The sequence below is a fragment of the Natrinema amylolyticum genome (genome assembly GCF_020515625.1).
In the GTDB taxonomy this organism is placed as follows: Archaea; Halobacteriota; Halobacteria; order Halobacteriales; family Natrialbaceae; genus Natrinema; species Natrinema amylolyticum.
Genome location: NZ_JAIWPJ010000002.1, coordinates 442,922 through 1,111,384, shown reverse-complemented (window position 1 = coordinate 1,111,384; position 668,463 = coordinate 442,922). Strand labels below are relative to the sequence as shown.

Here is a 668,463-nt window from a genome sequence, read left to right as displayed (position 1 = left end):
CCCGCGAGAGCGGCATGGTCAATCTGCATATGGAACTCGGCGGGAACGCCCCCGCGGTCGTCTTCGACGACGCCGACCTCACTGACGTCGCCGGCAACTGCGCCAAAGGATCGTTCAAGTACGCCGGACAGCGCTGCTCGGCGATCTCGCGCGTGCTGGCCCACGAGTCGGTCCACGACGAACTCGTCGATCTGATCGACGGGCAGATGGACGCCTGGACTGCCGGCGACCTCTTCGACGAGGACACCGCCTTCGGCCCGCTCATCAGCGAGGACCAGGCCGATTGGGTCGAGACGCTCGTCGAGGACGCCGTCGACAAGGGCGCGGAGATCGTCCGCGGCGGGAGCCGTCGCGCCCCCGAGGGCGTGCCAGACGAACTCGCCGATCAGTTCTTCGAGCCGACGCTGCTCGCGAACGTCCCGCGCGACGCCCGCATCGTCGACGAGGAGCAGTTCGGTCCCATCGCTGCGATCACGACCTTCGAGGACGAGGACGAAGCTCTCGAGATCGCGAACGGCTCCGATCTCGCGCTCGACGCGGCGGTCTTCACGAGCGACTACAAGCGTGCGATGCGGATGGCCAACCGTATCGACGCCGGCGCGGTCCGGATCAACGGCGCGCCGAGCCACGGGCTGGGCGACGTCCCGTTCGGCGGCAACAAGGACTCGGGTATCGGCCGCGAGGGCCTCGACGCCTCGATCCACGCGATGATGCGCGAGAAGAGCATTATCCTGTAACGTAGCCGGTTCAGTTTACTTCCGTCGAAACACCGATGGATCAAAACGAGAACGACTCGGAGGCGATTAGCGTCTCGGTTTCACCGATGACGGCGACGGCCTGAACGGACCCTGATTCTCCGGCATCGTACTCGAGCGTCGCTTTCTGACCGACTTCAGTCAGGGTTTCGCGTTTCTCGGCACCCTCGTGCACTTCGAGTCGGTCGGCGTTACCGCTAGCAGTGTACGTTACGGTGATGGTCCTCGATGACTGATCGACTTCGATGGTCGTCCCGGCCATCGCCTCCGATCCGCGTTCGGCGAACAGATCCTGATACTCGTACTCCTCAGTCGGAACGGTTCGCGTCGCCACGCCGACGTTGCCGTCGACCTCGACCGTCACGTCGTCGAACCGGTCCGACATCGTCTCCTCGAATTCTTTCGTCCGATCAGCGTTGGCGTAGACGGCGACCCCCGAGTAGGCCGACGTGTCGGATCCGAGTGACCACGAGAAGGCGGCACCGCTCCCCGCTGTCTCGCCCTCGTATTCACCCCAGAGGACCGTGCCGTCGCCGACGCGCTCGAGCAACTGCGCGAAGTGGTCGTGTCCGTCGACGCGCCGATCCGTTCCCTCGACGCCCGCCGCGAGGATCGCATCGAGGGCCGCGCCGTCGGCAGGGCTCACGACGACCGTCTCCGCGGAGACGGCGACCGAGACGCCGTCGCGCTCGCGGACCGCGAACTCGCCGACCGACGACTCGCTCTCGGCGTCGACCGCGGTGGGGTCGAACGAGCCGGCGACGACGTTCCCGGCGACACCCTCGGACCCGAATCTGAGCACTGACTCCACTGCCGACTCGCCATCGGCGACCCGCTCGACGACCTCGCTGCCGTCGCCGTCCGGCACCGTCGGCACGTCCTCGACGACGCCCGCCCGCAGGTCGTCCTCGAGCCGTCGGACCGTGGCGAGGTCGCGGTAGTGAAAGAGGAGTTCGGCGCTGCTCGAGGCCGGAACCCAGCGCTCGAGGGGCGTCACGTCGCTCGGACTGCTATCGTCCGATTCGTCCGATTCGTCCGATTCGTTCGATTCGTCGGGTTCGTCGGATTCGTCGGTCCCGGTTTCGGGGAGTCGCTCGAGACAGCCCGCACTGAGGGTGGTGAGGCCCGTCCCGAACCCCGCGGCCGCGAGTAGTCGCCGGCGAGAAGTGTCTTTCATACGAATACTATCGGCTCGGAACGGGGGCCGGATATAGATTCCCGATTCGGCCGGCTCCGCCCGAATTCGACGACCGCGCTCGCCGTCGCGTCGATAGAACTACCGCCGTCGACGACGCACACACGAGCATGTCTCGCGAGGTGCTCGTCGCCGGCGAAACGCTGATCGACTGGGTCCCCGAGCGACCCGGACCGCTCGAGGCGGTCGCGGAGTTCGAGCGCCGTCCGGGCGGTGCACCGGCGAACGTCGCCGTCGGACTCGCTCGCCTCGAGGGGCCGCCGCTGTTCTGGACCCGCGTCGGTGCGGACCCGTTCGGCCGATACCTCGAGCGGGCCCTCGTCGATCACGGCCTTCCCGACCGATTCGTCGAACGTGATGGGGACGCGAAGACGACGCTCGCGTTCGTCGCTCACGACGAGAGCGGCGACCGCGAGTTCACCTTCTACCGGGACGGGACCGCCGACACGCGCCTCGAGCCCGGACGGATCGACGACGAGACGCTGGCCGACTGCGAGTGGGTCCACGCGGGCGGCGTGACGCTGTCGAGTGGGCCGGCGCGCGCGGCGACGCTAGACCTGCTCGAGCGGGCCGCAGCCGCGGACTGTACGGTCTCGTTCGATCCGAACTTCCGGCCCGAACTGTGGGCCGACGTCGAGGCGTTCGCGAGCGTGGTCGGCGACGCGCTCGGAGCCGTCGACGTCTGTTTCGCGACGGTCGCGGAACTCGAGGCGCTCGGGTTCAGCGGCGAGACCCCGACGGCGATCGCCCGATCGACGATCGACGCGAGCGGGGCTCACACCGTCTTCGTCACGCGCGGCGGGGAGGGTGCCGTCGCGGTTGCGGCCGACGACGCGTCGTGGCCCGCGGCCGCGGTCGACCATTCCGGCTTCGCAGTCGAGACCGTCGATACGACGGGCGCCGGTGACGCCTTCGTCGCCGGCGCGATCACCGCCCTCCGAGAGGGGAAGGGACTCGAGGACTCGGTGGCCGTCGCGAACGCGGTCGCGGCGACGGCGACGACAGACGCGGGCGCGATGGCGGCGCTCCCGACTCGCGAGGCGGTGGCCGAACTGCTCGAGCGGGAGTCGGACTGACGGCAGCGGTGCGGGCCGTGTGGTTGCAAGCCGGAGCGCTATCCGGGCCTGTGACGGACTGCGAGTATGGGTCTCAACGTTCGCGGGGCGGCCCCCTTCGCAAAATCGGTGGTGGCGGGGATTCAGGAGAAGAACGTGACGTTCATGGCGGCCAGTATCGCGTATCAGGCCTTCATCTCGTTGATTCCCTTGCTCGTGCTCGTCTTCTTTCTCGTCTCGTTCCTCGGCGGCGAGGGGCTCGCCCAACAGGTGTCGTCGGCGACCGAAGGCTTCCTCCCGGAGAGCGGCCAGATCATCCTCGAGGACGGGATCGAAGGTTCGACCGGGAGCGCGGGAACGTCGATCATCGGCCTCCTCGTCCTCCTGTGGGGGTCGCTGAAGATCTTTCGGGGGCTGGACACCGCGTTCTCGGAGATCTACGCCTCGACCGAGGACAACTCGCTGGTCGACCAGTTGCGAGACGGGGCCGTCGTCTTCGGGACGATCGGGGTCGCGCTCGCGGCGGCCGGGGCGACCAGCATCGTCTTCGCGTTCTTCCCTAACAGCCTCTTCATCGGACTGTTGAACCCGCTGTTGCTCGTCGTCGGGCTGACGATCGCCTTCGTCCCGATGTACTACCTCTTCCCCGACGTTGACGTCTCCGCCCGTGAGGTGTTGCCGGGCGTCCTCGTCGCCGCCGTCGGCTGGGCGGTGCTGCAGTCGCTCTTTCAGGTCTACGTCGCCGTCTCGAGCAGTTCCGACTCGGCGGGACCGATCGGTGCCATCCTCCTCCTGTTGACCTGGCTGTACTTCGGCGGGCTGATACTGCTCGTCGGAGCCGTCGTCAACGCCACCCACTCGGGACACATCGATATCGAACCCGACGCGACGGACGACGGAGCCGACGCGCTCGAGGGCATCCCCGAGGACGCGGAGCGGGACTCGTTCGTCGACGCGGACCGGCGCGAACGCGAGCGCCTCGAGGCGCGACTCACGGAACTCCGGCGCGAACGCGATCAGTTACGGAACGATCGCGAATCCCAGCGGACGCGCCGCTACCGGCTCGAGGACCGGGTCGACGACCTCGAAGAACAGATCGGGGACCTCGAGACGACGAACGGAGAACTCGAGGCGGAAAACGAGCGACTCCGCCGCGAACTCGCGGCCCGTCAGGGATCGTCGTGGCGACGGCGGTTGCGCGGCGTGCTGACGCGGGTTCGGACGCTGAACGTCGGCGTCGTCGAGAATCGAAACGAGTAGCGTCCGACCGTCGGTAGCGCGAACGGCGGCTCTCAGTGACCGATTCCGTTCCGCCGGTCGGCCCGGACGCACCGACGGATCGACGATTGGGAGACGGCTGGCGACCTCGGCGACCGCCGGTTATCGCTTGCAGATGACACGTTTACTATTATACACTCGCTTCGAGCCAACTAGCGGTACCGAACGTGGAGAGAGGCGATCATGGGTATCAGAAACGTGTTGTCAGACGGCGATCCGTCGAGCGGAACCGACCGGCGACCGATCGAGTACGTGACGGACCGTCTCGAGACCGGCGCGGAGACCGTCTCCGACCTCTCGCGGAGCGTCCGTCGCACCGCCGGCGAGCGAGTCGTCGATGCGATCAGTCGGCGCGGAGACGAACGACGAACGGGGCCCGGAACGGGAACCTGGAACGAGAGACGCGACCGACTCGTCGAGCGGGCCGTCACCGAACTGTCCGACCGACTCCTCGATCACCCTCTCGAGGAACGCCGTGAGGGAACCGAACTCGAGCCGGAGATCGAGGAGTCGCTCGACCGCGCGCTCGAGTCGTTCGTGCGGCGATACGAGCTGGACGAGTCCCGACTCGACGACGACGCGCTGACGGGGATCCGAGACCGGTTGGCCGCGGAGACCAGCGCGGACGCGCGCGAGTCGCTCGAGGACGCGCTCGACGAGGCGTACGAACGGTTCTGCGCGGAACTGGACGTGGAGACGGATCGGTCCCTCGACCGGGTTCTCTCAGACGTCTGCCGGCGGGACGCCGTCCGCGTCGGCCACGCGCTCGAACGAGTGCTGACCGAGGAAGTGCCGGAACTCGTCGACGAACGATCGGTCGACGCGACCGTGGCTGGGGAGCGCTCCGGGAGAGCGCGTGCGCAGTCACCCGGCCCGGCCGAGAGCCGGACGGGCTCGAGCACCGGTCAGCCCGCGGCTGCGAGTACCGGTCGGTCGGCGGCCGCGATAGCGCTCGCGGCGGCGATCCTCCGCTCTGCCACTGCCGCCGGCGATCGGTCCCTCGTCGAGCTGCTCCCGATCTCGGCGTCGACCCCGTCCGACGGGGGGAGCGGGAACGCCGCGCTCGGCTGGCTCCTCCTCGACTCCCTCTCGAGTCTGGTCCTCGAGACCGGGGGCGGGGACGGGGGCGTCGATCTCGACGCGCTTCGATCCGGCTCGAGAGGCTCGCGGGCGCTCGTTGCGCTGTTCGTCGCCAATCTCATCGCGATGGGGGTCGGTGCGTGGCTGTCCCGCGAGCGCGCACCGCCGATCCCCGACGAGATTCGCGGTCCGGACGGGGACGTGGTCGTCACGAACGACCACGTGCGACTCGGCAAGAAGCTGTTTCAGGCCAACGGGCTGATGAACCTGGGCTCGATTCTGGGCAACGGCTCGTACTTCGGGGTCGATCTCACCGCGGACGCGCTGGAGCTCAAAGCCGAGTTCATGCGCGAGTACTACGCCCGGCAGCGAGGCGAGGACTCGTTCGAGGCGCTCGACGACGACGAGCGGGCGGCGGTCGCGGACCGCGTCGAACGGGAACTCGACGCGGACGCGCCGGCGGGACCGGTCGCGCGGTACTCGGCGGCGGAGGCCTATGCGCACCGGCGGATTCGAGAACGGTACGTCGACCGATACTACCGCGGCTCGCCCGAGCGCGGGATTCCGTCGGAGTTCGTCGGCTCGGCCGACCACGCCGAGCGGATCGCCGACTTCGCGTGCTGGACGGCGTGGCTGGCCCACACCGACCGGCCCGGCTCGGATCACTCCTATACGAACGACTGGCCGTACGTGCCGGGGACCGGAAACCGGCCCACTGGGCAGGTGCTGGTCTGGAGCACGATCAGCGTCGTATTGCTCATCGCCGGCGGCGGGGTCGGCGTCTGGGCCTACCACGCGTTCGATTTCGCCGAGCCGACGACCGACGTCGTCGACGTGCCCACCCCCGACGCGGTCTCGATCACGCCGACGCAGTACGCCGCGGCGTGGTACGTCCCCGTCGCCGGAGCGCTGTTCGTCGCGCAGACGCTCGTCGGCGCGCTGTTAGCCCACTACTACGTCGAGCGCACCGGCTTCTACGGCATCGAGGAAGTCCTCGGAATCGATGTCGTCTCGCTGCTCCCGTTCTCGGTCGGCCGCGCCTGGCACGTCAACCTCGGCATCCTCTGGATCACGACGCTGTGGCTCGGTGGCGGCCTCTTCCTCCCGGGACTGTTCAGCGACCGCGACCCGCCCCGGCAGGCCGCGGGCGCGACCGCACTGCTCGGCGTGCTCGTCCTCGCGACGCTCGGCGCGTTCGCGGGCGTCTGGCTCGGCACGCGCGGCGCGTTCGGCTCGCCCGAGGACGGCGAGCGCTGGTGGTGGCTCGGCTCCGAGGGCCTCGAGTACCTCGAGGTCGGCCGCGTCTGGAAGTTGGGACTGCTCGGCGGCTTCGCCGGCTGGACGTGGCTGGTGCTGCGGGGCGTCCGCCAACTCGACGAACCGGCGACCGGGCTGGGTCACTTCATGACCTATGCGGGCGGCTCGATCGCGCTCATGTTCGCCGCGAGCATGCTCTACACGCCCGAGACGAATATGGCGGTCACGGAGTTCTGGCGCTGGTGGGTCGTCCACATGTGGGTCGAAGGCGTCTTCGAGTTCTTCGTCACCGCCGTCATCTCCGCCGCGATGGTCTCGATGGACCTCCTCGAGAAAGGCGACGCCGAAACGGCGATCCTCTTCGAAGTGTTCGCGATCATGGCGGCGGGGATCGTCGGCGTCTCCCACCACTACTGGTGGGTCGGCCTCCCCGACTTCTGGGTCCCGCTCGGGACGACGTTCTCGACGCTCGAGTTCGTCCCGCTGGTGTTCGTGCTCTATCGCAGCCTCGGCGAGTACCGGTCGCTGAGAGCGCAGGGCGAATCCTTCCCCTACGCGCTGCCGCTCCTGTTCATCCTCGGCAGCAGCGTCTGGAACTTCGTCGGCGGCGGCGTCCTCGGGTTCTTCATCAACCTGCCGGTCATCAACTACTACGAACACGGGACCTACCTGACCGTCGCCCACGCCCACACGTCGCTGTTCGGTGCCTTCGGCCTCCTCGCGCTCGGTCTCGGTACGTATATCCTGCGCGTCGTCACGCCCGAAGCAGCGTGGGACCCGCGGTGGTTCCGGGGCGCGTTCTGGCTGACGAACGTCGGACTCGTGATCATGACCGTCGCGTCGTTGCTCCCCGTGGGATTCGTCCAACTCCGGACCGCCTATCGGGACGGGTACGCCGCCGCGCGCAGTCTCGAGTTCTACGAGCGAGACCGCATCCAGACGTTGCTGTGGGCGCGAACCCTGGGCGACGCGCCGATGATTCTCGGCGCGCTCGCCTTTACCGTCGGAGCGGTTCGGCACCTCGCTGCGGCACGGCAGCATCTGGATCGGGACGGCAGACTGCTCGGCGGTTGATCCACTCGATGGGACTGAGCGACGGGACTCGAGCGACGGCGGAGCCAGGATATTCAACTGCGTGACCGACGTCCGTTCGCACGTGACTCACGACCGAATTCACGCCCGGAAGCCGACGCACGACGTCGAACGGTGGTCCGTTGGGACTATCGAACGCGTCACCGAGCGAGACGGCCACTGCGTCTTCGACGTGCGGACCGACGCGGGCGAGACGGTCGAACTCGTCGTCACGGTCGCAATCCGGGACTTAGTCCTGCGCAGACTGGACCTCGAGGACGAGGAGTCACCGATCGGTACGCGCGTCTGGTATCGAAAGCACGGCGGGTAGCGTGCGACTGACGGGAGCGGTACGCGGACATATCGCACCGAGAGCGATGCCGGCCGCTTACCGACCGTCGCCGGCGACACCGTCTCCGTTCGCTCGGCGGTGCTATCCCTGTGCGAGCGGATTGAAACTGTCGACCGGAATGACCGAGTAGTCGACGGTCAGCGCGTCCTTGGTCGCCCTGATCTTGCCGACGAACGTCGAGATGTCCTTGAGTTCGCCCTCGAGGACGAACAGCTCCATGCAGTAGTGGTCGCCGACGTGACTGTGGAAGTTCGAGGCGACGAGGGCCTCGTGTTCGTGGCGCAAGTGCATCATCCGCTCTTCGACGCTCGTGGTCTCGTAGTCGAACAGCACGGTGACGATGCCCATCAGGTCCCGCTCCTCGAGCCGCGTGTCCTCGAACTCCCCGAGCAGGTTCCGCGAGGCTTCCCTGACGACTTCGCTCCGACCGGTGTAGCCGTGCTCCTCGGCGAACTGGTCGAGTCGCTCGAGGAGTTCGTCCGGCATCGAGACGCTGACGACTGCCATGTAATAAAACAACCGCGGTAATCTATTAAGGATTATCATCAGCGGCGCTCGCTGATACTGCGAAACGCACGCGGCCGCAGCCGACGTCACGACTGCGGCTGCGTGCGGCGTCTCCGGTCGATATGGCCCCGACCGACTCGACTCGAGTCGGCCCCCGAATTCAGACGTGCTCCTCGGGGAGCAGGTCCGCGAACTCCTGAGCGGCGAGCCACTCGCAGAGGCGGACGAGTTGGTCGCTCGCCGCTTCAAACAGTTGCTCGCCCTTCTCGGCGGAGGCGTCCGTCTGGTCCCCCAGGACGCCGTTGTCGGTGTTGTCGGCCGCGTCGAAGAACGTCCGCGAGCCGTGTCTGACCGTCTCTGCCGCCTCGACGCTCGGGATTCCGGTGTCCCTTGCCTCCTCGAGGCGGTCGTCGTGAACCAGGTCCGGTTCGAGGTATTGGATCATCGAGGTCTCCTTGGGCCCGCCGTGGGGCCCGTTCTGTTCGAAGAGGTCGTCGACCAGTTCCGGGATCGACTCGTCCCACATCCACTCGATGGCGTACGCGACCTCGTCCTGTCGGAGTCGTCCGCCGACTTCCCGCAGATGCGGAACGTTCCCGCCATGGGCGTTGACGTAGATCACGCGATCGATCCCGTGCGCCGTGAGATTTCGCGTCAGCGATTCCATGTAGGACCGGAACGCCGGCGGTTCGACCCACATCGTCCCGTGGAACTGTCGGTGGTGGCCGCTGACGCCGATATTCACCGTCGGCGTACAGAGATATCCGGTCCGGTCGGCGACCTCGCGCGCGAACGCTTCCGCGATCAGGTGGTCGGTCGCTTCGGGGAGGTGCGGCCCGTGCTGTTCCGTCGAACCGAGCGGCACGAGCGCGAGCGATTCCGATTCGAAGTACGTCTCGAGGTCCGGCCATGCCTCGTCGCCGAGATACATGGTACTCCCTCGTGTGCGGATCACCAATAGCGTAGTGCCGCGACGCGACGCCGCACGTGTCGAGACGCGGACGCGGCGACGAGCCGGTTATCGGCCCGCCAGTCGCGCGAGGTGGATCGCGTCAATAAAACGCCATCGGTAAATATTGATTACCGGTCTCGAGTTACTCGGAGCGATTTCCGGGATTCCGCTCGCCGCCGCGCCAACGAAACGAACATACTGGCGTGAGAGGTGACAAATAGTCCGATAAATCAGCATGAAGTTGGCCGTCCGTTCACAATACCGCGACACCGGATTACAACGGAAACTACCGCGATCGGTGCGCTGGTTCGCGCGTTCTGCGGCGAGGTCGACCGCGCGAATCCGACGTGGTGTCGGTCACGACCTATGAGTGAAATTGGACACGTTCGGTGGCCCCAGAACGGCGGTGGTTCGCGGCCGGCCCCCGAGCGTCGCTATCGGCGTTTCGAACCCGGTCACAATACGCGTTTATCGCCCGACGGCTCGAGGGTCATCCCGGGCGAGACACCGATCCCGGTCGTCGCTTCGTCCGGAACCCCTATCGATCGGTCACGGTACGGCCGCCACACAATTCGCCGTAACGGACACTTCAATAGCGGCCGCGGGGCCACTCGAGAACGGTTAGTTTCGTGACTTATTGATACGCACTCAATTACAAAGGACGGTCGACACCAACCGGAGTCGTACATGGTACCACCGTACCCTGCCCAAGCACAGGTTCCCGACTGGCTGCAAGATCCCGTCGCGGAACTGGTCACGTTCCTGCCACGGCTGATCGGCGCGCTGATCATCCTCGCGATCGGATGGATCCTCGGTCGCGTCGCGGCGGGCGTCGTCCGACGGCTCGCCGACGGCGTCGAACTCGATCGAATGGTCCTCGAAACGCCGCTCGGACGCATCCTGGGCGGCACGGAACAGGCGGTCTCGAGCGCGTTCGGGACGCTCGCGAAGTGGTTCGTCTACGCCCTCGCGATCCTCGCGGCGGCGAACGCGCTCGCGATCGCGACGCTGTCGCAGTGGATCTCGACGGCGGTCTCGTACCTGCCGGCGTTCATCGCGGGGCTGCTCGTCATCACCCTCGGGTTCGTCGTCGCCGACTTCATCGGCGACGCCATCGAACGGACCCGGGCGGCGACCCAGACGGCCTATGCGAGCTGGTTCGCGACCGGAACGCGGATGTTCCTCTACTTCACGGCGATCGTCATCGGCCTCGACACGATGGGGATCGACGTCGGCATCCTCTACGTGTTCGCACGAGCGCTCGCGTGGGGCCTCGGTGCGGCCATCGCCATCGGCGCAGGCGTCGCGTTCGGCTGGGGCGGCAAAGACTATGTCGCCGATAACATCGACAGCTGGATGAATCGGACGGGGAACGTCGCGCCGAGCGAGGGAGAGACCGCCGGCGACCGGTCGCGAAGCAGTGAACGGACCGGAAGTAGTCCGGGTACCGATCGCGATCGCGGAAGCAGTCCGAGTACTGATCGCGAACCCGGACCCGGGCCGAGCGATGATGACTAACCACGGTAGCTGAGTGCAGTCACGACTGACCGCGACACCGGACGGTCGATACGGACGGCGCGACGATCAGTCGGCTTCGATCTCGGCCGCGGCTCGCTCCGTATCCGGCCCGTCGGTTTCGCTGCGCGGAAACAGCGGTTTGACCGGAACGAGCACGTGGGCCCGTACGAGCCGCCCGTCGTTCCGTCGCCACTTCTTCAAGTGCGCGATCGAGTGCGAGCCGTCGTAGCCGTCCTCGATCCGCTCGCAGATGTCGTCGAACTCGTCCTGATCGAACAGTTCGGCCGAGATCGGATCCGTCTCGACTGCGACGCTTCCGCGCCGGGCGTAGACGTCGAGGCGGCCCTCGAACGCGTACTCGAGGGCCTCGATCCAGCCGTGGACCTCGCCGACCGTCGGCCGCTCCGGTGCCGTCGGAAAGGTGATCGACGCCTGATACTGATCGGGGCGCTCCCGAACGTGTCGCTGCCAGAGTCGTCCCAGTCGCCGTGCAGTCCCGCTACCGGGTACGCCCGATGCGATGTGGGCCGCTCGGTCGGCCGCGGCCGCGGCTCGCCGTCGGAGGGTCGTCACGGAGACAGGTCGATCGCGTTCCCTCATTCGTTCTCACGTTCGAGTTACGGGCACCGGTAATACGTCCTTTGTTGTGCGGCCGCGGTCGACCGGTGATCGAGACGTGCGACGCTGGCCGTCGACGGTTCGCGAGAGTTTTGTGCAATGAGTTGCTACCGGTGGGCAGAATGCCTCGTACAGGGCCCAGTCCCTCGCGTCCGCTCCTCGCCGGTTCCGTCGCGGTCGTCGCCGCCGGCGTCGCGGTTAATCTCGGCTTTGATTCCCCGCTTCGAACGCTCCCCGCTCTCCTCTTGATCGCGCTCGGTGTCGCCGGCGTCACGAGCACTGCCAGAGAGCACGGGACGGCACGGCTCCGCCGCACCGCGAAACGATGGTGGCTGCTCGCGTTCGCCACCTTCCTCCCCTACGCGCTGGCGACGGCCCCCGACAGCGAATCGGCGGCCGCCGTCGGCGACGCGTTCGCCGGCCCGGTCGCCTCCCTCGCGCTCGAGTCGGTCGCCGGCGCGACCGTTCTCTGTGCGGTCTCGATGACGGTCCTCTACGGGTTCGCCTGGTACGGCATCCATCCGGGACAGCCGACGCCCGAAGAGCGCGTTCTCGCGGACGGCGGCGACGAGTAACCCGCTCGAGACGGCCAGCGGCGCTGGACTTATCCGTTCGAACGGCCTCCTACTCGCAATGACTGAACGGGCGGAGCCGGCGGCGCCAGCCCCCTGGAGCGACGGTGACGATCGGGCGGCACTCCAGTGGTACCGGACGCTCGTCGATACGGTCGCGGACGGCGTCTTCCAACTGGACGCCGACGATCGGATCGTCGCGGTCGACGATACCCTCCTCGAGCTGACCGGCCACGCACGCGAGACGCTCCGCGGTGAGCACGTCGCGGCGCTCTTCAGCGAGCCCAGTATCGAACCGGCCGAAGTGGAGTCCGCCGGCGTCTCCGAACTCGAACGATCGATCAGGACGGTCGACGACGCCGCAATTCCCTGCGAGCTACGGCTCGGAACGGTCCCCGGTCCCGACGGCCGTCAGGGGTCGATCGGCGTCGTCACAGAACTCGACCGCGACACTCGAGCGCCGGCGGAATCCGAGTCGACCCGGCCTGAGCCGTTCGAATCGATCACCGCGGTGCTCGAGAGAGCCGACGTGGGCGTCTTCGTGCTCGACGACTCGTTCGACGTCGCGTGGATCAACGACGCCACCGAGCGGTACTTCGGACTCGACGCGACGGACGTGATCGGCCGGGACAAAATGAGTGTGATCGACGAGACGATTCGCGACCGGGTCGGCGATCCGGACGAGTTCGTCGACATCCTCGGAGCGACCTACGACGACAACAGCCACACTGAGCGCTTCGAATGTCACATTACGCCGGGCGACGGCCGCGAGGAGCGCTGGCTCGAACATCGGAGCAAGCCGATCGAAACCGGGCCCTACGCGGGCGGCCGGGTCGAGCTCTACTACGACGTGACCGAACAGCACCGGCGCGCCTCCCAGCTCCGGCGGCTGAACGAGGCCGTCCGCGAGTGGCTCGGTGCCGAGACGCGAGAGACGGTCGCCGAACGGGCCTGCCGGCAGCTCTTCGATATCCTCGATCTCGAGATCAACGGCGTCTTCCTCCACGACCCGGAGACGGCAGCGCTCGAGCCGGTCGCCCGGTCCGAGCCCGCGGCGGCCCTGTTCGACGAGATCCCGACGTTCGCAGCGGGGGAGGGGATCGCCTGGCGCGTCTTCGAGACCGGTGAGCCGGTCATCTACGACGACGTGACCGCCGATTCAGACGTCTACAACCCCGAGACGCCGATCCGAAGCGAGATCTGTCTCCCGATCGGGGACCACGGCGTCGTCATCATCGGCTCCGAAGCGCCCGGCGCGTTCGACGAGGGCGACCTCTCGCTCGCGAAAATCGCGACGTCGAGTCTCGAGGCGACCTTCGACAGAATCAGTCACGAACGGAGCCTCGAGCGCGAGCGGGCCCAGACCGAGACGCTGCTCCAGACGGCACCGGTCGCGATCTCCGTCGAGGACGCCGACGGTGAGACCGTGCTGGCGAATCGACACGCACAGACGGCGCTCGGCCTCGACGATCGGGAACCGCTCGGCGAGACGGAACTGCTCGCCGAACGGACCGTCGTCGACGCTGACGGCGACCCAATTGCGCCCGACGACGGGCCGTCGGCGCGCGTCAGGGACACCGGCGAACCGGTCTCCGACGAGGTGCTCGCGATCGAGGGGCCGTCGGGCGAACGGACGTGGTTCTCCGTCACCGCCGTCCCCGTGTTCGGTGCCGATGGCGAGCTCGAGCGGGTCATCTCGGCCGGCGAGGACATCACGGCGCTCAAGGAACACGAGCGTCGCCTCGAGCGCCGTAAGCGCGAGCTCGAGACCGAACTGAGCGAGATCTTCGGTCGCATCTCGGACGCGTTCTACGCGCTCGACGACGACTGGGAGTTCACGCACGTCAACGACCGCGCGAACGAGCTGCTCGGGTACGCGGACGAGGAGCTCGTCGGCGAGAACATTTGGGAGACGTTCCCCAGCGGAACGCGATCCGATCTCATCGAGCGCTACCGGGAGGCCATGGAGACCCAACAGTCCGTTTCGTGGGAGCGCTATTCGGACTCGCTGGGCATCTGGATGGAGATTCAGGCGTACCCCTCCGAGACGGGACTGTCAGTGTACTTCCGCGATATCAGCGACCGGAAGCAGCGCGAACGCCACCTCGAGCAGTACGAGCGGATCATCGAGACCATCGAGGACGGTATCTACGTCCTCGACGAGGAGGGCCGGTTCACGATGGTTAACGACGCGTACGCGGCTCTCACTGGCTACGATCGCGACGAGTTGCTCGGAAGCCACGGCTCGCTCGTCGTCGACGAACGGGTGATGGAGACCGCCCAGCGGATCGCCGCCAACGAGAGCGACGAGCCGGCGATAGAGACAGTACTCGAGACGAAATCCGGCGAGCAGGTCCCGATAGAGGCGACGGTGACATCGATCACGACCGCGGACACCGGTCGCGAACGGATCGGCGTCGTTCGGGACGTCACCGAGCGACAGGAACGACAGCGCCGGCTCGAGGAGAGCGAGCAGCGCTATCGCACCCTCGCGGAGAACTTTCCGAACGGCGTCGTCGCCCTCTTCGACGACGAACTTCGGTACACCGCTGCCGGCGGCCAACTCCTCGGCGAAATCGGGATCGATCGCGAGGTCGCGATCGGCCAATCGATCCACGAGCGGTATTCCGACGAGCTGCTCGCCGACATCGAACCCCACTTCCGGGCCGCTCTCGACGGTGACGAGCGTACCTTCGAGGTGACCTACCGCGGCCGGGAACTCCGTGCCACCACCCTTCCCGTCCGGACCGGCGGCGAGGTCTCCGGCGGGATGCTCGTCATTCAGGATATCACCGAACGAACGGAGTACCGGCGCAAACTCGAGGAGTCGAACGAACGCTTAGAGCAGTTCGCCTACGCCGCCTCGCACGACTTACAGGAGCCCCTGCGGATGATCACCAGCTACCTCCAGTTGATCGAGGGCCGATACGCCGACGACCTCGACGCGGACGGCAGAGAGTTCATCGACTACGCCGTCGACGGGGCCGAGCGCATGCGCGAGATGATCGACGGCCTCCTCGAGTACTCCCGCGTCGAGACGCAGGGCGATCCCTTCGAGCCGGTCGCCCTCGATGTGGTCCTCGCGGACGTTCGCGAGGACCTCCAGTTACGTATCGACGACCGCGACGCCGAGATCACGGCGGACGACCTGCCCCGCGTCGCGGGCGATGCGAGCCAACTCCGGCAGGTATTCCAGAACCTGCTCTCGAACGCGATCGAGTACAGCGGCGACGAGCCGCCGCGGATTCACGTCAGCGCCGAGCGCACCGGTCAGATGTGGGAGATTTCGGTCCGCGACGAAGGGATCGGGATCGACCCCGCGGAGCAAGATCGGATCTTCGAGGTGTTCCAGCGCCTCCACAGCCGCGACGAACACGCCGGAACGGGAATCGGGCTCGCGCTCTGTCATCGAATCGTCGAGCGCCACGGCGGCGAGATCCGAGTCGACTCCGACCCCGGCGAGGGGTCGACGTTCTCGTTCACCCTCCCGACCGTCGACGCCGCGGCGGACTGAACACCCGCCAGTCGTCGGTGCAGCGGACTGAACACCCGCCAGTCGTCGGTGCAGCGGACTGAACACCCGCCGGCCGTCGGTGCAGCGGACCGAGATCCCGTCGCCGTCGGCGCAGCCCGGACCGAGACCCCGTCATCGCCCGTGCGGCCGCGGACCGGCCCCGACTCGAGCGGGCGGTCCGAAACGCCTGCAGTCAGCCAACAGCTATATATCCGGCCGCCTACTCAACCCGCCAAAGCGGTGCACGACGTGATTCCGACAACACGCGGTTCGGATCGATCCCTGCTCGCCGCCTCGCTCGTCTGTTTCGCCGTCGCCGGCGTCGCGACCGTCGCCGCCGACGGAATCGGTCTCACCCTCGGAGCGACGGGACTCGCTGTCGGCGGCGTCTACTGCCTCGCTCGCTACGCTCGATCGGTCACGCGGGAGCACCTCGCGTACGCCGCGCTGGGACTGTGGCTCTCGTTTCTGGGGGTCGCCGGGGCTCACGCCGTCGGCCTCGAGACCGTCGGCTCGATCGCGCCGGGACCTGCGTGGGTGACGGTCGTCGGACTCGCTGCGATCACGCGGGCGACGCTGCTCGCCGCCGCCGGGACGACGATCTTCCTCGGCTTCCGGGAGTACGGCTCCCCGGCGCCCGCTGAGGAGCCCGAAGAGGTGTTCGACGGCGAGACGACCGACTACCCGACGCGGTAACTCACTGCGATCCCCTCGCCGAGCGGGACGGGGACCGTCTCGAAGTCCGGATCGTCGCGGACCGTCTCGAGGTAGTCGATGACCCCCTGCGTGTGTTCGTTCGCGTCCGTCGGGGAGCCGCCCTCGGCCCACTCGAGCAGGTCATCGAACTCGACGACGCTGGCCGTGATCGCGTTGTCGGCGACGACGACGCCGCCGACGGGAATTTTCGATCGAACGGCCTCGAACGCGTCCGCGTACCGGCTCTTCTGGTGGTCGATCAGGACGACGTCGAACGGGCCGTCGTAGCGGTCGATCGTCGCCATCGCGTCACCGAGTTCGTACCGCGTGATATCGTCGTAGCCGCCCGCGGCCATGTACTCGCGGGCAAGCTCGAGTTCGTCCTCGTCGACCTCCGTGAGAACGATCTCGCCGTCGTCGGGGAGCGCGTCGGCGAACCAGTAGGCCGAGTAGCCGTAGCCGGACCCGAACTCGAAGATCCGCTCGGCGTCGTTCAGGCGGGCGATGAAGCGGAGGAACGCACCGACATCGGGGCCGACGTGGGGGAACCCCTCGGCGGCGGCGTACTCGTCCATCTCGATCAGCGTCTCGTCGGGATCCGGACCGACCGCGCGAACGAAGCGAGCGATCTCGTCGGTGAGGACGTCGGTCATACCCGGGGATACGGTCGCCAGTACATATAGTAGCCACTGGAAGTCAGTGCACATCTGACGCACGACAGCGTCGCGATCAGTATGTAAATCGTTTCAGTGGCTACTATAGGGTTCGGGGAGTCCGGTGCGGGCTCCCCGCGCCAGCGGTCGTTACCGGTTCCGGCTCACCGGGAACGACACGCGGTCGGGGTGCTCGTTGAACCGCTCGAGGACCCGCTCGTAGAGGTCGTTTTTCACCCGCTGGCCGCGTCGCGGATGGACAAGATAGCGGAGCCGGAGTTCGACCCACGACTCCTGTTGCACGACGTTGACCGACGGTCCGTCCCGGACCTCGAGTTCGACCGGCGTCTCGGCGAGGAGTTCGCGGTAGCGGGCGATGTTCTGGGCCATGCGCTCGCCCAGGTAGTCGTCCGCGACGTCGGTCAGTTCCTGTTGTGCGAACGCGAGGTCGGTCTCGTAGGAGAGCTGAATCGAGATCTCGTTCCAGACGTAGGGGAACTTCTCCCACGAGAAGTTGTACACCTCCGAGGAGAGGACGGTGCTGTTGGGCAGGGTGACGACGCGGCCGGAGGGCTGGTTCGAGGAGACGAGTTCGCCGTTGATCTCCCAGAGGGTGGTGACGAGGAAGTCGACCTCGATCACGTCGCCCTTGGCGTCGCCGATCCGGACGCGGTCGCCGACCTGATAGGGTCGTTTGATCATGATGTAGAACCATCCCATCAGCGAGAACAGCGGCTGCTGGAGCGCGAAGGTGACCGCGAAACCGACCACGCCGAGCGAAAAGAGCACGCCGAGCCACTGCTCGGTGAGGACGCCGAGCAGTCCGATGACGGTGACCGCACCGAGGCCAAATCGGAGGACGTTCCGCGCGTCGTGAGCCCGCCGTTTGCTCGCGATCCGTCGGACCAGCAGGTGCCGAGCCAGATGATAGATCCCGTAGGTTCCGGCGACGACGGCGATCGCCAAGAGGGCCTTCGTCGCGATGACGTCCCCTGGGACGCCCCCAGTGGGCAACCACGTGGGGTCCAGCGCCGGCACGGCGTTCGCGGCGACGGTGGCGACGACGGCGACGGCCAGCGAGCACAGCCCGAGGAACCTGTTCACTCGAGCGAATTTCTACGCAGCGGTGAAAACGATTGCGCTCGGCCCCGTCGGCGAACCGGTGACGGACGGCGTCGTCCACGCTCGCTGACAGTATCATTTTTTACGCTCGGAACCGTCGTATCGCCCGATATGTCCGCCGACCATCCCCTCGCCGAATTCGTCGATAACAAGGTGTACGAACCGGTACAGGTCACCGACCGCGGCGTCGACCTGACGGTCAGCGCCGTCTACGAGGTGGCCGCTCCCGGCCGCCTCGACTTCGGCGGCGATGAACTCACGGACGCCGACCTCGAGCCCGTCCCGACGGAACTCGAGTCCCCTCACGACGAGTTCGGCTGGTGGCACCTCGACGGCGGCCAGTACGTCGTCCAGCACAACGAGTTCCTGACCGACCTCGAGGAGCCGGTCCAGCTCCAGCCCCGCAACGAACTGCTGGCTCGCGGCGGCTCCCATCCGTCGATGCAGGTGCGAGACCACCTGCCCTTAATCCCGCTGACGGTGGCCGACGGCGGGCTCAAAATCAAGGAGAACGCGCGGGTATCGACGCTGGTTCCCGTCGGAGAGACCATGCAGTAACGGCGGTCGTGTCGCCACCGGATCGTCACCGGTTCTCGAGCGGGCGCCGCTACGGTTCGTAGGCGAGGTGCTCGACGGCCACGACCAGCCGGTAGAACAGTTGAAGGAGGAACACGGACGCGATGAGGGCGAGCGGGAGGATCGACGACAGGAAGATACTCAAGGGACTGAGGATTCCATATATCGAACTCGCGAGCCATAGGATCCCGATCGCAACGCCGGTAGGGGACCGTATCTGATCCCGAAGTGAGGCTGGCGGCATACCTATACGTTCTAACAGCTTTGTAGGAATAATTTCTGATAGGAGGGTAACTGAAAAGCCAATGCGAAATCTCGACTGCGAGCGCGCCTACCGACCCTCGTATTCGGGATCGCGGTCCTCGAAGAAGGCGTTGACCCCCTCCTCGTGGTCCGCGGTCTCGAAGACGATCCCCTGGGCCGTCGCCTCGTCGGTCAGGGCCTGCTCGAGCGATTTCTCTAAGCCCTCGCCGAGGAGGCGGTTGGCGTGACGCAACGCGATCGGCGGGCCGGAGACGATCTTCGCGGTGAATTCCTCGACCTGCTCGTCGAACTCGTCGGCCGCGTAGACGTGGTTGACCAGTCCGAGCTCGTCAGCGCGATCCGCACCGATGATATCGCCCGTGAGCACGAGTTCCTTCGCGACGTTCTCACCGACGACGCGGGGGAGCAGATAGGAGGTACCTGCGTCGACGCTCAGCCCGACCTGCCGGAAGACGAAGCCGAAGACGGCGTCTTCGGTCGCGAGTTGCATGTCGCAGGCCAGCGCCAGGTTCGCGCCGGCGCCGACGGCTGGGCCGTCGATGGCCGCCACCGTCGGGACCGGGAAGTCGATCAGCCGCCGCATCAGTTCGTTGGTCGACCGCTCGAGCGTCCGAACCCGCTCGTCGGCCGGTACCTCGTTCTCGATCCCCTCGACCATCGACTCGATGTCGCCGCCAGCCGAGAACGCGCCGCCCGATCCCTCGAGGACGACACAGCGGGCGTCGCTGTCCTCGATCTCGTCCAGGGCCTCGGTGAGGCCGGCGCTGATCCCCTCCGAGAGGGGATTTCGTTTGTCGGGCTGGTTGAGCGTGATCGTCGCGACCCCCTCATCCTCGATCTCGAGGAGGACGTCGTCGCCGAGGGCCATTATTCGGCCACCTCCTCTCCGTCCTCCTGCTCGCGGAGCTTGAACTTCTGGACCTTCCCGGTAGTCGTCCGCGGGAGTTCCTGGACGAACTCGACCTCGCGCGGGTGTTTGTACTCCGCCATGTTGGTCAGGCAGTACTCCTTGATTTCCTCCTCGGTCACGTCGCCCTCGGGCGTGCGGACGATGAAGGCCTTGACGGTCTCCCCGCGGCGTTCGTCGGGAATGCCGGCCACGGCGGCGTCGGCGACGTCGGGGTGCTCGAAGAGGAGCTCCTCGACCTCGCGCGGATAGACGTTGTAGCCGCCGGTGACGATCATGTGCTTCTCGCGGTCGACGACGTAGAAGAAGCCGTCCTCGTCCTCGTAGCCGATGTCACCGGTGTGGAACCAGCGCCGCCCGCCCTCTTCGGTGAAGGCCTCCTCGTTGGCCTCTGGCAGGCCGTAGTAGCCCTTCATCACGTTCGGCCCGGCGACGACGATTTCGCCGGTGATCTCCCGGAGGTCGGCCTCCTCCTCGTCGATCGGTCCCTCCTCGACCGGCGGGACCTCCTCGAACTCCTCGTCGACGACTTTCGAGTCGACGCCGGGGACGGTCTTACCGACGCTGCCGACGCGGCGACCGTCGATCGGGCTGTTGAAGTGGGTGATCGGGCTGGTCTCGGTCAGGCCGTACCCCTCGTAGATCTTCGGCTCGTAGAGCTCCTCGAACTGACGGAGGACTTCGACCGGAATGCCGGAGCCGCCGACACCGCAGAGCCGCAGTGACGACATGTCGAACTCCTCGGCGTTCGGCTGGTTGATGACGTCGTTGTACATCGCCGGCACGCCGTGCATGATCGTCAGCTCCTCGTCCTCGATGAGCGAGACGGCGTCCTGTGCGTCCCACGAGGCCATCGGGTAGTACGCGGCGCCGTTGAACAGCGCCGTGTTCATCACGACGGTCATCCCGTAGATGTGAAACAGCGGGAGGACGCCGAGCTGCTTGTCGTCCGGCCGGATCCCGTCGGGAACGAGCTCCGACGCCGCGTTCGCGTTCGACGCGAGGTTCTCGTGGGTGAGCTGGACGCCTTTCGGCTGGCCGGTTGTCCCCGAGGTGTAGGGCTGGACCGCGTCGTCGTCGCCGTCGCGCTCGGCGACACCGGGATCGCCGGGCTCGAGGAACTCCTCGAACGCGGTCGCGCCCTCGGCGTCGCCGCCGACGCTGACGACGTGTTCGACGTCGGTCTCGTCCTGTACTTCCGTGACGAAGGGAACGAGATCGGCGAGCGCGACGACCACCTTCGCTCCGCTGTCGGCGAGCAGATGACCGATCTCGCGGGCCTTGTATTGGGGGTTCATCGGGACGACGACCCCGCCGGCGCGGAGCGCCCCGTGGAAGGAGATCAGAAACGGCGGCACGTTCGGCAGATAGAGCGCGATACGGTCGTCCTCGCCGATCCCCCGTTCCTCGAGTGCGGTCGCGAAGGCGCCGGTCTGGCCCCAGAACTCCTCGTAGCTCGTTTCCGAGCCCTGAAACCCGATCGCGGTATTGTCGCCGTGTTCCTCGACGGCCTCCGCGACATTAGTGACAAGATTTGTCATAGTCCGTGCGGTACGTTCGCGCGTATCGTAAAAAAGATTTACATCGTTCGGGGAGGACGGCGGAATTACTTTCCATCGATAAGAGGGCTGATAACTCATTGTGCGCCGACGGCCGCGGCGCACCGCTCACCGGACGGGGCGCGACTCGAGGGTATTTACGACCGTATTCCCAACTGTGGCGTATCATGTATCAGGATATCCTCGTTCCGACGGACGGGAGCGACGGGACCCGTCGATCGATCACGCACGGGTTGACCATCGCGGATCGCTTCGGTGCGACGATTCACGCGCTGTCGATCGTCCCGGAGGGGCCGCTGGGAACGCTCCAGACCGACGAAGCGATTCCGGCCGCCGAGCGGGCGGTCGAGCGCGTCGAAGCCGAAGCGACGCGGGAGGGCGTCGACGCCGTGACGGCCGTCGAACGGGGCGTCCCCCACGAGGAGATCCTCGAGTACGCCGACGAACACGACATCGACATGATCGTCATGGGAACGCAGGGCCGGACCGGGCTCGATCGGGTGCTCGTCGGCAGCGTCACCGAGCGGATCGTCCGGATGGCCGACGTGCCGGTCGTGACCGTCCGCCTGAACGACGAACTTCGGATCGAAGACGCGGACGAGGCCGCACGGATCGCCCGAAAGACGGCCGAACGGGAGGGGTACGACGACGTGACCGTCCGCGAGGAGCCACACAGAACCAGCGCCTCGTGGATCGTTCCGCTCGAGACCGATTCGGGACCGCTTCACGTCCACGTCGACGCCCTGACGAGCGAGGCTCGCGTCGCGAAGGGCTCCGAAACCGAATAGGGATCGACGGCACTCGAGCGCGTCGGCGGAACCGCGGTCCGTTCCGGGGAGTAAGCGGGGCCAACAGCCGAGTACGGACCGCCGTCGCCGTTTCGGGAGCGCCTACACGGGACGAACGGTCTCGTTTCCCCGCGAAACGGTAGCGCTCCTTTTTGCTCCACATTCCGGGTTTCGAACACGAATGAGGGACACACTGTGAACCGGCGGACGCTACTGCGAGGGAGTGCGGTAAGTGGTATCGTACCGTTCACGTACGGCCGCGTCCGATCCCAGCCCGACGAATCGGCCGCGGACGCCGACGGGGCGGTAGCCGTTCGGATCGCGGACGCGTCCGACCCCGTCGAGGGCGGCGGACTGCTCGAGTGGACCGCCGAGGTCGAGAACGCGACCGACCGGACGGTTCGCCCAACCCTCGAGTACCTCGTCGGCGGCGAGCCGGCCGGCACCGTCACGTTGACGCTCGAGCCGGGAGAGATCCGGCGGCCGTTCCCCCGCAGCTACCGGGTCGAACCCGCCGCCCGAGATCGCGAGCTGTCGGTCGGGGTCCGGACGAACGGCGATTCGGACCGGCGAACGGTCACCGTACTCGGCGTCGAGGAACTCGACGACGGGCTCACCAGTCCGAGCGAGGAGATCGCCGTCCAGCCAGGGACGACGGTCTTCTTCGAGGCCGGAGCCGTCGATCCGGACGCCGACACGTCGCAGTTCACCGGCTGGTGGGTCAACGGAGAGCCCGTCGGCGACTCGATGGTCGGCCCCGCCTGGCAGTCCGTCTACTACGCGGAGCGAAACGCCCACTACTGGCAGTACACCGCCGAGTCCGAGGGCACCGATCGGGTCACCGCCGGAATCGACACCGACGACGGAAACTACCGAGCCGACTGGACGGTCACCGTGACGCCCGACGGCCACGCGTCACCGACGATCGAAGACGCGCGCCCGGACCGGGGGACGCTCCCGGTCGACCGCGACGAACCGACCGATCTCGAGATCGACGTCGCCGACCCGGACGGCGCGCTCGAGCGCGTCGTCTGGTGGATCGGCCAGTCAGACCTCATCCTCGGCACGTCCGACGTCAGCGGGGCCGCGGACACGGCGTCCCTGACCGTCGACGGCGGGCTCTGTCACACGTGCCCGATCATCGCGTGGGTGATCTCCGCGGACGGCACGTTCACCTCGGAATCCCTCTGGGAAGTCGACGATACCGGTCCCGGGACCGAAACCGGACTGAGCGTCTCGATCACCGGGACGAACGACCCCGTCGAGGCCGGCGGCGTCCTCGACGTGACCGCCGCCCTCGAGAACGCCGGCACCGAACCGGTGAGTCGAGACGTCGACCTCGTGGTCGGCCACGATCCGCAGCGAGTCGCGACCCGATCCGTCTCCGTCGCCGGCGGGGTGACCGAGACGGTCTCCCTCGAGTTCGAGACCGCGGTCGTCGACCGAACGCAGGCGTTCCCCGTCCGCGTCGAGACCGACGACGCCGTCGCCGAACGAACCGTCGAAGTGATCGGTACGGCCGACGCGAGCGGTCGGGTCGCGATCACGAACACGAACGATCCCGTCGACGCCGGTGACGTCCTCGAGGTGACCGCTACCCTGGAGAATACGAGCGACCGAGCCGTCACCCGGACCGCCGAACTGATCGTCGGCCACGATCCGACGATCGTCGACACGCGTCGCGTCTCGATCGACGGCGGAACGACGGAACCGATCGACCTCGAGTTCGAGACGGCCGTCGTCGCGAACGATCAGTCGTTCCCGGTCCGAGTCGCGACTGACGGGTGCGTGGCCGTGCGGACGGTCGAGGTCCGCGGCCGAAACTGACGCGGTCGGCGGCCGGCGAGAGTTGGCCGGTCGAACCCGCGTCGCCGTGGCCGTCACTCTGCACCGGCCGTTCGGCGTCGCGATCGATGAGAGGTAAATACCGTCCGGTGCCGCAGTAGAGGAGTTTCGATGCTGATCGACTGCCTTTCCATATCGAATCCGGATCCTCGTCTCCCGTCGATCTATCGTGGCTTTTCCGCGCACTGCTATCGCCGCCGCCCCTCTGTGGGAATCGATGCGCCGTCCGGACGAGCAGCGTTCGTTCGGTCACCGACGGGGTATCGGATCAACCTATCGTTCACAGAGAAGGACGTTCGCGGCTCGGAAATCGACGTCCGCGGGGGCGGTAGGTGGTGGTTTCGAGACTTCCCCGCGGACAATTACACGGGAACGGTCCATAATCATAAACCTACCCACATCGGATCTCGATTCCGTTCCGACGCGGTTTCGCCGATTCGGTTCCGCCGGCGTGTCCGGTCGGGAACAGCCGACTCTATCGCCATACTCGTACTTCGTCGCGCGGAACGGTCGAATCGGGTTCTGCGTCAAGCGCGGCCGTCGTGCGATCGGCGTCCGCTGATGCTTTCGGCGGCGACGGTCGCGTCGATCGGGACGGCTATTCTGCTCTCGCTCCGTATGACAATTCAGCTATAAACACCTTTTAGTGGGTGCTATCATATGGTAACGTATGGCAAGCAAGGAGGGTGAACGCTTGATCATCAGCGGAGATGGGAGGGGGACGGGACGACTCACGCGCTTTTTGCACTCGTTCGACTCGCCCGAACCGGTGGCGCTGGTGTTGATCGCACTGCTGCTGTTCGTCGTCGTCGTCACGGGGAACCTGCTCGGGCTCTGGTGAGAACGCGGCGGCCGGATCGCGAGCGATCCGCCGAGAACGGGTGCTCGAGTTCGCCAGCGTCTCGGTCGGACTGCACCGAAACAGTCGGTAATGGACCGTCTCAGTCCTGACCCCGCGGTACTCGGACTACTCCGTCTGTAGAGTCGAGAACGGTTCTGTGGAGAGCGTGTCTCTTCGGGAATCTCCGAGATTCGGTCCGAGTGCGAAACCACGACCAGTTCGTCTGATCTCGAAGTGGAGTTAGCGACGGCAATCGGCCCAATTATGGGACTATTGATAGTAGCCGATTCGAGACGGCGGACTCTCGCCTTTCTGATAGTGACCTGATTTTATAAGAGTTACAGTCATTACTAGTTATAATGTTGTCTGATAAGAACCATGACAATCTCTTGACCGCCGTCGCCTTAGCCGAATTTTCGTACCGGCACCAGCAATCGAACCCCGAGTTGGCTGCACGATCGTGGCGACTCGCGGTCACCCATCTCGCCGAGTACGATATCGATCCCTACGAGGCCGTCGACGCGCTCAGAGCCGCCGGCCGACTCACCGATCGCGACCTCGAGCCCGTCGAGACCGTCGTTGCACTCGAGACGGACCACTGACGAACGTCGCCTCGACACGAGATGCCTCGAGCCCGCTGTGGCCCTCTCGTATTCGTATCCGGTATACGGTCGGAATGAGGAATCGAAGCGTTTGGAAATTGCCTGAGTTCTAATATCTACAACAGGAATTAATTTATATTGGTATATCGTAATATCTTCGCATGGGGGGGGTATCCGAATGACTGATCGATATGGGGACGGGAGACGGTATCCGAACGGCCACTGTCAACAGTGTGGCGAGCCGTTACGGTTCAGTCCGTGTCTCAACTGCAGCTGGTCGAAACGCATGGACCGCGATCGGTAACCGGAGTCTGCCGTCCGCGACAGCGTCGTCCACAGCCGTTTCCGAGTCCGAACGCCGTCGGGACTGCAGTGGAATCGCGTCTCACAGCCCGTGATTTCGGCACGCCGAGCACGTGCTGGTCCGCCGATCACGACGGCGGCAAGATCGGTCCAGCCGACCCGTACCACGACGGGCCGAATTCGTCAATCGCGACTTTCGTTATCCGTTCCGGAACGTTCACGGTTTCCTACTGGAATGGACGCCGTATGAGTACGGTGAGGTATACGAGCATCAGACGCCAGATCTTCGAGTTATTCGAACCGGATCTGGGTGGGACGATCGGCTATTACACCGACTGGTTCATCATGACACTGATCGCCGCGAACGTGGCGGCGGTCATACTCGGGACGGTCGACGCTCTCGCGACATCGTTCAGCGCGTTCTTCTACTACTTCGAACTCTTCTCGGTCGTCGTCTTCACGATCGAGTACGTCGCGCGCGTGTGGTCCTCGATCGATAACCCGCAGTTCAACGGGCCGATCAGTGGTCGATTCGAGTTCGCGTCGCGGCCGCTCCTGCTCGTCGATCTGCTGGCGATCCTGCCGTTCTATCTGACGCTCGGCGGGGTCCAAGCCGACCTCCGATTTCTCCGTGCACTCCGGTTGGTCCGACTGTTTCGCCTGCTCAAATTGGCGCGATACTCCACGGCCATGCAGTCGTTCGCGCTGGTCATCCACGAGAAACGAGAGAAGCTGATCCTCGCGTTCTCGGCGAACGGCCTGTTACTCGTGATCGCCTCGAGCGTGATGTACTATCTCGAGAACCCACACCAGCCGGAGGCCTTCTCATCGATACCGCAGGCGTTCTGGTGGGGGGTCGCGACGCTGACGACGGTCGGCTACGGGGACGTCCACCCGATCACGCCGATGGGACAGTTCGTCGGTTCGATCGTTGCGATGCTCGGAATTGGGTTGTTCGCGCTGCCGGCGTCGATTTTGGCCTCCGGATTTATCGAACAGGCCGAAGACGAGAACTCACTGGCGTACTGTCCCCACTGCGGCGAAAAATCGACTAGTGACGCGGCGATCGCGCGCTGTGTTCGGCGACAGCGTCTCGCCGAGCACGGGAGTGTGTCGTCTGTCGTCGATACGCTCGAGGCTCTGCAGTCGCCGAAACGATGACCGCTTCGCTGCCAGCCACAGGCGTGACGGTCTCGGTACCTCGAAAGTCCGGATGGCGTACCGAACGCCGGTTAATCTCGTCAAAGTCGTCGCCCGTCAGAAGGCGATAGACGGTCACCCGACAGTGATCAGCCAGAAATCGAGGCGGCCTGCGACGAATTACTCGAGACGGGGTCCGATCCCTCGAACGACGTCCGAACCTGACCCCGCGACTGCGACTTCACGGCTGCTGGCGCGGCCGAACGGGCTGAACACGTCACCACGGATCCGGCCGTGAGTACCAGCGTGAGGACTGGCAGGACACGCCGACCAGCCAGTCAGCAGGTGGATCGGACGGTGACGATGAAACGGCTGGCGAATAGTGAATTCCCGCAGATAGGAGGGTCGGTCTGAGTATAATCGATATAGCACAAAATAGTCTTCTTTCTCGAGTCTGGATATCGAAGAAGTAACTCGAAAGCTTATTTCCACAGTTCGTTATATCACATATATGGATGAGACAAAACGCATGGGGGTCCTTGCCGCAGTTGGAACTACTATCGGTTTTCTCGCATTCATGCCGATTTTTTCTGCAGAACCTTTCGGGGTCGGTATGTATCTCAGACCCAGTCTCATTGTGATCCTTCCTATTATAATAATTACACTATATATTAATATCAGAATTAATACTTAGAATAATATCATATCACTTGTCGGTTCTAATTCTGGTTCTATAATTGAACGTCAGAAGAGTTCCGAATGTGGTATCGAGGTATCCAACGATACTTCGACACGGAATCCGTCGATGGCGGTGCTCAAGCGCTGACATCTCCGGGCTAGTTGCAGGTAGAAGGGCTTCGAATCGTAGATCCGACTTATTGATATCCTCTCGACACCGTCACCTGTCGATACCTGTCGGTAAGGGATTTGAATCTGCGGATTTAAGCCAGGGCGGGGATTTGAACCCCGGAAGTCTCGATTACAAGTCGAGTGCATGAACCGCCCATGCTCCCCTGGCGCAGGCCGAAGGTTAGCCGTCCTCCTTTGAGTGTGTATCGTTTTCTTTTCGGTCTGCGAGTGACCGTTCCATCGTCACGCGGAACTCGTCGTACCCCTTGCGACGGTAGAACCGCCGGGCGGACTCGTTGTCGGCCATCACCTCGAGCAACATCGCGTCAGCGCCCCGCTGGACGAGCGACTCCTCGGCCGCCTCGAGCAGTGCGGTGCCGATCCCGCGGTTCCGATAGGCGGGTTCGACGTAGATGTTCGAGAGCAGGCCGCGGGTGGTGTCGAGTTCGAGGGTGCCGCGTTCGATCGACACCGAGGCGAAGCCGACGATCGCGTCGTCGAGGCGGGCGACGAGCAGGCCGTCGTTGACCAAGTAGGCCCCGAGCGTCTCCCGCATGGCCTCGCGGTTCGACTCCGGGCGGACGGCCGAATCGTGTCGGCGCTGATCGGCGGCGAGACGGACCCAGAGCTCGGCGAGGGCGTCGAGGTCGTCCCGGGAGGCGAGTTCAATCGTCGGCTGCGGGTCGTTGTGGGGCATTCTCGAGTGCGGTCACGGCGGGAAGCGATTCGGCGGTGAGCATTCGCAACGCGGCCCCGCCGCCGGTACTGATGTGTGAGAACCCCTCGATGCCGAGCTTGCGCAGTGCGGAGGCGGTGTCGCCGCCGCCGACGATACTCGTCGGAATGTCGGTGGCGGCGCCGTAGAGCTGTCGAGTGCCGGTCTGGAAGCGGTCGTCCTCGAAGACGCCGGCCGGGCCGTTGAGGATGACCGTCTCCGCGTCCGTGAGGATGCGCCGGTAATAGTCGAGCGTCGATTCGCCGATGTCCATGGCGGACTCCTCGTCTCCGGGCGGTAAGGCGTTGATCCCGAGTTCATGGCGGTCGCCGTTCCGGGCGACGGCGACGTCTCGTGGGAGCGCGATCTGGTCACCGTGAGCGTCGAGCAGGTCCGCAGCGCGGTCGATCTCGTCCCAGTAGCCCTGGTCGTAGATGAAATCGGAACTGGCGTCGCCGAGATCGACGCCGTCCGCGATGAGGAAGACGTTGCCGACGACGCCCGCGGTGAGGACGTGATCGGCCAGACCGTTCTCGAGAACGGACCAGGCGACGTCGATCGAGTCGGGCACTTTCGCGCCGCCGAGGACGTAGACGCGGGGGTGGTCGGTCTCCTCGATCGAACCCAGCACGTCGAGTTCGGACTCCATCACGCGGCCGGCGTAGCTTGGAAGCACCGTCGGGAGCCCGACGAGCGACGGCTGTGAGCGATGGGCCGCGGCGAAGGCGTCGTTGACGTAGGCGTCGAGTACCGGCTCGAGGCCCTCGACGAGGTGGGTCCGAGCGGCCCGTTCGGGGTCGAACTCCATGTACTCCTCGCTGTAGAAGCGGGTGTTCTCGAGGACGACGCAGTCACCGTCCGAGAGGTCCCTGACGGCCTCGCGGGCGGCCTCGGTGAAGGTCGCATCGACGTAGTCGACGGGCTGACCGAGCAGTTCGGAGAGCCGATCGGCGTGGGACGCGAGCGAGACGAAGTCGTCGCCACCGGGCCGACCCTGGTGGGCGAGGACGGCGACCTGACCGCCGCGCTCGAGGAGTTCCGAGAGGGTGTCGACGTGTGCGCGCAGTCGGGCGTCGTCTGCGAGCGTGTCATCGTCGTCGATCGGACTATTGACGTCGACGCGAACACCGACGGTAGTCCCTTCGACGTCCAGGTCGTCGAGGGTCTCGATCATTATCGACCTGTCCACCGCGACACCCGAAAGGTCTTTCTATCGGAGAGATACGGATCGGGAGCCGCTGACGCGGGCAGACCGGTTAGGGGCAGACTACCGATCACACCGTCCGACAGTCCGCACAGACGAGTTGGCCGTTGGCGTCCCAGAGCGCGTCCGCGAGCGAGCCACAGGCCTCGCAGACGCCCTGGGTCGTGTACTCGTCGCCGCCGTTGGGACGCAGCGTCGCGTCGCTCTCCTCGGCCGCGCGTGCGGGTCCGGGTTCGACGACCGCGCGATCACGGTCGACCGGCGGCTCGCTCGAGCGGGCAGGCGTCATCGTCGCCTGGAACGAGCCCGCGGCGGCGATGACGTCTCGCTGGGTAACCAGGCCGGCGACGCCGTCGTCGGTTTCGACGACGACGTTGCGGATGTTCTGGCGGGCCATCGTGGTCGCGACGTCGGTGAGCGATCGATCGGGGCCGACCGTGATGACCGGCGTCGTCATCACGTCGCCGACGGTGGTCTCGGCCGCATCGCGATCGTCGGCGACGAGTCCGAGCACGTCCCACTCGGTCACGATGCCGACCGGCTCCGCGCCGCGGACGACCAGCGCGCAACTCGTCCGTTCCTCGCGCATGAGTCGAACGACCTCGCGGATGGTATCGGACTCGCTGACGCCGACGTAGTCGGACGTCAGGACGTCCCTGACGGACAGTTCTGATTCCATGTGTGAATGAATCCCACGAACAGGCTAAAAGCTACCCCCGTCACACTTAAGCAAACCGGCGGCGAAGTTCTCTCTCTTCGGGTTTCAGACCGTCTCCCACTCGAGTTCGACGCGGGTCCCGTCGGCGCGGCAGGTCTCGAGCGCGTGTTTCGCCTCGAAGCCGGCCTCGTGAGCACTCTTCCCGCGGCCGACGCCGACCTGCATCTCGACGTCGACGGCCGATTCGACGTGGGCGATGGCCTCCTCGTAGTCGCCGTCCGCGAGGTCGGGGCAGACGACGATGACGTTGTCGCCGCCGACGAAAAAGGAGAGGCTGTCGTGGGCGTAGCGCATGTGTCGCATGAGTTCGGCGTAGCCCTGCTCGATCTCGATGAAGGTGTCGAAGGCGTTGAGTTCGTCCGTGTAGTTGCCGGTCGCGTCGATCACGTCGAAGTGGGCGATTTGGACGTCGTCGGCCATTCGGTAGCCGTCCTCGATGACCCGGCCCTCGAGACACTCGCGTCGGTTCTCGTCCTGTGCGCTGCCGGCCGCCTGCAGGCGTTCGGTCGCGTCGGACAGCGCCTGGACCGGACTCGTGCCGGTCGCGACGCCGAGGCTCAGGCTGACGGGATAGCGGTTGCCGACCGATTCCTGCAACAGCGCGTGGTCCTCGAGCGAGCAGCCGTTCGTCACCGCGATCATGTTGTCGAAGCGAGTGAAGAAGACGTAGCCGCCGCGATTGCCCACGAACTGCGAGATATCGGCGAACAGTCGGGACTGCATGGTCTGGAGGTCAGCCTCCCGACGCGGCTCCGGCGTCACGGTCCACGGCCCGTAGTTGTCGATCTGAACCAGCGTTACCTGCGTGTTAGTCACTGTGGACGATCATTTCGAACGCCATCGTATAAGTGATACGTAATCCAGATTCGTGATGGGGAGTCGCCCCAGCTTCAGGCGTGTTTCTTCTCGGGGTTTTCGCCCTGCGGATGGTACTTCCAGAAGTTACCCGCGCGCATCGCATCGCCGACGGCCTTGTGCATGTCGAGCATCGTCTCGAACTCCGCGGGTTCGACGTACTCGAAGATCTCGCTCATCGGGACGACCGTCTCGTAGTTGATCCGGATCGGGTAGTCGCCGTACTCTGCGACGAACTCGTCGCGGTCCATCGGGAAGTCCTCCTCCTCGTCGACCTTGTCCGCGATGATCCGCATGTCGAACTTGCGCATCCCCTCGCTGCCCTCCTCGCCGTCGGGATCGACCGGCCAGTTGCTGCTCATACCCGGACGTGTGTAGGGGTCCCGCAAAAGGATTACTCCTCGTCGCCGTCGGTCCGCGGTCGATCGACCAGATCGACGCCGGTCAGTTCGAACCGCGCTCCGCCGTCGTCCCCCTCGGTGACGGTCACCGTCCAGCCGTGCGTGTCGGCGATCCGCTCGACGATCGCGAGTCCGAGACCGGTCCCGGCCCCGTCACCCGAGTAGCCGCTCTCGAACACCTCGTCGCGCTCGTCGGCCGGAATGCCGGAGCCGTCGTCCGCGACGAAGAAGCCGTCGCCGTCCGTGTCATCGAGTTCGCCGACGGTGAGCGTGATGTCGGCACCGCCGTGTTCCACAGAGTTACTGATGAGGTTCTCGAGGAGTTGCGTGAGCCGCGCCCGGTCGACTCGGACGACGGCGTCCGTCTCGGCGTCCAGTTCGGCGGCGTCCGTCTCGACGTGTCGCCAGCAGTCCTCGGCGAGGGCCGCGAGATCGACGGGTTCGGTATCGGGGTCCGGATCCCGCTCGCGCGCGACCGTCAAGAGGTTCTCGATCAGGACCGCCATCCGGTCGTGGGCCCACGCGACGGCCTCGAGATCCTCGTCGGCACAGTCGCAGGTCTCGCGGGCCCGCTCGAGGTGGCCCTGCGCGACGTTCAGCGGGTTCCGGAGGTCGTGGGAGACGATCCCGGCGAACCGATCGAGGCGTTCGTTCTGCGCTTTCAGTTCCCGCTCGCGGGCTTTGCGGTCGGAAATGTTGCGCAGGACGCCGACGGTCCCGCGGAAGCGGCCGTCCTCGTCCGTCGGCAGCGCCGCGATGTGGTTCTCGTTGGGGTGGCGCTCGCCGTCCCTCGCGATCGTCGCCATTTCGAACGACGCGTGATCGTGGTCGTCGTCGCCCAACAGCGCCCTGATTTCCGTCTCGGCGGTGGCGATATCCTCGTCGTCCATGATGATCGAGATGTGTTCGCCCACCAGTTCCTCGGGATCGTACCCCGTCGTCGTCTCCTCGGCGTTGATCGGGGGAACGATCTCGGTGATGATCCCCGTGTCGTCCAGCGTGTACACCTCGTCCGGAATCGTCTCGAGGATGGTCTCGTAGCGCTCGAGTTCGCGCTCGCGCGCCTTGCGCTCGGTGATGTCTCGAACGACGCCGGCGACGCCCCGGTATCGGCCGTCCTCGAGGGGCAACAGCGAGAGGTGGTCCTCGCAGCGGATCCGCTCGCCGTCGCTCGTTTCGACGGTGATCTCGTAGGTCCGCTGGCGCTCGCTGTCGTCCGAGAGCAGTGATCTGACGCACGCTTCCCCGGCGGCCACGGACGGGTCGTCGAGCAGAAACGAGACGTGGCGGCCGACGATCTCGCGCTTCTCGTAGCCGGTCATCGCGGCGTAGGCGTCGTTGACGAACGCGTAGTGGCCCGTCGAATCGACTGTGTAGACGGGATCGCCGAGGGCGTCGATGATCGTCTCGTAGCGCTCGAGGTCGCGCTCGCGCTCCTTGCGATCCGTCACGTCCCGAACCGTACAGATGAGGTCGCCGTCGTCGGTCGTCGACAGCGAGTGGGCCTCGACGAAGGTGCTGCCGTCCGCCCGCAGGCCGGTCGTTTCGCCGCGCCAGCTCCCCTCGGCCATCACCATCGGCAGGATCTCGTCGCGGACGGTCTCGATATGTTCGTCCGGATAGAGCCGTCGCCAGTGCTCGCCGAGGAGGTCCGCCGGCTCGTAGCCGTAGAGGTCGGCGTAGGCTCGATTCACGTAGACGAACCGGCCCTCATCGTCGAGCATGCCGATGCCCTCCCGTGCGGTTTCGACGGCCCGGAGCTTGCGCTCGCGTCGCGAGCGATCGCGGGCCGCCTCGACGGCCTCGAGGATCCGATCTCTCAGCGTCTCGTCCGCGCCGGTCCCGTCGCCTTTCGGCACGTAGTCCGTCACTCCGGCTCCGATCGCCTCGCTCGCGAGGGCCTCCGAGCCCGAATCGGTGTACAGGACGAACGGCACCGCCTCGTGGGTCGCTCGGACGGCGTCGAAAAACGCCAGTCCGTCCGTCTCGGGGAGTGCGTACTCCGAGACGAGACAGTCGATCTCGGTGTGCTCGAGGCGATCGAGCGCCTCGTCGGCACTAGTCACACTCAGCGTTTCGATGGGGACCGCCGCTCGCTCGAGGCACTCGGCGGTCGCGGCCGTCGACACCGGATCGGCGTCCACGTGGAGGACGCGGATCGGGTCCATCGAGACGCCCCCGGGTCGGGATTCGTCTCGAATGCTCATGGACTGTCTCTCGGGACGACGGAGATATAGATTGGGGCCAACCACGAACCGCTTTTCAAGGGCCTCGCGTCCCGTTCCGTCGAAATTCCTGGCTATCGGCCGTGGATATTTGCGGTGGAAAACGGCGCTCGAGCGGGCGGTGATCGCGCGCTGCGGCGGGGTCGCTCGTTCTCGCCCGGTCTCTTTCACGAAATTTGCAATAGATATAAGTCCTAATAGCTAAACGAATATATTGGAAGCCGATCTCCAGAAACAGGGGACGTTACTGAAACGTCCCGGGTGGAACCAGCACCCGAGACTTGGCTTCCAAGCCGAGAGGCTCGAAGCCATGATTGCGTACATTCTAGCGGGATATAAACGTCCCGCACGACCGCCGAATCGCCCGACGCGACCAGTCTCGACGTTGTCACGGAGCGCGAGCAGTGGTCGCGATGCGTAGCGATCAGGAGACGAGTGACGACACCGACTCGTCGTCACCACCCGACTGTCCGCGCTGTGGCGCGCGAGTCGCCTTCGTCACCGCCACCGGTCCCATGACGGCGTCGGCCAGTCCCTGCGGCTGTTCGGTGCCGCCGAATCTGGTCCGGCGCGAGGAGTAGGGGCTCGGACTCGAGCCCCGACGATCAGCCGGTCGTTCGGCGGTGCCGATCGAAACCACCACCCCGCCGAAAACCACCACCCCGCCGACATCGTTCGTCGGACGGCCGGTTCGGAACCGGGGCCTCGAGTATAGCTTTTCTGAACGCCATGACGGTGTCAAGGGCCTTAATTCAAGTACTAAGATCGGTGATGGCGTGACAGGGTTTATAGGTAGATACTGTCTCGATTTAGAAAATAATGGGAACGGGACAATCAACGGATGATGGGGAAAGTGGCGGTCCACCGACTGTCTATCAGGTTCCGATAAAGACGGAAGACGGACCAATTCGGACTAATTTCGAGCGAACTGTCGTCGAGGGAGTTCACCGAGACCAACTCGAAGATTTCTGTGAAATCCCGCTCGAGCACGAGACGCTCCGAGTGTGGGGTAATCGAGAGGATACACCAGCCGATACCGGAGACTATCTCTTATTCGCTGATCGCGATGGCCGCCATGACGGCGACTATACGCTTCTTGCCCGTGTGGGTTCTGCAACGATTCTAGACGAGGAGACTGCAGCGGCGTTTACGGATGCAATTGGGTGGGGAGAGGTGACGGATGTCTCGTATCCGCACGTGATGTTTCTCGACCCTGTGTACGAGACGACCCTCGATCGGGAGGACTTCTGGGAGACACTCGGCTTTCGAGGGTGGCCGAATGACACGTTCAGCGGCATCAACTTCGAGCGCGCCGAGTCGACATTCTTCTCAGAGTATAATTCGATCGACGGATTCATCGAGGAAATCCAGGGTACCAAGATCTATCCGACCGAATCGGCCAGCGAATACGAAACGCTCGAGGCTGCGATAACCGACGTTCGCACCCGGATCGAAGAGTCCTCGAAAGAGACGTCGTGGCTCAAAACTCGCCTCGGAGAGGCACTCGTCGCCGAGTGGTCGGCTGCGCTCTCCGGTTTCAAGCCGTCCGACACTGTGTCCCCGAGCACTGCCGCTACGTTCGATCAACTGCGAGGGATCTACGAGTCGATCGAGCCCGAACTCGAAGCCACTGCCGACGAACTCGGCGTAGGGTCTCACCTCTCGTTCTCATCATCGAAGGTTCTCTTTCTCTGCTGGGTACGCATTCTTCAGGAGGAGATCGACGGAGGGGCTCCGTTGAGCCAACCGCGACTGAACAGTATTCTCCGCGACACCTACACCGTGGAGGACGAGGCGACAACTTCAGTATCCTCGTCGACGGATGGCGGCCATCCAGTAGTCTCTCATATTCGGACGGCATCGCCGACTGTGTACAAGTTCACGGCTCCGTGTGACTACTGGCTAACGAGTATCGAATATGGCTCAGTGTCGTTCGGAGAAGAACATCGTGACCGGTGGGAAACCCTCTCGGAAGGTGACGTCGCTATTCTCCATTCTCGTGCGGAGCCATCGGACGAGGACCTCAGCCAACAGCCGAACGGCATACTCGGAGTCGGAATTCTTGGAAGTACGTTCGAGAAAGACGAACCGTGGTGGCGGGACGAACACGAACGTGGAGAGTCGTATCCACTGATCGCGACGTTCGATCGGCTCTTCCTCACCGGTTCAATCGACGATATCGATACGTCTCGATCAATCACTGAAAAAACGCCGGCGGAAATCGATCGAGAGTCTGCTGCACTGACCACAGATCTCCTGCCGATCACGCGAGCCAACAGTATCTGTAGCGATGTAGCCGATACCGAATTCCCGGTCCAGTCACTGTACGCGACCTTTCGAACTGACGACGGTGCGATCGATTACGAACGACCAGTGGCACTCATCGATGCGATTGCGGACGAATTGAACGAAGTTCCGACGGTCAACGTTCACAAATCGTATCAAGGATCGATTCAGTCCGACCCGTTGGATGGCCTCTACTTCCCGGGTGATCAGGGTGACCGGATTCTCGAGCAGATCACGACGGCCCTGCAATCCGGCAAACACGTCCTCCTGACTGGACCACCAGGAACCGGGAAGACGGAGATCGCTCGTCGAGTCTGCACCTCACTCGCGAAGAGCCATCCGTATCTCTACTCTGATTTCGAAATGACGACAGCGACTGCCGACTGGTCGACGTTCGATACGGTCGGCGGATACATGCCGAACGAATCCGAAACCAGCGGTGACGACCTCGCGTTCACCCCGGGGATCGTCCTCAATCGCCTCAAAAACAACCAGACGGATTCTCAGTCGAACGAGCTACTCATCATCGACGAACTGAATCGTGCCGACATCGACAAAGCGTTCGGCCAGCTTTTCACGGTCCTCTCGGGGCAGTCGGTTCAGCTTCCGTATACGAAAAACGGCCGCGAGATCGAAGTGACGACCATCAACGACATTTCCGGTCACCCGGCGGACCACCAGTACCTCGTTCCGAATTCGTGGCGGATCTTCGCGACGATGAACACCTACGACAAGACGTCGCTCTACGAGATGAGCTACGCGTTCATGCGTCGATTCGCATTTATCCGCGTTCCTGCCCCTGAACTTCCCGAGGATCGAGCAGACGAAGACCAGTTAGAGGAGATGGTCTACGACTACGCGGATGCGTGGGGCCTCGACCTCAATCGCCCCGAAGCGATGGCCATCGGTCGCGTCTGGCGGGAGACGAACAACGCAGTGGAGGAACGGGCGATCGGCCCTGCGATCATCGAGGATATCCTCCGATACGTCAATCAGCATCCCGAGGACGAACTCGAGTACCATCTCACGCAAGCAGTCATCAGCTACGTTTTCCCGCAACTCGAGGGCGTCCCGAAGCGTCGAAAGATCGTCCAAGAGATAGCCGCTGTCGGAGAAATCGACGAAGCGCTGCTCGAACGTGCGGCGCGAGAGATGCTTCAGGTGAGCGTTGTAGAGAATGAATAGGAACGAACTCCTCGATCAGCTTACCGAGGATATCCTCGCTCACGTGATGCGAGGGTCATTCCCGGAGCGCGAACTGGCGCAATCAATCAAACCGGACCAACTGGACGACCGGTTCGAGGAGTACGAACTGCTCCTCGATCTCCACTTCGTTCTCAAATCGGATGTCGTCTCGTTCGTCAGAGAGCTTTCGAAACGTCTGCGGAACATCCGAACGGAAACGCAAACGGTGTCACGGACACGGCGTGGTTCCGTCGACGGACGAATCAACTGGGGAGCGACCATCAAAAAACGCTATTCCGAACATCCTCGGGACAGGTCCATCTTCGTCTGTGACAACCGGTCGATAGACTACGATATTCCCGAAAATATCGTCCTCAAACGGTTGATATCGATCATTCACACGACGATCCGAGAGGCCGAAGAATACCTCCGGGGCGAGTACGAGTGGGTTCAGGAGACCTGGAAAGGAAACGAGAACCTCATCGACGAGTTGCAACGAATCGTCGAGCGAAACGTCCACGTTCGTCGGATTCGGGATCCAGATGCGTACGAGCCGACCGAGCGGATGCTTACGACTGCCGCTAATTCGCGACAAGAGGTATACCGCGAGGCCGCATCCCTTCTCAAATCTCGGGAGCGATTGTTCGAGGGAGACGCAGACGAAATTAGGACGTTACTCGAGGAAACGGCGATCGCACCTGATGACCAAGACTCGCTCTTCGAACTCTTCGTCCTCTTTCGATTCGTCGCGACGCTCGAGCGGCTACAGGAGAGTCAGCCGGAATTCAAAACGATCGCGACTGGTCGGCAAGAGGTGGCTCGATTCGATGGTGACAAGCAGATCGCACTCTATCACGATAATTCCGCGTCTGATCGGAACCTCTCGTTCGTCGCAGTTCCCGACGAAGAGCAAGAGCAGCTCTCACGGACCGACGAAGTTCAGCTCACGGCACAAGATATCGCGAGCGATTACTTCGGTCAGGACTTTCGGAATCATACGGGTCGTCCCGACGTAATCGTCCTCGAGATCATCTCCGAATCCGAGGATCAGCACGAGTATCTAATCGTAGAAGTGAAGAACAGTACCAACACGGACACGATCCGCCGTGGAATCAAGGAAACGCTGGAATATCTCGCGTTTCTCCGGGTCAATGGGGACTACGTCTTCGGTCGTGACGATGAGGACTATTTCGGATCCGGGTGGAACGGACTGCTGGTCGTTCAGGATCTCGACGACGAGACTGCCTCGTTCGAGACGCAATCCGACAATCCGGTCACGATCCTCCAAGCAGCGGAGTTAGAAGAGCAGTTAGCCGCCGTGCTGCGCGAAATTCTGTAGGCTCTCTTGAGGTTCTGAATGCGTCCGTTCGACGTAGTGTACCGTCGTCGAACGCGAACGGTAGGTGAACGCGGAAATATAGTTCTCAGTCGTCGGCCGTCTTCTCTGCCTGCTCGCCCAACACTTCCTCGCGGTGCTCGTCCAGCAGCGGCGCGCGACCGCGGGGCTTCGGTTCGGTCTCGCTCATCTTGATCGGGTTGCCCGCGATCTCGACGTCGCGGTCGGCACCGGGCTGTTCGACGGGGACGAGCATGTCTCGAGCGTGGACGTGCTCGTCGTCAAAGATCTCTTCGGTGGTCTGGACGGGCGCGGCCGGGACCCGGCCCTCGAGGCTGCCGACGAGTTCGTCGTTGGTCTGCTCGAGGGCCCAGTCGGCGATTTCGTCCCGGAGGGCCGCGCGGTGCTCGAGGCGTTCCGCGGTCGTGGGATACTCTTCGGCGAGGTCCTCGCGGTCCATCACGGCACAGAGTTCGGCCCAGTGGTTGTCGTTGAACGCGGCGATGACGGCGTAGCCGTCGGCGGTCTCGAAGGCGTTGTAGGGGAACAGCGTCGGGTGGGAGTTGCCCCGACGGGTGGGGGCCTCGCCGGTGTAGGACTGCTGGTAGACGGCCCGTTCGGTGAAGCTGAGCATCGAGTCGTACATGGCGGTGTCGACGTACTGGCCCTCGCCGGTCTGTTCGCGGTGGTTGACCGCCGCGAGAATGCCGATGCAGTTCAGCGTCGCGGTGAAGAGGTCACCGACGCCGGGGCCGGTCTTGGTCGGCGGGCCGTCGGGCTGGCCGGTGGTCTCCATGACGCCGCCCAGCGCCTGCGCGATGAGGTCGAAGGAGGGCTGGCCCTGCCGGTGGGTCTCGCCCGTGCGCGGGTCGCCGAAGCCGCGGATCGAGGAGTAGATGATCTCCTCGTTGTACTCCGTGAGGGTCTCGTAGCCCAGATCGTACTTCTCCATCGTCCCGGAGCGGTAGTTCTCGACGACGATGTCGGCCTCTTCGACCAGCGAGAGGAAGTCCGCGCGGTCCTCGTCGTCGCCGAGGTTCAGCTCGATGCTGCGCTTGCCGCGGTTGACGCTCTGGAAGTAGCCGCCGTAGGCCTCCTCGTCGGGATCGTCGACGAACGGCGGGTTCGACCGGATCATGTCGCCGCCCGGCCGCTCGATTTTGACCACGTCCGCGCCCATGTCCGCGAGCAACATCGTGCAGTACGGCCCAGCCAGCACCTGGGTCAGATCCAGCACGCGAAGGTTCGAGAGTGCTCCCATCTGTACGACCTCCTTCCCAAACCAGTACCAAAACCCTTACCATCGATCATGAAGTTGATTCCGAGTACCACAGTCCGTGTGAACACCCGACATAGGAACGCTGTTAGGGTCCTTAAGGAGTATTATCATGGAAGATCATTAGGTTTATAGGGTGGTTCCTCATGGTTTTGCATACGATGTCCCAAACGGTCGTCCTCGGCGTGATCGGCTCGGATGCCCACGTCGTTGGCATCACAATCTTAGAGCAAGCCTTCAGTGCAGCCGGCTTCGATGTCGTGAACCTCGGCGTCCAGACCTCCCAGGAGGACTTCGCCGAAGCCGCCAAAGCCCACGACGCGAGCGCTGTACTTGTCTCCTCGCTCTACGGTCATGCCGAGCAGGACTGCCAGGGATTCCACGGCGTCCTCGAGGACGCGGGCGTCGACGCGGTCAGCTACATCGGCGGCAACCTCGCCGTCGGCCAGGACGACTTCGAGCAGACCCGGCGGACGTTCCGGGAGCTCGGGTTCGACCGCGTCTTCGATTCCGAGACCGATCCCGAGGACGCGATTGCTGCGCTCCGCGAGGATCTCCAGATCTCACCGACGGAGTCGGAACGGGCGACTATCAGTTCGTAGATGCCCAGATGATACGAGACGAACGCATTCCATCCGACGAGCTACGGCGTATCGACGAGGAAATTCGGTCGAATTGGCCGACGGGCGCGGACGTCGACTTCGAGGACGCCATCGAGTACCACGAATCGCTGCCGGACCACAAGCGATTCGCGGACGTCCTCGAGTCGGCCGACAAGCCCCTCCTCCAGCCCCGGGCCGGCGTGCCCCGGCTCGACGACCAGATCGAGCTTCTGCAGTACCTCCTCGAGGAGGGACAGGCGGACCTCCTCCCGACGACGATCGACTCGTACACGCGCGACAACGAGTACGAGAAGGCCCAGCAGGGCCTCGACAAGGCCCTCGAGACGGGCGACGACACCCTGAACGGCTTTCCGGCCGTCAACCACGGGGTCGACGGCTGCCGGGAACTGATCGACGCGGTCGATGCGCCGATCGAGGTCCGCCACGGCACACCGGACGCTCGGCTGCTCGCGGCGATCACCTTCGCCGGCGGCTTCCAGAGCTTCGAGGGCGGCCCGATCTCCTACAACATTCCGTACACGAAGCGCCACGGCCTCGAGGAGACCATCGAGAAGTGGCAGTTCGTCGACCGCCTCGCGGGGGCGTACACCGAACGCGGCGTGCGGATCAACCGCGAGCCGTTCGGCCCGCTGACCGGCACCCTCGTCCCGCCGTCGATCGCGATCGCGATCATGATCGTCGAGGGCCAGTTAGCGGCGACGCAGGGCGTGCGCTCGATCACGCTCGGCTACGGCCAGGTCGGCAACATTGTGCAGGATGTCGCCGCGCTGAACGCGCTCAAGAAGTTGGGCAACGAATATCTGCCCGACGAGGTCGTCGTCACCACCGTCTTCCACGAGTGGATGGGCGGCTTCCCGCCGGACGAGGCGCGGGCCAACGGCGTCATCAGCCTCGGCGGCATGACCGCTGCCATCGCACAGCCGGACAAGGTCATCACCAAGTCGCCCCAGGAGTTCCAGGGGGTGCCGACCATGGAGGCCAACTCGGCCGGTCTGCGCACGACGCGGCAGGTCATCGACATGGCCATCGAACAGAAGATTGACATCGACGGCATCGAGGAGGAACAGGACCTCATCGAGCGCGAGACCCGGTGTCTGATGGACACTATCTTCGAGCACGGCGACGGCGACGTCGTCCAGGGGACGCTCAAGGCCTTCGACTCGGGGGCGCTCGACGTGCCGTTCGCACCCAGCGACAGCGCGGCGGGTGCCGTCCTGCCCGCCCGAGACGACGACGGCCGCGTCCGCATCTTCGAGTGGGCCGACCTCGAGATGGACGACGACATCAAGGAGATTCACAAGGCTCGACTCTCGCAGCGCGCCACGACCGAGGGCCGCGACCAGTCGTTCCGGATGGTCGCGGACGACGTCGACGCGATCAGCGACGGAAAGCTCATCGGCCGACCACAGGGGGACGTCTAACATGGAGATTACAGGAATACATGCCACGCCCGGCTACTCCGGGTTCTTCTTCGACGACCAGCGCGCGATCAAGCAGGGGGCAGAGCACGACGGGTTCACCTACGAGGGCGAGCCCGTCACCGACGGCTTCGACGAGATTCGACAGGCCGGCGAGACGATCATCGTCGACGTCGAACTCGCCGACGGTACCGTGGTGCGGGGCGACTGCGCTGCGGTCCAGTACTCCGGTGCCGGCGGGCGCGACCCGCTCTTTCAGGCCGAGGAGTACGCCCCCGTCATCGAGGGCCCCGTCGCCGACGCGCTCGAGGGCCGCGACGCGACCGACTTCCTCGCGAACGCCGAACTGCTCGAAGAGATGGAAGTTGCGGGCGATCGGCTCCACACGGCGATCCGCTACGGCGTCTCGCAGGCGCTGCTCGCCGCCGCCGCAGAAGCCGAGAACACGACGCGCACGGACGTGATGGCCGACGCGCTCGGCACCGAGCCCGCGACGGAGCCGGTGCCCGTCTTCGGGCAGTCCGGCGACGACCGCTACAACAACACGGAAAAGATGTTCGTCAAGGGCGTCCCGGTCCTGCCCCACGCGCTCATCAACAGCGTCGAGAAGATCGGCGAAAACGGGGAAACGCTGCTCGAGTACGTCGAGTGGCTCACCCAGCGCTCCCAGGAACTCGGACCGGACGGCTACGAACCCCGCTTCCACATCGACGTCTACGGGATGATCGGGGAGATCTTCGGCGCGCCCTACGATCGCGACGAGGTCGTCGATTACTTCGCCGCGCTCGAGGCGGCCGCGGCCCCCTACCCGATCCAGATCGAGGGGCCGATGGACGTCGGGAATCGTGCGGACCAGATCGACGCGATGGTCGAACTCCGGGAGGGGCTCGCCGACGCCAACGTTGGCGTCGACATCGTCGCCGACGAGTGGTGTAACACCTTCGAGGACGTCCAAGCGTTCGTCGACGCGGGCGCGGCCGACCTCGTGCAGGTGAAGACGCCCGATCTGGGCGGCATCCACCGGAGCGGACAGGCCGTCCGCTACTGCGAGGGGACCGACACCCGCGCCTACCTCGGCGGCACCTGCAACGAGACGGAAACCTCCGCGCGGGCCTGCGCCCACGTCGCGCTCGCGACGAATGCCGCGCAGGTGCTCGCAAAGCCCGGCATGGGCTTCGACGAGGGCTACATGATCGTCGAGAACGAGATGCGACGGACGATCGCCCGACGGAACCGCGAACAGCAGCAGACCGACACCGACGAGATTACCGCAGATGACTGATTGGACCGATCCCGACACGTTCGCACAGGCGCTCGAGCAAGTCGAGACCAAGGAGAAGGGCAACTGCTTCGAGGACTTCGAGGAAGGGGACGTCATCGAGCACGACCCCGGACTCACGCTCACGGAGTGGGGCAACGAACAGTGGATGAGCCAGACGCTCAATCACGACCCCGCCTACTGGCGGACCGACGCCGCCGAGGAACGCGGGTTCGACGAACCGCCGATCCACCCGGACTACCTCACCGCCGCGACGCTGGGCATCACCGTCGAGGATCTGAGCGAGAAGGGTGGCTACTTCCTCGGGCGGACCGACGTTCGCTTCCCCGAAGCGCCGGTCCACGCCGGTACCGAACTCCACGTCGAGAGCGAGGTCGTCAACTGCGCGACCTCGAGTTCCCGACCCGAGTACGGTATCGTCTCGTGGCGAACCCGCGGGAGGGACGCCGAGACCGGTGACGTGCTCTGTTCCTACGAACGCACGAACATGATTCCGCGCCGCGAGCCCGTCGCGACGGACGGCGGCGGTGCTGCAGCGGCCGAAGGGGACGGCGACGACGGCCCCGAACTCCCCGAGGAGTTCATCGCACCCGAGGGCGGCTACTACGAGGACTTCGTCGCGGCGCTCGAGGAAGCCGAGGACGAGAACGCCGCCGTCGCCTACCGGCACGAGCGCGGCCGGACCCAGGACGACGTCACCGTCGCCTCGCTACCGCTGGCGACGCTCAACACGGCGAAACAGCACCACAACGTCGACGTGATGTCCGACTCGCCGTCGGGCGACATCGTCACCTACGGCGACGTGACCCGATCGACCGCGCTGGGCCACGCCCGTTCGGACGAGGAGACCTGGCGCGAGGTCGGCTTCGACGACGAATCGTTCCACACGTTCGTCGCGGTTGGTGACACCGTCTACGCCTTCACGCGCGTGCTCGAGGCCGAGGAGGACGCTTCGAGCGAGCAGGCTGGCACCGTCACTTTCGAGCACATCGCGTTCAACCAGGACGACGAACCCGTCTACTCGGGGACGCGAACCGCGGAGATTCGAAAGCGTTCTAACTAACACGATCGATCATAATAAACGACCGCAGACAATCACGAACTCAGACACTGACACATGACTGACGACATTCGACTCTGCCGCACGTTCCAGACCGCACCGGCCGCCGTCCCGAAAGACGACTCGGCGAAGTATCTGACCTCCGCGCTCGAGGCGGAGGGGTTCCAGGCACCCGACTGGCTCGTCCCCGACATGGAAGACGGGACGGCACCGGACATGAAAGCCGAGGGGCTCGAGAACACCATCGAAAAGGTTCCCGAGTACGACTTCCCCGGCGAAATCTGGCCCCGCGTCGAGTGGAGCTACGAGGACGAGGAGTACTGCGAGAAGGGGCGCGACCAGATCGACCGGCTCGTGGGCGAGATCGGCGACGAGATCGACGGCGTCGTCGTCCCCAAGGTCGGCCGCCTCGAAGACGTGAAACGCGCCGCCGAGGTCGTCGCCGAGGCAGAGGCCGAACACGGCTACGACGACGGCTCGATCGGCCTCTCGATCATCATCGAGACCGGCCGCGCCCGCTCTGACCTGCGCGAAATATCCAAGTTCGGCGAGGACTCTCGCCTCACCGCGCTCGTCTTCGGCCCCGTCGACTACGCCGCAGAACTCGGTGGCCGCGACCTCGGCGACGGCATGCCCCGTTGGGACGGTCTCCTCGAGGCACTCTCGAACGAAGCCAGCGCCGGCGGCCTGCTCTCGATCGGCGGTCCCTTCGACGACCTGTTCAAGGAACGCGCCGGCCTGACCTACTACAACGCTGATGAGTACGCCGACCAGGTCGAACACGAAGCACAACTCGGCCTCGACGGCTCCTGGTCGCTCTACCCCAAGCAGACGATCCAGGCCAACACCGTTCACATGCCCACGCCCGAGGAACTCGAGCGCGACGTCCACAAGATCGAGCGCTTCAACGAGGCCAAACGCGAGGGCACTGGCGCGGTCACCATCGACGGCCAGATGGTCGACGAGGCCACCTTCAAGAACTTCCGCAACACTGTCCAGCAGGTCCGTGCGATCGACGACATCCGCCCCGCACAGACCGAGGACTACTACGACGCGGACCTGCTCTCTCGAGCGCGCGAGCTCGAGCTGTCCTACCGCTGACGGCTCGGGCCGGCCCTGGACTCGTCGGCTGACCGTTCTCGTATTTTCGCTTCGGCATCGGTTTTCAGTCGATGAGCTGTCGGTCTCGACTCTGTGACGCTCCGGCTCGATGAACAAGACTGCGGTGGCGTGCGCTGGCTACCGCCCGAGCGATAGCGAGGGCGGTCGGTGACGCCGCACGAGGGACGAGCGAGTGAACGACGTGAACGAGTGAGTCGGCTGGGGAGGGCGTGGTGATTCCCCGTTGCCACGATAGCAGAACGCTCCTCTTCCCAGTGCGACGAAACTGCTTCGTTTTCGTCTTCGTGACTTCAGTCGTCGTATGCTCTCGCGGAAAACGGTGGAGATGGGATTTGAACCACGGTCGGAGCGAAACTCCCCCCTGATTCAAATCCCACCATTTCCGCTTCGCTCCTCACGTCCGTTCGTCGCAAAAGCGGTGGGGATGGGATTTGAACCCATGAGGCTTGACAGCCACCTGCTCTCAAGGCAGGCGCGTTGGGCCGCTCTGCCACCCCACCGCGAAGTTCCACTTCGCCCCGACCACGTCTTGCGATTTCGTGGCTTCAATCCACGAAACCATGACGGACCACTCGGACCATCGAGGCTAAACTGAACCGACCCTCAGAGGCCCAAATCGCCGTCAACGGGGCGTGTTACTATGTCTACGCCCGAGAAAGTTGAAGGTATCGTTCTTATTCCCGGTCCCTCTCGGGATTACCTCAATGAACGGCAATTAATCGCCTACACTGGGCACCGGAAAAAGTACATCAAGTGGCTCGCTCGCATGGGCAAAGCTCTCGACAAGCTCGAGTGTCGCCTGTTCAGTTGAGGCGAGAATTACATCTCCCGACTCAGCTATCTGTTTTCGACTTCGTATGCGTTCACGAACCTATCCAATGCCTCTCGGTAATTCTGCCGTTCGAACATATAATTTTGATAGATTATTTGACTTGAATGCCAGTTATGATTGGCATATTGAAGGCTATTTAGGTCCGCATGTAATGCTATCTCGTACCATGGGGCAGAAAACACGCCGGGGATTGCTAACAGCAATTGGCACAGGAATCACCACAACGGGAATCGTAGTCGCTGGTGACCACCAACAGGTTGAGGCGAAGAAAGGAGTCGTCATCCGACTGCAGTGTAATCGTGTTCGAGTAACAGGGAACCCCAATCGAATCGATCGGATCGAAGTTTTCGCGCGGGGACCGCAGGAGGGCGGTAATTTCTCTCAGCCAGCTCTGCCATTCGACGAACGGTTCGAGCATACAGTCACAGCTGTCGTGGTGTACAATAAGGGAGGAAAAATAGTTAACTCAGTATCAAGCCAGCTCGATTGCTAAAATCACCACCTGAGTAGCGATTTTTCGAAGTCACTCGAGTTTAGGACCGTGCTGCTTCCGTCGCCCTTTCGCCGGAAAAACGCTCGAAGCGGAACCGGTTCCTCGCTTGTCGCTCCGGGAAGCCAGTGACCGAGGCCTCACAAGTGGATCGGGGCCGTGCTAACGGGTTCAAGTGTCCGAATATCGTCCATATCTCACTCAATGCTTGGCTTCGATCCACGGGGGTCGGACGTACTAAGATTCAATTATTCATACATGTTAGATTCAACTAATTGTGTATGGGTGATGATGAGAACCATGATGCGCAGGCCGATGTTAATTCCGCTCAAAGGGAGTCGTCTGAGAAGGGACCCTGTACTAATGGTTCAAAATCAGTATCAATTTGAAAAGGTCACTGAATATTATAATTCGGAGGGAATCTACGAGAGATACGTACAGGATGCGACGAAAGGGCTGACCGACAAAGAGCGACAAGCTATCGGTCAATACTTCGCCGTCGATGGGGGGATGGTACTGGATCTCGGATGCGGAACTGGCAGGACGACGGCGGTGCTTGATGAAATGGGATTTGACGTGATCGGAGCCGACCTCACCGAATCCTATCTCGAGGTCGCACGCGAAGTGACTTCGGATGTAGAATTCTGCGTCAGCGAGGCGATGTCGTTACCGTTTGACGACGAGACGTTCGACTATGTCCTGTTCTCATATAACGGAATCGACCATATTATCCCGGAAGGAAAGCGGTACATGACATTACTGGAGATTCGACGAGTGCTGAAGCCAGAGGGGATATTCCTATTCAGCACACATAACTTCTGGAGTTTGGTAGGATTCAATCCGTTGAACACGCAACAGATACTACGAACTCTCGCCTTTTGGCTGGTAAACATCCATCCCCGATGGCTATTGACGAGGTACAAGATGGACAACGCCGTGCAACAGGGTCCGCTACCGAATTATTATATCAGGCCCACAGCGCAACGGCGACAATTGAAAGCCTGCGGATTCGAAGTGATTGAGACGGTTGGAACGAACAGGTCTCTCCGGCAGAAATTCCATCGGTGGCACTATTATGTCGCACGGAAAATACGGAACGGACGCTAACCCCGTTTGTATGGTACTCGAATCCAAACCCGTAGATCACCCGGATTGTCTCCGCAGTTCTCGTTATTGGTCGTTACTTGCACTCCGCCAACTCCAGTCACTTGCTGCCGAAGGCGGCCCTGCTCTCGAGGCAGGCGCGTCGGGCCGCTCTGCCGTCATATCTCACTCTCCGTTTTGCCGCACGTTCCGAACGGATCGTCAGTCTATTCGCGCTCGAGGCCGCCGCCCTCTCCCACTGTGATTCCCAGCTCGTCGACCAGCGCCGCCGTCGCCTCAGCTCCCGGCCGCTCGGCCGCCCGTCGGGCCTCGAGTCCAGCGGTGGTCGCTCGCAGTCCGGCCGGCGTTGCGACGGTCGGAAGCATGGGCGCGAAGCCGACGCCGAGGCCGGCGTCCGACGTTCGCCGGGCGAGCGTCGACAGTTCGGGCGTCGCGTACGCGTCGGTGAAATCGATCGGCTCCGCGAAGCCCGCGAAGTAGACGCTGCCCTCCGTGGACGGTCCGAGCACGACCTCGTGACGGCGAAGCGACATCGCCGCCCCGTCGATTTCGGTCCGGTCGACCAGCGGGACCGTCGGCTCGAGCACCCCCACGCTCTGGGCCCCCTCCCGCTCGAGCAGGTGCGTGACGGTGTTGCCGACGCGAGCGGCGCGGCTCGAGCCAACCTGTCGTTCGAATCGGATCTCGGCGTCCTCGCCGAGCGCGTCGAGGGCGAGCGCCCGGACCTCGGCCTCGGGATCACCGTCCGTGTGGTCCTCGGGCAGTGTCTCCGCGTCGCGGTAGTTGAGCAGGAGGTCGCCGCCGCTCTGTGCGACGGCCCAGCAGACGTCGGCGACGGCGGCCTCGTAGAGCGACACGGCTTCGGCTTCGGTCAGTGGCGATCCGTCGGCGAGCGACGAGAGGACGAGTCCGTCGCGCGGCGGATCGACCGGAACGACGACGATCATGCACCCTACTCCGAGCGCGCGGTCCTTGAACGCGGCGCTTCCGGGGGTCGAGGGACCGAACCCGACGAGAAATGAAGATGAATTATAACGGTGTAGCGCCTCCGGATCGATATGGACGAACGGTCGATCGCCGGACTGCTCGCGACGCTCGTGATCGCCGCGCTGGCAGTTCTGGGCGTCTACGGGTTCAGTACTGGGTATCTGATCAACTCTCCCGGCGACTTCTTCGCGCCGACGATCGGCGTGCTCGCCGTCGCGGTCATCGCAGTCGGGGCGTTGATCGCCTCGGGCGTCGGCTCGAAACGCTGGCGCGAGAATCCGTACTGGTGAACTACCCCACCCTACTCAGCCGCTGGTGCGGCTTCGTTGAGGGTGGGGATTCCTGTTTCTATGACGCGCTTTGCAGACACCGAATGGGTGTCCGTAGGGAGCGCAGTCTCCACAGGCGTGTCTTCGGGCCATCCCAGCCCTAGTTCAGAAAAGCCGCGCTTGAGGACGTTCATCGCCGCGTTCGCGTCCCGATCACACTCGAACCCACACGACGGACAAGAGTGTTCTCGAACCCAGATGGGTTTCGCCGTCTCCACAGTACACTTCGCGCACTCCTTCGTCGTTCCTGCTGCTTCCACCTGAACGACGTGACAGCCGTACAAGTCTGCCTTGTATTCGAGGAGAGTGATAAACTGACGCCACGCCGCGTCCTGCGTGTTGCGAGCGTTCTGTGACTGCTCCAACATCCCCTTCACGTCCAAGTCCTCGACGAACACAGCATCGTACTCGCAGACGAGCCACGTCGTGATTTTGTGCTGGTAGTCCAGCACCTTTCGACGGATGTGTCGCTTGACCGTCGCCACTTCTCGGCGTTGCTTCTCGTAGTTGTTCGACCCCTTCTCCTTCCGCGACAACTTCCGTTGCTCGTGGCGGAGACGGTCGTATTCATCTTCGAGGTCAAGCCAGTCCACGGTCTTGCCGTCGCTAGTGTGAATGTAGTTCTGGATGCCGAGGTCAACGCCGACGCTGTTGCTCGCGTCGAGCGAATCAACCGGGGATTTCTCGGGAAGGTCGGCCTCGTCGGTTTCGAGGGCGAAGGAGACGAACCAGTCGCTAGTTGACTCTTTCTTGACCGTGACTTCTTTGATGTCGGCTTCGTCGGGGATTTCGCGGTGGTAGCGGATCGGGATGTCGCCGATTTTAGAGAGCCAGAGCGTCGCGCGTCGGCCACTCGTGTTTTTGAGTTCGAAGCCAGACTGCGAGTACGTCATACTCTGGAACTCCTGTGGTGACTTCCACTTGAGCTTCCCGACCTTGCGTCCGTTTTGCTTCTGCTCGGAGAGTCCGTTGAGGTTCTGGTAGAACCGAGTGACAGTTCGTTGCAGTGCTTTGGAGTTAACTTCCGCGAAGACGGGGAATTCGTCTTTCCAGTCGGTGAGTCGGTAGTGGTGTTTGTACGCGGAACCGATGTCGTCGACGTCCACGTTCTCGTATTCGTAGAGAGTGTAGTTGTACGCTTGGCGATGAATGTCGATGTGAGAGTCCAGTGCAGCCGCTACCTGTTGTCTCGGGTATGCGGGGTAGCGGTGACTGTACTCCATCGCTATCCCTTGATTAGAGATGTGTTAACTTAATGGCTTGTACTGTCGTGCGGCGATTCATCCCCTCCCTACTCGCTCCTTGAGGAAGGGGCATTCTCGCATCAATTCTGGTAATCGACCGCGGCTGCCGCCGACGCCTCACCGTTCCCGCCGTCCCTTCGTCTGCCGATAGTCCGACGCCATCAGTTCCGCGAACGCCTCGAGCCACGCCTGCGTCTGTGCGTCCGTCTGCTCGCGCGGGTCGATCATGGGAACGAGTTCGAACCCGCGGCCCCGAATCCGCGTCGCGTGATCGTCGGGGAGCGCGAGGTCCTCGGCCGGCGTCGTCGTGTACTCGAGGCCGAGTTCGGTCAGCGCGCGCTCGCCGACGGGGACGAGAATTTCGGGGTTGATCATCCGGATCTCGGCGTTGAGATAGGGCTCGCAGTTGCCCACCTCCTCGTCGGACGGCCGCCGGTCGGGATCGCGACAGCGCGTGAGGTTCGTCAGGTAGACGTTCTCGAGTGCGGGCTCCCCGATCGGCGAGGTCACGTCACAGAGACCGAGGCGCTCGAGCATGCGTCGCAGTCCGCCGTCGCCGTCGCTACCGCCCGCGCCGGCGAAGGGGACGCCGGTCTCGTCCGCCCGCGCCGTCGGTCGCTCGCCGACGAACAGGAAGTCCGCGCCGACATCGCCGTAGCCGTGGACGACTCGCGTGCGCGTCTCACAGAGCGCCGGACAGTTCCGACACTCCTCGTCCATGCCGTAGGGGTTCGCTCGAGACCGTTGATTCGCGTCCACAGTCGCATCTCGAGGGGCAGACCCAAAAGCGACGCGCCCGAGCAGGATCGATCGAGCGTCGGTCGAGATCGGTCCGCCTCGAGACGGCGTCAACGCCGACGAGGACCGTTCGCGAAAAGTGTCGTATCGTGCTGTAGGGCCGATCCACCGGCGGCGTGGTTACTTCTTGGACTGGGCGGCCTCGATCCAGTCGTTCGCTCGGTCGTCCGAGATGTCCGCCGCCTCGGCGACGGTCCCCGGCTCTGCATCGGCGAGATCGGCGACGGTCTCGATGCCCGCGTCGGCGAGTCGATCGGCGTACGTCTGGCCGACGCCCTCGAGAGTCTGGAGGTTCTGCTGGACCGCGTCGACGTCCCGGTCGGTGGCCGTTTCGATCGCGCTCGCCGTTTCGTCGGCGATGTCTTCGGTCGCTTCGGCGGCCTCACCGACCAGATCCTGTGCACCTCGCTGGGTCGTTTCGGCGACCGCTTCGGTCTGGCTCTGGGACGTCTGGACGGCGGATTCGGTCCGCTGCTGGACGGTTTCGGCCACGTCTTCGGTCTGCTGTTGGACGGTTTCGGCCGCGTCCTCAGCGCGGCGGACGCCTTCGACGGTCTGCTGTTCGGTCTCTCGCTGTGCCTCGAGCATCGATTCGGTCGAGTCTACGAGCAGCTGCCGTTGTTGGTCGGTTAGCTCGCCGACCGCTTCGATGAACTCCGCTTCGAACTCGTTCCAGGCTTCGGTCTGGGCTCGTTCGAACTCCCCGAACTGCTCGTCGACGGTCGATCGGACGTCGAATCCGTCCCCGTCGAGCGCCGACTCGAGGGCGTCGAACTGCGCGCGGAGTAGCTGCTGAAACAGATCCGTCGACTGTTCGAACTGTTCGTTCAGCAGGTGTTGGGTCTGTGCCGCCCCGTCCTCGAACTGTTCGTCGACCGTCGACCGGACGTCGTACTCGTCCTCGTCGAGCGCCGACTCGAACGCGTCGAATTGTGCGTCGAGGAACTCGCGGACGAGTTCGGTTCCCTGCCGCTGAGCGCTTCGCTGGGCCGCGAACCCGTTCCGAAGGAACGTCTCGGTGGCGTTCTCCTGTAGTTCGAGACCTTGCTCGAACAGTTTTCGGCTCTGCGTGATCGACTGGCGTTGCAGCTCGAACGTCGCTTCGATGGGGGTCGTCGCGTCAGTCATGGGTTGATGAGTGCAGTGACGAGCGTCGGGTCCCGTCTCCGCCACTCGGACGAACAGTGACCAGCGGGATATGTTCTGACCCTAAATGGTTTTAGATGGTCTCTGATACCGCTCTACGGTTCGACGCTGATCGCAGATCGGAGCTGCTTCTCGAGGACCGGGAACACAGATGAGGTCGCTCGCCCGGCCCGACGCGTGTCGGGACCGGAAAATACCAGTTCAGCGATCGAGTCCGCCGCGCTCGGTGACCTCGAGAATGAACTTCACGTTGCGGACGATCTCCTCGGGCGAGGTGTCTTCGCCCTCGTCGTAGAGGTCGCTGGTCCGGTAGAGAATGTTCGCGAGCTGTTTGCTCTCGCTCGTGTCCCCGCGAACGTCGTCGGCGATCTCGCGGAGACGTTCGACCCGCTCTGGGTCCGGATCGAACCCGGCGTCCGGATCGGTGCCGCCGTCCGCCACGGTTCCGTTCTCCTCCCCGTTTCTGCCATCTCCGCCGTCACCGCCGCTGCTCATCGATCGGGCGAGGCGGCCTCGTTACGGCGGCTCTGGGAGATCCCCTGCCGGTGGACGATCCCGGTGTTGTTGGCGACGTTCTCGGTGATCGTTCGCAGGGCGTCGCTGGTGCCGTCATCGTCTTTGAGGACCGTCGGCTTGCCGCCGTCGCCGCCCTCCCGGACGGCCGGATCGAGCGGGATCGAGCCGAGGAATGGGAGTTCGTGTTCCTCGGCGAACGCCTCGCCACCGCCGGAGCCGAAGATGTCGTGTTCGCCGCCGCAGTCGGGGCAGGCGAACGTCGACATGTTCTCGGCGATGCCCAGCACGACGGTGTCGTGTTTGGCGAACATCTCGAGGCCCTTGCGGGCGTCGTCCAGCGCGACGTCCTGTGGCGTCGTGACGATGACCGCGCCGGTGACGGGCATTGTCTGGAGCATCGTCAGCTGGGTGTCGCCGGTCCCCGGCGGGAGGTCGACGACGAGGTAGTCGAGGTGGCCCCACTCGACGTCCTCGGTGAGTTGCGTGATGACCTTGTGGACCATCGGACCGCGCCAGATGACGGGGTCGTCCTCGCCGGTGAGGAAGGCCATGCTCATGAGTTTCACGCCGTACTTCTCGGGCGGAACGAGGGTCTCGTCCTCGGTGGCCATCGGCGGCTCGTCGGCGTCGACCATCCGCGGGACGTTCGGCCCGTAGACGTCGGCGTCGAACAGGCCGACGCGAGCCCCGAGTTGCGAGAGGCCGGCGGCGAGGTTGACCGCGACGGTCGACTTGCCGACGCCGCCCTTCCCGGAGGCGACGGCGATGACGTTCTTGACGTTCGGCAGTACCTGTTCTTCGCTGGTGAGATCGTCGCGATCGGGCACGCTCGCGGTCAGGTCCGGTTCGAGGCCCTCGGCGGTGAGCACCTCGCGGACTTCGGCGGCGATGTCGCTCTCGCTCGGCGAGTAGGGGGCACCCAGGGCGAGATCGATATCGACCTGATCGCCATCGACGGTGATGTCGTTGACGAGTCCGAGCGAAACGATATCGTCGCCGAGTTCCGGATCCTCGACCGTGCGGAGGCGGTCGCGAACGGCGGCTTCGTCCATGTCACTAGCTACTTCCGGGCGTCGAAAAGGGTTGTGTTCGAATCCGTTCGGGTGAGACGCAGATGCTCGTGGCTCGAGCGGCGAGCCGACGATCAGTCCCGCGTGACGGGCTCGTCCCTGTCCTGCCAGATGCTCTCGCCGTCGGGAGCGCGTTGCAGGCCGATGAGACCACCGACGACGCTCGGCTCGTCGGGGCTCTCCATACGGTACAGATCGAGTGCCGTGGGGTCCTCGTACTCGGTCGCGACCACGAGCGAGATCATCTCCCGGTGGTCCGGCACGCCGTCGGGCATTTCTCCGATGGGACGGCCGTCCGCGTCGACCAACCGGCGAACGAACTCGCCGCTGTTCCCCTCCCAGAGCTTGTCGCCGTCGCGGCGAACACAGAGCACGTGACATCGATCGCTCCTGTCGAGATCGTCGGGGAACGACGTGTAGTCCATCCCCTCGAACTCGACGGGGGCGTGGTCTTCGCACATCACGATGTCGCTGGCCAGTTCGCCCTCCTCGAGGTCGCGAAACGGGTCGACGTACGTACTCCGCTGGCGTTCGATCTCGGTCCACAGGTCCGCGAGGGACTCGCCCTCGAAGAGGTAGTCGTCCGTCGACGGGGCGGGACCGGGGTCCACGTCGCTGCGGCCGCTTCCCGGTATTTCCTGTTCGCGGACGAGGACGGCTCCGTTCTCGAGGTCGCGGACGTTCCACGCTGGCGCCTCGAGTAGCCGCTCACGACCGCCAAACTGCTCGTGAAATAGCTCGCCGAACACCGTTACCCAGCCCAGCCGCTCCAGGCCGGTCTCCGGCGGGTGTCCCTCCGGATACGGATGGACGTCCCGATAGGGATAGGGTATCCATCCGACGACGAGCCACGGGTCGGTCTCGACTGTAAGGTCCGCGATCGCGTCGGCGAGCCGATCCGCACGGTTGCGGGCTGTGTCCAGCGGGATGTCGTGCTCCTCGAATGCGGATTCGTCCGGCCCGTCCAGCCAGAGTACCGTGTCCGGCTCCTCGGCTGGTGCCTCGAGATCGAACCGAACCTCGATGGGGTAGCCGTCGAGCCGGACTTCGATCCTCCCGCCGTTCCCCGTCGTGATGTCGGCGACAGCGTCGTCGAGCGCGGTGTCTGTATCGAGGCCGTTCTCGCGAAGTCGCTCGACGGTCCGGCGGACGAACGGCTCGCCGTCCGACATCTCGTCGGCGAAAAATAGCGTCCTCATCGAGTAGCTCTCTCCCATACGCCGACCTGAAGTAGTATCCTAATGACTGTTCCTCTCCCTCGGTGCTCGCGGTCCAGTCAACTTCGGTGATCCGGCGGACCGAACGCAGAGCTACGCGTTGAAATCGAACCGCGGGCCGCCGTAGGTCGGCGGATCGGGCTCGAGTTCGACCCCCTGCTCATAGCGCACGAAATTCAGATAGAACGGACGGCCGCACCCTTCGACGGGATCGCCCTCGAGGTCGGTAACTTGGCCGTCCTCGCCGCAGACGAACTCGATACCGTCCGCGGATTCGCGGTCGGGGTCGTCCGGGGCGACGTACTCCCACCCCGGCTGTTTGACCTTCGTGACCGACCGGTCCGCCAGATCCGGCGGCCGCTCGAGGCTGACCACGGCGTTGCAGTGGGGACAGGTGTACCGAACGGTGACGGTCATCGGCGGCCCTAGGGGACTCGTGGACGTAAGCCTGCGGGCAGCGGTGGGACTGTCGGTTACTCGACGCCTGGGCCGACCCCGGTACCGAGGTCCCGAACCGTTTACCCGATGGCGTCCGCACGGACGGCTATGACCGAGTTCGACCCCGAGAAGTTCGAGGAGAAGTACGTCCATTACTTCGAGGAGCTCGAAGAGGCCTACTCCGCGGCCTACCAGCAGTTACACGGCCGGTACGATTCGGACGTGCTCCGGGCCATCGATCGGCAGGTGCTGAGTGAGAGCGAACCGTTTTACGAGGGAGACGGCGAGTTCCGCGTGGCCCTCCCCGAGAACCCGCGGGAACGAGCGGGGGCAGTGGCCGACCGCGAGCAGTTCGAGCCCGTCCTCGAGGCGTTCGTCGACCGAATCGAGGGGGAGTTACGGCGGATTTTCGAGTTCGACGAGACCGCGTGACGGCGACCCAGTGAACGGCGTGCGGCGGACCGACTGAGAGCACCCGGAACACCTTTTGCGCTGACCGAAAACCATCAGAGTATGATCGACGAGACGGCCGAGGAAATCCGTGAGATGCAGACGCACAGTTCCTCGGTGGTCGCGGTCCACGCGGCCCAGGCACTCGAGGAACTGGTCGAGCGGGAGTTCGCGACCGTCGAGGAGTACACGCGCGCTCTCGAGCGCAACGGCTCCGTCCTGCGGCGGGCGAACCCGTCCCACGCCTCGCTGCAGAACGCCGTTCGGGAGGTCGTCGACGACGTGACCGACGCCGATCCCGACAGCGTCGAGGAGGCCCGACGACTCACCAGCGAGAAGATCGACGCGGTCGTCTCGCGGATCGAGTCCGGCAAGCGGCTGGCGGCCGAAAACGCCGCGGCGGTTCTCGACGACGGCGCGACCATTCTGACGCACGACTACTCCTCGACGGTGATGCAGACGCTCGAGCAGGCGACCGAGGCCGGCAAGACGTTCGACGTCTACGTCACCGAGGCGCGGCCGCGGTATATCGGGCGCAAGACCGCACGAACCCTCGCCGACCTCGACGGGGTCGACACGACGCTGATCACCGACAGTGCACACGGGATCACCCTCGAGAAGTGCGATCGGGTCGTCGTCGGTATGGACTGTATCGTCGACGAGACGCTGTACAACCGCGTCGGAACCTTTCCGATCGCGGCGACGGCAGCCCAGCGAGACGTGCCGGTTACCGTCCTCGGATCGGCCTCGAAGATCATCACCGAGGGGTTCGTCTTCGAGAACGAGTACCGGCCGGGCAGCGAGGTGCTGCCCGAGCCCGCCGACGGGTTCGACGTCGAGAACCCCGGCTACGACGCGACGCCCGTCGAGTTACTCGAGAGCGTCATCACGGACGAAGGCCGACAGGAGTTGTAGGGGCGGTCACCGACTGTCGGATCGTCACCCGCGTTCACTGAACGCGGGAACGGTTACTCGCGTTCGCCGAACGTCCGCGACGAGCCCTCGGTCGGAGCGGCCCAGTCGACCGCGTTACGGAGCACCCGCCGAATCGCCTCGTTCTCGTAGATCGGATACGTCTCGTGACCCGGTCGGAAGTAGAAGATTCGACCCTTTCCGCGCCGGTAACAGCAGCCGCTGCGAAACACCTCGCCGCCCTCGAACCAGCTGACGAACACCTGGCGGTCGGGTTCGGGGACATCGAACGGCTCGCCGTACATCTCCGACTCGGGGAGTTCGATCGACTCCTCGAGCCCGTCGACGATCGGGTGGCCGGGGTCGACGACCCAGAGTCGTTCGGTCTCGCCGTCTTCGCGATACTGGAGGCTACAGGACGTCCCCATGAGTCGCTTGAAGATCTTCGCGTAGTGAGCCGAGTGAAGCGGAATCAGGCCCATCCCCTCGAGAACGCGCTCGTGAACCCGGTCGACGACCTCGTCTCGTACCTCGTCGTGGGCCTCGTGACCCCACCACAGCAGGACGTCAGTCGATGCGAGGACGTCCTCGGTGAGCCCGTGCTCGGGGTCGTCGAGCGTCGCGGTCCGGACCGCGTGGTCGTCGGCGAGCGCGTCCGCGAGTGTCTCGTGGATGCCGTCCGGGTAGACGGCCGCGACCGCGTCGTCCTCGCGTTCGTGGCGGAACTCGTTCCAGATCGTGACGTCGACCATGGCAAATCTCTCCACCCTCCGGCGTCTTATACTGTCGGCCGGAACGGTCTGATTCGTTGTGATCGGTCCGACCGATCGGTCGCTGACCGTCGACCGGCGGTCTCGCTCGAGCGATCCGCGCGGAGACCGTTATAGTAGGATACCGGATTTTACTGATATCCACTGACCACTCTGTGGTAATAGTATAGTAATACGTGAAAGACAGGCTGATCGGACGGATTAATCGGTCACAACCCTTATTTCGATAGCCGACTGCCTCTCTCTATGGAACGGAACCGGACGCAAACGACAGCGAAATGGCTTGTTTCTCACTCTCCTGCCATCGCTACCGTGACGAAATCGGGGGGTTGGACATGATCGGCGACGGTATCGGGATCGGCATCGTCGGTCTCGGCGGAATGGGAAACCTCCACGCGAAGAGTGTTCGGGCACAGGGTGCCGACGTCGTCGCCGGCGCGGACCTCGTCCCTGAGAAACGCGACCAGTTCGCCAACGAGTTCGGCGCGCGGACCTACGAGACCCACGACGACCTCGTCGAAGACGACGCGGTCGACGCCGTCATCGTGACGACGCCCAACCGGTTCCACGAACCGATCGCCGTCGCCGCCCTCGAGGCGGGCCTGCACGTCCTCGTCGAAAAACCCCTCGCACACACTCTCGAGAGTGCGGAACGGGTCGCCGAGGCGGCGGCCCGTTCGGACGGCATCTGTATGGTCGGCTTTCACAACCGTCACGCCGCGTCGATGGCCATGTTCGACGAACAGCACGCGCGCGGCCGCTTCGGCGACCTGACCCACGTCGAGGCGAACTACGTTCGCCGTCGCGGGGTCCCCGGCCCCGGCTCGTGGTTCACCGATCCCGAGCTCGCGGGCGGCGGTGCCTTGCTCGACATCGGCGTTCACGCGCTCGACCTCGCCCTTTACGCGCTCGACTTCCCCGAGATCGTCGAAGTGAGCGGCGTCACGCGAACCACGTTCGGCACCAGCGAGGAGTACGCCGACCCCGAGGGCTTCGGCGACAACTGGGACGCCGAGGCCGAGACCTACGAGGTCGACGACTCAGTTAGCGCCTTCATCCGCTGTGCGGACGGCCAGACGGTCTCGCTCGAGGCCGCGTGGGCGACCAACCGCGAGGAGAGCATGGACTTCCGCGTGCGCGGCACGCGGTCCGGTGCCCAGTTCGACATCGGAGACACCGATCTCCGCATTCTCGAGGCCGGAACCGCCGGCTGCGACCACTACGCCGACGTCAATATGACCGGCGACTCGTCGGTGACCGGCTACGGGGAACAGGACGAACAGTTCCTCGAGGCCATCTCGACGGCGGGCGTCCCGGAGACGAACACGGTCGAGGAGGCCCTGACCGTCCAGCGCGTGATCGACGCGATCTACCGCTCGAGCGAGACTGGACGTGCGGTCCAACTCGAGGAGTCCCCGCTAGCGGAGCCCCGACTCGAGCAGTCGACGCGACTCGACTAGTCGGAATCGGTTTTCTGTGGTCTGTTTCTGACAGTTCATGTCGATCGATCACGCACCTGACGAAACGGAGAGCGGCCCGTTCGTGCCGTCACGATAGTGAGAACTGAAACTCACGCCGATCGGCGTGGCCTTCGTGCGATCGATTGCGTACTGACTTCGATGCGAACCGAGTCGACAGTGCCACCGCTTCGCATCTAAGAAAACCGGAAAATCCGCCCGTCTCGGCCGGTTTAGAGGACTTCGTCGAAGTCGTGGTGGCCGTGGATGTCGACGCCGTCGCCGGTGATTTCTGCGAGGAAGACACCGTTCCCGGAGCCGGTGTCGCGCTCGACGGCGGACTTGATGCCGCGGGCGGCGACGGTCTTTGCTTCCTCGTTGGACATGTCCGGTTCGTAGGCCTGCTCTAAGTGACCGTAAGCGAGTTGCATCCCGCTACCGGTGACGGTGTAGTCGTCTTCCATGACGCCGCCGGCGGGGTCGATGCTGTAGACGTGGCTGCCTTCATCGTCGACGCCGCCCAGAATTGGGTGGATAGCGAAGAACGGGCCGCCGCGGGCGAAGTTGCCTGCGAGCGTCGCCAGCGCGTCGATGCTCATCCCCTCGCCGCGTCGGGCTTCGTAGAGATTGACCTCGGCACGGAGCGTCGAGATGAACGACTGGGCACCGCCGACGCTGCCGACGAGCGTGAGTGCGGCGGTCGGATGAATCTGTTCGACCTTCTGGACGTTCTTGTTCGAGACGAACCGGCCGCCGAGGCTGGCGCGCATGTCCGTCGCGATGATGACGCCGTCAGCGGTGGAGATGCCGATCGTCGTCGTCCCGGTCTTGTTGACGTTGTCCAGATCGGCCTTCGTCAGGTCGTTCTGGGGCATCGATCCGACCTCCGGCTCGTAGGGGTTCGGATCGTCGGCCAACTGGTCGACCGTCCGAGAGAAGTCGGAGTCGTGTGTGGGCGTACGCATTGATCGAACCCTACGACCGGGACGGTATAAAACACCGGCGGTCACCACTGCGGTTTCCGCTTTCACCGGCCGCGAGAACGGACGGCTTGAGCGACGAACCGGGCCGCGATTTCGGGTCCTGCAGCTCGGTGATCGGCGGGCAGGAAAATCAGTCAGCGTCGGTCAGTCGATCAGTGCTGTGCGGCTTCGTAGGCGTCCTCGACGTTTTCGAGGATGCGGTGGACCGGCAGGGTGAATCCGGCCTGGCGGGCGGCGATCGCGAGCGGCATCGCGACGATACCGATCATGATGCACAGTTGGTACAGGGCGAACAGGGTCGCGTGGTACGCGCGGGATATCATCAGCGTTCATCGATCCCCAGACGGAGGGTGTATATAAGCCTTCTTGAAAAACGAGATTTATAATGGTAGTTAATACACTATTGGGTCGACGCCTGCTTGCGATTAAACCGTGCTTGTTGGAGGGACAACTCGAGGCGTACTCGAGTCGATCCACGGGTATGTCGAGGGCAATGGATCGGGGGATTTCTCATAAGTTATGGGAATCATCCGATTGACGTGCGCGCTGTGGCAGCGGCGGCGCGTCGCGGGCGAGTGACGGCGCGGACGAACCGCAAAGCAGGAAACCCCCCGGACCGACCACTCCATATGGGAAATTATCTCGTCGCGATGGAAGCGGCATGGCTCGTTCGTGACGTCGATGCGATCGACGACGCGATCGGCGTCGCCGTCAGTGAAGCCGGGAAGCGACTCAACAGCGAAGACATGGACTACGTCGAGGTCGAGGTCGGCGCGACGGGCTGTCCGGCCTGTGGCGAGCCGTTCGACTCCGCCTTTATCGCGGCCGACACCGCGCTGGTCGGTCTCGCGCTCGAGATGGAGGTCTTCAACGCCGACAGCGAGGAACACGCCTCGCGGATCGCGAAGAGCGAAATCGGTGGAGCGCTACGCGACGTGCCGCTGTCGGTCGTCGACATCGTCGAGACCGAAGCGGACGACGAATAGCGACGACCGAGACACACCGCGAACCGTCAACTTCGTTCTCCGTTTCGTCCGGACCGGTAGACTGACTCGAGCGGATGCTCTCGAGTGCAACGTCCTCGAGTCGCGGACGACGTGGCCGATCGGTTCCCGATCAGTCAGTCGGAGCGAAACCAACCCAAAGTACTTTCTATAACCCGTAGTTATTGTTTCGTATGGAACTCCCGACGCCCGCGGATCTTCGACAGCGCCGTACCGAACTCGGGCTCACCCAGAGCGAACTCGCGGATACGGCCGACGTCTCCCAGCCGCTGATCGCGCGGATCGAGGGCGGCGACGTGGACCCGCGCCTGTCGACGCTCCGCCGGATCGTCAACGCCCTGGAGAAGGCCGAGAGCGACGTCATCCGCGCGGCGGATCTGATGAACGAGGCCGTCGTCAGCGTCGCGCCAGACGATCCCGTCAGCGAGGCCGCCCAGCGGATGGAGGAGGAGGCGTACTCGCAGTTAGCGGTCATTCAGGACGGTATTCCGGTGGGCTCGATCAGCCAGAGCGATCTCGTCCATCTCGATTCCGAGGACCGCGACGAGCCCATCGAGGAACACATGAGCGAGAGCTTCCCGACCGTCTCGAAGGACGCCACCCTGGACGAGATCAGCAACCTGCTCGAGCACTACAAGGCCGTGATGATCACCGAAGCCGGCGAAACCGTCGGCATCATCACCGAGGCAGACATCGCCGCGCGGCTCTCCTGACGCCGCCCGGACGGCATCCGATTCGATTTCGGTCCGGCTCGAGGCGAACCGACTCACGGGCCGATTATCCGATTGTATCAGCTAGTAATATTAGTATCGCGTCCGTACTTCCGAGCGATAATGGCGACCAGCGATCGACTCCTCGAGGCGGGCACGGACGTCTGGGACGCACAGAAGCGCCACCCATTCGTGACGGAACTGGCTGACGGAACGCTCGACGAAGACGCCTTCCTGACCTGGGTGCGCCAGGATTACCGATACCTGCTCGATTACGCGCGCGTGTTCGCGATCGCGGGATCGAAAGCCCGAGACGAGGAAACGATGACTCGCCTGTTCGGCATCGCTCACACGACGCTCGCCGACGAGATGGACCTTCACCGCGCGTTCGCCGCCGATTACGGGCTCTCTCGGGGGGATCTCGAGTCCGTGCGAAAAGCGCCGACCTGCGTCGCCTACACCAACTTCCTGTTGCGAACCGCCTACGAGGGGACGCTCCCGGAAATCGCGGCCGCGATCTACCCCTGCGGACAGGGCTATCTCGATATCGCCGACCACATGGCCGACCTGGCACCCGAGGAGGACCACCGGTACACGCCCTTCATCGAGAAGTACACGAGCGACGAGTTCCGGGAGGTCGTCGACTGGTTGCGGACGTTCGTCGACCGGTGCGGAGAACGCCATCCCGAACAGTACCCGGCGATGGAGGAGGCCTTTCTCACGAGCGCGCGCCTCGAGTACCGGTTCTGGGAAATGGCCTACCGACGAGAGGGGTGGGGAATCTCGGCGTCGGCGGAGTAGGCGATCGGGGACGGCGTCGGCCGTTTAAGCGGCGCGAACACGAACTGTGATGTGGGGTCACACATGTACAACACGATCCTCGTCCCGACCGACGGAAGCGACCACGCGGTCCGGGCCGCCGAACACGGACTGGCGCTCGCACGCTGGTTCGACGCGACGGTCCACGTGATCTCCGTCGTCGACGTGGCCGCCGCGGGCGGACTGTTCAGCGCCGGCGGCGTCAGCGACGAGTTCGTCGAGCGACTCGAGGCCGACGCCGAAGACGCGATCGCGGACATCGAATCGATCGCGGACGATCCGGAGCGGATCCGAACGGCGGTGCGGCGAGGCTACCCGCCGGCGGAGATCCTCGAGTACGCCGCCGAGCACGACGTCGAGTTGCTTTCGATGGGGACGCACGGCCGAACAGGCGTCACCCGGTACGTCGCCGGGAGCGTCACCGAACGCGTCGTCCGCCGGTCGGACGTGCCGGTACTGACGGCTCGGGCAACCGACCGAATCGCGCGGGGCGGGAGCTACGACGAGATACTCCTGCCGACCGACGGGAGCGACGCCGCGGCAGCCGCGATCGATCACGGACTCGCGATAGCCCGAGAGAGGGACGCACGGATCCACGCCGTCAACGTCGTTACCGTCAGCACGATCACGGCCGACCCGACCGTCACCGCTCGGAGCGAGACTCTCGCCGAATTCGAATCCGAGGGGAACGCAGCGACCGAGACCGTCGCGGAGCGCGCTCGAGCGGCCGATATCGACGCCGTTACCGCCGTTCGAGAGGGAGTTCCGTCTACCGGGCTCCTGGCGTACGCCGACGAGAACGACATCGATCTGATCGCGATGGCGACGGTCGGCAGAACCGGGCTCGAACGGTATCTGCTGGGGAGCACGACCGAACGAGTCGTCAGACGCGCGGACGTCCCGGTACTCAGCGTCAACGCGAGCGCCGTCGAACGGAATTCGGGGCAGACGGAACCGACGTGACGCGGGCGGCTCACTCCGCGTCGGGACGCGGCGCGTTCTCGTATCTGACCATCTTCTCGGGTTTATCGGAAATCGTCTCGTAGATCCGCTGGAGGGTCTCCTCGGCCGCGAGCAGGTCGTGATTCTCGAGGAGTTCGCGGCCCTCGTCGGTCAGTCGATAGAACTTCCAGGGGTAGCCCTGCTGCCGTTCGTCGTCCGGAAGCGCGACTTCTTCGACGATTCCGGCGTCGATCAGCTTCTGGACGTGTTTGTAGACCGTCGCCTCGCTCACGCTCGGGTTGAGCCGCTCGAGTTCGTAGATCGACGGCAGTCCATCGGGGTGTTGGAGGATATTGGAAACCAGTGCGAACCGCGTTTCCTGCGTCACGAAGCGGACGAGTTCGCGGGCGGTCGCCCCCTCGAGAGACCCACCGTCGGTGCTCATACGGCCGGTTACGGGGCATGGCAGCAAGTAGTTTACTCCGGAGTAAATCACTCTGGCAGAAATCGCTGGCGGCAAATTGGCTATCGGAAACGGAACTCGGACGGCAACTACTATCCGCAATTCGCGATACTCACCGAGTATGACGGACGGTGATCCCCCGGTCCCGGAAGTAGTCCTCACGAGCGTGACGGAACGACTCGAGGCCGAGGAGTGCTCGCTGTCGGACAACGAGGAACTCCTCCGCGCGCTGAGCGAACTCCGGCCGGTCTACGAGCACGAGCGGTCGTACTTCGTCCTCGGGAACTACGACCGCGAGTCGATCCGGCGGCTGAACCTCGTCATCGATCGGCTCAATCGGCGGTCGGACGCCTACGCGTTCCGGATGGTCGACGTCCGGGGCGACTGGGACAATGGGATCCAGAAGTTCTGCCTGCTTGCGGATCTGGTCACTCACATCGTCGGCGTCGCCGAAACGGATCCGAGCGGCTTCCTCGTCGAACAGGGGCTGCTCGCGGGCACCGCGGAGTACTTCGAGAAGACACACGTTCTCAAGCGGGAGTACGAGGACGAGGACCGCCCGTTCGGCTGGATGGCGGACGGCGTCTTCGACCTGCTCGAGGACGGAGGCCGACTCTACCGGTGGGACACCGAGGCGGCTCTCGTCGACGCCGCGGAGCGGCTCCCGTGATTTTGGTCGGGACCGCCACAGAGCGTCCCGGTCACTGCTCGAGCAGGGATCCCATCACCGTCGACTCGGCCTTCTGGAGGTGCTCCGCTGCGGTCGCGGTCGCACACCCTAACTCGCGGGCGACATCTTCACTGGTCGCATCGCGCGGAACGTCGTAATAGCCGAGTTCGAGGGCGGTTTCGACCGCTTCGCGCTGGCGGGCTGGCAGTCGGCCGACGACGCTGTCGGCGGCGACCCGTTTTCCGCCGACCCGCTCGACGGTGACGCCGACCGCGTCGGGAACCCCCTCGACCGCGGCCTGCACGTCGGCCGCCGTCCCGATGACGGTGAACGTGTTCGTCCCGTCCGCGTTGCATTCGATCGGTGGCACCGTCATGAGGCCCCCGCGGGTGAAGCTCTCGAACAGCGAGCGCGCGGCCCGCGAGACCTCGCCCTCGACGAAACAGTAACACTCCCGATCGGTGATCGGGAGCACCTCGTACTCGGTGACCGTCTCACTCTCCGCCAGCACGCCTTCGAAGCGGCGGTACTCGCCCTCGAGGCGGAACAGGAACGCCGTCGGCGGGGTCGCGACGTTCCAGTTGACGATCAGCGCTCGCTCGAGATAGCTCGCCCCGCCCGCGAGGCGGTCGTATATCGGCGGTGCGTAGCTCCCCTGCGGATCCAGAGTGATGCGGACGCGCTTCATAGTTCACCGTACGAATGTCTGATCGAAAACGATTTTCCCGGAGGTGCGCCGAGTTTGAACGAACAGCAGGGGTAGTGACATAAACCCGACCGAAATCTTCGGCCGTATCGATTACTGCCGGGAGCCCGTTCGATCGGGTATGCAGCGAAACGTCGGCGGACTGGATCGAATCGTCAGGGGAACGCTCGGAGTCTGGTTGCTCGCGGTCGCCGTCGCGGCGGCGATCGCGGATCGTCGCCTCACCGCGGTGACGGCCGGGATCGCGGCGTCCGGTCTACTGTTCAACGTCGCGACGCGGTTCTGCGGCGGGAACTACCTGCTGGGAATCGACACGACCGACGCCGCGTCCTGTTCACGGGAGTGAGATCGGGACGCGACCGATCGTCACGACGGAACCGCCACGACGGCTCACTGGTGTCCAGACACCGGGACCGGCTCGTACGGCTCCTCGAGGTACTCCATATCCGCGTCCGAGAGCTCGATCTCGAGGGCTTCGACGGCCTGTTCCAAGTGTTCGACGCTGGTCGTGCCGACGATCGGCGCGTCGACCCAGTCCTTGTGGAGCAGCCACGAGAGGGCGATCTGGGCCATCGTCGCGCCCCTGTCGTCGGCCAGATCGGCGACACGCTCGTTGATCGCCTGACCGCCGCCCTCGCGGTAGGGGTGGTCGTACATGTACTCCTCGGTCTCGCCGCGGGTCGTGGCGTCGATCTCCTCGTGTGGCCGCGTGAGATAGCCCCGAGCCATGGGCGACCACGGAATCACGCCGACGTCTTCCTTGGTACACAGCGGCAGCATCTCCCGTTCCTCCTCGCGATAGACGAGGTTGTAGTGGTTCTGCATCGTCTGGAACCGCTCGAGGCCGAGCCGGTCGCTCGTCTGCAGTGACTCGGCGAACTGGTGGGCCCACATCGAGGAGGCACCGATGTAGCGGACGTGGCCCCGCCGGACGGCGTCGTCGAGCGCCCGCAGCGTCGTCTCGACGGGCGTGTTGTGGTCCCAGCGATGGGGCTGATAGAGGTCGATCGTATCCATTCCGAGCCGCTCGCGGCTGGCCGCCAGTTCCTGTTCGATCGCCTTCCGAGAGAGACCGCCCGAGTTCGGATCGTCGTCGCGCATCCGGAAGAAGCCCTTCGTGGCGACGACCGACTCCTCGCGGTGGCCCTCGAGCGCCTCGCCCAGGATCCGCTCGGACTCGCCTCGCGAGTACATGTTCGCGGTGTCGAAGAAGTTGATCCCGAGGTCGAGCGCGCGGTCGATAATCTCCTTACTTTCCTCGTCTTCGAGGACCCACTCGCGCCAGTCGCTCGAGCCGAAGCTCATACAGCCCAGACAGATGCGGCTGACCTGCATACCGGTCGATCCGAGGGTGGTATATTCCATACCGGCCGTACGGAAACCGGCCGGAAAACAGTACGTGGAGCGGCAAACGGTACCACGTCACGCAGCGTCAGTATTCGTAGCGACGAGCGCGGCTGTGGTCGAATGCGTATCGGTGGGTTTCGCGAGCCGCCGTCGACTACCAGTGACCGAACAGCCGCTGGATGACGGTGCGTTCGCTCGGCCGTTCGGCCAGCAGTACCGAGCTGTCGACCTCATTGACGACGTCCATGTGGAGTGAGTCGCTCACCAGCCGCGAGATCACGCCCTCCTCGGTCGCGCCGATGAGAACGAGCGAGTGATCCCTGGACTGCCGGCAGATCGCACGTTCGACGTCGCCGGAGTCGTCGACGACGATCTCGGCGTCCTCGAGGCCGTGTTCGGCGGCCCACTCCTCGAGGAACTGCTCGCCGCGCTCCCGGTCCTCCGGGCTGGCGACGACGTGTTGCAGCGTGATTTCGGCTCCGGAACGATCCCGAAGCGTGCGCGCGACCTCGGCACTCAGATCCGAGTCCGGGCCGCCGGCGGTCGGGAGCAGAATCCGCGAGGTGTCCAGGTCCCGATCCTTGAGGATGAGGAAGTCACAGGGGAGGTTGCTGGTCAGTTCACTCATCCGGCCTTCGGCGCGTCCCTGGCCCCACGGCCGGTCCTCTCCCCAGCCGAGCACCACGAGGTCGGCGCGTTCGCGTTCCGCGGTGTCGAAGACGTCCTCGAACGAGCGGTGAGAAACGACGGTCGACGTCTCGCAGTCGACGTCGTAGGAGTCCGCCCGGTTCCGGATGCTCTCCATCCGCTGTTCGGACTCGGAGACGATCCGTTCGGTCTGGCCGGCACCGTACCGCATGGACGCACGGCCGGGCATCTGGACGATGTGAACGGCGTGCACTGTCGCGTTCTCGTGGCCGCTGGCCAACCTGCAGGCGAGGTCGACGATCGTCGACTCGGTCCGGGGGTTGGCAATCGGCACGAGGACCCGATAGTCGCCGTTCTCGCTCGCGTGGGCCTCCGCGGTGTCGATCAGCGGCACGTAAGAACGGCCGGCGTAGCTGCCCAGCAGCCACTCCCGGATCGAGAGCTGGCGGTCGGCCCCTTCGAATCGGGCCGACTCGAGGCGGTGTTCGCTGGTCTGGAAGTAATTGACGACCGTCACGAGAACGATCCCGCCGATGGTGTTACCCAGCAGGACCGGGAGAACGAACTCAGTCATGCCGACGAAGATGGCCAGTTCCCCGGCGAAGACCATGTACAGCATCTCGGTAAAGGAGACGACGACGTGGAACAGGTCCCCGAGCGGGATCGCGAGGAAGGCCATGTAGACGACGACCAGCCGCGAGATCGTGTCCCGGGAGGCGTAGACGATCCAGACGACGCCGGCGACGATCAGACCGGCGAAGGCCGCCTTCGAGAACAGCGTCCACCACGGCGTCTCGACGCCGTGTCGCGCGAGGTCCATCGCTGCGGCCGCCGAGTCGTCGTCGAAGACGCCGCCGTAGGACAGCGCGAGCGCGCCGAGCGCGCCGCCGGCGAAGTTGCCAGCGAGGACGATCGTCCAGTGGCGCAACAGTGCGGGGACGCTGGCCAGCCGCTCTAAGGTCAGCGCGACCGGCGGCAGCGTGTTCTCCGTGTAGAGCTGGTAGCCGCCGATGATGATGTAGATGAAGCCCAGCGGATACAATAGCTTGCTCAGGATCGGATGGCCGTCCGTCGAGGCCGTCAGCGTGGCGTACAGCAGGAACGTGATCGTGATCGCGAACCCGGCGGCGAGTCCGCTGAAGAACAGTTCGCGACCCCCCGACGTGACCTCCTCGTCAGCGGCGGCGACGATCCGCTGGAAGATCTCGTCGGAGGAGAACCGGTCACGCACGACCGCGCCGACCGCCGGAGCTCCGCTTCTGGACCGCTCGACCGCCTCGCGGACCTGTTCCTGCTCCGACGAGTCATCAGTCCGATGGCCCCTACCGGGCGGCTCTCGGTTCGTCCGCTCCTGATCGGGAGAATCCGAATCGCTCATTACCGCATACGCATTCGGGAAGCGACTAATCGTTTCGGATCTGTGACCGGCTCTCCCTCTGGGAGCGAGCCCGGTGAACGACCGCCGCGAAGTCAGAGCGACTCTGACTCGAGGCGGTCGATACCGCGCCTGAGCGCGACGAACGCGGCGACTGCGAACAGACAGTAGCCGGCGAGCAGCCCCCAGGTCGTCGCCGTCGGATTGCCGATCGCGAACTTCGCGACGGTGTTCGCGGGATGCTCCGGCAGCACCGCCGCGACGACCAACGCGCCGACGATCGCCGTGGAGTAAAGCAACTGGGCCTGCCGCCGATCGGGAGCCCACAGCGCGACCGCGACGCCGACGGTGACGACGAGCAGTGAGAGCGCGCCTACCAGCGCGACCAGTGCCGCGGGGCCCGCGATCGTCGTCCCGTTGGCCGCGAGCAAGAGGAGCCAGGCGATCGCCTGGACCGGTGCCAGCGCCGCGATCGCCAGCAGCTTCGCGTCGATCACGTCCGCCAGTGAGAGCGGTGCGACCCGGAGCAGTTCGAGCGTGCCCCGCTGGCGCTCCTCGATCAGCGAGTCGACGGCGATCGAACCGCTGATGAACACCGGCAGGAAGCACAACAGCGGCAACAAGATCGTATAGGTGAAGCCGACGTACGGACTGGCCTGAACCGACGACGGAACCGGAAGGGGCGACCGATCGAGCCGGCCGGCGTCGGCGTTTCGCTGGCGCTCGACGCGTTCGACGTGCTCGAGGGTGTCCCGAAGCTGGACGACGAGCACGCTCGTCCGGACGTTCCCCTCGGGCGCGGTGACCCTGACGCTGAGCCGGCCGTCGTCGTTCCTGTTCGCGTCGAGGACGGCGGACACCGACCGGCGATCGAACGCCTCGTGAGCCCGCTGGCGCTCCTCGTAGTACGTGGCAGTGACGCCGTCTCGTTCGTTTGCGATCTCGAGGAGCGTCTCGGTGTCGTCGCCGGTGACGGCGACCTCCGTCTGATAGCCGTCGACCGAGCCGGGATCGTACAGCGAGACGAGTCCGACGACCAGAAACGAGGAAAACGCCGCGATGAACAGCTGGATGGCGAGCGCTAGGAGGATCGTCTTCTCGGATCGCAGCGACTGCAACTCGCGGCGGGCGATCGCCCACCGCGCACCCCAGGTCGAACTCGAGTCGGTGCCGCCGTCCGATCGGGTCGGCGGGTTCGGCCCTCGCTGGATCGACCGCTCTTCGCGGTCGCGATCGCGATCACGCGACAAGGACGATCACCCCCAGATTGTAGGCCACGTGAACGAGCACCGCCGTGAGGAGGCCGAGGACGTAGCCGTTCCGACCGCGGCTCGCGCCGATCGCCGAGCAGACGGCCGTCGCGACGTGCAAGGCCAGCGGCGCGAGGAAGACTGCGACGAGTATCAGCGGATCGCTCGAGACGGCCGGGCCGAAGGCGGCGGTGCCGACGGGCAGGTCCGGAAGCCCGACGAACTGGACGACGTGGGTGAGCTTCTCGCCGACGAAGAAGCCGGCCCCCGAGAGCGCGCCCACTACGACGGCCATCCGCAGCGTCGCGTCGAACCGCGAGCGGGTGACGCCGGCGTAGACGTGGACGCTCTTCGCGATCTCTTCGACCGTCGCGGCGGCGACGACGACCAGCGGGACGGCGATCGACTGCGGAACGGCAAACAGCAGCGCGACGGAGAGGAGTTGACTGGCGAAAACGAAGGGGATGAAGAGGATCGACAGCAGCGGGATACTCCGCCGGCCGCGGACGCGATTCGCGATCGCATCGAGGACTTTCGTTGGAATCGGTTTCTGGGCGAACATGTCCTCCTCGCGGTAGACGCCGATTCCCAACAGGAAGCAGACGGCCGCGCTGAGATAGAACGGACCGGTCGAGAACAGGTACTCCCCTAGCCGAACCGACTCGCCCTGGAGGTCCATCACGATCAGCGTCAGCGGCGATATCAGCGCGATCGGGGTCACGTCGGTGAAGACCGCCGGAACGAACGTGTACGTCGTCAGCGCGACGCTGATCGTGACCGTCACGAACGTGAGTTCCTTGAACGAGCGGGCGAACATCGCACCGACGAACGTCGCCGCCAGGAAGAGCAGGGCGATCGGCAGCGCCGCGGCGACCGCGATCGGACCGCCGCCGATCACTCGCGCGATCGCGACGACGACGCCCACGAGCCCGAGCAAGTACGGCAGCGTCTTCCCCGCGACGATCTCGTGGCGCGACGCCGGCGAGACGAGCAAGAGTTCGCCTCGCCGCTTGACTCGCTCGTCCATGATCGTGCTCCCGTAGGCCTGAATGACGAAGTTCATCGGCACGACGAACAGGAACGCGAGGACGAGCGACTCGAAGGGGAACGGCGGCGCGATCGAACCGGGCGTTCCGGCCGTCGTCGACGCCGTCGACCCGCCGCCGCCGGTCGGTACCTGCAGGGGGTCGTCCCCGCCGGTCCCGTCGGCAGTGCTCTCACTGTCTCCGGGACCGGCCGATCCGCCGACGTCGCCCGTGTCCTCCTCGGTCCCGTCACCGCCGACATCGTCCGTGCCCCCCTCGGTTCCCTCACCGTCGCCCGTCCCCGACGCCGACGACCGGGCGTGATCTCGGTCCCGGTACTCGAGGGAGACGTGTACCGGATACGCGGCCGCCTGATCGCTCTCCTCGTCCATCAGCTTCGCGTTGTACTCCGCGACGGCGTCCCGAAAGGTATCGTAAGCTGCCTCCCCGTTCTCGCCGACGTGTCCGATCCGGCCGTCCCGCATGACGACGACGTCTACGTTCGCCTCGTCCTCGCTCTCGATCTCGATGTCCGCGAGCGGGACCGGCCGGAACTGCTCGCTGTCGACGGCGACGTCGTAGTACCGGCTGTCCTCGTCGACGCCGACGACGTAGATCTCCCGCTCGAGGCCGAGTCCGTCATCACTCACCGAGAATCCGGCGGTTCCGATCGCCAGCCCCATCACCACGAGGACCGCTACCGTCTTCCGGTCGACGGTGCCCGCGCTCCGGACGACTTCCCAGCGGGCGATCCGGGCCGTTCGGCGGAGAATTCCGCGGAGACGGCCGTCGCTCACGCCTCGGCCTCCCCGTCCGGTTCGCTCGCGACTTCGAGGAAGATCTCCTCGAGGCTCGGCGTCTGCGTCTGGATGTCGGTCACGCGGCCGCCGGCCGCCTCGACGCTCTCCCGGAGGGCGTCGACGGCGGTCATATCGGCGACGACGTGGCGGACCTGTCCGTTCTCGCGCGTGACCTCGACGCGACCGTGGGCGGCCGCGAGCCCGTCGCTGCCGTCGGCGGTCGCGTAGACGTGGTACTCGGTGCCGCCGTGGGCGTCCCGGATCGCCTCGAGCGTGCCGCGGGCGACGATCCGGCCGTCGTTCATGATGACGATCCGGTCGCAGATGCTCTCGACGTGAAAGAGGTTGTGCGCGCTGAAGACGATCGTCTTCCCCTCGTCGCTCAGCTCGCGGGTGAACTCGATGATGTAGTTGGTCGTCAGGGGGTCCAGCCCCGACGCCGGCTCGTCGAAGATCAGCACGTCGGGATCGTTCACCAGGGCTCGAGCGATCGCGACCTTTCGCTGCATCCCCTTCGACATGTTGCCGATCCGCCGCTTTCGGTGCTCGAGATCGAGCCGGTCCAGCGAGTCGCGGATCCGCTCGCGGGCAACGTCTCCGGGAACGTCGTAGAGATCGGCGAAGAACTCGAGGTAGCCGATCGCGGTCATCTCCTCGTAGAGCGGGGACTCCTCGGGGAGGAAGCCGAGTCGCCGTTGCATCTCGGCGTCACCGGGCGTGTGGCCGGCGACGACGGCGGTGCCGTCGGTGGGTTCGATCAGCCCGGCCAGCATCTTCAGCGTCGTCGTCTTGCCCGCGCCGTTGGGGCCGACGACGCCGAAGACCTCGCCGCGCTCGATCTCGAAGGAACTGCCCTCGACCGCGGTGAACCCGCCGTACTCCTTCCGGAGATCGTCGACATCGAGTATCGCCATTCGATAGCCCGACGGAGGGAGTCACTCGAGTAAAATCTAGCGAATCGTGAATGTACGCACAGTCGACGAGAGCGAGACGGCGTCAGGTATCGGCGGTCAGTGTCAGATACCGGCAGTCAGTGTAGACGGAAGGGGCCCAGTGTCAGGCGTAGGTCTCGTTGAACTCGCGCTCGCGTCGCATCAGCTCGTCGACGCCGTGCTCGAGGATTCCGCGTCCCATCGCAGTGGGCCGATAGTACGTGTAGAAGCCGCTGCTGTCGGGGGTCCGCCGCTGTCGTTTGTCGATCAGCCCGACGTCGACCAGTTCGTCGAGATGGTAGTGGAAGTTGTGGGACGCGACGTCGACGGCGTCGTTGAACGCCGAGGCGCTCAGTTCGTCGTTCGCGACGAGCGTCCGTAGCAACTGATAGCGGATCGGATGCCCAATCGCCCGCTGCATGTCGAGATACTCCTCGAGCGTCAGCCCGCTGTTCTCCGGCAGCGGCGGCTCCGGCCGCCGGACGCCCTCGCCCGCGTTCCGATCGGTTGCGTCTGCCATGGGTCTCGTCTCTGTGAGTCGATTGTCGGCCGAGCGACTTAGGCATTGTCTACTAGGGAACTCTCTATAACGGTCGGTTTTATATGCGATCCGTCGGTATCCCGAGGTAATGCGGCAGCGCATTATCGAGAACCTCCCGCGGGACGTCGGCGATTCCGACGCGCTTTCGCCCGTCGATCGGGAGCGGTTTCTGGTGTACGTGATGGGCCCGTACCGGACGTTCGACGTCGAAGCGCTCCTCCCGGACGACGCCGAACCCACCGACGACGCCCTCCCATCGTTCGCGACGTGGAACGAACGGAGCGGTGCGTACGCGGAAGACGACGTCCTTCGATTACTTCAGGAGACACGTGACTGTCTCCGAGATCGAGGGTTCAACGCGTTCCTCGCGATCGACGTCGGTATCGAGTTGGACGCGATGGACGCGGCGACGCAGAGCATCGAGTTCGCCAGAGCGAGCAACGCGACCGCGTTCGTCGCACCGGCCGTCGGCGACAACCTCGGCGTCGGAATCGAAATCGGAAGCGTCCTTGAGGACATGCTCGGTGGCCGCGAGCGGGACGGCGATCCAGCCGAGACGGCGTCGGCACGACGCGCCGAACGGTTCATGGTCGCGACGGAACCGGACGTCCGAAGCGCGATGCTCGGCGCCGTCCAGACGCGATGGGATGGGAGCGTCCGGACGTTTGACGATGCCGACGATCTGTGTCGGGTGTGCGCGCAGTTCTGCACGCATATCCAGAACGAAGAGGTGTACGGCGACCTCCCGCGGCGAAAGTGACGCGGACCGTCGGTCGCAACCCGATCGGCCTTCTTCTGCGTCGGTTCGCGAGCGGCCGTCGTCGGTCGTCACGAGAAACATCGCTCGGTGCCAACTCCCTTTGTCGAGGACCCCGTCGTACCGCCCATGACTCGAGTCCGGACCGCGACGACGCCGGACGGCCGCCGCCTCGAGGTCTCGCACGTCCTGTCCGTCCCCGCGGCCGACGCCTGGGATGCCCTCGTCGACACGACCCAGTGGCCCGAGTGGTCGCCCCTCGTCAACGGCGTCGAGGCGACGGACCGCCGAATTCGGACGGACACGACTGGCCGGATTCGAATCCCCGGAGCCTGGCTGCCGTTCCGGATCACCGCGTGTACGGCGCGCCGGTGGACCTGGCGCGTGACGGGGATTCCGGCCGCGGCTCATCGCGTCGACGACCTCGGCTCCGATCAGTGCCGGATCGCCTTCGAACTCCCGCTTCACGGGACGGGATACGTCCCCGTCTGTCTGCGGGCGCTGGAGAACCTCGAGTCGCTGCTCGAGGGCGATAGCACGGTTCAGTAGCCGTCGATCGGACGGTGTTTTCACTACGTTTGCTATAGAAATATTCGAAATGGTAATGACAGCCGGGTAGAATGTAGTGAGTATGCCCTCCGAGAGACGTACTGAAGCCAAACGCGTAATAGTCGCTGTACTCGGCGTTTTCACGACTATCGGCATCGTCGGTGCCGGTCAGGAAGCCGACCTGGGAATCGCCGTGACGTGGGTTTGGATGGGTATCGGACTATCCGTAACGTATCTTCTCTACAGAGTCGTTCTCACACTGGAGCAGTTCGTCGATTCCCCCTAATCGGCCGGAACCGCCGGAGCCCGTTCGTAGACCTGCGCGAGTCGCACGTTCCGTCGCTCGATTCGAGTCCCATCCAAGTCGAGCAACCCGACCCGTGCCGGCCTACGGCGGCCGCTCGAGCGAGAACCGATCCTCGGTCCGCGCGTACAGACTCCCCGCGAGCCGGCCGACGGCCTCGATTTCGTCCACGTCGATCTTTCCGTCGGAGGTCACCGATTCCTCGAGGTGGACGTGGCGGACCTCGCCGAGCACGAGCGTCGAGCCGCCGACGTCGACGAGGTCGTGGAGGGTGCACTCGAAGGCTACCTTCGCACCCGCGACCCGCGGCGGGTCGACCGCGCTCGAGTCGGCCCGCTCGAGGTCGGCGCGATCGAACTCGCTCTCGCCGGCGGGCAGCGTGGCGCTGGTCTCGTTCATCGCGTCGGCGAACTCCTCGGTGACGAGGTTGACGACGAACTCGCCGGTGTCGCGGGCGTTTCGCGGGGTGTCCTTGAGCCCGTCCGCACCGTCGACGGGTGCGAACAACAGGACCGGCGGCTCGACCGACGCGACGGTGAAGAAACTGTACGGCGCGAGGTTATCGATCCCGTCCTCGCTGCGCGTGCTCACCCACGCGATCGGCCGGGGGACGACCGCGCTCGAGAGCACCCGATACAGCGATCCGTCCCGGTCGTCGACGTCGATCTCGAGGCTCCCGGCCCGCTCGCCGTTCTCGGAATCGGTCTCCGTCATCGGGGTTCCCCCAGCGATCGGTCCGCGACCGGTGCCGTCTCGAGCGGACATCCGTAGTCTACTAACACGATGTTACCCGGTTCGGATCCGAACTACTAAAGCGGTTCGCGACGTAGGTCGGCGTAGAGACCACCGATGTCATCCCCGCAAACGAAATCCCGCGAGCAACACGACGACGCCTGCCCCGTCATCGCCTCCCTCGAGCAGATCGGCTCCCAGTGGCGGCTGGCGGTGCTCCACGAACTGCTGGACGGCGAACAGCGGTTCAACGAACTGAAGCGATCGACCGGCGCGAACGCCCGAACTCTCTCGCGCGTGCTCGACGACCTCGGCGAGATGGGCTTCGTCGAACGCCGCATCGAGGAGGACGCCCCCGTCGCGACCTACTACAGCCTCACCGACAAGGGCGAGTCCTTAGAGCCGGTCTTCGGCGAGATCGAGTGCTGGGCCGGCTCCTGGCTCGAGGACAGCGCGCTCGAGGCCGAGTAACGGCTCTCCCGGCACGAATGCGGTTCCGTTCCCTTCTCTTCTCTCCGAACTGGCCAGTGACCGGTCTCGGACCGCCGAGACGGCGTCCCGCGCCGATCAGTACGGCAGCAGGAGCAAGACGACGGCCAGGAACGGAATCAGCGCGAGCAGCATCGTGACGGCGTAGCCGAACATCTCTCGCGCCCGGATCTTTGTGATCGCGAGCAGCGGCAGCGCCCAGAACGGGTTCAGCAGGTTGGTGTGGGCGTCCCCGACCGCGTAGGCGATCGTCGCCTGGCCGACCGGCACCCCGACCTCCTGTGCGGCCTCGAGGACGGGCGGCCCGAGGACGATCCACTCGCCGCCGCCGGAGGGGACGAAGAGGTTGACGACCGCGGCCGTGAGCCACGCGATGACCGGGAACGTCTCGGGGGTCGAAATCGCGAGGAGGCCCTCGGCCATCGTTTCCGCCAGCCCGGAGCCGCTCATCATTCCCTGAATCCCCGCGAAGAACGGGAACAGGAGGATGATCCCCGCGGCGGCGTCCGCGGCGTCGCCGAACCGGTCGCGGTAGAGCGCCGGGCGGGTGTAGATCGCGAGCCCGGCGAACAGGAACCCGAAGTTCAGGACGTTCAGATCCAGCGCGTCTAGCCCTCTGGTCGCGAACTCCCAGACGATCACCGCGACGCCGGTCAGCGCGATGACGCCGCCCAGAAGCCGACTGTTGTCGATCCGCTCGGCGGGAACGCGGTCGTCGCGTCGCTGATCCGTTGCGATCATCTCGTCCGACGCAGTGTCGTCGACGCCGCCGTCGGTCGCCGACTCGAACAACTCGTCTTCGGGAATGTACTCGGTGATCTCCCGCGAGCGCTCCGCCGAGGGGGTCAGCAGGTAGAGCACGGTCGCCGCGAAGAGGATCGACAGCGCGGTGAGCGCGAGCGCGTAGCCGCTGAAGACCGTCGCGGCGGTGCTGACGGGTTCGTCGATGACGCCGAGTTCGATGAACTCGTTGCCCGACGTCGCGAGCAGGAGGGGCGCCGAGCCGGAGAGTCCCCAGTGCCACGTGAGTCCCAGCCCCATGTAGCCCGCCACGCAGAGCAGCGGGTAGTGGACCGTGATCCCCTCTCGGTAGGCGGCCTTGCCCATCTCCCGCGCGAAGATCGCGCCGACGACCAGGCTCAGTCCCCAGTGAACCCAGGCAAGCACCATCGAAACCACGCCGACCAGAACGACGGCCTGTTTACTGGAGTTCGGAATGGCCGCCAGCCGCTGGAGTCCGTCGTTGACCCGCGGATGATAGGCGATCACGAATCCGGTCATGATGATCAACACCATCTGCATCGCGAAGGTCAGAAACGCCCAGAACCCGTCGTACCAGTGTTGGACCATCTCCGTCGGTCCCTGTCCCTCGACGAGCATCCCGACCACGAACACGACGTAGGACAGGATGATCGCGAACAGGAACGGACTCGGCATCCACCGCTCGACCACGTTCGCGATTCGGTTCCCCAACCGTTCGATGACGTTACCGGTCGCCGCCGTTCTGTTTGCAGACCCCATACGTTGGACGATATCGAATACCGTGTTAAACGTTATGTGGCCGGACCGGGGAGTACGACCGAATGCGTCCCGACGGTGGCCCGGATCGATCCTACGACGCGACCGGGTCGATCGACGGACCGGACTCGACCCCCAGCGGCCGCGTCTACCGCGGCTGGTACGTCGTCGCCGGGGGGTTCGTCGGCGCGTTCGTCGTCTTCGGCCTCTCCTACGCCTTCGGCGTCTTCCTCGAGCCGATTCAGCGGGACCTCGGGCTCTCCCGCTCGGCCGTCTCCCTGGTCTTCTCCCTGCAGACGGTCGTCATCTACCTCGCCGCGGCGGTTCTGGGCGTGCTCGCCGACCGGTTCGGCGTGCGGCGACTGCTGGCCGTCGGCGCGGCGACGCTCGCGATCGGCGGCCTCTGGACGAGCCGAACGGACTCGTACGCCGGGCTCCTAGTCGCCTACGGGGTCCTCACGGCGGTCGGTCTCGGTGCGATCTACGTCGTCTCCTACGCCACCGTCCCGCGGTGGTTCCAGCGTCGCCGCGGCCTCGCGACCGGCGTCGCGACCGCCGGGCTCGGCATCGGGATGGTCGCGATGTCGCCCGCCGCGAGCGCGCTCGTCGGCGTCCTCGAGTGGCGACTCGCCCTGCTCGCGCTCGTCCTCGCCGCGACGGCGGCCGTCGCGGTCGTGACGCCGCTGTTCGCCGACGATCCGGCCTCGAGCGGGACCGAGACGGGCGAGGAGTTTCCGGACGGCGTTCCGGAGCGCGAGCCGCCCGACTGGGCGACGTATCGACGAGAGCTGGCAGCGATCGCGACCTCGCGGACGTTCCTGCTGGTGTTTTCGGGCTGGGTCCTCGTCTACGCGACGCTGTACGCCGTGCTCGTTCACATCGTTCCCTACGCCGGCGACGCGGGCCTCGGCGGGGGAACGGGCGCGTTCGCGCTCGCGGCGATCGGTGCGACCACGGCCGTCGCCCGGGTCGGGATCGGCGGACTCGCCGACCGGTTCGGGCGCGTTCGGACGTTCGTCGCGTGTTCGGCCGTCATGGGAGCGTCGACGCTGTGTCTCCCGGTCGTCGACTCCGCGGCGGGCCTGTACGGCTTCGCCGTCGTCTTCGGGATCGCCTACGGGGGAAACGGGGCCCTGCTCTCGCCGCTGACGGTCGATCTGTTCGGGACGGCGAACCCGAACGCCATCTTCGGGCTCGTCTCGATTTCCTTCGCCGTCTCGGGGCTGGTCGCTCCGTGGGCCGCCGGCCTCACCTACGACCTCGCGGGGACGTACGCACCGGCGTTCGTCGGTGCAGGAATTGTCGGTCTCCTCGGTGCGGGATTCGTCGCAGCCGCTGGAACTGAGACGTAACGATCACTCGAGACGGTCGGGTCAGGTCGGGTCGACGGAATCGCCCCTCACGGTGCGGTAGCGACGGAGAACGGCGCGGTCAGTCGTCGGTCTCGAGTTCGACTAACTCGAGCGAGCGGTCGAGGTGACAGACGTCGTGAGGCGGATCGCCGATGATCTCCCGAATGCGGTACTCCTCGTCGAACTCGACGCCGTCGGGTTCGCAGTACTCGTGGCTGGGACACTCGACGTACGGACAGGTGCCGGGGAGGCTCGTCTTGCTGCCGGCGAAGGCTCCCTTGGACGTGATGTTCGCGCGCGTCGCGGCGGGTTCGACCTCGACGGCGCGGACGCCGCCGTCGTGCATGGCGCACTCGAGGGTCTGGGCGTTCTCACGGATGGACGTGACGCGGTACTTCGTGCCGGGCTGGAGGTTGAGACACTGACTGCGATAGGGACAGCCGGTACAGGCGTCGGCTTCGCCCTCGTAGACGAACTCGGTTCCCGGCTCGGCCAGCCGGGAGCCGATGAGCGTGACGGTCGACATGGGACGTGGTAGTCGCCACTGGCGGTTAAGCGTCACGTCCCGTCGGGCGAGCGCGAGAGGGGGCCGAAAGCAGGAGGAGGCGCGGACGGACCGGCTCAGCCGTCGGTATCGTCGCCGGTGAGTTCGTCGAGTCGCTCGAAGTACGTCTTCCGGGGGACCTGGTACAGGTCCCGGTAGTCGATCTCGCCGTCGTCGAACTGTCGAGCGAGGTCGACGGTCCGCTCGAGGGCCTCGTCTCGAGACGGGAATCGCAGGGTCTCGTTCAGCGAGACGTCCGGCTCGAGGTAGAGGGTGACGAACCAGTCCGCGGAATCGGCGGTGTCGGCGGGGTTGATTCCGGGGCGACGGGTCCGCTTGCCGTGGGTGAGATACAGCGTCGGCAGACAGGGCGCGGGGAAGTCATCGGCGTTGAACACGTCCGGTCGGTACGCGAGGACGAGCCGCCCCCTCTCTCCCAGACTCCAGACGGTCCACGCGTCCGGCAGCCGCGAGCGGTCCACCTCGCTATCCGCGTCCGTATCCGACATGAGCGGCGATAGGACCCCGCTCCGTAAATTCTCGTCGTCACTGCGGCCGCTCGTCGGTCGCTCGGTTCCACTGGTCCGGCGACGGTGGGTCACCGTATCTCGAATCAGCGCGCGCGAGCCGACGTGGACGCTGCAGGCCGACAACTTATGCCGAAGAGCCCCGAATGTGGGGTGTGATACCGAACATCAACAAAGTGTGCTGGCAATATTCTCCTGCAATAAAGTCCTGACAAATACCTTTTGGGGCTAAGGCTAAGTACCTGGATTACTCACTCATTAAATACTATCGGTATCCGTTCGCCGGACCGATCCACTCCGCGCCCGTCCCCGGCGCACCGTTGCCCGAGCCCCTGACGAGGCATCGCGCAACGTTGAGTGGTGATAGATGACATATGACACGGCAGATCGACGCCGCCCACGAACGGGTCGCGCTCCCCGAGAACCACCTCGAGGAGTCGGACGAGTACGACGCACTCACGTCGGGTGAGGCGAGGCGACGGATTCCGACGGTTCGGCCACGAGACGCCGCGGTCGGTCGAACGACGTCCACTCAGGTAGTCCGCGTGACCGCGGACGACTGCACTGCAGACGGGGGAACCCCGCAACTGGCAATGATACCATGACCGGTGACATCGAAACACTCGAGCAGCTCAGTACGGATTACAAGGAATCGATGCCCGCAGACCTGCGGGAGACCAAGTCCTTCGACTGGTACCTAGAGGAGGTGTACGAGGACCCGAAGGTGGCCCGCAACGCCCACCAGCGCGTCGCGGACATGTTCGACTACTACGGCACTACCTACGACGAGACCGAGGGAATGGTCGAGTACCAGCTCGCCAGCGAGGATCCGTTGGGTGACGGCGAGAACACCTTCTACGGGAAGGTGATCCACCAGTCGATCCACGAGTTCGTCAACAAGGTCAAGTCGGGTGCCCGTCGGCTCGGCCCCGAGCGGCGAATCAAGCTCCTGCTCGGACCCGTCGGCTCCGGGAAGTCCCACTTCGACAAGCAGGTCCGCAAGTACTTCGAGGACTACACGCTCCGGGACGACGGCCGGATGTACACCTTCCGCTGGACGAACCTCTGTGACGTCATTCAGGACCAGGACCCGGCCGACGACACGGTCCGCTCCCCGATGAACCAGGACCCGCTCGTCCTGCTTCCCCTCGAGCAGCGCCAGCGAGTCATCGACGATCTCAACGAGAACCTCGACGCGCCGTACACGATCCAGAACGAGCAGGCGCTCGATCCCGAGAGCGAGTTCTACATGGACAAGCTGCTGGCCCACTACGACGACGACCTCCAGCAGGTCTTGGAGAACCACGTCGAGATCGTCCGATTCGTCGCCGACGAGAACAAGCGCCAGGGCCTCGAGACGTTCGAGCCCAAGGACAAGAAGAACCAGGACGAGACCGAACTCACCGGCGACGTCAACTACTCCAAGATCGCGATCTACGGCGAGAGCGACCCGCGCGCGTTCGATTATTCGGGTGCCTTCTGTAACGCCAACCGTGGGATCTTCTCCGGCGAGGAGCTGCTCAAGCTCCAGCGGGAGTTCCTCTACGACTTCCTGCACGCGACCCAGGAGCAGACGATCAAACCCAAGAACAATCCGCGGATCGACATTGATCAGGTGATCGTCGGGCGGACGAACATGCCCGAGTACAAGGACAAGAAGGGCGACGAGAAGATGGAGGCGTTCAACGACCGCACCAAGCGGATCGACTTCCCGTACGTCCTCAGCTACGAGGACGAGGCCAGCATCTACGAAAAGATGCTGCAGAACGCCGACGTCCCCGACATCAACGTCGAGCCACACACCCTCGAGATGGCGGGGCTGTTCGGCGTCCTGACCCGCATCGAAGAACCCGACACCGAGACCGTGGGGCTGCTCTCCAAGGCCAAGGCCTACAACGGCGAGATCGACGAGGGCGACGACATCGACACGAAGAAGCTTCGTGAAGAGGCCGAACAGAAGGCCGAGATCGGCGAGGGCATGGTCGGCGTCTCGCCGCGCTTTATCGGCGACGAGATCGCCGAGGCGATCATGGACTCCAAACACCGCCAGCGCGGGTTCCTCTCGCCGCTGACGGTGTTCAACTTCTTCGAGGAGAACTTAGAGCACCACGGCTCGATTCCGGAGGACAACTTCGAGACGTACTACCGCTACCTCGAGACGGTCCGCGAGGAGTACAAGGAGCGAGCCATCGAGGACGTCCGCCACGCGCTGGCCTACGACATCGACGAGATCCAGCGCCAGGGCGAGAAGTACATGGACCACGTGATGGCCTACATCGACGACGACACCATCGAGGACGAACTCACGGGCCGCGAGCAAGAGCCCGACGAGACGTTCCTGCGCAGCGTCGAGGAGAAACTCGACATCCCAGAGGACCGTAAGGAGGACTTCCGCCAGGAGGTCTCGAACTGGGTCTCCCGACGCGCCCGCGAGGGCGAGGCGTTCAACCCGCAGGACAACGAGCGCCTGCGCCGCGCCTTAGAGCGCAAGCTCTGGGAGGACAAGAAGCACAACATCAACTTCTCCGCGCTGGTCAGCGCCAACGAGTTCGACGACGACGAGCGCTCCGCGTGGATCGACGCGCTGATGGAACAGGGCTACTCCGAAGGTGGAGCGAAGGAGGTGCTCGAGTTCGCCGGCGCGGAGGTTGCCAAGGCCGAGATGGACGACTAACATGACCGGACACGAGGTCGACTAACATGACCGGCAACGACTACGTCACCGAGGCAGACCGCGCCCTCGAGGAGACCTACGAGGAGCCGATGAGCCTCGCCGACTACGTCGATCGGATCTTCGAGAACCCGTCGATCGCCTCCCACGCCTCGAAGTACCTGCTCGAGGCGATCGAAGCCGCCGGGACGCGCACGGTCGTCGAGGAAGGCGAGGAGAAGGAGCGCTACCGCTTCTTCGACGATCCGCACAACGACGGCGAGCACGCGATCCTCGGCAACACCGAGGTGTTGAACGGGTTCGTCGACGACCTGCGGTCGATCGCCGCGGGTCGGGCGAAAGACGAGAAGATCATCTGGTTCGAGGGCCCGACCGCGACCGGCAAATCCGAGCTCAAACGCTGCCTGGTCAACGGACTCCGCGAGTACTCGAAAACGCCCGACGGTCGCCGGTACACGGTCGAGTGGAACATCTCGACCGCCGAGGGCAGCGATCGCGGACTGAGCTACGGCGACGACGTCAGCGCCCCCGACGACCAGGACTGGTACGAGAGCCCGGTCCAGGCCCACCCGCTGTCGGTGTTCCCCGAGACCGTCCGCGAGGGTCTACTCGAGCAACTCAACGGGGAGCTCGACGATCACGTCCCGATTCAGGTCGACGCACAGCTCGATCCGTTCTCCCGGGAGGCCTACGACTTCCTGGAGGAGCGCTACCGCCGGGAGGGCGAAGAGGAGCTGTTCTCGGCGATCACGGACGAGAGCCACCTCCGCGTGAAGAACTACGTCGTCGACATGGGACAGGGCGTCGGCGTCCTCCACTCCGAGGACGACGGCCCGCCCAAGGAACGGCTCGTCGGCTCATGGATGCACGGCATGCTGCAGGAACTGGACTCGCGGGGCCGGAAGAACCCGCAGGCCTTCAGTTACGACGGCGTGCTCTCGCAGGGCAACGGCGTCCTCACCATCGTCGAGGACGCCGCCCAGCACGCCGACCTGCTCCAGAAGCTGCTGAACGTCCCCGACGAGCAGTCGGTGAAGCTGGACAAGGGGATCGGGATGGACGTCGACTCCCAGCTGCTGATCATCTCCAACCCCGACCTCGAGGCCCAGCTCAACCAGCACGCCGATCGCAACGGGATGGACCCGCTGAAGGCGCTCAAGCGCCGGCTGGACAAACACCGCTTCGGCTACCTGACGAACCTGAGCCTCGAGACGGAGCTCATCCGGCGCGAGCTGACCAACGAGACGAACGTCTGGGAGGCCGAGAGCTACGACGAACTCGCGGACCGGATCCGCGCGCCGGTGACGGTAACGGTCAAGGACCGCGACGGCGAGACGCGGGTTCAGGAGTTCGCCCCCCACGCGATCGAGGCGGCCGCGCTGTACGCGGTCGTCACGCGGTTGGACGAGGAGAACCTCCCGAACGGGCTGGACCTGGTGGATAAGGCGCTGATCTACGATCAGGGCTACCTACAGGAGGGCGACAGCCGCCGCGAAAAGGACGAGTTCGACTTCGACGACGACGGCGACGACGGCGATCACGGGATCCCGGTCACGTACACGCGAGACACGCTCGCGGAGCTGATCCAGACCGATCGGGATCGCCACCACCCCGAGCTGTCGGTCGAGGACGTCGTCATGCCCCGGGACGTGCTCAACGCCATGGTCGAGGGGCTGATCGACGCGCCGGTCTTCTCGACGGGCGAGCGCTCCGAGTTCGAGAACCGCGTCGTTCCCGTGAAGAACTACATCTACGACCAGCAGGAGTCAGACGTTATCGAGGCAATCATGCACGACAAACGCGTCGACGAGGAGACCGTCGCCGAGTACGTCGAACACGTCTACGCCTGGGAGACCGACGAACCGCTGTACAACGACCGCGGCGAGCGCGTCGAGCCCGATCCGCTGACGATGAAGCTGTTCGAGATCGAGCACCTGGGCCGGTTCTCCGAGGCCGAGTACGATGGCAACCAACCCCGCGAGAGCGTCCGGAACTTCCGGCGCGAGAAGGTCATCACGTCGCTGAACCGTCACGCCTGGGAGCACCGCGACGAGGACTTCTCCGTCGAGGACGTGGACCTCACGGCGATCCCTGTGATCAAGACCGTCCTCGAGAGCCACGACTGGGACGACGTCGAGCGGACCTTCGAGGACTTCGATCCGCGACAGTGGAGCGACCCGCCGAGCGGGACCGAGACGGCCGCGGTCAAGGAGAACACCATCGAGACGATGGTCGACCTCTTCGGCTACTCCGAGGCCTCGGCCGAACTGACCAGCAGACACGTCATGGGACAGGTGAGCTACAGATGGGACTGAGAGACGACCTCGAGCGATTCCGTGAAGTCGGCGAAGAGCGCCGCGAGGACCTGGCCGACTTCATCCAGTACGGCGACCTCGGACAGAGCCGGCCGGGCGAGATCAACATTCCGGTCAAGATCGTCTCGCTGCCGGAGTTCGAGTACGATCAGCGCGATCAGGGCGGCGTCGGACAGGGCGAGGACGGGACGCCGGACGCCGGCCAACCGGTCGGCCAGCCCCAGCCACAGCCGGGCGACGACGACGGCGAGGACGGCGAGCCCGGCGAGGAGGGCGGTGAGCACGAGTACTACGAGATGGACCCCGAGGAGTTCGCCCAGGAGCTCGACGAGGAACTCGGGCTCGACCTCGATCCCAAGGGGAAGAAAGTCGTCGAGGAGAAGGAGGGACCGTTCACGGATCTCACCCGCTCCGGCCCCAACAGCACGCTCGACTTCGAGCGGATGTTCAAGGAGGGACTCAAGCGCAAGCTCGCGATGGACTTCGACGAGGAGTTCCTGCGCGAACTCTGCAAGGTCGAGGGGATCGAGCCCCGCGAGGTCTTCGAGTGGGCCCGCGGCGAGAGCCTCCCGGTGTCGATGGCCTGGATCCAAGAGGCCTACGACGACGTTCCGGACGAGGAACGCGGGAAATGGGATTCCATCGAGGACGTCGAGGAGAACGTCGAGCGCGAGAGCGTCCAGCAGAAGATCCGCCGCGAGGGGGTCAAACACGTCCCCTTCCGCCGCGAGGACGAGCGCTACCGCCACCCCGAGATTATCGAGGAGAAGGAGAAGAACGTCGTCGTCGTCAACATCCGCGACGTCTCCGGCTCGATGCGAGAGAAGAAGCGCGAACTCGTCGAGCGGACCTTCACTCCACTGGACTGGTACCTCCAGGGCAAGTACGACAACGCCGAGTTCGTCTACATCGCCCACGACGCCGACGCCTGGCAGGTCGATCGAGACGAGTTCTTCGGCATCCGCAGCGGCGGCGGCACCAAGATCTCGAGCGCGTACGAACTCGCCCAAGAACTGTTAGAGGAGTATCCCTGGACCGACTGGAACCGGTACGTCTTCGCCGCGGGCGACTCCGAGAACTCGAGCAACGACACCGAAGAGCGCGTGATCCCGATGATGGAGCAGATCCCGGCGAACCTCCACGCCTACGTGGAGACCCAGCCCAGCGGCAACGCGATCAACGCCACTCACGCCGAGGAGTTAGAGCGCCACTTCGGGACCGACGCCGAGGACGTCGCGGTGGCGTACGTCAACGACGAATCGGACGTGACCGACGCGATCTACGATATCCTCAGTACGGAAGGTGAGCGAGATGAGTAAGTCAAATTCCAACGCGGATCGATTCCGCAAACAGGCGATCGCTAGCGAGCTCGAGGAGCCGGTCGAAGAGGCCCGGAACCTCGCGGAGAAGCTCGGCCTCGAGCCCTATCCGGTGAAGTACTGGATCATCGACTACGACGAGATGAACGAGCTCATCGCCTACGGCGGGTTCCAGTCGCGGTACCCGCACTGGCGGTGGGGAATGCAGTACGACAAACAGCAAAAGCAGGGCCAGTACGGCGGCGGGAAGGCCTTCGAGATCGTCAACAACGACAACCCGGCCCACGCGTTCTTACAGGAGTCGAACACGGTGGCCGACCAGAAGGCGGTCATCACGCACGTCGAGGCCCACTCGGACTTCTTTGCAAACAACGACTGGTTCGGCATGTTCACCAGCGGGCGCGCGGACGAGGATCAGGTCAACGCCGCGGCCATGCTCGAGCGCCACGCCCGCGCCATCAACGAGTACATGTCCGATCCCGACATCGACCGCGCTGAGGTCGAGAAGTGGATCGACCACTGTCTGAGTCTCGAGGACAATATCGACCAGCATCAGGTGTTCAGCCGCCGGCTCGACGTCGACGGCCCCGCGATCGAGGAGATCGACGAGGACCTCGCCGAGAAGTTAGACGAACTCGAGCTCTCCGACGAGATCAAAGGCGAGGTGTTCAACGAGGAGTGGGTCGAGAAACTCGAGGGCGAAGAGGGCGGCGCGACCTTCCCCGAGGAGCCACAGAAGGACCTGCTGGCGTTCGTCCGCGAGCACGGCAAGCAGTACGACGACGAGGCCGATCGGGGCGTCGAGATGGAGGAGTGGCAACGCGACATCCTCGACATGATGCGGGCGGAGGCCTACTACTTCGCCGCCCAGAAGATGACGAAGGTGATGAACGAGGGGTGGGCCGCCTACTGGGAATCGACGATGATGACCGACGAGGCGTTCGCCGGCGACGACGAGTTCCTCAACTACGCCGATCACATGGCGAAGGTCCTGGCGTCGGGCGGGCTCAACCCCTACAGCCTCGGGATGGAGCTCTGGGAGTACGTCGAGAACACGACCAACCGCCAGGAGGTCCTCGAGGCCCTGCTGCGCGTCGAGGGGATCTCCTGGCGCAACCTCGTCGACGTCGTCGACTTCGACGAGGTCCTCGCGGCGCTCGAGCCGCCGGAAGCGATCGAGACGATCACGCCCGAGACGCTCGATCAGCTCGAGGCGGTCTCTGACGAGTGGGTCGACCGCGAGGCGCTCGAGCGGGCCAAGGAGGGCGAGATCGACGTCGAGAAGTACCCCTGGAAGGTGCTGACCGAAGCGGGACTGGCGCGGCGACACTACTCGCTGGTCAAGCGTCAGCACCGCGGCTTCCTCAAGCGGATCAACCAGAACGAACTCGAGCGGATCGGCCGCTACCTGTTCGACGACGCGCGGTACGACTCGATCGAGGAGGCGCTCGAGGACGTCGACTTCACGGCGGGTTGGGACCGGATGTTCGACGTCCGGGAGAGTCACAACGACGTGACCTTCCTGGACGAGTTCCTGACCCAGGAGTTCATCACGGAGAACAACTACTTCACCTACGAACACTCGCAGGCGACGGGGCAGTTCCACGTCGCCAGCGACGCGGCCGAGGACGTCAAGAAGAAGCTCCTGCTGCAGTTCACCAACTTCGGGAAGCCGACCATCGCGGTCTACGACGGCAACTACAACAACGCGAACGAGCTGCTGCTCGGCCACCAGTACAACGGCGTCATGCTCGATCTGGGGCAGGCGAAGGAGACGCTCAAGCGGATCTTCGAGCTGTGGGGCCGGCCGGTGAACCTGCTGACGATCGTCAAGGAGGTCGACGAACACGATATCGAGGTGGCGAAGCGCCGCAACCGCGAGCCGGAACCCGAGGAGCAGGGGAAGCTGATCCGGTACAACGGCGAGACGGTGACGACCGAGGACGTGCCCTGGGAGGAGGTCGAGCACCTCGCGGCCGACGACGTCGACTACGACACGAAACCCGACGAGTGGCTCGCGTGAGGCCGCTCGGTTCGGGTTCTCCGTCCGACTTTCGGGAGTAGCAACTCGAGGGTCGTCGGCCAGAACCCTTACGTCGCCGTTCCCCAATGCAGGGGACACGATGGATGGGGACGGGGGCGAGGCCATCGAATCCCGGGGTCGGGGGGCCGCCGGGGTCGATTTGCCGTCGATACTCACACGACTCGACGATCCGGATCCGGCCGAGCAACGCGGTGCCGTCCGCCGGATTCGGACCGCGATCGACGACCAGGGGCAGGGAGCGGTCTGTGCACCGACGGTGCCGAAGTTACGGACGCTGCTCGAGCGGCCCGACGGGGATTTTCACGGTGAGGTCGCCGCCTGTCTCGCCGATCTGGCGGCCGAGGCACCCACCGACGTCGCGCCGTCGACCGGCGCGATCGTGACCGTCGCCCGCGAGCGCGCCGATCAACCGCTAACGCGAGAGCTCCTCCGCTGTCTCGCCGCCGTCGCGGCCGAACGGCCGGACGTCGTCGTCGAGCACGTCGAGGCGATCGCCGACGTGCTCGACCGGCGACGCGGCTACGACCACTGGGGGCTTCGAGCGCTGGCTCACGTTTCGAGGGAGGAGCCGACGGCGATCGAACCGGTGGCTCCGGTGCTCACCGATGCGCTGGCGGCGAACCCGGTCGAAAACGGGGAGCCGGCGCTTCGAGCGCTCGGTCGACTGGCGCGATCCGAGGGAGAGCTCCCCTCCCTCGAGCTCGTCGCGCACGCCGCCGCGCTCGTCGATCACGACGATCGATCCCTGCGACACGACGCGATCGGCTGTCTCGGCGACGTGGCCCACCGCGATCCCGCGGCGGTCGAACCGGTCTGTGCCGATCTCGAGGCGGCGCTTTCGTTTCCCGAGCCGGACACGCGGGCCGTCGCCGCGGTCACGGTCGCTCGCGTCGCCGCCGAGATCGATGACGCGGTCGACACGGTTCGCGGGCAGTTGCTCGAACTCCTCGCGGACGACCAGCCGCACGTCCGGGCGAACGCATGCGTCGCGCTCGGTCACGGCGGCGTCGACGCGGCCGCGCCGCGGCTGCGAGAACTCGCGAGCGAGGATCCGGCACCGAACGTCCGCGACCGCGCCTCGTGGGCCGTGAGACGCCTTTCAACGAGCCAGTAGCCGCGACCGCGACGCGGACCGGAACGCAGACGATAGTAGCCACTGAAAGTCACTACACACCTGATCGCATGACGGCTGTTCGATCGGCGTGTAACTCGTTTCAGTGGCTACTATATTCTCGCTGCCGTTTCGCCGACCATGGCGTTTTCAGTCGAGACCGAGTCCCGATCGACGACCGTCGACGTGACCGATCGCATCGCTGCGGCCGTTCCGGACGACCTCGAGTCGGGGACTTGCACCGCCTTCGTTCAGCATACGACGGCAGGGCTCGTCGTCCAAGAGGACGAGCCGCGACTTCGCGGCGACCTCGAGTCGTTCCTGCGCGACCTCGTGCCCGACGAGGGGCACGCACACGACGAGCTGGACGGCAATGCGGACGCCCATCTGCGAGCGGCGCTGATCGGGCCGGACGTGACGATACCGGTCGAGAACGGGGAGTTGGCACTGGGGACGTGGCAGTCGGTGTTGCTCGTCGAGTGTGACGGGCCGCGAACCCGGACCGTGACCGTGACGACCGTCGGCGAGTAGACCCGCGCTCGATTTCCGACGAGTCAGTCGTCCGAGAGCCGTGAGAATCGACCGGAAATCGATTCACCCGGATAATCAGAACAAATCTTTCATCCCTCGTTAGGACGGAAGTATATACGTGGGGACGTCGTCTCTTCGCTCGTATATGAGTCACCTCCGAGACGAATTGTACGATGCGTTGTCGAACCCGCACCGACGTCGACTGCTATTTGACCTCTTGGAGGACGCTCCGCGGACGGATTCGCCGAGATCACTCGAGACGTTACCGCCCGATTCGAGAGGCGGGAAGTCGACGAGGATCGAATATCACCACGTTCACCTGCCGAAACTGGAACAGTACGGGTTTATCGACTGGAGTTCCGACATCAGTTGCGTCGAGCGGGGACCCCGATTCGAGGACGTCAGCGCGACCCTGGAACTGCTTGCGACGTGTCGGGAGTTCGCTCCGGCGAGCGAGTGAAGTCACACGGCGATCGGCCGATCCGCCGAGACGCAGTCGACGCCGCGACGACCGAGCAGGGTCGCCATCGATCGCCGTTCGACCGTCCACGCGTGGACCTCGAGCCCCACCGCTTTCGCCCGCGGGACGATTCCGGTCGCCAGACAGCGCCAGCGACTCGCGCCGAGGACGTCACAGTCGAGTTCGACCGCCGTGGTGACCGGCGTCTCGAGGTGACGACTCGCCAGTAATCCGATCGGCCGGTCCGGATCGCGCTCGCGGATCGCCCGCAGTTCGTCGACCAGAAAGGACGTCGCGACGACGCGGTTGTCGACGGCCGCGTCCTCGAGGACCGCGAGGACGTCCGCGGCGATGCCCGGCTCCTTGAGTTCGAGATTGACCTCGACGGACGGCGGCAGGGCCGCGAGCATGTCCGCGAGGGTCGGAATCCGCTCGTCGGACTCGAGCACCGGGTAGTCGGTGAGCTCCGCGAGGGTAACCCCTGCGACGGGGCCCGAGCCGTCGGTGACGCGGTCGATCGTCTCGTCGTGGACGACCACGAGTTCGCCGGAGCCACAGCGGCGCACGTCGAACTCGACGGCGTCGGCGCGCTCGGCGGCGGCCCGGACGGCACCGATCGTGTTCTCGGGAGCGGTCGCGGCGAAGCCGCGATGTGCGATGAGTCGCATTTACCGGCCAATCGGAAGCCGCGGATTTCAGTGCCGCGCTCGGTCGCAGGGACTGTTTTCGAACGCAACTTTCGGGGACCTCCAAATTACTTAGCAAGCAATCTTAAAGCGATACCCTGACTAGATGGGGACGATTACTGGATTGGATGACCCACAGACTCGCTCAGCAATCGTGATCCGGCTATGAGCGGCCGCGATCGCGATTCGGTCGACGTGTTGCTCGTCGAGGACGAGACCGAGGACGTTCGGCTCATCCGCGAGGCGTTCGACGGGGTAGACGTCGAAACGTCGGTCCACGTCGCCACCGACGGTGACGAGGCGCTGACGATGCTGACTGACCGCGGCGACGAGCCGCCGTCGGTCCCGATCCCGGATCTCGTCTTGCTGGATCTGGATCTGCCGCGAATGAGCGGTCTCGAGCTCCTCGAGGCGATCACGGACGAGCCGGCGCTCGCGCGACTTCCCGTGCTCGTCTTGACGCGATCGGCGACGGTCGAAGACGTTCACGCGAGTTACGAGCTCGCGGCAAACGCCTATCTCATGAAACCGACCGATCCCGAGGAGTACGACGAGATGGTCGAGGCGGTCGCGGACTTCTGGTTCAGGCGGGCCGCCCTGCCGACGAACGGCTCGTAGCGCCGATCCGACGCTCGGCGACGCTTCCCCGCCCCTCCCTTTGATACGAACGGCCCACGCACCGTACGGTATGGCAGTCACGACCGAGTTCGACGTCGATTTCGACGGGACCGTCGCGGTGATCACCGGAGCCAGCGGCGCGCTCGGCAGCGCGGCCGTCGACCGCTTCCGCGAGGCGGGCGCGACGGTCTGTGCCGTCGACGTGATCGCCCCGGACGAGGAGGACAGTCTGCTCGAGGCCGACCCCGCCGACGAGTCCGACCTCGCGTTCTACGAGGCCGATCTGACCGACGAGGGCGACGTCGCGGCCCTGATGGAGTCCGTCGTCGACGATCACGGCCGGATCGACCACCTGCTGAACATCGCCGGGACGTGGCGCGGCGGCGACCACGTCGAAGACACCGATCTCGAGGAATTCGAGATGCTCGTCGACGTCAACCTGAAGACCGCGTTTCTGGCGTCCAAACACGCCCTCCCGACCCTGCAGGAAACGGACGGATCGATCGTCAGTATCAGCGCGCGCTCCTCGCTCGAGGGCGGCGAGGGCGACGGCCCCTACCGGATCACGAAGGCCGGTATCCGGCTACTGACGGAGACGCTGGCCGAGGAGAACCGCGGGACCGTCCGCGCGAACTGCGTCATGCCGAGCGTGATCGACACGCCGATGAACCGAGAGATGATGCCCGACGCCGATCACGACGAGTGGGTCGATCCGCTCGAGATCGCGGACGTGATGGCCTTCCTCTGTAGCGACGGGGCCGCGGTGACGAGCGGCGCTGCCGTGCCGGTGTACGGCGAGGCCTGAGAAGAGACGGCGAACGGCTGGTTACAGGTTTTGGCTGACCCAGTCCGAGAAGGGCCCGGTGAGGAAGTCGATATAGTCCACGAGACCCAGGTACAGGGAGACGGCGAGGACGACGATAATCGGAACGCGGACCGCCCAGATCCACGCCTGTCCCAGCGCGCCGAGATCGCCGATCCCCTTCGAGAGTTCGTCGACGGCGAACCGCGGTGCGACCCAGCCGACGAGCAACATGAGTACGAGCGCGCCGAACACCAGCAGAATCCCGTCGGCGAACAGGTCGAGCAGGTCGAGGAAGATCAGGTCGTACGTGACCGGAATCCCGAGCAGGTAGATGACCGTGCCCATTCCCAGCGCCGCCTTCCATCGGTCTACCCCCTTTTCGTCGATCACGTACGCGGTCACGACCTCGAGCAGAGAGATTGCACTCGAGAGGGCCGCGATCGCGACGGTCCCGAAGAACAGGAGGCCGAGGATGCGGCCGCCGGAGAGGGTCGCGAACGCGTCCGTCATCGACACGAAAATCGCGCCGGCACCGCCCTCGCCGGGTTCAGTGATCCCACCCGCGAAGAAGATCGGGAAGACGACCAGGCCAGTTAGGAACGCGATACCGGTGTCGAACCCGATGATCGTGAGGGCGTCTCTGGTCAGGTTTCGGTCCTCGCCGAGGTAGGACGCATAGGTAATCATCACGCCCATCCCGAGCGAGAGCGTGAAGAACGCCTGTCCGGCCGCTGCGGGCAGGAGTTCGGTCCAGTTCTCGAGGATGACGCCGAAGTCCGGGGAGAGATAGTACGAGTAGCCCGCCCCGGAATCGGGGAGGGTGAACGCCCAGACCGCCATTCCGACGAGCAAGAGCACGATCGCGGGAACCATCAGCTTCGTCGCGGCTTCGATGCCGCGGCGGATACCGAGGGCGACGATTCCGATCGTCAACGCCATGAAGATCGTGTGTAACACGAACGCGTCGAGTCCGGTCGACAGTTCACCGAACATGATCGCTGTCGCCGGCACGCCGGCTTCGGCCGCGGCGCTCTCGTAGCTCGCGAGGTGACTCGCATAGCTCCCGCGGAACCCCTCGAGGAAGTACCGAATGAACCAGCCGGCGACGACGCTGTAGTACGACAGAATCACGAATCCGGTGACGATGAACACGCCACCGACGTACTTCCAGGCGTTCCCCCCCAGTTCCATCAGTGCGCCGACCGGATTCCGCTCCGTCCGTCGGCCGACGACGAACTCGACCAGAATAGCCGGGAACCCGATGAGTCCGACGAACAGCAGGTACACGACCAGAAACGCCGCCCCACCGCCTTCACCCGCGACGAACGGGAACCGCCAGATGTTTCCTAACCCCACCGCGCTGCCGACTGCAGCGAGGATGAATCCTGTTCTCGTCGCCCACGTTTCACGCTGCGCCATAGCGGAGACGACAGTTTCCGCACCCTAAAACCTTACATTTGAATACTATATTCATCATTTTTCGATTTCGATCTTCATTGACAGCATATAGTTTAGATATTTATAACCATAGCTTTAGTTACGTTTTTAGGCGGCCGCTCGAGGGAGGAATACCGCCGACATCGGTAGAGCGATCGGCGCTCGCTGCGACGGCGGGCGAGCAGTCCCGTCGCCGGCCGTCGGTTCGACTCGCTGCTCGCGTTCACCCGCCACGGTCGGTCTGTCGTGAAGTATTTCAACTCCCGGGGTAACACTCGGACAAGTATGAGTACAGGTAACGTAAGGGGGAGACTCTCAGGCCTAACGGGACAGGACCTGGTAGGGGTGATACTGCTCCTCGGGATCGTCGTTTTGGCGGGGGATCTCGTCCGTCAGGTCGTGACCGGCGAGTTACCGATCGGCCGGCTGCGGTCGTATCTCTGGACCGGAATTGTCGACTCGTTGTACATCGGTCTGGCGGCCATCGGACTCTCGATGACGTACAGTATTCTCCGATTCGCGAACTTCTCGCACGGCGATCTGATCACGACCGGCGCGTTCTCAGGGTGGACGGTCGCCTATCTCGTCGGCGGCCTCGGCGTCGCCGACCTGAGTAGTCGACTGCTGCTTCGAGCGGGCGGCGGCGCACAGCCCGGTCGGATCGGAATGGACGTCCTCGCGTCGCCGATCGCGATCGTTCTCGGCCTCGTCACGGCCGTGATCGTGACGATTCTCGTCGCACTGGCGATCGATCGATACGTCTATCGGAACTTGCGCGACGAGGACGGCATCGCGCTGCTGATCGCCAGCGTCGGCGTCGCGCTCGCGTTACGATATCTCCTCGCGGTATTCTACACGCCGGAGACGCGCGGCGTCGTGGCCTCGGCTCCGGAGGTCGCCGGCGTCGATATCCATCAGCTGACGCTCGTCGTCTCGGCGGTCTCCCTGATGGCCGGCGTCCACCTGCTCTTGCAGTACACGAAACTCGGCAAGTCGATGCGAGCGATGTCCGACAACAAGGACCTCGCGCTCATCACGGGTATCCCGACCGAGCGCGTGATCTTCGCGACCTGGGTGATCGGGGCCGGGCTGGCCGGTGCCGCCGGCTACCTCATCGTCCTCGATCGCGGTCAGGTCTCGATCAACCTCGGCTGGTTCCTCCTCCTGTTGATCTTCGCGGCCGTCATCCTCGGCGGCATCGGCTCGATCTACGGGGCGATCGCGGGCTCGCTCGTCATCGGTATCACGATTAATCTCTCGCTCGTCTGGATTCCTTCTGACATGAACGAGATCGCGGCGTTCACGCTGATGATCCTCGTGTTGATCTTCCGACCCGACGGGCTATTCAGCGGGGTGGAAACGGCATGACGTCGATTCTCGACAGAGTTCTCGAGACGGTCTCCGAAGGGGTCGCCGCGCTCAGAAGTAAGCTGACCGACTCGAGGCGGCCCCAGTGGCAGAACGATCTGCTGCTGATCGGCGGCGTCATGCTGGCGACGTACGCCTTCTTCATCGCGATCGGACTGTTGTTCGGCGTCAGTACCAACCTGATCGTCGGGCAGCTCCAGCAGATCACATTCTTCGCGGCCGTTTACGCGCTCGCCGCGCTCGCGTTGAACCTCCACTGGGGGTACACCGGCCTGTTCAACATCGGCGTCGCCGGGTTCATGGCCGTCGGTGCGTACACCATGGGGATGTTGACTGCCGCACCGGACGGCTCGCCGCCCGGCCTGGGCCTTCCGCTGATCGTCGGCGTCGTCGGCGGCATGATCGCCGCCGCCCTCGTCGGCTTTATCGCGGCCCTGCCGGCCCTGCGGGTGCGAGCGGACTACTTCGCGATCGTCACGCTCGGGCTCTCCGAGATTATCCGTCGCGCCCTGCTCTCGCGGTCGCTACAGGAGTTCGAGATCGCCGGCTATACGCTCGGAACCGGCGGCGGCAGCGGGATCCGCGCTCCCTCGACCGACGTCGTCGCCGACTATCTGCTGTACGTCGGCGCTGACCGGACGGGCGTTCCGACGGCCCTCGGAGCCGTGTTGTTCGAGAGTGCTGAATCGCTGGGAATCCAGTCGTCGATCGTCAGAAACGCCGTCTACACGCTCGTGTTGATCGCGTTCGTCGTCGCCTTCTACCTGCTGTTGACTCGGATCGCATACTCCCCGTTCGGTCGGATCCTGAAAGCGATCCGGGAGGACGAACTCGCGGCCCGCTCGCTCGGCAAGGACACGAACCGCGCGAAGATCAAGGTCTTCATGCTCGGCTGTGCGCTGATGGGACTCGCCGGAATCCTCTGGCAGGGCAGCCGCTCCAACATCAGCCCGAACAGCTTCATGCCGATCGTGACGTTCTACATCTTCGTCGCGCTCATCGTCGGCGGCTCCGGATCGAACACCGGCAGCGTCGTCGGCGGCTTCGCGTTCGCCGCGTTCCTCTACCAGGGGCCCCGGTTCATCCGGACAATCGTTCGGGCGCTCTTCGACGTCCGCGCGCCGCCGACGATTTACGACGCGTTCGTCGCACTGGGCTCGGGCGATCCCCTGCCGATGCTCGGCTACTTCATCGGTAGCCTCGATGAGATACGATACATTTTCATCGGAATCGTGCTAATTACACTCATGATTTGGCGTCCCGACGGGCTGCTCGGCCATCGCAAGGAGATCGCGGCCGCGACCGACCTCTCGCGTCGGTCCGTCGCGACCGACGGAGGTGAGGAGACCGATGAGTGACGTCGAAACCGAATCCCAGTCCACGAACGACGAACAGGCCCTCGAGGAACCGAGGCGGCGAGCGACCGACGCGTCGATCCTCGAACTCCGCGATCTCGAGAAGCACTTCGGGGGGATCACCGCCGTCGACGGCGCGAGCTTCCACGTCGACCGCGGCACGATCACGGGGTTGATCGGCCCGAACGGGGCCGGGAAGTCGACGACATTCAACTGTATCACCGGCGTTCACGCGCCGGACGCGGGCGCGGTCATCTTCGACGGCGAGGAGATCACGGGGCAGGAACCCCACCAGATCGCCAACCGAGGACTCGTCCGGACGTTCCAGATCGCCCGCGAGTTCCCCGAGATGACCGTCCTCGAGAACATGATGCTCGCGCCGAAGGGGCAACTCGGCGAATCGCTGTGGCGGTCGGTGATGCCGATCGCCAGACGCGAGGTCGTCGAACAGGAAGGGGAAATGCGCGAGCGCGCCTGGGAGATGCTCGAGTTCTTCGAGATCGATCACCTCGCCCACGACTACGCCGGCAACCTCTCGGGCGGCCAGCGGAAGCTGCTCGAACTGGCGCGGGCGCTGCTGACCGAGCCGGAGATGCTCCTGCTGGACGAGCCGATGGCCGGCGTCAACCCCTCGCTCGAGAAGAAGCTCCTCGAGCACATTCACGAGCTCCAAGAGCAGGGATACACGTTCCTGCTGGTCGAGCACGATATGGACGTCATTATGAACCACTGCGAACACGTCATCGTCATGCATCAGGGGTCGGTCCTCGCCGAGGGGACGGCCGAGGAGATCCAGGCCGACGAGGACGTCGTCGAGGCCTATCTCGGAGGTGACGTCTGATGGCGCTGCTCGAGGTTTCCGATCTCGACGCAGGGTACGGCGATCTCCAGATCCTCGAGGGCGTCGACATGACCGTCGACGACAGTGAGTACGTCACCATCGTCGGCCCGAACGGGGCCGGAAAGTCGACCGTGATGAAGTCGATCTTCGGCCTGACGAGTTACATGGGCGGCTCGATCGACTTCGCCGGCGAGGAGATCAGTACCTACCGACCTGAGGACATCATCTCGACGGGGATCGGCTACGTGCCACAGAACGACAACGTCTTCCCGTCGCTGTCGGTCAGAGAGAACCTCGAGATGGGGGCCTACATCCTCGACGAGGTCCCCGAGCAGCGCCTCCGGGAAATCTACGATCGGTTCCCCATCCTTGAGGAGCGCGAGTCCCAGAAGGCGGGGACGATGAGCGGCGGGCAACAGCAGATGCTCGCGATGGGACGGGCGCTGATGCTCGATCCCGATCTGCTCATGCTCGACGAACCGAGCGCCGGGCTCGCGCCCGATCTGGTCGACGACATGTTCGACCGGATCGACGAGATCAACGACGACGGAACGGCGATTCTGCTCGTCGAACAGAACGCGAAAGAGGCGTTGCGCCGGTGTGATCGGGGCTACGTCCTCGTACAGGGCCAGAACAGATACGTCGACAGCGGCGACGCGCTGCTCGGCGACGAGCAGGTCCGACAGGACTTCCTCGGCGGCTAACGGGTCCGCGCGACCCTCGACGCTCGTTTACGATCGAGAGATCGAGAGACCGGGCCGACCACTCTTTGCCGAAATCCCGTCCGCGCGACCGCTCGGACGACCGCGAAAAAACATCGAGAATTCGGACCGACCGATTACGCCTCGAAGTCGATCTCCTCGACCGTCTCGACGCCGTCCTCGCCGAATTCGAAGATTTCGTAGGTGACCGCCTGCATGTCGCCGTTGTCGTCGAAGTTGACGCTGCTCGAGGCGCCCTGATAGTTGACCGAGTCACCGTTGTCGACCATTTCGACGGCCTCCTCGAGATTGCTCGGCCCGACTTCCTCGCCGTCGGGGTTCGCGACGTCGCGAATGCTGTCGCGGATCGCGGGGCCGTCCGTCTCGCCGGCGGCGACGCTCGCGAGGATGTTGACGGCCGTCGCGTCGTAGGCCTGTGCCGTGAACACGCCGGGTTCGGCGTCGTATTCGTCCTGATAGAGTTCGGTGAACGCGTCCTGTTCGGGACCGGCGGCCAGCGGGGCCGTCCCCACGACGTTGTCCATCGGGTTGTCGACGTTGCCGGGGAGTTCGTCGTCGCGGAGGCCGTCGGTCACCATGATCGTCTGTCCGGAATCGAAGTCGGAGTAGTAATCCCGGAAGATCTGCTCGCCGCTCGCCGGGTAGCCGATGACGATCATCATATCCGGATCGTCCGCCAGCGCGCTCTCGAGCGCGGAGGTGTACGACGGCTGCTCGGCCTCGAACGAGACGGTGTTCGAGACGGTGCCGCCGAGTTCCTCGAAGGCGCTGACGAACGAGTCGGACAGCTGCTGGCCGTAGTCGTTGTTGAGGTAGAACGACGCGGCGGACTCGAGCCCGCGTTCCTCGTAGGCGACCTCTGCCATGACCTCGCCCTGCAGCGCATCGCTTGGCGCGGTCCTGAAGATGAAGTCGTTGTCCTCGAGGTCCGTGATCGTCGGTGCGGTACTCGCCGGCGAGATCGCGACGACCTCGTTCGGAATCAGGATGTCCTGTGCGACCGTGATCGTCACCTGCGAGGACGCCGCACCGGTGATCGCCGGATAGCCGGCGTCGACCAGCGACTGTGCACCGCTCGAGCCGGCGTCGGCCGTCGATTCGGTGTCCTCCTCGCGGATGTCGATCGTGTAGTCGCTGTCCTCGAGTTGCGCCCCGGGCAGGATCGCGGCGTCCCGGATCGGCGAGCCGAGGTTCCCCAGATCGCCCGTGACCGGCTGGAGGACGCCCACCATCGCGTCCGCGTCGTCGCCCCCGCCGACGCCGTCACCGATACATCCCGCGACGCCTGCGATACCTGCAGCACCCAGCCCCTTGAGTACGTGTCGTCGATCGAATCCCATTGCTATAGAGTTACAAGGTCATTTCTGATATAAGTCTCTTTGGTGCCGTGCAAATTCCAGTGAGACCGTCGACGGAACGACGGCCGCGCGGACCCGTTCAGTCGGTCACCTGTCGGCAGACGGACATCGATCGTGTCCATGAGAACATCCAAACCCTCATGGGAAATAATACGAGTTACAGAACGTTTTTTATCCAGGTGACCGTTGCCACGGGCAATGAGTTGGCACGGGAGGGTTTCCCTATGACGATGGAAGACCGCATCGACGAACTCGAGGAGCTTCGCGAAGAAGCGCGGCGGGGTGGCGGTGAGGCGCGCATCGAGAAGCAACACGACAAGGGGAAGATGACCGCCCGCGAGCGGATCGATTACTTCCTCGACGACGACACCTTCACGGAGTTCGACCAGCTCCGGACCCACCAGACGAGCCAGTTCGGGATGGAAGAGAAGAAGATTCCCGGCGACGGCGTCGTCACGGGCTACGGCGAGGTCAACGGGCGGAAAGTCTTCGTCTTCGCTCACGACTTCACCGTCTTCGGCGGCTCGCTCGGCGAGGTCTTCGCCGAGAAGGTCTGCAAGGTCATGGACATGGCGATGGAAGTCGGCGCGCCCGTCATCGGGCTCAACGATTCCGCCGGCGCTCGGATTCAGGAGGGAGTCAAGAGTCTCGCCGGCTTCACGGAAATCTTCCGGCGAAATCAGGAGGCCAGCGGCGTCGTCCCCCAGATATCGGGAATCATGGGCCCGTGTGCGGGCGGCGCAGTCTACTCCCCGTCGATCACCGACTTCATTTTCATGGTGAAAGACACGAGCCACATGTACATCACCGGTCCCGGCGTCACTAAGACCGTCACCGGTGAGGACGTCACCCACGAGGAACTCGGCGGCGCGATGACCCACGCCGACAAGACCGGCGTCGCCCAGTTCGCCTGCGAGAGCGAGGAGCAGGCCTTAGACGACATCAAGCGGCTCCTCTCCTATCTGCCCCAGAACAACGTCGAGGATCCGCCCCGCGTCGAGCCCTGGGACGATCCCGACCGCCGCGACGAGGAACTCAAGAGTATCGTCCCTCCGAGTCCGCAGAAGCCCTACGATATGACCAACGTCATCGACTCGGTCGTCGACGAGGGCTCGTTCTTCGAAGTCGCGGACAACTTCGCCAAGAACATCGTCGTCGGCTTCGGCCGCCTCGACGGGCGCTCGGTCGGCCTCGTCGCCAACCAGCCCCGCGTCAACGCCGGGACGCTGACCGTCGACGCCTCGATGAAGGCCTCGCGGTTCGTCCGCTTCTGTGACTCGTTTAACATCCCGATCGTCACCTTCGTCGACGTCCCCGGCTACATGCCTGGGACCGATCAGGAACACCGCGGGATCATCCGCCACGGCGCGAAACTGCTCTACGCCTACGCCGAGGCGACCGTTCCCCTCCTCACGGTCATCACGCGCAAGGCCTACGGCGGTGCCTACTGCGTCATGGCCTCGAAGAACCTCGGCGCGGACGTCAACTACGCCTGGCCGACCGCCGAGATCGCCGTCATGGGCCCACAGGGCGCGGTCAACATCCTCTACCGCGAGGAACTCGAGCAGGCCGACAACCCCGACGAGCTCCGGGACGAACTCATCGAGGAGTACCGCGAGGAGTTCGCCAATCCCTACACCGCGACGGACAAAGGCTTCCTCGACGACGTCATCGTCCCGACCGAGACCCGGCCGCGGCTGATCCGCGACCTCGAGATGCTCGAGACCAAGCGCGAACAGAACCCGGACAAGAAACACGGCAACATTCCGCTGTAATATGACCCCCCGACAGACTACCGCCGACGGCGCGGCTCCGTCGACGGACGACGAGACTGCCGGCGGCGAATCGGCCGGCCTCGAGGCGGCCCTTCCCGGGGACGTCGCCCTCGACCTGCCCGACGACGCGGACGACGAGGAGGCCGCGGCGATCGCGGCCGCGATCGGGGCCCATCTCCACGATCAGACGCTGGCGGCCGCCGCAGCGGCGGCCGAGGGCGAAGAGACGTGGGACGACGATCGCTGGGCCTTCGCCGGACGCGTTCGCGCACAGCAACACCGGACCGTTCGCGTCCCCCGCGACGCACCGACCGACGCGTGGTCGGCCGCGGGGCGGACGAAGCGGTTCTGACGACGGCCACAGAGAGCGTTTTTATCGACTCGTGGAGGGTCCGCTACTCAACGACAACGATAGCGACCGTATCGCCGTCTCTCACCACCTGACAGGCACCGGTTCTGCTCGGCGAGCACGATAATACGCTCGAGGGGAACGATAAACGCCCGAGGGAGAACTGACGCTCGACGGCGATCGGCAGTTCGTCACGGCGGAGTTCTCGTCGGAACTCACGGCCGTCGAACCGACCGAACCGGAGTGGCTTCGAGGACGGCCGCGAGGCGATCGAAGAGCGGGCGAATTCGAGCGTCGACGAGTGACAGGAGCGGCAAGCGAAAACGGACGCCGCCCGCTCGAGACGGGCCGCGTTACTCCGAGTCGGGTTCCAGGTCGTGCTCGTCGTCGGTCTCCGACATGGTGATCGGGTCTTCGGCCTCCATCCCGACGTCTTCGCCCTGTTTGATCGCCTGAGCCTGCTGTTCCATCGCTTCGACGTCCATCTCCGCTTGCTCGTCGATTTCGCCGATGATATCCGCGATGTCGTCCAGCCCGATCAGTTCGCGCGTCTCCTCGTCGAACTCGAGGCTCTCGAGGTCCGCCCCGTTGCCTTTCACGTCGCTGCCCGAGAGGTGCTTGCCGTAGCGGCCGACCAGCGAGGTGAGTTCCTGGGGCATGACGAACGTCGTCGACTCGCCCTGGCCGATCTCGGCGAGCGTCTCCATTCCCTTGTCGATGACCGCGCGTTCGCCCATCGACTCCGCGGAGCGCGCGCGCAGGACGGTCGAGATGGCGTCACCTTGGGACTCGAGGATCTGGCTCTGTTTCTCCCCCTGGGCGCGGATGATGTTCGACTGCTTGTCACCCTCCGCTTTCTCGACGGCGCTGCGGCGTTCGCCCTGCGCCTCGAGGATCATCGCGCGCCGGCGGCGCTCGGCGGAGGTCTGTTCCTCCATCGCGCCCTTGACGCCCGCGGAGGGCGTGACCTCGCGGACCTCGACGGACTCGACGCGGATGCCCCACTCGTCGGTGGGTTCGTCCAGTTCCTGCCGGATGCGCTCGTTGATCATCTCGCGCCGGCTGAGCGTATCGTCGAGTTCCATGTCGCCGATCACGGCGCGCAGCGTGGTCTGTGCGAGATTCGAGACCGCCCGCTGGTAGTCGTCGACTTCGAGAAACGCGCGTTTGGCGTTCATGACCCGAATGTAGACGACCGCGTCGGCCGTGACGGGAGAGTTGTCCCGCGTGATCGCTTCCTGCTGTGGGACGTCTAGCGTCTGTGTTCGCATGTCGAACGTGTAGATCCGGGAGACGAACGGCGGTACGATGTTCAGCCCCGGCTCGAGCAGTTTCCGATACTCGCCGAAGACGGTCAGTGCGGCCCTGTCGTAGGCGTCGACGATCTCGACCATCTGCCAGACCGTGATTGCGACGAGGAGGAGTACGACGGCTCCGACGAGGAGTAACGGATCCTCGAGTACCGACTGCGTCTGCAGCGGGCTGCGTGTCAACTCGAACATGTCTCCGCTACGGACTGGAATCGGATAACGATTGCCCACAACTAGCACGGGTGGGCCCTCGTGCGACAATCGGGTGCTCGAGTCGTCGTTGGATCGTCGCCGTCCGTCGTTTGTCCGGGGCCATCCGCATCGGCAAAACCTGTCGCGTTATCGGACCGGTTGCGAAAAAGTAAGGTAGGGCCCTCACGACGGTTTCCACAGGAATGTTCAGGAAGGTTCTCGTGGCGAACCGCGGGGAGATCGCCGTTCGCGTCATGCGAGCGTGCGAAGAGTTGAATATCGGGACCGTCGCCGTCTACTCCGAGGCCGACTCGGACTCGGGGCACGTGCGCTACGCCGACGAGGCGTACAACGTGGGGCCGGCGCGTGCGGCCGACTCCTACCTCGATCACGAGGCCGTCATCGAGGCCGCGCGGAAGGCCGACGCCGACGCCATCCATCCCGGATATGGGTTCCTCGCGGAGAACGCCGAGTTCGCGGGCAAGGTCGAGGAGGTCGAGGGGATCACCTGGATCGGCCCGTCCAGCGACGCGATGGAGTCCCTCGGTGAGAAGACCAAAGCGCGGAAGATCATGAGCGAGGCCGACGTGCCGATCGTTCCCGGGACCACCGACCCCGTCACCGATCCCGAGGAGGTCAAAGCGTTCGGCGAGGAACACGGCTATCCCATCGCCATCAAGGCCGAGGGCGGCGGCGGCGGCCGCGGGATGAAGGTCGTCTGGGACGAGAGCGAAGTCGAGGACCAACTCGAGAGCGCCAAGCGCGAGGGCGAGGCCTACTTCGACAACGATTCGGTCTACCTCGAGCGCTACCTCGAGCAGCCCCGCCACATCGAGGTCCAGATTCTGGCCGACGAACACGGGAACGTCCGCCATCTGGGCGAACGCGACTGCTCGCTGCAGCGCCGCCACCAGAAGGTCATCGAGGAGGGACCCTCCGCGGCCCTCTCGGACGAACTGCGCGAGAAGATCGGCGAGTCCGCCCGTCGAGGCGTCGCCGCCGCGGACTACACTAACGCCGGCACCGTCGAGTTCCTCGTCGAGGAGGAGGACCGCGAGGCGGGCGAACTGCTCGGCCCCGACGCGAACTTCTTCTTCCTCGAGGTCAACACGCGGATCCAGGTCGAACACACGGTCACCGAGCAGATCACCGGGATCGACATCGTCAAGCGCCAGATCCAGGTCGCCGCCGGCGAGGAGGTCGACTTCGATCAGGACGACGTCGATATCGACGGCCACGCGATGGAGTTCCGAATCAACGCCGAGAACGCGGCCAACGACTTCGCGCCCGCGACCGGCGGCACACTCGAAACGTACGACCCGCCGGGCGGGATCGGCGTCCGACTCGACGACGCGCTTCGACAGGGCGACGAACTCGTCACCGACTACGACTCCATGATCGCGAAGCTGGTCGTCTGGGGCGAGGATCGCGACGAGTGTATCGAGCGTTCGCTCCGCGCGCTCCGCGAGTACCAGATCGAGGGCATCCCGACGATCATCCCGTTCCACCGGCTGATGCTCACCGACGAGGAGTTCGTCCGGAGCACGCACACGACGAAGTACCTCGACGAAGAGCTGGACGAGAGCCGCATCGAGGAGGCCCAGGAGCAGTGGGGCGGTGACACCGGCGACGGCGGCGCGAGCGACGACGAGGACGAGGCCGTCGAGCGCGAGTTCACCGTCGAGGTCAACGGCAAGCGGTTCGAGGTCGAACTCGAGGAACACGGCGCGCCCGCCATCCCGACCGGCAACGTCGAGGCCGGCGGCGGCCAGGCGAGTCGGCCCGAGCCCGCGGGTGGCTCGAGCAGCGGCGGCGCCGAACTCGAGGGCGAGGGCGAGACCGTCGACGCCGAGATGCAGGGGACGATTCTCGACATCGAAGTCGCGGAGGGCGACGAGGTCGCGGCCGGCGACGTGCTGGTCGTCCTCGAAGCCATGAAGATGGAGAACGACATCGTGGCCTCCCGCGGCGGGACAGTCACGCAGATCGCCGTCGAGGAGGGCGACAGCGTCGACATGGGCGACACGCTGGTCATTCTCGAGTAACGTCGTCGTCCGCGTCGCACGGTCGGGAGCGGACGCGTCCGCTTTCGAACGTGTTCGCCGGAATTTCGAAGGGGACTCTCGCGCATCGAAGAGATGCACGCGCCATCCGAGACCCTGCGGGCGATCGACGGGACGACGGTTGTCTGCGCCGCTCCTCGTCGATCCACCGTCCATACATCCCTGACGGGTGTCGCGTGCACTCGACCGCGACCGGTCGAGACGATCGGTGCGTCGATCCGGCGGCTTCACCGAGCCATCGTCTGTGACGGTCGATACCGCGTCGATCGACGGGCGTTCGCCTCAGTGGTGGTCGTTCGATCAGCCCTGCAGTATCGACCGTCGCTCTGACTCACTTCTCTCGATCCCCATCGAAAAGCGCCGCCCGACCGTCTCTCAGTCACCGGTCGAGGCGCTGCGGGGCTCGCCGTCGGCGTCGTCCCACGGGAGCGGTCCGTCGTACCCCTCGGGAACGAACGGACAGAGCGGATCGCTCGCCAGCGGGTCGCCGGTGTGAGCGAACGCGCGCGAGCGGCTCCCGCCACAGACGTTGCGATACGGACAGGCCCCGCACTTGCCCGAGAGCTCGTCGCGGTCGCGCAGCGACCGGAAGAGGTCCGACTCGCGGTAGAGCTCGGTGACCGGCCGGTCGCGGACGTTGCCGGCCGATTCGGGCAGGAAGCCGGAGGGGAAGACCTCACCGGTGTGACTGACGAACGCGAAGCCGTCGCCCGCGACGATGCCGGTCCGTCGCTCGATACCGGCCCCCGGACCGCCCGCACCGTCCTCCGCGTCGTCACCGTTCGCCCGTCGCTGCATCGCGACCCGCCGGTACTGCGGGGCCTCAGTGGTCTTGACGCCGAAAGGCTCCGTCTCGCTGACCTCGTGGAGCCACTCCATTACCGCGTCGGCCCGCTCGGGCGCGACCGGCTCGAGGATCTTCCCCCTCCCGACGGGCACGAGGAAGAAGACGCTCCACATGACGGCCCCGATCTCGGTCAGCAGCTCCCGGATCGCGGGGAGTTCCTCGACGGTCTGTCGACAGACCGTGGTGTTGACCTGGACCGGCAGGCCGGCCGCTCGAGCGTCCTCGACGGCTCGGATGGTCTCCTCGAAACTGCCGTCCTCGCCGCGGAAGGCGTCGTGGCTCTCCGGCGAGGCCCCGTCGAGGCTGACCGCCATTCGCTTGAGTCCGGCGTCGGCCATCGACTCGATGCGATCGGCGGTCAGCGAGCCCGTCCCGCTCGGGGTGATCGTCATCCGCAGCCCGAGGTCATCGCCGTGGGCGATCAGTTCCGCGACGTCGTCGCGGACGAGCGGATCGCCGCCCGAGAGCACGACCAGTTGGCCGTCGCCGAACTCGGCGGCCTGCTCGAGCAGGTCCTTCCCCTCTGCGGTCGAGAGTTCGTCGGGGTGGCGCTGGGGTTTCGCGTCGGCCCGACAGTGATCGCAAGCGAGGCCGCAGGCCTGGGTGAGCTCCCAGATGAGGACGAACGGTCGCTCGGACGTGTCGAGAGTGCCAGGGCGCATAGCGGGGACTGAGCATCGGACGACCGAAAACGCCCCCGTCGTTCCCGCCGCTCGGGAAGACGGGAAGATGTTCGATTTCTCGAGAAAGTATTCCCGCGCATTGGGAGGTCGCACAACGACCTTCGGTATCGTCTCGAAGGTGTCGATATGGTCGAGAAAGCGCGCCGGTCGGCGGTCGAGAGCGACGAGCGAGGAAATCCGACTCGGCAGTGGGAGGTCTTCGTCCGGAACGAGGAGGGAGATCCGATGCGCCACGTCGGGAGCGTCGCCGCCGCGAGCGGGAGCGAAGCGCACGAACACGCGTCCCGGCTGTTCGGCTGGTACGCCGCCGACGTCTGGCTCTGTCCGGCCGACGCGGTCGAGCGGTACTCGACGCGCGGACTCGCGGAGACGGCGGAGGAACGGCCAGACGAGAGCGCTGGCGACGACGATGCCGACGATGCCGACAGTGACGACGAGAGCGACGAGCCGCGCGTCTACAAGGAGACCGCGGGCGCTTCGGAGGTGAACAGCCTGTGATCTCGATCAGTAAGCTGCTCTGCGACCTCGACGCAGAGGGCGACGGTCTGCGCTACGACGCGGCGGACGACTCCGAAAAGCCACAGATCACCGAGGAGAAACAGCGACGACCCGTGGTCGTCTGGAACACGACTCGCCGGTGTAACCTCTACTGTTCGCACTGCTACGCCGGTGCCGAGACCGAGGCCGCGACCGGCGAGTTCACGACGGCCGAGGCGAAGTCGTTCCTCGATCAGCTCGCGGCGTTCGGCGCGCCCGTTATCCTCTTCTCCGGCGGCGAGCCGCTCGTCCGCGACGATCTGGTCGAACTGGTCTCCTACGCGGCGGATCGCGGGCTCCGGCCCGTGCTGTCCTCGAACGGTACCCTGCTCACCCATGAGAAGGCCGATGCGCTCCGGGACGCCGGACTCCGGTACGCCGGCATCTCCGTCGACGGCCTCCCCGAACGCAACGACCGGTTCCGCGGCGAGGAGGGCGCGTTCGACGCCGCCGTCCGCGGCATCGAGAACTGTCTCGAGGCCGGGCTCAAGACCGGCCTGCGGTACACGATCACCGAGGCCAACGCGCCCGACCTCGAGGGGGTCGTCGACCTGCTCGTCGAGAAGGGCCTCGACCGGTTCTGTTTCTACCACCTCGATTACGGCGGCCGGGGAGCCGAAATCGTCGACGCCGACCTCTCTCCCCGAGAGAAACGCGAGGCGATCGAGCAAGTCGCCGACCTCACGCTCGAGTATCACGACCGCGGCGAGGAGATCGAGACCCTGCTGGTCGGCAACTACGCCGACGCCGCCTTCCTCGTGGAGTACGCCCGGGAGACCTTCGGCGAGGCGAAGGCGCGGGCGGTCTACGAGCACCTCGAGCGAAACGGCGGCGACCCGACGGGCGAGCGGATCGCGGACGTCGATTATCAGGGCAACGTCCACCTCACCCAGTTCTGGCAGGGGTACAGCCTCGGCAACGTTCGCGACCGCCCCTTCGGAGAGATCTGGGAGGACGAGTCGAACCCGCTGCTCGCGGCGCTCCGAAACCGCAAGGAGCACCTGAACGGCAAGTGCGCGGACTGTCAGTATCAGTCGATCTGTCGCGGCGGCTCGCGGCTGCGGGCGCTGGCGACGACGGGCGACCTGTTCGCGCCCGATCCGCAGTGTTACCTCCGCGACGACGAGGTGAGCGGCGAGGGAAATGGACCGATCGTCGGCGGTGCCGCGGACTGATTCGTGGTGTCTGACCGCGGTCACCGACGATACCGGAGATTCGATCGGATCGCCCTTCGACCAGGCGACTCGCTCAGCGACGGGAGTCGGGTCTCGCGGGAAGCTGTCCGAGACAGTGACGGCAGTAGGTGTAGCTGTGTTCGTTCTCCGTGCCACACACGCGGCAGGTGACCGGTTCGTCGAACGTCTGCGTTCGGGAACTCATCGTCGGTGCTAACGACCTGGGTCAGATAGCCCCCAGCCTGACGATTGCAAGGGATCGAGCGCCGTCGTTCGATTCGTCCGGTACGTGCGGTCGCCGCGCTCAGTCGCCGCCCACGTGGACCCGAGTCACGTGTCCGCCACAGCCGCACCGATCGACGTACTCGAGCCGAATATCGTCGAACGTCGCCTCGAGTTCGTCCCAGAGATACGTCTCGGGATGGCCGTGGTCGCCGTGCGTGACGAGGTTGACGTGGTAGCCGGCGGCGGTCTCCGCGACCGCGTCTTTCGACTGCTCGACGATCAGGTCCCGATCCATCGCGTGCTCGGGGCCCTCGAGGTTCGCCGACCACGACGCGTCGTGCTCGCTGCGCGTGACGGGGTCGACGCCGGAGACGTCTTCGGTCATAGTCGTCACTCGGACCGCGACGGGCCTAAGACCTGAGCCGAACTCGTTCGGCCCCGCGGTCATCGGGGCTACCACTGGGGACCACCGGCGACGGGCGGCGGGGCGGTCAGCAGCAGAACATGAACGGATAGATCAGCGCGACGCGATCACCGTCGGTGAGTTCCGTCTCGAACCCGCCGAGGTGTTCGTTGAACCGGCCGTTGACGCAGACGCGCGCGTACGGCCGGGTCTGCTCGCCCTCCGGATTCTTGCGCCAGGTGCCGGGCAGGTCGTCGGGGACCGGTGCCCAGCCGCTGTGGGTCGCGTCCGCTTCGGTCTCGGCGATGAGCATGTCCTCGAGATCGTACTCCTCGAAGAAGGCCTCGAGGAAGTCCCGGAGTCGATCGCCCTCGAAGGTGAACTCGAGTTCGTAGCTCCCGATTTCGGTGCGGACGTGCCCGGTACAGCGGACGGTCACGGTCGTCGTCTCGGTCTCTCGGTCGCTCGTCGCGGCGGAATACTGGTCCGGGCCGGTCGCGGTCGAGCGGTCGTCGGCGGTGGTCGTCGCTTGGTCGGGCCTCATGGATCACTCGGTGATACGACGCGAACCGGCAAACGCTATCTTCCGAACGTGTTCGGGATGAAGGGGACGACCGTACGGGTCGAACCCGCAACCATGAACGGAATACCGGGCGGGTTACGGACCGACCAGCAACCGCCGATGGTGATCCCGCTGCGACACTTCCTGCTCGCGCTGGGATTCCTCGCGGTCGGTATCGGTGGTGGAACCGTCCTGGCCGTCGCGACGCTGCCCGGACTCGCCGGGCTGGCACACCTCCACGTCCTGCTCGTGGGCTGGGTCGCGGTGACGATCATGGGCGCGATGACCCAGTTCGTCCCCGTCTGGTCCGGCGTGTCGATCCGCTCTCGACGGCTGGCGATCGCCCAACTGTGGCTCGTCACGATCGGACTGGCCGGGTTCGGAGCGGCGCTGCTCGCGGGCGCGTTCGCCTGGCTCCCGGTCGCCGGCGCGCTCATGCTCGCGGGGATCTGGACGTTCGTCTACAACGTCGGGCGCACGCTCGTCCGTGCGCGCCCGTTCGATTTCACGGAGCGACACTTCGCGCTCGCGCTCGCGTGTTTCGGCTTAGTCGCGCCCCTCGGCCTGCTGCTGGCCGTCGATTTCACCACACCGGTGTTCGATTCGGTCGCGGTGAGCCGCGTCGAGATTCACCGCTCTCACGCGACGCTGGCGCTGTTCGGCGCGCTGCTCGCGACGGTCGTCGGTGCGCTGTTCCAACTGACGAAGATGTTCACGCAGGCGGAGCCCGATCGGCTTAGCGATCGCCTGCTCGCCCTCGAGCAACTGTGCTTCCCGGTCGGGCTCGCGGCCCTCGCGGTCGGACGCGGGCTCACTATCGAGGTGCTCGCTCGAGCCGGGGGGATCGCGCTCCTCGTCGGACTCGCCGCGTTCGCGGTCGTCGTCGCCCGATTGCTGGCGGGCGCGACGGTCGAGCGCTCTCCGATGCTCGCTCGCTACTGGGTCGTCGTAGCGGCGCTGGTCGGGTGGATCACCCTCACCGCGCCGACGTGGTGGACCGACCCGCTCGCGCCCGAGTCGCTCTTCGGTCACCCCGACGCCCGGAATCTCCTGCTGTTCGGCGTCTTCGGGTTCGTCGTCGTCGGCTCGCTGTACCACATCGTTCCCTTCATCATCTGGATCGAGCGCTACAGCGATCGCCTCGGCTTCGAGCAGGTGCCGATGATCGACGACCTCTACGACGACCGCCTCGAGCGCGCGGACTTCTGGCTGCTGCTCGTCGGATTCGGCGGCCTCGCCGCGGCGCCGCTGGTCGGGCTCCCGGCCGTCGCGACCACCGCGAGCGACCTGCTCGCGACGGTCGGCGTCGGGCTGTTCGTCGCGAACATGTTGCTGACGATCCACCGTCACGGACCCGACGGGATCGCCGGCGTCCTCGCGAGCGCGTTCGAGTCGAGTGAGGACGCCCCTGCAGCGGGCGGGGAGCCCGACGTGGACGCGTCGCCCGATCGGTGACCGAACGGAGACGATCCGTTGGAGAACGGCTCGAGCCTATTCATCGGGCGAGACGTCGACTCCAGGTTCGTACCGCTGTGATTCGATCGTCGAGACGACCAGTTCGCCGTACTCGGCGGCCGTCAGTTCGCCCGCGTTGTACTCCTCCGCGTGGGGCGTCTCGACCGTCGCCGAGCCGTACGAGGCGGGCGCGTCGTCGAGGATCGTCGCCCCCAGCGCGACGGCATCGTAGCCCGTTTCGACCAGCGACGCGTAGCCGCCCGCGATCAGGGCGACGTCGTGAACGTTTCCCTCGTCGTATCGATCGGTGTTGACGTACTCGAGCGTCAGCACGTCCCGCTCGCGTTCGACCGACTCGACGACCATGTCGTACTCCTCGAGCGTCGACGCGAGCCCCTCGAGGTCAGTGATATCGGCGCTCGCGAGTTCCGGAATCCGCTCCTCGAGGATCGCGCTTCGCTCCTCGACGGGGAGGTCGGGGACGTACTCCGAGACCGGCCACTCCGTGTTCTGGGGGAACTCCGTTCCCATCTCCTCGATACAGCCGGCAAGGGAGGCGATCGCGGCGACTGCCCCCGCCTGCAGGAACCGCCGCCGCGTCGGCCGCTCGCTCTCGCCCCCCGGCGCGTTCCGATCCATACCCGTGGCCACGCCGCCTCAGGGCAAATGAATTCGTTCTGCAAACGCCGGCACGGGGATCAAGGATCGGTTTCTCGTAGGGAGTATCGCCCAGATGGCCCTCGAGCTGTACAACGTCGGCCTGGTCGTGATCGGTATCGGACTGTTCGGCGTCGCCGTCCTCCCGCGGTTCGTCTCCGACCGCGCAATCTCGCTGCCGATCTTCTTCGTCGCCTTCGGCATGCTCGTCTTCGGGCTGCCGATCGGGCTCCCCGCGCCGGATCCCTTGGAGCAGGGGACGACGACGGAGCACCTCGCGGAACTGGGCGTCATCATCGCGCTGATGGGCGTCGGGCTGAAGATCGACCGCTTCCCCGGGCTGCGCGCGTGGGCGTCGACCTGGCGATTGCTCGCGATCACGATGCCGCTGTCGATCGCCGGCGCGGCGCTGCTCGGCCGGTGGCTCGGCCTCGTGATTCCGACCGCGGTCCTGCTGGGCGCGTGTATCGCGCCGACCGACCCGGTGCTAGCGTCGGAGGTCCAGGTCGGCGGGCCGGGGATGGGCAGCGAAGAAGAAGGGCTCGAGGAGGCGGCCGGCGGCGAAGACGAGGTCCGGTTCGCGCTCACCTCCGAGGCCGGACTGAACGACGGGCTCGCCTTTCCGTTCACGAACATGGCGATCGCGATCGCCCTCGTCGGAATCGCGCCCGGAAACTGGGTCGGCGAGTGGCTCCTCGTCGATGTCGGCTACCGGATCGTCGTCGGCGTGCTATTCGGCGTCGTCCTCGGCTATCTGACCGCGCGGCTCGTCTTCGCCACGGAACCCGACACCCCCGTCGCGGAGTCGGTCCAGGGACTCGAGGCGATCGCCGGCACCCTGTTCGTCTACGGGGCGACCGAACTCGCGAGCGGCTACGGCTTCATCGCGGTCTTCGTCGCCGCGCTGACGGTCCGCCACTACGAGCGATCCCACGATTACAACCGATCGCTCCACGAGGTCAGCGAGTTCGCCGAGCAGGTGATGATGGCCTTCATCATGCTCTTCTTCGGCGGCGCGATCGTCGGGGGACTCCTCCAGCCGCTGACCCTCGAAGCGATCGCGGCGGCGGTCGCGATCGTCTTCCTCGTTCGCCCAGTCGCCGGGCTGGTGGGGTTTCTCGGGTTCGATCGCGACCCCGCCGAACGGGCGACGATCGCCTTCTTCGGCGTGCGGGGGATCGGCTCGTTCTACTACCTCGCACACGGGCTGAACGAGGCCGCGTTCCCCGACGCCGACGTGTTGTGGGCCGTCGTCGGCGCGGTCGTCCTCATCTCGATCGTCGTCCACGGGGTCACCGCCACCCCGGCGGTCCGCTGGCTCGAGGCGCGGGCGGAGTAGCGGGCGGCTCACCCCGTCCAGTCGGCGCGCTCGAGGAAGACCGTCCAGAGAACGGCGGCGTAGAGGGCCGCACCCAGCGCCGAGAGCCAGCGACCCGGTCCGACCAGCGGCGGGACCGACGCGAGCAGGCCCGCGACCTCGAGACCCAGACCGGCGACGAGTGCCGCGACCGACGCGCTCGCGGTTCGGTCGCCGATCCCGCGGGCGGACGCGACTGCGGGCGGATAGAAGCGGTAGGTGACGCCGACGATCATCAGCCCGAGGAAGCCGCCGACGGCGAGCCGGTAGTGGGCGTCGAACGCGGTCGCCGGCAGCGTCGCGGCGGGTGCGAAGGCGAAGAGCAGACCCAGAACGGCGACCAGCGCGCCGCAGCCGGCGGCGGCGATGACGGCTCGGCCGCCGACGCGTCGGCGCTCGCTCTGCCGAGACAGGTCGAGAACGGCGACGGCGAAGCTGACGAGCGCGGTCGCCTGGAGCGCGGCACCGATGCGAAACAGCGTCCCGCCGCGGAAGTCGACCGCGAGCAGTGCGGGACCGGCGATGCCGGCGGCCACGACCAGCGAGACCAGCAGCGGGTTCACCGAGGCGACCAGCAGTCGGGGCAACAGCCGGAATCCGACCGCGAACACGAGCAGCGCGACCGTGCCGGCGGCGAGTAGGTGAGTCGTCGCCGGCCCGTTCGCCGGGAATGCGGCCGGCTCGAGGCCGAGTGCGGCCGCCAGCGGTAGCGCCGAACCGACGAGCAGGTACGCGAGCACGACGGGGACGGCGGCGTTCGCGACCCGGTCGGCTCGCCTGCGATGGGCATCGGTCTCGCCGGTCCCGGTCTCGCGTCCCGTCGGGTTGTCGCGAACGGTCCAGAACAGCGTTCCGATGAAGACGAGGCCGCCGACGAGCCAGCTAGCCGCGCCCGCGAGTGCGACGGTCGAGGAGCCGATTCCGGCCCCGGCCGCGAACGCACCGATCGCGCCGAGCGAGGCGAACGGGAGATGAATCGCCGGCGCGCGCGGAACCGCGAGTTCGCGCGCGAAGTACGACGGCACGAGGGTGTAGGCCTTCCCGAAGACGACGTGGAAGACGAATCCGAACACGCCGAGCGGGACGGTCGCGGCTCTCCCCGCGCCCGCGGCGACGGCGACCTGCCACGCGACGAAGAAGCCGATGCCGACCGCGACGAACGCGCGCGACCATCGCGTGACGGTGGCGGTCGCGTTCCCGGTCCCGGTCGCCATCGCGCGATCAGAACGGCGACTGGACGGTCGTGTCGTCTCCCTCGCGTCCCCGCGCTCCCCTCCCCGGTCCGCCCCCGACCGACTCGCTCGGGACCTCGCCGGACTCTCGATACTGCGCCTCGAGGGACTCGAGCGTTTCGTTGAGCGACTCGGACTGGTGGTGGGACGGACGGATGCGGACGCGCACGAGGTCGTACTCGTGGCGATCGCTCAGGCCGTTCCAGGCGCGGAACGAGCCCTTGACGAGCGCGTCGGCCTGCGGACAGAACTCCGTCGTGGGGCTGAACTCCGCCCGGAGGACGGTCGAGTCGTCGGCGTCGACCGCGTACCGGTAGCCCGCCTCGGGATGTCGTCGGTCGAGGTTGAGCCGCGCCAGGTTGTAGCCGAAGGTGGCGTCGTAGACGCCGCGCTCCTCGAACAGTTCCCGAGTCACGTCGTGGAACGCGACGTGGGCCTCACCCTCGAGGACGTCGTGGCCCTCGAGGAAGTCCCCCGGCTCGGGAATGTGATCGGGGACGAACGATCCCGGATCGTCGAAGCTCCCCTCGCCGTCGGCCTCGTCCGTCGATCGCCCGCTCGAAAAGGGATTCATTGTGATACCGGCTACGTTCCGCATCGCCCAGTAGGTCTTCCCGAACATGTGACGCCCTCCGTCGATCGCTCCCAGTTTTCGTGAATTCCACGGCGATTCCGCCGACAATCGGTGATTGTGGCGTGACTGTCACTCCCTGAAGAGTTTTAGAAGGTATGAATGAAATAAAAGTAGTAACTATTCTGTGCCAAATTAGGTCGTCAATGATCAGGCATAGTCATCTATGTTCACATCTGGTGCCCAACTTCGGCTTGGGGCCAGAGGATTTATACCTGATCGAAGAAAGAATCCGGCCAATGCTACTCTCAGTCGATCGGTCGGACGCGACAGCCGAGAAATCTCTCAGTTTCGCCGTCGTTGCTGCCGTCGCCGAGCGGGAAGGCGTCGATCCCGTCGACCTCGAGCCCCCCGAATACGAAGCGCTCTACGATGTCATCAATCCCGAAGCGCTGGACGCGCTCTTCGCGACCCGAGAGAACGGCCGCGAGCGACCGACCGGCCGCGTCGAATTCCCCTTCTGTGGCTATCAGGTCGCCGTCACGAGCGACGGCGATGTCGAGGTGTCCGATCCCGAGTCGACGTTCGAGTGAGATCGTTCGCCGGTGACCGGCTACTCGCCGCGCTCGATCCGTTTCCGCCACTCGGACGGAAGCGGCTGTGAGGAGCCAGAATTCGGCTCAGTGAGGACCTGAACAGTGCGTGCCGTCGCGGCACGCTCACCGTTCGCGCGGATCTCGTACTCCATGGGGAGACTCGAGTCGCCGAGCTCCGGCACGCGGAGCGCGACGGTGACGGCGTCGTCGGCCTCGATCGGGCTCGCGTACTCGAGTTCGAGGCTCACGAGGACGGTGTTCGTCTCGGTCAACGAGACGTCGAGCACGTCTCGAAAGTAGTCTTCTCGGGCCTGCTCGAGGTACGTGGCGTAGGTTGCATTGTTGACGTGGCCCATGAAATCGATGTCCCGGAGCCGGACGTCGACGGCGGTCTCGTAGCTGTAATCGCCCATACGGCGTGTACAGCAGTGGCCGCCGTATAGCTATTACTCGTCGGTCGGCGCCGAGAGAAGCGCCGCGTCGGTCAGTCGTCGGCAGTCGCCGCCTCGAAGACGGTCTCGTGGAGGCGATCCGCGACGATCTCCATCAGCGGTTCCATGTTCCGGGTGTCGGCCCGGTTGTACTCGACGAGCGTCTCGAGGGCCCCCTCGTCGCCGGATTCGTACTCGTGCCAGAGGCGCACCGCGTCGCGACCGCTGATTTCGGGCATGTCCCGGTCGATACCGAGGTCCTTCTCGATCGCTTTCAGGCCGCCGTCCAGTCCCAGCTTCTTGCAGGGATACATGAGGTCGACGTGGGGCACGTCGACGTCGACGTCGAAACACGTCTCGAGGAAGGGCACGTCGAAGCGCTGGCCGTTGAACGTGACCAGCATCGCCGAGTCGGCGAGCTCGCGCTCGAGGCGGTCGGCCGTGAGGTCGCGGTCCTTGACGAAGGTCTTCGTCTCGCCGCCCCGGTGGAGGCTGACGGTCGTCACGTCGTTACATGACGCGTCGAGTCCGGTCGTCTCGATGTCCAGAAAACACGTCTCGTCGCTGACGTTCTCGTAACACCGCCAGCGACTCGACGCTGGCAGCGCCTCCGCGAAGACGGAAACGTCACCGCGCTCTAAGTGGGTCCGTCCCTCGTCGATGAACGTCTCGATCCGATCGGTCAGGGTCGACCCGACGACGCTGCCGTCGAACTCGTCCCAGTGGGTGATCCCGTTCTCCCAGAGTCGTCGTTCGGTCGTCTCCCCGACGCCGCGGACGGGGATGAAACTGTTCTCGATTCGCACACCAGTTGCAGGGCGCGGGGCGGGTAAAAGCGCTTGGATCGGTTGCGAGGCGGTGGCCGGTTTCGACCGGGACGGATTACAGCTCGAGCCAGTCGGTGGTCGCGTCCTCCTCGCGGAGGTGCCACTGTTGTTCGTCGGTCCCGTCCCGAGAGCGGACCGTGACGACCGCATCGAACATCGGCTCGAGGAGATTGACGGCGTCGTGGTCGGACGCGAGCGGCAGGTGATAGTGGCCCATGCCGCGAGCCTGATCGACTCGCGAGGTCGTCAGATGCAACAGTCGGAACACCGTTTCCGTGTCGTACTCCCGGAGCAGCGGGACGAGCGAGTCGACGCAGACGCGGAGTTCCGACGGGTCGAACTCGTCGGCGGCGTCGGCGAGTTCGTCGATGGTCTCGACGATTTCGATCCCGAGCGTTCCCAGCGACGGCCGCCCGTTCTCGCCGTCCGAGTCCACGTCCGTCTCGAGTCCCGACCGCGAGTAATCGATCGTCCGAACTCGGTCGGTCTCGGCGTCGGCCGTTCGGTCGCACGCGACGCGGTCGTCCGCGTTCGTAACGAACAGTCGGTACCGAGAGTCGCGTTCCCCTGCGCCGAGCAGTTGCTGACAGACCGTCTCATGTGTACTCGCCGCCGCACCGACGAGCAAAACGTTGCTCCCCTCCCGCTTGAGCGTCCCGAGCGTCCGTGCGAACGTCGCACGGTCGGGCACGGCTCCCCCTCGCTCGTCTTCCATTCCGTTCGATCAGTCAGAGGGTATCGAGATAAAAATTGTGGCTTCCTACGGATCCGAAAAGGGTCCTACGGTAGGGAAATTCTCCCCGGTCCCACTGATCGGCCGGTTTTTTACATCGGCTCCCGTAGGTGGCATATGGCCGATTCCGACGACGAACTCGCCGACGCGGTTCGCGAACTCGCGCGGACGATCGATGCGCTCCGAGACGAACTCGAGGGCCCGCGCTCGCGTCGCCGGCCACCGCTGCGCCCGCCGACGCCGCGCGAACTCCTGCGATTCACTGACGAAGTCGCGCTCCCCGCCGTCCTGGCCGTCCTCGAGACCAGCGTCCGCGCGCTCGAGGCGTTCCAGCGGAGCCTGAAAGTCGTTCGAACCGGGCAAGAGGCTCGCGACCGAACGTCTGCGGCCACCGAAGCGACGAGCGAGCGCGCGAGCGAACTCCGCCGCACGACGCTCTCCCAACTCGACTCCGTGCTCTCGGAACTCCAGCGAGCCGCTTCCGAGGGCGGGCTCCCCGCCGACGAGGAGGCCCGCGACCTCCTCACGGAAGCCCGGGAACTGCGCGACGACGTCGACAGCCGCCTCCGGGACGCCGCCGAGCGTGAATCGCGAATCGAGTCGACCGATTCCGACCTCGATCGACCGGCGTCCGAAAGCGGGGTGACGATCGATATCGAGGACGGACCGCTGACCGACGACGGGACGGAGACGGACCGCGCCGACGACGACCCCGACCGCGACTCCGCCGTCGACGTCGACGCCGAACTCGAGACGCTGCGAGACCAGTACGCCGACGGGAACGGCGACTCGAGCGAGGACGACTCGAAGGCGGGCGACTCGAGCGAGGGCGATACCGACGGATCGGACGGAGGCGGCTCCGACGGCGGCGCTGGGGCTGACGGCACGGAAGACGACAGCGACGAAACCTGACTCCGCTGTGGCAGGCGCGTCGGTCCGTCGGGTGTCAGACGGGCTCGAACCGGTAGCCGTCCCACGCCTGACTCTCGGGCTCTCTGATGCCCGCGCCGGGTTCGCGGAGTTCGTCGACGGAGACCGGTCGGACCTCGTCGCCGGTTTCGACGTCGCCGGTGGTCAACTGGCCGATCGCTCGGACCGACTCGCCCTCACCGTCGGACTCCGTCCGGCTCTCCGAGGCTCCCCGTGCCTCGGTCACCTCGAACTCGACGATCGCGAGGTGGTTGGGTTCGCGGACGCCGGGCGGCGTCGCGGTACTGGTCGTCCAGGTCACGATTTCGGCGGTGTGCTCGCTGAGATCGATCGTTTCGACCGGTTCCGATCCGTCCGGCCCGCGCGGGTGTCCGGGGTAGGTGATGGAGCCGTCCTCGTATCGCGTCGCTTCCATGGTCATTGTGCGGTCTCCATGATGGTCGTGATCACGCAGTTGCCGAAGCCGCCGACGTTACAGCACAGGCCCGCGTCCGCGTCGACCTGTCGCGGGCCGGCCTCGCCCACGAGTTGTTCGTAGATCTCGACGCCCTGAGCGACACCGCTCGCACCGAGCGGATGCCCCTTCGATTTGAGTCCGCCCGAGGTGTTGGTCGGCAACTGGCCAGTGTCTCGCTCGGTGTACCCCTCCTCGACGAGTTTCCAGGCCTCGCCCTGCTCGGCGAAGCCCAGCCCCTCCATCTGCAGGAACTCGAGAATCGTGAACATGTCGTGGAGTTCGGCCACGTCGATATCCTCCGGTTTGGTATTGCTCATCTCGTAGGCCCCCTTCCCGCTCTCGACGACGCCGCCCATCACGGTCGGGTCCTCGCGTTCGTGGACGACCTGCGTGTCGGTCGCCCCGTCGATGCCCGAGACGACGGCGTAGTCGTCGGTGTACTCTCGCGCGACGGATTCCGGGCAGAACAGGAGGGCCGCCGAACCGTCCGTGATCGGACAGAAATCGTACAGCCGCAGCGGATCGGCCACGATCGGCGACTCGAGGATCGTCTCGAGGTCGACCTCGCGCTGGAACTGCGCGTTCGGGTTGTCGACGCCGTTCTGGTGATTCTTGACCGCGACCCTCCCGAGGCTCTCACGCGGCGCGTCGAACCGCTCGAGATAGCGGCGTGCGGTGAGGCCGGCGAACGACGGCAGCGTGACGCCGGCTTTGTACTCGACCGGATGCGTCACCGAGGCGATGATGTCGGTCGTCTCGGGCGTCGACCGATGGGTCATCTTCTCGCCGCCGACGAGCAGGGTCATGTCGCTGGCCCCGCTTTCGATCGACTGCCAAGCGGCGTAGATCCCCGCACCGCCGCTCGCACTCGTCTGGTCGACGCGCTGCTGTACGCCGGGATGGCACCGATATCGTGTACCAGCGCGTTCATCACGCCCGTCTGTCCTTCGAACTCGCCGCTCGTCATGTTCGAGACATAGAGGTGCTCGACGTCGCTCGCGTCGACACCCGCGTCCTCGAGACACTCGATGCCGGCCTCCGCGAGGAGGTCCTGAATCCACTCGCCCTCCCGTTGCCCGAACTGAGTCATCGACGCACCGATGATCGCGACACGTTCCATATCTGGTGATTCCTCTGCCGATTTCTGACTACGAGTTGTCGGTTAAAACTACGGACGAGAACCACTCAATGAACTCGGTGTGCGGAACTACGGGTCTCCGTGAGAAACGGCTCGAGAGGTGGCACAAGCGGCTGCCGGCGACGATCAGAGGTGTGCAACGGTAGTCAGCGATGGCCGGAAGCCGGATCTCTCGCGGTCAGCGGTCCTGTACCCTCCCCCGGACTCGAGGAACCCGCATTCAACTCATCGACGGCTTACACCGGCTCGAACCGGTAGCCGTCCCACGCTTGACTCTCCGGTTCCCGAATGCCTGCGCCGGGTTCGCGGAGTTCGTCGACGTAGACCGGCCGAACTTCGTCACCGGTTTCGACGTCGCCGGTGGTCAGTTGACCGATCGCGCGGACGGACTCACCGTCTATCTCGAACTCGACGATCGCGAGGTGGTTCGGTTCGCGGACGCCGGGCGGCGTCGCGGTACTGGTCGTCCAGGTCACGACTTCGGCGGTGTACTCGCTGAGGTCGATCGTCTCGACCGGCTCCGAACCGCCGGGGCCGCGCGGATGGCCGGGGTAGGTGATCGAGCCGTCGTCGTAGCGCGTCGCTTCCATGGTCATTGTGCAGCCTCCATGATGGTCGTAATCACGCAGTTGCCGAAGCCGCCGACGTTACAGCACAGGCCCACGTCCGCGTCGACCTGCCGCGGGCCGGCCTCGCCCACGAGTTGTTCGTAGATCTCGACGCCCTGAGCGACACCGCTCGCACCGAGCGGATGCCCCTTCGATTTGAGTCCGCCCGAGGTGTTGATCGGTAACTCGCCGTCGCGCTCCGTGTAGCCGTCCTCGACGAGTTTCCAGGCCTCGCCCTGCTCGGCGAAGCCCAGCCCCTCCATCTGCAGGAACTCGAGGATCGTGAACATGTCGTGGAGTTCGGCCACGTCGATATCCTCCGGTTTGGTATTGCTCATTTCGTAGGCCCCCCTCCCGCTCTCGACGACGCCGCCCATCACGGTCGGGTCCTCGCGCTCGTGGACGACGTGGGTGTCCGTCGCGCCGTCGATCCCCGAGATGACGACGTAGTCGTCCGCGTAGTTCTCGGCCATCGACTCCGGACAGAGCATGAGCGCCGCCGAACCGTCCGTGATCGGACAGAAATCGTACAGCCGCAGCGGATCGGCCACGATCGGCGACTCCAGCACCGTCTCGAGATCGACTTCCTTCTGGAACTGGGCGTGGGGATTGTCGACGCCGTTCTTGTGATTCTTGACGGCGACCTTGCCGAGGCTCTCGCGCGGCGCGTCGAACCGCTCTAAGTAGTGGCGCGCGGTGAGGCCGGCGAACGACGGCAGGGTGACGCCGGTCTTGTACTCGACGGGGTGGGTCAGCGACGCGATCACGTCGGTGGCCTCCCCGGTCGTCCTGTGGGTCATCTTCTCACCGCCGACGAGCAGCGTCATGTCGCTGGCCCCGCTGGCGACCGACTGCCAGGCGGCGAAGATCCCCGCGCCGCCGCTGGAACTCGTCTGATCGACGCGCTGCGTGTACGCCGGCATCGCGTCGAGGTCGTGAGCTAGCGCGTTGGGAGCGCCCGTCTGCCCTTCGAACTCGCCGCTGGCCATGTTCGAGACGTACAGGTGCTCGACGTCGCTCGCGTCGACACCCGCGTCCTCGAGACACTCGATGCCGGCCTCCGCGAGGAGGTCCTGTATCCACTCCCCCTCCCGTTGCCCGAACTGGGTCATTGAGGCTCCGATGATTGCAACACGTTCCATAACCTATCAGACTCGAGGTATTGATTTATAAGTGAGGGTCGTGGCAGCGGTCGGACTCACCGCGAGAGACGGAATCGGACCGACGTGCTGTGTCTCGAAAACGCGAGTAATAGCTCGAACCGGCGATTGATATCCTTACGACGCCGATTCCGCTGCCGTCGTCCGCAACTCGCTCGCTCGCGAGCGCGCCTGCGAGATGACCGCGGGTCGGGCCTCGAAGGAGACGATGACGTCCTCGTCGCCGTAGGTGACGTCGTCGACGTTCGCGTTGTCGTGGAGCCACGAGACGACGCTCATCGTGTCGTCGGTCATCGGCAACATAAGGCGCTCTTCCTCCCAGTCCGGCAGTTCGTGATCGATCCGCTCGAGGAGGCCGTCGACGTTGAGTCCCTCCTTGGCGCTGACGGTGACCGGGTTCGGCGCGAGCGACGAGAGCGCCTCGCGTTTCTCCGCGAGTTCCTCGTCGCTCACCTGATCGACCTTGTTCAGGACGGTCACGATCGGCGCTTCGTTGCGCTCGTAGAGGGTGTCGTGGGAGGTGACCAGCTTCTCGTGGATCTCGTCGATCGGTTCGCTGACGTCGACGACGAGCAAGACCAGGTCGGCCCGGTAGACCGAGTCCAGCGTCGACTTGAACGACTCGACCAGCCAGTGGGGCAGATCGCTGATGAACCCGACGGTGTCGGTCACCAGCACGTCCCGCCGATCGATCGCCGCGCGTCGAGTCGTCGTCCCCAGCGTCGTGAACAGCTTGTCCTGGGACTCGGCCGTCGGGTCCAGATCGGGGTGGAGCTCCTCGTTTTCCTCGACCTCGAGATCGGTCGCGATCTGGCGCAACAGGGTCGACTTGCCCGCGTTGGTGTAGCCCGCGAGCGCGACCAGATCGAACCCGGAGTCGCGACGGCGCTCCCGGCGTTGCTGTTCGGTCTGCTCGATCCGCTCGAGCTCGTCCTTGATCCGGCTGATCTGGGCCTTGATGTCCCGTTCGCGGCTCTCGTCGTACTCACCGAGGCCCATGAAGCCCGGATGTTCCTCCCGCTTGGCGAGGCTCGTCTTCGCCTCTGCGCGGGGTAGTTCGTATCGGAGTTCGGCCAGTTCGACCTGGAGCTGGGCCTTCCGGGTCTGGGCGCGCTGACCGAAGATCTCGAGGATCAGCGTGAACCGGTCGATGACCTCGACGCCGTCGGGCAGAAGTTGTCCGAGGTTGTACGTCTGATAGGGGCCGAGCCGATTGTCGAAGACGACGGTCGTCGCGTCGGTCTCCGCGACGAGCGCGGCCAGTTCCTCGGCTTTTCCCTCACCGATCTGAAGGGCCGGGTCGGCCCGTCTGGACTGCGTGACCTCGCCGACGACGGTGTACCCCGCCGCGCGGGCCAGGTCGCGAATCTCGCTCGTGTCGGCCGTGCCGGAATCGACGCGTTTTGCGATGATCGTGTTCATACGGGTGGCTGTGTGTCTGCCGGGCGTGGTCGGTCGTGCTCGCTCAAGCGCCGTCGCTCGACGCTCCTGCGATCCGTCGCTCGCACGCGCCGGCCGCGTCGACGGTGCGGGCACTGCCGCGTGGACCCGGAGACGCTAACGATGCCGGTCGCACACCTCCGTTGGACGCACGTGAGTCATACCCGCCCGTACGCGACGAACCGTCTTGAATCCCGCGCCCACCGCGGTCATTCGATTCGCTCGCAGATCGGCTCGATGTCGTCTCGGCAGGGTATCGTCCCTCGATCGGATCGCTCACGCGCTCCTCGAACGGAGCCGACCACAACAGTCATAGGAACCGACTCGAATTGAGGTGCATAATGCTAGATCTCGATCCGACGGCGCTCGGCCTCGAGTTCGGGGGCGGCGCGGTCATCGGCGGCCTCATCGGGTTCGCAGCGAAGAAGATCGCGAAACTCCTCGCGATCATCGTCGGCGTCCAACTGATGGCCTTTCGCTACCTCGAGTCCCAGGGGATCATCATCGTCGACTGGAACCGGCTCTCGGCCGGGATCCTGAAGACACAGGAACGAGCGGGGGATGCGGCGGACATTCACTGGCTCCAGTCGATGATCTCGACGCTGTCGATCGGCGCGGGCTTTACCGGCGGCTTTCTGGTCGGCTTTCGACGCGGATAACGCGGCGTCGAACGGACACTCGGCTCGCGTCGTCCTTATCGCGTTCGAAGATCGTCTTTGTCTTTGACGATCTCCGTCTCCGCGTTGCCGCTGGTGTGTTCGTTGACGGTGTCGTAGAACTCGTTTTGCAGGCCGGCCGGGAACGTGAGCACGCCGATCCACGAGCCGTCGCCCTGCCACTCCTCGCGCTCGAGATCGCCGAACTGGCGGATCTTCGCCTGCGCGCTGCCGGCGTGGTCGGCCGGCACCTGCACGGCGACGGTGACCTCCTCGAACCGGATCGGGATGATCGGCCGCAGCGCGTCTAAGGCGTCGTCGACCTGCTCCTGAACCGGCTCCATCGGATCGACGGTGAAGCCGGCCTCCTCTAAGGCGTTCTCGATCCGTTCGGGCGGATGGGGCGCGTTGTCCATCTGCGGGTTGACCGCGTTGCGCGTGATCGTGTCGATCAACTGCTTTCGCTTCTGTTCTTGCATCTCGCGGCGCTGATCGGCCGTGATCTGGATCTCTCCCTGCTTGATCACCTGGGGGATGATCTCCAGCGGCTCCGTGGTATCGAAGACCTTCTCAAGGTCGGCCTCGGCGGGCCGATCACCGCGGGAGGCGTCCTCGAAGACGTCCTCGGCGGCGATCACGTCTTCGAGATCCCCCTCGAACTCGTCGCGTTTGATTTCGAGCGCCGCGTCCGGGTCGACTAACACTTCGAAGCGCGCCCCGTGGGACTCGAGTCGCGCCGTCACTGCCTCGTCAAGCGAAATCATACCTGACGGTTCCCCCGCCAATGAAAAGAGTGTTTCCCGAACTGATCCGGTATCGCGGTCGAAACGCACCGGGCCGTATCGGGTCGGTGCGGTCGCCGTCTCGATGCGATCGAGCCCCTGATCGTCTCCCTCGCCGATCACGACCGTCGAGCGGGGCGCTCCTCGCGCAGTGACTGCGGAAAACGGCGTCGGAAACCGCACGTGGCGTCTCGATTACTCGGCAGGTTCGTCGTCTGCGTCCTCGTCCTCGCTCTCGCCCGTATCGAGGAGGTCGTTCTCCTCGAGGTAGGTCTGGAGTTCGCCGCGGTCGGAACCGACGGCCAGCGCCTTCCACTCGTAGGGGGTCCCCGAGGGGTCGGTCTCGAACAGGCGCGGTTCGCCGTTGTCGATGCCGCCGACGATCAGCGCGACACCGAACGGTCGGGCACCGCCGACCTGGGTGTACTGCTGGATGTGGTCGGTGACTTCCTTGGTCAGCGTCTCGACGCCAATGGGCTCGCCGTAGCGCAGCTGGTTGACCTGCGTCTGGCGGCGTGCGAAGTCGATCAGCTGGCGGGCGTCGGCCACGTGGCCCGCGCTGGCGATACCGACGTGGTCGTCGGCCTTGTGAATCTTCTCGACGCTCGAGTCCTCGAGCAGCGGGGAGGGAACTCGTTTGTCGACCGCGAGGACGACGCCGTCGTTCGTTCGGACTCCGATACTCGCCGTGCCTCGTTTGACCGCCTCACGAGCGTACTCGACCTGGTAGAGTCGGCCGTCGGGCGAGAAGATCGTGATGCCGCGGTCGTACGCCTGCTGTTGTTGTTGTCCCTGCATAGTATCACACTAAATGGTAATCGAGGTCTGTCGCGCCCACGAACGCCTCATCGAGTCGCACGTCCCCAACGCCGTCCCGCAGGACGGCGACTCGCTCTTCGTTCCCGAACACGACGTTTCTCTCTCCCGAATCTTGCCCGGCGCGTCCTAAATAGTTTTCTTCAGCGGCACGGATCGTGCCACTGATACCGCGGACCCGAATCCCGAGGGGAGCGCCGTCGATTCCATCGATACAGGCCAGCGCCGCTCGAGCGGGTTCGGTCTCCCCGCGGCGGACTTTAACGATCGCTTCGCCGGTTCCGTCGGCGAACTCGAACCTGACGACCGACAGATCGGCGTCGGCGCTGCCCGGATCGCCCAGCAGGTTCTGGCCCGCATACCACAGTTCCCGCTGGAACGATCGCCTACCGATCCGCTCGTCCGGCCACGTCTCGAGTTCGACCGCGAGGTATCGCCAGCGCGGGCGGAGGTGCTTCGGGAGGTGTTTCATTCGTCGGTCGTTGCGTCGACCGCGGTCGGGCTCCGTTCGGCGACCAGTACGCCCACCTGATCGTGGACGCGCTCGACGGCCGTCAGCGAGAAGCCGGCGTCTGTGAAGGCGTCCGCGAGCACGCCGACGGTCGCCGGATCGTCGACCTCGGGCGAGTAGAAGGGCGCGTCCGGATCCGGCTCGCCGAAGAACATCACGTCCCCGAGCACGAATTTGCGCGGCTCCAGGTCGGCGATGACCGCGATCGCCTCGCGCTTTTCCTCGTCCGAGAGGTGGTGCAGAGCGAAGTTCGAGGTGACGATATCGACCGGGCCGTCGTAGTTCGGTTCCCGAAAGCTCCCGTGATCGAACGCGAGGTTCTCGAGGCCTTCGTCGTCGGCCTTCTCCTCGGCTTCGGCCATCATCTCCTCGCTGATGTCGCGGCCCACGACCCGCTTCGCGTCGGGGGCCAGCGCGAGCGCGATCGCGCCGGTCCCGGTCGCCAGATCGAGGACGACGTCGTCGGCCGCGGGAGCGGCGTGCTCGACGACGAGGTTCGCACAGGCGTGGTACTCCTTGGACTTCGAGTCGTCGTACTCGCCGGCCTTCTCGTCGAACCGCGCGGCGTGCTCCTCAAGACTCTTCTTCATACCTGCCACGTTCGACCCCCGGCTCAATGAACGACTCGGAGTCGACGTGGCGGTTGCGCTCGGCCAGCCGGCCCCACTCCGCGAGCCCGTCCTCGATGAATTCGGGAGCGAAGCCGATCTGCTCGCCGAGGGCTTTCAGTTCGCGGGGTACCCGCAGCTCGAGGTGCGAGGTCGGATCGGCGCTCACGACGTAGGGCGCGTCGTAGTGGTCGACGATCTCCTGAAGCTTTCGCAGCGACTGTACGACCCGGACGCGGTGGCCGCCGCTCTCTCGCAGGACTCCGGAGAGATTGAATTCGATCCGAACACCGTTCTCGACGGCGGCTTTCGCCAGCACGTGATTGATGTCGCCGCCATCGGTCATCGGGTGTGCGAGCACGTCGACCTTCGGCTGTTCGACGGCGAAGCGGTTCAGCCCGTTCGTCCCGCCGTGGATGCCGACGATCGTCTCCGACGTCCGATAGTTCCCTACCGACCCGCTCGCCTGCTGCGGGTCGTCGGCCCGAATCTCGACGCCCTCGACGACGTCGATCCCGTACTCCTCGCGGATCGCTTCGGGATCGTACGCCGCTCGAGCGTCGCCGTGATTGCGCACGACCACGCCCTCGTAGCCGTAGTCGGCCGCCGTCTTCGCGAACCTGGCGACCGTGCTCTGTCCGTCGGGATGGGCGTGGACGGCCTCGTACATACGCGAACCGTCGCACGGCGAGGACTTGGGGTTTGCGCCATAGAAACCGTAGAAAACCAACTGGAGAACGCCGTGGCCGGGAGCGGGCCCGAACGAACGTGAGGGCACGCGACTCGGGGGAGGGCAGGCGCTTACCTGTAATCCACCGCGAGCGAACGAAGTGAGCGAGCGGGCCGACGACCGACCCGTAGGGGAGGGAGGAGTGCTTTTGATCAACCTTTTACCGAGGGACGTTGCGCTGTGCGGCGAAGCCGCCAGCGCAACAGACTGCAGAGTAAAAGGTTGTTAGTTGAGAATCGACTGCGCCACCGTCGCGAGCTGGCCGTTGTCGGCCTCGCTGAGGCGCTCGTCGCCGATCTTGAGGCGCAGGCGCGGGCGGCCGACGTCGATCGGGACCTTCTCGGTGTCGATTAGACCCATGTCCTCGAGCTTGGTCTTCGTTCGGGAGAACGTCGCCTTGGAGGCGATCCCGACGTCCTCGCCCCACTTGCTGATGTCGTACAGCAGGGCCTCGTTCTTGGCGGCCACGAGCAGGGAAATGGTGACCTCGTCGAGCCCGTCGCCGTCGCCGCGAGCGGTCTCGAGCGAGTTCAGGATCGCGGTGAAGTCGGCCTCGGCCTCGGGACTGATCTCGTCGGAGAGCGTTTCGCGGACGTCCGTGATCGGCGGGGTCCGGAGGTTGAAGTCGGTGGCGTCCTCCCAGCGACCCGCGTAGGTGGCGTAGGTATCGTCGACGAAGCTCTCGTCGTCGGTGGTGAGCCCGCCGACGCGGTCGCCGGCGTGGACCAGCGCGACGACGCGGTCCTCGCTGACCAGCAGCGAGTTCTCGGGGGCCTCCTCGAGCGTTCGCAGCGACAGCGCGCCCTCGCTGATGAGGTCGGCGGCGTTCGAGGCGACGATGAAGTCGTCCATGACGTCTTTCAGCGTTCGTTCGTCGGCGAGCATGTGTACCGACGGCAGGTCGCCGTCGAACGCGGTCGCGACGGAAACGAACTCTTCGATGGCGTCCCGCGACGGGTTGACCATGTAGATATCGCCGCTCGCGTCCTCGAGCACGGACTCGAGGATATCGTCAATCTGGTGGTTAAGTAAATTCGAGGTCATGCCTATACAGAAGTAATCGAGAGCAGCGTACTTAATTTTGGTGGCCGTTTGCACACCAGAACTTCTCCCCTGAGGCCTGTACCGGTAATTTTTGTCCTATAATTCGTTAGTTCGCCGATGAATGAGTGATATCACTTACGGTAGTAGCGAGACGAAAACCCCTCCCCCCTCTTCCTCGCTCTCGGTCGTTGAGGTGGGTCCCATCGACGACCGGTGGCGAACGGACATCTGTAGTCGAGCGTACAATAACTATATACCGAAAACATGTTATTACGATATCGTATGGGCGTTCGACGCAACCGACTGTGGTGGGTCGTACAGGAGTTAGTCGAGAGCGCAGTGAACGGGCGAAGAACGGACCGGACGTCGCGACGGTTAACAGCGCGGGCGAAGCGAGTCAGTACCTACGGCGGGCCGTAGCCGCTCACTGATCGAACCGCTTGCTGAGTTCTTTCGACCAGTAGATATCGCCGTCGTATATCACCGACGCCTCCGTCTCTTCGAGCATGGTCGCCAGCTCTGGCTCCGACAGCGTAAAGCTCGACTCGTTCCCACAGAGGTAGGCGTACTCGTTGGTTTCGGTGTGCGGGAAGTAGTACGAGCCGGTCACCCGCGTCGAGTAGCAATCGAGCGTCAGCAGGTACCGCCGGTCGCTCCCGCTCGCCTCGAGTTCCTCGAGTCGCGCGGTCGTCGGATTGCGGCTTTCGCCTTGGGTGAGCGAGTGGGTGCCGTCGCCGACGACGGCGTAGTCCTTGCCCATCATGATCCGCCTGCGGGCGAGCCCCATCGCGCGTTCGATGCTGAAGCCGTGGACCAGTAGCTTGGCGAACGTCGACCCGACCTTGACGGCGTGGTCGTTCAACACCTTGGTGAACGTGACGGCACCGGCGACGCTCCCCTTCTCGATCAGGCTCATGCCCTCGTAGAAGGAGCCACACGCGTTCAGGAAGAACGTCTGTGCGTTACAGCGATCGAGACTCGAGGTCGCGAGCGTCCCGTCGGGACAGCACAGCCCGCCGGTTTCGCAGTGGCCGATGTAGTGGACGAAGTCGTTGTCGTCCTCTAAGATGCGGGCGAGGTCGGCCGTCTCGAGGGACTCCGCAACGGTGAGATCCATCGTGAGTTCCTCGGAGCGCTGGCGATAGATCTCGGCGACGTCGTCGTGTTCGCCGGCCATCTCCGGATCGTTGAGGACGACACAGATCGAGGTCGAATCGCTCGTCCGCTCGAGGAAGTCCAGGCGGTTGTGGTAGGCCGCGGGCGTCGATTTGAAGACGTCGATCGGAACGCCGTCCGCGAGCCAGCCGTGGGTACGGCCGCTCCGGAGGTCGGGTTTGACGATGTCGACCGAGGCGACCTGCCCAGTGGTGGCTCTACCGGCACCGGGATCGCCGCCGCGCTCGGCCGCGCGTCCGGCCTCGATACCGGACGCGAGTTCGGCGGGCCCGCCCTCACCCCGATAGAAGTCCTCGAGCGAGCGTTCGACCAGCTCTTGGCCCTCGAGTTCGGAGGTTCGGGGCGTGTAGATCATGCTCAGCCGGTCGAGCAGGAAGGGCAGCGTCTCGACGCTGTCGTAGGCCGGGGCGACGTACGTCGAGAGGTGCCACTCCGGGAGGCGGTGTTTGATCGCCGCATACGGGACGTCGAGATACGTCGCGAGTCGATCCTGCGGTGAGGCGTGATACAGCACGTCGGCGTCGAGGCCGAGCGCTGCGAGCAGGCTGTGCTCCGAGAGGGTCGTTCCGTAGGGACCGGCGTTGCGCACCAGGCAGTCGAGGAAGAACGTCTTTCGGAGCAGTCGCTCGACGTCGCGCTCCAAGTCTGGCATCGGCGAGAGTTCCTCCTCGATGGCGTGATCGCGGAGTCGGAGCCGCGGCCGCTCGAGGTCGGCCCCGGATCGGTTTCCGAGCCCCTCGTCGGTCGTCCGGACAGTTGCCTGCAGGTAGTACGCCAGCGGTGCGGTCACGAACAGGGATTCGTAGTCCGGTGGAACGACCAGTTCGATCCCGTGATCCGGAGTGTCGGACCGAATGCAGTCGGAAATCTCGAGTTCGTTACCGCGTTCGATCAGCGACGGGTGGCCGCGGAGGGTGGGGTACGACCGGTCCGGACGGTCGGTCTTGTGCGAGGCGGCCATGTGAGTGATGGCCTCGGCGATCGCGGACGGGGAGTCCGGCACGGTGATCGTACCGGCGGGGAACTCGTGGCGACAGCGGACGCCGAGGATGACGCGCGTTCGCTCCGGAAAGGAGACGACGATCTCCTCGTAGTCGTCGGTTTTTTCGATCGTCGCCCCACCGGCGAACCGAAGGTACGCCTTGATCTCCGTATCGATGTCGACGATGTACTCGCCGGGTGACAGCGCGAGCGGCTCTCCGCTGGGGTCGAGTTCGTACTGCTCCTCGAGTCCGAGAGAGAACGCGTAGACGACCGCGTGGGGGAACCGGAGTTCGTCCGTCGTCAGGGCGACCGTCTCGTCGACCGGGCGCGAGACGCCGACGTCGGAAGCGCTGACGTCGAGTTCGTCACCGTTGACCGCCAACTCGGCGTTGTCAGCGTCGGTGACGTGGAGGGTGTCGCCGTCTACCGCCCACTCGATCATTCGGTTGGGAGAATGTCACTGCGACAAGTTAGTTGTATCGGGCTGTGAGAGAGTGGCAAATGGTGCCGTAATCGGCACGCTCGGTTATAATATCTACCAGTTATTTCGGGAAGATACTTCCATTAGAGAGTCGATCGGTATCAAACGAGCCGTTGCGTTCATCGATGAGGGCGGACGGTGAGCGAACGTTCACTGGCCACCGGCCAGCATAGTGGCCTCACTTGCCGGGGAAGGGTACACTTATGCGGCCGCCAGACTGCAGTTCGGATATGAACCACGATCAGGTTCGGGACGTCGATCCCGCCGTCGCCGATGCGCTCGAGGGCGAGGTAGACCGCCAGCGAGAGACGTTACAGATGATCGCCAGCGAGAACCACGTCAGCGAGGCCGTCATCGACGCGCAGGGCAGCGCGCTGACGAACAAGTACGCCGAGGGCTACCCCGGCGAGCGCTACTACGGCGGTTGCGAGTACGCTGACGAGGTCGAACAGCTCGCGATCGACCGCGCGACGGAGCTGTTCGGTGCCGAGCACGTCAACGTCCAGCCCCACTCGGGCACGCAGGCCAACCAGTCGGTCTACTTCGCGATGCTCGAGCCGGGCGACAAGATCCTGTCGCTGGATCTGAACCACGGCGGCCACCTCAGCCACGGCCACCCGGCGAACTTCACGGGCCAGCTCTACGAGGTCGAGCAGTACGAGGTCGACCCCGAGACGGGCTACATCGACTACGACGACCTCGCCGACCACGCCGCCGAGTTCGATCCCGACATCATCGTCTCGGGCTACTCCGCGTACCCGCGCGAGATCGAGTGGGAGCGCATTCAGGACGCCGCCGACGACGTCGACGCGCTTCACCTCGCGGATATCGCCCACATTACGGGTCTCGTCGCCGCCGGCGTCCACCCCTCGCCGGTCGGCGTCGCCGACTTCGTCACCGGCTCGACGCACAAGACCATCCGCTCCGGTCGCGGCGGCATCGTCATGTGCGACGAGGAGTACGCCGACGATATCGACGCTGCCGTCTTCCCCGGCGGACAGGGCGGCCCCCTCATGCACAACGTCGCCGGCAAGGCCGTCGGCTTCAAAGAGGCGCTCGAGCCCGAGTTCGAGGACTACGCCGAGCAGACGGTCGCGAACGCGAAGGCACTGGGCGAGTCCCTCTCCGAGAACGGCCTCTCGCTGGTCTCCGAGGGCACGGACAACCACCTCGTGCTCGTCGACCTGCGGGACAGCCACCCCGACACCTCCGGCGGCGACGCCGAGGAGGCCTTAGAGGACGCCGGCATCGTCCTCAACGGCAACACGGTGCCCGGCGAGACGCGCTCGCCGTTCAACCCGAGCGGAATCCGCGCCGGCACGCCGGCGCTGACCACGCGCGGCTTCGACGAGGACGACTGTCGCGAGGTCGGCGACCTGATCGCTCGCGTCGTCGACGCCCCCGAGGACAAGGACGTTATCGAGGAGGTTCGCGCCGAAGTCGCGACGCTGTGCGACGAGAACCCACTGTACGAGTGAGATAGCGGCGATCGGCCCGACGGATTCTATCGGATCCGATCACGCACCCACACTTCTTAGCCGACTATAATTATCGCAAGTACGCCGATAGCGATCGCCGCGGCCAACGTGATCGCCACGGTGAGACCGAACCCGACGACCGGCGATAGCGAGCGCACCGATTCGCGCGTCGTCGATCTCGAGGCCATAGGTAGCCTCTCGAACCCCGAGGGGAAGAACGTACGCTTCGACTCAGTGCTCGAGTCGCCCGTGACCGCTCGCAACGGCCCCTGTCACTCGCCGGCACGCGGCTTTTCCGCCGGCTCGTCGTACCGCCGCCAATGTCCACGCGCCCGACCGGAACCATCCTCGACGACGATCGGTTGCTCGCGCTCCGGGAGACCGACGAGACGGCGGCCTCCGAGCTGGCCGTCGAAGTGACGCCGGTGGCCGATCGCATGGGTGCCGCGAGCGGCGACCACATCGATTGGGACGTCGACGACTACGAGGATCAGGTCATGCTCGTGTGCAGCGGGATCGACGAGGCGGCCACCGCCGACGCGCCGTACCCGCGACGACTCCGCGAGGAGGGTGGAGAGGTCGTCGCACCCGTTCCCGACCCGCTGGTACGGGCCGAGCCGCCGGAGGGACTCGGCCTCGAGATCGAGACCTACGACACCGACGACCCGTTGCTGTTCGACGCCGTCACGACCGGGGAGACGATCGGTCTCGTTCCGGTCCGGTTCGATAACGGGGAAACCTACCGCGCCGACCCGCTGCCGGGCGTCGCGGACGACAGCGACCCCGTCGCGGAGGAGGTCATCGAACACGAGGACCGCGGGGATCCGACGCCCCGTCCCGAGACGATGAGTGCGCCGATCGACGCCGACGTGTTCGAGTCGACCCTGGCCGAGACCGAGCGCGACGTCTCCGAGACCGACGTGATCGGGATCCTCGAGGCGGTCGAGCGCCTCGACCTCGTCGGCACGGGGGATCACGTCGCCGGCGTCCCGCCGCTGTCGGCCGACGAGCGGGCCGTCTGTCTGCTCCCCGAAAACGTCTGGACGGAGCGACTCGGACCCGAACTCGAGGCCGAGGGCGTCGACGTGGATCCGGACGCGCTGGCGGTCGCTCGCGCCGTCCACGAACGCCAGGCCCGCGAGCTGATCGACGCGGCCGGAACGACCGAGTACGAGGGTCTCGAGGACGAATACGCGATGGTCGTGACCGACGCACGCGACACCGCGGAGTGGGAGGTTTCGGAACCGGGAACCGCCGATCGAAGCGGCACGAACTGATCGGTTCGCGACCTGCACGCCGTCGGGTCGATCTCTGGGACGGCCGGTCCGGTTTCTCTACCCCGTTCCGTAACGAACTCACCGCAGAAACGACGGTGTACACCGCTGTCAGTGCGGCGTACGATTCATCGTGATCGCGTACGATCCGCCGTGACAGCGTACGTTAACATTAGTCATACGCCAGCGCGTTGGCGGTCCCTCTCCATGTCACGAACTGACAGTTCAGTGGATCGGCGAACGGTGTTGTCGGCAGTGGGTGCCGTGAGCGCCGCCGCCCTCGCCGGCTGTGCATCGCAGACCGGCGGCGAAAAGCAGTGACATGGCTCGCTTCTACGCCTGCCTCCTGAACGGCGGGGAACTCGAGGGGACGCGGCTGTTCAGTCCGGAGACCGTTCGGGAGTGGACCTCGCTCGAGGCGGAGACCGAGTCGGATCCGGTCCGCGGCGGTTCGCCGGGTCGGTTCTCGCTCGGCTTCTTCCTCGGCGGGCTGGTCCACGACTCCTACGGCGTGACCGCCCCGCCGAGTACGTTCGGCCACGGCGGCCTCGGGAGCATTATGGGCTGGGCCGATCCCGAAAACGACCTCGCGTTCGCCTACGTGACCAACGGCATCCGCGACGGGTACGAACACGGGGTCCGCGCGACCGTCATGAGCGATACGGTGCGCCACGAACTCGGTTAGTCGGCACCGACCGGTTCGCCGCGGCCCGTCTGTGTCGTGTGCTTCCGCATACCACATCCTTTTCCGACTGATTTACGTAAGGTAGTTCACATGACGGACGATTCCGCAACGGAGATGTATCGATCGCGGACCGACGCGCTGACGACCGACGTCGGCGATGGACGACCGATCGTCTTCGCCCACGGGACGCTGATGGATCGGACGATGTTCGCGCCGCAACTCGAGGCCCTGCGCGGCGAGTATCGGGCCGTCGCCTACGACCTGCGGGCGCGAACGGACCGGTACGCGCCGGGCTACGACCTGTGGGATCTGGCCGACGACTGCGCGGCGGTACTCGACGGGATCGGCGAGGACAGCGCCGTCATCGCCGGTATGTCGCTTGGCGGGTTCATGGCGCTTCGCTTCGCGCTCGCGTATCCGGAGCGCGTCGACGGCCTCGTCCTGATCGACTCGATGGCCGCGCCCCATCCCGAAGACGAACGGGCGGCGTTCAGCGACCTCGTCGAGCCCTACGAAGACGTCCTCGAGCCGATGCCTCGAGCGATCGCCGAGGGGTCGGCGGCCGAGCTGTTCGGCGAGACGACTCGCGAGGAGAACCCCGAACTGGTCGAAGCGTGGGTCGATCGCTGGGCGACCTATCCCGGGAAAGCGGTCTACCACGAACTCAATTCGTGGCTCGGCCGCCCGGACGTGACCGATCGCCTCTCGGAGATCGACGTCCCGGTCCTAATCGTCCACGGCGAGGAGGACCCGTCGCTTCCCCCGTCGCGGGCCGAACCGATGCTCGAGGAGCTGCCCGACGCCGAGATGGAACTGATTCTGGACGCGGGCCACACCGCGAACCTCGAGCGGCCGGAGCCGACCACCGACGCGATTCGCTCGTTCCTCGACGAGCGGTTCTGAGCGATAGTATACACGAACGTGTTTATTTGAGCCGACTCTGGCGACGTTCTGCGCACGAATCCGGGGATTAATGAGCCTCGCGGTCGCCCACTCAGGTAATGACCGAAATCATCGACGGTAACGCCGTCGCGAGCGAGATTCGGGACGACCTGACGGACGCAATCGAGCGGTTGGCCGACGCGGGTTCGCGGCCGGGACTGGCGACCGTGCTCATGGGCGACGACCCCGCGAGCCAGACCTACGTGAACATGAAACAGCGCGACTGCGAGGAGGTCGGCATCGAGAGCCACCACGTCGACGTCGACGGCGACGCGCCCCCCGAGGAGCTGTTCGACACCATCGCCGATCTCAACGAGAACGACGACGTCCACGGCTACATCGTCCAGGCCCCCGTGCCGGACCACGTCGACTACCGCGACGTGATCCGCCGCGTCGACCCGATCAAGGACGTCGACGGCTTCCACCCCGAGAACGTCGGTCGACTCGTCGCCGGCGACGCCCGCTTCCGTCCCTGCACGCCCCACGGCGTCCAGAAACTGCTCGAGTCCGCCGATATCGACACCGAGGGCAAGGACGTGACCATCGTCGGCCGCTCGGACATCGTCGGCAAACCCCTCGCGAACCTGCTGATCCAGAAGGCCGACGACGGTAACGCGACGGTGACGGTCTGTCACTCCCGCACGGACGACCTCGCCGCGAAGACCCGCAGCGCGGATATCGTCGTCGCCGCCGCCGGCGTCCCGGAACTCGTCGACGGCTCCATGCTCGAGGACGGCACGGTCGTCATCGACGTGGGCGTCAACCGCGTCGACGCAGATACGGAGAAAGGGTACGAACTCGTCGGCGACGTCGAGTTCGAGAGCGCGAAGGAGAAGGCCAGCGCGATCACGCCCGTCCCCGGCGGCGTCGGGCCGATGACCCGCGCGATGTTGCTCTACAACACGGTCAAAGCCGCCAGCCTGCAGGAAGATATCGACATCGACCTGCCCTGAATCACCGCCGTATCGACGGTCCGCAGTTCGTTTTTGACGGCGATTTCGCCGGTCGTCGCTCGGGTCGGGTTCGTCTCCGTCAATCGATCGGATCGAACTCGAGGGCGTCCAGTCGCTCCTGTGCCTGCGAGAACGCGAACTCGTCGCCGCGCAGGCCGTTGGCCAGATCGCGGGTCGCCTCGACGAGCCGTTCGGCGGTCCCCGGCTCGACGTCGCCGTCGAGCATCCGGATGCGCTTGACGTGTTCGCCGAGCGTCTCGAGGGCGCTTCGTTCGCTGGCGGTCAGATCGCGGTCGTCGGCCCAGGTCCGAACGTCGCGGCGGTACTCGCGAACCGCGTTCGCGTACGCGAGCCCGCGGGCCGCCCGCAGCGATCGGGGGACTTCCTCGACGGGTGGGCGCTCGCCCCGATCGGCGTCGCGGAGCAGCGAGAGGAAGTACAGCTCTTCGCGGTCCTCGAGGTGGATCTCTCGGGCAACGATATCGGCGACGTGGAGCAGTTCGGTCGCGGCGAGGTAGGTGTCGTCGAGCTCGCGGAGGGTGCCGGCGTTGACGAACCCGCGCCGGCGAACGTACTCGCGACAGCGGTCGCGGGCCTGATCGGCGATATCGTCGGTCGCGGCGTCGTCGATCGCGTTCCGAACGGGGGTGAGATCGAACGCGACCTGCAGATCGGTGTGTTCGGTGCGCTCGTCGACGCCGACGCTTCGGAGGCTCCCACAGGCCGGACAGCCGACGCTGCCGGTTTCGTAGTACGACCAGCGGGTCCCACACTCCTTGCACTCGCGCTCACCCCGGATTTTCATGAGCGAGGGTACGGTCGGGACACCAAAAGTCCCACCGACCCGCCGCGACCGGGCGTCGCCGGTCAGTCGGTTCGAAACGCCGGTCGAAATCGGCAGCGAGGCCACGTCCGGACCCGATTGAGTGTCGCTTCTCGTGATACTTTGGGTCCGTTGATGGTGCGGAACCGATGACGGTCACCGGTCGCTTGGCGTCGTTCAATAGGTGATTAACAGACTGCAGGTGCAGGCCACATCGAAACCAGCCGGAACGTCCAACCCGAATATATGTCCCGTAGACTGAACCGGCGGACGTTCGTGACCGCGGCAGGAACAGCAAGTGCGCTCGCGCTCGCCGGCTGTGCCGACAGCGGCCCCGGCGGCAACGAGACCGAGGACGAGAACGATACGACCGGCGAGGACGAGACGACCGGTGACGAAAACGAGACCGAAGACGAAGAGAGCGGCGAGGACGAGACGTACATGCTGACCGTCACGGTCGAAGACGACGAGGGACCGGTCGAAGGCGCGTCCGTCACCCTCGAGGAAGCGGGCATGGGCGGTGTGACCGACGACGAGGAGATGGGCAACGAGTCCGAGAACGCGTCGGACAACGAGACGATGACCGAGGACGGGATGGACAACGAGTCCGAGAACGCGTCCGACGAGACGACGGTCGACGACGATGGGATGGGCAACATAACTGAAAACGAGACGGACAACGAGTCCGACAACGAATCGGGCAACGAGTCCGACAACGAGACCACGTCCGACGTCGGCGGTCAGAGCTTCCCCATAGAAGACGAGACCGACCAGGACGGCGAGGTCGAGTTCGAGGATCTCGAGGACGGAGAGTACACCGTCAGCGCCGAATACGAGGGCGAGCAAACCGAAGACGACGTCGAAATCGACGGCGGCGACGAGGACGTCACGCTGACGTTCGGCGAGGGCGGAACCGAGGGCAACGAGACGGAGAGCGGTAACGAGACGGAAAGTGACAACGAGAGCGACGACGAGAACAGTTCGTAATCGGTTCCATCGGGCCCACCGCGGGCCGTGTCCCATCGATTTCGATCGTATCGACTCGAGCATCGATGTGCAGTCCTTTTTCGACGCGAGCGTCAGCGGATCGACGCCGAGCATCGAGTGTCACAGCGAACCGACCGTTCGAGATCGTTTCAGGCCGGAAACCCTATCCTTCCGACCCGAAACGACGACGCTCGGCGCGCAGTGATGACCCCTATCGACAGCGGCAGTTGGTTCCCGTTACTGTCGAGTCGAGCATCTCGTTCGCGCACGTGTGGCCAGTCGGCACTGTCTCCTCGCCCGCTCGAGTGTGACTCCGGGCCGAGGGAATCGATGCTGCCCCGCTCCGCGTGGCGGCTTTTTTCCCCGTCCGGTCGGTAGTCACGGGTATGCGTGACGAAGACGAAATCCGCGAGCAGTACGAGTTTCTCAAAGAGCACCTCGAGAGCGACGAAATGCGCCACGACGGCGTCGAGGAGATGTTCACCTACTACAAGCGCGCGCTCGGCTGGGTACTCGAGGAAGAGCACATCTGATCGCGACCGCGTGCGCCGAGACGGCATCGTCGTCCCCGACCCTGGACCGTGTCGTTACATTTAAGTACACACGGCAGAACGTTTCACGTGACGCTTCGCTTGGAGGGCCGAAGCGTCAGCGGGGACCAATTCAGGGCGGCAAGCGATCGCGTGACTTTTTCCGTCACGCGATCTGCTTTCCTGTTTCGATATCCATTCACTCAGTGGCACTGCTGCCGTTATTATCTCCCGATATGAGTCGGCAATAATGCGTTTATCCAATATAATTGTACCGAAACGTAATCCCTGAACTGTAAACATGAACTGCGCGTTATGTGTGGTTCGCCGTGCGATCCATCACGGGTGTTATGGATCGTTGACGCTGAAAACGAGAGCCCTCACTGGTAATAGCCCCCTTTCGATCGAAACGACCCGATAGCCTTATTAAAATTCGACAGTAAGTACGATTGGTACTTTCCCAATGTACGACCTGACAGGATTCCAGCGTGACCTGCTCTACGTCATCGCTGGCGAGGACGAACCCCACGGACTGGCGATCAAGGAGGAACTCGAACAGTACTACGAAAAAGAGATCCACCACGGACGGCTCTATCCCAATCTCGATACGCTCGTCGACAAGGGCCTCGTCGAAAAGGGCCGCCGAGATCGTCGAACGAACTTCTACACGCTCACCCGCCGCGGCCGCCGCGAACTCGAGGCGCGCCGCGACTGGGAATCGCAGTACGTCGACCTGTAACGCGATCCGGAAGCCGTTCGGTTCCATCGGTATCGTCGGACATCATCAGGAGTCGCGACGCTCGTTCTCCGTTCGCTCCCGGCACGTCGCTTATGTGTGATCGCGGCGAACGATCAGCAGTGAACGAGGTAGCGCTGCAGATCGCTGACGCACCCCTCGAGGAGACGGTCGTCCGGATGGCCCTCGCGGGCGCGCTGGGGATGTTCCTCGGACTCGAACGCGAGTGGTCCCAGAAGTCGGCGGGTATCCGAACCTTCTCGCTGATCAGTCTGCTCGGTGCGGTCTTTACCGTGCTCGTGCGCGAGGGCGGCGTCGGCGAGAGTCTGCTCCCGTTGGGCGGGTTCCTGGTGATCGTCCAGGGCGTCTTGCTCGCCGTCCAGGGGCTCATGGAGGACGATCCCGAGGAGACGGGACTGTCGCTGACGACCTCAGTCTCGATGCTCGTCGCCTACGGCGTCGGCGTCCTGGTCGCCGCCGGCTTCATCCTCGAGGGCGTCACCGTCGCCGTTCTCTCGTCGCTCCTGTTGGTGTTAAAGCGGGAGCTCCACGAGTTCGCCTGGGGCCTCTCTCGCGAGGAGATGCGCTCGACGACGGAGTTCGCCATCCTCGCGTTCGTCATCTACCCGGTGCTCCCGGCCACCTACGAGCCCGAAATCGCGGGGATCACGATCCCGCTCGAGCCGCAGGTCATCTGGCTGATGGTCGTCGCCGTCGCGGGGATCGGTATCGCTAACTACGCGATCGTCTCGACCTACGGCGGGCGCGGCATCGCGATCACCGGCTTCTTCGGCGGCCTGGCCTCCTCGACGGCCGTCGTCGGGACGATGCTCGATCACGTCAACCAGCGGCCCGAAGCGTCCTCCTACGCCGTCGCGGCGATCTTGCTCGCGAACGCTGCCATGGCGGCCCGGAATCTGGCGATCGCGGTCGGCTTCACGGCGGGCGGCGGCACCGATATCCTCATCGAGGCGATCGTCCCGCTGGGTGCCGTCATCCTGCTGGCCTTCGCCGTCGCCGCGCTCACCGCTGACTGGAGCGAGTCCGGGCCGATGGAACTCGAGAGCCCGTTCTCGCTGAAGAACGCCCTCGGGTTCGGGGCCGTCTTTCTCGTCGTGCTCGTGTTCGGATCGCTGGCCGAGACGTGGTTCGGAACGCTCGGCTTCTACGCGACGGCGGTCGCCAGTGGCTTCGTCTCGAGCGCCGGTGCGACCACCTCGGCGGTCGTCCTCTACCGCGGCGGCCAACTGGGGCCGGCGGAGGCGACGATCGCGATCCTGCTCGCGACGGTCTCGAGCATCGTGGTCAAGGCCCTACTGGCGGCGACGTCGGCGAACGACGGCTTCCGGAACCGGGTCGCGGCCTACAGCACGATTTTGCTGCTGGGCGGGGCGATCGCGTCGGTACTGCTCGTCGTCTAGAACGCAGGTACTGTACCGACGGGCAGTATTTACCGGCGGGCGGACGAAGGGAGTACCATGGACCGAGCAACGGTCGAACCGCAGGTCGATACGATCCCCGGCGAACGGGCCAGCGAGTGGGTCGATTACCACCACGAGTTCGCCGCCCCGAGTACGTACGTCTACGAGTTCGTCTGGGACACGACCGCCGAGGCCGTCGGCCCCTTCTGTACCGACGTCGACGGCAACGTCCTGCTGGACTTTACGAGTCACGTCGCGGCCGCGCCGCTGGGGTACAACAACCCGACGATTCGCGAGAAACTCCGCTCGTTCGACCTCGTCGATCCGCTGAAGATCGCGGGGCAAGATTTCTACGTCAGCGGCGGCGGCCGGCCGGACGACCCCGACTTTCCCGGTCCGACGCAGCTGATGGACCGGCTGATCGCGATGACCGACCACTACGATATGGATCGGGTCTTCCTCTCGAACTCCGGCGCGGAGGCCGTCGAGAACGCGATCAAGATCTGCTACGCCGCGGGCGGCCACCGCGCGTTCACGTTCGACGGGGCGTTCCACGGCCGCACGCTCGGCGCGCTCTCGCTCAACCGCTCGAAGGCCGTCCACCGCAGCGGCTTTCCGGAAATTCCGGGCGTCGTCAGCGTCCCCTATCCCGCGACCGACGAGGAGTACGAAACCCGCTGGCGAACCGACGGTCCCGGCGGCAACGTCGTCGCCGACGCCCTCCACCCCGAGCGCGGCGTCGTCGATCCCGAGGAAGTCGCCTATCTCATCCTCGAGCCGATCCAGGGCGAGGGCGGCTACCGGGTCGCTCACCCCGAGTTCGCCCGCGACCTCGAAGCGCTCCGCGATCGGTACGGGCTCAAGATAATCGCCGACGAGATCCAGTCCGGAGTGGGCCGGACCGGCGAACTGTGGGCCGTCGACCACCTCGATCTCACACCGGACGTCATCACGAGCGGGAAGGGGCTGCGCGTGGGCGCAACGATCTCGCGGTCGGACGTCTTCCCCCGGGAGAAGAGCCGGCTCTCCTCGACGTGGGGCGCGGGCGATCTCGTTGCCGCGATGCAGGGGGTTCTCACGATCGACACCATCCACGAGGAGGATCTGCTCGCGAACGTCCGCGAGCGAGGCGAGCAGTTCCGGACGATCCTCGAGGACGCCGTCGCGGACGGCGACGCGCCCGGCGCGATCGACGTCCGCGGCCGCGGGCTCATGCTCGCCGTGGAGTTCGATACGAAAGACCGCCGCGACGCGGTCCTCGAGTCGGCGTTCCGACGGGGCCTGTTGACCCTCGGCTGCGGCTACAAGACGCTGCGATTGCTGCCGCCGCTCGACGTCACCGAACGAGAGATCGAACTGGGTGCGAGGCTGTTGCTCGAGACGATCGACGACGTCGCCGACGAGACGGACGTCGAAAAACGGTAACGCGACTCGGACGGGAGTCGAGTGGAACTGGGAAGTCGTGAACGGACGGGGACGATCGACCGTTACTCGCCGCGAAGCTCGTTCATGTGATCGATCCGGCGCTGAATGAGATCCGCTTTACCGATGTCGTGGCGCACGCGCAGTCCCTCTTCGCCGGCGACCGCGAGCGCGTCTTCGGCGATCTCCTCGGCCTCGGCGATCGAGTCGGCGACGCCGACCAGCGCGAACGATCGGGAGGTCGTCGTGTAGATGCCGTCGTCGCGTTCGTCGACGTCATCAGAACTCGAAGAGTTCTGATTGCCCGAAGAGCTTCGCTCTTCGACGCTGGCGTAGTAGAGCAACGCGTCGCCCGCACTCTCCTCGTCGACTCGAACCTTCGCGCCGGACTCGGGATCCGTCGGGTAGCCCTCGGGCACGGCGTACTTGCAGACCGTCGCCTGCTCGGCGAACGAGAGTGCTGGCAGCGGATCGTCGTCTCGAGCCGCGGTGAGCACGTCGAGGAAATCGGTCTCGAGGACGGGCAGCGTGTTCATCGCTTCGGGGTCGCCGAAGCGGGCGTTGAACTCGACGACGCGGGGACCGGTGGTGGTCAGCATGAACTGACCGTAGAGGATGCCCCGATAGTCGTCGAGGGCGTCGACGGTGGCCTCGATGATCGAGACGGCGTCCTCGTAGTCCGACTCGGTCATGAACGGCAGTTCGTCGGTCGCGTCGGAGTAGCTCCCCATCCCGCCCGTGTTCGGTCCCTCGTCGCCCTCGTAGGCGCGCTTGTGGTCCTGGACCGCGGGCGCGGTGCGGAACTCGCCGTTGGCGACGAACGCCTGTACGGTGAACTCCTCGCCGATAAGCCGCTCCTCCAAGACGATCCGGTCGTAGTCGGACTCTCGAATGTACTCCTTGCCCTCCTCGGCGGTGACCTGATCGCCGATGACTTTGACCCCCTTCCCGCCGGTCAGTCCGGCGGGCTTGATCGCGAGGTCGCCGTCGTACTCGTCGATGAAGTCGCAGGCGGCCTCCATGTCGTCGAACGTCTCGAAGTCCGGACAGCCCGGGATGTTGTTCTCCGCCATGAACCGCCGCTGGAACGCCTTGTCCGTCTCGATGCGGGCGTCCTCTTCCTTCGGCCCGAAGGCGTAGATGCCGGCGGCCTCGAGTTCGTCCGCGACGCCGGCCTCGAGCGGCGCTTCCGGGCCGATGACGGCGATCGTCGCGTCGACGTCCTCGGCGTAGTCGACCACGGCTTTCGGGTTCGTCGTCTCGAGCGTGTCGAACCCGGCCGCGATGCGGGCGATACCGGGATTCTTGTTGCCGGCACAGGCGTACAGGTCGGCCTCGCTGTCCGCTAACGCGCGGGCGATGGCGTGCTCGCGGCCGCCGCCCCCGATCAGCAGCACGTTCTCTCGCATGGTCGATAGCGGAACGCACGAACCTGTAAGCGTTGCTCTTTCCTCGAGGTGAAAGTATGCACGGACGTGGTATATTTCGTCGGCGAACGTGGCGGCGTCTTCGAGGACGACGCGCCGTCCCAATCCGACGAACGCGACACGAATGCGTCGATGAAAGGATAGGAATCTATACTTATCAATTGGTTTAATATGCGTGCACATGAACCGCCGCCCGTTCCTCCAGACGCTCGCAACCGGTGGAATCGTCCTCTCGGCCGGCTGCGTAAGTTCGATATCGTTCTCGAATACCGGTCCCGATGCCGACGACGTGTTCGCGGACTACCGGTACGAGGGAACGGAGCTCGTCGTCCGGTTTCGCGACGACCGCGACGTTCAGCGGGTCGTCCTGTTCGACGGCGTCGCGGACGAGGAGTACGAGACGGTCGAGCGGCCGTCGAACCCCGTCCGATTCCCCGTCGTCTTCCCGGACCGACTCGAGACGTACGTCTCTCAGTCGCTCCGCGTGAAGGCTGAGACGCCGGACGGCTCGGCCCAGCAGCGGATTTGGGGATTGGCTCACGCATACGTGAGCACCGTGGAACCCCTCCCAGACGGTCGCGCGCGCCTCGAGATCGAGAATCAGGGTGACGGACCACTGCTCGTCAGGTTCGTTGCAATCCATGGTGACGTTCCGAACCCGACGATCGACCCGCAGAGCGACTCGTTCGATCAGTCGTCGTTCGAGCTCGGATCGGGCGTCGTCGGCGTCGACGAGAACCGTCCGCTATCCCCCTCGAGAACGGATCTCGTCGTGCAACCGGGGGAGACGAAATCGTTCGAGACGACGTACGCGCCGTTTGCGTTCCTCGATGAGACCGCCGCGGACGGCTGTACCGGCGACGAGGGCACCGGCAGAATCGCCGTCGTTCACGGCTCCGGCGGCAGCGCCGCCTACGACTTCGCGTACCGTCTCGAGGGCAGCCCGACCAAACTCGAGGGACGAGCGGCGGCGGTCTGTCCCGATTTGGTCGTCGAGCCCTGACCGGACCACGCGTTCCCGCTTCACCCCAGCCGCTCGACTTTTATGCCGCCGCAGTTGCGGCAGCTACTGATTTCGCTGTCCGGGGCGTAGTACTTCTCGCCACACGACTGGCATCGATGGCTGATCTTCGCCGTTCCGCGGGCCGGTTCGGTCCGTGTTCGAGACCGCTCGGACCCGCCGTCCCGTCCGAGAAGCACGTAGAGGAGTATCCCGAGAATCCCACCGAGGAACGCGACGAGCCCCCAGAGCACCGCGCTCTGCGAGCTGTTTTCGGACGCGTCGATGAACACCCAGAGCGTTCCGACGATCCCTACGAACAGCCAGACGAACCCGACGAATACTGCGCCGCTCATAGTTCGACAAAGTACAGCGAGTTGAAATATCTTCCGAGAGCGCCACCGGCGATAGAATCCGCCGTAGCTGTCCGGGATCGATCCGTTTGTGCGATTCCGGACGCTGACGGCCGTCCGTCACGCGTAGAACAGCGGCGGCCGCCGATCTCCGCCGTGTTCCTCGTCCGGCAAATACGCCTCGAGCGCTCCCTCGCCCTCGTTCTCGAGCAACTGATCCAGCACGTCCACGGCCGCGTCGCGGTGCAGCGGCTGGTTATCGTTGCCACACTGGTCGTCCATCACACAGGCCGGACAGCCGTCGACGTTCCCGCAGTCGCAGTCCGCGATGAGTTCGCGGGCGCGCTCGGCGACGGCCTCGTAGTTCTCGTAGATCGCCCGCGCGAATCCCAGGCCACCCTCGATACCGTCGTAGATGAACCAGCCGCTGGCTGGCGTCCGGTCAAGGCCGTTCGCGATCTCCCGCACCGCGGCCTCGGCGGCGGCGATGTTTCGCGGTGCGGCGTCGCCGCCCGCCCCGTCGGGACCGGGGCCTGTCCCTGGCCCCATCCCGTTCCCGTCGTCTCCGCCCTGCTCCTGAGCGAGGTGCGAGTCGATCGTCAGCGTCGCCAGTCCGCCCAGATCGCGCTTGTCGACCATCAACTCGAGCGGGGCGACCCCGATCGTCGCGTGCTCGGCGGCGTGAAGCCCGCCCGCGTAGCCCAGATGGGCCGTCCCCGCCAGCCCGTCCTCGAGTTCGGGCACTTCGAAGTCGCGGTATTTCTCGATCAGCGCCCGCTCGACGCGCTGGGGCACCTCGAGCCAGCACAGTTGGGTCTCCATCTCGAGCGGCGGATTCTCGGTGGGGATCCCCTGCTCCTTGCGTTTCCCGCCGTGGACGGCGACCTTGTCGTAGGTACCGTGATAGACCAGCACCCGGCCGCGGCCGAAGTGCAACGTGAAGCCGCCGACGTCGCGGGACTCCTCTGAGACGGCGTCGAGGACCGTCACGTCGGTCCGCGTCCGCGTGTAGTAGTCGACGTCCGTCGGTCGGACCGTCACCGAGGGCCGGGGCGCGTCGTGGTCGACGTCCGTCACCTCGTACTGCTGGCCCTGATGCAGCCGAACCGCGCCCTCGTGGAAGTCCCGCAGTACTCGCTCCTTCGCGAGCGGCTCCATCCCCGGATCGCGGCGCTCGTCGACGCCGTCGGCGAGATCGACCTCGTACTCCTGACCAGTCGTCGCGTACAGCGAAATCGTCTGCTGGGGACGGGGCGGACCCACGTAGGAGACGCCGGTCTCGAGGTTCCCCCGAAGCTGACCCGCGCGGCGCCACATCTCGATCGCCCGCTCGAGGCGCTCGCGGTCGGCGAGGTCCCCCGCGTCGGTCTCGTCGATCGCCAGTTCGTCGGCCGCACAGCGCAGGTGCTGGGCGAACACCGCGTCGTTGTCCACGTCGACGACCGCGTCCTCGACGTCGGACTCAAGGAGGTAGTCCGGGTTCGAGACGACGTACTGGTCGAGCGTGCGGTGTTCGGCGACGAGCACCGAGAGCGCGCGTTTGGTTCCCCGTCCTGCGCGGCCGATCTGCTGCCAGAACGACTGACGCTGGCCCGGATAGCCCAACTGGACGGTGGCGTCCATCTCGCCGATGTTGATCCCCAACTCGAGAGCGTTGGTCGAGGCGACGCCGTCTAACACGCCGGTCTTGAGCTGGTGTTCGGTCCCGTGGCGCTTCTTCCGCGAGTGACCCGCGTGGTAGGGTTCGATGGCGCTCCCGCGGTCGGGGTTCGTATAGTAGCGGCGGTTGTCGTGGCGGTGTTTCGACGCCCGCTTGACCGAGAGTTCGGCGAGCTTCCTCGAGGGGGTAAAGAGCAGCGTCTGGGCGTCGTGGTAGGTCAGATGGGAAAGCATCCGCGGGGCCTCGACGGTGGCGGGGACGCGCTCGAGGATGGCGTCCTCGGCCGCGTCGGACGGTCCGTTCCGTACTGGCTCTTCGTCGCTTCCGCTCCGCTCGTTGCGTTCGTCAACCGCGTCCTCGCGACTCGCGCGTCGCTCCTCGCGGCCCTCGCCGCGCTCGGCCCGCGTCGCTCCCGGTCGCGTCTCCGAGGACTCGCTTCGCCCGTCCTCGCGAGCCCGCGGCGGCGGGTTCCAGAGCACCAGATCCCGCGGTCCCGTGGGAGAGCCGTCCTCGTCGACCACGGACACGGGTTCGTCGATCAGCGCTGCGGAGTGCTCGCCGGGGTTCCCGATCGTCGCGCTCGTGAGGACGAACTGCGGATCGGCGTCGTAGTAGCCGAGGACGCGTTTCAGCCGGCGGACGATCCAGGCGACGTGCATCCCGTGGACGCCCGTGTAGGTGTGCGATTCGTCGATCACGACCAGATCGCAGGCCGAGAGGAACCGCGCCCAGCGGTCGTGGTCGTGGAGGTAGGTGTTCACGCCCGCGAAGTTCGAGATGATGACGTCGGCCTCCTCGCGGATCCGCTTGCGATTGCTCCCGCGCTCGGTGTCGCCGTCGTAAACTCGCACCGTGATCTCGAGTCCCAGATCGTCGAAGAGGTCGTTCAGCTCCCGCTCCTGGTCCCGCGAGAGCGCCTTCGTCGGGTAGAGGACGTATGCTGTGGCGTCCTCGTTCCGGGCACGGGCCTCGAGATAGTTTCTGGCGATCTGGAGGGCGTAGATCCGGGTCTTCCCGGAAGAGGTGCTCGTCGCGACGCAGACGTTCTCGTCGCGTCCCAGCGCCTCGAGGGCCTCGGCCTGATGCGAGTAGAGGTCGTTCTCGAGCGGATCGGCCAGTTCGGGTCGCAGAACGCGCTCGTTGGGGACCGTCGACGCCTCGCGGCCGGGGCGCTCGAGGACGGTGATGTCATCTTCGGCCCGGTAGCCAGGGAAGGTGTCGACCAGTTCGTCGCCGGTGACCGGGACGTCCGCCTGTTCCTGTCGGTCCGTCTGTGAGTCGCTCATCGTCAGAAATCACTCAGTCCGGTTTGCTCGCTGTCGGTCTCGCTACTCGCGTCGCGTCGCGTCGCCGTTCGCCCCGTCGTGCCGGAGTCGCCCGTCTCGGACTCCAGCGTGCTCGCGCTCGAGCGATCGGACGCCGCGGACGAGTCGCTCGAATCGGACTGACTCGAGAACGAGGCGCTCTCGATCGACGCCGACGCCGTCGGCGCCTCCCGCAGGCGCTCGTAGACGTGCCAGAGCGCCCGGCAGTCGTCCTCGCAGTAGGCCTCGTGGCGGTCCCACTCGAGTGCCGCGCCCGTGCGCATGAACCGTTGGTAGGCCGCTGCGGTCGCCGCACCGTCGAGACCCGTCGCCGCGTCCTCGTACCCGAGCGCGTCGGCGACGGCCTCGAGTTTGTTCGTCCGCCCCGGAAGCAGGGCGTGCTCGTTTTCGACGGCCCAGAGGTAGAGATCGAACTTCGGGATCGACTCCCACTCGTCGACGTAGTAGGGGACGTGTTTGGCGATAAACGAGCCGAGATGGCGGTAGTCGAACCGCCAGCCGTTCCACGTGAGCAGGGCTCGATTGGGGTGCATTCCCAGCAGCCAGTCGCAGAAGGCCTCGAGCACCGACGCCGGATCGCTCGGATCGTCCGTCTCGACGAACGCCCGATAGGTGTCCGTCACGGGATCGTAGACGCCGATCTGCCAGATGATCGTCGGCGAGAGGCCGTCGGTCTCGATGTCGAGACACAGCGGCGGCGTCGACCAGCCCGCGCCCGGCAGCGACTCGTCGGTGAGCCGGCGGGGCTCGCCGGTCTCGAGCACCGTCGCGTGATCGTGCATTTTGCGGGCGCGGTCGCGACCGACGTTCGGCAGCGCCGCGAGCATCTCGAGCGGCGTCTCGAGCAGTTCCGCGCGGGTCGTCACGCCGCGATCGGCCAGTCGCTCGGCGGTCTTCGGGCCGATTCCGGTGACCGCCTCGAGGCCGAAGTCGGTCACGTCGTGCGTTTCGATGCGCTCGATGCCGTCGGGCGTGAGCGTCAGCATCGCGATCGATCGGGAGCGGCCGTACCCTTCGACGGGACCGGCACCGCGCACGCGGACGGAGACGCAGTTCTCGTCGAGCGGTTCGACGCCGGCGCGGAGTTCGTGGTCGACGCCGCGAACGGCGCCGCTCTCGGGCTCGAGGTGCCATAACTCGTCGTACTCTGCGGGTTCGGCACCCGTCAGGACAGTCGTAACCTGTCCCACCGGGAGCGCGCTCGCGAGCGTCGCCGCGCCCTCGAGGTACGTCTCGAGGGCCGTCGGCCGAACGGTCGTCGAGACGTCATCGCAGACGAGCGCGGCCACGTCGGCGGTCGCATCGGAAAGCGCGCTCGAGACTGCCTCGGGCGATACCTGAAGCGCGCGCGTGCGCTGGGCGACGGCGAGCTCGAGTTCGGTTCCGTCGCTGGCGGCCACCACCTGACGGTGAATCGGTTCGTCCCCGGCGGTCTCGAGCGGCGGATGGAACGCCGGCGCGTCGAACGCTCCGCGAGCCCGGGCGAACGCCTGCGGCTCGCGGCCCGGACCGAGCACCCAGACCGCGTCCGGCTCGAGGGTCCGATCGATGTCCTCGAGGGTCGCGACGGGGCGGTCGGCCAGCGCCGACGGCGGGAGGGCGAGGAGGCGGACGCCGGCTCGAGCGGTCATTGGTCGTCGGGAGGCGGGCGGCGACAAAGAGGGTTTGGACACCGGAGTGAAAGTGATGATGGGATGTAGATGGCCTGGTAGTTCCTACTAACACCACGAAAGCCCCTGCCGGCTCCGGGAAGACGGGCGAAGTAAGCACCAGAGGCCGAAGGCCGAGGAGCGCAGCGAGCCCATCGACCGGAGCCGGCAGCCCCTTTCATTCCCGCCCGCAGTGGCATGATCGGCCAGCCGATACGGGTGGGAATGAAAGGGGCTGCCTCGCTCGACCCGGTGAGACGACGTAAGGACCGCAGGCCGAAGGCCGAGGACCGCAACGAGTCGCAACCGGTCGAGCGAGGCAGGGGCTTTCGTAGTGTTCTCGATCGTTACAGATACCTGAACATCACGAGCGGCGAGCGATCAATGTTTTAGTCAGGGACTTCGAATGGCGCGACAATGCAACAGTACCTCGAGTTAGTCGACGCGGTCCTCTCGGAGGGCACCTACAAGCCCAACCGAACCGGCGTCGACACGATTTCGTCGTTCAGCGAGCACTACGAGGTCGACCTTCAGGAGGGGTATCCGCTGCTGACGACCAAGGAGATGGACGGCTACCGCTGGAACTCGATGCTCCACGAGGTCTGCTGGTATCTCTCCGGCGAGGAGCACATCCGCGATCTCCGCGAGGAGACCAAGATCTGGGACGCCTGGGCCGACGAGGACGGAAAGCTGGATACGGCCTACGGTCGCTTCTGGCGGCGGTTTCCGGTCCCCGAGGACGACGCGCGACTCGAGGGCGAGTCCTGGCCCGACGAGACCCAGCAGTGGGTCACCGAGGAGGCCGACGGCCGGAAGACGTTCGATCAATTGCAGTACGTCATCGACACGCTCTCCGACTCGCCCAACTCCCGTCGACTCGTGGTCAACGCGTGGCACCCGGCTAACGCGGCCGTCTCGACGCTGCCGCCCTGTCACTACTCGTTCGTCTTCAACGTGCAGGGCGACCGGCTGAACTGTCACCTGACCCAGCGCTCGGGCGACACCGCGCTGGGCATTCCGTTCAACATCGCGGCCTACGCGCTGCTGACCAAAGTCATCGCGCAACAGACCGGCTTCGAACCGGGCACGTTCGCTCACACCGTCGTCGACACGCACGTCTACTGCGGCCGCGGCGACCGCGGCGAGTGGTACGCGGACAACCTCGAGGTCCTCCAGTCGCGGCTGGCCGGGGTCGACACTCGCGAGGACTACCTCGAGGTCAAGGCGTGGCTCGAGTCCGAGGCCCCCGCTGAGGCCGAGGGCGACGAACGGCTCGATCACGTGCCGGGCCTGCTCGAGCAACTGTCCCGGGAACCGCTCGAGCGCCCGACGCTCGAGGTGGCGGACGTCTCGATCGACGAGCTATCGTACGAGGACGTCGCGCTTCGAGACTACGAGTCCCACGACGGCCTCGAGTTCTCGGTGGCCGAATGAGCGAGGACGGTGCGTCCGGGGGCGCGAACGCGACGCCGGACCTCGAGACCGACCGCGAACTCGTCGCGATTGCCGCCGTCGCCGACAACGGCGTCATCGGCAAGGACGGCGACATGCCCTGGCACATTCCCGCCGACCTCGAGCACTTCAAGGAGACGACGATGGATCACCCGGTCATCATGGGTCGGGTGACGTACGAGGGGATCCTCGAGGCGCTGGGCGAACCGCTCCCCGGTCGGACGACGATCGTGTTGACGAGTCGGGGCCTCGAGACGCCCGAGAACGCGGTAGTCGCGAACGGGCTGGCGGACGCGCTCGAGGAGGCGGAGTCGGCCGCCCGCGAACGCCACGACGACGCCGAGCGAATCTTTGTCGCCGGCGGTGCGACCGTCTACGAGCAGTTCCTCTCCGCGCTCGATCGGTTAACCGTCACCGAAGTCCACCGCGAACCCGACGGAGACACGCGGTTCCCCGACTGGAACCGCGAGGACTGGCGGGTCGTCGACCGCGACGAACGCGACGGGTTCGACTTCGTCGAGTACGCTCGATCGGGTTGACTGGCGACTCTCTCCCGGTGTATAAAATTCAGATTCACTGTTGTGTTCGGCAAATATTGCGCGCTTTCTACAACCCGTCCAGAATAGCGCCTCGTGAGAATAGATTCACAACCCGAGAAACCGCTATACCGTCAAATGTCGGGTGTATATGGCCTCTAACTCGAAATCTCGGCAGTTTCAAATGTGCTCGTCCCCAAGTGGTGATAATGTCAACCGAACCGTTCTCGGACGCTATCCGAGAATTCGAACACGACGGCGAGACGTACAAGATGGCCGACCTCACGGTTCTCGAGGAGCAGGGACTCTGCGACCTCGAGAAACTGCCCGTGAGCATCCGCATCCTGCTCGAGTCGGTACTGCGAAACGCTGACGGCGGTCAGATCGACGCGGACTCGGTTCGCGCTGCGGCCTCGTGGGAGCCCGACGTGCCGGACGCCGAGGTGCCGTTCACGGTCTCGCGGGTCGTTCTGCAGGACCTGACCGGCGTTCCAGCAGTGGTAGACCTCGCGGCGCTTCGCTCGGCCGCGGACCGGAAGGGCGTCGATCCGACGGTCGTCGAGCCCGAAGTCCCCTGTGATCTCGTGATCGACCACAGCGTCCAGGTCGACCACTTCGGCAGCGCGGACGCCTACGAGCAGAACGTCGAACTCGAGTACGAGCGCAACGCGGAGCGCTACCGCGCGATCAAGTGGGCCGAGCAGGCGTTCGAGGACTTCAACGTCGTCCCGCCGGGGACGGGCATCGTCCACCAGGTCAACTTGGAGCACCTCGGGCGCGTAGTCGACGTCCGCGAGGTTGACGGCGTCTCCGCGAGCGAAGCGAGCGGAGGCTCGTCGGACGAGTCCGACGTTGAACAGTGGCTCGTCCCCGACACGCTCGTCGGCACCGACAGCCACACGCCCATGATCGGCGGTATCGGCGTCGTCGGCTGGGGCGTCGGCGGCATCGAGGCCGAAGCGGCGCTGCTCGGCCAGCCGATCAACATGTCGCTGCCGGAGGTCGTCGGCGTCCGCCTGTCGGGCGAGCTCCCCGAGGGGGCCACGGCGACGGACCTCGTGCTCCACATCACCGAACGACTGCGCGAGGTCGGCGTCGTCGACAAGTTCGTCGAGTTCTACGGTCCCGGCGTCTCGCAACTCTCGGTGGCGGATCGGGCGACCATCTCGAACATGGCCCCCGAACAGGGCTCGACTATCAGCATGTTTCCCGTCGACGAGAAGACTCTCGAGTACCTCGAACTCACGGGCCGCGACGAGGACCACATCGAACTCGTCCGCGAGTACCTCGAGGCGCAGGGCCTCTTCGGCGAACAGGAACCCGAGTACACCGAGACCGTCGAGTTCGATCTGAGCGACGTCGAGCCCAGCCTCGCGGGCCACAAGAAGCCCCACTCGCGCATCCCGATGGGCGATCTCGACGAGCACTTCCCGCGTCTGCTCGAGGAGCAGGGCGTGATTGGCCCCGGCGGCGAGCCCGCCATAGGAGACGGCAGTGGTGCGGCCGCGAGCGACTCGACCGCGTCCGGCCCCGGCCTCGCGTTAGACGAGAAGATCCCCGTCGAACTCGAGGACGGCACGGAGATCGAGATCGGCCACGGCGACGTGCTCGTCAGCGCGATCACGAGCTGTACGAACACCTCGAACCCATCCGTTATGGTCGCTGCCGGCCTGCTCGCGCGCAACGCGGCCGAGCAGGGGCTCGAGGTGCCCGAGTACGTCAAGACGAGCCTCGCACCCGGCAGCCGGGTCGTCACGGAGTATCTCGAGCAGGCCGAACTGCTCGACGACCTCGAGGAACTGGGCTACCACGTCGTCGGCTACGGCTGTACGACCTGTATCGGGAATTCCGGCCCGCTCCCGGAGCCGATCGAGAACGCCATCGACGAACACGACCTCTGGACGACGAGCGTTCTCTCGGGCAACCGGAACTTCGAGGCCCGCATCCACCCGAAGATCAAAGCCAACTACCTCGCCAGCCCGCCGCTGGTCGTCGCCTACGGCCTCGCGGGCCGGATGGATATCGACCTCGAGGAGGAACCGATCGGTACGAACGACGACGGCGAAGAAGTATACCTCGAGGACGTCTGGCCGGACCCGGAGGAGGTCCGCCGGACGATCCACGAGAGCGTCTCCCCAGAGATGTTCGAGGAGAAGTATGCGAGCGTCTACGAAGGCGACGAGCGCTGGGAGGCCCTCGACGCGCCCGCGGGAGACGTCTATGACTGGGACGACGAATCGACCTACATCCGTGAGCCACCGTTCTTCCAGGACTTCCCGCTCGAGAAGCCCGGCGTCGAGAACGTCGAGGACGCGCGCTGTCTGCTGACCCTCGGTGATACGGTCACGACCGACCACATTAGCCCGGCCGGTCAATTCAGCGAGGAGCTGCCCGCCGGCCAGTGGCTGAAGGAGCACGGCGTCGAACCCTACGAGTTCAACACCTATGGCTCCCGCCGAGGGAACCACGAGGTCATGATGCGCGGGACCTTCGCGAACATCCGCATCGAAAACCAGCTGCTGGATGGGAAGGAGGGTGGCTACACTATCCATCATCCGACGGGTGACGAAACGACCGTCTTCGAGGCCAGCGAGCGCTACCGCGAGGAGGACACCCCGCTCATCGTCATGGCCGGCGAGGAACTCGGCACCGGCTCGAGCCGCGACTGGGCCGCCAAGGGGACCGACCTGCTCGGCATCCGCGCGACCATCGGGAAGAGCTACGAGCGCATCTACCGCGACAACCTGATCGGCATGGGCGTCCTGCCCCTGCAGTTCGAAGACGGCGAGGGCTGGGAAGAACTCGGCCTCGAGGGCGACGAGTACTACACGATCGAAGGGCTCGAGGACGGCCTCGAGCCGAACGCTGAAGTGACCGTCACCGCCGAGGACGACGACGGTACCGTGACCGAGTTCGACGTAACCGCACAGGTCGACACGCCGATGGCGGTCGAGTACGTCGAGCACGGCGGCGTCCTCCATCTCGTGCTCCGCCGACTGCTGCAGGAAGAGCTGGAGTAGGGTAGCGGACTCGAAGTAGTTTCTTTCTCCGGTGTTCTCGTTCTATTCCGGTATTTCGGCGGCCAAACAGACCACTCGCGGTGGCGCGCGCTGAGCCGCGGTGAGCAACAGCGAACCGTGGCTCGACTATGCGCGAGGGATGAGCGAGCGGAGCGCGGCGCGACGCGCCGCGGTGAAGCGAACGGCGCGAGCCGTGAGCCTCGGAGCGAGCGAATCGGTTGGGGAGGACGAGGAGTCCCTAGTTGCCACGGTAGCGTCGCCTGCTGTTGGGCAGCCGGAATGCAGCGAACGAACCCGTCTCTGTCCGTCGTACGCCGACCTTTTACAACGTCCTCACGTATGCGAAGACATGACCGACCCGACCGAGCGCAATCGGCTCGAGGACGAGGAGAGCCCGTATCTGCGCCAGCACGCGGACAACCCCGTCAACTGGCAGCCCTGGGACGAGCAGGCCCTCGAGGCCGCGAGGGAACGCGACGTCCCGATCTTCCTCTCGATCGGCTACTCGGCGTGTCACTGGTGTCACGTCATGGAAGACGAGAGCTTCGAGGACGAGGCGGTCGCCGAGGTACTCAATCAGAACTTCGTCCCGATCAAGGTCGACCGCGAGGAGCGACCGGACGTCGACAGCATCTATATGACCGTCTGCCAGCTCGTGACCGGACGGGGCGGCTGGCCGCTCTCGGCGTGGCTCACTCCCGAGGGGAAGCCCTTCTTCGTCGGGACCTACTTCCCCAAAGAGGGACAGCAGGGCCAGCCCGGCTTTCTCGATCTCTGCGAGCGCATCAGCGACTCCTGGGAGAGCGAGGACGACCGCGAGGAGATGGAACATCGTGCCCAGCAGTGGACCGACGCCGCAAAGGACCGACTCGAGGAGACGCCGGACTCCGCGGGGGTCGACGCCGGCGGAGCCGCGGAGCCCCCCTCGAGCGACGTGCTCGAGACGGCAGCGGACGCGACGCTCCGGAGCGCTGACCGCCAGTTCGGCGGCTTCGGCTCCGGTGGGCCGAAGTTCCCCCAGCCGTCACGGCTGCGCGTGCTCGCCCGGGCGTACGACCGAACCGGTCGGGAGGAGTACCGCGAGGTCTTCGTAGAGGCCCTCGACGCGATGGCTGCGGGCGGGCTCTACGACCACGTCGGCGGCGGCTTCCACCGCTACTGCGTCGATCGGGACTGGACGGTCCCCCACTTCGAGAAGATGCTGTACGACAACGCCGAGATTCCGCGGGCGTTTCTCTCGGGCTACCAGCTCACTGGCGAGGATCGCTACGCCGAGATCGTCGCGGACACGCTGACGTTCGTCGATCGGGAACTGACCCACGACGAGGGCGGCTTCTTCAGCACCCTCGACGCCCAGAGCGAGTCCCCCGAGACCGGCGAGCGCGAGGAGGGCGCGTTCTACGTCTGGACGCCCGACGAAGTGCACGACGTACTCGAGGACGAGACCGACGCCGCCCTCTTCTGTGCGCGTTACGACATCACGGAGTCGGGCAACTTCGAGGGGCGGAACCAGCCGAATCGCGTGGCCAGGGTGTCGGAGCTCGCCGGCCAGTTCGATCTCGCGGAGCACGAAATCCTGAAGCGCCTCGAGTCGGCCCGCCAGCGGCTGTTCGAGGCCCGCGAGGAGCGACCGCGACCGAACCGCGACGAGAAAGTCCTCGCGGGCTGGAACGGGCTGATGATCTCGACCTACGCCGAAGCGGCGTTGGCGCTCGGCGAGGACGACTACGCCGACACCGCCGTCGACGCCCTCGAGTTCGTCCGCGATCGGCTCTGGGACGAGGACGAGCAGCGACTCTCGCGGCGCTACAAAGATGGAAACGTCAAGGTCGACGGCTATCTCGAGGACTACGCCTTCCTCGCGCGGGGCGCACTGGACTGCTATCAGGCCACCGGCGAGGTCGACCACCTCGAGTTCGCGCTCGAACTGGCCCGCGTCATCGAGGTCGAGTTCTGGGACGCCGATCAGGGCACCCTCTACTTCACGCCCGAGAGCGGCGAGTCGCTGGTCACGCGACCGCAGGAACTGGGCGACCAGTCGACCCCCTCCGCGACCGGCGTCGCGGTCGAGGCCCTGCTCGCGCTCGACGAGTTCGCCGACGAGGACTTCGAGGAGATTGCCGCCACCGTCCTCGAGACCCACGCCGACACGCTCGAGGCGAACGCGCTCGAGCACGCGACGCTCTGTCTCGCCGCCGACCGGCTCAAGGCGGGCGCGCTCGAGGTGACGATCGCCGCCGAGGAACTCCCCGAAGCGTGGCGCGACGCGTTCGCGTCGCGGTACTTCCCGGACCGACTCTTCGCGCGACGGCCGCCGACCGAGGCGGGACTCGAGGCGTGGCTCGAGACGCTCGGGCTCGAAGATGCGCCCCCGATCTGGGCGGGCCGCGAGGCGCGCGACGGCGAACCGACGCTGTACGTCTGCCGCGACCGGACGTGCTCGCCGCCGACGCACGTCGTCGAGGAGGCGCTCGAGTGGCTCGGCGATTCGGGCGAGAACACGGAAGGGGAGTCGGACGCGCCGTTCTGAACCTGCCGCAGAACTACCCCGGTCCGCGGAGCCGCCGGCGTTCGTCTCGAGACGGAACGTTCGAGCTGCCACGTAATGGGGCGGTCTCACGCGTTCTCGACGCGCCACGTCTATTGTTAGCGCTCGTCCCGCCGTTCGAGAACAATGTTACCGCATGTCGGAGATTCTTGTACGTAGTTAGCCAAATCCGAGAGAGACAATGGCAACCACGTTCGACGATCGGCCGATCGAGGAGAGCGCGACGGACAATCACTTCCCGATTCGACTCCCCGGCTTCGGACAAGCCGACGAGATGCGCAGTAGAGACGGATTACAGACGGGAACGAACGAGATGCGGACGTTCGAACTCCGGGAGGCGTGTCTCGAATGAGCGACGATCCGTTCGAGGAAGTCGCCGACGCGAAGCGATCGCTCTCCGACGAGGCGCGCGAGGAGGCCGCCGCGCGCCAGCGCGACCTCGGTAAGCTAACCGCCAGAGAGCGCGTCGATTACCTGCTCGACGAGGGGACGTTCGAGGAGATCGGCCGCCTCGCGTCGCCGATGCCGACGACGCCCGAGACGACCGACTGGGTGCGCGAGGACGCCCCCGCTGACGGCGTCGTCACGGGTTACGGAGAGATCGACGGCCGCTCGGTCGCGCTAATCGCCACCGACTTCACGGTCAAAGGCGGTTCGATCGGCCACGCCGGTGGCCGAAAGATGTCGCGGGTCGCCGAGCGCGCCCTCGACCGCGGACTGCCGCTGCTCATGCTCCACGACGGCGGCGGCCACCGCATCCAGGAGGGACTCGACGCCGCGCCGTTCGCCCGGGGCGACAACGGCTTCTCGAAGCTCCAGACCGCTCTCTCCGGCTGGGTTCCCGTCGTCTCGGCGATGATGGGGCCGGCTTTCGCTGCGCCGACAAACTTCGCGGCGCTGTCGGACTTCGTACCGATCGTCGAGGGAACGGGAACGATGGGGGTCGCCGGACCGTCGCTGGTCGAAGCCGCGCTCGGCGTCGACGGCACCAAGGAGGAACTCGGTAGCGCGCGGTTTCAGACGACCGAGACCGGGATGGCCGACCTCGCCTGCGAGGACGACGAGGCCTGCCTCGACGCGATCCGGACGTTCCTCTCGTACCTGCCGCGAAACGCTCGCCGGGAGCCACCGACGGCCGACCCGCGACCGCCGGCCGTCGACGGCGAGCGGTTGCGAGAGATCATCCCCTCGAGCCCGCGCAAGGGGTACGACATCGACGCGATCGTCGAGGGGATCGTCGACCGGGACTCGGTGTTCGAACTGAAGCCGACCTACGCGCGAAACATCGTCACTGCCTTCGCTCGCCTCGAGGGGGAGCCGATCGGCGTCATCGCCAACAACCCCCGGATCAAAGCCGGAACCATCGATACCGGCGCATCGGAGAAGGCGGCCCATTTCGCGGCGATCTGCGACGCCTACGGGCTCCCGGTCCTCACGCTTGCCGACGTACCCGGAATCCTTCCCGGCCCGGACTCGGAGCGCGAGGGGATCGCTCGCCACTCCGCGAAGCTCCCGTTCGAACTCGCGCGTGCGACGGTCCCGATCGCTAACGTCGTCCTCAGACGCGGCTACGGCTTCGGCTACGTGGCGATGGGCGGCGGTCGCTCGATCGACTCGGAGCTAACGGTGCTGTGGCCCACGGCCGAAGTCGCCGCCATGGGCATCGAGGGAGCCGTGGACATCGCGTACCGCCGAGAGATCGAGTCCGCAGACGACCCCGAGGCCCGACGTTCGGAACTAATCGAGAAGTTCAAGGACAGAACCGACGCCGTCCGAGCGGCCTCCCGCGTCGGAACCGACGGCGTCGTCCAGCCCGAAGACACCCGCGACCGGGTCCTGCGCGCGTTCGCTCGAGCGGACGAACCGCACGAGGACGACTGGCCGCCGAAGAAACGGCCGATCAACCCGATCTGAACGCCTCGGGTTGCCTGCTGGCCGTCTTCGTCGGTCAGTCCGATCGAACTGAAACTACGCTGACTCGAGTGCGGTTTCGATCTCGTTGGCCAGCCAGACCGCCGGCGGCACGTCCTCTTCCTCGACGAACCGGACGACTTCCTCGCCCGCGTCGTTCTCGACCACGATCGTCGGGATGTACTCGATGCCGTACTCCTCGACGCCCGGCCCCTGCTTGTCCTGATCGACGTTGACTTCCTCGATGCGGTCGTCGGGGACCTCCGCGGCCTCGAGCGCCGCGCCGAAGTCGGGCAGCAGGGCGCGACAGTCCTTACACCAGTCGCCGCCCCAGATCTTGTACACCAGCTCGTCGTTGTGCGCTTCCAGCGTCTCGACCGCCTCCTCGTAGGACGCCGCGTCCCACGTCGGGTTCGGCCGCATGGTCTCGAGACTCATACACACGACTTGTCGGTCGGTGGGCTTAACGGCGGTGTTTCCGACGGGCCCCTTCACTCGAGTGGCGTCCTCCGTTTCTCGTACCTGATTGGCCAACCACCGCTGGGCGGGACTGAAAGGGGCCGACCGGGTCGGGGAGCGTGACGGCCGTAGCACCGGAGGCGAGCGAAGCGAGCCGAGGAGCGCACGTCGTCAGGCGACTCGAGCCGGTCGGGGGCTTTCGAGGTGGTCGCGGTACGTGACTCGGTCTAGAATACTAGCCGGCACGTCCTGCCGAGGTCCAGCACGGGTTTACGTCTCGAATACCTATTGCAGGCCAATGAAAGGGAGCATCCTGGACACGATCGGCTCGCCGCTGGTCCAGGTCGACTCGCCGGAGGGCGCGACGGTCGCGGCCAAGATCGAATCGTTCAACCCCGGCGGATCGGCCAAGGACCGGCCGGCCCGCGAGATGGTTCGGGCCGCCGAACGCGACGGGCTGATCGAGCCCGGCGACTGGCTCGTCGAACCCACCAGCGGTAACACCGGCATCGGCCTCGCGCTCGTCGCGGCCGCCCGCGACTACGACCTGACGATCGTCATGCCGGCGGACAAGTCGAAGGAACGCCAGCAGATCATGTCGGCCTACGGGGCCGACCTCGAACTCGTCGAGGGCGAAATGGCCGACGCCCGCGCTCGCGCCGAGGAACTCGAGGAGGAGGGCGCGATCCAGCTCGGGCAGTTCGAGAACCCCGCGAACCCCGAGGCCCACTACCGGACGACCGGCGAGGAGATCGTTGAGCAGGTCGGCGACCGCGAGGTCGACGCCTTCGTCGCCGGCGTCGGGACCGGGGGCACCATCTCGGGCATCGGCCGCCGGCTCCGCGAGGAGTTTCCCGACGTCGAAATCGTCGCGGTCGAACCGGCTCGAAACGCCGTCCTCTCGACCGGCGAAGCCGGGAAAGACGAGTTCCAGGGAATGGGTCCCGGTTTCATCAGCGACAACCTCGACCTCGATCTGTTAGACCGGGTCGAGACCGTGAAACTCGAGGACGCCGAGGAGGAGTGTCGCCGCCTCGCTCGCGAGGAAGGCGTCCTCGTGGGGCAGTCAAGCGGTGCGACGAGTCTCGTCTCCCAGCGCGTCGCACGGGAGATCGCCGAGCCGGACCTCGAGTGTCCGGAGGTGCCGACGGCGTTCGACGAGGGACAGCGGCCGGCCTCGCCCGAGACGGACGGCGGACAGGCGGCCGACGACTGCCCGCTCGTCGTCACCGTCTTCTGGGACAGCGGCGAACGGTATCTCTCGACCGGCCTCTTCGACTGACACGCGCGGTCCGATTCGGTCCGGCCGCGGGCGCTCGATCCGCTTGCGGTGCTCGGTCTACTCGATCTGCCGATGGCGCTCCGTCTACTCGAGCCGGTGGCGGCGCTTCCGACCGCCGGCCGACCGGTCGAACCGCGATCGGCGGCACAAAAAGAGCTCTTTCAGCTAGCCGAATCACCTTTAGTACCCCTCGCGTACGTTCGGGTACGATGACACGCCCCTCGAGACGCGCCCTGCTCTGTGGAACCGCTTCTGCGATCGCGCTCTCCGCCGGTTGTATCGCCGACGGCGGTGACGCCGCGCCGTCGAACGATACCGAGACCGACGGCGGCGATCCCGGAGCCCCATCGAGCGGTGACGACGGCGGCAACGGCGAGACCGACGACGGCAGTACTGACGACGGTGAACCCGACGACGACGGCAATGACGGCGACGATCAGTCGAACGAGTTAGTCGACTCCCAGTCCCGGCCGTACCAGTACTCGACGCGATCGACGTCGCCGGAGGTGACCGTGCTGTCCGATCGCGACCGCGCGGAGCGGTGGCTCGACGACCACGAATCGCTGCCCGAGACGGTCGTCGACCTCGTCGACGAGACTGATTTCGAGACGTCGACCTTCGTCCGACTCGAGGCCGGCGCTCCCAATCCCTGCCACGAGATGACGCTCGAATCGATCGCCGTCGAGGACGGCCGGCTCGCTCTCGAGGGGGCGGTCCGCGAGACGAGCGACGACGACGAGGCCTGTATCGCCCGGGAGACGACCGTCGGACGCCTCGTTCGGGCGACGTTCGACGGCGAGCCCCTGACGGACATCTCGGCGAGCATCGTGGACCGAAACGGAGACGAATACTCGATGGCGAGCGAGAGCGAATCCGGCAGCGCGAGCGCCGAGCAGTCGAGTAGCCCGGACGAGACGTCCGACGGCGAGTAGGGCCGTCAACTCGGCGGGAGAATCAGTGGACCGACTGTCGAGATCGGCCTCGGGAATCGCCTCACGAGTACTCGGCTTCGGTCAGCCGGACGACGAGGGTGTCCTCGACGTCCCGGAGATCGTACTCGGGAAGATCGCCGCCGGTCCGACGGACGTACAGCGGTTCGACGAGTCGATACGTCGGCTCGGCGACGCCCGCTCGGCCGGCCCCGCTCGAGTCGTCCGTCTCTGTATCCGATTCGCTCTCGGTCCCGCTCTCGGAGCCGGGGGGCGTCTTCGATCCGCCGTCGGCGTCCGCCTCGCTCGAGTCGGCGTTCTCAGCGGCGCCGGCGTCTTCAGCGGCCGGCTCGGGACTCGAGTCCACTCGCTCGAGGCCGTAGATCTTGCAGAACTCGGCCGTTTCCGCGGGCTCGATATCGCCGTTTCGGAGCCGCTCGGCCAGCGGCCGCGAGAGCCACTCCTCGTCGCTGATGCTCGGCTCCTGGACGAGCGCCTCGTCGACGAACCGAGTGAGATACCAGTTCAGGTCGTTCAGCAGCGAGACGGCGGCGCCGACGCTGACCGTCCGGACGGCCAGCGAGTTCTCGAAGGGACGCTCCAAATCGTAGGTCGCCAGCGCCTCTCGAGCCGTTTCGCGGGAGAGGAGTTCGTACTGGAGGTTGGTCCCGGCCTCGCCGATGAGACAGACGCGGGTCACTATATCGAGGTGGGAGCGGCGGTCTAATGTCGGTTTCGGCTTCTAGATGCCGACTCCGCTACTCGGTATCGATCGAGCTAGAATGCTGGTCTTCACGCGGACACTACTCCGATGAAAGCCCCTGATCCGGTCGACTCGATGGACTCGCTGTGCGCTTCGAGGTTCGCTTCGCTCACCTCTGCAGTGCTTACGTCGTCCGTCTTCGTCGACTGGATCAGCCCCTTTCAGTCCCACCCAGCGGTGGCTCGCCGGGCTGTCTACGAGCGGAGAGAAAACGAATGTCGTTCGGACGGTTCAGGGTTCGACCAGATCCGCGTTCTTCGCGGCCGCTTCGGCGCGCTCGAGCAGGTCATCCGGCTCGGCCCGCAGCAACGGTTTCAGTCGAGCGTTGGTCTCGACCTGGTCGGGAGTGACGCGGTTGCAGCCGGCGTCCATCGTCGAGTCGGTGAACGTACCGATCTCGCGGGCCTGGGCGACGATGTACTGTTTGTCTCGGGTCAGCAGCGGGCGGTGGATCGGCAGTCGCGTAGCGCGGCTGGTGACGCCGAGATTTCGGATCGTCTGGCTCGACTTCTGGCCGGCGGCCTCGCCGGTGACGATGCCGTTCGCGTCGACGCGTTCGGCCAGGGTCTCCGCGGCGCGGTAGAAGAACCGGCGCAGGGAGAGCATGCGTCCCTGTTCCATCTCTCGGACGAGGAGATCGACGGTCTCGCCGCCCGGAATCCGGTAGATCTGCATGTCGAAGTTCGGCGCGTACTCGGAGAGGAGCCGCACCGTCTCCATCGCGCGGGCCTCGTGGTCGATCCCGCCGTAGTCGCCGAGGTCGACGTAGGCCGGGACGACCGGGCTGCCGCGTTTCATCATCTCGTAGGCCGCGACCGGCGAGTCGATCCCGCCGCTGACAAGCGCGATGACCGGCTCCTGCGAGCCGAGCGGGAGTCCACCCGGTCCGTCGACCTGCTCGAGATAGACGAAGGCCACGTCCTCGCGCACCTCGACGCCGAAGGTGAGGTCGGGCTCGTCGAGGTCGACTTCGGGATCGAACTCGTCCTCGACGGCCTCCCAGATCGCCGTGCCTGCCTCGCGGGCCAGGTCCTCGCTGTCGTAGGGCAGACTCTTGTCCGATCGGCGGGCGTCGACCGCGAAGGTCCCGCCGTCGTAGTGCTCGCGGGCCGTTTCCTCGACAGCCTCGAGAATGCGCGCTTTCTCCGTGCTGACGGTCAGGGCGGGGCTCGCGGAAACGACGCCGAAGGTGTCCGTCGCGGCGTCGGTCGCGGCCTCGACGGCGTCCTCGCTCGTGTGGATCAGCGGGCGGTTCCACCGGCGCTCGACCTCGCCGGGAATCGACCGGTCCGCCAGCAGGGCCTCCGCGTTCTCCGCGAGGAGGTCCTCCATGTACCGCTTGACCGTGTTGCTCTTTGTGTTGAGGTCCCCGTGACGGACGAGGACGGTGTCGGCTCCCGGAGGGTGCATGGGCTGTGATAGACGGTCGCGGCTATAAGGGGGTTACGAGGGGCGTCTCCGCCTCGAGCGGTCGCGGGTCGCGTCTCAGACGATCGATTCCTCGACCGTCGGACTCAGACTGCCGGTATAGGAGTAGATGCCGGCGACGAGAACGGCTCCAGCCACTAGCGGAATGACCGCGCTGAGCGCGTACAGCGCGTCGTAGCCGACCGCGTTGGCGAAGGGCAGCGATATCAGCGGGCCGATGCCGCCACCGACGTCGCCGAAGATATTGTTCGTCCCCATCGCCCTGCCCATCCGATCCTCGGGCGTGAGGTCCGCGAGCAGGGCCGTCAGCGGACCGCCGACGCCGCCCTGTCCTGCGCCGATCAGTGCACACGCGAAGACGACGGCTCCGAACGAGGGCGCGACCGTGAGCACGACGAAGCCGGCACAACTGATCGTCAGAAAGGCGATCAGGACGGGCATGCGAGCGCCGACCGAATCGCTGATCTTGCCCCCCGAGATGGTGAAGACCGCTCCCGAGAGGGCCGACACTGCCATCAACAGCCCGGACGTCCCCTGTTCGCCGTAGTCGATGCCGTAGCCCGCGACCTCGAGCGAGAGCGTCAGCGACTCGACCTCGAGGTAGAGGACGAGCGTCGAGAAGAGGACGCCGATATAGGCGAAGTAGAGCCCGAAGTTGACCAGGCCGACGGTGAGCGCGGGCAGGGTCGTCTCGAGGTCCCAGGGACTGATCGACGAACCGGGGGTCTCGACGTGGGTCTCGGGGACGATGAAGAAGGCGATGACGCTCGCGAGGCCGGCGAAGGAGGCCGCGAGGACGAACGCCGTCGCGTTGCTGTACACCTCGCTGACGATCCCGCCGAGCACCATGCCGGCGGGGAAGCCGAACGTGATCCCAGCCCGGACGATGCCCATGCTCGTCCCCCGCGAGCTGGCCTCGCTGACGTCGGCAGTGATCGTGTACGCCGTCGCGAACACGAGCGCGCTGCCGATCCCCCACGTGACCCGCGCGAGAATGAACCAGACCTCCGGCATCGCAGAGCGGATCGCGATCACGTAGCCGACCGTCGCGAGGCCCTCGATCGCCAGCCCGACGACGAACGGTTTCCGGGTGCCGATCCGGTCGACGAGCACCCCCGCCGGCCCGTTCGCCACCAGCCGCGTCCAGCGGTTGGCCGAGAGGATGACCCCGACCATGAACGCCGAGATCCCCAGTACTTCGCCGAGGTTCGGCAGGATCGGAAAGACGACGCCACCGCCGAAGCCGACGAAGAAGGTACTCGCGACGACGGCGTAGACGACGGGACGTGCGTTCGATCGCTCGCTCGAGTCGGCCATGCGAAGTCACTGCGGGTTTCGATTCGTAACGCCGTACACCGGGCCAGTCCTTGACTATTCCGACGGCAGACGCGGATGCCGGTTTCGGCTCACCGCGATGAACGACTCGACCGGCACGAGAAAGTCCGCTGGCCGCTCAGAACGTCGAGAGTTCGCCGTCGATCACGCTTCGTGTGATCTCGGTCACGTCCGCGAGTTCGTCGTCGACGATCGCCTCGACCTCGTCATCGACGTCCGACACTGCGATGCCCTCGTCGGTGACGACCTGCACGTCGGCGACGTGGGGCTGATCGATCGGCCGGCCGATCTGGGAGAGGAGGCGGACGCGAAGGTCGCGGATGCCGTCGACCTCGCCGACGACCTCCTCGGCGATCTCCGTCGAGAGCAGGTTGTAGATCTTCCCGATGTGGTTGACCGGATTCTTGCCGCTCGTCGCTTCCATCGACATCGAGCGGTTGGGCGTGATGAGTCCGTTCGCGCGGTTCCCGCGGCCGACGGAGCCGTCGTCGCCCTGCTCGGCGGAGGTCCCCGTCACCGTGAGATAGATCGAGCCCTCGTCGTAGTCGTCGGCCGTGTTGACGTGAACGTCGACCTCGCGATCGGTGTGCTCGCGCGCGACGTCATCGACGAACTCGCGGACGGACTCGACGGCCTCGACGTAGCCGTCCATATTCGGGATATACTCGTCGACCATCGCCGCCGCGACGGTGACGTCGATCTCGTTGCCCTCGCGCTTGCCCATGATCTTCACGTCCGGGCCGAGTGCTGGGTTCTCCTCGGCGTACTCCCCGTTCAGTCGCCGCTCGGCCTCGAGAACGATCTGCTCGGTCTCGGTCAGCGGCGCGTGGCCGACGCCGAAGCTCGTGTCGTTGGCCATCGGGACGCTCACTTCGTCTTCCCCGAAGACTTCCTGCAGATCGCCACTGCCCTCGCCGAGCTTGACGTCGACGACGATGTCCTCGCCGACGGTCAGCTGCGGGATGTTCTCCTCGAGGTACTCCCGCGCCGCTCGCAGGGCGATGGTCTCGGCGGGGATGGTCTGGCCCTCGTAGTGTTTGGTCGCGCGGCCGACGATCAGCAGATAGATGGGGTCGATGACTTCGCCGCCGCCGAAGGCGGGTGCCGCCTCGCCGGCGACGAGTTGCGTTTCGTCGGTGTTGAAGTGGAGGACCTCGCCGACGCGATCCAAGTACTCGCGTGCGAGCGCCCCGGCGACGCTCTCGGCGATCCCGTCACAGATGGAGTCGGGGTGTCCGATCCCCTTTCGTTCGACGATTTCGACCTCCTGATCCTCGACCGCTTGCCGATCGATAGACTCGATTCGGATGTTCCGCTCACTCATTGGCGGAACTTGTCGGAGCGAGTTCGTATAACTTGCGGAAACAGACACGGGTCAGAAAATTCCCGTGGGTTATGCCGCCGGGCGATGTAGGTTATGCCGCTGGGAGGGGGCAGCCGATCAGGACTCGAGCAACAATCCGAGATACGAGGTCCTAAGCTGGTCGTCCGGGTCGAGGTGCAGTCGCTCGAGGACGTCGTACGCCCCCTCTCGAGCCGCCTCAAGGGCCGCCTTGTCCTCGACGTCGGTCTCGACTTCGACGTACTCGCCGACGTCGTCGACCGAATCGAGGGTGACGGTGTACCCGTCGAGTGCGAACCGTTCGCGCTCCTTGCGGACCGTCGCGGCGGCCTCGAAGCCGAGGTTCGTCAGGATCGCGTCCGTCTTGTCGTGATCCGCGACGGCGGTCTCGACCTCCTCGCGGGTCTTGGACTCGTCGTCGACGAGCGGCCCCTTGTAGGTGACGCGGGTCTCGTCGGCCCCGTCCTCGGGCCGCTCCGAGCGGATCCGCAACGCCTCGTCGGTTTCGGCGAACTCGCGGTGGGGCGCGTCGTAGTAGGTGTCGACCTGCACGACGGTTCCCAGGGGCCGGGCTTCGAGTGCGTCGAGGCGTTCGCGGACGGCCGCGAGATCGGCGGGGACCTTCACTTCGACCTCGTACATGCCCGGGGGGACGGCCGGCGGTCGTAAGTATCGGTCGCTCTCGCACGAAAACGTCGTACTTAAATGTCGACGGCGGGACGTACAACGTATGACTGAGGATCAAGAGGCCGAGCTCGAGGAGCAGGCCGATGACGTCGACGAAGAAGTCGCCGAAGACGCCGACGGACTGCAGGAAGGCGACTTCGTCGAACTCGAATACACGGCGTACACCACCGAGGACGAACAGCTGGTCGACACGACCGACCCCGAAGTCGCCGAGGACGAGGGCGTCGATCAAGAGGGCCAGGAGTTCAAGCCGCGAACGATCGTGGTCGGCGAGGGCCACATCTTCGAGGCCGTCGAGAACGACATCATCGGCGCCGAGCCCGGTGACTCCGGTACCGTGACCGTCCCCGCCGAGGACGCCTTCGGCGAGTACGATCCGGACGACGTCCAGACCGTCAGCGCCGAGAAGATCGACGAGGACGACCGCTACCCCGGTGCGAACGTCACGATCGAGGGCGAGCAGGGCTACATTAGCACGATCATCGGCGGCCGCGCCCGCGTCGACTTCAACCACCCGCTCGCCGGTGAAGACGTCGAATACGAGTACACGATCGCCGACGAGGTCGACGACCGCGAGCAGCAGGCCGCCGGTCTCTTCGAGATGTACCTCGGGATGGAGCCCGAACTCTGGATCGAGACGGACGAGGTCGAGGAGGAGGTTCCCGTCGAACCCGACGAGGACGACGAGGACGCAGAGCCCGAGTTCGAGACGGAGACCGTCGAGAAGGAGACGCTCTACCTCGAGGCCACGCCCCAGATGACCATGAACCAGCAGTGGATGATGGGCAAACAGCAGATCGGACAGGACATCATCGACAAGATCGGCGTCGACCGCGTCATCGTCCAGGAAGTCATCGACGGCATGGGCGGCATGGGCATGGGCGGTATGATGGGCGGCATGGGCGGCGGAATGGGCGGCGGCGACATCGAGGAGGCCCTCGAGGATGCCGACGTCGATGCCGACGAGATCGTCGAAGAACTCGAAGGCGCAGAGGAATAAGTACCGTCGCGATCGCCGGCCGTTTTCGACTCGCTGACGACGACCACGAACGTGCGTGGCTCGACTTTTTCGCGGACGGGACCGTAGGCTCGAGCGGCGACGATGGTCGGTTCGATGAGCGACGGCCCGGGGCCGGAGTCGGACACTGAGACCGGCAGGCTCGAACAGTGGCTCCTCCTCGACGGGAATCGGTTCGTAATCGCTGCCGTTCTCGCGGCCGCCTTCGGGATCGTGTATCTCGTGCTCTCGGTCAACGGCGTCGCCCCGATCGCGGACGCACAGCCGCTGTTCTACGCGTTCAGTGGACTGATCTCGGGAAACTTCACGCTGATCACGGTCGTCGTCTCGATCAATCAGCTGCTGCTCTCACAGGAGTTGCAGTCACCGGGCGAACTCGAGTCGGAGATCGAGGAGACCGTCGACTACCGCGAGGAGGTCGAAGCGGTATCGAACCGGACCGCACCGGCGGAGCCGTCGGGCTTTCTCCGGCTCGTCGTCGAGAGCGCGCGCCGAGACGCCCAGCGACTCGGCGGCACCACCGCCGGATCGCTGCCCCCGGACGCCCGCGACGAGATCGACGAGATCGTCACGGAGCTCACCGACGAGTTCGATCGGATCGACGGGCTCGTCGAGGAGTCCGACGCCGGTATCTTCAACACGCTCTCGACGACGCTCGAGACGAACTTCGCCAACGAGATACAGCGCCTCGAGGAGTGTCGTCGGGAGTACGGGGCGGACATCCCCGGAGACACGGACGCGGCGATCGACGATCTGCTCGATCGGCTACGGGAGATGGACATCGCTCGGCAGTACTTCAAATCGGTCTACCTGCAGGTCGAACTCTCTCGACTCTCGCGGTATCTGTTCTACACCGGGGTTCCAGCGGTCGGCACCGCGATCGCCGCGCTGTTCGTGATGACCGTGGCGTCGGGGCCGCCGTTCGGACGACTCGTCCGTGCGGTCGTCTTTCCGGTAGCCGTCGCGGTCGGCGTGTGCCCGCTTACGGTGCTCTTCTCGTTTATCCTTCGGACGGCGACGGTCACCGAACGGACCGCCGCGATCACGCCGTTTACGACGCCCGAACAGGAGGTATGATGAGAGCAGTATACGTGTCTGATGGAACCAGTATGACGTTGACGGAACCAGCATGGACGGGTCGGCGTCGGCACTCACGCGATGTCGCGGCTCGTGTCGATCGCGACTTCCTCCGTGAGCTCGAGTTTGATCGCGTCGGTCGGCTGACTGCCGCCGCGGAACTTGGGAATCGTCAGATGGCTCTCGAGTTCAGAGCCGGCGATCTTGGTTCGGAGATCGAAGACGGCGTCGGCGGCGTGGACGGTCCGCGCTCGGTTCGCAGGTTTGGTCTCGCCTTTCAGGCAGTGTAACACGGCGATCCCCCCCGTCTCGAGCATCTTGGTCTTGAGTTCGTTGAGAAAAGTGACGTACTCGCCGGTGTCACACCGCTCTAAGACGTCCATCGTGTCGATGATGAGGTTGGCCCCGTCGGGGAGGGCCCCGATGAGCCGGGTCGCCTCCTCGAGCGGTGTCTCGCTGGCGACGTGTCTGACTGTCGGGTTGCCGACCGAGGACGGTGAGGCCTCGATGGCGTGGCGGACGGCGTCGTCGGAGCGTTCCGTCGAGAGGTATAACGTCCCGCGGGCAGCCGTGAGTTCGTAGAGGAGGAGTTCGGATTGGCTGGCCGGGTCGGCGGTGTACGCGACGATACACCCCGGTGGGAGCCCACCGTCGAGCTTCCGATCGAGCACGTCGATTCCAGTGTCGAGCCGGCCGACCATACAGTTGTTCTCAATTGCTGCAGTGTCTGTATAACTCTTTGCCTTATATTTTCGTTCCCTGACAGTCAGGGATCGGCGACCGCCTCGTCCGAGCGCGCTCGGACGGCGAGAGTTCTCGCATCGAATGGAGAGATTCAAGGGGCACGCCACAGCCTACACGAACGAATGCGCCACGATCACCTCATCACGAGCAAACAACTCTCTCGGGGGGACATCGAGACCGTTCTCGACTACGCGGCCGAGATCGACGCCGATCCGTCGGCCGTCGCCGACCGCCACGCCGGCACCCTGCTCGGACTGCTCTTCTTCGAACCGAGTACGCGGACGAAGATGAGCTTCGAGACCGCGATGAAACGACTCGGCGGCGACGTCGTCGACATGGGTCCGGTCGAATCCTCGAGCGTGAAGAAGGGAGAGACGCTCGCCGACACCGTCCGCGTCATCGAGGGCTATGCCGACGCACTCGTCCTGCGCCATCCCAAACAGGGCGCGGCGACGATGGCCAGCGAGTTCGTCGACGTCCCGCTGTTGAACGCGGGGGACGGCGCAGGCCATCACCCGACCCAGACGATGCTCGATCTCTACACGATCCGAGAGAATGCCGGCCTCGATGACCTGACTATCGGTATCATGGGCGACCTGAAGTACGGCCGAACCGTCCACTCGCTGGCCCACGCGCTGACGAACTTCGATACCCAACAGCACTTCATCAGCCCTGAGAGCCTCCAACTCCCGCGAGAGGTCGTTTACGACCTCCACCAGCGACAGAACGGGACAGGGATCAAGGAACACGACGCGCTCGAGGACGTCCTGCCCTCGCTCGACGTCCTCTACGTCACGCGGATCCAGCGCGAGCGGTTCCCCGACGAGAACGAGTACCAGAAAATTGCCGGCGAGTACCAGATCGACGCCGACACGCTCGCGGCCGCGAGCGACGATCTGACGGTGATGCACCCGCTGCCCCGCGTCGACGAGATCGCGCCCGAGATCGACGATACCGACTACGCGGCGTACTTCGAACAGGCGCACAACGGCGTTCCGGTCCGGATGGCGCTGCTCGACCTCCTCTTGAGCGAGGACGAGTCCATCGGAGGTGAGGACGATGAGTAGCGATCACGATCACCACGACGGCAACGACGACCACGAGCTGCGGGTGAGCAAGATCCGCGACGGCACCGTCATCGATCACGTCCACGGCGGGCAGGCGCTGAACGTCCTCGCGATTCTGGGCATCGACGGGACCAAGGGCGAGGAGGTCTCCGTCGGGATGAACGTCCCCTCCGATCGGCTCGCTCGCAAGGACATCGTCAAGGTCGAAGGCCGGGAGCTGAGCCAGGACGAGGTCGACGTCCTCTCCCTGATCGCGCCCGACGCGACGATCAACATCGTCCGGGACTACGACGTCGTCGAGAAACACCGCGTCGAACGTCCCAACGTCGTCGAGGGCGTGCTCTCCTGTCCCAACGCCGGCTGTATCACGACCGGCGACGAGCCCGTCACCTCGCGGTTTTCGGTGCTCGAGGACGGCGTTCGGTGTTCGTACTGCGAGACGATCGTTCGCGACGAGATCGCGTCGCTGATCGACACCTGAAGGCGAGTCGATGCGGTGGTCGGCACGATTTTCTCGCTGAGATTACTATCCAGAATACCTAAGTATTTGCCGGCCGATTCTTCGGACGTACATGTCACGTACCGTCAAGATTGCGCTCGCCCTGTTCGTCATCGCCGTCCTCTACAAGGTCGCGTTTAGCGGCTCGTCGGACGTCGAAGTCGACTACGAACCGACCGAAGAATAGCGCCCGATTCCGAACGGCTTACGGGGACGGCGGCGTACACTGAGCTATGTACGGCGTCGTCACCCGGAACGCCGAGGAAGTACGGTGGCCGGAGTTCGACCGCGGCTTCTACGAAGTCAAGGACGTGACCGGCCGGTCCGCCGAACCGATCGCCGACGGGGTGAACATGGTCTCCTGTTTCGGCGACAACGCCGCCGCCGACGCCGACCCGTCGCTGATTCCCGTCGACGACATGGGACGGCCGGCCGACCGTGAACGGTCCTACTTCGACTGGGCCTACATCTGTCCCTCCCGCGAGGACTATCGACAGGGGCTGCTCGACGTCATCGACGACTGCGTTGCCGAAAACGAGGACGTCCGCCTCGACGATATCGGCTTCCCTCGCGCGGAGTACTGTCGCTGCGGCGTCTGCGAGCAGGCGTTCGAAGCGAGCGAGTACGACGAGCGCATGGCGTGGCGGGCGAGCGTCATCACCGATTTCGTCGCGGAGGCGGTCGAGCACATCCCCGGGACGGTCTACATGACGCTCTATCCCGACCCCTACCCGGGCCATCTCTACGAGCGCGCCGGCATCGATCTCGAGGCGATCGCGGAGTACGTCGACGAGTTCGTCGTCCCGCTGTACGACACGGCCTATGGGACGACCTACTGGCTCGAGACGATCGCGAAGGGGTTCGAGAGCGCGCTCGAGACGCCGTTTAATATCGAGTTGTACGCTGTAAACATTGACGTCGACAACCTGATCCACGCGACCGAGGTCGCCGAGGAGTACGCCGAGGGGGTCTTCTTCGGCTACGAGGCGAGCAAGGGGCGCGCGGCCCTGCGCCGGATGCAGGCCGACGAGCGCGAGGGCGTGACGCACGGCGAGCCGGGTGGCGATTCGGAGTCCTGACGGGGCGGTATACCGACGCGGCTCGCGGGGTTCGATCCCGCCGTTCGTAAGAGACTATTACGTACCAGTATAGCGCGCTTATCCCTGAACACCGCGACATGACGCGGTAGTTATCGCCGCGCCGGACGCCCGGTCTGGAGCCGGTCGTTCACGAGTGATTGGGCCGCGCGACCGACTGGAACCGACGACGCCCTTTATTTGCGTCTCGGTTGCCTGCAGTCGTGACCGAGGATCGACGACCGCGGATCCTCAGGTGATGATTATGAGAGAGCAACAGACCCAGCAGTCCACCGAGACGAACACGGAGCAGATGGCGGAGTCCACGATGAATCAGAGCCGGCAGGCCATGGAACAGCTGATCGACCTCCAGCGGAACGTGGCTCGGATGACACTGAGCGCGCTCGAGTGGCAGGAGACCGCTCAGCAACAGGGCCTCGAGATGACGAAATCGATGCTCGAGAACGTGCCGGGCCCGCAGTTCACGGAGTCGATGATGCGGAGCTATCTGCAGGGGATGGAAGCCGTCATGCCGGAGATAGAACAGGTGATGGAACGAGGCATGCAGGCCGCTACCCAGCCGCAGATGGCCCAGATGGAGCAGATGGGGGACCAGATGCAGGGGATGGGAGACCAGATGCAAGGGATGGGAACCCGAAACCAGATGACCGGTCAGGGCCGGATGACCGAGCAGGGAATGAGCCAGCGCGGGACGAGCGGCGGGATGGAGGGCCAACAGATGGGCGGCCAGCGAACCGGGAGTCAACAGATGGGCGGCCCGATGCGAAGTCAGCAAGGAATGAGCCGACAGGGGATGACCGGCCAGCGAACCGAGCAACAACAGACCGGTGGAGAGATGCGGTCACAACAGGGAATGGGCGGCCAGCCGCAAATGCAGACACGGGCTCAGATGGGGGGACAGCAGGGCCAGAGCGGTCGCTCGCAGTCCAACCAGTATCCACAGACCGGCGAGTGGGTTACGCCACAGGAGTACGGCGGCGAATCGACCAGTGCGTCGGGCTCCCAACAACGGCCGATGACGGCATCGCCCACCCACTCGAGCGGAGCCGAGTCCGGGCAGTTCGGCGGCCAGTCACAGGGGGGCGGCCCTGACCGATCGCAGCGGGGATCCGAAGGAGGTCCCGCATCCGGACGGGACCAGTTCGAGCAGGGGCACCAGGGGGAACGGCAGTCCCAGTCACAGGGGTCACAGCCGCGAACTGGGGCGCGACAAGGTCCCGGACAGCACGGCAGTCAGCCCCAAAGTGACCGGGCTCGGCGCGGGAGGGCGTACGACCAGCCGACGCAGCGCCAGCAGTCGTCCCCGGAACGGACCGAACAGGGCCGCTTGCGAGACCAGTACTCACAGCGGATCGACACCGACCGCCGCGAGGGCGGAGAGCGGGGACGACAACGACGCGGCGACCAGTCGACCATGCGCGACCGACCCGATCCGCGGTCGGATGCGGACACCGGCCGCGATCAGGACCGCGATGAAATGAACCGGTCTCCCGAGCGACGGGCGATGGAGGAAACGGACGTGACGTCGGAGCAACCCCAGCGGCCGACCGAGGAGAGTCGCGGCAACGAGGAGCGAGGCTCGAACCAGGAGTAAGCCGCGGTCCCACGCGCTTCGTCTCTCGACTTCCCGCTCGAGGTCCGTCCTGCCACCGATCACGGTGGTTCGAGCGGCGGTCAGCGTCGCCGAAACAAAAACGGAATTCGGGATGGGGGTCGCGACCGTCGGCTGGTGGGGTCGGAAGAACCGAAATTATCGCGTATTGTCGTCGTCGCCGATGAGGTCGTCGTCGTCATCGTCGCTCATCAGGCCGTCATCGTCGTTGTCGTCACCCATTAGGCCGTCATCGTCATTGTCGTCGCCGATTAAGCCGTCGTCGTCGTTGTCGTCGCCGATCAAGCCGTCGTCATCGTTCGTTCCCCGCCTATCGTTGTCGTCGCCCATCAGGCCGTCGTCATCGTCGTCTCCGATGAGTTGATCGTCGTCATCGTCGCGGATCACGCCCTCGTCGTCCCGGCCGCTGATATCGTCTTCGTTCCGGTCGATCCCGCGGTTCTCGGTTCCGGTTCCTGCTCCAGTCCCGGTTCCAGTGTCAGTCATTCCGGTATCGCTACCCGCACCTGCACCGCCACCGGTCGCTCCCGTATTGCGACCGGAGAGGTCGCTCTCGAGGTGGATTTCGTCGTCAGTTACGCGACTGACTGCCTCCTCCTGGAGCGGATATGTGCTCTCGCCGCTATCGCTCCAACCGAGCGTCGCTTTGATCGAGTCAGTGATTCCCGGATCCGGTTCGACGTGGGCCGTGCCGTGTTCGACGTCGGCGACCATTCCGACCTCGTCACCATTGGCGTTGACGACGCGCTTGCCGACATCGTCGTCGGTAAACTGTGGGGACATTGCACTCTAATTAACGGTCGATTCGCGCAAGGCCGTGGTGCTTGCGGGTGCTTGCGAACGTGTCTGATCGAGTGACGGATCGAGAAACGAACCGAGCGACGAACGCGAGGGGGTTACTCGAACTCGGGGTCTCGATCCTCGAGGAAGGCGGCGACGCCCTCCTCGTGGGCGTCGGACGTCCGAGCCTGTGCCTGGAGCAGGTTCTCGTAATCCAGCGCCTCGTCCCAGGAGCGACCCAGGTTCTCGTTCATGGCCCGTTTCATCATCCCGATCGTGGCCGTGGGGCCGTCGGCGAGTCGCTCGACGGTCTCGGCGACGCGGTCGTCGAGTTCCGCCGCGGGGACCGCCTCGTTGACCAGTTCGAGGTCGGCCGCCCGCTCGGCGTCGAAGAACTCGCCGGTGAAAGCCAACCGTTTCGCGGCCCGCAGCCCGACGATGTGGGGAAGCATGACGGTCCCGCCGGTGTCAGGGATCAGCCCGACCCTGACGAACGCACAGGAAAACGTCGCGTCGGCGGCGGCGTAGGCGATATCGGCGAGCGCGACGAGCGAGAGCCCCGCGCCGATGGCGTCGCCGTTGACCTTCGCGACGATCGGTACTGGACACTCGAGCATCGCCTCGACGACGCGACCGAAGGTCTCTGTGACCTCCTCGTAGGCCGCCCGCGACGAGTCGGGAGTCTCGGCCAGCGACTCGAGGTCGCCGCCGGCGCTGAAGGCCGCTCCCCGACCGGTGAGGACGATCACGTCGTTCTCCTCGGGAGTGGTGGCTTCGATCGCGTCGGCCAGTTCGTCGGCCGTCTCCGTCGTCATCGCGTTGAGCGCGTCCGGCCGATCGAACGTCAGCCGGAGAACGCCGTCGTCGCTGTCGATCTCCATGTCGCAAGCGTCGGACGCCCGGCTCTTAACTCTTCGAGCACCGTCCCGTCTCCGCGAGCCCGTTCCGTCTTCGCGAGCCTCGTTCCGCCTCCGACGGCGTCGCCACTGTCCGAGGTCGGGCGGTCGGCGAAAAGCATCGAGTCAGGCCGTCAGGCTGATCTCCGGATGCTCGACTGACTCAGTTCGTCGGCATCGGCGGTGCGGCGGTGTTCTCTTCGGTCACGTTGAGTTCGGAGGTGACCAGCGCGCGGTAGGCTCGGCGGAGGCGTTCGGAGAGCGCTTGATGGGAGATGCCCAGTTCCTCGGAGAGCTCCTGCATCGAGACTTCGCGGGGGATCTCGAAGTAGCCGTGATCGATCGCCGCGACCAGCGTCTCATACTGGCGGGTCGTCAGCCCGCACTGGGAGTGGGTCTCTTCGGCGAGATCGAAGAGGCGGACGATCGTCGGCGTCACGTCGTTGCCGTCGAGCCGGTCGTACAGCGAACTCACGCTCTCGCGGTTGACGACGCGGATGCTGAGCAGCCACGTGCCGTTCGACGCCGAGGCGCTCAGTACCGTCCCGTTCTCTTCGAGAATGATCTCGAACGGGTCGACCGTGTCGGGCTCGAACTCGATGTCGTAGAGCCAGCGGTCCTCGTCGCTGCTGATCTGGGAGTAGTTGCCGATCGCCGAGGCCTCGTCGAGCGCCGATTCGATCTCCGGTTGGGAGGGGCCCGACAGCCAGAGTCCGTGGCCGCTCGAGGCGATCACCCGCTCCATTTCACACGTCAGCGAGGGGACGGCCTCGAACAGCTCGCCGGTACCGGTTCCGTCGGCCGGAATCTCGATGTCTGCGATGGATGTCATGAGTCTCACCCGTGGATAGAACGACGACATCCATAACCCCACTTCCAAACCACTTAGAGGCGGTTAGAGCGAATTACACGCGATCTGATCGGTTCGAGAGCCAGCGTCTCGACAGCGCCGCGAACGCGGCAGTTCAGCGACGGCGAGGGGTGCCGACCAGCAACTGGACGGCGACGACGACGATCACGGCGACGGCGAGCAGGGCGAGCGCGACCGGTACGATGGCGTCGATTCCGCGGGCGATGAACGAGACGCGGATCTGGGTCGGCATGGTCCGCGGCGTGTACGCGACCATCATCGTCGCGCCGAACTCGCCGATCGCCCGGACGAACGTCAGGACGATCCCCGCAGCGATGGCGTTTCGCGCGAGCGGCAGCGAGACCAGCCGTACCGTCCGGAGTCGACCGTACCCCATCGTCCGCGCGGCCTCCTCGAGGCGGGGATCGACGCCGTCGAAGCCCGCGCGGGCGGTGACGACGAGAAACGGCGCGGCGACGAACGTCTGGGCGAGGACGACGCCGGCGCGACTGTCCGTCAGTGGCACTCCGAGCGCGGCGGCGGCCGCGCCGATCGGCGTGTATCGGCCGACGACGGTCAGCAGCATCACGCCGCCGACGATCGGGGGGACGACGAGCGGGAGCAAGACGAGGGCTTCGACCAGGCGCTTGCCGCGAAACGAGGCCCGCGAGAGGACGTACGCCAGCGGCACGCCGAAGACGGTCGCGATGGTCGTCGAAATCGGGGCCGTGACCAGCGAGGTCCAGATCGCGTCCCGGACCGTCGGATCCGCGAGCCCGGCGACGACGTCGACGTCCCGCATTCGGGACAGAAAGACCGCGAACGGGACGACGAAGTAGGCGAGCAACACCGCACCGAGCAGCGCCGGCACGGCGAGTCCGTCCGGGAGCCACTCACGACCCGCGTCGAACCGAGCGATATCCGTATCGGCCTCGGGCGAACCTGCCTCCCGTCCTGACCCACCGTTCCGACTCCGTTCGACGCGGCTCACGGCTCGATCGCCTCCGGTGGCTCCCCGTGAAATCGGGGCAGCGAATCGTCGACGCGCAGGCCGTGCTCGGCGAGCAGCGCGTCGTTTTCGAGCAGGAAGGAGACGAACGCCCGGCCCGCGTCGGGGGTGTCCGCGTCGGTTCGAACCGTCGCGTTGTAGACGACTGGCGATCCCTCGACCGTGTGGCCGCTGTCAGTGGTGTAGCTCGCCCGCGCATACCGGTCGGCGAACGCCGGATCGCCGAAGTTGTAGGCGTCGTCCAGCCGTCGGACGCCGACGTCGCGCTCGGCCGCCATGTTGCCGTAGGCGACCGCACAGGCCCGGTTGCCGTTCTCGAGGCCGGCGAGCAGTTGGGGTTCGTCGGGGACCGTCGCGACTCTCTCGGCCATCGCGTCGCGAAAGCCCTCGAGGCCGTGTTCTCGCTCGGCGAGTTCGAAGAGGAGGAGCGCACGGTAGCCCAGCGGATCGAGGTCCGGATCGCTGATCGCGATCGCGTCCTCGTCGGCGTCCGCGAAGACCTCGTACCACGGCTCGCCGGCCGCGAGCCGTTCGCCGAGGGCCGTCTCGGGCGCGTAGGCGATCACGACCTCGTTGGCCGCGAACTCGGCGTCCCAGTCGGTGTGAGCGGGATAGAGTCGGTCCCGAAGGAGTTCGGCGTCGGCACCGATCACGACGTCCGGATACTTCGTCCCGTCCTCAACTAGTCGCAACACGGCGTTGGTCCCGTAGTACTCGCCAGCGTACTGCAGCCCCGTCTCGGATTCGAACGCCGGGCCGACACCGTTCTCGAGGGCGACGGCCAGACTGCCCGCGGCGAGCACGCGAACGCCGGCAGTACCGCCGAGACAGCCCGCGGTCCCGACCAGCCCCGCAGCGAGCCCGCCCGTTGTGGCGAGGACGTGTCGGCGGCTCCCCGAGACGGATCCGGTGCAGCCGTCGCGACTGTGCATACGTCCCGTTGGATCTCCGGCATAAATACAACTGGTTTCGGTTCCTATATTGTGGGAAAACAACCGAAAGTGGTTACGCTCGCCGATCGTCGTCGCACGAAATCGACGCTCAGCTATCGCCGCCACCGGCCGTTTAATCGACTCAGGCGTCAGGGTCCGGGTCCGAGTCCGGATCCGGTCCGTCAGTCGACCGGTCATCGGTCGGTCGCTCGAGCCCCTCGAGCGAGCGGATCGTTTCGACGAGGTCGTCGATCGAGTCCTCGCCGCGTCCGATGACGGGGCCGCTGACCGCGGAGGAGTCTCGATCTCCGACGAGGATCGTCGGCAGCGGCGACTCGGCGAACCCTTCGACCAGGACGGTGTCGTACCCGCGTCGGGCGAGGCGCTCGAGGGTGCTCGCGAGCGCCCGAACCTCGGGGTCGTCGGACTCGAGGAGCGACTCGTCGCCGTCGGGCCCGGGCGGGTCGCGCTTTCCGCGCGTCGTGATGTCGAATGTGAGTTCGGGCGTCACGCCGACGACCGTCTCGGCACCCGCGGTCCGGTGGCGGTGAGTGTCGGTCCCCGGCGTATCGATCTCGACGTCGTGATGAATCGACTTGACGGTCGCGACGCGGCCGTCCGCGGCCAGCCGGTCGACCAGCGCCTCGACGAGCGACGTCTTGCCCGCGTCGCTCGGTCCCGCCAGACAGACGACCCGTAGCCTCGAGTCCTGACTCATACGTGTGCATCGTCGGTTGTCGGTTCGCGGGGAAGACCCGTTCGGATGGCATGTCGCGGCGTTCCGATCGCGGCACGCCGCGTCGCCGATTCCGGTCGATTACGGTCCGCCACTACCGCGCGACGGCCATCACCCACTCGTCGGGGGCCCGCCTGTAGACCTCGTATTCCTCGAAGGCGTCGCCGGGCGCGCCCTCCCGATCGACCGCCGAGACAATTTCGTTCGCGAGCGGCGACGGGTCGTGGTCGTTGATCAGGTAGAACGTCTCGCCGGGCTCGGTCGCGCGGAACTCCTCGGTGGCCTGCTCGTGGCGGATCGGCTTCGGCAGCCCGCGCAGGTCGAGCGCGTGGTCGGGCACCGAGCGGTCGCCGATCGACTCGAGCCGCTCGCGGACGGCCGCTGCCAGCTCGAGCGTTTCCGGCGGCACGCCGTCGCCGAAGTCCCGGACCCGCTCGTCGAAGGGGAGTTCGCACAGCACCGGTTGGTCGAGTTCGGCCTCGACGTCCGCGTCCGGAAAGAGGTCGTGTTCGCGGCCGCACTCGCAGGTGAAGCCGCGCATGTTGACGACCGTCCCCAGCAGCGGGACGCCGTTCTCCTCGAACAGCGTGGCGCTGCGGGCCGTGTCGTCGACGCTCGTCGGGTGGGGCGTACTGACCAGCACCGCGCCGTCGATCGGCAGCGACTGCAGCGCCGTCAGGACGATGTCGCCGGTCCCCGGCGGCAGGTCGATCACGAGCGTATCGAGGTCGCCCCATGCGGTGTCCTCGAACAGTTCGCTGACGGCCTCGTGGGCCATCGCGCCCCGCCAGGCCAGCGGCTCGTCGTTCGCGATGAGCCCGACGCTCATCGCGGTGAGATCGCCAGTATCGATCGGCTCGGCGTCGCCCTCCGCGTTGGCCGAGACCGGTCCCTCGAGGTCCAGCAGTTCGGGCACGTTCGGTCCGTAGAGGTCGGCGTCGAAGATGCCGACGTCGCGGTCGGAATCGGCGGCCAGCGCGCGGGCGAGTTGCGTCGAGACCGTCGTCTTCCCGACGCCGCCCTTGGCGCTGGCGACGGCGATCACGGTGTCGACGCCCGCCGGGCCGTCGATGCCGTCGTCCGCGGCCGTCTCGGGCGTCTCGCTCTCGACCGTCGCCCGTTCGACGCCGGGGGTCGAAAGCGCCCGTCGGCGGAGCGCCTCGGTGACGTCCTCCGCCGTCGGCTCGTCGAACCCGGTGAGATCCGCGCCGATCCGCACGGCCCGCTCGTCGACCGAGACGTCGGTCACCAGCCCGGACTCGAGTACGCTACTCCCCAGATCGGGGTCGTCGACGGCGTGCAGGCCGTCTCGAACGCGCTCTCCGAGGTCGTCGGTCGGGACGTCGTCGGGAACGATATCGTGTTTCGCCATGTTACCAGGCCTCGAATTCGTCGGCGTCTTCGTCGGGTTCGCGCTCGGTCATCAGCGTCCCGCCGTAGGGGCGGAAGTCGAGGTCGTACGCGTTGGCGACCGAGTCCAATTCGTCTTCGCGTTCGGCGATCACCGCGGTGTCGAACTCGAAGGCCTCGACGGCGGCGACCAGTTCCTCGTCGCTCACGCGTCCCTCGGCGTACCCCGCCGCGATTCCGTCGCGGAGGATGTCGGCGTTGCGACGCAGCCGCTTCGCCTCGTCGAACCGCTCGCGCAGGTCGTCGTCGAGACCGCCCCGGTCGAGCGGAATCGCCTCGAGCGACTCGGTGGCCCGCCGATCGAACTCGTCGGCCATCTCCAGCAGTTCGACGACCTGGTCCCGCGCCGAGAGCGACCGCCAGGCGTCGCGGGCGTCGTCGGGGACGACGGCGTCGACGGCTTCGGTCCACTCCGTCGAGCGCTCGACGTCCTCGAACGCCTGCGCGACGAACGCGCCGACGTGGTCGTCCGGAATCGTGACGCCGAGCGACTCCTCGAGGCCCGATCCCGCGGCGCTGCTCTCGGTCGTACAGCCCTCGTCCGGGTCTCGGTCGTGGTTCGCGTGCGATTCGTCCGTCGCGTGTGGCTCGTCCGCGGGTGTGCTGTCGAGTTCGTAGGTCATCGTCGATCACGCTGTCCCTGGGTCAGCCCGTCGATCGAGCCGGCCGGCCCCTGCCGGCGTCCCGGACCGGGACCCTGCCGTTCTCGCTCCCGCCGCGATCCCGGTCCGCCGCCGGGCGCGGCGTCGCCGTCCAGTCCGGCGTCGATCTGCTCGGGGTCGACGCCGCGGGCCGTCGCGAGCGCCCGCTTCGCCGACCGTCGCACGTCGTCGCTGCGGTCGTTCAGGCCGTGGCGCTCGAGGACCTCCTCGGCCCGATCGGTTCCGAGGTCGCCGAGGCTGGTCGCGGCCTTCGCCCGGACGAACGCCTCCGGATCGCGGGCCAGCACCGCGGCGAGGATCCGAACGGTCTCGCCGACGTCGTCGGCGTACTCGCGCAGGTAGTCGGCCGCGTACTCCCGAACGCCGGAGTGGGGGTCTGTCTTGATCCGTTCGATCAGTAGCTCCTGCGACGCTGCGCCCGTTTTCGACAGGGCGATGACGGCGTTGCGCCGCACCCAGCCGCTGTCGTCCTCGAGGGCCGCGCGGAGGGGCTCCTCGGTCCCGGGCGCGGCCCGCGATTGCGCGACGACGGCCTCGGCGCGGACCCACTCGTGATCGTCGGCCAGCGCCGGTCGGATCGCCTCGGCGGCCGCGTCCGCCCCGCTCGAGTCGGCGGCGCTGGCGGCGAGCCCAAGCGCCTCGACGGCGAACTGTCTCACGTCCGCCGAGTCGTCCTCGCGGACCACCTCGGCGAGTCCCGCGATCGTCGCCGGTGTCAGGCCGCCGTCGTCGGCCAGATCGACCAGCCCGAGCGCGCCGCGTCGGCGATCGCGTTCGCGATCGGACTCGAGTCGCGATCGGAGCGTTGCCTCGTCGTCGTCGGGTGCCCGGCCGCGGGCACTTCGGTTGGCGTAGTCGGTCATTCTTTGAGCCTCCAGTAGCTGACGAGCCACGCCGCGACCGTCGCGATGACGAGCGCGGCGGGCCAGTTCGTCGCGGCCCCGGCCAGCCAGAGCGCCGAGTCGGTCGCGCTGGTCGCGGCACCGCCGTCGTCACCGTTCGTCTCGTTGCCGTCACCGCCGTCGTCATCATCTGCCGCGCTGAGCGTCCCGTCGTCGGTGTCGAGGGTGAGGAACTGGTACGACAGCGACTTCTCGCCGTTGGCTTCGTCTGCGTTCCCGTCCCAGACGGCGTACGTGAGATACATCTGCTCGCCGTCCTCGAAGGCGGCGTCGTGTTCGCCGCTGGCCTCGTGCTCGCGCTGGAACACGACCGCCCAGCCGTCGTCGGTCCGCTCGCCGTTCGCCGCGACGGGCTGAGTCTCCGCGTTGGTCAGCGAGCCGTAGCCGGTGGCGTAGTAGTTCTGCCCGTACCGGTTGTAGCTCGACTGCGAGAGCGGGTTTCCGGCCGCCTGTCCCGGCTTCGTCTGATTGTCCGGGTGCGGGTACGAGTACATGTCACCGCCCGGATCGGACTCCGAGTGCTGCCAGCTCGAGCGCCAGTACCAGATGTTGACCGGATCCCCGTTCGCGCCCATGGTGATCGGCGGCTCGCTCCCGCTCCGGAGCATGATCGCCGCGGCGTCGCTGTAGGCGTTGGGCTCGTTGATCTCCGTGTCCGCGGTCGGGTCCTCCCACTCCATGCGGAAGGCGACGTGCGTGTCGTTGGTCACCGCCTGCACCGTCACGTTGTCGACGCTCCCGCCGCCGTACGGGGGCACCATCTGTTGGTTGTCGAGCGCTACCGTTTCGGTCGGCGCGTCCTCCCACGCGGCGGCGTTCGGCTCCGAGGGCACCTCGTTGACGGAGCTCAGCGGCTGCGGGCCGACGGTGAGGACGGTGACCACTGCGACTTGGAGCATCATCATCAGGCACAGCACGATCGCGGCCAGCTGCGTCGCGCGCCGCGCCGCGTTGCGGTCGATCGAGACCGGTCCGATCTCGACGGACCGCGAGCTCACGGGGCCTCACCTCCGTTCGCTGCGTCCGCCGAGACGGTCGGATCGGGATGCTTCCCGTTATCGTAGCTCACCAGCGCTTCGACGAGGTTCGCCGCGGCGACGTACGCGTCTTCGTCCGTCGCCCGTCGCAGGTCGTGGGCCAGCGCCGGCACGAACTCGACGAGGTGATCGGCCAGCACCGTCGCCTCGGCCTTCTCGACGCGCTCGGCCGCGACGGGCTCGCCCGACTCGAGCGCGACGGCCCGCTGGCCGGCGAGCACCTGCGCCAGCTCGAGTTCGGCGGCGACGTGATCCTGACGCTCGGCGAAGTCGTCGCTGGGCTCGAGGCCGAACTCCTCCATGAGCCCGACGACGGTCGCGATCCGGCGCTGCTCGCTGCTGATCTCGTCGCGGGTCGTGTAGTGGGCCTCGTAGGGGATCACCGCGTAGGTGCCGTCGTCGCTGGGGAGGCCGAACAGCTCGTTGTAGGCCGACTCGAGGTCCGCGACGGGCGTCTCCTCGAAGGCCTCGAGCAGCGCGGTCGCCTCGTCGGCGACGGTGAGCCGTTCGGCGGCGCGTTCGATCCCCTCACGGGCCTCGGGGTCGAGCAGTTCGCGAACGGTATCGTTGGTCGGGTAGGTGAACACCGCGGCGGCGGCGCAGTACAGCGTGGCCCGCGCGGCGTGGTACTCGGACTCCGTTGTGGTGTTCGGTGTCATTGTCCTATGGCTGATTGGTCCACATCTCGCCCTCGCGGACCTCCATCTCCTCCTCGAAGGGCATGTCGACGACCTTGTTCCCCTTGCGGTCCCACCCCTTCACGCGGTGTTCTTTGACGGTGTAGGTCTCGATGAGGCGGGTGGTCGCGCCGAACAACTGGAGGATGCCGAGCACGTGGTGGCTCGGGTTCCGGACGCGGTCCTGGACGATCTTGATCGACTCCTCGAAGGTGCTGCCGGGCCAGTCGTTGCGCTTCTCCTCGGTGTTCGGCGTGAACATCTGGGTGAGGAACTCCGGCGGCACGTGGTACGGCGGCATGTAGAACACCTGCGGCCGGGTCCCGAACTGCGGGTACAGCGGGAGCGCGATCTTCTCGTCGCTCTTGGCGAGGTAGTTGACCGGGCTCCGACCGGCCGCCGCGGACGTGTTCCCGTTGGGGTGGCCGGCGTCGGGACCGCGATTGATGTTCCCGTGGAGGCGCGTCTTCCCGATACAGGAGGAGACACACCGCGGAACGTTCCCCTCCTCGATGCGCGGGAAGCAGCCGACCGGCTTCTCCGAGACGCCCGTCTCGGGGTTGTACATCGGCTTGTGGTACGGACACGACTTCACGCACTTGCGGTAACCCCGACACCGCTCCTGGTCGAGCAGGACGATGCCGTCCTCCTCTCGCTTGTAGATCGCCTTCCGCGGACACGCCGCCAGACAGGCGGGGTTCTTGCAGTGGTTACAGAGCCGCGGCAGGTAGAACTGCCACATGTCGTGGTACTCGTCTTCCTCGAGGTCGCTCTCGACGACGTCGCCGGTGGGGTACTCGCCGTGGACCTGATCGTCGCCCAGCGCGGGGTACTCCCACTCCTCTTTCTGCGCGACGTACCCTTTGACTCGCTCGCCGTCCTCGGCGGCCTCGAAGATCGTCTCGTCTTTCCCCAAGTCGTCGAGCAGGCGCATGTCCCAGCCCATCGGGTAGCCGCCGTAGGGCTCGGTCTCGACGTTCATCCACCACATGTACTCCTCGCCCTCCCCGCTCGTCCACGTGGACTTACAGGCAAAGGAGCAGGTGTTGCAGTTGATACACCGGTTGATGTTGATGATCATCCCCCAGTGCCAGTCGCGCTCCTCCTCGCGGTGTTCGTACGGATAGCTGTGCTCGCGCCCGAGTTGTGGATTGTATGTTTCCGGCATCAGCTGTCACCTCCCTGCAGCGAACCGCCGATGTAGTCCTGCACTAACTCGTCTTTCCGCGCGTCGCCCGGCCACCAGTCCGCCTCCTCGTACTTCTCGACTTCCACGAGGTCGTCCCGGTTCGTGCCGGTCGGTGCCCAGACGGTCTCTTCGTACCCGTGCTCGAGTTCGGCCCCCTTCCACGCGATGTCGTCCTCGACGTGTTCGGAAATGTTCGGATCCCCGAAGACGGCCTTGTGAACGAGGTCGTCGGTCTCTTGGGCCGGATCGAGCCAGATGTTCGTCGTGACGTTGTACCCCTTCACGCCGTCCTCGTTCTCCTCGTCGTCGGGGAACTGCTGGGGCCACCAGCCGTGCCAGAGGGTCAGTTGGCCCATGTCGCCGGCCGAGCGCGGCCGCTGGCGCTCGCTGACCATCACGCGGACGACGAGGTCGCCCCGTTTACCGCTGATGCGAACGTAGTCGCCGTTCTCGACGTCGATATTCGCGGCGTCTTCGGGGTGCATCTCGACGAACGCCTCGCCGAGCGGCGGCGTCTCCTCCGTCTCGCCCTCGCCCTGCGGGAACGAGAAGTCGTCGACCAGCCGCTCGGTCCCCTCAGGGTCGGCGTTGGTCGACCCGAAGTCCCGCGACGACCAGATCAGGTTCCAGTCGGTCATCCCCCACGAGGAGTGGGTCCGGTACTTCGGATGGGGCGTGTTGTAGTAGAACTGATACTCCTCGTCGTGATACAGCGGGTTCTCCTCGTCTTTCGCCTCGTCCCACTTCTTGTTCACCCCGTAGGGCGTCCCCTCGGGGCTCTCGATGTGATCCAGATCGGCCCGGCCCAACTCGAGGAAGCGGTCTTCCTCCTTGTGGAACTCCATGCGGCCGGTTTTGGTGTAGAACGGCCGGTCTTCGTTGATCTGGGAGTAGAAGGGAATCCGCGGATACGTCTTCAGCTGGAGCCGTTCCGGGCCGTCCTCGATGTCCTCCACGTCGATGTCGCGGGTCGTCATCCCCGCGTCCAGCGTCTGCTGGATGTAGTCGCGGACGTCCTCGTCGTCGTCGAGGAACTTCTCGAAGTACGCCCGGTAGGAGTCGACGTTGCGCTCCTCGGGTGGGATCTTCTCGTCGAGTTTCTCCGCGACCATCGCGATGGCTTCCCCGTCCTGTTTCGTGTCGTAGATCGGGTCCATGACGCCGTGGTCCATGTGGATGAAGGGGTTCTCCGGCCCGACGGTGATGTCGGGGTAGTCGCACTCGAGCCAGGAGGGGACCGGGAGCACGATGTCCGCGTGGCGCGCGGAGTAGGTCATGTGCATGTCCGAGACGATCGAGAGCTCGTTGCTCGTGTCGGGATGCTTGACGAAGTTCTCGATGACGTGCTCCTGATGTTTGGTCTGGTTCAGGAGGTTGCAGTTCATCGTCCACAGGATCGTCGGCTTCGACATCGTGTACGACTCGGCGTTCGTCGGCACCACCGGCTCCTCGGCGTCGCCCTGTGGCACGAGATCGAGTTCGCGGTCGAAGTCCCCGCGGATCTCGTGGGCGTCTAGCTTCTCGCCGCCGAAGAAGGCGAACGCGTAGCCGGGATACATCCCGTGGGCCGAGTTCCCGTCGGGGTTGACGTAGGAGGGGTAGCCGTCCAGCAGTTCGATCTTGTACTGGCCGGAGTAGTTGTAGTAGCCGGCCCCTCGCTCGCCGATGTTGCCGAGCATCGACTGGACGAAGAAGATCGTCCGCTGGAGCGAGTCGTTCGAGTGGAACCAGTGGTTGATCCCCTCGCCGGTGAACCACTGCCCCTTGTCGGCAGCCGCGAACTCCCGGGCGGTCGTCCGGAGCGCGTCGGCCGGGATCGTCGTGATGTCCTCGACCGTCTCCGGATCGTAGTTTTCCAGGATGTTCGCCTTCTGGCGGACGAAGTCGGTGTGGACGCCCACCGACTCCCCGTCGGCCAGCCTGAGGTCAGTGTCGACCTCGAGCTGAGGCGTCGCCGGCATCTCGTCGCCCACTTCTTCGCGGGTGACGGGGACCGGGTCGCCGTTCTGATCGAGAGCGACGAAGTCGCCCCAGTCGTTCTCCTCGTGGCGTTCCTCGCTGTCCTCGGCGGGCGGCTCGTGGTCCGGGAAGACCTCGTGTGCGCGGAGGTACTTCCCGTCGTCCTGCCGGATCAACAGCGGCAGGGTCGTGAACTTCCGCATGAACTCCGCGTCGTACAGCTCCTCGTCGATGATGACGTGAGCCACGCCCAGCGCGAACGCGGGGTCGCTGCCCGGCCGAACGGGCAGCCAGCGGTCGCACTTCTGGACCGTCGGCGAGTAGTCGGGGTAGACGCCGACCATCTTCCCGCCGCGCTCGCGGGTCTCCTGGAGGAAGTGGTTGTCCGCGAGCTTGTTGTGGATCAGGTTCTTCCCCTGAATGATGGTGTAGTCAGCGGCCCGCCAGGCCGACGCGTCGGCGTCGCTGGTCTGATAGCCCGTCGTGATGACGTGGCCCGGCGGCAGGTCGGCGTACCAGTCGTACTCCGTCCACTCGCAGCCGCCGAAGATCGAGGCCAGCCGTCGCCCGGCACCGTGGCGCGTGATCAGTCCGTCCGACTTGATCGCGTTGAAGATGTGGAACCGCTTCTCGTCCTCGAGACTCGCCATCTTCTCGGCGATCAGGTCGATCGCCTCGTCCCAGGAGACGCGTTCGAACTCGTCCTCGCCGCGCCCCTCCGGGTTGGGGTCGTCGGGATCCCAGCCCTTACGGACCATGGGATACTTGATCCGGCTCGGTTCGAACGTCCGGCGGTGGAGCGTCAGCCCCTTCATGCACCCGCGCGGGTTCCAGTGGCGACTGACGCCCGCTTCCTCGTAGCCGCCGGGACTCCCCGGACCGGGGCTTCCCTCCTCTTCGTGGTAGATCTGCTCGGCCCTGATCGGCACCCCGTTTTTCATGTAGAAGTTCAGCGCACACGACTGCGTACAGTTGGGGTGACAGACCGTCCAGTCGACCCTGTCGTACGAGTAGATGTCGTGATAGACCTGTTCCCAATCCCGGTTGGGATAGGATTTGAGGGGGTTGTCGACCTGCGTGATGGTGTCGACCGATTGCGTCGCTCCCCACGCGGAGCCGAGCAGGGCACCGACCGACCCCGTCCCGGCGGCCGCCAGGAAATCGCGTCGCGAGAGACTCATCGCCGACCACCTCGTGTGGCGGAGCGTTTCGGTAGCATGCAGGACGACCTTGCCGCTACACTCTTTAACCGAGCCCGCACGTTCCCACGCGTTGAGCACGCTACCGCTGAAATCCTGCTAATAGGGGGTCTTTATATGGGAACCGAACCCGACGACGGACGGCAGTCGCTCGGCGATCGATCAGACGCCTCCGTCTCGAGAAAGAGCGGACGAGTATCGTCGGCCCCGGTGGTACCTCAGCTGCTCGAGGATCCCATTCAGAACAGTTCGACCCGAATCCCATCGGCCTCAAGGTCGTCGGCGAACGCCTCGGCGTCGGTCTCGATCGGGTCGAACGTGTCGTAGTGCTCGGGCAGGACCAGTTCGGGCTCGACGCTACGGGCGAACGCCGCAGCCTCGCTGCGATCCATCGTGAAGTGGCCGCCGATCGGCGGGACGAAGACGTCCGCGGTGATCGACTCGTGATGCTCGAGGAAGACCGTCGTCCCGTCGATCGTCAGCAGGAGGCCGATCACCTCGCCGTCGGCGTGGAACGGCATGCCGTCGTCGTCGAGATGGTCCCCGTCGGGGTCGTTGTACGCCGGAACCGTCTCGACGTTGATTCCGTCGACCGTCGTCTCGCCCGAGTACGGGAGGTCCACGACGTCGCGGTCGAGGTCGCTCGTGTCGACGGCCTCGTATATCGCGACGGTCGCGTCCGGCCCCGCGACGGCTTCGATCGCTGCCGGATCGTAGTGGTCCATATCGTCGTGCGTGACGAAGACGATATCGCCGTCGCCGGATTCGTCCTCGAGTTGCTCGCCCCACGGATCGACGTAGATGACGGTCCCGTCGGGGGTTTCGAGACGTTTGCTAGCGTGGCCCGGTCGCTCGAACGTGATTCCCTCGTAGGTGGTAGACATGATCGTCTCGGATTCTATGGGAAGATCGCTCTTATAGCTCGGCGTCGTCGCCGACCGCGACGGCAGTAGGAGTCCGTTTAGTCGGCGACTGCGAGCGCGTCCCGCCGGAGATTCCGGACGAGTAGTGGACGTTCGTCGCCTTGCGGTCGTACCCTTCGGGTCAGTGCAACTGTTGCACGCCTCGCCGCCGCCGCGGTGCTCGATTAATTCACTGCTAAGTCTCGAGCGATCGGCGCCAGACCACCCCTGAGCGGGCGCTCCACGCCGATATCGGTGCACGAATCGGCCGGATACTGCGACGGTTTCGGGAGGAATTACGCCGCGTATACGTAAGACCGATCGTCGGCGACGGAGAGCCGTGACTTCAGACGATTCACGCAGTCGGCAGATCGGGCGCAGATCGTATCTGAGCGGTCTCGCCGGACTCGGGGTACTTTCGATCGCGGGCGTGGCGTCCGCACACCCGCTCGAGGAGCATTACCGGACCGTCGTCGACGTGGTCGAGGAAGGGGCGGACAACGAGGGGAACGAGTCCGTCACGCCCGTCCTGCGGGACCTCGTGGACGACGACACGCTCCTCGAGTTCCCGGCGGGGCGGTACTACATGGACGAACAACTGCGGTTCACCGACTTCGAGAACGTCGGGTTCGTCGGCGAGGACGCGACGCTGGTCCCGGCGAGCTACCACGAGTTCGACGGGCCGCAGTATCGACTGTTCCGGCTGGGGACGAGCGATAGGCCCGGCCGCGACCTCCGGTTCGAGAACTTCGACGTCGATCAGACCGCCGACGACACGGGGATTCGAGTCATCAGCGCCGAGGTCGAGGACGGGCTCTCCGTGCGGCGGGTCACGATCCGCGGCGTCCACGACAGCGGGACGTGGGGGCCGGGCCTGTTCAACGTCCTCGACTCCGACGGCGAGGGGCACGTCTACTCTTTCCGCGCGTCGGACGGCGGCGTCCACGTCGACGAGACCCCCAACGAGGAGAACATGTGGCGCGGCCCGACCGGCATCATGGTCAACGGAACCCATCGCGGAACGCTCGTCTTCGAGAACTGTAGCCTCGGCGGCTTCCCGGACAACGGGCTGTACGCGTCGAACGAGACCGGACGAATCGACGTCGACGGCGGCTGGTTCGAGAACAGCGCCACCGCGTCGATCCGCCTCGCCGGTTCGGTCGGTGTGATCAGGGACGCGGTCGCCGCCGTCACCGAGAACCCGCACGGTGCGAACGGGCAGCACGCGATCCGGCTCGACGGCGGAGCGCGATTCGAACTCAAGGGCGTCACCGTCGACGTCCCGCGGCCGAACGGCGACGCGATACGAGTCATGAACGACGTCGAGGAAGCGACGATTTCGGACTCGGAGATCACGGTCGGGCACCGACCGAACACCGGTATCCGGCTCGATCCCGCTGCCGGACCGCTGACCGTCGAGAACACCGACATCGAGATTCACGGCAGCGCCAACGCGGTCCGGCTACTTGGCGGGGACGGCCCCGGTGCCGATATCGAGGACGTTCGCATCACCGGCGACGCACCGGGGACCAGAAACCGCCACGCGATCTACTGCGAGCGCGACGACTGTCGGTTCGTGAACCTCTCGGTCAACCAGCCGGGGGACGACAAGCGGCGCGGACTCGAACTTCGGGGCGAGGACTATCTCGTCGCCGACAGCGAGTTCGAGACGACCCACACGCCGATCGTCGTTAACGGCGGGAGCGGGGTCCGGATCGAGAACTGTTCTGGCCGGTCGCTCGAGGCCGGCAACTCCCTCCGCATCACGAGCGACTCGGGGTCCGTGTCGCTCGCGAACAACGAGTTCCCGGACGGTGTGCGCGACGATCGGTAACTGCGCTGGTCGCTTCGCTCGTTACGGTGTCCCTCATAGAGGCGGGCCGGGTGTGATTTGAACTACGCCGAGACGTTCCTGCTCGCTCGTTACACTCGCTCGCGGGCTTCGACTCGTCTATTTCAAATCCCTTCGGATCCGTGACCTGCTGCTCACGATATTGTTCGCAGCAGGAAATCGGGCCGGGCGCGATTTGAACACATGGTCACACGGTCGCTCACTTCGCTCGCGCTGCGTGTTCCCTGCGATTCAAATCGCGATGACCGTTTTGCCACTCGCGAATTTGCTCGTGGCAAAAGCGGGCCGGGCGCGATTTGAACACGCGACCGTCTGATTAAGAGTCAGACGCTCTGCCGGACTGAGCTACCGGCCCTGTACCTCCGACTTTCCCTCGGTCGTTCAAATACGTTTCCCTTGGCAGGCAGCGTGGCAGTGATCCACGCGGGACAGTCATCGCCCTCGAGTCGTCCGATCGGGACTCTCACAGCGTAGTAGGCTTCGGGACCGTTAAGTGCGACCGGTCCGACCACTCGGGCATATGAGCACGGGGGTTACGATTTCGTCCATTTCTGACTACGCTATCTTGGGCTGTGGGAGCGTGGGGTACGCGGTCGCGGAGGAGCTCGTCGAACAGGGGAAAGACGTCTCCATCATCGACCGCGACGAGAGCCGCGTCGAATCGCTCCGAGATCAGGATCTGGACGCCCAGACGGCCGACATCCGCGAGTCCGAGATCGCCGACCTAGTCGTCGACCGCGACGTCGTCCTCATCCTCGCCTCGGACGTCGAATCGAACAAACGCGCCGTCGAGCACATCCGCAACGCCGGTGACGACCAGTTCATCGTCGCCCGCGCGAGCGATCCCGTCTCCGGTGACGAACTCTCGGAACTCGGGGCCGACATCGTCATCAACCCCTCCTCAGTCATCGCCGAATCCGCCCTGCGGGCCCTCGAGTCCGGCGAACTCGAGTACAATGCAGGCAAACTCGCCGAACTGGTCGAGGAGACGACGACGCGGCTGGCGATCATCACTCAGGACAGTCCGGATCCGGACTCGATCGCCAGCGCGGCGGCGTTGCAGGCGATCGCGACCCACCTCGGCATCGACTCCGACATCATCTATCTCGGCGACGTCGGGCATCAGGAGAACCGCGCGTTCGTCAACCTGCTCGGCATCGACCTCGTCCAGTGGGACGAGATCGAGGATCACTCCATCTACGACACCGTTGCCCTCGTCGATCACACGACCTCGGGCGAGATGGAGCTCCCGGTCGACATCGTCATCGATCATCACGAGGCGGAGACCGAGGACGGCGTCGAACCCGAGTTCGTCGACATCCGACCGAACATGTCCTCGACGTCGACGATCATGACGAAGTACATCCAGGAGTTCGATATGAACGTCTCCGAGGAGGTCGCCACCGCCCTGCTCTACGGCATCCGCGCGGAGACCCTGGATTTCAAACGCGACACGACTCCCGCAGACCTGACCGCCGCGGCCTACCTCTACCCGTTCGCGAACCACGATACCCTAGAGCAAGTGGAGTCGCCGTCGATGTCCCCCGAGACCCTGGACGTGCTCGCGGAGGCGATCACGAACCGCGACGTACAGGGCAGCCACCTCGTCTCCAACGCCGGCTTCGTCCGCGACCGCGAGGCGCTGACCCAAGCCGCCAGCCACCTCCTGAACCTCGAGGGCGTCACCACGACCGCCGTCTTCGGGATCGCCGACGAGACGATCTTCCTCGCCGGGCGCTCGAAGGACATCCGCATCAATATCGGCAAGGTCCTCGCCGACGCCTACGGCGAGATGGGCGAGACCGCCGGCCACTCGACGCAGGCCAGCGCGGAGATCCCGCTCGGCATCTTCACCGGGATCGAGATCTCGGAGGACACGCGAGATACGCTGCTCGAGCTGACCGAAGAAGCGGTCAAGCGGACGCTGTTCGATGCGATGGGCGTCGAAGGCGGCGGCAGCGACGGGTCGAACGGGAGCTAGCGCGGCCTACGCGAGCAGTTCGTCTTCTTCTTCGTCGGGATCGCGAACGCGCTCGACGACGTCGTTGATGAGGATGACGTCGCCGACGGCGCGAACCCAGCGGTAGGGAACGATGAGGCCCTTCCCGCTGCGGGCTTCCTCCGCGAACAGCTCGGCGTTCAAGTTCGCCAGTGCCAGTCCGGTGACTGATTGGCCGTCGACGTTCAGTCGGAGATCCTCGACTTCGCCGACGAAGACGCCGTTGTTCGAGTACACCTCGCGGCCGACGAGGGACGTGATTTCTTGGGGTGTGTCGTCCATAACTGGCCTCATGCGTGGCGGACTCTTAACTTTTGGTCAGACGCGACAGTCACCGGACCGAATACGACGCGTCCGATTCGCTCGAGTGCCGGGCTGAACCGGGGCGGGTCCCGACCCGGTCGGTACTCGAGCCCTACCCGAGAATCGAGTCGACGGCCGCGTGATCGGATAACAGCCGCTCCATCCGGTCGACGGTCTCTTCGTCTCGAGTTCGCCCGCTCCGGACGATGTCCTCGGCGCGCTCGACGGTCGTGAGGGTGTCCGTCTGGACCGACAGGATCGGGACGCCCTTCTCGCTGGCCTGGCCGAGGATCGCCCCCGAGGGACGGTGGCCGCCGGTGAGGATGAGACACCGGACGCCGGGTGCCTCGAGCGCAGCGGTGTGAATCTCGGCTCGGTCGCCGCCGGTGATGACGGCGGCGTCTTTCGTCCGCCGGAAGTGGCGCAGCGCGCTGTCGGGTCCCATCGCGCCGACGCTGAACCGTTCGACGTAGTTGTCCCGCCCCTCGTCGACGAGCGTCGAGGCCCCGAGCTCGTCGGCGAGTTCGGCGACCGTCACGCCCGACAGCTCCCGCTCGCTCGGCAGAATCCCGTGGACCGGAATTCCGCGGCCCTCGAGGAACGGGACCACGTCCGTCTCGAGCTGGTCGTAGGCCGCGTCGGGGACGTCGTTGAAGACGACGCCGGCGAGCCGATCGCCGAAGGTCTCGGCGGCGGCGATGACGTCGTCGACGTCCGCCGGAATCTCGTACGGTGCGATCAGGAGGACGCGCGCGTCGAGCAGGGCCGCGATATCGGCGTCCGCGAGTTCCACGATTCCGCCGACGTCGTACCGGCCGCCGCCCTCGACGAACAGCCGGTCGCGGTCGGCCGCGAGCGTGTCGAACGCCTCCGCGACGCGCTCGCGCAGTTCGGCGGGATCCTCGCGGCCGCGGATCGCCTGCTCGACGAACGTCGGCGAGTAGACGATCGGCTCGAGGTCGTGCATCTCGGCCTCGAGGTCGAGCAGCTCGCGGGCGAGCAGCGGGTCCTCGTCTACGGTCTTCCCCACGTTGCTCTGCAGTCTGGTCCCCTTCGGTTTCATGTAGCCGACGCTGTCGCCCTCGGCCGCCGCGAGTCGGGCGAGCGCCAGCGTGATCGCCGTCTTGCCGGTGCTCTCCTCGAGCGAGCTGACGAGCAGCGCGTCGGTATCGCCGCCGGAAGCGGTGGATCCGGTGTGGGTGTCGGTCTCGGGTTCGGTGTCCGTCGGGTCGTGGTCTGAATCGGTGTCGGTCATGGTTCCTCCGTGTCGAGTTCGTCCGTGTCGACGGTGAGTCGCAGGTCGATCGCCCGGACGCCGTCGGGGCCCGCCACGAGCGGGTTGATGTCGAGTTCGAGAATCGACGGGAAGTCGGTCACGAGCTGCGAGAGCCGCTGAATCGTCTCGACGACGCGGTCGACGTCCGCTGGCTCGCGGCCGCGGGCCCCGCGTAACAGCGGTGCCGCCTGAATCTCGTCGACCATCTCGCGGGCCTCGCCCTCGCCGATCGGGGCCACGCGAACTGACGTGTCCTCTAAGATCTCGACGAAGATGCCGCCGAGCCCGAACAACAGCAGCGGGCCGAACTGCGGGTCGCGGTTCATGCCGACGATGGTCTCGGTGGAGGCCTCGAGGTCGAGCAGTTCCTGGACCTGCACGCCGATGATCGTCGCGTCGGGCTGGTAGTTGCGCGCTCGAGCGACGACGTCCTCGTAGGCGTCGTAGACGTCCTCGTCGGCCACGCCGACCTTGACGCCGCCGATGTCGGACTTGTGGGAGATGTCGGGGCTGACGATCTTCAGGACGACGTCGCCCTCGATCTCCTCGGCGACCTCGCGAGCGCGGTCGGGATCGTCGACGATCTCTCCCTGCGGGGTCGGGATGCCGTAGGCCTCGAGCAGTTTCATCGACTCGACGCCGAGCCGGTTGTCGCTCCGTCGCCGGGCGCGCTCGAGCACCTCGCGAGCGCGTTCGCGGTCGACGTCGAACGCCTCGGGTTCTTCGACCGTCCGCTCGCTGATATCCCGGTAGCGGGCGAGCGCGTCCAGCCCCGATACGGCCCGCGAGGGATCGAAGTAGTTCGGGATGCCGGATTCCCGCATCGTCTCCTCGGCGTCGCGGGCCCGCTCGCCGCCCATCAGGCAGGTGACGACCGGCGTGTCGTGGGCCTCGAGCTTCTCGATCACCGTCTCGGCGAGGTCGTCGTAGGACAGCACCGCGGTCGGCGCGGCGACGACGACCGCGCTGCCGACGTTCGGGTCCTCGAGCGCGATCTCGAGGGCCTCGCCGAAGCGTTCGACGTCGGCGTCGCCGATCGCGTCGATCGGGTTGTAGACGTTGGCTTCGTCGGGCATCGCCTCGGCGAGCCGGTCGATCGTCTCGTCGGTGAAGCCGGCCATCTCGAGGCTCGAGTCGCCGACGGCGTCCGTCGTCAGGACCCCGGGGCCGCCCGCGTTCGTGACGACGGCGACGCCGTCCGATTCAGGCTCGGGCAGTCCCGCCAACGCTCGCGCGTAGTCGAACAGTTCCTGAACGGAGCGAGCGCGGAGCACGCCGGCCTGCTCGAGGCCCGCCTCGTAGGCCCGTTCGCTGCCGGCGATCGCGCCGGTGTGGGACGACGCGGCCTGCGCGCCGGCGTCCGTTCGACCGGACTTGACGAGTACGATCGGAGTGTCGGCAGTCACCTCGCGGGCCGCCTCGATGAACCCCTGCCCGTCGTCGATGTCCTCTAAGTAGCCGATGATGACGTCGGTATCGGGGTCGTCGCCCCACTCGCGGACGAAGTCCGTCTCGTCGAGGACGGTCTTGTTGCCCAGCGAGACGATGTCTTGAAAGCCGATCCCCTGTTCGTTGGCCCAGTCCAGCACGGCGGTGATGAACGCGCCCGACTGGCTCATGAAGGAGATCGAGCCCTCGAGAGCGTCTTCGGGGCCGAACGTGGCGTTCATTCCGTTCGGCGTCGACATGATCCCGAGGCTGTTCGGGCCGACGACGTTGAGGTCGTTCTCGGCGGCGATCTCGCGCAGTCGTCGCTCGCGCTCGGCGCCCTCGCCGCCCGTCTCGGCGAAACCGGCCGTGATGACGACGACGTTCTCGGTGCCCGCGTCGGCGAGTTCTCGGATCGACTCGAGCACGATATCGGGCGGTACGACGACCACCGCCAGATCGATCGGCGGCGCGCGCTGCGCGTCCTCGTAACACTCGAGCCCGAGCACCTCGTCGCGCGAGGGGTTGATCGGCACGACCTCGCCGGCGAACCCGTCCCGAAGGTTCTCGAGGATCGCCCGGCCGACCGCGCCCTCGCGGTCGGTCGCGCCGACCACGGCGACGGTCTCGGGATCGAAGAGTGCGGATAACCGTCCCATCGCTCCGGAGTTGGCCGAGTAGGCCGTTAAGGATGTGGCATGTTCCCGCCGTCGGGGAACCGAGTCGGTGGTCACGCGATGGCAGCGGTTCGCCGGCGGCCACCCGACGACGTCACGCGATGACAGCGGTTCGTTGGCGACCGCTGACCGGTCGAGAGCGCCGCGCTCGAGTCCCGATCGGTCGCCGCGGTCGATACCGTTATCTGGCTATCATGTCAATCGAACCGGTGTCCCCTATGGATCGCCCTCGTCCCCGCCCCATCGCTGGCGCGACCGCACTACTCGGTGTCCTCAGTCTGGTAACTGCGGTGCTGTACTTCGTAACGATCCCGGAAGACCCGCCCGGAGACGGGTTCGCGGCCGGTCTCGTCGGCCTCTTCGTGATCCTGTGTCTGATCGTGGGCGTCCTCGCACTCGTGGAAGCGGGGCTACTGTTCCTCGTCACTCGTCGCTGGGACCCGGCGGAACGGCCGCGACGGTTACTCACCGCAGGGGCCGTCGCCGGTGGTCTCTCGGTTCTCCTCCTGGTCGTCCCCATGCTGGTCGCGCGGGTGTTCGAGGTGTTCGTTCCCAGTCCCGTCGCGTACGGAACCGGTCTCGGACTCCTGCTCGTCCCGATCGGTATCGTCTGTTCCGGACTCGGTGCGATCATCCAGCTCGTCGACGCGGTGCGGACCGACGCTCGCGCGTGACGAGTCAGTGCGTCGAGATCGCCGCCGTCGACCGGCTCGAGGCGAGGATCGCGAGCAGGTAACAGGCGATGGCGACAACGACGATCGAGCCGCCGGTGGGCAGCCCCTGGGAGATCGAGAACGCGAAGCCACCGATGACCGACACCTGTCCGAAGAGAATCGAGAGCGAGAGCGTCTCCCGGAAGCTGTTGGCGATCTGGGTGGCGGCCGCGACGGGAACGACGAGCATCGCGGCGACGAGGATGACGCCGAGGATCTGCATCGCGCCGACGACGACGACCGCCGTCATCACGATCAGCAGGGTGTTGTACCAAGTCACGTTGAGCCGCGCGACGCGGGCGGCCTGTTCGTCGAAGGTGATGAAGAGCAGTTGCTTGTACGTCGCCACGATGACGACGACGACGAGCACGCTGATGACCGCCATCAGCCGCGCTCCGGACGGCGTGACCACGGAGATGCTCCCGAAGAGGTAGTCTCGGATGTTAATTCCGGTTGTTCGGCCATGACTGATAAGGAGCGTGCCGACGGCGAAGCTGCCGGTCAGCATGATCGCGATCGGCACGTCGCCGTAGGTGTCGGTCCGCTCGATCAGCCACTGCACGCCGAGCGCGCCGAGAATCCCCACGATCAGCGCGACGACCATCAACGAGCCGTCCCAGCCCGTTACCGAATTGACGAGGAGGCCGACCGCGACCCCCGCGAAGGCCGTGTGAGCCAGCGTCTCGCCGATCAGGGCCATCTCGCGGTGGACGAGATAGGTACCGACCAGCGGCGCGACGACCCCGATCAGGACCCCAGTCGCGATCGATCGCCACATGAACGGATGGGAGAAGACGTTCGTCCCGAGGAGGGAGTCCAGCAACCGGCCCGCGATCCGGGCCTGATCGTAAATGCCGCCCGCGACGGGGTACGCTCGCAGCGCGTCGACGGTCAGCAGGCCGATCATCGCGACCGCGAGGACCGCGGTCAGTCCGATACCGATCTGCTCGAGCCGTCGCCGAACGGAGCCGGTCCGACTCATCAGTGGTGATGGTGGAGGACCTGACCCGTCGCGCCGTAGGCCTCGGTCAGGGCGTCGCTTTCGACGAACGATTCGGTGTCTCCGTGGTGGTAGAGCTCCGTGTTGATGCAGGCGATCCGGTTCGCACGGTCCGTGACGACGCCGATGTCGTGTTCGATCAGGATGATCGTGATCCCCGACGCGTTGAGCGACTCGAGCAACTGGTAGAACGCGTCGCGCGATTCGGCGTCAACGCCGACGGTCGGCTCGTCTAACGCCAGTAGGTCGGCCTCGGAGGCCAGCGCGCGTGCGATGTAGGCCCGCTGGCGCTGGCCGCCCGAGAGCTGATTGACCCGGCGGTCGGCCAGTTCGGAAATGCCGACCGTCTCGAGGGCGTCGTCGACGCTCGCGTGGTCCGCATCGGTCAGCCGGCCGTGGCCCGCGTGGGCGAACCGACCCATGGTGACGGCCTCGCGGACGGTGACCGGCATCGAGCCGCCGCGGCTGGTCGCCTGCTGCGAGACGTAACCGATCCGCTCGCCGTCCTCGAAGGCGGAGACCGGTTCGCCAAAGAGTTCGATCGAGCCGCTGTCGGGGCTGTACAGGCCGAGCATGAGCTGTAGGAGGGTCGTCTTCCCCGACCCGTTGGGGCCGACCAGGCCCAGAAAGTCCCCCTCCTCGACCGTCAGCGAGACGTCTTTGACGGCCGGCTGCTCGCCGTATGCGAACGTCACGTTTTCGAGAGTTACGACGGTCACTGTGCGCCTAGTGCTTCTCTGAACGCGGGGACGTTTATTTCTTCCATTTGTTCCCGGTAGCCCCAGCCCTGCTCGTCCCACTTCGCGAGGGTGCCCGAGAGGTGGGTCAACGGCATCGCGTCGGTTGCGTCGCTGCCCTCGAGGATCGTGTCGACGAGTTGAGGGTACTGTCCTTCGGGCGCTTCGAAGGGGTCGTAGAGGACGGTGTCGATCCCCTCCTCGTCAATGAGCGCGATCGTCTCGGAGATCGCCTCGGAGGAGGGACTCTCCTGCGGTGAGACCCCGACGGGGGTATGGATTTCGAACCCGTACCGCTCCTGAAGATACGTAAAGGAGTCGTGGCCGGCGAGGACGGCAGTCCCTCTGTCGGCCGACGCGATCAGCTCCTCGAACGTCTCGTCGAGTGACTCGAGCTCGTCGGTGTACGCTGCGGCGTTGTCCTCGTAGGTCTCGGCGTTGTCCGGATCGGCGTCGGCGAGGCCCGTCGTGATGGTATCGACCATGTCCTGTGCGAGTACGGGGTCGAGCCAGGCGTGGGGATCGACCGATGAGTCGTCGTGGTCGTGGCCATCGTGAGACTCGTCGTGGTCGTCGTGATCGTCATCGTGACCGCCGTCGTGGGAGTCATTGTGCTCGTCGTGATCGTCATGGTCCGCTTCGTGACCGCCGGCGTCGACCTCGTGATCCCAGCCGAGGAGTCGGTCGTCGAGCCCCGCGAGCCCGTCGATCACCGTGACGGTGTCGTAGTCGTCCTCGAGCGTCGTCGCGATGTCCTGTGCCCAGGAGAACTCGGGCGTGTCGAGGTAGACGAACGCACCGCCGTCGGCGATCTCTCGGGTGAGGTCGCCGCTGGGCGACCAGCCGTGTCCGGCCTCGCCGGTTCCCACGGGGTTCTCGAAGTCGATCGCGTCGCCGCTGATCTGCTCGGTCCAGTCCCACAGGGTAAAGAACGCGGCGTGGCCGGTGTCGAACTCCGCGGTCGCGCTACCGACGTCGTCGAGACAGCCGGCGATGGTGCCGGCGGTGACCGCGCCGGCACCCGCTCTCACCAGCGCGCGTCGTGTCAGGTTCATAATCGAGGCTAGTCTCACCGGAGTATAAGAGTTATTATCCTAGTCCAGAATGTTGTTAATAGAGGCGACTGGAGACGCCGTCTGTTAACAACTACTGGCCATATATCGGTCCGAGTTATTACCGGCGTCGAGCGCGACCGCGGCGATGCGATCGCGGCGACGCGCTCCCATTGCCCTCATTCGATGACCGAGGCCGGCGTCGCGTCGGCATAGGTCTGCAGCTCCCGCGGATCGATGGGAAAGACGGCGTCCGGCGTTCCGGCGGCCGCCCAGACGGTCTCGAACTCGAGGAGCGTTTCGTCGACGACGACCGGAACCGACCGGTCGTGACAGAACGGTGGGACGCCACCGATCGACCAGCCGAGCGTCGTCCTGATTCGATCGGGATCCGCCATCGAAACGGCCGTCGCCGGCGCGTCGAAGTGCTCGCCGAGCGCCGCCTCGCTCACGCGGTTCGCGCCGCTGGTGACGGAGACGGCGAGCGACCCGTCGACGTCGAAGACCAGTGAGCTCGCGATCTGGGCGACGTCACAGCCGACCGCTGCGGCGGCGTCCGCGGCGGTCTTCGTTCCCTCGGGGAACTCTTCGACGTCGGGATCGAAGCCGTACCGCTCGCGAGCTCGCTCTGCGAACGCAGTTGCGCGCGGGTGCATGGACCGGTTTCCGAACCCGGCTGAGAAAAACCAGTCGCTTCAGCGACACGGTCGTGAGAGTTCCGCGCCGACTACTCGAGGGACACCACGAGTTCGATCCCGTCGAGTCGGCGATACGCCGGTTTCCGCCCGGGCTCGGCGTCGCGAACGACGTCGAACGCGTCGAACCGGACGACGAGCCGCCCCGGATCGATCGTCGCTCGGAGTACGGGACCGCGACTCGTCACGACGACGTAGGGCGGTCCGGGGACGGGACGGGCCTGAAGGTCGTAGCCGGTCGCCTCGACTACGTCGGCGAGTACGTCGGGCAAAAGTCGGAGAATGCCAGCCTCCTCGAGAGCCCGGCGGAGTCCGTCGGCGACCGCGTCGCCGTCGGTCGTTCGGGAGGTATCCCAGGGGTCGGCGATGGCGTCGGCACAGGCGTCGATCCCGTCGACGATCGAGACGTGTTCGGCCTGAATTCGACGTCGAGCGGCCCGGACTGGTTGGGACACGGTATTCGGTCGAACGGCGACTCACTAAGATGTCTCGACTCGAGCGTGCGTGTCAGCGAGATCCACCGCCAGCCTCGGCGACTCTCCGAGTAATCGGAGCCGATAGTATAGTTTTACTGTCGCCCTCGTGAATGAGGCCATATGACATACCGGAAGGTCAACTACGAGGAGGTCGAGCAGGTCTCGAGCGCGATGCACGTTCTCAGCGACCCGCTCGAGACCGAGCAGGTGGGGGTCACGGTGGCCCGTTGCGATCCGGGCTGGAACAGCAAGCCGCACGACCACACGGACAACGACCACGAGGAGGTGTACGTCCTCATCGAGGGGACGGCGACGGTCGTCGTCGACGACGAACCGGTCGCGATGGAAACCGGTGACGCGCTGTGGATCTCGCCCGAATCGACGCGCCAGATCCGCAACGGCGACCGCGAGAGCGCGTTCGTCCTCGTGAGCGCGCCGAGTATCGCGGACGAGGACGGCGGCGACGAGTGGTCGCTCTCCGGGTTCGCGGGCTAGTCTCGAGTCGCCATCGGGCTGGTCGCAGACCACCAGACCGCCGGTCGGCGGGACGGTTTAGTGGCCCCGCGTGGTCGTCGGCGGTGGGTGACTCTCCATTTACTCGAAACACCACGCGGTCGTATCGCTCGTCGTCGCCGGGGTCCTGACCTATCTACTGCCACCGATTTCCCTGTTCGGCGACACTGTTCCGACCGCGGCCGTCGTGGCGTACGGCACCGCCGTCGGCGTCTTCATCGATCTCGATCACTTCCTCATCGCCCGGTTCAAGACCGGGCGCTGGGACGCCGTCCGATTCTGTCTGTCGAATCCGCGTGCAGCGGTCGCTGATCAGTCGGAGATCTTCGAGCCCGGCGACGTCGGCGTCCTCTCGCGGCTGTTGAGCCACGTGGTGATCGGCGGCGTCGTCGTTCCGGCGATCGCCGCCCTCAGCGTCCCCCTCGCTATCGTGACCGGCGTCGTCCTCTATGCCCACCTGCTGGCCGATCTCGTCTGGGACATCTATCTGCTCGAGCGACATGCGGACGCGGCCGTCTCGATCGACGAACTCGTCCGGATGGTCCGGTAGCGGATGATCGCCGCGATATCCCCGTTCCGGGTTGCACTATTTGCCCCCGGTTATTTCCACCGCGCGTCCGTCTTGCGGGTATGGAACTACTCGATGACAGCATCGTCCCGGAGCACGCACGCGACGTCAAGGCCGAGGCTCGCGAGTTCGCACGGGAACACATTCGACCCAACGCTCAAGAATACTTCCAGTCGGGCGAGTATCCCGAGGAGATCCTCGAGGCGGGTCGGGAAGCGAACCTCGTGGCACAGGACATCCCGGAGGAGTGGGGCGGTCGGGGACTCGATCTGGCGCAGTTGCTCGCGCTCACGGAGGAGTTCTACCGGGCCGATGCGGGGATCGCGCTGACGCTGCAGTTGGCGAGTTTCGGCTGCGAGATCACCTACGAGCACGGGACGGACGAGCAGTGCGAGGAGTACGTTCGGCCGGTCGCCGAGGGCGAGCAGCGCTCGGGACTCGCGGTGTCGGAGCCGGAGACGGGCAGCGACCTCGCGGGGATGCAGACCACGGCCGAAAAGGACGGCGACGAGTACGTCATCAACGGCGAGAAGTACTGGATCGGCAACGGCGTCGAGGCGGACTGGATCACCCTCTACGCGCGCACCGGCGACGACGAGGACAACCGCTACGGCAACCACTCGATGTTCATCGTCCCGACGGATACCGACGGCTACGACGCCGAACACATCCCCGAGAAGATGGCGATGCGCGCCTCGAAGCAGGCCCACATCGAGTTCGACGACTGCCGGATCCCCGAGGAGAACCTGATCGGCTCGGAGGGTGACGGCTTCATGCTGCTCGCGGACTTCTTCAATCACGGTCGCGTCGCCGTCGCCGGCCACGGCCTCGGCATCGCCGCCGCCGCCATCGAGGAGGCCTGGGAGTTCACCCACGACCGCGAGGAGTTCGGGCGGACGATCAGCGATTTCCAGTCCGTCCAACACGGCCTCGCGGACATGCTGGTGGAGTTCGAGAGCGCCCGGACGCTCGTCTGGCGCGCCCGCGAGAAGGTCGCGACCGAGGACAACGCCGGGTACTGGGCCGCGATGGCGAAGACGAAGGCGACCGAAACGGCCGTCGACGTCGCCGAACAGGGCATGCAGTTCCACGGCGGCCGCTCGATTCTCGACGAGCGCCGGATCGCCCGCGTCTACCGTGACGCCCGGATTCCGGTTATCTACGAGGGCGCGAACGAAATCCAGCGCAACCTGATTTACGGCCAGGCGCCCTGAGCGGACATCCCCCGGCTCGAGCTCCCGTCAGTTTCTCCGAGGGACCCGCCCAAACTGATCAGTCGAAAGAACAATCCCGTTCGGGATCATGTATCCGGCAAACCGGGTACCGTCGTGCCAGCAATGTTTCCAGTCAGCGTTCCACCGATATGAGCCGGCCGCGCGTGCTCTGTGTGAGCAGCGATCGCTCGACGCGAGCGTCGATCACGCTGTCGCTGACGGACGCTCCTGTTAACGTCATCATCGCACACCGATTCGTCGATGCGGTCGACCGACTCAATCACGAGCCGATCGACGCGGTCGTCATCGACGCGCGAACGATCGCGAACGTCGCGGCGCTCGTCGACACCGTCGACGCAGCGACGCCGACGTTCGTCTACCAGGAAACCGACGGCGAGACCGGTGCCGTGCTGACGCGCGTCAACACTCGAGCAGCCGACAGCGATTCCGAGACGGAACTGGCGACCACGATCACCGAGGGCATCGCGGCGGGAACGGGCGCCGAAATGCCGACCCCGATCGAGGACGACGCCGACGGGACCGCCGCCGGCGACGGGACCGTCGCGGCCGATCGAGAGCTTCCCGACGACCTCGAGCGACTCGTGAGTCGGGTTCGGAGCCGGCTGATCGACGCCACGTCGCCGCTGACCGTCGAGCGGGTGCTCCGCGAGGAACTGACTGGCGGCGATCGGTTCGCGGTCGCCTGGATCGGCGAGTACGACCGCGGCGAACGGGCGGTCATTCCGTGGCTGTCCGATCCCGAGGCCACGGAGTGGCCGCTCCAGCGACCGTTCGGTATCGGCACCGGCGACCACCCGCTGCTCGAGCGAGCGATCCGGACCCGAACGCTCCAGGTCCGTCAGTGTGACGAGGGCGACGGCGCTGCCGTCCCGTTCGGCGAGCGCGCGATCGAACAGGGCGTCCGGTCGATCGCCGTCGTCCCGCTCGCCGCGAACGGCGACCTGTACGGCGTCGCCGTCATCTACGCGAGGGACCCGCTCTCCGAGCACGAACGAGAGGCGGTCCGGGCGGTCGCCGAAGCCGCGTCCCACGTCCTCGAGACGATCGCCGTCCGAGGCCGACTCGAGCAGCGGGAACGGACGCTCCATCGGTACGAGCGCCTCGTCGAGACGGCCGGTGACGGGATGTACGTGCTCGACGACGCGGGTCACATCATGACCGTCAACGACGCCCTCGTCGAGATGACCGGCTACAGCCGCGAGGGGCTGCTCGGCGAGCACGCGTCGATCCTGTTCAATCGCGAGGACATCGAGGCCGGCGAGGTGATCATCCGGTCGCTCCTCGAGAGCGGCGAGCGTACCGACACCCTCGAAATGACCGTCGAGACGAAAGCCGGAGAGACGATCCCGTTCGAGGCCCAGATCGCCGTCCTGGTTCCCGACGGGGAGTTCCTCGGCTCGGTCGGGGTGCTTCGGGACGTCACCGAACGGAAACGGCAGCAGCGGAAACTCCGCGAACGCAACGAACGACTCGACGCCTTCGCCCGGATCGTCAGCCACGACCTCCGGAATCCGCTCGGCGTCGCACAGGGCTATCTGGACCTGCTCGAGGAGACCGGCGACGCCAAATACGCCGAGAAGACTCGCAACGGGCTCGAGCGGATGGAGTCGATCATCGAGGACGTCTTGGCCATCGCCCGCGAGGGCGAATGGGCGGCCGACACCGACCCCGTCGACCTCGAGTCGATCGCTCGCGAGGCGTGGGATCACGTCTCGACGGCGGAGGCGACGCTGTCGGTCGCGGAGACGATGACGATCGCAGCCGACCGCTCGCGACTCCTGCGGCTCCTCGAGAACTGTTTCCGGAATAGTATCGAACACGGCGAGACGACCGAGACCGTTCGCATCGGTCCCCTGAAAGGTGACGAACGTGCGGAGGCGACGCGAGGGTTCTTCGTCGAGGACGACGGCGAGGGGCTCCCCGCGGAAATCCGGGACGAAATCTTCGATCCGTCAGCGTCCACGTCGACGGAAGGGTTAGGAATCGGCCTCTGGATCGTCAGAGAGGTCGCTACCGGACACGGATGGTCGGTCGTCGCGACGGAGAGCGATACCGGAGGGGCACGCTTCGAGTTCGAAATCGACGCTCAGTTCTCCGATTGAAGGTCCTGAAACGCGCCGACGAAGTCGTCGTGAGAGGACATGCCGGAGACCGTCTCGTCGACCCGCTTCGCGAGCGTTTCGACCCGGTCACAGAGTTCCCGGTACTCCTCGTTGTCCGCGAGTTCGCGGTCGGCTTTCTCGGACTCCAGTAACGCCTTCTTCGAGACGAGGGCGTAGTACTCCTGAATCTCGGATTCGTAGTCCGAACGATCGGTGACGTCCGCGACCATCTCGACGAGTTCGTCCTTCGAGACCGGTTTGACGAGATAGTCGTCGAAGCCCATCTCGATGATATCGAAATCGGGATCGACGGCCGTCACCATGACGACCCGCGAATCGTATCCGTGCTCGCGGATCCGCTCGAGTACTTCGTCCCCGGAGAGTCCCGGCATCCGCCGGTCTAACAGGACGACCTCGACGGAGTCGGCCATGCTCTCGAGCGCTTCCTCCCCGTCGTACGCTGTCTCGACGGCCCACTCGTCCTGTAACCACGCGGCGAACAGGTCCGCGAGTCGAGCTTCGTCGTCGACGACGAGCACCTCGGGCCCGTCACTCATCGGGTAACCCCTCCGTTCTCTTCATCGATTACAGCCACGCGTCACCAATGGTACCTCTGGGTGATAAATCTCGCGACCAAACATCATATTTCGTAAACATACATCGTTCAAATACGGTCAGTAGTTCGGGTACGTATCGCATTTGAGCGCAAAGGATATCATTTCGTCGACTTGATATCGCAGCCGAGAGTCCTCGAACCGGTGGACGCGACGATCGAGAAAGACTCGCTACGTCACGGCTCCCTCACGGTCGCCGTTCGCGTCGAGATCCACCCCTCGGTCGGATCTCGCACCGCTCGTCGGTCGACGGTCGCCTCACTTCCCTTCGAACTCCGGTTCTTCGTCACCCATGAAGGCCATAATACCCTCCATCAGATCGTCGGTCGCCATTAGGTGGCCGAACGCGGAGGCCTCGTACTCGAGGCCGGCCTCCGTGTCGTCGCGGCCGGCGAGCATCGCGCGCTTGGTGAACTTCTGGGCGATCGGCGGGCCCCCGGCGAGGTCGGTCGCCAACTCAAGGGCGCGGTCCTCGAGCTCGTCGTTATCGACGAGTTCGTTGACGAAGCCGTAGTCGGCCATCGTCTCGGCGTCGTAACGCTCGGCAGTGAGGATGATCTCCTTCGCGCGGCCCTCGCCGAGGACGTGCTTGAGCCGCTGGGTACCGCCCCAGCCGGGAATGAGTCCGAGATCGAGTTCGGGCTGGCCGAACTCGGAGCGCTCGCTCGCGACGCGCAGGTCGGCGCAGGTAGCGAGTTCCATCCCACCACCGAGGCAGAAGCCGTCGATCCCCGCGACGACGGGCATGTCGCAGGCCTCGAGTTCGCCGAACGTGGACTGTCCCAGCCGCGAGAGCTCCTGGCCCTCGATCGGGTCGGCACCGTCGCCGGCCATGCTCTGGACGTCCGCCCCCGCCGAAAAGGCCTTCTCGCCCTCGCCGGTGACGAGGAGCGTCCGAACCTCGTCGTCGGCCTCCAAGTGTTCGATCGCCGTCGACAGCTCCTCGAGGAGGTCGTCACTGATGGTGTTCATCCGGTGGGGTCGGTCGAGAACGATGTGGCCGACCATGTCGCCGGGGTGCTCGATGCGGATCGTCTCGAAGTCCGTCGCCTCCGCATCCGCGTCCGCCTCGGCCTCGTAGAAGCCGCCCGCTTCGGCCCGTTCCGTGAGGTACTCCGCGGGCGCGTACCGCTCGTGACCGGTCTCCTCGTAGGCCGCCGCGAGCGTCTCGCGGAGCGCCTCGAGGCCGTAGTCGTCGACCAGCTTGACGGGACCGTCGGGGAAGCCGGCCCCGAGCTTGACGGCCTCGTCGATCGACTCCGGCGGGGCGACGTCGCCGCCGATCAGCTTCGCGGCCTCGTTGGCCATCGTCGCGAGGAGCCGTTCCTTGACGAATTCCGACTGCTGGTCGGTCGGAATCTGGACGCCCTCGCCGTCTTCGTAGTCGTAGAACCCCTTGCCCGTCTTCTTGCCGAACTCCTCGTTTTCGACCTTCTCCGCCAGAAGCGGAGCCGGCTCGTAGGCCTCGCCCAGCACCTCGTGCATGTACTCGAGGACGTGATAGCTGACGTCGTTGCCGACCTGATCGCCGAGTTCGAAGCTGCCCATCGGGAGTCCCATGTCGTACTTCGTCGTCGAGTCGACCTCGGCGATGGTCGCCTCGTCGTTGCTGACGAGCCACGCGGCCTCGTTCATCAGGGGCACGAGGATGCGGTTGACGATGAAGCCGGGCGAGTCCTTGTGTACTCTCACCGGCGTCTTGCCGAGGTCCTCGGCGAGTTCTGCCGTCACCTCGAGGGTCTCCTCGGCGCTCTCGGCGCCCGAAATCACTTCAACGAGCTGCATCCGCACCGGCGGATTGAAGAAGTGCATCCCACAGAACTGCTCGGGCCGGTCGGTGAACTCGGCGAGATCCGTGATCGAGAGGCTCGAGGTGTTCGTCGCGAAGATCGCGCGATCGGGCGCGGCCTCCTCGAGTTCGGTGTAGACGTCCTTCTTGATCTCCATCTGTTCGGGGACCGCTTCGATGACGAAATCGGTGTCGGCGACGGCCTCCCCCATATCGACCAGCGGCGTCACCCGATCGAGGGCGGCGTCGGCCTCTTCTTCGGTGAGCTGATCGTTCTCGGCGAGCTTGCCCAGCGACCACTCGATCTGCTCGTAGCCGTTCTGGACGAACTCCTCTTTGATATCGCGCATGTTCACGTCGTAGCCCGCCATCGCGGCGACCTCCGCGATACCGTGGCCCATGTTGCCCGCACCCAGAACTGTGATGGTGTTGATATCCTCGAGTTCCATGGTCCAGAATCCCATTCGGACCCGTTTCAACGTTTCCCTCTCCTTTAGTAGAAACTATATTTCTGTTTACTCCCGGTTACAAAGCTCTTTATCACTCGGATAGTAACGATCGTCCATGGAATTCGGACTCAGTGACGAACAAGAGCAGATCCGCGACGAGGTCCGCCGGTTCGCTGAAAACGAGATCGTCCCCAACGCCGAGGAGTACGACACCGAAGAGAAGTTCCCCCACGATATCGTCGACGAGGCCGCCGAGATGGGCCTGGTCGGCTCCTCGATTCCCATCGAGTACGGCGGTGCCGGCTACTCGACGCTCGAGTCGGCCATCATCGCCGAGGAACTGTTCTCGCACGACCCCGGCATCGCGCTCTCGATCATGGCCTGTTCGTTCGGGACCGAGGCCATCCGCGAGTTCGGGACCGAAGACCAGAAGGAGCGCTACTTGGAGCCCGTCGCGCTGGGCGAGAAGATCTCCGGCGCTGCGATTTCGGAGCCGGACACCGGCTCGGACGTCTCCTCGGTGTCGACCCGCGCCGAGAAGGACGGCGACGAGTGGGTGATCAACGGCAACAAGATGTGGATCACCAACGGGACCGTCGGCGACTTCTTCGTCGTCCTCTGTAAGACCGACCCCGACGCCGACAGCCGCTACGGCGGCTTCAGCCAGATCATCGTCGAGTCCGACCGCGACGGCTTCAGTTCCGACAAGATCACCGGGAAGCTCGGCATCCGCGCCTCCGACACCGCCGAACTCATCCTCGACGACGTTCGCGTCCCCGAGGAGAACCTCGTCGGCGACCGAGACGCCGCCTTCCTCCAGCAGATGCAGTTCTTCGACGCCACCCGAACCGGCGTCGCCGCGCAGGGACTCGGGATCGCCAAGGGCGCGCTTGAGGCCGCGCTGGACTACGCACAGGACCGCGAGCAGTTCGGCCAGTCCATCTCGGAGTTCCAGGCCATCCAGCACAAGCTCTCGGAGATGGCCACCGAGACCGAGGCCGCGCGCAACCTGACCTACAAGGCCGCCTGGAACGTCGACCAGGGCAACGACATCACCAAACTCGCCTCGATGGCCAAGGAGTACGCCTCCCGCGTCGCCGTCGAGGTCTCCAACGAAGCCGTCCAGATCCACGGCGGTGCCGGCTACGTCAACGACTTCCCCGTCGAACGGTTCTACCGCGACTCGAAGATCACCCAGATCTACGAGGGCACCACCGAGATCCAGAAGAACGTGATCGCGCGGGAACTGCTCGAGGACTAGAACCGAACTTTTGCTCTGCGGGCCGGCGAAGCCGGCCCTCGGCAAAATCTCGAGAGAGCTTTGCTCTCTCGGACCTCGCGGGAGCTTCGCTCCCGCTTAGCTTCGATGAAAAGCACTCCTCCCTCCCCTACGGGTCGGTTGTCGGCCCGCTCGCTCACTGGCTCACGGCTACGCCGTTCGCCTGTCCGCGGCGCTTCGCGCCGCACACCCGTTCGCTCGCGGTCGTAATCAGACAGCGGCCTGCCCTCCCCTGGAGAGCGCGGCTCTCGCAGTCGCTCGAGCCGCGCTCTCGGCCATCAGCTTCCCCTGATCCGTCGGGTCAAACGACCGCGAGCGCCAGCGACAGCGCGACGAAGGCCACGTGCGCTGAAATGTATACGGCCTCGAGACTCTGTCGCCAGAACAGCTACCAGAAGACGAGGCCATCGATCGCGTTGCCGGCGGCCCAGATATCGAGGACTGCACGAGGACCGCGACCACGGGAAGAGGTCGGAACCGTCTCGGGGACATTCAAAGTCACAATATGGCACTAGGAACGTTTCTACCGCCAGTTCTGCATCGTTCGGGGTGGGACCTAAACCCGGTCGGCACTACTATTACAGTGATGACAGAAACAGCCGACGATAGTCACGAACGACGGGCCGATGACCACCGAGGAGCGGGCCGAGCGGGGGCTGCGGCCGGCGTCGAGAACCGTATCGAGACCGAGGGCGACCCCGAGGCGAGCGGCGGGTTCGAGTACGAGGTAGTGACGACACCGGTGCTCGTCGTCGGGGCGGGCGCGGCGGGCGCTCGCGTCGCCATCGAACTCGCCGAGTCGGGCGTCGACCCGCTCGTGATCGGCAAACGCGACCACGGCGACGCTCACACGACGTGGGCGGCCGGCGGCGTCAACGCCGCGCTCGGCTCGCTCGACCCCGAGGACGACTGGACGATCCACGCGGCGGACACGTTCAACGAGGGCCACCACCTGAACGATCCCGAGGCCGTCGAACTGACGGCGCGGGAGATGCCCGACCGCATCCGCGAACTCGCCGAGTGGGGAATGCCCTTCGACCGAACCGACGACGGCGAGATCAACCAGCGGTACTTCGGCGCGCAGTCCTATCGCCGCACCTGCTTCGTCGGCGACCGGACCGGCGAGGCCATGCTCGAGACGCTGATCGGTCGCGCTCGCGACCTCGAGATTCCCTACCGCGAGAACGTGATGATCACGCGCTTGCTCTCGGACGGCGAGCGCGTCGACGGTGCAGTCGGTTTCGACATGGAGACCGGGGAGGGGCTGCTCTTCCGAACGAATCACGTCGTGCTCGCGGCGGGCGGGTTCTCGGCGTTCTACCACCGCCACTCCTCGCGGGACGACGAGAACAACGGCGATGGACAGGCGCTGGCGCTCGAGGCGGGGGCCCGACTCATGGATCTCGAGTTCGTCCAGTTCCACCCAACCGGAATGGTCGGTGACCGCTACGGCGAAGAGTGGGACGGCCGCCTCGTTACCGAAGCGGTTCGTGGCGAAGGCGGCCGGCTCTATAACGCGGAGGGAGAGCGGTTCATGGAGCGCTACTCGCCCGACCAGATGGAACTCGACGCCCGCGACGTCGTCGCGCGAGCCATCGCACAGGAGGTCCGCGAGGGGCGCGGTACCGACGACGGCGGCGTCTACTTGGACATCTCGCACCGGGATGACGAATACGTCCGCGAGCGGTTGCCGTCGATGGTCGAACGCTTCGAGTCGCTTGGAGTCGACATCACCGAGGAACCGATGGTGGTCGCGCCGACGGCCCATTACACGATGGGCGGCGTCGACATCGACTTTCACACGGGCGAGACCGGCGTCGACGGCCTCTACGCCGTCGGCGAAACGGTCGCCGGCGTCCACGGCGCGAACCGCCTCGGCGGAAACTCGCTGGCCGAGACCGTCGCGATCGGGAAACTCGTCGGCGACCACGTCGCGGGTGCCGTAACCGACGGCGACGACGACCCCACCGTCACCGACGGCCAGCGAGCGCTGGCCGAACGGGAGTTCCGGGCCCTCACCGAACTCGCCGCGTCTGATGGAACCGTCACACCGACGGAATTCCTCGAGGAACTCGGCGATCTGCTGTGGGACCACGCCGGCATCCTCCGCGACGAGGCGGGAATCCGGGAGGGGCTCGCGAAACTCGAGGATCTCCGGGCCCGAACCGCCGATCTCCGCGTCGACGGCGGACTCACCTCGAAATCCTTTGAGTACGCCGTGGACCTCTCGGCGAGCCTCACCGTCGCCGAGGCGATGCTCCGGGCGGCCCTCGAGCGGACCGAGTCCCGCGGTGCCCACTACCGAACGGACTACCCCGAGACGGAGTCCGATTGGCGGGTCAACCTCGTCCACGCTGCCGACGAGAACGGGCTCTCGATCAACCGCCGCGGCGTCGGTGAACCCAGTCCGCCGGTTCGGGAGGCGCTCGCGGAGGGGTACGAACTCGACTACCATCACCTCGAGTGAGCGACACCGTTCCGACCGGGACGCATATGCGTTCTCGGCCCCCTACTCTCGCATCCACACTACCGTATGAACGAAGAGGCACACGCCGTCCTCCGCGACGATCCCGTGATGGCGGCGCTCGTCGATCGACACGATCCCTACGTCGAACCGGACTGGAACGAGTACGAGCGGCTCTGTATCTCGATCATCAACCAACAGCTCTCGACGGCGAGCGCGGCGGCCGTCCGGGAGCGCGTCTTCGATCTCCTCGAGGGAGACGTGACGCCCGCGACCGTCCTGGCCGCGGACGAGGCAGCGCTCCGAGAGGCGGGGCTCTCCCGAAGCAAGGTCGAGTACGTTCGGAACGCCGCGCGAGCGTTTCAGGAAAACGACTACACGCGAGCGGGACTGGCCTCGTACTCCGACGACGAGGTCATCGACCTGTTGACCGAGATCACGGGGATCGGTGCGTGGACCGCGCGCATGTACCTCCTGTTCGTCCTCGAGCGACCGGACGTACTCCCCCTCGGCGATCTCGCCGTTCGCCGCGGAATCGAGGAGCTGTACGCCGACGGCGAGGATCTGACCCGCGCGGAGATGCGCGAGATCGCCGAGCCGTGGCGACCGTATCGGAGCGTCGCGACGCGGTACATCTGGGCCGAATACGAGTCCGATTGAAGGGGTCGGGAACGCGTCTCGCTCACTGCGCGGGGTCACGAACCGATTCTCTCGAGCGGTAAGCACGTGCTACACGCTGTCCGGGCCGCGAAACGGTCGCCGTCGGACGCGATAACGATGGATTACGCCCCGGCCCATGCCGGCCGGAGTAGGGGTCTCGAGAAACGAGACACTGTCCCGACGGGATGGTCCCGGTGACTGAAGTACAGATCGGTCCCAATGCTTGGCGAGATGGCAAACGATACATCCCCGAGCGACACGAACGAGCCCGACCAGCGCCGGATGACGACCGATCCCGAGCGTATCAGGGAGTGGGCCGAGGCCCGCGACGCCGTTCCGGTCCGGGTCCAGGACAGCGAGGATCACGGTCACTCCTTCGCCCGCCGCGACGAGATGGGCGAGCATCACGAGGAGTACACCTGGGACGAGTTCGAGGAGCGGTTCGAAGACGATGACCTCGTGTTCGTCTATCACGAGGAGGAACCGGCCGGCGAGGGGATGGGCTTCTTCGAGATCGTCAAGCGCGAACATGCCTTCGAACGAGCCGACCTCGGCCGGGACGAACTCGAGGAGTCGCTCAAGGAAGGCGAAACGGTGACGACGGAGATCGTCGAGACGCAGGTCGTCGAGACGGAGGTCGTCGAGACGGACACCATCGAGAGCGAGGTCGTCGACACGGACCTGGTCGAACGCGAGATCGTCGACTCCGAACTGATCGATCGGACGATCGTCGAGACCGAGTTCATCTCCGACGACATGATCGAGGTGACCGTCGACCAGACCCGCCTCGACACCATCGAAGAAGTCGAACGTTACGTCGTCGAGAGCGAGGTCGTCGACATCGATATCGAGCAAGATCAGGAGATGGAAAGCGACGTCGTCGAGACGAACATCGAACTCGAGAGCGTCCAGCGATCGATCCTCGATAGCGACGTCGTCCGCTCGAGCGTGACGACCGACGAGGTGATCGAGCGAGAGGTCATCCAGAGCCAGCGCACCGAGGGCGCTACCGTCCAGAGCGAACTCATCGAGCGGCGGCTGATCGAGGAAGAGCTGGACGAGCAACTGCTGTTGACCTACGTCCTCGAGGAGTCCGAACTGATCGAGTCCGAAGTGGTTCGCAGCGACGTGCTCGAAGGCGATATCATCGACGTCGAGGAGTACGAGTCCATGGAAGTCGGCGAGATGGAAAGCGAGTCCGTCGGTGTTGGCGGCGGCGAAGCGACGACGAGTACCGAAGCCGGCACGGACAGGACCGAGGAGCCGATGGACGCGGCGGCGGTCGAACTTTCGCCGGACGATCAGGGGAAAGACGTCGTCGACGAGTCGGGCCAGCAGATCGGCATGGTCGCCGAAGTCGAGGGCCAGACCGCCTACGTCGACCCCGAACCCGGGCTGACGGATCGGCTCAAAGCGCGGCTGGATTGGGGTGGCCACGGTGACGACGACTACCCGGTCGATTCGGCACAGATCACCGAGATCACGGACGACGAAGTCGTCATCCGCAGCGAGTAACGAGAGAATCCGGTCGGCGAAAATCACCGATCGGGGAGGGGTGTCCCAGCGAAATCGGTCGCTATCGCGATTCGAACGGTCCGTCGTGCGCCTCGAGAGCGATCACTCGAGGTCGAAGCGGTCGTTACTCATCACCTTGTGCCACGCGTCCACGAAGTCCTGTACGAACTTCTCCTCCTCGCTCGCGTAGACTTCTGCGATGGCCCGAAGCCGGGAGTTCGAACCGAAGATGAGGTCCACACGGGAGCCCGTCCACTCGACCTCACCCGTTTCGCGGTCGCGCAGTTCGTAGATCTCCTCGCCCTCCGAGGCCTGCTCCCACTCGTAGCCCATGTCGAGCAGGTTCACGAAGAAGTCGTTGGTCAGCGTCTCCGGCTCGTCGGTGAAGACGCCGAGGTCGGAACCCTGGTAGTTCGCGTCCAGCGCGCGCAGGCCGCCGACCAGAACGGTCATCTCCGAGGCCGTCAGATCCAGCAGGTCGGCGTGGTCGACCAGCAGGTCCTCGGCCGGCTGGTTGTACTCGCCGCCGAAGTAGTTGCGGAACCCGTCGACTTTCAGTTTGAGCGCCTCGAACGACTCCTCGTCGGTCTGTTCCTGCGAGGCGTCCGTCCGTCCCGGTTCGAACGGGACGTCCACGTCGTATCCGGCGTCCGCCGCGGCCTGCTCGACGGCCGCGTTGCCGCCCAGCACGATGAGGTCGGCGAGCGAGACCCGTACGTCGTCGGATCGCGAGCCGTTGAAGTCCTCCTGAATCGCTTCGTAGGTCTCGAGCACGGTCTCGAGCTCCGCCGGCTCGTTGACCTCCCAGCTCCGCTGGGGCTCGAGGCGGATGCGAGCGCCGTTCGCGCCGCCGCGCTTGTCGCTGTCGCGGTACGTCGAGGCCGCCGCCCAGGCGGTCTTGACCAGCTGGGAGACGGTCAGTTCTGAGTCGAGGATTTCGTCCTCGAGCTCGGCGGCTTCCTCCTCGCCGATCAGGTCGTAGTCAGCGTCGGGGAGCGGGTCCTGCCAGAGCATCGTCTCCTCGGGAACGTCCGGACCGAGGAACCGCTCCGGTGGGCCCATGTCGCGGTGGATCAGCTTGTACCACGCGCTCGCGAAGGCTTCCAGGAACTCCGGGGGGTTGTCGCGGAAGTTCTCGATGATCTCCTGGAACTCCGGATCCCGCTTGAGGGCGACGTCCGTCGTCATCATCATGGGGGCGTGCTTCTCCGACGGATCGTGGGCGTCCGGCACGGTGTCGTACGCCTCCTCCTCTTTCGGCTGCCACTGCTTCGCGCCGGCGGGGCTCTCCGTTAGCTCCCACTCGTAGTCGAGCAGGTTATCGAGATAGGAGGTGTCCCACATGGTCGGCCACGCGTTCCACGCGCCCTCGATGCCGCTGGTGGTCGTCTCGGAGCCCGTACCGGAGTCCATCCAGCCGAGACCCTGCGCCTCGATGGGGGCTGCCTCGGGCTCGGGACCCATGTCGTCGTCGGTGGCGCCGTGGGACTTGCCGAACGTGTGTCCGCCGGCGATGAGGGCGGCCGTCTCCTTGTCGTTCATCGCCATGCGACCGAACGCCTGGCGGATCCGCTCCGCCGACTCGAGCGGCTCGGGATTGCCGTCCGGTCCCTCGGGGTCCACGTAGATGAGCCCCATCACGGTGGCACCGAGGGGCTCGTCGAGTTCGTCGTTCTCGTCGAAGCGCTCGTCCTGAGGCGCTTCCCACTCGTTCTCGGGGCCCCAGTAGACGGCTTCGTCCGGCTCGAACTCGTCCTCGCGTCCGCCGGCCCAGCCGAGCGTCTGCATGCCCATCGACTCGAGGGCGGTGTTTCCGGCGAGGACGATCAGGTCGGCCCACGAGAGCTTACGGCCGTACTTCTGCTTGATCGGCTCGAGCAGCCGGCGCGCCTTGTCGAGGTTCCCGTTGTCGGGCCAGCTGTTGAGCGGCGCGAAGCGCTGCGTCCCGCCGGATGCACCGCCGCGGCCGTCGACGGTGCGGTAGGTGCCGGCACTGTGCCAGGCCATCCGAATGAACAGCGGTCCGTAGTGGCCGTAGTCGGCCGGCCACCAGTCCTGCGACGACGTCATCAGATCCTTGAGGTCCGCCTTTACCTCTTCGAGGTCGAGTTTCTGGAACTCCTCGGCGTAATCGAAGTCCTCGCCGTACGGACTGACGTCGCTCGCGTTCTGGTCGAGAACGTCCAGGTTCAACTGGTTCGGCCACCACTCGTGGTTCCGCTTCCGTTTGTTGTCGCTCATAGATAGCTCGTACGAGTGGGAAAACGGATTGGGTAATAATATATGTACCGATCACAACTTCAGCTTCAGGTTTCGGACACTATATTTTCGATAGCGGAAAACAGAATGGTGGGTCGCGAGAGGTTCGACGACGGCAGGGAGCCGATACCGTGCGGTATCGGTCGTCTGAGAGCGGCGAGCGATACGCTCCCATCCGCCAAACCAGTTCAATCGAGACGGCTATCGATCTCGAGCATCGGCGTACTCGGTCGATATCGGACGGAGACGGAGGGCAACCGGCCGTAATGGTCGACTACGTGCCCGATCAGCGGCTCGGCAGATCGACGATCAGGTAGTCGTCGATGTCGCTCATGCGGCCGGCCGAGATGACGATCTTTCCGTCGTCGTTCGTCTCGAACCCGCGAAGATCGTTGATCGTCGGGGTGACGAGCAATCGTCGGAGCTCGCCGGTCTCGACGTTCATCGTGATGTTGTGAACCGTGCCGATCTCCGTCCCGTCGGAGCCCATCACCGGCGTGTCGGAGAGCGTGGAAGCGAGGACCGTTGTCATGCGAGTCACTATTCGCGAAACAAATCAATAAAGTAACCGGAAGCGGAGACGCCGGACGACGGATCGCGACTCCGAGAGCCGCCACAGGGTCCTCCTTCCCTATTCGATTACTCTTCCTCTTCCGGCGTATCGGCCGCCTCGCTGTCGATCCGTCGGCTCACGTCGACCTGATAGTTCTCGAGGATGTCCCGGCCGAGCAGGACGGGGTAATCCATGTGACTGCGGTCCTCGACGCTGGCCGTGACGGTGTGCTGGTTGCCGCCGACGCCGACGACGACGTCGACGACGGGGCGGCTCTTGGACTGTTTGCTGCTGCCCGACCGAATGCGGGTGATGGACTTGATCGGGCCGGCACCGATATCGGCCGCGAGACCGGTATCGATGCTCGTCCGCGTCGCGCCCGTGTCGGACTTCGCGAGGACCGACTTCGACCCGCTCGTTCCGGAGAGGACGACCTCCTCGGTGTAGCCGATGATAGCGGGCTCCGTGTCCGCCGTGATCGATTCCGGGGGCTGGGCCGCCGGTCGCGAGTCGTCGAGGACGTTCGAGATGTCGCGCACCCGATCGTCATCGACCTCGCCGCCCGCGCGTTCGATCGCCAGTTTCGCGATGTAAGGCGCTGGGCTCACCTGCGTCGCTTCGTAGAGCCCCTTGAACCCCGCCGTCGGGTTGACCTCGAGGACGAACCAGCCCTCGTCGCCCTCGACGAGGTCGACGCCGGCGTAGTCGAGGCCGACGACGTCGGCCGCGCGTTGGGCCATCTCGCTGGCCTCCGCGGGGAGGTCCTCGGTCGCGTCCTCGACGGAGCCTCCGAGGGCGACGTTGGTTCGCCAGTCGTTGTCCGGCGCGTAGCGGTACATCGCGGCGATGACCTCGCCGCCGACGACGTAGACGCGCAGGTCGCGGTGGCGGACGTCCTCCTGATCGACGAGTTCCTGCAGGAAGGCGTAGCGGTTGCCGACCTTCGCGTTGATCGGATCGTCGGGGCCGACCTTCCACGTCCCGCCGCCGTGCGTGCCGATCGCCGTCTTGTACACCGCCTCGTCGCCGTACCGTTCCCGCGCGGCGTTGAGCGTATCGCCGCTGAGCGCGAGCGTCACGTCCGGCGTCCGAACGTCGTTCGACGCGAGCGCGGTCGCCGTCGAGAGCTTGTGAATCGCCGTCATCACCGCGCTCGGCCCGTTGAGCGTCGGAACCAGCTGCGAAAACGCGTTCACCAGCCCGAGTTCCTCCGCGGGCTGTTCGGTGTTCGACAGCAGCATTCGGTTCGCGATCACGTCGACATCGGGCTCGAGGACGGGGCTGCCGTCCACGACGCTGATAGACGTGTTCTCCGTTCGCAACCACTCGGAATCGTGTCCGAGATCCTCGACGGCGTTGAGAATCGCCTTGGTTTCCTTGCTCGTATGAAGACTCAATACCCCGACAGTCACGGGATCGGCACCGACCATACGGCCTAGACGCTGAGCCGTCGGATAAGTATTGGCAGTTCGTTCAGTTTCAGTTGAACGAACGATAGGACTACGGCCGGAACGGACCGCTCATCCGATGACCGACCGCACCTGCCCCGGATCGACCAGCCCGCTCAGCACTGCCAGCGCGCCCCACGTGATCGCACCCACCGCGATCGCTCCGAACAGCATGACCAGGCTCGAGACCATCGGCGTCACCAGCAACACGGAGACCGCCATCACGCCCGTGATCGCACAGATCAGTCCCGTCGTCCGCGCGAGCCGTCCGACGTGCAGGCCGAGTTCGGTGTGGACGATGTAGAGGTTCACGGCGACGTACACCGAGTGGGTCGCCACCGTCGCGATCGCGGCACCGACGACCCCGATCGTCGGAATCAGCAGGACGTTCAGACCGAAGTTGGCGACGGCGGTCCCGCCCTTCGCGACGGCGCGCGCTCGAGCACGTCCGAGGTAATCCAGGCTGTCGCTGGTCAGGTTCGTGATCGCTTGCAACACGACGAAGCCGGCGAGGACCTGCAGAATGGGGACCGCGTCCGCGTACTCGTTCCCGATCACCATCGTCAGGAACGGCTCCGCGACGATCGCGAGGCCGACCGCGGCCGGGATGTAGAGCAATAGAATGTTGGTCAGCGAGGTCTGGTAGATTCGTCTGGCCTCCTCGAGTTCGCCGGCCGCCTTCTGTTCGCCGAAGTTCGGCGAGATGGTAAAGCCGAGCGACTCCGCGGGCGCGAGCACGAAGTCAGTGATCTGCTTGGCGAGGGTATAGAACGCGACCGCGGCGGGGTTGAGGAAGAAGCCGACCAGCACGATGTCGATCTGTTTATCGATGACGTTCGCGCTCCGGGTCGCCGTCAGCGGGACGCTGTACTCCAACAGTCGGCGCGAGAGCCCCTCTTCGTACTCCTCAGCGGTCTCGTATCGCCTGTAGAAGCCGTAGTAGAGAATGCCCATTCCGACGGCGGCGGCGATCGCGTAGCCGACGATGTAGCCGAAGAACGCGCCGAGCGCACCGAGTCCCGCGAGCACGAACGCGACAGAGAAAACGAACCGACCGGCCCCGCTGATCGCCTGGACGATCGCGCTGTAGCCGAGGTGATTGAACCCCTGCAGCGCCACCTGTGCGAAGGTGCTCCCGGAGAAGACGACGAGATAGAGCACGCCCGCGGCGAGAAACGGGGCCGCTCCGGGATCGCCGAGTGTAGTCGCGATCCGCTCGTGAAAGAGCAACAGGACGTAGCCGACGACCGTCAGCAGGACGATCTTGGCCGTGATCACCGATCTGAGGAGGTGCGGAATCTGGCCCGGATCCGTTTCGCGGTACTCCGAAATATACCGTGCGACGGACTTGCTGAGCCCGAGATCCGCGAACAGCTGGACGATGGTCAGGATACCGATCGCCCAGTACAGCGCGCCGTACCCGTCAGGGTCGAGCAGGTACCGCGCCAGCACGAACATTAACAGCGCACTCGAAAGCATGTAGATCGCACGCGCGACGAGCGTTGCCTTGAAGCCGTGGACGATGTGGTCTTCCCTGTTCATAGTAGAGACGGGCGATGAGACACTCGTGACCGACCGACGCGGAAGTCGAGAGCGACCAACGTACTCGATGGCTCGAGGGATCAGTCAATTGTAATGGGGAGACAACAGCCCGAAAGCGACGATGACAGCGCCGACGACACCGAAACTCCCGGCACACGGTTCCGAGGCGGGCGGGATTCCGATGCCACCCGGCAGTACCGCACCTGTAATGCCACTCAAACGGCCGAAATACACCCGTACAGATAACTGAGACTGGTACTCAGTCTCGCGGACAGATAGGATAGTCGAACGGATCGGTGGAGACGTTCCCTAGAGGTACGAGGCGTCCCACCGCGTCGCTTTCCGCCGGTTACCGCATCTGTTGCACTCGATCCGTCCCATCGCGTCCATCGCGTTGTCGACCGAATCGCACGCGCCACAGAACCAGGCGTACTGATCGCGTCGGTCCGGACTCTTGTAGGCCGTGTAAAACGGCGACCGCGTCCCGCGGGCGGCCTCGCCGTAGCTCACGTAGATCGTCTCGCCGTCGGCCTCGACTTCGTCGATCGCACCCCACTCGCCGTCGTCCTCGAGATCGCACTCGACGTAGACGTTCTCGGTGAACGTCTCGTCGCCGATTTCGACCTCGCGCTGGCCGGCCTGCTCGAAGCCGTGGCTCCGGTAGAACTCGTTGCCGCCCTCGTTGTCCGCGAGGACGAAACAGCGGATCTGGTCTGCACCCATCTCGAGGAGTTCCTCGCGAGTGCGGACGAGCAGTCGCACGCCCGTGGCGTCGCCGCGGTGGTTCGGGTGGACATGTAGCCAGAGGAGCCGTCCCGTCTTCGACTGCTGGCCGACCAGTTCGCTCTGGGAGAAACCGACGATCTCGCCGTTGCGTTCGACGACCAGGAAGAGCGCACGGTCGTCCGAGAGTTCGTCGGTAAGCGAGTCGCCGTACCACTGCTCGATCGCATTGTCGATCGTCTCCGCCTCGAGGAAGGACGTGTACGTGGAGTCGAGCGAGTCGCGGGCGATCGAGCGAATCGCGTCGGCGTCCGATCGGGTAGCGTCACGAATCTCCATGTGTACCCATACCATGGCCAGATACAAAACGTATGCCCACGGTCCCAGATTCTGATCGCCGTTGTTCGAGGGAAACCGCGTTTCTCCGGAAAAGGGACAGGAACTGCTCGAGCACGCGCAATGAGTGGTCGCCGGGACGTCGAAGGGAGAAGATTCACGGTGGTGCCGCCGGAGAACGTCATATGAGCGACGACGCAGCGACCGAACCGCCCGACCAGTCAGCGGGATCCGAACCGATGACCGAGGCGTTCACGTACAACGGCGGCCGAGTCGATCCGGGCGAATCGGCGAACATTCGCTACGGTATCAGCGAAACGTATCTCGGGGATCCGGTCAGGATCCCGGTCACGGTGATCAACGGCGAGCAGCCGGGGCCGACGGTCTTTCTCTCCGCGGCGGCCCACGGCGACGAACTCAACGGGATCGAGGTCGTCCGGGAGGTGGCCCACGACTGGGATCACTCCGTGCTCCACGGGACGCTGGTCTGTCTGCCGGTCATGAACGTCCCCGGCTTCCTCGCACAGGAGCGGTATCTCCCGATCTACGATCGGGACCTGAACCGCTCGTTCCCCGGTCGCGAGGGATCGACCAGCGCCAGGCGGATGGCCCACCAGATCTATACGAATTTTATCGAGCCCTGCGACCTCGGGGTCGACTTCCACACGTCGACGCGCGGGCGAACGAACATGCTTCACGTTCGCGCGAACATGGAGCAGTCGGGCGTCTCTCGACTCGCCAAGGCGTTCAGCTCCAACGTCATCATCGCCGGCGAGGGGCCCTCGGGCACGCTCCGTCGCGAGGCGACCGAAGCCGGGATTCCGACGATCACCGTCGAAATGGGCGAGGCCCACCGGTTCCAGCGGCGACTGATCGACCGCGCGCTCACCGGCGTCGCGAGCGTCCTCGCCGAGTTCGGCCTCCATCAGGAGTCGTCGGTCCACTGGCCCGGGTGGCGAACTATCATCGACGACGACAACGAGAAGACCTGGCTCCGCGCCGACGCGGGCGGTATCGTCGACATGAAACGCGGTCGCGGCGCGCTCGTCGAGGAGGGCGAGGTCATCTGTACAATCACGAACCCGTTCAAGGAAGAGGAGGACATCGTCACCGTCGAGGCCCCCTTCACCGGCCTCATCGTCGGCGTCCTCGAGAACCCCGTGGTCTACCCGGGGAACCCGCTCTGTCACCTCGTCGGGCTCTCGCCGGACACGCTCACCGCCCTCGAGCGCGAGCGAACGACGGAGAGTTCGCGGTCCGAACTCCGACAGAACGACTGATCGATTCGGTAGTCGAACGTTCGGGAGCCGACTCCCGAACGAATTCGGGGATCCGTCGACGGAACTGATTTATTTCTGTATTTATTGGATCGGATAGAAAACGAGAAAGGAGAGATAAAAGTAACTTCTATACCCCCGCGGTCAAACGGTCCACATGAGCGCATGAGTCAGTCTTACAATCGCGGTCTCATCGAGGACTTCGGTCGCTGGAAGGAGTTCTCGGCCGGCATGTGGGCGTGGATTTTCCACAAGTTCACCGGGTGGGTCTTGATCGGCTACCTGTTCACCCACATCGCCGTGCTGAGTACCTCTATCGGTGGCGCACAGGGCGAAACGACGATGGTCGACGGAGAAGCGGTCAACGTCTACACGGCGACGCTGCAGGGGCTCGAGGGCCTGTTTCTCATCCGGCTACTCGAGGTCGGCCTGCTCGCGGTGGCCGTCTTCCACATCCTGAACGGCCTCCGCCTGCTGATGGTCGACCTCGGCGTCGGGCTCGAGGCACAGGACAAGAGTTTCTACGCCTCGCTGGTGTTGACGGGTGCAATCACCGTCGCGAGCGTCCCGACCTTCCTGACGGAGGTGACCATCTGATGGCCGAACGGTACTCTTCCTTTACCCCCGGCGGCACCGGCTGGTTCCTCCAGCGGATCACGGCGGCGTTTCTCGTCGTCGTTCTCGCCTTCCACTTCTTCCTCTTACACTTCGTCAACCACGCGTACGAGGTAACCTTCATGGGCACTCAGGCCCGAATGCAGAACATCGGTTACTTCCTCACGATGGTCCTGTTCCTGGTCACCGCCACGTTCCACGGCGTCAACGGCGTCTACAACGCGCTGATCAACCAGGGCCTCGAGGGGACCCAGAAGAAGGTCGTGCTGGCAGTGCTGGTCCTCGCCAGCGTCGGACTCGTCGCACAGGGCACCTACGTCGCACTCGCGATGCGAGGAATGATCTAATATGAGCACGCAACAAGCCGAACCCGAGAGTCAGGAAGCACCGGAAGACCCGGAGATGAAAGGCGCGGAGTCGCCGGCGGCCGAAGAGCAGAAAGGCGGCGGCATGGTCGACGAACACGCCGAGAAACGAGCGGAACTCGAGGGGGAGACCGTTCACATCAAGGTGTTCCGGTACGACCCCGAGGTCGAGGGGAAACAGGAACCGCGATTCGACGACTTCCACGTCCCCTTCGAGAAGGGGATGACCGTCCTCGACTCGGTCATGTACGCCCGCGACGAGTACGATTCGTCGCTGACCTTCCGACACTCCTGTCGGCAGGCCGTCTGTGGCTCCGACGCGTTCTTCGTCAACGGCAAGCAGCGACTCGGCTGTAAGACCCAGATCTCCGACTTAGAGCAGCCGGTTCGCATCGAGCCGCTGCCCCATCAGGAGGTCGTCAAGGACCTGGTCGTCGACATGGATCACTTCTACGACCAGATGCATACGGTCGAGCCGTACTTCCAGGACGAGGACACGCCCGCGACCGACGACTTGGAAGAGCAGCGCCAGAGCCCGGAAAACCGCGAGAAGATCAAGATGTCATCGCGGTGTATCTGGTGTGGCGCGTGTATGTCCTCGTGTAACATCGCGGCCGGCGACAACGAGTATCTGGGCCCCGCAGCGATCAACAAGGCCTACAAGTTCGCGATGGACGACCGCGAGGACGAGCAGATCAAGGAGCACCGACTCCGCATTCTCGAGCAGGAACACGGCGTCTGGCGGTGCCAGACCCAGTTCTCCTGTACCGAGGTGTGTCCGAAGGACATTCCGCTCACCGAGCACATTCAGGAGCTCAAGCGGGAAGCAGTCAAGAAGAACCTGAAATTCTGGTAAACATGTACGAACACGACGTTATCGTGGTCGGCGCCGGCGGCGCCGGCCTCCGGGCCGCGATCGCAGCGCACGAAGCAGGGGCGGACGTAGCGATGGTCTCGAAGCTCCACCCGGTCCGCAGCCACACCGGTGCGGCCGAAGGTGGCATCAACGCCGCCCTTCAGGAGGGCGACGACTGGGAGCTCCACGCCTACGACACGATGAAGGGGTCGGACTACCTCGGCGACGCGCCGGCGGTCGAGACCCTCGCCAAGAACTCACCCGAGGAGACCATCAATCTGGAACACTGGGGAATGCCCTTCTCCCGCGAGGAGGACGGCCGCGTCTCCCAGCGACCGTTCGGTGGCCTCTCGTACCCGCGGACCACCTACGCCGGCGCGGAGACCGGCCACCACCTGCTGCACACGATGTACGAGCAGGTCGTCAAACGGGGCATCCAGGTCTACGACGAGTGGTACGTGATGAACCTCGCGACGACCGACGAGGCCGACCCTAACGACCGCGAGTGTCACGGCGTCGTCGCATACGACGTCCAGTCCGGCAACATTGAAGGCTTCAAGGCCAATCAGGGCGTCGTCCTCGCGACCGGCGGCCCCGGCCAGGCCTTCGACCACACCACCAACGCCGTCTCCTGTACCGGCGACGGCCACGCGATGGCCTACCGCGCGGGCGCACCCCTCGAGGACATGGAGTTCATCCAGTTCCACCCCACGTCGCTGCCGTCGACGGGCGTCCTCATTTCCGAGGGTGTCCGCGGAGAAGGTGGCATCCTCTACAACAGCGAAGGCGAACGGTTCATGTTCGAGCACGGCTACGCGAACAACTCCGGCGAACTCGCCTCGCGTGACGTCGTCGCCCGCGCCGAACTGACCGAGGTCCAGGAAGGCCGCGGCGTCGAGGACGAGTACGTCCACCTCGATATGCGCCACCTCGGCGAGGAGCGCATCATGGACCGCCTCGAGAACATTCTGCACCTGGCGGAGGACTTCGAGGGCGTCGACGGGCTCGTCGAGCCGATGCCGGTCAAGCCCGGCCAGCACTACGCCATGGGCGGTATCGAGGTCGACGAGAACGGACAGACCTGCGTCAACGGCCTCTACGCCGCCGGCGAGTGTGCCTGCGTCTCGGTCCACGGCGGCAACCGACTCGGCGGGAACGCCCTGCCGGAACTGATCGTCTTCGGCAAGCGCGCCGGCCGCCACGCCGCTGGCGAGGATCTGGGCGAGCCCGAGATCCGGACCGGCTACGGCGACGACGTCGAGGACGAGACCGACGCCGACCTCCCGGTCCAGCCCGGCGAAGCGGGACTCGACACGGCCGGCGGCGTCGCCGCGGACGGCGGCGTCACGGCGGACGCCGAGGGGATCCTCGAGCGGACCGTCGAGACGGCCCGCCAGCGCGTCGACCGCCTGATGGACAAAGAGGACGGCGTCCAGCACGCCGAGATCCGCGCGAAGCTCCAGAAGGCGATGACCGACTACGTCAACGTCTTCCGGACCGAGGAGGGCGTCAAGAAGGCGCTGCGGCTCATCCGCGAGTGCCGCCAGGAGTACCAGGACGTCTACGTCGACGACCCCTCGCGGACGTTCAACACTGACCTCCAGCAGACCATCGAGACGCGGAACCTGATCGACGTCGCCGAAACGATCGCGCTCGGTGCGCTCGTGCGCAACGAGTTCCGCGGCGCTCACTGGCGACAGGAGAACCAGATCCGCGACGACGAGAACTGGCTCAAGCACACCCTCATCTCCTGGGACGAGGGCGAGCCCTCGATCTTCTACCGACCGGTCATTCTCGAGGGCGAGAACAAGACCTATGAGCCGAAAGAGCGCAGTTACTGACGCCACACCGGCGTTTCTCTGACCGCCGTTCTCCGTCCCGTCCGGTTCGATCGCTGTCGAAGCATTTCATATTTTCACCCTCGAAGCGACGCCGCGTTCGCTCGCGCCGCTAGACGCCGAGTACCTCGAGGAGATCGACGCCGATATCGAGATACTCGATCACCTTGTAGCCGACGTAAATTCCGACGATGCCCATGATTCCGGGGAGTTCCGGCGGTGCGGGGATCGGAACGTTGAGAAATCGGAACAGGGCACCCGTCAGCAACCCGGTCAGCAGTGCGAGGATAGTGATTTGCGTCGACATTGCGTCCCCTAACACTCGGGAGTGAGCCCACAAAAGCGGTCCGTCCGAATTCACGGGCCGCAGGACCCCCGTCAACAGCTATCACGGAACACTGATACGACGATCGACTATATGTCAAATCGGGTTCTCGAGCGCCTAGAACGCGGTTTCAACGCCATTCAACGAACGACGTATCACACATCGACGGGACAGGGAGTCGAGACGACTCCATGATTTCGACGATCGTTGTAGATGACATTTATTATCGTCGAAATACAGGCTATCGAGTATGACTCAGACAGCGGCGACGGGCCTCGATGTCTCGATTCCGACCGATCTCGACTCCGCTCGCGCGAAACTGGTGTATCTGTATCTGGCCGCCAGCGACGGTGCGACCGCCGACGACCTCTGTGACGATCTCGCGGTCACGAAGGGGACCGTCCTCTCGATTACCGGAACGCTTCGGGACCGTGGTCACCTCGAGCAGCGGGACGGACGGTACGAACTCGCCTAAGGAGCGATCGGCTGACTCGAACGGCCGGGAGCGAGGTCCGAGCGCTGCGAGGAACTCGCGACTCGAGGGAAGAACAAGCGCTTCCGAGCGGCGAGGGACCGCTGGTCCCTCGAGCAGTCGGCGTGCTCACAAATCGCATAGTTGTGGCATCACGAAACGGCGAAGTCGGCCCGCAGAGCAGAAGTTCGGTTCTTAGAGCTCGATTCGTTCCACTAACTGCTCGCGGTTCTCGTTCGTGTTGAGTGCGACGATCCGGATCTGGTCTTCGAGTCCGGAGTCCTCGAGTTTGGCCTTGAGCAGGTTGTCGACCTGGTAGACGCCGGCGGCGTTGGTCATCGCGATCTCGACCATGACGGGGGTGGTGTCGCCCCGCTGGAGCGAGACGCGGCTGATGGCCTGGCTCGAGAGGGTGTTGATGCCCCGGCCGCCGGACTCGTAGGGGATCCGGGAGCGGCCCCGTTCCATGTCGAGGGCGTCGGCGACGCGGATGACGCCGGCTTCGGTGGTCAGCGGCGTTTCGGCGGTGTGATGACAGAGGATCGCGTGGAGAGTCTCGCCTTTCATCCGGACGGTATCGGCGACGTCGTAGAACTCGGGGAGGATCCGCTCTAAGATGTCGGCGGCCAGCGGGATCGAGTAGTAAGCGTGGCTGTCGCGGTGGACGACGTGGCCGACGTCGTGCAGCGTCGCCGCGAGCGCGATGATGACCGACTCGTCCTCCTCGTCGAGGTTCTGCTGGCGCGCGCCGTTGAAGTCGACGTCGCCGGCCTTGAGGAGGTCGTACAGACACAGCGCCCGGTTGCGGACGATTTCGATGTGTTTCGTCCCGTGGTCGTTGTACCGCATCCGGTCGACCGCGTTGACGTTCTGTGCCTCGAGATAGGTCGTGATCTCCTCGTCGTTTTGGACGTACTCGAGGACGGCGTTTAATTTCTCGTCGGGAAAGTTGTGGTCGTCGTCCGGAGAGTAGACGCGGCGGGAGTCCTCGTCGGCGGCGGAGTCGCTCATACCTGAACGTCGGTTGCGGACTAAAAAAGCCCTGCGACGGTCGCGTATCGGCGGTCCCGGTGCGAGTTAGGAGAGGTCTTCGACCGCGGCCTCGACCTCGTCGTAGTCGGGTTCGACGCCGGGGTCGTCGCTGACCCACGAGTAAGCGATCTCGCCGTCGCCGTCGATGACGAACACCGAGCGCTTGGCGACGCCGTGGACGCCCAGGTCGGCGAAGTCCATCGACAGCCCGTAGTCGTCGATGATCTCCTTGTTGTAGTCGCTGATGAGGCCGAACTCGAGGCCGTTCTGCTCGCGGAACTCGTTCAGGGTAAACGGCGAGTCGCGGCTGACGCCGTAGACGGTGGCGTCGAGGTCGTTGAACGCGGCGAGGCGGTCCTGGAACGTACACATTTCGGTCGTACAGACGCCGGTGAAGGCACCGGGGAAGAACGCGAGGACGACCGGTGCCTCGTCCGCGAGGCGCTCGGAGAGCGTGAACTCCTCGATATCGCCGTTTGCGAGCGGTGCGGTGAAGTCGGGTGCGGCATCTCCAGTTGTTACCATCGTCTCATCATTGCGTGTAACCCCGAAAGACAGTTTCGTTATCGGAAGCGAAGCGCGGCGTGCGTACGCAGGCACCTCGAGACGGTCAGGGTCGACGACCGCGCGGCCGCGTTCGCAGTCAGATATACGCCCGTCGGATCACTAAAATCAGCCGTAGTCATCGGATAGCAAACAGTACACTGTCCCTTTGGGCGAATTTCGTCCGCAAACGGACTGTCGCGGCCGCTTGCTTACCTTAGTGGTCCAAAAAGGTTATAATTGCCAGCGGATAAGCCACGTATAGAGATGGTAGTCGAAACCGCACCGCTGTTCATCCCCGGCGGCATGGGGCCGCCCGAACTCGCGATCATTCTCATCATCGCGATCCTGCTTTTCGGAGCCAACAAGATTCCGAAACTGGCACGGTCGACCGGTGAGGCGATGGGCGAGTTCCAGAAGGGCCGCGAGAAAGTCGAAACGGAACTCGAAGAAATGCGTGACGGGAGCGGAAACGTCAGCGAGAGCGACCTCGAGGACGACGAGGAGTTCGTCGACACGGAACCCGTCACCACCGAGGAGGAGACGAGCACCGAGACCGGAACCGAGACGGAAACCAACTAAGTTCTTTTTGCGCCGGGGCGTGTGGCCTAGCGGACAGGGCAGGAGGTTCCTAACCTTCTGATCGTGGGTTCGAATCCCGCCACGCCCGTTCTGCGAGGAGCGGACGCGACGAGCGAACGGGCACGGAGATTCGAAGCACGGAACGAGCGAACGAAGTGAGCGACGTTCAGGCGGTTCGAATCCCGCCACGCCCGTTTTCTCGAAGCCCACCGGTGCCGAAGCGACGGCGCGCTCGAGGAGCTACCAGCGGTTCATCTCGAGTGATTTCGACCCGTCGGGATCTAGACGATCGTTCCATGCGATCGAGAGACACGCATCGGGAACGCCGACGGACGCGAGAAAACGAGTGCCGAGAGCGTGTCGTCAGTGGCCGCCGCGTCGTTCCCGGTTCGGGTTCCCGAATCGGGTCAGCGGCTCGAGTTCTTCCTCGGGGACGTCCTCGAAGGCGGCGCGGGCAATGACGCGGCGGTGGACTTCGTCCGCACCGTCGACGATGCGGAACTGGCGGACCGACTCGTAGAAGTCCGACAGCGGGAGGTCCTTCCCGATGCCGTTGGCACCGCAACACTGGACGGCCAGATCGATCGCGTCCTGCGTGACGTTGGCGGTGAACACCTTGCACATCGAGACGGGGACGCGGGCCTCGTCGCCGGCGGCAATCCGGTCTGCTGCGTCGCGGATGCCGGTGCGGGCCATGTGGAGTCTCGTCTCGGCGTCGGCGATCCGATGGCGGAGCGACTGCTTGTCCGAGAGGGTGGAGTCGAACCCCTCGCGCTCGCTGATGTAGGCCTTCGCGATGTCGAGCGAGCGCTGGGCCATTCCGGAGTAGCGCATGCAGTGAGTCAGGCGCGCGGGGCCGAGCCGCTCCTGGGCGTGGGTAAAGCCCTCGTTCAGTTCACCGAGCAGGTGTTCCTCGGGGACGCGGACGTTCTCGTACCGGATTTCGGCGTGAGAGGCACCGCGATTTCCGCCGCCCATATGGGGGACGTCGCGGATGACCTCGACGCCGTCGGCGTCGGCGGGAACGAGGAAGAGCGAACAGCCCTCGTAGGGATGGGCCTCCGGATCGGTTCGGGCGAGGACGATCAGCACGTCCGCCTCGACGCCCTGCGTCGTCCACCACTTGTGGCCGTCGATGACCCACTCGTCGCCGTCCCGTTCCGCCGTGGTCTGGATCATCTTCGGATCCGAGCCGGCCCCCTGCATCGGCTCGGTCATCGAGAAACCGGACTTGATCTCTCCCTGAACGAGCGGCTCGAGGTAGGTCTCCTTTTGCAGGTCGTCGCCGGCCAGTTCGAGCAGGTGCATGTTCCCCTCGTCGGGCGCGTCGACGCGCATCGCGACCTGCCCGAGGAGGCTACGGCCCGCCTCCTCGAACGCGGGAAGTGAATCGCGGAAGGAAAGTCCCATCCCGCCGTACTCCTCGGGGATCTGCGGAGCGTAGACGTCGTATTCCCGGGCCGCCTCCCGCAGCTCTGTAATGGTACCGCTCGAGACGGCCATCCCGCCGGCTCGCTCGCGTTCGATCGGCAGGACGACTTCCTCCATCAAGGCGTTGGCGCGCTCGGCAACCTCGCGCGCCCGTTCACTGTCATCGTAGCGCATAGCGGGTGTACTCCCGACCGACGGCTAAGCGTTCGGAGAACCCCCACGCGGTCGCAACTATCCCCGTGATTTTTGATGAGGAACGAATCGTGCCGAACGTGATCGGTGCGAATCGGTCGCACGTCGGTCAGGGAACGGGGAGCGGCGGCAAAAAATCGAAATCGGGACTACCGCGCCGTCCAACCGCCGTCGGCCGCGAGCACGGAGCCGGTCACGTAGTTCGCGGCGTCGCTCGCGAGGAAGACGACGGGGCCGGCGATCTCCTCGGGGTCGGCGAAGCGCTCCAACGGCGTGCGGTCGATAATCGACTGGCGAAGCTGTTCGTTGCTCTCGAGGTCCTCCGTCAGTTCCGTCGAGACGTAGCCCGGCGCGACGGCGTTGACCCGAACCTCCGGAGCCCAGTCCAGCGACATGCTCTTCGTCAGTCCGACCAGCCCGTGCTTCGAGGCGACGTAGGGGTGCTGGCGCGGCAGGCCGACCAGGCCGCCGACGCTGGCGACGTTGATGACCGACCCCCCGTCGCTCTCGAGGAGGTGGTCCGCCGCGGCGCGCGTGACCTCGTAGGCACCGTTCAGGTTGACGTCCAGCACGCGGTCGAGGCTCTCGGTCTCGACGTCTTCCGGCCGGCCGAGCGCGTCGTCGGGGTTGAAGCCGGCGTTGTTGACGACGATGTCGACGCCGCCGAACTCGTCGGCGGCGCGGTCGATGACCTCGGTGACGGCGTCGCCGTCCGTCACGTCCGCGGGAACGGCGAGTGCGTCACCGCCCGCGTCCTCGATGTCTGCGGCGACGGCCTCGATTTCGTCCGTCGATCGGGCGCTCGGAACGACCGCGGCCCCCGCGTTCGCCAGTTCGACGGCGATCGCGCGGCCGATGCCGCGACCGCCGCCCGTTACCACTGCGACTCGTCCGTCGAGATCGAATAACTCGCTCATTGATCCTCCGTTTCGGCGTCGCCTACGTCAAGCTTTTCGCGTAGCCCCTGCTTGTCGAACTTTCCGGTCGCGGTCTTGGGGATCCGCTCAACGACGCGGATCTCGTCGGGGAGCCACCAGTCGGGCTGCTCGAGCGTCTCCTGCAGGTGCTCGTACAACTCGTCCTCGTCGGGGTCGGCGTCCTCGGCCGTGACGACGGTCGCGAGCGGCCGTTCCTGCCACTTCTCGTGTGGAACGCCGACGACCGCCGACTCGACGACGTCCGGATTGGCCATCAGGGCGTTCTCGAGCGCGATTGAGGAGATCCACTCGCCGCCGCTCTTGATGACGTCCTTCGCGCGATCGACGACCTCGATGTAGCCGTCCTCGTCGACCGAGACGATGTCGCCCGTCTTCAGCCACTTTCCGGAGGACGAAACGTCCTCCGACGTCCCGCTCGCATCGCTCGCGGGACCCCCCTCGAAATCCTCCTCGTTGGCCTCGGGGCGGTTGTAGTACTCCGTGATCACCGTCGGCCCGCGGACCCACAGTTCGCCAGCGGACTCGCCGTCCCAGGGAACCTCCTCGCCGTCGTCGTTTACGACGCGCATCTCGAGTCCGGGCGAGAGAAGACCCTGTTTCCGGCGCTTCTCGTACTTCCGGCTCGGATCCCAGTCGGCCATGCGGGACTTCGGTCGGGAGACCGAGCCGATGCTCATCGTCTCGGTCATCCCCCAGGCGTGTTCGACGGTGACGTCGAACTCCTCGTCGTACCGGCGCATCATCTCCTCGGGCGCGGCGCTGCCGCCGACGACGATTCGCTCGAGAGAGGAGAGGTCGCCGCCGTGCTCGTCGACGTGCTCGAGCAAGTTGATCCAGACCGTCGGCACCCCGGCGGTCATGGTGACGCCCTCGCGTTCGATCAGCTCGAGCAGATCGGCCGCGCTCGGCGAGGGGCCGGGATAGACCTGCGTCGCGCCGGCCATCGTCGCGGCGTAGGGGAACTCCCAGGAGTTGACGTGGAACATCGGCACGACTGGCATGACCACGTCGCGCTCCTCGATACCGAGGCCGGCGGGGGTCATCACCATCATCGCGTGGGCGTAGATCATCTTGTGGGTGTACTCCACGCCCTTCGGCCGGCCCGTCGTGCCGGAGGTATAGCACATCCCCGCGGGGTACTCCTCTTCCAGGTCGGGCATCTCGCTCTCCGGAATCGGGTCGTACTCCGCGACGAGGTCCTCGTAGGCGACGGCATCGATGGAGGTCTCGGGAACAGTCTCATCCATCACGACGACCTGCTCGACGGAGAGCTCCGACCACAGTCGCTCGATGGTCTCGAACGGCTCGCCCGGATCGACGAACAGGATATCGTCGTCGGCGTCCTCGACGATGTAGACGACGTCGTCGTCACCGAGCTGAACGTTGATCGTGTGCAACTGCGCGCCCGAGAGGGGCGCGGCGTAGTACGTCTCGAGGTGGCGGTGATGGTTCCACCCGAACGTGCCGATCCGGTCACCGTGGCCGAAGCCGCGGTCGGAGAGCGCGGCCAGCAGCGCCCTGACGCGCTCGCCGAACTCGCCGTAGGAGGTGTCGACGATGCCGTCATGGGTCCGGGAGACGAGTCGCGTCTCCGGGAAGAGGTTCGTCGGCCGCCAGAAGAACGGCCGGATCGTCAGGTCGGACATCTCAGGCCACCTCCTCCGGGGAGACGGCGAGGTACTTCTCGAGCAGGTCGTCGCGCTCGCGGATCTCCTCGATGGAGCCCTCGAACACGATCGAGCCGGTATCGATGACGTAGCCCCGCGTCGCGAGTTCGAACGCGAAGTTGACGTTCTGCTCGGAGAGCAGGACGGTCACGTCCCGGTCGACGACGTCCTGGAGCATCTCCCGGAGGTCGTCGACGATGACGGGTGCCAGTCCCTCGGTCGGCTCGTCGAGCAATAGCGTCGACGGCTGCTGGACGAGCGCGCGAGCGACGGCGAGCATCTGCTGTTCGCCGCCGCTCAGGTTCTGGCCGTTGTTCGTCCGCAGGTCGTCGAGGATCGGGAACAGCTCGTACATCTCCTCGACGGGGCGCGGATCCGCCGCGAGCTTGTGCGCGAGGACGATGTTCTCGTGGACGGTCAGCGTCGGGAACACCCGGCGGTCCTCGGGGACCAGATTGATCCCGAGTTCGTTGATCTCGTCGGGCGATTTCCCCACGATGTCCTCGCCGCGGTATCTGATACGCCCGCGTCGGGGCGGAGTCACGCCCATGATCGAGCGCATCGTCGTCGTCTTTCCGGCCCCGTTGCGACCGAGCAGTGCGACGACTTCGCCTTCCGCCAGATCCAGCGAAACGTCGTGGAGGATGTGGCTGTTTCCGTAGTAGGTGTCGATCTCGTCGATGTCCAGAACGGTCATACGGTCTCACTTCCGAGGTAGGCTTCGGTCACTCGTTCGTCGTTCAGTACCGCCTGCGGTTCGCCGTCGGCGAGCACCGCACCGTCGGCGAGGACGACGATCCGATCGGAGATGTCGGTGACGACGTCCATGTCGTGTTCGGTGACGATGAACGTCGCCTCGATGTCCCGATTCAGCTCCTGAATGAGCGAGACGATCTCCTCCGTCTCGGTCGGGTTCATCCCCGCGGTCGGCTCGTCCAAGAGGAACACCGTCGGCTCGATCGCCAGCGCCAGCGCGATCTCGACGTTGCGCTTCTCGCCGTGGCTCAGCGTATCACACTGGGTCTCGGCGATGCTCGTCAGGTTGGTGAGCTCCATGAGCTCGTCGATTTCCCGGTTGAGTTCCTCGTCGACCTCTGGACGCGAGCGCATGTCGAATGTCCGCCCCTCGTGGGTGATCCGCGCGACCTGTAGGTTCTCGCGGACCGTCAGCCCCTCGAAGATGTTCGTGATCTGGTAGGACCGCGAGAGGCCGTTGCGCGCGACCTCGTGGGGTTCCGCGTCGGTGATCTCGCGCATGTCGCCGTCCTTGCGGAGCCAGATCTCGCCGCTGGTCGGCTGCAAGACGCCCGTCAGCAGGTTGTAGAACGTGGTCTTCCCGGCCCCGTTGGGACCGATGATACTGGTGACCTCCTCGTCGTCGAACGCGAGGCTGACGTCATCGGTGGCGATCAGATCGCCGAACTGCTTGCGCAGTTCCTCGGTGCGGAGGACGGTCGTCATCGGTCGACACCCCCGTCGTCGGATCGCCCAGTGAGCTGTGACGTCGCGTTCGCGAACTTCTCGCTGATCGACTCGCCGACGAACGACGCCGCTTCGCCCGCGCCGCCGCGGTCGTAAGCTGCCTGGACGTCCTGGAGCCACGCACCGATCATGGCCAATCCGCCGGCGGCCCCCTGCTTGAAGTAGAGGACGACGACGATGAGCATGATTCCGAAGAACAGCTCCCAGTAGGCCTCGAGCGCCGGGAAGCGGCTGATCCCCCACCGGACGTAGTGGTAGAGGAACGCGCCGACGATCGGCCCGCCGAAGTATCCGGCACCGCCGATGACGGTCGCGACGACTGGCGTCGCGCTCATCGTCCAGTGGGCTTCGTTGGGCGTGGCGACGCTCGCGAAGCCGGCGATCAGGACGCCGGCGATGCCGACGAACAGCGCCGAGACGATGAAAGTCATCCAACGATGGACGGTGACGTTGACCCCGAGCGCTGCGGCCCGATCGGGGCTCTCGCGGAGCGCCTTGCAGATCGTGCCGAACGGCGAGTTGACGATCCGCCAGATGGCGTAGATCGACGCCACGACGATCGTCGCCGTGAGGTAGTAGTACGTCCGCCGTTCGCCGAGTCTGAACTCCGTCCCACCGAGTTCGACGGTCCCGAGCAGGACGAAGATGCCGTCGGTCCCGTTGGTGAGCCCGTAGGGATCCTGGAGCAACAGCGAGTAGAACAGCATCCCGAAGGCGAGGGTGATCAGCGCGAAGTAGATCTCCTCGAGGCGGACGCTGAGGTAGCCGACGGGAATCGCGAGCACGAGCGCCAGCAGGACGCCGACGAGCCCGCCGACGACGAACGTAGCAAGCGGCGCGAGGCCGGTACCGACGACGTCGGCGATCGGCGACTGGTAATCGCGTATCACGATCGCGAGCCCGTACGCGCCCGCACCGAAGAACATCGCGTGCCCGAACGAGAGTAACCCGGTGTAGCCGTACAGCAGGTTGAAGGCGACGGCGAACAGCGCGATGATCAGGAACTCGGTGAACAGGTACACCTGAAACCGGGGACCGAAGGAGACGAGTACCAGAGCGAGCAGACCGAGCAGCACGAACCGCTCGCTGGTCCAGCCGTTACCGACCGCTCGGTATCCGAACGCACCGATCCGACCGATGAGTCCGTCCTCTTGCGTGCTCATTCACCGATCCCTCCGAACAGTCCTTCCGGTTTGAACAGTAATACGATGACCATAGCGAGGAACGGGACTGCGATGCTGCCGGCGGCGAAGAACTGGGGGACGATGCTCTGCATCATGCCGACGAACATCGCGCCGACGAACGCGCCAGACAGCGAACCGAGACCGCCGATGACGACGATGATGAACGCGTCGATGATCACCGACTCGCCCAGGCTCGGGCCGATCGATTGCATCGGAGCCGCGAGGGCACCGCCGAGGCCCGCGAGGAGACTCCCCGCGAAGAACACCGCGGTGTACAGCCGTGGCACGTCGACGCCGAGCATCGACGCCATCTCCCGGTCCGAGGAGGTCCCCCGGACGAGCGATCCGAAGTAGGTCTTCTTGATGAACAGCCAGAGGCCGACCATCACAGCGAGCGCCGCGACGATGACGAACAGCCGGTAGGCGGTGAACCGACTGCCCCCGATCGACACGGAAAAGTCGAGCAGTCCCGGGACCGGCGTCGGATACGGTTGCGACCCCCAGACGAAGCGAACCGCCTCGTGAATGATGAGGACGAACCCGAACGTGACGATCAACTGATCGAGGTCGCTGTCGGCGCGGTCGTACAACGGCCGAATCGTCACCACTTCGATGAGCGCGCCGACGAGACCGACCGCGATCGCGCCGACGACCATCCCCAGCCAGAAGTTTCCGACCAGGTTCGTCGTGACGGTCAGGGCGAAGTACGCGCCGAGCATGTAGAACGCTCCGTGTGCGAAATTGAGCACGCCGAGCACGCCGAAGATCAGGCTCAACCCGACGGCGATCAGGAACAACCGACTTCCGAGGCTTAGCCCGATAACGACGTCACCGAGCCCGACGAGTGGAAATATGTTTATCGGATTCATGGCAGTAATCGTGATGGTTGATCCTACAGGCCCGCGGGCAGGTCCGAGCCCTCGAGCGCGCCCCGAACGTCTGCCGGTGCGGCGTCGTACCGTTCGACCGGGTCCAGCACGTTGCTTTCCCACTCCTCGTCGTAACTGACTTGGCCCCAGATAGAGGCGACCGAAGCCTGGTTCGTCTCGGTGAACTCGTACTCACCGACCGGACCGGTGTGTTGCATCCCGGAGAACTGACCGATCAGATCGTCAGCGCTCGTGCCGCCGCCCTCTTCGATCGCCATCTTATACAGGTATACCGCTCGGTAGGCACCTTCGGCGTTGTACGTCGGCAGCGTGTCGTACTCCTCGACGTACGTCTCTCGGAAGGTGTTGTTCTCCTCGCTGTCGGGAACGAAGGGGTCGTACCGGGTGGACGCCCACGTTCCCTCCGGGATTGGGTTTCCGTCGGACGGCAGGTCCGTCCCCATCCCGACGCTGATCAACGTGTGATCGATCTGATCGAACCAGCCGGAGTCTTCCGCTTGACCGAGGAACGTCGTCAGGTCGGAACCCCACAGCGGCGTGATAACGGCGTCCGGGTCCGCGTCGAGGATCGAACTGATGAACGGCGAGTAGTCGTTCGTCTCGAGAGCGGGGAACTGCTCGGCCGTGAACTCGGCGTCGACGCCGATCCCCTCCGCGAAGGCCTGGAAATAGGCCCACGTGTCGTACCCGAACGCGTAGTCGGGACCGATCGTCGCCCACTCGGTCGCGTCGAGCTCCGAGGCGACCTGTGCGGCACCGAACATGTCGTGGGCGACGGTGTTAGAACACCGAAAGACGTAGTCGTTACCGACCGAATCTTCCGTTTCGCCCTCGGGTGAAGTGACGTACGGCGTCGCCGCGTGCGTGATCATGAGCGGCATCTGGTTTTGCTTGATTTGGGGAGCGATGTTCTGTGCGACACCGCTGCTGTCGAGTCCCATCAAGCCGTCGACGCCCTCTTCCTCGATCAGGCTGGTCATCTGCTGGGTTGCCGTGTTGGAGTCGGCCTCCGTGTCGCGGAGGATCACCTCGACGTCGTCACCGTCGATACCGCCGTCGTCATTGATCTCTTGGACCGCGAGATCGTATCCTCGCTCGGCTTCCTCGCCGTACAGCGAGGCGAAGCCGGACATGATGTTCAGCGCACCCAGCGTGACGCCGCTGCCACCCCCACCGCCGAGACAGCCGGCGATCGATGCGAGCCCCGCGCCGGCCGTCGCCGTCTTCAGAAACGTCCGACGATCGTATCCAGCGCTGCTACTTGGTGACGCAATACTTCGTGACCCTTGCGCTACGTTATTATCTCCCACTGTCAACCACGTCCTGACGTGGGCAATGAGTATATATAAACATGATGTATAGATTCAAACATGAGGTGTTCTGAGTTACCCAAATTGGTGCCAGGTATCATACTGCCATCCCCGATTTTGCGGTTATTATAGAAGTGTCTGAGTTATCATATTTCTAATTACACTACGGCCGTATTGCCATCGATTACTCGGTCAAATACCAGCGTATTACTATCATTTATATGTCTTATATCCTCAGTGACCGCGGTGAATCGATCGAACACGGGTGGATTTTGGATTATCAGAAATGGTAATGGGCGGATGAATTTTTTGAGGGGTGAACGTCAGCGTGGATGCAATGGCTATTGACGAGGCCGACCAATCGGATGCCGGGGACTATTCTGAGGGGGAGGCATCCGACTCTGCGTCGGAAGGCGAGCGGTCTCAAACCGCTGATCTGACGTCGAATTCGGCGATCAGCGTCGGCGAGTACACGTGGGAAGAATTCATGAAGGAGTACGGGTACGGCGACGAAGTGGCTGACCTGTATCCCGACGACGGTGCCGAGACAGACCAGCTCGGACTCGATACCGGCGCGAACGTCGGGCCGATCCCGAGCGGGGACGACTGGGACCGAGTCGAGTTCGATCCGACGTCCTACCTCGGCTACCACCCCGACGACCTCGAGGAACAGATCCTGCCGATCGCCGGCGACAACGCTGCCACGCTCCAGCCGATCGTCCAGAAGTACACCGACCCGGAGACGACACCGGTCATCAAGGACATCTGGACCTGGGAACACTACAAGCTGGCGTACGATCACGACGAATCGTCACCGCTCGACAAATCGGACGCGCTCGGCTTCGATCCCGATACGATAGAGGGACGTCTGGCCGCTGCCAACGACGCCGCCTTGGACCTCGACGACGTCGTCGAGGAACGCACCGTCAACGTCGAAGAGGATCTCGACGAGGACGAGTTCTTCACGACGCCCGCGGGGAACACCACCGTCTCCAATCGCTACGATCTCGAGAAAGCGGTTCCCTTCGAGAAGAAGACCCACTTTCGGGAGGTCGAGCGCTACTGGGTGAACAAACCCTACGCCTACGTCGTCATCTTCCATTCGGAGAAGGAAAACGAGAAGAAGTACTACATGATCGAGCCCTACCAGAACGAGATCGAGATGGAACTCAAAGAGTTCCTCTCGGGCAAACTCAGGAAGGCGATCAAGTACTCCGAGGACGGCATCAAGGAGAAGGCGACCGAGGGCGGCCGCCGAACGGTGATCGAGGACGAAACCCGACGGTTGCTGAAACGGTACGACCTCTTCGAGGCGACCTCGGGCAGCACGTCCGAAGGGATGGTTCAGGTGCTTCGAGGACTGCTCGACGGCGACGAGGAGGCCGTGGCCGAGGCCGAGGACACCGGCCCGAGCCAACTCGGCGGGATCGAGGTCCGACCCGAACCGGCCATTCTCGCGGACGACCCGGACACGCTGAGCGAGTATCAGGTCGAGAAGCTCCTCTATGAGCTCACGCGGGACTTCATCGGCTACGAGCGTATCGACGGGATCAAACACGACATCAACGTCGAGGACATCTCCGTCGACGGCTACAACTCGCCCGTCTTCGTCTATCACTCCGAGTACGAACAGATCATCTCGAACATCTACCACGGTGAGGAGGAACTCGACGATTTCGTCGTCAAACTCGCCCAGCGGTCGGGCAAAGGGATCAGTAAACGACTACCACAGGTCGACGCGACGCTCCCCGACGGCTCGCGTGCCCAGCTCACCCTCGGAAAGGAAGTCTCCGACCACGGGACTAACTACACCATCCGTCAGTTCAAGGACGTTCCGTTCACCCCGATCGACCTCATCAACTGGAACACCTTCAGCCTAGACGAGATGGCCTTCCTCTGGCTCGCCATCGAGAACCACAAGAGCCTGATCTTCGCCGGCGGTACTGCGTCCGGGAAGACTACCTCGCTGAACGCCGTCTCGCTCTTTATCCCCTCGAGCGCCAAGATCGTCTCCATCGAGGACACCCGCGAGGTCGAACTCCCGCAGCGAAACTGGATCGCCAGCGTCACTCGTCCCTCGTTCTCCGACGACGAACAGGGCGACGTCGACGAGTTCGACCTGCTCGAGGCCGCACTGCGCCAGCGGCCCGACTACATCGTCATGGGTGAGATCCGTGGCGAGGAGGGGCGGACGCTCTTCCAGGTCATGTCGACGGGTCACACCACTTACACCACCTTCCACGCCGACTCCGTCGACGAGGTGCTCAAGCGGTTCACGACTGATCCGATCAACGTCTCGAAGACGATGTTCACCGCGCTGGACCTCGTCTCGATTCAGACGCAGACCCGCGTCCAAGGCCGGAAGGTCCGCCGGAACAAGTCGCTGACCGAGATCAACCACTACGAGGCCGAACACGACGAGATCAACGTTCAAGACGTCTACCAGTGGCAGGCGGAGACCGACGAGTACCTCAAGATGGGGGACTCGAACACTTTACAGGAGATCCAGTTCGATCGCGGGTGGAGCAAGGAGAAACTCGAGGAGGAACTGTTCAAGCGCGAGGTCATCCTCGCGTACCTCATCAAGAACGAACTGAACACGTACGCACAGGTCGCGGCGACCGTGCAGGCGTTCATCAACGATCCCGAGACCATCCTCACGCTCATCGCGAACGGGCAACTCGAGGACAGCCTCGAGGACCTCCGCGAGATGGAGAGCGTCCTGATCGACGTTGATCCCGAAAAGGAGGAGCTCGTTCCGCGGCCCGAGGCGACCAGCGAGACGTACAACCTCTCGATGGACATCTTGGAACGGGCCGAGGAGTCACTATTCGAGGAGTTCCGCGGGGAAGTCCCCAGCGGACTCGCGAATTCGCTGGGCGACATCGAAGCAGAGAGCACGATCGAGGTCGACCGCGCCGACAGCGACGAGTTCGAGTTCGGCGGCGACGTCGACGGGACTGTCGACGAAGAGGAGTGGGAACTGGGCGACAGTTCGACCGAATTCGCCATCGAAGGCGAGGACGGCGGCGACGAGCCGGCGTGGCTGAGCGACGGGGACGGGGCCGATGCAGATAGCGACACCGGAGCGCCCGCGGTCACCGGGAACACCGTCTCCGATGGCGCGGCCACCGACGAAACGGCTACCGATGCCGATTCCGGCCCGGTATCGGGAACGGCCGATGAAACCGCGATATCCGGCGATTCCGGCAGTGCCATCGATTCTCCTGCAGCGAGTGACACACCGGAAGAGACCCCAACTACCCAAGCCGAAACGTCGACCGCTGGCGGCGGGGACGCTGGGCGACCGGCCGAGTCGGACGCGGACGAGCGCGGCCCAGCCGACAGCACGACCGAATCGGGCGGTACCGAGGCGAGTGACGCCGCGGGATCGACAGCGAACGATTCGACGGTGTTCCCCTCCGACGATCCCGATGATAGCGATCTGGGCGGACTGTTCGACGATATGGGCGAGACGATCGACGATCCCGAGTCGGGACAGACGACTGGCGACCACGAGTCGCCGACACACGGTCGACCGGACACCTCCGGATTCGACTCGATGTTCCCGGAAGACGATCTCGATTCGATCTTCGATCCGGACTCGAGCGACGGTACGCCGGCAGACGATCTCAGTGAGCAACTCGCTGCCGGGATGGACTCGGCCTCAAGCGACGAACCGGAGCCACCGACGATCGACATCGACAGCGGAGCAACGAAGTCGGACGAGACCAATCGCGACGAGGGTGGCGATGACACCGGTACGGGGAGCGACGACCAGTCAACGACGGAAGCCACCGACGGTGAGCCGCCGACTATCGATATCGACGACGGAGGTGGGGACTCGTCGGCCGATGTCACCTCCGATGACGGGCCGATCGATGGGAGCGAACCGACGACCGCCGAACCGAACGCGGAGCCGGACGAGTCCGCGACGGACGACTCGATATTCGGTGGCGAGTCGGAGTCGATCTTCACCGACGATGACGGGGAGACGGTCGACGATGACGGGTCACTGTTCGACGACGCCGACTCGAACGACGATGCCGATTCGAACGACGAGTCGATTTTCAAGGACGACGATGACGAAAAATCGACTGACGGCAACGGCGGCATCTTCGACGCTGACGGAAGTAACGAGGAGAGCGACTCATGAGCCTCCAAACGACGGACAGTGGCGGATCGGGTATGTCGGGCAGTTCCGACGCACTCGGTGATCGGTTCTATCCCCTCTACGACCGGTTATTCGGGGACGACAGCGAGTTCGTCGCGGATGTCGAGACGAAACTCGCGCAGGCCCGGATGACGGACACGGTCGAACTCTATCTCTCGCGAGCGCTCGGAATCGGGTTCATCAGCGGTCTCACCCTCTGGCTGATCGGGCTGCTGCTCGGCTACGGGATCTTCGCCATCGGCCTTCTCTCGAACGAGACACTCATCGGCATTCCGGTCGGTAACGGGCTCCTCCTCGAGATCATCGAGCTACTTCGCGTCCCGGCTATCGTCTTCTTCACTGGCCTCATACTCGGCACGATCGGGTTCGGGATCGGCTTCGGATCGATGGTCGCGATCCCCTACTCGCGTGCGTCCTCCCGCAAGCGCGAGATCAACATGCTCCTGACCGACTCGGTCTCGTTCATGTACGCCCTGTCGGTCGGTGGCCTGAACCAACTCGAGATCATCGAGGCGATGGCCCAGGCCGACGACACCTACGGCGAGGTCGCAAAGGAGTTCCAGAGCATCGTCAAGGAGACCGAATACTTCGACATCGACTACCGGACGGCCATCCGGAAACAGGCACTGGAGACCCCGAGCGACGACCTCTCACAGTTCCTGACCGACATGCTCTCGATCGTCAACAGCGGTGGTGACATGGAGAGCTTCCTCGAAGACAAGAAGGAAAAGCACCTGCGCACGGCAAAGCAGGAACAGGAACTCACCCTCGAAACGCTCGAGCTGTTCGGGGAGATGTACATGACGCTGTCGCTGTTTCCGCTCCTCCTGATCATCATCATGGTTATTATGCAAATGATCCCGGGTGCAGGCGTCTCCAACCAGATGCTCTACATGACCGTCTACGGGTTGATTCCGATGATCGGCGTCGCCTTCATCGTCCTCGTCTCGACGGTCAAACACGACGAACCCGGTGACGGCTTCCTCTCGATGGAGGATACCGGCCAGCGGACCGAAACCGGTCAGGACGACGGCCTACTGGGCCTCGGACTCATCGAACAGTTCACGGGCGATCACCGCGTCTTCGATCGAATCAAGAACCGCGAGGGGACCTACGAGACGATCGAAGTCCTGCGGAAGCCGCATCTCTTCTTCAGGGACAATCCGCTGATCACTCTCGCATTGACCGTGCCGACGGCACTCGTCATCGTCGTCACGGCCATGGTAAACGGGGCGACGCCGATGTCGTGGGAGGAACTCCTCGAGAAACCGATCTGGGGAACGGTCATCTACCTCTACGTGCCGTTGTACATCGTCGCGCTTCCGTTAGCTATCTTCCGCGAGTGGAACGCTCGCCACAGAACCGCCGTCGTCAACAAACTCTCCGAAGACCTCCGCAAACTCTCGAGTTCGAACGATACCGGACTGACACTCCTCGAGTCCTTCAAGGCCGTCTCCGACACGACGAACGGTAAACTCGCAAGCGAGTTCGAGATCGTGCATACGAAGGTCAACTACGGAACGAGCATGAAAGAGGCGCTCATCGAGTTCAACAACAAGTACCACATTCCGCGACTCGCCAGAACGATGCGCCTGATCACTGAAGCCCAGGAGGCGTCGAACGAAATTTCGGACGTCCTCCGGACGGCCGCGACTGCGAGCGAGAACCACGACGACATCCAGCGGGAACGCAAGTCCCGGACTCGCATGCAAATCGTGATCATCATCATGACGTTCATGACGGTGCTTGCGGTGATCGCGATTCTCAAGACACAGTTTATCGACACGATGGCCGGTCTCGAGAGCAGTAGTGGCGGTGGTGGATCCGGCGGTGGCGGCGGCGCAATGAGTGAGGCCAACCTGAGCGAAAACATCAACGTCGACATGCTGTCGGTGTTGTTCTTCCACGCGGTGACCCTTCAGGCGCTTATCTCCGGATTTATCTGTGGATATATGCGGGATGCCAGCATATTGAGCGGGTTGAAATACGCGGTCGGACTGTCAGCAATCGCACTCATCGGCTGGACACTGGTGGCCTGAGATGAGCCGAAAACGAACAGCCGACCGAACGCGGGACCGAACTCGACGACCCCGAACGATTTCCATCTCACTCGCGGATCGGGGCCAGACCACACAGGATTTCGCCGTCGGAATCGGCGTCTTCCTGCTGGCGATCGCCTTCGTCTTCTCGTTTCTCCCGTCGCTCGTGACGCCGTACGAATCGTCGGGCGGTGCGAAGACGGCACAGGCAGATCGGATTGCGGACCGGATCGTCGACGACCTCCGAACGGGATCGGGCAACGAGATCAACTTCACTGACTACGCCGGGGAAGAGAACCTGACCCACCAGGTCGGACTTCGGGCGAACAGTGATGAGGACATCACGTACGACAGCCTGAATATAACCATCAAATACGTGAATAATAGTACGACTATCAAGAGCGCTGGGACGTGGACCGCCGGAGAATTATACACCAACCAATCGGCGGCCAGTTCGGCACGGATCGTTACGCTCGAAGGCGATGTCGACGAGTGTGACCCCGCCTGTCGTCTCGTCGTGAGGGTCTGGTGATATCATGGTCGGAACCGACATCCCGTCCAGCGACGATCGCGGACAGGCCTATACGCTCGAGGGGTTCATCGGCGCGATGGTTGTGTTGATGGCGACCCTATTCGCACTGCAGTCGGTCGTGATCATGCCGTCGACCGGTGGTGTCGATCGGTCGGATCAGGCACAGATGCAACAGGAAGCGCTGGACGCACTGGTCGTCGCAGCCGAGGAGGAAAACCTCTCGGAGACGATCCGACGCTGGGACGGTGACGGCGGATTCGAAGGGGCTGACGGACAACTGGAACCGAACGACGACGAGTATCGGACATATAGCCCCGAAACATTCGCCAATAAATCGACGCTCGGGACCGTATTGAACGAGCGATTCAACGATCGTGGCGGGGGATACAACGTCGAACTCCATCCGAAAGACGGAGACAAGAAAACGGTCGTCTTCCAGTCCGCACCGCCGCCGTCAAGCGTCACGGCCAGTTATACCGTGACGCTGTACGACGACCAGTACGTGGTTCCGGACCGAGAGCGAACGCTGAGCGATCTCAACGAGAGCGGGTCCGACGAACCGACGGTTCAGGGGCTGGATAACAACGAGGCGAATCGCGTCTACAACGTCGTCGAAGTTCGGGTGATCGTATGGTGACCGTCTCCGATCGCAACCGCGATCGCGGTCAGTTGCTCCTCGTCGGCGCGATTACTCTCGCGTTCATCATTCTGGGGGCCGTCGTCGTCTACAACGGCGTGCTCGCGACCGAAACGCTCTCTTCCGGCCCGACGGGACAGAGCGGATCCGATGCCAAAGTTACGAACGAGGAACTCGAGCGCGGGATTCAGGGCGTCACCCATCGCGGAAACGTCAACTGGGATGAGAATTCTGCCAGTCAGTATAACAGCACGTTCGAGGACGTAGTCGAGGGGACCGTCGACGATCCCGGATATTCGGAGACGTATCACAATAGGACGGCGAACAGTCAGCCATCGATCACGACGGTCGAACGGGTCGCCGTCGTGCGAGACGCGCGGATCTCGACCGGCAGCTTCTCGGAGTTGACTGGCGCCTCACCGATCGATCTCGAGGACAACGAGTCGGCGACGAACGATAGCCGGCGGATCGGTCACCTCGTTCTCGAGATCGACGAGGGCAGTGACGGAGACGTGACTGCATCTGCAGACACCGACGTCACGGCACTGGTTTACGATGGCTCTGGTGAATATACCACGCCAACTGGTTGCCGGTTCGAAACGCCCGCTCGTGTGGATCTCGTTAACGGGGAGATCAATGGCACGAACCGAGACTGTGGGCTCTCGCTGATCGATCCGGATGAGTCATACGAGGGACTCACGGTCACGGAGGCTGGGGGTACTGTAAGCGGTTCGTACGAACTCGTCGCCAGAGGGAGCGGCTCAATAGACGGCACCGGAACTGACACCCACGGTGCGTGGGACGTCGCCGTCAACGTCACGTATACCTCGAACGAGGTGTCCTACACGCGGACCCAGCGAGTGCCGGTCTATGACGACGGAATGCCGAATCCACTCGGAGTCCTCCCGGACGGCACCTGCACGGACCTCGATATCGATAGCGGATCACCGGCGGTTACCGGCGGGGCCATAATCGAATGTGAGATGAGTAAAACCAGCGGGAGCGGCTTTACCATCGACGTTCAGGACGGGATTCTGGTTGGAGATCAGCAAATCGACGGCGATCTCGACGTTACCGGTGGCAGTGCGCTCTACGGTCAAGTGACGCAAACTGAGAACATCGATATCGACGACGGGAAAATTCAGGGCGACATTCAGAACACGAACGACATCACGATGGATAACGGGGCGATGGTGGATGGAGTAATCATCATCCAAGGCGATATTACTATGGGAACGAACAGCGTCGTCCGCGGAGATGTGTTCTCTGAAGGGAACGTCGATATAGACGGTGACAGCGTCGTCTACGGCGATGTAGTCGCCGAAGGGACCGTTACCGTCAGCGACGGAACCGTCCACGGAACGATCAACGATGGGGTATCCGATATTGATAATCACAGATAACACCATGTCCGCACACACCCGTCCGTTCGTTCGAGACACCGGAAGCGAATCCGGATCAATTCGATCCACCGAAAGGAACCCGAACGGAACCACGTGCCAGGAAATGCCGTCAGTCGGTCGATCCCGGCGTATTGATCCGCATCGACCGGAGGTGACGGTCGATGCGTGACCGGTTCCATCGGGCCGACCGCGGCGTTTCGATCACGGTCACACACGCATTGACCATCGCTATCACGACGGTGCTCATCGCGATGCTATTGATGGCCGGCGGCACGCTCCTCGAGAACGAGAAGGAAAACAGTGCGCGAACGTCGCTCGAGACGGTTGGCGAGCGCCTGAGCGACGAAATTTCGAACACCGACCGAGCCGCGGCTGGGACCAACGATAAAGTGACCGCCACTGCCGATCATCCGCGAACGGTTGCAGGATCGTCGTACAGGGTCGAATTGCTCCCTGCGAGCGATTGTCAGGACAACGTATTTCTCGATGGGTCGACCGATTGTCTAAAGTTGACGGCGACCGACACCGATCCGGTCGTCTACGTGCCCGTCAAAATCGACGCGGAGATCAGCGATGACTCGAATGCGGTAGCAGGTGGCACGATCGAAATTCGCCATCGCCCTGCGAACGGCGATCCGACTACCGGTGAAATATCGATCCACGGAGGTAACTAATGAGGAGAAATCGAACGTCAGAGACGAGCGCTGGACGTGGCAGAAACGATCGTGCGGTGTCGGATGTCCTCGCGTTCACTCTCGTGTTCGCGACGATAATCGGTTCAGTCATGCTGCTGTCCATGACCGGCTTTCAGGCGATGGCCGATTACAGTGACAACGAGCAGCTACGGAACTCCGAACGAGCGATGGAGGCACTCACCGAGAACTTCAACGACATTATGCGGCATGACGGAATCGATAAGCGACGCGGTGAGCTGTCGCTTCAGGAGGGAACGTTCTCGACCGGTTCCGACGGGACGGAACTCACGATCGAGATCGATTCCAATAGCGCCGATGCCAGTCCCACGACTCTCGGCGAACTCACGTACACGACCGGCTCCGATACCATCGCGTACGAGGGCGGAGGCATCGTCCGCTCGGCCGAAAACGGCGGCAGCGTCGTTCTCAAACGCCCGCAACTGACGTGTGACCCAACAAACGAAACGGCCATGATTACGCTCACCTCGATCGAGACGGACAGCAGGTCGATACAGAGTAGCGGGACGCTCGAAGTGACGATGAACGAATTGAACCGCGAAACACAGATCGAGAGCGATGTAAATGAAGTCACTATAACCGCGGACACGGACTACGACAACGCATGGAACACGACACTCGATCGATCCGGGTGGGAGACGGAGTCCTATCCGGACGCGACTTGTACGTCCGACGCGGGTAATCAATTACGTGTTGTCATAACGGTCGTCGAAGCCGATATCGAGTACTGACATAGCTACGATTTCCCCGAGAGACTGTCAGCGGTCGTCGTCGGAACGCTATTCCCAGTCACCTACCAGCATCGCTCGCAATCCCGCTCGAGCGGCGAGCGCTTCGACTCGAGTCGCCTGCTCGTCGAGCTCACCTTCCGTCGCGAGATAGAGACCGTTCGAGAGCTGTGTCGATTCGGCCATCGGCGAGCCGTCGGCGTGGGTGGGGGCGGCGTTCAGCACCGTGCCGTCGGCGTCGTCGGGACTCCAAGGGACTTCGACGCCGGAGAGGCCTCGGTCGAACAGGTACTCGGCGGTCTCGACGAGCGCGCCCGCCGCCGTCGAGTGGCCGATCGCGCCGATCGAACCGCGCTCGTTAAAGAATCGGACGACGTATTCGCCGCCGTCGGAACCCCCTTCGGAGCCGGGATCGGCGTCAGCGGTCGGTCGGTCCGATCCGTCGTCAGGGGCGGACTCCGGTCGGCCGTCCGATTCGGTCGCCGCCGCATCGTCTGTTCCGGTTTCGCCGGCAGCGTCCGAGTTCGAGTCCGGTGCACTCTCGCTTCCAACCCGAGTCGCGTTCGGTTCCGGGTCGGTGGCATCGGTCCCGCCTGATCCGGGCATCGACCCGGATCGGGAGCCGAGCTCGCGGTCGACATCAGTCTCCGCGTCACCGGTGACCGTCGATTCACTGAATCGAATCGAGACGTCCGTTCCGGCATCCGCCGGGTCCGGCCTGCCCTCGGCGAACGCGACGACGAGCCGGTCGAGGAATCGATCGGCCGCGGATTCGAACTCGTCGGCGTAGGCGTCGCCCTGAACGGCGGCCGTCGTCAGTCGGTCGGCGATCGAGTCGACGAGCTGCGGCCGCTCGAGGGCGAGTCGCCGGGCGACGTGGTCCCGAGAGTGGTGCTCGAGGCGGCGGGCGAGGGTCCGCTCAGCGTAGTTTTCCAGTGCCGACTCGGAATCTACGAGTTCGGAGAGCCTGAGCGCGTGATAGTCGACGTCCGACGTGCCCGCGAGCAGGAGGTATTCGCGGCCGTTCGTGTAGATTGCGCGGTCGACGCCCGTCCAGGCCATCGCTCCCCGAAGCGCGTTGGCGCGTGACTCCTCGAGTGACGCGTCGTAGCTCTCGACGGCGACGAACAGCGCCGGCACCGAATCGATCGTCGGCACGTACTCGACCCGGGTACCGTCGACGATCCGATCCGTCACGTACGAGTCGGTACGGCAGTTCCAGCCGAGCATCTCGAGGAAGGGTTCGACGAGCCACGTACGGGTTTCCTGACGGGAGGTCGGCGGCGAGGAGTCGATCAGCGCCCCAATGCGGGCGACGAACGATCGGAGGTCGAGCGGAGGCATTCGTCGGGAGTATTCGGCGAACCATCATGTAACAACTGGTTGCTTTCCGAGCCGTGAACCGCATCGAACAGCGCTCGATCGGTGGGTCTCGGCTATCGTCGTCGACTACGCCCCGTCCGACCTACGATTCGGAGTTCGAGTTGGCGCGGCGGTCGATCGTCCCGCCGTTCGTGCCGCGCACTTCTCGCTGATAGATCCGCAAGCGAGCCTCGCGGACGGCGAAGGCCGACTTGAGCGTCGGCGGAATCGTCTCGGCCTTACCGATGACGAGGTAGCCGTCCGTCCGAAGCGACCGGGCGATCGTCTCGAGCATTGGCCGTTTATAGGCATTGTCGATGTATATGAAGAGATTTCGGCAGGTAACGAGATCGAATCCCGACTTCGGATCGTCGTTGATCAGATCGTGGCGCTGGAAGCGAACGTTTCGCTTGACCGCATCGTTGATGCGGTAGGTTCGGTCGTCGACGTCGACGTACCGTCGATAGTCGTCGAGAAAGGAGAGCTGATCGTCGAGGTCGACGGTTCGAGACTCCTCGTAGACGCCTTCCCGGGCCGTCTCGAGCGCCGGGGCGCTGATGTCGGTCCCGAGGATATAGACGTTGGACTCGTCGATCCGTGGATCGTCGTGTGCGAGCATCGCGAGCGAGTACGGCTCTCGACCGTCGGCACACGCGGCACTCCAGACGCGAACGGTCGTGTCTTTCGCGGACAGCGTCCGGAGGACGGTCCGAATCCCCGACCAGACATCGGGATTCCGAAAGAAACCCGTGACGTTGATGCTCATCGCCTCGAGCAGCGCTTCCTGCTCGTCGGAATCGCGCCGTAGTTGCTCGAAGTAGGTCTCGTAGGTCTCGTTTCTCGTGCGCCGCATCCGCGAGGAGATGCGTCGGTCGAGGTAGCTGTCGTTGTAGTGACTCGTTGCAAACGACAGTTCGTCTTCGACGAACGCGAGGAGATCGGCGAACACCTCGTCGTCCCGGTCATCGTCGGGATCAGTACCGGCGTCGCCAGCCCCGTCGCCGATCACAACTCCGTCACTCCGTTATCGCCGTCGGACGTCTTCACGACGAGCGTGCCCGTTCCCGGGGTGAACTCGACGGTCCGCCCGTACTCGCCGCCGACGTCTTCGGCCTCGAGGGGAACGCCGAGTTTCTCGAGTTCCGTCTTCGCGGCGGCGATATTTCGCTGTCCGACGCCGTCGCCGAAACTCTCGAACTCGAACATGTCGCTGCCGCCGGCGATTTTCGCTTCGACGGCGGTGTAGTTGGCCCCCTGCTCGACCATACGACGGAGGAGCGCCCGGATCGCCGTATCGGCGTACTTGCCGGGTTTGCGGTCGCTGTTGTCCGCGGCGTCGCCGTCGGGCAACATGACGTGTGCCAGCCCGCCGATCTGGGAGTTCGGATCGTACAGTGCGATGGCCAGACACGACCCCAGCCCGTAGGATTTGAGCGTATCGTCGCCGTCGCTGACGACGAGTTCGGAGATGCCGACCTGGACCGGCGTCGGTGCGCCCGGTTCGGTACCGTATGTTTTCATGCGTTATCGACTTCCTGGAACTCCGCCGTCGTCTTGGCGTCTTCGATCCGATCGACGTCTAAGTTGTTCAGCGCCCGCTCGAGATCCGACTCGTCGGGGATCGCGTACACTTCGCAGTCGAACTCCCGGCCGTCGGCCATGACGACCGTGTCGAAGACGAACGCGAAGTCCTGATTCTCGCCGAGTTGGATGATGACCGGGTCGACGGCCGCAGCGCCGATGTCGTGGATGAACTCCGGCGTCGAGTGGTCGATCGTCGTATCGAGGACGTTCGCCCAGCCGTCGAGAAACCCGCTGGCCATGATATTCCCGAGTTCTTTGATCGCGCTGGTTCCCATCTCGCCGAACCCGTCCTCGTCGACCTCCATGGGAACCATCGCGTCGACGATCTCGTGGGCCGACTCCTCGTCGAACAGGAAGAGCAGATAGCCACTCGGCATGCCGTCGAACTCGAAGGCGACCCCGACGAGTTTCTCCTCGGCCACCTGTTCCGGGATCGCCTCGAGCGAGACGAAGTTCAGCCGGCGGATGTCGACGCTCGTGTCGATGCCGGTCAGCGTGGTCGCCGTCTTGGCGATCTCTTCGGCACCGCGCTCGGCCATCCGGTCGAAGCCGTCGAGCTTGTCGTACTCGATACCCTCGCTGGTGCGCAGTCGCTCCAAGAGCTTCGACATCGACTCGCGTTTCGGGAAGAGGTAGTGACTGAAACCGACCTCGGTGCCGACGGTCTCGATCTGGCTCTGGAAGAGCAAGGCGAGGTCGTCGTCGGCCGGAGCCTCGTCGATATCGCCGAAAAAGGGCTCGGCGGTCTGGCCCTCGACGAACTCCGGTGTCGAGACGTCGATGACGGTCTCCAAGACGTCGGCCCAGCCGTCGATGAAGCCGCTGTTCATGATGTGGCCGACCTCGGTGGCCGCGCTCTCGGTCATCTCGTCGAAGCCGTCGAGCTCGCCGACGTCGGCATCGACGTCCGCGTCGGGGCCGGCCTCGGCGAGCAGGGTTTCGACGATTCGGAGCGCGTTCTCGCGCTCGAAGACGACGACCGAGTATCCCTCGATCCCGCCGGTCAGCTTGACGCGAACGCCGACCTTCTCGGTCGAGTCCTCGAAGTCGCGCCGAATTTCCTGGCCGCGCATGAAGTTGAGCTTCGTCACGCCGACCTTCGTCTCGACGCCCAGCATGTGTGTGAGTCGACCCGCCGCCAGTCCGGCTCCCTCTCGAGCCATCCGGTAGAACGTGCCGAGTGCGTTGACGTCGAGTTTCATGCGGATTGGACTTCGATGCCGTTGACCATTTCCACGAACTCTTCGAGGTCGGGGAACGCGTAAATCTCTGCTTCGATCTGGTAGCTGGGAACCGACAGATCGGAGTCGAAGAACAGGGCCAGATCGTCACCACCGAGACTGGCCGTCCGGGTGACGATATCCCCCGTCGGCGCGTAGACGAGTTGTGGCGCAGCGATGTCGATCGCACGCCCGAGCACGTCCGCCCAGCCGTCGATGAAGCCACTGGCCATCATGTTGCCCATCTCCTCGACGGCGCTGCGGGCCATCTTTCCGGAGACGTCGCCCATATCGTCGACGACGTCGCGGAGCATGATCGCCGTGATCTTCTTCGCGCTCGCCTCGGGAAAGAGGATGAGGATGTGCCCATGCGGGGGATCCAGTAGTCGGACGCGGACGCCGACCCGCTTCCCGCCGTCGAGTTGTGACTCGATGTCGTCGACGTCGATGAAGTTGGTCTTCGTCACCTCCATCTGGGCGTCCTCGCCGGTCAGTTTACTCATGTTGTCGGCGACGCCGTTCGTCCCGACCTTCGCCATCTCGTTTATGAAGCTCAGCTTTCGTATATCGACCATCATCGTCATGGATTCCTCCGTAGGTGTGGGTGTTCGCGTTCGTTCATAGTGTCGTCACATCCAGAATGTTGACTACTTCCCCTCGCCCCCGCACCGTTGCACCGCTGAGCCCCGGGATACCGCTCATAACGCCCTCAAAGGGCTTGACGACGACTTCCTGTTGGCCCTGCACGTGATCGCAGTGCAGCGCTACCTCGCGAACCTCGTCGCGAATGCGGACGACCATCCCGTCGCCGTTCGCACCGGGGACCGGCGTCTCGAGGACGTCGGTCAGTCGGATAACTGGATAGTCGCCGTCGTCGTCGCGGAGTACGGATTCACCGGCGGTCGTCTCGACCGCGGCCGCGGGTTCGATGTCCCGAACGGCCTTGGTCGGGATACCGAACTCCTCGCCGCCGCTCTCGACGAACAGGATTTCGTCGATCGCGACCGTTACCGGGAGCGTCATCGTGACGGTCGTCCCTTCGCCCTCGTCGCTGTCGATCGAGACCGTTCCCTCTAAATCCTCGATCGTCCGTTTGACGACGTCCATGCCGACGCCGCGGCCACTCACGTCCGTCACCTCCTCGGCCGTCGAGAGGCCGGGATGGAAGATGAGGTCGTAGGCCTCCTCGTCGGAGAGGTCGGCGGCCTCGTCCGCGTCGAGAACGCCGGCTTCGACGGCCTCGTCGCGAAGTCGATCGGGATCGAGTCCGCTTCCGTCGTCTTCGACCGTGATCGTCACGCGGTCGCGCGAGCGGTCGGCGTGGACCTCGACGGCCCCTTCGCGCGATTTACCGACCTCTTCGCGCCGTTCCGGCAGTTCGATCCCGTGGTCGACGGCGTTGCGAACCAGATGAATGAGCGGATCGCCGATTCGATCGAGGATACTTCGATCCAGTTCGACGTTCTCGCCGCTCATCTCGAAAGCGACCTCCTTGTTCTGATCGCGGGCGATGTCGCGGACGACCCGCGGCAGGCGGTTCGTCACCGTCTGGAGCGGCACCAGTCGGATATCCATCACCGTCTCCTGCAGGTCAGTCGTCAGATCCGACAGCGCGTCGAGTTCCTTGTCGAGGGCCGTGCCGCCGTCGTCCGTATCGGCCGCGTGGCGGAGGCGGACGCGACTCGTCACCAGCCCTTCGACGAGCGTGAGCAGGGAGTCGACCTGCTCGACGTCGACGCGAACGGACTGGATCTCGTCGGTTTCGTCGTCGGCGTCCGGTCGGTCACCCGTCTCCGGGAGCGAGATATCCGGAATCTCCATCTTGGGTTCGTCGACGATCCGCACGACGTCGTCATCAGTGTCCGAATCGCTCCCATCGTCGCCGAACGACGCAGCGCCCGGGAGACTCGAGTCCGAATCGGTGTCGGCGTCCGACGCCGACGACTCGAAGCCGGCGTCACCGGTATCGAAGCCGGTGGATCCGGCGACCGCCTCGTCGTCGGACTGGTCGTCCAGTTGCTCGTCGAACTCGCCCTCGAAGTCGTCGTCCGACTCCGTCGTCTCCGCGGTCTCGGCGGCGTCGGCCGAGAAGTCCGCGAACGAATCGTCGGCGTCCGTCGCGAAGCTGTCGTCATCGAAAGGATCCGACTCGTCGTCGGCCGTCTCGAAGTCGTCGTCGAAGGCCGCCGTCGGTTCGAAGCCGTCCCCGGCGGTGTCGCCGAACGAGTCGGCCGGTGCCCTGTCGTCTGCCGCACCCTCCGCAGCGTCGTCCGTCTCTTCAGCAACAGTAGTCTCGTCAGCCTCCTCGGCCGTCGCATCGTCGGTCTCGAGATCGGTCGCGTCGAGGGACTCGGTGGTCTCGTCGGCCGCGAGCGCAGTTGCATCATCGAACGGATCGGCCTCGTCCGCGTCGGCGAACGACTCCGTATCAGCAGTGTCGGCCGCGACCGCGTCGCCGTCATCGGCGGTCGAAGCGCTATCGACTGGCTCCGGTTCGTCGGCGGGGACCGCGTCGGCCGGGCCCTCCGCGACAACTGTGTCATCTCCGTCCTCGGCAGCGACGTCTCCGGCGATGTCGTCAGCACTACCTTCGGCGACTACGTCCTCGGCAGCGACGTCTTCAGCAGCGACATCTTCGACGGCGACCCCCGAGTCGGAACGCTCGTCGATAGCGTCCGTCTCGTCGGGAACGTCCGTCTCGGTGGTCGTCTCGTCGATCGGGTCCTCATCATCGACCGTCTCCTCGATAATCTCTTCGTCAACGGCCGCCTCCGCAGCGACATCGTCGTCAGTGGCCGTCTCATCAGCATCCGCTTCGCCAGCGACCACTTCAGCACTCTCCGCATCGGCTACCACCGACTCGGCGGCCGCGTCTTCGCCGACCGTCTCGTCCTCGAGGCCGGTCGCGTCGACCGCGTCGGCCGCCCCGTCGCTCGGTGCGTCGAGTTCCGACTCGGCCGATATGGAGTCGTCCGTCGATTCGGTCGCGGCTGGCGTTTCGACGGGCTCGTCGTCCGGGGCCGACTCGTCGACATCCGTCGCTGCCGCGATATCGTCGTCACCGAACTCGAGGTCGTCGACGGTATCATCGAGATCGTCTTCGGTCGACGAGAACGCGTCGTCACCGCCGACGGCAGCGCTCGACTCGTCCGCGACGACGGATCGGTCCTCGGCGGTGTCGTCCGGACTCGAAGCGTCATCCGACTCCGAATCGACCAGGATATCGTCGACCGCGTCGTCGGGACTCGAACCATCGTCCGGACTTGGACCGTCATCCGGCTCCGAATCGACCAGAATGTCGTCGACCGTGTCGTCCGCAACCGACGTATCGTTCGGCTCCGAATCGACCAGAAGGTCGTCGACCGCGTCCGCCGACGGTTCCTCGTCGTCGAGGAACGAATCGTCATCGGCGTCGTCGCCGAGGAGTTCGTCCATATCGACTTCCTCTTCGTCGTCGAACTCGTCGAACTCGAGTTCCTCGAGTTCGTCCTGTAACTCGTCGAAGCCGACCATCTCGACCTCGTCTTTGAGTTCGTTGAAGACCGCGCCGGCATCATCGACTTCGTCGTCGTCGGATTCTGACCCCGACGCGGCGTCAGCTCCGGTCGCGTCGTCGGCCGCCGGCTCCGCCGTCTCCGCGGTCTCGGCGGTCGGGCCGTCGTCCGCATCGATGGCATCGGCCGGCGGTTCGCCAGGCTCGGCGTCGAGTTCGGCGACGTCCTCTTCGTCGAGCAGGTCGTCGAACGACCCCGCTTCGCCCATGTCCTCGAACGCGTCGAGTTCCTCGTCCTCGACGTCGTCGACCATCTCGTCCAAGTTGTCGAACTCGTTGAACTCGTCGAGGAGGTCGTCGACCTCGAGGTCTTGGGCTTCGTCGGACGAGATATCGTCGCCCGGTTCGGCGTCGGACGCCTGCTCCGACGCGCCCGCGGCCGCGTTCGTCCCCTCGAATCGATCGGAGACGTCGACGATTTCGAACTCGTCGACCTCCTCGACCGGTTCGAGCCCGGAGGCGATAGCGGCCTCGCCGACCGCGGTCCCGAAGATTGCGTCGAAGCTCCCGCCGTAGTCCCCGGTCCCGATCGTTTCGCGGGGTGGATCGGTTCCGATCAGATCGAACGCGTCGATCAGTGCGTCGACGACCAGTTCCCCGTTGTTAACGCCGTCTTCCGCTGCGATCGCGAGGCGGGCGAGATAGACGTCGTGGCCCTCGTCGGCCGGCGGCTCGAATCGGGAGCAGACGTCGTCGATCTTCGCGGCTGTGGGTGGTTCGATACCCGCCGCGCCGTCCGCATCGGTCAGATGACTCCGAAGCGCTTCGATCGTCGCCGACGGATCGGTCCGGATCTCGCCGGTCTCGGCGACCTCGTCGATCATCGTCTCGAGTTCGTCGACGGCGTCGAAGACGACGTCCATCAGTGACGCGGTCACCTCGAGGTCGTCGCGACGGACGGCGTCGAGCAGGTCCTCGAGCGCGTGGGCGAGATCGCTCGCCGACTCCAAGCCCATCGCCCCGCAGTTCCCCTTGAGGGTGTGTGCGATCCGGAAGATGTTCTCCATCGCCTCCTCGTCGTCGGGCTCGCGCTCGAGGGTGAGCAAGGCGTTGTTCAGTTCCGTAATTCGTTCTTCGCTCTCCTGAACGAAGTCTGTCAGATAATCACTCATCGTTCTCACCGTCCGTGGTAAAGGCGTCGACGATCGCATCGGCGATGCCCTCGGCGGGCGCGATCGTATCGACACGGCCCGTCTCGATTGCCTGACAGGGGATGCCAAAGACCGGACTCGTCGCCTCGTCCTGTGCGATGGTCCGACCGCCCGCGGCCTTGATCGCCTCGATTCCGGCCGCACCGTCACGACCCATTCCGGTCAGGACGACACCACAGAGCGCGTCGGAGACCCGTTCGGCGGCGCTCTCCATCGTCACGTCGATTGCTGGTCGCACGCCGTGGACCCGTTCGCCGTCGTCGAGTCGCAGACGGAGCGCGTTGTTGACGTTGCTCGCTACCTCGAGATGCTGGTTACCCGGTGCGACCGCGGCCTCACCGGGCCGGATCCGGTCCCCATCTGTCGCCTCGCTGATGTCGTACGCGCTTCGTGCATCGAGTCGATCGGCGAACCGCTCGGTGAACCCGGGCGGCATGTGCTGGACGACAAGCACTTTCGCCTCGAGGTCGCCTGGGAGTCGTTCGAACAGCCGTTCGACGATCTTCGGTCCGCCGGTCGACGCGCCGAGGACGATCGTCGGCGCGTCGGCCCGGTCGCCGTCGACGGCGATCGGGGCCGCGTCCTCGTCGACGTCACCGGTGGAGCCGATTTCGGGGGCTGTGTCCGGCCCAGTCGTCCCCCGATCGGGATTCAGACGGCTCTCGGTGCCGCCACCGGCGACGGCGTTGCCGGTGGTGGTTCCCCGTCCCGCACTGTCGGTACGTCTCTCGCGGGTCGCGTAGGCCGTCGCGGAGGCCCGCGCGAGCGCCACTGACGAGATGTCGGCCTCGGCGAGGTCGTCGACCGCTTCGACGACTTCGTCAGTGAGATGGGCGATGTTTCGCGAATCGGAGCCGTCGGGCTTGTGTAGGAAGTCCGCGGCTCCCCGTTCCAAGGCGTCGAGCGTCGCCTCCGTGCCGCGTTCGGTGTGAACGCTGAGCATGAGAATGGGAGTCGGATTCGTCGTCATGATCCGCTCGACGGCGTCGATACCGCCCATCTCGGGCATTTCGACGTCCATCGTCACGACGTCCGGATCGAACTCGGCGACCGTCTCGACGGCCTCGGTGCCGTTCGCGGCCGTTTCGATATCGTAGCCGGCCGACTCGAGCGCGTTGCCGATGACTGTCCGCATAAACTTCGAGTCGTCGACAACGAGTACTCGCGTCATGCAGCGACGACGTCTGAAAGGGCCTTTCTGACGCTGGGTTCTTCGAACGGTTTCGTGACGTAGCCGTCCGCGCCAGCTTTCACGGCGAGTTTCATTTTCTCACGCTGTCCGACGCTCGTACACATGATGACGCGGGCGTCCGGGTCGATTTTCTTGATCGCCGCAGTCGCCTTGATGCCGTTGCATTTGGGCATCACGATATCCATCATGACGATGTCGGGGTCGTGTTCTTTGTACAGTTTGACGGCCTCAGCGCCGTTGGACGCCTCTCCGAGGATGCGGTAATCTTGTTCCAAGATCTGTCGCAATAGATTCCGCATAAAATGAGAGTCGTCCACGATGAGCACCCCTGTCGACATTCAGTAGTACACCAAATTCCCGTAGAGATACAACTACCATAAATGCTGTCTCTCGATTATCAGTCGTGATAAGCGCCGATTACGCCCCGGAGAGCCCATTCACGGTGGGAATCCCGAACGGTCGTTTGCGGCAATTATTGCGGCTGTCCGGACGCTACCAACAGTTTGTCGACGTCGATCAGCGCGGTCGCCTCGACGACGACTTCCCGCGTCGAATCGGCCTCGTCCCCTTCCTCGTCCGGTTCGGCGGTCGCCTCCTCGGTCGGTTCGACCTCGAAGGCTTCCCCCACCGACTCGCCGATTCCACCGCTCGTCCCGCCCGTCGACGACAGTGCCGCCGACCCGCCAGTCCCCAATGGACCGCCGGTTTCGGGGCTCGCCGTCACACCGGCAGCGTCGTCGGTCACCATGCTTCCGACGTCGGCGTGCGGGTCCCGCTCCTGCGTGACGAGCGCGGCGATCAGGGGATGCTCGAGGACGTCGCCGGAGAGTTCGCTGGCCTCGACGGTATCCTCGTCGAAGACGTCGCTCTCGGGGATCGTCTCGACGCCGATGACGTCGTCGACCCGGATCGCGACCGACTGTTGGTCGCTCGCACGGTCGAGAACGAGCAAGCGCTCGCGTCCCGTTCGCGATTCGGAGACGGGGAAGTGAACGCGAGGGTCGATGACCGCAGTGATCTCCCCTCGGAGGTCCATCAGTCCCTCGATAGCCGGGGGCGAGCGTGGGACTCGAGTGAGTTCCGCCGGTGGTTCGGTGATCGTTCTGACTGCGTCGACCGGAAGCGCGAGTCGGTGTTCGCCGAGGCCGACGAAGAGGAACTGGAGGAGGACTTCCTCCTCCCCGTCTCCGGTGTCCGAATCGCCGGTTCGATCGGCGTCGTCGCTATCGATTCCGAGAAGCGTTTCCGAGAGGTCCGGGGCCATGGTCCTGTTCGTGTATCAGGTTCCACCAATAAAACGTTGACTCCACCGTGATTGTTCCGATAGCTGATGACTACCGTTCGGGACGGGTGCGATCGTGCGCGCCTCGTCACAAGCGGCGACCGATCGCGATTCCCGTCCGAGTGATCGTCGAGCCGTCCGCTCCCGTATTCGACACTGCGATAATATTTACTGTATCAGAAGGTTTATTTTCCGAACAACCGTCCGTCAGATGGAATGACATCGGCTTCGAACGGGGACCCCGGATCCGACGACCCCATCACAGTACTCACGTTCGACCTGGAAGAAAAACGGTACTGCGTCAGGGCCGCGTCGGTCGCCTCCGTTCTCGGCGTCACGGACGACGAACCCCTCGTGGATGCCGACGATCCGTGGGACGCGGGGACGCTCAGCGCCGCCGGCGAACGGATCAGGGTCGTCGATCTGCCGCGAGTGTTCGGATCCTCGTTCGAGACGGCGGCTCGCGTCGACGATCCGAGACTGCTCGTCTTTTCGGCCACCGACGGCGATGATCGGTACTACGGCTGGCTCGTCGACGACGTCGACGTGACCAGAACCGTCAGAACGGCCTCGCTCGAGGCGCCGCGAACGAACACGACTCACATCAGGGGACGACTCGAAATCGAGGATAGCGACGTCGTCTGGCTCGACGAACGGGCGATTCACGGATAACGGCCGCCTCGCGGAGCCGGTGGCCGAAATCGAGAGCGATCGGCCGCTGTCTTATAAGAGTCCGGGCGGTCCGCCGTCCGAATCGTCGTCGGTATCGATATCGAGGCCGAACTCCTCGCGTTCCTTCCGAAGTCGTTTGACCTGTCGGTAGTAGTATCCGATCCCGATTCCACCGAGCAGGACGGCCGCCCCGACGAGACCCAGGAACAGCGGAATATCCCGCGTGAGGTAGTATCGGAGCGAGATCGTGCTGTCGAGGTCGTCCCAGTAGAGTCGCTCCCGGTCGTCGACGACCTCGCGGTCGTACCCGTTCGGCGAGACGTCTCCGAACAGGAAGTTCGACGTCCGATGGCCCTCGGGGACCGTCACTTCGTAGGACCCATCGACGTAGGCCGGCAGCTGGAACGTCTTCCGGCCGGCGTCACCGGAGAACGCGAGCGTGCCGTTCTCGTCGGGCACCTGCACAGACGTCTCCGACTGTCCCTGCTCGACCTCGAGCTCCGAGCCCGTGAGCTCGGTGCCGTTGGGGTACCAGTAGCGGACGCTGTTGATCTCTAAGGGTTCGTCGCGATAGAGCGTCGATCGGTACAGCGACAGTTCCTCAGTCCCGTTGAGATCGTAGACCGCTCGGAACTCGCCGTCGTCGATCAGGCTGCCGTCTTCGAGATCGATGGCGACGTCGGCCTCGCTGTCACGCAGATCGCTGTAGTTCCCTTCCTGATCGAGCTGTTCGTCCGAAATACCGCCCGTCAGCGCCGAACAGCCCGCTAGCGTCGCGAGCAGTGCGACCGCAATCGCCGCGAGAACGAGCCGTCGATTCATGCTAGGGGACGACGCAGCGGAGTTCGGCCGGGAGGTACTCGCCGACGCTGGCGAGCAGCCCCGGCGGATCGGTATTCTCCGTGCAGATGACGCTCTGCTCGAGCAGGCCGAGTCGCTCGACGGTGACGTAGTCCTGTGCGTGGCCCGCGCGGTTGAGCGTGGCTCGAACTTCCGCCCGCGTCGCGCTGTTGACGTTGAGCCGGCCGTCGCCGCGGGTCCACTCGTAGAGGCGGTCCTGTTCGGCATCAGCGAGACGAGACGGATCGCCGTCCGTTCCGCCGTACACGAACTGGAGGGGGAGATGCTGGACCAGTCCGTACCGTTCGCGGATCTGCGTCGCCGATCCCGGGCCGAGCCCGAGTTCGTCGGTCGGAATCCGCACGCCTTCGCCCTGTCCGGCGTCGAGGACGAACCCGTCGTCGTCCCAGGACTCGAGCGTCCCGATATACGTCTCGCCGGCCTGGAGATCGGGGACGATCTCGCCGAACTCCTCGCGGAGGACGTTCCGCGCGACGGTGGCGTCGTCGCCCTCGATCGTTACGGAGGGGAAATCGTCGTGGCGGATGCCGATTTCGAACTCGACATCGAGTTCGCCGATCTCGTTGTTCACCAGCGAGCGCAGGGAATCCAGCGATCGTTCGCGAGCGTCGCCTTCGACGTAGAGTTTGGTTGCGAGTACGACCATTTAGGCGTCCGCGTCGATGTTGAGTTCGTCCTCGAGGGAATCGAGGCGGTCGTCCATCGCGTCGACCAGTCGGTTGTTGTCCATCGATTCGAGCGGCGAGCCACACTCGGGGCACTCGAAGTTGAAGTCCATCGCCTCGCCGAACTCGAATCGAATGGAGCAGATCTCACAGAGGTAGAACTCGTGGTTGCGCTCGTACTCCCGGCGCTCGTCTAAGGCCTCGTGGAGCCGATACATCTCTTCCTCGAGGTTCTCCGGAATGTTATCGTACTCGAACGTCCAGAGGTAGGTCAGCCACCCCGAGTCCTCGTCGCGCAGTCGCCGATACGTGGCGAGATCGTTCTCGTAGAGAATGAACAGCGCGCGCCGGACGTCGTTCAACTCGAGGTCCAGTTCCTCCGCGAGCTCCTCGTCGGTCACCTCGCCGTCCGGGGGTGCCGCCGCGACGGGCATCCCCTTGGGACCGACCAGCTCGTGCAAATATTTCTGGATCACCGGGTCCTCGAGCAGGTCCTCAAAAGCCATTACCTACGTGTAACGGCATGAGGCCATTAAGTCTTATCAAGTGCCCCGCACGCGGTAACGCGTGGCCAGTTTCGACGCGGGTGGACCGAGCGACGCGACGAAATCGTCGTCTCGCGTCGGCCGATCGACCACGTCCGTTCGTACCGCCCGTCGAGCGCGGTCTCCGGAACGACCGGCGACGAATTCGGAAACGGACGCAACGAGTTCGTGATGCTGCGGGCGCGACGTTTATGTCGCTGGATGGCACTTCTCGAGACGATGACTCCCGACACGTCTTGCGGTACCGTCCGGGCCGACCGCGCTCTCTCGCGGATCCATCGCCTCGAGTTCGACGTCCCCTGGCCGCCCAAACACGTCGCCGCCTATCTGCTCGAAGGGCCCGAACCGATTCTGATCGACGCGGGCGCGCCCGAGAAGGCGGGCGAGTCGGAACTCCGCGAGGGACTCGCCGAGTTCGACTACGAACCGACCGATATCGAGCACGTCCTGGTGACCCACATCCACAGCGATCACATCGGCCAGCTTCCCGCGCTGCGGGAGGCCGGCGCGACAGTCCACGCACCACGGGCGGGACTCGACCGACTCGAGCGCGACCTTGAGGCAGTCCGAGCCGGACTCCGCGAGACGGCGAAATCGGCGGGCTACCGGGGCGACGACCGCGACGAAATCGTCGCGGAGGAACTCGAATCCCGACGCCGGGACCGACGGTTAGTCGACCCCGAGACCGCTCGAGCGGTCGATCCGACGGGGCCGGTCACCGTCGGCGACCGCGAGTTCGGGGTCTTCGAGACGCCGGGCCACGAGATCGATCACCTGTGCTACGAGACGACGATCGAGGGAACAACGGTCCTCTTCGCGGGCGACGCGCTCATCGAATCGTTTCGCGCCGGGGCCTTTCACGTCGGGTTCGACCGCGGTGCCTACGAGGGGGTCGAGCGCTATTACGAGGCGATGGAGCGACTGAGCGAGACGGCCGCGACGCACGCCTTCCCTGGCCACGGGCCCGTCTTCGAGAACCCCCGGCGAGTCGTCGACATGACGCGGGAACGGTTGGACGCGTTGCTCGAGGAGACGGTGACGGCGCTCGAGGCGATCGAACCGGCGACGCCGGTGGCGATCGCCGAGGAGCGCGTCGGGGACATCCGGTACCACGCACCGGTGCTCGACACGCTTGGGGCACTGGGGACGCTCGAGAAGCAGTGCAGCGCATCCTACGAGGTCGACGACGGCGTCCGATACTACGAGACAGAGTGAGAGCGCTCGCGGGCCGCCACTATGACCGGGGGTAGCGGTCAGTCGGCAGCGGGCTCGAGGGGCACATCACAGTGTTTACACTGATCCCGGTCGGGTTCGTTCGGTGCGCCACACTCCGAACAGTTGATCCGAGCCGGCGGCTCGCCGTCCGTTTTCAACGAATCGACTGCGAGCGCGACGAGGAGGAGGAAAATCCCGAGCGTCAAAAATCCGAACAAGTTGAACGCCAACAGGACGACCATCACGTATCCGAGGACCGCGAGTAACGGAATGCCGACGATCACGTAGAATACCTCTCGTGATACCTCGTACATGACCCCTAATCATCAACTCGGGAACAAAATAGTTCTGGATATCACGTTCACTTTCTACTCGATAGGGGGCGATTCGGCGGCTCCGACCGGTCCGTGGTCACGACTGCACACGTCCGGCCGATCACCGATTATGAGGGTGTATTTCGGTTGTCGGTCAGCGGTCGTCTCTCCGCCCGTCTTGGTCGTCGACCGAACACACTGGCGGGGTTGCCGGTCTACTCCTCGTCCTCGAGCTTGTACTTCTGGATCTTCCCGCTGGTCGTCCGGGGCAGTTCCTCGATGAACTCGATCTCGCGGGGGTGTTTGTAGCTGGCCACCTCCTCGAGACAGAACTCTCTGATCTCCTCGGCGGTCACGTCGCTGCCGGGCTCGACGCCCGACGCGGGAACGACGAACGCCTTCGGCACCTCGTTGCGTCGTTCGTCCGGAATCCCGACGACGGCGACGTCCGCGACGGCCTCGTGCTCCAAGAGCAGGTTCTCGAGTTCGCTGGGATAGACGTTGTAGCCGGCGGTGTTGATCATGTGTTTCTTCCGGTCGACGATCTCGTAGTAGTTGTTCCCGTCTCGGCGGGCGATATCGCCGGTCCGAAAGTAGCCGTTCTCGGTGAAGGCCGCCGCGGTCGCGTCGGGGAGGTTGAGATACCCTTTCATCACCTGCGGGCCGCGGACGACGAGTTCCCCTTCCTCGCCCGGTGGGACCTCGTCGCCCGACTCGTCGACGATCTTGCAGTCGGTCATCCGGAGCGGCTGGCCGATCGTTCCGTGTTTCAGGCCGAAGGTCGAGCCGCTCTGCGTGTGGGTCGCGCCGTGGGTCTCGGTGAGGCCGTAGCCCTCCGAGATGTCGACGCCGGCGGTCTCCTCAAACCGCTCTTGAACCGCCGTCGAGAGCTTCGCGCCGCCCTCGGAGGCCGACTCGAGGCTGGTGAGATCGTACTCGCCGAAGTCGTCAGCGTCGACCATGTCGGCGTACATCGTCGTTACGCCGACGAAGTGGGTGATCCCCTCGTCCTCGATGAGCTGCATGCACTCCCGGGCGTCCCACTCGAGCGCGCTGCGGAAGTAGAGTCGGCCGCCGCCGACCAGCGGCTGGAGGGCAGTGTGAGTGAAGCCGGTGATGTGGTAGAGCGGGAGCCACGTGAGGCTCCGGACGTCTTCGGGTTCGACGTCGACGTTGGAGGCCGTCAGCGGCCACATGAGTTGTGCCCGAGTGTTTTCGTGGGTGAGCTGGACGCCCTTCGGATCGCCGGTCGTACCGGAGGTGTAGGGCAGCAGGGCGACGTCGTCGTCCGCGCGGTCGACCAGCGTCGGCTCGCCACGCAGTTCCTCGAAGGCGTGGTCGTCGGGATCCCGGGGCCAGTCCTCGCTCTGGATCGTGACGATCTCCGGCTCCATCCCGGCGTCTTCGGTCGCCTGATCGACGGTCTCCCGCAGCGCCGGATGCGTGACGATCGCACTCGCATCCGTGTCCTCGAGCTGATAGGCGACCTCGCGGCGCTTGTACTGCGGATTGACCGGCGAGATCTCGACGCCAGCCTTGAACGCGCCGATCGAGGCGACGAGGTACTGCGGGCAGTTCGGCAAGAAGAGTAGCATCCGATCGCCGGGCTCGAGGCCGATATCGTGGAGGCCGCCGGCGAGTTCGGCGGTCCAGTCGCGGACCTCCGCGTGGGTCCAGCGCCGCCCGTGGTGTTCCATCGCCTGTGCGTCCCCGTGATGGGCCGCCGTCTGATCGAATAGCTTCGCGACGTTCCCCGTTCGCGCGGATTCGTCGACTGCGTCGATATCCATGAGTTATGATACCAAGAGACGCGTTTAAAATCTTGTCTCTCAACACGTGCTCGAACCGACCGCTGGAGCGGTACGTTTAGGATCCATACTGTCGTATGGACAACAAATGATTCTCGAGTCCGTCACTCAACTTCGCGACCGAATCGATCGTTCCGATATCGTCGCGATAGTCGTCCTGATCGGTGTTCTCTCTGTTCTCGGCGTCGACGTGAACGAGATCACGATGGTCCTCGGTGTCGTCGTCGCTGCACCGCTCGGTGAGGCCGCCCTCGATAGGGCCGATATCGATCCGGCCCTCGCCTGGCTCTGCTTTGGGCTGTTCGCCGTCGCCGGCGGCGTCGTGCAGCTACGAGCGAGCAGCTACTGGTTCGGCGGCTCGCTGTTCGCGATCGGCTGCTGGATCTGCCTCGACGGCATCGACGCGTGGCGGAACGGACCGGCAGCGGAGACGGCAGGTAACACCACCGCAGGCGACGATCTGACGAGAGACGAAGCACTCCTCGTCAGCCACCACAACCGGTGGCTCGTCGAAGAACTCCGCGAGGCCGACCGGCCGCTCACGAAACGGGAGCTCTGTGACCGAACTGGCCTCACGGACGACGATTTCGAGTGCCTTCTCGAGGTACACGACGAGTCGAGCCCGATCGAACGGATCGGAAACGGATACGTCCTCGACGAAGACGCAATGGGACCCGCCGCGGCCGTCCGGAGTCTCGTCGGTTCGATCGGAGGCCGACTCCTGCGGCCGTTTCGGCTGCTCCGCCCGAACGGATAGCGAACCGGGCGGACATCCGGGACCGCGGTGTCTCATACCGTCGGCGGCAGTTCGATCGTACTCCCGACGCCGACCGACCGGAACGCCTCGGGGAGCCGGTCCGCGAGGATCCGTTGCGCCTGAAATCCGGTACAGTGGGTCCCGGCGAATAGTTCGAGTTTCCCCTCGAGCCAGTCGGCGAGTTCGTGGACCGTATCGGCGTCAACGCCGACCAGATGCGTTCCGCCGATGACGTAGCGGACCGCCTCACCGGTCACCGCCTCGGCGTATTCGATGGAGTTGCGCAGGCCGGCGTGACAACACCCGAGGACGAGCGCCGTGCCGTTGGTCGTTCGGACCGCGATCGCTTGGTCGTCGTCGACCGTATCGTCGACGAGTTCTCCGTCGACCCGGCGTTTGCCGTTCGTCGTCGTCCGGTGTTCGCGGGGAATCTCGCCCAGCGCGAAGATCCCCTCGGCGACCTCGACCGGCTCCCGGTGTTCGACGAACGCGGCTCCGCTCTCGACTTCGGTCCGGGAAAAGGGAATCCCGAGGTGGATCGGATCGGGGAACTCGCCCCCGTCGGGCGGGCCGGTCGAGTAACGGGATTCCCACAGGTCGGGATGGCAGTAGACCGTCGGCTTGTCCAGCGGATCGAGGAACTGATCCAGGCCGCCGGTGTGGTCGAAGTGGGTGTGGCTCAAGACGATGGTTTCGAACGATGCGGGGACGTCCAGGAGCCGCGCGTTGTGTACGACGCTCGAGGACTGGCCGGTGTCGAACAGGACGTCGTCGACGGCCGCCGCGAACCCCCACTCGCCGCGCAGCCCCTTCGGAATCGGCGTCGCGACCGTGTTATCGACGAGGATCGTTACGTCAACCATGATCCCCGTCCGATTCGATGGCGTCGGCGGTTACGACGGCGCGCTGGCCGTTCGATTCGGCTCTCGACGGCTGATGTCTCGATCGTGGCACTCGGTTTATACATCAGGAGAGAATACGGCGGGATATTTCAATGCGTTTTCCCTTCAGATATCGATGAATTGTCGAGCGAAAATTTCGGTATCCAAGGCGTCGTCGCGCGACCGGCGTTACTCCCGCTCCGAGTCGGCGGCCGAATCCGACGGTTCGACGCGCTTGCCCGTCTCTTTCGGAATGACCTGCCGGTCGGCGTCCTCCCACTCCCGCTCGAGTTCCCGCCCCTCGAAGAGGTGGTCGAGGAAGACCGCCAGCCCAGCCACTTCGGAATGGGGCTGGTTGGTGACGCCGACGTTCCAGTCAGCTTCCTCGTAGACGTCGAAAGGGACCTTCTCGGAGCCGACGACGAGCAAGAGCGGGTCGCCCTCGTCGGCGTGGGCCGCTCGGATGTCGTCCTCGACGTCCTGGATGCGCTCGCCGTACATCGTGAGGTGGACGACCCGTCCCTCCCAGTTGCGGATGACCCCCTGTGGTCCCTCGGTGAGTTCAGCCTCGAAGGGGCCGCCGAAGCGGTCGGTGATGTCCGCGACGGTCTCGAGCGACTGGCCGGCGTTGTCGGGAAAGAGCACGCGGTCGGCCCCCAGCGCCCGCGCGGTCAGTCCGACGTGGGTCGTCATCCGGTCGTCCCGGCCGGGGCGATGGCCGAGCCGAAGGACGGCGACCTCGCTGTCGTCGTGCATGCCCGTATCCACTCTCGGACGAGATTAGGGGGTTTCGCTTTCGGCCTGCCACTGGTCAGTCGAACTCGATGCCGTGCTATATCCAGTTCAGACGATTCGCGTCTCGATCGAGACCGGTCAGTCGGCATGCAGTGGCGCGTACTGTCGGCTGGCCGAGCGACAGTGAGGCCAGCGGACGAAACTGCGCGAGGGATGAGTGAGGGAACGAAGTGACCGAGCGAATCGGCTGGGGAGGGCGTGGCGATTCCCTGTCGCCACGGTAGCAGGACACCGGTTCTCATTCATTTCATCCGAATCTGCTATTCCATTCACACGTCTCCCGAAGGCTCGAGACGGAATCAGTCACGAAATCTTCACTACTTGAGGCGACGTGCGCTCACAGTATGAACAAGACCAACAAGGCCGACATCGAGTGGAAAGAGTACGACCGCAAGGAGACCGCGTTCCGCCGGAAGGAGTTCTCGACCGCCGTCGATGCCGATGATCTCGGCTGTAGCCTCTACGAGCTCCCGCCCGGAATGCGATCGTGGCCCTACCACTACCACACGGCCAACGAGGAGGCGATCTACGTGCTGGCGGGCGACGGCCAACTGAAAACCGAGGACGGCCTCGAGCCGCTGACAGCTGGCGACTACGTCACGCTCCCGGCGGACGAGCGCGGCGGCCACAGGGTCGTCAACGACGGCGACGAGCCGCTCCGATACCTGGCGATGTCGACGATGAACGAGCCAGACGTGACGGTCTACCCCGAGATGAACAAGTTCGGCGTCTTCGTCGGCTCGCCGCCAGGCGGCCGCGACGAGCGGTCGCTCGAGGGCTACTATCGGATCGACGACGAGACGGATTACTGGAATAAGTGACCGGTTGACAGGGGAATAATTATGTATTCGAAATATGTACTAATGCTATGCGTTTGATGAACAAAGGTGACGCACCGGCGCTCACTCGAGGCGACGGCCTCGTTTCCCATATCCTCCACTCGCAGCGAGACGTCTCAGAGACCGACCTCACGATCACCTGGGTCGACGTCGAACCGGGTGCGCGACAGGTCCGCCACGAACACGACCCCGAACAGGTCTACGTCGTCGTCGCCGGCGAGGGCGTGATGTCCGTCGGCGAGGACGAGCGCGCGGTCGAGGCCGGCGATCTCGTTCACATCCCGGCGAACACCGAACACGGCCTCGAGAACACCGGCGACACGACTCTCGAGTACGTCTCCGCGGCGACGCCGGTGTTTCCCGAACGCGAAGTCGACGAGTTCTACGGCGAGTAGGTCGGCCCGGTCGCCGATAGGCTTTTTCCGACCCCTGCGAAACACTCGCGTGATGAACCGATCCGAGAGCGCGGTGATTGTCCGATGACGGACGTTCGCGAGTGGATCGCGACCGCCCGCGAGGAACGGTGGGGGATACTGACCGACTTGGCGTTTGCAGTCGTATGGGTGACGCTCGTCGAAATCCTCTTCTACGTCGCCGGTGGCGGGCCGGCGTGGGCGTACTACGGGTGTATGCTCGCCGGGATCGTCGCGTACTTCGGGTTCCTCTGGAACTTCGATCTCGCGACTAGCCAGCAACAGCAATAGGGGGACGGCCCTGCGTCGAGAACCGCCTCGTCGAGGGATCGATTTCTGCCGAACGTGCTCCCGTCGACGCCGCCGCTGATCGACGGAGCCTCACAAAAAACGAGCCGCAGTCCGTCGGTCGCTACTTCTGTCCGTCGACGTCGACAACGAGGACCGGTACGTGCGTCGACCGGAGCGTCCGCTCGGTGACGCTGCCGAGCAGCGCCCGTCGGACGCCCGATCGGCCGTGCGATCCCATGACGACGAGATCGATTCCGTTGGTCTCGACGTAGTCCGCGATCATCGAGTGGGGTTTCCCCGCCGAGACGTGCTCGACGGTCTCGAGCCCGCGCTCCTGGGCGCGATCGACCACGTAGCCGGTCGCTCGCTCGGCGCGCTCTCGCACCTCTTCCATCTCGCCGTACTGGCCTTGCTCGATTCGATCGAGCTGTTCGGCTCCGAGGCTCAGACTCATCGAGTCGGTGTCGATCACGTACAGTGCGTGGAGTCCGGCTTCGTACTTCTCGGCGAGATCGACCGCGTGCTCGACGGCCGCCTCTGATGTCTCGCTACCGTCCGTCGGAACGAGGATTTTTTCGTACATTATCAGTCATCCGCGGGGGTCTCGCCCCCGTCGGTAACGACGTCTTCCGCGGTCTGTTGCTGGCTCATCGGTTCGGGGCTGTGACACTGTCGGACGACCCGCTTGGTCTCCATCGGTGGCTCGTCGGTCACCATCGAGACGACGATGGTGACGGCGAACACGATCGGGACTGCGATCAGCGCCGAGCCGATCGCGGGCATCCACTGCGCGAGCGCCGGGACGAACGCGCCCTCGACGCTGCCGATGTACGTCGGCACGACTTCGTTGATCATCGAGATGCTCCAGATGCTCAGTCCGGTGAGCATGCCGGCGAGCGCTCCCTGTCGGTTGGTGTTCTCCCACCACATACCGAGGAAGAACATCGGGAACAGCACCGAGCCGGCGAGCGAGAACGCGTATGACACCAGCGCGGCGATGGGTGCCGCGGGATCGAGTGCAGCCAGCGTCGTCAGCACGCCCAGCGCGACGATGCTCAGGCGACCGACGAGAATCTGCTGGCGCTGCGTGGCGTCGGGGTTGATGATGTTCGTGTAGATGTCGTGGCTGATGGCCGAGGAGCCGGCGATGAACAGTCCGGCGACCGTCGCGATCGCCGCGGCGATGCCGCCCGCTGCGATAAGGCCGACGAACCACTGAGGCAGCTCCGCCAGCTGTGCGGCCAGCACGACGATGACGTCACCCGCAGCACTACTCATGCCGGGATCACCGTACACCGCGCCGACGTTCTCGCCGTAGAGGTCGGTCCCGAAGGCCGCGAACGCGGGCGCGCTCCAGTACAGCAGGCAGATGAAGAACAGGCCCCACACGGTCGACCAGCGAGCGGTTCGCTCGCTCTCGACCGTATAGAACCGCACTAGCACGTGCGGTAGTCCACAGGTCCCGACGATCAATGAGAAACACGTCGCGATCCACAGGTAGTAGCTCCCGCTCGAGAAGGGTTCGCTGAACTCGGCACCGAGTTCGCTGATCAGCATCCCGTACTCGATCTGGGGCAGCACCGTCGAGTACCCCTGGGTGAAGCCGACGACGTAGAGGCCGGCGATGAACGCGATGATGAGGATGGTATACTGGACGGCCATGTTCTTGGTCGCGCCCAGCATGCCCGAGAGGGTCAGGTAGCCGACCGTAATGGCCATCATGAAGACGACCATCGACTGGTAGCCGGACAGTCCCGGGAGGCCGATGTCACCGAAGATGTAGAGGCCGACCAGCCCCATCCCGCGAGCCTGGCCGATGGCGTAGACGAACCCGATGAGGAACGTCGTGATCGCCGCGATCGCGCGTGCAGCATCGGAGTTGAAGCGATCGCCGACGAAGTCCGGTGCGGTGTACTTCCCGAACCGTCGCAGCTGTGCGGCCATGAAGATCAGCAGGATGAAGTAGCCCGTCGTCCAGCCGACGACGAACGCCAGGCCGTAGAAGCCCGACAACGCGATCAGAGCCGCCATTCCGAGGTAGGACGCGGCGGACATCCAGTTGGCACCGATCGCCATCCCGTTCTCGACGTTCCCGATGGATCGTCCCGCGACCCACATGTTCTCGGTGTCGGCGACGCGGAAGACGAAGCCGATCGCGAGGAACAGGAACAGCATCGAGAGGACTAGGATGGCCGGGACGAGCTTGAACGAGACGTTCAAGCCCTCCGGAAGGAGTCCGCTCTGCAGAACGACGTTCGCAGTGCCCGTCATTCGTCCACACCCCCGTCAGTCGCCGCAGCGTCTCCGCCGCCGCGACCGGTCTCCTCGACGGTCTGATGCTCGATGCCGTACTTCTGGTCGAGCGCGTCGCGCTTGCGGGAGTACCAGAACGAGAGGATCAGCGCGCTGGTCGGCGCAACGGTGGCGACCAGGAAGTAGTGCAGCGGGAACCCGATGACGGGCAGCTGCGTCGTCATCACGTCCGGAGCGAGCCGGGTCAGCGTCACGGGTCCGAAGACGATGACGAACCAGATCGCGAACCCGGTCCAGACGATACGGAGGTGATCGCGCATGAACTGCGTACTCGGGTTCAGCAGGTTCACCTCCGCGCTGAGATAGTCGGTATTTCGGTGAGCCTGACCGGGCTGTCCGGCCACGCCGCCGTCCGTTTCGGCTCGTCTGTCAGTCGAGTCATGAGTGTTATTATCTGGCATATGTGTTCGAATCTCGTGATTGTGTTGTTTTCGATTTCAAAAATCGAATGGGAATCGATCAGTCGCTCGATACCTGTTCCGCGATATCGTCGACGACCTCGGGGTTGCGCAGCGTCGAGGTGTTCCCGAGGTCGTTCCCGCTCGCGATGTCCTCTAACAGCCGGCGCATGATCTTGCCCGAGCGCGTCTTGGGCAGTTCGTGCGTGAAGACGATCTCTTCGGGCTTGGCGATCGGGCCGATCGAGTCGAGGACGGCCTCCATGGCCTTCTCCTCGAGTTCGTCTTCCCGGTCCTCGTAGCCGTCTTCGGGGATGGCGTAGACGTAGACCGCCTCGCCTTTGACCTCGTGGTCGCCGCCGACGACGGCGGCCTCGGCGATCCCTTCGACGCCGACGACGGCCGACTCGATCTCCATGGTCCCCAGCCGGTGGCCGGAGACGTTGATCACGTCGTCGACCCGGCCGAGGATGGTGATGTAATCGTCCTCGTCGATCTTCGCGCCGTCTTCGGGGAAGTAGACCCACTCGTCGGCGTCTTCGTCGGAGTACTCGTCCCAGTACTCCTCGATGAACCGCTCGTCGTTGTCGTACAGCGTGCGGAGCATGCCGGGCCACGGGTTGTTGACCGTGACGTAGCCGGCCTGACCGGCGTCGACTTCGTCGCCGTCAGCGTCGACGACGCGGGCGTCGATCCCCGGCAGCGGCGGCCCCGCGGAGCCGGGCTTCATGGTGTTGATCCCCGGCAGTGTCGTGATCATCATGCCCCCGGTCTCCGTCTGCCACCAGGTGTCGACGATCGGGCACTCCTCGTTGCCGATGTGCTTGTAGTACCACTTCCACGCCCGCGGATTGATCGGCTCACCGACGGTGCCGAGCAAGCGAAGCGAGGAGAGGTCGTGGTTCTCCGTGTACTCCTCGCCCCACTTCATGAACGCCCGAATCGCCGTCGGCGCGGTGTAGAAGATGTCGACTTCGTTCTTCTCGACGATATCCCACAGCCGGTCCTTGTCCGGGTAGTCGGGCGTCCCCTCGTACATCACGCTCGTCGTCCCCAGCGCGAGCGGGCCGTAGACGATGTAGGAGTGGCCGGTAATCCAGCCGATGTCGGCCGAGCACCAGTAGGTGTCGTCGGCCTCGATGTCGAGGACGGCGTGGCTCGTCCAGGCGCTGTACGCGAGATAGCCGCCGGTGGTGTGTTTGACCCCCTTCGGCTTGCCGGTCGTCCCCGAGGTATACATCAGGAACAGCATGTCCTCGGCGTCCCGCTGGACCGGCTCGACCGTCGATCCCTCGTGGTCGGCCACCAGCTCGTCGTAGTCGTGCTGGTTGTCCCCGAGGTCGTGATCGAGATCGTCGCCCAGTCGGTCGACGACCACGACGTCGGAGACCTCGTGCTCGACGCCCTCGAGGCCCTCGTTGGTCTTCGAGATGTGATCGAGCGCGTCGCCCCGACGGTAGTAACCGTCACAGGTGACGAGATACTCGCTGTCGGCGGAGTTCATCCGCGTCGCGAGCGCGTCGGCCGAGAAGCCGGCGAAGACGACGCTGTGTGGTGCGCCGATGCGAGCACAGGCCAGCATCGCGATCGGCAGCTCTGGAACCATCGGCATGTACAGCGTGACGATGTCGTCTTCCTCGACGCCGAGATCCCGCAGCGTCGCCGCGAAGTCCTCGACCTCGTCCAAGAGCTCGTCGTAGGTGTAGGTGCGTTCCTCCCCGAGTTCGCCTTCCCACTCGATCGCGACGCTGTCGCCGCGACCCTCCTCTACGTGTCGGTCGAGGCAGTTGTACGACGCGTTGAGTTCACCGCCGGTGAACCACTCGTAGAACGGGGCGTTCCCGTCCTCGAGAACGGTATCGTACTCCTCGTCCCACGAGAGGAGGTCGGCCGCTCGCTCCCAGCACTCCGGCCAGTTCTCCTCGAACTCCTCGTAGATCCCCTGATCAGTGACGTTTGCCTGCTCGACGAACGACTCGGGCGGCTCGAACGCCTCCTGCTCCGCGAGTCGTGCCTCGAGATTGGCATTGTCCTGTGACATGGTACAACCACTCAATCACGTACCCACTTAGTAAAGACGGCCTCTAGTTGTGCAAAATCGACCCGACACTCCCGGGGTAACCTAGCATATATAGACTATATTAGGAGGTGACAGGGGGTCGTCGGGCGGTCGTTCCCTTCGTTCATCGGGGCGCGCCGAGTCACGAGTCGACGAATCGTGACAGCTCGCAGACCGATGCGGCGAGCGAGGCGGCCGGCTCGAGCGGACCCTCTAGAGACTTAGTACCGGTCCGTCCGGGTCGCCCCGGTGATCGTCCGCTGTACCGTCGTCCGCTATTCGTCCGGATCGTCGAGGAACGTTCGGAGCAGTTCGTGTTGGCCCTTCCGGAGGTGGTTGTGCAGCGTCGGCGAGGAGACGCCCATCGCGTCGGCGACCTCCTCGGCGGTGCTCTCCCGGGGCCAGTCGTAGTAGCCGCCGAAGTAGGCCGCTCGAAGGGCAGCCTCCTGGCGGTCGGTCAGGCGGTCCTCGAGCCCCTCGCGGAACTCGCGGGCGGTCTGGACGGTCCGCTCGGCCTCGCGTTTCCCGACCAGTTCGGAGTCAGGGAACGCAGACCGGAGGCCGTCGAGGATCGTCCGGAGGTCGGCATCGGCCGCGCAGTCGCCAGTGATCGTCGCCGACCCGCCCTCGAAGACCGCCTCGTGAACGGTCACACCGTACTCGGTCAGCGTGACGATCGGGCAGGAGCCGTCGACGACGAACTCGACGCGCCAGCCGTCCTCGTCGGTTTCGACCAGCCGGCAGTCCTCGATCCCGGTGGCGGTGTCGGCCAGGTCGAAGACGTCGGCCGGCGACGCCCCCTCGAGTCGAACGTAGTAGAGGTGGGTCGACTCGTCGATCGGGACCAGCGAATCGAGTTCCAACCGGCAGCCGAGCCGGCGCGAGACGTCGACGAAAAAGGAGCGATCGTCCCGACAGGTGACCTCGAGTTCGATTACCCGATCGGATAGCAGGAGATTCCGCCGGCGAATGGCGGCGATCGCGTAGCCGACCTGCCGTCCGATCGTCGCGAGCCACGCCCGCTCGTCGTCCTCGAACGCGCTCGTGCGCTCGGTCGCGACCGACAGCGTCCCATAGACGGTATCGCCGTAGGCGAGTTGAACTCTCGCGACGGCCCCGTCGAACGAATCCTCGCCCTCGATCGTCGCCGTGACGTCGTCCGCGACCAGCACCGCCCCGTCCCCGGAGTAGGCGTCGACCGCCGATTCCGAGCGCTCGAGGGGAGCCGCCGGATCGTCCGCTCGCCACTCGTCGGGGACGATCCGCTCGATAGCGTCGGGAGCGATCCCGCTGGAGGCGCGCCACTCCTGACGGCGCTCGGAAATAGTCGCCCGGTCGATCCAGGCGAAGTCGTAGGCCTGCCCGTCGGTGAGCGCAGCGCACGTCCGCGTCTCGACTTCCTCGTGGTCCGTCGACTCGAGCAGCGCCGTGGTCACGTCCCGGTGTCGTCGGGCGACGGCGTACAACCGGTCGAGCTCGTCGCGGCGCTGGCGGACGGCCTCGAGCTCCTCGTGTGCGGCCGTTCCGTCGCGGACGAAGACGGCGAAGCCGCGGTGGCGGCCCTGGTCGTCCCGGAGCGGCGAGACGACCTCCGTCGCGCGAAACCGCGACCCGTCCTCGTGGACGCGCCAGCCCTCGGTCTCGCAGCCGGACTCGTCGAGTGCCGTCGAGAGCGTCCGTTCGGGAGCGCCCTCCTCGACGGCGTCGTCGGTGTAGAACGCGGAGACGTGGGTGCCGACGATTTCGCCGGCCCGGTAGCCGAACATCGCGGCCGCGCTGCGGTTCCAGCGCTCGACGTAGCCGTCCGCGTCGAGTCGGACGAGCGCGTACCGGTCGCTGGCGGCCAACAAGAGCCGGACGACGCTGTCGTCGCTCACCGCGGGCCCGGACTGGGGGTCACCGGAGCGAGGGCCGGACGGCCCCTCGACGGCATCGAAAGCGTCGACGATCTCGGTGTCGGTGGGCTCGGGCAGGTAGGACTCGAGGGCTTCGAAGCTGCGCCAGCCGCCCGCCGTCTTGACGACGCGAGGGTTGACGTCGTGATCGACCAGGGCGGTGTGGGCGAAGTACTGCCGGAGATCGCTCGTCGAAACGTCGGCGAGTGCGTGGTCGTCGAACAGATCGCTCGCCCGATCGGCGACGTCCGAGACCAGCATCTGGAGTCGGCGCGGCGTGACGGTGAAGATTCGATCGGCGGTCGAGAGATCGTTGCTGCGGGCGTATCGCCGGAGCTCCCGTTCGACGCGGGTCGGCAGATACGCGGTTCGAGTGCCCCGGTCGTCGTCGGTCGGGACCCGAATCAGGTACCGCGGCGGATCGATCCGCACCTGCTCGATGTCGTCGATCGCGAGCCGCGTCAGTTCCGCCGGCCGAAGCCCGACGTCCCCGCAGAGTCGAATCACCAGCGCCTCGCGATACGTTTCGGCCGAATCGAGCAATGACTCGTACTCCCGCCGTGTGAGCACTGCCCCCACAGTCCCCTCGAGGCTCATCGGTCTGATTCGCTCATTCTGGCGACGCGAACATAACTGTATCGGCTTTCGACGGCGTTTACGGTAGATATTCGAGTAAAGCGGCGGTCAGCGGCGGAGAGGTAGTTTCGCGATCGTAGGATGGGCGAAACGCTATCGGCTCGGTTCCTCGCGTTCGCCCTCATCGCCGATCTCGGCCTGAATCTCGCCGACGATCTCGGGGTTGCGAAGCGCCGAGGTATCGCCCAGATCCTCGCCGTTGGCGACGTCCTCGAGCAGGCGGCGCATGATTTTGCCCGAGCGCGTCTTGGGGAGTTCCGGGGTGAAAACCACCGCTTCGGGTCGGGCCATCGGCCCGATCGCGGATTCGATGTTGTCGCGGATCGCTTGTCGGATCGCCCGCTCGGAGCCGTGCCCGCTCTCGGTGCTGACGTAGGCGTAGATTTCGGTGTCGCCGGTCTCGCTCGAGCGGCCGACGACGGCGGCCTCGGCGACGCCGTCGACGTCGGCGATCGCGCTCTCGATCTCCATGGTCCCCAGCCGGTGGCCGGAGACTGAGATCACGTCGTCGACCCGGCCGAGGACGGTGATGTAGCCGTCGTCGTCGACTCGGGCCGTATCGCCGCTGAAGTAGCGCCAGTCGTCGGACGCGGGCTCGGAGAACCGCTGCCAGTACTCCGTGACGAACCGATCGTCGTTATCGTACAGCGTGCGGGCCATCCCGGGCCAGGGCCGACCGATCGTGAGATAGCCAGTTTCGCCGGGTTCGACGTCCTCGCCGGCCTCGTCGACGATTCGGGCGTCGATCCCCGGAAGCGGGGGGCCGGCCGAACCGGGCTTCATTTCGTCGATTCCGGGGAGTGTGGAGACGGTCACTGCGCCGGTCTCGGTCTGCCACCAGGTATCGACGACCGGACAGTCGCCGCCGCCGATGTGTTCGCGATACCAGTTCCAGGGGCGAGGACTGATCGGCTCGCCGACGGTTCCGAGCAGGCGCAGCGAGGAGAGATCGTGGTCCGCGGGGTAGTCCGAGCCCCACTTCATGAACGCGCGGATGGCCGTCGGTGCGGTGTAGAAGACGTCGACGGCGTTGCGGTCGACGATCTCCCAGAGCCGGTCTCGGTCGGGGTAGTCCGGCGTACCCTCGTACATTACCGTCGTCGTCCCCAGCGCGAGCGGACCGTAGACGATGTAGGAGTGACCGGTGATCCAGCCGATGTCGGCCGCACACCAGTAGGTGTCCTCCGGTTTGACGTCGAGGACGGCGTGGCTCGTCCACGCGACGTGGGCGAGATAGCCGCCCGTGGAGTGGACGACGCCCTTCGGTTCGCCGGTCGTCCCCGACGTGTACATCAGGAACAGCATGTCCTCGGCGCTTCGGGAGACCGGCTCGACGGTCTCGCCCGCGAACTCCTCGCGGAGCTCGTGATAGTCCCACTCGTCGTCGCCGAGAACGTGGGGCAGGTCGTCGCCGAGCCGATCGACGACGACGGTTCGAACGTCCTGCTCGAGGCCGATGCGGGCGTTGTCGGCCTTGCTCTTCTGGTTGAACGCGTCGCCCCGCCGGTAGTAGCCGTCACAGGTGACCAGATACTCGCTGTCGGCGGCGTCCATCCGCGTGGCGAGCGCGTCCGCGGAGAGCCCGGCGAAGACGACGCTGTGGGGCGCGCCGATCCGGGCGCAGGCGAGCATCGCGATCGGCAGCTCCGGGATCATCGGCAGGTAGATCGTCACGACGTCGTCTTCCTCGACGCCGCGATCCCGTAACGCCGCCGCGAACTCGTTCACTTCGACGTAGAGGTCCCGATAGGTGTAGGTCCGGCGCTCACCTTGTTTGCCCTCCCAGCGGATTGCGGCGTGGTTCTTCCGCCCCGACTCGAGGTGTCGGTCGAGACAGTTGTAGGAGGCGTTGAGGCGGCCGTCCGCGAACCACCGATAGAAGGGCGCGTCCTCGTCCTCGAGAGTCGTGTCGTAGGGCTCGTCCCACGAGAGGAGGGCGGCCGCACGCTCCCAACACTCCGGCCAGTTCGCCTCGAATTCGTCGTAGATCCCCGGATCCGAGACGTTCGCCTGCTCGACGAACGACTGGGGCGGGGCGTGGGTGGACCCGATAGATGCGGACGCGTCACGGCCCCACCCGTTCCGATCGACCATATCTCGTCCGAATCGTGGGTGGTCAGAGAAATAAACGTTCCTCCGAATCGCCGTCCAGTGGGCAGTTCGAGAGCCGGTCGCCCCGAGCACGGGTTCCGCAAGTCGCTCAGAGACCGTCCTGCGTCGAATCGATATCGGAGATGTCCTCGGGGTCGACCTCGTGAGCGGGCGCGCGAACGACGTAGACGTCGTAGCGGTGATCGCTCGCGACCGGACTGCCGACGCTCGACTGGGGCGCGATGACCGAACCCGCGTTCTCCGAGCCGATGAACACGACCGACGCCTCGATATCGGCGGCGACGCGCCGTATCTCGCGGACGACGTTCGTCGTCGACGTCGCGGTCGGTTCGTCGGAACTGACTCGCTCGGTCCGGAACGTCGCCTCCGGCGCGACCTCGTCGGCGCGGGTCTGCATCCCCGCGGCAATCGCCTCCGTGTTGAACGGCTCGCCCTGCGTGATCCAGCCTCGATCCCGCGCGTAGTCGGCGTCGTCCGGAATCACCGTCAGCACGACGACTTCCTCGTCGAGCAAGTCCCCGAACGTCGACGCCCGCTCGAGCGCTTGCGTCGCCAACTCCGACCCATCGAAGGGAACGAGTAATGACATACGACTACGTCACACGACAGGCGAGGTAAATGTTCGGCCTCAAACGCCCGGCTAGCCGACAATCAGCACCGGCCGATCCACCGTCCTGACGACTCTGTCGACCGTACTGCCGAGCAACGCTCCCTTGAACGACGAGCGGCCGCGAGAGCCGAGCACGATCGCGCCCGCGTCCCGCTCGGCCGCGTACTCGAGGATCTCCTCGTGGGGGACGCCCGACCGAACCGCCGTCTCGACGGTCACGTCGGCCGCCGCCGCCGTCGCCTCGAGGTCCTCGAGCCGGCCCGCCGCGCGCTCCTCGAGGTGCCGTCTGGCCTCGTCCGGATCGACGATGCCGGTATCGTACTCGGTTCGCTCGTCGACGACGGCGATGCCGTACAGCGGCGCGTCGAACCGCTCTGCGAGCGCAACCGCGTGATCGACCGCCGTCGCCGCGGCCTCGCTGCCGTCGGTCGCGACCAGAATCGAGTCGTACATGCGCACCGATACGAGCCCCCTCGAGAAAGGGTTGGGGCTCGTAGCGGGGCGGAACCGGACCCGGCTGCGGTGGCGTGCGCTATGGCGCAGTGAACTGCGCCATGAAACGATGTTCAGCGCTCGTTCCGTTCGTCCCTCGCGACGCCGCGCGCCGCCGTCGCCTTCACCGAGGCGACGATCGACCGACCCGGCTCGAGCCCCAGCGCCTCGACGCTCCGCCGAGTGACCAGCGCCACGAGTTCGGTGCCGTCGTCACTGCCGTCTCCGCCGTCCCCGTCCTCGAGTTCGACCCCCACTCTCGCGACCGCATCGCCGGCCTCGAGCCACGAGACGGTCCCCGGAAACCGGTTCCGAACGCTCGTCCCCTCGGCTCGCGGCACGTCTGCCGGCGCGTGCAGACTGACCGCGTCCGACCGAATCGTCACGGACGCGGTCGCGGCGTCGGGCGGGACGACCGCCAGGATGTCGCCGGCACCGGTCTCGACGGTCGCGAGCTCGCCGTCGCGGTCGACGACAGTCCCCGTCAGCACCGTCTCGTCGACGCGGGCGACGCCCTCGTAGGCCGCGACCAGCCGATCGAACCGCGCCAGCAGGTCCCGCGCGGTCTCCGTCAGGGAACTGCCGCCGCCGTCGGCCCCGCCGCGGGTCCGCTCGACTAACGGGCCGACGGCCGCCTCGAGTTCGACCACGCGCTGCTGGAGGCGCGGGTACGAGCGCTCGAGGGCCGCCGCCGCGCCCGACAGCGAGCCGCAGTCGTCGATCGCGCGCAACATCGCGACGTCGCTGCGGTCGACGCTCACGTCGTCGATCCGCAGGTAGGGGTCGAACTCCTTTTCCATTGTCATCGGTGGATCATGCGGTGTCCCGACGGGTGCGATGGGGTCCGCTCGAATCCCCGTTCGCGGTCAGGCGAGAAGTTCGTTTTCATCGTACAGCAGGTCGCCGCGAACGAACCGCGCGGTCCGGTCGTCCCGCGGGTTCTCGAACACCCGTTCCGGCGGGCCGATCTCGACCAGTTCGCCCTCGAGCAGGAAGGCGACGCGATCCGAGATCCGCTCGGCCTGGTGCATGTCGTGGGTCGCGAGCAAGACGCCGTGATCGCGGTCGCGCGCCCGCTCGATCGCCCGCTCGAGGATGGCCGTGTTCCGCGGGTCGAGGTCGGAGGTCGGCTCGTCGAGGACGAGCAGCTCGGGCTGCGGCGCGAGCGCGCGGGCGAACGACACTCGCTGGGCCTCCCCGCCTGACAGCGATCCCGCGTCTCGATCCCACGCCTCGCGAAGCCCGACGAGGTCGAGCGCCTCGAGCGTCCGATCGTCGACCGTCGGCGACCCGCGAATCCAGCGGGCCGCGAGCCGCTCGGCGAACGCCCGGACACGTCCCGACCACGGCCGACGAATCCGCCTGCCGGCGTCGACGTTGCGCGCCACCGAGGTCTCGAACAGGCTCGCCCGCTGGAAGACGACGCCGATCCGCCGCCGGAGCGCGAGGCGCTCGGCTCGAGACAGCGACCACGGATCCGTCCCGTCACAGCGGACTGAACCGTCAGTCGGCTGCTCGAACAAGGCGGCCAGCCGCAATAGCGTCGACTTGCCGGCCCCCGAGGGACCGATGATCGTCACGACCTCGCCGGACTCGACGGCCAGCGAGATATCGGTCAGAATGTCCGTGCCATCGACGCCGTAGGACGCGCGCTCGAGTTCGAAGTTCATGGCTGTCTCATTGCGATCGTGATCGGACTGCTCGTGACCGCGACGACGGGGATCGCTCGCATCGTCATCGCCCTCCGAGTCGCAGGACGACCCCGTTGACGAGCAAGACGAGGACGAGCAACACGGCACCGAGGATCAGCGCCGTCTCGAACTCGCCCCGCCGCGTCTCGAAGGTGATCGCGGTCGTGATCGTTCGCGTCTTCGAGGTGCCGTCGGCGTAGGCGATGTTGCCGCCGACGATGAGGACGGAGCCGACCTCGCTGATCGCGCGACCGAACCCGGCGAGGATTCCCGTAAGGACCCCGTACCGAGCCTCCTTGAGCGTGATCAGGGCGACGTCCGCGCGAGTCCCGCCGATCCCGTAGGCCGCGTCCCGAACGCTCTCGTCGACGCTCTCGATCGCCGAGAGGGCGACGCCAGTGATCACCGGCGCGGCGAGGACGCACTGCGAGATGATCATCGCCTCGGGCGTGTAGACGAGATCGAGCGAGCCGAGTGGCCCGCTGTTCGAGATCACCATGAGAACGAGCAGGCCGACGACGACGCTCGGAAACCCCATCCCCGTGTTGATGACGGCCGTGACGAGTCGCTTGCCGCGGAACTCCGCGAAGCCGACGGCGAACGCGATCGGCAGGCTCAGCAGCGTACTCAGGACCACGGCCGTCAGGCTCACCGTCAGCGATAGCCGGACGATGCTCCGGAGGTAGTTCGGTTCGGCGATCGGTTCGAATGGCATCAGTTATGGATCAGTCGTATGCGGGGGTTGTGAGCGCGGCGATCACTCGCTGCCCGACTCCGGTCGCCAGCCCTCCGGCACGTACTGCTGGAAGTTCGGGTCCGCCGACAATGCCTCGGGATAGAACAACTGCTGGCCGTCGTCGGTGTAGTCTCCAATGACTGTCTGCCCCTCAGGGCTCGTGAGGAAGCCGATATAGGCCATCGCGAGCTGATAGTTGACGTTCGAGTGGCGCTCGGGGTTGACCGCCATGATCCCGTAGGGGTTCGCGAGCAGTTCCGGCCCGCCCTCGATCGGCCCCTGCAGCAGGATCTCGAGGTCGACGGAGTCCCGCCTCGAGAGGAAGGTTCCGCGGTCGGCCAGCGTGTAGGCGCTCGACTCGTTCGCGATCGTCAGCGTGTCACCCATTCCGCTGCCGGTCTCCTGATACCAGTCGCCGCCGGGCTCGAGGCCGGCCGCCGACCAGATCGCTCGCTCCTTGGAGTGGGTTCCGGAATTATCGCCGCGGGAGACGAACGTCGCTCGCGCGCCCGCAATGGCCTCGAAGGCGGCCGTCGCCCGCTCGGTATCGCTCACGCCCGCCGGGTCGTCGCTCGGGCCGACGACCACGAAGTCGTTGAACATCAGGCCCCGCCGGTTGACGCCGTAGCCGTCCCGCATGAACTCGTCTTCCTGCGATCGGGCGTGGACCAGGATCACGTCGGCGTTCCCGTCGCGTGCGGACCTGATCGCCTGTCCCGTTCCCTGTGCGTTGGCCGCGACGGGCGTTCCGAACCGCTCCTGAAACGCGGCGTTGACCTCGTCCAGAAGCCCCGTATCGTACGTGCTGGTCGTCGTCGAAAGCGCGAGTTCCTCACCGGCGATCGATCCCCCGTTTCCGTCGCCGTCGCCGTTCGACCCGAGACAGCCCCCGACGGCCGCGGCGATCCCCGCCGCACCCGCCCCGAGTAGCGCTCTCCGTCGATATTCCATGTTGGGAACAACGATGGGAGACGAGAGTATAAACGTACCGCTCGCCGTGCCCATCGTCGGTTACGGATTCCGCTCGAGCGTTCAGTGGGAGCCGATATGTAACTGTATTCGGTTACGCCGTCGGGAGCCGCTACGCGGAGTCATCGGTCCCGTCATCCGGACTCCGCGACCGCTACCACGGCGTTCCGGACGTACCGCATACTCGTCGCGATTGCCATGATGCCGTCCATCAGCGCCTGCTGGGAGGCTTCGTCGGGGTAGATCCGATACTCTACCTGTACCGTCTCGGCCTCGCGCAATTGGCAGGAGACGCCCTCTTCGTCGAGAAACGTGTAAAATCCCGGCGTCGCCGCCAGCATCGGCCCGACGTACTCGAGCAACTCGCCGCGTCGCTGATCGTCCCGAAGCAGGTTCTTCGCCCGCTCGGTGTCGAACCCGCTGCGGCCGACGATTCGGACCGGACCGAACTCGTCTTCCTTGATGACGTGGACCGGCAACTGCGAGAGTTCGACCTGGAAATTGAACGCCGTCTCCTCGTCGGTATGGGGCGTCACGTTCCGAATCGCCGTGTCGTCGAGCCAGTGTCGGACCTGTTCCTCGCTCACGTGTCTCGTCATATACGGTCGATCGACGAGGAACAGAATAAGGCTTCAGCGGGAACTAGCCTGTTCGCGGTTCCGATACATGCGTTCGACTGTCCGGCCGACCGTTCGACTCGACTCGACCGGAACCAAAGGGCGCGCTACCCGTGCTTGTCCGGCATCGTCGAGTGCCGCGTCCCCTTCCGCATGTCCGCCCGCTGTGACGGCGGCGGTGCCATCGTCGAATGGCGGCTGGGGCCTCCCGAGGCCGTTCCGCGCTCCCGATCGCCGCCGAGCCCCGATCCGAGGAGTCCCTCCTCGTCGTCCTCGTCTGTGTCCGCCTCTTCATCCTCGTCCGCCTCTTCGACCTCATCCGCGGCCGCATCGGCGGACTCGGCGTCGGCGGCCGTCTCGTCGACGCCCTCCGCGCCGTCTCCCGCATCGTCGGCGGTTCCGGCGCTCGCTGACTCGAGTCGCTCTTTGAGCTGAGAGACCTCGTCGCCGAAGTCCGCGAACGAGTCGCTCATCGCCGAGCGGAGGCGGTCACCGACGTCGCTTTCGGCGCTCGAGTCGTCTTCGTCGCCCGCGGTCGCGTCCGATTCGCCCTCGGCCGCCGCCGAGTCGCTGCCGTCGGCCTCGACTGACTCGCTCTCCGCGCCTTCGGGGGTGGACTCGGTCCCGTCGCCCATCGCCGCTCGGAGGTCACCGACGGCTCCCTCGAGACTGCCGTCGTCCGCTCTGTCGGCGAGTTTCGAGAGGTGAAGCAACCGCTGGAGGTCCTCGAGGTTCTCTTGCTCGCCTCGGGCGATGGCCTCCGGAATCGAGTCCGGTTCGGTCCCGTCTTCGAGGGTGTCCAGCCCCACCGCCGCGAGCAGTTCCTCGGGATCGGCCGACTCGAGGAGGTCGCTCGCCTCGGTGGCGGTCTCGAGCAGGTCCGTCTCGGCGGAGCCGTCCGCCTCCTCGGCGTCGGTCCCGCCGACGATCGACCCGCTCGAGGCGTCAGCCTCGTTCAGTATCTCGTGCACTCGGTCGCGTAGTTGTGAGTCGCTCATGGGTAGCTCTCAGATATCACCGCGCCGCTGGTCGCGTCGTTCGGCGCTCGGTCGACCGAGAACGGTGGACGTCAGTCGGTCACTCGGCTTCCGCCTCCGTTTCCGACTCCTCGTCCGAGTCGGCGTCCGACTCGTCGTCCGTCACCGTCTTGATGATCTCGTCGGTCATTTCCTCGCGACTGAGGTTCGCTTTCACGCCGACGTCCTTCGCGACCGACTGCAGGTCGCTGTAGGACATCACCCCGAGGAAGTCCTCGAGCGTGTCCCTCCGGAGGTCCTCGAGGTCCTCTACGGACGTTTCGTCCTCGTCCTCGTCGGTTCCGCTCACCGTCTCTTTGGCTTTGCCGGCGGCTCCCTCGACCGATTCCTTGGCCTTGCCGGCGGCCTCCTTGACCGATTCTCTGGCGCCCGACTCGTCGGCTTCGTCTCCTTCGGACTCCTCTTCTTCGGCTTCGGCCTCGGTTTCCTCGTCTTCGGGTTCCGCGCTCTCCTCGTCTTCCGTCGGCTCCTCCTCCGCTGTTTCTTCGTCTTCGTCCGTTTCCTCGCTCTCGTCGCTGCCGATCCCGTCCAGGAGACCTTCGACGCTGCTCCCGTCGGTAACGCCTTTGGCCATCGACTCGAGGGACTCGCGGCCCTCCATCTCCGAGATCGATTCGCGGAACGCGTCGCGAATCGCCGTCGGGAGTTCCGAACCCAGTTCGCCGAGTTCCTTCCCCTCCTCGACGCCCTCGTCGATCGTCTCGTGAATCTCGCGGCCGATCTCGGTGCCGAGTCGGCGGCCGAACTGCTCACCGAATTGGCGACCGACGGCGGCCCCGAGTTCGCCGCCGTCGATGCTGTCCTCGATGTTGCCGTCGCCGAGCATATCGGCCACGTCGACCTGGTTACTGACCTCTTCCGCGACCATGCTCTTCAGTCCCGACTCGTCACTCACGGCGATCACCTCGCCTGCGACTCGGTTCGGTGGTATGGTGTATCCGAATCACGATCTTACTCCTCCTCGGCTTCGGCTTCCATCTCCTCTTCGTCGCCCTCCGCGTCCTCGTCGGAAGCGTCCTCGTCACCCTGGTCGGCCGACGCGTCCTCGTCGCCCGATTCAGCGTCGCTCTCTTCGTCACTCTCGTCCTCGCTCTCCGCCTCGGCGTCGTCACCCTCGCTTTCCTCGTCTTCGGATTCCGCGCTTTCCTCGTCGGCCGACTCTTCATCTTCGGACTCCTCGCTTTCCTCGTCCGCCGTTTCTTCGCCCTCGTCTTCGTCTGCCGTTTCTTCGTCCTCATCCTCGTCCGCCTCGCTCTCTTCTTCGTCCGCCGACTCGGCCTCGTCGCTGCTGAGCAGTTCTTCGACGACCATGTTCCCGATCGTCCGACCCAGCGACTCGCCGACCTTGCGACCGACGAGCGCGCCGACCTGGCCGCCCAGCGCCGCGCCGAGCGGCATGTCCTCGTCGATCTCGTCTTCCCACTGGGTTCCCTCGACCAGTTGATCGACGTCGATGTTCTCGGTGATCTTCTCCGTGTCAATCCGCTGTGTCAGTGATTCGGATTCGTCGCTCATGATGAGGCCTCCGTCTGTGACGCCGCTTCCGGCTGTCCGCCGGACGCTTCCTCGTCGCTATCGGGCTCGAGTTGTTCGACCAGTTGTTCGATCACCTGCGAGACGATGGTCGCCACGATTTCCTCGACCGGGAGGCTCGGGACGAGTCCGGACAGCTTCTCCTTCACCCAGCCGGCCGCTCTGGCGAGGGGGCCCGGCGATTCCTCTTCCGCCTCTTCTTCGCCTTCTTCCGCGGGTTCCTCGTCCGCTGGCTCTGCAGACTCTGTCTCGTCTGCTGCCTCCTCACCCTCGACTGCCTCGTCTTCGCCGGCACCCCCACCGAAGAGCCCGCGGAGCCACTCCACGGGCTTGGTGAGGATCCCCTTCAGCCAGCCGGCGGCCGACGAGAGCACCCCGCCCGATTCGCCTTCCTCACCCTCGGTTTCCTCGTCCGCTCCCTCGCCACCGATGCCGAAGAGTTTACTGAGCAGTTCCTTCGGCTTGCTAAGCAACCCGCTGAGGAACTCCTTTGGCTTCTCGAGGAGCCCACTGAGGGCCTCTTTCGCCTTCCCCGGAACCTGCTTCAGCAGCTCCACCGGCTTGCTCAGGAGCGACTTTACTTTGTCAAGCATGGCACCGGGACCGTCCAGCAGTCCCGTCACCGCCGACAGCAGGTTCCCGAGCAGGTTGTTCCCGCCCGGCCGCGCCGACACGTCGAGCTGGACCGGGTTCAGGTTGACCTCGAGACCGAGCACGTCCAAGAAGAGCCCGTCGAGATCGAGGTGGAGGACGCCGGAAGCGTCGTCGCCCTCGTAGACCTCCTCGGCGTCCTCGGCGTGACCCTCCTCGCGGTCGTCTTCGACGAGGTCGCCGGTATCCTCTCGTTCCTCCTCGTCTTCGGCTTCCGCCTCGTCTTCGTCGCCTTCCGCAGCTTCCTCGTCTTCGCTCTCTTCCTCAACCGCTTCCTCGGCTTCGCCTTCTTCGTCGGCTTCCTCAGCCTCCTCTTCTTCGGCTTCCTCTTCGTCGGCTTCCTCAGCCTCCTCTTCTTCGGCTTCCTCTTCGTCGGCTTCCTCAGCCTCCTCTTCTTCGGCTTCCTCTTCGTCGGCTTCTTCAGCCTCCTCTTCTTCGGCTTCCTCTTCGTCGGCTTCTTCAGCCTCCTCTTCTTCGGCTTCCTCTTCGTCGGCTTCTTCAGCCTCCTCTTCTTCGGCTTCCTCTTCGTCGACTTCTTCAGCCTCCCCTTCGGCGTCTGCTTCCGCAGCTTCAGCCTCGTCCGCCTCTTCGGATTCCGATTCGTCTTCGGCCGCTTCCTCGGCTTCGCCTTCCGCTTCGTCCGCCGATTCGTCCTCATCCGCTCCTGCAGCGTCTTCGTCACCCTCGGACTCATTTTCGTCGTCTCCCGATTCTTCCATCTCCGCTTGCCCGCCGTCGGTCATCACCCGGCGTGGCGGTCCCGCCGGACGTTCGACTGCATCGGGACGGCCCGCGGAGCGCTCAACCCTCTCGGAATCCGAACGCTCCGCGGTGCCGTCATGTTCTACGTACTCGGTCATTATACGAGAACACGGACGAGAGTGAGCGTTGTGGTGGTTGGCCTTGCGTATGCGACTGGCCGACAGGTTGTGACAGAAAGCGCACTGCGGAAAACGGACCGAACCGAACGAACCGCTTATTCGAGCGAGCCGACGCGAAGCGCGTACTCGCCGCGGGTCGTCCCCTCGTCGTGGTACGCGACGGGCTCCTCGATGGCTGCGACCGTTCCGCCATCGACGGCGGCCGCCGTCGCGATTCCGTCGAGTCGCTCGCACCCGCCCGCGCCGGACTCACGGTCGAACCAGCGGACGGCGTGGGTGTCGGGATCGCGGACCCGGAAGTTCTGCGCACAGGGAGCGACCAGCCGGTCGCCGTCGGCGGCCAGCCCGTGGACGAAGCCGCGGACCTCGTCGTCCCAGACGAGGGCCCCGTCGGCGTCGAACGTAGCGACCCGATGTTCGTTCGGGTGCCGACTCTCAGTCTCGCGGCTCTCCACCGCGTAGGTGTTGCCAGTTACGAACGCCACCCGGCCGTCGTCGGCAGTGACGTGGTTCGGGTAGGCGTACAGTGTCTCGCCGTCGATCTTTGTCTCGACGGCGAGATCGACGCGCCAGCGCTCGGCACCGCCGGGCCCCAGCAGGTAGCCGCGTTTGTCGCCGTGACTCGAGACGGCGATCGAGTCCCCGTCGAACGACACGTCGCCGACGCGGCGGTCGCCCTCGGTGCCGGGATCCCAGGTCCACGCGAGGTCGCCGCCTTCGGCGGTTTCACCGCCTCCGTTTCGCGACGACTCAGTCGTCGCGCTCCCCGCCTCGAGGACGACCAGACCGGTGTCGTGGTCGCCCATACAACGGTTGTAGCCGACCGCGAGGCGCTCGCCGTCGGCGTCGAGATCGAGCGCGATGGGCGAAGCGTCGGTCTCGTAGCTCCAACGCACTGTCCCGTCGGGATCGAAGGCGTAGACCGTGCTGTGCCACTGTCGGGTCTCGCCGTCGCGTTCGTAGCGCCGGGCAGCGGCGTAGAGCCGCTCGTTGCCGTCGGCGTCGACTCCCGTCTCGAGCGCGACGACATAGGGCAGGTAGAAGACGGTGTCCTTGACCGCCTCGCCGACGTCCTCGACGGTGTCGTAGCGCCAGCGCCGGTCACCCGTCTCGGCGTCGTAGGCCGCAATCGTCCCCGTTTCGCCGCGTCCGGCGACGACGATCGTTTCACTCCCCTCGAGCGATTCGATCCCGACCGCGTGGTCCGGATGGTCGGCCGTCCACCGCGTCTCGAGCGAGTCGGCGTCCCGGGCGGTGACGGTGCCGTCCCAGGTCCCCGTAACGACGAGGGACCCGGACTCGGCGACGTGGACGGCGGATCGGGTCCACATGTGTCGACTCCGCGCCGTCTCGATCTCGCCGAGCGGGACCGAGCGGAACTCGAGGGCGCCCTCGCGTTCGGTATCGACAGGTTCGGCCATCGATCACTCCTCGACCGGGAAGGTCTCGTGGAGCGTATCGTGAGCGTCGCCGAGCCCGTCGACGATGCTCTCGCCCTGCACGCTCAGTCGCTGGACCGCCCGCTCGGCGTCGCGAACCGCGAGCAGCCGCCCTCGGGTATAGTCGTACTCGGGGTCGTCGTTGTCCATCGAGGCGACTTCCTCCTCGAGATCGACCAGCGCCGCGTCGAGGTGGCGCTCGATCTCCGCGAGGCTGTCGGCCTCCGCGAGTCCCTGAATCGGGCCTTCCAAGTGGCCCTCGAGTTCTTTCTCCGCGTGATCGCGGGTGCTGTCGTCCCCGACGCCGAGGACGTTCATCAGTCCGAGTCGTAGCGCTTCGATTTCGTAGCAGCTCATGAGTGTACGTAATGACGTATCGGATTCGTGTGTTTCGAATCGGCGTTACAGCGTCTGGTCGACGAGGTCGCTCACGATGCGGTCCCGATCGAGGTGGTCGCCGACGATCCGCTCGGCGTCGTCGTCCTCGACGCCGCCGTACCAGATCCCGTCGGGGTAGACGGCGATCATCGGCCCGTCGCCGCAGCGTCCCAGACAGGACGACCGCGTGATGCGGGCGTCGCAGTGCTCCGAGTCCCGCACCTCCTGACGGAGGCGCTCGAGGACCGCCGGCGACCCCATCTTGGCACACGTCTGGTTGGTACAGACAGCGACGTGCTTCTCGGGCGCGTCGTGGCTGTCGGGCTCCTCGTCGATGTCGTCGCGGTCGGCGTGGGCCTCCTGATGGGCCAGCGCGCGGAGCATGGCCCGCGCGCCGCCGACGTCCTCCTCGTAGCCCTCGAGGTCGACCTTGTACTTGCACGTGTCACAGGACATGGAGACGCTGTCGGTACGCGCCTCCTGCCAGCGGTCGGCGAAGACGTCGAGCAGTCTGGAGTCGGTCCCGAGCGGGTCGCCGGCCAGGGCCTCGACGTAGGGGTAGTCCTCGTCGAATTCGGCCGTCCAGTCGCGGACCCGCTGGGTGAGGACGCCGTCGCCGAGCATGTACGGCAGGACGACGACCGCGTCGGGGCGGTGCTTCGAGAGTCCGTGCAGACTCTCCTCGAGCGTCGGCTCCGTGACGCCGATGAAGCTGGCATCGACGCGGTCGAACTCGCGGCCCTCGTACAGCAGTCGGGCCAGCTTGTGGACGTCGCCGTTGGCGTCCGGGTCGCTCGAGCCGCGGCCGCAGACAACGACCGCGACGTCGTCGTCCTCGCGGTCGACGCCGAGTTCGCGTTCGACGGTCGCGGCGCGGTCGTCAAGCAGGTCCAAGATCGCAGGGTGGACCCCCAGGTGCGCCCCGTTGTTGATCTCGAGGTCGTGTTCGGCGCGGGCCTGCTCGATCGCCAGCGGCACGTCGTTCTTGACGTGGCTCGCGGCGAAGAGCGCGCAGTGGACGACCGTCACCTGCGACGCGACGGGTGCGAGCTGAGCGAATGCCTCGTCGATCGCCGGCTCCGCGAGCTCGAGGAATGCGGCGTCGACCGGGATCCCGAGTCGGGACTCGAGGGCGGCGGCCAGTTCGCGGACCTGTTCGTTGGACTTCTCGCGTCTGGAGCCGTGGCCGATCAGGAGGACGGCCTCGTCGTCGAACCCGGCTGTGGATCCGGGCGTGGTCTGGTCGGGTGTACTCATCGATTTCGATGTGGAAAGTGCGAATGCGGTTTGCAGTCCGAACGGCCGTCGCTAGTCGTCGCCGTCGTAGGCCGACGCCTGCTCGAGGCTCTGCTCGAGTTTGCGGCGGCGACTCGGCGCGAACAGGCCGGTCTCCTCGCAGTTCTCGTAGAGCCACGTGCCGAACTCGGGCGCGGCGTCGTCGTCGACGCCGAACCAGTAGCCGCCCGACGACGTCTCCGAGAGGTCGCCGTAAGGTGCGTCGACCGGACACTCGGCGATCAGTTCCTGCGCGAACTCGAGCAGCGCCCCGTCGTCGTGGACGAACGAGATGCCGACGGTGCCGCTCGAGGACTTGAAGCAGATCGTACCACAGCCCTCGAGGAGGCCCCGGAGCAGTTCCCGGTCGTAGTTCGAGAACGCGCCGAAGCGGTAGTTCCCGCGGCCGTCGACGGGGAGACCGAGCGCGCCGCTACGACCCAGCAGCCCCGCACCGTCGCTGCCGGCTCCCTCGTCGCCGCCGATCGAGAGCGTGTACTCGTCTTCGGTCCGCGTGATCGAGGTGTCGTGGGCGTAGTCGCGCGTCGTCGTATCGTGCTCGAGGTCGCCGCCAGCGATCGCGGCGAGCACCTGTGCGGATTCCTCGTCGTTGGTCACGACCTCGATACCGCTATCCGAGACGTCGCCGCTGCCGGCGAGGTGGCCCCAGAAGTACGCGGTCGCGGGGTGGCCCGCGAGCGGGTCCGACGGGACGGCGATCTCGAGGCGGTCGTCGTCCGCGTCTCGGCCGTCGGCCGTCGGCTCCGTCTCGCTCATTCGCCCACCTCCTCGACGATGATCGCGTCCGTCGGGCAGGCCGCGGCGGCCTGCTGTGCTTCGTCGATGCGGTCGTCGTCGAACGTCGCGACGACGCGGTCCTCGGTATCGGTGACCTCGCCCTCGCAGTCGTAGACCGGGTCCGCGCCGGGGTCGATGGTCGCGAGGCCGTCCTCGCCCTCGACGAAGCGCGGATCGCGCGTCAGGCAGGCGAAGATGCCGTCGCAGGCGTCTTTCTCGATGGTGACTTCGTATCGTGACATTGGTGAATTTCGTCTGGTCGGAGTTCGGTCGTGCTGCTCAGTAGTCGTACTTCGTCTCGTAGCCGCGCGGGGTGACCATCCGGTCGTCCCAGACGTAGGTGTCCTCGTTGCCGACGACGATCGTCGTCGTCATGTCGATGATCTCGTCTTCGCCTAACGCCTCGAGTTCGCCGAGTTCGGTGATCATCACCTGCTCGTCGTCGCGGCCGGCACCGTGGACGATGCCGACCGGCGTGTCCTCGTCGCGGTGTGCGAGGAGGATCTCGCAGGCCTTCTCGAAGTTCTCCCGGCGCTTGCGGCTCCAGGGGTTGTAGATCGTGATCGTGAAGGACTCCTTGGCCGCGGAGTGGAGTCGGGACTCGATCTCGGGCATCGGCACGAGGTGGTCCGACAGCGAGATCGAGACGGTGTCGTTCACCAGCGGCGCGCCCAGCCGGGCCGCACAGGACTGGGCCGCCGGGACGCCCGGCACGGCCTCGAAGTCGACCATCGACGCCGTCGCGCCCTTGGACTCGAGGATCTCGAGTGCGAGCCCGCCGAGCGCGTAGACGTTGGGGTCGCCGCTGCCGACGATGGCGACGTCGTGGCCCGCCAGCGCGCGGTCGATGGCCTCCTCGGTCCGGGAGACTTCGCCGCACATCGGCGTGTCGTACAGCTCGTCGGCCTCCTCGGTGATCTCGTCCGGAATGAGATCGATGTAGGTCGTGTAGCCGACGATGTGGTCGGCCTCGAGCAGCGTGGTCTTCGCGCGATCGGTCATCCCTTCCGGGTGGCCGGGACCGAGACCGACGGCGCTCAGCTGGCCCGGTTCGGCGTCGAAGTCCTCGACCGTGGAGCCGACCTCCTTCTCGTTCGAACTCTCGTCGTCGGAACTCGAGGCACCGCAGCTCGAGGACGAGGAGGAACTGGAACTTGATGCACCGCATTTGGAGGTGCTCGAGTCGTCGGTACTGCTCGAGGCTCCGCAGCCGCTCGAGCTTGAGCTATCGGTGCTCGCCTCGCTGCTGGCGTTCTCGCTGCTCGAGGCTCCGCATTTGGAAGTCGGTTCGTCGTCGGCGTCCGCGTTAGTATCCGTACTCATGTGTGTGGTATCGGGTTCAGAAGTCGTCGACGTCACGCCCGCCGCGCGGGGTGACGAGGTACGTTCGGTCGTCGTTGCGCCAGGTCTCGGTCTCGTGGTTGCCGATGATCAGCGAGGTGCCCATTCCGGACACCTTGTCGTCGTGGTCGGCGGCCTCGCCGAGGGTAGTGATGAACTGGCTCTCGCCGTTGCGGCCGGCGTCCGCCCGGCCGGCGTCGTTGACGATGGCCACGGCGGCGTCGTCGGTCCGCTCCTCGCGGACGATCTCGACGGCCTGCTCGTAGTTTCGCCAGCAGTTGTAGAGGACGATCACGAAGTCCGAGATCGCCGCTGCGCGCAGTTTCTCCTCGATTTCGTCCCAGCCGCGCCACTTGTCCGACAGCGAGACCGTACAGAAGTCGTTGCACAGCGGCGCGCCGACGTTCGCCGACCCGCCCAGTGCCGCGGTGATTCCGGGGACGATCTCGATCGGGATGTCGGTGGCATCGTCCTCGTCGGCCATCTTGAAGATGAGGTCGGACTTGCCGTAGACCGACGGATCGCCGCCCGAGACGTGGGCGACGTCCTTCCCCTCGCGGACGTGGTCGAACGCCGCGCGAGCGAGTTCGATCTGCCGACCCATCGTCGAGCGGATGATCTCCTGCTCGAAGCCATCGTCGCGGACCGCGATTCCGTCATCGTCCGTCTCCTCCTCCGGTAGCAGGGTGCCGTCGTCGCGCAGGAACTCCTGATAGAGGCTCGAGGCGATGACGACGTCCGCGGACTCGATGACCTCCTTGGCCCGCTTGGTCATGTGATCCGGCAGTCCGGGGCCGATGCCGACGACGTAGAGCGTGCCGTGGTCGTCGGGTGTGCCGCCGGCCGTGCCATCGGCCGATTCGCTCTCGGTCCCGCTCATTCGCCGATCGCCACCGTGACCTCGTTCTCGTAACTGATCTTCTCGAGAACGAGTTCCTGTTCGGCCCCGCCCGCGATCGCGGAGGCCTCGGAGACGCCGGGCCAGCCGATCAGCTCTTTCGACTTCGAGGGCGTCGGCCCCTCGTGCTCGAGCAGGGTCTCCTTGTCGAAGGCGACCACGCCGAGATCGAGTTCCTGTGCGGCCTCGAGCAGCCCTTCCTCGTCTTCCTTCCGCGTCGCGGTCCCGACGAACTCGACGTCGTCGACGTCGTAGTCGGTCCGCTCGAGGGCTTCCTCCCACGCGGCGAGGAACGACTCCTTGCTCGCCCCCGAAACGCTGCCGGTGCCGAGGACGCAGCCGTCGTCCTTGTTGCGCTTGAGCACCGTCACGTCGTCACCGACGAGGACGGCCTTCGGGCCCTCGAGTCGCTCGACGGGACCGAGGTTCTCGTCGAGAACGGCGAGATTGGTCTTGACCGTCGAGTCACCGTTGACGACGTGGGTGTCCATCGCCTTCGCGCGGGACTCGACGCCCTGTTTGCCGGCCGCCTCCGAGGCGGTGGTCATCGCCGGGATCGCGCCCATCGTCGCGAGGTCCTGTGCGACCTGATTCGCGCCGTGGTGGCCGCCCGTGATCGGGATGGCCCACGTCAGTTCCTCGTCGACGACGCAGATCGCGGGATCCTCCCACTTGTCGTCGAGCAGGTGGGCCGTCTTCCGCATCGCGATCCCGGAGGCCATCAGGCCGATGAAGCAGTCGTACTCGCCCCAGTGCTCCTCGAAGACGTCGCCGTGGTACTCGATGATGTCGATCGCCTCGTAGCGATCGCCGATCTCCGATTTGATCTCCTCGGCGGTGTCCATCTTCCGGCCGAAGGAGATGATCGCGATTTCCTCGGCGACTTCGCCGTCCGAATCCGCCGTCGAACAGTGTCCGCCGCCGGAGTCCGATCCCGAATCGTCCGTCGTCTCCGCGTTCTCAGTTCCTGAACTCATTGTGTAACCTCCGTCGTATCGAAATTGTCCGTTCCACGTCCAATCGACCCGTCCAGTCCACCGCTCTGGTGGGACTGAAAGGGGCCAGTTCCCTCGGCGAAGGCGGACGAAGCAAGCACCGCAGGGAGGGAGCCCTGCGACCGACCGAGACGCGCAGCGAGGCCCCCGAGTCGAGGGAACTGGGGGCTTTCACCGTGGTTGCGGTCTCGAGTCCGAATCATCTCAGTCATCACTCGCCTCCGTTTCAGCCGAATTTTCCGAAGAACCGCGATTGGCCCAATCACCGTAGAGGAAGGATCGTTCGTAGCCCGCGCCGGTCACGGCGTCGCCGATGACGACCAGCGCCGAAGCCCGATACCCCGCCTCCTCGACCTTGTCCGCGATCGTCCCGATATCGCCGATGATCACGTCCTCGTCCGGCCACGAGGCGTGGTAGATCACCGCGACCGGCGTCTCGGGGTCGTGATCGTCCTCGAGCAGGCGGTCCATCGTATCCCGAACCGCGTGGGTGCCGAGGTAGATGCAGGTCGTCACGTCGCCCATCTCCACGAAGTCGGAGATGTGGTCTTCCTCCGGCATCAGGGTCTTGCCCTGCGGCCGGGTGAACGCGACGTGGTTCGACACTTCATTGAGCGTCAGTTGCGTCCGCAGCGTCGCGCTGGCCGCGAACGCCGACGTGACGCCGGGCACGAAGTGAGTCGGCACGCCCTCGTGTTCCAGGGCGTCCATCTGCTCGAGCGCGGCCCCGTAAATCGCGGGATCGCCGCTGTGGAGACGGACGACGTTCCGTCCCTCTTCGTAGGCGTCCCGCATCAGTGGGATCAGTTCCTCGAGGTCCTTCCCGACTGAGTTCACGAGTTCGGCGTGACCACAGTACTCGTCGAGGAGTTCGCTGTTGACCAGCGAGCCCGCGTGAACGACGAGGTCTGCCTCCTCGAGCAGTTCCTTACCCGCGACGGTCAGCAAGCGCGGGTTGCCGGGGCCGGCACCGACGAAGGGAATCCCCTCCTGTTCGTCGCCGGCGCTGTGCTCGAAGATCCGGTCGTCCAGTTCCTCGCGGCGGGCTTCGCCTTGCGAGTCGATCGCGTCCTGCGGGTCGTTCGGTGTATCGTCCTCAGTCATCGGTTTCCTCCGCGGTGTCCGCCACAGTCGCCGCCCTCGCAGCCCTCGGCGCGCTCGAGGTCGGCTCGTTTTCCTCCGTCGGTCACCGGCTCACCGCTCGCCGTCGAGTCGTCCTCGCCCGAGGCCTCGGAGTCGTCGGTCTGGAACGCGGCCGTCGCCTGCTCGACCTCGAGGTCTTCCTTCTCGGCGTAGGCGAGCGTGTAGTAGTCGCGCTCGTCGATCTCCGCGGGATCGTCGGTAACGAGGGTCTCGCCCTGTTCCATGAACAGCCGCCGGCCGTAGGTCACGTCGTAGCCGGCCTCGACGAGCCCCTCGTGGGTCGCCGGCGCGTCGGTGACCTTGAAGAGGATCATCCGGTCCGGGCCCGTCGGGCTGTGGCCGGACGCAGCCTCGCGCAGAGAGAGCCCCGCGCCGGCCTCGATCTCGACCCCCATCGCGGTCGCGAAGGCCGTCACCGCGCTCACGCCGGGGACGATCTCCAACTCGACGTCCGGATGAAAGGCGTCAATCGTCCGACGCAGGTGGCCGAACGTCGAGTAGACGTTCGGATCGCCCAGCGTGACGAAGGCGACGTTGCCGTCGCGGGCGTTGGGCGCGATCTCCGCCGCGGCCTCCTTCCAGGCCGTTCGCAGCTTCTCCTCGTCTTTCGTCATCGGGAAGTCCAGATCCCCGATCTTCGACTCGTCGACGTGCTTCAGTGCGACCGTCCGCGACAGGCGGCCCGGGGAGTAGACCACGTCAGCGTTCTCGAGAACTTCTTTCCCGCGGACCGTGACGAGGTCGGCCTCGCCGGGACCGAGCCCGACGCCGTACAGCGTCATTGGCCGTTCCCTCCGCTTTTCGAATCGCCGCGGGCGATTCGACCTACGTCGGAGCGTTGCTCCGACGAGGATCGCGATCCGGTGGATCGCTCACCCCCGTCGGCGGCGACTCTCTCGCCGTCGTCTTCGTCAGTCTCCTCGTCGGGGGTCGCGCTCCCGACCAGCATGTACACCGGGTTATCCGAATTGAAACTCGTCGCCCCGGCGAGTTCGTAGCCGTGGCTCACTTGAAACTGAACGACCTCCTCGAGCAGGTCGCGCTCGCGGAAGGCTTCCGTCGCCTTCCCAGCGACCTCGAGCCGCGAGACGTTCATCACGACGCGGTCAATCTCGGTCTCGACGGCGTGATCGAGGACGGCTTCGAAGTTCCGACTCCCGCCCAGAAAGAGGGCGTCGGCGTCGTCCGGCAGTCCCTCGGGCGCTTCCGCGTTCCGCAGTTCGACGTCGGCGCGTACCGACTCTTCGTTGGCCGCGAGGTTCCGCTCCGTCGTCTCGAGTCGCTCGGGTTTCCGCTCAAGAGCGGTCACCCGCCCGGCTCGCTGTGCGGCTTCGATCGTGACGGCTCCCGTACAGGAGCCGACCTCCGCGAAGTGATCGTCCGGCTCGAGCGCGAGCTTCGAACCGACGACGGCCCGGACCTCCGACTTCGTCGGTCCGGCCTTCGCATCGTGTGGAAGCGCGATGGGTGGCATCATCCGTTGGAACAGAGTCCGTCCCTAAAACAATTTTGTTTGGGGTAGAACAACTGCGATTGCCCAGATGGAGTTGGAGTAGGACAACGAGAGTTGTCGAATTCGATCGGACTGTCAGGTCGAACCGAAATGGGCGCTCGAGCGACCGTCGGATCGATTCGACCCGACGCGCTCACTGCGACCCTACCACTCCATCCCGCCGTTGATCCCGAGTACCTGCCCGGTCATGTACTCTGCCTGATCGCCGGCGAGGAATCGGACCATGCCGACGATGTCCGCGGGTTCGGCGAACCGATCCAGCGGGATGTCCTCGCGGATCTTGTCCTGGACGCGTTCGGGGACCTTCTCGAGCATGTCCGTCTCCGTGAAGCCGGGCGCGACGCAGTTGGCCGTCGAGCCGTGACTGGCCAGTTCCAGCGCCAGCGTCCGCGTGAAGGCGAACAGACCGCCCTTCGAGGTCGCGTAGTTGGCCTGCCCGTAGTTGCCCTGTTGGCCGACGACGCTCGAGATGTTGATCAGTCGGCCGTGATCGGAGGCCTTGATGTCGTCGTAGAACGCCTTCGTACAGTTGAACGTCCCGTTCAGGTTGACGTCGATGACGGTCTGCCAGTCCTCGTAGGTCATGTCCTCGAACGTCCGGTCGATCGTGATCCCCGCGTTATTGACGAGGACGTCGATTTCGCCGAATTCCTCGCGGATCTCCGCGGCCATCCGCTCGACCTGTGCCGGCTCCGAGACGTCCGCCTGCACGGGGACGGCCGTCTCGCCGTTCTCTTCGATCGTCTCGGTCACCTCGCGTGCCAATTCCTCGGACGATCGGTAGTTCACCGCCACGTCGGCACCGCAACGAGCGAGTTCGAACGCGATCTCGCGACCGATTCCGCGAGAGGATCCCGTTACGAGGCAGGTTCGATCGGTCAGTGGGCGACGCGACGGGGGCTCGAGTCGGGAGACGGTTTCGGACATCCGGCCGGCACTACACCCCCATTCGTGTTAACTGCTTGACTGTCTATCAGCAGGCGTGAATACCACTCCGTAATTCGTCTCCGACTGGGAGGGAGGAACGAGGTCTCTCGATGCGACCGTGGCACGCCGTCCCGACCGAGACGTCGAACTCGCCGTGCTACCGGTAACGCCGCCCGCTCGGACGAACGTCCGTCGAACCGGACTGGAAACGAGCAGCGGGATCGCCGCACCGGTCCGACGACGAACTGTAGCGATCGGAGACGACCGCGCGGTTAACGGCAGATCTCCTCGAGGAACCGATCGAATGCCCCGCTCTCGGGATGGACGTGGACGTACGTCCCGAGCGATTCGTACTCGGTCAGGCCGTCGCGGTCGCCGTCGATGCCGTCGCCGCGGACCGTCTCGAAGGCGAACCGGGCGTCGCCGTCGACCGCGGCGCTCGAGTAGTGGAACTCGTGGCCCCGAATCGTCTCGCCGGCGTCGGCGGTGAGCGTTCCCTCCATGGCCTCGAGTTCGACGTGATCCAGCGCCTGATACCGGTCGTGCATGGTCACGTCGGCGGGGAGGATGCCGGCCATCTCGCTACGGTCGCCCTCGGCCGTCGTCAGCGACTGACTCATGGCCATCAGGCCGCCACACTCGCCGAGCACCGGCAGGCCGTCGGCGGCGCGGTCGCCGAGTTCCGAGAGGGTCCCGGCCGACTCGAGTGCGTCGGCGTGGAGTTCGGGGTAGCCGCCGGGCAAGTAAACCCCGTCGCAGTCCGGGACGGGATCGCCGGCGATCGGCGAGAACGTGACCAGTTCGGCCCGCTCGCGGAACCGCTCGATAGTCGCCGGATACCGGAAGCAAAACGCCGCGTCGCTGGCGACGGCGACGGTAGCGTCGACCGGCTCGGCGGCACCGTCGACCGGTGACGACGTCTCGGGTGCGGGCGGTTCGCTCGCGACGTCGGCCAGTCGTTTGGCGTTGAGCGACTCAGCGGCCTCCCGCAGCGCGTCCCGCGGCAGGGCGGCCTCCTCACCCATCTCGAGTCCGAGGTGCCGATCCGGAATCTCGAGGTCGTCGTTCGGCGGAATCCGACCGAAGTACTCGAGGTCGTCGGGCAGGGCGTCGCGGATCCCCTGCTCGTGGCGACCCCCGTGAGCGCGCTGGGCGATGACGCCGGCGACCTCGATATCGCGGCCGATGGTGGCGGCGTACTCGCGGAAGCCGAGCGCGGTCGCTGCGACGCTCTCCATCCCGGCCTTCGCGTCGACGACGAGAACGACGGGGAGGTCCAGCGCTTCGGCCACCATGGCCGTGCTCGATCCGTCGCCGTCATAGAGGCCCATCACGCCCTCGACGACGCAGACATCGGGGGACGTCGTCCCCCGGGCAGACGAGTGTGACCCGTCGATATCGCCCTCGCCGCGGCGGTAATTCCGCCGGAGGCCGTCCTCGCCGCAGAGCCACAGATCGAGGGTTCGGGACGGGCGACCGGCGACCGCCTCGTGGTGGCTCGGATCGATGAAGTCCGGCCCCGCCTTGGCGGGCTGGACCTCGTGGCCGGCGTCCTCGAGCGCCTGTACGATCGACAGCGTCGCGACCGTCTTTCCGACGCCGGAGCTGACGCCGCCGAGGACGAATCCCTTCATCGCTGCCCCTCCGAGACGCAATCGGCCGTCTCGACGATCCGTTCGGCCGCGATATCCGCGGTACGCACGACGTTCATTGTCGTTGGGTTAGTACAACTGGACTTGAATCCGTCGGTGGCCGCGATTGCGCTCGCGACGGTCGTCACCGAATCGCCTCGAGTCGAGGCCGGTGACCGGACAGTCGAAATACAGTTGAAACTGCCCTGCATTGGCCCGGGATATGAGCAGCCCCGAATCCGCAACAGTACCGATCCCCGCGCTGAAAGAACGCGCCGGCGTCGTCAACGCCCTGCTCGATGGCGCGCAGACGGTGCTCGTTCGCCATCCGACCCTCGATCCGGGAACGATCGACGATCAGTTCGTCCTCTATCCGGCCTACACGCATCAGGAGCCGGATCGCTATCAGTCCGGATACGAGGACTACTACCACCGGGCGAGCGCCAAACCCGACGCGGGCGTGCCGATCCGAGCCGTCGCCGACGTCCGCGCGGAGTACGCCGTCTCGAGCGACGATCTCGAGGCCCTCGCGCGCCACTACGTCTACACGCCCGACGGCCTGCGCGACAAGTACGATCCCGAGGACGACCTGTGGGTGCTGTTGCTCCGCGTGTCGGCGCTCGAGTCGCCGCGGCTCATCGAGGAGCGCGGCAGCTATCGAGGCTGTCGCGCCTGGATCGAACTCGAAGATGACGTCGACATCGACCTCGCATCGACCGCTCCCGTACTGGACGACGCGACGTTCGCCGAACGGCGGGCAGCGGTTCGGGACGCGCTCGAGTGAGAGATTTGAACCACCGACGAACTTAACCGCTCGAATCGGTTACGATTCGCCGCTCGAACTATGAACGAAGAAACAGGAACCGACACCGAACGACACCTCCGCGAGGCGCTCAGACACTTGGGCGAGGCACAGGACGACGATGACCTCAGGAAGACCCACTCCGTCGCGCTCGAGGAAGTGTCGAACACCGTGTCGTCAGTACTTCGCGAATACGAGGGCGACGAGTAGCAATCGGACGATTTTTCGGTAGGCAATCTTCCGTGACGGAGAGCAGGCCGGATCGCGTTCGACGGCCCGACGAGACCGTCCGTAGCGCATCCTCCGGTTTTATGAGCGACTGTCGAATAGTATCGTCTACCTAAATGACAATCAAAAAACCAGTGTGGTCGACAAGATCTGACACACGGGAACCGTTTCTACGGCTCGTAAGCCGATGGCTCGTACTCCTGGGAACACCGATTCTCCTCGCAATCGTGCTGTGGTTCCATCCGGCAGCCGGTGACGACCCGTTTATCACCCTCGCACCGATCGCGGACACGTGGTTCATCGTTCACGCCCTGTTGCTTCCACTGTTCGGTTTGCTCGGCGTCGCCCTGTACGTGCTACTGATCGGCTATCAGGGACTGATCGCGACGATCGGGCGAATCGGGATCGGGATCTATCTCGTCTGTTATCTCGCGTTCGAAGCGATCGCCGGCATCGCGACGGCCGTCCTGCTCCGCGAGTCACGTGGTCTCTCTACCGACCAACAAGAGGGCGTTGCAACGGTCGTCGAGGTGATTTTCATGAATCCGATCGATGGCGTCGCCGGCATCCTGGCACTCCTTGGAACCGTCGGCAACCTCGTCGCAGTTCTCGCGATCGCCGTCCTCCTGCGTCGATCGGGAGCACCCGCGATCCCGCTCGTCCTCCTTTTCGGTTCGCCGATCAGTATCGTCGCCCACGGAAGCACTCCCACGGACGCGATTGGCATGTTACTGTTCGGTCTCGGCATCGCATGGCTCGAGTTCGGTTGGGCGGCCCCGGAATAACAGCGCTCCACCGCGTGACCGATCCGGTCGGACGGCAGTCAATGGACGACAGTCGCCGGAGACCGCGACGAATTCCGGAACCGGAAACGGAACCGATGATGCTACGTCGAGGACGTCGGCGCGACCAGCCGTCGAACCGCGAGCACGACCAGATCGGAGAACGGCGTGTCGTTCTTTCCGCTCCCGCCAGCGTGTTCCGCCAGTTCCTCGAGCGTGAACCGGTGGATCTGCTCGTCGTCGTGGGTCAGCTTCTCGAGCACCAGCGCCTCGAGATCGGGATCAGCCCCCGCCTCGAGCAGGAAGTCGGCGATATCGCCGGGCATCCGGTCGTACGGCCGCGGGAGCACGAGCAGGTGTCGGTCGTCGACCGCGGCCGCGAGGCGGTCCATGTCCGACTCGAGGTCGCCGCTCTTGTGGAGCGTGACGAACTCGGTGTCCTCCATCGGCGTCCGGGCGCGGCTGGCGGCCATCTGGATCGAGGAGATGCCAGGGATCACGCGGACCGGGACATCGGGGTCCGAACGCTCGACGGTATCCTGGACCTTCCCGACGAACTGGTAGCCCGAGTGGTTCGGGTCGCCCATTGCGACCGCAGTCCCCGACTCACCGGCGGCGACGCGCTCGCCGAACGCCTCGAGAGCCTCGGCCTCGTCCTTGTAGCCGCAGGTCAGCAGGTCGGCGTCGGTCAGGTCTTCGACGAACTCGACGACCGTCGTGAAACCGACAACGACGTCGGCCTCGCGGATCGCGCGCTCGCCGCGGGGCGTGAGATACTCTTGGTTGCCAGGGCCGACGCCGACGGCGTAGACAGGGTCGTCTGCCCTCTCGTCGAGATCGGGTTCCGCCGCTCCCGCGGCGAACGTCGCCGGATCCGGTCCCGCGTCGAGGTCGTACTCGCCGCTCATCGGTTCCGGCCGTCCGCGGCCCGCGTCTCGGCGTCGAGCTCGAGGTCGATCTCGTCGGTTCGGACGTCCTTCGCGACGTGGATCAGTTCGTTCGTCAGCGCGGCCGCCAGTCCGCTCCCGCCGCGGCGGCCGACGTTGGTGATCGCCGGGACGTCGTACTCCTCGCTGACCTCGCGGATGCGCTGGCGGCTCTCCTCGGCCTTGACGAAACCAACGGGAGTCGCGACGATGGCCGCCGGTCGGGTACCGTCCTCGATGCAGTCCGCCAGCGCGAAGGCGGCCGTCGGCGCGTTGCCGATCGTCGCGATCGCGCCGTCGTAGACGCCCTGCTTGTCGAGTTCGAGCACCGAGGCCGCGGTGCGGGTCATCCCGGTCTCTTTCGCCAGCTCCGCGCCGTTGCCGATCGCCTTCCGCTTCTCGCAGTTGTGGCCGCGGCCGGTGATCCCGGCTTTCGACATCGTGATATCGGTCACGATGGTGGCCTCGTCGAGCACTGCTCGAGCGCCGGCGCGGACCGGCGCGTCCTCGTCATCACCGATCTCGTCCCCGCCGGTGAACTCGATCAGGTGCTGGAATTCGATGTCGCCCATCGAGTGGACCGACTTCTGCCGAACGCGGTCGGCCAGCGTCTCGTCCGGCACGAACTGCCGGACGATGTCCATGCTCGTTTCCGCGATGTCCATCGCGTTCTGCGTCGTCGCGCCCAGATCGGCGTACTCCTCCTCGAACTCCTGACTATCGGTCATTTGGTATCACACTCCGGACCTCGAGTATCGGTACTCGGCCGAACGGGTTCGCTTCCGTCGTCAGTCATCGGTCGACACCTCCGCACCGACGCCCTCGTTGGTCGTCCGCGCCTCGAGGTCGCCCTCGACCTCGAGGTTCAGATCGCGCAGTCGGTCGATCGTCTCGTCGTCTGCGTCCCACAGATCGCGCTCGATCGCCTCGAGCAGCGTGTCCGTGATGGACTCGAGCGCCCACGGGTTCACGTCGCGCATCCATTCTTGACGAGCGTCGTCGAAGGCGAACTTCTCGGCGACTTCTTCCCACAGCGTATCGCTCACGACGCCGGTGGTCGCGTCCCAGCCGAGCGTCACGTCGACCGTCGTCGAGAGGTCGCCCGCGCCCTTGTAGCCGTGTTCCTCCATCGACTCGAGCCAGTCGGGATTCAGAACGCGCGAGCGCATCGCCTTACGGACCTTCTCCTCGTTGGTGTAGACGTCGACATTATCCGGGTCCGAGGAGTCGCCGACGTAGGAGGCGGGCTCCGTGCCGGAGATCTCGCTCACGGCGGAGATGAAGCCGCCGTGGAAGGCGTACCAGTCCGAGGAGTCGAACTCGTCTTGCTCCATCGTGTCCTCGATCTTGACCGTCGCGTCGACGGAAGAGAGGCGGCGCTCGAAGGCGTCGTGGGCGTCCGAAACGCGGCCGCGCGATCCCATCGCGTAGCCGCCCCACTGGACGTACACCTCGGCCAGATCGGAGCGGTCGTCCCAGTTGCCCTCGTCGACGGCCTTGTTCGTCCCGGCACCGTAGCCGCCGGGCCGGGTCGTGAAGACGCGGTGTTTGGCCGCCTTGCGGGCGTCGGATTCGTCGAGGCCCTCTTCCTCCTCGAGTTCCGCCTGCTCTTCCTCGACGTGTTTCTTCACGTAGTTCATCTCGAGGGGTTCGTCGAGGTCGACGACGGCGTCGACGGCGTCGTGGATGACGCCCGCCGCGGCCGGGAAGGCGTCGCGGAACAGTCCCGAGACGCGGGTTGTCACGTCGACTCGCGGGCGATTGAGGTCCTCGAGCGGGATCGGCTCGACGTCGTCGATCCGGCCGGCGTCGGTCCACTGGGGCTCGACGCCCATCATCGCGAGCACCTGGGCGATGGTCTCGCCACGAGTGCGCACGGTCGGCGTCCCCCAGGCAACCACGCCGATCTCCTCGGGGTACTCATCGTTTTCGTCGTGGTGGCGCTCGAGGACGCCCTCCGCGACCTCGCTCCCGACCTGCCAGGCGGCCTTCGCGGGCACCTTGCGCGGGTCGAGCGTGTAGAAGTTCCGCGCGGTCGGCAGCAGGTCGACGCCGCCGCGGGTCGGTGCGCCGGAGCCCCCGGGCGGGACGTATTCGCCCGAGAGGGCGTCCGCGGTTCGCGGAATCTCGTCTTCGGCCCCCTGCACGCGGGGCTGGGCCTCCTCGCAGATGTACGCGAGTGCCTTCCGAAGATCGTTGTGAGCGCCCGATTTCGCGCGCCCGTCGCCGATCGTCTCGAGGTCGACGATCAGGAGGTTGACGTTCACCTCGTCGTCCGGCCCCGCTTCGCGCTCCGAGACCGGGATGTCGAAGTCGTGTTCGGCGAGCGTCTCGATCAGGTCGACGCTGGTCTCGTAGACGACGTCCGCGGCCTCGGCGTAGGTCATCCCGAGGTCCTCGGCGTACTCGCCGGGCGAGTCGAGCATCGTCTGGTAGTCGACGCCCAGCGCGCCGGCGACGCTCTCGCGCAGGCTCGGCGCGCCGGGGTTCTCGAGTCGCGTCAGGGCGACCAGATACTCCGTCAGGCGCTCGCCCTCCGGCGGCTCGGACATGGTGTGCAGTCCGAGCCGAATCTGGGTCGTCTTCACGTCCGTGAGGTACTCGTGGATCCGTTCGACGAGTTCGTCGATATCGACCTCGTCGCCGTCGACGTCGCCTTCAGCCAGCGTCGAGCCGGCCTCGTCGGGCCCGCGAACGTCGGCCTTCTCGTCGATCGTGCCGGCGATACCCAACTCGACGGCGAGGTCGAGTTCCTCGACTTTCTCCCGCATGAGGTCCGCGAGGTGTTCGCCGTCGTCGCTCCGAGCGTCCTCCATCCCGGCCTCGCGGTACTGGTTCGCGAGTTCCTCGAGTTCAGAGAGTTCGTCGTAGGTGCCCGCGTTTCGCATCACGGGCGTCAGATAATCGACGATGGCGGCGTAGGAGCGCCGCTTGGCCTGGGTCCCCTCGCCAGGGTTATTGACGATGTAGGGGTAGACGTTCGGGATATCGTCGATCAGTTGGTCGGGCGCGCTCTCGCCGTTCAGCCCGACGGTCTTCCCGGGGAGCCACTCGAGGCTGCCGTGGGTTCCCAGATGGACGACCGCGTCGGTCTCGAACGTGTTGCGCAGCCAGCCGTAGAAAGCGAAGTAATCGTGTGGCGGCTGGAGGTTCGAGTCGTGGTAGACCTTCGAGGGGTCCATCCCAAATCCGCGCGGTGGTTGGACGGTAACCAGCACGTTGCCGAACTCGACGCCCGGAATTGCGAACGGGCGGTCGGGGACCTCGCCCCATTCCTCGATGATGTTCTCCTGGAAGCGTTCGTCGGTGTCAGTGAACCACTCCTCGTAGGTGTCCGGTGAGACGACATCCACGGAAAGATCGCGGACGTCCTCCGGCGCGACCCACCGGTCCTCGAGCGTGAGCTGTGCGGTCAGTTTCTCGACCAGCGTCTGGCCGTCCTCGGGCATTTCGTCGCCCAGATCGTAGCCGCGGGCGTCGAGTTCCTCGAGCAGGTTGACCGTCGACTCGGGGCTGTCGAGGCCGAACGCGGTCCCGATCCCGTCGTCGCTCGGCGGGTAGTTGTGGAGGACGACGGCGACCTGCTTCTCCTCATTGGGCGTGTGTCTGAGTTCGGCCCAGTTGACCGCGAGGCGCGTCGCGTGGTCGATCCGGTCCTCGATCGGGAAGTGGTGTTTCGGCGCGGAGCCGATGCCGGCCTCGTCGTCGGTGCGCTCCTTGCCGGAGATCGGGTGTGTGATCACGTTCCCGTCGAACTCCGGCAGCGCCACGGAGAGGGCGAGTTCGAAGCCCATCACGCCCGTGTCGCTGGATTCGTACCGCGAGCGCGAGCGCATCGTGGTGACCGTCTGCAGGACCGGTACGCCGAGGCGGTCGAGGAAAACGTCCTCCGCACTGCTGCCTTCGTCGTCGGCGCTACGGCCGCGCTCGTCCATCGAGAGAGAGAACATGAACGAGGAGAGCACGGCGTCGACGATGGACTGTCCGTCGCTGTCAATAAGCCAGTTGTCCGTCACCCACTCGGCGTCTTCCTGCTCGTCGGTGTCCGTGGCGGGGTTACAGAAAATAGGCAGGGCGTTGGCCCCCTGCTCCTCGAGCGCTCGGACCTGCGCGTCCACGTACCGGGTGTTCTCGTGAGTCCAGTGGGACTCGTAGAACCAGACCGCGACCGTCGGCTTGTCGGGGTCGTGCGTCTCGAGTAACTCCTCGTACTCGATCCCCGGATGGTCGGGGTGGTAGACGCCCTCCGTCGGTAGTTCGGTCGGGTCGTCGTACTCGACGTCCCGGCCCTCGTACTCGGCGGCGAGGAACCGACACAGGTTCGCGACGTTGATCGTCCCGCCCTTCTCCAGATAGTCGTAGACGAGATCGCGGTGTGCCTCCGAGACCGTCGTGTCCTCGAAGGCGAAGGCGTCGCCGGTCGCCTTGACGATCAGCGGCACGCTCGCCTCCTCGAGTGCCCCCGTCGCGTAGTCGTAGCCCGGCATGCTGTCTTCGGCCCCGTGCAGCCAGAAGATCGCCGCCGCGGCGTCGTGCAATTCCTCGACGAACTCCTCGACGTCGGCCTCGTCCTCGAGGTCGCTCTCCGAGCGGACGACCAGCTCGACGTCCTCGAGGCGCTGGGCGGCCCGGCCGATCGAGCCGAGTTCGTTCTCCGTCGCGGTATAGATCCCGATCCGTGTCATCGTACTTTTAAACCTCTGTTGTATTAGCTCAAGTATGGTTGCAAACGCCGGGGGCAAAAAGCTGTCGTCACTCCCCTTTCCGGCGATCGTCGGACAGGACGATCTGAAGCGCGTGCTGCTCGCCGTCGCGGCCGACGACGGCCTCGATGGGGCCCTGATCGTCGGCGAGAAGGGGACCGCGAAGTCGACCGCCGTTCGGGCGCTCGTCGATCTCCTGCCCGACCAGCGGGCCGTCGCGGACTGTCCGTACGGCTGTTCGCCCGACGACCCCGACCTGCAGTGTGCGGACTGCCGCGACCGCGACCCCGACGACCTGCCGGTCGAGACGCGACCGGTTCCGCTCGTCACCCTGCCGCTGGGCGCGACCCGCGACCGGGTCGTCGGCACCCTCTCAGTCGAGGACGCGCTGGCCGGCGAGGCCGACTTCGATCCCGGCCTGCTGGCCCGCGCGAACCGCGGCATCCTCTACGTCGACGAGGTCAACCTGCTGGACGACCACCTCGTGGACGTCATCCTCGACTCGGCCGCCAGCGGCGTCAACACCGTCGAGCGCGACGGAGTCAGCGTCTCCCATCCCGCGAACTTCACCCTGATCGGGACGATGAACCCGGAGGAGGGCGACCTGCGACCTCAGTTGCGGGATCGCTTCGCCCTCCAGGCCAGCGTCGAGGGCTGCCGGGAGATCGACGACCGCGTCGAGATCATCGATCGCGCGCTCGAGGCCGACGGCGGTACCGGTCCCGACCCGAGAACGGAGTACGCCGACGAAGTCGAGACCGTGCGGGACGACCTCGCCGCGGCCCGAGACCGCCGCTCGAGCGTCGACCTTCCCTCCGAGTTCAAAGCGGAGATCGCCGAACTCTGTCTCGAGGCCGGCGTCGACGGCCACCGCGGCGACGTGGCGATGGCTCGGACGGCGATGACGCTGGCCGCGCTCGAGGGCCGCGAGACGGTCATCGAGTCCGACATTCACGAGGCCGCGACCTACGCCCTCCCCCACCGGCTCCGGAGCACGCCCTTCGAGGACGAACCCGATCTCGACGACCTGCTCGAGGACCGGTTCGACGAGGAGTCGCCGGACGACGGGGACGGAGACGACGAGAGCGATGCGGACGAGGGCGACGGCGACGAGGCCGAAGACGGCGACTCCGAACCCGAACAGGGGGACGGCGACGAACGCGGCGATCGCGACCAGGGAAACGGAGACGAGGGAGGCGACGACGCGGACGATGACGAGGCCAGCGACGGCAGTGATTCCGAATCCGACGGTGGCGACGGCGACGACTCCGGATCCGAGCGCCGTCCGGAAGGCGGCGAGGAGCCGGGGTCGCCGAATCAGTCGCCCGCCGAGGCCGGTGAGGGAAGCCCGGACGACGACTCGAGCGACCGAGACTCTGAGTCGGACTCGGAGGAGTCGCCGGACGACGACGAAGCGGACGAAACCGCCCAGCCGCTGGTTCCCGGCCAGCGACGGGCCGAGGTCGGCGAGGCGCGGGCTCCTGACCTCGAGACGCCGACCGCCAAAAGCGACGAGAGCGCGGCCGGAGCGGGATCGCGGGCGAGCACGGCCCCGAGCACGGACAACCGGGGCGCTCGCGTCCGCACTGAACCCGCCTCGGGCGAGGGGTCGATCGACGCCGCGGCGTCGGTCCGGTCGGCCGCGTCCCGCGGTGAGTCGCGGGTCGGGGAACGGGACCTCCGGCAGTCGGTCCGCACCGGCGACACCTCGGTGACGATCGTCTTCGCCGTCGACGCCAGCGCCTCGATGCGACCGGCGATGCAGACCGCGAAAGGCGTCGTCCTCGAACTCCTGCGAGACAGCTACGAACACCGCGATCAGGTCTCCTTCGTCGCCTTCGCCGGCGAGGACGCCGACGTCTTGCTCCCGCCGACCGACAGCGTCTCGCTGGCCGCCCGCCACCTGAAGGACCTCCCCTCGGGCGACCGGACGCCGCTTCCCGCGGGACTCGAGACCTCGAGGCGAGTGCTCGAGCGCGCCGATACCGACGCCTCGGTCGTCGTCCTCGTCACCGACGGACGGGCGAACGTCGCCGATGGCAGTCCGACGGACGCGACGCGGACGGCGGCTCGAGCGCTCGCGACCACTGACGCTCGAGTGATCGTGGTCGACGCCGGCGACGACTCCCGCGCCGGCCTCTCGGAACTGGTCGCGAGCGAGACCGAGGGCGAACTGGTCGATCTCGACTCGCTCTCAGTCGAGACTGTCCGAGCCGCCGCCGAGACCGCGGCGGACGGGGCCCAGCGGTAGACGAGCCCCAGCGGTAGGCCCCGCGGGGAGACGTGTGGCGTGCTCGAGTCGATCCTGACTCCGCGCGTTCGGAGAGACACACTGCTGAATTGGGACGGTACGACGGCCCACGGACGGGGCCGGCGGGGGCGGACCAACACCCCTTTGAACACCCTCCGTCGTTATCCGACGAGAATCGATGACGGGGGACGAGCCAGTCGCCGACGAGTCCGTCGGTGACGATATCGAGTACGGAATCGACGAACAGCCGCCGCTCGGCGAATCGATGGTGCTGGGGATCCAGCACTATTTGACGATGGTCGGCGCGAACATCGCGGTCCCGTTGATACTGGCGGGGGCGATGGGGATGCCGAACGGCGTTACCGCCCGATTCGTCGGCACGTTCTTCGTCGTCTCGGGGATCGCGACGCTCGCCCAGACGACGTTCGGGAACCGATACCCGATCGTCCAGGGCGCGCCGTTCTCGATGCTCGCACCCGCGCTAGCGATCGTCGGCGTCGTCACCGCCGGCGGCGTTTCCGGCGGCGCGGGCTGGGAGACCGCGTTGCTGCAGTTACAGGGGGCAATCATTGTCGCTGCGGTCGTCGAGGTCGCGATGGGGTACTTCGGACTGGTCGGGAAACTCCGTCGGTTCCTCTCGCCGGTCGTCATCGCGCCGACGATCGCACTGATCGGGCTATCGCTGTTCAGCGCACCGCAGATCACGACGCCGGACCAGAGCTGGTGGCTGCTCGGCCTCACGCTCGGCCTCATTCTGTTGTTTTCGCAGTATCTCGACGTCAGACACAAGGCGTTCCGTCTGTACCCGGTCATTCTCGCGCTCGTCATCGCCTGGGTCGTCGCCGCCGCACTGTCGGTGGCGGGCGTCATCGGGGGGAGTCATCCGGGATTCGTCGATTTCGAGCAGGTCGCGGACACCCGGATGCTGTTGCCGATCTACCCCTTCCAGTGGGGCGTGCCGCAGGTGACGACCGCCTTCGTCGTCGGGATGTTCGCCGGCGTGCTGGCCTCGATCGTCGAGAGCATCGGTGACTACTACGCGGTGGCGAACATCACGGGCTCGGGCGCCCCGAGCGGAAAGCGGATCAACCACGGCATCGGGATGGAGGGGCTGATGAACGTCTTCTCCGGCGTGATGGGGACCGCCGGATCGACCTCCTACTCCGAGAACATCGGTGCGATCGGACTGACCGGCGTCGCCTCGCGGTACGTCGTCCAGATCGGAGCCGTCGTCATGTTATTCGTCGGCTTCATCGGCTACTTCGGCCAACTGATCGCGACGATCCCCGACCCGATCGTCGGCGGCCTCTTCATCGCCATGTTCGGCCAGATCGTCGCCGTCGGTATCTCGAACCTGCGCCACGTCGATCTCGACTCCTCGCGCAACACCTTCATCATCGGCTTCGCCCTCTTCGTTGGGCTGGCGATTCCGGCGTACATGGGCAACTTCGAGAGCACGCTCGCGTTCCGCGAGGCCGTCGGGCTTGAGGCGACGGTCGACTCGCTGGGCGGCGCGAGCGGGCCCGGTTCGATCTGGATCGAAGCCGTTGCACAGGCCGTCGTCGACACCGTCTTCATCATCGGCTCGACCGGGATGGCCGTCGGCGGCCTCGCCGCGCTCGTCCTCGACAACACGGTTCCGGGCTCTCGAGAGGAGCGCGGGCTGGCGGCGTGGGACCGGATCACCGAAGACGAGGCCGACTTCGACTCGTTCTGGGACCGCTGGGTTCGGCCCGAGACGCGCACTGACGACTGACCGCGAGGCCGGCCGCGAGTCAACGGTCGTTTTGACAGTCTCGCAATACGTCAAACGCAACCCGGCATTGTAAGAGCGAGCGAGCCGCAGGGAGTGTATGGCAGAACTCGAACTCGCGGACGGGACCATCTGGTACGAGACGAGCGGTGACGGCCCGCCGCTGGTGTTCGTCCACGGCGGCTGGATGAACGGCCAGGCCTGGGAACCGCAGGTCGAACGCTTCGCGGAGGAGTATCGGGTCGTCACGCTCGACGTTCGAGGTCACGGCAAGACCGGCGTGACCGACCCGGACGAGTACTCGATCGGCCTCTTCACCGACGACCTCGAGGCCCTGCTCTCGAAGCTCGAGATCGAGCGGCCAGTCCTCTGTGGGCTCTCGCTGGGGTCGATGGTCGTCCAGGAGTACATAGATCGCCATCCCGACGATGCGACGGGCGCGATTCTGGGCGGCGCAGTGCGATCGATGCCCCCGATCGAGATGCCGACGGGCGTCAAATCGTTCTGGTCGCCGCTGCCGGCGCTGTCCACGTCGCTGTCGCTCTCGGGCTCGGCGGGAACGTTCCGGTCGATGCTGTGTTCGATTCAGGCGACGACCGGCCAGCGGTGGTTATCGGTCGACCCCCAGACCAGGGCCGAGGCGATCGAGGACGTCGGCGACATCTCCGCGACCGAGTTTCGGAAGATCTTCGACGCGCTCTATCGCTACGATCCGCCCGAACTGACCGGTGTCGAAACGCCGACGATGGTAATACACGGCGAGCAGGAGGCCCCGCTGGTCAAGCGACAGGGCCGACAGATCGCGTCGGCGGTCGCGACCGGCGACCAGCTCGAACTCGCCGACTCCGGCCATCTCGTCAATCAGGACCGCCCGCAGGCGTTCAACGAGATCGCGGCCGACTTTCTCGCGGACCTCCCCGCAGCCTAGGCCTCGGGGTGGGCGTCTGCGGGGCATACTGGTCTTTCGGCCGAATATCGCTCGAGCAGTCACGCTGGCCGTCGAGCGGTCACAGTCCCCTCGAGCGCTTCCGTGTGTCCATCGATCGGTCTCGAGTCTCCATCGACTGAAACGCCCGAGCGCCTCGAGTCGCCGTTCCACCGCCGCGATCGGCTGCGCAGTGGCATGGGTCGGGTACGCACGCCGTTTTCAGACTAAATGGATAGGGCGTAGCGGCGAGAGAATCGATCAGCGCTCGGGACAGTTATCGTCAGTCGCCCAATATACTTTGGCGATACCACAAAGGCAGCGACCGTACTAGCCCAATCCGGAATCGCAACTCCCGTCGAACGGTTCGTTGCCACATCCAAACCTATGAGTAGTCAATGTCCGGACACCGACAGCGCCGACGCGACCCCGGCGACCGACCAGTGGACCAGCATCTCGAAACACGTCGTCAATAGCTACGTCGAGGCCAACAACGCGCTCCTCGCCGCGATGGGCTTCAGTTCCGCGGCGGGAGACGAGTCCGCGACGGAGCCGCCGGTCGATACGACGACGCCGTCACCGACGGCCGAAGTCGCGTTCGGTGACGAACACTGGGTCATGGAACGCTCGACGGACGACTACGACTCGCTCGGCGTCGGCGATTACGTCCGCTTCAGTAAGCCGATCGCGGACACCGACGTGAGCGCGTTCGCGCGCGTCTCCGGCGACACGAACCGACTTCATCTCGAGTCCGACTTCGCCGAGGGCACCCAGTTCGGAGGACAGATCGCCCACGGCACGCTCGTGGCCGGGACGATCAGCGCCGCGCTGGCCCGACTCCCCGGCGTGACGGTCTACCTCTCACAGGACCTCGAGTTCACGGGCCCGGTCCGGATCGGCGAGACGGTCACCGCGGAGTGCGAGATCGTCGAGGACCTCGGCGGCGACCGATACCGGTTGCACACGACGGTCGTCGGCGAGGACGACGAGACGGTCATCGACGGCGAGGCCGTCGTTATCATCAACGAACTGCCGGACGAGTAACGGTCGACCGTTCGAACCGGAGAGCGTCTGCACGCGGCGTCTCGTCTCGCGAGACGATAGGAGAGATTGGCGGCTGTTTCTCACGCCGACAACACAAAACAGGTACCGCTCGAGCGAGACGGTCCTCGCAATGACAGACGATTCACACGCGTCGGGGGCGCTCGAGCGGACCCACGGTCGGCGACGGGTCCTCCGAGCGGCCGTCGGCGCAGTCACCGCGACCGCCGGACTGGCGGGCTGTCTCGGCCGAATCGAACGAGACGCCATTCCGCGCGTCGACACCGGGCTCGAACAGACGGTTCCGGACGGCGTCGTCCAGTTCAGGCGCTCCCTCGAGCGCTGGGGGTACTACCCCGAGGCCACGGTTCCCGACGACGTAACGCGGGACTGGCGGCTCGACCGACTCAACACGGGATCGCACACCGCCGCGAAGGCGAGCGCCGTCCCCCTGCCCGACGGCGGACTCGTCTTTCCGGGCGACACCGGTCATCTCGTCGCCCTCGACGCCGACGGCGAGGAGCGCTGGCGGACCGGAACGGACACCGACGGGCGGGGAATCCACGGCACGCCGGCCGTCGCCGACGGCCGGGTCTACGTCGGCGCGTACGACGGCGTGCTCTACGCCGTCGACGCCGAGTCGGGCGATATCGACTGGGAGACGAAACTCGGCGGCTCTATCGGCTCGAGTCCGCTCTACCACGACGGGCACCTCGTCATGGCGGTCGAATACCCTGACCCCGAAGGGAGCACGTTCATCGTTGACGCGAGCGACGGGGCCGTCGTCTGGGAGGATCCGCAGCATCGGCCGACCGACCACCCCCACTCGACGCCGGCGCTCGACCTCGAGAGCGGGCGGCTGGTCTGCGGGTCGAACGACGGCATCCTCTACGGCTGGTCCTATCCCGACCCCGAGTTCGAGTGGTCGTTCGAGACCGACGACAGCGGGAGCAACCAGATCAAGGGCCCCATCGCGACCTACGACGGCGGAGCCTACTTCGGCTCGTGGGACCATCGCGTCTACCGGGTGAACCTCGCGGACGGCACCGAGGACTGGTCGTTCCAGACGGGCGATCTGGTGATGTCGGGACCGGCGCTCGATCCCGTCCTGGACACAGTCTTCATCGGGAGCCACGACGGCAACCTGTACGCGCTCGACGCGCAGTCCGGCGAGCGACACTGGTCGTTCGAGACCGACGGGGCGCTTATCGGCTGTCCGACCGTCACCGACGAGCGGGTGCTCGTCGGATCGAAGGACACCGGCCTCTACGCGCTCGAGAAACGGACCGGCGACCTCGTCTGGGCGGTCGACGGCGGCGGCAACGTGACGAGCACGCCGCGCGTGATCGACGGCGCGATCTATTACGCCGAACGCGCCCCGAACCCGCCCGAGGACGGCGAGGACGCGTCCGACGAGGGGATCGACGACGACGGCGGCGGCTACAAGCTCGTGGCCGCGGAGTGAGTCCGTCCGAGGGACTATCGTTCGTCTCTCGTCCGAGTCGGTGACAGTCCGTTCCCTCCGACCATCGCTCGTCGGCGACTACCATCAGAACTATTACGACACAGGCGGCAACCAGTGGTCGACCATGACCGATCGGCCGCCCTCCCCGCCGACACCGACGACCGGCCCCGCGACCGTCGATAGCAGCCTCGAGAACGGGCTCGTCGCGACCACGCCCCAGCTCGCCGAATCGATCGAAGGCGCGCTCGACTGTCGGCTCGACGAATCAGTGTTCGAAGACCTCCTGGTCGAACTCGATCGCCGCGGCTACGTCGACTGGGTGACCGTCACGCAGCGCGGCGACTACGTCTGGGACCTCTCTGACTCACCCGACCGCATCGGCGAGGCCGTCGCCGCGGCCGTCGTCGATCGCCTCGAGTCGTGGCTCGCGAGCGACGCGGCCGGCGACTAGACGGAACGCCAGGCGGGCGTCCCGTCCCGAACCGAGCCCTTTCGGCTCTCGAGCGGCGAGATCCATCCGTGTCTCAGCGCCGCTCCGATCAGACGACGGACTCGCTCGAGGTGGCCGTCTCCGGCGGCTCGATGGGTGGTCTCTTCACCGGGATCGCACTCGGGCGGGCCGGCCACGACGTGACGATCTACGAGCAATCGACGGGCGAACTCCGCGGTCGCGGAGCCGGAATCGTCGCCCAAGGGACCGTCCGTCGGTTCCTCGAGCGCCGCGACGTCGCCGAGCCGGCCGAGATGACGACGACCGCGAGCGAACGGCGGTTCCTCGCGCGCGACGGGAGCGTCGACACCACGAGCCCCGATTCGATGGTCTTCACGTCGTGGGACGCGATCTACCGACGGCTTCGCGACGCCGTTCCGGATGAACGGTACCAGACGGGAACGGAGGTGAGCGCGGTCGACCCAGAGACGGCGACTGCGGCGTTCGCGGACGGCGGGGAGCGAACCGCTGACCTGCTGGTCGCCGCCGAGGGTGGCCAGTCCGCTACGCGCGAACAGTTGTTCCCCGGTGTCGAACCCGAGTTCGCGGAGTACGTCGCCTGGCGCGGCGTGGTCCCGGAGGACGAGCTTCCGGCGGACGCCGTCGACTCGTTCGACGACACCTTCACCTTCTACCAGGGGCCGAATATGCTGATTCTGGCGTACTTCATTCCCGGCGACGACGGCAGCGTCGCGCCCGGCGAACGGCGGCTCAACTGGGTCTGGTACGACACGCTCGAGGATCGGAACCGGACTGCGGTTTTCACGGGCGCCGATGGAGTCGAGCGGACGGTTACCGTTCCGCCCGGAACCCTCCGCGATTCGGTCGCGGATCGGCAGCGCGCTCGAGCGGCGGCGCTGCTCCCGCCAGTGTTTACGACCGTCGTGGAGGCGACGAGAGCGCCCTTCGTGCAGGCGATTTACGATCTTACCGTTCCCGAGATGACCGTCGATCGAGTGTGCCTGCTCGGCGATGCCGCGTTCGTTGCCCGGCCGCACACCGCGGCCGGAACCGCGAAGGCCGCCGGGGATTCCGTCCGGCTCGCGGAGGCGCTCGAGCGTCGCGACTCGCTCGATTCGGCGCTGTCGACGTGGAACGACGATCGGACCGATTACGGGACCCGACTCGTCCATCGCGGGAAACGGATGGGGGACGAGCGGTTAGATCTCGGCTCCTGAATAGCCCGAGAGCAGTCACAGCAGTTCTCGAGGCTGATCGAATCAAGCCGAGAGACGGGACGACGATCGCTCTGAAAGGAACACTTTCGGTTTCGGGAATCCCCGCTTCCCTCGAGCGGCATTGCGAAACCGCTCCAAAAAAGACGTGATAAAATTCGCGTCGCGGCGCGACTAGTCGTCGCCGGCGATGCGCGGACCGCTACTCGAGCCGACGTCCGGCGTTTGCAACACCGTCTCGTCGGTCTCCGCGCCGAGCGCCTCGAGCCGGACGCTCGAGATCTTGTACTCGGGGATGCCGGCCTGCGGATCGAACGTCTCCTGGGTGAGTTTGTTGACCGCGCCGGTCGCGAAGTGCATCGGGATGAACAGCGTTCCCTCGCCGACGCGCTCGGTGACCTGGGCCTTGACAACGATCTCGCCGCGCCGGGATTCGACGCGGACGTACTCGCCGTCTTCGACGCCGAGGTCGGCGGCCGTCTGGGGGTGGATCTCGACGAAGCTCTCGCCGACGTGGCTCATCAGTCCCTCGACGCGGCGGGTGATCTGGCCGGTGTGCCAGTGATAGAGTACTCGGCCGGACGTGAGCGTGAGCGGGAACTCCTCGTCCGGAAGCTCGCCGGGGTGGCCGCCGTCGGCGGGGACGAACCGCGCCTTCCCGTCGTCGAAGTTGAAGTTACCCTCCTCGTAGTCGTAGAGGTAGGGCGTTCCGGGGTGGTCCTCGTCGGGAACGGGCCACTGGAGGCCGTGTTCCTCGCCCTCCTCGAGACGGTCGTAGCTCACGCCGCCGTAGATGGGCGCGAGGTCGCTGATCTCGTCCATGATCTCGCTCGGGTGGTCGTAGTCCCAGTCGTAGCCGAGCCGGCGGGCCAGCGCCTGGGTGATCTCCCAGTCCTGCTTCGCCTTCCCCGGCGGCTCGGTGCTGGGCCGGACCCGCTGGATCCGGCGCTCGGTGTTGGTGAACGTGCCGTGTTTCTCCGGCGAGGTCGCCGCCGGCAAGATTACGTCGGCGTGCTCGGCGGTCTCGGTCATGAAGATGTCCTGGACGACGAGGAACTCGAGGTCAGCGAGCGCCTCGCCGGCGTGATCGACGTCGGGTTCGGAGAGGGCGGGGTTCTCGCCAACGACGTACATGGCCTGCAGGTTGCCCTCGTGGGCCTCCGCGAGCATCTCCGGCACTTTGAGGCCGGGCTCTTCAGGCGGGCGCTCGCCCCAAGCCGCGGCGAACTTCTCGCCGACGTCGTCGTCGGCCGGGTCCTGATAGCCGGGGAGACTGCCGGGGAGCGTCCCCATGTCTCCGCCGCCGCCCTGAACGTTGTTCTGGCCGCGGAACGGCGAGAGGCCGGCGCCCGGCTTGCCGAGCTGGCCGAGCACGAGCGCGAGGTCGGCCATCGCGAGCAAGTTGTCCGTCCCGGTGCTCTGCTGGGTCATCCCCATCGCCCAACCGAACACGACGGAGTCGGCCTCGGCGAGCGTCTCGGCGGCCGAGGCGAGTTCCTCGGGTGAGACGCCGGCGAGTTCCTCGACCTTCTCGGGCGTAAAGGCCTGCACCTTCTCCTTCAGGTCCTCGAAGTTCTTCGTGTTGCGTTCGATGAACGCCTCGTCGTGGAGGTCGTTCTCGATGATGTACCGGATCATCCCGTTGAGCCACGTCACGTCGTAGCCGGGAGTGGTCCGAGTGTACTGGTCGGCGTGCTCGGCGATGCCGACCTTCCGCGGATCGAAGACGACGAGGTCTGCGCCGTCCCTGACGTTCTGCTTGATGCGCGTCGCCAGCACCGGATGGGACTCCGTGGTGTTCGAGCCGCTGATGAGGTAGGCGTCGGCCTCGCCGACGTCCTCGTTGATGCGGTTGGTCATCGCGCCGAAGCCGATCGTCTGCTGGAGCGCCGCGACCGTCGAGGAGTGACAGAGTCGCGCGCAGTTGTCGACGTTCTTGGAGCCGAGCACCTGTCGGGCGAACTTCTGGACGAGGTAGGCCTCCTCGTTGCTCCCCTTCGAGGACGCGAGACTGCCGACGGCGTCGACGCCGTGTTCGTCCCGAATCTCGGTGAGTCGGTCCGCGACGAGGTCCAGCGCTTCGTCCCACGTGGCCTCCTCGAGCTCGCCGGCGTCGTTGCGGACGAGCGGCGTCGTGAGCCGGTTCTCGCTGTTGGCGAACTCGTGACCGAACTTCCCCTTGACGCAGGTCGAGAAGTTGTTCGCGGGCGCGTCGTCGGGGTCGTCGACGGGCACGACGCCGAGGGACTCGTCGTCTTTGCCCCACATCTCGAAGCGACAGCCGACGGCGCAGAACCCGCAGGTCGTCTCCGCCTTATCGACCTTGCTCAGCCGGTAGTCGCTGACCGCGTCGGCGATGTCGAACAGGTAGCCTTCGGGGAGGGTGTTCGCCGCGATCGATTCGGCAGTGTGCTCGCCGGCGAGGAACGCCTTCCGTCCGTAGTCGCCGGCCGCTTTGCCGAGCTTCCGTTTCGCTTGCTCCATGAAGCCGGCGACGCCGCGCTGCCCGCCGTTCATGGTCGCGCCGGTCCCGACCGTGAGGTCACCGCCCGGCGCGGGCGATCGGTTGGGCGACGTCGTGTCGTCGAGCGTCTCCGCGTCTTCGTGTTCGATCACGTTCCCGATCGAGTTGCGCTGGGTGAAGCCGGGCAGCGGGAGGGTCGCGGCACCGCCGATCCCCTTCTCCGTCAGCGCGCCCGTCGGACAGACCGTCGAACAGTGGCCACAGGAGACGCAGTCGGAGTCGGCCATCGTCTCGGCGTCGGACTGGAAGCCGATGCGCGTGTCCTCGCCGTGGCCCTCGATGCGGAGGACGCCCTCGGCCTGCACGTCGTTACAGCCGTCGACGCAGCGGTTACAGAGGATGCACTTGTTGCGGTCGATCTGGATGAACGACGAGGTGTCGTCGAGCGGTTCGTACTGGTCGCGCTCGTCGAAGACGCCGTAGCGCGGGTGGTCGACGTCCTCGCTGATCGCCGCGCTCTGGAGTTCACAGCGACCGTTGCCGTTGCAGGTCGTACACCGGAGGTTGTGATTCGAGAGGACCAGATCGAGGTTGACGCTGCGGCTCTCCTCGGCGTCGGGCGTGTCCGTCTCGACGGTGAGCCCGTCTTCCGCCGGGAACGAACAGGACGGGACCATCCCGTGCTCCTCGGTCTCGACCATACAGGTCCGACACTCGCTGCGGGGCCCGATCTCGTCGCTGCAGTCGCCGTCTCGGTCGTAGTAACAGAGCGCGGGCACATCGGCGTCGTCTTCGACGCCGTCCGCACCGGGGTCGACGCTGACGACGTCGTCGTCGAGCGATTGCATCGCGTCGATGACCGTCGAGCCCGGCGGGACGGTCACCGGCTCGCCGTTGACCGTCACGGTCGTCGGCTCGGCGTCGCGAGTGCCGACGTCCGGATCGTTCGCGGTCCCGGTCTCGAATTCGGCCGTGACCGGCGTCTCTTCTTGCGGATCGGTGAGGTCTGGAACGCCTGGAAGCGTCTCGTTCGCGTTCGTGTTCGTACTCATAGTTTCTCGGAACAGGTGCCGCTCGGACAGCGGCCGTCGGCGTGCGCGCGGAACTCCGGCTCGAACTCGTCCATCGCCGTCGTCACCGGACGCGGCGCGTGCGCGCCGATCCGGCAGTTGCTCGACCGCTCCATCGTGCGACCGAGTTCGCGGATCTTCTCGAGGTCGAGCGATCCCCGATAGACGTCGCGCAGGAGTTCGGTGAGCTGTTTCGTCCCCTCGCGGCCGGGGACGCAGCGGCCGCTGTTCTCGGTGGCGGCGAACCGCGCCCGCTCGCCGGCGGTCGCGACCGCACAGCGGTCGTCGTTCAGCAACTCGACCACGCCCTCCGTCCCGAGGCCGGCGCCGGCCAGCCCGCTCCGGGTCGCGTCAACGTCGAGCGTCCGGGTGATTCCGCCGAAGACGTCGCCCACGCAGGCCATCTTGACCGACCCGTCGACCGCGACGGCGTCGAGGACGGTCTCGAGCGCGTCGTCGGACGCGAGTTCGACGGTCGCCGGTGCCGCCACGTCGCCGGTGACGGTGAACAGGCGAGTACCGGGGTCGCGCTCGCCCGCGTCGGTCGGCGTCTCGTCCCGCAGCGCCCGCCGGACCTGCAGCACCGTCCGCACGGAGTGGACCGCCGTCGGTCGGCCGTACAGTCCGTGAACTGACGGTGACGGCGGCTGGATTCGCGGCTCGATCCGGTCGTTTCCTTCCAGTGCCTCGAGCGCCGCGGTCGGCGCGCCGGCGCGGTACTCGTCCGGACCGGCGACCAGTTGGGGGACGACCGGGAGGTCGTCGGCGGCCGCGTCGACGGCCGCGTCGAGGTGGCGGTGGAGATCCGTCTCGATCTCGTTGACGTAGAGGACCGCGTCCGCTGCACCGACGTGGTCGGCGATCGCCGCGATTCCGTCGAGGACGGCGATCGGGGCGCTCTCGAGCAGCGTCCGGTCGATACGCTGTCTGTCGTCGGTGTCGTTGGCATTGACGACGACGACTGGGTCGCCGTCGGTCTCGCGGATCTCGGCCCACGTCTTGCCGACGGCCTCGTCCGCGGCCGCGTCGCCGCGACCGCGTCCGAGCAGGCCGCTATCGCTGACTGCGCTCGCGTCACGCTCGGGCGAGACGAGATCATAGTCGCTCGGTGCCAGCGGGTTGACCCACCCGCACGGCCCAAGGACGTCGCGCCGTCCGGCGGCCAGCGGGCCGGTTTCGGGGACGGGAAGCGAACGCGTTTCCGGCTCGTGTTCGACGACCGCGGCGGCGTCGTCGGACAGTAGTTCGCCCGTCTCGAGCGCACTGACGATGTTCGCGATCGCCTCGCGGTCCGGATCGGGGTGGAAGGCCGTTCGCCCGTCGACGGTAGCGAGTACTAGCGGGTCGAACGCGGTGGTTCCGGTCGGTCCAGTCCGGACGACTGGAACGGAGTCGGCTATGCTACGTGCTGTTTCGTATGCGGTTTCGCGGCCGGTTGTAGTCGGATCGGTCGCGATCCTGAGGACCGGTGACCGCTCGACCGCGGGTGTGATATCAGTCATCGATGCCGTCTCGTATTCGAGGTATTTCAGTGTACGTCTCTGCTGGAGACCGCAATGCGATCGCCGGCCCGTACTGCCGACGATGTTTTCGACGCGACAACGGACGTGGTCGCGTTTCAGGGCTGAGAGTGCGTCTCGACTGACGCACGCAATCCGAAACAGATCCGGCCGTTACGAGCGCCCGTATCGTCTCTCAGTCCAGTGCCGGCTGTCCGGCGGTGTCCTGGTTTTCCGTTTTGATGCTGTTGATGTCGAAGCGCAGGAGGAGCATGCATCCGACGCCGACGAGGAGCGTAGCGGCGACGATGTAGAACGACAGCGAGTAGCTCCCAGTCCGCTCGACGATCTCCGAGACGAGCGTCGGGCCGGCGACGCCGGCAAGCGCCCACGCGGTGAGCGAGTAGCCGTGAATGGCGCCGAGTTCCTTCGTTCCGAACAGGTCACCGAGATACGCGGGCAGGCAAGCGAAGCCGCCGCCGTAACAGGTGACGATAGCGAACATGAACGCTGCGAAGACCCAGACGTTGGAGATGTTCGGCATCAGCGCGAACGCCACGACCTGAATGCCGAAGAACGTCCCGTAGGTCGCTGTCCGACCGAGGTAATCCGAGGCGCTCGCCCAGAGGATGCGACCGGCACCGTTGAATACGCCGATGACTCCGACGATCGAGGCGGCGAGTGCCGCCGACGCACCCGTGATCTCCTGGGTCATGTTCGAGGCGACCGAGAGGAGCATGATCCCGGCGGAGACGTTGATGAACAGCGCAAGCCAGACGAGCCAGAACCGCTTGGTCTTGATCGCCTCGTTGGCCGTCAGCTGTGCTAGGTCAGTGGAAACAGTGACGCCCTTGCTGTTGGTGTCCTCGAGTTCGTCGGGATCCATCCCCTCGGGAACCCAGCCGGCCGGCGGCTTCTGGATGTAGCTCGCGCCGAGGGCCATCGCCAAGAAGTAACCCGCACCGAGGATGTAGAAGTTCATGGGAATGCTCAGCGACGTCATCAACCCCTGTGCAACCGGGCCGGTGATCAGCGCGCCGGCACCGAATCCCATGACCGCCATCCCGGTCGCCATGCCGCGGCGGTCCGGGAACCACTCGACGAGCGTCGAGACGGGTGCGATATAGCCGAGACCGAGTCCGGCACCACCCAGTACCCCGTAGGTGACGAGGAAGCCGATGTAACTCCCGGCCTGTATCGCGACGCCTGCGAGTATCGTCCCCCCGCCGAACATCACTGCCGCGGCGAGTCCGGCCTTCCGCGGGCCGTACTTCTCGACGTACTTCCCGAGGAACGCCGCCGAAATACCGAGGACGAAGATCGCAACGGTAAACGCGAACGTCACGTCGGAGATGCTCCACCCGTTGAGATCCTGCAGCGGATTCTGATAGACACTGTACGCGTAGATCGATCCGATCGACAGATGGATCGCGATGGCGGAGAGAGCGATGAGCCATCGGTTCTTCTCTGCGTCTGCCTCTGACATACACCGATCATGTGCGAACGCCCCATTTTAACACTTTATAAATTTTGCCGGCAAGCGATTAAGTTCTCACATTTTGAAGCACCAAGCAAGAGCATTTGTATATATTTTCACAAAATTACTAAGTCCGTATGACATTTCGTCTCGAGATAGCGGTGCCAAACGGAGGTCACCGCATGTGTGAGCGGGAATCGCTCACTCGACCAACCGAGAGCGACACCGGTCGAATCGCGGGCGGGATCCCATCGGTTTAGTCCCTCGGGAACGGCGGTCGGTGTATGGCGAACCCGCAATTCGAGGAAGTCAAGACGGAAGCCGCCGCAGCGATCACGGAGCAGGATCTCCGCTCCGTGTACGCCGGCCTCGTCCACGAGGACGGCCGCCACGAGTATTACCTGGGCAACGACACCGAAGAGGCGGCCGAACTCCGCGAGGCCGCGGCGATCCAGCTCGGGATGTTGACGCGCGTCCTCGCGGACCGCTCCGACAGCAGCGTCGAGGAGATCGCGGAACTCGCCGCCGAACGCGCCGAAGAGATGGAACTCCGGTGAATCGGTTCGGCGGTGCGGCCGTCCCTCGCTCGGCCGGCGACTGGACGTAAACCGTTATGACCGGCGGTCCGTTGCCATCAGTATGGACGTCGTCGAGGCACTCGAGGCCCAGCGCGGAACGACCTGCGTCGTCGGGGCGGGCGGGAAGAAAACGACGATGGCGACGCTCGCGGCGGCGCTGGAGCGCACGGTCGTCACCGCCACCGTTCGCATTCCCATCTTCGACGACTGGGTCGATCGAGTCGTCGTCACGGAAAACCCGGTTGCTGCGGTCGAAGCGGCCGCTGACTGGCCCCTCGGTGTCGTTCCGGAACGGGAACGGGAGGACCGCTACCTCGGATACGACAGAGAGACAGTCGCCGAGCTCTCGGACCTCGACGTACCTGTGCTCGTCAAAGCGGATGGCGCAAGAATGCGCCGGTTCAAGGCCCCGAACGAGCGGGAGCCACAGCTTCCCGAGAGCGCTTCGACGATCGTTTCGATCGCGAGCGCGCACGTGGTCGGACAGCCGCTCACCGAGGATCGCGTTCACCGGGTCCAGCGGGTAGCGGCGCTGACCGGCCTGGACCCTGGCGACGAGATCCGACCGGCCGACGTCGCGACCGTCCTGGCCAGTGATCAGGGCGGCTGCAAGGACGTTCCGGACGACGCGACGGTAATTCCGCTCATCAATATGGTAGACGACGAGGAACTCGAGGAAACCGGACGCCGCGTCGCTGCGGAGATCCACGAGCGAGCGGACGTCCCGCGGGTCGTCCTCGCCGAGATGCGTGCCGAACGGCCGCTCGTGGCCGTCGTGTAGGATCGCCCCCGGCCCCGGTCCCCGGTTCCCAGTTCCCAGTTCCCGGTACCCCAGCCCTCCGGCCTGCCGTGCGGTCGCGTTCTCGGGCGCGGCCGGTCGCGGTCGGTGCCGTCCTCGCAGTGATCGAGAACGGCGGTCCGGCATCTCGTCGCGTGTCGACAGACCGCCGACAGGTGCTGTGATAACGCTTTTTCCCGTCGACGGCGTTCCCTGTGCTAGTGCCACTCGCTACACCCGACCGGCTCCTTCGCGTCGATCTCTCGACGCGATCGGTCGACAGCGTCCCAGTCCCGGAACCGTGGCTCCGCCGGTACGTCGGCGGGAAGGGCCTGGGCGCTCGCTATCTCTACGAGCAACTCGAGGCCGGGACCGACCCGCTCGGCCCGGCGAACGTTCTCCTGTTCATGCTCGGCCCGCTCTCGGGCTATCTGCCCGGGGAGTCGCGGTACGCTGCCATTACGAAATCGCCGCTGACCGGCGGCTTTCTCGACTCCTACGCCGGCGGTACGTTTCCGGACGCGCTCGTGGGGTCGCTCGGACCACATATCGGTCTGCTCGTCACCGGGACGGCGACGGAACCCGTCCGTCTCGTCATCGAGGACGGCACGGCAACCGTCGAGCCGACCGACTCGTGGGGCGACGACACGGTCGAGACGGCCGCGAGCTTCCCCGACGCGTCGGTCGCCTGTATCGGCCCGGCGGGCGAACGGCAGGTAGCCTACGCGACGATCGCGTCCGACGAGGGAGATCACCACGCGGGCAGAGGCGGCGCCGGTGCCGTAATGGGGTCGAAACGACTGAAGGCCGTCGTCGCGAGGGGGGAGCCGCCAGCGGGATTGGCGGACCTGCGCGAGGCGTACGCCGAGCGATACCGCGAGGACGAGACCGGGCAGTGGCTGCGGGCGAGCGAAACGGTCGAAACCGTCGACTTCGCGAACGAGGTCGGCGCGCTCTCGACCCGCGGCTGGGAGGACGGCACGTTCGAGGGAGCCGACGCGATCGGTGCCGCTGCGGTCAAGGAACTGACGAGCGAGCGAGAGTATGAGGACGGCAACGACGACAGCGACACCGACTCCGGCGGGTTCCGGGTCGAGACGGCAGACGGTGACTACGTCCCGCGCGGCGCCACCGCGATGACGCTGGGGGCCGGTCTCGGGATCGACGAGTTCGACGCCGTCGCGGAACTGGGCCAGATCTGCGACCGATTCGGAATGGACCTCATCAGCGCCGGTAGTGCGGTCGCATGGGCCGTCAAGGCCGCCGACGCGGGCCTGCTCGAGCGATCGTTCTCCTTCGGCGATCCCGACGGCGCTCGACGCATGCTTGAGGAGATCGCCGCGCGAGACACGTCGCTCGGCGACGCGCTCGCGGACGGCGTCACCGCGGCGGCGGCGCAGTTCGGCGGGGACGAACTCGTCCCGACCGTCAAGGCGATGGAGCTCCCGGCGTACGACCCGCGCGGCGCACCGAGTATGGCGCTCGCGTACGCGACCAGCGACCGCGGGGCCTGTCACCGACGAGCCCGTCCGATCGAACGGGAAGTCTTCGACGAGCAGTGGAGTCCCGAGCGCACGGCACGCGCCGTCGTCGAGGAGCAGAACCGGCGATCGATCCTCTGGTGTCTCATTGTCGACGACTTCGTCGGGGACGTCTTCGACGACCTCGGCGCGGAGTGGCTGGACGCCGTCCGGCTCGAGACGACTGGCGATCTGCTGACCGTCGGCGAGCGAGTCTGGACCCTGACCCGCCTGTTCAACGTCCGCGAGGGCGTGAGACGCGCCGACGACGAACTGCCGGCACCCCTGCGAGAGCCCCTCGAGTCGGGACCGAACGCGGGACAGGTCGTCGACGACGATTGGTTCGAAACCGCCCTCGACCACTATTATCAGGTACGAGGCTGGGGCCCCGACGGTCGACCGACTCGATCGACCGTCGACCGCCTCGCGCTGACCGACGCGGTCGACGACGACTCGCTGCTCGCAGAGACGCCGTATCGCTCGAGTGACGAGTGACGACTAGTCTTGGATGAATCTGTAGGTAATTCTCGAGGTCGACGAGCGGCATTCAAGTATCGATCAGAACGGTGTATCCGCACGGAGTGAAGCCACAGCAGCTTCCATTATGCAGACGCGTTCACTCCCGTACCGTACTCACTCGAGACGGCGTCGAAGCCCCATGAGGCCAACCGCGAGGAGAATCGCGACGAGAGTAACAGGAATACCAGCGAACCCTTGGGAGTCATCTCGTGGTTCCGTCGGTGACTCGAACTCGAGGAGTAGGTCGGGATCGTCACCGGAGAGCCACCATACGTAACGCAGCCTCGTATGTCCGGTTCCTCGAACGACTGGATCACCGTTGAGAGTCGTTGGTTCCCACGATTCAGGGGTTATTACATGAAGTTCCCCGCTCTCGTTGAGCGCCTGCGTATGAGCACGACCGATAGAGACGTTCTCGTCAGTTTCGACGTAATTGTCCCACCAGATTCGTTGTTGAATCATGACCCACCCGTGTTCAGCATCAGGCAGGGATCCGGTATCCGGGCTTCCCGGTGTAGTATGCACAGACGATGTATGATATACGAGGAGAGAACCTGTTGTGAGATTATCTGTATCATCTGCTGTCTCATTGAAGATCCGCTGGACTCGTTCAGGACCGGCAAACCACTCTGGGTCAAGCGTTTCGTGCGGCCTCGGCTTCACTCGAGGACCGAGCAGGATATGCGATGAAAAACCTGGAAACGAGCATTAACAGAGTTATCCTCTAGACTTATTATCATACGTTGAGTGACGTTTTCAACTGGCCGTTCCGTCTCTACTGAGTGATTCTCAGCGGACATGCCAAACGCGCCCGGATGTCCCATAGTCACGGCTGGTCCTGCAGCGACGAGTAAGAGTCCAAGAACAACCGCAAGGAGGTTAAATCGCATTAGTTATTCATCCTTTATTTTTCTCTTTGTTCTTGGACTTTTTGTTACCACTGTTCTTGTGACTCGACCGCCCACGTTTGCGGTGGGAGTCGCACGACGTGACGGGTCCACACCCTATTCCGAACTGGTATCAAATTTCGATCCCTTCGTCCGAACGTCAAAACCGCGGAAAATACAGATAGTGGTAACTCTACGGGAAGTTAGTATTAGTCGAGAAGCGGGCCGTTTGCGAGTGGGCGCTACAGGATTTGAACCCGTGACAGCTTGGTCCGAAGCCAAGTACTCTGTCCAGACTGAGCTAAGCGCCCGCATGGAGTTATTCCGGGTGGTTCCGTATAAGTCACTCGATTTTCACCGATTCCGTCAGGGAACGACATGCACAGCGACCGGGAATTTTCAGTCGATGACAATCGCCGCCGGGGGTCTTTGTTATGTAGTTCCAACGTCTAGGTACGTCATGACGGAAACCGAGGCCCCCATTCCAGACGAGGCGCAGTCCGGTGCGACACCGCTCGAGTTACTCTCGGACGACGAGGGGAGCTGGACCGCCGTTCCCGCGGACGCGAGCGGCGACGAGCGGGTGAGCAAGTGGCTCGAGATCGAGGGCGACGCGCTCTGTGATCTCGAGGAGTGGTGCTGAGACGCCGGCCGAATGCGGTGACCGATCGAGACGGGCGGCTCGCGCTCGGTTCCCACTCGACTCTCGTTCTCGCTCCCGTTCGCTCGAGTCCTGAATACCGAACAGACCAACGGCCGGACCGAGCGACCAATGCTCCTGACGGCGGACCGTACCGTTTAACCGGGCCGCATGACCACTCTCGCGTATGACAGTCGGGGAGACGGGTCGCGGGTTGCTCGAGTTGACGCGACCGGTGAACGTGATCGCGGCGAGCGTGTTGACGTTCATCGGCGCGTTCGTTGCGGGCGGCGTTGGCGAGGAGCCGGTCGCGGTCGCCGCGGCGGTGGGGGCCACGGCGCTGGCGGTCGGTGCGGGCAACGCGATCAACGACTACTTCGATCGAGAGATCGACCGGATCAACCAGCCCGGCCGGGCGATCCCCCGCGGCGCGGTGAGTCCGCGCGGTGCGCTCGCGTTCAGCATCGTCCTCTTTGTCGGCGCGGTCGCATTCGCACTCACGTTGCCCCCGCTGGCGATCGCCATCGCGGGCGTCAATCTCCTCGCGCTGATCGCGTACACCGAGGTCTTCAAGGGGCTTCCCGGCCTCGGAAACGCGCTCGTCGCCTACCTCGTGGGCAGCACGTTCCTCTTCGGAGCCGCGGCGGTCGGCGAGATCGGTCCGGCGATCGTCCTCTTCGTCCTCGCCGCGATCGCGACGCTGACCCGGGAGATCATCAAGGACGTCGAGGACATCGAGGGCGACCGCGAGGAGGGCCTGCACACGCTTCCGATCGCGATCGGGGAACGTCGGGCGCTCGCCGTCGCCGCCGTCCTCCTCGTCCTCGCGGTCGTCGCGAGCCCGATCCCGTTCCTCCGTGGGGAGTTCGGCGTCGCCTACCTGCTGGTCGTCGTCCCGGCCGACGCCGTCATGCTCGCCGCGGCCTACGAGAGCTTCGAGGATCCGACCGTCGGTCAGTCACGTCTCAAATACGGGATGTTTCTCGCCTCGCTGGCGTTCATCGTCGGGCGCGCCGCCCTCGAGCTCTCGCTGCCACTCTAACGCGCGGGAACGACGGTGGCGGCGGATCGAGTGTCTGTTCCGATCGTCCACGTAACCGGCGGGTTTATAATCAAAAGTACTATAAACCGCTTCGCGTATTTTCATACAACACGCCGGCCTTCGGAGTGGGCTGTGGTACCAGCTCGTTACCATGGCGATGGATGTGAGTATCCCGTATGTATGACCTCGCAGATGTCCTTCCGGACGTCGAACTCGATCCGGGGACGAACGTACTCGTCGCGGGCCCGCCACTGACAGGGAAACGACGGATCGCCTTCAATATCCTCGGGAGCGGCGCAAACCGCGGTGACGGTTCGATCGTCATCACCACGAAAGACAGCGCCGACAAGGTTCTCGAGAGTTTCGACGACCACGTCGACGAGGGAGTCGAGCCGGACATCGGCGTCGTCGACTGCGTCACGAAACAGCGCGGCATCGGGACGATCGACGACGATCCGCGGATCAAGTACGCCTCTTCGCCCGTCGACATGACCGGGATCGGCATCAAGCTCTCGGAGTTCCTCCAGGAGTTCTACGAGACTCGTGGCCTCACCGAGAACCGAGTCCTCCTCCACTCCGTCTCGACACTGTTGATGTACTCCGATCTGCAGACCGTCTTCCGGTTCCTCCACGTCTTCACGGGTCGAATTCAGAGCGCCGACGCGCTGGGCGTCTACGTTATCGACTCGACGGCCCACGACGACCAGACGATGAATACGCTCAAGCAGCTCTTCGACGCCGTCGTCGAACTCGAGGAGACGACCGACGACGAAGAACCCGAGATCCGGACGGCCGGGCTGTCGACGTAGACTCCGCTCACAACGTTTCGTATCCGTGCTGGACTGGTATTCCTGCATCGACGCACGGACACAGCCACGTGAAGGCGTCCGTTTGTCACCGCGACCCCGAGACGTTTTGCCCTCGAGCCCGTACGCTCGCGTATGCCAGTCGAATCCGCGGACGAACTCGAGGAGATCCTCGGGTACGAGACGATCGCCGTCGTCGGCTGCTCGAGCACGCCCGGGAAGGCGGCCCACGACGTGCCGAAGTACCTGCTCGATCACGGCTACGACGTGATTCCGGTCAACCCCTTTGCGGACGAGATTTTCGGCCGGGAGGTCTACGATTCTCTCGCGGACGTCGAGGCGGAGATCGACGTCGTCTGTATCTTCCGGCCCAGCGAGGAGGTCAGCGAGATCGTCGACGCGGCCCTCGAGCGCGACGACGTCGACGTCATCTGGACCCAACAGGGGATCCGCGACGACGAGGCGGCGGCTCGAGCGGAGACTGCGAACCGAACCGTCGTTCAGGACCGGTGTATGAAAGTCCAGCATCGACGGCTCGTCGCCTGACGAGGCGGCGACGAGGGCTCCGGTCGTCTCGATTACGAGGCCGGTGCCGACTCGGCTCGAAGCGCTGCGAGGGCGTCTTCGATCGTCGTGTGCATCACGCCGTCGGCGATCGCCTGGAGGTGCCGGATCCGGATCACCGTTCGAACGAGCGGTCGCCCGGGGAGTTCGGTCACGGTCGAACTGAGTTCGTCGGCGTCGATCTCGGCCGGGTACGCCGCGGCGCGCTCAGCGACGTACTGACGCGTCGCCACCTCGTCGCTGGTCAACCGGTCACGGATCTCTCGTTGCTCGGCGGGCGAGACGGTTTCGGCGATCGGCACCGAGCAGACCGACTCGCAGTACCACTCCAGTGCGCACACGGCGGCCTCGAGGATCGCCTCGTTCGAGTGCTCGAGCGACGCGTATAGCTCGGACGCGGCAGCGTCGATCGCGGCCCGTCGCTGGGCGACGAGATCCTCGAGTCGGTCGGGAACGTCCGAAGCGAGGACGGCGTCGATCAGGGCGTCGGTCGATCGATACGCGTCGGGATCCCCGTCGAAACAGACGAGCGGAAGCGTCGCGACGTCGTTCTCGAGATCTTCCGGGAGGTCCGCGAGATCGTCGATGACGGTCAGGACGAACAGGCCGTTCGTCGCGATCGTTCGGAGGTGGTCGAGTTGGACGTTGGAATAGCGGCCGCTGGTCGCGACGAGCGCGACCGCGAGTTCGCCCCAGACGCCGCCGCGTGCCTCGACGCGAGCGATGGCGTCGTCGACGGTCGCCGTCGCGGCATCGAACTCCGCTTCCGCGAGTTGGCCCGCACCGATCTCGCGGACGGTCTCGAGCACTGGGTCCAGATCACTGTCTTCGGGGGCGTCGGCGACGGCTTCGACGACGTTCGTAAAGGCGATGTCACCGACCGAAACGTGCTCGTTCAGTCGTCGCTTGCGATCCGTGTCCCACTCGTCGGAATCGTCGATCGCGTCGTCGTGGAGCGCGCTCGTCACGAAGAGATCGGTCGGGATCGACGCGAGCGTTTCGGCGAGGGCCTCGTCGTCGGTTTCGAGGAATACGAAGAAGTTCGTAAACGCGCCTAACAGACCGCCCTGTTCGGCGTACGCGTCGACTGTCTCCCGGAGAGCAGGTGGGAGTTCCTCGTTGGACGGAAGGGTATCTGACAACCAGCGCATATCTCCCTCTCTCGAGGGAATCTAATGAGTGTACTGATGGCCGAACCGCCGGCCGATCTTAGGACGTCCACTCCTCGAACGAGCGGTAGATCCCCTTCGAGAGGTAGCGCTCGCTCGAGTCCGGGAAGAGCGTCACGACCGTCTCGTGGGGAACGTCGAGATCGCCGTCGGCGATCTCGCGGGCGACTCGCTTCGCGGCCACGCTCGCGGCACCCGCGCTCGAGGCGACCAGATGGCCCTCCTCGCGAGCGAGGCGTTTGAGTTCGTCGTGGGCGTCGCGATCCGAAACGGCGTCGACGTCGTCGACCAGGTCGGGCTCGAACAGTTCGTTGGTCGCGGTGTCGTGGGTACCGATCCCTTCGGTCTTGTACTCGTCTTCCGCGCGGTCCTCGCCGACGAGTTCGCCGTAGACGGAGCCCTCGGGTTCGACGGCGACGATGTGGGTTTCGGGATCCCGCTCGAGCGCGTAGCGGGCGATTCCCATGAGGGTTCCGGCGGTCCCGCAGCCGGCGACGACCGCGCCGACTTCCCCGTCGAGCGCCCCGAAGATCTCGGGTGCAGTCGTCTCGTAGTGGGCTTCGGTGTTAAGCGGATTCGAGAACTGCTGCGGGACGGCTGCGTTGTCGAGTTCCGCGGCGAGTTCGTGAGCGCGGTCGATCGCCCGCTCCATGCCCTCGTCCGTCGGCGTGTTAATGACCTCCGCGCCCAGCGCGGCCATCAACTGCTGTTTCTCGACGCTGAACCGCTCGGGGACGACGAAGACGGCGTCCAATTCGAGTTGCTCGGCCGCGATCGCCAGTCCGATACCCGTGTTGCCGGCCGTCGGCTCGATGATCGTCCCGCCCGTCGAGACGTCGCCGCGTTCGAGCATCCGCTCGAGCATGTAGCGACCGATCCGGTCCTTGATACTCGCACCGGGATTGAACGTCTCGAGTTTCGCGTAGATCGGGACCGCGTCGGGACCGTCCTGGAGCCGAACGAGCGGCGTTCGACCGATCGTCTCGAGTACCGAATCCACCGGCTCCTCGTGGGTCGTCATCGGTTCGGCAAAAGTTGCCCGCGTTGTTAGCTCTTGTCCCGTCGCGGAAACGTGACGTCCCGCGATCGACGGCGCTCGGTGCGGTAGAGACGCTATTCGGCCGTCGTCTCCCCGGTTACTGCGTCGGTCGCTTCCTCTTCGTTCGCCCCGTCCTCGTTCGCTACCGACTCGTCGCCGTCGGCCGCGCTCTCGTCCTCGAGTTCGACTTCGTCGATCGCGGCGTCGGCCAAGATCTGTTCGCCGTCGAGGCCCTGTTCGTCGGCGATCGCGAGCAGGAGTGCGCGCTGCTCAGTGAGCTGGTGGTCCAGGCGCGTGACCGTGTCGTGGGTTTCGTCCATCTCCTCTTCCAGTCCGGTGATGCGCTGCTGGAGTTTCTTTACTTGCTTGTACATCGCCTCGGCCCGATCCGAGAGAGTCTGAATCTTCTTTGCGGTGCTGCCGAGTCCCATACGTACTCGATGTGTCGACGTACTAATGGGCCTTTTCCTCCCGCAGACGTCAGACGTGCTCGAGCTGTGACGATCCGCTCGATCGGTCGTACTCGTTTGGTATACTATCGCACGGTTCGACAGATTTATTACGAACCGCGGACAATCTCCTACTGAAATCGAGGTGATCAGCCATGGTGCGAGCGAGCCCACCCAGCACCTGGATGCAAGGCCTCGACCTCCCGTCCCAGCTGTTCGGTGACACCGGAGGCAGCGATTACGAACTGTACGAGGAGGACGACGAGTTCGTCCTCACGATCGACATGCCGGGCTTCGAGACCGACGAGATCGATCTAGCGTGGGACGACGGGATCCTGAACGTCGCCGCCGAGCACTCCGACGAGAGCCGCGGCCGCAAGAAGACCTACCACCGTCGGTTCCGGTTCCCCAAGATGATCGACGACGAGGAGATCGCCGCCGAGTACACCAACGGCGTTCTCGAAGTCCGGCTGCCGACGGCCGACTCGACCGCCCAGGGCAAGGAGATCCCGCTCGAGGGCTAACCGCTCCCTGAGTCGGCACTCCCGAATCCCAACATCGTCACCGAAGACGAATCGATCCCCGGCTCTGTCCGGTGAACTACCTCCCCGTCGACCGTTCGACTCACGCGCGTCGACCGGTCGGCTCCTGTCCTGAGTTCGTCGTTCCTACAGTCGAACGCGTCGACGAACGGTCTCGATCACACGACGCACAATACAGTGGCCATGCGACTTCGAGTAAAACCACTCAAACGGAAGGACGCAGGTAGTGGCCTGGCCGCGATCGACCGCGAAACGATGGCCGAACTCGGCGTCTCGAGCGGCGAGTTCGTCGCGATCGAGGGTCCGGAGGGTCGCGTCGTCGCGCGCGTCTGGCCGGGCCGCAGCGAGGACGCGGGGATCGTTCGCATCGACGGCCAGCTCCGGCAGGCCGCCGGCGTTCGGATCGACGACGCGGTCGACGTCAAGGCGGCCGACGTCGAACCCGCCGAGCGAGTCACGCTCGCGCTGCCGGAGAACGTCCGCATTCAGGGCGACGTCGGCTCCTACCTGAAGGATAAGCTCTCCGAACGGGCCGTCAGCCCCGGCGATACGTTCTCGCTGTCGCTCGGCTTCGGCCTCCTCTCGACGCGCTCCGGTCGGCGGCTCCCGGTCACCGTCGTCGACACCGAGCCGAGCGGCTCCGTCGTCGTCGGCGGCGACACCGACGTCGAGGTGACCGAACGCGGCGGCGAGGAGCTCTCGGTCGAAGCGACCGGCCCGCTCGAGGGCGAAGGAGAGGCCGACGGCCAACCGCCGGACGTCACCTACGAGGACGTGGGCGGCTTAGACGACGAACTCGAGCAGGTCCGCGAGATGATCGAACTGCCGATGCGCCACCCCGAACTCTTCAGAGCGCTCGGCATCGAGCCGCCAAAGGGCGTCCTGCTCCACGGTCCGCCGGGCACCGGCAAGACGCTGATCGCCCGCGCCGTGGCCAACGAGATCGACGCCCACTTCCAGACGATCTCCGGCCCGGAGATCATGTCGAAGTACTACGGCGAGAGCGAAGAGCAACTCCGCGAAGTGTTCGAGGAGGCGGCCGAGAACGAGCCGTCGATCGTCTTCATCGACGAACTCGACTCCATCGCGCCCAAGCGCGAGGACGTCCAGGGCGACGTCGAGCGCCGCGTCGTCGCCCAACTCCTCTCGCTGATGGACGGCTTGGAGCAGCGCGGCGAGATCACCGTCATCGGGACGACGAACCGCGTCGACGCCATCGACCCCGCGCTGCGCCGTCCCGGCCGGTTCGACCGCGAGATCGAGATCGGCGTCCCCGACGCCGCGGGCCGCGAGGAGATCCTCCAGATCCACACCCGCGGCATGCCCCTCGCCGAGGACGTCGACCTCGAGCGCTACGCCGAGAACACCCACGGCTTCGTTGGCGCGGACCTCGAGAACCTCGCGAAGGAGGCCGCGATGACCGCGATGCGGCGAGTGCGGCCCGAACTCGACCTCGAGGAGGACGAGATCGACGCCGAGGCGCTCGAGGCGATCGAGATCGGAGAGGCCGACTTCAAGAGCGCCCTCCGCGGCATCGAGCCCTCTGCGATGCGCGAGGTCTTCGTCGAAGTTCCCGACGTGAGCTGGGACGACGTCGGCGGCCTCGAGGACGCCAAGGAGCGCCTGCGCGAGAGCGTCCAGTGGCCGATGGAACACGCCGACGCCTACGAGCGAGTCGCGCTCGAGCCAGCCAAAGGCGTCCTGCTGCACGGCCCGCCGGGCACTGGCAAGACGCTGCTCGCCAAGGCCGTCGCTAACGAGTCCCAGTCGAACTTCATCTCGGTCAAGGGACCCGAGCTCTTCGACAAGTACGTCGGCGAATCGGAGAAGGGCGTCCGCGAGGTCTTCAGCAAGGCCCGCGAGAACGCGCCGACGATCGTCTTCTTCGACGAGATCGACGCCATCGCGAGCGAGCGTGGGAGCGGCGTCGGCGACTCCAACGTCGGCGAGCGTGTCGTCTCCCAGCTGCTGACCGAACTCGACGGGCTCGAGGAGCTCGAGGACGTCGTCGTCATCGCGGCCTCGAACCGGCCCGAACTGATCGACGACGCGCTCCTCCGGCCGGGTCGGCTCGATCGCCACGTCTCCGTCGACGAACCCGACGAGACTGCTCGCCGCGAGATCTTCGAGATTCACACCCAGGGTCGACCGCTGGCTGACGACGTCGATCTCGACGACCTCGCGGCCGAGACGGAGGGCTACACCGGCGCGGACGTCGAGGCCGTCTGCCGCGAGGCCGCGACGATCGCCGTCCGCGAACACGTCCGCGCCGCGGCGACCGGCGAAGCGCGCGACGTCGACGAAATCGAACTGACGGCCGACCACTTCGAGCGAGCGCTCGAGGAGATCTCGCCCGAATCGGCCGCCGAGTTCGAACCCGGCCCGCGGGCCGGCGACTTCGACGAGGTCCTCGAGGGCGCCGAGACCGAAACCGAGGCGGAGTAACCGATCGGTCCCGCGCCCGACGCGTCGCCGCTTCGCGGTCACCGTCGCCGGGTCCGTCGGCGTCGTCGATCCGCACAGTCCGTCGCTCCCTCGTTCCCGTCCGACCCGTATGCCGTCCGGCGATCCGAGAGGCGAAAGGTCCTTAAGTTCCCTCTCCCTACTATGGGATGGACTAGGTCGGGCAGTTTGGCCCTGCTCGTTACCCGCGCTATGGTCATTAGCGGGGACCGAACACCGCGGGCGTCCGGTCAGACCGACCGGGGCCTCGGGAGCCAACAGAGAAGCCTCGTCCGTCGGGGACAGCGGTCCGTGATGGCCGTCCGCAGGGACGCCCCATCGCGGTTAGTCGGCGACAGCCCATCAGGCGCGGAAGCGAGCAGTGGACCGCCGGACACCTGTCGCTCGACGGGTTGCGGGGTGGAGAAGGCAACCGAGATTCCCCCGGCCGGAACGCCGGGCAACCGCGGTCGTCCGCATTCATACCGCACGAAGTTGTTCTGCGCGAGCGGCGGCGCTGCGCGCCTTGCTCGTTCGACAAAATTTCGATTGAAAACGTTCCTCCCTCCGTTCGTTCCTTTCAGTACTCACGTCGGTCGTCAGCCCGCTCGCTCGGCCGGTAACTGAGTGACCGCCTGCCCTTCTCCGCTGAGCGGACGCTCTGCGTCCGCGAGGGTGTCGGCATGCTCACAAATCGAAGGTTTACGGCATCACGAAACGGCTTCGCCGTCTCGAAGGACTTCGCGCCGACTGCTCGAGGGACCAGCGGTCCCTCACCGCCCGGAGGAGCACGCTCTTCCGGAGAGTCGTGCAGCTCGAAGGTAGTGAGAGGCGCGCTCCCGGCTGCCGGATCGGTCGAACCGGGATCGCGATCGGGAACGATGAAACGGAAAAGACGACCGCTGGGCGCGTTATTCGGCCGGTTGGACGACGCTCTGACCGTCGCCGCTCTCGAGGTTGAGACCGCCCTCGAGGGTTCGGACGGGGTAGGGGATGTCGATTCCTTCCTCGTCGAAGCGCTGTTTGACTGCGGTGACGTACTCTCCGCGGGTTCGAACGAAGTCGGCGCGGGACGGGTTCGCGATCCAGAACCGCGACTGGAGGCCGACGTCGGAGTTCCCGAGTTCCGTCAGTCGAACCGAGGGCGCGGGGTCGTCCATGATGTCGGGGTGGCGCTCGGCTTCCTCGACGATGATTTCCGTCGCGCGTTCGATGTCGTCGTCGTAGCCGATTCCGAAGACGAACTTCAGTCGGAGTTTGTTGGCGTCGACGGGGTTCTTGAGAACGCCGTCGGTGAGCGCCGAGTTGGGAACGGTGAGCAGTTCGTTGTCGAACGTTCGGACTCGAGTCACACGGAGGCTGATGTCCTCGACGACGCCGGCGTAGTCGCCGTTGTCCCACTCGATCCAGTCACCGATTCGGAACGGTTTGTCGGTGTAGATGAAGACGCCCGCGACGAAGTTCGAGATCACGTCCTGCATCGCGAACCCGATAGCGAGCGCCCCGGCCGCCGCGATGCCGGCCATCGAGACGAGGAAGTTCCCGTAGTCGGCGAACCCGAAGGCGATCGCGACGGCACCGAATCCGATGCCGAACCGCGTCAGCATCAACAGCGGGTTCTGGGCGTGTTCGTCGATCTCTCGTCGGTCGAACGCTCGTTTGATGAGCGGTAAGACGACTATTCGGCCGACGAGCCAGATCGCGACGAGCGCGATGACGAACTTGATCGCACTCTCCGCGGCAGCGGCCTGTGCGACAGTGAACCCGAACTCGTCGAGGCCACGACCGATCGGACCGAGGGCCTGTATCGGGGCCAACTCGATCCCACCGCTCATCGATGGACCACTGCCGTATGGCCGCGCGTATCGATCAATTCAGCATTGACACGCTCGGCGAGATCTGCCGCCTTTTCCTCAGTCGAACTCCCCGCGCGGGCTGCGCGGAGGAATTTTACTTTCACGAGGTCCCGATCCGAGAGCTGGTCGTCGAGTTCGTCGACGACTGCGTCGACGCCGCTCTTCCCGACCCAGACGGTGACGTCGAGATCGTGCGCTCGCTGCTTGAGTTCCTGTTTATCCATGGCCCCGAATAACGAACCGAGGCGCTTCAATCTTCTCGATTCCGACGCCGGCGGAAACCGGTCGCAAATACCGATTTGATGACGGACCGACGGTCACTCCTCGTAGGGATAGCGCGCGTGTGCACCGCAGTCACAGGTGATCACGACGTGGCCGTCCCGCAATCTCACGCGGGCGTTCTTTCCCGGACGGAGGTACGCATCACACCGATCACAGGTGAACCGTCGAAACTCCCGCGGCAGCGTCAGGCGGTTTCGCTCCGCGACCCGCCGGGCGAGCCGAACGTAGTATCGAGCACGGTCGTCCGCACCGTTCGCTGCCGCCGCTCGAGCGTGGTCGTGCAGGCGCTCGATCCGTTCGGCAGCGACGTCCATACCCCCCTTTTCGTCGGTCGACCTATTGATGTTGCGCTCCCGCGGCGTACTGGAGTCGATCGCGTTCGTTGAACCATCTGTTAGCTAATCCCACGCCATCGACGGGTTGAGACGACTGTTTCCCTGATTGAAAAGATTCTTTACTCCGCCACGCGTTCGACGTAGTACGCAATATTGTTATATATCAGATGAGAATGGGTGTTACATAACGGTATGAATTGGAACCCCTCCCCGCCTGACGACGACGGCGTGAGCAGACGCTCGTTTCTGGCCGCCGGTGTGACCGGCGCGGCCCTCACGACGAGCGGCTGTATCGACCGCGTTCAGAGCGTCGTCGATCAGGGCGAAGACGAGCAATTCTCGCTGTCCATCACGACGGTCCCCGCGGATGCCGATCGACAGAACGTCCGGATCGCCCGCCGGCTCGAGGCGAACCTCGAGAAAGTCGGTGTCGACGTCTCGTTGGATATGCGGTCGCGATCGGAGTTACTGGAGGCCGTTCTGATCGACCACAACTTCGACTGTTACGTCGGGCTCCATCCCGCCGGCTACGATCCCGACTTCCTCTACGAGGCTCTCCACTCCACGTACGCGAACGAGGCCGGCTGGCAGAACCCCTTCGGGTTCACCAACATGGCCTTCGATACGCATCTCGAGAATCAGCGGCGAACCGACGGCGACGAACGCGAGCGACACGTCCGGGCCGTCCTGACCGGACTGGCACGGGCGAAACCGTTCGACCCGATCTGTATTCCCGAGGAGCATCGCGTCGCCCGCGCGAATCGGTTCGACGGCTGGAGCGGGGGGAACCTCGCGACCCGCCACGGTTATCTCGGTCTCGAACCGGCCGACGGTGTCGACCGGCTGCACGCACTCGTGACCGATAGCCGAATGACTCGGAACCTCAACCCGCTCTCGGCGACGCTCCGGAACCGCGGGACGACGATCGATCTGCTCTACGACTCCTTGGGGACCGAACACGAGGGCGACGTCAAACCGTGGCTCGCCGAGTCGTGGGAGTTCGCCGAAGTGACATCGGATTCGGACTCCGAGACAGCAGATGGAGTGCCGATGCGGACGGCAACGATCACGCTTCGAGAGGCGTGTCAGTTCCACGACGGCGAACCCGTGACCGCCGAGGACGTCGCCTTCACCTATAAGTTCCTCAGCGACACGTCGTGGGGACGGGCCCCGGTCCCGTCACCGGCACCGCGGTATCGGGGCCACGCCGACGTAATCGAGGAAGTGACGGTCGACGACGACCGCGAGCTCACGGTCACCGTGACGGGCGGTCGAGAGACCGTCGAGCGGGCGTTTACTGTGCCGATTCTGCCCAGACACGTCTGGCTCGAACTGATCGATCAGTACGCGACGGGCGGCGATTTCACTGCACCGCAGGGGCGGTGGTCCGTCGTCTCCGGAAACAACATCCCGCCCGTCGGTAGCGGCCCGTTCCAGTTCGATAGTCGCTCTGAAGACGAGTCCCTCGTCCTCCAGCGCTTCGAGGAGCACTTTACGCTTCGGGACGACGTCGAACTCCCCGAACCGACGGTCGAGGAAGTGCAGTTCTCCGTCGATCCCGCGAGCAACTCGTCGATCACTCGCGTCGAGGACGGCGGGGCAGACGTCACGGCGACGATGCTCAATGCCCACTCGGTGCCCACGATTCCCGACTCGCCGGACCTCGAGCATCTCCGGTCCCCGTCGCGAGCGTTCTATCATCTCGGATTCAACGTCCGAAATGCGCCCTTCAGCAACCCCCACGTTCGCAGGGCGGTCACGCAGTTACTCGACAAGGAGGCGATCGCGACGGACGTGTTCTACGAGAAGGCGACGCCCGTCGCAACGCCGGTGACCGACGAGTGGGTCCCCGGGAGCCTCGAGTGGAGCGGTGACGATCCAGTGACGCCGTTCGCCGGCACTGATGGCGATCTCAACGTCGAAGCCGCGAAAGTGGCGTTCGAGCGAGCCGGGTTCCGATACGATGATAACGGGCGACTGCTTGGGGGCTATTAGGAGCGATGCTCGCCGACGTGCTGATTCAACTCGTCGTCGTGACCGGGATCCTCCTCCCGATCTCGGTAGTTCTCTTTATCGGCCGAGAGCGCCTCGTACAGACGCGATCGGAGTGGCGAGCCCGACTCAAAACGTCAGCACCCGCTATCGCCGTCTTGCTCGTCGTCTTGCTGATCAATCGGTTCGCCAGACAGCGCGCACCGCGGCTCTCCCGAGATATCGGATTTCATCTCACCTCGAGTTTCTACAATATCGAGGGGGAGTTCATCCTGCTCTTTCAGTCGATCGCGACCCCGGAGACGACGGCGTACTTCTCGTCGGTCTACGTCTACGGCTACGTCTTTTTGCTCATCTTTCCGGTTATCGCGTACTTTACGCTGGCCGATACGCGAATGTTCCGTCGGTTACTGACCGCGTACGCGCTCAACTACGTAATCGGACTCGTCCTTTACATCTTCGTCATCGCGTACGGCCCCCGAAACGTGATGCCCGCCGAAGTCGCGGAAACGATGCTGTTCGATACCAATCCACAGTATCAATACCTCACCCGCGAGGTCAACAGCAACACCAACGTCTTCCCGTCGCTTCACACCTCGCTCTCGGCGACCGTCGCGACGTTCGCAGCGATAACGCGCTCGACGTTTCCGAAGTGGTTCCCCGTCGCGGTCGTGCTGGCGGCCAGCGTCGCGATTTCGACGATGTTTCTCGGAATCCACTGGGGGATCGACGTCATCGCCGGAATGCTTCTCGCGGCCCTCTGTGTCGTTCTCTCGGACAGACTCGTCGGTCGCTGGCCAGTCTCCGACCTACTCGACGAACGGCTCCGAGAGGTCGAGGACCGGATACCGTGGTTGGATCGAAGTGAGTAGTTGCGATCGAGTCAGGAATACCGGTGGTAGTGACCACCGGACTCGGAGATACGGCCCAGAACACCCGTCTCACACAGTGTTGTGGAGCAATCCTGCCAGCTAGGAAGAGCACAATACTGTTATATCGTGGCTCTTCAAGTATGATAAGCGAACGAAATGAACAGGAGACGGGCCGCCCCAAACGGAGAGAGTCGTGGTGACCGCGGGTCCCTCGGTCGCCGTGCCATGTTGGCAGCGACAGCCGGACTGACGGTCTCGAGCAGCGGCTGTCTTCGCCAGGTCCGGAATATCGTCAGGTCGGACGACATCCAACAGCTCTCCGTGACGATCACGACGGTCCCGGCGGACGCGGACAGACAGTCCGTCCGAATCGCACGTCATCTCGAGGAGAACCTCACGGCCGTCGGGGTCGACGTTTCCATCGACCTTCGGTCCGACATCGAGTTCCGTCGAGCGGTACTGTACGACCACGATTTCGAGATCTGTATCGGACGCCATCCGGGCGGGGCCGATCCCGACTTCCTCTACGAGGCGTTGTACTCGCGGTATATCGACGAATCTGGCTGGCAGAACCCCTTCGGGTTCAGCAACCAGAACATCGATGCACTCCTCGAGGACCAGCGCAACGCCGAGGGTGACGATAGACGGAAAGCCGTCACGGCGATGCTCGAGGCGATCGCGACCGAGCAGCCGTTCGTTCCGATCTGCGTCCCCGAGGAGCACCGGGTCGCCAGGACGGACCGGTTCGACGGCTGGAGCGAGGGCCATCTCGCGACGCGCCACGGCTATCTCGGTCTCGACCCGGCCGACGGCGTCGATGCGCTCCGAGTCGCCCACACTGACGCCAGGCCGACGGAGAATCTCAATCCGATCGCGACCGACTACCGTCATCGCGGAACGATCACCGATCTCCTGTACGACTCGCTGGCGACGCAGAACGGTGACGAGGCGATCGAGCCGTGGCTCGCGGAGTCGTGGGAATGGGACGGCCGAACGGTCGACATCTCTCTCCGGGACGGTTGTGAGTTCCACGACGGCGAGCCGTTGAGCGCCGAAGACGTCAAGTTCACGTATCAGTTCCTCCAGGATACCTCGCTGGGCGATCACGATACGGCCTCGCCAGCACCGCTGTATCGGGGACAGGTCGACGCCGTCAAATCGGTCGATATCCGCCACGGCCACCGCGTCGAACTCACGGTCGAAACGTCGCCGGCGGTCGGCGAGCGTGCGCTTCTCGTACCGATACTTCCCGCTCATATCTGGCGTGATCGGGCGACCGACGTCATGGGACCCGGCGGCCCCAGCATCGCCCAGGGAACCACGGAGGCCGTCGTCACGAACAACGTTCCGCCGATCGGGAGCGGCCCCTTCCAGTTCGCCGGTCGGACCGAGGGGACCCAGCTGACGCTCGAGCGGTTCGACGACCACTTCACGCGTCGCCCGACCGTCGATCTCCCGGCACCGACCGTCGACGAGTGTCCTATCGAGATCCATCCGAGCGGCGACACGGCGGCACAGGTCGTCGCGAACGACGACGCCGACGTGACGAGCCTCCCGCTCGGCCCCTCCGATATCGGCGGTGTCGACACGTCCAACGACGTACAGTTGCTCGAGTCGTCGTCGTGGTCGTTTTACTGTCTGGGATTCAACACCCGCGACGCACCGTTTAGCAACTACCGGTTCCGGCGGGTACTCGCGCAGTTACTCGACAAAGAGTGGTTGGTCGACGAGATATTCCACGGTCACGCCCGTCCCGTCGCGACTGCAGTCACCGACGAATGGGTGCCCGAAAGTCTCGAGTGGGACGGGAGAGATCCCGAAACGCCGTTCCTGGGCTCGGAGGGCGAGGTCGACGTCCGCGCGGCGAAGGGAGCGTTCGAAGCCGCCGGGTTCCGATACGACGATCACGGCCGGCTTCGGGTCAGACAGTAACCGACCGATTCGCCGCTCTCGAGACGCGAGATATCGCCGCAGCTAGTCGATTCGACATGGAAACGGCAAAAACGGGACGAACGGCCGTTAGTCCTCGAGCGCGTCGGCGATCCGCTTGAGCGCGCGGGTCTGGTCGCGGAGCTCGTCGCGCATCTGTCGGACCTCGCGAACGAGTTCCTCGTTGCTCTCGTCTTGTCCGCCAGCGCCCGGACCGCCCGCACCGGGGCCACCCGGGCCGGCACCGGGGCCGCCACCGCCGCCCATCATGCCGCCCATCATTTGAGCGAACGGGTTGCCGCCCATGCCACCCGGACCGCCGGGGCCGCCACCGCCGCCGCCGAACGGACTCTCCGGGGGCTCACCCTCGCCCTCGCCTTCCTCGGCTCGCTTCTCTCGGATTTCCTCGACGCGCTCGCGGAAGGATTTCTCCTCGCTTTCCTCGCCTGCGTCTCCGTCGGGGGAGTCGTTTTCGTCCGTCATACCATCGGATTCCGTTGCGTCGGGGAAAAGGGTTGCCATGTTTCGGATGCTCGTACCGATCGTCTCACCGACTCGATCGGCGATCAATGCTTGCACAAAACCGACCCGAGCGGAGCCGAAACCCATCGTATGGACGACCAATCCGACCGAGACCCGATCGTCAGCGAGGGACCGTACGCGATTGTCGACGCGAGCGACGGCGACCGAGCGGACTATCGGCTCGTCTCGACGGACGATGACGGGGGCGCCGACGCGGCCGACCGGCAGCGCGGCGTCCCGATCGACGACGCGTCTATCGCCGACCTCGAGGCCATCGTCTCGCGACTTCGAGGGCTGAAAACCGACGTCGAGGACGCACCGGAGTCGATCGAGCTGACCTGCCACGAGTGCGGCAAGACGTGGACCTACACCGGGTCGGACGAGCACGCGTCGTGTCCGAACTGCGAGACGGAGGTTCCCGTCGAGGGAATCGGTCCGTGAGTACGGGACCACAGAACGACGACCGATACCGAAGGCGCTACTACCACGAGCACGAAGGCCGAACGATTGTGAGCGGCGTCGTCGAATCGAGACACCTGGGACAGCATGGATCAGTGGACGCAAGAACGCGACCGTCGGTCGGTCTCCGAACGCCAGCGGGGTGACCGATGACGCGGGCGACGAGACGGGAGGCGATCGCGGGGATCGGAACGTCGCTGGCGACCGTCGGCGGGGCGGGCGTCGTCGCCGGACCGGCAGACTCGGCGTCCGTTCCCGAGGCGGATCGAGAGACCGACTACCCCCGCTGCGTGTATCAGCCGGACGGTGACGGCGGGTGGGACGTCACGATGCCGATCAGCACGCACGTCGTCGTACCGGGCGAGCGACGGGCGCTCGCTGCGATCAAAGCCGAGTTTACGGGCCTCGAGAACCTCCGCTGGACACGAGCGTTTCCCGACGCGGAGACCGCGGCGTGGGACAGCGACGGCAAGGAACTCGTCGCCCCGGACTACTCGGTTCGCCGGCCGCGGCTGGGCGACGAGTGGAATCACGTCCACGTTTGGGAACTCGATGCGGACCGGGTGGCGATCCACGCGCATCTGGACGTCGTCGACCTCGAGTACGAGTACCTCCACCGCGGCGCTCACTACGACGTCGCCGCGCGGCAGGTCCGCGAGCACCTCCCCGCGAACGACTGGCGGCGAGAAACGTCCTACAGTATCGAATACGGCGTCGACGAAGAGAAACGAGCGAACTGGGGTGCGACCGGCGATACGAAACTCGAGTACGTCCCCGACTGATGAAATGCCCCCTGAACGCTATCCGAACGACCCGAGCGACGACTGGAGATTCCGCTCCGACGCGCCCGCCTCGAGGTCGTAGCCGACCAGATCGCGCATGTCGACGGCGTAGGTCGTCCCGCCGTTCGCGAGGACCAGCAGTCGGCCTTTGACGCCGACGACGGTCCCCGAGGCGATCGTCTCGCGGACCGGGCGGGCCTCGAGGTCCATCCCGTAGTCGAACTCGAACCGGTCGATGACGTCGAACTCCGCGAGAGCTGACCCCCAGGCGGCCTCGTCGACATCGGCCGCGAGCGCGGCGACTTTCGGGCCGGTTCGAACGCGGTCGACGAGCCGGGTCGCGATTTCGGCCTCGAGTTCGCGGGCGACGCGGCCGTTCGAAACGGTGTGAACGTGGGCCGCGCGGTCGGCCCCCTGCTCGCGCAGGCGGGTCTCGAGTCGCCGGTGTTTCGTGACACCGACCTTGAACGTGTCCGGGGCGAAGGCCGCGATGTAGACCGCGTGTTCCTCGTAACAGTCCATCTCGTCTTTCAGGCAGGTTCCGGTACAGCGCGCACAGACCCACGTGTTCGTGTGATAGTCACAGTAGGGGGTCGACGGCCGGTCACAGGAAACGTGCTCGTCGTCGTGGACGGTGCCGGCACAGTGGCGGTCGCCGAGCGCGTACGCGAGGTCGTCGCCGGCCTCGAGCGGGCGGGAGTCGACATCGCCGCTGCCGTCGCTTATCAGCAGCGCCGACCCTCGCCCGCTCGGTTCGTAGCCGACCAGTTGCACGGACTCGAGTTGGAACCGGGTGCAAATAGACGTCACGCTCTCGCCGGCGATGGGCGGACAGCGGACGACGACGTGGCCCGTGGCTATATACCACGGCGGCACAGTCGGCCCGTATGGACAGTTCGGAACTGCGGCGGCGGGATCTCCTCGCCGCGGCATCGGGCGGCTGTGTCGCGCTCGCAGGCTGTACGGACCCGAGAGTTCTCGGTGCGTACAGAGCGTCATACGGACGGAACTACGGAGGCGAGTGAGCGTGGCCGATCAGACGCCACGACTCGGACTGGGAACGTACGAACCCGGCGACGAGTGGGATCACACCGACACGGTCGAGGCGGTCGATCGACACGCGATCGTCCGCGGCCCCATCGCCGACCGTCCGATGACGGGCGAGTACGACGACGAACTCTACCACGCTACCGATCAGGGGATCACGTGGCGCTGGGACGGGGACAGCGATGATTGGGTCTACTTCGGCGGCCGGGGAAGCCCCGATCGGCCGGTCCCCGGGACGAGCCACTTCGAGGCGACGACGACCACCCATGCCCGCACCGCGGAGTCGCCCGTCTGGAACGTCGAGGCCCACGGGATCGAAGGCGACGGAGAAACCGCGGTCGGAGCGGCCGTCCACGACCTCCTCGAGACCGTCGCCGACGCGGGCGGCGGAATCGTCTACTTCCCGCCCGGGAGGTACCTGCTCGAGCGGACGCCGCTGATCGGGGACGACACGGTCCTGCAGGGCGCGGGTCGGGCGACGGTCCTCGAGGGGCCCCGACCCGACGGCGAGGAAGGGCGGGCACTGCTCTCGAACAGGAGGTTCGACGCGACCGGGTACGACGGCGCGTCGAACTGGACGGTTCGCGACGTCCGGATCGACGCGCCGGACGCGACCGGTATCATGCCCGCCCACGCCGAAAACGTCCGTCTGGAGCGGATCTACGGTGACCGCATCTACTATCACCACGTCGACGTCGTCTCCGCGAAGAACGTCACCGTGGACGGCTACTGGGCGACTCGCGGCGGGGAGGGCGGCTCCGACGCGCCGGTGCAGTTCGACAATCAGAACGCGGGGACCGGGACGAACGGCGTGTGGGACGGGAAACGGGAGACGCTCGTCGCCGACGACGGGACGCCGACTCGGAACTGCACCCTCACGAACTTCGAGATCGATCCGACCAACGACCCCGAGTACGGCGTCCACCTCCACCGGGACGGCAACGAGTCGATCACGATCAGCGACGGGTACATCACCGGCTGCCGGCATTCGGCCATCAGGGCCGACACCGGCGGACTGGTCGCAGACCTGACGATCGACGCCGTCTCGTGCATCGAGAACGCGCGCGGGATCTCGCTGGGCCATATCGAGGACGGCCGGCGGGAACTGACGATCAGCAATGTCACGATCAGGACCGACAGCGACGCCACGGCCGCCGGATCGGGACTGTACGCGGGTGGGTTCGACGGCGCGGCGATCTCGAACATCGTCGTCGACGGGGAGTTCACGAACGCGATCATCTTCGACGACATGGCCGATCTGAAGCTCAACGGAATCACCGCGAAGGGGGCCAGAGACCAGGCGTTCCGGTTCAGGGACGGCGTCGATGCGACGCTGACGACTGCCCGCGCGGCCGACTGTGGCGACGCGGGCGTCTACGTGGGGTCGGGCAGTAGCGTCGACTACGGCGGCGTCACGTTCGACGGCGTCGGGCAACGCGTCAAGGTCGACGGCGAACTCCGGGAGTGGACGTCGTCGTGATTGCGAGCGACCGGACGGCCAAGACCTATCCGCGACGGGGTCGAACCCACCGGCAATGAGCCTCGAGGGATCGCTCGAGACGCCGGCGGACGGGTCCAGAGACGCCGTCATGTTCGTGTTCACCGTCACCAATACGAGCGACGAGTCCGTCGAGCTCGAGTTCTCGGACGCCTGCAAGGCGGAGTTCGTGCTCGTCGACGACGGCAGCGAGGTCTGGCGGTTCAGCGAGGGCCGCATGTTCGCCCAGGTACTGAGTTCGGAACGACTCGATCCCGGCGAGTCGACGACCTACGAGGCGGAGTGGTCCGACCCCGAGCCGGGCGAGTACACTGCGATCGCGGAGTTGCGGGCTCGAGAGACGGACTGCGAGGCGACAACGACGGTCACCGTTCCACGATGAGCGGGGAGGAGACGCCGTCGGGACCGGAGACGCCTGCCCGAACCGATTCGTATTAGCTGAACCAGTTTTAGCTAAATAGAAAGTCTATTTCGATTGTCGAAGAGGAACTATTGTGCTTCTCCATAGGGTATATACCGGCTGCGTCCGAACGGACGACCATGCAAGCGCTGGTCATCGCGGCACACGGATCGCACCTGAATCCGGACGCCTCGGATCCGACCTACGCCCACGCGGACACGATTCGCGAGACGGGCGCGTTCGACGAGGTCCGCGAGGCGTTCTGGAAGGAAGAGCCGCACTTCCGCGAGGTGATCCGCACCCTCGAGTCCGACGAGGTGTTCGTCGTCCCCCTGTTCATCAGCGAGGGCTACTTCACCGAGCAGGTCATCCCGCGGGAACTGCGACTCGACGATTGGGACCCCGATCAGTGGGAGTCCGACGGCACCAGCGCCTCACAGGCCACGCTCGAGGCCGAGGACGTCGGCAAGACGATCCACTACTGCGGGCCGGTCGGGACCCACGACGCGATGACGGACGTGATCGTCCAGCGAGCCGAGACCGCGACGGAGGACCCGGACGTCGGGGAGGGGTTCGGCCTCTCAGTCGTCGGCCACGGTACCGACCGGAACGAGAACTCCGCGAAGGCAATCGAGTACCACAGCGACCGCATCGCCGAGCGCGACCGCTTCGACGAGGTGAAGGCGCTATTCATGGACGAAGAGCCGGAGGTCGACGACGTCACCGACTACTTCGAGAGCGATGACATCGTCGTCGTCCCGCTTTTCATCGCCGACGGCTACCACACGCAGGAGGACATTCCCGAGGACATGGGACTGACCGATGACTACCGTCTCGGGTGGGACGTACCGGCCGAGGTCGACGGCCACCGGATCTGGTACACGGGCGCGGTCGGGACCGAGGACCTGATGGCGGACGTCGTCCTCGAGCGAGCGGCCGACGCCGGGGCCGACATCGGCGACGCCCGGGATGCGGTCCGCGAACTGGCCGCGTCGGTCGCAGAGACCGGGGCCGACGCCGGCCCCGAACCGGGTGCGGGAGCGGGTGCGGGGGACTGACGAGTGACGGTGGCGACGGACGATCTCGAAACGTTGCTCGAACGCGCGTCCGCCGGCGTCGCGTTCGACGGCCTGCGCGTCGCGGAAACGGACGGCGAGTACGTCCTCGAGACGGCCGAAAACGAGTGGGCCGGCCTCGACGAGACCGAACTCCGTCGAGCGCTCGAATCCGCCGAGGAGTACGTCACGAACTGGTACTACTGGCAGGAGACCGTCGGCGGCGAGGGGACCGCTCGTCGGGCCTTCCTCCGGTGGTGCGAGCGCGCGCCGCTCGTGGACGCCGACCCGGACGACGCGACGACCGGTCCCTGGAGCGACGGCGGCGGAGACGACGACGCGACCGGTCGCCCGGCGACGCTCGGAGTCACGGAACGGTACGACGCGCTCCGCGGCGGCATCGACCGCGAGTGGGGCCAGCTCTCGATCACCGTCCGCTTCGTGGATATCGACGATCCTGACGGCGAGCGCGTCTACGATCTCTGGCACGTCGACGACGCCGACAGCGATATCAGCGATCTCGAGATCTACGACGACCCGCGCGACGCGCGGGAACTCGCGACTTACGACGAGGACGGCCGCTACCGGCCGCTGAAGACCGCGCCGACGCTGCCCGGCGGCTGGGCGTTTACCGGTCTCTCGGGCGACGAACTCGTCGAAACGGTCGAGTTCTTCTATCCCGCGACGGTCGCCAACTGGCACCGCGAACTGCGCGGGAACTTGGACGTCGACCACTGGCTCGAGACCGCCGAGCGACAGACGGGCATCTACGACGTGATCGACGAACTCCCCCGCGAGGCCGTCGAGTGGATGGCCGAGGCCTGCTGCGTCGACTCCCAGTGTCTCCGCCGCCGCGAGTGGCAGTACGAGGACGGCGACGATCTCGACGTGGACGGCGGCGACGGGCCGTTCCCCTGCCGCGAGCCGTGCTCGCTCGTGATCGCCGCCGCCCGCAAGTGGGCCATCCTCGAGTCCGAAGACGAACACACCTACGAACTCGAGTTGACGACGAGCGAACTCAATCAGCTCGAGGAACTGATCGACGCGGTCGCGGAAGACCGAACCGACGAGATCCGCGAGGCGGACGTCAACGACGGTGCGAACCGCTACCGGGCGCGATACCTCCGAGCCAAGCGATTCGACGACGAGGGCGACCTCGAGGCGACCCGGGTCGACGACTGACTTTCTGACGGCGATGGCCCGACCGCTCGATTTCGACACGGCGGGACGGACTCCCGGTCGAGCGGATATCGTCGCCGCCGCGTGAATTACCCGAGACCTGAGCTAGCGGTGCTACTGGAGCAACAAGAGCAGCGCCACGAGAACGCCGGCGACGACGATACCCATCCCGGCCGTGGCGACGGGGCCACCGATCGTCGCCGCCGTCAGCGCCGCGACGCTGACCGCGACCGCGCCGAGCGCGAGCACGACGAGCGTCGCCGGCTCGAGTCCACTCAGGGCGGTGAAGCGATCGATAGCGCGCTCGAGCGCCGTCGGGTCGGGCTCCGGTCGAGCGGGTTCGGCGAGCGATTCGTCGACGTCGACGTCCGGCGGCCCGGGAATGACGGTGACGTCGATCGTGACCGATTCGGAGCCGTAGCCGGCCAGCACCTCGAGACGGCCGTCGACGGGTCGGTCGATGACGTCGGCATTGACGGCGACCGGGACTGCGGTCACGGTATCCGGTTCGATGTAGTAGTTGGTCTCACTGAGCGATGCGATCCGGTCGAGGTCATCGTCGAGACGGCAGTGAACGTGCGCGGGCGTCTCGTGGCCGTGTAACAGGACCCCGAACGACTCGCTGGTCTCGAGCGTCTCGCTCGCCGCCTCGAGCGCGTTGGCGGCCCCGCGGTTGACGTGGACGGTGACCTCGGTTCCGGACATGATCTGTGGAACCTTACGCCGGCGTCTCCTCGCGCATATCCGGCGGCAGCAGGTTCGGAATACCGTCTTCGATCGGGTACGCCTCACCACACTCGGTACAGACGAGTTCGCCGCCGACGACCTCCTCGTCGTCGTACTCGGCGTCCTCGAGTTCCAGTTCGTGTTTGTCGAGCGGGCAGCAGAGAATGTCCAGCAACGACTCCTTCATACTACGTAGGCTTGCCGCCTGAAGCAAAAGGTTTCGGGAACGTCGCGAGCGAGTCGTCCGCGACGGCCCCTCGCGGCTTACTCGTAGGGGTTCTCGACGACGACGGTCTCCCCGCGACCGGGGCCGACGCCGACGGCGTAGATGGGGGCGTCGAGCTCGTCGCTGATGTACTCGAGGTAGGTGCGCGCGTTCTCGGGGATGGCTTCGTAGCCCTCCTCGGCGACCGCGGCCCAGTCGACCTCTGGCCAGCCATCGAAGGATTTGAACGTGGCTTCACAGCGCCCCCACTGTTCGGTGGTCGGTGGCATCGTGAAGATCTCCTCGCCGTCGAACTCGTAGCTGTGGCCGACCTCGACCGTGTCGAGGCCGGAGAGGACGTCGATGTGATTGACCGCGAGCCCGGTGAAGCCGTTCGCGCGGGCCGCGTGGCGGAGCATCGGCATGTCGAGCCAGCCGACCCGCCGCGGGCGGCCGGTGACGGTACCGTACTCCCCGCCCTCGTCGCGAATGTAGGTCGCGAGCTCCTCTTCGTCCTCACTGGATCCCTGATCCGCGTCGTAGTCGGGCGTCTGATCCTCGACGCCGCCGAGTTCGGTCGGCAGCGGTCCGGTCCCCACCCGCGAGAGGTAGGCCTTGACGATCCCGATGACCTCGCCGTCGCCGATGACGGTCGGCCCGAGTCCGGTGCCGACGGTCGCGCCGCCCGCGGTCGGGTTCGAGGAAGTGACGTAGGGGTAGACCCCGTGGTCGATGTCGAGGGAGGTTCCCTGCGCGCCCTCGAGCATGACGTTCTCCCCGGCGTCGATCCGGTCCTGGAGGAAGGTGCCGCAGTCGACGGTCATCTCCTCTTCGGCGAGGCGCTCGCCGTACTCGCGGTAGGTCTCGTAGAGATGGTCGATATCGAACGCCTCGCCGGTCTCCTTGTCGAATACCTCCTCGGCGAGGGCCTTCTTCTGAGGGACGACGTACTCGAGCCGTTCGCGGAGCGTATCGGGGTCGAGTAAGTCGCCGACGCGGACGCCGCGGCGGCCGGCCTTGTCCTCGTAGGTCGGGCCGATGCCGCGCTTGGTCGTGCCGGCGGCGAGGTCCTCCTTTTCCTCCTCCTCGATGCCGTCGAGCGCGCGGTGATAGGGGAGAATAACGTGTGCGCGCTCGGCGACGCGAACGTCGGGCTCGAGCCCGCGGTCGCGGAGGGTATCGATCTCGTCGAACAGCGTCTCGGGGTTGACGACGCAGCCGTTGCCGAGGACGCCGACCTTCCCTCGGACGGCTCCCGACGGCACCAGCGACAGTTTGTACTTCGTACCGTCGTGGACGACGGTATGTCCAGCGTTGTCGCCGCCCTGATAGCGGGCCACGACGTCGGCGGCGTCGCCGTAGAGATCGACGACCCCACCCTTGCCTTCGTCGCCGAGTTGCGACCCGACGATAGTGACGGTCATAACAGCGGCGGATTCTTGCCGGGCCGATAAACAGATTTCGGTATACGGGTGGCTCTCGGTCACGGAACGAGTTCGACGGACCATCGACCGACGTCTCGCGATCCGATAGCTACCAGTATATATGGGAGTAGTTCCAACGGTCGATACACGACGCGGACGGCCGTCGTTTCCGAGTGCGAGAACAGTCGGCTACCGGCGGCGATCGGCCCCGTTAGCGTTCCATTTCGTGGCCATGCGTTGAGGAGCGCGCACCGGCGGCCGCGAAACCACTACCGGTTCTCGGAAACGTCCGAGATCGGAAACGTTAACTACTGACAGGAACGAACACCTAGTTGAGAGTGGTCCTTTCAGTCGCCGAGAGTAACTTTTAAAAGGCCCAAAGACAAGTTAACAAATGCCATGATAGATAGACTCGAGAAGGAAGTCGATATGCTGGAACGTCATCTCCAGGTCCTGAAGATGGTCATCGAGAACGAACCGATCGGGATCGTCAAAATGTCCAACGAGACGGGCTACCCCCACCACAAGGTTCGCTACTCGCTTCGGGTCCTCGAAGAGGAGAACCTGATCGAGCCCTCGAGTCAGGGCGCGATCAAGACCGAGCGCACCGCCGAGTTCGTCGACGAACTCGACGGCAAGATCGACGACATCGTCGACAAGCTCGACGGCATGAAGATCGAAGACGTCGCGGAGATCGAAGGGTAGTCTCTATCCGGTTCGGGCGTTGCCGCCCGTCCCCGCGATCGACAGCCGGTGCGGCACCGACTACTCATCTTATCGCCGTTTTCGGAGCCTCGAGCGCTTCGCTTCGCCGTCGTTATCGATCACGTGTTGGGCGCAGTGTAAACCGCTCGCGCGAGTCGAAACCGGAAAATCAGTCGCCCGTTCGACGGCCTACAGCTCCGGCACGTTCATGTGGAACCCGTCGGAGCGCGACTCGACCAGACAGAGGTGGTAGCCGTCCTTTCGCGAGAGGTTGACGTAACTCAGTTTCGAGCCGCGGCTGAGGAACCCGCCGGCGGTCGCCTGCTCGGCGACCTCGAGCGCGCCGGGCTCGAAGTAACTCGAGGTGACGGCGAACGCGGCCGCGAGATCCGGATAGTTCGCCTTGACCGCGGAGGCGGCCTCCTCTAACCCCTCGAGCATGCCCTTCGTGGCCGGCTCCCGGGAGTCGTTGAGGGTGACGAGGACTAACGGGTTCCCCATCTTGTCGAACGCGACGATGTCGAAGGTCACCTGATCGGGAACGTCCTCGGTGTCGTCGTCCTCGAGCGAGATGGTCGCGTCGAGTTCGGCCCGGTCGATGCGAGGAATGGCGTCGTAGAGGTCGGCCAGGCCGTTGGCGTTACCGGTGTCGCGGATCTCGTAGAGGACGACCGCGGTGAGCCAGTCGACGAACCGGAACTCCATCGACGACGGGAGGAAGTCCGCGTACGGCTCCCCGTCGACCGCGGCGTCGGCCGAGTCGAACTGGGTATGGTGTTCGAGCTGGAGGTTCGACGCGACCTCGCTGCGGTCGGCGTCGCCGTCGTGGGCCGTCTCGAGGGTCGGTTGACTCTTCGAAGCGTACCGCACGAAGAGGTTCGTCCCCGAGAGCGCCTGCTGGGCCGAGAGCCGAGTCCCGGCGTTCACCTCGGAGCCCGCGGCGTCGGCGTCGGATTCGCCGGTCCGCTCCCGTTCGCGTTCCAGTTCCGCCTCGAGCTCTTCGATTCGGGACTGGAGCCGTTCGACCGTCGAGGACAGTTCGTCGTTCGTCGACCGCAGCCGGTCGCGCTCGGCCTCGAGTTCCTCGGCCTTCGTCGCGAGGGCGTCGCGTTGCTCCCGTAGCTTCTCTATTTTCTCGGTGAGCGCGTCGATCCGTTGTCGCTTCTCCTCGGCGGCCTGCCCGTCGCCGGACGACTCCGACTGGGCCGCGGCCGCCTTCTGTTTGCGGGTTTCCGTCTGGGACCGCTCTTCGCGAGTCTCGGTCGATGCCGCGGTCGACGTCGTCGACTCCGCTGGCCGTTCCCCGTCGTTCGAGGCGGTCCGCGTCCCGTCCGATGTGGCGGCGGTCGCGGCGTCGGCCTTCGATGACGATGGGGACGATCGACTCGTCCGCGTGCGACGACCGCCTTCTCTCGAGTCCGTCTCGGCCGCCGGTTCGCTGTCGTCGGGATCGATCGACGGAATGCGTCGCGTCTCCCGCCACGCCTCCTCGCGCTCGAGTTGTTCGTCGAGATACCCCTCCTCGCCGTCAGCGGGAGCGTCCCCGGATTCGGCGGCGGGTTCCTCGGCCGTCGGCCGGTCCGCTGGATCGGTTTCTCCCTCCTCGTCGACCCAGGAGATATCGTTGCGCTCTAACTCCTCGGCCGCCGCCTCGACCTCTGCGAGGTTCGGACTCGACTCCGACGCCGCCCCGGTATCTGCGTCGGTCTCGGTTTCGGCCTCGGTCGCCGGTTCGTCGGCAGGGGTGACGTCGATACTCACTTCGGCCCCGCCGTCGGCCGAACTCGAAGCGGTGGTCGTCGCATCGCTCTCGTCGCCGGCTCCCGGCTCGACGTCGGTCTCGCCGGACTCGTCGGCCGGCGAGTCGCCGTCGGCGAGGCCATCAGTCGACGGCGCTGGCGCGTCGTCGGTCGCAGGTGCGGTCGTTCCGTCAGCGGTCGCTCGATCCTGCTGCACTCGCTCGATACTGTCCCGTTCTCGGTCGTCGACGTCTCCGTCGGACGGGGCCGACCCCGGAGAGGGATCGGAGTCAGTGGCCGGACCGGTATCGGGGGTCGGATCGGTATCGGAAGACGGGCTGGAATCGTCAGCGGGCGGATCGGTATCGGAAACCGAGCCGGAATCAGTAACAGACGGATCCGTATCGGTGATTCCGGCCGTGGTCGATTCCGGCTCCGTCGCAGCGTCGTCGGTGGTGGTGATCCCTGTTACTTCGCCCGTCAGATCGATTTCCCCCGTCAGCGACGACGGGTCGTCCGCAGCTTCGTCCTCGATCGGATCGGCCCCCGCTGCGTCCACGGCCTCGGTCGACTCAGTGCTCGAGACGTCGATGGGGTCGATCGCCGAACCCGACGTATCGACGACCGGTTCAGACCCGCTCTCGTCCCGATCAGACGCGTCCGAACCGATTGCGGACGCCGCCGGATCGGTCTCGGAGACGGATCCGGCCGCCGGACTCGAGTCAGGCTCGGCGGTCGTCTCGTCGGCGGGCCCGGTGTCACCGTCAGCGTCGGCCGTCCCCGGAACGTCGGTGACGTCGATCTCGACGTCCGTCACCTCGTAGATGCCGACTTCGTCGGCCGCTCGTTCGAAGGCCTCGTCGCCGGTGAGTAGCCGTTCGGCGTTGCCGATGTAGGCGGCGGCCATGCGGCGGCCGCCGTAGTAAACGGCGTAGTAGTCGCCGCTAAGTACGTTCTCGCTCAGTTCGATGTAGCCGGTGAACGAGCCGCTCTGGAGGGTGTCGTCGACCTCCCGGAGCGGCGTCTCGTTGGTGTAGTATTTCGCTCGCGTCTCGCCGCCGCGTTCCTCCATTGCACAGAGCAGGGGAAGCGACGGGTGGGGTGCCTCGTACTGCGTGCCCGAGGCGGTTTCGAAGTCTTCGATATCGCCGTCGACGATGCCGATAATACGGCCGTTGAGCATGAATAACCACGTGCCAACTGCCGACACGGCACCGGAGAAATCAGCGACAGCGAGATCGGAGAGACCATCGAACCCACCGTTGAACGGGCGGGAGTCCCACTCCTCGACGCGCTCTTGCGTGCGCGGGTCCATAGTTCAACAAGCGAGAACCACACTAAATACGTTTCGCCTAGATACTGTCTATATTTTTGACTCTGCGTCCTCGGCGAGTTCCTTCATTCGCTTGCCGATCCGACCGGCGCTCGAGAACTCGTCTTCGCTCATCGCGCTCGCGAGGGCGTTCCCGAGGACGAAGACGGCGTGTTTGTGTTCGCTCTTCGACTTGTGGACGTGCGAGGGATCGACGTCGAGTTGGCGGTAGGGGTCGAACAGCGTTTCGTCGACCTCCTCGCGGTCCGAGAAGTACTCCATGATGACGACGAGTTCTTCGTGGAGCTCGAGGAGTTCGTCTTTATGCATACACCCCGTTAGGGACGGTTTCGATTTAAGCGTTGTGTGGCCGACAGTCACAAAACGGAACTGGAGCGCTCAGCGGTTCGGTACGTCACGTTCGCTGTCGTTCCGACGGAGGAAGGTGATCGCGAGAACGAGGATCCAACCGCCGAACGCGACAGCAGCGACGAATTCGGGGACGGCGAACCAGGTGCCGGTGTCTGCCTCGCCGCCGAGCGACAGCAGCCACCCCAGCCAGGCGACGAGATGGACGTTCCCGAGCCAGAACGACGCGACCGCGAGCCGGCCGTCGCCGGCCAGCGCTGCCCCGGAGCCGTAGAGCCATCCCGCAAACGGAGCCACGCCGAAGACCGTCAGCGCCGCGAGCCCGTGCAGGCTCGTCTCGAGGTAGACCGCTGTGTGCTCGAGGAAGAAGATCCCGACGCCGATCTGTCCGACGACCGCCGTCGCGAGGAGGGCGATGCCGAGGCGCTCGAAGAGGTTGCGAGTCGCGAGCCAGCACCGCCAGGCGAAGGGCAGCCCCATTAGGCCGCCGACGATCAGCCCGCCGTTGAAGAGCGGAAAGGTCGGCGCACCGTAGCGGCCCATGTCCGAGAGAGCGCGGTCCTGCCAAGTGAACGTCTCGGGCGAGGCGACGATCGTCGCGAGCGTGATCGCGCCCAACGACACGATCGCACCGGCGATGCCGCAGTACGTCGCGATCCGTTTCGCATCGGTCATGGAACCGGTAGGGCCGACGTGTTGATTAACTTGACTGTATGGGCTGCGGGAACAAGAGGACGGATCTGCTTTCGACGAGACTGAACGAGTAGGGAGTCGAGGATCAGTCGGATATCCGGTCCCACCGCGCCGGTTCAGTCCGCGCCGGCGGGGACCGCGTCGCCGTCCGCATCCGCGTCCTCGCGGTGGTCGGCGGGGAACCACGCGAGTTCGTGGTCGGCGGTGACGCGGACGGCGACGCGCTCGTCAAGGTCGATCCGGTCGGAGTGGTTGTGCATGCACTCGATGGTTTCGCCGCCGTCGAGTTCCACCCGATAGAGGACCGTCGGGCCGAGATAGCGTCGGTAGACGACGCGGCCGTCGGCTTCCGACCCCTCGGCGGGAGCGGCCGTTACGTCGTCCGGGCGCACTAGCAGGTCGACGACGCTCCCGTCGTACTGGTGGGCCAGTCCGTGGACGTCGTCGCGGAGCACGCGACCGAGCGCAGTGTCGACGTGATCGCCGTGGACCTCGCCCGAGAGGAAACTGGCGTGACCGAGGAAGCCAGCGACGAACCGCGACTCGGGCTGCTGAAAGACCTGCTGGGGGGTGTCGATCTGTTCGATATCGCCGTCGTTCATCACGGCGACCCGGTCGGAGATCGACAGCGCCTCCTCCTGATCGTGCGTGACGGAAATCGCGGTGACGCCCGTCTCCTTGATGATCCGTCGGACCTCCTCGCGCATCTCGACGCGCAGATCCACGTCGAGGTTCGAGAACGGCTCGTCGAGCAACAGCATCTCCGGTTCGGGAGCCAGCGAACGCGCGAGCGCGATTCGCTGTTGTTGTCCGCCCGAGAGCTCGTCCGGGTAGTCCTCACCGTGGTCCGCGAGCCCGACGAGCTCGAGGAGTTCGCCGACGCGGGCGTCCCGATCGGCTTGGTCCCACTCTTGCAGGCCGAAGGCGACGTTCTCGTGAGCGGTCAGATGGGGAAAGAGCGCGAAGTCCTGAAACACGACGCCGACGCCGCGTTCCTCCGGCGGGACGAACCGACCGTCACCGGCGACGGTCTCGGCTTGAAGCCGAACCCGTCCGGCGTCGGGCTTCTCGAGGCCGGCGATCAGACGCAGCGTCGTGGTCTTCCCACAGCCGGACGGACCGAGCAGCGTCAGGATCTCACCGTCGCGGACGGACAGCGAGAGGTCGCCGATGACGTCCTCGCTGCCGAAGCGTTTCGCGATTCCGTCGAGTTCCAGGACCGTCTCCGTGGCCGTCGGTTCCCGGGCTTCGTCCTCGACCGTCGTGGTGAGTAGATCTCCGTTCGCCATGAATCGACTCCGGCGTCTGCCGGCGTACGTTCCCTTTAGGCGGGCCTAAAATACTTATAGCTGCCGGTCCGTTTCTGTCAGTAGGAGAAACTATCGAACGGAGACGGTTACAGCTCGACGCCGCTGGGGATCAAGCTGTGTTGGCGGAGCAGGCTTCCCTCGTCGTCGTAGACGAGAAACGTCCGCTTATCGTAGCTGACGAACTGGTCGCCATCGAGCGTGATCACGACCTCGTAGCGGCCCTCGTCGTCGGCGGCGTCCTCGCCGTAGCCCCGCGCCGCTCGGATGAACTGGAGGACGTCGTCGGCGTCCTCGTTGAGTTCGAGGATGAACTCGCCGGTGACGCGGTTGGTCACGCTCACTACCCCCGTGGTGTCGTCCCCGAGCGGTCCCTGCAAGCGAAGGGCCGCGTCCGTTTCACTCGCCTCGAGAACGTCTCCGTCGGGACCAGTGAGGCGCTCGCGAAGCATGGTCGCCGGGCCGGTGAAATCGATCGATACCGAGGGCTTCGCTGGCTCGCCGCCGGTTTCGACCCAGTCGATGTTGTTGACGTCTAACGTGAAGTGCTCGCGCCTCATTCCGTACCCGTCACTTCGGACTCCCGCGGTATGAACGTAACGCACGAAAAATCCGGCGAACGGACAGTTCGTCGGACGGACGGTTGCGATCGGTCGGGTCCGACTCCTCGAGCAGCCACCTCACCTCTGCGAACGCCGTCCGAACGCGCGGCGTCGATGGCAATGTAGAAACCCTTTAGTCCCCGACGCGGGAAGTGGAGTTGGGAAGCGCACGGCCGCAAATCTGACTGCGCCACCCCTCTCTTTCGGGTGGCTTGGGATTGCGGAAGTGCAGAGAGCCGATACTGTCGTTCGACAGTATACGAGCGGTCAGTGCGATTCCTATCCTCAACAATGGCACGAATGCACACCCGCCGTCGCGGCTCGTCCGGTTCGGACAAGCCGACGGCAGACGAACCGCCGGAGTGGAGCGACGTCGACCCCGAAGACATCGAAGACCGGGTCGTCGAACTAGCAGAGCAGGGCCACGAACCCAGCCAGATCGGAATGAAGCTGCGTGACGAAGGCGTCACCGGCACGCCCGTCCCGGACGTCAAGCTGGCGACCGGCAAGAAGATCACCGAGATCCTCGAGGAGAACGACGCGCGAGCGGACATCCCCGAGGACCTCTGGAACCTGATGGAACGCGCCGTGCGCCTGCGCGAGCACGTCCAACAGAACCAGCAGGACTACCAGAACAAGCGCGCCCTGCAGAACACCGAAGCGAAGGTCCGTCGCCTGGTCAAGTACTACCGCGGCGACGAGCTCGAGCCGGACTTCACGTACAATCCCGAGTTCGCGAAGGAACTCATCGAAGACGCCGAGTAACGTCAGATGTCCACCGAGGGTCGATCCGCCGAGCCGGCGTCCGCCACGAGCGCACTCGAGAGCGCCGGCTTCGTCCGCCTGATCGCCCGCGCTGACGGCGACGGGCTCGCTGCGAGCGGCCTCCTCGCGACGGCGCTTGCCGACCGCGAGACGCCGTTTCAGGTGACCGTCGGACGGACGGTCGCGGAGCGATCCGAACGCGCCCGTACACCGACGAACGAGGGCGACGTGACGGTCGTCATCGGCACCGCCGACGCGGCCGCCGATACCGACGAGACGATCCGACTCGCGGGGACCGACCGACCGGCGACCCTCGAGGCCGTCGACCTCGTCCGCGAACTCGGTGCGACGCCGGATCCGGTGCTCGCGATCGCCGGCGTCGTCGCCGGCGGGAGCGACCCCGGAGCGGGCGAGACCGAGTGGCTTCTCGAGAGCGCGCTCGAACGCGACCTCGTCGAGCAGCGGCCCGGCGTCGCGGTGCCGACCGCTGATCCGGTCGACGGGCTCGCGCATTCGACGCGAGTCCGCGCGCCGTGGTCGGGCGACCCCAACGCGACGCGCGAGGCACTTTCGGACGCCGTCGGGAGCGACCCCGACACGCTCGATGCGGACGACCGTCGCGCGATCGGCTCGCTGGTCGCACTCGATGTCGTCGGTGCCGAGGCGGCGACCGACGCCGCCGCAGAGACGGTTGGTCGGGTACTCCGACCGTACGCCACGCCCGAGCATGCCTTCGCGACGCTCGGTGGCATCGCCGACGTCCTCGAGGCGCTGGCCCGAACCCAGCCCGGCACGGGAACGGCACTCGCGATGGGACACGACGTCCGCGACCCCGCGCTCGAGGCGTGGCGTGAGCGCGGCCGCCGTGCCCACGCGGCGCTCGAGGCGGCGTCGACCGGCCGCTACGACGGGCTGTACGTCGTTGGCATCGACGACGGCCCTGTCGAGGCGGTCGCGGCGATCGCAGCGGCCTACCGGTCGCCGGAGCCGGCCGTCCTCGTCGTTTCCGACGGCGAGGCGGCGATCGCGACACGCGAGGCCGACCCCCTCGGTGCGACCGTCGAGGGCGTCGCTCGCGAACTCGAGGGTTCGGGGACGGACGCGGACGCAGACTCGGACTCGGAGACAGAGACGGATTCCGAGGCGACCGGCATCGAGTACGATGTCGGCCACCGGCGAGGCTACCTTCGATACGACCCTGACGTGGACGACTCGACAATCATCGCTGCAGCGAGGGACTTGCTATGAGCCGGCGAGCGACGATTCGGACGGACCACGAGGACGCAACGCTCGTCGCGCGGGCGCTCAGCCCGGACAACACCGACGAGATGACGACGACCGTCGAGCGCGACGGCGCTGGCGGCACAGCCGACGGCGACGACGACGACCGCTCAGGGACGGTCGTCACGCGGATCGACCGCGAGACGACCACTGGCCTGCAGTCGACGGTCGACGACTACGTCGTCAACCTCGCGGTCGCGATCGACGTCGCGTCGCAGGCGCGACCCGTACAGGACGACCGACCGACGGACACGGGACCTGTGTCCGATCACGATACCGACTCAGACACAACATACAATGAGTGAACGATCAGTTTCACGTGCGAAACAGGAAAAGCGGTGGTACACCGTTCTGGCACCCGAGCAGTTCGACCGCCAGGAACTCGGCGAAACCCCCGCTGACGAACCGGACAAAGTCTACGGCCGAACGCTCGAAACGACGCTCGGCGAACTCAACAACAACGCCAGCGAGAACAACACCAAGCTGACCTTCAAGATCACCGACGTCGGCAGCGACAGCGCGTACACGGAGTTCGTCGAACACTCCCTGACGCGGGACTACCTGCGCTCGCTGGTCCGCCGCGGTGCCTCGAAGATCGAGGCCTACGTCACCGTCCTCACGACGGACGACTACCGCGTCCAGATCCAGCCCGTCGCCTTTACGACCAAGAAGGCCGACGCGAGCCAGGAGAAGGCCATCCGCGAACGAATGGTCCAGATGATCGAGGAGGCCGCCGAGGAGCGGTCCTTCGAGGAACTCATCGACAGCGTCGTCGAAGGTCGTCTCTCCTCCGGCATTTACGGCGAGGCCAAGACGATCTACCCGCTTCGCCGAGTCGAGATCCAGAAGGCAACTCTCGAGGCCCACCCCGAGGAAGTCGCCGAAGAGGAAGCGACCGCGGTCGACGTCGACGAAGAGGACGTCTCCGCGGACTGATCGCAGTCGGCGATTCGATTCTCGCTGGACGCGATTCGTTCTTTTGCAGTACTAGTACTACAGACCCCGCTCGAACGAGCCGGTAGCGCGACGAGCCTCCGGTAGTTGGGGACAGATCGTTCGATCGGTGGTCGATCGTTCAGAGTTCGACGTCTTCCGCCGACTCGACGTCGAACCGAGTGACGTCCGGGTCCCCGGCGAGCAGGTCCGGTAGCGCCGCCGAGAACTCCTGAAAGTGGTCCGATTGCGCGTGCGCGCCGAACGCCGCCTCGTCCTCGTACTGCTCGAAGAAGCGCACGACGTTCGGATCGGCGACGTCCGTCGCGGCCCGATAGTCGAGTACGCCCGCTTCTTGCTGTGATTCGGCGACGAGGTCGTCGATCAGCTCGAGCCCCTCCTCGCGGCGGTCGGGATCGATCGGAAAACTCGCGTGGATGACGATCATTGCGCCGGAACCATTCGGCCGTCCGGGGATAAAACTGGCCCCGTAGCGGTCGAGCCGGCCGACGACCTACTCGACGACAATTTCGCCGACCATCTCGGCACCTTCGTGAGGGATACAGAAATACGCATAGGTGCCCGGCACCTCGAAGGTATGCTCGAACGTATCGCGTGTCCCGAGTCGGCCGCCGCGATCCTCCCAGGCCTCGTACGCGGCCGTCTGGCTCTCGTAGCCGCCGGACGCGAAGTACGCGGCCTCGTCCGGAATCATGCCCTCGTAGGCCGTGACGGTGTGGTCGGCCTCGCTCGTGTTCTTCCAGACGACCGTGTCGCCGACGGCGATCTCGTAGACGTCGGGCGTGAACTCGGTGCGGCTCATCCCGATGTGACAGTCCTCGCCGCGACAGGGATCGTCGTCGAACGCACTGAGCACGGACGAACACCCGGCCAAGCTCGCTGTGACGGCTGTTCCGACGGCGGCGAGACAGGCGCGCCGTTGCATACCGAATCCTACGCAGAGTCGCGGTATAACCGCCTCGGTTCAGTTCTCGAAAACCCGCCTGCGGAAACGAAAACACGTAAGGTAACTCCCCGTCGAATCCGGGCATATGCTTCCCCGGTTCGTCGGTCGGCTGGGCGTCGCCGACGCGGTGACGATCGCTAACGCCGCTCTGGGGTTCGTCGCGGTCGTCGTCGCGGTCGCCGACATCGATCTGGCCGCCCGCCTCATCCTCCTGGCGGCGATCGCGGACGGCCTCGACGGCATCCTCGCGCGCCGCTACGGCGGCACCGACGCCGGCCCCTATCTCGACTCGCTCGCCGACGTCGCCTCCTTCGCCGTCGCCCCCGCCGTCCTCTCGTTCGTCGTCGTCACCGACGGCCTCGAGATCGGGTTCGAATCGATCACGCCCCAACTCCTGCTCGTGACGGCGGTCTGTGCGCTATTCGTCGCCATGGCCGTCACTCGCCTGGGAATGTACACCGCCTACGATGTCGCCGGGAGCCATACCGAGGGGGTCCAGACGACGCTGGCCGCGACGGTACTCGGCGCGGCGATCCTCGCGGGCGAACCGAAGCCGTGGCTCGTCCTCGCTGTCACCGGCGCGTTCTGTTACCTGATGGTCTCGCGGATCCGGTACCCCGATCTGCTGGCTCGAGACGCCGCGATCATGGGCGTCGTCCACGCGCTCGCGATCCTCGTTCCCGATTTCGCCGGTCGGACGTTTCCCTACGCCCTCCTGACGCTCGGCCTGGCGTACATGACGTGCAGTCCCTGGTTGTACTGGGGCGACGCCGAACGAACCGGCGAGGTCGACGCGCATGGAAACGCTTAGGGCCGTGCTGACACGACCGTAGAGTATGTACACTGTCACGCGTCGGCGTCGTCCCGAGGTGGGACCATGAGCGAGGACGAGGCGAACGGTGACGACGCGGCCGCCGAAGAGGAAGCGGACGAGACGGAGTCCGTCGACCTCGAGGCCGTCCGTGAGCGACTCGAGGCCCTGGCAGCCGACCTCGAGGAGCTCGACTCGACCCTCGCGGCCGCCGAGACCGAAGACGACCTGGACGTCGTCGAGGCCGATCTCGAGTCGTTCCGGACCGAACTCGAGAGCGTCGAGGTGCCGGAGCCGCCCGAAACCGACGACGAGGACGAAGAAGACGAGGAACCCGCCCCCGAAGAGGAACTCCAGGAGGAGTACGACGAGATAGAGAGCGATCTCTCGGATCTGGAGTCCGATCTGGAGGACCAGCGCGGCCCCTACGGCGAGGACGTCGTGAGCGAGATCGACGACGCGAGCGGGACGATCACGAGCACCCGCTGGACCGAGGAGGGCAACGCCGAACTGATCGAGGCGATCGACGGCTTCCTCGACGAACTCAACGGTCTACTCGGAACGTCCGTCGCGCTGGTCGACGAGGGTGACGAGGTCGACGAGCAACTCGATGCGACCCTCGACGACGCGGCCGACGCCGTCGCGGACGCCGACCTCGACGCGGACGACGACGCCGAGACCATCGCCGGCCTGCTCGAGGCGACCGACGACCTCCAGAGCGAGATCGACGACGCGACCGAGTGGACGGACCTCGAGATCCGCGAACAGCTCCGCCGCGAGGGTTACTACGACGTGCTCGACCACGTCAAGGACTTCCCGCCGGAGTGGCACGCGCTCAAGGTCCACGAGAAGCAGGGCAACGTCGACCAGATCCTGCTCGCGCTCGAGACCTTCGACTCCGATTTCATGGAGGACCACTGCATGGAGGCCTTAGAGCGGATGGGCCCAGAGGAGGCCATCGATCCGATGCTCCAGAAGGCCAACCGCCGCGATCAGGCCGCCATGCGGATCCTCGGCAAAATCGGCGTCGACGACGAGGAGGTCGTCGACACGCTGGTCGATTACGTCGATTCCAACCCGAACCTCCAGCAGCCCGCGTTCCGGGCACTCGGCGAAATCGGTACCGCGGACGCGGTTGAACCGATCGCCCAGCAACTCGTCGCCGACGAGGCCGACGTCCGTAGCTGGGCCGCCCGCGCGCTCGGCCTCATCGGGGACACCCGCGCCATCGAGCCGCTCGCGGACGTCCTCGAGAACGACGACGCCGACCGCGTTCGCGCCAGCGCCGCGTGGGCGCTCAACCGCATCGGCACGCAGGAGGCCCTCGAGATCGTCGCCGACTACGACGACGACCGCGCCTACCTCGTCCAGGCCGAGGCCGAGAGCGTGGATCTCGAGCCCGCGGCCTGAGGATTGCGGTCAGGGATCCGTTCTCGCGAGTATTTTCCGCTCGGACGACGAGAGCGATACGGTCGGTGACGGGGTGAGATCCCTCGCTTCCAGTGTGTGCAGCACACGTTCCGTATCGTCGGAACGCCCGACCGACCGGTTCCGATATTTTAAGTACGGAAAGGCGGCCAGACGGAGCGATGAATACTCGGCGAGCCGTCCTCGTCGCCGCGTTCGGCTGTGGTCTCGTCGTCAGCGCGACGATGCTCGGGGGCTTTCCGATCGCCAACGGAACGGCAGTGACCGATCGGCCCGCCGCTCGAGCACCTGCCGACCTGGACGCCAACGCGACCGCCCTCGCCTGTCCACCTCGAGCGGCCGACACGAGTGGAAACACCGGCAGTGATGTCCCGACCCAACCGCGGATCGTCGGCCTCGCCCCGAATCCCGCGACCGACGGCGACGGCGGCGAGTTCGTCGTCCTCGAGACGCCGCCCGAAACCCGACTCGAGAACGTCACGCTCACCGACGGCCACACGACGGCACGCCTCCCGAACGAGACGGTTTCGGGACGCGTCGCACTGAGTACCGCGCCGAACGTCGCGGCGACGATGACCGAGAGACCGGTCCTCGCACTCGAGGGCCGTCTCCAGCTCGCGAACGACGGTGACGACCTCCGCCTTCGGAACGCGACGACCGGGATCGATTCGGTGTCCTACGACCGCGCACCGACGGCGGAGCGATGGTATCGGACGGACCCGGCTACCGATGGTGAGAACGGAGCGAATGGCGACAACGGAAGGAACAGCGACAACGACGATACCGGCGGCCAGTGGTGGCCCACTGGCGCGACCTGTCTCCCCGTCTCGAGTACTGCGGTCGACGAGGCGACGGCGTTCGTCCTCCCCGACGGTCCCGAGGTTCCGCGAGAGACGATCCGAAACGCCGACGACCGCCTGCTGCTGGCGGGCTACACCGTCACTTCCGACGCGATCGCCGCCGCCCTCGTTGATGCGTCCGAGCGCGGCGTCGACGTCGCAGTCCTCCTCGAGGCGAGCCCGGTCGGCGGCACGCCGGCACCGACCGAGGCCGTCCTCGAGACGCTCGAGGCGGGCGGCGTCGATGTTCGGGTCATCGGCGGCGAGAACGCGCGCTATCGGTATCATCACCCGAAATACGCCGTCGCCGACGACCGCGTGCTGGTCACGACCGAGAACTGGAAGCCCGCGGGCGTCGGCGGCGAGAGCAGCCGCGGCTGGGGCGTCCGCCTCGAGAACGAGGCGCTCGCGGCCGATCTCGCGACGGTTTTCCGAGCCGACTTCGAGGGGCGGGACACGACGACCGGGGCGGCATACCGCGCGAACGCCTCGTTCGTCGAGGACGAGAATCGGGGCGTCTCGCCCGACTCTGGGTCCGAGTATCCGACGAACCACGAGCCGGCGACGGTGCCCGTCGAGTCGGCCGAACTCCTGATCGCACCGGACAACGCCGACCTCCGGATGCGGGAGCTACTGGCCGCGGCCGACGACGAAATCCTCGTCGTCCAGCCCAGCGTCGCCGCCGACGTCTCGCTGCTCGAGTCGACCCTCGAGGCGGCCCGCCGCGGCGTCGACGTCAAACTCCTGCTCGGTTCGACGTGGTACAACGCCGACGGAAACGAGGCGCTGGTCGCCGACCTCGAGCGGATCGCCGATCGGGAGGACCTCTCGCTCGAGGTCCGCCTCGTCGAGGACACCGATCGGTTCGCGAAGATTCACGCCAAGGGCGTGGTGATCGATCGGGAAACGGCGATCGTGGGCAGTGCGAACTGGAATTCGAACTCGCTCGAGAACAACCGCGAGGTGCTCGTCGCGCTCCACGGCGAGGCGGCCGCGAACTACTACGCCGACGTGTTCGAAGCGGACTGGGCGGGCGGCTCGCAGTCGTTCCCGGTCGGCCTCGGTGTCGCGGTCATCGTCGCTCTCGCGGCCGCTGCGATCGTCGGCCGACGATACGTCCGGTTCGGCGATCGGGACGCAGCCGATCACACCTGAAGCGCGTCTGAAGAGGCGTGACGGCGGCGAAGAGCGGGACGGTCATCGATGGTACCCTCCAATATAGTTCACTGGCCAGTCTCGACGTAGTGCTGCAGGAAGTGTGTCTCTCTCCGTCGACGTCTCCCAGAAACCGCGATAGCAACCGCTCGAGAGTGTTGAAGTGACGGGGTAGGTCAGTCAGGTGAACACACCCGTGGAAACCACGCGTGCTGAAAGGTAACTGTCTGACCGTGCCGTCTACCCATTCGTCTCTTCTCGCACTATAAAACGCCTCCGGTACACGACCCGATGAGCGGCGGATCCGTCGAGGGCGATCGCTCTGGAAGCAACCATGGAGTAAGCGATTCACGGCTTCCCGTCCGCCCCGTTGGTCGAACACAATGAGTACGCAAACCGAGTCCGCAAACGCTCCGATGTGACGCGAGAAACGGGGAATTCAGTCCGCCCGCCCGCTGGCCTCGAGCTCGAGCAGTTCACAGCAGTCCTGCTCGGCGTCGAAACAGTCGGGGCACTGGTCGGGTCGGTCGATGATCGTATCGAGGCGCTCCGCGACCGTATCGTCGATAACGCTCTCCAAGGCGTGGGCCTCATCGCGAAACTCCTCGACCTCGAGGACGTTCGCGAGGAATCGCTCGATGATACAGTAGGTCTGGAGGGCATTGTGGGCGCGTTCGAGCCCCTCGTCGGTCAGGCTGGCCCCCTTGTACTTCTCGTGGTCGACGAGTTCGCGCTCCTCGAGTTTCCCGATCATCTCGTTGACGCTGGCCGGACTCACCTCGAGCAGGTCCGCGAGCGTCCCGGTCGATGCGGGACCGTCCTCGATACGCTGTGCCAGGTAGATCGCCTTGAGATATTGATCGGCAGTGTTCATAGCGTCCCTCCGTCAGTAGTAGTGCGCGTCGCGTCAGTCGTTCGTGGGTATAACCGAACTCGGGGATCGATGCGCGTCGCGGACGGCATCTCAGCGGCGCTGACGGCCGCCGTTCGTGGCGCGCTCGTCGTCCCAATCATGCTCTGTGCTCCATGATCTCGGTCACTTCTTCGACGCCCTCTTTTTCCTCCTCGCGGATGGCGTACAGCGTCTCGAGCAGCCGGTCGCGGTCGACCGCGAACTCGGCGTCGGAGGCCTCGATCGCTTCGATGAGGTCGTCGTAGAACTTGTAGGCCGTCTCCTCGTTGGCCAACTGATCGTAGAGGACACCGTCCGTGTCCTCCGGGGGACCGTACTGTGCGTCGACCAGTGCATTGATCTCCTCGTATCCGACCGTTTCCGCCTCGAGATCGTCGATCAGCGCCTCGAGTCGCTCGCGGTGCTCGGCCGACTCCGTCGCGGCCTCCGCGAGCAACTCTTCCACCTCCTCGTCGAATTCCGCCCGCTCTTCGGGGGGCAGGGACTCGATGTGGTGGGCGGCGCGTGACTCGACGAGTTCCTCCAGCACGACCCCGATCTGCAGCAATCGGGTCAGCTGGTGGTCGCTCGAGACACGCTGTCCCAGACTCATGGTTCGACAAGGGAGCCGCTGTTACTTAGTCGTCTCGGAGCGCGGGCGGTGAAAACGGGCAGCCGAAAGGGGGAGAACGCAAATCGAAACGAATCGGGGCGACGGTGGTTACTCTCGCTGGCGCAGACGCGCACCGATCAGCTCCGAGAGATCGTCGCGGAGCTCGTCGACGTCGATCTCCTCGAGGACCGGGACGAAGAAGCCCTCGACGAGCATGTTGCGGGCGGAGCGCGGGTCGACACCGCGGGAGGTCATGTAGAACAGGTCCTCCTCGTCGATCTGGCCGACCGTCGCGGAGTGGCTGGCCTCGGTGTCGTGGTTGTTGATGATCAGCTGGGGAGAGGCGTCAGCCTCGCTCTCGTCGCTTAGCATCAGCGTATTCTCGCGCTGGTACGAACTCGTGTCCCAGGCGTCGGCACCGACGTCCTGGACGCCCTCGTAGACCGAGCGGGAGATGTCGTCGATGACGCCGCGGGTGATCAGGTCTGCAGTCGTGTGCTCCGCACGATGCCAGACCTTCGCATCGAGGTCGAAGTGCTGATCGTTGTGGCCGTAGAAGGCCCCGACGATCTGCGTCTCCGAAGAGTCGCCGCGAAGCTCCGTCGAGACCTCGGTCTTGGTCAGCTGCGTGCCGAGGTTGCCCTCGATCCAGTCGATCGTGGCGTAGGTGTCGGTGACGCCGCGCTTGACGGTGAAGTTGTAGGCCTCCTCCGAGAGGTTCTGGAGGCTGCCGTACTGCACGTAGCTGTTCTCGCCGGCGGCGACTTCGACGACGCCGCTGTAGTACTGCTCGTCCTGTTCTGCGCCGGTCGATTGGCGCTCGAGGATCGTGACCGAAGAGGACTCTTCGGTGACGACGAGCGTGTAATTGAACAGCGAGCGGGAGTTCTGCTCGGTTCGGATGGCGACGTCCTCGGCGTCGACGCCTTCGGGCACGTAGATGACCGTCCCGGTACTGAAGAGGGCGGTCGAGAGTGCCGTCAGGTAGTTCTCCTTCGGGTCGACGATGCTGCCGAAGTGCTCCTTCAGGAGATCCTCGTGCTCCTGGACGGCGTCGCTCCAGGATAGGACCTCGGCCTCCTCAGGACCAACCTGGTCCTTGTCCTCGGCCGCGTTCAGCGGGTCCACGAGGGACTCGAAGTCCAGGTCGTGGAGGTTCGTCCAGTCCCGACCCGGCGTCCGGATGACGTCCGGCATGTCGAGCTCCTCGAGTGCTTCGAGGGCCTCGAGACGGGTCTCGAGGAGCCACTCGGGCTCGTCGAGGTCGCCGCTGATTTCGCGTACCTGTTCTTCGGTCAGATTGGCGTGTACCTGTGTTCCTGCGCTCATATTATCCGAGGCTCCCCTCCATCTCGAGTTCGATGAGGCGGTTGAGTTCGACCGCGTACTCGATCGGCAGTTCCTCCGTGATCGGCTCGATGAAGCCGGCGACGATCATCTTCTTGGCGTCGTCGTCGTCCAGTCCGCGCGACTGGAGGTAGAAGATGTCCTCGTCGCCGATCTTGCCGACGGTCGCCTCGTGAGCGACGTCGACCTTCGACTCCTCGATTTCCATGTACGGCATGGTGTCCGACGTGGACTCGTTGTCGAACATCAGCGCGTCACACTCGACGGCGGTGCTCGAACCCTCGGCACCGTCGGCGATGTGGACGAGGCCGCGGTAGTTGGTACGGCCGCCGTCCTTGGCGATCGACTTGGACTCGATGGTCGAACTCGTATCGGGCGCGTTGTGGTAGACCTTCGCACCGGTGTCGATGTCCTGGCCCTCGCCCGCCAGGGCGATGGTGATGTGGGTGTCAGTCGAGCCGCGACCCTTGAGGATCGTACACGGGTAGAGCATGGTCACTTTCGAGCCCATACTGCCCGAGACCCACTCCATCGTGCCGTTCTCCTCGCAGATGGCGCGCTTGGTGTTCAGGTTGAACGTGTTCTTCGACCAGTTCTGGACGGTCGAGTACTGAACGTGGGCGTCTTCGCCGACGAAGACTTCGACACCGCCGGAGTGGAGGTTGTGGGTGCCGTACTTGGGTGCGGAACAGCCCTCGATGTAGTGGACTTCCGACCCTTCCTCGGCGATGATGAGCGTGTGCTCGAACTGGCCCATCCCTTCCGAGTTCATCCGGAAGTAGGCCTGAACGGGCATCTCGACGGTGACGTCTTCCGGAACGTAGACGAACGACCCACCGGACCAGACGGCCCCGTGCAGCGCGGCGAACTTGTTGTCGCTCGGCGGCACGCAGGTCGTCATGAAGTGCTCTTTGACGAGCTCGGGGTGTTCGCGGACGGCCTCATCCATGTTACAGAAGATGACGCCTTTCTCCTCCCACTGCTCCTGCATGTTCTGGTAGACGACCTCGGACTCGTACTGGGCACCGACGCCCGAGAGGGCGTTCTTCTCCGCTTCCGGGATGCCGAGCTTGTCGAACGTGTCCTGGATCTCGTCGGGCAGCTCCGTCCAGTCGTCGACGCCTTCGCGCTTGTCGACGTCCGGTCGGATGTACGGAATGATCTCCTCGACGTCCAGTTCGGAGAGGTCGGGCATGCCGGGCCAGTCGGACGGCATCGGCATGTTGTGATACTGCTCGAGCGCGCGGAGACGCCGCTCGAGCATCCAGTCGGGCTCGTCCTTGTCGTCGGAGATCATTCGGATGACCTCTTCGGTCAGGCCCTTGCCGGATCGGACGGCGGAGTTCTCCTCCTTCTTGAACTCGAACCGGGCTTCAGTATCTGTCTCTTGTAGGTGGTCTTGATCGGAACTCATGATTGATGTAGTTGTGTTTACGGCTGTAGCGTTATTACGGTTGTTCTAGCTGAATCCGGTTACGCGGTGCCGTAGACTTCTTCGCGGACCCAGTCGTACCCCTTGTCCTCGAGCTTCTCGGCGAGCTCGGGACCGCCGCTCTTGGCGATCTGGCCGTCGAGCATCACGTGGACGTGATCGGGCTCGACGTAGTCGAGGATGCGCTGGTAGTGGGTGATCTGGAGGATCCCGGTGCCCTGCTCGTCGCGCAGCGCGTTGATCCCGTTCGACACGTCCTGCAGTCGGTCGATGTCGAGCCCGGAGTCGATCTCGTCGAGGACGGCGATCGAGGGCTCGAGGATGGCGGCCTGCAGTACTTCGTTCTGCTTCTTCTCCCCGCCGGAGAAGCCGGCGTTGAGGTAGCGCTGGGCGAACTTCTCGTCCATCTCCAGCTGCTCCATCTTCTCCTGGAGGATCCCTTGGAACTCGGCGACGCCGACCTCGCCCTCGTCCGCGGGGCCTTCCATCGGCGAGTTCTCGAAGCCTTCGTCTTCCTCCGCTTCGTCGGCCTCCTCTTCCTCGTCCTCGAAGAGCTCCTCGCGCTCCTCGATCTTGGCGTTCAGCGCCGTTCGGAGGAAGTTCGTCATCGTGACGCCCTCGATCTCGGCGGGATACTGGAAACCGAGGAAGATGCCGAGCGCGGCGCGTTCGTTGGGCTCGAGGTCGAGGAGGTTCCAGGTACGCAGATCCTCGTCGATATCGATGTCCTCACCGAACTCGCCCTCCTCTAAGTGGAGGAGGACCTCGCCCTCGGTGACCTCGTAGGCCGGGTGGCCGGCGATGACCTTCGCGGTCGTCGACTTCCCGGAGCCGTTCGGTCCCATCAGGGCGTGGATCTCGCCCGACTGGACCTCGAGGTTGACGCCCTCGAGGATGGTCTCGTCGCCCTCCGCCACTTCCGCATGCAGATTGGTTAGTTCGAGGCGTGCCATAGTATTCTGTCGTCTGAACAGTGGGTCGTATGACTGATAACGGTTTCGTATCCAATTGGATACAGTCTCTCAGAGTCAAAATAAGTTTCTGATTCGGAAACCACTGTTCAGGTTATCCGACACTGAGCCGCGATACGGCCCGTCTATTTCAGTTCAACTGTCTCTCAAACGAGGACCGAATGTGACCAGCGAGATCCGACTGGAGAGCCGTTACACGGCTCCAGTCGCTGTGACGGGACGGATGAGGAAAGGGGCTGAAGTCGTCGATATTGCCGGTTCCGACGAACGAATTCGGGCGCCACTGGGCGCCCAGCTCACATGAACGAGTCGAGTCCTTTCTGCTCTTGCCCGCTTTTCACTTCGTCCCACGAGATATCCAGCGCCTCGAGGATTCGTTCGATCGGCCCCTGGAGCGTCTTCTCGAGCATCTTGTCGTAGTCGACCGCGAACTCCTCGGGGATCTGGTCCTCGTACTCGAAACAGATAACGTCCGGATCGCGCTTGAACGCGCCGTAGAGGGGATCGGTGCGGGCGTCGAACCCCTCCTCTTCCTCGAGACGCTCGAAGAAGGAGGGATCGACGCGGTCGAGGTAGAGCCGCTTGGGTTTGCTCCCGCGCTGGAAGTTGGTGCCGAGCAGCAGGTTGGCGTACTTCGCTCCCCTGACCTGTGCCGTATCGGTGTCGTAGTTGTCCAGTCGCTTGCCGATCCCGCCCGGAATCGCGATGTTCTCGAGGGAGATCTCGCCGGCCAGCACGTCCTCGATGACGCCGTTGACATACTCCTTCGCCCCCTCGATGTCGCCCTCGCGGACGATCATCTCGATGACTCGGTGCTGGACCTCCTTGGTGATCGGCGCGATGTCCGAGCGCTGGTACTCGAAGCCGACGATGTCGACGTCGTTGACGTCCTTCCCCTCTTTCCAGGTGATGTGGCCCGCGTAGCGTTTCTTCTTCCCGGCCTGGAAGAATCGTCGATAGAGCTTCTCGAACTCGATCTGGAAGCGGTGTTCCTCGGCGTTCAGATCGTCGCGCGCGAAGTCGTCGTAGCGGCCGTTGATGTACTCCTCAATCTCGAAAGACTGCTCGAGCGCGTCCTCTTTCGAGACGTCGGGGCCGAGCTCGAGCATGACGCTGTCCGTGTCCCCGTACGTGACCTGATAGTCCAGCTCCTGTGCGGCCGCGTCGGTGAACTCGATCACTTCGCGGCCGGTCGCGGTGATCGCGGACGCCGCCTCCTTGTCGTAGAGTCTGAACTGCTCCCAGCCCGAGACCCCATACAGCGAGTTCATGATGACCTTGACCGCGCCCTGCTGGCGGTCGTACTGCTCGTACTCGAGGCTCCCGGGTTCGTGCTCGTTTCGCAGCTCCTTCTTCTCCTCACGCTCGGCCAGCAGTTCGGTGATCATCTCGCGCATGACGCCGTCCGGTTCCTTGCGGAAGTGAATCTCGTCGTCGCCGATCGGCGCGACGTAGGTCTCCCCGTCGTACTCGTCGGGATCGACCTTGGTCTCCGGCGAGGCGTTGATCGTCGTCATGCACATCGGGTACAGCGACTTCAGGTCGAGCACGGTGACGTTCTCCTTGACACCCGTGATCGGCTCGAACACCGCTCCGCCCTCGTACTCTTCACCGGCCTCCTGTTGGCCCTTCGAGGGAAGGGCGAACCGCCCGTAGGCCTCGTGGAGGACGTACATGTCGACCGCGTCGCCCGGCGTCGGCGCGTCCTCGAGTTTGCAGCCGACGAACGACCGCACTTCGTCCCAGAACGCGATGATCTCCTGCTGGCGGTCGAGTTCGACGCAGAGCTCGACGTCCCGCAAGTTATACTCGAGCAACTGGGTGGGATCGCCCTCCCAGAGGTCGCCGATGTCGCCGGCGTACCGTTCCTTGCCGACGCCCAGCTCTTCCTCCCCGACGGCGTCGAGCCGGTAGGAGTCCAGTTCGGAGAAGACCATCCGCTGGTAGCCGTACAGCAGGTCGAAGACGATCCGTCCCTTGATGTCGGGACCGCCCCAGTTGCTGCGCCAGACCTCGTCGACCCGCGAGAGCCGGTCGATCGAGAGGTCGTACTCGTGGTGGGGCCCCGCGAGTTCCTCGAGACGGTCGAGGAAGTACGGCGCGTCGAAGTCCTCGAAGTTCCAACCCGTGAGCACGTCGGGATCGGTGGTCTCGACGTACTCGATGAAGGCCTCGAGCATGGCTTCTTCCTCCTCGAAGCATCGTACTTCGTGGTCGATCTCGTTCTCGATCGGCTCGTACTCCGTGATCTCGGTCGGAATCTCGCCGTCGCCGATCGGGGCCTCGTAGAGCCACATGAGGTACTCGTCCCGGTAGGAGTCGTGGCTGGTGAGGCAGACGATCGGTTCCTCGCCGTCCTCGGGGAATCCCGAGCGGTCGTCGACCTCAATGTCGAACGTGTTGATCCGCGGGTCGGCCTGCACGTCGGTCGCCTCGACCTCGTCGTGGGGGACGACCAGCGAGTCGTCGTCGGCGCGCCGTTTCGGCACCCGGATACCGCTCCGGACGTCCTTGTCGATCAGAAACCGGTTGGGGAACAGGATGTCGGCCTCGTAGTGCTCGAAGTCGTCACGGATCTGCCCGACGTCTCGCGGCGTCTGGCCGAAGATCTTGGTGAGTTTCTCGCCGCGAATGCTCTCGTAGGGTTCGCCGTCCTCGCCGTACTCTCGACTGCCGGTCAACCGGTCGTACTGCTCTTCGGGCGGCCGCTCGAGCGTCTCCGTCGGCGCGTAGAAGTACGGTTTGAAGCCGACGACCTGCACGTGCTCGAGTTCGCCCTCGGGCGTGCGCCCGAAAACGTGCATGATCGGTCGTTCCTCGTCGCCGTAGCCGGCGATCGTGTAGTCGACCTGCATCACGGCGAGTTCGAGGTCGCCCTCGGGTTCGGGGAGGGTCTCCTCGACGACGTCGATCACCTCCGCAGCGTCGGACCCGCCGTTGCCGGCGATGGCAACCGCCTCTTCGTCCGGCCGGTCGTCGGTCTCCTCGGAGTCGCCGCCGAACTCCGCGAGTCCGGTCTGGCCCGCCTCAGTCATGATACCGAGATTTGCAGTCGGCGGATAAAAACCCCTGCAATCCCCGCCTCCGATACCCCTGTGGGAGTCCGTCGCCGAACGCTTGCGGGAGCAACAAGACATATAATGTGGTAACACATAGCATGAGATCAGGTGATCGATGTGTCCACCCATGTGAACGACGACGCGACGGATCGGAGCGAGCCGAGTAGCGAACCCGCGGGGACCGCAACGATCGAATCCTACGAGACCGAAGACGGTATCGTCTTCTACGACGCCCAGAACCCGCTCGCGTGGGTCGAGACCTCCCGAACGCTCACGCTCGAGGACCTGGCCTGAGGGCACTCGCGAAGCGAACGTTTTTCCGCTCGCTGAGCATCGTCCCGCATGTGGTATTCGACCGGACCGAGAACGAACCCGAGGAGTGGGACCCCGAAGAGGACCTCTACGATGCCGAGAGCGACGGGCTCACGGTCCCGCAGGTGTCGACGGGGGACGACGGTCCGGACGACGATCTGAGCGACTTGGCGGACGCGATCGATCCGCCCACCGTTTCCACCGCCGAGACAGACGTTCCCAGCGACGTTCTCCAGACCTTCTGGGCGCTGGTATTGGTCCTCAACGCCGCCGTGCTGGTCGCGTCACTCGGGCTGTTACTGATCGTATTCGAGGGGGAACTGCTCCGCGGCGGCGTCCTCGTCGCCGCCGGAGTCGTCCTGTTCGGATTCGCCGGTCGACGATACGGGCAGTTCCAGCGGGACGGCGGCGCTGACACGGCGGACGAGCCCGATACCGGCGACGGCACCGACACTGCGATCGATACCGGCACCGACGGCGGGACAGAGGCCGACGCGGGACCGACCGAATCGCGGTCGGCCGATGCAGCCGAAACTACTTCAGGGGGCGTTCCCCAAGACCGGTCACCGGACCCGAACGACAGCCCATGAAAACAGTCGAGGACGACACCGGCAAACGGTACCTGCTTCTCAAGCAATCGGATAGCGCGAGTCTCGTACGCGACCCCAAAAACGGCAACGAGTGTTACATCCAGAACGACCGTCTCGAGGCCGTCGGCGAGGAATCCGCCCTCGAGACGGCCGCGCGAAGCGTCAGTGACCCCGTTCTGACGCTGTTGACGAACGTCCACGATGAAGAGACGCTCGGACTACTAGTCGAGCTCTCGGAGCGAGGCGCGCTCGGCGTTCGCACCCTGCTCGACGGCTACGACTTCTGTGAGAGCGACCTGCACGGTCGGCTCACGGTTCTCTCTGCCGCCGGGCTGCTCGAGGAAACCGAGGTCACCGGCGAACGCGGCTATCGGCTCACCGAGGACTGTGAGACGGCGCTCGAGACGATCCGACCGAGCATCGGATCGGGAACCGAGACGACGGGAGACGGTTCCTGAACTCGAACCGGCCACCCTAACCGTGGACGTACTCGCGCCGTTAGTCGGACGCGAGTAGTTCCGCCTCCGGCGGCTCGCCGCGCTCGAGTCGCGAGCGGTTCGAGGTGGCGTCTTTCTCGACGCGGACGAGCGAGTCGGCCGCGCCGACGAGTTCCTCGTCGTGACTGACGACGACGATCTGTTCGACGCCCAGATCGCGCATCGACTCGACCAGCGAGACGAGCTGGGTGACGTGGCCCGAGTCGAGGAAGACCGTCGGCTCGTCGAGAATGAGCGGCGGCATCGGAGCCGTTCCCTCGACGCCCTCGGCGAGCAGCCGGTAGATCGCACACCGCAGGCTGAGGTTGAACAGCGCCCGTTCCCCGCCGGACAGCTGCTCGGGCTCGAGGGCTTCGCCGTCCTTCTGGTAGACGGTCAATCGGTAGTCGCCGTCGAGATCGATCGCCGCGTAGGAGTCGTTCTGATAGACCAGATCGAACGTCTCGTTCAGCAGTCGCTCTAAGGTCTCGACGTTGCGCTGGCGCAGTTCCGCACGCAACTCCCCGTACGTCGTCTGCAGCGTCTCGGCCTCCTCGTAGAGCGACTCGAGTCGGTCGCACCGATCTTCGACGGTCTCGAGGCGGTCGCGGAGGCGCTCGAGTTCTGCGAGTTCGTTCTCGACCGCGCCGATAGCGTTCTGAATCTCGGTCCGCTGGTCCTCGAGCTCGTCGAGTTTGTCGTCGACCTGCTCGATGTAGGTCTCGGCGTTCGCCTTGTCCTCGCGAGCGGTGTCGACGCGGTCCTCGTCGAACTCCGACTCGAGGTCGCGCTTGCGGTCTCGCTTCGCCGAGAGCGTCTCGCGGCGCTCGTCGTTCATCTCCTGCCAGTCACGTCGTCGTTCGCGAAGCGTTTCGATCTCGCTCTCGAGGCTCGCCCGCTCGTCGGCGATCGCCGAGACGCGTTCGAGGGACTCGAGCGTCTCCGAGAGCTCCCCGCGCTCGGTGTTGATCTCGCCGAGTTCGGCCCGCGCGTCGGCCACCTCGTCTTCGCGTTCGGCCGCCGCGGATCGCTTTTCCTCGGCGTCGGCCGCGTACTCCTCGGCGTCGGCTCGCAGCTGGTCGCACTGATCGCGCCGGTCCGCGAGGGTCTCGCGTTTCTCGGCGAGCAACTGTTCGATGTTGTCGCGGTTCTCCTCGAGCCGGTCGACCCGCCGTTCGGCCTCTCGGAGGCCCTCGGCGCGGTCGATTCGGTCGTCGATATCGTCACGCTCCGCCTCGAGCCCCTCGCGCTCGGACTCGAGATCGGCGAGTTCCTCCCGGCGCTCGTCCAGCACGTCGACGTGGGGCGAATCCTCGACCGGCTGGCCGCACTCGGGACACTTGCCCTCCTCGAGCAGGCGTTCGCCCTCTTCGATCGCGTTCTCGGCGGTCCGGATGTCGGCAGTGACGTCGTTGATCTCCGACACCAGCTCCTCGCGTTCGGTCTCGAGGTCGTCGAGGTGAGACGCTGCCGCGCCGAATTCTACGGGCGCGTCGTCGAACGTCGCCCGTGCGGCCTCGATCTCCTCGTCGAGTTCCTCGAGTTTCGCCTCGCGGTCCGCGATCGTCTCCTCGTCGGCCTCGATTCGCTCGTCGAGTTCGTCGGCCTCCTCGCGAGCGCTCTCGGCCTGCGCCTCGAGATCGTCTGCCTCTTCGCGGAGTCGCTCGATTTCGTTGGTCCCTTCGGTGATCGTCACGCGAACGTCCTCGAGCTCGTCCCGGAGCTCCTCGTCGCGAGCCTCCAGGTCCGCGATGCGGCTCTGCACCGCTTCTCCGTCGGGATCGTCCCCGAGGTCGACGGTTTCGAGCAGCTCGGCGCGTTCGTCCGCGAGTGCCTCGCGTCGCTCTCGGAGTTCGCTGAGTTCGTCGCTCGCGTCCTCGCGCTTGCGCTCGGTCTCGCTGATCTTCGACCGTAACTCCTCGATCTCGTCCGCCAGATCCGCGATCTCCTCGCGGGTCTCCTCGTGGCGCTCGAGGACGTCCGCGGCCGTCTCGAGGGTCTCCCGGGCCTGCTCGCGCTGCGTTTCGTAGTGCTCGATCTCGTCCGCGACGTCGGTACGCCGGGACTCGAGGCTATTCAGTCGCTCGTGGAGGTCCTTCTCCTCCTTTTGCTGGACTTGGTTGCGGACGTCCTCGAGGACCTCTCGCTGGCCGTTGAGGACCGTTTTGACGCCGAGTCGGGCCTCGCTGGCGCGCTCGCGGTAGTCCTCGAGCGCGCCGAGCTGGAGCAGGTCGTCGATCATGTCCTGGCGGTCGCTCGGCGAGGCGTGGATGAGCTTGTTGACCTCGCCCTGGCGGACGTACGCGCAGTTGACGAACGCCTCGGCGTCCATCCGCAGGAGTTCGGTCACCTCTCGGCGAACGTCGCGAGCCCCCTCGATCGTCTCGGTCGGCGTCTCGAGGACGCACTTCGTCGTCGTCGCGCGGTCGCCGCGCAGTTTGAGCCGGCGCTCGACGCGGTACTCGCGACCGTCGTGAGTGAACCAGAGTTCGACCTCGGCCTCCTCCTCGCCGGTCGTGATCACGTCGTCCAGCGTGCGCTCGTCCAAGGCCTTCGAGCCGTAGAGCGCGAAGAAGACGGCCTCGAGCAGCGACGACTTCCCGCTGCCGTTGACGCCGTGGACGACGGTGACGCCGCGCTCGAGCGTGAGGTCGGCGTCGCCGTAGCACTTGAAGTTCAGCAGGCGAACGCGGTCGACTCTCACGCGAAATCACCCAGCGAGGCGGTGTCGGCGTCCGCATCGTCGGCGTCGTCGGCCGACCCGGTAGCTGCGTCGTCCTCGGTCGGGTCCGCGGGATCGTCGGCGTCCGCCGGCTCTTCGCTGTCAGCGTCGGCCGCTGCCCGCTCGGTGTCGGCGACATCCGCCGGGTCCGCGCCGCCGTTGGCCGCAGTCTCAGCGGGTTCCGCTGCCCCGTTCGGCTCGGTGTCGGCCGCCGAATCGGCCGCGGAATCCGTCCCCTCGGCGAGTTGGTCGGCGACCGTCGTCACGTCCTCGTCGCTCGGTTCGCGCTCCGGTGCGGGCTCGAACGCCGACTCGTCGTCCTCGAGGAGGTCCCGAACCCGCCGCTCGACGGAGTCGCGGACGTTCGAATCGGCGAGGTCTCCGCTCCGGACGGTCTCGTCGATCTCGAGGGCAGCGTTGCTGAGTCCCATCTCGCGCACTCGCTCGCGGACGGCGTCGTCCGGGTTGGCGAAACTGACCGACACGTCCTCGTCCTCGTCGGGGAGCTCCCGGCGGTCGTTGACGCGGGCGACGAGCGCACCGCGGTCGATCGCGAGTTCCTCGATGGCCGCCGGGGCGATCGGACGGCCCTCGCCCTCGACGGTGACGATGACGACCGCGTCCGCGAGCTCGTGCTGGCGGACCCGCTCCTGAACGCGGTCGATCCCCTCGTCTTCCTCGAGTTCGACGTCGACGAAGACGAACTCGCGGGTCGAGGAGAGGCCGCGGCGGCTGATGCCGACCGCGCCGTCGGCCTCGAAGTCGACGAGGTTGTACCCCCTGTCCTCGCGTTCGCTGGCGCTCGCGCGCTCGGTCGACCCGCAGTAGGTGACCCAGGTGTCGAGCACCTCCACGGTGTCCGGTTTGTGGTTGTCCCCCAACAGGACGGCGTCGAAGTCGACCGTCGACTCCGCGAGGACGGTCTCGGTGTCCCAGTCGGCGTGTGCGAAGGGCTCGAAGAGGCCGTGGCTCACCAGACTCGCGTGATCGGCGTCGGCGGGCACCGCGTCGAAGTCGTAAGTGAGATCCTCCCGGCGCGAGCGGGGGACGAAGTCGAGTCCATAGAAGGCGACGTCGTCGACGACGATCGGATCGGCGCCCAGTCGCGTCGCCAGTCCGAGATCCGCGAAGAGGTCGAGCCACTGGGCGTCGCGTTTCGATTCGTGGTTGCCGACGACGGCGAGAAAGGGGATGTCGGCGTCGGAGAGCGTCCGGAGGATGTCGACGGTTCCCTGCAGATCGACCAAATCCGGCCGCCGATCGTGAAAGAGGTCGCCGGCGTGGATCACCGCGTCGACGTCGTCGGCGACCGCGTCCTCGACGACCGATCGGAAGGCCTCGAGGAAGTCCCGTCGCCGCTCGGGCGAGTTGTACTGCTGGTACCCGATGTGGGTATCGCCCGTATGGATAACCCGCGTCATTGGCCAGTCGTTGGCGAGCCCGCCCTAAAGGGGTTCCGTCACCGGAGTGAAAGTAAAGGCGATAATTCACGCGGAACTGAGGGCACGCCGTTGCACACTGACGACGGGCCGCGAGCCGGCCGTATTGGTCCGTCGATGGGACCGTGCCACTGCAGAAAAACGGACAGCAGTATCGAGACGAAATCTCGAGACGACACGGAGAAGACTCGAAGCGAGAGTCAGTAACCAGTCGGCAGCGGTCGCGATCCGATCGTCAGTTACGATTGAATGTCGAGACTGTAGAGGCGCTTTCGGGCGTCGGAGAACGAAAAGCGCGAATCGATGACGTTCTCCTCGTCGAGACGGTTCAGCGCGTATCGGACCGTTCGGGAGGGCAGCAGCGTCTCGTCGGCGATCTGTTGTTGGGTCATCGTCTCGTTGTACTCGAGGACCTTCGCGACGAGTTTCGCGCTCGGGGGCAGGTCCCGGACATCGTCCCACGTTCCGCGCTCGCTGGTCTCCTGTCGAAGCGGCTCTGAAGTACTCATCCTACCTCCCCATTCCGAATACGAGGTGATAATATTTACTATTCCATTTAATGCTCTACAGTTATACACCGAGCGCGAATGCACCTACCCGAAGTCTCTTATGAACCAGCACCCAAAGAACGGGTGATGAGCGACACCGTGGACGACGTCGACCTCCCATACGACGAGGACGAGGCGTCCCAACAGGAGAAAATACAGTCACTCGAGGAACGGCTGGAGATCCTCGAGGCGCAAAACGAGGAGATGCGCGACAAGCTCCTCGACGCCAACGCCGAGAACAACAAGTACCAGCAGAAACTCGAGCGGCTCACGCACGAGAACAAGAAGCTCAAGCAGTCCCCGCTGTTCGTCGCCACCGTCCAGGAAGTCACGGACGAGGGCGTCATCATCAAACAACACGGGAACAATCAGGAGGCCCTGACCGAGGTCACCGACGAGATGCGCGAGGACATCGAGCCCGACGCCCGGGTCGCGGTCAACAACTCGCTGTCCATCGTCAAGCCGCTCTCGAACGAGACCGACGTCCGCGCCCGCGTGATGGAAGTCACCGAGAGCCCCGACGTCAGCTACGAGGACATCGGCGGTCTCGAGGAGCAGATGCAGGAGGTCCGCGAGACCGTCGAGATGCCCCTCGAGAAGCCAGAGATGTTCGACGACGTCGGCATCGACCCGCCGAGCGGCGTTCTCCTCTACGGGCCGCCGGGCACGGGGAAGACGATGCTCGCTAAGGCCGTCGCAAACCAGACCGACGCCACCTTCATCAAGATGGCCGGCTCGGAACTGGTCCACAAGTTCATCGGCGAGGGCGCAAAGCTCGTCCGCGACCTCTTCGACGTCGCCCGCGAGCACGAGCCCGCCGTCATCTTCATCGACGAGATCGACGCCATCGCCGCCAAGCGGACCGAGTCCAAGACCTCGGGCGACGCCGAGGTCCAGCGGACCATGATGCAGCTGCTCTCCGAGATGGACGGCTTCGAGGAGCGCGGCGAGATCCGCATCATCGCCGCCACCAACCGCTTCGACATGCTCGACCGCGCCATCCTGCGTCCCGGCCGGTTCGACCGCCTCATCGAGGTGCCCAAGCCGAACGCGGAGGGTCGCGAGATCATCTTCGAGATCCACACCCGCGGGATGAACGTCGCCGACGACGTCGACTTCGCCGAACTGGCGGTCGACGCCGAGGAGGCGTCGGGTGCCGACATCAAGGCCGTCTGTACCGAGGCCGGCATGTTCGCCATCCGCGACGACCGCACCGAGATCCGGATGGAGGACTTCCGCAGCGCCTGGGACAAGGTCCAAGCCGAGTCCGACGAGGGCGAAGAGGTCTCGAAAACCTTCGCCTGAACGGCTGACTCGAGGTCGACGACGATTTCTCTCTCTTCGTTTTTCGTTCGCTCGAGCGACTGCGACTTTGTACCACCGAACGCTCGAGGGACTCGACCCCGCTCGTATTGATTCCACGGGATCGGGCATAGACCTCTCTGCAGTGGGTGTGCGTGCCGACGATCGGAATCATTATTCTATTCGACACGGCCGCTAATTTATGGGTAAGGAGATTTCCCTGGACGGGCGGATACTCGCCGGAGTCGCAAACGACGAGGATGGAGAAGTCGGTGCAGACACCGTATTCGAGTTCGAACAGGACGGGAATCGAATCTACGCGAACTACTCCGGTGGTGCGATCGTCGATGGACACCTGGTCGGGACCTTCGATGGGGAGCAATGGGATATTCGGTACGTTCAGATAAACGAGAACAACGAGACGGCTACTGGACACTCTATCGGGGATGTCGAACTGCTCGATGATGGACGCATCAGAGTCGAGGACGAATGGGAGTGGGAGTCAAAAGAGGGGGACGGCGAGTCGATTCACGAAGAGATCGACAGTCGATAGCTGTCTCGGCGGTGGATTCGATCCGTCGATGATCCGCCGGTGATGAGTGTTGCCGTCCAGGGTGGATCTGCTCGACGACTCGCTACTCGAGACCAGGGACTCGACGGAGCTACAACAGTATACCGTCCGTTACAGGGCGGAAAAGACGAGCCACGGCACGATGAACATGGCCAGCGTTAGCACTGCGAGAATCAGTGCGTACCCGATGCCCGTTCCTGCCGCAGTGAGCCACGAGGGATGGTCGAATTCACTGAGATCGACTGGCATGTGTCTGTCATCCGGTGACGAACGCATAAACGTACCGGAACCCCGTCTCTGGAATAGCTGTTTTTCCGATTCGAGCCGCACTTAGCGGTAGATGTTTCGATACCGTTCGCGATACTCCCGGAGGGCGAGTCGGGCCCTGCGCCGCGAGCTAAAGCCGAATCCGATCGCGTCGCACGCCCCGTTGTCACACTCCCATCGGAAGGTCCCGGAACCGGGATCTCTCGAGACCGATACGTCCGTCTCGCACAGCGGGCAGGTCCACCCCCACCGCATATCGCCTGCGTCCACACTCGTGCGACCCATACTCTACGCCGGGATTAGTGTGGATAATCAAAAGCCCGCCCATCGATTTGTGCAGCAGTTATGAGTGACCGGCAGCGTCGACCGACACTGACGCCGGAATCGGGATCGGTTTTCGGACCGCTTTTACCGGGTGACCCGCTACGAGCACCCAATGACGAAGATCGTCGTGGTGGACAATCACGGACAGTTCACCCACTTAGAGCGCCGGGCGCTTCGCGACCTCGGCGTCGACACGGAGCTGATCGACAACGACACGCCGCCCGAAGCCGTCGACGCCGACGGCGTCGTCCTCTCCGGCGGTCCGGACATGGATCGAATCGGAAACTCCGCCGACTATCTCGAGGCGGACATCCCGGTGCTGGGCATCTGCCTGGGAATGCAACTGATCGCCGCGGAACTCGGCGGCAGCGTCGGAAGCGGTGAGTACGGCGGCTACGCGGACGTGACCGTCGACATCGTCGACGACGACGACCCGCTGACCGGCTCGCTGCATCCCGAGACCCGCGTCTGGGCGAGCCACGCCGACGAGGTCACGGAACTGCCGGAAGGCTTCGAACTGACCGCGAGAAGCGACGTCTGCGACGTCGAGGCGATGAGCGACACCGACCGCGATCTCTACGGCGTTCAGTGGCACCCCGAGGTCGCCCACACCGAGGAGGGCGACGAGATCTTCGAGAACTTCCTGGCGATCTGCGAATCCAACTAGTCTCGCAGTCCTCTCCGGTCGCCGTACAGCGCCTGAACGGGCCACTATCGGCCGCCTCAGACGCAAGCCGCCCGCTTATTGAACTCAGCGCTGTCCACTCGGACGAGCGCTTATGACTATAGACTCAACCGAAGACCTCTTCGTAGACGGACTCAAGCACGCGTACCACACCGAACAGCGCCTCGTCGACGCGCTCGAGGAACTCGAGCAGACCTCCTCGAACGAGGAACTCACGTCGGGATTCGCGGAACACCGCGAGGAGACCCAGAATCACATCGACCGTCTCGAGGAGGTATTCGAGCAGGTCGACGCCTCCGCGGAAGGTGAAGAAGACCCGGTCGTCGAGGGGATGATCGAGGCCCACGAGGAGTTCATGGACAAAGATCCCAGTCAGGAGGCCATCGACCGGTTCAACATCGCCGCCGGGCAGAAGTCCGAACACTACGAGATCGCCGTCTACGGGAACCTGATCCCGATGGCCGACCAGCTCGGCATGGACGACGCCGCCGACACCTTAGAGCAGACCCTCCGCGAGGAACAAGACGAGCTCGAGACCCTCTCCGAGATGGGCGAGGAGTTCGATTACGGCGAACTGACGGTCTCGGAGTAAGTCGCTCTATCCTCTTGTTTCTTTCCGGACCGCGTCGACCGGTAGACCGACGCTCGAGTGGTGAGATCCGGAGCCGCGAGTAGCGATCAGTCGCCGCGGCGTTGCACCACGAGATCGGTCACCATCGTCATCACCGCTTGGTCGTCGACACGGGCCGTGAGTTCGTAGTCGAGGTAGCCGTGGCCGTCCGTGTGTTCCGGAATCGTCTCGTCCAGCACTTCGCCGCTGACGGCGAGGGTGTCGCCGGGACGAACGGGTTCGTGCCAAGCGAGCTCGGAGAGGTAGCGTGCACCCATGTTCGCCACGTCGTCCAGATACTCGTCGACCCAGAGGCGCATCGCGACCGCGACCGTGTGGAAGCCGCTGGCAATGAGGCCGCCGTGGACCGATTTCTTCGCGGCCTCGGGATCGACGTGAAACCGCTGTGGATCCCATTTCCGAGCGAACGAGACGATCTCGTCTCTCGTCACTGTCCACCGGCCGAAGGTCTCCTCGTCGCCGATGGCTATGTCCTCGAAGTAGCGCATGAGGAGTCGTTCGGACGCGAGCCGGAAAATCCCACAGTCCGTTCGGTAGTTCGCGGCCGCGGAGTTCGGAGCCGTCGTTTCTGCCGCGAGAGATGGTGACATCAGTGTTAGGTGGTATCCTTCGCGTCCAAAACGCTATATGACCGTTCGGACCGAATCCCCGTACGTGATGAACCCGGCTGATGACACCGCTCGAACTGCAGCCGTATCGCACGCGACCGACGAAGCGCCGGCGACGGAGGTGAGCTGAGATGACGACGAGCGTCCTCGTCACCGGCGCGACCGGCAATCAGGGCGGCGCGGTCGTCGAACACCTGCTCGAGGCCGACGCCGACTTCGACGTCTCCGGCCTGACCCGCGACACCTCCGGCGATCGAGCGCGAGAACTGGCCGACCGCGGCGTGACGATGGTCGAAGGCGACCTGAACGAGACGGAGTCGCTGACGCCCCACGTCGCCGAGGTCGACGCCGTCTTCGCCGTCACGAACTTCTGGACGCAGGGGTACGACGCGCAGGTCCAGCAGGGGAAGAACATCGCCGAGGTCGCCGCCGAAGAGGGTGTCGACCAGTTCGTCCTCAGCGGCGTCGGCAGCCACGAGCGAGACACGGGGATTCCCCACTTCGATTCCGCGTGGGAGATCGATCAGCACGCTCAGGAACTCGACCTGCCGCTGACCGTTCTCCAGCCCGTGTTCTTCTTCCAGAACTTCGAGGCCTTCGCGGAGGACGTCGTCGAGGACGGCCAAATCGCGCTCCCCCTCGAGGAGGGCGTCTCCCTCCAGATGATCGACGTGGACGACGTCGGCCGCGCCGCCGCGGTCGCCTTCGCCAACCCCGACGAGTTCGTCGGCGAGCGCGTCGAACTCGCGGGCGATGACAAGACGCTGGCCGAGACCGCGGAGATCCTCTCCGAGGTCACCGGACGGGACGTCGACCCCGTCCACGTCCCGATCGAGGACGCCTACGACTCCTTCGGCGAGGAGTTCACCGTCATGTGCGAGTGGTTCAACGAGGTCGGCTACGACGCCGACATCGACGCCCTCGAGGAACGGTTCGGCTTCGCATTCACTGACCTCGAGAGCTACTTCCGTGAGAACGGCTGGGAGGACAAAGAGGGGATGGCGTCGGTTCCCGGTTGGGTCAAGGCGATGCAGTAGCCCCTCGGATCGACCATCGATGGAAACGGTCGGGGTGTATCGACTCCGACCGTCGATTCTCCGATTGAGTCGCGAGGCAGCGTCGATTTCCGACCGCTCACGACGGCGGATTCGTTCCGGTCAGGTCTGCCAGGCGATCGAGAGCGACGTGTCCGACTCGATCCAAGCGGCATCGTTCGTCGTATCGAAGATGCGGAGGGTCCCGTCGTCCGCCTCTCGCTCGGCGTATCGGTGGGGTCCGGACGTCGTATCTGACATAGTGAGTGTCAGGTGAGAACTAGACACATACGATATAGCTCTTGTGTATTGCCCGAGAGACAACACGGCCTCGAGGCGGCAAGACCGACGGTCGGCGGGTCGACCCGATAAAAGAAAGCGACACGGAGTCGTGACCGGATCCGACGGAGCGGCGGTCGACCGATGACGGACGATTACTCGGCCGGTTTCTCGCGGGCCGGCCCCTGTTGGTGGAGTTCGATGCCGACGTCATCGGGCTCAAGGACGTCCGGAAGCTCCTCGTCTCGATCGCCGGTGACGTCGGCGAGCACCTCCGTGATGTAGGCGTTGAACAGCTCTGGATGTTCGCTCATCGGGAAGTGGCCGATCTCGGCGAACTCGACGGCGGTCGCCCCCTCGCCGATCCCCTCGGCGGTCTGGCGGCCGTCCTCGGGCGTGGTCAGGTAGTCGTACTCGCCGTTGGCGATGTAGAGGGGGCACTCGTCGGCGTTGACCTGATCGAGTTTGTCTCGGTAGTCGTGATCGACGGAGTAGTAGTAGAGGTCGCCCTTGAACACGCCCGTCGCGCCCTGTTCGTAGAGATACATCGTCTCTCGTCGCGTCTGCTCTGGACTCTGGGGTGCCATCAGCCCCCAACAGGAGTAGGCGTTGACCTCCGTCGTGTTCACTTCGGGGTGGTCGAGCCAGTCGATGTAGAAGCCCGGGCTGTGAGCGCCGCACTCGAGGCCGATCAGCGCCCGAAATCGCTCGGGATACCAGTCGGCCAGCTCGAGCGCGATGTTGCCGCCCATGCTCGAGCCCATGTAGATCGGGTCCTCGAGCTCGAGGGCGTCGGCGAGGTTCACGAGCGTCTCGGTGAACTTCTCGGCCGTCATGGTGTAGTCCTCGGTCCACCACTCCTGCGAGGTCGGGGGGACCGACTTCCCGTGATAGGGCAGATCGTGGGCGATGACGCGGAATTCCTCGGTGATCTCCTCGTCGGTCAGGAGGTGGCGCCACTCCTGACAGTTGTTGCCGGCCGTGTGCTGGCAGAGCAGCGGGATCCCGTCTTCGGGACCGTTCTCCTCGAAGTAGATCCGGTGGTCGACCCCTTCTACTTCGACGTGGACGTACGACCCGCTGATCGGTTCGACGTCGCCCGGCTGGTAGGATTCGGTCATCTCAGCTCCCTCCGTCGTTGTGGGCGACCCGCATCAGATCGAGCGTTCGCTGGAACGCGCGCAGATGCTGGAAGATCCGCTTGTTGTCGCCGGTCAACTGCAGGTGGCCGTCCTCGTTGCGGACCGCGGTCCGATAGTGTGACGCGATGATCTCGTGGTTGAACGCGGGCGGGGTCTCCCGAACGAACTCCTCCCAGGTCTCGCGGTCGCCCTCGACGCCGAACGACCACTGGTGGTTCATCGTCGGATTCGGGACGAGGTTCTCGATCTCGCCGCCGTCCATTTCGAGGAGGACGCGCTCGTCCCCGATCTCGACGTAGAAGTTCTCGGAGAACTTATCGTGGCCCCTGACGTCCATTTCCGGATCGCTGTTCACCGTCTCCTTGTACGACTCCCACCACTCGTGGGTGCCGAGTTCAGTGTCAGCCATTGAAACCACACCGCACGTTTTCCGAACGGCTCAAAGTACCTCACACATTGGAATCCGACACCTCGAGTGCGAATACAACGCCGAAAGCGTGACCGGACGCGTCGACGCTGAGCCCGGTCAGCAGGTCGGTCGTGATTCGATCGCGAGGCGATCGGTCAGACGTCCGCGCGAAGTGACACTGAATCGACCATCAGTCTCTTGATCGTCCGCCCGGATATGGGAGTCAATGACTGTCGATACTGTCGGTCGGTTCGAACGTGCGCTCGAGGGACTCGAGGTGGGACTCGAACGCGTCGCGGCCGCCGATGCGAGCGAGCGGATCGAGCGGATCGTCGAGGAGCCAGCGGTCGGTGCCCCGCTGCCCTTCGAGGGGGTCTCGCTTCCGGATTCGGTGACGACCCACCCGACGACCGCCGAGGTGGCGGCCGCTCGGACCGGCGTCACTCCGGTGGGCTTCGCGATCGCGGAGTACGGCACCGTCGCCGTCGAATCGACGGCCGACGGGGCGGAGCCGATCAGTCTCTACCCGGAGCGACACGTCGCGGTCGTCGCGGAGAGCGACGTCGTGCCGGACATCAGCGCCGGCTTCGACCGACTCGAAGCGGGGTTCGACGCGGGCCGGGACAGCGTCGTCTTCGCGACCGGTCGGAGCGCGACCGCGGACATGGGCGACCTCGTCCACGGCGTGCACGGGCCCGGCGACGTCCACGTGATCGTCCTGGAGGACCGATAGGATGGCCCAACGCACGCGATCGGAGCAGGCCGACCGGATTCGACACCTGCTCGAGACCGAGGGGCCGGCGATCCACGCCCACGCGAGCGCCTCGAACGCCCGTCGAAAGGAGACCTACGGCGGAACCGACGACCTCGAGGCCCTCCGGACCGACGCGCGGGCGATCAAGGAGGACGCCATCGATCGGCTCCCCGAGTTGATCGAGACGGTCCGCGAGGCAGTCGAGGCGAACGGGGGCACCGTCTACGTCGCCGACGACGCCGCGGACGCGAACGCCTACGTGTCCGACGTGGTCCGGAGCGAGGCCGCGGACGGAGCCGACGACGGCGCAGCCGCTGCGGAGCCGTCGGTCGTCAAATCGAAGTCGATGACGACCGAGGAGATCGACCTGAACGACGCGCTCGAGGCCGACGGGATCGACGTCACCGAGACCGACCTCGGCGAGTGGGTGCTGCAGGTGGCCGACGACACGCCCTCCCACATCGTCGGTCCGGCGATGCACATCTCTCGCGAGGAGATCGCCGAGCTGTTCAACGAGCGGTTCGACCCCGACGACCCCTTCGAGACGGCCGAGGAGCTGACTCGGTTCGCCCGGGATCACCTCGGCGAGCTCATCACGGACGCCGACGTGGGGATCACCGGCGCGAACTTCGTCGTCGCTGACAGCGGGACGATCGCGCTGGTCACGAACGAGGGCAACGCCCGCAAGTGCGCGGTCACGCCCGACACGCACGTCGCGGTCGCGGGCGTCGAGAAACTGATTCCGACGCTGTCTGACCTCGAGCCGTTCGTCGATATCATCGCCAAGAGCGCGACGGGCCAGCCGATCTCTCAGTACGTGACGATGCTCTCGCCGCCGACCGACTCGCCGACGCTGGATTTCGACTCGCCCGACGAGCCGATCACGACCGGTAACGACGCGGCGGACGATATCGCGGAGACGGCGGACGACACCGGAGACCCGAACCGGGACTTCCACCTCGTCCTGCTCGATAACGGCCGCACGGACATGCGCGAGGACGACCAGCTTCGGGAGACGCTGTACTGCATCCGCTGTGGGGCCTGCTCGAACTCCTGTGCGAACTTCCAGTCCGTCGGCGGCCACGGCTTCGGCGGCGAAACCTACTCGGGCGGCATCGCGACCGGCTGGGAGGCCGGCGTTCACGGCCAGGAATCGGCCGCTGAGTTCAACGACCTCTGTACCGGCTGTACGAACTGCGTCGACGCCTGTCCGGTGAAAATCGATATCCCGTGGATCAACACCGTCGTCCGAGACCGCGTCAACCGGAGCGGCGAGCCCGAATCCTACGACTTCCTCGTCGACGGACTCACCCCCGACGAGGAGGGCAGTGGCCTCGACCCCGGCAAGCGCTTTTTCGGGAACATCGGCACCGTCGCGAAAGCCGCCAGCGCGACCGCGCCGGTCTCGAACTGGCTCGCCGACGCCGGTCCCGTCCGCGGGCTCCTCGAGCACACCATCGGCATCGACCGGCGGCGCGACCTGCCGACGTTCCGGCGGGAATCGCTCGTCGACTGGTTCGAGGGGCGAGGCGGCTTCGCCGCTTCGAAAAAGCACGCGATGCGGGCCGACTCACGGGATGTCGGGGCCGACGTCGACCGCGAGGTCGTCCTCTACCCCGACGTCTACACGAACTACGTCGATGTCGACCGCGGGAAGGCTGCCGTCCGGACCCTCGAGGCGCTCGGCGTCCCGGTACGGGTTCCCGACCTGCCGGAGAGCGGGCGCGCGGCGCTCTCCCAGGGAATGATCGCGACGGCGGACCGACAGGCCAGCCGGCTCTACGCCGCGCTGGCGGAGGACCTCGACGCCGGCCGGGACGTGGTCGTCATCGAACCCTCCGATCTGGCGGCGATGCACCGCGAGTACGAGCGCCTGCTGCCCGAGTCGTCCTTCGAGCGGCTCCGGGACGGCAGCTACGAGATCTGCGAGTACGTCTACGGCCTGCTCGAGAACGGGGCCGACCCCTCGGTCCTGTCGACCGGAGACGGTGCGGAGCCGGTCGCCTACCACTCCCACTGCCAGCAGCGCACGCTCGACCTCGAGGCACCGACCGTGGCCGTCCTCGAGCGCGCTGGCTACGCGCCCGAGACCTCGAGCGCCGAGTGCTGCGGGATGGCCGGCTCCTTCGGCTACAAGCGGGAATACTACGAGCTCAGTATGGACGTCGGCGAGCGGCTGGCGACGCAGGTCGAGGATGCAGAGACCGTCGTCGCGTCGGGCACCTCGTGTGGCGACCAGCTCGAGGCGCTGCTCGAGCGGGACGTGCCGCATCCGATCGAGTTACTCGCGCCCGGTGAGTATCGGGCGTAGCGGGCGCTCGGTAGTCTCCCGCGGCGATAGCGGCCGTTCGCAGACGTCGTCGAGACGGGGCTATCGATGCTGTCCGCCGAACCGAGCGGCCGCGGTATCGCGTGCCGCGATTCCCTCTCTCGCTTCGCGCTCGGCGACTCGAGCCTCCACTATTATGTCGGACCGGTGACTTCACGTCAGCAATGGTTTCGCTCACCGTGCGCGATCACGTTCGACCGACCGACGGCGGCTACCCGGCGGGGATCTACCGCGTCGTCGGAACGGGCGACGACACCGTCACCCTGCTCCGGGTCGGGGACGCCGACGGTCGGCGGGTCAACACCGGGGAGATCGCGACGGTCGAGGAGGCGGATCTCGCGGCGTTCGAACCGGCCGACAACCCGGACGGGAACCGACCGCTCGGAGCGACCGTGAGATCGGAACTCGAGATGCTCTACTGGCGGTTTCGCGCCTTCGGGCAGCAACTGGCAGCACGCCCGTTCCCGACCGCCGTCGCCGCGGCGCTCGTCGCGGTGGGCTACACCGGTGACTCGATCGGACCGCTCTCGGAACCCGTCGCGAGCGTGGCGCTGTTCGTCGGTGCCGTCGCCCTCGCATACGTCGGCAGCGGATATCTCGGTCGGTAGCGGCTATCTAGATCGGTAGCGTCCGCGTCGCTCGGAGATGGATCTCAGACTCGGTCAGGTTCGGAGCCCGACAGGAAGTAGTCGGTCGCTACCCTTCGAACAGCTCGTCGACCGCGTGTCGCGCCGCGAGCGCGGCGTCGTCGGCGACCTGCTCGGGGTCGGGTTCGTCCTCGCCCTCGGGCGCGTTGAGGTAGACGTCGACCTCGAGGACGCCGTCCTCGAAGATGACGGTCACGTCGTAATCGCGCACGTCGGACTGTTTGTACTGTGAAAAGATGACGCCTTCCGCGGCGTCCGAGGCCGTCTGGACGACGGTCTCGTCCGTCGGCTCGTCAGTCGGCATTTACGCGCCGCCAGCGCCCGGGCCGCCGGGGCCGGCCGGACCGCCGCCCATGCCGCCGCCGAGCAGGTCCTCGAGCTCCTCCTGGAGGCTCTCGAACTGGTCCTGGACGCGCTCTTCCTGCTTCTCGAGGGTCTCGAGTCGAATCTCGAGAGAGTCGACCTTCTCTTCGAGGTCTTCCTCGGCCTGGTCGTAGTCGGTCTCGACGAGGAGTTCGCCGACGTTTCGGTACATCGTCGTTCCCTCGTCGATGTTCTCGAGCTCGTCGAGGGCGTTCTGCGCCTCGGTGAGACTCGATTCGGCTTCCTGCTTCTGGACGGCGACTTCCTGTGCCGTCTCCTGCAGGTCCTGGAGCTGCTCGATTTTCTCTTGTGCTTCCGGCGGCAGGTTTCCTTGCATATCTCGACCGTCGCCCTCCGGACTGATAAAGCCAAGCTTTGTCTTCCGTCCCGCCGGCCCGGATCCCTATCCGCGTCCGTCCGTCGCGACCGCGTCGTCACTGGCCGTCGGCGTCGCGGCGCTGTCGGTTCGAATCACGAGATATCCGCCGATGAGGAAGAGCGCCCCCCAGAGCAGGAAGAGGGCGTCCCAGAGCAGGAGCGGGCCGGGACCGGCGGGCCAGACGTGGTGGATCCCGAGCAGTTGGTGATTAATGAGCCCCTCGACGAGGTTGAAGACGCCCCAACCCATGATCACCGCGCCCAGCAGCGTTCGCCCGGAGTTCGGCACCGAGTGAAAGCGCCACGCTCGCGAGAGCAACACGACGCCGATAATAGTGAACACGTACGTCGCGAGATGAAAGAGGCCGTCGGCCATCACGTTGAGTTCGAGATCGGTCGCGACGCTCGAGTCCGGATAGGACGACAGCATGTGGTGGATCTGGAGGATCTGGTGGAAGACGATGCCGTCGAAGAAGCCGCCCAAGCCGAGTCCGAGCGCGAGGCCGGCGATCACCAGCGGCTTGGCGTCCCGCCGCAGCCCGAGCCACGTTCCGTTCCGGTCGGCCATACGGCGGGTTCGGCAACGACGACGAAGACTGCGTTGCCTGCCGGTACAGGGCCAGTCCGACTCGCTCGACTCGAGTTACGCCGGGGCGAGAATAGCCTCGCCGGCGTCGGCGGTCCGTTCGGCGACGTCGATCAGCGAGAACCAGGTGTTCAGCGCCGCTCGGAGCGCGACCGCGTCCGCGGCGTCGATGTCGATGCGAACGCGCGAGCCGTCTCGATCGAGGGTGGTCCGCGATCGGTCGTCGTCGATCTCGCCGATCTCGCGGGCAACGCTCTCGGCGACGAGTTCGGCACGCGACGGCGTCTCGTAGTCGAACTCGAGGGTCGCGTCGTGAGAAGACACGGCGGTTACTGGACGTCGACTTCCTTGACGTCGCGGCTGCGTTCTTTCAGGAGCACGCGGTGGCCGCAGTAGGGACAGCGGACGCCACCGTACTCGTCGAGCTGGACGTCGCGTTTACAGCGGGAACATTTGTAACTCATACTGGTATCGGAACGCGTTATTCGTCGTCGTCCTCTGCGAGGGCGGCGCGGATGGAGCGCGTGACCGTGCGGCCGGCGGGGGTCTCGGGGCGGTACGCGCCGCCGGTGAAGACCTCGCCGGTCTCCTCGTTCTTCCAGATGCCGGTACCGACGCGGGTGACGTCGTCGCCGTCGACCTCGGCGTTTTCCATGTCGTCTTCGATCTCGCTGACGCGACGTCGGGCGACGCGGCCGTAGCGGGCACCGAAGCGGCCAGCGCTACCGACCTGTCCTTTCTTGGCCATAGTGGTCCACTCTATCGCCAGCGGATTCTTAAACCTGTTGAGTCGCGACGGTTCCCGCAGTCCCGACGGCTCGGCTGGCCGGCCGACCCGTCGACGGTCTCCAGTCAGGAGCCGCCGATGCGCTCGGCGACCGGCCACGCGAGCAGTTCCAGGAAGACGAGCGCGAGTGCGGCGAGGTAGCCGGCGATCGCGAGCGGCGCAGTGAGCAGTCCCGTGCCGACGCCCGGGGCCGCGAGCAGCGTGCGAACGGCGAGGCCGCTCACCGCCAACAGCGGGATCAGGGTCAGGACGGCGTCCGGTCGCTCGAGCATGGCTAATTATATCTAATTACGGCCGGGCCGTTAAGGCTCGGACAACCAGCAGGAACTGACACTTCCATCGACTTCTCACAATATTTGCTGCGGGACGCTCTCCGTCGCGGAACTGACATCGCTGGTCGACAGTCCGAAGCGCTGGCTCACATGGGAAGCGGCTACTGGAACTCCGCGTCGGCGAGCACGTCGTTGAGATCGTCTCGGATTCGCTCGCCCATCTCCCGGTCGCGAGCGGTCGTCACGACGCGGTTTTCCTGAACGCTCGAGCCGTCCCGCAGGAGCATGCGAACGTTGCCGCCGTCGTCGGCGCGGGTCACCTTCGCGCGCATGCCCGACTGCGATCCCTTCCCGCCGGCGTCGATGGGACCGGGGATCACCTTCTTGACGTGGGGGTGGTCCGCGACGGCGTGGATGGCTCGCATCCCCGTTCGGCCGCCGATGAGCGTCGAGTGACTGCCGCTGATCTTCTCGGCCGGCGGCGTCTCGACGACGTCGAGCGCGCGATTCCCGCGGCGCTCGAGGACCGCCCGAACGGGATCGTCGTCGTCGACGCGGTAGAAGGGGTGGTGGATGTCCTCCCGGACGGCGCGAATCACCGCACGCGTACCGCCGGCGTAGACCTCTTCGGGACGCTTCCGGCGGATCTCGTCGCCGATCAGTCCGGCGAAGTTCCGGAGTTCGATCGGTTCGTTCTCGCCGTCTTCGGGCGTCGTCGTGATCGTCGTCTCGCCCAGTACCTGCTCGTCGACGTCGATCTCGGCGTCTCTCGCCGTCGGCTCGTCGGGCTCGCCGGCGAGCAGCGTGATGGTCGCCCTGTCGCGCGCCGCCTCGAGGACGATCGCCTCGGTGTTGGCCTCCCGACAGACCAGACAGAAGTCCCCGGGTTTCTCGAGCGGCGATGCGCAGTTGCGACACTCCATATCGGAGATTCGAGAGACAGATGTAAAACAGGCGTGTTTCCGACCGGACCCGGTGTTCGGTGGTCGTTCGTCGGTCGAACGCTTCGAAAAGAGTTGTTTCCGGGACGGGTGACGGGCGGTCGAGACGGGCGAATGATTTCCGTCCGCCATCGATCGATTGGCTCCCCCTTGTGAGCCGACTTCCTAAACTGTGCTGGCTCTGAAATACCAGTTGCCGCGACAGTCGGCCGTTACAGGATTCGATCGAAGACGTTCCGCACCGGCTCCGTGTCGACGACGTCGTAGGGGACCCGAAGCGGGGAGATCGACACCTCCTCCTCGAGGACGGCGTGGCGGTCGGTGTCCTCGGCGTCGGGGATGTCCCGGTTCGCCATCTGTTGCCAGAGGCGGTTGGTCAGCTGAAACGCGCCGTCCTCGAACGCCGCGTCCATCTCGTAGACCTCGGTCGGGCGCGTGATCGCGACCCCGTTGGGATCGCGGTCGGGACGCGGCACGTTGACGTTCAGGTAGTCTACGCGATCGAACAGGCCGGTGCCGGGGAGGCCGGTCACGAGATCGGCGGCGAGCTCGCCCGCTCGCTCGAAGTCGGCGGGCTCGAGGTCGTCGTCGTAGCCCAGCGTGTCCATCGAGATCGCGATCGACGGGGTCCCGAGGAAGGCGGCCTCCATGGCGGCGCTGACGGTCCCCGATCGGGAGAAGACGTAGGCGCCGAGGTTCGCGCCGGAGTTACAGCCGGAGACGACGAGATCCGGTTCGGGCTCGAGGCCTTTCGCGCCGACGATGGCGCAGTCACAGGGGGTGCCGTCGACGGCGTAGCCGAGTTCGTGGTCGGTGTGGGGGACCGGCGAGGTGAACGAGTCCGTCTCTAGGTTCAGCGAGAAGTCGTCATCGCCGTCGCGCGACGAACTCGTCCGGCCGTAGGAGAGCGATCTGCCGACCGCGCTCCGGTTCCGGTCGGGCGCGACGACGGTGACCGTCCCGACCGCCGAGAGCGCGTCGTACAGCGCCCGGATACCGGGCGCGTCGATCCCGTCGTCGTTCGTCAGGAGAATGTGGGGCTCCGAGTCCAGTTCCATTGCCGTACTCGTTCGGTAGCGGGCGAGCTACGTATCAGTTCGGTTCCCGGACGATGACCGATCGACCGCGTCCGAGAGAGACGTCCCGCACGCCGGACAGTATCGCGCGCCGTCGGCGGCGACCGCGCCGCACTCGGGACAGGCGACGGCCTCGTTCGGTTCGGCGATCGCCTCGAGGGCTTCGCCGCAGGACGGGCAGTAGTCGGCGGCCGGCGGAACATCCGCGCCGCAGGCCGGGCAGCCGACGGCGTCGTCCCAGAGGACGCGCCGACGCGACTTCGAGACGTAGTTGTACGCGCCCCACGCGATGTTTCCCAGTCCCATCGAGAACCAGAACGTCAGGACCGCGACCAGGACGTGCGAGACGACCGAGCCGAACTCCCGGTCGACCATCACGACGCGGTCCGGGGTCTCCTCCTCAATCGTCCAGCCCTGAGCCACGAGCTCGTCGATCTCTCGTTGCAGTCGTTTGCTGTGCATAGGTGCCATAGGGCTCGAGCGAGCAAAAGGCTGTCAGCGACCGGGGGCCGGCACCGCTCCGTTTATATTCCACTGTGACGTTCAAGAAATATGATCGAATTCGGGGATATGAGCCTCGCAGTCGCAGCGATCGCGCAGGCGGATCCCGGCGTCAATATCGATATCGGGACGACCGACGGCCTCCTCGGGGGTGCGATCGGTGCCTTCCTGACTACGCTAGTCGTCGGCGTGATCCTGGTCGCCGTCGCGCCCGACTATACGGAGCGAATGATGGCGGACGTCCTCGAGGAACCCGTGGGGACGTTCGCGTACGGCATCGTCTCACTGCTGGCGATCGGCCTCCTGATACTCCTCCTGGTCGTCACTATCATCGGGATCCTGATCGCGTTCCCGCTCTTCGTGCTCGCGTATCTGGTGTGGGCGATCGGCGGCGCGATCGCCTACCTCGCGATCGCCGATCGACTCGTCGGGCGCAACGACGAGTGGTTCAAGCGGCTGTTGGTCGCTGCGGCCATGAGCGGCGCGCTCGCGCTGACCGGCGTCGGCGGGATTCTGGCTGTCTGTATCGGTGCTGCCGGTTTCGGCGCGGTGCTTCGGGACTATCTCGAGTGAGAGCGCGAGGTCAGTGCAGGCGTGCCGACACCCGGTCGATCACCGGACTGTGCGAGACGCCCGCCGCGCGGTACATCCGCCCTTGCACGAGAATCGAGACGAGCAATCCGCAGGCGAGAATGGTCGGATACCACGTCGTCGGAACGCCGTTCCAGTGGACCCACGACGCGCTCGCGACGCCGGCGGTGGTGACCAGGATCGAACTGGCGAGATGGAGCCGCGAGAGCAGCGGTTCGCGCGATCGCTGTTCGTCGGTATAGATGCGCTGTTCGGCCAGACCCAGCACTCCCTGAACGACGTACACCGCCGACATGAACAGCGAGAACGGCTCGAACATACGGAACCCTTTCGTGGCAGATAGTTAACTATTTTGTCGAGAGGAACGATCGCCAGTTCGACCGAGAGTCGAAACGGTTGTCGCCGTCACCACGGCAGGTAGCGTCGGAGACGGGTCACCATCGCCGTCACCACGGCAGGTAGCGTCGGAGACGGGTCACCATCGCCGTCACCACGGCAGGTAGCGTCGGAGACGGGTCACCATCGCCGTCACCACGGTAGGTAGCGCCGGAGACGAGCCACCACCGACGGCTCGTGTCGGACCCGGAGCGTCGTTCCCTCGGCGTCGAACACCGCCTCAGTGGCGGGAATCCGTTCGCCGTCCGGCATTTCGAAGAACTGCTCGCCGGCCGGTACCGTTCCGCCGCTGCCCGCCCCGAACAGCGCCTTCGATCGCCCCGTCGGCTCCGGAACGGGTTCGCTGTACTCGATCTCGTACACCGTCTGCCCGTCTTCGGTCGTCTTCCGCCAGTCGACGATCTCGCGGGTCTCGTTCGTTCCGATCATACGTGGAGATTTGCCCGGGTCGCTGGCCGACGAGTGACGAAGTCCATTCGTTCGGTACCAGTCGCGACGGCATGCTAAAGGCTTCGGCGCGGAGTTCGCCGAGCGACTCGAGCGGCGACGGTCGGCCTCGAGCCAAGGGAATCAGCCGAGATCGACCGAATTCACCTTCAGATACTCCCGCGAGACGACGGTCGCATACGACCCCTTCGGCAGCGCGAACTCGAGGGTCAGCGGCTCCGTCTCGAGGCGCAGGTCGGTCCGGAGGAGCACGGCCCGCCGCGTCCCGGTCGAATCGAACTCGCCGGGGAGGTCGAAGTCCGCGGGCTCGAGGCCGAGGTCGTCGAGAACGGCGCGCTCGATCTCGCCCTGCTCGCCGTCGGCGAGTTCGGTCTCGGTGCCGACCAACGGCGCGGTGACGAACGCCCGGCCGCGCTCGCAGTGGCGGGTCACCGAGTCGACCCGGCGCTCATCGACGCGCTGGAGCCGGTCGGTGTCGGGCAGTGCGAGCCCGTCCGGAGCGTCGGTATCGGAGAAACAGACGACGTCGCCCTCGACGGGGCGATCGAAGGGGAGCCCGCGCTCGAGCCGCTCGGAGAGCATCAGGTTGAACGCGTAGGACTGGGCGGCGTGGACGAACAGCCGCTGGAGGTTCGACGGGACCCGCTCCAGAGCCTCCCGGAACTCTTCGGGACCGGGCTCGCCGTCGTACTCGGCGAGCGCGTGGATCATCGAGCGCTCGTAGCGCAGGCGGTGCGGAACGCGCTCGAGGGCTTCCTGCCAGTCGCGGGTCTCCTCGACGAAGGTCCGGGCCTCCTGCGTCGACTCGGGTTCAGCCTCGGTCGGGTTCCCGAGGTAGGCCATCACCGCGCCCTCCCAGTCGTCGCGGGCGATCGCGAGGCCCACCTTGTGGGTCACCGGCCGACGGCTGCCGAAGCGCTGCTGGCCGAAGAAGTTGGGGACGCCGATCGAGGTCGCGTCCTCGCTCGAGCCGTCCGCGCTGCCGCCGCTCCGATGTCGCTCGTCGAGGCCGCCGAACTCGCACAACGCGTCCGTGATCGCCGCGGCGTTTTCCGGCCGCTCGGGATCGGTGACCACGAGTTCGAACGCGTTGCCCGCGAGGTCGCCGAACTCGAGGTTCCGCCCGGCCCGCCCGAGCACCTCGATCTCGACGCCATCGATCTCCGGCAGGTCCGCGGGGTCGGCCCCGTAGACCGAGAACAGCTGGGTCGTCACGGCGTACTTGTCCTTCGTGCCGGCCCAGTTGACCCGCTCGCGGGAGATCCCCAGCGCGTCCGAGAGCCGCGAGGCGAAGTCGTTGGTGTCCCACCCCTGCAGCGTCGCCCGAAAGACGAGGTGCGGGTAGGCGTCCGTCGGCGCGTCGACGGGTTCGGTGTCGAAGCGCTCGAGTTCGCGCACCCGGAAATCGGCGTCGTCCTCGCGGAGACGGCCGCCGACGCCGTCCGCGTCGCTGACGTAGTACTCCATACCGACGGCCTGCTCCGTGGGGTGGCCTGGGCGCATACTGATTGCCGTCGATTCGAGTGCCGCGCGTAAATCGGTTCGTTCTCGCGTCGAGCGACGGGCCGCGGATTCGGATCGGTTCCCCGCGGGTTCGGGTCAGCGCGCCGCGATCAGTCCGTCCGCGGGATCGACCGCGCGCCCAGCGCGAACGCGAGGACGGCGAGAACGGTGAGAATCGCGAGGTTCGCGAGCGCGGGATCGACGCCGGCGACAGCGGGCGTTTCCGCGCCCGAATAGGTCGCGGCCCGCACGCCGCGAGCGAAGTACGTCAGCGGCGAGAGGTTCACGAGCGGTTCGAACCAGCCGGGCAGTTGCGACAGCGAGATGAACGTCTCCGAGAGGAACAGGAGGGGAAGGCCGATCGCGTTGCTGGCGGCGACCGCGCCGTCCTGCGAGTCCGTGTAGCTGCCCAGCATCGCGCCGACGCCGCAGAAGCAGACGACGCCGACGAGGATGTAGGGCACCAGCAGCGGCGAGAACGCGATCTCCGCGCCGGTCAGCAGGATAACCAGTCCGAGGATGAGCAGGCTCGCCAGCCCGATGATCGCGGCGTTGACGACGGTCTGGGCGAGCAACCACTCGCCGCGAGTCAGCGGCGTCGTCGCGAGCTTCTCGAAGCGGCTCCCCTCGCGGTGGCGCGCGACCTCGCTTCCCATTCGCGACAGCGGGGTGAACAGGACGACCACGGCGAGATAGCCCGGCACGTAGTAGGCCGCCGGCTCCGTGAACAGGCCCTCGCCGGTCGGATCAGTGCGGATCAGCGCGCCGAAGATGACGATCAGGATCACCGGGAAGAAGAAGGTGAAAAAGACCGCCGTCCGCCGCCGGATAAACGAGCGCCACCCGGCGCTCGTCTCGGCTCCGACGCGTCCCATCCGGCTCATGCGGTCTCACCCGCCTGCGCGAGATCCGAACCGGCCCCGCCGTCGTCGCCGTCGCTCTCGAGTCGATCCGTCCGCTCCCGCTCGGTCGCGTCCGCCAGGGAAAGGTAGACGTCCTCGAGGTCGGGTTCGGCCCACGAGAGCTCGGTGTACTCGATGTCGCGGGACTCGAGATAGTCGACGACGGCCCCGATCGCGGCGGGATCGATGTCGCGGACGACGACCGCGCTATCGGGGCTTCGATTCCGGCCGCGCTCGGGGCGTTCGACCGGGTACTCGAGGTCGTCGAAGGCGTCCGGGTCGGCCGCCGTTTCGACGGTGAGCCGACTCGAGCCGCCGTGGTCGCGGATCAGGCGTTCGGGCGGCCCCTGTGCGACGAGCGAGCCGTCGGCGAGCAGGCCAACGCGGTCGGCCAGTCGCTCGGCCTCGGCCATGTCGTGAGTGGTCAGGACGACCGTCGTCCCGCCCGCGGCGAGGTCCTCGATCAGCCGCCAGACGGTGCGCCGGCCGGCGGGATCGATGCCGGTCGTTGGCTCGTCCAAAAAGAGCAGGTCGGGGTCGTTGACCAGCGCGGAGCCGACGCAGACGCGGCGCTGCTGGCCGCCCGAGAGGTCCTCGTACCAGGTGTCGCCGGTATCGACGAGGCCGACGTCGGCAAGCACGTCGTCGGGATCGCGCGGGTCGTCGTAGAGTCCGGCGTAGTAGGCGAGCAGTTCCCTCGCGCTGAGTCTGTCGGGCGGCGAGAACGCCTGTGGCAACACGCCGAGCCGGTCGCGATCGACGGCCGTCGGCGACGCGCCGAGGATCCGCGCCGTCCCGCCGTCGGGCGCGGTCGTCCCCGTCAGCGCCCGGACGAGCGTCGTCTTGCCGGCCCCGTTCGGACCGATCAGCGCGAAGACCTCGCCGCCCTCGACCGACAACGAGGCCTCGGACAGGGCGACGGTCTCGCCGTAGGCCTTCTCGAGGTCCGTCGCTTCGACTACGGCTTCCATACGGGTCGGTTCCGGCGCGGCGTGGGTAAGGGGTTCGGTTCCCGCAGGCGCTCCTCACTTCGCGCTCACGGTGTTACCGTTCGCATCGCGGTTCTCACTCACTTCGTTCGTTCCGAACCGCGCTCTTGCCCTCGCAGGTGCAACCGTTACCCGTCGGTCCGTGATAGCGGGTCGGGAATGCCACAGCTCGGCTACACTCTCTCGAGCGAGGAACACGGCCCGAACGAACTCGTCGATATCGCTCGCAGCGCGGAGGACGCCGGTTTCGACTTCCTCTCGATCTCGGATCACTTCCACCCGTGGGTCTCCGCCCAGGGGGAGTCGCCGTTCGTCTGGTCGACGCTTGGCGGGATCGCGACGGCGACCGACGAGATCGAGGTCGGCGTCGGCGTCACCTGTCCGACGATCCGGATCCATCCGGTCAACGTCGCCCACGCCGTCGCCACCGTCGACGAGATGCTCGGCGACCGGTTCACCTTCGGCGTCGGCACCGGCGAGAACTTAAACGAGCACGTCACCGGCGAGCGCTGGCCCGAACACGACGTGCGCCTCGAGATGCTGAACGAGGCCATGGACGTGATGCGCTCCCTCTGGACCGGCGAGACGACGAGCCATCACGGCGAGCACTACACGGTCGAGAACGCGCGGCTCTACACGGTGCCGGACGAGCAGCCGACGACCATCGCGAGCGCCTTCGGCCCGCAGACGGCGCAGTGGACCGCCGAGACCGCAGACGGCCTCTGGTGTTCCGGTCCGAAGGAGGAGCCGGTCGAGGCCTACGAGGACGCCGGCGGCGACGGGCCGACGTACACCCAACTGCACGGCTGCTACGCAGACAGCGAGGAGGCGGCGATCGAGACGATCTACGAGCAGTGGCCCAACGGCTCGATCCCGGGCGAACTCGGGCAGGAGCTACCGACGCCCGCCCACTTCGAGCAGGCCGCCCAGATGGTCGAGAAAGAGGACATCGCCGAGGCCGGAACCACGACCGAGCCCGACGCGCAGGCCCACATCGACAGCATCCAACAGGCGGTCGACGCCGGCTACGATCACGTCTACTTCCACCAGATCGGCGAGGAACAGGAGAAAGCCATCGAGTTCTACCAGGACGAGGTGCTCCCCTCCTTCGACTGACCGCCGGCGGATACTCGAGGGGAGTCGCCTGTCTAACGCTGCGTGCTCGAGCCACCCGCGGCGATCTGACGATACCGATCGCCACCTCGCCGCTTCCAAACGCGTTTTGATGGTCGCAGCTAAACCGCCACTCATGGAGTACACGACGCTCGGTGATACGGGCACGACAGTCTCGAAACTCTGCTTCGGCACGTGGCGCTTCGGAAAGGAAAGCGACGGCACCGTCGAGACCGACCGCGAGGAAGCGCACGAACTGCTCGACGCCTGCTGGGAGCACGGCATCAACTTCATCGACACCGCGAACGTCTACGGCGATCCGAACGGCAAGAGCGAGCGCTGGATCGGCGAGTGGCTCGAGGATCGGGGCCACCACCGCGAGGACCTCGTCCTCGCCTCGAAGGTCTACTTCCCGTTCAACGGCCGGGGCGAGCCCGGACCGAACGACTCCGGTCTCGGGCGCAAGCACATCCGCGCCCAGATCGAGGGGACCTTAGAGCGGCTCGGAACCGACTACCTCGACCTCTACTACATCCACCGCTGGGACGAGAACACACCGATCCGGGAGACCATGCAGACGCTGACCGAACTCGTCCGCGAGGGCAAGGTCCACTACCTGGGGGCCTCGAGCATGGCCGCCTGGAAGCTCACCAAGGCGCTGTGGACCAGCGACGTCGAGGGCCTCGAGCGCTTCGACGTCACGCAGCCGATGTTCAACGCCGCCGACACGGACGACGTGAGCGACTACCTCGAGGTCTGTGCGGACCAGGACGTCGCCGTCTGTCCGTACTCGCCGCTCGCGGGCGGCTTCCTGACCGGCAAGTACGACCGCGCCGAGGACGGCTCCGTCGAGGCGCCCGACGGCTCTCGAGGTAGCCTCGACGAGATGTTCGGCGACTACTACGCGACCGAGCAGGCCTGGGACGTCCTCGAGACCGTCGAGTCCGTCGCGGGCGAGGTCGACGCCACGCCCGCGCAGGTCTCCCTGCGCTGGCTGATGGAACAGGACCGGTTTACCTGCGTGCCGATCGTCGGCGCGCGGACGCCCGACCAGCTCGAAGAGAACGTCGGCGCGGTCGACCTCGAGCTCTCCGACGACCAGTTCGAGCGGATCGACGAGGCTCGCGACGCGGACGCCGACGGCTATCGCTGAGTTCGGGAATCGTACTGCAGGATCAGTACTCACAGTGCGATTCGCTCACTCGAGGTGCAGACTGATCGTCCGGCCTGCGGTGGCGCGCGCTGGACCGCGTCGAACGAGCGGTGAGACGCGGGCCGAAACTGCGCGAGGGCTTCGTGAACGGAGTGAACGAAGGCGTGGAAGACGCGAAGCGTCTTCCTGTGGATGAGTGAGCGACGAGAGGAGCGAACGAATCGGCTGGGGAGGGCGTGGCTGCTCCTTGGTGCCACGGTAGCAGGACACTTTGCTCCCAGGTCATGTTAGGGATCACCGGCACACACTATATTCAACTGCCAGTAATCGAAGTGCAGTGTCCTGCTACCGTGGCAACGGTGAGAACCACACCCTCCCCAGCCGATTCGCTCAGTCGCGTTGCTCCCTCACTCATCCCTCGCACGAGGTCGTCGCCTGCCCTCGCTGCCGCTCGGGCACTCGACAGCGCGCGCCACCGCACGCCGAGGACCGGATCGGAGTAAGTACTGAGAGAGACAGTCCTCGCCCGTTCTCCCCGCGATTACCGTCTACGCTCCGTTGCCAGCCGTCGGCTCGAGCCCGATCCGGTACTCCGTCAGGTTCTCGTAGCCGTCCTCGGTGACGACCACGAGGTCCTCGATGCGGACGCCGCCGACCGCGGGATCGTAGATGCCGGGTTCGATCGAGATCACGTGTCCGGGCTCGAGTTCGCCGCCCGAGGGCGAGACGCTGGGCTGTTCGTGGATGTCGAGGCCGACGCCGTGGCCGGTACTGTGGATGAATCCCGTCTCGGCGTTGGGATCGCTTCGCAGCGTCTCGTAGCCCGCGTCCTCGATCACGTCGCAGGCCGCGTCGTGAACGTCGGCACCCGTCGCGCCGGCCGCGACCGTCTCGAGGGCGGCCTCGTAGGCGTCGTGCGTGACCTCGTACCGCCGTCGGGCTTCCTCGCCGGGATCGCCGCGGGCGAACGTCCGCGTCATATCGGCGAAGTAGCCCGTCTCCTTGTCCCGCGGGAAGATGTCGATCACGATCAGTTCGTCGGGCTCGAGCGGGCCGCTGCCCCGATCGTGAGGGTCCGCGGCGTCGGCCCCGCAGGCGACGATGGTCTCGTCTAACGCACAGCCGTGGCGCAGCAGGGTGACCTCGATCTCTTCGGTGACGCGTTCACTGGTGAGCGGTTCGCCGTCGTGGACCAGGATCCCGTCCTCGACGTCCGCGGTCGCGATCAGCTCCTCCGCCCTCGCCATCGCGGCCTCGTTGGCCCGCTGGCTGGCCCGAATCTGGTCGACCTCCCACTCGGTTTTCGTCGCGCGGATGTCCGTCACGATGCCCTCGCGTTCGACCGTCACCGCGAGGCCGCGCTCGCGGAGTCCGTCCGCGGTCCCCGTCGGGAAGTTTCGAGGGACCGCGAGGGAGGCGACGTCGTGATCTTCGAGAAACGCTGCGAGGGTGCGAATCTTCCCCTCGTACTGGCCGTGGTCCGCCACCAGTCGCTGGTAGTCGTACGCGGCCCGGCGGGTGACCGAGTCGGCGTTCGCCTCCGCGTTCGCTCGGCCGTACTCGAGCCCGGAGACAAGCAGGTGGACGCCGTCGGCCGTGACGAGCGTCTGGTAGGGATCCGGCGCGGTAAAGCCCGAGACGTACCGCTGGTCCGAGTCCGAGGCATCGTCATCGATCAGGTAGCCGTCCAGGTCTTCGGCCGCCAGATACTCGCGGAGCGCCGAGAGATCGACGTCGACGTTCATAGACGGACGTGTGACGGCGGCCTACATAATCCCGGGGATCCCGGTCGTCTCGGATCGATTCGAACCCACAAACTTATCAATAAAGGTGGCAATTCCCCGCGTATGAATCGCCGCCGGATCCTGGCAACGGGGGCCGCAGTCGCACTCGGCGGCTGTACGAGCTATACGTCCGATACCGACGACACTCCCTCGAGCGAGGCGCTCATTCGGGACGCAATCGAGCGGCGGGGAGGCATGACCGACCTCGAAGCGCGGCGGCTCATCCGAGTCGAAACCACCGAGGACAGGGCCGAGCGGACCGAAGCGATCGCTCGAGAGCCGCCGGCCAAGCAGCGCATCGAGGTCGTCGAGTCGACCGATCCGGACGTCCCGGCCGGCTCGGTCACCGTGACGAACCGGACGGCGACGTGGGAGTACGATCCGTCGACCGAACGGGTCGAGAAGAACTACCACCCGAACAAGGCCGACACCGATCGGACGCGGCTCGTCCTCGAGAACCTGCTGTCGGAGTCTCGGCTGGGGTACGAGGGGACCGAAACCGTCGACGGTCGCGAGGCCCACGTCATCGAGACGCGGCCGCCGGTCGACGACGCCGGGCCGAAGGTCGAACTGGTAGTCGGTGATACGACCTACGTCATGCCGGTGGACGTCATTCAGGACCTCGAGGAACTGGAGGTCACTCGAACGGTGTGGATCGACGATGAGTACCGGTATCCGATCAAGGAACGAACTGTCCACACGGAGAGCGGCGAGGTCCGGCACGAACTGACGGTCACGTACAGGGATCTCTCGATCGATCGGGGTCTCTCGCGGGACGCGTTCACGTACGAGCTGCCGCCGGACGCGACCGTCGTCACGGACGGTCGCCCCCCGGAGGGCGTCTTCGATTCCCGAACTGCCGCCGAAGCGGCCCTCCCCTACGAGCTGCCGGATCCCGACGTGCCGGACGCGTACGAACTCGACCGCGTCACCGTCGTCGAGCGGGAGAAATCGGTCGGCGGAACCACCGCGACGCTCTGGTACGACGACCCGGACGTCGTCGCACGCGAACTCTACGTGGCCGTGCGGGAGTTCCAGCGGTTTGATCCCGACGCCCTCGAGGAGATCGAGATCGACGGCTGGACGGCCTATCGGAGCGACGGAAAGAAACGGAGCGTCTTCTGGACCTGTGACGATCTGAGCTACGAGGCCTCGGCCCTGCTTCAGGACGCCCCGCTCGAGGAGATCGCGGCGTCGATCGGGTGCCGATAGCGGCGGCGCGCGCTGGGGACGTCCGAGCGGTATCGGGGACGCCGCTGACGCTGTGCGAGTCGACTGGAGGGTGTCCTCCTCGTCACCGTCACGGGACGCTCCGGTTCCGGTCGATCACGCCGGTCCGTTCCCACGGTACCTGCAGGGATCGGTATCGGTAAGACGGACCCACCCCACAGGGCGAGCATGAACGTCACGATCACGCCCTCGAGCGTCGAGGGGACGGCGCGGGCACCGCCCTCGAAGAGTTACACCCACCGGGCGATCCTCGCGGCGGGGTACGCCGGCGAGGCGACCGTCCGCGACGCGCTCTGGAGCGCGGACACGCAGGCGACCGCTCGCGCGGTCGAGCTGTTCGGCGGCGACGTCGATCGGCGGGACGACGGGACCCTCGAGATCGACGGCTTCGACGGCCGTCCCGACGTGCCGGCGGACGTTATCGACTGCACGAACAGCGGGACGACGATGCGACTCGTCACCGCCGCGGCGGCGCTTGCGGACGGCACCACGGTGCTGACCGGCGACGAGTCCCTGCGGTCCCGACCCCAGGGACCGCTGCTCGAGGCCCTCTCCGATCTCGGGGCCGAGGCGGACAGCACCCGCGGAAACGGTCAGGCGCCGCTGGTCGTCAGCGGCCCGCTGTCGGGCGGCGAAGTCTCGATTCCGGGCGACGTCTCCTCGCAGTACATCACCGCTCTCCTGCTGGCCGGCGCGGTCACCGACGAGGGGATCGCGATCGACCTCGAGACGGAGCTCAAGTCCGCGCCGTACGTCGACATCACGCTCGAGGTGCTCGAGGATTTCGGCGTCGAGGCTCGCCACACGGACGCCGGCTTCGAAGTCGACGGCGGACAGTCCTACGAGCCAGCGGGCGGCGAGTACGCCGTGCCCGGGGACTTCTCGTCGATCTCGTACCCGCTCGCCGCGGGTGCGATCGCCGGCGATACGGGCGCGGGCGTCCGCATCGACGGTGCCCAGCCCAGCGCACAGGGCGACAGCGCCATCGTCGAGATCGTCGAGCGGATGGGTGCCGACATCGACTGGGACCGGGACGCGGGGACGATCGACGTCTCGCGGGCCCCGCTCTCCGGAATCGAGGTCGATGTCGAAGACACGCCGGACCTGCTGCCGACGATCGCGACGCTCGGTGCGGTCGCGGACGGCGACACCCGCATTACGAACGCTGAGCACGTCCGGTACAAGGAGACCGACCGGGTGAGCGCGATGGCCGAGGAGCTGGGCAAGATGGGCGTCGAGAGCACCGAAGAGCGGGACTCGCTGACGATCCACGGCGGCGAGTCGACGCTCGAGGGCGCGACCGTTCGCGGCCGAGCGGACCATCGAATCATCATGGCGCTCGCACTTGCCGGCCTCGTCGCCGACGGCGAGACCACCATCGAGGGGGCCGATCACGTCGACGTCTCGTTCCCCGGCTTCTTCGGCATGCTCGAGGAACTCGGCGTCTCGCTCGAGCGACGGGAATAGTACCGCCGTCGGCTATCTTTCCGATTCTTCGTCGTCCTCATCGGTGGCTTTCCGGCAGGGGTAGCTATTTATATCCACGAAAAATTATGTCATACAATGTCAGCTAACACGCCGGTAATCGTTAGCGCTGTAAGAACTGCACAGGGAAGAGAAGACGGTGCGCTCGCGGACGTTCGCAGCGAGGACCTCTCGATCCCGCTGGTCGACGAGATGCTCGCCGAGACGGGCGTAGAGGGCGATTCCGTCGACGATCTGATGTGGGGCTGTGCGCAGCAGCGCTCCGAGCAGCGAACCAACATCGCGCGACAGATCGCACTCTTTTCGGAACTGGGCGAGTCGGTTCCCGCGACGACCATCGACCGCCAGTGTGCCTCCTCAGCGCAGGCGATCATCAGCGCCGCGGACTCGATCGCCGCGGGCCGCCACGACGCGGTCATCGCCGGCGGCGTCGAGAGCATGAGCCGCGTCAAGATGGGCGCGGCCGACAGCGGCGAGATGTATCCGAAACTCGACGAGGAGTACGGCATGCGGAACCTCCAGATGGGGATGACCGCCGAGAAGGTCGCCGAGGAGTACGACATCAGCCGCGAAGAGCAGGACGAGTACGGCGCGCGCAGCCAGCAGCGCGCGGTCGAAGCGACCGAGGAAGGGAAGTTCGACGACGAGATCGTTCCGATCGAGACCGAGGACGGCGTCCACGACGAGGACGAGGGCCTCCGTCCGGGGACGACCCCCGAGAAACTCGCCGAACTCCCGACGGTCTTCAAGGAGGACGGCACCGTCACGCCCGGCAACGCCTCCCAGATCGCCGACGGCGCTGCCGGCGTCATGCTCACTAGCAAGGAGTTCGCGGACGAGAACGACCTCGAGGTGCTCGCGGAAGTCGGGACCAGCTACGTCGCCGGCGTCGACCCGACGATCATGGGCGTCGGTCCGGTGCCGGCGACCGAGGGCCTGCTCGAGCGCGCGGGTCGCGAAATTGACGACTACGGGCTGGTCGAGATCAACGAGGCCTTCGCCAGCCAGACGCTGTACTCCCAGCGCGAACTCGGCATTCCGGACGACCAGCTCAACGTCAACGGCGGCGCGATCGCGATCGGGCATCCGCTCGGCTGTTCCGGTGCGCGCCTGCCGGTGACGCTGATCCACGAGATGAACCGCGAGGGCGTCGACCGCGGCATTGCGACCGAGTGCGTCGGCTTCGGCCAGGGAGCGGCGATCGAATTCGAACTGCCCTGAAACGCTCGATTTCGGTTTTTTGGTCCAGATTTTGCGAGGCCGTTCGCGAACGAAGTGAGCGAATCGGCCGAGACAAAAGGTGGTCGCGTCAGGGAGCGGCGATCGAGTTCGAACTGCCCTGAAACGCTCGAGCGTAGACGTCTCCGTGGGCGGGCGAGGAACGTGGCGGCGCCCCCGAATCAGAATGTTTTCGCCGTCGTACGAGTGAGGCGGTTACGTGACGAGTGCTCACCGAGAGACGCCCGACGGCCGCCGCAGTTGGATCGTCGCGCTCGTCGGTTCGATCGCGATGGTGTTTACGTTCGGAACGCCGTTCTCGTACGGCGTCTTTCAGCGACCGTTCAGCGAGGCCTTCGGGATCCCGCAGGTGACGCTCTCGACCGTCTTCGCCGTCATGCTGTTCACTTTCTTCATCGGATCCGGTGCGGTCGGGGTGTTCGCCGCGCGCCTGCCGGCTCGAGCCGTGATACTCGCCTGTGCGGGGGCTACCGGCGTGATCGCCCCGGCGCTGTACATCGCGGAGTCCCGACTCGGGCTGACCGTCGTGTTCGCCGTTCTCGGGCTCGCGCTCGGGACGGTGTTCGTCCTGCTCGCGTCGATCGTCCCGCGCTGGTTCGAGGAGCGCCGCGGTGCCGCGACGGGGCTCATTTTCGTCGGGAACGGATTGGGACTGTTCGTACTGCCGCCCCTCTGGCAACGCGTCCTCTCGCAGTTCGGCGTCCGCCGCGGCTTTCTCGTCGTTATGGCGGTGACCGCGGTCGCGTTCGCCCTCGCCGGCGTCACGTGTCGACGGCCGCGATGGGCGGACCAGTCGGCGGCGGCGCCCGGCGATCTCCTCGAGTGGGTCGGCGGGTTGGTCGGGACCCGGACGTTCCAACTACTGTTCATCGGTATCGGACTCGCGTTCGCCTGGTATCAGCTCCTCGCGGCGTTCGCGATCGATCTGTTCGCGTCTCGCGGCTTGACGGAAGCGAGCGCGTCGACCGCGTTCGGGCTGATCGGCGGCGTTAGCATCATCTCGCGGGTCGGCAGCGGCTACGCCACCGACGTCGTCGGCTCGAGGCGGGCGTTCCTCGCGTCGCTCTGCTGTTCGGCCGTCGGTATCGTCCTGCTGTTCGCGCCGCAGGTGTCGGTGCTCGCAGTCGCGGTCTTCCTGATCGGTATCGGTTTGGGCGGGTGTGCGACGTTGTACGTGCCGTTACTCATGGGAATCTACGATCCCGAGATGGACACCGCGATCGTCGGCGTGTTCAATATCGCCATCGGGACCAGCGCGTTAGTCATGCCGCTGCTCGGCACTGCGAGCATCACCTATACCGGCGGCTACACCGTCGCTATTCTGTTGACCTTCGTCGTGACCGTCGTCTCGCTCTGGGCGACGATCGCCGGAACGACCGGCCGCTGAGACGCGTGATCACCCCTCTGTCTTTCTCGTTCGCGTCCGTGAATCGACTCGCGCGTACTGATCTCGAGCCGCGAATCCGAAATCGGTCGTCTGAGAACGGCTACCGATCGCCTTCCGAGTAGAGAGAGGCTGAGTCACCGCCGACCCTAGGCAGTGCTGTCGGTCCTCGGGGTCACCGAGCGAACGGCGACTGCGAGCATAGATCGGTCACGGCCACTCGATCGTCTCGTTGGACCCGGCTTCGATGGAGACGGTCCCACTGTCGACGGGAATGCCGCTCTGATTGTACACTTCGACGGTGACGTCGTAGGTATCGCCGTTTACACCGCCCTGGCGTTGCCCCGCTTCGGGATAGGCGACCGTCCCCGTCGGGGCGGCAGCGTTCGACTTCGTCCGATCGGACCAGTCGTTCTCGGTGTTGTCGAATGCGACCTGGACGTCGCGGAACGCCTCGAGTCGGTCGACTTCGTATTCGACGGTGAACCGGTTGTTCGTGTGCTGTTCGTCGTTAGCGACGGTAAACCCGACGAGCTTCGGATCGTCTTCGTCGCTGAGATCGTCGCCGGGTGGGCTCTCACCGTTAGCAGTGGTCCTCGCTTCCGTGTACAGCTCGGTGACTTCGCCGGATCGATCGTAGACGCGAAACCGGAATTCGTAGGTGTCGCCGCCGGCTCCACCGTCGCTTCCGCCGCCGGGCGGATACGATACCGTCCGTTCCGCGTTCTGTTCGACGTAGCTCTCTCGACCGATGTGGCCGGCATCGACGTTCTCGACCTCGATTTCGACCCTGTCGAAGTCCGGCAGGCGGCTGACTCGATAGGAGATCCCGAACGCTGCGTTTCCGTGCTGCGTGTGATCGCGAATCTGTCGCTCGAGAGTCGGTGGGGCGGTAACTGCGACGCGACGCGTCGCCGAAATACTCACGTTCTCGTTCGACGCGTCGATCTCGAACGAGAGCGCATCGCTGCCGGTCGGGCTATCACCTTCGACGGAGACGAGAATCGACCGCGTCGACCCACTGTCGAGCGATACGTCGGGATTCGAGATCGTCCCCTGACCGGGGTCCGAGAGGGAGAGCGTTGCCGCGATGGTTCCGGTGGCGTTGTTCGTGACGTCGACGAGGCGCTGATCGTCCCTTCCGGCCCGTACCGACGCGGTGACATCGAGACCGAGAAATCCGTTGCTATCGTCGGCTGTTCCGACGGATACGGACCGGTCTGCACCGATGTGGGAGAACGCGCCCGTCCCACCGAGAAGCAAAGCGCCCCCGCTAATCAGCGCCCCTTTCGCGAGAAGCCCTCTCCTCGTCCACCCTCCTCGAGACCGTTTCCGACGACGCCCCATGTATCTATCAGTGAATCAATACGCTTCTATAGGGAAGAAAACATCGGTATGAAAGAAAGTTACTGGTAATGACGGACCGCGTGCATCGAGGAGACACGAACGGGCCGAGCGGATTCCGGATTCGACGCCGTCGCTAGCGCGAATCCTGCACCGCTAAGTGGCCGCGCCCCAGAGGACGTGGTAATGAACGGCAACCGCTTCGGTCGCCTCTTTCAGGTGACCACGTTCGGCGAGAGCCACGGGGAGGCGATGGGCTGTACTATTTCGGGCTGTCCCGCCGGCCTCGAGCTCTCGGCAGCGGACATTCAGGAGGATCTCGACCGGCGAAAGCCGGGCCAGTCGATGATCACGACCAGCCGCGGCGAACCCGACGCCGTCTCGATCAAGTCGGGGATTCAGGACGGCTACACGACCGGGACGCCGATCGGATTGATCATCCAGAACAAAGACGCCCGATCGGGCAAGTACGAGCCATTCATCACCGCGCCGCGACCGAGCCACGGCGACTTCACCTACTCGGCGAAGTTCGGCACGCGAAACTGGGGCGGCGGCGGCCGCTCGTCGGCCCGCGAGACGGTCAACTGGGTCGCGGCCGGCGCGGTCGCGAAGAAGATCCTCGCTCGGGAGGGGATCGAACTCAAGGCCCACGTCAATCAGATCGGCGACATCGAAGCGCCCGACGTGAGCTTCGATGAGATCAAGGAATACAGCGAGGAGAACGACGTCCGCTGTGCGCATCCCGAAACCGCCGAACGAATGCAAGAACGGATCGCGGAGTACCAGGAGGAAGGCGACTCCATCGGGGGCAGCATCTACTTCGAAGCGCAGGGCGTTCCGGTCGGCCTCGGCGCACCCCGATTCGACTCGCTGTCCGCGCGACTCGGGCAGGCGATGATGTCGGTGCCGGCGACGACGGCCTTCGAGTTCGGTCTCGGGACCGAGGCGGCGGAGTGGACCGGCAAGGAGCGCAACGACGACTGGGAGTTCGACAACGAGGGCAATCCGACGCCCGTCGAGAACGACCACGGCGGGATTCAGGGCGGCATCTCGAGCGGCGAACCGATCTACGGCGAGGTCACGCTGCACGCGCCCACCTCGATCCCCAAGTCCCAGCAGACCGCCGACTGGGAGACGGGCGAGATCAAGGAGGAGAAAGTCATCGGCCGGCACGACCCGGTCCTGCCGCCCCGCGGCGTTCCCGTGGTCGAGGCGATGCTCGCGCTCACGCTGGTCGACTTCATGCTCCTGTCGGGTCGAATCAATCCCGACCGCGTCGACGATCAGCCAGGCGAGTACGACACTGAGTACCACCCGAGCAGCCCGCGGAACGAGTAGCTCGCCGGTCCGGAACACGCACCCGATTCCGTTTCGCGGACGAGACGGTATACTGAGTCGAGAGCAGACGAGCGCGACCCGCGATCAACGCTATCTCCCTCCAATTTGTCGGATATCTACGGTGAAAAGCACACGACACGTACGCGAGTACCTTTTTTCGCCTCGGGTCCACTCGCTGTGCTCACTCACCTCTCGGCGCAAAAATCTACGCTAAAAAGGCCGCTCACTCCCTTCGGTCGCTCGCGGGTCCAGCGCTTGTGTTTCGACTCCAGCGGTAACGCCTCCGCCTGTACTGATCAGTGGGGTTCGAGAGAGACTGCCGTGTCAGGTAGCGTCTCTGCAGTGCAGAGACGCTGTCCGACGGACGGGCTCGTTAGTACCCCAACTGATCGCGGACGAGCACGACGGTCGTGCGACCCTCCTCGAGTTCCTGTCGGAAGATGAGTTCCTTGGCGATGGCCGAATCGACGCCGTAGGCCTCCTGCGCACGTTCGTTCTCGAGGGGGTAGGCCACCGACTCGAGGCGCTCAAGCGCGTCGTCGAGCGTCGGCACGATCTTGTTGACGCCGCTGACGATGACGACGTTGCTCGCGGCGAAGGGGTACGCGCCGATCCGACTGCCGGAGCGGTCGGCGGCGACGAGTTCGCCGGTCTGGGAGATCGCGTTGATGCCGCCGAGGAAGTAGTCGGCGGTCTGTGACTCTCGCCGAGCGGCTTGGCGCTTCGCGTCGTCGTCGATGCTCCAGATTTCGTCGGCCAGACTCTCCCACTCGTGGTCGCCCTCGGACAGGTAGTCGGCGAAGCCGATCTCCTCGAGCGTCGTGGAGTGGCCGTTCATCACCGACGCACCGGCGGGGATCTGCGACTGGATCGTTTCGAGGGCCTCCTCGGCCGAGTCGGCGACGACGACCTCGAAGCCGTTGGCCTCGAGGTTTTCGACGGCCGCCTCGACGGCCTCGTCGGTCGGGAGTTCGTCGAGCGTCGCGTCGATCTCGGCGTCGTCTACGTACTCTGATTTCTGCTGTGACATTTAGATGTATCCGTACACGTGAATGGGGACGTGTCGGACTTAAGCGCTCGCGGATACCGGTGTTAGGTGATTACCCCAGTGTTACTTCCATCGAGCAGCGAATATGTCCGCTGTGCGACGGGAAACGGTGGCTCACCGCTCGTTCGAAACGTGTTCCGCGAGCACAACTACTAACCTACCGTCCGTGGTCGACGACGTATGCGGGATTTTCACGTCCACTCGAACTACTCGGACGGCGATTTCCTCAGGGGGATGGTCCGCGCGGCCGAGGCGGCCGGTCTGGAGGGCGTCGGCTTCAGCGACCACTGTAACGTGGCCTCGCGCGAGCGGCCGGCGTCGATGCGCAGCGTCTACGGGTTCAACCTCGATCTCACCTACGAGCGCCGGCGGCGGGGGATCGAACGGCTGCGGGAGGACTTCGACCTCGAGATCTACGACGCCGTCGAGATGGACTACGATCCGCGCGACGAGGCGGCCATCGGCGCGTTCCTCGCCGAGGCGGACTTCGACTACGCGATCGGGAGCGTCCACGACGTCGACGGGAACAACGTCCAGGTCGCGTCCCACTTCGCGGAGATGACCGACGCCGAGCGCGACGCGGTCGTCGACGGCTACTTCGATCGACTCGTCGCGCTCGTCGAGTCGGAACTGTTCGATATCGCGGCCCACGTGGACCTGCTCGAGCGGACGCCGCCGCTGCGAGGCCGAGCGACGGCGGAGCACTACCGGCGAGTGGCGCGGGCGTTCACCGATTCGCGGACGGTCCCCGAGATCAACGCCGGACGAGCATTGACCGATGCTGAAGTCGTCCATCCCTCGGCCCCGTTTCTCACTGTCCTGCGCGAACACGACGTGGCCGTCACCGTCGGCACCGACTCCCATCACCCCGACGAGATTCCCGACCGCGCCGGCTTCCTCGCCGAGTTCGTCGCGGAGACCGGCCTCGAGCCGGTCGTCCCCGACGGACTCGAGCGGTAGCCGACGGACGGAACGGAGGCGATAGGCGGCCGGGAGCGACGGTCGTCCCGTAGCGATCGACTGTCGTCGGTCACCGACCGACGCTCCCACGAATCGGTTTCATTCTCGGTATCTGGAGGGTTTAGCCGGTGATATAATCAGATTATGGATGCTAGATATATGGCACATGATATCGTACCACAGGACAGGTCACATGGCAGACTTTGACCTCGACAGCGCGGACGGCCGACGGGAGGCGTTGCGCCGGATGGTGACCATCCGGGCGTTCGACGAGGAAGCAGGGGAACGGTTCGCGGACGGAGAGATACCGGGGTTCGTCCACCTCTATATCGGAGAGGAGGCGGTCGGCGTCGGCACCTGTGCGTCGCTCGAGCCCGACGATTACATCGCGAGCACGCACCGCGGTCACGGTCACTGCATCGCGAAGGGGCTCGATCCGAAGTACATGATGGCCGAACTCTACGGCAAGGCCGAGGGCTACTGTAACGGCAAGGGCGGTTCGATGCATATCGCCGACGTCGACGAGGGAATGCTCGGCGCGAACGGGATCGTTGGTGCCGGACCGCCGCTCGCGACCGGCGCGGCGCTGACGATCGACTATCGGGACCGCGATCAGGTCGCGGTCGGCTTCCTGGGCGACGGGGCCGTCGCACAGGGCCAGATCCACGAGGCGATCAATCTCGCCGCGACGTGGGACCTGCCGGCGATCTTCGTCGTCGAGAACAACCGCTACGGGGAAGGCACCCCCGTCGAGAAACAGCACAACGTCGACAACCTGAGCGATACGGCCCAGGCGTACGACATTCCGGGGGTGACGGTCGACGGGATGGACGTCACCGCCGTCGCGGAAGCGGTCGCCGAGGCCCGAGAGCGGGCCCGCGCCGGCGACGGACCCACACTGGTAGAGGCCCAGACCTACCGCTACCGCGGCCACTACGAGGGCGACGAGGAGCCCTACCGCGACGAGTCCGAGATCGAACGCTGGAAGGACCGGGACGCGATCGAATCGTTCAGAGACCGACTGATCGAACGCGGCGAACTGACCGACGACGAGTTCGCGGACCTGCGTTCGGCGGTCGAGTCGACGATCGATGACGCGGTCGAGTACGCGAAGGCGGCGGATCCACCGGAGCCGAGCGCGGCCTACGAGGACATGTTCGCCGATCGGCCGCCGGAACTCGATCGGTTCGCCGCGACCGCGCGTCCCGACGGCGGTGCGAACGGAGGTGACCGCCGATGACCGCACAGACGGAAGCGGAACTGGGACTCGAGACCGAGACGATGACCGTTCGGGAGGCGATCCGGCAGGCCCTCCGCGAGGAACTCGAGCGCGACGAGGACGTCTACGTCATGGGCGAGGACGTCGGGCTCTTCGGCGGCGTCCTCGAGGTGACCAGCGGCCTGCTCGAGGAGTTCGGCGAGGAACGGATCCGGGACACGCCGATCAGCGAGGCCGGCTTCATGGGGGCCGCGACCGGCGCGGCGGCGACTGGGACGCGGCCGGTCGTCGAACTCATGTTCTCGGACTTCGCGGGCGTCTCGATGGAACAGATCATGAACCAGATGGCGAAGATGCGCTACATGTTCGGCGGGAAGGCCGACATGCCGGTCACCGTCCGGACGACTGAGGGCGGCGGCATGGGGGCCGCCAGCCAGCACTCGGGGACGGTCCACTCCTGGATCGCGCACTTCCCGGGACTGAAGGCCGTCGTTCCGGGGACTCCCGCGAGCGCGAAGGGGCTGACGAAGGCCGCTATCCGATCGAACGACCCCGTGTTCGTCTTCGAGAACAAGATGATCTACGAGCAGTCGGGCGAGGTGCCGACCGACGAGGAGTTTACCGTCCCGCTCGGGGAGGCGGCCGTCGAACGCGAGGGCGAGGACGTCACCGTCGTCGCCACGCAGCGACTCGTCGGCGAGTCCCTCGGCGCGGCCGAGACCCTCGAGGGCGAGGTCAGCGTCGAGGTCATCGATCCGCGCTCGCTGTACCCGCTGGACGTCGATACGATCGTCGAGAGCGTCGAAAAGACCGGTCGGCTTGTCGTCGCGGACGAGAGCCCGCTCTCGTACGGTACTCACGCCGAGATCGTCGCACGCGTCCAGGAGGACGCGTTCTTCAGCCTTGACGCGCCGATCCAGCGGGTCGGGACGCCGGACACTCACATCCCGTTCAGCCCGCACCTCGAGGAAGAGGTCCTGCCCGGCGACGACGACGTCAGGGCCGCGATCCAGCGGATCGCGTAGCGGGGCCCGCACGTGACGACCATCGGTCTGCTCGTCAACCCCGCCGCGGGCCGCGACATCCGCCGCCTCACCGGCGGCGCGAGCGTCGTGGACGACTACGCGAAGCGCCGGGTCGCCGAGTGCGTTCTCGACGGCCTGACCGTCGCGGGCGATCGGCTCGAGGTCCTGGTCATGCCGGACCGGACCGGGATCGCCGATCACGCGGTCGCGGAGGCCCCCGAGGAAATCGACGCATCGACGCTCGAGATGCCGGTCGAAGAGACCGCGACCGATACTCGTCGAGCGGCGGCGGCGTTCCGCGATGCGGTCGACGTCGCGGTCGTCCTCGGCGGCGACGGGACGACCCGCGACGCCGCGCTCGAACTCGGCGACGTCCCGCTCGTCGCGGTTTCGACGGGAACGAACACCGTCGTCCCGTCGGCCGTCGACGGCACAGTCGCGGGCGCAGCGGCGGCGCTCGTCGCGACCGACGCGGTCCCGGCCGAGGCGGTGACGACGCGACACGGAATGGTCGAGGCTCGAGCCGAGACGCCGACCGGCGAGCGACGGCTGACCGGACTCGCGGCCGTGGAAGTCTCCGCGAAGTCGTTCGTCGGGACTCGCGCGCTGCTCGATCCGAGCGACCTTCGGGGCGGGGTCGTCTCGCGGGCCCGTCCCGGCGACATCGGACTGCCGGCCGTCGCGGGCGGCCTCGAGTCGCTCGCACCCGACGAACGGGGCGGCGTCGCGCTCCGACTCGCCGACCCCGAGGACGCGTCGCGGTCCGTCCGATCGATCGTCGCACCGGGAGTCACCGCGACGATCGGCGTCGCGTCGGCCGAACGGCTCGGCCCGAACGACGCCGTCACGTTCGACGTGCCGGACGGGGTCATCGGCGCTGACGGCGAACGAGAGCTCGAACTCACGGACGCGACCGTCGAACTGACGCCCGTTTCGGACGGGCCGCGACTCGTCGACATCGACGCCGTGCTCGAGACGGGCGCGGCCGCCGGCTGCTTCGACATGACCGACTCTCTCATCGAGGACGAGTGAGGACGAAATCAGAATCGGGCAGGCGAAAGCGGGATCGGACGGGACGTAACGATTCGCGACCGGCGATGTGAAGCACCGTCGCCGGGCTCGCGACACCGGCCCTCTCAGATGCGATCCCAGGAGAGGTCCAGCGGGAGGTCCTCGCGGAGCAGTTCCGAGACGTGACAGCCCCGTTCGCCGAGGTCGACGATCCGCGCGATGGTCTCGTCGTCCGCGTCGGCGTCGATCCGGATCGTCGCCTCGATCCGCTCGACCGACCCCGCCGCCGGCATCGCGTCCGCATCGACTCGGATCTCGTCGACCGACGCGTCGCGTTTGTTCGCCTGATATCTGGTGCTCAGCGAGAGACACGATGCGAGCCCGCCGAGGAAGACGTCGACCGGGGTCGGACCGGTCTCCGTGCCGCCGCTCGATTCCGGTTCGTCGTACGTCCACTCGAAGGACCCGGCTTCGATGCGGCCCCGCATTCCCGCCGGGTTCGTGGCGGTGACGGTGCGACCCGGCATCTCCGTCTCGTCCCCGCTACCGGCCTCGCTCTCGTCTGCTCGGTCGGCCGCGGCGGCGACGGTCTCGGGGAGGAGCGGCCGCGGGTCTTCGACGCGTTCGACGAGCGTCTCGAGGAACCGGGCGGCGTCCGCACCGTCGACGACCCGATGGTCGAACGTGAGGTCGAACGGGAGATGTCGCCGCCACTCGAGTCCGTCGTCCGCGCCGCGGGCCGGCCGCTCCGCGACGGCGTCGACGCCGAGAATGGCGACCTGCGGCGGGTTGATGATCGGATCGAACGACTCTACGCCGAGGACACCGAGATTCGTCACGGTGAACGTCCCGCCCTGCAGGTCGTCCATCGTGTAGTCGCCGCTCGTCGCGCGGTCGACGAGTTCCCGTCGCCCGTCAGCGATCTCCGCGAGGGACTTTCCCCCCACGTCCGGCAACACCGGGGCGATGAGCCCCTGTTCGACGTCGACGGCGATGCCGACGTTGTGTTCCTCCCAGCGGTTGTGAACGCCGTCCTCGAACGTGGCGTTGAACGAGGGATGTGCCTCGAGAGTCGCCGAGACGGCCCGGAGGAGGATGTCCTGAACCGAGACGTCGGCCTCGAGGGCTTCGTCCGCGGCGTCGGCGGCGGCGAGCAGCGCCTCGGCGTCGGCCTCGCGGTGAACGGTCACGTGAACGGCCTCGCGGTAGCTCTCGCTCAAGCGGGCGGCGATCGTCCGGCGCATTCCGTCGAATGGGCGCTCGTCCGCGAGGGTCCGGCTCGCGCCGCCGGTCTCCGCCGCGGCCGCTTCGACGTCCGCTTCGGTGATCGCCCCCTGATAGCCGGTTCCCTCGACGGTCGCGAGGTCGACACTGAGTTCCTCGGCGCGTTTGCGCGCCCGCGGCGACGCGTCGGGATCGCTGCTCTCGGTCGGAGCCTCGGCGGCCGCTCGTTCGACGTCGTCTTCGGTGATCGCCCCCTGATAGCCGGTCCCCTCGACCGTCGAGAGATCCACGTCCAGCTCCGCTGCTCGCTCTCGCGCCCGAGGGGAAGCCTTGCTATCGCTCGCCTCCGTCCCCCCTCTCGCACTGCTTCCACTCCCGCCAGACGCCGAGCCGACCGTCCGCTCGTCTCCGCCGAGTTCGATCTCGTCTTCCACTGCCACGTTGGCCTCGAGATCGGCCGTCGCCTCCGCCTCGAGCTCACCGATATCGCTCTCGGCCGGCGCGACGATTCCGATCGGCGTCCCGGGCGGCACCGACTCGTCGACCTCGAGATACGTCCGCCGGAGAACCCCGTCCTCGCGGGCCTCGACGTCGGCGACGCTCTTCTCCGACTCGACCTCGGCGAGCAGGTCGCCCTCGGAGACCGACGCCCCCTCGTCGACGGTCCACTCGAGGAGCGTCCCGCGTTCCATCTCGAGCCCGAGCTTCGGCATTCGGACGATGTAACTCATGCGACGGAGTACCATGGAACGAGTGTAAAAGGTATCGCTCGTCGAAACCGCCGGTCGGCGGCGGGAAAGCACGGCGTCCCAACGAACACTTCGGGACGATTACCGCGAGTGGCTCGCCATCGGTGATGTCGGTCGACTGGGCAAATGTGGACAATTATGAACGAGTTTCCCGACTATTCTAATGATCGTTCATACATATTCTTCAAAGGATGTCCATTCTTCACGAAAGTTCCTTGGTAATCTATAGCAAAGTCTTTAGGTCACGTGGAGCAAATTCTGCGTACGGTTGGCCACTGGCCACTGATCCACCTATGAGCAGCGACGAACTTATCTGGCGAATCGCGGGCGGTTCCGGCGACGGGATCGACTCGACGAGCCAGAACTTTGCCAAGGCGCTGATGCGCTCGGGACTCGACGTGTTTACACACCGCCACTATCCGTCGCGGATCCGCGGTGGCCACACCTACGTCGAAATCCGGGCTGCAGACCGAGAGGTACAGTCACGCGGTGACGGCTACAACTTCCTGCTCTCGCTGGGCGACTCCTTCGCCCGCAACCCGCAGGAAGAGGCCTACTACGGGAACGAAGAAATCAAACCCCTCTCGGAGAACTTAGACGACCTCCGCGAGGGCGGGATCATCGTCTACGACGAGGGCCTCATCAGCGAGGAAGACGTCGAAGCGATCGATCTCGAGGCCCGCGCCGAGGAGAACGATTGGCACGTCTTCCCGATGGATCTGCGCGGACTCGCGCGGGAACACGGCCGCGAGGTCATGCGCAACACCGCCGGTGTCGGCGTGACGGCGGCGCTGCTAGACATGGACCTCGAGCACATCGAGGACCTGATGTCCGACGCCATGGGCGGCGACGTCCTCGAGGCGAACCTCGAGATCCTTCACGAGGCCTACGAGACGACCCGGGAGGAGTACGAGTTCGAGCACGACCTGCGAGCGCCCGAGGGCTCTCACGAGACCGAGCAGGCGCTGCTGTCGGGCTCGAACGCGATCGCCTACGGCGCGATCGACGCCGGCTGCCGATTCATCGCCGGCTACCCGATGACGCCGTGGACGGACGTGTTCACCATTCTCGCGCAGAACTTCCCCGACATGGGCGGTGTCTCCGAACAGGTCGAAGACGAAATTGCCGCCGCGGCGCTCGCACTCGGTGCGAGCCACGCGGGTGCGAAGGCCATGTCCGGCTCCTCCGGCGGTGGCTTCGCGCTGATGTCCGAACCGCTCGGGCTGGCGGAGATGACCGAGACGCCGCTCGTCCTCGTCGAATCGATGCGGGCCGGCCCCTCGACCGGGATGCCGACGAAACCCGAACAGGGCGACCTCGAGTTCGTCCTCTACACGAGCCAGGGCGACTCCTCTCGAGTCGTCTTCGCCCCCAGTAGTATCGAGGAGGCCTACGAGCAGACCCGACTGGCCTTCGAGATCGCCTGGGACTACCAGCTTCCGGCGATCGTCATCTACGATCAGAAGCTCTCCGGCGAGAACAAGAACGTCGACGTCGAGTTCTTCGACCGCGAGCCGAAACCGGATCTGGGCTCGACGCTGACCGAAGACGAGCTCGCCGAAGCGGCCCACGACGCGAGCGGCAAGTTCAAACGGTTCAACTACGAGGACGCCGAGAACAACGTCGCTCCGCGGTCGCTGCCCGGCCAAAAGGGCGGCCGCTACCTCGCGACCGGTAACGAGCACTCGCCCGTCGGTCACATCAGCGAAGACCCCGACAACCGCGTCGCCCAGATGACGCGGCGCATCGAGAAACTCGACTCCATCCGCGAGGAACTCAACGAGGAACACGAGTCGAATCAGACCTACTTCGGCGACGACGACGCCGAGTACGGGATCATCACGTGGGGCTCGAGTCACGGTGCTGTCCACGAGGCCGTCGAACGGCTCAACGAGAGCGGCCACTCCGTAAAGGGAATGAGCGTCTCCGACATGATGCCGTTCCCCGAGACCGAAGTGACCGAGTTCCTGGAGAGCGTCGACGAGGCGATGGTCGTCGAGATGAACGCCACCGCACAGTTCCGCGGACTGATCCAGAAGGAACTGGGCCGGTTCGGCGAGAAGATGACCAGTCTGCTGAAGTACAACGGCAACCCCTTCGAACCCGCCGAGGTCGTCGAGGGCTACGAAGTCAACCTCGCCGACGATGACCGCGAACCCACCGCACAGGTGCGAATCGAACCCGCAGCAGGTGACTGACCAATGAGTGCATTCAACGCAATCGGAGAGGAACGGGAGATCGACCGGGACGAGTTCACCCCCAGCGTCGAACCGCAGCCGACCTGGTGTCCGGGCTGTGGTGACTTCGGGGTCCTGAAGTCACTGAAACAGGCCCTGCCGGAAGTCGGCAAGACCCCCGAAGAAGTGCTGACCGTCACCGGGATCGGCTGTTCCGGTAAGCTGAACAGCTATCTCGATACCTACGGGTTCCACACGATCCACGGCCGTTCGCTGCCCGTAGCCCGCGCCGCCAAACTCGCCAATACCGACCTCGAGGTCATCGCCGCGGGCGGTGACGGCGACGGCTACGGAATCGGCGGGAACCACTTCATCCACACGGCCCGGGAGAACCACGACATGACCTACATCGTGTTCAACAACGAGATCTTCGGCCTGACGAAGGGCCAGACCTCGCCCACGAGCCCGAAGGGTCACAAGTCCAAGACCCAGCCGTCGGGCAGCGCGAAGACGCCCATCCGGCCGCTCTCGCAGTCGCTGACCGCCGGCGCGAGCTACATCGCCCGCACCGCCGCGGTCAACCCGAATCAGGCGAAGGAGATCATCGCCGAGGCCATCGAACACGACGGCTTCGCCCACGTCGACTTCCTGACCCAGTGTCCGACCTGGAACAAGGACGCGCGTCAGTACGTCCCGTACATCGACGTCCAGGAGTCCGACGACTACGACTTCGACGTCACCGACCGGCGCGAGGCCGCCGAGATGATGTACGAGACCGAGGACGTCCTCAACGAGGGGACCGTTCTGACCGGCCGCTACTACGTCGACGAGGACCGGCCGTCCTACCAGGAAGAGAAATCCGCCGTCGGCGAGCTCCCGGACCAGCCGCTGGCCGAGCGCTACTTCGACGAGGACGCCGAGTGGGAACGCAGCTACGACCTGCTCGACCGACACACGTAGAGCCGACAGCGATCGTCTCACGGGTCATCTTTTCGCAGCGTCGCAGTCTCGGAGATGGGCACGACCGTTACAGTTCGAGCACGGGTACGACCGGCTCACCGCGAGTCCGATCCGCACTCGATCGATTCCGCGACCGCGACCGCCGTCTCGAGATCGAATTCTGACGTCGCGAAGACGGTGGTCGTCTGCTCACCGCAGGTCCACGCGAGTTGGGTCCCGAACCGACTCTCGACTTTCGTCATCGACCGGTCGCCGACGGTCATCGGCTCACCGGTTCCGTCGGGCAGCCGCGTCGTCGTGGTCGTACTCACGAGGATCGTTCGCCGGTCGTCGTCCGCGTACCGGAGCGTGGCCGTCGTCGCGTTCCCGGAGAGGGACGGCGTGACCTCGATCTCGTCGCGCTCGAGGTCCGCGGGGAGGTGGGCCGGCTCGGTGACCGTGAGGTTCGTCTCGGACTCGGCGGCGGCGATCGAATCGACCGAGCGGCCGTACGGATGCACGTTCTGGACGACGACGGCGTCTTCGGGAGGTTCGAACGCGAAGCGGTCGTCGTCGATATCGTCACCGAACGAGAGGTCCGTGTAGGTCCACGTTCGGTCGATCCCCTCGCCCTCGAGTTCCTGTTTGACCGGGAACAGCGTCTCCTGATCCATCCAGACGTCGACCCGGTCCGCGACGGGAGCAGCGGATTCGTCGGTCTCGCTCGTCTCGAGCGGAATCACGAACTCCGTGTCACCGACGAGGACGGTGATGTCGGTATCGACGGTCTCGTCTCGAGGGGGCTCGAACGTGACGTGGTAGGTCTCACGGCCGTCGATCGTCGCCTCCTCGATGGCGGTGACGTCCAGTTCGTCGAAGTACGTCCGTTGCGTGTCGTAGAGATACGCGAAGTGACTGTCCGGCGTTCGGTTCGCGTCGATCACCGTCACTCGGTCGGCACCGACGTCGTAGAACCAGGCCCACTCGCCGTCGTTGACGTTGCGGAACCGACCGTCGGTCGTTTCCGTCCTGGTGGCACCGTCGTCTCGCAGCCACATCTCCTCGGTGTACGCGACGGTATCACCGCGCTCGGACACCAGCGTCGCAGTGGCAGCGCTCGGCGGGTCGACGTCGTCGATCTGCGCTTCGAGTTCCGCCGCGGTCGGCGTCGAACCGCGCTCGCCGCCCGGAAGCGTGACACAGCCCGCCGCCAGAACGACGAGGACGGCGAGCCCCAGCGCCGGACCCAGTCGTGTCATCTTTCGAGTGTCTCTCACCGGTATGTATTATTGTGTCGGGTTCCGGACGGCATTAACAGCCTGTCGAGAGCGATTCGCCGATTCGCAGTGCGGTCCCGTCGTCGAGGGCGTGCCCGGCGAACACCGAATAGTAGCGGTCCCCACACGACCACTGCAGTTCCGTCCCCTCGTCGGTCTCGGCGATGGTCCCCGTCGTGTTTCCGACCGCGACCGCGTCGCCGCCGGTCGCGAACCGCCGCGGCCCGTCGCTCGTCGTGACCGAGACCGTCTCGTCGGTCGGCGTCCGATACCGGATCGACACCTGCGTTCGGTTTTCGTCGGGGAACTCGTACCTCGTGATCGAGTCGCGTTCGACCGACTCGGGCACCGCGTCGGCCGGCGGTTCGGCGACCGCGAACGGCACGCTCTCATCGGCTGCCTCGACGCTCTCGTACGAGTCGATCGACGGCAGTGTAACGCTCTCGACGTCGGTTCCGTTCCCGTCCGTCGCTGGGTCGAACGCGAAGCGCTCGTCGTCGATCTCACCGTCGACCGAGACGTTTCGGTAGGTCCGCTCGAGCGTCACGCCGTCGCCCTCGATAGCCTGTTTGACCGGGAACAGCGTCTCCTGATCGTACCAGACCTCGATGCGGTCGGCGCTGCGGTCGGCGGCTTCGCGCTCGCTGGTCGCCAGCGGAACGACGTACTCGGTGTCCTCGATCAGGACGCTGATCGACCGCTCGATAGTCTCGTTGGCCGGCGGATCGAACGTGACGTGGTAGGTCACTCGGCCGTCGACGGTCGCCTCTTCGACCGCCGCGATCTCGTAGGCCTCGAAATACCGTGCCTGCTGTGCGTACAGCCCCTCGAGATACGGCGTTGCGTCCGGGTCGGTCTCGAGACGCGTCGCCCAGTCGTGGGCAGCGTCGTAGTGCCAGCGTCGATCGCCGTCGTCGACGATGACGGTGCCGGCGTCGCGGTCGGTGGGACTGGTTTCGACCCGGCTCGCGCCGTCGGCTCGGAGCCAGACGGTTTCGGTGTACCGGGTCGTCTCGCCGTCGACCGTCCGACGATCCTCGACCGTCGCAGAGATTTCGTCGGGCGGCTCGGCCGCGGTGATCTCTCGCTCGAGGTCCGACAGCGTGGGGCCGCTATTCGGCAGCGTGACACACCCCGCCATCAGTAAGAGGAGCGCCAGCGCCAGGGCGGGGAGGGCAAGGGAGGGAACGGTATCGCTGGCCAACATGTTAGTCACGTAACTCGTATACCGTTATTAACTCGTCGGTCCGGCCGATATCGCTTCGGCTATCGGGTGGGACCGAACGGAGACGCGCCGATCGATTACTCGCCGGCCCCGAACCCGCCGGCGAACAGCTTCGAGAGGTAACTGAGGACGAGCAGGGCGACGACCAGTCCGGCGAGCAAGCGGGGCTGAAACCCGTACCGGATCTCGCGAACGCCGTAGGCCACGACGAGCGCTCCCATCAGCAGGGCCGTCCCGCCCGCCCACCGGGATACGTGTGCCGGGTCGACCGACTCGTCGTAGTTCGCGTGCAGCTCGACCCGGCCCCGAAAGGCGATGAGCGAGCCGAGACCCAGAATCGCGAGCCCGCAGAGGACCCAGACGGCGCCGCTGACGAGATTCGGATCGACCATTCCGTATCGGCCCTGCGCCCAGCGGGCGAATAAGTCCGCCGATTACCGATCCGACCGTCCGCCCTCACGACCGTCCGTACGCCGTCTTCCGTTCGGATATCCGTCGTTTTCGTATACAAAAGATATTTTTCCGCCGGAGCAAAACGTATACGCATGAGCACTCAGGCGACGGAAGATCGTATCCTCGAAGTTCTCGAGGAGGACGCCCAAGCGTCCTACGCCGAGATCGCCGATCGGGCGAACGTCTCGAAACCGACCGTACGAAAGTATATCAACCAACTCGAGGAGGAGGGCGTCATCGTCGGTTACTCGGCCGACATCGACCCGAAGAAACTCTCGAGCAAGACCATCGCACTGGTCGGACTCGACGTCGCGAGCGAACGCTACGTCGAGGCGACGCAGGCGATCAAGAACCTCGAGGAAGTCGAAGCGCTATACAGTTCCAGCGGCGACCACATGCTGATGGCCGAAGTACGCGCCGAAGACGGCGACGCGCTCGGCGAAATTATCTCCGAAGAACTACTCGAGATCGACGGCGTCACCGCGGCCCATCCCTCTTTCCTACAGGAGCGACTGAAGTAACTGCCTGGCTATCGATCCGTCGTCCCTGGTAGCCGTCGGGATTTACGTTTTCACGCTGGCCGTCGTAGACGCGGGCAGTTCATGCAGACGTACGACCGCGAAACGACCGTCGACTCGCCGTTCGAGGACGTCTGGGCGTTCAATTCACGGATCTCCGGGCTCGAGGCGGTGACGCCAGACTGGCTGCACCTGCGCGTCGAGCGCGTGATCGGCCCGGACGGGGAGCCGGATCCGAACGTGCTCGAGCCCGGTTCGGAGATCGCGCTGTCGATGCGCCCGTTCGGAGTGGGGCCCCGTCAGCACTGGACGTCGGTGATCACGGCGCGGGAGCGCGACGAGGGATCGGCGTACTTTCGCGACGAGATGGTACACGGGCCGTTCGACCACTGGGAACACACGCATTCCTTCTTCGCCGACGGGACGCGGACGATCGTTCGGGATCACGTGGAATACGAACTCCCCCTGGGCGGACTCGGCGACGCGATCGCGCCGCTCTCGCGGCTCGGTTTCGAGGCCATGTTCCGGGCGCGTCATCGGCTGGCGAAAGCGCAGTTGGAATGACCGGCAGTTCCGCGGCCGAGACTCCGAGCCGGCCCGGTCGGATTCGAGAGGTGTACCACGCTCGTTTTGCCGGTTCGGGCGGTAGTATCGGCCGTGACTGAACGCGAGGGGGTCGACCGACGGGGACTTTTGGGTGCGCTCGGGGCGGGCGCGGCCGCGGGCATCGCGGGCTGTCTCGGCGGCCAACCCGGCGACAGCGGGAACGACAACGACGACCCTCCGGCGCAGGTGTACGAGCCCTCGCTCGAGGACGTCCCGGACGGGCCGTTCGAGTTCCCCGAGGGGCACCGCTGTGCCGTCTGTGGCATGCCGGCGACCAAGTACTTCGGAAAGGGACAACTCGTCCACGAAAACGGGCTGGCGGCGGTCTTCGACTCCCCGGGCTGTCTGTTCGCCTACACCGTCTCGTCGACGCCTGACTCACCGGTCGCCGGTGCCTGGACGACCGACTACGAGACCGCGGACCTCATCGACGCGACCGAGGCTCACTTCGTCCTCATCACCGACAAGGAGGCCGCCGAGGACCCGATGGGCATCGATCCACGCCCCTACGCCGACCGCGAGCACGCCGTCGCCTTCCTCGAGGGATGGGAGGCCGAAGACCTATCGCCGGACGAGGACATCATCGTCGGATTAGACGACGTCGACCTCGAGTTGGTGTCGATCTACCGCGGCACGCGGCTTCCCGACGAGCCGCCGGAGTAACGTTCCGGCCGCTTTCGGTACCCGTTTGCCTCAGCGGACGAATGTGAGACGACGTGACCGTCGACCTCGAGGCCGCGCCGCTGGTCGCGCTCGCCGTCGCGGTGTTCGCGACGAGCACCAGCGCGATCCTAGTTCGGTGGAGCGCGGCCCCGAGTTCCGTCGCGGCCTTCTACCGGGTGCTCTTCACGACCGTACTGGTCACACCGATCGCCGTAACCCGTCACCGCGCGGCCTTCGCACGGCTCTCGCGTCGCGACCTCGCGGGCGCCGTCGTCGCCGGCGTCGCGCTGGCGGTCCACTTCGCGGCCTGGTTCGAGAGCCTCGATCACACGAGCGTCGCCGCGAGCGTGACGCTCGTCCAGAGCCAACCGATATTCGTGGCGCTCGGCGCGGGCCTCCTCTTAGGCGAGCGGATCGGCCGCGCGACGGTGGCGGGAATCGCCGTCGCGATCGGCGGCGCAGCCGCGATGTCGCTCGGGAGTACCGGGCCCGCGGCGCTCTCCGACGGAACGCTGTACGGGAACGCCCTCGCCGTACTGGGCGCGGTGACCGTCGCCGGCTACGTGCTGGCCGGCCGCTCGATCCGCCAGCGCGTCCCGCTGTTTCCCTACGTGACCGTCGTCTACGGTGCCTGCGTGATCGTCCTGTTCCTCCTCGTCGGCGCGCAGGGCCACCCCTACGTCGGCTACCCCGCCCGCGAGTGGCTGCTCTTTCTCGGGCTGGCCGTCGGTCCGGGCGTCCTCGGCCACACGGTGAGCAACTGGGTCCTCGAGCACCTCGAGTCGGTCGTCGTCAGCGTGGCCTGGCTGGGCGAGCCGGTGGGTGCGACCCTGCTCGCGTTCGTCCTGCTCGCGGAGGTCCCCGACGCGATCACGGTCGTCGGCGGCGTCGTCGTGATCGCGGGGGTCGCCGTGACGACGCTCGAGCGAGAGCGCAGTGACGAACCGAGGGACCGCTGAACTCGCTCGGGCGTCGACAGATAGCGGACGGTTCGTGACAGTGACCGTGGATATTCGTCCCACTTTGATTACGGACGAAATTGAAGTGTGACACGGTGCCAATGGACAACCAGGAGCTGACGGACTTCCTGATACTGCGAGCGCTCGACGAACCGATCACGCAGAACGAACTCGAGGACGCGGGCGAGCAGTCCGGCGAGGCCCTCCGAGAATTACGCGACGAGGGGGCCGGAATCCGCTGGGTCGAATCCGAAGTCATGACGAACGAGGAGGGACAGGTGACGGGGACGTTCTGTCACTACCGCGCCGACGGCGAGGAGACGATCCGCGAACACGCCGAGCGCGCCGGCCTCCCTGCGACACGGATCGATCGGCGCGGCGAGCCCCTTGAGGGCGAGTAACGGCGTGTGACGAGTCCCCGAGTGCACGACTCGACGGTGAACTCGCCGACCGCCTCGCGCCGTGGGGACGGACGATCGGACGTCGCCGTCCATCGCGACCGGGGGTAGCCGGGACCGGTTCTCGGCTACCGGGTTCGGCTGTGGCGTGTGACGTCGTATCGCACGTGTTAGCGTCTCTGGATAGAGTCCCCATCGCGCTATCGAACGTGGAAGTATCTGCCTCTCGAACTCGTCCGCTTACCGAACGGAGAGATCCGATCCGCCGCGTTGCTCGGAGAACTCGAGTTCGATTTCGAGTTCGCGGTCGCGCTGGCCCGTGAATTCGATCTCGACCTCGATCGGGGTCCGGTACTCGAAGGGGATCTCCCACGTCGATCCCGCGACCGTCACCGTCGTCTCGGCCTCGAGCTGATCGGCGAGTTCCCGGAGAAACGAGGCCGTTTCCTCCCGTGAGAGGTATACTTCGCGTTCGAAGAAACCGTCCGTGATCGTTCGTCGTTCGCGATCGCGGTCCTCGGGGAGCGTCACTCGATCAGACATGGTATCGAATACCACGAGCGGCGGCATAAATCTGGACCAACCTCCTTCAGAGACTGTATGTAAGGGGACCGTACCTGCGAAATCCTTCTCCCTCCGGCCGCCCACTGTGTGTACATGTCACTGATCGAGGTGCTGGGGAACGGAACGCGACTCGAGATCCTTCGCGAACTCTCGCGGGGGCCGAAGTACGTCTCCGAACTCGCCGAGAGAGTCGGGATGGACGGGAAGAGTGCCGTCCACCACCTATCGACGCTCGAGGACGCCGAACTGGTCGAGTGGTACATGCGGGGTAACCGCAAATACTATCGACTCACCAGCGCCCTCGAGTTGCGAATCGCGCCGCCGCCGGAACGGCAGTTCGTGCTTCAGGCTGACGAGGTCGACGCGTCGGATACGACGGATCGGTGAACGATTCCGGAGACCGGTAGCCGGTGAACTGTAGCGGCCGAGACCGTCACCGCCGCGCCGGGGTGGCTCGATGACCGTTCAGGTGCGCACTTTCGCGACTGGCAGCGCTTCGAGAGTGCTCCCCGATCGATACGGAACCGTCTCACGCTCGCTACTGTCGGCGAGATCCGACCGGTTACTTAGTATGACGCCGACCGTGATAGCTGGTATCGTATGTCACGAAACGGCGCAATCCCCGTCACCGTCGTCAGCGGCTACCTCGGCGCGGGAAAGACGACGCTGATCAATCACGTGCTGTCGAATCCGGGAGACCGGCGGGTAGCGGTGATCGTCAACGACATGGGCGAGATAAACGTCGACGCGGAACTCATCGCGCGAGAAAACGACGACGAGGGGATCGTGGACCTCTCGAACGGCTGTATCTGTTGTCGGTTACAGGGGGATCTCCTCGACGAAGCGGCACGGCTGGCGGACAGCCGCGCGTTCGACTACCTGCTGGTCGAGTCCTCGGGGATCAGCGAGCCGATTCCCGTCGCGCAGGTGTTCACCGACGGGACGGACGAGAGCGACGTGGATCCGACGACCCTGTTTCGGCTGGACACGATGGTGACCGTGCTCGACACGTACGGGTTCTGGAAGGAGTTCGACGCCGGGGAGCACCTTCCTGAGGGCGCCCAGCCCGATACCGACCGACCGCTGAGCGAGGTCCTCGTGGAGGGGATCGAGTTCTGCGACGTCTTACTGCTCAATAAGTCCGATATGGTCCCCGAGGACGTCCTCGAGGAGATCGAAGCCGTCGTCGAGACCCTCCAGCCGCGGGCGAAACGACTCCGAACGACCTACTGTGAGGTGGATCCGGACGTCGTCCTCGACACCGGTCGGTTCGACCTCGAGACGGCGAAGCGGTCTCAGGGGTGGAAACGTCACCTTCGCGAGGCGGGACACGATCACGGAGACCAGACGCACGCCCCCGACGCGGGACGGAGTGCCGCCGAAATGCACGGCGTCTCGTCGTTCGTCTTCCGGTCCGATCGACCGGTCCACCCAGAGCGACTCGCCGCCTGGCTCGAGGACTGGGACGGCGCGATCGTCCGCGCCAAGGGCGTCTGCTACGTCGCGAACCGCGACGAGGTGATCGGCATCAGCCAGGCCGGTCCGTCCGTCAGGGCCGGCCCGATCGGCGAGTGGCGGCCCGACGACGACCGTCGCACGCAGCTCGTGTTCATCGGCCGAGAGATGAACGAGGAGCGAATTCGCGAGGAACTCGAGGCATGTCTGGTCGCGGATGAGGGAGCGGCGGAGACGGACGCGATGGGCGATCCGTTCCCGCTGTAGCCGCTACGGTTCCGACGGCTCCAGTTGCTCACTGAGTTCGTCCCAGGACTCGTGAAAGCCGTGGGTCGACCGATCCGTCGTCCGGTCGGGAAGGGCGTCCTGATAGACGTCGTCGTACTCGAGCAGCCGCGTCCAGCCGTCGTGCAGGGAGTAGCTGCAGTACTGGCACATGTATCGGACTACGTCGGTCGACGGGATATCCGTTTCTCCGTTCGAGGCTCGGTCCATCGTCCCGGTCGGCGATCGATATTCACTCGAATCGGTCGCAAGCGACAGGGCGAAGTCGCGGCGGCATCGAACGCGAGTGACCGCCGGCGGAGCCGACAGCGCGATGCGGTCACGAGGGAACGACGATGAGCACGAATCGGAAGGGCGGATACGTCCGTAGCGCGTCCGAGACGGTCGAACGGGAGTGCGAGCACTGTGAGTGGCACGCGGTCGCGGACTCCTACCCGACACTGATCGAACGGTATCAGGATCACCTCCGCGACGAACACCCGATGGCGTGGGTGCGGAGCTGACGGCGGGACGCGAGCGCTGACCGCGGCGCAGGCGCGGCTCGGTCGGTCGAGACCGCGGCGACCGACCGAACCCGACGGCGCGAGGGCTACGGCTCGAGCAGAACCTTGATGACGCCTTCCTCGCGTTCGTCGAACTTCTCGTACATCTCCGGGGCGCGATCGAGGTCGACGCGGTGGGAGACGACCCAACTGGGGTCGGCGCGTCCCTCGATGATCATGTCGCGCAGCTGTCGATTGTACTCCTTGACGTTCGTCTGGCCGGTACCCAGCTTCTGTCCCTTCTCGAAGAGCTTGCCGAAGTCGATACCGAGTCGTCCCTGGGCCGCCATCTCGTCGGGCGCGCCGGGGTCCGACGGGACGTACAGTCCCGGGATACCGAGCTCGCCGGTCGGCCGAACGGTTTGGATGAGCTGGTTGATCACGACTGCCGGGTTTTCCCGGGCCGGGTCGTAGGCGTCGTCGGTCGGATCCGTCTCGGGGTCGATCGCTTGATAACCGACCGCGTCGACGCCGTTGTCGACGCCCCCGCCGTGCAGGTCTTTGATCTGTTCGACGGGATCGCTCTCCTCGAAGTTGATCGGACGCGCGTCACAGTGGTCCTCGGCCAGCTCGAGACGGCTCTCCACCCGGTCGACGATGTAGATCTCCGACGCGCCCTGGATCTTGGCGCTGTAGGCGGCCATGAGGCCGACGGGACCGGCCCCGAAGATCGCGATCGATTCGCCGGGCTGCAGGTTCGCCAGTCGGGTCCCGTGCCACCCCGTCGGGAAGATGTCCGCGAGGAGGGCGAAGGCGTCCTCGTGTTCGTCACCCTCCGGCAGCTTCAGCGCGTTGAAGTCGGCATAGGGTACCCGGAGTTTCTCGGCCTGGCCACCCTTGTACGGCCCCATCGCGACGTATCCGTACGCGCCGCCGGCGAAGCCGGGATTGACGTTGGTACAGAACCCGGTATAGCCGTTCTCGCAGTTCCGGCAGAACCCGCAGGCAACGTTGAACGGCATCACGACGCGGTCGCCCTCCTCGAGCGACGTGACGGCGTCGCCGGTCTCGATCACGTTGCCCATGTTCTCGTGACCGAAGACGATCCCCGGATCGGCCGAGGTTCGCCCCTCGTACATGTGGAGGTCCGATCCACAGATACACGTCGTCGTGATATCGACGATGATGTCGTTCTCGTGTTCGATCTCGGGCTCGTCGACCTCCTCGACGGCTACGTCGTGCGGTCCCTGGTAGACGACGGCGTCCATTGACATTAAGTATCACACCTCGATGAACGGACCACGAACTTCGATGTAAACCTTCGCGTGGTCGGCGCGCTCGAGTACGATCATTTAACACCCGTTTGTTCCGAGTGGAAAACGTACCGGAACGGACGATTCTGGATTCGACTGGAGCGTCCGATCGACCGTCCAGTCTCGTTCGCCGGCGGCGCACGACTGCCGTCACGAGACGGTCCCGCATCTCGCGAGGGGAAACGAACAACTGCCGGCGAGAGCGACAGTTCAGCCGATTGATTTCGCACCTATCAGAGATGGTATATGGTTGTATTTTCGCAGAAGGTATTTATCACTCTCCGTGGTGTGGCACTCTATCGCATGGTCGATTCAGTACAGCTCGACACGGCGAAGGAAGTCATCGACGCGGCAGAGCAGCGAGCGGAAGAGATCGACAATCCGATGGTGATCGCGGTCGCGAACTCGGAGGGTAACCTCGTCGCCCAACACCGGATGGACGGCGCGTGGCTCGCGTCGGTCGATATCTCGCGGAACAAGGCCTACACGGCGGCCGCACTGGATATGCCGACGCACGAACTGGCCGATCCGACCCGGCCGGGCGAGTCGCTGTACGGTCTGCAGAATACCAACCAGGGACGGATGGTCATCTTCGGCGGCGGATACCCGCTGATGCGAGACGGTGACATTGTCGGAGCGATCGGCGTCAGCGGCGGCGCGGTCGAGCAGGACATGGACGTCGCGGAGTCGGGAGTCGACAGATTCGAAGCGCACTCGCCGTAACGAGCCGTCGGCGTTCGCCGTCCGTCACTCTCCGACTCGAATAGCGGCTTTTCGGTTCGAAAACGGACAGGGCTCACCTTCCTCGCGACGGGACAGTCCGCGCGATGACGATCGCTTCGCCGTTCGGTCCGTAAAGCGTGTATAGATTTCCACTGAAATTCCCTCTCCGGGATGTTAGCTATATGTTGGCAGCTAACATGCAGTGGGCCATGGTGGAAGATCTTCTCGAGAGCGCCATCGACGGCCAGGGGCCGTGGTTCGCGTACGTCGTCCTCGTCGTCGGCGCGATCGTGCTCACTTACAGCGTCGAGAAACTCATCAGCTATCTCACCCGATCCGCGATCGGCCTCGGCGTCTCGATCTTCACGCTCGCGATCATCTTCACGGGCTTCGAATTCGACGACACCGTCGTCGCACTGGTGTTCGGTGCGGGCGATCTCGAGCGAGTCGCGCTCGGAACGGCGTTCGGTACCGCGCTCGCGATCACCGGGATCACGCTGGCGGTAGCGGCGATCGTTCGGCCGTTTCCCGTCGAAGTCCCGCGCGATTACCTGCTGATGTTCGTCCTCTCGCCGTTTCTCCTGGTTCCGTTCGTCCTCGCGGGCACGCTCGGCACCGTCCACGGGCTCGTCCTCGTGGCGGTGTTCGTCGTGCTCCTCGGCTACGTCGTCGGCCGGGAGTACCAGCGCGACGTGCCCGTGTTCAGGGACTCGGAGATCGCGGACCGCATCGAGGCCGACGGCGGCGTTCCGATCGACCGACTCGATCTCGCGGACATCGAACGGAGAGCGGTGCTCGAGGAGATTCCCGAGGACCGGTTCGTCACCGGGTCGCGCCACGAAGGGGCCTTCTGGCTCGGACTGTCGCTCCTCGCGCTCGTCGGAGTCGCCGCGGGCGCGCTCCTGCTCGAGGCGAGTTCGCAGGCCATCGTCGCCTCGTGGGGGATCGAGGAGACGGTCTTCGGAGCGACGGTTCTCACGCTGGTCCTGACGGTGGAAAACCTGCTGTTGACGATCGAACCGGTCCGGCGTGGAATCCCCGAGATCGGGATCGGGCACGTCGTCGGCAGCGTGATCTTCTCCGTCACGGCGAACGTCGGCGTGATCGCGTTCGTCGCGGACGTCGTGATTCCGCCGTCCGTACTCGTCTTCCACCTTCCCGCGGTGATCCTCCTGACCGCCGTCGCCGCCGCCGCCATCTCCACCGGGCGTCTCCGGCGGAGACACGGCTACCTACTGGTCGGACTGTACGTCGCGTACTGGATCATCGCGCTCCTCGTCTTCGGTGGCGTCCCGATTCCGGACTGAGTTCGGGTCGCCGACGACCGTTGCGAGGCGGTCGTCTCACAGCGCCGAACGCGGCTTCGGGGATTAAGTTCGCTGGCACCGTTCGGCCACCGTATGAGCGCCGTGGAACTCGTCGGTCTCGCCGCCCTGTTCCTGACGGGCGTCGTGCTCGTCATTTGGTGCGTCGAGATCTTCATCGAGGCCGTCGCCCGGAGCGCCGTCTCGCTCGGTATCTCGGGGTTTTTCCTCGCAGTCGTCCTCGCCGGGATCGACCTCGAGAACGCGATCCTCGGCGTCACGGCGGCGTTCGTCGACCTCCCGACCCTCGCGCTCGGGACGGTGTTCGGCGAGTCGCTGTTCGTCCTCGCGGTCGCCGTCGGCGTCGCGGGACTGGCCGTCCCGTTTCGGATGGCCGTCCCTCGAATCTACCTCTTGCTACTCGTCCTCGTCCCCCTCCCGGCGTTCGCGCTCTCGATCGACGGAACGCTCGACTGGACGGACGGCGCGATCCTGACGGTTCTGTTCGTCCCGCTGCTCGCCGGCATCTTCTGGCACGAGCGACGGTCGGAGACGACGTTCCTGCTCTCGGGCGAGGTCGAGGAGGTCGTCGATCTCGAGGCGGATGGGAAGACGGACGGAGCGGTGAGATCGGTGGCAAACGCGGATGCGGACGCGGAACCCAACGGCGGCGATCGAGCGCCCGCACCCGGCCCCGAACGCGCCGCCGACCGCCGCGCGCATCCCGACCGCGACGTCGATTTCGATCTGGACCTCGACGAGTTCGTCCCCGATCTCGAGGGGAAGAGCGGCCGGTTCAGCCTCGCCGTCGCCGTCCTCGCGATCGTCGGCATGACGGTCGGCTCCGGTCTCACCGTGGTGAGCGCTGAGGGGATCTTCGTGACGCTGGGCATCTCGGGGCTCGCGTTCGGCGCGACGGTGCTCTCGTTCATCGCTTCGATCGAGGAACTGGCGCTCACCGTCGAACCGGTCCGACGGGGCCGGGCACACCTCGCCGTGGGGAACGTCGTCGGGAGCACGGTGTTCTACGTGACGGCCAACGTCGGCCTCATCGCGCTGCTGCGCCCCGTCGATACCGCGGGTGCGGTGATGACGGTCCACTGGCCGTTTCTCGCCGCGTGCCTGCTCGTCGTCGCCGGAATGCTCGCTCGCGGTCGCGTGACGCGCGCAGGCGGCGCGGCGCTGATCGTGCTGTACGTCGGGTACTGGATCGCGAATTACGTGTAACGGAGTCCGGCTTCCGCTCGCGAATCAGCGGACGCGCTGTGCGCACCGGAGTCACGCCGAAAAAACGGAACGGCGTCGGACGGCGGATCGGCGTCAGTCGTCGTCGCCCGTCTCGTTGCCGGGGGCCTCGAGCGTCTCGTTGCCGTCCGTCTCGTTGTCGGTCGTCTCGAACGTCTCGTTGCCCTCCGTCTCGTTCCCGGCCGCTTCGAACGTCTCGTTGCCCTCCGTCTCGGCCGTCTCGTTCCCCGCCACGTCAGCCGTTTCGTTGCCGTCCATCTCGGCCGTCTCGTTGCCGCCCATATCGCTCGTCTCGTCGCCAACGGGGGCCGCATCGCCGTCGGCCGCGCCGCCGATGGCGATCTCCCCGACTGCATCGAGTTGCGACTGGTCCAAGTAGACGCCCATCCGCTCGTTCGCGACGAACTCGACGGTCTGGGTTTCGCCCTCCTCGCTGAGGAAGTCCGAGCGGACGTACGTGTTCCACTCGTTGGTGTCGCCGCTACTGGCGATCGCGAGGTTGTGACCGGGCAGTGGTTCGTAGACTCGGTTCTCTCCCTCGGGCTGGAGGCGCCCGATCGCGTTCTCCCACTCGATCGCGTAGGATTCGTCCGCTTCGAGTTCGAGGGTCGGATTCGTCTCGTCGGCGATCGCGTCGGGCTCCTGTCCGACCCACTGGCCATCCTCGAGGCGCATCGAGAAGGTCTCGGCCGGGTCGCCCGGTTCGACGGGGGACAGCGTGACAGTGAGCTCCCGGTCCTCGCCGTCGATCTCGACCGTGTCGGTGACCCGCTCGTAGCCGTACGTCCAGACTTCGAGGTCGTACTCGCCGTCCTCGAGCAGATCGAAGCGGGCGATCGCGGGCGGCTGCGTCTGTTGGCCTTCAACATCGCCGTCGCTTGCGTTGCCGTCAGTTGCGTTACCGTCGGTGGCGTTGCCGTCGGTGGCGTTACCCGGTTCCTGCGATTCCGACTCTTGACTCTGTCCCTCCTCCGCGAACGGATCCGGCCGGCCGGCGAGATTCGAGTACGAGTGCATGTCGTCGAGGTAGACCTCGGCGCCGAGCGGTTCACCGTTCTCGTCTTCGACGTGCACGACGAGTTCCCTGACGTCGCCGGGGTCGATCAGTTCGATCGGACCGCGCATCTGGGCCGGGTGAGGCATGCAGAAGTACTCCTGCATCTCCTCGGTGGCGGTAAACTGGAGGGTAGTGAACTCGCCCTGTTCGGTCACTGTCTCCGTGGCCTCGAGCACCTCGACGTCGTCGTCGAGGGAGTTGCCGGCGGTGATGTTGAAGTTGTGGGTCGAGCCGTCCCCGTTGATCCAGACTACCTCGTGCATTTCGCCTTCGACCAGCTGCAGCGGCGGGTTGGACTTGCCGTCGATTTCGTGCGGTGCGATACCGAGCCAGCCGCCGACGATACCGGTTAGCGTGAGCGTTCTGGCCGCCTCGTCGTTCTGGGAGACGGGCATCGGGAAGTCGAACGCGTCGCGATAGGCGCCCGCCTCGCCGGAGATCGCGGCTATGCTCGTGAGCGCCGCTGTTCCCTTCAGCACGCCGCGACGGGAAACGTCGTCGGATGAGTCGTGTTCGTTGGACATGGTTGGATTGGTGCTGTGGTTGGTTCAGGCTTCCATCGAGAACACGGCGAGCGTGTCGCCGCGGGTTCCCTGTCGGAGCCAGCCGCTGCCGCCGACCTGCACGGCGACGTACTGCTTCTCCTCGCCAGGGTCGTACCAGCTCATCGGCGAGGCGCTGATCGGGACGTCGAACTCGTACTCCCAGAGGCGCTCGCCGCTCTCGCCGTCGTACGCGACGAGGTTCCCGTTCTGGGTCCCGTTGAAGACCAGTCCGGTCGCCGTCGACATCGAGCCGCCCCACATGTAGAACTCGTCCTCGCTCTCGATCCACTCGCGCCAGACGCGCTCGCCCGTCGCGGGATCGACGGCGGCGAAGGCGGTGATGTTCTCGTTCCACTCGTCGGGCATCTCCGAGGCCGGATCGTCCAGCCCGCCGCCCCAGTAGGGGTTGCCCTCGCTGTACTCCTCGTACCGCCAGTAGAGGTCCTGCGGGAAGTTCTGGTGGACGACGTAGACGTACCCGGTCTCGGGATTGTACGACGGCGGCTGCCAGTCGTTGCCACCCGGCGCACCGGGAACGAACGGGATCCGCTCGTCGGCGCTGATGTGGGGGATCATCTCCCACATATTGATGTGCTGGCAGATTTCCTCGCTGCGCTCGTGGAGTTGGCCGGACTCGGCGTCCATCATGTAGACCCAGCCGGTCTTGTCGGAGCCGACGACCATCTCCGACGGCCCGTCGTCGACGTCTACGTCGCGCAGCAGCACACGCGGCGCGACCGCGTCGTAGTCCCAGACATCGTGGGGACTGCTCTGGAAGCCCCACTGGAACTCGCCGCTCTCGAGGTCGAGCGAGATCGTACCGCAGGTCGGGAAGTTCGGCCCCGGCCGCACCGTCCCGTCGAAGTCCGGTCCGGGGTTCGCGACCGCCGTGTAGAGGACTTCCCGCTCCTCGTCGATCGTGGGTGTCATCCAGGTCGTGCCACAGCCGTGCTCGCGACTCGCACCGACCCACTCGTCTTCCGGGAGCGTATCAGTTTTCCACTGCATCTCGCCGCTCTCCGCGTCGAGCGCGGTGACGAATCCGAGGACGCCGTACTCGCCGCCGGCGCTGCCCGTATATATCGTGCCGTCCCGGATTACCGGTGCCCACGTCGCCGAGTAGCCGACCTCGTGGTCGGCCGTGCTCGTGTACCAGACCTCCTCGCCGGTGTACCGGTCCAGCGCGACGACGCCCGAGTCGAGCGTCGTCATATACACCTTGTCACCGTAGACGGCGGCCCCGCGATTGTTGTCGTCGCAACACAGTTCGACCCCCATCGGGACCGCATAGGTGTAGCTCCAGAGGACCTCCCCCTCGCGGGGGTCGATCGCCTTCATGTGGTTCGGTCCGTTCGTCTGGTACATGACCGGCGGGTCGCCCGGAATCACGATCGGCGTCCCCTCCATGCTCGAGCCCGTCCCGACCGACATCTCGTACTCGAGATCGAGGTCGGAGACGTTCTCGGGGGTGATGACGTCGGCGGTCGTGGCCCGGTGTTGTTCGTAGTTCCCGCCGTACATGAGCCACGACTCGGGATCGTCCCCAGTGTTGCTCAGCATCTCCTGGTCGACATCGCCTTCCGGAATCCGGTCGGTGTCGTGCTGTTCGGTGATCGATTCCTCTGGCCCGCCGACTAGCGTATAGCCGTCTTCGATCTCTCTGAGTTCGATGTCTCGTGCGGCCTGAACGGCCTTGTCGTTGCGTAGTGCCATGCGTGATCACCTCAGTTCGCTCGGCGCGCGCATCTCGTCAGTAATGTAGAACACGGAGTGGAGCAGTTCCTCCTGGCTGACGATCTGGACGGCCGAGCCCGCAGTGAGCGCCGCTGTCAGTTGTTCGTCCGTCAGCTGTCCGTCGCCGGCGAGATCGCAGGCGGCGGTCGCCGAGACGAAGAGACCGCCCAGCATCGCCTTGACGTACCTGACCGCGTCGTCGAGGATCTCGTCGGTGATCATCACTTCGTTTTGCCAGAGGTGCCTATCGAGTCCCTGAATCCACAGCAGTGCCCCGCCCATCGCGCGCTGGTGGAGCGGCGGGACGTTCGCCGTGTCGAACTCGACGCCATCGGGGATCTGATTCGACGGAACCCATCGAGCGAGTCGCTCGTCGTTGTTCGCGACGTCGATCAGTAACGACGTCTTCTCCGATTCCTCGAAACCGACGTCATCGAGCGCCGACGACAGCGGATCCGCCAAAACCAGTTCGCGCGTCGTCGTCTCGATGTGGTCCGCCGTGAACCGCGGCAGGTTCTCGTCGAGACTCTCGAAGAACCCGACCTCGAGTAAGTGGTTATAGAGCCGCCAGCCCGGCGCTGCAGCCGCTGTATACGGTCCCGTTTCCCCGTCGGGGACGCCGGCATCGCGAACGGTCGGCAAGCGACCGATTTCGGCCGCGACGTTCTCGCGTTCCCGCTCGAGCAAGTCGTGATCGAGCTGTCCGGCCAGATCGGTCCGAATCGCTTCGCCCCTCGAGGCGAATCTCGATTCGGTCCGCGGTTCGATCTGGCCTGCGAGTAGCTCCCACGTTACCTCCCCGCCGTCCGGCGCATCGACGCCGAGCGTTGTCGCCAGATCGCGGTGGTCCGCGACCGTCGTGTTCGATATGGTGAGTGTTTGATCCATGTTGACACCACGCATAGTACGCCACTATCGCATTTGATAATGCTTATCAATGATATCCGGGGATATACGTAATATCTAAATGTAATTGGGTAAAGTATAAATGAATGTCTACCCACTATCGATCAGAAGTAGGAGAATGTAACGTTCGCATAGTGCAGTCCGTCTCGCGGACCCGATACTCAGGTCCGTCGTCCGTTTTAAACCGACTACCCGACCGTAGTGGTACCCTTATGACCAATGGCGTCGATAGGTAACACGACACACAATGCGCTCGCGGTCCCTCTGGGTACTCGACGAGGAGGACGACCCGCTCGTCCGTCGGCTCGCGGCCGGACTCGGCCGGACGCCGGCACGACTCCTCGCGTACCTGCTGTTGCGGACTGATCGCGAGGACGATCCGACGACGAGCGTCCATCTCCAGATCGGCACGGGAGTGGATCGAACGACGGTCAACGAGGCGGTGACGCGACTCGAGGACCGCGATCTGGTCGAACGGACGACCGTTCGACCGGCGGGTTCCGACGGCGGGCGGCCGCGAACGGCGTGGCTGCCGACCGCCGACATCCGAGGGACGCTCGAGGAAACGTACGACGGACACGCCGAGGCGTTGCTCGATCTCGCCGACGCGCTCCGGGAACCCGAGTCGACGGGGCAACGAGCGCGAAGTACCGGCTCGTCGCCGTCCCCGCCGCTCGAGGTCGCCCTGAGTTGGCGGTCGAACGCCCTTCACCTGCCGTTCCACGCGGCGATCGCGGCGGCGTGGTACGACGCGTTCGACGTAGACGTCCGGCTCAGTCACTGTGACGGGTCGCGACGCGCGCTCGAGCGCGTCGCGTCGGGGTCGGCGGATCTCGCTGTCGTCGGTGCCGCGACGGTCGTCCGCGCGCGGGCCGCGGACGAGCCGGTCGTCCCGGTCGCGGTGTGCTACCAGCGGGCGATGACCGTCCTCTACACCGTCCGCGAGGTGTTCGGCGAGCCGCTGCGGAGCGTCGAGCAGCTCGAGGGCCGCCGGATCGGTATGCCGCCCGACTCCGAGACGCGGCTGCTCGGGCAGCTCTTCCTCTCTCAGACGACGTTCGCCGACGACAGCCGGATCGTCGACACGAACGGCGAAGAGCGAACCGCACTCCGAGAGGGTGACGCCGACGTGGTAACCGGATCGTTCGCGGACCCACTGGAGTTGGAACGCCAGGGGCTGACCGTCGACGTCATGGCGCTCACCGATCACTTTCCGATCTACGGGCCGACGATCGTCGTTCACGAACGAACGCTCGAGGCGCAGTCGTCGGCGCTCAGGGGCGTTCTGGCGGGCACGACCGGCGGCTGGGCCGAGGCGCGTCTCGATCCCGGACCGGCGGCCGAGCGAATCGCGGCGGAGCGCGACGAGCCGCCGGATCGGATCCGACGGACCTTCGAACGGGCCGCGGCGGAGTTCGGTGAGCGCGACGCCGTCCGCGAACAGGGATGGGGCTGGCACCGGCCGGAGATGTGGGATCGCCTCCGGACGGCCCTCGAGCAGGGAGCGTTGCTCCGTGATACCGCGTGATCGAGCTCGAAAACGTCTCGGTGGCGTTCGACGATTTCACCGCGCTCGCGGACGTCGATCTCCGGATCGAGGACGGCGAGTTCGTCACGGTCGTCGGTCCGTCGGGCTGTGGGAAGACGACGCTGTTGCGGACGATCGGCGGACTGCAGGAACCGACGACCGGCCGCGTTCGCATCGACGGGCGACCGCCGCCGGTCGCGCAAGCGGCCGCCGACGTCGGCTTCGTCTTCCAACAGCACGCGCTGTTCCCCTGGAAGAGCGCGCTCGAGAACGTCACGTTCCTCCGGAAGCTGGCCGGAGACGCGCCGAACGAGGCGGACGCACGGGAACTGCTGCGGTCGATGGGGCTCGAGGGGTTCGAAGACGCGCGCCCCGAAGCGCTCTCCGGCGGGATGAAACAGCGGGTCGCCATCGCTCGAGCGCTGCACCTCGGTGCGGACGTCCTCCTGATGGACGAACCGTTCGGGGAACTCGACGAAATCACGCGCGACGAACTCGGCGTCGAGATCCGTGATCTCTGGCGTCGCGAGCGGAAGACGATCGTCTTCGTCACCCACAGCGTGCCCGAAGCGGTGTTCCTCGCCGACCGCTGTCTCGTCGTCTGCGGCCAGCCGGGCCGGATCGAGGCGCGCTTCGACGTCGAGTTACCCGACCCGCGCGACGCGGACGTGTTCGGCTCGCAATCGTTTCAAACGCAGGTCGCGGCCGTCCGGCGGACCCTCCACGAGGCGCACGACCGATGACGACGAGCGTTCGGACCCTCGCGGGTGACGCGTTCTATCCCCTCTTGGCCCTCGTCGTCGGAACGCTGTGCTGGTGGGGCGTGACGGCCGTCGGCGACGTGCCCTCGTTCGTGTTGCCCCCGCCCACTGCCGTCGCCGCCCGGCTGCTGGGGAACCCGACGCTGTACGCTCGGAACGCCGCGTACACGCTCGAGAAGGTGGTCTGCGGCGGAAGCGCCGGTATCGTCGGCGGCTTCCTCCTGGCGGTGCTCGTCGCGTACCTGCCGCGGGTTCGCACCGCGGTGTACCCGTATCTCGTCGCCGTCAGAGTGGTGCCGACGATCGCCGTCGCGCCCCTGCTACTGATCTATCTCGGCACGGGGACGGCGACTGCGGTCGTCTTCGTCGCCCTCATCGCGTTCTTCCCGCTGGTCCTGAACACGGCGGCGGGACTCGACCGCGCGCCGACGGCGCACCGCGAACTGCTGCGCTCCGTCGACGCCGGGACGCTCGAGCGGATCGTCTTCGTCGATCTCCCGTACGCGCTCCCGGACGTGTTCGCGGGGCTCAAGCAATCGGTGACCCTCGCAGTCGTCGGGAGCGTCGTCGCGGAGTGGGTGATCGCCGACGACGGACTGGGCTTTCTGGTGTTGATGGGGTCGGAGAACGTCCGACCGGACGTGATGCTCGCGGCGCTCGCCGTCTTGTTGCTCGAGGGACTGGTCCTCTACGGCGTCGTCGTTCTCCTCCAGCGATGGGCGTACCGGTGGCTGGGACTGGGATCGACGGCCGGCCGATGACTGCGCGAGACAGTCCGCCGAGGCGACGCCGGCGGTCACGGGTCCGGTGCCGCCCAGAGCAGCCGTTCGACGGCGACCGGAACGAGGTAGAATCCGATCCCGAGCCCGGAGAGGACGATGAGGGCGGCGTATAGCTCGGCCGTTCGCAGGTACGTCGCGGTCTCGAACACGCGGTACCCGAGCCCGGCGTCGTACGTGACGAACTCGGCGACGACGCTCCCGACGACGCTGAGCGTCGCCGCGATCTTGGTCCCCGCGACGACGCTCGGGGCGGCCGCTGGGACGCGTATCCGGAGAAATGTCTCCACACGCGTCGCCCCGACTGACGCAGCGAGGTCGAGATACGCCGTCGGTGTGGTCCGGAGCCCGTCGAGCGTCGCGATCGTCATCGGAAACACCGTCAGCGTCGCGACGAGCGTCGCTCGAGCGGGGACGCCGCGACCGAGCCAGAGGAACAACAGCGGCGCGACGGCGATCAACGGGGCGATCCGCAACGCGACGACGTAGGGGAGCAGCGTCCGCGTCGCCGTCCGCGACCACGTCATCGCGAACGCGAGCGCGACGCCGACGCCGCCGCCGGCGACCAGCCCCGCCGCGGCGGTGATCCCGGTGACGAGCGCGTCGTCGAGCAACAGCGGGTACGTCTCGGCCAGCGCCGTCGCGACGTCGATCGGCGACGGGAGAATCAGCGTCGGCACGTCGGTGACGACGATGGTCGCGTGCCACGCGACAAGCAGGACTGCGAAGACGGTGGCCGGTGGCACCGCTCGCTTGCCCACGGTGAGGGTCCGATCGTAAACCGCCCGCCAGGGCACGGCCGAGGACGTCCGGAGCCGACGATGTGAATCGCGCTGCCCGTCGGTCATCGATCGCGCTCCGTCCTGGTTTCGGTCCCACCGGGTCCGTGGCTCACCCGCGTGCGCTCGTCACGACACGCCGCTCGAGGGCGATTACGCCCCGACGAGATCGGCGTAGTCAGCGATGTACTCGGACTCATCGTCGAGGTACTCGTTCGTCCACACCGACGCCGGATCGACGTCGTTTTCGAAGACGTCGGCCGCCGCGAGCGTCTCGTACGTCTCCGCCCACGGTTCCGACTCGCTCGCCCCCCAGCCGCGGTCGCGCACGGCGTCCGAGAGCATGTACTCGGTGGACATCCGGTCCCACTTCTCGAGCTGGTTCGCCCGGACCTCCTCGAGTTCCGGCTGGACCGAGACGAGCGCGTCGATCGCGTCCGCGGGATTGTCGCTCGCCCAGACCGCACCCCTGGCCGTCGCGCGGAGGAACGACCGGACGGCGGTCTCGTTCTCCCCGGCGAACCCCTCGTCGACGGCCACGAGGTGGCCGTACGATCGGATCGTCTCGTCGATCGACAGGACGTCGATCTCGGCACCCTGCTGTTCGGCGTCGACGACGTCACCGAAGACCCCACCGGCGGCGTCGAGATCGCCCGCGAGCAACTGCTGGACGGTGTCGAAGCCGGCGTCGACGTATTCGACGCTCTCGAGGACGCCGTGACGGGCGAGATACGCCCGCGTCATCTCGCGGACCATGCCGGGACCGCTGCCGACGGTCGCCCCCTCGAGCTGTTCGGGGTCGGTCAGTTCGCCGAACTCGTCCCGATCGGCGAAGACGACGGTCGGGTTTCGCTGCATGACGACCGCCGCACAGCGGGGCGAGAGCCCGCGACTGTTGACGTTGAGCAGCTGGTCGGCGCTCGAGACGGCGAACTCGACGTTACCGAGGGCGACCTGATTCGCGGCGAAGTCGGCGCCGTCGCCGCTCTCGATCGTGACGTCGTCGAACCCCTCCTCCTCGTAGAAACCGTTCTCTCGAGCCGCGACGTACGGCGCGTGCAGCCCGCTGATTCGCCAGTTGAGCAACAGGGTGACGTTGTCGACCGCCGGTCCACCGTCGCTGGCTCCCCCGCTCGCACCGGGGCCGCCGACGCAACCCGCGACGGTTCCGGTACCCGCGAGCGCGAGGAACCGACGCCGGGTGCAGTGATCGCTTGCCATTGGATCCCACGGGCCGGCCTTCCACCGACGCCGAAATAAAGGGATTGTACGTTCGGTTAAGTAGTCAGTCTCGGACGACCGTCTTCGGACGACACGTTATCGGGGCGGCCGGCCGGCGAGAATCGGTTCAGCCGTCGGGACTCTCGGCGGTGGCTGTCGCGACGATTACGAGATATGGGCCGACGCCGTCGCGTTCGATCCGCTCGGAGACGTCGATCCGAAACCCCGCCGCGGAAATCCGGTCTCGCCAGTACCGTTCCGGATCGGCCGAGACGCCCGCCGGAACCAGCGGGAGTTCGAGGACGCCGACCGTTCCGTTCGGTTCGCAGACGCGATGGATTTCGCGAAGCGTCCGGTCCACGGCCGGCCGCTCGAGGTCGTGGAGGACCCGACAGGCGGTGACGACGGGGATCGAACCGGTCGCGAACGGCAACGCTGTCGCGTCGCCGATGATCGGACTCACGGCGAGGCCGGCGCGGGCCCCGTTGCGCCGCGCGAGCGCCGGCCCGTTCCCGAGGATGATTCGATCGTCGAAGACGTCGAGACCGATCACCGTCGATCCGGGCGGCACGTGCCGCGCCAGTCCCACGAGCGAGCGGCCGGTGCCGCAGCCGACGTCGAGGATTCGATCCGCACCGGCGAGCGGCAACCGAACCGCGAGCGCGTCGTACTTGGCGCGCTCGAGCGCCCACGGCGGGGGAGAGAGCAGCCCGCGTAGTACCCCGGCCACGCGGACGCTCGCGCCGATCGTCGCTCCATCAGCGAGGAGTCGACGACGGGGATCGTCGGTCCGCCGCCGAGAGACGGCAGCGAGGACGGCTACGAAGAGCCAGACAGCTATCGATCGGAATCGTCGCCGCCAGTGGTAGATTCCGAAATCGAATCGCGGCGAGGGGAGCGATCGGTCACGAGTCACGAACCGGAACCGAATCGAGACGCGAGGAGCGGGACGACCGTGCCGTCATACGGTCCGCTGTCAGTCATTTCCGGCGCGACCGCGATCCAGCCTGCGGTCGCACCGGTAAATCGTTACAGCAGACCGTATCAGTCGTCGCCCGACGCGGCCACGCCGCCCTCGCTGCTGACGCCGGTGCCGGGGCCGACCTCGATCCCGAGTTCGTCGAGTTTCTCGTCGGGGACGACGCCGTCGACCCAGCCGCGGTAGTCGTAGTACTCTTCTTTCATCTCCTCGAGTTCGCAGTACTCGCCCTCGCTGGCACCCTGGCCGCGGATGCCGTCCTCGAGGAAGCGCTCTGGCAGCGAGTCGTCGCTGCCGTCGAAGCCGTTGAGGTTGTTGTAGTAGCGCTCGAGGTTGTAGACCCGCTCGCCGGCCTCGAGGAGTTCGTCCTCGGTGACGTCGCGGCCGGTCATGCCGTTGTACTGGGCGACGTATTCCTCGATGCCTTCGGCGAATGCGTTGAACTTGCAGATATCGAACGAGTCCGAGATCGCGTGGAGATCCTGGAACTGGGCGGTGAGTTCGCCTTTTCCTTCCCACTCGTAGGGATCGACCTTCTCCGGGATGCCGAGGATCTCCGCGGCAGGGGTGTAGCCACGAAGGTGGCAGGCCCCGCGGTTCGAGGTGGCGTAACCGATGCCCATCCCCTTCATGCAACGGGGATCGTAGGCGGCGATGGTCTCGCCTTTCACGTCCAGTCGGGAGTCGTGCGCGTCGAACGCTTCGCCGATCCGTTCCGCGCCCTCGCCCAGCGTGTGGGCGAGATCGTCCTCGCGGTGGGCGATCCGCTCGATCATGTCGATCATTTGGTCGGGGTCGCCCCAGTCGATGTCTTCGTCGATGTACCCCTTCTCGCTCATCTCCATGGCCATCGCGAGGATATTACCCGTATCGATGGTGTCCATGCCGAAGTCGTTACACCGATCGATCATGACCGCGATCTTGTCGCGATCGTCGTTGGCCGAGTTGGTGCCGAGCGCCCAGGCGGACTCGTACTCGTAGGACTCCATCCGGACGTTCATCTCCTCGCCTTTGTGCATCACGTCGACCTCGACCTCCTTCTTGCAGGCGACCGGACAGGAGTGACAGGTCGGTTCGTCGACGAGGATGTTCTCGCGGACGTTCTCGCCGCTGATGCGCTCGGCGTCGAGGTCGTGCGGTCGGTCCGCTTCGCCCTCGTTGTACGAGTCCCCCGAGGTATAGACGCCGTTTTTCGTCGGGTGACCGTCCATCTCCTCGGTGATGTTCATGAGGACGTTCGTCCCGTACATCGAGAGACCGCCCTCGTTGGGCGCGGTGACTTCCGACTCCTGGATGGCCTGCATCGCCTGCTGGTGGCCCTCCTTGAAGGTCTCCGAATCGGCCGGCTTCGGCATCCTCGTTCCCGATTTGACGACGACCGCCTTGAGCTTCTTCGACCCGGCGACACAGCCCGTGCCGCCGCGCCCGGAGGCGCGGTCGTCTTCGTTCATGATGTTGCCGTATCGGACGAGGTTCTCGCCCGCCGTCCCGATTCCCATGATGCTGAGGTTCTTGCCGTAGGAGCCCTCGACCTCCTCTTCGATGGTGTCTCGCGTCTCGTGGAAGCCCATGCCCCAGAGGTGGGAGGCGTCCCGGAGTTCGACCTCCCCGTCCTCGACGTAGGCGTAGACCGGTTCGTCGGCCTGCCCCTCGAACAGCAGCCCGTCGAAGCCGGCCCACTTGAGCCGGGCACCGGACCAGCCGCCGTGGTGGCTGTCGGTGACGGTCCCGGTCAGCGGCGACTTGGTGCAGATCGCGATTCGGCCGCTCATCGTCACCTGCGTTCCCGACAGCGGGCCGTTCATGAAGGCGAGCAGGTTGTCGGGTCCGAGCGGATCGACGTCAGGCCCCTGATCGAAGACGTACTTCACCCCGAGTCCCCGCGCGCCGATATATTTCTTCGCGTCTTCGTCGTCGATCGACTCGTACGCGACCTCCCCATCGCTGAGATCGATTCGTGCGACGCGGTCCTGGAAACCGCCGAGTTCAGTCATGGTTCCTCTAACTCGGACTCTTGACGGCGAGTTATGTTAATTGTTACCACAAACCAATAATGAGCGACCATTTCGTTCACTATCGTTTCTACGTTTCTGCGATTCGTTTGACTATACAGAGTCACGAATGAGGAAACGGACCCAGCCGGACGGTCTGCGACACGGGACTCGGTTCGGATGGCTGATAAGGGGCGTGATCGGGCTACCGGGTCGACGAGCATGCGCGAGCGAGGACGTTTTTTCACCGTCCGGAGCGTACCGTCACAGCGATCGCCGGTGATCGACATTCCCGACGCGCTCGCACGGCTCGAGCAACCGGAGTACACCGGAGAGAACCGGTGTCTCCCGTGTACGGCAGTAAACGTCGTCATCGCGCTCGCTCTCGCGGCCGCGCTCGGCGTCGCGGTCTCGGCTCTCGCCGGCGCGCTGGCGTTCGCAGCCTCGCTGGCGCTCATCGGCATCCGGGGCTACCTGATTCCGGGCACGCCGACGATCACCCGTCGATACCTTCCCGAGCGCGTGCTCGAGGCCGTCGGCAAATCGACGGAGACGGGCCCGACGATCGAAACGGTCTCACCGGCGGAACTGACGAGCGTCCTGGCCGCCGCCGGTGTCCTGACCGACCAAGGAGACGAGATCCGACTGAGCACTGCCTTCGAAACGCGGTGGGACGATCGACTCGCGAGCGACGGCACGGCGGAACCGAGCACGGATGCGGTCGGATCGATGCTCGGCGCGACCGAGGTCGACCGCCTCGACGAGACGTCGTTCGTCCTCGACGGGCAGAAGCGGGTTCACTGGGAATCGTCCGCAGCGCTCGCAGCGGACGCGGCCGCAGCGCCCGAACTCCGGACGCAGCTCGACGGCTGGACCGAACTCGAGGCCGACGAGCGATGCGACCTCCTGACGGGACTGCGACTGGTACGTGACCGCTGTCCGATCTGTGGCGACCGGGTGACGACGACTGCAGAGCGCCTCGAGCACTGTTGTCGGCGGCCCCGGGTCGGGGTTCAATCCGTCTGTGACGGCTGCGATCGGCCGCTGGTCGAACTCGTCGCGTCCGAGTCGAGCGCCGACCCGTGGCTCGAACTGGCCGGCGTGACGGCGGCGGATCCGGCCTCGAAACCGTAGACGGCCCGCTTCAGTCGTCGCCGGCCGCCGGATCGGCGGTCTCGCCGAGGGATTCGATATCGACGTCGATCTCCGCGGCGGCGGCCTTGTACTCGGGGATCTTCGACCGCTCGTCGAGGACGTGATTCGTGAGCTTGTTCGCCGAGGCGGCCGCGAAGTGCGGCGTCGTCCAGACGACGCCCTCCTTGGTGTCCTCGGTCACGTGGGCCTCGAGCGTGATCTCCCCGCGCCGCGAGCGGAGCCGGACGTACTCGCCGTCCTCGATGCCGTAGCGCTCGGCGTCGGCGGGGTGGACGTCGACGAAGTTCTCCGGCGTCTGCTTGTTGAGCGTCGGCGATCGCGTGCTCATCGTCCCGGTGTTGTAGTGTTCCTCGAGCCGCGCGGTCGTGAGGATCAGCGGGTACTCGTCGTCGGGCGTCTCGGCCGGCGGCTGGTGGGCGACGCCCTCGATCTGGCCGAGGCCGCTCTCGGTGTCGAACTCGTGCTCGTAGAGGAACGGGTCGCCCTCGTCGCCGGGTTCGTAGCAGGGCCAGTGGAGTCCTTCCTCACCGAGCAGGTCGTAGGTCATTCCGTGGTAGCTCGGACAGACCTGCCGGAGCTCTTCGAAGATCTCCTCGGGGTCCTCGAAGTCGAAACCACCGGGGCCAAACAGACGCGTTCCGATCTCGCTCAGTATCTCCCGGTCGTGTTTGGTGTTTTCGTGGACTTTCTCCACGCCGCGCATCCGCTGGACGCGTCGATCGGTGTTGGTGACGGTGCCGCCGCGCTCGGCCCAGGTCGTCGCCGGCAGAATGACGTCGGCGTACTCCGCCGTCTCCGTCGGGAAGATATCTTGCACGACCGTGAACTCGAGGTCCGCGAGCCGTTCGGCGACGGCGTTGGCGTCGGGTTCGCTCATCACCGGGTTCTCGCCCATGATGTAGAGTCCCTTGATCGAGTCGCCGGCCTCGTAGGAGATCTCGACGTTCGTGAGTCCGGGTTCGTCCGGGATTTCGAAGCCCCAGACCTCTTCGACCGACTCGCGGGCCTCGTCGTCATCGACGAGCTGGTAGCCTGGCAGGACGTTCGGCATCGCACCGACGTCGCAGGTCCCCTGGACGTTGTTCTGCCCGCGAAGCGGGTTGACGCCCGTCCCGGGTCGCCCGAGGTTGCCCGTGATCAGCGCCAGGTTGATCTCGTTTTGTACGTTGTCGACGCCGCAGGCGTGCTGGCTCATCCCCATCCCGGTGAAGATGGCCGCGTTGTTCGCCATCGCGTACTTCTCCGCCGCCAGTTCGATCTCCTCGAGCGGGACGCCACACTCCTCGGCGGCCGCTTCTTTATCGAAGTCCTCGAGCGTCTCCTTCAGGTGGTCGAACCCCTCCGTGCGCTCCTCGATGAACTCTTCGTCGATCCAGCCCTCGTCGGGGTTTTCCTCGTGGTTCTCGAGGATCGTCTTGAGGACGATATTGAGGAGCGGAATATCGGTTCCCGGATTCAACTGCAGGTGCTGATGACGATCGGTATCGTCGATCTGGAACGACCGCGTCGTCTTGTTCGCGTGCGGGTCGACTTGGATGACGGTCGCACCCTCGAGGACGGCCTGCCGGAAGTACTGACTGTTCGCGATGGGATGTTGCTCGCCCGGATTCGCCCCCTGAATCCAGAACACGTCGGCCTCCTCGCGGAGGTCTCGCATGCTGTTGGTCATCGCCCCCGCGCCGAGACTCGTCCGCAGCGCCCAGACTGTCGAGGCGTGACACATCCGCGTGCAGTTGTCGACGTTGTTGGTGCCGTAGCGCCGAGCCAGCTTCTGGAGGAGGTAGTTTTCCTCGTTCATCACCTTCGAGGAGCCGAAAAAGCCCATCGCGTCCGGACCGTACTCGTCGCGAATCCGCTCGAGTTCGCCGACGATGTAGTCGTAGGCCTCTTCCCAGGATGCCTCGCGGAATTCCCCGTCTTCTTTGATCAGGGGATCCGTGAGTCGGTCCTCGTGATCGACCACTTCCGTCGCGGCCCCGCCTTTGATGCAGATGCGTCCCTCGTTGACCGGCGCATCGCCCCAGGGCATGAACCGGACGTCGCCGGGCTCCTCGCCCGGTTGCACCGTGATTCCACACCCGACGCCACAGTACGGACAGATCGTCTTGACTGGATCTTGTTGATCGCTGGACATTGTCTAGTGCCTCCAGGTTCTGTACCCGTTAGGCGAAAACAACTACCTGTGCATGCATGAGGTTTTCTACCATGGAACGGTATGTCGTTGCGAGCGACGGATCGACGCCCCACCCGGCGCTGCCGGCGTCGCCGGTGCGAGTTCGCCGTCGGGGAAACGCTGACGGCTATTCGTGCGTACAATTCACACGATGGAGCTCACGCGATCGCTCGTGGAATCACGGGCGAGCGAGTATCGGGAGCGAGAACCCCTGTACCCCGTCGAGCGGGAACAGCTCGAGACGCTCCCGACAGTGTTCGAAACGGGCGAGTACGGCCGCCGTGACGCGGCCTGGGTCGTCAGGTGGTACTATCGGCGATTCCTCGGGGAGTATCCCGACGACGAGCGACGGGAGGCCGAGGAGCGTTTTCGGAGCAACGATTTCGAGGCCGTCCGAAACGCCGTCGCCGACGCCGTCGACGCGAGCGACGCCGCTGCGGGAATCGACCGCCTGACTGACCTCCGGGCCGTCGATGTCCCCGTCGCTTCGGCGTTTCTCATGTTCATCGACCCCGAGGAGTACGTCGTCGTCGGTCCCCGCGAGTGGTCGACGCTCCGGGAATCGGACGACCCCACTCAATCATACCCGGATCCGCCGTCGATTTCGCAGTACGAAACCTATCTGGAGCGCTGCCGTTCGCTCGCAGCCCGCTTCGACTGCGATCTGTGGACGGTGTATCGGGCGCTCTGGCGGCTATCGGAATACGCGACCGAGTAGGGCCACGACTCGAGTGTTCGACCAGAAGTTTTTGGTATCGCTGGACGAACGGTCGACCATGAACCGCGAAAACGGCCGAGACGGGCGCACGGGCGTCGTCCTCGCAGGCGGTCACTCGACCCGCTTCGGCGATGACGACAAGGCCGTCGCCGACCTCGCCGGGACACCGATGATCCGCCGCGTCGCCGACCGGATCGAGCCCGTCGTCGACGACCTGGTCGTCAACTGCCGCGAAGCGCAGGTCCCGACGATCCGCGAGGCACTCGAGGGCGGATCCGACGCCTCGTTCGCGGTCGATCCGATCCCCGACCGCGGGCCGATGGCGGGGATCATGACCGGGCTTCGAGCGGCCGCGGGCGAGTACGCCCTCGTCGTCGCCTGCGACATGCCCTTCGTCGACCCCGACCTCGTCGATCACCTCTTCGACCGAGCATCGGGCCACGAGGCCGCGGTCCCGCGGCTCGACGACCAGTGGTTCCAGACCACCCAGGCCGTCTACCGGGCTGCGCCGATGATCGACGCCTGTGAGCGCGCTCTCGAGCGCGACGAGAGGCGGATCGTCGAGCCCCTGCTGGACCTCGACTACGTCGTCCTCGACGAGGACGAAATTCGCGAGTACGCGGCCCTCGAGACCTTCGAGAACGTCAATACCCGCGAGGAATTCGAGGCGGCAGTCGAGCGACTCGAGTAACGGTCGGCCGTCGGTTACGGCGACTCTCGGGAGAGAAACGGAGATACGGCGGAGACGGACGCATCGACTCCGCGGTCGGATCGGGGGTCGGATCCGCGGTCGGGAACAGAATCAGCAGCCCCGGACGCTATAACGTCTGCATACCGTCCCGGGGACCGCGTCACTCACGCCACGCTCGAGGCGGCGTAATCGACGATCTCCTCTTCGGCGGCCTGGGTCTTCATCGCCTCCCAGTCCTCGAAGTCCGTCATGTCCGCGACGTAGGTATCGAGTCGCCGGCCGCGCACGTGCCGGATGTTCCGCGAGTCCTCGAGCGACCACGGACTCGCCTCGCAAAACGCGGTAAACGAGTCGAACTGCGTGTGGTCGCGCATGAACGATTCGGAGAAGAAGTCGTCCGATCTCACCCGCGTCCCCGCTTGTAGCGTCCCGATTCGGGCTACCGCCGTCTGGAGGCGCCCCTCGAGGTCCACCAGGTCGCCGGTCCGAAGGTCCATACTAGCACGCCACAGTTCGGGACTTATAAGCGCCCGGCCGGTCTGGACCGGCCCGCCCTTCGCCGCCGGACCGATATCTGGCCGACTCCCGACCGGTCAGAGCTCGAGAACGTCTCGCGCTTGCGACGGCGTCGCGACTTCGCGGCCCAGTTCTTCGGCCGTGCGGACGACTCGTTCGACCAGTTGCGCGTTGCTCTCGGCGATTTCCCCCCGCCGATAGTAGACGTTGTCCTCGAGCCCCACGCGGACGTGACCGCCGAAGAGCAGTCCCATCGTCGCGAACGGCAACTGATGACGGCCAAAGCCGAGCGTATTGAACAGCGCTCCCTCGGGGAGGTTGTCGATCGCGTTCAGGAAGTTCCGCGGCCGCGGCGGGGTCAGCGTGCCGGGCCCGAAGATCAGCGTCGCGTAGACCGGCTCGGCGAGGTCGCGGCGCTCGAGCAGTCCGTGAACCTCGTTGATGTGGCCGTTGTTGAACACCTCGAGTTCGGGCTTGATCCCTCGTTCGACCATCTCCTCGTGGAGGGAGTCGACCAGCCCGCGGGTGTTCTCGCTCGTGAGGTGCTCGTAGCGGTTCAGCGGGCCCATATCGAGCGAGGCCATCTCCGGGGCGGGATCGGTTCGCAGCGGCAGATGCCGGTCCTCGTCCGGCGCACCCGTTCCGCCGGTGGAGTGCTGGATGATCACGTCGTCCGCGTACCGGCGGATGGCGTCGTCGATCTCCTGAAACCGCTCGGTTGCGAACGTCCGTTCACCGTTCGGCCGGCGCGCGTGGACGTGGACGACGGACGCCCCGGCGGCCTCCGCCTCGGCCGCCGCCTTTCCGATTTCCTCCGGCGTCTCGGGGAGATGGGGGGTCGTCTCCTTGCCGTGGACGCCGCCGGTCAGCGCCGCCGTGACGACGACCGGCTCGCCGTCGAGGAACTCCCGGTAGGTCACGCGTCCTCACCCGCCGTTCCCTCCGCGTCCGCCGTTCGGCCGCCGCTGCCCGCGGTCTCCGCGTCGTCGGCGTGCTCGCGGTAGATCTCGCAGTCGCGGTCGTGGACGAGGTCGTAGCGGTCGTTGCAGATGTCGGCCCGCATCGGCTGAACGAACCGGTCGGCCGCCGTGCAGTATGCGCGCGCCTCGTCGAACGGATCGCGGTCGGGATCGTCCGACCCGTCCCTGTATTCCAGGTATGGACAGCCCATACCCCTCGTTACGTCCGCGGGGTGTTAACAGTCGTTGCCGCCTCGTTCGGTCAAGTCGCGCCTCGAGTCGCAGAAACGCGGAGCCGACCGCGGTCGGTCCGGGCGGTAACCCGCGCGTCACCGGGTGACGCGGCCGCGAGCAAAGGATTCAAGCAGTGGGTCCTTAGGGACGATCATGTCACCGAACACGCCCGGACTCCACCACGTCACGGCCATCGCCGGCGACCCGCAGGAAAACGCCGACTTCTACGTCGGTACGCTCGGACTGCGGTTCGTCAAGCGGACCGTCAACCACGACGATACGGGCACCTATCACTTCTACTTCGGCGACGGCGAGGGCTCGCCCGGCACGAACATCACCTTCTTCCCGTGGACCGAGCAGGGTCGTCAGGGCCGGTTCGGTGCCGGCCAGACGCAGACGACCGCCTACGGGATTCCGGCGGACTCGGTCGACTACTGGCGCGACCGCCTCGAGTCGAAGGGCGTCGAATTCGAGGCGGAGGAACGGTTCGACGAGACCGTCCTCCGGTTCGCGGATCCTGACGGGATCGAACTCGAACTGGTCACGGCCCCAGACGCCGAGTTCGACGCGACGCCGTGGGAGGACGGCCCGGTTCCGACCGACCACCAACTGCGAGGCTTCTACGGCGTCACGCTGGCCGTCGACGACTACGGCCCCACCGAGGCGATTCTGACCGACGTGCTCGGCTACGAACTCGAGGCAGAAGCCGACGGCCGTCGCCGCTACCGGAGCGCGACCGGCGGCCCCGGTTCGCTCCTCGACCTCGTCGAGACCGACGCCGGCCGCGGGCAGATGGGCGTCGGAACCGTCCACCACGTCGCGTTCGAAGCCGAGAGCGTCGAAGAACAGGAGCGCTGGCGCGAGGCCTTCGCCGACGCGGGACTCGCCCCCTCGGAGGTCATCGACCGGACGTACTTCCAGTCGATCTACACCCGCGAACCCGGCGGCGTGCTCTTCGAGATGGCGACGACGGGCCCCGGCTTCACTGCGGACGAGGACCTCGCGGAACTCGGCTCGCGGCTCACGCTCCCGGAGCGGCTCGAGGACGAGCGCGAGGAGATCGAGGCGCAGTTGCCCGAATTCGACGGCCCGAACGTCGACTCGGCCGGGGACTGACTCGATCCGTCCGAACTCGCCCGCCACAACCCCTTTGACCGATCTCTCCCTACGGAGCGTATGAAATTCGCTGTCTTCGGAGCCGGCGGCATCGGTGGCTACCTCGGAGCGCGGCTGGCGGACGCGGGCCACGAGGTCCATCTCGTCGCAAGGGGCGACCACCTCGCTGCGCTCCGTGGCGACGGCCTGCGCGTCGAGAGCATCCGCGGCGATACGTCGGTCGAGCTCCCGGCGACCGACGACCCGGCCGACATCGGGCCCTGTGACGCCGTCCTGTTCTGCGTGAAGGCCCACGACACGCGAGACGCAGCGACCGATCTCGAGCCGCTGCTCGGCGACGACACGGCCGTGGTCTCCTTCCAGAACGGCGTCGACAACGAACGGTGGCTCGCCGAGGCGATCGGCGAGGACCACGTCGTCGGCGGGGTAGCCTACATCTTCTCGACCATCGGCGCGCCCGGCGTCGTCGAGCACACCGGCGGTCCGGCCCGATTTCTCTACGGCGAACTCGACGGCGAGCGAACGGCCCGAATCGAGCGACTCGACGACGCGCTCTCGGAGAGCGAGGGCGTCGACGCGGTGCTCGCCGAGGACGTCACCATCGAACTCTGGCGGAAGTTCGCGTTCATCTGCGCCCAGGCGGGGATGACCGCGACGACTCGACTCCCGGTCGGCGAGCTCCGCGAGACCGACGCCTCCTGGGAGATGTACCGCCGGATCATCGAGGAGGTCTGTGCCGTCGGCAGCGCGGAGGGCGTCGCCCTCCCCGACGACACCGTCGACGAGTGGCTCGAGTTCGCCCGCGAGCTCGACCCCGACATGTACTCGTCGCTGCACTACGACCTGACACACGACAAGCGACTGGAACTCGAGGCGCTCCACGGCTCCGTCGTTCGACACGCGGACGAGGTCGGCGTCGAGACGCCGATGAACGAGGCGGTCCACGCGATCCTGCGTCCCTGGGCCGAGCGAAACGAGCGGTAATCGGCGGCGAGCGCTCGGCGCTCGAGCGTTCGATATCGGCCGCGACCGCGAACGGGCGGCCGCCGCTCTCGCTTTTAACACCGATCGCCCCGTAGGAAGCCCATGACGAGCGCCGACTCGAGCGACCGCGACCCGTCGTTCCGATTCGAGTACGACCCCGCGACGATCAGGTTCGGTGCCGGCTGCACTGACGACCTCGCGACCGAACTCGAGGCGCGGGGCCTCGAGCGCGCCCTGGTCGTCTGCGGCTCGACCGTCGGGAGCACGCCCGAAGTCATCGACCCGGTCAGGACCGGTCTCGGCGATCGGCTGGCCGGCGTCTTCGACGAGACGACGCCGAAGAAACGACTCGCGACGGCCGTCGACGGACTCGAGCGACTGCGGATCGAGGACGCCGACGTTCTCGTCAGCCTCGGCGGCGGCAGCAGCCTCGACGTCGCGAAAGTGATCAGCGTTCTCGCGGCGAGCGACCGACCGGCGACGGACGCGGCCGCGGAGTTCGCCGAGATGGGGACGATTACCGTCCCCGAAGACGGACTGGTCCCGATCGTCGCGGTCCCCACCACGCTGGCCGGTGCCGACCTCTCGATGGTCGCCGGCGTCACCGCCGCGCCCGAGTCGGGGCTGGTCGATGAGGAGATCGGTGGCGGCATCTCGGATCTGGGACTGATGCCCGCGGCCGCGTTCTACGATCCGGAACTGGTCGCGACCACGCCCGACTCGATACTGGCGGGCTCGGCGATGAACGGCTTCGACAAGGGAATCGAGACGCTCTACGCGAGCAACGCGACGCCGGTGACCGACGCGACGGCGAGACACGGCCTCGAGAAGCTCGAGGACGGGCTCGGCGCGTTCGGCGACGGCGACCGCGATATCGAGACCTTCGAGACGATACTCGAGGGGATCGTGCTCGTCCAGTACGGTATCTCGCGGCCCGGCGAGACGACGGCGTCGATCATCCACGCCTTCGGGCACGGACTCACGCGCACCTACGACGTCCAGCAGGGGGCCGCACACGGCGTCGTCATCCCCCACGTCCTCGAGTACTGCTTCGGACAGGAGGGCGTGGACGCCCGCTCGGGGATGCTCGCGAACGCGCTCGGCGTCGACGAGGCCGTCGATCACGAGGCCGCAGTCATCGAGGCGGTCACCGAAATCCGCGACGGGCTCGGACTCCCGTCGCGCCTGCGAGACGTCGACGGCCCGGAACCCGAGGAGTTCACCGCGGTCGCCGAGGCGATTCTCGAGGACCCGTTCATGGCCAACGCGCCGCCGGGGCTCGATCCCTCCGTCGACGAGATCGAGGGCGTGCTCGAGGCGGCGTGGTAGCCGCGATCCGCGATCGTCGTTACCGATCGCCGCTCGCGTTCGGCTCCGCCTCTCGCTTCGCTCTCGCGTCGACCGGTGGCGGCGGTTCGACGCCGCGTCGCGGCGGCTCGAGACCGGGGTGGAGCGGCGAGCAGGCTCTGACGACGTAGATCGACAGGATCGTCCCGCCGGCGGCGAGGACGAACAGGACCGTCGGATCGGCGAGGTGGACGATCTCGAGGACCGTGAGGCCGAACCCGCCGGCCAGGAGGGAGATGACCTGTCCGACGGAGACCCAGTCGGGAACGCGCTCGACGATCGCCGTCCGATAGTAAGTCGCGTAGAGGAATCCCGACCACGCGCCGAGGAGCACCGCCGGCCAGTACTCGACGGGCCGTGGGAGTCCCGTCTCGCTGTGAACGAACCCGACCAAGAGCGGAAGGCCGATGGCTAGCGTCACGAGCTCGCCGCGACGCCCCTCCGGGAACTGCCAGCCCCCGTCGTCGTCCCGGAACCACTCGCGGAGTCGTCCTCGGCGTGCCATCGCCGGTCGCTTCACCGCGAGCGACCGTGAACGTTTCTATCAGTTGTCGTTTCGGTCGCGGTCAGAAGGGGGCCTGCGGGCCATCGTTCGCCGTGGCGTCAGAGGTGGTGGCCGTCGCCGTCGCTTCGGGTCCATCGCCGGCGTCGGTCTTCCCGATCAGGACGCGGAACTCGCCGGGCTCTTTCAGCCGGTATTCCCACCGGAACTCGGGGCCAGCCTCGGCCTCGAACTGATGATAGAGCGGCTTCGGATCGTGATCGTTGACCAGCACGAACCCCTCGCCGGGCTCGAGAGCCGCGTACGACTCGAAGATACGCTCGTGGCGCTCGGCGGGCGGCCGATCGCGGACGTCCAGCTCGGTCGTCACGTCCAGTTCGGCCGCCGTCTCGTCGGTCGCGTCCGTCGACGCCGGCTCCTTAGTGATGCGGACCCGGCATCGGCCGGCCGCTCGCTCCTCGACCGTCCACTCGAACGTGTCGCCGTACCGCTGTTGGAACTCCCGCTGCAGCGGTTTCGGTTCGTGGGGTGCGACGACTGCCATCGACTGGCCCGCCTCGAGGTTTCCGTACCGGTGGTGGATCGTCGGATGACGGTCTTCCTTCGGAATCTCGCGCACGTCGAACGTCGCCGCGACGTCGCTGTCCGAGTCGTCGTCGCTCTCGCCCGTCTTCCGAATTTCGACGCGCCACGCTCCTGAGTCGCGACGCTCGTACTCCCAACCGACGACGTCGCCGTGGACCGACCGCAGTTCGTGGTACAGCGGCTTCGGATCGTGGTCGTTGACCAACACGAACCCTTCGCCCGGATCGAGCGACTCGAACGTCTCGGTGAGGACAGCGTGGCGGCGTTGGGGCGGCAGTTCCCGGACGTCGAACTCCGGAACGGCCGCGTCCGACGGTGCCTCGCGTTTCGTCACGCGCACCTCCCGCGTCTCGGGCCCCGACCGCTCGGTGACCCACTCGAGCGTCGCCCCCCGCGCGATGCGGTACTGGCAGAGGGCGGGCTCGACGGTCTCGTCGGCGGTGACGACGACCGTGTCGCCGGGAGCGGCGTCGTCGAGGCGGTCGAAGACGCGGTCTCGTCGCTCCGTCGGGGACTCGTCGGAGACGTCGATAGTAGACTCCATTAGTACACACACGGGCCCCGACCGAAATACGAAATTGGGCGAATATATTCGGCTCAGGGACGGTCCGCTCGGCGGTCAGTTCGACGGGGCGTCGAGATCGAACAGTTCCGCGACGGCTCGAGCCGTCTCATCGTCGCGGTCCGCGGCCCGCTCGAGCGCCGCTTCCGGCGGTGCGAGGATCCCGTCGACGATGTCGTCGGCCAGTCGCTCGAGCCGCTCGCGCTCGGCGGTCGTCAGCTCTCGCCGTGCATCGAGCGCCGAGAACGCGGCCTCGAGTTCGTCGCGTTCGATGGCCTCGGCTCGCCGACGGAGCCGCCGCTCGACGGTTCGAGCGTCGAGACCGGACGCTGACGGCTGCTCGTCCCGCTGGGTGAACACGGTCGTCGCTGCGGGCGACAGCGGCAAAGAGGTGCTCCCGAATCGGTTCGCCTCTCGTCGACCTCGGCCCCGAGTCGTCCTCTCGGTCAGACGCGACAATCCATCCGACGAGATTCGACTCGTTACGTTCTCGAGACTCGAACCGCTACGCGTCCTCGACGTACGACGGCCGCTCGGCGTACTCGATCGGGTCGCGGACGCCGACGGTCTGGAACGCCTGCAGGCGGAAGGCACAGGCATCGCAGGTACCACAGGCGGGTTCGTTCTCGCGGTAGCAACTCCAGGTGTGCTCGTAGGGGACCTCGAGTTCCACCCCCCGTTCGGCGATGTCGGTCTTCGACCACTCGACGAACGGCGCTTCGATCGAAATCTCGGTCTCGGGTTTCGTCCCGACGTCGACGACCCGCTCGAAGGCCTCGAAGAACTCGGGCCGGCAGTCGGGGTACCCCGAGAAGTCCTCGCTGTGCGCGCCGATGAAGACCGCCCCGCAGTCGTTCGCTTCGGCGTAGGAGACGGCCATCGCGAGCAGGTTCGCGTTCCGGAAGGGGACGTACGAGGTGGGGATCTCGTCGCTCTCCATGTCGGCGTCCGCGACGGCCATCTCGTCGTCCGTGAGACTCGAGTCCCCGATGGCCGAGAGGTGGCCCGTCTCGATCTGCAGGAAGTCCGCTGCGTCGAACTCGTCGGCCAGTCGGCGAGCGCACTCGAGTTCGCGGTCCTCGGTGCGCTGGCCGTACGTGGTGTGCAGGCAATAGATCTCGTAGCCCCGCTCGCGGGCCTCGGCGGCGGCGGTGGCGCTGTCCATGCCGCCCGAGAGGAGGACGACGGCGCGGTCGGCGGACGATTCGTCGGTCGTGGCGTCAGTGGTCGCGTCGGTCATGGTGGTTCGAATCGGCTGCTTATGTTTCGGGCGCGTCGTTCCAGAGGTCGACGTGCAGTCGCGGCGTGTAACGGAAGCCGTACTCCATCGCGAGGTCCGCGACGCGAGTGCGGGTCTCCGCGAGTCGCTCTCGAGTCGCCCCTTCGGGCATCAGGAGGACGTCGTCGTCGCCGACCGGAACGTCGGCGGCGTCGCGGAGGTCCGCGAGGAGGTCGAGGATCTCCGGCATGTCCTCGGCGTCGGTCACGACGAACTTCAACTGAACGTCGTAGCTCTCTACGAGTCGGGCGAGCGAATCCATATCGATCCGGTCGCGCTCGTGGCGCGCTTCCCACTCGCCCTCCCCTTTGGGATCGCGCTCGGGCGTCGGCGTACTGCTCTCGAGTTTCGGGCTCACGGACGCGAGGTCGATCGGTGCGTCCCGATAGATCGTCCCGTTGGTCTCGACGGTGGTGTGATACCCCCGCTCGTCGAGGGCCTCGAGCAGGGCGGTGCTCTCCTCGTGGAGCAGCGGTTCCCCGCCGGTGAGGACCACGTGATCGGCGTCGTGAGACTCGATCTCGCCGAGGATCTCATCGAGATGCATCTGAGCGTGGGTCGGCTCCCAGGAGGTGTGATAGGAGTCACAGAACCAACACCGGAGGTTACAGCCGCTCGTACGGACGAACACCGACGGCACGCCGGCGAGGGTGCCCTCCCCCTGCAGGGAGTAGAACAGTTCGTTGATCGGGAGCCCCGCGGCCGATTCGCCGTCTCCGGTTTCGGCGGTAACGTCGGTCTCGCCGTCGGACTCGCGGTCGACCGAATCGGATACCGGCATCTCAGATCTCGCTCCCGCCGCAGAGTTCGCTCGTCTCGTTCACCTGAACGGCGACGTCGGTGACCGTCTCGGGCAGGGCCGCCTCGAGTTTCCGTTCCAAGAGCACGCTCATCACTTCCGCGGTCGGCGGGTGTTCGAGGACGACGACCCCGTCGGCGTCGCCGGCCGCTTCGAAGGCCTCGACGAGGGGGTCGCCCGCCTCGAGCAGGAACATGTGATCCCACTCAGATATTACGTCGGTAATATCTCCTTTGTCCGCCACCCACCCCTCCTCGGTCAGGCGTCCCGCGACGGTGACGGCGACCTCGTAGTTGTGGCCGTGGGGCCGAGAACACTTGCCGTCGTGGTGTCGTATCCGGTGACCGGCGCTGATACGGATGGGGCGATCTCGCCCGACGTGGAGGACGCGATGGGTCCCGACGATTGCATCGTCCGTTGCAGTGTCCGTCGCAGCATCGGATGCAGCGTCGCGGTCATCGACTGGTACGGTCATACCACCGTATTCCTCCGAGAATACTTAAGGATGACCGAACGGCGATGGCCGGGGAACGACATCGGTGGCCGCGGACAGGTGTGAGTTCCGACCGAGGTCCTGAGGAGCGAACAACTGACACCGCCGTGCGACCGACTGCCGTCCGCTGTGTCGACGGTTCGAACTGCTTGTGCCGGCCGTTCAACGCGTCCGCTGTGCTGACATCCCAAATCTTTCACTGTTCTGACATCCCAAAGCCACCGCTGTGCCGGCAGATAGAACACGCGGTAACGCATCGCCGCGTCTCGAAAGCCGAATCGGCAGTCGGATCCTCCGCCCGTCGCTATGCGTCGCTCTCCCGTCCGAGAGCAGGCGGCGTTCGGTCTTAGTCCTCGAGTTGGTCCTGTAACTGGTTTTTCGCCTCAGTACGGCGTTTCCGCGAGAACGCGGGATCGTCGTCGGAGAAGTCGATTTCGATCTCGTCCAACGTTCGTCGGTAGATGTTCGTTCGTCGCCCCTCCTCGGAGAGTTGGCGCCCCTCGCAGGTCAACAACCCGGCATTGACGAGTTCTTCGATTCGACGATAGCAGGTCGCGATCGGAATCTCGATATCCTTGCTCAGTGCTTGTGCCGATTTCGGTGTTCCCGCCGCACAGAGGATTTCTGCGCTATATTTGTTCCCCAGCGCAGAGAGGACTGCAGCCGAATCCACCTCGTTGTATTCTGTTCGACCCCGAGACATACTCTCCCTCTTACCAATAATCTGGATTGAATCTTATGGTTACCGAGAGTACTCCTTTATGAGACAGTCAGGATATATTGTATTTCTCTGCGAGCAATCGCGCTTCGATCGAAGGTTCGACCGCGACGACAGCGGCAAGGAGGGCGAGACCCATTTGAAGGGCGGGCTCGAACGAGGCGGTATGAATGTCGCGGTCGTAACGGTCGGAGACGAACTGCTCGCCGGACGAACGACGGACACGAACGCCACGTGGCTCTGCGAACGCCTCGCCGGTCGCGGCGTCACCGTCGAGCGGGTGACCACGGTCCCGGATCGGGTCAACGATATCGCCCGTGTCGTCAACGAGTACCGCGCCGAGTACGACGCCGTCATCGTTACCGGCGGCCTCGGGCCGACCCACGACGACGTCACCATGGACGGCGTCGCGGCCGCGCTCGGCAGGTCAGTCGAAGAGCACGACGTCGCCCTCGCCTGGCTCGAGGAGGACGGCTACACCCGCGACGACCTCGCGTCGGGAACGGCGGACCTCCCAGCGGGCGCGCGAGCGCTGCACAACGAGACCGGCGTCGCCCCCGGCGCGGTTCTCGAGGGCGTCTACGTCCTCCCCGGCGTCCCCTCGGAGATGAAAGCGATGTTCGAGTCGATCGCCGAGGAGTTCACGGGCACGCCGACGTATCGAGACGCGGTCGTCGCCGACGAGCCCGAGAGCGCGCTGCTCGATCGGATCGCAGCGCTCCGCGAGCGGTTCGACGTCTCCGTCGGCAGCTACCCGGGCGAGTCGGTCCGGATCGAACTCGAGGGGCCCGACGAGGAGACCGTCGCGGAGGCGGCCGCGTGGCTCCATGAACGGGTCGACTCACCGTGAGGACGGAGGCGGGAGCTAGCGGTAGAACGAGATCATCCAGGCGATCGTCACGAGCAGGCCCAGGGCGAGCGCGCCCCAGCCGACGATCGCCATCGGCAGCTCCGGTTCCGTTTCCGTCGCGAGAACGGCGGCCTCGATCAGTGCAGACATGGTCGGCGATCGGTTCGCATCCCTCTTAACCTTTCAGAAACCGGGCCGATCCCCGAACGGTCTCGAGTACGAACACGGTGTCCTCTCGAGACGCGGCTCCGACGGTCTCCCTACGATACGGCTTTCCCACTGGCGTCCCCACGTCTCGCTATGGAGTCCATCGGTGTCGTCGTCAATCCGATCGCGGGGATGGGCGGCCGGGTCGGGCTGAAGGGGACCGACGGAAACGTCGCGGAGGCGCGTCGCCGCGGTGCCGAGCCGCGAGCGCCGGATCGGGCGCGCGAGGCGCTGCGATCGCTGCACCGACGCGCGCCCGACCTCACCGTCTACACGGCCGCGGGTGTGATGGGCGAGCGCGCGGCGAGAGACGCCGGCTACGAGCCCGAAATCGTCTACGATCCGGCGGAGAGAAGCCGCGGAGCCGAATCGACCGAACCGAGCGATTCGACGAGCGCAACCGAACCAGCGACCGCGGAGACGACGGCGGCCGATACCCGGGCGGCCGTTCGAGCGCTGCTCGAGCGCGATGTCGATCTCGTCTTCTTCGTCGGCGGCGACGGCACCGCGGTCGACGTCGCCGAAGTGCTCGAGGCGGAGCGCGGCGAGAGCGACGACACGCCGATGCTCGGCGTGCCGGCCGGCGTCAAGATCTACTCGTCGGTCTTCGGCGTGACGCCGGCCGACGCCGGCCGGATCGCCGCCGAGTTCGACCGCGTCGAGCCTCGCGAAGTCAACGACATCGACGAGGACGCGTACCGCGAGGGCGAGGTCCGGACGGAGCTCAAAGCCATCGTGCCGGTCCCCGTCGCGCCGGCCGTCCAGTCGGGCAAACAGGTCTCGAGCGGGAGCGTCGACTCGCTGGCCGCGGGGTTCGCGCGCGAAGTCGAGCCCGGCCGAACCTACGTCTTCGGCCCCGGCAGTACCGTCGGCGCGATCGAGACGGAGTTAGGGATCGACCCCTCACCGCTGGGCGTCGACGTCTGGCGAGCCGCCGAAACGGAGGACTCGGACGGCGACGCGGGCGATCAAGCGGCCGAGCGCGGGGAGCTACTCGCCCGCGACGCCGCGGAATCCGACATTCTCGACGTCCTCGCGGACCCGATCACGATCGTCGTCTCGCCGATCGGCGGACAGGGGTTCGTTTTCGGTCGAGGCAATCACCAGATTTCGCCCGCAGTGATCCGGCGGGCCGACGACATCGCGGTCGTCGCCGCCGGCGAGAAACTCGACGACATCGATTCGTTGCGCGTCGATACCGACGACGCGGAACTCGACGACGAACTCCGCGGCTGGCTGCGGGTTCGAACCGGCCGGTTTACGACCCGACTCGTGAACGTCGTCTAGGGAGTCTCCATAATGACTACAGGGGACCCCCGTAGCGACTAAGGGTAGTCCCCGTCAGACGTAATTATATAAGGTCGATGTTGAAACGGTCACTGAAAACAACCATATAACGATTCGTTCCTGGATAATGACCATATAGTCAAGATTAAGGTCGGGTCCCTCCTACGGTGTCGTATGGAAACGCGGAAAGTGCAACGACTCGGTCCGTCGACGCTCGCGATGACGCTCCCCGCGGAGTGGGCGTCGGAACACGGCGTCGAGAAGGGTGACGAGGTCTCGCTTCGAACCAGCGGGAAAGGGACCCTCACCGTGATGCCCGAGTCCGCCAGCTCGGAGGAGACGGAAGCGATCATTCACACCGACGATCTCGACGCCGACGCCGTCGAGCGCGCGATCGTCGCCCAGTACGTCCTCGGACGGCGCATCATCCGCATCGAACGCGAAGACGGCGCGCTCGAGTCCGATCACATCAACGCGGTCTATCAGGCCGAGACGCAGCTGATGGGACTGGGAGTCATCGAGGAGACGCCAGAGAGCATCTCGATTCGCTGCTCGGTCGATCCCGAGGACTTCACGCTCGACAACCTCCTCGAGCGCCTCGAGCGGACCGGCCAGACGATGCGCGGTGAGGGGATCAAAGCGCTCGCCCACGGCAACCCCGACCTGGCCCAGCGCGCCCTGAACCGGGAACGACAGGCAAACAAGATCTTCGTGCTCTTGCTTCGCCTGATCTTTACGGCCTACCAGAACCCCAACCTCGCGCGCGCCGTCGGCCTCAACACCGGGTTCCCGCTGATCGGCTATCGCTCGATCGCGAAGAACCTCGAGTTGACCGCCGACAACGGCGAGGACATCGCCGACATCGTCATCGAGACCGAAGGTCACGCCCTGAACGTCGACAGCTCGGTGATGCGCGAGATCCGGGAGCTGAACGAGCTGGTCGACGAGATCACGTCCAAGGCCGTCGAGGCGGCCGTCGAACGCGACTACGACAAGTCCAACGAGGTCCGGGCGCTGTTCCACGATATCTCCGACGTCGAGCAGGAGATCCTCACCGGGCTCCCGGAGATGGACAACGAGGACCTGCTTCGGGTCCGCGAGGTGCTGGTCAGTCTCCAGCAGACCGCCCAGTACGCGATGCGAAGCGCCGAAATCGCGGCGAACCTCGCGCTCAACGAGGAGTCCGAGCACACGACGATCAAGTAACCGAACGCGACGGGGAGACTCGATCCGCTCTCTTTCCGTTCGATCGACCGCGTCGGTCAGCCGAGCGACGGTCCGCCGTTCGGTGCCGTCGCTCGCTCAGGAATGAGTGAAGTTAAGAGACCCCACACACAACGCCCGGGCATGGCTACGGAAACTGAGACGACGGACAAGGGCGTTGGACTGGCGCTCGCACTGGGCGCGCTCGCGGTGATCGGCGCACTGTTGATGTACACCGGCGCGCCGGACGTGACGGCGGCGTGGGGCTTCGCTGCGGCCGTTCTCTTTAGCTCGCTGGCGGTCGTCGGCATCCACCTCTACTGGCACTGAACCGGTATCGAACCGGCCTGACGACGACCGAAGCCGCGGACCACTCGTGATCCGCGTCGGACCAGAGGCCGTACCGGCCGTTAAGAGTTAAGACCGGCGACCACCTATACCGACGTACGGACGATGACCGATTACTCCGACGAAGAGCAGCGAATCATCTCGTACCTCCGCGACAGCGCCGCCCGCGGCGAGCAGTACTTCCGGGCGAAAAATATCGCGGATGCGATCGGACTCTCGTCGAAACAGGTCGGCGCTCGCCTTCCCCATCTCGCGGAGAAGACGGACGAAGTCGACATCGAAAAATGGGGTCGAGCACGGTCGACCACCTGGAAGGTGACGATCAGTTGACCGGCATCGACTTAGGGCTCCTGTTCAGCCTCGAGCCACTCGGGACCCGATGGCACCGCTCGAATCGGCGGCGGAAACCGCACGCGGTCCACGGTCTTTTTATCCGACAATCGCACACGTAGGGGCATGACTGTACGGGTCGACCGGTCGTTCGAGGTGGCGGCGTCGCCCGAGCGGGTTTGGGAGTTCATCGCTGATCCGGCGAATCGCGCCCGGGCGATCAGCGTCGTCCAGGAGTACTCCGTCGACGATTCGGACGGACGCCGAGTAACCTGGCAGGTGAAACTTCCCATCCCGCTCGTGCGGAAAACCGTGACGGTAAACACCGAAGACGTCACGCGCAGGCCGCCCGAGTACGTCAAATTCGTCGGCAAATCCAAAGTGATGGAGGTCACCGGCGAACACGAGATCGTCGACACCGAGGACGGCACTCGCCTCGAGAATCACTTCGTCGTCGACGGCAAACTGCCGGGCGTCGAGAAGTTCTTCAAGCGCAATCTCGACTCGGAGCTCCGGAACCTCCAGCGCGCCCTCGAGCGGGACCTGCAGACGACACAGTAAGGGTGGTGGGGCGACCACGGTGGAACCATGACTGCCGAGACGGACGCCGCCGTTGCCGCTTCCGACGCCGATAGCGGGGACTCCCTCACGCTCGCGCTCGCACAGATCCACGTCGAGCCCGGCGAGGTCGAGGCGAACGTCGACCGGGCGCTCGAGGCGGTGTCGCGGGCCGCCGACCGCGGCGCGGACCTGGTCGCCCTGCCGGAACTGTTCAACGTCGGGTACTTCGCGTTCGACCTCTACGCGCGCAACGCGGAGCCGTTCGCAGGCGAGACGTTCGGCCGGCTTCGGGCGGCGGCGGCCGATCACGGGATCGCCGTCCTCGCGGGCAGCATCGTCGAGGACCTGTCGGCGACCGAGGGCGTCGAGACCCCCGCCGACGAGGGGCTCGCGAACACGTCCGCGCTGTTCGACGCCGACGGTGACCTGCGACTGGTCTACCGGAAACACCACCTCTTCGGTTACGAGTCCGCGGAGTCCGACCTGCTCGTCCCCGGCGAGCGCATCGAGACGGCGGCGATCGGCGACGTTACCGTCGGCGTGACGACCTGTTACGACCTCCGATTCCCCGAACTCTATCGCCGACTGGTCGACGACGGCGTCGAACTGATACTCGTCCCCAGCGCGTGGCCCTATCCGCGGATCGAACACTGGCAGACCCTCTCGCGGGCCCGGGCGATCGAGAACCAGGCCTACGTGGCGACGATCAACGGCTCCGGCGAGTTCGACGACGCCACACTGCTCGGGCGCTCGAGCGTCTACGATCCCTGGGGCGTCTCGCTGGCCTCGAGCGGCGACGAGCCGGCGCTGGTCACGACCGAGATCGAGCCGGCAACGGTCGCGGACGTCCGCGAAGAGTTCCCCGCGCTTCGAGACCGCCGGCTGTGACCGGGTGCGGGACTACCGGTCGTGACCGGTGCGGGACAGCCGGCTATGAGCCTCACGGGACCGCGAGCCGTGTCGGGCCCCGACCGCTGACTTTTTATTTCGCCGAGTCATTTGTCCGGGTGCCGGCATAGGCGCTTTTCACGTCTCACCGGCATTGCGCGTCGCTCCGGCCCGTCGCGCGCTCGGTTCCCGGGAACCGAGCGACCACGCCCGCACCCGTCTCCTCGTCCCACCTTTCGCCTCTCGCCTCATTTCCGCTCTCGGTGGCCTCGCTCGAGAGAGCCGTCTCGGAAAGTAAGTGACAGAGGGTTCTGGTCCGCGTGAGTGAGCGGAAGTGTCCTGCTACCGTGGCAGCGGGGAATTGCCACGTCCTCCCCAACCGATTCGCTCGCTGCTCACGGTTCCCGCTAGTCACCGTTCGCGTTCCGAGGCGCTCACAATGTTCGCGTCTCGCTCCGCTCGCTCATCCCTCGCGCAGTGTTGTCGGCCGACCTCACTTCGTTCGGCCGGCCAACAGTGCGCGCCACCGCATGCCGACCGATCGATTCGGAGTGTGACGGTGACTCGCTGCACTGAGCGGTTGTGCACTGCCGTAGCAATGGGTTGGAACCGTCCTGCGGCCCGCGAGTCAGAACGGAAAGCCGCCGTAGCGGAGGTAGACCATATCGAGGATCAGGAGGAGCTGGAAGAAGCCCTGCACGCCGCCGAGCATCGCGTTCTGCTGGCCGATCGCGGCGATGACCGACGGATCGGGATTCGCCGATCGCATCTCCCTGTACATCCGAAGCTCACCGGGCAACAGGAAGCCGAAGCCCTGGACCGAGAGGATCGTGACGATGCCGAGCGCGACGGCGACCGTGGGCTCGGTCATCGCGAGGTCGCCGATTGTGCGGGCGACCCAGGTCAGCGAGCCGACCGTCGCGAGGGCGAACGTGACCTGCCAGCGACGGTCGTCCCAGGCGTTCAGCCGCCATCCCAGGAGCAGCAGGATCGGAATCAGGTTCACCGCAGTGAACAGCGCCAGCCACGAGTCGGCGTGGGGAAAGATGCCGATGCGCTGGGCCAGCGTGATGCCGCCGGCAATGGTGACGAACGCCAGCGACGGGAGCAGAAACGCCGTCTTGGGCGTCAATCGCTGGAACACCGCCGAACTCTGTTCGTCGTCGAGACCGCCGATGACCGGCCCGAGCACGGCACCCATGAAGAGATCGATTCCCGTCCACAGCACGCCGGCCATCACGTGCACGTAGGTGTGTTGCTGGACCGTCGCGACCGTCAGCGCGTAGCCGAGCGCGGCCAGCGGTACCGCGACGACCGCCACCGCGAAGGCCGGATTCGCCCGTTCCCCCATTCCCCTGATCGTTCCGCGAACCGTCGTCGTCGACATGGGTAGCAAATGACACTAATACAATATAAATGGTGTTCCTCGAGCAACAGCTACCGGAACGGGACGTATCTGGACGGCAGCGAGGCGGAACCAAGAGTTTTCGCTCGTTTCATCTCGGAAACAATTTCCAGACGTCGGTCCGAACGCGCGATCGAGAAACGAATCTGTGAGACCGACGGGAACCGATGGACGGGACTACCGGTCCCGTTCGACGGTTTCGCCGGGCATCGAGGTCGCGCCGGGCTCGAGTCGCAGCCCGGGCGTGAGACTCGTGTTGATGCCGGTCTTGACTTCGTCGCCGGCGACGACGCCGAACTTGCGTCGGCCCGTCGAGACGCGCTCGCCCTTGACGGTGAACTCGATGTCCGCGTCGTCGTGGCGGAGGTTCGCGACGTTCGTTCCGGCGCCGAAGTTGACGTTCCGTCCGAGGACGCTGTCACCGACGTACGAGAGGTGGCTCACCGACGTCCCGCGCGAGACGACGCTGTTCTTGACTTCGACGGAGTGACCGATTTCGGCGTCGCGGTCGATCAGCGTCGCGCCGCGGACGTAGGCGTTGGGCCCGATCTCCGCTCCCTCGCGGATCACGACCGGTCCCTCGATCACGACGCCGGGTTCGACCGTCGCGCCGGCCTCGACAACGACGTCGCCCTCGAGGTGGGCGTCCTCGCTCACGTCGCCGTCGATCCGCCCCTCGAGCTCGGCGATTTTCCACTCGTTGGCCGCGAGCAGCTCCCAGGGGCGGCCGACGTCCAGCCACCGATCGAGGGTGACCGACGTCACGTCGTACTCGTCGATCACCCGCGCGACGACGTCGGTGATCTCGTGTTCCCCGCGCTCGCTCGCGGGCACCGCGAGCCACTCGCGGGCCTCGGCCGGGAAGGCGTAGGCCCCGGCGTTGGCGAGGTTCGTCGGCGGTTCGTCGGGCTTCTCGACGATACCGGTCACCCGGCCGTCGCCGCCCCGTTCGGTGCTGAGAACGCCGTAATTGCGCGGGTCGTCGACCTCGATCGCGCAGACGGCCGGACAGGCGTCGAACAGCCGGTCGATCGCCGCCGGATCGTAGAGATTGTCGCCGTTGAGAACGGCGAACGGCCCCTCGAGGTGGGATCGAGCGGCGTCGACGGCGTCGGCGGTCCCCGCCTGTTCTTCCTGGACGGCGTAGGAGACCGGTACGCCCCGATACTCGGGGCCGAAGTAGTCTCGGACCGTCTCGCCTTCGTAGCCGATCACGAGGACGATTTCGTCCGCTCCGGCGTCTACCGCCGCGTCGACGGTGTGGGCCGCGAGCGGTCGGTCGGCGACCGGCAGCATCGGTTTCGGCACCGATTCCGACAGCGGTCGCATCCGCGTTCCCTGACCCGCCGCGAGAACGACTGCCTTCATGTACTCACCCCTTCCACGAATCGTCGGATAAGCGGTTCGTTCGCGAGTAGAAACTGAGATTCGGACGGTTCATCGGCACTGACGGAGGAAATACGCGTCGTAGTCTCGCTACAAGGGCCGCGAGAGTCAGTGCCGTGTCACGAGATTCAGTCCTCGGTGGTTTTGATATCGGCCGACAGCCCTTGGGCCATTTCGATCTCGTCGGCGTTGTTCATCGTCCACGCGGTACGCTCGGTGACGGCCTCGATGGCCTCGCGCGCGCTGGGGTAGCCGTTGCCCGACTTCTTGACGCCGCCGAAGGGTAACTGGACCTCCGCGCCGATACACGGCAGGTTCGCGTACGCGAGCCCGAGATCGGCGTGATCGCGGAAGTAATTGAGCTGTCGGTAGTCCTCCGAGATGATCGCCCCCGCCAGCCCGTAGGGGGTGTCGTTGTGGATCTCGACCGCGTCCGCGACGTCGCCCGAGTACTCGATCAGGGCGACGTGCGGGCCGAAACACTCCTCGTTCAGGCAGCGCAGATCGGACTCGTAGTCGATTTCGTAGACGAAGGGGCCGACCCAGTGGCCGTCCTCGTGACCGTCGGGAATTTCGCTCTCCTCGAGTTCGAACCGATCGACCAACACGTTCGCGCCCTCCTCGCGGGCGAGGTCGTTGTACTGGCGGATCTTTTCGACGTGGTCGGCCTCGATCGCGGGGCCCATGAAGGTGTCTTCCTCGAGCGGATCGCCGACGGCGATATCCTCGGCGATATCGACGAAGTGCTCTTTGAACTCGTCGTAGACGTCCTCGTGGACGATCAGGCGTTCGCTCGAGACGCAGCGCTGGCCCGTTGTCTTGAAACTCGACATGACCGCCGAGTGGACGGCGATGTCCATGTCGGCTTCCTCGGTGACGACGATCCCGTTCTTCCCGCCCATCTCGCAGGCCGCGAGTTTGCCGGGTTCGTTGCCGACCTTGCCGGCGATCTCGTGGCCGACTTCGGCCGAGCCGGTGAAGAGGACGGTGTCCACGCGCTCGTCGTCGGTGATCGCCGCGCCGGCGTCGCCGAAGCCCTGGATCATGTTGAAGACGCCGTCCGGAACCCCGGCGTCGTCCATCATCTCGGCGATGATCTGCCCGCACCACGGCGTCTGCTCGGCAGGCTTCCAGACGACGGTGTTGCCCTCGACGAGGGCGATGGCCATGTGCCAGAACGGGATCGCGACCGGGAAGTTCCACGGCGTGATACAGCCGATGACCCCCCGCGGCTTCCGGCGCATGAACGAGTCCTTGCCAGCGACTTCGGAGGGGACCACGTCGCCGTGAGGATGGCGCGCGTTGCCCGCCGCCCACTCGACCATATGCCAGGCCTCGGTCACGTCGGCCTTCCCCTCCGAGATCTCCTTGCCGCACTCCTTCGAGACGATCTCGCCGAGCTCCTCGTGGCGGTCTCGCAGCTCGTGATAGATGTCCCAGAGGTACTCCGCGCGGTCGATATAGGACAGGGAGCGCCACTCCTCGAAGGCGTCCTCGGCCGCCTCGAGGGCCGCGTCGACGTCGTCCGCCGTCCCGCGTTGGAACGTCGCCAGCGTCTCGCCGGTGGCGGGATTTTCGCTCTCGAACGTCCGCTCGCTCCCGTCATCGTCGGACTGCGTCCGACTGCTCGCGGAACCCCGTCCCGCGCCGTCGGTCCACTCGCCGCCGATGTAGTGGCCGCGTCCCTGTTCGGTGAGTTGCTGGCTCATACGCGAAGAAACGACGGGCGCAGTGAAAATCCTGATGGTGGTTCACACAGCCCGGATCGACGATGGAATTCGAGAGACGAACCGCTCCCGTCGGGCGGTCCGCAGCGTGATCGGTGCCGACTGATATCGGGACGGGAACGCCGACGAATCTCGGGGACGGGACCGCTGATGGGCCGCGGAGACGGAAACACCGACGAACGGCTCTGTCGGGCTCCGTCGCCCCGTTCCGAATCGCGTTCGTTATCCGCTGGCGTCCCTGAAGACGTGTGTGACACCCCCCGAATCCCGCACCGACGAGGGTCGAACGCTGACGAGTCGCGGGTACCGAATCACCGTCGACGACGGCCGTGACTCGTTTTTCGCGATCTGTCTCGAGGAGCCGGACAGCGAGACGGCCTGGATCATGTCTGACACCGTTCGAACGCTCGACGACATGCGCTAAGCCATCAGTTCAGGTCGATTCCCGACCCGGAGGCCGAAGAGCGGCCCGCCGAGCATATTTCGTCACCGTTATTCGTCGGACCGGTCCGACCGCTACCGGCAGCGTCGACCTGGAACGCTCTCCGTCTCCCGCCGGTCACGTCATCGATCCTCCTCTTCACCGCGCTCCTCGGTGACGGTCCGTTCTCCCTCCGGTGGCGCATCCTCCATATCGGGGTGGCGCTCGTCGCCCGCCTCCGTCATCCCCTCTGTCGAGGGCTCGAGGCCCTCACCAGTCCGTCCCTCCTCGCTCGCGGCCGGCTCGTCGGGCGACCCCGGCTGTGGTCCTGCGGTCCGCTGCTCGTCAGCGTCGTCCCGCGCGTCGGTGCTCTCGTCGCGCTGAATCACGGGGTCGGTCCCCGAATCGGCCGGTTCGTCCGGCGACGAGCGCTCGTCCGCGAGGCGGATCGCGGTCCCGGTGACCTCACTGACGGCGCTGGCGTCCATCGGAACGATGTCCTCCTCGCTCTCCCACTCGAGGATGGCCCGGATCGTACTCCTCGCGTCGTCGTTCACGTCGACGTACGCCGTCTCCGTCTCGGTCATCTTGACGGTCCCGAGGACGTCGCCGCCCGCGGTTTCGACCCGCTTGCCGACGTCGTCGTCGGTGAACGGTGGGCTCATACGTCGGCATAGCGTCACTCGGGGAAAACTCGTGGTGCCTGCACTGGCCGGTCAGTCGATGGCTGCATTAGCCTGTCAGTCGGCGACCGGTCCGGCCGCCGCCGAGACTGGGTCACCCCCCGCCCAGATCGGCCGCCTTCTCGAGTTCGCTGCGCAAGGTCGTCGAGTCGAACTCGTGGTCGGGTCGGAGCCGGACGAAGTCGAGGAACTCCCGCGCGGCGAGCAGATGCGAGGGCTCGTAGGCGGTCGCGGCCGCGTCGACGGCCTCGCGCGGGCCGATGCGGGGCTCGAGGACGGCGAGCGCACAGGCCAGATCGTATGCCGTCGTCTCGTCGACGCGGTCGTCGTGGACGCTGGTCGCGTCGATGAAGTAGAACTCGCCGTCACAGAGCAGGATGTTCTCGGCACGCAGGTCGCCGTGGGCCAGCCCGTGTTCGTGCAGCGTCGCGAGCATCTCGAACAGTTCGGGCGCTCGCCGGGCGACCACGTCGTCGGAGACGTCGTCGAGCGACCGGAAGTCAGGGAGGTACTCGAGGACGAGGACGCCCAGTCCGTTGACCTCGAAGGCGTCGATGGGCTGGGGCGCGTTGATGCCGATCTCTTGCATCCGTTCGGTCGCCGCGTACTCGTGTTCGACCATCTCGCGGGGCGTGTCGAACCGATCGAAGAAGCCCTCGGTGCCCGAGGAGAACGCGCCGACGTTCCGACCGGTCGTCAACACCGCGTGGACCAGCGCGTTCTGGCGGGAGACGATCTTGACGAACCACTGGTCGTCGATCACGCAGGGCGTCGAAAGCCAGTTGTCGGCCTCGAGGAACTCCACGCGGACACAGTCGCGATCGTAGCGATCCGCCAGCGTGCGGACGACACGCTCGATGCGGCTCCACTCGATCGATCCACGTGCGAGCCGGCGGATGTCCATACGGGATCTGTCGACAGTCGGCGTTAAATGCCCCTCGAAGTGTTACCGGGAGAATGTATTCGGTTCCGGTCAGTTCGGTCGCCGACCGGTCCCGTCCTCGTATCCGACCGGCCCGTCAGAACAGTATTATTATCACTGATCCAAGGGTATTGTCGAGTAGTATGGATGCTATCGACGATCTCAGCGACGCGATCGACGTCACTCGGAACCGGTTGACGCCGGTTCGGACGGGGACCTGGCTCAGGCTCGCGCTCATCGTCTTCTTCGTGAGCTCGCTCGGGCTGGGCGGGCCGACGGTTCCGGGCGGTGACACCGGCACGGTCACCGACGGGCCGACGGTCGAGGAGCAGCCACAGGAACTCGAGGGGATAGTGACCGACGAACTGGTGTTCTGGGCGCTCGTGATCGTCGCGATCGTCCTGATACTCTGGTTGGTCTACGAGTTCATCGCCGCGGTCATGGAGTTCGCCTTCCTCGAGTCGCTCCGGTCGTCCGACATCCACGTGAGACGATATTTCGCCGAGAACCTGGGAAAGGGGCTGTGGCTGTTCCTGTTCCGATTCGGTCTCCGAGTGCTGTTCGCGGTTCTCGGCATCGTCCCGGCCGTGGCCCTCTTTCTCTCGCTGGAGTCGGGAATCGACGGCCTCTCGGCGGGTCTACTCTTGCTCTACCTCCTCTATGCAGTCGTCTTAGGCCTGCTCTATAGTATCACGATGCGATTTACCACCGAGTTCGTCACGCCGATCATGCTACTGACGGATCGCGGCGTCCTCGACGGCTGGGGCCGATTCTGGCCGACGATGAAAGCGAACTGGACCGATTACGGCGTCTATCTCCTGTTGGTCTGGATCCTCCAGTTCGTCGTCGGCATCGCCGCCACGTTCGTCATCGGCTTCGCCAGCGTGCTACTGGCGATCCCGTTCGTGATCGTCATCGTCCTGCTGGTGGTCGCGTTCGATACGGCGGGACTACTCCTGGCGATTCTGGTCGCCATCGTCGGAGTCGTCCTCGTTCTGCTCCTGGCGTCGCTGTTCTACGTCCCCATCGCGACCTACTTCCGCTACTACGCACTGCTGCTCCTCGGCGATACTGACGGCGACCTGGATCTCATCCCCGATCGACGCGAGGCGGTCCGCGGTGGCGGACCGATCGACGGCGGCGATCGCGGCGACGGACCGGCCGACGGCGGTGGTCGCGACGGCGGAGACGGCCCTACTGGATTCGGGTCCCGCGAGCCCGACTCGGACGGCTCGAGCGACTGGGACGAGACGAACGGCCGAGACGACACGAACGGCTGGAACGATACCGGCGGCTGGAACGACGAGCGAGACGATACCGAGTCTCGAGACGAGCGAGATCGGACGGCCGACCGCGACGAAGACGACGATCGCGACTGGAGATAGGAGCAACCCGGGCTCGAACACCGGCAGAGTTGGGCCCCGAGTACGGGCGGAATCGCCCCCGCGAGCACCGGCAGAGTTGGTCTCGGGCACGAGCGGGCCCGAGACCTCGAGTACGGTTCGTGACCCTCGCCGGTGCGCTTATTTCGGACGCTAGCAAGTATCACGTATGGAGTTCGACCTGCCCGACGAGCACCGGATGATCCGGGAGACCGTCAGGGACTTCTGCGAGCGGGAGATCGAGCCGATCGCCCAGGAGATCGAGGACGAGCATCGGTTCCCCGCGGAGATCTTCGAGCAGCTCGCCGATCTCGATATGATGGGCGTGCCCATCGACGAGGCGTACGGCGGGCTCGGCGGTGATACGCTCATGTACGCGCTGGTCGCCGAGGAACTCGGCCGCGTCTCCGGCGCGATCGGACTCTCCTACGTCGCCCACACGTCGCTCGCGTCGAAACCCATCGAACTGTTCGGCTCCGACGCCCAGAAAGAGCGGTGGCTGCGCCCGCTCGCCGAGGGCGAGTATCTCGGCGGCTGGGCACTGACCGAACCCGGAAGCGGGTCCGACGCGTCGGATATGGATACTACCGCCGAGCGGGACGGAGACGAGTGGGTTCTGAACGGCACCAAGCAGTTCATTACGAACGCCTCCGAAGCGGGCTCGATCCTCGTGAAAGCGGTCACGGAGCCCGACGCGGGCTACGACGGCATCTCGACGTTCATCGTCGACCCGCGCGCGGACGACGGCTTCGAGGTGACGACCGTCTGGGACAAGATGGGACTCAACGCGTCGCCGACCTGCGAAATAACTCTCGAGAACGTGCGCCTCCCCGAGGATCGCCTGCTCGGCGCGGAAGGCGACGGCTGGGAGCAGACGAAGAAGACCCTCGACGGGGGCCGCATCTCCATCGCCGCGCTCTCGACGGGGCTCGCGCAGGGAGCCTACGAACACGCCAAGGAGTACAGTACGGAACGCGAGCAGTTCGGACAGCCGATCTCCGAGTTCGACGCGATCCGAGACACGGTCGTCGACATGCACCGGAAGACCGAGCGAGCGCGACTCCTCACCCGCAAGGCCGCCTGGAAGTACGATCGGGGAGAGCCGGTGACCGAGGCGTCGGCGCTGGCGAAACTCGACGCCAGCGAGGCCGCCCGCGAGGTCGCCGAGGACGCCGTCCAGGTGCTCGGCGGCTACGGCTACACGACCGATTTCGCTCCGCAGCGGTTCTACCGCGACGCGAAACTCATGGAGATCGGCGAGGGGACCAGCGAAATTCAGCACCTGGTCATCGGCCGAGAACTCGGACTCTGAGCGGAGCAGACGCGAGCGGTCGCTCGAGCCGTGAATCGTGAGTCGTGACGTGACCGAACCCGCTGTACTACTATCGATGTCAGCCGCGGATGCCATCCAAATCTGCCGCGGATGCCGTCGATACCAGCCGCAGATACCGTCGAAATCAGCCGAGAACGCCGTCGTCGCTCTCGTTGCTGTCGCTTCCGTCGTCGGTTTGGTTGTCGTCGCTCCCGTCCGTGCTCTCGTTCCCGCCGTCGTCGGTGCTCTCGTTTCCACCGTCGTCGGACCCGCCATCGTCGGATCCGCCGTCCCCGCTCGAGGCCCCCTCGTCCACATCAGTGGTCACCGCTTCGGTGAGCGCCGCGATGTTCGGTTCCTCCTGGCGTTCGACGTACTCGGGATAGACGCCGATGGTCACGAGCAGGTCCTCGTCGGCCTCGACGGCCTCGGTGATGTAGATGTTGACGGGGACGTCCTCGCCGTCGAACTCCGCGTCGGCGGTGAACTGCGACTGGGTCGTCGACTGTTCGAGGATCGTGATATCGGAGTCCTCATCGTGGGAGATGTTGTCGATCCCGTCGTAGTTGCTCCTGACGAGATCCATGAGCTCCTGCGTCGACATCTCTCCGACGGGGTTGAGTTCCTTGCCGACGATGCTCACCTGCGGCGTCGTCAACACGTTGAAGACGGCACCGCGGCGGCTGCCGAGCAGCCCCATGTCGACCGACTTCTCGTGTTTAGTCATGTGGTTGGTGACCGTGACGGTCTCGTTCGTCGGTCCGACGTCCCGCTCGACGGGGAGCGCTTCGATGGCGGTCTGTTCGTAGCCCGTCTCCTCGCGAGCGTCGGCTTCGACGCCGGCGGGTGACGATTCGTGTTCGGCCATCCCAAGCAGCCCCAGACAGCCCGACAGGCCGGCGAGGCCGGCGGCTCCGAGTCCCGCGATGACGGTTCGTCGATTCATTTCCTACAACTGCCGATTCAGTTGGTAAGTGTTTGTTGAAACGGCGACTGTCTGTCAACGTGAAAAGAGATCAGTATTCGAGTGGCGATTTCCGACCGCTCGAGGCCAAGGGAGACGATCCCCGACTCAGGGCCAGCTGCCGGCTTCCTCGAAGGCGTCGGCGACGCGCTGGATCGCGACGACGTAGGCCGCGGTTCGCGGGTTCTCGAGGTCGTGTTCCTCGTAGGTCTCGACCAGCGCGTCGAAGGCGTCGACGATGATCGTCTCGAGCTCCTCGTTGACGCGCTCTTCGGACCAGTAGAAGCGCTGGCGGTTCTGGACCCACTCGAAGTAGGAGACGGTGACGCCGCCCGCGTTCGCGAGGATGTCCGGGATGACGAAGACGTCCGTTTCCTCGAGCACCTCGTCGGCCGCGGGGGTCAGCGGCCCGTTCGCGGCCTCCGAGATGACGTCGGCCGCGACGTCCTCGGCGAGGTCGGCGTCGATCGCGTTCTCGAGCGCCGCGGGGATCAACAGGTCGACGTCGAGGGTGAGGACCTCGTCGTTAGTGATCTCCTCGTCGCTCTCCTCGTAGCCGACGACGCTGCCCGTCTCGTTCTTGTGTTCTTTCGCCGCGACCGGATCGAACCCGTCGGGGTTGTAGATACCGCCGCTCGAGTCGCTGGCGGCGACGACGGTCGCGCCCATCTCGTCGATCAGTTTGGCGGCGATCCAGCCCGCGTTGCCGTAGCCCTGCACGGCGACGGTCGCGCCCTCGAGGTCCTTGTCGAGGTAGTCGAACGCTTCGCGCGCGGCGATGACGGTCGAGCGACCGGTCGCCTCGACGCGGCCCTCGCTGCCGCCGGAGTCGAGCGCCTTGCCCGTGATGACGCCCGGTTCCGTCGTGTTCTCGAGGGTCTCGTAGGTGTCTTTGATCCAGTTCATCTCCCGCTGGCCCGTGTTCACGTCGGGCGCGGGAACGTCTCGGTCCTCGCCGATCAGGGGACGCAGCTCTTTGGCGAACGAACGGGTGAGTCGCTCGAGTTCCGCTTCGGAGTAGTCGTCCGGATCGAGCGCGATACCGCCCTTGCCACCGCCGAGGGGAATGTCGACGATCGCAGTCTTGTAGGTCATCCAGCCCGACAGCGCCTTGACCTCGTCGCGGGAGACCTGCGGGTGGTAGCGAATACCGCCTTTATAGGGGCCGCGATCGCCGTTGAACTGCGAGCGGAAGGCGGTAAAGCGCTCGAGATCTCCGTCGTCGCCTTCGATCGTGAGGTTCGTCTCGAGCACTCGCTCGGGGTGTTTGAGTCGCTCGATCTCGTCGCCGCCGACATCGAGGTAGTTTGCGGCCTCGTCGATCTGCGATTGGAGGCTTTCGAACGGATTGGCTTCGTCGGACATTGGGAGTAGCTTCCGAGGAAACGAAAATAAACGTGGCGAATGTCCCCCATAGTGCATAAGTTACAATATAAGGTCTTCAGACGCGGTTATATATTGTATGGATGTCGCGGCCGCCGGCGGGTCGACGATCGCGACACTGACGGCGGGTCGACAATTGCGATAGACGTGTAGTCCACGCGACCGAACGGCGAACGGAGCGTACCCGACCGCGTGCCGCGTTAGGCCCACGCGCCGACGGCCGCTGCGCGCGAACGGATTCGCTCGGCTCGAGCGATCAGGGGCGCGTCGATCATCTCGCCGTCGACCGCGAAGACGCCTCGGCCCTCGGCATCGGCCTCGTCTCTGGCGTCGAGCACGCGCCTGGCCCACTCGATCTGCTCGGCCGACGGGGTGAACGCCTCGTTGATCGGCCCGACTTGGGCGGGGTGGATCGCCAACTTCCCGTCGTAGCCGAGTTGAATCGCGAACTCGACGTCCTCGCGGAGGGCATCCTCGTCCTCGAAATCGGACACGATGGTATCGATCGCCGGACAGTCGTTGGCCGCGGCCGCGAGGACGACGCGTTCTCGCGCGTAGAGCACTTCGGTCCCCTCGGCCGTCCGCGTCGCGCCGATGTCCGCCGCGAGGTCTTCCGCGCCGAACACCAACGCGTCGGTCGCGGACACGGCCGCGATCTCGGGTGCCGCGAGTATTCCGGCGGCGCTCTCGAGCAGCGCGAAGACGGGAAACACCGTCTCGTACGTACCGAGTTCGTCGACGAGCGCGCGGACATCGTCGGCCGAGCCGACTTTCGGAAGCATGACGCTATCGAGTCGAAGTTCCGTGCCGTCCCCCAGTAGAGCGTCGAGATCGTCCCTGAGCGTCGATTCCGTCGCGTTAACTCGAACGCAGACCTCGCAGTCGGGATCGAAACCGGGATCGGACAGTACGTCGCGAACGGCGTCGCGAGCGTCGGCTTTGCGCCGGGGTGCGACCGCGTCCTCGAGATCGAAGACGACTACGTCCGCCCCCGAATCGGGCGCTTTCCGACACATCTCGGGGCGGTCACCGGGAGTGAACAGCACGCTTCTACGGACCATACCGATCTCTCGAACGGCCAGAACCAAAGTCGTCAGTGTGACGGCGAGTCGTCATCGGAGTGCCAGCGAGCCGTCGCCGGCCGCTCGGTCGGGGCGTCTCCGATCAGCGGTACTGTAGCGTCGTCAGGTCGACCAGTCGTCGCTCGAGACGGACGTGATCGGTCGGCGACGGACACCCCTCGTTCAGAGTGAAAGACCGGTCGAGTCACCGGGGTGTTCGGATGTCCGGGTTGCCGATCGATCGGTCGCGTTCGGTGAGCGCGTCCCACCCCTCGTTCAGACTGAAACGCAGTCGCGACGTCCGGGACCGTTTTCAGTCTGAACGAGGGGCGGCCCGACGAACTTCGGTGTCGTGGGGTCGCCGAGGGGACCCACACCCCCTATTCAGAGTGAAAAGCGGCTGAACGGAACCGGGGTCGATGAACTCGGACGAGACGGCGTTCGTCGGGCTGAAAGCGTTTTGTCTCTCCGCTTTCTTCTTACACCTCTGCGTCAACGTCTATCTCTCTCGAGAACTGTGTGAAGAAATCGTCCATAAAACGCCAGCGAGACGTTCCGAGACGGCGTCCGGGTGACGTATATAACGCATCCAGCCGTTCCTCTGCCCATTCTCGAAGGAGCGTGATATCGGGCAGGTCCGACGTAACCGTTCCACCGACTTCCGGGGTATCGATCACCGCGTATTTCTCGCCTGCACTTCCCGACCGCTCGCCGACGATACAGGCCATCCGAACGAGACCGACCGCTCCGATAGCTTCCAGCTTATCCGCGTCGAAGAGCAACTCCGCCTCGAGCGTCTCCGGCTCCGGAGAACTGGAACGGATACTGTGCGTTCGAATACAGTGTTTGACGGCATCGATCCGGTCGGATGCCACCCCTTCGGTCTCGAGGAGGGCTTCCGCTTCGACCGCACCCCATTCGTCGTGGTCATCGATCTCCCCTGTTCGCTCCAGTGGACGACCGATGTCGTGTAACCACGCCGCCGCAGTGAGCACGTCTCTCTCGACGATTCTCTCGCACCCGTTCGCTAATCGATTCGACAAGTCACGGACCCGATTGGCGTGGAAACGATCGTGAGCCGGGAGGGCGTCGTCGTAATACGGTAGCGACAACCCTCGAGCGAGGGGACCTAATTCCTGCGTCATGAGGGGCGTGAAAAATAGAGGACTGATGACATAACGGTTGTGGATTTCTCATCAGGCGGTACGAAACGGCCGAACAGAACGAAACGAGCCCGAGAGTGCGAAATGAGCCCAGCAGTACGAAACGGGCGCGCTCGATTGCCGAATTTCCGTTCAGAACTCGCGAGTGTTTACTCCCGCCCGCAGAATCGTTCCGGTGACCTCTCGTTCGGCCCCCTTTCAGTCTGAACGGGGGGTGGAGCCGCCGTCGAACGAGACTTCAGTCTGCATCCGGCAGAGCGCTCGAGTACTGAGAATCTGTACGAGAAAGGCTATATAGGGACTCTACCCGACCCTTATCAGTCTGAACTACCTTCCATAGTTTTATAATGAGCGTCTTCCAGAACAGAACTATGGCTGAGCAGACGGGTGGGGACCCGCTCTTCGAATCTCACGACCCCATCTTCAATCGGAAGGAACTCCTCCACGTCGGACACGTCCCCGACGAGGACCGCATCGTCGGACGCGACGACGAGATCCAGTCCGTCGCCGCCGAAGTCGGTGCGATCACGCGAGGCGATCCGCCGAACAACGTAATGATCTACGGCAAGACCGGAACCGGGAAGAGTCTGATCTCTCGACACGTCGCGACGCGGGCTCAGGACGCCGCGCGAGGCAACGACATTGACTGTGGCGTTCTCTACGTCGACTGTTCCGAAGCGAACACGGAAACCCGGACGACGCGTCAGTTAGCGCTCAATCTGAAAGAGCAGACCGACTACCAGCAGAATATTCCGCTCCGGGGGGTCGGGACCATGGAGTACTACCAGCACATCTGGGGCATTCTCGAGGCCTGTTTCGATGCGGTCGTCGTCATCTTGGACGAGATCGATAAACTGGACAACAGCAATATCTTGATGCAGCTCTCTCGCGCTCGCGAGGCACAGAAAACGGACGCGTACATCGGCGTCATCGGGATCAGTAACAAGGTCCAGTATCGGGAGACGCTCGACGAACGCATCGACAGCAGTTTCGGCCATCGAGAGCTGTTCTTCCACCCCTACGACGCCTCGCAACTTCGCGAGATCATGCGCAACCGCGAGGACGCCTTTCAGCCCGACGTCCTCGAGGACGGGACGATCGAGCTCTGTGCCGCCCTCGCGGCCAAGAAACACGGCGACGCGCGGAAGGCGATCGAGATCCTCAAGGAGGCCGGCGAACTCGCTCGACGAACCGGCAGCGAGACGGTCTCGGAGGACCACATCCAGCAGGCCCAGGAGGTCGCCGAAATCAACCGCATCGAGGAACTCACCAGCGGTGCGACCGTCCACGCGAAGCTCGCCCTGTACGCGCTCGCGAGTTGCATCATCACCGGCGATCGAGAGACGTACAAGACTCGAGAGGTGTACGAGCGCTACGTCGGCATCTGCGAACTGGTCGCCACCGATCCGATCACCGAAAACGGGCTGTATCGGCAGCTAAAGGAACAGGCGTTCTTGGGCGTCATCGAGTCCGAAAAGACCGGTGGCGGTCGGTCACAGGGGAGTTACCTCTTGCATCGCCTCGTCACCGATCCGAAACACATCGTCAAGGCGGTCCGTCGGGACGCCTCGCTCGAGGACCTCCCGACGGACGATCGGCTCCGCGAGACCGGTCCGTCGACGGGGAACCGTGACGTCGATCTCACCTCGTTTTCGTGACACGGTGTTTTCGTGAGACAGCCGTCTCTCGGCCGCTGAAGCGATGGGTCGTTCCCCGAAAGCGGGGTTGACGAGAGCCATTCCCCGAAAGCAGGGTCAACGAAGACCATTCCCCGAAAGCAGAGTCAACGAGGGCCATTTCCTGCGGGTAAGGTCGTTGTGGACTATTCCTCGAGAGCGGAATCGGCGAGGATCGGGGTCGGCCCCGGCGTCGACGAGAGGCAGCCCCCTCCATATCCCCGCTTTCACTCTGAATAAGGGGTGGGGGTCCCGTGAATCGACGAGCGCCGACCGATAGACGTTCCGTTTCGACGCGTCCGCGTCGACTGATAAAATATCGCGTTCGCGTTACCTTCGTCTCATGCTGCTTCGACGAGTTCAGAGCGACGCCGGGATCGTCGGTCGACGACCGATCCACAGTCGGTACAGACGAGCAATCGCTCGTCGCCGGCCGTCACGGTCTCCCAGTCGCCGGTGATCGGACTCTCGTGGCCACACTCCGGACAGATGAGGACGGCTTTTCGCTGCGCTGGCGGCGGGTGCGAATCGTCGTGATGCGTATGCGCTGACATTGCCGTTTCTAGGAATTCGACGGGTATAGGGGTTGTGTGGTACGAACGACCGTGACGTTCCGCCCCATCCTTTAGCTGGCAGCCCTGCGTACTAAGCGGTTCGTCGTGGTCGGTTCCCGCGTGTCTATCGAGAGTACGAATCCGGCGACGGGAGACGTGGTCGACAGCTTCGAAGAGACGTCTGACGAGGAGCGAGACGAACACATAGCGCGAGCGACCGAGACCTTCGCGGAGTGGAGCGAGACGCCGATCGAGACGCGGCAGCGACTCCTGGCGAAGGCGGCCGACGTTTTGCGGGAAAACGAGGACGACTACGCCCACCTGATGACCGAGGAGATGGGGAAGCCGATCGGGCAGGCCTACGACGAGGTCGAGAAATGCGCGTGGGTCTGTGACTACTACGCCGAGACCGCCGCCGAACACCTCCAGGACGAGGTCGTCGCGAGCGACGAGAGCGCCCGTACCGTCGTCGCCTACCAGCCGCTCGGCCCGGTGCTGGCGATCATGCCCTGGAACTTCCCGTTCTGGCAGGTGTTTCGCTTCGCGGCCCCCAACCTCGCCGCGGGCAACGTCGGCCTGCTGAAACACGCTTCGAACGTGCCCGGCTGTGCGCGGGCCATCGAAGACGTCTTCGAGCAGGCGGGGTTCCCCGAGGGCGCGTTCACCTCCCTCCTGATCAGTTCCAGCGAGATCGACGAGGTGATCGAAGACGAGCGCATCTCCGCGGTCACTATCACCGGCAGCGACGGCGCGGGCCGATCCGTCGCCGAGACTGCGGGCAGCCAACTCAAGAAGAACGTCCTCGAGTTAGGCGGGAGCGACCCGTTCGTCGTGCTCGAGGACGCGCCGATGGACGAGACGGTCGAGACGGCAGTCCAGGCGCGGCTCATCAACAACGGCCAGTCCTGTATCGCGGCCAAGCGATTCATCGTGGTCGACGACGTCTACGACGAGTTCGTCGACCGGTTCGTCGACGAAATGGAGGCCCAGACCGTCGGCGATCCGATGGACGAGGGCACCGACATCGGCCCGCAGGCCCGCGAGGACCTCATGGAGGAGCTCCACGAGCAGGTCGAAGAAACGGTCGATCAGGGCGGCGAGATTGAACTCGGCGGCGAGCCGATGGACCGCGACGGCGCGTTCTATCCGCCGACGGTGATCACGGACGTTCCCGAAAACGCGCCCGCCGATCAGGAGGAACTCTTCGGTCCCGTCGCGACGGTCTTCCGGGTACCCGACGAGGAAGCCGCGATCGAGAAGGCCAACGACACCCGCTTCGGGCTCGGCGCGAGCGTCTGGACCGAGGACTTAGAGCGCGGCGAGCGGGTCGCCCGCCAGTTCGAGTCCGGGCTGGCGTTCGTCAACGAACTCGTCAAGTCCGATCCCCGACTCCCCTTCGGCGGTGTGAAGGACTCGGGCTACGGACGGGAACTCTCGAAGCACGGCATCCGCGAGTTCGTCAACACGAAGACGATCTGGGTCCAGCAGGACGCCGGCGACGAGACCGAGATGGTCGAGTGAGGAACACGAGGCGGCTACCGGTGCAGAATGCGGGTAACCGACCGAGCCGAAATCGAAACCGGTAGCGCGACTCGGATCGCGCGATTTCCCGGATCGGGAAGTCTGATCGAGGTCAGTCACCAGTGCGCGTCTCGAGTCCGGAACGACGCCATGCTTTTGTAGGATCTGCGTGATTTCGAACGCATGACGGGACTGTACTACGAGGAGTTCGACGTCGGCGAGACAATCGAACACGAGCGTCGGCGGACGATCTCCGAGAGCGACAACCAGCGCTTCTGTGATATGACGATGAATCAGCAGCCGCTGCACCTCGACGCAGAGTTCGCGGCCGACACTGAGTTCGGCGAGCGCCTGGTCAACGGCCTCTACACGATGTCGCTCGCGGTCGGAATCTCGATTCCGGAGACGACCGACGGGACGATCGTCGCGAACCTCTCCTACGACGACGTCGAGCACCCGAATCCGGTCTTCCACGGCGACACGATCCGAGCGCAGTCGACGGTCACTGACAAACGCGAGACCAGCGACGGCGAGCGCGGGATCGTCACCATGCACGTCGAGGCGTTCAGAGTCAACGACCGTTCCGAGAGCGACGCGAACGAGGCTTCGTCGGACGAGTCCGACAACCCGGACGAACCGCTCGTCTGCGAGTTCGACCGGACCGTCCTCTCGCTGAAACGCGAACACGCTGCCGCCGACGGAGACGGGGCGTGATCGCGATGGCCACCGACTCCGCAGCGGGAGCCGCCGAGGGGGACCTCGAGTGGCTCTCGCTGGACGACGACGAGACAGTAATCTGGGCCGGCGGCCCGGATCGACGCACACTCATCCCGGCGTTCGTAATCGGACTCCCGCTCTCGATCGTCCTGATCGGACTCCTCATCATCGCCAGCGAGTACCTCCGCGTGACGAACACCCACTACGTCGTGACGAACCGCGCGCTGTACGCGAAGACGGGCGTGCTCTCGCGGGACGTCAAGCGGATCGAGCACGGGAAGGTTCAGGACATCTCCTACAGCCAGAGCGCGCTGGGGGCCCACTTCGGCTACGGCACCGTCGAGGTCAGTACCGCCGGCGGCTCCGGCGTCGAGATGGCGTTCAAATCGGTTCCCGATCCGCGGGGCGTCCAACAGCGCATCAGCGACCGACTCAAACGCGAGCGCGGCGAGTCCGGTGACGACCGGACGAAAGACGACGTCCTCGAGGAGATCCTCACTGAACTGCGGGCGATTCGGACGGCCGTCGACGGCGGTGACGGTAACAGTGACGGCGATAGTAGCGGTCAGTCCACCACCGAGACCGGGTCGACCGTTCGGGGGAGCGACGACCACCACTACGAGTATGACAGAGACCAGTCCGTCTGAGCCCGACGCGGAATCGGAAGCGAGCGCCGACAGCACGCCGCAACGCGACGATTCGTCCGCGTCCGTCCCGCCGTGGCTCCCGCTCGAGGAGGGCGACCGCGTCCGCTGGCAGGCGGGGCCGCGGATCCAGACCGTCCTCCCGTGGGCCGCCGTCGCCGTCGTCGGAACGGTGGTCCTCCTGGCCGCCGTCGCCGTCGCGGTGCTGCCGGTCCTCGCGCTCGCCGGCATTCCGGCCGTCGTCGCACCGGCGCTGTGGCAGTACGCTCGCGTCTCGCGAACGGCGTTCGTCGTCACCAACGGGATCGCTGCGACGCGACGCGGTGTCCTCGGGCGAACCGTCCGGATCGTCTCCCTCGAGCGGATCCAGAACACGACCGTCGAACAGGATCCGATCGGTCGATACGTCGGCTACGGCACCGTCACGATCGAGACCGCGGGCGGCCGGACGCTCCGCTTTCGGAATATCGAGAATCCGGGTGAGATTCGCGACCGACTCGAGGCCGAGCGCGACCGACTGACCGGCAGCGAGATTCTGGGCGGACGCGACCAGTGGGAAGCCGTCCTCACCGAGGTCCGGGAATGGCGGCGGGTTCTCGAGCAGAGTTCGTAACTGACGCGCCCTCGAGCGCAACCCGTAACCGACGCGCCCACGAACGCAACCCCTAACCGACGCACCGATCAGCGGACCTCGATATCGCCGTTCATCGTGGACTGGTGCGGTTCACAGGCGTACGCCGCTAGCTCCTCGCTCGCGGTGAATTCGATCCACTGTCCCGCGGCTGACTCGGTGACTACGTCGGTTTCGTGGTCGTCGACGACGTCCCCGTTCCCGTCTCTGAGCTGAATGTTGTGCGGCATCCCGTTCCCCTCGGACCAGCCGATCTCGTACGATTCGCCCGACTCGAGGACGAGCGTCGGGTTCTCGAGGTCCGCGATCCCCGCCGGTGCGACGCCGACCCAGGCGACGGTCTGTGCGCTCAGCTCGATCCGCGTTCCGGGCTCGATTTCGACGCGTTCGTGGCCCGTGTCCTCGAGATCGTCGACCCACTCGGGTTCGTCGACGGTCGTCGCTCCGAACCCGTCGTACTCGAACTCGACCTCGAGTGCGGCGCGTTCGTCCGCTCGCTCCACCGTTTTGCGTATTCGAAAGCGATGGATTCGACCGTCTTCGCCGACGAGGATCGTCCCCGTCTCGTCGATCGAGTCACCGCGGGGCCGCTGCGTGTCTATCTCCGTCACTTGAACCGCGTGGACGGACCCCGCCTCGATCGTCTCCGGACCGTCGTAGTCGCCGTCTACGTTCCGTACCCAATGGCCGATCGTCTCGAGTGACATCTCGAGAACCCCCGCGGCGGTACGGTGGGTCAGCCGGCCGTCGTCGCTCGTCGCGCCGCGATCGCCGTCGATGTATATTCGGTGGTCCGTTTCCCGCCCGGCCCGGCCGTCGTCCGCGATCTTTTCGACGCGCTCCGCGTCGGGCTCGGCTCGGACGGCGAACGACTCGGAGGACACCGTCCTCCACTGCTCGGTCGATTCGTCCGTCCATCGAGTCCGAGCCGTGTACTCGCTGGCGAACGACGTCGACGTCACTACATCACTGTGGGCGTCGAACAGCATCTCCGCATCGTCGATACCGGCATCGCTCAGCCCCGGTGGGAAGTCGATGTCCGCCGGTTCGCGGTCCGATTCTTCGGGGGAATCGGAGCCGTCGGTGGAATCGCTGAGACAGCCCGCCAGTCCGACGACGCTGAGCGACCCGCAGCCTCGGAGCCACCGTCGTCTCGACACGGTTCGATCACTTGTCATATAGCTATGGTTACTCATTACAGTGATAAATTCACTGATGAGAGCACCGACTTCGAGCGGCCGGCCGATCGGATGGACGGAGATCCGATCCTCGAGAGGGAACGACGGTCAGAGAACGCTCGAGATCGTGTAGACGTTGAGGATCGCAGCGGCCAGCCACGGCACCGCGAGTCCGGCCGGAACGATCGGGCGGTACTCCCGCTCGAGGAGGAGCCGACAGACGAGCCCGACGCCGATCGCGAACGCCTTCAGCGCGAGCATCCCGGCCAGCCCGTGGCTCTCGATCGCTCCGCGAGCCGCCGGGTTCGACTCGGAGAGTCCGACGTGGAGGCCGACGAACGTCGTCACGACGTCGGCGGCCAGCGCCAGGAGGACGACCCCCCAGAGCAGTCGCTCGAGGTCGACCGGCGTGACGTCGCCCGGGAGGCGGTGGCGCAGGAACGCGCCCTCGGAACTCATAGGCTCCCCGCCGGAGTCGAACCGGATCGTCGTGCCCCTGGGAGCACGCATCGGTTCGCCCAGGCGAGGTATTGTTATGGCAGGCGTAGGACGATCCCCGTCGCGAGTAAGTGCTCATAACTTCCGGAACGGTCGCTCGGCTCGAGCGATACGGTGCAGACGACGGTACGATCCGGTGCAGACGACGGCGCGATACGGTGCAGACGACGGCGCGATACGGTGCCGACGACGGCGCGAAAGACGGCGGCGGCCGCTCAGAGGATCGTGCCGTGTTTCTTGTCCGGAAGCGACTTCTCGACGTCTTCGTAGAAGTCGAATCGGGCGGCCAGTTCTTCGCGCAGCGTGCTCGGCGGGACGATCTCGTCGATGACGACCTCGCTGGCCATCCGGTGGATATCGATGTCCTCACGGTACTCTTCGCGGAGTTCCCGTTCCATCCGTTCGCGCTCCTCGGGGTCGTCGACCTCCGAGAGTTTGCGCGCGTAGACGGCGTTGATCGCCGCCTCGGGGCCCATGATCGCGATCTCGCCCGACGGGAGTCCGATGACGCTCTCGGGGTCGTAGGCGGGGCCGCCCATCGCGTAGATGCCCGCGCCGTAGGCCTTGCGGACGACGACGGTCTGTTTCGGGACCGTCGCCGAGGAGGTCGCGTAGATCATCTTCTTCCCTTGCTCCAGGATGCCGTCTCTCTCGACTTGAGATCCGGCCATGAAACCGGGCGTGTCACAGAGGTAGAGTAAGGGGATGTTGAACGCGTCCGACTTCCAGATGAACTCCGCGGCCTTCTCGGCCGCGTCGGGGAAGATCGCACCGGCGCGGTGGGCGGGCTGATTGGCGACGATGCCGATCGGACGACCGCCGATTCGAGCGTAGGCCGTGACGATCTCCGGCCCGTAATCGGGCCGTAACTCGAAGTAGGAGCCGTCGTCGACGATCCGATCGATGACGTCGGTCATGTCGTACCCCTTGTTCGGTCGCTGGGGAACGATGGCGTCGATCCCCTCGGGGGACTTGGCGGGGGCCGTCGGCTCCCGTTGTGGCGGCTTCTCGTCGGCGTTGTCCGGCAGATACGTGACGAGTTGTGCCACGAGCTCGCGGGCGTGTTCCTCGTCCTCGGCGATCAGGTCCGCCGACCCCGATTCGCGCATGTGGACCTGCGGCCCGCCGAGTTCCTGCAGATCGACGTCCTCGCCGGTGACCATTCGGACCATCCGCGGGGAGGCGATCGCCATCGCGGACATCCCCTCGACCATGATCGTGAAGTCCGCGAAGACCGGCGTGTAGGCCGCTCCGGCGATGCTCGGACCGTAGAGGACGCAGATCTGTGGCACCCGCCCGGAGAGCATCGAGTGGTTGTAGTAGTACTTCCCGATCCCCTCCCGATTGGCGAAAAAGCCCGTCTGCTGGTCGATCCGGCCGCCCGATGAGTCCATCAGATAGAACACTGGGTTCCCCGTCTTGAGCGCGCGCTGTTGCATTCGGAGGAACTTCTCGACGCCCTTGGCGGCCATACTGCCGCGCTTGACCGTGTAGTCGTTGGCCATGACGTGGACGTCCCGCCCCTCGAAGGTCGCCGCGGCCGTGATGAGCCCGTCCGCCGGCAGCCGGTCGTCGGTCTCCTCGTCCGCGTCCGCCCCGCTCGGATGCCAGTCGTCGAACGCCGCGAACTTCCCGTCCTCGAAACGTAACTCGCTGTCCTCGCCGGAAAACCACAGCTCGAGCCGATCGCGGACGAACAGCTTCCCCTGCTCGGGCAGTTGCTCCCTGTACTTCTCGGGGCCGCCCTCGAGGATGTCCGCGATCTCGTCTCGCAGTCGCTGCTCGCGCTCGGTCGGCCCAAGTTCGCCGTCGTCTCTGTCGTCACCCCCGTCAGGACCGGTGGCCGACCCGCCGTCGGCCGGCAGATCGGACTCTGCCCCGATTTCGTGTACCGCCGTCGGTTCCGACTCGTCGCCGCGGTACACCTCGACCGTCTCGCCGACGTGCTCCGCGAGGGCGGCCGCGATCGCCGTCGCCTCGTCGTCGTCGGCTCCAGCCGCGATACGAACTCGCATGCTACGTGCTGTGTCGGGCGATCACATACCGTTTTCCCCGATTCGCGATCGCTCGAGCGGTCGGTCCGTCGGCTCGGCGGCGAGCGGAGAGGAGGAACGGAGAGTCGGTCCGCGCCGACGGGATCGCCGCTGATCACCGGCGTTCGCCGCGAGGGGAGGAGGGGTCGCGGTCGCGGCGCGGACCGATCAAGAGTGTGTCTGCCTCCGTGGTCACCAGCACGGAGACAACGCGTACTGAACGGAGAGACGACACGAACGCTCGCGTTCAGTCGTGCAGCCATTATATGGCGTATTTCCGTCGGGGTGGTCGCGCTCTCGGAGACCGGTCGTCGATCCGCTCGGCTGAGCGGGAGCGCGATGACCGTCATTTGGCGGGTACGATATCTTCGGCGGCACCTGCAGGCAGAATCGGTTTCATCGAATTTGCCGTTCCTTTCAACGGTTATCCCGTGTCCGTGAACAGACGCTTTGGCGGAACGGGGCGCAACGCGACCGAACACCTGAACCGCGGCATGTCGGAGGCGCATACCGAGCGTCTCGTGCAGCGGCTCGCAGCGCTTCGCGACCGAATCGAGGACGGAATGGACCGACGAGAGTTCCTGCGTACTGTCGTCAGCGGCGGGTTCGCCGTCGGAATGGCGCAGTGGCTCGGCGTCGATGACTTCCTCGCCGCCGACGACGGCGAGGTCCCCGTCGTCACCGCCCTCGTTCGAGACGATCCCGACGATCCGTGGTCGATCCGGGAGCGGACGCGTTCCGTCCCCGCGAAGTGGTACGCCGCCGTCGAGAAGGCGTTCGAACTGAACGACCGACTCGCCAGAACGGCCTTTACCGGCTATCTCGGCAGTGCGGTCGTTCCGGGCGACTACGAGAGCGGGACCGCCACCGTCTCCGTCGGCCTCTCGAGCGACGGTCACTCCCTCGGCGAAATGCTCGAGGAGCTGGCGGAGGGAATCGATATCGACGCCGAGACGATCATCGACGTCGAGGAGATACAGGACGGGCCCGAGTCCCGGGAGCCCAAGCTCGCCGACGCGTCGATCGCCGACGGCGTTCCGAGCGGTGTCGCCTGCGAAACCCCCTCGAGCATGGCCACGCTCGGACCGGCGCTGTACGACCCCGACGATCGGAAGCGCTTCTTCGTGACGGCGGACCACGCCTTCAGCGATACTCGCGACTCGACCGACGAGACCCTCGTGTTGCCGCGCGAAGGCAACGACCCCATCGAACTGGGACGGGTCGATCGCTTCCATCCCGTCGCGGACATCGCCACCGTCGAACCGAACGGCTGGGTCGAGCCCGCGAGCAGGATCGACGCGCCGTCGCGCCCCCGCGTCCGCGGCCAGTTCACCAAGTTCGGGCTGGCCGATCTCGTCGCCCGCGACGAGGACCTCGAGAAGGTCGGCGCCCTGAGCGGCCACACGACGGGGAAGATTCAGGGCATCGACGCGGTCACCTGCTTCACCGACGATTTCTGTCGCCGCGGACAGATCCGCTGGGGCGGCGAGATGGACCTGACTGACGGCGACAGCGGCTCCGTGAGCTATCACCGCGACCCCGAGGGCGAGGCCGACGACGTGCTCGTCGCGGGGTTCAACAACGCCCGCACCTGGTGGCCCGGACAGAGCTACGTCTGGGGCGTCGGTGCCTATCGACTGACCGAGGAATATGGCTATTACTTCTGACTGCCGTCGACCGACCCGCTCTCGCTCGCCCGACAGATCCCCGGAGGTCCGGCGATGAGTAACGATACCGCCCGAAACGCTCGGTCCGACCGCGGTGTCGTCCGGACCGTCGTGAGCGGGGCCATCCGGCTCCTCGGCGATCTGCTCGCCGTCTCGCTGTGGGTGCTGTTTCTGACCCTCCTCTTCCTCGAGACCGGCTGGCCCCGCTGGGCGTTCTACGCCATGCTCGTGGTCGGCGTCGCGGTCTACGTGACCGTGACGGCGGCCTGGACGAGAGACGGCGACGACTGATTCGCGGATGTGAACCGAAACGCCGCGATAGCCCGCGAGTCCTACGCGAGCGCGGCCTCGAGTCGCTCGATCAGCTCGTCGTTGCCGACGTGGACCGGCGTCCGGTCGTGGAGGTCGTCGGGCTCGACGGCGAGCAGCGACTGCGTCCCGTTCGAGGAGCGACCGCCGGCCCGCTTGACGACGTAGCCGATCGGGTTCCCCTCGAACTGGAGCCGGAGCTTGCCCTCGGGCCGGGACTCGAGCGCTGGATAGCCGAACGTGCCGCCGTAGCTGAGCACCTGATTGACGTCGCCGATGAGCGCGCCGCCGTAGCGGAGTTTGAGCTCCGATTCGATCTCGCGGGCGTACTCCCGAAAGTCGTCGGGCCAGTCGGGGACGCGGCCGCCGAAGCCGTAGACGACCGGCTTGTCGGGCAGGGCGAGATCGCGGTCGACGATCGTCCGCTCGCCGCCGGAGAGTTCGTACTCGGTGACGATGTCGTCGGTTGCGATCACCATCGTCGTGATCGGCCCGTAGAGGACGAAGCCGGCGGCGACGAGGGTCTCACCGCGAGCGGGGAGCGCAGCGTCGTAGACGCCGAAGATCGTTCCCATCGTGTTGTTCGATTTGAGGTTCGAGGAGCCGTCGAGGGGATCCACCGCGACGGCGTACGCGGCCGAATCGGCGGGATCGTCGCCGCAGTCGACGACGTCGGCTCGCTCCTCGCTGGCGTACTGGCCGACGCCGTCGATCCCGGCGATGCGGTCGCCGAGCAACTCGTCGGCCCAGACGTCGGCCTCGGCCTGGGTCTCGCCGCTGGGGTTCTCCTCGTCGACCGTTCCGCGGCGGCCGATCAGTCCCTGCCGGATCTCGGTCGCCGAGCGACCGATCGTCGCCACGACGCTCTCGACGACTGGGTCGGACACCGTCATCCTATTCGGTGGCCTCGAGTGCGGCGTCGGCGGTCGCCTCCTCGTAGATGACCTCCTCGAGCGCGTCGAGGATCCGCGTCGGGTCCTCGCGCTGCCAGACGTTGCGACCGACCGCGAGCCCGCTCGCGCCGGCGGTGACGGCGGCCTCGACGGTCGAAAGGAAGTCGTAGTCGGAGGTCTTGGAGCCGCCGCTCATGACGACCTTCATGTCGCCCGCCGCCTTGCAGGCGTGTTCCATGGCGTCGGCGCTGCCGGGGTACTTGACCTTCGCGATGTCGGCACCGACCTCGAGGGCGATGCGGGTCGCGTAGGAGATCGTGCTCGGCTTGGTGTCGTTCTTGAGCCCCTGGCCGCGGGGATAGGACCACATGACGACGGGGAGGTCGTACTCGCGGGCCTTCTCCTGGACTCGCCGGAACTCCTCGTACATCTCGACCTCGTGGTTCGAGCCGCTGTAGACGGTGAATCCGACCGCGTCGGCACCGATCTCGGCCGCGTAATCGACCGAACAGTTGATCGCCGAATCGGGCTCGCCCATCCACATGTTCGACGTCCCGTTGAGCTTCAGGAGGAGATTGACGTCGTCCTCGTAGCTGGGATAGTAGCCCTCCGCGATCCCCTTCTGAACGGCCATCGACGTGACGGCGTCGTGGGTCGCCGTCTCGAAGACCGTCGACGGATCGAGTTTCTCCGGTACCTCCTCGAAGTCGACTGGACCGTGCTCTAACCCGTGGTCCATCGCCAGAATCAGTGACTTGCCGTCGCGAACGATCGGAGAGTCGTCGATCGGAATCATCTGTTAGACGGTCCAACAGGCCGCTATAAATCTCTGATGGTCCGAGTTATCGAAATTGAGTATAAGAGTAGTAAGCGCGCCGATTTCGACCGATACTCGTGATTCGTGACTGACTGATCACTGCCGATTTGCGACCGACCGATTACTGCCGAATTTCGGTTCGAAAACGCGACCGTTTGGCCTCGTCTCTCGGTCGCCGGTCGGCCAACCCGTCCGCTCTGTAGTCCCCTTCGAGTCGTTCCTCCTCGAGACCGTCGAGTGCGCAGTGAGAAGCACCGAATTCGCGGCGTTGAGTCGCTCGGTTGTCGGTCCCTCAGCCGCCGAGTAGTTCGCGTGCGTTGTGTCGCCACGTTCGGACGGACAGGACCTCGAGATCGAGCGCGCGGGCGACCTCGAAGGCGCTGATCGTCGCCAATCGTTCCGCCGAGCGGATCCCGGCTTCGGCCAGTTCGTCGGCGTCGTCGGGGCCGACGCCCGTTACCGCCGTCACCGGCGTCGGCTTCGGCCATGGCCGCTCCGACGGCTTCTCCCGGCCGATCGCAGCGACGGGCGATTCCTCGTACTCGAACGACTGCCAGTCCTCGTCTTCGCTGACGGCGATCCACTCGCGCTCGGCAGCGCCGAGCCCGCGGACCGCGTCCGAACGCCGATCGAGGTCGCCGTTGCTCTCGAACGACCAGGGCAGTGAGAGCCGCGTGCGAACGGCCTCCGCCGTCGCCTCGTCGACGCCCGCGTCGAGCAGCGTTCGATAGGAGTGCTCCTTGTTCGAGACGGCAGTGGGATCGACGCCGGCCGCCTCGAGCGTCTCGCGTTGGTCGGCGTCGATTCGCAACCCGCTACCGTCGCTCTCCCCCTCCTCGTCGGTGTCCGTGTCTCTCACGACAGATTTCTTGCTCACGCGATTCACCGCTTACCCGTATCTCACACCGTTTCGCCTTGAAAGTTACTGCCGAACGAGGTGTCCTCGGGCAATCGCATCGCGACGCTGTACATGCGTCCCGTCGATTCCGCGCCGATCGCCGCCGCGAGCCGGTCGCTCTCCGCGGTCAGCCGCGCCGCGAGATCGTCGGGGAGCCGCGCCGCCGCGCTGCGTGCCGCCTCGGCGTGTGCCGCGACGTGGCCCTCGGTCCACGGAACCGGTTCCAGCAGCGTGCGCTCTCGGTCGAACTCCCACCCGTAGCCCGCGAACAGCCGCCGGAGCATCGCCGCCGGATAGAACGTCAGCGCGGGTCGCCCGTCGGCCAGTTCCCGCGTCGCGTTCTCGAGGGCGAAGAGGTCGCGGACGGCGGCGTCGTCGGGCAGCGGCGCGTAGTCGTCGACGACGAGGTGACAGCCCGGCGTCGCGACTCGGGTCAGTTCGGCCGCGACCGCCGACAGCGCCGCTGGCGGGAGCACGTTACAGACGGCGTGAGCGGTGACGAGGTCGATCGAGTCGGTCGACAGCGGGATGTCGCGCAGGTCTGCCGTCACCGCGGCGGTCCGACCCAGTTCGTCGCGGCCGATCCGTTCGCGGACCGTCCGCGCGTGGCCGTCGTCGTTCGTCACGGCGTAGACGCGGGCCGCGCCCGCCGCGAGCAGGCTCGCGGTCGCGTTGCCGACGCCCGCGCCGGCCTCGAGACACGTCGCCCCCTCGACCGGCCGGTCCTCGAGGGCGGCCGTGACCGTCCGGGGAACGTCCATCGGATCAGTGGTGGAGCTGCTCGGGCACGGGGCTCTCGTCGTGACGAACCGCTTCGATGAGCGAGCGCTGGGCGGCCTCGTCCATGCCGTCGTAGCGACTGGCCGCGTCGAGCACCATCGCGACGAGCTTCGGATCGCCCGGGTTGATGACGCTGGTCAGTCCCTGTGCGGCGGCGAAGTCGAACCGCGCTTCGATTTCGGCGGGCGAGTCGACCGGCTCGTACCAGTTCGCGTAGGGGCGGTCCGCCACGGGCAGTTCGTCGGTCGACGGCCACGACCCCTTCGCGAACGCCTTGATCCCCAGCGTGCCGATGTCCTCCGCCTCGGCGCGCTCGAGAACTGCCTCGTAGTCATGGTCGGCGTCGTCCTTGCCCGCGACGACGGGGTTCATCGGGAACATGACCGTCTCGAGGTCGTCGATGCGGTCGATTGCGTCTTCGATGAGCTGTGGGTTCCCGTGGCTGGTGAGGCCGATGTGGCCGATGAGTCCCTCCTCTTTGGCCTCCCGGAAGGCCTCGAGCGCGCCGTCGTCGCCCGTGATCGTCTCCAACTCCTCGCGGTACTCGAGCCCGTGGACCTGATAGAGGTCGATGTGGTCGACGCCGAGGCGGTCCAGCGAGCGCTCGAGTTTCCGTTTGGCGCCCTCGTAGCCTCGTTCCTGCGTCTTGCAGCCGAGGAAGATCTCTTCGCGGTGCTGGCGGAGCTTCGGACCCAGTTTCAGCTCCGCGTCACCGTAGGTCGGCGCGACGTCAAAGTGGTTGACGCCGTGGTCCAAGACGAGCTCGACCATCTGGTTCGCCCCCTCCTGCTCGAGCCAGTTGAGCGCGATGGCGCCGAAGGTCATAACCGTGCTGTCGTGCCCGGTCGCCCCCAGAGTACGGGTCTGCATACGGATGCCATCGGCGCTACTTCACATAAACGTACAGTATCGAACCTCGCTGGCCGGGTCGCCACCGCCCACGGACGCCCGTTCCGGGCTCCGATCGTCGGCGGCACGCTTACGGCGCCACCGGATGAAGCGGAGCCATGGTTCGCGAGCAGATTGATCGAATCGGCGTCGTCGGCGCGGGAACGATGGGCAGCGGTATCGCACAGGTCGCGGCGACCGCCGGCTACGACGTCGTGATGCGGGACATCGAATCGGAGTTCGTCGAGAACGGCTTCGACACCATTGACGACAGCCTCGGTCGTCTCGAGTCCCGAGGCGACCTCGAGGAAGAACCGGCGGCGATCCGCGACCGAATCGAGGGGACGACGCTCCTCGAGGACCTCGCGGACTGCGATCTCGTCGTCGAGGCGGCGCTCGAGGAACTGGACGTCAAACGGGAGGTCTTCGCGGACCTCGAGCGAGTCTGCGACGACGATATCTTGCTGGCGACGAACACGAGCACGCTCTCGATCACGTCGATCGCGAGCGACCTCGAGGGGCCCGAGCGCGTGATCGGGCTGCACTTCATGAATCCGGTGCCGATCATGGAGGGCGTCGAGGTCATCGTCGGCGAGAAGACGACCGACGAGGCGACGGAACTGGCTCACGAGATCGCCGACGACCTCGGGAAGACGACCTGGGAGGCCGACGACAAACCCGGGTTCGTCACGAATCGCATTCTGATGCCGTGGATCAACGAGGGGATCCGGGCCTACGACGAGGACGTGGCCTCGAAGGAGGACATCGACACGGGAATGGAACTCGGCACGAACGTCCCGATGGGACCGCTCACGCTCGCCGATCACATCGGTCTCGACGTCTGTCTCCACGCCTCCGAGACCCTCCACGAGGAACTGGGCGACCGGTACAAGCCCGCCTACCTCCTCAAACGGAAGGTCGAAGCGGGCGACCTCGGGAAGAAGACGGGTGAGGGGTTCTACGAGTACGAGTAGTCGATCGCGGCCGCCGGACCGAGCATACGACGCTCGGTGCCGGTTCGTTTCAAATTAGCATAATTTATTTTAGGATGATATCCGTATCCGGAGACGATGCGAATCAGCCACCCCGCTGTCGTCATCGTCCTCTGTAGCCTCCTCGGCGTGGTCGGTGTCGCCGCCGTCGCCGGCGCACCCCCTCCGGAGCAGCTCTGTGGCGTCTGCGGTCCCAGCACCGCGAACGACGCCGAGATTGCGGGTGCGACTGACCGCGGGACACTCGACATATACATAGACGACACTGGTGATTCCCAGTGGCGGGCCCGCGTCCCGGTCAACGCGTCCGCCGCCGAACGATACCGAACGAACGCGACTGCGCTCGAGGCCGCGGTCGACGACGCCTGGGCGCGTTCCCACGCGGCCGACAACGACGTCCGAACCGTGGAATCGAGCGTCGCGGGCGACACTGTCGTGGTAAATTACACGGTCGACGACATCGCAGAGCGCGGCGTCGGCGACGCCTGGATCGTCGACTACTTCGCGACCGGAACCTCGCCCGCGCGCTACGAGTTGGCGGCCGACCGAGTGACGCTTCACGCCCCCGAGGGAACGGTCGTCACGAACGACCCCGCCTACGCCACCGTCGACGGCGACACCGTGACGTGGACTCCCGAGGGGAACGATTTCGACGACCAGACCTACGTCGTCTACGGCAGTGACGGCGTCCGCGGCACCGCGAGCGGCTACGCCACGCTCGGCCTCGAGATCGGCCCGACGGCGCTCGCTCACGGCGCGAGCGGCGGATTCGTTCCCGCGGTACTGATCGGGCTCACCGGGATCGCGATCGGCCGCACCGACCTCGGCCGCGACGCGTTCGACGCCGCGACGCTCGAGCGGCTGATCGCGGCCGTCGGGGCCGTCGGTGCGGGCGGCTTTCTCGTCGTCGGTGCGGCCTCGACCGGCGCCGGTCTCGCGCCGGGAGCCGTCGCGCTGGCCGCGCTCGGCGTCGGCTACGCCCTGCTGGGGAGCGGGGCGCGTCGCCTCGGTGGGCGACTCGAGACTCGCGGGCTGATCGGTCTCTCAGTGCTCGCGACGGTCGTCGCCGCGGGATTCGCCTTCGCGATCGCCGGACCACCGGTGTACCCCTTCCCGTTACTCTTCGGACTGGCGACCGCGCTCTGTCTCCCGATCGGGTACGCGTTCGAGCGCGGGCGGACGCCGATCGGTCTCATCGCGGTCGTCGCGCTCACGCCGATGTCCGCCATAGCGGTCATCGCTCCCGTTTCCGTGTTCGGATACGGGGCGGCCGTATACGGCCTCCTGTTGCTCCCGTGGGTCGCCAGCGTCGCCGCGTTCGGCTATCCGCTCGCGCTGCTGGGTCGACTGCTCGCTGTCGGTATCGACTGACGACGCGAATCGCGTCGTGGTGCCGTCTCACTCGAGGAATCGCGCACTGACGTCGACGTCGGCCGGCGGCATGGCACACTGGTCTTTCTTGCCGAACCACCGATAGCGGCGGTCGGCGACGAAGTCGTAGACGCCGTCTCGGAGCCGGCGCGGGAGAAAGCGGAACGGACCGAGCAGGCGATAGACACCCCCTAACCGTTCGGCGATCCGGATGACCGCTGCGGACTTCACGTAACAGTCCTCGCCCTCGATCAGGACGACCGACTCGAGTTCGTCGGTCGGGAGGCCGTGTTCGGCGAGCAACTCGTTGCCGACGTCGGACTGGAGCGAGGCGAAGCGGAACTGGCCCTCGGTGTCGCGGGGCAGAACGAACTGGACGAAACCGCTACAGAGGTTACAGACGCCGTCGAAGAGAATAATCGGGCCGTCCGGGAGATCCGAACCCATTGGTCAGCCGTTCGTTGGGACCGCGCGCAGTTCAGCGTTCCGACCGCGAGGCGTCCCTACTGGTGAAGCGGCTGTTCGGCCATCTTGCTGCGGAGTTCCTCGAGTCGCGAGCGGGAGACGCCGTCCTCGAACTGCTGGAGGAGCGCGAACACCTCCGCTCGAGAGACCTTGACGTCGCCCTCGCGGACGACGTCCTCGGGTCGCTCGCGCAGTTCGCGGAGCGTGCCGACGGCCAGCAGGTAGGGGATCGCCCACGCGGAGAGCCGATTGCCGTTGTGTTCGGGGACAATCTCGAGGTAGCGCTGGGCGTCGTCGAGGTAGTTCTCGGCGCGGCCTGTCACCCGCTGGATGACGTTCGTGACGCCACCGTGGTGGGCCTCGTCGGTGACCGCCTCGACGTCGACGTCCTCCGCCGCGAGCCACTCGGCGGGGAGGTAGACGTTGTTCTCCTCGTGGTAGTCGTCTTCGACGTCCTTCGCGATGTTGACCAACTGGAGGAGGAGGGCGAACGAGCGGGCGTTCTCCCGCATCTCCGCCGCTCGCTCCTGCGAGGTACCGCGGGCGACCAGACCGGTAATCAGGGTCCCGACGGTGCCGGCGGCGTACCAGCAGTACTCCTCGAGTTCCTCGATCGTCTGGAGGCGAAGCCCGCCCTCGCTGGCGTACCGGTCGGTGAACATCGCCATCCCGTCGACGAGTTCGCGGACCGGCCCGCGCATGATCTCGCGGGGCTCCTCGTCGAGCGATTCGAAGGTGCGGAGGACGCGCGGCGTCTCGGCGACGACCTCCCAGTCGTCGTTTCGGTCCGCGGGAATCCACGGCTCGACGTCGTTCATGAAGGTCGCGATCGATTCCTCGGCGGCCGGATCGAGCAGCCGATCGTACTCCGCGAGCAGTTCGGTCTGGGCGTCCGGCGGGATGTGTCCCGCGTCCTCGATCGTGTCCGCGATTCGACAGAGGAGGTACCCGACACAGATGTGTCTCGCCATCGGCTCCTCGAGCCGATCGATCGTGATCGAAAAGGTCCGCGAAACGCCGTGAACCGCATCATAACACCACTCGAGGTCGGCGTCAGTGGGGGGTTCGGGCTGGCCCGTGGTCATCTACTCGAGTTAGTTTCGTGACCATCGGGGAAAAACACCGCGGTCGCGGCGTGATCTTCCGGTCAGCGGGAATCGGGGCGGTCAGCGGGCGTGCCAGAGGGTGGGTCGGAGCGACTGCCCCCGGCGTATCACGACACAATCGGTATGGCGGCGACCGGCAAAGGAATGGTCGTGAGCCAGTCGATACTCATCGCCGGATCGCACGGCCAGGTCGGACAGCACGTCACGGAACTGCTCGCCGAGAGCGAGCGGACCGCTCGAGCGATGGTGCGCGAGGAGTCCCAGACCGACGAGATGGCGGCCCTGGGCGGGGAACCGGTCGTGGCGGACCTGACCGACGACGTCGATCACGCCGTCGAGGGGTGTGACGCGATCGTCTTCGCGGCCGGCTCCGGCGGAGAGGACGTCTACGGCGTCGACCGCGACGGGGCGATCAACCTTATCGACGCGGCGGGCGACGCCGGCGTCGACCGGTTCGTCATGCTCAGTTCGATGGGGGCCGACGACCCGGAAGCGGGACCCGACCCCCTCCGAGAGTATCTGATCGCCAAGGCCGAGGCCGACGAGTACCTCCGCAACAGCGACCTCGAGTACACGATCGTTCGGCCGGGCGAGCTGACGAACGAGCCCGGAACGGGCGAGATCCGGGCGGCCGACGGGCTCGAGCTGGGGGACGGTGACATCCCCCGCGAAGACGTCGCGCGGACGCTCGTGGCCGCGATCGACTTCGAGCCGGTGTACGGAGAGACGTTCGAGATCCTGTCGGGCGACCGGTCGATCGAGGACGCGCTCGAGGCGGTCGGCTCGAGTTGACAGTTGATGGGCGAACCGGACGTGAACGTTACAGCGGAGTTGAGTCGGTGAAAGCGGAGTTGAGTCGGTTGAAACCGAAAAAGAGCGTTCCGCTCGGACTGGCAACAGTGAAGACCACACCCTCCCCAACCGGTTCGTTCACTCCCGTCGGTCGTTCACTCATCCCTCGCACGGTTTCGGACCGCGGTTCACTGGCGTTCACCGCGTCCCAGCGTGCGCCACCGCAGATGGGAATTCGCGTTGAGCGACGGGATGTGCGAATCCGCGCTACGAGTTCTTCCCCGCGTGACACCGTTATGAGACGCGATCGACCGGAGAGCGAACAATAAAGGAGCGAGGTCGCCCATTCGGGAGTATGGACTTCGCACTCTCGGCCGAACAGCAACAGATTCGAGATATGGTCTCGGAGTTCGTCGACGAGGAGGTCGTCCCCGTCGCCGAGGAGATCGACCACGAGGACGAGTTCCCCGCCGATCTCGTGAGCGAGATGGCCGAACTGGGCCTGATGGGGATGCCCTTCCCCGAGGAGTACGGCGGTGCCGGGCTGGACTATCACTCCTACGCCATCGGCCTCGAGGAGATTTCCCGCGGCTCGGGCGGGCTGGGGACGATCGTCGCCGCTCACACCTCGCTGGCGGGGAACATGCTCTACGAGTTCGGCGACGAGTCCCAGAAGGAGGAGTACCTGACGCCGCTGGCGGAGGGGCGGGACATCGGCGCGTTCGCGCTCTCGGAGGCGGGTGCGGGCAGCGACGTGCCGGCGATGGAGACCACCGCAGAGAGAGACGGCGACGAGTACGTGATCAACGGGGGCAAGCTCTGGATCTCGAACGGCTCGGTGGCCGACACGGTCACCCTCTTCGCGAAGACGGACCCCGACGCCGGCAACAAGGGGATCTCGTCGTTCGTCGTCCGCCCTGAGGAGGACGACGGCTTCATCGTCGAGGGCACGGAGGACAAGCTCGGCGACAAGGGCTGTCCGACCGCCGAACTCCGGTTCGACGACCTTCGCGTTCCGGAATCGCGGCTGCTCGGCGAGGAGGGCGGCGGCTTCGTCCACGCGCTGAAGACCCTGAACGGCGGCCGAATCACGATCGCCGCTCGCGGGGTCGGCATCGCCCGCGCGGCCTTCGAGGAGGCCCGCGACTACGCCAACGAACGCGAGCAGTTCGGCCAGCCCATCGGTGAGTTCCAGTCGATTAAGCACAAGCTCGCGGACATGGACACCAAGATCCAGGCCGCGAAGATGCTCATGCACAAGGCCGCCGACAAGAAGATCCGCGGCGAGGACTACATCAAGGACGCCTCCCAGGCCAAGCTCTACGCCTCGGAAGTGAGCCGCGAGGTCGCCAACGAGGGGATCCAGATCCACGGCGGCTACGGTTACACCAAGGACTTCGCCGCACAGCGGTTCTATCGCGACGCCAAGCTCAACGAGATCTACGAGGGCACCAGCGAAGTGCTCCGGAACACGATCGGCGACCAGTTGCTCGAGGAGTAGGCTCGAGCGTCGATCGCTGCGTTCACCTTGGAACGGGCTACTCCTCGAGACAGTTCCGAACCCAGGCGTAGTGCTCCCGCACTCGCCGTTCCCCGCCGTCCGTCAGCGCGTAGACGTCGTGGAGGCCCTCGGTCCGTTTCTCGACGAATCCCGCGTCGACCAGCGCCGACAGCGAGCCGTAGAACGACTTCGGCTCGAGCCGGTCGTCGTAGTGGGACTCGAGGCGCGATTTCAGCTGCTGGCCACGCAGTTCACCGTCCTCGGCGGCGGCGAGCAGGAAACAGACGTCTCGACGGCGGCCGCTTCGAAGCCACTTGCTCATAGTCGTGAGTCACGCGAGAGCCGCTCGAGCGTTACGGTTTCGCACTCACCCGGACTCGAGTCGCCGACGGAGGGTCGCGACGATCGTCCACGCAAGGCCGCCGAGGGCGGCCGCGCCGAGCAGCGGGCCGTCGCCGATCTCGAGGAAGGCGGTGCCGCCAGGCCGGCGGTCGTGCCGGAAGAGCAGCCAGCCGCGATCCGGATCGCCGAGGACGACGTCGCCGGAGCCGAAGGCGAGCGAGAGCAACACCGCGAGGAGCGCGTAGGCCGCGACCGCCGCGAGGGTGCCGACGCTGCCGGTCAGGAACCGCGACAGGAGCGATGCACCGGGAAGCCGGCTCACCCGCTCGTCGGTGCCGTAAATTCCGAACCCTTGGACGTCGTCCGGCGGGTCGCCGACCCGGACGTCGGCGGGGTACTGACAGAGGACGGCGGCCATCCAGAGGTCGCCGATCGACCCGGCGGCGTTCGCCGCCAGCGGGACGATCAGCAGCGGCGTAGGGACGACGACCATCGCGGCGAGCCCGACGGCGGTGATCACGACGAACGGCGCGAGCAGGGCGACGAGCAGTTGATTCCGCGTGTAGTTCGCGCCGCTGGTCTCGGCGTAGGCGTAGGGCAACACGAAGTAGGAGACGCCGATGCCGTAGGTCGGTGACTCGCCGTAGCGGGCCATGAACACCCCGTGGAGCAGTTCGTGGGGAACGACCACGCAGACGAGCAACCCGATCGAGACGGCGAGCCAGCCGAGCACCGTCGGCGGCGAGGACGGCGCGATCACGATCGGCTCGAGCGAGGCCCCGCGGAGCCGCGCGAGGACGTGGCCGAAGGAGTAGGCGAAGCCGAAGAATCCCACCGCGGAGACGACGAGCCACTGGAGGGCGACCGACCGCGTGAGTCGAAACGTCGCGAGCGGGCGACGGGCCGGGAGGGAGTCCGAACGGCTCACTGGGCGAAGCCTCGGAGGCGACCGAAAAATCGGTGTCGATGTTCGGCCTCTCGGAGAGCTCGACCGGAACCGACAGGTTCCCGGTGGACGCGTCCCGATCGGCGAGTATGACCGACGATCGGACGGCCGAGACCGACGGAATCAGGGCGACCTACGAGGAGACCGAAACGGAACGAGTCCTCGCGTTCGAGCGCGACGCGGGCGAGTATGGGACGGCCGGGACGGCCGCGATCGCACAGAACATCGAGGGGTACGCGATGTTGAAAGTGCGCCCGTCCGCCGACGGCGACGAGCTCGAGCGCTACTACGGGTTCGATATGGCGCTCGACCACGTCGGGGAACTGCTGGGCGTCTCGCCGCACGACCTGCCGATCCCGGCGGCCGCCGAAGACATGGGGATGTAGTCGGACACGGTCGACGGGACGGTCGGAGCGATCAAACGACGAACGCGGCGATGATCAGCAGTCCGAAGTACAGCGCCACGAGGACGCCGAGCGCGTATATTCGAACGCGCCGAAGCTCCGCGCGCTCGTCGCGGACGGCCCGCTCGACGGCCGCTCGCTCCCGATCGGAGAGCCGCTCGGGGTGCTCGAGACCGCGGTGGAGCGACTCGAGGCGCGCTCGACGAAACGGGCGGTCGCAGTACGGACAGCGGACGGGAGACTCGTCGCCGTTGACGTCGATCTCGGGGCCGCCGGAAGAGGCGGCCGCTGTCGTCGCGGTGTCGGCCGCCGGTGCGTGACGACACGATTCCCCGGACACGGTGGGCGCTACGAGGTCCGGCCAAATCCCTCTTCGGTCGGCTCTCGCGGACTGCGTCGCTGGCCGACGCGCCGACTCGAGGGCTCCCGATTCGCGTTCCTCGAGTCCGCGCAGATGGGAAAAAGCGAGAGCCCTAAATACGCGGAGTCGAACGGTGTAGACGAGAATAGCCGTGGCAACAGAGTCGTTTCCCCGCCCGATCGGCACGCGACGCCGCTTTTCCGCACTGCTCACAGCGACCGCGCTGGGCGTCTACCTGCTGTTGATCGTCGGCGCGACGACCTCACTGACGAACGCGGCCGCGTCGTGTTCGACGTGGCCGACCTGTCACGCCCCGGTCGACCCGCTGAGCCAGACCGAGCTCGCGATCGCGTGGGCCCACCGGCTCACCGCCGTCGTCGTCGGCCTGCTCGTCGCCGCGACGGCCTACGCCGCCGCCTTCGGTGACGCCTCGCGGCGCGTCCGAGCGACGATCGTCGCCGCCGCCGCGCTCTACGTCGTTCAGGTCGGCGTCGGTGCCGTTACCGCGACGATCGGCCCGGAGGCGATCCTCCCTGGCCTCCACCTCGCGCTCGGCCTCGTGATCTTCTCGGGCGTCGTCCTCGCGCTCGCGTGGGACTTAGAGCTCGCGACCGGCAGCGAGGACGAGGACGGCATCGACTCGCCGGAGCCGCTCGAGGAGGAAGTCCCGAGCGCATCCGAACGCACGCTCCCCGCGAGCCGACTGGCCCGCGCCCGACTCACCGCCTTCGCCTACTTCCAGATGATGAAACCGCGGCTGATGTGGCTGCTCTGTCTCGTCGCCGCCGCCGGGATGGCGCTGGCCGCCGGCCCCGGTCTCGAGATCGCCACGATCATCGCGACGCTCGGCGGCGGCGTCCTCGCGATCGGCGCGTCGGGAACGTTCAACCACGTCCTGGAGCGCGACGTCGACCAGAAGATGTCCCGCACCGCCGATCGGCCGCTGGCGGTCGATCTGATCCCGGTCCGGAACGCGCTGGCGTTCGGCGCCGCGCTGACCGCGGCGTCGCTGGCCGCGTTCCTGTCGATCAACCGGCTCGCCGCGGCGCTCGGGCTGGCCGCGATCGTCTTCTACAGCGTCGTCTACACGCTCTTGCTCAAGCCGAATACGGTCCAGAACACGGTCATCGGCGGCGCTGCAGGCGCGCTCCCGGCCCTGATCGGCTGGGCCGCGGTGACGAACGAGATCGGTTGGCCCGGCCTCGCGCTCGCGGGCGTCATCTTCCTCTGGACGCCGGCGCACTTCTACAACCTCGCGCTGGCCTACAAGAACGACTACGCCCGCGGCGGCTTCCCGATGATGCCGGTCGTCCGCGGCGAGACCGTCACCCGAAAGCACATCCTCTACTACATCGCCGCGACGCTCGTGAGTTCGATCGCGCTGGCCTGGATCACCGACCTCGGCGCGCTGTACGCCGGCACGGTCGTGATCTTCGGCGGGATCTTCCTCTGGGCCGCCGTGCGACTCCACTTCGAGCAGACCGAGGCCGCCGCGTTCCGCTCGTTCCACGCCTCGAACGCCTTCCTCGGGGCCGTCCTGGTCGCGATCCTCGTGGACGCGCTCGCGTTCTGATCCGAACCCCAGTTCGCGTCGCCGGCTCGAGTCGATGACCGCTCTCGAGATCGGCGACCCCCTCGCCACCCTCGCCTTGCGGTTGTTACACATCGCGACGCGGATCTCCTCGCGGAGTACTGCGATCCGGACACAAGTAGTCGGAATTTTCACTCAGCGGGCCGAAGGCCGCGTATGGATCGACAACGACGCCAGTTCCTCGACGATTTGCTCGAGACTGCGACACCGTCCGGCTTCGAAACGGTCGGGCAGCGCCTGTGGATCGACTACGTCAGCGAATTCGCCGACGAGGTGCGAACGGACGCGTACGGGAACGCTGTCGCCGTTCTGGAGGGCGGCGATTCGTCGCTCGCGCTGACGGGTCACGGCGACGAAATCGGGTTCATGGTTCGGGATATCGAGGAGAACGGCGCGATTCGGATAACGCCCATCGGCGGCTCGGATCGCACCGTCTCGAAGGGACAACACGTTCGCATTCACACGACCGACGGAACGGTTCCGGGAGTGGTCGGCCAAACGGCGATTCACCTCCGCGATCGGGAGGACGACTCGATTGACGATATCGACGACCAGTACGTCGACATCGGAACCGAGGACGCGGACGAGACGGCGGAGCTCGTCGATCGCGGTGATCCGGTCACGTTCGACCAAACCGTTTCCGAACTGGAAAACGACCGCATCGCGGCTCGCGGACTGGATAACCGGATCGGGATCTGGGCCGCGGCGGAAGCGCTTCGTCGAGCGGCCCAGCGCGACCTCGATACGACGGTGTACGCCGTGTCGACGGTCCAGGAGGAAGTCGGGTTACAGGGCGCGAAGATGGTCGGCTTCGATCTCGCGCCCGATGCGGTCGTGGCGATAGACGTCACTCACGCCACGGACGCGTCGGGAACGCCCTCGAGCCGGAAAACCGGCGTCGAACTCGGGGAGGGCCCGGTCGTCGTGCGAGGGAGCGCGAACCACCCGGAACTCGTTCGCACCGCCCGCGAGGTGTCCGCCGACGCGGACATCGATATTCAGTTGCAGGCGTCCGGAAATCGGACCGGGACCGATGCCGACGCGTTCTATACGTCGCGCGGCGGCATTCCGTCACTGAACGTCGGCGTCCCGAACCGCTATATGCACACGCCCGTCGAAGTCGTGGATCTCGCGGACCTTGACGCCGCGGCCGACCTGCTCTGCGAATTCGCGGCCGTCGCTGACGAACACGAGTTCTCGGTCGACGTATAGAGACGACACACGCCGTCTCGAGGGAGCGCTATCGGGTGGGTTCAGCGCGCGACCGTCGTAACACACAAGCGGGAATATCGTCCCGTGAACCGCGAGTCAGGACGTTCTACCAGTCGAATATGTTCACAGATTCTAGATTCACAACCGCAACCGCGGAGTATTAACGGATCCACCCACTACACGTGTGTATATGAGTGACGTACGTGTCGCAGGCACAGGGCTGACACCGTTCGGAAACAGTCCCGAACGGACCGGCCGAGATCTCTTCGCCGAAGCCAGTATCGCGGCCTTCGAAGAGAGCGGGGTCCCCCGAGACGACGTCGAGACCGTCCTCTACGGGAACTTCATGGGCGAACTCTCCGAGCATCAGGGCCATCAGGGCCCGCTGATGGCCGAAGCGGCGGGAGTTCAGGCCCCCGCGACCCGCTACGAGTCCGCGTGCGCCTCGAGCGGCACCGCGGTCCGCGAGGCGGTCAAACGGATTCGAAACGGCGAGAACGACGTGTTGCTCGTCGGCGGGGCCGAACGGATGACCAACCTCGGCACCGCGGGCGCGACCGAAGCGCTCGCGATCGCCGCGGACGACCTCTGGGAGGTACGCGCCGGCGTGACGTTCCCCGGCGCGTACGCGCTGATGGCCCAGGCCTACTTCGACGAGTTCGGCGGTGAACACGAGGACCTGGCCCACATCGCCGTCAAGAATCACGCGAACGCCCTCTCCAACGAGAAGGCACAGTACCAGCGCGCGATCGAGGTCTCCGACGTCCTCGAGGCCCCGCCGGTCTCGGAACCGCTCGGCCTCTACGACGCCTGTCCGATCTCGGACGGCGCATCGGCGCTCGTGCTGACGAGCGAATCCTACGCCGCCGAGCACGATCTCGAGGCTCCGGTCGCGATCACGGGGACCGGCCAGGGCGGCGATCGGATGGCGCTGCACGACCGCGAGCACCTCGCGCGCTCGCCGGCCGCACGCGAGGCCGGCGAGGAGGCTTACGCCGACGCCGGCGTCGACGCCGGCGATGTGGACTTCGCGGAGGTCCACGACTGCTTTACCATCGCCGAAGTGCTCGCGCTCGAGGCGCTCGATCTCGAACCGATTGGTGAGGGAATCTCGGCGGCCCGCGACGGCCGGACGACCGCGGACGGCGAGACGCCGATCAATCTCTCGGGCGGGCTGAAAGCCAAGGGCCACCCGGTCGGCGCGACCGGTGCGTCCCAGATCGCCGAGGTCACCGATCTGCTGGCCGGCGAGCACCCCAACAGCGAGCACGTCGACGGCGCGACGACCGGCGTCGCCCACAACGCGGGTGGCACGGTCGCGAGTGCGACTGTTCACGTGCTGGAGGTGACCGAACAATGAGTGACTCCGAATCGAGCGTCGCCGACGCCGGCTTCGACGAGTGGCTCGCGGCCGCCGAGGAAGACGACGCCTACTACATCGAGTGCGCAAACGGACACGGCTCCCTGCCGCCGCGGCGGGTCTGTCCCGACTGCGGATCGACCGATATCACGGAGGTCACCCTCCCCGAAACAGGCGAGATCCAGACGTTCACCGTCACGCACGTCCCGACGCCGGCCTTCGAGGACGACGCCCCCTACGCGACGGCCGTCGTGGACTTCGGCCCCGTTCGCTTGACCGGACAGGTCGTCGGCATCGACGTCGAAGACGTCGAGACCGGGCTATCGGTCGAACTCGAGATCGCGGTCTCGGAGACGACGGGCGAGCGCGTGATCGGCCTTCGCCCGGCGTAATCGTCCCGTTCGGCCGCGACGATAGCGCCCCCGCTTCTCCCTCGATTGCAGGAACTGTTTTCCGACTCGACTAGTCGCCGGAACCGATGTCGGCGCGCGGGAGTTCCGCGCTCAGATACTCGACGAACTTGTCGGGGTGTTCGGCGTGAGGCAACTGCGTCGCGTAGTCGATGACGACCAGATCGAGGTCGGCCGCCTCAGCGAGGTCACGGCCCTCGCGGAGCGGAACGAGTTCGGCGTCGCGGCCCCAGACCAGCGTCGTGGGCGTCTCGAGGGCGGCCAGCTCCGTCGCGAGGTCGAAGTCGGGATCGAGGGTGCCCGAAGCGAAGGAGGCCGGAGCGTAGCGCGCGCCGGGCTGGTGGGCGCTGTCCCAGGCGTACTCGACCTCTTCGGCACTGATCCGGTCGGAATCGTAGTAGCCGTCCCGGTCGTAGAAGTATCGGATCGAGGGTTTGCTCGCGAGCAGGTTGTACAGCGTCGTGCCGACGATCGGCGTCCGCAGGAGGGTCCGGACCCACGGCCGCTCGTCGCTCGTTTCGTCGGTCGGACAGATCAGAACGAGGCGTTCGAAGTCGGTCTCGTCGGCCGCGTCGACAGCGAACGTTCCCGAGAGCGAGGAGGCGACGACGATCGGCTCGTCGGTGACGTCGGCCGCGAAATCGCGCACGAACTCGGCGTACAGCGTCGCGGAGTAGACGAGCGGCGGTCGCTCCGAGCGGCCGAAGCCGGGGAGATCGACCGCGTAGACGTGGTAGTCCTCGGCCAGTTGCTCGAGGATCGGCTCGAACTCGTGTCCGCTCGCGCCCGCATAGATCCCGTGGAGGAGGAGCATGTCGGGATCGTTCGGATCGCCGGCGACGGTGTACGTCGTCTCGATTCCCCGCCAGCGATACGTCCGCTCGATGCCGACCAGCGGGCTCTCGAGGTCGCTCGCGCGTCGCTTGAGGAGGCGATTCCCGAGGACGGCACCACCGACGGCTCCGAGGGCTGCACCGAGGACTGTTCGGGCTTTCATAGGGGACCGTAAGCGGCCAACGGCCTTAGATTTCAGGTTCGGGGTCAGACGCTGTGGAATCCGTGGGTGGTATGGAACCGGCGACCAGCGGCGGACGTGAGACTACCTGAACGGGATGGTGACCGTGAATTGCGCTCTTCTCCCTCGAGAGGGGGCAGGGCGAGAGTCCGCGCTGGATCTCACCGCGTTAGTGACGGGGTGTTCGAGGGGGAATCGGCTGCTCTGCTGGCGAGAGTCCGCAAACGCAGTCGACGATAGCGGCCAGTAGAAGCTCGATCGCTCTCTCGTGTGCTTCTTTCCGGCGGTGGATGTGCGCCAGACGAACCGGTTGCGCGTCGTAGTCTTCGAATCTCTCGGACGAGACGCCCTCCTCTCGTTCGAGATACACGCGAACTTCGAACAGCAGCGCATGGAGATTGATGAGCTCCTGTTCTCTCATAACTGTTCATGATGGACGCATTCCTGATAGTTATTTTCTGAGCTGGTTTTAGATGTAACGATCCGGGTAACAGCCGCTCTCGTCGATTCCGTTCGCGATATTTCGCTGGCTCCGTCTTTTCGTGAAACGATGGTGATCCACCGGAGCGTAGCCACTGCAACGAAAGAAATCCGCGACGAGGAACCTGATGCTCCCTCTTGGACGTTATTCCGCGTTCGAATCGGCGTTCGTCTCGAGGTTCTCGATGCAGGCCTCGACGGGCGCGAGCACGTCGCCGGCGATCGAGTACGGATCGGTCTCGCCCAGTCGGACGGCTTCGGCGAGGTCGTCGATCCCGCCGCTCTCGGCGAGTTCGTCCTCGAGCAGGGAGTGGACGTCCTCGCGCAACAGCGTGCGGATCTCCTCGGCGTAGCGCTGGCGAACCTTCTCGGCTAACGTGCCGGAGTCGACGAGATACGTGCGGTGGTTCGCGAGTTCGTCGATGAAGGTCTCGACGCCGGTCCCTTTGGTCGCGACCGTCTCGACGATGGGCGGGGTCCAGTCCGTTGCTTCGTCGTCTCCATCGTCTCCGTCGGCGTCGCCCCGGTCATCACCGCCGCCGCTCATCGCGTCGGCGCCGTGGTGACCGCCGCTGCCGCCACCGAGGCCGCTCTCCTCGCCGAGGTGAACCATCTCCCGGAGCTCCTGGACGGTGCGGTCCGCGCCGTCGCGGTCGGCCTTGTTGACGACGAAGACGTCCGCGATCTCGAGGATGCCGGCCTTCAGCGTCTGGATGTCGTCGCCCGACCCCGGCGGGACGAGCACGGCGACGGTGTCGGCGGTCCGGACGATGTCGATCTCGTTTTGCCCCGCGCCGACGGTCTCGATGATGATCTTGTCCTTGCCGAAGGCGTCCATCGCCTTGACCGCGTCCGCGGTCGCCGTCGAGAGTCCACCGAGCGTGCCGCGGGCGCTCATCGAGCGCACGAAGACGTCCATATCGCCCACGGTGGAAGCCATCCGAATCCGGTCTCCGAGGACGGCCCCGCCGCTGAATGGCGAGGAGGGATCGATCGCGATGACCCCGACCGTCTCGCCGCGGTCGCGGTACTCCTCGGCGAGCTTGTCGACCAGCGTCGACTTGCCCGCGCCCGGCGAGCCGGTGATCCCGATCACGTCGGCGTCGCCCGTGTGCGCGTAGAGTTCCGAGACCAGATCGCGATACCCCGGGGATCGGTTCTCGATCTTCGAGATGACTCGAGCGAGCGCGCGGTGTTCGCCCGCGAGCAGGTCCTCGAGCAGCGATTCGTCGCTCTCGTCCATGGTCATCGCTGCGGCGCGTTCTCGCGGACGAACTCGATGGTCTCCTCGATCGAGGTTCCGGGACCGAAAATCGCCGCGACGCCCTCCTCTTTGAGCCCCTCGCGGTCCTCCTCGGGGATGACGCCGCCGACGAGCACGAGCGTATCGTCCGCGGCTCCGTACTCCGCTAAGCCGTCCATGATCTTCGGAACGAGCGTGTCGTGGGCCCCCGAGAGGATGGAGATACCGAGGACGTCGACGTCCTCCTGGACGGCCGCTTGAACGATCTCTTCGGGGGCTTTGTGCAGTCCGGAGTAGATGACCTCGAAGCCGGCGTCCCGGAACGCGCGCGCGACGACGTGAGCGCCGCGGTCGTGACCGTCGAGACCGACTTTGGCGACGAGACACCGAATCGACTCCGCGTCCTGTTCGCTACTCATACTCACTCATACCCGATCCGACTGTTTGACTTTAACGGAAGATAGTGGCAGTTGTAACGATGACAACGAGAATTTCCATCCCGTTCGGTCCGCGAGCGAACGGCGTTCTCCAGAACCGTTTACAACTAGTTTTTGTCATTTCTCACCGAAACCGACCCGAACCAAAGGCTAAAGAACGAAACGACCGAACATTCCGGTAATGACTATCGTTCGTCTACTGCGGAGGGATCTATCGTGGGCGTCGAGATAAAGGAAACGCGAGTGACCGATGCCGAGTTCGAGGAGATGAAGGGATTCGTCTTCGAGTACCTCGCCGCCAGCGTCGAGAAAGAGGAGGAAGGCGGCCGCATGCGCTGGTACCCCTGGCACTCAGCCGAGTACCGGCACAATCACATCCTCAACGTCGTCGATCTCGCGACCGACATCGCCGAAGCGGAGGGTGCGGACGTCGACGTCACCCGCGTCGCCGCCCTCTTTCACGACGTCGCCAAACTCGAGACCGATCAGGAACTCCACGCCGAGGCCGGCGCTCGCGTCGCCCGCGAGTACCTCGAGTCGCGCGCCGAGTACCCCGAGTCGTTCATCCAGCAGGTGTGTCGCGCCATCGAACACCACTCCTATCAGGGCGATCTGACGGATCTCGCACTGGAGACGCAGTGTCTCATCGAGGCCGACCTGCTCGACAAGGTCGGCGCGAACGGTACCGCCCTGATGCTGTTGCGAATGGGCTACGAGGCCCGAACCCACATGGACTGCGACGAGATGGTCGAACGGGTCCTCGAGCGCGGCTACGACGCCGCCTCGCGCGTCCAGAGCGAGACCGCCGAGGGCATCGCCCACCAGCGCCTGAAACGCGTCAAGTGGTTCAGCGAGTGGCTCGAGGACGAGATCGCCGCACTAGGCGAGTAACCGTCGATCCGAACCCGCCCGATCGAGCGACGGCGACGGTCGACCGTTCAGACGATCCGAATCGTCCCCATCACGAGGAAGAGCAGTCCGAACCCGACGAGGACGACGGCGCTCAGTGCGGCGACCGCGGGCGCGAAGGCATCGACGCGCTTTCCCGCCGCGACCAGCGCCGCCGGATAGGCGACGATCCAGAGGGCGATCCCGCCGAAGAACCCGATCAGCAGCGCCGGTGATCCGGTCTGGACGACTAACGCCCCCTCGAGCGCCCCGCCCACGGCCGGCGCATGGGATAACACGTCGAGCGTTCCCGGCTCGAGCAGGCCGACGCCGACGGTGAGCCAGAAGCCGATCTGGTATGGGTTGGTCAGCGAGAGGACGAACGTCTTCCGGAACCCCTTGGCGGCGGCCCGGCCGGCGTCGGTAAACGACGTGGCGGCCCGCGCTTCGCTGATCGCGCCGACGGCGAAGTACAACATTAGACAGCCGCCGGCCAGGTAGAGCGCCGGGCGGACGGCGGGGACGCTGTCGAGGACGGCGACGATGCCCGCGAGCGTGAGCGCGAAGAAGATCGCGTCCGCCAGCATCGCGCCGAGCCCGGCCCGGAAGCCGGCCGTCCACCCGCGGACGACGCTCTCCTCGGCGATGATCGCGTTCATCGGTCCCGGCGGAGCCGCGAGCGCGAGTCCGAAGACGACGCCGGCCAGTGCGGTGACGACGAGAGAGGCCACGAGTATCAACCTCGAGTGGGTTATCCGCCGTGAAAAGGACAGTGATCCGGTCGAGACGGGCGTTCGGCGGATCCGACCGCGGCCAGTTCGAGGGAACGGGTCAGTCCGACTCCGTCGTCGGTCTCGCGTCGCTCTCGAGTGCGCCGGGTGCGACCGAACAGCCACAGGGCGTCGCAACCCGTTCGAGCGGGCCCCGCATCGTCACCTGTGAGACCGGATTCCCACAGCGAGGGCAGTCGGGAAACGACGTCCGCTCGTCTGGGTCGTCGGCCGAGTCGGTCATCGATGCCACCTCGAGTCGGCGAGACTGGGTAGGCGTTCGTGGACGGTCGTGCGAGCGCTCGAGTACGTCGGTCGAATCGATTGAGGCGGCAATCTGATTTTAGAGTGTCTGCAGCGAGACTTATAACTATCGAAGAAGAGTTAGAAAAGAATACAGTCCCGGACCGTTCGGCATCGGTTAGGAATCCGTCTCTGTGGCCGCCGAACGCAACGGGTACGACTGCGTCCCGCCGCTCGAGCGGCGCGCGACAAGCGTCGCGACGGCGACGGTCTCGTCGGCATCGGCCCCGCTGCTATCCCCGGTCCCCGTGCCCTCATCGATCGGCCGTCGTCGCTCCTCGTAGGAGAGGATCGTCAGATCCAGACACGCCCGGAGCAGATCGTTGGATCGATAGCGATAGCGGTCGCTCGAGGGACCCGTGACCGGATCGCTCGAGCGGAGGTGATGCTCGTAGACTAACACGCCGCCGGGAGCCAGCGCCTCCTTGAGGGCCGGGAGGTGCTCGAGGGCGGCGAAGAAGCTCACGGTGATCACGTCGTAGCGTCGGCGGCCGGGGTCGAAATCGGCCAGATCGGCGCGCAGCCAGTTCACGTCGACGCCTCGGTCGGCGGCCCGGGCGCGCGCTCGCTCGAGGCCGGCCTCGGAGATGTCGACCGCATCGACGTCGTACCCGTGCTCGGCCAGGAAGAGCGCGTTTCGACCGGTCCCGGTCGCGACGTCGAGCGCCCGCCCCTCGGGGAGCGTCGCGATGCGGCGCTCGAGTTCCGGAACGGGGTCAGCGGCGGGTTCGAAGTCGGCCTGCTCGTACCGTTCGTTCCATCGCTCTCGATCGTCGGTCACGGGAATACCGACGACCGGGCGGCCTTTAGTTCATCCCCTCGGATCGCGAACCGCCTTCGGCATGGCGTTTGTACCGTGAGTCTGCTCCTTCGGGTGCCCCCACGGTGACCGGACCCGCGCCGCGCTACGACGACCCGTTTCCGAACCGCGTGAACAGTCCCGAAATCGACTCCTTCCAGGACGACTGTGCGTCCCCGATCGCCGTGATCCCGTCGGGTCCGACGAGGCAGAGCCGACCGCTCGCGACGGCGATCGCCGTCACGTCCGTGACGGGCTCGACCGCGAGTTCCCACTGTCGGGAGCCGTCGCCGGTCGCCAGCGCGGTGACGTGGCCGTCGCCGGTTCCCAGGCAGACGGCGTCGTCGATGACGACCGGATCGGTCGTCAGCTCGCCGGCGTCGACCCGCCAGTGCTCGGCACCCGTCGTCGCGTCGACCGCGTAGACGCTCCCGTCGGTGCTGGCGGCGTAGACGCGCCCGTCCGCGACGGCCGGCGAGGCGGCGAACCGACCGCCGGTATCGAACCGGAACCGGCGCGATCCGTCGGCGGTCGACAGCGCGTAGAGGGTTCCGCCACGGGCGACGAAGACGGTTCCATCGGCGACCGCCGGTGACGTCCGTCCCGCGCCCTCGAGGTCGAGGTCAGTCTCCCAGCGCCGGCTCCCGTCGTCGGCCGCGAGCGCGATCACCCGCTCCTCACAGGCGGCGTACATGACGCCGTCGTCGACGGCGACGCCGACGAGCGCGTCCGCGAGCGGTGCAGTCCAGACCGGCCGGCCGGTGTCGGCGTCGATCGCGTGGAGGGTCTCGCCGCCGACATAGACCGTTCCGTCGGCGACGACCGGCGACGTTCGGACGGCGGCGTCCGTTCGATATCGCCAGGCCCGGTCTCCCGTCTCGAGATCGAGCGCGTCGATCGCGGCGTCACCGCCGACGTAGACCGTCTCGTCGACCACGGCGGGCGTGGTTCCGATCGGTGCGTCGGTCTCGACCCGCCAGCGCTCGCTCCCGTCCTCGAGCGCCAGTGCGGCGACGCGGCCGTCGTCGGTCGTGACGAAGACGGTGTCGCCGACCAGCGTCGGCGGAGCGTCGGCGGTGCCGTCGGTCTCGACGCGCCACCGTTTGGCGGGCCGCCCGCCGAGCGCGTCCCCGTCGCCGGCGAACCCGGTGCCCGCCGGACCCGCGCGGGCCATCGGCCAGTCGGACTCGGCGACCCCCTCGTCGCGAGCGTCCTCGAGCCGCGCCGTCGCGGTCGTCGCCGCGGTCGAGACGGCGGGAACAGGGTCGTCGACCAGCGGCTGAATCGCGGGCAGCGAGTCGACCGCCTCGAGCGCCGTCAGCGTCCGGATCGCACGGGCTCGGACGCGCCCGTCGGGATCGGCGAGGCGCGAGCGGAGCGCGGCGACGAGATCCTCGTCGGCCGCGAGCGAGTCAGTCGCTGCGGCGACCTCGGCCAGGGCCGACCCGGCCGTCGCTCGGACGTCGGCGTCGGGGTCAGACAGCGCGGCGCGCAACTCGTCGGTCGCCGCCTCGAGTCCGCGGGGATCGTCCGCGGCCATCGTCGCGAGCGTGCGCCCGGCGGTGGCTCGGACGACCGGACTCTCGACGGTGAGCCCAGTGGCGATCTCCGAGACGCCGGTCGGCCGCAGGCGCTCGGCCTCGTCGGCGAGCACCGAGAGCGCGAGAACGGCGAGGCCGGCGACCCACGGCTCGTCTGCGACGCGCGTTCCCAGCCCGGAGAGCTGATCCTCGATCCCGTCGAGACTCGGCGTCTCGCCGCCGCTCACCAGCGAGGCCGCGTCGAGCAGCCGGTCATCGACGTCGCCGAGCGCCTCGCTCAGCGCGGAGCCGTCGTCGCCCGTGACGGCGAGCGTCCCGAGCGCCAGCGTCGCGTACCCCCGAACCGCGTCGTCGTCATCGTCGACCAGGTCGATCAGTCGATCTCGACAGGTCACCGCGTCGGCCGGAGCGGCTGCCGCCGATCGGGCGATATCGCGGGCGATCGACGCTCGGTCGGCGTCGGCCGACTCGAGGTCACCGAGGAGGAGTTCCGTAACCGGTCTGCGATCGGTCGCCCCGACGACCGTCGTCAGCGTCCGCACCAGCGCCCGCCGTCGGTCGCCCGTCGCCGCTCGCAGCTGTTCGACGAGCGGGGTCGCGGCCTCGGCGATCAGTTCCGGGTCGATCCGCGCGATGTCGGCGAGCGCCGTCGCCACCGCCGTCGCGCGCTCGTCGTCGGCCGAGACGATCTCGACGACCGCCTCGGACGGCGTCGGCTCGGTCTCGATATCCGCGGCGAGGAGCGTCTCGAGCGTGTCCAGGGCCGCGGCGCGGACCCTCGACGTCGGCTCGACGAGCAGGTCGCAGACGGCGCCGACGGCGGCCGTCGTCTCGGCCCCCGTCTCGCAGCCGAGGACGGCCAGTGCCTCGCAGGCGGCGACGCGGATCGCCGCCTCGTCGGCGTCGACCTCCGCGACGGCGAGCGCGACCGGTGGCCGGCAGTCGCCGCGCGAGACGGATGCGACCGCGGTGAGCGTCTCGCGGACCGTTTCGCGGACGCTGCGGTCCGAGTCGTCGACCACGGCGAACAGCCCGTTGAGCGCCGGGCGGACGTCGTCGGGATGCGTCTCGGCGAGTCGCGAGAGCGCGAGCGCCGCGTTGTTTCGGACGCTCGCGTCATCGTCGGAGAGCCGGTCGCCGAGCGATGGGACCGCTTCGCGCGCCTCTCGAGGCCGCTCGGCGGCGATCGGGACGAGATCCCTGGCGGCCGACCGCCGCACCGCCGCGCTGTCGTGGTCGAGGCGCCGACGCAGCGAGCGGACCGCCGGATGCGGGTCGGCGACCCCTGATTCGGCGATCTCGGCCAGCCTGCGGGCGGCGTAGCCCCGAACCCACTCGTCGTCCGCCTCGAGCCGGTCGATCAGCGCCGGGACGTCGACCTCGTCGTCGGCGTCCGCGAGCGCGACTGCGCCGAGCGCGTCGACCGCGTGATCGCGAACCGGTTCGTGGGAGTCGGCGAGTCGGTCGGCGAGTCGCGGGACGATCGGTCGGATCGAACGGGGGCGCGTTTCGGCGACCGCCGCGATGGCGCGGGCGGCCTCGAGCCGCACGTCGTCATCGTTGTCGTCGGCCGCGAGCACGTCCGCGAGTTCGCCGACGACGGGGACGAGCGCCGCGGGAGTCTCGTCCCCGACGGTGGCGATGGCCGCGACGCCGTGCCGTCGAACCGGCGGATCGCCGTCCGCCAGCCGGTCCGCAAGCGGTTCGACGGCCGGCTCGACCGCGTCGGGCCGCTCCGTCGCCAGGGTCGCCAGCGCGGCGGCCGCATCGATCCGGACCGTCTCGAGTGAATCCTCGAGTCGCTCGACGAGCGGGCCGACGGCCGGGACGACCGCATCGGGGACGGTCCCGATAACGGCCCTGACGGCAGCGACGGCCGCCTCGCGGACGGCGGCCTCGGCGTCGAGGCTCGACGCGAGTCGGTCGACGACCGCGCCGACGGACTCGGGACGGTCCGTCGCCACGGCTTCGAGCGCCGCCGCGACGTCGGCGCGGACGGATTCGCGCTCGTCGGTGAGCCCCGCGGCGATCGGCTCGACCGCCGTCGCGACCGCTGACGGTCGTTCGGCCGCGACGGACCGGAGCGCTCGAGCGGCGTGTTCCCTGACGGCCGGCTCGTCCTCGAGACAGTCGACGAGCCGATCGACGGCATTGAGGACGGCGTCGGGGTCGTGGGCCGCGATCGCTGCGAGGGTCGCCGTCGCGTTCTCTCGGACCGCGACGGTCTCGTCGTCGGTCGCGGCCGTGATCTCGTCAGCGACGGGAACGACCGATTCGGGGTCGTCGTCGGCGATCGAGGCGAGCGCGTCCGTCGTTCGGACGCGGACGCGCTCCTCGTCGGCGGTCACGTAGGCCGCGAGCGCCGTCGCCGAATCGCTGACGGCGCTCGGATCGTCTGCGGCGATCGAGGCGAGCGCGTCCGCCGCGTCCGCCCGTACCGCCCCCGATCCCTCGAGCCGGTCGGTCAGCGCCGGGGCGGCGTCTCGGGTCTCCCTCGGGAAGGCGGCCGCGACGGCCGACAGCGCCGCGGCCGCGTGAGACCTGATCGACGGCTCGTCCCCGAGACGGTCGGTCAGCGATTCGACCGCGGAGCGGACGTCCCCCGGACGATTCGACGCCTCGTTGGCCAGCGTCTTGGCGGCGTACTCTCTGACGTCGGGATCGTCGGCCGTCAGGAACGCCTCGAGTCGATCGATACCGACGGTGACTTCGACGCCGTCTCCCTGTCCCTCGCTCGGTCCGTTCGGCACATCATTCAATTCTGACATAGTGTGTCCAGATATACGGTGTCCGTAGCCGCGGCACACGCAATCGCGTTGATAGTTATACGTACAGATACACTCAGTTAATTCTATCTCCGGCAAACCGAGATCCAATAATCGCCCCGATTCGAGCCGCTACTGACTCCCATCAGGTGCAGGCCGGCCACACAACGTCGTTCGTCACGATAGGTTCGACCCGTTCTCGGTCACGAAACGGATCTCTATGGGAGCCAACGAGACGACACCGGACGAATTCCCCGCTCCGGGGTGGACGAACGAACGGACGACCGAGTGGTCCCGTGAGACGACGCGGCGCGGCCTGCTCGCCGCTCTTGGTGCTGCGAGCACCGGTGCACTCGCGGGCTGTTCGGCGATGCTCGGCTCGGAATCGGTGACCACTTTTCGCGTCGGAACGCTCCGTCCGCCGATTACGCTCGATCCGATCCGTGCACGCGCTATCGGCTCCGAACAGGCGATCGGCCGAATCTTCGACGGGCTCTACGAGTACAGTAACGGGACCGAAACCGTACCCAAAATCGCCACCGGTGAACCGCAGTTCGAGGACGACGGCCGGACGGCCGTCGTCGAACTCGACGACCGGGCGCGGTTCCAGAACGGACGCGAGGTGGTCGCCGACGACGTGGCCTACTCGTTTACCGCGCCCGTCGAGGAAGACGCGCCGACGGCGTGGCGAGTGAGTCCGATCGAGTCGGTCGACGCCGTCGACGAACGCACCGTCAGGTTCACGCTCGAGGCTCCGTATCCGGCCCTCGACCACGCCCTCTCCTACCCGATCGTTCCCCGCCAGGAGCGGGAAGACGACAGGGAGGCGTTCGCGACGGACCCGATCGGTGCCGGTCCGTTCGAGGTGGCGTCGTTCAGCGCGGAAACGAAGGCCACGCTGTCGCGCTGGGACGACTACTGGGGTGAGCCGACGCCCGCGATCGATCGATTCACCGTGGCGTACGTCGAGTTCCCGATGACGCAGCTGACGAGCCTCCGAACGAACCGCAACGATGCGATCGAGCCGGTCTCTCCGATGATCGTCGATCACGTCAGCGACGTGTCGAACGCGTCGGTGACGCGACGGCAGGGGTACACGTCGTTCTACTTCGGCTTCAACCTGAACCAGGGGCCGACGACCGACCCGCGGGTTCGGGAGGCGATCAGCTACTGTCTCGATCTCGAGAAAGCGGTCGCCGAGTTCATCGAGCCGATGGGAGAGCGCCAGTACAGTCCGCTACCGCCGCAGGTCGCCGCGGAGTGGGACATGCCGACCGACGAGTGGGCCGACCTCGCGAACGAGACGAACCCCGAGAGGGCTCGGCAACTGTTCCGCGAGGCCGACGAGGCGAGCGGCCAACTCCGCATCCTCACCACGACGGATCCGAAACACAAGGAGTTCGGCGAGGCGCTGGCCGGCGGCCTCCGGGACGCCAGTCACGGCGCGCTCGTGATCTCGAAGCCCGAATCCGTCTTCCTCGAGCGGTCCGTCACCGGCTCCGAGCGCGACTACTCGGTGTTCGTCGGCGAGATAACCGGGACGCCCGATCCGGACTCGCACCTCTATCCGACGTTCCACGAGAACACGGCCGGAGTGACCAACGGGACGTTCTACCGCGAGGACGCGGTCATGGAACGGCTCACGGCGGCTCGCGAGACCGAGAACCGCGAGCGGCGACGCCGGCTCTACGAGGAAGCGATCACTCGTCTGCTCGAGGACCGGGTCTGTCTGCCGATCTGTTCGTTCGATAACAGCTTCGCCGTGGACGCGGGCATCGAGAACTTCCGCGTCCATCCGATCGCGCGGGTCAATCCTCGGCTCGCGTGGGAAAACGAGGTCGTCACGGTGGGATCAGAGTCATGAGCGAGGAGAGCGGATTCGGGCTCGGAACGGCCGTTGCGCTCGGCGTCGGCGGCATCGTCGGCGGCGGGATCTACGCGGCGATCGGCATCGTCGTGGCCGCCGCGGGGATCCTGACGTGGTTCGCTTACAGTCTCGCGACCGTCGTCGTCCTGTGCTGTGCCTACTCGTACGTCAAATTGAACGACGCGACCGACAGCGACGGCGGCTCGGTCACGTACATCGAGGAACTGACGGGGAGATCGACGATCGCGGGCGTAGTCGGCTGGACGCTCGTCGTCGGGTATATCGGGACGATGGCGATGTACGCCTACGCGTTCGGCATGTACGGGCAGATGCTGATCGGCTACGAGTACGTCTGGGGGCTGCCGATCCGGCAGTTCCTCTCTGTCGGCGTGCTCGCGGTCTTCGTCGGGTTGAACCTCCTCGGCGCGGGATCGTCGGCGGCGGTCGAACGGTACCTCGTGTTCGTACAGGCGGGCATCATCGCCGCGTTCGGCCTGATCGGTCTGTGGTACGGCGCTGCGAACTACCAACTGCGACTCGGCTTCTCAGAGTTCGGAATCAATCCCATCCTCGCGGCCTCCGTCGGCTTCGTCTCCTTCGAGGGATGGCAACTGCTGTTCTACGACCAGGAGCAGTTCGAGGATCCGGACGAGACGCTCGCGAAGGGCGTGTTCGTCTCGATCCCGATTGCGGCGGCCATCTACGTTCTCGTCGGGTTCGTGATCACGACCCTCCTCCCCGAGGAGGTCGTCGCCGCCCAGCCCGAACCCGCGCTGCTCTACGGCGCACTGCTCATCTCGAAGTGGCTCGCGCTCGCGGTCGGCCTCGCCGGCCTCATCTCGACGGCCAGCGCGATCAACTCGACACTGTTCAGCGAGGCCATCTTCGCCAAGAACCTGATCGGTGACGACATCTTGCCCCACGAGATGGGCGACCCCGACGCCGACGCCGCCCCGAAACGAACCGTGATCGTCATCGGCCTCCTGACGGCCGCGTTCACCGTCCTCGGCAGCCTCGAGGCCGTCGTGGAGTTCGCCTCGCTGGCCTTCATCGTCGTCTTCGGCGCGATGAGCGCGCTCGCACTGACGATGCGCGATTCCGACGCGGTCGACGTCAACCCGATCCCGCCGCTGCTCGGCGTCGTCGGCTCGGCCGCGTTCTTCGTCATGCTGACGTGGTACCTCTACTCGCAACTGCCCGCGGTCTTCTGGCTGGTCGTCGTCATCGCGGCGGTGGTATTCGCGGTCGAAGCGATGTACTTCAAACGACGGGCGCTCTCGGAAGGGATCCGACAGGTCGAAAAACGGGTCTGATCCTACGCCTTCGCCTGCCAGCTCCGGATGCGATCGGCGCTGACGCCCTCGACGTCCGACGCGACGGTGTCGGGATCGGCCTCGGTCAGGTCCTCGAGGTCCTCGATCCCCGCGTCGGCGAGCTTCTCGACGGTCTTCGCGCCGACCCCGTCGAGCGCCTCGAGGTCCGAGCCCGACTCGCTCTCGCGGGCCTGGAACTCCTGATAGTTACAGATTGGACAACCCAGTTCCCAGGGCTCGTCGCCGCTGTGGACGACGATCTCGGGGAGTTCGTGTTCGTCGCAGTGCTCGTCGGTGACCTCGATATCGCCCCGCCGGGGCAGGGGCAGCGAGTACTCGCAGTCGGGGTAGCGCGTACAGCCGACCAGCCGGGAGCCGCTCTGGAGGGTCTTGACCGCCAACTCGCCCCCGTGTTCCTCGCCGCAGTCCGGACAGTCGCCCAGCACCGGCCCCTCGCCGGCGTCCTCGGCCTTACAGAGCGGACAGCCGTGGACGAACGTCTGCCGGCCCGCGAGCATCTTGACCTCGTTCAGGCCGTGCTCCTCGCACTCCTCCTCGAGGATGAGCGGCTTGCCGGTCGAGGGCAGCGGCAGCGTGTTCTCGCAGTCGGGGTAGCCGTCGCAGCCGATGAAGTACGAGCCGTGGCGGCTCCGGCGCACGAGCAGGTCCTCGCCGCACTCGGGACACGGCCCCAGCCGCTTGTCGTCTTTCAGCGACTTGCGGAGGTGGTCGCCGATCTCGTCGCGCGAGTCGGCGAGGTTCGCGAAGATCTCCTCGAGCATCTCCCGGGACTCATCGGTGACGTCGTCGAGGGTGGCCTCGCCGCTGGCGATGGCGTCCATGTCGGCCTCGAGCTGGGCGGTCATCTCCTCGCTGACGATCCGGTCGGCGTAGTTCTCGGCCGCGTCGACGACGGCCATCGCGAGCTTCGTCGGCCGCGGCGGATCGCTCTCGATGTAGCCCCGATCGTACAGCTTCTCGAGGGTGTTGTGACGCGTCGACTTCGTGCCGATCCCCATGTCCTCCATCGTCTCGATGAGCCGCGACTGGCCGTATCGCCGCGGTGGCTGGGTCTGTTTGTCCTCGAGTTCGACGTCGGAGAGCGCCAGTTCCTCGCCCTCGTCGACGTCGGGGACGTAGTTCTCCGTCGTACTGAAGTACGGATAGACGTCGTGGTAGCCGGGCTCGACGAGGCGCTTGCCGTTGGACTTGAGCCGGTGATCGTCGACTTCGGCGACGACCTTGAGGTGTTCCCAGACCGCGGCGTCGGCGACGGTCGCGTAGAACCGCCGGACAACGAGCTCGTAGACCTCCCACTCGTCGTCGCTGACGTCGCCGCCGCGGCTCGGGATCTCGCCCGTCGGGTGAATCGGCGGGTGGTCGGTCGTCTCCTCGTCGCCCTCGGTGGGGACGATCTCGTCGGCCTCGAGCAGCGACTCGGCGCTCTCGCCGAGCGACGGATGGCTGACGAACTCGTCTAAGAGTTCCTCGGGGTCGAGATCGTCGGGGTAGACGGTGTTGTCGGTCCGCGGATAGGTGATGTAGCCGGCGGTGTAGAGGTCCTCGGCGATCGACATCGCTCGCTTGGCCGAGTAGCCGATGGCGCCCGCCGCGCGGATGAACTGGGTCGTGTTGAACGGCTCCGGCGGCGTGTCGGTGCGGGTCCGCCGGTTGACGTCGACGACCGTTGCGGCATCGCGGTCGGCGAGCGTCTCGTAGACCTCGTCCGCGGTGGCCTCCTCCCAGACGCGTTCGGCCTCGTTGTCGTCCTCGTCGCGGTAGAAGTACTGCGCTTCGAAGGCCGTCTCGTCCTTCGTCAGATCCGCGAACAGCTCCCAGTAGTCCTCGGGCTCGAAGGCCTGAATCTCGCGCTCGCGGTCGACGATCAGTTTGAGGGTCGGCGACTGCACCCGGCCGACGGAGATGAAGTCGTCGCCGAGTTGGCCCGCCGACAGGGAGAGATAGCGGGTGAGCGCAGCCCCCCAAATCAGGTCGATGATCTGGCGGGCCTCGCCGGCGGCCGCGAGATCGAAGTCGAGTTCGTCGGGTTCGTCGAACGCGCTCTGGACCTCGTTTTCCGTGATCGAGGAGAACCGAACCCGGCGAATCGGCACGTCCTCGTCGACGTTGCGGACGATATCGTAGGCCTCCTTGCCGATCAGTTCGCCCTCGCGGTCGTAGTCGGTCGCGATCGTCACGCGCTGTGCGCGCCGGGACAGCAATCGCAACGTCGCGACGATGTTCTCCTTCGTCGCCGTCTTCTCGACGTTCGCGTCGATCAACTCGACCGGCTCGACGTCCCGCCAGTCGGAGTATTCGGAGGGGAAGTCGACGCCGACGACGTGGCCCGACAGCCCCACGCAGCGCTTTCCGCCCCACTCGTAGACGTTGACTCCGTTCTCGCGACTCGAGTCGTAGGTCCCGCCGCTCAGGATGTCGGCGATCCGGCGGGCCGCGTTGTCCTTCTCCGTGATGATCAGCTCCACCGGGGACCACCTCCCGCTTCTCGAGCGTCCGGTCTCCGTGGTCGCGGACGAGTGTCGTTCATCGTGGCCCGGTACGAGTGAGTTGTTGATAACGTTTTCGCCAAAACCGACAGACAGCGCGGGTGTGCGTGCGGTCGCGGGCTCACGCAGGCGTCGCGCGCGTTCGTCAAACGCTTACGAACGCTCCCGTCGTCGCAACGTCTCGAGCGCCCGCGGCCAGTGCTCGGCGTCCGCTTCCGCGTATCCCGCTGGTGTCCCGCCGAGCACGTACGGCCGAATCACGCGCCGATTTGCGGTCGGCACGTAGGGAAATTGGATCGCGTGGCCCGCATCCTCGAAGACCAGATGGTCGTACTCAGCGTCGTCGCCGTGGGCCTCGAGTCGGTCGATCGCGACCGCCGACAGTTCGACGGCGTTCCACAGCCTGTCTGCACCGCCGGAAACGAGTAACACGGGACCGTCGATCTCCTCGACGGGGATCGTCGCGTCGTCGATCTCTTCGTCGGACGCCGCATCGAACGATGCAACGTACAGCGGTTCGAATTCGAAGGGCGGGCTCCGGTCCCGAACGGACGGATCGTCGGCGTACGGGACGTACGGAACGGGTTCGCCCTCGAGCGTCCAAGACGGGCCGGGAGAGACGTCCGTCATCGAGACCCCTTCCCAGGCGACGCCGCTCGCGCTGATCCCGACGACGGCACCGATCGAGTCGAACTGACTCCCGGCCAGCAGCGCGAGTTCCCCGCCCTTGGAGCCGCCGATGAGACCGACCTGCGAGCCCGCGACCCGCTCGTGCTCGAGGAGCCACGACGCCGCCTCGTCGACGAACTCGACCGGTACCTCGACGAGTTCCGACGGTAGCCCGTCGGCGCCGAAATACTGGAGCGCGAGCGCGACGAATCCGTTCGACGCGAGCAGCCGTGCCATCCCGGTCGCCGGTTCGCCTCTGGATCCGTGCAGCGCGACGACGGCGGGCGCGGGTTCCGTTCCCGGTGGTTCGAAGACCTCGCCGACGAGCCGCTCGTGATCGAATTCGGTAGCGGTGACGCCGGGGTCCCCGAAGGGTCGCGTGACCGTCGTCGAGCCGACGACGGCCTCGTCGGTGGCCACCTCCACGGAGAGGCGTTCCTCCGGTCGCGGAACGTACGGCGCTCGGCTATCGGTCGCCGGTTCCATGTGCTGAATCAATCGCATGGTGTCGGCCACGTCGTAATCGCCCGCTATCGGAACATCGGCATCGAGATCGATCGTTCCATCCGTCACGTCGTACGTTGCGCTCGCCGACCAAGACACACCGCGGCCGTCCTCGACTGTCGCGACGACCTCGACGTCGGTATCCGTCGGTAGTCCGCCGATCTCGAGCGTGAACGGGTCGTCGATGGGGACGGTATCTGGGTGATCGAAGGTCGGCTCGCGTTCGTCGTCGGCCGTCACGTCGTCGACGCAGCCGCCAATTGCTCCCACAATCCCGGTTCCAAGCCCCCCGAGAACGCGCCGTCGGTTCGGTTCGAACCGTTGGTGATTGCTAGCTACCATCGTTCTCGTCGGACCGACGACACGAAGGCGCATAGTAACCCAGTGTGGAAAATTCGGAAATTCACTGTCAGTGTGAGCCGTTCGCTGACCGCTCGAGCGACGGCTAACGGTTTCTGCCCGTGTCCATCGCAGTGACTGATCGCGTACGAGTGCCGGCAACCCGCGCCAGCGAGCCGAGGCCTTTTATCGCGCCCGAGCGAGAGTCCACCGAGAGTCACTCGTGGCAGCGACGGATCGGGACCGCAAGCGCGTCGACATGACGTCGGGGGCGATCTCCCCCAAACTCCTTCGCCTCGCGTGGCCGCTCGTCCTGGGGAACCTGCTCCAGACCGTCTACAACCTCGCCGATATGTTCTGGGTCGGCCGCGTGAGCAGCGACGCCGTCGCCGCCGTCTCCCTGATGTTTCCCCTCTCTTGGCTGTTCGTCTCGACAGCGATGGGGATCACCGCCGCCACCATTGCCCTGGTCTCCCAGTACGTCGGCGCCGGCGACGACCGGATGGCAGACCGGGTCGTCGCCCAGACGATCCTGCTTACGATGGCCGTCTCGAGCGTCCTCGCCGTCCTCGGATACGCCGCCCGGCGACCGCTGCTCTCCCTGATCGGCGCTCGCGGACAGGTGTTCGTCGAGGCGCTGGTCTATATCGAGATCATCTTCCTCGCCTTGCCGTTCACCTTTCTCTTCTTCGCCTTTCGTGCCTCGCTGCAGGGCGCAGGCGACACGAAGACGGCGATGTGGCTCGTGTTCGTCTCGGCGGGGCTCAACGTCGTCTTCGATCCCTTCCTCGTCCTCGGCTGGGGCCCGTTTCCCGCGATGGGGACTCGAGGAGCGGCCATCGCGACGTTCCTCTCGCGCGGGCTCGCGACCGCCGCAGGGATCGCCATCCTATTGGACGGGCGGTTCGGCGTTCGGCTCCGCCCCGGCGATCTCGCGCCCGATTTCGCGCTCCTGAAGCGACTGGTCGACATCGGTTATCCGGCCACGTTCGACGGCTGGGCGCGCAGCTTCGCGGCGGTAGCGATGGCCGGGTTCGTCGCCCGGTTCGGGGCCGCACCCACTGCGGCGTACGGAATTGGCATCCGACTGATGTCGGTCACGTGGGCCGTCGCCGGGGCCGTCGGCCAAGCGACGGCGACCGGCGTCGGGCAGAACCTCGGCGCGGAGACGCCCGATCGAGCGGTCGCCGTCGCGCGAACGGCCACCGCGGCGACGATGGTCTGCATCTTCGCCGTCGCGGCCGTCCTGTTCGCGTTCCCGGCGGCGGCCATGCGACTGTTCGTCACCGATCCCGCCGTCGTCACCGAGGGCATCGACTTCCTGCGAATCACCGCGCCGTTCTGGGCGCTGTTCGCCGGCGTGATGGTCATCCAGGGCGCGTTCCGCGGAGCCGGGAACACCCGCGAGGCCATGGTCCTCTCGATCCTCTCGCGGTGGGTCTTCCGGATCCCCCTCGTCGTCGTCCTCGCCTTTTCGTGGTCCGTGACGATCCCCGGAATCGGCGTGACGGTCGCCGCCCTCGAGTGGGGCGTCGCGGGGATCTGGTGGGCCTTCGCCGTCGGCATGATCGCCGCCTTCGTCGTGGCCGTCGCCTGGTTCCGACTCGGGACGTGGACCGAGGGCGTCATTGACGGGAGCGATACCCGGACTCCGGGCGGCGGCGATTCTCGAGGGGAGCCGACCACTGGCGGCGAGAGCGAGACGGATTTCGTCGACGACTGAGCCGCGCGACTCCCCGCGTTCGGTCGCTGCTCGAGTCGCGGCCGTGATACGGCCGTCTCGCCCGAAGCGCGTATTTTCCCACGAGAGCCCCACGAAAGATGATTATAGCACGAATTCTAGCTACGACAGACTTATAACTACTTGGTGGTACTACTTAGTTGTATGAGCGAATTCGAGCAGTTCAGTCAGGTCGGCGAAGCCGACGTCACCCGTGCGATCGGACAGGAGTGGACCGAGGAGTTCATGGACTTCTCGGACTCGGACGTCATCATCGTGGGCGGTGGCCCCTCGGGGCTGACGGCCGCAAAGGAACTCGCCGAGCGCGGTGTCAAAGTCATGGTCGTCGAGAAGAACAACTACCTCGGCGGCGGCTTCTGGCTCGGCGGCTTCCTGATGAACAAGGTGACCGTCCGCGACCCCGCCCAGCAGATCCTCGACGAACTCGACGTCTCGCACAAGCAGTCCCAGGACAGCGAGGGGCTCTACGTCGCGAACGGTCCCGAGGCCTGTTCCGGGCTGATCAAGGCCGCCTGCGACGCCGGCGCGAAGATGCAGAACATGACCGAGTTCACGGACATCGTCATCCGCGAGGACCACCGCGTCGGCGGCATCGTCATGAACTGGACGCCGGTCCACGCGCTCCCGCGTGAGATCACCTGCGTCGACCCGATCGCCGTCGAGGCCGATCTGGTCATCGACGCGACCGGCCACGAGGCGATGGCCGTCAAGAAACTCGACGAGCGCGGCGTCCTCGACGCGCCGGGAATCGGCGACGCCGAGGAAGCGGCAACCGGGATGGACAGCACCGGCGACGACACGTACGGCGCGCCCGGCCACGACTCGCCCGGCCACGACTCGATGTGGGTCGGCAAGAGCGAGGACGCCGTCGTCGAACACACCGGTCTCGTCCACGACGGCCTGATCGCTACCGGGATGGCCACCGCGACCACCTACGGTCTCCCGCGAATGGGGCCGACCTTCGGCGCCATGCTCGTCTCCGGCAAACGCGCCGCCCAGGAAGCGCTCGACGAACTCGAGATCGACGCCGAACCGGTCGACATCACCTCGCGCGCGGCGACGCCGGCGGACGACTGATCGCGCCCGCAAATACCGCGTTTTTCGACCGTCTGACGCACGATCAGTCGTCGGGCCGGCCGTCGTCGGGCATCTCGTGTCAGGGATTCCTCGCGGTATCCCAGTCGTCGCTCTCGACGGGATCCGGGACCGTCGTCCTCGACGGCGAACCCGGCCGCGACGTCCCGATCGCAGCCGATCCTCTCGACGGCGAAACCGAACCGAAACTGAGCCCGTCGCATCGCGTCGTTCGTCTGGCACACGCGCCGCTCCGCCGTCCGTTTCGATCCGCGACCGCAAGCGTTTCACCTGGTGGTACGACTAGGTTATACATGGTCGACGAAGTCGTCTGCTATCGCGCCCCCTCGACCGTCGCCGACATCGACGCGATCGGCGACTGGCTCGAGGCTCGGATCGACGCATCGGTATCGGTTCGCGACCGTTTTCTCGACGTCCACCGCACGGACGACCTCCCCGAGCGGTTCGCCGAGGCGCGAGTCCCGTCACCGTACGAGCGCGAGACGGGCAACACGATGCTCGGGACGATCCGCTACGAGGAACGCGCCCTCGAGAACCCCGAACGCGAAGGCGGCGTCCTCTACGACGGCGTACAGGTCCAGCGGGCGCTCAACGCCGCGCTCCCCGAGGAAGAACGGGGGCTCGAGACGCTGCACGTTCCGATCCTCGATCGCGCGATCGGGACGTGGGGCGACCACGACGGCCGCTGGCACAAGCGCGTGACCGTCCTCGGACAGCCGGCGCTGGTTTCGGTGCCCGGACTCTACGAGGCACCCGCCAAACCCGAAGCCTACTACAAGGAAAAGCAACGCCACGCCCTCCTCTCCGGCGACGCGCCGCCGCGGGAGGTCCTCGAGAATCAGGTCGAGGGCGACTTCCTGATCGAGGACGATCCGCGGACCACGGACGCGCTGAAGGGGTACGTCCTGCAGGGCTACCACTACCTCGAGACCGGGGAGGCGTTCTGTGACCGCGAGGCGTGTCGACTCTTCAACGCCCACCGGCAGGAAGAACTGATCGACGCGCAACTTCGTGACCCCGCGTTCTGTCCTGCCCACGCCGATCTGTACGCCCGGTCCTGACCCGGTGAGGGGACGGCGAACCGGTGCGTACTTTCGTGCGAGTCACGTTCGACAACACACAATGAGTAAAGAGTTTACCCACGAGGTTCCGGTCCGCTTTCGCGACCTCGATCCGTTGGATCACGTCAATCACGCCGTCTACGCGAGCTACCTCGAGGTCGCCCGGATCGCCTACATCGAGGAGGTCCTGGGGATGCCCGAGGAGGACCTCGCCTTCGTGGTCGCGTCCCTCGAGATCTCCTACGATCGACCGATCACCTACGGCGACGAGCCGGTGGTGGCCCTCTCGGTCGCGGAGCTCGGCGACTCGAGCTGTACCATGGCGTACGAGATTCGCGTCGACGGCGCGGTCGCCTCGACGGCCGAGACGACGATCGTCCACGTCGATCACGAGACCGAGCGACCGGCCCCGATCCCGGCCGACGTCCGCCGTCGGCTCAGCGAGTACGGCGACGTCGAAGCGCCCGCGTAACCGTCGATAGCCGCCGCGAAACGTCGATTCACGCCCGGCTGAACCGGCTGTCCCTACGGTATCGCCCGGCTGAACCGGCTGTCCCTACGGTATCGCCCCGCCGGTAAGCCGGACGACGCCGAACACGTGGGTCTCGTCGGCGACGGCGGCCGCGCGCTCGCGGAGGCGAGCGTGAGCGGCGTCGATCTTCTCGTCGAGTCGAACGTGCGGGTCGCTCTCGTAACGGAGCCGCGTCGTCGGCGGCGTCGAGAGGACGACGATCGCCCGAAAGACGGCGTTGACCGGCGGGGCATACCACTCCTCGCTTCGGGCGGCGTTGGCGAGGACGACGGTCCCGTCGGGTCCGACGAGATCACACCAGTCGTCGACCGCGCCCGCCGGATCGGCGAGCATGCCGACGACGAACGTCGCGAGCACGGCGTCGATACCGTCGCCGGTCGCGTCCGGCAGTCCGGTCTCACCGCTCCCACCGACCGGCGGCTGTGTCGCGTCCCCCTGCAGGACGTGGACGTTGTCGTAATCCGCGGTGGCCGCTCGCGCTCGCTCGAGCACCGGCCGCGTGAAGTCGATCCCGATCACGGTCCCCTCGGAGCCGACCCGCTCGCGGAGGACGGGGAGGTTCGCGCCCGTCCCACAGCCCATCTCGACGACCGTATCGCCGGGCTCGAGGCGGCAAGCGGCGGCCGCCCGTTCGCGGAGACCCGCGATACCCGGCGTTCGTCGCGCGATTAGATCGTAGAGGCGCGCCCAGCGGCCGTAGAACTCCTGTGCTGATTCCGTCATTGGCGTCTTCGCTGTCGCGTGCCGTCCGTTCAGATGAGCGTCCGGAGCGTGTCCGCGACCGACTCCGCGTCCGGGCCGAGGACGTAGATCAGCGCCTCGATCCCCATGCCGCCGGTCTGGTACAACACCGTCGCTTCGGGCTCGTCTTCGATCGCCGCGCCGACGCTCGAGGCGACGTCGCCGGACTCGTCGAACTCGACGGCCACGTGGCCTCGGTCGGTCAGTTCGTCGACCAGCTCCGGGTCGTACGTGATGTTGATGGCCGCCGAGGCGTCCGCGCCGTGGCGGCGGGCGGCCAGCAGCACTCGCGCGACGTGCTCGGAGACGCCGAACTCGGGGTCCGCGGGGACCGTCGCGCGCCCTTTGACGTCGAAAATCCGGCCGGGGACGCCCGCGACGTCGTCGACGTCTTCCGCGTCGGGCGTGCAGGCGACCAGATTCGAGCCGACCGCGGGGATCAGGCTCGTGAAGCCACTGGCGGTCTCGAGCATCCCCAGGCCGCGCCGGAGCGACGAGAGGACACGCTCGCTGGTCCGGAGATCGCTCTCGGGGTCGTGGACGCGGAAGCTCGAGCCGTGATCGGCGAGTTCCGGCACGGCCTCCTCGTGGAGCTGGGCGAGCAGGTCCCCGCCGGCCTCGAGGTCGCGGATCAGGACCTCGATCTCGATGAGCGCTTGGACCGGCGAGATCTCGCCGGCCGCCAGTCCGGTGCCGAGCTCGTCGACGAGTTCCAGCACCCGCTCGTCCTTGGCGATGCGATCGTTGACCGTCACGTCGCCGTGGGCGTACTTCGAGACGGCGCTCTGGCTGATGCCGAGCACGTCGGCGACCTCGCTCTGCGTGAATCCCCGGTCGCGAAGATCGCCGGCGAGCAGCGACCGCACGGTCGGGAGGAACTCGTCCACGACGATTTCTTCGACGAATTGCATTCGTTGCTCGAGGGTACGGCGGGCGACGGGATAACTTGTGGGTCCCGCCGACGAGAGGGTCCCGACGGCGGGACGGTCCGCTGGCGGGCGAACGGCACCGGAGACGAGCGTGACGCGGGAGAACGATCGTACGACGCGTTAGAAGACGACGGGGGCGATCATCGACGCGAACTCGTAGGCGTAGACGTGGTTGAGCAGGACGTAGGTGACGACACCGAGGAAGAGGCTCAGGATCCACGCGGCAGCGGCGATCCGGCCGACCCTGGCGTGTGCCGTCTCCCGGAGCTCCGCGGGCGTATGACTCAGCCCGAGGATCAGGGCGTAGAGGACGACCGGCACCGAGACGATCGAGAGGATGATGTGAATCGCCAGCATGACGAGATAGGCGTAGTAGACGCCGTCGGGGCCGACGAACTCCTTCGTCCCGCCGCCGCCGACCTTGAGCAGGTAGACGACCAGGAAGCCGAGGATCAACGCGAACCCGCTGACCATCGCCAGCCGGTGTTTCTCGACCTCGCCGGCGCGGATCCAGTACCAGCCGAGCAATAGGACGACCGTCGCGGTCGTGTTGATGACCGCGATTGCGTGCGAGAGCAGGTTGACCTGTGCGTTCGTCAGATCGGGATAGATCGGGATGTCGAGCAGGAACGTCCCGAGCACTAGCGCGTACCCGACGATCGTCAGAAGGATCGTTGCGCCCATCGGCTGCTGCCGGAGTCGCCGTCTCGCGTCAGCGGTTGCCATTATCGGACGTTAGGAGCACCGCCGTATCACGCTTGCTGTTCCGGGAGCGGTCCGATACGTCCCGTCTCCGCGTCTGAGACCCGCGATCGACCGGGACTCGGGCGAGTCGTTCGCCACGTGACGAGCAAATCGCGAGGACCACATCACGGCCGGTCTTCGGAGGCTGTCAGTCGATCGATTCGGTCGCTTCCTCGAGCGTCACCGTGGCGTCCTGATCGACGGTGACGTCGTAGCCACAGAAGGAAAACGAGACGGTTCCGCCCGGTCTGTTCGCGCCGCTGGGTCGATCCGCGAAGAGGGCGTCGAGCGCCGACGGATCGACGACGGCGTGCAGCGATTGGTAGTCCGGCGGCGAGACCGCCGTCGGCGGAACGCCTTCCGCGTCGGCGACCGCTTCGATCACCGCCTGACTCGGTGCTTTACGGGACGACGCGCCGACGCTACCGCCACCCTTCACCATCGTATCTGCCCCTTCCCAATCCGGTTGAATAAAACTGTCCTTCCGGAGATTCCGGGCTACCGTCGACACGCGTGACGAGGAGAGCCCGTCGTGACTCTCGCCGCTGAGCCGACGAGGAGTCAGAACCGACGGCCGCTAACTGATGTGAATCGCGGGTTTTCCCGGCCGGGCTTTGGCCGCCTGTTCGTCGTCACCGGTCGCCCGTCGGACGGCGACGGCCGCACCGAACTCGTCGGTGACGAGCCAGGACGCCCGATCGAGAACCGCTAGTTCGCGGTCCGCGCCGAGCATCTCCCCGCCGTCCCCGCCGTCGCGCCCGACGAGTTCGCCCGCGAACGCCGCGACGCGCTCTCGATCGGGGGCGGCGAGCGAATCGTCCGCGAGAACCCTCTCGACGATCGAATCGACGGGATCGGAGCCGTCGTCCCCGCCGGCAGCCCGGCTTGCCAACTCGGCAGCCCGGTACTTCCACTCGGCGGCGACGACCAGTTCGATCCGCTCCGGCTCGTCGATGTCGGCGACGTCGACGATGTCTCGGACGTCCTCGAGCGTGCGGTCGACCAGCCGGCGCTCGAGCTGGTAGGCCGACGCGTCGCGTTCGGGTTCGGGCCAGTCGGCTTCGACGGCGAGCCCCTCGCCGCGGAGTTTGTTCCAGCACTCCTCGCCGAGGTGGGGTGCCATCGGGACGATCAGCGCGGCCAGCGTCAGCAGGCCGCGGCGGTAGACGTCACCGTTCGGGCGGTCGTACTCGCGGTAGCGCCGGAGCAGGCGGGCGAGTTCCCGGATCTCGGTGGCGGCCCGGTGGAACCGGAACCGCTCGTACTCCTCGGTGACCGCGGCGATCGTCCGGTCGATCTCTCGGGCGACGTAGTCGTCGTGATCCCGCCGCTCGACGCGCGCATCGCCCTCCTCGACGAAGTCCGCCGCCATTCGGTAGAGGGTCTGCTGGAGGTCGTAGGCCCCGCGGACGTTGTTGGCGGTCCACTCGAAGTCCTGTTCGGGGTGGGCCGCCGAGAGCACGAACAGCCGCGTCGTCTCCGCGCCGTACTCCTCGGGGGTGACGACGTTGCCCTTCGAACTGGACATCTTCTCGCCGTCGTAGAGCACCGTCCCCTGGCTCATGAGCTCTCGAATCGGCTCTCGCCGCTCGAGGAGGTCGAGGTCGGCCAGCGCCTTCGTGAAGAAGCGAGTGTACAGCAGGTGGAGGATGGCGTGCTCGTCGCCGCCGACGTAGAGATCGATCGGCAGCCAGTCGTTCGCGACGTCCGTATCGAACGGCGCGTCCGCGAGGTCCGGCGAGAGAAAACGCAGGTAGTACCACGAGGAGTCGACGAAGGTGTCCATCGTGTCCGTCTCGCGGCGCGCGGGCCTGCCGCAGTCCGGACAGGTCGTCTCGTTCCACTCCTCGGCCGCGTCAAGCGGGTTGCCCGTGGTCCGGACGAATTCCGGCAGTTCGACGGGGAGGTCCTCGTCGGACACGAGGACGTGGCCGCAGTCGTCGCAGTGGACGACCGGGATCGGCGTCCCCCAGTAGCGCTGCCGGGAGATCAGCCAGTCCCGGAGCCGGTAGGTGACGTCGTCCGCGAGCGCGTCGTGATCCGCCACGATCCGATCGCGGGCCGCCTCGCTCTCGAGGTCGTCGTACTCGCCGCTGTTCTCGAGGACCCCCTCGCCGGTGTAGGCCTCGCTTTCGACGTCGAACTCCCGGTCCTCGTCGGGAACGATCACGCGCTCGACGGGTAGGTCGTGCTCGAGCGCGAACGAGTGGTCGCGCTCGTTGTGGCCGGGGACGCCCATCACGGCACCGGTGCCGACGTCCTCGAGGACGTAGCCGGCGACGTAGACCGGGAGTTCCTCGCCGGTCAGCGGGTGAATTGCGGTGGCATCGGTCTCGACGCCCGAAAACCCGACTTCGCCGGGGTCCCGCTCGCGGACCGTCTCGACGTACTCGGCGACGCGATCATTACCCTCAGCCAAGTCCCGCGCCAGTTCGTGACCCGGCGAGACGGCGAGGTAGGTCGCGCCGTAGATCGTCTCCGGCCGCGTGCTGAACACGTCGACGGTTCGATCGCCGTCGTCACCGTCGCCATCACTGCCACCGTCAGCGTCGCCATAAGCGGACACTTCAAACGTGATCCGTGCCCCTTCCTGCCGACCGATCCAGTTGCGCTGAATTTCGCGGACGCCGTCGGGCCAGCCCTCGAGGTCGTCCAGTCCCTCGTGAAGCTCCTCGGCGTAGTCGGTGATCGTGAAGAACCACTGATCGAGTTCGCGCCGACCGACGGGCGTCTCACATCGCCAGCAGACCCGCTCGCCGTCGCTGCTCGCGACTTCGCCGCTCCCCCGGTCTGAGGACTCGCCGTGGTCGTCCTCGCCGCTCGCCTGATCCGAGGACTCGCTGCGCTCGTCCTCGCGATTGACGACCTGGGCGTCGGCCAGCACCGTCTCGCAGTCGGGACACCAGTTGACCGTCGCCGCCTCGTACTCGACGAGCCCCGCCTCGTAGAGTCGCTTGAACAGCCACTGGTTCCATTGATAGTAGTCGGGCTCGCAGGTAGTGATTTCGCGCGACCAGTCATAGCCGAAGCCCATCGTCTCGAGTTCCTCGCGCATGCGCCGGATACACGCCTGCGTCCAGGACTCGGGGTCGGTCGCTCGGTCGAAGGCCGCGTTCTCCGCGGGGAGGCCGAACGCGTCCCACCCCATCGGGTGGAGGACGTCGTCGCCCCGCATGCGACGATAGCGCGAGTAGGCGTCCGTAATCGCGTAGTTGCGGACGTGCCCCATGTGGAGCGTGCCCGACGTGTAGGGAAACATGCCGAGGACGTAGGTCGGATCCGTGGCGTCGGCATCGAGCGCGTAGACGTCGTCGCGCTCCCAGACGTACTGCCAGAACTCCTGTACCTGCGCGTGATCGTAATGACTCGTCATTGTCGGCGAGGTCCGTTGTTCCTACTGGGTGGGCCGGCCATATCATTGTTCGGCCGCCCGCGGGGGATTCGTCCCGTGCCGAGACCGAAATCGCGGCCCGCCGCCGAATCGGACCGATACTCTCGGAAGTGTCCCCGTATCAGTCAGTAAGTGTCACATCATTTTCCTGTGGGCTGAGAGTAACAAAGCAGACGGGCCGTCTACGGTTGATCCGTCGAATGTCCCGCCTTCGAGACGACCTCCCATCGACGTTCGCGCTGCTCCTCACTATCGTGGCCGTCTTGCTCGCGTTCGGGGTCCTCACGGTGGTCTTCGCCCCGGACCTGCGGGCGGACCAGACGGATTCGTCCGCGGCGGTGGAGAACGATGACCCGTCGGCCGTCGAGTCGGACGCGACGACCGACGAACGCGAGCCCGACGACGCGACCGCCACTGAAACCGATACCGACGATTCATCCGCCGACGGTGACGATAGCAGCCCGACGGAACCGTCACCCGACTCGGAGCCGACTGATTCCGAACCGGCCGTCGATGACGGTTCCGACGAGGAGGACGACGCCGAGGAACCGGCTGAACCAGACGAGCCCGCTGAACCAGATGAGCCCGCTGAACCAGACGAGCCCGCTGAACCAGATGAGCCCGCCGAACCAGACGAGCCCACCGAACCAGACGACCCCACCGAATCGGACGAATCCACAGACACCGACGACCCCGCCGAACCGGACGACTCCGACGATGCGGACGACGACTCCGGACTCGACGTCCTCGAGCGAGCGCTCGAGGAGGCCGGACTGGTCGACGATTCGGACGACTCGGCAGCGAGCGACCGCGACTCACCGGACGACGACGAAGGAGAACCATCGGAAGCCGTCGAACGGGGACCGCCGGACGATGACGAACGGGGTCCGCCGAACGATGACGAACGAGGGCCGCCGGACGACGTCGACCCGTTCGAGGACTGATCGCGCTGGACGCGCGCTCGGTGACTACCGGCCGCTCTCGGAGCCGTCGATGGCTGTGAAAATGACCGCGTCTGACAACTGGGGACTGCCTTCTTCGGTGCCGTCGTAGCACGACCCATGCCGACAACCGCACTCGTGACCGGCTGTTCGTCCGGCATCGGCTACGAAACGGCGCGCGCACTGCTCGACGAGGGCTGGCAGGTCTATGCGACCGCTCGAGACCGTGATCGGGACGGCCTCGAGCGACTGGCCGACCGCGGGGCCGACGTCGCCGCGCTCGACCTGACCGAGCCCGACGATATCGAACGCGTCGTCGAGCGAATTCGCGACGAGGCCGGCGGCGTCGATTGCCTCGTCAACAACGCCGGCTACGGACAGTTCGGCCCGGTCGAAGACGTGCCGACGCGGCTGCTCAAGCGCCAGTTCGCCGTCCACTGTTTCGGGCCGCATCGACTGATTCGGGCGGTACTTCCCCGAATGCGCGAGCGCGGTGCCGGTCGGATCATCACCGTCACCAGCGCCGCGGATCGGCTCGCGCTCGCGGGGATCGGCGGCTACACCGCGTCGAAGTGGGCGATGGCGAGTCTCAGCGACGCGCTTCGACAGGAGTTGACCGATTCGGGCGTCGAGGTCGTCGTCGTGCAACCCGGAATCGTTCGGACGCCGTTCTACGACCGCGCCGTGACGGCGGTCGACGACGCGGCCGCGACCGCGCGAGCAGCGTCGCGAGCCGACGCCGACACCGGAGAGACGGATGCGAATCGGGGCGACACGAGCAGGAAGGTGACCGTCGTCAGTCCGACGGGGTACACCGATCTCTATCGCGTCCTCCGGCGACTCCGCGCCGTCGAAGGCGGCGGTCCGCTCGTCAACGACCCGGATCGAGTCGCCGCGACGATTCGGGAGGCCGCGACCGTTTCGAATCCCGACACGCACTACCGCGTGGGTCCGATCCCCCTGCTCGGATCGTTGTACGGCACGCTCGTTCCCGGCGCGATACGGGATCGGCTCACCAAACTGGGAATTCGACTGGCCGCGAGCGAACCCGTCCTCGATCTGCTCGAGCGACGCACGTCGGACGCGCCGTCCGAGCGATACCCCTGATCGCGACGGGCAGCGACGAAAAAAACCGATCGCGGAGCGGTCGCTATCGCGTTCCGGCGGCCGTTCCCCGCGGGACGTCGCGGCCGGCGGTATAGGCGATGTACGCCGACAGCGCAGCGGCGACGAGTCCCGAGACGATGTTACTCCAGGCCAGTCCCGCACCGGCGACCTCGAGGCCGTCGATCGCGAACTGGCCGTCGATCGCGAAGTGGGAGACGACCGCCCACAGAGCGAGCAGGGCGACGAGCGACATCACGCCGGTACTGGTCGGATGGCCGTTGCTGATCCGGTAGTAGTTGTACCCCGCGAGCAGGAAAATCGCGCCGCCGATCAACAGGTTGTTCCACAGCATGGACTGCGCCGGCTCGTAGACGAACGGCGAGGCGGCCAGCCACAGGCCGATCAGCGAAACGAAGCCGCTCAACCACTTCTGCCCGCCCGGTTCGCCCTGATCACGGGTGTGCGATTCACCGGTCGCCGGGTCGTTCGTCGTCGATTCACTCATGGCTCTCTCGATCGAGTGTACCGCGGGAGCGGTGAAAAATCACGACGACTGTTCACGCCCTGCCCTCGAAATCCGCCCGGAGACTGAACGTTCGGTGACGGATCAACGGGCCGTATGAGCGGCCAAAACCGGCTTTACGACTCGTCAAGCGGTGACTGGTGGACCCCCTCCAGACGGGGTAAAATAGTGTTACCGAACGCCTGATTACGAAGTCGATCATCTCGTTGTAACCAGCTCCCGCAGGTCACCATACCGTCCGAACGGTGAGGGACCGCTCCTCTCGCTCATCAGCGATGGTGTCCGGGTGACTGGCAGTCGATATCCAGACTGAGAGAAACTACATGGTATAGATCTGACCGCTATCGACTGGAGAGACTCCCACCGAAGGGAAATTCTCGAGTGCGCTCATTTTCATACAGTGGGAGTGTTTCCCGCCGTTTCTCCCGCTATAGACACCGTATAACGAGCGCGCTATCCGGTTCTCCCGCTCGAACTGTGATCGTCGTCGCAGACGGTTTTCGGTACTGAAACGGTTTTATCGTCCGTATAGTGAACCGCCGAACCGCGAAAGAGCCGCGTAATGAAAACACTCGCATATGATCGATCGAACTCGTGGGTGACCGAACGCTACAGGCGGTGCAGCCAGCAGCGCACCTCGGGCGACGTGGCGTTCACGACAGTAGCGTCCGGGACCGAGAGCAGAGGTACCGCCGGCCGGTCGATCGCAACCCAGCGGAAAGCGGCAGTATCGGACGGAGACGAGACGGCGCGCACAGAATAACCGATCACGAATCACAATTTCTCAAGTATGCGTCGCAATATCCAAGGACAGCGGACGAAGACCCGATCGATTCAGCGCGGTGTCCAGATTCTGCTCACCGTCAGTGGCATCGTCTTTCTCTTGGCCGGGCTGTTACTGGCTGCGAGCGGGGCCTCCGTCGGCAGCGCCGTCGGGTCGGTCACTGACCGATTCGACGACGCGGACCAACCGGCTGACGACGATATCGACTCGTCGGACGGCGACGCTGCGGACGCCGGCGGCGGGAACGAAACCGATGCTACCAGCGGAGAGAGCGGCGATAGCGGCGATGGCGGTACCACTGACGGCGGCGATGACAGCGATGGCGGCGATGATAGCAATAACGACAGCGGGGAGAGCAGCGATAGCGACGATGGAGACGGCGATACGGACGAAGATAGCAGCGATGGTAGCGATGGTGATGGCGATACGGACGGAGATGACAGCGACGATGGTAGCGACGGAAGCAGCAGCGACGGCGATGACGGACCGCACACGTTGACCGTGACCGTGGAAGATCAGGACGGCAACGCGGTCGAAGGGGCCGACGTCAGCCACGATGGCTCCTTCAGCGGTGAGAAAACGACCGGCGCAGACGGTGAGGTCGAGTGGGAGGTCGAGAACGGGAACTACAGCGTTTCCGCGAACGCGGACGGCTACCAGTCCGCGGAAGACAGCGTCGAGATCGACGGCGGCGACGAGCCGCTCACGCTAACGCTCGAGGAAGAGAGCGACGACTTCGGAGATGACGACTCGAGCAGTGATGATTCGAACGACGACGACAGCACGGTGACGTTCGTCGTGCGAGACGGGAACGGTGACCCGATCGACAATGCGACCGTCGCGCTCGAGCGGGAATCGCTGAGTCTGCAGGGGAAAGAGCGGAAAAGCGTCGATGGGAACGGTGAAGTCGAGTTCGAGCGCGCAGACGGGGAGTACTCGTTCACCGTGACCGTGGATGGGAACGAGTCGGACGAACGGACCATCGACGTCGACGGAGACACGACACTGCCCGTCACGTACGAGACGACTGACGGCTAGAGACGGCTCGGTCCAGCGCGTTTCGTCGCTCGTTTTTATCGGTCCCGGTCCGTCATCGGATCAACTGTCGAGACCATCGATGACCGCGTTCGCTGGACGTCGACGGCAGGAAGCAACGCAGAGGTAGTGCCAATAACAGTAGATAGTAGCACGATTTCTTTATTCAGAAACATACCTGAAAGCGAATCGGTCGGTTCGGTAACCATAGATGTGAATCTAACGCTGGCACTTCTCTCAGTCACCGATGATATTGGAAGAGCCGTGCTGAATACACAGCGCGGGCCACGTTTAGACGCTGCTCAGTTGCCGTCTTGACCGGGATTATGTGGAGGTGAATGAGGAAGCAGCGAGTATGCCGTCTCAACTCGCCCGGTTTACCGACCGATGTGTCGATTTGTCCCAGAACGCTGTCACTGGCGAGCCAGCACCGGCGGTCAGGAAAGGTGACGGCGGCTATGCTGACTGGGTAATTGTCTCGATTCACTGCCTTCGAGAGTACCTGAACCAGCCGTACCGTCGGTTGCTCGACATTCTGCGTGAGATGCCCAGAATCGCGGCAAAACTCGGCCTTGCGGTGGATCAGCTACCGGATTTCACAACCGTCTGTACCCGGAAACAGGATCTCACAATGCGGATCTGGCGGGTGTTGCTGCGGCTGTCTGTCTCGCTGCACGAGCTCGGCGACGTTCAGGCGATCGACGCAACCGGCTTCAAACGCCATCAAGCCAGTCGTCACTACGTCCTCCGTGTCGGATACAATTTTGACGATATCAAGACGACGGCGCTCGTCGATTGCGATACTAGCGTCATCCTCGACATTCATTGCTCGATGAAACAGCCCCATGACACCCAAGTTGGACGGCAGGTACTCACGAGAAATCTGGCACAGCTAACCACGATCACAGCCGACAAAAGCTACGACTGGGACGCGCTCCGGCACGAACTCAGGGATGCTGGAATCCGCCCAGTGATCAAACATCGTGAGTTCTATGGACTTGACAAGGCGCACAACGCTCGCCACGACGAGAACGTCTATCACCGCCGCTCGATCGTTGAAGCAATCTTCTTCGCATTGAAACATCGGTTCGGCGAGACGTTGCGGGCTAGAACGTGGTTTGGACAGTTCAGAGAGCTCGTCTTAAAGGCCGCCGTCAGAAACATCGAGCAAGCCGTGAGGCTCTAACACCACGAATCTTACGCGTCTAAACAAGGCCCACAGCGCGTATATCCCACAAAATTCCAGCAGAAATGGTGTCGGTGGTTGCAGTTATTGAGAGTCGGGGTATGAAAGCGTATTCTTCAGACAGTTACCAGAGTGGAACGGCTCACTACAGGGTTACACCAAACATAGCCAATATACCTGTTATGAGGAAGTACAGGAGAGAACCCCCGACGAATACTGCTACTGTTATCAGTAAGACTGACTGGAGAACTGAATGTCCAGCATCCGTAGAGTCTCCCTCCCTCCGACCCATCCCAGTTCCATTATCTATGTATCCCATGGACTGAAGGGCTGAAGTCCTAGAGTCTCCGTCTGCGTTCTCCATTCTAGCTTCCGTATCCCCATTTACACCCCCTCCTACATCACCATGCAGACCCCCCATTGTGCCACCACCGCCATCTCCGTCCATATTCATTCAGGTACACCGACACTAATAAGCTTTCTCCAGCGTTTATCTACGATTTCTTGCAGGAACGCTAGAGACGCTCTGCATTCAATACTCTGTATTCAGCACGTCGTTTCTGCTATCTCCAGGAGAAATCGGTCGTCGCTTCGTTACCTGTTTGCCCTATACTCACCACGAGTTTCACACTCAGCTCTGAATAAAGAAACCGTATTACCGACTATTGATAAGCGCCACTCTCCGCTCCGAGGGATCGCCCGTGACCGATCGAGATATCACGGTCACGCGACGACCCTCGCGACCGCTCGAGCGGTGTGACATCGCGCACTCGGTGCGTGACACGCCGATCGCAGCGCAGTGACGGAGGCCACCAACGCGCGAAGGAGAACAGTACGAGCGGTGATCTCCCTATCGTCTCCTCGCACTCGAATCGCCGTGACGTCGAGCATCGGTTGTCCCGCTGCGGACGGTCGCAGGTGACGACAGTCGGCGCTCGGCGTTCAGGTACGCGTGACCGCTCGATGTTCCGAGTGCGCGTGACCGCTGTCGTCGCCGTCCGCTCTCTCGGACGGACGAGCGAGCGGTCACCTGTGATCCTCGCCCCTCGAGAGATGGGACTCACTGTTCATCGAGTTGCAGGTCACTGTTCGCCGGGTTGTATGATCGCTGTTTCCAGATCACACTACCGGTCGCTCACGGTATCGCTTCGAGAACGAACGCAGGCGGTGTCGAACGGACGCGTCGAAAAGGCGTTACTCGAGAACCGAGACGATCATTCGACCGTGACGCTCTTCGCGAGGTTGCGCGGTTTGTCGATCGGGCGGTCGAGTTGCTTCGCGGCGTAGTAGGAGAGCAACTGGAGCTGGACGTTCGCGAGCAGGCCCGCCCAGACGGGATGGGTTTCGGGGACCGACAGGTGAGCGTCGGCGACGTCTGCGAGCGGCTGTTCGTCCGGGCCGACGGCGACGATCGGGGCACCGCGAGACTGGGCCTCGATCGCGTTCGTCTTCGTCTTCTCGTCGTCGTCACCGCCGGTCGCGACCGCGAACACGGGCGTCTCTTCGGTCACGAGGGCGAGCGGGCCGTGTTTGAGTTCACCGGCGGCGAACCCTTCCGCGTGCTCGTAGGTGATCTCCTTGAACTTCAGCGCGCCCTCGAGCGCCACCGAGTGTCCGAGCCCGTGCCCGATGAAGAAGTACGAATCGCTATCGAGCATGTCTCGGGCGAGCGTCTCCGCCTGCCCCGTCTCGAGGACGGTCTCGACGTGTTCGGGGAGATCCTCGAGCGCCTCGAGCATCGCCGATCGGTCCTCGACGGGCGTCGCGTCCGGAACGTCGCCGGCGATGCGCTGGGTGAGCAGGGCGAGCGTGACCGCCTGCGAGGAGTAGGTCTTGGTCGCCGCGACGCCGACTTCCGGGCCGGCGCGGATGTAGACGGCGTCGTCGGCTTCGCGCGCGGCCGTCGAGCCGACCACGTTCGTGACGGCGAGCGTCCGCGCGCCGCGATCGGCCGCTTTCCGGACCGCATCGAGCGTGTCGGCGGTCTCACCGCTCTGCGTGACCGCGACGACGAGCGTGGTCTCGTCGACCGGGCCGGCCGTAGATTCGTACTCGCTCGCGCGGAGGACGTCGGCCCGCATGCCCGTTTCCCGCACTAACTGCCCGCCGTACATCGCCGCGTGATACGACGTCCCGCAGGCGACGAACTGGACGGACTCGATACCGTCGAACGAGCCGGGTGGGAGGTCCTCGAAGGCGACATCCCCGTCCTCGATCCGACCCTCGATCGTGTTCGAGAGGGCCGTCGGCTGCGTCTCGATCTCTTTGCGCATGTAGTGGTCGTACTCGCCTTTCCCCGCGTCCTCCGGATCCCAGTCGACGGTGTCGACGGACCGCTCGATCGGCGTTCCGTCGAGATCGGTGATCCGGTAGGAATCGGGCTCGAGAACGACGACGTCGCCGTCCTCGAGGTAGATCACGTCGTCGGTGTGATCGAGGAACGCCGGCACGTCGCTGGCGAGATACCACTCCTCCTCGTCGAGCCCGAGAACGAGCGGGGAGCCCTTTCGCGCCGCGTAGACTCGCTCCTCGCCGTCGACGATCGCGGCGATCGCGTAACTCCCCTCGAGCGTGTCGACGGCCTCGCGGACCGCCCGTTCGGTGTCGTCGGTCGTCGCCAGGTACTCGTCGATGAGATGCGGGATGACCTCCGTATCGGTGTCGCTCTCGAACTCGTGGCCCTTCGCCGCGAGCTCCGTCCGGAGCTCGTCGTAGTTGTCGATGACGCCGTTGTGGACGACCGCCACGTCGCCTGCCGTGTCCGTGTGCGGGTGGGCGTTCTCGTCGGTCGGTGGCCCGTGCGTGCTCCAGCGGGTATGGCCGATCCCCATGTTTCCGTGCGGATCGCTATCGAGCGACGATTTGAGGTCGGACACTTCGCCGGACGTCTTGTGGACCTTGACGCCCGATCCGTTCTGGACGGCGATCCCAGCCGAGTCGTAGCCGCGGTACTCGAGGTTCTCGAGGCCCGTGAGGAGCGTCTCCGCCGCGCTTCCGTGGCCGATACGGGCGATGATACCGCACATCAGCTCATCACCTCCCGAGCGGCGGTCGTCGACTGCGGTGTCCCATCGGACGAACGCCGTGCGACGCGGGTGACGGTGGTCGCGTCGGTCGTTTCGAGCCGGTTCGAGACCGCTGCCTGAACTGCAGTACTGGGTCGTGTCATTGGTATCTCCGACCCCGTCCGCCGGTACTGCCGACGGCCGGGGCTTCACTCTCATCACGTGTGACAGCGGCCATTACTATAGCACGAATAACTCGGTACGGCGCATACGACGGGATCTATCGGCCGTATAATTCCGCGTTCGATCCTCGAAACCGTCTATTTCCGTCTCACACGGGTTGCGATCCCGACATACTCGGGCGGTCGTTCGATTCCGGCTCTCGGAACGGGACCTCGTTCGTTCGGCAACGACCGATTGTATCGCGTCGAGACGAACCTGCCGGATGCCGTGACCGCTCCGCTCTCTTTCGGGTTCGAACGATCACTCCGGGACAGTCTCGAGTTCGAGACGGGACGTCGGAACAGGGGTCGTCGCGGACGGCAGTCGGATCGCCCTCGAACGAGCGACTGGTGGCTGAAAACGGGGTGGGGTGTGACTGCGGGTGAAGACAGGGTCCGGTACGCGCCTACGGCAGGGGGGTATCGACTTCGTCCGACTCCGTCTCTCGGCTCGACGTTCGATCGGCCAGTGTGATGACGTTCTCTCGGCCGACCGATCGCTTCTCGATCGTGCCGTCATCGTGCATCTGCGAGCAGATCCGGCTCACCTTCGACTTCGACCAACCGGTCTCTTCGGTGAGTCGATGCTGACGAATCTGGCCGTGATTCGCGACGAGGAGCCGGACTACCTTTCCTTCGTCGCTCAGGAGCCGTGGCGGCGTTTCTGGCGAGAGATACGACTCGTATGCTCCACGGTCGCTCGTTCGTGCGTGATCCGAGCCATCTCCGTCGCCTGCCGTGTCCGTCACCAGCGGGAACGACGAAACGTCGATATCACGGTCCGATAGCACGTCGGCCATGCGGAGACCGATGAGGCCGCTGATCAACAGGAAGAGAACCGCGATCAGGGCCGATTCCCAGAACGACGTCACTCGAAGCAGTTGTACCCCTGACAACGATCCACCGGACCGGTCGCCAATCTGTGGAACGGCCGGTCCCGATGCGATCGCGTGGACGTCGTACCGCTGTATCGAAGCCGGAACCGTGTCGATCGAGACGGTGCTACGAATCGATTCGAACCGTGCTCTGACTCCGATCTGGGGCGTGGACACCATGATTCGCGGTTCTGATTGCGGTCGGTGCGAGACCGAGTCACGAGCGTCTTGACCTCGCCGACCGCATCGGATATCCGACCCGCGCCCCCTTCATTATAGAGCAGTACAGGTGATTTAACAACGTTCTAAGCGCTCACTCGGACGACCGACTCCCGACCCGCCAAATCCGTCAGTAGCGGTCCCGACCGCCGGTGTCCGCTCGTTGTCGCTCCCGCATCGGTTTATTCGAGGTATAGTAAACCCCCGCAACCGACTCGTCGATTCCACGGAACGCCCCGCGGCTCGCGGGTGCACCGATTCCGGAGTCACCGTCGCACGCGGTCGTGCGACGGTCAGCGACAACGCACCACCCATGACCACGATAATCAGCGACACGGAGACGCGAGCAGACGATCGGGAGAGCGACCAGCACGCACGAAAATCGAGCGGCCGCGGCGGGACCGCCCTCGAGCACTCGAACGCACAGTCGACGCGTGCGGCGACGATCTGTGTCGTCGGACTGGGGTACGTCGGGCTCCCGCTCGCAGTCGGGTTCGCCCAGTCGAACTACCGCGTCATCGGATACGACGTCGACGACGTGACGGTGGGTCGACTCCAGGACGGCGTCGACACGACCGGTGACCTCTCCGACGACGCGATCCAGGACGGTGACATCTCGTATACGACCGACGCGACCGAGATCGGTGCGGCCGACTACGTCATTATCGCCGTTCCCACGCCGATCGACGACGACGATCGGCCGGACCTCGGCTACGTCGAGAGCGCGGCGACCACCGTCGGCTCGAAGATGGACCCCGGAACGACGGTCGTCCTCGAGTCGACGGTCTACCCGGGCACGACGCGCGAGACGCTCGTGCCGGCACTCGAAGACGCGTCCGGACTGACCGCCGGCACGGACTTCTTCGTCGGCTACTCTCCGGAACGCGCCACGCCGGGCGACGAGGAACACGGCCTCGAGGACGTCGTCAAAGTCGTCAGCGCACAGAACGAGCGGGTACTCGAGGACGTGGCGACGCTGTACGAGTCGATCGTCGACGCGGGCGTCCACCGCGCCCCGTCGATCGAGGTCGCCGAAGCCTGCAAGGTCGTCGAGAACGCCCAGCGGGACCTCAACATCGCGTTCGTCAACGAGCTCTCGATGGCGCTCGACAACATGGACGTCGACGGACAGGCCGTCCTCGAGGCCGCGGGCACGAAGTGGAACTTCCACGACTACCGGCCGGGGCTGGTCGGCGGCCATTGCATTCCCGTCGATCCGTACTTCTTCGCGTACCGATCGGCCCGAGAAGGGTTCGACCCCGAACTCATGCAAACGAGCCGGCAGGTCAACGAGTCGGTGCCCGACCACGTCGCCGAGCTGACGATCAAGGCGCTCAACCAGTGTCACAAGACGCTCCGCGAGAGTCGCGTCCTGGTGTTGGGACTGGCGTACAAACCGGGCGTCGGGGACATTCGAAGCTCGAAGATCGGCAACGTCATCGACGAACTCCGGGAGTACGACATCGACGTCGAGGGGTTCGACCCGTTCGCGGACGACGATGCGGCCCGAGAGTCGTTCGGCATCGAGGTTCAGGACCGACTCTCGTTCGAGGGGTTCGACGCCGTCATGCTCGCGACGCCCCACGAGGAGTTCGAACAACTGGACCTCGAGGCAGTGGCGAGCGAACTCGCCGACGATCCCGCACTGATCGACGTGACCGGCGCGGTCGACGAAGACGCCGCCGCCGACGCGGGACTCGCCTACCGGAGGTTGTGAAGCGATGCGAGACCAGCGTCACGTCTTCGACGGACCGATCGTCCGGACGCGGAGTCGAACGCCGCCGACAGCGATCACCGTCTCGAGCCGCCGGCCGATCGCGGAGGTGGACTGACGATGCGCGTGATGATAACGATCCAGCATCCCGGCCACGTCCACTTCTTCCGGAATCCGATCGCGGAACTGGAAGCGCGAGGCCACGACGTCCACGTCTTCGCTCGCGAGAGCGACGTCGCCGTCCGGCTCCTCGAAGCGTACGACATCGACCACGAGGTGTTGGCCGGCGAATCCGACTCGCTGGTCTCGCTGGCGGCGGTTCAGGCGACGTACGAGCTGCGACTGCTGCAGCGAGCGCGGCGGATCGATCCGGACGTGATCACGGCGATCGGCGGCGTCGCTGCCGCCCACGTCGCGTCGATGGTGCGTACGAAGAGTCTCGTCTTCTACGACACCGAACACGCGACTCTCATCACGAAACTCGGCTATCCGTTCGCGGACGTGATCGCCACACCGGCGTGTTATCGGGACGATATCGGCCCGAAACAGGTGACGTACCCGGGCTATCACGAACTCGCCTATCTCCATCCCGAGCGGTTCGACCCCGACCCGACGGTACGCGAGGACGTCGGGCTCGCCCCCGAGGAATCGTTCGCCGTCGTCCGACTCAGCAGCTGGGACGCCTCCCACGACGTCGGTCACGGCGGCTTCGACGACCCCCGAGCGGTCGTCGAGCGACTCGAGGATGCGGGCGTCCGGGTCCTACTGACGGCGGAAGGAGAGCCGCCGGCCGCCCTCGAATCGTATCGATTCGAGACGTCGCCGGACCGGATGCACGACCTGCTCGCGTACGCCGACGTCGTGCTGAGCGAGGGGGCGACGACCGCGGCGGAAGCCGCCATGCTCGGCACGCCCGCGGTCTACGTGAACCCCCTTTCGCTCGGCTACACGACGGAACTCGAGGAGGAGTACGGCCTGTTGTTCGAGTACGACGGCGATGCGAGACACGCGCACGGGCTCGAGCGGGCCGTCTCGGTCGTCGACGAATCCGCCGACACGTGGGAGCGCCGTCGCGAGCGCCTGCTCGCCGACCGGATCGACGTCACGGACTACGTCGTCCGACGGATCGAGACGCTCGCGCAGACGCGTACCGCGGGACGATCGACTCCCGCAGCCGATACAGGCCACTGATGAAGGTACTCCAACTGGTCACGTCGCCGCGGCCGTTTTTCGATCAGCAGGTGTCCGCCCTCGAGGACCGTGGCGTCGACTGTACGGTCCTCGAAGTCCCCGGCGAACACAGCGGGGATTCGGGCCGGTCAGCAGTCGATTACGCCCGACTCTACCCGAAACTCCTCTCGGCGGTCCAGTCGACGTCGTACGATCTGGTGCACGCGAACTACGGGCTCGTCGCCCCCTTCGCGCTCGCTCAGCCGACGCGACCGGTCGTCGTGACGCTGTGGGGAACCGATCTCATGAGCCGGCAGTCGTGGCTCCGATCGATCAGTCGCCACAGCGCCCGCCGGTCGGACGCCGCGATCGTTCCGAGTCGGGCCATGTCGCGCGAACTCGAGGCCGAGCACCGACTGATTCCGTTCGGTGTCGACACCGAGCTGTTTCGGCCGATGTCTCGAGCGCACGCGCGCGAGCAGATTGGATGGGAGACCGATCGACCGGTCGCGCTCTTCCCGTACGACCGAACTCGATCGGTGAAGGACTTTTCGCGGGCACGCCGGCTCGTCGAGCACGCGGACGCCGACCTCGAACTCCGGACGGTCTCCGGCGTCGCTCACGAGGTGATGCCCTACTACATGAACGCGAGCGACGTCCTGCTTGTCACGTCGAAACGCGAGAGCGGCCCGATGGTCGTCAAGGAGGCCGCCGCGTGTAACCTGCCGGTCGTCTCGACGGACGTCGGATTCGTCCGCGAGACGGTCCGCGGCGTGACGAACTGCGTCGTCAGCGACAACGACGGGGCGCTCCTCGGCGGGCTTGAGCGGGCCGTCGAAGACGGCGGACGATCCGACGGTCGCGATTCGATCGACGGGCTCTCCGTCGAGTCCCTCGGAGAGCGCCTCCACGGACTGTACCGCCGATTATTGGACCGGGACGGAGAGCTGTGCCGTCCGACGGGGGTCAGCCATGAAGTATAGATCGCTGTCGGAACTGCGACCGCTGCGACTCGACACCGTCGCGGCGATCTGCGGCTTCCTGCTCGCTGCGGTGCTGTTTCCGCTGCGATTTCTCACGTCGCAGATTTACCTCAATACCGTGCCGGTGATCCTCGGCACCGCGTGTGCGTTGTATCTCCTCTCCCTGTATCAGCGGGACGACTCGCGGGCCTTCCCGACCCTTCCGTCGGCGGTGTCGATGGCGCTCCCGAGCGTCGTCCTGGTCGGACTCGCGGGGCTCGTACTGCTGACGGTCGTTCAGGGGGCGCGAACGCGGCTCTTCTTCGGGCTGGCGAGCGTCGTCGGGACGCTCGTCATCGGCCAGATCGTCTTCGCGAGCGATCGCGACCTCCATCCCGGCTTGCTGCTCCTCCAGATCGTCTGCTTCGCGTTCGTCTTCCGGTTCACCGCGCTGTACGCGACACCGGGGTTCATCGGGATCGACATCTGGACACACCGCGGATTCATCGATGCGATCCTCACGGAGCAGTCCCTGAGCGCGATTTCCCACGACAAACACTACGGGTCGCCGTTTTACCACCTGCTGGTCGCCGCTTCGTCGCTGCTGTACGACGTCCCGATTCGTGCCGCGTTGTATCTCTCCGTGGGACTCGTGATGCCCCTCGCGGCCCTGCTCGTCTACGCGACCACGAACTTGCTCGTCTCGCCGCGGTGGGCAGTGCTGGCGACGGCGTTCTACGCCTTCGCGAGCCACGTCGCGAGATGGGGAATGCACCTCATCCCCACGAGCCTGGGGCTGATCTTCTTCCTCGCGATGTTGTACGCGTTGATCCGAGTGATGCGGATCGAGTACACGATCCGGGACTTCTCGCTCCTCGTGTTGTCGAGCGTCGCCGTTATCCTCACCCATCAGGTGTCGACGTTCATCATGCTCGTCCTGTTGCTCGCAGCGTTTCTCGCTCAGATCGTGTTCGTGATCGGTCCGCTCGGGCTCACGCGGCTCGACACGAGCGTCTTCCGGACGAAAAAACCGGTCAACCTCGTCGGACTGGTCGTCTTCAACCTCGGACTGACGATTTTCGTGTGGTCGCTGACACCGTATCGTCAGGACTCGTTCCTGGCGACGGTCCTGAGTTACTTCACCCAGACGCTCGAGGAGAGCGCCGGATTCCTCAATACCGCGGGCGACTCGTCCGACGGGGCCGAAGCGGGGGCCGAGGCCGCGCCCTCGCTGATCGAACAGCTCGTTCCCTACGTGGACAACCTCGGATTCCTGCTCCTGCTCGGTGTCACGTTCGTCGGCTGTCTGTACGTCGTCCACAGGCGACGCGCCGAACAGTCGGTGTTCACCCTCTTGCTGGCGGCAGCCTTCATGCTGGTGTTCGTCCTCGGACTGCCGATGTTCGGCATCCGGAACTTCATCCCGACGCGCTGGTTCGCGTTCCTCTACGCACCGATGGCAGTCCTCGGTGCGATCGGCGTACGGGCGCTGAGAGGGAACATGACGCCGGCACTGATCGCCTCCGTGTTGCTCGTCGTCGTGCTCGTCTATCCGGGCGCGATGGTCCTCGCCGCCGAGAGCAACGCCGACAATCCGGTCTTCTCGAACCAGCACGAGCGCCTCGCGTACGACGAATCGGAGCTCGCCGCGGCCGAGTCGATCGGCGAGCTGACCGGGTCGCCGCAGGGAGACGAGATCCGCCCCGATCAGCAACTCCACACCGACCACCCGTATCAGACGCTGTTCAGTCGGACCGGCGCGTATCCGTCGACGACGACCGCGACGGTTCCCGAGGACGGCATCGCGGCGCACAACTATACGGTCTATCGATCGGAACAATCGACCGACGCGACGTACGTCACGGACGCCGACGGGAACGCACGGATCGCACAGCTCTCTCGAGAGCAACTCTGTCGGCCGGAGCAGGCCACGGTCTACACGAACGGGGACGTGACGATGTGTACGGCCTCTCCGACAAGTAACTGACCGTCCCCGTCGTCTCGACCGGACGACCCGATCTTCTCGGACTACTGCATCTCCTTTTCGGGCTACTGCACCTCTTTCCGGACCACTGCGAACGGTTCTGACCGTGAGTGGAACCGACGGAACCGTCCCGACCGGTAATGGCACAGCCGACGACCGGTCGCCTATCGGCTTGCCTCTGCCGTCTGTCTGCCGATCTCAGCGGATTCTCGAGGTCGACACGACTAGTTCCCCCTGTACTCGATACGACGATCGACAACGCTCTCTGTGCGATCCGAGTCACGTTCCGTATCCCAGATGAGACACTGTCGTTCGACCGGAGGACATCTCACAGAACAGCCACGGGAAGCGCACAGTGGTGGTCTCAGGTGATTTCGACCGGGAGACGTAATTTCCTTGGAGTAACCGTTCGGAGCCCCTTCGATAGCGGTTGATCGCCGATCATCGATGTCGCTGGGCGCGGAGCAGCCGCCAGGCGTCAGCAGCGATCGGCGCACCGTCGAACAGCCAGAGTGCCAGCACGGCGAGACCGAGCAGGGACTGGAACGCGATCTGTACCGTCAGCCCGCTGGTGAGGAGTTGGTGCACGTATCGGAAGAAGTAGAGAGCGAAGTGATCGAGGAATCCACCGTGAGAGGTCGCTGGCGGCGATGTGATCGGCCAGAGGACGGTCCGGAGATCGACCGCCCGTCCTCTGAACAACTGGCTGAGCATGTCGGCGATCGGGTGTGAGAGGTACGCGAGTGCGAAGGCACCCGAAAGGACTCGTTCCCCTCGCCGGACGGCCACCGCGTATACCGCGAGGCAAACGAACGGGGCGACGAAAATCGAGTGCCCGATCGAGTAGCCGCCGTCCGTGATACCGATCGTCCAGGCGAGCGGCTTGTCGATAAGGTCCGGTAACTGTGACCCGACGGCGACGGCGATCGTTTCGCGAGCCGACGGCGACGTTCGAAAGACCACGTTCGTCGTCAGAGAATACAGGACGTACGCGAACGCGAGGTGCTCCCACGGCCACATCTATGCCACCTCGATCGGAAGCCGGGCGACGCGATAGGCGTTGTCGGTCGTCGGCTCCGCCGGCGGTTCACCCTCGTACAGCAGCAGCGTCAACCGGAGGTCGTCCCCCCGCATCGTCGGCGTGATCTCGAGGCTCTGGCGGTGCGTACCGCCATCGGGAACCGTCGCCGTCTTTCTGTCCACCTCCGTCGATTCGCGGACGGTCACGTTGGAACCGTCGTCGCTCACCCGCTGGAGTAGGACCACGGTCGTGTAAGTCCGCTCTTCGTGCTCCCGGTTCGTGATCGTCGCTTGCAGTTCCTGACGTTCCCCCGCGGTATAGGTCGACTCGTACGTCGTTTCCGTCTCTCCGGTGACGTTTTCTGATCCGATCGACAGTTCCGTGAACCCGTCGTGCTGTGGCGGGTTCGCGAGAGCAAAGCCACCGCTCGCGAGCAATAGGAGCAGCCCGATCCCGATAGCTACGTTGTACGGTCGGTAACTGATTCGCTCGTACGGACTCGGACGAACTCGAGTAAAGAACGGTGAGACCGACGATATCGAGGGTGTGAACCGCCGATCGGGCGGACAGCGGTATCGAGAACCGATCGCGAGGAGGGCGAGGACGACGGTGACAACTGCCAGTCCGGAGAGTACCGGTTCGAGCGTCACTCCCCCTGGGGTTATGGTCGCGAAAAGGGTTATCGCGGGTACGATCGCAACGCTAAATACGACTGACAGGACCATTCGTTCGACCGCCTCGAGACCACCGCTGACTAGTAACGGACTGCCGAGTCCAGTTTTCTCGTCGTCGAAGGTCCGATAGTCGTCGTTTGGCTCGTCCGGAAAGAGGGCCGAGACCAGCGTATACCCAGGAAGGAAGAGAACGAGCGGAATTGTCAGCACGATTCTCACAGACCCGCTCGACCCTGAAATAATGCCGAACGTGAGGGCGCCGGTGACTGCGATGACGACTGCCAGATCGAAAAACCACCAGTGAGTGTCGCTCATTTCGTCGTCACTAGGGGACAGTGGCGGTTTATTATCGCCGAGATAAGCCCCGATTCCACGGCACAGTCCGACGGCCGTCTGACACCGAATTATAATGATCTCGACACTGGATCTGCTTAAGTCACTTTCGCCCGTTCTTGAGAGTCTCAGAACGGTGAATGCACGCAAATTCGGCACGAACATCGGAAATCAGCGCGGTTTTTATCCCGAAATAAAGAACCCTATACCATTCTCAAATTTCCGTATCTGGGCGCTAAGAAGGGCGATATATCGGTATAAAAATGTCGTGAAACGATTCTAGAGCCCGTAAAAATACATAAAGTATGAAATTCAGAAATACACGGTATCCATCCTTTATTACCCTCTTCTGAATAGGGAGAATTGGCGCAATGAAAGCGAAACATATCAGCTCCGAAGAGAAGGACGAGGCAGGTGAGATCGACGACGATCAGGGCGCGGATGAGGACGCTGATTGCCTCTCCGAGGAGCCTGCGTTTTCGAAGGACGACATCTTTCATCTCCTGCAGAACGAACGTCGTCGGATGGTACTCCGGTATCTCCGAGGTACTGAAGGGCCCGTACGCATGCGCGATGTCGCAGAACAGGTCGCGGCGTGGGAACACGATACCACCGTCGAAAACCTCACGTCGACACAGCGTCAGCGCGTCTACATCCCCCTCTACCAGTCGCATCTCTCGAAACTCGACGAAGCGGGTCTGATCGAGTACCAGCAAAACCGCGGGCTCGTCGAGCGAAAGCCCCCTGCAGATCGAGTCGACCAGTACCTCGAATTGGACTCGACCGAGGAATCGACCGATGAGAAGCGCTCTGCGAGCCCACAGTGGGACGATTACTATATCGGAGCGACGGTCGTCTCCTACGCCATTCTCCTCGGTGCAGTGATGGAGTTGCCGTTTACCTCGGTCCTCTCGGGCATCGGTCTGAGCGCGCTCATCCTCACGGTCTTTACGGTGGTCACGATCAAGCGACTCGTCAACTGAAATGACTGGGAGACAGTTCTCGACACGGACCGAAACGGCGACCGAAGCAGTAGACGCCTGTCCGTTAGGAAATCAGGACGGAAACCGAGACGAGCGTGATGAACACGAGCAGCAACCCGATCGAGATCGTCGCGAGCACGGCCGGTGAGAAGAGCTGCCCTTCGCTCGTGTGAGCGGCGGACCGCTCGATCAGCCCCTGTGTTTCGTCGAACTCGATGGCACCCGACGCGTCGAGTGCCGGCAGCCGCTCCTGATGTAGTCGCTCGTGGATGGTCGCCCACGTTTCGATCGGCGGATAGGCCGGTTCGACCAGCGAATCGGTGACTTCGTCGACGGTCACGGGCGTGTCCATCTCGTTGAGGACGTCCACGAGAGCGTCGTCGGATTCCGGAAGAAACCCCTCCACTCGAGTATCAGTTCCCTGGTCCGCCGAGAAATCACTTCCTGGAGCGTAGACCATTGTCACGCCCGAACTCGTACCGGAAGCCCCAGAACGCTCTTCATCGGGTTCGTCGGGCGAAGAGCGCAACCAAGACGGCGTCAGACGCATATTCCGCGCTAAAACACCGTGGTATATAAGGCTTCTCACGGTTTACACTTGTGAACGGAATAGATAGCACTTAGTATGATTTTTGTGGGCGATCGTCGCGGCAGAACCCAATCGAGAAGTCTCCATTCGTCCGGATCGGACCGAGCGAGTTAGGCGACCGTCCGCTCCGGTGGCCGCAGCCACGAGCAGAGTTGCTCCTGTGAGTCCGACCAGCACTCGAGCCACCCGCGGAGGTCGGTGAGTCTGAGTTTGTGTCTGGCCGGCAAGCGATGGACGTGCTCGAGGTCGCCCAACAGCCGTCGATCGAAGTCGTGGCGTTCGAATAGCGTCTTGCGGTCCGGCCACGGCGGTTCGAACGACGAGAGAAACGGTGTCTTCCGCCGAACGAAGCCTTCCACCTCGTTGAGTAGCGTCGCATCGTGCGGTCGGTCGGGCGGACGGTGTCGCAGGATGTCGTCGTCGATCCGCTCGCACGCCCGGAGGAACGTTTCCGTCGTTCGGTCTTCCGGCGGTGTCATGAGGTGCCAGTCGATCAGGTCGCGGTCCGTCGCCAGAAACGAGGTCACGAAGTGATCGGACAGGTGAGTGTGGAAGGGCATCGACGGCTGGTTTGCGATCCCACAGCAGGTGAGCGCGTTCTGGACCGTCTCCGCGCGGTCCCGTCTCGCCGCGAACTCGTCGCCGATAGCGTTCCTGACGAACGCTTCCGGATCGACGTCGAAGGACGTCCGCTCGGCGAGCTCGAGGCTGGCCTCGCGGCTGTAGCCAAACTTCTCGAGGAGCACTTCGACGGGGTCCGGATCCGGATCGAGCCGGCCGGTCGGAATGCGTTTATCGAGGACGTCGACGGTCTCCGAGGCGGTAAAATGGCCGCGGAAGAACGTGTCACAGAGGAGGCCGTGATACATCGTATCGACCTCGATTTCGTCCGTGTAGCCGGCGTGGTGGATATGCAAGGACTCTTTGATCCCCTGTGAGTAGCGGATCTTCGACTCGTCGGGCCGGAGATAGCGCTCGTCCGGCGGGAAGGCAGTGTGGCTCGCGCCGTACTGGGCGGCGAGCGATCGCGCGCCGCGGACCTCCTGTGCCGCCAGTGATCCCACCGTATAACTGCGGTCGATGTCCTCGACTTGCGAGAGGATGATTCGCGAGTCGTAGCCCGCCGAGAGGAGCACGCCCGCTCGACCCGGGAGCGACGACCGCCGTCGGAGCGCCCGCTCGAGTCGATCGGCGAGTTCGTCGACCGCGTCGAATTGTCGGGACGGCTGCGGGTCGTAGACGAAGCGATCGAGCGAGTCGACCGACGCGGGCGTGAGCCGGCTGTCGATCGGCAGTCGCTGGAGTCCCCTGACGGTCGTCTTCTCGCCGAGGATAACCCCGAGGTGGAGGAATTCGAGGACGCCGTCTCGAGAGAGCGTCGGGTCCGCGATCGTTCGGCCGATCGCAGCGGCGTCAGTTCCGAAGACGCGAGTCCCCGAATCGTCGGTATAGAAGCACTCTCGGGACCGAACGGGATCCGTGGCGACGAACGCGTCGTCGCTCCACTCGGCGTCGACCACGGCCAGGTACGACCCGTTGAGCGCCGCCAGTGCGTCTCGTCCGTCCGTCTCGTAGCGCTCGAGGAGCCAGCGCGCGGCGTTTGGCTCGTCACCGGGAACGTACGCCTCGCCCCAGATGAGACAGCACCCCTCGTCGCCGGTGTACGCGGCGCTCCAGCCGGGTGTGCCGAGATCGGAATCGCGGATTCCGACCGTCAGCGTCGATCCGGCGAGCACCTCGTCGAAGTCGTCGCTGGATCTGAACCGCTCGAACGCGTCTATACCGCCGAATACACCGAAGAGTTCCCTGTTCATTGTCGAAGACTCCCTCGTAGACGGCGTACGGTCACGTGGGAAAGAGTCGCATTCCGACCGATCCTCGGTTCCCGTACGCCTCCGTGGGCCACCTTCGGACGAACACTCAATTACTATACTACCGTTAAGCCTCGAGCCGACGGATTCGGGGCGAGTCGGGCGACCGTCGCTCCGGCCTATCTGATCTATAATAATGGGATCGCTGTCGGTAGCTTCGGATCGTCAATGTCACAGAAACGCGCGACGCGACGACGGTTCCTCGCACTGTCGGGTGCGGTCGGACTCACGGGTATGGCCGGCTGTGCGGATCGACTCAGGTCGGCGACCGACGAGGTCAACGGCAATTCATCGGACGAAACCCCGGGTGGGTCGGAGGACTCGATACCGGGCCTCACGGACGGAGTCCCGGCGCTCGAGACCGAGTTCGACAGTCGAGAACAGTATCGACAGCCGGGCGAATCGCTCGACGACTTCGCAGATCTCGATGCCTGGACCGTCAGTCGGGGATCCGGCGAAGCGGACACGGACGTCGTGTTCGACGGTGAGCAGAGTTTCAAGCTTCAGTCGAACGGCGGCGAGAGTATCATCGCGGAGCGGAGCCTCGAGGGCGAAGACCTGACGGAGACTGACCTCTCCGTTGCGATCCGGACGACGACGCCCCAGAGCATCGCGGTCAACCTGCGTCTCGTCGACCAGTTCGGCGGCGAGAAGGTGTACTCGCTCCGGGAGATCAGGTACCGCGCGCCCGACGTCGGCTGGTTCCGGACGAGTCCCGGCGTCTTCCAGCAAGACGAACCCGAACCGTCGCTGGACTATCTCGATCGACTCGAGATTCAGGTGCTCCACTCCATGCCGGAGGCGGAGGTCTGGGTCGACGATCTGCGGACCCACGAGACGCCCGATCAGGGGTACGTCATGCTGAGCTGGGACGACGGGACGCGCGACTACTACGAGACCGCCGCGCCGCTCCACGACGAGTACGGGTTCCCGGCGGTTCAGGCACCGGTGCCGCGGTGGGTCGAACAGGAACAGGAGGGAGTCATGTCGCTCTCGGAACTGCAGGAGCGCCAGGACGCCGGCGACCAGATCGTCGTCCACGGGACGCACGATCCGATCCACGAACTCGACGGCGAAGACGTGATCGACGAACGGCTCAGGAACGACAAACGGTGGTTCATCGACAACGGCTTCGAAGGGGCGAACTACATCGTCTATCCGCACAACAGTTTCGACGAGACGAGCCTCGAGCAGACGACCGACTACCACTACTGCGGCGGCTTCAACCAGGCCGGAAACGTCAACACGACGAGCGTCTACGGCTTCGATCCGCTCGCCCTCCCGCGGACGATCGGACACGACCTCGAGATTTCGAAACGGTGTGTCGATCTCGCCGCTCGTCACAACCAGTGTACAATCCTGAACTTCCACACGTTCGACGCCGACAACACGATGCCCGAGGGCGACTACGAGGCGTTACTCGAGCACATCGACAGCGCCGACGTCGAGGTAATTACGTTCGACGACCTCTGGAAACTTCGAGCGGGCGACCGCTGAGTTACGGCTCTCGTCGTCACCGCTCACAGTCCGCAGACGAACGCTCGAAATGACCGTAGTTCCGGGAGCGACCCCACCCCGTTCACGAACCGCGAGATGTTTCTCCGTCCACGAGCCGGAAGCGCGGTGTTTGACGCTGATTGCGCCACGTTGGACGGCAGGTAATCGACGAACGAGTCAGCAGTTCGTCGAGAGCGTGACCCGATCGACGTCGGTCGATCCGTCGTCGTCGACGACGCGCAACGCGACCGGATGGTCGCCGCTCGCAGTGACCGTCACCTCGATCGTCTCGCCGGCCTCGTCGAACGAGCCGTCGTCGCCGATGCACCACTCGTAGCCCACCAGTTCGCCGTCCGGATCGCGCGACTGCGAGGCGTCGAGCGTGACCGTCTGGCCCGGCTCGAGAATCGTCTCCGTGGCCGACGGCGGACGCGTCTCGATCCGTGCGATCGGTGACTCCGCCGTCGGGCCCTCGTCACCGTCGTCGGCGCTGTCGTCGCCTGGCTCTTCAGGTTCGGGTTCGGGCTCGGGTTCCGCCGGTTCCTCGTCGACCGGATCTTCGGACGGACTGCGGCCGTCGGCGTCGTCGAGCAGGAGTTCGCCCTCCAAGAGCCGCTCGACGATCGCCGTGTGCCACTGGACGCGGGTCTCGAGTGCGACGTCGGTCGAGAGGGTCTCCGCGAGAAATCCGTCGGCGTCCAGATCGCGGGCGGCCTTGTGGGCGAGCAGACCGGCCGGGTCGGTGTCGGGTTCGGAGAAGGGGCCGGTCTGAAACGCGAGGAGAGGATCGTCGACGTAGGTTTCGGTGACGTAGTCGACGGCGTCCGCAGCGGCGTCGGCCGCGTCGTCGCCGTCCGAGTGGAATATCGCCTGTCCGACGCCGTCGACGGGATCGCCCGCGTAGATACCCGTCGACTCGTGGAGATCGATCAGCATGTCGGGATCGTACTCGCTGACGACACCCCAGAGCTCTCGCGCGAGCTGCGTTTCCGGCGTCTCCCCCTCCGGGAACTGCCGGTTGAGGTTGGTCCCCTCCTCGTCGTTTCTGGTCCCGCGCTCGATCGCGACGGCGTTGGCCTCGGGAATCGTCACGAGCGTTCCGGCGTCGATGGTCAAATCAGCGATCCGACCCGCCGCCGTGTAGCCCGCGACCTCGTTCCCGTGCATGCCGCCAACGACGACGGCCGTCGGACCCTCGGTATCCGCGGTCGCGACGTACACCGTGGTCTCTTCGGCCGTTCCCTCGCGAACGACGATTGAGTCCCGACTGATGCCCTCGTCGTCGTTCTGGGCCGTGTCGCCGACGACGCTGGCGACGCCAGCACTGACGAGTGTACAACCGGCTGTGACGGCCAATACGGATCTCCGTGAGAGTGTATTGCGTCTCATTCGTCCGTTCCGTGTGTGCCGGTCGATTTTACTACAGGTACGATAACCGGCTGAAACGATATCGTTCCGCGTTTGCAACGATCTGCGTCGATAGAACCCGAACCCCGGTCGTTTCAGATCGAAAACGATCGGCGGAGAATCGATGTACTCACCGGGAGAGTGCGCGCCGACCGAGCGTCGCCGCGACGAACAGAACGACGAGCGTCGCGACGATCGGACGCGGCCGCCGTCGAACGCCGGCAGCGGCGACCCAGCCGACGCCGGGGTACGCTCGCGGCGATACCGCGGCCTTGCGGAAGTGCCACGCGCCGCGGAGGAACCGTCCCTCCGCGAAGTACCGCTTCGCGACGACGAGTTCGTGGCTCGAGCGGATCTCGTATCCCTCCTCCTCGAAACGATCGATCTCGTCCTCGTACGCCGAGCGGTACTGTTCGCTCGCGTTCGCGACGACGGCCGCCGACGGATGACCGGTGTCCTCGCGGCGGACGAGCACCTCGTCGACGTAGGCGAGTTTCCCGCGTTCGAGCACGCGCAGGCAGAACTCCGGATCTTGGAACCGGTCGAGGTCCTCGTCGAAACCGCCGGCCTCCCTGGCGACCTCGGTCCGGACGAGCAACGTCGAGCCGGCTCCCGGCTGGACGTTGTCCGCGAGGATCTCGCCGACCAGCTCCTCGTTCCCTTCCCGCGTCGGCTCGTCGCCCCCTCGAGCGAGGACGGCCGCGGCGGCCGACCGGAGCCGGCCGGTCGGTCCGGACAGGTCGTACGCCGAATCGCAGTAGGCACCGACCCAGTCGCTCGAGCGGTCCTCGAGGACCGCGAACTGGCGCTCGAGTTTCTCGGGATGCCACTCGTCGTCGGAGTCGAGGAAGGCGACGTACTCACCGTGCGCGTGCTCGAGTCCCGTGTTCCGAGCGACGTTCGCGCCGCGATTGGTCGCGTGGACGACCGGTCGAACCCGCGGGTCCTCGTAGGCGGCCAGCACCGACTCGGTGTCGTCGGTCGAACCGTCGTCGACCACGACCACCTCGAGGTCGTCGACCGTCTGCTCGAGCGCGCTGTCGATCGCGCTCGGAAGCGTCGCCGCTCTGTTGTACGTCGGGATGATGACGCTGACGCGAGTCATTTCCCGGTACTTCCGGGGCGTCCGGGATTATTATCGCCCGGATAAGCGCCACGTCCCGTCGTCACCGGTCGATGACGCGATCGGTCGGCGTCGTGGCGGTCTCGAGCCGCACGGCCCGATCGGAACGAACGCACTAACGCCCGTATAAGAAAGAGCGAACGATTCGTCGACGCAGTCGATGACGAATCGAAAGCGACGATCGTTCGTCCCTGCGGTTACGGCGGCCGGATCGTTCGGGCTCACCGGCCGCCTCTCGCGGGTGTGCGAGTGGCACGGTGTGGGCGGTGAGCCGGCATCGGTCCGGTCTGATGGTGAGACCGCCACGTCCGGAACCGGTAGCCGTCCGGACCGATCCGGGGAATCGATCGACTGCGTCGAGGACCTCGACGGACGGGCGTCGATGATCGACGCCGGCGACCTAGAGGCCGGGGGTGACCGCTGATGTACCGGGGCGCGAGCGTCGGCGTCGTGATACCCGCCTACAACGAGGAAGGGTTCGTCGGCGACGTGATCCGGGGGATGCCCGCGTACGTCGATCGGATCTACGCGATCGACGACCGATCGACGGACGGCACCCTGGACGAGATCCTCGAGGCCGCGCGGGCGGACGCGAGCGAGAACGAGGACCGTGCCGGCGAGACCGTCGAACGGCTCGCGGCCGACGGTGGTGCGTCCGCACTGACGAGTCGGGCGACGGTCCGCGACGCCATCGGTCGGGTCGTCCCGATCGAGCACCGCGAGAACCGCGGCGCCGGCGGTGCGATCAAGACCGGCTATCTCGCCGCGCTCGCGGACGAGGTGGACGCGACGGTCACCGTCGACGCGGACGGCCAGATGGATCTTTCCCAGATGCAGCGGCTCCTCGATCCGATCGTGGAGGACGAGGCCGATTATACGAAGGGGAACCGGCTCCTGTCCCGGGAGTACCGAGCCGCCATGCCGCGGTTTCGGTTCGTTGGCAACGCGACCCTGACGTTTCTGACGAAGATCGCGTCCGGCTACTGGAAGACGATGGATCCCCAGAACGGGTACACGGCGATCTCGCACGACGCGCTCGCGGCGATCGACGTGCCGGCCCTCTACGAGTATTACGGCTACTGCAACGACCTGCTGGTCAAGCTGAACGTCCGCGGGATGCGCGTCGCCGACGTGGCGATGCCGGCAGTCTACGGCGAGGAGGAGTCGAGCATCACGTACTCGCGATACGTTCCGAAGGTGTCGCAGATGTTGTTGCGTAACTTCCTGTGGCGACTGCAGACCAAGTACCTCGTGCTCGACTTCCACCCGCTCGCACTGCTCTACCTGTTCGGCGCCGCGACGGCCGCGACCGCCGTTCTCGGCGGAGGGACGGCGCTGGTTTCCGCGCTCTCGAGCGGGGACGTTCCGGCCGTCCGGAGCGCGACGAGCCTGCTGCTGTTCGTCGCCGGAACCGCGTTCCTCCTGCTCGCGATGGTGTTCGACATGGCGGAGAGCGAACCGCTCGAGACCCAGGTGCGATAGCGTCGTGGATCGCAGCCGTTCCGGATTCCGTCCGGATTCACTCCACTAATTCTCCCCTGCGTAGCGATGTCGTGACGAGAGCCCGCGTAGCGATATCTTCGGATGTACAGGCTCGTCTCGCTCGAGCGACGGCTGCGAAGAGAGAGAGCGTCCCTCGACGCTCCGAGAAACGACGACGCTCGATTCGTTTCGGGTCGGAGAGCGACCCTCACACGCCGGGATCGAGGACGCCCAATGCGAGCCCCGAGACGAGCAGGGACAGTCCGACGACGAACAGGAGGATCTGCAACCAGTTACGAGTCGCACCGTCGCTCCCGCCGGCCGCGATTCGACCGGCGATCGCGTCCGCGGTCGACCCGATCGGGTCCGGAAACGCTGACAGTACCTCGAACGGTTCGGCCGGATCCAGTGCGCCGACGAGGAGCGCGAACGCGACGAAGATCGCGAATCCGACGGGCGGGACGACTACGAGCGCGAGCCACGGGTTCGCGATCGCCGTCGAGAGGGCGACGATCGGAACGGCCGCGAGGACGGTCGTCAGGACTGCGCGGCCGAGTCGCGCGTCCGCGAGCGGATCGAAGCCGACGAGTCGAGCGCTCCAGCAGTGGCAGACGAACATCGACCCGTATCCGATGCTGGTCGCGACGGCCGCACCCTGCATCCCGTAGCGCGGAATAAGGGCGACGTTGAGTACCAGGTTGATCAGCGCTGCGCCGCCGGTGGCCACGACCGGATACCGGAGCGTCCCTTCTCCCTGTGACACCGCGAGAATCGGTCGCGCGAGGGCGAATCCGAGCGCGCCGGGGAGCAACAGCAACAGGGGCGTGATCGCCGGCTCGGCCTCGGCACCGAAGTAGATCGGAACGGCGACGTCCGCCAGCGCCGCGAGTCCGACCGCCATCACGGCCGTCAGCAGAAACGTGTAACGCGTCGTCCGCGAGGCGAGCGCCGAAATCTTCCGGTAGCGGTTCTGTGACCACAGCTCCGACGTCGAGTGAACGAAGACCGTCTGAATCGCCATCGGAACGAACCAGAGGAACTCGGCGAGCGTCAGCGCCGCTCGATAGTTACCGACTGCCGCGTCCGTCCGGAACCGGTGGAGCATCACGATGTCGATGTGATAGAGCGACATCAGCAGGAAGATCAGCGCGATACTCATCGAGTTGAACGTGAGCATCTCTCTCCGAGGAAACCGCGTCGACGGGCGAGTGAACGCGCATGACAGCGGAATCCGTCGGTGGACGAGGAGGAGCCCGACCGCGGCGACGAGGACGCTCGCGAACAGGTGACCCGCCAGCGCCCCCATCACACCGAGGCCGACGTAAGTCAGCGGAATCGCGACCGCGACGAAGCCGAGCTTGTCGAGAACCTTGAGCGGTTCCGAGTACCGCTCGAGGCCGAATCCCATGAGCGTCTTCCGCGCGTAATCGCGAAACTGCGCCGAAATCACGAGCGCGGCGAGGACGTAGAAATACGTCGTCAGCTCGGGTCCGAACGCGAGGGCGACGATCCCGAATCTGGTCGCGATGACCAGCAGGCAGGCTCCGAGGACCGAGAGGAGGACCGCCAGCCGGAAGTAGAAGCCGACGACGTGTTCGCTCCAGTTCGCCGCGGCGCGGTCCTCCGCGAGGAATTTCCGGACCCCGTCGGTGACCCCGGAACTGACGAAGATCATGTAAATCGCGAAGAGAGACAGCAGAAACGCGTACTCGCCGAACGCCGATGCGCCGAGAAACCGGTAGAGTAGCGGCGTCGAGAGCGCAGTGACGACGAGAACGACGACTTTCGCACTGACGACCGAGACGACGCCGCTCGCGATACTTCTGTTCACGGTTTCACCCTTGAACGTTCGAGCCGACGATCGACAGCCCCGTTCGCCGACGATCGGTCGCGATCCGACGTACTCACTGTAACAGTACCGGGGCGACAGCGTGGCGTTATTATACGGGCGTTAAACGGACTCGAGCGACGAATTCGCGGTGCAGACAGCGAGAGTCGTCCCGATATCGGTCGTCCGGTGCCGACTACTCGTACGTATTCTCCCAAGTCGTGACGCCGCTCGCGCCGAGGTCGCGAATCCCGTCGACCAGCCGGTTCTTCTTGAAGGTCGGGTTCGTCGACGACGGGTAGAGGCAGACGGCCTCGCGGCCGCCCGACGACTCGAGCGTCGAGTCGCGAACGAGCACGTCGGATCCGAGGTCGATGTACGGATACTGACTTGCCCGCAGTTCGCTCTGGTAGACGGACAGATCCGCGCCCGTGTTGACGATGGCGTTTCGATCCGCGCCGTCGCGTCCGCGCTGCGTGACGTCGACGTGACTGAACCGACAGTTGTCCCGTTCGCAACGAATGCCGTCGCGGAACCCGCTGGCATCGCCCGCGCGTCCCGAAATCGTAAGCTGCTCCGCGAGCACCTGCTCGGTGCGGTCGCTGTCCCGAATCCAGAGGGGATAGCCGCCCGCGGTTTCGTGGGTGATCTCCGTGTCGACGATCGTCGCCTCGCCGCACTCGGGCGAGAGGACGATTCCGTGGTTGATGTCCCCGCCCTCGAGCTCCAGACGAGTGTTCTCGATTCGAGCGCTCTCGCAGGTGTTCATCACCGAAATCGCGTGGCTGGTGGGCTTTGGAGAGGTGATCTCGACGGTGGCCCCGTAGATTTCGATGTTTCGGCCGTTCTCGATTCGAATGCCGCGCTGGGATTCGTCCTCCGGGCGCGTCGAGTCGACTTCGACTGTCGGCCACCGAATCTCACTGTCTCGGCCGCCGACGCGAACGTTCGCCCCGTTGCTGTTCCGATAGAGACCCCCGTTGACGATGACCGTCCCGTCGCCGCCCGCCGCGTAGAGACCGTTGTTCGGAAAGCCACCGAGCCAGCAGCGCTTGAATTCGAGCGTGCCCTCGTTCTCGTTCGCTTCGATGCCGATCGGGCCGCGCCAGCGGTTGCCCGCGTTCGGCGTATCGTTCACCCACGCGCCGCCGTCCGGTGCTCGGAACCGTTCGACGATGCCTCGACCCTCGGGGTCGGTGACGTTGAACAGCCCCGGACCCCACGTCCCGCTGTCGTGGTAACCGTTGATCGTCACGTCGCGCACCTCGAGTCGATCGTCGGCGTAGGCCTCGATCGTCCTGATCCCCGTGTCGGGTGCCGTCTGATCGACGTCGAACCCCTCGAAGCGGAGCGTTCCCCCGGGATTGTACGAGACACCGAGACGGAACAGTCGATACTGTGGCCCGTTGAAATCGTAGAAGTTCGCCGGGATCAGCGTCGCGTTCTCCCCGACGACGCCGAAGTTATCGAAACCCGTGAACCTGAACTGTTCGTCCATGTAATACTCCCCCTCGGGAAACACGAGCAGCGTCTCGTCACCGCGGAGGTCCTCGAGAACGGGGGTGATCGATTCGGTCCCGGTGTCGTCCGCTCCTGCCTCGGTGACGTCCACGACGGTTTGGTAGTCGTCGTAGTAGTCCCCGTACGGCTCCGACGCTGCGCTGGCAGTCGAGCTCAGTCCGATTCCGGCGGCGCACGCGGCCACGGCCCCTCCCAGGAACGTCCGTCGCGATCGCGTCTGCGAAGTCGCCCCCTCGAGAGATGATCCCCCGTCTCGCCCGTCAGCCGATCGAGAACGACGAGAAACGTCACGATTCGAGCGCTGCATACCACTTCGTTCCGACATTGAAATTCACTTCATTGTGAGTGATGACGGGGTCCAGTATCTATGGATTCGGATAGCAAGCTTTTAAGTCCGAATCGCCGAGCGGCGCGCTCAGAGCGCCATCACGTTCCCGAGTGACGGAACGGTTGTGCGAATTACAATCGTCCGTTTCGGCCGCGGGAGCGCCGGTTTTGCAGGGTTCCGGATTCGCGTTTAACAGCCTGTTAAACGCCCCATACCCGGAATCGCCCGTCCCTCGAGCGGCGATCTCACCGGGGGATTCGAGCGGCCGATAGGGGACTGTCAGTCGGTCAGGCTCAGCCGTATTCGTCGGGCGTGCGATCGTTCTCGAGTGTCGCGGCGATCAGTTCGGAGACGGCGCGTCGAAGCCGCTGGGAGACCGCCGAATCCGAGATACCGAGTCGATCTGCGAGGTCGTCCTGGGTGACTCGCCGGGGCACCTCGAAGTAGCCGGCGTAGTACGCCATCATGAGGATCTCGTGCTGTCGTTCGGTCAGGGAATAGGTTCGATCGTCGGTCGCCGACGAGTCGTACAGCTGGGTCACGCGGAACGAGATACCGCGGTCGCGACAGTGGGCCCGGAACGCGGACAGCGCGTCCCGATCGGGGAGGTGGATCCGTGCGATCCAGCCCCCGTCGTCGCTCGTGACCGTGAAGACGAACAGCCCGTACTCGACGCAGCGATCGGGAACGATCTCGAGATCGCTATCGACGGCGACGCGATAGACCGCCCGGTTCTCGAACGTCGCGACCCGAGTCGGGTCCGAGACGGTCGGATCGGCGGCCATCGCGTCCTCGAGGGCCGCGCGCTCGTCGCCGAAGGCCGACACGAACTGCAGGCGCCGCTCGCCGGTCGTCGTCCCGTACTCGTACCTGAGCGTCACGTCCGAACAGCGCGCTATCGTCGGAGCCAACGGAAGCTCGTCGTGGACGAGGTGGACTGCTGCGATGAATCCCATTGCGATATCGATGTCGTACCCCGTCGTCGGAACCGGCGGCCCATACTTATAGCGCGAATAAGCGAGTTGCGACGGCGCGAACCGACCGGACCCCGCGATTCGACGGTTCAGTTCATGTACCCGAGATCGGCCAGTCGATCGGTGACGTCCTCGTCCGTCGCCGGTCGGATCTCGTCGTCTCCCTGTTCGTACGCCGGGTAGGACATCGGTTCGACCGAATCGACGACTGGAACGACGCTGCCGTCCATGCGGTCGCTGTAGGGGACCCCCATCGCGGCCATGATCGTCGGCGCGACGTCGAAGAGGTGCGCCCGCTCGAGCGCGGCGTTCTCGTCGATTCCCTCGCCCGCCGCGACGAAGACCCCGTCGAGCTTGTGATTCCAGGGTTCGGCCGGACCGAAGTAGTCGCCGTCGCCCAACTGCTCGGAGAGCATGTGTTCGAAGTCGGCGGGAATCGTGACGATGTCGACCGTCTCGTCGATCTCGTCGCCGTGGAAGTACTGCTCGCGGGGCGCGACCGTCTCGAAGAACGGCTCGCCGTCGGGCGTCTCGACGGCCTGTAGCGCCCGGATGAGTTCCTCGCGGAGCTCCTCGTACTCCTCGGGCGGAACGACGCCCGTCGGGTCGCGTCCCTCGAGATTGATCCGGACGCCGAGTTCGGTCCGCGCACGAACGTACGCTTCCGATTCGGCGAAGTCGACCTGTTCGTTCGCCGTCCGAGAGACGCCGCTCGGCGCGTACTCGATCGCGAGGTCCGCCAGCCCGACCCGCTCGAGCACCGTTCGTATTCGACGAGCGGTGACGCCGAACCGCGCAGCGACCGACGCTGCGCGTGCGACCGTTCCCGGCTCCCACGTGTCGTACTCCTCGCCCTCGCGGAGGCGTCTGCGCATCGGCGTCCACGACGGCATCCCCTTGCCGCCCGTCGTCGTCTCGAGGTAGCCCATGTCGCGGAGGTACTCGTTGACCCGGAACTCGTAGCCCTCGTACTCGCCCATTCCGTGGTCGCTCACCAGGAAGACGCGGTCCGGATCGCAGGCCTCGAGAATCTTTCCGATCTGTTCGTCGGTCGCCTCGTAGACGCTGTCGACGTGTCGTCGTTCGCCACTGAACTCGTGAAAGACCGTGTCCGTCTTCTGGAACTGGACGAAGCCGAAATCCGGTTCGAACTCGTCGGCGAGGTAGCGAAACGCCTCGCCGCGCAGCCGGACGAGTTCCCGGTACTCCTCGATCTTCTCGCGATCGGAGAGCGAGTCGTCGTCCCGCGTATAGTTCGGGTAGACGCGGTACTCCCCGATCGCGTCGCGGACGTCGTCGAGGAGCCCGTCGGGGTGACAGGGCGGGTCCTCGGGGCCGAGAAACCCGGGTATTACCGCCCCGTCGAACTCGTCCGGTGGGTGAGTGACCGGTGCGTTGACGACGACGCTCGAACGGTCGTGTCGGTCCAACAGCGTCCACAGCGGATGCTCGTGGACGTCGTCGTTGCTCGTCACGTGCCAGTCGTAGCCGTCGTAGCCGACGAAGCCGACCACGCCGTGTTTGCCGGGGTTGACGCCGGTGTAGATCGATGGCCAGGCGCTCGGCGTCCACGGCGGAATCTGTGACTCGAGCGGTGCGGTCACGCCGGTCGAACAGAGCCGCTCGATGGTCGGAATCCGGTTCTCCTCGAAGAGTCGCTCGAAGACCGGTAGACATCCCGCATCGATCCCGATGAGGAGCGTGTCCAGCCCGTCCGATTCGCGCTCGGTACTCTCAGTCGATGTCGCGTCGTCACGGCCAAACGTCCGAGTCATCGTTGTAGTTGTCCTTTCGTAACTCGTGTTTCCGTTCGACCGCTGCCGACGTGCCGCGGCAGCGGCGTCGTTCGTTGCACCACGTATCTAGAGCCAGCGAGGGAGACGGAACACTTCATTATCTCTCCGTTAAAGCCATCATTGGTCCCTCTAGACCACAATTTGACAGATCCGGGGACGACGAATCCGCGGGCCCGAAACGGTGGGACTGACCGATTTGATTGCTCGGATTCGAGTCGAATCGAGTGGTCGGGTCGTTAGTCCATCGGTCACGGTCGAATTCCAGACACCGTCGCGATCGCGGTCTCGAGGAGCCCGACGGCGTCGGCCTCCAGCCGTTCGGCTCGAAATTCGTCTCGCGCTTCGGCCGTGAGACGGACGACCGGTTCGGTGTCGCTCGCACGCAGGAGGATCCATCCGTCGTCGACGTCGATATAGACGCCGTCGAGCGTATCGACGTCGTCGTACCGCTCGCGGGCGCACTCGCGAACCTGATCCATCACGGCGGTTTTCTCCTCGACCGCGACCGACGCGCGGCGAATCGGATACGTCTCGACGTCCTCGACGAGCGACGACAGCGGTCCGCGATCGGCGACGAGTTCGACGAGTTTGCACGCGGCGAGCGGCCCGTCGGGACACGGCGTCTCGTCCGGCCAGATCCATGCACCGCTCGGGTCGCCGCCGAAGACGACGTCCGGCCACGTCGTACAGTCGGCCACGAAGGTGTCGCCGACCCGCGTTCGACTCACCGTCGCGCCGACGGCTGCGAGCGCATCGTCGACGGCCATGCTCGTCCCGACCGGCGCGGCGACGATGTCGCCGTCGGTCGCAGTTTCGCGCGCGAACAGGGCGAGAAGCACGTCTCTCGGGACGACGGTCCCCGTCTCGTCGACGGCCAGCATCCGGTCGGCGTCGCCGTCGTGAGCGATCCCGAGCCGCGCGTCCGTCGCTCCGACGAGCGACGAGAGCTCTCCGAGCGTCTCTCGAATCGGCTCGCTCGGCCGCCCCGGAAAGTCCCAGTCTCGCTGCCCGGTCAGCGTGATCACGTCGCAGCCGAGTTCCGAGAGCACGCGTGCCGTGATCCCGCCGGTGCCGTTCCCGACGTCGACGGCGACGCTCGGCGGATCGGCTATCGAGACGGCCTCGACCAGCTCCGTCGCGTGTCGATCGATCGCGTCCCCCATCGACTCGACCGAGCCCCTGCCGTCTCTGGGTTGCAGATCGTACTCGTCGCGGTCGACTCGAGCGGCGATCGCATCGCGGTGCTCGGGACTGAACGCCTTCCCGGTCCACGACAGGAGTTTGATCCCGTCGTCCGGTTTGGGATCGTGAGACGCCGTGACGGCGATCCCCGCGTTCGCGTCCGTCCGTAAGACCGCTCTCGCGATCGTCGGCGTCGGTGCGACGCCGGCCTCGAGAACGTCCGCGCCGCACTCTCGAAGGCCGGCGATTACCGCATCGACCAGTATCGGCACGCTCTCTCGAGCGTCGCGCCCGACGACGACGCGATCGGAGCCGTCGGACGCGATGGCGCGTCCGATCGAGAGCGCACGTGCAGCCGTGACGTCGGCACCGCCCGTCCTGCTGATCTCGTTCGTGACAAACATAGTGACAGAATCTGATAGCGAACCAATTACTATGGAGTTATTAGAACGGGAAGAACGGTGGCTTCGCCGCCGTTCCGTGCGGTAGTCGCGTGCTCTCCCGATGCCCGCTCGCGGCACGTTGTTCGCTCGATGGATCCGGTCCGGTATCGGACTCTGGCCGGGGGCTCAGTACTGGTGTTCTCGAAACTATCTCCCCGAGAGTACGCTGGTCAATAGCTACTCACCGGGAGTGCTGGCGGTCGCGATACTCCACTGAGAGCGGGTCCTCCGGAGAATCGTGCGGGGGGAGTCGGTCAACAGTATAAACAGTCACGCGACGCCCCGAAAAAGTCCTTTATCGTCCTGGTCCTACCTCGCGTGGATACCACCGTTACACTCACTACCTATGACACGAAACCGATCTCTCTCACGTCGGGCGATGTTGTGTGGCATTGGCAGCGCAAGTCTCGGAACGCTCGTCTCAACCGCTACGGTCGGCGCAACACGGGACGCCTCCTCGGAGACTGAGCTCGCTGCCGCCATCGAAACCGGCGTTCTGGAAGGCGCTGAACTGGTCCAAGAACAGGGCGTGCAGATCACGCAAGAACAAGCGCAAGCGACGGCAGACGGAATCGCTGCGTCCGTCTTCCAATCACAAGACGTGTCCGTGGAACAGGTACAGGCCGTCGCCGCAGGGGCGACCGAAGGATCCCTGCTCCAGAACCAGTACGCGGATATCGATCAGATGCAGGCGGCCGCCGGCGGGGCGACGGAAGGGGCGTGTACCACACAGGGACAAGACGTAACCGTCGAACAGTATCAGTCCGCGACCGCCTACGGCGCCGCAGACGCACTCCACGATCACTACGATACGGACGCGGACACGGTTTACGATGCCGCAAAAGACTGTGTTACCGAAGAAATTGCCGCCTACGAGAAGCACGGCGATAAAACCGCAACGGAAACCCGGAAGACGGACGGAGAAGCCAAAAAGTCCGAACGAGTAGACGTCGAAGTCAACGGACAACCGAAGGGTCAGAAGAAACAGCCGAAGGAGAAACCGAAACAGAAGAAAAAGAAACCCAAGAAAAGGTCGAAGACGGAAACGAAAACGAAGCCCGAGAGAGAATCGAACGTCGAACAGTCCCAATCGGTAGATGTGTCACAGAGCCAGAGGGCGGATACCGTGAAGGGCGGGTCGGTCGATCAATCTCAGTCAGTGTCCGTCGACCAAGAGCAATCGAGTTCGGGCGGGGGCACAACACACCAGTCACAATCTGTCGACGTGTCTCAGTCGCAGTCGTTCAGTACCGACGACGAGTGACGTCGTCAGCGCTGCGTTCATCTACTCTCGACCCGCTCGAGACAACACCACTGTCGTCCAATCGGTGGGGCGAACGAGGACTCGAGGATGCGATCGACGAAACGCGGGACGACAGCGTATACACGTTCGTCGGGACTCGAAACTGAACGAAGCTCGACGGGGAATTTCCATCTGCTCGCGCCACAAATGCTGGAATCCGCGAGGCGAAGTATACGATTGTCCGTCTACTCGAGCCTATAGAGATTCGTCTGGGACGCTACAATCGAATGGATTCCTCGTTACTACGAAGGAAATATAACCACAAGTAATAGTAGTCCCGGGCGGATTCGAACCGCCGTCATGGGCTCCAAAGGCCCATATGATTGGCCACTACACCACGGGACTTGACCTACGATACCCTGTTGTCGGTAGAAGGGTTTATGAGTTATTGTTTCCCGTGAGTCGGAGAGGGTGAAAGCTCGTCGATCATTTCAATTTCGGCGTATCGATGGCAGCTTCGACAAAGAGAAATGACGTTGTCAAGAGTGTGTGCAAGCTGCGGATCATTGAATTCTCGAACCGGGATGATGTGATGAACGTCCGGTTCGTGGCCGATTTCCTCACGAGTGATACCACAGTGCTGGCAGGTATGATCGTCTCGTTCCAGTGCGTTCCGCTTTACGTCCCTCCAGCGACCATTGTATGGATTTTCGGAGTCTCCCCACTGATCGGATAACCAATGGCTGAGACAGTTCTGACTGCAAAATCGGGCCGGTTCCCGTTCAGCTTTCGACTCGAGCAGAGTCGATATCCGACCGCACCACTCACAGACTCGCTGTACTCGTTTTATGTCGTGGTATTCGTAATAGGGTGTCCCGAGAAACACATCGGCATCTTCGACGCAGTCCGAACAGTAGAGCCCCGGTTTGTCGGACGGATAGTATTTGAACGTCGATCCACAGCGATTGCACGACGTAGTCTCCTTCCCGCCTTTCCAGTTCCCGTTGTGTTCTCCCGCGTTCGGATTACAGTCCTCGCAGAACTCGCGCCGCGCTTTCGGATCGTAGAACTCGAGTCCACAGCCGCGACACGTCCGATTCGGGAGCGGCTCGTCGTGTACCTTCGTGTGGTGCTGTCGCATTCCTCGCTCGGTGGGCAGGGAGTTGCCACACGTCGGACAGTCCATGCGGGGGGTGGCCTCGCCTTCGTATATAAACCCGCGGCTGATCCGGACGAGAGAAAATAAATCGGAGCGTCGATCGCCCGGAAACCGTTACAGGTAGCCTTCTTCGGCCAGCCGCTCGATACCTTCCTCGAGGCGTTCCTCGCTCGCGGCGTACGAGATCCGCGCGTAGCCGGGAGTTCCGAACGCGCTGCCGGGGACGGTCGCGACGTGGGCGTCTTCGATCGCGCCTTCACACCACGCCTGATCGTCGTCGTCGACGGGCAGCATCATGTAGAATGCGCCTTCGGGAACGGCGACGTCGACGTCGTACTCGGCGAGCAGGTCGACGACCAGGTCGCGGCGCTCTTCGAAGGCTTCGACCATCTCGGTGACGGCGTCCTCGGTCTCGAGGGCCTCGAGACCGGCGTGCTGGACGAAGTTCACGGCCGAGGAGACCGAGTGGCTGTGGAGCTTGCCGGCCTGGTCGATCAGTTCCTCGGGACCGGCGAAGTAGCCGAGCCGCCAGCCGGTCATCGAGTAGGCCTTCGAGAACCCGTTGACGGTGACGGTGCGGTCGGCCATGCCCTCGAGAGTGCCGAGGCTCGTCGGTTCGACGCCGTAGGTGATCTCCTTGTAGATCTCGTCGGAGATGACGGTGATGTCGTGCTCGACGGCCAGACCGCGGACGCCCTCGAGCGCGGCGTCGGAGTAGACCGCGCCGGTGGGGTTCGACGGCGAGTTGACGATCAGCAGTTCGGTCTCGTCGGAGACCGCGGCCGCGAGCTCGTCGAGCGCGGGCTCGAGCTGGAAGTCGGTCTCGGAGAGGTCGACGCGGGTGAGGTCGCCGCCGGCCATCTTGACCATGGCCTCGTAGGAGACCCACGCGGGGTCGAGCAGGGCGACCTCGTCGCCCTCACCGATCAGGGACTGGACGATCTCGTAGAGGGCCTGCTTCGCACCGGGCGTGACGATGATCTCGTCCGTGTTGTGATCGAGGCCGTCGTCGGCCAGTTTGTCGGCGATCGCCTCCCGCAGTTCGAGGATGCCAGCGGAGGTGGTGTAGCCGGTGTGGCCGGCGTCCATCGCGTCCTGGCCCGCTTCGATGATGTTCTCGGGCGTGGGGAAGTCGGGCTCGCCGACGGAGAGGTCGACGACGTCTGCGCCCTCGGCCTCGAGTTCGGTGGCGAGCGCGGAGATGGCGAGCGTTGCGGACGGTTCGACTCGGTTTACGCGGTCGGTGAATTCCATCGTCATTGGTGGGAATCTACGGCGGAACTGGGGTCGGGTAGTTCGTCGACGAGATCGAGCGCGCCGTCGACGGCTTTCGCGGCGTTCTCCACGCGTTCGCGCGCCTCGGCCGCGGACATGCCGGGACCGGTCACGCCGAGGGTCACGGGCGTGTCGCGCTCGAGACTCACGTCGGAGAGTCGCTGTGCGGTGGCGTCGGTGATCACCTGGTCGTGATCCGTGTCACCGGTGATGACGGTTCCGATGACGGCGACGGCATCGACATCGTCGAGGCGGGCGAGCCGGTCGGCGGCCAGCGGCGCGTCGTACGCCCCCGGGACGTGGACCGTCTCGTACACCTCGGCACCCGCGGCGGTGGCCGCCTCGAACGCCTCCTGCTCCATCTGCTCGGTGATCGGTCGGTTGAATTCCGCGACCACCAGTCCGAGCGTGGTCATAGGCGAGCGGTGGGGAGGGCAGGTAAAAGAGGTACCGTTCTCGGGCGACCGCTCCGGTATCCTCGCGACGATACGTCGCCGGCGAAGGCGACTCATCGGCCGCGTACGGACGGAATCGTCCGTGTCTTCGTTATTCCTCGTCCGCGGCTCGAACCGTGATATCGCCGTTGGTCGTCTCGAGTCGGATCCGTCGCGTTCCGTCGCCGAGCGTCACGTCGATCGAATCGTCGCTCGAGGCGTTCGCGTCGTCGAATCCCGCCAGCGAAATTGCACCGTTCGTCGTCGAGGCGCTGACGGTCGCGTCGAGCGACGGCGGTACGCGAACGGTGACTGCTCCGTTAGTGCTCTCGGCAATTAGGTCGCCGTCGCTGTCACCGCCCGCCGCAGTGACCTCGATGTCCCCGTTGGTCGTCTCTGCGCGAACGTCGCCGCTGACTCCGGCTGCCTGCACGGCGCCGTTGGTACTCTCGGCGACGAATCCGCCGTCGACGCCCTGTACGTCGATTTGACCGTTCGTCGTGTCTGCTTCCAGTTCGCCGGTCACGTCGCGGACGTCGATATCGCCGTTCGTCGTCGCCGCGCGAGCGACTCGAACGCCGTCGGGAACCGTCGCCTCGAGGTCCAGTTTCGGATCGGGGCCGAACAGGAACGGAACGTCCTCCTGCTGTGCATCGATCTCGAGGAGTCCATCGTCGCTGCTGGCCTCGACCGTCAGCGACTCGAGGGTGTCTTCGGTCGGGGCCGCCTTGCGACCGCGAACCTCGATCGCGTCTCCTTGCCCTCCCTCGACGGTCACCGAGCCGTTCTCGCCGGACAGCGAGATCGCACTGTAGTCGTCGGTCCCATACGTTTCGGTCACGGTCTCCGTTTCCCCTCGGCCGGTCGCGAGACAGCCGGCGAGCGACGCGAGGACACCGAGTCCGCACCCGGCGAGAACGCGCCGTCGCGAGACGTTCGATCCCATAACCGTGTTTGTACGTTGCCACGTCGATATATAATACCGTCCAGTTTCCGACGCGTGTCCTCTGCACGAAGATTTTTATACGAAAAGAGGGCCTGAATCGAGTACTTCGACCGACCAACGGAGTCGCCGGCCGACGTTCGGAGTAGCGCGACGTGGCGAAGGTGGATTCCCGAGCGGCGAGTCGGGACGTCTCGAGCGACGGTGCGAGACTCCCTCGAGCGGCGGGCCGTTTGGGAATTCTTAAGCGCGGGAGACGACAATCGCAACGCAATGACGACGCTACGGACGCCGGGACCGACGATCGGCGTAGTCGGAGGGGGACAGCTCGGGCGGATGCTCGCCGAGGCGGCCGCGCCGTTGGGCGTCGAAGTGGTCGTGCTCGATCCGACGCCGGACTGTCCGGCCGCGCCCGTGGCTCGCGACCAGCTCGTCGCCGGGTTCGACGACGAGGCTGGGATCCGCGAACTCGCCGCGCGCGCCGACGTGCTCACCTTCGAAATCGAACTCGCCGATCAGGACGTGATGGACCGAGTGAGCGAGGAGACCGGAACGCCCGTTCACCCGAAGCCGTCGACGCTCGAGACGATTCACGACAAACTCGTCCAGAAACGCGACCTCGAGGACGCCGGGGTTCCGGTGCCGCCGTTCCGCGAGGTCGACGACGCCGACGACGTCCGGACGGCGATCGACGACTACGGCGCGCCGGTGATGCTCAAGGCCCGAACCGGCGGCTACGACGGCCGGGGCAACGTCCCCGTCGAGTCGAAAGCCGACGCCGCGGACGCCCTCGAGTCGGTCGCCGGTCCCGCGATGGTCGAGTCGTTCGTCGACTTCGAGCGCGAGGTCTCGGTCATCGCCGTCAAGGGGGACGGCGAGATCGCGACCTTCCCGATCGGGGAGAACGTCCACGAGGAGGAGATCCTTCGGGAGACGATCGTTCCGGCGCGCTCGAGCGAGGGCGTCACCGAGCGCGCCCACGAGGTCGCCCGGGACGTCCTCGAGGTGATGGACGGTCGCGGCGTGTACGGAATCGAGCTATTCGAAACGAGCGGGGCAGATAGTGCCCCGGACGACTCGAGCGGGCGAAGCCCGCGAGAGAGCGACGGTGAGATCCTCCTCAACGAGATCGCACCGCGTCCCCACAACTCCGGCCACTGGACGATCGAGGGCGCGCAGACGTCCCAGTTCGAACAGCACGCTCGCGCCGTCCTCGGCTGGCCGCTGGGCTCGACGGAACTCCGCTCGCCGACTGTGATGACGAACCTGCTCGGCGACGTCGAAGCGGAACAGTCCGCACAGCTGGGGGATATCGACGAAATCCTCGAGACCCCCGGCGCGAGCCTCCACTGGTACGGCAAGCGCCAGGCCCGACCCCTGCGGAAGATGGGCCACGTGACGCTCTCGGCGGCCGACGCGGACGCATCGGTCGACGAATTGCTCGAGACCGCGCGCGACCTCGAGGACGCCGTGACGTTCCGCACGTAGCGCCGTTCGCCGTCGATCGCCGCGGCCGCTCGTCCCGTTCACCACTGTTTCAAGTCACTCCCCCGACGACCACCACCCATGAGCGACAGCGTTACCGACCTGATCGACCGACTGCACGACGAAGCCGAGCAGGACCGGCCGACCGAGGAAACGCCGGACGTCGGGATCGTCATGGGAAGCGACTCCGACCTCGAGACGATGATGACCGGCGGGAAACGCCGCGGCGCGTACGACGCCTTCGTGGACGAGCTCGATTTCGCCGAACAGACCGATTACGAGAGCGCGCCCCCGGAGCGGTTCACGTTCGAGACGTACGTCACCTCGGCCCATCGGACACCGGACCTAATGACGGCGTACGCCGAGACCGCCGAGGATCGGGGCCTCGAGGTGATCATCGCCGGGGCCGGCGGGAAATCCGCGGACCTGCCGAACATGACCGCGTCGATCGCGTACCCGCTGCCGGTCATCGGCGTTCCGGTCCAGGAGAAGTCCGTCGACAGCGTCATCGGAATGCCGACCGGCGCGCCGCTGGTCGCGGTCGACGCGGGCAAGTCGTTTAACGCCGCGCTGTCGGCCGCCCAGATCCTCGCCCGTCAGCACGAGGACGTCCGCGATCGACTGATCGCCTATCACGAAGCCCTGCGCGAGGGCGTCGGGGACGTCTCTCGAGAACTCCACGACGGCGGGACGCCCGCGTTCGGGAAGCGGGACCGGTAACTGCGCCCCGGTCGCCGGCGGTCACGGAAGTTCGACGATTGCTGGCTACCCGAACCGGTTCGGGAAGTGGGAATTACCGTTCTGAGTGGTTCGTGTAGGCCGATTTCGGCCTCGAGTAGCGAACTCTTACCGATCCGTTCGCTTTCCGTACAGTCATATATAGTATGAGTCGATTATTCACGAGGATCTCGGTCGGCTGAAGTCCCTTCTCGGCCCGTGTTTCCCCGAAAAACGAAGAATCAACCCTTATGTGCGTGCGGTCTGAAGCCTCGAACGTTACGGAGATGAATGATTGGATCGCCATCGGGGCGCTGGCGCTCGTCGGAGTACTGATACCGTTCGGGATGATGGCGGTATCGTATCTCCTGCGACCCACCGTGCCCGAAACGAGCAAACGCGCCACTTACGAGAGCGGCGAGATTCCGACCGGCGGAACGCGCATCCGATTTAATATCCAGTATTACATGGTTGCGCTGCTGTTCGTCGTCTTCGATATCGAGACCGTCCTCTTGTTCCCGTGGGCGGTCGCCTATCAGGATGCGCTCGCGGCGGATATTCCGCTCGTCCGCGCGCTCGGGCCGATGCTGTTGTTCGTCGCCATCCTGCTCGTCGGACTCGCGTGGGCGTGGCGTACGGGCGCAGTACAGTGGGCACGGACACCTCGCCAGCTGGAAACTGACAGACAATGAGTAGCGAACAACCACGTCAGCAGATCTACGACAGCACCGCACCGTCGACCGACACCCGCGACTCGCGTATCGGTGAGGGTGCCGACGACCGCTTCAACTCCAAACTTCGCGAGGCCTTCGGCTCGACGCCGTTCATCCTCACGAAGTTCGACAAGTTCATGAACTGGGTTCGGGGCAACTCCATGTTCATGCTCCAGTTCGGGATCGCGTGTTGCAGCATCGAGATGATGCACACGTACGCGATCAAACACGATCTGGACCGCTTCGGAGCCGGGGTCCCGCGGGCCTCGCCCCGGCAGGCCGACGTGATGATCGTCCCCGGGACGATCGTCTCGAAGTTCGGTCCCCGCATGAAGCGGGTCTACGACCAGATGCCCGAGCCTAAATTCGTCGTCGGCATGGGCTCGTGTACGATCTCCGGCGGCCCCTTCCAGGAAGGGTACAACGTCGTCAAGGGAGCCGAGGAGATCATTCCTATCGACATCCACGTCCCCGGCTGCCCGCCGCGACCGGAAGCGCTGGTCTACGGCATCGCCAAACTCCAAGAGCGCATCCGCAACGGCGAGTCCACGCCCGTCGTGGTCAAACCGTACGAACTCGAGGAGTTCGGCGACCTGCCACAGGACGAACTCGTCCAGAAGCTCGCGGACGACATCGACGAGGAGGACCTCGTCATGCGCTATAACTGGGCTGATTCGCCATGAGCACGGGACTCGAACGAGGGCCGTCGGTCGAAGTAACGGAGGACGAACTCGCGGCGCTGATCGGTGACCGCGCGCTCGCACGCGACGACCATCTGAACGCGCCCGGATTCGTCATCCGACCGGACGACGTCCAGGACGTCCTCACGGACCTCAGAGACGAGGCCGGGTTCGACCACCTCGCCAATCTCACGGCCCAGGAGTACGCGGACCGGTACGAGTCGATCTATCACCTCCGGAAGTACGCCGACCCGACCCAGGAGGTGTCGGTCGTCGTCCCGACGACCACCGACGACCCGGTCAGCCAGACCGCCGAACCGGTCTTCCGAACCGCCGACTGGCACGAGCGAGAGGCGTTCGACCTCGTCGGGATCGACTACGAGGGTCACCCCGACCCGCGCCGGATCCTCCTGCCCGAAACCTGGCAGGGCCATCCGCTCTCGCGGGGATACGACCAGGAGAAACCACAGCTGGTGACCCTCTCGGAACACGCTAACCCGGTCCAGCCGGACCACCACGACGACGAGTCGGATACGATGTTCCTCAACATCGGTCCCCACCATCCGGCGACCCACGGCGTGCTCCACATCGAGACGGTGCTGGACGGCGAGACTGTCGTCGACGTCGACCCCGACATCGGCTATCTGCACCGCTGCGAGGAACAGATGTGCCAACAGGGGACCTATCGCCACCAGATCATGCCCTATCCGGACCGCTGGGACTACGTCTCGGCCGGTCTCTTGAACGAATGGGCCTACGCGCGCACGGCCGAGGACCTCGCCGATATCGAGGTTCCCGACTACGCGCAGGTGATCCGGACGATGGGTGCCGAGCTCTGCCGGATGGCCGCACACTTCCTCGCGGTCTCGACGTTCGCACTCGACGTCTACGGCGATTTCACCGCTATCTTCCAGTACGGGATGCGCGACCGCGAGGTCGTCCAGGACATTTTGGAGGACCTCACCGGCCAGCGGCTCATGTTCAACTACTTCCGGCTCGGCGGGGTCGCCTGGGATCTGCCGGAACCCCGCGAGGAGTTCATCGAGCAGACGCGGGACTTCCTCGACGAACTCCCGGCCAAGGTCGACGAGTACAACGACCTGCTGACCGGCAACGAGATCTTCCAGATCCGCTGTCACGATACCGGGATTCTCGAGCCAGAGGTCGCCAAACAGTACGGCTGTACCGGCCCCGTCGCACGGGGCTCGGGTATCGACTACGACCTCCGTCGCGACGACCCCTACGGCTATTACGACAACCTCGAGTGGGACGTCATCACCGAGGACGGCTGTGACAACTACAGCCGCGTCCTCGTGCGCATGCAGGAGGTCGAGGAGTCCGCGAAGATCATCGAGCAGTGTCTCGACTTGCTCGAGGACTGGCCCGAGGACGAGCGGACGGTCCAGAGCAACGTGCCGCGGACGCTCAAGCCGGACGCGGACACGGAGATTTACCGCGCCGTCGAGGGCGCGAAGGGCGAACTCGGGATCTACATCCGCTCGGACGGCACGGACAAGCCGGGCCGGTTCAAGATCCGGAGTCCGTGCTTCCACAACCTCTCGGCGCTGCCCGAGATGTCCGAAGGGGAGTACGTGCCGGACCTGATCGCGTCGCTGGGCAGCCTCGATATCGTGCTCGGGGAGGTGGACCGGTAGTATGACCGGTGGCCAGATCACGGGTGCGACCGGCGAACTGTCCGAACTGCCGGCGGTGCCGCTACAGGACACGGTCTTGCTCCCCGAGCGGATCGGCGAACTGACCGGTCTCGACGGGTTCGGGCTCGGCGGCGAACTGCTCGCGACCTTCCTCGCGGCCTTCGTCATCGGCAACCTGATGCTCGCGATGACCGGCGTCGCGGGGCCGTGGGCCAAACGGAAGATCACCGCCGCGTTCACGGACCGGATCGCAGTCAACCGACTCGGGCCAGCCGGACTGTTCATCATTATCGCAGACGCCGTCCGGCTCCTGTCGAAGGAGATGATCATCCCCGAGAACGCGGATCGACCGGCCTACGACCTCGCGCCGATCGTCGTCGCGTCGTCGGCGCTGCTCGGGTTCGCCGTCATTCCGATGGGCAGCGGGATTCACCTCGCTGATCCGGAGGTCGGACTGGCCTACGTCTTCGCCGTCTCGGGGATCGCGAGCCTCGGACTGGTGATGGCCGGCTACGCGTCGTCGAACAAGTACTCGCTGCTCGGCGGGCTCCGCGCGGTGGCACAGAACATCGCCTACGAGATCCCGCTGGTCATCACCGGGATGTCGATCGTGATCTTCGCCGGCACGCTGCAGATGGGCGAGATCGTCTCGGCACAGGCGGAACCGCTGTTCACGGTCGCGGGAATTTCGATTCCGTCGTGGTACGCGCTGGTCAACCCCTTCGCGTTCGTCCTCTTTCTGGTGGCGAACTTCGCGGAGGTCGGCCGCAATCCGTTCGACACGCCCGAGGCACCGACCGAGATCGTTGCCGGCTACCAGACCGAGTACTCCTCGGTCTACTTCGTGCTGATCTACCTCGGGGAGTTCCTCCACATCTTCCTCGGCGGTGCGATCATCGCGACGATCTTCCTCGGTGGACCGGCCGGGCCCGGACCGGCGGCGCTCGGCATCGTCTGGTTCATCGTCAAGATCTGGGCGGTGTTCTTCGCGACGCAGTGGCTGCGCTCGGCGGTGCCACGCGTTCGGATCGACCAACTGATCGAGATCGGCTGGAAGGGACTGCTCGTCCTTTCGTTCGCTAATCTCGTCCTGACCGCGGTAATCGTGGGGCTGATAGCATGATCGGGATACTCAAATCGATGGCAACGACGATGAAGCACGCACTGGACGGCTCTACCTTCACGGTAGAGTATCCGGAGACCGCACCGGACGTCTCGCCGCGTTTCCGCGGCGTCCACAAGTTCAGTCAGGAGCGGTGTATCTGGTGTCGCCAGTGCGAGAACGTCTGTCCGAACGACACGATCCAGATCGTCACGAACGATCAGCGACAGGGCGAACAGTACAACCTCCACATCGGGCAGTGCGTCTACTGCCGGCTCTGCGAGGAGGTCTGCCCCGTCGACGCCATCCTGCTCACGGAGAATTTCGAGTTCACCGCGGACACGAAACACGACTTCGTCTACAACAAAGAGCAGCTGAAGGCGGTACCGTGGTACAAGGACATCGACCCGCTCGCCTCCCGCGAACCCGACCGGGGCGCGTGGGTCGGTGAAGGCGAGGGGGAGGTCGACTACCAGTAACGGGTCCGCCCGTCCCGCAAACGGGCACTATACACAACCATGAACTACGAGCTGATCGCGTTCGCGCTGTTCGCCGTCGTGACGCTGGCCAGCGCGGTGGGTGTCGTGCTCATGCAGGACCCGTGGCATTCGGCGCTCCTGCTTGGCGTGGCGCTGCTCAGCGTGGCGGTCCACTACGTGATGCTGGCGGCCGAGTTCGTCGCCATGATGCAGGTCCTCGTCTACGTGGGCGGGGTCCTCGTCCTCATCACGTTCGCCGTCATGCTGACCCAGCGCGACGAATCCGACGCTGACACAGACGCAGACGAGGTGGTACAGGCATGACGACCGGTCCGAAACTTCGACTCGGAAAGACGCTCGTTCCGGGACTGCTCGCGGTCGGGCTGTTCGCCGTGATGGCGCTCATCACGCTGAACGCGACCTTCGAGCCGATGACCCAGGCCGCGGGAGCCGGCTTCCCCGACGGCGTCTCGATCACCGCTGAACTCGGCTACGCCCTGTTCGGTTTCGACGAACTGCAGACGATCGGCGGCACGGAACCGTTCCTCGCCGCCGTCTTGCTCGTCGCCGTCGCGCTCGACGCCGCGCTCGACGCCTCGCTCGTCCTCGCCAAACGCGAAGAGGGCGGCGAACCCGTCGCCGCGCTCTCGAGCACCGGCGAGACCTCGAGCAGTGAGGGGCCGGAGCCGGCCGTCGCCGACGGCGGACAGCGCTCCGACGGCGGTTCCCGGACTGAGACGGGAGGTGAGACTCGATGACCGTCGACGTGCAGTACTACGTGCTGCTGTCGATGGCAGTGTTCTGTATCGGTCTATTCGGGGTGCTGACGCGTCGCAACGCACTGTTGTTCCTGATGTCCGTCGAACTCATGCTGAACGCGGCCAACATCAATCTGATCGCGTTCGCGTTCTATCACGGCAACCTGACGGGGCAGTTGTTCGCGCTGTTTACGATGGCGCTCGCTGCCGCCGAGGTGGCCGTCGGGCTCGGGATCATCCTGGTGTTGTACCGAAACTTCCGTGACGTCGACGTCACGGTTCCGACGACGATGAGGTGGTAAGATGGCAGCAACAGCAACAGGACCGTTCGGATTCGCACCGGCGATCGCAGTGTTCCCGCTCGTGGCCTTCGTGATCACGCTCCTCTTCGGCAGGCACCTGCCCAAGAAGGGGGCGCTCCCGGGCATCCTCGCGACGGCGGGCTCGCTCGTCATCTCGCTGGTGATGTTCGCGGCGGTCGCGGGCGGCGACGCATATCACACGGAGCTGTACGAGTGGACGGCCGGCGCGGCCGCGAGCGAGACGGGGGCCGAGGCGATCGCCTTCACGTTCGGGATCCTGATCGATCCGCTCTCGGCGCTCATGCTCGTGATCGTCTCGCTGGTCGCACTGCTCGTCCACGTCTTCAGTCTCGGCTATATGAACGCCGAGGGTGAGACCGGGCTGCCGCGGTACTACGCCGAGCTCGGCCTCTTCACCTTCAGCATGCTCGCCTTCGTCTTCGCGGACAACCTGCTGATGGCGTTCATGTTCTTCGAGCTCGTCGGGCTCTGTTCGTACCTGCTGATCGGGTTCTGGTTCCGCACGAAATCGGCCCCCTCGGCAGCGAAGAAGGCGTTCCTGGTCACCCGCTTCGGTGACTACTTCTTCCTGATCGGGGTCGTCGCCATCGCGGCGACGTTCGGCACGGTCGGCTTCGCCGGCGAGGAGTCGTTCGTCACCGCCGCCGAGACGGCGATCGACGACGGGACGACCCTGTTCGGCTTCGACGCCGAGACCTGGGTGACGATCACCGGCCTGCTCGTTCTCGGCGGGGTACTGGGCAAGTCCGCACAGTTCCCCTTCCACACCTGGCTGCCCGACGCCATGGAAGGTCCGACTACTGTCTCCGCGCTCATTCACGCGGCGACGATGGTCGCGGCCGGGGTCTACCTGGTCGCCCGGATGTTCGGCTACTACGCGCTGAGTCCGACCGCGCTGGCGATCATCGCCTTCGTGGGCGGCTTCACCGCCCTGTTCGCGGCGACGATGGCCGTCGTCAAAGACGACATCAAACAGGTGCTGGCGTACTCGACGATCAGCCAGTACGGCTATATGATGCTCGGACTCGGCGTCGGCGGCTACGTCGCCGGGGTCTTCCACCTCATGAACCACGCCTTCTTCAAGGCGCTCCTGTTCCTCGGTGCCGGTGCCGTCATCATCCTGATGCACCACGAACAGGACATGTGGGAGATGGGCGGGCTCAAAGACAAAGCGCCCGTCACCTACTACACGTTCCTCGCCGGCGCGCTCGCGCTCGCGGGGATCGTCCCCTTCTCGGGCTTCTGGTCGAAAGACGAGGTGCTGTTCGACGCCCTGGCCGTCGGTCTGGAGCAGCCGGTCATCCTCGCGGCCTACGCGATGGGACTGCTCGCCGTGTTCTTCACCGGCTTCTACACGTTCCGGATGGTCTTCCTGACTTTCCACGGCGAGCCCCGGACCGAGACGGCCGAGGATCCCCACGCGGTCGGCTGGGCCGTCAAGGTCCCGCTGCTCGCGCTCGGGACGCTCGCGGCCGTCGCCGGGTTCGCGAACCTCGCGCCCGTCGCCGAACTGCTCCACGCCGACATCACGTTCCTCGAGTTCTGGCTCGACGGCGAGTACGGCTACGTCGAGGGGCTGACCTACCACGACTACCACGAGACCGTGGCGTTCGAAGAGGGCTATATCGGCTCGGAGACGACGACGATGCTGCTGAGCGCGGGCCTGTCGCTTGGGCTCGCGCTGGCCGGCGCGTTCACGGCGCACACGCTGTACAACGTGCCCGAGCCGGCCCGGCACACGCGGAAGCTCGGCGGCGCGTACCGCGTCCTGAAGAGCAACTACTACCAGGACGAGTACCAGGTCTGGCTCGCAGAGGGCCTGACGCTGCCGCTGGCTCGAGCGGCCGACCGCTTCGATCAGACCGTCATCGACGGCGTCGTCAACGGGACGTCGACGATCAGTCTGTTCGGCAGCGATCGACTGAAACGGATTCAGACGGGTATCGTGACTAACTACGCGGCGCTGTTGGTGGGCGGGTTCATCGGCTTACTGCTCGTCCTCGGCTATATCGGAGGGTGGTTCGCATGATGATAGAAGCGCTTATCGCTGTCGCACTGGTCGGCGCACTGGTGACGTTCGTCGCGCCGAATCGAATCGCCGGCAAACTCGCGTTCGCGATCAGCCTCGTGCCGGCGGCGCTCAGCCTGTGGCTGTTCGCCGCCTTCGACGGCAGCGGGAACGCCCTGCTCGACGGCGAACTGGCGTTCGAATCGCGGGCGGCGTGGCTCGAGATCGGCGACTACTCGATCTCGTGGTTCGTCGGCCTCGACGGGATCAGCCTGCCGCTGGTGGTCCTGACGACGATCCTCTGTACGCTCGCGATCGTGAGTTCGTGGACGCCGATCGACGACCGGGAGTCCCAGTTCTACGGGCTCATCCTCTTTATCGAGGCGAGCCTGATCGGCGTCTTCGCGGCGCTCGATTTCTTCCTCTGGTTCGTCTTCTGGGAGGCGGTCCTGATCCCGATGTACCTGCTGATCGGCATCTGGGGCGGCCCGCGCCGGAAGTACGCCGCGATCAAGTTCTTCGTCTACACGAACGTGGCGTCGCTGGTGATGTTCGGGTCGTTCATCACGCTCGTCTTCGGGCTCGGTGACTCCGTCACCTCCTTCGCGCTGCCCGAAATCGCGACGGCGATGGTCAACGGCGGCCCCGAGGGCTTCTTCGGGCTCGGCGGAACGACGCTCGCGTCCGTCGTCTTCATCGGGATGTTCCTCGGATTCGCGGTGAAGGTGCCGATCGTCCCCTTCCACACGTGGTTGCCCGACGCCCACGTGGAGGCCCCGACGCCGGCCTCGATACTGCTGGCCGGGGTTCTGCTGAAGATGGGAACCTATGCACTGCTGCGGTTCAACTTCACGATGTTCCCGGACCAGGTCGAGACCTACGCGATTCCGATCGCCGCGATCGCCGTGCTCAGCGTCATCTACGGCGCGATGCTGGCGCTCGCCCAGACCGACCTCAAACGGATCGTCGCCTACTCCTCGGTCTCGTCGATGGGCTACGTCATCCTCGGGCTGGTCGCCTACACCCAGTTCGGGGTCGGCGGCGCGACCTTCCAGATGGTCTCTCACGGCCTGATCTCGGGACTGATGTTCATGGCCGTCGGCGTCATCTACAACGCGACCCACACGCGGATGGTCACCGACATGTCCGGGATGGCAGACCGGATGCCGATCGCGGTCGGCGTGCTGATCGCCGGCGCGTTCGGGTACATGGGACTGCCGCTGATGAGCGGGTTCGCCGCCGAGTACTTCATCTTCTTCGGGGCTTTCGGCTCCGATCTGCTCTCGTACTCGCCGCTGTTCACGTCGCTGGCGATGTTCGGAATCGTCATCGTCGCGGGCTACCTGCTCTTCGCGCTCCAGCGGACGGTGTTCGGACCGTATCGACTCGAAACCGACTACGAGGTGGGCCGCGCGCCGATGCACGACGTCGCGTCGATGGTCGTGCTCCTGGGGCTCATCATCGCCCTCGGCGTCGCCCCCGACCTGATCTTCGACATGATAACCGACGCAATCGACCCGATCCTCGAGCGAGGAGGTGACCTCTGATGGCAGTCCTCGAGTTCCCCGACTGGATGGCACTCGCACCGGCGCTGATCCTGGCGGGGACGGCGCTCGTCCTGTTCCTGATCGACAGCATCGACCCCCACTCGACGAACCGCACGCTGCTGTCCGGCACCGCCGTCGCCGGCTCGCTGTCGTCGCTGGCCGTCGCCGTCTGGTACACCGTCGCCGGCGTCGGCGCGACGGGGATCGAGAACTACGGCGTCATCGACGTCATGAACGGCCAGTTCGTCGTCGACCAACTGGCGCTGTACTTCATGATTATCATCGCGACCGTCACGGCCCTCGTCACGGTGGCGAGCCACGACTACCTGCGGGATCACACCTACCAGGCCGAGTACTACTCGCTGGTCATCCTCGCGGCGACCGGGATGTCGATGATCGCCGCCTCGAACAGCCTCGTGACGATCTTCATCGCGCTCGAGCTGACGAGCCTGCCATCGTACGCGCTGGTCGCGATCTTAAAGGACAACCGCGGCAGCGTCGAAGCGGGCCTGAAGTACTTCCTGATCGGCGCGCTGTCGTCGGCGATCTTCGTCTACGGGATCTCGCTGGTCTACGGTGCGACCGGCTCGTTGCAACTCGAGGCCATCGCGACGAACCTCGGAGCGGCCGGCGAGATGGGCGGCCTGCTCGGACTGGGCATCCTGATGCTGATCGGCGGCATCGCGTTCAAGACCGCGAGCGTCCCCTTCCACTTCTGGGCCCCCGAGGCCTACGAGGGCGCGCCCGCGCCGATCTCGGCGTTCCTCTCCTCGGCCTCGAAGGCCGCCGGCTTCGTGCTCGCGTTCCGCGTGTTTACGACGGCGTTCCCGATCGACGCGACGGCCGACGTCATCGGCGTCGACTGGACGCTCGCGTTCGCCATCCTCGCGATCGTCACGATGACGCTCGGAAACTTCGCGGCGGCGACCCAGGAGAACGTCAAGCGGATGCTCGCTTACTCCTCGATCGGCCACGCCGGCTACGTGCTGATCGGGCTCGCGGCCCTCTCGGCCGACGGCGGGGAACTCGTCATGGGCGCGGCCATGATGCACCTGCTGGTCTACGGCTTCATGAACACGGGCGCGTTCCTGTTCGTCGGCCTGGCCGAACACTGGGGCGTCGGACGGACCTTCGAGGACTACAACGGCCTCGCCGAGCGAGCGCCCTTCGCCTGCGGCGCGATGGCGATCTTCATGTTCAGCCTCGCGGGCGTCCCGCCCTTCGGCGGCTTCTGGAGCAAGTACCTCCTCTACACCGAGACGATCAATGCCGCGGCGGACAACACGATCCTGCTCGTCCTCGCGGCGGCACTGGTGATCAACAGCGCGCTCTCACTATACTACTACTCGCGGCTGGTCAAGGCGCTCTGGATCGAGGAGTCGATCCTCGATCGCGACTCCCTCGCCCAGCCCACCGGTCTCTACGCGGCGATCATCGCCGCGGCCGTCATGACGGTCGTCATCCTGCCGGCATTCGGTCCGATCGCCGACGCCGCGCTCGAGGCGGCCGCCGCGGTCGTCGCCTGACGGGCGACCCGGTAGCTTTTACCCGTCGCGGTCGCAAGCGGCGATACATGGTTTTCCGGCTCGTGCTCGGCTGCGGGACCGTCTGCCGACAGGTCACGGAGCGGCTCTCCGAGCGCGACGGCGATCGACTGCTCGTTATCACCGCCGACGAGAGCGTCGTCGAGACGCTGCGCGACGAGAGCGTGCCGGCCCGCACTGCCGACCCGTCCGACCCCGACGCCATCGCAAACGTCGACCCGCCGGACGTGATCTTCGTCGGTAGCGACCGCACTGACGTCAATCGTGCCGCCCTCCAGAGTGCGCGGGATCGCTTCCCCGACGCGTCGATCGTGGCGTATCTGGGTGGGAACGCGACGGCGGCGGACCGCAATCGGTTCGACGAGTTGGCGGACGCCGTCGTCGATCCGACGACCGCGCTGGCCGATCGGGCACTCGACGGCACGGCGAGCCCGTCGGCTGAATCCGCTATCGAACTCCGAGAGCACCTCGCGGACATCGACGGCCGGCTGGCGGTCGTCACCCACGACAACCCCGATCCGGACGCGCTCGCGAGCGCCGTCGCGCTCGTCGCTGTCGCGGAGTCGGTCGGCGTCGACGCCGACGCCTGTTACTTCGGCGAGATCTCCCATCAAGAGAACCGGGCGATGGTCAACCTCCTCGAGTTGAATCTGCGAAACCTGGCCCACGACGAGCCGCTCGGGGAGTATTCGGCGTTCGCGCTGGTCGATCACTCTCGACCCGGCGTCAACGACCAGCTCCCGCCGGATCTCCACGTCGACATCGTCATCGATCACCATCCGCCCCGCGGCCCGGTCCCCGGCGAGTTCGTCGACCTCCGGCAGGGTGCGGGTGCTACCAGCACCATCCTGACCGAGTACCTCGAGCGGTTCGATATCGACGTCGACGCGGCGACGGCGACGGCGTTGCTGTACGGGATCCGGGTCGACACGAACGACTTCACTCGGGAAGTCTCGCCCGCCGATTTCCGGGCCGCGTCGGTGCTGTGGCCCCGCGTCGACACGTCGCTGCTGGATCAGATCGAGCAGCCCTCCCTCGGGGGCGAGACCCTCGAGACGATCGCCCGAGCGATCAAGAACCGGGTTCAGCGCGATTCGGTGGCCGTCGCCAGCGTGGGGCGGATCGGCGACCGCGACGCGTTGCCTCAGGCGGCCGATCAGTTGCTCGCGATGGAGGGCGTCGAGACGACGCTCGTCTTCGGCTTCGCCAGCGAGATGGTCTTCGTGTCGGCCCGATCGCGGGCGGCGGACGTCGACCTCGGTGAGACGCTGCGGGACGCGTTCGACCGGATCGGCAGCGCCGGCGGCCACGCCGACATGGCCGGCGCGCAACTCGAGATCGGCATTCTGGGCAGCGCCGACGACGAAGAGGAGATCGAGTCGATCGTCAGCGTCGTCGAGGAAGTGATTACGAACCGCTTTTTCGAGGCGATCGACACGCGGCCGGGCGTTCCGGTCGGGGCCTACACGCAGACCAGCGAGTGGCTGTTCACCCAGCGCGGCGAGCCGGAAGACGGCGAATCGGCGTGACCGGTCGCTCGTCACGTCCCGCTGGGATGCGGAATCGGCGGGCGAGTCCCCGACCGTTCGTCTCCGGCCGCATCGTGCGACGCGTCGTTCTCTCGGGAGTGGGGACGGCGAATGCGACCCACGATACTCTTTTTACGCTGGCACCCATCGATCCGGATACCGAATCGAAGAGGAGCGCTGGGTACCGAATCCGCTAGTTCGGTACGTTTCTGGCTGATCGACGGGTGATTCATGAGTAAACACAGATCGGACGATACGACACGGCAGCCCGCGTCTGCCACCGGGAACCGGTTCGAAGCCTCACACTCGAGGGTCGAGACTCGTGGCCCCATCGAACCGGTCGATGGCCACGAGCACAACGACCACTTCGCACATATTTACGACGACCGCGGCGAGCAGTTCGAGACGGTCGTCCCGTTCATCCGAGAGGGGCTCGAACGCGGCGAGCGATGCATCTACGTCGCCGACGACAATACCGTCGACGAGGTACGCGAGGCGATGCGAGCGCGCGGTATCGACGTCGATAGCGCCCTCGAGTCGGGGGCGCTCACGATGTATACGGCGGCCGATACGTACCGCCGGACGGGCGAGTTCGACCGCGAGGCGATGCTCGAGTTCTGGGACGAGACGCTCGCAGATGCGACCGCGAGCGAGTTCGCGGGGCTCCGAGCCGCCGCCGAGATGACGTGGGCACTCGAGGCCGACGAGACGACCGGCGATCAACTCTGTGAGTACGAGGCACTGCTCAATCCGCTCTATGACGGTGAGGACTACACCGTTCTCTGTCAGTACAACCGGGACCGGTTTCCCGCAGAAATCCTCCACGATGTCCTCAAAACCCATCCGTTTCTCGTGTACGATGCGGCCACTATCTGTCAGAACTTCTATTACACGCCGCCCAAGGAATACTTCGGCCCCGAGCGACCGTCGCGCGAACTGGATCGGAAGTTGGCGACCCTGGTCGATCGGACCGATGCGCGGACGACGATCGAGACTCGAGAGCGCTATCAACGGGACCTCTACGAGACGATCGCCAGTTCGAACGCGTCGCTCAGCGAGAAGATCGAGGAGCTGTTGGTACTGGGCTGTGAGCGGTTCGATCTCGAGATCGGCTACTTCACGAAAACCACCGGTGACGACGCGTTCGAGATCGTCGAAGCCGTCGGCGACCACCACGCTATCGAGTCGGGCGTTACCGATTCGCTCTGCGACACGTACTGCGAGAAGCTCCTCGCAGCGCCCGGCCCGATCTCCGTCCGAGACGCGTCGGCGGTCGGCTGGACCGACGACCCCGCCTACGAACGGTTCGGGTTGGACGCCTACTTCGGAATGACCGTTCACGTCGGCGGCGAGGAGTACGGGACGCTGTGTTTCGCCGCCGAGACGCCCCGCGAGAAACGGTTCTCGAGCGCCGAACGGACGTTTCTCAACCTGATGGGCCAATGGATCGAGTACGAACTGGAACACCAGCGCCGCGAGCGCTTCCTCCGCGAGAGCTACCGGATCACGGCCGATCCCGACCGCGACTTCGAGGAGAAACTCGAGCAGTTGCTCGAGATCGGCCGGGAGTGGTTCGGCCTCGAGATGGGCGGGCTGAACCATCTGCCGTCGTGGGGCGGCGAGTTCCGATTGGAGAAGGGAGTCGGCCTCGGCGTCGACCCCGATGAGGAACTGTGGTCCGATCCGGGATACGGGCACTTCTGTCGTCGCACCGTCGAAGCCGACGAACCGGTCGCCGTGACGGACGTCCGTGGCACCGACTGGGAGGACGACGAGATCCATCGCGAGTTCGGATTGACGAGCTATCTCGGGACGCGGGTGACGAACGGGGCGACGACGTACGGCACGTTCTGGTTCGGGAGCACGGAGCCGCGCGACCGGCCGTTCTCCGAGACCGAGCGCACGTTCATCGAGTTGCTGGGCCAGTGGATCAGCTACGAACTCGAACGCGAACAGCGAGAACGCCACCAACAGACGTTGAGCCGGATCGCCGCCGATCCCGGTCGGCCGTTCGAGGAGAAGCTGGACGACATCTTCGAGCTGGGATGCGAGCGGTTCGATCTCGAAATCGGCGGACTCGCGCGTGTCGACCCGGCGACCGATTCGTTCGAAGTGGAAGCGGTAAGCGGCGACCACGACCACCTCGAGCCCGGTGCAGCGGCACCGCTCTCGGAGACGTACTGTCGGGCGACGGTCGAAGACGGAACGATAGCCGACGTTACCGATCCCGAACGGTCCGGGTTCGGGGACACCCTCGCGTACGACAGGTTCGGCGTCGAAACCTATCTCGGAACGCGGATCGAACTCGAGAACGAGCCGGACCGGACGTTCTTCTTCGTGTCCACCGACTCGCGCGACCGGGAGTTTACGGACGCCGAACGGACGTTCCACCATCTCATGGCGCAGTGGGTTACGTTCGAACTCGAACGAAACCATCGCGAACGAGCCCTTGAGGAATCAAACGAGCGCTTAGAGCAGTTCGCCTACGCCGCCTCCCACGATTTGCAGGAGCCCTTACGGATGGTCACGAGCTATCTCCGACTGCTCGAGCGGCGGTACGGCGACGCCTTCGACGAAGACGGCGAGGAGTTCCTCGACTACGCCGTCGACGGGGCCGAGCGCATGCGCGAGATGATCGACGGTCTCCTCGAGTACTCCCGGGTGGAAACGCGGGGCGATCCGTTCGAACCGGTCAAGCTGGACTCTCTCCTCGAGGACGTGCTCGCGGACCTGCGGCTCCAGATCGAGGAGAGCGACGCGGAGGTTACGGTCGACCGACTCCCTCGCGTCTCGGGCGATCCCAGTCAGTTACGGCAGGTCTTCCAGAACCTGCTCAATAACGCCATCCAGTACAGCGGCGAGACACCGCCTCGCGTTCGCATCGATGCGAACCGGCGCGGCCGAGAGTGGGTCGTCTCGGTTCGGGACGACGGGATCGGTATCGATCCGGACGACCAGGATCGCGTGTTCACCGTCTTCGATCGGCTCCACAGTCGCGACGAGTACGAGGGGACGGGCATCGGACTGGCGCTCTGTCAACGGATCGTCGAGCGCCACGGCGGCGACATCTGGGTCGATTCCGAACTCGGCGAAGGATCGACGTTCTCGTTGACGCTCCCCGCACTACAGGATCAGTGAACGGCGTCACAGACGGATCGAGTGACAGAGTTCCGTTCTCACCGCGCCAGATCGGTTCCGGATCACTGACGGCTGCGAGGCGGTGAGAGACGCCAACGGTACTGACAACGACGGCGTCAGTGACAGTACTTTTGCGCGCGGCCCTCGTCCGTCCGGGTATGGAGGTCGTGTCGGACCGAACGAAGCCCAAGGTCAAAGACTACATGACGCGCGACGTAGCGACGGTCTCGCCCGACGAGACCGTCGGCGAGGTCGCGACGCGGATCGCCGAGAGCGAGGAACACAGCGGCTTTCCCGTCTGCGAGCGACGCCGCGTGGAGGGCTTCATCAGCGCCCGTGACTTGCTGCTCGCCGAGGACGACGATCCGATTTTCAAGGTCATGGCGACGGAACTGCTCGTCGCCCACCCCGACATGAAGGTGAACGACGCCGCACGCGTCATCCTTCGATCGGGTATCCAGAAACTGCCCGTCGTCGACGACGCGGGCAACCTGGTGGGAATCATCTCCAACGCCGACGTCATCCGCAGTCAGATCGAACGCGCGACCCCCGAGAAGGTCGGCAAACTGATGCGGACCCTAGAGCAGATCCACGAAATCGACCTGACGGAGGAGCGCCGGACCGTCCCGCTCACAGAGCTCACCCCCACGCAGGGCCGGGTCTACGCCGACGAACTCGAGGGGCGACGCTACGAACTCGAGCGCGGACTCGCCGAACCGCTGGTGGTCATCGACAACGGCGGCACGCTCCTGTTGGCGGACGGCCACCACCGCGTGCTGGCCGCCGATCGGCTGAACATCGACGAGATGGACGCCTACGTGATCGTCATCGATCACGAGATCGATCTCGGGATGGCGCGCACGGCCGAAAAGGAGGGACTCGAGCGAATCGACGACATCGACGTCGTCGACTACGCGCGCCATCCGCTGGTCCAGACGACCAAGCGGCTCCAGTCGGACGGCGGGGATGCGGACGGAGACGAGGCCGAGTAAGAAGCGGCGAGTCCGAGGGATCGCAACGCACGCATTCACACATTCGTACCGAACCGACAGTCGCCGCTATCGATTGCTGGTGAGCGTTTTCCGTGTCCGGACAGTATCTCGTTCGATGGCTGGATCACCAACACCCGACCGCGTTCTCGTCGCCGGTGCCAGCGGGGCGACCGGCGAGGAGTTGCTCTCCGTCCTGCGACCGACTGATCTCTCCGTTCGCGCGACCACGCGGTCGTACGCGAGCGTCGACGCGCTCGAGCGCCACGGTGCCGACGAGGTCGTCATCGCGGATTTCTTCGAGTCGGCCGACGCCATCGCTGCGGTCGAGGGCTGTGACATCGTCTACTGTGCGCTCGGGTCACCGCCGAGCCTGCGTCATCTGACCGGCGGCAAGTTGGTCGATCGAACCGGCGTCATCAATCTCATCACTGCTGCCATCGCGGCTGACGTTTCCTATTTCGTCCTCCAGAGTGCGATCGGCGTCGGGAACTCGAAAGGGGGGCTCTCGCTGCCGGCGCGGCTACTGATTCGGGGGGCGTTGCGGGCCAAACGAGACGCCGAGACGGCGCTTCGTCACTCGGGGTTGGGGTATACGATCGTTCGGCCGGGGAAACTGACGGACCGACCGCCGAGCGGCGAGGTCGTGGTCGGCGAGGGCGGCGATTCCGTCTCCGGATCGATCCCGCGGGCCGACGTGGCGCGGGTAATGGCTGCGTCGCCGTTCACGCCCGATGCACGCAACCGAACCGTCGAAGTCGTCAGTCGGAACGGATTGTCGAGTACGCCGAACAACCGCGTCGACATCGACTGGGCCGATGACCTCCTCGCGGCCGGCCACGAACACAACCGAGTATAACTGTCCGTCTCCCGAGAGGCGGTAGCGCGGTTCTCAGGCCGATCGATCGCCCCGAACCTTCATTGCCCTGTCGGCAAATATTACGTCCATGTACGACGATGAGGATCTCGAGGAGATTCGCGACGCGGGCGAGCAGTGGGAGGAAGAGACCCTCGAGCCGACCCTCGAGCGCCGCGGCGAGCGACGGGAGCGGTTCGCGACGGTATCGAACCACGAGGTCGACCGGCTCTACACCCCCGACGACGTTTCGGATCTCGACTACCTCGAGGACTTGGGATTCCCGGGCGAGGAACCCTACACGCGGGGGCCGTACCCGACGATGTACCGCGGGCGGACGTGGACGATGCGCCAGTTCGCCGGCTTCGGAACGGCGGAGGAGACCAACGAGCGTTTTCACTACCTGATCGACGAGGGTCAGACCGGCCTCTCCGTCGCGTTCGATATGCCCTCCCTGATGGGGCTCGATTCGGACGATCCGATGAGCGAGGGCGAGATCGGCAAGGAGGGCGTCGCGGTCGACACGCTTCGAGACATGGAGATCCTCTTCGACGGGATCGACTTGGAGGAAATTTCGACGTCCTTTACGATCAACCCCTCCGCGCCGGTGATCTACGCGATGTACATCGCGCTGGCCGACCGGCGGGGCGTGCCTCGCGAGAAGCTGCGCGGGACCCTCCAGAACGACATGTTCAAGGAGTTCATCGCTCAGAAGGAGTGGGTGATCCCGCCGGATCCGTCGCTCGATCTCGTGACGGACGTCCTCGAGTTCAGTACGGCCGAGACGCCGAAGTTCCACCCGATCTCGGTCTCGGGCTATCACATCCGCGAGGCGGGTTCGACGGCGGTCCAGGAGCTCGCCTTCACCCTCGCGGACGGCTTCGGCTACGCCGAGGACGCGATGGATCGGGGGCTCGACGTCGACGAGTTCGCGCCGCGGCTCTCCTTTTTCTTCAACTGCCACAACTCCTTCTTCGAGGAAATCGCGAAGTTCCGGGCAGCGCGCCGGATCTACGCGCGGGTGATGGACGACTGGTACGGCGCGGAGGCCGACGAGTCCAAGCGACTCAAGTTCCACACCCAGACCGCGGGCCAGTCACTGACGGCCCAGCAGCCGCTGAACAACGTCGCTCGGGTGACGATTCAGGCGCTGGCCGGCGTCCTCGGGGGCACCCAGTCGCTGCACACCAACAGCTTCGACGAGGCGCTCGCCCTGCCCGGCGAGAAGGCCGTTCGAGTCGCACTGCGGACCCAGCAGATCATCGCCGACGAGTCCGGCGCGGCGGACATCGTCGACCCCATGGGCGGCTCCTTCGCCGTCGAGACGCTCACGAACGAGATCGAGGAGCGGACGATGCGCTACATCGAGGAGATCCGGGAGATGGGCGACGGCTCGGTCCGCGACGGCATTCTCAACGGAATCGAGGACGGCTACTTCCTCCGGGAGATCCAGGACGCGTCCTACGAGTACCAGGAACGCGTCGAGCGCGGCGAGGAGGTCGTCGTCGGCGTCAACAAGTACACGCTCGAGGAGGACACCAGCCCCGACATCCTCCAGATCGACGAGACCACGGCCGAACGGCAGCTCGGCCGGCTCGAGGACGTGAAGGCGGACCGAGACGACGCGGCCGTCGAGGCGGCGCTCGAGGCGCTTCGCGAGGCCAGCGAGCGCGGCGAGAACACGATGCCGTATATCGTCGACGCAGTGAAGGCCTACGCGACGATGGGCGAGATCATGGGCGTCTTCGAGGACCTGTACGGAGCGTACAGCGAGAACCTCGGACTGGCGTAAGTCACGCGTCAAGGGTTCCACCGGTGAATCGCATCCGATAGTACCGTCGCGAGCCACATCATCCACGCGACGCTGCAGACGAGGCCGAGAACCACGGCCCAGTTGAACCGGATTCCGAGGGGAAAAAGCAGGACGAACGGCAGTCCCAATAGGCCGAGCGGGACGGACAATCGCTCACCGACCCACGCTGGCCCGACTCCCGCGAGTGTGACGACGGCCCACAGGAACGTGAGCGAGAGGAATACGGCGAAGACGACCAGCGAAGTGTCGTCGGGCCGGAAGACGCGCTGATACCGAGGTGCTTCGCGCTCGTCGTCGACATCCGACCGCCTGCGAACGACCCTCGCGACCGCGACCGCGAACGCAGCCGATCCGACGATCGATGCGACGAGTCCACCCGCAATGAGCGCGACCGATGGTTCCGTCGACGGTGGAAGTTGAGCGGTCGTGAAATTCCGATTGACGTACCAGACCGCCGGAAACAGGATAGCAAAGAACGGGACGACTGCCGCCCGGAGAACATCGTTCATTCAACTGATCCGACGAGTGCAGGTACTGTAAGTGTTCGCTCACGACGGTAGCGGACGAAACGAAGTTGCTCGCTGGCAACAGAAGTCACCCGTCGACGATCTCGGGTCGTGCTCCCGCTAGCCGGCGACGTGTCGGGCGCTGGACGGTCCGTCACGTTGCATCATCGAACCGAGAGAGACCGACGACGACGAGTCCAAGCATCACCAACAGCGCGCCCACGGCAACAGCACCGTAGACGGCGAGCGTAACCGGCGAGACGGGGACTACGATCGAACGGACAGTGATCTCCTCGAGGCCGGTCCGGGCGGGCAGGGTCGCACCGAGCAGCGCGCCGAAGGCGGCGGTCGCAGTGACGAGCGCGATGGCGAGGGCGACGACGGCCCGCCGTCCCGCTATGGTTCGAGCATCGAGCACGACTGTCTGTACACCGTCCCGAAAGGTGGCGTTTGCGCCGGAGCAGTCAGTCGGATCGCGACCGGCGTATCGGGATGATCCGCCACACGGACGGTATCGGGTTCCGTTCACGTCGACACCGAACTGGCGGTGTGTCCATTTCGATCGCCGTCGATTGCCGTGTCGGTCACCGTTCCGGCTCGGTCCCGAGCGGTGGTGTTCGTTCGTACAGAAAGCGGTGTGGTCGATGGTAAATATGGCCGTCATCCGGATATTCACGGCCGTTATGGCCATGGAAACGCGTATGCTCGACACCCTACTGCACACCGGTGCACAGCACCCCGATCTCCTCTGGATACTGGTCCCGAGTTTCCTCTCGTTCGTCGCGGGGCTCGGCATCGCGTCGTACTCGGATCGACTGCGCGAGCAAACCAGTTCCGGACGGCCCGCGTCGGACGACTGACGGCGATCGCTCGTCGAGTTGCGGTCAGTTTCTGCCGCTGATATCCACGAACGGCTATCCGACGAACACGTGCTATCGGGAGAACGAGTGCGGTGCGTTCGATCTCGAGGACGTCGACTGATCCGATATCCAGTCCCGGAATCGCCGTTAGACGGCCAGATACTCCGTCACGGCCTCTCTCGACTCGAGTCGGTCGGCGTCGAGTTCGTCGACGATCGTTCCCTTGTCGATGGCGTAGCAGCGCTCGGCGAGGTGCTGGACGACGTGAAGGTTCTGTTCAACGAAGCAGATCGTCGTCCCCAACTCCTCGTTGACTCGCTGCAGGTCGCGGGTGATGTCCTGGACGATCGACGGCTGGACGCCCTCGGACGGTTCGTCCAGCAGGAGGAGGTCCGGGTTCCCGACCAGCGCGCGGCCGATCGCGAGCATCTGCTGTTGGCCGCCGCTCATCGTCCCCGCGTCCTGGTCCCGTCGCTCCTCGAGGATGGGGAAGTAATCGTAGACGGCCTCGTACTGGAGGTCGTCGTTGCCCTCGTTGATCGTCTCACCCATCCGCAAGTTCTCTTCGACGGTCAACTCGGGGAAGACGTCCCGTCCCTGCGGAATGTAGCCCATCCCGTGGCGAGCGCGGACGTCCGCCGAGGCATCGGTGACGTCCTCCCCGTCGAAGGTTATCGCGCCGTCATCGGCCTCGAGCAGCCCCATGACGGCCTTGACGAGCGTCGTTTTGCCGACGCCGTTTTTCCCCATGATGCCGACGATCTCTCCGTCGTCGACGCTCACGTCGACGTCGCGGAGGATCGGTGTCTTGCCGTACGAGACGCGTAGGTCGGTAATATCGAGCATTAGGTATCCTCTCCCAGGTAGATCCGCTTGACCTCCGGATCGGCTTTGACCTCCTCGATCGAGCCTTCGGTGAAGATCTCGCCCTGATCGAGGACAGTCACGCGGTCGGCGATCGTTTCGACGAAGTCGATGTCGTGTTCGATGACGATGAACGCCACGCCCTCCTCGTCCTGAATCGTCCGCAGTAGGTCCGCGATTTCGGCCGTCTCCTCGACGGAGAGGCCGGCGACCGGCTCGTCGAGCAACATGAGTTTCGGCTCGAGGGCCATCGCCATCGCGATCTCGAGGCGCTGTTGCTGGCCGTGAGACAGGTTCGCGGCGGTGTCGTCGATTTCGGCCAGCAGATCGAACTGTGCGAGGAGTTCGCGGGTCCGCGATTCGAACGCGTCGGACTCGACGATGCGTTGCAGCGGGATCCGCAGGTTCTGGCGCACGGTGAGGTCCTCGTAGAGGCTCGGCACCTGGAACTTCATGCTGATCCCGCGGTCGACGCGTTCGTGCGAGGGCAGCCCCGTGATCTCGGTCCCGTCGTAGTAGATCGAGCCCGCGGTGGGCTCGAGTTGCCCCGTGATCAGGTTGAGGAACGTGCTCTTGCCGGCCCCGTTCGGGCCGATGAGACAGCGCAGTTCCCCTTCTTCGATGGCGAAGTCGACGTCGTCGGTCGCGGTGAGGCCGCCGAACTCCTTGCGCAGGTCGCGGGTCTGGAGGATTCGGGAGGACCCCTCGCCGGTCTCGTCGACGGCCTGCGTGGTCTTGACGGTCGGATCGCTGATCCCCATCAGTCGCTCACCTCCTCGGCCGCCGCGGGCGGATCGGTCGGCTCCGGCGTCGACCGGTACTCGACGAGCATCGTTCGGAGCCGCGGTGCGATCCCTTCGGGCATCAGCAGGACGACGACGACCAGCAGGACGCCGATGAAGACCAGCGCCCACTCGCTGCCCGAGAGGGCCAGCCAGTAGTCGACGACCTGAATGGTCAGCGCGGCGCTGACGGTCCCGAGCAGCGACGTGCGGCCGCCGACGCTGGCCCAGACGACTGGCAGCGCCGCGGCGGTAATGCCGAAGACGCTCGGATCGATGTAGTTGTTCTGCGCGGTGAACAACACGCCGGCGAGGCCGGCGATCGCGCCGCCGATAGTGAACACGGTCAGCTTGATGAACGTCGTGTTGTAGCCGAACATCTCGGTCCTGGTCTCGTCCTCGCGGGTCGCGACCATCGCGTAGCCGAACCGGCCGTTGACGAGCGCGCGGAGCCCGAGGTAGGTCGCGACGAGCGCGCCGAGCGTGACGTAGTAGTGCGCGACGATCCCGATCTCGAGGCCCGTCGAACCGACGCCGAGGCCGAGATCCGGCACGCCGCTCATACCGTTGAACCCGCCGAGACGGGCGTCGCCGATCGCCCACTCGCCGCCCGCGGTCTGGCCCATGAACGTGTACAGGACCAGCGTCACGACGAGCGTGAGGATCGTCACGTAGACGTCCCGAACCCCGCCGTAGAACATGAAGTACCCGAGCGCGGCGGCGAAGCCGGTCGAGGCGAGCAGCGCCGCGAGCAGTCCCAGGGTGGGCCCCGAGAACGACGCGACGTTGATCGCGACGACGCCGAAGGTGTAGCCGCCGATGCCGAAGAAGGCCACCTGTCCGAAGCTGAGGATGCCACAGTAGCCCCAGATGAAACAGAGGCTCATGCCGAGCAGCGCGTACGCGAGGAACACTGCCCCGGTCGCGGCGGCGTACTGGCCGAAGAGGACCGGTGCGGCCGCGAGTAGGGCGACGGCGGCCACGAACCCGAGCCAGAACGCGGGCGAGTTCCCCATCGTGTTCGGCCCCTCGAACGGTCGCCGGAGCCCTGCCAAGAGGCCCCGATCGGACGAGCCGGTGCTCATTCGCTCTCACCCCATTTCTGTCGGACGTCTTCGAGCAAGCCGGTGATCCCGTCGGGCATCAGCCGAATGGCGACGATCGCGGCGACGAGCATCGCGACCTGTCCCATGAACGTCCCGGCGACGTTCGTCACCGCGGCGTTGACCGACCCGAGGAAACCGCTGGCGAGGATCGTTCCGACGAGGACGCTCGAGCCGCCGACGACGACGGTGACGAACGCCTCGACGAGGAACGTCGAGCCGTACTCGGGCGTGACCGTCAACACCGGCGCGTACAGCGCGCCCGTCAGCCCCGCGAGCGCGGAGCCGATGCCGAACGTCGCCGTGTACATGCGTTCCGTGTCAACGCCCATGCTGCGGGCGGTCGCCTCGTCCTGCATGGTCGCGCGTGCGCGGACGCCGAAGTCGGTCCACATGAACAGGGCGTAGAGCCCGGCCAGCACCGAGACGGCGATCACGGCGAGCACGAAGTAGTAGGTCGGCGCGTCGACGGCGCTCACCTCGCCGAAGGGGATGCCGATCCCTGGCGCGGAGTTGCCGAAGACGATGCGGACCAGCTGGATCACCACGATGGAGATCCCCCAGGTGACGACCATCGAGTCGAGCAGCCGGCCGTAGAGCCGGCGGATGATGAAGCGCTCGAGGACGAGTCCGAAGGCGGTCGTCGCGAGGACGCCGAGCGCGATTGCCAGCGCGAGCGGGACGCCGGCGGCGACGGCGAACGTCGTCGCGTAGGCACCGACGAGGATGAACTCGCCGTGAGCGAGGTTGATGATCCCCATCATCCCGAAGATGACCGCGAGCCCGACCGTCGCGAGGACGATGAACGCGAAGATTTCGACGAACTCGAAGCCGAGTCCGAGGAGTTCGGTCGCGGCCATCTCAGATCCCTCCGTAGACGTCTTGTGGTTCGTACTGGGTCCGTTCGGGGTCATTCGGCAGGTCGCAGCCGACGTCCTGCAGGAACGACGGTTCGATCTGCTGTTCCTCGTCGAAGGTCAACTCGTGATTCTCGTCGGCGTGGCCGACGCGCATGTTATGTACCATGTGGTGTGTCTTCGGATCCAGCCTGATGTCACCCTCCGGAGCCTCGATCTCGATGCCCGACTCGAGTTCCGCGATGACGGCGTCCTGGTCGAACGTCCCGGCGCGCTCGACCGCTTCCTTGTACATGTAGACCGAGAAATAGTTGTTCTGGGCCTCCTGATTGAGGTACTCGGCGTCGTCCCAGCGCTCGTAGTAGCGCTCGACGAAGTCCGCGTTGCGATCGGTCGGTAGCTCTTCCATGTAGTTGACGCCGACGTACATGTCGGACAGCGCTGGCGGATCGAGCCGCAGGTGTTCGTACCCCTGTGCCATCGTCGTCGAGGAGCCGATCGGGATCTCGAGGCCGCTCGCGGCCCGCTGCTCGTAGAACGAGCTGTGGTTCTGCCCGACGAGCATCGACATCACGAAGTCGGCGTCCGACGCCTGGATGTTGTTGATCGTCGACCCGAACTGGGTCTCGCCCAGCGGAATGTACTCCTCGCCGACGACCTCGGCGTCGTGTTCGTCCGCGATGAGTTTTACCCAGTCACCCGAGAGCTGTCCGAAGTTGTAGTCCGCGGCGATCGTGTAGATTCGGTCGCCGTACTCCTCGATCAGGTACGGGACGACGGCACCCAGCTGCTGGCGGGCCGTCGCGCCGAGGGGAAACACCGTCTTATCGCAGACGCCGCCCTCGTACTGCGTCGTATAGAAATACAACTGTTCGTGATCGTTGATCAGCGGGCGGATCGCCTCTCGAGTCGCGCTCGAGTAGCCCGCCCAGAGCGCGTCGACGTCCTCCTTGTAGATCGCGTGGCGGGTGAGGTCCTGATAGCGCATATTATCGGACTGCGGGTCGGGCGCGAACACGTCGACCTCTCGGCCGAGGATACCGCCGTCCCGGTTGATCTCCTCGATCGCGAGCTTCGTCGTGCGGTACTTGGCCGTCCCCGTCAGGGCGAAGTCCCGCGATCTGTCCTCGAGGATGGCGACGGTCGGCGCGTCCGCTCCCGACTGGATGCCGAGGAGCCCCCCGTTCTGGACGCAGCCGCCGATCGATGTGAGCGCGCCGGCGGCCCCGCCTGCGAGGACGTCGCGGCGGGAGAGTGACCGGTCGGTCACGGGCGATCACCGGCGTCGGTTTCGCCGAACTGAAGCGATCGAGATGTCATCTCGACCCTCCATCTGACCCCATCGTTCGTTTAGCTGTGCCATCCGCGTACGAATATCGGATATTAGACCACGATTGTCCGATCATCATCCACACGCGGTGGAGAGAGAAGAGATATAAAAGGGTTCTCTCAAGATAGTACAACCGCTAGGGAGGACTACCGAACAGGTTAACCGAACGAAAGGCATCCAATGATGCCTATTATTGCGAACATTCGTAGATATACTACTATTTATCCGAACGTTCGTTTCCTATTACTCGCCGAACGAGCCGTCCGGCCCACCGTAGCGATCGCACGATGACCGTCCGAAACGACCGATACGGCGCTCGAGTGACCGTCTCTCGGACGGTCGACCGATCTGACAGATCCGTTTCGATCGACGGGACTCGAGCGTATCGAGGAATCGCAAGCGGAAGTTTCGCCGGAAGTACGCCCTCCCTGGGCGGATTCGAGAACCTAAATATTCGAATTGAACTCCGGGAACGGGAACGGACACTCGTTTCAGCGATCGATCTGCGGTGTCGGCAGCGCTCGAGACTGGTCTCGCGCTCCGGTCCGTTCGTTCTCCTGGTTTAGGGAACAATGTCCATTCCCCCTGGACAAAGACATATTATTCCGGTAGAAATTAAAATCCTGCCCAGTAGGTCAGTGGACGAGCGTGACTGTCATCGGGCTCCTCGAGATCGACTGGCGACCGTCGACCGATCGAAAATGCCGTTTTCACGGCTTTACTGGCGCGAATTCTGCCGACTGGTCGAAATTCGGTCGCTCGCCGTCGCCGCGAGCCGACGAGTCAGCGTTCGCGATCGGCTCACAGAGCGGCGACCGCTCCGGACGCGGTATCGGATTCCGGAGCGCGTCAGTTCGCTTCGAGATATCGAATTATATCCGAAATACGTTCACGAAGAGCTAAATTTGATACTTTATCTGTAATACGGGCGTTCCTAATATATATTTCCAGTCTCGAGGCGAAATACCGACTCTAATTCCGTATTTGGTAGACGTTCGTCCGATCTCTCGCAAATATTGTTGACCGCACGTGAATTTACGTCGGTCGTCCGCCCACACCACGATGTGATGAAGCCACGTTTTCCCGTTCGTTCCGGCGAGCCGACCGGAGTGATCGAGGGATGAGCGATATCGTTCCGGGCGAACTACTCCCGGCCGACGAGCCGGTGACGATAAACGAGGACCGGCCGACGGCGACGGTCACGGTTGAAAACACCGGTGATCGCCCCGTGCAGGTCGGCTCGCACTTTCACTTCTTCGAGGTCAACCCCGGCCTCGCGTTCGACCGCGAAACCGCCTACGGAACCCGACTGGACATTCCGGCGGGGACGGCGATCCGATTCGAGCCAGGAGTCGAACGCGAGGTTGACCTCGTCGATATCGGCGGCGATCGGATCGTCCGCGGGATGGGCGGACTGGTCGACGGCGACCTCGACGACGAGGACGTGAAAGCGACCGCGATGGAGCGCGCTCGAGAGCAGGGGTATCTCGCGGAGGAATCGCAATGAGTCGCGAGCTCCCGCGCGAGGAGTACACCGAACTGTTCGGCCCGACCGAGGGTGATCGGCTCCGGCTGGGCGATACGAACCTGCTGGCGAAGGTCGAGACCGACCACACCGTCCTCGGAGAGGAAGCTGTCTTCGGCGGCGGCAAGACCATGCGCGACGGGATGGGCATGCAATCGGGTACGACGCAGGCCGAGGGGGCGCTCGACTGGGCCTTTACGAACGTCGTGATCATCGATCCCGTGCTGGGCGTCCGGAAGGGCGATATCGGCGTCCGCAACGGGAAGATCGTCGGCGTCGGCAAGGCGGGCAACCCCGACACGATGGACGGCGTCGACATGGTGATCGGCCCGAGCACGGACACGATTCCGGCGGACGGGCTGATCGCGACGCCCGGCGCGCTCGACATTCACGTCCACTTCAACAGCCCGCAGTTGGTCGAACACGCCCTCGGTTCCGGCGTCACGACCATGCTCGGCGGCGGCTTCGGCGGCGGTGCGACGACGTGTACCCCGGGCCCGCGGAACATCCAGCGATTCCTGCAGGCCGCCGAAGACTGGCCCGTCAACGTCGGGTTCTACGGCAAGGGCAACAGCAGCGAGCCCGAAGCGCTCCGTGAACAGATCGAGGCGGGCGCGGCCGGGCTCAAACTCCACGAGGACTGGGGCTCGACCCCCGCCGCGATCGATACCTGCCTCGAGGTGGCCGACGAGGAGGACGTGCAGGTCTGCATCCACACGGATACCTTAAACGAGTCGGGCTTCGTCGAGGACACCTTCGACGCCATCGACGGCCGGGCGATCCACACGTTCCACATCGAGGGCGCGGGCGGCGGCCACGCGCCCGACGTGCTCGAGTTGATCGGCCACGAGCACATGCTGCCGTCATCGACGAACCCGTCGATGCCCTACACCGAGAACACGTTCGACGAGCACCTCGACATGGTGATGGTCTGCCATCACTTGAACCCCGACGTCCCCGAGGACGTGGCCTTCGCCGAGTCGCGCATTCGCGCGGAGACGCTGGGCGCGGAGGACGTGCTCCACGACACCGGTGCCATCTCGATGATGACCTCCGACTCCCAGGCGATGGGTCGCATGGCGGAGGTCATCAGCCGGACGTGGCAGACCGCCCACAAGATGAAGGCCCAGCGCGGCCCGCTCGAGGCCGACGAGGGGACCGACGCGGACAACGCTCGTATCCAGCGCTACGTCGCCAAGTACACGATCAACCCTGCGATCACCGCGGGCATCGACGACTACGTCGGCTCGCTCGAGCCGGGCAAGCTGGCGGACATCGCGCTGTGGGATCCGGCCTTCTTCGGCGTCAAGCCGAAGGCGGTCATCAAGGGCGGGTTCCCGGTCTGGTCCCAGATGGGCGAGGCCAACGGCTCGCTGATGACCTGCGAACCGGTCATCGGTCGCGAACGCGCCGGCGCGCAGGGCCGGGCGAAACACGGGCTCTCGGTATCGTTCGTCAGCGAGGCCGCCTACGAGAACGACGTCGGCGATGCCTACGACCTGAAGACGCCCGTTCGGCCCGTCAGCGACACCCGCGAGGTCCGGAAATCGGACATGGTCCACAACGACCACTGTCCGGACGACATCGAGATCGACGCCCAGACGTTCGAGGTCGAAGTGGACGACGAACACGTCACCTGCGACCCGGCCGACGAAATCCCGCTCGCACAGCGATACCTGCTCTGAATATGGACTCCCAAGACGCATCTCTGACGCTCACGACGGTTCCGACAGCATCGCCGCCGCAAGCACGACCGCACTCGGCCTCGAGCACGTTCGACGCGCTCGAGACCGACTCCGAACCGGAACGCGAGGTGAGCCGATGGGAATGAACCTCTCGCCGAAGGAGATGGAGCGGCTCACGGTGTTCATGGCCGCGGAACTCGCCCGACGGCGCAAGGATCGCGGCGTGAAACTCAACCACCCAGAGACGGTCGCCTACATCTCGGACTGGGCCTGCGAGGCCGCCCGCGAGGGCAAGTCCGTCTCGCAGATCCGCTCGGAGGCGACCCAGCTCCTGACTCGCGAGGACGTGATGGACGGCGTCCCGGAGATGGTCGACATGATCCAGATCGAGCCCGTCTTCCCCGACGGCACCAAGCTCGTCACGATCCACGATCCGATCCGAGCCGATAGTCACGAGCAACTCGAGACGGTCGATCCCGGTCCCGGTGAGGATCTCGAGGGTGGCGACGACGCGGGCGAACCCGGCGCAGCAGACGAGAGCGAAGCGCACACGACCGGTGGCGGCCCCGAACCCACGGAGGGAGACTGATGGGGTACCGAGACGTCGCGAAGGTCGGCCTCGGCGGTCCCGTCGGCTCGGGCAAGACGGCGATGGTTCGCCGATTGGTTCCCGAACTCGTCGACCGGGACTACGAGGTCGGCGTCATCGCCAACGACATCATGACCCAGGAGGACGCCGACGTCTTCCGCGAGTCCTTCGCCGACTTGCTCCCGGCGGACCTCGTCGAAGGGGTCGAGACCGGCGCCTGCCCGCACACGGGCATCCGCGAGGACCCGTCGATGAATCTCGCGGCCATCGACGAGTTCACCGAGCGCCACCCCGAACTGGATGTCGTCCTGATCGAGAGCGGCGGCGACAACCTCGCCGCGACGTTCAACCCCGAGCTCGCGGACTACTTCCTGTTCGTCATCTCGGTCGCGGAGGGCGAGGACATTCCGCGCAAGCGCGGCCCCGGCGTCACGCAGGCCGACCTCCTCGTGGTGAACAAGACCGACCTCGCACCCCACGTCGACGCCGATCTGGACGTGATCGAGGACGACGCGGCGACGGTCCGCGGCGAGGATCCGTTCGTCTTCACGAACTGCAAGTCCGGCGAGGGGATCGACGACGTCCTCGAACACGTCGAGCGGGAGGTGTTGTTCGCGTGAGCGCGGGCCGCTCGAGCGAACGTCCGGATGCGGCGCGGCTGCCGCCCGCCTTCGAGGGCTACGCCGACGAACCGCTCGCGCAGGCTCCCGCCGGCGGCCCGGGCAAGAACGGCCTGCTCGAGGCGACGTTCGCCCGCGAGGGCGACGGGCCGACCCGCATGGTCCGTGACCGGGTGAAGGTCCCCTACCATCTGACCGGGACGCTGGAGACGGATCCGGCACCCGGACTCGCGACGCTGGTTGCACAGGAGCCGACCGGGGGCGTGGCGCAGGGAGACCGCCATCGGATGGCCGTCGACGCGCAGGCCGGTGCCCGCGCGCACGTGACGACCCAGAGCGCGACGAAGGTCCACAGCATGGACGCGAACTACGCTCACCTCGACGCCTCGCTCCGGGTCGAGGCGGGCGGCCACCTCGAGTACGTGCCTGGACCGACGATCGTCAACGAGGACGCCCGGTGCCTCCAGACGGTGTCGGTCGACCTCGCACCCGATTCGGTGGTCGTCGTCGCGGACGTGCTCGTCCCGGACGGGCTGACCGACCACGAGTCGTTCGGCTTCGACCACTACCACGCGCGCGTCGAGGCAGCGTACGACGGTCGACTGGTCTGTGCCGACGCCGTCGATCTGCGCCCCGACGAACGCGATCCGCGGGATCCGGCCAGCGTCGGCGAGTACGGCGTCGTCGGATCGCTGTACGTCTTCGCACCGGGGAGCGGGGAGGACGATGGCGACGGTCGCCGGAGGAGCCACGACGGCGACGAGGAGGCGGCCGACGACTCGAGCCGGAATCCGGACCTCGAGGGACTCGTCGAGGCCGTTCACGATCGGCTCGCGGACCGAGCGGGCGTCCGGGTCGGGGTCTCGCGGCTCCCCGACGACGCCGGTGCGATCGTCCGACTGCTCGGCCATCGACAGACGGACGTGACCGAGGCGCTGCGCGGCGCGTGGGACGAAACGAGACGAGCGACGCTCGGGGTCGGCGCACCCGCCGACCGGCGATACTGATGGAGCGAATCGACGGCGTCGTCGGCAACGTCCACGCCGACGACGACCTCGCCGCGTCGCGCGCCGATCACGAGGAGAACGGGACCCTCGAGCGCGTCGTCATCGACGCGGACGAGCGGCGGCGCTCGCGGTTCCGGGCGACGACCGACGGCGGCACCGACGTCGGCGTCATCGTCGACGGGGCGGCGGTCTCGGCCGGCGACGTGCTGCTCGTCGAGGACGACCGGATGATCGTCGTCGCGTTCGAACCGGTGGACGCGCTCGCGATTTCGCTGCCCGAGGCGACGACCGAGGCGCTCGAGGCGGCGGTCGAACTCGGCCACCGCGTCGGCAACCAGCACTGGGACCTCGCCGTCGACGAGGGGACCGTCTACGTCCCGCTCGAGGCCGACCGCCACATCGTCGAGCGCGTCGTCGCCGACGTCGTCCCCGGCTCCGACGTCCGGGAGACGACCGTCGAGGCCGACCTGTTCGTGACGACCCTCGAAGACGAAACGCACGAGTCGGCCGACGGCCCCGATCACACACACGGGGCTGAACACGAACACGGTCACCCCCACGAGCAGGGCCAGTACAGTCACGGGCAGACGAACGACCGCGACCACACCCATGACCACTGACCCCAGTTCGTTCCTGACGGCGCTCCGACTCTCGGACTCGTTTCTCCCCGTCGGCGGGTACACGGCCTCCTACGGCCTCGAGCAGTACATCAACGAGGACCGGATCGAGGACGGCGAGGATCTCCGGGAACTGCTCGCGGCCTACCTACGGCGGGTGGTCGGCCCCTGCGAGACCGTCGCGCTGGCGAACGCCCACGCCGCCAGCGCCGCCGGCGACCGCCAGCGGCTGCTCGCCGTCGACGAGCGGCTCCATGCGGTGACGATGCCCCGGGAGTTCCGCGAGAGTTCGACGAAAGCGGGGGCGAAGCTCTGCGAACTGCTCGGCCCGGACGCGAGTCCGAGCGGAGCGAACGCTGGCGACGAGCGGGCGGCGCGGGCCGAATCGGCGTCACCGGCGGCCGACGGCGGCGACCTCACGGCCGCGTTCGCCGACGCGATTGAGACCGGCGCGACGCCGGGCCACTACCCGGTCGTCTTCGGCGTCGTGACACAGGCGCGCGGGCTCGAGCGACTCGAGGCCTGCCTCTCGCACGCGTACTCGTTCGTGACGGGGCTGCTCGGCGCGGCACAGCGGCTGGGTCGGTTCGGCCACACCGAGATCCAGTCGGTGCTCGAGGCGCTGGAGCCGGTGATCACCGCGGTCTGCGAGCGCCACGTCGACGACGACGCCGCGGCGATGGCCTCGTTCGCCCCGCTGGCCGAGATCATGGGGATGCGCCACGAACGCGCCGGGCGACGGCTGTTCATGAGCTAACGTCTCGTCCGTCGGCGCACCCTCACGAAGTACGCCCCTGGGAAACGCTCTTGTCAGACGGCGTTGTACCGCCGCCAGTGAGACCTGTGCGTTCCGACGCGAGCGATTCCGACCGGCGCTTCTCCGAGAAAGAGCTGTTCTTGTTCCTGCTGGTCGGGATCACAGTCATGATGGCGGTGACCGGGTTCGTCCTCATCATCAACTGACGCCGACGGCCGGCGACGGCGCGACCGGCCTACGTCTCGGACGTGTCGTGTCGCGTCCGGTCGTCGGTTTCGATCACGCGAGCCGCGAAATACGTCACGACCGCGAGCGTCCCCATCGTCACCAACAGGATCGCGAACTGGATCGTCGACTGGAGCGGGTCGAACCCCCACGGGTTGAACACCGCGAAGACCGCGACGAAGAACCCGATGATCAGGAACGGGATCACGTTGACTGCGAGGTCCAGTGCGATTTCCGCGTCGAAGGCGCGTCTGCTCATAGGAGTGGAGTGTCTGTGTCGAGTGAGTCGGTCGATGATCGGTTCCGGATCACGTCTCGACGCCGCGGCCGCCGTCGTTTTCGGTCCGTCGGGACCGTACCAACCCCGCCCCGACGACCGTCACGAGGCCGGCGAGGACGAGCGCGACGCCGCGACTCGTCAGCCCGGAGAGGGGCTCGAGGAGGTCGATCGGGAGCGCTCCGGTCCCGTGGGCCGTCAACACCGCGCCGACGGCGACGAACGCGACGCCGAACGCGGCGGCGAGCGTGAGCGGCCGCTCGACGTAGTCGGCGTCCGCGAGGATGCCGGCGACGCTCGCGGCGAAGACGACGAGGCCGGCGACGGCGACGGGAACGAGGTCGACGACGATGCCGACCTCCGAACCGACGAGTCCGACGGCGACGAGAACGTGCCACGGCCTCGCGGCGTCGGTCCGGTCGGCCGTCGACCGCCTCGAGTGATCTGCCATACCCGGGGTTCCACGTCGAGGGGGTAGTATCTGGCCCTACCCGTCGGATCGGACGACAGTCACCGGTTCCGAAAAACGAGCGCGATCGGCCGGGATTGCCACGGCGGTTTCGTGTGCGACCGGACGACGTCGCGCGGCGCAGCTATTCGTCGCGCTCGATGACGAACTCCGTGAACTCGTTCAACTTCCGGGTTGTCTCGTCGTCGAACTCCAGCCCGTCGATCGCGGCGCGAGCCTGGGCCGCCAGCTCGAGCGCTCGCTCGCGCGCGTAGTCGATGCTGCCGGCGTCCGCGAGGATCTCGAGGGCCTCAAGGATCTCGTCGTCGGTGTTGTCCTCGGTCTCGAGGATGTCCTGCAGCCGACGGGCGCGGTCGGGCTCGCTCTCCTGAATCGCGTGGATGACCATGAGAGTCTTCTTACCCTCGCGGATGTCGTTGCCGAACTCCTTGCCGAACTCGCCGGCTCGGCCCAGCGAGTGCTCGACGTCCAGGATGTCGTCGCCGATTTGGAAGGCGACGGCGGTCAGTTCCGCGTACTCGGCGACGGCCCGCTCGATCTCGGGGGGTTGGTCGGTGATGATCGCGGCGAGACGGGCCACGATCCGGCCGAGACAGCCGGTCTTGCACGCACACATCTCCAGATACTGGTCGGTCGTGATTCGAACCTCGCGCTCGTTGTGCCAGCAGATGTCCATCCCCTGACCGAGATGCGTTCGGTTGAGTTCGTGCATCAGCATCTCGTAGGCGGCCAGTCGCCGGTCGGCCGGGAGGTCAGCCGGGTTCCGCGTGAGAACCTTCAGCGGTAAGAAGTACATCGCGTTGCCGGCGTTGAGCGCGATATCGCGACCGTAGACGCGGTGCAGCGCCGGTTCGCCGCGCCGAATCGTCGCCCCGTCCTCGACGTCGTCGACGATGATCGTCCCGTTGTGCAGTATCTCCGGAATACAGGCGTAGGGCAAGTACTCGGCCGGATCCTCACCGAACCCCTCGACGAAGACGAGAAAGAGCACTGCGCGCCACCGCTTCCCGCCGCGATCGAGGAGATCCCACAGCGGCGTCGCCAGCGCGCGCTGGATACCGGTGGGATCGTACTCGTAGGTGGGCGTACCGAAGAAGGACTCGAGGTAGTCAGCGTCGATCTCTCGTGGGACCAGATCGGCGATCGCCTCGTCAACGGCCGGCCGCCAGTCGGCAAGCGTCTCCCGCATATCGTCTCCGAGACGGACCGGCGTAAAAAAGATTCGCAGTTTGTCGTGTCAACGAGTGATATCGACAGCCACGTCGATTCCGGCGGTCCGAACCGCGCGAGCGATACAGTTACCAGCCCGTCCGTCCACGTTCCTGGCATGTCCGACTGGATCGGAACCGTCTTTCAGAGCGACGCTGGCTGGGACCATCTCGAGGGTCTCGTCGATATCGGGAACCGAATGGCCGGCAGCGAGGGCGAGCGGGAGGCCGCCGAACTGACGCGGGACGCGCTGGCCGACGCGGGTGCGCGAAACGCCCGCCTCGAGTCGTTCGAGATACAGGGCTGGACGCGGGGAGACAGCGCGATCACGGCCGGCGACACGACCCAGGACTGTATCGCGCTGCCGCGCAGTCCCGACGACCGCGTCGTCGCGCCGCTGATCGACCTCGGCTACGGGCTGCCCGCGGACTTCGAAGAGACCGACGTCGAGGACGCGATCGTCATGGTCCGCAGCGACGTTCCGAACTACTACGACCGGTACATCCACCGCCGGGAGAAGTACCACCACGCGGTCGAGCACGGCGCGGTGGGATTCGTCTACCGCAATCACGTCGAGGGCTGTCTCCCGCCGACCGGCAGCGTCGGCTGGAACGACGAGCCGATCGGGCCGATTCCGGCCGTCGGCGTCTCGAGCGAGGTCGGCGCACGGCTCGGCCGTCGGTTCGACGGCGAGTCGATCACGGTCTCGGTCGAGGCCGACGTCCATCCCGCCGAGAGCCAGAACGTCCGGGCCGAGCTCGGCCCCGACACCGACGAACGCGTCCTCGTGACGAGCCACGTCGACGCCCACGACATCGCCGAGGGGGCGATGGACAACGGTGCCGGAACCGCGATGATCGTCGAAATCGCGACCGCGCTCGCGGACCGCGAAGACGACCTCGAGACCCGCGTCGAGTTCGTCGGCTTCGGGGCGGAAGAGGTCGGCCTGCTGGGCTCGACGCGGTACGCCGAGCAGGCGGATCACGACGCGATCGAGGCGGTCGTCAACAGCGACGGCGTCGTCCGCGACCGGACGCTCTCGATCATTACGCACGGGTTCGACGAGCTACAGGACGTCGCGAACGACGTCGCGGAGCGGTACGATCACCCGATCGGAACCGTCCCGAAGCTCGGCCCCCACAGCGATCACTGGTCGTTCGTCAAGTGGGGCGTGCCGGGCTGTCACGTCAAGTCGATATCGGACGGTGCGGGCCGGGGCTGGGGCCACACCTTCGCCGACACCATCGAGAAACTCGAGCCCCGGACGCTGCGCGAACAGGCGATCCTCCTGACCGAATACGTCGCGACACTCGCTCGCGACGACGTGACGGTCGCCCGTCGCGACCGCGAGGAAATCGCGGCCGACCTCGAGTCACAGGGCCTCGCCGAAGGTATGCGGATCACCGGCGACTGGCCCTATAGTAGCCACTGAAAGTCAATGCACACCTGATCGCTGGACGGCTTGCGATCCGTGTGTAAATCGTTTCAGTGGCTACTATACGACGAGTGAGGCGCGGTCGGGGAGATCGACCGCGGGCACGCGTTCGACAACCGTACGCTTTTGAGCGGGCCGTGTGAACTGACGGCCATGGATGCCGCGTGGGACGGGGACGACTCCCCCGTCGTCGGGGTCGTCGATACCGAGACGGACACCAGCGACGCCATCGAGATCGACAACCCCCTCGAGTCGGCGGTCGCCGACGTCGACGGGACGATCGCGAGCGGCACACTCGAGGAAGTCCTCGCGGCGGAGCCGTCGGTGCTGGTGGCGGTCGGCGAGGCGACGCTGTCGGCAGTCGCTCGCGCCGATCTCGACTCGCCCGTAGTCCCGGTCGGTTCGGTCACCGGGATCAACTCGGTCGATCGCGACCGCCTCCCCGACGCGCTCGCTGCCGTCCTCGCCGGACGCGCCGTCCGTCGCGAGCGGCCCGTTCTGGAGGTCACTCTCGAGTCGGCTGGCGATGGCGATTCGGACGAGCCCGCGGTCCGGGAGCGCGCTCTGTTCGACGTGACGCTCATCACCGACGAACCCGCCCGAATCTCAGAGTACAGTATCCGAGATCGGGGGGCCGACGTCGCGACCTTTCGCGCCGACGGCGTCGTGACGGCGACGCCAGCGGGGAGCCACGGCTACGCGAGCGCGGTCGACGCGCCGCAGCTCTCTCCGGCCGTCGACGCGGTCGCGGTCGCCCCGATCGGTCCCTTCGTCACCCAGACCCGACGGTGGGTGTTGCCCGACGACGAGCTGACGTTCGCGGTCGAACGTGATGAGGGTGATATCACCCTCGTCGTCGACGGCCGATCGGTCGGCACGGTCACCGTCGACTCGCGGGTCACCGTCTCCCTCGCCGGCTCGCTCCCGACGCTGGTCGTTCCGGACGAGCGACTCGAGGGCAAGTAGGAGAGCGCGAAAAAGCGGTGTCGGCTCGAGCGGCGGACGGAACTGGCCCTCGACTGCGACTCGTCTAGCTGTTGTACGGCTCCTCGTCCCGATGGTGGTCCGGGTTCGTGTTCTCGAGGGCGTCGTCTTCCCGATCGACGGAGCCCTCGTCGATGTCCTGCTTGCGCTCTTCTTCGGCCTGCCGCTCGCGAGCCTCCTTCTCTTCCTCGGTGAGTCCCTCCTCGTCCCGAGCCTCCTCGGGATCGGTCTCCTCCTGTGCGAGTTGGACGTCCCGCCCGTGTTCGTCCTTGCCGGTGTTCTCGCGCTCGTCGGTGTTGTCGGACATAGTGATCCCACGTGTGGGTATCCGCGTTCGCCGAAAAGACGTTGGGCTTGCGACAGTCGGCGTATCCGATATATCGGCGCGTTCGCCCCGCTATATGCCGGTTACCAGGGGTCCCCGGAGGCGAGGTCGATCTCGCTGTCGCCCTTTTCGGACGGACAGAGATCCGCCAGCACGCAGTCGGTACAGTCGGGATTCTGTGCCGTACAGACCGCCCGCCCGTGATCGATACAGAGATGCGTGAACTGCTGCCAGTCGTCCTCGGGGACGATCTCGATCAGGTCCTGTTCGATCCGTTCGGGATACTCCTCCTCGGTCAGCCCCAACCGTCGCGAGAGCCGCTGGACGTGCGTGTCGACGACGATCCCCTCGACGATGTCATGGCCGTGCTGGAGAACGACGTTCGCCGTCTTCCGGCCGACGCCGGAGAGCTCGGTCAGTTCCTCCATCGTGTCCGGCACCTCGCCGTCGTGTTCCTCGAGGATCGTCGCACAGGAGTCGCGGATGTACTCCGCCTTGCTGTTGTAGTAGGTGATCGAGTTCAGGTCCTCGGCGAGTTCGTCCTGATCGGCGTTGGCGTAGTCCTCGGCCCCGTCGTACGTCTCGAAGAGGTGCTTCGTCTCCTGGTTCACCCGTTCGTCCGTACACTGCGCCGAGAGGATCACCGCGATCAGCAACTCGAGGCGATTCGAGTACCGCAGCGAAATCGTCGAGTCGGGATACTCCTCCTCGAGGCGATCGACGACCGCCTCGGCTTGAGCCTGCGTCGTCTCACGTGGGGTTCCCATAGAGGGTGGTGGGAACCGGTTCGTTTCAGCGTTCGGGTTCCGGATCGGGAAGCGTTCGGTGACGCGGATACGAGGTCGGCGAAGCGGACTGCGCTCGAGAATCGAGCGGCGAAACCAGTCGCTCGTATTGGAACTCCCACACTCGAGTCAGTCCCGAACTGAAACCGGTCGCCGGATGCCGTGAGGTTTAAGCGGCCCTCAGCCACCTATGTGGGTATGAAAGCCACGGCCATGGCCCACCCCATTCAGGGACTGGTCAAGTATCACGGGATGCGCGACGATATCAAGCGACTTCCCTATCACGACAGTATCAGCGTCTGTACGGCTCCCAGCCACACGCGGACGACTGTCGAGTTCTCCATGGACTACGAGGAGGACACCTTCGTCGTCGACGGCGAGGAACTCGACGGGCGCGCGTACGAACGGGTCGAGGCCGTCGTCGAGAAGGCCCGCTCGAAGTCCGACGCCGCGCACACGGTGTATCCCGTCCGCCTCGAGAGCGAGAACAGCTTCCCCACTAACGTCGGGCTGGGCTCGTCCTCGTCGGGCTTTGCGGCGGCGGCGATGGCGCTGGCCGAGGCGGCCGAACTCGACGCCACGAAACAGGAAATCTCGACCATCGCGCGCGTCGGCTCGGCTTCGGCCGCACGAGCGGTCACCGGTGCCTTCTCGCATCTCCGTACCGGGATGAACGACGAGGACTGTCGCTCCGAGCGGGTGCCGTCGGACCTCCACGAGGACCTGAAGATCATCGTCGGCCTCGTCCCCTACCACAAGGACACCGACGACGCCCACCGGGAAGCCGCCGACAGCCACATGTTCCAGGCCCGCAACGCCCACATCCACGAGCAGATCGCGAAGATGCGGGACTCCCTGCGCAACGACGACTTCGAGGGCGTGTTCGAACGCGCCGAACACGACTCGCTGTCGCTGGCCGCGACCACGATGACCGGCCCGTCGGGCTGGGTCTACTGGCAGCCGGCCACCCTCGCGATCTTCAACAAAGTGCGCGAACTCCGCGAGGAAGAGGACATCCCCGTCTACTTCTCGACCGACACCGGCGCCAGCGTCTACGTCAACACTACCGAGGAGCACGCCGATGAAGTCGAGGAGGCCGTCGCCGACTGCGGCGTCTCGACGACCACCTGGGACGTCGGCGGCCCCGCGCGACTGTTGGACGAGGACGACCACCTGTTCTGAGACGAAGTTTTGCTCTGCGGGCCGCCGAAGGCGGCCCTCGGCAAAATTCGATTAAAAACACTCCTCCCTCCGTTCCGCTCACTTCGTTCGCTTCATATCGGTCGTCGGTCCGCTCGCTCTCCGTCGTCGCTCGCGGTCAACGATCCGGGCAACGGCCTGCCCTCCCGCGAATCACGCGATCAGCCGCGAAGTGCGGCTGATCACCGCTCCCGGCCACGGTTTTCGACTGCCATCCCTCGATCCCACCTTCATCTCGAGCACAACTATATCGCTCGAGCCCCTACGCCGACCCATGCACGTCGTCGTCCTCGGCGCGGGCTATGCGGGGCTGACCCTGACGCGGCTGCTCGAGGCGGACCTCCCCGAGGAGGCCGAGATCACGCTGGTCGACGAGTCGCCGGACCACCTCGTCCAGCACGAACTCCACCGCGTGATTCGGCGGCCGGAGCTGGCCGCCGCGATCACGGTCGGGCTCCCCGAGGTGCTCGAGCGGGCCACCGTTCGCGTCGCCCGCGTCGAGGAGATCGATCGAGACGAGCGGGTCGTCTCCCTCTCGACCGGCGCGCTGTCCTACGACGTGGCGGCGATCTGTCTGGGCGCGCGGACGGCCTACTACGGACTCGAGGGCGTCCCCGAACACGGGATTCCGCTGAAGCGGCTCGCACACGCACGTCGGATTCGGCGGCGGGCACTCGAGGCGCTACGGGACGACGGTCGAATCGTCGTCGGCGGAGCCGGCCTCTCCGGCGTCCAGGTCGCGGGCGAACTCGCCGCGCTGGCCCGCGAGGAGCGCGGCTCGGCGTCGATCGAGGTCCTCGAGCAGCGAGAGCGGGTCGCGCCGGGGTTCTCCACCGACTTCGGGGACGCGATAGCACGCGCGCTCGAGGACGACGATATCGAGATTCGAACGGGGACGGCCGTCGTCGGAGCCGACGAGAGCGGCATCCGCCTCGAGTCGGGCGAACGCCTCCCCTCGGACCTGTTCGTCTGGACCGGCGGCATTCGGGGTCCGGACGCTCTCGGGGGCGACCGGCCGGCGGTCGACGGCGACCTGCGACTCGACGACCACGCGTTCGCGCTCGGCGACGCCGCGCGGGTCGTCGACGCGGACGGGGAGGCGGTCCCCGCGAGCGCGCAGGCGGCCGTTCGAGAGGCCCGAACGGCGGCCGAGAACATCGAGCGGCTCGTCGGGGCCCGGCTCGACGGCGTCGAAACGTTCGAACCCGACCTCGAGTCGTTCACATTCGAGTCGCCGGGCTGGGTCGTCAGCGTCGGCGACGATGCGGTTGCGACGGTCGGCTCTCAGATCCTCACGGGACGGCCCGCGAAGGCGCTGAAGGCGAGCGTCGGCGTGGGCTACCTCTCCGGCGTCGGCGACGCCGGCAACGCTGCCGGCTTCGCCTATCGGGAGTTCGTTCCGGATCGGTTCCGGCGCGATCGCTGACGATCGGACGATCGAACGTCACTCGAGCGAGATCACGACCTTTCCCTGGTGCTCGCCGGCCTCTACGTAGCGATAGGCCTCTCGGGCCTCGTCGAAGCCGAAGGTGCGGTCGATCACCGGCTCGAGGTCCGCGGCTTCGATCGCGCTGTTCATCCGGTCGAACATCGCGCGGCTGCCGACGCCCATCGAGCCCTTGACCGTGACCGCCTTCTGGAGGATCGGACCGGGGTGGACCTGCCCCTCCGGCCCGGAGAGGACGCCGATGAGGTGGACGTGTCCGTCGAAGGCCGTGGCCTCGATCGACCGCTGGAGCGTTCCCGAACCGCCGACCTCGATGACGTGGTCGACACCGCCGACATCCTCCTGGACGGCCTCGCCCCACTCGGTCGTCTCCTCGTAGTTGAGCGTCCAGGTCGCGCCCAACTCGCGGGCGCGCTCGAGTTTCTCGTCGCTCGAGGAGGTGACGAAGACGTCGGCGCCCTGCATCGTCGCGAACTGCAGCGCGAACGTCGAGACGCCGCCGGTGCCCAGCACTAAGACGGTCTCGTCGGCGGTCAGATCGCCCTCCTCGCGGAGTTCGCGCCACGCGGTCAGTCCGGCGCAGGTCAGCGTGGCCCCCTGCTCGTACGAGAGGTTGTCGGGGAGCACCGCGAGACTGTCGGCGGGGAACGTCGCGTACTCGGCCAGCGCGCCGTCGACGTTCCCGCCCGTCGTCCGCGCGATCTTCTCGGGCGCGACCGGACCGTCGACCCAGTCGGGCGCGAAGGGGGTCGCGACGCGGGCGCCCTCCGAGAGGCGCCGGACGTCCTCGCCGACCGCGACGACCTCGCCGGCCCCGTCACAGAGCGGGACGACCGGCAGTTCCGTGCCGGGATACGTGAGGTCTTCGTTGGCGATCGCCAGATCGCGGTAGTTGAGCGAGGCGGCGCGAATCTCGACGAGCACCTCGTCGGCCGCCGGTTCGGGACGGTCGCGTTCGACTTCGACGATGCCGGAGTAGTCACTCGTGGCGTCCTGAACTTCGTAAGCCTTCATCGCTCGAGCGGAAGGACGCTCGATGTTTCAACCCTCTGCCCGGCGACCGCGTTACCGGAACTCGGAACTACCGGCAAGCGACGACGCCAAGTCGACCGTCGCGGTCGCTGACTCGCCGCCACGGGGACGAGCCTCCTCGAACGGGCGGCGGGCCGAAACCGGGAGACGGGCGACGGACATACCATCTCACTTTGGAACCAAGGCTTTGACCGGCCCATTGTTTATACCGGACCAATGAGTCAACCGGCCGACCGCAGTGACCAGCCGGGCGGAACGGGTTCCGGGGGAGAACTCGAGGCGCTGCGTCAGAACTCGGCGGTTCGCGGCCCGCTCGAACCGCTCAGCGACCGCGAGCGGTCGCTCACCGATCACGACCATCCGACGAACCATCTCGCGTTGATCTACGAGAACAGCGACGAACGGTTCGCGGCGGTCGTCCCGTTTATTCGGGAAGGGATCGAGCGAGGTGAGCGGTGCCTGTATATCGTCGACGACGGCTCGCGGGACGAGGTGCTCGCCGCGCTTCGGGACGGCGGCGTCGACGTCGACGCCGCGCTCGACACCGGTCAGCTCTCGATACGCGCCGCCGAGGAGACCTATCTGACCGGCGGTGAGTTCGACACCGACGAGACTCGGACGCTCCTCGAGACCGCCGTGGCGGAGGGTCTCGACGAGTACGAGGGCGTTCGCGTGACCGCCGAGGAGACGTGGCTCGGCGGCGACGAGACGGCACAGCGCGGCTTCGCAGATTGCGAGGCACACGTGAACAACCTCATCGATGGCGAGAACGCCCTGGCGCTCTGTCAGTACGATCGCACCGAACTCCCGACGTCGGTCATCGAGCAAGCCATCGAGACCCATCCCTATCTCATCTACGACGGCACGGTCTGCCGGAACTTCTACTACACACCGCCGGCGGAGTTCTTCGGCCCCGAGCGGCCGTCACGCGAGGTCGACCGCAAGTTGGCGACGCTGGTCGATCGGACCGAGGCGCGAGTGACGCTCCGGGCTCGCGAGCGATACCGTCGCGAACTGTACGACGTCGTCTCGGACACCGAGGCGTCGTTCGACGAGAAACTCGCGGACCTGCTCGCGCTGGGCCGCGACCGGTTCGGGCTCGAAATCGGCTACTTCGCCCGCACCGACGACGGTGCGTTCGAGATCGTCGACGCGGTGGGACCGAACGAACGGATCGAGGCGGGCGTGACCGACTCGCTCGCGGACACGTACTGCGAGAAGCTCCTCGCAGCGCCCGGCCCGATCTCCGTGACGGACGCGGCGGCGGAGGGATGGACCGACGACCGCGCCTATCAGCGGTTCGGGTTGGACGCCTACTTCGCGACGACCGTGAGCGTCGGCGCCGAGGACTACGGGACGCTGTGTTTCGCGTCCGAGACGCCGCGCGAGCGAGAGTACACCGATGCCGAACGGACCTTCCTCGACCTGATGGGCCAATGGCTCAGCTACGAACTGGACCGCCGTCACCGCGAACGGTACCTCCGCGAGAGCTACGAGATCACGTCCGACCCCGACCGCTCGTTCGACGAGAAACTCGAGGCGCTGCTCGAGCTCGGCTGCGAGCGGTTGGGCCTCGAGATGGCCGGGCTGAACCATCTCCCCTCGTGGGACGGCGAATTCCGGTTGGAGGCGGGCGTCGGCTTCGATACGGGTCCCGCGGACGAGTCACTGTGAACCGATCCCGACGAGGGGTGTTTCTGCCGGCGAACCATCGAACGAGCGGACCCGGTCAGCGTGCGGGACGTCTCGGGGACCGACTGGGAGGACGACCGGGTTCATCGAGAGCTCGGACTGTCGAGCTATCTGGGAACGAGGGTCTCGAGCGGCACGACGCCGTACGGAACCCTCTGGTTCGGCAGCGCGGAGCCCCGCGAACGACCGTTCTCCGAGGACGAGTACACCTTCCTGGAGCTGATCGGCCAGTGGGTGAGCAACGAACTGGAGCGCACCGACCGCGACCGGGCCCAGCGCGACCTGTACGACATCACCGCCGATCCCGAACTCTCCTTCGACGAGAAGACCGAGCGATTGCTCGACCTGGGCCGCGACCGGTTCGGTCTCGAGATGGGATTCTTCCTCGAGAAGGAGGGGGATCAGTTTCGGGTCATCAAGACGCGCGGGACCGACCTCGAGGAGGGCGTCGCGACGCTCTCGGCGTGTCCGAATCAGTACTGCAAGCAGACGATCACGCTGGACGTGCCGGTCGGGGTCGAAGACACCGCCGCGGCCGGGTGGGACGACGATCCGCTGTACCGGACGTACGATCTCGGCTGCTATCTCGGCACCAGAGTGACCGACGGAGACGGGGTCTACGGGTCGGTGTGCTTCGCGTCCAGTTCGGCCCGGACGCTGGAGTTCACCGACGCCGAGTACACGTTCCTGGAGCTGATGGGACAGTGGCTGAGTTACGAACTCGAGCGCCAGCAGCGCGAGATGGAGCTCCGAGCGTCCAAAGAGCAGTTAGAGCGCGTCTTCGAGAGCAGTCACGATGCGATTTACATCAACGATCCCTACGCCGACGAGATACTCGACGTCAACCAGGCGGGCTGTGAGATGCTCGGGTACTCGGAGGAGGACGTCCGCTCGCGCGGCCCGTCGGACTTCCATCCCGACGAGATGGATCGGTTCCGGGAGTTCGTCGACGAGGTGTACGAGGAGGGGGCCGGCTGGGCCGACGAGTTCACGTGTCTCCACAGGGACGGCAGACGGATCCCGGTCGAGATGTCGGCGTCCCAGATCGAATACGACGATCGGCAGTGCATGCTCGCGATCGTCCGCGACATCAGCGAGCGGAAAGAACACGAGCGCTCCCAACAGCGGTTGTACGAGATCGCGGCCGATCCCGATCAGTCGTTCGAGGAGAAGCTGCAGGCGGTATTCGATCTGGGGTGTGACCGGTTCGATATGGAGCTGGGCGGTATCGCGAAAGTGGATCCGTCCACCGACCGGTTCGAGGTAGAGTTCACGAACGGTGACCGTGGTCGATTCGAGTCGGGAGAGCGGTACCCGCTCTCCAGGATGTACTGCAGCGATATCGTCGACGCGGAGGAGACGCACGCCATTACCGATCCCGCGACGGACGGGTTCGGCGACAAACTGTGTCACGAGGAGTTCGGCATTCGAACCTACCTCGGATCGCACCTCGATCTCGAGGGCACGGACGATCGGACGTTCTGGTTTGTCTCGACCGAATCGCGAGCGGAGTTCTCGGAGGCCGAACGGACCTTCCACCACCTGATGGGACAGTGGGTGAAGTACGAGTTCGAACGACAACAGTACGAGCGAGACTTGGAAGAGACGATCGATCGACTGCAGCAGTCGAACGACCGACTGAAGCAGTTCGCCTACGCCGCCTCCCACGACCTCCAAGAGCCGCTGCGGATGGTCTCGAGCTATCTCCAGCTCCTCGAGAGACGGTACGGGGACGACCTCGACGGGGAGGCGCGGGAGTTCATCGACTTCGCGGTCGACGGTGCCGACCGGATGCGAGCGATGGTCGACGATCTCCTCGCGTTCTCTCGGGTCGAAGCGTCCGACGGGGAGTTCCAGACGGTCGATTGCGACGCGGTCCTCGACCACGTGAGCGAGGACCTGCAGGTTCAGATCGAAGAGAACGACGCGGCGCTCTCGGTCGAGTCGCTCCCGACGGTGACGGCCGACAGCGAACAGCTCGAACAGCTGTTCTGTAATCTCGTGTCGAACGGAATCAAGTACAACGACAGCGAGCGACCGCGAGTCGACGTCACGGTCGAAGAGCGGACCGATCACTGGCGGTTCGCGGTGGCAGACAACGGGATCGGTATCGACCCGGACAGGACGGACCGAATCTTCGAGGTCTTCAAGCGACTCCACCACGAGGACGAGTACACGGGGACCGGTATCGGCCTCTCGCTGTGCCAAGAGATCGTCGACAATCACGGCGGTGACATCTGGGTCGAGTCCGAACCCGGAGACGGGTCGACGTTCTACATCACCCTCCCGAAGCGCGGCCCGAACTGACGCCCGGTTTCATTTTGCGACGAGCACGGGGCCCGACCGCGGTCAGGTCCAGCGATCCAGACCCGTCTGCGTGACGCTCTCCTCGATGCGCTCGAAGCCGCGCTCGACCTCGCCGGCGTCGACGCCCCACTCGTCGGTCACGTACGACTTCGCGGCCTCGAGGTCGGGATCGACGGCCGCGTCGAACTCGTAGTCGTCGGTCACGTCGGGGTCGCGAAACAGCTGCCGGACGCGGTCGCCGTACTCGACGTGTGCGCCGCGGGCCTCGAGCACGCTCCAGAGGTCGCCGTGCTCGGTGATCGCTTTGATCGCCGTCTTCGGGCCGATGCCGGAGACGCCCTCGTTGAAGTCCGTTCCGATGAGGATCGCCGCGTCGATCAGCTGCTCGAGGGTCAGGTCGTGATGCGCGAGGGTCGCCTCGAGGTCCATCAGTTCGGGATCGCCCTTGCTCGTCAGTTGGCGCAGCGTCAGCGGCGAGCCGAAGAGCAGGGCGTCGTAGTCCTCCGAGCCCACGTAATCGGCGTCGCCCCGTTTGACCATGTGGGCGGCCTGGGCCTCGCCCTCCGCCGGCGCTTCGACGATCGGCACGTCGAGCAGCCGGAGGAGTTCGCGGCTGGTCTCCTGAATCGTCGGCGTCAACCGCTGCGTGCGCGACTCGAGTTGGGCGATGGCTACCTCGTCGCCCTCCTCGCGAGCGGTCTCGAGTTGGTCCTCGTAGCTCCGGCGCTGTTCGCGGCGGGACTCGATCTCGTCGTCCTTGAGATCGGAGGGGCCGCCGTCGAAGACCATCACCGGCGTGATGTCGTGTTCGAAGAACTTGGGCAGTCCCTGGATGATTCCCACGAGGTTGGCGACTTCGGTCCCGTCCGCGGTCGTGTACGTCCCGCTGTCGGTCCACTTGACCGTCGTCGTCAGGTACCGATAGAGCCAGTTGTGCGCGTCGACGGCGACGACGCCCTCGATCTCGTCGAAGGGGATGTCCTCGATGACGGCGATGTCCCGAAGTGCAGCGTTTCCCATTGGTGGTATTTGGGCGGACCGGGATTTGAATCGTTGGCTTCCGGGTTGGTCGCGCTCGAGCGACGCGAGCGGTCACGCAGTCGTGTCGGCTGCGTGCTGCCACTGAGCCGAGAAGCGACGAATCCGGACCGCTCCGCCCGACGGCGCCAGCGACGGAGATGCGAAGGGGCGAGGGTCCTCTATCACAAAGCTCATGCCCGCGTACCGGACACGTCCGGCAGGTTGCGACCGGTTGCGTCGCTTCAGTTACCTCTCTCACACCAATGATCGATCAGCTTTCCAGACGAGCAGTCCTCGCCAGTTCAGTGGCACTACTCGGCGGCTGTTCCGCCGCCGATGACACGTCGGACGAGCCCGCTGCCGACGATCCCTCCGGGAACGGGAATGTTACGCTCGACAGTATTCTGCTCCACAACCGGTACGAAAAAGACGCGGAGGAAACGCCCGCCGAAGAGACCGACTCCGCGGATCGCGGCGTCGGGATCGCTCTCCTCGTCGAATTCGACGGGACGCCGGTCCAATGGTCCGAACACGTCCTCGATCACGAGGAAGAGTACCTCGTTCGGAATAATTGGCCGTCGAAAGCCGGTCAGTGGACGATTCACGCGCGGAAAGTAGCGACCGGGAAGATCAGCGTCGCGACGGAGTGGCCCTCGATCGATCTCGCCGACTACGTCCGAGGGGATGATCCGACGAGCGTTGCGGTAGACGTCATCGTCAAAGACACCGGCCGGATCGCACTCGATGCGACACCGACTACCTAAGGAGGGGTCCGCTCTCGCTGATCCGTTACCGCCCCTCTCGCTGATCCGTTACCACCCCTCCCGAACCTGCCGTTCGAGTCTCCTCTATTCAGCCCGTCGGCCACGCGACTCGTATTCGATATCGGTCGCGTGACCTTCCCCGCGCTGGTCGCTCTCCGAGATTAACTCGTTCGTCTCGCGTCGCTCACTGCGACACTGCACGCCGGAAGACGATCGTACCGCGGTTCACTCGCCGTCCGACTCGAGGGCGGGCGGCTCGCTGTCGCGCCGCGACTCGAGGAACGCCGCCTCTTCCTCGGAGAGCTCCCGGTCGCGGAACTCGTCGAGTCCGGTCTGGTAGCGCTCTCGCTCGTCCCAGTCCGTGTCAGAATCAGCGGTCGGTGTCGGGTACTCGAGAATCAGTTCGGCGATGCCCGTCGTCTCGCCGGTATAGGCGAATCCCGTTCGATAGAGCGCCTCGTAGGCGAAGGGGTTGTTGACGGCGATCCGGAGCCGGTCGTAGCCCCGGTCGACGGCCCGATCGCGAACCAGTCCGCAGAGCCGGGGACCGATCCCCTCGCCGCGGCGCTCGCGATCGACGGTCACGTAGCGCAGCCACAGCGTGTCCTCGTCGGTTCGATCTTCGTTGAACGCGACGGCCGCGACGATCTGGCCGTCCTCGGCTCGAGCCACCGCCTTCCCCGTGTTCGTCATGACGAACTTGCCGGCGTAGCTGAACCGTTCGTGATCGAGTCGGAGCTTGGGCCCGTCGGGCGGCCACGCGAGCAGTTCGTACTCCACGGCTCCGCTTGGCGGGCGAGACACTACAATGTGCGGGATCGGAACCTTCCGCCCGTCCTGAGATGCCGAATTACTAACGTAACCAACACTTTTGGACTCGTTCGTGGTACCGACGTCACGATGAGCGGCGAATCCAACACGATGGCTGCGTACGGACTCAGCGGGAGCACCGGGTGGCTCGTCGGCGGTGCACTCGGCGGCGCGATCGGCGCGGTCGCGTTCGGAATCGTCGTGTGGCTCGTCAATCCCGAGATCATCTCGAGCGCGATTCCGGCGCTCTACGGGCTCGACCTCGCCAGTCCCGTCGGCTGGGCGATCAACATCGCACACGGGATCGTCCTCGGAATCGTCTTCGGCCTGCTCGTCACGCGCGACCTCGTCCTCGGCGTCCTGAAGACCGACGTCGAGACCGACGCGCTCTCCCAGACCGGCATTCTCCTCCGGATGGTCGGTGCCGGTCTCGTCTACGGACTCGTGGTCTGGACGGTCCTCCCGCTTCTCGTTCTCCCCCTCTGGATAGACGCGGTCGGCGGCAGCGGCGCCGACGTCCTCACGACGGCCGCCACGGGCACCCTGCTCGGGCACACCCTGTTCGGAATCGTCCTCGGGGCCGTCTTCGCGGCAACGGTCGATCTCCACGACAGAACGGCCGAGGACCCGTTTTAGTCCGGGAAATTCGCCATCTTCGTCTCGAGCGGGACTGCCGTGACGTGTAAGATCGTTACCAGAATCGACGAGCGTTTATTGACTGACCGTTCAGTCAGAGGTAGAGAGTCCTTGCCATGAATGCGATACACGTCGACGGAATTACCAAGGAGTTCGACGGCGTTACCGCCGTCGACGACCTGTCGTTCGCGGTCGAGCGCGGCGAACTGTTCGGCCTGCTCGGTCCGAACGGGGCCGGCAAATCCACGCTGATCAATATGCTGGTGACGCTCCTGCCGCCAACGTCGGGAACCGCGACCGTCAACGGCCACGACGTCCGGTCCGAAAAGGGAGCCGTCCGGTCCAGTCTGGGCATCGTCTTTCAGGAACCCGCCCTCGACGAGGAGCTCACCGGCGCGGAGAACCTGGCCTTTCACTCGCGATTGTATGGCCAGAACGGGGCCGACCGAACCGACCGCATCGACGAGGTGCTCGCACTCGTCGGCCTCGACGCGGAGCGTGACGACCCCGTCGGCACCTACTCCGGCGGGATGAAACGCCGCCTCGAGATCGGCCGCGGCCTGCTGCACGAACCGGCGGTCCTCTTTCTCGACGAGCCGACCGTCGGCCTCGACGCGCGCACCCGCCGGGACATGTGGGAGTACATCGAACGACTGAACGAGGACGCCGGCGTTTCGATCGTCCTGACGACTCACTACATCGAGGAGGCCGAGCACCTTTGCGATCGCGTCGCGATCGTCGACGAGGGCGACATCGTCGCGATGGACTCGCCGGGAGCGCTCAAAGCGTCGCTCGGCGGCGACGTGGTCGCTCTCGAGTTCGCGGGCGACGACGTCCCGTCCGCGTTGCTCGAGCGACTCGACGAGCGATCGTGGGCCCGCGAGTACACCGTCGTCGAGACCGGCGTTCGCGTCACGGTCGATGACGGCGACGCCCGGATCGCCGACCTCGTCAGACTTGCCGACGAGACCGACGCCCGAATCTCCGCGGTCGACCTCCGCGAACCGACCCTCGAGAACGTCTTCCTCGACCTGACCGATCGGTCGGGCGCGAGCGACGAGCGCAGCGGGACTCGCCTCGAGGCCGGCGGCGATACCGGAGCGAGAGGCGATGCATCGACCGCTGCCTCGAGCGTGGGAACGAACGGCGACCGCTCGAACGCGAACACGGATGCGGACACCGATACGGGTGACCGCTCGAGTCGGGCCTCCACGGAGGACCGGCGATGAACGTCCTCGACTGGCAAGCGATCTACGGGCTCTGGCTGCGCGACACCAAGCGGTTCCTCCGGACGCCGTCGCGGATCGTGGGCTCGCTGGCGATGCCGCTGCTGTTTCTCGTCTTCATGGGGTTCGGGTTTTCGGGCGCGGCGATCCCCGGCCTCCCCGAGGACGTCGACTATCTGCAGTACCTCGTGCCCGGGATCGTCGGCTTCACCATGCTGTTCGGGGCCTCGTTCGCCGGGCTCTCGATCCTCGCGGATCAGGAGGTCGGCTTATTAAAAGAGATCCTCGTGGCCCCCGTGAGCCGCACGTCGATCGTCCTCGGCCGGATCGCGGGCGGATCGACGACGGCGCTCGTCCAGGCGCTGTCGATCCTCGGACTGTCGATTCCGCTCGGGTTCGCCCCCGTGAGCCTGCTCTCGCTGCCGATCGCCGTCGTCTTCCTCGCGCTGCTCGCGATCACGTTCGTCGGCTTCGGAATCGCGCTCGCCTCACAGTTCAGCGACAGCGAGGGGTTCGGCCTGATTGTCCAGTTCGTCATCTTCCCACTCTTTTTCCTCTCCGGAGCGCTGTACCCGCTCGAGGGACTCCCGAGTTCGGTGCGGTATCTGGCGTACGCGAACCCGTTGACCTACGGCGTCGACGGCCTGCGCGGCGTACTGGTTGGCACGTCGTCGTTCTCCGTCTGGCTCGATTTCGGCGCGCTCGTCGTCTCCTCAGCGGTGATGGTCGCGATCGGTGCGACGCTATTCGAGCGCGTCGAGGCGGTCTGAAGAGAGAACGTTCTCTTTGCAGTGACTAGTACTGGGATTCGATCTCCTCGAAAGCCTTTCCGTTGATTATTCATATACATCACGTCTCTCATGTGGACGCAACAGATGGAACCGATGGGGTTGTCTCTATAAACCGAAAATCGACGAGAGAAGGCGTGAGAAGTGCTCGGACCGGGATTTGAACCACTCCCGAGAACCTGCTCACTTCGTTCGCAGAACCTCGGTATAATTCAAATCCCTTTTCTAATTGCTGTCGCTCGCGGGCTTGCTCGCGACAGCAATGCGCGGACCGGGATTTGAACCCGGGCCATGAGCTTGGAAGCTTACATCCGTAACACGTACCGTCCGGTCTACCGCCGTTTTCAGTCGGTCGCGATCTCTCACCGCTACGGGAGAACTCAGCAATTGATCCGAACGATTACCCGAACGCGGAGGCAGAGTACATGATCGCTGATCCTTATTTCCCGACCGACGGAGGGTGTCAAAGAATGGTTGGCAGACACTTGCTACCTTATCATTAGATTCGGTAAGTACAGGATGCTCACTTAGCAGGAGACCTCCCTTTGTGAGGAAGACGAGGTCGTCCTCACGTATCAAGAGGCACCAACCAAGACGGAAGTCCCTCGATGGCATTCGGGATGGTACCATAGCGATGCTGCATCCATACCTGGACAGCAACGGTCACGTAGAACCACAGATTCGAGAGAGGGTCCTCTTCGTACCTCCTTAACTACTGGACTGATGCGTCCAGACTTCGGAGCACCATCTGCGCCGCAGCACTGTCAGTCGCAGTTCCGAAGTACATGTGGAATTCATGTTACACTCCAACTCGTCGTCTCAAAGCATCCTGATTAACATCCACAGTAGGCCTTACCAACAATCAAGAATCAATATGAATAGCCGCCAACCGACGACCGATCCAACAGTACAGCAGAGTATCCGAACTCCCGGGCAGAGTGTTCTCGGTATCCAGTCGATGAAGCACGGAGTAAACTAGTGATGAACGAAAATAATACGACAGACGAAGATATCACGGCAGGTCTCACCTATGCGTTCCCCGAGCGAGAGATCGAGGCGGTGCGTCCCGCGGGACTGTCTTGGAACGACCTAAACGAGACAGTTCGTGTCGAGTTCGCCGACGGTCGATCGGCGTTTCTAAAGGTCGCCAGAGATGACGATGGGTCCAGAATCACCCGGGAGTGTGCCGTTATCGACTACGTCGACACATGCTGTGACGTGGACGTGCCAACGGTGGTTGCAAGCGATGCGACCAGTGAACCGCCGTATCTCGCTACAGCACCGATGTGTGAGCGGACTCTCGCATCTCAATGGGAAGAATTGAGCAGGACTGAACGGACAACTGTCCTGCGACAAGTTGGGGGTGCCATCGCTGAGGTACACTCCCAAAAATTCGATCACCACGGGCACATCGTAGATGGTGATGCAGACGGATTTGTGGTAGACACCGGATCGTGGACCACCATCCTCGTCGAACGAATCGAGATGATGCGAGAATTAGCGTCGGCAGATCGCTTCGAACATTACTTCGACGAAGTGGTCGAGGCCGTCAACACAAATCACGAACGTCTTGACCTCGCACCAGCGACTCTCGTTCACGGCGATCCGGCGATGCCAAACATCTGTCGAAGCGAAACGACGTTCGGTTTCATCGATTGGGAAATTGCGCATATTGGCGATCCCGCCAGGGAGCTTCATAAAGCACAAAAGCGGTTACTCGAATCGGTGGATCGTGGAGACGACGAGCAACTCGTACGCGCACTTCACGAAGGGTACCGACAACGCGCGGGTTCCTTGCCAGCCGGCCTCGATGATCGTGCACCGATCTACGATGCAGTTCTGTTCCTCGGGACGGCTGGATACTTCGACAAAGTCGTCGACTCCTCCGACGACTCACCCGAGGAAGTTGCGAGGTGGATTGAGACAGAGATGACTGAACGACTTACAGCAATTCAATAGTTAGTAGTGGACGACAACAAGAACCGGCAGGCAGACGCTCCACACTGTTCCCGTCGGGCCGACAACGAGGAACGGTGGTCGTTCATTCGAATCCATGTTTCTATCAGGCATAATCACTATATCAGTTGATCATAACTGTCTGCTGTGCAGCAGCTCAGGGACCTCCGGAGATGGGTGTTCATGCGGTTCCAGCCGTCTGAGCGGGAACTGTCGTTTTCTCGTGGTAGTGTCTCAGCTGTGCAAATAGAGTATGGCGACTACGTAGAGTTGAACCGGGTCGGATCGGAATCGAGCCTGATCACCGAGCTGTGTTCACGCGCCAGCTCGGACGATGTCTTCTTCGACATCGGGGCGAACCTCGGGGTGGTCTCCGCCGCGGTCGCCACGCACACCAGGGCGACGGTCCACTCGTTCGAACCGAACGAATCGACGGCAGCGAAGTGTTGGGAAACGTTGCGACGCAACGGGGTCGAGCCGTCAGTATTCGAAGTCGCTCTGTCGGACGAAAACGGCACCGGACGCCTCGAAGCACCGTGGGAACACGGGCAAACCGCTGTGTCGGATGACGGTAGTATCGAGGCCACTCTCCGACGGGTGGACGATTTCGTCGACGACGCCGACCTCCCCACTCCCACTCTCGTCAAGATCGACGTCGAGGGACACGAAGCGGCAGTGTTGAACGGACTCAAACGCACACTGTCCAAACAGCAGTGTCGGACGATCTTCTGCGAGGTACACGACGAGCGCGGTATTGAGGTAGAGGAGGTATCTTCGCCACTCAGGCGCTATGGGTTCTCGGTGACGGAGTTTGAGACGAGAAAGTACACAACGATGCTCGTCGCCGAAAAATAGTGGGACTGAGGCACGTGAGATGGACTCCCGATGCGATTGATGTCGAGATGAGCCACGAATGGGCAATAACGAATGATCCGTGAATGGACCGCTGCTTCAAAGACAATTCTGCTCAGTACGCACATGTACGTAACGCCAATTGCGTACGCTGTCAGCTAAGCCGAAGAAATTAGAAAATTAGCTTCAATTCCGTCGCTGAGGCGGGTGACACCGCAATGCCTACTCAGTATTTTGCCACCAGTCTTCTGTGTCGAGAATATTGTCTTCCTCGTCCTCGCTAACCGGACTGGCGTTGACGGTGATGAGCCGGTTGTTGTCGCTAAATGGAGTCCATTCTTGGTTCATCTCGAACAACTGCGGTTGGTTCTGATCATCGTCGGCGTCGGGGATGAATCCAAGCTCTTCGTCATACTCGCCGATATTTGCGTCGTGTGCGACATACAACGGAACGACCTCGTCGGTATTGAGCCACCGAATCTGATATGTGTTGTAGTCCGAGAACCAGCTGTCCTGCACATCGCCGTAGTTCGGCGACCACTCGATAACCCCTGAGACGAACGTGAACCGGGCGTTCGGATGGAAGTTATCGACCTGAATGAGCGCTTTCCAGGCGTCGTCAAGATCGCCGAAGACTCCGTCGTCTTCCTGCGCCATCGCAGTTCCCGATGCACCGAGGGCAAGTGCGCCTGTCGCGAGCGCACCCTTCTTCATGAAGGATCGACGCGAATCGTCCGAATTACTGAGGACTAGATTCCTCTGTTTCTCTGGCATAACAGGATCCCTCCACCGAACAGGCACTCCCTTAAAGTGGTAAGATCTATGCTTGCGCTATGCTACACATGTATTGAAAACTACTCACGCTGTACTGAGCGATCACTACCGTCGTAAATCGCGCCGAATCTCGTGCGACATTCGCGCTATGTATTCAGCACAGCTCTGTCAATACCACCGGTAATTGACAGGAGTGCCACCGTTCAATTCGCAAACCTACTCATCAGTATGTTCGCTGTATAAGGGGCCGTAACTAACACTGTGGGAAGCGTTCTATGACGCCTTCGACCGACGACGAACTCGAGGACGTGACACCTGATGTGGTTTATGAGCGATTGCTGCGGTTCATCGGGCGACGCAACACAGACCGTCACTAAGATATTTACGGCGGGGTTGCCAGCGAATCCTAAAATCCCGTATTATGATCGTACCGAGATCGGATGATCCTCGAAAGTCGCGTTCGCGTCACTTCCACGGTAGTCCGACGGGAGTGGCTTCTAGAAAGTCGACGCCCTGGGACTGGTAGTTGCTCTCCGGCGAGGCCCGCTGCTGGAAGTGGTCGAACGGGATGTCCGACTCTTCCGGATGCGGTTGTCGGTGCCAGCCGCAACCGTAGCCCGACGACTCGACGTAGTGGAATTTGAACTGGTCGTCGATCCTGGCCGGATGTGTCCACCAGTTGATCTCGAGACTGGCTTCGTCCGCGTCGACGAATCCATCGACCAGGATCTGCGTATCGAAGTGAGCGACGAATTTCTGGTCGCAAGTCGGTCTGACGACTATCGTCTCAGTGGCGGGGTGGTGGTTCAGATTGATCCGTAACTGCTCGAAGGTCCGACCCCGACGACCGGAAAGGTACTCCAGCGCTTCGTCGAGCGGCTGATCGCCGAGGGGCACCGCCAAGACACCGATAACCAGACAGAACCCACTACGATCGCCTGAACGAGACGTCAGGTCGTTTCAGGTCCCGGTCGGGTCCGCACCGCGGCGCGCGCGTCCGGCCCGCTCGTCTATCGGATCTTCGAGGTCGCCCATGACCTCCTCGAAGGCGCCCGTCGAGGTCAGGAGACCAACGATCTCGCCGCCCTTAGTGACGAGGGCGAGCTCCTGATTTTCCGTCTGGAAGCGATCAATGGCGTCGTTGATTTCCTCCTTGGCCGGGAGCGTCATCGGCGACGCGGCGATATCTTCGATGCCGATGTCACCGCTCATGAGTTCCTCGAAATGGTTCGTGATCGTCGGGAGATAGACGATGCCGCGGAAGTCGTCCATGTCCTCGCCGACCACGGGGTAGCGAGAATGGGAGTGTTTCTCGATGAGCTCGAGGTTCTCCTCGGGGGTGTTCTCGGTCGAGAGCGCGATGATCTCCTCGCGCGGAACCATGATCACCTCGACCGGGATTTCGCCAACGGCCAGCGCGTTCATGACCTCCTGCCGGCGTTCCTCGGAGAGTTCTCCCTCTTCGAGAGCCGAGCCGAAGCGCTTGTAGAGGCCCGCACGCCCCTGCATGACGTCGGCTTCGGTTTCGAGCCACGCGCCGGTCATCTCGACGCCGAACAGCGAAAGCGTCCATTTCGCCGCCCCGTCTCCAAACTTGATGATCGGCCAGATGGCTCGCGTCCACCAGTACAGCGGCGTCGCACAGTACCGACAGACCAGTTTCGAGCGCTCAACGCCGAGATAGGTAGGGGTCTGCTCGCCGTGGGTCAGATGGACGAGGTTGACGATGAGAAACGCGAGGATGGCCCCTGCGCCGACCGATGCGAGAACCGTCCCACCGAACAGCGGTTCGAAGATGGCCGTGAGCGCGGGTTCGGCGACGATACCGACCGCGATGCTCGAGAACGTAATCCCGATCTGGCAACTGGTCAAATAGATCTCCAAATTCTGAGTCATCTCCCACGCGCGTTCGAGAGCGGTTCTTCCGGGTTCCACGAACTCCGCTTCGGAATACTGTCGGGCGCGGGTTAGCGCGAACTCGATGGCGACGAAAAACCCGTTGGCGAGAATGAGTAATAGACCGGCGATAAGCCTGATGGAGGCTTCGAGCGCGGTCATCGGCATACCAAGTTATACGAGTAGCAACACGGATAAACGGCTTGTCTGCAAACCGATTCTTCGCGCTACGACGGATCTTATCCTCACGAGATGTCTCAAGCCGGGTCGCTCTGGGAGTCTAGTCCCGATGCGTCGTCCCCGCGTTGTTCGCGCTGGTAGGCGTCAATTGGGTCCTCGAGTTCGCCCATCACTTCCTCGAAGGCGTCCGTCGAGGTTAGCAGGCCGACGACCCGTCCCTCCTCAGTGACGAGCGCGAGCTCCTGATTTTCCGTCTGGAAGCGGTCGATAGCGTTGCTGATTTCCTCGTCGGCCGGCAGCGTCATCGGTGGCTCGGCGAGGTCTTCGATGTCGATGTCGCCGTTTTTGAACGCCTCGAACTGGTTTGTGACCGCCGCGAGGTAAACGACCCCTTGGAAATCGTCAATGTCCTCGCCGACCAGCGGAAAGCGGAGATGTGGATGCTCCTCGATGACCGCGAGGTTTTCCTCAGGGGTATTGTTGGTCGAGAGCGTGACGATCTCCTCACGCGGCACCATGGTGTCACGGATGGGGATTTCCTCGACCACCAACGCGTTCATCACTTCCTGACGACGCTCTTCGGAAACCTCGCTGTCGTCAAGTATCGACCCGAGCTGTCGGTGGAGGTCCGCACGCCCCTCGATATCCTCGCCGTCGGATTCGAGCCACGCACCGGTCATCTCGACGCCAAACAGCGAAAGCGTCCCTTTCGCCACCCAGTCACCGACGCGGAGAATCGGTCGAATGACCCACGTGAACCAATACAGCGGCGTCGCGCCGTAGCGGCAGACCTGTTTCGAGCGCTCGACGCCGAGGTAGGTGGGGGCCTGTTCGCCATAGACCTTGTGTACCAGGCTCACGATGATGTACGCCAAGATCACGCCCGCGCCGATCGACGCGAGAACCGTCCCGCCGAACAACGGCTCGAACAGCGCTGCGAGTGCGGGTTCGGCGACGATACCCAGTGCGATGCTAGCGGCGGTGATGCCGACCTGACACCCGGTGAGATAGATTTCGAGGTCCTCGGTCATCTCCCACGCGCGTTCGAGACCGGGTTCCATGAACTCGGCTTCGGAATACTGTCGGGCGCGAGTTAGCGCGAACTCGATAGTGACGAAAAACCCGTTGGCGAGAATCAACGCGGCACCCGCGACGAGACGAAGGAGGATTTCGGGTGCTTGCATTCGGTATTGGTCCATCGACGTTGAGGCAAAAAAGCGTGAGGCCGTCTAACACAGGCGCACGCTTTTTGCCGTTCAGGAAAGAGGGCTTTGACGTGTACCGCGACGTCCTTATCCCGACGGATGGCTCTGACGCGAGCGTCACAGCGCTGGATCACGGGATGGAAATCGCGTCGAGTATGGGTGCCGAGGTGCATCTCCTGCACGTTGTAGACGTCGGGACAGAGATGTCCGCATCTGCCGTTGGCGACATCGCGGATGACCTCACCGAAGCACTCGATGAGGAAGCGGAAGAGGCGCTCGAGCAGGCCGAGCAAATGGCCGACGAGGCTGGAGTCACGTCCGAACGAGCCGTTCTCGAAGGATTTCCAGAAGACGCAATACCTCAGTATAGCGCCGATAACGGGATCGACCTCATCGTGATCGGAGAAAGCGAGGATTCGACCCTCACAGAACGACTCTTCGGGAGCACGACGGAGGACGTTCTCGAGTCGGTGACTACCTCGGTGCTGGTCGCTCGGGAATGAGTCCCGCTCGTAGAAATTACCGTTACTGCACCAGTCCATCAGAGAAAGAGAACCAGCCATAGGATGCTGGCCCTCCGGATGACGATTCAAGGTGAAACCGGTAGATCTGGACTCCGCTCGAGAGATGACCGTTGAACCGCGCTCCCCTGGCGAGCGTTTACATGCCTGAACTAGAATGGATAACGGACGATCACTCAGAGACTGGGTCCTGTTCAGCGCAAGCCGCTTGACCGTTACGGGAATACTGACGCTCACCTGCTTCGTTCTCCTTACGGTTTTCAGTATGCTTCCCATCCCTTTCCAGTCGATATTGACTGAGGGAGACACGGTCGAGACGCTGTTTCAGACCCTCGTCGGTGTTCTTATAACCGGAATGACGCTGGTCGTCTCGATCAATCAACTCGTCCTGTCCGAGGAATTCGGATCGCTGGGTCGACAACGCGAGCGGATGGATAAATCGATGGCGTTCAGGAAGGACTCCGAGCGGGAGTTTCAATGGACTGGTCCGCCAAAGCCGGAGCGGTTCCTCAGTACGCTCATCAACACGAGCGTCGATCGGGCCAAGACAGTACAGGAGGCCGTGAAAGGAAATTCCGACCAACTCCTTCGGAACCGGGTCGATCAGCTAGTCGATCGGATCACTACGAGCGCCGACGAAATCACCGACGAGTTGGAAGACGCGCCATTCGGAGAGTTCACGATAATGCAAGCCGCCCTCTCGTATAATTACTCGTGGAAGATCTACCTCGTTCGTCGGCTGTACTGGGAGCATCAAGAGAGTTTGAGTGACGAGGAACGAGAGGCGATCGACGATCTGGTCGATATCTTGGAGCTGTTCGGCCCTGCAGAGGAGTTTTTCAAGGCCCACTATCTCCAGTGGGAACTGGTCAACCTCTCCCGACGGATCCTCTATACGGGAATTCCGGCGCTCCTCCTCACGATCTATGCCGCACTCTATCTGAAGCCCGGGACCGTGTCAGGAACAGTACTCAGCGTCCCCGTACTCGTCTGGCTGATCAACGGCGGCATAACGTTCGCGTTGATTCCGTTCTTTATCTTCACTGCGTACGTCCTTCGGACGGCCTCTATCGCGAAGGAGTCGGGTGCTATCGGCCCGTTCGTCCTCCACGAATCAGAGCGAGCACCACTCATTAACTGGGACGATTGAGCTACCCCGACCGGGGCGGCGCATTATGGATCGCTGTGGGTAACGGGGTCGGACATCAGCCGTTGTCGGGTTCGGAGTCCGGTCTGGAATCGCTGGACGATCTCCGATTGGTGTTCCAGCCAGCTATTGGGACGCGACGATTGTTCCCTCCTGAACTTGTTCCATGTGATACATTGTATGGCGCAAGGCGACAGTTCGAATACAACTGACCGCTGGCCGGTCAGTGATACAAGATATCGACCACGCCGTCAACGAAGTCTCCGCCGGTGTCGACGATGCCTCGGAAGAGCGTGGTTCGGGTGTCCCGGTTGGTAGACGAGGACGGCAACGTAACAGATTAGCCGGTACGAGTGACACCGACCAATACAGGTGCAGGGGAAATGACTGTACTCGATCCGAACAACTATCTGGGAGAGGCATAGAAAACGACAACGATTCCAAACTTCTTGGGCGGCACTGGACCTGAGTCAGCGGTACGTACAGTTCTAAAGCTCAGTGCAACATATCGAGGAGAAAGATGAGAAGAAATCCGACGAAGAACAGCGTCGTGGATGTCGGTGTTTCCGGTACCTTCTGGGCTTTGACGAGGAGTTCCTCGGTTACCAAATAAAGGAGAGCAGCAGATCCGAACGCGAGTACGAGAGCGATTGGAGCGCCCGTAACGCCGTCGAACACGAGTACGCCAGTGGTCACTCCGCTTAACAGTAGAATCCCGAACCCGGCGGGGACGGCGAGTTTCTTCAGCGTACTCGTCTCTTCCGGGAGTGCTATGACGCCGGTTACGCCGAGAAAGAGGACCTCGATTGCGAGTGCCACTGCAATGAGAACTCCCGTGGCCGCCTCCGCCAGAAACGTCACACCGATCAGGACGCCATCGATCAGCATGTCGATACTCACGGTGATCAGCAGGCCAGCGGCACCCGCCATCTTTCCGCCGATACCTCGCTTTTCGACGTACTTACTGAGTCGATGGATGCCAAGCATGGTGGCGACACCGATCGCAAATCCAATGACAACCACGGTTGGAGCCCGTGTATGGACATCAGGGAGAAGTTCAGCGGCGACGGCGGCGAATACGACGCCAGCCGCGAAGTGCTGGACATTACTCTCCATTTGTGGTCCCGGTGTACGGTAGACAGCCAGAATCCCTCCGACGAGCGCGGCGACGACCGCCAACATCGTGTACGAAAGCGCCTGAGCTAGGGTCCCAACCATTCTACTAGTAATTATGCCTCAATCCGGGTAATGTACTCACCGTCAAATTCGGGGTAAAGAAATACCCCCGGTCGTACGCGGCCGTCGGTACCACCCTAGCGGACAAAAGATGGCCGTGTGCGAGGGCTCGGTATCAGTCCGGCCGACAACAATTGACAAACTCCTGATCAGCGGTCTGCCGTCTCGAACTGTCCCTGATCGAGCGGATCCTCGATATCACCGATCACTGCCTCGAGTAGGTCGCCGTCCTCGAGCACGTCGACCAGTTCGTTGATCGTATCACAGAGGATTTCCGAGTGATCGAGTCCGGTAGCCATCCACGGCTGTGATCCCTGAGAGTATTCAGAAGCGGTTACCTCCGTTCGAAGGAAACACATCTTTCATCGTGTGTCGACAAACGATAATCGATGCCAGGACTGCTTGGTTCCCTCATTCTCGCAGTCGTCGCAGCACTCGTCATCTGGAAGGGAAGCGGATACTTCGAGCAAGCGGCAGAGCGACTGAGTAAGCACTATGGGTTACCGGTTGCCGTCCATGGGGCCATCGTCGTTGCCATCGGCTCAAGTTTCCCCGAAATCAGTTCTCTCGTTATCAGTACGATCGTTCACGGCGAGTTCTCTCTCGGTGTCGGAGCGATCGTCGGGAGCGCCATCTTCAACCTCCTCGTGATTCCGGCTCTCTCAGCCCTCTCTAGTGAGGAACTGGAAGCGACCCGCGACCTCATTCACAAAGACGCCCAGTTCTACGTCATTAGCGTTCTCGTCCTGTTCATCATTTTCGCACTCGGTGCGACCTACGTTCCAGGGGGAACGAATCGCGCTGCGATCCTGACGCCTACGTTGGCTCTACTCCCACTCGCCACGTACGGAATTTACGTCTTTCTCCACCAACAGGATGCCAGTGAACACGTTGCTGACGATTCTCTCGATGTACGTCCGGCCCGAGAATGGGGAGCGCTTGCAGTGGGTCTACTTGTCATTGCCGTCGGCGTTGAGGGAATCGTCCGTGCCGCCCTCTCACTTGGAGCAATCTTCGACACACCGAGTTTCCTGTGGGGGTTGACCGTTATCGCTGCCGGAACGAGTCTGCCCGACGCATTCGTCAGTGTTCGCGCCGCTCAGAATGACGACAGCGTCACCAGTCTTACGAACGTTCTCGGAAGTAATACGTTTAACCTCCTGGTCGCTATCCCTGTCGGTGTCCTCTTAGCGGGGTCTGCGACCATCAACTTCCTCGCGGCGATCCCAACGATGGGATTTCTCGCGTTCGCTACGCTCGTATTTATCGTGTTCACTCGTACTCACCTCGAACTCACCGACTTCGAAGCATACGGTTTCCTCGGACTGTATGGGCTGTTCCTTCTCTGGATGATTCTCGAATCGATGGGCGTTATCGAGACTATCCAGGGAATTTAACCGATATCAGTCCACGTGATTTAACGAATATGTGTAATATAACAGGCACTTCTCACTGAGCAGTGCCTATATTTGATAGAAGTTTCAGTAACCAGTTCATAGATCTACCACTGTTGAGCGAACCGGAGGTTCGCGATGCACGCGAATCCTCAATTCGCTTGACCCGGGAAGTCGCGCCGTCGTTGGGTTCTATCCGACTGCTTGTGACAGCGACGCTCCTTCTCCGTTTACAGTGCGAAGGATGTCACCCTATACGCGTCGATTGGATACTGCATGAGTCGACATCCTATAGGCATATTCACGGCCGTGCTAGCAGTACAGACGTATCTACTGTGCGAATGACCCGATCGGACGTATTGCCGAGTAGCCGTTCTTTCAATCCAGAACGACCGCTTGCCTCCATGACGACGAGATCGGTATCGTGTTCGGCGACGTACGCCTCGATCACCTCGTGTGGATTGCCCTCACGAGTGTTTCGGTCGTAGCTGATCCCTGCCTCCTCGGCCGGTTCGCGGCGTCATCGAGGGCGGATTTAGCCTCCTCCTCGAGCGTCTCTGTGAGTTCGGGCGCGATGCTCCCAGATGCGCCTGCAGACAGTTCCGTTCCCATATCTATCACGTGGAGGAAGTGAACCGTCGGCTGATTGAACTGGACGAACACGGGCTCGTCGAGGAGGTCGAACGGGGGAAGTATCGGCTGACGCAATACGGCGAGCGATACCTTCGAGGACAGCTCCATACAGTTCCGACGAATGATGACACTGAAGCCCAAAGTTAGTGAATGCAGTAAAGCCAGACGGCCAGTCATGCCGATTCAGCTATGATCGTTCGCGAGCGTTCCTCTGTGTCCCAGCAAGGCTTCCAGGTGTCTCGGTTATCACACTTGTAGATCAACCGCTCAGAACCGAAGTGGGTGTGCTTACTCACCGCTCTTTATTCGCACTTGTTCTACGTATAACCAGCAGCACTGATGGGGAGTGTCAGCCAGAACATTAGTAGAAAGGTAGCAATTCCGATGAGTAATCATCCCATCTGCTCGAGTGCCGCCTTTCGTTCCTCGATCGGCGCTCGATCGTACCGTATCGTGGATTTGATGGACCGATGGCGTAACTGTGCTGCGGCCGCTTTCACCGTCAATTCGTTCGCCATGTACGTTCCAATGCTGTGGCGCATCGAGTACCACGTCAAGTCTCGATTCACCACTGCGATTCCGGCCTCCGCACAGATTTCTCTAAATATTCGGTTCAGTGATCCGGTCGAATACGGGTTTTCGAACCGAGTGAGCCAGAGCTGCTCCGTGTCCTCGTATTTCTCGCGACAGCTCCGCTCTTCAAGCCACTGTTCGACTGCCATCACCGTTCGGTCCGACAAGCTACATTGCCAGTGATCCGTGTTCTTCGCCGAATCCTCCTTCGGAATCCGTAACACGCTGTTCGCCGCGTCTATCCACGACGTCGTCGCTCGCCGCACTTCGATCGGGCGCAATCCGACATCTAGCGTCGTCCACAGTAGTGACGGTATCTTCCAGTCGTTCGCGGCTTCCCAGTCGTCTACCGTCACATCCTCCTTCGGCTTTCCCAATCGCTGCGCGAGGTACTGGCACCAGCTCTCGCGCTCGTTAGGCGTGACGGCGTCGTAGTCGGGAATCCCTCTATATTCGAGTGCAGCCTCCCGGATGCGCTCCCGTTCGTCACGCGTGAGAAAATCGCGCGGACTGTGGACCGATCGCGATACAAACGATATTTTCGGCTCCCATTCGACCGAGCTGCCGAACTCGTGTCGTTTCCACTTGAACAACGTCTGTGCCGCTTTCTGACAGCAGTGTTTGTAGCTCCGGGAGTAGTCCGTCTCTGCTAACTCTTCCATCCAAGCGTCCGCATGTGTCGGGGTGATATTCTCCGTATATCGGTTCTCTGCCTTCCACGTTTTTCGGTAGAGCGTATCGAGCCGGTACGAACGTTGACGAGTCGTCGAACGGGCGTAGCCGATCGATCGCTTCGGATCTTTTCCCTCGGAGAGCATCCAGTCGACGAGCTTGCTCCGGTGGTCTCGGTAGGAGACGCGCTGTCGAGGGTTAAGGTGTTTCACTGACGGTTCTGGTACGAGGACGATGTTCTCGGTTTCTTCACTCATAGGTCGATGGACCGTGTACTGTCTACGTGAGGAAACCCGGAAGCCACGAGTTACGTCTCGTCCAGTTTCGCGTGAACCCTGTTTGTGGGTCACTGGCTTACTGCACTGAGACGGTCTTCGCTCGAATGGATGCTGACGATACGGAGAACAGTGATGCGCGGACCGGGATTTGAACCCGGGCCATGAGCTTGGAAGGCTCAGGTCCTACCACTAGACCATCCGCGCGCATCCCCTGATTTCCGTTCCACGTTTAAGGCTCTTCCTTTTCCGATCCGCCTTCCGCTAGCGATTAGCCCGTATCAGTCGTATCGCTGCGCCGAAAAATAGCGGACCGTCAGGTATCGATCGGTTCCGCTCGAGCGAGCGCAACGACTCCGACGGCGTCGATATCGAGAGTGCTTACCGCTCGAGCAGCGTCCCGGCGGAGCCGACGGCGATATCGACGTCGCCGGTGGTGACGGCTTTGAGGTTCTCGCCGGACGGGGTCTCGTTCTGGACCCACTCGCCGCCTTCGAGTTCGAAGATCGCGCCGCCGCTGCCGACGGTGTAGCCGGTGCCGGCCTCGGTTTCGATGTCGAAGAGGGCGGCATCGCCGAGGCTCTCGGGGACCCAGCGGCTGCCGTCGTAGGCGAAGACGGAGGCGTTGCCGCCGCTGACGTAGACGTCGTCCGCGGCGTCGCTGTCGAGGCCGTAGTAGGTGACGCCGGCGTCCTCGATGCCGATCGGGTTCCAGGTGACGCCGTCGTCGGTGGCGAAGACCTTCCCGTTGGTGTCGATGACGTGGCCCGAGCGGGCGTCGTAGAACTCGATGGCCTTCAGCCCGGAGCCGCTGCCGGGCACCTCGTAGTTCCAGGTGCCTTCCTTGCCGTTGTCGAAGCTGTAGTGAACGGATCCGGAGTCGTCGGCCACGTACACGTCCGCTTCGCCGGCGGGGCCGGTGACGGCGACGTCGTTGAAGTTCGCCGTGAAGTCGTTGGGAGCCGAGCGATCGATCAGGTTGCCGGTGGTGACGTCGTACTCACCGATCGCACCGCTCGAGCCGACGAGCCAGAGCCGCTCGCCGTCGTCGGTGGTGTCGACGCCGTAGAGGTCGTTCCCGTTACCGGTGGGACCGCCCTGCAGGACGACCTCCCAGCCGTTCGCGGTGCGTTCGATGACCAGTCCAGCGCCCGCGACCGCGTGGGCGTTCGTGGCCGTGTCGGTGACGTCGTGGAGCGTGGTGTCGACCGGGGTCTCGACGATCGTCCAGTCGGACTCGGCGGCGGAAACCGTCGCGGGGACGGTAGCTGCGGCAAGCGATGCGCCTGCGACCTTCAGCGCCGAACGTCGGGTGAAGTCCGTCATAGCGCGTCCGGCACTGGCGACGACACATCCATAAAAGCCGGACGTTCTTCAGACGATTAACGTCCGTTCCGGACGTTTTACACCATTTCATTCCGTTCTCACTAACTGATAGTCGGCGGAAAAACAGCGGCGTTGGTAGGGTGAAAATACCGATTCGAATTTTCCATGGTAATCGGATGCAGGGAGCAGGGGAACAGTTGGTGATTCTACACGACGGTGCAATTCGGTTATCTCTCGCTCCCCCGAGTGGCGATCGGCGGCCGGGACGGCCTCGAGTTGCGCGGCTCGAGTCGAGCCGCGCGGATAGGACTTGAAATCGGCCACGGGTCATATGCAGGCTCGACTACCCGGTCGGCCCCGCGCCCGCGGCCGTCGCGTAACAGTTGCCACTCGAGAGCTCCCACTCGCGGAGCGCGAGGTCGCTGGCGGCGAGGTCGGCCTCGAACTCGTCGGGCGCGTAGATGTGATAGAATCGGTCGACCGGCTCGCCGCCGGGGAGGGTCCACTCGACCGTCGTGTCGAAGCCCTCGGTCGCGTCGAACCGGTCGTGGGCGGTCGACCACGCGCTGACGAGCGCGCGGCCGTCGGGGGCGAGCACCCGCGCGAGTTCGTCGAGACTGGCCCGGCGAGCCGCCCGCGTCGGCAGGTGATGCAGCGTCGCGACGTACACTGCGACGTCGACGCTGTTCTCGGCTAACGGCAGCGTCGCCGCGTCGCCCTGAACCAGTTCGACGTCGAACGCGCGCTCGCTTGCGCGCTCCCGACCGGTCTCGAGCAGGCCGCGGCTGACGTCGAGGCCGACGACGGACTCGCAGTCGGCGGCCAGTAGTTCGGCGTGGCGGCAGTTGCCACAGCCGAGGTCGAGCCCGACGCCGTCGGAGAGTCGGTCGGCGCTCGCGTGGGCGTCGACGAAAGATTCGACCTCGGGCCAGGCGTACTCCCGCGTGGACGCGAAGTGGGTCGCGATCCGGTCGTAGGTGTCGCGCACGGCCGCGCGTCGAGCGGTCTCGTCTCGGTTCGGCTCTCGGTCCTGGTCCCCGGCCATCGTCAGGTTTCCTCGCGGGACGCGCAAAAAGCGTTCGTAACCACTCGCGGTGGCATTCCGGCCAGCCGATACGGTCGAGACTGAAAGGGGCTGACGCGGGCTTTCGTGGTGTTCGAAGCGATCGGCTGTGACGGGAGTAGGGATCTAGTCTTACAGCCGACGAACGTCTCTCGGCGTGAGCCGACAGCCACACGGCCCGGCGACGTGGGTCATCGGTCCTCGAGACGTGACCGTGACCACCCGGTCGTCGCAGTGGGGACACGGCGGAAAGCTCGAGTGGCCGTCCGACTCGGCGGCGTCGGCGTCGGTGGACGCATCCGCCGCAACGGGCTCGGGCGCGTCCGGATTGCCGTCGGTCACTGTGGCGCTCCGTCGGGGGTCGGTTGCTGGCTCGAGTACGGACGATGCTGGCGCTGCTGTCGTGCGAGACGTTTATGTCTCGGTAGAATCAACTGGAACATGGCTTGCAAAGCCGTGGTAGGCTTGGAAGCCACGCTTCGGGTGTCTCAGCACCCGGGGCATTTCGACGCATGCCCCTCGCGGTGGTTTCGGAAACGTAGCTTCCATCGAAATACTGTTTGTAGTGTAACTTATAACTACTGGAATTATCGGTCCCCGAGGGTCTGAGCCGGTCTGCTCGAGGCGAGCGGGGCCGTTCGCCGGTGAGAGTGTGGGACCGTGACGGGGGCTCGAGGAATTCGAGGGGTTTATCTATTCCCGACGGGAACTGTGGGATGCGTACGAGGGCTCGTAGATCAGGGGTAGATCACTCCCTTGGCATGGGAGAGGCCCCGGGTTCAAATCCCGGCGAGTCCACTCGAAATTAACTGTTGTCTCGTGGGTTCCTGAAACTCGAGTAACAACCCTGTACTCGCTGTTATCCGGGGAATTCCGTTTTTCGAGAGTTCCATTTTTAACAGAGTTCACCACGGTTCCGTTCGGACCACGCCGCTGTCCGGCGATCAGTAGAGGGAGGTGGTCGGCGTGAGCCTCGAGCGCAGCGCCGAGTATCGACCAGTCTGTGCGTTCTGTGGGCTTTCGATCAAAAAGTCTGAGCAAGACTGCCCTGCCCTTGAAGAGGGGGGTGTCGGCCATGATGCGGTTCGATGTTGATGCGGACCAAGACCAGTGCCTCTGCTGTGGCTCACACGTCACGCCCCAGTTTCGGCGCGGGTTCTATGACGAGAAGGATCGGGCCCATCGCTGCACCACGTGCGATACCTACGATCGACTCTCCGACGGCAGCGCTGCCGGTCTGGATATCGGCAGCCCGGATCCGCTTGAGGATCCGACTCGGTTCCAGTCGGCTTTCGAAGATCTCCCCGAGAACGTGAAGGCCGCATGTCAGCCGGTCACGGCCGGCGAGATCGAGGCTGAGTCCATGAGGTAGTCGCGATGACGAGCGATCAGTCTCCGACCGACACGCAGGCTGCTCCGCTGACGGACGGGCAGGCGACACTGCTGGCAGCCGCCCTCGAGCACGGTTACTTCGAGGTTCCGCGTGGGATTACGCTGAACGATCTCGCCGACGACCTCGACTGCTCGCATCAGGCATTGTCGGGTCGGATGCGGCGCGCTCTCGGGAACCTCGTCGACACCGCACTCGCTGGCGGGCCGGAACCGGACACGGGGCTGTGGACTGGCTGGGGGTAGAGCTTGAGTCTCATCGCTGTCCTCGATGTTCAGTGTCCTCCCAACAAACCATGAAGAATGTGGATATCAGTACGGGACTCGGCCCCGACCTGGGGGCAAATTGTCCTCGAAGACCGGCTTTGCGGACAGTTCAATGATGATCCAATGAAAATTCTAATCCTTGGCCCTCACAACACATCACATTGAAAAGGACTTATTTACGTATTCACCTTTATCGATTCTGAAGAATCGTCGTGTTTTCTTATGCGAGCTCCACGATATCCGTTTGCGTCATCTGAGTAATAATAATCTGAGCTATTTGCGGACCCTGAAGCATTTACAACAGAATATAGTTCGACACCAATATCATAGTATTCATTACTATTCAAATTGAATTGTTTATACTTCGATCTCTCTTCATCATCTACGGTCACTGGCTCATCAATTATTTTGGAGTTTATTGCTCCATCACTGTGGCGTCTTGCAAAAATAGACATCTTAGTGGCACCAGTGTCTGAATTGCCATCTAGACCATATTGTGCAGTAATAGTATGATTCCCGTCTTCATGCGGTTTAAATGTAAGATATCCTCTTGAGTGACTCCACGCACTCCCATAAATTGCTGCCGAAGCATGCGTTCGAAGGTATGCCTCATTCGTGTAACAGCGTGGTACACTAGTATCACACCATCTTATTGGGTCAACAACTGAACCAGATCTTGCCCCTCCAGACCTTTGTTTATCAGTCTCTGATTTTGTAAATCTCACCCAATAGGGATAAGGTGATGAAGTATTTACAGTTTCACTACTTGTAATACTGTCCGTCGTAGTTTTTTCCTTATATTTAGTAGTTGAAGATAATAACCACTCTTCGCCTTCATCTTGCACCGTGATACTATTTTTAGAGCGGTCGTTTATCACTTCTAAATTTTCTTCTATAGACCATTCTGATTCTTTGATTTGATGGTGTGGTGGCTTTTGAGTCCATAATTCAGTAATATCGTTCTGAATCCCGTCCATATTCTTACTTTTCAGTATCGTATCTGTGACGATGTTTCTAAATTCATCCCGTTCTATTTTCCCTTTTTAACCGCTTATAAGGGCCTCGGACAACTTTTATGACTTTCCCCCCCCCCTTCTTTTTTTCCGTATCTTTCGATTATTTTGGACTGGAATTCGACCGGGAGTCTATGATCAGCTTGCTTCGCGGTCGCCCCCGAACTCGTTATTGCGCTTAATCCCATAATTGATCCAGCCGTCGTTATAATATTTCTTCTATTCATGGCAGTTAAGAATTATTTTTCTGTAGTATATAACTTCCTATATTAGTATGAATAATATTATACCTTTAATATATTTTTTAATATAATAAATTCGAACTAATAGCCGAGGAGAATGCTTAATTTTTATCGGAAATAAAACAGAACTTCTTTTACAATCCGGAAATGATGTGAAATATATGGATGCCAGCAACCGTGACCTTATTGACCAAATTGGACGTATCCTTGTGGTAGGAATACTGATCTACATTACCGCATTTGTTATTTCGTTCCTCCTGAGTATGTTCCAAATGGCTCTTGACCCAATACTCGTAGTCCTTCTTTCTTTTATCGTCGTTGTTACTAGCTTAGCACTCTACTACGGCTTTCGCTAATCAGCACTATTGCATATAGGCGTTACAACAGTATGATATTATAGAAGGCGTTTCACAGATATAATCTCGGGGAAAGGAGATGTCCGTCTCAAAAAGTTTGTTAAGATTCTTGTCCTCGTCGGTGTCATGGACACGAATCTATTGGGTAGTCATTTGGATCGATCAAAGATACCTCCCACGTTCCTGCATCTGTCCGCGTCACTCGCACTGCTGATCTTTTACGTTCCCCTCGTCATCGACCAATCCAAGCGCCCGAAGTTCGTTCTTCGGAAGCAGAACACCGCCCGACGTACGACCAACCTGTACCAACTGATGGATTGGCATTGCTACATTTCTACCTGTATCTGAATTTATTTAAATACTATCTATATTAATACGAAAATGTGATATTCAAGAGCGCTATCACTGTAGACATACTTCTCAAAGTGAGGTGCTCGTGACCTGCAAATGAGCGACTTCAGCCTAAAGAATTGCACCCCAGAGTGGAACGCACTCGCCCGGACACCCGATAGACTTGCCGCCCAGGTCGTCGCAATCGTCACCGACGAAATTGTCGCGAGTGCCTGCGGTCTCGAGTCCAATGATTAGACCACACTTGACCGAGGAGACAGTCCCGTCTCTGCGAGACGTGTGCGAAACACTTCGGCGGTACGGGTCCCCGTCCGGTCACCTTCCAAGAACTAGTGACGCTTCCAATCGACTCTGCTCTCGGCCTGGAGTCGTTCGGCAGCTCGCTGCATCCAGCGGTCGATCGTCTTATCAGTGACGTCGACGATCGGCTCGTCCGGTGCGATCCCAGCAGCGTCAGTGGGAGTCGATATACGTCACTAACTCATCGAGAACCGGCGGCTGGCGGTAGTGTTCTTGTTTCGTGATGAGAAGACTCTCAAGGAGGTCTACCACAACTGGAATCTCCTCACGATCGCCTTCACGAGAGCGATCAGGCACACATAGAGCTCGAACACCGCGAGGCGGTACTAACACAACGACTGGTCATCGTCTGGGTCGATATCCCTATCAGGCAGAAATTGTGGCACATCAACCCCGGCCTCGAGAAGGTCCTCGAGCGGTCGTCCCACCAACACACTGAACCGACGGGAGGCTACGGCGGCCACTCGAGAACGAGCACGCACCCTGAGATACCAGATTCAGTCCGCTCTGAGGTTCGTCACGTGCAGTGTGGACTCGAGGGCGTCCGTTCGAAAGTCGGAATCCGCAACGACGAGGTGATCGCCGGTCGAGCGAGCGGTCGCCGCGATCATGAGGTCGCGAACGGCCATCCGGTCGCCGTCGGTGAGGAGTTCGTCTCGGAGCCGGGCGGCCTCGAGCGCGATATCTTCGTTGAACGCGAGGGAATGAACGCCGCCGAAGTGCTGTCGCTCCGCACGGAGATCGGGTTCGCCGCTGCCGAGCGTTCCGGCGAGGACCTCGTAGACGCAAATCGCCGAGGTGAGATACGGTTCGTCCTGTGATTCGACGTACTCGACGGTGTCGTCGACGCCCTCGAGCATATCGATGATGACCGAGGAATCGAGAAACGTCATCCCTCGAAGCTCTCTCGAGACCGATTGATGGCATCGCGGGCGCGATCGGCGGTGTCCGAATCCCACGCGCCGACGGTGATCGGCTCCTCGTCGCTCGCCAGCCGCTCGAGCAATTCGTCGAAACTCTCGTCATCGCGCTTGAGGCGATCGAGCTTCGCTTTCGTCTCGTCCGAGACGCGAATGGAGGTGCTCATGTGTATGCATCGCGTATGCAGAATCTAAGTCCTTTCGCCGCGAACCGGGTTTCCCGTGCTCTCGTCGAACGGATCTACTCGATGCGCTCTCGCGTCGACCGAATACTACTCTCGCGGCGAGCCAGCGGCACCCTTTTAGGAAACAGTCGCGTCGATGGCGACGTGGGACGCTATCAGCCGGGAAAACACGACTCGTTCATCAAGTGCGATACGCCCCGATGCGGGGCGAACAACGCGCCGGAAGGGTCCGCGGAGTACGACACTGACTGCTGGCGATGCGGCGAATCCCTCGGCGGGAAACCCGAAGTCGGTGACGAGGTCACCGTCGACATCGTCGACGAGCAGTCCGACGGCACGCTCGTCTGCAAGACCGAGAGCGGCTTCGTCCTCTTTCTCGAGGAAGACATCGCGGCGATCGAGGCCACGGTCCGCGTGACGAGCGTCGACGAGACCCACGGGGAAGCGGACCTCGTCGAAACGGGATCGTAACCTCCACGGTCAGAACCGATCGCCCGCCGACCGAGTCGAGTCGGATCACGTTCGCGACGAAGAGTTCTACCGCCCGCCCGCACGGAACGAGAGCCGTCGGTCCGCGCGAACACGCGCTCGCACCGATACGGTCGCCCCGCTCACGGGCACTCGAGGCCGCCGTCACGAGGCGACGATCGACTCACGAGGGCGGAACCGCCGGTTAGAACAGGCCTCTGAGAGCGACCAGGGCGACCCCGGAGAGGACGATGAAGCTGAGGAATCCGATGAAGATGAGTCCCGCCTGTCGTCCGGTGAGCGATTCGCCGTCGAGGAATTCGTCGACGTCCATAGGCGGTGATCGCAATTCGTCCGCTTAAACGTGATGGTCCGTTCAGCGAGACGGTCACGGATCTATCGACTCGAGGGCGAGCCGAGCGGGAGAGCCGCGGCTGGTCGACCAGTCGAAATCGAGACGATCCATTTCGGCCGCGTTCAATCCGTGATCGAGCCGGGGCGACTGCTCACTCCGAGGAATCTCCCCCCGAATCGTCGTCGGATTCTTCGACGAGGTCGAACTCGGTCGCTCCGCACGAACAGCCGTCTTGACCGATGATCCGGATCTCGCCAGTGGGCCACTGCCGGGCCGCATAGATCGATCCGCACTCTGTGCATGCTGCAAGCACCCGCGTTACGTCGTCTTTGTGTGCCATCCCCACCAGAGATATAGCAGAAGGATGGAATGAACGTTTCCACTCGCGGAACGTTCACGCGGAACCGAACCCGTCGCCGTCGGTCGAAACGACGGCCCGAATTCAGTCGGGGTAGACCACGTACCCGCGCGTCTCGAGCTCCTCGACGATCGCGTCGGGAACCGCCGCGTCCGAACCGCTCGTGTCGTCGTACTCGAGTTCGTTGTCACCGACGACCTCGAACGCGTAGTCAGTTCCCTCATAGTCGACGATGACCTGGGCGTCCTCGATCGTGAGCTCCATCGGAATCGAATCGTCGTACGTCGATGGGACGGATAAACCTGGGCCGGGAGACGGCCGGGGTACCGAACCGGTCGCGACGCCGACGGGGCGGTGAATCGCCACTCGAGAGCGACCCGGAGAGAGAAAGAACAGTCGTGGACCGTCGGTGGACTCGAGTCGACTCTCCCTGCCGGCGGATCCGATCACTGGCCGCGGATATCGGTCGCGTTACTCGTTGAGATGGCCGCGATAGCCCTTGGGTTCGAACCCGCGCCGGCAGATCACGCGCTTGCGACCGACGGTGATAGCACTGATCTGGTCCTCGTCTTCCATGCGGTCGATGACGTCCTCGAGGCGTTCCGTCGACCAGCCGGTCTCCTCGCGGACGGTCGATTGGTCGACGCGGCCGCCGCGTTTGACGAGCAGTCTGAGAACCTTGTCTTCGTCGGGGAGGTCGTGTTCATCGACGCCGTACTCGATTTCTTCGGCGTAGCTTAACGTTTCGTCCTCGGATTCCTCGCTCGATTCCTCGGCGGCCGTCGCGGACTCGTCCGATGGGGAGTCGTCGGTCGACCCGCTCCAGAGAGACGACAGACGAGCCCAGAGTGTATTGAATACCATGTATGGATCACGCTCCGTTGGGACTACCACAGCTTGAACGCCCACCTACCTTGATTTTATGTTTTGTATGTGCCATGATCGGATTCCGTCAGTTATGGTATGACTATCGTGACGGCCCCGTCGTCGAATAGCGGCCGCCTTGCGACCCGCAAGTCAGTTATCACTTTCCGCGACCGACAGGCTCGCCGACCAACGCGATTCGGACGGTCGTCGACACGTACCAGACGACCGATACTGCGTAATCGCCGGTTTCCGAGCCTCACATCCGGATGTACGACACGGCCGTGGACCCGTCGATACCACGATCGAGCCGGTCTCTCGAGCGAGTGATCGGCGTCACCGGTCGGTCGACGCGACGGCGTCGGAGTACGCGTCAGCGAGCGCATCGAGGGTGTCGTGGTGGTTCGTCGTGTGGGGCGCGGTCAGCGGCGAGACGCTGATGTGGCCCTCGACGACGGCGCGGCGGTCGGTGCCCTCGGGATCGGGAAGCGAGTCGGGGGTCATGTCCTCCCAAACGCGGTCGTGAAGCGTGACGTGGCCGCCCTCGCGTTCGGCGTCCATCTCGTAGCGCTTCGAGGGACGCGTGATCTCGATCGGCGCGGGCTCGCCGTCCGGCAGCGGGACGTTGACGTTGAGATAGGCCGCGTGATCGAAGACCCCCGCCTCGAGCGCGTTCTCAGCGAGATACGAGGTGACGCGCGCGGCTTCGGCGTACTCCTCGGCCGTCACCTCGACGTCCTCGAAGGGCGTGTCGTCGACGGGGACGTACAGCGACGTCGCGATCGCGGGGACGTCGAAGAAGGCGGCCTCGACGGCCGCACTGATCGTGCCCGAGCGCCCGAGGACGTACTCCCCGAGGTTCGCGCCCTTGTTACACCCCGCGACGACGAGGTCGGGATACGGGCCGAGTTCGGCGAGGCCGGCCACGACGCAGTCGGCCGGCGTCCCGTGGACCGCATAGCCCAGGTCGCGCTCGTCAACTTCGACTTCGTGGGAGAGCGACCGGCCGCAGGCGCTCCGGTCGTCGGCCGGGGCGACGACGGTCACGTTGGCGTGCTCGGAGAGGGTGTCGTACAGCGCCCTGATACCGGTGCTGTCGATCCCGTCGTCGTTGGTCAACAGGATCTCGCGGTCGTCGCTCATGTCAGCCCGCTCGGCCGGCGGCGCGAAAAGCCCACCGCTTCCGTACTCCGATCGGCGACCGGGACTCAGGCGATCCGGTCGACGATCGTCTCCTCGTCGACGACCAGGTTGTACGCCTCCTCGTCGTCGTTCCAGAGCGCGAGGATCCCCTCGAACGACAGCACGTCACCGTAGTCAGCCTCGAGCAGCGGTCGGTTGAGCGCGGTCTCCTTCGTGACGACGGCGTAGTGATCGGTGTCCTCGCTGCCGTCGCTGATCTTGAACAGGGGGTTCGACCGCCCGCTCCCGCGACCGCCGTTCCCGGAGCCGGAGAGCGATCGGCTGAGCTTCGCCGCGACGAGGTCGATTCGCTCGGTGACGTGGCGCTCCATCTCGGCCATCTTCGCCCACTCGTCGGTCTCGAGGGCCATGTCGATCCGCCGCCGGCCGTCGAGCCGCAGTTGCGAGTAGGAGAACTGCACGTCGACGTTGACGAACTCGCCGGCGGCATGTTCCTCGTCGTCCGGCGCGCTCTCGTCGAGTCGGCGCTGCACCGCGGGCACGTCCAGATCCGGCCGGACGTCGAACGACCAGCCGCGATCCGACGGCGTCTCGCCGGGCCAGAGCCGAACCGCGGGGCCGTAAACGGTTACTTCGCCGCGCCGGTACCGCTCCGCGTCCCCGGCGGCGGTCGTCTCGAAGTCGACGGCGTCCCGGTCCCAGAGCCGCTCACCCTCGAGTTCGCGTTCCACCTCGCGCAGTTGCACGCTGGTGTTCTTGTCCGCGGGTGCCATCGCGAGGAAGGTGCCGTCCGGCGCGAGCGTCTCGAGGAACGACCGCGTGACGGCGGCGGGATCCTCGAGTTCGCTCAGGACGTTACAGGCGAGAACGAGATCGAAGCCGTCATCAGGCGCGGTGGGATCGAACCTGTCGCCGCTCCCGTCACCGCCGACGGCCTGGCTCGGATCGAACGCCTCCGCGGTCGTCCGGTGAATCGTCGGATGTACGTTCCGTCCCGTCTCGGCGAGCAACGCCTCGAGGACGTCCGCGGCGGCGCTCGGCTCGACCGCGTGGTACTCGAGCAGGGCGTCGTCGGGCAAATAATCGCAGAGTCCGAGCGCGGGGCCGCCGACGCCCGCCCCGAGATCGAGGACGCGGAGGGTGCGGTCGAGCAGCCCGCGATCCGCGATGTCGTCGAGCGCGTACTGGATCGCCGCGTAGTAGCCGGGCAGGTGATAGATCGCGTAGCCCGCGGCGACGTCGTCGTCGTACTCGACGGAGCGGCCGTCGAGGTAGTCGGCTTTGAACCGGCGGATCGTCGACCGGAGCAGGTCACCGGACGCCCCGTTCTCCCAGTTCGGCCCGTAGCGCTCGACGAGCAGGTCCTCGAGCCGGCGCTCGTACGCGGCGGGGAACCGCTCGACCGGTCCCCGACGGGGAGAAACCGGCTCGTCGTCGACGGGGACGAACGTGCCGTCGTCCCGTTCGATCAGCTCGAGGTCGGCGGCCTCCTCGCGGAGCTGTTGCCTGACGACCGCCGGGTGCGGGTTCCCCGAGACGTACTCGCAGATCTCCTCGGGGTCGATCGGCCGGACGTTACGCAGATACTTCGCGTTCGATCGAATAGATTCGCGTTGGTCGTTCACTCCGTGTCACCCCCGGTATCGTCCTCGCGTCCCTCGGCGCGGTGCTCCTGCCAACCCGCCGCCGCTTCCCGATACAGCGACTCGAGTTCGTCGGCGTCGGCGGCTGCGATCTCGGCGGCCGCGTCGGCGACCGCGTCCGCACCGTCGAACGTCGCCTGAATGTCGGCGTAGACCCGCGGTGTGCCGCCGGTCACCTGCTCGGCGAGTCGCCGCAGCCCCCGATAGATCGGGGTTTCGAACCCCGACGGGACCGACTCCGCGGCCAGCGCGAAGGAGAGGACCGCGGCGTGGGCCGCCGACTGCACCGATTCCATGGCCTCGTCGTGCTCGGCCGCCGTCGTCTCGAGCAGCGCGTTGCCCCGCGCCTCGAGACCCGCGAGGAGTTCGTCGGTCACCGGTCCCGATCGGTCGCGAACGACGGCGATCGAGCCGGGTGCCCGCTCGGGCGCGAAAAGCGGGTGCAGGCTCACCCGTTCCAAGTCGGGAGCGTGTCGCGCCATCGCCGCGATCGCGGGTTCCATGACGCCGGACACGTCGACGATCGCCCGCTCGGCCCGCTCGGCCTGGTCGGCGATCGCGTCGGTCACGTGGGTCATCGGCACCGCGAGGCAGACGACGTCGTACGTCGTCTCGGCCTCGAGGGCGGCGACGTCGCCGCCGACCGCATTCGCCGCGGCCGTCGCCGCGTCTCGGTCGAGATCGGCGAACGAGACTCGGGCGTCGACGGCGTCCCCGAACCACGTCCCCATCGACCCCGCGCCCACGATCAGTACGTCCATCGCCCGGTCCTACCTGCCGACGTTGCAAAAGCCGTTCGATCGACCGACCCGGGTAATCCGCCGGTCACCGGCCGACGAGCGATCGTCCCGATCCTTTGCCAGAATATACAAGTCAGTTCCACTGAGAGTGAGTGTATGAACTCCGCCCAGTTGATTTCCGCAACGCTCGCAACTGGGGCTGTGCTCGTCGTCCTGACGACGTATCCCTACTTGGCGACCGCGATCGCCTACCGGGACCGCGACAACGGCCTCTCGTATATCGTCTTCCTCATGGGCGTCGCGGTCTGGAACGGCCTGTTCGCCGCACAGGTGATGGACCCGAGACCGATCGTGAAGGGGTTCTTCTTCAGCATCGCGACGCTGGGTGCTGTGTTGGCCGGAGTCGGGTGGTTGCTGTTCGCCAGCACGGCGAGTAGCACGCCGTCGCTGCCCTATCGAGAGACGATCTATCGGCTCGTCGCGCTGCTGGCCGGCCTCGAGATCGCGCTCGCGATCACCAACCCGGCACACGCGCTGTACTGGCAGATCGCCGGCGGATCGTCGGACTCGCTGGCGTTTACCGTGATCGACCCGAACGTCGGCTACTGGATACACACGGCGTTTCTCGTCGCGTTGTTCGGGGCAGGCACCGTCCTCTTCGGCCTCGCGTGGCGACGCGGGACCGACGTCCGATACACGCGCAGTTACGCCATCGTCGGGGCCGCGACGACCGCGGCGATCGTCGGCAGCAACGTCTTCTTCACCGGGACCGCATCGCTGGCACCGCTCGTCGCCGGCTCCCTCACGACGATCGGTTGGGTACAGGCTCAACAGAAACGGTATCTCCAGCTCCCGCGGCCGTACCGGTGGATCGGCAACTTTCTGCAGTGACCGCGCGGCTCGGTCGGCTGTCGGAACCCAACTGGTTCGGACCACGATATTTCATTGCTCGAGTCCCAACCCCCGTCCATGGTACGAATCGGGATCGTCGGCGCTGGAGCGGCCGCCGCGGCCGCGACCGCTGCCCTCGACGGAGCCGCGACCGAGACGGAGATAACGGTCCTGGAGAAGTCCCGCGGGCTCTGCGGCCGCGCCGCGACGAGGCGGCGGGACGGGGTCGTCTACGACTACGGCGCGAACTACGTGAAGACGGACGACGAGCGGGTGGTCGACCTGCTGACCGAGACGCTCGACACCGAGGGGCTGGTCGATATCACGGCGCCGGTCTGGACCTTCGATAGCGACGGGGCCGTCGCCGAGGGAGACGACCGCGACGAGCACAAGTGGACCTACCGACAGGGGCTGACCCAGATCGCAAAGCGGCTGTTCGCCCGGACCGACGCGACCGTCGAGCGGGAGACGCGCGTCGAGACGGTGATCCGAAACGGCGAGGGAGACGGAGCCGAGACCGGTCGCTGGCACCTCAAGGACGCCGACGGCTCCCGATGGGGCCCCTTCGACGTCCTCCTGTTGAACCCGCCGGCACCCCAGACCGCCGCCCTGCTTCGCTCAGCCGAGTGGGACGCCGACCTGCGTGATCGCCTCGCGGACGCCATCGACGAGGTTCCCTTCCGGACGATCTGGACCGGGGTCTTCCACTATCCCTTCGAACTCGAGCGGCCCTACTACGCGCTCGTCAATACGGACAAGGAGCACGAAATCGGATGGATCGGCCGCGAGGAGTGTAAGCCCGGCCACGTCCCCGACGGCGAGTCGCTGCTGGTCGTCCAGGCCAACCACGGGTGGTCGGTCGACCGCTACGACGAGCCACCCGAACGGAACTGCGAGCGGCTCGCGGCCCTGACCGCCGACCTGCTGGACGACGAGCGCCTGCGCGAACCGGACTGGACCGACCACCAGGGGTGGCGGTACGCCCTGCCCGAGGACGGCGTCGCCCGCGACCCGCTCCAACTGGCCGAGGCCGACGGGCTGTACTGTCTGGGCGACTGGGTCGCCGGCGAGGGGCGACTCCACGCGGCGCTCCGGAACGGTCTCGAGGTCGCCGACCGGATCACGGACGCTGACCGGGTCACAGACGCCGATTGAGGCGGGTCACATCACTGACGTGACTTCGTCTAACACCGTGGTATCGACGAAGACGACCACGTGATCGCCGCCCTCGATGACTGTCTCGCCGCGCGGCGTGATCAACTCCCCCGCGCGGCTGATCGCACCGACGACGACGCCGTTCGGCAGGTCGGCCATCGCGTCCTGAATCCGCCGCTCGAAGAGCACGCTGTCGGCGTCGACCTCGATCTCGAGGACCTCGGCGCGGTCGGACTCGAGCATGGCGACGTTTTCCGTCCGCTGCTCGCGCGTGAATCGGGTAATCTCCTCGGAAGTGACGAGGCGGGGATTGACGCCGACGTCGATCCCGACCGTCTCGAAGAGGTCGACGTACTCGCCGGACTCGACGAGGCCGATGGTGCGCTCGACGCCGATCCGTTTGGCCAGCAGGGAGACGAGCAGGTTCTTCTCGTCGTTCTCGAGGGCGGCGACGACGATGTCGGACTCGTCGACGTGTTCCCGGACGAGGAAGTCGATGTCCGTCGCGTCGCTCTCCAGGACTAGCGTCTCCGGGAGCTTCTCGGCCAGTTCCCGCGCTCGCTCGGGGTCCCGTTCGACCAGCCGCGGCTCGAGTCCCTCTTCCTCGAAGAGCCGAGCCGTCTGATAGCCGATCTCGGTGCCGCCGACGATGACGATCTCGTTCGCGTCCTCGAGAGTCGGTTCGGGCGTCAGCGACCCCGCGAAGGCGCGGACGCTCTCCCGCGAACCGATGACGACGATGGCGTCTCCCGCCCTGATGAGTGTCTCTCCCTGCGGGATGACGATATCGTCGTCACGGAGCAACGCGGCGAAGGTCAGCGATTCGAACCGATCGGCCTCGGAAACCGTCTCGCCGGCGATGGGACTGTCGGGGCCGACTTCGAACTCGGCCATCTGAACGAGTCCGCCGGCGAAACTCTCGACGTCGTGCGCCCCGGGAAGGCTGGCGATTCGAACGATCGTCTCGGCGGTCTGCAGGTCCGTACAGACCATGAAGTCGACGCCGAACGCGCCCTTCGACTGCTCCCAGGTTCGCAGCAGGTTCGTCTTCTTGACGCGGGCGATCGTGAACGGGTCACCGACGGCCTTCGCCGCCCCGCAGACGACGATATTGGTCTCGTCGACGTCGGTGCTCGCGATGACCAGGTCCGCCTCCGCGATGCCGGCCTCCCGCAGCGTCTCGATCGAGGTGCCGTCGCCCCGAATCGCCAACACGTCGTGGGAATAGGTGACCGCCTCGACGCGATCGGGGTCCGTGTCGATGACGATCACGTGGTGGTCGTCGTCGAGGCTCGCGGCGATGTTCGATCCGACTTCGCCCGCACCGACGACGATCACACGCATCGAGGCCTCACCAGCGGGGATCGCTGTCTCGAGTCGGCGCAGATTCTGTTCATATCTATACTGTCAACCGCCGAGCAGTAAGTGGGTTTGGCATGATCTGGGAAGCTGGTTGCTCGACCTCGGGAGACCGTGCACGACATCGCGGATCGATCAGTGGAGACGGATTACGTACCCACTCCGGGCTGATCTCCTGACCCGTGGCGGCGCGCGCTGACGGCCGGCCGAACGACAGTGAGGACGAGAACGCCGCGAACGGCAACCTTCTATACTCGAGGCCGTCAATCGAGGGCCATGCGAGACGTCTGCATCGTCGGCGGGGGCGTCGCCGGCCTCACCGCTTCGATCTTCACCGCTCGCGCGGGACTGGATACCCTCGTCGTCGACGGCGGGGAGTCCATCCTCGCGCGCAACGCCAGCCTCGAGAACTTCCCCGGGTTCCCGGACGGGGTCGATGCCCGCCGGCACCTGCAGTTGACCCGCGAGCAGGCTCGAACGGCGGGGACCGAGTTCGAACTCGGGCGCGTGACTCACGCCGAACCGGTCACCGAGGGAGCGCTCGAGGAGGGGTTCGTCCTCGAGACCGAGGGCGGCGAGCCGATCGAGGCGCGTCGCGTCGTCGCCGCCTCGTGGCCAAACAGCGACTATCTTGAGCCGCTGGACGTCGGTCGGATGCAGCGGGGCAGCAAACACTTCGTGAGCGTCGACGAGGGCGGACGGACGGCCGTCGACGGCGTCTACGCCGCGGGTCGGATCGCGGACGAGCCCCATCAGGCGATCGTCGCGGCCGGCCACGGCGCGAAAGTCGCACTCGCAGTCCTCTACGACGCCGACGTTCCCTTCTATCAGGACTGGGTCGTCCCCGAGGGCTACTTCACCGGTCGCGACCGCGAGGTGCCACCGGGTTGCGAGGAGATCGACGACGAGGAACGACGAGCGCGCGACGAGCGGGCACGGGAGACGATCCGGGAGGCGTTCGCCAAACCGCTCGACGAGGAGCCGACGATGCATCCGAGCGTCGACCGGGACTGACCGCGAGACCCGTATCCGCGTTCTCGTCGGGCGTACTGGTCGCGAGATTCCACCCGCACTCTCTCCGAGCGGTCGCGTTCTCATTAGTCGTGCTGCCCCCGGTGAGTTAACACGGCACGTATCGAAGCCCGCACTGGCTGTTTTGACCCATGAACGGGACGAACCGACGGGGTCCGACCGGGCGTCGCGAGTCGCTCGCCACCGCCGCGGAACGAGCCGCGTTCGGCGTCGCGACGCGATACGCTCGAGTGCACGACCTTTCGACGCCGGCCGAGACGGCCTATCTCGAGGCCCTCGAAGAGGGTCGCCGCGATATCCTGCATCGATTCGTCAGCGGCCTATTGCGCGGCGACCCGGACGAACTGCCCGACACCCAGTTCGTGGCGCTCGGGCCGTCGCCGGCTCCGACGGTTCCGGACGAGCCCGAACCGCTCTCGGCGCTCGAGGGGGATTACCTCCGGTCGCTCGTCGAATCGCTCCCCGACGAGTGCCGGCGACTCGCGCTCGGTCCGCTGCCCGCGTCCGGGAGCGTTCTGGTCGCCGGGATCGCCGCGAGACACGGCTACGACCGGTTCCGACTGACCGGACCGATCTATCGGTGGTCGGTAGCCGAGACGGCCGAAGCAGCTGCGACCGCCGTCGATCCCGTCACGCATCCGGTGGATCTCGTCCCGCTACTCGAGTGCGAGGGCGCGTTCAGCGACGCCGAGCAGGCCGAGCGGATCCGGGCGGAAGTCGCCGAGAGCGTCGCCAATCTCGCGCTCGCGCGGCTCGCGGCGGCCGTTCACGCGCGGACGGAGTCGGACCTCGAATCGGCGTCACCGCTCGAGGCCGTCGCGACCGGCGTTCCGGCCGCCGACGCCGCCGCGTCCTTCGAGCGGATCGTCACCGACGGTCACCCGTTCCATCCCGGCGGCAAGATCCGGCGCGGGATGACGCCCGGCGACGGACTCGCGTACGCGCCGGAGTTCGCGGACCGAATCGACCTCCGGTTCGTCGCGATCGATCGCGAGTACGCCCTCGAGACGCGCGCGACCGATTCCGCGGACCTGACCGATCGACTGCTCGCGACGTTCGCGGGGCTCGAGGGGGCACTCGAGTCCGCGCTTCCCGACGGACGCGCGACCGACGAGTACGCCGTCGTCCCCGTTCATCCGTTCCAGTACCATCGCACGGTTCCCGACCGGTACGCCGATCAGCGCGCCGACGGCCGCGTCGTTCCGCTGCCCGAGTACGCGCATCCGGCGACGCCGCAGCTGAATCTCCGAACGGTTATTCCACAGCGGACTGACCGAACCGGTGACGGCCCGCTCCCACACTGGAAGCTCGCGATCCCCGTTCAGACGACGAACGTCGTCCGGACGCTCTCACCGCAGGCCGTGACGAACGGGCCGCGGGTGACCGACGTCGTGCGAGCGATCGAAGAGAGGGACTCGCTCGAGACGCTGGGACTGCTGGCCGAACCCGCGGCGACGTGTTACTACCCGCCCGGCGGTCCCCACCCCAGCGGCGAGGGGTACGACGACGCTCGCCACCTGTCCGGACTGGTGCGGACGCCGCCCGAGGCCCACCCGCTCGCGACGGACGGGACGTACCC

At 65.3% G+C, this 668,463-nt stretch carries 636 protein-coding genes, 9 tRNA genes, 1 other RNA gene and 3 pseudogenes (1 of these 649 running past the window's edge); 299 read left to right on the top strand and 350 right to left on the bottom strand.

What is annotated here, in order from left to right:
• Positions 1-737 (top strand): aldehyde dehydrogenase family protein (locus LDH66_RS15660; protein WP_226482000.1); only part of this gene is annotated, 737 nt, incomplete at its 5' end.
• A 40-nt stretch (positions 738-777) separates the two neighbouring features.
• Here LDH66_RS15660 and LDH66_RS15655 read toward each other — a convergent pair.
• Positions 778-1,932: a hypothetical protein gene (locus LDH66_RS15655; protein WP_226481999.1), complete on the bottom strand. Its 1,155-nt coding sequence runs from the start codon at positions 1,930-1,932 to the stop codon at positions 778-780.
• 128 nt (positions 1,933-2,060) lie between these two features.
• Between LDH66_RS15655 and LDH66_RS15650 the strand changes: the two genes are divergently transcribed.
• From LDH66_RS15650 to LDH66_RS15635, 4 genes are all read left to right on the top strand, one after another.
• Positions 2,061-3,026: a carbohydrate kinase family protein gene (locus tag LDH66_RS15650; RefSeq protein WP_226481998.1), complete on the top strand. Its 966-nt coding sequence runs from the start codon at positions 2,061-2,063 to the stop codon at positions 3,024-3,026.
• 66 nt (positions 3,027-3,092) lie between these two features.
• Positions 3,093-4,265 carry a YhjD/YihY/BrkB family envelope integrity protein gene (locus tag LDH66_RS15645; RefSeq protein ID WP_226481997.1) on the top strand — a complete coding sequence of 391 codons (1,173 nt, stop codon included), beginning with the start codon at positions 3,093-3,095 and terminating at the stop codon, positions 4,263-4,265.
• Between the two features lie 201 nt (positions 4,266-4,466).
• Entirely contained in the window at positions 4,467-7,694 is a 3,228-nt protein-coding gene (locus tag LDH66_RS15640; RefSeq protein WP_226481996.1) for a nitric-oxide reductase large subunit, read from the top strand.
• Positions 7,695-7,776: 82 nt separating this feature from the next.
• A complete protein-coding gene (locus tag LDH66_RS15635; RefSeq protein WP_226481995.1) occupies positions 7,777-8,022 on the top strand; it encodes a DUF7861 family protein in 246 nt (81 codons plus the stop codon).
• Between the two features lie 102 nt (positions 8,023-8,124).
• Here the strand turns inward: LDH66_RS15635 and LDH66_RS15630 are convergent, their stop codons facing one another.
• Together LDH66_RS15630 and LDH66_RS15625 are read right to left on the bottom strand one after the other, a co-directional pair.
• Positions 8,125-8,550 (bottom strand): CopG family ribbon-helix-helix protein, encoded by a 426-nt coding sequence (locus LDH66_RS15630; protein ID WP_226481994.1) that lies wholly within the window; start codon positions 8,548-8,550, stop codon positions 8,125-8,127.
• Positions 8,551-8,710: 160 nt separating this feature from the next.
• Positions 8,711-9,481 carry a creatininase family protein gene (locus LDH66_RS15625; protein ID WP_226481993.1) on the bottom strand — a complete coding sequence of 257 codons (771 nt, stop codon included), beginning with the start codon at positions 9,479-9,481 and terminating at the stop codon, positions 8,711-8,713.
• 708 nt (positions 9,482-10,189) lie between these two features.
• Between LDH66_RS15625 and LDH66_RS15620 the strand changes: the two genes are divergently transcribed.
• On the top strand, positions 10,190-11,020 hold the full coding sequence (locus tag LDH66_RS15620; protein ID WP_226481992.1) for a mechanosensitive ion channel family protein: 831 nt from the start codon (positions 10,190-10,192) through the stop codon (positions 11,018-11,020).
• A 66-nt stretch (positions 11,021-11,086) separates the two neighbouring features.
• Here the strand turns inward: LDH66_RS15620 and LDH66_RS15615 are convergent, their stop codons facing one another.
• Entirely contained in the window at positions 11,087-11,620 is a 534-nt protein-coding gene (locus LDH66_RS15615) for a hypothetical protein (RefSeq protein WP_226481991.1), read from the bottom strand.
• Positions 11,621-11,760: 140 nt separating this feature from the next.
• Here LDH66_RS15615 and LDH66_RS15610 point away from each other — a divergent pair, with 140 nt between their 5' ends.
• The 3 genes from LDH66_RS15610 (at position 11,761) to LDH66_RS15600 (ending at position 16,420) form a co-directional block, all read left to right on the top strand.
• Positions 11,761-12,213, top strand: coding sequence for a hypothetical protein (locus tag LDH66_RS15610; RefSeq protein WP_226481990.1), 453 nt, complete (start codon positions 11,761-11,763; stop codon positions 12,211-12,213).
• Positions 12,214-12,271: 58 nt separating this feature from the next.
• Positions 12,272-15,724: a PAS domain S-box protein gene (locus tag LDH66_RS15605; RefSeq protein WP_226481989.1), complete on the top strand. Its 3,453-nt coding sequence runs from the start codon at positions 12,272-12,274 to the stop codon at positions 15,722-15,724.
• Positions 15,725-15,964: 240 nt separating this feature from the next.
• Complete coding sequence (locus LDH66_RS15600; protein WP_226481988.1) at positions 15,965-16,420, top strand: hypothetical protein; 456 nt, start codon at positions 15,965-15,967, stop codon at positions 16,418-16,420.
• On the opposite strand, the gene LDH66_RS15595 is transcribed toward LDH66_RS15600, so the two are convergent.
• Both LDH66_RS15595 and LDH66_RS15590 read right to left on the bottom strand, forming a co-directional pair.
• Positions 16,405-17,073 (bottom strand): O-methyltransferase, encoded by a 669-nt coding sequence (locus LDH66_RS15595; protein ID WP_226481987.1) that lies wholly within the window; start codon positions 17,071-17,073, stop codon positions 16,405-16,407. The genes LDH66_RS15600 and LDH66_RS15595 overlap by 16 nt on opposite strands.
• Before the next feature lie 150 nt (positions 17,074-17,223).
• Positions 17,224-18,177, bottom strand: coding sequence for a mechanosensitive ion channel family protein (locus LDH66_RS15590; protein ID WP_226481986.1), 954 nt, complete (start codon positions 18,175-18,177; stop codon positions 17,224-17,226).
• 129 nt (positions 18,178-18,306) lie between these two features.
• Here LDH66_RS15590 and LDH66_RS15585 point away from each other — a divergent pair, with 129 nt between their 5' ends.
• Positions 18,307-18,753: a dCTP deaminase/dUTPase family protein gene (locus LDH66_RS15585; protein ID WP_226481985.1), complete on the top strand. Its 447-nt coding sequence runs from the start codon at positions 18,307-18,309 to the stop codon at positions 18,751-18,753.
• 349 nt (positions 18,754-19,102) lie between these two features.
• Here the strand turns inward: LDH66_RS15585 and LDH66_RS15580 are convergent, their stop codons facing one another.
• Positions 19,103-19,903 (bottom strand): enoyl-CoA hydratase/isomerase family protein, encoded by an 801-nt coding sequence (locus LDH66_RS15580; RefSeq protein WP_226481984.1) that lies wholly within the window; start codon positions 19,901-19,903, stop codon positions 19,103-19,105.
• Positions 19,903-21,483: a long-chain-fatty-acid--CoA ligase gene (locus LDH66_RS15575; protein WP_226481983.1), complete on the bottom strand. Its 1,581-nt coding sequence runs from the start codon at positions 21,481-21,483 to the stop codon at positions 19,903-19,905. The genes LDH66_RS15580 and LDH66_RS15575 overlap by 1 nt, the downstream gene beginning before the upstream one ends.
• A 185-nt stretch (positions 21,484-21,668) precedes the next feature.
• Between LDH66_RS15575 and LDH66_RS15570 the strand changes: the two genes are divergently transcribed.
• The 6 genes from LDH66_RS15570 to LDH66_RS15545 all read left to right on the top strand — a co-directional run bounded on the left by LDH66_RS15570 (position 21,669) and on the right by LDH66_RS15545 (position 27,714).
• Positions 21,669-22,289 (top strand): universal stress protein, encoded by a 621-nt coding sequence (locus LDH66_RS15570; RefSeq protein ID WP_226481982.1) that lies wholly within the window; start codon positions 21,669-21,671, stop codon positions 22,287-22,289.
• Between the two features lie 195 nt (positions 22,290-22,484).
• A complete protein-coding gene (locus LDH66_RS15565; protein ID WP_226481981.1) occupies positions 22,485-24,116 on the top strand; it encodes a COG1361 family protein in 1,632 nt (543 codons plus the stop codon).
• A gap of 688 nt (positions 24,117-24,804) precedes the next feature.
• A complete protein-coding gene (locus LDH66_RS15560) occupies positions 24,805-24,975 on the top strand; it encodes a hypothetical protein (protein ID WP_226481980.1) in 171 nt (56 codons plus the stop codon).
• 446 nt (positions 24,976-25,421) lie between these two features.
• Entirely contained in the window at positions 25,422-25,577 is a 156-nt protein-coding gene (locus LDH66_RS15555; protein ID WP_226481979.1) for a hypothetical protein, read from the top strand.
• A 549-nt stretch (positions 25,578-26,126) separates the two neighbouring features.
• Positions 26,127-27,041, top strand: a complete 915-nt coding sequence (locus LDH66_RS15550) for a potassium channel family protein (protein WP_226481978.1) — start codon at positions 26,127-26,129, stop codon at positions 27,039-27,041.
• A 490-nt stretch (positions 27,042-27,531) separates the two neighbouring features.
• Complete coding sequence (locus LDH66_RS15545; protein WP_226481977.1) at positions 27,532-27,714, top strand: hypothetical protein; 183 nt, start codon at positions 27,532-27,534, stop codon at positions 27,712-27,714.
• Positions 27,715-27,964: 250 nt separating this feature from the next.
• On the opposite strand, the gene LDH66_RS15540 is transcribed toward LDH66_RS15545, so the two are convergent.
• The 7 genes from LDH66_RS15540 to LDH66_RS15510 form a co-directional block, all read right to left on the bottom strand.
• Positions 27,965-28,038 (bottom strand) — tRNA-Thr (locus LDH66_RS15540).
• A 12-nt stretch (positions 28,039-28,050) separates the two neighbouring features.
• A complete protein-coding gene (locus LDH66_RS15535; protein WP_226481976.1) occupies positions 28,051-28,566 on the bottom strand; it encodes a GNAT family N-acetyltransferase in 516 nt (171 codons plus the stop codon).
• The gene (locus tag LDH66_RS15530; protein ID WP_226481975.1) at positions 28,535-29,758 is read right to left on the bottom strand and encodes a phosphoglycerate kinase; all 1,224 of its coding nucleotides are present in this window, start codon (positions 29,756-29,758) and stop codon (positions 28,535-28,537) included. The genes LDH66_RS15535 and LDH66_RS15530 overlap by 32 nt, the downstream gene beginning before the upstream one ends.
• 100 nt (positions 29,759-29,858) lie before the next feature.
• On the bottom strand, positions 29,859-30,467 hold the full coding sequence (locus LDH66_RS15525) for a CBS domain-containing protein (protein ID WP_226481974.1): 609 nt from the start codon (positions 30,465-30,467) through the stop codon (positions 29,859-29,861).
• Positions 30,468-30,551: 84 nt separating this feature from the next.
• Positions 30,552-31,322 carry a GTP cyclohydrolase III gene (locus LDH66_RS15520; RefSeq protein ID WP_226481973.1) on the bottom strand — a complete coding sequence of 257 codons (771 nt, stop codon included), beginning with the start codon at positions 31,320-31,322 and terminating at the stop codon, positions 30,552-30,554.
• Between the two features lie 74 nt (positions 31,323-31,396).
• Positions 31,397-31,723: a DUF5785 family protein gene (locus tag LDH66_RS15515; protein ID WP_226481972.1), complete on the bottom strand. Its 327-nt coding sequence runs from the start codon at positions 31,721-31,723 to the stop codon at positions 31,397-31,399.
• A 32-nt stretch (positions 31,724-31,755) separates the two neighbouring features.
• Positions 31,756-33,969, bottom strand: coding sequence for a PAS domain S-box protein (locus LDH66_RS15510; RefSeq protein ID WP_226481971.1), 2,214 nt, complete (start codon positions 33,967-33,969; stop codon positions 31,756-31,758).
• Positions 33,970-34,400: 431 nt separating this feature from the next.
• Between LDH66_RS15510 and LDH66_RS15505 the strand changes: the two genes are divergently transcribed.
• The 3 genes from LDH66_RS15505 (at position 34,401) to LDH66_RS15495 (ending at position 38,797) form a co-directional block, all read left to right on the top strand.
• A complete protein-coding gene (locus LDH66_RS15505; protein WP_226481970.1) occupies positions 34,401-34,568 on the top strand; it encodes a hypothetical protein in 168 nt (55 codons plus the stop codon).
• 238 nt (positions 34,569-34,806) lie between these two features.
• Positions 34,807-37,458, top strand: a complete 2,652-nt coding sequence (locus LDH66_RS15500; protein ID WP_319004360.1) for an AAA family ATPase — start codon at positions 34,807-34,809, stop codon at positions 37,456-37,458.
• The gene (locus LDH66_RS15495) at positions 37,451-38,797 is read left to right on the top strand and encodes a hypothetical protein (protein ID WP_226481969.1); all 1,347 of its coding nucleotides are present in this window, start codon (positions 37,451-37,453) and stop codon (positions 38,795-38,797) included. Before LDH66_RS15500 ends, LDH66_RS15495 begins: the two co-directional genes overlap by 8 nt.
• Before the next feature lie 85 nt (positions 38,798-38,882).
• Here the strand turns inward: LDH66_RS15495 and mct are convergent, their stop codons facing one another.
• Positions 38,883-40,055, bottom strand: coding sequence for a succinyl-CoA:mesaconate CoA-transferase (gene mct, locus LDH66_RS15490; protein WP_226481968.1), 1,173 nt, complete (start codon positions 40,053-40,055; stop codon positions 38,883-38,885).
• 161 nt (positions 40,056-40,216) lie between these two features.
• Here mct and glmS (LDH66_RS15485) point away from each other — a divergent pair, with 161 nt between their 5' ends.
• From glmS (LDH66_RS15485) to citE, 5 genes are read left to right on the top strand one after another with little or no spacing between them, the layout of a single operon-like run.
• The gene (glmS, locus tag LDH66_RS15485) at positions 40,217-40,672 is read left to right on the top strand and encodes a methylaspartate mutase subunit S (protein WP_226481967.1); all 456 of its coding nucleotides are present in this window, start codon (positions 40,217-40,219) and stop codon (positions 40,670-40,672) included.
• An 8-nt stretch (positions 40,673-40,680) separates the two neighbouring features.
• A complete protein-coding gene (locus tag LDH66_RS15480; protein ID WP_226481966.1) occupies positions 40,681-42,114 on the top strand; it encodes a methylaspartate mutase subunit E in 1,434 nt (477 codons plus the stop codon).
• A gap of 1 nt (position 42,115) precedes the next feature.
• Positions 42,116-43,393, top strand: coding sequence for a methylaspartate ammonia-lyase (locus LDH66_RS15475; RefSeq protein WP_226481965.1), 1,278 nt, complete (start codon positions 42,116-42,118; stop codon positions 43,391-43,393).
• Entirely contained in the window at positions 43,386-44,453 is a 1,068-nt protein-coding gene (gene mch / locus LDH66_RS15470; RefSeq protein ID WP_226481964.1) for a 2-methylfumaryl-CoA hydratase, read from the top strand. Before LDH66_RS15475 ends, mch begins: the two co-directional genes overlap by 8 nt.
• Positions 44,454-44,507: 54 nt before the next feature.
• Positions 44,508-45,551: an L-malyl-CoA/beta-methylmalyl-CoA lyase gene (gene citE, locus LDH66_RS15465; RefSeq protein ID WP_226481963.1), complete on the top strand. Its 1,044-nt coding sequence runs from the start codon at positions 44,508-44,510 to the stop codon at positions 45,549-45,551.
• A 437-nt stretch (positions 45,552-45,988) separates the two neighbouring features.
• Here the strand turns inward: citE and LDH66_RS15460 are convergent.
• Positions 45,989-46,072, bottom strand: a tRNA-Ser gene (locus LDH66_RS15460).
• Positions 46,073-47,182: 1,110 nt separating this feature from the next.
• Here LDH66_RS15460 and LDH66_RS15455 point away from each other — a divergent pair.
• Complete coding sequence (locus LDH66_RS15455; protein ID WP_226481962.1) at positions 47,183-48,001, top strand: class I SAM-dependent methyltransferase; 819 nt, start codon at positions 47,183-47,185, stop codon at positions 47,999-48,001.
• A 203-nt stretch (positions 48,002-48,204) separates the two neighbouring features.
• Here the strand turns inward: LDH66_RS15455 and LDH66_RS15450 are convergent, their stop codons facing one another.
• On the bottom strand, positions 48,205-48,945 hold the full coding sequence (locus tag LDH66_RS15450; RefSeq protein WP_226481961.1) for a hypothetical protein: 741 nt from the start codon (positions 48,943-48,945) through the stop codon (positions 48,205-48,207).
• 111 nt (positions 48,946-49,056) lie between these two features.
• Here LDH66_RS15450 and LDH66_RS15445 point away from each other — a divergent pair, with 111 nt between their 5' ends.
• A complete protein-coding gene (locus tag LDH66_RS15445) occupies positions 49,057-49,275 on the top strand; it encodes a hypothetical protein (RefSeq protein ID WP_226481960.1) in 219 nt (72 codons plus the stop codon).
• Positions 49,276-49,286: 11 nt separating this feature from the next.
• On the opposite strand, the gene LDH66_RS15440 is transcribed toward LDH66_RS15445, so the two are convergent.
• The 7 genes from LDH66_RS15440 to LDH66_RS15410 form a co-directional block, all read right to left on the bottom strand.
• Positions 49,287-50,537 (bottom strand): RNA-guided endonuclease InsQ/TnpB family protein, encoded by a 1,251-nt coding sequence (locus LDH66_RS15440; RefSeq protein ID WP_226481959.1) that lies wholly within the window; start codon positions 50,535-50,537, stop codon positions 49,287-49,289.
• A 138-nt stretch (positions 50,538-50,675) separates the two neighbouring features.
• Complete coding sequence (locus LDH66_RS15435) at positions 50,676-51,278, bottom strand: uracil-DNA glycosylase (protein WP_226482025.1); 603 nt, start codon at positions 51,276-51,278, stop codon at positions 50,676-50,678.
• A gap of 198 nt (positions 51,279-51,476) precedes the next feature.
• A complete protein-coding gene (locus tag LDH66_RS15430) occupies positions 51,477-52,484 on the bottom strand; it encodes a helix-hairpin-helix domain-containing protein (RefSeq protein WP_226481958.1) in 1,008 nt (335 codons plus the stop codon).
• A gap of 219 nt (positions 52,485-52,703) precedes the next feature.
• Entirely contained in the window at positions 52,704-52,997 is a 294-nt protein-coding gene (locus LDH66_RS15425; protein WP_226481957.1) for a DUF7976 family protein, read from the bottom strand.
• On the bottom strand, positions 52,994-54,070 hold the full coding sequence (locus LDH66_RS15420; RefSeq protein WP_226481956.1) for an Mrp/NBP35 family ATP-binding protein: 1,077 nt from the start codon (positions 54,068-54,070) through the stop codon (positions 52,994-52,996). The genes LDH66_RS15425 and LDH66_RS15420 overlap by 4 nt, the downstream gene beginning before the upstream one ends.
• A 92-nt stretch (positions 54,071-54,162) precedes the next feature.
• On the bottom strand, positions 54,163-55,305 hold the full coding sequence (locus LDH66_RS15415; protein WP_226481955.1) for a hypothetical protein: 1,143 nt from the start codon (positions 55,303-55,305) through the stop codon (positions 54,163-54,165).
• Between the two features lie 93 nt (positions 55,306-55,398).
• The gene (locus LDH66_RS15410; RefSeq protein ID WP_226481954.1) at positions 55,399-55,722 is read right to left on the bottom strand and encodes a DUF7969 family protein; all 324 of its coding nucleotides are present in this window, start codon (positions 55,720-55,722) and stop codon (positions 55,399-55,401) included.
• Positions 55,723-55,851: 129 nt separating this feature from the next.
• On the opposite strand from LDH66_RS15410, the gene LDH66_RS15405 reads away from it, so the two are divergent.
• A complete protein-coding gene (locus LDH66_RS15405) occupies positions 55,852-56,175 on the top strand; it encodes a DUF5783 family protein (protein ID WP_226481953.1) in 324 nt (107 codons plus the stop codon).
• A gap of 81 nt (positions 56,176-56,256) precedes the next feature.
• On the top strand, positions 56,257-57,108 hold the full coding sequence (locus tag LDH66_RS15400; protein WP_226481952.1) for an eIF2B alpha/beta/delta subunit family protein: 852 nt from the start codon (positions 56,257-56,259) through the stop codon (positions 57,106-57,108).
• Positions 57,109-57,161: 53 nt separating this feature from the next.
• Here LDH66_RS15400 and LDH66_RS15395 read toward each other — a convergent pair whose 3' ends face one another.
• Positions 57,162-57,857 carry a ThuA domain-containing protein gene (locus LDH66_RS15395; protein WP_226481951.1) on the bottom strand — a complete coding sequence of 232 codons (696 nt, stop codon included), beginning with the start codon at positions 57,855-57,857 and terminating at the stop codon, positions 57,162-57,164.
• A 353-nt stretch (positions 57,858-58,210) separates the two neighbouring features.
• On the opposite strand from LDH66_RS15395, the gene LDH66_RS15390 reads away from it, so the two are divergent.
• The gene (locus tag LDH66_RS15390; RefSeq protein ID WP_226481950.1) at positions 58,211-59,335 is read left to right on the top strand and encodes a Gfo/Idh/MocA family protein; all 1,125 of its coding nucleotides are present in this window, start codon (positions 58,211-58,213) and stop codon (positions 59,333-59,335) included.
• A 230-nt stretch (positions 59,336-59,565) separates the two neighbouring features.
• On the opposite strand, the gene psmB is transcribed toward LDH66_RS15390, so the two are convergent.
• Both psmB and LDH66_RS15380 read right to left on the bottom strand, forming a co-directional pair.
• Positions 59,566-60,297: an archaeal proteasome endopeptidase complex subunit beta gene (psmB, locus tag LDH66_RS15385; RefSeq protein WP_226481949.1), complete on the bottom strand. Its 732-nt coding sequence runs from the start codon at positions 60,295-60,297 to the stop codon at positions 59,566-59,568.
• Between the two features lie 170 nt (positions 60,298-60,467).
• Positions 60,468-60,638 (bottom strand): hypothetical protein, encoded by a 171-nt coding sequence (locus LDH66_RS15380; protein ID WP_226481948.1) that lies wholly within the window; start codon positions 60,636-60,638, stop codon positions 60,468-60,470.
• Positions 60,639-60,944: 306 nt separating this feature from the next.
• Here LDH66_RS15380 and LDH66_RS15375 point away from each other — a divergent pair, with 306 nt between their 5' ends.
• From LDH66_RS15375 to LDH66_RS15360, 4 genes are all read left to right on the top strand, one after another.
• The gene (locus LDH66_RS15375) at positions 60,945-61,301 is read left to right on the top strand and encodes a DUF555 domain-containing protein (RefSeq protein WP_226481947.1); all 357 of its coding nucleotides are present in this window, start codon (positions 60,945-60,947) and stop codon (positions 61,299-61,301) included.
• Between the two features lie 191 nt (positions 61,302-61,492).
• Positions 61,493-62,032: a CBS domain-containing protein gene (locus tag LDH66_RS15370; protein ID WP_226481946.1), complete on the top strand. Its 540-nt coding sequence runs from the start codon at positions 61,493-61,495 to the stop codon at positions 62,030-62,032.
• Positions 62,033-62,152: 120 nt separating this feature from the next.
• Positions 62,153-62,830, top strand: a complete 678-nt coding sequence (tenA, locus tag LDH66_RS15365) for a thiaminase II (protein WP_226481945.1) — start codon at positions 62,153-62,155, stop codon at positions 62,828-62,830.
• Between the two features lie 63 nt (positions 62,831-62,893).
• Positions 62,894-63,811, top strand: coding sequence for a universal stress protein (locus LDH66_RS15360; protein WP_226481944.1), 918 nt, complete (start codon positions 62,894-62,896; stop codon positions 63,809-63,811).
• A 10-nt stretch (positions 63,812-63,821) separates the two neighbouring features.
• On the opposite strand, the gene LDH66_RS15355 is transcribed toward LDH66_RS15360, so the two are convergent.
• Positions 63,822-64,235, bottom strand: coding sequence for a helix-turn-helix domain-containing protein (locus LDH66_RS15355; protein ID WP_226481943.1), 414 nt, complete (start codon positions 64,233-64,235; stop codon positions 63,822-63,824).
• Between the two features lie 139 nt (positions 64,236-64,374).
• Here LDH66_RS15355 and LDH66_RS15350 point away from each other — a divergent pair, with 139 nt between their 5' ends.
• Entirely contained in the window at positions 64,375-64,923 is a 549-nt protein-coding gene (locus tag LDH66_RS15350) for a DUF8170 family protein (protein ID WP_226481942.1), read from the top strand.
• Between the two features lie 31 nt (positions 64,924-64,954).
• On the opposite strand, the gene LDH66_RS15345 is transcribed toward LDH66_RS15350, so the two are convergent.
• Positions 64,955-65,611, bottom strand: coding sequence for a helix-turn-helix domain-containing protein (locus LDH66_RS15345; RefSeq protein WP_226481941.1), 657 nt, complete (start codon positions 65,609-65,611; stop codon positions 64,955-64,957).
• Positions 65,612-65,750: 139 nt separating this feature from the next.
• Between LDH66_RS15345 and LDH66_RS15340 the strand changes: the two genes are divergently transcribed.
• On the top strand, positions 65,751-65,975 hold the full coding sequence (locus LDH66_RS15340) for a YgaP family membrane protein (protein ID WP_226481940.1): 225 nt from the start codon (positions 65,751-65,753) through the stop codon (positions 65,973-65,975).
• Between the two features lie 44 nt (positions 65,976-66,019).
• Here LDH66_RS15340 and LDH66_RS15335 read toward each other — a convergent pair whose 3' ends face one another.
• From LDH66_RS15335 to LDH66_RS15310, 6 genes are all read right to left on the bottom strand, one after another.
• Complete coding sequence (locus LDH66_RS15335) at positions 66,020-66,994, bottom strand: aldo/keto reductase (RefSeq protein ID WP_226481939.1); 975 nt, start codon at positions 66,992-66,994, stop codon at positions 66,020-66,022.
• Positions 66,995-67,130: 136 nt separating this feature from the next.
• Positions 67,131-69,002 carry a formate/nitrite transporter family protein gene (locus LDH66_RS15330; RefSeq protein WP_226481938.1) on the bottom strand — a complete coding sequence of 624 codons (1,872 nt, stop codon included), beginning with the start codon at positions 69,000-69,002 and terminating at the stop codon, positions 67,131-67,133.
• 92 nt (positions 69,003-69,094) lie between these two features.
• A complete protein-coding gene (locus LDH66_RS15325; protein ID WP_226481937.1) occupies positions 69,095-70,249 on the bottom strand; it encodes an ABC transporter permease in 1,155 nt (384 codons plus the stop codon).
• A complete protein-coding gene (locus LDH66_RS15320; protein WP_226481936.1) occupies positions 70,239-72,071 on the bottom strand; it encodes an ABC transporter permease in 1,833 nt (610 codons plus the stop codon). The genes LDH66_RS15325 and LDH66_RS15320 overlap by 11 nt, the downstream gene beginning before the upstream one ends.
• Positions 72,068-72,988, bottom strand: coding sequence for an ABC transporter ATP-binding protein (locus LDH66_RS15315; RefSeq protein ID WP_226481935.1), 921 nt, complete (start codon positions 72,986-72,988; stop codon positions 72,068-72,070). Before LDH66_RS15315 ends, LDH66_RS15320 begins: the two co-directional genes overlap by 4 nt.
• Positions 72,989-73,130: 142 nt before the next feature.
• A complete protein-coding gene (locus tag LDH66_RS15310; RefSeq protein ID WP_226481934.1) occupies positions 73,131-73,526 on the bottom strand; it encodes a winged helix-turn-helix domain-containing protein in 396 nt (131 codons plus the stop codon).
• 109 nt (positions 73,527-73,635) lie between these two features.
• Here LDH66_RS15310 and LDH66_RS15305 point away from each other — a divergent pair, with 109 nt between their 5' ends.
• The 3 genes from LDH66_RS15305 to LDH66_RS15295 all read left to right on the top strand — a co-directional run bounded on the left by LDH66_RS15305 (position 73,636) and on the right by LDH66_RS15295 (position 75,139).
• Positions 73,636-74,307: a DUF7509 family protein gene (locus LDH66_RS15305; protein WP_226481933.1), complete on the top strand. Its 672-nt coding sequence runs from the start codon at positions 73,636-73,638 to the stop codon at positions 74,305-74,307.
• A 126-nt stretch (positions 74,308-74,433) separates the two neighbouring features.
• Positions 74,434-74,853 carry an SRPBCC family protein gene (locus tag LDH66_RS15300; RefSeq protein ID WP_226481932.1) on the top strand — a complete coding sequence of 140 codons (420 nt, stop codon included), beginning with the start codon at positions 74,434-74,436 and terminating at the stop codon, positions 74,851-74,853.
• Positions 74,854-74,935: 82 nt separating this feature from the next.
• Complete coding sequence (locus tag LDH66_RS15295) at positions 74,936-75,139, top strand: Mn2+/Fe2+ transporter (protein ID WP_226481931.1); 204 nt, start codon at positions 74,936-74,938, stop codon at positions 75,137-75,139.
• A 102-nt stretch (positions 75,140-75,241) separates the two neighbouring features.
• Here the strand turns inward: LDH66_RS15295 and LDH66_RS15290 are convergent, their stop codons facing one another.
• Positions 75,242-75,871 carry a flavin reductase family protein gene (locus LDH66_RS15290; protein WP_226481930.1) on the bottom strand — a complete coding sequence of 210 codons (630 nt, stop codon included), beginning with the start codon at positions 75,869-75,871 and terminating at the stop codon, positions 75,242-75,244.
• 135 nt (positions 75,872-76,006) lie between these two features.
• Between LDH66_RS15290 and LDH66_RS15285 the strand changes: the two genes are divergently transcribed.
• The gene (locus LDH66_RS15285) at positions 76,007-76,360 is read left to right on the top strand and encodes a winged helix-turn-helix transcriptional regulator (protein ID WP_226481929.1); all 354 of its coding nucleotides are present in this window, start codon (positions 76,007-76,009) and stop codon (positions 76,358-76,360) included.
• A 96-nt stretch (positions 76,361-76,456) separates the two neighbouring features.
• On the opposite strand, the gene LDH66_RS15280 is transcribed toward LDH66_RS15285, so the two are convergent.
• Entirely contained in the window at positions 76,457-77,899 is a 1,443-nt protein-coding gene (locus LDH66_RS15280; RefSeq protein WP_226481928.1) for a short-chain fatty acid transporter, read from the bottom strand.
• A 62-nt stretch (positions 77,900-77,961) separates the two neighbouring features.
• Here LDH66_RS15280 and LDH66_RS15275 point away from each other — a divergent pair, with 62 nt between their 5' ends.
• Entirely contained in the window at positions 77,962-79,248 is a 1,287-nt protein-coding gene (locus LDH66_RS15275) for an MFS transporter (RefSeq protein WP_226481927.1), read from the top strand.
• A 79-nt stretch (positions 79,249-79,327) separates the two neighbouring features.
• Here LDH66_RS15275 and LDH66_RS15270 read toward each other — a convergent pair whose 3' ends face one another.
• Positions 79,328-79,774, bottom strand: a complete 447-nt coding sequence (locus LDH66_RS15270; protein WP_226481926.1) for a UPF0179 family protein — start codon at positions 79,772-79,774, stop codon at positions 79,328-79,330.
• A gap of 95 nt (positions 79,775-79,869) precedes the next feature.
• On the bottom strand, positions 79,870-80,301 hold the full coding sequence (locus tag LDH66_RS15265) for a DUF5820 family protein (RefSeq protein WP_226481925.1): 432 nt from the start codon (positions 80,299-80,301) through the stop codon (positions 79,870-79,872).
• Between the two features lie 392 nt (positions 80,302-80,693).
• Here LDH66_RS15265 and LDH66_RS15260 point away from each other — a divergent pair, with 392 nt between their 5' ends.
• The 7 genes from LDH66_RS15260 (at position 80,694) to LDH66_RS15230 (ending at position 90,310) form a co-directional block, all read left to right on the top strand.
• Positions 80,694-80,924 (top strand): hypothetical protein, encoded by a 231-nt coding sequence (locus tag LDH66_RS15260; protein WP_226481924.1) that lies wholly within the window; start codon positions 80,694-80,696, stop codon positions 80,922-80,924.
• Positions 80,921-82,993 (top strand): PrkA family serine protein kinase, encoded by a 2,073-nt coding sequence (locus LDH66_RS15255; RefSeq protein ID WP_226481923.1) that lies wholly within the window; start codon positions 80,921-80,923, stop codon positions 82,991-82,993. Before LDH66_RS15260 ends, LDH66_RS15255 begins: the two co-directional genes overlap by 4 nt.
• A gap of 26 nt (positions 82,994-83,019) precedes the next feature.
• On the top strand, positions 83,020-85,305 hold the full coding sequence (locus LDH66_RS15250) for a PrkA family serine protein kinase (RefSeq protein WP_226481922.1): 2,286 nt from the start codon (positions 83,020-83,022) through the stop codon (positions 85,303-85,305).
• Entirely contained in the window at positions 85,296-86,624 is a 1,329-nt protein-coding gene (locus tag LDH66_RS15245; RefSeq protein WP_226481921.1) for a YeaH/YhbH family protein, read from the top strand. Before LDH66_RS15250 ends, LDH66_RS15245 begins: the two co-directional genes overlap by 10 nt.
• Complete coding sequence (locus tag LDH66_RS15240) at positions 86,617-88,647, top strand: SpoVR family protein (protein ID WP_226481920.1); 2,031 nt, start codon at positions 86,617-86,619, stop codon at positions 88,645-88,647. The genes LDH66_RS15245 and LDH66_RS15240 overlap by 8 nt, the downstream gene beginning before the upstream one ends.
• A gap of 100 nt (positions 88,648-88,747) precedes the next feature.
• Positions 88,748-89,782 carry a HEAT repeat domain-containing protein gene (locus tag LDH66_RS15235; RefSeq protein ID WP_226481919.1) on the top strand — a complete coding sequence of 345 codons (1,035 nt, stop codon included), beginning with the start codon at positions 88,748-88,750 and terminating at the stop codon, positions 89,780-89,782.
• 138 nt (positions 89,783-89,920) lie between these two features.
• Positions 89,921-90,310, top strand: a complete 390-nt coding sequence (locus tag LDH66_RS15230; protein ID WP_226481918.1) for a secondary thiamine-phosphate synthase enzyme YjbQ — start codon at positions 89,921-89,923, stop codon at positions 90,308-90,310.
• A 462-nt stretch (positions 90,311-90,772) separates the two neighbouring features.
• Here the strand turns inward: LDH66_RS15230 and LDH66_RS15225 are convergent, their stop codons facing one another.
• Entirely contained in the window at positions 90,773-91,438 is a 666-nt protein-coding gene (locus tag LDH66_RS15225; protein WP_226481917.1) for a glycerophosphodiester phosphodiesterase, read from the bottom strand.
• Between the two features lie 183 nt (positions 91,439-91,621).
• Here LDH66_RS15225 and LDH66_RS15220 point away from each other — a divergent pair, with 183 nt between their 5' ends.
• Both LDH66_RS15220 and LDH66_RS15215 read left to right on the top strand, forming a co-directional pair.
• Complete coding sequence (locus LDH66_RS15220) at positions 91,622-92,074, top strand: response regulator (RefSeq protein WP_226481916.1); 453 nt, start codon at positions 91,622-91,624, stop codon at positions 92,072-92,074.
• Positions 92,075-92,144: 70 nt separating this feature from the next.
• Entirely contained in the window at positions 92,145-92,879 is a 735-nt protein-coding gene (locus LDH66_RS15215; RefSeq protein WP_226481915.1) for an SDR family oxidoreductase, read from the top strand.
• 21 nt (positions 92,880-92,900) lie between these two features.
• Here LDH66_RS15215 and LDH66_RS15210 read toward each other — a convergent pair whose 3' ends face one another.
• Positions 92,901-94,298 carry a sodium-dependent transporter gene (locus LDH66_RS15210; protein WP_226481914.1) on the bottom strand — a complete coding sequence of 466 codons (1,398 nt, stop codon included), beginning with the start codon at positions 94,296-94,298 and terminating at the stop codon, positions 92,901-92,903.
• A gap of 303 nt (positions 94,299-94,601) precedes the next feature.
• Between LDH66_RS15210 and LDH66_RS15205 the strand changes: the two genes are divergently transcribed.
• Genes LDH66_RS15205 through LDH66_RS15190 form a run of 4 tightly spaced genes read left to right on the top strand, consistent with a single transcriptional unit; the run spans position 94,602 to position 98,584 of the window.
• A complete protein-coding gene (locus tag LDH66_RS15205; protein ID WP_226481913.1) occupies positions 94,602-95,684 on the top strand; it encodes a branched-chain amino acid ABC transporter permease in 1,083 nt (360 codons plus the stop codon).
• On the top strand, positions 95,681-97,042 hold the full coding sequence (locus LDH66_RS15200; protein ID WP_226481912.1) for a branched-chain amino acid ABC transporter permease: 1,362 nt from the start codon (positions 95,681-95,683) through the stop codon (positions 97,040-97,042). The genes LDH66_RS15205 and LDH66_RS15200 overlap by 4 nt, the downstream gene beginning before the upstream one ends.
• On the top strand, positions 97,035-97,880 hold the full coding sequence (locus LDH66_RS15195; protein WP_226481911.1) for an ABC transporter ATP-binding protein: 846 nt from the start codon (positions 97,035-97,037) through the stop codon (positions 97,878-97,880). The genes LDH66_RS15200 and LDH66_RS15195 overlap by 8 nt, the downstream gene beginning before the upstream one ends.
• A complete protein-coding gene (locus LDH66_RS15190) occupies positions 97,880-98,584 on the top strand; it encodes an ABC transporter ATP-binding protein (protein WP_226481910.1) in 705 nt (234 codons plus the stop codon). Before LDH66_RS15195 ends, LDH66_RS15190 begins: the two co-directional genes overlap by 1 nt.
• A gap of 134 nt (positions 98,585-98,718) precedes the next feature.
• On the opposite strand, the gene LDH66_RS15185 is transcribed toward LDH66_RS15190, so the two are convergent.
• A complete protein-coding gene (locus LDH66_RS15185; RefSeq protein WP_425492954.1) occupies positions 98,719-99,948 on the bottom strand; it encodes an ABC transporter substrate-binding protein in 1,230 nt (409 codons plus the stop codon).
• Between the two features lie 242 nt (positions 99,949-100,190).
• Between LDH66_RS15185 and LDH66_RS15180 the strand changes: the two genes are divergently transcribed.
• Positions 100,191-101,735 carry an acyl-CoA carboxylase subunit beta gene (locus LDH66_RS15180; RefSeq protein ID WP_226482024.1) on the top strand — a complete coding sequence of 515 codons (1,545 nt, stop codon included), beginning with the start codon at positions 100,191-100,193 and terminating at the stop codon, positions 101,733-101,735.
• A gap of 1 nt (position 101,736) precedes the next feature.
• A complete protein-coding gene (locus LDH66_RS15175) occupies positions 101,737-102,087 on the top strand; it encodes a DUF8022 family protein (protein ID WP_319004359.1) in 351 nt (116 codons plus the stop codon).
• A gap of 350 nt (positions 102,088-102,437) precedes the next feature.
• Here LDH66_RS15175 and LDH66_RS15170 read toward each other — a convergent pair whose 3' ends face one another.
• Positions 102,438-103,586, bottom strand: a complete 1,149-nt coding sequence (locus LDH66_RS15170) for an SPFH domain-containing protein (RefSeq protein ID WP_226481908.1) — start codon at positions 103,584-103,586, stop codon at positions 102,438-102,440.
• A gap of 203 nt (positions 103,587-103,789) precedes the next feature.
• Between LDH66_RS15170 and LDH66_RS15165 the strand changes: the two genes are divergently transcribed.
• Positions 103,790-105,631 carry an acetyl-CoA carboxylase biotin carboxylase subunit gene (locus LDH66_RS15165; RefSeq protein WP_226481907.1) on the top strand — a complete coding sequence of 614 codons (1,842 nt, stop codon included), beginning with the start codon at positions 103,790-103,792 and terminating at the stop codon, positions 105,629-105,631.
• Positions 105,632-106,024: 393 nt separating this feature from the next.
• Here LDH66_RS15165 and LDH66_RS15160 read toward each other — a convergent pair whose 3' ends face one another.
• A complete protein-coding gene (locus LDH66_RS15160) occupies positions 106,025-107,158 on the bottom strand; it encodes a TIGR04053 family radical SAM/SPASM domain-containing protein (protein WP_226481906.1) in 1,134 nt (377 codons plus the stop codon).
• Between the two features lie 147 nt (positions 107,159-107,305).
• Between LDH66_RS15160 and LDH66_RS15155 the strand changes: the two genes are divergently transcribed.
• The gene (locus tag LDH66_RS15155) at positions 107,306-107,677 is read left to right on the top strand and encodes an Htur_1727 family rSAM-partnered candidate RiPP (protein WP_226481905.1); all 372 of its coding nucleotides are present in this window, start codon (positions 107,306-107,308) and stop codon (positions 107,675-107,677) included.
• Positions 107,674-108,891 (top strand): TIGR04347 family pseudo-SAM/SPASM protein, encoded by a 1,218-nt coding sequence (locus LDH66_RS15150; RefSeq protein ID WP_226481904.1) that lies wholly within the window; start codon positions 107,674-107,676, stop codon positions 108,889-108,891. Before LDH66_RS15155 ends, LDH66_RS15150 begins: the two co-directional genes overlap by 4 nt.
• A 73-nt stretch (positions 108,892-108,964) precedes the next feature.
• On the opposite strand, the gene LDH66_RS22985 is transcribed toward LDH66_RS15150, so the two are convergent.
• The 3 genes from LDH66_RS22985 to LDH66_RS15140 all read right to left on the bottom strand — a co-directional run bounded on the left by LDH66_RS22985 (position 108,965) and on the right by LDH66_RS15140 (position 110,063).
• On the bottom strand, positions 108,965-109,096 hold the full coding sequence (locus LDH66_RS22985) for a DUF7577 domain-containing protein (protein WP_255681992.1): 132 nt from the start codon (positions 109,094-109,096) through the stop codon (positions 108,965-108,967).
• A 99-nt stretch (positions 109,097-109,195) separates the two neighbouring features.
• The gene (locus LDH66_RS15145) at positions 109,196-109,501 is read right to left on the bottom strand and encodes a CGCGG family putative rSAM-modified RiPP protein (RefSeq protein WP_226481903.1); all 306 of its coding nucleotides are present in this window, start codon (positions 109,499-109,501) and stop codon (positions 109,196-109,198) included.
• A 106-nt stretch (positions 109,502-109,607) separates the two neighbouring features.
• A complete protein-coding gene (locus tag LDH66_RS15140; protein WP_226481902.1) occupies positions 109,608-110,063 on the bottom strand; it encodes a ubiquitin family protein in 456 nt (151 codons plus the stop codon).
• 93 nt (positions 110,064-110,156) lie between these two features.
• Here LDH66_RS15140 and LDH66_RS15135 point away from each other — a divergent pair, with 93 nt between their 5' ends.
• Positions 110,157-111,536 (top strand): hypothetical protein, encoded by a 1,380-nt coding sequence (locus LDH66_RS15135; RefSeq protein ID WP_226481901.1) that lies wholly within the window; start codon positions 110,157-110,159, stop codon positions 111,534-111,536.
• A gap of 36 nt (positions 111,537-111,572) precedes the next feature.
• On the opposite strand, the gene LDH66_RS15130 is transcribed toward LDH66_RS15135, so the two are convergent.
• Entirely contained in the window at positions 111,573-112,175 is a 603-nt protein-coding gene (locus tag LDH66_RS15130; RefSeq protein WP_226481900.1) for a DUF8159 domain-containing protein, read from the bottom strand.
• A gap of 94 nt (positions 112,176-112,269) precedes the next feature.
• Here LDH66_RS15130 and LDH66_RS15125 point away from each other — a divergent pair, with 94 nt between their 5' ends.
• Complete coding sequence (locus tag LDH66_RS15125; protein ID WP_226481899.1) at positions 112,270-113,532, top strand: cation:proton antiporter; 1,263 nt, start codon at positions 112,270-112,272, stop codon at positions 113,530-113,532.
• A gap of 8 nt (positions 113,533-113,540) precedes the next feature.
• Here the strand turns inward: LDH66_RS15125 and LDH66_RS15120 are convergent, their stop codons facing one another.
• On the bottom strand, positions 113,541-114,764 hold the full coding sequence (locus tag LDH66_RS15120; protein WP_226481898.1) for a hypothetical protein: 1,224 nt from the start codon (positions 114,762-114,764) through the stop codon (positions 113,541-113,543).
• A 7-nt stretch (positions 114,765-114,771) separates the two neighbouring features.
• Positions 114,772-115,404 (bottom strand): DUF7998 family protein, encoded by a 633-nt coding sequence (locus LDH66_RS15115; RefSeq protein WP_226481897.1) that lies wholly within the window; start codon positions 115,402-115,404, stop codon positions 114,772-114,774.
• Positions 115,405-115,652: 248 nt separating this feature from the next.
• On the opposite strand from LDH66_RS15115, the gene ddfA reads away from it, so the two are divergent.
• On the top strand, positions 115,653-115,946 hold the full coding sequence (ddfA, locus tag LDH66_RS15110) for a DdfA family disk-determining factor (RefSeq protein ID WP_226481896.1): 294 nt from the start codon (positions 115,653-115,655) through the stop codon (positions 115,944-115,946).
• Between the two features lie 20 nt (positions 115,947-115,966).
• Here the strand turns inward: ddfA and LDH66_RS15105 are convergent, their stop codons facing one another.
• From LDH66_RS15105 to LDH66_RS15095, 3 genes are all read right to left on the bottom strand, one after another.
• A complete protein-coding gene (locus LDH66_RS15105) occupies positions 115,967-116,362 on the bottom strand; it encodes an acyl-CoA thioesterase (protein ID WP_226481895.1) in 396 nt (131 codons plus the stop codon).
• 71 nt (positions 116,363-116,433) lie between these two features.
• Positions 116,434-117,186: a ribonuclease H-like domain-containing protein gene (locus LDH66_RS15100; RefSeq protein ID WP_226481894.1), complete on the bottom strand. Its 753-nt coding sequence runs from the start codon at positions 117,184-117,186 to the stop codon at positions 116,434-116,436.
• A gap of 76 nt (positions 117,187-117,262) precedes the next feature.
• On the bottom strand, positions 117,263-117,922 hold the full coding sequence (locus LDH66_RS15095; protein WP_226481893.1) for a DUF7504 family protein: 660 nt from the start codon (positions 117,920-117,922) through the stop codon (positions 117,263-117,265).
• 135 nt (positions 117,923-118,057) lie between these two features.
• Between LDH66_RS15095 and LDH66_RS15090 the strand changes: the two genes are divergently transcribed.
• On the top strand, positions 118,058-118,852 hold the full coding sequence (locus LDH66_RS15090; RefSeq protein ID WP_226481892.1) for a DUF7547 family protein: 795 nt from the start codon (positions 118,058-118,060) through the stop codon (positions 118,850-118,852).
• Between the two features lie 34 nt (positions 118,853-118,886).
• On the opposite strand, the gene LDH66_RS15085 is transcribed toward LDH66_RS15090, so the two are convergent.
• The 5 genes and pseudogenes from LDH66_RS15085 to hflX form a co-directional block, all read right to left on the bottom strand.
• Positions 118,887-119,291 carry a nucleic acid-binding protein gene (locus tag LDH66_RS15085; RefSeq protein ID WP_226481891.1) on the bottom strand — a complete coding sequence of 135 codons (405 nt, stop codon included), beginning with the start codon at positions 119,289-119,291 and terminating at the stop codon, positions 118,887-118,889.
• A pseudogene (locus LDH66_RS15080) lies at positions 119,288-120,447 on the bottom strand (thiolase family protein). Before LDH66_RS15080 ends, LDH66_RS15085 begins: the two are co-directional and overlap by 4 nt.
• Before the next feature lie 254 nt (positions 120,448-120,701).
• Positions 120,702-121,061 (bottom strand): nucleic acid-binding protein, encoded by a 360-nt coding sequence (locus LDH66_RS15075; protein WP_226481890.1) that lies wholly within the window; start codon positions 121,059-121,061, stop codon positions 120,702-120,704.
• Positions 121,058-122,215 carry a thiolase family protein gene (locus tag LDH66_RS15070; protein WP_226481889.1) on the bottom strand — a complete coding sequence of 386 codons (1,158 nt, stop codon included), beginning with the start codon at positions 122,213-122,215 and terminating at the stop codon, positions 121,058-121,060. The genes LDH66_RS15075 and LDH66_RS15070 overlap by 4 nt, the downstream gene beginning before the upstream one ends.
• Positions 122,216-122,350: 135 nt before the next feature.
• Positions 122,351-123,655, bottom strand: a complete 1,305-nt coding sequence (gene hflX, locus LDH66_RS15065) for a GTPase HflX (protein WP_226481888.1) — start codon at positions 123,653-123,655, stop codon at positions 122,351-122,353.
• 359 nt (positions 123,656-124,014) lie between these two features.
• On the opposite strand from hflX, the gene LDH66_RS15060 reads away from it, so the two are divergent.
• On the top strand, positions 124,015-124,332 hold the full coding sequence (locus LDH66_RS15060) for an FUN14 domain-containing protein (RefSeq protein WP_226481887.1): 318 nt from the start codon (positions 124,015-124,017) through the stop codon (positions 124,330-124,332).
• Between the two features lie 35 nt (positions 124,333-124,367).
• Here the strand turns inward: LDH66_RS15060 and LDH66_RS15055 are convergent, their stop codons facing one another.
• From LDH66_RS15055 to LDH66_RS15025, 7 genes and pseudogenes are all read right to left on the bottom strand, one after another.
• Positions 124,368-125,093 (bottom strand): ribosome assembly factor SBDS, encoded by a 726-nt coding sequence (locus LDH66_RS15055; protein WP_226481886.1) that lies wholly within the window; start codon positions 125,091-125,093, stop codon positions 124,368-124,370.
• Between the two features lie 273 nt (positions 125,094-125,366).
• Positions 125,367-125,909 (bottom strand): annotated as a pseudogene (psmA, locus tag LDH66_RS15050) (archaeal proteasome endopeptidase complex subunit alpha); the annotation flags it as partial.
• A gap of 4 nt (positions 125,910-125,913) precedes the next feature.
• Positions 125,914-126,399 carry an Rpp14/Pop5 family protein gene (locus tag LDH66_RS15045; protein ID WP_226481884.1) on the bottom strand — a complete coding sequence of 162 codons (486 nt, stop codon included), beginning with the start codon at positions 126,397-126,399 and terminating at the stop codon, positions 125,914-125,916.
• Entirely contained in the window at positions 126,396-127,028 is a 633-nt protein-coding gene (locus tag LDH66_RS15040) for a class I SAM-dependent methyltransferase (RefSeq protein WP_226481883.1), read from the bottom strand. The genes LDH66_RS15045 and LDH66_RS15040 overlap by 4 nt, the downstream gene beginning before the upstream one ends.
• Positions 127,012-127,716 (bottom strand): RNase P subunit p30 family protein, encoded by a 705-nt coding sequence (locus LDH66_RS15035; protein ID WP_226481882.1) that lies wholly within the window; start codon positions 127,714-127,716, stop codon positions 127,012-127,014. Before LDH66_RS15035 ends, LDH66_RS15040 begins: the two co-directional genes overlap by 17 nt.
• A gap of 285 nt (positions 127,717-128,001) precedes the next feature.
• Positions 128,002-128,820: a transcriptional regulator TbsP gene (gene tbsP / locus LDH66_RS15030; RefSeq protein WP_226481881.1), complete on the bottom strand. Its 819-nt coding sequence runs from the start codon at positions 128,818-128,820 to the stop codon at positions 128,002-128,004.
• A gap of 424 nt (positions 128,821-129,244) precedes the next feature.
• Positions 129,245-131,422, bottom strand: a complete 2,178-nt coding sequence (locus tag LDH66_RS15025; RefSeq protein WP_226481880.1) for a hypothetical protein — start codon at positions 131,420-131,422, stop codon at positions 129,245-129,247.
• 269 nt (positions 131,423-131,691) lie between these two features.
• Between LDH66_RS15025 and glyA the strand changes: the two genes are divergently transcribed.
• From glyA to LDH66_RS15000, 5 genes are all read left to right on the top strand, one after another.
• On the top strand, positions 131,692-132,939 hold the full coding sequence (gene glyA, locus LDH66_RS15020) for a serine hydroxymethyltransferase (protein WP_226481879.1): 1,248 nt from the start codon (positions 131,692-131,694) through the stop codon (positions 132,937-132,939).
• 320 nt (positions 132,940-133,259) lie between these two features.
• A complete protein-coding gene (locus LDH66_RS15015; protein ID WP_226481878.1) occupies positions 133,260-134,216 on the top strand; it encodes a hypothetical protein in 957 nt (318 codons plus the stop codon).
• 319 nt (positions 134,217-134,535) lie between these two features.
• Positions 134,536-134,898, top strand: coding sequence for a beta-lactamase family protein (locus tag LDH66_RS15010; RefSeq protein WP_226481877.1), 363 nt, complete (start codon positions 134,536-134,538; stop codon positions 134,896-134,898).
• Positions 134,899-134,988: 90 nt separating this feature from the next.
• Entirely contained in the window at positions 134,989-135,801 is an 813-nt protein-coding gene (locus tag LDH66_RS15005; protein ID WP_226481876.1) for an alpha/beta fold hydrolase, read from the top strand.
• Positions 135,802-135,899: 98 nt separating this feature from the next.
• A complete protein-coding gene (locus LDH66_RS15000) occupies positions 135,900-136,793 on the top strand; it encodes a bifunctional methylenetetrahydrofolate dehydrogenase/methenyltetrahydrofolate cyclohydrolase (protein WP_226481875.1) in 894 nt (297 codons plus the stop codon).
• Positions 136,794-136,872: 79 nt separating this feature from the next.
• Here LDH66_RS15000 and LDH66_RS14995 read toward each other — a convergent pair whose 3' ends face one another.
• Complete coding sequence (locus tag LDH66_RS14995) at positions 136,873-137,598, bottom strand: endonuclease Q family protein (protein ID WP_226481874.1); 726 nt, start codon at positions 137,596-137,598, stop codon at positions 136,873-136,875.
• 264 nt (positions 137,599-137,862) lie between these two features.
• Between LDH66_RS14995 and LDH66_RS14990 the strand changes: the two genes are divergently transcribed.
• The 5 genes from LDH66_RS14990 (at position 137,863) to LDH66_RS14970 (ending at position 142,715) form a co-directional block, all read left to right on the top strand.
• Positions 137,863-138,603, top strand: coding sequence for a hypothetical protein (locus LDH66_RS14990; RefSeq protein WP_226481873.1), 741 nt, complete (start codon positions 137,863-137,865; stop codon positions 138,601-138,603).
• A gap of 386 nt (positions 138,604-138,989) precedes the next feature.
• On the top strand, positions 138,990-139,136 hold the full coding sequence (locus tag LDH66_RS14985; RefSeq protein ID WP_006671865.1) for a hypothetical protein: 147 nt from the start codon (positions 138,990-138,992) through the stop codon (positions 139,134-139,136).
• Between the two features lie 460 nt (positions 139,137-139,596).
• Positions 139,597-139,872 carry a PadR family transcriptional regulator gene (locus tag LDH66_RS14980; RefSeq protein WP_226481872.1) on the top strand — a complete coding sequence of 92 codons (276 nt, stop codon included), beginning with the start codon at positions 139,597-139,599 and terminating at the stop codon, positions 139,870-139,872.
• A gap of 119 nt (positions 139,873-139,991) precedes the next feature.
• Positions 139,992-141,290: an MgtC/SapB family protein gene (locus LDH66_RS14975; protein WP_226481871.1), complete on the top strand. Its 1,299-nt coding sequence runs from the start codon at positions 139,992-139,994 to the stop codon at positions 141,288-141,290.
• 57 nt (positions 141,291-141,347) lie between these two features.
• Positions 141,348-142,715 carry an aminotransferase class III-fold pyridoxal phosphate-dependent enzyme gene (locus LDH66_RS14970; RefSeq protein WP_226481870.1) on the top strand — a complete coding sequence of 456 codons (1,368 nt, stop codon included), beginning with the start codon at positions 141,348-141,350 and terminating at the stop codon, positions 142,713-142,715.
• A 62-nt stretch (positions 142,716-142,777) separates the two neighbouring features.
• On the opposite strand, the gene purD is transcribed toward LDH66_RS14970, so the two are convergent.
• On the bottom strand, positions 142,778-144,121 hold the full coding sequence (purD, locus tag LDH66_RS14965; RefSeq protein WP_226481869.1) for a phosphoribosylamine--glycine ligase: 1,344 nt from the start codon (positions 144,119-144,121) through the stop codon (positions 142,778-142,780).
• Between the two features lie 199 nt (positions 144,122-144,320).
• Here purD and LDH66_RS14960 point away from each other — a divergent pair, with 199 nt between their 5' ends.
• Positions 144,321-145,142: a hypothetical protein gene (locus LDH66_RS14960; protein ID WP_226481868.1), complete on the top strand. Its 822-nt coding sequence runs from the start codon at positions 144,321-144,323 to the stop codon at positions 145,140-145,142.
• 20 nt (positions 145,143-145,162) lie between these two features.
• On the opposite strand, the gene LDH66_RS14955 is transcribed toward LDH66_RS14960, so the two are convergent.
• The 3 genes from LDH66_RS14955 to LDH66_RS14945 form a co-directional block, all read right to left on the bottom strand.
• Positions 145,163-145,495: a hypothetical protein gene (locus LDH66_RS14955; RefSeq protein WP_226481867.1), complete on the bottom strand. Its 333-nt coding sequence runs from the start codon at positions 145,493-145,495 to the stop codon at positions 145,163-145,165.
• Positions 145,496-145,612: 117 nt separating this feature from the next.
• Positions 145,613-148,438: a DEAD/DEAH box helicase gene (locus tag LDH66_RS14950; RefSeq protein WP_226481866.1), complete on the bottom strand. Its 2,826-nt coding sequence runs from the start codon at positions 148,436-148,438 to the stop codon at positions 145,613-145,615.
• A 2-nt stretch (positions 148,439-148,440) separates the two neighbouring features.
• On the bottom strand, positions 148,441-150,108 hold the full coding sequence (locus LDH66_RS14945; protein ID WP_226481865.1) for a ribonuclease H-like domain-containing protein: 1,668 nt from the start codon (positions 150,106-150,108) through the stop codon (positions 148,441-148,443).
• A gap of 435 nt (positions 150,109-150,543) precedes the next feature.
• On the opposite strand from LDH66_RS14945, the gene thyA reads away from it, so the two are divergent.
• The 6 genes from thyA (at position 150,544) to LDH66_RS14915 (ending at position 159,596) form a co-directional block, all read left to right on the top strand.
• Entirely contained in the window at positions 150,544-151,560 is a 1,017-nt protein-coding gene (gene thyA, locus LDH66_RS14940) for a thymidylate synthase (protein WP_226481864.1), read from the top strand.
• Positions 151,557-152,117: a dihydrofolate reductase gene (locus LDH66_RS14935; RefSeq protein ID WP_226481863.1), complete on the top strand. Its 561-nt coding sequence runs from the start codon at positions 151,557-151,559 to the stop codon at positions 152,115-152,117. The genes thyA and LDH66_RS14935 overlap by 4 nt, the downstream gene beginning before the upstream one ends.
• 206 nt (positions 152,118-152,323) lie before the next feature.
• Positions 152,324-155,134: an aconitate hydratase AcnA gene (gene acnA, locus LDH66_RS14930; RefSeq protein ID WP_226481862.1), complete on the top strand. Its 2,811-nt coding sequence runs from the start codon at positions 152,324-152,326 to the stop codon at positions 155,132-155,134.
• Between the two features lie 349 nt (positions 155,135-155,483).
• A complete protein-coding gene (locus LDH66_RS14925; protein ID WP_226481861.1) occupies positions 155,484-157,664 on the top strand; it encodes a thioredoxin domain-containing protein in 2,181 nt (726 codons plus the stop codon).
• 199 nt (positions 157,665-157,863) lie between these two features.
• A complete protein-coding gene (locus LDH66_RS14920) occupies positions 157,864-158,034 on the top strand; it encodes a hypothetical protein (RefSeq protein ID WP_226481860.1) in 171 nt (56 codons plus the stop codon).
• Positions 158,031-159,596 carry an acyl-CoA carboxylase subunit beta gene (locus tag LDH66_RS14915; RefSeq protein ID WP_226481859.1) on the top strand — a complete coding sequence of 522 codons (1,566 nt, stop codon included), beginning with the start codon at positions 158,031-158,033 and terminating at the stop codon, positions 159,594-159,596. The genes LDH66_RS14920 and LDH66_RS14915 overlap by 4 nt, the downstream gene beginning before the upstream one ends.
• Before the next feature lie 54 nt (positions 159,597-159,650).
• On the opposite strand, the gene LDH66_RS14910 is transcribed toward LDH66_RS14915, so the two are convergent.
• Positions 159,651-160,031, bottom strand: coding sequence for a thioredoxin family protein (locus LDH66_RS14910; protein ID WP_226481858.1), 381 nt, complete (start codon positions 160,029-160,031; stop codon positions 159,651-159,653).
• A 319-nt stretch (positions 160,032-160,350) separates the two neighbouring features.
• On the opposite strand from LDH66_RS14910, the gene LDH66_RS14905 reads away from it, so the two are divergent.
• Both LDH66_RS14905 and LDH66_RS14900 read left to right on the top strand, forming a co-directional pair.
• Positions 160,351-161,334, top strand: a complete 984-nt coding sequence (locus tag LDH66_RS14905) for a PLP-dependent cysteine synthase family protein (protein WP_226481857.1) — start codon at positions 160,351-160,353, stop codon at positions 161,332-161,334.
• 209 nt (positions 161,335-161,543) lie between these two features.
• Positions 161,544-162,266 carry a hypothetical protein gene (locus LDH66_RS14900; protein WP_226481856.1) on the top strand — a complete coding sequence of 241 codons (723 nt, stop codon included), beginning with the start codon at positions 161,544-161,546 and terminating at the stop codon, positions 162,264-162,266.
• A gap of 61 nt (positions 162,267-162,327) precedes the next feature.
• On the opposite strand, the gene LDH66_RS14895 is transcribed toward LDH66_RS14900, so the two are convergent.
• From LDH66_RS14895 to cyaB, 5 genes are all read right to left on the bottom strand, one after another.
• Entirely contained in the window at positions 162,328-162,963 is a 636-nt protein-coding gene (locus tag LDH66_RS14895; protein WP_226481855.1) for a DUF5804 family protein, read from the bottom strand.
• Positions 162,964-163,257: 294 nt separating this feature from the next.
• Positions 163,258-164,436, bottom strand: coding sequence for a tRNA sulfurtransferase (locus LDH66_RS14890; RefSeq protein WP_226481854.1), 1,179 nt, complete (start codon positions 164,434-164,436; stop codon positions 163,258-163,260).
• A gap of 75 nt (positions 164,437-164,511) precedes the next feature.
• Entirely contained in the window at positions 164,512-165,771 is a 1,260-nt protein-coding gene (locus LDH66_RS14885; protein WP_226481853.1) for an MFS transporter, read from the bottom strand.
• 136 nt (positions 165,772-165,907) lie between these two features.
• Positions 165,908-167,113, bottom strand: a complete 1,206-nt coding sequence (locus LDH66_RS14880) for a methionine adenosyltransferase (RefSeq protein ID WP_226481852.1) — start codon at positions 167,111-167,113, stop codon at positions 165,908-165,910.
• A 117-nt stretch (positions 167,114-167,230) separates the two neighbouring features.
• On the bottom strand, positions 167,231-167,773 hold the full coding sequence (cyaB, locus tag LDH66_RS14875; RefSeq protein ID WP_226481851.1) for a class IV adenylate cyclase: 543 nt from the start codon (positions 167,771-167,773) through the stop codon (positions 167,231-167,233).
• 88 nt (positions 167,774-167,861) lie between these two features.
• Here cyaB and LDH66_RS14870 point away from each other — a divergent pair, with 88 nt between their 5' ends.
• Positions 167,862-168,818, top strand: coding sequence for an FKBP-type peptidyl-prolyl cis-trans isomerase (locus LDH66_RS14870; protein ID WP_226481850.1), 957 nt, complete (start codon positions 167,862-167,864; stop codon positions 168,816-168,818).
• A gap of 114 nt (positions 168,819-168,932) precedes the next feature.
• A complete protein-coding gene (locus LDH66_RS14865) occupies positions 168,933-169,913 on the top strand; it encodes a DUF7972 family membrane protein (RefSeq protein WP_226481849.1) in 981 nt (326 codons plus the stop codon).
• Positions 169,914-169,987: 74 nt separating this feature from the next.
• Here LDH66_RS14865 and LDH66_RS14860 read toward each other — a convergent pair whose 3' ends face one another.
• Positions 169,988-170,614, bottom strand: a complete 627-nt coding sequence (locus LDH66_RS14860; protein WP_226481848.1) for an RAD55 family ATPase — start codon at positions 170,612-170,614, stop codon at positions 169,988-169,990.
• Positions 170,615-170,779: 165 nt separating this feature from the next.
• On the opposite strand from LDH66_RS14860, the gene pyrB reads away from it, so the two are divergent.
• The 4 genes from pyrB (at position 170,780) to LDH66_RS14840 (ending at position 174,914) form a co-directional block, all read left to right on the top strand.
• Positions 170,780-171,724, top strand: a complete 945-nt coding sequence (pyrB, locus tag LDH66_RS14855; protein WP_226481847.1) for an aspartate carbamoyltransferase — start codon at positions 170,780-170,782, stop codon at positions 171,722-171,724.
• Positions 171,717-172,205, top strand: a complete 489-nt coding sequence (gene pyrI / locus LDH66_RS14850) for an aspartate carbamoyltransferase regulatory subunit (protein ID WP_226481846.1) — start codon at positions 171,717-171,719, stop codon at positions 172,203-172,205. The genes pyrB and pyrI overlap by 8 nt, the downstream gene beginning before the upstream one ends.
• A 251-nt stretch (positions 172,206-172,456) precedes the next feature.
• Positions 172,457-173,302 carry a hypothetical protein gene (locus LDH66_RS14845; RefSeq protein WP_226481845.1) on the top strand — a complete coding sequence of 282 codons (846 nt, stop codon included), beginning with the start codon at positions 172,457-172,459 and terminating at the stop codon, positions 173,300-173,302.
• A 262-nt stretch (positions 173,303-173,564) separates the two neighbouring features.
• Entirely contained in the window at positions 173,565-174,914 is a 1,350-nt protein-coding gene (locus tag LDH66_RS14840; RefSeq protein WP_226481844.1) for a hypothetical protein, read from the top strand.
• 156 nt (positions 174,915-175,070) lie between these two features.
• Here the strand turns inward: LDH66_RS14840 and LDH66_RS14835 are convergent, their stop codons facing one another.
• The 14 genes from LDH66_RS14835 to LDH66_RS14770 form a co-directional block, all read right to left on the bottom strand.
• Positions 175,071-175,715, bottom strand: a complete 645-nt coding sequence (locus tag LDH66_RS14835; RefSeq protein WP_226481843.1) for a hypothetical protein — start codon at positions 175,713-175,715, stop codon at positions 175,071-175,073.
• A gap of 113 nt (positions 175,716-175,828) precedes the next feature.
• Complete coding sequence (locus LDH66_RS14830) at positions 175,829-176,593, bottom strand: enoyl-CoA hydratase/isomerase family protein (protein ID WP_226481842.1); 765 nt, start codon at positions 176,591-176,593, stop codon at positions 175,829-175,831.
• Positions 176,594-176,771: 178 nt separating this feature from the next.
• On the bottom strand, positions 176,772-177,440 hold the full coding sequence (locus LDH66_RS14825) for a helix-turn-helix domain-containing protein (RefSeq protein WP_226481841.1): 669 nt from the start codon (positions 177,438-177,440) through the stop codon (positions 176,772-176,774).
• A 133-nt stretch (positions 177,441-177,573) separates the two neighbouring features.
• Positions 177,574-178,377 (bottom strand): ABC transporter permease, encoded by an 804-nt coding sequence (locus LDH66_RS14820; RefSeq protein WP_226482022.1) that lies wholly within the window; start codon positions 178,375-178,377, stop codon positions 177,574-177,576.
• 68 nt (positions 178,378-178,445) lie between these two features.
• Complete coding sequence (locus LDH66_RS14815) at positions 178,446-179,399, bottom strand: extracellular solute-binding protein (protein ID WP_226481840.1); 954 nt, start codon at positions 179,397-179,399, stop codon at positions 178,446-178,448.
• Positions 179,400-179,541: 142 nt separating this feature from the next.
• Complete coding sequence (locus tag LDH66_RS14810) at positions 179,542-180,117, bottom strand: molybdopterin-guanine dinucleotide biosynthesis protein B (protein ID WP_226481839.1); 576 nt, start codon at positions 180,115-180,117, stop codon at positions 179,542-179,544.
• A gap of 112 nt (positions 180,118-180,229) precedes the next feature.
• Positions 180,230-181,507: a P-loop NTPase gene (locus LDH66_RS14805; RefSeq protein ID WP_226481838.1), complete on the bottom strand. Its 1,278-nt coding sequence runs from the start codon at positions 181,505-181,507 to the stop codon at positions 180,230-180,232.
• A gap of 1 nt (position 181,508) precedes the next feature.
• The gene (locus LDH66_RS14800; protein WP_226481837.1) at positions 181,509-182,168 is read right to left on the bottom strand and encodes a hypothetical protein; all 660 of its coding nucleotides are present in this window, start codon (positions 182,166-182,168) and stop codon (positions 181,509-181,511) included.
• Entirely contained in the window at positions 182,165-183,070 is a 906-nt protein-coding gene (locus tag LDH66_RS14795; RefSeq protein ID WP_226481836.1) for a HEAT repeat domain-containing protein, read from the bottom strand. The genes LDH66_RS14800 and LDH66_RS14795 overlap by 4 nt, the downstream gene beginning before the upstream one ends.
• Positions 183,067-184,107 (bottom strand): ethylbenzene dehydrogenase-related protein, encoded by a 1,041-nt coding sequence (locus tag LDH66_RS14790; RefSeq protein ID WP_226481835.1) that lies wholly within the window; start codon positions 184,105-184,107, stop codon positions 183,067-183,069. Before LDH66_RS14790 ends, LDH66_RS14795 begins: the two co-directional genes overlap by 4 nt.
• Positions 184,104-184,805, bottom strand: coding sequence for a TorD/DmsD family molecular chaperone (locus LDH66_RS14785; RefSeq protein ID WP_226481834.1), 702 nt, complete (start codon positions 184,803-184,805; stop codon positions 184,104-184,106). The genes LDH66_RS14790 and LDH66_RS14785 overlap by 4 nt, the downstream gene beginning before the upstream one ends.
• A gap of 4 nt (positions 184,806-184,809) precedes the next feature.
• Positions 184,810-185,991 carry a 4Fe-4S dicluster domain-containing protein gene (locus LDH66_RS14780; RefSeq protein WP_226481833.1) on the bottom strand — a complete coding sequence of 394 codons (1,182 nt, stop codon included), beginning with the start codon at positions 185,989-185,991 and terminating at the stop codon, positions 184,810-184,812.
• Positions 185,991-189,152 (bottom strand): molybdopterin-containing oxidoreductase family protein, encoded by a 3,162-nt coding sequence (locus LDH66_RS14775; RefSeq protein ID WP_226481832.1) that lies wholly within the window; start codon positions 189,150-189,152, stop codon positions 185,991-185,993. Before LDH66_RS14775 ends, LDH66_RS14780 begins: the two co-directional genes overlap by 1 nt.
• Positions 189,153-189,409: 257 nt before the next feature.
• Positions 189,410-190,054 carry an MBL fold metallo-hydrolase gene (locus LDH66_RS14770; protein ID WP_226481831.1) on the bottom strand — a complete coding sequence of 215 codons (645 nt, stop codon included), beginning with the start codon at positions 190,052-190,054 and terminating at the stop codon, positions 189,410-189,412.
• A gap of 406 nt (positions 190,055-190,460) precedes the next feature.
• Here LDH66_RS14770 and LDH66_RS14765 point away from each other — a divergent pair, with 406 nt between their 5' ends.
• Entirely contained in the window at positions 190,461-191,906 is a 1,446-nt protein-coding gene (locus LDH66_RS14765; protein ID WP_226482021.1) for a hypothetical protein, read from the top strand.
• Positions 191,907-192,205: 299 nt separating this feature from the next.
• Here LDH66_RS14765 and LDH66_RS14760 read toward each other — a convergent pair.
• Positions 192,206-192,279: transfer RNA gene (locus LDH66_RS14760), tRNA-Lys, on the bottom strand.
• Positions 192,280-192,444: 165 nt separating this feature from the next.
• Between LDH66_RS14760 and LDH66_RS14755 the strand changes: the two genes are divergently transcribed.
• On the top strand, positions 192,445-193,905 hold the full coding sequence (locus LDH66_RS14755) for a DHH family phosphoesterase (protein WP_226481830.1): 1,461 nt from the start codon (positions 192,445-192,447) through the stop codon (positions 193,903-193,905).
• Between the two features lie 6 nt (positions 193,906-193,911).
• On the opposite strand, the gene LDH66_RS14750 is transcribed toward LDH66_RS14755, so the two are convergent.
• The 3 genes from LDH66_RS14750 to LDH66_RS14740 form a co-directional block, all read right to left on the bottom strand.
• A complete protein-coding gene (locus LDH66_RS14750; RefSeq protein WP_226481829.1) occupies positions 193,912-194,205 on the bottom strand; it encodes a PRC-barrel domain-containing protein in 294 nt (97 codons plus the stop codon).
• 133 nt (positions 194,206-194,338) lie between these two features.
• Positions 194,339-195,481, bottom strand: coding sequence for a phosphotransacetylase family protein (locus LDH66_RS14745; RefSeq protein ID WP_226481828.1), 1,143 nt, complete (start codon positions 195,479-195,481; stop codon positions 194,339-194,341).
• Positions 195,478-197,589: an acetate--CoA ligase family protein gene (locus tag LDH66_RS14740; RefSeq protein WP_226481827.1), complete on the bottom strand. Its 2,112-nt coding sequence runs from the start codon at positions 197,587-197,589 to the stop codon at positions 195,478-195,480. The genes LDH66_RS14745 and LDH66_RS14740 overlap by 4 nt, the downstream gene beginning before the upstream one ends.
• Positions 197,590-197,825: 236 nt before the next feature.
• On the opposite strand from LDH66_RS14740, the gene LDH66_RS14735 reads away from it, so the two are divergent.
• Positions 197,826-198,281, top strand: a complete 456-nt coding sequence (locus LDH66_RS14735) for a hypothetical protein (RefSeq protein ID WP_226481826.1) — start codon at positions 197,826-197,828, stop codon at positions 198,279-198,281.
• A 4-nt stretch (positions 198,282-198,285) separates the two neighbouring features.
• Here the strand turns inward: LDH66_RS14735 and LDH66_RS14730 are convergent, their stop codons facing one another.
• From LDH66_RS14730 to LDH66_RS14710, 5 genes are all read right to left on the bottom strand, one after another.
• Positions 198,286-199,302: a metal ABC transporter permease gene (locus LDH66_RS14730; protein WP_226481825.1), complete on the bottom strand. Its 1,017-nt coding sequence runs from the start codon at positions 199,300-199,302 to the stop codon at positions 198,286-198,288.
• The gene (locus tag LDH66_RS14725; RefSeq protein ID WP_226481824.1) at positions 199,302-200,039 is read right to left on the bottom strand and encodes a metal ABC transporter ATP-binding protein; all 738 of its coding nucleotides are present in this window, start codon (positions 200,037-200,039) and stop codon (positions 199,302-199,304) included. Before LDH66_RS14725 ends, LDH66_RS14730 begins: the two co-directional genes overlap by 1 nt.
• Positions 200,036-201,112, bottom strand: a complete 1,077-nt coding sequence (locus LDH66_RS14720) for a metal ABC transporter substrate-binding protein (RefSeq protein WP_226481823.1) — start codon at positions 201,110-201,112, stop codon at positions 200,036-200,038. Before LDH66_RS14720 ends, LDH66_RS14725 begins: the two co-directional genes overlap by 4 nt.
• A 176-nt stretch (positions 201,113-201,288) precedes the next feature.
• Positions 201,289-201,765 carry a YbaK/EbsC family protein gene (locus LDH66_RS14715; protein WP_226481822.1) on the bottom strand — a complete coding sequence of 159 codons (477 nt, stop codon included), beginning with the start codon at positions 201,763-201,765 and terminating at the stop codon, positions 201,289-201,291.
• Between the two features lie 71 nt (positions 201,766-201,836).
• Complete coding sequence (locus LDH66_RS14710; RefSeq protein ID WP_226481821.1) at positions 201,837-202,259, bottom strand: DUF7988 family protein; 423 nt, start codon at positions 202,257-202,259, stop codon at positions 201,837-201,839.
• A 141-nt stretch (positions 202,260-202,400) separates the two neighbouring features.
• On the opposite strand from LDH66_RS14710, the gene LDH66_RS14705 reads away from it, so the two are divergent.
• From LDH66_RS14705 to LDH66_RS14690, 4 genes are all read left to right on the top strand, one after another.
• Positions 202,401-202,775: a cupin domain-containing protein gene (locus LDH66_RS14705; protein WP_226481820.1), complete on the top strand. Its 375-nt coding sequence runs from the start codon at positions 202,401-202,403 to the stop codon at positions 202,773-202,775.
• Positions 202,776-202,947: 172 nt separating this feature from the next.
• Positions 202,948-203,343, top strand: coding sequence for a hypothetical protein (locus tag LDH66_RS14700; protein WP_226482020.1), 396 nt, complete (start codon positions 202,948-202,950; stop codon positions 203,341-203,343).
• A gap of 80 nt (positions 203,344-203,423) precedes the next feature.
• The gene (locus tag LDH66_RS14695; RefSeq protein WP_226481819.1) at positions 203,424-204,575 is read left to right on the top strand and encodes an acyl-CoA dehydrogenase family protein; all 1,152 of its coding nucleotides are present in this window, start codon (positions 203,424-203,426) and stop codon (positions 204,573-204,575) included.
• Positions 204,576-204,724: 149 nt separating this feature from the next.
• Entirely contained in the window at positions 204,725-206,698 is a 1,974-nt protein-coding gene (locus LDH66_RS14690; protein WP_226481818.1) for a sensor histidine kinase, read from the top strand.
• Here the strand turns inward: LDH66_RS14690 and LDH66_RS14685 are convergent.
• Together LDH66_RS14685 and LDH66_RS14680 are read right to left on the bottom strand one after the other, a co-directional pair.
• Entirely contained in the window at positions 206,683-207,255 is a 573-nt protein-coding gene (locus tag LDH66_RS14685) for a HalX domain-containing protein (RefSeq protein WP_226481817.1), read from the bottom strand. The genes LDH66_RS14690 and LDH66_RS14685 overlap by 16 nt on opposite strands.
• Before the next feature lie 315 nt (positions 207,256-207,570).
• Entirely contained in the window at positions 207,571-209,550 is a 1,980-nt protein-coding gene (locus tag LDH66_RS14680; RefSeq protein ID WP_226481816.1) for a 3-hydroxyacyl-CoA dehydrogenase/enoyl-CoA hydratase family protein, read from the bottom strand.
• 115 nt (positions 209,551-209,665) lie between these two features.
• Between LDH66_RS14680 and LDH66_RS14675 the strand changes: the two genes are divergently transcribed.
• From LDH66_RS14675 to LDH66_RS14660, 4 genes are all read left to right on the top strand, one after another.
• Complete coding sequence (locus tag LDH66_RS14675) at positions 209,666-210,811, top strand: acyl-CoA dehydrogenase family protein (RefSeq protein ID WP_226481815.1); 1,146 nt, start codon at positions 209,666-209,668, stop codon at positions 210,809-210,811.
• Positions 210,812-211,415: 604 nt separating this feature from the next.
• Complete coding sequence (locus LDH66_RS14670; RefSeq protein WP_226481814.1) at positions 211,416-213,296, top strand: L-aspartate oxidase; 1,881 nt, start codon at positions 211,416-211,418, stop codon at positions 213,294-213,296.
• A 66-nt stretch (positions 213,297-213,362) separates the two neighbouring features.
• Complete coding sequence (locus LDH66_RS14665; protein ID WP_226481813.1) at positions 213,363-213,953, top strand: DNA-3-methyladenine glycosylase family protein; 591 nt, start codon at positions 213,363-213,365, stop codon at positions 213,951-213,953.
• Between the two features lie 231 nt (positions 213,954-214,184).
• Entirely contained in the window at positions 214,185-215,468 is a 1,284-nt protein-coding gene (locus LDH66_RS14660; protein WP_226481812.1) for a hypothetical protein, read from the top strand.
• 102 nt (positions 215,469-215,570) lie between these two features.
• Here LDH66_RS14660 and katG read toward each other — a convergent pair whose 3' ends face one another.
• The 5 genes from katG to LDH66_RS14635 all read right to left on the bottom strand — a co-directional run bounded on the left by katG (position 215,571) and on the right by LDH66_RS14635 (position 222,332).
• Positions 215,571-217,709: a catalase/peroxidase HPI gene (gene katG / locus LDH66_RS14655; protein ID WP_226481811.1), complete on the bottom strand. Its 2,139-nt coding sequence runs from the start codon at positions 217,707-217,709 to the stop codon at positions 215,571-215,573.
• 304 nt (positions 217,710-218,013) lie between these two features.
• Positions 218,014-218,259 carry a PRC-barrel domain-containing protein gene (locus tag LDH66_RS14650; protein ID WP_226481810.1) on the bottom strand — a complete coding sequence of 82 codons (246 nt, stop codon included), beginning with the start codon at positions 218,257-218,259 and terminating at the stop codon, positions 218,014-218,016.
• A gap of 107 nt (positions 218,260-218,366) precedes the next feature.
• Positions 218,367-219,710 carry a RimK family alpha-L-glutamate ligase gene (locus tag LDH66_RS14645; RefSeq protein ID WP_226481809.1) on the bottom strand — a complete coding sequence of 448 codons (1,344 nt, stop codon included), beginning with the start codon at positions 219,708-219,710 and terminating at the stop codon, positions 218,367-218,369.
• A gap of 90 nt (positions 219,711-219,800) precedes the next feature.
• Positions 219,801-221,270, bottom strand: coding sequence for a flippase (locus LDH66_RS14640; RefSeq protein WP_226481808.1), 1,470 nt, complete (start codon positions 221,268-221,270; stop codon positions 219,801-219,803).
• A gap of 309 nt (positions 221,271-221,579) precedes the next feature.
• A complete protein-coding gene (locus tag LDH66_RS14635) occupies positions 221,580-222,332 on the bottom strand; it encodes a GNAT family N-acetyltransferase (protein WP_226481807.1) in 753 nt (250 codons plus the stop codon).
• Between the two features lie 182 nt (positions 222,333-222,514).
• Here LDH66_RS14635 and LDH66_RS14630 point away from each other — a divergent pair, with 182 nt between their 5' ends.
• From LDH66_RS14630 to LDH66_RS14610, 5 genes are all read left to right on the top strand, one after another.
• Complete coding sequence (locus LDH66_RS14630; RefSeq protein WP_226481806.1) at positions 222,515-223,609, top strand: succinylglutamate desuccinylase/aspartoacylase family protein; 1,095 nt, start codon at positions 222,515-222,517, stop codon at positions 223,607-223,609.
• A 162-nt stretch (positions 223,610-223,771) separates the two neighbouring features.
• On the top strand, positions 223,772-224,203 hold the full coding sequence (gene sdhC, locus LDH66_RS14625) for a succinate dehydrogenase, cytochrome b556 subunit (RefSeq protein WP_226481805.1): 432 nt from the start codon (positions 223,772-223,774) through the stop codon (positions 224,201-224,203).
• Entirely contained in the window at positions 224,203-224,568 is a 366-nt protein-coding gene (locus LDH66_RS14620; RefSeq protein WP_226481804.1) for a succinate dehydrogenase hydrophobic membrane anchor subunit, read from the top strand. Before sdhC ends, LDH66_RS14620 begins: the two co-directional genes overlap by 1 nt.
• Before the next feature lies 1 nt (position 224,569).
• Positions 224,570-225,442 (top strand): succinate dehydrogenase/fumarate reductase iron-sulfur subunit, encoded by an 873-nt coding sequence (locus LDH66_RS14615; protein ID WP_226481803.1) that lies wholly within the window; start codon positions 224,570-224,572, stop codon positions 225,440-225,442.
• Between the two features lie 2 nt (positions 225,443-225,444).
• Entirely contained in the window at positions 225,445-227,283 is a 1,839-nt protein-coding gene (locus tag LDH66_RS14610; protein ID WP_226481802.1) for an FAD-binding protein, read from the top strand.
• 109 nt (positions 227,284-227,392) lie between these two features.
• On the opposite strand, the gene LDH66_RS14605 is transcribed toward LDH66_RS14610, so the two are convergent.
• Positions 227,393-227,587 (bottom strand): XapX domain-containing protein, encoded by a 195-nt coding sequence (locus tag LDH66_RS14605; protein WP_226481801.1) that lies wholly within the window; start codon positions 227,585-227,587, stop codon positions 227,393-227,395.
• A 268-nt stretch (positions 227,588-227,855) separates the two neighbouring features.
• On the opposite strand from LDH66_RS14605, the gene LDH66_RS14600 reads away from it, so the two are divergent.
• Entirely contained in the window at positions 227,856-228,080 is a 225-nt protein-coding gene (locus LDH66_RS14600; protein ID WP_226481800.1) for a helix-turn-helix domain-containing protein, read from the top strand.
• Positions 228,081-228,272: 192 nt separating this feature from the next.
• On the opposite strand, the gene LDH66_RS14595 is transcribed toward LDH66_RS14600, so the two are convergent.
• Positions 228,273-229,088: an HD domain-containing protein gene (locus LDH66_RS14595; RefSeq protein WP_226481799.1), complete on the bottom strand. Its 816-nt coding sequence runs from the start codon at positions 229,086-229,088 to the stop codon at positions 228,273-228,275.
• Positions 229,089-229,154: 66 nt separating this feature from the next.
• Entirely contained in the window at positions 229,155-229,634 is a 480-nt protein-coding gene (locus LDH66_RS14590; protein ID WP_226481798.1) for a redoxin domain-containing protein, read from the bottom strand.
• A gap of 285 nt (positions 229,635-229,919) precedes the next feature.
• On the opposite strand from LDH66_RS14590, the gene tatA reads away from it, so the two are divergent.
• Together tatA and LDH66_RS14580 are read left to right on the top strand one after the other, a co-directional pair.
• Complete coding sequence (tatA, locus tag LDH66_RS14585) at positions 229,920-230,234, top strand: twin-arginine translocase TatA/TatE family subunit (protein WP_226481797.1); 315 nt, start codon at positions 229,920-229,922, stop codon at positions 230,232-230,234.
• A 15-nt stretch (positions 230,235-230,249) separates the two neighbouring features.
• A tRNA-Arg gene (locus LDH66_RS14580) sits at positions 230,250-230,322 on the top strand.
• Positions 230,323-230,597: 275 nt separating this feature from the next.
• Here the strand turns inward: LDH66_RS14580 and LDH66_RS14575 are convergent.
• The 8 genes from LDH66_RS14575 to LDH66_RS14540 form a co-directional block, all read right to left on the bottom strand.
• Complete coding sequence (locus tag LDH66_RS14575; protein WP_226481796.1) at positions 230,598-231,839, bottom strand: acyl-CoA dehydrogenase family protein; 1,242 nt, start codon at positions 231,837-231,839, stop codon at positions 230,598-230,600.
• 167 nt (positions 231,840-232,006) lie between these two features.
• Positions 232,007-232,774 (bottom strand): SDR family NAD(P)-dependent oxidoreductase, encoded by a 768-nt coding sequence (locus tag LDH66_RS14570; protein WP_226481795.1) that lies wholly within the window; start codon positions 232,772-232,774, stop codon positions 232,007-232,009.
• The gene (locus LDH66_RS14565) at positions 232,771-234,441 is read right to left on the bottom strand and encodes a long-chain fatty acid--CoA ligase (protein ID WP_226481794.1); all 1,671 of its coding nucleotides are present in this window, start codon (positions 234,439-234,441) and stop codon (positions 232,771-232,773) included. Before LDH66_RS14565 ends, LDH66_RS14570 begins: the two co-directional genes overlap by 4 nt.
• A 1-nt stretch (position 234,442) precedes the next feature.
• Positions 234,443-235,159, bottom strand: a complete 717-nt coding sequence (locus LDH66_RS14560; protein WP_226481793.1) for an ABC transporter ATP-binding protein — start codon at positions 235,157-235,159, stop codon at positions 234,443-234,445.
• The gene (locus LDH66_RS14555; protein ID WP_226481792.1) at positions 235,156-235,923 is read right to left on the bottom strand and encodes an ABC transporter ATP-binding protein; all 768 of its coding nucleotides are present in this window, start codon (positions 235,921-235,923) and stop codon (positions 235,156-235,158) included. The genes LDH66_RS14560 and LDH66_RS14555 overlap by 4 nt, the downstream gene beginning before the upstream one ends.
• Positions 235,920-237,107, bottom strand: coding sequence for a branched-chain amino acid ABC transporter permease (locus tag LDH66_RS14550; protein ID WP_226481791.1), 1,188 nt, complete (start codon positions 237,105-237,107; stop codon positions 235,920-235,922). Before LDH66_RS14550 ends, LDH66_RS14555 begins: the two co-directional genes overlap by 4 nt.
• Positions 237,104-237,997: a branched-chain amino acid ABC transporter permease gene (locus tag LDH66_RS14545; protein WP_226481790.1), complete on the bottom strand. Its 894-nt coding sequence runs from the start codon at positions 237,995-237,997 to the stop codon at positions 237,104-237,106. The genes LDH66_RS14550 and LDH66_RS14545 overlap by 4 nt, the downstream gene beginning before the upstream one ends.
• A gap of 23 nt (positions 237,998-238,020) precedes the next feature.
• Positions 238,021-239,292, bottom strand: a complete 1,272-nt coding sequence (locus tag LDH66_RS14540) for an ABC transporter substrate-binding protein (protein WP_425492953.1) — start codon at positions 239,290-239,292, stop codon at positions 238,021-238,023.
• A gap of 373 nt (positions 239,293-239,665) precedes the next feature.
• Between LDH66_RS14540 and LDH66_RS14535 the strand changes: the two genes are divergently transcribed.
• The 7 genes from LDH66_RS14535 to LDH66_RS14505 all read left to right on the top strand — a co-directional run bounded on the left by LDH66_RS14535 (position 239,666) and on the right by LDH66_RS14505 (position 249,557).
• The gene (locus LDH66_RS14535) at positions 239,666-243,484 is read left to right on the top strand and encodes an ATPase, T2SS/T4P/T4SS family (RefSeq protein ID WP_226481788.1); all 3,819 of its coding nucleotides are present in this window, start codon (positions 239,666-239,668) and stop codon (positions 243,482-243,484) included.
• On the top strand, positions 243,481-245,541 hold the full coding sequence (locus tag LDH66_RS14530) for a type II secretion system F family protein (protein ID WP_226481787.1): 2,061 nt from the start codon (positions 243,481-243,483) through the stop codon (positions 245,539-245,541). The genes LDH66_RS14535 and LDH66_RS14530 overlap by 4 nt, the downstream gene beginning before the upstream one ends.
• A 1-nt stretch (position 245,542) precedes the next feature.
• Positions 245,543-246,073, top strand: a complete 531-nt coding sequence (locus LDH66_RS14525) for a DUF7287 family protein (protein WP_226481786.1) — start codon at positions 245,543-245,545, stop codon at positions 246,071-246,073.
• 4 nt (positions 246,074-246,077) lie between these two features.
• Positions 246,078-246,710, top strand: coding sequence for a DUF7288 family protein (locus tag LDH66_RS14520; RefSeq protein WP_226481785.1), 633 nt, complete (start codon positions 246,078-246,080; stop codon positions 246,708-246,710).
• A complete protein-coding gene (locus LDH66_RS14515) occupies positions 246,704-248,113 on the top strand; it encodes a polymer-forming cytoskeletal protein (RefSeq protein WP_226481784.1) in 1,410 nt (469 codons plus the stop codon). The genes LDH66_RS14520 and LDH66_RS14515 overlap by 7 nt, the downstream gene beginning before the upstream one ends.
• Positions 248,114-248,274: 161 nt before the next feature.
• On the top strand, positions 248,275-248,787 hold the full coding sequence (locus LDH66_RS14510) for a DUF7266 family protein (RefSeq protein ID WP_226481783.1): 513 nt from the start codon (positions 248,275-248,277) through the stop codon (positions 248,785-248,787).
• On the top strand, positions 248,787-249,557 hold the full coding sequence (locus tag LDH66_RS14505) for a DUF7289 family protein (protein WP_425492946.1): 771 nt from the start codon (positions 248,787-248,789) through the stop codon (positions 249,555-249,557). The genes LDH66_RS14510 and LDH66_RS14505 overlap by 1 nt, the downstream gene beginning before the upstream one ends.
• A gap of 48 nt (positions 249,558-249,605) precedes the next feature.
• Here the strand turns inward: LDH66_RS14505 and LDH66_RS14500 are convergent, their stop codons facing one another.
• From LDH66_RS14500 to LDH66_RS14460, 9 genes are all read right to left on the bottom strand, one after another.
• A complete protein-coding gene (locus tag LDH66_RS14500; protein ID WP_226481781.1) occupies positions 249,606-250,898 on the bottom strand; it encodes a hypothetical protein in 1,293 nt (430 codons plus the stop codon).
• A 121-nt stretch (positions 250,899-251,019) separates the two neighbouring features.
• The gene (locus tag LDH66_RS14495; RefSeq protein ID WP_319004358.1) at positions 251,020-251,925 is read right to left on the bottom strand and encodes a CheR family methyltransferase; all 906 of its coding nucleotides are present in this window, start codon (positions 251,923-251,925) and stop codon (positions 251,020-251,022) included.
• Positions 251,922-252,437 (bottom strand): chemotaxis protein CheD, encoded by a 516-nt coding sequence (locus LDH66_RS14490; protein ID WP_226481780.1) that lies wholly within the window; start codon positions 252,435-252,437, stop codon positions 251,922-251,924. Before LDH66_RS14490 ends, LDH66_RS14495 begins: the two co-directional genes overlap by 4 nt.
• Positions 252,434-253,702, bottom strand: coding sequence for a chemotaxis protein CheC (locus tag LDH66_RS14485; protein ID WP_226481779.1), 1,269 nt, complete (start codon positions 253,700-253,702; stop codon positions 252,434-252,436). The genes LDH66_RS14490 and LDH66_RS14485 overlap by 4 nt, the downstream gene beginning before the upstream one ends.
• Positions 253,699-254,304 carry a chemotaxis protein CheC gene (locus tag LDH66_RS14480; RefSeq protein WP_226481778.1) on the bottom strand — a complete coding sequence of 202 codons (606 nt, stop codon included), beginning with the start codon at positions 254,302-254,304 and terminating at the stop codon, positions 253,699-253,701. The genes LDH66_RS14485 and LDH66_RS14480 overlap by 4 nt, the downstream gene beginning before the upstream one ends.
• Before the next feature lie 34 nt (positions 254,305-254,338).
• Positions 254,339-258,385: an Hpt domain-containing protein gene (locus LDH66_RS14475; RefSeq protein WP_226481777.1), complete on the bottom strand. Its 4,047-nt coding sequence runs from the start codon at positions 258,383-258,385 to the stop codon at positions 254,339-254,341.
• The gene (cheB, locus tag LDH66_RS14470; RefSeq protein WP_226481776.1) at positions 258,378-259,595 is read right to left on the bottom strand and encodes a chemotaxis-specific protein-glutamate methyltransferase CheB; all 1,218 of its coding nucleotides are present in this window, start codon (positions 259,593-259,595) and stop codon (positions 258,378-258,380) included. The genes LDH66_RS14475 and cheB overlap by 8 nt, the downstream gene beginning before the upstream one ends.
• Complete coding sequence (gene cheY, locus LDH66_RS14465) at positions 259,592-259,954, bottom strand: chemotaxis protein CheY (protein WP_006181855.1); 363 nt, start codon at positions 259,952-259,954, stop codon at positions 259,592-259,594. Before cheY ends, cheB begins: the two co-directional genes overlap by 4 nt.
• A 134-nt stretch (positions 259,955-260,088) precedes the next feature.
• On the bottom strand, positions 260,089-260,880 hold the full coding sequence (locus LDH66_RS14460) for a chemotaxis protein CheW (protein ID WP_226481775.1): 792 nt from the start codon (positions 260,878-260,880) through the stop codon (positions 260,089-260,091).
• Positions 260,881-261,114: 234 nt separating this feature from the next.
• On the opposite strand from LDH66_RS14460, the gene LDH66_RS14455 reads away from it, so the two are divergent.
• Positions 261,115-261,570 carry a chemotaxis protein CheW gene (locus LDH66_RS14455; RefSeq protein ID WP_226481774.1) on the top strand — a complete coding sequence of 152 codons (456 nt, stop codon included), beginning with the start codon at positions 261,115-261,117 and terminating at the stop codon, positions 261,568-261,570.
• 51 nt (positions 261,571-261,621) lie between these two features.
• Here the strand turns inward: LDH66_RS14455 and LDH66_RS14450 are convergent, their stop codons facing one another.
• Genes LDH66_RS14450 through tfe form a run of 3 tightly spaced genes read right to left on the bottom strand, consistent with a single transcriptional unit; the run spans position 261,622 to position 263,602 of the window.
• Complete coding sequence (locus LDH66_RS14450) at positions 261,622-262,392, bottom strand: DUF5803 family protein (RefSeq protein ID WP_226481773.1); 771 nt, start codon at positions 262,390-262,392, stop codon at positions 261,622-261,624.
• Between the two features lies 1 nt (position 262,393).
• On the bottom strand, positions 262,394-263,077 hold the full coding sequence (locus tag LDH66_RS14445) for a DUF2110 family protein (protein WP_226481772.1): 684 nt from the start codon (positions 263,075-263,077) through the stop codon (positions 262,394-262,396).
• Positions 263,078-263,602 carry a transcription factor E gene (tfe, locus tag LDH66_RS14440; RefSeq protein WP_226481771.1) on the bottom strand — a complete coding sequence of 175 codons (525 nt, stop codon included), beginning with the start codon at positions 263,600-263,602 and terminating at the stop codon, positions 263,078-263,080.
• Positions 263,603-263,860: 258 nt separating this feature from the next.
• Between tfe and LDH66_RS14435 the strand changes: the two genes are divergently transcribed.
• Complete coding sequence (locus LDH66_RS14435; protein WP_226481770.1) at positions 263,861-264,856, top strand: MBL fold metallo-hydrolase; 996 nt, start codon at positions 263,861-263,863, stop codon at positions 264,854-264,856.
• A gap of 38 nt (positions 264,857-264,894) precedes the next feature.
• Here LDH66_RS14435 and LDH66_RS14430 read toward each other — a convergent pair whose 3' ends face one another.
• Both LDH66_RS14430 and LDH66_RS14425 read right to left on the bottom strand, forming a co-directional pair.
• Positions 264,895-265,170, bottom strand: a complete 276-nt coding sequence (locus LDH66_RS14430) for a hypothetical protein (RefSeq protein ID WP_226481769.1) — start codon at positions 265,168-265,170, stop codon at positions 264,895-264,897.
• A gap of 215 nt (positions 265,171-265,385) precedes the next feature.
• Positions 265,386-266,960 (bottom strand): class I adenylate-forming enzyme family protein, encoded by a 1,575-nt coding sequence (locus LDH66_RS14425; RefSeq protein WP_226481768.1) that lies wholly within the window; start codon positions 266,958-266,960, stop codon positions 265,386-265,388.
• Positions 266,961-267,066: 106 nt separating this feature from the next.
• On the opposite strand from LDH66_RS14425, the gene LDH66_RS14420 reads away from it, so the two are divergent.
• Positions 267,067-267,735, top strand: a complete 669-nt coding sequence (locus LDH66_RS14420; RefSeq protein ID WP_226481767.1) for a hypothetical protein — start codon at positions 267,067-267,069, stop codon at positions 267,733-267,735.
• 32 nt (positions 267,736-267,767) lie between these two features.
• On the opposite strand, the gene LDH66_RS14415 is transcribed toward LDH66_RS14420, so the two are convergent.
• Together LDH66_RS14415 and LDH66_RS14410 are read right to left on the bottom strand one after the other, a co-directional pair.
• A complete protein-coding gene (locus LDH66_RS14415; RefSeq protein WP_226481766.1) occupies positions 267,768-268,598 on the bottom strand; it encodes an MBL fold metallo-hydrolase in 831 nt (276 codons plus the stop codon).
• Between the two features lie 207 nt (positions 268,599-268,805).
• Positions 268,806-269,372: a tRNA (cytidine(56)-2'-O)-methyltransferase gene (locus tag LDH66_RS14410; RefSeq protein WP_226481765.1), complete on the bottom strand. Its 567-nt coding sequence runs from the start codon at positions 269,370-269,372 to the stop codon at positions 268,806-268,808.
• Positions 269,373-269,755: 383 nt separating this feature from the next.
• On the opposite strand from LDH66_RS14410, the gene LDH66_RS14405 reads away from it, so the two are divergent.
• The 3 genes from LDH66_RS14405 (at position 269,756) to LDH66_RS14395 (ending at position 270,954) form a co-directional block, all read left to right on the top strand.
• Positions 269,756-270,232, top strand: a complete 477-nt coding sequence (locus tag LDH66_RS14405) for a cupin domain-containing protein (protein WP_226481764.1) — start codon at positions 269,756-269,758, stop codon at positions 270,230-270,232.
• 56 nt (positions 270,233-270,288) lie between these two features.
• Positions 270,289-270,645 (top strand): cupin domain-containing protein, encoded by a 357-nt coding sequence (locus tag LDH66_RS14400; RefSeq protein ID WP_226481763.1) that lies wholly within the window; start codon positions 270,289-270,291, stop codon positions 270,643-270,645.
• Between the two features lie 84 nt (positions 270,646-270,729).
• Positions 270,730-270,954 carry a DUF8119 family protein gene (locus LDH66_RS14395; RefSeq protein ID WP_226481762.1) on the top strand — a complete coding sequence of 75 codons (225 nt, stop codon included), beginning with the start codon at positions 270,730-270,732 and terminating at the stop codon, positions 270,952-270,954.
• Between the two features lie 121 nt (positions 270,955-271,075).
• Here LDH66_RS14395 and LDH66_RS14390 read toward each other — a convergent pair whose 3' ends face one another.
• The 30 genes from LDH66_RS14390 to LDH66_RS14245 all read right to left on the bottom strand — a co-directional run bounded on the left by LDH66_RS14390 (position 271,076) and on the right by LDH66_RS14245 (position 301,925).
• A complete protein-coding gene (locus LDH66_RS14390; RefSeq protein ID WP_226481761.1) occupies positions 271,076-271,537 on the bottom strand; it encodes a universal stress protein in 462 nt (153 codons plus the stop codon).
• Between the two features lie 2 nt (positions 271,538-271,539).
• Positions 271,540-273,225, bottom strand: coding sequence for a VC_2705 family sodium/solute symporter (locus LDH66_RS14385; protein WP_226481760.1), 1,686 nt, complete (start codon positions 273,223-273,225; stop codon positions 271,540-271,542).
• On the bottom strand, positions 273,222-273,668 hold the full coding sequence (locus LDH66_RS14380) for a DUF4212 domain-containing protein (protein WP_226481759.1): 447 nt from the start codon (positions 273,666-273,668) through the stop codon (positions 273,222-273,224). The genes LDH66_RS14385 and LDH66_RS14380 overlap by 4 nt, the downstream gene beginning before the upstream one ends.
• A gap of 58 nt (positions 273,669-273,726) precedes the next feature.
• The gene (gene acs / locus LDH66_RS14375; protein ID WP_226481758.1) at positions 273,727-275,706 is read right to left on the bottom strand and encodes an acetate--CoA ligase; all 1,980 of its coding nucleotides are present in this window, start codon (positions 275,704-275,706) and stop codon (positions 273,727-273,729) included.
• A 293-nt stretch (positions 275,707-275,999) separates the two neighbouring features.
• Positions 276,000-278,216: a bacterio-opsin activator domain-containing protein gene (locus LDH66_RS14370; protein WP_226481757.1), complete on the bottom strand. Its 2,217-nt coding sequence runs from the start codon at positions 278,214-278,216 to the stop codon at positions 276,000-276,002.
• Positions 278,217-278,348: 132 nt separating this feature from the next.
• Positions 278,349-280,349, bottom strand: a complete 2,001-nt coding sequence (acs, locus tag LDH66_RS14365; RefSeq protein WP_226481756.1) for an acetate--CoA ligase — start codon at positions 280,347-280,349, stop codon at positions 278,349-278,351.
• A gap of 106 nt (positions 280,350-280,455) precedes the next feature.
• Entirely contained in the window at positions 280,456-280,956 is a 501-nt protein-coding gene (locus tag LDH66_RS14360) for a universal stress protein (protein WP_226481755.1), read from the bottom strand.
• 51 nt (positions 280,957-281,007) lie between these two features.
• On the bottom strand, positions 281,008-281,430 hold the full coding sequence (locus LDH66_RS14355; protein ID WP_226481754.1) for a universal stress protein: 423 nt from the start codon (positions 281,428-281,430) through the stop codon (positions 281,008-281,010).
• 113 nt (positions 281,431-281,543) lie between these two features.
• Complete coding sequence (locus LDH66_RS14350; protein WP_226482018.1) at positions 281,544-282,269, bottom strand: TOBE domain-containing protein; 726 nt, start codon at positions 282,267-282,269, stop codon at positions 281,544-281,546.
• Positions 282,270-282,335: 66 nt separating this feature from the next.
• Complete coding sequence (locus LDH66_RS14345) at positions 282,336-283,139, bottom strand: ABC transporter ATP-binding protein (protein WP_226481753.1); 804 nt, start codon at positions 283,137-283,139, stop codon at positions 282,336-282,338.
• 64 nt (positions 283,140-283,203) lie between these two features.
• Positions 283,204-283,875 carry an ABC transporter permease gene (locus LDH66_RS14340; protein ID WP_226481752.1) on the bottom strand — a complete coding sequence of 224 codons (672 nt, stop codon included), beginning with the start codon at positions 283,873-283,875 and terminating at the stop codon, positions 283,204-283,206.
• 42 nt (positions 283,876-283,917) lie between these two features.
• Positions 283,918-284,847 (bottom strand): ABC transporter substrate-binding protein, encoded by a 930-nt coding sequence (locus LDH66_RS14335; protein ID WP_226481751.1) that lies wholly within the window; start codon positions 284,845-284,847, stop codon positions 283,918-283,920.
• 152 nt (positions 284,848-284,999) lie between these two features.
• Positions 285,000-285,464 carry a type III secretion system chaperone family protein gene (locus LDH66_RS14330; protein WP_226481750.1) on the bottom strand — a complete coding sequence of 155 codons (465 nt, stop codon included), beginning with the start codon at positions 285,462-285,464 and terminating at the stop codon, positions 285,000-285,002.
• A 125-nt stretch (positions 285,465-285,589) separates the two neighbouring features.
• Positions 285,590-286,480, bottom strand: coding sequence for a hypothetical protein (locus LDH66_RS14325; protein ID WP_226481749.1), 891 nt, complete (start codon positions 286,478-286,480; stop codon positions 285,590-285,592).
• 79 nt (positions 286,481-286,559) lie between these two features.
• Positions 286,560-287,423, bottom strand: a complete 864-nt coding sequence (locus LDH66_RS14320) for a hypothetical protein (RefSeq protein ID WP_226481748.1) — start codon at positions 287,421-287,423, stop codon at positions 286,560-286,562.
• Positions 287,424-287,470: 47 nt separating this feature from the next.
• Positions 287,471-288,034 carry a hypothetical protein gene (locus LDH66_RS14315; protein ID WP_226481747.1) on the bottom strand — a complete coding sequence of 188 codons (564 nt, stop codon included), beginning with the start codon at positions 288,032-288,034 and terminating at the stop codon, positions 287,471-287,473.
• Positions 288,031-289,563, bottom strand: a complete 1,533-nt coding sequence (locus tag LDH66_RS14310; protein WP_226481746.1) for a DNA primase — start codon at positions 289,561-289,563, stop codon at positions 288,031-288,033. Before LDH66_RS14310 ends, LDH66_RS14315 begins: the two co-directional genes overlap by 4 nt.
• A gap of 116 nt (positions 289,564-289,679) precedes the next feature.
• Positions 289,680-291,005, bottom strand: coding sequence for an outer membrane protein assembly factor BamB family protein (locus LDH66_RS14305; protein ID WP_226481745.1), 1,326 nt, complete (start codon positions 291,003-291,005; stop codon positions 289,680-289,682).
• A gap of 3 nt (positions 291,006-291,008) precedes the next feature.
• Positions 291,009-291,380: a DUF3209 family protein gene (locus LDH66_RS14300; protein WP_226481744.1), complete on the bottom strand. Its 372-nt coding sequence runs from the start codon at positions 291,378-291,380 to the stop codon at positions 291,009-291,011.
• A gap of 45 nt (positions 291,381-291,425) precedes the next feature.
• Complete coding sequence (locus LDH66_RS14295) at positions 291,426-292,658, bottom strand: CbiX/SirB N-terminal domain-containing protein (protein WP_226481743.1); 1,233 nt, start codon at positions 292,656-292,658, stop codon at positions 291,426-291,428.
• A 51-nt stretch (positions 292,659-292,709) separates the two neighbouring features.
• Positions 292,710-293,453, bottom strand: coding sequence for a cobalamin biosynthesis protein (locus LDH66_RS14290; protein WP_226481742.1), 744 nt, complete (start codon positions 293,451-293,453; stop codon positions 292,710-292,712).
• A complete protein-coding gene (locus LDH66_RS14285) occupies positions 293,450-293,716 on the bottom strand; it encodes a ferredoxin (RefSeq protein ID WP_226481741.1) in 267 nt (88 codons plus the stop codon). Before LDH66_RS14285 ends, LDH66_RS14290 begins: the two co-directional genes overlap by 4 nt.
• A gap of 37 nt (positions 293,717-293,753) precedes the next feature.
• Positions 293,754-294,797, bottom strand: coding sequence for a precorrin-3B C(17)-methyltransferase (gene cobJ / locus LDH66_RS14280; protein WP_226481740.1), 1,044 nt, complete (start codon positions 294,795-294,797; stop codon positions 293,754-293,756).
• Between the two features lie 16 nt (positions 294,798-294,813).
• Positions 294,814-295,695 (bottom strand): precorrin-3B C(17)-methyltransferase, encoded by an 882-nt coding sequence (locus LDH66_RS14275; protein WP_226481739.1) that lies wholly within the window; start codon positions 295,693-295,695, stop codon positions 294,814-294,816.
• Positions 295,692-296,690, bottom strand: coding sequence for a cobalt-precorrin 5A hydrolase (cbiG, locus tag LDH66_RS14270; protein ID WP_226481738.1), 999 nt, complete (start codon positions 296,688-296,690; stop codon positions 295,692-295,694). Before cbiG ends, LDH66_RS14275 begins: the two co-directional genes overlap by 4 nt.
• A 222-nt stretch (positions 296,691-296,912) precedes the next feature.
• Complete coding sequence (locus LDH66_RS14265) at positions 296,913-297,812, bottom strand: cobalt-precorrin-4/precorrin-4 C(11)-methyltransferase (RefSeq protein WP_226481737.1); 900 nt, start codon at positions 297,810-297,812, stop codon at positions 296,913-296,915.
• Positions 297,809-298,633, bottom strand: coding sequence for a cobalt-factor II C(20)-methyltransferase (locus LDH66_RS14260; protein WP_226481736.1), 825 nt, complete (start codon positions 298,631-298,633; stop codon positions 297,809-297,811). Before LDH66_RS14260 ends, LDH66_RS14265 begins: the two co-directional genes overlap by 4 nt.
• On the bottom strand, positions 298,630-299,325 hold the full coding sequence (gene cbiT / locus LDH66_RS14255; RefSeq protein WP_226482017.1) for a precorrin-6Y C5,15-methyltransferase (decarboxylating) subunit CbiT: 696 nt from the start codon (positions 299,323-299,325) through the stop codon (positions 298,630-298,632). Before cbiT ends, LDH66_RS14260 begins: the two co-directional genes overlap by 4 nt.
• A gap of 183 nt (positions 299,326-299,508) precedes the next feature.
• Positions 299,509-300,291, bottom strand: a complete 783-nt coding sequence (locus tag LDH66_RS14250; protein WP_226481735.1) for a 3-oxoacyl-ACP reductase family protein — start codon at positions 300,289-300,291, stop codon at positions 299,509-299,511.
• 272 nt (positions 300,292-300,563) lie between these two features.
• Positions 300,564-301,925 carry a cobyrinic acid a,c-diamide synthase gene (locus tag LDH66_RS14245; protein ID WP_226481734.1) on the bottom strand — a complete coding sequence of 454 codons (1,362 nt, stop codon included), beginning with the start codon at positions 301,923-301,925 and terminating at the stop codon, positions 300,564-300,566.
• Between the two features lie 220 nt (positions 301,926-302,145).
• On the opposite strand from LDH66_RS14245, the gene LDH66_RS14240 reads away from it, so the two are divergent.
• The 3 genes from LDH66_RS14240 (at position 302,146) to LDH66_RS14230 (ending at position 303,737) form a co-directional block, all read left to right on the top strand.
• Positions 302,146-302,706, top strand: coding sequence for a DUF1802 family protein (locus LDH66_RS14240; RefSeq protein WP_226481733.1), 561 nt, complete (start codon positions 302,146-302,148; stop codon positions 302,704-302,706).
• A 60-nt stretch (positions 302,707-302,766) separates the two neighbouring features.
• Positions 302,767-302,934 carry a hypothetical protein gene (locus tag LDH66_RS14235; protein ID WP_226481732.1) on the top strand — a complete coding sequence of 56 codons (168 nt, stop codon included), beginning with the start codon at positions 302,767-302,769 and terminating at the stop codon, positions 302,932-302,934.
• Between the two features lie 245 nt (positions 302,935-303,179).
• The gene (locus LDH66_RS14230) at positions 303,180-303,737 is read left to right on the top strand and encodes a hypothetical protein (RefSeq protein ID WP_226481731.1); all 558 of its coding nucleotides are present in this window, start codon (positions 303,180-303,182) and stop codon (positions 303,735-303,737) included.
• 101 nt (positions 303,738-303,838) lie between these two features.
• Here LDH66_RS14230 and LDH66_RS14225 read toward each other — a convergent pair whose 3' ends face one another.
• Genes LDH66_RS14225 through cobN form a run of 3 tightly spaced genes read right to left on the bottom strand, consistent with a single transcriptional unit; the run spans position 303,839 to position 309,345 of the window.
• A complete protein-coding gene (locus LDH66_RS14225; protein WP_226481730.1) occupies positions 303,839-304,642 on the bottom strand; it encodes a cobalt-precorrin-7 (C(5))-methyltransferase in 804 nt (267 codons plus the stop codon).
• On the bottom strand, positions 304,639-305,388 hold the full coding sequence (locus LDH66_RS14220; RefSeq protein ID WP_226481729.1) for a precorrin-8X methylmutase: 750 nt from the start codon (positions 305,386-305,388) through the stop codon (positions 304,639-304,641). The genes LDH66_RS14225 and LDH66_RS14220 overlap by 4 nt, the downstream gene beginning before the upstream one ends.
• Before the next feature lie 60 nt (positions 305,389-305,448).
• Entirely contained in the window at positions 305,449-309,345 is a 3,897-nt protein-coding gene (gene cobN / locus LDH66_RS14215; protein ID WP_226481728.1) for a cobaltochelatase subunit CobN, read from the bottom strand.
• A 34-nt stretch (positions 309,346-309,379) separates the two neighbouring features.
• Here cobN and LDH66_RS14210 point away from each other — a divergent pair, with 34 nt between their 5' ends.
• The 7 genes from LDH66_RS14210 to LDH66_RS14180 all read left to right on the top strand — a co-directional run bounded on the left by LDH66_RS14210 (position 309,380) and on the right by LDH66_RS14180 (position 318,466).
• Positions 309,380-311,614, top strand: a complete 2,235-nt coding sequence (locus tag LDH66_RS14210) for a VWA domain-containing protein (RefSeq protein ID WP_226481727.1) — start codon at positions 309,380-309,382, stop codon at positions 311,612-311,614.
• A gap of 178 nt (positions 311,615-311,792) precedes the next feature.
• Entirely contained in the window at positions 311,793-313,370 is a 1,578-nt protein-coding gene (locus tag LDH66_RS14205) for a uracil-xanthine permease family protein (RefSeq protein ID WP_226481726.1), read from the top strand.
• 97 nt (positions 313,371-313,467) lie between these two features.
• Positions 313,468-314,295: an alpha/beta fold hydrolase gene (locus LDH66_RS14200; RefSeq protein ID WP_226481725.1), complete on the top strand. Its 828-nt coding sequence runs from the start codon at positions 313,468-313,470 to the stop codon at positions 314,293-314,295.
• A 384-nt stretch (positions 314,296-314,679) separates the two neighbouring features.
• The gene (locus tag LDH66_RS14195) at positions 314,680-315,336 is read left to right on the top strand and encodes a MaoC family dehydratase (RefSeq protein ID WP_226481724.1); all 657 of its coding nucleotides are present in this window, start codon (positions 314,680-314,682) and stop codon (positions 315,334-315,336) included.
• Positions 315,337-315,466: 130 nt separating this feature from the next.
• Positions 315,467-316,798, top strand: a complete 1,332-nt coding sequence (locus tag LDH66_RS14190; RefSeq protein WP_226481723.1) for an outer membrane protein assembly factor BamB family protein — start codon at positions 315,467-315,469, stop codon at positions 316,796-316,798.
• A gap of 124 nt (positions 316,799-316,922) precedes the next feature.
• Complete coding sequence (locus LDH66_RS14185) at positions 316,923-317,249, top strand: hypothetical protein (protein WP_226481722.1); 327 nt, start codon at positions 316,923-316,925, stop codon at positions 317,247-317,249.
• A 68-nt stretch (positions 317,250-317,317) separates the two neighbouring features.
• On the top strand, positions 317,318-318,466 hold the full coding sequence (locus LDH66_RS14180; protein ID WP_226481721.1) for an FAD binding domain-containing protein: 1,149 nt from the start codon (positions 317,318-317,320) through the stop codon (positions 318,464-318,466).
• 171 nt (positions 318,467-318,637) lie between these two features.
• Here LDH66_RS14180 and fdhF (LDH66_RS14175) read toward each other — a convergent pair whose 3' ends face one another.
• From fdhF (LDH66_RS14175) to LDH66_RS14165, 3 genes are all read right to left on the bottom strand, one after another.
• Positions 318,638-321,979 carry a formate dehydrogenase subunit alpha gene (gene fdhF / locus LDH66_RS14175; RefSeq protein ID WP_226481720.1) on the bottom strand — a complete coding sequence of 1,114 codons (3,342 nt, stop codon included), beginning with the start codon at positions 321,977-321,979 and terminating at the stop codon, positions 318,638-318,640.
• On the bottom strand, positions 321,976-323,499 hold the full coding sequence (locus LDH66_RS14170) for an NADH-ubiquinone oxidoreductase-F iron-sulfur binding region domain-containing protein (RefSeq protein WP_226481719.1): 1,524 nt from the start codon (positions 323,497-323,499) through the stop codon (positions 321,976-321,978). The genes fdhF (LDH66_RS14175) and LDH66_RS14170 overlap by 4 nt, the downstream gene beginning before the upstream one ends.
• A 193-nt stretch (positions 323,500-323,692) precedes the next feature.
• Positions 323,693-324,982 (bottom strand): L-lactate MFS transporter, encoded by a 1,290-nt coding sequence (locus LDH66_RS14165; RefSeq protein WP_226481718.1) that lies wholly within the window; start codon positions 324,980-324,982, stop codon positions 323,693-323,695.
• A 275-nt stretch (positions 324,983-325,257) separates the two neighbouring features.
• Between LDH66_RS14165 and LDH66_RS14160 the strand changes: the two genes are divergently transcribed.
• The 3 genes from LDH66_RS14160 (at position 325,258) to LDH66_RS14150 (ending at position 328,344) form a co-directional block, all read left to right on the top strand.
• The gene (locus LDH66_RS14160; RefSeq protein WP_226481717.1) at positions 325,258-325,530 is read left to right on the top strand and encodes a DUF8113 family protein; all 273 of its coding nucleotides are present in this window, start codon (positions 325,258-325,260) and stop codon (positions 325,528-325,530) included.
• Positions 325,531-325,612: 82 nt separating this feature from the next.
• Positions 325,613-326,332 carry a selenium cofactor biosynthesis protein YqeC gene (gene yqeC / locus LDH66_RS14155; protein ID WP_226481716.1) on the top strand — a complete coding sequence of 240 codons (720 nt, stop codon included), beginning with the start codon at positions 325,613-325,615 and terminating at the stop codon, positions 326,330-326,332.
• Between the two features lie 218 nt (positions 326,333-326,550).
• Positions 326,551-328,344, top strand: coding sequence for an aldehyde ferredoxin oxidoreductase family protein (locus LDH66_RS14150; protein ID WP_226481715.1), 1,794 nt, complete (start codon positions 326,551-326,553; stop codon positions 328,342-328,344).
• Positions 328,345-328,482: 138 nt separating this feature from the next.
• On the opposite strand, the gene LDH66_RS14145 is transcribed toward LDH66_RS14150, so the two are convergent.
• Together LDH66_RS14145 and LDH66_RS14140 are read right to left on the bottom strand one after the other, a co-directional pair.
• Positions 328,483-329,031: a hypothetical protein gene (locus tag LDH66_RS14145; RefSeq protein ID WP_226481714.1), complete on the bottom strand. Its 549-nt coding sequence runs from the start codon at positions 329,029-329,031 to the stop codon at positions 328,483-328,485.
• 460 nt (positions 329,032-329,491) lie between these two features.
• A tRNA-Arg gene (locus tag LDH66_RS14140) sits at positions 329,492-329,566 on the bottom strand.
• A 149-nt stretch (positions 329,567-329,715) separates the two neighbouring features.
• Here LDH66_RS14140 and LDH66_RS14135 point away from each other — a divergent pair.
• From LDH66_RS14135 to LDH66_RS14120, 4 genes are all read left to right on the top strand, one after another.
• The gene (locus LDH66_RS14135) at positions 329,716-329,898 is read left to right on the top strand and encodes a DUF7511 domain-containing protein (RefSeq protein WP_226481713.1); all 183 of its coding nucleotides are present in this window, start codon (positions 329,716-329,718) and stop codon (positions 329,896-329,898) included.
• Between the two features lie 184 nt (positions 329,899-330,082).
• The gene (locus LDH66_RS14130; protein WP_226481712.1) at positions 330,083-330,937 is read left to right on the top strand and encodes a geranylgeranylglycerol-phosphate geranylgeranyltransferase; all 855 of its coding nucleotides are present in this window, start codon (positions 330,083-330,085) and stop codon (positions 330,935-330,937) included.
• Positions 330,938-331,113: 176 nt separating this feature from the next.
• Positions 331,114-331,746, top strand: a complete 633-nt coding sequence (locus LDH66_RS14125) for an RAD55 family ATPase (RefSeq protein WP_226481711.1) — start codon at positions 331,114-331,116, stop codon at positions 331,744-331,746.
• A 132-nt stretch (positions 331,747-331,878) separates the two neighbouring features.
• Complete coding sequence (locus LDH66_RS14120) at positions 331,879-332,289, top strand: CoA-binding protein (RefSeq protein ID WP_226481710.1); 411 nt, start codon at positions 331,879-331,881, stop codon at positions 332,287-332,289.
• 32 nt (positions 332,290-332,321) lie between these two features.
• On the opposite strand, the gene LDH66_RS14115 is transcribed toward LDH66_RS14120, so the two are convergent.
• From LDH66_RS14115 to LDH66_RS14105, 3 genes are all read right to left on the bottom strand, one after another.
• The gene (locus tag LDH66_RS14115) at positions 332,322-333,458 is read right to left on the bottom strand and encodes a class 1 isoprenoid biosynthesis enzyme (protein WP_226481709.1); all 1,137 of its coding nucleotides are present in this window, start codon (positions 333,456-333,458) and stop codon (positions 332,322-332,324) included.
• 58 nt (positions 333,459-333,516) lie between these two features.
• Entirely contained in the window at positions 333,517-334,497 is a 981-nt protein-coding gene (locus LDH66_RS14110; protein ID WP_226481708.1) for a PLP-dependent cysteine synthase family protein, read from the bottom strand.
• Positions 334,498-334,589: 92 nt separating this feature from the next.
• Positions 334,590-334,946 (bottom strand): DUF5798 family protein, encoded by a 357-nt coding sequence (locus LDH66_RS14105; RefSeq protein WP_226481707.1) that lies wholly within the window; start codon positions 334,944-334,946, stop codon positions 334,590-334,592.
• 173 nt (positions 334,947-335,119) lie between these two features.
• Here LDH66_RS14105 and LDH66_RS14100 point away from each other — a divergent pair, with 173 nt between their 5' ends.
• The 3 genes from LDH66_RS14100 to ffs all read left to right on the top strand — a co-directional run bounded on the left by LDH66_RS14100 (position 335,120) and on the right by ffs (position 338,428).
• Positions 335,120-335,488: an Hsp20/alpha crystallin family protein gene (locus LDH66_RS14100; protein ID WP_226481706.1), complete on the top strand. Its 369-nt coding sequence runs from the start codon at positions 335,120-335,122 to the stop codon at positions 335,486-335,488.
• A 201-nt stretch (positions 335,489-335,689) separates the two neighbouring features.
• Complete coding sequence (locus LDH66_RS14095) at positions 335,690-337,951, top strand: CDC48 family AAA ATPase (protein ID WP_226481705.1); 2,262 nt, start codon at positions 335,690-335,692, stop codon at positions 337,949-337,951.
• Between the two features lie 165 nt (positions 337,952-338,116).
• Positions 338,117-338,428: signal recognition particle sRNA (gene ffs, locus LDH66_RS14090), an RNA gene on the top strand.
• A gap of 431 nt (positions 338,429-338,859) precedes the next feature.
• Here ffs and LDH66_RS14085 read toward each other — a convergent pair.
• From LDH66_RS14085 to LDH66_RS14075, 3 genes are all read right to left on the bottom strand, one after another.
• Positions 338,860-339,783: a mechanosensitive ion channel family protein gene (locus tag LDH66_RS14085; RefSeq protein WP_226481704.1), complete on the bottom strand. Its 924-nt coding sequence runs from the start codon at positions 339,781-339,783 to the stop codon at positions 338,860-338,862.
• Positions 339,780-340,028, bottom strand: coding sequence for a YhbY family RNA-binding protein (locus tag LDH66_RS14080; RefSeq protein WP_226481703.1), 249 nt, complete (start codon positions 340,026-340,028; stop codon positions 339,780-339,782). Before LDH66_RS14080 ends, LDH66_RS14085 begins: the two co-directional genes overlap by 4 nt.
• A gap of 93 nt (positions 340,029-340,121) precedes the next feature.
• The gene (locus LDH66_RS14075) at positions 340,122-340,400 is read right to left on the bottom strand and encodes a ribonuclease P protein component 4 (protein ID WP_226481702.1); all 279 of its coding nucleotides are present in this window, start codon (positions 340,398-340,400) and stop codon (positions 340,122-340,124) included.
• 213 nt (positions 340,401-340,613) lie between these two features.
• On the opposite strand from LDH66_RS14075, the gene LDH66_RS14070 reads away from it, so the two are divergent.
• The 3 genes from LDH66_RS14070 to LDH66_RS14060 all read left to right on the top strand — a co-directional run bounded on the left by LDH66_RS14070 (position 340,614) and on the right by LDH66_RS14060 (position 345,217).
• Entirely contained in the window at positions 340,614-342,416 is a 1,803-nt protein-coding gene (locus LDH66_RS14070; RefSeq protein WP_226481701.1) for an ABC transporter substrate-binding protein, read from the top strand.
• Positions 342,417-342,421: 5 nt separating this feature from the next.
• Positions 342,422-343,285 (top strand): phosphatase PAP2 family protein, encoded by an 864-nt coding sequence (locus LDH66_RS14065; protein ID WP_226481700.1) that lies wholly within the window; start codon positions 342,422-342,424, stop codon positions 343,283-343,285.
• 225 nt (positions 343,286-343,510) lie between these two features.
• The gene (locus LDH66_RS14060; RefSeq protein WP_226481699.1) at positions 343,511-345,217 is read left to right on the top strand and encodes an ABC transporter substrate-binding protein; all 1,707 of its coding nucleotides are present in this window, start codon (positions 343,511-343,513) and stop codon (positions 345,215-345,217) included.
• Between the two features lie 87 nt (positions 345,218-345,304).
• Here the strand turns inward: LDH66_RS14060 and LDH66_RS14055 are convergent, their stop codons facing one another.
• Complete coding sequence (locus tag LDH66_RS14055) at positions 345,305-345,697, bottom strand: hypothetical protein (RefSeq protein ID WP_226481698.1); 393 nt, start codon at positions 345,695-345,697, stop codon at positions 345,305-345,307.
• A gap of 129 nt (positions 345,698-345,826) precedes the next feature.
• On the opposite strand from LDH66_RS14055, the gene LDH66_RS14050 reads away from it, so the two are divergent.
• The gene (locus LDH66_RS14050; RefSeq protein ID WP_226481697.1) at positions 345,827-346,177 is read left to right on the top strand and encodes a hypothetical protein; all 351 of its coding nucleotides are present in this window, start codon (positions 345,827-345,829) and stop codon (positions 346,175-346,177) included.
• Positions 346,178-346,344: 167 nt separating this feature from the next.
• Positions 346,345-346,977, top strand: a complete 633-nt coding sequence (locus LDH66_RS14045; protein ID WP_226481696.1) for a hypothetical protein — start codon at positions 346,345-346,347, stop codon at positions 346,975-346,977.
• Positions 346,978-346,995: 18 nt separating this feature from the next.
• On the opposite strand, the gene LDH66_RS14040 is transcribed toward LDH66_RS14045, so the two are convergent.
• Positions 346,996-347,751: a DUF2797 domain-containing protein gene (locus LDH66_RS14040; RefSeq protein WP_226481695.1), complete on the bottom strand. Its 756-nt coding sequence runs from the start codon at positions 347,749-347,751 to the stop codon at positions 346,996-346,998.
• A 253-nt stretch (positions 347,752-348,004) separates the two neighbouring features.
• On the opposite strand from LDH66_RS14040, the gene LDH66_RS14035 reads away from it, so the two are divergent.
• From LDH66_RS14035 to LDH66_RS14020, 4 genes are all read left to right on the top strand, one after another.
• Positions 348,005-349,504, top strand: a complete 1,500-nt coding sequence (locus LDH66_RS14035) for a glycoside hydrolase family 55 protein (protein ID WP_226481694.1) — start codon at positions 348,005-348,007, stop codon at positions 349,502-349,504.
• Between the two features lie 55 nt (positions 349,505-349,559).
• Positions 349,560-349,904, top strand: coding sequence for a BsuPI-related putative proteinase inhibitor (locus LDH66_RS14030; RefSeq protein ID WP_226481693.1), 345 nt, complete (start codon positions 349,560-349,562; stop codon positions 349,902-349,904).
• Between the two features lie 158 nt (positions 349,905-350,062).
• Positions 350,063-350,980 carry a CbiX/SirB N-terminal domain-containing protein gene (locus LDH66_RS14025; RefSeq protein WP_226481692.1) on the top strand — a complete coding sequence of 306 codons (918 nt, stop codon included), beginning with the start codon at positions 350,063-350,065 and terminating at the stop codon, positions 350,978-350,980.
• A 3-nt stretch (positions 350,981-350,983) separates the two neighbouring features.
• Complete coding sequence (locus LDH66_RS14020) at positions 350,984-352,159, top strand: DR2241 family protein (protein ID WP_226481691.1); 1,176 nt, start codon at positions 350,984-350,986, stop codon at positions 352,157-352,159.
• Between the two features lie 111 nt (positions 352,160-352,270).
• Here the strand turns inward: LDH66_RS14020 and LDH66_RS14015 are convergent, their stop codons facing one another.
• The 3 genes from LDH66_RS14015 to LDH66_RS14005 all read right to left on the bottom strand — a co-directional run bounded on the left by LDH66_RS14015 (position 352,271) and on the right by LDH66_RS14005 (position 354,511).
• Positions 352,271-352,861: a DUF7524 family protein gene (locus LDH66_RS14015; RefSeq protein ID WP_226481690.1), complete on the bottom strand. Its 591-nt coding sequence runs from the start codon at positions 352,859-352,861 to the stop codon at positions 352,271-352,273.
• A 13-nt stretch (positions 352,862-352,874) separates the two neighbouring features.
• The gene (locus LDH66_RS14010; RefSeq protein WP_226481689.1) at positions 352,875-353,069 is read right to left on the bottom strand and encodes a methytransferase partner Trm112; all 195 of its coding nucleotides are present in this window, start codon (positions 353,067-353,069) and stop codon (positions 352,875-352,877) included.
• A 77-nt stretch (positions 353,070-353,146) separates the two neighbouring features.
• Complete coding sequence (locus LDH66_RS14005; protein WP_226481688.1) at positions 353,147-354,511, bottom strand: adenylosuccinate synthase; 1,365 nt, start codon at positions 354,509-354,511, stop codon at positions 353,147-353,149.
• Between the two features lie 399 nt (positions 354,512-354,910).
• Here LDH66_RS14005 and LDH66_RS14000 point away from each other — a divergent pair, with 399 nt between their 5' ends.
• Positions 354,911-355,216, top strand: a complete 306-nt coding sequence (locus LDH66_RS14000; protein ID WP_006429686.1) for a hypothetical protein — start codon at positions 354,911-354,913, stop codon at positions 355,214-355,216.
• Positions 355,217-355,405: 189 nt separating this feature from the next.
• Here LDH66_RS14000 and LDH66_RS13995 read toward each other — a convergent pair whose 3' ends face one another.
• The 5 genes from LDH66_RS13995 to LDH66_RS13975 form a co-directional block, all read right to left on the bottom strand.
• On the bottom strand, positions 355,406-358,270 hold the full coding sequence (locus LDH66_RS13995) for a DUF7527 domain-containing protein (RefSeq protein ID WP_226481687.1): 2,865 nt from the start codon (positions 358,268-358,270) through the stop codon (positions 355,406-355,408).
• Between the two features lie 48 nt (positions 358,271-358,318).
• Positions 358,319-358,597 (bottom strand): UPF0058 family protein, encoded by a 279-nt coding sequence (locus LDH66_RS13990; protein ID WP_006186471.1) that lies wholly within the window; start codon positions 358,595-358,597, stop codon positions 358,319-358,321.
• Between the two features lie 69 nt (positions 358,598-358,666).
• Complete coding sequence (locus tag LDH66_RS13985) at positions 358,667-359,311, bottom strand: DUF998 domain-containing protein (protein WP_226481686.1); 645 nt, start codon at positions 359,309-359,311, stop codon at positions 358,667-358,669.
• 134 nt (positions 359,312-359,445) lie between these two features.
• Entirely contained in the window at positions 359,446-360,618 is a 1,173-nt protein-coding gene (locus LDH66_RS13980) for an ABC transporter ATP-binding protein (RefSeq protein ID WP_226481685.1), read from the bottom strand.
• Positions 360,619-360,725: 107 nt separating this feature from the next.
• Positions 360,726-361,196: a DUF5793 family protein gene (locus LDH66_RS13975; RefSeq protein ID WP_226481684.1), complete on the bottom strand. Its 471-nt coding sequence runs from the start codon at positions 361,194-361,196 to the stop codon at positions 360,726-360,728.
• A gap of 333 nt (positions 361,197-361,529) precedes the next feature.
• On the opposite strand from LDH66_RS13975, the gene LDH66_RS13970 reads away from it, so the two are divergent.
• From LDH66_RS13970 to LDH66_RS13955, 4 genes are read left to right on the top strand one after another with little or no spacing between them, the layout of a single operon-like run.
• Positions 361,530-362,003 carry a 30S ribosomal protein S15 gene (locus tag LDH66_RS13970; RefSeq protein ID WP_226481683.1) on the top strand — a complete coding sequence of 158 codons (474 nt, stop codon included), beginning with the start codon at positions 361,530-361,532 and terminating at the stop codon, positions 362,001-362,003.
• A 6-nt stretch (positions 362,004-362,009) separates the two neighbouring features.
• Entirely contained in the window at positions 362,010-363,251 is a 1,242-nt protein-coding gene (locus tag LDH66_RS13965; protein WP_226481682.1) for an exonuclease, read from the top strand.
• On the top strand, positions 363,248-363,589 hold the full coding sequence (locus LDH66_RS13960; protein ID WP_226481681.1) for a KEOPS complex subunit Pcc1: 342 nt from the start codon (positions 363,248-363,250) through the stop codon (positions 363,587-363,589). Before LDH66_RS13965 ends, LDH66_RS13960 begins: the two co-directional genes overlap by 4 nt.
• Positions 363,582-364,220 (top strand): 30S ribosomal protein S3ae, encoded by a 639-nt coding sequence (locus LDH66_RS13955; protein ID WP_226481680.1) that lies wholly within the window; start codon positions 363,582-363,584, stop codon positions 364,218-364,220. Before LDH66_RS13960 ends, LDH66_RS13955 begins: the two co-directional genes overlap by 8 nt.
• 139 nt (positions 364,221-364,359) lie before the next feature.
• On the opposite strand, the gene LDH66_RS13950 is transcribed toward LDH66_RS13955, so the two are convergent.
• Positions 364,360-364,665 (bottom strand): putative quinol monooxygenase, encoded by a 306-nt coding sequence (locus tag LDH66_RS13950; RefSeq protein WP_226481679.1) that lies wholly within the window; start codon positions 364,663-364,665, stop codon positions 364,360-364,362.
• A gap of 66 nt (positions 364,666-364,731) precedes the next feature.
• Positions 364,732-365,163, bottom strand: coding sequence for a cupredoxin domain-containing protein (locus LDH66_RS13945; RefSeq protein WP_226481678.1), 432 nt, complete (start codon positions 365,161-365,163; stop codon positions 364,732-364,734).
• A gap of 106 nt (positions 365,164-365,269) precedes the next feature.
• On the opposite strand from LDH66_RS13945, the gene LDH66_RS13940 reads away from it, so the two are divergent.
• The 3 genes from LDH66_RS13940 to LDH66_RS13930 all read left to right on the top strand — a co-directional run bounded on the left by LDH66_RS13940 (position 365,270) and on the right by LDH66_RS13930 (position 369,417).
• On the top strand, positions 365,270-365,995 hold the full coding sequence (locus LDH66_RS13940; protein ID WP_226481677.1) for a protein sorting system archaetidylserine synthase: 726 nt from the start codon (positions 365,270-365,272) through the stop codon (positions 365,993-365,995).
• Between the two features lie 66 nt (positions 365,996-366,061).
• The gene (locus LDH66_RS13935) at positions 366,062-367,405 is read left to right on the top strand and encodes a HEAT repeat domain-containing protein (RefSeq protein WP_226481676.1); all 1,344 of its coding nucleotides are present in this window, start codon (positions 366,062-366,064) and stop codon (positions 367,403-367,405) included.
• Between the two features lie 179 nt (positions 367,406-367,584).
• Positions 367,585-369,417: a phospholipase D-like domain-containing protein gene (locus LDH66_RS13930; RefSeq protein ID WP_226481675.1), complete on the top strand. Its 1,833-nt coding sequence runs from the start codon at positions 367,585-367,587 to the stop codon at positions 369,415-369,417.
• 439 nt (positions 369,418-369,856) lie between these two features.
• On the opposite strand, the gene LDH66_RS13925 is transcribed toward LDH66_RS13930, so the two are convergent.
• From LDH66_RS13925 to LDH66_RS13900, 6 genes are all read right to left on the bottom strand, one after another.
• The gene (locus tag LDH66_RS13925; RefSeq protein ID WP_222919518.1) at positions 369,857-370,291 is read right to left on the bottom strand and encodes a metal-dependent transcriptional regulator; all 435 of its coding nucleotides are present in this window, start codon (positions 370,289-370,291) and stop codon (positions 369,857-369,859) included.
• Between the two features lie 136 nt (positions 370,292-370,427).
• Complete coding sequence (locus LDH66_RS13920) at positions 370,428-370,922, bottom strand: ferritin-like domain-containing protein (protein ID WP_226481674.1); 495 nt, start codon at positions 370,920-370,922, stop codon at positions 370,428-370,430.
• A 108-nt stretch (positions 370,923-371,030) separates the two neighbouring features.
• Positions 371,031-372,251, bottom strand: coding sequence for a Fe-S cluster assembly protein SufD (gene sufD, locus LDH66_RS13915; protein WP_226481673.1), 1,221 nt, complete (start codon positions 372,249-372,251; stop codon positions 371,031-371,033).
• Position 372,252: 1 nt separating this feature from the next.
• Complete coding sequence (gene sufB / locus LDH66_RS13910; RefSeq protein ID WP_226481672.1) at positions 372,253-373,683, bottom strand: Fe-S cluster assembly protein SufB; 1,431 nt, start codon at positions 373,681-373,683, stop codon at positions 372,253-372,255.
• Positions 373,684-373,742: 59 nt separating this feature from the next.
• Positions 373,743-374,654: an ABC transporter ATP-binding protein gene (locus LDH66_RS13905; protein ID WP_226481671.1), complete on the bottom strand. Its 912-nt coding sequence runs from the start codon at positions 374,652-374,654 to the stop codon at positions 373,743-373,745.
• A 314-nt stretch (positions 374,655-374,968) separates the two neighbouring features.
• The gene (locus LDH66_RS13900; protein WP_226481670.1) at positions 374,969-377,707 is read right to left on the bottom strand and encodes a DNA-directed DNA polymerase; all 2,739 of its coding nucleotides are present in this window, start codon (positions 377,705-377,707) and stop codon (positions 374,969-374,971) included.
• 132 nt (positions 377,708-377,839) lie between these two features.
• On the opposite strand from LDH66_RS13900, the gene LDH66_RS13895 reads away from it, so the two are divergent.
• From LDH66_RS13895 to LDH66_RS13885, 3 genes are read left to right on the top strand one after another with little or no spacing between them, the layout of a single operon-like run.
• The gene (locus tag LDH66_RS13895; protein ID WP_226481669.1) at positions 377,840-378,025 is read left to right on the top strand and encodes a DUF7331 family protein; all 186 of its coding nucleotides are present in this window, start codon (positions 377,840-377,842) and stop codon (positions 378,023-378,025) included.
• A gap of 50 nt (positions 378,026-378,075) precedes the next feature.
• Positions 378,076-378,633, top strand: coding sequence for a DUF7322 domain-containing protein (locus tag LDH66_RS13890; RefSeq protein WP_226481668.1), 558 nt, complete (start codon positions 378,076-378,078; stop codon positions 378,631-378,633).
• Entirely contained in the window at positions 378,630-379,091 is a 462-nt protein-coding gene (locus tag LDH66_RS13885) for a DUF7346 family protein (RefSeq protein WP_226481667.1), read from the top strand. Before LDH66_RS13890 ends, LDH66_RS13885 begins: the two co-directional genes overlap by 4 nt.
• A gap of 40 nt (positions 379,092-379,131) precedes the next feature.
• Here LDH66_RS13885 and rad50 read toward each other — a convergent pair whose 3' ends face one another.
• The 3 genes from rad50 to LDH66_RS13870 all read right to left on the bottom strand — a co-directional run bounded on the left by rad50 (position 379,132) and on the right by LDH66_RS13870 (position 383,779).
• Positions 379,132-381,813: a DNA double-strand break repair ATPase Rad50 gene (gene rad50, locus LDH66_RS13880; protein WP_226481666.1), complete on the bottom strand. Its 2,682-nt coding sequence runs from the start codon at positions 381,811-381,813 to the stop codon at positions 379,132-379,134.
• Positions 381,810-383,252, bottom strand: a complete 1,443-nt coding sequence (mre11, locus tag LDH66_RS13875; protein WP_226481665.1) for a DNA double-strand break repair protein Mre11 — start codon at positions 383,250-383,252, stop codon at positions 381,810-381,812. The genes rad50 and mre11 overlap by 4 nt, the downstream gene beginning before the upstream one ends.
• A 257-nt stretch (positions 383,253-383,509) precedes the next feature.
• Entirely contained in the window at positions 383,510-383,779 is a 270-nt protein-coding gene (locus tag LDH66_RS13870) for a MarR family transcriptional regulator (protein WP_226481664.1), read from the bottom strand.
• A gap of 126 nt (positions 383,780-383,905) precedes the next feature.
• Between LDH66_RS13870 and pan1 the strand changes: the two genes are divergently transcribed.
• On the top strand, positions 383,906-385,123 hold the full coding sequence (pan1, locus tag LDH66_RS13865; RefSeq protein WP_226481663.1) for a proteasome-activating nucleotidase Pan1: 1,218 nt from the start codon (positions 383,906-383,908) through the stop codon (positions 385,121-385,123).
• A 199-nt stretch (positions 385,124-385,322) separates the two neighbouring features.
• Positions 385,323-385,673, top strand: coding sequence for an avidin-fold protein (locus LDH66_RS13860; RefSeq protein WP_226481662.1), 351 nt, complete (start codon positions 385,323-385,325; stop codon positions 385,671-385,673).
• 129 nt (positions 385,674-385,802) lie between these two features.
• Here the strand turns inward: LDH66_RS13860 and LDH66_RS13855 are convergent, their stop codons facing one another.
• Together LDH66_RS13855 and LDH66_RS13850 are read right to left on the bottom strand one after the other, a co-directional pair.
• A complete protein-coding gene (locus tag LDH66_RS13855; RefSeq protein ID WP_226481661.1) occupies positions 385,803-385,940 on the bottom strand; it encodes a hypothetical protein in 138 nt (45 codons plus the stop codon).
• Between the two features lie 81 nt (positions 385,941-386,021).
• Positions 386,022-386,243, bottom strand: a complete 222-nt coding sequence (locus tag LDH66_RS13850; protein WP_226481660.1) for an FYVE zinc finger domain-containing protein — start codon at positions 386,241-386,243, stop codon at positions 386,022-386,024.
• Between the two features lie 151 nt (positions 386,244-386,394).
• On the opposite strand from LDH66_RS13850, the gene LDH66_RS13845 reads away from it, so the two are divergent.
• Positions 386,395-386,949 (top strand): GMP synthase subunit A, encoded by a 555-nt coding sequence (locus LDH66_RS13845; RefSeq protein WP_226481659.1) that lies wholly within the window; start codon positions 386,395-386,397, stop codon positions 386,947-386,949.
• A gap of 112 nt (positions 386,950-387,061) precedes the next feature.
• The gene (locus LDH66_RS13840; RefSeq protein WP_226481658.1) at positions 387,062-387,559 is read left to right on the top strand and encodes a YciE/YciF ferroxidase family protein; all 498 of its coding nucleotides are present in this window, start codon (positions 387,062-387,064) and stop codon (positions 387,557-387,559) included.
• 86 nt (positions 387,560-387,645) lie between these two features.
• Here the strand turns inward: LDH66_RS13840 and LDH66_RS13835 are convergent, their stop codons facing one another.
• Complete coding sequence (locus tag LDH66_RS13835) at positions 387,646-388,188, bottom strand: MaoC/PaaZ C-terminal domain-containing protein (RefSeq protein WP_226481657.1); 543 nt, start codon at positions 388,186-388,188, stop codon at positions 387,646-387,648.
• A 149-nt stretch (positions 388,189-388,337) separates the two neighbouring features.
• Between LDH66_RS13835 and LDH66_RS13830 the strand changes: the two genes are divergently transcribed.
• Entirely contained in the window at positions 388,338-389,243 is a 906-nt protein-coding gene (locus LDH66_RS13830; protein WP_226481656.1) for an NmrA/HSCARG family protein, read from the top strand.
• 120 nt (positions 389,244-389,363) lie between these two features.
• On the opposite strand, the gene LDH66_RS13825 is transcribed toward LDH66_RS13830, so the two are convergent.
• The 3 genes from LDH66_RS13825 to LDH66_RS13815 form a co-directional block, all read right to left on the bottom strand.
• A complete protein-coding gene (locus LDH66_RS13825; RefSeq protein ID WP_226481655.1) occupies positions 389,364-389,501 on the bottom strand; it encodes a hypothetical protein in 138 nt (45 codons plus the stop codon).
• A 173-nt stretch (positions 389,502-389,674) separates the two neighbouring features.
• A complete protein-coding gene (locus LDH66_RS13820; RefSeq protein ID WP_226481654.1) occupies positions 389,675-390,640 on the bottom strand; it encodes an alpha/beta fold hydrolase in 966 nt (321 codons plus the stop codon).
• Position 390,641: 1 nt separating this feature from the next.
• Positions 390,642-391,070, bottom strand: coding sequence for a hypothetical protein (locus LDH66_RS13815; protein WP_226481653.1), 429 nt, complete (start codon positions 391,068-391,070; stop codon positions 390,642-390,644).
• Positions 391,071-391,296: 226 nt separating this feature from the next.
• On the opposite strand from LDH66_RS13815, the gene LDH66_RS13810 reads away from it, so the two are divergent.
• From LDH66_RS13810 to LDH66_RS13800, 3 genes are all read left to right on the top strand, one after another.
• Complete coding sequence (locus tag LDH66_RS13810) at positions 391,297-391,803, top strand: LUD domain-containing protein (protein WP_226481652.1); 507 nt, start codon at positions 391,297-391,299, stop codon at positions 391,801-391,803.
• Between the two features lies 1 nt (position 391,804).
• On the top strand, positions 391,805-394,135 hold the full coding sequence (locus LDH66_RS13805) for an LUD domain-containing protein (RefSeq protein ID WP_226481651.1): 2,331 nt from the start codon (positions 391,805-391,807) through the stop codon (positions 394,133-394,135).
• A 182-nt stretch (positions 394,136-394,317) separates the two neighbouring features.
• Entirely contained in the window at positions 394,318-394,761 is a 444-nt protein-coding gene (locus LDH66_RS13800; RefSeq protein WP_226481650.1) for a hypothetical protein, read from the top strand.
• Positions 394,762-394,849: 88 nt separating this feature from the next.
• Here LDH66_RS13800 and LDH66_RS13795 read toward each other — a convergent pair whose 3' ends face one another.
• The 10 genes from LDH66_RS13795 to LDH66_RS13750 all read right to left on the bottom strand — a co-directional run bounded on the left by LDH66_RS13795 (position 394,850) and on the right by LDH66_RS13750 (position 399,665).
• On the bottom strand, positions 394,850-395,104 hold the full coding sequence (locus LDH66_RS13795; RefSeq protein WP_226481649.1) for a DUF3194 domain-containing protein: 255 nt from the start codon (positions 395,102-395,104) through the stop codon (positions 394,850-394,852).
• The gene (locus tag LDH66_RS13790) at positions 395,105-395,500 is read right to left on the bottom strand and encodes a prefoldin subunit beta (RefSeq protein ID WP_226481648.1); all 396 of its coding nucleotides are present in this window, start codon (positions 395,498-395,500) and stop codon (positions 395,105-395,107) included.
• A gap of 66 nt (positions 395,501-395,566) precedes the next feature.
• Positions 395,567-396,109 (bottom strand): DUF2243 domain-containing protein, encoded by a 543-nt coding sequence (locus LDH66_RS13785; protein WP_226481647.1) that lies wholly within the window; start codon positions 396,107-396,109, stop codon positions 395,567-395,569.
• A gap of 75 nt (positions 396,110-396,184) precedes the next feature.
• A complete protein-coding gene (locus LDH66_RS13780) occupies positions 396,185-396,451 on the bottom strand; it encodes a KEOPS complex subunit Pcc1 (RefSeq protein WP_226481646.1) in 267 nt (88 codons plus the stop codon).
• A gap of 5 nt (positions 396,452-396,456) precedes the next feature.
• The gene (locus LDH66_RS13775; RefSeq protein WP_006181151.1) at positions 396,457-396,591 is read right to left on the bottom strand and encodes a DNA-directed RNA polymerase subunit P; all 135 of its coding nucleotides are present in this window, start codon (positions 396,589-396,591) and stop codon (positions 396,457-396,459) included.
• A 17-nt stretch (positions 396,592-396,608) separates the two neighbouring features.
• Entirely contained in the window at positions 396,609-396,875 is a 267-nt protein-coding gene (locus LDH66_RS13770) for an eL43 family ribosomal protein (RefSeq protein ID WP_226005897.1), read from the bottom strand.
• A 104-nt stretch (positions 396,876-396,979) separates the two neighbouring features.
• Positions 396,980-397,186 carry a hypothetical protein gene (locus tag LDH66_RS13765; protein ID WP_226481645.1) on the bottom strand — a complete coding sequence of 69 codons (207 nt, stop codon included), beginning with the start codon at positions 397,184-397,186 and terminating at the stop codon, positions 396,980-396,982.
• A gap of 161 nt (positions 397,187-397,347) precedes the next feature.
• Positions 397,348-398,109, bottom strand: coding sequence for a DUF2103 domain-containing protein (locus tag LDH66_RS13760; RefSeq protein ID WP_226481644.1), 762 nt, complete (start codon positions 398,107-398,109; stop codon positions 397,348-397,350).
• 230 nt (positions 398,110-398,339) lie between these two features.
• On the bottom strand, positions 398,340-399,185 hold the full coding sequence (gene surE / locus LDH66_RS13755) for a 5'/3'-nucleotidase SurE (protein ID WP_226481643.1): 846 nt from the start codon (positions 399,183-399,185) through the stop codon (positions 398,340-398,342).
• A 27-nt stretch (positions 399,186-399,212) separates the two neighbouring features.
• On the bottom strand, positions 399,213-399,665 hold the full coding sequence (locus LDH66_RS13750) for a zinc ribbon domain-containing protein (protein WP_226481642.1): 453 nt from the start codon (positions 399,663-399,665) through the stop codon (positions 399,213-399,215).
• A 90-nt stretch (positions 399,666-399,755) separates the two neighbouring features.
• On the opposite strand from LDH66_RS13750, the gene LDH66_RS13745 reads away from it, so the two are divergent.
• Positions 399,756-400,277: a DUF8173 domain-containing protein gene (locus tag LDH66_RS13745; RefSeq protein WP_226481641.1), complete on the top strand. Its 522-nt coding sequence runs from the start codon at positions 399,756-399,758 to the stop codon at positions 400,275-400,277.
• A 10-nt stretch (positions 400,278-400,287) separates the two neighbouring features.
• Here LDH66_RS13745 and LDH66_RS13740 read toward each other — a convergent pair whose 3' ends face one another.
• The 5 genes from LDH66_RS13740 to LDH66_RS13720 form a co-directional block, all read right to left on the bottom strand.
• Positions 400,288-400,614 (bottom strand): hypothetical protein, encoded by a 327-nt coding sequence (locus tag LDH66_RS13740; protein ID WP_226481640.1) that lies wholly within the window; start codon positions 400,612-400,614, stop codon positions 400,288-400,290.
• A gap of 209 nt (positions 400,615-400,823) precedes the next feature.
• Positions 400,824-401,120, bottom strand: a complete 297-nt coding sequence (locus LDH66_RS13735; protein ID WP_226481639.1) for a hypothetical protein — start codon at positions 401,118-401,120, stop codon at positions 400,824-400,826.
• Positions 401,121-401,261: 141 nt separating this feature from the next.
• Positions 401,262-402,641: a tRNA pseudouridine(13) synthase TruD gene (truD, locus tag LDH66_RS13730; protein WP_226481638.1), complete on the bottom strand. Its 1,380-nt coding sequence runs from the start codon at positions 402,639-402,641 to the stop codon at positions 401,262-401,264.
• A gap of 110 nt (positions 402,642-402,751) precedes the next feature.
• Positions 402,752-403,525 carry an ABC transporter permease gene (locus LDH66_RS13725; protein ID WP_226481637.1) on the bottom strand — a complete coding sequence of 258 codons (774 nt, stop codon included), beginning with the start codon at positions 403,523-403,525 and terminating at the stop codon, positions 402,752-402,754.
• A complete protein-coding gene (locus LDH66_RS13720; RefSeq protein ID WP_226481636.1) occupies positions 403,522-404,514 on the bottom strand; it encodes an ABC transporter ATP-binding protein in 993 nt (330 codons plus the stop codon). The genes LDH66_RS13725 and LDH66_RS13720 overlap by 4 nt, the downstream gene beginning before the upstream one ends.
• A gap of 177 nt (positions 404,515-404,691) precedes the next feature.
• Here LDH66_RS13720 and LDH66_RS13715 point away from each other — a divergent pair, with 177 nt between their 5' ends.
• A complete protein-coding gene (locus LDH66_RS13715; protein WP_226481635.1) occupies positions 404,692-405,648 on the top strand; it encodes a TIGR03557 family F420-dependent LLM class oxidoreductase in 957 nt (318 codons plus the stop codon).
• A 133-nt stretch (positions 405,649-405,781) separates the two neighbouring features.
• Positions 405,782-406,798 (top strand): aldo/keto reductase, encoded by a 1,017-nt coding sequence (locus tag LDH66_RS13710; protein ID WP_226481634.1) that lies wholly within the window; start codon positions 405,782-405,784, stop codon positions 406,796-406,798.
• 548 nt (positions 406,799-407,346) lie between these two features.
• On the opposite strand, the gene LDH66_RS13705 is transcribed toward LDH66_RS13710, so the two are convergent.
• Positions 407,347-408,543, bottom strand: a complete 1,197-nt coding sequence (locus LDH66_RS13705; protein ID WP_226481633.1) for a M24 family metallopeptidase — start codon at positions 408,541-408,543, stop codon at positions 407,347-407,349.
• A 102-nt stretch (positions 408,544-408,645) separates the two neighbouring features.
• Between LDH66_RS13705 and LDH66_RS13700 the strand changes: the two genes are divergently transcribed.
• The 4 genes from LDH66_RS13700 to LDH66_RS13685 all read left to right on the top strand — a co-directional run bounded on the left by LDH66_RS13700 (position 408,646) and on the right by LDH66_RS13685 (position 413,923).
• Positions 408,646-409,794 (top strand): LolA family protein, encoded by a 1,149-nt coding sequence (locus tag LDH66_RS13700; RefSeq protein ID WP_226481632.1) that lies wholly within the window; start codon positions 408,646-408,648, stop codon positions 409,792-409,794.
• Positions 409,795-409,980: 186 nt separating this feature from the next.
• Positions 409,981-411,279 (top strand): 3-phosphoshikimate 1-carboxyvinyltransferase, encoded by a 1,299-nt coding sequence (gene aroA, locus LDH66_RS13695; RefSeq protein WP_226481631.1) that lies wholly within the window; start codon positions 409,981-409,983, stop codon positions 411,277-411,279.
• Between the two features lie 96 nt (positions 411,280-411,375).
• Positions 411,376-412,518: a thiolase family protein gene (locus LDH66_RS13690; RefSeq protein WP_226481630.1), complete on the top strand. Its 1,143-nt coding sequence runs from the start codon at positions 411,376-411,378 to the stop codon at positions 412,516-412,518.
• 217 nt (positions 412,519-412,735) lie between these two features.
• Positions 412,736-413,923 (top strand): MFS transporter, encoded by a 1,188-nt coding sequence (locus tag LDH66_RS13685; RefSeq protein ID WP_226481629.1) that lies wholly within the window; start codon positions 412,736-412,738, stop codon positions 413,921-413,923.
• Between the two features lie 207 nt (positions 413,924-414,130).
• Here the strand turns inward: LDH66_RS13685 and LDH66_RS13680 are convergent, their stop codons facing one another.
• Entirely contained in the window at positions 414,131-415,183 is a 1,053-nt protein-coding gene (locus LDH66_RS13680; protein WP_226481628.1) for a hypothetical protein, read from the bottom strand.
• A 267-nt stretch (positions 415,184-415,450) separates the two neighbouring features.
• On the opposite strand from LDH66_RS13680, the gene aroC reads away from it, so the two are divergent.
• Positions 415,451-416,602 carry a chorismate synthase gene (aroC, locus tag LDH66_RS13675; protein ID WP_226481627.1) on the top strand — a complete coding sequence of 384 codons (1,152 nt, stop codon included), beginning with the start codon at positions 415,451-415,453 and terminating at the stop codon, positions 416,600-416,602.
• A 373-nt stretch (positions 416,603-416,975) separates the two neighbouring features.
• Here the strand turns inward: aroC and LDH66_RS13670 are convergent, their stop codons facing one another.
• The gene (locus tag LDH66_RS13670; protein ID WP_226481626.1) at positions 416,976-417,632 is read right to left on the bottom strand and encodes a lactate utilization protein; all 657 of its coding nucleotides are present in this window, start codon (positions 417,630-417,632) and stop codon (positions 416,976-416,978) included.
• A gap of 198 nt (positions 417,633-417,830) precedes the next feature.
• On the opposite strand from LDH66_RS13670, the gene LDH66_RS13665 reads away from it, so the two are divergent.
• From LDH66_RS13665 to LDH66_RS13650, 4 genes are all read left to right on the top strand, one after another.
• Positions 417,831-418,610: a PHP domain-containing protein gene (locus LDH66_RS13665; RefSeq protein WP_226481625.1), complete on the top strand. Its 780-nt coding sequence runs from the start codon at positions 417,831-417,833 to the stop codon at positions 418,608-418,610.
• A gap of 193 nt (positions 418,611-418,803) precedes the next feature.
• Positions 418,804-419,850: a thiamine pyrophosphate-dependent dehydrogenase E1 component subunit alpha gene (locus LDH66_RS13660; protein ID WP_226481624.1), complete on the top strand. Its 1,047-nt coding sequence runs from the start codon at positions 418,804-418,806 to the stop codon at positions 419,848-419,850.
• Complete coding sequence (locus LDH66_RS13655) at positions 419,847-420,854, top strand: alpha-ketoacid dehydrogenase subunit beta (protein WP_226481623.1); 1,008 nt, start codon at positions 419,847-419,849, stop codon at positions 420,852-420,854. The genes LDH66_RS13660 and LDH66_RS13655 overlap by 4 nt, the downstream gene beginning before the upstream one ends.
• A 12-nt stretch (positions 420,855-420,866) precedes the next feature.
• Positions 420,867-421,886, top strand: coding sequence for an NAD(+)/NADH kinase (locus tag LDH66_RS13650; RefSeq protein WP_226481622.1), 1,020 nt, complete (start codon positions 420,867-420,869; stop codon positions 421,884-421,886).
• A 104-nt stretch (positions 421,887-421,990) separates the two neighbouring features.
• Here the strand turns inward: LDH66_RS13650 and LDH66_RS13645 are convergent, their stop codons facing one another.
• Entirely contained in the window at positions 421,991-423,820 is a 1,830-nt protein-coding gene (locus LDH66_RS13645; RefSeq protein WP_226481621.1) for a 2-oxo acid dehydrogenase subunit E2, read from the bottom strand.
• A 311-nt stretch (positions 423,821-424,131) separates the two neighbouring features.
• Between LDH66_RS13645 and LDH66_RS13640 the strand changes: the two genes are divergently transcribed.
• Positions 424,132-426,036, top strand: coding sequence for a 2-oxoacid:acceptor oxidoreductase subunit alpha (locus LDH66_RS13640; protein ID WP_226481620.1), 1,905 nt, complete (start codon positions 424,132-424,134; stop codon positions 426,034-426,036).
• A 3-nt stretch (positions 426,037-426,039) separates the two neighbouring features.
• Positions 426,040-426,975: a thiamine pyrophosphate-dependent enzyme gene (locus LDH66_RS13635; protein ID WP_226481619.1), complete on the top strand. Its 936-nt coding sequence runs from the start codon at positions 426,040-426,042 to the stop codon at positions 426,973-426,975.
• A 95-nt stretch (positions 426,976-427,070) separates the two neighbouring features.
• Here LDH66_RS13635 and LDH66_RS13630 read toward each other — a convergent pair whose 3' ends face one another.
• The 3 genes from LDH66_RS13630 to LDH66_RS13620 all read right to left on the bottom strand — a co-directional run bounded on the left by LDH66_RS13630 (position 427,071) and on the right by LDH66_RS13620 (position 429,848).
• Complete coding sequence (locus tag LDH66_RS13630; protein WP_226481618.1) at positions 427,071-428,213, bottom strand: LolA family protein; 1,143 nt, start codon at positions 428,211-428,213, stop codon at positions 427,071-427,073.
• A gap of 52 nt (positions 428,214-428,265) precedes the next feature.
• A complete protein-coding gene (locus tag LDH66_RS13625) occupies positions 428,266-429,438 on the bottom strand; it encodes a LolA family protein (protein WP_226481617.1) in 1,173 nt (390 codons plus the stop codon).
• Between the two features lie 95 nt (positions 429,439-429,533).
• Positions 429,534-429,848: a hypothetical protein gene (locus LDH66_RS13620; RefSeq protein ID WP_226481616.1), complete on the bottom strand. Its 315-nt coding sequence runs from the start codon at positions 429,846-429,848 to the stop codon at positions 429,534-429,536.
• Positions 429,849-430,001: 153 nt separating this feature from the next.
• On the opposite strand from LDH66_RS13620, the gene lrpA1 reads away from it, so the two are divergent.
• The 5 genes from lrpA1 to LDH66_RS13595 all read left to right on the top strand — a co-directional run bounded on the left by lrpA1 (position 430,002) and on the right by LDH66_RS13595 (position 433,056).
• Entirely contained in the window at positions 430,002-430,430 is a 429-nt protein-coding gene (gene lrpA1 / locus LDH66_RS13615; protein ID WP_226481615.1) for an HTH-type transcriptional regulator LrpA1, read from the top strand.
• 81 nt (positions 430,431-430,511) lie between these two features.
• The gene (locus LDH66_RS13610; RefSeq protein ID WP_226481614.1) at positions 430,512-430,991 is read left to right on the top strand and encodes an SRPBCC family protein; all 480 of its coding nucleotides are present in this window, start codon (positions 430,512-430,514) and stop codon (positions 430,989-430,991) included.
• 93 nt (positions 430,992-431,084) lie between these two features.
• Positions 431,085-431,696, top strand: a complete 612-nt coding sequence (locus LDH66_RS13605) for a nitrous oxide reductase accessory protein NosL (protein WP_226481613.1) — start codon at positions 431,085-431,087, stop codon at positions 431,694-431,696.
• A 53-nt stretch (positions 431,697-431,749) separates the two neighbouring features.
• Positions 431,750-432,655: a DMT family transporter gene (locus LDH66_RS13600; protein ID WP_226481612.1), complete on the top strand. Its 906-nt coding sequence runs from the start codon at positions 431,750-431,752 to the stop codon at positions 432,653-432,655.
• A gap of 101 nt (positions 432,656-432,756) precedes the next feature.
• Positions 432,757-433,056: a DUF4242 domain-containing protein gene (locus LDH66_RS13595; RefSeq protein ID WP_226482016.1), complete on the top strand. Its 300-nt coding sequence runs from the start codon at positions 432,757-432,759 to the stop codon at positions 433,054-433,056.
• 237 nt (positions 433,057-433,293) lie between these two features.
• Here the strand turns inward: LDH66_RS13595 and LDH66_RS13590 are convergent, their stop codons facing one another.
• Positions 433,294-433,596, bottom strand: coding sequence for an amphi-Trp domain-containing protein (locus LDH66_RS13590; RefSeq protein WP_226481611.1), 303 nt, complete (start codon positions 433,594-433,596; stop codon positions 433,294-433,296).
• 114 nt (positions 433,597-433,710) lie between these two features.
• On the opposite strand from LDH66_RS13590, the gene LDH66_RS13585 reads away from it, so the two are divergent.
• Together LDH66_RS13585 and LDH66_RS13580 are read left to right on the top strand one after the other, a co-directional pair.
• On the top strand, positions 433,711-434,004 hold the full coding sequence (locus LDH66_RS13585) for an ArsR/SmtB family transcription factor (RefSeq protein WP_226481610.1): 294 nt from the start codon (positions 433,711-433,713) through the stop codon (positions 434,002-434,004).
• A 213-nt stretch (positions 434,005-434,217) separates the two neighbouring features.
• Positions 434,218-435,339 (top strand): CobW family GTP-binding protein, encoded by a 1,122-nt coding sequence (locus LDH66_RS13580; protein ID WP_226481609.1) that lies wholly within the window; start codon positions 434,218-434,220, stop codon positions 435,337-435,339.
• Between the two features lie 3 nt (positions 435,340-435,342).
• Here LDH66_RS13580 and LDH66_RS13575 read toward each other — a convergent pair whose 3' ends face one another.
• On the bottom strand, positions 435,343-435,510 hold the full coding sequence (locus LDH66_RS13575) for a hypothetical protein (RefSeq protein ID WP_226481608.1): 168 nt from the start codon (positions 435,508-435,510) through the stop codon (positions 435,343-435,345).
• A 182-nt stretch (positions 435,511-435,692) separates the two neighbouring features.
• Here LDH66_RS13575 and LDH66_RS13570 point away from each other — a divergent pair, with 182 nt between their 5' ends.
• Positions 435,693-435,860: a hypothetical protein gene (locus LDH66_RS13570; protein WP_226481607.1), complete on the top strand. Its 168-nt coding sequence runs from the start codon at positions 435,693-435,695 to the stop codon at positions 435,858-435,860.
• Positions 435,861-435,946: 86 nt separating this feature from the next.
• Here the strand turns inward: LDH66_RS13570 and LDH66_RS13565 are convergent, their stop codons facing one another.
• A complete protein-coding gene (locus LDH66_RS13565) occupies positions 435,947-437,107 on the bottom strand; it encodes a glutathione-independent formaldehyde dehydrogenase (RefSeq protein WP_226482015.1) in 1,161 nt (386 codons plus the stop codon).
• A gap of 348 nt (positions 437,108-437,455) precedes the next feature.
• Here LDH66_RS13565 and LDH66_RS13560 point away from each other — a divergent pair, with 348 nt between their 5' ends.
• The 3 genes from LDH66_RS13560 (at position 437,456) to LDH66_RS13550 (ending at position 440,406) form a co-directional block, all read left to right on the top strand.
• On the top strand, positions 437,456-437,875 hold the full coding sequence (locus LDH66_RS13560; protein ID WP_226481606.1) for a GlcG/HbpS family heme-binding protein: 420 nt from the start codon (positions 437,456-437,458) through the stop codon (positions 437,873-437,875).
• Positions 437,876-438,084: 209 nt separating this feature from the next.
• Positions 438,085-439,182, top strand: coding sequence for a sodium:calcium antiporter (locus tag LDH66_RS13555; RefSeq protein WP_226481605.1), 1,098 nt, complete (start codon positions 438,085-438,087; stop codon positions 439,180-439,182).
• A gap of 93 nt (positions 439,183-439,275) precedes the next feature.
• Positions 439,276-440,406: a sodium:calcium antiporter gene (locus tag LDH66_RS13550; protein WP_226481604.1), complete on the top strand. Its 1,131-nt coding sequence runs from the start codon at positions 439,276-439,278 to the stop codon at positions 440,404-440,406.
• A 93-nt stretch (positions 440,407-440,499) separates the two neighbouring features.
• On the opposite strand, the gene LDH66_RS13545 is transcribed toward LDH66_RS13550, so the two are convergent.
• Genes LDH66_RS13545 through LDH66_RS13535 form a run of 3 tightly spaced genes read right to left on the bottom strand, consistent with a single transcriptional unit; the run spans position 440,500 to position 444,648 of the window.
• On the bottom strand, positions 440,500-442,005 hold the full coding sequence (locus LDH66_RS13545; RefSeq protein ID WP_226481603.1) for a cupredoxin domain-containing protein: 1,506 nt from the start codon (positions 442,003-442,005) through the stop codon (positions 440,500-440,502).
• Positions 442,006-442,029: 24 nt separating this feature from the next.
• A complete protein-coding gene (locus LDH66_RS13540) occupies positions 442,030-443,739 on the bottom strand; it encodes a pyrroloquinoline quinone-dependent dehydrogenase (protein ID WP_226481602.1) in 1,710 nt (569 codons plus the stop codon).
• A 6-nt stretch (positions 443,740-443,745) separates the two neighbouring features.
• Positions 443,746-444,648, bottom strand: coding sequence for a hypothetical protein (locus LDH66_RS13535; RefSeq protein WP_226481601.1), 903 nt, complete (start codon positions 444,646-444,648; stop codon positions 443,746-443,748).
• A 265-nt stretch (positions 444,649-444,913) separates the two neighbouring features.
• Between LDH66_RS13535 and LDH66_RS13530 the strand changes: the two genes are divergently transcribed.
• From LDH66_RS13530 to LDH66_RS13520, 3 genes are read left to right on the top strand one after another with little or no spacing between them, the layout of a single operon-like run.
• On the top strand, positions 444,914-446,194 hold the full coding sequence (locus LDH66_RS13530; protein WP_226481600.1) for an ABC transporter substrate-binding protein: 1,281 nt from the start codon (positions 444,914-444,916) through the stop codon (positions 446,192-446,194).
• On the top strand, positions 446,191-446,937 hold the full coding sequence (locus tag LDH66_RS13525) for an ABC transporter ATP-binding protein (protein WP_226481599.1): 747 nt from the start codon (positions 446,191-446,193) through the stop codon (positions 446,935-446,937). The genes LDH66_RS13530 and LDH66_RS13525 overlap by 4 nt, the downstream gene beginning before the upstream one ends.
• Complete coding sequence (locus LDH66_RS13520; RefSeq protein ID WP_226481598.1) at positions 446,934-447,716, top strand: ABC transporter permease; 783 nt, start codon at positions 446,934-446,936, stop codon at positions 447,714-447,716. Before LDH66_RS13525 ends, LDH66_RS13520 begins: the two co-directional genes overlap by 4 nt.
• Before the next feature lie 35 nt (positions 447,717-447,751).
• Here the strand turns inward: LDH66_RS13520 and LDH66_RS13515 are convergent, their stop codons facing one another.
• From LDH66_RS13515 to LDH66_RS13500, 4 genes are all read right to left on the bottom strand, one after another.
• Positions 447,752-448,582 carry an ABC transporter permease gene (locus tag LDH66_RS13515; protein WP_226481597.1) on the bottom strand — a complete coding sequence of 277 codons (831 nt, stop codon included), beginning with the start codon at positions 448,580-448,582 and terminating at the stop codon, positions 447,752-447,754.
• 84 nt (positions 448,583-448,666) lie between these two features.
• Complete coding sequence (locus tag LDH66_RS13510) at positions 448,667-449,734, bottom strand: ABC transporter substrate-binding protein (protein ID WP_226481596.1); 1,068 nt, start codon at positions 449,732-449,734, stop codon at positions 448,667-448,669.
• 127 nt (positions 449,735-449,861) lie between these two features.
• Positions 449,862-450,464: a class I SAM-dependent methyltransferase gene (locus tag LDH66_RS13505; RefSeq protein ID WP_226481595.1), complete on the bottom strand. Its 603-nt coding sequence runs from the start codon at positions 450,462-450,464 to the stop codon at positions 449,862-449,864.
• A gap of 314 nt (positions 450,465-450,778) precedes the next feature.
• Positions 450,779-452,707: an aldehyde ferredoxin oxidoreductase family protein gene (locus LDH66_RS13500; RefSeq protein WP_226481594.1), complete on the bottom strand. Its 1,929-nt coding sequence runs from the start codon at positions 452,705-452,707 to the stop codon at positions 450,779-450,781.
• A 219-nt stretch (positions 452,708-452,926) separates the two neighbouring features.
• On the opposite strand from LDH66_RS13500, the gene LDH66_RS13495 reads away from it, so the two are divergent.
• Positions 452,927-453,838, top strand: a complete 912-nt coding sequence (locus LDH66_RS13495) for a DUF8054 domain-containing protein (protein ID WP_226481593.1) — start codon at positions 452,927-452,929, stop codon at positions 453,836-453,838.
• Positions 453,839-453,848: 10 nt separating this feature from the next.
• Here LDH66_RS13495 and fdhF (LDH66_RS13490) read toward each other — a convergent pair whose 3' ends face one another.
• Complete coding sequence (fdhF, locus tag LDH66_RS13490; protein ID WP_226481592.1) at positions 453,849-455,993, bottom strand: formate dehydrogenase subunit alpha; 2,145 nt, start codon at positions 455,991-455,993, stop codon at positions 453,849-453,851.
• A 190-nt stretch (positions 455,994-456,183) separates the two neighbouring features.
• On the opposite strand from fdhF (LDH66_RS13490), the gene LDH66_RS13485 reads away from it, so the two are divergent.
• Together LDH66_RS13485 and LDH66_RS13480 are read left to right on the top strand one after the other, a co-directional pair.
• Positions 456,184-456,750: a hypothetical protein gene (locus LDH66_RS13485; RefSeq protein ID WP_226481591.1), complete on the top strand. Its 567-nt coding sequence runs from the start codon at positions 456,184-456,186 to the stop codon at positions 456,748-456,750.
• Between the two features lie 58 nt (positions 456,751-456,808).
• The gene (locus LDH66_RS13480; RefSeq protein ID WP_226481590.1) at positions 456,809-457,441 is read left to right on the top strand and encodes a molybdenum cofactor guanylyltransferase; all 633 of its coding nucleotides are present in this window, start codon (positions 456,809-456,811) and stop codon (positions 457,439-457,441) included.
• Between the two features lie 164 nt (positions 457,442-457,605).
• Here LDH66_RS13480 and LDH66_RS13475 read toward each other — a convergent pair whose 3' ends face one another.
• The 3 genes from LDH66_RS13475 to LDH66_RS13465 form a co-directional block, all read right to left on the bottom strand.
• Positions 457,606-457,938, bottom strand: a complete 333-nt coding sequence (locus tag LDH66_RS13475) for a hypothetical protein (RefSeq protein ID WP_226481589.1) — start codon at positions 457,936-457,938, stop codon at positions 457,606-457,608.
• A 96-nt stretch (positions 457,939-458,034) separates the two neighbouring features.
• Complete coding sequence (locus LDH66_RS13470) at positions 458,035-458,877, bottom strand: beta-keto acid cleavage family enzyme (protein WP_226481588.1); 843 nt, start codon at positions 458,875-458,877, stop codon at positions 458,035-458,037.
• Positions 458,874-459,128, bottom strand: coding sequence for a hypothetical protein (locus tag LDH66_RS13465; RefSeq protein ID WP_226481587.1), 255 nt, complete (start codon positions 459,126-459,128; stop codon positions 458,874-458,876). Before LDH66_RS13465 ends, LDH66_RS13470 begins: the two co-directional genes overlap by 4 nt.
• 175 nt (positions 459,129-459,303) lie before the next feature.
• Here LDH66_RS13465 and LDH66_RS13460 point away from each other — a divergent pair, with 175 nt between their 5' ends.
• The 3 genes from LDH66_RS13460 to LDH66_RS13450 all read left to right on the top strand — a co-directional run bounded on the left by LDH66_RS13460 (position 459,304) and on the right by LDH66_RS13450 (position 462,579).
• Positions 459,304-460,266 (top strand): ring-cleaving dioxygenase, encoded by a 963-nt coding sequence (locus LDH66_RS13460; protein ID WP_226481586.1) that lies wholly within the window; start codon positions 459,304-459,306, stop codon positions 460,264-460,266.
• Between the two features lie 60 nt (positions 460,267-460,326).
• Positions 460,327-461,250 (top strand): 2-dehydropantoate 2-reductase, encoded by a 924-nt coding sequence (locus tag LDH66_RS13455; RefSeq protein WP_226481585.1) that lies wholly within the window; start codon positions 460,327-460,329, stop codon positions 461,248-461,250.
• 102 nt (positions 461,251-461,352) lie between these two features.
• On the top strand, positions 461,353-462,579 hold the full coding sequence (locus tag LDH66_RS13450) for an iron-containing alcohol dehydrogenase family protein (protein WP_226481584.1): 1,227 nt from the start codon (positions 461,353-461,355) through the stop codon (positions 462,577-462,579).
• A gap of 19 nt (positions 462,580-462,598) precedes the next feature.
• Here the strand turns inward: LDH66_RS13450 and LDH66_RS13445 are convergent, their stop codons facing one another.
• From LDH66_RS13445 to LDH66_RS13415, 7 genes are all read right to left on the bottom strand, one after another.
• Complete coding sequence (locus tag LDH66_RS13445; protein ID WP_226481583.1) at positions 462,599-463,102, bottom strand: hypothetical protein; 504 nt, start codon at positions 463,100-463,102, stop codon at positions 462,599-462,601.
• Positions 463,103-463,163: 61 nt separating this feature from the next.
• Entirely contained in the window at positions 463,164-464,228 is a 1,065-nt protein-coding gene (locus LDH66_RS13440; protein WP_226481582.1) for a DUF2249 domain-containing protein, read from the bottom strand.
• Between the two features lie 75 nt (positions 464,229-464,303).
• Positions 464,304-464,606: a hypothetical protein gene (locus LDH66_RS23135; RefSeq protein WP_226481581.1), complete on the bottom strand. Its 303-nt coding sequence runs from the start codon at positions 464,604-464,606 to the stop codon at positions 464,304-464,306.
• A gap of 145 nt (positions 464,607-464,751) precedes the next feature.
• Positions 464,752-465,486, bottom strand: a complete 735-nt coding sequence (gene queC, locus LDH66_RS13430; RefSeq protein WP_226481580.1) for a 7-cyano-7-deazaguanine synthase QueC — start codon at positions 465,484-465,486, stop codon at positions 464,752-464,754.
• A 19-nt stretch (positions 465,487-465,505) separates the two neighbouring features.
• Positions 465,506-466,306: a 7-carboxy-7-deazaguanine synthase QueE gene (locus LDH66_RS13425; RefSeq protein WP_226481579.1), complete on the bottom strand. Its 801-nt coding sequence runs from the start codon at positions 466,304-466,306 to the stop codon at positions 465,506-465,508.
• A 1-nt stretch (position 466,307) separates the two neighbouring features.
• The gene (locus tag LDH66_RS13420) at positions 466,308-466,799 is read right to left on the bottom strand and encodes a 6-pyruvoyl trahydropterin synthase family protein (RefSeq protein ID WP_226481578.1); all 492 of its coding nucleotides are present in this window, start codon (positions 466,797-466,799) and stop codon (positions 466,308-466,310) included.
• A gap of 364 nt (positions 466,800-467,163) precedes the next feature.
• Positions 467,164-467,520, bottom strand: coding sequence for a winged helix-turn-helix domain-containing protein (locus LDH66_RS13415; protein WP_226481577.1), 357 nt, complete (start codon positions 467,518-467,520; stop codon positions 467,164-467,166).
• A gap of 181 nt (positions 467,521-467,701) precedes the next feature.
• On the opposite strand from LDH66_RS13415, the gene LDH66_RS13410 reads away from it, so the two are divergent.
• A complete protein-coding gene (locus LDH66_RS13410) occupies positions 467,702-468,385 on the top strand; it encodes a competence/damage-inducible protein A (protein ID WP_226481576.1) in 684 nt (227 codons plus the stop codon).
• A gap of 15 nt (positions 468,386-468,400) precedes the next feature.
• Here LDH66_RS13410 and LDH66_RS22975 read toward each other — a convergent pair whose 3' ends face one another.
• The gene (locus LDH66_RS22975; RefSeq protein WP_264182406.1) at positions 468,401-468,535 is read right to left on the bottom strand and encodes a hypothetical protein; all 135 of its coding nucleotides are present in this window, start codon (positions 468,533-468,535) and stop codon (positions 468,401-468,403) included.
• Between the two features lie 150 nt (positions 468,536-468,685).
• Here LDH66_RS22975 and LDH66_RS13405 point away from each other — a divergent pair, with 150 nt between their 5' ends.
• The 6 genes from LDH66_RS13405 to LDH66_RS13380 all read left to right on the top strand — a co-directional run bounded on the left by LDH66_RS13405 (position 468,686) and on the right by LDH66_RS13380 (position 473,209).
• Positions 468,686-469,879 carry an ATP-NAD kinase family protein gene (locus LDH66_RS13405; RefSeq protein ID WP_226481575.1) on the top strand — a complete coding sequence of 398 codons (1,194 nt, stop codon included), beginning with the start codon at positions 468,686-468,688 and terminating at the stop codon, positions 469,877-469,879.
• Positions 469,880-470,053: 174 nt separating this feature from the next.
• Positions 470,054-471,085, top strand: a complete 1,032-nt coding sequence (locus LDH66_RS13400) for a phosphate uptake regulator PhoU (RefSeq protein WP_226481574.1) — start codon at positions 470,054-470,056, stop codon at positions 471,083-471,085.
• Between the two features lie 141 nt (positions 471,086-471,226).
• Positions 471,227-471,412 (top strand): DUF7525 family protein, encoded by a 186-nt coding sequence (locus tag LDH66_RS13395; RefSeq protein ID WP_226481573.1) that lies wholly within the window; start codon positions 471,227-471,229, stop codon positions 471,410-471,412.
• A gap of 123 nt (positions 471,413-471,535) precedes the next feature.
• Positions 471,536-471,760: a DUF7123 family protein gene (locus tag LDH66_RS13390; RefSeq protein WP_226481572.1), complete on the top strand. Its 225-nt coding sequence runs from the start codon at positions 471,536-471,538 to the stop codon at positions 471,758-471,760.
• Positions 471,761-471,886: 126 nt separating this feature from the next.
• Positions 471,887-472,321 (top strand): SRPBCC family protein, encoded by a 435-nt coding sequence (locus tag LDH66_RS13385; RefSeq protein ID WP_226481571.1) that lies wholly within the window; start codon positions 471,887-471,889, stop codon positions 472,319-472,321.
• A gap of 27 nt (positions 472,322-472,348) precedes the next feature.
• Positions 472,349-473,209 (top strand): carbon-nitrogen family hydrolase, encoded by an 861-nt coding sequence (locus LDH66_RS13380; protein ID WP_226481570.1) that lies wholly within the window; start codon positions 472,349-472,351, stop codon positions 473,207-473,209.
• A gap of 628 nt (positions 473,210-473,837) precedes the next feature.
• Here LDH66_RS13380 and LDH66_RS13375 read toward each other — a convergent pair.
• The 3 genes from LDH66_RS13375 to LDH66_RS13365 form a co-directional block, all read right to left on the bottom strand.
• The gene (locus LDH66_RS13375; protein WP_425492952.1) at positions 473,838-474,560 is read right to left on the bottom strand and encodes a hypothetical protein; all 723 of its coding nucleotides are present in this window, start codon (positions 474,558-474,560) and stop codon (positions 473,838-473,840) included.
• Positions 474,561-474,791: 231 nt separating this feature from the next.
• On the bottom strand, positions 474,792-475,982 hold the full coding sequence (glmU, locus tag LDH66_RS13370) for a bifunctional sugar-1-phosphate nucleotidylyltransferase/acetyltransferase (RefSeq protein WP_226481568.1): 1,191 nt from the start codon (positions 475,980-475,982) through the stop codon (positions 474,792-474,794).
• 146 nt (positions 475,983-476,128) lie between these two features.
• Positions 476,129-477,709, bottom strand: coding sequence for an aldehyde dehydrogenase family protein (locus LDH66_RS13365; protein ID WP_226481567.1), 1,581 nt, complete (start codon positions 477,707-477,709; stop codon positions 476,129-476,131).
• Between the two features lie 268 nt (positions 477,710-477,977).
• Between LDH66_RS13365 and LDH66_RS13360 the strand changes: the two genes are divergently transcribed.
• Positions 477,978-478,151, top strand: coding sequence for a hypothetical protein (locus LDH66_RS13360; protein ID WP_226481566.1), 174 nt, complete (start codon positions 477,978-477,980; stop codon positions 478,149-478,151).
• A 140-nt stretch (positions 478,152-478,291) separates the two neighbouring features.
• On the opposite strand, the gene LDH66_RS13355 is transcribed toward LDH66_RS13360, so the two are convergent.
• Positions 478,292-478,813: a hypothetical protein gene (locus LDH66_RS13355; RefSeq protein WP_226481565.1), complete on the bottom strand. Its 522-nt coding sequence runs from the start codon at positions 478,811-478,813 to the stop codon at positions 478,292-478,294.
• Positions 478,814-478,925: 112 nt separating this feature from the next.
• Positions 478,926-479,735, bottom strand: a complete 810-nt coding sequence (locus LDH66_RS13350) for an RIO1 family regulatory kinase/ATPase domain-containing protein (RefSeq protein ID WP_226481564.1) — start codon at positions 479,733-479,735, stop codon at positions 478,926-478,928.
• A gap of 161 nt (positions 479,736-479,896) precedes the next feature.
• On the opposite strand from LDH66_RS13350, the gene LDH66_RS13345 reads away from it, so the two are divergent.
• Both LDH66_RS13345 and LDH66_RS13340 read left to right on the top strand, forming a co-directional pair.
• Entirely contained in the window at positions 479,897-481,138 is a 1,242-nt protein-coding gene (locus LDH66_RS13345; RefSeq protein WP_226481563.1) for a DUF7544 domain-containing protein, read from the top strand.
• A 166-nt stretch (positions 481,139-481,304) separates the two neighbouring features.
• Positions 481,305-482,447, top strand: coding sequence for an acyl-CoA dehydrogenase family protein (locus tag LDH66_RS13340; RefSeq protein ID WP_226481562.1), 1,143 nt, complete (start codon positions 481,305-481,307; stop codon positions 482,445-482,447).
• A 145-nt stretch (positions 482,448-482,592) separates the two neighbouring features.
• Here the strand turns inward: LDH66_RS13340 and LDH66_RS13335 are convergent, their stop codons facing one another.
• The 4 genes from LDH66_RS13335 to LDH66_RS13320 form a co-directional block, all read right to left on the bottom strand.
• Complete coding sequence (locus LDH66_RS13335) at positions 482,593-483,393, bottom strand: DUF6517 family protein (protein ID WP_226481561.1); 801 nt, start codon at positions 483,391-483,393, stop codon at positions 482,593-482,595.
• Between the two features lie 126 nt (positions 483,394-483,519).
• A complete protein-coding gene (locus LDH66_RS13330) occupies positions 483,520-484,776 on the bottom strand; it encodes a Glu/Leu/Phe/Val family dehydrogenase (RefSeq protein ID WP_226481560.1) in 1,257 nt (418 codons plus the stop codon).
• Between the two features lie 218 nt (positions 484,777-484,994).
• Positions 484,995-485,855 carry an HpcH/HpaI aldolase/citrate lyase family protein gene (locus tag LDH66_RS13325; protein WP_226481559.1) on the bottom strand — a complete coding sequence of 287 codons (861 nt, stop codon included), beginning with the start codon at positions 485,853-485,855 and terminating at the stop codon, positions 484,995-484,997.
• A 479-nt stretch (positions 485,856-486,334) separates the two neighbouring features.
• A complete protein-coding gene (locus LDH66_RS13320; protein WP_226481558.1) occupies positions 486,335-487,000 on the bottom strand; it encodes an HD domain-containing protein in 666 nt (221 codons plus the stop codon).
• 389 nt (positions 487,001-487,389) lie between these two features.
• Here LDH66_RS13320 and LDH66_RS13315 point away from each other — a divergent pair, with 389 nt between their 5' ends.
• On the top strand, positions 487,390-488,676 hold the full coding sequence (locus LDH66_RS13315; protein ID WP_226481557.1) for a Cdc6/Cdc18 family protein: 1,287 nt from the start codon (positions 487,390-487,392) through the stop codon (positions 488,674-488,676).
• 359 nt (positions 488,677-489,035) lie between these two features.
• On the opposite strand, the gene LDH66_RS13310 is transcribed toward LDH66_RS13315, so the two are convergent.
• A complete protein-coding gene (locus LDH66_RS13310; protein ID WP_226481556.1) occupies positions 489,036-489,248 on the bottom strand; it encodes a DUF8106 domain-containing protein in 213 nt (70 codons plus the stop codon).
• Positions 489,249-489,368: 120 nt separating this feature from the next.
• Here LDH66_RS13310 and LDH66_RS13305 point away from each other — a divergent pair, with 120 nt between their 5' ends.
• From LDH66_RS13305 to LDH66_RS13290, 4 genes are all read left to right on the top strand, one after another.
• Positions 489,369-490,769 carry an NAD-dependent succinate-semialdehyde dehydrogenase gene (locus LDH66_RS13305; RefSeq protein WP_226481555.1) on the top strand — a complete coding sequence of 467 codons (1,401 nt, stop codon included), beginning with the start codon at positions 489,369-489,371 and terminating at the stop codon, positions 490,767-490,769.
• 183 nt (positions 490,770-490,952) lie between these two features.
• Positions 490,953-491,483 (top strand): MaoC family dehydratase, encoded by a 531-nt coding sequence (locus LDH66_RS13300; RefSeq protein WP_226481554.1) that lies wholly within the window; start codon positions 490,953-490,955, stop codon positions 491,481-491,483.
• A gap of 5 nt (positions 491,484-491,488) precedes the next feature.
• Positions 491,489-492,133: a PH domain-containing protein gene (locus LDH66_RS13295; RefSeq protein ID WP_226481553.1), complete on the top strand. Its 645-nt coding sequence runs from the start codon at positions 491,489-491,491 to the stop codon at positions 492,131-492,133.
• Entirely contained in the window at positions 492,111-492,743 is a 633-nt protein-coding gene (locus LDH66_RS13290) for a PH domain-containing protein (RefSeq protein WP_226481552.1), read from the top strand. Before LDH66_RS13295 ends, LDH66_RS13290 begins: the two co-directional genes overlap by 23 nt.
• Positions 492,744-492,811: 68 nt before the next feature.
• Here the strand turns inward: LDH66_RS13290 and LDH66_RS13285 are convergent, their stop codons facing one another.
• The 3 genes from LDH66_RS13285 to LDH66_RS13275 form a co-directional block, all read right to left on the bottom strand.
• Positions 492,812-493,939 carry a plastocyanin/azurin family copper-binding protein gene (locus LDH66_RS13285; RefSeq protein ID WP_226481551.1) on the bottom strand — a complete coding sequence of 376 codons (1,128 nt, stop codon included), beginning with the start codon at positions 493,937-493,939 and terminating at the stop codon, positions 492,812-492,814.
• Between the two features lie 108 nt (positions 493,940-494,047).
• Positions 494,048-494,398 carry a DUF5658 family protein gene (locus LDH66_RS13280; RefSeq protein ID WP_226481550.1) on the bottom strand — a complete coding sequence of 117 codons (351 nt, stop codon included), beginning with the start codon at positions 494,396-494,398 and terminating at the stop codon, positions 494,048-494,050.
• Positions 494,399-494,652: 254 nt separating this feature from the next.
• Positions 494,653-496,452 (bottom strand): acyl-CoA carboxylase subunit beta, encoded by a 1,800-nt coding sequence (locus LDH66_RS13275; protein WP_226481549.1) that lies wholly within the window; start codon positions 496,450-496,452, stop codon positions 494,653-494,655.
• Between the two features lie 512 nt (positions 496,453-496,964).
• Between LDH66_RS13275 and LDH66_RS13270 the strand changes: the two genes are divergently transcribed.
• Complete coding sequence (locus LDH66_RS13270) at positions 496,965-498,137, top strand: hypothetical protein (RefSeq protein WP_226482014.1); 1,173 nt, start codon at positions 496,965-496,967, stop codon at positions 498,135-498,137.
• A gap of 54 nt (positions 498,138-498,191) precedes the next feature.
• Positions 498,192-498,428, top strand: a complete 237-nt coding sequence (locus tag LDH66_RS13265; protein ID WP_226481548.1) for a DUF8119 family protein — start codon at positions 498,192-498,194, stop codon at positions 498,426-498,428.
• A 41-nt stretch (positions 498,429-498,469) separates the two neighbouring features.
• Here the strand turns inward: LDH66_RS13265 and LDH66_RS13260 are convergent, their stop codons facing one another.
• The 5 genes from LDH66_RS13260 to LDH66_RS13240 all read right to left on the bottom strand — a co-directional run bounded on the left by LDH66_RS13260 (position 498,470) and on the right by LDH66_RS13240 (position 502,704).
• The gene (locus tag LDH66_RS13260) at positions 498,470-499,339 is read right to left on the bottom strand and encodes a class 1 fructose-bisphosphatase (RefSeq protein ID WP_226481547.1); all 870 of its coding nucleotides are present in this window, start codon (positions 499,337-499,339) and stop codon (positions 498,470-498,472) included.
• A 1-nt stretch (position 499,340) separates the two neighbouring features.
• Positions 499,341-500,135: a class I fructose-bisphosphate aldolase gene (locus LDH66_RS13255; protein WP_226481546.1), complete on the bottom strand. Its 795-nt coding sequence runs from the start codon at positions 500,133-500,135 to the stop codon at positions 499,341-499,343.
• 313 nt (positions 500,136-500,448) lie between these two features.
• Positions 500,449-501,042, bottom strand: a complete 594-nt coding sequence (locus LDH66_RS13250; protein WP_226481545.1) for a hypothetical protein — start codon at positions 501,040-501,042, stop codon at positions 500,449-500,451.
• A gap of 14 nt (positions 501,043-501,056) precedes the next feature.
• Positions 501,057-501,815: a class I SAM-dependent methyltransferase gene (locus tag LDH66_RS13245; protein WP_226481544.1), complete on the bottom strand. Its 759-nt coding sequence runs from the start codon at positions 501,813-501,815 to the stop codon at positions 501,057-501,059.
• A gap of 4 nt (positions 501,816-501,819) precedes the next feature.
• Positions 501,820-502,704 carry an aldo/keto reductase gene (locus LDH66_RS13240; protein WP_226481543.1) on the bottom strand — a complete coding sequence of 295 codons (885 nt, stop codon included), beginning with the start codon at positions 502,702-502,704 and terminating at the stop codon, positions 501,820-501,822.
• Between the two features lie 137 nt (positions 502,705-502,841).
• Between LDH66_RS13240 and LDH66_RS13235 the strand changes: the two genes are divergently transcribed.
• Together LDH66_RS13235 and LDH66_RS13230 are read left to right on the top strand one after the other, a co-directional pair.
• A complete protein-coding gene (locus LDH66_RS13235; RefSeq protein ID WP_226481542.1) occupies positions 502,842-503,696 on the top strand; it encodes a 3-hydroxyacyl-CoA dehydrogenase family protein in 855 nt (284 codons plus the stop codon).
• A 96-nt stretch (positions 503,697-503,792) separates the two neighbouring features.
• A complete protein-coding gene (locus tag LDH66_RS13230) occupies positions 503,793-505,085 on the top strand; it encodes a hypothetical protein (RefSeq protein ID WP_226481541.1) in 1,293 nt (430 codons plus the stop codon).
• A 27-nt stretch (positions 505,086-505,112) separates the two neighbouring features.
• Here the strand turns inward: LDH66_RS13230 and LDH66_RS13225 are convergent, their stop codons facing one another.
• Complete coding sequence (locus tag LDH66_RS13225; RefSeq protein ID WP_226481540.1) at positions 505,113-505,532, bottom strand: thiol-disulfide oxidoreductase DCC family protein; 420 nt, start codon at positions 505,530-505,532, stop codon at positions 505,113-505,115.
• A 56-nt stretch (positions 505,533-505,588) separates the two neighbouring features.
• Positions 505,589-506,635 carry a phytoene/squalene synthase family protein gene (locus LDH66_RS13220; RefSeq protein ID WP_226481539.1) on the bottom strand — a complete coding sequence of 349 codons (1,047 nt, stop codon included), beginning with the start codon at positions 506,633-506,635 and terminating at the stop codon, positions 505,589-505,591.
• Positions 506,636-506,779: 144 nt separating this feature from the next.
• Here LDH66_RS13220 and LDH66_RS13215 point away from each other — a divergent pair, with 144 nt between their 5' ends.
• Both LDH66_RS13215 and LDH66_RS13210 read left to right on the top strand, forming a co-directional pair.
• Positions 506,780-507,448 carry an SDR family oxidoreductase gene (locus LDH66_RS13215; protein WP_226481538.1) on the top strand — a complete coding sequence of 223 codons (669 nt, stop codon included), beginning with the start codon at positions 506,780-506,782 and terminating at the stop codon, positions 507,446-507,448.
• Between the two features lie 355 nt (positions 507,449-507,803).
• Positions 507,804-508,949, top strand: a complete 1,146-nt coding sequence (locus tag LDH66_RS13210) for an acyl-CoA dehydrogenase (RefSeq protein WP_226481537.1) — start codon at positions 507,804-507,806, stop codon at positions 508,947-508,949.
• 37 nt (positions 508,950-508,986) lie between these two features.
• Here LDH66_RS13210 and LDH66_RS13205 read toward each other — a convergent pair whose 3' ends face one another.
• Together LDH66_RS13205 and LDH66_RS13200 are read right to left on the bottom strand one after the other, a co-directional pair.
• Entirely contained in the window at positions 508,987-509,271 is a 285-nt protein-coding gene (locus LDH66_RS13205) for a PadR family transcriptional regulator (protein WP_226481536.1), read from the bottom strand.
• A gap of 45 nt (positions 509,272-509,316) precedes the next feature.
• On the bottom strand, positions 509,317-510,219 hold the full coding sequence (locus LDH66_RS13200) for a DUF3267 domain-containing protein (protein WP_226481535.1): 903 nt from the start codon (positions 510,217-510,219) through the stop codon (positions 509,317-509,319).
• Between the two features lie 107 nt (positions 510,220-510,326).
• Here LDH66_RS13200 and LDH66_RS13195 point away from each other — a divergent pair, with 107 nt between their 5' ends.
• Positions 510,327-510,623 carry a DUF7111 family protein gene (locus LDH66_RS13195; RefSeq protein WP_226481534.1) on the top strand — a complete coding sequence of 99 codons (297 nt, stop codon included), beginning with the start codon at positions 510,327-510,329 and terminating at the stop codon, positions 510,621-510,623.
• Positions 510,624-510,654: 31 nt separating this feature from the next.
• Here the strand turns inward: LDH66_RS13195 and LDH66_RS13190 are convergent, their stop codons facing one another.
• On the bottom strand, positions 510,655-510,981 hold the full coding sequence (locus tag LDH66_RS13190; protein WP_425492944.1) for a DUF7410 domain-containing protein: 327 nt from the start codon (positions 510,979-510,981) through the stop codon (positions 510,655-510,657).
• Positions 510,982-511,153: 172 nt separating this feature from the next.
• Between LDH66_RS13190 and LDH66_RS13185 the strand changes: the two genes are divergently transcribed.
• The 4 genes from LDH66_RS13185 (at position 511,154) to LDH66_RS13170 (ending at position 515,557) form a co-directional block, all read left to right on the top strand.
• Positions 511,154-512,575 (top strand): heme o synthase, encoded by a 1,422-nt coding sequence (locus LDH66_RS13185; RefSeq protein ID WP_226481533.1) that lies wholly within the window; start codon positions 511,154-511,156, stop codon positions 512,573-512,575.
• Between the two features lie 174 nt (positions 512,576-512,749).
• Positions 512,750-513,805 carry a M20/M25/M40 family metallo-hydrolase gene (locus tag LDH66_RS13180; protein ID WP_226481532.1) on the top strand — a complete coding sequence of 352 codons (1,056 nt, stop codon included), beginning with the start codon at positions 512,750-512,752 and terminating at the stop codon, positions 513,803-513,805.
• 190 nt (positions 513,806-513,995) lie between these two features.
• Positions 513,996-515,165 carry a thiolase C-terminal domain-containing protein gene (locus tag LDH66_RS13175; protein ID WP_226481531.1) on the top strand — a complete coding sequence of 390 codons (1,170 nt, stop codon included), beginning with the start codon at positions 513,996-513,998 and terminating at the stop codon, positions 515,163-515,165.
• Complete coding sequence (locus LDH66_RS13170) at positions 515,162-515,557, top strand: Zn-ribbon domain-containing OB-fold protein (protein ID WP_226481530.1); 396 nt, start codon at positions 515,162-515,164, stop codon at positions 515,555-515,557. Before LDH66_RS13175 ends, LDH66_RS13170 begins: the two co-directional genes overlap by 4 nt.
• A gap of 70 nt (positions 515,558-515,627) precedes the next feature.
• Here the strand turns inward: LDH66_RS13170 and LDH66_RS13165 are convergent, their stop codons facing one another.
• The 4 genes from LDH66_RS13165 to LDH66_RS13150 form a co-directional block, all read right to left on the bottom strand.
• Positions 515,628-516,572, bottom strand: coding sequence for an alpha/beta fold hydrolase (locus tag LDH66_RS13165; protein ID WP_226481529.1), 945 nt, complete (start codon positions 516,570-516,572; stop codon positions 515,628-515,630).
• Positions 516,573-516,759: 187 nt separating this feature from the next.
• Entirely contained in the window at positions 516,760-517,011 is a 252-nt protein-coding gene (locus LDH66_RS13160; RefSeq protein WP_226481528.1) for a UPF0058 family protein, read from the bottom strand.
• 204 nt (positions 517,012-517,215) lie between these two features.
• Positions 517,216-518,319, bottom strand: a complete 1,104-nt coding sequence (meaB, locus tag LDH66_RS13155) for a methylmalonyl Co-A mutase-associated GTPase MeaB (protein ID WP_425492943.1) — start codon at positions 518,317-518,319, stop codon at positions 517,216-517,218.
• Positions 518,316-518,732 carry a cobalamin B12-binding domain-containing protein gene (locus LDH66_RS13150; protein ID WP_226481527.1) on the bottom strand — a complete coding sequence of 139 codons (417 nt, stop codon included), beginning with the start codon at positions 518,730-518,732 and terminating at the stop codon, positions 518,316-518,318. Before LDH66_RS13150 ends, meaB begins: the two co-directional genes overlap by 4 nt.
• Positions 518,733-518,966: 234 nt before the next feature.
• On the opposite strand from LDH66_RS13150, the gene LDH66_RS13145 reads away from it, so the two are divergent.
• Entirely contained in the window at positions 518,967-519,641 is a 675-nt protein-coding gene (locus LDH66_RS13145; RefSeq protein WP_226481526.1) for an HD domain-containing protein, read from the top strand.
• Between the two features lie 47 nt (positions 519,642-519,688).
• Here LDH66_RS13145 and LDH66_RS13140 read toward each other — a convergent pair whose 3' ends face one another.
• From LDH66_RS13140 to LDH66_RS13125, 4 genes are all read right to left on the bottom strand, one after another.
• A complete protein-coding gene (locus tag LDH66_RS13140) occupies positions 519,689-520,369 on the bottom strand; it encodes a LysE family translocator (RefSeq protein WP_226481525.1) in 681 nt (226 codons plus the stop codon).
• A gap of 100 nt (positions 520,370-520,469) precedes the next feature.
• Positions 520,470-520,652: a hypothetical protein gene (locus tag LDH66_RS13135; RefSeq protein WP_264182404.1), complete on the bottom strand. Its 183-nt coding sequence runs from the start codon at positions 520,650-520,652 to the stop codon at positions 520,470-520,472.
• Positions 520,653-520,829: 177 nt separating this feature from the next.
• Positions 520,830-521,492: a class I SAM-dependent methyltransferase gene (locus LDH66_RS13130; protein WP_226481523.1), complete on the bottom strand. Its 663-nt coding sequence runs from the start codon at positions 521,490-521,492 to the stop codon at positions 520,830-520,832.
• A 124-nt stretch (positions 521,493-521,616) separates the two neighbouring features.
• Entirely contained in the window at positions 521,617-525,801 is a 4,185-nt protein-coding gene (locus LDH66_RS13125) for an outer membrane protein assembly factor BamB family protein (RefSeq protein ID WP_226481522.1), read from the bottom strand.
• Positions 525,802-526,036: 235 nt separating this feature from the next.
• On the opposite strand from LDH66_RS13125, the gene LDH66_RS13120 reads away from it, so the two are divergent.
• Positions 526,037-527,680, top strand: coding sequence for an ABC transporter substrate-binding protein (locus LDH66_RS13120; RefSeq protein ID WP_226481521.1), 1,644 nt, complete (start codon positions 526,037-526,039; stop codon positions 527,678-527,680).
• Positions 527,677-528,996: an APC family permease gene (locus LDH66_RS13115; RefSeq protein ID WP_226481520.1), complete on the top strand. Its 1,320-nt coding sequence runs from the start codon at positions 527,677-527,679 to the stop codon at positions 528,994-528,996. The genes LDH66_RS13120 and LDH66_RS13115 overlap by 4 nt, the downstream gene beginning before the upstream one ends.
• A gap of 2 nt (positions 528,997-528,998) precedes the next feature.
• Here LDH66_RS13115 and LDH66_RS13110 read toward each other — a convergent pair whose 3' ends face one another.
• Both LDH66_RS13110 and LDH66_RS13105 read right to left on the bottom strand, forming a co-directional pair.
• Positions 528,999-531,482 carry a DNA topoisomerase I gene (locus LDH66_RS13110; RefSeq protein ID WP_226481519.1) on the bottom strand — a complete coding sequence of 828 codons (2,484 nt, stop codon included), beginning with the start codon at positions 531,480-531,482 and terminating at the stop codon, positions 528,999-529,001.
• 174 nt (positions 531,483-531,656) lie between these two features.
• The gene (locus tag LDH66_RS13105) at positions 531,657-532,946 is read right to left on the bottom strand and encodes an acyl-CoA thioesterase/bile acid-CoA:amino acid N-acyltransferase family protein (protein WP_226481518.1); all 1,290 of its coding nucleotides are present in this window, start codon (positions 532,944-532,946) and stop codon (positions 531,657-531,659) included.
• Positions 532,947-533,274: 328 nt separating this feature from the next.
• On the opposite strand from LDH66_RS13105, the gene LDH66_RS13100 reads away from it, so the two are divergent.
• The 4 genes from LDH66_RS13100 to LDH66_RS13085 all read left to right on the top strand — a co-directional run bounded on the left by LDH66_RS13100 (position 533,275) and on the right by LDH66_RS13085 (position 537,384).
• Positions 533,275-534,738, top strand: coding sequence for an MATE family efflux transporter (locus tag LDH66_RS13100; protein WP_264182479.1), 1,464 nt, complete (start codon positions 533,275-533,277; stop codon positions 534,736-534,738).
• Positions 534,739-534,900: 162 nt separating this feature from the next.
• Positions 534,901-535,833 (top strand): sulfide-dependent adenosine diphosphate thiazole synthase, encoded by a 933-nt coding sequence (locus LDH66_RS13095; protein ID WP_226481516.1) that lies wholly within the window; start codon positions 534,901-534,903, stop codon positions 535,831-535,833.
• A 311-nt stretch (positions 535,834-536,144) separates the two neighbouring features.
• Entirely contained in the window at positions 536,145-536,912 is a 768-nt protein-coding gene (locus LDH66_RS13090; protein WP_226481515.1) for a DUF7001 family protein, read from the top strand.
• A gap of 61 nt (positions 536,913-536,973) precedes the next feature.
• A complete protein-coding gene (locus tag LDH66_RS13085) occupies positions 536,974-537,384 on the top strand; it encodes an acyl-CoA thioesterase (RefSeq protein WP_226481514.1) in 411 nt (136 codons plus the stop codon).
• Between the two features lie 84 nt (positions 537,385-537,468).
• On the opposite strand, the gene LDH66_RS13080 is transcribed toward LDH66_RS13085, so the two are convergent.
• The 5 genes from LDH66_RS13080 to leuS all read right to left on the bottom strand — a co-directional run bounded on the left by LDH66_RS13080 (position 537,469) and on the right by leuS (position 543,231).
• On the bottom strand, positions 537,469-538,167 hold the full coding sequence (locus tag LDH66_RS13080; protein WP_226481513.1) for a class I SAM-dependent methyltransferase: 699 nt from the start codon (positions 538,165-538,167) through the stop codon (positions 537,469-537,471).
• Positions 538,168-538,196: 29 nt separating this feature from the next.
• Positions 538,197-539,096 carry a thiamine-phosphate synthase family protein gene (locus tag LDH66_RS13075; RefSeq protein WP_226481512.1) on the bottom strand — a complete coding sequence of 300 codons (900 nt, stop codon included), beginning with the start codon at positions 539,094-539,096 and terminating at the stop codon, positions 538,197-538,199.
• Positions 539,097-539,234: 138 nt separating this feature from the next.
• Positions 539,235-539,840: a DUF420 domain-containing protein gene (locus tag LDH66_RS13070; protein WP_226481511.1), complete on the bottom strand. Its 606-nt coding sequence runs from the start codon at positions 539,838-539,840 to the stop codon at positions 539,235-539,237.
• Between the two features lie 166 nt (positions 539,841-540,006).
• Complete coding sequence (locus LDH66_RS13065; protein WP_226481510.1) at positions 540,007-540,300, bottom strand: HalOD1 output domain-containing protein; 294 nt, start codon at positions 540,298-540,300, stop codon at positions 540,007-540,009.
• A 135-nt stretch (positions 540,301-540,435) separates the two neighbouring features.
• The gene (gene leuS, locus LDH66_RS13060) at positions 540,436-543,231 is read right to left on the bottom strand and encodes a leucine--tRNA ligase (protein ID WP_226481509.1); all 2,796 of its coding nucleotides are present in this window, start codon (positions 543,229-543,231) and stop codon (positions 540,436-540,438) included.
• A 218-nt stretch (positions 543,232-543,449) separates the two neighbouring features.
• On the opposite strand from leuS, the gene LDH66_RS13055 reads away from it, so the two are divergent.
• On the top strand, positions 543,450-544,193 hold the full coding sequence (locus LDH66_RS13055; RefSeq protein WP_226481508.1) for a cell surface protein: 744 nt from the start codon (positions 543,450-543,452) through the stop codon (positions 544,191-544,193).
• A gap of 117 nt (positions 544,194-544,310) precedes the next feature.
• Positions 544,311-545,297 (top strand): SDR family oxidoreductase, encoded by a 987-nt coding sequence (locus LDH66_RS13050; protein WP_226481507.1) that lies wholly within the window; start codon positions 544,311-544,313, stop codon positions 545,295-545,297.
• A gap of 43 nt (positions 545,298-545,340) precedes the next feature.
• Here the strand turns inward: LDH66_RS13050 and LDH66_RS13045 are convergent, their stop codons facing one another.
• The gene (locus LDH66_RS13045) at positions 545,341-545,802 is read right to left on the bottom strand and encodes an SPW repeat protein (protein ID WP_226481506.1); all 462 of its coding nucleotides are present in this window, start codon (positions 545,800-545,802) and stop codon (positions 545,341-545,343) included.
• A gap of 808 nt (positions 545,803-546,610) precedes the next feature.
• Between LDH66_RS13045 and LDH66_RS13040 the strand changes: the two genes are divergently transcribed.
• A complete protein-coding gene (locus LDH66_RS13040) occupies positions 546,611-547,642 on the top strand; it encodes a carboxypeptidase regulatory-like domain-containing protein (RefSeq protein ID WP_226481505.1) in 1,032 nt (343 codons plus the stop codon).
• A 352-nt stretch (positions 547,643-547,994) separates the two neighbouring features.
• Positions 547,995-548,825, top strand: coding sequence for an IS5 family transposase (locus LDH66_RS13035; protein WP_226481504.1), 831 nt, complete (start codon positions 547,995-547,997; stop codon positions 548,823-548,825).
• Positions 548,826-548,970: 145 nt separating this feature from the next.
• On the opposite strand, the gene LDH66_RS13030 is transcribed toward LDH66_RS13035, so the two are convergent.
• From LDH66_RS13030 to LDH66_RS13015, 4 genes are all read right to left on the bottom strand, one after another.
• Entirely contained in the window at positions 548,971-549,273 is a 303-nt protein-coding gene (locus tag LDH66_RS13030) for a hypothetical protein (protein ID WP_226481503.1), read from the bottom strand.
• A 766-nt stretch (positions 549,274-550,039) separates the two neighbouring features.
• A complete protein-coding gene (gene glmS / locus LDH66_RS13025; protein ID WP_226481502.1) occupies positions 550,040-551,851 on the bottom strand; it encodes a glutamine--fructose-6-phosphate transaminase (isomerizing) in 1,812 nt (603 codons plus the stop codon).
• A complete protein-coding gene (locus LDH66_RS13020; protein WP_226481501.1) occupies positions 551,851-551,994 on the bottom strand; it encodes a hypothetical protein in 144 nt (47 codons plus the stop codon). Before LDH66_RS13020 ends, glmS (LDH66_RS13025) begins: the two co-directional genes overlap by 1 nt.
• 464 nt (positions 551,995-552,458) lie before the next feature.
• On the bottom strand, positions 552,459-553,106 hold the full coding sequence (locus LDH66_RS13015) for a helix-turn-helix transcriptional regulator (protein ID WP_226481500.1): 648 nt from the start codon (positions 553,104-553,106) through the stop codon (positions 552,459-552,461).
• 352 nt (positions 553,107-553,458) lie between these two features.
• Here LDH66_RS13015 and LDH66_RS13010 point away from each other — a divergent pair, with 352 nt between their 5' ends.
• The 4 genes from LDH66_RS13010 to LDH66_RS12995 all read left to right on the top strand — a co-directional run bounded on the left by LDH66_RS13010 (position 553,459) and on the right by LDH66_RS12995 (position 558,978).
• Complete coding sequence (locus tag LDH66_RS13010; RefSeq protein WP_226481499.1) at positions 553,459-554,862, top strand: nucleotide sugar dehydrogenase; 1,404 nt, start codon at positions 553,459-553,461, stop codon at positions 554,860-554,862.
• A gap of 117 nt (positions 554,863-554,979) precedes the next feature.
• Positions 554,980-556,050, top strand: a complete 1,071-nt coding sequence (locus LDH66_RS13005) for a DUF354 domain-containing protein (RefSeq protein WP_226481498.1) — start codon at positions 554,980-554,982, stop codon at positions 556,048-556,050.
• Complete coding sequence (locus LDH66_RS13000) at positions 556,050-557,012, top strand: glycosyltransferase (RefSeq protein WP_226481497.1); 963 nt, start codon at positions 556,050-556,052, stop codon at positions 557,010-557,012. The genes LDH66_RS13005 and LDH66_RS13000 overlap by 1 nt, the downstream gene beginning before the upstream one ends.
• Positions 557,002-558,978: a hypothetical protein gene (locus LDH66_RS12995; protein ID WP_226481496.1), complete on the top strand. Its 1,977-nt coding sequence runs from the start codon at positions 557,002-557,004 to the stop codon at positions 558,976-558,978. Before LDH66_RS13000 ends, LDH66_RS12995 begins: the two co-directional genes overlap by 11 nt.
• Before the next feature lie 438 nt (positions 558,979-559,416).
• Here LDH66_RS12995 and LDH66_RS12990 read toward each other — a convergent pair whose 3' ends face one another.
• Entirely contained in the window at positions 559,417-559,995 is a 579-nt protein-coding gene (locus LDH66_RS12990; RefSeq protein ID WP_226481495.1) for a metal-dependent hydrolase, read from the bottom strand.
• The gene (locus LDH66_RS12985) at positions 559,996-560,985 is read right to left on the bottom strand and encodes a DUF1616 domain-containing protein (RefSeq protein WP_226481494.1); all 990 of its coding nucleotides are present in this window, start codon (positions 560,983-560,985) and stop codon (positions 559,996-559,998) included.
• A gap of 389 nt (positions 560,986-561,374) precedes the next feature.
• On the opposite strand from LDH66_RS12985, the gene LDH66_RS12980 reads away from it, so the two are divergent.
• Positions 561,375-561,986 carry a DUF7344 domain-containing protein gene (locus LDH66_RS12980; protein WP_226481493.1) on the top strand — a complete coding sequence of 204 codons (612 nt, stop codon included), beginning with the start codon at positions 561,375-561,377 and terminating at the stop codon, positions 561,984-561,986.
• Between the two features lie 64 nt (positions 561,987-562,050).
• Here LDH66_RS12980 and LDH66_RS12975 read toward each other — a convergent pair whose 3' ends face one another.
• Both LDH66_RS12975 and LDH66_RS12970 read right to left on the bottom strand, forming a co-directional pair.
• A complete protein-coding gene (locus LDH66_RS12975; protein ID WP_226481492.1) occupies positions 562,051-562,446 on the bottom strand; it encodes a hypothetical protein in 396 nt (131 codons plus the stop codon).
• A gap of 239 nt (positions 562,447-562,685) precedes the next feature.
• Positions 562,686-564,389: an asparagine synthetase B family protein gene (locus LDH66_RS12970; protein ID WP_226481491.1), complete on the bottom strand. Its 1,704-nt coding sequence runs from the start codon at positions 564,387-564,389 to the stop codon at positions 562,686-562,688.
• A 225-nt stretch (positions 564,390-564,614) separates the two neighbouring features.
• Between LDH66_RS12970 and LDH66_RS12965 the strand changes: the two genes are divergently transcribed.
• Positions 564,615-565,943 carry a polysaccharide deacetylase family protein gene (locus LDH66_RS12965; RefSeq protein WP_226481490.1) on the top strand — a complete coding sequence of 443 codons (1,329 nt, stop codon included), beginning with the start codon at positions 564,615-564,617 and terminating at the stop codon, positions 565,941-565,943.
• A 177-nt stretch (positions 565,944-566,120) separates the two neighbouring features.
• Here LDH66_RS12965 and LDH66_RS12960 read toward each other — a convergent pair whose 3' ends face one another.
• Both LDH66_RS12960 and LDH66_RS12955 read right to left on the bottom strand, forming a co-directional pair.
• Entirely contained in the window at positions 566,121-567,332 is a 1,212-nt protein-coding gene (locus tag LDH66_RS12960) for a PKD domain-containing protein (RefSeq protein WP_226481489.1), read from the bottom strand.
• Between the two features lie 148 nt (positions 567,333-567,480).
• Positions 567,481-568,455 (bottom strand): glycosyltransferase family 2 protein, encoded by a 975-nt coding sequence (locus tag LDH66_RS12955; RefSeq protein ID WP_226481488.1) that lies wholly within the window; start codon positions 568,453-568,455, stop codon positions 567,481-567,483.
• Between the two features lie 178 nt (positions 568,456-568,633).
• On the opposite strand from LDH66_RS12955, the gene LDH66_RS12950 reads away from it, so the two are divergent.
• Together LDH66_RS12950 and LDH66_RS12945 are read left to right on the top strand one after the other, a co-directional pair.
• On the top strand, positions 568,634-568,897 hold the full coding sequence (locus tag LDH66_RS12950) for a hypothetical protein (protein ID WP_226481487.1): 264 nt from the start codon (positions 568,634-568,636) through the stop codon (positions 568,895-568,897).
• Positions 568,897-569,955 (top strand): glycosyltransferase family 2 protein, encoded by a 1,059-nt coding sequence (locus LDH66_RS12945; protein ID WP_226481486.1) that lies wholly within the window; start codon positions 568,897-568,899, stop codon positions 569,953-569,955. The genes LDH66_RS12950 and LDH66_RS12945 overlap by 1 nt, the downstream gene beginning before the upstream one ends.
• Positions 569,956-570,163: 208 nt before the next feature.
• Here the strand turns inward: LDH66_RS12945 and LDH66_RS12940 are convergent, their stop codons facing one another.
• From LDH66_RS12940 to LDH66_RS12920, 5 genes are all read right to left on the bottom strand, one after another.
• Positions 570,164-571,786: a flippase gene (locus LDH66_RS12940; protein ID WP_226481485.1), complete on the bottom strand. Its 1,623-nt coding sequence runs from the start codon at positions 571,784-571,786 to the stop codon at positions 570,164-570,166.
• Positions 571,787-571,979: 193 nt separating this feature from the next.
• Complete coding sequence (locus LDH66_RS12935) at positions 571,980-573,488, bottom strand: right-handed parallel beta-helix repeat-containing protein (protein ID WP_226481484.1); 1,509 nt, start codon at positions 573,486-573,488, stop codon at positions 571,980-571,982.
• Between the two features lie 437 nt (positions 573,489-573,925).
• A complete protein-coding gene (locus LDH66_RS12930; RefSeq protein WP_226481483.1) occupies positions 573,926-574,588 on the bottom strand; it encodes a helix-turn-helix domain-containing protein in 663 nt (220 codons plus the stop codon).
• A 107-nt stretch (positions 574,589-574,695) separates the two neighbouring features.
• Positions 574,696-576,381 (bottom strand): alkaline phosphatase family protein, encoded by a 1,686-nt coding sequence (locus LDH66_RS12925; RefSeq protein WP_226481482.1) that lies wholly within the window; start codon positions 576,379-576,381, stop codon positions 574,696-574,698.
• Positions 576,382-576,650: 269 nt separating this feature from the next.
• On the bottom strand, positions 576,651-577,988 hold the full coding sequence (locus LDH66_RS12920) for a phosphohexomutase domain-containing protein (protein ID WP_226481481.1): 1,338 nt from the start codon (positions 577,986-577,988) through the stop codon (positions 576,651-576,653).
• Positions 577,989-578,373: 385 nt separating this feature from the next.
• Between LDH66_RS12920 and LDH66_RS12915 the strand changes: the two genes are divergently transcribed.
• Positions 578,374-579,291, top strand: a complete 918-nt coding sequence (locus tag LDH66_RS12915) for a hypothetical protein (protein ID WP_226481480.1) — start codon at positions 578,374-578,376, stop codon at positions 579,289-579,291.
• A 311-nt stretch (positions 579,292-579,602) separates the two neighbouring features.
• Here LDH66_RS12915 and LDH66_RS12910 read toward each other — a convergent pair.
• From LDH66_RS12910 to LDH66_RS12890, 5 genes are all read right to left on the bottom strand, one after another.
• Positions 579,603-579,675: transfer RNA gene (locus LDH66_RS12910), tRNA-Gln, on the bottom strand.
• A 40-nt stretch (positions 579,676-579,715) separates the two neighbouring features.
• Positions 579,716-580,456, bottom strand: coding sequence for an HNH endonuclease (locus LDH66_RS12905; RefSeq protein ID WP_226481479.1), 741 nt, complete (start codon positions 580,454-580,456; stop codon positions 579,716-579,718).
• Between the two features lie 87 nt (positions 580,457-580,543).
• Positions 580,544-581,689 carry a pyridoxal phosphate-dependent aminotransferase gene (locus tag LDH66_RS12900; protein ID WP_226481478.1) on the bottom strand — a complete coding sequence of 382 codons (1,146 nt, stop codon included), beginning with the start codon at positions 581,687-581,689 and terminating at the stop codon, positions 580,544-580,546.
• Positions 581,686-582,120, bottom strand: a complete 435-nt coding sequence (gene ribH, locus LDH66_RS12895) for a 6,7-dimethyl-8-ribityllumazine synthase (RefSeq protein WP_226481477.1) — start codon at positions 582,118-582,120, stop codon at positions 581,686-581,688. The genes LDH66_RS12900 and ribH overlap by 4 nt, the downstream gene beginning before the upstream one ends.
• A 130-nt stretch (positions 582,121-582,250) precedes the next feature.
• Positions 582,251-583,084 carry a DUF4097 family beta strand repeat-containing protein gene (locus LDH66_RS12890; RefSeq protein WP_226481476.1) on the bottom strand — a complete coding sequence of 278 codons (834 nt, stop codon included), beginning with the start codon at positions 583,082-583,084 and terminating at the stop codon, positions 582,251-582,253.
• Between the two features lie 270 nt (positions 583,085-583,354).
• Between LDH66_RS12890 and LDH66_RS12885 the strand changes: the two genes are divergently transcribed.
• From LDH66_RS12885 to LDH66_RS12800, 18 genes are all read left to right on the top strand, one after another.
• Positions 583,355-584,569, top strand: coding sequence for a 5-(carboxyamino)imidazole ribonucleotide synthase (locus LDH66_RS12885; protein WP_226481475.1), 1,215 nt, complete (start codon positions 583,355-583,357; stop codon positions 584,567-584,569).
• 78 nt (positions 584,570-584,647) lie between these two features.
• The gene (locus tag LDH66_RS12880; protein WP_226481474.1) at positions 584,648-585,286 is read left to right on the top strand and encodes an AIR carboxylase family protein; all 639 of its coding nucleotides are present in this window, start codon (positions 584,648-584,650) and stop codon (positions 585,284-585,286) included.
• Between the two features lie 284 nt (positions 585,287-585,570).
• Positions 585,571-585,975, top strand: a complete 405-nt coding sequence (locus LDH66_RS12875) for an NADH-quinone oxidoreductase subunit A (RefSeq protein ID WP_226481473.1) — start codon at positions 585,571-585,573, stop codon at positions 585,973-585,975.
• Complete coding sequence (locus tag LDH66_RS12870) at positions 585,972-586,679, top strand: NADH-quinone oxidoreductase subunit B (RefSeq protein ID WP_006429625.1); 708 nt, start codon at positions 585,972-585,974, stop codon at positions 586,677-586,679. Before LDH66_RS12875 ends, LDH66_RS12870 begins: the two co-directional genes overlap by 4 nt.
• On the top strand, positions 586,676-588,331 hold the full coding sequence (locus LDH66_RS12865; RefSeq protein WP_226481472.1) for an NADH-quinone oxidoreductase subunit D: 1,656 nt from the start codon (positions 586,676-586,678) through the stop codon (positions 588,329-588,331). Before LDH66_RS12870 ends, LDH66_RS12865 begins: the two co-directional genes overlap by 4 nt.
• Position 588,332: 1 nt before the next feature.
• Positions 588,333-589,454: a complex I subunit 1/NuoH family protein gene (locus LDH66_RS12860; protein ID WP_226481471.1), complete on the top strand. Its 1,122-nt coding sequence runs from the start codon at positions 588,333-588,335 to the stop codon at positions 589,452-589,454.
• Positions 589,451-589,912, top strand: coding sequence for a NuoI/complex I 23 kDa subunit family protein (locus LDH66_RS12855; protein ID WP_049988575.1), 462 nt, complete (start codon positions 589,451-589,453; stop codon positions 589,910-589,912). The genes LDH66_RS12860 and LDH66_RS12855 overlap by 4 nt, the downstream gene beginning before the upstream one ends.
• Positions 589,913-589,951: 39 nt before the next feature.
• Entirely contained in the window at positions 589,952-590,236 is a 285-nt protein-coding gene (locus tag LDH66_RS12850; RefSeq protein WP_226481470.1) for an NADH-quinone oxidoreductase subunit J, read from the top strand.
• The gene (locus LDH66_RS12845) at positions 590,233-590,670 is read left to right on the top strand and encodes a hypothetical protein (protein ID WP_226481469.1); all 438 of its coding nucleotides are present in this window, start codon (positions 590,233-590,235) and stop codon (positions 590,668-590,670) included. Before LDH66_RS12850 ends, LDH66_RS12845 begins: the two co-directional genes overlap by 4 nt.
• On the top strand, positions 590,667-590,972 hold the full coding sequence (gene nuoK / locus LDH66_RS12840; protein ID WP_006181260.1) for an NADH-quinone oxidoreductase subunit NuoK: 306 nt from the start codon (positions 590,667-590,669) through the stop codon (positions 590,970-590,972). The genes LDH66_RS12845 and nuoK overlap by 4 nt, the downstream gene beginning before the upstream one ends.
• 1 nt (position 590,973) lies before the next feature.
• Positions 590,974-593,022 (top strand): NADH-quinone oxidoreductase subunit L, encoded by a 2,049-nt coding sequence (gene nuoL, locus LDH66_RS12835; RefSeq protein ID WP_226481468.1) that lies wholly within the window; start codon positions 590,974-590,976, stop codon positions 593,020-593,022.
• Complete coding sequence (locus LDH66_RS12830; RefSeq protein ID WP_226481467.1) at positions 593,019-594,548, top strand: complex I subunit 4 family protein; 1,530 nt, start codon at positions 593,019-593,021, stop codon at positions 594,546-594,548. The genes nuoL and LDH66_RS12830 overlap by 4 nt, the downstream gene beginning before the upstream one ends.
• Positions 594,548-596,074 carry an NADH-quinone oxidoreductase subunit N gene (locus LDH66_RS12825; RefSeq protein ID WP_226481466.1) on the top strand — a complete coding sequence of 509 codons (1,527 nt, stop codon included), beginning with the start codon at positions 594,548-594,550 and terminating at the stop codon, positions 596,072-596,074. Before LDH66_RS12830 ends, LDH66_RS12825 begins: the two co-directional genes overlap by 1 nt.
• A gap of 47 nt (positions 596,075-596,121) precedes the next feature.
• Positions 596,122-597,621, top strand: a complete 1,500-nt coding sequence (locus LDH66_RS12820) for a DHH family phosphoesterase (RefSeq protein ID WP_226481465.1) — start codon at positions 596,122-596,124, stop codon at positions 597,619-597,621.
• A gap of 231 nt (positions 597,622-597,852) precedes the next feature.
• Complete coding sequence (locus tag LDH66_RS12815; RefSeq protein WP_226481464.1) at positions 597,853-600,759, top strand: MEDS domain-containing protein; 2,907 nt, start codon at positions 597,853-597,855, stop codon at positions 600,757-600,759.
• Between the two features lie 158 nt (positions 600,760-600,917).
• Complete coding sequence (locus LDH66_RS12810; RefSeq protein WP_226481463.1) at positions 600,918-601,751, top strand: CBS domain-containing protein; 834 nt, start codon at positions 600,918-600,920, stop codon at positions 601,749-601,751.
• 115 nt (positions 601,752-601,866) lie between these two features.
• Positions 601,867-602,607, top strand: a complete 741-nt coding sequence (locus LDH66_RS12805) for an SDR family oxidoreductase (protein ID WP_226481462.1) — start codon at positions 601,867-601,869, stop codon at positions 602,605-602,607.
• A gap of 88 nt (positions 602,608-602,695) precedes the next feature.
• Positions 602,696-604,396 (top strand): acyl-CoA mutase large subunit family protein, encoded by a 1,701-nt coding sequence (locus LDH66_RS12800; RefSeq protein ID WP_226481461.1) that lies wholly within the window; start codon positions 602,696-602,698, stop codon positions 604,394-604,396.
• A gap of 8 nt (positions 604,397-604,404) precedes the next feature.
• Here LDH66_RS12800 and LDH66_RS12795 read toward each other — a convergent pair whose 3' ends face one another.
• Both LDH66_RS12795 and LDH66_RS12790 read right to left on the bottom strand, forming a co-directional pair.
• Complete coding sequence (locus tag LDH66_RS12795; protein WP_226481460.1) at positions 604,405-604,926, bottom strand: hypothetical protein; 522 nt, start codon at positions 604,924-604,926, stop codon at positions 604,405-604,407.
• Between the two features lie 151 nt (positions 604,927-605,077).
• Complete coding sequence (locus tag LDH66_RS12790; protein ID WP_226481459.1) at positions 605,078-605,341, bottom strand: DUF7520 family protein; 264 nt, start codon at positions 605,339-605,341, stop codon at positions 605,078-605,080.
• Between the two features lie 283 nt (positions 605,342-605,624).
• Between LDH66_RS12790 and LDH66_RS12785 the strand changes: the two genes are divergently transcribed.
• On the top strand, positions 605,625-605,783 hold the full coding sequence (locus LDH66_RS12785; protein WP_226481458.1) for a hypothetical protein: 159 nt from the start codon (positions 605,625-605,627) through the stop codon (positions 605,781-605,783).
• A 147-nt stretch (positions 605,784-605,930) separates the two neighbouring features.
• Here the strand turns inward: LDH66_RS12785 and LDH66_RS12780 are convergent, their stop codons facing one another.
• From LDH66_RS12780 to LDH66_RS12760, 5 genes are read right to left on the bottom strand one after another with little or no spacing between them, the layout of a single operon-like run.
• On the bottom strand, positions 605,931-606,629 hold the full coding sequence (locus LDH66_RS12780; RefSeq protein WP_226481457.1) for an ABC transporter ATP-binding protein: 699 nt from the start codon (positions 606,627-606,629) through the stop codon (positions 605,931-605,933).
• Complete coding sequence (locus tag LDH66_RS12775; RefSeq protein WP_226481456.1) at positions 606,629-607,408, bottom strand: ABC transporter ATP-binding protein; 780 nt, start codon at positions 607,406-607,408, stop codon at positions 606,629-606,631. Before LDH66_RS12775 ends, LDH66_RS12780 begins: the two co-directional genes overlap by 1 nt.
• The gene (locus LDH66_RS12770) at positions 607,408-608,514 is read right to left on the bottom strand and encodes an ABC transporter permease subunit (protein WP_226481455.1); all 1,107 of its coding nucleotides are present in this window, start codon (positions 608,512-608,514) and stop codon (positions 607,408-607,410) included. The genes LDH66_RS12775 and LDH66_RS12770 overlap by 1 nt, the downstream gene beginning before the upstream one ends.
• A complete protein-coding gene (urtB, locus tag LDH66_RS12765; protein ID WP_226481454.1) occupies positions 608,511-609,392 on the bottom strand; it encodes an urea ABC transporter, permease protein UrtB in 882 nt (293 codons plus the stop codon). The genes LDH66_RS12770 and urtB overlap by 4 nt, the downstream gene beginning before the upstream one ends.
• Before the next feature lies 1 nt (position 609,393).
• Positions 609,394-610,659: an urea ABC transporter substrate-binding protein gene (locus LDH66_RS12760; RefSeq protein WP_226481453.1), complete on the bottom strand. Its 1,266-nt coding sequence runs from the start codon at positions 610,657-610,659 to the stop codon at positions 609,394-609,396.
• Between the two features lie 1,180 nt (positions 610,660-611,839).
• Between LDH66_RS12760 and LDH66_RS12755 the strand changes: the two genes are divergently transcribed.
• The 8 genes from LDH66_RS12755 (at position 611,840) to LDH66_RS22970 (ending at position 617,725) form a co-directional block, all read left to right on the top strand.
• A complete protein-coding gene (locus LDH66_RS12755; RefSeq protein ID WP_226481452.1) occupies positions 611,840-612,226 on the top strand; it encodes an urease subunit beta in 387 nt (128 codons plus the stop codon).
• The gene (ureC, locus tag LDH66_RS12750) at positions 612,223-613,929 is read left to right on the top strand and encodes an urease subunit alpha (RefSeq protein WP_226481451.1); all 1,707 of its coding nucleotides are present in this window, start codon (positions 612,223-612,225) and stop codon (positions 613,927-613,929) included. Before LDH66_RS12755 ends, ureC begins: the two co-directional genes overlap by 4 nt.
• Positions 613,930-614,071: 142 nt before the next feature.
• Positions 614,072-614,518, top strand: coding sequence for an urease subunit gamma (locus LDH66_RS12745; protein WP_425492951.1), 447 nt, complete (start codon positions 614,072-614,074; stop codon positions 614,516-614,518).
• Positions 614,518-615,138 (top strand): urease accessory protein UreG, encoded by a 621-nt coding sequence (gene ureG / locus LDH66_RS12740; RefSeq protein ID WP_226481449.1) that lies wholly within the window; start codon positions 614,518-614,520, stop codon positions 615,136-615,138. The genes LDH66_RS12745 and ureG overlap by 1 nt, the downstream gene beginning before the upstream one ends.
• A complete protein-coding gene (locus LDH66_RS12735; RefSeq protein WP_226481448.1) occupies positions 615,135-616,145 on the top strand; it encodes an urease accessory protein UreD in 1,011 nt (336 codons plus the stop codon). Before ureG ends, LDH66_RS12735 begins: the two co-directional genes overlap by 4 nt.
• The gene (ureE, locus tag LDH66_RS12730; protein WP_226481447.1) at positions 616,145-616,765 is read left to right on the top strand and encodes an urease accessory protein UreE; all 621 of its coding nucleotides are present in this window, start codon (positions 616,145-616,147) and stop codon (positions 616,763-616,765) included. Before LDH66_RS12735 ends, ureE begins: the two co-directional genes overlap by 1 nt.
• Positions 616,755-617,519, top strand: coding sequence for an urease accessory protein UreF (locus LDH66_RS12725; protein WP_226481446.1), 765 nt, complete (start codon positions 616,755-616,757; stop codon positions 617,517-617,519). Before ureE ends, LDH66_RS12725 begins: the two co-directional genes overlap by 11 nt.
• 77 nt (positions 617,520-617,596) lie before the next feature.
• A complete protein-coding gene (locus LDH66_RS22970) occupies positions 617,597-617,725 on the top strand; it encodes a hypothetical protein (RefSeq protein ID WP_264182497.1) in 129 nt (42 codons plus the stop codon).
• Between the two features lie 29 nt (positions 617,726-617,754).
• Here LDH66_RS22970 and LDH66_RS12720 read toward each other — a convergent pair whose 3' ends face one another.
• From LDH66_RS12720 to LDH66_RS12710, 3 genes are all read right to left on the bottom strand, one after another.
• On the bottom strand, positions 617,755-618,003 hold the full coding sequence (locus LDH66_RS12720) for a DUF6684 family protein (RefSeq protein ID WP_226481445.1): 249 nt from the start codon (positions 618,001-618,003) through the stop codon (positions 617,755-617,757).
• Between the two features lie 49 nt (positions 618,004-618,052).
• Complete coding sequence (locus LDH66_RS12715) at positions 618,053-618,472, bottom strand: DUF7541 family protein (protein ID WP_226481444.1); 420 nt, start codon at positions 618,470-618,472, stop codon at positions 618,053-618,055.
• A gap of 142 nt (positions 618,473-618,614) precedes the next feature.
• Positions 618,615-619,679 (bottom strand): polyprenyl synthetase family protein, encoded by a 1,065-nt coding sequence (locus LDH66_RS12710; protein ID WP_226481443.1) that lies wholly within the window; start codon positions 619,677-619,679, stop codon positions 618,615-618,617.
• Between the two features lie 138 nt (positions 619,680-619,817).
• Between LDH66_RS12710 and LDH66_RS12705 the strand changes: the two genes are divergently transcribed.
• Positions 619,818-621,131, top strand: a complete 1,314-nt coding sequence (locus LDH66_RS12705; protein ID WP_226481442.1) for a M28 family peptidase — start codon at positions 619,818-619,820, stop codon at positions 621,129-621,131.
• Between the two features lie 156 nt (positions 621,132-621,287).
• Positions 621,288-622,100 (top strand): NAD(+)/NADH kinase, encoded by an 813-nt coding sequence (locus LDH66_RS12700; protein WP_226481441.1) that lies wholly within the window; start codon positions 621,288-621,290, stop codon positions 622,098-622,100.
• A 64-nt stretch (positions 622,101-622,164) separates the two neighbouring features.
• Here the strand turns inward: LDH66_RS12700 and LDH66_RS12695 are convergent, their stop codons facing one another.
• Both LDH66_RS12695 and nth read right to left on the bottom strand, forming a co-directional pair.
• Positions 622,165-622,425, bottom strand: a complete 261-nt coding sequence (locus tag LDH66_RS12695; RefSeq protein WP_226481440.1) for a hypothetical protein — start codon at positions 622,423-622,425, stop codon at positions 622,165-622,167.
• A 101-nt stretch (positions 622,426-622,526) separates the two neighbouring features.
• Positions 622,527-623,210 carry an endonuclease III gene (gene nth / locus LDH66_RS12690; protein WP_226481439.1) on the bottom strand — a complete coding sequence of 228 codons (684 nt, stop codon included), beginning with the start codon at positions 623,208-623,210 and terminating at the stop codon, positions 622,527-622,529.
• 216 nt (positions 623,211-623,426) lie between these two features.
• Between nth and mvaD the strand changes: the two genes are divergently transcribed.
• Together mvaD and LDH66_RS12680 are read left to right on the top strand one after the other, a co-directional pair.
• Positions 623,427-624,410, top strand: coding sequence for a phosphomevalonate decarboxylase MvaD (mvaD, locus tag LDH66_RS12685; protein WP_226481438.1), 984 nt, complete (start codon positions 623,427-623,429; stop codon positions 624,408-624,410).
• A 292-nt stretch (positions 624,411-624,702) separates the two neighbouring features.
• Positions 624,703-625,854 carry an NAD(P)/FAD-dependent oxidoreductase gene (locus tag LDH66_RS12680; protein WP_226481437.1) on the top strand — a complete coding sequence of 384 codons (1,152 nt, stop codon included), beginning with the start codon at positions 624,703-624,705 and terminating at the stop codon, positions 625,852-625,854.
• A gap of 18 nt (positions 625,855-625,872) precedes the next feature.
• Here LDH66_RS12680 and LDH66_RS12675 read toward each other — a convergent pair whose 3' ends face one another.
• Positions 625,873-626,889: a zinc-dependent alcohol dehydrogenase family protein gene (locus LDH66_RS12675; RefSeq protein WP_226481436.1), complete on the bottom strand. Its 1,017-nt coding sequence runs from the start codon at positions 626,887-626,889 to the stop codon at positions 625,873-625,875.
• A gap of 234 nt (positions 626,890-627,123) precedes the next feature.
• Here LDH66_RS12675 and LDH66_RS12670 point away from each other — a divergent pair, with 234 nt between their 5' ends.
• The 3 genes and pseudogenes from LDH66_RS12670 to LDH66_RS12665 all read left to right on the top strand — a co-directional run bounded on the left by LDH66_RS12670 (position 627,124) and on the right by LDH66_RS12665 (position 630,906).
• On the top strand, positions 627,124-628,581 hold the full coding sequence (locus LDH66_RS12670) for an MEDS domain-containing protein (protein ID WP_226481435.1): 1,458 nt from the start codon (positions 627,124-627,126) through the stop codon (positions 628,579-628,581).
• 21 nt (positions 628,582-628,602) lie between these two features.
• A pseudogene (locus tag LDH66_RS23175) lies at positions 628,603-628,836 on the top strand (GAF domain-containing protein); the annotation flags it as partial.
• A gap of 135 nt (positions 628,837-628,971) precedes the next feature.
• A complete protein-coding gene (locus LDH66_RS12665; protein WP_343232771.1) occupies positions 628,972-630,906 on the top strand; it encodes an ATP-binding protein in 1,935 nt (644 codons plus the stop codon).
• A 42-nt stretch (positions 630,907-630,948) separates the two neighbouring features.
• Here LDH66_RS12665 and fen read toward each other — a convergent pair whose 3' ends face one another.
• Positions 630,949-631,926: a flap endonuclease-1 gene (fen, locus tag LDH66_RS12660; protein ID WP_226481433.1), complete on the bottom strand. Its 978-nt coding sequence runs from the start codon at positions 631,924-631,926 to the stop codon at positions 630,949-630,951.
• Positions 631,927-632,231: 305 nt separating this feature from the next.
• On the opposite strand from fen, the gene LDH66_RS12655 reads away from it, so the two are divergent.
• Positions 632,232-632,690, top strand: coding sequence for a hypothetical protein (locus tag LDH66_RS12655; RefSeq protein WP_226481432.1), 459 nt, complete (start codon positions 632,232-632,234; stop codon positions 632,688-632,690).
• 225 nt (positions 632,691-632,915) lie between these two features.
• Here LDH66_RS12655 and LDH66_RS12650 read toward each other — a convergent pair whose 3' ends face one another.
• Entirely contained in the window at positions 632,916-633,470 is a 555-nt protein-coding gene (locus LDH66_RS12650) for a GNAT family N-acetyltransferase (protein WP_226481431.1), read from the bottom strand.
• 120 nt (positions 633,471-633,590) lie between these two features.
• Here LDH66_RS12650 and LDH66_RS12645 point away from each other — a divergent pair, with 120 nt between their 5' ends.
• The 3 genes from LDH66_RS12645 to LDH66_RS12635 all read left to right on the top strand — a co-directional run bounded on the left by LDH66_RS12645 (position 633,591) and on the right by LDH66_RS12635 (position 636,132).
• Positions 633,591-634,136 carry a hypothetical protein gene (locus tag LDH66_RS12645; RefSeq protein WP_226481430.1) on the top strand — a complete coding sequence of 182 codons (546 nt, stop codon included), beginning with the start codon at positions 633,591-633,593 and terminating at the stop codon, positions 634,134-634,136.
• 116 nt (positions 634,137-634,252) lie between these two features.
• Entirely contained in the window at positions 634,253-635,365 is a 1,113-nt protein-coding gene (locus LDH66_RS12640) for an ABC transporter ATP-binding protein (RefSeq protein WP_226481429.1), read from the top strand.
• Positions 635,362-636,132, top strand: coding sequence for an ABC transporter permease (locus LDH66_RS12635; RefSeq protein WP_226481428.1), 771 nt, complete (start codon positions 635,362-635,364; stop codon positions 636,130-636,132). Before LDH66_RS12640 ends, LDH66_RS12635 begins: the two co-directional genes overlap by 4 nt.
• Before the next feature lie 281 nt (positions 636,133-636,413).
• Here the strand turns inward: LDH66_RS12635 and LDH66_RS12630 are convergent.
• Positions 636,414-636,489, bottom strand: a tRNA-OTHER gene (locus tag LDH66_RS12630).
• 642 nt (positions 636,490-637,131) lie between these two features.
• On the opposite strand from LDH66_RS12630, the gene LDH66_RS12625 reads away from it, so the two are divergent.
• Both LDH66_RS12625 and LDH66_RS12620 read left to right on the top strand, forming a co-directional pair.
• Positions 637,132-638,109 carry a phosphotransferase family protein gene (locus LDH66_RS12625; RefSeq protein WP_226481427.1) on the top strand — a complete coding sequence of 326 codons (978 nt, stop codon included), beginning with the start codon at positions 637,132-637,134 and terminating at the stop codon, positions 638,107-638,109.
• A gap of 180 nt (positions 638,110-638,289) precedes the next feature.
• Entirely contained in the window at positions 638,290-638,961 is a 672-nt protein-coding gene (locus LDH66_RS12620; protein WP_226481426.1) for an FkbM family methyltransferase, read from the top strand.
• 219 nt (positions 638,962-639,180) lie between these two features.
• On the opposite strand, the gene LDH66_RS12615 is transcribed toward LDH66_RS12620, so the two are convergent.
• The 4 genes from LDH66_RS12615 to LDH66_RS12600 form a co-directional block, all read right to left on the bottom strand.
• Complete coding sequence (locus tag LDH66_RS12615; RefSeq protein WP_226481425.1) at positions 639,181-639,732, bottom strand: twin-arginine translocation signal domain-containing protein; 552 nt, start codon at positions 639,730-639,732, stop codon at positions 639,181-639,183.
• Positions 639,733-640,197: 465 nt separating this feature from the next.
• Positions 640,198-640,629 carry a toxin-antitoxin system TumE family protein gene (locus tag LDH66_RS12610; protein ID WP_226481424.1) on the bottom strand — a complete coding sequence of 144 codons (432 nt, stop codon included), beginning with the start codon at positions 640,627-640,629 and terminating at the stop codon, positions 640,198-640,200.
• Positions 640,630-640,692: 63 nt separating this feature from the next.
• Positions 640,693-641,790, bottom strand: coding sequence for a CNNM domain-containing protein (locus LDH66_RS12605; RefSeq protein ID WP_425492950.1), 1,098 nt, complete (start codon positions 641,788-641,790; stop codon positions 640,693-640,695).
• A gap of 95 nt (positions 641,791-641,885) precedes the next feature.
• Entirely contained in the window at positions 641,886-642,992 is a 1,107-nt protein-coding gene (locus tag LDH66_RS12600) for a CNNM domain-containing protein (protein ID WP_226481422.1), read from the bottom strand.
• A gap of 92 nt (positions 642,993-643,084) precedes the next feature.
• Between LDH66_RS12600 and LDH66_RS12595 the strand changes: the two genes are divergently transcribed.
• Together LDH66_RS12595 and LDH66_RS12590 are read left to right on the top strand one after the other, a co-directional pair.
• A complete protein-coding gene (locus LDH66_RS12595; RefSeq protein ID WP_226481421.1) occupies positions 643,085-643,516 on the top strand; it encodes a universal stress protein in 432 nt (143 codons plus the stop codon).
• Between the two features lie 175 nt (positions 643,517-643,691).
• On the top strand, positions 643,692-644,684 hold the full coding sequence (locus LDH66_RS12590; RefSeq protein ID WP_484549487.1) for a DUF7972 family membrane protein: 993 nt from the start codon (positions 643,692-643,694) through the stop codon (positions 644,682-644,684).
• Positions 644,685-645,176: 492 nt separating this feature from the next.
• On the opposite strand, the gene LDH66_RS12585 is transcribed toward LDH66_RS12590, so the two are convergent.
• Both LDH66_RS12585 and LDH66_RS12580 read right to left on the bottom strand, forming a co-directional pair.
• On the bottom strand, positions 645,177-645,899 hold the full coding sequence (locus LDH66_RS12585) for a ZIP family metal transporter (RefSeq protein WP_226481419.1): 723 nt from the start codon (positions 645,897-645,899) through the stop codon (positions 645,177-645,179).
• A 167-nt stretch (positions 645,900-646,066) separates the two neighbouring features.
• Positions 646,067-646,216, bottom strand: a complete 150-nt coding sequence (locus LDH66_RS12580) for a hypothetical protein (RefSeq protein WP_226481418.1) — start codon at positions 646,214-646,216, stop codon at positions 646,067-646,069.
• A gap of 90 nt (positions 646,217-646,306) precedes the next feature.
• On the opposite strand from LDH66_RS12580, the gene LDH66_RS12575 reads away from it, so the two are divergent.
• Entirely contained in the window at positions 646,307-647,314 is a 1,008-nt protein-coding gene (locus LDH66_RS12575; protein WP_226481417.1) for a sodium:calcium antiporter, read from the top strand.
• A gap of 298 nt (positions 647,315-647,612) precedes the next feature.
• On the opposite strand, the gene LDH66_RS23130 is transcribed toward LDH66_RS12575, so the two are convergent.
• From LDH66_RS23130 to LDH66_RS12545, 7 genes are all read right to left on the bottom strand, one after another.
• Positions 647,613-647,804 (bottom strand): universal stress protein, encoded by a 192-nt coding sequence (locus LDH66_RS23130; protein ID WP_319004363.1) that lies wholly within the window; start codon positions 647,802-647,804, stop codon positions 647,613-647,615.
• Positions 647,759-648,052 carry a hypothetical protein gene (locus tag LDH66_RS23125; protein WP_319004354.1) on the bottom strand — a complete coding sequence of 98 codons (294 nt, stop codon included), beginning with the start codon at positions 648,050-648,052 and terminating at the stop codon, positions 647,759-647,761. Before LDH66_RS23125 ends, LDH66_RS23130 begins: the two co-directional genes overlap by 46 nt.
• 284 nt (positions 648,053-648,336) lie before the next feature.
• On the bottom strand, positions 648,337-649,539 hold the full coding sequence (locus tag LDH66_RS12565; RefSeq protein ID WP_226481416.1) for a tyrosine-type recombinase/integrase: 1,203 nt from the start codon (positions 649,537-649,539) through the stop codon (positions 648,337-648,339).
• A 61-nt stretch (positions 649,540-649,600) separates the two neighbouring features.
• Positions 649,601-649,671: transfer RNA gene (locus tag LDH66_RS12560), tRNA-Gly, on the bottom strand.
• A gap of 174 nt (positions 649,672-649,845) precedes the next feature.
• Entirely contained in the window at positions 649,846-650,790 is a 945-nt protein-coding gene (locus LDH66_RS12555) for a WD40/YVTN/BNR-like repeat-containing protein (RefSeq protein ID WP_226481415.1), read from the bottom strand.
• 343 nt (positions 650,791-651,133) lie between these two features.
• Positions 651,134-651,835, bottom strand: coding sequence for a class I SAM-dependent methyltransferase (locus LDH66_RS12550; protein WP_226481414.1), 702 nt, complete (start codon positions 651,833-651,835; stop codon positions 651,134-651,136).
• 150 nt (positions 651,836-651,985) lie between these two features.
• Complete coding sequence (locus tag LDH66_RS12545; protein WP_226481413.1) at positions 651,986-652,195, bottom strand: hypothetical protein; 210 nt, start codon at positions 652,193-652,195, stop codon at positions 651,986-651,988.
• A 384-nt stretch (positions 652,196-652,579) separates the two neighbouring features.
• Between LDH66_RS12545 and LDH66_RS12540 the strand changes: the two genes are divergently transcribed.
• The 3 genes from LDH66_RS12540 (at position 652,580) to LDH66_RS12530 (ending at position 653,488) form a co-directional block, all read left to right on the top strand.
• A tRNA-Ala gene (locus LDH66_RS12540) sits at positions 652,580-652,651 on the top strand.
• A 277-nt stretch (positions 652,652-652,928) separates the two neighbouring features.
• Positions 652,929-653,225 carry a DUF7563 family protein gene (locus tag LDH66_RS12535; RefSeq protein WP_226481412.1) on the top strand — a complete coding sequence of 99 codons (297 nt, stop codon included), beginning with the start codon at positions 652,929-652,931 and terminating at the stop codon, positions 653,223-653,225.
• Positions 653,226-653,230: 5 nt separating this feature from the next.
• Positions 653,231-653,488: a helix-turn-helix domain-containing protein gene (locus LDH66_RS12530; protein WP_425492942.1), complete on the top strand. Its 258-nt coding sequence runs from the start codon at positions 653,231-653,233 to the stop codon at positions 653,486-653,488.
• A gap of 197 nt (positions 653,489-653,685) precedes the next feature.
• Here LDH66_RS12530 and LDH66_RS12525 read toward each other — a convergent pair whose 3' ends face one another.
• The 4 genes from LDH66_RS12525 to LDH66_RS12510 form a co-directional block, all read right to left on the bottom strand.
• Positions 653,686-654,486, bottom strand: a complete 801-nt coding sequence (locus LDH66_RS12525; RefSeq protein ID WP_226481411.1) for a hypothetical protein — start codon at positions 654,484-654,486, stop codon at positions 653,686-653,688.
• 832 nt (positions 654,487-655,318) lie between these two features.
• Positions 655,319-655,444, bottom strand: a complete 126-nt coding sequence (locus tag LDH66_RS23390) for a DUF8053 family protein (RefSeq protein ID WP_484549486.1) — start codon at positions 655,442-655,444, stop codon at positions 655,319-655,321.
• A gap of 824 nt (positions 655,445-656,268) precedes the next feature.
• On the bottom strand, positions 656,269-656,664 hold the full coding sequence (locus LDH66_RS12515) for a PIN domain-containing protein (RefSeq protein ID WP_226481410.1): 396 nt from the start codon (positions 656,662-656,664) through the stop codon (positions 656,269-656,271).
• Positions 656,661-656,858: an antitoxin VapB family protein gene (locus LDH66_RS12510; RefSeq protein ID WP_226481409.1), complete on the bottom strand. Its 198-nt coding sequence runs from the start codon at positions 656,856-656,858 to the stop codon at positions 656,661-656,663. Before LDH66_RS12510 ends, LDH66_RS12515 begins: the two co-directional genes overlap by 4 nt.
• A 162-nt stretch (positions 656,859-657,020) precedes the next feature.
• Between LDH66_RS12510 and LDH66_RS12505 the strand changes: the two genes are divergently transcribed.
• On the top strand, positions 657,021-657,347 hold the full coding sequence (locus tag LDH66_RS12505) for a TRAM domain-containing protein (RefSeq protein ID WP_226481408.1): 327 nt from the start codon (positions 657,021-657,023) through the stop codon (positions 657,345-657,347).
• A gap of 202 nt (positions 657,348-657,549) precedes the next feature.
• On the opposite strand, the gene LDH66_RS22965 is transcribed toward LDH66_RS12505, so the two are convergent.
• From LDH66_RS22965 to LDH66_RS12475, 7 genes are all read right to left on the bottom strand, one after another.
• Positions 657,550-657,678, bottom strand: a complete 129-nt coding sequence (locus LDH66_RS22965) for a hypothetical protein (protein WP_264182383.1) — start codon at positions 657,676-657,678, stop codon at positions 657,550-657,552.
• Positions 657,679-657,850: 172 nt separating this feature from the next.
• Positions 657,851-658,039 (bottom strand): hypothetical protein, encoded by a 189-nt coding sequence (locus LDH66_RS12500; RefSeq protein ID WP_226481407.1) that lies wholly within the window; start codon positions 658,037-658,039, stop codon positions 657,851-657,853.
• A 102-nt stretch (positions 658,040-658,141) separates the two neighbouring features.
• Positions 658,142-658,321, bottom strand: a complete 180-nt coding sequence (locus LDH66_RS12495) for a hypothetical protein (RefSeq protein ID WP_226481406.1) — start codon at positions 658,319-658,321, stop codon at positions 658,142-658,144.
• Between the two features lie 207 nt (positions 658,322-658,528).
• Positions 658,529-658,921, bottom strand: coding sequence for a helix-turn-helix transcriptional regulator (locus LDH66_RS12490; protein WP_226481405.1), 393 nt, complete (start codon positions 658,919-658,921; stop codon positions 658,529-658,531).
• A 336-nt stretch (positions 658,922-659,257) separates the two neighbouring features.
• Positions 659,258-660,064 (bottom strand): 5'/3'-nucleotidase SurE, encoded by an 807-nt coding sequence (gene surE, locus LDH66_RS12485; protein WP_226481404.1) that lies wholly within the window; start codon positions 660,062-660,064, stop codon positions 659,258-659,260.
• 65 nt (positions 660,065-660,129) lie between these two features.
• Positions 660,130-661,689, bottom strand: coding sequence for a small ribosomal subunit Rsm22 family protein (locus LDH66_RS12480; protein ID WP_226481403.1), 1,560 nt, complete (start codon positions 661,687-661,689; stop codon positions 660,130-660,132).
• Entirely contained in the window at positions 661,686-662,468 is a 783-nt protein-coding gene (locus LDH66_RS12475) for a prephenate dehydrogenase/arogenate dehydrogenase family protein (protein ID WP_226481402.1), read from the bottom strand. The genes LDH66_RS12480 and LDH66_RS12475 overlap by 4 nt, the downstream gene beginning before the upstream one ends.
• A gap of 135 nt (positions 662,469-662,603) precedes the next feature.
• On the opposite strand from LDH66_RS12475, the gene LDH66_RS12470 reads away from it, so the two are divergent.
• Both LDH66_RS12470 and LDH66_RS12465 read left to right on the top strand, forming a co-directional pair.
• Positions 662,604-663,338 carry a histidine kinase N-terminal 7TM domain-containing protein gene (locus LDH66_RS12470; RefSeq protein ID WP_226481401.1) on the top strand — a complete coding sequence of 245 codons (735 nt, stop codon included), beginning with the start codon at positions 662,604-662,606 and terminating at the stop codon, positions 663,336-663,338.
• Positions 663,339-663,416: 78 nt separating this feature from the next.
• Positions 663,417-664,493: an NAD(P)/FAD-dependent oxidoreductase gene (locus LDH66_RS12465; RefSeq protein ID WP_226481400.1), complete on the top strand. Its 1,077-nt coding sequence runs from the start codon at positions 663,417-663,419 to the stop codon at positions 664,491-664,493.
• 6 nt (positions 664,494-664,499) lie between these two features.
• Here the strand turns inward: LDH66_RS12465 and trkA are convergent, their stop codons facing one another.
• Complete coding sequence (gene trkA / locus LDH66_RS12460) at positions 664,500-665,837, bottom strand: Trk system potassium transporter TrkA (RefSeq protein ID WP_226481399.1); 1,338 nt, start codon at positions 665,835-665,837, stop codon at positions 664,500-664,502.
• A 291-nt stretch (positions 665,838-666,128) separates the two neighbouring features.
• On the opposite strand from trkA, the gene LDH66_RS12455 reads away from it, so the two are divergent.
• Both LDH66_RS12455 and LDH66_RS12450 read left to right on the top strand, forming a co-directional pair.
• Positions 666,129-666,866, top strand: a complete 738-nt coding sequence (locus tag LDH66_RS12455; RefSeq protein WP_226481398.1) for an NAD(P)/FAD-dependent oxidoreductase — start codon at positions 666,129-666,131, stop codon at positions 666,864-666,866.
• A gap of 149 nt (positions 666,867-667,015) precedes the next feature.
• Positions 667,016-668,463 carry the 5' portion of an IucA/IucC family protein gene (locus LDH66_RS12450; RefSeq protein ID WP_226481397.1) on the top strand. 709 nt of this gene lie beyond the right edge of the window, so the window shows 1,448 of its 2,157 coding nt (coding positions 1-1,448); it begins with the start codon at positions 667,016-667,018; its stop codon lies beyond the right edge, outside the window.

Excerpts from the sequence above, each read along its gene's own strand:
- LDH66_RS15200 (WP_226481912.1), top strand. The coding sequence starts at position 95,681 with ATGACGTCGATTCTCGACAGAGTTCTCGAGACGGTCTCCGAAGGGGTC.
- LDH66_RS14015 (WP_226481690.1), bottom strand. The coding sequence starts at position 352,861 with ATGTCCGGAACCGAGGTCACCGTCCACGTCAACCGCGGGGCCGCCAAC.
- LDH66_RS15055 (WP_226481886.1), bottom strand. The coding sequence starts at position 125,093 with ATGATTTCGCTTGACGAGGCAGTGACGGCGCGACTCGAGTCCCACGGG.
- LDH66_RS12500 (WP_226481407.1), bottom strand. The coding sequence starts at position 658,039 with ATGGCACACAAAGACGACGTAACGCGGGTGCTTGCAGCATGCACAGAG.
- LDH66_RS14575 (WP_226481796.1), bottom strand. The coding sequence starts at position 231,839 with ATGCGCTACGATGACAGTGAACGGGCGCGCGAGGTTGCCGAGCGCGCC.
- LDH66_RS13940 (WP_226481677.1), top strand. The coding sequence starts at position 365,270 with ATGCTTCCCCGGTTCGTCGGTCGGCTGGGCGTCGCCGACGCGGTGACG.
- LDH66_RS12580 (WP_226481418.1), bottom strand. The coding sequence starts at position 646,216 with ATGGCTACCGGACTCGATCACTCGGAAATCCTCTGTGATACGATCAAC.
- LDH66_RS15135 (WP_226481901.1), top strand. The coding sequence starts at position 110,157 with ATGAACGGAATACCGGGCGGGTTACGGACCGACCAGCAACCGCCGATG.
- LDH66_RS12640 (WP_226481429.1), top strand. The coding sequence starts at position 634,253 with ATGAATGCGATACACGTCGACGGAATTACCAAGGAGTTCGACGGCGTT.
- LDH66_RS15300 (WP_226481932.1), top strand. The coding sequence starts at position 74,434 with ATGACTCGAGTCCGGACCGCGACGACGCCGGACGGCCGCCGCCTCGAG.
- LDH66_RS13385 (WP_226481571.1), top strand. The coding sequence starts at position 471,887 with ATGACTGTACGGGTCGACCGGTCGTTCGAGGTGGCGGCGTCGCCCGAG.
- LDH66_RS13120 (WP_226481521.1), top strand. The coding sequence starts at position 526,037 with ATGGGAGCCAACGAGACGACACCGGACGAATTCCCCGCTCCGGGGTGG.
- LDH66_RS13170 (WP_226481530.1), top strand. The coding sequence starts at position 515,162 with ATGAGTGACTCCGAATCGAGCGTCGCCGACGCCGGCTTCGACGAGTGG.
- LDH66_RS13375 (WP_425492952.1), bottom strand. The coding sequence starts at position 474,560 with ATGGGGGAACGGGCGAATCCGGCCTTCGCGGTGGCGGTCGTCGCGGTA.
- LDH66_RS13580 (WP_226481609.1), top strand. The coding sequence starts at position 434,218 with ATGTCACGAAACGGCGCAATCCCCGTCACCGTCGTCAGCGGCTACCTC.
- LDH66_RS12600 (WP_226481422.1), bottom strand. The coding sequence starts at position 642,992 with ATGCAAGCACCCGAAATCCTCCTTCGTCTCGTCGCGGGTGCCGCGTTG.
- LDH66_RS15010 (WP_226481877.1), top strand. The coding sequence starts at position 134,536 with ATGGCTCGCTTCTACGCCTGCCTCCTGAACGGCGGGGAACTCGAGGGG.
- sufB (WP_226481672.1), bottom strand. The coding sequence starts at position 373,683 with ATGAGTTCCGATCAAGACCACCTACAAGAGACAGATACTGAAGCCCGG.
- LDH66_RS14645 (WP_226481809.1), bottom strand. The coding sequence starts at position 219,710 with ATGGTCGGTGCCGATCCCGTGACTGTCGGGGTATTGAGTCTTCATACG.
- LDH66_RS15480 (WP_226481966.1), top strand. The coding sequence starts at position 40,681 with ATGATACGAGACGAACGCATTCCATCCGACGAGCTACGGCGTATCGAC.
- LDH66_RS22985 (WP_255681992.1), bottom strand. The coding sequence starts at position 109,096 with ATGAGTTCCCGAACGCAGACGTTCGACGAACCGGTCACCTGCCGCGTG.
- LDH66_RS14455 (WP_226481774.1), top strand. The coding sequence starts at position 261,115 with ATGACATCGGCTTCGAACGGGGACCCCGGATCCGACGACCCCATCACA.
- LDH66_RS14805 (WP_226481838.1), bottom strand. The coding sequence starts at position 181,507 with ATGGCGAAACACGATATCGTTCCCGACGACGTCCCGACCGACGACCTC.
- LDH66_RS12925 (WP_226481482.1), bottom strand. The coding sequence starts at position 576,381 with ATGACTCGGACGTTTGGCCGTGACGACGCGACATCGACTGAGAGTACC.
- LDH66_RS13550 (WP_226481604.1), top strand. The coding sequence starts at position 439,276 with ATGAGCGCCGTGGAACTCGTCGGTCTCGCCGCCCTGTTCCTGACGGGC.
- LDH66_RS13215 (WP_226481538.1), top strand. The coding sequence starts at position 506,780 with ATGGCGGCGACCGGCAAAGGAATGGTCGTGAGCCAGTCGATACTCATC.
- LDH66_RS14935 (WP_226481863.1), top strand. The coding sequence starts at position 151,557 with ATGAGCGAGGACGGTGCGTCCGGGGGCGCGAACGCGACGCCGGACCTC.
- LDH66_RS13460 (WP_226481586.1), top strand. The coding sequence starts at position 459,304 with ATGTCACCGAACACGCCCGGACTCCACCACGTCACGGCCATCGCCGGC.
- LDH66_RS14275 (WP_226481739.1), bottom strand. The coding sequence starts at position 295,695 with ATGAGCGGGACCGAGAGCGAATCGGCCGATGGCACGGCCGGCGGCACA.
- tenA (WP_226481945.1), top strand. The coding sequence starts at position 62,153 with ATGGCGACCAGCGATCGACTCCTCGAGGCGGGCACGGACGTCTGGGAC.
- LDH66_RS14170 (WP_226481719.1), bottom strand. The coding sequence starts at position 323,499 with ATGACTGATATCACACCCGCGGTCGAGCGGTCACCGGTCCTCAGGATC.
- LDH66_RS15175 (WP_319004359.1), top strand. The coding sequence starts at position 101,737 with ATGACCCCCCGACAGACTACCGCCGACGGCGCGGCTCCGTCGACGGAC.
- LDH66_RS12715 (WP_226481444.1), bottom strand. The coding sequence starts at position 618,472 with ATGGCAGATCACTCGAGGCGGTCGACGGCCGACCGGACCGACGCCGCG.
- LDH66_RS14100 (WP_226481706.1), top strand. The coding sequence starts at position 335,120 with ATGGTGCGAGCGAGCCCACCCAGCACCTGGATGCAAGGCCTCGACCTC.
- LDH66_RS14385 (WP_226481760.1), bottom strand. The coding sequence starts at position 273,225 with ATGACGGGCACTGCGAACGTCGTTCTGCAGAGCGGACTCCTTCCGGAG.
- LDH66_RS15205 (WP_226481913.1), top strand. The coding sequence starts at position 94,602 with ATGAGTACAGGTAACGTAAGGGGGAGACTCTCAGGCCTAACGGGACAG.
- LDH66_RS15210 (WP_226481914.1), bottom strand. The coding sequence starts at position 94,298 with ATGGCGCAGCGTGAAACGTGGGCGACGAGAACAGGATTCATCCTCGCT.
- LDH66_RS13240 (WP_226481543.1), bottom strand. The coding sequence starts at position 502,704 with ATGCAGACCCGTACTCTGGGGGCGACCGGGCACGACAGCACGGTTATG.
- LDH66_RS14910 (WP_226481858.1), bottom strand. The coding sequence starts at position 160,031 with ATGAGTCTCGAGACCATGCGGCCGAACCCGACGTGGGACGCGGCGTCC.
- LDH66_RS14105 (WP_226481707.1), bottom strand. The coding sequence starts at position 334,946 with ATGGGACTCGGCAGCACCGCAAAGAAGATTCAGACTCTCTCGGATCGG.
- LDH66_RS13540 (WP_226481602.1), bottom strand. The coding sequence starts at position 443,739 with ATGGCACTACGCAACGACAAGGCCGTTCAGGCCGCACGAGACATCGAA.
- LDH66_RS15215 (WP_226481915.1), top strand. The coding sequence starts at position 92,145 with ATGGCAGTCACGACCGAGTTCGACGTCGATTTCGACGGGACCGTCGCG.
- LDH66_RS15045 (WP_226481884.1), bottom strand. The coding sequence starts at position 126,399 with ATGAAACACCTCCCGAAGCACCTCCGCCCGCGCTGGCGATACCTCGCG.
- LDH66_RS12945 (WP_226481486.1), top strand. The coding sequence starts at position 568,897 with ATGTACCGGGGCGCGAGCGTCGGCGTCGTGATACCCGCCTACAACGAG.
- glyA (WP_226481879.1), top strand. The coding sequence starts at position 131,692 with ATGAACCACGATCAGGTTCGGGACGTCGATCCCGCCGTCGCCGATGCG.
- LDH66_RS14985 (WP_006671865.1), top strand. The coding sequence starts at position 138,990 with ATGCGTGACGAAGACGAAATCCGCGAGCAGTACGAGTTTCTCAAAGAG.
- LDH66_RS12890 (WP_226481476.1), bottom strand. The coding sequence starts at position 583,084 with ATGGGATCGAACGTCTCGCGACGGCGCGTTCTCGCCGGGTGCGGACTC.
- LDH66_RS14355 (WP_226481754.1), bottom strand. The coding sequence starts at position 281,430 with ATGTACGACTCGATTCTGGTCGCGACCGACGGCAGCGAGGCCGCGGCG.
- LDH66_RS12905 (WP_226481479.1), bottom strand. The coding sequence starts at position 580,456 with ATGGACTGTCCGACGTGTGGCAACTCCCTGCCCACCGAGCGAGGAATG.
- citE (WP_226481963.1), top strand. The coding sequence starts at position 44,508 with ATGACTGACGACATTCGACTCTGCCGCACGTTCCAGACCGCACCGGCC.
- LDH66_RS15525 (WP_226481974.1), bottom strand. The coding sequence starts at position 30,467 with ATGGAATCAGAACTGTCCGTCAGGGACGTCCTGACGTCCGACTACGTC.
- LDH66_RS13295 (WP_226481553.1), top strand. The coding sequence starts at position 491,489 with ATGGCCACCGACTCCGCAGCGGGAGCCGCCGAGGGGGACCTCGAGTGG.
- LDH66_RS15270 (WP_226481926.1), bottom strand. The coding sequence starts at position 79,774 with ATGTCGACCGTCACGCTCATCGGCTCCCGGCTGGCCGAGCCGGGAACC.
- LDH66_RS13420 (WP_226481578.1), bottom strand. The coding sequence starts at position 466,799 with ATGACCGTACCAGTCGATGACCGCGACGCTGCATCCGATGCTGCGACG.
- LDH66_RS13960 (WP_226481681.1), top strand. The coding sequence starts at position 363,248 with ATGAGCCGGCGAGCGACGATTCGGACGGACCACGAGGACGCAACGCTC.
- LDH66_RS13220 (WP_226481539.1), bottom strand. The coding sequence starts at position 506,635 with ATGACCACGGGCCAGCCCGAACCCCCCACTGACGCCGACCTCGAGTGG.
- LDH66_RS12525 (WP_226481411.1), bottom strand. The coding sequence starts at position 654,486 with ATGGACGGGATTCAGAACGATATTACTGAATTATGGACTCAAAAGCCA.
- LDH66_RS14835 (WP_226481843.1), bottom strand. The coding sequence starts at position 175,715 with ATGTCCCCACAGTTTACCGACGACGATGTCGGCAAGCGCGTCGTCAAC.
- LDH66_RS14665 (WP_226481813.1), top strand. The coding sequence starts at position 213,363 with ATGAACGAAGAGGCACACGCCGTCCTCCGCGACGATCCCGTGATGGCG.
- LDH66_RS12670 (WP_226481435.1), top strand. The coding sequence starts at position 627,124 with ATGAGTCAACCGGCCGACCGCAGTGACCAGCCGGGCGGAACGGGTTCC.
- surE (WP_226481404.1), bottom strand. The coding sequence starts at position 660,064 with ATGAGCGACGACCGCGAGATCCTGTTGACCAACGACGACGGGATCGAC.
- LDH66_RS14110 (WP_226481708.1), bottom strand. The coding sequence starts at position 334,497 with ATGACGACCCACGAGGAGCCGGTGGATTCGGTACTCGAGACGATCGGT.
- LDH66_RS14920 (WP_226481860.1), top strand. The coding sequence starts at position 157,864 with ATGGCAACCACGTTCGACGATCGGCCGATCGAGGAGAGCGCGACGGAC.
- LDH66_RS12470 (WP_226481401.1), top strand. The coding sequence starts at position 662,604 with ATGAACTCCGCCCAGTTGATTTCCGCAACGCTCGCAACTGGGGCTGTG.
- LDH66_RS14530 (WP_226481787.1), top strand. The coding sequence starts at position 243,481 with ATGAGCCTCCAAACGACGGACAGTGGCGGATCGGGTATGTCGGGCAGT.
- LDH66_RS15275 (WP_226481927.1), top strand. The coding sequence starts at position 77,962 with ATGCGTCCCGACGGTGGCCCGGATCGATCCTACGACGCGACCGGGTCG.
- LDH66_RS14845 (WP_226481845.1), top strand. The coding sequence starts at position 172,457 with ATGTACGGCGTCGTCACCCGGAACGCCGAGGAAGTACGGTGGCCGGAG.
- LDH66_RS14115 (WP_226481709.1), bottom strand. The coding sequence starts at position 333,458 with ATGCGCTGGTTGTCAGATACCCTTCCGTCCAACGAGGAACTCCCACCT.
- LDH66_RS13030 (WP_226481503.1), bottom strand. The coding sequence starts at position 549,273 with ATGGACGGAGATGGCGGTGGTGGCACAATGGGGGGTCTGCATGGTGAT.
- LDH66_RS14515 (WP_226481784.1), top strand. The coding sequence starts at position 246,704 with ATGGTGACCGTCTCCGATCGCAACCGCGATCGCGGTCAGTTGCTCCTC.
- acs (WP_226481758.1), bottom strand. The coding sequence starts at position 275,706 with ATGTCACAGGACAATGCCAATCTCGAGGCACGACTCGCGGAGCAGGAG.
- LDH66_RS13745 (WP_226481641.1), top strand. The coding sequence starts at position 399,756 with ATGATCGAATTCGGGGATATGAGCCTCGCAGTCGCAGCGATCGCGCAG.
- LDH66_RS13355 (WP_226481565.1), bottom strand. The coding sequence starts at position 478,813 with ATGAGCCCACCGTTCACCGACGACGACGTCGGCAAGCGGGTCGAAACC.
- psmB (WP_226481949.1), bottom strand. The coding sequence starts at position 60,297 with ATGCGTACGCCCACACACGACTCCGACTTCTCTCGGACGGTCGACCAG.
- LDH66_RS13455 (WP_226481585.1), top strand. The coding sequence starts at position 460,327 with ATGAAATTCGCTGTCTTCGGAGCCGGCGGCATCGGTGGCTACCTCGGA.
- LDH66_RS14335 (WP_226481751.1), bottom strand. The coding sequence starts at position 284,847 with ATGGAATATCGACGGAGAGCGCTACTCGGGGCGGGTGCGGCGGGGATC.
- LDH66_RS14620 (WP_226481804.1), top strand. The coding sequence starts at position 224,203 with ATGGCCGAACGGTACTCTTCCTTTACCCCCGGCGGCACCGGCTGGTTC.
- LDH66_RS13070 (WP_226481511.1), bottom strand. The coding sequence starts at position 539,840 with ATGGCAACCGCTGACGCGAGACGGCGACTCCGGCAGCAGCCGATGGGC.
- LDH66_RS14800 (WP_226481837.1), bottom strand. The coding sequence starts at position 182,168 with ATGACCTACGAACTCGACAGCACACCCGCGGACGAGCCACACGCGACG.
- surE (WP_226481643.1), bottom strand. The coding sequence starts at position 399,185 with ATGGAACTGGACTCGGAGCCCCACATTCTCCTGACGAACGACGACGGG.
- LDH66_RS13975 (WP_226481684.1), bottom strand. The coding sequence starts at position 361,196 with ATGAGGCGCGAGCACTTCACGTTAGACGTCAACAACATCGACTGGGTC.
- LDH66_RS12625 (WP_226481427.1), top strand. The coding sequence starts at position 637,132 with ATGAACGAAAATAATACGACAGACGAAGATATCACGGCAGGTCTCACC.
- LDH66_RS14610 (WP_226481802.1), top strand. The coding sequence starts at position 225,445 with ATGTACGAACACGACGTTATCGTGGTCGGCGCCGGCGGCGCCGGCCTC.
- LDH66_RS14185 (WP_226481722.1), top strand. The coding sequence starts at position 316,923 with ATGACCGATCGGCCGCCCTCCCCGCCGACACCGACGACCGGCCCCGCG.
- LDH66_RS12645 (WP_226481430.1), top strand. The coding sequence starts at position 633,591 with ATGAGCGGCGAATCCAACACGATGGCTGCGTACGGACTCAGCGGGAGC.
- LDH66_RS13090 (WP_226481515.1), top strand. The coding sequence starts at position 536,145 with ATGGTCGACGAAGTCGTCTGCTATCGCGCCCCCTCGACCGTCGCCGAC.
- LDH66_RS12590 (WP_484549487.1), top strand. The coding sequence starts at position 643,692 with ATGGATAACGGACGATCACTCAGAGACTGGGTCCTGTTCAGCGCAAGC.
- LDH66_RS12475 (WP_226481402.1), bottom strand. The coding sequence starts at position 662,468 with ATGGACGTACTGATCGTGGGCGCGGGGTCGATGGGGACGTGGTTCGGG.
- LDH66_RS13345 (WP_226481563.1), top strand. The coding sequence starts at position 479,897 with ATGGATGCTATCGACGATCTCAGCGACGCGATCGACGTCACTCGGAAC.
- LDH66_RS15280 (WP_226481928.1), bottom strand. The coding sequence starts at position 77,899 with ATGGGGTCTGCAAACAGAACGGCGGCGACCGGTAACGTCATCGAACGG.
- LDH66_RS13000 (WP_226481497.1), top strand. The coding sequence starts at position 556,050 with ATGAAGGTACTCCAACTGGTCACGTCGCCGCGGCCGTTTTTCGATCAG.
- LDH66_RS12535 (WP_226481412.1), top strand. The coding sequence starts at position 652,929 with ATGATGCGGTTCGATGTTGATGCGGACCAAGACCAGTGCCTCTGCTGT.
- LDH66_RS14060 (WP_226481699.1), top strand. The coding sequence starts at position 343,511 with ATGTTGGCAGCGACAGCCGGACTGACGGTCTCGAGCAGCGGCTGTCTT.
- LDH66_RS15225 (WP_226481917.1), bottom strand. The coding sequence starts at position 91,438 with ATGCGACTCATCGCACATCGCGGCTTCGCCGCGACCGCTCCCGAGAAC.
- LDH66_RS14970 (WP_226481870.1), top strand. The coding sequence starts at position 141,348 with ATGGACCGAGCAACGGTCGAACCGCAGGTCGATACGATCCCCGGCGAA.
- LDH66_RS12875 (WP_226481473.1), top strand. The coding sequence starts at position 585,571 with ATGAATGATTGGATCGCCATCGGGGCGCTGGCGCTCGTCGGAGTACTG.
- LDH66_RS14890 (WP_226481854.1), bottom strand. The coding sequence starts at position 164,436 with ATGCACCCTCCGGGAGCCGACACCGTCCTCGTCCGTCACGGGGACCTC.
- LDH66_RS13905 (WP_226481671.1), bottom strand. The coding sequence starts at position 374,654 with ATGGCACGCCTCGAACTAACCAATCTGCATGCGGAAGTGGCGGAGGGC.
- LDH66_RS13055 (WP_226481508.1), top strand. The coding sequence starts at position 543,450 with ATGTCCCGCCTTCGAGACGACCTCCCATCGACGTTCGCGCTGCTCCTC.
- LDH66_RS13015 (WP_226481500.1), bottom strand. The coding sequence starts at position 553,106 with ATGGTGTCCACGCCCCAGATCGGAGTCAGAGCACGGTTCGAATCGATT.
- LDH66_RS14420 (WP_226481767.1), top strand. The coding sequence starts at position 267,067 with ATGATTCTCGAGTCCGTCACTCAACTTCGCGACCGAATCGATCGTTCC.
- truD (WP_226481638.1), bottom strand. The coding sequence starts at position 402,641 with ATGCGCCCAGGCCACCCCACGGAGCAGGCCGTCGGTATGGAGTACTAC.
- LDH66_RS12755 (WP_226481452.1), top strand. The coding sequence starts at position 611,840 with ATGAGCGATATCGTTCCGGGCGAACTACTCCCGGCCGACGAGCCGGTG.
- LDH66_RS12710 (WP_226481443.1), bottom strand. The coding sequence starts at position 619,679 with ATGCGGGAGACGCTTGCCGACTGGCGGCCGGCCGTTGACGAGGCGATC.
- LDH66_RS13285 (WP_226481551.1), bottom strand. The coding sequence starts at position 493,939 with ATGACAAGTGATCGAACCGTGTCGAGACGACGGTGGCTCCGAGGCTGC.
- LDH66_RS14680 (WP_226481816.1), bottom strand. The coding sequence starts at position 209,550 with ATGGAACTCGAGGATATCAACACCATCACAGTTCTGGGTGCGGGCAAC.
- LDH66_RS14240 (WP_226481733.1), top strand. The coding sequence starts at position 302,146 with ATGAGCAGCCCCGAATCCGCAACAGTACCGATCCCCGCGCTGAAAGAA.
- LDH66_RS12975 (WP_226481492.1), bottom strand. The coding sequence starts at position 562,446 with ATGGTCTACGCTCCAGGAAGTGATTTCTCGGCGGACCAGGGAACTGAT.
- LDH66_RS15350 (WP_226481942.1), top strand. The coding sequence starts at position 64,375 with ATGACGGACGGTGATCCCCCGGTCCCGGAAGTAGTCCTCACGAGCGTG.
- LDH66_RS15585 (WP_226481985.1), top strand. The coding sequence starts at position 18,307 with ATGTCCGCCGACCATCCCCTCGCCGAATTCGTCGATAACAAGGTGTAC.
- LDH66_RS13065 (WP_226481510.1), bottom strand. The coding sequence starts at position 540,300 with ATGGTGAAGGGTGGCGGTAGCGTCGGCGCGTCGTCCCGTAAAGCACCG.
- fdhF (WP_226481720.1), bottom strand. The coding sequence starts at position 321,979 with ATGAGTACGAACACGAACGCGAACGAGACGCTTCCAGGCGTTCCAGAC.
- LDH66_RS12675 (WP_226481436.1), bottom strand. The coding sequence starts at position 626,889 with ATGAAGGCTTACGAAGTTCAGGACGCCACGAGTGACTACTCCGGCATC.
- LDH66_RS14070 (WP_226481701.1), top strand. The coding sequence starts at position 340,614 with ATGAATTGGAACCCCTCCCCGCCTGACGACGACGGCGTGAGCAGACGC.
- LDH66_RS13950 (WP_226481679.1), bottom strand. The coding sequence starts at position 364,665 with ATGATCGTCATCCACGCGAGTTTTCCGATCGATCCCGACCGCCGCGAG.
- LDH66_RS13840 (WP_226481658.1), top strand. The coding sequence starts at position 387,062 with ATGACTATAGACTCAACCGAAGACCTCTTCGTAGACGGACTCAAGCAC.
- LDH66_RS13570 (WP_226481607.1), top strand. The coding sequence starts at position 435,693 with ATGAGCACGAATCGGAAGGGCGGATACGTCCGTAGCGCGTCCGAGACG.
- LDH66_RS13180 (WP_226481532.1), top strand. The coding sequence starts at position 512,750 with ATGGATCGACAACGACGCCAGTTCCTCGACGATTTGCTCGAGACTGCG.
- LDH66_RS13800 (WP_226481650.1), top strand. The coding sequence starts at position 394,318 with ATGGTTTCGCTCACCGTGCGCGATCACGTTCGACCGACCGACGGCGGC.
- LDH66_RS13425 (WP_226481579.1), bottom strand. The coding sequence starts at position 466,306 with ATGCCGGTATCCGATTCGGTCGACCGCGAGTCCGACGGCGAGACCGAC.
- LDH66_RS14925 (WP_226481861.1), top strand. The coding sequence starts at position 155,484 with ATGACCGACCCGACCGAGCGCAATCGGCTCGAGGACGAGGAGAGCCCG.
- LDH66_RS12815 (WP_226481464.1), top strand. The coding sequence starts at position 597,853 with ATGAGTAAACACAGATCGGACGATACGACACGGCAGCCCGCGTCTGCC.
- LDH66_RS13965 (WP_226481682.1), top strand. The coding sequence starts at position 362,010 with ATGTCCACCGAGGGTCGATCCGCCGAGCCGGCGTCCGCCACGAGCGCA.
- LDH66_RS13510 (WP_226481596.1), bottom strand. The coding sequence starts at position 449,734 with ATGGCAAGCGATCACTGCACCCGGCGTCGGTTCCTCGCGCTCGCGGGT.
- LDH66_RS15500 (WP_319004360.1), top strand. The coding sequence starts at position 34,807 with ATGGGAACGGGACAATCAACGGATGATGGGGAAAGTGGCGGTCCACCG.
- LDH66_RS13395 (WP_226481573.1), top strand. The coding sequence starts at position 471,227 with ATGGCTACGGAAACTGAGACGACGGACAAGGGCGTTGGACTGGCGCTC.
- LDH66_RS13050 (WP_226481507.1), top strand. The coding sequence starts at position 544,311 with ATGCCGACAACCGCACTCGTGACCGGCTGTTCGTCCGGCATCGGCTAC.
- LDH66_RS14840 (WP_226481844.1), top strand. The coding sequence starts at position 173,565 with ATGAGAGAGCAACAGACCCAGCAGTCCACCGAGACGAACACGGAGCAG.
- LDH66_RS15580 (WP_226481984.1), bottom strand. The coding sequence starts at position 19,903 with ATGGCCCTCGGCGACGACGTCCTCCTCGAGATCGAGGATGAGGGGGTC.
- LDH66_RS13075 (WP_226481512.1), bottom strand. The coding sequence starts at position 539,096 with ATGCAATTCGTCGAAGAAATCGTCGTGGACGAGTTCCTCCCGACCGTG.
- LDH66_RS12800 (WP_226481461.1), top strand. The coding sequence starts at position 602,696 with ATGTACGACGATGAGGATCTCGAGGAGATTCGCGACGCGGGCGAGCAG.
- LDH66_RS13790 (WP_226481648.1), bottom strand. The coding sequence starts at position 395,500 with ATGCAAGGAAACCTGCCGCCGGAAGCACAAGAGAAAATCGAGCAGCTC.
- LDH66_RS13735 (WP_226481639.1), bottom strand. The coding sequence starts at position 401,120 with ATGATCGGAACGAACGAGACCCGCGAGATCGTCGACTGGCGGAAGACG.
- LDH66_RS15120 (WP_226481898.1), bottom strand. The coding sequence starts at position 114,764 with ATGGCGACCGGGACCGGGAACGCGACCGCCACCGTCACGCGATGGTCG.
- LDH66_RS12530 (WP_425492942.1), top strand. The coding sequence starts at position 653,231 with ATGACGAGCGATCAGTCTCCGACCGACACGCAGGCTGCTCCGCTGACG.
- glmS (WP_226481967.1), top strand. The coding sequence starts at position 40,217 with ATGGTTTTGCATACGATGTCCCAAACGGTCGTCCTCGGCGTGATCGGC.
- LDH66_RS14345 (WP_226481753.1), bottom strand. The coding sequence starts at position 283,139 with ATGAACTTCGAACTCGAGCGCGCGTCCTACGGCGTCGATGGCACGGAC.
- LDH66_RS14670 (WP_226481814.1), top strand. The coding sequence starts at position 211,416 with ATGACAGAAACAGCCGACGATAGTCACGAACGACGGGCCGATGACCAC.
- LDH66_RS12855 (WP_049988575.1), top strand. The coding sequence starts at position 589,451 with ATGATCGGGATACTCAAATCGATGGCAACGACGATGAAGCACGCACTG.
- LDH66_RS13770 (WP_226005897.1), bottom strand. The coding sequence starts at position 396,875 with ATGGCCAAGAAAGGACAGGTCGGTAGCGCTGGCCGCTTCGGTGCCCGC.
- LDH66_RS14480 (WP_226481778.1), bottom strand. The coding sequence starts at position 254,304 with ATGACGATGATGGTCGATATACGAAAGCTGAGCTTCATAAACGAGATG.
- LDH66_RS14555 (WP_226481792.1), bottom strand. The coding sequence starts at position 235,923 with ATGACGACCGTCCTCCGCACCGAGGAACTGCGCAAGCAGTTCGGCGAT.
- LDH66_RS13085 (WP_226481514.1), top strand. The coding sequence starts at position 536,974 with ATGAGTAAAGAGTTTACCCACGAGGTTCCGGTCCGCTTTCGCGACCTC.
- LDH66_RS14520 (WP_226481785.1), top strand. The coding sequence starts at position 246,078 with ATGGTCGGAACCGACATCCCGTCCAGCGACGATCGCGGACAGGCCTAT.
- LDH66_RS12490 (WP_226481405.1), bottom strand. The coding sequence starts at position 658,921 with ATGGTATTCAATACACTCTGGGCTCGTCTGTCGTCTCTCTGGAGCGGG.
- LDH66_RS15130 (WP_226481900.1), bottom strand. The coding sequence starts at position 112,175 with ATGGATCGGAACGCGCCGGGGGGCGAGAGCGAGCGGCCGACGCGGCGG.
- LDH66_RS13620 (WP_226481616.1), bottom strand. The coding sequence starts at position 429,848 with ATGGTCGATCCGAATCTCGTCAGCGGCGCCGTCTGGGTCCTCTGCGGG.
- LDH66_RS12465 (WP_226481400.1), top strand. The coding sequence starts at position 663,417 with ATGGTACGAATCGGGATCGTCGGCGCTGGAGCGGCCGCCGCGGCCGCG.
- LDH66_RS14205 (WP_226481726.1), top strand. The coding sequence starts at position 311,793 with ATGACGGGGGACGAGCCAGTCGCCGACGAGTCCGTCGGTGACGATATC.
- LDH66_RS12950 (WP_226481487.1), top strand. The coding sequence starts at position 568,634 with ATGACGAATCGAAAGCGACGATCGTTCGTCCCTGCGGTTACGGCGGCC.
- LDH66_RS13325 (WP_226481559.1), bottom strand. The coding sequence starts at position 485,855 with ATGGTCCGTAGAAGCGTGCTGTTCACTCCCGGTGACCGCCCCGAGATG.
- LDH66_RS14705 (WP_226481820.1), top strand. The coding sequence starts at position 202,401 with ATGACATACCGGAAGGTCAACTACGAGGAGGTCGAGCAGGTCTCGAGC.
- LDH66_RS13710 (WP_226481634.1), top strand. The coding sequence starts at position 405,782 with ATGGAGTACACGACGCTCGGTGATACGGGCACGACAGTCTCGAAACTC.
- LDH66_RS14095 (WP_226481705.1), top strand. The coding sequence starts at position 335,690 with ATGCGACTTCGAGTAAAACCACTCAAACGGAAGGACGCAGGTAGTGGC.
- thyA (WP_226481864.1), top strand. The coding sequence starts at position 150,544 with ATGCAACAGTACCTCGAGTTAGTCGACGCGGTCCTCTCGGAGGGCACC.
- mch (WP_226481964.1), top strand. The coding sequence starts at position 43,386 with ATGACTGATTGGACCGATCCCGACACGTTCGCACAGGCGCTCGAGCAA.
- LDH66_RS15420 (WP_226481956.1), bottom strand. The coding sequence starts at position 54,070 with ATGGACGAAGCCGCCGTTCGCGACCGCCTCCGCACGGTCGAGGATCCG.
- LDH66_RS13900 (WP_226481670.1), bottom strand. The coding sequence starts at position 377,707 with ATGACTGAGGCGGGCCAGACCGGACTCGCGGAGTTCGGCGGCGACTCC.
- LDH66_RS14405 (WP_226481764.1), top strand. The coding sequence starts at position 269,756 with ATGAACAAGACCAACAAGGCCGACATCGAGTGGAAAGAGTACGACCGC.
- LDH66_RS12915 (WP_226481480.1), top strand. The coding sequence starts at position 578,374 with ATGACACGAAACCGATCTCTCTCACGTCGGGCGATGTTGTGTGGCATT.
- tbsP (WP_226481881.1), bottom strand. The coding sequence starts at position 128,820 with ATGACCTCGAATTTACTTAACCACCAGATTGACGATATCCTCGAGTCC.
- LDH66_RS13845 (WP_226481659.1), top strand. The coding sequence starts at position 386,395 with ATGACGAAGATCGTCGTGGTGGACAATCACGGACAGTTCACCCACTTA.
- LDH66_RS12930 (WP_226481483.1), bottom strand. The coding sequence starts at position 574,588 with ATGGGATTCATCGCAGCAGTCCACCTCGTCCACGACGAGCTTCCGTTG.
- LDH66_RS13995 (WP_226481687.1), bottom strand. The coding sequence starts at position 358,270 with ATGGACCCGCGCACGCAAGAGCGCGTCGAGGAGTGGGACTCCCGCCCG.
- cbiG (WP_226481738.1), bottom strand. The coding sequence starts at position 296,690 with ATGAGTTCAGGAACTGAGAACGCGGAGACGACGGACGATTCGGGATCG.
- LDH66_RS12865 (WP_226481472.1), top strand. The coding sequence starts at position 586,676 with ATGAGCACGGGACTCGAACGAGGGCCGTCGGTCGAAGTAACGGAGGAC.
- LDH66_RS14450 (WP_226481773.1), bottom strand. The coding sequence starts at position 262,392 with ATGAATCGACGGCTCGTTCTCGCGGCGATTGCGGTCGCACTGCTCGCG.
- LDH66_RS14135 (WP_226481713.1), top strand. The coding sequence starts at position 329,716 with ATGACGGAAACCGAGGCCCCCATTCCAGACGAGGCGCAGTCCGGTGCG.
- LDH66_RS14775 (WP_226481832.1), bottom strand. The coding sequence starts at position 189,152 with ATGAGTCTCTCGCGACGCGATTTCCTGGCGGCCGCCGGGACGGGGTCG.
- tatA (WP_226481797.1), top strand. The coding sequence starts at position 229,920 with ATGGTAGTCGAAACCGCACCGCTGTTCATCCCCGGCGGCATGGGGCCG.
- LDH66_RS12555 (WP_226481415.1), bottom strand. The coding sequence starts at position 650,790 with ATGACGGACTTCACCCGACGTTCGGCGCTGAAGGTCGCAGGCGCATCG.
- pan1 (WP_226481663.1), top strand. The coding sequence starts at position 383,906 with ATGAGCGACACCGTGGACGACGTCGACCTCCCATACGACGAGGACGAG.
- LDH66_RS13010 (WP_226481499.1), top strand. The coding sequence starts at position 553,459 with ATGACCACGATAATCAGCGACACGGAGACGCGAGCAGACGATCGGGAG.
- LDH66_RS22975 (WP_264182406.1), bottom strand. The coding sequence starts at position 468,535 with ATGTCTGCACTGATCGAGGCCGCCGTTCTCGCGACGGAAACGGAACCG.
- LDH66_RS15615 (WP_226481991.1), bottom strand. The coding sequence starts at position 11,620 with ATGAGGGAACGCGATCGACCTGTCTCCGTGACGACCCTCCGACGGCGA.
- LDH66_RS13590 (WP_226481611.1), bottom strand. The coding sequence starts at position 433,596 with ATGTCTGATCGAGTGACGCTCCCCGAGGACCGCGATCGCGAACGACGA.
- LDH66_RS13275 (WP_226481549.1), bottom strand. The coding sequence starts at position 496,452 with ATGCGAGTTCGTATCGCGGCTGGAGCCGACGACGACGAGGCGACGGCG.
- LDH66_RS15170 (WP_226481908.1), bottom strand. The coding sequence starts at position 103,586 with ATGTTCGAGTTGACACGCAGCCCGCTGCAGACGCAGTCGGTACTCGAG.
- LDH66_RS14410 (WP_226481765.1), bottom strand. The coding sequence starts at position 269,372 with ATGCACGACGACAGCGAGGTCGCCGTCCTTCGGCTCGGCCATCGCCCC.
- LDH66_RS15165 (WP_226481907.1), top strand. The coding sequence starts at position 103,790 with ATGTTCAGGAAGGTTCTCGTGGCGAACCGCGGGGAGATCGCCGTTCGC.
- meaB (WP_425492943.1), bottom strand. The coding sequence starts at position 518,319 with ATGACCATGGACGAGAGCGACGAATCGCTGCTCGAGGACCTGCTCGCG.
- LDH66_RS15655 (WP_226481999.1), bottom strand. The coding sequence starts at position 1,932 with ATGAAAGACACTTCTCGCCGGCGACTACTCGCGGCCGCGGGGTTCGGG.
- lrpA1 (WP_226481615.1), top strand. The coding sequence starts at position 430,002 with ATGAGCACTCAGGCGACGGAAGATCGTATCCTCGAAGTTCTCGAGGAG.
- LDH66_RS14690 (WP_226481818.1), top strand. The coding sequence starts at position 204,725 with ATGAGCCGGCCGCGCGTGCTCTGTGTGAGCAGCGATCGCTCGACGCGA.
- LDH66_RS12605 (WP_425492950.1), bottom strand. The coding sequence starts at position 641,790 with ATGACCGCGCTCGAAGCCTCCATCAGGCTTATCGCCGGTCTATTACTC.
- LDH66_RS13985 (WP_226481686.1), bottom strand. The coding sequence starts at position 359,311 with ATGACCGATGCGAAACGGATCGCGACGTACTGCGGCATCGCCGGTGCG.
- LDH66_RS13825 (WP_226481655.1), bottom strand. The coding sequence starts at position 389,501 with ATGTCAGATACGACGTCCGGACCCCACCGATACGCCGAGCGAGAGGCG.
- LDH66_RS13365 (WP_226481567.1), bottom strand. The coding sequence starts at position 477,709 with ATGAGCCAGCAACTCACCGAACAGGGACGCGGCCACTACATCGGCGGC.
- LDH66_RS15625 (WP_226481993.1), bottom strand. The coding sequence starts at position 9,481 with ATGTATCTCGGCGACGAGGCATGGCCGGACCTCGAGACGTACTTCGAA.
- LDH66_RS13330 (WP_226481560.1), bottom strand. The coding sequence starts at position 484,776 with ATGTCCGACGAAGCCAATCCGTTCGAAAGCCTCCAATCGCAGATCGAC.
- LDH66_RS14250 (WP_226481735.1), bottom strand. The coding sequence starts at position 300,291 with ATGTCCGAAACCGTCTCCCGACTCGAGCCCCCGTCGCGTCGCCCACTG.
- LDH66_RS14960 (WP_226481868.1), top strand. The coding sequence starts at position 144,321 with ATGAACCGCCGCCCGTTCCTCCAGACGCTCGCAACCGGTGGAATCGTC.
- LDH66_RS15375 (WP_226481947.1), top strand. The coding sequence starts at position 60,945 with ATGGGAAATTATCTCGTCGCGATGGAAGCGGCATGGCTCGTTCGTGAC.
- LDH66_RS13705 (WP_226481633.1), bottom strand. The coding sequence starts at position 408,543 with ATGAACGTCGACGTCGATCTCTCGGCGCTCCGCGAGTATCTGGCGGCC.
- LDH66_RS15435 (WP_226482025.1), bottom strand. The coding sequence starts at position 51,278 with ATGGACGAGGAGTGTCGGAACTGTCCGGCGCTCTGTGAGACGCGCACG.
- cbiT (WP_226482017.1), bottom strand. The coding sequence starts at position 299,325 with ATGCCACCCATCGCGCTTCCACACGATGCGAAGGCCGGACCGACGAAG.
- LDH66_RS13585 (WP_226481610.1), top strand. The coding sequence starts at position 433,711 with ATGTCACTGATCGAGGTGCTGGGGAACGGAACGCGACTCGAGATCCTT.
- ureE (WP_226481447.1), top strand. The coding sequence starts at position 616,145 with ATGGAGCGAATCGACGGCGTCGTCGGCAACGTCCACGCCGACGACGAC.
- LDH66_RS15380 (WP_226481948.1), bottom strand. The coding sequence starts at position 60,638 with ATGATATCCCGCGCGTACCACGCGACCCTGTTCGCCCTGTACCAACTG.
- LDH66_RS15640 (WP_226481996.1), top strand. The coding sequence starts at position 4,467 with ATGGGTATCAGAAACGTGTTGTCAGACGGCGATCCGTCGAGCGGAACC.
- nuoK (WP_006181260.1), top strand. The coding sequence starts at position 590,667 with ATGACCGTCGACGTGCAGTACTACGTGCTGCTGTCGATGGCAGTGTTC.
- LDH66_RS14640 (WP_226481808.1), bottom strand. The coding sequence starts at position 221,270 with ATGAACAGGGAAGACCACATCGTCCACGGCTTCAAGGCAACGCTCGTC.
- mvaD (WP_226481438.1), top strand. The coding sequence starts at position 623,427 with ATGAAAGCCACGGCCATGGCCCACCCCATTCAGGGACTGGTCAAGTAT.
- LDH66_RS12725 (WP_226481446.1), top strand. The coding sequence starts at position 616,755 with ATGACCACTGACCCCAGTTCGTTCCTGACGGCGCTCCGACTCTCGGAC.
- LDH66_RS14995 (WP_226481874.1), bottom strand. The coding sequence starts at position 137,598 with ATGAAAATCCGGGGTGAGCGCGAGTGCAAGGAGTGTGGGACCCGCTGG.
- LDH66_RS14125 (WP_226481711.1), top strand. The coding sequence starts at position 331,114 with ATGTATGACCTCGCAGATGTCCTTCCGGACGTCGAACTCGATCCGGGG.
- LDH66_RS14395 (WP_226481762.1), top strand. The coding sequence starts at position 270,730 with ATGACGGACGTTCGCGAGTGGATCGCGACCGCCCGCGAGGAACGGTGG.
- LDH66_RS14260 (WP_226481736.1), bottom strand. The coding sequence starts at position 298,633 with ATGACGCTGTACGGCGTCGGGCTCGGTCCCGGCGAGGCCGACCTCGTC.
- LDH66_RS13750 (WP_226481642.1), bottom strand. The coding sequence starts at position 399,665 with ATGCACAGCAAACGACTGCAACGAGAGATCGACGAGCTCGTGGCTCAG.
- LDH66_RS12695 (WP_226481440.1), bottom strand. The coding sequence starts at position 622,425 with ATGTCCGACAACACCGACGAGCGCGAGAACACCGGCAAGGACGAACAC.
- LDH66_RS14080 (WP_226481703.1), bottom strand. The coding sequence starts at position 340,028 with ATGGATAAACAGGAACTCAAGCAGCGAGCGCACGATCTCGACGTCACC.
- LDH66_RS15330 (WP_226481938.1), bottom strand. The coding sequence starts at position 69,002 with ATGAGCGATTCGGATTCTCCCGATCAGGAGCGGACGAACCGAGAGCCG.
- LDH66_RS15360 (WP_226481944.1), top strand. The coding sequence starts at position 62,894 with ATGTACAACACGATCCTCGTCCCGACCGACGGAAGCGACCACGCGGTC.
- LDH66_RS15645 (WP_226481997.1), top strand. The coding sequence starts at position 3,093 with ATGGGTCTCAACGTTCGCGGGGCGGCCCCCTTCGCAAAATCGGTGGTG.
- LDH66_RS14200 (WP_226481725.1), top strand. The coding sequence starts at position 313,468 with ATGGCAGAACTCGAACTCGCGGACGGGACCATCTGGTACGAGACGAGC.
- LDH66_RS15335 (WP_226481939.1), bottom strand. The coding sequence starts at position 66,994 with ATGGAATATACCACCCTCGGATCGACCGGTATGCAGGTCAGCCGCATC.
- LDH66_RS13315 (WP_226481557.1), top strand. The coding sequence starts at position 487,390 with ATGGCTGAGCAGACGGGTGGGGACCCGCTCTTCGAATCTCACGACCCC.
- LDH66_RS13265 (WP_226481548.1), top strand. The coding sequence starts at position 498,192 with ATGAGTAACGATACCGCCCGAAACGCTCGGTCCGACCGCGGTGTCGTC.
- LDH66_RS12880 (WP_226481474.1), top strand. The coding sequence starts at position 584,648 with ATGAGCGACAGCGTTACCGACCTGATCGACCGACTGCACGACGAAGCC.
- LDH66_RS14675 (WP_226481815.1), top strand. The coding sequence starts at position 209,666 with ATGGAATTCGGACTCAGTGACGAACAAGAGCAGATCCGCGACGAGGTC.
- LDH66_RS15305 (WP_226481933.1), top strand. The coding sequence starts at position 73,636 with ATGCGGCAGCGCATTATCGAGAACCTCCCGCGGGACGTCGGCGATTCC.
- LDH66_RS12635 (WP_226481428.1), top strand. The coding sequence starts at position 635,362 with ATGAACGTCCTCGACTGGCAAGCGATCTACGGGCTCTGGCTGCGCGAC.
- LDH66_RS12805 (WP_226481462.1), top strand. The coding sequence starts at position 601,867 with ATGGCTGGATCACCAACACCCGACCGCGTTCTCGTCGCCGGTGCCAGC.
- LDH66_RS14780 (WP_226481833.1), bottom strand. The coding sequence starts at position 185,991 with ATGCCGGAAACATACAATCCACAACTCGGGCGCGAGCACAGCTATCCG.
- LDH66_RS13195 (WP_226481534.1), top strand. The coding sequence starts at position 510,327 with ATGACCGACGATCGGACGGCCGAGACCGACGGAATCAGGGCGACCTAC.
- LDH66_RS15370 (WP_226481946.1), top strand. The coding sequence starts at position 61,493 with ATGGAACTCCCGACGCCCGCGGATCTTCGACAGCGCCGTACCGAACTC.
- LDH66_RS13480 (WP_226481590.1), top strand. The coding sequence starts at position 456,809 with ATGAACCGCGAAAACGGCCGAGACGGGCGCACGGGCGTCGTCCTCGCA.
- LDH66_RS12845 (WP_226481469.1), top strand. The coding sequence starts at position 590,233 with ATGACGACCGGTCCGAAACTTCGACTCGGAAAGACGCTCGTTCCGGGA.
- pyrI (WP_226481846.1), top strand. The coding sequence starts at position 171,717 with ATGAGTAGCGATCACGATCACCACGACGGCAACGACGACCACGAGCTG.
- LDH66_RS15475 (WP_226481965.1), top strand. The coding sequence starts at position 42,116 with ATGGAGATTACAGGAATACATGCCACGCCCGGCTACTCCGGGTTCTTC.
- LDH66_RS15025 (WP_226481880.1), bottom strand. The coding sequence starts at position 131,422 with ATGATCGAGTGGGCGGTAGACGGCGACACCCTCCACGTCACCGACGCT.
- LDH66_RS13935 (WP_226481676.1), top strand. The coding sequence starts at position 366,062 with ATGAGCGAGGACGAGGCGAACGGTGACGACGCGGCCGCCGAAGAGGAA.
- LDH66_RS13535 (WP_226481601.1), bottom strand. The coding sequence starts at position 444,648 with ATGGATCAAACACTCACCATATCGAACACGACGGTCGCGGACCACCGC.
- katG (WP_226481811.1), bottom strand. The coding sequence starts at position 217,709 with ATGAGCGACAACAAACGGAAGCGGAACCACGAGTGGTGGCCGAACCAG.
- LDH66_RS14500 (WP_226481781.1), bottom strand. The coding sequence starts at position 250,898 with ATGCCTCCGCTCGACCTCCGATCGTTCGTCGCCCGCATTGGGGCGCTG.
- LDH66_RS14865 (WP_226481849.1), top strand. The coding sequence starts at position 168,933 with ATGAGCGACGGCCCGGGGCCGGAGTCGGACACTGAGACCGGCAGGCTC.
- LDH66_RS13660 (WP_226481624.1), top strand. The coding sequence starts at position 418,804 with ATGGCAGACTTTGACCTCGACAGCGCGGACGGCCGACGGGAGGCGTTG.
- LDH66_RS14630 (WP_226481806.1), top strand. The coding sequence starts at position 222,515 with ATGAGCGACGACGCAGCGACCGAACCGCCCGACCAGTCAGCGGGATCC.
- LDH66_RS15415 (WP_226481955.1), bottom strand. The coding sequence starts at position 55,305 with ATGGGAGAGAGCTACTCGATGAGGACGCTATTTTTCGCCGACGAGATG.
- LDH66_RS13160 (WP_226481528.1), bottom strand. The coding sequence starts at position 517,011 with ATGAGAGAACAGGAGCTCATCAATCTCCATGCGCTGCTGTTCGAAGTT.
- LDH66_RS14560 (WP_226481793.1), bottom strand. The coding sequence starts at position 235,159 with ATGACCGTTCTGGACATCGACGAGATCGACACCTACTACGGAAACAGC.
- LDH66_RS13095 (WP_226481516.1), top strand. The coding sequence starts at position 534,901 with ATGAGCGAATTCGAGCAGTTCAGTCAGGTCGGCGAAGCCGACGTCACC.
- yqeC (WP_226481716.1), top strand. The coding sequence starts at position 325,613 with ATGGACGTCGTCGAGGCACTCGAGGCCCAGCGCGGAACGACCTGCGTC.
- sdhC (WP_226481805.1), top strand. The coding sequence starts at position 223,772 with ATGAGTCAGTCTTACAATCGCGGTCTCATCGAGGACTTCGGTCGCTGG.
- LDH66_RS12745 (WP_425492951.1), top strand. The coding sequence starts at position 614,072 with ATGAACCTCTCGCCGAAGGAGATGGAGCGGCTCACGGTGTTCATGGCC.
- LDH66_RS13270 (WP_226482014.1), top strand. The coding sequence starts at position 496,965 with ATGTCGGAGGCGCATACCGAGCGTCTCGTGCAGCGGCTCGCAGCGCTT.
- LDH66_RS14695 (WP_226481819.1), top strand. The coding sequence starts at position 203,424 with ATGGAACTACTCGATGACAGCATCGTCCCGGAGCACGCACGCGACGTC.
- LDH66_RS13255 (WP_226481546.1), bottom strand. The coding sequence starts at position 500,135 with ATGATTCCGATCGACGACTCTCCGATCGTTCGCGACGGCAAGTCACTG.
- LDH66_RS14295 (WP_226481743.1), bottom strand. The coding sequence starts at position 292,658 with ATGAGTACACCCGACCAGACCACGCCCGGATCCACAGCCGGGTTCGAC.
- LDH66_RS15405 (WP_226481953.1), top strand. The coding sequence starts at position 55,852 with ATGACCGAGTTCGACCCCGAGAAGTTCGAGGAGAAGTACGTCCATTAC.
- LDH66_RS14220 (WP_226481729.1), bottom strand. The coding sequence starts at position 305,388 with ATGACCGATAGTCAGGAGTTCGAGGAGGAGTACGCCGATCTGGGCGCG.
- LDH66_RS15345 (WP_226481941.1), bottom strand. The coding sequence starts at position 65,611 with ATGAAGCGCGTCCGCATCACTCTGGATCCGCAGGGGAGCTACGCACCG.
- LDH66_RS13280 (WP_226481550.1), bottom strand. The coding sequence starts at position 494,398 with ATGAGTTCCGAGGGCGCGTTCCTGCGCCACCGCCTCCCGGGCGACGTC.
- LDH66_RS15395 (WP_226481951.1), bottom strand. The coding sequence starts at position 57,857 with ATGGTCGACGTCACGATCTGGAACGAGTTCCGCCACGAACGCGAGGAC.
- LDH66_RS13625 (WP_226481617.1), bottom strand. The coding sequence starts at position 429,438 with ATGTTGGCCAGCGATACCGTTCCCTCCCTTGCCCTCCCCGCCCTGGCG.
- LDH66_RS12780 (WP_226481457.1), bottom strand. The coding sequence starts at position 606,629 with ATGCTCGATATTACCGACCTACGCGTCTCGTACGGCAAGACACCGATC.
- LDH66_RS15450 (WP_226481961.1), bottom strand. The coding sequence starts at position 48,945 with ATGATCGTCGTCGTTCCGGTCGATCCGCCGCGCGACGGACTCGTCCTC.
- LDH66_RS14390 (WP_226481761.1), bottom strand. The coding sequence starts at position 271,537 with ATGTACGAAAAAATCCTCGTTCCGACGGACGGTAGCGAGACATCAGAG.
- LDH66_RS15295 (WP_226481931.1), top strand. The coding sequence starts at position 74,936 with ATGCCCTCCGAGAGACGTACTGAAGCCAAACGCGTAATAGTCGCTGTA.
- LDH66_RS15505 (WP_226481970.1), top strand. The coding sequence starts at position 34,401 with ATGCGTAGCGATCAGGAGACGAGTGACGACACCGACTCGTCGTCACCA.
- LDH66_RS14130 (WP_226481712.1), top strand. The coding sequence starts at position 330,083 with ATGACAGTCGGGGAGACGGGTCGCGGGTTGCTCGAGTTGACGCGACCG.
- LDH66_RS15035 (WP_226481882.1), bottom strand. The coding sequence starts at position 127,716 with ATGTACGAGGCCGTCCACGCCCATCCCGACGGACAGAGCACGGTCGCC.
- LDH66_RS15190 (WP_226481910.1), top strand. The coding sequence starts at position 97,880 with ATGGCGCTGCTCGAGGTTTCCGATCTCGACGCAGGGTACGGCGATCTC.
- LDH66_RS13445 (WP_226481583.1), bottom strand. The coding sequence starts at position 463,102 with ATGGCACGCCGAGGACGACTCCGCGAGTGGTTCCGGGACGACGACGGG.
- LDH66_RS15255 (WP_226481923.1), top strand. The coding sequence starts at position 80,921 with ATGACCGGTGACATCGAAACACTCGAGCAGCTCAGTACGGATTACAAG.
- LDH66_RS14085 (WP_226481704.1), bottom strand. The coding sequence starts at position 339,783 with ATGAGCGGTGGGATCGAGTTGGCCCCGATACAGGCCCTCGGTCCGATC.
- LDH66_RS13035 (WP_226481504.1), top strand. The coding sequence starts at position 547,995 with ATGCCGTCTCAACTCGCCCGGTTTACCGACCGATGTGTCGATTTGTCC.
- LDH66_RS14445 (WP_226481772.1), bottom strand. The coding sequence starts at position 263,077 with ATGGTCGTACTCGCAACCAAACTCTACGTCGAAGGCGACGCTCGCGAA.
- LDH66_RS14590 (WP_226481798.1), bottom strand. The coding sequence starts at position 229,634 with ATGGTAACAACTGGAGATGCCGCACCCGACTTCACCGCACCGCTCGCA.
- LDH66_RS12980 (WP_226481493.1), top strand. The coding sequence starts at position 561,375 with ATGAAAGCGAAACATATCAGCTCCGAAGAGAAGGACGAGGCAGGTGAG.
- LDH66_RS15060 (WP_226481887.1), top strand. The coding sequence starts at position 124,015 with ATGCTAGATCTCGATCCGACGGCGCTCGGCCTCGAGTTCGGGGGCGGC.
- LDH66_RS13230 (WP_226481541.1), top strand. The coding sequence starts at position 503,793 with ATGCGAATCAGCCACCCCGCTGTCGTCATCGTCCTCTGTAGCCTCCTC.
- LDH66_RS14795 (WP_226481836.1), bottom strand. The coding sequence starts at position 183,070 with ATGACCGACTACGCCAACCGAAGTGCCCGCGGCCGGGCACCCGACGAC.
- LDH66_RS15535 (WP_226481976.1), bottom strand. The coding sequence starts at position 28,566 with ATGCCCCACAACGACCCGCAGCCGACGATTGAACTCGCCTCCCGGGAC.
- LDH66_RS15650 (WP_226481998.1), top strand. The coding sequence starts at position 2,061 with ATGTCTCGCGAGGTGCTCGTCGCCGGCGAAACGCTGATCGACTGGGTC.
- LDH66_RS14825 (WP_226481841.1), bottom strand. The coding sequence starts at position 177,440 with ATGACATCCATCGCAGACATCGAGATTCCGGCCGACGGAACCGGTACC.
- LDH66_RS14915 (WP_226481859.1), top strand. The coding sequence starts at position 158,031 with ATGAGCGACGATCCGTTCGAGGAAGTCGCCGACGCGAAGCGATCGCTC.
- LDH66_RS15040 (WP_226481883.1), bottom strand. The coding sequence starts at position 127,028 with ATGAAGAAGAGTCTTGAGGAGCACGCCGCGCGGTTCGACGAGAAGGCC.
- LDH66_RS14415 (WP_226481766.1), bottom strand. The coding sequence starts at position 268,598 with ATGGTTGACGTAACGATCCTCGTCGATAACACGGTCGCGACGCCGATT.
- LDH66_RS15075 (WP_226481890.1), bottom strand. The coding sequence starts at position 121,061 with ATGACCATGGAAGCGACGCGCTACGACGACGGCTCGATCACCTACCCC.
- LDH66_RS14600 (WP_226481800.1), top strand. The coding sequence starts at position 227,856 with ATGACTCAGACAGCGGCGACGGGCCTCGATGTCTCGATTCCGACCGAT.
- ribH (WP_226481477.1), bottom strand. The coding sequence starts at position 582,120 with ATGACCACGCTCGGACTGGTGGTCGCGGAATTCAACCGACCGATCACC.
- LDH66_RS15620 (WP_226481992.1), top strand. The coding sequence starts at position 10,190 with ATGGTACCACCGTACCCTGCCCAAGCACAGGTTCCCGACTGGCTGCAA.
- LDH66_RS14595 (WP_226481799.1), bottom strand. The coding sequence starts at position 229,088 with ATGAGCGACTCCGCCGCCGACGAGGACTCCCGCCGCGTCTACTCTCCG.
- LDH66_RS14235 (WP_226481732.1), top strand. The coding sequence starts at position 302,767 with ATGAACGAAGAAACAGGAACCGACACCGAACGACACCTCCGCGAGGCG.
- LDH66_RS14350 (WP_226482018.1), bottom strand. The coding sequence starts at position 282,269 with ATGGAAAAGGAGTTCGACCCCTACCTGCGGATCGACGACGTGAGCGTC.
- LDH66_RS13740 (WP_226481640.1), bottom strand. The coding sequence starts at position 400,614 with ATGTTCGAGCCGTTCTCGCTGTTCATGTCGGCGGTGTACGTCGTTCAG.
- LDH66_RS12900 (WP_226481478.1), bottom strand. The coding sequence starts at position 581,689 with ATGACGATGGAATTCACCGACCGCGTAAACCGAGTCGAACCGTCCGCA.
- LDH66_RS14285 (WP_226481741.1), bottom strand. The coding sequence starts at position 293,716 with ATGTCACGATACGAAGTCACCATCGAGAAAGACGCCTGCGACGGCATC.
- LDH66_RS13990 (WP_006186471.1), bottom strand. The coding sequence starts at position 358,597 with ATGCATAAAGACGAACTCCTCGAGCTCCACGAAGAACTCGTCGTCATC.
- LDH66_RS15605 (WP_226481989.1), top strand. The coding sequence starts at position 12,272 with ATGACTGAACGGGCGGAGCCGGCGGCGCCAGCCCCCTGGAGCGACGGT.
- LDH66_RS14745 (WP_226481828.1), bottom strand. The coding sequence starts at position 195,481 with ATGACCGACACCGATTCAGACCACGACCCGACGGACACCGAACCCGAG.
- LDH66_RS12795 (WP_226481460.1), bottom strand. The coding sequence starts at position 604,926 with ATGAACGATGTTCTCCGGGCGGCAGTCGTCCCGTTCTTTGCTATCCTG.
- LDH66_RS13645 (WP_226481621.1), bottom strand. The coding sequence starts at position 423,820 with ATGAGTTACATCGTCCGAATGCCGAAGCTCGGGCTCGAGATGGAACGC.
- LDH66_RS13575 (WP_226481608.1), bottom strand. The coding sequence starts at position 435,510 with ATGTGCCAGTACTGCAGCTACTCCCTGCACGACGGCTGGACGCGGCTG.
- LDH66_RS15125 (WP_226481899.1), top strand. The coding sequence starts at position 112,270 with ATGGCCCTCGAGCTGTACAACGTCGGCCTGGTCGTGATCGGTATCGGA.
- LDH66_RS15265 (WP_226481925.1), bottom strand. The coding sequence starts at position 80,301 with ATGTCGGATACGGACGCGGATAGCGAGGTGGACCGCTCGCGGCTGCCG.
- LDH66_RS12995 (WP_226481496.1), top strand. The coding sequence starts at position 557,002 with ATGAAGTATAGATCGCTGTCGGAACTGCGACCGCTGCGACTCGACACC.
- LDH66_RS14290 (WP_226481742.1), bottom strand. The coding sequence starts at position 293,453 with ATGAGCGAGACGGAGCCGACGGCCGACGGCCGAGACGCGGACGACGAC.
- tfe (WP_226481771.1), bottom strand. The coding sequence starts at position 263,602 with ATGGCTTTTGAGGACCTGCTCGAGGACCCGGTGATCCAGAAATATTTG.
- LDH66_RS12510 (WP_226481409.1), bottom strand. The coding sequence starts at position 656,858 with ATGAGCACCTCCATTCGCGTCTCGGACGAGACGAAAGCGAAGCTCGAT.
- LDH66_RS15195 (WP_226481911.1), top strand. The coding sequence starts at position 97,035 with ATGAGTGACGTCGAAACCGAATCCCAGTCCACGAACGACGAACAGGCC.
- LDH66_RS14190 (WP_226481723.1), top strand. The coding sequence starts at position 315,467 with ATGACAGACGATTCACACGCGTCGGGGGCGCTCGAGCGGACCCACGGT.
- LDH66_RS13040 (WP_226481505.1), top strand. The coding sequence starts at position 546,611 with ATGCGTCGCAATATCCAAGGACAGCGGACGAAGACCCGATCGATTCAG.
- LDH66_RS13340 (WP_226481562.1), top strand. The coding sequence starts at position 481,305 with ATGGAGTTCGACCTGCCCGACGAGCACCGGATGATCCGGGAGACCGTC.
- LDH66_RS15575 (WP_226481983.1), bottom strand. The coding sequence starts at position 21,483 with ATGACAAATCTTGTCACTAATGTCGCGGAGGCCGTCGAGGAACACGGC.
- LDH66_RS14565 (WP_226481794.1), bottom strand. The coding sequence starts at position 234,441 with ATGTCCGACCTGACGATCCGGCCGTTCTTCTGGCGGCCGACGAACCTC.
- cobN (WP_226481728.1), bottom strand. The coding sequence starts at position 309,345 with ATGACACGGATCGGGATCTATACCGCGACGGAGAACGAACTCGGCTCG.
- LDH66_RS14490 (WP_226481780.1), bottom strand. The coding sequence starts at position 252,437 with ATGAAAACATACGGTACCGAACCGGGCGCACCGACGCCGGTCCAGGTC.
- LDH66_RS14990 (WP_226481873.1), top strand. The coding sequence starts at position 137,863 with ATGTCCCGTAGACTGAACCGGCGGACGTTCGTGACCGCGGCAGGAACA.
- LDH66_RS15235 (WP_226481919.1), top strand. The coding sequence starts at position 88,748 with ATGGATGGGGACGGGGGCGAGGCCATCGAATCCCGGGGTCGGGGGGCC.
- LDH66_RS14980 (WP_226481872.1), top strand. The coding sequence starts at position 139,597 with ATGTACGACCTGACAGGATTCCAGCGTGACCTGCTCTACGTCATCGCT.
- LDH66_RS14325 (WP_226481749.1), bottom strand. The coding sequence starts at position 286,480 with ATGAGCGACTCACAACTACGCGACCGAGTGCACGAGATACTGAACGAG.
- LDH66_RS13805 (WP_226481651.1), top strand. The coding sequence starts at position 391,805 with ATGGCCCAACGCACGCGATCGGAGCAGGCCGACCGGATTCGACACCTG.
- LDH66_RS14525 (WP_226481786.1), top strand. The coding sequence starts at position 245,543 with ATGAGCCGAAAACGAACAGCCGACCGAACGCGGGACCGAACTCGACGA.
- LDH66_RS12770 (WP_226481455.1), bottom strand. The coding sequence starts at position 608,514 with ATGAGCACCGGCTCGTCCGATCGGGGCCTCTTGGCAGGGCTCCGGCGA.
- LDH66_RS13530 (WP_226481600.1), top strand. The coding sequence starts at position 444,914 with ATGCGCTCGCGGTCCCTCTGGGTACTCGACGAGGAGGACGACCCGCTC.
- sufD (WP_226481673.1), bottom strand. The coding sequence starts at position 372,251 with ATGAGCGCAGGAACACAGGTACACGCCAATCTGACCGAAGAACAGGTA.
- LDH66_RS12665 (WP_343232771.1), top strand. The coding sequence starts at position 628,972 with ATGGGATTCTTCCTCGAGAAGGAGGGGGATCAGTTTCGGGTCATCAAG.
- LDH66_RS14715 (WP_226481822.1), bottom strand. The coding sequence starts at position 201,765 with ATGCACCCGCGCGCAACTGCGTTCGCAGAGCGAGCTCGCGAGCGGTAC.
- LDH66_RS12825 (WP_226481466.1), top strand. The coding sequence starts at position 594,548 with ATGGCAGTCCTCGAGTTCCCCGACTGGATGGCACTCGCACCGGCGCTG.
- LDH66_RS15310 (WP_226481934.1), bottom strand. The coding sequence starts at position 73,526 with ATGGCAGACGCAACCGATCGGAACGCGGGCGAGGGCGTCCGGCGGCCG.
- LDH66_RS13175 (WP_226481531.1), top strand. The coding sequence starts at position 513,996 with ATGAGTGACGTACGTGTCGCAGGCACAGGGCTGACACCGTTCGGAAAC.
- LDH66_RS15085 (WP_226481891.1), bottom strand. The coding sequence starts at position 119,291 with ATGACCATGGAAGCGACGCGATACGAGGACGGCTCCATCACCTACCCC.
- LDH66_RS15530 (WP_226481975.1), bottom strand. The coding sequence starts at position 29,758 with ATGATCGAGACCCTCGACGACCTGGACGTCGAAGGGACTACCGTCGGT.
- LDH66_RS14885 (WP_226481853.1), bottom strand. The coding sequence starts at position 165,771 with ATGGCCGACTCGAGCGAGCGATCGAACGCACGTCCCGTCGTCTACGCC.
- LDH66_RS14010 (WP_226481689.1), bottom strand. The coding sequence starts at position 353,069 with ATGAAGGAGTCGTTGCTGGACATTCTCTGCTGCCCGCTCGACAAACAC.
- LDH66_RS13665 (WP_226481625.1), top strand. The coding sequence starts at position 417,831 with ATGCGGGATTTTCACGTCCACTCGAACTACTCGGACGGCGATTTCCTC.
- nth (WP_226481439.1), bottom strand. The coding sequence starts at position 623,210 with ATGGGAACCCCACGTGAGACGACGCAGGCTCAAGCCGAGGCGGTCGTC.
- LDH66_RS12955 (WP_226481488.1), bottom strand. The coding sequence starts at position 568,455 with ATGACTCGCGTCAGCGTCATCATCCCGACGTACAACAGAGCGGCGACG.
- LDH66_RS13495 (WP_226481593.1), top strand. The coding sequence starts at position 452,927 with ATGCGCGAGCGAGGACGTTTTTTCACCGTCCGGAGCGTACCGTCACAG.
- LDH66_RS12550 (WP_226481414.1), bottom strand. The coding sequence starts at position 651,835 with ATGGCCGGGGACCAGGACCGAGAGCCGAACCGAGACGAGACCGCTCGA.
- ddfA (WP_226481896.1), top strand. The coding sequence starts at position 115,653 with ATGCTACTCTCAGTCGATCGGTCGGACGCGACAGCCGAGAAATCTCTC.
- LDH66_RS14545 (WP_226481790.1), bottom strand. The coding sequence starts at position 237,997 with ATGAATCCGATAAACATATTTCCACTCGTCGGGCTCGGTGACGTCGTT.
- LDH66_RS15155 (WP_226481905.1), top strand. The coding sequence starts at position 107,306 with ATGGTCGAGAAAGCGCGCCGGTCGGCGGTCGAGAGCGACGAGCGAGGA.
- LDH66_RS12615 (WP_226481425.1), bottom strand. The coding sequence starts at position 639,732 with ATGCCAGAGAAACAGAGGAATCTAGTCCTCAGTAATTCGGACGATTCG.
- LDH66_RS14660 (WP_226481812.1), top strand. The coding sequence starts at position 214,185 with ATGGCAAACGATACATCCCCGAGCGACACGAACGAGCCCGACCAGCGC.
- LDH66_RS12515 (WP_226481410.1), bottom strand. The coding sequence starts at position 656,664 with ATGACGTTTCTCGATTCCTCGGTCATCATCGATATGCTCGAGGGCGTC.
- mct (WP_226481968.1), bottom strand. The coding sequence starts at position 40,055 with ATGGGAGCACTCTCGAACCTTCGCGTGCTGGATCTGACCCAGGTGCTG.
- LDH66_RS15570 (WP_226481982.1), top strand. The coding sequence starts at position 21,669 with ATGTATCAGGATATCCTCGTTCCGACGGACGGGAGCGACGGGACCCGT.
- LDH66_RS14265 (WP_226481737.1), bottom strand. The coding sequence starts at position 297,812 with ATGACTGAGGACGATACACCGAACGACCCGCAGGACGCGATCGACTCG.
- LDH66_RS14005 (WP_226481688.1), bottom strand. The coding sequence starts at position 354,511 with ATGACCGTCACTATCGTCGGGTCGCAACTCGGCGACGAAGGCAAGGGT.
- LDH66_RS14075 (WP_226481702.1), bottom strand. The coding sequence starts at position 340,400 with ATGGACGTCGCTGCCGAACGGATCGAGCGCCTGCACGACCACGCTCGA.
- LDH66_RS13810 (WP_226481652.1), top strand. The coding sequence starts at position 391,297 with ATGACTGTCGATACTGTCGGTCGGTTCGAACGTGCGCTCGAGGGACTC.
- LDH66_RS13970 (WP_226481683.1), top strand. The coding sequence starts at position 361,530 with ATGGCACGAATGCACACCCGCCGTCGCGGCTCGTCCGGTTCGGACAAG.
- LDH66_RS15250 (WP_226481922.1), top strand. The coding sequence starts at position 83,020 with ATGACCGGCAACGACTACGTCACCGAGGCAGACCGCGCCCTCGAGGAG.
- cheB (WP_226481776.1), bottom strand. The coding sequence starts at position 259,595 with ATGACGCGAGTACTCGTTGTCGACGACTCGAAGTTTATGCGGACAGTC.
- LDH66_RS14830 (WP_226481842.1), bottom strand. The coding sequence starts at position 176,593 with ATGGAGATCGACAGCGACGACGGCGTTCTCCGGCTGACGTTCGATCGG.
- LDH66_RS15070 (WP_226481889.1), bottom strand. The coding sequence starts at position 122,215 with ATGGAACGTGTTGCAATCATCGGAGCCTCAATGACCCAGTTCGGGCAA.
- LDH66_RS13450 (WP_226481584.1), top strand. The coding sequence starts at position 461,353 with ATGACGAGCGCCGACTCGAGCGACCGCGACCCGTCGTTCCGATTCGAG.
- LDH66_RS14815 (WP_226481840.1), bottom strand. The coding sequence starts at position 179,399 with ATGCACAGTCGCGACGGCTGCACCGGATCCGTCTCGGGGAGCCGCCGA.
- aroA (WP_226481631.1), top strand. The coding sequence starts at position 409,981 with ATGAACGTCACGATCACGCCCTCGAGCGTCGAGGGGACGGCGCGGGCA.
- LDH66_RS15095 (WP_226481893.1), bottom strand. The coding sequence starts at position 117,922 with ATGGAAGACGAGCGAGGGGGAGCCGTGCCCGACCGTGCGACGTTCGCA.
- cyaB (WP_226481851.1), bottom strand. The coding sequence starts at position 167,773 with ATGTACGAGGTCGAAGTGAAGGTCCCCGCCGATCTCGCGGCCGTCCGC.
- trkA (WP_226481399.1), bottom strand. The coding sequence starts at position 665,837 with ATGCGTGTGATCGTCGTCGGTGCGGGCGAAGTCGGATCGAACATCGCC.
- LDH66_RS15145 (WP_226481903.1), bottom strand. The coding sequence starts at position 109,501 with ATGACCGAAGACGTCTCCGGCGTCGACCCCGTCACGCGCAGCGAGCAC.
- LDH66_RS23390 (WP_484549486.1), bottom strand. The coding sequence starts at position 655,444 with ATGCCAATCCATCAGTTGGTACAGGTTGGTCGTACGTCGGGCGGTGTT.
- LDH66_RS13210 (WP_226481537.1), top strand. The coding sequence starts at position 507,804 with ATGGACTTCGCACTCTCGGCCGAACAGCAACAGATTCGAGATATGGTC.
- LDH66_RS15445 (WP_226481960.1), top strand. The coding sequence starts at position 49,057 with ATGGACGAACGGTCGATCGCCGGACTGCTCGCGACGCTCGTGATCGCC.
- urtB (WP_226481454.1), bottom strand. The coding sequence starts at position 609,392 with ATGGCCGCGACCGAACTCCTCGGACTCGGCTTCGAGTTCGTCGAAATC.
- LDH66_RS13320 (WP_226481558.1), bottom strand. The coding sequence starts at position 487,000 with ATGACGCAGGAATTAGGTCCCCTCGCTCGAGGGTTGTCGCTACCGTAT.
- LDH66_RS14245 (WP_226481734.1), bottom strand. The coding sequence starts at position 301,925 with ATGAAGGGATTCGTCCTCGGCGGCGTCAGCTCCGGCGTCGGAAAGACG.
- LDH66_RS22965 (WP_264182383.1), bottom strand. The coding sequence starts at position 657,678 with ATGGACGTCGACGAATTCCTCGACGGCGAATCGCTCACCGGACGACAG.
- LDH66_RS13380 (WP_226481570.1), top strand. The coding sequence starts at position 472,349 with ATGACTGCCGAGACGGACGCCGCCGTTGCCGCTTCCGACGCCGATAGC.
- LDH66_RS13135 (WP_264182404.1), bottom strand. The coding sequence starts at position 520,652 with ATGACCGACTCGGCCGACGACCCAGACGAGCGGACGTCGTTTCCCGAC.
- LDH66_RS14755 (WP_226481830.1), top strand. The coding sequence starts at position 192,445 with ATGAGCACGGGGGTTACGATTTCGTCCATTTCTGACTACGCTATCTTG.
- LDH66_RS13670 (WP_226481626.1), bottom strand. The coding sequence starts at position 417,632 with ATGTCACAGCAGAAATCAGAGTACGTAGACGACGCCGAGATCGACGCG.
- LDH66_RS13545 (WP_226481603.1), bottom strand. The coding sequence starts at position 442,005 with ATGTCCAACGAACACGACTCATCCGACGACGTTTCCCGTCGCGGCGTG.
- LDH66_RS13715 (WP_226481635.1), top strand. The coding sequence starts at position 404,692 with ATGCCACAGCTCGGCTACACTCTCTCGAGCGAGGAACACGGCCCGAAC.
- acnA (WP_226481862.1), top strand. The coding sequence starts at position 152,324 with ATGTCAACCGAACCGTTCTCGGACGCTATCCGAGAATTCGAACACGAC.
- LDH66_RS15105 (WP_226481895.1), bottom strand. The coding sequence starts at position 116,362 with ATGGGCGATTACAGCTACGAGACCGCCGTCGACGTCCGGCTCCGGGAC.
- LDH66_RS15495 (WP_226481969.1), top strand. The coding sequence starts at position 37,451 with ATGAATAGGAACGAACTCCTCGATCAGCTTACCGAGGATATCCTCGCT.
- fen (WP_226481433.1), bottom strand. The coding sequence starts at position 631,926 with ATGGGAAACGCTGCACTTCGGGACATCGCCGTCATCGAGGACATCCCC.
- LDH66_RS13405 (WP_226481575.1), top strand. The coding sequence starts at position 468,686 with ATGGAGTCCATCGGTGTCGTCGTCAATCCGATCGCGGGGATGGGCGGC.
- LDH66_RS13515 (WP_226481597.1), bottom strand. The coding sequence starts at position 448,582 with ATGACCGACGGGCAGCGCGATTCACATCGTCGGCTCCGGACGTCCTCG.
- LDH66_RS14510 (WP_226481783.1), top strand. The coding sequence starts at position 248,275 with ATGCGTGACCGGTTCCATCGGGCCGACCGCGGCGTTTCGATCACGGTC.
- nuoL (WP_226481468.1), top strand. The coding sequence starts at position 590,974 with ATGGCAGCAACAGCAACAGGACCGTTCGGATTCGCACCGGCGATCGCA.
- LDH66_RS13640 (WP_226481620.1), top strand. The coding sequence starts at position 424,132 with ATGAGCAGCGACGAACTTATCTGGCGAATCGCGGGCGGTTCCGGCGAC.
- LDH66_RS23125 (WP_319004354.1), bottom strand. The coding sequence starts at position 648,052 with ATGGAGCTGTCCTCGAAGGTATCGCTCGCCGTATTGCGTCAGCCGATA.
- LDH66_RS13860 (WP_226481662.1), top strand. The coding sequence starts at position 385,323 with ATGGGTAAGGAGATTTCCCTGGACGGGCGGATACTCGCCGGAGTCGCA.
- LDH66_RS13855 (WP_226481661.1), bottom strand. The coding sequence starts at position 385,940 with ATGCCAGTCGATCTCAGTGAATTCGACCATCCCTCGTGGCTCACTGCG.
- LDH66_RS13165 (WP_226481529.1), bottom strand. The coding sequence starts at position 516,572 with ATGAAAGCCCGAACAGTCCTCGGTGCAGCCCTCGGAGCCGTCGGTGGT.
- LDH66_RS12960 (WP_226481489.1), bottom strand. The coding sequence starts at position 567,332 with ATGAGACGCAATACACTCTCACGGAGATCCGTATTGGCCGTCACAGCC.
- LDH66_RS13225 (WP_226481540.1), bottom strand. The coding sequence starts at position 505,532 with ATGGGTTCGGATCTCCCGGACGGCCCGATTATTCTCTTCGACGGCGTC.
- LDH66_RS15160 (WP_226481906.1), bottom strand. The coding sequence starts at position 107,158 with ATGCGCCCTGGCACTCTCGACACGTCCGAGCGACCGTTCGTCCTCATC.
- LDH66_RS14605 (WP_226481801.1), bottom strand. The coding sequence starts at position 227,587 with ATGTCGACGCAAATCACTATCCTCGCACTGCTGACCGGGTTGCTGACG.
- LDH66_RS14505 (WP_425492946.1), top strand. The coding sequence starts at position 248,787 with ATGAGGAGAAATCGAACGTCAGAGACGAGCGCTGGACGTGGCAGAAAC.
- LDH66_RS15090 (WP_226481892.1), top strand. The coding sequence starts at position 118,058 with ATGGCCGATTCCGACGACGAACTCGCCGACGCGGTTCGCGAACTCGCG.
- LDH66_RS13260 (WP_226481547.1), bottom strand. The coding sequence starts at position 499,339 with ATGACGGTGTCCGACCCAGTCGTCGAGAGCGTCGTGGCGACGATCGGT.
- LDH66_RS13870 (WP_226481664.1), bottom strand. The coding sequence starts at position 383,779 with ATGAGTACTTCAGAGCCGCTTCGACAGGAGACCAGCGAGCGCGGAACG.
- LDH66_RS13595 (WP_226482016.1), top strand. The coding sequence starts at position 432,757 with ATGGACAACCAGGAGCTGACGGACTTCCTGATACTGCGAGCGCTCGAC.
- LDH66_RS14225 (WP_226481730.1), bottom strand. The coding sequence starts at position 304,642 with ATGAGCGGCGAGTACGACCTCGACGCGGGACCGGATCCGGCGACGTTC.
- LDH66_RS15455 (WP_226481962.1), top strand. The coding sequence starts at position 47,183 with ATGATGAGAACCATGATGCGCAGGCCGATGTTAATTCCGCTCAAAGGG.
- ureC (WP_226481451.1), top strand. The coding sequence starts at position 612,223 with ATGAGTCGCGAGCTCCCGCGCGAGGAGTACACCGAACTGTTCGGCCCG.
- LDH66_RS15410 (WP_226481954.1), bottom strand. The coding sequence starts at position 55,722 with ATGACCGTCACCGTTCGGTACACCTGTCCCCACTGCAACGCCGTGGTC.
- LDH66_RS13725 (WP_226481637.1), bottom strand. The coding sequence starts at position 403,525 with ATGAGCCGGATGGGACGCGTCGGAGCCGAGACGAGCGCCGGGTGGCGC.
- LDH66_RS13565 (WP_226482015.1), bottom strand. The coding sequence starts at position 437,107 with ATGGACGCCGTCGTCTACCAGGGACCGCACGACGTAGCCGTCGAGGAG.
- LDH66_RS14120 (WP_226481710.1), top strand. The coding sequence starts at position 331,879 with ATGCCAGTCGAATCCGCGGACGAACTCGAGGAGATCCTCGGGTACGAG.
- LDH66_RS15015 (WP_226481878.1), top strand. The coding sequence starts at position 133,260 with ATGTCCACGCGCCCGACCGGAACCATCCTCGACGACGATCGGTTGCTC.
- LDH66_RS14330 (WP_226481750.1), bottom strand. The coding sequence starts at position 285,464 with ATGACGAGACACGTGAGCGAGGAACAGGTCCGACACTGGCTCGACGAC.
- LDH66_RS12885 (WP_226481475.1), top strand. The coding sequence starts at position 583,355 with ATGACGACGCTACGGACGCCGGGACCGACGATCGGCGTAGTCGGAGGG.
- hflX (WP_226481888.1), bottom strand. The coding sequence starts at position 123,655 with ATGAACACGATCATCGCAAAACGCGTCGATTCCGGCACGGCCGACACG.
- cheY (WP_006181855.1), bottom strand. The coding sequence starts at position 259,954 with ATGTCGACAGGGGTGCTCATCGTGGACGACTCTCATTTTATGCGGAAT.
- LDH66_RS13955 (WP_226481680.1), top strand. The coding sequence starts at position 363,582 with ATGAGTGAACGATCAGTTTCACGTGCGAAACAGGAAAAGCGGTGGTAC.
- LDH66_RS13100 (WP_264182479.1), top strand. The coding sequence starts at position 533,275 with ATGACGTCGGGGGCGATCTCCCCCAAACTCCTTCGCCTCGCGTGGCCG.
- LDH66_RS12965 (WP_226481490.1), top strand. The coding sequence starts at position 564,615 with ATGTCACAGAAACGCGCGACGCGACGACGGTTCCTCGCACTGTCGGGT.
- queC (WP_226481580.1), bottom strand. The coding sequence starts at position 465,486 with ATGACCGACGCGACCACTGACGCCACGACCGACGAATCGTCCGCCGAC.
- LDH66_RS13775 (WP_006181151.1), bottom strand. The coding sequence starts at position 396,591 with ATGAGTTACAAATGTTCCCGCTGTAAACGCGACGTCCAGCTCGACGAG.
- LDH66_RS15510 (WP_226481971.1), bottom strand. The coding sequence starts at position 33,969 with ATGAGCATTCGAGACGAATCCCGACCCGGGGGCGTCTCGATGGACCCG.
- LDH66_RS12860 (WP_226481471.1), top strand. The coding sequence starts at position 588,333 with ATGACCGGTGGCCAGATCACGGGTGCGACCGGCGAACTGTCCGAACTG.
- LDH66_RS12720 (WP_226481445.1), bottom strand. The coding sequence starts at position 618,003 with ATGAGCAGACGCGCCTTCGACGCGGAAATCGCACTGGACCTCGCAGTC.
- LDH66_RS13415 (WP_226481577.1), bottom strand. The coding sequence starts at position 467,520 with ATGTCTCGGGGTCGAACAGAATACAACGAGGTGGATTCGGCTGCAGTC.
- LDH66_RS15390 (WP_226481950.1), top strand. The coding sequence starts at position 58,211 with ATGATCGGCGACGGTATCGGGATCGGCATCGTCGGTCTCGGCGGAATG.
- LDH66_RS13005 (WP_226481498.1), top strand. The coding sequence starts at position 554,980 with ATGCGCGTGATGATAACGATCCAGCATCCCGGCCACGTCCACTTCTTC.
- LDH66_RS14905 (WP_226481857.1), top strand. The coding sequence starts at position 160,351 with ATGAAAGGGAGCATCCTGGACACGATCGGCTCGCCGCTGGTCCAGGTC.
- LDH66_RS15515 (WP_226481972.1), bottom strand. The coding sequence starts at position 31,723 with ATGAGCAGCAACTGGCCGGTCGATCCCGACGGCGAGGAGGGCAGCGAG.
- LDH66_RS14900 (WP_226481856.1), top strand. The coding sequence starts at position 161,544 with ATGACACGCCCCTCGAGACGCGCCCTGCTCTGTGGAACCGCTTCTGCG.
- LDH66_RS15560 (WP_226481980.1), top strand. The coding sequence starts at position 24,805 with ATGGCAAGCAAGGAGGGTGAACGCTTGATCATCAGCGGAGATGGGAGG.
- LDH66_RS13635 (WP_226481619.1), top strand. The coding sequence starts at position 426,040 with ATGAGTGCATTCAACGCAATCGGAGAGGAACGGGAGATCGACCGGGAC.
- LDH66_RS13655 (WP_226481623.1), top strand. The coding sequence starts at position 419,847 with ATGACCGCACAGACGGAAGCGGAACTGGGACTCGAGACCGAGACGATG.
- LDH66_RS13885 (WP_226481667.1), top strand. The coding sequence starts at position 378,630 with ATGAAAACAGTCGAGGACGACACCGGCAAACGGTACCTGCTTCTCAAG.
- LDH66_RS15400 (WP_226481952.1), top strand. The coding sequence starts at position 56,257 with ATGATCGACGAGACGGCCGAGGAAATCCGTGAGATGCAGACGCACAGT.
- LDH66_RS12970 (WP_226481491.1), bottom strand. The coding sequence starts at position 564,389 with ATGAACAGGGAACTCTTCGGTGTATTCGGCGGTATAGACGCGTTCGAG.
- LDH66_RS13045 (WP_226481506.1), bottom strand. The coding sequence starts at position 545,802 with ATGAGTGAATCGACGACGAACGACCCGGCGACCGGTGAATCGCACACC.
- LDH66_RS12820 (WP_226481465.1), top strand. The coding sequence starts at position 596,122 with ATGGTTTTCCGGCTCGTGCTCGGCTGCGGGACCGTCTGCCGACAGGTC.
- LDH66_RS13335 (WP_226481561.1), bottom strand. The coding sequence starts at position 483,393 with ATGAATCGACGAACCGTCATCGCGGGACTCGGAGCCGCCGGCCTCGCC.
- LDH66_RS12985 (WP_226481494.1), bottom strand. The coding sequence starts at position 560,985 with ATGAGCGACACTCACTGGTGGTTTTTCGATCTGGCAGTCGTCATCGCA.
- LDH66_RS12455 (WP_226481398.1), top strand. The coding sequence starts at position 666,129 with ATGCGAGACGTCTGCATCGTCGGCGGGGGCGTCGCCGGCCTCACCGCT.
- LDH66_RS15355 (WP_226481943.1), bottom strand. The coding sequence starts at position 64,235 with ATGAGCACCGACGGTGGGTCTCTCGAGGGGGCGACCGCCCGCGAACTC.
- LDH66_RS13820 (WP_226481654.1), bottom strand. The coding sequence starts at position 390,640 with ATGACCGAATCCTACCAGCCGGGCGACGTCGAACCGATCAGCGGGTCG.
- LDH66_RS13560 (WP_226481606.1), top strand. The coding sequence starts at position 437,456 with ATGGTCGATTCAGTACAGCTCGACACGGCGAAGGAAGTCATCGACGCG.
- LDH66_RS14065 (WP_226481700.1), top strand. The coding sequence starts at position 342,422 with ATGCTCGCCGACGTGCTGATTCAACTCGTCGTCGTGACCGGGATCCTC.
- LDH66_RS13630 (WP_226481618.1), bottom strand. The coding sequence starts at position 428,213 with ATGACACGACTGGGTCCGGCGCTGGGGCTCGCCGTCCTCGTCGTTCTG.
- leuS (WP_226481509.1), bottom strand. The coding sequence starts at position 543,231 with ATGACGAGTCATTACGATCACGCGCAGGTACAGGAGTTCTGGCAGTAC.
- LDH66_RS14370 (WP_226481757.1), bottom strand. The coding sequence starts at position 278,216 with ATGAGCCTCGAGGGGACTGTGGGGGCAGTGCTCACACGGCGGGAGTAC.
- acs (WP_226481756.1), bottom strand. The coding sequence starts at position 280,349 with ATGGTCGATCGGAACGGGTGGGGCCGTGACGCGTCCGCATCTATCGGG.
- LDH66_RS12920 (WP_226481481.1), bottom strand. The coding sequence starts at position 577,988 with ATGTTTGTCACGAACGAGATCAGCAGGACGGGCGGTGCCGACGTCACG.
- LDH66_RS13020 (WP_226481501.1), bottom strand. The coding sequence starts at position 551,994 with ATGACACGACCCAGTACTGCAGTTCAGGCAGCGGTCTCGAACCGGCTC.
- LDH66_RS13850 (WP_226481660.1), bottom strand. The coding sequence starts at position 386,243 with ATGGGTCGCACGAGTGTGGACGCAGGCGATATGCGGTGGGGGTGGACC.
- LDH66_RS14045 (WP_226481696.1), top strand. The coding sequence starts at position 346,345 with ATGACGCGGGCGACGAGACGGGAGGCGATCGCGGGGATCGGAACGTCG.
- LDH66_RS14785 (WP_226481834.1), bottom strand. The coding sequence starts at position 184,805 with ATGACACCGAACACCACAACGGAGTCCGAGTACCACGCCGCGCGGGCC.
- LDH66_RS15000 (WP_226481875.1), top strand. The coding sequence starts at position 135,900 with ATGACCGAAATCATCGACGGTAACGCCGTCGCGAGCGAGATTCGGGAC.
- LDH66_RS14025 (WP_226481692.1), top strand. The coding sequence starts at position 350,063 with ATGCAAGCGCTGGTCATCGCGGCACACGGATCGCACCTGAATCCGGAC.
- LDH66_RS14305 (WP_226481745.1), bottom strand. The coding sequence starts at position 291,005 with ATGGCCGAACCTGTCGATACCGAACGCGAGGGCGCCCTCGAGTTCCGC.
- LDH66_RS14485 (WP_226481779.1), bottom strand. The coding sequence starts at position 253,702 with ATGAAACTCGACGTCAACGCACTCGGCACGTTCTACCGGATGGCTCGA.
- LDH66_RS13205 (WP_226481536.1), bottom strand. The coding sequence starts at position 509,271 with ATGAGCAAGTGGCTTCGAAGCGGCCGCCGTCGAGACGTCTGTTTCCTG.
- LDH66_RS14315 (WP_226481747.1), bottom strand. The coding sequence starts at position 288,034 with ATGAGCGACGAATCCGAATCACTGACACAGCGGATTGACACGGAGAAG.
- LDH66_RS14870 (WP_226481850.1), top strand. The coding sequence starts at position 167,862 with ATGACTGAGGATCAAGAGGCCGAGCTCGAGGAGCAGGCCGATGACGTC.
- LDH66_RS13440 (WP_226481582.1), bottom strand. The coding sequence starts at position 464,228 with ATGGAGTCTACTATCGACGTCTCCGACGAGTCCCCGACGGAGCGACGA.
- LDH66_RS14165 (WP_226481718.1), bottom strand. The coding sequence starts at position 324,982 with ATGTCAGAGGCAGACGCAGAGAAGAACCGATGGCTCATCGCTCTCTCC.
- LDH66_RS12990 (WP_226481495.1), bottom strand. The coding sequence starts at position 559,995 with ATGTGGCCGTGGGAGCACCTCGCGTTCGCGTACGTCCTGTATTCTCTG.
- LDH66_RS15315 (WP_226481935.1), bottom strand. The coding sequence starts at position 72,988 with ATGGCGATACTCGATGTCGACGATCTCCGGAAGGAGTACGGCGGGTTC.
- LDH66_RS13795 (WP_226481649.1), bottom strand. The coding sequence starts at position 395,104 with ATGCCGACTGACGAGCCGACGGACGAGACCGTCGTCCAGACGGCCTCG.
- LDH66_RS14380 (WP_226481759.1), bottom strand. The coding sequence starts at position 273,668 with ATGCCAGATAATAACACTCATGACTCGACTGACAGACGAGCCGAAACG.
- LDH66_RS14340 (WP_226481752.1), bottom strand. The coding sequence starts at position 283,875 with ATGCCATTCGAACCGATCGCCGAACCGAACTACCTCCGGAGCATCGTC.
- LDH66_RS14730 (WP_226481825.1), bottom strand. The coding sequence starts at position 199,302 with ATGAGTCGGACCGGCTCCGTTCGGCGACGGCTCGAGCAGATCGGTATC.
- LDH66_RS12700 (WP_226481441.1), top strand. The coding sequence starts at position 621,288 with ATGGATGCCGCGTGGGACGGGGACGACTCCCCCGTCGTCGGGGTCGTC.
- LDH66_RS14000 (WP_006429686.1), top strand. The coding sequence starts at position 354,911 with ATGATAGATAGACTCGAGAAGGAAGTCGATATGCTGGAACGTCATCTC.
- LDH66_RS13720 (WP_226481636.1), bottom strand. The coding sequence starts at position 404,514 with ATGGAAGCCGTAGTCGAAGCGACGGACCTCGAGAAGGCCTACGGCGAG.
- LDH66_RS14050 (WP_226481697.1), top strand. The coding sequence starts at position 345,827 with ATGGACGACCAATCCGACCGAGACCCGATCGTCAGCGAGGGACCGTAC.
- LDH66_RS13290 (WP_226481552.1), top strand. The coding sequence starts at position 492,111 with ATGACAGAGACCAGTCCGTCTGAGCCCGACGCGGAATCGGAAGCGAGC.
- LDH66_RS15550 (WP_226481978.1), top strand. The coding sequence starts at position 26,127 with ATGAGTACGGTGAGGTATACGAGCATCAGACGCCAGATCTTCGAGTTA.
- LDH66_RS14195 (WP_226481724.1), top strand. The coding sequence starts at position 314,680 with ATGAGTAGTCAATGTCCGGACACCGACAGCGCCGACGCGACCCCGGCG.
- LDH66_RS14945 (WP_226481865.1), bottom strand. The coding sequence starts at position 150,108 with ATGACCGCTCGAGCCGGCGTCCGCCTCCTCGCCCTCCCGCCGTCGGCG.
- LDH66_RS14425 (WP_226481768.1), bottom strand. The coding sequence starts at position 266,960 with ATGGATATCGACGCAGTCGACGAATCCGCGCGAACGGGGAACGTCGCG.
- LDH66_RS13835 (WP_226481657.1), bottom strand. The coding sequence starts at position 388,188 with ATGTCACCATCTCTCGCGGCAGAAACGACGGCTCCGAACTCCGCGGCC.
- LDH66_RS12870 (WP_006429625.1), top strand. The coding sequence starts at position 585,972 with ATGAGTAGCGAACAACCACGTCAGCAGATCTACGACAGCACCGCACCG.
- LDH66_RS13925 (WP_222919518.1), bottom strand. The coding sequence starts at position 370,291 with ATGAACACTGCCGATCAATATCTCAAGGCGATCTACCTGGCACAGCGT.
- LDH66_RS15220 (WP_226481916.1), top strand. The coding sequence starts at position 91,622 with ATGAGCGGCCGCGATCGCGATTCGGTCGACGTGTTGCTCGTCGAGGAC.
- glmU (WP_226481568.1), bottom strand. The coding sequence starts at position 475,982 with ATGAAGGCAGTCGTTCTCGCGGCGGGTCAGGGAACGCGGATGCGACCG.
- LDH66_RS15430 (WP_226481958.1), bottom strand. The coding sequence starts at position 52,484 with ATGACTGACGCGACGACCCCCATCGAAGCGACGTTCGAGCTGCAACGC.
- LDH66_RS14740 (WP_226481827.1), bottom strand. The coding sequence starts at position 197,589 with ATGGGACGGTTATCCGCACTCTTCGATCCCGAGACCGTCGCCGTGGTC.
- LDH66_RS15245 (WP_226481921.1), top strand. The coding sequence starts at position 85,296 with ATGGGACTGAGAGACGACCTCGAGCGATTCCGTGAAGTCGGCGAAGAG.
- purD (WP_226481869.1), bottom strand. The coding sequence starts at position 144,121 with ATGCGAGAGAACGTGCTGCTGATCGGGGGCGGCGGCCGCGAGCACGCC.
- LDH66_RS13555 (WP_226481605.1), top strand. The coding sequence starts at position 438,085 with ATGGTGGAAGATCTTCTCGAGAGCGCCATCGACGGCCAGGGGCCGTGG.
- LDH66_RS12705 (WP_226481442.1), top strand. The coding sequence starts at position 619,818 with ATGTCCGACTGGATCGGAACCGTCTTTCAGAGCGACGCTGGCTGGGAC.
- LDH66_RS13930 (WP_226481675.1), top strand. The coding sequence starts at position 367,585 with ATGAATACTCGGCGAGCCGTCCTCGTCGCCGCGTTCGGCTGTGGTCTC.
- LDH66_RS13475 (WP_226481589.1), bottom strand. The coding sequence starts at position 457,938 with ATGGACCTTCGGACCGGCGACCTGGTGGACCTCGAGGGGCGCCTCCAG.
- LDH66_RS14435 (WP_226481770.1), top strand. The coding sequence starts at position 263,861 with ATGACTCCCGACACGTCTTGCGGTACCGTCCGGGCCGACCGCGCTCTC.
- LDH66_RS13980 (WP_226481685.1), bottom strand. The coding sequence starts at position 360,618 with ATGGCGAACGGAGATCTACTCACCACGACGGTCGAGGACGAAGCCCGG.
- fdhF (WP_226481592.1), bottom strand. The coding sequence starts at position 455,993 with ATGTCCAGCGATCAACAAGATCCAGTCAAGACGATCTGTCCGTACTGT.
- LDH66_RS12830 (WP_226481467.1), top strand. The coding sequence starts at position 593,019 with ATGATGATAGAAGCGCTTATCGCTGTCGCACTGGTCGGCGCACTGGTG.
- LDH66_RS15340 (WP_226481940.1), top strand. The coding sequence starts at position 65,751 with ATGCAGCGAAACGTCGGCGGACTGGATCGAATCGTCAGGGGAACGCTC.
- LDH66_RS13115 (WP_226481520.1), top strand. The coding sequence starts at position 527,677 with ATGAGCGAGGAGAGCGGATTCGGGCTCGGAACGGCCGTTGCGCTCGGC.
- LDH66_RS14475 (WP_226481777.1), bottom strand. The coding sequence starts at position 258,385 with ATGAGTGATTATCTGACAGACTTCGTTCAGGAGAGCGAAGAACGAATT.
- LDH66_RS13080 (WP_226481513.1), bottom strand. The coding sequence starts at position 538,167 with ATGACGGAATCAGCACAGGAGTTCTACGGCCGCTGGGCGCGCCTCTAC.
- LDH66_RS14685 (WP_226481817.1), bottom strand. The coding sequence starts at position 207,255 with ATGAGTGACGGGCCCGAGGTGCTCGTCGTCGACGACGAAGCTCGACTC.
- LDH66_RS14310 (WP_226481746.1), bottom strand. The coding sequence starts at position 289,563 with ATGACCGAGTACGTAGAACATGACGGCACCGCGGAGCGTTCGGATTCC.
- LDH66_RS13485 (WP_226481591.1), top strand. The coding sequence starts at position 456,184 with ATGGAGCTCACGCGATCGCTCGTGGAATCACGGGCGAGCGAGTATCGG.
- LDH66_RS13235 (WP_226481542.1), top strand. The coding sequence starts at position 502,842 with ATGGTTCGCGAGCAGATTGATCGAATCGGCGTCGTCGGCGCGGGAACG.
- LDH66_RS14430 (WP_226481769.1), bottom strand. The coding sequence starts at position 265,170 with ATGTACGAGGTATCACGAGAGGTATTCTACGTGATCGTCGGCATTCCG.
- LDH66_RS14300 (WP_226481744.1), bottom strand. The coding sequence starts at position 291,380 with ATGAGCTGCTACGAAATCGAAGCGCTACGACTCGGACTGATGAACGTC.
- LDH66_RS13310 (WP_226481556.1), bottom strand. The coding sequence starts at position 489,248 with ATGTCAGCGCATACGCATCACGACGATTCGCACCCGCCGCCAGCGCAG.
- LDH66_RS14210 (WP_226481727.1), top strand. The coding sequence starts at position 309,380 with ATGGTTGCAAACGCCGGGGGCAAAAAGCTGTCGTCACTCCCCTTTCCG.
- LDH66_RS15180 (WP_226482024.1), top strand. The coding sequence starts at position 100,191 with ATGGAAGACCGCATCGACGAACTCGAGGAGCTTCGCGAAGAAGCGCGG.
- LDH66_RS12620 (WP_226481426.1), top strand. The coding sequence starts at position 638,290 with ATGCGGTTCCAGCCGTCTGAGCGGGAACTGTCGTTTTCTCGTGGTAGT.
- LDH66_RS13830 (WP_226481656.1), top strand. The coding sequence starts at position 388,338 with ATGACGACGAGCGTCCTCGTCACCGGCGCGACCGGCAATCAGGGCGGC.
- LDH66_RS13700 (WP_226481632.1), top strand. The coding sequence starts at position 408,646 with ATGAATCGCCGCCGGATCCTGGCAACGGGGGCCGCAGTCGCACTCGGC.
- glmS (WP_226481502.1), bottom strand. The coding sequence starts at position 551,851 with ATGTGCGGTATCATCGCCCGTATCGGCCACGGAAGCGCGGCGGAGACG.
- LDH66_RS14400 (WP_226481763.1), top strand. The coding sequence starts at position 270,289 with ATGAACAAAGGTGACGCACCGGCGCTCACTCGAGGCGACGGCCTCGTT.
- LDH66_RS14810 (WP_226481839.1), bottom strand. The coding sequence starts at position 180,117 with ATGAGTCAGGACTCGAGGCTACGGGTCGTCTGTCTGGCGGGACCGAGC.
- LDH66_RS14030 (WP_226481693.1), top strand. The coding sequence starts at position 349,560 with ATGAGCCTCGAGGGATCGCTCGAGACGCCGGCGGACGGGTCCAGAGAC.
- LDH66_RS12810 (WP_226481463.1), top strand. The coding sequence starts at position 600,918 with ATGGAGGTCGTGTCGGACCGAACGAAGCCCAAGGTCAAAGACTACATG.
- LDH66_RS13690 (WP_226481630.1), top strand. The coding sequence starts at position 411,376 with ATGTCAGCTAACACGCCGGTAATCGTTAGCGCTGTAAGAACTGCACAG.
- LDH66_RS15610 (WP_226481990.1), top strand. The coding sequence starts at position 11,761 with ATGCCTCGTACAGGGCCCAGTCCCTCGCGTCCGCTCCTCGCCGGTTCC.
- LDH66_RS13500 (WP_226481594.1), bottom strand. The coding sequence starts at position 452,707 with ATGACTGAACTCGGCGGTTTCCAGGACCGCGTCGCACGAATCGATCTC.
- LDH66_RS13400 (WP_226481574.1), top strand. The coding sequence starts at position 470,054 with ATGGAAACGCGGAAAGTGCAACGACTCGGTCCGTCGACGCTCGCGATG.
- LDH66_RS14955 (WP_226481867.1), bottom strand. The coding sequence starts at position 145,495 with ATGAGCGGCGCAGTATTCGTCGGGTTCGTCTGGCTGTTCGTAGGGATC.
- LDH66_RS14570 (WP_226481795.1), bottom strand. The coding sequence starts at position 232,774 with ATGAGCGAGTTATTCGATCTCGACGGACGAGTCGCAGTGGTAACGGGC.
- aroC (WP_226481627.1), top strand. The coding sequence starts at position 415,451 with ATGAACGGCAACCGCTTCGGTCGCCTCTTTCAGGTGACCACGTTCGGC.
- LDH66_RS13785 (WP_226481647.1), bottom strand. The coding sequence starts at position 396,109 with ATGGCCGACCGGAACGGAACGTGGCTCGGGCTGCGGCGGGACGCCAAG.
- LDH66_RS15285 (WP_226481929.1), top strand. The coding sequence starts at position 76,007 with ATGTCATCCCCGCAAACGAAATCCCGCGAGCAACACGACGACGCCTGC.
- LDH66_RS14880 (WP_226481852.1), bottom strand. The coding sequence starts at position 167,113 with ATGAGTGAGCGGAACATCCGAATCGAGTCTATCGATCGGCAAGCGGTC.
- LDH66_RS13765 (WP_226481645.1), bottom strand. The coding sequence starts at position 397,186 with ATGCTCGAGCGACCGGACGCCGTCCTGACCCTGATCCCGCTGTTGGCG.
- LDH66_RS14735 (WP_226481826.1), top strand. The coding sequence starts at position 197,826 with ATGGATCGCCCTCGTCCCCGCCCCATCGCTGGCGCGACCGCACTACTC.
- LDH66_RS12850 (WP_226481470.1), top strand. The coding sequence starts at position 589,952 with ATGAACTACGAGCTGATCGCGTTCGCGCTGTTCGCCGTCGTGACGCTG.
- LDH66_RS15290 (WP_226481930.1), bottom strand. The coding sequence starts at position 75,871 with ATGACGGAGACCGATTCCGAGAACGGCGAGCGGGCCGGGAGCCTCGAG.
- LDH66_RS15425 (WP_226481957.1), bottom strand. The coding sequence starts at position 52,997 with ATGAGCAGCGGCGGTGACGGCGGAGATGGCAGAAACGGGGAGGAGAAC.
- LDH66_RS12775 (WP_226481456.1), bottom strand. The coding sequence starts at position 607,408 with ATGGGGATCAGCGATCCGACCGTCAAGACCACGCAGGCCGTCGACGAG.
- LDH66_RS14360 (WP_226481755.1), bottom strand. The coding sequence starts at position 280,956 with ATGTCATTACTCGTTCCCTTCGATGGGTCGGAGTTGGCGACGCAAGCG.
- LDH66_RS13760 (WP_226481644.1), bottom strand. The coding sequence starts at position 398,109 with ATGGAGTGTCGCAACTGCGCATCGCCGCTCGAGAAACCCGGGGACTTC.
- LDH66_RS12575 (WP_226481417.1), top strand. The coding sequence starts at position 646,307 with ATGCCAGGACTGCTTGGTTCCCTCATTCTCGCAGTCGTCGCAGCACTC.
- LDH66_RS12680 (WP_226481437.1), top strand. The coding sequence starts at position 624,703 with ATGCACGTCGTCGTCCTCGGCGCGGGCTATGCGGGGCTGACCCTGACG.
- LDH66_RS15115 (WP_226481897.1), bottom strand. The coding sequence starts at position 115,404 with ATGTTCGGGAAGACCTACTGGGCGATGCGGAACGTAGCCGGTATCACA.
- LDH66_RS15545 (WP_226481977.1), top strand. The coding sequence starts at position 27,532 with ATGGATGAGACAAAACGCATGGGGGTCCTTGCCGCAGTTGGAACTACT.
- LDH66_RS14055 (WP_226481698.1), bottom strand. The coding sequence starts at position 345,697 with ATGACGGACGAAAACGACTCCCCCGACGGAGACGCAGGCGAGGAAAGC.
- LDH66_RS15260 (WP_226481924.1), top strand. The coding sequence starts at position 80,694 with ATGACACGGCAGATCGACGCCGCCCACGAACGGGTCGCGCTCCCCGAG.
- LDH66_RS14460 (WP_226481775.1), bottom strand. The coding sequence starts at position 260,880 with ATGGCCCCGGACCTCTCGGAAACGCTTCTCGGAATCGATAGCGACGAC.
- LDH66_RS13410 (WP_226481576.1), top strand. The coding sequence starts at position 467,702 with ATGAATGTCGCGGTCGTAACGGTCGGAGACGAACTGCTCGCCGGACGA.
- LDH66_RS14535 (WP_226481788.1), top strand. The coding sequence starts at position 239,666 with ATGGCTATTGACGAGGCCGACCAATCGGATGCCGGGGACTATTCTGAG.
- LDH66_RS12495 (WP_226481406.1), bottom strand. The coding sequence starts at position 658,321 with ATGGAGCTCACGATCGAGGACGCCCAGGTCATCGTCGACTATGAGGGA.
- pyrB (WP_226481847.1), top strand. The coding sequence starts at position 170,780 with ATGCGCCACGATCACCTCATCACGAGCAAACAACTCTCTCGGGGGGAC.
- LDH66_RS13610 (WP_226481614.1), top strand. The coding sequence starts at position 430,512 with ATGCAGACGTACGACCGCGAAACGACCGTCGACTCGCCGTTCGAGGAC.
- LDH66_RS14550 (WP_226481791.1), bottom strand. The coding sequence starts at position 237,107 with ATGAGCACGCAAGAGGACGGACTCATCGGTCGGATCGGTGCGTTCGGA.
- mre11 (WP_226481665.1), bottom strand. The coding sequence starts at position 383,252 with ATGACGCGGGTTATCCATACGGGCGATACCCACATCGGGTACCAGCAG.
- LDH66_RS15230 (WP_226481918.1), top strand. The coding sequence starts at position 89,921 with ATGGCGTTTTCAGTCGAGACCGAGTCCCGATCGACGACCGTCGACGTG.
- LDH66_RS13150 (WP_226481527.1), bottom strand. The coding sequence starts at position 518,732 with ATGAGTAGCGAACAGGACGCGGAGTCGATTCGGTGTCTCGTCGCCAAA.
- LDH66_RS13245 (WP_226481544.1), bottom strand. The coding sequence starts at position 501,815 with ATGGACGTTCCCCGGACGGTCACGGCCGCCCTCGAGGACCGGCCGGTC.
- LDH66_RS15005 (WP_226481876.1), top strand. The coding sequence starts at position 134,989 with ATGACGGACGATTCCGCAACGGAGATGTATCGATCGCGGACCGACGCG.
- ureG (WP_226481449.1), top strand. The coding sequence starts at position 614,518 with ATGGGGTACCGAGACGTCGCGAAGGTCGGCCTCGGCGGTCCCGTCGGC.
- LDH66_RS14950 (WP_226481866.1), bottom strand. The coding sequence starts at position 148,438 with ATGAGCGACTCACAGACGGACCGACAGGAACAGGCGGACGTCCCGGTC.
- LDH66_RS13350 (WP_226481564.1), bottom strand. The coding sequence starts at position 479,735 with ATGGACATCCGCCGGCTCGCACGTGGATCGATCGAGTGGAGCCGCATC.
- LDH66_RS12785 (WP_226481458.1), top strand. The coding sequence starts at position 605,625 with ATGCTCGACACCCTACTGCACACCGGTGCACAGCACCCCGATCTCCTC.
- LDH66_RS13465 (WP_226481587.1), bottom strand. The coding sequence starts at position 459,128 with ATGGGCTGTCCATACCTGGAATACAGGGACGGGTCGGACGATCCCGAC.
- LDH66_RS14720 (WP_226481823.1), bottom strand. The coding sequence starts at position 201,112 with ATGAACCTGACACGACGCGCGCTGGTGAGAGCGGGTGCCGGCGCGGTC.
- LDH66_RS13920 (WP_226481674.1), bottom strand. The coding sequence starts at position 370,922 with ATGAGTCTGGGACAGCGTGTCTCGAGCGACCACCAGCTGACCCGATTG.
- LDH66_RS13945 (WP_226481678.1), bottom strand. The coding sequence starts at position 365,163 with ATGCAACGGCGCGCCTGTCTCGCCGCCGTCGGAACAGCCGTCACAGCG.
- LDH66_RS15140 (WP_226481902.1), bottom strand. The coding sequence starts at position 110,063 with ATGAGGCCCGACCAAGCGACGACCACCGCCGACGACCGCTCGACCGCG.
- LDH66_RS12585 (WP_226481419.1), bottom strand. The coding sequence starts at position 645,899 with ATGGTTGGGACCCTAGCTCAGGCGCTTTCGTACACGATGTTGGCGGTC.
- LDH66_RS13390 (WP_226481572.1), top strand. The coding sequence starts at position 471,536 with ATGACCGATTACTCCGACGAAGAGCAGCGAATCATCTCGTACCTCCGC.
- LDH66_RS14160 (WP_226481717.1), top strand. The coding sequence starts at position 325,258 with ATGGCGAACCCGCAATTCGAGGAAGTCAAGACGGAAGCCGCCGCAGCG.
- LDH66_RS14615 (WP_226481803.1), top strand. The coding sequence starts at position 224,570 with ATGAGCACGCAACAAGCCGAACCCGAGAGTCAGGAAGCACCGGAAGAC.
- LDH66_RS15240 (WP_226481920.1), top strand. The coding sequence starts at position 86,617 with ATGAGTAAGTCAAATTCCAACGCGGATCGATTCCGCAAACAGGCGATC.
- LDH66_RS13300 (WP_226481554.1), top strand. The coding sequence starts at position 490,953 with ATGACGGGACTGTACTACGAGGAGTTCGACGTCGGCGAGACAATCGAA.
- LDH66_RS15440 (WP_226481959.1), bottom strand. The coding sequence starts at position 50,537 with ATGGAGTACAGTCACCGCTACCCCGCATACCCGAGACAACAGGTAGCG.
- LDH66_RS13520 (WP_226481598.1), top strand. The coding sequence starts at position 446,934 with ATGACGACGAGCGTTCGGACCCTCGCGGGTGACGCGTTCTATCCCCTC.
- LDH66_RS14750 (WP_226481829.1), bottom strand. The coding sequence starts at position 194,205 with ATGGACGACACACCCCAAGAAATCACGTCCCTCGTCGGCCGCGAGGTG.
- LDH66_RS13815 (WP_226481653.1), bottom strand. The coding sequence starts at position 391,070 with ATGGCTGACACTGAACTCGGCACCCACGAGTGGTGGGAGTCGTACAAG.
- LDH66_RS15595 (WP_226481987.1), bottom strand. The coding sequence starts at position 17,073 with ATGACCGACGTCCTCACCGACGAGATCGCTCGCTTCGTTCGCGCGGTC.
- LDH66_RS14860 (WP_226481848.1), bottom strand. The coding sequence starts at position 170,614 with ATGGTCGGCCGGCTCGACACTGGAATCGACGTGCTCGATCGGAAGCTC.
- cobJ (WP_226481740.1), bottom strand. The coding sequence starts at position 294,797 with ATGAGTACGGATACTAACGCGGACGCCGACGACGAACCGACTTCCAAA.
- LDH66_RS14635 (WP_226481807.1), bottom strand. The coding sequence starts at position 222,332 with ATGGAGATTCGTGACGCTACCCGATCGGACGCCGACGCGATTCGCTCG.
- LDH66_RS15630 (WP_226481994.1), bottom strand. The coding sequence starts at position 8,550 with ATGGCAGTCGTCAGCGTCTCGATGCCGGACGAACTCCTCGAGCGACTC.
- LDH66_RS14770 (WP_226481831.1), bottom strand. The coding sequence starts at position 190,054 with ATGTCTACCACCTACGAGGGAATCACGTTCGAGCGACCGGGCCACGCT.
- LDH66_RS14650 (WP_226481810.1), bottom strand. The coding sequence starts at position 218,259 with ATGACAACGGTCCTCGCTTCCACGCTCTCCGACACGCCGGTGATGGGC.